This window comes from Haloferax sp. Atlit-10N, assembly GCF_003586325.1.
Classification (GTDB): domain Archaea; phylum Halobacteriota; class Halobacteria; order Halobacteriales; family Haloferacaceae; genus Haloferax; species Haloferax prahovense.
Genome location: NZ_PSYX01000001.1, coordinates 218,627 through 1,098,482 on the forward strand (window position 1 = coordinate 218,627; position 879,856 = coordinate 1,098,482).

At 67.6% G+C, this 879,856-nt stretch carries 919 protein-coding genes, 11 tRNA genes, 1 other RNA gene and 3 pseudogenes (2 of these 934 cut by a window edge); 457 read left to right on the forward strand and 477 right to left on the reverse strand.

The features are described from left to right. A protein-coding gene (gene mutS, locus C5B91_RS01200; protein ID WP_115818980.1) for a DNA mismatch repair protein MutS crosses the window boundary here: on the reverse strand, positions 1–1,101 show its beginning. The gene continues 1,638 nt to the left of window position 1, outside the view; only the first 1,101 of its 2,739 coding nucleotides appear in the window; its start codon is at positions 1,099–1,101; its stop codon lies beyond the left edge, outside the window. A gap of 284 nt (positions 1,102–1,385) precedes the next feature. Here mutS and C5B91_RS01205 point away from each other — a divergent pair, with 284 nt between their 5' ends. From C5B91_RS01205 to C5B91_RS01215, 3 genes are all read left to right on the forward strand, one after another. Further along, positions 1,386–2,564, forward strand: a complete 1,179-nt coding sequence (locus C5B91_RS01205) for an ABC transporter substrate-binding protein (RefSeq protein ID WP_255563888.1) — start codon at positions 1,386–1,388, stop codon at positions 2,562–2,564. Then, positions 2,561–5,002, forward strand: coding sequence for a methyl-accepting chemotaxis protein (locus tag C5B91_RS01210; protein ID WP_115818981.1), 2,442 nt, complete (start codon positions 2,561–2,563; stop codon positions 5,000–5,002). The genes C5B91_RS01205 and C5B91_RS01210 overlap by 4 nt, the downstream gene beginning before the upstream one ends. A 283-nt stretch (positions 5,003–5,285) precedes the next feature. Next, complete coding sequence (locus tag C5B91_RS01215; protein ID WP_115818982.1) at positions 5,286–6,944, forward strand: methyl-accepting chemotaxis protein; 1,659 nt, start codon at positions 5,286–5,288, stop codon at positions 6,942–6,944. Positions 6,945–6,991: 47 nt separating this feature from the next. On the opposite strand, the gene moeB is transcribed toward C5B91_RS01215, so the two are convergent. After that, positions 6,992–7,804 carry a molybdopterin-synthase adenylyltransferase MoeB gene (gene moeB / locus C5B91_RS01220; RefSeq protein ID WP_049968070.1) on the reverse strand — a complete coding sequence of 271 codons (813 nt, stop codon included), beginning with the start codon at positions 7,802–7,804 and terminating at the stop codon, positions 6,992–6,994. A 135-nt stretch (positions 7,805–7,939) separates the two neighbouring features. Here moeB and C5B91_RS01225 point away from each other — a divergent pair, with 135 nt between their 5' ends. Beyond that, the gene (locus C5B91_RS01225) at positions 7,940–8,287 is read left to right on the forward strand and encodes a rhodanese-like domain-containing protein (protein ID WP_008091819.1); all 348 of its coding nucleotides are present in this window, start codon (positions 7,940–7,942) and stop codon (positions 8,285–8,287) included. Positions 8,288–8,342: 55 nt separating this feature from the next. On the opposite strand, the gene C5B91_RS01230 is transcribed toward C5B91_RS01225, so the two are convergent. Next, positions 8,343–8,576, reverse strand: coding sequence for a hypothetical protein (locus C5B91_RS01230; RefSeq protein WP_008091821.1), 234 nt, complete (start codon positions 8,574–8,576; stop codon positions 8,343–8,345). A gap of 119 nt (positions 8,577–8,695) precedes the next feature. Beyond that, positions 8,696–9,286, reverse strand: a complete 591-nt coding sequence (locus C5B91_RS01235; RefSeq protein WP_004973253.1) for a 50S ribosomal protein L15e — start codon at positions 9,284–9,286, stop codon at positions 8,696–8,698. A 301-nt stretch (positions 9,287–9,587) separates the two neighbouring features. Between C5B91_RS01235 and C5B91_RS01240 the strand changes: the two genes are divergently transcribed. Continuing rightward, positions 9,588–10,133, forward strand: a complete 546-nt coding sequence (locus C5B91_RS01240; RefSeq protein WP_233514180.1) for an ester cyclase — start codon at positions 9,588–9,590, stop codon at positions 10,131–10,133. A gap of 78 nt (positions 10,134–10,211) precedes the next feature. On the opposite strand, the gene C5B91_RS01245 is transcribed toward C5B91_RS01240, so the two are convergent. The 3 genes from C5B91_RS01245 to C5B91_RS01255 are packed head-to-tail and all read right to left on the reverse strand — an operon-like array spanning position 10,212 to position 13,518. Next, on the reverse strand, positions 10,212–11,288 hold the full coding sequence (locus C5B91_RS01245; protein ID WP_008091825.1) for a sugar ABC transporter permease: 1,077 nt from the start codon (positions 11,286–11,288) through the stop codon (positions 10,212–10,214). Continuing rightward, entirely contained in the window at positions 11,285–12,220 is a 936-nt protein-coding gene (locus tag C5B91_RS01250; protein ID WP_004044370.1) for a carbohydrate ABC transporter permease, read from the reverse strand. Before C5B91_RS01250 ends, C5B91_RS01245 begins: the two co-directional genes overlap by 4 nt. Before the next feature lie 5 nt (positions 12,221–12,225). Continuing rightward, positions 12,226–13,518, reverse strand: a complete 1,293-nt coding sequence (locus C5B91_RS01255) for a substrate-binding domain-containing protein (RefSeq protein WP_081909187.1) — start codon at positions 13,516–13,518, stop codon at positions 12,226–12,228. A 229-nt stretch (positions 13,519–13,747) separates the two neighbouring features. On the opposite strand from C5B91_RS01255, the gene C5B91_RS01260 reads away from it, so the two are divergent. After that, a complete protein-coding gene (locus C5B91_RS01260) occupies positions 13,748–14,887 on the forward strand; it encodes an ABC transporter ATP-binding protein (RefSeq protein ID WP_115818984.1) in 1,140 nt (379 codons plus the stop codon). A gap of 63 nt (positions 14,888–14,950) precedes the next feature. Here C5B91_RS01260 and C5B91_RS01265 read toward each other — a convergent pair whose 3' ends face one another. Continuing rightward, on the reverse strand, positions 14,951–16,957 hold the full coding sequence (locus C5B91_RS01265) for a glucan 1,4-alpha-glucosidase (RefSeq protein ID WP_115818985.1): 2,007 nt from the start codon (positions 16,955–16,957) through the stop codon (positions 14,951–14,953). Positions 16,958–17,061: 104 nt separating this feature from the next. Between C5B91_RS01265 and C5B91_RS01270 the strand changes: the two genes are divergently transcribed. From C5B91_RS01270 to C5B91_RS01280, 3 genes are all read left to right on the forward strand, one after another. Further along, a complete protein-coding gene (locus C5B91_RS01270; protein WP_115818986.1) occupies positions 17,062–19,245 on the forward strand; it encodes an alpha-amylase family glycosyl hydrolase in 2,184 nt (727 codons plus the stop codon). Between the two features lie 5 nt (positions 19,246–19,250). Further along, positions 19,251–20,321 carry a TrmB family transcriptional regulator sugar-binding domain-containing protein gene (locus tag C5B91_RS01275; RefSeq protein WP_199519506.1) on the forward strand — a complete coding sequence of 357 codons (1,071 nt, stop codon included), beginning with the start codon at positions 19,251–19,253 and terminating at the stop codon, positions 20,319–20,321. A gap of 108 nt (positions 20,322–20,429) precedes the next feature. Further along, positions 20,430–21,263: a YihY/virulence factor BrkB family protein gene (locus C5B91_RS01280; protein ID WP_008091842.1), complete on the forward strand. Its 834-nt coding sequence runs from the start codon at positions 20,430–20,432 to the stop codon at positions 21,261–21,263. A 35-nt stretch (positions 21,264–21,298) separates the two neighbouring features. Here the strand turns inward: C5B91_RS01280 and C5B91_RS01285 are convergent, their stop codons facing one another. After that, complete coding sequence (locus C5B91_RS01285) at positions 21,299–21,502, reverse strand: DUF1328 domain-containing protein (protein WP_115819292.1); 204 nt, start codon at positions 21,500–21,502, stop codon at positions 21,299–21,301. A gap of 220 nt (positions 21,503–21,722) precedes the next feature. Further along, positions 21,723–21,923, reverse strand: coding sequence for a hypothetical protein (locus C5B91_RS21905; RefSeq protein WP_147302772.1), 201 nt, complete (start codon positions 21,921–21,923; stop codon positions 21,723–21,725). A 112-nt stretch (positions 21,924–22,035) separates the two neighbouring features. Between C5B91_RS21905 and C5B91_RS01290 the strand changes: the two genes are divergently transcribed. After that, positions 22,036–22,704, forward strand: a complete 669-nt coding sequence (locus C5B91_RS01290; RefSeq protein ID WP_115818988.1) for a helix-turn-helix domain-containing protein — start codon at positions 22,036–22,038, stop codon at positions 22,702–22,704. Positions 22,705–22,848: 144 nt separating this feature from the next. On the opposite strand, the gene C5B91_RS01295 is transcribed toward C5B91_RS01290, so the two are convergent. The 5 genes from C5B91_RS01295 to C5B91_RS01315 form a co-directional block, all read right to left on the reverse strand. Further along, entirely contained in the window at positions 22,849–23,757 is a 909-nt protein-coding gene (locus tag C5B91_RS01295) for a serine/threonine-protein kinase RIO2 (RefSeq protein ID WP_008091848.1), read from the reverse strand. A gap of 212 nt (positions 23,758–23,969) precedes the next feature. Continuing rightward, positions 23,970–24,731, reverse strand: coding sequence for an MBL fold metallo-hydrolase (locus C5B91_RS01300; RefSeq protein ID WP_115818989.1), 762 nt, complete (start codon positions 24,729–24,731; stop codon positions 23,970–23,972). A 79-nt stretch (positions 24,732–24,810) separates the two neighbouring features. Next, positions 24,811–25,578 (reverse strand): helix-turn-helix domain-containing protein, encoded by a 768-nt coding sequence (locus tag C5B91_RS01305; RefSeq protein ID WP_008091852.1) that lies wholly within the window; start codon positions 25,576–25,578, stop codon positions 24,811–24,813. Between the two features lie 146 nt (positions 25,579–25,724). Next, positions 25,725–26,780, reverse strand: a complete 1,056-nt coding sequence (locus C5B91_RS01310) for a HAMP domain-containing sensor histidine kinase (RefSeq protein ID WP_049968075.1) — start codon at positions 26,778–26,780, stop codon at positions 25,725–25,727. Positions 26,781–26,828: 48 nt separating this feature from the next. Beyond that, positions 26,829–27,479 carry a VOC family protein gene (locus tag C5B91_RS01315; RefSeq protein ID WP_049913358.1) on the reverse strand — a complete coding sequence of 217 codons (651 nt, stop codon included), beginning with the start codon at positions 27,477–27,479 and terminating at the stop codon, positions 26,829–26,831. Between the two features lie 149 nt (positions 27,480–27,628). On the opposite strand from C5B91_RS01315, the gene C5B91_RS01320 reads away from it, so the two are divergent. After that, positions 27,629–28,450 (forward strand): biotin/lipoate A/B protein ligase family protein, encoded by an 822-nt coding sequence (locus C5B91_RS01320; protein ID WP_049968076.1) that lies wholly within the window; start codon positions 27,629–27,631, stop codon positions 28,448–28,450. A gap of 87 nt (positions 28,451–28,537) precedes the next feature. On the opposite strand, the gene C5B91_RS01325 is transcribed toward C5B91_RS01320, so the two are convergent. Continuing rightward, on the reverse strand, positions 28,538–29,062 hold the full coding sequence (locus C5B91_RS01325; RefSeq protein WP_008091858.1) for a redoxin domain-containing protein: 525 nt from the start codon (positions 29,060–29,062) through the stop codon (positions 28,538–28,540). A 96-nt stretch (positions 29,063–29,158) separates the two neighbouring features. Here C5B91_RS01325 and C5B91_RS01330 point away from each other — a divergent pair, with 96 nt between their 5' ends. Further along, a complete protein-coding gene (locus tag C5B91_RS01330) occupies positions 29,159–30,040 on the forward strand; it encodes a deoxyribonuclease IV (protein ID WP_049968077.1) in 882 nt (293 codons plus the stop codon). 78 nt (positions 30,041–30,118) lie between these two features. Then, positions 30,119–30,919: a class I SAM-dependent methyltransferase gene (locus C5B91_RS01335; protein WP_394337591.1), complete on the forward strand. Its 801-nt coding sequence runs from the start codon at positions 30,119–30,121 to the stop codon at positions 30,917–30,919. Positions 30,920–30,983: 64 nt separating this feature from the next. Here C5B91_RS01335 and C5B91_RS01340 read toward each other — a convergent pair whose 3' ends face one another. After that, complete coding sequence (locus C5B91_RS01340; protein ID WP_115818990.1) at positions 30,984–31,622, reverse strand: NAD(P)-dependent oxidoreductase; 639 nt, start codon at positions 31,620–31,622, stop codon at positions 30,984–30,986. 134 nt (positions 31,623–31,756) lie between these two features. Here C5B91_RS01340 and C5B91_RS01345 point away from each other — a divergent pair, with 134 nt between their 5' ends. Further along, positions 31,757–32,104, forward strand: a complete 348-nt coding sequence (locus C5B91_RS01345; protein ID WP_008091862.1) for a helix-turn-helix domain-containing protein — start codon at positions 31,757–31,759, stop codon at positions 32,102–32,104. Between the two features lie 17 nt (positions 32,105–32,121). Here the strand turns inward: C5B91_RS01345 and C5B91_RS01350 are convergent, their stop codons facing one another. Further along, entirely contained in the window at positions 32,122–32,337 is a 216-nt protein-coding gene (locus C5B91_RS01350) for a zinc ribbon domain-containing protein (protein WP_004973188.1), read from the reverse strand. Between the two features lie 75 nt (positions 32,338–32,412). Here C5B91_RS01350 and C5B91_RS01355 point away from each other — a divergent pair, with 75 nt between their 5' ends. Beyond that, the gene (locus tag C5B91_RS01355; RefSeq protein ID WP_115818991.1) at positions 32,413–32,637 is read left to right on the forward strand and encodes a hypothetical protein; all 225 of its coding nucleotides are present in this window, start codon (positions 32,413–32,415) and stop codon (positions 32,635–32,637) included. Between the two features lie 77 nt (positions 32,638–32,714). Here C5B91_RS01355 and C5B91_RS01360 read toward each other — a convergent pair whose 3' ends face one another. Continuing rightward, positions 32,715–33,362 carry a hypothetical protein gene (locus tag C5B91_RS01360; protein ID WP_008091867.1) on the reverse strand — a complete coding sequence of 216 codons (648 nt, stop codon included), beginning with the start codon at positions 33,360–33,362 and terminating at the stop codon, positions 32,715–32,717. Between the two features lie 125 nt (positions 33,363–33,487). Between C5B91_RS01360 and C5B91_RS01365 the strand changes: the two genes are divergently transcribed. Then, the gene (locus tag C5B91_RS01365; RefSeq protein ID WP_004973180.1) at positions 33,488–34,453 is read left to right on the forward strand and encodes a TIGR00269 family protein; all 966 of its coding nucleotides are present in this window, start codon (positions 33,488–33,490) and stop codon (positions 34,451–34,453) included. 179 nt (positions 34,454–34,632) lie between these two features. Here the strand turns inward: C5B91_RS01365 and ftsZ (C5B91_RS01370) are convergent, their stop codons facing one another. The 3 genes from ftsZ (C5B91_RS01370) to C5B91_RS01380 form a co-directional block, all read right to left on the reverse strand. Then, the gene (gene ftsZ / locus C5B91_RS01370; protein WP_008091869.1) at positions 34,633–35,844 is read right to left on the reverse strand and encodes a cell division protein FtsZ; all 1,212 of its coding nucleotides are present in this window, start codon (positions 35,842–35,844) and stop codon (positions 34,633–34,635) included. Positions 35,845–35,846: 2 nt separating this feature from the next. Then, positions 35,847–36,032, reverse strand: a complete 186-nt coding sequence (locus C5B91_RS01375) for a ribbon-helix-helix domain-containing protein (RefSeq protein WP_004973176.1) — start codon at positions 36,030–36,032, stop codon at positions 35,847–35,849. Between the two features lie 217 nt (positions 36,033–36,249). Next, positions 36,250–36,840: a zinc ribbon domain-containing protein gene (locus tag C5B91_RS01380; RefSeq protein WP_008091873.1), complete on the reverse strand. Its 591-nt coding sequence runs from the start codon at positions 36,838–36,840 to the stop codon at positions 36,250–36,252. Between the two features lie 112 nt (positions 36,841–36,952). Between C5B91_RS01380 and C5B91_RS01385 the strand changes: the two genes are divergently transcribed. The 15 genes from C5B91_RS01385 to C5B91_RS01460 all read left to right on the forward strand — a co-directional run bounded on the left by C5B91_RS01385 (position 36,953) and on the right by C5B91_RS01460 (position 49,095). After that, positions 36,953–37,026: transfer RNA gene (locus tag C5B91_RS01385), tRNA-Tyr, on the forward strand. Positions 37,027–37,237: 211 nt separating this feature from the next. Then, entirely contained in the window at positions 37,238–38,221 is a 984-nt protein-coding gene (locus C5B91_RS01390) for an aldo/keto reductase (RefSeq protein ID WP_115818992.1), read from the forward strand. Positions 38,222–38,492: 271 nt separating this feature from the next. Beyond that, positions 38,493–39,206: a hypothetical protein gene (locus C5B91_RS01400; RefSeq protein WP_233514181.1), complete on the forward strand. Its 714-nt coding sequence runs from the start codon at positions 38,493–38,495 to the stop codon at positions 39,204–39,206. Between the two features lie 83 nt (positions 39,207–39,289). Further along, positions 39,290–39,925 (forward strand): HAD family hydrolase, encoded by a 636-nt coding sequence (locus C5B91_RS01405; protein ID WP_115818993.1) that lies wholly within the window; start codon positions 39,290–39,292, stop codon positions 39,923–39,925. Next, entirely contained in the window at positions 39,916–40,824 is a 909-nt protein-coding gene (locus C5B91_RS01410; RefSeq protein ID WP_008091877.1) for a CobD/CbiB family cobalamin biosynthesis protein, read from the forward strand. Before C5B91_RS01405 ends, C5B91_RS01410 begins: the two co-directional genes overlap by 10 nt. Next, the gene (gene cobS / locus C5B91_RS01415) at positions 40,815–41,579 is read left to right on the forward strand and encodes an adenosylcobinamide-GDP ribazoletransferase (protein WP_008091878.1); all 765 of its coding nucleotides are present in this window, start codon (positions 40,815–40,817) and stop codon (positions 41,577–41,579) included. The genes C5B91_RS01410 and cobS overlap by 10 nt, the downstream gene beginning before the upstream one ends. Then, positions 41,564–42,208: an NTP transferase domain-containing protein gene (locus C5B91_RS01420; protein WP_233514182.1), complete on the forward strand. Its 645-nt coding sequence runs from the start codon at positions 41,564–41,566 to the stop codon at positions 42,206–42,208. Before cobS ends, C5B91_RS01420 begins: the two co-directional genes overlap by 16 nt. Then, entirely contained in the window at positions 42,199–43,218 is a 1,020-nt protein-coding gene (locus tag C5B91_RS01425) for a nicotinate-nucleotide--dimethylbenzimidazole phosphoribosyltransferase (protein WP_049968081.1), read from the forward strand. The genes C5B91_RS01420 and C5B91_RS01425 overlap by 10 nt, the downstream gene beginning before the upstream one ends. Further along, a complete protein-coding gene (cobD, locus tag C5B91_RS01430) occupies positions 43,208–44,230 on the forward strand; it encodes a threonine-phosphate decarboxylase CobD (protein ID WP_115818995.1) in 1,023 nt (340 codons plus the stop codon). The genes C5B91_RS01425 and cobD overlap by 11 nt, the downstream gene beginning before the upstream one ends. Next, positions 44,223–44,951, forward strand: a complete 729-nt coding sequence (locus C5B91_RS01435; protein WP_115818996.1) for an adenosylcobinamide amidohydrolase — start codon at positions 44,223–44,225, stop codon at positions 44,949–44,951. The genes cobD and C5B91_RS01435 overlap by 8 nt, the downstream gene beginning before the upstream one ends. 99 nt (positions 44,952–45,050) lie before the next feature. Continuing rightward, on the forward strand, positions 45,051–46,064 hold the full coding sequence (locus tag C5B91_RS01440; RefSeq protein ID WP_115818997.1) for a histidinol-phosphate transaminase: 1,014 nt from the start codon (positions 45,051–45,053) through the stop codon (positions 46,062–46,064). Between the two features lie 362 nt (positions 46,065–46,426). After that, entirely contained in the window at positions 46,427–47,200 is a 774-nt protein-coding gene (locus C5B91_RS01445) for a P-loop NTPase (protein ID WP_008091890.1), read from the forward strand. Further along, positions 47,197–47,781 carry a hypothetical protein gene (locus C5B91_RS01450; RefSeq protein WP_049968085.1) on the forward strand — a complete coding sequence of 195 codons (585 nt, stop codon included), beginning with the start codon at positions 47,197–47,199 and terminating at the stop codon, positions 47,779–47,781. The genes C5B91_RS01445 and C5B91_RS01450 overlap by 4 nt, the downstream gene beginning before the upstream one ends. Before the next feature lie 64 nt (positions 47,782–47,845). Then, positions 47,846–48,301: an OsmC family protein gene (locus tag C5B91_RS01455; RefSeq protein WP_008091892.1), complete on the forward strand. Its 456-nt coding sequence runs from the start codon at positions 47,846–47,848 to the stop codon at positions 48,299–48,301. A 62-nt stretch (positions 48,302–48,363) separates the two neighbouring features. Continuing rightward, the gene (locus C5B91_RS01460) at positions 48,364–49,095 is read left to right on the forward strand and encodes a hypothetical protein (RefSeq protein ID WP_008091893.1); all 732 of its coding nucleotides are present in this window, start codon (positions 48,364–48,366) and stop codon (positions 49,093–49,095) included. 238 nt (positions 49,096–49,333) lie between these two features. Here C5B91_RS01460 and C5B91_RS01465 read toward each other — a convergent pair whose 3' ends face one another. Beyond that, positions 49,334–49,780 (reverse strand): ester cyclase, encoded by a 447-nt coding sequence (locus tag C5B91_RS01465; RefSeq protein WP_008091894.1) that lies wholly within the window; start codon positions 49,778–49,780, stop codon positions 49,334–49,336. A gap of 568 nt (positions 49,781–50,348) precedes the next feature. Here C5B91_RS01465 and C5B91_RS01470 point away from each other — a divergent pair. Next, the gene (locus C5B91_RS01470) at positions 50,349–50,882 is read left to right on the forward strand and encodes an amino acid-binding protein (RefSeq protein WP_004973130.1); all 534 of its coding nucleotides are present in this window, start codon (positions 50,349–50,351) and stop codon (positions 50,880–50,882) included. Then, a complete protein-coding gene (locus C5B91_RS01475) occupies positions 50,879–51,829 on the forward strand; it encodes a homoserine dehydrogenase (protein ID WP_115818998.1) in 951 nt (316 codons plus the stop codon). Before C5B91_RS01470 ends, C5B91_RS01475 begins: the two co-directional genes overlap by 4 nt. 76 nt (positions 51,830–51,905) lie before the next feature. Here C5B91_RS01475 and C5B91_RS01480 read toward each other — a convergent pair whose 3' ends face one another. Further along, positions 51,906–52,580: a type I 3-dehydroquinate dehydratase gene (locus C5B91_RS01480; RefSeq protein ID WP_008091896.1), complete on the reverse strand. Its 675-nt coding sequence runs from the start codon at positions 52,578–52,580 to the stop codon at positions 51,906–51,908. 594 nt (positions 52,581–53,174) lie between these two features. Continuing rightward, positions 53,175–53,843, reverse strand: a complete 669-nt coding sequence (locus C5B91_RS01485) for a type I 3-dehydroquinate dehydratase (protein ID WP_049968088.1) — start codon at positions 53,841–53,843, stop codon at positions 53,175–53,177. Between the two features lie 330 nt (positions 53,844–54,173). Between C5B91_RS01485 and C5B91_RS01490 the strand changes: the two genes are divergently transcribed. After that, positions 54,174–55,070, forward strand: a complete 897-nt coding sequence (locus tag C5B91_RS01490) for an NAD(P)-dependent oxidoreductase (protein WP_008091898.1) — start codon at positions 54,174–54,176, stop codon at positions 55,068–55,070. A 60-nt stretch (positions 55,071–55,130) separates the two neighbouring features. Here C5B91_RS01490 and C5B91_RS01495 read toward each other — a convergent pair whose 3' ends face one another. The 3 genes from C5B91_RS01495 to C5B91_RS01505 form a co-directional block, all read right to left on the reverse strand. Next, positions 55,131–55,904 (reverse strand): IclR family transcriptional regulator, encoded by a 774-nt coding sequence (locus C5B91_RS01495; protein WP_004973112.1) that lies wholly within the window; start codon positions 55,902–55,904, stop codon positions 55,131–55,133. 219 nt (positions 55,905–56,123) lie between these two features. After that, the gene (locus C5B91_RS01500; protein ID WP_004973111.1) at positions 56,124–56,813 is read right to left on the reverse strand and encodes a 4-carboxy-4-hydroxy-2-oxoadipate aldolase/oxaloacetate decarboxylase; all 690 of its coding nucleotides are present in this window, start codon (positions 56,811–56,813) and stop codon (positions 56,124–56,126) included. A gap of 192 nt (positions 56,814–57,005) precedes the next feature. Beyond that, positions 57,006–58,016, reverse strand: a complete 1,011-nt coding sequence (locus tag C5B91_RS01505; RefSeq protein WP_008091899.1) for a tripartite tricarboxylate transporter substrate binding protein — start codon at positions 58,014–58,016, stop codon at positions 57,006–57,008. Between the two features lie 222 nt (positions 58,017–58,238). Between C5B91_RS01505 and C5B91_RS01510 the strand changes: the two genes are divergently transcribed. After that, positions 58,239–59,282, forward strand: a complete 1,044-nt coding sequence (locus tag C5B91_RS01510) for a zinc-binding dehydrogenase (RefSeq protein ID WP_115818999.1) — start codon at positions 58,239–58,241, stop codon at positions 59,280–59,282. Between the two features lie 222 nt (positions 59,283–59,504). Here the strand turns inward: C5B91_RS01510 and C5B91_RS01515 are convergent, their stop codons facing one another. Further along, on the reverse strand, positions 59,505–60,152 hold the full coding sequence (locus tag C5B91_RS01515; RefSeq protein ID WP_008091901.1) for an MBL fold metallo-hydrolase: 648 nt from the start codon (positions 60,150–60,152) through the stop codon (positions 59,505–59,507). 293 nt (positions 60,153–60,445) lie between these two features. On the opposite strand from C5B91_RS01515, the gene C5B91_RS01520 reads away from it, so the two are divergent. The 4 genes from C5B91_RS01520 to C5B91_RS01535 all read left to right on the forward strand — a co-directional run bounded on the left by C5B91_RS01520 (position 60,446) and on the right by C5B91_RS01535 (position 64,101). Beyond that, positions 60,446–60,961, forward strand: coding sequence for a tripartite tricarboxylate transporter TctB family protein (locus tag C5B91_RS01520; RefSeq protein WP_115819000.1), 516 nt, complete (start codon positions 60,446–60,448; stop codon positions 60,959–60,961). Continuing rightward, positions 60,961–62,442, forward strand: a complete 1,482-nt coding sequence (locus C5B91_RS01525) for a tripartite tricarboxylate transporter permease (protein ID WP_008091907.1) — start codon at positions 60,961–60,963, stop codon at positions 62,440–62,442. The genes C5B91_RS01520 and C5B91_RS01525 overlap by 1 nt, the downstream gene beginning before the upstream one ends. 454 nt (positions 62,443–62,896) lie before the next feature. Then, the gene (locus C5B91_RS01530; RefSeq protein ID WP_049913361.1) at positions 62,897–63,328 is read left to right on the forward strand and encodes a universal stress protein; all 432 of its coding nucleotides are present in this window, start codon (positions 62,897–62,899) and stop codon (positions 63,326–63,328) included. A 125-nt stretch (positions 63,329–63,453) separates the two neighbouring features. Beyond that, positions 63,454–64,101, forward strand: a complete 648-nt coding sequence (locus tag C5B91_RS01535) for an MBL fold metallo-hydrolase (protein ID WP_049968090.1) — start codon at positions 63,454–63,456, stop codon at positions 64,099–64,101. 399 nt (positions 64,102–64,500) lie between these two features. On the opposite strand, the gene C5B91_RS01540 is transcribed toward C5B91_RS01535, so the two are convergent. The 3 genes from C5B91_RS01540 to C5B91_RS01550 are packed head-to-tail and all read right to left on the reverse strand — an operon-like array spanning position 64,501 to position 69,220. Further along, positions 64,501–67,191: a hypothetical protein gene (locus tag C5B91_RS01540; RefSeq protein ID WP_115819001.1), complete on the reverse strand. Its 2,691-nt coding sequence runs from the start codon at positions 67,189–67,191 to the stop codon at positions 64,501–64,503. A 46-nt stretch (positions 67,192–67,237) separates the two neighbouring features. Continuing rightward, positions 67,238–68,392, reverse strand: coding sequence for a hypothetical protein (locus C5B91_RS01545; protein WP_115819002.1), 1,155 nt, complete (start codon positions 68,390–68,392; stop codon positions 67,238–67,240). 18 nt (positions 68,393–68,410) lie between these two features. Beyond that, on the reverse strand, positions 68,411–69,220 hold the full coding sequence (locus C5B91_RS01550; RefSeq protein WP_115819003.1) for a hypothetical protein: 810 nt from the start codon (positions 69,218–69,220) through the stop codon (positions 68,411–68,413). Positions 69,221–69,510: 290 nt separating this feature from the next. Here C5B91_RS01550 and C5B91_RS01555 point away from each other — a divergent pair, with 290 nt between their 5' ends. Together C5B91_RS01555 and C5B91_RS01560 are read left to right on the forward strand one after the other, a co-directional pair. Then, complete coding sequence (locus C5B91_RS01555) at positions 69,511–70,863, forward strand: SIS domain-containing protein (RefSeq protein ID WP_008091917.1); 1,353 nt, start codon at positions 69,511–69,513, stop codon at positions 70,861–70,863. A 1-nt stretch (position 70,864) separates the two neighbouring features. Then, the gene (locus C5B91_RS01560; protein ID WP_008091918.1) at positions 70,865–71,509 is read left to right on the forward strand and encodes a bifunctional 2-polyprenyl-6-hydroxyphenol methylase/3-demethylubiquinol 3-O-methyltransferase UbiG; all 645 of its coding nucleotides are present in this window, start codon (positions 70,865–70,867) and stop codon (positions 71,507–71,509) included. Positions 71,510–71,527: 18 nt separating this feature from the next. Here C5B91_RS01560 and C5B91_RS01565 read toward each other — a convergent pair whose 3' ends face one another. The 9 genes from C5B91_RS01565 to C5B91_RS01605 all read right to left on the reverse strand — a co-directional run bounded on the left by C5B91_RS01565 (position 71,528) and on the right by C5B91_RS01605 (position 81,808). Continuing rightward, positions 71,528–72,076, reverse strand: coding sequence for a hypothetical protein (locus tag C5B91_RS01565; protein WP_008091919.1), 549 nt, complete (start codon positions 72,074–72,076; stop codon positions 71,528–71,530). Then, complete coding sequence (locus C5B91_RS01570; protein WP_081909189.1) at positions 72,073–72,546, reverse strand: hypothetical protein; 474 nt, start codon at positions 72,544–72,546, stop codon at positions 72,073–72,075. The genes C5B91_RS01565 and C5B91_RS01570 overlap by 4 nt, the downstream gene beginning before the upstream one ends. Beyond that, positions 72,539–73,246 (reverse strand): hypothetical protein, encoded by a 708-nt coding sequence (locus C5B91_RS01575; RefSeq protein WP_049968094.1) that lies wholly within the window; start codon positions 73,244–73,246, stop codon positions 72,539–72,541. The genes C5B91_RS01570 and C5B91_RS01575 overlap by 8 nt, the downstream gene beginning before the upstream one ends. Beyond that, positions 73,239–73,799: a hypothetical protein gene (locus tag C5B91_RS01580; RefSeq protein WP_049968095.1), complete on the reverse strand. Its 561-nt coding sequence runs from the start codon at positions 73,797–73,799 to the stop codon at positions 73,239–73,241. Before C5B91_RS01580 ends, C5B91_RS01575 begins: the two co-directional genes overlap by 8 nt. Beyond that, a complete protein-coding gene (locus C5B91_RS01585; RefSeq protein WP_115819004.1) occupies positions 73,792–74,505 on the reverse strand; it encodes a hypothetical protein in 714 nt (237 codons plus the stop codon). The genes C5B91_RS01580 and C5B91_RS01585 overlap by 8 nt, the downstream gene beginning before the upstream one ends. Then, the gene (locus C5B91_RS01590; RefSeq protein WP_008091924.1) at positions 74,502–76,421 is read right to left on the reverse strand and encodes a type II secretion system F family protein; all 1,920 of its coding nucleotides are present in this window, start codon (positions 76,419–76,421) and stop codon (positions 74,502–74,504) included. Before C5B91_RS01590 ends, C5B91_RS01585 begins: the two co-directional genes overlap by 4 nt. Then, positions 76,418–78,790 carry a type II/IV secretion system ATPase subunit gene (locus C5B91_RS01595; RefSeq protein ID WP_049968097.1) on the reverse strand — a complete coding sequence of 791 codons (2,373 nt, stop codon included), beginning with the start codon at positions 78,788–78,790 and terminating at the stop codon, positions 76,418–76,420. Before C5B91_RS01595 ends, C5B91_RS01590 begins: the two co-directional genes overlap by 4 nt. A 219-nt stretch (positions 78,791–79,009) precedes the next feature. Continuing rightward, the gene (locus C5B91_RS01600; protein WP_115819005.1) at positions 79,010–80,791 is read right to left on the reverse strand and encodes a histidine kinase N-terminal 7TM domain-containing protein; all 1,782 of its coding nucleotides are present in this window, start codon (positions 80,789–80,791) and stop codon (positions 79,010–79,012) included. Positions 80,792–80,905: 114 nt separating this feature from the next. Then, on the reverse strand, positions 80,906–81,808 hold the full coding sequence (locus tag C5B91_RS01605) for a UbiA family prenyltransferase (RefSeq protein ID WP_049968099.1): 903 nt from the start codon (positions 81,806–81,808) through the stop codon (positions 80,906–80,908). 132 nt (positions 81,809–81,940) lie between these two features. On the opposite strand from C5B91_RS01605, the gene C5B91_RS01610 reads away from it, so the two are divergent. The 4 genes from C5B91_RS01610 (at position 81,941) to C5B91_RS22610 (ending at position 84,382) form a co-directional block, all read left to right on the forward strand. Continuing rightward, positions 81,941–82,387 carry a MoaD/ThiS family protein gene (locus C5B91_RS01610; RefSeq protein ID WP_115819006.1) on the forward strand — a complete coding sequence of 149 codons (447 nt, stop codon included), beginning with the start codon at positions 81,941–81,943 and terminating at the stop codon, positions 82,385–82,387. 98 nt (positions 82,388–82,485) lie between these two features. Then, positions 82,486–82,953, forward strand: a complete 468-nt coding sequence (locus C5B91_RS01615; RefSeq protein ID WP_049968101.1) for a zinc ribbon domain-containing protein — start codon at positions 82,486–82,488, stop codon at positions 82,951–82,953. Between the two features lie 131 nt (positions 82,954–83,084). After that, the gene (locus C5B91_RS01620; protein WP_115819007.1) at positions 83,085–84,320 is read left to right on the forward strand and encodes a DUF6498-containing protein; all 1,236 of its coding nucleotides are present in this window, start codon (positions 83,085–83,087) and stop codon (positions 84,318–84,320) included. Then, the gene (locus tag C5B91_RS22610; RefSeq protein ID WP_342339136.1) at positions 84,317–84,382 is read left to right on the forward strand and encodes a BBE domain-containing protein; all 66 of its coding nucleotides are present in this window, start codon (positions 84,317–84,319) and stop codon (positions 84,380–84,382) included. The genes C5B91_RS01620 and C5B91_RS22610 overlap by 4 nt, the downstream gene beginning before the upstream one ends. A 56-nt stretch (positions 84,383–84,438) precedes the next feature. Here the strand turns inward: C5B91_RS22610 and C5B91_RS01630 are convergent, their stop codons facing one another. Next, positions 84,439–84,948 carry a hypothetical protein gene (locus tag C5B91_RS01630; protein ID WP_115819008.1) on the reverse strand — a complete coding sequence of 170 codons (510 nt, stop codon included), beginning with the start codon at positions 84,946–84,948 and terminating at the stop codon, positions 84,439–84,441. Between the two features lie 167 nt (positions 84,949–85,115). Between C5B91_RS01630 and C5B91_RS01635 the strand changes: the two genes are divergently transcribed. The 5 genes from C5B91_RS01635 (at position 85,116) to C5B91_RS01655 (ending at position 92,064) form a co-directional block, all read left to right on the forward strand. Continuing rightward, positions 85,116–87,818 (forward strand): ABC transporter ATP-binding protein, encoded by a 2,703-nt coding sequence (locus C5B91_RS01635; RefSeq protein ID WP_115819009.1) that lies wholly within the window; start codon positions 85,116–85,118, stop codon positions 87,816–87,818. Positions 87,819–87,966: 148 nt separating this feature from the next. Next, positions 87,967–89,691: an ABC transporter substrate-binding protein gene (locus C5B91_RS01640; RefSeq protein WP_008091944.1), complete on the forward strand. Its 1,725-nt coding sequence runs from the start codon at positions 87,967–87,969 to the stop codon at positions 89,689–89,691. A 25-nt stretch (positions 89,692–89,716) separates the two neighbouring features. Then, the gene (locus tag C5B91_RS01645; RefSeq protein WP_008091945.1) at positions 89,717–90,736 is read left to right on the forward strand and encodes an ABC transporter permease; all 1,020 of its coding nucleotides are present in this window, start codon (positions 89,717–89,719) and stop codon (positions 90,734–90,736) included. Beyond that, positions 90,733–91,668, forward strand: coding sequence for an ABC transporter permease (locus C5B91_RS01650; protein WP_008091946.1), 936 nt, complete (start codon positions 90,733–90,735; stop codon positions 91,666–91,668). Before C5B91_RS01645 ends, C5B91_RS01650 begins: the two co-directional genes overlap by 4 nt. Before the next feature lie 6 nt (positions 91,669–91,674). Continuing rightward, positions 91,675–92,064: a hypothetical protein gene (locus C5B91_RS01655; protein ID WP_008091947.1), complete on the forward strand. Its 390-nt coding sequence runs from the start codon at positions 91,675–91,677 to the stop codon at positions 92,062–92,064. Between the two features lie 23 nt (positions 92,065–92,087). On the opposite strand, the gene C5B91_RS01660 is transcribed toward C5B91_RS01655, so the two are convergent. The 4 genes from C5B91_RS01660 to C5B91_RS01675 form a co-directional block, all read right to left on the reverse strand. Further along, positions 92,088–94,703, reverse strand: a complete 2,616-nt coding sequence (locus C5B91_RS01660) for a PAS domain S-box protein (RefSeq protein ID WP_115819010.1) — start codon at positions 94,701–94,703, stop codon at positions 92,088–92,090. A gap of 2 nt (positions 94,704–94,705) precedes the next feature. Continuing rightward, the gene (locus C5B91_RS01665) at positions 94,706–96,160 is read right to left on the reverse strand and encodes an ATPase domain-containing protein (RefSeq protein WP_115819011.1); all 1,455 of its coding nucleotides are present in this window, start codon (positions 96,158–96,160) and stop codon (positions 94,706–94,708) included. Between the two features lie 112 nt (positions 96,161–96,272). Then, the gene (locus C5B91_RS01670; protein ID WP_004972987.1) at positions 96,273–97,499 is read right to left on the reverse strand and encodes an orc1/cdc6 family replication initiation protein; all 1,227 of its coding nucleotides are present in this window, start codon (positions 97,497–97,499) and stop codon (positions 96,273–96,275) included. A 610-nt stretch (positions 97,500–98,109) separates the two neighbouring features. Beyond that, a complete protein-coding gene (locus C5B91_RS01675; RefSeq protein WP_049913366.1) occupies positions 98,110–98,385 on the reverse strand; it encodes a hypothetical protein in 276 nt (91 codons plus the stop codon). Positions 98,386–98,599: 214 nt separating this feature from the next. Between C5B91_RS01675 and C5B91_RS01680 the strand changes: the two genes are divergently transcribed. The 4 genes from C5B91_RS01680 to C5B91_RS01695 are packed head-to-tail and all read left to right on the forward strand — an operon-like array spanning position 98,600 to position 101,884. Continuing rightward, positions 98,600–99,556 (forward strand): DUF4129 domain-containing protein, encoded by a 957-nt coding sequence (locus tag C5B91_RS01680; RefSeq protein ID WP_008091952.1) that lies wholly within the window; start codon positions 98,600–98,602, stop codon positions 99,554–99,556. Then, positions 99,553–100,125: a hypothetical protein gene (locus C5B91_RS01685; RefSeq protein ID WP_049968107.1), complete on the forward strand. Its 573-nt coding sequence runs from the start codon at positions 99,553–99,555 to the stop codon at positions 100,123–100,125. The genes C5B91_RS01680 and C5B91_RS01685 overlap by 4 nt, the downstream gene beginning before the upstream one ends. Beyond that, on the forward strand, positions 100,122–101,390 hold the full coding sequence (locus tag C5B91_RS01690) for a DUF58 domain-containing protein (RefSeq protein ID WP_049968108.1): 1,269 nt from the start codon (positions 100,122–100,124) through the stop codon (positions 101,388–101,390). The genes C5B91_RS01685 and C5B91_RS01690 overlap by 4 nt, the downstream gene beginning before the upstream one ends. Continuing rightward, positions 101,378–101,884: a hypothetical protein gene (locus C5B91_RS01695; RefSeq protein ID WP_008091959.1), complete on the forward strand. Its 507-nt coding sequence runs from the start codon at positions 101,378–101,380 to the stop codon at positions 101,882–101,884. Before C5B91_RS01690 ends, C5B91_RS01695 begins: the two co-directional genes overlap by 13 nt. A gap of 41 nt (positions 101,885–101,925) precedes the next feature. Here the strand turns inward: C5B91_RS01695 and C5B91_RS01700 are convergent, their stop codons facing one another. Next, entirely contained in the window at positions 101,926–102,876 is a 951-nt protein-coding gene (locus tag C5B91_RS01700) for a MoxR family ATPase (RefSeq protein WP_008091961.1), read from the reverse strand. Positions 102,877–103,065: 189 nt separating this feature from the next. Between C5B91_RS01700 and C5B91_RS01705 the strand changes: the two genes are divergently transcribed. After that, positions 103,066–103,150 (forward strand) — tRNA-Ser (locus C5B91_RS01705). Between the two features lie 191 nt (positions 103,151–103,341). Here the strand turns inward: C5B91_RS01705 and bluB are convergent. After that, positions 103,342–103,998 carry a 5,6-dimethylbenzimidazole synthase gene (gene bluB / locus C5B91_RS01710; RefSeq protein ID WP_049968109.1) on the reverse strand — a complete coding sequence of 219 codons (657 nt, stop codon included), beginning with the start codon at positions 103,996–103,998 and terminating at the stop codon, positions 103,342–103,344. Positions 103,999–104,102: 104 nt separating this feature from the next. On the opposite strand from bluB, the gene C5B91_RS22250 reads away from it, so the two are divergent. Both C5B91_RS22250 and C5B91_RS01715 read left to right on the forward strand, forming a co-directional pair. Continuing rightward, positions 104,103–104,264 (forward strand): hypothetical protein, encoded by a 162-nt coding sequence (locus tag C5B91_RS22250; protein WP_007275755.1) that lies wholly within the window; start codon positions 104,103–104,105, stop codon positions 104,262–104,264. 102 nt (positions 104,265–104,366) lie between these two features. Further along, positions 104,367–104,546, forward strand: coding sequence for a hypothetical protein (locus C5B91_RS01715; RefSeq protein ID WP_049968110.1), 180 nt, complete (start codon positions 104,367–104,369; stop codon positions 104,544–104,546). Positions 104,547–104,639: 93 nt separating this feature from the next. Here C5B91_RS01715 and C5B91_RS01720 read toward each other — a convergent pair whose 3' ends face one another. Further along, a complete protein-coding gene (locus C5B91_RS01720) occupies positions 104,640–106,178 on the reverse strand; it encodes a (R)-citramalate synthase (RefSeq protein WP_115819012.1) in 1,539 nt (512 codons plus the stop codon). Between the two features lie 252 nt (positions 106,179–106,430). Next, positions 106,431–106,778: a DUF192 domain-containing protein gene (locus C5B91_RS01725; protein ID WP_008091970.1), complete on the reverse strand. Its 348-nt coding sequence runs from the start codon at positions 106,776–106,778 to the stop codon at positions 106,431–106,433. Positions 106,779–106,880: 102 nt separating this feature from the next. Between C5B91_RS01725 and C5B91_RS01730 the strand changes: the two genes are divergently transcribed. From C5B91_RS01730 to C5B91_RS01740, 3 genes are all read left to right on the forward strand, one after another. Continuing rightward, complete coding sequence (locus tag C5B91_RS01730) at positions 106,881–107,405, forward strand: hypothetical protein (protein WP_008091972.1); 525 nt, start codon at positions 106,881–106,883, stop codon at positions 107,403–107,405. A gap of 116 nt (positions 107,406–107,521) precedes the next feature. Beyond that, positions 107,522–108,073 carry a GMP synthase subunit A gene (locus C5B91_RS01735; protein WP_004044289.1) on the forward strand — a complete coding sequence of 184 codons (552 nt, stop codon included), beginning with the start codon at positions 107,522–107,524 and terminating at the stop codon, positions 108,071–108,073. 180 nt (positions 108,074–108,253) lie between these two features. Then, complete coding sequence (locus C5B91_RS01740; protein WP_115819013.1) at positions 108,254–110,167, forward strand: DUF2070 family protein; 1,914 nt, start codon at positions 108,254–108,256, stop codon at positions 110,165–110,167. A 107-nt stretch (positions 110,168–110,274) separates the two neighbouring features. Here the strand turns inward: C5B91_RS01740 and C5B91_RS21910 are convergent, their stop codons facing one another. The 6 genes from C5B91_RS21910 to C5B91_RS01765 form a co-directional block, all read right to left on the reverse strand. After that, positions 110,275–110,481: an HVO_0649 family zinc finger protein gene (locus tag C5B91_RS21910; protein ID WP_147298769.1), complete on the reverse strand. Its 207-nt coding sequence runs from the start codon at positions 110,479–110,481 to the stop codon at positions 110,275–110,277. A 198-nt stretch (positions 110,482–110,679) separates the two neighbouring features. Then, positions 110,680–110,934 (reverse strand): DUF3194 domain-containing protein, encoded by a 255-nt coding sequence (locus C5B91_RS01745; RefSeq protein WP_004972953.1) that lies wholly within the window; start codon positions 110,932–110,934, stop codon positions 110,680–110,682. Next, entirely contained in the window at positions 110,935–111,318 is a 384-nt protein-coding gene (locus C5B91_RS01750) for a prefoldin subunit beta (RefSeq protein ID WP_004972952.1), read from the reverse strand. 43 nt (positions 111,319–111,361) lie between these two features. Continuing rightward, positions 111,362–111,631, reverse strand: a complete 270-nt coding sequence (locus C5B91_RS01755; protein WP_008091987.1) for a KEOPS complex subunit Pcc1 — start codon at positions 111,629–111,631, stop codon at positions 111,362–111,364. Position 111,632: 1 nt separating this feature from the next. After that, positions 111,633–111,767, reverse strand: coding sequence for a DNA-directed RNA polymerase subunit P (locus tag C5B91_RS01760; RefSeq protein ID WP_004044283.1), 135 nt, complete (start codon positions 111,765–111,767; stop codon positions 111,633–111,635). A gap of 33 nt (positions 111,768–111,800) precedes the next feature. Next, a complete protein-coding gene (locus C5B91_RS01765; protein ID WP_004972948.1) occupies positions 111,801–112,070 on the reverse strand; it encodes a hypothetical protein in 270 nt (89 codons plus the stop codon). A gap of 102 nt (positions 112,071–112,172) precedes the next feature. Between C5B91_RS01765 and C5B91_RS01770 the strand changes: the two genes are divergently transcribed. Further along, positions 112,173–113,183, forward strand: a complete 1,011-nt coding sequence (locus C5B91_RS01770; protein ID WP_049913367.1) for an NAD-dependent epimerase/dehydratase family protein — start codon at positions 112,173–112,175, stop codon at positions 113,181–113,183. Positions 113,184–113,245: 62 nt separating this feature from the next. Here the strand turns inward: C5B91_RS01770 and C5B91_RS01775 are convergent, their stop codons facing one another. Continuing rightward, positions 113,246–113,971 (reverse strand): DUF2103 domain-containing protein, encoded by a 726-nt coding sequence (locus C5B91_RS01775; RefSeq protein WP_008092002.1) that lies wholly within the window; start codon positions 113,969–113,971, stop codon positions 113,246–113,248. A gap of 126 nt (positions 113,972–114,097) precedes the next feature. Between C5B91_RS01775 and C5B91_RS01780 the strand changes: the two genes are divergently transcribed. Continuing rightward, the gene (locus tag C5B91_RS01780; protein WP_049968599.1) at positions 114,098–114,910 is read left to right on the forward strand and encodes a hypothetical protein; all 813 of its coding nucleotides are present in this window, start codon (positions 114,098–114,100) and stop codon (positions 114,908–114,910) included. A gap of 28 nt (positions 114,911–114,938) precedes the next feature. Here the strand turns inward: C5B91_RS01780 and truD are convergent, their stop codons facing one another. After that, positions 114,939–116,324, reverse strand: a complete 1,386-nt coding sequence (truD, locus tag C5B91_RS01785) for a tRNA pseudouridine(13) synthase TruD (RefSeq protein ID WP_115819014.1) — start codon at positions 116,322–116,324, stop codon at positions 114,939–114,941. Beyond that, a complete protein-coding gene (gene pth2 / locus C5B91_RS01790; RefSeq protein WP_008092008.1) occupies positions 116,324–116,662 on the reverse strand; it encodes a peptidyl-tRNA hydrolase Pth2 in 339 nt (112 codons plus the stop codon). The genes truD and pth2 overlap by 1 nt, the downstream gene beginning before the upstream one ends. A 96-nt stretch (positions 116,663–116,758) precedes the next feature. On the opposite strand from pth2, the gene C5B91_RS01795 reads away from it, so the two are divergent. The 4 genes from C5B91_RS01795 to C5B91_RS01810 all read left to right on the forward strand — a co-directional run bounded on the left by C5B91_RS01795 (position 116,759) and on the right by C5B91_RS01810 (position 119,796). Continuing rightward, positions 116,759–117,499, forward strand: a complete 741-nt coding sequence (locus tag C5B91_RS01795; protein ID WP_115819015.1) for a Yip1 family protein — start codon at positions 116,759–116,761, stop codon at positions 117,497–117,499. A gap of 95 nt (positions 117,500–117,594) precedes the next feature. Then, the gene (dcd, locus tag C5B91_RS01800; protein ID WP_004972933.1) at positions 117,595–118,182 is read left to right on the forward strand and encodes a dCTP deaminase; all 588 of its coding nucleotides are present in this window, start codon (positions 117,595–117,597) and stop codon (positions 118,180–118,182) included. Then, positions 118,179–119,078 carry a thiamine-phosphate synthase family protein gene (locus C5B91_RS01805; protein ID WP_049968114.1) on the forward strand — a complete coding sequence of 300 codons (900 nt, stop codon included), beginning with the start codon at positions 118,179–118,181 and terminating at the stop codon, positions 119,076–119,078. Before dcd ends, C5B91_RS01805 begins: the two co-directional genes overlap by 4 nt. A gap of 10 nt (positions 119,079–119,088) precedes the next feature. Beyond that, positions 119,089–119,796 carry a class I SAM-dependent methyltransferase gene (locus tag C5B91_RS01810; protein ID WP_115819016.1) on the forward strand — a complete coding sequence of 236 codons (708 nt, stop codon included), beginning with the start codon at positions 119,089–119,091 and terminating at the stop codon, positions 119,794–119,796. A 129-nt stretch (positions 119,797–119,925) separates the two neighbouring features. Here the strand turns inward: C5B91_RS01810 and C5B91_RS01815 are convergent, their stop codons facing one another. Continuing rightward, positions 119,926–120,849, reverse strand: a complete 924-nt coding sequence (locus C5B91_RS01815) for a sulfide-dependent adenosine diphosphate thiazole synthase (RefSeq protein ID WP_008092018.1) — start codon at positions 120,847–120,849, stop codon at positions 119,926–119,928. A gap of 90 nt (positions 120,850–120,939) precedes the next feature. On the opposite strand from C5B91_RS01815, the gene C5B91_RS01820 reads away from it, so the two are divergent. Then, on the forward strand, positions 120,940–122,436 hold the full coding sequence (locus C5B91_RS01820; protein WP_115819017.1) for a 2-oxo acid dehydrogenase subunit E2: 1,497 nt from the start codon (positions 120,940–120,942) through the stop codon (positions 122,434–122,436). A gap of 7 nt (positions 122,437–122,443) precedes the next feature. Here the strand turns inward: C5B91_RS01820 and C5B91_RS01825 are convergent, their stop codons facing one another. Genes C5B91_RS01825 through C5B91_RS01835 form a run of 3 tightly spaced genes read right to left on the reverse strand, consistent with a single transcriptional unit; the run spans position 122,444 to position 125,496 of the window. Next, positions 122,444–123,454 carry an NAD(+)/NADH kinase gene (locus C5B91_RS01825; RefSeq protein WP_008092022.1) on the reverse strand — a complete coding sequence of 337 codons (1,011 nt, stop codon included), beginning with the start codon at positions 123,452–123,454 and terminating at the stop codon, positions 122,444–122,446. After that, the gene (locus C5B91_RS01830) at positions 123,455–124,465 is read right to left on the reverse strand and encodes an alpha-ketoacid dehydrogenase subunit beta (protein ID WP_004044267.1); all 1,011 of its coding nucleotides are present in this window, start codon (positions 124,463–124,465) and stop codon (positions 123,455–123,457) included. Further along, the gene (locus C5B91_RS01835) at positions 124,462–125,496 is read right to left on the reverse strand and encodes a thiamine pyrophosphate-dependent dehydrogenase E1 component subunit alpha (protein WP_049913369.1); all 1,035 of its coding nucleotides are present in this window, start codon (positions 125,494–125,496) and stop codon (positions 124,462–124,464) included. Before C5B91_RS01835 ends, C5B91_RS01830 begins: the two co-directional genes overlap by 4 nt. 249 nt (positions 125,497–125,745) lie before the next feature. Here C5B91_RS01835 and C5B91_RS01840 point away from each other — a divergent pair, with 249 nt between their 5' ends. After that, a complete protein-coding gene (locus C5B91_RS01840; protein ID WP_115819018.1) occupies positions 125,746–126,726 on the forward strand; it encodes a glutathione S-transferase family protein in 981 nt (326 codons plus the stop codon). Positions 126,727–126,844: 118 nt separating this feature from the next. After that, complete coding sequence (locus C5B91_RS01845) at positions 126,845–127,918, forward strand: molybdopterin-dependent oxidoreductase (protein WP_049968116.1); 1,074 nt, start codon at positions 126,845–126,847, stop codon at positions 127,916–127,918. Between the two features lie 6 nt (positions 127,919–127,924). Here the strand turns inward: C5B91_RS01845 and C5B91_RS22255 are convergent, their stop codons facing one another. The 6 genes from C5B91_RS22255 to aspS form a co-directional block, all read right to left on the reverse strand. After that, positions 127,925–128,074, reverse strand: coding sequence for a hypothetical protein (locus C5B91_RS22255; protein WP_181950692.1), 150 nt, complete (start codon positions 128,072–128,074; stop codon positions 127,925–127,927). Between the two features lie 57 nt (positions 128,075–128,131). Beyond that, positions 128,132–128,632, reverse strand: a complete 501-nt coding sequence (locus tag C5B91_RS01850; RefSeq protein ID WP_199519507.1) for a hypothetical protein — start codon at positions 128,630–128,632, stop codon at positions 128,132–128,134. Between the two features lie 45 nt (positions 128,633–128,677). After that, positions 128,678–129,433 (reverse strand): 4-phosphopantoate--beta-alanine ligase, encoded by a 756-nt coding sequence (locus C5B91_RS01855; protein ID WP_008092035.1) that lies wholly within the window; start codon positions 129,431–129,433, stop codon positions 128,678–128,680. 97 nt (positions 129,434–129,530) lie between these two features. Further along, positions 129,531–130,367: a pantoate kinase gene (locus C5B91_RS01860; protein ID WP_008092036.1), complete on the reverse strand. Its 837-nt coding sequence runs from the start codon at positions 130,365–130,367 to the stop codon at positions 129,531–129,533. Between the two features lie 71 nt (positions 130,368–130,438). Further along, the gene (locus C5B91_RS01865) at positions 130,439–130,879 is read right to left on the reverse strand and encodes an SHOCT domain-containing protein (RefSeq protein WP_008092037.1); all 441 of its coding nucleotides are present in this window, start codon (positions 130,877–130,879) and stop codon (positions 130,439–130,441) included. Between the two features lie 284 nt (positions 130,880–131,163). Then, entirely contained in the window at positions 131,164–132,468 is a 1,305-nt protein-coding gene (aspS, locus tag C5B91_RS01870; RefSeq protein WP_049968118.1) for an aspartate--tRNA(Asn) ligase, read from the reverse strand. A 158-nt stretch (positions 132,469–132,626) separates the two neighbouring features. On the opposite strand from aspS, the gene C5B91_RS01875 reads away from it, so the two are divergent. Together C5B91_RS01875 and C5B91_RS01880 are read left to right on the forward strand one after the other, a co-directional pair. Continuing rightward, the gene (locus C5B91_RS01875; RefSeq protein ID WP_049968119.1) at positions 132,627–133,211 is read left to right on the forward strand and encodes a cupin domain-containing protein; all 585 of its coding nucleotides are present in this window, start codon (positions 132,627–132,629) and stop codon (positions 133,209–133,211) included. A 75-nt stretch (positions 133,212–133,286) separates the two neighbouring features. Next, entirely contained in the window at positions 133,287–134,045 is a 759-nt protein-coding gene (locus tag C5B91_RS01880) for a DUF4013 domain-containing protein (RefSeq protein ID WP_115819019.1), read from the forward strand. 24 nt (positions 134,046–134,069) lie between these two features. Here C5B91_RS01880 and C5B91_RS01885 read toward each other — a convergent pair whose 3' ends face one another. Further along, positions 134,070–134,792 (reverse strand): phosphoglycerol geranylgeranyltransferase, encoded by a 723-nt coding sequence (locus C5B91_RS01885; RefSeq protein ID WP_008092041.1) that lies wholly within the window; start codon positions 134,790–134,792, stop codon positions 134,070–134,072. 105 nt (positions 134,793–134,897) lie between these two features. Between C5B91_RS01885 and C5B91_RS01890 the strand changes: the two genes are divergently transcribed. Then, entirely contained in the window at positions 134,898–135,902 is a 1,005-nt protein-coding gene (locus C5B91_RS01890; protein ID WP_115819020.1) for a restriction endonuclease, read from the forward strand. Here C5B91_RS01890 and C5B91_RS01895 read toward each other — a convergent pair. Beyond that, entirely contained in the window at positions 135,899–138,421 is a 2,523-nt protein-coding gene (locus C5B91_RS01895; RefSeq protein WP_049968122.1) for a DNA topoisomerase I, read from the reverse strand. The genes C5B91_RS01890 and C5B91_RS01895 overlap by 4 nt on opposite strands. A gap of 247 nt (positions 138,422–138,668) precedes the next feature. Here C5B91_RS01895 and C5B91_RS01900 point away from each other — a divergent pair, with 247 nt between their 5' ends. Together C5B91_RS01900 and C5B91_RS01905 are read left to right on the forward strand one after the other, a co-directional pair. Continuing rightward, positions 138,669–140,096 carry an MATE family efflux transporter gene (locus tag C5B91_RS01900; RefSeq protein ID WP_304999678.1) on the forward strand — a complete coding sequence of 476 codons (1,428 nt, stop codon included), beginning with the start codon at positions 138,669–138,671 and terminating at the stop codon, positions 140,094–140,096. Positions 140,097–140,171: 75 nt separating this feature from the next. After that, positions 140,172–140,870 (forward strand): hypothetical protein, encoded by a 699-nt coding sequence (locus tag C5B91_RS01905; protein ID WP_049968123.1) that lies wholly within the window; start codon positions 140,172–140,174, stop codon positions 140,868–140,870. Positions 140,871–140,936: 66 nt separating this feature from the next. On the opposite strand, the gene gatB is transcribed toward C5B91_RS01905, so the two are convergent. Further along, on the reverse strand, positions 140,937–142,427 hold the full coding sequence (gatB, locus tag C5B91_RS01910; RefSeq protein ID WP_008092047.1) for an Asp-tRNA(Asn)/Glu-tRNA(Gln) amidotransferase subunit GatB: 1,491 nt from the start codon (positions 142,425–142,427) through the stop codon (positions 140,937–140,939). Between the two features lie 170 nt (positions 142,428–142,597). Here gatB and C5B91_RS01915 point away from each other — a divergent pair, with 170 nt between their 5' ends. The 7 genes from C5B91_RS01915 (at position 142,598) to C5B91_RS01945 (ending at position 151,191) form a co-directional block, all read left to right on the forward strand. Beyond that, positions 142,598–143,482 (forward strand): DUF3100 domain-containing protein, encoded by an 885-nt coding sequence (locus tag C5B91_RS01915; protein WP_008092050.1) that lies wholly within the window; start codon positions 142,598–142,600, stop codon positions 143,480–143,482. 1 nt (position 143,483) lies between these two features. After that, positions 143,484–143,948 carry a hypothetical protein gene (locus C5B91_RS01920; protein WP_008092052.1) on the forward strand — a complete coding sequence of 155 codons (465 nt, stop codon included), beginning with the start codon at positions 143,484–143,486 and terminating at the stop codon, positions 143,946–143,948. Between the two features lie 46 nt (positions 143,949–143,994). After that, the gene (locus C5B91_RS01925; RefSeq protein WP_115819021.1) at positions 143,995–145,332 is read left to right on the forward strand and encodes an amidohydrolase; all 1,338 of its coding nucleotides are present in this window, start codon (positions 143,995–143,997) and stop codon (positions 145,330–145,332) included. Positions 145,333–145,437: 105 nt separating this feature from the next. After that, positions 145,438–145,746 (forward strand): hypothetical protein, encoded by a 309-nt coding sequence (locus tag C5B91_RS01930; RefSeq protein ID WP_008092056.1) that lies wholly within the window; start codon positions 145,438–145,440, stop codon positions 145,744–145,746. Between the two features lie 84 nt (positions 145,747–145,830). Next, complete coding sequence (gene smc / locus C5B91_RS01935; protein WP_115819022.1) at positions 145,831–149,538, forward strand: chromosome segregation protein SMC; 3,708 nt, start codon at positions 145,831–145,833, stop codon at positions 149,536–149,538. Beyond that, positions 149,531–150,682 carry a ScpA family protein gene (locus C5B91_RS01940; protein WP_049968601.1) on the forward strand — a complete coding sequence of 384 codons (1,152 nt, stop codon included), beginning with the start codon at positions 149,531–149,533 and terminating at the stop codon, positions 150,680–150,682. Before smc ends, C5B91_RS01940 begins: the two co-directional genes overlap by 8 nt. A gap of 32 nt (positions 150,683–150,714) precedes the next feature. Beyond that, positions 150,715–151,191, forward strand: coding sequence for a hypothetical protein (locus C5B91_RS01945; RefSeq protein WP_115819023.1), 477 nt, complete (start codon positions 150,715–150,717; stop codon positions 151,189–151,191). A 7-nt stretch (positions 151,192–151,198) separates the two neighbouring features. Here the strand turns inward: C5B91_RS01945 and mtnP are convergent, their stop codons facing one another. Beyond that, entirely contained in the window at positions 151,199–152,059 is an 861-nt protein-coding gene (gene mtnP, locus C5B91_RS01950; RefSeq protein ID WP_008092066.1) for an S-methyl-5'-thioadenosine phosphorylase, read from the reverse strand. Between the two features lie 45 nt (positions 152,060–152,104). After that, the gene (locus C5B91_RS01955; protein WP_115819024.1) at positions 152,105–153,100 is read right to left on the reverse strand and encodes an AEC family transporter; all 996 of its coding nucleotides are present in this window, start codon (positions 153,098–153,100) and stop codon (positions 152,105–152,107) included. 336 nt (positions 153,101–153,436) lie between these two features. Between C5B91_RS01955 and C5B91_RS01960 the strand changes: the two genes are divergently transcribed. Continuing rightward, positions 153,437–153,877, forward strand: a complete 441-nt coding sequence (locus tag C5B91_RS01960; RefSeq protein WP_233514183.1) for a nuclear transport factor 2 family protein — start codon at positions 153,437–153,439, stop codon at positions 153,875–153,877. A 213-nt stretch (positions 153,878–154,090) separates the two neighbouring features. On the opposite strand, the gene C5B91_RS01965 is transcribed toward C5B91_RS01960, so the two are convergent. Next, entirely contained in the window at positions 154,091–154,804 is a 714-nt protein-coding gene (locus C5B91_RS01965) for a phosphoribosyltransferase (RefSeq protein WP_004970128.1), read from the reverse strand. A gap of 210 nt (positions 154,805–155,014) precedes the next feature. Between C5B91_RS01965 and C5B91_RS22260 the strand changes: the two genes are divergently transcribed. Next, a complete protein-coding gene (locus tag C5B91_RS22260) occupies positions 155,015–155,185 on the forward strand; it encodes a hypothetical protein (protein ID WP_004044240.1) in 171 nt (56 codons plus the stop codon). Positions 155,186–155,293: 108 nt separating this feature from the next. After that, the gene (locus tag C5B91_RS01970) at positions 155,294–156,193 is read left to right on the forward strand and encodes a PhzF family phenazine biosynthesis protein (protein WP_008092078.1); all 900 of its coding nucleotides are present in this window, start codon (positions 155,294–155,296) and stop codon (positions 156,191–156,193) included. Positions 156,194–156,237: 44 nt separating this feature from the next. Here the strand turns inward: C5B91_RS01970 and C5B91_RS01975 are convergent, their stop codons facing one another. Genes C5B91_RS01975 through C5B91_RS01995 form a run of 5 tightly spaced genes read right to left on the reverse strand, consistent with a single transcriptional unit; the run spans position 156,238 to position 158,545 of the window. Continuing rightward, positions 156,238–157,005, reverse strand: a complete 768-nt coding sequence (locus tag C5B91_RS01975; protein WP_004972867.1) for a proteasome assembly chaperone family protein — start codon at positions 157,003–157,005, stop codon at positions 156,238–156,240. A 51-nt stretch (positions 157,006–157,056) separates the two neighbouring features. Next, entirely contained in the window at positions 157,057–157,242 is a 186-nt protein-coding gene (locus tag C5B91_RS01980; protein WP_004972865.1) for an RNA-protein complex protein Nop10, read from the reverse strand. Positions 157,243–157,246: 4 nt separating this feature from the next. Then, positions 157,247–158,047, reverse strand: coding sequence for a translation initiation factor IF-2 subunit alpha (locus tag C5B91_RS01985; protein WP_004972863.1), 801 nt, complete (start codon positions 158,045–158,047; stop codon positions 157,247–157,249). 18 nt (positions 158,048–158,065) lie between these two features. Further along, entirely contained in the window at positions 158,066–158,260 is a 195-nt protein-coding gene (locus C5B91_RS01990; RefSeq protein WP_004044235.1) for a 30S ribosomal protein S27e, read from the reverse strand. 3 nt (positions 158,261–158,263) lie between these two features. Further along, positions 158,264–158,545 carry a 50S ribosomal protein L44e gene (locus C5B91_RS01995; RefSeq protein ID WP_004972860.1) on the reverse strand — a complete coding sequence of 94 codons (282 nt, stop codon included), beginning with the start codon at positions 158,543–158,545 and terminating at the stop codon, positions 158,264–158,266. 201 nt (positions 158,546–158,746) lie between these two features. Here C5B91_RS01995 and C5B91_RS02000 point away from each other — a divergent pair, with 201 nt between their 5' ends. Further along, a complete protein-coding gene (locus tag C5B91_RS02000; protein ID WP_004972858.1) occupies positions 158,747–159,007 on the forward strand; it encodes an HAH_0734 family protein in 261 nt (86 codons plus the stop codon). Here C5B91_RS02000 and C5B91_RS02005 read toward each other — a convergent pair. Then, positions 159,004–161,367 carry a DUF2298 domain-containing protein gene (locus tag C5B91_RS02005; RefSeq protein WP_115819026.1) on the reverse strand — a complete coding sequence of 788 codons (2,364 nt, stop codon included), beginning with the start codon at positions 161,365–161,367 and terminating at the stop codon, positions 159,004–159,006. The genes C5B91_RS02000 and C5B91_RS02005 overlap by 4 nt on opposite strands. Before the next feature lie 96 nt (positions 161,368–161,463). On the opposite strand from C5B91_RS02005, the gene C5B91_RS02010 reads away from it, so the two are divergent. From C5B91_RS02010 to C5B91_RS02030, 5 genes are all read left to right on the forward strand, one after another. Then, complete coding sequence (locus C5B91_RS02010) at positions 161,464–162,249, forward strand: glycosyltransferase (RefSeq protein WP_049913372.1); 786 nt, start codon at positions 161,464–161,466, stop codon at positions 162,247–162,249. Further along, on the forward strand, positions 162,242–162,709 hold the full coding sequence (locus tag C5B91_RS02015; protein ID WP_049968128.1) for a GtrA family protein: 468 nt from the start codon (positions 162,242–162,244) through the stop codon (positions 162,707–162,709). Before C5B91_RS02010 ends, C5B91_RS02015 begins: the two co-directional genes overlap by 8 nt. Before the next feature lie 60 nt (positions 162,710–162,769). After that, positions 162,770–162,844, forward strand: a tRNA-Met gene (locus C5B91_RS02020). 282 nt (positions 162,845–163,126) lie between these two features. Next, positions 163,127–163,336 (forward strand): hypothetical protein, encoded by a 210-nt coding sequence (locus C5B91_RS02025; protein WP_008092101.1) that lies wholly within the window; start codon positions 163,127–163,129, stop codon positions 163,334–163,336. Between the two features lie 80 nt (positions 163,337–163,416). Continuing rightward, positions 163,417–163,842, forward strand: a complete 426-nt coding sequence (locus tag C5B91_RS02030; protein WP_115819027.1) for a Rieske 2Fe-2S domain-containing protein — start codon at positions 163,417–163,419, stop codon at positions 163,840–163,842. A gap of 21 nt (positions 163,843–163,863) precedes the next feature. Here the strand turns inward: C5B91_RS02030 and C5B91_RS02035 are convergent, their stop codons facing one another. From C5B91_RS02035 to C5B91_RS02055, 5 genes are all read right to left on the reverse strand, one after another. Beyond that, on the reverse strand, positions 163,864–164,799 hold the full coding sequence (locus C5B91_RS02035) for an aminotransferase class IV (protein ID WP_049968130.1): 936 nt from the start codon (positions 164,797–164,799) through the stop codon (positions 163,864–163,866). Continuing rightward, a complete protein-coding gene (locus C5B91_RS02040) occupies positions 164,796–165,488 on the reverse strand; it encodes an aminodeoxychorismate/anthranilate synthase component II (protein WP_115819028.1) in 693 nt (230 codons plus the stop codon). Before C5B91_RS02040 ends, C5B91_RS02035 begins: the two co-directional genes overlap by 4 nt. After that, the gene (pabB, locus tag C5B91_RS02045) at positions 165,485–166,999 is read right to left on the reverse strand and encodes an aminodeoxychorismate synthase, component I (protein WP_115819029.1); all 1,515 of its coding nucleotides are present in this window, start codon (positions 166,997–166,999) and stop codon (positions 165,485–165,487) included. Before pabB ends, C5B91_RS02040 begins: the two co-directional genes overlap by 4 nt. A gap of 110 nt (positions 167,000–167,109) precedes the next feature. After that, complete coding sequence (locus C5B91_RS02050) at positions 167,110–167,871, reverse strand: helix-hairpin-helix domain-containing protein (RefSeq protein WP_049968133.1); 762 nt, start codon at positions 167,869–167,871, stop codon at positions 167,110–167,112. A gap of 44 nt (positions 167,872–167,915) precedes the next feature. Continuing rightward, positions 167,916–168,725, reverse strand: coding sequence for a shikimate dehydrogenase (locus tag C5B91_RS02055; protein WP_008092116.1), 810 nt, complete (start codon positions 168,723–168,725; stop codon positions 167,916–167,918). A gap of 171 nt (positions 168,726–168,896) precedes the next feature. On the opposite strand from C5B91_RS02055, the gene C5B91_RS02060 reads away from it, so the two are divergent. The 6 genes from C5B91_RS02060 (at position 168,897) to C5B91_RS02085 (ending at position 174,816) form a co-directional block, all read left to right on the forward strand. Further along, a complete protein-coding gene (locus C5B91_RS02060) occupies positions 168,897–169,868 on the forward strand; it encodes a calcium/sodium antiporter (protein ID WP_004972832.1) in 972 nt (323 codons plus the stop codon). 133 nt (positions 169,869–170,001) lie between these two features. Continuing rightward, the gene (locus C5B91_RS02065; protein ID WP_008092118.1) at positions 170,002–171,318 is read left to right on the forward strand and encodes a Na+/Ca2+-exchanging protein; all 1,317 of its coding nucleotides are present in this window, start codon (positions 170,002–170,004) and stop codon (positions 171,316–171,318) included. A 57-nt stretch (positions 171,319–171,375) separates the two neighbouring features. Beyond that, the gene (locus tag C5B91_RS02070; protein ID WP_008092122.1) at positions 171,376–172,695 is read left to right on the forward strand and encodes a D-aminoacyl-tRNA deacylase; all 1,320 of its coding nucleotides are present in this window, start codon (positions 171,376–171,378) and stop codon (positions 172,693–172,695) included. Positions 172,696–172,852: 157 nt separating this feature from the next. Then, on the forward strand, positions 172,853–173,992 hold the full coding sequence (gene ftsZ, locus C5B91_RS02075) for a cell division protein FtsZ (RefSeq protein ID WP_004972824.1): 1,140 nt from the start codon (positions 172,853–172,855) through the stop codon (positions 173,990–173,992). Between the two features lie 196 nt (positions 173,993–174,188). Next, positions 174,189–174,362, forward strand: a complete 174-nt coding sequence (locus C5B91_RS02080) for a protein translocase SEC61 complex subunit gamma (RefSeq protein ID WP_004044219.1) — start codon at positions 174,189–174,191, stop codon at positions 174,360–174,362. Position 174,363: 1 nt separating this feature from the next. Then, positions 174,364–174,816 carry a transcription elongation factor Spt5 gene (locus C5B91_RS02085; protein WP_004044218.1) on the forward strand — a complete coding sequence of 151 codons (453 nt, stop codon included), beginning with the start codon at positions 174,364–174,366 and terminating at the stop codon, positions 174,814–174,816. Between the two features lie 188 nt (positions 174,817–175,004). Here the strand turns inward: C5B91_RS02085 and C5B91_RS02090 are convergent, their stop codons facing one another. Beyond that, positions 175,005–175,307, reverse strand: a complete 303-nt coding sequence (locus C5B91_RS02090) for a hypothetical protein (protein ID WP_049905009.1) — start codon at positions 175,305–175,307, stop codon at positions 175,005–175,007. Positions 175,308–175,405: 98 nt separating this feature from the next. Between C5B91_RS02090 and C5B91_RS02095 the strand changes: the two genes are divergently transcribed. Next, the gene (locus C5B91_RS02095; RefSeq protein ID WP_199514414.1) at positions 175,406–176,170 is read left to right on the forward strand and encodes a PHP-associated domain-containing protein; all 765 of its coding nucleotides are present in this window, start codon (positions 175,406–175,408) and stop codon (positions 176,168–176,170) included. Between the two features lie 60 nt (positions 176,171–176,230). Here the strand turns inward: C5B91_RS02095 and C5B91_RS02100 are convergent, their stop codons facing one another. Next, positions 176,231–176,755, reverse strand: coding sequence for a metal-dependent hydrolase (locus C5B91_RS02100; protein ID WP_008092128.1), 525 nt, complete (start codon positions 176,753–176,755; stop codon positions 176,231–176,233). A gap of 70 nt (positions 176,756–176,825) precedes the next feature. Further along, positions 176,826–177,350 (reverse strand): CinA family protein, encoded by a 525-nt coding sequence (locus C5B91_RS02105; protein WP_115819030.1) that lies wholly within the window; start codon positions 177,348–177,350, stop codon positions 176,826–176,828. Between the two features lie 150 nt (positions 177,351–177,500). Between C5B91_RS02105 and C5B91_RS02110 the strand changes: the two genes are divergently transcribed. Continuing rightward, on the forward strand, positions 177,501–178,721 hold the full coding sequence (locus C5B91_RS02110; protein WP_049913397.1) for an ArsA family ATPase: 1,221 nt from the start codon (positions 177,501–177,503) through the stop codon (positions 178,719–178,721). A gap of 39 nt (positions 178,722–178,760) precedes the next feature. On the opposite strand, the gene C5B91_RS02115 is transcribed toward C5B91_RS02110, so the two are convergent. The 4 genes from C5B91_RS02115 to C5B91_RS02130 form a co-directional block, all read right to left on the reverse strand. After that, the gene (locus C5B91_RS02115; protein WP_049968135.1) at positions 178,761–179,606 is read right to left on the reverse strand and encodes an SDR family oxidoreductase; all 846 of its coding nucleotides are present in this window, start codon (positions 179,604–179,606) and stop codon (positions 178,761–178,763) included. A 59-nt stretch (positions 179,607–179,665) separates the two neighbouring features. Then, positions 179,666–180,493 carry an endonuclease V gene (locus C5B91_RS02120; protein ID WP_115819031.1) on the reverse strand — a complete coding sequence of 276 codons (828 nt, stop codon included), beginning with the start codon at positions 180,491–180,493 and terminating at the stop codon, positions 179,666–179,668. A gap of 1 nt (position 180,494) precedes the next feature. Continuing rightward, a complete protein-coding gene (locus C5B91_RS02125; protein ID WP_115819032.1) occupies positions 180,495–181,394 on the reverse strand; it encodes a rhomboid family intramembrane serine protease in 900 nt (299 codons plus the stop codon). 519 nt (positions 181,395–181,913) lie between these two features. Next, the gene (locus tag C5B91_RS02130) at positions 181,914–182,447 is read right to left on the reverse strand and encodes an inorganic diphosphatase (protein WP_004972805.1); all 534 of its coding nucleotides are present in this window, start codon (positions 182,445–182,447) and stop codon (positions 181,914–181,916) included. A 335-nt stretch (positions 182,448–182,782) separates the two neighbouring features. Between C5B91_RS02130 and C5B91_RS02135 the strand changes: the two genes are divergently transcribed. Further along, positions 182,783–183,142 (forward strand): PadR family transcriptional regulator, encoded by a 360-nt coding sequence (locus tag C5B91_RS02135; RefSeq protein WP_008092140.1) that lies wholly within the window; start codon positions 182,783–182,785, stop codon positions 183,140–183,142. Positions 183,143–183,177: 35 nt separating this feature from the next. Here C5B91_RS02135 and C5B91_RS02140 read toward each other — a convergent pair whose 3' ends face one another. Together C5B91_RS02140 and rnhA are read right to left on the reverse strand one after the other, a co-directional pair. Then, positions 183,178–183,738 carry a hypothetical protein gene (locus tag C5B91_RS02140; protein ID WP_008092142.1) on the reverse strand — a complete coding sequence of 187 codons (561 nt, stop codon included), beginning with the start codon at positions 183,736–183,738 and terminating at the stop codon, positions 183,178–183,180. Then, positions 183,731–184,324, reverse strand: a complete 594-nt coding sequence (rnhA, locus tag C5B91_RS02145; RefSeq protein ID WP_008092144.1) for a ribonuclease HI — start codon at positions 184,322–184,324, stop codon at positions 183,731–183,733. The genes C5B91_RS02140 and rnhA overlap by 8 nt, the downstream gene beginning before the upstream one ends. Before the next feature lie 118 nt (positions 184,325–184,442). On the opposite strand from rnhA, the gene C5B91_RS02150 reads away from it, so the two are divergent. The 3 genes from C5B91_RS02150 to C5B91_RS22265 all read left to right on the forward strand — a co-directional run bounded on the left by C5B91_RS02150 (position 184,443) and on the right by C5B91_RS22265 (position 186,980). Further along, entirely contained in the window at positions 184,443–185,423 is a 981-nt protein-coding gene (locus tag C5B91_RS02150) for a transcription initiation factor IIB family protein (RefSeq protein ID WP_042663705.1), read from the forward strand. 84 nt (positions 185,424–185,507) lie between these two features. Beyond that, positions 185,508–186,770 (forward strand): DNA repair protein NreA, encoded by a 1,263-nt coding sequence (gene nreA, locus C5B91_RS02155; protein WP_115819033.1) that lies wholly within the window; start codon positions 185,508–185,510, stop codon positions 186,768–186,770. A gap of 36 nt (positions 186,771–186,806) precedes the next feature. Continuing rightward, a complete protein-coding gene (locus C5B91_RS22265) occupies positions 186,807–186,980 on the forward strand; it encodes a hypothetical protein (RefSeq protein WP_008092147.1) in 174 nt (57 codons plus the stop codon). Positions 186,981–187,013: 33 nt separating this feature from the next. Here C5B91_RS22265 and C5B91_RS02160 read toward each other — a convergent pair whose 3' ends face one another. The 4 genes from C5B91_RS02160 to C5B91_RS02175 are packed head-to-tail and all read right to left on the reverse strand — an operon-like array spanning position 187,014 to position 189,083. Further along, positions 187,014–187,469: a DUF302 domain-containing protein gene (locus C5B91_RS02160; RefSeq protein WP_004972792.1), complete on the reverse strand. Its 456-nt coding sequence runs from the start codon at positions 187,467–187,469 to the stop codon at positions 187,014–187,016. Between the two features lie 50 nt (positions 187,470–187,519). Continuing rightward, positions 187,520–188,131 (reverse strand): GrpB family protein, encoded by a 612-nt coding sequence (locus tag C5B91_RS02165; RefSeq protein WP_008092149.1) that lies wholly within the window; start codon positions 188,129–188,131, stop codon positions 187,520–187,522. Further along, positions 188,128–188,799: a type II CAAX prenyl endopeptidase Rce1 family protein gene (locus C5B91_RS02170; protein WP_049913373.1), complete on the reverse strand. Its 672-nt coding sequence runs from the start codon at positions 188,797–188,799 to the stop codon at positions 188,128–188,130. The genes C5B91_RS02165 and C5B91_RS02170 overlap by 4 nt, the downstream gene beginning before the upstream one ends. Positions 188,800–188,801: 2 nt before the next feature. After that, complete coding sequence (locus C5B91_RS02175; protein ID WP_008092153.1) at positions 188,802–189,083, reverse strand: DUF5789 family protein; 282 nt, start codon at positions 189,081–189,083, stop codon at positions 188,802–188,804. Positions 189,084–189,255: 172 nt separating this feature from the next. Between C5B91_RS02175 and C5B91_RS02180 the strand changes: the two genes are divergently transcribed. After that, positions 189,256–190,248 carry a hypothetical protein gene (locus C5B91_RS02180; protein WP_008092155.1) on the forward strand — a complete coding sequence of 331 codons (993 nt, stop codon included), beginning with the start codon at positions 189,256–189,258 and terminating at the stop codon, positions 190,246–190,248. 133 nt (positions 190,249–190,381) lie between these two features. Here C5B91_RS02180 and C5B91_RS02185 read toward each other — a convergent pair whose 3' ends face one another. Genes C5B91_RS02185 through C5B91_RS02195 form a run of 3 tightly spaced genes read right to left on the reverse strand, consistent with a single transcriptional unit; the run spans position 190,382 to position 193,127 of the window. Next, complete coding sequence (locus tag C5B91_RS02185; RefSeq protein ID WP_008092157.1) at positions 190,382–190,945, reverse strand: Mut7-C RNAse domain-containing protein; 564 nt, start codon at positions 190,943–190,945, stop codon at positions 190,382–190,384. After that, the gene (gene polX / locus C5B91_RS02190) at positions 190,942–192,690 is read right to left on the reverse strand and encodes a DNA polymerase/3'-5' exonuclease PolX (RefSeq protein WP_008092159.1); all 1,749 of its coding nucleotides are present in this window, start codon (positions 192,688–192,690) and stop codon (positions 190,942–190,944) included. The genes C5B91_RS02185 and polX overlap by 4 nt, the downstream gene beginning before the upstream one ends. Continuing rightward, entirely contained in the window at positions 192,687–193,127 is a 441-nt protein-coding gene (locus C5B91_RS02195; protein WP_008092161.1) for a DUF5788 family protein, read from the reverse strand. The genes polX and C5B91_RS02195 overlap by 4 nt, the downstream gene beginning before the upstream one ends. A 144-nt stretch (positions 193,128–193,271) precedes the next feature. Here C5B91_RS02195 and C5B91_RS02200 point away from each other — a divergent pair, with 144 nt between their 5' ends. Together C5B91_RS02200 and C5B91_RS02205 are read left to right on the forward strand one after the other, a co-directional pair. Then, complete coding sequence (locus C5B91_RS02200) at positions 193,272–194,126, forward strand: hypothetical protein (RefSeq protein ID WP_049968139.1); 855 nt, start codon at positions 193,272–193,274, stop codon at positions 194,124–194,126. Positions 194,127–194,331: 205 nt separating this feature from the next. Beyond that, positions 194,332–195,681, forward strand: a complete 1,350-nt coding sequence (locus tag C5B91_RS02205; protein ID WP_008092165.1) for an alkaline phosphatase family protein — start codon at positions 194,332–194,334, stop codon at positions 195,679–195,681. Between the two features lie 99 nt (positions 195,682–195,780). On the opposite strand, the gene C5B91_RS02210 is transcribed toward C5B91_RS02205, so the two are convergent. Then, positions 195,781–196,884: a glutamate-cysteine ligase family protein gene (locus tag C5B91_RS02210; RefSeq protein ID WP_008092167.1), complete on the reverse strand. Its 1,104-nt coding sequence runs from the start codon at positions 196,882–196,884 to the stop codon at positions 195,781–195,783. 205 nt (positions 196,885–197,089) lie between these two features. Further along, a complete protein-coding gene (locus C5B91_RS02215; RefSeq protein WP_008092168.1) occupies positions 197,090–198,172 on the reverse strand; it encodes a tubulin/FtsZ family protein in 1,083 nt (360 codons plus the stop codon). Between the two features lie 114 nt (positions 198,173–198,286). Here C5B91_RS02215 and C5B91_RS02220 point away from each other — a divergent pair, with 114 nt between their 5' ends. The 12 genes from C5B91_RS02220 to C5B91_RS02275 all read left to right on the forward strand — a co-directional run bounded on the left by C5B91_RS02220 (position 198,287) and on the right by C5B91_RS02275 (position 211,786). Further along, on the forward strand, positions 198,287–198,850 hold the full coding sequence (locus C5B91_RS02220) for a hypothetical protein (protein WP_008092170.1): 564 nt from the start codon (positions 198,287–198,289) through the stop codon (positions 198,848–198,850). Next, entirely contained in the window at positions 198,847–199,308 is a 462-nt protein-coding gene (locus C5B91_RS02225) for a hypothetical protein (protein ID WP_008092177.1), read from the forward strand. The genes C5B91_RS02220 and C5B91_RS02225 overlap by 4 nt, the downstream gene beginning before the upstream one ends. A 32-nt stretch (positions 199,309–199,340) precedes the next feature. Continuing rightward, complete coding sequence (locus tag C5B91_RS02230; RefSeq protein WP_115819034.1) at positions 199,341–201,323, forward strand: type II/IV secretion system ATPase subunit; 1,983 nt, start codon at positions 199,341–199,343, stop codon at positions 201,321–201,323. Further along, positions 201,317–203,092, forward strand: coding sequence for a pilus assembly protein (locus C5B91_RS02235; RefSeq protein ID WP_115819035.1), 1,776 nt, complete (start codon positions 201,317–201,319; stop codon positions 203,090–203,092). The genes C5B91_RS02230 and C5B91_RS02235 overlap by 7 nt, the downstream gene beginning before the upstream one ends. 90 nt (positions 203,093–203,182) lie before the next feature. Beyond that, positions 203,183–203,653: a hypothetical protein gene (locus C5B91_RS02240; RefSeq protein ID WP_115819036.1), complete on the forward strand. Its 471-nt coding sequence runs from the start codon at positions 203,183–203,185 to the stop codon at positions 203,651–203,653. Further along, positions 203,631–204,023, forward strand: coding sequence for a hypothetical protein (locus C5B91_RS02245; protein ID WP_049968143.1), 393 nt, complete (start codon positions 203,631–203,633; stop codon positions 204,021–204,023). Before C5B91_RS02240 ends, C5B91_RS02245 begins: the two co-directional genes overlap by 23 nt. Continuing rightward, positions 204,020–204,907 carry a hypothetical protein gene (locus C5B91_RS02250; RefSeq protein WP_115819037.1) on the forward strand — a complete coding sequence of 296 codons (888 nt, stop codon included), beginning with the start codon at positions 204,020–204,022 and terminating at the stop codon, positions 204,905–204,907. Before C5B91_RS02245 ends, C5B91_RS02250 begins: the two co-directional genes overlap by 4 nt. Further along, the gene (locus C5B91_RS02255; protein ID WP_115819038.1) at positions 204,895–207,972 is read left to right on the forward strand and encodes a hypothetical protein; all 3,078 of its coding nucleotides are present in this window, start codon (positions 204,895–204,897) and stop codon (positions 207,970–207,972) included. The genes C5B91_RS02250 and C5B91_RS02255 overlap by 13 nt, the downstream gene beginning before the upstream one ends. A gap of 57 nt (positions 207,973–208,029) precedes the next feature. Continuing rightward, positions 208,030–208,449: a DUF5791 family protein gene (locus tag C5B91_RS02260; protein WP_049968146.1), complete on the forward strand. Its 420-nt coding sequence runs from the start codon at positions 208,030–208,032 to the stop codon at positions 208,447–208,449. Continuing rightward, positions 208,446–209,342, forward strand: a complete 897-nt coding sequence (locus C5B91_RS02265; RefSeq protein WP_049968147.1) for an SDR family oxidoreductase — start codon at positions 208,446–208,448, stop codon at positions 209,340–209,342. The genes C5B91_RS02260 and C5B91_RS02265 overlap by 4 nt, the downstream gene beginning before the upstream one ends. A gap of 101 nt (positions 209,343–209,443) precedes the next feature. Further along, positions 209,444–210,628, forward strand: coding sequence for a bifunctional oligoribonuclease/PAP phosphatase NrnA (locus tag C5B91_RS02270; RefSeq protein ID WP_008092194.1), 1,185 nt, complete (start codon positions 209,444–209,446; stop codon positions 210,626–210,628). 66 nt (positions 210,629–210,694) lie between these two features. Beyond that, positions 210,695–211,786 (forward strand): aldo/keto reductase, encoded by a 1,092-nt coding sequence (locus C5B91_RS02275; protein ID WP_049968149.1) that lies wholly within the window; start codon positions 210,695–210,697, stop codon positions 211,784–211,786. A 45-nt stretch (positions 211,787–211,831) separates the two neighbouring features. Here the strand turns inward: C5B91_RS02275 and C5B91_RS22270 are convergent, their stop codons facing one another. After that, complete coding sequence (locus tag C5B91_RS22270) at positions 211,832–212,002, reverse strand: HVO_0758 family zinc finger protein (protein WP_004972738.1); 171 nt, start codon at positions 212,000–212,002, stop codon at positions 211,832–211,834. 157 nt (positions 212,003–212,159) lie between these two features. Here C5B91_RS22270 and C5B91_RS02280 point away from each other — a divergent pair, with 157 nt between their 5' ends. The 4 genes from C5B91_RS02280 to C5B91_RS02295 all read left to right on the forward strand — a co-directional run bounded on the left by C5B91_RS02280 (position 212,160) and on the right by C5B91_RS02295 (position 215,630). Beyond that, positions 212,160–213,320, forward strand: a complete 1,161-nt coding sequence (locus C5B91_RS02280; protein WP_008092198.1) for an MFS transporter — start codon at positions 212,160–212,162, stop codon at positions 213,318–213,320. Positions 213,321–213,412: 92 nt separating this feature from the next. Further along, positions 213,413–214,519, forward strand: a complete 1,107-nt coding sequence (locus tag C5B91_RS02285) for a glycosyl transferase family 2 (RefSeq protein ID WP_115819039.1) — start codon at positions 213,413–213,415, stop codon at positions 214,517–214,519. Beyond that, positions 214,516–215,004: a hypothetical protein gene (locus C5B91_RS02290; protein WP_115819040.1), complete on the forward strand. Its 489-nt coding sequence runs from the start codon at positions 214,516–214,518 to the stop codon at positions 215,002–215,004. The genes C5B91_RS02285 and C5B91_RS02290 overlap by 4 nt, the downstream gene beginning before the upstream one ends. Before the next feature lie 29 nt (positions 215,005–215,033). After that, positions 215,034–215,630 carry a CoA pyrophosphatase gene (locus tag C5B91_RS02295; RefSeq protein WP_008092203.1) on the forward strand — a complete coding sequence of 199 codons (597 nt, stop codon included), beginning with the start codon at positions 215,034–215,036 and terminating at the stop codon, positions 215,628–215,630. Positions 215,631–215,775: 145 nt separating this feature from the next. Here the strand turns inward: C5B91_RS02295 and C5B91_RS02300 are convergent, their stop codons facing one another. Continuing rightward, the gene (locus C5B91_RS02300; protein WP_008092204.1) at positions 215,776–216,264 is read right to left on the reverse strand and encodes a DoxX family protein; all 489 of its coding nucleotides are present in this window, start codon (positions 216,262–216,264) and stop codon (positions 215,776–215,778) included. Positions 216,265–216,693: 429 nt separating this feature from the next. Between C5B91_RS02300 and C5B91_RS02305 the strand changes: the two genes are divergently transcribed. Both C5B91_RS02305 and C5B91_RS02310 read left to right on the forward strand, forming a co-directional pair. Then, on the forward strand, positions 216,694–217,476 hold the full coding sequence (locus tag C5B91_RS02305; protein WP_008092205.1) for a hypothetical protein: 783 nt from the start codon (positions 216,694–216,696) through the stop codon (positions 217,474–217,476). A gap of 255 nt (positions 217,477–217,731) precedes the next feature. After that, the gene (locus tag C5B91_RS02310) at positions 217,732–218,898 is read left to right on the forward strand and encodes an FAD-binding oxidoreductase (protein ID WP_115819041.1); all 1,167 of its coding nucleotides are present in this window, start codon (positions 217,732–217,734) and stop codon (positions 218,896–218,898) included. 48 nt (positions 218,899–218,946) lie between these two features. Here the strand turns inward: C5B91_RS02310 and C5B91_RS02315 are convergent, their stop codons facing one another. Both C5B91_RS02315 and C5B91_RS22275 read right to left on the reverse strand, forming a co-directional pair. Beyond that, entirely contained in the window at positions 218,947–219,450 is a 504-nt protein-coding gene (locus C5B91_RS02315; RefSeq protein ID WP_115819042.1) for an Hsp20/alpha crystallin family protein, read from the reverse strand. Beyond that, complete coding sequence (locus C5B91_RS22275; protein ID WP_004972714.1) at positions 219,447–219,605, reverse strand: hypothetical protein; 159 nt, start codon at positions 219,603–219,605, stop codon at positions 219,447–219,449. The genes C5B91_RS02315 and C5B91_RS22275 overlap by 4 nt, the downstream gene beginning before the upstream one ends. A gap of 157 nt (positions 219,606–219,762) precedes the next feature. Here C5B91_RS22275 and C5B91_RS02320 point away from each other — a divergent pair, with 157 nt between their 5' ends. Then, complete coding sequence (locus tag C5B91_RS02320) at positions 219,763–221,460, forward strand: radical SAM protein (protein ID WP_049913375.1); 1,698 nt, start codon at positions 219,763–219,765, stop codon at positions 221,458–221,460. 177 nt (positions 221,461–221,637) lie between these two features. Here the strand turns inward: C5B91_RS02320 and C5B91_RS02325 are convergent, their stop codons facing one another. The 5 genes from C5B91_RS02325 to C5B91_RS22280 all read right to left on the reverse strand — a co-directional run bounded on the left by C5B91_RS02325 (position 221,638) and on the right by C5B91_RS22280 (position 224,326). After that, complete coding sequence (locus C5B91_RS02325; RefSeq protein ID WP_004972711.1) at positions 221,638–222,042, reverse strand: TRAM domain-containing protein; 405 nt, start codon at positions 222,040–222,042, stop codon at positions 221,638–221,640. A gap of 65 nt (positions 222,043–222,107) precedes the next feature. Next, entirely contained in the window at positions 222,108–222,779 is a 672-nt protein-coding gene (locus C5B91_RS02330; RefSeq protein WP_008092210.1) for a YkgJ family cysteine cluster protein, read from the reverse strand. A 96-nt stretch (positions 222,780–222,875) separates the two neighbouring features. Continuing rightward, positions 222,876–223,658 (reverse strand): MBL fold metallo-hydrolase, encoded by a 783-nt coding sequence (locus tag C5B91_RS02335; protein ID WP_008092212.1) that lies wholly within the window; start codon positions 223,656–223,658, stop codon positions 222,876–222,878. A 112-nt stretch (positions 223,659–223,770) separates the two neighbouring features. Then, entirely contained in the window at positions 223,771–224,043 is a 273-nt protein-coding gene (locus C5B91_RS02340) for a winged helix-turn-helix domain-containing protein (protein ID WP_004044165.1), read from the reverse strand. A 121-nt stretch (positions 224,044–224,164) separates the two neighbouring features. Then, positions 224,165–224,326 carry a hypothetical protein gene (locus C5B91_RS22280; protein WP_008092215.1) on the reverse strand — a complete coding sequence of 54 codons (162 nt, stop codon included), beginning with the start codon at positions 224,324–224,326 and terminating at the stop codon, positions 224,165–224,167. A gap of 114 nt (positions 224,327–224,440) precedes the next feature. Here C5B91_RS22280 and C5B91_RS02345 point away from each other — a divergent pair, with 114 nt between their 5' ends. Continuing rightward, positions 224,441–225,196, forward strand: coding sequence for a class I SAM-dependent methyltransferase (locus C5B91_RS02345; protein WP_049968155.1), 756 nt, complete (start codon positions 224,441–224,443; stop codon positions 225,194–225,196). A 70-nt stretch (positions 225,197–225,266) separates the two neighbouring features. Then, complete coding sequence (locus C5B91_RS02350; protein ID WP_008092221.1) at positions 225,267–226,169, forward strand: glycosyltransferase family 2 protein; 903 nt, start codon at positions 225,267–225,269, stop codon at positions 226,167–226,169. 6 nt (positions 226,170–226,175) lie between these two features. Here the strand turns inward: C5B91_RS02350 and C5B91_RS02355 are convergent, their stop codons facing one another. Beyond that, complete coding sequence (locus tag C5B91_RS02355; RefSeq protein WP_115819043.1) at positions 226,176–227,000, reverse strand: amidohydrolase family protein; 825 nt, start codon at positions 226,998–227,000, stop codon at positions 226,176–226,178. Between the two features lie 174 nt (positions 227,001–227,174). Between C5B91_RS02355 and C5B91_RS02360 the strand changes: the two genes are divergently transcribed. The 4 genes from C5B91_RS02360 (at position 227,175) to C5B91_RS02375 (ending at position 231,413) form a co-directional block, all read left to right on the forward strand. After that, the gene (locus tag C5B91_RS02360; protein ID WP_008092224.1) at positions 227,175–227,825 is read left to right on the forward strand and encodes a helix-turn-helix domain-containing protein; all 651 of its coding nucleotides are present in this window, start codon (positions 227,175–227,177) and stop codon (positions 227,823–227,825) included. A gap of 54 nt (positions 227,826–227,879) precedes the next feature. Then, positions 227,880–228,161, forward strand: a complete 282-nt coding sequence (locus C5B91_RS02365) for a HalOD1 output domain-containing protein (protein ID WP_004972693.1) — start codon at positions 227,880–227,882, stop codon at positions 228,159–228,161. A gap of 192 nt (positions 228,162–228,353) precedes the next feature. Further along, positions 228,354–229,916, forward strand: a complete 1,563-nt coding sequence (gene thsA, locus C5B91_RS02370) for a thermosome subunit alpha (protein ID WP_008092226.1) — start codon at positions 228,354–228,356, stop codon at positions 229,914–229,916. Between the two features lie 180 nt (positions 229,917–230,096). Beyond that, entirely contained in the window at positions 230,097–231,413 is a 1,317-nt protein-coding gene (locus C5B91_RS02375) for an APC family permease (protein ID WP_115819044.1), read from the forward strand. Positions 231,414–231,442: 29 nt separating this feature from the next. Here the strand turns inward: C5B91_RS02375 and C5B91_RS02380 are convergent, their stop codons facing one another. Genes C5B91_RS02380 through C5B91_RS02390 form a run of 3 tightly spaced genes read right to left on the reverse strand, consistent with a single transcriptional unit; the run spans position 231,443 to position 233,461 of the window. Further along, a complete protein-coding gene (locus tag C5B91_RS02380; RefSeq protein WP_008092230.1) occupies positions 231,443–232,117 on the reverse strand; it encodes a trimeric intracellular cation channel family protein in 675 nt (224 codons plus the stop codon). Then, positions 232,117–232,908 (reverse strand): S-adenosyl-l-methionine hydroxide adenosyltransferase family protein, encoded by a 792-nt coding sequence (locus C5B91_RS02385; protein WP_008092231.1) that lies wholly within the window; start codon positions 232,906–232,908, stop codon positions 232,117–232,119. The genes C5B91_RS02380 and C5B91_RS02385 overlap by 1 nt, the downstream gene beginning before the upstream one ends. Position 232,909: 1 nt before the next feature. After that, complete coding sequence (locus C5B91_RS02390; RefSeq protein WP_004972681.1) at positions 232,910–233,461, reverse strand: nicotinamide-nucleotide adenylyltransferase; 552 nt, start codon at positions 233,459–233,461, stop codon at positions 232,910–232,912. A 169-nt stretch (positions 233,462–233,630) separates the two neighbouring features. On the opposite strand from C5B91_RS02390, the gene lonB reads away from it, so the two are divergent. The 3 genes from lonB to C5B91_RS02405 all read left to right on the forward strand — a co-directional run bounded on the left by lonB (position 233,631) and on the right by C5B91_RS02405 (position 237,200). Next, positions 233,631–235,715 carry an ATP-dependent protease LonB gene (lonB, locus tag C5B91_RS02395; RefSeq protein WP_008092235.1) on the forward strand — a complete coding sequence of 695 codons (2,085 nt, stop codon included), beginning with the start codon at positions 233,631–233,633 and terminating at the stop codon, positions 235,713–235,715. Between the two features lie 6 nt (positions 235,716–235,721). After that, positions 235,722–236,765, forward strand: coding sequence for a CPBP family intramembrane glutamic endopeptidase (locus C5B91_RS02400; RefSeq protein ID WP_008092238.1), 1,044 nt, complete (start codon positions 235,722–235,724; stop codon positions 236,763–236,765). 96 nt (positions 236,766–236,861) lie between these two features. Then, positions 236,862–237,200, forward strand: coding sequence for a hypothetical protein (locus tag C5B91_RS02405; protein WP_004972673.1), 339 nt, complete (start codon positions 236,862–236,864; stop codon positions 237,198–237,200). Between the two features lie 68 nt (positions 237,201–237,268). Here the strand turns inward: C5B91_RS02405 and C5B91_RS02410 are convergent, their stop codons facing one another. Then, positions 237,269–237,724, reverse strand: a complete 456-nt coding sequence (locus C5B91_RS02410) for an MGMT family protein (protein WP_115819298.1) — start codon at positions 237,722–237,724, stop codon at positions 237,269–237,271. 157 nt (positions 237,725–237,881) lie between these two features. Between C5B91_RS02410 and trpC the strand changes: the two genes are divergently transcribed. The 6 genes from trpC to C5B91_RS02440 all read left to right on the forward strand — a co-directional run bounded on the left by trpC (position 237,882) and on the right by C5B91_RS02440 (position 244,046). Then, complete coding sequence (gene trpC, locus C5B91_RS02415) at positions 237,882–238,637, forward strand: indole-3-glycerol phosphate synthase (protein ID WP_115819045.1); 756 nt, start codon at positions 237,882–237,884, stop codon at positions 238,635–238,637. Continuing rightward, positions 238,634–239,902 (forward strand): tryptophan synthase subunit beta, encoded by a 1,269-nt coding sequence (gene trpB / locus C5B91_RS02420; RefSeq protein ID WP_008092247.1) that lies wholly within the window; start codon positions 238,634–238,636, stop codon positions 239,900–239,902. Before trpC ends, trpB begins: the two co-directional genes overlap by 4 nt. Further along, positions 239,902–240,780 carry a tryptophan synthase subunit alpha gene (gene trpA, locus C5B91_RS02425; RefSeq protein ID WP_008092248.1) on the forward strand — a complete coding sequence of 293 codons (879 nt, stop codon included), beginning with the start codon at positions 239,902–239,904 and terminating at the stop codon, positions 240,778–240,780. The genes trpB and trpA overlap by 1 nt, the downstream gene beginning before the upstream one ends. A gap of 24 nt (positions 240,781–240,804) precedes the next feature. After that, positions 240,805–241,605, forward strand: a complete 801-nt coding sequence (locus C5B91_RS02430) for a 2-amino-3,7-dideoxy-D-threo-hept-6-ulosonate synthase (protein ID WP_004972661.1) — start codon at positions 240,805–240,807, stop codon at positions 241,603–241,605. A gap of 88 nt (positions 241,606–241,693) precedes the next feature. Continuing rightward, complete coding sequence (locus C5B91_RS02435) at positions 241,694–242,104, forward strand: methylated-DNA--[protein]-cysteine S-methyltransferase (RefSeq protein ID WP_008092251.1); 411 nt, start codon at positions 241,694–241,696, stop codon at positions 242,102–242,104. Positions 242,105–242,867: 763 nt separating this feature from the next. Next, complete coding sequence (locus C5B91_RS02440; protein WP_004972657.1) at positions 242,868–244,046, forward strand: 3-dehydroquinate synthase II; 1,179 nt, start codon at positions 242,868–242,870, stop codon at positions 244,044–244,046. A gap of 46 nt (positions 244,047–244,092) precedes the next feature. On the opposite strand, the gene C5B91_RS02445 is transcribed toward C5B91_RS02440, so the two are convergent. From C5B91_RS02445 to C5B91_RS02455, 3 genes are all read right to left on the reverse strand, one after another. Next, the gene (locus C5B91_RS02445; RefSeq protein WP_008092253.1) at positions 244,093–244,488 is read right to left on the reverse strand and encodes a hypothetical protein; all 396 of its coding nucleotides are present in this window, start codon (positions 244,486–244,488) and stop codon (positions 244,093–244,095) included. Between the two features lie 115 nt (positions 244,489–244,603). Continuing rightward, the gene (locus C5B91_RS02450; RefSeq protein ID WP_115819046.1) at positions 244,604–245,698 is read right to left on the reverse strand and encodes a site-specific DNA-methyltransferase; all 1,095 of its coding nucleotides are present in this window, start codon (positions 245,696–245,698) and stop codon (positions 244,604–244,606) included. Positions 245,699–245,896: 198 nt separating this feature from the next. Then, complete coding sequence (locus C5B91_RS02455; protein ID WP_004971221.1) at positions 245,897–246,904, reverse strand: transcription initiation factor IIB family protein; 1,008 nt, start codon at positions 246,902–246,904, stop codon at positions 245,897–245,899. 264 nt (positions 246,905–247,168) lie between these two features. On the opposite strand from C5B91_RS02455, the gene C5B91_RS02460 reads away from it, so the two are divergent. Together C5B91_RS02460 and yjjX are read left to right on the forward strand one after the other, a co-directional pair. Further along, on the forward strand, positions 247,169–247,957 hold the full coding sequence (locus C5B91_RS02460; protein WP_049968158.1) for a helical backbone metal receptor: 789 nt from the start codon (positions 247,169–247,171) through the stop codon (positions 247,955–247,957). 20 nt (positions 247,958–247,977) lie between these two features. After that, the gene (yjjX, locus tag C5B91_RS02465) at positions 247,978–248,499 is read left to right on the forward strand and encodes an inosine/xanthosine triphosphatase (RefSeq protein ID WP_049968159.1); all 522 of its coding nucleotides are present in this window, start codon (positions 247,978–247,980) and stop codon (positions 248,497–248,499) included. Positions 248,500–248,508: 9 nt separating this feature from the next. On the opposite strand, the gene aglD is transcribed toward yjjX, so the two are convergent. Next, entirely contained in the window at positions 248,509–250,383 is a 1,875-nt protein-coding gene (aglD, locus tag C5B91_RS02470; protein WP_008092270.1) for a flippase domain-containing glycosyltransferase AglD, read from the reverse strand. Positions 250,384–250,701: 318 nt separating this feature from the next. Here aglD and C5B91_RS02475 point away from each other — a divergent pair, with 318 nt between their 5' ends. After that, positions 250,702–250,971 (forward strand): hypothetical protein, encoded by a 270-nt coding sequence (locus C5B91_RS02475; RefSeq protein WP_004972643.1) that lies wholly within the window; start codon positions 250,702–250,704, stop codon positions 250,969–250,971. A gap of 246 nt (positions 250,972–251,217) precedes the next feature. On the opposite strand, the gene C5B91_RS02480 is transcribed toward C5B91_RS02475, so the two are convergent. From C5B91_RS02480 to metG, 10 genes are all read right to left on the reverse strand, one after another. Next, positions 251,218–251,841 carry a MarR family transcriptional regulator gene (locus tag C5B91_RS02480; RefSeq protein WP_004972642.1) on the reverse strand — a complete coding sequence of 208 codons (624 nt, stop codon included), beginning with the start codon at positions 251,839–251,841 and terminating at the stop codon, positions 251,218–251,220. An 82-nt stretch (positions 251,842–251,923) separates the two neighbouring features. Then, on the reverse strand, positions 251,924–253,201 hold the full coding sequence (locus C5B91_RS02485) for an SPFH domain-containing protein (RefSeq protein ID WP_008092271.1): 1,278 nt from the start codon (positions 253,199–253,201) through the stop codon (positions 251,924–251,926). 125 nt (positions 253,202–253,326) lie between these two features. Then, a complete protein-coding gene (locus tag C5B91_RS02490; RefSeq protein ID WP_008092273.1) occupies positions 253,327–253,929 on the reverse strand; it encodes an NfeD family protein in 603 nt (200 codons plus the stop codon). Between the two features lie 102 nt (positions 253,930–254,031). Further along, positions 254,032–255,168 (reverse strand): restriction endonuclease, encoded by a 1,137-nt coding sequence (locus C5B91_RS02495; protein ID WP_008092274.1) that lies wholly within the window; start codon positions 255,166–255,168, stop codon positions 254,032–254,034. Positions 255,169–255,252: 84 nt separating this feature from the next. Continuing rightward, entirely contained in the window at positions 255,253–257,007 is a 1,755-nt protein-coding gene (locus tag C5B91_RS02500) for a hypothetical protein (RefSeq protein ID WP_008092275.1), read from the reverse strand. Between the two features lie 140 nt (positions 257,008–257,147). Further along, positions 257,148–257,378, reverse strand: a complete 231-nt coding sequence (locus tag C5B91_RS02505) for a hypothetical protein (RefSeq protein ID WP_004972634.1) — start codon at positions 257,376–257,378, stop codon at positions 257,148–257,150. A gap of 41 nt (positions 257,379–257,419) precedes the next feature. Next, positions 257,420–259,180, reverse strand: coding sequence for a pyruvate kinase (gene pyk / locus C5B91_RS02510; RefSeq protein ID WP_115819047.1), 1,761 nt, complete (start codon positions 259,178–259,180; stop codon positions 257,420–257,422). A 114-nt stretch (positions 259,181–259,294) separates the two neighbouring features. Next, a complete protein-coding gene (locus C5B91_RS02515; protein ID WP_115819048.1) occupies positions 259,295–259,582 on the reverse strand; it encodes a hypothetical protein in 288 nt (95 codons plus the stop codon). A gap of 70 nt (positions 259,583–259,652) precedes the next feature. Continuing rightward, complete coding sequence (locus C5B91_RS02520) at positions 259,653–259,958, reverse strand: hypothetical protein (RefSeq protein WP_115819049.1); 306 nt, start codon at positions 259,956–259,958, stop codon at positions 259,653–259,655. A 130-nt stretch (positions 259,959–260,088) separates the two neighbouring features. Next, positions 260,089–262,224 carry a methionine--tRNA ligase gene (gene metG, locus C5B91_RS02525; protein WP_049968163.1) on the reverse strand — a complete coding sequence of 712 codons (2,136 nt, stop codon included), beginning with the start codon at positions 262,222–262,224 and terminating at the stop codon, positions 260,089–260,091. A gap of 337 nt (positions 262,225–262,561) precedes the next feature. Here metG and C5B91_RS02530 point away from each other — a divergent pair, with 337 nt between their 5' ends. After that, a complete protein-coding gene (locus C5B91_RS02530) occupies positions 262,562–262,915 on the forward strand; it encodes a hypothetical protein (protein ID WP_008092280.1) in 354 nt (117 codons plus the stop codon). 62 nt (positions 262,916–262,977) lie between these two features. Here the strand turns inward: C5B91_RS02530 and C5B91_RS02535 are convergent, their stop codons facing one another. The 4 genes from C5B91_RS02535 to C5B91_RS02550 all read right to left on the reverse strand — a co-directional run bounded on the left by C5B91_RS02535 (position 262,978) and on the right by C5B91_RS02550 (position 267,439). After that, a complete protein-coding gene (locus C5B91_RS02535; RefSeq protein WP_008092282.1) occupies positions 262,978–263,544 on the reverse strand; it encodes a YqaA family protein in 567 nt (188 codons plus the stop codon). Positions 263,545–263,593: 49 nt separating this feature from the next. After that, positions 263,594–264,667, reverse strand: a complete 1,074-nt coding sequence (gene mfnA, locus C5B91_RS02540) for a tyrosine decarboxylase MfnA (protein WP_115819050.1) — start codon at positions 264,665–264,667, stop codon at positions 263,594–263,596. 129 nt (positions 264,668–264,796) lie between these two features. Then, complete coding sequence (gene ppsA, locus C5B91_RS02545; protein ID WP_008092284.1) at positions 264,797–267,073, reverse strand: phosphoenolpyruvate synthase; 2,277 nt, start codon at positions 267,071–267,073, stop codon at positions 264,797–264,799. 117 nt (positions 267,074–267,190) lie between these two features. After that, complete coding sequence (locus C5B91_RS02550; protein ID WP_004044123.1) at positions 267,191–267,439, reverse strand: hypothetical protein; 249 nt, start codon at positions 267,437–267,439, stop codon at positions 267,191–267,193. A 77-nt stretch (positions 267,440–267,516) separates the two neighbouring features. Here C5B91_RS02550 and C5B91_RS02555 point away from each other — a divergent pair, with 77 nt between their 5' ends. Then, a complete protein-coding gene (locus C5B91_RS02555; RefSeq protein ID WP_115804637.1) occupies positions 267,517–268,116 on the forward strand; it encodes a J domain-containing protein in 600 nt (199 codons plus the stop codon). 42 nt (positions 268,117–268,158) lie between these two features. Here the strand turns inward: C5B91_RS02555 and C5B91_RS02560 are convergent, their stop codons facing one another. Further along, a complete protein-coding gene (locus tag C5B91_RS02560; protein ID WP_008092288.1) occupies positions 268,159–268,938 on the reverse strand; it encodes a MarR family transcriptional regulator in 780 nt (259 codons plus the stop codon). 141 nt (positions 268,939–269,079) lie between these two features. Between C5B91_RS02560 and C5B91_RS02565 the strand changes: the two genes are divergently transcribed. Together C5B91_RS02565 and C5B91_RS02570 are read left to right on the forward strand one after the other, a co-directional pair. Next, positions 269,080–269,772, forward strand: coding sequence for a metallophosphoesterase (locus C5B91_RS02565; protein WP_115819051.1), 693 nt, complete (start codon positions 269,080–269,082; stop codon positions 269,770–269,772). A gap of 70 nt (positions 269,773–269,842) precedes the next feature. Then, the gene (locus C5B91_RS02570) at positions 269,843–270,766 is read left to right on the forward strand and encodes a CPBP family intramembrane glutamic endopeptidase (RefSeq protein WP_233514184.1); all 924 of its coding nucleotides are present in this window, start codon (positions 269,843–269,845) and stop codon (positions 270,764–270,766) included. A 45-nt stretch (positions 270,767–270,811) separates the two neighbouring features. On the opposite strand, the gene C5B91_RS02575 is transcribed toward C5B91_RS02570, so the two are convergent. Continuing rightward, positions 270,812–272,089, reverse strand: a complete 1,278-nt coding sequence (locus C5B91_RS02575; protein WP_115819052.1) for an NAD(P)/FAD-dependent oxidoreductase — start codon at positions 272,087–272,089, stop codon at positions 270,812–270,814. Positions 272,090–272,183: 94 nt separating this feature from the next. Here C5B91_RS02575 and C5B91_RS02580 point away from each other — a divergent pair, with 94 nt between their 5' ends. The 4 genes from C5B91_RS02580 to C5B91_RS02595 all read left to right on the forward strand — a co-directional run bounded on the left by C5B91_RS02580 (position 272,184) and on the right by C5B91_RS02595 (position 275,685). Beyond that, a complete protein-coding gene (locus C5B91_RS02580; protein ID WP_008092291.1) occupies positions 272,184–273,353 on the forward strand; it encodes a threonine synthase in 1,170 nt (389 codons plus the stop codon). An 85-nt stretch (positions 273,354–273,438) separates the two neighbouring features. Next, complete coding sequence (locus C5B91_RS02585; RefSeq protein ID WP_049913377.1) at positions 273,439–274,134, forward strand: metal-dependent transcriptional regulator; 696 nt, start codon at positions 273,439–273,441, stop codon at positions 274,132–274,134. Continuing rightward, positions 274,131–274,832, forward strand: coding sequence for a TMEM165/GDT1 family protein (locus tag C5B91_RS02590; protein ID WP_049968171.1), 702 nt, complete (start codon positions 274,131–274,133; stop codon positions 274,830–274,832). The genes C5B91_RS02585 and C5B91_RS02590 overlap by 4 nt, the downstream gene beginning before the upstream one ends. A 151-nt stretch (positions 274,833–274,983) precedes the next feature. After that, the gene (locus C5B91_RS02595) at positions 274,984–275,685 is read left to right on the forward strand and encodes a LysE family translocator (protein ID WP_115819299.1); all 702 of its coding nucleotides are present in this window, start codon (positions 274,984–274,986) and stop codon (positions 275,683–275,685) included. Between the two features lie 27 nt (positions 275,686–275,712). On the opposite strand, the gene C5B91_RS02600 is transcribed toward C5B91_RS02595, so the two are convergent. Next, positions 275,713–276,585, reverse strand: a complete 873-nt coding sequence (locus C5B91_RS02600) for an alpha/beta hydrolase (protein WP_008092295.1) — start codon at positions 276,583–276,585, stop codon at positions 275,713–275,715. 201 nt (positions 276,586–276,786) lie between these two features. Between C5B91_RS02600 and C5B91_RS02605 the strand changes: the two genes are divergently transcribed. The 3 genes from C5B91_RS02605 (at position 276,787) to C5B91_RS02615 (ending at position 279,909) form a co-directional block, all read left to right on the forward strand. Then, positions 276,787–277,833, forward strand: coding sequence for an NAD(P)-dependent glycerol-1-phosphate dehydrogenase (locus tag C5B91_RS02605; protein ID WP_004972614.1), 1,047 nt, complete (start codon positions 276,787–276,789; stop codon positions 277,831–277,833). A gap of 270 nt (positions 277,834–278,103) precedes the next feature. After that, on the forward strand, positions 278,104–278,745 hold the full coding sequence (locus tag C5B91_RS02610) for a DUF420 domain-containing protein (RefSeq protein WP_049968173.1): 642 nt from the start codon (positions 278,104–278,106) through the stop codon (positions 278,743–278,745). Between the two features lie 105 nt (positions 278,746–278,850). Beyond that, positions 278,851–279,909 carry a glycosyltransferase gene (locus tag C5B91_RS02615; RefSeq protein ID WP_115819053.1) on the forward strand — a complete coding sequence of 353 codons (1,059 nt, stop codon included), beginning with the start codon at positions 278,851–278,853 and terminating at the stop codon, positions 279,907–279,909. 81 nt (positions 279,910–279,990) lie between these two features. Here C5B91_RS02615 and C5B91_RS02620 read toward each other — a convergent pair whose 3' ends face one another. Continuing rightward, positions 279,991–280,614 carry a halocyanin domain-containing protein gene (locus C5B91_RS02620; protein ID WP_008092298.1) on the reverse strand — a complete coding sequence of 208 codons (624 nt, stop codon included), beginning with the start codon at positions 280,612–280,614 and terminating at the stop codon, positions 279,991–279,993. Positions 280,615–280,757: 143 nt separating this feature from the next. Beyond that, the gene (locus tag C5B91_RS02625) at positions 280,758–281,804 is read right to left on the reverse strand and encodes a M42 family metallopeptidase (protein WP_115819054.1); all 1,047 of its coding nucleotides are present in this window, start codon (positions 281,802–281,804) and stop codon (positions 280,758–280,760) included. 152 nt (positions 281,805–281,956) lie between these two features. Here C5B91_RS02625 and C5B91_RS02630 point away from each other — a divergent pair, with 152 nt between their 5' ends. The 7 genes from C5B91_RS02630 (at position 281,957) to C5B91_RS22930 (ending at position 287,674) form a co-directional block, all read left to right on the forward strand. After that, a complete protein-coding gene (locus C5B91_RS02630; RefSeq protein WP_008092300.1) occupies positions 281,957–282,214 on the forward strand; it encodes an MTH865 family protein in 258 nt (85 codons plus the stop codon). Between the two features lie 13 nt (positions 282,215–282,227). Next, positions 282,228–282,950 carry a hypothetical protein gene (locus C5B91_RS02635; protein ID WP_049968175.1) on the forward strand — a complete coding sequence of 241 codons (723 nt, stop codon included), beginning with the start codon at positions 282,228–282,230 and terminating at the stop codon, positions 282,948–282,950. Positions 282,951–282,989: 39 nt separating this feature from the next. Next, on the forward strand, positions 282,990–284,816 hold the full coding sequence (locus C5B91_RS02640; protein WP_008092302.1) for a S9 family peptidase: 1,827 nt from the start codon (positions 282,990–282,992) through the stop codon (positions 284,814–284,816). Positions 284,817–284,873: 57 nt separating this feature from the next. Then, positions 284,874–285,293 carry a cobalamin B12-binding domain-containing protein gene (locus C5B91_RS02645; protein WP_008092303.1) on the forward strand — a complete coding sequence of 140 codons (420 nt, stop codon included), beginning with the start codon at positions 284,874–284,876 and terminating at the stop codon, positions 285,291–285,293. Between the two features lie 2 nt (positions 285,294–285,295). Further along, entirely contained in the window at positions 285,296–286,411 is a 1,116-nt protein-coding gene (meaB, locus tag C5B91_RS02650; protein WP_115819300.1) for a methylmalonyl Co-A mutase-associated GTPase MeaB, read from the forward strand. 138 nt (positions 286,412–286,549) lie between these two features. Next, complete coding sequence (locus tag C5B91_RS02655) at positions 286,550–287,476, forward strand: alpha/beta fold hydrolase (RefSeq protein WP_115819055.1); 927 nt, start codon at positions 286,550–286,552, stop codon at positions 287,474–287,476. 63 nt (positions 287,477–287,539) lie between these two features. After that, positions 287,540–287,674, forward strand: a complete 135-nt coding sequence (locus C5B91_RS22930; RefSeq protein WP_255409896.1) for a hypothetical protein — start codon at positions 287,540–287,542, stop codon at positions 287,672–287,674. 18 nt (positions 287,675–287,692) lie between these two features. On the opposite strand, the gene C5B91_RS02660 is transcribed toward C5B91_RS22930, so the two are convergent. Both C5B91_RS02660 and C5B91_RS02665 read right to left on the reverse strand, forming a co-directional pair. Continuing rightward, positions 287,693–288,073, reverse strand: a complete 381-nt coding sequence (locus C5B91_RS02660) for a Zn-ribbon domain-containing OB-fold protein (RefSeq protein ID WP_008092307.1) — start codon at positions 288,071–288,073, stop codon at positions 287,693–287,695. Then, positions 288,070–289,236, reverse strand: a complete 1,167-nt coding sequence (locus C5B91_RS02665) for a thiolase domain-containing protein (protein WP_049968179.1) — start codon at positions 289,234–289,236, stop codon at positions 288,070–288,072. Before C5B91_RS02665 ends, C5B91_RS02660 begins: the two co-directional genes overlap by 4 nt. 201 nt (positions 289,237–289,437) lie before the next feature. On the opposite strand from C5B91_RS02665, the gene C5B91_RS02670 reads away from it, so the two are divergent. Then, on the forward strand, positions 289,438–290,745 hold the full coding sequence (locus C5B91_RS02670; RefSeq protein ID WP_115819056.1) for a M28 family peptidase: 1,308 nt from the start codon (positions 289,438–289,440) through the stop codon (positions 290,743–290,745). Positions 290,746–290,872: 127 nt separating this feature from the next. Continuing rightward, the gene (locus tag C5B91_RS02675) at positions 290,873–291,604 is read left to right on the forward strand and encodes an NAD(+)/NADH kinase (RefSeq protein WP_008092310.1); all 732 of its coding nucleotides are present in this window, start codon (positions 290,873–290,875) and stop codon (positions 291,602–291,604) included. Positions 291,605–291,717: 113 nt separating this feature from the next. Here the strand turns inward: C5B91_RS02675 and C5B91_RS02680 are convergent, their stop codons facing one another. The 8 genes from C5B91_RS02680 to C5B91_RS02715 form a co-directional block, all read right to left on the reverse strand. Beyond that, the gene (locus C5B91_RS02680; RefSeq protein ID WP_008092312.1) at positions 291,718–292,161 is read right to left on the reverse strand and encodes a hypothetical protein; all 444 of its coding nucleotides are present in this window, start codon (positions 292,159–292,161) and stop codon (positions 291,718–291,720) included. 133 nt (positions 292,162–292,294) lie between these two features. Then, the gene (locus C5B91_RS02685; RefSeq protein ID WP_004972591.1) at positions 292,295–292,576 is read right to left on the reverse strand and encodes a hypothetical protein; all 282 of its coding nucleotides are present in this window, start codon (positions 292,574–292,576) and stop codon (positions 292,295–292,297) included. Continuing rightward, positions 292,569–292,958 carry a hypothetical protein gene (locus C5B91_RS02690; protein ID WP_008092315.1) on the reverse strand — a complete coding sequence of 130 codons (390 nt, stop codon included), beginning with the start codon at positions 292,956–292,958 and terminating at the stop codon, positions 292,569–292,571. The genes C5B91_RS02685 and C5B91_RS02690 overlap by 8 nt, the downstream gene beginning before the upstream one ends. Before the next feature lie 39 nt (positions 292,959–292,997). After that, on the reverse strand, positions 292,998–293,762 hold the full coding sequence (locus tag C5B91_RS02695; protein WP_004972588.1) for a cytochrome bc complex cytochrome b subunit: 765 nt from the start codon (positions 293,760–293,762) through the stop codon (positions 292,998–293,000). Positions 293,763–293,772: 10 nt separating this feature from the next. Then, positions 293,773–294,567, reverse strand: a complete 795-nt coding sequence (locus C5B91_RS02700; RefSeq protein WP_004972586.1) for a cytochrome bc complex cytochrome b subunit — start codon at positions 294,565–294,567, stop codon at positions 293,773–293,775. A 3-nt stretch (positions 294,568–294,570) separates the two neighbouring features. Continuing rightward, positions 294,571–294,960 carry a hypothetical protein gene (locus C5B91_RS02705; protein WP_004971171.1) on the reverse strand — a complete coding sequence of 130 codons (390 nt, stop codon included), beginning with the start codon at positions 294,958–294,960 and terminating at the stop codon, positions 294,571–294,573. Beyond that, a complete protein-coding gene (locus C5B91_RS02710) occupies positions 294,960–295,598 on the reverse strand; it encodes a halocyanin domain-containing protein (RefSeq protein WP_115819057.1) in 639 nt (212 codons plus the stop codon). The genes C5B91_RS02705 and C5B91_RS02710 overlap by 1 nt, the downstream gene beginning before the upstream one ends. A gap of 85 nt (positions 295,599–295,683) precedes the next feature. Then, complete coding sequence (locus C5B91_RS02715; RefSeq protein ID WP_004044091.1) at positions 295,684–296,514, reverse strand: hypothetical protein; 831 nt, start codon at positions 296,512–296,514, stop codon at positions 295,684–295,686. Positions 296,515–296,758: 244 nt separating this feature from the next. Between C5B91_RS02715 and C5B91_RS02720 the strand changes: the two genes are divergently transcribed. Continuing rightward, positions 296,759–297,241: a hypothetical protein gene (locus C5B91_RS02720; RefSeq protein ID WP_008092321.1), complete on the forward strand. Its 483-nt coding sequence runs from the start codon at positions 296,759–296,761 to the stop codon at positions 297,239–297,241. A gap of 4 nt (positions 297,242–297,245) precedes the next feature. On the opposite strand, the gene nth (C5B91_RS02725) is transcribed toward C5B91_RS02720, so the two are convergent. Continuing rightward, positions 297,246–297,929 carry an endonuclease III gene (nth, locus tag C5B91_RS02725; RefSeq protein WP_008092322.1) on the reverse strand — a complete coding sequence of 228 codons (684 nt, stop codon included), beginning with the start codon at positions 297,927–297,929 and terminating at the stop codon, positions 297,246–297,248. A 144-nt stretch (positions 297,930–298,073) separates the two neighbouring features. Between nth (C5B91_RS02725) and C5B91_RS02730 the strand changes: the two genes are divergently transcribed. Together C5B91_RS02730 and C5B91_RS22935 are read left to right on the forward strand one after the other, a co-directional pair. Beyond that, entirely contained in the window at positions 298,074–298,805 is a 732-nt protein-coding gene (locus C5B91_RS02730; RefSeq protein WP_115819301.1) for a DUF998 domain-containing protein, read from the forward strand. A 40-nt stretch (positions 298,806–298,845) separates the two neighbouring features. Then, positions 298,846–298,980, forward strand: a complete 135-nt coding sequence (locus C5B91_RS22935; protein WP_004972580.1) for a hypothetical protein — start codon at positions 298,846–298,848, stop codon at positions 298,978–298,980. Between the two features lie 73 nt (positions 298,981–299,053). Here the strand turns inward: C5B91_RS22935 and C5B91_RS02735 are convergent, their stop codons facing one another. Beyond that, a complete protein-coding gene (locus tag C5B91_RS02735) occupies positions 299,054–300,271 on the reverse strand; it encodes a proteasome-activating nucleotidase (protein ID WP_004971162.1) in 1,218 nt (405 codons plus the stop codon). 171 nt (positions 300,272–300,442) lie between these two features. On the opposite strand from C5B91_RS02735, the gene C5B91_RS02740 reads away from it, so the two are divergent. From C5B91_RS02740 to rad50, 4 genes are read left to right on the forward strand one after another with little or no spacing between them, the layout of a single operon-like run. Continuing rightward, on the forward strand, positions 300,443–300,712 hold the full coding sequence (locus tag C5B91_RS02740) for a helix-turn-helix domain-containing protein (RefSeq protein ID WP_004972579.1): 270 nt from the start codon (positions 300,443–300,445) through the stop codon (positions 300,710–300,712). 26 nt (positions 300,713–300,738) lie between these two features. Further along, positions 300,739–301,149 (forward strand): hypothetical protein, encoded by a 411-nt coding sequence (locus C5B91_RS02745; RefSeq protein WP_049968180.1) that lies wholly within the window; start codon positions 300,739–300,741, stop codon positions 301,147–301,149. Next, entirely contained in the window at positions 301,146–302,471 is a 1,326-nt protein-coding gene (mre11, locus tag C5B91_RS02750) for a DNA double-strand break repair protein Mre11 (RefSeq protein WP_115819058.1), read from the forward strand. The genes C5B91_RS02745 and mre11 overlap by 4 nt, the downstream gene beginning before the upstream one ends. Then, positions 302,468–305,149, forward strand: a complete 2,682-nt coding sequence (gene rad50, locus C5B91_RS02755) for a DNA double-strand break repair ATPase Rad50 (protein WP_115819059.1) — start codon at positions 302,468–302,470, stop codon at positions 305,147–305,149. The genes mre11 and rad50 overlap by 4 nt, the downstream gene beginning before the upstream one ends. A gap of 27 nt (positions 305,150–305,176) precedes the next feature. Here rad50 and C5B91_RS02760 read toward each other — a convergent pair whose 3' ends face one another. From C5B91_RS02760 to C5B91_RS02770, 3 genes are read right to left on the reverse strand one after another with little or no spacing between them, the layout of a single operon-like run. Beyond that, positions 305,177–305,605 carry a hypothetical protein gene (locus tag C5B91_RS02760; RefSeq protein WP_008092335.1) on the reverse strand — a complete coding sequence of 143 codons (429 nt, stop codon included), beginning with the start codon at positions 305,603–305,605 and terminating at the stop codon, positions 305,177–305,179. A 27-nt stretch (positions 305,606–305,632) separates the two neighbouring features. Then, entirely contained in the window at positions 305,633–306,181 is a 549-nt protein-coding gene (locus C5B91_RS02765; RefSeq protein WP_115819060.1) for a hypothetical protein, read from the reverse strand. Positions 306,182–306,229: 48 nt separating this feature from the next. Beyond that, positions 306,230–306,415, reverse strand: a complete 186-nt coding sequence (locus C5B91_RS02770; protein ID WP_004972572.1) for a hypothetical protein — start codon at positions 306,413–306,415, stop codon at positions 306,230–306,232. A 105-nt stretch (positions 306,416–306,520) separates the two neighbouring features. On the opposite strand from C5B91_RS02770, the gene C5B91_RS02775 reads away from it, so the two are divergent. The 8 genes from C5B91_RS02775 to C5B91_RS02810 all read left to right on the forward strand — a co-directional run bounded on the left by C5B91_RS02775 (position 306,521) and on the right by C5B91_RS02810 (position 316,496). Beyond that, on the forward strand, positions 306,521–310,528 hold the full coding sequence (locus C5B91_RS02775; protein ID WP_115819061.1) for a DNA polymerase domain-containing protein: 4,008 nt from the start codon (positions 306,521–306,523) through the stop codon (positions 310,526–310,528). Between the two features lie 218 nt (positions 310,529–310,746). Further along, positions 310,747–311,652, forward strand: coding sequence for an ABC transporter ATP-binding protein (locus C5B91_RS02780; protein WP_004044078.1), 906 nt, complete (start codon positions 310,747–310,749; stop codon positions 311,650–311,652). A 12-nt stretch (positions 311,653–311,664) separates the two neighbouring features. Further along, complete coding sequence (sufB, locus tag C5B91_RS02785) at positions 311,665–313,095, forward strand: Fe-S cluster assembly protein SufB (protein ID WP_004044077.1); 1,431 nt, start codon at positions 311,665–311,667, stop codon at positions 313,093–313,095. A 3-nt stretch (positions 313,096–313,098) separates the two neighbouring features. Next, a complete protein-coding gene (gene sufD, locus C5B91_RS02790; RefSeq protein ID WP_115819062.1) occupies positions 313,099–314,307 on the forward strand; it encodes a Fe-S cluster assembly protein SufD in 1,209 nt (402 codons plus the stop codon). A 143-nt stretch (positions 314,308–314,450) separates the two neighbouring features. After that, entirely contained in the window at positions 314,451–314,942 is a 492-nt protein-coding gene (locus tag C5B91_RS02795; RefSeq protein ID WP_004972568.1) for a hypothetical protein, read from the forward strand. 4 nt (positions 314,943–314,946) lie between these two features. Next, positions 314,947–315,399, forward strand: coding sequence for a metal-dependent transcriptional regulator (locus C5B91_RS02800; RefSeq protein ID WP_004972567.1), 453 nt, complete (start codon positions 314,947–314,949; stop codon positions 315,397–315,399). Positions 315,400–315,475: 76 nt separating this feature from the next. After that, a tRNA-Gln gene (locus C5B91_RS02805) sits at positions 315,476–315,579 on the forward strand. 140 nt (positions 315,580–315,719) lie between these two features. Beyond that, positions 315,720–316,496 carry an FkbM family methyltransferase gene (locus tag C5B91_RS02810; protein WP_008092350.1) on the forward strand — a complete coding sequence of 259 codons (777 nt, stop codon included), beginning with the start codon at positions 315,720–315,722 and terminating at the stop codon, positions 316,494–316,496. Between the two features lie 39 nt (positions 316,497–316,535). On the opposite strand, the gene C5B91_RS02815 is transcribed toward C5B91_RS02810, so the two are convergent. Next, the gene (locus C5B91_RS02815; RefSeq protein WP_115819063.1) at positions 316,536–317,270 is read right to left on the reverse strand and encodes an alanyl-tRNA editing protein; all 735 of its coding nucleotides are present in this window, start codon (positions 317,268–317,270) and stop codon (positions 316,536–316,538) included. A gap of 195 nt (positions 317,271–317,465) precedes the next feature. Here C5B91_RS02815 and C5B91_RS02820 point away from each other — a divergent pair, with 195 nt between their 5' ends. Next, positions 317,466–318,158 carry an HD domain-containing protein gene (locus C5B91_RS02820; RefSeq protein WP_004972562.1) on the forward strand — a complete coding sequence of 231 codons (693 nt, stop codon included), beginning with the start codon at positions 317,466–317,468 and terminating at the stop codon, positions 318,156–318,158. A 43-nt stretch (positions 318,159–318,201) separates the two neighbouring features. On the opposite strand, the gene C5B91_RS02825 is transcribed toward C5B91_RS02820, so the two are convergent. The 5 genes from C5B91_RS02825 to proS all read right to left on the reverse strand — a co-directional run bounded on the left by C5B91_RS02825 (position 318,202) and on the right by proS (position 327,707). Then, positions 318,202–319,191, reverse strand: coding sequence for an NAD-dependent epimerase/dehydratase family protein (locus C5B91_RS02825; protein WP_115819064.1), 990 nt, complete (start codon positions 319,189–319,191; stop codon positions 318,202–318,204). Between the two features lie 79 nt (positions 319,192–319,270). Further along, a complete protein-coding gene (locus C5B91_RS02830) occupies positions 319,271–319,582 on the reverse strand; it encodes a nucleoside triphosphate pyrophosphohydrolase (protein WP_008092359.1) in 312 nt (103 codons plus the stop codon). 68 nt (positions 319,583–319,650) lie between these two features. Next, positions 319,651–321,405 (reverse strand): PQQ-binding-like beta-propeller repeat protein, encoded by a 1,755-nt coding sequence (locus tag C5B91_RS02835; protein WP_115819302.1) that lies wholly within the window; start codon positions 321,403–321,405, stop codon positions 319,651–319,653. 139 nt (positions 321,406–321,544) lie between these two features. Next, positions 321,545–326,080, reverse strand: a complete 4,536-nt coding sequence (gene gltB, locus C5B91_RS02840) for a glutamate synthase large subunit (RefSeq protein WP_115819065.1) — start codon at positions 326,078–326,080, stop codon at positions 321,545–321,547. A gap of 160 nt (positions 326,081–326,240) precedes the next feature. Next, positions 326,241–327,707, reverse strand: a complete 1,467-nt coding sequence (gene proS / locus C5B91_RS02845) for a proline--tRNA ligase (protein ID WP_115819066.1) — start codon at positions 327,705–327,707, stop codon at positions 326,241–326,243. A gap of 163 nt (positions 327,708–327,870) precedes the next feature. Here proS and C5B91_RS02850 point away from each other — a divergent pair, with 163 nt between their 5' ends. Continuing rightward, on the forward strand, positions 327,871–328,368 hold the full coding sequence (locus C5B91_RS02850; RefSeq protein ID WP_049968192.1) for an HTH domain-containing protein: 498 nt from the start codon (positions 327,871–327,873) through the stop codon (positions 328,366–328,368). Between the two features lie 41 nt (positions 328,369–328,409). Here the strand turns inward: C5B91_RS02850 and C5B91_RS02855 are convergent, their stop codons facing one another. After that, positions 328,410–328,889 carry a hypothetical protein gene (locus tag C5B91_RS02855; protein WP_008092370.1) on the reverse strand — a complete coding sequence of 160 codons (480 nt, stop codon included), beginning with the start codon at positions 328,887–328,889 and terminating at the stop codon, positions 328,410–328,412. A 248-nt stretch (positions 328,890–329,137) separates the two neighbouring features. Here C5B91_RS02855 and C5B91_RS02860 point away from each other — a divergent pair, with 248 nt between their 5' ends. The 3 genes from C5B91_RS02860 to C5B91_RS02870 all read left to right on the forward strand — a co-directional run bounded on the left by C5B91_RS02860 (position 329,138) and on the right by C5B91_RS02870 (position 332,106). Then, positions 329,138–331,060, forward strand: a complete 1,923-nt coding sequence (locus C5B91_RS02860; RefSeq protein ID WP_008092373.1) for a beta-CASP ribonuclease aCPSF1 — start codon at positions 329,138–329,140, stop codon at positions 331,058–331,060. Positions 331,061–331,172: 112 nt separating this feature from the next. Then, the gene (locus C5B91_RS02865; protein WP_004972550.1) at positions 331,173–331,556 is read left to right on the forward strand and encodes a methylglyoxal synthase; all 384 of its coding nucleotides are present in this window, start codon (positions 331,173–331,175) and stop codon (positions 331,554–331,556) included. 118 nt (positions 331,557–331,674) lie between these two features. Continuing rightward, on the forward strand, positions 331,675–332,106 hold the full coding sequence (locus C5B91_RS02870; protein WP_049968194.1) for a hypothetical protein: 432 nt from the start codon (positions 331,675–331,677) through the stop codon (positions 332,104–332,106). Here the strand turns inward: C5B91_RS02870 and nth (C5B91_RS02875) are convergent, their stop codons facing one another. After that, a complete protein-coding gene (nth, locus tag C5B91_RS02875) occupies positions 332,107–332,913 on the reverse strand; it encodes an endonuclease III (RefSeq protein ID WP_115819067.1) in 807 nt (268 codons plus the stop codon). Between the two features lie 75 nt (positions 332,914–332,988). Beyond that, on the reverse strand, positions 332,989–333,414 hold the full coding sequence (locus C5B91_RS02880) for a DUF371 domain-containing protein (RefSeq protein ID WP_008092380.1): 426 nt from the start codon (positions 333,412–333,414) through the stop codon (positions 332,989–332,991). 299 nt (positions 333,415–333,713) lie between these two features. On the opposite strand from C5B91_RS02880, the gene C5B91_RS02885 reads away from it, so the two are divergent. The 3 genes from C5B91_RS02885 to C5B91_RS02895 all read left to right on the forward strand — a co-directional run bounded on the left by C5B91_RS02885 (position 333,714) and on the right by C5B91_RS02895 (position 336,894). Next, on the forward strand, positions 333,714–334,637 hold the full coding sequence (locus C5B91_RS02885; RefSeq protein WP_008092382.1) for a coiled-coil protein: 924 nt from the start codon (positions 333,714–333,716) through the stop codon (positions 334,635–334,637). A gap of 90 nt (positions 334,638–334,727) precedes the next feature. Continuing rightward, positions 334,728–335,729, forward strand: coding sequence for a signal peptide peptidase SppA (sppA, locus tag C5B91_RS02890; protein WP_049968196.1), 1,002 nt, complete (start codon positions 334,728–334,730; stop codon positions 335,727–335,729). A gap of 43 nt (positions 335,730–335,772) precedes the next feature. After that, positions 335,773–336,894, forward strand: coding sequence for a DUF373 family protein (locus C5B91_RS02895; RefSeq protein ID WP_049968197.1), 1,122 nt, complete (start codon positions 335,773–335,775; stop codon positions 336,892–336,894). 52 nt (positions 336,895–336,946) lie between these two features. On the opposite strand, the gene C5B91_RS02900 is transcribed toward C5B91_RS02895, so the two are convergent. Both C5B91_RS02900 and C5B91_RS02905 read right to left on the reverse strand, forming a co-directional pair. Next, positions 336,947–337,138: a hypothetical protein gene (locus tag C5B91_RS02900; protein ID WP_004972543.1), complete on the reverse strand. Its 192-nt coding sequence runs from the start codon at positions 337,136–337,138 to the stop codon at positions 336,947–336,949. Positions 337,139–337,226: 88 nt separating this feature from the next. Further along, positions 337,227–338,009, reverse strand: a complete 783-nt coding sequence (locus tag C5B91_RS02905; protein ID WP_049913401.1) for an aldo/keto reductase — start codon at positions 338,007–338,009, stop codon at positions 337,227–337,229. 236 nt (positions 338,010–338,245) lie between these two features. Between C5B91_RS02905 and C5B91_RS02910 the strand changes: the two genes are divergently transcribed. After that, on the forward strand, positions 338,246–338,443 hold the full coding sequence (locus C5B91_RS02910; RefSeq protein WP_049904942.1) for a hypothetical protein: 198 nt from the start codon (positions 338,246–338,248) through the stop codon (positions 338,441–338,443). Between the two features lie 92 nt (positions 338,444–338,535). Next, positions 338,536–339,246 carry a DUF6517 family protein gene (locus C5B91_RS02915; protein ID WP_049968198.1) on the forward strand — a complete coding sequence of 237 codons (711 nt, stop codon included), beginning with the start codon at positions 338,536–338,538 and terminating at the stop codon, positions 339,244–339,246. A gap of 40 nt (positions 339,247–339,286) precedes the next feature. Here C5B91_RS02915 and C5B91_RS02920 read toward each other — a convergent pair whose 3' ends face one another. Next, positions 339,287–340,150, reverse strand: a complete 864-nt coding sequence (locus C5B91_RS02920) for a 2-oxoacid:ferredoxin oxidoreductase subunit beta (RefSeq protein ID WP_004972539.1) — start codon at positions 340,148–340,150, stop codon at positions 339,287–339,289. After that, positions 340,147–341,907 (reverse strand): 2-oxoacid:acceptor oxidoreductase subunit alpha, encoded by a 1,761-nt coding sequence (locus tag C5B91_RS02925; protein ID WP_008092391.1) that lies wholly within the window; start codon positions 341,905–341,907, stop codon positions 340,147–340,149. Before C5B91_RS02925 ends, C5B91_RS02920 begins: the two co-directional genes overlap by 4 nt. A 306-nt stretch (positions 341,908–342,213) precedes the next feature. Between C5B91_RS02925 and C5B91_RS02930 the strand changes: the two genes are divergently transcribed. Continuing rightward, positions 342,214–342,858, forward strand: a complete 645-nt coding sequence (locus tag C5B91_RS02930) for an FAD-dependent oxidoreductase (RefSeq protein ID WP_008092392.1) — start codon at positions 342,214–342,216, stop codon at positions 342,856–342,858. Between the two features lie 51 nt (positions 342,859–342,909). On the opposite strand, the gene C5B91_RS02935 is transcribed toward C5B91_RS02930, so the two are convergent. The 3 genes from C5B91_RS02935 to C5B91_RS02945 all read right to left on the reverse strand — a co-directional run bounded on the left by C5B91_RS02935 (position 342,910) and on the right by C5B91_RS02945 (position 346,554). Next, positions 342,910–343,731: an ABC transporter permease gene (locus tag C5B91_RS02935; RefSeq protein ID WP_008092393.1), complete on the reverse strand. Its 822-nt coding sequence runs from the start codon at positions 343,729–343,731 to the stop codon at positions 342,910–342,912. After that, positions 343,728–344,534, reverse strand: a complete 807-nt coding sequence (locus C5B91_RS02940) for an ABC transporter ATP-binding protein (protein ID WP_115819303.1) — start codon at positions 344,532–344,534, stop codon at positions 343,728–343,730. The genes C5B91_RS02935 and C5B91_RS02940 overlap by 4 nt, the downstream gene beginning before the upstream one ends. Positions 344,535–344,628: 94 nt before the next feature. After that, positions 344,629–346,554, reverse strand: coding sequence for a NosD domain-containing protein (locus tag C5B91_RS02945; protein WP_115819068.1), 1,926 nt, complete (start codon positions 346,552–346,554; stop codon positions 344,629–344,631). Positions 346,555–346,776: 222 nt separating this feature from the next. Here C5B91_RS02945 and C5B91_RS02950 point away from each other — a divergent pair, with 222 nt between their 5' ends. Both C5B91_RS02950 and acs read left to right on the forward strand, forming a co-directional pair. Next, entirely contained in the window at positions 346,777–348,477 is a 1,701-nt protein-coding gene (locus C5B91_RS02950; protein WP_115819069.1) for a methylmalonyl-CoA mutase, read from the forward strand. Between the two features lie 185 nt (positions 348,478–348,662). Next, entirely contained in the window at positions 348,663–350,651 is a 1,989-nt protein-coding gene (gene acs / locus C5B91_RS02955; protein WP_115819070.1) for an acetate--CoA ligase, read from the forward strand. Positions 350,652–350,680: 29 nt separating this feature from the next. Here the strand turns inward: acs and C5B91_RS02960 are convergent, their stop codons facing one another. Next, positions 350,681–350,926 carry a hypothetical protein gene (locus tag C5B91_RS02960; RefSeq protein WP_004972531.1) on the reverse strand — a complete coding sequence of 82 codons (246 nt, stop codon included), beginning with the start codon at positions 350,924–350,926 and terminating at the stop codon, positions 350,681–350,683. Between the two features lie 176 nt (positions 350,927–351,102). Between C5B91_RS02960 and C5B91_RS02965 the strand changes: the two genes are divergently transcribed. Then, complete coding sequence (locus C5B91_RS02965; protein ID WP_008092398.1) at positions 351,103–352,725, forward strand: long-chain-fatty-acid--CoA ligase; 1,623 nt, start codon at positions 351,103–351,105, stop codon at positions 352,723–352,725. A 90-nt stretch (positions 352,726–352,815) separates the two neighbouring features. Here the strand turns inward: C5B91_RS02965 and C5B91_RS02970 are convergent, their stop codons facing one another. Then, the gene (locus C5B91_RS02970; RefSeq protein WP_049913381.1) at positions 352,816–353,367 is read right to left on the reverse strand and encodes a hypothetical protein; all 552 of its coding nucleotides are present in this window, start codon (positions 353,365–353,367) and stop codon (positions 352,816–352,818) included. Positions 353,368–353,925: 558 nt separating this feature from the next. Between C5B91_RS02970 and C5B91_RS02980 the strand changes: the two genes are divergently transcribed. From C5B91_RS02980 to C5B91_RS03005, 6 genes are all read left to right on the forward strand, one after another. After that, positions 353,926–355,242 carry a substrate-binding protein gene (locus C5B91_RS02980; RefSeq protein ID WP_199514432.1) on the forward strand — a complete coding sequence of 439 codons (1,317 nt, stop codon included), beginning with the start codon at positions 353,926–353,928 and terminating at the stop codon, positions 355,240–355,242. A 124-nt stretch (positions 355,243–355,366) separates the two neighbouring features. Next, positions 355,367–356,335 (forward strand): branched-chain amino acid ABC transporter permease, encoded by a 969-nt coding sequence (locus C5B91_RS02985; RefSeq protein ID WP_008092402.1) that lies wholly within the window; start codon positions 355,367–355,369, stop codon positions 356,333–356,335. After that, positions 356,332–357,513 carry a branched-chain amino acid ABC transporter permease gene (locus tag C5B91_RS02990; protein ID WP_004972526.1) on the forward strand — a complete coding sequence of 394 codons (1,182 nt, stop codon included), beginning with the start codon at positions 356,332–356,334 and terminating at the stop codon, positions 357,511–357,513. Before C5B91_RS02985 ends, C5B91_RS02990 begins: the two co-directional genes overlap by 4 nt. Beyond that, positions 357,510–358,268, forward strand: a complete 759-nt coding sequence (locus C5B91_RS02995) for an ABC transporter ATP-binding protein (protein ID WP_008092404.1) — start codon at positions 357,510–357,512, stop codon at positions 358,266–358,268. Before C5B91_RS02990 ends, C5B91_RS02995 begins: the two co-directional genes overlap by 4 nt. Next, positions 358,265–359,008 (forward strand): ABC transporter ATP-binding protein, encoded by a 744-nt coding sequence (locus C5B91_RS03000; protein ID WP_049968205.1) that lies wholly within the window; start codon positions 358,265–358,267, stop codon positions 359,006–359,008. The genes C5B91_RS02995 and C5B91_RS03000 overlap by 4 nt, the downstream gene beginning before the upstream one ends. Before the next feature lie 2 nt (positions 359,009–359,010). After that, positions 359,011–359,685: a thioredoxin family protein gene (locus C5B91_RS03005; RefSeq protein WP_115819071.1), complete on the forward strand. Its 675-nt coding sequence runs from the start codon at positions 359,011–359,013 to the stop codon at positions 359,683–359,685. Here C5B91_RS03005 and C5B91_RS03010 read toward each other — a convergent pair. The 6 genes from C5B91_RS03010 to C5B91_RS03035 form a co-directional block, all read right to left on the reverse strand. Continuing rightward, positions 359,682–360,086, reverse strand: a complete 405-nt coding sequence (locus C5B91_RS03010; protein ID WP_004972522.1) for a universal stress protein — start codon at positions 360,084–360,086, stop codon at positions 359,682–359,684. The genes C5B91_RS03005 and C5B91_RS03010 overlap by 4 nt on opposite strands. Before the next feature lie 53 nt (positions 360,087–360,139). Then, complete coding sequence (locus C5B91_RS03015) at positions 360,140–360,394, reverse strand: cox cluster protein (RefSeq protein ID WP_115819072.1); 255 nt, start codon at positions 360,392–360,394, stop codon at positions 360,140–360,142. A 423-nt stretch (positions 360,395–360,817) separates the two neighbouring features. After that, positions 360,818–362,575, reverse strand: coding sequence for a cbb3-type cytochrome c oxidase subunit I (locus C5B91_RS03020; RefSeq protein WP_004972520.1), 1,758 nt, complete (start codon positions 362,573–362,575; stop codon positions 360,818–360,820). Between the two features lie 98 nt (positions 362,576–362,673). Next, positions 362,674–363,033 (reverse strand): DUF6684 family protein, encoded by a 360-nt coding sequence (locus tag C5B91_RS03025; protein ID WP_049968207.1) that lies wholly within the window; start codon positions 363,031–363,033, stop codon positions 362,674–362,676. Positions 363,034–363,127: 94 nt separating this feature from the next. Then, on the reverse strand, positions 363,128–363,493 hold the full coding sequence (locus tag C5B91_RS03030; RefSeq protein WP_115819073.1) for a cox cluster protein: 366 nt from the start codon (positions 363,491–363,493) through the stop codon (positions 363,128–363,130). Positions 363,494–363,538: 45 nt separating this feature from the next. Next, complete coding sequence (locus tag C5B91_RS03035) at positions 363,539–363,742, reverse strand: hypothetical protein (protein WP_008092415.1); 204 nt, start codon at positions 363,740–363,742, stop codon at positions 363,539–363,541. 157 nt (positions 363,743–363,899) lie between these two features. Here C5B91_RS03035 and C5B91_RS03040 point away from each other — a divergent pair, with 157 nt between their 5' ends. Beyond that, complete coding sequence (locus tag C5B91_RS03040) at positions 363,900–365,009, forward strand: GTP-binding protein (RefSeq protein ID WP_004972516.1); 1,110 nt, start codon at positions 363,900–363,902, stop codon at positions 365,007–365,009. Next, positions 365,006–365,485 carry a TIGR04206 family protein gene (locus C5B91_RS03045; protein WP_115819074.1) on the forward strand — a complete coding sequence of 160 codons (480 nt, stop codon included), beginning with the start codon at positions 365,006–365,008 and terminating at the stop codon, positions 365,483–365,485. Before C5B91_RS03040 ends, C5B91_RS03045 begins: the two co-directional genes overlap by 4 nt. Before the next feature lie 7 nt (positions 365,486–365,492). Here C5B91_RS03045 and C5B91_RS03050 read toward each other — a convergent pair whose 3' ends face one another. Further along, positions 365,493–366,935 (reverse strand): MATE family efflux transporter, encoded by a 1,443-nt coding sequence (locus C5B91_RS03050; protein ID WP_115819075.1) that lies wholly within the window; start codon positions 366,933–366,935, stop codon positions 365,493–365,495. Between the two features lie 135 nt (positions 366,936–367,070). Between C5B91_RS03050 and C5B91_RS03055 the strand changes: the two genes are divergently transcribed. From C5B91_RS03055 to artA, 3 genes are all read left to right on the forward strand, one after another. After that, complete coding sequence (locus C5B91_RS03055; RefSeq protein ID WP_049904940.1) at positions 367,071–367,850, forward strand: VOC family protein; 780 nt, start codon at positions 367,071–367,073, stop codon at positions 367,848–367,850. A 225-nt stretch (positions 367,851–368,075) separates the two neighbouring features. Next, positions 368,076–370,643: an ArtA-dependent S-layer glycoprotein gene (locus C5B91_RS03060; RefSeq protein WP_049913383.1), complete on the forward strand. Its 2,568-nt coding sequence runs from the start codon at positions 368,076–368,078 to the stop codon at positions 370,641–370,643. A gap of 162 nt (positions 370,644–370,805) precedes the next feature. After that, positions 370,806–371,726, forward strand: a complete 921-nt coding sequence (gene artA / locus C5B91_RS03065; RefSeq protein WP_008092419.1) for an archaeosortase A — start codon at positions 370,806–370,808, stop codon at positions 371,724–371,726. Between the two features lie 59 nt (positions 371,727–371,785). On the opposite strand, the gene dph5 is transcribed toward artA, so the two are convergent. Continuing rightward, the gene (gene dph5, locus C5B91_RS03070; protein ID WP_008092420.1) at positions 371,786–372,595 is read right to left on the reverse strand and encodes a diphthine synthase; all 810 of its coding nucleotides are present in this window, start codon (positions 372,593–372,595) and stop codon (positions 371,786–371,788) included. 150 nt (positions 372,596–372,745) lie between these two features. Between dph5 and C5B91_RS03075 the strand changes: the two genes are divergently transcribed. The 3 genes from C5B91_RS03075 (at position 372,746) to C5B91_RS03085 (ending at position 374,313) form a co-directional block, all read left to right on the forward strand. Beyond that, positions 372,746–373,288: a DoxX family protein gene (locus C5B91_RS03075; protein WP_115819076.1), complete on the forward strand. Its 543-nt coding sequence runs from the start codon at positions 372,746–372,748 to the stop codon at positions 373,286–373,288. Between the two features lie 82 nt (positions 373,289–373,370). Further along, a complete protein-coding gene (locus C5B91_RS03080; RefSeq protein ID WP_008092424.1) occupies positions 373,371–373,580 on the forward strand; it encodes a hypothetical protein in 210 nt (69 codons plus the stop codon). Between the two features lie 286 nt (positions 373,581–373,866). Beyond that, positions 373,867–374,313 (forward strand): Rieske (2Fe-2S) protein, encoded by a 447-nt coding sequence (locus tag C5B91_RS03085; RefSeq protein WP_115819077.1) that lies wholly within the window; start codon positions 373,867–373,869, stop codon positions 374,311–374,313. A 319-nt stretch (positions 374,314–374,632) separates the two neighbouring features. On the opposite strand, the gene C5B91_RS03090 is transcribed toward C5B91_RS03085, so the two are convergent. The 3 genes from C5B91_RS03090 to C5B91_RS03100 all read right to left on the reverse strand — a co-directional run bounded on the left by C5B91_RS03090 (position 374,633) and on the right by C5B91_RS03100 (position 376,595). Then, positions 374,633–374,705: transfer RNA gene (locus C5B91_RS03090), tRNA-Thr, on the reverse strand. A 92-nt stretch (positions 374,706–374,797) separates the two neighbouring features. Further along, positions 374,798–375,784: a class I SAM-dependent methyltransferase family protein gene (locus C5B91_RS03095; protein WP_115819078.1), complete on the reverse strand. Its 987-nt coding sequence runs from the start codon at positions 375,782–375,784 to the stop codon at positions 374,798–374,800. A gap of 340 nt (positions 375,785–376,124) precedes the next feature. Further along, positions 376,125–376,595: an HTH domain-containing protein gene (locus C5B91_RS03100; protein ID WP_115819079.1), complete on the reverse strand. Its 471-nt coding sequence runs from the start codon at positions 376,593–376,595 to the stop codon at positions 376,125–376,127. A 177-nt stretch (positions 376,596–376,772) separates the two neighbouring features. On the opposite strand from C5B91_RS03100, the gene C5B91_RS03105 reads away from it, so the two are divergent. Then, positions 376,773–377,201, forward strand: a complete 429-nt coding sequence (locus C5B91_RS03105; RefSeq protein ID WP_004972379.1) for a universal stress protein — start codon at positions 376,773–376,775, stop codon at positions 377,199–377,201. A gap of 51 nt (positions 377,202–377,252) precedes the next feature. On the opposite strand, the gene C5B91_RS03110 is transcribed toward C5B91_RS03105, so the two are convergent. Then, entirely contained in the window at positions 377,253–377,693 is a 441-nt protein-coding gene (locus tag C5B91_RS03110; RefSeq protein WP_004972377.1) for a universal stress protein, read from the reverse strand. Positions 377,694–377,771: 78 nt separating this feature from the next. Here C5B91_RS03110 and C5B91_RS03115 point away from each other — a divergent pair, with 78 nt between their 5' ends. Next, positions 377,772–378,488, forward strand: a complete 717-nt coding sequence (locus C5B91_RS03115; RefSeq protein WP_049968256.1) for a TVP38/TMEM64 family protein — start codon at positions 377,772–377,774, stop codon at positions 378,486–378,488. On the opposite strand, the gene C5B91_RS03120 is transcribed toward C5B91_RS03115, so the two are convergent. Then, entirely contained in the window at positions 378,463–381,318 is a 2,856-nt protein-coding gene (locus tag C5B91_RS03120; protein ID WP_049968257.1) for a cation-transporting P-type ATPase, read from the reverse strand. The genes C5B91_RS03115 and C5B91_RS03120 overlap by 26 nt on opposite strands. Before the next feature lie 83 nt (positions 381,319–381,401). On the opposite strand from C5B91_RS03120, the gene fdhF reads away from it, so the two are divergent. Then, positions 381,402–383,456 carry a formate dehydrogenase subunit alpha gene (gene fdhF / locus C5B91_RS03125; protein ID WP_115819080.1) on the forward strand — a complete coding sequence of 685 codons (2,055 nt, stop codon included), beginning with the start codon at positions 381,402–381,404 and terminating at the stop codon, positions 383,454–383,456. Then, positions 383,449–384,207, forward strand: coding sequence for a selenium cofactor biosynthesis protein YqeC (gene yqeC, locus C5B91_RS03130; protein WP_115819081.1), 759 nt, complete (start codon positions 383,449–383,451; stop codon positions 384,205–384,207). The genes fdhF and yqeC overlap by 8 nt, the downstream gene beginning before the upstream one ends. 79 nt (positions 384,208–384,286) lie before the next feature. On the opposite strand, the gene C5B91_RS03135 is transcribed toward yqeC, so the two are convergent. From C5B91_RS03135 to C5B91_RS03160, 6 genes are all read right to left on the reverse strand, one after another. After that, the gene (locus tag C5B91_RS03135; RefSeq protein WP_049968259.1) at positions 384,287–384,727 is read right to left on the reverse strand and encodes a pyridoxamine 5'-phosphate oxidase family protein; all 441 of its coding nucleotides are present in this window, start codon (positions 384,725–384,727) and stop codon (positions 384,287–384,289) included. Between the two features lie 73 nt (positions 384,728–384,800). Next, a complete protein-coding gene (locus tag C5B91_RS03140; protein ID WP_008092438.1) occupies positions 384,801–385,277 on the reverse strand; it encodes a universal stress protein in 477 nt (158 codons plus the stop codon). A 30-nt stretch (positions 385,278–385,307) separates the two neighbouring features. Then, entirely contained in the window at positions 385,308–385,628 is a 321-nt protein-coding gene (locus C5B91_RS03145) for a hypothetical protein (RefSeq protein WP_008092439.1), read from the reverse strand. Between the two features lie 114 nt (positions 385,629–385,742). Continuing rightward, positions 385,743–388,172, reverse strand: coding sequence for a heavy metal translocating P-type ATPase (locus C5B91_RS03150; protein WP_049968260.1), 2,430 nt, complete (start codon positions 388,170–388,172; stop codon positions 385,743–385,745). A gap of 2 nt (positions 388,173–388,174) precedes the next feature. After that, positions 388,175–388,969: a sulfite exporter TauE/SafE family protein gene (locus tag C5B91_RS03155; protein WP_049968261.1), complete on the reverse strand. Its 795-nt coding sequence runs from the start codon at positions 388,967–388,969 to the stop codon at positions 388,175–388,177. 1 nt (position 388,970) lies between these two features. Beyond that, positions 388,971–389,189, reverse strand: coding sequence for a hypothetical protein (locus tag C5B91_RS03160; protein ID WP_004972354.1), 219 nt, complete (start codon positions 389,187–389,189; stop codon positions 388,971–388,973). Between the two features lie 165 nt (positions 389,190–389,354). Here C5B91_RS03160 and C5B91_RS03165 point away from each other — a divergent pair, with 165 nt between their 5' ends. From C5B91_RS03165 to C5B91_RS03190, 6 genes are all read left to right on the forward strand, one after another. Further along, positions 389,355–389,582 (forward strand): hypothetical protein, encoded by a 228-nt coding sequence (locus C5B91_RS03165; protein WP_004044002.1) that lies wholly within the window; start codon positions 389,355–389,357, stop codon positions 389,580–389,582. After that, entirely contained in the window at positions 389,583–390,122 is a 540-nt protein-coding gene (locus C5B91_RS03170; RefSeq protein ID WP_008092442.1) for a cytochrome c oxidase subunit II, read from the forward strand. Beyond that, complete coding sequence (locus C5B91_RS03175) at positions 390,122–391,891, forward strand: b(o/a)3-type cytochrome-c oxidase subunit 1 (protein ID WP_115819082.1); 1,770 nt, start codon at positions 390,122–390,124, stop codon at positions 391,889–391,891. The genes C5B91_RS03170 and C5B91_RS03175 overlap by 1 nt, the downstream gene beginning before the upstream one ends. Further along, complete coding sequence (locus C5B91_RS03180; RefSeq protein WP_004971074.1) at positions 391,888–392,082, forward strand: hypothetical protein; 195 nt, start codon at positions 391,888–391,890, stop codon at positions 392,080–392,082. Before C5B91_RS03175 ends, C5B91_RS03180 begins: the two co-directional genes overlap by 4 nt. 204 nt (positions 392,083–392,286) lie before the next feature. Further along, positions 392,287–392,508 (forward strand): hypothetical protein, encoded by a 222-nt coding sequence (locus tag C5B91_RS03185; RefSeq protein ID WP_008092444.1) that lies wholly within the window; start codon positions 392,287–392,289, stop codon positions 392,506–392,508. A gap of 133 nt (positions 392,509–392,641) precedes the next feature. Then, positions 392,642–393,073, forward strand: a complete 432-nt coding sequence (locus tag C5B91_RS03190) for a universal stress protein (RefSeq protein ID WP_115819083.1) — start codon at positions 392,642–392,644, stop codon at positions 393,071–393,073. A 12-nt stretch (positions 393,074–393,085) separates the two neighbouring features. Here the strand turns inward: C5B91_RS03190 and C5B91_RS03195 are convergent, their stop codons facing one another. Both C5B91_RS03195 and C5B91_RS03200 read right to left on the reverse strand, forming a co-directional pair. Continuing rightward, positions 393,086–393,487 (reverse strand): hypothetical protein, encoded by a 402-nt coding sequence (locus tag C5B91_RS03195; protein ID WP_008092446.1) that lies wholly within the window; start codon positions 393,485–393,487, stop codon positions 393,086–393,088. 58 nt (positions 393,488–393,545) lie between these two features. Further along, positions 393,546–394,610 carry a S1C family serine protease gene (locus tag C5B91_RS03200; RefSeq protein WP_115819084.1) on the reverse strand — a complete coding sequence of 355 codons (1,065 nt, stop codon included), beginning with the start codon at positions 394,608–394,610 and terminating at the stop codon, positions 393,546–393,548. Between the two features lie 204 nt (positions 394,611–394,814). Here C5B91_RS03200 and C5B91_RS03205 point away from each other — a divergent pair, with 204 nt between their 5' ends. Next, the gene (locus C5B91_RS03205) at positions 394,815–395,474 is read left to right on the forward strand and encodes a bifunctional 4-hydroxy-2-oxoglutarate aldolase/2-dehydro-3-deoxy-phosphogluconate aldolase (RefSeq protein ID WP_008092448.1); all 660 of its coding nucleotides are present in this window, start codon (positions 394,815–394,817) and stop codon (positions 395,472–395,474) included. A 34-nt stretch (positions 395,475–395,508) separates the two neighbouring features. On the opposite strand, the gene C5B91_RS03210 is transcribed toward C5B91_RS03205, so the two are convergent. The 7 genes from C5B91_RS03210 to C5B91_RS03235 all read right to left on the reverse strand — a co-directional run bounded on the left by C5B91_RS03210 (position 395,509) and on the right by C5B91_RS03235 (position 401,112). After that, positions 395,509–396,204: a carbonic anhydrase gene (locus C5B91_RS03210; RefSeq protein WP_008092449.1), complete on the reverse strand. Its 696-nt coding sequence runs from the start codon at positions 396,202–396,204 to the stop codon at positions 395,509–395,511. A gap of 23 nt (positions 396,205–396,227) precedes the next feature. Next, positions 396,228–398,090 (reverse strand): PH domain-containing protein, encoded by a 1,863-nt coding sequence (locus C5B91_RS03215; RefSeq protein ID WP_115819085.1) that lies wholly within the window; start codon positions 398,088–398,090, stop codon positions 396,228–396,230. Then, positions 398,087–398,551, reverse strand: coding sequence for a PH domain-containing protein (locus C5B91_RS03220; protein ID WP_004972329.1), 465 nt, complete (start codon positions 398,549–398,551; stop codon positions 398,087–398,089). Before C5B91_RS03220 ends, C5B91_RS03215 begins: the two co-directional genes overlap by 4 nt. Before the next feature lie 81 nt (positions 398,552–398,632). After that, entirely contained in the window at positions 398,633–399,409 is a 777-nt protein-coding gene (locus C5B91_RS03225) for a hypothetical protein (protein ID WP_115819086.1), read from the reverse strand. Next, the gene (locus tag C5B91_RS03230; protein WP_115819087.1) at positions 399,400–400,437 is read right to left on the reverse strand and encodes a metallophosphoesterase; all 1,038 of its coding nucleotides are present in this window, start codon (positions 400,435–400,437) and stop codon (positions 399,400–399,402) included. The genes C5B91_RS03225 and C5B91_RS03230 overlap by 10 nt, the downstream gene beginning before the upstream one ends. After that, positions 400,434–400,559: a hypothetical protein gene (locus C5B91_RS22940; protein WP_004043988.1), complete on the reverse strand. Its 126-nt coding sequence runs from the start codon at positions 400,557–400,559 to the stop codon at positions 400,434–400,436. The genes C5B91_RS03230 and C5B91_RS22940 overlap by 4 nt, the downstream gene beginning before the upstream one ends. Before the next feature lie 106 nt (positions 400,560–400,665). Next, the gene (locus C5B91_RS03235) at positions 400,666–401,112 is read right to left on the reverse strand and encodes a hypothetical protein (RefSeq protein WP_008092453.1); all 447 of its coding nucleotides are present in this window, start codon (positions 401,110–401,112) and stop codon (positions 400,666–400,668) included. A gap of 130 nt (positions 401,113–401,242) precedes the next feature. Between C5B91_RS03235 and C5B91_RS03240 the strand changes: the two genes are divergently transcribed. Next, a complete protein-coding gene (locus tag C5B91_RS03240) occupies positions 401,243–403,417 on the forward strand; it encodes a S9 family peptidase (protein WP_049968270.1) in 2,175 nt (724 codons plus the stop codon). 6 nt (positions 403,418–403,423) lie between these two features. Here the strand turns inward: C5B91_RS03240 and C5B91_RS03245 are convergent, their stop codons facing one another. Continuing rightward, complete coding sequence (locus C5B91_RS03245; RefSeq protein WP_115819304.1) at positions 403,424–404,110, reverse strand: YqjF family protein; 687 nt, start codon at positions 404,108–404,110, stop codon at positions 403,424–403,426. Positions 404,111–404,230: 120 nt separating this feature from the next. On the opposite strand from C5B91_RS03245, the gene C5B91_RS03250 reads away from it, so the two are divergent. From C5B91_RS03250 to C5B91_RS03260, 3 genes are read left to right on the forward strand one after another with little or no spacing between them, the layout of a single operon-like run. Beyond that, positions 404,231–405,076, forward strand: a complete 846-nt coding sequence (locus C5B91_RS03250; protein ID WP_008092457.1) for an aldo/keto reductase — start codon at positions 404,231–404,233, stop codon at positions 405,074–405,076. Position 405,077: 1 nt separating this feature from the next. Beyond that, positions 405,078–405,479, forward strand: coding sequence for a macro domain-containing protein (locus C5B91_RS03255; protein ID WP_115819088.1), 402 nt, complete (start codon positions 405,078–405,080; stop codon positions 405,477–405,479). 26 nt (positions 405,480–405,505) lie between these two features. Then, complete coding sequence (locus C5B91_RS03260) at positions 405,506–405,736, forward strand: hypothetical protein (protein WP_049913402.1); 231 nt, start codon at positions 405,506–405,508, stop codon at positions 405,734–405,736. Positions 405,737–405,790: 54 nt separating this feature from the next. Here C5B91_RS03260 and C5B91_RS03265 read toward each other — a convergent pair whose 3' ends face one another. Next, on the reverse strand, positions 405,791–406,819 hold the full coding sequence (locus C5B91_RS03265; RefSeq protein WP_049968272.1) for a succinylglutamate desuccinylase/aspartoacylase family protein: 1,029 nt from the start codon (positions 406,817–406,819) through the stop codon (positions 405,791–405,793). A gap of 336 nt (positions 406,820–407,155) precedes the next feature. On the opposite strand from C5B91_RS03265, the gene C5B91_RS03270 reads away from it, so the two are divergent. The 6 genes from C5B91_RS03270 to C5B91_RS03295 all read left to right on the forward strand — a co-directional run bounded on the left by C5B91_RS03270 (position 407,156) and on the right by C5B91_RS03295 (position 412,411). Further along, positions 407,156–408,502, forward strand: coding sequence for an NADH:flavin oxidoreductase (locus tag C5B91_RS03270; protein WP_115819089.1), 1,347 nt, complete (start codon positions 407,156–407,158; stop codon positions 408,500–408,502). A gap of 27 nt (positions 408,503–408,529) precedes the next feature. Further along, the gene (locus C5B91_RS03275) at positions 408,530–408,904 is read left to right on the forward strand and encodes a helix-turn-helix domain-containing protein (protein ID WP_004971053.1); all 375 of its coding nucleotides are present in this window, start codon (positions 408,530–408,532) and stop codon (positions 408,902–408,904) included. Continuing rightward, positions 408,904–409,197 (forward strand): hypothetical protein, encoded by a 294-nt coding sequence (locus C5B91_RS03280; RefSeq protein WP_008092467.1) that lies wholly within the window; start codon positions 408,904–408,906, stop codon positions 409,195–409,197. The genes C5B91_RS03275 and C5B91_RS03280 overlap by 1 nt, the downstream gene beginning before the upstream one ends. A gap of 228 nt (positions 409,198–409,425) precedes the next feature. Next, positions 409,426–409,851 carry a thioredoxin gene (trxA, locus tag C5B91_RS03285; protein WP_008092469.1) on the forward strand — a complete coding sequence of 142 codons (426 nt, stop codon included), beginning with the start codon at positions 409,426–409,428 and terminating at the stop codon, positions 409,849–409,851. Positions 409,852–409,911: 60 nt separating this feature from the next. After that, positions 409,912–411,390 (forward strand): AMP phosphorylase, encoded by a 1,479-nt coding sequence (locus C5B91_RS03290; RefSeq protein ID WP_115819090.1) that lies wholly within the window; start codon positions 409,912–409,914, stop codon positions 411,388–411,390. A 49-nt stretch (positions 411,391–411,439) separates the two neighbouring features. Further along, on the forward strand, positions 411,440–412,411 hold the full coding sequence (locus C5B91_RS03295) for a ribose 1,5-bisphosphate isomerase (RefSeq protein WP_008092473.1): 972 nt from the start codon (positions 411,440–411,442) through the stop codon (positions 412,409–412,411). 30 nt (positions 412,412–412,441) lie between these two features. On the opposite strand, the gene C5B91_RS03300 is transcribed toward C5B91_RS03295, so the two are convergent. After that, positions 412,442–413,104: a helix-turn-helix domain-containing protein gene (locus C5B91_RS03300; RefSeq protein WP_049913385.1), complete on the reverse strand. Its 663-nt coding sequence runs from the start codon at positions 413,102–413,104 to the stop codon at positions 412,442–412,444. Positions 413,105–413,201: 97 nt separating this feature from the next. Between C5B91_RS03300 and C5B91_RS03305 the strand changes: the two genes are divergently transcribed. Continuing rightward, positions 413,202–414,896, forward strand: coding sequence for an NADH-quinone oxidoreductase subunit D (locus C5B91_RS03305; RefSeq protein WP_115819305.1), 1,695 nt, complete (start codon positions 413,202–413,204; stop codon positions 414,894–414,896). A 39-nt stretch (positions 414,897–414,935) separates the two neighbouring features. On the opposite strand, the gene C5B91_RS23060 is transcribed toward C5B91_RS03305, so the two are convergent. The 4 genes and pseudogenes from C5B91_RS23060 to C5B91_RS03320 all read right to left on the reverse strand — a co-directional run bounded on the left by C5B91_RS23060 (position 414,936) and on the right by C5B91_RS03320 (position 421,435). Further along, the gene (locus tag C5B91_RS23060) at positions 414,936–416,159 is read right to left on the reverse strand and encodes a methyl-accepting chemotaxis protein (protein WP_394295174.1); all 1,224 of its coding nucleotides are present in this window, start codon (positions 416,157–416,159) and stop codon (positions 414,936–414,938) included. Continuing rightward, positions 416,154–417,884 (reverse strand): annotated as a pseudogene (locus C5B91_RS23065) (cache domain-containing protein); the annotation flags it as partial. The pseudogene C5B91_RS23065 and the gene C5B91_RS23060, both read right to left, overlap by 6 nt. A gap of 278 nt (positions 417,885–418,162) precedes the next feature. Beyond that, positions 418,163–419,407, reverse strand: a complete 1,245-nt coding sequence (gene rbcL, locus C5B91_RS03315) for a type III ribulose-bisphosphate carboxylase (RefSeq protein WP_115819092.1) — start codon at positions 419,405–419,407, stop codon at positions 418,163–418,165. 108 nt (positions 419,408–419,515) lie between these two features. Beyond that, positions 419,516–421,435: a DEAD/DEAH box helicase gene (locus C5B91_RS03320; protein ID WP_115819093.1), complete on the reverse strand. Its 1,920-nt coding sequence runs from the start codon at positions 421,433–421,435 to the stop codon at positions 419,516–419,518. 157 nt (positions 421,436–421,592) lie between these two features. On the opposite strand from C5B91_RS03320, the gene C5B91_RS03325 reads away from it, so the two are divergent. The 3 genes from C5B91_RS03325 to C5B91_RS03335 are packed head-to-tail and all read left to right on the forward strand — an operon-like array spanning position 421,593 to position 424,849. Further along, entirely contained in the window at positions 421,593–423,035 is a 1,443-nt protein-coding gene (locus tag C5B91_RS03325) for a hypothetical protein (RefSeq protein WP_008092482.1), read from the forward strand. A 6-nt stretch (positions 423,036–423,041) separates the two neighbouring features. Continuing rightward, on the forward strand, positions 423,042–423,707 hold the full coding sequence (locus C5B91_RS03330) for an ABC transporter ATP-binding protein (RefSeq protein ID WP_008092484.1): 666 nt from the start codon (positions 423,042–423,044) through the stop codon (positions 423,705–423,707). After that, a complete protein-coding gene (locus tag C5B91_RS03335) occupies positions 423,704–424,849 on the forward strand; it encodes an ABC transporter permease (protein WP_008092486.1) in 1,146 nt (381 codons plus the stop codon). Before C5B91_RS03330 ends, C5B91_RS03335 begins: the two co-directional genes overlap by 4 nt. A gap of 88 nt (positions 424,850–424,937) precedes the next feature. Here the strand turns inward: C5B91_RS03335 and C5B91_RS03340 are convergent, their stop codons facing one another. From C5B91_RS03340 to ribH, 3 genes are all read right to left on the reverse strand, one after another. Next, complete coding sequence (locus C5B91_RS03340) at positions 424,938–425,426, reverse strand: type IV pilin (RefSeq protein ID WP_049968615.1); 489 nt, start codon at positions 425,424–425,426, stop codon at positions 424,938–424,940. Positions 425,427–425,640: 214 nt separating this feature from the next. Further along, positions 425,641–426,795: a pyridoxal phosphate-dependent aminotransferase gene (locus C5B91_RS03345; RefSeq protein WP_115819094.1), complete on the reverse strand. Its 1,155-nt coding sequence runs from the start codon at positions 426,793–426,795 to the stop codon at positions 425,641–425,643. After that, a complete protein-coding gene (ribH, locus tag C5B91_RS03350; RefSeq protein WP_008092491.1) occupies positions 426,792–427,196 on the reverse strand; it encodes a 6,7-dimethyl-8-ribityllumazine synthase in 405 nt (134 codons plus the stop codon). Before ribH ends, C5B91_RS03345 begins: the two co-directional genes overlap by 4 nt. A 108-nt stretch (positions 427,197–427,304) precedes the next feature. On the opposite strand from ribH, the gene C5B91_RS03355 reads away from it, so the two are divergent. From C5B91_RS03355 to C5B91_RS03420, 14 genes are all read left to right on the forward strand, one after another. Continuing rightward, positions 427,305–429,053, forward strand: coding sequence for a flippase activity-associated protein Agl23 (locus C5B91_RS03355; protein WP_008092493.1), 1,749 nt, complete (start codon positions 427,305–427,307; stop codon positions 429,051–429,053). Between the two features lie 159 nt (positions 429,054–429,212). Then, positions 429,213–430,361, forward strand: a complete 1,149-nt coding sequence (locus C5B91_RS03360) for a 5-(carboxyamino)imidazole ribonucleotide synthase (RefSeq protein ID WP_008092495.1) — start codon at positions 429,213–429,215, stop codon at positions 430,359–430,361. 6 nt (positions 430,362–430,367) lie between these two features. Then, positions 430,368–430,979 carry a 5-(carboxyamino)imidazole ribonucleotide mutase gene (gene purE / locus C5B91_RS03365; RefSeq protein WP_115819095.1) on the forward strand — a complete coding sequence of 204 codons (612 nt, stop codon included), beginning with the start codon at positions 430,368–430,370 and terminating at the stop codon, positions 430,977–430,979. Between the two features lie 188 nt (positions 430,980–431,167). Then, positions 431,168–431,584: an NADH-quinone oxidoreductase subunit A gene (locus tag C5B91_RS03370; RefSeq protein WP_004977646.1), complete on the forward strand. Its 417-nt coding sequence runs from the start codon at positions 431,168–431,170 to the stop codon at positions 431,582–431,584. Further along, entirely contained in the window at positions 431,581–432,282 is a 702-nt protein-coding gene (locus C5B91_RS03375; RefSeq protein ID WP_004977645.1) for an NADH-quinone oxidoreductase subunit B, read from the forward strand. The genes C5B91_RS03370 and C5B91_RS03375 overlap by 4 nt, the downstream gene beginning before the upstream one ends. Beyond that, on the forward strand, positions 432,279–433,955 hold the full coding sequence (locus C5B91_RS03380) for an NADH-quinone oxidoreductase subunit D (RefSeq protein ID WP_049968280.1): 1,677 nt from the start codon (positions 432,279–432,281) through the stop codon (positions 433,953–433,955). Before C5B91_RS03375 ends, C5B91_RS03380 begins: the two co-directional genes overlap by 4 nt. Beyond that, the gene (locus C5B91_RS03385) at positions 433,955–435,004 is read left to right on the forward strand and encodes a complex I subunit 1 family protein (protein ID WP_004977643.1); all 1,050 of its coding nucleotides are present in this window, start codon (positions 433,955–433,957) and stop codon (positions 435,002–435,004) included. Before C5B91_RS03380 ends, C5B91_RS03385 begins: the two co-directional genes overlap by 1 nt. After that, positions 435,001–435,462, forward strand: a complete 462-nt coding sequence (locus tag C5B91_RS03390) for an NADH-quinone oxidoreductase subunit I (protein WP_004977642.1) — start codon at positions 435,001–435,003, stop codon at positions 435,460–435,462. The genes C5B91_RS03385 and C5B91_RS03390 overlap by 4 nt, the downstream gene beginning before the upstream one ends. Positions 435,463–435,567: 105 nt before the next feature. Next, positions 435,568–435,828, forward strand: a complete 261-nt coding sequence (locus C5B91_RS03395; RefSeq protein WP_004977641.1) for an NADH-quinone oxidoreductase subunit J — start codon at positions 435,568–435,570, stop codon at positions 435,826–435,828. Then, positions 435,825–436,190, forward strand: coding sequence for an NADH-quinone oxidoreductase subunit J (locus C5B91_RS03400; protein WP_008092505.1), 366 nt, complete (start codon positions 435,825–435,827; stop codon positions 436,188–436,190). The genes C5B91_RS03395 and C5B91_RS03400 overlap by 4 nt, the downstream gene beginning before the upstream one ends. Beyond that, the gene (nuoK, locus tag C5B91_RS03405) at positions 436,190–436,492 is read left to right on the forward strand and encodes an NADH-quinone oxidoreductase subunit NuoK (protein ID WP_008092506.1); all 303 of its coding nucleotides are present in this window, start codon (positions 436,190–436,192) and stop codon (positions 436,490–436,492) included. The genes C5B91_RS03400 and nuoK overlap by 1 nt, the downstream gene beginning before the upstream one ends. Positions 436,493–436,495: 3 nt before the next feature. Further along, the gene (gene nuoL, locus C5B91_RS03410; RefSeq protein WP_008092507.1) at positions 436,496–438,517 is read left to right on the forward strand and encodes an NADH-quinone oxidoreductase subunit L; all 2,022 of its coding nucleotides are present in this window, start codon (positions 436,496–436,498) and stop codon (positions 438,515–438,517) included. Then, entirely contained in the window at positions 438,514–440,043 is a 1,530-nt protein-coding gene (locus C5B91_RS03415) for a NuoM family protein (RefSeq protein ID WP_008092510.1), read from the forward strand. The genes nuoL and C5B91_RS03415 overlap by 4 nt, the downstream gene beginning before the upstream one ends. Continuing rightward, positions 440,044–441,564 carry an NADH-quinone oxidoreductase subunit N gene (locus C5B91_RS03420; RefSeq protein ID WP_008092511.1) on the forward strand — a complete coding sequence of 507 codons (1,521 nt, stop codon included), beginning with the start codon at positions 440,044–440,046 and terminating at the stop codon, positions 441,562–441,564. 33 nt (positions 441,565–441,597) lie between these two features. Here C5B91_RS03420 and C5B91_RS03425 read toward each other — a convergent pair whose 3' ends face one another. Then, positions 441,598–441,978, reverse strand: a complete 381-nt coding sequence (locus C5B91_RS03425) for a hypothetical protein (RefSeq protein WP_008092512.1) — start codon at positions 441,976–441,978, stop codon at positions 441,598–441,600. A gap of 89 nt (positions 441,979–442,067) precedes the next feature. On the opposite strand from C5B91_RS03425, the gene C5B91_RS03430 reads away from it, so the two are divergent. Continuing rightward, positions 442,068–443,525 carry a DHHA1 domain-containing protein gene (locus C5B91_RS03430; protein ID WP_008092513.1) on the forward strand — a complete coding sequence of 486 codons (1,458 nt, stop codon included), beginning with the start codon at positions 442,068–442,070 and terminating at the stop codon, positions 443,523–443,525. A 43-nt stretch (positions 443,526–443,568) separates the two neighbouring features. Next, positions 443,569–444,351 (forward strand): CBS domain-containing protein, encoded by a 783-nt coding sequence (locus C5B91_RS03435; protein ID WP_004977633.1) that lies wholly within the window; start codon positions 443,569–443,571, stop codon positions 444,349–444,351. Position 444,352: 1 nt separating this feature from the next. On the opposite strand, the gene C5B91_RS03440 is transcribed toward C5B91_RS03435, so the two are convergent. Next, complete coding sequence (locus tag C5B91_RS03440) at positions 444,353–444,580, reverse strand: hypothetical protein (protein ID WP_008092514.1); 228 nt, start codon at positions 444,578–444,580, stop codon at positions 444,353–444,355. A gap of 30 nt (positions 444,581–444,610) precedes the next feature. Further along, positions 444,611–444,781: a hypothetical protein gene (locus C5B91_RS22285; protein ID WP_008092516.1), complete on the reverse strand. Its 171-nt coding sequence runs from the start codon at positions 444,779–444,781 to the stop codon at positions 444,611–444,613. Between the two features lie 99 nt (positions 444,782–444,880). Between C5B91_RS22285 and C5B91_RS03445 the strand changes: the two genes are divergently transcribed. Beyond that, positions 444,881–446,188, forward strand: coding sequence for a tetracycline resistance MFS efflux pump (locus tag C5B91_RS03445; RefSeq protein WP_008092520.1), 1,308 nt, complete (start codon positions 444,881–444,883; stop codon positions 446,186–446,188). 36 nt (positions 446,189–446,224) lie between these two features. Here the strand turns inward: C5B91_RS03445 and C5B91_RS03450 are convergent, their stop codons facing one another. Then, positions 446,225–447,262: a hypothetical protein gene (locus tag C5B91_RS03450; RefSeq protein ID WP_008092522.1), complete on the reverse strand. Its 1,038-nt coding sequence runs from the start codon at positions 447,260–447,262 to the stop codon at positions 446,225–446,227. Between the two features lie 90 nt (positions 447,263–447,352). Further along, a complete protein-coding gene (locus tag C5B91_RS03455; protein ID WP_049968617.1) occupies positions 447,353–448,684 on the reverse strand; it encodes a S8 family serine peptidase in 1,332 nt (443 codons plus the stop codon). A 132-nt stretch (positions 448,685–448,816) separates the two neighbouring features. On the opposite strand from C5B91_RS03455, the gene C5B91_RS03460 reads away from it, so the two are divergent. From C5B91_RS03460 to C5B91_RS03470, 3 genes are all read left to right on the forward strand, one after another. After that, positions 448,817–449,926, forward strand: coding sequence for a CNNM domain-containing protein (locus C5B91_RS03460; protein ID WP_115819096.1), 1,110 nt, complete (start codon positions 448,817–448,819; stop codon positions 449,924–449,926). 104 nt (positions 449,927–450,030) lie between these two features. After that, positions 450,031–451,137 carry a Xaa-Pro peptidase family protein gene (locus C5B91_RS03465; protein ID WP_008092528.1) on the forward strand — a complete coding sequence of 369 codons (1,107 nt, stop codon included), beginning with the start codon at positions 450,031–450,033 and terminating at the stop codon, positions 451,135–451,137. Between the two features lie 39 nt (positions 451,138–451,176). Continuing rightward, a complete protein-coding gene (locus C5B91_RS03470; protein ID WP_008092530.1) occupies positions 451,177–451,365 on the forward strand; it encodes a hypothetical protein in 189 nt (62 codons plus the stop codon). Between the two features lie 45 nt (positions 451,366–451,410). On the opposite strand, the gene C5B91_RS03475 is transcribed toward C5B91_RS03470, so the two are convergent. Then, positions 451,411–452,511, reverse strand: coding sequence for a phosphotransacetylase family protein (locus C5B91_RS03475; protein ID WP_008092532.1), 1,101 nt, complete (start codon positions 452,509–452,511; stop codon positions 451,411–451,413). Positions 452,512–452,537: 26 nt separating this feature from the next. Beyond that, positions 452,538–454,631, reverse strand: coding sequence for an acetate--CoA ligase family protein (locus C5B91_RS03480; RefSeq protein WP_049968281.1), 2,094 nt, complete (start codon positions 454,629–454,631; stop codon positions 452,538–452,540). A gap of 208 nt (positions 454,632–454,839) precedes the next feature. Between C5B91_RS03480 and C5B91_RS03485 the strand changes: the two genes are divergently transcribed. From C5B91_RS03485 to C5B91_RS03495, 3 genes are all read left to right on the forward strand, one after another. Then, the gene (locus C5B91_RS03485; RefSeq protein ID WP_008092536.1) at positions 454,840–455,100 is read left to right on the forward strand and encodes a hypothetical protein; all 261 of its coding nucleotides are present in this window, start codon (positions 454,840–454,842) and stop codon (positions 455,098–455,100) included. Positions 455,101–455,310: 210 nt separating this feature from the next. Further along, on the forward strand, positions 455,311–456,063 hold the full coding sequence (locus tag C5B91_RS03490) for a hypothetical protein (protein ID WP_008092539.1): 753 nt from the start codon (positions 455,311–455,313) through the stop codon (positions 456,061–456,063). A 253-nt stretch (positions 456,064–456,316) separates the two neighbouring features. Beyond that, complete coding sequence (locus C5B91_RS03495) at positions 456,317–457,114, forward strand: ZIP family metal transporter (protein WP_008092541.1); 798 nt, start codon at positions 456,317–456,319, stop codon at positions 457,112–457,114. A gap of 87 nt (positions 457,115–457,201) precedes the next feature. Here C5B91_RS03495 and C5B91_RS03500 read toward each other — a convergent pair whose 3' ends face one another. From C5B91_RS03500 to C5B91_RS03510, 3 genes are all read right to left on the reverse strand, one after another. Beyond that, a complete protein-coding gene (locus C5B91_RS03500) occupies positions 457,202–457,486 on the reverse strand; it encodes a hypothetical protein (protein ID WP_008092543.1) in 285 nt (94 codons plus the stop codon). A 101-nt stretch (positions 457,487–457,587) separates the two neighbouring features. Then, entirely contained in the window at positions 457,588–458,343 is a 756-nt protein-coding gene (locus C5B91_RS03505) for an ABC transporter permease (RefSeq protein WP_115819097.1), read from the reverse strand. Further along, the gene (locus C5B91_RS03510) at positions 458,340–459,287 is read right to left on the reverse strand and encodes an ABC transporter ATP-binding protein (RefSeq protein WP_115819098.1); all 948 of its coding nucleotides are present in this window, start codon (positions 459,285–459,287) and stop codon (positions 458,340–458,342) included. The genes C5B91_RS03505 and C5B91_RS03510 overlap by 4 nt, the downstream gene beginning before the upstream one ends. A 141-nt stretch (positions 459,288–459,428) precedes the next feature. Here C5B91_RS03510 and C5B91_RS03515 point away from each other — a divergent pair, with 141 nt between their 5' ends. Beyond that, positions 459,429–460,823, forward strand: a complete 1,395-nt coding sequence (locus tag C5B91_RS03515) for a sorbosone dehydrogenase family protein (protein ID WP_115819099.1) — start codon at positions 459,429–459,431, stop codon at positions 460,821–460,823. 32 nt (positions 460,824–460,855) lie between these two features. On the opposite strand, the gene C5B91_RS03520 is transcribed toward C5B91_RS03515, so the two are convergent. Next, on the reverse strand, positions 460,856–461,854 hold the full coding sequence (locus C5B91_RS03520; RefSeq protein WP_049913403.1) for a Gfo/Idh/MocA family protein: 999 nt from the start codon (positions 461,852–461,854) through the stop codon (positions 460,856–460,858). 79 nt (positions 461,855–461,933) lie between these two features. On the opposite strand from C5B91_RS03520, the gene C5B91_RS03525 reads away from it, so the two are divergent. Together C5B91_RS03525 and C5B91_RS03530 are read left to right on the forward strand one after the other, a co-directional pair. Next, positions 461,934–462,161, forward strand: coding sequence for a hypothetical protein (locus C5B91_RS03525; RefSeq protein WP_008092568.1), 228 nt, complete (start codon positions 461,934–461,936; stop codon positions 462,159–462,161). Positions 462,162–462,213: 52 nt separating this feature from the next. Further along, positions 462,214–463,236, forward strand: coding sequence for an aldo/keto reductase (locus C5B91_RS03530; protein WP_115819100.1), 1,023 nt, complete (start codon positions 462,214–462,216; stop codon positions 463,234–463,236). Positions 463,237–463,281: 45 nt separating this feature from the next. On the opposite strand, the gene C5B91_RS03535 is transcribed toward C5B91_RS03530, so the two are convergent. The 4 genes from C5B91_RS03535 to C5B91_RS03550 form a co-directional block, all read right to left on the reverse strand. Further along, complete coding sequence (locus C5B91_RS03535; protein ID WP_008092571.1) at positions 463,282–463,686, reverse strand: metal-dependent hydrolase; 405 nt, start codon at positions 463,684–463,686, stop codon at positions 463,282–463,284. A gap of 12 nt (positions 463,687–463,698) precedes the next feature. Next, a complete protein-coding gene (locus C5B91_RS03540) occupies positions 463,699–463,932 on the reverse strand; it encodes a SelT/SelW/SelH family protein (RefSeq protein ID WP_008092573.1) in 234 nt (77 codons plus the stop codon). Between the two features lie 66 nt (positions 463,933–463,998). Continuing rightward, on the reverse strand, positions 463,999–464,658 hold the full coding sequence (locus tag C5B91_RS03545; RefSeq protein WP_049968286.1) for a hypothetical protein: 660 nt from the start codon (positions 464,656–464,658) through the stop codon (positions 463,999–464,001). A 23-nt stretch (positions 464,659–464,681) separates the two neighbouring features. After that, on the reverse strand, positions 464,682–466,088 hold the full coding sequence (locus tag C5B91_RS03550) for a heme o synthase (RefSeq protein WP_049968618.1): 1,407 nt from the start codon (positions 466,086–466,088) through the stop codon (positions 464,682–464,684). Between the two features lie 162 nt (positions 466,089–466,250). Between C5B91_RS03550 and coxB the strand changes: the two genes are divergently transcribed. Beyond that, positions 466,251–467,012 (forward strand): cytochrome c oxidase subunit II, encoded by a 762-nt coding sequence (gene coxB, locus C5B91_RS03555; protein ID WP_115819101.1) that lies wholly within the window; start codon positions 466,251–466,253, stop codon positions 467,010–467,012. A gap of 124 nt (positions 467,013–467,136) precedes the next feature. Here coxB and C5B91_RS03560 read toward each other — a convergent pair whose 3' ends face one another. Beyond that, positions 467,137–467,565 (reverse strand): adenylyltransferase/cytidyltransferase family protein, encoded by a 429-nt coding sequence (locus C5B91_RS03560; protein ID WP_008092579.1) that lies wholly within the window; start codon positions 467,563–467,565, stop codon positions 467,137–467,139. After that, a complete protein-coding gene (locus tag C5B91_RS03565) occupies positions 467,562–468,047 on the reverse strand; it encodes a Mov34/MPN/PAD-1 family protein (RefSeq protein ID WP_004977600.1) in 486 nt (161 codons plus the stop codon). The genes C5B91_RS03560 and C5B91_RS03565 overlap by 4 nt, the downstream gene beginning before the upstream one ends. Before the next feature lie 102 nt (positions 468,048–468,149). Between C5B91_RS03565 and C5B91_RS03570 the strand changes: the two genes are divergently transcribed. Together C5B91_RS03570 and C5B91_RS03575 are read left to right on the forward strand one after the other, a co-directional pair. After that, positions 468,150–469,004: a fructosamine kinase family protein gene (locus C5B91_RS03570; RefSeq protein WP_115819102.1), complete on the forward strand. Its 855-nt coding sequence runs from the start codon at positions 468,150–468,152 to the stop codon at positions 469,002–469,004. Positions 469,005–469,108: 104 nt separating this feature from the next. Next, positions 469,109–471,010 carry a DHH family phosphoesterase gene (locus C5B91_RS03575; protein ID WP_008092584.1) on the forward strand — a complete coding sequence of 634 codons (1,902 nt, stop codon included), beginning with the start codon at positions 469,109–469,111 and terminating at the stop codon, positions 471,008–471,010. A 27-nt stretch (positions 471,011–471,037) separates the two neighbouring features. On the opposite strand, the gene C5B91_RS03580 is transcribed toward C5B91_RS03575, so the two are convergent. Together C5B91_RS03580 and C5B91_RS03585 are read right to left on the reverse strand one after the other, a co-directional pair. Continuing rightward, positions 471,038–472,726, reverse strand: a complete 1,689-nt coding sequence (locus C5B91_RS03580; protein ID WP_115819103.1) for a phosphatidylserine/phosphatidylglycerophosphate/cardiolipin synthase family protein — start codon at positions 472,724–472,726, stop codon at positions 471,038–471,040. 126 nt (positions 472,727–472,852) lie between these two features. Continuing rightward, positions 472,853–474,112: a HEAT repeat domain-containing protein gene (locus tag C5B91_RS03585; protein WP_115819104.1), complete on the reverse strand. Its 1,260-nt coding sequence runs from the start codon at positions 474,110–474,112 to the stop codon at positions 472,853–472,855. A 118-nt stretch (positions 474,113–474,230) separates the two neighbouring features. Between C5B91_RS03585 and C5B91_RS03590 the strand changes: the two genes are divergently transcribed. From C5B91_RS03590 to C5B91_RS03600, 3 genes are all read left to right on the forward strand, one after another. Beyond that, entirely contained in the window at positions 474,231–474,995 is a 765-nt protein-coding gene (locus C5B91_RS03590) for a carbon-nitrogen hydrolase family protein (RefSeq protein WP_008092589.1), read from the forward strand. Positions 474,996–475,058: 63 nt separating this feature from the next. Continuing rightward, positions 475,059–476,147, forward strand: coding sequence for an NADH:flavin oxidoreductase/NADH oxidase (locus C5B91_RS03595; RefSeq protein WP_049968290.1), 1,089 nt, complete (start codon positions 475,059–475,061; stop codon positions 476,145–476,147). 71 nt (positions 476,148–476,218) lie between these two features. Continuing rightward, positions 476,219–477,022, forward strand: coding sequence for a hypothetical protein (locus tag C5B91_RS03600; RefSeq protein WP_008092591.1), 804 nt, complete (start codon positions 476,219–476,221; stop codon positions 477,020–477,022). A 39-nt stretch (positions 477,023–477,061) separates the two neighbouring features. On the opposite strand, the gene C5B91_RS03605 is transcribed toward C5B91_RS03600, so the two are convergent. Genes C5B91_RS03605 through C5B91_RS03615 form a run of 3 tightly spaced genes read right to left on the reverse strand, consistent with a single transcriptional unit; the run spans position 477,062 to position 479,098 of the window. Beyond that, entirely contained in the window at positions 477,062–477,529 is a 468-nt protein-coding gene (locus C5B91_RS03605) for a hypothetical protein (RefSeq protein ID WP_008092593.1), read from the reverse strand. Between the two features lie 40 nt (positions 477,530–477,569). Next, entirely contained in the window at positions 477,570–477,947 is a 378-nt protein-coding gene (locus tag C5B91_RS03610) for an OB-fold domain-containing protein (RefSeq protein ID WP_115819105.1), read from the reverse strand. Beyond that, the gene (locus C5B91_RS03615; protein WP_008092597.1) at positions 477,947–479,098 is read right to left on the reverse strand and encodes an acetyl-CoA acyltransferase; all 1,152 of its coding nucleotides are present in this window, start codon (positions 479,096–479,098) and stop codon (positions 477,947–477,949) included. The genes C5B91_RS03610 and C5B91_RS03615 overlap by 1 nt, the downstream gene beginning before the upstream one ends. 93 nt (positions 479,099–479,191) lie before the next feature. Here C5B91_RS03615 and C5B91_RS03620 point away from each other — a divergent pair, with 93 nt between their 5' ends. Both C5B91_RS03620 and ffs read left to right on the forward strand, forming a co-directional pair. Continuing rightward, positions 479,192–479,605 (forward strand): hypothetical protein, encoded by a 414-nt coding sequence (locus C5B91_RS03620; protein WP_008092598.1) that lies wholly within the window; start codon positions 479,192–479,194, stop codon positions 479,603–479,605. A gap of 150 nt (positions 479,606–479,755) precedes the next feature. Further along, positions 479,756–480,067, forward strand: an RNA gene (gene ffs, locus C5B91_RS03625) — signal recognition particle sRNA. Between the two features lie 167 nt (positions 480,068–480,234). Here the strand turns inward: ffs and C5B91_RS03630 are convergent. The 10 genes from C5B91_RS03630 to C5B91_RS03675 all read right to left on the reverse strand — a co-directional run bounded on the left by C5B91_RS03630 (position 480,235) and on the right by C5B91_RS03675 (position 489,979). Beyond that, positions 480,235–480,507 (reverse strand): twin-arginine translocase TatA/TatE family subunit, encoded by a 273-nt coding sequence (locus tag C5B91_RS03630; protein WP_008092600.1) that lies wholly within the window; start codon positions 480,505–480,507, stop codon positions 480,235–480,237. A 199-nt stretch (positions 480,508–480,706) separates the two neighbouring features. Then, positions 480,707–481,477, reverse strand: coding sequence for an SDR family oxidoreductase (locus C5B91_RS03635; protein ID WP_008092602.1), 771 nt, complete (start codon positions 481,475–481,477; stop codon positions 480,707–480,709). Between the two features lie 113 nt (positions 481,478–481,590). Beyond that, positions 481,591–481,661 (reverse strand) — tRNA-Gly (locus tag C5B91_RS03640). 177 nt (positions 481,662–481,838) lie between these two features. Further along, a complete protein-coding gene (locus tag C5B91_RS03645; RefSeq protein WP_115819306.1) occupies positions 481,839–483,071 on the reverse strand; it encodes a DUF4382 domain-containing protein in 1,233 nt (410 codons plus the stop codon). A gap of 122 nt (positions 483,072–483,193) precedes the next feature. Further along, a complete protein-coding gene (locus tag C5B91_RS03650; RefSeq protein WP_008092605.1) occupies positions 483,194–484,222 on the reverse strand; it encodes an NAD(P)/FAD-dependent oxidoreductase in 1,029 nt (342 codons plus the stop codon). A 118-nt stretch (positions 484,223–484,340) separates the two neighbouring features. Next, positions 484,341–485,009, reverse strand: coding sequence for a class I SAM-dependent methyltransferase (locus tag C5B91_RS03655; RefSeq protein ID WP_115819106.1), 669 nt, complete (start codon positions 485,007–485,009; stop codon positions 484,341–484,343). A gap of 85 nt (positions 485,010–485,094) precedes the next feature. Continuing rightward, entirely contained in the window at positions 485,095–487,221 is a 2,127-nt protein-coding gene (locus C5B91_RS03660) for a type II secretion system F family protein (protein ID WP_115819107.1), read from the reverse strand. Position 487,222: 1 nt separating this feature from the next. Then, complete coding sequence (locus tag C5B91_RS03665; protein WP_115819108.1) at positions 487,223–488,917, reverse strand: type II/IV secretion system ATPase subunit; 1,695 nt, start codon at positions 488,915–488,917, stop codon at positions 487,223–487,225. 101 nt (positions 488,918–489,018) lie between these two features. Next, positions 489,019–489,516, reverse strand: coding sequence for a hypothetical protein (locus tag C5B91_RS03670; protein ID WP_008092609.1), 498 nt, complete (start codon positions 489,514–489,516; stop codon positions 489,019–489,021). Between the two features lie 94 nt (positions 489,517–489,610). After that, the gene (locus C5B91_RS03675) at positions 489,611–489,979 is read right to left on the reverse strand and encodes a cupin domain-containing protein (protein ID WP_115819109.1); all 369 of its coding nucleotides are present in this window, start codon (positions 489,977–489,979) and stop codon (positions 489,611–489,613) included. A 140-nt stretch (positions 489,980–490,119) separates the two neighbouring features. Between C5B91_RS03675 and C5B91_RS03680 the strand changes: the two genes are divergently transcribed. Together C5B91_RS03680 and C5B91_RS03685 are read left to right on the forward strand one after the other, a co-directional pair. After that, positions 490,120–490,593, forward strand: coding sequence for a DUF5793 family protein (locus C5B91_RS03680; RefSeq protein WP_008092612.1), 474 nt, complete (start codon positions 490,120–490,122; stop codon positions 490,591–490,593). Positions 490,594–490,717: 124 nt separating this feature from the next. Continuing rightward, a complete protein-coding gene (locus tag C5B91_RS03685; RefSeq protein WP_049968298.1) occupies positions 490,718–491,344 on the forward strand; it encodes a uracil-DNA glycosylase family protein in 627 nt (208 codons plus the stop codon). Between the two features lie 410 nt (positions 491,345–491,754). Here C5B91_RS03685 and C5B91_RS03690 read toward each other — a convergent pair whose 3' ends face one another. Both C5B91_RS03690 and C5B91_RS03695 read right to left on the reverse strand, forming a co-directional pair. Beyond that, positions 491,755–492,429, reverse strand: a complete 675-nt coding sequence (locus C5B91_RS03690; RefSeq protein ID WP_008092616.1) for an MBL fold metallo-hydrolase — start codon at positions 492,427–492,429, stop codon at positions 491,755–491,757. A gap of 62 nt (positions 492,430–492,491) precedes the next feature. Continuing rightward, complete coding sequence (locus C5B91_RS03695) at positions 492,492–493,640, reverse strand: J domain-containing protein (RefSeq protein WP_115819110.1); 1,149 nt, start codon at positions 493,638–493,640, stop codon at positions 492,492–492,494. A gap of 166 nt (positions 493,641–493,806) precedes the next feature. Here C5B91_RS03695 and C5B91_RS03700 point away from each other — a divergent pair, with 166 nt between their 5' ends. Together C5B91_RS03700 and C5B91_RS03705 are read left to right on the forward strand one after the other, a co-directional pair. Then, positions 493,807–494,799 (forward strand): MBL fold metallo-hydrolase, encoded by a 993-nt coding sequence (locus tag C5B91_RS03700; RefSeq protein ID WP_115819111.1) that lies wholly within the window; start codon positions 493,807–493,809, stop codon positions 494,797–494,799. A 26-nt stretch (positions 494,800–494,825) separates the two neighbouring features. Continuing rightward, positions 494,826–495,116 (forward strand): DNA-directed RNA polymerase subunit L, encoded by a 291-nt coding sequence (locus C5B91_RS03705; protein WP_004970976.1) that lies wholly within the window; start codon positions 494,826–494,828, stop codon positions 495,114–495,116. 51 nt (positions 495,117–495,167) lie between these two features. Here the strand turns inward: C5B91_RS03705 and C5B91_RS03710 are convergent, their stop codons facing one another. Together C5B91_RS03710 and hisF are read right to left on the reverse strand one after the other, a co-directional pair. Beyond that, on the reverse strand, positions 495,168–495,728 hold the full coding sequence (locus C5B91_RS03710; RefSeq protein WP_008092626.1) for a DUF1684 domain-containing protein: 561 nt from the start codon (positions 495,726–495,728) through the stop codon (positions 495,168–495,170). Between the two features lie 132 nt (positions 495,729–495,860). Next, positions 495,861–496,673 (reverse strand): imidazole glycerol phosphate synthase subunit HisF, encoded by an 813-nt coding sequence (hisF, locus tag C5B91_RS03715; protein ID WP_008092627.1) that lies wholly within the window; start codon positions 496,671–496,673, stop codon positions 495,861–495,863. Between the two features lie 190 nt (positions 496,674–496,863). Here hisF and C5B91_RS22290 point away from each other — a divergent pair, with 190 nt between their 5' ends. The 3 genes from C5B91_RS22290 to C5B91_RS03720 all read left to right on the forward strand — a co-directional run bounded on the left by C5B91_RS22290 (position 496,864) and on the right by C5B91_RS03720 (position 498,378). Further along, positions 496,864–497,019, forward strand: a complete 156-nt coding sequence (locus C5B91_RS22290; RefSeq protein WP_181950698.1) for a hypothetical protein — start codon at positions 496,864–496,866, stop codon at positions 497,017–497,019. 127 nt (positions 497,020–497,146) lie between these two features. Further along, positions 497,147–497,320 (forward strand): hypothetical protein, encoded by a 174-nt coding sequence (locus tag C5B91_RS22295; RefSeq protein WP_162832764.1) that lies wholly within the window; start codon positions 497,147–497,149, stop codon positions 497,318–497,320. Positions 497,321–497,406: 86 nt separating this feature from the next. After that, on the forward strand, positions 497,407–498,378 hold the full coding sequence (locus C5B91_RS03720; protein ID WP_049968302.1) for a zinc-binding dehydrogenase: 972 nt from the start codon (positions 497,407–497,409) through the stop codon (positions 498,376–498,378). 48 nt (positions 498,379–498,426) lie between these two features. Here C5B91_RS03720 and purL read toward each other — a convergent pair whose 3' ends face one another. Further along, complete coding sequence (gene purL, locus C5B91_RS03725; protein ID WP_049968303.1) at positions 498,427–500,535, reverse strand: phosphoribosylformylglycinamidine synthase subunit PurL; 2,109 nt, start codon at positions 500,533–500,535, stop codon at positions 498,427–498,429. Positions 500,536–500,631: 96 nt separating this feature from the next. Continuing rightward, a complete protein-coding gene (locus C5B91_RS03730; RefSeq protein ID WP_049913405.1) occupies positions 500,632–501,066 on the reverse strand; it encodes a CBS domain-containing protein in 435 nt (144 codons plus the stop codon). Between the two features lie 268 nt (positions 501,067–501,334). On the opposite strand from C5B91_RS03730, the gene C5B91_RS03735 reads away from it, so the two are divergent. Together C5B91_RS03735 and C5B91_RS03740 are read left to right on the forward strand one after the other, a co-directional pair. Continuing rightward, the gene (locus C5B91_RS03735; protein ID WP_004977563.1) at positions 501,335–502,018 is read left to right on the forward strand and encodes a PHP domain-containing protein; all 684 of its coding nucleotides are present in this window, start codon (positions 501,335–501,337) and stop codon (positions 502,016–502,018) included. Then, complete coding sequence (locus tag C5B91_RS03740) at positions 502,018–503,109, forward strand: asparagine synthase C-terminal domain-containing protein (RefSeq protein ID WP_008092640.1); 1,092 nt, start codon at positions 502,018–502,020, stop codon at positions 503,107–503,109. The genes C5B91_RS03735 and C5B91_RS03740 overlap by 1 nt, the downstream gene beginning before the upstream one ends. Before the next feature lie 35 nt (positions 503,110–503,144). On the opposite strand, the gene C5B91_RS03745 is transcribed toward C5B91_RS03740, so the two are convergent. After that, positions 503,145–503,627, reverse strand: a complete 483-nt coding sequence (locus tag C5B91_RS03745; protein ID WP_008092641.1) for an NUDIX hydrolase — start codon at positions 503,625–503,627, stop codon at positions 503,145–503,147. Positions 503,628–503,728: 101 nt separating this feature from the next. Next, positions 503,729–504,685, reverse strand: a complete 957-nt coding sequence (locus tag C5B91_RS03750; protein WP_008092643.1) for a transcription initiation factor IIB family protein — start codon at positions 504,683–504,685, stop codon at positions 503,729–503,731. A gap of 262 nt (positions 504,686–504,947) precedes the next feature. Between C5B91_RS03750 and gatC the strand changes: the two genes are divergently transcribed. Further along, positions 504,948–505,226 (forward strand): Asp-tRNA(Asn)/Glu-tRNA(Gln) amidotransferase subunit GatC, encoded by a 279-nt coding sequence (gene gatC, locus C5B91_RS03755; protein WP_008092645.1) that lies wholly within the window; start codon positions 504,948–504,950, stop codon positions 505,224–505,226. Next, a complete protein-coding gene (gene gatA, locus C5B91_RS03760; RefSeq protein WP_008092647.1) occupies positions 505,227–506,498 on the forward strand; it encodes an Asp-tRNA(Asn)/Glu-tRNA(Gln) amidotransferase subunit GatA in 1,272 nt (423 codons plus the stop codon). It abuts the gene before it with no gap. Positions 506,499–506,576: 78 nt separating this feature from the next. On the opposite strand, the gene C5B91_RS03765 is transcribed toward gatA, so the two are convergent. Continuing rightward, on the reverse strand, positions 506,577–507,239 hold the full coding sequence (locus C5B91_RS03765; protein ID WP_008092649.1) for a TrkA family potassium uptake protein: 663 nt from the start codon (positions 507,237–507,239) through the stop codon (positions 506,577–506,579). Between the two features lie 89 nt (positions 507,240–507,328). Further along, complete coding sequence (locus C5B91_RS03770; RefSeq protein ID WP_049968620.1) at positions 507,329–508,714, reverse strand: APC family permease; 1,386 nt, start codon at positions 508,712–508,714, stop codon at positions 507,329–507,331. Between the two features lie 274 nt (positions 508,715–508,988). Here C5B91_RS03770 and C5B91_RS03775 point away from each other — a divergent pair, with 274 nt between their 5' ends. Further along, positions 508,989–509,669: a TrkA family potassium uptake protein gene (locus C5B91_RS03775; RefSeq protein ID WP_008092653.1), complete on the forward strand. Its 681-nt coding sequence runs from the start codon at positions 508,989–508,991 to the stop codon at positions 509,667–509,669. Further along, entirely contained in the window at positions 509,669–511,330 is a 1,662-nt protein-coding gene (locus C5B91_RS03780; RefSeq protein WP_115819112.1) for a TrkH family potassium uptake protein, read from the forward strand. Before C5B91_RS03775 ends, C5B91_RS03780 begins: the two co-directional genes overlap by 1 nt. A gap of 34 nt (positions 511,331–511,364) precedes the next feature. Here the strand turns inward: C5B91_RS03780 and C5B91_RS03785 are convergent, their stop codons facing one another. From C5B91_RS03785 to C5B91_RS03795, 3 genes are all read right to left on the reverse strand, one after another. Beyond that, positions 511,365–512,969, reverse strand: a complete 1,605-nt coding sequence (locus tag C5B91_RS03785) for a TrkH family potassium uptake protein (RefSeq protein WP_115819113.1) — start codon at positions 512,967–512,969, stop codon at positions 511,365–511,367. A 117-nt stretch (positions 512,970–513,086) separates the two neighbouring features. After that, positions 513,087–514,424, reverse strand: coding sequence for a Trk system potassium transporter TrkA (gene trkA, locus C5B91_RS03790; protein WP_049968305.1), 1,338 nt, complete (start codon positions 514,422–514,424; stop codon positions 513,087–513,089). Positions 514,425–514,509: 85 nt separating this feature from the next. Beyond that, positions 514,510–515,046, reverse strand: a complete 537-nt coding sequence (locus C5B91_RS03795; protein WP_008092660.1) for a type II toxin-antitoxin system RatA family toxin — start codon at positions 515,044–515,046, stop codon at positions 514,510–514,512. Between the two features lie 119 nt (positions 515,047–515,165). Here C5B91_RS03795 and C5B91_RS03800 point away from each other — a divergent pair, with 119 nt between their 5' ends. The 3 genes from C5B91_RS03800 to coaBC all read left to right on the forward strand — a co-directional run bounded on the left by C5B91_RS03800 (position 515,166) and on the right by coaBC (position 518,225). After that, positions 515,166–516,122: a hypothetical protein gene (locus tag C5B91_RS03800; RefSeq protein WP_115819114.1), complete on the forward strand. Its 957-nt coding sequence runs from the start codon at positions 515,166–515,168 to the stop codon at positions 516,120–516,122. Between the two features lie 81 nt (positions 516,123–516,203). Beyond that, complete coding sequence (locus C5B91_RS03805; protein WP_049968307.1) at positions 516,204–516,980, forward strand: NAD(P)/FAD-dependent oxidoreductase; 777 nt, start codon at positions 516,204–516,206, stop codon at positions 516,978–516,980. An 87-nt stretch (positions 516,981–517,067) separates the two neighbouring features. Beyond that, positions 517,068–518,225 carry a bifunctional phosphopantothenoylcysteine decarboxylase/phosphopantothenate--cysteine ligase CoaBC gene (coaBC, locus tag C5B91_RS03810; RefSeq protein WP_115819115.1) on the forward strand — a complete coding sequence of 386 codons (1,158 nt, stop codon included), beginning with the start codon at positions 517,068–517,070 and terminating at the stop codon, positions 518,223–518,225. A 24-nt stretch (positions 518,226–518,249) separates the two neighbouring features. On the opposite strand, the gene C5B91_RS03815 is transcribed toward coaBC, so the two are convergent. The 12 genes from C5B91_RS03815 to C5B91_RS03870 form a co-directional block, all read right to left on the reverse strand. Then, the gene (locus C5B91_RS03815) at positions 518,250–519,992 is read right to left on the reverse strand and encodes a Na(+)/H(+) antiporter subunit D (protein WP_115819116.1); all 1,743 of its coding nucleotides are present in this window, start codon (positions 519,990–519,992) and stop codon (positions 518,250–518,252) included. Beyond that, positions 519,992–521,707, reverse strand: a complete 1,716-nt coding sequence (locus tag C5B91_RS03820; RefSeq protein ID WP_049968310.1) for a cation:proton antiporter — start codon at positions 521,705–521,707, stop codon at positions 519,992–519,994. The genes C5B91_RS03815 and C5B91_RS03820 overlap by 1 nt, the downstream gene beginning before the upstream one ends. After that, complete coding sequence (locus C5B91_RS03825; RefSeq protein ID WP_008092670.1) at positions 521,708–523,186, reverse strand: monovalent cation/H+ antiporter subunit D family protein; 1,479 nt, start codon at positions 523,184–523,186, stop codon at positions 521,708–521,710. Beyond that, complete coding sequence (locus tag C5B91_RS03830) at positions 523,179–523,538, reverse strand: cation:proton antiporter subunit C (RefSeq protein ID WP_008092672.1); 360 nt, start codon at positions 523,536–523,538, stop codon at positions 523,179–523,181. The genes C5B91_RS03825 and C5B91_RS03830 overlap by 8 nt, the downstream gene beginning before the upstream one ends. Then, positions 523,535–523,999 carry an MnhB domain-containing protein gene (locus C5B91_RS03835; RefSeq protein WP_004977543.1) on the reverse strand — a complete coding sequence of 155 codons (465 nt, stop codon included), beginning with the start codon at positions 523,997–523,999 and terminating at the stop codon, positions 523,535–523,537. The genes C5B91_RS03830 and C5B91_RS03835 overlap by 4 nt, the downstream gene beginning before the upstream one ends. Further along, positions 523,996–524,532 carry a DUF4040 domain-containing protein gene (locus C5B91_RS03840; RefSeq protein ID WP_049968311.1) on the reverse strand — a complete coding sequence of 179 codons (537 nt, stop codon included), beginning with the start codon at positions 524,530–524,532 and terminating at the stop codon, positions 523,996–523,998. Before C5B91_RS03840 ends, C5B91_RS03835 begins: the two co-directional genes overlap by 4 nt. A gap of 2 nt (positions 524,533–524,534) precedes the next feature. Continuing rightward, positions 524,535–524,852, reverse strand: a complete 318-nt coding sequence (gene mnhG, locus C5B91_RS03845) for a monovalent cation/H(+) antiporter subunit G (RefSeq protein WP_004977541.1) — start codon at positions 524,850–524,852, stop codon at positions 524,535–524,537. A gap of 1 nt (position 524,853) precedes the next feature. Continuing rightward, the gene (locus C5B91_RS03850; protein ID WP_008092688.1) at positions 524,854–525,141 is read right to left on the reverse strand and encodes a cation:proton antiporter; all 288 of its coding nucleotides are present in this window, start codon (positions 525,139–525,141) and stop codon (positions 524,854–524,856) included. Between the two features lie 2 nt (positions 525,142–525,143). Then, positions 525,144–526,238 carry a monovalent cation/H+ antiporter subunit E gene (locus tag C5B91_RS03855; protein ID WP_049968312.1) on the reverse strand — a complete coding sequence of 365 codons (1,095 nt, stop codon included), beginning with the start codon at positions 526,236–526,238 and terminating at the stop codon, positions 525,144–525,146. 168 nt (positions 526,239–526,406) lie between these two features. After that, positions 526,407–526,886: an Lrp/AsnC family transcriptional regulator gene (locus C5B91_RS03860; RefSeq protein ID WP_004977538.1), complete on the reverse strand. Its 480-nt coding sequence runs from the start codon at positions 526,884–526,886 to the stop codon at positions 526,407–526,409. A gap of 89 nt (positions 526,887–526,975) precedes the next feature. Next, positions 526,976–529,177, reverse strand: coding sequence for a universal stress protein (locus C5B91_RS03865; RefSeq protein ID WP_115819117.1), 2,202 nt, complete (start codon positions 529,175–529,177; stop codon positions 526,976–526,978). Positions 529,178–529,179: 2 nt separating this feature from the next. Continuing rightward, positions 529,180–529,608 (reverse strand): NAD-binding protein, encoded by a 429-nt coding sequence (locus tag C5B91_RS03870; protein ID WP_049968314.1) that lies wholly within the window; start codon positions 529,606–529,608, stop codon positions 529,180–529,182. Positions 529,609–530,148: 540 nt separating this feature from the next. Between C5B91_RS03870 and C5B91_RS03875 the strand changes: the two genes are divergently transcribed. The 4 genes from C5B91_RS03875 (at position 530,149) to C5B91_RS03890 (ending at position 532,978) form a co-directional block, all read left to right on the forward strand. Then, positions 530,149–530,550, forward strand: a complete 402-nt coding sequence (locus C5B91_RS03875; protein ID WP_008092693.1) for a hypothetical protein — start codon at positions 530,149–530,151, stop codon at positions 530,548–530,550. A 160-nt stretch (positions 530,551–530,710) separates the two neighbouring features. Then, positions 530,711–531,277, forward strand: a complete 567-nt coding sequence (gene hpt, locus C5B91_RS03880) for a hypoxanthine/guanine phosphoribosyltransferase (RefSeq protein WP_008092696.1) — start codon at positions 530,711–530,713, stop codon at positions 531,275–531,277. Between the two features lie 102 nt (positions 531,278–531,379). Then, positions 531,380–532,063, forward strand: a complete 684-nt coding sequence (locus tag C5B91_RS03885; protein WP_049968315.1) for a type 1 glutamine amidotransferase domain-containing protein — start codon at positions 531,380–531,382, stop codon at positions 532,061–532,063. A 69-nt stretch (positions 532,064–532,132) separates the two neighbouring features. Next, positions 532,133–532,978, forward strand: a complete 846-nt coding sequence (locus C5B91_RS03890) for an HNH endonuclease (protein ID WP_115819118.1) — start codon at positions 532,133–532,135, stop codon at positions 532,976–532,978. 9 nt (positions 532,979–532,987) lie between these two features. Here C5B91_RS03890 and C5B91_RS03895 read toward each other — a convergent pair whose 3' ends face one another. After that, the gene (locus tag C5B91_RS03895; protein WP_008092701.1) at positions 532,988–533,287 is read right to left on the reverse strand and encodes a transcriptional regulator; all 300 of its coding nucleotides are present in this window, start codon (positions 533,285–533,287) and stop codon (positions 532,988–532,990) included. A gap of 114 nt (positions 533,288–533,401) precedes the next feature. Between C5B91_RS03895 and C5B91_RS03900 the strand changes: the two genes are divergently transcribed. Beyond that, positions 533,402–534,370 (forward strand): sugar phosphate nucleotidyltransferase, encoded by a 969-nt coding sequence (locus C5B91_RS03900; RefSeq protein WP_004977531.1) that lies wholly within the window; start codon positions 533,402–533,404, stop codon positions 534,368–534,370. Between the two features lie 33 nt (positions 534,371–534,403). Here C5B91_RS03900 and C5B91_RS03905 read toward each other — a convergent pair whose 3' ends face one another. From C5B91_RS03905 to purB, 8 genes are all read right to left on the reverse strand, one after another. Next, positions 534,404–535,114: a diphthine--ammonia ligase gene (locus C5B91_RS03905; RefSeq protein WP_049968316.1), complete on the reverse strand. Its 711-nt coding sequence runs from the start codon at positions 535,112–535,114 to the stop codon at positions 534,404–534,406. A gap of 72 nt (positions 535,115–535,186) precedes the next feature. Further along, positions 535,187–536,140: a phosphoadenosine phosphosulfate reductase family protein gene (locus C5B91_RS03910; protein WP_115819119.1), complete on the reverse strand. Its 954-nt coding sequence runs from the start codon at positions 536,138–536,140 to the stop codon at positions 535,187–535,189. A 134-nt stretch (positions 536,141–536,274) separates the two neighbouring features. Further along, positions 536,275–537,252, reverse strand: coding sequence for a phosphoadenosine phosphosulfate reductase family protein (locus C5B91_RS03915; protein WP_004977528.1), 978 nt, complete (start codon positions 537,250–537,252; stop codon positions 536,275–536,277). 137 nt (positions 537,253–537,389) lie between these two features. Further along, positions 537,390–537,956, reverse strand: coding sequence for a hypothetical protein (locus tag C5B91_RS03920; protein WP_004043858.1), 567 nt, complete (start codon positions 537,954–537,956; stop codon positions 537,390–537,392). 168 nt (positions 537,957–538,124) lie between these two features. Then, a complete protein-coding gene (locus tag C5B91_RS03925; RefSeq protein ID WP_049968318.1) occupies positions 538,125–538,469 on the reverse strand; it encodes a glutaredoxin in 345 nt (114 codons plus the stop codon). 96 nt (positions 538,470–538,565) lie between these two features. Beyond that, the gene (gene gfcR, locus C5B91_RS03930) at positions 538,566–539,198 is read right to left on the reverse strand and encodes a transcriptional regulator GfcR (protein WP_115819120.1); all 633 of its coding nucleotides are present in this window, start codon (positions 539,196–539,198) and stop codon (positions 538,566–538,568) included. Continuing rightward, complete coding sequence (locus C5B91_RS03935) at positions 539,195–540,268, reverse strand: glucose 1-dehydrogenase (RefSeq protein ID WP_008092714.1); 1,074 nt, start codon at positions 540,266–540,268, stop codon at positions 539,195–539,197. Before C5B91_RS03935 ends, gfcR begins: the two co-directional genes overlap by 4 nt. Positions 540,269–540,594: 326 nt before the next feature. Then, positions 540,595–541,986 carry an adenylosuccinate lyase gene (gene purB, locus C5B91_RS03940; protein ID WP_115819121.1) on the reverse strand — a complete coding sequence of 464 codons (1,392 nt, stop codon included), beginning with the start codon at positions 541,984–541,986 and terminating at the stop codon, positions 540,595–540,597. Between the two features lie 189 nt (positions 541,987–542,175). Between purB and purH the strand changes: the two genes are divergently transcribed. The 6 genes from purH to C5B91_RS03970 all read left to right on the forward strand — a co-directional run bounded on the left by purH (position 542,176) and on the right by C5B91_RS03970 (position 548,669). Then, a complete protein-coding gene (gene purH / locus C5B91_RS03945) occupies positions 542,176–543,753 on the forward strand; it encodes a bifunctional phosphoribosylaminoimidazolecarboxamide formyltransferase/IMP cyclohydrolase (protein WP_049968320.1) in 1,578 nt (525 codons plus the stop codon). Positions 543,754–544,100: 347 nt separating this feature from the next. Further along, positions 544,101–544,526, forward strand: a complete 426-nt coding sequence (locus C5B91_RS03950) for a universal stress protein (protein WP_004977521.1) — start codon at positions 544,101–544,103, stop codon at positions 544,524–544,526. Positions 544,527–544,683: 157 nt separating this feature from the next. Continuing rightward, the gene (gene folP, locus C5B91_RS03955; RefSeq protein WP_115819122.1) at positions 544,684–547,161 is read left to right on the forward strand and encodes a dihydropteroate synthase; all 2,478 of its coding nucleotides are present in this window, start codon (positions 544,684–544,686) and stop codon (positions 547,159–547,161) included. 67 nt (positions 547,162–547,228) lie between these two features. Beyond that, positions 547,229–547,426 carry a hypothetical protein gene (locus C5B91_RS03960; RefSeq protein ID WP_008092724.1) on the forward strand — a complete coding sequence of 66 codons (198 nt, stop codon included), beginning with the start codon at positions 547,229–547,231 and terminating at the stop codon, positions 547,424–547,426. Between the two features lie 111 nt (positions 547,427–547,537). Beyond that, entirely contained in the window at positions 547,538–548,290 is a 753-nt protein-coding gene (locus C5B91_RS03965; RefSeq protein ID WP_008092726.1) for an NRDE family protein, read from the forward strand. 25 nt (positions 548,291–548,315) lie between these two features. Beyond that, on the forward strand, positions 548,316–548,669 hold the full coding sequence (locus C5B91_RS03970; protein ID WP_004977518.1) for a hypothetical protein: 354 nt from the start codon (positions 548,316–548,318) through the stop codon (positions 548,667–548,669). Between the two features lie 203 nt (positions 548,670–548,872). On the opposite strand, the gene psmA is transcribed toward C5B91_RS03970, so the two are convergent. From psmA to dapA, 11 genes are all read right to left on the reverse strand, one after another. Continuing rightward, the gene (gene psmA, locus C5B91_RS03975) at positions 548,873–549,631 is read right to left on the reverse strand and encodes an archaeal proteasome endopeptidase complex subunit alpha (RefSeq protein WP_004977517.1); all 759 of its coding nucleotides are present in this window, start codon (positions 549,629–549,631) and stop codon (positions 548,873–548,875) included. Between the two features lie 6 nt (positions 549,632–549,637). Further along, positions 549,638–550,117 carry an Rpp14/Pop5 family protein gene (locus C5B91_RS03980; RefSeq protein ID WP_115819123.1) on the reverse strand — a complete coding sequence of 160 codons (480 nt, stop codon included), beginning with the start codon at positions 550,115–550,117 and terminating at the stop codon, positions 549,638–549,640. Between the two features lie 9 nt (positions 550,118–550,126). Further along, complete coding sequence (locus C5B91_RS03985; RefSeq protein ID WP_008092730.1) at positions 550,127–550,753, reverse strand: class I SAM-dependent methyltransferase; 627 nt, start codon at positions 550,751–550,753, stop codon at positions 550,127–550,129. Next, positions 550,737–551,432: an RNase P subunit p30 family protein gene (locus C5B91_RS03990; protein ID WP_008092732.1), complete on the reverse strand. Its 696-nt coding sequence runs from the start codon at positions 551,430–551,432 to the stop codon at positions 550,737–550,739. Before C5B91_RS03990 ends, C5B91_RS03985 begins: the two co-directional genes overlap by 17 nt. A gap of 73 nt (positions 551,433–551,505) precedes the next feature. Further along, entirely contained in the window at positions 551,506–552,060 is a 555-nt protein-coding gene (locus C5B91_RS03995; protein ID WP_115819124.1) for a BGTF surface domain-containing protein, read from the reverse strand. Between the two features lie 50 nt (positions 552,061–552,110). After that, a complete protein-coding gene (locus C5B91_RS04000; RefSeq protein ID WP_115819125.1) occupies positions 552,111–553,208 on the reverse strand; it encodes a M20 family metallopeptidase in 1,098 nt (365 codons plus the stop codon). Next, positions 553,205–554,071 (reverse strand): diaminopimelate epimerase, encoded by an 867-nt coding sequence (gene dapF / locus C5B91_RS04005; RefSeq protein ID WP_004977511.1) that lies wholly within the window; start codon positions 554,069–554,071, stop codon positions 553,205–553,207. Before dapF ends, C5B91_RS04000 begins: the two co-directional genes overlap by 4 nt. 20 nt (positions 554,072–554,091) lie before the next feature. Continuing rightward, positions 554,092–555,339 carry a diaminopimelate decarboxylase gene (gene lysA / locus C5B91_RS04010; RefSeq protein ID WP_008092739.1) on the reverse strand — a complete coding sequence of 416 codons (1,248 nt, stop codon included), beginning with the start codon at positions 555,337–555,339 and terminating at the stop codon, positions 554,092–554,094. Next, positions 555,336–556,178, reverse strand: a complete 843-nt coding sequence (locus C5B91_RS04015; protein WP_004977509.1) for a 2,3,4,5-tetrahydropyridine-2,6-dicarboxylate N-succinyltransferase — start codon at positions 556,176–556,178, stop codon at positions 555,336–555,338. Before C5B91_RS04015 ends, lysA begins: the two co-directional genes overlap by 4 nt. Next, on the reverse strand, positions 556,175–556,936 hold the full coding sequence (dapB, locus tag C5B91_RS04020; protein ID WP_008092742.1) for a 4-hydroxy-tetrahydrodipicolinate reductase: 762 nt from the start codon (positions 556,934–556,936) through the stop codon (positions 556,175–556,177). The genes C5B91_RS04015 and dapB overlap by 4 nt, the downstream gene beginning before the upstream one ends. Next, positions 556,933–557,850 (reverse strand): 4-hydroxy-tetrahydrodipicolinate synthase, encoded by a 918-nt coding sequence (dapA, locus tag C5B91_RS04025; protein WP_008092744.1) that lies wholly within the window; start codon positions 557,848–557,850, stop codon positions 556,933–556,935. Before dapA ends, dapB begins: the two co-directional genes overlap by 4 nt. A gap of 397 nt (positions 557,851–558,247) precedes the next feature. On the opposite strand from dapA, the gene C5B91_RS04030 reads away from it, so the two are divergent. After that, positions 558,248–558,745, forward strand: coding sequence for an NYN domain-containing protein (locus C5B91_RS04030; protein ID WP_008092745.1), 498 nt, complete (start codon positions 558,248–558,250; stop codon positions 558,743–558,745). A 12-nt stretch (positions 558,746–558,757) separates the two neighbouring features. Here the strand turns inward: C5B91_RS04030 and C5B91_RS04035 are convergent, their stop codons facing one another. Together C5B91_RS04035 and C5B91_RS22055 are read right to left on the reverse strand one after the other, a co-directional pair. Next, positions 558,758–559,672: a hypothetical protein gene (locus C5B91_RS04035; protein WP_115819126.1), complete on the reverse strand. Its 915-nt coding sequence runs from the start codon at positions 559,670–559,672 to the stop codon at positions 558,758–558,760. Between the two features lie 88 nt (positions 559,673–559,760). Continuing rightward, positions 559,761–559,928 (reverse strand): hypothetical protein, encoded by a 168-nt coding sequence (locus C5B91_RS22055; protein ID WP_008092747.1) that lies wholly within the window; start codon positions 559,926–559,928, stop codon positions 559,761–559,763. A gap of 119 nt (positions 559,929–560,047) precedes the next feature. Between C5B91_RS22055 and C5B91_RS04040 the strand changes: the two genes are divergently transcribed. Continuing rightward, a complete protein-coding gene (locus tag C5B91_RS04040; protein WP_115819127.1) occupies positions 560,048–560,527 on the forward strand; it encodes a PUA domain-containing protein in 480 nt (159 codons plus the stop codon). A gap of 481 nt (positions 560,528–561,008) precedes the next feature. Here C5B91_RS04040 and C5B91_RS04045 read toward each other — a convergent pair whose 3' ends face one another. The 4 genes from C5B91_RS04045 to C5B91_RS04060 all read right to left on the reverse strand — a co-directional run bounded on the left by C5B91_RS04045 (position 561,009) and on the right by C5B91_RS04060 (position 563,806). After that, complete coding sequence (locus C5B91_RS04045; RefSeq protein ID WP_115819128.1) at positions 561,009–562,028, reverse strand: presenilin family intramembrane aspartyl protease PSH; 1,020 nt, start codon at positions 562,026–562,028, stop codon at positions 561,009–561,011. A 48-nt stretch (positions 562,029–562,076) separates the two neighbouring features. Continuing rightward, a complete protein-coding gene (locus tag C5B91_RS04050) occupies positions 562,077–562,301 on the reverse strand; it encodes an H/ACA ribonucleoprotein complex subunit GAR1 (RefSeq protein ID WP_004977496.1) in 225 nt (74 codons plus the stop codon). Further along, a complete protein-coding gene (gene srp19, locus C5B91_RS04055) occupies positions 562,301–562,579 on the reverse strand; it encodes a signal recognition particle subunit SRP19 (RefSeq protein WP_008092751.1) in 279 nt (92 codons plus the stop codon). The genes C5B91_RS04050 and srp19 overlap by 1 nt, the downstream gene beginning before the upstream one ends. Before the next feature lie 90 nt (positions 562,580–562,669). Beyond that, a complete protein-coding gene (locus C5B91_RS04060) occupies positions 562,670–563,806 on the reverse strand; it encodes a PGF-CTERM-anchored ABC transporter substrate-binding protein (RefSeq protein WP_115819129.1) in 1,137 nt (378 codons plus the stop codon). Between the two features lie 60 nt (positions 563,807–563,866). Between C5B91_RS04060 and btuC the strand changes: the two genes are divergently transcribed. The 4 genes from btuC (at position 563,867) to C5B91_RS04080 (ending at position 568,440) form a co-directional block, all read left to right on the forward strand. Beyond that, a complete protein-coding gene (btuC, locus tag C5B91_RS04065; protein WP_008092755.1) occupies positions 563,867–564,961 on the forward strand; it encodes a vitamin B12 ABC transporter permease BtuC in 1,095 nt (364 codons plus the stop codon). Next, a complete protein-coding gene (locus tag C5B91_RS04070; RefSeq protein ID WP_115819130.1) occupies positions 564,958–566,415 on the forward strand; it encodes a heme ABC transporter ATP-binding protein in 1,458 nt (485 codons plus the stop codon). Before btuC ends, C5B91_RS04070 begins: the two co-directional genes overlap by 4 nt. 83 nt (positions 566,416–566,498) lie before the next feature. After that, entirely contained in the window at positions 566,499–567,668 is a 1,170-nt protein-coding gene (gene cetZ3 / locus C5B91_RS04075; protein WP_008092758.1) for a tubulin-like protein CetZ3, read from the forward strand. Positions 567,669–567,741: 73 nt separating this feature from the next. After that, the gene (locus tag C5B91_RS04080) at positions 567,742–568,440 is read left to right on the forward strand and encodes an RNA ligase partner protein (protein ID WP_008092760.1); all 699 of its coding nucleotides are present in this window, start codon (positions 567,742–567,744) and stop codon (positions 568,438–568,440) included. Between the two features lie 8 nt (positions 568,441–568,448). On the opposite strand, the gene C5B91_RS04085 is transcribed toward C5B91_RS04080, so the two are convergent. After that, positions 568,449–568,649: a hypothetical protein gene (locus C5B91_RS04085; protein WP_008092761.1), complete on the reverse strand. Its 201-nt coding sequence runs from the start codon at positions 568,647–568,649 to the stop codon at positions 568,449–568,451. Beyond that, positions 568,649–568,996: a helix-turn-helix domain-containing protein gene (locus tag C5B91_RS04090; RefSeq protein WP_008092763.1), complete on the reverse strand. Its 348-nt coding sequence runs from the start codon at positions 568,994–568,996 to the stop codon at positions 568,649–568,651. The genes C5B91_RS04085 and C5B91_RS04090 overlap by 1 nt, the downstream gene beginning before the upstream one ends. Before the next feature lie 184 nt (positions 568,997–569,180). Between C5B91_RS04090 and C5B91_RS04095 the strand changes: the two genes are divergently transcribed. Together C5B91_RS04095 and C5B91_RS22945 are read left to right on the forward strand one after the other, a co-directional pair. Then, positions 569,181–569,822, forward strand: a complete 642-nt coding sequence (locus tag C5B91_RS04095; RefSeq protein ID WP_049968332.1) for a helix-turn-helix domain-containing protein — start codon at positions 569,181–569,183, stop codon at positions 569,820–569,822. 94 nt (positions 569,823–569,916) lie between these two features. Then, positions 569,917–570,051 carry a hypothetical protein gene (locus tag C5B91_RS22945; protein WP_008092767.1) on the forward strand — a complete coding sequence of 45 codons (135 nt, stop codon included), beginning with the start codon at positions 569,917–569,919 and terminating at the stop codon, positions 570,049–570,051. A gap of 84 nt (positions 570,052–570,135) precedes the next feature. Here C5B91_RS22945 and C5B91_RS04100 read toward each other — a convergent pair whose 3' ends face one another. Next, positions 570,136–570,657 (reverse strand): halocyanin domain-containing protein, encoded by a 522-nt coding sequence (locus tag C5B91_RS04100; protein WP_049913410.1) that lies wholly within the window; start codon positions 570,655–570,657, stop codon positions 570,136–570,138. 73 nt (positions 570,658–570,730) lie between these two features. Here C5B91_RS04100 and C5B91_RS04105 point away from each other — a divergent pair, with 73 nt between their 5' ends. From C5B91_RS04105 to C5B91_RS04115, 3 genes are all read left to right on the forward strand, one after another. Further along, positions 570,731–571,060, forward strand: a complete 330-nt coding sequence (locus C5B91_RS04105; protein WP_008092771.1) for an Htur_1727 family rSAM-partnered candidate RiPP — start codon at positions 570,731–570,733, stop codon at positions 571,058–571,060. Beyond that, a complete protein-coding gene (locus C5B91_RS04110; RefSeq protein ID WP_008092773.1) occupies positions 571,057–572,265 on the forward strand; it encodes a TIGR04347 family pseudo-SAM/SPASM protein in 1,209 nt (402 codons plus the stop codon). Before C5B91_RS04105 ends, C5B91_RS04110 begins: the two co-directional genes overlap by 4 nt. 101 nt (positions 572,266–572,366) lie before the next feature. Beyond that, positions 572,367–572,552, forward strand: a complete 186-nt coding sequence (locus C5B91_RS04115; protein ID WP_004977475.1) for a hypothetical protein — start codon at positions 572,367–572,369, stop codon at positions 572,550–572,552. Positions 572,553–572,616: 64 nt separating this feature from the next. On the opposite strand, the gene C5B91_RS04120 is transcribed toward C5B91_RS04115, so the two are convergent. Then, positions 572,617–573,666: an NAD(P)/FAD-dependent oxidoreductase gene (locus C5B91_RS04120; RefSeq protein WP_008092776.1), complete on the reverse strand. Its 1,050-nt coding sequence runs from the start codon at positions 573,664–573,666 to the stop codon at positions 572,617–572,619. Positions 573,667–573,807: 141 nt separating this feature from the next. On the opposite strand from C5B91_RS04120, the gene C5B91_RS04125 reads away from it, so the two are divergent. Then, complete coding sequence (locus tag C5B91_RS04125) at positions 573,808–574,092, forward strand: DUF357 domain-containing protein (RefSeq protein WP_049968335.1); 285 nt, start codon at positions 573,808–573,810, stop codon at positions 574,090–574,092. Between the two features lie 36 nt (positions 574,093–574,128). Here C5B91_RS04125 and cysS read toward each other — a convergent pair whose 3' ends face one another. From cysS to C5B91_RS04140, 3 genes are all read right to left on the reverse strand, one after another. Further along, a complete protein-coding gene (gene cysS / locus C5B91_RS04130; RefSeq protein WP_008092779.1) occupies positions 574,129–575,613 on the reverse strand; it encodes a cysteine--tRNA ligase in 1,485 nt (494 codons plus the stop codon). A gap of 146 nt (positions 575,614–575,759) precedes the next feature. Then, on the reverse strand, positions 575,760–577,541 hold the full coding sequence (locus tag C5B91_RS04135) for a globin-coupled sensor protein (protein WP_115819131.1): 1,782 nt from the start codon (positions 577,539–577,541) through the stop codon (positions 575,760–575,762). 66 nt (positions 577,542–577,607) lie between these two features. Continuing rightward, a complete protein-coding gene (locus C5B91_RS04140; protein ID WP_008092784.1) occupies positions 577,608–578,102 on the reverse strand; it encodes a hypothetical protein in 495 nt (164 codons plus the stop codon). A gap of 190 nt (positions 578,103–578,292) precedes the next feature. Here C5B91_RS04140 and C5B91_RS04145 point away from each other — a divergent pair, with 190 nt between their 5' ends. Beyond that, entirely contained in the window at positions 578,293–579,171 is an 879-nt protein-coding gene (locus C5B91_RS04145; protein WP_008092785.1) for a CbiX/SirB N-terminal domain-containing protein, read from the forward strand. Beyond that, positions 579,171–580,328: a DR2241 family protein gene (locus C5B91_RS04150; RefSeq protein ID WP_115819132.1), complete on the forward strand. Its 1,158-nt coding sequence runs from the start codon at positions 579,171–579,173 to the stop codon at positions 580,326–580,328. The genes C5B91_RS04145 and C5B91_RS04150 overlap by 1 nt, the downstream gene beginning before the upstream one ends. A gap of 45 nt (positions 580,329–580,373) precedes the next feature. On the opposite strand, the gene C5B91_RS04155 is transcribed toward C5B91_RS04150, so the two are convergent. The 3 genes from C5B91_RS04155 to C5B91_RS04165 all read right to left on the reverse strand — a co-directional run bounded on the left by C5B91_RS04155 (position 580,374) and on the right by C5B91_RS04165 (position 582,651). After that, positions 580,374–580,955, reverse strand: a complete 582-nt coding sequence (locus tag C5B91_RS04155) for a hypothetical protein (RefSeq protein WP_008092789.1) — start codon at positions 580,953–580,955, stop codon at positions 580,374–580,376. A gap of 56 nt (positions 580,956–581,011) precedes the next feature. Continuing rightward, on the reverse strand, positions 581,012–581,197 hold the full coding sequence (locus C5B91_RS04160) for a methytransferase partner Trm112 (RefSeq protein WP_013035425.1): 186 nt from the start codon (positions 581,195–581,197) through the stop codon (positions 581,012–581,014). A gap of 122 nt (positions 581,198–581,319) precedes the next feature. After that, complete coding sequence (locus tag C5B91_RS04165) at positions 581,320–582,651, reverse strand: adenylosuccinate synthase (RefSeq protein WP_115819133.1); 1,332 nt, start codon at positions 582,649–582,651, stop codon at positions 581,320–581,322. A 232-nt stretch (positions 582,652–582,883) separates the two neighbouring features. On the opposite strand from C5B91_RS04165, the gene C5B91_RS04170 reads away from it, so the two are divergent. Next, complete coding sequence (locus C5B91_RS04170; RefSeq protein ID WP_004043804.1) at positions 582,884–583,189, forward strand: hypothetical protein; 306 nt, start codon at positions 582,884–582,886, stop codon at positions 583,187–583,189. Between the two features lie 288 nt (positions 583,190–583,477). On the opposite strand, the gene C5B91_RS04175 is transcribed toward C5B91_RS04170, so the two are convergent. Further along, a complete protein-coding gene (locus C5B91_RS04175) occupies positions 583,478–585,685 on the reverse strand; it encodes a hypothetical protein (protein WP_115819134.1) in 2,208 nt (735 codons plus the stop codon). A gap of 162 nt (positions 585,686–585,847) precedes the next feature. Here C5B91_RS04175 and C5B91_RS04180 point away from each other — a divergent pair, with 162 nt between their 5' ends. Continuing rightward, positions 585,848–586,753, forward strand: coding sequence for an SAM-dependent methyltransferase (locus tag C5B91_RS04180; protein ID WP_049968341.1), 906 nt, complete (start codon positions 585,848–585,850; stop codon positions 586,751–586,753). On the opposite strand, the gene C5B91_RS04185 is transcribed toward C5B91_RS04180, so the two are convergent. Continuing rightward, positions 586,754–587,569 (reverse strand): CDP-alcohol phosphatidyltransferase family protein, encoded by an 816-nt coding sequence (locus C5B91_RS04185; RefSeq protein WP_008092800.1) that lies wholly within the window; start codon positions 587,567–587,569, stop codon positions 586,754–586,756. Positions 587,570–587,735: 166 nt separating this feature from the next. After that, entirely contained in the window at positions 587,736–588,086 is a 351-nt protein-coding gene (locus C5B91_RS04190; protein WP_115819135.1) for a hypothetical protein, read from the reverse strand. A gap of 53 nt (positions 588,087–588,139) precedes the next feature. Here C5B91_RS04190 and C5B91_RS04195 point away from each other — a divergent pair, with 53 nt between their 5' ends. After that, the gene (locus C5B91_RS04195; RefSeq protein ID WP_049968343.1) at positions 588,140–589,798 is read left to right on the forward strand and encodes a TrkA family potassium uptake protein; all 1,659 of its coding nucleotides are present in this window, start codon (positions 588,140–588,142) and stop codon (positions 589,796–589,798) included. 238 nt (positions 589,799–590,036) lie between these two features. On the opposite strand, the gene C5B91_RS04200 is transcribed toward C5B91_RS04195, so the two are convergent. Then, complete coding sequence (locus C5B91_RS04200; RefSeq protein ID WP_008092807.1) at positions 590,037–590,885, reverse strand: heme-copper oxidase subunit III; 849 nt, start codon at positions 590,883–590,885, stop codon at positions 590,037–590,039. Positions 590,886–591,106: 221 nt separating this feature from the next. Continuing rightward, positions 591,107–592,183: a phytoene/squalene synthase family protein gene (locus C5B91_RS04205; protein ID WP_049913411.1), complete on the reverse strand. Its 1,077-nt coding sequence runs from the start codon at positions 592,181–592,183 to the stop codon at positions 591,107–591,109. Between the two features lie 117 nt (positions 592,184–592,300). Here C5B91_RS04205 and C5B91_RS04210 point away from each other — a divergent pair, with 117 nt between their 5' ends. Continuing rightward, entirely contained in the window at positions 592,301–593,443 is a 1,143-nt protein-coding gene (locus tag C5B91_RS04210) for an acyl-CoA dehydrogenase (protein WP_004977450.1), read from the forward strand. Positions 593,444–593,446: 3 nt separating this feature from the next. On the opposite strand, the gene C5B91_RS04215 is transcribed toward C5B91_RS04210, so the two are convergent. Further along, positions 593,447–593,761 (reverse strand): hypothetical protein, encoded by a 315-nt coding sequence (locus tag C5B91_RS04215; protein ID WP_008092812.1) that lies wholly within the window; start codon positions 593,759–593,761, stop codon positions 593,447–593,449. Between the two features lie 124 nt (positions 593,762–593,885). Here C5B91_RS04215 and C5B91_RS04220 point away from each other — a divergent pair, with 124 nt between their 5' ends. After that, the gene (locus tag C5B91_RS04220; RefSeq protein WP_008092814.1) at positions 593,886–594,161 is read left to right on the forward strand and encodes a hypothetical protein; all 276 of its coding nucleotides are present in this window, start codon (positions 593,886–593,888) and stop codon (positions 594,159–594,161) included. 28 nt (positions 594,162–594,189) lie between these two features. Here the strand turns inward: C5B91_RS04220 and C5B91_RS04225 are convergent, their stop codons facing one another. Continuing rightward, complete coding sequence (locus C5B91_RS04225; RefSeq protein WP_008092815.1) at positions 594,190–594,861, reverse strand: protein sorting system archaetidylserine synthase; 672 nt, start codon at positions 594,859–594,861, stop codon at positions 594,190–594,192. 165 nt (positions 594,862–595,026) lie between these two features. Between C5B91_RS04225 and C5B91_RS04230 the strand changes: the two genes are divergently transcribed. Then, a complete protein-coding gene (locus C5B91_RS04230; protein WP_008092816.1) occupies positions 595,027–595,473 on the forward strand; it encodes a plastocyanin/azurin family copper-binding protein in 447 nt (148 codons plus the stop codon). Positions 595,474–595,598: 125 nt separating this feature from the next. On the opposite strand, the gene C5B91_RS04235 is transcribed toward C5B91_RS04230, so the two are convergent. The 4 genes from C5B91_RS04235 to C5B91_RS04250 are packed head-to-tail and all read right to left on the reverse strand — an operon-like array spanning position 595,599 to position 598,086. Beyond that, entirely contained in the window at positions 595,599–596,261 is a 663-nt protein-coding gene (locus C5B91_RS04235) for a 30S ribosomal protein S3ae (RefSeq protein WP_049968345.1), read from the reverse strand. Beyond that, positions 596,254–596,496, reverse strand: coding sequence for a KEOPS complex subunit Pcc1 (locus tag C5B91_RS04240; RefSeq protein WP_008092830.1), 243 nt, complete (start codon positions 596,494–596,496; stop codon positions 596,254–596,256). Before C5B91_RS04240 ends, C5B91_RS04235 begins: the two co-directional genes overlap by 8 nt. Next, positions 596,493–597,614, reverse strand: coding sequence for an exonuclease (locus tag C5B91_RS04245; protein ID WP_115819136.1), 1,122 nt, complete (start codon positions 597,612–597,614; stop codon positions 596,493–596,495). Before C5B91_RS04245 ends, C5B91_RS04240 begins: the two co-directional genes overlap by 4 nt. 4 nt (positions 597,615–597,618) lie before the next feature. Then, positions 597,619–598,086: a 30S ribosomal protein S15 gene (locus C5B91_RS04250; protein ID WP_004977438.1), complete on the reverse strand. Its 468-nt coding sequence runs from the start codon at positions 598,084–598,086 to the stop codon at positions 597,619–597,621. A gap of 244 nt (positions 598,087–598,330) precedes the next feature. Between C5B91_RS04250 and C5B91_RS04255 the strand changes: the two genes are divergently transcribed. Next, positions 598,331–598,402 (forward strand) — tRNA-Ala (locus tag C5B91_RS04255). A gap of 549 nt (positions 598,403–598,951) precedes the next feature. Here the strand turns inward: C5B91_RS04255 and C5B91_RS04260 are convergent. Continuing rightward, positions 598,952–599,164 carry a hypothetical protein gene (locus C5B91_RS04260; RefSeq protein WP_004977436.1) on the reverse strand — a complete coding sequence of 71 codons (213 nt, stop codon included), beginning with the start codon at positions 599,162–599,164 and terminating at the stop codon, positions 598,952–598,954. A gap of 125 nt (positions 599,165–599,289) precedes the next feature. On the opposite strand from C5B91_RS04260, the gene C5B91_RS04265 reads away from it, so the two are divergent. Together C5B91_RS04265 and C5B91_RS04270 are read left to right on the forward strand one after the other, a co-directional pair. Next, positions 599,290–599,925, forward strand: a complete 636-nt coding sequence (locus C5B91_RS04265) for a VRR-NUC domain-containing protein (protein WP_081909197.1) — start codon at positions 599,290–599,292, stop codon at positions 599,923–599,925. A gap of 105 nt (positions 599,926–600,030) precedes the next feature. Then, a tRNA-Ala gene (locus C5B91_RS04270) sits at positions 600,031–600,102 on the forward strand. A gap of 358 nt (positions 600,103–600,460) precedes the next feature. On the opposite strand, the gene C5B91_RS04275 is transcribed toward C5B91_RS04270, so the two are convergent. After that, positions 600,461–601,192, reverse strand: a complete 732-nt coding sequence (locus tag C5B91_RS04275) for an HNH endonuclease (protein ID WP_008092840.1) — start codon at positions 601,190–601,192, stop codon at positions 600,461–600,463. Between the two features lie 156 nt (positions 601,193–601,348). Here C5B91_RS04275 and C5B91_RS04280 point away from each other — a divergent pair, with 156 nt between their 5' ends. Beyond that, on the forward strand, positions 601,349–602,863 hold the full coding sequence (locus C5B91_RS04280) for a hypothetical protein (protein WP_049968348.1): 1,515 nt from the start codon (positions 601,349–601,351) through the stop codon (positions 602,861–602,863). Positions 602,864–602,920: 57 nt separating this feature from the next. On the opposite strand, the gene C5B91_RS04285 is transcribed toward C5B91_RS04280, so the two are convergent. The 9 genes from C5B91_RS04285 to C5B91_RS04325 all read right to left on the reverse strand — a co-directional run bounded on the left by C5B91_RS04285 (position 602,921) and on the right by C5B91_RS04325 (position 612,776). Then, positions 602,921–603,697 (reverse strand): hypothetical protein, encoded by a 777-nt coding sequence (locus C5B91_RS04285; protein WP_115819137.1) that lies wholly within the window; start codon positions 603,695–603,697, stop codon positions 602,921–602,923. Continuing rightward, positions 603,694–604,206 (reverse strand): hypothetical protein, encoded by a 513-nt coding sequence (locus C5B91_RS04290; RefSeq protein ID WP_008092847.1) that lies wholly within the window; start codon positions 604,204–604,206, stop codon positions 603,694–603,696. The genes C5B91_RS04285 and C5B91_RS04290 overlap by 4 nt, the downstream gene beginning before the upstream one ends. Beyond that, positions 604,203–605,195 (reverse strand): hypothetical protein, encoded by a 993-nt coding sequence (locus C5B91_RS04295; RefSeq protein WP_049968349.1) that lies wholly within the window; start codon positions 605,193–605,195, stop codon positions 604,203–604,205. The genes C5B91_RS04290 and C5B91_RS04295 overlap by 4 nt, the downstream gene beginning before the upstream one ends. Further along, entirely contained in the window at positions 605,183–605,818 is a 636-nt protein-coding gene (locus C5B91_RS04300) for a hypothetical protein (protein ID WP_049968350.1), read from the reverse strand. The genes C5B91_RS04295 and C5B91_RS04300 overlap by 13 nt, the downstream gene beginning before the upstream one ends. After that, on the reverse strand, positions 605,812–606,321 hold the full coding sequence (locus C5B91_RS04305; protein ID WP_008092852.1) for a hypothetical protein: 510 nt from the start codon (positions 606,319–606,321) through the stop codon (positions 605,812–605,814). Before C5B91_RS04305 ends, C5B91_RS04300 begins: the two co-directional genes overlap by 7 nt. After that, on the reverse strand, positions 606,321–608,363 hold the full coding sequence (locus tag C5B91_RS04310) for a type II secretion system F family protein (protein ID WP_008092853.1): 2,043 nt from the start codon (positions 608,361–608,363) through the stop codon (positions 606,321–606,323). The genes C5B91_RS04305 and C5B91_RS04310 overlap by 1 nt, the downstream gene beginning before the upstream one ends. Further along, positions 608,364–611,663, reverse strand: a complete 3,300-nt coding sequence (locus C5B91_RS04315; RefSeq protein WP_115819138.1) for an ATPase, T2SS/T4P/T4SS family — start codon at positions 611,661–611,663, stop codon at positions 608,364–608,366. A gap of 683 nt (positions 611,664–612,346) precedes the next feature. Further along, positions 612,347–612,419, reverse strand: a tRNA-Arg gene (locus tag C5B91_RS04320). Between the two features lie 78 nt (positions 612,420–612,497). After that, complete coding sequence (locus C5B91_RS04325; RefSeq protein ID WP_008092855.1) at positions 612,498–612,776, reverse strand: twin-arginine translocase TatA/TatE family subunit; 279 nt, start codon at positions 612,774–612,776, stop codon at positions 612,498–612,500. 259 nt (positions 612,777–613,035) lie between these two features. Here C5B91_RS04325 and C5B91_RS04330 point away from each other — a divergent pair, with 259 nt between their 5' ends. Further along, positions 613,036–613,536 (forward strand): redoxin domain-containing protein, encoded by a 501-nt coding sequence (locus C5B91_RS04330; protein ID WP_008092856.1) that lies wholly within the window; start codon positions 613,036–613,038, stop codon positions 613,534–613,536. A gap of 81 nt (positions 613,537–613,617) precedes the next feature. Beyond that, entirely contained in the window at positions 613,618–614,430 is an 813-nt protein-coding gene (locus C5B91_RS04335; protein WP_008092857.1) for an HD domain-containing protein, read from the forward strand. Between the two features lie 90 nt (positions 614,431–614,520). Here C5B91_RS04335 and C5B91_RS04340 read toward each other — a convergent pair whose 3' ends face one another. The 3 genes from C5B91_RS04340 to C5B91_RS04350 all read right to left on the reverse strand — a co-directional run bounded on the left by C5B91_RS04340 (position 614,521) and on the right by C5B91_RS04350 (position 616,061). After that, positions 614,521–615,429 carry a mechanosensitive ion channel family protein gene (locus C5B91_RS04340; protein ID WP_115819139.1) on the reverse strand — a complete coding sequence of 303 codons (909 nt, stop codon included), beginning with the start codon at positions 615,427–615,429 and terminating at the stop codon, positions 614,521–614,523. Further along, complete coding sequence (locus C5B91_RS04345) at positions 615,426–615,674, reverse strand: YhbY family RNA-binding protein (RefSeq protein ID WP_004977417.1); 249 nt, start codon at positions 615,672–615,674, stop codon at positions 615,426–615,428. Before C5B91_RS04345 ends, C5B91_RS04340 begins: the two co-directional genes overlap by 4 nt. Before the next feature lie 111 nt (positions 615,675–615,785). Further along, positions 615,786–616,061: a ribonuclease P protein component 4 gene (locus tag C5B91_RS04350; RefSeq protein WP_004977416.1), complete on the reverse strand. Its 276-nt coding sequence runs from the start codon at positions 616,059–616,061 to the stop codon at positions 615,786–615,788. Positions 616,062–616,156: 95 nt separating this feature from the next. On the opposite strand from C5B91_RS04350, the gene C5B91_RS04355 reads away from it, so the two are divergent. Next, positions 616,157–617,218 carry a glycosyltransferase family 4 protein gene (locus C5B91_RS04355; protein WP_115819140.1) on the forward strand — a complete coding sequence of 354 codons (1,062 nt, stop codon included), beginning with the start codon at positions 616,157–616,159 and terminating at the stop codon, positions 617,216–617,218. Between the two features lie 126 nt (positions 617,219–617,344). Further along, the gene (locus C5B91_RS04360) at positions 617,345–618,451 is read left to right on the forward strand and encodes a glycosyltransferase family 4 protein (protein WP_115819141.1); all 1,107 of its coding nucleotides are present in this window, start codon (positions 617,345–617,347) and stop codon (positions 618,449–618,451) included. 30 nt (positions 618,452–618,481) lie between these two features. Here C5B91_RS04360 and C5B91_RS04365 read toward each other — a convergent pair whose 3' ends face one another. The 4 genes from C5B91_RS04365 to C5B91_RS04380 form a co-directional block, all read right to left on the reverse strand. Beyond that, positions 618,482–618,910: a hypothetical protein gene (locus C5B91_RS04365; protein ID WP_004043771.1), complete on the reverse strand. Its 429-nt coding sequence runs from the start codon at positions 618,908–618,910 to the stop codon at positions 618,482–618,484. Positions 618,911–618,970: 60 nt separating this feature from the next. Then, positions 618,971–619,717 (reverse strand): DUF2797 domain-containing protein, encoded by a 747-nt coding sequence (locus tag C5B91_RS04370; protein WP_008092864.1) that lies wholly within the window; start codon positions 619,715–619,717, stop codon positions 618,971–618,973. Positions 619,718–619,841: 124 nt separating this feature from the next. Then, complete coding sequence (locus C5B91_RS04375) at positions 619,842–620,789, reverse strand: NAD-dependent epimerase/dehydratase family protein (protein WP_008092866.1); 948 nt, start codon at positions 620,787–620,789, stop codon at positions 619,842–619,844. A 73-nt stretch (positions 620,790–620,862) separates the two neighbouring features. Then, on the reverse strand, positions 620,863–621,762 hold the full coding sequence (locus tag C5B91_RS04380) for an SDR family oxidoreductase (RefSeq protein WP_008092868.1): 900 nt from the start codon (positions 621,760–621,762) through the stop codon (positions 620,863–620,865). 144 nt (positions 621,763–621,906) lie between these two features. Here C5B91_RS04380 and C5B91_RS04385 point away from each other — a divergent pair, with 144 nt between their 5' ends. The 6 genes from C5B91_RS04385 to C5B91_RS04410 all read left to right on the forward strand — a co-directional run bounded on the left by C5B91_RS04385 (position 621,907) and on the right by C5B91_RS04410 (position 626,654). Continuing rightward, positions 621,907–622,449: a tRNA (cytidine(56)-2'-O)-methyltransferase gene (locus C5B91_RS04385; protein ID WP_004970839.1), complete on the forward strand. Its 543-nt coding sequence runs from the start codon at positions 621,907–621,909 to the stop codon at positions 622,447–622,449. A gap of 85 nt (positions 622,450–622,534) precedes the next feature. After that, the gene (locus tag C5B91_RS04390) at positions 622,535–623,065 is read left to right on the forward strand and encodes a transcription factor TFIIE subunit alpha (protein ID WP_004977409.1); all 531 of its coding nucleotides are present in this window, start codon (positions 622,535–622,537) and stop codon (positions 623,063–623,065) included. After that, on the forward strand, positions 623,066–623,743 hold the full coding sequence (locus C5B91_RS04395) for a DUF2110 family protein (RefSeq protein ID WP_004977408.1): 678 nt from the start codon (positions 623,066–623,068) through the stop codon (positions 623,741–623,743). It begins immediately after the preceding gene. Between the two features lie 4 nt (positions 623,744–623,747). Further along, the gene (locus tag C5B91_RS04400; protein WP_008092873.1) at positions 623,748–624,503 is read left to right on the forward strand and encodes a DUF5803 family protein; all 756 of its coding nucleotides are present in this window, start codon (positions 623,748–623,750) and stop codon (positions 624,501–624,503) included. Positions 624,504–624,590: 87 nt separating this feature from the next. Next, entirely contained in the window at positions 624,591–625,283 is a 693-nt protein-coding gene (locus C5B91_RS04405) for a molybdopterin-binding protein (RefSeq protein ID WP_008092874.1), read from the forward strand. A 306-nt stretch (positions 625,284–625,589) separates the two neighbouring features. After that, entirely contained in the window at positions 625,590–626,654 is a 1,065-nt protein-coding gene (locus C5B91_RS04410) for an ATP-NAD kinase family protein (RefSeq protein WP_115819142.1), read from the forward strand. Positions 626,655–626,789: 135 nt separating this feature from the next. On the opposite strand, the gene C5B91_RS04415 is transcribed toward C5B91_RS04410, so the two are convergent. Beyond that, entirely contained in the window at positions 626,790–627,164 is a 375-nt protein-coding gene (locus C5B91_RS04415) for a carboxymuconolactone decarboxylase family protein (protein WP_008092877.1), read from the reverse strand. A 463-nt stretch (positions 627,165–627,627) separates the two neighbouring features. On the opposite strand from C5B91_RS04415, the gene C5B91_RS04420 reads away from it, so the two are divergent. Continuing rightward, positions 627,628–628,659 carry a phosphate uptake regulator PhoU gene (locus tag C5B91_RS04420; protein ID WP_004977402.1) on the forward strand — a complete coding sequence of 344 codons (1,032 nt, stop codon included), beginning with the start codon at positions 627,628–627,630 and terminating at the stop codon, positions 628,657–628,659. A gap of 34 nt (positions 628,660–628,693) precedes the next feature. Here C5B91_RS04420 and C5B91_RS04425 read toward each other — a convergent pair whose 3' ends face one another. Beyond that, positions 628,694–629,137: a hypothetical protein gene (locus C5B91_RS04425; RefSeq protein ID WP_004977401.1), complete on the reverse strand. Its 444-nt coding sequence runs from the start codon at positions 629,135–629,137 to the stop codon at positions 628,694–628,696. Between the two features lie 184 nt (positions 629,138–629,321). After that, a complete protein-coding gene (locus tag C5B91_RS04430; protein ID WP_115819143.1) occupies positions 629,322–630,488 on the reverse strand; it encodes an LEA type 2 family protein in 1,167 nt (388 codons plus the stop codon). A gap of 154 nt (positions 630,489–630,642) precedes the next feature. On the opposite strand from C5B91_RS04430, the gene C5B91_RS04435 reads away from it, so the two are divergent. The 4 genes from C5B91_RS04435 (at position 630,643) to C5B91_RS04450 (ending at position 632,331) form a co-directional block, all read left to right on the forward strand. Further along, positions 630,643–630,825 (forward strand): hypothetical protein, encoded by a 183-nt coding sequence (locus C5B91_RS04435; RefSeq protein ID WP_004043756.1) that lies wholly within the window; start codon positions 630,643–630,645, stop codon positions 630,823–630,825. A 61-nt stretch (positions 630,826–630,886) separates the two neighbouring features. Then, a complete protein-coding gene (locus tag C5B91_RS04440; RefSeq protein ID WP_004043755.1) occupies positions 630,887–631,111 on the forward strand; it encodes a hypothetical protein in 225 nt (74 codons plus the stop codon). A gap of 43 nt (positions 631,112–631,154) precedes the next feature. After that, entirely contained in the window at positions 631,155–631,586 is a 432-nt protein-coding gene (locus C5B91_RS04445) for an SRPBCC family protein (RefSeq protein WP_049968356.1), read from the forward strand. A 427-nt stretch (positions 631,587–632,013) separates the two neighbouring features. After that, positions 632,014–632,331, forward strand: coding sequence for a hypothetical protein (locus tag C5B91_RS04450; RefSeq protein WP_008092884.1), 318 nt, complete (start codon positions 632,014–632,016; stop codon positions 632,329–632,331). Positions 632,332–632,384: 53 nt separating this feature from the next. Here C5B91_RS04450 and C5B91_RS04455 read toward each other — a convergent pair whose 3' ends face one another. Then, a complete protein-coding gene (locus tag C5B91_RS04455) occupies positions 632,385–633,911 on the reverse strand; it encodes an aldehyde dehydrogenase family protein (RefSeq protein WP_008092885.1) in 1,527 nt (508 codons plus the stop codon). Positions 633,912–634,043: 132 nt separating this feature from the next. Between C5B91_RS04455 and C5B91_RS04460 the strand changes: the two genes are divergently transcribed. Then, positions 634,044–634,763 (forward strand): helix-turn-helix domain-containing protein, encoded by a 720-nt coding sequence (locus C5B91_RS04460; protein ID WP_004977390.1) that lies wholly within the window; start codon positions 634,044–634,046, stop codon positions 634,761–634,763. Positions 634,764–634,778: 15 nt separating this feature from the next. Here the strand turns inward: C5B91_RS04460 and C5B91_RS04465 are convergent, their stop codons facing one another. Continuing rightward, positions 634,779–635,618: a proline dehydrogenase family protein gene (locus C5B91_RS04465; RefSeq protein WP_008092886.1), complete on the reverse strand. Its 840-nt coding sequence runs from the start codon at positions 635,616–635,618 to the stop codon at positions 634,779–634,781. A 180-nt stretch (positions 635,619–635,798) separates the two neighbouring features. On the opposite strand from C5B91_RS04465, the gene C5B91_RS04470 reads away from it, so the two are divergent. The 6 genes from C5B91_RS04470 (at position 635,799) to C5B91_RS04495 (ending at position 641,464) form a co-directional block, all read left to right on the forward strand. Then, a complete protein-coding gene (locus C5B91_RS04470) occupies positions 635,799–637,106 on the forward strand; it encodes an ABC transporter substrate-binding protein (RefSeq protein ID WP_049968622.1) in 1,308 nt (435 codons plus the stop codon). A gap of 52 nt (positions 637,107–637,158) precedes the next feature. Beyond that, positions 637,159–638,100: a branched-chain amino acid ABC transporter permease gene (locus tag C5B91_RS04475; protein ID WP_004977385.1), complete on the forward strand. Its 942-nt coding sequence runs from the start codon at positions 637,159–637,161 to the stop codon at positions 638,098–638,100. Next, positions 638,097–639,221, forward strand: a complete 1,125-nt coding sequence (locus tag C5B91_RS04480) for a branched-chain amino acid ABC transporter permease (protein WP_115819145.1) — start codon at positions 638,097–638,099, stop codon at positions 639,219–639,221. The genes C5B91_RS04475 and C5B91_RS04480 overlap by 4 nt, the downstream gene beginning before the upstream one ends. Further along, on the forward strand, positions 639,218–640,024 hold the full coding sequence (locus tag C5B91_RS04485) for an ABC transporter ATP-binding protein (protein WP_049968358.1): 807 nt from the start codon (positions 639,218–639,220) through the stop codon (positions 640,022–640,024). Before C5B91_RS04480 ends, C5B91_RS04485 begins: the two co-directional genes overlap by 4 nt. Continuing rightward, positions 640,021–640,758, forward strand: coding sequence for an ABC transporter ATP-binding protein (locus tag C5B91_RS04490; RefSeq protein ID WP_008092893.1), 738 nt, complete (start codon positions 640,021–640,023; stop codon positions 640,756–640,758). The genes C5B91_RS04485 and C5B91_RS04490 overlap by 4 nt, the downstream gene beginning before the upstream one ends. A gap of 154 nt (positions 640,759–640,912) precedes the next feature. After that, positions 640,913–641,464: a plastocyanin/azurin family copper-binding protein gene (locus C5B91_RS04495; RefSeq protein WP_008092895.1), complete on the forward strand. Its 552-nt coding sequence runs from the start codon at positions 640,913–640,915 to the stop codon at positions 641,462–641,464. 36 nt (positions 641,465–641,500) lie between these two features. Here the strand turns inward: C5B91_RS04495 and C5B91_RS04500 are convergent, their stop codons facing one another. Together C5B91_RS04500 and C5B91_RS04505 are read right to left on the reverse strand one after the other, a co-directional pair. Next, positions 641,501–642,298, reverse strand: a complete 798-nt coding sequence (locus C5B91_RS04500) for an RIO1 family regulatory kinase/ATPase (RefSeq protein WP_008092896.1) — start codon at positions 642,296–642,298, stop codon at positions 641,501–641,503. A 39-nt stretch (positions 642,299–642,337) separates the two neighbouring features. After that, the gene (locus C5B91_RS04505; protein WP_115819146.1) at positions 642,338–642,775 is read right to left on the reverse strand and encodes a universal stress protein; all 438 of its coding nucleotides are present in this window, start codon (positions 642,773–642,775) and stop codon (positions 642,338–642,340) included. A gap of 180 nt (positions 642,776–642,955) precedes the next feature. Here C5B91_RS04505 and C5B91_RS04510 point away from each other — a divergent pair, with 180 nt between their 5' ends. Beyond that, positions 642,956–644,098, forward strand: a complete 1,143-nt coding sequence (locus tag C5B91_RS04510; RefSeq protein WP_008092898.1) for an acyl-CoA dehydrogenase family protein — start codon at positions 642,956–642,958, stop codon at positions 644,096–644,098. Positions 644,099–644,122: 24 nt separating this feature from the next. On the opposite strand, the gene C5B91_RS04515 is transcribed toward C5B91_RS04510, so the two are convergent. Then, positions 644,123–644,578 (reverse strand): FlaD/FlaE family flagellar protein, encoded by a 456-nt coding sequence (locus tag C5B91_RS04515; protein WP_115819147.1) that lies wholly within the window; start codon positions 644,576–644,578, stop codon positions 644,123–644,125. Between the two features lie 325 nt (positions 644,579–644,903). Between C5B91_RS04515 and C5B91_RS04520 the strand changes: the two genes are divergently transcribed. After that, complete coding sequence (locus C5B91_RS04520; RefSeq protein WP_115819148.1) at positions 644,904–647,030, forward strand: histidine kinase N-terminal 7TM domain-containing protein; 2,127 nt, start codon at positions 644,904–644,906, stop codon at positions 647,028–647,030. A 56-nt stretch (positions 647,031–647,086) separates the two neighbouring features. On the opposite strand, the gene C5B91_RS04525 is transcribed toward C5B91_RS04520, so the two are convergent. The 6 genes from C5B91_RS04525 to C5B91_RS04550 form a co-directional block, all read right to left on the reverse strand. Beyond that, complete coding sequence (locus C5B91_RS04525) at positions 647,087–648,166, reverse strand: hypothetical protein (RefSeq protein WP_115819149.1); 1,080 nt, start codon at positions 648,164–648,166, stop codon at positions 647,087–647,089. Between the two features lie 105 nt (positions 648,167–648,271). After that, on the reverse strand, positions 648,272–648,832 hold the full coding sequence (locus C5B91_RS04530; protein WP_049968360.1) for a FlaD/FlaE family flagellar protein: 561 nt from the start codon (positions 648,830–648,832) through the stop codon (positions 648,272–648,274). A gap of 313 nt (positions 648,833–649,145) precedes the next feature. Beyond that, a complete protein-coding gene (locus C5B91_RS04535; protein WP_004977367.1) occupies positions 649,146–649,655 on the reverse strand; it encodes a chemotaxis protein CheD in 510 nt (169 codons plus the stop codon). A gap of 23 nt (positions 649,656–649,678) precedes the next feature. Beyond that, positions 649,679–650,866: a chemotaxis protein CheC gene (locus tag C5B91_RS04540; RefSeq protein ID WP_049968361.1), complete on the reverse strand. Its 1,188-nt coding sequence runs from the start codon at positions 650,864–650,866 to the stop codon at positions 649,679–649,681. Continuing rightward, on the reverse strand, positions 650,863–651,231 hold the full coding sequence (gene cheY / locus C5B91_RS04545; RefSeq protein ID WP_004043735.1) for a chemotaxis protein CheY: 369 nt from the start codon (positions 651,229–651,231) through the stop codon (positions 650,863–650,865). The genes C5B91_RS04540 and cheY overlap by 4 nt, the downstream gene beginning before the upstream one ends. 150 nt (positions 651,232–651,381) lie before the next feature. Continuing rightward, the gene (locus C5B91_RS04550; protein WP_049968362.1) at positions 651,382–652,053 is read right to left on the reverse strand and encodes a hypothetical protein; all 672 of its coding nucleotides are present in this window, start codon (positions 652,051–652,053) and stop codon (positions 651,382–651,384) included. Positions 652,054–652,185: 132 nt separating this feature from the next. On the opposite strand from C5B91_RS04550, the gene C5B91_RS04555 reads away from it, so the two are divergent. The 3 genes from C5B91_RS04555 (at position 652,186) to flgA2 (ending at position 654,034) form a co-directional block, all read left to right on the forward strand. Further along, on the forward strand, positions 652,186–652,524 hold the full coding sequence (locus C5B91_RS04555; RefSeq protein ID WP_008092913.1) for a helix-turn-helix domain-containing protein: 339 nt from the start codon (positions 652,186–652,188) through the stop codon (positions 652,522–652,524). Positions 652,525–652,737: 213 nt separating this feature from the next. Next, positions 652,738–653,379, forward strand: a complete 642-nt coding sequence (gene flgA1, locus C5B91_RS04560; protein WP_008092915.1) for a flagellin A1 — start codon at positions 652,738–652,740, stop codon at positions 653,377–653,379. A 10-nt stretch (positions 653,380–653,389) separates the two neighbouring features. Further along, positions 653,390–654,034, forward strand: a complete 645-nt coding sequence (gene flgA2, locus C5B91_RS04565) for a flagellin A2 (RefSeq protein WP_049968363.1) — start codon at positions 653,390–653,392, stop codon at positions 654,032–654,034. A 334-nt stretch (positions 654,035–654,368) separates the two neighbouring features. Here flgA2 and C5B91_RS04570 read toward each other — a convergent pair whose 3' ends face one another. Continuing rightward, positions 654,369–655,109, reverse strand: coding sequence for an ATPase domain-containing protein (locus tag C5B91_RS04570; protein ID WP_004977361.1), 741 nt, complete (start codon positions 655,107–655,109; stop codon positions 654,369–654,371). 294 nt (positions 655,110–655,403) lie between these two features. On the opposite strand from C5B91_RS04570, the gene C5B91_RS04575 reads away from it, so the two are divergent. From C5B91_RS04575 to C5B91_RS04610, 8 genes are all read left to right on the forward strand, one after another. Beyond that, the gene (locus C5B91_RS04575; RefSeq protein ID WP_199514393.1) at positions 655,404–656,855 is read left to right on the forward strand and encodes a flagella accessory protein C; all 1,452 of its coding nucleotides are present in this window, start codon (positions 655,404–655,406) and stop codon (positions 656,853–656,855) included. After that, positions 656,839–657,276, forward strand: coding sequence for a fla cluster protein FlaF (locus C5B91_RS04580; RefSeq protein ID WP_008092920.1), 438 nt, complete (start codon positions 656,839–656,841; stop codon positions 657,274–657,276). Before C5B91_RS04575 ends, C5B91_RS04580 begins: the two co-directional genes overlap by 17 nt. Then, entirely contained in the window at positions 657,277–657,726 is a 450-nt protein-coding gene (locus C5B91_RS04585; RefSeq protein WP_004977358.1) for a CARDB domain-containing protein, read from the forward strand. It begins immediately after the preceding gene. Continuing rightward, a complete protein-coding gene (locus tag C5B91_RS04590) occupies positions 657,723–658,472 on the forward strand; it encodes an ATPase domain-containing protein (protein ID WP_004970800.1) in 750 nt (249 codons plus the stop codon). The genes C5B91_RS04585 and C5B91_RS04590 overlap by 4 nt, the downstream gene beginning before the upstream one ends. Further along, complete coding sequence (locus C5B91_RS04595; protein WP_004977357.1) at positions 658,473–660,137, forward strand: type II/IV secretion system ATPase subunit; 1,665 nt, start codon at positions 658,473–658,475, stop codon at positions 660,135–660,137. Between the two features lie 4 nt (positions 660,138–660,141). After that, entirely contained in the window at positions 660,142–661,884 is a 1,743-nt protein-coding gene (flaJ, locus tag C5B91_RS04600) for an archaellar assembly protein FlaJ (RefSeq protein ID WP_004977356.1), read from the forward strand. A 95-nt stretch (positions 661,885–661,979) separates the two neighbouring features. Then, positions 661,980–662,993 carry a CheF family chemotaxis protein gene (locus tag C5B91_RS04605; RefSeq protein WP_181950712.1) on the forward strand — a complete coding sequence of 338 codons (1,014 nt, stop codon included), beginning with the start codon at positions 661,980–661,982 and terminating at the stop codon, positions 662,991–662,993. A gap of 77 nt (positions 662,994–663,070) precedes the next feature. Continuing rightward, positions 663,071–663,433 (forward strand): hypothetical protein, encoded by a 363-nt coding sequence (locus tag C5B91_RS04610; protein WP_008092926.1) that lies wholly within the window; start codon positions 663,071–663,073, stop codon positions 663,431–663,433. A gap of 56 nt (positions 663,434–663,489) precedes the next feature. Here the strand turns inward: C5B91_RS04610 and C5B91_RS04615 are convergent, their stop codons facing one another. The 4 genes from C5B91_RS04615 to C5B91_RS04630 are packed head-to-tail and all read right to left on the reverse strand — an operon-like array spanning position 663,490 to position 668,521. Further along, positions 663,490–664,356, reverse strand: a complete 867-nt coding sequence (locus C5B91_RS04615) for a CheF family chemotaxis protein (protein ID WP_008092927.1) — start codon at positions 664,354–664,356, stop codon at positions 663,490–663,492. Between the two features lie 3 nt (positions 664,357–664,359). Then, positions 664,360–665,202, reverse strand: coding sequence for a protein-glutamate O-methyltransferase CheR (locus C5B91_RS04620; RefSeq protein WP_008092928.1), 843 nt, complete (start codon positions 665,200–665,202; stop codon positions 664,360–664,362). Continuing rightward, positions 665,202–667,418 carry a chemotaxis protein CheA gene (locus tag C5B91_RS04625; protein ID WP_115819150.1) on the reverse strand — a complete coding sequence of 739 codons (2,217 nt, stop codon included), beginning with the start codon at positions 667,416–667,418 and terminating at the stop codon, positions 665,202–665,204. Before C5B91_RS04625 ends, C5B91_RS04620 begins: the two co-directional genes overlap by 1 nt. A 2-nt stretch (positions 667,419–667,420) precedes the next feature. Further along, positions 667,421–668,521, reverse strand: a complete 1,101-nt coding sequence (locus C5B91_RS04630; RefSeq protein WP_049913431.1) for a chemotaxis response regulator protein-glutamate methylesterase — start codon at positions 668,519–668,521, stop codon at positions 667,421–667,423. 249 nt (positions 668,522–668,770) lie between these two features. On the opposite strand from C5B91_RS04630, the gene C5B91_RS04635 reads away from it, so the two are divergent. Then, positions 668,771–669,244, forward strand: a complete 474-nt coding sequence (locus tag C5B91_RS04635; protein WP_042662095.1) for a chemotaxis protein CheW — start codon at positions 668,771–668,773, stop codon at positions 669,242–669,244. A gap of 39 nt (positions 669,245–669,283) precedes the next feature. On the opposite strand, the gene C5B91_RS04640 is transcribed toward C5B91_RS04635, so the two are convergent. After that, positions 669,284–670,633 carry an MFS transporter gene (locus tag C5B91_RS04640; RefSeq protein ID WP_008092932.1) on the reverse strand — a complete coding sequence of 450 codons (1,350 nt, stop codon included), beginning with the start codon at positions 670,631–670,633 and terminating at the stop codon, positions 669,284–669,286. A gap of 127 nt (positions 670,634–670,760) precedes the next feature. On the opposite strand from C5B91_RS04640, the gene C5B91_RS04645 reads away from it, so the two are divergent. Together C5B91_RS04645 and C5B91_RS22620 are read left to right on the forward strand one after the other, a co-directional pair. Next, positions 670,761–672,353: a uracil-xanthine permease family protein gene (locus C5B91_RS04645; protein WP_049968368.1), complete on the forward strand. Its 1,593-nt coding sequence runs from the start codon at positions 670,761–670,763 to the stop codon at positions 672,351–672,353. Positions 672,354–672,422: 69 nt separating this feature from the next. Next, positions 672,423–672,575: pseudogene (locus tag C5B91_RS22620) on the forward strand (plastocyanin/azurin family copper-binding protein); the annotation flags it as partial. A gap of 21 nt (positions 672,576–672,596) precedes the next feature. Here C5B91_RS22620 and C5B91_RS22300 read toward each other — a convergent pair. Then, entirely contained in the window at positions 672,597–672,734 is a 138-nt protein-coding gene (locus C5B91_RS22300; protein ID WP_008092934.1) for a hypothetical protein, read from the reverse strand. Between the two features lie 89 nt (positions 672,735–672,823). Continuing rightward, positions 672,824–674,038, reverse strand: coding sequence for a mechanosensitive ion channel family protein (locus tag C5B91_RS04655; RefSeq protein WP_008092935.1), 1,215 nt, complete (start codon positions 674,036–674,038; stop codon positions 672,824–672,826). 96 nt (positions 674,039–674,134) lie between these two features. Here C5B91_RS04655 and C5B91_RS04660 point away from each other — a divergent pair, with 96 nt between their 5' ends. From C5B91_RS04660 to C5B91_RS04670, 3 genes are all read left to right on the forward strand, one after another. Then, entirely contained in the window at positions 674,135–674,629 is a 495-nt protein-coding gene (locus tag C5B91_RS04660) for a metal-dependent hydrolase (protein ID WP_049968369.1), read from the forward strand. Positions 674,630–674,706: 77 nt separating this feature from the next. Further along, the gene (locus C5B91_RS04665; RefSeq protein ID WP_008092937.1) at positions 674,707–675,288 is read left to right on the forward strand and encodes a peroxidase-related enzyme; all 582 of its coding nucleotides are present in this window, start codon (positions 674,707–674,709) and stop codon (positions 675,286–675,288) included. Between the two features lie 84 nt (positions 675,289–675,372). After that, positions 675,373–675,567, forward strand: a complete 195-nt coding sequence (locus C5B91_RS04670) for a cold-shock protein (protein WP_004967996.1) — start codon at positions 675,373–675,375, stop codon at positions 675,565–675,567. A 128-nt stretch (positions 675,568–675,695) separates the two neighbouring features. Here the strand turns inward: C5B91_RS04670 and C5B91_RS04675 are convergent, their stop codons facing one another. From C5B91_RS04675 to C5B91_RS04690, 4 genes are all read right to left on the reverse strand, one after another. After that, positions 675,696–677,192: a cryptochrome/photolyase family protein gene (locus tag C5B91_RS04675; protein WP_115819151.1), complete on the reverse strand. Its 1,497-nt coding sequence runs from the start codon at positions 677,190–677,192 to the stop codon at positions 675,696–675,698. Between the two features lie 49 nt (positions 677,193–677,241). Beyond that, positions 677,242–678,036, reverse strand: coding sequence for a creatininase family protein (locus tag C5B91_RS04680; protein WP_115819152.1), 795 nt, complete (start codon positions 678,034–678,036; stop codon positions 677,242–677,244). A gap of 68 nt (positions 678,037–678,104) precedes the next feature. Continuing rightward, positions 678,105–679,712 carry an acyl-CoA synthetase gene (locus C5B91_RS04685; protein WP_008092944.1) on the reverse strand — a complete coding sequence of 536 codons (1,608 nt, stop codon included), beginning with the start codon at positions 679,710–679,712 and terminating at the stop codon, positions 678,105–678,107. Between the two features lie 64 nt (positions 679,713–679,776). Then, positions 679,777–680,898 (reverse strand): polymer-forming cytoskeletal protein, encoded by a 1,122-nt coding sequence (locus C5B91_RS04690; RefSeq protein WP_115819153.1) that lies wholly within the window; start codon positions 680,896–680,898, stop codon positions 679,777–679,779. Positions 680,899–681,092: 194 nt separating this feature from the next. On the opposite strand from C5B91_RS04690, the gene C5B91_RS04695 reads away from it, so the two are divergent. Together C5B91_RS04695 and C5B91_RS04700 are read left to right on the forward strand one after the other, a co-directional pair. Next, complete coding sequence (locus C5B91_RS04695) at positions 681,093–682,067, forward strand: aldo/keto reductase (RefSeq protein WP_008092948.1); 975 nt, start codon at positions 681,093–681,095, stop codon at positions 682,065–682,067. Between the two features lie 43 nt (positions 682,068–682,110). Continuing rightward, on the forward strand, positions 682,111–682,605 hold the full coding sequence (locus tag C5B91_RS04700) for a hypothetical protein (protein ID WP_008092949.1): 495 nt from the start codon (positions 682,111–682,113) through the stop codon (positions 682,603–682,605). Here C5B91_RS04700 and C5B91_RS04705 read toward each other — a convergent pair. From C5B91_RS04705 to C5B91_RS04715, 3 genes are read right to left on the reverse strand one after another with little or no spacing between them, the layout of a single operon-like run. Continuing rightward, on the reverse strand, positions 682,581–683,798 hold the full coding sequence (locus C5B91_RS04705) for an MFS transporter (protein ID WP_115819154.1): 1,218 nt from the start codon (positions 683,796–683,798) through the stop codon (positions 682,581–682,583). The genes C5B91_RS04700 and C5B91_RS04705 overlap by 25 nt on opposite strands. 56 nt (positions 683,799–683,854) lie before the next feature. Beyond that, complete coding sequence (locus tag C5B91_RS04710; protein ID WP_049968374.1) at positions 683,855–684,916, reverse strand: iron transporter; 1,062 nt, start codon at positions 684,914–684,916, stop codon at positions 683,855–683,857. After that, positions 684,913–685,584 (reverse strand): SCO family protein, encoded by a 672-nt coding sequence (locus tag C5B91_RS04715; protein WP_049968375.1) that lies wholly within the window; start codon positions 685,582–685,584, stop codon positions 684,913–684,915. Before C5B91_RS04715 ends, C5B91_RS04710 begins: the two co-directional genes overlap by 4 nt. Positions 685,585–685,728: 144 nt before the next feature. On the opposite strand from C5B91_RS04715, the gene C5B91_RS04720 reads away from it, so the two are divergent. Next, a complete protein-coding gene (locus C5B91_RS04720; protein ID WP_115819155.1) occupies positions 685,729–687,027 on the forward strand; it encodes a twin-arginine translocation signal domain-containing protein in 1,299 nt (432 codons plus the stop codon). A gap of 39 nt (positions 687,028–687,066) precedes the next feature. On the opposite strand, the gene C5B91_RS04725 is transcribed toward C5B91_RS04720, so the two are convergent. From C5B91_RS04725 to C5B91_RS04735, 3 genes are all read right to left on the reverse strand, one after another. Then, entirely contained in the window at positions 687,067–687,759 is a 693-nt protein-coding gene (locus C5B91_RS04725; RefSeq protein WP_008092959.1) for a cytochrome c biogenesis CcdA family protein, read from the reverse strand. Beyond that, complete coding sequence (locus tag C5B91_RS04730; protein ID WP_049968377.1) at positions 687,759–688,334, reverse strand: TlpA disulfide reductase family protein; 576 nt, start codon at positions 688,332–688,334, stop codon at positions 687,759–687,761. Before C5B91_RS04730 ends, C5B91_RS04725 begins: the two co-directional genes overlap by 1 nt. Positions 688,335–688,467: 133 nt before the next feature. After that, positions 688,468–689,151, reverse strand: a complete 684-nt coding sequence (locus C5B91_RS04735; protein ID WP_115819156.1) for a DsbA family protein — start codon at positions 689,149–689,151, stop codon at positions 688,468–688,470. Positions 689,152–689,343: 192 nt separating this feature from the next. On the opposite strand from C5B91_RS04735, the gene C5B91_RS04740 reads away from it, so the two are divergent. After that, positions 689,344–689,721 carry a 2Fe-2S iron-sulfur cluster-binding protein gene (locus tag C5B91_RS04740; RefSeq protein ID WP_008092965.1) on the forward strand — a complete coding sequence of 126 codons (378 nt, stop codon included), beginning with the start codon at positions 689,344–689,346 and terminating at the stop codon, positions 689,719–689,721. A gap of 13 nt (positions 689,722–689,734) precedes the next feature. On the opposite strand, the gene C5B91_RS04745 is transcribed toward C5B91_RS04740, so the two are convergent. Then, positions 689,735–690,310 carry an NUDIX hydrolase gene (locus C5B91_RS04745; protein ID WP_115819157.1) on the reverse strand — a complete coding sequence of 192 codons (576 nt, stop codon included), beginning with the start codon at positions 690,308–690,310 and terminating at the stop codon, positions 689,735–689,737. A gap of 161 nt (positions 690,311–690,471) precedes the next feature. Here C5B91_RS04745 and C5B91_RS04750 point away from each other — a divergent pair, with 161 nt between their 5' ends. Continuing rightward, on the forward strand, positions 690,472–690,684 hold the full coding sequence (locus tag C5B91_RS04750; protein ID WP_008092969.1) for a hypothetical protein: 213 nt from the start codon (positions 690,472–690,474) through the stop codon (positions 690,682–690,684). Positions 690,685–690,719: 35 nt separating this feature from the next. After that, complete coding sequence (locus tag C5B91_RS04755; protein ID WP_004977322.1) at positions 690,720–691,148, forward strand: RNA-binding protein; 429 nt, start codon at positions 690,720–690,722, stop codon at positions 691,146–691,148. A 42-nt stretch (positions 691,149–691,190) separates the two neighbouring features. On the opposite strand, the gene C5B91_RS04760 is transcribed toward C5B91_RS04755, so the two are convergent. Both C5B91_RS04760 and C5B91_RS04765 read right to left on the reverse strand, forming a co-directional pair. Continuing rightward, complete coding sequence (locus tag C5B91_RS04760) at positions 691,191–691,754, reverse strand: thioredoxin family protein (protein ID WP_008092970.1); 564 nt, start codon at positions 691,752–691,754, stop codon at positions 691,191–691,193. A gap of 81 nt (positions 691,755–691,835) precedes the next feature. Next, entirely contained in the window at positions 691,836–692,261 is a 426-nt protein-coding gene (locus C5B91_RS04765) for an EamA family transporter (RefSeq protein ID WP_008092972.1), read from the reverse strand. A gap of 197 nt (positions 692,262–692,458) precedes the next feature. Here C5B91_RS04765 and C5B91_RS04770 point away from each other — a divergent pair, with 197 nt between their 5' ends. Then, entirely contained in the window at positions 692,459–692,656 is a 198-nt protein-coding gene (locus tag C5B91_RS04770) for a hypothetical protein (protein WP_004063678.1), read from the forward strand. 37 nt (positions 692,657–692,693) lie between these two features. Here C5B91_RS04770 and C5B91_RS04775 read toward each other — a convergent pair whose 3' ends face one another. Beyond that, entirely contained in the window at positions 692,694–693,140 is a 447-nt protein-coding gene (locus tag C5B91_RS04775; RefSeq protein WP_115819158.1) for an ester cyclase, read from the reverse strand. A 153-nt stretch (positions 693,141–693,293) separates the two neighbouring features. Between C5B91_RS04775 and C5B91_RS22305 the strand changes: the two genes are divergently transcribed. Beyond that, positions 693,294–693,446 carry a hypothetical protein gene (locus tag C5B91_RS22305; RefSeq protein WP_162832765.1) on the forward strand — a complete coding sequence of 51 codons (153 nt, stop codon included), beginning with the start codon at positions 693,294–693,296 and terminating at the stop codon, positions 693,444–693,446. Between the two features lie 43 nt (positions 693,447–693,489). On the opposite strand, the gene C5B91_RS04780 is transcribed toward C5B91_RS22305, so the two are convergent. The 7 genes from C5B91_RS04780 to C5B91_RS04810 all read right to left on the reverse strand — a co-directional run bounded on the left by C5B91_RS04780 (position 693,490) and on the right by C5B91_RS04810 (position 702,535). Then, a complete protein-coding gene (locus C5B91_RS04780) occupies positions 693,490–694,728 on the reverse strand; it encodes an MFS transporter (protein WP_115819159.1) in 1,239 nt (412 codons plus the stop codon). A gap of 66 nt (positions 694,729–694,794) precedes the next feature. After that, a complete protein-coding gene (locus C5B91_RS04785) occupies positions 694,795–695,685 on the reverse strand; it encodes a DUF58 domain-containing protein (protein ID WP_008092978.1) in 891 nt (296 codons plus the stop codon). A 7-nt stretch (positions 695,686–695,692) separates the two neighbouring features. Then, the gene (locus tag C5B91_RS04790; RefSeq protein ID WP_115819160.1) at positions 695,693–696,709 is read right to left on the reverse strand and encodes a MoxR family ATPase; all 1,017 of its coding nucleotides are present in this window, start codon (positions 696,707–696,709) and stop codon (positions 695,693–695,695) included. Continuing rightward, positions 696,702–697,538: a hypothetical protein gene (locus tag C5B91_RS04795; protein WP_115819161.1), complete on the reverse strand. Its 837-nt coding sequence runs from the start codon at positions 697,536–697,538 to the stop codon at positions 696,702–696,704. The genes C5B91_RS04790 and C5B91_RS04795 overlap by 8 nt, the downstream gene beginning before the upstream one ends. A 124-nt stretch (positions 697,539–697,662) precedes the next feature. Next, the gene (locus C5B91_RS04800) at positions 697,663–698,286 is read right to left on the reverse strand and encodes a hypothetical protein (RefSeq protein WP_008092984.1); all 624 of its coding nucleotides are present in this window, start codon (positions 698,284–698,286) and stop codon (positions 697,663–697,665) included. Beyond that, on the reverse strand, positions 698,283–700,739 hold the full coding sequence (locus C5B91_RS04805; RefSeq protein ID WP_115819162.1) for a VWA domain-containing protein: 2,457 nt from the start codon (positions 700,737–700,739) through the stop codon (positions 698,283–698,285). Before C5B91_RS04805 ends, C5B91_RS04800 begins: the two co-directional genes overlap by 4 nt. Then, complete coding sequence (locus tag C5B91_RS04810; RefSeq protein WP_115819163.1) at positions 700,739–702,535, reverse strand: BatA and WFA domain-containing protein; 1,797 nt, start codon at positions 702,533–702,535, stop codon at positions 700,739–700,741. Before C5B91_RS04810 ends, C5B91_RS04805 begins: the two co-directional genes overlap by 1 nt. 230 nt (positions 702,536–702,765) lie before the next feature. On the opposite strand from C5B91_RS04810, the gene nhaC reads away from it, so the two are divergent. Continuing rightward, positions 702,766–704,223, forward strand: a complete 1,458-nt coding sequence (gene nhaC, locus C5B91_RS04815) for a Na+/H+ antiporter NhaC (RefSeq protein ID WP_008092990.1) — start codon at positions 702,766–702,768, stop codon at positions 704,221–704,223. Positions 704,224–704,266: 43 nt separating this feature from the next. On the opposite strand, the gene C5B91_RS04820 is transcribed toward nhaC, so the two are convergent. Together C5B91_RS04820 and C5B91_RS04825 are read right to left on the reverse strand one after the other, a co-directional pair. Further along, a complete protein-coding gene (locus tag C5B91_RS04820) occupies positions 704,267–704,896 on the reverse strand; it encodes a PH domain-containing protein (RefSeq protein ID WP_049968384.1) in 630 nt (209 codons plus the stop codon). Then, the gene (locus tag C5B91_RS04825) at positions 704,893–705,522 is read right to left on the reverse strand and encodes a PH domain-containing protein (RefSeq protein WP_049968628.1); all 630 of its coding nucleotides are present in this window, start codon (positions 705,520–705,522) and stop codon (positions 704,893–704,895) included. Before C5B91_RS04825 ends, C5B91_RS04820 begins: the two co-directional genes overlap by 4 nt. 139 nt (positions 705,523–705,661) lie before the next feature. Between C5B91_RS04825 and C5B91_RS04830 the strand changes: the two genes are divergently transcribed. The 5 genes from C5B91_RS04830 (at position 705,662) to C5B91_RS04850 (ending at position 710,850) form a co-directional block, all read left to right on the forward strand. Then, positions 705,662–706,147 carry an Lrp/AsnC family transcriptional regulator gene (locus C5B91_RS04830; protein WP_004977292.1) on the forward strand — a complete coding sequence of 162 codons (486 nt, stop codon included), beginning with the start codon at positions 705,662–705,664 and terminating at the stop codon, positions 706,145–706,147. Next, positions 706,144–707,295 carry a pyridoxal phosphate-dependent aminotransferase gene (locus C5B91_RS04835; RefSeq protein WP_008092998.1) on the forward strand — a complete coding sequence of 384 codons (1,152 nt, stop codon included), beginning with the start codon at positions 706,144–706,146 and terminating at the stop codon, positions 707,293–707,295. Before C5B91_RS04830 ends, C5B91_RS04835 begins: the two co-directional genes overlap by 4 nt. Before the next feature lie 120 nt (positions 707,296–707,415). Beyond that, on the forward strand, positions 707,416–707,841 hold the full coding sequence (locus tag C5B91_RS04840) for a universal stress protein (RefSeq protein WP_004977289.1): 426 nt from the start codon (positions 707,416–707,418) through the stop codon (positions 707,839–707,841). 139 nt (positions 707,842–707,980) lie between these two features. Beyond that, positions 707,981–708,697 carry a hypothetical protein gene (locus C5B91_RS04845; protein WP_008093002.1) on the forward strand — a complete coding sequence of 239 codons (717 nt, stop codon included), beginning with the start codon at positions 707,981–707,983 and terminating at the stop codon, positions 708,695–708,697. Between the two features lie 134 nt (positions 708,698–708,831). Further along, entirely contained in the window at positions 708,832–710,850 is a 2,019-nt protein-coding gene (locus tag C5B91_RS04850; RefSeq protein ID WP_008093004.1) for a hypothetical protein, read from the forward strand. Here the strand turns inward: C5B91_RS04850 and C5B91_RS22310 are convergent, their stop codons facing one another. The 4 genes from C5B91_RS22310 to guaB form a co-directional block, all read right to left on the reverse strand. Beyond that, positions 710,851–710,991, reverse strand: a complete 141-nt coding sequence (locus tag C5B91_RS22310; RefSeq protein WP_008093006.1) for a hypothetical protein — start codon at positions 710,989–710,991, stop codon at positions 710,851–710,853. A gap of 180 nt (positions 710,992–711,171) precedes the next feature. Beyond that, positions 711,172–711,762, reverse strand: a complete 591-nt coding sequence (locus C5B91_RS04855) for a HalX domain-containing protein (protein WP_004977278.1) — start codon at positions 711,760–711,762, stop codon at positions 711,172–711,174. Positions 711,763–711,915: 153 nt separating this feature from the next. Next, the gene (locus C5B91_RS04860; RefSeq protein WP_049968385.1) at positions 711,916–713,004 is read right to left on the reverse strand and encodes a TrmB family transcriptional regulator; all 1,089 of its coding nucleotides are present in this window, start codon (positions 713,002–713,004) and stop codon (positions 711,916–711,918) included. A 189-nt stretch (positions 713,005–713,193) separates the two neighbouring features. Further along, complete coding sequence (gene guaB / locus C5B91_RS04865; RefSeq protein ID WP_115819164.1) at positions 713,194–714,690, reverse strand: IMP dehydrogenase; 1,497 nt, start codon at positions 714,688–714,690, stop codon at positions 713,194–713,196. A gap of 394 nt (positions 714,691–715,084) precedes the next feature. Between guaB and C5B91_RS04870 the strand changes: the two genes are divergently transcribed. From C5B91_RS04870 to C5B91_RS22060, 5 genes are all read left to right on the forward strand, one after another. Next, positions 715,085–715,282, forward strand: coding sequence for a hypothetical protein (locus C5B91_RS04870; protein WP_081909200.1), 198 nt, complete (start codon positions 715,085–715,087; stop codon positions 715,280–715,282). A gap of 84 nt (positions 715,283–715,366) precedes the next feature. Beyond that, complete coding sequence (locus C5B91_RS04875) at positions 715,367–716,245, forward strand: DUF5794 domain-containing protein (protein WP_115819165.1); 879 nt, start codon at positions 715,367–715,369, stop codon at positions 716,243–716,245. 42 nt (positions 716,246–716,287) lie between these two features. Further along, the gene (locus tag C5B91_RS04880) at positions 716,288–716,674 is read left to right on the forward strand and encodes a secondary thiamine-phosphate synthase enzyme YjbQ (protein ID WP_049968386.1); all 387 of its coding nucleotides are present in this window, start codon (positions 716,288–716,290) and stop codon (positions 716,672–716,674) included. Between the two features lie 93 nt (positions 716,675–716,767). Further along, complete coding sequence (locus tag C5B91_RS04885) at positions 716,768–716,995, forward strand: DUF5795 family protein (protein WP_013035372.1); 228 nt, start codon at positions 716,768–716,770, stop codon at positions 716,993–716,995. A gap of 56 nt (positions 716,996–717,051) precedes the next feature. Continuing rightward, positions 717,052–717,228, forward strand: a tRNA-Trp gene (locus C5B91_RS22060). A gap of 187 nt (positions 717,229–717,415) precedes the next feature. Here the strand turns inward: C5B91_RS22060 and C5B91_RS04890 are convergent. Next, on the reverse strand, positions 717,416–717,673 hold the full coding sequence (locus tag C5B91_RS04890; protein ID WP_008093020.1) for a hypothetical protein: 258 nt from the start codon (positions 717,671–717,673) through the stop codon (positions 717,416–717,418). A gap of 104 nt (positions 717,674–717,777) precedes the next feature. On the opposite strand from C5B91_RS04890, the gene C5B91_RS04895 reads away from it, so the two are divergent. After that, on the forward strand, positions 717,778–718,158 hold the full coding sequence (locus C5B91_RS04895; protein WP_008093021.1) for a hypothetical protein: 381 nt from the start codon (positions 717,778–717,780) through the stop codon (positions 718,156–718,158). A gap of 103 nt (positions 718,159–718,261) precedes the next feature. Continuing rightward, entirely contained in the window at positions 718,262–718,747 is a 486-nt protein-coding gene (gene hdrA, locus C5B91_RS04900; RefSeq protein ID WP_008093022.1) for a dihydrofolate reductase HdrA, read from the forward strand. A 54-nt stretch (positions 718,748–718,801) separates the two neighbouring features. Here the strand turns inward: hdrA and C5B91_RS04905 are convergent, their stop codons facing one another. The 5 genes from C5B91_RS04905 to C5B91_RS04925 all read right to left on the reverse strand — a co-directional run bounded on the left by C5B91_RS04905 (position 718,802) and on the right by C5B91_RS04925 (position 722,496). Continuing rightward, the gene (locus C5B91_RS04905) at positions 718,802–719,899 is read right to left on the reverse strand and encodes a glycosyltransferase family 4 protein (protein WP_008093023.1); all 1,098 of its coding nucleotides are present in this window, start codon (positions 719,897–719,899) and stop codon (positions 718,802–718,804) included. Position 719,900: 1 nt separating this feature from the next. Next, positions 719,901–720,278, reverse strand: coding sequence for a 6-carboxytetrahydropterin synthase (locus tag C5B91_RS04910; RefSeq protein WP_008093024.1), 378 nt, complete (start codon positions 720,276–720,278; stop codon positions 719,901–719,903). A gap of 6 nt (positions 720,279–720,284) precedes the next feature. Continuing rightward, a complete protein-coding gene (locus C5B91_RS04915; RefSeq protein WP_008093025.1) occupies positions 720,285–721,283 on the reverse strand; it encodes a zinc-binding dehydrogenase in 999 nt (332 codons plus the stop codon). A gap of 3 nt (positions 721,284–721,286) precedes the next feature. Next, a complete protein-coding gene (locus C5B91_RS04920; protein WP_049968389.1) occupies positions 721,287–722,072 on the reverse strand; it encodes a GTP cyclohydrolase III in 786 nt (261 codons plus the stop codon). Positions 722,073–722,241: 169 nt separating this feature from the next. Further along, positions 722,242–722,496: a hypothetical protein gene (locus tag C5B91_RS04925; RefSeq protein ID WP_049913415.1), complete on the reverse strand. Its 255-nt coding sequence runs from the start codon at positions 722,494–722,496 to the stop codon at positions 722,242–722,244. A 78-nt stretch (positions 722,497–722,574) separates the two neighbouring features. Here C5B91_RS04925 and C5B91_RS04930 point away from each other — a divergent pair, with 78 nt between their 5' ends. From C5B91_RS04930 to C5B91_RS22950, 3 genes are all read left to right on the forward strand, one after another. Beyond that, positions 722,575–723,357: an HAD-IIA family hydrolase gene (locus C5B91_RS04930; protein ID WP_115819166.1), complete on the forward strand. Its 783-nt coding sequence runs from the start codon at positions 722,575–722,577 to the stop codon at positions 723,355–723,357. A 108-nt stretch (positions 723,358–723,465) separates the two neighbouring features. Beyond that, on the forward strand, positions 723,466–724,062 hold the full coding sequence (locus tag C5B91_RS04935) for a DJ-1/PfpI family protein (protein ID WP_004063616.1): 597 nt from the start codon (positions 723,466–723,468) through the stop codon (positions 724,060–724,062). Between the two features lie 78 nt (positions 724,063–724,140). Continuing rightward, positions 724,141–724,275, forward strand: a complete 135-nt coding sequence (locus C5B91_RS22950) for a hypothetical protein (RefSeq protein WP_004968055.1) — start codon at positions 724,141–724,143, stop codon at positions 724,273–724,275. A gap of 96 nt (positions 724,276–724,371) precedes the next feature. On the opposite strand, the gene C5B91_RS04940 is transcribed toward C5B91_RS22950, so the two are convergent. Both C5B91_RS04940 and C5B91_RS04945 read right to left on the reverse strand, forming a co-directional pair. Continuing rightward, the gene (locus C5B91_RS04940; RefSeq protein WP_115819167.1) at positions 724,372–724,770 is read right to left on the reverse strand and encodes an OsmC family protein; all 399 of its coding nucleotides are present in this window, start codon (positions 724,768–724,770) and stop codon (positions 724,372–724,374) included. Positions 724,771–724,873: 103 nt separating this feature from the next. Then, positions 724,874–725,590 (reverse strand): metal-dependent hydrolase, encoded by a 717-nt coding sequence (locus C5B91_RS04945; protein WP_115819168.1) that lies wholly within the window; start codon positions 725,588–725,590, stop codon positions 724,874–724,876. A gap of 327 nt (positions 725,591–725,917) precedes the next feature. Here C5B91_RS04945 and C5B91_RS04950 point away from each other — a divergent pair, with 327 nt between their 5' ends. The 11 genes from C5B91_RS04950 (at position 725,918) to tpiA (ending at position 735,185) form a co-directional block, all read left to right on the forward strand. Continuing rightward, positions 725,918–726,649, forward strand: a complete 732-nt coding sequence (locus C5B91_RS04950; protein ID WP_115819169.1) for a fumarylacetoacetate hydrolase family protein — start codon at positions 725,918–725,920, stop codon at positions 726,647–726,649. Positions 726,650–726,712: 63 nt separating this feature from the next. Beyond that, positions 726,713–727,111, forward strand: a complete 399-nt coding sequence (locus tag C5B91_RS04955; protein ID WP_115819308.1) for a DUF1648 domain-containing protein — start codon at positions 726,713–726,715, stop codon at positions 727,109–727,111. Positions 727,112–727,131: 20 nt separating this feature from the next. Further along, positions 727,132–727,746: a gluconate 2-dehydrogenase subunit 3 family protein gene (locus tag C5B91_RS04960; protein WP_115819170.1), complete on the forward strand. Its 615-nt coding sequence runs from the start codon at positions 727,132–727,134 to the stop codon at positions 727,744–727,746. Continuing rightward, entirely contained in the window at positions 727,739–729,319 is a 1,581-nt protein-coding gene (locus C5B91_RS04965) for a GMC family oxidoreductase (protein WP_115819171.1), read from the forward strand. Before C5B91_RS04960 ends, C5B91_RS04965 begins: the two co-directional genes overlap by 8 nt. 118 nt (positions 729,320–729,437) lie before the next feature. Then, positions 729,438–730,523, forward strand: a complete 1,086-nt coding sequence (gene hisC / locus C5B91_RS04970; RefSeq protein WP_008093044.1) for a histidinol-phosphate transaminase — start codon at positions 729,438–729,440, stop codon at positions 730,521–730,523. Beyond that, a complete protein-coding gene (locus tag C5B91_RS04975; RefSeq protein WP_115819172.1) occupies positions 730,520–731,029 on the forward strand; it encodes an adenylate kinase family protein in 510 nt (169 codons plus the stop codon). Before hisC ends, C5B91_RS04975 begins: the two co-directional genes overlap by 4 nt. After that, positions 731,026–731,628, forward strand: coding sequence for a CDP-alcohol phosphatidyltransferase family protein (locus tag C5B91_RS04980; protein ID WP_049968396.1), 603 nt, complete (start codon positions 731,026–731,028; stop codon positions 731,626–731,628). Before C5B91_RS04975 ends, C5B91_RS04980 begins: the two co-directional genes overlap by 4 nt. Positions 731,629–731,823: 195 nt before the next feature. Next, a complete protein-coding gene (locus C5B91_RS04985) occupies positions 731,824–733,269 on the forward strand; it encodes a PAS domain-containing sensor histidine kinase (RefSeq protein WP_115819309.1) in 1,446 nt (481 codons plus the stop codon). A gap of 54 nt (positions 733,270–733,323) precedes the next feature. Then, entirely contained in the window at positions 733,324–733,761 is a 438-nt protein-coding gene (locus tag C5B91_RS04990) for a hypothetical protein (RefSeq protein WP_008093047.1), read from the forward strand. A gap of 101 nt (positions 733,762–733,862) precedes the next feature. Continuing rightward, complete coding sequence (locus C5B91_RS04995) at positions 733,863–734,384, forward strand: multiprotein bridging factor aMBF1 (RefSeq protein WP_081909201.1); 522 nt, start codon at positions 733,863–733,865, stop codon at positions 734,382–734,384. A gap of 156 nt (positions 734,385–734,540) precedes the next feature. Beyond that, a complete protein-coding gene (gene tpiA / locus C5B91_RS05000; RefSeq protein ID WP_008093049.1) occupies positions 734,541–735,185 on the forward strand; it encodes a triose-phosphate isomerase in 645 nt (214 codons plus the stop codon). 45 nt (positions 735,186–735,230) lie between these two features. Here the strand turns inward: tpiA and C5B91_RS05005 are convergent, their stop codons facing one another. The 6 genes from C5B91_RS05005 to aroC form a co-directional block, all read right to left on the reverse strand. Beyond that, complete coding sequence (locus C5B91_RS05005; protein ID WP_115819173.1) at positions 735,231–736,988, reverse strand: helicase HerA domain-containing protein; 1,758 nt, start codon at positions 736,986–736,988, stop codon at positions 735,231–735,233. Positions 736,989–737,051: 63 nt separating this feature from the next. Beyond that, positions 737,052–738,368, reverse strand: a complete 1,317-nt coding sequence (dinB, locus tag C5B91_RS05010; protein WP_008093051.1) for a DNA polymerase IV — start codon at positions 738,366–738,368, stop codon at positions 737,052–737,054. A 121-nt stretch (positions 738,369–738,489) separates the two neighbouring features. Then, a complete protein-coding gene (lrpA1, locus tag C5B91_RS05015) occupies positions 738,490–738,918 on the reverse strand; it encodes an HTH-type transcriptional regulator LrpA1 (RefSeq protein ID WP_004043634.1) in 429 nt (142 codons plus the stop codon). Between the two features lie 118 nt (positions 738,919–739,036). After that, complete coding sequence (locus C5B91_RS05020) at positions 739,037–739,975, reverse strand: thiamine pyrophosphate-dependent enzyme (RefSeq protein ID WP_008093056.1); 939 nt, start codon at positions 739,973–739,975, stop codon at positions 739,037–739,039. Positions 739,976–739,978: 3 nt separating this feature from the next. Then, positions 739,979–741,874 carry a 2-oxoacid:acceptor oxidoreductase subunit alpha gene (locus tag C5B91_RS05025; RefSeq protein ID WP_115819174.1) on the reverse strand — a complete coding sequence of 632 codons (1,896 nt, stop codon included), beginning with the start codon at positions 741,872–741,874 and terminating at the stop codon, positions 739,979–739,981. Between the two features lie 200 nt (positions 741,875–742,074). Beyond that, positions 742,075–743,232 (reverse strand): chorismate synthase, encoded by a 1,158-nt coding sequence (aroC, locus tag C5B91_RS05030; protein ID WP_008093059.1) that lies wholly within the window; start codon positions 743,230–743,232, stop codon positions 742,075–742,077. Positions 743,233–743,338: 106 nt separating this feature from the next. On the opposite strand from aroC, the gene C5B91_RS05035 reads away from it, so the two are divergent. After that, positions 743,339–743,860, forward strand: coding sequence for a DUF6653 family protein (locus C5B91_RS05035; protein ID WP_115819175.1), 522 nt, complete (start codon positions 743,339–743,341; stop codon positions 743,858–743,860). Here C5B91_RS05035 and C5B91_RS05040 read toward each other — a convergent pair. Continuing rightward, positions 743,849–745,090 carry an alkaline phosphatase family protein gene (locus C5B91_RS05040; protein WP_115819176.1) on the reverse strand — a complete coding sequence of 414 codons (1,242 nt, stop codon included), beginning with the start codon at positions 745,088–745,090 and terminating at the stop codon, positions 743,849–743,851. The two genes, C5B91_RS05035 and C5B91_RS05040, sit on opposite strands and share 12 nt — an antisense overlap. 91 nt (positions 745,091–745,181) lie before the next feature. Then, positions 745,182–746,474, reverse strand: coding sequence for a 3-phosphoshikimate 1-carboxyvinyltransferase (gene aroA / locus C5B91_RS05045; RefSeq protein WP_115819310.1), 1,293 nt, complete (start codon positions 746,472–746,474; stop codon positions 745,182–745,184). A 300-nt stretch (positions 746,475–746,774) separates the two neighbouring features. On the opposite strand from aroA, the gene C5B91_RS05050 reads away from it, so the two are divergent. Then, positions 746,775–747,950 (forward strand): Xaa-Pro peptidase family protein, encoded by a 1,176-nt coding sequence (locus tag C5B91_RS05050; RefSeq protein ID WP_115819311.1) that lies wholly within the window; start codon positions 746,775–746,777, stop codon positions 747,948–747,950. Between the two features lie 67 nt (positions 747,951–748,017). On the opposite strand, the gene C5B91_RS05055 is transcribed toward C5B91_RS05050, so the two are convergent. After that, a complete protein-coding gene (locus C5B91_RS05055) occupies positions 748,018–748,539 on the reverse strand; it encodes a hypothetical protein (protein WP_008093070.1) in 522 nt (173 codons plus the stop codon). Between the two features lie 168 nt (positions 748,540–748,707). Next, a complete protein-coding gene (locus C5B91_RS05060; protein WP_049913418.1) occupies positions 748,708–749,553 on the reverse strand; it encodes an NAD(P)-dependent oxidoreductase in 846 nt (281 codons plus the stop codon). Between the two features lie 145 nt (positions 749,554–749,698). Between C5B91_RS05060 and C5B91_RS05065 the strand changes: the two genes are divergently transcribed. From C5B91_RS05065 to C5B91_RS05080, 5 genes are all read left to right on the forward strand, one after another. Then, a complete protein-coding gene (locus C5B91_RS05065) occupies positions 749,699–750,511 on the forward strand; it encodes a prephenate dehydrogenase/arogenate dehydrogenase family protein (RefSeq protein WP_049968402.1) in 813 nt (270 codons plus the stop codon). A gap of 88 nt (positions 750,512–750,599) precedes the next feature. Continuing rightward, positions 750,600–752,003 carry a small ribosomal subunit Rsm22 family protein gene (locus tag C5B91_RS05070; RefSeq protein ID WP_049968403.1) on the forward strand — a complete coding sequence of 468 codons (1,404 nt, stop codon included), beginning with the start codon at positions 750,600–750,602 and terminating at the stop codon, positions 752,001–752,003. An 84-nt stretch (positions 752,004–752,087) separates the two neighbouring features. After that, positions 752,088–752,879: a 5'/3'-nucleotidase SurE gene (surE, locus tag C5B91_RS05075; RefSeq protein WP_008093078.1), complete on the forward strand. Its 792-nt coding sequence runs from the start codon at positions 752,088–752,090 to the stop codon at positions 752,877–752,879. A 70-nt stretch (positions 752,880–752,949) separates the two neighbouring features. Next, complete coding sequence (locus tag C5B91_RS22955) at positions 752,950–753,075, forward strand: hypothetical protein (RefSeq protein WP_255409901.1); 126 nt, start codon at positions 752,950–752,952, stop codon at positions 753,073–753,075. A 140-nt stretch (positions 753,076–753,215) separates the two neighbouring features. Next, entirely contained in the window at positions 753,216–753,440 is a 225-nt protein-coding gene (locus C5B91_RS05080) for a hypothetical protein (RefSeq protein WP_115819177.1), read from the forward strand. Between the two features lie 4 nt (positions 753,441–753,444). On the opposite strand, the gene C5B91_RS22315 is transcribed toward C5B91_RS05080, so the two are convergent. Continuing rightward, entirely contained in the window at positions 753,445–753,696 is a 252-nt protein-coding gene (locus tag C5B91_RS22315; RefSeq protein ID WP_199514391.1) for a hypothetical protein, read from the reverse strand. Positions 753,697–753,780: 84 nt separating this feature from the next. Here C5B91_RS22315 and C5B91_RS05090 point away from each other — a divergent pair, with 84 nt between their 5' ends. Beyond that, complete coding sequence (locus C5B91_RS05090) at positions 753,781–754,587, forward strand: aminoglycoside N(3)-acetyltransferase (protein ID WP_115819178.1); 807 nt, start codon at positions 753,781–753,783, stop codon at positions 754,585–754,587. A gap of 66 nt (positions 754,588–754,653) precedes the next feature. Here the strand turns inward: C5B91_RS05090 and C5B91_RS05095 are convergent, their stop codons facing one another. From C5B91_RS05095 to C5B91_RS05105, 3 genes are all read right to left on the reverse strand, one after another. Then, positions 754,654–755,079: an OsmC family protein gene (locus tag C5B91_RS05095; protein ID WP_008093087.1), complete on the reverse strand. Its 426-nt coding sequence runs from the start codon at positions 755,077–755,079 to the stop codon at positions 754,654–754,656. 96 nt (positions 755,080–755,175) lie between these two features. After that, positions 755,176–755,817, reverse strand: coding sequence for a LysE family transporter (locus tag C5B91_RS05100; RefSeq protein WP_342764860.1), 642 nt, complete (start codon positions 755,815–755,817; stop codon positions 755,176–755,178). A 121-nt stretch (positions 755,818–755,938) separates the two neighbouring features. Next, on the reverse strand, positions 755,939–756,823 hold the full coding sequence (locus C5B91_RS05105) for a hypothetical protein (protein WP_008093093.1): 885 nt from the start codon (positions 756,821–756,823) through the stop codon (positions 755,939–755,941). A 106-nt stretch (positions 756,824–756,929) separates the two neighbouring features. Between C5B91_RS05105 and C5B91_RS05110 the strand changes: the two genes are divergently transcribed. Together C5B91_RS05110 and C5B91_RS05115 are read left to right on the forward strand one after the other, a co-directional pair. Next, positions 756,930–757,316 carry a CopG family ribbon-helix-helix protein gene (locus C5B91_RS05110; protein WP_004977218.1) on the forward strand — a complete coding sequence of 129 codons (387 nt, stop codon included), beginning with the start codon at positions 756,930–756,932 and terminating at the stop codon, positions 757,314–757,316. A gap of 222 nt (positions 757,317–757,538) precedes the next feature. Beyond that, complete coding sequence (locus C5B91_RS05115; RefSeq protein ID WP_049913420.1) at positions 757,539–758,540, forward strand: arsenic resistance protein; 1,002 nt, start codon at positions 757,539–757,541, stop codon at positions 758,538–758,540. A 110-nt stretch (positions 758,541–758,650) separates the two neighbouring features. Here the strand turns inward: C5B91_RS05115 and C5B91_RS05120 are convergent, their stop codons facing one another. Together C5B91_RS05120 and C5B91_RS05125 are read right to left on the reverse strand one after the other, a co-directional pair. Next, entirely contained in the window at positions 758,651–758,959 is a 309-nt protein-coding gene (locus C5B91_RS05120; protein WP_004977216.1) for a chorismate mutase, read from the reverse strand. Beyond that, the gene (locus C5B91_RS05125; protein WP_008093099.1) at positions 758,956–759,825 is read right to left on the reverse strand and encodes a shikimate kinase; all 870 of its coding nucleotides are present in this window, start codon (positions 759,823–759,825) and stop codon (positions 758,956–758,958) included. Before C5B91_RS05125 ends, C5B91_RS05120 begins: the two co-directional genes overlap by 4 nt. 157 nt (positions 759,826–759,982) lie before the next feature. Between C5B91_RS05125 and C5B91_RS05130 the strand changes: the two genes are divergently transcribed. Both C5B91_RS05130 and C5B91_RS05135 read left to right on the forward strand, forming a co-directional pair. Next, positions 759,983–760,411 carry a DUF5796 family protein gene (locus C5B91_RS05130; RefSeq protein WP_115819180.1) on the forward strand — a complete coding sequence of 143 codons (429 nt, stop codon included), beginning with the start codon at positions 759,983–759,985 and terminating at the stop codon, positions 760,409–760,411. Then, positions 760,411–760,647, forward strand: a complete 237-nt coding sequence (locus C5B91_RS05135; protein WP_008093103.1) for a hypothetical protein — start codon at positions 760,411–760,413, stop codon at positions 760,645–760,647. The genes C5B91_RS05130 and C5B91_RS05135 overlap by 1 nt, the downstream gene beginning before the upstream one ends. Positions 760,648–760,672: 25 nt before the next feature. On the opposite strand, the gene C5B91_RS22960 is transcribed toward C5B91_RS05135, so the two are convergent. Further along, a complete protein-coding gene (locus C5B91_RS22960) occupies positions 760,673–760,807 on the reverse strand; it encodes a hypothetical protein (protein WP_008093105.1) in 135 nt (44 codons plus the stop codon). Positions 760,808–760,885: 78 nt separating this feature from the next. On the opposite strand from C5B91_RS22960, the gene C5B91_RS05140 reads away from it, so the two are divergent. Both C5B91_RS05140 and C5B91_RS05145 read left to right on the forward strand, forming a co-directional pair. Then, entirely contained in the window at positions 760,886–763,093 is a 2,208-nt protein-coding gene (locus C5B91_RS05140; protein ID WP_008093108.1) for a CDC48 family AAA ATPase, read from the forward strand. A 100-nt stretch (positions 763,094–763,193) separates the two neighbouring features. After that, on the forward strand, positions 763,194–763,511 hold the full coding sequence (locus C5B91_RS05145) for a hypothetical protein (RefSeq protein ID WP_008093110.1): 318 nt from the start codon (positions 763,194–763,196) through the stop codon (positions 763,509–763,511). Positions 763,512–763,591: 80 nt separating this feature from the next. On the opposite strand, the gene C5B91_RS05150 is transcribed toward C5B91_RS05145, so the two are convergent. Further along, positions 763,592–764,332 carry a bifunctional 2-polyprenyl-6-hydroxyphenol methylase/3-demethylubiquinol 3-O-methyltransferase UbiG gene (locus tag C5B91_RS05150; RefSeq protein ID WP_115819181.1) on the reverse strand — a complete coding sequence of 247 codons (741 nt, stop codon included), beginning with the start codon at positions 764,330–764,332 and terminating at the stop codon, positions 763,592–763,594. A gap of 78 nt (positions 764,333–764,410) precedes the next feature. Further along, a complete protein-coding gene (locus C5B91_RS05155; RefSeq protein ID WP_008093113.1) occupies positions 764,411–765,031 on the reverse strand; it encodes a hypothetical protein in 621 nt (206 codons plus the stop codon). Positions 765,032–765,129: 98 nt separating this feature from the next. Here C5B91_RS05155 and C5B91_RS05160 point away from each other — a divergent pair, with 98 nt between their 5' ends. Both C5B91_RS05160 and C5B91_RS05165 read left to right on the forward strand, forming a co-directional pair. Next, positions 765,130–765,531: a helix-turn-helix transcriptional regulator gene (locus tag C5B91_RS05160; protein WP_008093115.1), complete on the forward strand. Its 402-nt coding sequence runs from the start codon at positions 765,130–765,132 to the stop codon at positions 765,529–765,531. Positions 765,532–765,622: 91 nt separating this feature from the next. After that, entirely contained in the window at positions 765,623–766,012 is a 390-nt protein-coding gene (locus C5B91_RS05165) for a hypothetical protein (RefSeq protein WP_004977200.1), read from the forward strand. Positions 766,013–766,036: 24 nt separating this feature from the next. Here the strand turns inward: C5B91_RS05165 and C5B91_RS05170 are convergent, their stop codons facing one another. Then, on the reverse strand, positions 766,037–768,877 hold the full coding sequence (locus C5B91_RS05170) for a DEAD/DEAH box helicase (RefSeq protein ID WP_115819182.1): 2,841 nt from the start codon (positions 768,875–768,877) through the stop codon (positions 766,037–766,039). A 90-nt stretch (positions 768,878–768,967) separates the two neighbouring features. On the opposite strand from C5B91_RS05170, the gene C5B91_RS05175 reads away from it, so the two are divergent. Together C5B91_RS05175 and C5B91_RS05180 are read left to right on the forward strand one after the other, a co-directional pair. Next, positions 768,968–769,246, forward strand: coding sequence for a hypothetical protein (locus C5B91_RS05175; RefSeq protein ID WP_008093120.1), 279 nt, complete (start codon positions 768,968–768,970; stop codon positions 769,244–769,246). Beyond that, positions 769,243–769,521, forward strand: a complete 279-nt coding sequence (locus tag C5B91_RS05180; RefSeq protein ID WP_115819183.1) for a hypothetical protein — start codon at positions 769,243–769,245, stop codon at positions 769,519–769,521. The genes C5B91_RS05175 and C5B91_RS05180 overlap by 4 nt, the downstream gene beginning before the upstream one ends. A gap of 52 nt (positions 769,522–769,573) precedes the next feature. On the opposite strand, the gene C5B91_RS05185 is transcribed toward C5B91_RS05180, so the two are convergent. Genes C5B91_RS05185 through C5B91_RS05195 form a run of 3 tightly spaced genes read right to left on the reverse strand, consistent with a single transcriptional unit; the run spans position 769,574 to position 773,569 of the window. Next, positions 769,574–770,356 carry a metallophosphoesterase gene (locus tag C5B91_RS05185; RefSeq protein WP_049913421.1) on the reverse strand — a complete coding sequence of 261 codons (783 nt, stop codon included), beginning with the start codon at positions 770,354–770,356 and terminating at the stop codon, positions 769,574–769,576. 4 nt (positions 770,357–770,360) lie between these two features. After that, on the reverse strand, positions 770,361–772,289 hold the full coding sequence (locus tag C5B91_RS05190) for a rpa-associated protein (RefSeq protein ID WP_115819184.1): 1,929 nt from the start codon (positions 772,287–772,289) through the stop codon (positions 770,361–770,363). Continuing rightward, on the reverse strand, positions 772,286–773,569 hold the full coding sequence (locus C5B91_RS05195) for a Single-stranded DNA binding protein (RefSeq protein WP_008093128.1): 1,284 nt from the start codon (positions 773,567–773,569) through the stop codon (positions 772,286–772,288). Before C5B91_RS05195 ends, C5B91_RS05190 begins: the two co-directional genes overlap by 4 nt. Before the next feature lie 100 nt (positions 773,570–773,669). Here C5B91_RS05195 and C5B91_RS05200 point away from each other — a divergent pair, with 100 nt between their 5' ends. Beyond that, positions 773,670–774,047, forward strand: a complete 378-nt coding sequence (locus C5B91_RS05200) for a hypothetical protein (RefSeq protein WP_115819185.1) — start codon at positions 773,670–773,672, stop codon at positions 774,045–774,047. Positions 774,048–774,062: 15 nt separating this feature from the next. Here C5B91_RS05200 and C5B91_RS05205 read toward each other — a convergent pair whose 3' ends face one another. Then, positions 774,063–775,172 carry a glycosyltransferase family 4 protein gene (locus C5B91_RS05205; RefSeq protein ID WP_008093131.1) on the reverse strand — a complete coding sequence of 370 codons (1,110 nt, stop codon included), beginning with the start codon at positions 775,170–775,172 and terminating at the stop codon, positions 774,063–774,065. Between the two features lie 120 nt (positions 775,173–775,292). Here C5B91_RS05205 and C5B91_RS05210 point away from each other — a divergent pair, with 120 nt between their 5' ends. After that, positions 775,293–775,952, forward strand: a complete 660-nt coding sequence (locus C5B91_RS05210) for a 2,5-diamino-6-(ribosylamino)-4(3H)-pyrimidinone 5'-phosphate reductase (protein ID WP_115819186.1) — start codon at positions 775,293–775,295, stop codon at positions 775,950–775,952. 111 nt (positions 775,953–776,063) lie between these two features. Beyond that, positions 776,064–776,399, forward strand: coding sequence for a thioredoxin (gene trxA, locus C5B91_RS05215; protein ID WP_008093133.1), 336 nt, complete (start codon positions 776,064–776,066; stop codon positions 776,397–776,399). A gap of 130 nt (positions 776,400–776,529) precedes the next feature. Here the strand turns inward: trxA (C5B91_RS05215) and C5B91_RS05220 are convergent, their stop codons facing one another. After that, positions 776,530–776,844, reverse strand: a complete 315-nt coding sequence (locus C5B91_RS05220; RefSeq protein ID WP_004043595.1) for a NifU family protein — start codon at positions 776,842–776,844, stop codon at positions 776,530–776,532. A 124-nt stretch (positions 776,845–776,968) separates the two neighbouring features. Here C5B91_RS05220 and C5B91_RS05225 point away from each other — a divergent pair, with 124 nt between their 5' ends. Next, on the forward strand, positions 776,969–777,685 hold the full coding sequence (locus tag C5B91_RS05225; protein WP_004043594.1) for a ribosome assembly factor SBDS: 717 nt from the start codon (positions 776,969–776,971) through the stop codon (positions 777,683–777,685). 27 nt (positions 777,686–777,712) lie between these two features. Here the strand turns inward: C5B91_RS05225 and C5B91_RS05230 are convergent, their stop codons facing one another. Beyond that, positions 777,713–778,042: an FUN14 domain-containing protein gene (locus tag C5B91_RS05230; protein WP_004043593.1), complete on the reverse strand. Its 330-nt coding sequence runs from the start codon at positions 778,040–778,042 to the stop codon at positions 777,713–777,715. 240 nt (positions 778,043–778,282) lie between these two features. Here C5B91_RS05230 and hflX point away from each other — a divergent pair, with 240 nt between their 5' ends. Beyond that, positions 778,283–779,584: a GTPase HflX gene (hflX, locus tag C5B91_RS05235; protein WP_008093134.1), complete on the forward strand. Its 1,302-nt coding sequence runs from the start codon at positions 778,283–778,285 to the stop codon at positions 779,582–779,584. Positions 779,585–779,645: 61 nt separating this feature from the next. Here the strand turns inward: hflX and moaC are convergent, their stop codons facing one another. Both moaC and C5B91_RS05245 read right to left on the reverse strand, forming a co-directional pair. Further along, entirely contained in the window at positions 779,646–780,164 is a 519-nt protein-coding gene (gene moaC, locus C5B91_RS05240; RefSeq protein WP_008093135.1) for a cyclic pyranopterin monophosphate synthase MoaC, read from the reverse strand. Further along, entirely contained in the window at positions 780,161–781,597 is a 1,437-nt protein-coding gene (locus tag C5B91_RS05245) for an NAD(P)H-hydrate dehydratase (RefSeq protein WP_255409902.1), read from the reverse strand. The genes moaC and C5B91_RS05245 overlap by 4 nt, the downstream gene beginning before the upstream one ends. A gap of 89 nt (positions 781,598–781,686) precedes the next feature. On the opposite strand from C5B91_RS05245, the gene C5B91_RS05250 reads away from it, so the two are divergent. From C5B91_RS05250 to C5B91_RS05260, 3 genes are all read left to right on the forward strand, one after another. Beyond that, the gene (locus tag C5B91_RS05250) at positions 781,687–782,871 is read left to right on the forward strand and encodes an MFS transporter (RefSeq protein WP_115819187.1); all 1,185 of its coding nucleotides are present in this window, start codon (positions 781,687–781,689) and stop codon (positions 782,869–782,871) included. A 42-nt stretch (positions 782,872–782,913) separates the two neighbouring features. Beyond that, entirely contained in the window at positions 782,914–783,303 is a 390-nt protein-coding gene (locus C5B91_RS05255; RefSeq protein ID WP_115819188.1) for a winged helix-turn-helix domain-containing protein, read from the forward strand. A 72-nt stretch (positions 783,304–783,375) separates the two neighbouring features. Then, on the forward strand, positions 783,376–785,730 hold the full coding sequence (locus C5B91_RS05260; protein WP_115819189.1) for an ATP-dependent DNA helicase: 2,355 nt from the start codon (positions 783,376–783,378) through the stop codon (positions 785,728–785,730). A gap of 60 nt (positions 785,731–785,790) precedes the next feature. On the opposite strand, the gene C5B91_RS05265 is transcribed toward C5B91_RS05260, so the two are convergent. Continuing rightward, positions 785,791–785,979, reverse strand: coding sequence for a hypothetical protein (locus C5B91_RS05265; RefSeq protein WP_049913423.1), 189 nt, complete (start codon positions 785,977–785,979; stop codon positions 785,791–785,793). A gap of 237 nt (positions 785,980–786,216) precedes the next feature. Between C5B91_RS05265 and C5B91_RS05270 the strand changes: the two genes are divergently transcribed. Beyond that, complete coding sequence (locus tag C5B91_RS05270) at positions 786,217–786,438, forward strand: hypothetical protein (protein ID WP_008093146.1); 222 nt, start codon at positions 786,217–786,219, stop codon at positions 786,436–786,438. A gap of 75 nt (positions 786,439–786,513) precedes the next feature. On the opposite strand, the gene C5B91_RS05275 is transcribed toward C5B91_RS05270, so the two are convergent. Further along, a complete protein-coding gene (locus tag C5B91_RS05275; protein ID WP_115819190.1) occupies positions 786,514–788,256 on the reverse strand; it encodes a DNA mismatch repair protein in 1,743 nt (580 codons plus the stop codon). A gap of 84 nt (positions 788,257–788,340) precedes the next feature. After that, positions 788,341–788,655, reverse strand: coding sequence for a UPF0058 family protein (locus C5B91_RS05280; RefSeq protein WP_008093150.1), 315 nt, complete (start codon positions 788,653–788,655; stop codon positions 788,341–788,343). 405 nt (positions 788,656–789,060) lie between these two features. Here C5B91_RS05280 and C5B91_RS05285 point away from each other — a divergent pair, with 405 nt between their 5' ends. Continuing rightward, positions 789,061–791,076, forward strand: coding sequence for a PAS domain S-box protein (locus C5B91_RS05285; protein WP_008093152.1), 2,016 nt, complete (start codon positions 789,061–789,063; stop codon positions 791,074–791,076). Between the two features lie 145 nt (positions 791,077–791,221). Further along, a complete protein-coding gene (locus tag C5B91_RS05290; protein WP_115819191.1) occupies positions 791,222–792,976 on the forward strand; it encodes a bacterio-opsin activator domain-containing protein in 1,755 nt (584 codons plus the stop codon). 30 nt (positions 792,977–793,006) lie between these two features. On the opposite strand, the gene C5B91_RS05295 is transcribed toward C5B91_RS05290, so the two are convergent. The 8 genes from C5B91_RS05295 to C5B91_RS05325 form a co-directional block, all read right to left on the reverse strand. Beyond that, the gene (locus C5B91_RS05295; RefSeq protein ID WP_008093156.1) at positions 793,007–793,399 is read right to left on the reverse strand and encodes a response regulator transcription factor; all 393 of its coding nucleotides are present in this window, start codon (positions 793,397–793,399) and stop codon (positions 793,007–793,009) included. Between the two features lie 94 nt (positions 793,400–793,493). Beyond that, complete coding sequence (locus C5B91_RS05300; RefSeq protein WP_004977165.1) at positions 793,494–793,700, reverse strand: hypothetical protein; 207 nt, start codon at positions 793,698–793,700, stop codon at positions 793,494–793,496. A gap of 108 nt (positions 793,701–793,808) precedes the next feature. Next, entirely contained in the window at positions 793,809–794,189 is a 381-nt protein-coding gene (locus C5B91_RS05305) for a helix-turn-helix domain-containing protein (RefSeq protein ID WP_004977164.1), read from the reverse strand. A 143-nt stretch (positions 794,190–794,332) separates the two neighbouring features. After that, the gene (locus C5B91_RS05310) at positions 794,333–795,352 is read right to left on the reverse strand and encodes a sulfite exporter TauE/SafE family protein (RefSeq protein ID WP_115819313.1); all 1,020 of its coding nucleotides are present in this window, start codon (positions 795,350–795,352) and stop codon (positions 794,333–794,335) included. Positions 795,353–795,372: 20 nt separating this feature from the next. After that, positions 795,373–795,522, reverse strand: coding sequence for a hypothetical protein (locus tag C5B91_RS22320; RefSeq protein WP_004043577.1), 150 nt, complete (start codon positions 795,520–795,522; stop codon positions 795,373–795,375). A 495-nt stretch (positions 795,523–796,017) separates the two neighbouring features. After that, positions 796,018–796,482, reverse strand: a complete 465-nt coding sequence (locus tag C5B91_RS05315) for a DUF6691 family protein (protein WP_004043576.1) — start codon at positions 796,480–796,482, stop codon at positions 796,018–796,020. Beyond that, complete coding sequence (locus C5B91_RS05320; RefSeq protein ID WP_008093165.1) at positions 796,479–796,970, reverse strand: YeeE/YedE family protein; 492 nt, start codon at positions 796,968–796,970, stop codon at positions 796,479–796,481. The genes C5B91_RS05315 and C5B91_RS05320 overlap by 4 nt, the downstream gene beginning before the upstream one ends. Further along, positions 796,971–798,158 carry an MBL fold metallo-hydrolase gene (locus C5B91_RS05325; RefSeq protein ID WP_008093168.1) on the reverse strand — a complete coding sequence of 396 codons (1,188 nt, stop codon included), beginning with the start codon at positions 798,156–798,158 and terminating at the stop codon, positions 796,971–796,973. 269 nt (positions 798,159–798,427) lie between these two features. On the opposite strand from C5B91_RS05325, the gene C5B91_RS05330 reads away from it, so the two are divergent. Together C5B91_RS05330 and C5B91_RS05335 are read left to right on the forward strand one after the other, a co-directional pair. Then, a complete protein-coding gene (locus C5B91_RS05330; protein ID WP_049905219.1) occupies positions 798,428–798,679 on the forward strand; it encodes a sulfurtransferase TusA family protein in 252 nt (83 codons plus the stop codon). Beyond that, a complete protein-coding gene (locus tag C5B91_RS05335; protein WP_115819192.1) occupies positions 798,676–799,257 on the forward strand; it encodes a DsrE/DsrF/DrsH-like family protein in 582 nt (193 codons plus the stop codon). Before C5B91_RS05330 ends, C5B91_RS05335 begins: the two co-directional genes overlap by 4 nt. 176 nt (positions 799,258–799,433) lie before the next feature. Here the strand turns inward: C5B91_RS05335 and C5B91_RS05340 are convergent, their stop codons facing one another. The 9 genes from C5B91_RS05340 to mce all read right to left on the reverse strand — a co-directional run bounded on the left by C5B91_RS05340 (position 799,434) and on the right by mce (position 809,564). After that, positions 799,434–800,237 carry an N-acyl homoserine lactonase family protein gene (locus tag C5B91_RS05340; protein ID WP_115819193.1) on the reverse strand — a complete coding sequence of 268 codons (804 nt, stop codon included), beginning with the start codon at positions 800,235–800,237 and terminating at the stop codon, positions 799,434–799,436. Positions 800,238–800,398: 161 nt separating this feature from the next. Then, positions 800,399–801,061: an AIM24 family protein gene (locus C5B91_RS05345; RefSeq protein WP_008093173.1), complete on the reverse strand. Its 663-nt coding sequence runs from the start codon at positions 801,059–801,061 to the stop codon at positions 800,399–800,401. 118 nt (positions 801,062–801,179) lie between these two features. Next, positions 801,180–802,514, reverse strand: a complete 1,335-nt coding sequence (locus C5B91_RS05350) for a glutamate-5-semialdehyde dehydrogenase (RefSeq protein ID WP_115819194.1) — start codon at positions 802,512–802,514, stop codon at positions 801,180–801,182. Next, positions 802,507–803,382: a glutamate 5-kinase gene (proB, locus tag C5B91_RS05355; RefSeq protein ID WP_115819195.1), complete on the reverse strand. Its 876-nt coding sequence runs from the start codon at positions 803,380–803,382 to the stop codon at positions 802,507–802,509. The genes C5B91_RS05350 and proB overlap by 8 nt, the downstream gene beginning before the upstream one ends. Beyond that, on the reverse strand, positions 803,375–804,148 hold the full coding sequence (proC, locus tag C5B91_RS05360; protein WP_081909203.1) for a pyrroline-5-carboxylate reductase: 774 nt from the start codon (positions 804,146–804,148) through the stop codon (positions 803,375–803,377). The genes proB and proC overlap by 8 nt, the downstream gene beginning before the upstream one ends. 105 nt (positions 804,149–804,253) lie before the next feature. Beyond that, positions 804,254–805,405: an acyl-CoA dehydrogenase family protein gene (locus C5B91_RS05365; RefSeq protein WP_008093181.1), complete on the reverse strand. Its 1,152-nt coding sequence runs from the start codon at positions 805,403–805,405 to the stop codon at positions 804,254–804,256. 93 nt (positions 805,406–805,498) lie between these two features. Further along, a complete protein-coding gene (locus tag C5B91_RS05370) occupies positions 805,499–807,160 on the reverse strand; it encodes a long-chain fatty acid--CoA ligase (protein WP_008093182.1) in 1,662 nt (553 codons plus the stop codon). Positions 807,161–807,248: 88 nt separating this feature from the next. After that, a complete protein-coding gene (menE, locus tag C5B91_RS05375; protein WP_115819196.1) occupies positions 807,249–809,177 on the reverse strand; it encodes an o-succinylbenzoate--CoA ligase in 1,929 nt (642 codons plus the stop codon). Between the two features lie 3 nt (positions 809,178–809,180). After that, positions 809,181–809,564, reverse strand: coding sequence for a methylmalonyl-CoA epimerase (gene mce / locus C5B91_RS05380; protein WP_008093184.1), 384 nt, complete (start codon positions 809,562–809,564; stop codon positions 809,181–809,183). A gap of 54 nt (positions 809,565–809,618) precedes the next feature. On the opposite strand from mce, the gene C5B91_RS05385 reads away from it, so the two are divergent. Together C5B91_RS05385 and C5B91_RS05390 are read left to right on the forward strand one after the other, a co-directional pair. Further along, a complete protein-coding gene (locus C5B91_RS05385) occupies positions 809,619–809,993 on the forward strand; it encodes a YbjQ family protein (protein WP_008093185.1) in 375 nt (124 codons plus the stop codon). Between the two features lie 7 nt (positions 809,994–810,000). Continuing rightward, positions 810,001–810,339 carry a hypothetical protein gene (locus C5B91_RS05390; RefSeq protein WP_008093186.1) on the forward strand — a complete coding sequence of 113 codons (339 nt, stop codon included), beginning with the start codon at positions 810,001–810,003 and terminating at the stop codon, positions 810,337–810,339. A 181-nt stretch (positions 810,340–810,520) separates the two neighbouring features. Here the strand turns inward: C5B91_RS05390 and C5B91_RS22625 are convergent, their stop codons facing one another. Both C5B91_RS22625 and C5B91_RS05400 read right to left on the reverse strand, forming a co-directional pair. Beyond that, on the reverse strand, positions 810,521–810,805 hold the full coding sequence (locus tag C5B91_RS22625; RefSeq protein WP_233514186.1) for a hypothetical protein: 285 nt from the start codon (positions 810,803–810,805) through the stop codon (positions 810,521–810,523). 343 nt (positions 810,806–811,148) lie between these two features. Next, entirely contained in the window at positions 811,149–812,825 is a 1,677-nt protein-coding gene (locus tag C5B91_RS05400; RefSeq protein WP_008093188.1) for a methylmalonyl-CoA mutase, read from the reverse strand. Positions 812,826–813,036: 211 nt separating this feature from the next. Here C5B91_RS05400 and C5B91_RS05405 point away from each other — a divergent pair, with 211 nt between their 5' ends. The 3 genes from C5B91_RS05405 (at position 813,037) to C5B91_RS05415 (ending at position 814,890) form a co-directional block, all read left to right on the forward strand. Beyond that, entirely contained in the window at positions 813,037–813,705 is a 669-nt protein-coding gene (locus C5B91_RS05405; protein ID WP_049968419.1) for an O-methyltransferase, read from the forward strand. Positions 813,706–813,787: 82 nt separating this feature from the next. Next, complete coding sequence (locus C5B91_RS05410; RefSeq protein WP_081909204.1) at positions 813,788–814,168, forward strand: nascent polypeptide-associated complex protein; 381 nt, start codon at positions 813,788–813,790, stop codon at positions 814,166–814,168. Next, on the forward strand, positions 814,165–814,890 hold the full coding sequence (locus tag C5B91_RS05415) for a methyltransferase domain-containing protein (RefSeq protein ID WP_008093192.1): 726 nt from the start codon (positions 814,165–814,167) through the stop codon (positions 814,888–814,890). The genes C5B91_RS05410 and C5B91_RS05415 overlap by 4 nt, the downstream gene beginning before the upstream one ends. A gap of 51 nt (positions 814,891–814,941) precedes the next feature. On the opposite strand, the gene C5B91_RS05420 is transcribed toward C5B91_RS05415, so the two are convergent. The 4 genes from C5B91_RS05420 to C5B91_RS05435 all read right to left on the reverse strand — a co-directional run bounded on the left by C5B91_RS05420 (position 814,942) and on the right by C5B91_RS05435 (position 817,170). After that, positions 814,942–815,562: a DUF6517 family protein gene (locus C5B91_RS05420; RefSeq protein ID WP_115819197.1), complete on the reverse strand. Its 621-nt coding sequence runs from the start codon at positions 815,560–815,562 to the stop codon at positions 814,942–814,944. A 40-nt stretch (positions 815,563–815,602) separates the two neighbouring features. Further along, positions 815,603–815,923, reverse strand: coding sequence for a transcription factor S (locus tag C5B91_RS05425; RefSeq protein WP_049905217.1), 321 nt, complete (start codon positions 815,921–815,923; stop codon positions 815,603–815,605). 93 nt (positions 815,924–816,016) lie between these two features. Then, positions 816,017–816,274 carry a hypothetical protein gene (locus C5B91_RS05430; protein ID WP_008093196.1) on the reverse strand — a complete coding sequence of 86 codons (258 nt, stop codon included), beginning with the start codon at positions 816,272–816,274 and terminating at the stop codon, positions 816,017–816,019. A gap of 122 nt (positions 816,275–816,396) precedes the next feature. After that, entirely contained in the window at positions 816,397–817,170 is a 774-nt protein-coding gene (locus tag C5B91_RS05435; protein ID WP_004977135.1) for an enoyl-CoA hydratase/isomerase family protein, read from the reverse strand. A 99-nt stretch (positions 817,171–817,269) separates the two neighbouring features. Between C5B91_RS05435 and C5B91_RS05440 the strand changes: the two genes are divergently transcribed. After that, positions 817,270–817,770 carry a DUF5797 family protein gene (locus C5B91_RS05440; protein WP_115819198.1) on the forward strand — a complete coding sequence of 167 codons (501 nt, stop codon included), beginning with the start codon at positions 817,270–817,272 and terminating at the stop codon, positions 817,768–817,770. Between the two features lie 19 nt (positions 817,771–817,789). Here the strand turns inward: C5B91_RS05440 and C5B91_RS05445 are convergent, their stop codons facing one another. The 3 genes from C5B91_RS05445 to C5B91_RS05455 all read right to left on the reverse strand — a co-directional run bounded on the left by C5B91_RS05445 (position 817,790) and on the right by C5B91_RS05455 (position 819,996). Beyond that, positions 817,790–818,389 carry a class I SAM-dependent methyltransferase gene (locus tag C5B91_RS05445; protein WP_049968422.1) on the reverse strand — a complete coding sequence of 200 codons (600 nt, stop codon included), beginning with the start codon at positions 818,387–818,389 and terminating at the stop codon, positions 817,790–817,792. Between the two features lie 25 nt (positions 818,390–818,414). Next, positions 818,415–819,395 carry a DUF5787 family protein gene (locus tag C5B91_RS05450; protein WP_008093201.1) on the reverse strand — a complete coding sequence of 327 codons (981 nt, stop codon included), beginning with the start codon at positions 819,393–819,395 and terminating at the stop codon, positions 818,415–818,417. A 145-nt stretch (positions 819,396–819,540) separates the two neighbouring features. Further along, positions 819,541–819,996 (reverse strand): bis(5'-nucleosyl)-tetraphosphatase, encoded by a 456-nt coding sequence (locus tag C5B91_RS05455; RefSeq protein WP_008093204.1) that lies wholly within the window; start codon positions 819,994–819,996, stop codon positions 819,541–819,543. Positions 819,997–820,155: 159 nt separating this feature from the next. Between C5B91_RS05455 and C5B91_RS05460 the strand changes: the two genes are divergently transcribed. After that, a complete protein-coding gene (locus C5B91_RS05460) occupies positions 820,156–820,485 on the forward strand; it encodes an uS10/mL48 family ribosomal protein (RefSeq protein WP_008093206.1) in 330 nt (109 codons plus the stop codon). A gap of 62 nt (positions 820,486–820,547) precedes the next feature. Here the strand turns inward: C5B91_RS05460 and C5B91_RS05465 are convergent, their stop codons facing one another. Both C5B91_RS05465 and C5B91_RS05470 read right to left on the reverse strand, forming a co-directional pair. Further along, a complete protein-coding gene (locus C5B91_RS05465) occupies positions 820,548–820,811 on the reverse strand; it encodes a hypothetical protein (protein WP_008093208.1) in 264 nt (87 codons plus the stop codon). Next, entirely contained in the window at positions 820,808–822,358 is a 1,551-nt protein-coding gene (locus tag C5B91_RS05470; protein WP_008093210.1) for a Na+/H+ antiporter NhaC family protein, read from the reverse strand. The genes C5B91_RS05465 and C5B91_RS05470 overlap by 4 nt, the downstream gene beginning before the upstream one ends. A 128-nt stretch (positions 822,359–822,486) precedes the next feature. On the opposite strand from C5B91_RS05470, the gene C5B91_RS05475 reads away from it, so the two are divergent. Together C5B91_RS05475 and C5B91_RS05480 are read left to right on the forward strand one after the other, a co-directional pair. After that, complete coding sequence (locus tag C5B91_RS05475) at positions 822,487–823,770, forward strand: amidohydrolase (RefSeq protein WP_049905216.1); 1,284 nt, start codon at positions 822,487–822,489, stop codon at positions 823,768–823,770. 149 nt (positions 823,771–823,919) lie between these two features. Further along, positions 823,920–825,242: a HAMP domain-containing sensor histidine kinase gene (locus C5B91_RS05480; protein WP_049968423.1), complete on the forward strand. Its 1,323-nt coding sequence runs from the start codon at positions 823,920–823,922 to the stop codon at positions 825,240–825,242. Here C5B91_RS05480 and C5B91_RS05485 read toward each other — a convergent pair. The 6 genes from C5B91_RS05485 to C5B91_RS05510 form a co-directional block, all read right to left on the reverse strand. Next, on the reverse strand, positions 825,217–826,632 hold the full coding sequence (locus tag C5B91_RS05485) for a geranylgeranyl reductase family protein (protein WP_115819199.1): 1,416 nt from the start codon (positions 826,630–826,632) through the stop codon (positions 825,217–825,219). The genes C5B91_RS05480 and C5B91_RS05485 overlap by 26 nt on opposite strands. Before the next feature lie 159 nt (positions 826,633–826,791). Then, positions 826,792–827,895, reverse strand: a complete 1,104-nt coding sequence (locus C5B91_RS05490) for an ABC transporter permease (protein ID WP_008093217.1) — start codon at positions 827,893–827,895, stop codon at positions 826,792–826,794. Further along, positions 827,892–829,151, reverse strand: a complete 1,260-nt coding sequence (locus C5B91_RS05495) for an ABC transporter permease (RefSeq protein WP_115819200.1) — start codon at positions 829,149–829,151, stop codon at positions 827,892–827,894. Before C5B91_RS05495 ends, C5B91_RS05490 begins: the two co-directional genes overlap by 4 nt. Continuing rightward, the gene (locus C5B91_RS05500; protein ID WP_115819201.1) at positions 829,148–830,707 is read right to left on the reverse strand and encodes an ABC transporter ATP-binding protein; all 1,560 of its coding nucleotides are present in this window, start codon (positions 830,705–830,707) and stop codon (positions 829,148–829,150) included. Before C5B91_RS05500 ends, C5B91_RS05495 begins: the two co-directional genes overlap by 4 nt. Positions 830,708–830,931: 224 nt before the next feature. Further along, positions 830,932–832,065, reverse strand: a complete 1,134-nt coding sequence (locus C5B91_RS05505) for a BMP family protein (RefSeq protein ID WP_008093225.1) — start codon at positions 832,063–832,065, stop codon at positions 830,932–830,934. A 184-nt stretch (positions 832,066–832,249) separates the two neighbouring features. After that, positions 832,250–833,611: a phosphopentomutase/phosphoglucosamine mutase gene (locus C5B91_RS05510; RefSeq protein WP_115819202.1), complete on the reverse strand. Its 1,362-nt coding sequence runs from the start codon at positions 833,609–833,611 to the stop codon at positions 832,250–832,252. Between the two features lie 186 nt (positions 833,612–833,797). Between C5B91_RS05510 and C5B91_RS05515 the strand changes: the two genes are divergently transcribed. Beyond that, positions 833,798–834,082 (forward strand): acylphosphatase, encoded by a 285-nt coding sequence (locus C5B91_RS05515; RefSeq protein WP_004977112.1) that lies wholly within the window; start codon positions 833,798–833,800, stop codon positions 834,080–834,082. 77 nt (positions 834,083–834,159) lie between these two features. After that, the gene (locus C5B91_RS05520) at positions 834,160–834,399 is read left to right on the forward strand and encodes a hypothetical protein (protein ID WP_004977111.1); all 240 of its coding nucleotides are present in this window, start codon (positions 834,160–834,162) and stop codon (positions 834,397–834,399) included. Between the two features lie 45 nt (positions 834,400–834,444). Here C5B91_RS05520 and C5B91_RS05525 read toward each other — a convergent pair whose 3' ends face one another. The 5 genes and pseudogenes from C5B91_RS05525 to C5B91_RS05545 all read right to left on the reverse strand — a co-directional run bounded on the left by C5B91_RS05525 (position 834,445) and on the right by C5B91_RS05545 (position 841,028). Further along, complete coding sequence (locus tag C5B91_RS05525) at positions 834,445–836,955, reverse strand: RND family transporter (protein WP_115819203.1); 2,511 nt, start codon at positions 836,953–836,955, stop codon at positions 834,445–834,447. A gap of 3 nt (positions 836,956–836,958) precedes the next feature. After that, positions 836,959–838,605: a COG1361 S-layer family protein gene (locus C5B91_RS05530; RefSeq protein WP_233547658.1), complete on the reverse strand. Its 1,647-nt coding sequence runs from the start codon at positions 838,603–838,605 to the stop codon at positions 836,959–836,961. A gap of 111 nt (positions 838,606–838,716) precedes the next feature. Then, positions 838,717–839,162, reverse strand: a pseudogene (locus C5B91_RS05535) (hypothetical protein). 358 nt (positions 839,163–839,520) lie between these two features. Beyond that, positions 839,521–840,312 carry a DUF429 domain-containing protein gene (locus tag C5B91_RS05540; RefSeq protein ID WP_049913426.1) on the reverse strand — a complete coding sequence of 264 codons (792 nt, stop codon included), beginning with the start codon at positions 840,310–840,312 and terminating at the stop codon, positions 839,521–839,523. Positions 840,313–840,350: 38 nt separating this feature from the next. Next, complete coding sequence (locus C5B91_RS05545; RefSeq protein ID WP_115819204.1) at positions 840,351–841,028, reverse strand: winged helix-turn-helix domain-containing protein; 678 nt, start codon at positions 841,026–841,028, stop codon at positions 840,351–840,353. A gap of 370 nt (positions 841,029–841,398) precedes the next feature. On the opposite strand from C5B91_RS05545, the gene C5B91_RS05550 reads away from it, so the two are divergent. The 3 genes from C5B91_RS05550 to C5B91_RS05560 all read left to right on the forward strand — a co-directional run bounded on the left by C5B91_RS05550 (position 841,399) and on the right by C5B91_RS05560 (position 843,347). Then, a complete protein-coding gene (locus C5B91_RS05550) occupies positions 841,399–841,830 on the forward strand; it encodes a DoxX family protein (RefSeq protein WP_008093237.1) in 432 nt (143 codons plus the stop codon). 187 nt (positions 841,831–842,017) lie between these two features. Continuing rightward, positions 842,018–842,599: a flavin reductase family protein gene (locus C5B91_RS05555; RefSeq protein ID WP_008093238.1), complete on the forward strand. Its 582-nt coding sequence runs from the start codon at positions 842,018–842,020 to the stop codon at positions 842,597–842,599. A gap of 94 nt (positions 842,600–842,693) precedes the next feature. Then, on the forward strand, positions 842,694–843,347 hold the full coding sequence (locus C5B91_RS05560) for a hypothetical protein (RefSeq protein ID WP_008093239.1): 654 nt from the start codon (positions 842,694–842,696) through the stop codon (positions 843,345–843,347). A gap of 47 nt (positions 843,348–843,394) precedes the next feature. Here C5B91_RS05560 and C5B91_RS05565 read toward each other — a convergent pair whose 3' ends face one another. Next, a complete protein-coding gene (locus C5B91_RS05565; protein ID WP_233514187.1) occupies positions 843,395–843,859 on the reverse strand; it encodes an SRPBCC family protein in 465 nt (154 codons plus the stop codon). Between the two features lie 646 nt (positions 843,860–844,505). Here C5B91_RS05565 and mvaD point away from each other — a divergent pair. From mvaD to C5B91_RS05600, 7 genes are all read left to right on the forward strand, one after another. Continuing rightward, positions 844,506–845,480, forward strand: a complete 975-nt coding sequence (gene mvaD / locus C5B91_RS05570) for a phosphomevalonate decarboxylase MvaD (RefSeq protein ID WP_008093241.1) — start codon at positions 844,506–844,508, stop codon at positions 845,478–845,480. Between the two features lie 69 nt (positions 845,481–845,549). Further along, on the forward strand, positions 845,550–846,683 hold the full coding sequence (locus C5B91_RS05575; protein WP_115819205.1) for an NAD(P)/FAD-dependent oxidoreductase: 1,134 nt from the start codon (positions 845,550–845,552) through the stop codon (positions 846,681–846,683). Between the two features lie 164 nt (positions 846,684–846,847). Further along, entirely contained in the window at positions 846,848–848,557 is a 1,710-nt protein-coding gene (locus C5B91_RS05580) for a histidine kinase N-terminal 7TM domain-containing protein (protein ID WP_115819206.1), read from the forward strand. Positions 848,558–848,656: 99 nt separating this feature from the next. Then, on the forward strand, positions 848,657–849,811 hold the full coding sequence (locus C5B91_RS05585) for an acyl-CoA dehydrogenase family protein (RefSeq protein ID WP_115819207.1): 1,155 nt from the start codon (positions 848,657–848,659) through the stop codon (positions 849,809–849,811). Between the two features lie 121 nt (positions 849,812–849,932). Continuing rightward, a complete protein-coding gene (locus tag C5B91_RS05590) occupies positions 849,933–850,631 on the forward strand; it encodes an HAD family hydrolase (RefSeq protein ID WP_049968429.1) in 699 nt (232 codons plus the stop codon). Between the two features lie 71 nt (positions 850,632–850,702). Further along, on the forward strand, positions 850,703–851,683 hold the full coding sequence (locus C5B91_RS05595) for a phosphotransferase family protein (RefSeq protein WP_008093249.1): 981 nt from the start codon (positions 850,703–850,705) through the stop codon (positions 851,681–851,683). 96 nt (positions 851,684–851,779) lie between these two features. Further along, complete coding sequence (locus tag C5B91_RS05600; protein WP_049968431.1) at positions 851,780–852,082, forward strand: non-histone chromosomal MC1 family protein; 303 nt, start codon at positions 851,780–851,782, stop codon at positions 852,080–852,082. 82 nt (positions 852,083–852,164) lie between these two features. Here the strand turns inward: C5B91_RS05600 and C5B91_RS05605 are convergent, their stop codons facing one another. Both C5B91_RS05605 and C5B91_RS05610 read right to left on the reverse strand, forming a co-directional pair. Then, positions 852,165–853,502: a permease gene (locus C5B91_RS05605; protein ID WP_049968432.1), complete on the reverse strand. Its 1,338-nt coding sequence runs from the start codon at positions 853,500–853,502 to the stop codon at positions 852,165–852,167. Positions 853,503–853,889: 387 nt separating this feature from the next. Beyond that, a tRNA-Arg gene (locus tag C5B91_RS05610) sits at positions 853,890–853,964 on the reverse strand. 94 nt (positions 853,965–854,058) lie between these two features. On the opposite strand from C5B91_RS05610, the gene C5B91_RS05615 reads away from it, so the two are divergent. The 3 genes from C5B91_RS05615 (at position 854,059) to C5B91_RS05625 (ending at position 856,260) form a co-directional block, all read left to right on the forward strand. Next, on the forward strand, positions 854,059–854,913 hold the full coding sequence (locus C5B91_RS05615; RefSeq protein ID WP_115819208.1) for a geranylgeranylglycerol-phosphate geranylgeranyltransferase: 855 nt from the start codon (positions 854,059–854,061) through the stop codon (positions 854,911–854,913). Positions 854,914–855,100: 187 nt separating this feature from the next. Continuing rightward, positions 855,101–855,712 carry a hypothetical protein gene (locus C5B91_RS05620; RefSeq protein ID WP_004977073.1) on the forward strand — a complete coding sequence of 204 codons (612 nt, stop codon included), beginning with the start codon at positions 855,101–855,103 and terminating at the stop codon, positions 855,710–855,712. A 128-nt stretch (positions 855,713–855,840) separates the two neighbouring features. Further along, positions 855,841–856,260, forward strand: a complete 420-nt coding sequence (locus C5B91_RS05625) for a CoA-binding protein (RefSeq protein ID WP_008093265.1) — start codon at positions 855,841–855,843, stop codon at positions 856,258–856,260. Positions 856,261–856,311: 51 nt separating this feature from the next. Here C5B91_RS05625 and C5B91_RS05630 read toward each other — a convergent pair whose 3' ends face one another. The 5 genes from C5B91_RS05630 to C5B91_RS05650 form a co-directional block, all read right to left on the reverse strand. Beyond that, complete coding sequence (locus C5B91_RS05630; RefSeq protein ID WP_115819209.1) at positions 856,312–857,292, reverse strand: PLP-dependent cysteine synthase family protein; 981 nt, start codon at positions 857,290–857,292, stop codon at positions 856,312–856,314. A gap of 187 nt (positions 857,293–857,479) precedes the next feature. Beyond that, positions 857,480–857,818 (reverse strand): DUF5798 family protein, encoded by a 339-nt coding sequence (locus C5B91_RS05635; protein ID WP_049968441.1) that lies wholly within the window; start codon positions 857,816–857,818, stop codon positions 857,480–857,482. Between the two features lie 96 nt (positions 857,819–857,914). Continuing rightward, positions 857,915–858,973, reverse strand: a complete 1,059-nt coding sequence (locus C5B91_RS05640) for an ABC transporter permease (RefSeq protein WP_008093271.1) — start codon at positions 858,971–858,973, stop codon at positions 857,915–857,917. Continuing rightward, positions 858,966–860,831: an ABC transporter permease gene (locus C5B91_RS05645; RefSeq protein WP_115819210.1), complete on the reverse strand. Its 1,866-nt coding sequence runs from the start codon at positions 860,829–860,831 to the stop codon at positions 858,966–858,968. Before C5B91_RS05645 ends, C5B91_RS05640 begins: the two co-directional genes overlap by 8 nt. Further along, complete coding sequence (locus C5B91_RS05650; RefSeq protein ID WP_115819211.1) at positions 860,828–861,826, reverse strand: ABC transporter ATP-binding protein; 999 nt, start codon at positions 861,824–861,826, stop codon at positions 860,828–860,830. Before C5B91_RS05650 ends, C5B91_RS05645 begins: the two co-directional genes overlap by 4 nt. A gap of 111 nt (positions 861,827–861,937) precedes the next feature. Here C5B91_RS05650 and C5B91_RS05655 point away from each other — a divergent pair, with 111 nt between their 5' ends. Beyond that, the gene (locus C5B91_RS05655) at positions 861,938–862,192 is read left to right on the forward strand and encodes a hypothetical protein (protein WP_008093276.1); all 255 of its coding nucleotides are present in this window, start codon (positions 861,938–861,940) and stop codon (positions 862,190–862,192) included. Here C5B91_RS05655 and C5B91_RS05660 read toward each other — a convergent pair. Then, entirely contained in the window at positions 862,189–863,049 is an 861-nt protein-coding gene (locus C5B91_RS05660) for a 3-hydroxyacyl-CoA dehydrogenase family protein (RefSeq protein ID WP_049968444.1), read from the reverse strand. The genes C5B91_RS05655 and C5B91_RS05660 overlap by 4 nt on opposite strands. Positions 863,050–863,173: 124 nt before the next feature. Between C5B91_RS05660 and C5B91_RS05665 the strand changes: the two genes are divergently transcribed. The 4 genes from C5B91_RS05665 to C5B91_RS05680 all read left to right on the forward strand — a co-directional run bounded on the left by C5B91_RS05665 (position 863,174) and on the right by C5B91_RS05680 (position 867,786). Continuing rightward, positions 863,174–864,088: a helix-hairpin-helix domain-containing protein gene (locus tag C5B91_RS05665; protein ID WP_115819212.1), complete on the forward strand. Its 915-nt coding sequence runs from the start codon at positions 863,174–863,176 to the stop codon at positions 864,086–864,088. A gap of 301 nt (positions 864,089–864,389) precedes the next feature. Then, a complete protein-coding gene (locus C5B91_RS05670) occupies positions 864,390–865,283 on the forward strand; it encodes a class 1 fructose-bisphosphatase (RefSeq protein WP_008093281.1) in 894 nt (297 codons plus the stop codon). Between the two features lie 208 nt (positions 865,284–865,491). After that, positions 865,492–867,237 (forward strand): acyl-CoA carboxylase subunit beta, encoded by a 1,746-nt coding sequence (locus C5B91_RS05675; protein WP_008093285.1) that lies wholly within the window; start codon positions 865,492–865,494, stop codon positions 867,235–867,237. A gap of 189 nt (positions 867,238–867,426) precedes the next feature. Then, positions 867,427–867,786, forward strand: coding sequence for a DUF5658 family protein (locus C5B91_RS05680; protein ID WP_008093287.1), 360 nt, complete (start codon positions 867,427–867,429; stop codon positions 867,784–867,786). Here the strand turns inward: C5B91_RS05680 and C5B91_RS05685 are convergent. After that, on the reverse strand, positions 867,770–868,225 hold the full coding sequence (locus tag C5B91_RS05685; protein WP_081909206.1) for a DoxX family membrane protein: 456 nt from the start codon (positions 868,223–868,225) through the stop codon (positions 867,770–867,772). The genes C5B91_RS05680 and C5B91_RS05685 overlap by 17 nt on opposite strands. A gap of 96 nt (positions 868,226–868,321) precedes the next feature. Continuing rightward, on the reverse strand, positions 868,322–868,822 hold the full coding sequence (locus C5B91_RS05690) for a MaoC family dehydratase (protein ID WP_338036217.1): 501 nt from the start codon (positions 868,820–868,822) through the stop codon (positions 868,322–868,324). Positions 868,823–869,006: 184 nt separating this feature from the next. Between C5B91_RS05690 and gdhB the strand changes: the two genes are divergently transcribed. From gdhB to pyrI, 5 genes are all read left to right on the forward strand, one after another. Further along, entirely contained in the window at positions 869,007–870,293 is a 1,287-nt protein-coding gene (gdhB, locus tag C5B91_RS05695; protein WP_049968445.1) for a glutamate dehydrogenase GdhB, read from the forward strand. 51 nt (positions 870,294–870,344) lie between these two features. Continuing rightward, entirely contained in the window at positions 870,345–871,184 is an 840-nt protein-coding gene (locus tag C5B91_RS05700; RefSeq protein ID WP_008093294.1) for a CoA ester lyase, read from the forward strand. 138 nt (positions 871,185–871,322) lie between these two features. Continuing rightward, the gene (locus C5B91_RS05705) at positions 871,323–872,576 is read left to right on the forward strand and encodes a Glu/Leu/Phe/Val dehydrogenase (protein WP_049968446.1); all 1,254 of its coding nucleotides are present in this window, start codon (positions 871,323–871,325) and stop codon (positions 872,574–872,576) included. 168 nt (positions 872,577–872,744) lie between these two features. Further along, positions 872,745–873,659 (forward strand): aspartate carbamoyltransferase, encoded by a 915-nt coding sequence (gene pyrB, locus C5B91_RS05710; protein ID WP_008093297.1) that lies wholly within the window; start codon positions 872,745–872,747, stop codon positions 873,657–873,659. Next, positions 873,656–874,123, forward strand: a complete 468-nt coding sequence (pyrI, locus tag C5B91_RS05715) for an aspartate carbamoyltransferase regulatory subunit (RefSeq protein ID WP_004977049.1) — start codon at positions 873,656–873,658, stop codon at positions 874,121–874,123. The genes pyrB and pyrI overlap by 4 nt, the downstream gene beginning before the upstream one ends. A 5-nt stretch (positions 874,124–874,128) precedes the next feature. Here the strand turns inward: pyrI and C5B91_RS05720 are convergent, their stop codons facing one another. Beyond that, a complete protein-coding gene (locus C5B91_RS05720; RefSeq protein WP_049968447.1) occupies positions 874,129–875,670 on the reverse strand; it encodes an ATP-binding protein in 1,542 nt (513 codons plus the stop codon). 412 nt (positions 875,671–876,082) lie between these two features. Here C5B91_RS05720 and C5B91_RS05725 point away from each other — a divergent pair, with 412 nt between their 5' ends. Beyond that, a complete protein-coding gene (locus C5B91_RS05725; RefSeq protein ID WP_049968448.1) occupies positions 876,083–876,958 on the forward strand; it encodes a hypothetical protein in 876 nt (291 codons plus the stop codon). Positions 876,959–877,236: 278 nt separating this feature from the next. On the opposite strand, the gene C5B91_RS05730 is transcribed toward C5B91_RS05725, so the two are convergent. The 4 genes from C5B91_RS05730 to menC form a co-directional block, all read right to left on the reverse strand. After that, a complete protein-coding gene (locus C5B91_RS05730; protein WP_008093301.1) occupies positions 877,237–877,995 on the reverse strand; it encodes a glucose 1-dehydrogenase in 759 nt (252 codons plus the stop codon). A 144-nt stretch (positions 877,996–878,139) separates the two neighbouring features. Next, positions 878,140–878,856 (reverse strand): ThuA domain-containing protein, encoded by a 717-nt coding sequence (locus C5B91_RS05735; protein ID WP_004977044.1) that lies wholly within the window; start codon positions 878,854–878,856, stop codon positions 878,140–878,142. A gap of 98 nt (positions 878,857–878,954) precedes the next feature. Then, on the reverse strand, positions 878,955–879,764 hold the full coding sequence (locus C5B91_RS05740) for an enoyl-CoA hydratase/isomerase family protein (protein WP_115819213.1): 810 nt from the start codon (positions 879,762–879,764) through the stop codon (positions 878,955–878,957). A 69-nt stretch (positions 879,765–879,833) separates the two neighbouring features. Further along, a protein-coding gene (menC, locus tag C5B91_RS05745) for an o-succinylbenzoate synthase (RefSeq protein WP_115819214.1) crosses the window boundary here: on the reverse strand, positions 879,834–879,856 show its 3' portion. The gene runs 1,030 nt beyond the window's last position; only the last 23 of its 1,053 coding nucleotides appear in the window; its start codon lies off the right edge, out of view — the gene reads right to left on this strand; it ends in the stop codon at positions 879,834–879,836.

The window sequence follows — 879,856 nt, forward strand, 5'->3', positions numbered from 1 at the left end:
AGAGAGGGTGTCCCGAACCGAGAGCAAGTCGGACGCGCCGGCGCTCCCGGACGCCGACCGGGAGGCGAGTCGTTCGAGGTCGTACGCCCCGTCGAGTACCTCGCGAACGCGCTCGCGGGCGAGGGCGGCCGAGGCGAGCGACTGCACGGCGTCGAGTCGGCGGGCGAGTTCGTCGCGGTCGCGCCGCGGGCGGGTCAGCCACTCGCGGAGGAGGCGGCCGCCGGGAGAGGTGACGGTGTGGTCTATCGTGTCGAACAGCGACCCCGAGCGGTCGCCGTGCATCGTCTCGGTGAGTTCGAGGTTGCGCTGGGTGGTCGCGTCGAGTTCGAGCAGGTCCGAAGGGTGGTAGACCTGCAGGCGCGTCATCGACCGGAGGACGCCCGCGCCCGTCTCCTCGACGTAGGCGAGGACGCCGCCGGCGGCGCGGGTCGCGAGGTCGGAGTCGAGACCGACGCTGTCGACCGTGGACGCGCCGAACTGCTCGCGGACGGCGTGGCGGGCGCGACCCGGCGCGAACGCCTCGGTGGAGAAAAGCGAGAAGGAGGCGTCCGTGGCCTCGCGCAGGCGAGAGAGCGTCTCGTCGTCGCCGCGCAGTTCCGGGCCGGGGAGGACTTCGACGGGGGCGAAGCGGTAGAGTTCGGCCGCGGCGTCGTCGACGGTCGCGGCCTCGGTGACGAGGAACTGGCCGGTGGTGATGTCGGCGAACGCGAGGCCGACGCCGTCGCCGTCGGTCACGACGGCCGCGAGGAACTGCGCGTCGGCACGGGAGGTTTCGAGAAGCGTCCCCGGCGTGACAACGCGCTTGATTTCTCGGCGAAGGTCGCCGGACTCGGTCTCGTACTGGTCGGCGACGGCGACCCGGTAGCCGCGCTCGACGAGCGCCTTGAGGTAGGGCGTCAGGTCGTTCAGCGGCACGCCCGCCATCGGGTACGACGACCCGTGCGAGGACTTCTGGGAGACCTTGAGGTCGAGTTCGCGGCCGACCGTCTCGGCGTCGTCGGCGAAGAACTCGTAGAAGTCGCCGCACTGCATGGCGAGCAGGTCGGCGTCGGTCTCCTCTTTCAGCGAGAGGAACTGTCCGACGATTCCCTGAGTAGTCATGTCCGCACGTGGGTGGGCCGGCGGATAAAACGCTACGATGCCCCAGTCGTGAGGGAGTGCGAGCGTCCCGAAACTGATCCCTCGTCGCGACGACTCGCTCGGCTGTTGCGTGGTAGCACATCCATATTTCGTGTTCGATGTTGGACAGCCGTCCCAAAAATACAGCGTATGATAATCGGCGGCCCAAAATTATATACGGGAGTTGTCTCGGAAAATCTGTGACAGCAAGGTACGACAGACGGACGTTTCTCCGCACCGCCGCCGGCGCGGTGGGGCTCGGCTCGCTGTCCGGGTGCGTGGGGACGTTCGGAACGGAGTCCGGGGAGCCCGTTCGGTTCGGGGCGATGTTGCCCGTCAGCGGGTCGCTGGAGCAGGTGGGAACGCACGGCAAGCGCGCCGCCGAGCAGGCGGTCGAAGACATCAACCGCGCGGGCGGCGTGCTCGGGCGGCCGGTCGAACTGACCACCGTGGACACGGAGGGGTCCGCGTCGGTCGCAACCGACGGCTACGCCTCGCTGGCCGACGCGGGCGTCGTCGGCTTCGTCGGCGGCCTCGTCAGCGACGTGTCGCTCGCGCTCGCCCCCGAGGCGGCCGACGACGCCGTCATGGAGATGAGCCCGGCGAGCACGAACCCGCGGCTCTCGGAGGCCGGGCGCGCCGACGGTCGGAAGTTCTTCGGCCGCACCGTCCCGAGCGACAGCCTGCAGGCGACCGCGATGGCGAAGATTCTCGACGCGCCGCAGTACGCCGACGCCGACCGGGTCGCCGTACTCACCGTCGACGGGGCCTTCGGCTCCGACCTCGGCACCGCACTCGGCGACCAACTCGACGCGGAGGTCGTCACCGAGGTCAGCTACGACCCGACCGCGGACGACTTCGGCGGCGTCGTCGACGAGGTGTTCGCCGACTCGCCCGACGCGGTCGGCTTCGTCAGCGTCCCCGGACAGGAGGGGGGCGTCCTCGACGCCTACGGCGCGTCCGACTACGAGGCCCCGTGGGTCTTCTCGGCGGGCCTGTTCGACGGCGAGATTCCGCCCTATTACGAGGGCTTCTACAGCGCCTCGCTGTCGTCGGTTCGGACTGACGGCTACTTTCACCTCTCCCAGCGGCTCTCCGACATCGCGCCGCTGCAACCCTACGCGGCGAACGCCTACGACGCCCTGTTCCTCATGGCGACCGCGGCGGAGTACGCGGGCGAGGCGTCGGGTCCGGCCATCGCAGACGCCCTGCAGACCGTCTCGGGCGGAACCGGACACACCGTCTCGGTCGGCGAGTTTGACCGGGTTCGAACGCTCGTCGACGCCGGCCGCGAACTGAACTATCAGGGCGCGTCGAGCGGGGTCGACCTCACGGAGGCGCTCGAACCGCTGAGTTCGTACCTCGTCGAGCGGGTCCACAACGGCTCGGTCGAGCAGGTCGAACTCCTCCAGCGCCAGTTCTTCGAGTCCGGAGGTTCGCAATGAACCCGTTTTCGCGGCTGACGAGCCTCCTCGAACGGGCGCTTCCGAACGTGATTCGCCGGCGCTACGCGGCGAAGTTCGGGGTCGTGCTCCTCCTCATCGCGCTCGTCATGGGCGGCGCGGGCGCGTACATCCACTTCGACACCAAGTCGGTCGTCGAGTCGCAGACCGAGTCGCAGATTCGCGGCGCGGCGGCGACGGAGGCCAAGTCGGTCTCCGACTGGGTGACCTCGAAGGAGTCCACCGTCTCGTTCCTCGCCGAGTCGCTCGCGGACCAACCGGCTGGTACTCCGCCCGCCGACCACCAGCGGTGGCTCGAAGGGAAGCTCATCCAACTCTCCGGTGACGTCCGTTCGCTCCACTACGTCGACGCCGACACCGGCGCGGTCGTCGCGAGCACGACCGACAGCGCGACCGGGCAGTCGCTCGACTCGCTGTCCGCGCCGTGGGCCGACGACGCCGCGTCGCTGTCGTCGGGCCAGTCCGTGACCGTCACCGAGCCGTACGAGTCCGGCGGCGAGCCGGTCGTCGCGTTCGCCGCGCCCGTCTCCGGGGCCAACGGCGCAATCGTCCTGACGGCGTCGCTCCAAGCGGGCTCCCACCAGTTCGAATCGCCCTACGCGACCGGTGACACCAAGGTCGTCTCCGAGTCGGGAACCATCCTCTTCGACAACCGGAAGGCGTCTATCCTCGACCAGTACGCGGCCGCCGACGGCTCGTCCATCGAGGCCATCGACGCGGCGCTGTCCGGGCAGACCGGCTACGAGGTCGTCTCCGCCCGCACGGGCATGGAGTCCGGCGAGTACGCGATGGCGTACGCGCCCATCACCGGAACCGACTGGGTGCTCACCTACCACGTGCCGGCCGACCGGGCGTTCGCGCTCCAGTCGCAGGTGACGACGAACGTGATGCTCCTCGTCGCGTTCGGCGTCGGCGCGCTGTTCCTCGTCGGCGCGACCATGGGCCGCGGCACCGCGCGGTCCCTCTCGGTCGTCGCTCGCAACGCCGACGACATCGCCAACGGCGAGGTCGACGGCGACCTCCCGAACACCGTCCGAATCGACGAGATGGGGCGGCTGTACGACTCCTTCGAGTCGATGCAGTCGTACCTCACGACCGTCGCCGGGCAGGCCGAGGCGCTCGCCGACAAGCGCTTCGACGACCCCGTCCTCGACGAGGACATCCCGGGGTCGTTCGGCGAGTCGATGGGTCAGACGCACACGGAACTCGAAGCCCTCATCACCGAACTCGAAGCGAAGGCCGCCGAGTTCAGCGAGACGATGGCGGACGCCGCCGACGGCAATCTCACGCGCCGGATGTCGGAGGACGCCGACAACGACGCGATGAACGAGATGGCGCGGTCGTTCAACGACATGGCCGACGAGCTCGAAGCGACCGTCGCGGAGGTCGTCGCGTTCGCCGAGACCGTCGCCGCGGCCAGCCAGGAGGTCACCGCGAGCTCCCAGGAGATAGAGCGCGCGAGCCGACAGGTCAGCGAGTCCACGCAGGTCATGGCCGAGGGCGCGCACGAACAGCGCGAGAACCTCCGGCAGACGACGAGCGAGACGAGCAACCTCTCTGCGACCATCGAGGAGGTCGCCTCCTCGGCGAGCGAGCTCGAACGGACCGCCCAGCACACCCTCGAAGCGAGCGAGGACGGCCACGAGGCGGCCGCCAACGCCATCGACACCATCGAGACCGTCGAGACGCAGACCCGCCGGACGGTCGACCGCATCGAGGACCTCGAAGGCGACATGGCCGAAATCGGCGACATCGTCGAACTCATCACCGACATCGCGGAGCAGACGAACATCCTCGCGCTCAACGCGAACATCGAGGCCGCCCGCGCCGGCGAGGCCGGCGAGGGCTTCTCGGTCGTTGCAAACGAGGTCAAGGAACTCGCCGGCGAGACCAAGGCCTCGGCCGAGGAAATCGAGGCGACCATCGAGGAGGTCCAAGCGAAGTCCGCGGCGTCCGTCTCCGAGATGCGCGAGACGCGCGACGCCGTCGACTCCGGCGTCGACGCGGTCCAGACCGCCCGCGACTCGCTCGACACTATCGTCGAGAACGTCCGCGAGACGACCGACGGCGTCGACGAAATCAGCCGGACCACGGACGAGCAGGCCGCCTCGACCGAGGAGGTCGCGTCGATGATGGACCGCGTCTCCGATATCAGCGACGAGACCGCCGAGCGCGCCGAGTCGGTCGCGGCCGCGGCCGAAGAACAGACCGCCTCGCTCAGCGAGGTCTCCGACGGCGCGGACCGTCTCGCTACCCAGTCCGAGCAGCTGATGTCGCTCGTCTCCGAGTTCACCGTCGACTACGACGCTGCGGACCGCGACGGCGCGTTCGCCGACTCCGACGCCGCGTCGACCGCCGAACTCGACGCCCCGGCGACCGACGGCGGCCTCGACGGCGACCGCCCCGGCGACCTCGACTGACGACGTGACCGCCACGACCGCCCCGCTGGAGCGCGGTTTCGCGGCGGTCTGAACCGCTAGTCCCCGTTCGGTCCTCTCCAGTCCCCCACTCGGCCCTTCCCGATTCCCCGTTCGGCCCTCTTTGGTTCCCCCGTTCGGCTCTCCCACGCACCGACCGCTTTCTTCGACCGTTCCGTTTTCCACACCCGGGTCCACCAGGAGATACCGCTTTTGTACCAGTCAAATCTCAGATATGATAATTCAGAGCGTAGCGTTATACCGGCAATCCGCGTGAGGTGGACGTATGGACCTGCTTTCGCGACTCGCGGCGCTGGTCCCGGGGGTCGGGGCTCGGACGCGGACCGACGGTGGCGCACAGGCGGACGAACGAGGGACGGTCGCGCTGGCGGCGGAGCGACTGGACACGGGTGCTCTGCTTGACGGCGTAGGGATGCCGGTGTTCGTCCTCGACGCCGACGGCCACGTCATCGCGTGGAACGACCCGATTACGAAGCTCACGGGCGTCCCCGCCGCGGAGGCGCTCGGGTCGGAACACGTGAGCGAACTGTTCTACCCGGACGGCCGGCGGGCGAAGACGCTCGCCGACAAGGTGCTCGACGACCCGCGGACCGCCGCCGAGGTCCACGGGCTCGACGTGGTCGACGAGGGTAGCCGGCTCTACCGCGACACCAGTACCATGACCGACCGACACGGCGCGGACCGCCACATCGCTTTCACCGCCCAACCGCTGTTCGAGGGCGACGAACTGGTCGGCGTCGTCGAGGCGGTCCACGACCGGACCGACGCCGTGGAGAAACAGCGGGCGTCCGAGGCGCTCGTCGACGAGGTCTCGACCACCATCGGGAGCCTCACGGCAGGCGACCTCTCGGCCCGCGCGTCCTTCGCGGACGACCGTGGCGTCCTCAACGACGAGACGCTGGCGGTCGTCTCGGACCTCAACGAGATGGCGACCCGGTTCGACCGCCTCGCCAGCGAAGTCGACGCCACGACCGCCGATCTCGGCGGCGCGATTCAGCGGGCCGCGACCGCCGCGACCGACATCGAGTCGCAGGTCACGGAGCAGGCGGACCTCCTCTCGACGGGGTCCGAGGAGATGCAGGAGCTATCGGCCAGCATGGAGGAGATTGCGGCCACCTCCGACGAGGTCGCGTCGGCGGCGAATCAGGCCCGCGCGGCCGCCGAAAACGGGCAGGAGGCCGGCCAGAGCATCCGGAGCGCGACCGACCAGGTCATCGACATCTCCGACGAACTGCTCGACAGCGTGACCGAACTCCAACAGCGCATGGTCGTCATCGAGGAGGTCGTCGAGGTCATCGCGGAGGTCGCAGACCGGACGAACCTGCTCGCGCTCAACGCGAACATCGAGGCCGCCCGCGCGGGCGAAGCGGGCGAGGGCTTCTCGGTCGTCGCCGACGAGGTCAAACAGCTCGCGAACCAGACCCACGAGCACACGGAGGAAATCGCCGACAGCATCGCCGAGATTCAAGAGCAGGCCGACGAGACGGTGCTGGCCTCCGAGCAGTCCCACGAGCAGATTCAGGTCGCCTCCGGCGAAATCGAGGACGTGCTCGCCTCGCTCTCCGAAATCGCGGACGCCGCGGACTCCGCTGCCAACGGCGTCACCGAGGTCGCCCGCGCGACCGACTCGCAGGCGACGAACATCGAGGAGGTCACGACCACGATTCAGGTGGCCCAGGAACACGCGACCGCCGCCGAGGCGTCGACGACCGACATCACCGACGCGACGGCCGACCAGACGGTCGCGCTCGACGCGCTCGCCGACCGGGTGGACGCCCTCGTCGGCGGCGACGCGGCGGCGGTCGAGGAACTGGACGCGATGGACTTCGACGAGGTGGTCGACGGCGCGGACGCCGACTCGGTCCGCGCGGCGACCGACGGCGGCTCTGCGGACGAGTTCGGCGGGTTCCAGTTCGACCGGTAGCGCGACCGACTCGGGGCGTTCGACGACGCCGCGTTGGAGTTCTCTTCTCAGTCGAGACTGATTGCGCAGCTCTCGACGTAATCGATGTCCTCGATGGAGTCGACGCCGCCCTCGCCGCAGACGGGGCAGTCCGGGTTCTTCCGGTACGGGACCGTCTCGAACGTCATATCCATGGCGTCGTAAAACAGGAGCCGGCCGTCGAGCACCTCGCCCTCGTCGAGGAGGATTTTCATCGCTTCCGTCGCCTGAATACAGCCGACCGTGCCGGGGAGAACACCGAGGACGCCGGTCGTCGCGCAGTCGGGGACGGTCCCCGGTTCGGGCGCTTCGGCGAACAGACATCGGTAACACGGCCCCTCGGGGACGAGCGTCGTCGCCTGCCCCTCGAACTTGTATATCGCGCCGTGGACCAGCGGGATTCCCTCGAAGCGACAGACGTCGTTGAGGAGGTAGCGCGTCGGGAAGTTGTCCGAGGCGTCGACCACCACGTCCGCGCTCGCGACGACCTCGTGGACGTTCGACTTATCGACCCGCGTCTCGACCGGTTCGACCGACACGTCGGGGTTGAGCCCGCGGACGAACGCGGCGGCGCTCTCGGCTTTGGCCACCCCTACGTCGTCGTCGCGGTGGATGACCTGTCGCTGGAGGTTGCTCCGCTCGACCACGTCGTCGTCGACGACGACGAGTTCGCCGACGCCGACCGCCGCGAGGTACTCGATGGCCGGCGCGCCCAATCCGCCCGCGCCGACGACGACGACCCGCGCCGAGAGCAGTCGCTCTTGGCCCTCCGGGCCGACCTCGTCCATGATGATGTGCCGCGAGTAGCGGTCCAACTGGGTGGCGTCGAGTGAGAGCGTCATATCCCGAGGTTGGCGTCGACCCCGAATAAAGCCGCGGCACGGGCGCGCCCCGTTCCTCGACGCTCAGACCGCCGTCTCCGACGACGGCATCGCCGGAAGCGACGCGCCTTTGACGCTCCGCCCGTCACGTCGGGTATGGTCGCCGAGACGACGCCCGACGAACTACGCGAGAGACTGGCCGACGACGAAGACATCGCCGTCGTCGACATCCGAGACCCCTCGTCGTACGCGTCCGGACACATCCCCGATTCGGAGAACCTCCCGGCGGCGACGCTCGGGCCCGAGGTGTTCGACCGCGAGTGGCCCGCCGAGGTCGTCGTCTCGTGTTACGTCGGCAAGAGTTCGAAGCAGGTCGCCTCGGTGCTGGACGACAACGTCGACGCCGACGTGTCCAGCCTCCGCGGCGGCTTCGACGCGTGGGACGGCGCGGTCGAAGACGGGTCCGAGGGCGAGGCGGACCTCGGACCCACGTCGCCGTTCTGAGTCGCCGACGGATTTTCACGACGGCTCATCTCGACTCGCAGAGCGACGCCCGAATCTACGCCCCGGGAACCGTGACGGGCGACCCCCGCCGCCGGTTCCGGTTTTGGAGGTAGAAGACGAAGACGGCGAGACCGCCGAGCACCGGCAGGAGGACGAACGCGACGAAGAACCCGACGGCCCACATGTCCGCCGTGTCCATCGCGCGGCGCTTCGCGTCCCGGTATATCCACGCCGCCCCGAGGACCGCGGCGGCGAGGAGCAGCGGCCCGCTGATTTCGATACTGACCATGCAGTCGCGTCAGTAGTTCTGACCGACCGAAATAAGCGTACGGGCCGTCGATTCCGACGGAGACGAAGCCGCTGCTCGGCGGTGGATAAAGAGAGAAGATTGGCGCGGTGCGCGGGGCGTTACTTGCCGCGGCCGTTGCCGGCGCGGATGGACGGACGGATGTGCTCCGTGCCCTTGCCGCGGTTCTGGAGACCGCGGTTCTTCTTGCCCGCGTTGGTGAGACCGCGGAAGGCGCGGCCGTCGTGGGTGTTGTCGCAGATCCAGTTGAGGTCGTCGTCGTTCTGGATGGCCGGGTGCTCGGGGTCGACGAGGATGACTTCCTGCCACTTCTGGGAGCCGTCCTGTCCGACGCCGTAGGAGTTCAGCACGCGCAGGTTGGGGTGCTTGCGAGAGGCACGCTCCTCCGCGATGCGCGGGATGGACTTGCGGCGGCCGATGCGGTTGACGCCCTGGCGCTTCGTGCGGCGGCCGGCCTTGTGGCGCTGTTTGCGCGCGCCGCCCTTGCGGACGGAGACGCGGACCACGACGATGCCCTGCTTGGCTTTGTAGCCGAGCTCACGGGCCTTGTCGAGGCGGGTGGGGCGCTCGATGCGCTCGATAGCGCCCTGCTCGCGCCACTCCTGTTTTCGCTGCCACTGGAGTTCGGCCAGCTTGCCTTCCTTCGGGGTCTTCCACGCTTCCTTGATGTGGGAATAGAAGCTTCGTGCCATTGTATATCACCGCGGGCGCTTGCGATTCAGTCCGTCGGGGAACTCCCCTGAGACCACATTTCGTCCCGTTCGTGACGGGTGCCCTCTGGCGTGCCCGCATTGCCAGCGAGTTGGCGGAACTACCAACAGGGGAGGGTTAAGGACTTCGGATTGGGAACTGGCATGCGGTAGTGACACACGCGGTTCTCGTGGCTGTTGAAGGGGAATCAGCTGTTGCCCTTCCATACCGTCGAGGCGTCGTGGCGACCCTCACAGGAACACATATGCTACCACACATCAATATTCACGGTGGAGAGGGGTCATGACCGACGCAGATACGCGGGGGATGGAGACGATAGACGCGGGACCGATGCTCCCCGGCGGGAGTGCCACCGAGTTCGCGGACGCATACGTCGAACTGTGGAACACCCGGAACTACGCCGCAATTCCGCCGCTGGTCTCGGAGTCGTTCGTGATGTACGACCCGGCCGCCCCGGCGGAGGGAATTCCCGGACCGAAGCGCGAGGTCCACGGGCGCGACGGTCTCCGACAGTTCGTCGAGGGAGTGACGACCGGCTATCCAGATTTCGAGATTACGGTCCTCGAACTGCTCGCCGGCGACGGCGTCGTGATGTACGAAGCCCGGTTGACGGGAACGCACGACGGCCCCCTCGACGGTCTCCCGCCGACCGGCCGGACGATTGACATTCGGGTCGTCTCGGTGCTCCGTCTCGACGGGGACTACATCGGCGAACACCGCGCGTACTTCGACATGCGAGAAGTGGCGGAACAACTCGGACTGACGTTCCCCACGGTGATTCGACAGGTACCGAGGCTCGTCGCCGGAAAGCTCCGCGGCGGGCTGTGAGACCGGTCGCTCTCACGGCGCGTTGGTACCAGCCGAATCGACGACCGGTGAAAAAAGAATCCGAGCGAGTCGCCGCGTTTAGCCTTCCATCCCACCGAACGACAGGCCACCTTCGATGTAGCGCTGTGCGAACAGGTAGATGAGCATAATCGGAGCGGCGAACGTCAGCGCGAACGCCGAGAACCGGGCCCACGGGATGGAGTACCGGCCGACGAGCGAGTACAGTCCGACGGGAAGGGTGTAGTTGTCCGTCGAAAGCAGCGTCTGGGCGACGACGAACTCGGTCCATCCGGTGAGGAAGGTGAAGATGAACACCGTCGCCAGCCCCGCCTTCGACAGGGGGAGGATGATTTCGGTGACGATTTTCCACGACGGCGCGCCGTCCATCATCGCGGCCTCCTCGTAGGAGACGGGAATCCCGTCCATGTACGTCTTCAGCAGCCACGTGTTGAACGGGACCGCGGTGGCGGCGTAGTACGCCGACAGCGCGAGCTTGCTGTCGTTGAACCCGAACTGGACGAACAGGGCGTACAGCGCGATGAGGAGCGCGACGCCAAGCCCGCCGCCGATTTGGGTGAACAGCACGTAGCCGTACAGCACCTTCGAGCGCCCGATGAACTGCCGGCGCGACAGCGCGTACGCGCTGGGGACGATGAGACACATCGCCAGTATCACCGTCGGAATCGCCACGGTGAGGCTGTTCGCGAAGAACCGTTTGAACTCGGAGGTCTCGGTGACCCCGTACTGCGACACGTCGAGGAACGTCAGTTCGGGCGTCTGCAGGAACACCTCGTAGCCGCCGAGGCCGAGGCTGATGCGGTAGCTCGGGACGATGAGGTCGCCGATGACCCACAGGAACGGCTCGATGGTCGGGTCGGCCGGCCACAGGCGAATCCCGCTCGACGAGTACAGCGACGCGCCGGTGCCCGAGAAGGCCCCGACGGCGACCCAGTACAGCGGGAACAACAGGAGCGCGACGACGACCGCGGCACCGAGGGTGATGCCGGCGGTCTTCAGCACCGTCGCGGGGCTGACGCGCCCCTCGCGGATGCCTTCGAGGGTGTACTTGGCGTCCTTGACCGACTCGACGGGAGCCATCGCGGCGGTCCGCGCGTCGTCGGCGAGCTCGGCCGCGATGTCGGAGATGACGCTCATGCGTCGTCCACCCCGTCGGCGAGCTGTCCCTTCTTGACGTTCAGCATCATGAAGACGCCGATGACGGCCACGGCGACGAGCATGATCGCCGCGCCCTCACCGTACTTCTGGAAGCGGAACGCCTCGCGGTAGCCGTAGACGATGAGCAGTTCGTTCGTCCGCGACGGCCCGCCCTGATTGAACACGTACGGGATGAGGAACTGCTGGAACGACGCCGCGGCCGTGAGAATCGAGGCGAACAGCACGGGGCGCTTGATAGAGGGAAGCGTCACGTGCAGGAAGCGGGCGAAGAAGCCCGCGCCGTCTATCATCGCCGCCTCGTGGAGCTCCTCGGAAACGTCCTGCAGGGCGCTCACGGTGATGATGACCATGAACGGGTACGCCAGCCACGCCTCGGTGACGTTGTAGGCGAGGAAAGCCATCCAGCGCTCGGAGAGCCAGGCGATGGAGTCGAGGCCGGCCATCCGGAGGAACTGGTTGGCGAGGCCGAACTCGGCCGAACTGAAGATGCCGCGCCAGATGGTGATGGTGAAGATACCCGGCAGGCCCAGCGGGATGATGATGAGCGCGCGCATGAACCGCTTGCCGCGGACGCGCTCGCCGGTCACCACGAGCCCGATGCCGAGGCCGACGAGCACCTTGAGCGCGACCGACGTGGCGACGAACAGCCACGTCACGCCCATCGAGTTCCAGAACTGGCCGTCCGAGAGGACCGTCACGTAGTTGGCGAGGCCGACCCACTGCTCTTTGCCCTGGAACAGCGTGGCCGGCTCCGCGTTGGTGAACGAGAGATACACCAGGTACAGGACGGGAAAGAGCATGAACGCGAGGAAGACGAACAGCCCCGGCAGTACCAACAGCAAAGGCAGGTCGTCCTTGCTCACCACCGGGCTGTCCGCGACGCGCTCGACGGCGCTGTCGACGACGCTCATCGTCCTTACTCCCAGTTAGACCGGATGTTTTCTTCGGCCTTCGTGAACGCGGGTTCGAGCTCCGCGTCGCCGTTTTTCACGCTGTTGAAGGCGTCTTCGAGCGGCCCCCACACGTCGCCCATGTTCGGGTGCGTCGGGATGGGCGTGCCGAGCGAGACGGACTCCGAGAAGCCCTGGACGGCCTCGGGGAGGTCGCTGCTCGTGGCGAGTTCCTTGTGGACCGGGATGTAGCCGAACTCCTCGGCGTTCGCCGAGAGCACGTCGGTGTTCGTCGTGTACCACTCGGCGAACGCGCGGGACGCCGCCGCCGTCGCCTCGTCGCCCTCCAGCGTCGAGGTGAAATAGAGCTGCTTGACCGTCGTGTACGGCTTGGGCTCGGCGTCGCCCTCGGGCGAGGGGAGCCGGGCGATGCCGGCGTCGATGTCGTTGGAGCGAACGTCGCCGAGGAACCACGGCCCGTTGATGGCGAAGGGCGCGTTGCCCTCGAGGAAGACGGCCGCCTGCGGGTCGTAGCCCGTGTCCTTCGGCTGGTACGGGACGAAGTTGTCGAGGATGAACTGGAACCCGTCGAGGGTCGCCTCGTTCGACAGGCCGAGTTCGACGTTCGACTCGTCGAAGTAGTAGCCGCCGAAGGCGTGCGCCCACGCGCTCATGAAGTAGGCGTTCAGCGGGTAGCTGAGGCCGTACATCCCGTTTTCGGGGTCGTGGTACTCCTCCATGATGGCTTTCATGTCGGCGATGGTCTCGGGCGCTTCGTCCACCATCTCCTTGTTGTAGATGAGGCCGACGGTCTCGGCCGCGTAGGGGAGCGCGACGGTCGCGCCGTCGAACTGGACCGCCTCCTGTGCGGGGCGGGTGTAGACCGAGAGGTCCACGTCCAGCTGGTCGCTCTGGTCCGAGAGGAAGCCGTTCTGGTAGTACTCGCCGGTCCAGTCGTGGGCCCAGTCGAACATGCCCGCGCCCTGCCCGGCGGGGATGGCGGAGGTCGTCTTCTTCCGGAGGTCGGCGATTTCGGCGGGGTTGGCCGTGTGGGCCGTCTCCGAGGTGAACGTCTCGGCGTTGGCTTCGAGCGCCTTCTTCTCGGCTTCCGCGCGCTGGTGCCAGAGCGTGAACGTCCCGCTCGGGCCCGCGGACTCGGTCTCCGCTCCCGCGGTGGTCTCTTCGCCACCGTCGTCGCCCTCCGCACCGCTCTGTTCGGGCGTCTGCGTCGAATCGGTCTCCGACACGCCCACGCACCCTGCGAGTGCGCCGACGGCCGTCGTGCCTGCCAGTTGCTTCAGGATTGTGCGGCGGTTCATTGGCATAACGAATCTATGATGAACTATGTGTTCATATATTTAATAGTTCGGAATGACGGCCGCATTCGCGGAGAAAATTGCCACTCCAGTGGTCGGGTGAGATTCACCATATCGGGTAGAGAGGCCCTCTGAATGCCAAAAACAAGTGATAAAATATAATACGAACTATTGCATCACAAATTCAGAAAATAGGAAAACGATTATGGACGATGGGGCTAGACAGAGAGTAATGGCACGTCTCACGCTCGAAGCGCTTCGCAAGGAGTACGACCGGGGTCGCGTCGTCGCCGTCGAGGACCTCTCGCTCGACGTCGAGGACGGCGAGTTCATCACCGTCGTCGGCCCGTCAGGCTGCGGGAAGTCGACGACGCTCCGCATGGTCGCGGGGCTGGAATCGCCCTCCGGCGGCACGATTCGAATCGGCGGCGAGGACGTCACGGACCAGCACGCCCGCAAGCGCGACGTGGCGATGGTGTTCCAGAACTACGCGCTGTACCCGCACAAGACCGTCATGCAGAACATGGCGTTCGGCCTGCGGATGAGCACCGACCTCTCGAAGGACGAGCGCCGCGAGCGCGTCCGCGAGACGGCGGCGATGATGGGCATCGAGAACCTCCTCGACGACAAGCCCGACGAGCTGTCCGGCGGGCAGAAACAGCGGGTCGCGCTCGGCCGCGCCATCGTCCGCGAACCCGACGTGTTCCTCTTCGACGAGCCGCTTTCGAACCTCGACGCGAAGCTCCGAACCACGATGCGGACCGAGATTCAGCGCCTCCAGAACGAGCTCGGCATCACCTCGCTGTACGTCACGCACGACCAGGAGGAGGCGATGACGATGGGCGACAAAATCGTCATCCTCAACGACGGAAAGCTCCAGCAGGTCGGCCGCCCGAAGGACGTGTACGAGAACCCCGCCAACGAGTTCGTCGGCGGCTTCGTCGGTTCGCCCTCGATGAACTTTCTCGACGTGTCGGTCGAACGCGAGGGCGACCGCCTCGTCCTCGTCGGCGACGGTCCCTTCTCCTACCGCCTGTCCGAGTCGTTCTCGGCGACGCTCCGCGAGGCCACCGACGCGACCGACCTCCGCGTCGGCGTCCGCCCGGAGGACGTGGTGACGGCCTCGTCCGGCGAGAACGTCGTCGACTCGACCGTCGGCGTCGTCGAGCCCATCGGCTCGGACAACTACCTCCACCTCGACATCGGCCCCGACTTCATCGCCCGCGTCGACTCGGACATCGAACCCGAGACGGGCGAGACGGTCGGCGTCACCTTCGACGAGTCGGACCTCCACGTCTTCCACCCGCGGACCGGCGAGTCGCTCCTCTACCGCGAGTCTAAGCGGCGCGCGGCCCCGACGCAGCAGGCGTGAAGAAGTAGTTCGCTGTTTTCTCGCGGCGGTCCCTCGCTGTTCGACAGCCGCGTCGCCGCCGACTTACTCCCCGTCGAAGGCGTCGTCGGCGTGGAGCGTCGCCAGCGTCGCCAGCCGGAGCGCGTGCGGCCAGCCGAGCGGCGTCGCGCTGTCGGGCGTGCCGTCGTCGAAGAACTGCTCCGCGAGGTAGCCCTCGTCGGTGCACAGCGGGCCGTCGGGGAGGACGAGGGCGAGAAGCGCCCGGCCCTCGTCGGCGAACTCCTCAGCCCGGTCGTCGCCGTGTTCGGCCAGCAGGGCGGCGAGTTCGACGCCGGCGTTCGCGCCCCACGCGGTCGAGACGGTCCAAATCTTCTCGGAGGACTGCTCGCGCATCCGCCAGTCGTCGCCCTCGAAGCGGACGAGTCCCTTCACGTCGCTGTCGTCGGGGTCGTGCCAGAGCCCGTCGAAGACGGACTCGACGTGGCGGACGAGCCGGTCCAGCCGGTCGTCGTCGACAGTTTCGAGTCGGTCGTAGGTCCGGTGGGCCGACGCGAGCGCGAGCGCGGCGGAGTCGTAGCGGTCGTCGAGTTCGCCGTCGGCGACGCGGAGGGCGTAACAGCCGCGGCCCTCGCTCCAGAGGTGGTCGATGCCCTCGTACACCTCCCGGGCGCGCGCTGCGGCGCGGTCGGTCAGCGCCGAGTCGAGGTCAGACAGCGCGAGTTCGGCGTAGGCTTCGAGAAACGTCGCCGCGGTGTGGCTGAACCGGCCGGTCATGTTCTCCCACGCGTTCTGGCAGTCGACCGGGAGGCCGTCGTCGCCGAGGGTGTCGTCGAGGCTGTCGAGGGCGCTCGCGAGCGTCTCTTCGATGTCGGCGCGGAGGTCGTCGTCGGCACAGCGGTCGTGGTAGGCCGCGAGGAAGGCGATGACGCTCCCGGTCTGGTCGGCCTGATAGTCCGCGTCGTCGCCGGATTCGAGGCGCGCGTTCGCCCAGCCGGGCGCGAGCGAGCCGTCGAAGGGCCAGACGCGGTGGGGCCACGAGCCGTCCTCGCGCTGGGTGCGGCAGTAGGCGCGGGCGCTCCGCTCGTGCCACGCGCCGAGGCCGAGGTCGAGCCGCTCGTCGGACTCGAAGAGGAACGTCGAGATTTCGGCGTCGTCGCGGAACCACGTGTAGCCGTAGCCGCCCGAGTAGGCGTAGTAGGGGTCGAAGTCGGGGCCGGCGATACGGAGACCGAGCGCGCCCGAAAGCAGCGAGAGCACGCGAATGTCGTCGTGCATCGCCGCCGATTCGGGGTGGTCGGGGACCGCGCCTTCGACCTGTCCTGCGGTGCGCTCGCGGAGGTCGTCGAGGTCGCGGGCGACGAGGTCGCGGACGCGGTCCAGCGCGTTCTCGCGGTCCGTCTCGGTGTCGTCGGTGAGCAGGTGGCCGACGGCGGCCGCGCCCGCCTCGAACGGGACCGTCCCGACGACCGCGCCGCTCAGTTGGCCCTCCTCGTAGCAGTCGTCGGTGCGGGGTCGCGGCAGTTCGACCTCGCCCTCCGAGAGCAGTTCGTCGAAGCCCTCGGGCACGCGCCCCTCGACGTGTTCGAACCCCGGCGACGACGCGAGGAAGTCGTGTTCCTCGGCGTGGTAGGCCTCGACGGCGTCGCCGTGGGTCAGTTGCCCGACGAGCGTGTCGCGACCGTCCGGCTGGAAGTGGACGAAGGCGACGAGCTCCACGTCGGCGTCGGTCTCGAACCGGCTGACGTGGCCGTCGCCGACCCCCAGGTCGTACTGCGTCACGCCGCCGTGGGGCGTCTCGTGTTCGGTGACGACGAGCGCGCCGTCGCCCGCGTACGACTGGCTCGCGCCCTCGTCGAACCAGTGGACGCCGGTCTCGTCGCCGACGGGGCGGACGCCGAACCGGGAGCGCTCGACGCCCCAGAGCCCGGACAGCGGGTAGCCGAAGTCGCGGAGCGAGCCGTCGGTCTCGACGTGGACTAATCGGCTTTCGAGACCCGAAAACAGGCCGCTCGTCGTCCGTCGCTCGCCCGGGAACCGAGTCGGGTGGTCTGCGTGCCGCTTGTAGTCGGCCAGCGCGTCGCGTAGTTGCATTGCTGAGTCGTGGGACCCCCGCAGATAATAATCTTGGTGTAATGTTCCTTCAAACTTTCATGCCGTTTCGAAACGGTAAGGGCCCCCCTCCCCGGAGAGGTGGTATGCATCACCCCGGTCCGCCGCGAGTCACGACGATCGGCCGCCCCGTCGAACTTGCCCCGAGAGCCCCGAACGGCGGCGAAACGTACCGCTGGCGCGTTCTCGACGCGCCCGAAGAGAGCGCCGTCGCGGTCGGCTCCGGGCCGGTCGTCCACCTCGCCCCCGACGTTCCCGGCACGTACCGTCTCGAACTCGACGCGCCCGACGGCCGCCACGAACAGACCGTTCGCGCCTTCCCCGACGACCGCCGCCCGGCGACGATGGCGGTCCCCGCGGCCGACCTCGAACCCGCGTCACCCGACGAGGTGTCCGTCATCGGCCCGTTCAACGACCGCCTCGTCGGCCGCGACCGCCCGCGCCGTGTCGGCGACGACTACGCCCTCGACGTGGCGCTCCCGCCGGGCACACACCCGTTCGGATTCGCCCCGCACGATGACCTCGCGGAGCAGGTCCGCGGCGACGTCGAAGTCCCCGGACCGGGCCGCCCGCGGGTTCGACTCGACACGCGGGCCGAACAGGCGGGCAGCGACGAACTGGTCGTCGTCGCGGACGCGGAACCCGCGCCCGATGCCGGGTCGGCGACGCTCGCCGTCGAGTTCTTGTTCGACGGCCGCGACCCGCTCGAACCGGGCGACTGCGAGGTCGATGGCGACAGCCTGCGCGTCCCGGTCGAAACGCTCCGCGAGTTCGACTCGTCGGAGCCGGTCCGCGTCCACGCCGTCGCGGTTCAGACGACGACCGAGTCGGGAGAGTCGTCCGTCCGGCACTCGGTTCTCGACACGCTGGTCGTGAACCCCGGGGGTGCGGGCGACGAAACCGGTTCCGGCCTCGCTGGCCTCGCCGTCTCGCGCCCCGGCGACGCGCCCGAATGGGCGCACCACGCGACCGTCTACGAGGTGTTCGTCCGGTCGTTCGTCGGCGAGACGCCCGACCCGACGTTCGACGAGCTCGCCCGGCGAGTTCCCTACCTCGAATCGCTCGGCGTCGACTGCCTGTGGCTCACGCCGATACTGGAGAGCCACACGACCCACGGCTACCACGTCACCGACTACTTCGAGACCGCCTCGGACCTCGGCACGCGCGGCGACTTCGAGGCGCTCGTCGACCGCTGTCACGACGCCGGCATCCGCGTCGTCTTCGACCTCGTCATCAACCACACGTCGCGGGACCACCCGGCGTTCCAGTTCCACTCGACCGACGTCCCCGGCTACGAGGACCACTACGCCCGCGTCCCCGAGCGCGAGGACCCCTCCGAGGTCGACTGGGGCGGCCCCGGCGCGGCGGAACACTACTTCAACTGGACGCGCATCCCGAACCTCGACTACGACTCGCCCGCGGTCCGGTCGTGGATGCTCGACGTGGTTTCCGAGTGGGCCGCCGTCGTCGACGGCTTCCGCTGCGACGTCGCGTGGGGCGTCCCCCACGGCTTCTGGAAGGAGGTCCGCGACCGGGTGAAAGCCGACGACCCCGACTTCCTGCTCCTCGACGAGACCATCCCGCGGGACCCCGCGTACCACGAGACCGAGTTCGACGCCCACTACGACACGACGTTGTACGGGGCGCTCCGCGACGTCGGCGCGGGCGAGAAGCCGGCGACGGCCGTCCTCGACGCCGTCGCCGACGCCCGCTGGCACGGCTTCCCCGACGACGCCGTGCAACTCCGGTACATCGAGAATCACGACGAGGAGCGCTACCGGAGCGAAGTCGGTGAGGACGCGCTCCGGGCGGCCGCGGCCGCGACGTTCACACTCCCCGGCGCGCCGATGATGTACTACGGGCAGGAGACCGGCGTCGAAGCCCAGCGCGGGACGATGCGCTGGTACGACGCCGACACCGACCTCGTGGAGTTCCACCGGCGGCTCTCCCGTCTCCGCGACGCCCACGAAGTGCTCCGCGTCGGCGACGTCGAACCCGTCCCCGCCAGCGTTGCTCCCGCCGGAAACGGCGGCGTCGAGTCCGACCGCGTGGTCGCGTTCGCCCGCGACGACGGTACCGACCGACTCGTCGTCGTCCTGAACTTCGCCGGAGCGCCGACGACCGTCGAACTCGGCGCGGAAGTCGAGGGGACCGACCTCCTGACGGGCGAGCGAGTCGACGCTGGCGGCGCGGCCGGGGGCGACGGGGGCGCTCGCGTCACCGTCGCCGACGCAGTCGTGCTCCGCGCCGCCGGCGATTCGAGCCATTAAGTATCATGGTCGATGACAGTCCGAGCATGGACGACCGGGAACTCGCCGACCTCCTCGAGCAGTTCGGGCTCTCAGAGAAGGTCGTCGACACGTACCTGACGCTGCTCGAACTCGGGGAGGCGAAGGCGAGCCAGATCGCCGACGCGGCGGGCGTCTCCAAGCGCTACGTCTACAGCGTGAGCAAGGAACTGGAATCGCGTGGGTTCGTGGAGGTCAACGACCACGTCGTGCCGACCACGATTCGGCCGCTGCCGCCGATGGAGGTCATCGAGTCGCTCTCCGAGAGCGTCGAGTCCATGCGCCCCGCGCTGGAGGAGCGTTACACGGCCACCGCCCGCGACCAAGAGCGCTTCGAGGTCATCAAGTCCCGCGTGACGGTGCTCAAGCGCATCGGCGAACTCGTCGGCCGCGCCGAGTCCGAAATCACGCTGTCGCTCCCCTACGACGTGCTCGACGAGGTCGAAGACGAACTTCGGGCCGCCCGCGAGCGCGGCGTGCTCGTCTCGCTCGTCGTCAGCGGGGTCGAACCGCACGACGACCTCGCGCTCGACGGCGTGGCCTCGCTGGTGCGCGTCTGGCACGAACTCATGCCCACGATGCTCACCGTCGACTCGCGAACGGGGCTCATCTCCCCCGGCGAGATGGTCGCCCGGTCGAACTCCGAGTCGCAGGCCATCGTCTTCGCACAGCCACACCTCGGTCCGGTCATCGTCGGCTCCTTCTTCGGGAACTACTGGCCGATGGCCGCCGAGGCGTACACGACCGAACCCGACCCGCTCCCGGCGATGTACCACAACTTCCGTCACGCCGTCCTCCAAGCGGCGCTCTGCGACCGCGCGGGCATCGACCTCGACGTGAGCGTCAGCGGGCGGATGGTCCACACCGACGGCCCGACCGAACTCCACGGCCGCGTGGTCGATATCCGACAGGGCCTCCTCGAACCCGCGAACAACTCCTTCCCGGTCGAGAACGCCTTCGTCGTCGAGACGGACGAGGGGACCTACAGCATCGGCGGACAGGGCGCGTTCGTCGAAGACTTCGAGGCCGACGCCGTCGAGTTCACGGCGGTCGAGTAGCCTCCCCGAGTCCGTTCCTGTTCTTCCGAGACCGCCCACATCGGCGGCCATGTGGGACGTTCGCAGGCCCGCCACCGAACTATTACGTGGGTCTCTCGTTGGACGCCCATGGACCGCGACGGAGCCCGCCGCCTCGCCGCGCGGACGCTCGCCGTCATCCGCGAGAAGAACGTCACGGTGACGGCCGCGAGTCTCGCGTACTACGCGTTCAACTCGCTCGTCCCGCTGACGCTCCTGCTTTTCGTCCTCGTCACGACGTCCGGTCGGGTCGAAGCCCTGCTCCCCACGTTCGAACTGCTCGTCGGCGTCGACCTCTCGCAGTTCGAATCGACGCTCAGGGCGGTGAGTGGGAACTCTGCCGGGCGATTACGCGCTGCGGTGCTCGCCCTCGGTATCTTTCTCTGGAGCTCGCTCCGGCTGTTTCGCGGGATGGACAGCGTCTTCAGCGAGGTGTACGGCACGCGGAAAGCGGTATCGGCGCTCAGGCGATTCCTCAACAGCGTCCTCGTCATGGCGACGGTCGCGGTCGGCGTCGGCGTCATCGCCGCCGCCGGTCTCGTCGTCTCCTTCCGCGTGACACAACTGCTGTGGTCGGTCGTCGCGCCGGTCGTCCTGTGGGCGTTGCTCACCGTGCTGTTCGTTCCGATGTACGCGCTGTTTCCGGGCGTCGACGTCTCTCCGCTGGAACCGGTTCCGGGGGCGGCGCTCGCGGCGCTCGGGTGGACGGCGTCGCTCCAGGCGCTTCGCCTCTACTTCGGCGTCTCTCAGAGCATCGAACTCTACGGTGCCGCGGGCGGGGTCTTGCTCATCCTGACGTGGCTGTACGTCGGCTCGCTGGCCCTGCTCGTCGGCGTCGTCGTCAACGCGGTGCTGGCGAACCGGGTCGATGCCGACGCTGACTGGTATCCCGGCGACGAGGCGACGGGTGACGAGCGACGCTAACGGGGGCGCGCCGTCCGAAAAAGCGTTCAGTTGTCCTACAGGAGGAACGTGACGACGGCCAGCACGAGGAAGATGACGACGAGGATACGCGCGACTTTCATCGAGAGCCCCGCGATTCCACGGAAGCCGGCGAACCCGGCGACCAGTGCCAAGACGAGGAACACGACCGCGTAGTGGAGGAACCCGCCGCCACCCTGCAGCGGCGTGAGCACGGCGACTCCGAGCCCCGAGAGCGTCATCGTCCGGCGGTGGGCCACGCGCCCCCGCGTTTCACCTCCCGTACGTGTGCGACGGGTTTCGGCGGCTTCGGAGCGTGGGCGTCTCCGGCTCCGGTCTCATCGGCGTGAACTGTGTCTCTCATCGCGGTCGTGATTTCCTCCCGCACACAATGAGACCGGTCCCTGCATTGGCAAGGTTCGGCCCACCTCGGGGGCGTGCTTCGCCGACGCCGACTCCGACTTAGCGACGGTTCACCGCTTCGGCGGCGAGTTGCACCGCGAATCCGGCGCTACTCCACCGGAGCGAGAACACACCGCCAGCCACCAACAGAGCTCCCTGTTTGGTTCGCCCCTTCGCCAGCGCGCTGGCTCCCGCGACGACCGAGGGTACCGCGCTCAGCGTTCTCGTCCACTTCGAGCCGAGCAGTTGGCGTCCAATCACGTTCTGAACGAGTATCCGAAGCAATGTAACCGGCGGGCTTGCGTGTGCCTCGGGACCTCCGCGGGCGATGGCCGCCCGCAGACAAATGTACCACGCTCGCCTACCCACCGCTATGGCAACTATCGTACGGGGCGCGATTCCGTCCGAAGAATTCGCGTTAGGTCACACGCTCTCCGCGCTCCCGGACGTCGAAATCGAGTGCGAGCGTATCATCGAGAGCGGTGACCAAACCGTGATGCCTCTGGTGTGGATTCGTCACGCCGACCGCTCGGACATCGACGACGCCCTTCGAGAAGACCCGTCGGTCGACGAAGTCACCTGTCTCTCGGAGTTCGACGACGAGTTCCTCTACCGGATGGCGTGGGTCGACCACGTTCACCTGCTCCTGCAGATGATCACGAACTCTCACGCGACGATTCTCGACGCGTACGGCTGGGGCGACGAGTGGCAGTTCCGCGTACTCTACCCGGCTCGCGACGACTTCGCGCGGACACACGACTTCGCGGCCGAACACGGGCTGAGATTCGAAGTCGATTCGATTCGAGAGATGGACGCCGAACCGGCCGGACGGTACGGTCTCACCGAAAGCCAGTTCGAGGCGCTCGTGACGGCGGCCCGAGAGGGCTACTTCGAAGTGCCCCGGCGAATCTCGCTCTCCGAACTGGCCGACAAGATGGGTGTCTCTCACCAGTCGCTCTCCGAGCGAATCAGGCGGGGAACAGATGCGCTCGTCGAAGACTCCTTGCTCATCGGGTCGGTCCCGGACGACTTCCGGGACTGAGACGCCGGATTCGGGATTTCATATCGCAGTATGTGATTTATTTCTCCCATCGAGCGGTCTCCCAGCGAACGAGACCGGTAGCTGACGCTCGTCACGGGTGAAACGCGGGGTCGCTGAAAACCGGCGTGGCCGAGCGAACGGCCGTCAGGCGTAGGTAGTGACGCTCTCGAACTCGTTTTCGGCGATGGCGGCCGCCAGCGCGTCGATATCAACTTCATCGGGCATCTCGGCGGGGTACTTGCGGCGGAAGTAGCCGACGATGTTCTTCGCGTCGCGCGCGAGGAGTTCGCGGGCGTTGTCGTGGTCGGTCGGGACGGCCTGCGGCCAGTCGAAGACCGTGATGCCGCGCTCGCCGACCGCGACGTTGTACTCGGACATGTCGGCGTGGACGTAGCCGGCCTCGTAGGCCTCGGCCATCTCGGAGAGAATCAGGTCGAGGACACCCGTCACCTGCTCGGATTCGAGTTTCGCCTTGGCGAGTTCGACGCCGTCGAGTTTCGCCATGATAATCGCGTGGCGGTTATGGTCGACGGGGCGCGGGACCGACACCTGCGGAAAGAGGGTTTCGAGCGCCTCGTACTCGCGTTCGGCCGCCTTGCGGGCGGTGTAGAGCCACGAGACGTGGTGGTTCTCGGAGGTGTAGTCGCGCTCGCGGCGCACCTCGCGGAAGTTGGTGTACCCCTCGCGGTGGAACTTGAGCGCGAGCGGCTTGAACGACTGCACCTCGAACACGTCGCTTTCTTTGCCGACGCCAAGGGGCGCGCCGAACCCCTGAATGGTGTCTCGCTGGGCGAACGTCCGGAGGGCGAGCGCGTCGTACCCCTCGACCGTGAGCTTGTACCCCTCGTACTGGATGGTCTTGCGCTCGATGAGCTCGCGGGTCATACAGCGGTCGATGCGGTAGTCGACCTCTTCGGCGGTCAGCCCCGAGTTCTTCGGGAGCTTCTCCCGGTTGACCCACTCGCTGAAGCGCATGCCCTGCTCGACGCCCGAGAGGAGGTAGAAGTCCTCGGGCTCGAGTTCGGCCATGACGCCGGCGACGTTCCGTACCATGCACGTCCGTCCGTCGGCGAGGCGTAAAAGGCCCGCGAGTCGGCGAATGTCGCCCGCGATAAATCACATGTGACGATACAAAATCTGGAAGACGGCTCACGCAGTTTCGGAGGGTGGTGTGAGTGTTGGGGTCTCGCGTCGGAACTGAACGGAGAAGTTGCTACGTATCGGTGTCCTACCTATCCGGTACGGTTAGTAGTCCCGTGGAAACGCTAGAGGGATATCTGCTCACCGTCTTCGGGGACGAGGACGTTCTCGGTCTCCGTTCGCAGTTCCTCACGAGAGAGCAGACAGTGATTGATGGCTTCCATATGGACAACTGCCACGGTCGCACCCGTGGCCCCTCGGACAGCCGCGACGTCCTCGACGCCCATCGTGATTGGTTCGCCCTGGTCGAACTGTGCTTCCCCACCGTTGACGACGACCAGCTCAGGTTCGAACCGGTCGAGCGTTCCTTTTACTGGGTCGTACCAGATGGTGTCCCCGGCGATGTACAGCGCTTTCTCGCCCGCGAAGACGAATCCGGAGACAGGACCCATCCCCTCGGCAAGTTCGTCGTGGCCGTGCTGGCCCGGTGTCCGGTGAATCGTCACCCCGCCGAACGATGTCTCATCCTCGACGGATCGCACGTCGGTGAAGCCTTCGTCACTGAACGCGGCTGCGTCCTCTGGCTGGCAGAACAGCGGCACGTCCGCATCGAGTTCCTCTCTGGCTGCCTCGTCCCAGTGGTCGGGGTGGCGGTGCGTAACGACCACGGCGTCGTAGTCAAGCTCGACGTCCGGGAGCGGCACCAACGGATTTCGCTTTTGGTTCGCCGTCGTGAGGAACTCAGGTACCCCCGGACTGTCCGTCACCGTCGGCATCTCGCCCTGCGGCGTGAACATGGGGTCAACGAGGAACGTGGTGTCACCGACCGTCGCAAGTACCGTCGCGTTTCGCACGAGTCGTACGCTAATCTCAGAGTCGCTTGTCATGCACTCCTTGCTTGGGGAGTTGGCTGGTTACGATTTATTCTGAAATATTCCAACTCCCTCGATTCGAGCGTGGTGGCAACTACTCGATGAATTCAACGTCTCCGAGGTCGAGGGACGTGTCGATATCGACGGTCATCGAGTCGGCGGCGAACTGTTCGGCAAGCCACGCCTCGGCCCGGTTGAGTCGGTACTGGAGCGTGGAACTCGGCACGCCGATCTCCTCGGCGATCTCGCTAACCGAGGCCTCTCGGGGTTCTTCGTAGTAGCCGTGAGTGAGCGCGGCTTCCAGTGCTGTCTTTTGTGCTGTCGTAAGGTCGTGTTGTGTCCGTCCATCTTCGAGCAGGCAGGGAGGTTCGCCGAGTCGTTCGACCGTCAGCGAAAGTCCGTCGCGGAGATTCGCTCGAATGTCGTCGTGTAAGGCTCCGAGCGAGCCGTCGACGAGGAGGTGCCAGTGGAACTGGTCGCCGTGGCGTTCCGACCGCATTATCACTCCTTCACCGAGGTGGTTCGCGGCGGCGATCGGGAGTGACCGTGGGCCGTCGCCTTCCCGCCGGAGCGAGTAGATTTTCCGTGATTCCGGGTTCGACGAGAGAATCTGGCACCTGTACTCGGTGACCGGTGCGCCGCACATGCCGACCAAACTCGAATCCCGGGCAGCCGGTTCGAGGCGCTTGTCGTACTCGCCGAGGGCGGACGGTGTGCCGACGATTTTCTCGACGCCCCATACTGCCTCGCTCGTCGCTTGTACCTGCATTGATCGTGCGTACAAATCGGGGTACTCGATGAAGGCATCCATCAATGAGTCGGCCCCTCGCTCGTACTCGATGGTGAAAACGACCTCGCGCATCACGAGATGATTTCGCTCAGTTCGGATAACCACTCTGACTGCCCCCCGGCTGCAGAAACGCTCTCCTGACTGTTACAGGCCCACTGCCGATTCAATCGACGAAACCGCGCGAAACGTCACTATCTCCCGCCCCCGAGGCTGTGGACTCAGGCCGCGTCGAGGTGGAACTCGACGACCGCGCCCTCGCCCTCTTCGGTCGGCGGGAGGCGGAGTTCGCCGCCGTAGGCCTCCACAATCCACTTCGAGAGCCAGAGCCCCAGCCCGTTGCCGTGGGCGAGGTCGCTCTCTTCGACGTTCTGCTCGATGAGTTCGCGCTGGTGGTCGGGGATGCCCGGCCCGTCGTCCGCGATTCGCACGACGACCTCGCTTCCGACGCGCTCGTACGCGACTTCGACCGTCGGAGCCGGGCCGGCGTGTTCGAGCGCGTTCTCGACGACCTCGCGGAAGGCGATTTTCAGCTTCTTCCCGCCGACGACCGCCGCGGGGCCGTCGCCGCTGATGGTGATGGTCGCCTCAGGGTTGGCCGCCGAGCGGTCGTCGACGAGCGATTCGAGGAGCGCGCGGAGGTCGACCGTCTCGCCCTCGGGTTCGCTGTCGACGAGTTGGGTGACGGTCTTGACCTGGTCGCTCATCGTTCCGAGGTCGTCACCGGTCGCTTTCAGGCGCTCGCCGATGTGGACGATCTCGTCGTCGCCGCCGTCGGTCGCGAGTTGGTCGCCCCAGCCGAGGAGCAACTGCGCGGTGTGCCGGAGATTGTGGCGGACGAGTCGGTTGATGACTGCCGACCGCTTGTACTGCTCCGATAGCTCGCGGGTCCGAATCCGGCGCACGTCGTTGAGGCCGATGAGGACGTGCGCGACGGCGCTCACGCCGACGACCACGGCGGCGCTGAAAAGCGGTTCGCTGACCGTCCCGCCCGCGGCCTGCTGGTAGCTCCCGATGAGCGCGAGGACGAACACGGTGACGACGACGCCGAGGAGGTTCCAGCCGGCGACGCGGGCGATATGGACGGTCTTGAGGTCGCTTCGATAGACGACGGGGCCGACGGCGACGAAGAGCACCGAGATGATGAGGCCGAAGGCCGCGACGACGAGCCCCGCGAGGTCGGATGCGACCGAGGCGACGCTGGTTGAGACGATGGCGAACAGGGCCAGCCCGGTGAGGCTGAGCGACCCCGCGCCGACGAGACGAGAGACGTTCACGGTTCGTTGACTCTCGTGAGTGTAATAACGCTTCTCTGAAACGAGTTGTCACTCGACGTTGACACGGTACGGAAGTCCCTCGGGGTCGAAGACGCCGTCGGCGTCGCACTGCGCAGAGACCGGGCCAACCGTCGCCTCGCTGTCGGTCGGATACCACGCGCGGCCGACCGGCGAGACGACGAAGCGGGCGTCTCGGCCGCCGACGAACACGAGGTCACCGCCCTCGAACGACTCCAGCGGCTCGATGCCGAGGGCCTCGGTCATCGACGCCACGAACTCCTCGACGTTCGGGACCGCCATCCCGACCTCGGTCGCGCCGCGGAGGTCGGTCGCCGGGTCGAACTCGCCCGTGGCGTCGCCGTCGTAGCAGACGTACTCGATGACGTTGCCCTCGGGGTCCTCGAAGTAGACGGAGTCGCAGCCGAGGAAGTCGAACCGGACGCTCGGCCCCTCGTCGGTGTCGAGCACGTCAACGCCTGCGCGCTCGTCTAACCACGCGACCACGGAGTCGACCGCGGCGGAGACGGTGAAGGCGAGGTGGCCGGGGTCGGTGTCGCCGAGTTCGAACCACAGGGTCGTCTCTCCGGCGGTCGCAGAGCGTTGTGACCCGGTGACCGGCGCGAACCCGAGCGTCTCGACGTAGAACTCACACAGCGAGATGGGGTCAGTCGCGGCGAGAGCGACGCGGTTGAACTTCATGGTCACACCTCGCCGCGGCACGGTTTAATCGAATCGCTCGTGTCGGCCGCGTCGGCGGTCGGTCGCCGGCTTGTGGCCGTCGCGGCGAGACCGGATGGCTCGCGACCGAGCGTCGAAATCGCTTTCTCCCGCATGGACGAAGCCGACGTATGAACGACTCGCAGGGGTCGATTGCCGACCGCGAGTGGCGTGTGATTCGCGAGGAGGTCCGACCGGGGCCGATGCAGATGGCGCTCGACGAGGTCGCGGGCGAGACGGCCGCCGCGGGCGGCCCACGGACTGTCCGCGTCTACTCGTGGGAGCCGAGTTGCCTCTCGCTCGGCTACGGACAGGACCCCGAGACCGTCGATTGGGACTACTGCGAACGCGAGGGAATCGACGTGACCCGCCGGCAGACCGGCGGCGGCGGCATCTACCACGACCGCCACGGCGACGTGGCCTACTCCATCGCCGCGCCGAAATCGGAGTTGCCGGGCGACCTCATGGACTGCTATCACCTCCTGTGCGAGCCGATTCTCGACGCGATTCGCGCGGTCGGCGTGGACGTGGACTTCGTCGACGACGACATGCCCGTCATCTGGCATCCTGCCTGCTACCTGCGGGCGCTCCACCCCGCCCACGACATGGTCGCCGCAGGCCGGAAAGTCGCGGGCAACGCCCAGTACCGCCGCCGCGATGCCGTCGTCCAGCACGGCTCTCTCACCTACTCGGTGGACGCCGAGACCCACCTCGACGTGTTCAAGGGCCACGACGTGACGCCCGAGGCGTTCTGCGAGCGCGTCGTCGGAATCGACGAACTCGGCGATGCCTCCCGCGAGGAGTTCGTCGCGGCGCTCACCGAATCGCTCTCGGGATTCGCCGACGCCGACGAGGGTTCGTGGACCGACGACGAACTCGACCGGGCGCGCGCGAAGGTCGACGAGAAGTACCGCGCTGACGACTGGGTACGCCGTCGTCCGGGGTCGCGGTGAGCGGTCGAGAACTGGGCGACTGAGAACAGAGCGGCCGAACACAGGGTGGTCGAGAACCGTGCGCCGAGTCGTGCGGCCGACCTCGACTCAGAAGCCGAACGTCTCCGGTTCGTCGAGGTCGAGAGCTTCGGTGACGCCCTCGTAGACCTCCGTCAGGGGCGGCACGTCGCGGGTGGGGTCGAGCCAGTGATCGCCCAGCCAGCGGTAGCGGACGGTCAGGTTCTCGTCGATGAGGAAACACGAGCGTCGGGAGCGCTTCGAGACGCCGAAGGTCCGGTAGACGACGTCGAACGCCGCGGCGAGTTCGAGGTCGGTGTCGGCGTACAGCGGGAACAGCAGGCCGTACCGGTCGATAAAGCGGCGGTGCATCCCGACGCCCGACTTGCTCGACCCGACGACGCGGACCGCGTTCCCGCTCGTGAACCAGTCGAAGTCGCGGAGGGCGCACCACTCCTCGGTGCAGTCGGGGCTGAAGTCGGCGGTGTAGAAACAGAGGAGGACGGGCTTGTCGGCGACGAGGTCCGAGAGGCTGCGCTCGCTCACGTCCCCGTCAGGCGCGACGAGCGTCTGCGCCACGTCGGGGGCCGTCGTCCCGACGGAAAGTCCAGTCATGTGACGTGATTCGCCGCGTGAACGATAGCCGTTCTGTCTTCGCCCGACTCCGCCGACTCCGAAGTCCCTTTGTTCGGGTACGCCGTCGGACTCTGCATGCACGTCGGCGCACACGTCTCGATGTCCAGTTCGAAGGTCTCTTCCGACGACGAGACCCCACCGCACGGTAACGTCGCCAACGCCGTCTTCCGGCAGGTCGCCTTCGGCGGCAACTGCGGGCAGATTTTCACCACCTCGCCGCAGGTGTGGCGCGACCCCGACATCTCCGACGAGGAGGCCGAACTGTTCCGCGAGGAGACCGCCGACGAACTGTCGGGGCCGTGGGTCATCCACTCGTCGTACCTCGTCAACCTCTGTACGCCCAAAGACGGCCTCCGACAGAAGTCGCTGGACTCGATGCAGACGGAGGTCGATATGGCCGACAAACTCGGCATCGAGTACGTGAACGTCCACCTCGGAGCCCACACCGGCGCGGGTGAACAGCAGGGCCTCGACAACGCCGTCTCCGTCCTCGACGACCTCGACATCCCCGACGGCGTCACCGTCCTCATCGAGTCCGACGCGGGGTCGGGCACGAAGATGGGCGACGACTTCGCCCACCTCGGCTACGTCCTCGAGGAGTCCGAACAGGACCTCGACGTCTGTCTCGACACGGCCCACGCGTTCGCCGCGGGCTACGACCTCTCGACGGCGGCGGGCGTCGACGAGACGTTCGAGGAACTCGACGCCGAGGTCGGTCTGGAGCACCTCAAGTGCGTCCACCTCAACGACTCGAAACACGAGTGCGGGACGAACAAGGACGAACACGCCCTCATCGGCGAGGGACTCATCGGCGAGGAGGGCATGCGCGCGTTCATCAACCACGACGCCATCGTCGACAACGACGTGCCGCTCGTCTTGGAGACGCCCACCGAGGACGGCAAGGGCTTCGCGTGGAACATCGACCGCGTCCGCGAACTCCGCGCAGACGCGGAGTGAGCGTTCAGGCGGCGGGCCGCTGAGCCCCCGTATCGACTGTTTCGACTGTTTTTTGGGTCGCCGCGCCCGACACCGCGTGTGCGACGTTTCTCGGAATCGTACCTCCGGCGGACGCGAGCGGGCATGTGGGACGACTCCCACGCGGCCCTCGCCGACCTCGACCTCGGCGGCCGGGCCCGCATCCTCGACGTGGGCTGCGGGACCGGCGAGTTCACGCGCGTCCTCGCGGAGGCCTCGGAGGCCCGCGTCGTCGGCGTCGATGCCGACACTGACTTGCTTTCTGTCGCCAGCGACCGCGACAGCGATATCGAGGCGGTCGCCGGCGACGCGACTCGGCTTCCCTTCGCCGCCGACAGCTTCGATTTGGTCGTCTGTCAGGCGCTCCTCGTGAACCTCCCCGACCCGACGGCCGCGCTCGCGGAGTTCGCCCGCGTCTCGTCGGACCTCGTGGCGACGGTCGAACCCGACAACGCCGCCGTCGGCGTCGATTCGACCGTCGAGGCCGAGGCGGCACTGGACCGCCGCGTCAGAGACGCCTTCCGCGACGGCGTGGCGACCGACGTGGCGCTCGGCAACCGCGTCCGCGGGCTGTTCGACGACGCCGGCCTCTCGGTCGTCGGGACTCGCCGGTACCACCACCGGAAACTGACCGAACCGCCGTACGACGAACACGATGTTCGGAGCGCGGCCAAGAAAGCGACCGGCGAGGGGCTGGACCGCCACGAGGCCGACCTCCGCCGCGGGCTCGACGGCGACTCGTACGAGTCCGTCCGCCGGAAGTGGCGGGAGATGGGGCGCGAAGTCGTCCAGCAGATTCGAGACGAGGAGTACCGCCGGGCCGAGGTCGTCCCGTTCGACGTGACGACGGGCCGGGTGTAGTCGGGTCGGAGTCGCGACCGATTCAACGCGACCCGGCTCGACGGCCGAAAAAGCGGTTATCTGTTCAGTAGCCGACCGCGAGCTGTTCGTGGACCGCGTCGCCACTCTCCAGTTCGTCCGCGAACGCGATTGCGAAGTCCTCCATGGAGATGCGGCTCTCGCCGTCTTCGTCGGCGACGAGTTCGCCGAGCGCGGTCCGGAACTCGCCGGTTCGCTCGCCGGGTTCGATGAACGCCGCGGGCGCGACGTAGGTCCACCGCAGGTCGTCGGCGTCTTCCAGTAGGCCGTACGCTTCGATGGCGGCGCTGGCGACTGGCTTCCACTCGTCGGGGAACTCCGGCGAGTCGATGAGCCGCGTGTCGGGGCCGACGTTCAGGATGCCCGCGCCGCCGGTCCAGACGAGGCGGTCGACCGAGGCGCGGCGCATCCCGTCGACCACGGCGTCGAGCATCTCGACGAGGACCTCGGGCGACTCGTCGTCGCTCGGGCCGAGCGCGGAGACGACCGCGTCGTGGCCCGCGGCGAGTCGCGCGATTTGGTCGGCGTCGGTCGCGTCGCCGGCGACCGCCGAGAAGTCGGGGTCGTCGACGCCGTCGACCGCGCCGCTTCGGGAGACGCCGGTCACCGCGTGGCCGCGGTTCAGGAGTTCGTTGGCGATTCGGGTGCCGATTCGTCCGCTCGCACCGAGGAGAAGTACGTTCATGATGGCGTGATATAGTGTCGTGAGTCGTGTTCGTCGTCCGGCTCGTCGCGACGATGCGGTCACATCGTCATACTTGGTCAAAGAGAGTGAGTTTAATATAGCTAAGCGAACCTCGGTGTGAGTAGGTCACGCCGATGTCACCGCACCAGAACCTCGAAACGAAGTACGAACAGTGTCCGGTCATCAAGACGCTCGAAGAAATCGGGTCGCGGTGGCGGATGACGGTCATCCACGTGCTGCGCGAGGGCGACCTCCGGTTCAACGAACTCAAGCGCGCGAGCGGCGCGAACTCCCAGACGCTCTCGCGCGTGTTGGACGACCTCCAAGAGCTAGGGTACGTCGAGCGGGAGGTCGAAGATGGCAGTCCAATCGCGGTGTACTACTCGCTCACCCAGAAGGGCGAAGAGCTGCTTCCGGCGTTCGACGACATCTCCGAGTGGGGCGAAAAATGGATGTCAGAGGACGGCGGCGCGGGGTCGTAGCCGGGTTCGACCGGTAGTCAGCCGAGGAACAGGTCGACGAAGTTCCCGCTCGACTGACCGCGGTAGAGCTCGGAGTAGCCGCAGTTCGCACACGAGACGACGGTGAACTGGCGGTTCTGGATATCGAACATCTTCGAGAGACCGGTGCCGGAGGTCGCGATGGAGTCGATTTCGGTCTCGGAGTGGCCACACTTCGGGCAGCCGTCGCGGTCGGCACTTGGTGGAGGGCTCATGTTGAGTAGTTGAACTACGCCAGTGAAAAAACCACCTCCAAAACGATTTCCTGTTCCGCGCCCGCGAGTACGCACATGCCCGCCGGTGGTCTCGTGTTCTTCCTCTTCGTCCTCCTCAGCATCGCCGCCGCAGTCGCCCTCTACGCCGCGATTCAAGGCGAGACGAGCGACTTACCGACGATGAGCCGCGAGGAGGCGGAGCGCCGCGCCCGCGACGAGGGGATGCGGTACAACGAAAAACACGGTCGAGGGACCGACCGCCGCCCGAACGAGGGCGACCGGGATGACGGCTCTGGCTAGGGCTCCGAGCGCACCGGCGACCGCGGCCGCGACGACACCCGCAACTGGTAGCCGGTCGGCCCGGCTCGGCTCCGCCCTCAGACCACGTCGCCGCGGACCGACGTGCCGGTCTGCTCGGCCCGGTAGGCTCGCATCGCCTCGACGGCCGTCTCGGCCTCGTCGCCTTCCAGTCCGAGCATCTCCAGCGCGCCCGAGAGCGTCGGGAAGGCGAACTCGCTGTTTCGGAGCTTCGACATCGCGTCGGGCGAGCGCTGACCGTCGGCGTAGAGGCAGACGCCGCGGGGGTCGAGAATCTGCTCGTAGGCCTCGCGGGCGACTGCGCCCTTCAGCCGCTGGGTGACGTTGTCCTCGAACGAGGCGTTGCACACTTCGAGGTGGACCGGTTCGTCGTCGTCGGGGAGCAGGTGAGCGGCGAGACATTTCTCGGGGGCCGCGTAGCCGTTCGAGTTGGCTCGCAACAGGTCGGGGTGCTCGCGCGCCCACTCGGCGCGGACGCTCTTGCCGACGCCCTTCACGCCGTGGGACCGCTCGAACGCCTCGGCCGCGTCGGGGTCGCCGCGGAGGAGGATGTCTTTCGTCACGTACACGTCGAGTCGGTCGAGGGGGTCGAGGCCGAGCGCCACGTCGCCGTAGACCCACACCTCGCGGACCGGGACGGGGAGCGTCTCGGACTCGACGGCGTCGACGACGGCGTCGACTCGGTCGAGGGCGGCGTCTCTGTCCATCGACTGTCCGTGGGGTTCGGAGGGTCAAACCGGTTGCGACCGCGTCCGACGGAGACGTCGGTCGAGCGAGCGACGCCCGCCCCGAGGCGAAACCCGTATCCCTCCCGCCGGGCAAGCGACCGGCAATGGAGTGCGACAAGTGCGGCCGCGACGCGGTGATGCACGCGGCCTACTCCGGGGCCCACCTCTGCGAAGACCACTTTTGCGCCTCGGTCGAGAAACGCGTGCGCCGCCGCATTCGCGAGGACAACATGCTGCCCCGCGACGCCAGCCCGGAGAACCCTCAGACGTGGGTTATCGGACTCTCCGGCGGCAAGGACAGCGTCGTCCTCACACACATCCTCGACGACACGTTCGGGCGCGACCCCCGCATCGAACTCGTCGCCCTCACCATCCACGAGGGCATCGAGGGCTACCGCGACAAGTCCGTCGACGCCTGCGTCGAACTCGCGGAAGACCTCGACATCCACCACGAACTGGTCACCTACGAAGACGAGTTCGGCGTCCAGATGGACGACGTGGTCGAAAAGGACCCCGAGAACATGGCCGCCTGCGCCTACTGCGGGGTGTTCCGTCGCGACCTGCTCGAACGCTTCGCCGACGAGCTCGGGGCGGACAAACTGCTCACGGGACACAACCTCGACGACGAGGCGCAGACGGCGCTCATGAACTTCTTCGAGGGCGACCTCAAGCAGGTCGCAAAGCACTTCGACGCCAGCATCGGCGACTTCGAAAAGCGCCGCGACGCCGGCGAGTTCATCCCGCGGGCCAAGCCGTTGCGCGACGTGCCCGAAAAGGAAGTCGCGCTCTACGCCCACCTGAAGGACCTCCCGGCGCACATCACCGAGTGCCCCCACTCCTCGGAGGCCTACCGCGGCGAGATTCAGCAGTTGCTGTTGAAACTCGAAGAGAACCACCCCGGTACCCGTCACTCCATCATGGCCGGCTACGAGGAGTTGGCCGAACTGACCGCCCGCGAGTACCGCGGCGAGGGCCGCGTCGACCTCAACGACTGCGAGCGCTGCGGGTCGAAGACCGCCGGCGACGTCTGTCGGAAGTGCCGGCTCATCGAGTCCATAGAAGCGGTCTGAGCGGTCCGGAACGCCGGTTTTTCGTCGTGTCTTACGAGTCGGACAGTCAGACAGCGACGGGTGAGGTCACACCGACCGAGCCGTCGTCGACGCTCACGGTCGGAGAACCGCGTCAGCGAAAAAGAACCCACGAGTGTACCCGACGGGCGCGGCGGCATCCGCACGGGCCAGACAGGGCGTTACCGGATGACGTCGAGACCGTTGTTCTTCTCGACTTCGTCGCGGCCGCCGTCGGACCACGTGCCGCTCTGCGCCGTCTGGGCTCGTTCCGAGCTATCGAACTCCGAGCTTGAACCCGAGTGCTGTTGTTGCTGCGACTCGCGCGACTGGATGCTCTGACGCGACTTATCGGCCTGCTTCTGCGTCGTCGGGCCGAGGACCTGCGCGGACTGGACGCCCGTCATGATGGCCATGACGCGGACTTTCCCCTTGTACTCGTCCTGAATGCGAGCGCCCCAGATGACGTTCGCGGCGGCTTCCAGCCGTTCGGTGATGTTGCTCGCGATTCCCTCGGCCTCCTTCAGCGTGAGGTCGGGGCCGCCCGTGATGTGGACGAGACCGCCGGACGCACCGCGGTAGTCCACGTCGAGAAGCGGGTGGTTCATCGCGTCGTTGACCACTTCTTGGGTCTTGTTCTTGTCCTGGGTCTCGCCGACGAGCATCACCGCGACGCCGCCCTGATTCATGATGGTCGACATGTCGGCGTAGTCGAGGTTGATGAGCGACGGTTGGGTAATCGTCTCCGAGATGCCCTTGACAGTCTCGGCGATAATCTGGTCCATGACCGAGAACGCCTTGCCGATGGGCAGGTTCGGGACGTAATCGAGGAGGCGGTTGTTGTCCAGCACGATGATGGAGTCGGCCTCGTTGCGGAGGTTTTCGAGTCCCTCCTCGGCCTTGACCGTGCGGGCGCGCTCGACGTTGAACGGGGTCGAGACCATGCCCACGACGATTGCACCCTGCTCCTTTGCGATTTTCGCGACGACGGGGGCCGCACCGGTTCCGGTGCCACCGCCCATCCCTGCGGTGACGAACACGAGGTCGGCGTCGCCGAGCACGTCTTTGATCGTGCCCTGTGCCATCTCGGTCGCGCGCTCACCCATCGACGGGTCACCACCGGCGCCGAGACCCTGCGTCAGGGACTTCCCGACGAGGATTTTCGTGTCCGCTTCGATCATCTTCAGGTGCTGCTTGTCGGTGTTGATGGCGACCGTGTCAGCCCCCTCGACACCGATGTTGTACAGGCGGTTGATGGTGTTGTTGCCGGCACCACCAGCGCCGACGATGACGATTCGCGGGTCACCGAACTGGTCGTCGCTGTCTTCGAGCGACGACTGCGTCTTGCGCTCGGCCTCGTCCCGTTCCATCGCCTCGCGAACGATATCCTGCATAATTACACCTTTGCCCAGCCGCGCTTGCTGGTAGATTCGCGCTGTCGCTTGTCAGTAGTCTGTTCGTTGAGCATATCGCGAACGGCGGAACGGATGGCTTCGGATCGGTTCGGGAACTCTCCCGTCTCGACCATCCGCTCGACCTCCTCGATTTGCTGCTTCGGAATTCGTAGTGTCACACGCTCCATGTTTACATTCCCCCGGTAAGACGGCGCGCCGCACTCGTGTGCGAGTGTCTTACACCCGAAAACCGACGGACGACGCCGGGATACGGGCCGCCGTCGGGTGGCTGTAAGACAACCGTCTTACGCGATAATCACCACAGAGGGATAGAATATAAATGTAACGGCGATTGTAAGACGGCGCTGAATATCCCGTATAGGGCGCTTTAATCGCCGGTTATGCTCATTCCAGAACGTCGGCTGCGGGCGTCCGGCGACCGCAGTCGGGGCAGAACGCCCAGTCGGAACGGAGTTCGTCGCCGCACTCGCAGAACACGCGATGAGAGGTTTTCTCGCCGCAGTTCGGGCAGTACACGTGGTCCTGCCCCACGGATTCGCCACATTGGCCACAGTTCATCTCGGGAGAGTCCGCCTCCGGAGCGTCCAGTTCGCCCCGTGTCTTACGAACCGTATTCGGGGTTTCTTCCCGGTCTGCACCCGCGTTTACGCGTGATTCGCCGTTCGAACCATCGACGTTGATGTTGACGTTCAGGTCCGAGGGTGTCGGACGCTCGGACTCGCGGGCCGCCGCCACTTCCTCGACGAGCGTCGGGAGTCGTTCGTCGAGCCGCTCGTCGACGAGTTCCTCGACCCGCGCCGAGAGCGCGCCGTCGAGGCCGTCGGTGTCGGACGTGTCGTCGTCCGCGGCGTCGTCACGTTCCAAGTCGTCGAGGTACTGGCGGAGCGCCTCGCGCATCACCTCGCTTTTCGAGGTGTCGAGGCGGTCCAAGCGCTCGACGAGGGCGTCGTCGGCGCGGAACGTGATTTTACTCATTACTCCGGGATTATCTCGGCAGCATATCAATGTTCGCACGTGTCTGACACACAGCACACGCGGCGGCGAGAATGATAATGGTTAAACGCATCGACCGGATAGCAATCGGTGACCGCTCTTAGCTCAGCCTGGCAGAGCAGCCGACTGTAGATCGGCTTGTCCCCCGTTCAAATCGGGGAGAGCGGACTGAACTTCAACACCCGCGAGCGCAGCGAGCGGTGTTGAATGTGACGGACTTCTCGACCCGATTTGAGCAGCGAGCAACGCAACGTGTTGCGAGTGAGTTCATATCGGAGAGAGCGGTCAGATTCTGCCCTCGTCCGAACCTTCACGAACAATCGGCGTATATCTCGCCGCGACCCCGTCATTTACTGCCGTCTGTCCGAAATCGGACGCCATGGATTCTCGACCGCTCGGTACGACTGGATTCGACGTCTCTGAGGTCGCACTGGGTACGTGGCAACTCGGCGGTAGCTGGGGCCCGGTGACCGACGAAGAGGCGTACGACGCCATCGAAGCCGCGCTGGACGCGGGCATCAACTTCCTCGACACCGCCGACGTGTACGGCGACGGCGACAGCGAACGTCGAATCGGCGACGTACTCGCCGACCGCGATGACGACGTCACCGTCGCCACCAAGGCGGGGCGACGACTCGACCCCCACGAGGCGGACGGCTACAACCGCGAGAACCTCGAACGGTTCGTGGACCGAAGCCGGGACAACCTCCGCGTGGACTCGCTGGACCTCGTCCAACTCCACTGCCCGCCGCGAGACGTGTACTACCAGCCGGAGGTGTTCGACGCGCTCTCGGACCTCCGCGACGCCGGGAAGATAGACCACTACGGCGTGAGCGTCGAGAAGGTCGAAGACGCCCTCAAGGCCATCGAGTACGACGGTGTGGAGACGGTACAGATAATCTTCAATCCGCTCCGACAGCGACCCGCCGAGCTGTTCTTCCGGGAGGCGAAGCGCCGGAACGTCGGCGTCATCGTCCGCGTCCCGCTCGCGTCGGGCCTACTCACGGGCGCGCTCTCCGAAGACGCCGAGTTCGGCGAGGACGACCACCGGAACTACAACCGAAACGGCGAGGCGTTCGACGTGGGCGAGACGTTCGCCGGAATCCCGTTCGAAGACGGCCTCGCCGCCGCGGACTCGATACAGGAGGTCGTTCCCGAGGGCGTCTCGCTCGCGCAGTTCACGCTCCGTTGGATTCTCTCGTTCGACGCCGTGAGCACCATCATCCCCGGGTCGAAGACGCCGGCGCACATCCGCGACAACGTCGCCGCGGCGTCGCTCCCGCCGCTGTCGGCGGAGCAGTTCCAGCGCGTCGAAGAAGCGTACGACGCGTACGCGCGCGAACACGTTCACCATCGCTGGTGAGGTGCCCCAGTAGCGGCTACCGGGGCGTGACAGCCGATTAGCTCTCGAAGACGTCCTCGTAGTCGTTGCGGATGAAGTACCGGACCCAATTTCCGTCGGTCCGGTCGTCCCGGTCTCCAGCGTCTCGGAGAGAGCGACGTCGTCGCCGGCGGTGTCGTTGGACTCCTCACCCGGCGATATCGTTCGTCTGCATCTGCAGTTCGGCAGCGGCGGGCGTCTCTGACGCCCTCCCGCAGAAGATACTTATCCGCCAACACGTTCGGTCCCAGTAGTGCCCTCCCGCAAGATGCTCCTCCTCGCAGTCGCTGTTGGAGTCGCGCTCATCGGCGGGTCCGTTGCGCTCGACGCGACGACCCCCGACAGGACGTACACCTACGAGGTGAGAGAGCTGTCTGCCTCCGCCGAGGGCGCCGCAGCGGTGGTCGTAGACGACACCACGGTCGACCCGTCGGGGCCGTCGGCGGCGTTCATCGCCAGCGACGGTCCCGGTGACCGACCGGAACGGGCGGCGCTCCGCGAGGCGGCAAACGGGTCTCGGACGAAAGCAGCGCTCCCCGGGTCGCTCGTCGACCACCGGTATGCCGTCGTCGGGACTAGCGGCACCATCTCAGACGTGAGTGAGGTCTACCGCCTCCACGAATACGAGGAAGACGGGACAGTACGAGTTACCGCCGAGCGAGTCACATTACACACGTTCTACGACGAACTCGCGGTTTCCGCCGTCACCCCTCGACTACGTGAACTCGTTCGAACGGGGGAACTCACCACACACGAGCGCCTGACCACCGTTCTCGTCGCGCACGACGGGCGGTACTTCCACGTGACTCAACCACCGCTGTCAACCCGATACGCGGGTATGAGCACTGACCTCCACGACGCGGGGTACTTGCTCGGGAGTGGTATCGTGCTCCTCGCTGGGGGATGGTACGTCCTCGAACGGTGGGGGCGACGCATCCGTGGGGACGGTCCCGAGGGTCGTCGCTGACGGCCAGCGAGAAACTCGATTGGTCTCCGCAGCTGAACCCCCGCTTCGCTATATTCAAGTACAGTTTCGCCAATGAAATTCTAGTGGCAGTCACGTTCGACCTCTTCGGTACGCTCGTCGACGCCGAGTACCCGTCAGACCCCGGCGCGGCGGTCGCAGACGCGCTCCGCGAGTACGGCGTCGCCGTCCCCGACGACTGGGACGACGCCTACCGCGAGGTCCACATCGACGCGCCCGAAGGCGCGGAGGTTCCGCTTCCGGCTCACGTCGCCGCGGCGCTTCGCTCTCGGGGCGTCGATTCGCCGGATAACGCCGCCCGACGCGCGGTCATCACGGCGTTCGACCCCGAGGTGACCACCCGTCCCGGCGCGGTCGAGGCGGTCGCGGCTGCCCGCGAGGCCGGCGCGGTCGGCCTCCTCTCGAACTGTTCGGTTCCCGAACTCGTCGCGCGGACGCTCATCCGCTCGGACCTCGACCGGCGCGGCTTCGACGACATCACGACGAGCGTCGCCTGCGGCTGGCGGAAACCTCACCCGCAAGCGTTCGAGGCGGCCGCTCGCGGCCTCGGCGTCGAGGCGACCGAGGTAGTCCACGTCGGCGACGATCCGGACTCCGACGGCGGCGTCGAGGGCGTCGGCGGCCGGTTCGTGAACCTCCGGGAGACGACGCTCGAATCGGTCGCGGCGAGGCTACGCACCGGGGAGGACCCGTGCCCGTGACCGCCGCGGCCGCCGTCGTCGCCGCCGCGGCGCTGGACCGAGGGTTCGCCGAACCGCCGGCGCGCATCCACCCTGTCGCGCTGTTCGGACGACTCGTCTCCCCCGTCGACCGCGAGTGGGCCCGTCCGACGCTCGTCGGCGCGGTCGCGGCCGTCGCGCTCCCGGCTCTCGCCGCGGGCGTCGCCGCGGGCTCGACGTGGGGTGCGACGCTCGTCTCGCCGTGGCTCGGCGCGGCCGTCGCCGCGCTCGCGCTGTTTTCGACCACGAGCCTTCGCATGTTGCTCGACGCGGCGGAGACGGTCGTCTCGGCCACGGCGGACGAGTCCGACCTCGACGCCGCCCGGGACGAACTCCGGGCGCTGGCCGGGCGCGACCCGTCGTCGCTCTCGGCGGCCGACATCCGGAGCGCCGCCGTCGAGAGCGCCGCGGAGAACCTCGCCGACGGGCTCGTCGCCCCGTTGCTCGCGTTTACGCTCCTCGCGCCCGCGTCGCTCCCGCTCGCGGTCGGCGCGGCCGCGTGGGTGAAAGGCGTCAACACGCTCGACTCGATGCTCGGCTACCGACACAAGCCGGTCGGTCGCGTTCCGGCCCGCCTCGACGACGCGGTGATGTGGCTCCCGGCGCGCGTCTCGGCCGTCTTACTGGCCGTCGTCGCCGGCGCGCCGGCCACGGTGGCCCGGGTCGGCGAGCTGGCGCGCCGCCCGTCGTCGCCCAACTCGGGGTGGCCGATGGCGACCCTCGCGGTCCTGCTGGAAACGCGACTCGAAAAGCCCGGCCACTACCTGCTCGACGGGGGTCCCGAGGCACCCGACGCGGCGACGGCCGCGCGGGGCGTCCGACTCGTCTCGCGGGCGGGCCTCGCCGCGTTCGCCGTCGCGGGGGTGGTCGCGTGGTTCTGACCGCGCTCCGCGGCGCGCTCGGCTTCCTCACCCGCCTCCCCGTCGGCGGCGACGAGTCGAACTGGGACGCCTTCAGGCGCGCGCCCGTGGCGTTTCCGCTCGTCGGCTACGTCGTCGGCGCGCTCGCCGCGCTCCCGCTGTTGCTCCCGCTGCCGATTCCGACCGCGGCCGCGCTGTACCTCGTGACGCTGTACCTCGTGACCGGCGTCACCCACGCCGACGGCCTCGCGGACCTCGGCGACGCCGCGGTCGTCCACGGCGACGCCGGCCGGCGGCTGTCGGTCCTGAAGGACTCTCAGACGGGGGTCGGCGGCCTGCTCGCGTTCGGCCTGACGCTCGTCGTCCTCGCGCTCGGCGCGTTCGGACTCGCAGGCGCGGGTGGTCGCGTCGGCCTCACGGCCGCCGTCGCAATCGCGCTCGCCGCCGAGGTCGGCGCGAAAGCCGGCATGGCGACGCTGGTCTGTCTCGGCGCGCCCGCCCACGAGGGGCTCGGATCGGCGCTCGTCGGCGAGAACAGCCCCTCGGGGCTGCTCGCCGTCGCCGTGGCCTGTCTCCCGGTCGTCGCGCTCGCGCCGGTCACGGGCGGTCCCGCGGTCGTCGCGGCGCTCTGCTGTGGACCGGTCGTCGCGCTCCTCGTCCGCTCGTGGGGTCGCGCCCGACTCGGCGGCGTCTCGGGCGACCTGCTCGGCGCGACGAACGAACTGGCCCGCGCCGCGGCCGTCCACGTGGGGGTGGTGGTATGGACGCTCTCGTGATGTGCGGCGGCCGCGGCACCCGCCTCGACGCGCCGGTCGAAAAGCCGCTCGTGGAAATCTGCGGGCGGCCCATGCTCGACCGAGTCGCCGCGGCGCTCCGCGATTCGAGCGTCGAGACCGTCCGCGCGGTCACCTCGCCGCACACGCCGAACACCCGCGACCGCGCCGCCGACCTCGGTCTCGACCCCATCGAGGCCCCCGGCGACGGCTACGTCTCCGACCTCGGATTCGCGCTGGCCCGCGTCTCTCGACCGGCCGTCACCGTCGTCTCCGACCTGCCGCTCGTAGCTCCCGAACACGTCGACGCCGTCGTCGCGGCCGCCGATGGCGGGGCCGCCACCGCGTGCGTCCCCGTCGAACTGAAGCGAGAACTCGGCGCCAGCGTCGACGACGCGCTCGTCTTCGACTACGAGGGGACCGCCGTCTGCCCGACCGGACTGGGCGTCGTCGGCCCCGCGGACGCAGCTGCCGAGACCGACGCCGAGACGAACGCCGGCACCGGCGCCGACACCAACACCGACGCAGACACAGACACCGATTCGACCATGTACCTCTCCACAGACACCAGACTCGCACTCAACGTGAACCGCCCGACAGACATCGCGCTCGCGGAGGACCGATGCGAGTAGTCCTCGTCGCCGGCACGACCGAGACGGCGAAGATTCCCGGTATCAGCGCCGCCGGCGCGGACCCCTCGCTCGTCGGCCACACGCCGAGCGCCGACGCCGAAATCATCGAGTACGGCGAGCCCGTCCGCTCGCCGGTGACGCCGGTCAGCCCGACCGGCTGTCCGACGCCCGCGGCCGTCACCCGCGCCGTCAAGCAACTCACCGGATTCGACGTGCTCACCGTGGACGCCGGTCTCGCCAAGCCGAGCGCCGCACCGACCATCGACGTGGGGGCGCGACCCGGCCGCGACATCCGCGAGAGCGAACCGGTCCCGACCGCGCCCGGCGCGTTCGAGGCGGCCCGGCGGATGGGCCTCGCGCTCCCCGAAGACGAACTCGTCATCGGCGAGACCGTCCCCGGCGGGACGACCACCGCGCTCGCGGTGTTCCGCGCGCTCGGCGAGGAGTTCCCCGTCTCGTCGTCGCTCCCGGACAACCCGACGAGCCTGAAGGAAGAGGTCGTCGACGAGGCGTTCGAAGCCAGCGACGTCGAACCCGGCTTCGCGGCCCACAAGCCCCGGCGCGCCGCCCGCTACCTCGGCGACCCGGTGCTTCCGGTCGTTGCCGGACTCACCGTCGGCGCGCTCGAAAACGGTATCGACGTGACGCTCGGCGGCGGGACGCAACTGCTCGCGGCCGCCGCGCTCGCCCGCCACGCCGGCGCGAACGGCGACCTGACCCTCGCCACCACTTCGTACCTCGCCGACGACGTGCCCGAGTTGGCCGCCGCCGCCGAGGCGCTCGACCTCGAGTTGACCGTCACCGACCCCGGCTTCGAGACGCACCCGCTGGACCGCTACGCCGCGGGCGAGGCCAAGGAGGGCGCGGGGATGGGCGGCGCGCTCATGCTCGCCGACCGGATGGGCGTCCTCGACGACGTGGAGTCGGCCACGCTCGACGTGCTCTCGACGTTGGACCCCGAGGCCGTCGAGACCACGGCGGCCGACGCCGATACCGACGATGGACCCTGAGTCCGTCCGGGCGGGGAGCCGCGTCCCCCACGGCGGGACCACCGACCCGACCGTCCTCGACTTCAGCGCGAACACCAACCCCGAGCGGCCCGCGGGCGTCGAGGCGGTGTACCGCGAGGCGTTCGACGCTTCGACCCGCTACCCCGACGACGACTACGGCGACTTCCGGGCGGCCGCCGGCGACTACGTCGGCTGTGTCCCCGACGCGGTCGTGCCGACCGCGGGCGGCCTCGAAGCCCTGCGGCTCGCGTTCGAGGTGACGCTGTCGCCCGGCGACACCGCGCTCGTCCCCCAACCGAGTTTCGGGGAGTACGACCGCGAGATTCGCCTGCAGGGCGCGGAGCCGGTTCCCGTCGCCCACGACGAACTCCTCGACGCCGACCCCGCGGGCCACGCGGTCGCGGTCGTCTGCACGCCGAACAACCCGACGGGCGAACTCGCGCCCGCCGCCGACCTCCGGGCGTTCGCGGCGCGCTGCCGCGAGGCCGACACGGTCCTCGTCGTCGACGAGGCGTTCCTCGATTTCACCGACGAGCCGAGCCTCGCGGGAGAACCCGGCGTCGTCGTCGCCCGGTCGCTGACGAAGATGTTCGGCCTGCCGGGCATCCGCGCCGGGTTCGCCGTCGCCACCGACGACCTCGGCGACCGACTCGCCGTGGCCCGACGAGCGTGGTCGCTCTCGACGCCCGCGGCCGCCGTCGGCACGCACTGCATGGACGACGCAGAGTTCGTCTCGCGCACGCGAGAGCGCGTCGCGGACGAGCGCGAACGACTCCGCGAGACGCTGTCCGAGGCCTTCGACGTGTACCCGTCGGACGCGCCGTTTCTCCTCTTCGACGTCGGCGACCGCGACGTCGACGCGGTGGTCGAGACCGCCCGCGACCGCGGCGTCGCCGTCCGGGACGCGACGACGTTTCCGACGCTCGACTCGCACGTCCGCGTCGCGGTGAAACGCCCCGACGAGAACGACGAACTGCTCCGGGCGCTCGCCGCCGTCGCCGACGATGTTTGAGGCGACGCGCCGCGACGGCGTCTGTCGGCTGAGCCGTCCGGACACGCGCTGGCTCTCGACGGGCTACGCCGGCGGCGAGTCGCGGGCCGACGCCGCGTTCAACGTCACCGTCCCCGAGGGCTGGCCCGAGACGGACCTCGACGCGTACGTCGAACGTCGACTCTCGTCTGCCGGCTTCGACGAGCGCGGCCCGACGCTCCTGACGGGCGTGGGGCAGGAACACGCCCGACGCGCCCGGTTCGGCCCGGTCGGGGTCGTCGCCACTGCGGGCGTGTCGAACCCGGCGGAACTCCCGATAGACGGCGACCCGAGCGAACGGGACGACGAGTCGGACACGGCTGACGTGACGGCCGGCGGCGACGGCGGTGACCCGACAGGCACGGTCAACGTCTTCGTCGGGACGACGCGGTCGCTGGAGCCGGGTGCGCTCGCGAACCTCGTCGCCGTGGCCGCCGAGGCGAAGGCGGCGACGCTCCTCGACCGCTGCGGCGCGCCGGGGACGACGACCGACGCCGTGGTCGCCGCGTGCGACCCCACGGGCGACCCGGTGCCGTTCTCGGGGAGCGCGACCGAGGTCGGCAACGCCGCGCGGGTCTGCGTCCGCGACGCGGTGCTCGCGAGCCTCGATTCGCGGTACGACGACGACCCGATTCCCCGGGGCGTCGACGAGGCGAGTTACGGCGTCGTCGCCGACGACCGCGCGACCGTCTCTCCGATTTGAGAACCACCGAAAAAACGGCTCGTGGGGTGTGGAATCCACGGTGGTAGCTAAATGGTTCCCGTAGAAGCCTTGATTATAGTCGGTGGCTAGCACGTTGGTATGGATCCCGGTTCCGTTCCCGATGTCGACCACGTTACCCACGGCGGGACCGCCGACCACTCCCTCGTCGATTTCAGCACCGGGTCGAACCCGGAGCGGCCAGCGGGCATCGCCGGCGTCTACGAGTCGGCGCTCTCCACCTCGCGGCGATACTCGCTGGACGACTACTCTCGGTTTCGCGTCGCGGCCGCGGAGTTCGTGGGCTGTCACCCCGAGGAGGTCGTCCCCGCGGCGGGCGTCATCGAGGCGATGCGACTCGCCGTCGGAGTGACAGTCTCGCCGGGCGACAGCGTGGCGCTCCCGGCCCCGTGCTGCGGCGAGTACGCCCGCGAAATCCGGCTCCAAGGCGGCGAGCCGGTCCACGTTCCCCACGACCGACTGCTCGAAACCGTCGACCCCGGCGAGCACGCGGCGGTGATTCTCAGCTACCCCGCGAACCCGCTCGGGACGGCCTACCCGCGAGACGAGCTTCGGGCGTTCATCGACGACTGCCGCCGGGTCGACACGCCCGTCATCGTCGACGAGTCGTACCTCGGTTTCACGCGCCTCCCGAGCACGGCCGGCCTCGACGGCGTCATCGCCCTCCACTCGGTGACGAACGTCTTCGGCGTCCCCTCGCTCCGCGCGGGGTTCGCGGCCGCGACGGGTGACCTCGGCGACCGGCTCTCGCGGGCGCGGTGTACGTGGGTGTTGTCGGCCCCCGCGGTGGAGGTCGCGACGTTCTGTCTCAAACAGGACGCCTTCCTCGAAGCCACGCGGGACCGGGTCGAACGGGAGCGCCCGCGGGTGGTCGCGGGCTTGGACCGACTCGGGTACGAACCGCACCCGGCCGACAGCACGCTCGTCTTGTTCCGCGCCGACGACGTCGACCGCGTTCTTCACGAGACCCGGCGTCGCGGCTTCGCCGTCCGCGACGCCCGCGACTACCAGCGGCTCGACTCGCACGTCAGAATCAACGTCCGCCGCCCGGACGAAAACGACCGCCTGCTCGCCGCGCTCGCCGAGGCGGCCTGAGTCGCCGCGGTCGCGTCTCGCTTTCGACTCATCGAACGACCGCTGGCGGCTCTCGGTCTCGGTTTCGGTCTCACTTTCTCTCCGTCGGGGCCGCGGAACTCGTTCACCGACCGTCTCGCTGACCGCCGAGTCACCGATTCAGATAGACGATGAACGCGATGGTGAGGAGAGTCGCGTACACCGCGAACGTCGAGTCGTCGACGACGAAAGCGAACGATTGGATGACGATTCGGAACATCGCTGGTCGTTCTACACCATTATGGCCTCACTATTAATGCTTGTTACCGTTTAACACGGTGTTCGTCGGCGCGCGTCCACAGCCGTTCCGAACACTTATGCGAAATCACCGGACACGTGGGGGCATGGTCGAGGCGTTCGCCGTCGCCAGCGGGAAGGGCGGCACGGGGAAGACGACGAGTACGCTCGCGCTGGGGATGGCGCTCGCCGAGGACTACGACGTGACCGTCATCGACGCGGACACGGGCATGGCAAACCTGCTGTTCCACGCCGGGTTGGACGACGCCGACGTGACGCTCCACGACTTACTCGTCGACGAGCGCGACGCCGCGGTGTCCGACGCGGTCTACGAGCGGTTCGGCATGTCGGTCGTCCCCTGCGGGACGAGTCTCGCGGCGTTCGAGGCCGCGGACCCCGGTCGCCTCCGGGACGTGGTCGCCGAACTCGCCGCCGACGCGGACGTGCTCCTCCTTGATTCGCCCGCCGCGCTCGGCTCGAAGAGCGCGGTGCTTCCGGTCGTCCTCGCGGACCGCATCGTCGTCGTCCTCCAGCCCACCGTGCCGTCGTTGTCCGACGGGCTGAAAGTCCAGGAGTACGCTCACTCCTACGGCACCGACACGGCGGGCGTGGTGTTCAACCGCGTGCGACCCGACGAGAACGTCGACAAAATCGCCGAGCAGGCCGGCCGCTACTTCGGAGGGCAGACGCTCGCCTCGGTTCCCGAGAGTGACGCGGTCCGGGCGGCCCGCCGCGAGGGGAAACCCCTCCTCGCGCACGCCCCCGAGGACCCGGCCGCGGACGCTTTCCGCGAGGCGGCCGCCCGACTCGACGTGCGCGACGGCGACGGCCGCGACGTAGCAGAGCGGTTCAAGAGCGCCGTCGTCCCCGAGCGGATATGAGAATCCCGCGGGGCGAACTCCGCCGGTCGCGCGTCGTCGACGACGCCGCGGCGGTCCTTCGGGCGGTGCTCGACGAGGAACTGACCGGCTACGTCGTCTTCGAGCCGCAAGACGCGCTCCTCCTCGGCGAGACCACCAGCGGCGTCGTCACGTTCGAAGACGGGATTCCCGTGCTCGCCTACGACACGGAGCGCGAGGTCGGCGGCCGCGACGGCTTGGAGGGGTTCGCCGTCACCGGCCCGACCCGCGCCGCGGTCCACGCCGTCGACACCGCGGCCCTCGCGGACGCCCACGAGGTCGAGGCGTTCCGCATCCCGCCGGGCGAGCCGGCCCGCGTCCTCGCCGGCGACGAGCGGTTGGCAGAACAGACCGTCGACGCCGCCCCCGCCGCCCGCCGCGACGAGGGCCGCGACCAGAGCGCGGTCGAAGCGTTCCTCGCCGACGCCGACGCAATCGAGGAGATCCGGTCCGAGGCCCGCGAGGAGGCTCGCGCGAGGGCGTCGGAGTGGGGACTCGACGACGTGCTGGCGGACGACGCGCGCGACTCGGCCGCGATAGAACCCGGGACAGACAGCCGCTAACACGCTTCCCGAGGGCTGAGAACCGCCGACTGGTGTTATCGACCGCGTGCGCGTCTGTACGGCTATGTCCGCAGAGAAACCCCAACAACTCACCTTCGACGTCAGCGCCCGCGCGGACTCCCCGACCGAGACCCGCGTCTCCACCCGCGGCTTCGAGTTCGTCGTCGACGAGCCCGAATCGCTCGGTGGGGCGAACGCCGGGCCGAATCCCGTGGAGTACGTCCTCGGGGCGCTCGCCGGCTGTCTGAACGTCACGGGGCACGTGGTCGCCCGCGAGATGGACCTCGACGTACGAGACCTCGAAATCTCCATCGAGGGCGACCTGAACCCCGCGAAGTTCATCGGCAAGCGCGACGACGGCCGCGCCGGCTACGAGGAGATTCGCGTCGCGGTCACCGCCGACGTGGACGCCGACGAAGAGACCATCGACGCGTGGCTCGCCGCCGTGGAATCGCGCTGCCCGGTCAGCGACAACCTGACCAACGCGACGCCGCTCGCGCTCTCGTTCGACCGGCGGTAGGTGTCGTCCTCGCCTCGCCCACGCGGGGATAGAGCCAAACCGCCGTCGTCCGTAGTTCTCCTGTGACCGTTCTGCGCCTCCTTCGACTCCGCCGGCCCGCCGACTTCGCGGACTGGTACCGAATCGGTGCCGAGTACGTCCACGACGTGGCCGCGGGCATGGGACTCCGCGTCGGCGATTTCGAGTCGCGGGTGGTCCGCGCGACGGACGCCATGCGGGCGGGGCGGACCGACCTCCCACCGGACCTCGCCCGCTCCGTCGCCGCCGACCTGCTGGCCGACGCGGTGTTCTGCGACCCGTTCTGTCAGTGGATGCCGCTGTGGTACGAACTCGGCCTCGCGGCCCCCTGTGCCTACGCCGACTTCCGGCTTCGGCGGGTCGCCGAGCGCTACGCCGACGACCTCCCGCACCTGTCGGTGCCGCGGTTTTCCCGCCCGGACGACGTGTACGTCGACGGTCGCCCCGCGACGGCGTACGTCGACGGCTTCGCCGAGCGGTTCGTCCTCGCCGACGCGATTCTCCATCTAGAGTGGTTCACCTACGTCGCCCGCGAGTCGGGCATCTTCGTCCCGCCGCTGTTGGTCGAGCGGACCCGCGAGCAGACCGTCGCCTACTACACCGGCCGGCGGACCGAACTCGACCCCGACGTGCGGACCTTCCAGCGACTGCTGTTTTCGGACGACGAGTGGGTCCGTCGCATCGCCGACGTGTACGACCTCGACAGCGTCCTGTTCGACTACTGGGAGCGAATCCTCGCACAGGAACGCCGCCGGCTCTCGGCGTTCGACGGCTGACTCGCCGGTCGCCGAGGGGTGATTGCTGTCCACACGTCGCATATGACACTTGAAAAATGTTTTAACCGAGGACGTTGTAGGCGTCTACTGCAGGTACATACCTGCACTTGGGTTGCGTATACAGGGGAGTTTTTCCCCAGTGTCCGTGGAGTGCGGGCGGGTGCCCGGTCGCCCGTACTTCCTTCTCAGTCGCTGAGCGGCGCGTCCGTCGCACAAAAAGTATCGGTCTCTGTTCAGGTCACGCCTCAGGTAGTTCGACAGCGCCGAGTTGCGTGAGCATGCCGAGCATGTCCGGTTGGACCCACCGCTCGACTATCATGTCGTCTTCGATACGGCTGAACACCATGTTGCCGACCTCGACCGTCTTCCCGGTGGGTTCGATGCCCATGAACGCGCCGTCGTGCGTCCCGCGGAGCGTGACGCGCATGGCGACCGTGTCGCCCTCCGTAATCGCGTCTTCGACCGTGGCCGAGAAATCCGAAAAGGACTCTCGGAGCCCCGAAATCTGCGCTTTGAGTTCGTCGCGCCCCTGAACCTCTCCGAGCGGGCTGTGGTCGAGGATGTCCTCGGCACAAATCTCGTCGATGAGCCCGATGTTCCCCTCGCTCGCGACTTCCTCCGGGAAGCGTCGGGCGATTCGCTCGTTCCCCGTCGGCGTCGGTGTCGGTGTGCTTGCTGATGCCATTCTGAATTTCCCCTCTCGTATCCGTCCGCGTGCGGCCGCGTTCTCGCTCGCCGCCGGCGGTGGATACGACTGTATCTACGCTGTGTGGTCTGTTAACTATTGTTTGTTTAGAATCGTGTAGTTCGGGGAGATAGTTATGTTCATAACATACACAAACGGTGGTGTGGATAATCTGAGAACTAATCCGATAAGATATACTCGAACACTATCTTCTGAAATATTCTGATAGCTATTGAGAATCAGTTGAATAGCTACTAATATATGTCGCTTATCGAATATCGACTCAGAAATCGCTCGTGGCCGGTGCTGTCTCGATGAAGAGTATTGTATGATATCTGCGTTCTTCCTCGCCCCCAATCGTCGCCTCGGTGCGGTAATCTTTGTAGCGAACCTGAGTACATTTCGGGCCGACGCGCGTACGGCGAACCCTCAGTGATGACTCTCTCACAGCAGGCGGGACGACGGCCGCGTCCGCAGTCGGCGTCCGAGCCGTTCGAACGCAATACGTATATGGGTGTGCTCGCTCGACTCCCGACAATGAACGACACGTTGGTACGGTGTTGTACGGATGAGTGAGGTGCACAACGACGTCCAAGCGTACACGCTCCGGCTCGAACTCGTCGACGAACCCGGCGAACTCCTGCGCTCGCTGCAGCCCATCGCCGAACACGGAGGGAACCTCCTCTCGATTTTCCACGAGCGCGGCAACGTCACCCCGCGCGGTTACATCCCGGTGGAGGTCGATATTGAGGCGACTCCCGACCGCTTCGACAACATCGTCGAGGGCCTGAGCGACGCCGGCATCAACGTCATTCAGGCCGGAACCGAGCGCTACAGCGAGCGCCTGACCATCATCCTCTCGGGTCACCTCATCGAGACGGACCTCTCCGACACGCTGACGCAGATCGAGGCGACGCGGAACGCGACGGTCACCGACATCTCGCTGTCCGCGCCCGCCGGCTCCATCGACGTCTCCAGCGCCCGCTTCCAGTTGGCCGCCGCGTCGGGGGCGACTGAAGAGGTCCTCGCCGCGATGCGAGAAATCGCCGACGAAAAGGACCTGCAACTCGTCGAGCCGCTGACCGTGGGGGGTCGCGCGTGAGGCTCTGTGTCCTCGGCGCCGGTGCGGTCGGGAGTGCCGTCGTCGAACTGGCCGCGGAGCACGGCCACGTCGTGACCGCGTTCGCGGACTCCGAGAGCGCCGCCGTCGACGCCGACGGCCTCGACGCCGACGCGGTGCGCTCGAAGAAACGAGACGACGGCGTGGTCGGCGAGGCGGACCCCGGTGCGGTGTTCGACGCCGACTACGACGTGTTGGTGGAGGCGACGCCGACGACGCTCGGCGACGCCGAGCCCGGGTTCTCGCACGTCGAGCGGGCGCTGGCCGACGACCGGCACGTCGTGCTCGCGAACAAAGGGCCCGTGGCTGAACGGTACGCCGACCTGCGCGCGCTCGAAGCCGAAAGCGAGGGAATCGTCCGATTCGGCGCGACCGTCGGCGGCGCGCTTCCCATCCTCTCGACTATCGAGGACGTGGGTCCGTCGCGGGTGTCGGCGGTTTACGGCGTGCTGAACGGGACGGCGAACTTCGTTCTCTCGCGGATGGCCGCCGAGGGACTCGACTACGAGCACGTGCTCGCGGAGGCCCAGGACCTCGGCGTCGCCGAGGCGGACCCGACGTTCGACGTCGACGGGACGGACACGGCCCTCAAGGGTGTCATCGTCGCCAACGTCCTCTCCGACGGTGAGACGGAGTTCACGCTCGATGACGCCGAAGTCGAGGGGATTCAGGAGCTCTCGGGGAGCATGCTCGACCTGGCACAGGAAGACGGCCAGACGATTCGACTCATCGTCGAGGTCGCGGACGGCGCGGTCCGTGTCGGCCCGCGACTGGTACCTGAAAACGGGGCTGTCGCCCCGTCAGGGACGGAAAACGCCGTTCAAATCGAAGCCGACTACTGCGGTCGACTGGGTATCACCGGCCGAGGCGCCGGCGGTCCCGAGACGGCGAGCGCGGTGCTGACAGACGTCGAGCGACTCGCCGACTGACGTCGAGCGACGAGTTCGCGGCGAAAAGAGATGAAACGAGTCTGTTGACGGGGGACGGCCCTCGGGTTTTCCGGCGTCAGTCCGAGAGCGTCAGTTCCTTCGGCACCGACACTTCGCTCCGGAGCGTGTCGATGACCTGCCCGTCGACGCGCTCGTTTTTCGTGAGTTCGATGAGCGAAGCGAGCTTTTCGAGCGGAATCTGCCCGGGTGCGTAGTCGTTGTCGTCCGCGAGCAGGGGCGCGTATCCGAGCTTCGACCCGTAGAGGTGGCCGATGACCCGCGTGTGGCTCCCGATTTCGCCCATGGAGATGCCGGCCACGTCGATGCCGCGGTTGGTCGCGTCGTTGACGGCCTCGAGGAGGGTGAGCGTGTCACCTTGGTTCTGGGGGAAGACCGCCACCTTCGCGATGTCGCCGAACTCCGCGCACTGTTCGATGATGGCGTCGAGGACCTCGCGGTCGGGCGTCTCGTCGAAGTCGTGGTGCGAGATGATGAGCTGGACGTCGTTCTCGCGGAACTCGTGGGCCAACCACCCTTTGGCGCGAACGGTCTCGAGTTCGATGTCGACGAACTCCACGGCGTCGAATCGAGATGCGGAAAAGAGGTCGTCCAGCCGTCCGGCGTCGCTGGCCTTTCCTCCGAACCAGCGAGCGCGGTTAGTCGCGATTATCGGGAGTTCGCCGTCGTACGCGGCGAGTTGTTCGAGCGGGTCGTCCGCCTTGTCCATCCGGAATTCGATGAGGTCTGCCACCCCTCGTGCGTCGACCTCTCGTGTGAGGTCGTTTGTTGTTGCCGCCAGCGCAGACTCGTCGATTTTCATGTGAACGCCTATCACTCCGCCGCGTATAAATGTTAGCTGTCGGTGCAAGAGTTCTCACCTCCTCGTAGGCGGTGAGAGACGCCGTTTTCGGGGGATTCTCCGGAATGTTCATCCAGAATAATCGGCGTGAGCCGACGCTCTATCGGCGCGGGTTTGAATGCTCCCGAGACATCTTCGGTGTTCGTCGCTCATCGTCGGCCATTCGCTGTTGACCCGAGTCGGGACTGGCGGAGGTGGTCGTCGGTGCTGGGTACAGGTACACCGAGGGCGTGCGTGCGCTCGGGACTGCCCGCTCAGTTGTGCGGAGCCAGATGATAGCTGGACTACGCGCGGTCGAGCGAGCGAGCCATATCAAACCTCTCGAAAAATTTTGAATACATTATTTCTGATACTAATTCGAACCTTCCGGCCCGTCGTCTTCGAAGCGCTCACCCTGCGGTCCCGGATGTCGCGGACTGTTTTCCGGGCAGGCCGGTCGCTTCGGTGCGTGTCCGCGTCCACGTGTTCGACACCGGAAGTACGGCCTCAGCGCGCGGAAGCGACCCAGTCAAGCAGGTTTGACAGTTTTCTGAGGTCGATGTCGTTCGGGCCGCGCTCGTCGCTGACGACGGGCGCGTAGGCGATGGACGCACCGTAAAAAACGCCGATAACGCGAGTGTGTCGACCGATATCCCCCAACGCGTATCCGGTGACTCGCACTCCCCTCTCGGAGGCGGCGTTGAACGACTGCAACAGCGAGAGCGAGTCCGTCCTCTCCTCGGCGAACACGACGAGTTTCACCACGTCCCCGTACGTATTACACTCTGATATAATTCTGTTCAACTCTGATTTCTGAGGTGTCTCGCGGCGGTCGTAGTGAGAGACGACCAGTTCGACGTCGTGTCCGCGCAGTTCGTCCCGAAGCCACTCGCACTCGCGAATCGTCCGCAGTTCCACGTCGACCATCTCGACGGCGTCGACCGCGGCGGCGGCCGCGAGCGTCTCCAGTCGCTCGGACTCACCGGCGGTGCCGCCGGCCCACTCCGGCCGGTTGGAGACGACGAGCGGGAGTGCTCCCTCGTACTCGCCGAGCGCGGCGAGCGGGCGGTCCGCCCCGTCCATCCGGAACTCGACGTAGTCCGCGATGCCCTCCGCGGCCGTCGCTTCGGTCAGCGTGTCGGTCACTCCGGCTAACGCGTATGCGTCCGCACCCATGAGATTTGATACCAAGCACTGGTATAAAAGTAGTTCCCTCGAGAGTGCTCCGCGGCGACTCCTGTCGTTCCCGTGAAACTCCAGTTGCAGTCGCTGACACCGCCGTTTCTACAATGTTGTAACGACGCGAGAGCCGCGAAATCTCGGGAAACGACGCCGTTTGCCCGCGATAGATTACAATCTTATGTCTGTAATTATCATGGTCTTACAGCCCGAATTTGTTTCAACGATGTCGAAAGGAGATGGATCCAATCGTCGCTCGTTCGGCCGGGCTGAACTTACCGACGCCACCAAGATTTAAATCGGGGAGTTCCGTATCCCTCAGTAACGATGGTTACGCAGCAAGTCCTAGTCACGGGTCCGTTCGGTGAGGCGGGCGAAGCGATTCTCAACCACCTCGCGGAACGAGACGAGTACGAGTTCACGTATCTCGACCGGACCGAACATCCGGAGTACGAGACGTTTGTCGCCGACATCGCGGACTACGAGGCGATTCGCCCGGCGTTCGACGGGCAAGACGCCGTCATCCACCTCGCCGCGCAGTCCGACGCGGGCGCGTCCTTCGAGGACATCATCGAGCCGAACATCACGGGAACGTACAACGTCCTCACGGCGATGGAGGACGCCGGCGTCGAGAAGCTCATCTACGCCTCCTCCCAGCGCGTGATGGGCCTGTACGAAGAGGACCTCGCGCCCGACCTCTACGAGGAAGACTACCCCAGCAGGTACGACCCCTTCCGGCTCACCCACGAGACGCTCCCGAAGCCGGACGGCTACTACGGGGCCTCGAAGGTGTTCGGCGAGCACATCTGCCGGACGCACGCCCGCCGCGACGGCGCGCCGAGCCAGGTCTACTCGATTCGCATCTCGAGCGTCCGGACCGAGCGGTACGACCATCCCTACGGTGACGCGGAGCGCGGCGTCGACCGCGGCGACGAGCACAAAGTCGAGGAGGGCGAGGTGTGGGACCAGTCCCAGACCGGTTCGTGGGAGCGCGGCAGCCCCGAGTACGAGGAGATGGTCAAGCGGCTCAAAGCGACGTGGACCTCCCAGCGGGACTTCGCGCACCTGCTCGAATGCTGTCTCGAAGACGAGTCGGTCACCTACGACACGTTCTACGCGGTGAGCGGCAACAAGGCCCGCTGGTTCGATATCGACCACGCGAAGGCGGTCCTCGACTACGAACCGGCCGACGACGGCTCCGAGTGGGACAGCCCGCCCGAGTGAGCCGACGAGAGACCGACTCCGAGAGCGACGGCCACGGCCGACGGCGGTGAGGCCGCCCGCTCAGTACTGCTTTATTTTCAGCTCGATGATGTTCTTCTTGTTCAGAAGCGACGGGGCGAGTTCCTCCTCGATGCGCTCGGGCTCCATGCGGCTCATCGGACCGCTGATGCTTATCGCGCCGACGGCGTCGTCCGGTTCGGAGACGATGGCGGTTCCGACGGCGCAGACGCCGGGGTAGTGTTCGCCGCGGTTGATGGAGTAACCTCGGTCGCGAATCGCCGCGAGTTCCTCGTGGAGCGCCCCGCGGTCGGTGATGGTGTCGTCGGTCAGGGCGGGGAGACCGCGGCGGTCGACGATTCGGTCGACCTCGTCCCGCGAGCGCTCCGCGAGCATCGCCTTCCCCGTCGCCGTCGAGTGGAGGTAGAGGTGGTCGCCGAGCGGCGCGTCGTCGTCGATGGACTCCGGGCTCTGGGCCTTGTAGAGCTGAACGGCGAACCCGTTTTGCTCGACCGTCACGTTGGTGTGCTCGCCGGTCTGTTCTTTCAGCTCGTCGAGTTCCGGCTTGGCGACCCGGTACAGCGCCATCCCGTCGCGCATCGCCCCGCCCATCTCGAGAAAGCGGAGGCTACAGCGGTACTCGCTTCCGACCTTGACGACGTAGTCGGTGTCCACGAGCGTCGCCAGGTGGATGTGCGCCGTGCTGACCGGCATCTCCATGTCCTCGGCGGTCTCCGACAGCGTCGCGCCGTCGACTTCGCGGAGGTACCGAATGATGTCGAACGCCTGTTCGACGCTCTGTATCCGCCGCGAGCCCGACCCGGTGGAGTTCGTCATGATTCGACAATTGGCCACCGCGTCCCTAATAGCACCGATTCGTTTCAACGATGTTGGATTTCGAGGGGCGAACGCTTCGGCCACCGGCGTCACGGGTCGAGGCGTCGCTCGCTACGCGTCGGGTGCTCGCAAAAAACGCGGGTCGCCGGGTGGCATGCCAGTCGAGATGCGGACGTCGCGGGTCAGTCGCGGTCGCTGTCCGCCGCGTCTTCGGTGACGTTACTGAATCGAGTCTTCGGGACCGACGATGGTCAGGTTCTCGAACAGTTCGTCGTAGCCGTTGAGTTCGTAGAGGTACTCGCCGTCCAGTACTTCCTCGCGGACGGAGTCCTCGGCGCTGAGCTTCTCGTGGGCGCGTTCGAGGACTTCTTCGGCCCCCTCGCGGGGGATGACCGCCAGTCCGTCGTCGTCGCCGATGACGATGTCGCCGGGGTCGACGCTCACGCCGCCGACGGAGACGGTGACGTTGATGGAGCCGGGGTCCTGCTTGAGCGGTCCCTGCGGGTTGACGCCGCGGCCGTACACCGGGAACTCCATCTCGGCGATTTCCCGGCTGTCGCGGTACGCGCCGTCGATGACCAGCCCGGCGAGGCCGTTCGCCTGACAGGAGGTACACATCAGTTCGCCGACGTGGCCGGTGTCGGTGTAGCCGTCGCAGTCGATAATCAGCACGTCGCCGGGCTCGGTCAGCGTGATCGCCTTGTGGATGATGAGATTGTCGCCCGGGGCGGCCTTCACCGTGACCGCGGTGCCCGCCATCTCGACGCCCTCGTAGGCGGGCCGGAGGCCGGCGTCCATGGTCAGTCCGATGTTGCCGGTCACGTCGGAGACGATGGTGCTCGGAATCTCTTCGAACGCCTCGACGAGTTCGCGGTCCGGTCGCTCTACGTCGGGCTCTATCGTGTGCATACCGGACCTGATGCGGACGATTCACGTTAAACTATCGGTCGGTCGAACGTGCGGTTCGCGCCGCGTGCCGCGGGTCCGGTCCGGTCGGAACGGCCGTCGCTCGCGGTGACGCGGGTCCGAAAGGGAGAAGGGCGCAGGTACGTGTCGCGTAGGGAGTCAGTCGGTCGCGGGGCTCGGAATTCGACTGCGGCGTTACTGCTTTTCGATGCCGAGTTCGTCGACGAGGTTGCCGTAGAACTCGTACTGCTGGTCGAGGAAGTCCTGAAGCTCGTCGGGACCGCGTTCGACGCGGATGAAGTCGTTGTTCTCCATGAACTCCACGAACGAGTCGTCCTCGTAGACGGCGCTGTACACGTCGGCGAGCTCCTGCTTCAGCTCGTCGTCGATGCCGGCGGGCGCGAAGTGCGCGAGCCACGAGCCGATGGAGATGTCGAGGCCCTGGTTGGCGAGCGTCGGCGTGTTCGGGAGCGCGTCGACCTGCTGGTCGAACGCCACGCCGAGGGCGGTCAGCCCGCCGTCTTGGACCTGCGGGGCGACTTCCGCCGCGCCGACCGCGGTACAGTCCACCTCGCCGTTCACGACGGCCGTCATGGCCGGTGCGGCACCCTCGTAGGAGATGTGTTCGACGTTGACGCCGGCCTCGCTGGCGATACCCGCCGCGGCCATGTGCCACGACGAGCCGAAGCCGGAGTTCGCCATCTGCAGGGTGTTGTCCTTCCCGTAGTTGATCCACTCGTCGAGCGTGGAGAACTCGGCGTCCTCGCTGACGACGAGCGCCGCGGGGAACTCGGTGTACTGCATGATGGGCGTGATGTCTTCGGGGCTGAGGTCGGCGATACCGAGGTGCTCGAACAGCGCGATTTCGGGGGCCGTACAGCCGATAGTGTGCCCGTCGGGCTCGGCGTTGGCCGCCGCGTTCATCCCGACCGAGCCGGAGCCGCCGGTCTGGTTGCTGACGTTCCACGAGACCTCGGTGTGGTTCTCGGCCGCGTCGGCGACCGCGCGGCTGGTCCGGTCGGCCCCGCCTCCGGCCGACCACGGGGAGATGACTTCGACCGGCCGAGAGGGCCACTCCTGCTGTCCGGAGAGACTGCCGAGACAACCGGCAGATAGCGCCACGCCGCCGACGCCGGCTGCCTTGATGAAGTTCCGTCTGTTCAGCGCGCTGCGTCCACTCCGATTGCTAATGGTATCGTCTCCCATTGTACCCGAATGTTTGAACAATCCATACAATAAGCATTGCGGTCCCTCTGAATATGACGCGGAGCCAGCGGAGTCGGCGCAGTGCTTCGCTTCTGTGCGCCCGCGAGCGCCGAGGCGAGCGGGCGCGTGGCGGGACGCTCGCGTACGTCTGGGCCGGCTTCCGCCCGCAAGCTTCTCCCCCAAGAGCGTAGATTTATACCCCGGCGGTATTCAAGGAGATGTATGCGCGGGTTAGCCAAAACGAGCCGAGAGCCCGGAGCTATGGAACTCGTCGACGTCGAGACACCCGAACCGGCGTCGGACGAGGTCCTCATCGAAATCGACTACGCCGGGCTCTGCGGGAGCGACGCGGGAATCTACAAGTTCAAGTCCGCCTTCGAGCGGATGACCATGCCGACCATCATCGGTCACGAGTACACCGGTCGCGTGGTCGAGCGCGGCGACGACGCAACCCGGTTTTCCGTCGGTGAGCGCGTGGTCGAACGGCCGATTCGGGGCTGCGGCGAGTGTTTCCAGTGCCAAATCGGCGAGGAGAGCATCTGTCAGGACGCGGAACTGACCGGTATCGACCACGACGGCGCGTACGCCGAGTACATCGCCGTTCCCGAGTCGGCGCTCCAGTCGGTACCCTCGAACGTCGGCCCGAAGCACGCGGCGCTCGTCGAGCCGACGGCGATTTGCACGCGCGCGGTCCTTCGGAACTCCCGCGTCGAGGCGGGCGACCGAGTGCTCGTCGCCGGCCCCGGTCCCATCGGGTTGCTCTGCGCGCAGGTGGCCGCCTCGCAGGGCGCGGAGGTCGTCGTCGCGGGCGTCGGTCGAGACACGAACTACCGACTGCCGCTCGCGGAGGAACTCGGCTACCCCGCGGTCAACATCGAGAAAGACGACCTGACCGCCACCCAGCGTGACCTGACCGGCGGCGTCGGCTTCGACGTGGTGTTCGACACGACGGGCCACCCGTCGGGACTGCCGATGGCGGTCGAGCAGGTCCGCAAGGGCGGTCAAATCGTCCTCGTCGGCCAGACCGGCGAGACCACGATGGAGTTCACGTCGCTCGTCCGCGCCGAGGTCGACCTCCAGTGTACCTACGGCGCGACCTACGAGGACTTCGAGCGGGCGTTCCGGCTCATCGGCTCGGGCGACGTGGACCACGCCACGTTCCTCGACGACCGGTTCCGACTCACCGAATCCGAAGACGCCTTCGAGGCGTTCCTGGCCGGCGAGACCTGCAAGCCGGTGTTCGACGTTTCGGTCCTTCGAGACTGACCGACCAGTTCCGTCTCGTTCGTATCCGACTCTCCTCAGCGATTCATCTCTCAACCGCGGTTTTTCTCAGACGCAGGTCGCTCACTACTCCGTTCGTTCGTGTCTCGATCGGACGCCGTTTACGGCGCGGCCGCTCGGGGTCGACGGTCGGAAAAGCATGCCGCGGAGTCGGCTATCGAGGACTGTGACGCCGTCAACGCCGCTCGGTTCGGCGGGTCGGGGTCACTCCGGACGTGGGTCCCACTCGCGCTCGACGAGGAAGTCGTCGAGTTTGCCCCTCGGGTCCTCGAAGACGTGCGAGCCGTGGAAGACGAGCAGCGTCTCGAAGTCGTACTGGAGCAAGTCGTAGAGGTTGATTTCGGCGGCCTCGTGGTCGTCGTTGAACAGCGCCGGCGGCGGGAGGAGGTAGCCCGCCGGGAGCCCCGCACGGTCGGCCCCGTCGAGGGCGTCCCCGGAGATGAGGATGCCGCGGTCTTCGAGCAGGAGCGCCGAGGTCGCCTTCGTGTGGCCCGGCACCTCGATGACGCGGACGTTTCCGTCGAGCACGTCGCCGTCGGTGAACGCCACGTCCGGCTCGTAGTCGATGGCCTCGTGGAGCTTCGACTCGTTGGCCGACGCGAGGAGTTCGGGGTCGAACGCCTCCATCACCGACGGGAGACCGCCGTGGTGGCCGTGGTCGCCGTGGGTGATGATGACGCGGTCGACGCCGCCGTACTCCCGTTCCAGATGCTCGACGAGTTCGTCGCCGTCCTCGTCGAAGCCGGTGTCCACGAGCGTCGTCTTCCCCGTCGGCGTGTCCTTCAACACGAGCACCCGGACGTGTTCGAACTGAATCTGGTCGATACCCTCGGTGACGTTGCTAACACTCATTCCGGTGGAACGGTAGTTCGCAACGCTGGTTAATTCTATCGGTGGCCGCGAAACGCGGCGTTGTCGCCCGTAGACATGTCGAACCGGTGAACGTACCGGCCGGCCGTCGCAACCTCTCTCGTTGTGCAGTCGCCCACTCTCGACGGCCAGCCCGAGGCTCGACTGGACAATCGACTCGGCCGCCTGCGGCGTTCGTGTCGAAATCGTGACTTTCAGCCCCGAACGGGCTCGTAAAGACCAATATGTTTATTACGAACGATTGCTTGGTATCATACCACGAGGCAGAAAAAATAATGGTGATTCAGAAAGTCGGGGCCGTCCTTGATAGAATCGGCTTGGAGAGTGTTCGTTCAAGTCCGCTGTCAGTCCTGTTTATCCTGTTTTCGGTCGTCGTCATTTTCTTTGCGAGCCAGTTCCCGTCGGGCGACGGCGTCGGGCCGTCGTTCTTCCCGATTGCAGTGTCGGTCGGCATCATCTTCTTCGCCACTATCGACGTGCTGACGGGCTCCGACACGGAACTCGAAATGTCGGAGTTCGATTTCGGACCCGCCGCCGTCGTCGCGGCCTTCCTCGTCGGGTACGTCCTGTTGATGCCGCTTTTAGGGTTCCTCGTGTCGACCATGCTGTTCATGCCGGTCGTCCTCTACTACTCGGACATCCGCTCGAAGCTCCTCGTCGTGGCGCTGTCGATCGGATTCCCGGTCGCGCTATTCTACATCTTCGGCCGGATTTTCCTCGTGCGCCTGCCTGAGGGCATCATCCCGGTGTCGCGGCTGCTGCCGCAGCTCCCGCTGGTGGTGACGTTCTGATGGTGCTTGAGTACATCTCGCAGGCGCTCGTCAACCTCGCCGACCCGTTCGTCCTCCTGCTGATGGTCGGGGGTATCTTCCTCGGCATCCTCATGGGGTCGATTCCGGGGATGACCGCGACGATGACCATCGCGGTCCTGCTGTCGTTTACCTTCACGATGGAGCCGAGTCAGGGAATGATTCTCCTGTTGGGCATCTACGGCGGCGCGGTCTACGCGGGGTCGATTCCGGCGATTCTCATCCGCACGCCGGGCACCCCGTCGGCGGCGGCGACCATCTTCGACGGCCACCCGCTCTCCCAGAAGGGCGAGGCGGGCCGCGCGATTCGCGTGAGCACCATCGCGTCGTTCGTCGGCGGCGTCATCAGCGTCTTCGCGCTGATGTTCTTCTCGCCGGTCATCGCCGACGCCGCCCTCCGGTTCCGGTCGCCGGAGTTCTTCGCGCTCGCCTTCTTCGGATTGACAATCATCGCCAGCGTGAGCGGCGACTCGCTCACGAAGGGGATGGTCTCGGGCCTGCTCGGGATGCTCGTCGCGACGGTCGGTATCGACCCCGTGACCGGCTTCCACCGCTTTACCTTCGACATCCCCGAACTGCTCACGGGCGTCGAGTTCATCGCCGTCATGATCGGTCTCTTCGGCATCGCCGAGGGACTCCGCAAGTACTCGCAGGGCATCAACAGCGGGAACGACCGCGTCGACCAGGAGATTTCCGGCGTGTTCCCCTCGCTTTCTGACCTGCGGTCCATCGCACCGGTCAGCGTCGGTTCGGGCGTTCTCGGGTCGTTCATCGGCGCGATTCCCGGCGCTGGCGGCGACATCGCCGCGTTCATCACGTACAACGAGGCCACCCGCTGGCTCAAAGACAGTATCCCGTCGTTCGGCGAGGGGAACGTCCGCGGCGTCGCGGCCGCCGAGTCCGGGAACAACGCGAGCACCGGCGGCGCGCTGATTCCGACGCTGACGCTCGGTATCCCGGGTGACTCCGTCTCCGCCATCCTCATCGGCGCGCTGTTGGTCCACGACGTGAACCCCGGGCCGGGCCTGTACCAAGAAGAGCCGGTGTTGCTGTACACCATCTTCGTCGGGTTCCTCCTCATCTACGTGTTCATCCTCATCTTCGGCCTGCTCGGCGCGAACTACTGGGCGCGCCTCATCAACATCCCGAAGTCCCATATCTGGCCCGTCATCCTCGTGCTGTGTGTCATCGGAGCCATCGCCCTCCGCGGCAACGTCTTCGACGCGTGGATTATGCTCGGCGCGGGCGTGTTAGGGTACGCGATGCGGCTCCGGGGGTACCCGCTGGCACCCATGGTGCTCGGGCTCATCCTCGCCCCCATCGCGGAGGAGAACCTCCGTCGGTCGCTCGTCCTCTCGGGCGGCTCGCCGAGCATCTTCCTCACGAGCCCCATCGCCCTCGTCATCATCCTGCTCGGCCTGGGCGCGATCGCGCTGCCCGCCGTGCGCTCGATTCGCGCGTAGCACCGCGTTCAGACCTCGTCCGCTTTTATTTTCTCACGGCACGCGCGTTCCGTCGAGCGCCATCTCGCGTCGCCGACTGTCCACGAACCGCGCTGCGCTCCCGTCGCCTCGCTGAGCCCCTGCCGCGGCTGGCAGCGTTTCGGCCCGCTCGCTTCCGCATTTCTCTGTCGTACCTTCGTCGAGAGCGGAGCGTACCGCTCGGCCCGCCCTCAGTTTTGAGGATGTTGAAATACAGGGGTATTTTTCTCCCGTCCGGCATCGAAATTACAGCAGTACAACTGTAACGAAACTCGTCGATTCCGACCCGTATTACGACATCGTTGAAATCAGATACTGCTCGCCGGACGAACCCGTGCGCGGAGGACGACCGTCGGGACCGCGAGCCGCGTCGACGCGGTTGCTCCGAACGAGATTCGGCGAAACGATATTATATCTCTCCGTGGTACACGCTGATATGGTCGTTGTTGCAGCAGTTGACCGGTCAGGTCGCTCATCACACGTTGTCGCGGAAGCCGCATCGCTGGCGGCGGCGTTCGACGAACCGGTCCACGTCGTCCACGCGTTGACCCGCTCGGAGTTCGTCGACCTCGGGCTGACGAGCGCGCAGGCCGAGAAGCCGAAGGACATGGCGGAGATTCGGTCCGCCGCCGCCGAGATGGCCGAAGACGCCGTGTCGGGACTGTCCGTCCCGTACGAGACGGTGGGACTCGTCGGCGACCCGGCCGACGAGGTCACCGAGTACGCCGACGAACAGGACGCGAGCTACATCGTGGTGAGCCCGCGACGCCGCTCGCGTACGGGAAAGATGCTGTTCGGAAGCGTCGCTCAGTCGATTCTCCTGAACGCGTCGTGCCCGGTCGTCTCGACGCTCGCCGCGGAGGAATAGTCGTTTTCCGGGACGTCCGCTCCGCGGGCCGCCGACGCTCGGGGCCGTTTCACGTACACCCGTTACACGCCCCTGAGAACGCGCGTCCCTTTTTTTATCGCAATCCCCCGTAGCCTCGACCGTACATGACGGTAACAGCAGTCGCAGACGGAGTGTACACGGTACAGTTCGACCACGTCCGCGTGTTCGTCCTCGAAGACCGACCGTCCGGAACGACCACGCTGGTCGACGCCGCGTTTCCGGACGACGGCGACGAGTTGGTGTCCGTGTTGGACTCGACGTTCGGCGGCGTCGACCGCGTCATCATCACCCACGGCGACGAGGGACACTTCGGCGGGACGCCCGCCGTGGTAGACGCGTTCGACCCCGAACTCCTCGTCCCCGGCGGCGCGAAGGGTTTTTACGACGCGCTCGACGTCGAGGCCGACCGGCACTTCCGCCACGACGACGTGCTCGACGGCGGGATTCGAATCGTACAGGTCCCGGGACACACGGTCGCGAACAGCGGTCTGCTCTTGGAAGACGAGGGCGTCTTCATCGCCGGTGACGTCTTGGAGGGGTCGGACCGTCGCGGGCTCCCACCGGGGTTCCTCGTCCCGCCCGCGGCGCAGTTCAACGACCTGAGCCACGAGGAAGCCGAGCGAAACCTCGTCAAACTGTTCGACTACGACGTCGAACGGGTCCTCGTGAGTCACGGCACGCACGTCGACGAGGACCCGCTCGGAAAGCTCGACGCCTGGCTCATCGACCGCGAGTGGACGCTGTCGTACTGAGTTGGTTGAATCGACCAGTGGCGTCGTTCGGCGCACGTGCGAACACACAGTTCCAAATCCGTTCGGGTCCCATTTTAACAGAATTAGATTATGTACTGAAAATAGATAGTTCTGAGTCACCAAGACAGCGTTTTCTGAATTTTCACCTGTTGGTGCGCACCCTACTATCGAGTTAGACCGTTCAATACATCGCTTTACGCCGATTTTCTCTTTCTCTGACGTTGAATACGAATATTTCGGTTACTAAGCATCCGATGTGGCGTATTCTTCATCTTTAGGTGTTCTTAATGTGATTTCGGTGACTCCACGGATATTCGACTTCAGTGCTGAGAAATACTCAAAATAATATATTTATTTAAAAGTGTCAAAATAGATATTTCCTCGACACCTTCTGCGCGACTACTGACCCATGTTCTGATGGAGTCGAATCCGCTTCGGCTCGTTTCGCCCCGAGAAGGCGCGGATTCGCACGAGGTGGTCGTTGGACTGGCGGCGGACCTCGCGGCCGTCGTCCGTGATGGTCCACTCGTCCGGCCCCTCGCCTTCGGTCACGCCGACGATGAACGAGGTGTTTCGGGTGTTCCGCCAGACTTTCCGGACGAACCGCTTGTCCGCGCCGCTCTGGAGCGGTTGCCCGCTCACCGGATGGGAGTGCGCGCCGCCGGCCAGGCGGTGGTCGATGTCCTTGTGGAGGCTGGCCAGTCGCCGGAGGTGCGAGAAGAACTCCGAGGTAAACGAGATGGAGTCCGTGCGGCTCCGGAGGAAGTCCGGGTGGTCGATGGCGTGGTGGTGGCGAATCAGGCCGCGCTCGTCGGCGTACACCGTCGAGTAGACTTCACGCCCCGGCGTCGCGGTGGCCTGAAACGTCAGTTCGTTCAGCACGTGCTCCGTCACGTCGACGACCGAGGGGTCGCTCGACGCGGGCGCGTCGCCGAACGGGACGATTCCCGCGCCGGCGTCGATATCGTCCGCGGGCGTCTCCGGCGTCGACGACGGCGACGCTGACGACCCCTCGGGCCGGGTCGGCGTCGGTTCCGGCGAAGGCGATTTCGAGCCACCGCTGCTCGGCGGACTGCCCGCGCCGTCGTCCGGGGTCGTCCCCGCCGGGACCGGAAACTCTGCCGGGAGCGTCGTCTCGGGCTCCGGTGCCGTCTGGGACTCCCCGCCACCGGACGGACCCCGACCACTCGGTGCCCCGTCCGACGAGGAACGATTCGCTCCGCTCTCTGGGGCGGCCGGCCGGCTCTCGGGCGTCGCTTCCGCGGAGTCCGACGCGGGAGCCGAGTCGTCCGACCCGGAAGTCGGCTGAGCCGACTCGTTCGGAGGCCCCGAGGGCGTACTCGCGGGCGCGTTCGCATCGTCCGACGCCGCGCTTTCGCTCGATGGCGCGTCGTCTCCCGCGTCGAGAGCGCCGCCAGCGCCGCCCGCACCGTCGCCGCTGCCGTCGGCTTCGGCTCCACGAGTGTCTCGCTCACCCTCTGCGTCGGATTGGTCGTCGTCGGAATCGGCACCCGAACTACCAGCGTCCGGACTCGAGTCGTCTTTTTCCGGGGTCGGATCGGACCCACGATTCGTCCGGTTCGGTCCGTCTTGGTCGGGCTTCGCCCCGGTCGTCGAGTCATCTGGTTCCGCACCAGTCTGCGGTGCCTCTTCCTCGGGCGCATCCCCTCCAGTTTGCGGCGGCGACTGCGACGAACGGGGCAGGGTGGACCCGCCCGACGCGCGGCCGCCGTCTGGTGTGGTCTGTGGGGTCGTCCCGTCGCGGGGCATCGCCTTCTCGTCTGTATCGGGCGACTGCGGAGGGTCCTCACCCGACGACTCGGGCGAAGAGTCGGTACTCGGCGGCCCGTCGGAATCGGGCGGCGAGGTGGGCGTCGACTCGTCAGCGGGGGCCGAACTTCTCGTCGGTGTCGACCCGCCGCTTCCGGTCGGCCGCCCGTCGGCGCCGGACGACGACGAGTCACCGGACGGCGCGTGCCCCGGCGAGTCGTCGCCCGACGCGGTCACGTGGTCGGGGAGGTCGACCGCCGACGCGAACACGAACCCCGCGACGTGAATCGCGGGGCGGTCCCACTCGACGACCTCGATGACCGGCGCGTAGTCGGACAGCACCGACCGGACGGGCCCGGTCCACTCGGACGGTGCCGACGCGGCGATGAAGTCCGGTTCGGTCCGGGCCATCGGGTGCCGAGGCTCGCCCTTGTGTCCGCGGAGTGCCTTCAGCGTCCCCTGACTCTCGCGTTCGGTTCCAGGCCGCTCGGTCGCCGGGAGCGTCACGGTGCGGACGGAACCGACGCCGGCAACCCCGTCGGTTCGAATCAGCGCTGGGAGGTATCTGAGCACGTCCGAGAGGACGGCCTCGTGGTCCGGGGTGACTACGAGCAGTAGCTCGTACGTCCGGCCGAGGCGCTCGACGGTCGTCTCGTTGTTGGCGGTCCCGACGAGAACGGGACTCACGTCCCGACAGTGAACGCCGAGTTCCTGCGGGATGCCTTCGAGCGTCGACGCCAGCGGGCGCTTGATGGGCGAGACGACGCCGAACGCGTCCGGGAGCGGCCGCGAGTCCGCCGCGCGCATGAGGTGGTCGACGATGACGGACACGGCTCGCTCGTCGGAGAGGCGGCTGACCGAAATCGACGGCGGGTCGCTCGCGCCACGAGCGTCGTCCGCGTCCGAGAGGCCCGAGCCGTCCGGGTTCATCTCGGCGTTCGCGTCGTCCGCGTCGTCCGCCCCATCGAGCGAAGGCGCGCCCTCGGGCTGGCGGTCCGGTGGTTCGTCTCGGGTCGCCCTGAACGGGACCACCCTCCGAACGGCCCGTCGGAGCGCCCGCAGGCGCGGGCGGAATCCGGGCATCAGCCCCGAGAGACCGAGGTTCGGAGCGATGGCCGCCTCGACCGATTCCGGAGCGACGACCGCGACCACGCCCAGTCCGAGGAGCACGGCGGCCGTCACGCCGAGTGCGACCCAAAGGAGGCGGCGGCGTCGGCTGGAGCTGGAGTCGCTGTCGCTCGGTTCGTCGGCTCGCTCGTGGTCGTCGTCGGTCGGCTCGATGACTGCGCTCAGTTCTACGAGTTGGATATCGTCTGTCATGGTCGGTGAAAACGCGCGTTCGTGGGTCGTCTGCGGGCGGTGCGGCTTACTGCTCCGGGAGCGCCGGCTCGATGTGGTCGGCGAAGAAGCGCTCCCAGCGGTCGACGGGGTCGCTCACGCCGAACTTCGCCGTGTGTGCCTCCCACACCTGCCGGAGCGGCGACGACTCGTCGTGGACCTCCGCGTCGACGTACGCCGCGCCGCCTCGGCGGACGTGGGTGTGAATCCACGCCGCGTCGAGCGGCCAGAAGCCGACGACGTGGGCGTTTGCCACGTCCGCGTGAATCGTCCGGAGGTTGTGGTGCTGGCCGAGGGTGACGCCGTGGGGGAGGACGACCATCAGGTCCGGTTCGGCCAACGTCGGGACCGTCGCGTCGGGTTCGATGTCTCCGTTTTCGATCGCCCACGGGGCCCACTGCTCGGCCGACAGCCACGGCGTGAGGCTGTTGGCCGCCCGCTGAATCGCGGGGTTGAGGTCCATCTCGGCGCGGCCGCCGATGGGGACCGTCGTCATCGCGGCGCTCCAGTAGCCGAACGACCGGTTCGCCACGTCGGTGTGGGTCGTCGCCGCGAGGAACTTCGCCAGCTCCGGTGCCACCTCGTCCATTCCGATCTCCTGCGCCCGGTGGTCGATGAGTATCGCCGGCGCGTCCATGACCGCGACGCCGAGGCCGGCCAACAGCGCGTTCTGCGGGTTCTTGTACAGCCCGTCCGCGGTCTTGTGCGAGGGGACGACCACGTCGACCGTCTCCTCGAAGACGAGGCCGACGTCGACGAACTTGTAGGCCGGAAAGCCGGTCCCGAGCGACGACGGGACCAGCGCGTGGTCCGCGTCGTACGACAGCCTGAGCAGTTCGCGCTCGACTTCCGGGGCGAGCATCGGCGTGACGTCCTCGATTCGAAGCGGGTTGCGCCCGAGTCGGACGTCCTGGACGAACCGCGTCGGAATCGACGTTCCGAGCATCTCCTCGGCGCGGGAAATCCACTCGCGCCGCACCACGTCCGCGAGCGTGTTCGGCGGGAAGAACACGCCCACGCTGTGCTCGTCGTGGTCGTCGACGTCGGCACTCGGTCGGTCTGCCGCCGCGTTCGCCTCGACCGCGCCGCCGCCCGCGCCGTCGGTGATGACCGCGTCGTCGGCGTTCGAATCGTCGGTGCCGCTCCGCGAAACCGCGTTGCGTACGTAGTTGAGTGGGTTCATGTGTGTCTCCGTGAGTGGTTATCTGAGTCCGGACCCCTCGACCTCGCGTTCGCCTTTTTTGCGTTTCGTCTCCGTTTCGGACTGTCCGCGACGGCCGAGGGCGAAGCCGATGACGCTCGTCACCGCGCCGAGGACGACGACTACCCCGCCAGCGACCCACGTCGGCGACAGCAGGTTCGCCAGTCGGACCACGTTCATCGAGGGAAGCGACGACTCGGCGTCGCTGTTCAGCTGCCGCGCCGCTCGGTAGCGCTTCCGGTGGTCCGAGAGCGTCTCCGGGTTCTGGGCGCGCAGCTCGGCGGCGCGCTCGGTGAACTCGGCGGTATCGGCCGTCGCGTAGCCCTTCGCCTCGCGTTTTTCGATGAAGCCGACCGTCGCGTTGAGGTTCCGCGCGGTTCCCTCGGCGTAGGCGCGGGCGAGGGCCGCGGTCGCCTGCTTCTCCGCGACCGACCAGTGTTCGGCCGCGGTGTCGTAGTTCGCTCGCGTGTAGCTCAGGTTCCCCGTCTCGATGCGGTTCTGGACCGTCTGGAGCGTGCTCGCCTCGACCGAGACCATCGGTCGGTCGTCGAGGCGGCGGAGTTCCGCGAGTCTGTCTTTCGCCGCTTCACGGGCGTCGAGCGCCTCGTCCGCGCTCACCGAAGCGGTCGGTGGTCCGGACAGCGCCGCCGGCCCCGCGTCGGCCGTGACGACTGGGACGGCGACCGCGAACAGCGAAAGCACGACGAACGCCGCGAGGGTGGCGCGGACGACCACCGTCGTCACGGATGGCCGCCGCTCCGTCTCTTCGGACGCCCGGTGGGTACACCCGTGTCCGAGCCGCGAGTTCATGTCTGAAGTCAGAGTATTTGAATCCGATTCCGTCGATTTGCTGGACTGGGTTGAATCGTTGGTCATCGTGATCTGTTGTGTATCGGGTTTGTGAGTGTTCTCGTGACGTTCTCGTTTTCGTCTTCGCGTCACACAAACAGATTGTATGACTGTAAACAAATATCTTGCGTGTGACATAACTCGCTGCCTTTTGTACTCTCGTATACAGTTTATATGCGTATACAGTAGGGCAAAATCGTATGACATACACGATGACAAGAACTATCTCACCGTTTGACATACCGGCGGTCATGACGAAAGACGAGATACTCCAGGCCCGCGTCTCGAAGCGGGTCAAGAGACAGGTGGACGAGATCGCCCAGCAGAAGAACAAGAAAACGTCCGAATACGTCCGGTCGGTCATCAAGGCGAACCTCACGGACGACAGCGCGTCGGTCAACATCCCGAAGCTGTTCGAAGACGACCTCCGTTCGATTGCGCGCGACACGGGCGAGCGGACGGGCGTGTACGAGGCCATCGAAGCGCAGGTCTGGGAGACCATCGCCGACGACGCCTTCCGACAGGAGGTTCGGCGGCCGGTGTTCGACGCCGACGGCACCGTCACCATCGCCGGGCAGGGGTCCTCGACGTCAGTCGGCTACTGGCTCGCCGACCGCCTCCGCGACCGCGGCATCCGGTCGCAGGTCCGCAGCGGCGTCGAAGCCACCGGGATGCACTCGTCGGCCGACGACACGATCCTCGCCATCTCACGGAGCGGGAAGACTGATTCTATACTCGACCTCTGTTCGAACCAACCGGCGACTGTCGTCGCCGTGACCGACCCGGACAGTCCGCTCGCGGAGCGCGCCGACCACGTCGTTCCGCTTCCGAGCGTCGAAGAGCGAATCGACATCTACGCGACGAAAAGTCTCGTCGCCCAGCTCGCCGTCCTCCAGGTCGTCTTCCTCGACGACTACGTCGACCTCCAGCGGTTTCAGGCGCGGTTCAGGGCGCTCGACGAGTTCGTCGAAGGCCAGTTCAAACAGGGCGACGACGCCGCCGGCCTCTCCGGCCAAAGCGATATTCTCGCGGCCATCGAAGAGCTACAGCGACACAACGACCTCCAGAGCGACCCCATCTTCGGGGCCCTCGGATCACAGCGCGGACTCGGAAACGAGGCACAACTCAAGCTCACGGAGTTCCTCCACGTCCACGCCGAGGCAACAAACCTCCAGAACATCGTCCACCGCCTGGTCAACGTCCTCCACGGCGGTTCGAGCTACCTCGTGACGGCGATTCCGCAACAGGGCTCCGCGACGTACCGCGAGTGGAACGACGTCCTGTTCGGCGACGAAACTTCCGTCTGGAACGTCCTTCAGTCTGCGGACTTCGACCAGAAGGTCCCGCTCATCGCGTTCACGCTGAACGGTGGTCCCGCAGAGCAGGCCGTCCGCGAGCGCTCGCTGTACGGTCGGGACGGGCTCGTCCGACTCGACGCCTACGCCGTCGAACCCGAGGCCCGAGACCTCATCCTCTTCGTGGCGATTCAACTGTTCGCCTACGGGGCTCTCTGCAAGCTCTGGCTCCAGGACCCGGCGCTCCAATCTCGGGTCATCCAGAGCATTTACAATCCGGCCGAGACCAGCGACACGGAGGTGAACTAACGTGCCAAACGACGGCTGGAACGCCGACTACTTCGAGGACGAGTTCGACGAACCGGACCCGTGGGACTTCGATTCTTCGACCTACGAGCAGCGCAAGTACCGCCGCCAGAACCGCGTCGTCGAGAGCCACGTCGGCTCGCCGGAGTCGATTCTGGAGATCGGCTGCGCCGAGGGCGTTCACTCGGAACTCCTCTTAGAACGCTTCCCCGACGCAGACCTCCACGGCATCGACATCTCCGAGGCTGCCGTTGAGCGCGCTCGGGAGCGGACCGATAGCGACCGGGCGACGTTCTTCGCCGGCGAGGCGAGCGCGTATCTCGACTCCCTTGACGAGCAGTTCGACGTCATCGTCTGGAGCGAGACCATCTACTATCTCGGGGACACGATGAGCGTCCCAGAGTTCCACCGGTTTCTCGACGTGGTAGCCGGCCTGCTTTCCCCCGACGGCGTGCTCTGTATGGCGAACATCGTCGGCCAAGACGAGGGGCCGGAAGCGCCGCTCACCGAGGTGCCGATTCTGGACGCCTACAAGACGCTCCTCGCCGCCCGACTGGACCGAGTCCACGAGGCGCGCTACACCGAGCCCAAATCGGAAGACGACGCCGAACACACCTACGAAGTCCTCGGCTACGTGCCGAGCGCCTAACTGCCTTTTCGACCGCGTTCAGTTCGGGCGCACGGCGACCGTCAGGGCCGTCCGCGAGCGCGGCGTCGCGATTCGAACGTCGACGAGAACGGCGACGACGGCCGTCTCTCCCGCGCGCTCTTGGACGACGACGCCGTCGTCGACGACGCAGGGACCGAACTCCCGGTACGGGCCGTCGGGACAGTTCCTGAGCGCCCAGCCGGCGGCCGCGGAGTCGTTCGTCCGCAGCGCGACGCCGCCCTCGCCGGCGTGCGCGCGCTCGACGTTCGCCAGCGCGGGGTCGAGTCGCGAGCGAAAATCCTCGACTGCGACGTCTCTCGCCGCCCAATCGTACCGACCCGCGACGCCGGCGGCCGCCATTTCGACCCCGCCATCGGTCGTCTCAACGACGTCGTCCAGCGGCGGTGGTTCGGTGGTTTCGACCACGCCGGCGAAGCCGAGTTGCGCGTGAACGACGAGGAGCGCGAGCAGGGCCACGGCGACGACCGCACCGGAGACGAGCACCAACTGCCCGCGGTCGTCGTTCGATGTGGTGACGTCGTCATCCGAACTCCCGACACGAGTCACGGGTACCACACCTTCACCGTCGCGGTACAGCGCGGGACCGCGGCGGTCGCACTCCCGACTCGTGCGGTCTCCGGCGGGGGCCTACCGACTGACCCGACGTCGGTTCGGAGCGAGACGAACGCCCCGCTCGGGAGCCCCGCCGAAGCGACCTCGTGAAGCCGCGCTGCACGGGCGTCGAAGTCGCCCGACGAAGCGCAGGCCGAGCCGAGAAGCGTTCCCGTCGCGCCCGCCGGCACGGTCGCCACCAGCGACGCGGCATCTGCCGCCTGTCGCTCCAGCGAGTCCGCCTCGGAAGCCGGCGCGGGCGGCGCGAGTGCGAACCCCGCCGCGACGGCGAGGACGAGCAGGGTCGCGACGGCCGCTTCGACGACCGTCAGCGAGAGTTGTCCTCGGTCTTCCGTCCGGGCGGAGGCGTCGTCCGTACGGCGACAGCTCAACCGCCGCGAACGCTCGCCGTGACGCTCACACATCGACGGTCACCTCGATTCGCACGACCGTCGAATCGAACGCGGTTGCGGACGCGTCGACGCTCCCGGACGGGTCGGACTCGGCGGTTTCGACTCGAATCACGGGGCTCGCGCGAGACGATACCTCGACGACGCGTACCCCTTCGATTCCGGTCGGTCGGTGGAGGACGACCCTGTCGCCGACTCGAACCGTCTGAACAGTCGTGTTCGACCCGGGGTTCACGTCGAGTCGAACGCGGTTCGTCCGCCCGTCGAGCGTCGTGGTGGTCTCCTCCGAGAGGTCGACGGTCCCGCCGACGCTCCGTCGACTGACGGCGAGCGCACCGCGGCTGACCGTGTGGCCGCCCGACAGGTCGCCCCGCTCGGCTATCGTCCGGTCATCGACCCGGACGCGGAACGCGACGCCGCGGAGAGACGGAACGGCGGCGGCGAGTTCGGTGGCGTTCGTGTCGTTCGCGAGCGCCAGGTCGATTGCCTCGGCCGCGCTCCCATTGTCAGATGAGACCAGCGGGGATTCCGTGACTAGCGCGTCGGCGGTGCGCTCAGCGCGGTGTTGTTCGAGCGACTCACCGGCCGCGTCCGCGAGGGCCCGGTCGGCGGCGACGACGCCCCCGACCGTGACCGCGGTCACGAGCACGAGCGCCACCGCGAGTCCGGCGAGCGTCGTCTGTGCGCGCGCTGCGGGCCGGTTACGGTCACTCATCAGTCCCTCCCGACACAGGTTCGTTCGTGAGTTCGAGCGTCGCGCCGTCGTCGCCGACGACGACGCGAACGACGCAGTCGTTTCCGCTGTCCCACGTGCCCGAGACGGTCACCGATTCGGGGAGCGTGACCGGGACCTGCCGGTCGAACGCGTCGTTCGGATGGTCGAGGACCAGTGCCGGGGCGGTCGCGTTCGAGTCGCCCCCGAACGTGGCGTTCGGGACGTACGCGACGCGATAGGAACTCCCGCGAATCGTTCGCGGGAGGTCAACGTCGGCTCGCCTGGACCCGACGACCGCCGATTCGGGGACGACGGCGGTGGTTTCGACCCGGTCGGTGGCCGTTGCGAGCGTCCGGTCGGCGAGCTCGTGGCCGACCGCGGCGCGGTGGTCGGGAACGACGCCGCCGAGGAGCACGGTGGTCAAGAGTCCGATGAACAGCACGGCGATGGCGGCTTCGAGCGCTTTCCCGACGACGGGGACCACGGCACGGTCGGCGGTGCGGCGGGCAGGTTCGGTCGGTGACGAGGTCGGCCGGCGAGGAGCGTCAGCCACGGTCGACCACCACGGCGAGGTCGTATCGAGCGACGGTGAGCGTTCGGTCGCCGGAGACGACGGCGACGACGCTCTCGGTGCCGTCGCCGTCGAAGTCGGCTCGGCTCGTATCGAACCCGCGGCCCTCGAACGCGCGTTCCCACGCGACCGGGGTCGCTGTCTCGATGGCGACGGCGTAGCCGTCTGTCGGGAGGTCGGTCACGGTTCGCGTCGTTCGCGTTCGAAGCGCTGCACCGCCGCCGAGGCCGCCGCCGTCGGTGGCGTCGGCGGTTAGAACGGGCACCGTGAGAAACGCCGCGTCGCCGGCGAACGACAGCGGGACGGGCGTGACGAGCACGGCGCGGTCGCCGGTTCCGCGGACGACCGCGCCGCCGACGAACGCCACGCGCTGACCGCCGAGGTCGGCGACGTAGCCGTCGGCGTCGTAGGTCCTGTTAGTTCCCGCCTCCGGGATGATTCGGACCGACCTGTTCACTCGCGAGAGGTCGCCGTCGGTGACGCGAATCGGGTAGCTGTCGTTCGCGCCGGCGGCGACGCCGTCCCGGAGCGACGAGAAGCCGTCCGCGGCGGCGTCGGCGTCCGCGGTCGCGATTTGGGCATCCACGAGGCCGCCGACGCTGGCGGTCAAGAGGCCGATGGCGACCACGCCGATGCCGAGCAGGAGCGCGACGCCGACCATGTTCGCCTGCCCGCGGGTCGCGGTCATATCAGTCCCACCCCGGCGTAGACGAGATAGCACGCGACGACGAGAGCGGCGGAGTGTAACAGCGCCTCGTAGCGACCGCGGCTGGCCGTCCCGGAGAACCACCCCGACGCGAGCATCGTCGCCTGGGTGACGACGTACATCCGGTAGCGGTCGCGTTCGAGGTCCACCGCGCCGGCGTTGATGGCGAACGACCCGCCGGTCGAAAGCGTCGAGAGCTGGGCGAAGCCGTCGAAGACGTGGACGTTGACGGCGACGGTGATGCCGACGACGAGGAGCGCGGTCGTCCAGCCAACCGCGACGTAGACGAGCAGTCCCGACCGGAGCGCGCGCTTTTCGTGGTAGAGGCGGCCGATTTCGGTCTGGAGCGTGTCGAAGACGGTTCCCGTGTCGCTGCCGCCGTCGAGCGCGCCGACGACGAGGCCGATGGTCTGTTCGGCCATGGGCGTCCCGACGCGGTCGACGAACCGAGCCAACGCGGCCGTTCGGAGGTTCACGTCGGTCCCGGAACTCGGTGCGGTGAACCGGAGGTTGAGCGCGAGGTCGGCCACGTCCGAATCGAGCGGGCCGAGGTCCACGTCGCGGCCGACGCGCTCGACCGCGTCACCGAAGGGTCGTCCGAGACTGACGTGTCCCGAGACGGCGTGGACGAAGTCCTTCAACTCGCGGTCCTTCGCGTCGTCGAGGCGGGCGCGGCGGACGCCGACGAGTCCGACCGGGGCCGCGTAGGCGACGTAGCCGACGAGCGCGACACCGACGGCGTCAGCGCCGGCGAGGGCCGCGACGCCGGCCACGACGAGCCCCGGAAAGACGAAGACGACGGCCGCGCTGGCCGGGTTCCAGAGCGCCGAGTCGAGGACGCGGAACGCGCCGGTCGGCCGGTCGTACTCGACCGATTGGTCCGGCGGTCGGAGCCCGGCGACGAGCACGCTCGCGCCGAGACCGACGCCGAGGATGAACGCGGCGCTCGCGTAGACGACGATGCCGCGGGTGGTCGTCTGTCCGAGCGGCGTGACCACCGGCGCGGAGAGGCCGGGCGCGATGACGCTCATCACCGTGAGGACGATGACGAGCAGCGACGGGAGCACGAGGAGGACGATGAACAGTTCGGCGAGCAGTTCGAGGAAGCCCTCGGCGCGCTCGCGGGCGCGGTCCTGCCGGTGGCCGAGCATCCGGCTCTCCATCCGCAGGTAGTTCCGGAGCGCGTCGTCGCCCTGTCCGGCGTGCTCGCGGAACTTCAAGAGGAAGGGCGCGAGCATCCCCTCGGAGGGCGTGTCGCGGGCGACGCGCCGCAGGCCCTCGTTCACGTTGCCGGTCAGCGAGGCGGTGTTGAGGACGCCACGGAAGGCGACGGCCGTCTCGCCGTAGGCGTCGGTCTCGGCGACGCGCCGGAGCATCTCGCGGGGGCCGTCGCTCCCCGACGAGAGGACGTGCAGGTAGCGGACCGCGCCGGGCAGGGTTCGCTCGATGTTCTCCCGCCGGGCGGTCGCTCGCCAGCCGAGGTACCGCCCGGCGACGGCGAGAACGACGCGTCGCGTCGCTACTGCCGCCCCGAGGGCGAACAGCCCGGCCACGGGGAGTCGGGGAACGACGGGTACTGGGACGTATTCGAGAGGTGGAAGCGCCGCGCGGAGGACGGAGAGTGCGGCATCTATCGCCGAGTCGGGTACCGCGAGGAAGACGAGCACCGTCGGGAATGCGACGAACAGTCCGACCGCCCACGCGAGGCCGTAGGCGCGAGCGAGGTAGAGGTCGAAGCTCATCCGCATGTCGGTACCGCGGTAGCGGCGGCGGTCTCGGTCGTGTCGGGTGGCGTCGACGTGGCGGGCGAACAGCGCGTACAGCGCCCTGTCGAGGACCGAAAGCGAGCGAACGCGGCCGACCCGGCGCTCTTCGAGTCCGGCGTCGAATCCGGTCACGGGTCGACCTCGCCGTCAGCGTCGGAGTCGACCCCCCGCGTGTCGTCGGCGCTGTCTCCACCGTCGGCGCTATCTCTGCCGTCAGCGGTCCGCTCGGCCATCCGCCGGCGGACGCGCTCGACCGTTGCGGCTTCGTCGGTTCGGAGGTCCGAGAGGAAGCCGAACAACCGGTCCACGTCGGTCACCTGCTCGCGGACGAGGTATTCAACGTAGCGGTGCTTCCGGTGGAACTCGCGCTCGACGGCCTCCACGTCGCGGTCTGTGGCCTCGGCGATGCGGTGGAACAATCGGATGCCGGCGCGTCGGCGGTCGTCGCCCAACTGCGGGTGCTCGTACGAGAGGTCGAACGAACCGTCCGGCGTTCGCCGGCCGACCGTGTTCCAGTGGAGCGTCCGCCCGTCTTTCTCGACGACGCCGCGGCGACCCCACGTCTCGTCGTACTCCGACTCGGGGACGAGTTCGACCACCTCGGAGACGTACCGCTCGCCGTCGACCTTGTGCGGGAAGACGACGAGGTCGAGTTCGCGGAGGAGGTACGGCGGGAGGCCCTGCTCGATGACGCGATTGACGAGCGTCTCGACGTCGGCGGCGTGAGTCGTGCCGATGACGCCGTGGCCGGTGTTGAGCGTCTCGGCGAACGTGGCGAACGACTCGGGCGTGTTGATTTCGGCGATGACCTCCACGTCGGGGTTGAGGTAGTTCGCCTCGGTCATCAGGTCGGCCATCGAGACGCGCTTGAACTCGGACTCGTGGTCGCGGGTCGTCAGGGAGATGCCCGTCTCGTGGGGGAGATGCACCTCGCGAGAACCCTCGTCGATGCTGATGGGCCGGTGGTCGTAGGGCACGAACGGCATGCACGCGTTCATCAACGTCGTTTTTCCAACCCCCGTCGAGCCCGAAAAGAGGACGACACGATGGTGCTCGTAACAGAGCCACAGCAGGGTGACGAGTTCGGTCGAGACCGAACCGCTTTCGACGAGGTCGACCGGCGTGAGCACGTCGCCAGTCTGTTTCCGAATCGAGACGTGCGGGCCGCCCTCGGAGATGACGGGGAGGGCGACGGCGCAGCGAATCGTCTCGTCGGTGTCGGCCGACGCGGGGTCGCCGCCGACCGCTCCGGGTCGGAGGTTCACCTTCGCGCTCGGGTTCGAGGCGTTCAACTCCACGCCGTCGGCGGCGGCGAGTTGGGTGACGACGTTCGTGAACTCGGTCTCGTCTTCGAAGACGAGGTTCGTCGGCACCCGCAGGCCGCCGCGGCCAGTCACGTCCGCCCGCGGAATGACTTTGACCCGTTCGCCGACCCGGTTGGCCTCTACGTCTTCGAGGTGGGGGTCGCGGATGGGAACGGTGAGGACGCCCTCGCCGACGTAGTCGCGGAGGACGTAGTAGACGAGGTCGTCGAGGCGGTCCTCGGCGAACCGGCGGTCGACCGGCGGGAGCGCGAGGCCGTACTCCGAGAGCGCGGCGCGGACGCGGAATCGCGTCGCGTCGACCCACGCGCGGGTGTTGCGAGCGGTGAGTCGCCGCGAGAGGAACTCGCGGGCGCGGTCGCGGACGAAGTCGATGCGGTCTGCGACCACGTCGTCGACGTTCGCCTCCCAGATTCGCTCCTTGCACTCCTCGATGAGTTCGGCGTCGCCGGGCACGAGGTCCGGTTCGAGGACGGCGTACTTCGTGGCGAAGTGGTCGTCGCCGAGGAGCCGGTCCCGGTAGACGACCACGTCCACGTCGTAGCCTGCGAACGGGACGGTGTAGTGAGCGACCCGCTCGGCGGCGATGCGGTCCGCGAACCTCACGTCGGAGTCGAAGTCGGTCGCCGCCGGTGCGAAGGCCTCGGTGTGGACGACCAACCGCTCGGAGCCGTCGCCGCGGCCGGCGTCGACGACCTCGATTCGCTCGTCGAGCGCCAGCGGCGTGACTTCGCCGAGGAGCCGTAGCTCGGACAGCGCGTGGTGTTCGACGCGTCTGCGGGCGCTCGGCGTCAGGTCGAGCAGGCGGTCGAAGATGCGGCGGTACTTCGGCGAGAGGCCGGTCTCCGCGCGAGCGGCCGCGCCCTCGCGAGTGAGCGGCCGTCGGCGGACGACGGTCGAGAAGTGGTCGCGGACGGTCGCCAACGCATCGGCTTCACGCGCGCCGAGCGTCGGCTCTCGGACCGCGTAGTCGAAGCCGTGGTCCGCGTCGCTGATAGTGACGACGGTGTCGGGGGCAACTTCGTACTGCGACCGGACGGTCGGCGCGTACCACGCGTTCGGGTCGTCCGGGGGGACGGGCGCTGGGACCGCGCCCGCCGCCGCGGGAGCCGAGGCGGCACCGAATTCGAGGGTCGGAGTGGGCCGCTCCGACCCGTTGTTATCGCCTTGGGTAGGCATACACCGTGGCTTGCCGAGTATTCATATTTAAGAATTTACTGCGTCCGACCACCGATGTTGGATTCGCAGAAACCGACGAATTCGAGACTCTCCGGGCAGATATGCCGATTCGAGCATTACAGATGCCTCATTAATAATTGAAAATTTGACTAATAATGTCCTCGGAAATTATCAAATTTGGAATCGAGCGCGACCGGTCACGGCTTGTCCGGACGCACACTACTCACCCCGCACCGCCGGAATCCGAAGCACCACTTCCGTCCCACCTACGTCGTGGGAGTGGAACGCGACGGTGCCGCCGAGTTGGTCGACGCCCCACTTCACCAGCCACAGGCCGAGGCCGCTGGCGTGTCTGAGTTGCGTCTCGCCGTGGGCGTTGATGGCGGCGAGTTCGCTCGCGTTGATGCCGGGGCCGTCGTCTTCGACGCGAATCACGAGTTCGTCGCCCTCGCGGGTCGTCGTCACCGAGACGACAGGCGTCGCCACCGGGTTGTGCTGGACGCCGTTTTCGACGAGTTCGCGGACGATTGGTTCGAGCGTGGGCGCACAGACGATTTCGTGGTCTGGAAGGTCGATAACGCGGACGTTCGCACCGGGGGAGTCGGCTCGGACGGCGTCGGCGGCGGCCCGTATCTGAACGGCCGCGGGGAGCAGGCGGATATCGCCGTTCCCGTCGCTCCCGAGGGCCGCGCCGAGTTTCCGCGCCTTCTGGCTGATGTTGACGAGCGTCGATGCGTGGTCGTGGAGGATTTGGGCGTGGTCCCGCGCGTCGGCGAGTTCGCTGTCGTCGATGTCGTCCAAGACGAGGTTTGCGTAGCCTTCGAGGAGGTTCGCCTCAGTCCGGAGGTTGTGCCGGAGGACGCGGTTCATCACCTCGAGTTGCTGGAGGTTCAGTCGGCGGTCGGTCACGTCGCGGAAGACGAGCGCGTGGCCGATGTCGCGACCGTGGTGGTCGGTGAAGGCGCTCGTCCGAAGTTCGAAGTACCGCTGGCCCGACCCGAGTCTGACCGTAATCTGGTCTGTGTCCCGCTGGTCGGGCGAGAATTCCTCGATGACGTCGCCGATGGGCCGGCCCTTGAGTTCGGCGTTGTCGTCGCCGAGAATCCGCGCGGCCGACTGGTTCACGTCGGTGACGCGCCACTTCGTGTCGGTGATGAGCACCGCGTCGGCCATCGTCTCGACCACGCGTTCGCGGGCGACCCACCGAGGGACCGGTCGGGCTTCGAGGAGTTCGTAGCGGCTGATGGCGACGGTACAGGCGAGTCCCGCGAACGCGAACGCCGCGGGAGTCATGTCGATGGCCGGGCCGTAGAGTTCGAGGAGCGTCGTGGCGGCGTTTCCGAGGACGGGCATCAGCGCCCCGACGATGAGGGTCGCTGCCTGCAGTCGGTAAATCGTCGGCATGTCGAGCGCCGTCCGCAAGATGGCGGCCGAGCCGGCGAGCCACAGCAAGTAGCTGTACCCCAACACGACCCAGTACAGCGGCCCCCACTCGGTCTGGAGGACGGTAATCGTCCGGCCGACGGCGGGGACGACCGTCACGCTGCCCCACATCAGGTGGTGCAGGGGGTTGGTCCACACGGCGACGAGGCTGGCTAGCGGGAGCACAGAGAGCGCGAGGAGCGACGCTGGTGCGGTGTAGCGGTCTCGACCGGCGTAGGAACACGAAAAGAGAAACCACGCCAGCGGGGCCGCGAGGACGCCGATCCACTGGAGGTTCGCGAGCGCGAGCTTGAGCGTCAGGTCCTCGACGAGGAGTTCCAAGAGGTAGCCTGCCGACCACCACCCGCTGGCGAGGCCGAACGCGACCAGCCCGGTCGAACCGGGCGTCGGCCGTCGCCGCCACGCGAACAGGACGACGTAGCCACTTATCACTGCGGTGAGTATCATCAGCCCCACGATGACGACGACGAGCGGCACCGGTTGCGTGAGGAAATTCGCACCGGCGGTTCCCCCGAACACCAACTGCTCGAACGTGGCCCACCCGATGTTCGGAATCACTATCCAGATAGTTATTCATCGAGTGACAAAAGGGTATTCGAGAATTCGGGGTGGCCGCCTCGGGTCGACAGCTACGCCGGCGTCACTCCGCACGGGCGCTCGGTCCGGTGTGCGTCACACGAACGCACCGGCGGGACCGGCAACCGAAGCGACGACCGCGACGCCGACGGCCATCAGTACGCCCTCGCCGTCACGGAGCGTACAGAGTCGTTCGACCGACCGGTCCGACCCGGTGAGCGCGTGGGTAATCCACGTCGAATAGGCGACCGAAGGAAGGAGCGCGACCGGAGCCCACACGGGGACGACGCCGACCCACGACGCCACCCAGACGAGTCCGAGCGAGACGAGTTCCAGTCCGTAGAGGCCCAGTTGCGTGCGGCGGACGCCGACGACCGTCGGCAGGGTCTCGACGCCGTTCCGGGCGTCCCCCGTCACGTCACGGACGTTGTGGACTTCGACCGAGATGGCCGAGCGGAAGAAGAACCACAGCGCCGCGACGGCCGCGCCGGCCGCGCCGGCGGCGTACTCGGGTGCCGTCGCGGCGACCGCGAGCGGGATGAACGCGACGGGGACCGCCCACGCGAGCGACACCGTCGCGGTGTTGACGAGAAAGACGTCCTTGAGTCGGTCGACAGACGACAGCGGGACGAGCGGGACGCTGTAGAACGCCGCGACGACGCCCGGAAACAGCGTCAGCCCGAGGGCGTAAACGCCGCCGTGCCGGACGGCGAGCCAGATCGCGACGGCGACGGCGACCACCGAGCACGCGGCGTACACCCGCGGATGGGACGCCACGAAGGCGGTCCGCTCCGCGTAGTTCTCGGCGTCGGCGTCGAGGTCGGCAAGCTTGTCGAAGTTGTACACGCCGACGGTGATGAGAAAGCCGACGGCGAGGGCGGCGTTCGGGGTGATTCCGGCGAGCGCGGACGCGACGAACACTTCGGCGATGGTCGCCGCGCCGAGGAATACTGAGCTGTGGACGACTGCACCGTACAGGCGGGGTGGGACGATTCGCATTGCGCCTTCGTGTCGTGCCGCGAGTGGATTAGTTGTGCGCCAGACAACAGTTCGTTCCGGTTGCTCGGTTTGCGCTCGCGGTCGAACGTGTTCGGGGCCTCGCTCATTCGGCTTCGGCGCGTAGCGGGACGCATGGAGACAGGGACAGCCGAGCGGACGGAGACGGGAGCGACAGGTGAGACGGGAGCGACAGATGCGGCGTCAGCGACGGCCGAGGCGGTGACGACGACGGTCGAGGTCAAACTGACCGGGCACGTCAGGTCGGCCGCGGACACCCATCAGGTGGAGTTCACCTTCGAGGGCGAGACGCTCCGGGCGTTCCTCGACGCGTTCTTCGCGGCGTACGACGTGCGCGACCTCGTCATCGCGGAGCGCGAGGCGGACGCGACGACGCGGGGGTGGGCGCGAGTGGAGCGACCCCCGGGCACGTGGCGAAAGAACCCCGAAGGAGAGCAGACGCGCCCCTACGCTCGCGTCCTCGTCAACGGCGTGTTCAACGAGAACCTCGACGGCTTCGACACGCGGCTCGAAGACGGCGACCGCGTCGCGCTGATGAAGCCGTTTCTGTTCTGTCTGTGAGCGGGGCGTCTGCGTGGTCGGTCTCATCGGCCGTGACCGCGAATTCCCCCATGTCCGACCGCCGCAGGACTAACGTCCCCCGCCGACAGATAACCGGTATGTCATCGCCCTCCGCGGACGACTCGACTCGCGAACGCGGCCCGGACGAGGTGTTCTGCCGCGACTGTGGCGCGGTCATCGACGCGCGCGCCGAAATCTGTCCCGAATGTGGGGTCCGTCAGCGCGACCCGCCGAAGTCGTCGGTCGACTCGGCGCTCGACGACCTCCTCGAAGGCGGCAACCCCTTCGTCGCGGCGGTGCTGTCGGCGATTTTCCCCGGCCTCGGACAGCTGTACAACCGCGAACTCGAACGCGGCCTCGTCTTCGCGGTCGGCTTCATCGTCGCCTCCGTCTCGGTGATGGTCTTCATCGGTTTCCTCCTCGCGCCTGCCGTGTGGCTCTACTCGGTGTACGACGCCTACACCCGCGCCGAACTCCGGGCCGAGGAGTTACAGCGCGAGGCGGACCGGGAACACGAGACGGAGATTTCGGTCAGCGAGGCGGATGACGAGGAGTACGAGGAATAGACGACGGGAACGACGTTCACCACGTCCTGAGATGCTTTGACCGTCGAGTCCGTCGCAGAGCGGCTGGTCCGTCCGACGACCCGAAGTGAAATTCATAACGAATTAATCAGTTCCTGACAACTCTTCGAGAGATGACGGAGCACCGGCGCCGGACGGGACGACGCACGTTGGCTGGACTGACTGTGGCCAACGCGCTTCCGCTCGTCGGAATCCTCTTGTTCGACTGGCGTCTGGTCAATCTTCTCGTCGTCTACTGGGTCGAGATAGCCGGTGGGGCGCTCCGGCGGATGCTGGAAGCGACGTTCGCAGGCCAACGCGGTGCCGCAGAAAACTGGGTGGCCGCGGACTCGCGGTGGGGCTGGCGGTCGCCGTTTCGCTCGCTCCGAGAAAAGCGTGGGAGTGTCCACCTCCACGCGTCACTACCGCCGCTTTATCCACGGTCGTTTCCGCGTGTGTTCGAACTCGGACGAGTGGTCATCGGTCTCTCGCTCGTCAGCGGCGGTGGACTCTGGTTCGCAACCGTCGGGAGCGGCATGTTTGTCGAGAGTCTCCTCGTGGCGGGCGTGACGACGCTCGCCCGCGAGGCGGCGACACTCGTGCGCCACGTCAAATCACGCGACTACCGCGACCTCGTCCCCCTGTCGGTGCTCACCCCGCGGTCCACTCTCGGGGTCATCGTTCTTGCGGGAGTCGTCGTCTGGGGCGTTGCATTCGGGCCGTCACCGACCGAACGCACAGGATTTCTCTTCGTACTCGTTTATCTCGCTCGCGTCGGGTTCGACGCGTACAGCGTGGTCGAGAATCGCAACCGGTTCGCCCCGCGTGACCCGACCGAGGCTGATTTTGAGGCCGCAGACGACGATGAATGGGCACCAATCGGTATCCCGGATGGGGCTCCGAGAGATGTGTACCACACGAACCGCCGTGCGGTGTGGGGCAGCGCGGTTGTCGACGGACTCTTCGGCGTGCTGAGCCCTCGACGCTTCGCCACGGTCGCCATCGCGGCCTTTCTCGGGTACGTCCTTGCCGGGGCGACGTGGGCGGCCGTCGGTGCGAGTGCGGTCGTGATGGGCGTCGTCGCACACACGCTCGCGGAGCGAGACCTTCGGTGGGGACACCTGGAGTATCGGATGTACGAGAATCACGTCGTCTGTCATGACTGCCTCTTGGACACGACACAATGGCGTATCGAACGCAGACTGGTCGCGGACGTGACGGAACGGTCCAGACTGGTCGAACGGCTTCTAGGTGCCTCCTCGGCGACAATAGCACAGCACGGCGATAGTCCGGCTCGGACGCTCCGCTGTCTCGACTCGGACGCGTTCGCGCCGCCTTCGGAGACAATTACGGCCGACTGGTCGAACTGAAACGCCGGTACGACCCGGAGAACCGGTTCCGTGTAAATCAGAATATCGCGCCGCGGGCCTGACAGCGCCGAATTCCAGCAGCGCCAAAACGCGTCTTCGACCGTCGGCGACGCGACGATTAGGCGAACTCGTCAGAGAGGTCGGCGTCCCAGTCCGGCGGAAGCAGCGGGTCGGGGTCCTCGTGGACGAACTCGACGCCCTTGTCGGGGTCCAGCGGGTGGACCTTCGTCCGCATCGTCTCGCCGGCGTCGAGGAGCGAGAACATGCGTTCGGACTCCGCGAGGCGGTAGTATAGCGGGAGGCAGACGGCGACTTCGTCGTCGGTGGCGCGGACGACGAGCGCGAGGTAGACGAGGCCGCCGGTGACCGCGCGGAACGCCTCGTACTCGTCGAACGCCGCGCCCTCGACGGCGGCTTCGAGGTCGGGGTACACGTCGTCGCCAACGACCACGTCGAGGCCGACGTGGTCGACGACTTCGTCGCCCGTTCCGGGAACCGGGACCACGTCCCCCGGCAGGGCGACGACGACCGTCCAGTCTCGCTCCCGATAGTCGTCGGCGAGCGCCTCGCACTCTTCGACCACGGTCTCCCACGTGCCCGACTCGTCCGAGAGCGGATGTTCTTCCATGCGGCATGGTGTCGGAGTCCGCTACCTAAACTTTGGCTTCTCCCGCCGCAGTCGCGCGCTTTCGCGCGTCACGCGGGCGACCGCAGGCGATTCAGCATTATGTTTCCCACGTATCAATTGGCAAAAATTGAAAAGGTATTTCACGCCATGCAGGTCATTCCCATTCAATGAGGAATCTACTCTCTCTTTCGGACCTTCGAACCCAGTTCTCGACCGGCCGGGGTCGGGTCAAGGCCGTCGACGGCCTCGACCTCACGGTCGGCGAGGGCGAGACGGTCGGACTGGTCGGCGAATCCGGGTCCGGAAAGAGTGTGACGGCGTTGTCGGCGATGGGACTCGTCGACGACCCCGGCGAAATCGTCTCCGGGTCGGTCGAACTCGAGAGCGCCCGACTCGCCGAGGAGTTCCGCGAGGAGTACAACAACCCCGGCTTCGTCGACGGCGACGTGGTCAACCTCGTCGACGCCCCCGAGGAGGCGCTGCGGGCCGTCCGCGGGCGCGAACTCGGGATGATCTTCCAGGACCCGATGACCTCGCTGAACCCCTCGCTGACGGTCGGCGAGCAGGTCGCAGAGAGCCTGCGACTCCACCAGTACGGCGGCCGACGCAAGGACTCGTGGTTCAACGCGGTCCGCGAACTGCTCCCCCGAATCAGCCGCGACATCGACGACGAAGTCGTCGAGCGGACCATCGACGTGCTCGAGTCGGTCGGCATCCCCGAACCCGGCGCGCGGGTCGACGAGTACCCCCACGAGTTCTCCGGGGGGATGCGCCAGCGCGTTCTCATCGCCATCGCGCTCGCCTGCCAGCCGCGCGTGCTCGTCGCCGACGAGCCGACGACCGCGCTCGACGTGACCATTCAGGCGCAGATTCTCGACCTCATCGACGACCTGCAGGAGGACCTCGGCATGTCCGTGCTCATGATCACCCACGACCTCGGCGTCGTCGCCGAGACGTGCGACCGGGTGGCGGTCATGTACGCCGGCGAAATCGTCGAGGAAGGACCGGTCGAGGAAATCTTCCACAACCCCTCGCACCCCTACACGTACACGCTCCTCGAATCGCTCCCGAGCGAGGAAAAAGAGCGCTTGACGCCCATCGAGGGCAACGTGCCGGACCTCATCGACATGCCCGAAGGGTGCCACTTCGCCCCCCGGTGTCCGTGGGCCCAGCCGGAGTGTACCTCGGGTGAGATACCGTACAAGCAACACGGCGACGACGCCGTGGACCACCGCTCGAAGTGCATCCTCGACGACTTCGACACCGACGAGTACGGCGGCGACGCCATCGAATCGTCGACGGGTACCGAGCCCTCCGACACGCCGCTGCTCGAAGTCGACGGCATGCAGAAGTACTACGAGCAGGCCGACGGCCTCCTCGACCGCTTCCTCGGGGCGGACGACCGGAGCGTGAAGGCGGTCGACGGCATCGACTTCACCGTCTACGAGGGCGAGACGCTCGGCTTAGTCGGCGAGTCGGGCTGTGGGAAGTCCACCGCCGGGCGGAGCCTCCTGCATCTGACGCCGCCGACCGGCGGGCGCGTCGTCTTCTCGGGGACGGACCTCTCCGGGCTCGACAGCGACGAACTCCGCGCGATGCGCCGCGACATGCAGATGATCTTCCAGGACCCGCTGTCGTCGCTGGACCCGCGGATGACCGTCGGACAGACCATCCGCGAGCCCCTCGACGTCCACGACCTCCCCGTGTCCGACCCGGACGTGCGCGGCGAGGCCGACGTCACCGTGACCGGCATCGATGCCGAGCGCGTGTCGGTCACCGCGAGCGACGAGATCGACGCCATCGTCGGCTCCTCGAACGGCGTCGCCACCGCCACCGTGACCGTCACGGTCGCCGACGGCGAGGTCGACGTGGCCGTCGAAGAGCGCCTCCGCGCCGAGGTCGAAGTCGAGCGCGAAGGTGACGCCGTCTCGGGCGTCACCGTCCGCGTCACGCCGGGCGACTCGACCAGCGAGCGTCGACGTCGCCGGGTCCACCAACTGCTCGACGCGGTCGGCCTCGAAGTCGGCCAGTACGACCGTTACCCGCACGAACTCTCCGGCGGCCAGCGCCAGCGCGTCGGCATCGCCCGGGCGCTCGCGGTCGACCCCGATTTCATCGTCGCCGACGAGCCGGTGTCGGCGCTCGACGTGTCCGTGCAGGCGCAGATTCTCAACCTCCTCGAAGACCTCCAAGAGCGCTTCGGGCTGACGTACCTCTTTATCGCCCACGACCTCTCTGTGGTTCGCCACATCTCCGACCGCGTGGCCGTGATGTACCTCGGCGAAATCGTGGAGGTCGCGGCGACCGACGAGCTGTTCGACGACCCGCGGCACCCCTACACGCAGGCGTTGCTGTCGGCGATTCCGGAGCCCGACCCGGCCGCCGAGACCGACGACCGCATCATCCTCGAAGGCGACGTGCCGAGCCCCATCAACCCGCCGTCGGGCTGTCACTTCCGGACGCGGTGTCCGCAGGTCATCCCGCCCGCGGACCTCGACATCGAGCAGGCGGCCTACCGCGAGGTGATGGACCTCCGCCAGCGCGTCGAGCGCGAGTCGCTGGACGTGGAGACCGCTCGCGACGCGGCACTCGATGCGGGCGACCCGAGCGCCGAAGCGACGGTGAGCGCCGACGGCGGCACCGCCGACGCCGACGCCGTCGTGGACAAACTCCGCGAGTCGCACCTGTCACACACGCTGTCGCCCGAACTCCGGGGCGTCGTCGACCGCGCGCTCGAACGCGTCGTCGCCGACGACTGGGACGAGGCGAGCGAGATTCTGCGCGACCGATTCGAGAGCGTCTGCGAGCGCGACGCGCCCGAACTGGGCGAACAGACCCACCCCGCGGCGTGTCACCTCGTAGACGAATAGACCGCGCATCGGGGCCTATGCGGCCTCTCGTCACGCATTCGACGTTTTTTGATTGTCTCGTATTTTTACCGGAACAGGTCGGCGGTGTCTCTCGTTCCGTCCTTCAGCGCTTCGTTATTTTTATAGGGAGTCATTGATAGGTACACGTATGTCACAAGATGGCAATGATGTTTCGCGGCGTCGGTTCCTGACGGCCGCAGGAGCTGCTGCAGCGACGGCCGGACTCGCGGGCTGTTCCGGCGGCGGCGGTGAGGACACCACCACCGAATCCGGTGAGACGACCGGTGAGGGCGAGACGGACCAGACCGAGACGGAGACCGAAGACGGCGGGTCGACGTCGGTCCTCCGCTACGGTCGCGGCAGCCACTCGCCGACGCTCGACTTCCAGAACAGCACGAGCGGCGAGGTCGCGAAGGTGACCGAACAGCTCTACGACACGCTCATCAACTTCGAGCCGGGCCAGTCGACGCTGACGCAGGGGCTCGCCACCGAGTACTCCCTGGAGGGCCAGTCGGCCTCCATCACGCTCCGCGAGGGCGTGATGTTCCACAACGGCGAGGAGTTCACGGCGGAGGACTTCGTGGCGACGTATCGCCGCTTCGTCGACAGCGACTACGAGTACTACGCCGGCGACGACTACGTCTCGGCGTACGGGCCGTTCACCCTCGGCTCGTGGATCGACGAGATTCAGGTCGACGGCGACTACTCGATGACGATTCAGCTGACCCAGTCGTACGCGCCGTTCCTGCGTAACCTGGCAATGTTCGCGGCGTCGGTGCACTCTCTCGCCGCAATCGAGGAGTACGGCACGGACCTCAGTTCGAACCCCGTCGGCACGGGCCCGTTCCAGCTGAGCAACCTCGACGACGCGAACGAGCGCATCCGCCTCGAAGCTAACTCCGAGTACTGGGGCGAGGGGCCGAACGTGGACGAGGTCGTCTTCGTCACCATCGGACAGAACTCGACGCGCGCCCAGTCGCTCGCGTCGGGCGAACTCGACATCATCGACGGACTCGGCGCGCAGTCGTCCGTCCAGGTCGAAAACGCCAGCAACGCGAACCTCGTCCGCACCGAGGGTATCAACATCGGCTACATGGCGTTCAACATGGCGAGCCGCGAGGAGTTCCGCGACCGCCGCGTCCGGCAGGCCGTCAGCCACGCCATCAACACCGAGGCCATCGTCAACGAGATTTACTCGGGCTTCGCGACGCAGGCGAGCCAGCCGCTCCCGCCGAACGTCCTCGGTCACAACGACGACATCGACCCGTACCCGTACGACCCCGAGGAGGCCCAGCGCCTCCTCGAAGAGGCCGGCTACGGTGACGGCTTCTCGTTCGAACTGGCGACGTTCCAGAACCCCCGCGGCTACAACCCGTCGCCGATTCAGACCGCCGAGACCGTCGCGTCCAACCTCGGCGAAATCGGCATCGAGGTCGACATCAACCAGCAGTCGTTCGGGCCGTTCCTCGAATACACCGCCCAGGGCCGCCACGACGCGTGTTTCCTCGGCTGGTACACCGACAACGCCGACCCGGACAACTTCATGTACGTCCTCCTGCACCCGCAGGTAGAGGAAGGCGAACTCACGGAGGGACAGGACTGGGTCAGCTTCGACGCCGAAGGCTACAACACCAGTAACCGCTCGGCGTGGGCGAACCGCGACTACATGGACCTCGTCGAACAGGGCCAGAGCACCTACGACGAGGCCGAGCGCGAGTCGCTGTACAACGAGGCGAACCAGATCGCACACGACGAAGCCCCGTGGGTCTACCTCGACTACGCCGACGAGCTTCGCGGCGTCTCCAACCGCGTCAGCGGGTTCCAGATCGCCGCCATCAGCGGTCCGTACCTCAACCTGGTCAGCCTGAACTGAGGCACTGACCGCGCCTTCGACTTTCATGATTTCCACACGATTCGTACTCAAGCGGCTGCTGTTGCTCGTCCCCGTGCTGGTGGGAGTGGCGTCGCTCGTCTTTTCCATTCTGCACCTCTCGCCGGGTGACCCGGCGCTCACCATCGCGGGCGAGCGCGCCAGCGAGGAGTTCGTCCGGCAGATCGAAGAGAGCCTCGGCCTGAACGACCCCATCTGGGTGCAGTACGGGCGGTTCCTCGTCGATGCCGCGCAGTTCCAGTTCGGCGAGTCGTTCATCATCCAGCGGAACACCGCGGTCCGCGAGGTGCTCGCCAACAAGCTGCCGGTCACGCTCGAACTCGCCATCTACGGCCAGCTCATCGGTATCTCGCTGGGCATCCCGCTCGGCATCCTGAGCGCCGTCAAGCAGGACAGCATCACGGACCACCTGACGCGCATCGGCGCGCTCGCCGGCATCAGCGTGCCCATCTTTTGGAGCGGCCCGCTTCTCATCTTGCTGTTCGCGCAGGTGCTCGGGTGGCTCCCGACGAGCGGCCGCATCTCGGTCCTCTACAACGTCGAGGCCATCCGGGTGACGGGGCTCGTCACGGTCGACACCCTCATCGCGGGCAACTGGGAGATGTTCGTCTCCGCGGTCCGCCACATGATTCTCCCGGCGTCGGTCATCGGGGTTTACTCGATGGCGCTCATCTCCCGGATGATGCGTTCGTCGATGCTGGAGGTCATCCGGCAGGACTACATGCGGACCGCCCGCGCGAAGGGCCAAGGCGCGAAGATAACGGTCCTGAAACACGGCTTCCGCAACGCGATGATTCCCGTCATCACGGTCATCGGCATCCAGTTCGGTGGCCTGCTCGGCGGCGCAGTACTCACGGAGACGGTGTTCGCCATCGGCGGCATCGGGACGCTTCTGGTCGAGGCCATCAAGGTCGGCGACTACCCCATCGTTCAGGGGACGGTCCTGACCTTCGCGTTCCTGTTCACGCTGGTCAACCTCGGCGTCGACATCACCTACTCCGTCCTTGACCCGAGGATCGAACAATGAGCACGGAAACCACGACCACGAACGAGACGGCGGCGGACGTCAACCAGCGCGGGCTCATCGACCGCTTGACTGCGTCGCCGTTCGTCTCCCGACTGCTGTCGAACCGCCTCGCGCTCGCCGGCATCGCCATCATCGTCGCGATGGTGGTCGCCGCGCTGTACGCGCGGCTGTTCTTGGACCTCGAGGTCATCACGCAGTCGCAACTCGGGACGAACCCGAACCGCGCCGCGCCGAGTCTCGACTTCCCGTTCGGCACCGACGGACAGGCCCGTAGTCTCCTGCCGCGGGTTGCCTACGGCGCGTGGTACGCGATGCTGTTCGGCACCGTCACGGTCGCCGCCTCGACCGTCCTCGGCGTCGGCCTCGGCATCGTCGCGGCCTACTACAGCGACGTGACCGACAACGTCATCATGCGGACGATGGACGTGCTGCTCGCGTTCCCGTCGCTGCTGTTGGCGCTGGCGCTCGTCGCCATCTTCCCCGACGAACTCGGGCTGTGGCGGGCGGTCGCCGCCTTGACGCTCGTCTACACGCCGCGGTTCGCCCGGGTCGTCCGCGGGGCCGCGTTGACCGTGCTCGAAAACGAGTACATCGACGCGACGGTCGCGCTCGGCGCGGCCGACCCGCGGGTGCTGATTCGGCACGTCCTGCCGAACTGCCTCGCGCCCATCACGGTCCAGAGCACGCTCAACTTCGGGCTGGCCATCATCGACCTCGCGGCGCTGTCGTTCCTCGGCTTCGGTGCCGAGGCCGGCACGCCCTCGTGGGGGCTCATGCTCTCGAACGGCGTGAGTCAGGGCCTGCTCACGGGCGTCTGGTGGTGGTCGTTCTTCCCCGGGTTCTTCCTCGCGCTCACCGTGCTGGGGTTCAATCTCCTCGGCGACGGCATGCGCGACGCGCTCGACCCGCGGATGCGCGAAGCGGTCGACTGACCGACCGTGTCAGCGCCACCGGAGCCGGCGGACGCGGACGCGCCCCCAGCCCTCGAACGGGCGGCGGTTCGGCTCCGTCTCGTCGGCACCGCGGCCCTCGCGGGCGCACTCATCGCCGCCGTCTGGCTGGTCGCCACGCTGGTCGTCGGTGATTTCGCAGGGAGCGTCGAGACGACGTTCGCGCTCGGCTCGCTCGCGTTCGGGTTCGGGCTCCTCGGCTGGTCCGGGGCGGTCGCGCTCGGCCGCGGTATCGAGTCGATGCAGACCCACCTCGACACCGGCACGGGGTGGACGGAAGCGGACGCTCGGCGGGCGATGGCCCGGATTCTCGGGTTCGGACTCGGCGTGATGCTCGGGGCGACGACGGTCGGTACGGCCGTCTCTGCCGTCGCCTAAGTCCGCCGAGCGACGCCTCGGCGTTAGGCCCTCGGCAGTCGGAGTTCGATGATCGTCCCGTTCGGTTGGTTGTCCGTGATTTCCATCGAGCCGTTGCTGTTCGTCACCGCCCAGCGGACGAACCAGAGACCGAGCCCGTTCGTGTGCTGGAGCGGTGACTCTCGTCCGGAGTTGAGCGATTCGCGTTCGAGTGGTGGGATTCCCGGTCCGTTGTCGGCGACGCGGATGACAACCTGCTCCGGGCCGTCGTCGTCGGTGACCGAGAGATGGATTTCGACCTCGTCACCGCCGTAAACGACGGCGTTGTCGATGAGTTCGTTCACCGCGAGTTCGAACGTCGTGTGGGCTCGCGCGTTCGCGACGTCCGGCGCGTCGACGGTGATGGTCGCGTCGGGGTAGCTGAGCTGCGCGCCCTCGACCACGTTGCGAACGCAGTCGGCGACGTTCTGTGGTTGCACTCGCTCCGCCACGTTGGGGTCGAGCGCGGAGCTGAACTTCCGGGCCGTCTCGGCGAGCGAGAGGAGTTCGCTGGTCGCTCGCTCGATGGCCGCCGCCGACTCGAGCACGTCGTCGTCGGTGTGTTCGAGCAGCATCGCCGCGTGCGCCTGCGCGATGTTCATCTTGTTCCGGAGGTTGTGTCTGATGACGCGGTCGAGGACGGACAGCCGCCGTTCGCGCTCTTGGAGCTCGGTCACGTCGCGGCCGACACAGACGATGCCCTCGAACTCGTCCTCCGAAGACTTCGCCGCGATGGTCGTCTGAAACTGTCGCTCGGCACCGTCTCGGTCGACGACGACCGTCTCCATGGTCTCTTTGTCGCTGTCGCCCGCGAGGAGCGACGCGATGGACTCTAACAGCGCTTGCGAGTGGTGCTCGCCGAACACCGTCGAGACGTGTTCGCCGACGAGGTCGTCGGGGTCGCGACCCAGCAGGTCGGCGGTTGCGCTGTTCGCGAGGACGAACCGGAGATTGTCGTCCAGCGTGTAAATCGGGTCCGCGGTCGTCTCGACGATGCGCTCGTAGCGCTCTAACTCTCCCGACCGGGCCTTTCGCTCGGTGATGTCTTGGACGGTTCCGCGGAAGACGGGGGCGTCGGTCTCCCGCGTCGCGACGCCGCGGACGTTCACCCAGCGCATCTCGCCGCCAGCCATCTCGAGGCGACATTCGACTGACTGTTCTTCGCCGGTTTCGACGAGCCGTTCGAACGCCGCTCGGACCAGGGGTTCGTCTTCGGGGTGGTAGAACGAAAACGCCTCCGAGAGGTCGAACACCGTTCCCGGGTCGACGCCGAGGAGCTCCGCGAGCCCGCTCGTGAACAGAACCGCTCCGCTCTCCGCGTTGACCTCCCACGCGCCGACCGAGGCGATCTTCTGGCTCTGGTCGAACAGGTCGAGTAATCGTTCGCGCTCGCGCTCCTGTCGCTTCTGTGCTGTCACGTCCTCGATGGCGGCAATCACGCCGACGTGCTCCCCGTCGCTTCGGGTCAGCGGAGCGGCGTGGACGACGAGCCACCGCCGCTCGCCGTCGACGCCGATACCGTGTTCGAAGTTCGTGACCGTCTCGCCGGTGTCTCTCACCCGGTCGAAGGGGAGGTCCTCGTGGTCGAGCGGCTCTCCGCGTGCGTCGACGAGGTCCCACTCGGGGGCGTCGTACGACTGTCCGAGCACGACCGACCGCCGCAGACCGAGGACCGCCTGGGCCGCCTCGTTGGCGCGCACGATAATCCCGTCGTCGTTGAGGACCGCGATGCCGACCGGACTCGTCTCGAAGAGCTGTTTGAGCGTTTGGGTCTCGTGGACGAGTTGGTTCTTGAGCGCGTGGCGGACGGTCGCGTCGGTCTGGAACCCGACGAAGTGGGTGAGCTCGCCGTCCTCGTACACCGGCGATATCTTCAGTTCGTTCCAGAAGGGCGTCCCGTCCTTCCGGTAGTTCGTGAGACTGACGGCGACGCTCTCGCCGGCTTCGATTGCCTCGTGGAGTTTCTCGACCGGCTCGGAGTCGGTCTCTTCGCCCTGCAGAAACCGACAGTTCCGACCGAGTACCTCCGAGCGGTCGTAGCCGGTCATCTCTTCGAAAGCGTCGTTGATGTACGTGAGCGGCTGGTCGTCGTCGGCCTCGGTGATGGTGATGCCGACGGTCGCGCTGTCCATCGCGCGGCGGTACAACGCGAGTTGGAGCGACTGCCGTCGGGTCTGGAGGAGCGATTCGACCCGCGACCGGATGACCGCCTTCGGTGCGGGCACCGCGAGCACGTCGTCGGGAACGTCGTCGAGTCGTCGCGCGGCGACGACCTGTTGGTCCTGCGCGACCGTCAACAACACCGGGACGAACCGGTCACCGGCGTCGGCTTTGCGCTCGGCGAGCGCGTCTGCGACCGTCGAGTAGGTCTCCATATCGACGATACAGAGGTCGAACTCCGGGAGCGGGTCCTCGCCTGCACCTTCGTCTCCGTCTTCGCCTTCGCCTGCACCTCTGTCTTCGCCTTCGCGGCCGCGTTCCCAGACGATGACCTCGTACGCGTCGAGGAGTTCAGCCAGTAGCTCGCGGTCGCGAGCGCCGTGGAGCGCGAGGAGTATCCGCTCGTCCCCGGACGCGTCTCGCGCGGAACGTGCTCCGTTCCGGGACGCGTCTTCGCCCACGGTTACTCAGCCTCGTTCCACGTCGGCGTCCCCGTGAGGATGCCTCGGAGTTCGTCCAGCGGTTCGCCGACGACGATGCCGTCGCTCCCGATTTCGAACGACCGGAGCGTCGGCTCGAAGGAACCGAATCGCTTTTTCAGGACGCCGATGGCCTTGCGAATCTCGCCGCGCACCTCGATGTACCGGATGAACAGGATGTTGTCCGCGAGGTAGCTCACGTGGTTGTCGGAGGCGTAGAACGCGCCGGTGACCTGCTGTACCTCCTCGGTCAGCACGACGGTGACGCCCATGTTCTTGAGGTACCGCGCCAGCGCGTGGAGTTCGCGGCGGATGTCGCTTCGCTCGTCGGTGAGGCTGAGTTGGTAGCCGGCCGTGCCGTCTATCAGCACGAACTCCGTGCCGTTCGCCTCGACCTCGGCGCGGACTCGGTGGGCGAACTCGTCGGTCGAAAGCGAGAGCGGTTCGACGGCGTCGACCCGGAGGGCCCCCGACTCGACGAGGTCGTCTATTGGGATACCGATGGACTCGGAGCGGTGCCGGAAGCTCGCTTTGCTCTCTTCGAAGAGGTAGACTGCGGCGCGCTCGCCGCGGTCGGCGGTCGCCCGCGCGAACGCGGCCCCGGTGGTCGATTTTCCGACGCCGCTCGGGCCGCTGATGAGCGTGATGCTCCCGCGCTCGATGCCGCCGCCGAGCAGGGCGTCGAGGTCGTCGATGCCGGACGAGAGCGGTTCGATGGCGAATTCGCGGTGGTGCGACCCGGGGACGAGCCGCGGGAAGACGCGTATGCCGCGGTCGCCGTCGATTCGCATGGCGTGCGGCCCCGTCTGGGAGTCCGACCCGCGGAACTTCTCGACGCGAACCGACCGTCCCTCCTCGGACCGCAGGAGCGACAGCGACCCGTCACAGAGGTACGCGAGCGTCTCGTCGGTGTCGTCGCTCGACGGCTGGCTCGTAAACATCGTCGTCGTCCCCGACTGCTTGAGGTAGCTCAGGAGTGACGAGACGAGTCGACGGAACTGGTATTTGTCCGACGAGAGCCGGCCGAATTGGCTCAGCGGGTCGATGACCACCCTGTCGGGGTCGCGTTCCTCGATTGCCGCTTTCAGTTCGGTCGTCGTCGATTTCCCTTCGACCTCGCTCGGCGACAGCATCGTGTACGCCTCGTCGTCGAGGAACGCCTCGGGCGACGGGCTCAGGTCGAGAATCGGTACCGCGGCGAGGTCGAACCCGAGCGTCTCGGCGTTCGCTCGGAGGTCGGCCGCCGACTCCTCGAAGGAGACGAAAAGGACGCCTTCGCCGCGTTCGACCCCAGCCGACAGGAAGTGGTAGCCGACGATTGTCTTTCCCGCCCCGGACGCTCCACGGACCATGTACGTCCGGTTCGGCATGAGCCCACCGTCCAGTACCGAATCGAGTCCATCGATTCCCGTGGAGAGCCGCGGGGAGAGATCCGTCATGCTACTCACGTCTCGCCGGCACACCAAGAAACTACCACCGTCTCGGCGTGCCACGCCTCAGAACAACAGTCTCAGAAAAAGGTCTCGGGAGAGGCGCGGCGTCCGGTGGGGTTCAGACTGCCTCGGCCTGTTTCGCGGTCTTCCGAATCTCGTCGAGGACGGAGTCGAGAGCGAGCACGTCCGAGAGCGCTTCCATCGCGCTGGCGAAGGGGACGTCGAGCGCGTAGCTGTAGTAGTTCCCGCGCGAGCCGGTGCGGTTCTCCTCGGCCGAGAGGATGCCGAGCATCCGGAGGTCAGAGAGGTGGTTGTGGACCGACCGCTGGGCCAGCGGGTCGATGCCGGCGGAGTTGCACAGCCGGAGGTACTCCTGATAGAGGTCGCGCATCCGACACGGCGTCTCGTCGTGGGCGGCCTTCGAGACGACCGCGAGGAGCGCGAAGTGACCGTTTTCGGTGAGCTCGCGCATCCCCTCGACGACGCGCTCCTGTTCGAGCTTCTGCCGGGCGATGTCGACGTGGTCGAGCGTGATTCGCTCGTCGTCTTTGTTCTCGGCGTGTTCGCCGGCCAGTCGGAGGAGGTCGAGCGCCTGTCTCGCGCTCCCGCTGTCGCGGGCGGCGAGCGCCGCACAGAGGTTGAGCACGCCCTCCTCGCAGGCGTCTTCGGCGATGGCGACCTCAGCGCGCGATTCAAGGATGTTCTGCAGTTCGGGCGCTTGGTACGGCGGAAAGTGCAGTTCGCGCTCGCAGAGGGTATCCTGCACGCGCGGGTCGAGTTGGTCGTGGAACTTGAAATCGTTCGAGATGCCGATGAGGCCGACCTTGGCGTCTTCGAGCTTGCCGTTCGAGCGCGCTCGCGGGAGTTCGTAGAGGAGTTCGTCGCGGTCGCCGATGGAATCCACCTCGTCGAGAACGATGAGAACCGTCCCGCCCACGTCGTCCAACTCCTGAAACAGTTTCTTGAAGACGGTCTGTTGGGGGTAGCCGGTCGAGCTAATCTCCGCGCCCGGTGGTCGAAGCTCGTTGACGAGTTCGACCGCCACCTGATACGAGGAGTTGAGCGTCTTGCAGTTGATGGAGATGACGCTGAGGTCCACGTCGTCGTACTGCGAGACGTCTTCGAGGAGCATCTCGAGGAGGAATTCGGTGACCGCGGTCTTCCCCACGCCGGTGTTTCCGTACAGGAAGACGTTGTTCGGCTCCCAGCCGTCGACGACCGGTTGGAGCGCGTCCATGTACTCCGAAATCTCGTCGTCGCGCTCCTCGATGCGCTCGGGCTTGTAGGACTCCCCGAGGGCGTCCTTGTTGGTGAAGACGTTTTGTTTTCGCTCGAACCGGCGCATTAGCGTCGGTCCGTTGTGGCGTCCCCTTATTTAAAACCCCGATTTCATCTGATTCATGTGAATTGCGGCGGCGGTGTCGTCGGGGGTTGGACGACGTGTTCGGGTTGGAATAGTCGCCTCCCAACCAACTCTTGGTACCACATATCGTGGTTCGTGTGAACTCGTTTGAACAGACACACACCACTTTTGCAAGTGAATAGGAGGATACGAGAGTAGCTAGTAGAACAACAGAGCGCGAGTTCAACTAAAGCGTTGACATGTCTCGGTGCCCGCGGTGCAGTTTGCAGTCAAACGTTTCTGTCGTGAACGGCCCGTAAACGGTCCAGTTCGGGAGAAATCACCTGCAACGGTGGTGGGTGACGACGTTCGAGTCGCGACCGAGGTTCACTTGCACCCGTGCTCTCTCCGAGTGCCCGCCGATGGCACCCCCTCTCGGCGTTACCACGCTTCACGTGCAACGGTGGTGTCTGTGTGTCTCCCCCGCCCCTTCTTCCCGCCGCCAATTCACTTGTAACCGTGGTGTGTGGGTGTCGAGCCTCGGCTTTCGTCCGCCGTACCCGCGGCTGTTTCACTTGCACGGGTGGTCTGTCTCGTCTCTTTCGAATGGTTACTATCCCACAATCTGAGTAATCTCAAGAACCTGAAGTGAGAGAAGTGCCACAACACCCAAAACGACAGCCCAGAACCCTATGTCGCCAATCTCGAAGTCGGATGGAGAGCCAGTAGTCATCTCGTATACGGATGCACTCGCCAGTCCTATTCCAGCGATGCTACCCAAAATGATTGGTAGGCTTGTGCTCCCGTCGGCGAGAGCGGAGATTGATTCGATTGCGAAGGCTGCACCATATATCGCCAGGAGTGCGTTAAATACGTAAAATCGTTCCATGCCGTAGTAGTGCTAAAGTATTAACATAAATCACGAGGCCGAGTGTGTGACCGACTCGCGCGATGTATTCAGCACGGCCTCGACAAGCTAGCAGCGGTTGAGGAGTTTAGCAGCAACATCCGGTCCGGTCGGGTACCGAGGTGACGTCGCTCACGTCCCGACGACCGCTTCGTCCCTCGAAATGTCTTTACCCCGGATACTGTTACCTACCATCGTGGACCGTTCCGCCCTCCGCGCACTCGCGCTCGCCCTCCTCGCGGTCGTCGCCCTCTCGGTCGTCGCCGCCACCATCGATTCGACCGTCGTCACGAGCGGCGGTCCAGTCGGATTCGGTGGCGGTGAGACCGGGGGCGCAGTCGCTGGTGACACGAACGGGACCGGCGTGCAACCCTCGGGGTCGTTCGACGGTCTCAGCATTCCGACGCCGTGTCTCCCGTGGCTGCTCTCGCCCGGAATCCTCGCCGGGGTCGCCCTCGTCTTCGTCCTCCTCGGCGCGTACGCCTATCGAGAGACCGGTTCGTTGCTCCCGCCGCTTGCTATTTTCGTGGCGCTCGGCCCGCCGGTCGTCTTGCTTTTCGCCCTCCTCACGGCGTGTCGCCGCGAGTTCTCGTTTTCGTCTCGCGCCGCGGCCGCCGCGCGAAACGTCTCGTTTCTCCCCGCCGGTGGTGGCGGTAGCCTCGGCGACGGCGGCGCGGCACAGGCCGTCTCGCCGCCGACGCTCGTGTTCGGTCTCCTGCTCGCGACCGCGCTCGTCGTCGCTGTCTTCCTGCTCGTCACCGGGACCGGCGACTCGCCCGAGGCCGACGATGAAGTCGCGCCCATCGACGAGGACGAGGGGCCGAACGTCGCCGCCGTCGGACGGGCCGCCGGGGCCGCGGCCCAGCGCATCGAAGACGGTGACGCCGACGTGGAAAACGAAGTGTTCCGCGCGTGGGGTGAGATGACGGCGCTCCTCGACGTGCCGAACCGCCGCGCCGCGACGCCCGCCGAGTTCGCGGATTCGGCCGTCGACGCGGGCATGGACCGCGACGACGTGGGTGACCTGACGACGCTGTTCGAGGAAGTCCGCTACGGCGGCTTCGAGGCGACGCCGGAGCGCGAGCGCCGCGCGGTCGACGCGCTCAGGAACATCGAAGACACCTACGCCGACGCGACGGGGGACGACCGATGACGCTCGCGCGTCGGCTGTTCTTGCTCGTCGGCGTCGTCGCCACGGCCGCGGGCTTCGCGGTCGTCGCCGGCGTCTCGCTCGGCCTCGAACTGACGGACGTCTTTCTCGGTCTCGTCGCAGCGCTCGCGGCGCTTCAGGGGCTTCGGTACGTCCAGCGCCGCCGCGAAACCCCGATGAACACCACGGTCACCGGCGACCCGGAAGCGAGAGTCGCGGTCCCGATACCCGGCTCCGACTTCGACGACGACCTCGTGTCGGCGATGGGTCGGCACACCCACTGGGCCGCCCGCAAGCGAGTCGTCGACCGACTCGAATCGCGGGCGACACAGGCGCTCGTCGCCCGCGACGGTCGCGCCCCCGAGGAAGCGGCCGCGCTCCTCGACACCGGCGGCTGGACCGACGACCCGGTCGCCGCGCGCTTTCTCGGCGCGTCCGTCTCGATTCCGCTCCGACAGCGCGTCCGGCTCTTCCTGTCGGGACAGTCGTCGCTCACCGACCGTGCCGGGCGAACCGTCGCCGCGATAGAGCGAATCGGCACCGACGACGACTCCACGGGTGAGCGCCGATGAGCCGCGGGTTCGACACCGAACGCTGGACCGGTCTCGACGGCCTCGTTCTCGTCGCGGCCGGCGCGGGCGTGTTCACCCGCGAGGCGTCGCTGCTCCTCGCGGCCGGCCTCGGCGTCGTCGTGCTCGGCTACGTCCGGGTCGCGGCGATTCCCGAGGTGTCGCTCCGAATCGAGCGCGACCTCTCGGACGCGACGCCCGACCCCGACGACGAGGTCGAGGTGACGCTCCGGGTCACCAACGAGGGGTCAGGGACGCTGTTCGACCTCCGCGTCGTCGACGGCGTCCCGCCGGCGCTCGGCGTCGCGGACGGTCCTGCCCGACTGGGAACGGCGCTCCGACCGGGAGCGACCGCGACCGCGACCTACACGGTCACGGCCGTCCGCGGCGAGCACGCGTGGGACGAGACGGTCGTCGTCGTCCGCGACCCGAGCGGGGCCGTCGAGTCCCGCGAGACGGTCAGCGCCGAGACGACGCTCCGGTGTGAACCCGAACTCGCCGCGACCGCCGACCTGCCGCTTCGCGGCCTCACCTCGAAGTACGCCGGCCGCGTCGAGACCGACGTGCCGGGGTCGGGACTGGAGTTCGCCTCAATCCGCGAGTACCGCCACGGCGACCCGATTCGGCGCATCGACTGGAACCGCCGCGCTCGCACGGGCGAACTCGCCACCGTGGAGTTCAGAGAGGAGCGCGCCGCATCCGTCGTCCTCGTCGTCGACACCCGCCCGGAGGCGCACGTCGCCCCCGACGACGAGGCGGAGACCGCGGTCGAGCGCTCCGTCGACGCCGCGAGCGTCGCCTTCTCGGCGCTCCTCGACAGCGGCGACAGCGTCGGCGTCGCGGCGTTCGGCCCCGACGAGTGCTGGCTCGCCCCCTCGTCGGGCGCCGACCACCGCGCCCGCGCCCGTCGGCTGTTCGCGACCCACCCGGCGTTCGCGCCGACGCCGCCGGACGGGGCCTTTTTCCCGTCCGTCGCGGTCCGCCGGCTCCGGCGTCGGCTCGCCAGCGACGCGCAGGTCATCTTCTGCTCGCCGCTCGTGGACGACTACGGCGTGTCGGTCGCCCGCAGGTTGGAGGCCTACGGCCACGCCGTGACGGTCGTCTCGCCCGACCCGACGACGACCGCGACCATCGGCGCGCGGCTCGCGCGCATCGAGCGCGACCTGCGGCTCCGCGAACTCCGACGGAGCGGCGTCCGCGTCCTCGACTGGGGTGACGAACCGCTCGGGGTCGCGCTCGCGCGGGCCGAAGCGGGGTGGTCGCGGTGAGCGAAATCACCCGCAAGCCGACCCGCACGGGGACCGCGATGGCGCTGTCGGTCGCCGGACTCACGACGTTCACACTCGGGTTTACCACGTCCACCGCGGCGGTCGGCGGCCTCGTCGCGACGGTCGCGCTCGCCGCGGGGCTGTTCCGGGGCTCGCGGCGCATCGTCGACGCCGCGGGCGGGCTGTTCTTCCTCTCGCTCCTCTTCGCGGGCGCGACCGGGGCCGGAACGGAGGCGCTCCTCCTCGCCGCGCTCGGCTCGATACTCGCGTGGGACCTCGCCGAGAACGCGCACTCGGTCGGCGAACACCTCGGCCGCGAAACCGATACGCTCCGGCTCGAACTCGTCCACGCGGCGGCGACGCTCGTCGTGCTCGCGGTCGGGGCAGCGGTCGTCTACGGCGCGGACCGGGCGGCCGCCGGCGGCCAGCCCATCACGGCCGTCGTCTTACTCTTGGTCGGGGTGGTCGCGCTCGTGACGGTCGTCACGCGCTGAGCGGTCTCTCGCTGTCTTCTCGATTCTCCTCGATTCCCGCCTCACTCCAGCGTCGGCACGGTCACCCGGCCGAGCACGTCGTCGACGACGTCCGATTTCTGCACGTCTTCGACCCGCGCGTCCGGTGTCAGAACGAGCCGGTGGGCGAGTACGGACTGCGAGACGCGTTTCACGTCGTCGGGCGTGACGAACTCGCGGCCCTCGATGACGGCGCGGGCGCGGGTCGCCTCGAACAGCCGTTGGGTCCCGCGGGGGGAGACGCCGATGCGGACTCGGCGGTCGGTGCGCGTCTCCCGCGCGAGTTTTGCCATGTATTCGAGCAGGTCGTCCTCGACGCGGACTGACTCGGGCGCGCGGCGGATGGCGGCGACGGTGTCGCGGTCGAGGACTCGCTCGACGCTCGGGCTCTGTTCGCTCCGGCCGGCGCGCCGGTGGAGGAGTTCGACCTCGCCGTCGAGGTCGGGGTAGCCGATGGCCGACTTCACGACGAACCGGTCGACCTGCGCCTCGGGGAGGGTGAACGTCCCCTCCTGCTCGACGGGGTTCTGCGTGGCGATGACGAAAAAGGGCCTCGGGAGCTGGTGGGTCTCGCCGTCGACGGTCACCTGTCCCTCCTCCATCGCTTCGAGGAGGGCGGCTTGGGTCTTCGGCGGCGCGCGGTTGATTTCGTCGGCGAGGACGACGTTGGCGAAGATAGGACCCGGCGAGAACTCGAAGGTCCGCTCGCGTTCGTCGTAGATGTTCGTCCCGGTCACGTCGGCGGGAAGCAGGTCCGGGGTGAACTGCACGCGGGAAAACGACAGTCCGAGCGCGGTGGCGACGCTCCGCGCGGTGAGTGTCTTTCCGGTTCCCGGGACGTCTTCGAGGAGGACGTGACCGCGGGCGAGGACGCCCGTCAGGACGGTTTCGAGGAAGGCTCGGTCGGCGATGACGGCCTCCGAGATGGCGTCGAGCACCTCGGCGCACGTCTCGCTGGCCGTGTCGATGTCCATACACCTCCCGGGTCTGCGTGCGACTTATTCCCATTGGTCGCCGGCGCTCGCTCGCCCGTCGGCGACACCGCCCGCTCCGCCCGGACGCAGTTGGGCCACAGACTCGCCGACTGCGTCCGTGTGAGTCCTCGCCGCGGCCCTCGGAAATCGAAACGGATTAAACTATCCGCGAGAGAGACAACGATGGAAGCCGAGGTAGCCTAGCCCGGCCAAGGCGGTAGATTCGAAATCTACTGTCCATTCGGACACGTGAGTTCAAATCTCACCCTCGGCGCTTCTTCCGAACGTCACCCCCCGAGAGACGCTCGTGTCTCTCGCCCTGCGTGACGAGGCTGTGCGACGACCCGAGATTTGAACCAGCGAGCGAACGCAGTGAGCGAGTGAGGTTCAAATCTCACCCTCGGCGCTTCTCGCGGCCACAACGTTCCGAGCGGCGCGTCTCGTCGCGCCGCGGCTCCGATTCTCTTAGACAGACCCGCAGTCCCACTGCTCTCGATGGACGAGTTCGCTCGTGTCGATGCGCTCGCGCCAGCCCTCCCGCTGAAGCACCGGCTCCTCGGGAAATCCGTCCTCGGGATAGCCGACACAGAGATACGCAATCGGCGCGACGTGGTGCGGAATCCCGAGCACCTCGCGGACCTCGTGCGGATAGAGAAACGACACCCAGCCGACGCCGACGCCCTCGGCCCGCGCGGCCAGCCAGAGGTTCTGCACGGCGAGACACGTTGAGTAGGTGTCCATCGCCTGCATCGTGTTACGTCCGAGGACGTGCGGGGCGTCCCGCGTCGGGTCGCACGTGACGCAGATGTTCACCGGCGCGTCGGTGATGCCCTCCAACTTCAGCCGACCGAACTCTGACTTCCGGGGCTCTCGATAGCCCTCGCGGGCCGCTGCAATCGCCCGCTCCGCGATGGACGCGACGGCCGTCTTCGTCTCGTCGTCCTCGACGACGACGAAGTCCCACGGTTGCGAGAAGCCGACGCTCGGGGCGTGATGCGCGGCGTCGAGCAGTCGAGCCAGCGTCTCCTCGGACACCGGGTCGTCGCTGAACCGCCGAATGTCCCGCCGCGCGTATATCGACTTGTACACGCCCGCCCGCTCGGACTCCGTGAATCCAACCATCGTTTCGATAGTCCAGACTGGCTTGCAAATCGGTTCTGATACGCCAGACGGCTCACGCTTCGCCTGCCGAAATAGTTACTAATCAGACACGAATGGTGGACCGTATGGACGCCACACTCGAACACAGACTCGAAGTCATCATCGCCCTCCTGTTCCTGTTGCTCACCATCGAGGTCTACCGACTTGCCGGCTACTTCGGCGTCGCGTTCGTCATCGTGGCCACTCTCATCACCTTCGGACTGGGCTCGAAGCCGAGTTCGACCTGAGTCGCGCTCTCCCCGCGTGAGCGCCTCCCCCGCGCAGTCCCCTGATTTCACTTTCACTCTACTAGGATGCGATACATATCCCCTGCCCGCATCAGCGCAAGTATGAGTGCGAACGTAGCAAGCGCGGACACGGGCGAACGGGACGGGACGCGACGCATCGACGTGACGACGGTCCGGACCGGCCGCGTCGCCGACTTCGCGGAGACGGAACTCGGCGACGCCGCTATCGGGTTCGAGCGCCGGGGCGGCTGGACCTACCTCGTCGCCAAAGACACGCAGTAACTCGGGGTCGACTGCGGTCTCTGAGCGAAATCGGTCGGCCGCGAGAAGGGAAGTGGGAGCGGGAGCGAACGCGGACGCGATAGGGTCGTTTTCTCAGTCGTCGGCCGACGCGGGCGTCGGCGACGTGTGATTCGGCGCGAGCAGTCGGTCCAGCGCGTTCACCATCGCCTGGACGCTCGCCCGCGTGATGTCGGCGTGCGACGCCGCGACGGTGACGCTTCGGTCGCCGAGCGACATCGTCACCTCGACGGTCACGACGGCGTCGGTACCGCCGGTGATGGCGTCGACGTGGTACTCGTCGAGTTGGGCGTCGGCGTCGGGGCCGAGCGCCTCGCGGACCGCCTTCACCGCGGCGTCGACCGGCCCGGAACCGGTGCCGGAGGCGACGCGCTCTTCGCCCTCGACGCGGAGGCGAACGCTCGCGGTCGGCGTACCGCCGCCCGAGGCGGCCGTGAGGTCGAGCAGTTCGACCTGTCTGGCGCGCTCGCGGCCCTGGACGTCTTCTGCGAACGCGAGGAGGTCGGCGTCGGTGACGCGCTTGCCGCGGTCGCCGAGTTCCTTCACGCGCTCGACGACGGCCGCGACTTCCTCGTCGGTGGCGTCGACGCCGTGTTCGTCGAGGGCGGCCTTGACGCCGGCGCGACCGGCGTGCTTCCCGAGGACGAGCCGGCGCTCGCGGCCGACCGTCTCCGGCGGGTACGGCTCGTACATCGCGTCGTCCTTGAGCGTCCCGTCGGTGTGGATGCCGCTCTCGTGGGTGAAGGCGTTCTGGCCGACGACCGCCTTGTTCGGCGGGAGCGCGACGCCCGTGGCCTGTGCGACCTTCTGGGCGAGTGCGTAGAGTTCGTCGAGCTTCACCGACTCCACGTCGTAGCAGTGGTCGAGCGCGATGGCGACCTCTTCGAGCGCCACGTTGCCGGCGCGCTCGCCGATGCCGTTGACCGTGGTGTGGACGAGGTCCGCGCCCGCGGCGAGGCTGGCGTGGACGTTCGCCATCGCGAGGCCGAGGTCGTCGTGGGTGTGCGTCGAGGTCGGCCCCAGTTCGGCGAGCCGGGAGACGACCTCGTAGGTGTGTTCGGGGCTCGTGTGGCCGACCGTGTCGGCGAAACAGAAGCGGTCGGCACCGGCGTCGTGGCTGGCGCGCGCGAGCGATTCGAGGAACTCCGGGGCGGCCCGCGAGCCGTCTTCACCGATGACCTCGACCCAGAGGCCGTGGTCCTTGGCGTAGGCGACGAGTTCGTCGGTCGTCTCGACGACACCCTCGCGGGTCGTCCCGACTTTCGACTCGACGTGTCGGTCGCTCGCCGGCACGACGAGCGTGATGCCGTCCACGTCGCAGTCGAGCGCGAGGTCGACGTCGTTCTTGACGCCGCGGGCGAAACTCGTCACCGTCGCGTCGAGACCGAGCGACGTGACGCGCTTTATCGTCTCGCGCTCGCCGGGGCCGGTGCAGGCGCTCCCGGCTTCGATGTAATCGACCTCCGCGCGGTCGAGCGCGCGGGCGATATCGGCCTTCTCGGCCGGCGTCAGCGAGACGCCGGGGGCCTGCTCCCCGTCGCGGAGCGTGGTGTCTAAGAGCTGTACTGAATCAGAAGTGCGTAGCTCGGGGGTCTTCCCGAATCGTTCGTTCACGGTAGAATCGTGTCCTTGTAGGTTAGAACCGTCGAATTTCACAGCCAGCCGTCTCGCGACGACTTACTCTATCCTCCGTCGGTGTGGTAGGTCCCGACATAGTAGTTGAACACATATGTCGTCGAGTGTATAAAAGAGATGGTTCCGACAGTAATTGGTGTCTCGGCGGGGGTCTCGTTGGAAGCGCGTTCACTTGGCGGCGCGGGGGTCGGCAGCGGTGTCGGCGTCGCGGCCGGTCGTTTGGGCTGCCCCTCACTGCGAGAGTTCGACCAAATCGCCGGGTTCCACGTCGTCGGCCGCGCCCGCGGGGAGTTCGATGATGGTGTCGGCCATGCCGAAGCCGATACCCGTCCACGCCGACAGTCGCTTTTTCTTCGTCACCTCGTCGCCGACGAGCCAGAGCGCGTCGATGTCGAACGGGACGAACACCATGTGGAGGCTGTGGCGGTCGGCGTCGTCGAACCGGAACACGAGGGCGTAGTCGTCCGGCACGGAGCCGCGGAACATCAGCCCGCGCGCCTGCGAGAGAAACGAGTCGGCCGTCTCGACGTCCGACGCGAGTGTCGATTGGGTTCCGTTCTGTCGGTGGACGAGTCTCACGACGCCGGCTTCGACGGCGCGCGTGATGAATCCACCGCCGGGACGACGGTTCGCCCGCCGTCGAGAGCAACGTTTAGGCCCGCCCCGCTCCGAACGCGCCCCATGGAGCGGACGCCGACAGGGACGCCCGTGGGAGTCGACGACCCCTACGACCACGCCGGTCGCTGCGACCACCTCACGAGCGACGGCGCGTGTCGCCTCGCCCGCGAGTACGCCGACCGCGACCCGGCGTTCGCCCGCGAACGCGCCCGAGCGGACTACGAATGTGTCGCGGCCACGGAGGGCTGTGACTTCCGCGACTGCCCGCACTACGCGTCGACGACGAGCGGCCGCGAGTGCGTCCGCTGCGGCCTCGAAGAGGTTCGCATGGCCCACGACTCAGCCGCCCGCCCGTTACTCGAAGAACACCACCTCTCGTACGGCGGCCGCGACGGCGACGAACCCTCCCACGAGATTACGGTCGCGCTGTGTCGGTGGTGTCACACGAAGGTCCACAAGTCGTTCGCCCGCATCGACGACGACGCCTCGCCCGACGTCGAGGCACTCGCCGAGCGGGAGGGCCGCCGGACGAAGGAACTCGACGAACTCGGGTTTCAGACGGCCCGGGACCGCGCCGGCGACGGGTGAGTCGCCGTGGCGAGCCTCGCCCCCCAACCGCCCCCGATGTGCCAATCTGATGCACGGATACGCGTATCTCGACCACTCTTCGATTGACTTTTAGGCACGGTGGTCCAATCCGGGACATGACCCGCATCGTCGTCATCGACAACCACGGGCAGTTCACCCACCTCGAACGGCGCGCGCTCCGCGACCTCGGCGTCGACACCGAACTCGTCGACAACGACACCGACCCCGCGGACATCGACGCGGACGGCATCGTCCTCTCCGGCGGCCCCGACATGGACCGCATCGGCCGCTGTCCCGACTACCTCGACCTCGACGTCCCCGTCCTCGGCATCTGTCTTGGCATGCAGATTCTCGCCGAAGAACTCGACGGTCGCGTCGGCTCCGGCGACTACGGCGGCTACGCCGACGTGGACGTGGAAATCCTCGACGAGGACGACCCGCTCATCGGCTCGCTCGCTCCCGAGACCCGCGTCTGGGCCAGCCACGCCGACGAGGTCAAGGAGGTTCCCGAGGGCTTCACCCACACCGCCACGAGCGACGTGTGTACCATCGAGGCCATGAGCGACGCCGACCGCGACCTCTACGGCGTCCAGTGGCACCCCGAGGTCGCCCACACCGCCGAGGGCGAGGAAGTCTTCGAGAACTTCATCGACATCTGCGAGCGGTAATCGGCATCTGTGAGCGGTCGGTCGTCTTCGACCGCAACTGCGTTCTCCGCGGCGACGCCCCGCTTTCCCTCCGTCGCCGCGGCGGAAAACCGCAATCCGGCGACACGACGCGGTCTCTCACAGTCGTTCCTCGGAAGCAAGCCGAGACATTTACCGGCCTCCGTTCTGTCTGTTCGGGAAATGACCTCCACCCAGAGCGACCTCGCCGGGCTCTCGCGGTTCATCTTCCGCGCGCCCAGCTGGTACACGAGTCTCGGGTTCGCCCTGCTCGTCGCCGCGATGGCGGGTATCGGGGCGTTCGACTCCGGGGACATCGCCAGCTCGTGGCGGGGCATCTTCTTCCTCGGGAGAGACGCTTGGGAAGGCATCTTCTTCATCGGGATTCCGACCGTCGTCGCGGCGTTCGGGACCACCGGCGTCGACCGGTTCGTCGGCGGGAAGCTGACGCACAACCGCTCGTCGCTCCTCGCGCTCGCCGGCGAGGTAATCATCGTCACGTTCCTCACCGGAGCCGCCATCGTCTCCGTCTTCACCGGCCTCGGCCAGACGTTCATCTTCGACGCGCTCGTGGTCGCCCTCGCGTCGGTGTTCGCCTTCCGCCTGCTCATCGTGATGGCCGTCTCGCGGTCGTCGCTGCTCATCGCGGCGGTCCCGGCGAGCATCCAGACGCTCACGTCCGCCGCGCTCCTGTTCGTCTACAGCGGGACGCTCCGCTTCTTCGAGGTCGGCGGTCCCATCCTCGACGCCTATCTGATGCCGTATCTCGCCCGTCCCGACCGGGCACCCCCGGAGCTGTCGGCTATCGCCCTGAGCCACTTCCAACTCCTCGCTATCACCTGCGTCGTGTACGCCCTCGGCGTCTACGTCTTCCTCCGCATCGTCGACCGCCCGTGGCGTCGGAGCCTCGGGGTGTCCGTCCTCGACTTCATCCGCGGCTTCATCGGCCACATCGCCGAGGGGACCCGCGAGCTGGAGGACTTCTTCGAACAGCTCGGCCAGGAGGCAATCGTCCCCGTCACCGTGCTCTCGTTCGAGCGCGAGGACGGCACCGAGAAGGCCCGCTTCGTCCTGCCGATGATTCACCCCGGACCGATGGGCGAAATCGGCGGCGGCAACTTCCCCGAACGCGTCGCCCGACGCTCCGAGGGGCTCGCGTTCCCGCCGCACGCGACCGCCGGCCACGACTTCAACCTCGTGACCGAGCGCGAGGTCGACGTGGTCCTCGACGCGGCCGACGACGCCTACGAGAACATCGAGTACAGCCCCGACGTGACAGAAAGCGTCCGCGTGCAGTCCGGCGACGCGAAGATGCTCGGCCAGCGTTTCGGCGACGACGCGCTCCTCGTGTCGACGTACGCCCCGCAGTTCGCCGACGACGTCGAGTACGCGGTCGGCCTCTCGGCGTCCGCCGAGGCCCGCACAAGCGGCCTCCGGGACGTGCTCCTCGTCGACGCCCACAACTGTAACAACGGACTCCAAGGAGCCGACCTCGGTCACGTCACCCCGGGGAGCAAACGGTCGTTCGACATGATTACCGCCGCCGGCCTCGCGGGCGAGGAACTCTCCGCGTCGTCGCACGCCTCGCTCACCTTGGGGACGGCGTTCGACCCGACCGACTGGACGCCCCGGGAGGGTATCGGCCCGCTGGGCATCCGCGTGGCCGCGACCACCGTCGGCGACCAGACGACCGCGTACGTTCTCATCGACGGGAACAACATGGAACCGGGCCTGCGCGACCGCATCGTCGAGGGACTCACGACCGGGCCGAACGCGAAAGCCGACGTGGCCGAGGTGATGACGACCGACACGCACATCGTCAACACCGTCGAGGCGGAAAACCAGGTCGGCGCGGCCATCGACCCCGACGAACTCCGCGAGACCATCGACCGCCTCGTCGACGAGGCGCTCGCGGACAGCGAACCCGTCGTCGCCGGCATGGCGACCGAGCGCGCCGAGGTGACGATCTTCGGCAACGATCGCACCGAGACGCTCGCCAGCCACGCCAACGTCGTCGTCTCGATGGGCGGGGCGCTCGCGCTCGCGCTCATCCTCGCGGCGATGGCCGTCAGCCTGCTCGTGTTCTTCCTCGCCTAGACGGATAGACGGACGATTCACCGTCACCCGTCGCCTACTCCTGTTCTCCTGCCGCTCGCGTCGCCACTCACGACTCGGTTCGAGCGACGAGCAACCAGCCCGTCGAACTACTTCAGCGAGAGGGTTCGCGTCTCGATAGCGCCGCAACTGGGGCAGACGCGCCGGTAGAACACGCTCGACCCGGACGTCTTTGCCGACCACTCGCCGTCGTCGTCGGTGAAGCCGCACTTCGAACAGGTCAGGTCGGCTTCGGTGTATCGCTCTCGTAACCGGTCCAACGCAGTCGTTCCTCTCGGCGTCCGTCTAATTGACATACGATAACATACACCACTATCACGTTTAATTGTGTCGGGGGATCGCACACCGAACTGCGGTGATACTTACGGAATCCAAAAATCATCGCCCGAATATTTCGCGGTCGGCCCGTGCGCCGACCGGCACAGCGTCGCTCGGGACAGCGCCGTCGCTCACCGGGAGAAAGCGAGTGCGGGGGGTGCCCGCGAGAACGTCCCTTACTCTTCGTCGGCGGCCGCGAACAGTTCGTCCACGGCCTCCTGCGCCGTCAGCGCCGCCTCCTCGGCGACGGCTTCCGCGTCGTCGGCGTCGTCGGGCGCGTTGACGTACACGTCAACGTCGAGGACGCCGTCTTCGAACGTCACGGTGACGTCGAAGTCCTTGACGCGAGACTGCTTGAAGCGGGCGAAGATGAGGCCCTCAGCCGCCTCCGCGGCGGTCTGGACCACTTCTTCGTCCGTCGGCTGTGGCATTTACGCGCCGCCGGGGCCCATCGGACCCGCGCCGCCCGCGCCGCCCTGGAGCATCTGCTGGAGTTCTTCCTGCAGGCTCTCGAACTTCTCCTGCACGCGCGTCTCCTGCTTCGTGAGCTGTTCGACGCGCACTTCGAGGCTCTCGACCTTCTCTTCGAGGTCGTCCTTGGCTGCTTCGTAGTCGGTCTCGATGAGGAGTTCGCCGACCTCGCGGTACATCTTGGAGTCAGCGTCGATTTCCTCGAGCGTGGTGAGCGCCGTCTGTGCTTCGTTGAGCGCGGTCTCGGAGGACTGCTTCTGCTCGGAGACGTTCTGGGCGGTCTCCTGAAGGTTCTGCAGTTCTTCGAGCTTCTCTTGGGCTTCCGGCGGCAGACTTCCCTGCATACCCGAACCGACGGGACGCCGGCCCTAAAACACCCGCGGTCTCCTACGCGGACCCGGACAGTGGCTCGCCGACGTCCGCGACGCGCTCTGCGGTCTCGACGAGGCGTATCCACGAGTTCACGCCCGCGCGGAGCGCGACGAGGTCGTCGGCCTCGACGGTGACGACGACGGTCCGTCCCTCGCGGTCGACGCGGGCACCGGACCGGGCGTCGTCTATCTCGCCTTCCTCGACGGCGACGCTCCGCTCGACGACGCGTGCGCGCCGCTCCTCAGAATAGTCGAATTCGAGCGAAGCGCTGTGCGCTGGACGCACGCTACTCGACGGCGACTTCTTTGACGTTGGGGGACCGCTCCTTCAGCAGGACGCGGTGCCCGCAGTACGGACAGCGGACGCCACCGAACTCGTCCAGTTCGACATCGCGCTTGCACCGGGAACACTTGTAGCTCATTGTGAGATGTGAAGAGTCGAGGCTACTTGGGAGTTATTCGTCCTCGCCGGTGAGCGCGGCGCGGATGGAACGGCGGACCTGCTTGCCTGCGGGGGTCTGCGGGCGGTAGGTACCGCCGGTGAAGACCTCACCGGTCTCTTCGTTCTTCCAGATGCCGGTTCCGACGCGGGTGACGTCGTCGCCGTCGACTTTGGAGTTGCGCATCTCTGCTTCGATTTCCTTGACGCGGCGTCGAGCGACGCGGCCGTACCGCGCGCCGAAGCGCCCGGAACTACCGACGGATCGAGCCTTCTTGTCGGCCATAGTACCGCGAACTACCTCGCCGGTATGGATAAACCCTACGAGTCGTCTCGGCATGTGACGGGCCTAGACACCGCTTTGTCGCCGGCGCGCGTACGGGAGACCATGACACAACACGTGGTGGTTGGTGCCGGCCCGGTCGGACTCGCGGTGATGGAACAGCTCAGGGAGCGCGGGGCGGACGTGGCCGCGGTGACGCGCCACGAACCCGACTTCCTCCCCGAGGGCGTCGAGAGCCGCCTCGCCGACGTGCTCTACCCCGACCGCGCCGTCGCCGCGTTCGCGGGTGCGGATGTCGTCTACCACTGCGCTCAACCGCCGTACGACGAGTGGCCCGAACTGTTTCCCGACCTCACCCGCGGCATCGTCGCGGGCGTCGAAGCCGCCGGCGCGCGTCTCGTCGTCGCCGAGAATCTCTACATGTACGGCCCGGTGCAGGCCCGTCTCACCGAGGACCTCCCGTACGCCGCCACCGGCCCGAAGGGCCAGACCAGAGCCGAGTGCGCCGATATCGTCCTCGACGCCCACGAGGCGGGTCGCATCGAGGCCACCATCGGCCGCGCCAGCGATTTCTTCGGCCCGCGCGTCCGCGAGTCGGCCGTCGGCGAGCAGGTGTTCGGGGCCGCCGTCGCGGGTAAGCGCGCGAAGGTGTTCGGCGACCCGCGACTCGCCCACACCTACACCTACGTCCCTGACTTCGCGCGGGCGCTCGTCCTCCTCGGCGAGCGCGACGAGGCCCTCGGCGAGGTCTGGCACGTCCCAAACCCCGAGACGGTCTCGACGCGCCGCTTCGTCGACCTCGTCTACGAGGCCGCCGACGTCGACCCGGGCTTTCCGCACATCATCGCCGCGCCGGGGCTCGCACTGACCCTCGGCGGCTACCTGAGCGCGCCGCTGAAGGAACTCTCGGAGATGCGCTACGCCTTCGAGGAGCCGTACGTCGTCCGTGACGCGAAGTTCCGCGAGACGTTCGGCGACGCCGTCGAGGCGACGCCGCTGCAAGACGCCATCGCCGAGACGGTCGCGTGGTACGAAACGCAACGGGAAGAAACAGCGGCCGAAGCCGAGCCGATTCACATCGAGACGGTTTCGGAGGGGACCGCCGAGTCGGCCTGAGTCGGCCACTCGACTCCGACTCCAACGCCGACGCCGACGCCGACTCGGCGTGTTTTCCTCCGCTACGTGTCTTGTAACTCGTCTTCTCGCAGCGCCTCGTTCAGGTCGTCGCGGACGCGCTCGCCCGTCTCGCGGTTCATCGCCGTCGTGACGATGCGGTTCTCCTGGACGCTCGACCCGTCTCGCAGGAGGAGTCTGACGTTGCCGTTGTCGTCGGCGCGGGTGACCTTTGCCCGGAGCCCCGTCCGCGACCCGGTGCCCCCGGCGTCGATGGGGCCCGGAATGACCTTCTTGACGTGCGGGTGGCCGGCGACGACGCCGATTGCCCGGCGACCCCGTCGCCCGCCGATGAGCGTGCTGTGGCTCCCGCCCAACTTCTCCGCGGGCGGGATGTCGACGACCTCCAGCGTCCGCTCGCCGCGGGTGTCGAGGACGCGCCGGACCGGGTCGTCGTCGGAGACGCGGTAGAACTCGTGGTGGAGTTGGGCGCGCGTCTCGCGGAGCGGGTCGCGCTCGCCCGCGGCGTACACGGTCCCGGGGCGCTTGCGCCGAATCTCGTCGGCGACGAGGCCGGCGAAGTTGCGGAGTTGGACGACCTTCGTCTCGTCGTCCGACTCGGGAATCGTCGTGACCGTCGTCTCGCCGACTACGTCTTCCTCGTCGAGAAACGTCAGCGTCGCGCGGTCGGCCTCGAAGACGGCCACGACGGCGTCGCAGTTGGCGGTATTGCAGGTGAGACAGTAGTCTCCCGGCTTCTCTAACGGGTTTCCACACCGCCGACAGTGCATATCGACGTGTCGGGCGTGCGCGTACAAAAGGCCGTTTATGCGGGTCGGGGCGGCCGCGCCGCGGTCCCCGGCGCGCGGTTCGCCCAGCGAAACATATTCGTCCCCGTGTCCGAGAGTCCACTCCGTATGCGCCGCCGCGCCCTTCTCGCGTCGCTGTCGCCGCTCGCGCTCGCCGGTTTCGTCGGACTGGTCGCGCTCGCGCTCGACCCCGAGACGACCGTCCGCCTCGCCACGCAACTGGGCCAGTCGGCGCTCGACACGGGTCTCGCTGTCGCCTCGTACCTCCGCCGGGCGGCGCCCCTCTCGACGGCGCTCTTCGCCGTTCTCGCGTGGGTCGCCGCCGGGAGCTTCCGCGCGTTCGTCGCCCACCGCGACCCCTCGGACACGCGGACGACCGCCGAACTCGCGTTCGCGCTCGTCGCCTCCGCGGCCGTCCCGCTCGTCGTCGTCTTCGCCCGCGACAGACCCGTCGTCGTCGCCGGCGCGGGCGTCGCGCTCCTCGCCGCCGGCGGTGCCGTCTTCGCCGGTCGCTCGAACGCCGAGGGCGTCGTCACCGGGTCGCTGTACGCGATGGCCCCCGTGGCGCTCGGCGGTGTCGTCGCGTCGCTCGTCGCCGGCCCCTCGGTGGCCCGAACCGCGACGCTGGCGCTCCCGCTGGCGGTCGGCTACGCGCTCGGCGTCGCCAGCGCCCGCGGCCGGTTCCGCCTCGGCGCGACGGTCTCGGCGCTCGCGTTCGCAATCCCCGCGTGGTCGTACTTCCCGCCGGCCGCGGAGGCTGCCGGCTTCCGGCTGGAGACCGTCGGCCTCGCGGTCGGATTCGCGGTCACCGCGACGCTCTTTTCGCTTCCGTTCGCTGCTATCGGCTACGCGACCACGCGCACCGCGGACGCCGAGCGACGGACAGATACGACCCCCGCCGCGAGCGCCGCAAAACAGTAGCTTCGAGGTTCGCGTCTCGATTTCCGTTTCAGAGGTCGAGCGGGCCGGCCTTCAGGTACTCGCGCATCACGGCCGTCGCGTACGAGCCGTGGGGGAGCGCGAAGTCGAAGACGAGGTCGTCGCCAGCGTCGCCAGCGTCGCCATCGCCGTCGCCGCCCTCGCGGTCCACGTCGAGGTCGGTGCGGACGAGCATCGCCCGGCGCGTCCCGGTCGACCGGAAGTTGCCTGGGAGGTCGAAGTCGCCCGGTTCGAGGTCGAGGTCGTCGAGGACGGCCCGCTCGATGTCGCCCTGTTCGCCCTCGGCGAGTTCGGTGTCGGTGCCGACGAGCGGGGCCGTGACGAACGCGCGGCCGCGTTCGATGTGTCGGCCCATGACCTCGACGCGGCGGCCCGTCGCGGTCTGGAGCCGGCTCACGTCGGGGAGCTCCAGCCCCTCGGGCGCGTCGCGGTCGGCGAAGCAGACCACGTCGCCCTCGACGGGTTCGTCGAACGGGAGGCCGCGGTCGAGGCGCTCCGAGAGCATCCGGTTGAACGCGTAGGACTGCGCGGCGTTGACGAACAGTCGCTGGAGGTTCGACGGGACCGATTCGAGCGCGTTGCGCCAGTCCTCGTCGGTCTCCGCGCCGTCCTCGGCGAGTCGGTGGAGCATGCCGCGCTCGTAGCCGAGGTAGCCCGGAATCCGGTCGAGCGCGCGGTGCCAGTCGGGGTCGGCCGACGCGGCTTCCTCGTCGACGACGGCGCGGCCCGCCTGTGTTTCCTCGGGTTCGTCTTCGGTCGGTCCGCCGCAGTACGCCAACACGGCCTCCCGCCACTCGCCGCGAACGACGTGCAGGCCGACTTTGTGGGTGATGGGGCGGATGCTGCCGAACCGCTGGTGGCCGAAGAAGTTCGGGACGCCGACGCGCTCGTCGCGGCCGCCGAACTCGGCGAGAGCGTCGGTGACGGCCGCGGCGTTTTCGGGGTGTTCGGGGTCGCGGACGCGGATGCGGAAGCCGTTGCCCGCGAGGTCGCCGAAGTTCAGCGTGCGGCCGAGGCGGCCGACGACCTCGATGTCGGCGTTCGGAATCTCGGGCACGTCGTCGGCGTCGCCGCCGTTGACGGTGAACAGTTGGGTCGTCACGGCGTGTTTGTCCTTCGTGCCGGCCCACGAGACGCGCTCTCTACTCGCGTCGAGTTCGTCCGAGAGCCGCCCCGCGAAGTCATTGGTGTCCCAGCCGCGGAGAGTGACGCGGAGCACGAGGTTCGGGAAGTCGCCGGTCGGCGCGTCCGGTGGGCGGACGTTCAGCGAGTCGAGTTCGAGTTCGCGCACGCGGAAGTCCTCGGGAGCGACGCGAAGGCGGCCGCCGACGCCGTCGGCGTCGCTCACGTAGCTGTCGATGCCGACCGCGCGCTCCAGCGGGTGTGCCTCGCGCATCAGTACAGCGAGAGGTCGCCGGTCACGCGGTCGACCGATTCGTCGTCGGCGGGGCCGACCGCCAGCGCCGTCACCGTGCCGGGGTCGAGCTGCGTGTGCCCCGCGTCGCGGATGATGGCGTGGGGGATGCCCGCCCGCTCGGCCTTGTCGGCGAGTTGGAACAGTTCGGACTCACCGTTGGCCTTGAGGACGACTTTCTTCTGTCCCTCGCCCTTCCAGCGCTTCCGGGTCTGCGAGTCGGTGTCCTCGTAGGCGGACAGCGAGGCGTGGGCGACCTGCGCGGCGAGCTTCCCCCGGCCCATGCCGAGGTCGGCGCGTGCGACGATGGCCTGTTTCATGCCCGCTACTCCCCGCCGACGCGGTAAATGTCCTCCCATCGCGGGCGTCGCGTGCGGGGCAGAAGACATTTCACCGACATCTCCGTGGTTCGACTGATGGCAGGTCCCCGAACGCCCCTCCTCAAGCCGCGCGAGTACTTCGCGTCGCGGACGCGACCGCTCGGCACCAAGCGGGCGCTCGCCGTCGTCGCGCTCGTGACGCTCGTCGTCGCGGCCGCCACCGGCGGCATCCTCGTCACGTTCACCCAACAGCTCGACCAGCAGGTCAGCGTCGACAATCCCGCGCACGCCCCCGAGTGGATGTGCGAAAACTACGAAGCGGGCGGTCCGTTCGCCGACATGGACGCGCCGGCGGGCTGTGACTCCTCGGTCCCCGAACAGCTCGACGAGCGCCTCGGCGACCTCGTCTGGGACGAAATCTCGTGGGTCCCGTGGGCGATGCTCGTCGGCGTGCCGCTGTTCTGGCTCTTCGAGGGGGCGATGCTCCACCTCGGCACGTCGCTCGTCGGCGGCGAGGGCGGCTTCGCCGAGTCCCTGACGGTCGCCGCGTGGGGCATGGCCCCGAGCGCGGCCCGCGCCGTCGCGCTCGCCGGCTACCTCGCCTACGCCCTCCCGCGAATCGACCTCCCGTCGACTCCCGAGGCCGCGGTCACCGCGATGCAGTCCGCGCTGTCCGGGTTCGGCCTCGTCAGCGGGGTCGTCGTGGTCGTCACGGTCGCGTGGGCGACGTACGTCCGGACCTACGGGATGGCCCGCGCCCGCGACCTTGACGTCGAGTCGGCCGCGGTCGTCACTGTCGGCCTGAGCCTCGTCGGCCTCCTGTTCGAACTCGTCTGAGCCGCGCCGAGCGGGGTGTCGTCTCCGCGCCGAGACGCGGCGGTGTCTCCCGTCGAAAGGTGGATTTACTTGTCCGCGACGCGCTCCCTTCGAGTATGATACTCTCCGACTCGGACATCCTCGCTCGCCTCGCCGAGGGTGACCTCGTGGTCGACCCGATAGACGACGTGGACATGCAGGTCCAGCCCGCGAGCGTCGACCTCCGCCTCGGCACCGAATTCCTGGAGTTCCAGCGCACGAACATCTCCTGTATCCACCCGAACCGAGAGCACGAAGTCTCCGAGTACGTCCGCGAGACGCACGTCCCGGAGGGCGACGACTTCATCCTCCACCCCGGCGACTTCGTCCTCGGCACGACCAAAGAGCGCGTGGCGATTCCGGACGACCTGCTGGCGACCGTCGAGGGGCGCTCTTCCCTCGGTCGCCTCGCGGTCGTCATCCACGCGACCGCCGGCATCGTCGACCCCGGCTACGAGGGCCAAATCACGCTCGAACTGTCGAACCTCGGCACCGCGCCGGTCGCGCTCACCCCCGGGATGCGCATCTCACAGCTCGTGTTCACGGAGATGAAGTCGCCCGCCGACCGCCCCTACGGGGTCGAACGCGGCTCGAAGTATCAGGGCCAGCGCGGGCCGCAGGCGTCGCGGCTCAGCTCGGACCCCGAGTTCGGTGGCGACGAATGAAGTTCATCGAAGAAATCGTCGTGGACGCGTTCCTCCCGACGTTCCGCGCGCTCCTCGCGGAGGACCTCCGCGACCGCGGGTTCACCCAGTCGGAGGTCGCCGAGGCGCTCGGCATCAGCCAGAGCGCCGTCTCGAAGTACGCCCACGGCGAGGTCGCCACGAACGAGCGGGTCGCCACCGACCCCCGCGTCGTCGACCTCGTCTCCCGCGTCGGCGACGGCCTCGCCACCGGCGACATGACGCCCGTGCAGGCGCTCGTCGAGGCCGAGGTCCTCATCCGCCAACTCGAAGAGGGCGACCTCCTGTCCGATCTCCACGAAGCGGAGATGCCCGAACTCGCCTCCCACGACGGCTTCCGGAGCATCCACGACCCCGAGGGTCGCCTCCGAACCGTCGAGCAGGTCCGCTCGTCGGTCCGCCGCGGCCTCCGCATGCTCACGAACACCTCCGGCTTCGCGGGGCTCATCCCGAACGTCGGCTCCAACCTCGTGGAGTCGCTCCCGGACGCCGACAGCGTCGACGACGTGGCCGCCATCCCCGGCCGCATCTTCGACGTGAAGGGGCAGGCGACCGTCCCCGGCGAACCCGAGTTCGGCGTCAGCGGCCACGTCGCGGGCGTCCTGCTTTCGGCTCGCGCCGCCGGTGCCGACGTGAACGCCGCGCTCAACATCGTCTACGACGCGGGCGTCATCGAGGACCTCGAAGCCGCGGGCTACGAGTGCATCGAGTTCGACCCGGACGCGCCGACCGACCCGGTCCGCGAACACCTCACCGGCCGCGACCTGCCGGAGACGTTCGTCGTCTACCAGAGCGGCGGCTACGGCATCGAACCCATCACGTACATCCTCGGCCCCGACGCGCCCGCCGTCGCCGACGTGGTCCGCGTCCTGCTCTGAGGTCCGTCCCATGACAGCCGAACAGTCCCGTTCCCCGTCGTCGGTCGCCCAGTCGTTCTACACCCGCTGGGCGACGCTGTACGACGCGCTCGCCCGCCGCGCGCCCGGCGTCGGGAGCGTCAGAACCGAAGCCGCCGACGCGCTCGCGCTCGACCCGGGCGAGACGGTCGTCGAGATGGGCTGCGGGACGGGCGCGAACCTTCCGTACCTCGCGGAGCGCGTCGGCCCCGAGGGAACCGTCGTCGGCGTCGATTTCTCTCCCGGCGTCCTCGACGTGGCCCGCGAGCGAACCCGCGAGTTCCCGCAGGTCCACCTCGTCCGCGCCGACGCGACCCGCCCGCCGATTCGACCGACCGACGCCGCCGGCGTCCCCCACGACCCGGACGCTCTCCTCGCCACCTTCGTCTCGGGGATGTTCGACGACTCCGCGGCCGTCGTCTCGTCGTGGGCGGACCTCGTCGGCTCCGGCGGGCGACTCTGTCTCGTGGACCTCGCGGAGACGACCGACCCGCGCTGGCGGCCGCTCAACCCGGTGTTTCGGGCGCTCGTCCGCGCCACCGCGCCGCCGGGGTCGCGCACCATGCGCGCCTCGCCGACGAAGCTGCTGAATCGGCGGCTCGTCGCGGCCCATCGGGCGCTCGAATCGCGGTGTCGGGTGTCCCACGAGACGACCCACGCCCTCGGCTTCGCGCGGGTTCGTGCGGGCGTCGTGGAGTGAGAAGCGTTCCGAGCGCCGCGCTGTCGTCACTTTCGGGGAGTCTGCGATACGTCGAAAACGGGTCGGGAGCGACCCGAAACAAGTGTCAGAGGCGTCGGGGGAACCGACAATCGGACCGTCGGGAGACGGTCAGTCGTCGGCCGGAGCGGGCCCGGAGATGCTCACTTCGGGCGCGTCGCGGCCGAGTTCGTCGAGACAGGACTGCGCCGCCTGTCGGCCGGACAGCAGCATGGCACCGAAGGTCGGCCCCATACGCGGCAGGTGGTGGGCGGTGGCGACGGCCATGCCGGAGGCGACGACGCCGGGGTGGACGACACCCGTCGCGTCGACGATGCTGTCTTCGCTCTCGGAGACCCACATCGAGTCGTGGCCGGGCGAGTCGTGGCCGGGCGCGCCGTACTCGCCGTCGGCGGTCTTGTCCATGCCCGTGTTGTGTTCCTTGGCGTGTTCGATGCCGTTCACGTCGAGGACGCCGCGCTCGGAGAGCTTCGAGAGGACGACCGCGTCGTGGCCCGTCGCGTCGAGCACGAGGTCGGACTCGACCGCGATGGGGTCGACGCAGGTGAGTTCCCGCGGGAGCGCGTGGACCGGCGTCCAGTTCATGACGATGCCGCCGACGCGGTCTTCCTCGCGGAGGACGACGTCGGTGAACTCCGTCATGTTCTGGATTTTCGCGCCGGCGTCGCAGGCGGCCTTGATGAGTGCGGAACAGGCGTGCGGGCCGTCGGCGACGTACAGCCCCTCGGCCTCGTCGCTCTCCTCGTAGGGGACGCCGAGCTCGTCGAGGACGCGCTGGGCCGGGTCGCGGACGGTCACCTTGTTCATGAGGAAGCCGCCCAGCCAGAAGCCGCCGCCGAGGTAGTTGTTCTTCTCCACGATGGTCACGTCGACGCCGCGCTCGGCGAGTTCCTTGGCCGCGACGAGCCCGGAGGGCCCGCCGCCCACGACGATGACTTCGGTGTCCGTGCGCTCGCGGAACTCCTCCATCCACGAGTCCGAAATCGCGCGTGTGACCTGTGCTTCTGTCGCGTCGGTGAATCCGTCGAACGACATATCACCTAGTGATACCACCTAGTAGTAAAAGCTGTTGACTGCGGCCGCGGCGACCTAGGTATATCATGTTCTATTGTGTATGTCACTACCATGGCGTACGTAGTCAAGATGCCCAAACTGGGGTTGGAGATGAAGTCAGGCGAGCTCTCGGCGTGGCTCGTCTCGGAGGGCGACGAGGTCACCGAGGGCGAGCCAATCGCCGAAATCGAGTCGGAGAAGACGACGGCGGAGATTGACGCCAAGGAAGACGGCGTCCTGCGGCGTGTCGTTCTCGCTGAGGGCGAGTCGACAGCGCCCGGCGGCGCGTTAGCCATCGTCGCCGGCGCGGACGAGGACATCTCCCAGTTGGAGGCGGACGCGGGCGTCGGTGAGGGCGGCGACGAATCCGCCGGGACCGACGACGCGGTGGCGGACTCGGGCGCGACCGAGACGACTGAGACGGCGGCGGCGACCGGCGACGCCTCGTCGGTCACGAAGCAAGGGTCGAGCGGGTCGGACGGGACGTCGGGGAACGGCGAGGTCCGCGCGTCGCCGCGTGCGAAGCGACTCGCGGACGACCTCGGTGTCGACCTCACGGCCGTCGAGGGCACCGGTCCGCAGGGGGCAATCACCGAGAGCGATGTGGAGGCCGCCGCGGACTCCGCGGCGCCCGCCGAGACCGACGACGCCGGAGCGACGGTCGCGGCGGCCGAAAAGCGCGTGTTCGCCCCGCCGAGCGCCCGTCGCCTCGCCCGCGAACTCGGCGTCGACATCGCAGCGGTCGAAGGCACGGGACAGAACGGCCGCATCACCGAGTCCGACGTGCGGGCGGCGGGCGGCGCGAGCGCGGCGGCAACCGACTCCGCGGCCGCCGGCGACGACGCGACCGACGCGACCGCCGCGAGCGAACCGGTCGAGACGGAGCGGCCGCTGTCGGGGATGCGCCGCACCATCGCCGACCGCCTCGGCGAGAGCTACCGCGAGGCGGTCCACGTCACGGTCGACCGGCGCGCCGACGCGGAGGAACTGCTCGCCGCGGCGAACGCCGCCGACGACGCCCTCGGCGTGGACGTGTCGATAACGGACGTGCTGCTGCTCGCGCTCTCGGCGTCGCTCGACGAACACCCCGCGTTCAACGCGACCTTCGAGGACGGCGTCCACAGGCTCCACGGGGAACACAACGTCTGCGTCGCGGTCGACATCGACGAGGGACTCATCGCACCGGTCGTCCGCGACGTGGCCTCGCTGTCGCTCGCCGAACTCGCCGAGACTCGCGCCGAGGTCACCCAGCGGGCGCTGTCGGGTGACTTCACGATGGACGACCTCTCCGGGGGCACGTTCACCGTCTCGAACCTCGGCGTCCTCGGCGTCGAGTCGTTCGACCCGGTCATCAACCCGCCGCAGGTCGCCATCCTCGGCGTCAACACGATTCGCCGGGAGGCCGTGCCGACCGACGACGGCGACGTGACCGTCCGGCGGGTCATCTCCTTTTCGCTGTCGTTCGACCACCGCATCGTCGACGGGGCGGACGCCGCCCGCATGCTCGGCACGCTCGTCGAACACGTCGAGAACCCGTGGTCGCTCGTCATCGCCGCCGGCGGGCGGTGAAAGAGGCTCACCCGAGCCTGAAGCGTCCCTCGTCGGCAGCCCGTTCGAGGACCGACTCGACGTCGACCAGTCGCGGGCCGTCGCTCACCGGACGGAGGCGGACGGTCCCGTCCCGAACCTCGTGTTCTCGCTCGCCGTCGACGCTTATGACCCCGCGGTCCACCTCGAACGCGTAGTCCTCACGGTCGTCGAGGACGCGGTGTTCGGCCACGTCGACCGTCGAGAGGGTTCCGGGGACGGTAATCGCCCTGACCGTCGTTGGGGCGGTCGCTTCGTTCTCGCCCGCACGGGCCAGTCGGAAGCCGACGCCGCCGGGGTCGTCCGGTCGGTGCGTAACGAGGCCGCCGGCGATGCCCGAGAGCCCGATTTCCGCGGGCGACGAGCGCGAGACGACGCCGCCGACGATGTCGCTCGGGTCGAGAATCGCCCGTGTACCGACGAAGGGTCGGTCGAGCACGCCGACGGTCGCGAGTCCGCGGATGACCGTCGTCTCTTCAGACCGGACGACGTCGACCTCGATGGTTCCGTGGCGCGTCGTCGCCTCCGCGGTGGGGACGGCCCCGCTTCCGACGAGGCCGGCGGCCGCGCCCGCAACGGTGCCGTCGACGGGCGTCGGGACGACGTTGTTCGTCCCCGTCGAGATGCTCACGACCGGCACGTCGCCGATGGTCTGGGCCACGTCTCGCGTCGTGCCGTCGCCGCCGAGGACGACGACGGCGTCGGCGTGGTCCGCGAAGTGGGCCGCGGCCGCTCGGCTGTCCCGTCCCGACGCGGTGACCGTCATGTCCACGAACTCGACGCCGAGGTCGTCGGGCGCGTCGTCGACGATGCGGTCGGCGAGCCCCGTGCTGTCGGGCATGACGAGCACCTCCACGTCGTCGACGAGCGTCAGTCCCGCGAGGACGCAGCCCGCGGTGCGGCGTTTCGCGTAGTTGTTACTGACGCTCGCGCCGCCGGTGAGTCTGCGGATGTCGCGGCCCGCGGCGGGGTTGACGACGAGCCCGATAGTGGTCGTCACTTACACGATGCGGTTGATTGCGGCCTCCACGTCGGAGCCGCTGGGGAGCACTTCCTCTTCGAGCGCGGGGCTGAAGGGGATGTGAACGTCGGCGACGCCGACCCGCTGGATGGGGGCGTCGAGGCTGTAGAACGCGTTTTCCATGACGCGCGTCGCCACCTCGGCGTGAGTTCCGTACGACAGCGGGCTCTCGTCGGCGATGACGAGGCGGCCGGTCTTTCCGACGCTCTCGACCAGCGTGTCGGTGTCCATCGGGTAGAGCGACCGGAGGTCGATGACCTCGACGCTCGTCTGGCCCGCGAGTTCCTCGGCGAGTTCGAGCGACTCGCCGACCATGCGTTGGGTGGCGACGACGGTCACGTCCTCGCCCTCGCGCTCGACGCTCGCGGTGCCGATTGGGATGGTGAAGTCCTCGTCGAGCGGTACCTCGCCTTTCTGTTCGTATATCTGCTTGTTCTCGAAGACGATGACTGGGTCGTCCGACCGGATGGCCGACTTCAACAGGCCCTTTGCGGACGCCGGCGTCGCGGGCGCGACGGCCATCACGCCCGGGAAGTGGGCAAACCACGTGTGAATCGTCCCGGAGTGCTGGCTGGCCGCGCCGCTCCCGCCGCCCTCGGTCGTTCTGACGGTGACGGGCATCTCCGTTTTACCGCCGAACATGTAGCGGTTCTTCGCCATCTGGTTGATTATCTGCTCGGAGCAGACGCCGATGAAGTCCGAGAACATGATTTCGACGACCGGCCGCGTCCCGGTCGCCGCCGCGCCGACCGCCGCGCCCATGAAGCCGGCCTCGCTGATGGGCGTGTCGCGGACGCGCGTCTCGCCGAACTGCTCGACGAGGTCGCCCGTGACCTCGTAGACGCCGCCGAACTTGCCGACGTCCTCGCCCATGACGAACACGTCGTCGTCGCGTTCGAGTTCCTCGCGGAGGGCGAGTCGAATCGCCTCGCGGATGGTCATCTCCTTCGTCTGGTCCGGGCCGGTTCCGCTGCTGGTCTCGGTGCTCATCGGTTCTCACCTCCGTCGGCCCGCATCCCGCTGGAGAAGTCGCTAATCTCCGGGACGGCCGCGTTGAACATGTCTTCGTACGCCTCGCTGGGGTCCGGGTACGCCGCCTCCTTCGCCTTCCCCACGGCGTCTTCGATCTGCTGGTGGATTTCGGCTTTCATCTCGTCGAACTCGGCTTCGGTAATCGCCCCCGCGTCCACGAGTCGTCGCTTGAACGACTCGATGGCGTCGCGGTCCTTCCAAATCGCCACGTCTTCTTCGGTCCGGTACGGCTGTTGGTCGCCCTCGAAGTGGCCGTGGTACCGATACGTCTCGGCCTCGATGAACGTCGGTCCCTCGCCGTCGGCGGCCCGCTTGCGCGCCTCCTTGACGGCCTCGTAGACCGCGGTGATGTCCATCCCGTCGACGGTGAAGCCGGGGATGTTGTACGCCTCCGCGGTCTCGCTGAGGTTCTGGACGTTGTGCTGTTTCTCGACGGGCGTCGCCTCGCCGTACTGGTTGTTCTCGACGAGGAACACCGCCGGGAGGCTCCACGTCGCCGCGAGGTTGATGGCCTCGTGGACCTGTCCCTGTGCGACCGCGCCGTCGCCGAAAAACGCCAGCGCGACGGTGTCTTCTCCTTTCAGGTGCGACGTGAGCGCGGCACCTGTCGCCAGTGGCGGCCCCGCGCCGACGATGCCGTTCGCCCCGAGCATCCCCGCGTCGACGTCCGCGATGTGCATCGACCCGCCTTTGCCGTTACAGTAGCCGTTGGCCTTCCCGAACAGTTCGGCCATCATCAGGTCCGGGTCGAGTCCCTTGGCAATACAGTGGCCGTGTCCCCTGTGGGTGCTCGTGATGTAGTCGTCCGATTCGAGGGCCGAACACGCGCCGACCCCGACCGCTTCTTCACCGACGTAGAGGTGGACGAACCCGGGGAGTTCGCCGTCGCTGAATAGGTCGGCCGCCTTCGTGTCGAACGCCCGTATCGTGAGCATCCGGCGAAGCGCCTCGCGCTGTCCATCCTCCGTCTCAATGTCTAGTACCACCATGTGACGTACCAACAATTGCCATAATCTATGATGACTTTTTCTCAAACTGACAGTCACCGGGTTAGTCGTGGGAAAGAGACTGTATAATCGAATTACACGGGGCTGTGTCGATTTTGACGACTTTCTTACACGAGGTGGCGCGCGCGTCTCTAGTCCCCCATCGCCGGCCGGTTACACCGATGTCGCCTCCCAACTTTTGGTGTTCACGTCCCAACGAACGGACATGCAAGCACTCCAGGTCGTGGTAGCATGAACATGCTCTACGAAGGCGAGTGGCGAACCGACAAGTTCGTCGCCAACAACGAAGACGGCGAGTTCGAGCGCCAGACGACCGACTTCCGCAACTGGGTCGGCGAGGACGAGCGGTTCCCGGTCGAGGCCGGGCGATACCACCTCTACATCTGCCGGGCGTGCCCGTGGGCACACCGCACCGCGATGACGCGCGCACTGAAGGGCCTCGAAGACGCGATTTCGCTGTCGCTCGTCGAACCCGTCCGCATCGACGACGGCTGGGAGTTCTCCGAGGACCTCCCGGACCCGCTGTACGGCGAGGAGTTCCTCCGCGACATCTACCTCCGCGCCGACGACGAGTTCACCGGACGCGTCACCGTGCCCGTGCTGTGGGACAAAGAGCGCGAGACCATCGTCAACAACGAGTCACGCGAAATCATGCGGATGCTCGACGAGGCGTTCGACCCCCTCGCCGAGCACGACGCGGACCTCAACCCCGACGGCTACGAGGAGGAGGTCGACCGCCTCATCGACGAGATTTACGAGCCGGTCAACAACGGCGTCTACCGCGCCGGATTCGCGACGACCCAAGAAGCCTACGAGGAGGCCGTCGAGGAACTGTTCGACGCGCTGGACCACTGGGACGAGGTCCTCGACGACCAGCGGTTCCTCGCCGGCGACGTGCTCACCGAGGCGGACATCGCGATGTTCGCGACGCTGATTCGCTTCGACCACGTCTACCACACGCACTTCAAATGTAACAAGAAGGCCATCCACGAGTACGACAACCTCTGGAACTACACGAAGGAACTCTACCAGCTTCCGGGGGTCGCAAAGACGGTCAACATGGACCACATCGTCCGGCACTACTTCGTCAGCCACGGCGACATCAACCCCAAGCGCATCTACGGCGTCGGTCCCGACCTCGACTTCGAGGCGGAACACGACCGCGACCGCCTCCCGGCGGACCTTCCCGCGGCGCTGACGGCCGACAACTGAGCCGTCGCTCGGTTTTCGCGCTCGTCTCCGTCTCCGTCTCCGTCTCCGTTTCGCACTCGGCTCCGTTCTCGCCGCCTCTCTCGACACCCTATTCCCGTTCGAAACGCTATCACTTCTCATGGCAAGCCGCGCGACCCGCGCGCTCCGGCGATTCGAACCGCCGCCGCGGGCGGTCGACTGGTCCATCTTCGCGCTCGTCGTCTTCGAGACGCTCTCGGGCGTGCTGAGCCTCGGGGCCGGCCATCCGGCCAACGGTCTCCTGTTCGTCGTCCACGGCGTCGCCGGCCTCTCGCTGGTCGCGCTCGTCGGCTTCAAACTCTATCGGGTCCGCCACCGCGTCATCGACTCGCGGCTCCGGGACCGCCACACAGCCGTCTCGATTCTCCTCGCGGTCGTCGCGCTCGCGGCACTCGGAACCGGCATCGCGTGGGTGCTCGGCGTCGAGGTCCGAATCGCCTTCTGGACGCTTCTCAACGTCCACATCGGCTTCGGCCTGCTCGTCATTCCAGTCCTTCTCGTCCACCTCCGGTCGCGCTTCCGCGCGCCCCGCGCGGTCGACTTCGCGGAGCGACGCCGGGCGCTCCAGTACGGCGCGATACTCGTCTTCGGCGCGGCGAGCTACCGGGCGACCGAGACGGTTGGGGCGCTCCGCGGCGTCGGTCGCCGATTCACCGGGTCGCGGCCGCTCCCGCCCGGCGAGGGCAACGACGCCTTTCCGGTGACGAGTTGGGTCGCCGACGACCCCGACCCCGTCGACCCCGACTCGTGGTCCCTTTCGGTCGCGGGGTTAGTTGACCGCCCCCTCGAACTCGACCGGGCGGACCTCGCGCCCGACGAGACGCGGTCGGTCCTCTTGGACTGCACGAGCGGGTGGTACACCGAGCAGAACTGGACCGGCGTGAGACTCGGCGACGCGCTCGATAGCGCCGGTGTTCACTCGTCAGCGCGGTGGGTGACGGTCCGGTCGGTGACGGGCTTTCGGTGGTCCTTCCCCATCGCGGAGGCTCGAGAGATGCTGTTGGCGACCCGGGTCGGCGGCGAACCGCTCTCGCACGGCCACGGCGCGCCGCTCCGACTGGTCGCGCCGAACCGACGCGGCTTCCAGTGGGTCAAGTGGGTCGATGCGGTCGAGGTGCGCCGGCGACGCGACCCGGCGCAGTGGCTCGCGGTGCTGGTGAGCGGATTCGGATAGCGGCGCTCACCACGGGAGAATCCACAGCACGTCGACGAGGCGGTCCAGAATCGTCTTCTCAGTCTCGTCGTCCTCGTCGGTCGCGTCGTCGGGCGACGCATCCTGTACGTTCGTCACCCCGACTTCGTCGGGTGCGCTCGAATCGGTGGAGGGCATGCTCGTCGCTATGCTTGTCAACGTGGAAATACTTTCTGTGGGCGGGGTCGCTGGTCATCACTCATCGCGGAATCCCGCGAGATGCTGTTTTCGTCCCGCGTCGGTGAACGCTCGTACAGTCGCGGCGCGCTCACCGTGAGTTCGCCACGCGACGAAGCCGGCACCGAGGAACAGGAGGCCGCCGCCGACGAGTAAGACCGGTTCCGCCCCGAGGACAAATCGCGTCGTCCCGTCGAACGTTTGGACCGTGGTGTAGAGTCCCGGGTCCCGGACGTAGTGGGACACGGCAACGAGCGAATAGCCGACTTTGACGACACCGACTACTACTGGGACGACTGCGGCGTACTTCCACCGGAGTGCGGCCAGCGCCCCGACGACACCGAGGCCCCCGAGTCGCGCTAGCAGGTTCTCCTCGTGGTTGAGTTGACCGTCCCATCCCGTCGTTATCGTCCCGTCGTATCCGGGTGCGACGTGGAGCAGTTCCTGGTGAATGCCGGCGACCACGGCTCCGAAGCCAGCGACTGCCATCACGACCACGAGAATTCGTTGACGGTCCATATCGACACGTCTCGTGTCACCCAGAAATAATCTTGCTCCCAGTTCTCACTCGTCGCTTCCGCTTCGAATCGCCTGCTCGGCGGCGTCGAGAGCAGCGTCGGCGTCGAACTCGGCGACGATGGCTTCCAGTTCCTCGCGCGTCGCACCGGCGTCCCGCAGGTCGCGGGCGTGAGCGGTGATGTTCGGCACGGCGCGCACGATGTTGTCCACGATGGGGACCGTGGCGACCTGCGCCGACCGCGACATCGGGTTGAGGTCGACGACGATTTCGACTTTATCCATCGCGCCGAGCGCCTCGGCCCGGTCGCCGTCCTCCAGCGGGACGACGACCACGTCGGCGCTCCCGATACCGTCGGCGTCGACTTTCGCGCGCTCGTGGTCGATGCCCGGAATCCGCCCGTCGGCGGTGAGTCCCTTCACCTCGTCCGCGCCGTGGTCGCGCAGGTGCTCGACGATGGCTCGCATGCGCTCGTCGGTTCGGTTGAACAGATTGACTTCGATGTCGGCGTCGACGGCCGCCGCGAGTTCGACGATTTCGCCGGGGCAGAGCGCCGCGACGTTCCCGTTGACCGAGATAACCGGCTGGTCGGCGCGTAGGAGGTGCGCCGCGGCCGCCCGCGCGGCCTCGTCCGCGCTCGGAATCGTCCGCTCGCCGAGGAGGTAATCGAACGCCTCGCCGCGCCCCTGCGCGATGAGTCCCTGCCGGCTCGTGATACCCTTCTCGACGCCCTCCTCGATGCGGTGGCGGGTGAGAAGCGACTGGTATCTCGGGTGGCTCTCGGGAATCTCGATGTCGCTCATTGGTGGTGGGTCGTCGCCGCGACAGTAACACGTTTTCTCATCGGGGCGGGCGGGATTCCGCAACGCCCCCGACCGCTCGGTGAGGCCTCGCGGCCGCCTACTCGCTCCGCAGCGTCGCGCCGGCGGGGTGGACGCGGCAGCGCTCTGGGTCGTAGCCGGCGTCCGACAGCCCCGTCCCGACCGCGAACACCGTCTCGCCGAGCATCGCCATCGAGCCGTCGCCACCGGCCGCGCGCACGTCGTCGATGGCGGTCTCCACCCGGCCGCCGGTCAGGAGGCCGGCGTCGCGGGCGAACCGCCGCGACTCGGCGACGAATCGGTCGAGCGTGGGCTCGGCGCGGAGTGCTTCGAGGGCCGTCTCCCCGGCGGCGGTGAGTGTGGTGGTGTCCCCGGACAGCACGTCGGCCGTCGAGAGCCCGCCGAACGCGACGTACTCGATTTCGGGGCGCGCGGGGACGCCGTCCATCCGGCCGTGGGCCGGCGCGCCGGGTTCGACCCGAACGGGCATCCCGCCGCGGGCCTGCGCGACCACGTCGCCGAGGCCGGTCCCCGCGCGGACCTCGGCCACGTGGGCGAGGGTGACGAGTTCGTTCTCCGACCGGCCGCAGGCGAACACCGCGTTCGCCGCGAGCGCCGTCCCGAGCGCCATCGCGCCCGAGACGCCGAAGCCCGCGCCGAGTGGGAGGTCGCTTTCCGCGTCGACGGTGGCCGTCACGCCGAGCGACCGAAGCACGTCCGCGACGGGCGGCATCTCGACCGCCTCGCCGTCGAGACTGACGGTGGTCTCCGGTGCCGGTTCGACCGTCACGGTGACGCCGTGGGAGAGTGTCAGCCCCGCGCCGCGGGAACCGGCGACCGCCGGGTCGTCGGCGGGGTGGGCGCTGAAAAAGCCCGTGACGTGGCCGGGCACGAACGCCGTCGCGTCGTCGCTCATCGGTCGTTCTACGACGGGGGTCGGTTAACGGTGTTGCGTTTCGTCGCGTCCGCGTTCATACCGAGTCTGACTCAGGAACGCTCGTATTCGGTCGCTTCGTCCTCACGGGTCGTTCGCCGCGATTCCGCCGTTTTGCGAGCGTCCGCGACCGTCTCCGTCTCCAACAGCCGCTCGACTTTCGCCTCGAACTCCTCTTCGGAGAGTTCGCCGGTCGCGTAGCGCCGCCGGAGCGTTTCGAGCGCGTCTTCGGTCTCGGTCGTCATCGACTCGGCCGCGTCGTCGCCGCGACGGGACTCGTAGATGCGAGCGAGGGCTATCGCGGCGGGGAGCACGCCCGCGAAGCCGACCGGGAAGACGACCCAGAACCACGACACTCCGAGCGCGAGTAGGCCGAATCCGACCAGAAAGATGAGCCCCATGACGACGCCGGCGACCAGTTCTTCGAGCGCCGAGTCCTCGTCGTCGCCCGCGTCGTCGATGGCGTCGTCGACGATTCGCTTCGGGTCGGTCATCGGTCTCCTCCGCGACGACGACGTTCGTGCATGGTGTTCTAACGTGTCCGGGAGATAACGACTGTTTCGCAAAAAATAGGTCGCGTCGATGGGTGCGTCTTCGCCCTTATGGCTCAGACGCTGGCGATCACGCGGGAACTCACTCGCAACGCTTCGCGTTGCTCCCTGTTCCCGCGCTCGTGTTGCGCCGTCGCCTCGGGCGACAGGCGCTGCCGGTCGCGCGGGAACACCGTCGGACTCACGTCGTTCGTCCGACGAGCACCCACTCGCAGAAACGCCTTCGTCTACGGACTCAGGCGTTGTCTGTCTCGTGGGAACAGCACCGCTTCCCGGATGTTCTCCAGTCCGAGCATCGTCATGATGAGTCGCTCGCCGCCGAGTCCGAAGCCGGCGTGCGGGGGCATGCCGTACTTGAACATCTTCGTGTAGTACTCGAACGCGTCGGGGTCGAGGCCCTGCTGTTCGAAGCCGGCGACGAGGTGGTCGAAGCGGTGTTCACGCTGCCCGCCCGAGACGAGCTCCATGCTCGGGTGCATCATGTCGAAGCCCGTCGAGAGCGTCTCGTCGTCGTCGTGGTCCTTGATGTAGAACGGCTTGATCTCGCTGGGCCAGTCGGTGATGAAGTAGTGCTCGCCGACGTCCTCGCCGAGCGCCTTCTCGCCCTCGGTGGGGAGGTCGTCGCCCCAGACGAGCTGCTCGTCGAGCTTGCCCGTGGCGTTGATGCGCTGGATGGCCTCCTCGTAGCTGAGCCGCGGGAACTCGCCGGACGGCGCTTCGAACTCGTCTTCGAGACCGAGCGCTTCGAGTTCGTCCTGGCAGTTCTCTTCGACGGCCTCGTAGCCGGCCTTGACGACGGCCTCGCACACGTCCATCGCCTCGGTGTGGTCGATGAACGCCGACTCGAAGTCGATGGAGGTCGCCTCGTTGAGGTGGCGGGGCGTGTTGTGCTCTTCGGCGCGGAAGATGGGGCCGACCTCGAAGACGCGTTCGAGTCCGGAGCCGACCATCAGCTGCTTGAACAGCTGCGGCGACTGGTTCATGAACGCTTCCTTGCCGAAGTAGGTGATGGGGAAGAGCTCGGTGCCGCCCTCGGTCCCCGTGGCGACGATTTTCGGCGTGTTGATCTCGGTGGCGCGGAGGTCGCGGAACTGCTCGCGGACGGCGCGCTGGACCTCGGCGCGAATCTCGAAGATAGCCTTGACTTCGTCCTTGCGGAGGTCGAGCGTGCGGTTGTCGAGGCGCGTCGAGAGTTCGGCGTCGACCTTGCCGGAGGGGTCGAGCGGGAGCTGCGCCTCCGCCTCGGCGATGACGTCGAGGCTCTCGGGCGTGACTTCGACGCCCGTCGGCGCGCGGGGCTCCTCTGCGACCTCGCCGGTCACGGAGATGACGCTCTCGCGGTGGACGCCGAGACCCGTCTCGACGAGGTCGTCGTCCATCTCGTCTTTCTCGAACTTGACCTGAATCTTGCCGGAGGTGTCCCGGAGAATCAGAAACGCGATGCCGCCGAGGTCACGAACTTCGTGGACCCAGCCGGCGACGGTGACCGTGTCACCGGGTTCGGCGTCGGCCGTGTACGTTCGGTTTCGCATACGACGTGGTTCCCGACCGTTCGTCTTAAACATCGTGTCTTCGCCTCGCTCGGACGCGTTCGAGTGTCGAACCCACCGAGAAGCGGGACGATACGAGGCACGCGTTGACGGGGTCTGTGGTACCGTGGTACTTAGTTCGCTGCGCGTGTCCACCCGGTATGGCTCCCGACTCACCGGACGCGCCGGCGGACGAACCGCGAACCGACGCGGACGCTTCCCCGGAGTCCGGCCCGGCACCCAACGCCGCCCGCGTCGCCGACCTCGACTGGTCCGAGAGCGAGCGGGGCGACCGATTCGCGTTCCGCCGGAAGCGACTCGCCGAACGCGCCGGCGGCCGCGACCTCGGCTGCTCGCTCTACGAGGTCCCGCCGGGGAGGCGCCCGTGGCCGACCCACTACCACGAAGGCAACGAAGAGGCGCTGTACGTGCTCTCCGGAACGGGCACGCTCCGGACACGAGAGGGCGCGGCCGACCTCGACCTCGAAGCGGATACCTACGTCGCACTCCCCGCCGGGGCCGACTACGCGAGACAAATCGAGAACGACGGCGACGAACCGCTCCGGTACCTCGCGCTCTCGACGATGAACCACCCCGACGTGACGGTCTATCCGGACTCCGGCAAAGTCGGAGTGTTCTGCGGTGCGCCGCCGGGCGGCGACGAGAACGCCCGGACGCTCAACGATTATTTCCCCCGAGACGCCGCCGTCGGCTACTGGGAGGGTGAGCCGACCGACGAGGAGTGACGTACCTCTCGCTTCGACTGCGACGCACCCGTCGCTGAGGTTTATATCCGAACCCGCGGCCACCTCGCCTCGGACATGGACGTTTCAGACCTCGAAGCCGCGTTCGCCCTCCCGCTCGCCGAAGACACCTCGTTCGACACGACGCTCGTCGGCGTCCTCGCGACGCTCGCGTCGTTCGTCACGCCCCTCGCGGGCGTTCTCCTTGCGGGCTACGTGGTCCGCCTCGTTCGCGCCGGCGACCGCGACGCGACCGCGCTCCCGTCGTTCGACGACTACACCGACATAGTCGCCGACGGCGCTCGTCTCTCGGCCGCGCTCGTCGCGTTCCAACTCCCCGCAATCGGCCTCGCGACCGTCGCCCTTCCGGGTTCCGGACCCTCGCTTGCGATGCTCACGTATGCGACCAATCCGGCGATACTCGGGCTCCTCGGCCTCTCCACGCTCGAAACCGTCGGTCTCGTCGCGGCCGGCCTCGCGGCACTGATGGGTTCGTATCTCTCGGTGGCCGCCACGGTCGCCATCGCCCGCGAGGGGTCGCTCGTCGCGGCAATTCCAGTCACGCGCGACCTCGCGTTCGACCGCTCGTTTATCGGCGTCGCCTCTGGCGTCGCGCTCGTCGGCTTCGTGGTCGGCCTGCTCGTCGCCCTCTGCGCCGCGGTGCCGGCCGTCGGTACCGCGCTCGCCGCGACCGCGTCGTTCTACTCTCTCGTCGCGTCGGCGACGCTCCTCGGTCGCGGCGCGCCGAACGCGTCGGTGCTCGACGTCGATGCGTCTCGGCAGTCACACGCTGGCGGCGTGAGCTCGGGGTCGGCCGAGTCGATGGAGTCGGCGTAGAAGAGGAACCCGCGCCCGTGGGGATTACTCCGCGACGAGTTCGGCCGTCGCGTCTTTCGCGCCCTCGACCGTCTCGCGCACCGCGTCGACGCCCTCGTCGTGCAGGAGGTTGCCGACGACGACCGCGTCCGCGTGCTGGCCCATCTCATAGGCGGTGTCGTAGTCGTGGATGCCGCCGCCGTAGAACAGCGTCGCCTCGTCGAGCGCGTCGTGCGCCGCGCCGACCTTCTCGGGGTCGCCGTAGGTGCCGGAGTACTCGACGTAGATGATCTTCTGGCCGAACATCTTCTCGGCGACGCGAGCGAACGAGGCCACGTCCTCGGCGGACTGGTCGGTGTCGGCGTCGGTGTACTCGGCGACCGACGACTCGGGGTTCAACACGATGTACGCCTCGGTGTGGGTGCGGTCCCAGTCGAGGCCGTCTTCGATGCGGACCCACTCCTTGTGCGCGCCGGTGATCCAAAACGAGTCGCTCGCGTTGAACACCGTCGGGATGAGGTAACCGTCCAGCGCGTCGTCGTCGATGACGACGCCGGGGTTCGACGGCTCCTGGTAGATTGGCACGTCGTACTTCGAGGTGGCCTCGATGACGCGTTCCATCTTCTCCTCTGTGATGTCGAGCGTGCCGCCGATTTCGAGGGCGTCGGTGCCCGTCTCACACACGTCTTCGAACGTCTCGCCGTCGACGAGGTCCTTGTCCGGGTCGATTTTGGTGATATGGTCCCAGTCTTCCCACGGATAGCTCATTGGTCGCTCTATGCTTGAGGGGGCGTAAAAAGCGTGCGGATGAAATGGGTCACACGCATAGTCGGGAGTGAATTTTAACCCACCTGTCACCAAATCCGGTGTACGATGGACGCTGCCGCCGCGACCGAATACGTCGAACACAGAGCGATGTCCCTGTCCGCGGCGGAGTTCGAACTACTCTGCGAGTCGGTGCTCACGGAGTCGCTTCCCCCGGCGCGGTTCTCGGTAACCGCTTTTCGACAGGACGGCGGCATCGACATCGACGGTCGCGTCAGTAATCCGCTTCTGGACGTTTCGCTCGGCGTTCAGGCGAAGCAGTACGACCCGAGCAACACGGTCGGTTCGCCCGCAATACAGCGATTTCAGGGCGCGCTAGCCGATACGGGATGCGACACCGGGACGGTCATCACGACGAGTTCGTTTACCACACCAGCCGCCGAAAGCGCCGAGCGGGCGGGTATCCACTTGGTGAACGGTTCCGCGCTGTTCGAGTCGATGGTCGACCTTCGCGTCGGCGTTCGGCGAGGCGGCGGACAGTTCGAACCCGACGAGGGTTTCTGGAACCTGTTCGGAGAGACCGACGAGACGAGCACGGTTCCGTCGAAACGAATTCCGCTCGCCAACTCGTTCGAAACCCTCGACGCTGTTCTCTCGGCTATCGGCGACACCCGCGGAACCAAAGACGACATTGTCGCGTCCGCGGGCGTATCGCCCCGCCACGCGGACCTGTACGCGGGTGCGGGCTGGATTCTCGGGTTCGTTCACCAAGAGTGGCCCGACGAGGAGACCCACAGACAGCGCCGCTGGTCGCTCACCCGAAGCGGCGCTCGGTACATCGCCTATCGAACAGCGGGCCTCAACGCCGAGGCCGAACCCCTCCTTCTCGACGGGATTCGAAACGCAGAGATAATCGAACGACTCGCACACCCGCTCTCGGAGTCGGAGTCGTTCGGACACAGCGAGCTCGTTGACTTCGTCGAATCCGAGTCAGAGCTATCGCGGAGTAGCGCGAAACGCCGGGCGAGTTCAGTCGGCGTTTGGCTCGCCCGACTCCCCGAAGTCTCGGTCGAAAACGGCCGGGGAAAACGATACGTTTGGAACGGGAATTAATCCGCCGCCGTCTGCCACTTCCGAACCGTATCCGCACCAACGCCTTCGACTTTCGCCGCGATGTCGTCGGGTTCGGACGCCTTCAGCGTCTTCACGTCCTCGATGCCGGCGTCTTTCAGCTTCTCGGCGGTCTTCGCGCCGATGCCGCTGATGCTCTCTAAGTCCGAGCCGCCCTCGCCGTTCTGCTGGGCCTGATACTCGCGGTAGTTGCAGATGGGACAGCCGAGCTCCCACGGCTCGCGGTCGCCTTCGTACGTAATCCGGAGCTCTGGCAGGTCGTGTTCCTCGCAGGACTCGTCTGTCACCTCGATGTCGCCGCGACGAGGCAGCGGCAACGAGTAGTCACAGTCGGGGTAGCGGGTACAGCCGACGAGCCGAGAGCCGGAGCGGAGGCGCTTGATAGCTAGCTCTCCCCCTTCTTCCTCACCGCACTCCGGACACGTCCCGATGACGAGGTCGTCTTCCTCGTCGGCCTCCTCGGCCTTACAGAGCGGACAGCCGTGGACGAACGTCTTGCGCCCGGCGAGCATCTTGATGTGGTGGAGGTCGTGTTCTTCGCAGGAGTCCTCCATGATGAGCGGCTTGCCCGTGGAGGGAAGCGGGAGCGTGTAGGTACAGTCGGGGTAGGAGTCACAGCCGATGAAGTACGAGCCGCGGCGGCTCTTTCTGACGACGAGGTCGCCGCCGCAGTCGGGGCAGGTGCCGACCGTCTTGTCGGCTTTCAGTGAGTCCTGCAGTTGCTTGCCGAGTTCCTCGCGGGACTCCATTAGCCCCTCGAACACGTCCTGGAGCATCTCTTTGGACTCCTCGGTCACGTCTTCGAGGGTGGCCTCGCCGCGGGCGATGGCCAGCATGTCGGATTCGAGTTGCGAGGTCATCTCCTCGCTGACGATGAGTTTCGCGAAGTCCTCGGAGGCCTCCACGACGGCCCGCGCGAGGCGTGTCGGCCGCGGTGGGTCGCTCTCGATGTAGCCGCGGTCGTAGAGCTTCTGAATCACGTCGTGGCGGGTCGCCTTCGTCCCGATGCCCATCTGTTCCATCGTCTCGATGAGCCGCGACTGGCCGTAGCGCCGCGGGGGCTGGGTCTGCTTGGCGTCGAGGTGCGTGTCGGACAGCACGAGCGACTCGCCTTCCTCGACGTCCGGCACGAACGACTCGCTGGAGTTGAAGTACGGGTAGACGTCGTGGTAGCCGGCTTCGAGCAGGCGCTTGCCGTTGGCCTTCAGCGAGAGCCCCTCGACCTCGGCGACGACGCGGAGGTGCTCCCAGACGGCGTCCTCGGCGACGGTTGCGAAGAAGCGCCGGACGACGAGTTCGTACACGTCCCACTCGTCTTCGGTGAGGTCGGACGCCGAGGGGAGTTCGCCGGTCGGGTGAATCGGCGGGTGGTCGGTCGTCTCGTTGTCGCCCTCGGTGGGCTCGATTTCCTCCTGTTCGAGGAGGGATTCGGCGTCCTCCTTGAACCGGCGGTCGCCCTCGAACGCGCCGAGCAGTTCGCGCGGGTCGAGGTCGTCGGGGTACACCGTGTTGTCGGTCCGCGGATAGGTGATGTAGCCGGCCGTGTAGAGGTCCTCGGCGATGCTCATCGCCCGCTGTGCGGAGTAGCCGATAGAGCCGGCGGCGCGGATGAACTGCGTGGTATTGAACGGTGCGGGCGGCGTGTCGGTTCGCGTGCGGCGATTGACCGACGCGACTTCTGCGGCCTCGACGCCGAGGAGCGTCTGGTAGGCCGACTCCGCGGACTCCTCGTCCCAGATGCGCTCGGCTTCGGTGCCGTCGTCGTCGAGGTAGAAGTACTGCGCCTCGAAGGACTCGGCGTCACCGTCGGCGTCCTTCGTCAGCTTGGAGAACAGCTCCCAGTAGTCCTCGGGGTCGAACGCCTCGATTTCGCGCTCGCGGTCGACGATGAGCTTCAGCGTCGGTCCCTGCACGCGGCCGACCGAGATGAAGTCGTTGCCGAGCTGGCGGGCCGAAAGCGAGAGGAAGCGCGTGAGCGCGGCCCCCCAGACGAGGTCGATAATCTGTCGGGCCTCGCCCGCGGCGGCGAGGTTGAAGTCGAGGTCGTCGGGATTATCGAACGCCTCGGTCACCTCGCGCTTCGTGATGGAGGAAAACCGCACGCGGTCGACGGGCACATCCTCGTTCACGTCGCGGACGAGCTCGTAGGCCTCTTTCCCGATGAGTTCGCCCTCACGGTCGTAGTCGGTCGCGATGGTGACCGTCCCCGCGCGGCGAGCGAGCCGGCGGAGCGCGGCGACGATGTTCTCCTGCGTGGGGTGTTTCTCGACGGGCGCGCCGATGAGCTCGACCGGCTCCACGTCGCGCCAGTCGTTGTACTCCGGCGGGAAGTCCACGCCGACGACGTGGCCCGACAGGCCGATACAACGCTTGCCGCCCCACTTGTAGACGTTCACGCCGTTCATTCGCTCCGCGGAGGCGGTCTCGCCGCTCAGGATGTCGGCGATGCGCCTCGCGGCGTTGTCCTTCTCGGTGATGATGAGTTCCGGACCCCTACTCATTGAGCGGCGATATGTCGGGGGTTGTCCTAAACCTTTCGTGCCGAATTCGGAGCGTAGCGGCCTCAACGCGCGCGGATACGAGCGTGCGGGTGAGCGCGCTTCGCGCGCGAAGGTGTGTGTCTGCCGACGGTCCACCACACGCTGCGTCTCCCGTCGGATTTCACCGACTCGCCTTGCCACCCGGCTCGACACCGAGCGCGCCCGCGACACCAGAAGCGTTGACATCCTCCCCGCCGAACCTGAGACCGTGTCGGGTGATTCGCGAATCGACATGACCGAGGGGCGAATCGCCCCCAAACTGCTCTCGCTCTCGTGGCCGCTCGTCGCGGGGAACCTCCTCCAGACGCTGTACAACCTCGCGGACGTGTTCTGGGTCGGCCGCGTCGGTGCGGACGCCGTCGCCGCCGTCTCGCTCATGTTCCCGACGAGCTGGATGTTCGTCTCGACTGCGATGGGCATCACCGCGGCGACCATCGCCCTCGTCTCGCAACACGTCGGCGCGGGCGAGGACCGCGAGGCCGACCGCGTCGTCGGCCAGACGGTGCTTCTCACCCTCGCCGTGTCGGTCGTCCTCGCCGTCGCCGGCTTCGCGTTCAGACATCCGCTTTTGGAACTCATCGGCGCGGAGGGAGCCGTCTTCACCGCGGCGCTCGCCTACATCGAAGTCATCTTCCTCTCGCTCCCGCTCACGTTCCTGTTTTTCGCGTTCCGGGCGGCGCTACAGGGCGCGGGCGACACGAAGACCGCGATGTGGCTCATGGTCGCCTCCGCCGGCCTCAACGTCGTCCTCGACCCGATTCTCATCATCGGCTGGGGCCCAATCGCGGGGATGGGAACCCGCGGCGCGGCGATTGCGACGCTCATCGCCCGACTGTTCGCGACGGCCGCCGGCGTCTACATCCTCCTGCGCGGCGACTGGGGAGTCAGACTCCGCCCCACCGACCTCCGCCCCGACCCGGAGCGCCTCAGAAAGCTGGTCGATATCGGCTCCCCGGCCACTCTCGATGGCTGGGCACGGAGCTTCTCTGCGGTCGTGATGGCCGCGTTCGTCGCCCGGTTCGGGCCGACCGCGACCGCGGCCTACGGTATCGGCGTCCGACTCATGTCTGTCTCGTGGACCGTCTCCGGCGCGGTCGGGCAGGCGACGGCGACCGGCGTCGGCCAGAACCTCGGCGCGCGGACGCCCGACCGGGCCGCCTCGGTCGCGTGGACCGCGATGGCGGGGACGATGGGGCTACTCTTCGCCGCCGCGGGGCTCGTGGTGGCCTTCCCGGCCGAGGCGATGCGTCTCTTTATCGACGAACAGCCGGTCATCGATGCGGGCGTGACGTTCCTCCGAATCGTCGCCCCGTCGTGGGCGTTCTTCGGCGGCGTGATGGTGATTCAGGGGGCGTTCCGCGGCGCGGGCATCACCAAGGCCGCAATGGCGCTGTCGTTCCTCTCGCGGTGGATTTTCCGCGTCCCGGTCGCCCTCGCGGTCGCGTTCGCGTGGACCGTCTCTCTCCCGGTCGTCGGCCCCGTCTCGGGACTCGCGTGGGGCGTCGAAGGCCTCTGGTGGGCGTACGTCGTCGGTGCCGTCGCCTCCTTTGCGGTCGCCGTCGCGTGGTTCCGGCTCGGCACGTGGCGCGAGGGCGTCCTCGACCGCGGGGCGACGCCGGCGGCGGGCGACGATTAATCTCGGCCACCTTCGACCCCTCCCGACTGACCTGACAGCAGAACGACTTTCCTCGACGGGTCGGAAGGGAGCGCCATGCGACAGCCCTCCACCGAACACCTTCGTCTCGGCCTCGCGGTCCTGCTGATTTTCACGCCGCTCTGGGGACCTGCGCTCGGGCTCACCGGACCGACGTACACCTACGAGTCAGCCGATATCGGGGTCGAGGACAACCGACTCGTCGTCCCCGACCGCGACGCTCGCTCGGAGTTGTGGCACGGCATCGACGGATTCGCCTGCTCGGTCGGGTCGTCGGTGACTCGCTACTGCGCGCTGGAGGCCGCAACCCTGAACGGGACGCTCGCGGTGGACCACCCGGACGTGAAATTCAGTTCGTCCGGGCATCTCGACGCCGACGAACCGTACCTCGCGTACTACGACGGCCGGGTCTTCGAGCGCGAATCGACGTGGGAGGACGGCCGGTACGTCCTCTCGACGGCGCGCGTCTCGGCCGCGGCGGCGCTGGATGGGGTCGCTCGACCTCCCGACCGGTACCCGACCGCGTGGACGGTTATCGAAGACGGGTCGGCGACGACGGACCGCGAACTCTGGTCTGCGGACGCGGGCGCGAGAGTGTTCGAGGTCGACGGCGACTACTTCCTCGTCTACCGGACCGGCGTGGAGCGTCCGCTTCCGTCTTCCCCGGCAACGGAGGAGGCGCTGACGTGGTTCGCGGTCGTCCTCGGGTCGGCGATGCTGTTCGGGCGCGACGATGATGACGATGACTGGTCGTAGCCACGCACGCCGACCCTAACAGGAAACGACCGCTCGTCGCGGAGAAGCGAAACCGAAGACGGTCGGTTACTCGTCCAGTCGCTCGCGGAGCAACTGGTTCACGGTGCCGGGGTCGGCGCTCCCCTTGGACTTCTGCATGACCTGTCCGACGAGGAAGTTCAGCGCGCCGCCCTCGCCGTCGTGGTAGTCCTCGACGGCGTCGGGGTTCTCGTCGATGGCTTCCTGCACGAAGCCGCCGATTTCGTCGTCGTCGGCCTTTCCGAGTCCTGCTTCGTCGACGATGGTGTCGGGGTCTTTGCCCTCGTCGAGCATCTCGCGGAGGACGATTTCCTCGGCGTTCTTCGTCGTCACCTCGTCGGCGTCGACGAGTTCGACGAGCCGCGTGAACTCGTCGAGGCGGTCCGACACGTCCGTGATGTGCATGTCGCGGTAGTTGAGTTCGCCGAGCAGGTTGTCGGCGACCCACGTCGCGGCGAGGTCGGCGTCGAACTCGGCGGCCACGTCCTCGAAGAAGTCGGCGACCTCCTTGGTCGAGGTGAGCTTCGAGGCGGACTCCTCGTCGATGCCGTACTCGGTGTGGAAGCGCTCGCGGCGGGCGTCGGGGAGTTCCGGAATCGGAATCTCCTCCTTCCAGTGGGCGACCTGGAGCGGCGGGAGGTCGGCCTCGCGGAAGTAGCGGTAGTCCTTTTCTTCTTCCTTCGAGCGCATCGAGACGGTGATGCCGCGGGACTCGTCCCAGTGGCGCGTCTCCTGCTCGACGGCGCGGCCGCGCTTGATGGCGTTCTTCTGGCGGGTGACCTCGTAGGCCAGCGCCTTCTCTGCGCCCTTGTGGCTGGAGATGTTCTTGACCTCGGTGCGGTTGGCCGCCTCGAGCGCCTCGTCGGAAATCGAGCCGTCGTCGTCGACCTCGTCGGCGGGGACGAGCGAGATGTTGGCGTCGATGCGGAGCGAGCCGTCGCGGGTGGCGTCGAACACGCCGAGGTATTCGAGCACCTCTTCGAGCTTCGCGAGGAACGCGCGAGTCTCCTGCGGGCTCCGGAAGTCGGGCTCGGTGACGATTTCGACCAGCGGCGTACCGGCGCGGTTGTAGTTGACGAGGGTGTAGTCCGCCGTGTCGATGCTGCCGCCTTTGTGCTGGAGGCTGCCGGGGTCCTCTTCGAGGTGGGCGCGCGTGATGCCGATGTCCCGGCGGGTGCCCTCGACGGACACCTCCAGCGTCCCGTCGGCGCAGATGGGCGCGTCGTACTGGGTGATTTGGAAGTTCTTGGGCAGGTCGGGGTAGTAGTAGTTCTTCCGGTGGAAGCGGGTGTCCTCGGCGATATCGGCGTTCAGCGCCTTGCCGATTTTGACCGCCGACTCCACCGCCGCCTCGTTGAGCACCGGGAGCGCGCCCGGCAGCCCGAGACAGACGGGGCACACGCGGGTGTTCGGCTCCTCGTCCTCGGCAGGCTCGGTCGAACAGCTACAGAAAATCTTCGTGGCCGTCTCGAGTTGAACGTGGACCTCCAACCCGATGACGACCGCGAGTTCGCGCTGTTCGAGCGCTTGCGCAGTCATTGGCCGCGCTTCGACGGCGGTGGGCTAAAGACTAACGGGACTGGTCGCAGCGGAGCCCGTTCGTGGGTCGCTGGCCCCGGCACCGACCCCTGCCACAACCGGCAGACAATCACTAACGAGGTTTTATATACTGGCGTTTCATCTCCACGATTCACAGACGTCGTTCACATATGACAAACGATACCACCTCGGATAGATGGGCACCGATTCGCACCGGCGGCCGACTCTCGGCGCACCTCCGGACGCACCTGACGGTTCTTTTCATCGTCGTCGTCGCGGAACTCGTCGGCACGATAACGTTCCCGCTCGGGCCGGGGCAGGTCGTGCTCCTGCCGCTCCTGTACGCCGTCGTCCTCGGTCTCGTCCTCAGTTACAGCGTCCTCGGGTCGCTCTTCGAACCGCTCCGGCGGGTCGTCGACGAGGACGTGAGCCGCATCGCTTCGCCGCTTCTGGTCATCGCGCTGATGCCGCTCGGCGTCAAGTACGGAACGCTCGTCGCGCCGTCGTTCTACGACCTCGTGGCGGCCGGCCCGGCGTTCGTCCTGCAGGAGTTCGGTAACCTCGGCACGATTCTCGTCGCCCTCCCGCTCGCCCTGCTTTTGGGCCTCAAGCGCGAGTCCATCGGGGCCGCGGTCAGCATCGCCCGCGAACCGACCCTCGGCGTCATCACCGACAAGTACGGCATCGAGTCGCCCGAGGGGCGCGGCGTCCTCGGTACCTACATGACGGGAACGGTCCTCGGAACCGTCTTCTTCGGTCTGCTCGGCGGTTTCGCCCCCGCGACGGGGCTCCACCCGCTCGCGCTCTCGATGGCCTGCGGCATGGGCTCCGCGAGTATGATGACCGCCTGTTCCACGTCGCTGGCGGCGGCCGTCGGCGGCGCGGGCGTCGCCGAAGACCAGATTCTGAGCTTCGCCGCGACGAGCAACCTCCTGACCGGCATCACGGGGCTCTACATGGTCATCCTCGTCGGCCTCCCGGTCATCACGCGCCTCTACGCGGTCCTCGCACCCGTACTCGGCCGCGGTACCGCCGCGACCGACGGAGGTGAGTGAGATGTCGATGTCGACCCCGGAGTTCTCCGTCGAGTCGCTGAAGATGCTGCTCGTGGTGGCGTTCCTGACGCTGACGGCGAACCTCCTCGCCACCGGCACCGGCTTCCTCGCCGCGCTCCCCGGCATGGCGCTCATCGTCCTCATCGGGCTCGTCGCCCTGCTCATGGGCCGGCTGGTTCCGCTCGACCTGCCGGCGTTCGCCTACGCGATGATTCTCGCGTTCGCCCTGGCGCTCCCGTTTTCGCCGGTCCAAGCGCCGTTTCTGGCCGCCGTCGGGAAGGTCGACTTCCTCGCGACGACGACGCCGATTCTCGCCTACGCGGGGCTCTCTATCGGCCTCCAGACCGGGAAGATGAAGGAAGTCAGCTGGAAGCTCGTCCTCGTGGCGGTGTTCGTCTTCTTCGGGACGTTCTTCGGCTCCGCGCTCATCTCGCAGGCCGTGCTCTCCGCACAGGGGATTATCTGATGACGACCGCCACCGACGACCGCTCCGCCCGCAGGAGTGAGACGCGATGACCGACGACGACCGCGTCGCGGCCCTCAAAGCCCGCGTCTGCGACGCTATCGACGACCGCGCCGACGAAATCATCGCCTTCGCGAAGGACGTGCAAGCCGAACCGGAACTCGGCTACAAGGAGGTCAAGACGACCGAGAAGGTCGTCTCTCTCTTCGAGGACCTCGACCTCGACGTGGAGACGGAACTGGCGATTACCGGCGCGCGGGCCAGAACCGGCTCGGGCGACTTCGTCGCGGCCGTCCTCGGTGAACTCGACGCGCTCGTCAACCCGGACCACCCGATGGCGGACCCCGAGACCGGCGCGGTCCACGCCTGCGGCCACAACGCCCAACTCGCGCACCTCGTCGGGACCGCCTTCGGCCTCGTCGGCAGCGGCGTCGTCGACGACCTCGACGGTGCGGTCGAGTTCGTCGCCGTCCCGGCGGAGGAGTACCTCGACCTCGACTACCGCCGCGACCTGCTCGAAGCGGGCGACATCGAGTTCTTCGGCGGCAAACAGGAGCTCATCCGCCGCGGCTACGTCGACGACTGGGACGCCGCCGCGATGATGCACGCCGGCAGCGACACGCCCGAGCGGACGATTACGAGCGACTTCTCGACGAACGGGTTCGTCGGCAAGTTCGTCACCTACCGCGGGGCCGAGGCGCACGCCGGCGCGGCTCCCGACGAGGGCGTCAACGCGCTCAACGCCGCGATGCTGGGGATGAACGCGGTCCACGCCCAGCGCGAGCGCTTCCGCGACGAGGACCACGTCCGCGTCCACCCCATCATCACCCGCGGCGGCGACGGCGTCAACGTCGTCCCCGCAGAGGTGACGATGGAGTCGTACGTCCGCGCGGCCTCCGTCGAGGCCGTCTCCGAGGCGAACGAGTCGGTCAACCGGGCGCTCGCCTCCGGCGCGATGGGCGTCGGCGGCGACGTGGAAATCGAGGACTACCCCGGTTACATGCCGCTTCGGACCGACGAGACGATGGTCGCGTTCTACGACGAGAACGCCCGCGACATCGTCGGCCCCGACGCCGTCGACGAGGGCCACGCCCACCTCTCGGGCTCGACGGACATGGGCGACATCACGCAGCTCGTCCCCGGAATCCACCCGTGGACCGGCGGCTTCGAGGGCGCGATTCACGCCCGGGACTTCCGGGTCGTCGACGAGGAGATGGCGTACGTCATCCCGGCGAAACTCACCGCCTGCACGCTGGTCGACCTGCTCACCAGCCCCGAGGCGATGGCCGAGGTCCGCGCGGCGAAAGCAGAAAAGCGCAGTCGGGAGGAGTACCTCGAGGCGGTCCGCTCGCTCCGGAAGACGACGACCGAGTCGTACCGAGACTGAGGGGCCGGCGGCGAGCGTTCGAGGGCGGGGTCGCCCGCACACGTATCACATTTTCGGTGATTGTCTGACGCACATTTATGTCTCACGCGAGGGGCTATGTTACCCATGAGTAACCGGGTGGAGGAACTCGAATCCAAAGTCGCAGAACTGCAGGCCGCCGTGAACGGACTCACCGAGGAACTCGTCGAGACCAAAGAACGGCTTCGCCAGCTCGAAGACGCCAACGACGTGGACGTCCCCTCGCGGGCCGCGACCCGTCGCGGCGACTGGGAGACCGAAGCCGAGTCCGCCGCGGAGCCCGGCGAAGCCGACGAGGCGGCGCCGGCCGACGGCGATGAGACTAAACCGGACGAGACCGACGAGACTGACGAAGGCGACGGCGAGACCCCCGACGACGACATCATCGTCGCGTAATCGGGCGCGCCGTCCGACGCGAGCGCGCCCCGTGTTCATGCGGCGCGCTCCACCTGCGGGCGTCGCCCGCGTGAACACCAACCCATGCACATCAAAGAGCTCGTCCTTGACGGTTTCAAGAGCTTCGGGCGGCCGACTCGCATCCCGTTCTACGAGGATTTCACGGTCGTTACGGGCCCGAACGGTTCCGGCAAATCGAACATCATCGACGGCGTCCTCTTCGCGCTCGGTCTCGCCCGCACTCGCGGGATTCGCGCCGAGAAGCTGACGGACCTCATCTACAACCCCGGTCACGCCGACGGGAGCGACGAGGCCGCGAAACAGCCCAAGGAGGCCAGCGTCACGGTCGTCCTCGACAACTCCGAGGGGACGCTCGACCGGTCGCAGGTCGTCAACGCCGCCGGCACCGACAAGGTCGGCGACGTCGAGGAGATAACCATCAAGCGCCGCGTCAAGGAGACGCCGGACAACTACTACTCGTACTACTACCTCAACGAGCGCTCCGTCAACCTCTCGGACATCAAGGACCTGCTCGCCCAGGCGGGAATCACCCCCGAGGGCTACAACGTCGTCATGCAGGGCGACGTGACCGAGATAATCAACATGACGCCCTACCAGCGGCGGGGCATCATCGACGAAATCGCGGGCGTCGCCGAGTTCGACGAGAAGAAAGACGCCGCCTTCGAGGAGTTGGAGGCGGTCGAAGAGCGCGTCGACGAGGCGGACCTCCGCATCGAGGAAAAGGAGACGCGCCTCGACCAACTCGCCGACGAGCGCGAGACCGCGCTCACCTACAAGGGACTCCGCGAAGAGAAAGAGGAGTACGAGGGCTACCTGAAGGCCGCGGAGCTCGAAGACAAGCGCGACGACCTCTCGCGGACCGAATCGCGCATCGAGTCCACCGAGGCAGACCTCGAAGACCTGCAGGCCGAACTCGACGAGCGACAGGGCAAGGTCACCCGTCTCGAAGCGGACCTCGAAGACCTCACCCGCGAGATAGAGCGCAAGGGCGAGGACGAACAGCTCCGCATCAAGTCGGAGATGGAGGAGATAAAGGGCGACATCTCCCGGCTCGAAAACGCCATCGAGGCCGCCGAGGAAAAGCGCGACGACGCCGAGGCCGAGCGCCGGAAGGCGTTCGTCGACATCGACCGCAAGCAAGAACAGATCGACGACCTCGAAGACGACATCCGCGAGGTCAAAGTCGAGAAGGCGTCGGTCAAAAGCGATATCCAGTCCAAGCGGGTCGAACTCTCCGAGGTGCAGGCCGAAATCGACTCGGTCGACACCGAGTTCGACGAGCTGAAGTCCGAACTCGCGGCGAGAAAGGAGACGCTCGACGAGCTCAAAGACGAGAAAAACGACCGCCAGCGCGCCAAGGACCGCCTGCTCGACGACGCGCGCCGCCGCTCGAACCAGATTTCGGAGACGCGGGACGAACTCGAACGCGCCCGCGAGCGCATCCCCGAACTGAAGGCGACGGTCTCCGACCTGCACAGCGAACTCGACACCGCCGAGAAGAACAAAGCGAAGATAGACGGCGTCATCGAGGACCTGCAGGCCGAGAAGGCCGAACTGAACGACGAACTCTCGGAGGTCACGGACGAACTCCAGACCAAGCAGTCCGAGTATGCCCGCCTCGAAGCCCGCGCCGGGAAGGACGGCGACAACTCGTGGCCCCGAGCCGTCACGACCATCCTCAACGCCGGCATCTCCGGCGTTCACGGCGCGGTCGGCCAACTCGGCTCCGTCGACGGCGAGTACGCCAAGGCGTGTGAGACGGCCGCCGGCGGCCGCCTCGCCAACGTCGTCGTCGACGACGACGGCGTGGGCTCGTCCTGTATCGACCACCTGAAGTCCCGCAACGCGGGTCGCGCGACGTTCCTGCCCATCACGAAGATGGACAACCGGAGCCTGCCGCGCAAGCCCAACAACCCCGGCGTCGTGGACTTCGCGCGAAACCTCGTCGACTACGATTCGCAGTACGAGTCCGTCTTCTCGTACGTCCTCGGCTCGACGCTCGTCGTCGAGGACATGGGGACCGCCCGCGACCTGATGGGCGACTACCGCATGGTCACCCTCGACGGCGACCTCGTCGAGCGCTCCGGCGCGATGACCGGCGGCTCCGGCGGCGGCTCTCGCTACTCCTTTTCGAAGTCCGGCGAGGGCAAACTCGACCGCCTCGCGAAGGAGATTACGAAGCTCGAAGACCGCCGTCGCTCGCTCAACGAGGAGATTCGAGACATCGACGACGACCTCGACGACGCCCGTGGCCGGGCCTCCGACGCCGCCGACCGCGTCCGGACCATCGAGCGCGAAATCGAGGACGCCGAGGAGGACATCGAGGACGCCGAAGCCGAAATCGACCGCCTCGACGACCGCCTCGACGAACTCCAGTCCGAACGCGAGTCGGTGGACGAACAGATGTCCGACCTCGACGACGAAATCGCCGACCTCGACGACGAAATCGAGACGGTCGAAGCCGCAATCGAGGACATCGAAGCCGAACTCGCGGACTCCGAGATCCCGGAACTCACCGCCCGCGCCGACGAGATTCGCGCGGACATCGACGACCTCGAAGACCGGATGTCCACGCTCGACGGCCGACTCAACGAGATTCAGCTCGAAAAGCAGTACGCCAAGGACGCGGTCGACGACCTCCACGACACGGTCGAGGCCGCCCAGAACCGCAAGGCAGAGGCCCGTAAGTCCATCTCCGAGGCGGAGTCGAAAATCGAGGACCGCGAGGACGACCTCGAGGCCAAGCGCGAGGCGGTCGCCGAACTCGAAGAGGAACTGGTCGACCTCAAGGAGGACCGAAAGGAGCTCCAGGGCGACCTCCGCGAGGCCCGGAGCGCCCGAGACGAGAAGAAAGACCGCGTGAGCGCGGTCGAATCGAAACTCGAAAGCATGCGCTCGGCCGCGGAGCGCCTCGAGTGGGAAATCGACGAACTCGAATCGCAGGTCGGCGACTACGACCCCGACGAGATTCCCGACCACGACACGGTCGAGTCCGAAATCGAGCGCCTCACCGAGGAGATGGAAGAGCTCGAACCGGTCAACATGCTCGCCATCGACGAGTACGACGACGTGAAGGCCGACCTCGAAGACCTCCAAGAGCGCCGCGACGTGCTGGTCGAAGAGCGGGACGCCATCGCCGACCGCATCGACCAGTACGAGTCCCAGAAGAAGGCGACGTTCATGGAGTCGTTCGACGCCATCGCCGAGAACTTCACCGACATCTTCGAGCGCCTGTCGAACGGGACGGGTCACCTCCAGTTGGAGAATCCCGAGGACCCCTTCGAGGAGGGCCTGACGATGAAGGCCCAACCGGGCGACAAACCCATCCAGCGCCTCGACGCCATGTCCGGCGGCGAGAAGTCGCTGACGGCGCTCGCGTTCATCTTCGCAATCCAGCGGCACAACCCCGCGCCGTTCTACGCGCTCGACGAGGTGGACGCCTTCCTCGACGCCGCGAACGCCGAGCGCGTCGGCCAGATGGTCGACGACCTCGCGGGCGACGCCCAGTTCGTCGTCGTCTCGCACCGCTCCGCGCTCCTCGAACGCGCCGAGCGCGCCATCGGCGTGACGATGCAGGGCGACAACGTCAGCGCCGTCACGGGTATTCAGTTCGGCGGCGACGGCGGGCCCGGAAGCGACGGAGGCGACGGAGGCGACGCGGACGGATTCGGCGGCGACGACAGCGGAAGCGACGACGGCGACGACGCCGACGGTGGTGACGGCGGCGGAGCCGACGCGGACGTGGAAGCGGAGGTTCCGGCGGATGACTGACGACATCCCCGAACTGAATCTCTCTCGCGGGCGCGGCGAGCGCGACGCGAGCGACGAGGATGACGATGACGACGCGGTCTTCTCGTTCGGCGGCGACGACGCCGAGTCGGGCTCCGCGGTCGACACCACTCCGGACGCCGCTGACTCCACCGGCCCCACCGAACCCGACGCGATGGACGACGTCCTCCCGGAAGACGTCTCGGAGACCGACGACGACGAGGTCGAACCGGTCGAACTCCTCGTCCAACTCGCAAAGGAGGGCACCATCGACCCGTGGGACATCGACATCGTGGAGGTCACAGACGCCTTCCTGAACCGCCTCGACGCGATGGACCTCCGGACGACTGGGCGGGCGCTGTTCTACGCGAGCGTCCTCCTGCGCATGAAGTCCGACGAACTCCTCGCGCCGGACGAACCCGACGAGGAGGAACTCGAACCGTGGGAACTCGCCTTACAGGGCGGTGGCGATGAGGGCCATCCGGGCGACGACGGCGACGGCCCGCCCGGCTTCGACCCCATCGACGCGCTGGAAGACGAGATGGACCGTCGGCTCGAACGCAAGCACGCCCGCGGGTCGCCGGAGACGCTGGACGAACTCGTCCGCGAACTCCGGGAGGTCGAACGCGGGTCGTGGTGGAAGCGCCGCCGCGAGTACGACACCTCCGAGTCGCCGCGCGGCTTCTCCCGCGGGACGCAGACGCTCGACTACCACACGCCCGGCGAGATGCGCGGCGCGGGCGAGCCCACGGAGGACGACGTGACGGGAACCGCCCACAACGAAGACATCGAGGCGGTCGTCGAAGCCGTCGGCGACGTGCTCGCGACGCACTACGAGAAGGGCCGCGACGAGGTGCTGTTCGCCGAGGTTCGCGACGTGGCCGACACCGTGATGACGACCTACCTCGCGCTCCTGTTTCTGTCCCACCGGAGCACGGTCTACCTCAAGCAGGACGACCTGTTCGGCGACCTCTGGATTCGGAACCCCGAGGTGTTCGACGCCGACCCCGGCGCGGGGTCGGGGGTCGACTCGACCGCCGACGGAACTGATGCGCCGGAAGCCGAGGCGGTCGCCGACGGCTCCGACGGTGCTGATGAGGACGGCGACGACCCCGAACTCGAAGCCGAGGCTATCGCGGACGACTAGCTATTTTATCGGGCCCGTCGTCACTCTCAGGCGTGCCCCATCCGACCCTGCTCTCCAGCACGCTCCGGCGGTTGACGGTCGCGGTTTCGCTCGTCACGTCGACGCTGTTCGCGGCGCTCGCGGCGGCTATCCTGTTTCCCCAGTCTGCCATCTGGACGTGGGCGCTCCTGTTTTTCTTGCCCATATTCTGGTTGCACTGCTATTTCCCCGGCTACGTCTCGTACAGTCCGACCTCGTTCGGTCGCGTCCGCGAGGTGGTCACGTCGCCGCGGGCGGTCCGCGAGTGCGTCGTCTGCGGCGAGTCGGACGAAAGCGGCGTCGCTCGGGAGTTCAGCACGCAACTCGTGGCGGCCGGCATCCCGCTCGCGACGACCGACCGCGGCGAAAACGCGTACTGCGCGCGCTGTCACGCGGTCGAGTTCTCGCCGGACGACGAGGCGGCGCGCGGCGAAAGCGAGGTCCCGGAGCCGGAGGGCAACTCGCCAGAATCCGCAGAACTGAACGACTGAGGCCGGCTCAGTCGACGTACTCGTCGATGAGCGGCGCGAGCTTTTGTTTCGTCTCGGCGGGGATGGCCTCGTCGGGCGTGTTGATGGTCCCTTCGAGTGCGGAGTGGCTGTCGGTCTCGTGGCCGTCGGGAATCTTGCGGATGGCGGCCTCGACGGTCTCCTTGATGGCCTCCTCGTTGGCGGCGGCGTTTTTCAGCACCTCGTCGAGCGTGACTTCGCTGTCTTCCTTCCAGACGTCGTAGTCGGTGACGCCGGTGATGGTCGCGTAGGCCATCTCGGCCTCCCGGGCGAGTTTGGCCTCGGGGATGGTCGTCATGCCGATGACGTCCCAGCCCTGTGCGCGGTAGTGTTCGCTTTCGGCCTTCGTGGAGTACGAGGGGCCTTCGATGCAGACGTAGGTGCCGCCCGCTTGGACCTGCGCGTCGGTCGCCTCCTCGGCGGCCTCGGCGAGGATGGAGACGAGCTCCTCGTCGTACGGCATCGCGAAGGGTTGGTGGACGACGATGCCCTCGTCGAAGAACGTAAGCGGGCGGTGTTTCGTGCGGTCGTAAATCTGGTCGGGGACGACGAGCGTCTGCGGCGGCAGGTCCTCTTTGAGACTGCCGACGGCGTTGCTGGCGAGGACGTGGGTGACGCCGAGTTGCTTCAGCGCGAAGATGTTCGCGCGGTAGGGGAGCGTCGTCGGCGAGTGCTGGTGGTCCGGGCCGTGTCGCGGGAGGAAGACGACCTCGCGTCCGGTGTCGCCGAACTCGCCGACGACGGGCGTCGTCGAGGGCTCGCCGAAGGGCGTCTCGACGGGTTCCTCGCGGGTGTTCTCCAGCGGGAGCGCCTCGTAGATACCGCTGCCACCGATGAATCCGATCTTCATACTCGGAGGTGGGAGAGAGCGCACAAAATCGTGGCGAAACGGGGCCTACACCACGAAGCCGTGGTTCAAGAGGTAGATGAGCACCGAGAGCGCGGGCACGCTGAGGAGGGTCGTCACGAAGACGGCCGCGGAGACGAACTCGGCGAGCGAGGTGGCCGAGCCGGTTCCGGTGGCGTCGCCGAACTCCGCGACGAGGATGAGCGGTGTGACCGCGGCGGGCATCGCGGATTCGAGGACGAACGTCCGCGCGACCGTCGGGTCGCCGAAACCGGCGACGAGCGCGACCGCGACGGCGACCGCGGGGGCGACGACTGTCTTGAGCGCGGCGACGACGCCGACCTCCGAGAGCGTCGAGCCGAGGTCGGCCCCCGCGAGTTGGATGCCGAGGATGAGGAGCATCATCGGAATCGACGAGTCGCCGACGAGCCTGAGCGTCTCCATCGCGGGGACACCCGTCGGCGGGACGACGCCAAGCCACCGGGCCGCGAGCGCGGCGACGACCGCGTAGACGAGCGGGATGCGGACGATGCGTTCGAGACCGACGCGCCACCCCGGCGCGCCGTCGTCGCGGTCGGTCCCCCGTCCGGCGATGTAGACGCCCAGCGTGTAGATGAGGACGCTCTGGACGGCGAGGTAGACGACGGCCGTCGAGCGGCCGGTGTCGCCGAAGGCGAACGAACTGACGGGGATGCCGTAGTTCCCCGAGTTCGGAAAGGCGGCGACGAGGACGAGCGCGCCGAGGAGGGGTTCGGAGACGCCGGCGAGTCGGGCGACGCCCCCCGCGACGAGGAGCATGGCGACGTGGTAGACGACGACGCCGGCGGTGATAGTCGCCAGCGTCTCGCCGGCGAGTTCGGTCGTCGCGAGGCTGTAGAACACGAGGACCGGCGCGAGGACGTACACCGTGACCGTGTTGAGCGGCTCGGGGTCCACGTCGCGGACGCGACCGAGGGCGAACCCCACCGCGCCGATGGCGAGAATCGGCAGGAGCGCGGTGACGAAGATAGAAAACAGCGACATGCGCGTGCCGAGGTCCGTCACGCAAACGAACGTTTCGCTTCGGGCGAGTCCGGGCGGCGGTCGAGTGTGAGCGGTCGGAGAGACGGTGAAGCCGACGGTCGAAGCAGTCGGAGACGCGGCTCTGTTGAAATTCTCGACTGGTGATAGTTTGTCGAGACCGTGCTAACTACGGGGTGCGAGTCTCGCATCCAGAGTCGGTTCGGACAGTCCGATACCGACGTGTACAGTCCCTCACTCACTCTAGTCGAAACGAGCAGTCAGGCCTCCTACCGGCGAAACGTCCGAAATAGATGACCGTACGAAATATCATAGATTTAGTATATGTGCTCTGGAGCCGTCGTCACCGTGAGGTTTGTAATGTCTACAAAACGCGTAGCAGCTGAAGACGACGTCCGAGCCGCATCCGACCAGTTCTACGGGGCGCTGGAAGCGATGGCGAACGGGAATGCCGACTCCATGGCGGACGTCTGGTCACACGAGGACGACGTGACGACCATGCACCCAATCGGTGGACGGGAAGAGGGTTGGGAGGCGGTCTCTGGGTCCTTCGCCGGAGTCGCATCGGCGAGCACGGATGGCACGGTCACCCGAGCGGACCAGGCAATCCGCGTCATGGGCGACGCTGCGTACGAACTCTGCACCGAGTCGGTGTCGTGGACTTTTGCGGGTGAACCCATGTCTCTGGAGGGCCGGACGACCAACGTCTACCGGAAGGAGAAAGACGAGTGGAAAATCGTCCATCACCACGCCGACCTCCACGCCGAGTTCGCCGAGAAAGTGGCGAACATGGGTGCCTGAGCGACCGACCACCGGACGCCCGCCCGATTCGATGGCCGTTTCACCCGACTAATCGGTCCTATCTTCACTCTTGAGCCGTGACGGCGTCGCTACAGGAGATAGCGGCCGTGCTGACGACATCCTCTGTCTGTGTCACCAGTCCTATCAAACTCAAGGGGATTCAACAGCGCCGAAGCAGTCGAACGAAGCCGGGCGGGCCGAGAGAATCCGCGCTCAGGCCCCGACGCCGTCGTTTTCGAGGAGCCGCCACGCGCCGTCGCCGGTGGATTCGACGTAGCCGCGGCGCTCCATCTCGGACATGACTTCCGGCATCCGGTCGGGTTGAGCGATTTCCATCTCGATACGGTCCACGTCGTGGAACTCCGCGAGGTAGTGGCGGACGTCTTCGAGTTCGAAGGTGTCGTCGTCGGCCTTCGCCATGACGCCCGAGGTGAGGTCTATCATGTCCTCAATGAAGTTCCACGGGTAGACGACCCACGCCCACGCTTCGAGGCGCTCGCCGACGTAGTCGGGTTCGAACTCGCTGGTCTGGAGGAGTTGGAGCGTCGCGGTCCGGACCTCGCCCGCGTTGCGCTCGTTGACGTACTCGTGTGCGCGCTTGATGGAGCCGCCGGTGTCGGCGATGTCGTCGATGATGAGCACGTCCTTGCCCTCGACGCTGCCTTCCGGCATCGGGTAGCGCACCTCCGGCTCGTTCGATTTCTGGGCCGTCCCGACGTAGTGTTCCATCTTCAGGCTCGTCAGGTCGTCCAACCCGAGGAAGTCACAGATGCAGCGGCCGGCGAACCAGCCGCCGCGGGCCAACGCGACGATGACGTCGGGTTCGAACTCGGATGTCTTGACCTCGTCCGAAACGTCGCGGCAGAGGCCGTAGATGTACTCCCAGTTCGTGATAGTACAGTTAAACTCGTCGGGGAGGTCGCCCATATCTTCCGTTCACCGTGCGTACTGCCGCGCCTGACGCCCTTTAATCTGTACGACTCGCTCCGCCCGTGTGTCGCCGTATCAAAACCGCTCGAACCGGCGTTATTCGGTGACTAACCGGTGAACCCGTCGTTCAGGCGGACACTAACGCATGTTAACAAGGGGCATAGTTATGTCGAGTGCCGGAGTATGCGGATTTGTAGGTGAAACAGAATGCACACGTGTGGTAACTGTGGTGAGTTCGTCTCCCGCGACTTCGTCCGCGTCTTCGGCAACGACATGGACGAGGTCGTCGGGTGCCCAGCCTGTATGAACATGCGCGAAGTGATGCAGGGCGACGGCGCAGCTCAAACGAGCGGCCGCGTCCGGTGGACCCGCGCGTGAATCGGTCGACACCGACCGACCCGCGCTCGTATCGCGTTCTTCCCTTCTCTCTCGTGACGTGACCGCCGACCCGCTGGTTTGATACATCGCCGTGTAGTGCGCCTTTCCATGGATAGCCGACGCGCCCTCCTCGTCGACGCTTTCACGACCGAACCGCTGTCCGGTAACGCGGCCGGGGTCGTCCCCGACGCCGACGGACTCGACGCGGAACAGATGCGCGCCGTCGCCGCCGAACTCGGCGCGAGCGAGACGGCGTTCGTCTGCTCGTCGGCCGCCGCGGACCGCCGCATCCGCTATTTCACGCCGAAGCAGGAAGTCGACCTCTGCGGACACGCGACTATCGCGGCCCACGCCCACCTCGCGGCCGACCGCGAACTCGAACCGGGGACCCACACGCTGGAGACGAACGTCGGTACCCTCGACATCGAACTCGGCGACCTCGGCGAGGTGTGGATGACGCAGAACGCGCCGACGGTGCGTCCCCTGGAAGTCGACTACGACCGCCTCGCGGCGGCGCTCGGCGTCGACGATGCCGCCCTCCGCGACGTGGGCGCGGACCTCCCCGTCGCGGTCGCCTCCACGGGCCTTCCCTTCCTCGTCGTCCCGGTCAACTTCCTCGAACATCTCTCGGGTGCCGACCCCGACGACGCCGCCATCGCCGACCTCGCCGCCGAACACGACGCGGCGGGCGTCTACGCCTTCACCTTCGACGCTATCGACGGCGACTCCACGCTCCACGCGCGGTGTTTCGCGCCCGGTATCGGCATCTCCGAGGACCCCGCGACCGGCACCGCTGCGGGTGCGTGCGGCGCGTACCTCCGGCAGGTCGGCGCGTTCGACTCCATGCCGGACGAACTCCGCTTCGAACAGGGCCACTTCGTGGACCGGCCGGGCACCGTTCGCGTGCGGGTCGGCGCGGAGATACGCGTCGGCGGCCGCGCGGTGCAGTCGCTCGACGGCGAGGTCGTCGTCCCGGAGTTCGCAGACGACGACATCATCGAAGCCTAAACTCCGTTCGAAAACGAGTCGGGGCCGCGCCGGTCGACGCGACCTCAGCCGATGTACCGGAGGTCGTCGTCGCTGGCGATGCCGCCCTGCTGTTGTTGTTGCATCTCCTGAATCTTCGCGGCGACCTCCTTCATCTCCTCGGCGCGCTCTTCGAGCGACTCGAAGTCGACGCTGAACTCGAGGAGGTCCTGCAGGACCTCGATGACGACCTGCGCGCTCTGGGGGTCGACGAGGTAGCCGCTCGTCTCGCCCATCAGGCACGTCGCGTCGAGGCCGCGGCGACTACCGAGACCGAGAAGCAGTCCCGAGACGCCGACGACGCCGCCGGCGGGCTCGTCCTCTCGGAACTCGATGCCCGCGGCTTCGAGTTCGTCGAGGCGGGACTCGTCGGCGACGGCCCCGAGGACCGACGGCTCGTCGACGAGTTCGCCGGTCGGGACGCCCCCAAGCGCGAACAGTCGCTCGACGCCGAACTCTTCGGCCACGTCGAGGAAGGCGTCGGTGAGGTGGTAGTGACCCTCGTTGGACTGCGCCTGGTGGTCGCCCGTCAGGAGGAGCAGGTCCGGCCCCTCGCCGGGCGTCTCGACGGCGTGAATCGCGGCGTGGGTCAGCTCGGCGACGCCCTCGTCGATGCTCACCTGCGGCGGGAACACGTCGGCGTAGACGCGGCGGACCAGCGTGGCCTCCTCGAACTCCTCCAGCAGGTGCTCGACGGCGAGTTTGCCGACGTTCCCGACGCCCGGCAGTCCCTCGATGAGGACCGGGTCGGTGAGGTCGACCTCCTCGACAGCCTCGATTTCGATGTCGTCCATGCACGTAGTGGCGGACGCGCCGGTTAAGAGAGCGTCGGTAGCCGAAGACGGCTATTCCTCGGCGAGCCGGCGCTTCCGAGCGCGGCGGTACTCGCCGTAGGGGTCTTCTGGGTTGTAGGGGGCGGGCGCGCTGTTCTCTGTGGTTGCGCCGCACTCCGGACAGGTCTCAGAAAGTGAGTACACCGGGCGGTCGTGGCGGTCGCGCCACGCGCTGCACACCCGGATGTCTGACTTCATGCGATTACTCTTCGTCGCCGCTGCGTTCGCGGTGGTACTCCGCGGTTCCGCCCGCGGCCTCGATGACCTCGCGGGCCCGAGCGACGCTCGATTCGAGCTCCGTCTCGGCGGTCTTGTAGTCGGGCGCTTTGACCTTCACGCGGTACTCGGGCGCGCCGACGTACGTGACCGACAGTTCGATTTCGTCGCCGATTTCGTCGTCGCCCTCGGCGGCTTTGAGGGCCTCCTTCACGTCGTCGACGCCGTCGCCCGCGGGCGAGCGCAGGTCGACGTAGCCGGTGACGTTGACGAAGGGGACCGACACGTTCTGGCGCGCGGTCTCGACGATGGCTTCGAGCTCGTCGTCGTCGAGTTCGACGTCTTCGAGCGCCTCGAGGCCGTGAATCGCGGCCTGCTCGAAGCCGTCGTAGAGCGATTCGAACTCGGCGAGCAGGGCGTTGGCGATGGACTGGTAGCGGTCGTCGGCGATGTCCTCGCCGAACGCCAGCGCCATCCACTTATCCGCCTTCTGCTCGTTTTTCCACTCCTGAATCTTCTCTTTGCGCTGGTGCTCGTTGACGTCCTTTATCGAGAGGTCGATCTGCTGGGAACTCTCGTTGACTTCGAGCACTTTAGCGACGACTGTCTGTCCCTCGCGGACGTGGTCGCGAACGTTCTTGATCCATCCGCTGGCGACCTCGCTGATGTGGCAGAGGCCGCGTTTGTCTTCGTACTCTTCGAGGTCGACGAAGACGCCGAAGTCCGCGATGTCGTCTACCTTTCCGACGACGAGTTCGCCGGGGTCAGGCCATCCGCTGTACTTCATACGAGGTCCTCCAGGGAGTTACGCCTCAAGTTCGTCGCTGTCGCGACGCTCGACCGTCTCGACGACCTCGCCGTGGAATTCGGCGTTGCCGCCGGTCGGCGTGGCGAGGGTCGTCCCGCAGACGGCGCAGTTGACGACCGAGGAGGCCTTTCCGAAGACGACCTGTTCGTTCTCGCAGTCGCTGCACGCGACTTTGTAGAAGTTTCCTGCCATGATTTACTCCTGGAACTCCAGGCGACCGGCGCGCCAGCCCTCGCGCATGTGGGCCTTGCCACAGTCGGAGCAGATGTACTTCAGGTGGGTCTTCTTCGTCGGCTTGTCGCCACCGGGAACCTTGGAGAACTTACCGGCGTTACCGATCGTGGCCTTGCCGCGTCGCGTCTGACGGGCGTTCCACTTCATGCCGGTCGGGCGTCCCTTCCGGACCTTCTCCACTTCGTGTTCGTGGTGACCCTTGCAGTTCGGGCAGTACGTGTTGAAACGGCGTGGCATCTGCATAGATATCGACCTTGTGCTGGGTTTTGGTGTGGCCCGTTAAAACCCGTTTGGTTCGACGCGGCCCCTGAACTCGCCGCGACCGGGCGTTCACCGTGTCACGTGTGGGCAGCCCACGGTGACTGCACCGTCCGCGGTTCCCCCGCCGCACGCCGCACGCCCGAAGCCGAAGCGATTAAGCGGTGACTGTGCCAATCCCGGCACATGAAGAAGCTCATCATCCACGGCGACCCCGGCGTCCGCCGCGACGGCGTCATCGAGTACGACGGCGAGGAGTACGTCCTCTTTTCCGTCGACCGACAGGGCGACTGGCACGGTCCCGACCGCGTCCAGCTGTGGTGCACCGTCGGCACCGAAGACGAGCGCGAGGCGTTCGAAAAGCGCGAGTTCGTCCCGCACTGGCTCGAGACCGAGGGCGTCGACGCCGAGGCCGTCGAGGTCGTCCGCGAGCGCGGCGCGGCCTAAGGTAGTCTCGCTTCTTCTACCTCGTAGACCACGACCGACCCCGACCGGTGGACCGGCGTCAGCCACGCCACGTCCGTCTCTAGCTCCCCGTAGCGGGCGCGCTCGCCCGGTCCGACCCACACGTACCGCACCTCGTACTGCTCGACGAGCCGCGCCCGCGTCGACTCGTTGCCGACGTACATCGCGTCCACGTCGCGCACGCGGTCGTAGTAGGCGTCGGGCCCGCGGTAGCCGACCTCGTGCGCCCAGCCGGCGACCGTCGGCACGCCGGTCAGGCTCGATTCGGGATTCCCGCGCCAACCGTACATGACGGTCTCGCGCTCGTCGCTCACGGTCGCCGACCACGTCGTCCCCGGCGCGGTGAGCATCGTCGGGTTGCCCTCGACGTTCTCGTCGAGCCACGTGATGGCGGTCGATTCGTTTTCGTGCCACCACTCCGCGAAGGCCGTCGCGTCCAGCGTCTCCTCCTGCCGGGGGGAGTCCGCGTGGTCGGCGACGGCCAGTCCGCCGTAGACCGACGTGGACGCGACGAGGAGGACGACGAACGCGACCCCGACGGCGCTGACTGCCCCCCCGCGGACGCTGAGGTCGACCCTCGGAAGCGACACGTCGCTCGCGGCGACCGCGTCGCCGACGAAGCCGGCCAGCACGGCACCCATCGCACTCCCCCAGAGCACCCAGACCTGCATGTACGTCTTGAACACCGTGTTCATCCGGCCCGGCCCCGCCTGCTCGTTCACGTAGATGAGCTCGACGAGCGTCACGAGGCCCGCGCCGGCGACGACGAGCACCGCCTCGAACCGCGGGTCGTCGGCGAACCGGAGGAGCACCCAGCCGACGGCGACGAGGGGCACGACGAGCGCGAGCGCGGCGAACGAGTGGACGGCAGCGACGACGGTCAGCACCGCGAAGCTCCCGAGGAGCGCGGCCCACTCGCGGCCGCCGAGGCCGTCCTGTGCCCCGAGGCGACGGACGTAGTAGCCCGCGAACGCCGCGAGGAACGCCCCGTGGACGAGCGCCAGCGCGCCGAACCCGCTTCGCTGGTCGGGCGCGAGAATCTCGACCGTCCGGGCGCTTCCACCCCCCGCGACCGCGCCGAGGAGGAACGGACTCGCGAGCACGGCGGCGACGACGCCGGCGAGTCCGACCGCCGCGACCGTCCCAACGAGTCGGGCTAACTCGCCGGTGAGTGGGTCGTCACCGACGACCGAGCGGACGCGCTCCCGACCGGGAAACAGCGTCCACGGCCGCGCGGGCGCGAAGACCATCCCGAGGAACAGCACGCCGAACACCGACGGGAAACTCCACGTGTCGACGACGACCTGGAGCGCGCCGACGAGCGTCGTCGCGGCGACGAGGAGTCGGCGCTCGCCGACCGCCTCCTCCGGCGTCCGGAAGTACGCGAAGGCGAGGCCGGCCGCGAGGAGCAGAAACGGCGTGCCCATCATGTGGGCGTGGAGGTCGCCGTTGAGCCACGCGAAAAGCGGGAACTCGTTGATGGTGCCCGGAATCACGCGGCTCGCGCTCCAGTACGAGAAGCTCGAGGTTCCGGCGAGTACCTGCTCGACGGTGTACTGCGAGCGCTCGGCGACGGCTCGCGCGACGGGTCGGCGGAGCCCCTCGGGGAGCGCGGCGAGGGCGAACCGCCCCGCGGTGACGAGGTTGCTGGCGAAGCCGACGAAGAACGCCGAAAGCAGGCCGGCGAGCCGACCGTTCGCCCCCGAGGCGGCCGCGACCCCGCGCCCGAGTTCGAACGCCGCGGTGACGAGGAAGCCGAAGAAGCCGGCGAGCGCGAGATTGTAGGCGAACGACGGGTCGGTGGCGGTGAGCCGCGCGAGGAGAATCGAGACGAGGTGGCCGCCGTAGTAGTAGCGGACCGGCTCGCCGGCGAACCACATGTCTTCCGGCGGGAGGACCGACGCGCGGGCGAGCGACTGGAGGAGGCCGAAGTCGAGGAACTTCTCGCCGCCGCCGGCGTGGACCGACGGGTCGAGCGCCCGGAGCGAGACCGCGAACAGGAAGGCGACGAGGAACACCGCGGCCGCGTCGGCGACGGCGCGACGGTCGATGTCGAGGTCGGACGCGAGTCGGAGGTCGCCGCGGCGGAGCGCGCCGAGGTCGAGGCCCGCGACCGCGGACGCGACGAGGAGCGTCCCGACGCCGGCGACGAGGGCAATGGGGCCGAACGAGAGGTGGCCGACGTAGTAGGCGGGGAGAGTCAAGACGACGAGCGAGACGGGGAGGGCGAGTCCGGCACCGCGACCGGGAAGGCGTCGGAACAGGCGGGCCGCGAGGGGAAGACCGACCGCCCAGAGGGCCGCGAACAGCAGCAACCACCGGACAACGAGGGCGTACTCCATCTGTCCGATGACTGCGCCGCGGATGCAATACGTTTTGTGATGGCCGGTGCGAAACAGAGCGGTTCGCTTTTTACCCCGTTGAGTGAATGGTCGTGCATGTCGAAGTCTGTCGGGGTGGTGGTCCCCGCCTATCGACCCGACCCAGAGCGTCTGGTCCCCTACGTCCACGCTCTCGTCGAGGAACTGGACCCCGAGGTGGTCCGGGTCGAACTCGACGCGCCGCGGCCCGAGACGCTCGACGCCCTCGACGCCCTCCCCGCCGTCGCTCACGTGAACCCGGTCGACGCCCGTCGCGGCAAGGGCGCGGCCATCACCGCCGGGTTCGAGTCGCTCCGCACGGACATCCTCTCGTTCGCCGACGCCGACGGGAGCACCCCGGCCGCGTCGATGGCGAACGTCGTCGCCGCCGTCCGCGAGGGGTCCGACCTCGCCGTGGGATCGCGCCGTCATCCGAACGCGACCGTCGCCTCCCACCAGACGGTCGCCCGGCGCTACCTCGGCGACGGCTTCGCGTGGCTGGCCCGCCACCTGACCGAAGTCCCGCTGTACGACTACCAGTGCGGCGCGAAGGCCATCACCGCCGCGGCGTGGAACGACGTTCGGACCCACCTGTACGAGCCCGGATTCGCGTGGGACATCGAACTCATCGCCGTCTCGGGCGCGTTCGGCCACCGCGTGGCCGAGGTGCCGGTCGTCTGGGAGGACCAGCCGAACTCGACGGTCTCGCCGGTCGACACGACGCTCAAGATGGCCCGCGGCCTGCTCCGGTCGCGCCACCGCGCCCGGACGATTCGCGAGGACCGCCTCCACGAACTCATCGACGCTCGGAACGACGAGCGGACCCTCGTCGAGCAGTTCTCGGCGGAGGTCACGGATGACTGACCGGCTCTCGGCGCTCGTCTCCGGCACCCGATTCGGCAAGTTCGCCTCCGTCGGCGCGGTCGGCGCGGTGTTCGACCTCTCGTTGAGCAGTCTCCTCATCGTCTTTTTCGGCGTCGCCAACGAACTCGCGAAGCTCGCCGGCGCGGAGCTCGCAATCGTCATTATGTTCGTCATCAACGACCGCTGGACGTTCGCGGGGGCCGGCTCGGACCTGCTCACCGCGAAGGTCCGGCGCTTCGTGAAGTCGAACCTCGTCAGGAGCGGCGGCCTCCTCGTGCAGGTGCTCGTCGTTCGGGCGCTCGGCGAGGTTCCGCTGTCGATTCCGGTCGCCGGCATCGACCTCTGGGAACTCATCCCGCTGCCCCTCGCTATCGGCGCGTCGATGCTCCTGAACTACGTCGCAGAAAGCCTGTTCACGTGGCGCATCGCGACCCGTTCGAGTCAGCGCGACTCACGGTGAAAATTGACACACAGCGGTCGAAACAGAAGTCTTAACAATAGCAGACTCGTTTGTTGATTCAGCGGGATGGGATAGCCAGGAGATTCCGCCGGGCTCATAACCCGGAGATCGGTAGTTCAAATCTACCTCCCGCTATGGTTTTGCTGACCTCAACTCCTGAGCGCCGAGTCTTGGCTCGGCGCGACCCACGAGGTCAGCCACATAGCTCAGTAGATTTGAACCGGAGAGCGTCAGCGACCGGGGTTCAAATCTACCTCCCGCTATTCTCCTGAAAACTACACCCCAAGCAGCGCGGTTTATCGCGCTGCAGCGACCCGTTTTCCGTGGTAATTGTGACAGGTAGTTTGAACCAGAGAACTCAACCCTTCTCAAATTTTTGACACGAATTACTAACTACTCCACGAGTACGACTCGAGTATGCCCTCCACAGATTCGGGAACGGAGCTTTGGTCTGCGACCCAGCGAGCAATACTCGGCGGACTCCTCGCCATCGTCGCGATACTCGGGTTCGGCTGGGCACAGCAACTGGGAACTGGCAATCTCCTCGTGGGAAGTTTCGGAGTCCTCCTGTTCGTGGGTGCTGGATACTGGCTCCTCGACCTCTTTCGAACGGGCCTCGAAGAGTGATCGCGAGACGAGGCTTCGCGCCGTCGCCCCAATCGACCGCTTCCGAAGGAGATTTTCGACCCCGACCCAACGAGAGCACAATGAGTGACCTCGAACGAATCTGCGCGGTCGGCGACGTGCCCGACGACACGACCTTTCTCTTTCGCGTCCGCGCGGCCGATGAAGACGACGCCGAGGAGCGCGAGGCCATCCTCGTGCGCACCGACGACGGCATCCAAGGGTGGCTGAACTACTGCATGCACCTGACGCACATCAAACTCGACAAGGGCTCCGGGGCGCCGATGCGCAACGGCGAGGTCATCTGTCAGAACCACGGCGCGTACTTCGAGGCCGACACGGGCTACTGCAACTACGGGCCCTGCGAGGGCGCGGTGCTCGACGACCTCGAAATTACGGTCGACGGCGACCACGTCTTCCTCTCGGACGCGGAGTTCGACTACGTCGGTTCGGGAGAAATCGAGACCGACCCCGCCGACCGGAGTTCGAGTTCGAACGTCGAGTTCTGAGGCTGAGCGCGGCGAAGTGACTCAGTTCTCGTCGCCGCCATCGTTGTCGCTGTCGCTGTCGCCGCCGTAGTGGCGTCGCTCCACGTAGTCGTCGTAGAGCCGCGAGATGAGTTTCGTCACTGGTCCGTCGCCTACTTGGATGCCGTCGACCGTCTCCACGGGCCGGAGTTCCCACGTCGAGTTCGTGAGGAACGCCTCGTTCGCGCCGCGCACGTCGTCCGGCGTGAAGCGCCGCTCCCGAATCGGGATGCCCTCCTGTCGAGCGAGGTCGAGGACGACGCGGCGGGTGATTCCCGGGAGGACCGGGCCGTCGAGGCTCGGCGTGCAGAGCGCGTCGTCCTCGACGAAAAAGAGGTTGCTCGTCGCGCCCTCGGTGACGTAGCCGTCGGCGTCGAGCATGAGCGCCTCGTCCGCGCCGGTGACGCGGAGTTCGACGCGGGCGAGGATGCCGTTGAGGTAGTTGTGCGTCTTCGCCCGCGAAGGGAGCGACCGGTCGGGAATGCGCCGGGTCTTGACGGTCTGGACCGACGCGGGGCCGTCCCACACGGGGTTGGAGCCGCGGCCGCCGCGGGCGAGTGGTTCCACGATGACGACGACGCGGGGGTCGACCTCCTCGGCCGGCGTGAGGCGGCCGCCCTGACTGCCGCGGGTGACAGAGAGCCTGACGTACGCCTCGTCGAGGTCGTTCGCCGCGAGCGTCTCGTCGACTCGCGCGTGCAGGTCGTCGTCGGACAGGCCGTGGTCCATCCCGAGCGCGTCGCACGTCTCGGCGAGGCGGTCGGCGTGGGCGTCCCAATGGAACACCTCGCCGCCGTAGGCACGGAGCGTCTCGAAGGCCGCGTCGCCGTAGAGGAAGCCGCGGTCGGTGACCGGAATCGACGCCGACTCGGCGGGGACGAGTTCGCCGCCGACGTGGTAGCGAAGCGAACGCCCACCGGCGTCGCCGTCACCGCTCATCGCTCCACCTCCCACGCGTCGGCCGCCGGGCCGTCGCCGGCCGCGAGCGCGACGAAGTTGCGGACGATGTCCTTCCCAGAGTCGGTGAGGATGCTCTCGGGGTGGAACTGCACGCCGACGTGTGGCTTCTCGCGGTGGCGAACGCCCATCACGACTGACGGTTCGTCGCCCTCCTCAGTGTCGGAACCGCCGGTTTCGGACCCTGCTGCGACGGTGTGGGCGGTCACCGCCAACTCGGGGGGGACGTCGTCGTGTTCGACCGCGAGCGAGTGATAGCGGCCGACTTCGATTCGGTCGGGCAGGCCGGAAAAGACGCCTGCGCCGTCGTGTTCGACCAGCGAGGGTTTCCCGTGGACGACGTGAGGAGCGTGGCCGACGCGGCTCCCGAGGGCGGCACAGAGCGACTGGTGGCCGAGACAGACGCCGAGCGTCGGGTAGTCGAGGTCGCGGAAGACCGAGACCGAGACGCCGGCGTCCGCGGGGGTGCCGGGGCCGGGCGAGACGACGATGCCGTCCGGGTCGATGTCGCGGATGTCGTCGGCCGAGAGCGCGTCGTTGCGGTAGACGAGCACGTCGTCCGAAGCGTTCGAACCGTCCCCGTCCCCGGCCTCCGCGACCGCCTCGCCGACGTACTGCACGAGGTTGTAGGCGAACGAGTCGTAGTTGTCGACGACGAGGATACGCGTCATCGCTCGCCCCCCACGGTCATGTCCGCGCGCTCGCCGAGCGCCTCGTCGATGGCGGTGATGAGCGCCCGCGCCTTCGCCAGCGTCTCGTCGTACTCGCTGTCGGGGTCGGAGTCGTGGACGATGCCCGCACCCACGCGGAGGTGGTACTCGTCTCCGAAGCGGACGAGCGTCCGGATGACGATGTTCAGCACCGCGCGGTCGTCGAAGCCGACGGCGAACATGCTCCCGGTGTAGGGGCCGCGACGGGTGGCTTCGAGTTCGTCGATAATCTCCATCGTCCGGGGCTTCGGCGCGCCCGTGATGGTCCCGCCGGGGAACACCGCGGCGACGGCGTCGGCGAGGCTGGTTCCCTCGCGCCGGGTCCCCTCGACTAGGGAGACGAGATGCATCACCTCCGAGTAGCGGTCCACCCGGCGGTACTCCGTCACCTCGACCGACCCGTACTCCGAGACCTTTCCGAGGTCGTTGCGTTCGAGGTCGACGAGCATCGCGTGTTCGGCGCGCTCTTTCTCATCGGTCGTCAGGTCGGCCTCCAGCGCCTCGTCTTCCTCGGTCGTCGCCCCCCGCGGGCGGGTGCCGGCGATGGGTTCGGTGACGAGGCGGTCGCCCTCGACGCGCAAGAGGAGTTCCGGGCTGGCGCTCACGAGGTCGACGCCGGGGAGTTCGAGCAGCCCCGAGTACGGCGCGGGGTTGACCTCTCGGAGCGCCGCGTAGGCGTCCACCGGGTGGACCGCGGCGGGCGCGACGAGTCGCTGGGAGAGGTTCGCCTGAAACGTGTCGCCGTCGCGGATGTACCGCTTCGCGGCGCGGACGCGGTCGGCGAACGCCTCGCGGCCGCAGGCGCTCTCGAACGTCGCCTCGTCGGATTCGACGGGCGCGGAGACGGGCTCTGGTTCGCCCTCGACCGCCTCGACGGCGAGGTCGGTCGCCCGCGTTCGCGCCTCGTCGTAGACGGCGTCGAGGTCGGCGTCGTCGTCGACGACGGGACAGCAGGTGACCCGGAGCGTCGTCTCGCCGTCGTCAGGACGGGGTTCCTCCCACGACGCCACGAGGTCGTAGAGGCCGAGTTGGAGGTGGGGGAGCCCCCGGTCGTCGGTCGTGTGCTCGGGGAGCGATTCGAGTTCGCGGGCCGCGTCGTACGAGAGCCACCCGAACAGGCCGCAGGGGTACGGCACGTCGCAGTCGCCGCGGACGAGCGTCTCTGAGTCGGCGAGCGATTCGAGCGCGGCGAGGCTCGGCGCGGTGTCGACGCCGGGCTCGCCCCAGTCGTCGTCGGTCGGGTCGTCGACGGTCAGGCGCTCCGCGGGGGAGACGCCGAAGGCACCCCAGCCGGGTTGCCCGCCGGTCGTCTCGTAGAAGAAGCCGCCGGCGTTCCGGCGGGCGCGTCGATAGGCGTCGAAGGGGTCCGAGACGGCGATGCGGGCCTCGACGGGGACGCGCGCGCCGGCGGGTGCGACCTCGGCGGTCGCGCGAAAGTCGTCGCGGTCGGTGACGACGGTCGGTGCGGTCATTACCCACACCAGTCCGCCCGTCGGGTAAACGGTTTCGCGACGTGTCTGCGAGGGAGCGTGAGCGGCCGGCGGGTGAAAAAATCGTCTCGGTCGGCCGGAACGCGCGTCGGTTACGCGTCGCCGGCGCGGTCTATCCAGCGCTGGACGCGCTTCGGCGACACGTCGATTTCGTCGCCGACCTCGTCGGCGTCGGCCGCGGCGAGGTCCGCGACGGTCTCGATGCCGATTTCGGAGAGTCGCTCGGCGTACGCCGGGCCGATGCCGCGAATCGTGTCCACGGTCGGCGCGTCGGGGTCGGCGGCAGACTCGTCGGCCGGTTCGTCGTCTGCAGTTTCCTCGTCGTCTGCTTCGTCTTCGGCCTCCGCTTCTTCGTCACCTTCGTCGACCGCTTCCTCGTCACCTTCGTCGACCGCTTCTTCGTCCGATTCCTCGGTGTCGGCTTCGTCGGAGTCGGCGGATTCAGACCCGTCCTCATCTTCGAGTTCGGGTTCGCCGTCGGCTTCGACCTCGGATTCGGACTCGGACTCAGGCTCCGCTTCGGCGTCTTCGTCCTTCGGTTCGGCCTCCTCAATGGCGTCGGCCGCGACCTCCGCGTCGTCGCGGGCGTCTTCGGCGGCTTCGTCGTCGGCCTCAGACGCCGCGTCGGCCTCGTCTTCGACCGCGTCGTCGGTCTCTTCGTCCGCCGATTCCGTCTCTTCGACCGGTTCCTTCACCGCGGCCTCGGTCTCGACGTTCGCTTCCTCGCGTTCGGTTCTGGTGTCGCGTTCGACCGTAACGGTCGCTGTGTCGTCACGTCCCTCCTTCGAGGAAGACGACGAGTCGCCACCAACGAGGGATTTCCAGAGCGACGAAATAGTGTCAAGCAAGCCCATGTTACCTTCTCCTATGCAATCCCGTTATTTAAAAACCAGCGGCCTCAGTCGCTCTCGAGGTGGCTCCGGAGCGCGGCGTTCATCGCGTCGACCGGCGCGTCGCGCCCGGTCCACCGCTCGAAGGCCTCGACGCCCTGCAGGAGGAGCATCCACGCGCCGTCGATGGTGACCGCACCTGCCGCGGCCGCATCGCGGATGAGTTGGGTCTCGAGCGGGGTGTAGACCGCGTCGAGCACCGCGAGGTCCCCGTGGAGGTACTCTGCGGGAACGGGCGTCTCGTCGGGCGACTCCATCCCGACGCTCGTCGCGTTGACGAGGACGTCCGCCTCTCGAATCCGGTCGAGCGTGTCCAGTCCGCCGCCGGTCGCGCCGGGGACGGCCTCGGCGAGTTCGACCGCGGTCTCGGCGGTTCGGTTGGCGACGTGGACCGACGCGTCCGCATCGGAGAGGGCGAACGCGGCGGCCCGCCCCGCGCCGCCGGCACCGACGACTACGGCCGAGTTCCCGGCGAGGCCCACGCCGTGGCGCTCGAACGACCGCGTGACGCCCGCCGCGTCGGTGTTGTACCCCTTCGGCGTCTCCCCGCCGAAATCGACCGTGTTGACCGCGCCGATTCGCTCGGCAAGCGGGTCGGGGTCGACCAGTTCGAGCACGTCCTGTTTGAACGGGATGGTGACGTTCAGCCCCGAGACGCCGAGGGCGTCCGCGCCCTCGACGGCCGCCGCGATATCGTCGCGGGCGGGTTCGAACGTGACGTACCGAGCGTCGAGGCCGGTTTCCTCGTAGGCCGCCTCGTGCATCGGCGGCGACAGCGAGTGGCCGACCGGGTTGCCGACGAGACCGTAGACTTGCATGGGCGGGAGGTGTCCTGCCGACGATATAACTCGCCCGCCCGCGTCGGATTCCGCCGGGACCCGACGGCCCTCACAGCGCGGATTTCCACCCGTTCGCTCTCCCGTGATAGATTGTCGCGGATCCACGGTGTACCGGCGCGCTTTTAGTCTCCCGTTGGTCTACTCCCGCGTATGTCGGCACTCGCAACCCTGCTTTCCTTCGATACCGCGCTCCTCGTGGCGGGTATCGTCGCGCTCTACCTCGGGGCCGAGGCGCTCGTCGAGGGCGCGTCTCGACTCGCCATCGGCCTCGGTCTCCGGGCGGCCATCGTCGGTGTGACCATCGTCGCGTTCGCGACGACCACCCCCGAACTCTTCGTCGCGGTCCTGAGCGGCCTGGGCTACAGCTCCGACCTCGGACTCGGCGCTATCGTCGGCTCGAACATCGCCAACATCGGTCTCGTCCTCGGAATCTCGGCGCTCATCCAGCCGATGGGCGTCTCGACCGCGACGCTCCGCCGGCACGTCCCGTTCATGATTGCCGCGGCGGTCGCGCTCGTCGCGCTCGGGATGGACGGGAACCTCAGCGCCGTCGACGGCGGCGTCCTCCTGCTCATCCTCGTCGCGTTCACGGGCTACCTGCTCTACCGCGCCCGGTCGGCGACAGCAGACGCCATCGGCGCGGACGAAATCGACATCGAGGACGAAGACGAGGTCTCCGCGCAGTTCAAGGACGTGGTCTATCTCGGCCTCGGCCTGCTCCTCCTGTTCGTCGGCTCGAACTGGCTCATTCAGGGCGGACAGGGACTGCTCGAATCCTTTGGGTTCGGCCCGCGGTTCATCGGGCTGACCGTCCTCGCGTTCGGCACGTCGCTGCCGGAACTCGCGGCGTCCGTCATCAGCGCGGTTCGCGGCGAGTCGGAGTTCAGCATCGGCAACGTCGTCGGTTCCAACATCTACAACGTCGTCGCCGTCCTCGGCATCCTCGCCATCATGGTTCCCGTGAACGTCCCCCCGAGCACCATCTCGCTGGACTTCCCGGCGCTCCTCGTGTTCACCTTCGGGGTCATCGCGCTGATGCTCCGCAACCGCGACGTGTCCCGCCTCGACGGCGGCATCCTCGTCGTCGGCTACCTCGTGTTCTTCTGGCTCATCCTTCCCTGACGTCCCAAACGGGCGATTTCGACCGTCTCTCGCGCCCGTCTCGGGCCGATTTTGAAACACAAGAGCTACCGGCTTCGGCTTCGGTCTTGTAGCCACGATGGGACGACGACGACTCAGCCATCCGCTGACCGCGGTGTTCGGAGCCGCACTTCTGACGGTCCCGTGGCTGGGCCTCCACACGGTGTTCGGCGTTGACCTCGCGACCGGCGTCACCGTCGCCCTCAGCGGTATCGCCGTTCTCGGGGCCTCGTTCCTCCTCGCGTGGGGCGCGGAGACCGCCGAGGCCGACGTGCCGCGGGCGTTCGCTCTCGCCATCCTCGCGGTGCTCGCGGTCGCCCCCGAATACGCCGTTGACGCCCTCTACGCGTGGGAAGCCGGCATCAACCCCGGCTCCCCCGAATCGGCCGAGGCCGCGAGCCTCGCGGTCGCCAACATGACCGGCGCGAACCGCATCCTCATCGGCATCGGCTGGTCCGCAATCGCGCTCTTCACCGTCTATCGCGCCCGTGACACCGGCGACGAGGCGGTCGAGTCTCGTCCCGGCTTCCTCGCGGACGTGGTCCGACTCGACCACGGCATCGCGACGGAGATTCTGTTTCTCTTCGCCGCGACCGTGTTCGCCTTCTTCGTCCCGCTCGGGGCGGGAATCGGCGCGGTCGACATGTTCGTCCTCGTCGGACTCTACGTCGCGTACATCTTCGTGGCGATGAACTCGCCGCACGAGGACGAAGAGCAAATCGGCGTGCCCGCGTACCTCCAGTCGTACCGGAAACCCAAGCGCATCGCCACGACCCTCTCGCTGTTCGTCTTCTCGGGCATCGTCATCCTCGTCGCCGTCGAGCCGTTCGCTCACGGCCTCGAAGCCCTCGGGAAGTCGGTCGGCATCCCGTCGTTCCTGATGATTCAGTGGGTCGCGCCGCTGGCGAGCGAGAGCCCCGAACTCATCGTCGTGGCCTACCTCGTCAACAAGGCGCGGTCGACCGCCGGCTTCAACGCGCTCATCTCCTCGAAGCTCAACCAGTGGACGCTCCTCATCGGGACGCTCGTGCTCGTCTACAGCCTCTCGCTCGGCTACTACGGGCCGCTTCCGCTCGACACCCACCAGATGGGCGAACTCTGGCTGACGGCCGCCCAGAGCTACTTCGCCATCGCCATCCTCATCACGTTCTCCATCAGCCTCCGCGAGGCGGTCGCCCTGCTCGGGCTCTTCTTGGCACAGTTCGTCTACTCCGTCACCGGACTGGCGCTCACGCTCCCGATTCCGGGACTCGGCGCGGTCACCTTCGACGGCGCAACCTCGCTCATCGGCTTCTCCGTCGTCTATCTGGTCGTCGGAACAACGCTTTTCGTCCGGCGGCGCGAGCAACTCGCCGCGGTGGCAAAGCTCTCCGTTCGACGCGTTCGCGGCGACTACGGCGCGAACGAGATTCCGGCCGCGGTCGAAGACTGACCGGTTCCCCTCGCCGCTTCCGACGCCCTTTTCGCCGACCTCGGCGACCCTCGTATCGTGATTGGAATCGTCGTCAGCCGCGCCGACAGCGCATCGGTTCACATCGGCGAGCACCTGCTCGAACTCGCCGACTGGGACGAACGGACCGACGGGGACCGACCCGACGCCGACGGCGGCGGCACCGTCTTCTCCCGGGACGGCTTCGAACTCCGGGAGTTCGACGACCTACACATCGACCTCGACGACCCCGCCGAGGCGTTCGACGCCGACCTCGACCTCGTCGTCGTCGTCTCCCGGCACGCCGGCGAGACCGGCGCGCTCCTGACCGCGCACTTCACCGGGAACTTCGGCCCCGCCGACTACGGCGGCGAGCCGGGGCGGTTCGCCCGCGCGTGCCCCAACGCCCAGCGCGCCGTCATCGAGGCGCTCCGCGAGCGTGCGCCCGACGACTACGAGGTCGGCATCGAGGCGACCCACCACGGCCCGACCGAGCCGACGGTCCCCTCGATGTTCGTCGAGCTCGGGAGCGACGAAGAGCAGTGGGGTGACCCCGAGGGAGCCCGCGCCGTCGCGGCGGCCGTTCTCGACATCGAAGGCGTCGCGCCCGACGCGGACCGCCAGCTCGTCGGCTTCGGCGGCGGCCACTACGCCCCGCGGTTCGAGCGCGTCCTCCGCGAGACCGACTGGCGCGTCGGCCACATCGCCGCCGACTGGCAGCTCAAGGCGATGGGCGCGCCCGAGAACAACCGCGACGTGCTCCGCCGGGCGTTCGAGGCCTCCGCGGCCGACCTCGCGCTGGTCGACGGCGACCGCGACGACCTCGCGGCCGCCCTCGAAGCCGAGGGGTTCCGGGTCGTCTCCGAGACGTGGGTCCGCGAGACCGCGGGCGTCCCCCTCGACCGCGTTGCCGCCCTCGAAGCCGACGTCACGACCGTCGAGGAGGGGCTCCGGTTCGGCGCGCGAATCGACGCCGACGACTACGAGGTCGTCTCGCTCCCCGACGGCCTGCTCGGCGAGGCGCAGGGCATCGACCTCGACGCCGCGCTCGACGCCGTCCGCGAGACCACCGTCGCCTTCCACACGACCGAGGGCGGCGCGCGCGCGGTGGGTCGCGCCGCCGTCGCGGGCGACGGCTACGACGAACTCGCGTCGCGGCTCTGCGACGTGCTGCGCGAGAAATACGACAGCGTGGTCCGCGAAGACGGGGCGGTCACGGCGACGGTTCGGGCGTTCGACCCCGCCGCCGCACGCGAGTTTGGCGTCCCCGAAGGGCCGGCGTTCGGCAAGCTCTCGGCCGGGCAGCCGGTCGAAATCGACGGCGAGACCGTCGCGCCCGAAGAGGTATCGAAAGAACGACTCATCGAGTTCGTCGTGTGAGCCCCGGCGGAGCGCGGCCGGCCGATTCGCCCCGTGAACCGTCCTGTGCCGCGGGCTCTCATGTCACGTTTCGGCACGAATCGGCGGCTCGTCGGACAGATGTCTGACGGAAGGGGGAAAGATAATTAGTCGTCCTCCGTAAACCGTCTCCATAAATATGGACTCTATCGTCGGCGACGCAATTGACGAGGCCGAGGCCGAGGACATGGGGGATGAGTCGGTTCAGGTCGACGACTCGACCAACATCAACCGGTCCGGGACGATGACTGACGACGAACTGAAAGCGGTTCTCAAAGACCTCCAGACCAACATCACGGTGGTCGGGTGCGGCGGTGCCGGCGGGAACACCGTCAACCGGATGCACGAGGAGGGAATCAAGGGGGCGAAGCTCGTCGCCGCTAACACCGACGTGCAGCACCTCGTGGAAATCGGTGCCGACACGAAGATTCTCATGGGCGAACAGAAGACCCAGGGTCGCGGCGCGGGCTCGCTCCCGCAGGTCGGCGAGGAAGCCGCTCTCGAATCCCAAGAGGAGATTTACGACGCCATCGAGGGCTCCGACATGGTGTTCGTCACCGCCGGGCTCGGCGGCGGCACCGGCACCGGTTCGGCCCCCGTGGTCGCCAAGGCGGCCCGCGAGTCGGGCGCGCTCACCATCGCCATCGTCACGACGCCGTTCACGGCCGAAGGCGAGGTGCGACGAACCAACGCCGAAGCCGGTCTCGAACGCCTCCGCGACGTTTCTGACACGGTCATCGTCGTCCCGAACGACCGCCTGCTCGACGCCGTGGGGAAGCTCCCGGTCCGTCAGGCGTTCAAGGTCTCCGACGAGGTGCTGATGCGCTCGGTCAAGGGTATCACCGAACTCATCACCAAGCCCGGTCTCGTCAACCTCGACTTCGCCGACGTGAAGACGGTCATGGAGCGCGGCGGCGTCGCCATGATCGGTCTCGGCGAGTCCGACTCCGAGTCCAAGGCCCAAGAGTCCGTCAAGTCTGCCCTCCGCTCGCCGCTTCTCGACGTGGACATCTCCGGCGCGAACTCCGCGCTCGTCAACGTCACCGGCGGCTCCGACATGAGCATCGAGGAGGCCGAGGGCGTCGTCGAGGAGATTTACGACCGCATCGACCCCGACGCGCGCATCATCTGGGGGACCTCCGTCGACGACGAACTCGAAGGCATGATGCGGACGATGATCGTCGTCACCGGCGTCGAGTCGCCCCAAATCTACGGCCGAAACGGCGAGGTGCAGGCGCAGGCCGAAGGCCGTCTCGAAGACATCGACTACGTCGAGTAGTCGCCGTCGTCGGCGACGCGGCCGGGAACGCGTCCACCGCTCTCGCGGTCCGGATGCCCTCCGTTCTCCTCCCCTCGCGTTCCGCGTAGTGGCGTCACTCCGCCGGATTCGGCGTTCTCACTCGCCTTCGAGACCGAATTCGGCTCGACGGTGCATCAATAGATAGAAAAAGCCCGACGCCTTAGGCCCCAGCAACATGGACGTTAAGTACGACCTGAACAGCTACGTTCGCGTGTTGAAACTCGCGAGCACCCCGTCCTGGCAGGAGTTCTCCCAGATCTCCAAAATCGCTGGCGCGGGTATCTTCCTCGTCGGACTGCTCGGTTTCATCATCTTCGCGGTCATGAGCTTCCTCCCCGGAGGGGTCTGAGATGCCCATCTTCGCGGTAAAGACCACCGCTCGTCAGGAGCAAACGGTCGCGGACATGATTGCGACGAAGGAATTCGAACAGATTCACGCCGTCCTCGCGCCCGACTCGCTCACGAGTTACGTGATGGTCGAGGCCGACGACGACGGTATTGTCACGCGCGTCCTCGAGGAGATTCCGCACGCCCGAGGTCTCGTCGAGAGCGGCGGCGCGGTCGGCACCTCCAGCATGGCCGAAGTCGAACACTTCCTCTCGCCGACGCCGGACGTGGAGGGTATCGCGGAGGGCGACATCGTCGAACTCATCGCCGGCCCGTTCAAAGGCGAGAAGGCGCGCGTCCAGCGCATCGACGAGACGAAAGACCAGGTCACCGTCGAACTGTACGAGGCGACGGTCCCGATTCCGGTCACCGTCCGCGGGGACCAGATTCGCGTCCTCGACTCCGAAGAGCGGTAAGCGTCCGCCCCGACGAGGGCTCTTTTCTCTCTCAGTTTCGGCTCGACTCACCGCGCGCGACGAGCGCCGCGTCCCCCGGCGGCATCCACCCTCCCGGCGACTCCCATGTCCCCCGACAGTCACCGACGAGACCGTCTCGCGCGACCGTGTCGCGTCCCACCGCGACCTCCGACGTTTCGTCGCTCTGTCTACAGCGCGCCCTGCTCGCGGAGCGTCTCGACGACGCTGTTGAGGTCTGCGTCCGCCTCGACGGCGTCTTTCACGTCCTCGCGGATGCGGACCGCGGAGGAGTCGGCGTCGTACGCGCGGACGAACTCGGCGCGGGTGTGCTCGTCGAAGGCGTGTCGAATCGCGAAGTAGCCCTCGGGCACGATGGTCCCGCACACCTTGCACTCGTGGCGCTCGTGTTCCACCGTCTGGTGGATGACCGCGCTTTCCGCGTCTTCGAACCGACCGTCACACCCTTCGATTCCGCACTTCCACCGGGACATGTTCCCACCGACGGACGTGAGCGACAAAACCGTTTCTTCGACCGCCCGGCGTTCGACAAATAGCAACCACTAACTGGTGGCTGACCCGACCGTATCGTGTGAGCGCGACCACGACGACGCGGGTCGATATGCACGTGAAGATTCTCGACGAGCGGGTCGTCTCGCGCGCGAAAGCCCGCGGTATCGACGTGCTCGTCTACGCGCCGCACTTCGTTCGCCTGCCAGACATCCGCGCCCGCGCGGCGCGCTTTTCGGACGACGACCTGCTCGTCGTCCCCGCCCGCGAGGTGTTCACGGGGTCGTGGCGCGACCGGAAACACGTCCTCGTGGTCGGCCTCTCGGACCCCGTGCCCGACTTCATCACCCTCGACGGGGCCTTCGCCGAGTTCGACCGGCAGGACGCGGCGACGCTCGTCCCGCACCCCGAGTTCCTGACGGTGAGCCTCACCGCCGAGGACGTGGCCGCCCGCCGCGACGACATCGACGCTGTCGAGACGTACAACACGAAGTCCTTGCCGCGGGACAACCGCCGCGGGCGCGACATCGCCCGCGAGACGGGGCTGCCGGGGTTCGCGTCGTCCTACGCGCACCTCCACGGCACCGTCGGCGAGGCGTGGACCGAGTTCGACCGCGACATCGACTCCGAGGCCGACCTCGTCACCGCGCTCCGCGAGGGGGCGGAACGCCGGGTCGTCCGCCGCACAGGAGTCTCCCACGCGCTCCGCGGCGCGGCCGAGTTCGCCCACCTCGGCTACGAGAACTCGTGGGGGAAAGTCGACCGACTCCTGCTTTCGGGGATGGAGCCGACGCATCCGAGCCACATCGCCTACGACGGTCGGTTCGACGACGTGAGCGTCTACTGAGTCTCGCAAAATAGTTTTTCGAGCGCGTCCGAACGCGCCAGCATCGCGGCCGCCCCGCCCTCAGACCACCGCGGTGAACGTCGCCGCGGCGTCCGCGAGGGACACGTCGAGCGAAAAGAGGTAGTAGTGGACGCCCGCGAGGACGCCGAGTTCGGCGACCGTGACGACGACGGTCACCGCGTCGGCGTGTTTCGAACTCGTCGCCACGCCGGTCGGCAGGTCGTACTCCTGCGGCGACAGCGGGTAGAACAGCGCGATGCCGCGCTTCGAGCCGACCATGTCGAGGACGTAGTGGGTGGCGACGCCGATCCAGACGAAGTGGAGGTTGCCGAAGACGAGCGGGAACGCGAGGAATATCGCCAGCACCGGGAGGTTGTGGAGCGTCTTGCGGTGCTTGCCGAAGGCGGTGTCCACGTCGGGGAACAGCGCCCCGAGGACGACGGGCAGCGACAACTGGCCGATTTTCTGGGCGAGGAGGAACGCCGAGTCGACCGTCGGTTCGAACGACCGCGGGTCCACGGTGAGGATGACGCCGAGCCCGAGCGCCAACAGAATGGCGTTGAGCACGTGTCCCTTCTTGTTCATGGATGCAGACTGGTCTGGCGGGATACAAAGCTTTCCCACGGAACCGACCGACAGCGGCCGTGCGACCGACTCAGCCGGTCGTGGCGGACTCGATTTCTTCGCGGAGGAGCGCCAGCGCCCCGCGCGCAATCTGTTCTTTCACCTGCGTCCGCGACCCGTCGTACTCGAAGCGCTCGACGCGGGCGTACGAGTCGCCGGAGCCCCACGGCGCGGCGAAGGCGACGCCGACGAAGACGGTCCCGACCGGCTTGCCGGGGAGTCCGCCCTCCGGCCCGGCGATACCCGTCGTTGCGAGCCCCCACGTCGCGTCGGCCACGTCGCGGACGCCGGCGGCCATCCCGCGGGCGACGGGCTCGGAGACGGCGCCGTGTTCGTCGAGCGACTCCCGCGAGACCGCCAGTTCGTGGCGCTTGGCGTCGTAGGAGTAGGTGACGAGCGAGCGGTCGAAGTAGTCGCTGGAGCCGGGCACGTCGGTCAGGAGCGACCCGACGAGGCCACCCGTACAGGACTCCGCGACCGCGACGGTGTGGTCCGCCTCGCGGAGGGCGTCGCCGACGCGGACCTCCTCGGGCGGGTCGGATGCGAACTCGCGCATACGACCGACGACGGGCGGTCGGGACAAAAAGCGGTCGGGGAGGTCACCGCCGGGGCTGGCGTCGCGGTCGGAACCGATGCGGCGGGACAAAAGTCCACCGGCGGTTCCGAGACCGAGAAGTACACAAAGCCCCGCGGTGTCGGGTCCGACATGGACATCGACGTTGAGCCGACGGAGCGACCCGACGCCGACGAAGACGACGACGCCGGCGACGACGGGCCGGCCGAAATCGAGGTGGAAGTCACCGACCCAGACGAGGTCACCTCGACCGACACCGAAGACCTCCCCGAGGGCATCGACGCCCCGGATTACGTCCTCTACGGCGGCAAGGGCGGCGTCGGAAAGACCACGATGGCCGCGGCGACGGCGCTCGCCAGCGCGGCCGACGGCACCGCGACGCTCGTCGTCTCCACGGACCCCGCGCACTCTCTGTCCGACACGCTCGGCGTGCCGGTCCCCGACAAGCCGACTCGGATCCGCGAGGAGATTCCCCTCTACGCGGCCGAAATCGACCCCGACGCGGTCATGGAAGGGCCGTTCGCCGGCGGCGACGGCTCGAGCGAGGACTTCGACGACGAGACCGACTTCGAGACCGGCGAGTACGACGACGACAACCCCTTCGCCGGCGGCGACTCGGACTCCCCGTTCGGTGGGATGGGCGGTGGAATGGGCGGCTTCGAGGACCTCCTCGGCGGCGACGGCCCGATGGGGATGGGCGGCCCGATGCCCGGCGCGGACGAGGCCGCGGCGATGCAGCAGCTCCTCGAATACATGGACGACCCGCGGTTCGACCGCGTCGTCGTCGACACCGCGCCCACGGGCCACACGCTCCGCCTGCTCGAACTCCCCGAACTGATGGACTCCATGCTCGGTCGCATCGCCCGCATGCGCCAGCGTTTCTCCGGCATGATGGACAACCTCAAGGGGATGTTCGGCGGCGGCCCCGACGACCCGCAGGCCGGGATGGCGGACCTCGACGACCTCCGCGAGCGCATCGAGCGCCTGCGCGCGGTCCTCCGCGACCCGACGCGGACCGATTTCCGTGTCGTCATGATTCCCGAGGAGATGAGCGTCGTGGAGTCGAAGCGCCTCGTCTCGCGGCTCGACGAGTTCGGCATCCCCGTCCAGACGCTCGTCGTCAACCGCGTGATGGAGTCCGTCGAGGACGTGGCCGACGTCGACCCCAAGTGGATAGAGTCGCCCGACCTGGAGAACTGCGGCTTCTGTCAGCGCCGCTGGCAGGTCCAACAGGACGCGCTCCGCTCGGCGACGAACCTCTTCCGCGGCCGCGACGTGAAGCGGGTGCCGCTGCTCGCAGAACAGGTACAGGGCGAAGACGCCCTCCGGGTCGTCGCGACCTGTCTGAAGTAACGCCGAGAAGAACGCCTTCGCGGGCCGACCGCGACGGGTTCAGGGAAGCTTGCGAGCGAAGCCGTAGAGCGCGTCGCGCCACGCGTCGGGCAGGAAGCGCGCGAGGACGCCGACGCGGGCGACGGTTCCGGGCTGGTAGCGCGCCCGCGGCTTGGTCGAACTCGCGGCGTTGACGATGTCTTCTGCGACGCGCTCGGGCGGAATCGCGCCGGGACCGTCGCCGCCGAGCGCCTGCGAGTCGTCGAACAGCTTGTAGAGCTTCTCGTACGCGCCGGAGCGGTCGAGGCCGTCGGCGTCCTCTCCGTTGCCGTTGACCTCGTCGTCCACGCGGTTCGAAAACTGCGTCTCGACCGGACCGGGTTCGATGAGGACGGCGTCGATACCGTACTCCTCGACCTCGGTGCGGAGCGCGTCGGTCATCGCCTCGACGGCGAACTTCGAGCCGGCGTAGACGCCGGTGCCGGGGAAGGCGACGCGGCCGACGACGCTGGAGACGTTGACGATGGTGCCGTCGCCCTGCGAGCGCATGTGAGGCAACACGGCGCGGATGAGCCGGTGGGGGCCGTAGACGTTCACGTCGAACTGGTCGTGGACCTTCTCGGTCGGCACGTCCTCGACGGGGCCCATCTGGCCGTAGCCGGCGTTGTTGACGAGGCAGTCGATTCGGCCCTGCTCGTCGGTGATGCGGTCGACCACGCGGTCGACGTCCCCCTGGTCGGTCACGTCGAGCGTCGCGATGTTCGCGCCGCGCTCCCCCAGCGTCTCGATGTCGGCAGGGTTCCGGGCGGTGGCGTAAACCTCCCACTCCTCGTCGAGGAAGTCGAGCGCCGTCGCGCGCCCGATTCCCGAGGAGCAACCGGTGATGAGGACCGTCTTTTGATGCACGTCGGTAGGTCGAACCGCGCGCTGTTAAGTGTTCGCGGTTCGCCACGATTGGCCTCCGCTCAGTCTTCGTACTGCGCCTTCGCCTCGTCGGCGTAGGCGTCGGCCAACCGAGTCGGTTCGGGGAGCTTGTACTGCCCCGAGAGCCGGGAGACGAGGTCGACGGTCGTGGCCGCAGAGAGGCGGTGGCCGGGGCTGACGTACAGCGGGTTCACGATGGGCCGCGAGTCGTACTGCCGCGACTGGAAGGCGTAGCCGATGGTCGTCTCGGGGCCGGCGGGGTGGCCGCCGACGGGGTCGACCGAGTCGTCGGCGCGAATCGGCGTTCGCCAGCCCTCCGGCCGGCCGTCCACGTCTTCGTCCGGCGTCCCGCAGAGGAGAGACTTGGCGACGCCGATGCTCGGCGCGTCGCAGATGACGCCGAGGTGGGTGGCGAGGCCGGCCTGTCGGAAGTGGATTCGCCCCGACCCGTCGAAGACGAGCAGGTCTGGGTCGCAGTCGAGTTCGGCGAGTGCGTCGAGGATGGGGCCGCCCTCGCGGAACGAGAGCAGGCCGGGGACGTAGGGCAAATCGAGGTCGGAGACGGCGTGGACGCGCTCGACCACCTCGCCGCCGCGGAGGACGACGACGGCGCTCAGCGCGCGGTCGTCCAGAAACGACTGGTCGATGCCGGCGACGAGCGGCGGTGGCGAGTCGGCGTCACCGCCGGGTACTATCGCGTCCGTGAGCGTCTCGTTTTCCGTCTCCGGGGTGGCGAGCGAGACGCGCGTCGGGTCGAACGGGAGGTCGTCCTCGAAGACGGCGGCCTCGGCGACGCGGCGCTGGAGCGACTCCATCTCGTCGCGCGAGAGGCCGGGGCGCGGCGCGAGTTCGGGGCGGGCCGGACGCATCTCAGAACCGGCCGCGGCCGGGGCCGCCGGGACCGCCGGGACCGCGCCCGCCGAGCGAGAGCTGCGAGGGGACCTTCCGTTGGCCCTTCACCCGCTGGCCGTAGGCGAGGCCGATGACGAGACCGATGAGGTGCGCGAAGTGGGCGATGCCGTCGGCGCTCTGGCTGACGAAGAAGAACACCGAGATGCCGGCGAATCCGAGCGTGAACAGCCACAGCGGCACCGGGATGATGAAGTACAGGTAAATCTTCAGCCCCGGGTTGAGGACCGTCAGGACGCCGAGGACGGCCATGATGGCACCGCTCGCGCCGACGACGGCGCTCACGCTTCCCGGCGACAGGAGCATCGACGAGCCGACCTGCGCGAGTCCGGCGAGCATCCCGCTGACGAGGAACAGCGCCGCGAACTTCCGCGACCCGACGTAGCGCTCCACCAGCGGGCCGAAGAAGAACAGCACGATGGAGTTGCCGACGATGTGGTAGAAGCCGCCGTGGGCGAATATCGAGGTGACCCACGTCCAGACGTACTCGGGGTGAATGCTCGTGAGGTAGAACGCGTTAATCGAGAGGGAGGGGAGGCCGAGGAACTGCTCCAAGACGAGCTGGGCGAAGAACGTGAGCCACATCAGCGCGAGGAACAGGTACGTGACGTTCCCGCGGAAGTAGCCGAGCACGCCGCCGGCGCCCGTGAGCGAACTCAACAGTCCGCCGCTGCGGCCGCCTTCGTTGTTTACGGAATCGTCGAAAGAGCTATCGAAGACGCCAGCGGGGTCGTCCCAGTCGGAGAGCCCCGCGCAATCGTGGTTCTCGGGGAGGCGGTGTTCGGAACAGAACGTCCCGCCACACCGTGAACAGCGGTACGGCAGACTCTCGTCCTTGCCGCACACGTCGCAGATAGGCATTACCAACGCCTTACAGCGGCGAGATAAAAAGGGGTTCCCTCATGGATGTGGAGTGTGAACATACAGCGAACGAGTGATAGATTCAGGTGTTTCGTCGCTTCGGTCGGTGGGTCGCCCCATCTGTCAGAGGCGGCCGCGTGGCTGTCGTCGGCGTAGACATCGTGTCGCGCTCGGCGGTCGTTGCGCGGGAAATTCGGGGTTACGCGTCTTCGGAGGACGCTTCCTCGGCGTCTTCGTCCGCCTCGTCGGCGGGCGTGAAGTTCGTGGGGACGACGGTCGGGTGCTGAAGCCCGAGACGGGGTTGCTTGGCTGCCATACTCGTCTCGACGTACCCGGCACAGGAACTAAAGATTACCCATGCGCATAATTTATCGGTCGATGCGCCGGCGATAACTGTCGGGTATCCGCGTCGCCGACGCTGGTCGGTTTCCGTCGGACGCGTCTCGGGAGTCGACGCCGCGACCGGCGGCAACGCTCTCGCTCGACGGCGGTGTCGAAAAAAGCGCGCGGTGGAGTCGCTTACGCGAAGTTCTCTTCGTAGAGGTCCATCGCGTGTTCGATGGCGTCCTTTGCGGCCTGCTTGTCCTCCCAGCCCAGCGTCTCGACTTCCTTGCCGGCCTCGAGGTTCTTGTAGGTCGCGAAGAACTCGTCAATCTCGTCGAGCGTCTGCTGCGGGATGTCTTCGAGGTCCTCGATGTGGTCGTAGCGGGGGTCCTCGATGGGGACCGCGATGACCTTGTCGTCCTGCTCGCCGTCGTCGTCCATCTTCATGAGCGCGACCGGGCGGGCCTCGATGACGCAGCCGGGGAACGTCTGGTCCTCGACGAGGACGAGCACGTCGAAGGGGTCCTCGTCGTCGTAGTACGTCTGCGGGATGAAGCCGTAGTCCGACGGGTAGTGGACGTTGGAGTGGAGCACGCGGTCGAGGACGACGCCGGGGATGTCCTTGTCGTACTCGTACTTGTTGCGCTCGCCTTTGAGACACTCGACAACTGCGTAGATTTCGTCCGGCGCGTCGGGGCCGGTCTCCATGTCTTCCCAGAGGTTCACCATACCGAACCCATCCTCGATGCGGGCAAAAGTCCTTTCGGGATTGGTCTCGTATCGCTGTCATCCGGGTTCCGTCGGCCGCTTCGAACCCCTCTACATGTAGAGGTATTCCTCACAGAATCCCACGACGCTACCCCTATGCGTCTGAGATATTCCCCGGGTATGCCCGATCGGCGACTCTCCGTCGTCTTCGCTTTATCGCCGTGACCCGACTCTGTGCAATACCCGGCACTCGTGTGCGCTCCGCCCCAATTTCTTTGAATAATGGGCCTCCGTATGACGGCGAAACAGACTGCTCGTTGACAAAGTTTAAATAGGAAGGTGACATTTCCATATGCATGTCAGAGGCACAAACAATTGGCAACAAATCCGGTGCGGCTCGGGACCTCACCGCGTTCCAACAGAATATCCTCGTCATTCTCGCCGAGGAACCGATGTACGGCCTGGCTATCAAGCGTCACCTCGAATCGTACTACGACACCGAGGTCAACCACGGGCGTCTGTACCCCAACCTCGACGACCTCGTCGAGATGGGGCTGGTCGAAAAGAGCGAACTCGACAAGCGGACGAACCAGTACGAACTGACCGACGACGGCCTCCAGGCGGTCCTCGACCGCTTCGACTGGATGCTCTCGAAGTTCGTCACCGACGACGAGCGCGCCGAGATGGTCTCGGCGCTCGTCGAAGCCAAGCTGTAATCGGCCGAACACACCGCACGAACCGCGGGGTTCGCTCAGTTGTATTCGGGCACTTCGGCGTCTGCGGCGTCGAAGAGCAACTCGAGCGACTCCGGCAACAACGACCGCTGTTCCGCGGTCGTCCACGCATTGCGTGGATAATATTCTTCGACGAACTCGCGCACTTCGGGAGCGCCGGCCGTCTCGATTCGTCGGACGTAGTGGTTTCCGAGGAAGTCCGCGAACGCCCGCGCGTTCGCCGCGTGGTCCGCGCCGTGTTCCTCATCGACGGTCGCGACGCACGCCGCGTTGTGCTCTTCGACCGCGCTCCACTCGTGGTCCTCACCAGTCCCCGACAGTGCACGTTCGATTCCGCGGTCGACGTCGTCTATCTCCGCCGGGTCGACGATTCCGTCGTCGTCGACCCACTCGTCGGGGTGGAGCACCAACACGTCGTCTTCCTCGCGGTGTCGCGCGCGGAACTCGTGTTCGCTCACGAGTTCGTCGCGGACGGACCGGTACGTCGCCGCCTCGTCGGGGTCCACGGCGTCGCGGGCCAGCCGCGTCAGCCGTTCTGCTTCAGAGAGCACGTCTTCGGGGAGTTCTGACTCAGGCATCGTCGAGGGCCTCGTTGGCTAGGGAGTCGGCGCGGTCGTTTATCTCTCGCGGTACGTGCTCCAGCGACCAGCGGTCGAACGTCGACAGGTGCTCTCGGGCCTTCACGCGGCGCTCTCTCAGACCGGGGTCGTTGGTCTTCCACTCGCCGCGGACCTGCTTGACGACCAGTTGGGAGTCGCCGCGCACGTCGACCTCGTCGTACCCGTACTCCTCGGCGACCGACAGCGCCTCCACGAGCGCCTCGTACTCCGCGCGGTTGTTGGTCGTCTCGCCGATTCGCTTCGAGCCCTCGGCGACGATACCGTTGCTGGTCACGATAGCCCACCCGATGGCCGCGGGGCCGGGGTTCCCGCGGCTCGCGCCGTCGAAGTAGACGTGCGCGCGGCCGCCTTTCGGCTGGATGAGCGCGAGCAGGTCCGTCGGCCTCGACCCCTGTACGACGACTTTCCCGTCGTAGGCGACGGCGCTGGCGTCGCCGCGTTCGGCGCGCCACCGCTCGTGGTCGGTGTTTCCGGGCGAGACGGACACGCCCGCGGCTTCGAGTCGTCCTCGGGCTTCGTCGGGGTCGCACTCGACGGTCGGCATACCGTCACCTCACCGGTGATTCGGTAAAGGCGCTCCGTTCGTCGCTGCGGGCACGACGACACTCCGACGAACCCCGCCAAAGGTTGAAGTGCAAGGAAATAGACAATATATAAATGCGATGAAACGGCCTACCCGCCAGCGGGAGCGTGAGCACGACCGGACTCGATGGGGAGACGAGTCACAGGACGACGAGACATCAGAAGAGGAGTTGGACCTCGACGACCTCGACCCCGAGGAGGTCGTTCGGACCGGCGACGGCGAATTGATTCACGAAGAGACCGGCATCATCATCGAAGAAGAGCGCATCGACCCCGGCCCGGAGTGGCGGGCGTTCAACCACTCCGAGCGGCAGTCCAAGTCTCGCGTGGGCGCGCCGACCACGCAGACGATGCACGACAAGGGGCTGACGACGACCATCGACTGGAAGGACAAAGACGCCTACGGCCGCTCTATCTCCTCGAAGAAGCGGTCGCAGATGCACCGCCTGCGCAAGTGGCAAGAGCGCATCCGGACCAAGGACGCCGGCGAGCGCAACCTCCAGTTCGCCCTCAGCGAAATCGACCGCATGGCCTCGGCGCTCGGCGTCCCGCGGTCGGTCCGCGAGGTCGCCTCGGTCATCTACCGCCGCGCGCTCAGCGAGGACCTGATTCGCGGGCGCTCCATCGAGGGCGTCGCCACCTCGGCGCTCTACGCCGCCTGTCGGAAGGAGGGCATTCCTCGTTCCCTCGAAGAGATTTCCGAGGTGTCTCGCGTCGAGCGCAAGGAAATCGGGCGCACGTACCGCTACATCTCCCAGGAGCTCGGCCTGGAGATGCGGCCGGTGGACCCGAAGAAGTACGTCCCGCGGTTTTCGTCCGAACTCGACCTCTCGAAGGAGGTCCAGTCGAAGGCGAACGAGATTATCGAGACGACCGCGGAACAGGGGCTTCTCTCCGGGAAGTCGCCGACCGGCTTCGCCGCCGCCGCAATCTACGCCGCCTCGCTTCTCTGCAACGAGAAGAAGACCCAGCGCGAGGTCGCCGAGGTCGCGCAGGTGACGGAAGTCACCATCCGGAACCGCTACCAAGAGCAGATCGAAGCGATGGGCATCCACACCTGAGCCCCGCCCGCGCGAGTCGCATCCCTTTCTGACCCCGGACGCGTCGCCGAAGGTTCATACCCGCGGGCGACCCACGTCCGGTGAATGCGGCTCGACGAGTACATGGACATCGAGCGGGACGAGCGCGCCGAGCGGCGGCGACTCGCCGAGGAGAAGTCCTACGGCATCCTCGACCACCTCGAGACGTTCCAAGACCGGTTCGAGGAGACGGTGCAGGGAGACTCGCTGTACGGCGGCGTCTCCCCGTCTATCTTCGTCGGGCGGTCGAACTACCCGAACGTCTCGACGGGCATCCTCTCGCCGGTCGGCCACGACGAGGACGCGGCGTCGTTCGAGACGAGCGCCGCGTGGTACGACGAGGGCGTGAGCATCGACGACGTGTTCCAGCGGCGCACCTCGCTTTTGAACTCAAATCGCGGGACGAAGGTGACGAACGTCGCCGACTCGTGGGACGGCTTCCTCGGGACGCAACGCGAGGTCGCCATCGCCGACCGCCCCGTGACGGTCGAAATCGGCCTCGACGGGAAGCCGTCTCTCGACCTCGACGCCAGCGCCGACGACGTGGCGACCCCCGTCGGCCCGCGGGCCCGCGCCCGCTCCGCCGACCTCGCGGAGAACCCCCACGTTCCCAAACTGGTGAAAAAGACGCTCGAAGACGACGACTGGAACGCCGAGGGCGCGATGACGTACCTCTACCGCCGCGGGTTCGACGTGTACGACATCAACACCATCCTCTCTGCGGGCGCGCTCGGCCAGACCGAACAGCGCCGACTCGTCCCGACGCGGTGGTCCATCACCGCCGTCGACGACACGCTCGGCCAGTATCTCCGCGGACAGGTCAAACACGCTGACAGCGTCGACGGCGTCGAAATCTACCGCAACGAGTTCATCGGCAACGCCTTCTGGGTCATCCTCGCACCGGGGCGCTGGGAGTTCGAACTGATAGAGCTGAAAGCCCCGGGGAGCGTCTGGAACCCCGACCCCGAGGCCGGGATGTACCTCGCGGCAGACCGCGAGGGCTACGAGGGCCGGACCGGCTACGTGAACGAGACGGCCGGCGCGTACCACGCCTCCCGACTCGGCGTTCTCGAACACCTCCAGGAGCGCGGCCGACAGGCGAAGGCGCTCGTCATCAGGCACGTCTCTGACGACTACTGGGGACCCGTCGGCGTCTGGCAGATACGCGAGTCCATCCGCCACGCCTTCGAAGGCGAGACGGCCGACGCCGAGACGTTCGGCGACGCCGTCCGCGACGTGGCGGAGTACCTCCCGGTGTCGCTTGCGGACCTCCGGCGGAAGTCCACGATGGCCGCCGGCCTCCAGACCGACATCTTCGACTTCACGTGAGCAACGTATTTTGACAGCCGGATAATACGTTCCTGCATGGTCCCGTTACAGGTACCCGGCGGTCCCGAACTGCTCATCATCATCCTCATCTACGGCATCTTCGCGCTCCTCCCCGTGGTCGCGGCGCTCGTCGCGCTCTACCTGCTGTACAAGATTCGAAGCGACGTCAAGCGCATCGCGGACGCGGTCGACGCGCGAGACGGGTTATAACTCGAGACGGCTGGGTACGCTCGGTGACCTCGATTATGCCTCGGCCGCGTCGAGGTTGGCGAGCGCCTGTTCGACGAGTTCGCCCGTGTCGGCGATGATGTCTGCCATCTCGTCGTTGTCGGGCGCGATACCGATGAGCCGGGCGACGCGCATGATGCTCAGGTGGTAGACGACCTGCTTGCCCGGTTCCTCCTCCCAGATGACCACGTTGCACGGGAAGAGCCCGCCCATCTTCTTGTCGGTGGCGTCGAGCGCGCGGTCCGCCATGTTCGGGTTACACGCGCCGAGGACGTAGTAGGGGTCGCGGCCGGCGTCGACCTTCTCGTTGAGCATCTCGGAGGGCGAAAATTCGGTGGCGACACCGAACCCGGCGTCGGTGAAGGCCTCGCGGACGCGCTCGATTGCGGCCTCGTGTTCCATTTCGAGGACGACGCGCTCCTCGCCGATGTCTTCCGGTTTGATGGCGCTGGGGTCGATTGGGAGTGCCATGACCCACCGTTGACTCCCCGTCGGGGAAAAGGTATGGTAGTGTGCTTGACCTACACGAGCGAGTCGTCGCCTTCCCACGACGCGGCGTCGTCGAGCACGGATTCGACGAACGACGCCTTCGCGTTCGTGTATCGACTCCGGCCGTCCGGGTGCGCCTCGGCGAGCCTGCGCTTGTGTCGCTCGTACTCGGCCGCGAGGTCGCCGTCTGCGCGAAGGACGTCGCGGAAGGTGACCTGCTCGCGGTGGCAGTCGCTCCCGGCTTCGGTCACGGAGAGATAGTGCGTCCGTCGCTCGGGCGGGCCGCGGACAAAAAACCGGCGGTCGGGAACGTCGTCGTCGGGTCGTTCTTCGTAGCCCGCGGCTTCGAGCGCCCGCGCAACGTCGCCGGCGTCGTCGAGGTCGGAGACGAGGACGAGCAGGTCGAGGATGGGCTTTGCGGCTAATCCCGGAACTGCGGTGCTTCCGACGTGTTCGAACCGGACGCCGTTCTCGTCGGCGGCACAGAGTCGTGGTCGCAGGCGCTCGACCTCGCGCTCGTACGCCTCGCGCCAGCGCGAGGCGTGCGCGACGAGTTCCACGGTGCCGCGGGCGAGGCCGAGCGACGGATACGGCTCGTCGTCGTCGGCCGCGGACCCGTCCTTGCGGTCGTCGCCGTCGCTCATAGCGGAATCGGGAGCCACTGGAGCGCCGAAGCGACCTGCTCGGGCGGCAACAGCGGCGGGTGGAGCACGAGCCAGTCCAAGAGGATGAGCCCGCCGCCGTGGGCGACGATGGAGGGCAGAATCGAGTCGCTCTCGTAGTCGACGAGGCCGAACAGCACGTCCGTCGGTGCCGACAGGAGAATCTCTATCGGGGGCTTACCGACGTGGTGAAACGCGTAGAGCACCGGGCTGATGAGCGCGCTCTTCCGGCCGATTTCGCGGACGCCGACGCAGAGCAGGCCGCGGTAGTACGTCTCGGCCGCGACGACGACGAGCAACTGCTGGGCTGCGTGCGGGAGGAAGTCGGCGAGGGCGGTCGAGGTGTGCCACATCGGGTAGTAGGCCCGAATCGACGGGAGGCTCGACCCGACGAGGTAAAACGGGAGAACGAACAGCGCGAGGAGAACCGTGTTGCGGAGCGCCGCCCGGTCGACGTTCCAGCCGAGGTTGCGACCGTGGGCGAGCGCGAGCGCTCCGGGTACGAGGATGAACAGGAGGGCGTCGTGGACCGCGCGGTAGGTGAGGTCGCCGGCGGGAAGCGGCCAGAGACTCCACGCGGCCCCGACGATGCCCCCGACGATGAGGGCGCGGTAGAGCCACGGGAGGCGGGCGAGCCGGCGGCGCAACACCGTTATTCCGTCTGAACGGGGTCGCGGCCGACGATGTCGAGCACGTCGTCGACGAAGGTCTGTCGCGTCTCGAAGTAGGTCTCGTCGGCCTCGGCGAGCACGTCTTCGAGGCTCTGGGGACCGTCGGGCGTGCGGAGGACCGCGTCGCCTTCTTTGTTCAGGATGCTGCTCTTTTCTTGCGGCCACGTCAGTCGGGAGGCGACGCGCGCGAGAGGCGCACCTTCGACGGACGCGCCCGTACCGAGTTCGACGGCGGGTGCCTCGTCTGCTTCCTCGTCAGCCATGCGCGAGGGTTAGCCACCGCGCATGATAATCCCTTCGAGATTCGCATGCGACCGTGACGCACTCGCGGCGCGGCGAACGAGCCGCCGCACGGATATCGACAGCCCGCGACGTGTCGAGAAACAGACAATCGTCTGACGCATCGTTTTAGGGGCTGCTTTCGTAGTCGGGGCCATGACCAGTCTTTCGGAGGCGTACCACGGCGGCCGGGGCGGGCCGAGTCTCCGACGGCTGTCCCTGGGCTTCGGGGGGTTCCTCCTCGGCGTGTTGCTCGTCGTCGCGGGCATCGTCGTCGCGACCACCGACGTGTACACGTCTGGTGGAGCGACCCTCGGCGAAGCGCGCGAACTCGGGGGCATCCTCGGAGGCATCGGCGTCCCCGCCGTCTTCCTCGGCGTCCTCGCGGTCCTCCCCGCGAGCCGTCGAACCCGCGCCGCGTCGCTCATCGGAGCGAGCATCGCCGTTCTCGGCGTCGCGCTCTTCTCGCACGCGTACCCCTGTCAGTGGACCGGCGCGACCTGCGGGGCCGGGCTCACCGATCTCACCCTCGAAACCGTCGCCGTCTACTTCTTCGGCACGCTCACGACGTTCTGGTGTCTGTTCGTCGGCGTCGCCAACTTCAAGACGCGGAACGACCCCGGCGGCACGGCCACGGTTCAGGTGACGAAGAAGGGAGAAACCCGCGTCGTCGAAGTCGAGAAGTCCGGCGGCGGACTCGGCGGCATCGGTTTCCTCGGCGGCACGCCCGACGGTGACGTCCAGACGCAGACGAACCAGTCGACCGCCGGAGCCAACCCGAACGCCGGCGCGACCGACGGCGGCGCGTCGACGCAGGACATCACCCCGCTTGACGTCGAACCATCGGCCTCGGCCTCGACGTCGTCGGACGGGTCGAACGCCCCCGCCCCCGACGCCTCGTCGACGGGCCGGTCCGGCGTCGACACCGTCCAGTCGGCGGAATCGGAGCGCTCGCCGGCGGGCGCGGCCGACCACCCCGCCGCGGACCGCCCGGCGAACGCTACGGTCGGCGACCGCTACTGCGGCAACTGCACGTACTTCGAGTACGTCCGCACCTCCGACGGACTCAAGCCCTACTGTGCGGCCCACGACGAGATGATGCGGGACATGGAAGCCTGCGACGAGTGGTTCCCGCGCCGCCGCGAGTAGTCCCGCCGCCGAACCCGGACGACCCCCGCCGCCGAACCCGGACGACCCCCGCCGCCGAACCCGGACGACCCCCGCCGCCGAACCCGGACGACCCCCGCCGCCGAACCCGGACGACCCGACGACCGCGTACCGCTTACTGTTCTCCGCCGTCCAATCTCGCTTCCACGTCGCGCCAGTGGCTCCCGCACCAGAACACCTGCCCGCAGTCGCGACACCGCCACAGCGCCGTCTCCTTCGGGTCGGGCGCGTAGTCGGGGACCGGTTCGTCGCGGCCGACGGCCTCCACGCGGCCGTTACAGGCGCCGCACCGCGACGGCTCCTCGTCCAGCGAAACCGCGAAGCCGACCGATTCGAGTTCGCGGAGTTGCGCGATTGGTTCCCGTTCGGCGAGGAGGACGCTCCGGGAGGCTCGCTCGGCCAGTCGCACGTCGCGTGTGAGAAGAACACGCCTCTCGGCGTCCGCTCGTGCGAGCAGGCTGTCGTCGCCGGGGTCGGTTCGGGGGTCGCGGTTACCTTCAGAATCACCCGCCTCGTCCTCGCTGTCGAGCGCATATTCGGCGTCGTAGCCGCACATCCGCAGGTAGGTGGCGAGTTTGCCGAGCATCACGTCCAAGAGGAGCGCGGTGTCGCCGGGTGCCGCCCTATCGACGCCCGAGGCGACCGTGCCGGGGTGGTCTGACCCGATGTCGTCGGTCACTCGAGGAAGTCGGACAGTCCCTCGACCGACCGCGCGTTCAACACGTCCGCGGTCTCGACCCAGCCGCGGCGGGCCGTGTGGACCCCGTAGCGGGCGTGGTCAAGTTCGGCCGGTCGGTGGGCGTCGGTGTCGATGACGACGGTTGCACCCGCCTCGACGGCGATTTTGAGCGCCTCGCCGTTCAGGTCGAGGCGGTACGGGCTGGCGTTGAGTTCGAGCGCGACTCCGTTTTCGACGGCGGCCTCGGCGAGTCGCTCGTAGTCGAGGGGCAGGCCGGGGCGCTGATTGATGAGCCGGCCGGTCGGGTGGCCGAGAATGTCCACCCCGGGGTGCTCCATCGCGGTGACGAGCCGTTCGGTGGCCGTCTCGCGGTCCTGGTCGAGCGCGCTGTGGGGCGAGGCGACCACTACGTCGAGTTGGTCAAGCACGTCGTCGGCGACGGAGATGCCGCCCTCGGCGTCGATGTTGGCCTCGACGCCGGTGAACACCGCGATGTCGGCGTCGTCGGCGACGGCACGGACCTCGTCAATCTGGTCGAGCAGGTCGTCGTCCTCGACGCCGACGCCGCCGACCATGCCGGGGCCGGTGGCGTGGTCGGTGACGGCGTGGTAGTCGTACCCGCGTTCCTCGGCGGCCGCGACCATCTCCGCGACCGTGTTGTCGCCGTCGGACCAGTCGGTGTGGGTGTGGAGGTCGCCGCGGAGGTCGCCCTCCGCGACGAGGTCGGGCAGGTCGCCGTCGGCGGCGCGCTCGATTTCGCCGGTGTCCTCGCGCATCTCCGGCGGGACGAGCGGGAGGTCGAGCGCGGCGTACATCGACTCCTCGGTGTCGCCGGCGACGCGGGCTCCGGCCCGCGGGCCGTCATCGGGGTCGTCCACGTCGGAGATGTCGAACATCCCGTACTCGTTCATCTTGAGGCCGCGGTCGATGGCGATGTTGCGGAGGTGGACGTTGTGGTCCTTGCTCCCGGTGAAATACTGGAGCGCCGCGCCGTACTCCGCGGGGTCGACGACGCGGAGGTCGACCCGCATCCCGTTCACCCGGACGCTCGCCTTCTGCTCGCCCGCCTCGATGGTGTCGCCGACGAGGTCCCACGCGAGGAAGCGGTCGATGACCGCCTCGGCGTCGGCGCTCTCGGCGAGCACGTCGATGTCGCCGACTGTCTCGCGCCACCGCCGCATCGACCCCGCGGGTTCGACCCTCCCGACGGCGTCGTGGCCGCCGAGGTACGCGAGCAGGTCGTCGGCGACGGGTCGCGCCTTCCCCAGCAGTTCGCGGCCGGTCGCTTCGCGGGCGAACTCGATGCCGTCGAGGATGTTCGCCTCGGTCTTCGCGCCGAACCCCTTGACCTCCTGTATCTTGCCGTCGCGGGCGGCCGCTTCGAGGTCGTCGAGGTCGGCGACGCCGAGTGCCTCGTACAGTTTGCCGACCGTCTTCGGGCCGACGCCCTCGACGCTCGTCAGCCCAGCCATGTCAACCGGGAGGTCCGCGCGGAGCTCCTCCAATTCCTCGATGCGGCCCGTCTCGACGTACTCGACGATTTTCGAGGCGATGGCGTCGCCGACGCGGTCTATCTCTTGGACCGCGTCTTCGCCCTCCGCGGCGAGTTCCTCGACGGGCTTCGGATGCTCGCGGACGTTCTCGGCGGCGCGGCGGTAGCTCGACGGCTTGTAGGCCACGTCCTTCGCCTCCAGCAGGTCGGCGAACTCCTCCAGCAGGCTCGCTATCTCGTCGTTTCGGCTCATCGGCCGCCCCGTTTGCCCTTGCCGCCGTCGCGGCCCAGCGCCTTCTTCAGGAAGTTCATCCAGCGCTTCTGGTCCGCGGCGTTCTGGAGGGTCTCTTCCTGTTCGAGGTCGACCGGCCGAAGCTGTTCGAGGGCGTTCAGCGCCCGGTCGATGCCGACGATGTCCTCGACCAGCCGCCGACCCTCGTCGTAGCTCACCTCGTTGTCCTCGATTCGCTGGAGCCGTTCGAGGCGCTCGCGGCGGAGGTTCCGCTTCGCCTGGTCGACGCGCTCCCGCTCGCCCGACGGAATGGTGTCGCGGCGCTTTATCTCGAAGACGAACTCTCTGAGGTCTATCTCCTCGCCTTGGACCTCGATGCGGTCGGGAATCTGCGTGCCGACGGTCGCACCCTCCCGATTGACGCGCTCCAAGAGCTGTTTACGCTCGAACTCCTTCACGTCCGGTCGTTGTCCCGCGCGGCACTTCGCTCCTTCGCCCGGTCCGGCTCAACTCTCTCGACCCGCTGAGCGTCCTGCCGAGAAACAGGTCCGAAACCCCCGAATAACGGTTATTCTCTCGGCCGTCGTACTCTCTGCTGGACCATGTCAATTGACACCAAATCACACAGTAGTAACGACGCTCCGGACGCCGCCGCGGACTCGTCGACCACGTTCGGTCAGGCTCGGCTGTACGCCTTTTACTTGCTCGCGGTCGTGACGCTGGGGATGGCGGCAGTCTTCATCAGCGAACTGCTTTCGTTCGCCATCGTCGGCTGGGGTGCGGGTGGCGACGTGCTCGCCGAACACCGCCTGCACCTGATGGTCATCGCGGCGAACGTCTGGATAATCATCCTCGGCGTGGCGAGCCAACTGTACCGCCCGCTGAAGCGGGTCGCGCTCATGCAGGTCGCCTTCGCCGTGACGACGCTCGTCCTCGTCGGCACTATCGTCGGCGGCGGGCCGGTCGAGGAGGTCGTTCCCTTCTTCGTGCTCACCGGCCTGATGGGACTGTTCCACCCCGCGGGACGGGACGTCATCTCGGTCGGCGACGACTACAGTCCGGCGCTCCTCGGCCTCGTCGCGGTCGCGGCGCTCCCGGTGCTCGCGTTCGCAGTCAACCAGTTCGGTCTGCAAGCGACCGGCGACATTCACGCCGTCGCCGGCCACTACATGGAGATGACGACGATGGCAATCGGACTCCTCTTGCTCGGTCTCGTCGCGGCCGCGGGCGCGCCCGGACACCGCTTCGTCGCGTGGCTGACCGGCGGCCTCGCCGTCTACTTCGGCGCGGTCTCACTCGTCTTCCCGACGCAGGTGTCCAGCGTGGGGACGATGTGGGCCGTCGCGCTCGTCGTGTGGGGGCTGGCGTTTGTCGTCGCGAGCGAACTTCGGGTCAGCGGCCGGACCGCTGTCGCTCAGGAGCGCCCGTTCTCGATGCCCGGACAGCCGCGGGTCTAGGCTGCGCGGACGTCCCGAACGCGCGCTGTCCGGCCGGTCGAGATAGCCTGATTCGAGTTTGACACGTCGTCGGCGGTGTTAGCGCCCCGTCTCGCCCGGTGAGATTCGCCGCTTTCTCCGACAGCGGCTCCGTATCCGTCGTCTCTCGTCGCAAACTCCGGCGGAGAGACGAACCTTCTTATGGTTCTCTTGGATACCGTGAGGTATGGGTTTGTTCGACCGACTCCGCGGCAAAGACCACCCCCGCGTCGCCTTCATCGGCATCGACGGGGTTCCGTTCACTCTCCTCTCTGAGCACCCCGACGAGTTCCCCAACTTCGCGGCGCTGGCCGACGCGGGCTCGGCGGGCGACATCGACAGCATCGTCCCGCCCGAGTCCTCGGCGTGTTGGCCGGCGCTCACGACCGGCGTCAACCCCGGCGAGACCGGCGTCTACGGCTTCCAGGACCGTGAGGTCGGCTCCTACGACACCTACGTCCCGATGGGTCGGGACGTGCAGGCCACCCGCGTCTGGGACCGCGTCACCGACGCCGGCCGCAAGGCCACTGTGATGAACGTCCCCGTGACGTTCCCGCCCCAGCGCAACGTCCAGCGCATGGTCTCGGGCTTCCTTTCGCCCGGCGTCGACAAGGCCGCCTACCCCGACGACTTCCGCGACGCGCTCTCCGAGATGAACTACAAGATCGACGTGAACGCGAAGCTCGGTCACGACGAGGACAAGACCGCGTTCATGGAGGACGCCCGCAAGACGCTCGACCGGCGCTACGAGGCGTTCGAGCGCTACATCGATCAGGACGACTGGGACCTCTTTTTCGGCGTCTTCATGACGACCGACCGCGTCAACCACTTCCTGTTCAAGGACTACGAGCGCGACGGGAAGAACAAGGACGCCTTCATGGAGTTCTACCGCACCGTCGACGACTACCTCGGCCGCATCCGCGACGCCCTCCCCGAGGACGTGACGCTCATCGTCGCGTCCGACCACGGCTTTACCTCCCTCGACTACGAGGTCCACTGCAACACGTGGCTCGAGGAGAACGGCTGGCTCTCCTACGAGGACGACGACCACGACTCGCTTTCGGACATCGACGAGGACTCGAAGGCGTACTCGCTCATCCCCGGTCGGTTCTTCATCAACCTCGAAGGGCGCGAGCCCCGCGGATCGGTCCCGCAGTCGGAGTACGAGGACGTCCGCGACGAGCTCAAGGCCGAACTCGAAGCCCTCGAAGGCCCCGACGGCAACAAGGTCGCAGACCGCGTCGTCGTCAAGGAAGACGCCTTCCGCGGCGACCACGACGACATCGCCCCCGACCTCGTCGTCATCCCGAACCACGGCTTCGACCTGAAGTCCGGGTTCAAAGGCCACGACGACGTGTTCGGCGTCGGCCCCCGCAACGGCATGCACTCGTTCGACAACGCGACGCTCTACGTCGACGACCCCGGTGCGGTCATCGAGGACGCCGACCTCTACGACATCGCGCCGACCATCCTCGACCTCATGGACATCGAGTACAGCCGCACTGAACTCGACGGCGCGAGCCTCATTCAGCAGTAAGCGACCGCTTCGGCTTCCGGTTCCGTTTTTCGCAGTCGCGTCCGCCCGCGCGAGCGCCGCGTGACGCCCCCAGTCCCCTGAGGAGACGCCCGCGGCGACTTACTGCCGGACCGCGCTCCACACGTCCCGGTCGAGACGGTCGGCGTGGGCCAGTCGCACCTCCCGCGCCTCGGCGGCCGTGACCGTCTCGCGGTCGGCTACCTCGTGCGACACAGGGCTGTACGCGTCCACATCGAACCCCATCCGGTCGAGGTACGACCGCACCGCCTCGGAGTCGAGGCCGTCCTCGATGGCGGCGTCGACGTAGCCGAGAACCGCGTCGAACTCGGGGAGGACGACCCGGTCGTCCGTCACGCGCCCCCTGTCACCCTCGATTCTGAGTTCCGCGTCGTCGAGGCGGTTCACCACGTCCGCGACGCTGTTCGCCAGCCTGAGTACGTCGCTCGGGAGCGCGCAGTCCGGCGAGCGCCACTCGACCGTGCCGAACTCGGCTCTGAGTTGCACCGGCGTCCAGACCGCGCTCTCCGGGTCGAAGTTCGCCTCGATGGTCGCCCGGTCGACGCCCTCCTCCTCGGCGCGCACGACGAACTCCTCGAACCGGCGTTCGAGGCGGCGCGACCACTCCCGCGTGTCGTCGGCGTAGCGCCACAGCCGACCTTGGTGGGGCACGTCGTCGTAGGCCATCCGACGGTACAGCTTCGACCGTGCGCCCGCCGCCAACCGCCGCCCGTCGTAGTACGGCGAGGAGTTCACCAGCGCCAGCGCGGGGTCCAGCGCCACGAGCGCGTTGTACTGGTCGATTTCGCGGCCGGGGCGCTGTTCGACGTGGACGTGCGTCCCCACGCAGTGTCGCGCGTACTGGAAGTCCGACCCGATGACGCGGTTCTGGATGCGGGTTCGGTCGCTCTGACGCTCCGTCACCGTCTCGGTGCTAATCGGCGTGGCGAGCGGGACGAGTCGCTTTCCGACTTCCTCCGCCCGCGAGAGGACGTCGCCGAGCCGCTCGTACAGCTCCTCGCGCAACTCGGCCGCCGAGTCGCACGGCGTCGTCTTCACCTCCAACACCGGCTCGACGAACTCCCGTTCGGCCCCCGGCGAGGCGTCGACGAGTTCGCCCGGGTCGGTGAGCGACCCGTCGCCGTCGGTGACCCAGTACTCGACTTCGACACTTCGCCGGAGCGGGTCGACCGTCGACTCAGACATGGCGACTCCGGCGTCGCGCCGAGACGGCTCCTACGCTCATCGTTTCGTTCCACTCACTCCAAATTATTGTTAACACATAGCACGGATTGGGAGCATGACGGAAAAGTCATTCGCAGATCGGGGAGAGAAGTCTGTCATTCGGTGGACGAACGTCTTGAAAAAGTGGAATTATGTGGTCGTTGGTCGCGTCAGTGGCCGGTCGTCATCACAGCAGGTCGTCGAGGTCGTCGTTGTGCCACATCTCTTTGGGGTCCTCTCGCGTCTCGGTCTTCGCCTGGTCGATGGCCTCGCGGGCGCGTTCCATGAACGACTCGACCCGCTCGGAGCGCTCGACGCCGCCGAGGAGGACGAGCGACGCGAGACGGCCGCTCTCCAGCGGGAAGTCGCCGCCGCGGACCTGCAAGCTGCCGGTCTCCTCTTCGACCCAGCGGCGCGCTCGCTCGACGCCCTTCCGCGGGATGGTGTCGGGTTCGCCGGCGACGATGACGAGCGCGGAGTCCGCGTCGCTCGCGTCCGGCAGGCTCGTTCCCGTCAGGACGGCGCGGCGGGTCGTGCTCATGACGGTGTTGATGTTATCCTCGGCGTCGGGGGAGGCCTCGGCGCTCGCGTAGCCGAGCGCGGCGATGCCCCCGGAACGAAGGGTGTTGATGACCTCGGAGGTGTCGACGACGCTCTCGCCGACGCCCTCGGTCGCCTCGCCGGCCGCCAAGAGCAGGCCGACCCGCCGGGCGATGGCGTCGTTGATGGCGTCGTAGCCCTCGCTCATCGACTCGCCGGAGGAGCGGAAGGCGTCGTTGTCGACGAGGAGGACGGCGTCGGACTCGCGGGCGATGGTCTTGAGCGAGCGGCCGGCGTTCACCTGATACATCGCTCCTTCGTCTTGTCCGGGCAGGATTCCGAGGACGTACACCGGCACGTCGTAGACGCGGCGAAGTGCCTTCGTGAGGACGGGCGCGCCGCCGGAACCGGAGCCGCCGCCGAGTCCGGCGACGACGAAAATCGACTCCGCTTCGGCCGTGACGCGGCCGTCGAGGGCGGACATGACCTCGGTCTGGTCCGACTCCATGACCTCGGCTCCGAGTTCGTTGTCGCCGCCGACGCCGTGACCGTTGACGCGGTCTTGGCCGATGAGCACGGTCTCGACCGGAAGCGGCTGGAGGTCCGCTTTCGCGGTGTTCACCGCGACGGCGTCGAGTACCGCGCCGAACCCCATCTGTCGGTCGAACGACTGGAGTGCGGTGGTGAGCTTCCCACCCGCTTGGCCCACACCAATCAGGACGGTTTTCATACCACAGTCCACTCCGTCGCTCGTCTTGAACGTTCCCCACGGGAGAACTGTTCGGCCGGTCGAACCCCGTTCGGCCCCGGAGCTTTATCAGGGATAACGGGACCAGACCGCCCCATGACAGCCGACTCAGTCCACTTCGACGCTGACGGTGACACAGACACCGGAACGCCCGCTTCCCGCGAACCGGTCGCGGTGGACCACACCTCCGACCGCACTGCCGACCTCGCCGCGCGACTCGACGCGGTCGAGCGAACCATCACCGACGGCGACGCCGACTTCTCGTCGCTGGAGGACCTCGCGTCCGTCGAGCGTCGGGTCTCCGAACTCGAATCGGCGGTCGGGTCGCTCACCGAGCGCCTCGACGAGATGGACGCCGCGACGCAGGCGATGCGCGGCTATCTCGGCGGCGTCCGCGCGGTCAACGAGGACGTCGAGCGCCGGGCGAACGCCGCGCTCGCCAAGGCCGAATCGCTCGAAGCCGACCTCGTCGACGAGACGGCGTCTCCCGCGCCGTCGCAGTCGGCCGACACGCTCGCCGCGGAGGCGGCCTCGCACGCCGAACGACCCGCCGACGGGCGCGGCGGTACTTCCAGGCGCAAATCCGGCACCCGTGCCACCGACTCCCGGAATGATGCCGCCGGCCGCGGACTGGCCGCCCGCCTCCGCGACGCGCTGTGATTCGCGTCGTCCTCGCGTGTCTCCTCGCGGTCGCCATCGCCGGCGTCGTCTTCCCGGCGGCCGACGCGGCGCGGGCGGACGCGACGACCGTGAAAATCGGCTCGATGGCCGACGACATCGCGCACGCCGCGACGGCGCTCGCGGCCGCCGAAGACCCGACACCGGCGGGTGTCGCGGGCGCGCGGCGTCACGTCGTCCTCGACGTTCCCGTCGGGTCGTGGCGGGCCGCCGGCGTCTCCGAACTCGCGGTTCGCGGCGGCGACGGCGTCAAACTCTCGGCGAGCGTCGCCGCCGGCCCAACCGTCGTCCGTCGCGTCGGCGGTCCCCGGATTCGCGTCGTCGGCGACCGACTCGTCCTCGGACCGGGCGAACACCGCCTCAGACTGACACTCGAAGCTGACGCGGGCGGTTCGGTCGTCGTCATCGCCCCCGCGACGGCCGACCCGCCGGCGGCGTAGGTTCAAATACCCGGACGGGACCACGCCCCCGTATGCCCCTCGACTCCTCTTCCACCGGTTCCCTCTCCGAAACCGTCGCCGCGGCGCTCCCGGACGCGCTCGGTGACCGCCTCACCGACGCGACCGGTGGGCGCGGCACGTCGGTCGATTCCGCCGCGGAGTGCGGTTGCGTGACCGCGTTCTCGACGCCCGCCGACCGCCCCGACGACGACACCGTGACACTCGTGGTCGATGCCGGAACCTGCCCGCACCGCGGGTCGCTCCCGACCTCACCCGCCTGCCGCGCGGCGGTCGTCGAGGCGCTCGAAACCCGCGACGCCGACCGACTCGTCGTCCGCGCCGACGGACTGGAACGACGGTACGACGACGCCGCGACCGGCCTGCTCGTCGCCGCCGGCCGGTTCGCAGAACGCGTCCGCTTCCGCGACGACCGCCTCGCCGACCGCGCCCGTGAAGATCCGCTCGGGGCCGCCCACGAGGCGACGGGTCGCGCGGGACCGGTCCGCCGCGCGGCCATCGAGACCGGACTCGCAGAGGGCACGTCTCGAAGCGCCGACTACGGTGACGCGCTCCGGGCGGTCGTCGGCCCGACGCTCGCGCGCTCCCGCGTCGACCCGCGACCGCCGACCGACGGGCGACTCGTCGGAGCGACCGACCTCGACACCGGCGCGGTCGCCCGCCGGTACGAGAGCGCTCGCGGACCCGTCTACCACCTTACGCCGCCCGAATCGACGCTCGACCAGCGCGCGGCGCGGACCCTCGAAGCCGCCCACGACAGACTCGCCAGCGGTGCCGTCGACGCCGGCCCGCGCGCGCCGGGCCGCGCCGTCAGACTCGTCGCCGACCCGGACGACCCGGTCGAGACGCTCGCGGCGATACTGGCGAAGCACACCGCGGGACACGGCGTCCTCGACGACCTGTTTTCCGACCCCGCGGTCTCGGACGTGTACGTCTCGACGCCCGCCGACGAGAATCCGATTCGCGTCGTCGCCGACGGCGTCTCGATGCCGACGAACGTCCGCCTCGCTCCCGGCGGGGCGGAGTCGCTCGCCTCCCGCCTGCGTCGCGTGAGCGGCGCGTCGTTCTCCCGCGCCGACCCGACGCTCGATACCGTGGTCGAGGCAGGCGGCGCGACCGTTCGGGTCGCGGGCGTGACCGCGCCCGCCAGCGACGGCCTCGGCTTCGCGTTCCGCCGCCACGACGAGACGCCGCTGACGCTCCCCGCGCTCGTCGCCAACGGAACGCTATCGGCCGAGGCCGCGGCGCTCTGCTCGCTCGCGGTCGAACGCGGTGCCTCGGTCCTCGTGGCCGGGTCGCGCGGGGCCGGCAAGACGACGTTCCTCGGCTCGCTCCTGTGGGAACTCCCGCGCGACGTTCGCACGGTGCTCATCGAGGACACGCCGGAGCTTCCGGCGTCGAGCCTGTTGGACGCCGACCGCGACGTCCAGACGCTCCGAACCGACACGACCGGCGGCCCCGAACCGACGCCACAGGAGGCGCTTCACGCGGCGCTCCGGCTGGGTGATGGCGCGCTCGCCCTCGGCGAAGTCAGGGGCGAGGAAGCCGCCGTCCTCTACGAGGCGATGCGCGTCGGGGCGAGCGCCAACGCGGTCCTGGGAACGATTCACGGTGACGGGGCCGCCGACGTGCGCGAGCGCGTCGTCTCCGACCTCGACGTCCCGGCGTCGTCGTTCGCCGCGACCGACCTCGTCGTCACCTGCGAGCGCGCGAACGCCCACCGAGTCGCACGCGTCGAGGAGGTCCGGCCCGTCGGCGACGACGCGACGTTCGAGACGCTGTTCGAACACGACGGACGCACTCTCGAACCGACGGGGTCGGTCGCGCGCGGTGACAGTCTCGCGGTCGAATCCGTGGCCCGTCCCGGCGAGTCGTACGCGGACGTACTCGACGTGCTCGACGCTCGCGCTGCGCGTCTCGAATCGCTGGCTGACACGGGACGAACGACGCCGGACGACATCGCCGCCGCCCGCACGGAGCGTGGTTCGGGATGCTGACTCCGGACACGACCACGAGCACGGGAGCGGGAGCGGACTCCGCTTCGACCCGGATACTTCACTCGGGCGCGACGACGCTCGCGCGGCTCTCGCCCGACTCAATCGACGCCGAGCCGAGCGACGACCTTCGTCGGTCGCTCGCGTTTCTCGGCTCGAATCTCGCCCCCGAGACGGTCGTCGCCGCGGGCTACGGCTCGTCGCTTCCCGCCGGACTACTCGGCGGACTGGTCGCCCATCTCGCTCGACTCCCGGCCGTCACGGTCGTCTTCGTCGCGCTCGCGGCCGCGCTCGGTGCGGCCCACGCGATTCACACGCTCCCGGTCTGGCTGGCGACGCTCCGCCGGACGCGGGCGCTCGGGAACGCGCCGGAACTCGTCGGCCGTATCGCGCTCCGGATGCGCATCGAGCCCTCGGTCGAGCGGGCCAGCGCGTTCGCCGCGCACGGCGGCGACGACCCGCTTTCGGCCTCGCTCGCCGCACACGTCGACCGCGCCCGCGGGACACCGACGGCGGGGCTCTCCGAGTTCGCCGACGCGTGGCGCACGTGGTTCCCGGCGCTCGACCGCTCGACCGCGCTCCTGCAGACCGCCGCCGACGTTCCCGCCGGCGAGCGCGACCGGGCGCTCGACCGGGCCCACGAGGTCGTCCGCGAGGGGACCCGCGACCGCCTCGCCGACTTCGTCGGCTCCGTCCGCGGGCCGGTGACGGCGGTCTACGCCTTCGGCGTCCTGCTCCCGCTCGCGCTGGTCGGCGCGCTCCCGGCCGCCCGCGTCGCCGGCGTCGGCGTCACCGCCGGGCACGTCGCCTTCGTCTACGACGTGGCGCTTCCCGCCTGTCTCCTCGCCGCGGTCGGATGGGTGCTCGTTCGGCGGCCGGTCGCGTTCGCACCGCTCTCGGTCGACGCGTCTCACCCCGCGGTCGACGACCACCGTGCTCTCGGCGTCGCCGGTGGCGCAGTCGCTGGAATCACCGGCTTCGTCGCCGCCGACGCGCTCGTCGCGCCGTGGCTCGCGCCGCTCGCCGCCATCGGCCTTGGGACCGGAACCGGGCTTTTCGTCGCGGCCCGCCCGGTCGTGGCGCTCAGAGCCCGCGTCCGCGCGGTCGAAGACGGCCTCTCCGACGCGCTCTACCTCGTCGGTCGCGCCGTCGGCGAGGGCGAGGCCGTCGAATCCGCGCTTGCCCGTGCAGCGACCTCCATCCCGGGCGAAACCGGCGACCTGCTCGACGAGGCTGTCGGCGTCCAGCGTCGCCTCCGCGTGGGAGTCGTCGAGTCGTTCCGCGGCGAGTACGGCGTTCTCGAATCGACGCCGAGCCCCCGCGTCGCGGGCGTGGCGACGCTCCTCGGCCTCGCCGCCAGCGAGGGTCGCCCCGCCGGTCGCGCAATCGTCTCGATGGCAGACCAACTTTCGGCGCTCTCCCGACTCGACGCCGAGGCCCGCCGCGAACTCGCCTCGGTCACGGAGACGCTGTCGAACACGGCCGCCGTCTTCGGGCCGCTCGTCGCCGGTGCGACCGTCGCGCTCGCCGACGGGATGGCCCCTGCGAAGACGCTCGACCAGACGGCCGTCGCGACGCCGCTTTTGACCGCCGACCTCGGGTTGGCCGTCGGCGCGTACGTCCTCCTCTCGGCGGTTATCCTGACGACACTCTCGGTCGGCGTCGAACACGGCCTCGACCGCCATCTCGTGGCCTCACGGGTCGGCCGCGCGCTCGTCTCGGCGACGACGACGTTCGCAGTCGCATTCGCCGCCGCGGGAACGCTCGTCTAAGTCGCGGTCCTCGGGACGCTCGTCACCGGCTCCGGTTCCGTCGCCGTCCCGTGCTGAGGTTTATATACCCGGACGGGGCCACCCCGGTCTATGCTCGACGCACCGCTCGATACGCTCTACACGTGGGCCGCGCTCTCCGTGGCCGCGACCGTCCTCGTCGGGGCGGTCGCCGGTCTCCCGACGACGCCCGCGCCTGACGCCTCGGGAGTCGCCGACGCCGTCGACGCCGTGGCCGTCGCCGAGTACGACGCGACCGCCGAACACGAACTCGACGCCGACGCCATCCGTCTCGGCTCGCACCGAATCGGCCTCCGCAACGACGGCGGCGCGGCGCACGCCGCGTTCGTCTTTGGCCCGGTGACACCGGCGAGGCCCGACTCCCGACTCGGGTCGGTCGCCGCCGGCGCGTCCCCGAGCGCCGTCTTCGACTCGCCCGCCGCGTTCGCCGCCGCGGCAGAGACCGCGCGCGACCGGAACGCCTCGTGGCGGCCCGCCAGCGAACCGCTCGTCGTCCGCCACGTCATCTGGGAGGGAACCGATGTCACCGTCGTCTCGGCGTAGGGCACAGACCTCGCCGGTCGCCGCGCTCACCGCGCTGTTCGTCGTCTGCGCGGCGATTTCGGGCTACGCGACGGTCCTCGACGACTCGCTGCCGACCGCCGAACGCGACCTCGCGCCGGCGACGCTGTCGAACGTCGAGTCCGCCCTCACCGACGACTCCGGCGTGGTCGTCAGCTCCCGGCTCTCGGACGCGTTCGACGCCTGTCCGGACGGGTTTTCCTGCCGCGTCGTCGTCGCGGTCGACGGCGACCGCCGCGCCGTCGGCCCCGACGCGCCTACCGACGCCGACACCGATTCGACTCGGGTCAGCGTTCGCGTCGAACCCGGTCGCGTCGGCTTCGGGACGCTCCGCGTCGAGGTGTGGCGATGACCGACCTCGTCTTCGACGTGACCGTCTGCCTGCTGCTCGTGAGCGCGAGCATCGGTCTCGTCGTCACTGCGGACGCCGGCGCAGACACCGGAATCGACCGTGACACCGCCGCGATCGACGCCGACGGGGTCGCCTCGTCGCTGGCGACGAGCACCGCCACGGTCACCTACTCGCTCGCCCCCGGCGTCGAGGCCGCGGACCCGTCGCTCCTCGATGCTGGCGGCGTCGACGCCCGCGAACTCGACCGAACCGCGCACGGCAGCCTCGCCGGCCTCCTCGCCCGCGCGACGCTCGGCGCGGTCACCGTCGACGGCGTTCGCCTGACCCGCGCCCGCGACGACTTCCGGGACCGGACCGCCGCCCGCGCCGCCTCCGAACTTCCGACTCGCGGCGTCTCCGTCGCCGTCGCGTGGACGCCGTTCCCCGGTGCGCCGGTCCGCGCGACCGATTCCCTCGGACCCGAACCGCCGTCGTCGTCGACGGTTCACTCCGCGACGCTCGACGTGCCGAGCGGGTTCCCCGCGACGCGCGAAGACGCTGTGGCCGCCAGCGACGACGGCTTCGACGCCGTCGCTCGCGTCGCTGCGAACCGGACCGTCGCCGGGCTGTTCCCGCCCGCGCTCGCCCGCCTCGCGCTCCGCGGCGACGAGCCGGTTTCGACGCTGATGACCCACCGGTACGAACGAGCCGGCGCGCTGGTGAACGCCTCCGTCGCGCCCGAAGTCGCCCGCGAGGAGACCCGCGCCGCCAACGCTGACCTCGCGGCGGCGCTGGCCCCGCGCTTCGCCGACGCGATGCGCGCCCGGTACGACACCCCGCGCGCCGCCGCCGAGGCCGTCTCGGTCGGACGCGTCACTATCGTCGTCAGGACGTGGTCGGCGTGAGACTCGCCGACGACGACCGCGGTCGGGTTCCCTTCGCCCTGCTCGGCGTGTTGCTCCTCGTCGGGAGCGCGACGTTCTCCGGCGCGCTCTCGGCTCACGACCCCGTTGCCGACCGCCGCGTCGACGACGCGATGGACCGCGCGACCGCACAGGCCGACGCCGCCGTTCGCGCGGCCGTCGGCAACGCGGCGCGCGAGGCCGCGGCGAACCCCGTCATCTCGCCCGCCAATACGACCGTCGGGCGACTGCTCTCGGAGGAGCGCCCCTTCCGCGACTACCTCAGACTCCGCATCGCTCTCGCCGCGAGCGAGCGGCTTCGGGCCGTCTCGGTCGCCCGCGGCGACGTGAACGCGACTGTGACCCTGCCGCGACCGACGAACGAGTCGAGTCTGCGCGACGCGATGGACCGCGTCTCGATTTCGGGCCGCGAGAACGGGACCGTCCTCGTCGCGACCGTCGAGAACGTCTCGGTCGAGGTCGCTCGCGGCGGTCGCACGGTCGCCGCCGAGTCCGTCACCGTGACGGCCGGCGTCCGGACGCCCGTCCTCGCGCTCCACGACCGAACCGAGGCCTTCGAGCGCCGCCTCGACGCGAACGCGCTGGACGGCGGGACGCTCGACGCGACGGTGACGACCGCGCTGTGGGCCTCGGCGTGGACCCGCGGCTGGAGCCAGTACGCCGGCGCGCCCGTGGACAACGTCGTCTCAAACGACCACGCCGCGCTGGCGACGAACGCCGGCGTCCTGCTCGCCGAACAGCAGGCGTTCGGAACCACCGACGCCGATGCTCGCGGGGCGACCGGGCGCGCCGCCGTCCGCGCCGGTGCCCGGAGCCTGCTCTCGCAGACCGGCGTTCCGGCCGCGCCCGAACTGGCGAACGCGCTTCCCACACCGAACCCGTCCGCCGAGTCGGTCGCGAACGAGATTCCGACGAACCGGACCATCAACGCCTCCGTCGGCTCTGCGGCCGACCACGCGCTGGTCGGCCTCATCGACGGCCACGGTGACGCACCCGCCTCCGACGACGTGGTCGCGGACGCCCATCGCGCCACCACCGCAATCGAAGCCGACGCGACCGTCATCGCCCACAGCGACGACCCGCCGGTCGACCTCGGAACCGAATGGGAACTCGTCGACACCGCGACCGAGACGTCGTCGTCGGTCGAGACGGTGGCGACGCGAACGCCGGCGCTCGAAGCCGATACCGTCGTCGTCGACGCCGGCTCCCGAATCGTGACGACGAGCGAGACGACCACTCGGACGTGGCGTCGGGGCAACGAGACGTTCCACACCGAAGAAACGACGGAGACGAAGACGCGCGTCGACCTCGCGGCCGTCGTCGACCCGGCCGCCGTTTCCGCCCCGGAACGACCTCTCGACCCGGCGGTCGAACCCGGCGGCGCGCTTGACGGCGAGAACTTCGCCGCGGCCGCTGACGCGGTCGAAGACGCGGTTGCGACCCGCGGCGGCTTCGATGACCTCGCCCGCGACGTCGCCGACGGCGACGCGCCCGCCCGACAGCAGACGACCGTACCGATGGCTCCCGGCCTCGACCGCTGGATTCGTTCTGACCTCGTCGCGCTCGCCGACCGCGTCAAAAACCGCAGTGTGACGGTGTCGGCTCGGCGGGTCGCCGCGGGCGAGGTGAACCCCGCCGCGGAACTTGCGTCCGACCTCCGCGCCGACCGTCCCGAACTCGTCGGTGCCCCGGCCGCCTACGACGGCGTCTCCGACCGGGCGCGCGTCGCGGTCCGCGCCGCGTACCTCGACCGCGTGCTGGCGGCGCTCGACCGCCGGGCGAACCGGACCGCGGCGGCGACCGGCGCGGCCGACGACGCGAGTACGGACGCGAACCTCGGGTCGCTCTCGGAGGCGGTCCGCGCCGAGGAGGTCGCTCGCGCGACGCTCGGCGAGACCCGAGCGGACGGCGCGAACGGAACCGGAAACGGAACCGGCAACGAAACCGGCGTTCGGTTCGTCCCCGACGCGGACCCGATGTATCTCTCGCTCGGCGGCCTCTCGGGGTCCGCGGTGCCGACCGTCTCCCGCGGCGGCACCTACCACCCGCTCGTCGCCCGCAACACCAACCTGTTCACGCTCCCCTACGGCGACGCCGTCGACACCGTCCTCGAACCGGTGTTCGGCGCGAACCGCCGCGTCCCGCTCCGCGTCGCGGCCCGCGCTCTCCTCGCCGCCGACTCGACGCTCGCGGCGACGAACGGCACGAACGAGACGCTCGCCGACCGGCGCGACAGGCTCGAAATCGCGGTCGACCGGTCGACGGTTCCCGCCGAAGAGGCCGCCAAGGACGTGCTGCGCGCGCACACCGACCGCTCGGTGACGGAGCGCCAGCGGATTCTGGAGCGCGCGCTCGGCGAGTGGGACGACCCGGCCCACCGGGCCCTGGCGGTGACGAACGGCTCCGCGGGCCGCGCAATCGCCGTCGAGGCCGCCGGCGCGGGAACCGTCGAGGCCGACCTTCTCGAACGCCGCCTCGACGAGGCGTTCCGAACCGTCCGCCGGGACCGCTCGACGACGGTCTCACAGCGGCTCACGAACCGGACCGTCGAGACGACGCGGACCGCCCGTCAGCAGGCCGTCGCCGACATGGCGACCGACGCGGCGATGCGCGCCACCGAGAAGGCAGTCACCGACCGCGTGAACGACACGCTCGACTCCCGCTTCGATACGTCGTTCAAGCGCGTCCCCGCCGGGATGCCGGTCGCGCCCGTCCCCGGCTACTGGTACGCGACGGTCAACGTCTGGGACGTGGAAGTCGCCGGCGAGTTCGCGCAGTTCCGCGTCCACGCCCGCGGGGACGCCGAATCCCTCACGTACGCCCGCGACGGCTCGACCGTCGCTCTCGACTGGGACGGCGACGGCGTCGCGGAGACGGTCGGCCACGGCGACCGCGTCACGTTCGACGCTGAGACGACAATCGTCGTCGCAGTTCCTCCGTCGGGCGTCGGCGTCGGCGACATCGACGGCGACGCGGACGAGCGCTCCGAGGGGTGGCAGGGCGGACCGGGATGCACCGTCGCGGCCGACTGCCATGCGGACGGGTAGCCGCCAATACGACCCGAGTGGCAACCGTTTTGCCGCCGGAACGCCGAATCGCGGTGTATGTTGCACGACGCCGCCGCGGAGCCCGGAACCCTCTCGGCAGACGAGTTGCGAGCCGCCTACGAGGACGAGATTCGCCGCGCAGTCGCCGCCGCCGGGTCGGAGACGGCCGCCGAGGCCGCCGGCGTCTCGGAAGCCGCGCTCTCGAACGGCGTGTTAGACCTCACGCTCGAACAGGCCGCCGCGGTTCTCGAACTCGCCGACGGCAACCCCGACGCCGACGCCATCATCTGGGAGTTCCGCGACCACCTCCTCATGGGCATGACGAGCGGCATCCTCGACGTTGACTCGCTCGCCGCCGAGGTCGACCTCGACCTCTCCGGACAGGAGATTCAACAGGCAATCGAGGGCCGCACGGCCGCCACGCTGAACGAACTGGCCGCCATCCACCACGTCATCGCCGTCCGAAACGAACGATGAGAGTCGCCATCCTCGGCTGCGGCTACGTCGGCCTCGAACTTGCACGCACGCTCGTCGCCGACGACCACGACGTGTGGGGCGTCCGCCGCTCCGACGACGGCCTCGCCGCCGTCGAAGCGACCGGTGCGGAAGCGGTCCGCGCCGACGTGACTGACGCCGACTCGCTGGCGTCGGTCCCCGACGTAGACCACGTCGTCTTCGCCGCGAGTTCCGGCGGCCGCGGAGCCGACGCCGCCCGGGCCGTCTTCGTCGAGGGTCTCCGAACGGCAATCGACCAGTTCGCCGCGCGCGACTCGCCGCCAGAGCGCCTCGTCTACACGTCGAGCACGGGCGTCTACGGCGACCACGGCGGCGACTTCGTCGACGAATCGACGCCGCTCGACCCGACGACCGACAAGACGCGCGTCCTCGCGGAGGCCGAGCGCGTCGCCCGCGAGTACGCCGCCGAGCGTGGAGTCGAGGGAACGGTCACCCGGTTCGCCGGGCTCTACGGCCCCGACCGCTACCGGCTCGAACGCTACCTGAACGGCCCGGTCACCGCGGGTTACCTCAACATGGTCCACCGGGACGACGCCGCGGGCGTCGTCGCGTACCTCCTCGAAACCGACCGCGCCCGCGACGACACCGTCCTCGTCGTCGACGACGAACCCGTCTCGAAACACGAGTTCGCGGACTGGCTGGCCGACGAGTGCGGCGTTCCGCGTCCGGAGAAGCGCACGAAAGAAGAACGCCTCGACGTCGGCGACCTCTCGGAGGCCGCCCGTCGCCGCATCCTGACGAGCAAGCGCTGTTCGAACGACCGCCTCCGCGACCTCGGCTATTCGTTCGCGTATCCGACGTATCGCGAGGGTTACCGGGCGGCAATCGACGCCTACCGGGCCGGCGACGACTGAGCGTATTCGGGGGGCGACAGGTTCGACTCCCCGAAATTCTGTCAATCAGGACAACTCGATTAGGGGGAATATTCATACGGTAGGCCCCGGTCGTGTTGTGTATGTTCGGTCCGGTGGGGCAGTTCGATACGGGTGCTATCTTCGAGTCTATCGACTCGTTCGTGCGCGCGCACCCCGAAATCGCGGCGGCGCTCGTCGTCGCGCTCGGTGCCCTCTCGCTCGTCGTCTACGCCGCGATTCGCTTCAAGCGGCCGATGGGCACGCGCTTCGCCGAGGCGCTGGAGGACGTCGACGAGGTCGCCGTCCTCATGCACCCGAACCCGGACCCCGACGCCATGGCCGCGGCGATCGGCGTAGCCTGTCTCGCAGAACAGGTCGGTACCACACCGACCATCCAGTTCGCCGGCCAGATTCGACACCAGGAAAATCGCGCGTTTCGTACCGTTCTCGACCTCGACTTAGACCCTATCGACCACGTGAGCGACCTCGCCGCCGAGGCGGTCGTCCTCGTCGATCACAACGCGCCTCGCGGCTTCGCGGGGGCAGAGGGCGTCCTCCCCTACGCCGTCGTCGACCACCACCCCGGCGACGGGACCGGTGAGATGTTCACCGACGTGCGCACCGACTACGGCGCGTGTTCGAGCATCGTCGCCGAGTACTTCCGCGACGTGGGCGCGAAACCCGTCCCGCCGGACATGCACGCCAGCGAGGTGAACGCCTCGTACACCGTCCCCTCGCAGGTCGCGACGGGCCTCGTCTACGGGATTCTCACGGACACCAAACACCTCACTGCGGGCTGTTCGGCCGCCGACTTCGACGCCGCCGGCTTCCTCTTCCCCGGCGTCAACGAGGACCACCTCGACCGCATCGCCAATCCCGAGGTCTCCCGCGAGGTGCTGGAGGCGAAGGCGCGGGCCATCGCCGGCCGCGACGTGCGCGGTCCCTTCGCGGTCGCCGACATCGGCACCATCTCGAACGTCGACGCCATCCCGCAGGCGGCCGACGAACTCATCCAACTCGAGGGCGTCACCGCGGCGGTCGTCTGCGGCGAGCGCGAGAGCAACGTCTACCTCTCGGGTCGCTCCCGCGACGACCGGGTTCACATGGGTCGGACGCTGGAGGCCGCCCTCGACCACTACCGCGGGTCGAGCGCCGGCGGCCACGCCCGGATGGGCGGCGGCCAGATAATCCGCCCCGACGCCGTCACCGACGGCGGCAACGGCGAGTCCATCGCCCGCGACGAACTCATCGAACACGTTTTCGAGGCGCTGTCGGGCGATATCTGACTCGCTGGCGGCCCTCTCCGAACCCGGACCGGTGGCCCTTAACCGTCGGCCGCCGTAGCCCCGGCCATGGCTACAGGACGGGCGACGTGGGCCTACCGCGACCGGTTCGGTGACAGTTTCGGCCGCACCTTCTACCGCCGGTTCGGCCCCGGCGTCGTCTCCAGTATCGGCATCGGAACCTACCTCGGCGAGCCGACCGACGCGGTCGACGACCGCTACCGCGAGTCGCTCGTCTCCGCGCTCGAACATGGCGTCAACCTCGTCGATACCGCGTCGAACTACCGCCACAGCCGCGCCGAGCGGGTCGTCGGCGACGCGGTCCGCGGGGCCGACGTCGACCGCGACGCCGTCGTCGTCGCCTCGAAGGCCGGGTTCGTCCCCTTCGACCGCGAGCGCCCCGACGACCCCGGCGCGTACGTCCGCGAGACGGTCCTCGACGCCGGTCTCGCCGAACCGGACGAACTCGCCCACGGCAGCCACACCATCGCGCCCGCGTTCGTCGACGAGATGGTCGACCGGTCGCTCGACCTGACGGGACTGGACCACGTCGACTGCTACTACCTGCACAACCCCGAGACGCAACTGGCCGTCGCCGACCGCGAGACGGTGTACGACCGAATCGAGGCCGCCTTCGAGGTCCTCGAACGCCGGGTCGCCGCTGACGACATCGGCCGCTACGGCGTCGCCACGTGGGAGGCGCTCCGGGTCGCGCCCGACCACGACGCGTACCTGTCGCTCCCAGAACTCGTCCGTCGGGCCGAGCGCGCGGCCGACACCGTCGGCAACGACGAGCACTCGCTCGAAGCGATTCAGCTCCCGTTCAACGTCGTGATGGCCGACGCGTTCACCGTCGAGGCCCACGACACCGACGCGGGCGAGGCGATGAGCGCGCTCTGGTACGCCCACGAACACGGCCTGCACGCCTTCACGAGCGCCAGCCTCGCGCAGGGCGACCTCGCGGCGGAGATTCCGGCGTCGGTGAACTCGGTGCTCGCCGGCGACACGGCGGCTCAGCGGGCGCTCAACTTCTCGCGGAGCGCGCCCGGCGTGACCGCGGCGCTCGTCGGTGCGTCGTCGGTAGCACACGTCGCGGAGAACATCGCGGCCGGCACGTTCGACCCCCTCGGGGCGCGGACGTTCGATTCGGTGTTCGAGTGAGCGGCCGCCGATTCCCGTCGGGCGTCCGCTGTCGGTCGGTTCGTCTTATCTGAGCTCTTTCCACTCCCGTCCGCAGTCGGCGCAGATGCGGAGGGAAAACACCTCGTCCGGGTCGTTTTTCTTCTTCAGCGACTCGCCGCACTCGGAACAGGTCAGTCGCCCGTAGGTATCCTTCTCCAACTCCCCGTCTCGAAGCCCCTTCCGCGTTGTCTTCATAGGTGTCCGTTTGTGCAACGAACATAAAAACCCGACGACGACCCCCGTTTTCGCCCGCACGACACGCCGACGACCCCGCTCAGTCGAAAGTGTTGTGACCCCGCGGCGCGCGGTTCCGTCCGTGTCACGTGGCCGCCTCTTCGGAACGCTCTGCGGGATGGTGCTGCTCGTCAACCTCGCGCGGGTCGTCTTCGCACCGCTTCTCGGGGAGTTCATCACGTTCTTCGCGGTCGACCGCGCCACCGTCGGCATCGTCGCCACCCTCGTCTGGCTCGGGAGCGCCGTCCTCCGCGTCCCGACCGGTTGGCTCCTCACCCGCGTTCCGAGACACCGCGTGGTGCTCGGGACCGGCGTCGTCCTCGTCGTCGCCTCGGGCGTGACCGCCAGCGCGACCACCGTCGAGACGCTGATGGTCGGCGCGGTCTCGATGGGTCTCGCCTCGGGCGCGTACTTCGTCGCCGCCAACCCGCTCGTGAGCGAGCTGTTCCCCGACCGCGTCGGCCGCGCGATGGGTATCCACGGCACCGCTAGCCAGCTCGCGGCCGTCGGCGTCGCGCCCTTCGTCACGCTGGTCCTCGCGGTCGGTCCTGACCTCGTCCCCCGGCTCCCGTTCGTCTCCGCGGCGTGGCAACTCGTCTTCGTCTGCGTCGGCCTCGCGGCCGCCGTCGTGACCCTCGCGCTCTTTTTCACGGCCCGCTCGACCGACCTCCCCGACGCGGGCGCGGCCGACCGCGACCTCCTCGGCGCGGCCCGGAGCGAGTGGCGCGTCATCCTCACCGGCATCGTCATTCTCGGCTTCACCGGCTTCGTCTGGCAGGGCCTGTTCAACTTCTACGAGCTGTACATGGTGTCGAAGGGTCTGCCGGCGACGACGGCGCGCAACATGCTGACGGTCATCTTCGGCGCGGGCGTGCCGGCGTTCTTCCTCTCGGGGCGGCTCGCCGACAAGCTGCCGCGCATCCCGTACATCCTCGGCGTGCTCGTCTCCTTCGTCGTCTCGGTGTTCGTCCTGACCGTGACGACGAGCCTCGTCGGCCTCGTCGTCGTCACCGCGGTCGTCGGCTACGTCATCCACAGCCTCTTTCCGGCGCTCGACGCCTACCTGCTCGACACGCTGCCCGACGAGAGCCGCGGGAGCGCCTACTCGGTGTACTCGTTCGGCATGATGATATTCCAGGCCAGCGGGTCGGGCGTGGTCGGCACCCTGACCGACTTCGGCTACGCGTTCGACGAGGTGTTCTTCTGGTTCTCGGTCGGGCTGGCGGTCGTCGTCACGGGCCTCATCGTCTTCCAGCGCGCCGGGCGCATCCCGAACTGACCCCCCTGACCGCCCGGACTCTCCCGGAGCGAAGCCGGCAGCCGGCTCGGCTCTCGCCGCACTTTTGCTCGCCCGGTCCCACGACCGACACGATGGAGTACGTACAAGAGCGGGTCACGACGCTCCACGACCTCTCCGGCGCGGTCCCCGACGCCCCGACCGACCGCGCCGCCGTGGTCGTGCCGATGACGGAGCGAGAGTACGCCGGCCTCGCCGCCGAGCGGGTGCTCTCGACGCTGGAGTCGCTCTCGCCGGCGCGGGTCGTCGTCCCCCTCCGTGCGCCCGCCGACCGGGTGGCCCCGTTCGCCGACTGGCTCGACGAGTACGACCTACCGCTCGACGTGCTGTGGTGCGACGGCCCCCGCGTCGCCGACCTCCTCGACTCCCACGGCCTCGACGGCGAGCGGGGCAAGGGCCGCGACGTGTGGCTCGCGCTCGGCTGCGCCGCCCGCGAGGAGTACGTCGTCGTCCACGACGCGGACACGAAGACCTACGACGAGCGCTACGTCCCGCGGCTCCTGTTCCCGCTCGCGCACGGCCACGACTTCTCGAAGGGCTACTACGCCCGCGTCGAGGAGGGGCAGCTCTACGGCCGGCTGTTCAGGCTGTTTTACGCCCCGCTCGTCCGGGCGCTCGAGGACGAGACTAACGCGCCCATCGTCCGGTATCTCGACTCGTTCCGGTACGCCCTCGCGGGGGAGTTCGCGGCCACCTCGGACCTCGCGTTGCGGATGCGGTCGCCGCGGAAGTGGGGCCTCGAAGTCGGCACCCTCGGGGACGCCTTCGCCCACGCCGGCTTCGACCGGAGCGCGCAGGTCGACCTCGGCGAGTACGAACACGACCACCGCTCCGTGAGCGGGCCGACCGGCCTCTCGGACATGAGCGAGTCGGTCGGGCGGACGCTCCTCCGGGCTGTCGTGGAACACGGCGGAACCGTCGAGTTCGACACGCTCGCGGAGCGCTACCGCGAGGCCGGGAACAGACTGGTCGAGCAGTACGCGGCCGACGCGGCGTTCAACGGCTTCGACTACGACCGGACAGACGAGCGCGAGCAGGTCGCCACCTACGCCGAGGCCATCTCGAAGCCCGGCGAGGACACGCGGCTCCCGGCGTGGCGGGACACGTCGCTGTCGCCCGACGAGGTGCTTGCCGCCGCGAGCGACGACCTCGACGACGTGCGGGAGGCTGCGGGTCGATGAGCGAGGCGACCTACGACGACCTCGCTGGCGTCGTCGACCTCTTCGGGGCGCTCACCCGCGAGGAACTGGAGACCGCGCTGGACGAACTCGCGTTCAAGCAGGGCCGCGAAACCGACGGCAACGCCCTCTCGGGCGCGATTTCCGACGCGGTCGACGCCTACTACCTCGTCCCCTACGAGGACGACGAGACAGACGGGGAACTCCTGACGGTCGGGCCGATGGCGTTTCCGACGCTCCCCGACCGGGCGGAGGACCTGCCGCACATCCTCGATTACCCCACCCGCGAGGTGCCGCGGGACGAACTGGCGACGCAGGTCGAAAGCCGTCTCCGCGCGGCGGCCGCGAGCGCGGTGCAGACGGGCGACGACGACGAAATCGCCCGCTTGCTGGACGTGACGTACGACCTCGAAGCGTGGGCCGACACCGACGTCGGGTCGATTCGCGAGCGCCTCGACGCCGCGCTGGACGCGGAGGGGCAGGCCTAAGTCTCGGCATCTCTTTACGAATCGTGACGATGGACCTCGCGGGCGTCACCCGACACGAACCGGTGACCGTCGACGCGGGCCGGCGGGCGGCCGTCATCGCCCCCGTCGTGTTCCGCGACGAGCGGCCGCACATCCTGTTTACCAAGCGCGCCGACCACCTCGGCGAGCATCCGGGCCAGATGAGTTTTCCCGGCGGCGGGCGCGAGCCGAGCGACGCCGACCTGCGGGCGACCGCGCTCCGCGAGTCCAACGAGGAAATCGGGCTCCGGCCCGAGGAGGCGGCTTTCCACGGCCGACTCGACGATATCCTCACCGTGACCGACTACGCCGTCTCCCCGTTCGTCGCCACGGTGCCCGACCGCGAGTACGAACCCGACCAGCGCGAGGTGGCCGAAATCGCGGTGCTCGCGGTCGACGACCTGACCGACCGCGCGAACTACGAGTCGGAACGCCGCGACCACCCGCAGTACGGCGAGATTCGACTCCACTTCTTCCACGTCGACGGCTACACCGTCTGGGGCGCGACCGGGCGGATGCTCGTGCAACTGCTCGAACTCACGACCGACTGGCGGGCCCCCGAGGAGGTCGACCGCGTGGTCGACCCCGACGCGGACTACCCGGTGTAGCGTCCCCACTCGACGTCTCGTTCTCCTCGGCTCACTGCCCCCAGCGCGCCCGCTCGCGGTGTCTGAGTCGGTTCCGAAAAACAAAACAGCGTCAGCGTGTCGTCGTCCCCACGGCAACTCCCTTTCTGCCCCCCCGAGTACCCCCTCAGCCGAGGAGGTACTTGAGCGCGGGGCGCTGGCGGACGAACTCCATCTTCTCGATGATGGCGTCGAGGCCGAGGATGCGGCCCGCGGCGAGGGTGCCGACGATGGCGAACATCATCAGCCCGAACAGGTCACCGTTGACCACGCCGTGGGCCCAGTCGGCGTTCCCGAGGTAGAAGAACACCATCAGGACGCCGCCGAAGAAGGCGGCGAGCCGGACGAGTGCACCCACGATGAGCCCGAGGCCGATGAGGAACTCACCCCACGGAACCATGATGTTCGTGAGGTCGAGGAGCCACGGAGTCGCGGCGGCCCACGCGAAGAAGCCCTGCAGCGGCGAGGCGGCGGGGGCGTTCGCGAGGTAGCCGCCGGCGTTGAACGCTTCACCGGTTATCTTCCCCCAGCCCGCGTGGAGGAACCAGTACCCGGTGATGAGGCGGGTCAACACGAGCACGTAGCCCGTGACGCCCCGCGAGTAGTCGAAGTCCATCCTGTTCCCCAGCATCTCGATTTGTGCGTTAGCGCTCATCTCGGTTCACCTTACATCTGAATCGTCGGCCGCGAACCCCATATAACGGCGACGCGATTTCCGAATCTATAGAACTGGGAATCACCGAAAACGGGCGTCTGAGGCTGTCACGATTCAGTTTCGACTACTACTTCGAATTTAGAATTGCGTCCTGAATACAATCGTGGCGGTACGACGGACGAACCATCGGTATTCCGCCGTGAGACGAGTCGTCACGCGCTTCGACGCCGCTCGTCGCCGCTTCGAAACGGGGTATATAAACGACGCCGGGAGAGCCAGCATCGCCGTCACCGACAGGGTTTTGCCCTCCTCCGCGCTATCCGTTCTCACATGGTCGCACAGACGATGGATCGCGTTCCGCGACGGTACTGAAATTTCTGTGGTGATAGTATGTTGACCGCCGAGCGTGCGGTCTCGAAAGCCGGTCTGGACGCTGTCGCACTCAAGCCCGCCGAGTGCGACGTGCGCGAGGCGCTGTCGGTCCCGCTCGACATCGTGGCTATCGACTACGAGGGCCGCGAGCGACTCCCCGACGAGGACGTGCTGCGCGAACTCACGGCCGAAAAGGAAGTTCGACTGACTACGCCGGTCCGCGCCGACGGCTTCGACCCGCTCGGCGACGACTCGCTGTACGAGTGGCTCCCCGACGGAATTCGGCAGGTGCTCGTGGCCGGCCACGGCGCGTATCTGACCGACGACGAGGTTGGTCGCGCGGTCGCCCCCCGACTCCGCGCCGCGAGAGAGCGCGCGCCCGACGCGTGGGTCGGCACCGAGGGTATCGAACGAATCGCCCTCGCCGCCGGCGGCACCCAGTACGAACTCCTCTCGCGGTCGACCCGCAGGGACGTTCGGGCGCTCCGGGCCGCCGGCTTCGACGGCGAAATCGCGGTCTACGCCCCGACCGCCCTCACCGACGACGACGACGAGATTCTCGACGCCGTCGGCGCGTACGTCTCCCGTCGCCGTCCCGTTGCTCGCGCGCTCCCCGACGACGCCGCGACCGACGCCTCGGCCGAGGCTCGCGCCCGCGAGGTGCTCCTGAAGGCCTCGCGCGACTACGCGCTCATCGGCTCCGTGGCCGACGTGCGCCGGCGAATCGACGACCTCCGCGACGCCGGCATCGACCTAGTGGTCGGCTATCCCGCCCGCGGCGTCGACGAGTTCGCCGAGTAGTCCGGCGCGCCGCTCGCGCGCCGCCCGCCCTGTCTCCGAACTCGCACCGGAGGCCTTTTACGCGGTCGCCGGAGAGGACAGGTGACGGCACGGTCGGGTGGCTCCTTTCGGACCCACGTGGTTTCCACGTGGGCCACGGCCGGCCGACCTACCCCGTCTCTCTACACATCCTGAGCGACCGCGCCGCGCGGGTCTCGACCGACGTTACGACCGCGAGCGGCGGCCATTCAAGTCGCTCGCCGACGCAGACGGGGTATGAACGAATCAGCGCGCGTCGCCGTCGTCGGCGCGGGCGCGGTCGGCCTGACGACCGCCTTCGACCTCGCCGAGCGCGGGGCGCGAGTCACGCTGTTCGAACGCGACACCCCCGGCGGCGGGTCGACGGGCCGCGCCGCCGGCATCTGCTACGACGCCTACGCGGAGGACATCGACGTGGCCGTCGCCGACCACGCGATGGCCCGGTTCCGGTGCCTCTCGGGCGAGGGAGCGTTCACCTTCCACGAGACACCCTACGTCTTTCTCGCTCGCGAGGGCGACGACGCGGCGGCCGCGGCCCTCGAAGAGTCGGTCGAGCGAATGCGGGTCCACGACCGCGCGGTGTCGCTCGTCGGAGCCGACGAACTGGCCGACCGGTTCCCGATTCGGACCGACGACGTGCTCCTCGCGGGCCTGGCCGAGAACGCCGGCTGGGCCGACCCGGCGGCCTACGCGGACCTGTTCGTCGAGAAGTGCGAGTCCGCGGGCGTCGAGTTCCGCGTCGGCGACGCGGTGTCGCTCCGAACGGACCCGCCGGGCGTCGCCGTCGACGACGTGGTGACCGCCCGCTTCGACGCCGTCGTCGTCGCGGCCGGCGTCCACTCGCGCCGCCTGCTGGTCGACGCCGGTCTCCCCATCGCGCTCAAGCCCTACCGGGCGCAGGCGCTCGTCGCCGACTGCGACTACCGCGGACCGACCGTCTACGACGCGACCGCCGAGTCGTACCTTCGGCCGCACCCCGGTGGCGTCCTCGCCGGCGACGGCGTCGAACCTGTCGAACCCGACCCCGACGACTGGGACCCGACCGCGGACGACTGGTTCGTCGCCGACGCGCTCGACGCGGTTCGACACCGGACGACGGTCGGCGATGCGGGCGACCCGGTGCCTGCGGACGCGACGGACCCGGAACTCGACCGCGCGTGGGCCGGCCTCTGCGGGGCGACCCCCGACCGGAACCCGCTCGTCGGCGCGGTCGCCGAGGGCGTCTACGTCGCCGCCGGCTGGCACGGCCACGGCTTCATGTGGTCGCCGGCAATCGGTGAGCGACTCGCCGAGGCGGTGCTCGACGACGGTCAGGCGTCGATACCGGACGCGTTCGACCCTCGGCGCTTCGACGGCGACGAGGAGTTCGCGGTGGTCGAGGGGATGACGCTCGACGGGGAATGAAAGAACGGGAAAAGGGGGCGGTCACCGCGTCGCGCCCGAAACTGCACTTCAGGCGTCTTGGTCGTCCACGTCACCGAAGTCGTCGGCTTCGTCGCCGGCCTCGGACTCGGACTCGGACTCAGTGTCGGCCTCGCCTTCGTCTTCCTCCTCGGTCACGGCGATGTCGCTCGCGCGCTCGTCCTTGGGAATCCGAATCTGGAGCGTGCCGTTCTTGCCGACCGTGGCGGTCCCCTCGGCGGCCTCGACCGAGGCGTCGGAGGGGATGGTCGCCTTCCCCGAGAGCGTGAGGCCGCGGCCGGGGAAGCGCATCTCGTAGCCCTCGTGGAAGTCGCGGAAGCGGTCGATGCGAATCTCGACCTCGCCGTCGAGGAAGCGGACCTGCACGTCCTCGGCGCGGGCACCGGGCGCATCGAAGACGACGAGGTAGGCGTCCTCGGATTCGAGCAGGTCGTGGGCGAGGGGCTTGCGCTCTTGCATCTGGCTGACGCCGCGGCCGACCCGTTCGAGGACGGCGTTCGCCGCCGACTCGCCGAACTTCCGCAGGTCGCTCATAGCTGAATCTCCTCCAGGAAGCGGGACTCGCCGCAGTACGGACAGGAGAAGTCCGCCACCGTCACGTCGTCGGGCATATCGTAGGTGTAGTGCAGCTCGAACATGTCGAGTTCGCAGTCCTCGTTGGCGCACTTGACTTCGAGGGTCGCGGGCATGGCCGTCAGTTACGCTCCCACGCTGATAAACGCGCGGGAGGCGGAAGCGACCCGCGGGCCGCACCATCGCCGACACCTGCGCTCGCCCTCGCACGACTACCCCCGTCTTCGACCGCCGACCGGTTGCGTTTTCCGCGTCGAACCCGAACCGCGACCGATGACCGACCCCGCCGACCTCACCGTGACTATCGTCGACGGATACGTCGACGAGCCGGCGCACTTCGGCGTGCCGCCGTACATCTCGACGTATCCCAGGTTCACCGCGGGTGCGGTGGTTGACGCGGGCGTCCCCGAGTCCAACGTCGTCTACCACACCATCGACGAACTCCGCGAGGACAGACAGAAGTGGCGCGACGTGGCCGACGCCGACCTCATGATTTACATCGGCGGCATGACCGTCCCCGGCAAGTACGTCGGCGGGACGCCCGCCGAACCCGACGAGGTCCGCGAACTCGCGTGGGTCGCCGAGGGGACCGCGCTCATGGGCGGGCCGATTCGCTTCGGCGTCGGCGACGAGAACGCCGGCGGCCAGGACATGGAGCGCAAGAACCTCGACTACGACTTCGTCGCCAAGGGCGACATCGAGGCGGCCGCCTACGACCTCGTCGACTCCGGGCTCGAAGGCTTCGGCAACCGCATGCGCGACAACGAGGAACTCGACCGCTGGGCCGCCACGGGCGCGTTCGTCGTCGAACAGCACCCGAACCACCCCGACCACCTCATCTGCGAGATGGAGACCTCGCGGGGCTGTGCCTACCGCTGTTCGTTCTGTACCGAACCGCTGTACGGCAACCCCGCGTTCCGCACCGCCGACTCCGTCGTCAAGGAAGTCGAGAACCTCTATAACCGCGGCGCGCGGCACTTCCGGCTCGGCCGACAGGCCGACATCCTCGCGTTCGGCGGCGACGGCGAGGCCCCGAACCCCGACGCGCTCCGCCGACTCTACGGCGGTATCCGCGAGGTCGCCCCCGACCTCGGCACGCTCCACCTCGACAACGTCAACCCCATCACTATCGTCGGCTGGCCCGAGAAGTCTCGCGAGGCGCTCCGCATCATCGCCGAGCACAACACGGCCGGCGACACCGCGGCGTTCGGCCTCGAATCCGCCGACCCCGTGGTCCAAGAGGAGAACAACCTCAACGTCTCCGCCGACGAGTGCTTCGAGGCGGTCAAAATCGTCAACGAGGTCGCCGGCTGGCGGCCCGGCGACGACCCGGCGGACGCGCCGACCCACGGCCCGGACGCCGCGAACCGCCTGCCGAAGCTCCTCCCCGGCATCAACCTCCTCCACGGGCTGAAAGGCGAGCGCGAGGAGACGTTCGAGCACAACAAGCGGTTTCTCCAGCGCGTCTACGACGAGGGCCTCATGGTCCGCCGCATCAACATCCGGCAGGTGATGGCGTTCGACGGCACCGACATGTCCGATACGGGTGCCGACATCGCCCGCGACCACAAACAGCTGTTCAAGACGTACAAAAAGGAGGTCCGCGAGGAAATCGACCAACCGATGCTCCGCCGGGTCGCGCCCGCGGGCACGGTCCTCCCGAACGTCCACCTCGAATACCACCAGGACGGCCGGACGTTCGGCCGCCAGCTCGGAACCTACCCGCTTTTGGTCGGGATTCCGGGCGAGCGCGAACTCGGGAAGACCATCGACGTGGCCGTCGTCGACCACGGCTACCGCTCCGTCACCGGCGTTCCCTACCCGCTCGACTTCAACGAGGCGTCGATGGACGAACTCACCGCCATCCCCGGCATCGGTCGCTCGACCGCCGGCGACATCGTGGTGAATCGACCCTACGCCGACGCGGCCGACGTGGGCGTCGACGCCGATGTGACGAAGTACGTTCAGTAGCCGTCTCGGGACTCAGAAACTAATTCTTCACGTGCAATCGTGCTCTCTCTAGGCGTCCGGAATACCTCTCTGTTCACTCGCAAGCGTGGTGCGTGATTCACTTGCAGACGTGGTCTGTCGGCGGCGGGAGAAACGTCCCGTCGAGACGAACGGCGTCGAACCGCGAAAACAGCGCCGTCAGAAGTCGTCTTCGACGACTTCGCCGACGGCGAAGTTAGACTTGACCTCGGTGATTTCGACCTTCACGCGCTCGCCGACTTCGGTGCCGGGGACGATGATGACGTAGCCGCGTTCGACGCGGGCGATACCGTCGCCCTGCTTGCCGATGTCCTCGATTTCGACGTAGCGGAGTTCACCGGCTTCGACGGGCGGTTGCGGTTCGGCCGAGGGCGTCGGTCCGGCGTTCGATTCGGACTCGGCGGGCTCGTTCGACTCGCGGGAGATGAGCGCGACGCGGTAGGTCTCGCCGGGTTCGACGGTTCCGGTCTCGACTTCGCGGCGCGGAATTTCGACGACGTATCGGTCGTCCTCGGTGCGAACGTCAGCATTGAACAGACACAGGAGTTTATCTGAGATTTCCACCGTAAGACCTCCAATATGTGGTCAGGCCGGAGTGTTAAAGATGTACCGCAGTCATCGGGATTCGACTACTGAACCCGCGTCCCGTCGGGCCGTTTCGCGCCCTCCGAGTCGTGGACGACGACCTCGCCCGGTCCGGTCTCGACCGGCTCGTAGGCCTCGGTGACGCCCCGCGCCTCGCGTAGCTCTCGGACCGCCCGTTCTTTCAGCGCCCGCGCCAGTTCCTCCGCGTCCTCCCGGGAGATGTCTCGTCCGAGCCCCTCGCACTCGTGGGCGCGGACGACGCCCTCCTCGTCGACGGCCTCGCCCATCGGCTGGCTCGTCCCGCCGAGGGCGACGCTGAACGGGTAGGTCTCGCAGATCAGGGGGCGATCCTCGTGGACCTGACAGGCCCCCTGCCCGTCGTCGTCTTCCTCGTAGAACCGGCAGTCGCCGCAGGCGCTCGTCTGGAGCGCCCATTCGAACGTCTCGCCCTCGGGGCCGTCGTCGCCCTCGGCGAGGCCGTAGGGCATCGGGCGGGCCACGTCCCGCCACTCCATCGGTTCCGGTCCGGCCTCCTGCAGGGCGCGCACCTCGTCGGGGAAGACGGTCGCGGTGTGCGGTTCGGGGCCGTCGTCGCCCTCGTAGCCCTTGCAGCAGGCCCCGCAGCGCGTGCACTCGAAGCCGATGGACTCGATGGCGTCGGCGAGTTCCGACACGTCGAGGTCGCGGGCGCGGTCCAGTTCGGCGTCGAGGTCCATACCCGCGATGCGGGCGCGAGCCCAAAGAGGGGCGCGGTTTTTCGCCGGAGCGCGAGCCTCGGCTACCCGCGGACCCGGACGCCGACGACGCGCGACCTACCGCGGTTCGACCCGCTCCGCCTCCGGGTTCCACCGGACTCGACGCTCGGCGGCGAGTTTCTCGATGTGCGCGACGACCGTCGCGCGGGCGAGGTCGCGCACGGCGGACACGTCCTTGTCGTAGGCGGCGTCGGTCACGGCGTCCGGCGTCGCGTTCCCGGCCAGCACCGCGTCGAGGACGGCCCGTTCGCGGTCGTTTCGGTGCGCGACGAGCCGTGCCAGCGTCGCCCGCGGGTCCGTGATTTCGGGGCCGTGACCCGGAAGCAGTCGCTCGGGACCCCGCGCGTGGAGTCGCCTGAGCGCGACGAGGTAGGCGCGCACGTCACCCTCGGGCGCGCCCACGACGACGCTCCCCTCGGCCACCGCGAGGTCGCCACAGAGCACGTCGTCGCCGGCGACGAAGCTCACGTGGTCGCGGGCGTGTCCCGGCGTGTCGAGCACTTCGACGCCCGCGCCGACGGAGAGAACCGACCCCTCTGCGAACGTTCGGTCCGGTTCGACGCCGGTCGCGTCCGAGAAGGCGCGCTCGCGGCCGTGACGACACCAGACCGTCGCGCCCGTCTCGCGGGCGTAGGCGGCGACCGCGCCGACGTGGTCCGCGTGGGTGTGGGTGACCGCGATGTGGTCGACGCTCTCGCGCGCGACGAGGGAGTCCAGTTCGTCGGTGCGGGCCGCGGGGTCCACGAGCAGCGTGTCGCCGCCGTCGGCGACGAGATAGGCGTTCGTCGCGCCGGTCGGCGCGCGAGTGGCGACGGGGACGGAGACGCGCGTGACGTGCATGCCGGCGGCTACGCTCGCCGACGGGTTAGGTGGTTCGAGAGAAGTGGTGGCTTGGTCTGCGGGAGTGCGCCCCCGCGGGCGTGTTCTGTCGCGCTATCGTGGGACCGCGCGCTTACGTGTTGAGGAAGTAGACCTGCTTTCGCGCGTCCTTGAAGGAGTAACGCGAGCCGACGAGGTCAGACTCTTCGAGACGGTTGAGCGCGTAGCGGACGGTGCGGTCCGGCAGCAGCGACTCCTCCGCGAGCTGGCCCTGCGAGAGGGGCGCGTCGCTTTCGAGGACTTTTGCGACGAGCTTCGCGCTCGGGGGAAGCTCGCGGAGGCGCTCTCGGAACTCGGCTTCCGAGAGCAGGTCTTCAGTATCTGGCTCTGCAGTGGTGGTGCTCATACCCGACACAGTCGGTTGCTCCGTGTTAAGGGTTAGCTACAAGTGTGTGAAAAGAATCCAGACACATAATACACATATTAATATCGTGCGTTTGTTGGAAAATCGCCCGCGAGTAGGTGTCTCACTCCGTGTTTCGAATTCTATCGACCGAAGGAGTGCCGAGTCGATAGCTCCCGAGCGGCGCGTGACACGCCGGGCAGTGGACGACGAGCCACCCCTCGCTGACGTGGCGCGTCAGTTCAGCCGCATCACAGGTCTCCCCGCAGTTTCTGCATGTTGGCATATGGCACGATACGCGCTCAGCGGGGGAAAACCTCTCTGTCGTCGCTCGCCGAACCCCGCTTCCGCACCGCGTATCCAGTACCGTTTTAGGCTCCCCCCCGCGAGTATGCGTAGCGTGAAAGGAAAGGAGTGGTACCAGGCCGACGAGGTCGCCCAGGAGTACGACTCGAAGCGGTTCTCCAAGGGCGGTCGCCTCATCGACCGGCGAGAGAAGGAGGCGGTCCTCGCGGCGCTCGGCCCCGTCGAGGACAAGAACGTCCTCGAAATCGCCTGCGGGACCGGCCGGTTCACCGTGATGCTCGCCCAGGAGGGGGCGAACGTCGTCGGACTGGACATCTCGCGGGCGATGATGGTACAGGGGCGGGAGAAGGCCCGCAGAGCGGGCGTCGCCGACCGCATCGAGTTCCTCCGCGGCGACGCCGCGCGGCTGCCCTTCCCGGACGACCACTTCGACGCGGTGTTCGCGATGCGGTTTTTCCACCTCGCGGACACCCCGGCGAAGTTCTTAGCCGAAATGGCTCGCGTCTCGAAACAGCAGGTGTTCTTCGACACGTTCAACGACGGGAGCCTCCGAGTGGCCTACAACTGGCTGCTCCCGATGGGGTCGCGGCTCTACTCGGAAGGCGACGTGCGGCGGCTGCTCGGCGACGCCGGACTCGACCTCGCCGACGCGAAACACGACTTCGTCATCCCGTTCGGCTTCTACCGGAAGGTTCCTAACGGCGTCGCACAGCCCTTCCGCTCGCTCGACCTCGCCGTCGGCGACTCGCCGGTCGGCGACGACCTCGCGTCCGTGTCGTACTGGAACGCGCGGGTCGAGTCGGCCGACGAGCAGTCCCGCGCGGCGACTCGGGCGAGCGACGCCGAGTGAGGCGTTCTCACGGCAGAATTTAACACGATTCTCGATTCACATTTAAGTACGTCCACCGCAACTGTCGGGTATGGATCTCTCGGTTGTGCTCCCGACGCTCAACGGTCGGGACCGGCTCGCCACCAGCCTCGACGCGCTGGCCGAGCACGCCCCCGACGCGGAAGTCGTCGTCGTCAACGGCCCCTCCGCCGACGGCACGACCGGGATGGTGAGAGAGCGCGACGACGTGGACGTGCTGGTCGAAATCTCCGACCGCAACCTCAACGTCGCCCGCAACGCCGGCCTCGAAGTCGCCGGCGGCGACGTGGTCGCGCTCCTCCGATACGACCTCTCCGTGGAGTCGTCGTGGCTGTCGGCGCTCGAAGACGGCATCGCCGACGCCGACGTGGTCACCGGGCCGATGCACCAGACGCTCCGCAACGGCATGACGACCGAATCCCTCGAACGGAACGCCATCGGCGGCCGCACGGTGACGTACTTCAACGGCGGCAACGTCGCGTTCCGCCGCGAGATCATCGACGCCCTCGACGGCTTCGACGAGTACCTCCAGACGGGTGGCGCGCGCGACGCGGCGCACCGACTCGCCGGCTTCGACCGCTCCGTCGCGTGGGCTCCCGAGATGTGCGTCCGCCGCGAGTTCGAGGCCGACGGCGGCATCTCCGAACGCGACTGGGGCTGGAAGTACCGCTCTCTGACCTACCGACTCGTGAAGAACTACGGCGTCAGACCCGGGACCGTCAAGCGGACGGCGAAACACGCGATTTCGGACGGCGTCGACGCCGCGCTCGGCGTCGTGAAAGGGGACGTGACACCCTCCGGGTGGGCCGGCACCGGCCGCGACGTGGTCGGTGGTATCGCCACGGGCGTCTCGGACGGATTGGTAGCCCGCGCCCGCGACCGAACCCGCGCCCGCAACCCCCACGGCCGGTCGAAGCGCGCCGACCGCGCCGTCGCCCGGTACGACTGGCGCTGACTCGTTTTACCGCTCTCCGGGGCCGAGCGCCTCGATGACCCGCGCCGCGTTCTTCGAGAACGCCTTCGCCAGCGCGTCCTCCGACACGTCGAGCGTCAGAATCTCCATGACGCCCACGTTCGGGTGGGTCTCGGGCGCGCCGCTGCCGAACAGCACGCGGTCCGGGTGTTCGAGCAGCGCGCGTTCGAGCACGCTCCGATAGCGGACGAAACTCGTGTCGAGGTAGAGGTCGTCGTGGTCGTCGAGGAGGTCGATAGCTTCGTCCATCAGCCCGCGGTCGAGCGGGAAGCCGCCGAAGCTCGACAGGATGACGGGGAACCGACCGAGCAGCGACTCGGCGACGGTGCTCGGCTCGAAGACCTTCCCGCCCTCGACGAAGACGGGAAGCCCGACGTCCTCCAGCATCGCGAGCGTCTCGTCGTCGGGGAGCCCGTCGACCGCCGGCGCGAGCGAGAACCCGTGGAAGCGGTCGTCGTAGGCGTACTGCTCGATGTCGTCGGGGTCGGCGTGCTGGTCTGTCCGCGACGACGTGAGGTTCCGGAGCCGCGCCGAGGCCCGACTGCTCGGGTCGCGCGGGCCGTTGATGCGGGCGAACGCCAGAAACGGCCGGTCGACGCTCATCCGCGCGACCGCGTTGTTCGGACGGAGGTAGCTCCCCTTGACCCGCTGTGCGCCCGGCGAGACGACGGCGCGGACGACGCCCGCCTGATGCAGTTCGCGCTCCAGCCGCTCGGGGCTTATCTCCCGCCCGCGCGCCGCAATCGACTGCTCGTCGGGGTCGAGGCGGGCGTTCACGTCCACGACCCTGAACCCGTGTTCCAACTCCAGCATTGTCGAGTCACTCATCGGTGTCCGCCAAATAGGTTGCAGAATCCGCCGTAGTCGTTTCATCGAGTACACAGTACCGACTCGTTCGTTCAGCGCCGCGTGACGTTCATTCCTTCACGACGGTAGGGAGAGACGCTGAAACGCAGTTTTTTGGCCTACTCCACCTATCGTCCACGCGTGTGCCTCATCGTCGAGGTCGTCGCCCCGCTGTCCGCGCTCCCGTTCGGTCCCGCGGCCGAGGAACACGACGTCGAACTGGAGCTGGAACGGTCCGTCCCGACCGCCTCGCAGGCGGCGTCGTTCGTCTGGGTCCGCGGTCCCGACGCGGGGGCGTTCGGAGAGTCGGCGCGGTCGCTTCCGAGCGTCGACGACCTCACGCTCGTCGAATCCGTCTCGGACCGGGCGCTCTACGGCGTCTCGTGGGACGTCTCTCAGGCTCCGATTTTCGACGCGTTAGTGTCCAGAGACGCGGTTCTCTTAGAGTGTCTCTCGACCGGTGACTCGTGGTGGCTCAAACTCCGCGTCTCCTCGCACCGCGTGCTGACCGAGCTCAGACGCGAGTGGGCGGCCCACGGCATCGACGCCGAGTTCGACCGCATCACGTCCGTCGCGGCCGAGGAAGCGCCGGCGAGCGAGGGACTGACCGACACACAACTCGAAGCCCTGCTCCTCGCGCTCGAACGCGGTTACTTCGACGAGCGACGGGACACGTCGCTCGACGAGCTCGGCACGGAGCTCGGAATCTCGCGGCAGGCGGTCGCGGCCCGCCTCAAACGCGCCTACCGAACGCTCGCAGAGCGGATTCGCGACGAGCGACCCCCACAATAACGGGTTACATAATCAACGCACACCAATAGGTACCCGACTACCCATTCGGACTGTATGGACGACCCGCTCGAAGATGGAGCCGGGTCCGTGGTAACCACCTCCGTCGACCGCTACGACGAGGTGGCGGTCGCCATCGCTTCGGCGGTCGCGACTGCCACGGAACTCAGCCCACTCGAACTCCCGCCGCTCTCGGACATCGGTGTCGACCCCGAAGCGCTCGACGTTCTCTTTCGCCTCTCTCACGACCCGTCTCGAAGGTTCTCGTTTCAGTACGCGGGCTATCTCGTCTCCTTGTTCGGCGACGGAACGCTCACCGTCGACACGCTCGACGAGTAGCGAGGCGCGAACCGGCCGCCGACCGCGGCCCGAACCCCGGAGCGGCCCCCTCCGAACCCCTGCGACGCCCGCCCCGCGCTCGAATTCGAAAACCGTCGCCCTGTCGTGCGATTTCGTAGCTCGCTCTCGCCGAAACGTATTTATAGAACTGCAATCGTTGATAGCGGTTGAGGTTTCAACATGGCTTCACGAATGCAGCAACCGTTATACATTCTCGCAGAGGGGACGAACCGAACGCACGGCCGCTCCGCGCAGGACTCCAACATCCGCGCCGGAAAGGCGGTCGCCGAAGCCGTACGGACCACACTCGGCCCGCGCGGCATGGACAAGATGCTCGTCGACTCCTCGGGCGAGGTCGTCATCACGAACGACGGTGCGACCATCCTCGAGAAGATGGACATCGAGCACCCCGCCGCGCAGATGATCGTCGAAGTCTCCCAGACTCAAGAGGAGGAAGTCGGCGACGGCACGACCACCGCGGCCGTCCTCACCGGCGAACTCCTCGCGCACGCCGAGGACCTCCTCGACGACGACCTCCACCCGACCGTCATCGTCGAGGGCTACACCGAGGCCGCCCGCATCGCCCAGGACGCCATCGACGACATGGTCCTCGACGTGACGCTCGACGACGACCTGCTCCGCAAGGTCGCCGAGTCCTCCATGACCGGCAAGGGCACCGGCGATGTGACCGCCGACGTGCTCGCCAAACACGTCGTCAAGGCGGTCCAGATGGTCCACGGTGACGCCGACGGGGCCTTCCACCGCGACGACGTTCGCGTGCTCACCCGAACGGGCGCGTCCTCCTCGGCGACCGAACTCGTCGAGGGCGTCGTCCTCGACAAGGAACCCGTCAACGAGAACATGCCCCGCGCCGTCTCCGACGCGACCGTCGCGGTCCTCGACATGAAACTCGACGTGCGCAAAGGCGAGGTCGACACCGAGTACAACATCACCTCCGTCGACCAGCTCACCGCGGCCATCGACGCCGAGGACAATGAACTCCGCGGCTACGCGAAGGCCCTCAAGGACGCCGGCGTCGACGTGGTGTTCTGCACCAAGTCCATCGACGACCGCGTTGCGGGCTACCTCGCCGACGCGGGCATCCTCGCGTTCAAGAGCGTGAAGAAGTCCGACGCTCGCGCCCTCGCCCGCGCGACCGGCGCGAAGCGCCTCGGCTCGCTGTCCGACCTCGACGAGTCCGACCTCGGTCACGTCGACTCCGTGAGCATCCGCACCTTCGGCGACGACGACCTCGCGTTCGTCGAGGGCGGCTCGGCGGCGAAGGCCGTCACGCTGTTCCTCCGCGGCGGCACCGAACACGTCGTCGACGAACTCGAACGCGCCATCCAAGACGCGGTCGACGTGGTCGTCGCCGCCATCGACAAGGGCGGAGTCGTCCCCGGCGCGGGCGCGACTGAAATCGCCATCGCCGACCGCATCCGCTCGGAGGCCGCCGGCATCGAGGGCCGCAAGCAACTGGCCGTCGAGGCCTACGCCGACGCCATCGAGGCGCTCCCGCGCACCCTCGCCGAGAACACCGGTATGGACCCCATCGACGCGCTCGTCGACCTCCGCGCCCGCTACGAGAACGAAGGCATCGCCGGTATCATCTCCTCGGGCCGCACCGGCGAAATCGGCGACCCCGTCGAACTCGGCGTCATCGACCCCGTCGCGGTCAAGCGCGAAGCCATCGAGTCCGCGACCGAGGCCGCGACGATGATCGTCCGCATCGACGACGTCATCGCCGCCAAGTAACCGAACCGCTCGCAGACACGCTCCCCCACCGGCGGCGCGTTCCGCCGCCGGGCCACTTCGTGTCGCTTTTTCCGTCTGTCCGCTCTCGAACGGCCGCTCCAGAGCCGTACCGCTGCCGCTGCGCGAGCACCTATCAACTGGTCGCTACGTTCTTCCGTCGCGAGCGTCGAACTGCACCCCATGTCCGACGAAGTCGGGCTTCCGGAAGCCGTGTCGATGGCGATTGGTGGAATGGTCGGTGGGGGTATCTTCGCCGTGCTCGGCGTCGTCGCCGGCGCGGCCGGGACCCTCGCGTGGGCGGCGTTCGTCGTCGCCGGCGCGCTCGCGGCCTGTGCCGGGTACTCGCTCCTCCGACTGAACAGTCTGTGCGAGTCGCCTCGGTCACCCGTCGGATACGTCGGGAAGTTCACCGACAACACCACGCTCTCGGGCGTCGTGGGATGGACGTTCGTCTTCGGCTACGTCGGGACGATGGCGATGTACGCCTACGCGTTCGGCGGCTACTTCGTCGAACTCACCGGCGTCTCGACGGTCGCGTCGGTCTCGATACAGCCGTTCGTCTCCGCGCTCACCGTCGCCGCGTTCGTAGGCCTCAACGTCTTCGGCGCGCACGCCTCCGGGCGGGCCGAAGACCTCCTCGTCGGACTTAAGGTCGCCATCCTGCTCCTGTTCGGTCTCGGCGGCGTCGCCTACGGCGCGACCCACGGCGGCCTCGGGTTCGGCCTGTCGAACTTCGGTATCGGCCCGCTCGTCGCGGCCGCCGTCTCCTTCGTCGCCTTTGAGGGGTGGGAGCTCCTGCTGTTCGACCAAGAGAACATCGCCGACCCCCGGGAGACGGTCAGAAAAGCGATTTACATCTCCATCGCGGGCGCGACCGCTCTGTACATCCTCGTCGCGCTCGTCACGACCAACCTCGCCGGAATCGACGCCATCCAGCAGCACGCCGAGACCGCGCTCGCGGTCGCGGCCCAGCCGTTCCTCGGACAGGCCGGGTTCGTCCTCATCTCGGTCGCGGCGCTGTTCTCCACGGGGAGCGCCATCAACGCCACGCTGTTCAGCTCCGCGCGGCTCTCGAAGCGCCTCGTCGCCGACGACCTGCTCCCGAGTCGGCTCCGAGACGAGTCCACCGACGAACCGATTCGTCCGCTCTTGACGCTCGGGGTGCTCGCCGCCGGGTTCGCCTTCCTCGGAAGTCTAGACGCCATCAGTTCGTTCGCGTCGCTCGCGTTCATCAGCATTTTCGGCGGCCTCTCGCTTCTTGCGTTCCGGGAGCGCGAGAACCTCCAAACGACCGTGATTCCCGCCGTCGGAACCGTCGGCGCGCTCGGCTCCGCGGTCGCGCTCCTGTGGCATCTGTTCGACGCCGAGCGGGGGACGTTCTGGACCGTCCTCGCGCTCGCGGTAGTCGTCGTCGGCGTCGAGGTGCTCTACTTCGAGCGCGAGACCATCGCGGACGGGGTCCAGTCCGCGGAGTGGCGCGTGGAAAACGAACTGTAACGTCTGGTGCGTGGCCTCGGGTTCACCACTTAGACCCGCGGTAACCGCCAGTCGTAGCGGAGCGCGAGCAGCCGAACCGAGAAGACGAGCGCGGCGCACAGCCCCGAGGGGACGCCGGTCGGCGCGCCGACCGCACGGGCGGCGAGGAAGCCGAGGCCGCCGACGACCGCGGGGGTCGCATAGAAGTCGTCGCGGAGGACGACCGGGACGCGCCCGATGAGGATGTCGGCGATGGAGCCCCCGCCGACGGCCGTGATGGTCGCGAGGATGACGACGCCGAACGACGTGACGCCGGCGTCGACGCCGACGAGCGCGCCGGTCGCCGCGAACGCCGACAGCCCGACCGCGTCGGTGGTCAGGAACGCCGGGTGGTCGCGCACGCGGCCCTCTATCGAGTGGATGAGAACGATTGCGAGGCCGACGCCGACGAGCGCGACGCTCATGTCCCACGTCGCCGCGAGCGAGGCTGGCAGTCGGTCGACCAGCACGTCGCGGGTCGTCCCGCCGCCGAGGGCGGTCACGACGCCGAGCACGGAGACGCCGAACACGTCGAGACCGGCCTCGGCGGCCTTGAGTGCCCCGGCGACCGCGAACGCGAGGAGGCCGACGACGTTCATCACCGCGAAGGGGTCGACCTCGGGGACGACGACGGTGACGGGGACGGCGGCGGAACTGAGGCCAGGGACGGAGACGAGAACGCCCATCAGTCGACCCGGAGTTCGACGCGGTCGCCGGGCGCGAGGCCGAACGCCTCGTCGCCGCGGCCGTGGTTCACGTCGCACTCGACGTTGCCGTGGCTGCCGACGGTGAGCAGTCGCTCGCCGCGCGGGACGGCCTCGAAGGTGCGACCGACCGAGACCGACTCGCCGTTTACCGTCGCGCGGCTGCCGGCCGCGTCGCGGACGAACTCGCCCGGGACGTTGGTGATGCAGTTGCCGAAGTCGTCGACGACGAGCACCTCGCCCGTCGCCTCGCGGCCGTCGGCCGAGACGGTCGCCTCGGGGAGGCGGCACTCGGCGAGCGAGTCGACGGGAATCGGTTCGAAGCGGTCGACCGACCCGAGCGCCGACGCGCCCGCGACGTGGGCGTCGGCGGCCGCGGGCGCGAACACGTCCCGTCCGTGGAAGGTCGTCGAATCGGGGTTCGGAACGTCGATTTCGTAGGCTTCGACCGATGCGTCGGCGTCGCCGAGGGCGTCGATCACGCGTCTCGCCGGGGGGCGGAGAACGCCGTTGTCAGGGCCGACGAGAACGTGGTCGCCGACGCGGAAGATGACCGCGCGGCGGTCGGTCCCGACGCCGGGGTCGACCACGACGAGGTGGACCGCGGGCGGGAAGTACGGAAGCGTCTCGCGGAGCCAGAAGGCGGCCGCGCGAACGTCCTGCCGTGGGAGGTCGTGGGCCACGTCCACGAGTCGCGCGTCGGTCCGCGAGAGGACGACGCCCTTCATCGCGGCCGGGTACGCCAGCCCGAAGTCGGACGCGAGCGTAATCATCTCAACAGGGGTTCGGGTCGCGGCTCCCGTCGTCGCCGACGCGCTCCGACCCGTCGGTGGCCGTGACGCGCTGGAGGCGCTCGATACCGTCGATTTCTCGGACCACGTCCGCCACCTCGTCGGGGACGAGCGACTCCCAGTCGCGGTCTTCGATCATGCGCTGGCGGACCTCCGTGCCCTCCAGCACCTCGCGGTTGAACATGGGCGACTGGTGGACCTCGACGCCCGCCTCTTTGAACAGTTGGATGACGAGCGGGTTGTTGGAGTACGCCACCTCGAAGGCGGGGGACATCGACTGGACGTGGCTGACCCACACCGAGTTGCGGTCGAGGTCCTCGATGGGGACCGCGTAGGTCGCGATGTCGAAATCCGAGACGGCCTTGTTGACCATCATGATTCGTTCGCCCGCGGTGAACGGGTTCCGCGGCGAGTGCGAGTCGCCCGCGGACCCGATGCCGAGGACGAGCTCGTCGACCTCGGTGGCAATCTCTTCGACCATTCGGTGGTGGCCGTTGTGGTACGGCTGGAACCGGCCGATGTAGAACCCCCGCATGCATCGGGCGTTAGTCCGGATTACTTATAAATACGCCGAGTCACGAGAATTCCGGTATTCTGGTGGTAGGGCCGTCGAAACGCGAGGTTACGGCAAGGTACGCCGGATGCAACCGGGGAGAAAGTATATCAGTCGCAGGGCCTACGTTAGAAGTAGCGACGACAGTTCTATGAGTAACGATACGAACACCGACGACAGCCTCCACGAGCGGGAGGATTCACCCGACGACGCGCCCTCCGAAGAGGGCATCGACGACGGGGGGACGCTCCAGCACGACGAGGCCGAAGAGGTCGACAAGAAGACGATCGACGACCTCGGGAGCGATGTCGAAATCGACGCCGACGTGGCCGAGAACGTGGACGAGAACGACCTCCTCGGTGGTCTCCGGATAGAGACGACCGACGAGATTCCCGTTCCGGACCGCCTCGTCGACCAAGTCATCGGGCAGGAGCACGCCCGCGACGTCATCATGAAGGCGGCCAAGCAGCGCCGCCACGTCATGATGATCGGCTCCCCGGGGACGGGGAAGTCGATGCTCGCCAAGGCGATGTCCGAGCTTCTCCCCCGCGAGGAGCTGCAGGACGTGCTCGTCTACCACAACCCCGACGACGGCAATCGCCCCAAGGTCCGCACGGTCCCCGCGGGCAAGGGTGACCAAATCGTCGAGGCGCACAAAGAGGAGGCACGCAAGCGCAACCAGATGCGCTCGTTCCTCATGTGGATCATTATCGCGGTCGTGCTGGGCTACTCGCTCATCATCGCCCAGCAGGTCCTGCTCGGCATCCTCGCCGCGGGTATCATCTACCTCGCGTTCCGCTACGGCTCGCGCGGCAGCGACGCGATGATTCCGAACCTCATCGTGAACAACGCGGACCAGAAGTCCGCGCCCTTCCAGGACGCGACGGGTGCCCACGCGGGTGCGCTCCTCGGCGACGTCCGTCACGACCCGTTCCAGTCCGGCGGCATGGAAACGCCCAGCCACGACCGCGTCGAACCCGGCGCGATTCACAAGTCGAACAAGGGCGTCTTGTTCGTCGACGAGATCAACACGCTCGACGTGCGCAGCCAGCAGCACCTGATGACTGCCATCCAGGAGGGCGAGTTCTCCATCACGGGCCAGTCCGAGCGCTCCTCGGGCGCGATGGTCCAGACCGAACCCGTCCCGACGGACTTCATCATGATCGCCGCGGGTAACCTCGACGCGATGGAGAACATGCACCCCGCGCTCCGCTCCCGTATCAAGGGGTACGGGTACGAGGTGTACATGGACGACACCATCGAGGACACCCCCGAGATGCGCCGCAAGTACGCGCGCTTCGTGGCCCAAGAGGTCACCAACGACGGGCGGCTCCCGCACTTCACCGAGGAGGCGGTCGAGGAGCTCATCCTCGAAGCCCGCCGCCGCGCCGGCCGCAAGGGCCACCTCACCCTCGAATTCCGTAACCTCGGCGGCCTCGTCCGCGTCGCTGGCGACATCGCCCGCGGCGAGAACGCCGAGCTGACCACCCGTGACCACGTGCTGCAGGCCAAGCGCCGTGCGCGCTCCATCGAACAGCAGATCGCGGACCAGTACATCGAGCGCCGCAAGGACTACGAGCTCTCGGTCAACGACGGCTTCGTCACCGGCCGCGTCAACGGCCTCGCCGTCATGGGCGAAGACTCCGGTATCATGCTCCCCGTGATGGCCGAAGTCACGCCCTCGCAGGGTCCCGGCCAGGTCATCGCGACCGGCCAGCTCAAGGAGATGGCCGAAGAGTCCGTCCAGAACGTCTCGGCCATCATCAAGAAGTTCTCCAACCAGGACCTCTCGGAGATGGACGTGCACGTGCAGTTCGTCCAGACCGGCCAGCAGGGCGTCGACGGCGACTCCGCGTCCATCACGGTCGCGACCGCCGTCATCTCCGCGCTGGAGGACATCCCCATCGACCAGTCGGTCGCCATGACCGGCTCGCTGTCGGTGCGCGGCGACGTGCTCCCGGTCGGCGGCGTCACCCACAAAATCGAAGCCGCCGCGAAGGCCGGCTGTTCGACGGTCATCATCCCCGCCGCCAACGAGCAGGACGTGATGATCGAAGACGAGTACAAGGAGATGGTCGACATCATCCCCGTCTCGCACATCAGCGAGGTCCTCGACGTCGCCCTCGAAGGCGAACCTGAGAAGGACTCGCTCGTGGACCGCCTCAAGAGCATCACCGGCTCCGCCCTCAACAAGGGCCAGGGCGTCAAGGGCCCCTCCAGCCCCAGCCCGCAGTAACGCCGGATGACCGACTGGGCGGCGTTCGCGGGCTTCACCGGCCTCGTCCTCGCCGTCTTACTCTCTCTCGCACACTTTTCTCGCGGCGTCCCGCACGCGGAGGGGACCGGCTCCGACGCACTCGACGCGCCCGCCGCTCCGGGCGACGGCGCTTCCGATTCCGACTCCCGAGCGACTGCCGCGGACGACTCCGTTCCGACCGCTGCCGAGTCGGACGAGACCGACTGGTCGGCCGAACTCGACACCGTCTCTCTGGCTTCCTTCTCGGTCGACTCGACCGGCGCGTCACCGCGTCCCGAGCCGTCGACGCCCGCGGAGGCCGACGTTGCGGGCGACGCCCACGCTGACGTTGACGCTGGCCCCGAGTCCGACTCCGAACCTGAGTTCGACGCCGACTCCGACCGGGCGACGCCGCCCGGCGTCACCGCGGCCCCCGTTTCGGCCGTCTCGGAGCGCTCGGCGTCCGCCGAGGACCTCCCGCCGCATCTCCTGCTCGCCAACGTCGCGCTCTCGCAGGCCTTTCTCGGCGGCTTTCTCGGCCTCGGCGCGTGGTACGCGGGCGTGCCGGCCGCGGCGCTCGGCCTCTCCGCCGCCGACCTCCCGACGCAACTCGCCGTCGGCGTCGGACTCGGACTCGCGCTCTACGGGGCCAACCGTGTCGGTTCGACGGTCAGCGAGCGGTTCGGCGTCGCGCCCGACGAGGCGGTCCGCGAGTCGTTGACGCCGCGGACGACCGCGGGCTGGGTGTTCCTGTTCGCGGTCGCACTTCCGCTCATCGCCGGCTTCGAGGAACTGCTCTTTCGGGGCGCGCTCGTGGGGGCGGTCGCCGCCGGTTTCGACGTGTCGCCGTGGCTCATGGCGGCAGTGTCGTCGGCCGCCTTCGGCGCGGGTCACGGCGCGCAGGGCCGACTCGGCATCATCGTCACCGGCCTCCTCGGGTTCGTCCTCGCGGCGGCGTTCGTCCTCACCGAGAGCCTGCTGGTCGTGGTCGTCGCCCACTACCTCGTGAACGCGCTGGAGTTCGCCGGCCACGAACTGTTCGGCTGGTAGCGTGCGTCGGACGCGCCGTCGAGTCCCGCCGAACCGCTCGCCGTCGCGGCGGCGACGCGGGGATGCGTTCAAGTGCCCGCATCACGCGTAGCCAGTATGGATATCGACACGCGGCAGTTGACGCAGGCGGGGCTCATCGGCTATCTGGCGCTCGTCGTCGCGGCGTTCGCCACGGGGAACCCGACGCTCCGGCTCGCCGCCGACGCTGCCTTCGGACTGACGGCGATTCTCCTCGGCGTCGTCACGCTCAGGATTCCGGTCGACAGCCGACTCAAGTACGTCGCCGGCGGCGGCTTCGTCCTCGCGGGCATCTCACAGTTCGCCGAACTCGCGACCGGCGTCGGGTCCGTCGGCCTCGCGAGCACGCTGTTCCTCCTCGGCGGCCTGCTCGGCTACCTCGCGCTCCGCCGGGAGACCGACGCGATGCCCTTCTGAACTCCGGCGACTGCGACGATGACCGTGACGATGGCGGCGGTGACCGCGACCGCGACAACGAGCGAAAACTAGATTCCTTCCGACTTCCGGAGCGCTTCGACCACGTCGTCGGGGGCGGCGCTCGGGCCGTCTTTCACGCGGTGGTCGGGGACGACGACCGGAACGGGATTGGCCGCGAGCGCCTCGCGCACGACGCGCTTCGAGTCGTCGTCCTCGGGGTCGAGGCCGGCCATGCGGACGAGCAGGGCCACATCGACCGTCTCGCCCTGCGGGACGTTCCGAAGCGACTCCAGCACGCTCCGCTGGTCGGTCGGGACGGTCAGACCGATAGGGACCGACGAGAGGTCCGTCTCGCCCCGGTCGATGGCGGCCAACACGGCGTCGAGGTGGTCGTGTTCCGACTCGGCGTCCGCCGGCAGCGAGTCCGGAAACGAGACGTTGATGACCTTTCCGCTGACCACGCCGACCTGCACGGGGCGGCCGAGTGTGGACGATTCGCGCGCGTAGATTCCCGAGACGGGCATACGTTCGGCTCCCGTCGCCGGACGCTTGACCCTTCCGGCGACGGCGCGGGGTTTCGGGTCCGTCTCCGCGCGCCGCTCGCCCGCGTGCACGTGAGAGACGGTGAGTGTCCCCGACGACGCAAGCCTTATGTACAAATACGTGCGTTAGTGTACATCAATGAACGCTAGTGGAGACGAATTAGCTCCCGACGTGCGCGCCATCTTGGAGGCCGCGCGGGAGCGACCCGGCGGGGAAACGCGCGTGTCGGTCGACGCGCGGTCGTTCCCCGAGGCCGTGGCCGCGACGGAGGCCGCGGGCCGGGTCCCGGTCATCGCCGAGGTGAAGCCCACGAGTCCGACGACCGAGGGCGTCCGCGAGGACGACCCGGTCGAACTGGCCCGCGAGATGGTCGCCGGCGGCGCGACGGCGCTGTCGGTCCTCACAGAGCCCGAGCACTTCGGCGGCTCGGCCGAGTCGCTGCGGCGCATCCGGGAGGCCGTCGACGTGCCCGTCCTCCGCAAGGACTTCATCATGAACGAGGCCCAACTGGATGTCGTGGAATCCGACCTCGTGCTCCTCATCGCGCGGTTCGTCGGCGAGGACCTCTCCGACCTCGTTGAGGCCGCCCGCGACCGCGGCTTCCAGCCGCTCGTGGAGGTCCACACCCGCGAGGAACTGACGGCGGCGCTCGCGGCCGGAGCCGACATCATCGGCATCAACAACCGCGACCTCGGGAAACTCGAAGTCGACCTCGGCACGTTCGAGGAACTCGCGCCGGAAGCGCCCGACGACGTGCTCCTCGTGGCCGAAAGCGGCGTGAAGTCGGTCGAAGACGCGCGGCGGATGCGCGAGGCCGGTGCCGACGCCCTCCTCGTCGGGACCGCCATCATGGACGGCGACGTACGACAGAACACGGAGACACTCACACAATGAGCGCAGACGGCAAGTTCGGCGACTACGGCGGACAGTACGTTCCCGAGGCCCTCATGCCGGCCATCGAGGAACTGACCGACGCGTACGAGCGGTACGTCCTCGACAACGAGGACGGCTTCATGGACGACTTCCGCGCGCGACTGCGGGACTTCGGCGGGCGGCCGACGCCCCTCCAGCGCGCGGACCGACTCTCCGAGCGCTACGACCGCGAGGTCTACCTCAAGCGCGAGGACCTCCTGCACGGCGGCGCGCACAAGCTCAACAACGCGCTCGGGCAGGTCCTACTGGCGAAGTACATGGGCAAAGAACGCATCATCGCAGAGACCGGCGCGGGCCAGCACGGCACCGCCACGGCGATGGCCTGCGCCCACCTCGATATGCCCTGCGAGATTTACATGGGCGAGCGCGACATCAACCGCCAGCGACCCAACGTCTTCCGGATGAAACTCAACGGCTCGGAGGTGAACCCCGTCACCGTCGGCCGCGGCACGCTCAAGGAGGCCATCTCCGAGACGATGCGCGACTGGGCGACCAACGTCGAAGACACCCACTACGTCATCGGCTCCGTGGTCGGCCCGCACCCGTTCCCGAGCATGGTCCGAGACTTCCAGTCGGTCATCTCCGAGGAGGCCCGCACGCAGGCCAGAGAGAAGTTGGGTCGGCTCCCCGACGCCGTCGTCGCCTGCGCGGGCGGCGGCTCGAACACGATGGGCGCGTTCGCCGAGTTCGTCGACGACGAGGAGACCGCGCTCTACGCCGTCGAGGCCGGCGGCTCGACGCTCGAAGTCGACGAGGAAGCCGGCGTCGCGCCCAACTCGGCGTCGCTCACGACCGGGTCGGAGGGGATTCTCCACGGCGCTCGCACTCGGCTCCTACAGGACCGCGACGGCCAGATTATGGAGTCGCACTCGGTGTCGTCCGGCCTCGACTACGCCGGCGTCGGTCCCGAACTCGCGTATCTCGTGGACACCGGTCGCGTCACTGCCGTCAACGTCGACGACGACGAGGCGCTGACCGCGTTCCACCGGCTCTCGCAGATGGAGGGCATCATCCCCGCGCTGGAGTCGGCCCACGCGTTCGGCTACCTCGAATCGGTCGTCGGTCCCGACGCGCCCGACTCGGCGGAGGCGGACGCCCTCGGCGAGTACGTCGTCGTCAACGTCTCCGGCCGCGGCGACAAGGACCTCGAATCGGCCATCGAGGAGACCTACGAGCGCGACATCGACATCGCGCCGAACATGGACGAGTTCACGGGGGGCCTGTGATGTCGCTCGAAGACGCCTTCGCCGACGGACCGGCGTTCATCCCGTACCTCGCCGCCGGCGACCCCGACTACGAGTCCTCGCTGAAATACGTCGAGGCGCTCGAACGCGGCGGCGCGGATATCATCGAACTCGGGCTTCCGTTCTCGGAGCCCATCGCTGAGGGACCGACTATCCAGAACGCGGTCGTTCGGTCGCTCGAAGGCGGCATGACGCCGACGCGCTTCTTCGAGTTCGTCGAGGACCTCGACGTGTCGGTGCCGCTGGTCTGCATGACCTACTACAACCTCATCTACCGCTACGGAGATGACCCCGGCCCGCGGCCGTTCGTCGAGAAGGCGGCCGAGGTTGGAATCGAGGGCTTCGTCGTTCCCGACCTGCCGGCCGAGGAGGCCGGCCCGCTCCGCGAGGCCTGCGACGAGTTCGGCCTCGACCTCGTCTTCATCGTCGCGCCGACGACCCGCGGCGAGCGCCTCGACCGCATGATGGAACAGGTCTCGGGCTACGTCTACGTGCAGGCGCGCCTCGGCACGACGGGCGCGCAGTCGAGCGTCTCCGACCAGACCGGCTCGTCGCTCGAACGACTCGCCGACTACGACGTGCCCAAGGCGGTCGGCTTCGGTATCAGCAGCGGCGACCACGCAGAGCGCATCGTCGCGAGCGGCGCTGACGGCATCATCGTCGGCAGCGCGCTCGTGGACATCGTTGCCGAAGGAACTTCGGCAGCCCGTCAGACTGCGTCTGACGACGTCGCCGACGGCCACGAGAACGGCGACGACGCCGAGACGGTCGCCGACCGCCTCGAAACGCTCGCCCGCGAGTTGAAAGAAGGTGCAGTGGCTGGCGCCTCGCAACGCCCACCGCATCCGGAACGCACATAACTGCTCTGCCACCCTTTCTCATACATGAACACAGACATCGGACTCTCCGCACGACTCGAACGCATCTCCACAGACGGGCGATACCTCATCGTCCCGATGGACCACGGCATCACCCTCGGCCCGGTCACGGGCCTCGTCGACATCGAATCCACCATCGACGGCATCACGCGCGGCGGCGCTGACGCCGTCCTCACGCACAAGGGCACGGCCCCGCGCGTCCACCCGAACAAAAACGGCAAAGGATACATCGTCCACGTCAACGGCTCGACCGTCATCGGCCCGGACGAAAACGACAAGCGACTCACCGGTACCGTCGAAGACGCCCTCCGCGTCGGTGCCGACGCCGTCTCCTTCCACATCAACGTCGGCTCGAACTACGAGCCCGACCAGATGACCCAACTCGCCGACCTCTGTTCCCGCGCCGCCGACTTCGGCGTGCCCGTCCTCGCGATGTCCTACGCCCGCGGCCCCGGCATCGACGAACAGGACCCCGAGGCGCTCGCCCACGCCGTTCGCCTCGCCGAGGAAGTCGGTGCCGACGTGGTGAAGACGGCCTACAGCGGCGACGCAGACTCCTTCGGCCGCGTCGTCGAGGCCACGCGCCTGCCGGTCGTCATCGCCGGCGGGAGCCGCGGTACCGACCGCGAGACGGTCGAGATGGTCCGCGGCACGATGGACGCCGGCGCGGCCGGCGTCTCGATGGGCCGTTCCATCTTCCAACACGAGAACCCCGAAGCCATCACCCGCGCCGTGAGCGCCGTCATCCACGACGACGCCGACGCCGATACGGCCCTCGAACGCGCCGGCCTCGGTATCGAAGCGTAACGCGGCCCTCTTCGGACGACGTTTCTGTTTTCGGCTTCCTTCGGCATCCAGCCTACAGATAGATACCCGCCGAGCGCGAACCCCGAGCATGCGCGTCACGATGTGGGAGTTCGCGGTCGCCGTGGACGAACGACTTCTCGGATGTTCGACCGACTCGCTCCGAACACAGCTCGCCGAGTACGAACGCGGGGAGCGCCGCGAGTTCGACGCGGACGTTCGGTTTCCCGACTCGTTCACCGGCGAGGTGATGCGCGTCATGGCGTCGATTCCGTACGGCGAGACGCGAACCTACGGCGAGGTCGCGGCCGAACTCGACAGCCACGCGGTCGCCGTCGGCCAGGCCTGCGGGCGGAACCCGGTCCCGCTCGTCGTCCCGTGTCACCGCGTCGTCGGCGCGGACTCCCTCGGCGGCTTCTCCGCCGCTGGCGGCGTCGAACTGAAGCGCGCGCTCCTCGACCACGAGCGCGGCGCAGTCCAGACGGGGCTTGACGCGTTCTGACTGATTTTATATCGCCGTAACTGGTTTATCGAGCTTCGATTTGGTCGGGAAACGCCGCGCGCGGGTAGTATTTCTCGACGACTCTCGGTCGAACCCAACACAGTTCGACTTCCCCGGCGCTCGCCGAACGGTCCAACGGATTCGGGCCCGCATTCGATTGCTCCGTCTTTCTGCGTCGGCGACGGCGTACCGTTCCCGAAACGCGACCTGCGTCACCGGTCCTCTGTCGATGACGGCGACGGACGACGGACGTGCGTCTTTCCCACTTACCCCCGGAGTTTCGTGCGGAATGTCGGGTGGTGCGTGTACGGTTCCGACCTATTCTGTGTCTGTGAGTCAGTACCGCGACAGCCCGGTCGAACTCGTCTCCCAACCCGTCGGAGGTTCGGGCATCACAATCGGTTTGACCGCGAAATTTCGTTCCGAACTGCGTCTCAGTCATCGTCCTATCAGAGCGGGTTTTGGACTCGACACCCCCGGTCGAAGTCTTCGATTCGACCGCGGGAGTTACCCTCCGAACTCGGCCGTAACCACCGTGTGCTCTACGAACCCGTTTTCCGGACCCAACAGCCCGAAGTCTTGGGTTCGCGTCAGCGCGTTCGAATCGGTCGTTCAACCTCGAAGTTGGGACCGGATACCTAAAATAAATCGTATAGCGCGATATAGAATTGGCGGGGTGCGGCCGCACCGACCCGCCGGGACCCGTTCGCCGTCCGTTGATTCATTCGCCACGTTCAAGCCCACCCACCGAGTGAAGTCGATAATGACACGAAGCGTCTGGCTCAAAGCCGACGACGCGGTCGGCGACTGGGAGACGCGGAAGCGACGCATCACGGCCGGACTGGAAGCCGGCGTCGACTGGGTTCTCGTCGACGAGGCCGACGTCGAGAAGGTGCGCGAACTCGGCGACGTCAACATCGCCGCGTTTCGGACCGACGCCGACGTCCACGTGATGGAAGCGGAAGAAGACGACGCGGACCCCGAGGCGCTCGCCGACGCCTACATCGTCGGCAAGGACGGCGAGGGCGACGCGACCGTCGAACTCCCCTCCGACTTCTCCGGTTCTGCCGACTTGACGACGCTCCGCCGCGGCGACGACCTCGCAAACGGGTCGTACGTCCGCATCCTGAGTAAGGACTACGAGGCGTTCGCCGAGGAGGCCGCTCGCGACGGCGACTACACTATCGTCATCGGTGAGGACTGGACCATCATCCCGCTGGAGAACCTCATCGCCCGCATCGGCGACGAGACCGACCTTATCGCTGGCGTCACGACCGCCGAGGAGGCCAAAACCGCCTTCGAGACGCTCGAACTCGGCTCCGACGGCGTCCTCCTCGACAGCGACGACCCCGACGAGATTCGAAAGACCGTCGAGGTCCGCGACGAGGCCGAACGCGAGTCGCTCGACCTCGTCTGGGCCGAGGTCACGGAGGTCGAACGCACGGGCATGGCCGACCGCGTCTGCGTCGACACGGGCACCATCATGGACCACGACGAGGGGATGCTCGTCGGCTCGATGGCTCGCGGCCTTTTCTTTGTCCACGCCGAGACGGCGAAATCCCCGTACGTCGCGTCTCGGCCGTTCAGGGTCAACGCCGGCGCGGTCCACGCCTACGCGCGGACTCCCGACGGCGGCACCGTCTACCTCTCCGAACTCGAAAGCGGCGACGAGGTGCAGCTCATCGACACGAACGGGAACACCCGCGAGGCCATCGTCGGGCGCGTGAAGATAGAAAAGCGACCGATGTTCCGAATCTCCGCCGACTACGAGGGCGACCGCGTCACCACGCTCCTGCAGAACGCCGAGACCATCAAGGTTCACACCCGCGAGGGACGAACCGCGGTCACGGACCTCGAACCCGGCGACGAGATGCTCATCTACTACGAGGACACGGCTCGCCACTTCGGCGAGGCCGTCGAAGAGAGCATCATCGAGAAGTAATTCCGGAGAACCGTTTTTTCGAGGCGGGCCGCCGACGGGAGCGCCTTTATGTTTCGACCGTGTACCATTCGAGTTCCGTCGCACACCACGGACAGAAGTCGAGGTTTCGGTCGAGTTCGCCGCCGCAGACCGGACAGGTCGGCTCGCCGTTCGCGTTGCGGCCGCGGGGGCGAATCCCGACGCGGTAGGCGTCGAGCGCGCTCAGGAACAGCAGTCCGAGGACGGGAATCAGCACCTCTCTCGGAACCGAGTCCACGGTCACGGTCGCCGGGTCGGCGAACGTCGAGAGCAACACCAGCCCCGCGCCGACGACGAAGGTGAACCACGCAATCGCGCGTCGCCACTCGCGGAGGTAGACGTGGCCCGCCCCGGCGATTCCGAGCGAGGCACCAACCACGCCGACGAGGGCTGCGACGAACGCGCGACGACGAGCATCGGGCATTGTTCGTTGGCGTCGTCGTCCGCACTCTTAAACGTCTGGATTATCGGATAGTCAGTCAACCGAACCGAATCCTGACCGTACGCGTTCGAACACCCCTGATTAGAGCGTTTCGAGGTTAGTCGGTCGTCTGCGCGTCTTCCGAAGTCGGCGGCGTTCCCGCGGCGTTGGCTGCCCCGGATCCGTCGTGCGGTTCGTGTTCGACGACGAACTCGCGGTCCGACCCGTCGGCCGACGCCTCGACCGACGACACGCGGTACAGACGGATGCGACGCTCCTGTTTCGTCACGACCGGGAAGTCGTAGTGCTCGGCGTCGTGGCCGGGGCGCTCGTCGCGGTCGGCGACGAACTCCCGGTGGTCGTCGAGCCGGCGTTCGACCTCCGCGCGCGAGCGTTCCGGGAGGTCGTCGAGCCGCGTTTCGAACCCGGAGACGAGGTCGGCGTCGAGGTCGTAGCCGACCGAGTTTCGGCCCGCGAGCATGGCCGCGAGCGTCGTCGTCCCGGTCCCGGCGAAGGGGTCGAAGACGGTGTCGCCGTAGACGGAGTACATCCGAATCAGCCGGAGCGGAAGCTCGACGGGGAACGCCGCCGAGCGCTCTCTAGTGCCCGAATCGAGGCGCTGGTCGGTTCCGCCGAACTCCCAGAGGTCGGAGAACCAGCGGTTTCGCTCCTCCCAGAAGAAGGCGCTCTCGTAGCGCCGGTCGTCGCCCGGCGGGAACGACCGCGCTTCGCCCTTGCGGACCACAAGCACGTACTCGTGTTCGAGCGTGACGTAGGCGTTCGTCGGAAGCGTTCCCGACCCCATGAACTTCGTCAGACTGTTGGTCGGCTTGCGCCAGACGGCGTCCGGAAGCGGCGTCAGCCCGCGCTCGCCGAGCGCGGTGAGCACGCGGGCGTGGTTGGGGTACTGGCGAAACGACCCGTCGAGGCTCCGGGTCGCGTCGCCGACGTTCACGCAAGCCAGCCCGCCGGGGGCGAGCACGCGGGCCACCTCGTCCCAGACGGCGTCGAGCTGCTCGTGCATCGCCTCGAACGCCGCGTCGCCGTCGCCCTCGTCGAGCGCCGCCGCGATGGCGTCGTCGCGCGCCGAAAAGAGGTCGTCCCACATCTCTATCATGGGGTACGGCGGCGACGTGACGACGAGGTTCACGCTCTCGTCGGCGAGTCCGGTGTCGGCGGCGTCGCCCACCGTGAGGGCGTGAGTCGTGCGCATCGTACGGACGTGTTCGCCCCGAAACAAAACCCTTCGCCTCGGTACGGAGCCGGTCGGTCCCGCGTCGCGGTCCGCGCGGTTCGAAGCTCCGGCCGGCCACTCGTCCCGACCAGCGCCGCCGCTAATGAGCGAATAACCGAAAATCGAGTCGTCTCGTCCGATTCGAACCGCCGTCCGGCGCGGTCGTCCGGCGCGTGCTCAGACGAGGCCGAGGTTCTCCTCGGCTTCGAGGAGCTCGTGGTAGCGGTTGCGGATGGTGACCTCGGAGATGTCGGCCACGTCGCTGACGGCGGCCTGCGTGGTCTTCTCGTTGGTGAGGAGGGCGGCGGCGTAGACGGCGGCGGCGGCCAGGCCGACCGGCGACTTACCCGAGTGGACGCCCTTCTCCTTGGCGTTCTTCAGGAGTTGGCGCGCGCGCATCTTCGACTCGTCGGAGAGGCCGAGTTCGCTGGCGAACCGCGGGACGTACTGCTCGGGGTCGGCGGGCTTGACCTCCAGCGAGAGTTCGCGGGCGATGTAGCGGTAGGTGCGGGCGACCTCGCTCTTCTCGACGCGCGAGACCTCCGCGATTTCGTCGAGCGAGCGTGGGACGCCGGCCATGCGGGCGGCGGCGTAGGTACACGACGTGGCGACGCCCTCGATGGAGCGGCCGGGCAGGAGGTCGTCGTCGAGCGCGCGGCGGTAGATGACCGACGCCGTCTCGCGGACGTTCTCGGGCAGGCCGAGCGCGGAGGCCATGCGGTCGATTTCGCCGAGCGCCTGCTTGAGGTTGCGCTCTTTGGAGTCGCGGGTGCGGAACCGCTCGTTCCACTTACGGAGCCGCTGCATCTTCTGGCGCTGGCGCGCGCCGAGGGAGTTCCCGTACGCGTCGCGGTCGCGCCAGTCGATGTTCGTCGACAGGCCCTTGTCGTGCATCGTGTTGGTCGTCGGCGCGCCGACGCGAGACTTCTCGTCTTTCTCGCGGGCGTCGAACGCGCGCCACTCGGGGCCGCGGTCGACGGAGTCCGCGGTCACGACGAGGCCGCAGTCGTTACAGACGGTCTCACCGTGTTCGTCGTCGGTGACGACGTGACCGCCACACTCGGGACACTGCAGCGTGTCGCCCTTCGTGTCTTCCTGTTCGGTTTCGGCCTCCTGTCGGCCGTTCTGCGTGTTTCGTTCCTGCTCCTGTGCGCCGGGGTTTCGGGTCCAGATTCGTTCACTCATGGATACGACGGCGGGTGCTCCGGGAGGGGGTGGTTAGAGGCGGCTAGAACCCGGATGCTGTCCGTAACACCAGCAACCGCAGACGACCGCATAAATGGTTTGGTATCGCTTTCGGCCAGCGGCGTCGTTTGTACGTGTGAGACGGTCACACGGACAATTGAGGTTCGTGAGGGATTCGGCGATTCACCGGTCACTCAGCGGCGGCTTCTCGCCGACCGTGACGCGATACATACTTTTCTCGAAGGGGCGTTGCCACGACTACGCATGGCCGCCCACCCCCGCGTCGTCTCGCTCGCGCCGAGCGCGACGGCCATCCTCGATGCCGCCGGTCTCGACGCTCACGTCGTCGGGGCGACCGTTCACTCGCCGACCGACAAGCCGGTCGTCGGCGGCTGGCTGAACCCAGATTTCGACCGAGTCGACGAACTCGACGCCGACGCCGTCTGCACCTGCGACGACCTCCAGTCGGACGTCGCGGCGGCGGCCCGCGACCGCGGCTACGACGTGTTCCACGTCGCGCCCGCGACGCTCGCCGAGGTGTTCGACTCGTTTCCCGTCGTCTGCGACGCCGCGGGCGACGCCAGCGCCGGCGCGACGCTCGCCGAGGACTGCCGCGACCACCTCGCCCGCGTCGCCGACGCGGTCGCCGACCGCGACCACTCGACCGTCTACTGCGAGGAGTGGGCCGACCCGCCGATGGCCGCCGGCAACTGGGTCCCCGACCTCGTCCGCGCCGCCGGCGGCTCTGCCCCGTTCGTTGCGCCCGGCGAGCGGTCCGCCGAAGTCGACCCCGAGACCGTCGCGGCCGCCGACCCCGACCACGTGGTTCTCCACCCCTGCGGGAAGGGCGAACGCGGCGACCCCGAGGCGTTCGAGGCCCGCGGGTGGAACCTCGACGCCGCGGTCCACGCCGTCGACGACTCGCTTCTCAATCAGCCGAGCCCCGCCGTCGTCTCCGGCGTCGACCGCCTCGCGAGACTGCTGCACCCCGACGCCGACCTCCCCGAGCCGTGGGCGGGCACGACCGCGACCGAATCCGACGAAGGGAAATAACCGGGCGACGCGCTATCGACATGGACATCGCGGTCGGAAGCGGCAACCCGGTGAAGCGGCGCGCGGTCGAACGAACCTGCCCCGACGCCTCCGTGGCGGCGGTCGCCGTCGACTCCGGCGTCTCCGAACAGCCGACGGGAAACGACGAGACCATCGCGGGCGCGGTCACCCGCGCGAAACGAGCCCTCGACGCGGGCGACTACGACTTCGGCGTCGGCATCGAAGGCGGCGTCGCGACCTTCCCGGCCGGCGACGGCACCGACGGGCGGGACACGTATCTCGTGATGTGGGCGGCCGTGACCGACGGCGAGCGCGTCGGTCGCGCGGCGGGCCCGAGCCTTGCGCTCCCCGACCGCATCGCGGACCGCATCGACGCGGGCGAGGAACTCGGGCCGGTGATGGACGACGTGCTCGGCACCGACGACATCGCGAAAAACGAGGGCGCGGCCGGCGTGTTCACCGGCGGCCGGCTCACCCGAACCGACGCGCTCGAATCGGCCGTGACGGGCGCGTTCGCGCCCTTCCGGTGTGAACTGTACTGAGTCGCTCCGTTACTCCGACTCGGCGAGTTCGTGCTCGCGGTCGCGCACGTCGGCGCTCTCTTCGACCGCGGTCGTCAACGAGACGTTGAGCGACAGCATCGACGCGACGCCGCCGACGATGGTGACGGCGTTTTTGACGGCGTGGTCGAGGACCGCCGCGGCGAGCGCGGCGGCGGGCGTAATCGGCGCGAGGGCGGCCATGAACACCGTGAAGGCGATTTCGTAGAGGCCGACGCCGCCGGGCGAGAGCGGAAGCACCTTCGCGAGGTTGCCGACGCTCACGGCGAAAAACGAGACGCCGACGAGGACGACGGGGTCGATGTCGACGCCGAGCGCGAGCAGGACGACGACGGCCGTCACCACGTCGACGGTCCAGATGGCGAGGCTCGTCAGGCCGACGCGGCCGAAGGCGGCGCGGTTGCCGGCGACCGCCTGCAGGTCGGAGACGAACTGCTCGATGACGCCCGCGACGAGTTCGACGTAGGAGTCCGACGAGAACCGGCCGACGAACGCCCGGACGACGTTCCGGTCCGCGCGGGCCGACAGCGCGATACCGATGACGCCGAGGATGGCGACGACGCCGACGCCGGTGGCGACGTAGGCGACGGTTCGCACGTCGTCGGCGGACACGTCGACCGTGCCGCCGCTCACGCCGGTCGCGAGCACCGTGGCGATGTCGTCGAGGCCGCCGGTCGCCGCGAGGCCGACGAGGACGACGCCCGCGAGCCCCGCGATGGTGAGCAGGTCGAAGACGCGCTCGACCGCGAGCGACGCGAAGCCCGAGGGATACGGGATGTTCCGGCGCGCCTTCACGACGTAGGCGCGCACGGCGTCGCCCGCGCGGGCGGGGAACACGAGGTTCCCGGTCTGACTGATGAATATCGCCCCCGTGAGGAACCCCGCCTTCTCGCGGTAGCCGAGTTCGGCGAGGATGTCGCGGTAGCGAATCCCCCGGAGCGGCCACGAGACGACGTAGATTATCGCGGCCGCCGCGACGAGCGCGGGGTCGGCGTCGCCGAGGACCGTGATGACTTCCGAGGGGTCGATGTAGAGCGTCATCAGCGCGAGCGCGAGGACGGTCAAAAGCAGGCCGGCGACGATGGTCACCCGGCGGGTGATGCGGGGCCGGACCGTGAGCTGCCACCACGTCCGGAGAATCTGGCTTCCCATCCCGAGGATGTCGCGGACGAGGTCGACTTTCGTGTCGCCTTTCGGCTCCCAGTCGACGGGGAACTCGGCGACCCGAAAGCCCGCGCGCTGGGCGCGGACGAGCATCTCCGTGTCCCAAAACCAGTGGTTGTCCTCTACGTCGTCGCGGAGCGCCTCGAACGCCTCGCGGCTGAACGCCTTGAAGCCGCACTGGTGGTCGCGGAGGTCCGAGCGGAGAAACAGGCGGACGAGGCCGTTGTAGGCGCGACTCGGCACGCCGCGTTTCCGCGGACGGTCGGCGACGCGGTCGGGCATCCAGCGCGACCCGGTCGCGGCGTCGTACTCGCCGGAGCGGACGCGCTCGACCAGCTCTTCGAGGTGTCGCATGTCCGTGGCGAGGTCCGTGTCGAAGTAGACGAGCGTGTCGCCGCGTGCGGCCTCGAAGGCGCGTTCGAGCGCGCCGCCGCGACCGAGGCGGTCGTCGCTGTGGTAGTGGCGAATCCGGTCGTCCTCGGCGGCCAACCGGTCGGCTATCTCCGGCGTCTCGTCGTCGCAGCCGTCTTCGGCCACGATGACTTCGAAGGCGTCGGCGGGGAGGAACGATTCGAGCGTCTCGACGGTGACGCGGACCGTGTTCTCGATGGTCCGCGCCTCGTTGTAGGCGGGGAGGACGACGCTCACTTCGACGCCGGCCGCGGTCGCGGCGGCCGGGCGTCGTTCTGTCGGGCGACCCATTGTCGTCGTATGGCCGCTATCCGCGTATGAATTTTCTGTCTTGGAACAGGTACGGTCCGTGAGACGGACAGTTCGGAACGTTCGGGTGTTCGACGGCCGCTTCGATGCGCCCCGGCGCGCCCCCGCCCCGACGCGCTCCGATGCGTCCGGCCTGTTTCCTCGTTGGTGTGTCCGGGCCGCGTGGGTGTTAGGCGACTGTACCTGCGACGGCTCGGTGGAGCCGTCCGGACGGCTCGTTTTCGGTTGAAATCGCAAGACAACGCCGTGTTAAGCTCCCGTACCAAACCCCTGATAGGCGTCTCGTCTCTCTGTGTAGGTATGAGCACGACCGCCTCCGCGACCGCAGTCGAGGGCGAGGTCCTCGACGCCAACCGCAGTCTCTCGGAGAAACAGCGCCGCATCCTCGACTACCTCCGCTCCAACGCCGGGGCGAAGACGTACTTCAAGTCCCGCCTCATCGCCGACGACCTCGACCTCTCGGCGAAGGAGGTCGGCGCGAACATGCGCCCCATCCTCGACGGCGACTTCGACGTGAGCGTCGAGAAGTGGGGCTACTCCTCGGGCACCACGTGGAAGGTGACCGTCTGAGTCCCCGCTGACGTTTCACTCAGGCCCCGCCGCACGCCGTCCTCGGCGTGCACCCCGGCGCGTCCTCCATCGCGCCACCCCACCCGGAACGCCGTCGTCTCCCACCCACACGTCGTTCCATCCCCGTTTTTTCGGGTTTTCTCGCGTCCCAGCGCCGCCGCTACGAGTCGGAACGGACACGGAACCGTCACATGGTACAGCGTCAATCGCCCGTCTCGACTGCCGGCCTCGACTCGTCCGACCTCGTCAGGGGTCGAACCGGATGAGTTCGGCCGCGTCGTCGGCGAACGCCGCGGCGTCGGAGCCGAAGGAGTCGGCGTAGCGAATCAGGAGCGTGATGACCGTCTCGGGGTTGCGGACCGCGTAGCCGTCCTCGCGCGAGAGGAGCCCCACGGCGTCGAGTTTCTTCGCGTACGTGCTCACCGTCGCCCGCGAGACGCCGAGGCGGTCGGCGAGTTCGCTCCCCGTCGCGTCGGGGTCGCGAAGCAGGTGAACGAGCATCCCGCGCGGCGTGTCACGGCGGAGATAGCCGAGCGCGACCTGCTCGAACTCGGAGAACCGACTCGCGGGGAAAAATCGCTTGTAGTCGCCGTCGCGGCGCACTTCGAGCGTGTCGTCGTCGACGAGGTTTCGGAGGTGGTACTGCGTCTCGCCGGTTCCCAACTTGAGGTCGTCGCGGACCTTCGAGAAGTGCGCGCCGGGCGTGGACGCGACGTAGCCGACGATAGCGTCCCGCGCGTCGCTCGACCCGGACGAGTCGTCCTCGCTGTCGTCGCCACCCCCGAGGCCCACGAGCGGCGTGGCGGCCCCGAGCGCGGCGAACCGACGGAGGGTCGCGCGCTTGTCTTCGTCTACCCGGCGGTTCGACATCTACTCCCACATACGAGACGGCGCGAAGAAAAGGGCTTCGGCATTTACACCCGTCCGAATCCGGGACGGTCGGCCGACGCGACTATTCGAGGTCCTTCTCGAAGGACATCTCGCTTTCGTCGTCGTCGCCGTCCTCGTCGGCGGCCGGTTGCCCGTTGCTCGCGGTCTCCGTGTCCGACGACCCACCGGTCGCGGCCGCGCCGTCGGCGCCCTCGCTTTCGGCGACGACCTCGTCGGACGACTTGATGGGTTCTTCTTCCTCGTCGGCCTCGGCGATGACCTCGTCGGGCGACTTGATGTCGTTGACCTCCGCGCCCGCCTTGATGGCTTCGGCTTCCTGTTCGAGCTGTTCGACGTCCATCTCGGCGGCCTGGTCTATCTGGCCGAGAATCTCCTCGATGTCGTCGAGCCCGATGAGTTCGCGGGTCTCCTCGTCGAACTGCTTGCTGGAGAGGCCTTCCATGTCCTGCACGTCGGAGCCGGTGAGCTGTTTGCCGTAGCGGCCGACGAGCGACGTGAGCTCCTGCGGGAGGACGAACGTCGTCGACTCGCCCTGTCCGATGCGTTCGAGCGTCTCCATGCCCTTGTCGATGATGGCGCGCTCGCCCATCGACTCGGCGGATTTCGCGCGGAGGACCGTCGAGATTGCGTCACCCTGCGCTTCGAGAATCTGCGACTGCTTTTCACCCTGCGCGCGGATGATGTTCGACTGCTTTTCACCCTCCGCGGTCTCGACGGCGGAGCGTCGCTCACCCTGCGCTTCGAGAATCATGGCGCGGCGGCGGCGCTCGGCGGAGGTCTGTTGTTCCATCGCCTGCTGCACGTCGGCGCTGGGGTTGACCTCGCGGACCTCGACGGACTCGACGCGGACGCCCCACTCGTCGGTCGGCTCGTCGAGTTCCTTGCGGATGCGCGCGTTGATTTCCTGACGCTTGTTGAGCGTGTCGTCGAGCTCCATGTCGCCGAGGACGGCCCGGAGGGTCGTCTGGGCGAGGTTGGAGACGGCGCGCTTGTAGTTGTCGACCTCGAGGAACGCCTTCTTCGCGTCCATCACCTTGATGTAGACGACGGCGTCGGCGGTCACCGGCGAGTTGTCGCGCGTGATGGCTTCCTGTCGGGGCACGTCGAGCGTCTGGGTCCGCATGTCGAACGCGTAGGTCCGAGAGACGAACGGCGGGATGAAGTTGATACCCGGTTCGAGGAGGCGTCGGTACTCCCCGAACACCGTGAGCGCCTTCTTCTCGTAGGCGTCCACGATTTCGACCATCTGATACACCGTCACGATGGCGAGGACGAGCACGAGGAGGCCGACGACGACGCCTCCGATGCCCAGTCCCGCCTGGAGGGCAAGTAAGTCCATACGCCCGTGTTGGGTTGGACGAATGATAAGTATTCGTGTGGTGCGGCCGTCACGTCGGACGATTTCGGCGGCGACGAGGGCGTAGTCGGCCCGAACCGCGCCGGTTGGCGTGCGGCGGCCGCCGATCAGACGCCTTCGGTGCCCTCTCGTTCGAGTTCTTCTTCCCGCTCCGCGGACTCCTCGCGTCGCTGCCGCGCCCGCTCGCGGGCGAGTTCGCGGTCGATTTCGTCTTCGCCGGGGCCGACTCCCTCGACGGTCACGACGTTGCCGCCGCCGGGGTCGACGACGATGACTTCGGTTCCCTCCTCCAGTTCGCCGTGGACGGAGCGGGCGGCGTAGTAGGGGTTAAAGCCGCCCTCGTCGAGTTTGACCTCGCCGCTGGTCGGCGTGACGCGCTCCGTGACGCGCCCCATCTTCCCCGTTAACGCGTCCGAGTCGCTCGTCTTTCCCTCTCCTTTCCCGCCGTAGAAATCGAGCTCTCGATAGCCGTAGAGTGCGAGCGCGCCGAAGACCAACACGAGGAAGGCGAGCGCGAGCGGGCCCGAGAGCGGCGCGATGAGGAGGCCGGCCAGCCCCGCCGCGAGGAGGGCGACGCCGAGGACGACGAAGTGTGCGCCGGGGGCGATGGCCTCCGCGAGTGACAGGCCGAGACCCGCGAGCACGAGCAACAGCGGAAGCGTCTCGGGGGTGATGAGACCGGTCTGTAACGGGAACGGCAGGTATGCCATACCGGCTCTAGGGTCGTCGTCCGATTAAGGATTGAGGGTCGAATTCGTCGCGGCGGCCGCGGTCGGTGCGCGATTCCCGTGGCGGGTCGGGCTCGCCCGCGCTCAGTCGTCGCCGTTCGGGTCGGTCGAGACGGTGTCGTCGTGGACGAACGCCACGGTGTCCTCGTTCGTCGGCTGGACGAGGACGGTCCCGGTGGTCGCGTTCGTCGGCACGGCGAAGACGGTCCAGACGTGCGTGCTCTCGCCGGGAGCGAACAGCGCGCCGTTGTCGAAGCCGGTCGCGTTCGACAGCGGCTGGTGACCGTAGCTGACGCCGTCAGACTCGAACACGAGCGCCGACTGCGGTAGGTTCCCGGGTGAGCCGCTCGCGGCCGTCGCATTGAGTCCGACGACGACGAACCGCTCTCCCTCCGGCGCGGCGTACGTTTGGTTACCCACCTGAAGCGAGTCTGCCGTCCGCGCGTTCCACCGGGCGACCAGGTCGGCCGAGTCGGTGCTCGCGCCCGAGAGCGCGGAGACGGCGACGCCGCTTCCGCCGCCGCTCGACCCGCCGAGTCCGTCCACCATCGGCCCGAGCGCGGCCACAGAACCGAGCGCGAGGACGAGCAACAGGACGGCGACGACGACCACGCGGACGCTCGGCGGCGACCCCGATTTCAGGTCGTCGACCGACGACGGCAGCCTGTCGCGGAGCGAGTCGCCCGAAGAATCGCCGCCGTCGCCCCCGCCGCCGGTGAGTCCGGCGAGCCGTTCGCGGAGAGCGGCTATCGGGAGCGACGCCAACGCCTCCTCGACCGGTTCGGGCAGGTCGAACGGCAGGCCGAACTCGACCTCTGCCGTCTCGAACACGTCGCCGTCCGTGTACTGTTTGACGGTCTGTTCGAGCCCCTCGTCGGCGACGGTCTCGCCGAGTTCCTCGCGGTCGAGCAGCGTCACGTCGTGGTTCGTGGCGAACCCGCGGACCGAGTCGTCGAACTCGCCCTGCGTGGCGACGACGACGGTGTCGATGCCGCGTTTTTTCGCGTGCGCGACGAACCCCTTGACGTGCCCCGTTCCCACCGTCGTCTCGACGGACGGGAGCACGAGCATGAGCCCTTTCGTGCCGTCGCCGCGCTGCCCCTGTACGAGGTATCGACCTTCGCCTCGGGGCTGGGCGTTCGTCTGCCAGTTCCGTTGGGTCCAGAGGTCCGAGAGGAAGTGGACGAACTTCGTCGGTTCGAGTTCGACGAGTCTCGTCACTGTTCGCGTCCCTCCGGTCCGTCGGGGGCGGGTCGTCGGTCGTGTCCGCGTCGGTCGTGTGTCATCTTATCGCCTCGGTGTTCGTCAGCGTCGCAGTCGCCGCGCGGCCAGTCCGGTGAGGACGAGCGCGACGACCGTCAGCCCCGGCGAGAACGGGATTCCAGTGTTCGTTCCGGCGGCGGCCGGTTCCAGCGGCGTCCGTTCGACGACCGGGAACGGCGTCTCAGTTGTCGTTTCTGCGGTCGATTCTGTTGGCGTCGCGGTCGGCGTGGCCGTCGGTGTCGGCGTCTTCGCGCCGGGTTCGAGCCGGACCATCGCGTCGTCGGCAACGATGGTGCCGACCGTCTCGTTGTCGTCCGCGGTCGCGTTGCCGTCGGTACCATTACCATCGGTAGCGGTCCGGTACGGCGCGTCGACCGCGACCGAGAAGTTCCCGTCGCGGTCGCGGTCCGCGTAGGCGATGGCGAGCAACTCCGCGTCGACCAACTGCCGGCGGTCGAACTCCACGACGACGTTCTGGTGCGTCCCCGGCGGGAGATACGCGCTCGTCCCCAGCGGCTCCTCGTCGGCGGTCTCGACGGCGACGAATCCGCCGACCGAGAGGTTCACCCGGCTGATGGTGACGAACGTCCCGTCGGTCTCCTGGTCGACGAACCGGAGGTTCGCCTCGGAGTCGAGGATGCGCATCGTGTGTTCGGTCTCGTCACGGTAGTCGCGCACCCAAAGCGGGAACGTGAGCCCGCGGTCATCGGGCGCGAACGTGAGGTTCTGCGAGACGGTCCGGTTCGCCGTGACCGTCATCGGCACGAGCTTCAAGAACGGCTGCCCGGGGGCGCGCGCCCGGAGTTCGACGACGCTGTTCGGCGCGAGGGTGGTCTCGCCGGTGACGTTCACCCGCAGTGACTCCCACGGGTACACCGTCTCGTTTCGCACCTCGATGGAGACGGTCGGTTCGACGAGTCGCACCCGCGAGCGCGCCGTGATGGTGTCCTCGTCGACGAAGTCGCTGTGGTCGCCGCGGAGCGTCACCTGCAGTTCGTACTCCTCGGTGTCACCTTCCAGCGGGAGTTCCGAGGTGTCCCAGACGACGAACACCTCGTCGTTTTCGAAGTCGGTGACGACCGTCGTCCCGTTTTCCGGCGTCGCGAGGAACGTCTGTTGTTCTCGGTTCGGCCGGACTTCGAGCTGATTCAGCGTGATTTCGATGCCGCGTGCGTTCGCGCCGCCGGTCACGTCGTCCGGGTTCAGCGCCGACTCGAGCCCGCTCTCGTTGAGGCGGACGACCGCGAGGTCGCCCTTGGCGACGGTCGTCCGCTCGGTCATCACGCCCCGAACGTCCCCGGGCGACACCGACGAGTCGGAGTCGTTCAGGCTCGCGGGCGCGACGTTGGTCGTTGCCGACGTGTTCCCGCGCTCCGTGACGTCGAGTTGGCCGATGGCGCGTTCGACGCCGTCGATGGTGACGTTCATCATGTACGTCGCCGGCTCGATCGGCTCGCTGAGGTGGCCGGTGTGGAGCGTCTTGTTGCCGCCACCGGAGACGTACGTCTCGGGCGCGCCAGTCGAGTTGTAGGTGTCGATGGTCAGGGTGGTCGTTCCCGACCCGACGAGGGCGACGGTCAGGTGGTAGCCGTAGCCGTCGCCGCCGATGTGGAGCGTGCCCGGCTGGGAGTGCTGGACGCGTATCTCGACGACGTCGCCGCGGGTGACGGTGGTAACGTCCTCGCCGAACGACGCGGTCGGCTCGTCGGCGGCGACTGCGGGCGTCGGAACCCAGAGCGCCGCGAGGAGAATCAACGCGGCGACCAACACGGAGGGTGCGCGGACTGCGTAACTCATTTGGTGTGTCCCGGTCGGGGGGGTTGACGGTGGTTCCCCTCGGGGTCACATAAATCAACAGTCCCGATTATCAAAACGGAAAGTCGGATGGTCGAAGCCCGGACCTCGCGGCGGCTCGCGACCGGCGCGCCGTGGGGCGGTCAGACCGCGCCCGGGAACACGGTGATGACGATGAGCCCGACAGCGAGGAGGACGCCGAGGAAAACGAACGCGACGTTTTCGGCCCGCGGTGACCCGGGCTCGATGGGGAGCTGTTCGATCTCGGGTTCGTCGTCGACGATGCCGTCGGGGCCGACGTCGTCGACGCCGAAGCGCCACTCGCCGTCGCCGTCGCGGTCGTCTTCGGCCTCGGGAGAGGGTGCGCGGGACATCGAATCGTGGGTAGGCGTCGCGGCCGGAAAGGGCTACCGCACTACTTCCGGTTGCCGCGGTCGTGGCTGATGACGTCGCCCTCGTAGACGATGCCACGTTCGGCGTGGAGCGTGACGGTCGCGCCCTGTTTGATGGTCTTCGGGAGCGGCGCGCCCGACACCATCGGGATGTCGAGTTCGCGCGCGACGAGCGCCGGGTAGCCGGTCATGCCCGCGCGGGCGTCGACGATGCCGGCGAGCTTGTCGGCGTCGCCGTTGAACTCGCCGTCGAACTCGGCGGACAGCGCGAGAATCGCGCCCTCGGGCACGTCCGTGAGGTCGCCGTCCTCGGTGCGGTAGAGGGGACCGGCGACCCGGCCGCTGACGATTTTCCGACCCGTGGCGACGGGCTCGGCGGCGACGTGGACCTTGAGCATGTTCGTCGTGTTCGTTCCTTCGAGCTCCGTCATCATGCCGGAGAGGACGACGATGGTGTCGCCGGACTCCGCGACGCCGGCGTCGAGCGCGGCGGTGACGGCGTCGTCCATGACGCCCTCCACGCTCGGGCTGTAGTCGGCGTACTGCGCCGAGACGCCCCACGAGACGGCGAGCTGACGGCGCGTCCGGTCGTTCGGCGTGACGGCGACGACGGGGACGCCGGGGCGGAACTTCGCGGTCTTCCGGGCGGTGTAACCGGACTCGGAGACGGCGACGACGGCCGCGGCGTTCACGTCGCGGGCGAGGTAGCGCGCCGAGCGAGCCAGCGCCTCGGTGCGGGAGCCCTCGTCGGCGGTCGGGACGCGCTGTTCTTGGCTCTCGTCGTACTCGGGGCTCTCTTCGACTTCCTCGACGATGCGGGACATCGTCTCGACGACGCGGACGGGGTGGTCGCCGACGGCGGTCTCGCCGGAGAGCATCACGGCGTCGGTGCCGTCGAGGACGGCGTTGGCCACGTCGGACGCCTCCGCGCGGGTCGGGCGGCGCGAGCGGACCATCGAGTCGAGCATCTCGGTCGCGGTGATAACCGGAACGCCCGCGGCCTGCGCTTTGCGGATGGTGCGCTTCTGGATGATGGGAACCTCTTCGAGAGGGCACTCGACGCCGAGGTCGCCCCGAGCGACCATCACGCCGTGGGCCGCCTGGATGATTTCGTCGAGATTCTCGACCGCGCCGGCGCGCTCGATTTTGGCGATAATGGGAATCTCCGCGCCGAGGTTCTCGAGGGTGTCGCTGATGGTGTAAACGTCCTCCGCGTCGCGGATGAACGAGGCGGCGACGTAGTCGACTTCCTTCTTGGCGGCGAGCTTCAGGTTCTCGTAGTCGGAGTCGGTGATGAGGTCGATGTCGAGGTCGACGCCGGGGACGTTCACGCCCTTACGCGAACTGAGCTTCCCGCCGGAGACGATGGTCGCGTGGACCGAGTCGTCCTCGACGCGCTCGACGGTGGCTTCGATGCGGCCGTCGTCGAGGAGGATGGTGTCGCCGGACTCCGCGGCGGTGATGGAGTACGACAGGCCGACGGCCTCAGGCGTGGCGTCGTCGCCCTCGTAGAAGCGGACCTCGCTTCCGGTTTCGAGGTAGATGTCCTCGTCGATGTCGGCGGTTCGTACCTCGGGGCCCTGCAGGTCGAGCATGGCCGCGAGCGGTTCGTCGGTCGCGTCGTCGACGGCGCGGATGCTGTCGATGACGTCGGACCGGTGTTCGACGTTGCCGTGGCTCGCGTTCATCCGGGCGACGCTCATGCCGGCGTCGGCGAGCCCGCGAATCGTCTCTCGGTCGAAGGACGCGGGACCGAGGGTGCAGACGATTTTTGCGTTTCTCATGGCGTCGCCTACGAGTGACTGATAAAAAAGCCCGATGATGAACTCGGTGTCGAGTAATGGGTTCGCATACGTACTCTCTATAGTTCGCCCGTCGAACTGACCGCTCGGTCGCCCTCACGAAACTATAATGGTCGTTCGGTAAGTTCTCCCGTCGTATCTGACGTAGCCGGGGTCGCGGAACTCGTTTCTGTCCGTTCCCTCTCGGAGGGTCACGGTCTCGCCTCCGAGCGCCTCGCGAAACGCCGACTGCTGGGCCGGCGCGAGGTTCTGGTACGAGACGGCGCCCTCGCCCTGCGGGAGGTCGTCGACCCGGGCGACGCTCAGTCTCGCGGTCCCGCTCGCGCCGCCGAGACAGCCCGTCGAGACGACGAGCGCCACGGCGAGTAACACGCTGAGTCGCATGGCGGCGCTCCATCGTCGCCGCTCAAATCGGCTCCGATTGTGGCGCGGGATTCGAGCGTCGAACGCCGACTCAGCCGGAGACGGTCGTCCGGTAGATGTCGCCGTCGTACCGGACGTAGCCGGGGTCGGCGAACTCGTTTCTCGCGGCCTCGTTCGGTATCGCCGCCGGTTCGCCGGTCGAGACTGCCTCCTCGAACGTCTCGCGCTGGTCGGAGTCGAGGTTGCCGAAGGCCACCGCGCCCTGTCCCTGCGGGAGTTCGTCCACGCGCTCGACCGTCAGGGTGCCAGCGCCGCCGCCCGTGACCGCGGCGACGACGCCCGCGAACACCGCGAGCGCGACGACGATTCCGACCGCTTCCCGTCTTCCGATTCGCATGGACGACGCTCGGGAGTCGGCGCAGTTAGGCGCTGTGGTCCACGCCTGATACGAGGGCGGTGGCGCGGTCGAGACGGCGCGTCGAAAAAACGGGTCGCGAGCGGTCGCGTATCGGGTCGCGGACGGTCGCTTACTGGACCTTCGTGCCGGGGACGGCGTCGCCGTGGGTGGTCAGGATGTCGGCCTCGTCGCCCGCGGCCAACAGCATCCCGTTGGACTCGACGCCGAACAGTTCGGCCTTCTCGAGGTTGGCGACGATGATGACCTTCGACCCGGCGAGCGAGTCGAGGTCGTGGAGCTGTTTGATGCCGGCGACGATTTGACGCTCTTCGACGCCGATGTCGACGGTGAGTTTGGCGAGCTTGTCCGCGCCGTCGATGCCCTCGGCGGCGACGATTTCGCCCACGCGGATGTCGAGGCCCTGGAAGTCCTCGAAGCTGATGCGGTCGTCGGCGAGGGGTTCGAAGTCGATGTCGGCGTCAGCGTCGGAGTCTGCGTCCATGTTCTCCTCCGCGTCCTCGTCGGACTCGTCGCTTTCGGATTCCGTCTCGGCCACGCGCGCTTCGAGCTTCTCGTTGAGCTCCTCGACGCGCTCGTCTTCGATTTTCTCGAACAGCGCCTCGGGCTCGCCGAAGGACGCCGGCGGGGCCTCGAAGGCGGCGTCGACGCCGGTGTCGGCCACCGACCCGTCCTCGCCGAGTTGCTCCCAGAGCGCCTGCATCTTGTCCGGCGCGACGGGGAAGAACAGCACGGCGATGGCCTTCGCAATCTGCACGCAGTCGCGGATGACCTGCGCCGCGGCCTCGGGGTCCTCGTCGGTGAGCTTCCACGGCTCGTTGCGCTGGATGTACTCGTTGCCGAACTGCGCGAGGCGGACGGCGGCGTTGCCGGACTTCCGGACCGAGTAGTCGTTGATGCCGGCTTCGAACTCGTCGATGGCCTCCTGAATGCGGGCTTCGACTTCCTCGGACACCTCCGCAGCGCGAGACTCCGTCTCACTGGCCTCCGAGTGTAACTCGGAGACATCCGGCGTCCCCTCGAAGTTGCGGTACGCGAAGAGCATCGACCGGTAGAGGAAGTTGCCGACCGTACCGACGAGTTCGCTGTTCACGCGGTCTTTGAACTTCGACCACGAGAAGTCCACGTCCTGCTGGAACCCGCCGTTGGTGGCGAGGTAGTACCGAAGCAGGTCGGGATGGAAGCCCTCGTCGAGGTACTCGTCGGCCCAGACGGCGCGGTTGCGCGAGGTGGAAAAGCCCTTGCCGTTGAGCGTGATGAAGCCGGAGGCCATGACCGCGCGCGGTTCGACGTAGCCCGCGCCGCGGAGCATCGCCGGCCAGAACACGGTGTGGTGCTGGATGATGTCGCGGCCGATGATGTGGACGATGTCGCCGGACTCCTTCCACGCGGCCTCCCAGTCGAACGTGTCGGCTCCGACGCGCTCCGTGTACTGCTTGGTGGAAGAGACGTACTCGATGGGCGCGTCGACCCAGACGTACAGCACGAGGTCGTCACCCTCCTCTCCGGGGTAGTCGATGCCCCAGTCCATGTCCCGGGTGATACACCAGTCCTGCAGTTCGCCCTCGATCCACTCGCGGGGCTGGTTCTGGGCGTTCGAGGTGCCTTCGAGGCGGTCGATGAACTCCTGAAGGTAGTCTTGGAGGTCGGAGACCGCGAAGAACTTGTGCTCGCGCTCGCGGTACTCCGCGGCGTTGCCAGTGAGCGTCGAGGTCGGGGCTTCGATTTCGCCGGGTTCGAGGTGGCGACCGCAGCCCTCGTCGCACTCGTCGCCGCGGGCGTGCGCGCCGCAGTACGGACAGGCGCCCTCGACGAAGCGGTCGGGGAGCCACTGGTCCGCTTCGGGGTCGTAGGCGACCGGAATCTCCTTCTCGTAGACGTAGCCCTCGGCTTCGAGCGTGCGGACGATTTCCTGGGTCAGTTCGGTGTTCGTCTCGTCGTGGGTGTGGCCGTAGTTGTCGAACTCGATGTTGAAGCGGGGGAACGTCGCCTCGTACTTCTCGTGGTGGCGGAGCGCGAACTCCTCGGGCGTGACGCCCTCCTTCTCGGCGTTGACGGCGACGGGCGTGCCGTGCATGTCCGACCCGCTGACGAAGGCCGTCTTTTGGCCGAGTGTTCGCAGCGAGCGACTGTAGATGTCGCCGCCGACGTACGTTCTGAGGTGGCCGATGTGGAGGTCGCCGTTGGCGTACGGCAGTCCACACGTCACCACCGCTGGCTTCTCCGTGGGGAAGTCCTCGTGACTCATATGTGTCGTGTATCTCGGAAGCGGGCCTAAAGCCCGCCGCTTCGGATGCGTCTGTCTGGCGGTGCGATATCGCCCCGAGGTTCGCCGGACCCGACCGTCGTCTCACGTTACCGAGTCGACGGCCGGAGGCGGGTCCACCCACGGCTAAAAGAACGCGCGCATACGCATGTTGTCGGGGAGACCCGTCGCGGTCACACCGGTACTGAAGCCGAGCAGGCGTATAAATCGTTGGGAGCGCTCGGGACCGCCGCACTCGACCGGTCACGACCGAACGCGTCGGCGACGCGCCAACACGAGTCACGCAACCGCTATCTCGTCGACCGACGCTCTCTCCGTCGTGACTACGACTACCGCCTCCCAACCCGCACGGAGCGTCGGCTTCGCCGCCGTGTTCGCCGTGCTCCTCGGCCTGTTCGTCTCCGGCTACGGCCTCCTCCTCGTCCCGCAGTCGCCCCTCGGTGGCGGCTGGATTCTCGCTATCGGCGTCTCGCTCGCGCTCGCCGGACTCTTCGCGATCGAGTCGGTCGGCCGACGCCTCGGCCTGTCCGCGGCCACGTGCCGGACGCTGTCGCTGTCGTTCGCGGCGCTCGCAGCCATCCTCTTCGTCGCGTTCGTCGTCGTCAACTACGCGTCCGTCGAGTCGTTCGAAGCGACCTCGGAGACAGCGACGGGGGCAGAAACGAGCGGCTGACAGCGGTACTGACGGCGACGCGACAACGACGGCGGGGTGACCGACCCGCGCGTGCGCTCCGCTCAGAGGAACGCCAGCGCGGCCTCGATTCCGATGACCGTCACGACGAGTCGACCGCAGGAGCCGACGAACGTCGCGGCCGCGAACTTGAGGTAGTCGTCTTCGAGGACCGAAAACGCGTAAATCGAGAGCGTGTCGGGAAAGCCCGGCACGCAGAGCGCGGCCGCGAGGCCGGCGAAGCCCCAGTTCTGTGCGATTTGGACGGCCTTGCGCTCGGTCCAGCCCATCACGTCGACCGGGAGCCGTTCGAGCGCCCGCTCGACGTAGCCCGACTCCTTCGTCTGGCGGCCGATGTGGAACGCGAAGACGCTTCCTGCGGCCTTGCCCGCGCCGCTGACGAGGATGATGACCGCCAGCTTCGCGCCGTAGGGGAGCCCGAGGTCGAGCGGCGCGGCGAGGACGATTTCGCTTACGCCGGGGAGGGCGAAGGCGATGAGAAACGAGTACGCGAAGATGATGACCAACCCGACCCAGCCCGTGGCCGTCTCGACGAGCGACGAGAGCCACGAAAAGTCGGGGTACAGACTGAGCGTCAGGTCTGCGAGCGATGCGAACGCGGTGAGAGACACACGAGAGGGTCGAAGCCAGTCGGTTGTAAGTTTTCAGGTTCGGACCGGCTCAGTTGCGCGTCGGGGTCGACCGGAGGTCGTCGAGGTCCGAGAGGAACGCCCGGAGCGACTCGCGGGAGACGTGCGGCATGCAGACGATGCGGAGTTCGCCGCTCGCGGTCCGCGAGATGCGCCAGCCGAGGTCCCGGAGCGACTCGAACTGCTCGTCGGGGACGCTCGCGGCGACCAGCGGGAGGTCCGGTTCGACCGCGTCGTAGCCCCGAGAGCGGAGTTCGTCGTAGAACCACTCGGCGTTCGCCTGCTGGCGCTCGTAGGCGTCGCGGTAGCCGTCGGGCCAGAGTTCGCGCATCGCGGCGGCCGCGGAGGCGACGCCCGCGCCGCTTCGAGTCCCGGTGAGGCTCGCCTGCGACGCGGATTCGAGGTACGGCGTGTCGACCGCCAGCGAGTCGACGACCGACTTGTCGCGGAACAACAGGCCGCCGGCGGGGACGACCGCCTGCCCGTACTTGTGGGGGTCGATGGTCATCGAGTCGATTGGCGCGTGAGCGAACGACCACTCGTGGTCGGTGAAGGGGAGGATGAACCCGCCCCACGCGGCGTCGACGTGCATCAGCGCGCCGGCGTCGTGGGCGACCGCGGTCAGCTCGGGTATCGGGTCGACGCGGCCGAACTCGGTCGTGCCGGCGACGCCGGCCACGAGGACGGTGTGGTCGTCGACGGCCTCGCGGACGGCCGCGACGTTCGCGCGGTAGTCGTCGTCGACGGGGACGATTCGGAGTTCCACGTCGAGCACGTCGGCGGCCTTCTGGAAACTGAAGTGGATGCTCTCGGGGGCGACGACGTTCGGGTCGTCGTCGCGGGCGTGGTTGCGCGCGGCTCGGATGGCCTGGATGTTGGCTTCGGTCCCGCCGCTCGTCACGTAGCCGTGGGGGGTCGAGAGGCCGGTGATGTCGCCGAGGTACGAGAGTGCGTCTTCTTCGAGGGCGGCGACGGCCTGATAGGTCGCCGGGTCGCCGGGATTGGTGGCAAAGAACCGCTCTGCGGCCTTCCGGGCGGCCGGGTGCGGTCGGGTGCACATCGAAGAGAGGACGCGGTCGAACTCCTGCGGTGCCGCGCGCTGCATGCATCCCACTATAACCACACCCAGTATATCGGTTCCGCTCCATTGCGCCGCGTCGCCCAGCCGACGGCCACCGCTACGGGGACGAGAAAAGACGGAACGCGGGTGGTCGGCCCTCGACGTTCGCCGGGGTCAGCGAACCGAATCGAGGAGGAGTCGCTGTTCGACGCGCTTGACCTCGTGTTGCACGTCGCGGACGGCGTCGATGTTGGCCGAGATGGAGCTGACGCCCTTGTCGACGAGGAACTGAACCATCTTGGGCTTCGAGCCGGCCTGCCCGCAGATGCTCGTCTTCACGCCGACCTCGCGGCACGTCTCGACGGTGTCGCCGATGAGTTTGAGCACCGCCGGGTGCAGTTCGTCGTAGATGTCGGCGACGTGCTCGTTGTTGCGGTCCACCGCGAGGGTGTACTGCGTCAGGTCGTTCGTGCCGAACGAGGCGAAGTCGATGCCGGCGTCGGCGAGTTCTTCGATGCAGAGCGCCGCGGCCGGCGTCTCTATCATGACGCCCCACTCGCGCTTTTCGGGGTCGATGCCGGCCTCGCGCATGTGCTCTTTCGCCCGCAGCACGTCCTCGGCGTCGTTGACGAGCGGGAACATGACTTCGAGGTTGTCGTAGCCCATGTCGAACAGGCGGCGGAACGCCTGCAGTTCGAGGCGGAAGACGCTCGGGTTGTCGAGGCCGCGGCGGATGCCGCGGTAGCCGAGCATCGGGTTGTGCTCGCGCGGCTCGTTCTCGCCGCCTTCGAGCTGTCGGAACTCGTCTGTCGGCGCGTCGAGGGTGCGGACGCGGACCGGTCGCGGGTAGAACTCCTCTGCGGCCTCGCGGACGCCCGAGACGATTTCGTCCACGTAGGCGCGCTCGCCGTTCTGCTCGATGAACCGCTCGGGGGTCTTGCCGAGCGTCAGGACCATGTGTTCGATGCGGAGCAGGCCGACGCCGTCAGCGCCCGTTGCGGCGGCGCGCTCGGCCGCCTCGGGGATGGAGACGTTGACCTTGACCTCGGTCGCGGTCATCGGCTTGACGGGCGTCTTGGGGCGGGCCTCCTCGACGGGCTGGCGCTGTTTCTCCTCGGGCTCTTCGCCCTCGCGGACGGTTCCCTTGTCGCCGTCGATGGTGACGACCTCGCCGTCTTCGAGGGTCTTCGTCCCGTCGCCGGTGCCGACGACCGCGGGCACGCCGAGTTCGCGGGAGACGATGGCCGCGTGGGAGGTCATGCCGCCCTCGTCGGTGACGATGCCGGCGGCGCGCTTCATCGCGGGCACCATGTCGGGCATGGTCATCTCGGTGACGATGATGTCGCCCTCGGCGACCTGGTCGAGGTGGTCGAGCTTGGTGACGATGCGGGCGCGACCGGAGGCGATGCCGGGGCTCGCGCCGAGGCCGCGGATGAGCACGTCGTCGCCGGTCGCGGCCGCCCGCGAACGTCCGCTGTCGCTCTCGTCTTCCTCGCCGTCGTCAGCCTCGGCGATAGTCGTAATCGGGCGCGACTGGAGCATGTAGACCTCGCCCTCGTAGACGGCCCACTCCACGTCCTGCGGCGTCTCGTAGTGGTCTTCGACCAGTTCGCCGAGTTCGAGCAGGCGGGAGACCTCGTCGTCGGTGAGGACGCGCTCGTGGCGGCGGTCGTTCGGCACGTCGCGCATCACGGTCTCACCGCTCTCCTCGTCGCGGACGCACATCGTCTTCTTGTCCGCGATGGTCGCCGTCTCGACCTCGCCGGTCTCGCGGCTGATGACGTAGTTGTCGGGCGAGACGGTGCCGGAGACGACGGCTTCGCCGAGGCCCCACGCGGCCTCGATGATAATCTCCTTCTTGCCGGTCGAGGGGTGTCGGGTGAACATCACGCCGGACTTCTCGGCGTCGACCATCTGCTGGACGACCACCGCGATGTCGACCTTGTCGTGGGGGAAGCCCTTGCGGTTGCGGTAGTAGATGGCGCGCTCGGAGAACAGCGAGGCCCAACACTCCTTGACGCGGTCGAGGAGGTCCTCCTCGGTGACGTTCAGGAACGTCTCCTGTTGGCCCGCGAAGGAGGCGTCCGGCAGGTCCTCGGCCGTCGCGGACGACCGGACGGCGACGAAGGCGTCGCCCTCGCCGACGCTCCGGTAGGCGTCGAGGATTTCCTCCCGCACGTCGTCCGGCATCGGCGTCTCCATGATGAGGTCGTGCGCCGTCTCGTGGGCCGCCTGCAGCGCCTCGGAGTCCTCGTGGTCGACCTCGACCGCGGCGAACAGCTCGTCGTCGATGCCCGCGTCCTCGATGAACGCGCGGTACGTGCCCGCCGTCACGACGAATCCCGGCGGGACGGGAAGCCCCGCACCGGTTAGTTCGCCCAGCGACGCGCCTTTCCCGCCGACCAGGTCGAGGTCGTCAGCCCGTACGTCGTCCAGCCAGACTACAGCCATGTGATGTTCGTATGGTCCCGCACCCCGATAAAGAAGTTTGCGAACGAAACAAGTATGAATGAAAACTCACTCGAAGGCGAGTATGAAATTGCGGCGTCGACCCGGAAACGGCCGTTCTCATGACTCTCGGCGCGCCCGTCCGTGTTCTTCGCAGAGGATTTCGCCGGCGTCCGGGTCGAGATAGAACGGCGACCCCGCTTCGACCGGCTTCCCGCAGATCGCACAGCCGTCGTCGTGTCGGAGGAAGTACTTCCCCTCGGCGCGGCCCGTCTCCAGTCGCCCGGCGGCGACGGCCGGTCGCGTCAGTCCCTCGCCGATTTGCGTGCGCTCCGCGCTGTCGGCCTCCTCGAAGCGAATCGGTCGCATACCAACGCGTGGGCCGCCGGCGGCAAATCGGTACGGGCAGCGAGGGGTTCATAATCGCTCGTCCCGTGATTTCTAGCGTGCTTCCGGAGTGGGTCTTTCTGCTCCCGCCGTGGCTCCTCGTCGGCCTCGCCGCGGGTGCGGTCGCCTCCGTCGTCGTCGCCGGCGTCTTCGTCGTCGGCGGTCGTGTCTTCCCGGAGCGGCGGGTCTCCCGCGGCCCCCGCGTCGACGGGACGGGCCGCCGCCGCCACGAAATCCGCGACTACCTCACCGCCATCGACGAGCGGTTCGTCGAGGACCGCCCGATCCGCGGCGAGACGGTGGCGTTCTTCCTCCCCGACCGCGGCGTCGCCATCACCTTCGACGCGCAGGCGTTCTTCCGCCTCGAACGCGCCGGCGTCTACGCCGTCCTCTGCGAACACGAGATGCCCGGCGGCCAACTCGGCCGGCGGCTCCCCTTCGACGTGCCGGACATCGAGCCCGAACTGGCCGACCTCGACGACCCCGTGTCGGCCGCGTTCGACCGGCTCGACCTCCCCGCGAACGCCTCCTCGGACGCCGTCAGAGACGCCTATCGCGCGCGGGTGAAGGACGTACACCCCGACCACGGCGGCGACCGCGAGCGGTTCCGCGAGCTACGGGAGGCGTACACGATGGCCCGAGAACACGCGGAGAGTTAAGCGGCGAATTCGACGTCGAGAAAACCCGAAACCGGCGCGGAGCTACGGCTCCGTCACTTCGAACAGCACGCCCGCGTCGCGGAGCGCGTCGGTCACGCGCCCGGCGGTGTCTGTGCTGGCGACGACCGCGGCGTCGAGTCCGCGGGCCGCGGCGTCGGCGGCGACTTCGCCCGGCGCGAACCACGTTCTGACATCGACTTCCGCGTGGCGGCAGGCGACGACCGCCTCGACGCCCGCGGCGACGACGATGTCGGCCTCGTCGCACGCCGCCGCGAGCGCGTCGGCGTCGACCGCGTCGGCCTCGGCGACTCGCGCCGGCGGCACCTGCAGCACGCGGACCGAGCCGGGTTCCATCTCGATGACGCCCTCGAAGCCGGTGACGCTGGCCGCGTCGCCCGCCTCGGCGTCGGTGGTGGCGACCCCGATGGCCGGCCCGTCGTCGCCGGGCGTGGCGTGTAGCAGACCGTCGCGGAGCGACAGGGTCACCGTATCGCCGGCCGCGACGTCGTCGGTGACGATTGCGGCGTCCTCGTTGACGCTCTCCAGCACGTCGTCGGTGACGTGCTCGGCGAACCGCTGGAGGGCGCGCGCCTCCTGAAACAGCCAGTCGACGCCCTCTTTCGTCACGCGGTAGCGCGACCGGCCCTGCTTTTCGACGAGCCCGTCTTCGACGAGGTCGCGGATGTACTCGGAGACCGCCTGGCTCGTCACCCCGACCGCCTCGGCGATTTCGCCCTGACTCACGGCCGGTTGCCGGTCGGCTATCTCGGCGAGGATGCGAAAGCGGGTCGCGGTGCGCTTGTCCTCCAGTGCGCCGCTCATGTGCCGAACGTGGGACGCACCGACTAAAAAGGCCCCTGCTCCGACGCTGGCTCTGCCCCCAACTTCGCCGGCCTCCCGCGAGCGTTCGCCTCGTCGCGCGCTGCCGGTGGAGATTTGTCTCCGACGCCCTTCCACTCGGTCGTGACCCGCGTCTCCGTCCGCGAGCGCGCCGTCTTCTTTCCCGACGCCGACGCGCTCGTCCTCTCGGACCTCCACGTCGGCCGAGCCGACGCGTCGGCGGTCGATTTTCCGCTCGGCGAGGGGACCGACCTCGCGGAGCGCCTGCAAGCCTACTGCGCCGAGTTCGCCCCCGGCGAGGTCGTCTTCGCCGGCGACGTGCTCCACCGGTTCGACCGCGTCTCGGAGCGCCACGTCGCGGCCCTCGAAGTCCTCGCAGAGACGTGCGTCGACGCGGGTTCCGACCCGGTGTTCGTCGCCGGCAACCACGACACGATGCTCGCGGAGGGCTGGTCGGGAGACGTACACGACGAGTACCGCCTCGCGGACGGGACGCTCGTCTGCCACGGCCACCGCGAGCCCGACGGCGACGCCGACCGGTACGTCGTCGGACACGACCACCCGACGCTCGCCGTCGAGGGTCGGCGGCGGCCCTGCGTCCTCTACGGCCCCGACGCCTACCGCGGCGGCGACGTGCTGATGCTCCCGGCGTTCACCCGCCTCGCCGCGGGCGTCGAAGTCAACCGGATGCGCGGGGCCGACTTCGACTCGCCGCTGGTGCGCGACGCGGACGACTTCAGGCCGCTCGTCCGCGACGTGGAGGCGGACGAGACGCTCACGTTCCCGCCGCTGGGGAAGCTCCGTCGGTTGCTCTGAGCCGTCGGTTCCGGGCGTTTTAGCCCGCAGAGACCGACTTCTGCTTCTCGCCCGACGAGAACCGAGATTGGTGGCTTTGGCTCGCGGCGACGTACTGCTAGTCGTCATGCCCGCCATCGCCACCGCCGTTCGAACGCACCGATTCGTCAGTTTCGTCGCGCTGACGTTCCTCTTCACGTGGCTCGCGTGGGTCCCGGCGGCGCTCCTCGTCAGCGCCGAGCGCATCGTTCCCGTGTCGTTGCTCGTCCTCGCGGGCGGGTTCGGGCCGTTCCTCGCCGCCATCGTCGTCGCCGCGGCCACCGGCGACCTTCGCCCGTGGCTTCGTCACGTCGTGAGTCCCCGCGCGCCGCCGTTCGTCTGGGTCGCCGCCGCGGTCCTCCCCCCGGTCCTGTTCGGCGCGACCCTCGCGTTCACCGTCGCGCTCGGGTGGACGTTCGAGTCCGCGGCGCTCGGTCCGGCGACCCTGTTCGCGGCGCTCCTCGTCTCGTCGTTCATCAGGGGCGGACTCGAAGAACCGGGCTGGCGTGGATTCGGACTGCCGGTCCTCCAGCGGCGACTCGGCGCGTTCCGCGCGTCCCTCGTCATCGGCGTCGTCTGGGCCGCGTGGCACGCGCCGCTTTTCGCCATGCCCGGGAGTTCGCAGGCGGGCACGTCGTTCGCCTTCTACCTCGTGTCGGTCGTCGGAATCAGCGTCGTCACGACCTGGCTCTACAACGAGTCCGGCGGGCGCGTCCTCGTCCCCGTCGCGTTCCACTCGGTCTGGAACGCGACCTCGGTCTTCCTCTCGACGGGAATTAGTGGTGACGGCCTGCTCCCCGCCGAGGCCGCTCTGGCCGCGGCCGCGTGGCTGTTCGTCGGCGTGCTCGTCTACCGATACGGCGCGGCGCGCCTGTCTTCGAAGCCGCTCCCGACGAACGGGCTCTCGTTCGCGGGCGAGCGCACTCGCAAGGCCGAACTGCCGCGCGAAGACGGTCCCGCGCGGTCACTCGACTGACCGCCACAGAAGGTAGGCAGACCGCTCCGAAAGGCGCGCACCGGCTCAGGAGAGGTCGTCGCGGACGGCGTCGGCCGCCTCTTTCCCGCTCCGCATCGCGCCCTGAATCGACGACCACGCGGTGTAGTCGCCGGCGAGGTACGCCCGGCCGGGGGCGTCGCGGGCGTCCGGAAGCGACTCGTGGACGCCCGGCGGTTGGGCGAACTGCGCGAAGGAGATGTAGTCGGTGTGGAGGAGTTCGAGGTCCTCGAAGTAGCGATCGGGGTACCACGCTTCGAGCGTCCGCCGAGTCTTCTCGAACAGTTCCTCCTCGGAGTTGTCCTGTGCGGCCGCGCCGAGGAACGTCGCGTTCAGGAGTTCAGCGCCCGGCGGGGCGTACTCCGGCGCGACGGTCGACAGCGGGACGACCGTGTTGGGGTCGGGACTCGGCGCGTTGAGCATGATGCGCTTGCCCGCGTCGAGGCCGCTCCCGCTCGGGAGCGTGTAGTACTGGGTGACACAGCCGTGAGCCTCGGTCGGAATCGACCCGACCCCGGTCAGTCGGCGCGCCTCCTTGGGGTCGGTGGCGACGACGACCGCGTCGGCTTCGAGCGACTCGCGGCCCGTGGTGACGACCGCGCCGTCGCCGTCGGACTCGACCGACTCGACGCGCTTGCCGAGGCGGACGGTCGCGCCCTCGTCGCGGGCGGCGTCGGCGAGTTGCTCGGGAACCGCCTGCATCCCCGCCGCGGGGACCGCGGTGCTCCCCGTCGAGAGCATCTTGAAGGTGTACTCGAACACCCGCTTCGACGAGGAGAGCGAGCGGTCGAGCGTGATGCCGCCGTAGAAGGGCGCGACGAAGTGCTCGATGTAGTCTTCGGAGAAGCCCCAGTCGCGGAGATACGACCGGATGCTCCGGTCCGCCGAGGCGAAGATTCCCTCCTCGTCGCGGGTGCTCACGTCCTGTCTGAGCGCCAGCGTCCGGAGCTTGTCGCTCGTCGTCACCTCCGGGTTGCGGACGGACTCGAACAGGCTCCCGATGTCGCGGAAGGGGTCCGAGAGGACCGCGCGTCTGCTCGGTCGGCAGATGGTCGCGCCGGGCGTGAACCGCCGGAGGTCGAGGGCGTCGAGGTCGAGTTCCCGTCGGACCGCGGGGTAGTCGGTGATGAGGACCTGGAACCCGCGGTCGAGCGTGAAGCCGTCTTTCGTCCGGGTGCGGACCCGTCCGCCGACGCCGTCGCGCCGCTCCACGACGGTCACGTCGGCCCCGGCGGCGGCGAGGTGTCGCGCGGCGACGAGGCCAGCGAGGCCCGCGCCGACGACCGCGATGTGGCTATCGTCCATACCTCGCCTCTCGGACGGGCGACACAAAGCCGCTACGGGTGGCGGCCATCGACCGACGGGAAGGGCTTAGTCCCTCCCCCCGTAAGCCCCGCCCATGCAGACGTCCGACACCTTCTCCGGGCTGGTGTGCACGGAGACCGGCGACGAGTACGACGCGGACGCGACCGGCGCGAGCGACGCCGACGCGCCGCTTGACCCCACCTACGACCTCGACGCGGTCGAGTGGGACGCCGAGACGCTCGCCGAGCGCCCCTTCGATACGATGTGGCGCTACCGCGAACTGCTCCCCTTCGCGGAGCCGGTGACGGCCAACGAGGGCGCGACGCCGCTTGTTTCGGCCGACGCGCTCGGCGAGGAGGCCGAGGTCGGTTCGCTCCTCATCAAGGACGAGGGCCGAAACCCGACCGGGACGTTTCTCGACCGCGGCTTCTCGCTCGCCGTCACCGCCGCGCGTGAGGCCGACGCCGAGGTCGTCGCGCACGCCTCGCCCGGCAACGGCGCGCAGTCGGCGGCCTCCTACGCGGGCCTCGTGGACGCTCGCTCCTACGGCTTCGTCCCCTCGCGGACGCCGTTCCCGAACAAGGCCATGGTGAACGTCCACGGCGGCCAGATGAAGGTCGTCGGTGGGCGCTACCCCGCCGCCCTCTCGGCGCTTCACGAACAGCTCAAAAGCGACTGGTACACCCTGCAGGAGTTCGACAATCCCTACCGCCACGACGGCGCGAAGACCATCGCCTACGAGGTCGCAGAGCGCCTCGACTGGTCGGTGCCCGACTGGGTCGTCGTCCCCGTCTCGACCGGCGAACTCGCCTACGGCGTCTACAAGGGCTTTTCCGACCTCGTCGGACTCGGACTGGTCGAGTCGGCCCCCAAACTCGTCGCCGCGCAGTCCGTCGGGTGCTCGCCGGTCACCACCGCGTGGGAGGCCGACAGCGACGCTCACGAGGCGTGGAACCACCCGGACACCATCGTCGGCGAACTGGAAATCCCCGACCCTGCGGGCGGGTCGCTCGCGCTCCGCGCCGTCCGCGAGTCCGGCGGTGTGGCCGTCGCCGTCAGCGACGACGACGCGCTCGAATCCGCCGTTACTGCCGCTCAGTCCGCCGGCGTCGAGGTCGGCCCCGCGGGCGGCGTCGCGCTCGCCGGCGCGTGGGAACTCGCGGACGAGTTCGACGAGGACGACACGGTCGTCGTCGTCAACACCGAGTCCGGGACGAAGAACGCCGACATCCTCCGCAGTCACCTGATGGGACAGGGCGTCTGAGGACCGCTTCGGCCGGCTGGTTCCCCGTTCGAACGCCCACGTTACCTCCATCAGACTTTTACTTTAGACGCATCTAATCCGTGGTATGTTGAGCGACGTGATGGAGGACTACCTGAAGGCAATCTACACGCTCCAGATGGAGCAGGGGCCGCCGGTTTCGACCTCCGACATCGCGGAGTACCTCGGGAAGACGCCGCCGACCGTGACGAGCATGGTCGGAAAGCTCGAAGACCGCGGGCTGGTCGACCGCGAGAAGTACAAAGGTGTCGAACTGACCACGGAAGGCGAGACCGTCGCGCTGGAAGTCCTCCGCCACCACCGCCTCTTGGAGGCGTATCTCACGGAGCACCTCGACTACTCGTGGAGCGAGGTCCACGACGAGGCAGACGCGCTCGAACACCACATCAGCGAGGAGTTCGAAAAGCGGGTCGCGGCCGCCCTCGGCGAACCCGAGGTCGACCCCCACGGCGACCCCATCCCGAGCGCCGACCTCACGCCGCCGGACTCCTCGGGGCTGTCGGCGCTTTCCGAGTGCGAGGTCGGCGACCGCCTCGTGGTCGCCCGCGTCAGCGACCGCGACCCCGCGGAGTTGGAGTACCTCTCCGAGGCCGGCGTCACACCCGGCACGACCATCGAAGTGACCGACATCGCCCCCTTCGGGATGGTGACGGTGCGCGTCGGCGACGACGGTCGCGAGCAGAGTCTCCCGGAGTCCGTGGCCCGAACGATTCGCGTCCGACCGCCCGACGAGCCGAGTAGCGAGGAGGTGTCGCCTGCGTGACCGGCTGGTGGGAGATTCTCGTCATCGCCCTCGTCTCCCAACTTGCGGTCCTGCCGGGCGAGAAGGTCCAGTTCATCATCGCGGGCCTCTCGACCCGCTTCGACCCGAAGGTCGTCGTCGCGGCCGCGGGGTCGGCGTTCGCACTCTGGACGGCCCTCGAAATCATGCTCGGGCAGGCGCTCAAAAGCGCGCTCCCGCCGGCCGCGCTCGACGCCATCACCGCCGTCCTGTTCGCCACGTTCGCGGTGTTGCTCTACCGTTCCGCGCCCGACGCGTCCGCGGGGAGCGAGGTCGCGACCACCGACGGCGGCGTCTCCGGGTTCGACGACGCGCCGACGGTGTTCGGCCGCGAACTGTCGACGCAGGGCTTCGGCGGCTTTCTGCCCATCTTCGCCATGATGGCCGCGGGCGAGTTCGGTGACAAGACCCAAGTCGTCACCATCGGACTGGCCCTGCAGTACGGCGCGACCTCGGCCATCTGGGTGGGTGAGATGCTCGCCATCATCCCCGTGAGCATCGCCAACGCGTACTTCTTCCACCGCTTCTCGGGCCGGGTCGACACGCGCAAGGCGTACCTCGGCGCGGCCGCCCTGTTCGGCTTCTTCGCCGTCGACACCCTGCTCGCCATCGCCACCGGCTTCTCCGTCTGGGAGACGCTCGTCGGCACCGTCAGCGACGCCGTCCTCGCGCTGGTCTGACCGGACGGTAGACGTCCCGAATCGCCCGGTCAGCCCCACCTGCCGCGGGGCGTCTAACTCCTCCGCGCCGTCGCTTCCGCGCCATTTTTCACGGCATCGCGCCCAAGAGAGAGCCATGTCTACCCTCCTTCCGTCCTTGGGTGCCGGGTTGGTGTTCGGGCTGGCCCTCGCCGCGCCGCCCGGCCCGATGAACGCCGTCATCGCCGAGGAGAGCGTCGTCCGCGGGTGGACCGCGGGCGCTCGGGCCGGGCTCGGCGCGATGAGCGCCGACGCGCTGTTTTTCGTCCTCGCGGCGCTCGGCCTCGTCGCGTTCGTCGAGCAGTTCCCGACGGTGCAGGCCGTCATGGTCGGTGCCGGGGGCGTCCTCATGCTCTACTTCGCCTACGGCGCGGCACAGGAGATGGACACCACGTTCCGCGAGGCCGCCGACCCCGACGAGGACAGCGCCGGGTTCACGAAGGCGTTCGTGCTCGCGCTGACGAACCCCTACCAGATTCTGTTCTGGCTCACCATCGGCGTCGGCCTGCTCGAAACCGGGACCGCCGACGTGCTCGCCCACACGCCCTATCTCGGCGCGTCGCTGTCGAACCTGCTCATCGTCGAGACGGGCAGCCCGGCGCTCATCCTCGGCTTCTTCGGCGGTATCGCGCTCTGGGTGACCGGGTTCCCCGCGGCGCTCGTCGCGGCCGAACAGCGCGTCGACTCCTTCGCGCCGGCCGTCGCCGCCGTCAGCGCCGTCGTTCTCGGCGGGTTCGGCGTCGTCTTCATCTGGGATGCGGTGCAGTCGCTCGTCTTCATCTGGGATGCGGTGCAGTCGCTCATCTGGGGCGCAGTGCGGTCGCTCGCGCTCTGAAGCGCGGAAAAATGTGTTTCTGAGCCGCTACATGTCGCCGACGATGTCGTCGGCAATCGTGTTCAGGTAGTTGCTGTGGTCGTCGCCGACCTGTCCCTCCACGTCGTGGTCGGTGTAGTTCGCGGGCGGCGTGTCGCCGTCTTCGAGGCCCGTCTCGCCGAGGGCCTGGTCGAACTCGATGGTGTTGTACACCCACTGGAGCACGTCGTCGGCCTCGTTGTAGTAGTTGTGAACGTGGCCGGTCCGGTCGCGGATGGCCTCGTAGGTGGCTCGCCCTTCTTCCTCGCCGGGAACCTCGTTGTCGGTCGCGGCCCCGAACGGGTGGACGGTCGCCACCTCGTGGCCCGGGTCGGTCCAGTCGCTTCGGCCGTCGAGGGTTCGGAGCGCGCTGAAGACGACCTGCGCGCCGAGCGAGTGGCTGGCGAACCGGAGGGTCGCGCCCGGGCAGGCCGCCTTGAGGTCGACGGCGAACTGCGCGAGTTTGCGGCCGTTCGCTTGGGCGATGTCCTGCGACTCGGCCCAGCCGTAGTCCCAGCCGCCGCCCTTGTCGTTGTCCCACGTGTAGCCGACGACCGTCCCGCCGTAGCCGGCGGCGGAGAGTTCGGCGTCGGCCGTCGCTATCTTGTCGAGGGCGGCCGCCTCGGGGTCGTCGCCGTCCTTGTCCCAGCCGTGGACGAACACGGTCAGGTCGGAGGCGCAACCGGCGTCGACGCCGGGCACGTCGCCGGAGGTGTCGTAGCCGCGGGCGGTGTGACCGGACGCGAGCGAGCCGTCGTCGTCGAAGTGGTCGCGCGTCGAGACGTGGGGGACCGACGCGGCGGCCGTGGGACCGCTTCCGAGGGCCGCGAGTCCGGAGAGCGCTGCTGCTGTCGTCGCGAGGAACTGCCGTCTGTGTGCCATGGGTTGTCTACCCGCGCGTCTGCGGGTGTCTTTCGTGCGAAGCGAAACGTGATAAATCAAACTACGGTTCGGTACGTTGAGATACTGTCCCAACAGTCGGGCGAAACCTCGCTCCCGTGTCGTAGTCGGGGTGGTAGAACCGACGGGGGGCCGGCCGTCGAGACGAGAAACACTATGAACCGCCGTGGCCGATTTCCGCGTATGTTCGACAAATCGACGTGGATAAAGCTGCCCCGGAGCGTCCTTCAGGGCCACGGCGTGCTCGACGACCTCTCGGCCGCGGTCGACGAGTTGTACCTCTCGGGCGAGCCGTTTCTCGTCACGAGTCCGTCGCCGAACCGCATCGCCGGCGACCGGGTTCGCGAGCAGTTCGACGGCATCTCGTCCGTCTCCTTGGACCGCGCGAGCTTCGAGTCGGTCGAGCGCGTCGTCGACGCGGCGCGCGAGGCCGACGCGGGCTACCTCATCGCCCTCGGCGGCGGCAAGCCCATCGACGTGGCGAAGATGGCCTCCGACCGTCTCGACTGCGGGTTCATCTCGGTCCCGACGGCGGCGAGCCACGACGGCATCGTCTCGGGCCGGTCGTCGATTCCCGAGGGCGACACCCGCCACTCGGTCGCCGCCGACCCGCCGCTCGCGGTCGTCGCCGACACGGAACTGCTCGCGGAGGCCCCGTGGGAGCTCACGACCGCCGGCTGCGCCGACATCATCTCGAACTACACCGCGGTCAAAGACTGGGAACTCGCCCACCGCCTGAAGAACGTGGAGTACTCCGAATACGCGGGCGCGCTCTCGCAGATGACCGCCGAGATGCTCGTCGGCAGCGCCGACTCGATTAAGCCGGGGCTCGAAGAGTCCGCGTGGATAGTGACGAAGGCGCTCGTCTCCTCGGGCGTCGCCATGTCCATCGCCGGCTCCTCGCGGCCCGCGTCGGGCGCGGAGCACCTCTTTTCGCACCAGCTCGACCGCATCGCGCCCGGGAGCGCCCTCCACGGCCATCAGGTCGGCGTCGGCTCCATCATGACCGAGTACTTCCACAGCGGCGCACGCGGCGAGTGGACCGACATCCGCGACGCCCTGTCGACGATGGGCGCGCCGACGACCGCGGACGAACTCGGCATCGACGACGAGACGATTATCGAGGCGCTCACGACCGCCCACGAGATTCGCGACCGCTACACGATTCTCGGCAACGGCGTGAGCGAGGAGGCGGCCATCGAGGCCGCGACCATCACCGGCGTCATCTAAACCCACCTTTTTACGCCTCGGGTCGCGGGGCGACCACCCGGCGCAAAAACCTGGCGGGAAAAAGCCACGAGACTCGGCCTCCGGCCTCGCTCGTGGGACAGCACGTTCGTGTCACACGACGTGGTGCGCTCGGGACTCCGTGGCACGGAGTTCTGACCGAAGCAAGTCGACTTCGCACGGTCACTCGATTGAGTCGAGTCTTGGTGGTTCCGCTCTCAAACGCCGTCCGGAACCCGAAGACGGAATACGCCGTCTTCCCAACCCCCGGCCATGGCAACTGCGAGTGCAGACAACCCGCTGAAGGAACACCCCGCGGCCGCGACCGCCGTCCTCTCGGTCGTCGGGTACGCCCTCGTTATCGGGACCTTCCTCGGCGTCGTCCCCGGGAGGGTCTTTCCCGACCTGTCGCTCCCACAGGTGAACCTCCTCTCCGACGCCATCGCCGTCGTGAACACGGTGAACGTCCTCGTCATCGCGGCGGGCTGGCGCTGGATTCGCCGCGACGAGGTCAAGAAGCACGCGGCCGCGATGGTCACGTCGTTCGGCCTCATCCTCGTCTTCCTCGTGATGTACCTCGCGAAAATCGGCGGCGGCGGCACCAAGGAGTTCGTCGGCCCCGCGTTCGCGTACTATCCGTATCTGGCGATGCTGGCGATTCACATCATCCTCTCTATCGTCTCGGTGCCGGTCGTCCTCTACGCGCTCATCCTCGGGATAACCCACTCAGAACGCGAACTCCGGGCCGAGACGCCCCACCGGAAAGTCGGCCGCATCGCGGCCGGCGCGTGGCTCGTCTCGCTCGCCCTCGGCGTCGTGACGTACCTGCTTCTCAACCACATCTACAGCTGGGAGTACACGGTCACCGCCGTCGAGTCAGCGGGCGCGCTCGTCGCACCCGCCGTCGGGCTCTGAGGCGCGTCGCCGGACCGCGCTCCGTTCTGGCGGCGCTCCGGCGGTCGCTCGTGTCGCGCCCTCGAAAACTGTGGATTTTTATTGCGCGGCGTAGTGGCGGCGAATATGCGAGTCGCGCTCGTCTCGATGTACACGACGCACCACGAGGAGACGGGAGCGACCAGACGGCTCCGACGGACGGCCGAACTCCTCGCCGAGCGCGACCACGAGGTGACGGTGCTCTGTGCGAAGTGGTGGGACGGCGAGGTCGTCGAGTTCAAACAGGACGGGGTGACCTATCACCGCGTGACCGACGCGCCCTCCGTCGGCGGCTTCGCCTCCCGCGTTCCCTTCGCCCTCCGCGAGGTGTCTCCCGACGTGATTCAGGTCGCGAGCTACCCGCCGTCGCACGTCGCGGCGGTCAAGACCGCGGCGCGGTTCCTCCGGACGCCGGTCGTCGCCGACTGGTGGACCCGCGACGACCGCGGCGGCTCGCGGGCCTACCGGCGGGCGGCGAAGGCCCCGAACGCCGTCTTGGTCCCCTCGGAGATGGTCCGCACGCAGGTCCGCGAACTCGGCGCGTCGGTCGACGCGACCCACCTCGTCCCCGAACCCATCAGCATGGACCTCGTCCGGAGCGCCGACGCCGAGGAGCGCGCGGACGTGGTGTACGCCCGCGACCTCGACGAGCACGCGAACGTCGAGAGCTTCCTCCTCGCGCTCGCGGAACTCCGCGACAAGGGCTGGTCCGCCGCCGTCATCGGCGACGGCCCCGAGCGCTCGACGGCCGAACAGACCGCCCGCGACCTCCGCATCGACGACCGTGTGGCGTTCCTCGGCGACCTCCCCGCGGACGAGGCGGTTCCCATCATGAAGGGCGCGCACGTCTTCGCGCAGACCGCGACGGTCGAACCCTTCGCCACGAACCTGCTGTGGGCGCTCGCCTGCGGGTGTGTGTCCATCGTCGAGTATCAGGCTCGGTCGTCGGCCCACGAACTCGTCGAGGGGCGCGAGCGAGGGTCGCTCGTCACGAGTCCGCAGGAACTCGCGGACGAAATCGTCGCCGCCCGTCGGTACGATCACGAGACGGTCGACGACGACTTCGCGCGCTACGACTACCGGCGGGTCATCGAGCAGTACGAGTCGGTCTACGAGGCCGAGCGCGACGACTACGGCTTCTTCTGACCGGGTCGCCGCCGCGTCGACCGAAACCGGGCGAGTGCGGCGGCTCGGGACTGCTGAAAATCGAGAGGAGTGACGACCGCGTCAGTCCTGAACGTCGTAGTCGCCACCGTACTTCATGAAGAAGTACGCGAGGCCGAGCGTCGCGACCATCGCGAACGTCGTGGCCACGCCGAGGGACTTCGCGCTGTCCGGGACCTGCGGGAGACTCGGTCCGCCGCCACCGCCGGTGCTGACGGTCGGTACGTCGCCGCCGACGGCGACCGCGCCGAGCATGCCGAGCGCCTCGTGGGGCACGCAGTGGTACTTGGTGATGCCCGCGTCGCCCTCTTCGAAGGTGTATTCGTAGGTGCTTCCGGCCTCGGAGACGGCCGCGCCGGAGTCGAGCGACGCGCCCTCGCTCGCGACGACGTTGTGGCCGCCGCCCTCGCCGGTCCACTCCCACGTCACGGTCGTTCCGGTGTCTATCCAGACGCCGGCGGGCGCGAACGCGAGTGCGCCGCCGTTACCTTCCGCGCCCACTTCGATGGTGACCTCGCTCTGGCCGCGGAGGTCTTCGTAGCCTCCGTCGATGCCGTCGAGGTAGCCGCCGAAGTCTGGTTCTTCCGTCTGCGCCGCGGCCGTGCCGGAAGTGGCGGCGACCGCCGCGCCGCCAGCGGCCGCCCCGAGGAACGCCCGCCGAGACATATCCACGTTGCCGTCGGTCATGTCCGCCGCTTGGTGTGGGCCTGTAGTGAATACTTTGGTTCTCGTCCGCCGGTCGGGGGTGCCGCGCCTCGATATAGGGGGGTATCCCCGCGGTGCCGGGCGCGACAACGGGGGTCGCCACAGGGACCGCCTCGCGGGGTTGCCTACAGCGTGTAGTCGAACTCGCCCGTCTCGCTCTCCAAGAAGGCCGTCAGGAGGTCGATGTAGGCGACCACGTCGTCCTCGTGGACGCTCTCGGTGACGGTGTGGAGGTAGCGCGTCGGCATCGAAATCGCGCCGACGGGCTTCGCGCCGTAGCTGTTCTGGAAGCCGCCGGTGTCGGTGCCGCCCGCGGGGAGCAGTTCCATCTGGTAGGCGATGTCGTTGTCCTCGGCCACGCTCCGGAGGCGACGGTGGACCTTCGGGTTGGCGATGGCGCTGGAGTCCTTGAGTTTGATGCCCGCGCCCTCGCCGAGTTTCGTGACGTGGTCGGCGGGGTCGAAGCCGGGCACGTCGTTGGCGACGGTGGTGTCGAGGCCGAGCGCGAGGTCGGGGTCGAGGTCGACGCCGAGCGCCTGCGCGCCGCGGAGGCCGACTTCCTCCTGGACCGTCGCGGCGAAGTGGACCGTCACCTCGGGGTTCTCGATGCGCCGGGCGGCCTCCAGCATGGCGAACAGGCAGACACGGTCGTCGATGGCCTTGCCCGTCACGTGGTTCCCCATGCGGACGGTCGTCTGCTCCATCGTCACGAGGTCGCCGACGGAGACGGTCTCCTCGACGGCCTCGGCGGGGAGGCCGAGGTCGACGTACACGTCCTCGACCTTCGGCTCTTTCTTCTTCTGTTCCTCAGTCAGCGTGTGCGGGGGAACCGAGCCGATGACGCCGGTGAGGTCCTCGTCTTCGGTGTGAACCGTCACGCGCTGGGCCTTCAGGACGCGGGGGTCCCAGCCGCCGAGGGCGTCGAGCTGCAGGAAGCCCTCGTCGTTGACGTGGCGGACCATGAAGCCGATCTCGTCCATGTGGGCGGCGACGGCGACCTCGTAGTCGCCTTCGCCCTCGATGGTGCCGACGACGTTCCCCATCGCGTCGACGCGGACGGAATCGGTCGTCGCTTCGAGGTCCTCGCGGACGAGCGCGCGGATTCGGTCCTCGTAGCCGGGGACACCGCTGGTCTCGGTGAGTTGCTTCAGGCGGTCGAAGTCGAAGTCCATGCGAGTGCATGAATTGCCGTTGTAGATAAGTCCATCAGTCCCGGGCGAGCGCGCCGACACTCGACGGGCCGCCGCGCCGTCTCGCAAAGAACTCTAAATATATTCATTATTGTTCCGGAACCCTTTTCCACCTCTCTACGTAGGTACACGGTATGTCCGACACCGAATCTCAGCTCCGCGAGCAGTTCATGGACGCCTTCGCGAACGCCGACTTCCCCGTGAAGAACCAGATGTCTCTCGTCCCCGCGCTCCCGAACGGTCCGGGCACGAAGTTCAAGGCCGACGACGTGACCATCACGGCGATGGAGCTGGCCGCGAAGCTCGGCAAGCACCAGGACTTCCCGTACGAGGACGCCGAGAGCCTCGTCGACGACATCATCGCCGGCCTCAAGGCCGAAGACATGATCTGAGTTCGGTCGTCGCGTGACCGAGACGAAACGTGCGCTCTGGGACCGCTTCGTCGACCGCTTCGTCGACGCCGCGGACCCGATTTCACTTTTCGAGACGGCCGCCGACGGGACCGTCGAGACCATCGCGTACGGCCGTTCCGGCCGGCGGACACTCCGCCGCGGCGAGCGCATGGAGCGGCGACTCCGCGAGGCCGGCGGCCGCGTCGTCGCCGACTACGACCGACGCGAGGGCCGCTACGAGGGGCTCGTCTACATGATGTACACCCTCGACGGCGACGAGGTGGTCCCCCGATACCTCGGCAAGTGCGGGAAGTTCGGCGCGTCCGGCACCGACCTCAACAGCAACCTGCGAAACGTCGACACCAACGACGGAAAGCTCGCGCGTTGGGGCTACGGGAACTACTACCACTTTGGCGACCTCTCGTCGGCCGTCTTCCGCGGCGACGGGCCGGGGAAGTACGACCGCTGGGTGGACGCGCTGTTCGCCTCGACAGACCCGCCGCGGCTCCGCGAACCGGTGTACTTCTGGGTCGAGCCGTGGGCGGTCGGCACCGAGGGACCGTACCCCGACACGCGACCCTACCTCGAAGAACTGGAGTACCAACTCATCGGTATCGCCTTCGAACTGTACCCGGAGCGCCTGCTCAACACCGAGGGCGTGCCGACGAACCCGGAGGCGTACGCGAAGATGCGCGGGTGGACCGACCGCGAGGACACGCGGCTCTCGGACTTCTGACACCCAAACCGATTTCTCGTCGCCGGGACAATTCGAGGTATGCGAACGTACGACATCGAGCGCTACCTGAACATCAGGAGCGCCTACGGCGCGTCCTTCTCGGCCGACGGCGAGCGCCTGTCGTTCCTCATGGACACGACGGGCGTCCCGCAGGTCTGGACGGTCGATTCGCCCGGCGCGTGGCCCGAACAGCGGACGTTCTACGAGGAGCGCGTCACCTTCGCCTCGTGGTCGCCCGAACGCCCCGAACTGGCCTTCGGCATGGACAAAGGCGGCAACGAGCGCGCGCAGTTGTTCCGGCTCGAACCCGACACCGGCGTCATCGAGAACCTGACCGAACACCCCGACGCCAAGCACCGCTGGGGCGGCTGGAGCCGCGACGGCGAGCGGTTCGCGTTCACCTCCAACCGCCGCGACAACGCCGTCTTCGACGTGTACGTGCAGGCCCGAAACGGGAGCGGCACCGACGCCGAACTCGTCCACGAGGGCGACGGCTGGCTCACCGTCGGCGGATGGTCGCCCGACGACTCGAAGCTCATCGTCCAAGAGGCGTACTCGAACTTCGACCAGGACGTGTCCGTCCTCGACCTCGCCACGGGGGAACTGACCCACATCACGCCGCATCAGGGGACGGTCCGCTTCCAGAGCCCCGAGTGGGGGCCGGACGGCGAGAACGTCTACATGGTGACCGACCGCGGGAGCGACACGCTCGAACTCGTCCGCTACGAGCTCGCCTCCGGGGAGTTTACCACCGTCGATACCGGCGGCGACCACGAACTCGAGGGCATCAGCATCGACCACGACTCGCGCCGGCTCGTCTACTCCCGGAACGTCGAGGGGTACACGGAACTCACCTTCGGAGAACTCACCGCGCCCGACCGAATCGACTTGCTCCCCCAGCCCGACCTGCCGAACGGCGTCGCCGGCGGCGTCTCGTTCTCGCCGGACGGCGAGCGCGCCGCGGTCACCGTCACCGCCAGCGCCGACACCGCGAACGTCTACGTGGTCGAGTTAGCCACGGGCGACGCCGAGCGCTGGACGCTCGCGGCGACGGCGGGCATCCCGCGCGATACGTTCGTCTCGCCCGAACTCGTCCGGTACCCGACGTTCGACGGCCGCGACATCCCGGCGTTCTTCACGCTCCCCGAGGAGTCACCCGAGGGCGAGACGCCCGTCATCGTGGACATCCACGGCGGGCCGGAGTCCCAACGTAGGCCGTCGTTCTCGTCGGTCAAACAGTACTTCCTCTCTCGGGGCTACGCCTACTTCGAGCCGAACGTCCGCGGCTCCGCGGGCTACGGGAAGGCCTACGGCCACCTCGACGACGTGGAAAAGCGGATGGACTCCGTCGCCGACATCGAGGCCGCCGTCGAGTGGCTCCACGACCACCCGGCCGTCGACCCCGACAAAATCGTCGCCATGGGCGGCTCGTACGGCGGGTTCATGGTGCTCGCGGCGATGACCGAGTACCCGGACCTGTGGGCCGCCGGCGTCGACATCGTCGGCATCGCCAACTTCGTGACGTTCCTCGAAAACACGGGCGACTGGCGGCGCGAACTCCGCGAGGCGGAGTACGGGTCGCTCGAAGACGACCGTGAGTTCCTCGAATCCATCTCGCCCATCAACAACGTCGAGAAGATTCGCGCGCCGCTTTTCGTCCTCCACGGCGAGAACGACCCGCGGGTACCGGTCAGCGAGGCCCACCAACTCGTCGAGGAGGCCAGAGAACACGCCCACGTCCGCGAACTCATCTTCGACGACGAGGGCCACGGCTTCTCGAAGTTGGAGAACCGCATCGAGGCGTACTCCCAGATAGCCGACTTCCTCGACGAGTACGTCCGGAGCGCGCCCGCCGCGGACGACTGAATCGGACCTGCCTTATTTTCCGTTAGAGTCAAAGCGCGGGACATCGAATCCCCGTCTATGAGCGCGGACTCCGAACAGCGAACGATCCGGTGTCTCATCGCGAAGGTGGGACTGGACGGCCACGACCGCGGTGCACACGTCATCTCTCGCGCCTTCCGCGACGCGGGATTCGAAGTCATCTACTCCGGACTGCATCGCGCTCCGGACGAGATTATTCAGGCGACGGTCCAGGAGGACGTGGACGTACTGGGTATCTCCATCCTCTCCGGCGCGCACAACACGCTCGTCCCGAAGGTGATGGCCGGCCTCGAAGAGTACGGCGCGCTCGACGACACGCTCGTCATCGTCGGCGGCATCATCCCCGAAGAAGACCGGCCAGGACTCCTCGAACAGGGCGTCGACGCCATCTTCGGTCCCGGCACGCCGATGCAGGAGACCATCGACTTCGTGAAGGAAAACGCGCCCGAGCGAGCGTGACGATGAGCCGGGCGGTCGAATCCGACCTCGTCGAGCGACTCCTCGACGGCGAACACCGGGCGCTCGCGCGGGCCATCACCAAAATCGAATCGCAGTCGCCGGGCTACCGGGACATCGTCTCGGAACTCCACGCCCACACGGGCGACGCCTCCGTCGTCGGCATCACGGGCAGTCCGGGTGCCGGCAAGTCGACGCTCGTCGACAAGCTTGCGAAGTACTACCGCGACCAAGGGGAAACGGTCGGCGTCATCGCCGTGGACCCTTCCTCGCCGTACACCGGCGGGGCCGTCCTCGGCGACCGCATCCGCATGGCCTCGAACGTCGGCGACATGGACGTGTTCTTCCGGTCGATGAGCGCCCGCGGCCAACTCGGCGGCCTCTCGACCGCCACCGCGGACGCCGTGAAGGCGCTCGACGCCTTCGGGAAAGACCGCATCATCATCGAGACCGTCGGCGCGGGGCAAAACGAGGTGGACGTGGTGAAGACCGCGGACACGGTCGTCGTCCTCGTCCAACCCGGCAGCGGCGACGACGTGCAGATGCTCAAGGCGGGCATCCTCGAAATCGGCGACCTGTTCGTCGTCAACAAGGCCGACATGGAGGGCGCGTCGCGCACCGTCGCCGAACTACAGGAGATGATCCACCTCCGCGACGACCCGCGGGCGAACCTCGATACGGGCCACCACGGGGCCGAGGCGTTCGACGACGCCGGCCACGGACACGGCGGGCACGCGGACGCGAGGGATGCCGAAGCCGACGTCGACGCCGAGGATGACCCTTCCGACGGCGACAAACCGCCCGTCTGGACGCCACAGGTCCTCGAGACCGTCGCCACGACCGGCGAGGGAATCGACGAGTTGGTCGAGACGCTGGACGACCACCGCGACTACCTCGACGCCTCCGGCGAGTTGGCGGAGAAGGCCCGCAAGCGCGCGGGAGAGGAGATTCGACAGCTCCTCCGAAGCGACGTGAACCGGCTCCTCGAAGCCGAGCTCGACCGCCGCGGCGGGGTCGACGCGTTCGCCGAGGCGGTCGTCGAAAAGGAGACCGACCCCTACGCGGTCGCAGAAGACGTGCTCGAACCGTTCCGGGAGTGTCTGGACGGTCGAGACGACTGACGCTGAGACGGCTGACGCCGAGACGACCGAGACGGCCGCGATTCGGGCGGGACGCTCGCCACGTTCCGCCCGTTGCCCGTCACCCGTCACCCCGCCACGGGCGGGCGAATTAAGGCCACCGCGCACCATCTACGTGACATGAAACTCCGACGAGCCATCGGACTGGCCGCAGCGGGCGTCGGTCTCGCCGCCGCGACCAACGCCGCCCTCTCGAAACGCGTGGGTCCCCTCGAACCGCCGCTCTCCGGAAACCACGGGACGTACCGCTGGCGCGGTATGGACGTCTCGTACGTCGAAGCCGGCGACGAGGACGACCCGACGCTCGTCCTCCTCCACGGCATCAACGCCGCGGGGTCGTCCGGCGAGTTCCGCGAGGTGTTTTCGACCCTCGCCGAGGACTACCACGTCGTCGCGCCCGACCTCCCCGGATTCGGGCTTTCGGACCGGCCGGCGCTGTACTACTCGCCCGCGCTCTACGAGGACTTCGTCGGCGACTTCCTCGCCGAGTACGACGACCCCGCAGTCGTCGCCTCGTCGCTCACCGCGGCCTACGCCGTCGCCGCCGCGGAGCGAGACGACGTGTCGGTCTCGCGGTTCGTCCTCGTCTGTCCCACGTCGCGCGGCGGCCCGGACCCCAAGGAGTGGCTCCGCGAACTCGTCCGCGCGCCGGTCGTCGGCGAGGCGCTGTTCAACGTCGTCGCCTCCCGACCCTCGATTCGTTACTTCAACGCCGACCACGGCTACTACGACCCCGAGAAGGCGGGCGAGGAGTGGCAGGAGTACGAGTGGCGCACCGCCCATCAGGAGGGCGCGCGCTTCGCGCCGGCGTCGTTCATCTCCGGCTACCTCAACACCGACACCGACCTCGGCGAGACGCTGTCGGCCCTTGACGTCCCGACGACGCTCGTCTGGGGCCGCGAGAGCGACATCACGCCGCTGAAGCGGGGCCGCGACCTCGCGGACGCGGCGGACTGCACGCTCGTCGTCTTCGACGACGCGATGTTGCTCCCGCACGTCGAGTTCCCGAACGCCTTCGTCGACACCGTCCGCGACGCCCTCGACTGAGGGGAACCGCTCGGCGACCCGAATTCGACTCCCCAATCCGAACCAGCCACCCGAACTGAACCGATGCTCGACTCCCTATCGCTGTTTCTGTACGGTGCCATCGCGCTCCTCGCGCTCGGCTTCTGGGCGTGGCTTCTCGGTTCGTACGTCTTCGGCTGGCGCTCGCCGCTGGAAGCCGCCGAGGCGCGTGAGAAATAGCGTGCGACGAGTGTGGCGCTACTCGCTCGCGGGTCGGAACACGAGCAACTGCTCGTCGGTGGTCGCGTTCGTGCCCACGGCTGCCGAGACGGTCGCGCCGAGGTCGACCTCGTCGGCGGGGAGCTCGCGGACGACGCCCGTGAGTTTGACGGGGCCGAACGACGCGATAGCCGTCACGTAGGGCGCTTCGTCGGCGAAGTTCGGTGCGGGGACGTGCACTTCGGTGAACGTGAGTACCTCGCCCGTCTCCGGGAGCGGTTCTTCGGTCAACTCGGCCGCGCCGCAGTGCGGACAAGAGCGCCGCGGCGGGAGCGAGCCGTGACCGTCCGGACACGCGAGGTAGTAGCCCTCGCCATCGGCGATTGCGGCCAGCCACTCGTCGTAGCCGGTGTCGCTCATCGGTCCACCTCCAAGACGTGGACGACCGCGCTGGCGACGGTTCCGCCCGCGTTGTGGGTGATGCCGACCCGAGCGTCCGGGACGGCGTCGCTGTTGCCGTGGTCGCCGCGCAGGAGCTTCGTCATCTCGACGATTTGGGCGGTTCCCGTCGCGCCGACGGGATGGCCCTTGGCCTTGAGGCCGCCCGAGAGGTTCACCGGGAGGTCGCCGTCGCGGGTCGTCTCGCCGCGGGCGGCCGCGCCGACTCCCTCGCCGTGGTCGTAGAGGCCGAGCGATTCGAGCGCGAGCACCTCGGCGATGGTAAAGCAGTCGTGGACCTCGGCCACGTCCACGTCGTCGGGGGCGATGCCGGCGTCCGCGTAGGCCGCGTCGGCCGCTTTCGTCGCGGCGGGCGTCCGCGCGAGGTGGGGCCTGTCTTGGAGCGCGGCCTTGTCGCCGCCCTGCCCCGATCCGGTGACGGAGACGGGCGCGTCGAGGCGGTGTCGCTCGGCGTAGTCGTCGCTGACGAGGACGACCGCGCTCGCGCCGTCGGTGATGGGACAGGCGTCGTAGAGGGTGAGCGGGTCGGCGACGACGGGGCTTTCGAGGGCGTCGTCGACGGTGATTTCGCGGTGGAACTGCGCGTAGTCGTTGTGCATCGCGTTGGCGTGGTTCTTCACCGCGATGTGCGCGAGGTCCTCGCTGTCGCCGCCGAAGGCGTCGAAGTACGCGCGAGCCATGAGCGCGTACGCGCCGGGGAACGTGACGCCCGCGCGGACCTCGAACAGTTCGTCCGCGGCGATGGCGAGCGACTGGGTCACCTCGGCGGTCCCGAGGTTGTTCATGCGCTCCATGCCGCCGGCGAGGACCACGTCGGCCGCGCCGCTCCGAATCGCGGCGACGGCCTGTCGGAAGGCGACGCCCGCGGAGGCGCAGGCCTGCTCGTAGCGGGTCGCGGGGCAGTCGAGACCGGCCGCCTCGGCCATGACCGGCCCCTGGTGGCCCTGCTTCTCGGCGAGTTCGCCCATGAAGTTGCCGTAGAAGATTTCCTCGTAGTCGTCGCGGGAGACGCCGGCGTCCTCGCGGGCGGCGAGGGCGGCCTCCGCGAACAGGTCGCGGCCGGTTCGCTCGGGGTGACTGCCGAACTTCGTCAGTCCGACCCCGGCGATTCGCACGTCAGTCATGAATGAACGTACGTGATAGATGGTCCTTGAACCTGCCGTTCGCCCGTGGGTCGAGTCGCGGTTCGGCCCCGTTCGCTCGCCGTCGCGGCCGCGACGCCTCGAAGCGAGCGTCTCGCCGGTGTCGGTCGGTTTTTCCACCTGACCACCGCCGCGTTTTCGACCCATCGCAACGGTTACCACGGCCCCGCGAGACGGTCCACTATGAGTGACTGGATAGGCGACACGTTCACCAGCGAGGTCGGCTGGAACCACCTCGAGACGCTCGTCGACATCGGCAACCGGATGACCGGTTCGCCCGGCGAGCGCGAGGCGATGGAGGCGACGCGAGACGCCCTCGAACGCGTCGGCGCGCGGAACGCCCGCATCGACCCATTCGAGATTCAGGGCTGGGAGCGCGGCGACAGCGCCGTCTACGCCGCCGACACCACGCAGGACTGCATCGCGCTCCCGCGCAGTCCCGCCGGAACAGCGAGCGGCGAACTGGTCGACCTCGGCTACGGGTTGCCCGAGGACTTCGACCGCGACCTCTCGGGGAAGGTCGTCGTCGTCTCCACGACGGTTCCCGACCACTACGACCGCTTCATCCACCGTCGCGAGAAGTACTACTACGCCGTCGAGGCCGGCGCGGCCGCGTTCGTCTTCGCCAACCACGTCCCCGGCCAACTCCCGCCCACGGGCAGCGTCGGCACCGCCGAAGCGCCCATCGGCGACATCCCCGCCGTCGGCGTGAGCAAGGAGGTCGGCGCGCGCCTCCGCCGCCGGTTCGACGGCGACGAGGTGACCGTCGACGTGACCTGCGAGACGCCCGCGGCCGAAAGCGGGAACGTCCACGCCGAACTCGGCCCCGACACCGACGAGGAGGTGCTCGTCACGAGCCACCTCGACGCCCACGACATCGCCGAGGGCGCGATGGACAACGGCGCGGGCACCGCGATGGTGGTCGAGGTCGCCCGCGCGCTCGCCGCCCGCGAGGACGAACTCGATACGCGCGTCCGCTTCCTCTGCTTCGGCGCGGAGGAAGTCGGGCTCGTCGGCTCCGAGTACGAGGCCGACCGCCTCGGCGACGACCGGGCGAACGTGAAGGCCATCGTCAACAACGACGGCGTCGTCGCCGGGCGGACGCTCAAGCTCACGACCCACGGCTTCGGCGAGCTCGAAACCGTCGCCGACGCCGTCGCCGAGCGGTTCGACCACGATATCTCGACGCTCCCCGAACAGCTCCCTCACAGCGACCACTGGCCGTTCGTCGCCCACGGCGTCCCGGCGTACATGGTCGGAAGCGAAAAGGAGGGTCGCGGCCGCGGGTGGGGTCACACCCACGCCGACACCATCGAGAAACTGGAGTCGCGGACGCTCCGCGAGCAGGCGATTCTCCTGACGGAACTGACCGTCGAACTCGCCGACGCCGACCGCGAGATTCCCCACGCCGACCCCGCGGACATCGCGGCGGCGCTCGAAGCCGAAGACCAGGCCGAGGGCATGAAAGTCACCGGCGACTGGCCGTTCTGAGGCGGTCGGCGACGCGGCCGTCCCGCTCGGGTCGCGCCGAACCTCGCGCAACCGAACCACGAGGGCTTTTATTCGCGGCGGCGTAGCACGGGACGATGCTACGGGGGCTCGCCGCGGGTGGACGACGATGAGATTCGGTATCGTCGGTGACGACTCGGTCGCCACCGCCGTCAGAGCGGTCGGTGCGTCGGTCGAACCGACGTCGGCCGAGGCGGACGCCGTCGTCGCGGTCGGCGAGTCAGCGCTCTCGACGGTCGCGCTCGGCTCCGAGTGGTCGTGTCCGGTCGTCCCCGTCGACTGCGGCGCGCCGTGGTCGACCCCGCGGCGCGGACTCGAATCGCGGCTGTCCGCGGTCGCGGCGGGTGACGGCCGAGTCGTCGACCACCCGACGCTCTCGCTCCGCGTCGGCGGCGACCCTGCGACCCGCGCGCTCTTCGACGCGATGCTCGTCACGAGCGAGCCGGCGCACATCTCCGAGTACGGCGTCACCCACGCGGAGGCGGCGGTCCCCTTCTCGTCGGACCCGACCGGTGAGTCGCACGCGGCGGCGCGCTGGACGCCGGTCGACGAGTTCCGCGCCGACGGCGTCGTCGTCGCCACTCCGCTCGGGAGTTCCGGCTACGCGCGCGCCGCGGGCGGCGCGGTCGTCGGTCCGGCCGCCGGGCTCGCCGTCGTCCCCGTCTCACCGTACGCGACGCAGACGGACTCGTGGGTCCTCCAACCGCCCGTCCGGCTGTCGGTCGAACGCGACGACGCGCCCGTGTCGCTCGTCGCCGACGACGAGGTCGTCCGGGAGGTTCTCCCGTCCGAATCGGTGGTCATCGACCGCGACGGGAGCGTTCCGCTTCTCGTCGAGTAGCGTCTCACTCGGCCGTGATTCAGACACCGAGCGGCGGCGCTCGGCGCGGCGAAAATACGTGTTCCTCGTGAGCGGTGCGAGCGTGACGACGCGGAGAAGAGTGCGTCGCGGAGTTAGACGATGAGGTTCCAGTAGTCCGCGACGAGGAAGAAGAGGCTCTGGAACGCCGCGTACAGGAGCACGAGCGTCGCGGCGACGAGCGAGCCGTTCGGGCGTTCGAGCGGCTTGTCGGTGCGGGCTTCGACCTTGCGCGCTTCGAACTCGAAGAAGTCGGTGACGAACATCCCGACGACCAGCACGGTCAGCACCATGCCACCGTGCGGCTCGACGAGCAGGTAGAGGAACGAGGTCAAGACGAGCGCACCCGAACTAATCGAGTGCGGGAGGTACCGGGAGATGGCCTCCTCTCCACCCTCCTTGGCCTGTCGGACGTGCGACCGGTGACCGAGGAAGCGCGTCGCGAAGTTCGCAAGCACGAGCACGAGCGCCACGTGCGGGACAACCGGTTCGACCGCCGCCAACTGGTCGAGCGGGACGAGGAACTGTAGTGGGTGCATACAGGACCGTCGGAGCGAGACTCATTAGAGTTTTTCCAATCCGACGCGGGAGCGGCGGGGAGGGCGACCGCTATTGTGGGGGGTCTTCGTCGACTCGAAGCGAGATGAGAGGAGAACGGAGCGCGGTGTCGGCTTACTGCGCGTTGCGGCGCTCTTCGAGCGCGGACATAATCTGGTGACCCGCCGGGATGAGCACCCAGAAGGTGAGTGCGCCGAGAAGCGCGAACCAGAGGAACACGTCCATCAGGGTGACGGCGATGATGTTGAACAGTCCCTCGGTCGCACCGGACGACAGCGGCTCGATGAGCTGTTGTGTGCTCTCGAAACTGCTCGTCCGGTACCACGACGCGAGCACCAGCCACGCGAGTCCGGACCCGGTCAGGATACCCAGACCCTTGATGAATTCGTCAGCCATTGTTCGAGTCTTCGCCGGAGTCCTCTTGAGACTTTCCCATTCCTTGGGCGCGAAATCGGGTCCCGAGCGTGTAGACGACCGCGCCGAACGCGATGATACCGAGTCCGAAGACCGCGAGGGCCGTGCTCAGCAGACCGTCCCCGACGCCGATTCCGAGCGCGCCGAGCGCGCCCGCGATGACCGCGCGGAGCGCGCTCACCTGCAGCGTCGCGGCGTCGAGGAAGACGAAGCCGAGGACCACGCTGACGACGGCGATGAGCGTCGAGAAGACGGTGATCGTCTTGTAGAGCCGCATGGGAACGACGATGTCGCGCCGGCCGCGGCGTCCGCGCCGCGTCTCGTCGGCGTCGCCGGTTCGACCGGTTGCGTCGCTGTCTGTCATCAGTGACGCTAAGAAGGGACGGTTGGTAGTGGTTCCGCTCTATTTCGGCGGGCGAAGCCGGTAGTAGCGGCGGTTGAGGTTGTACATGTACCCCTCGCGCATCGTCTTCAGCACCGCGTAGGTGATGGTCCCGAAGACGAACGGGAGCAGGAACGTCAGGTCGAACAGCAGGTCGACGTTCATCGGCATGAGGTTCTTGATGGCCAGAAGCGAGATGGTCATCGCGAACACGACGCCGAAGACGCCGACCGCGGACCAGAACGGCTGCTCGACGGGTCGCCGGGCCGAGCCCTTGTTGAGGAAGGGCACGATGGCGATGAAGCCGACGACGACACCGTTCGCCAGCACGCCGTAGGTGCGGTCGGCCATCAGCTTCTGCCCGCCGAGGATGGCCAGCTCGGGGTTCAGCGGGTTGAGCTTGAGCAGGCCGAACGACCAGTAGAGGTACCAGTCGGGCAGGATAATCGCCGGGGTGCTCGACGGATTCGCGGGGTTGCCGATGTGAGGCGGCATGGTCGCCGAGAGGAACAGGATCATCCCGACGAAGAACGACGCGATAGAGAGGTTGCGGACGGTCTCGTGGGGCCAAGTTGGGAACGCCAGGACATCGCGTTCGACGTAGTCGGACTCCGTGCGGAGGTCCTGGTCTTCGCGGCGTGCGCGTTCGAAGTACTCGTAGGTGAGCCGGGAGAGCCCCGTCTTACGAGCCTTGCGCTCGCTCCAAGTGGGCGTCTCGTCGTCGGGGGCTACGATGCCCGCGCCGTCGGATCGAATCTCCTCGTTTTCGGGTTCGTTGTCGCTCATGATTGTCACCTCAGTGCGGCTCCGCGATGCCCTGCACCCACACGATGCCGATGTGGATCGCGATGAGCGTCGTCACGACGAACGGGAGCAGGAACACGTGGATGATGTACATGCGCTGTAGCGTCGACTGGCTCAGCGAGAAGCCGCCGAACAGGAGCTGTGCGACCCACTCACCGGCGAGCGGGACCGACAGCGACATCTCGACGCCGATCTGCCCCGCCCAGTAGGCTAGCTGGTCCCACGGAAGGAGGTATCCGGTGTACCCGAACACCATCGTCAGGCTGATCAGGACGATGCCGAGAAGCCAGTTCAGCTCGCGGGGTTCCTTGTACGACCCCGTGAAGTAGACACGGAGCATGTGCAGGAACACGGCCGCGACCATGACCTGCGCCGCCCAGCGGTGGACGGAGCGGAGCATGAAGCCGAACTGCAGGTCGCGCATGATGAATTCGATACTGCTGTAGGCCGTCGTGGGGTCACCGGTCGTCGCCGGGGAGTAGTAGAACCCGAGAAGGGCACCACTTATCGCCGCGACGACGTACGCGAGCGTCGAGAACAAGCCGAGCGTGTACAGGGGGTACCAGTACCAGAACTTGTTGTCGAGGTTGTACTGCTCGGTGTGGCTCTTCGGCATCTGGAGGTTGACTCGGTAGTAGAGCGTCTCCAGAAGTTCCAGATAATCGACGATGCGGAGTCGCTTATCCAGCCAGATGAGCGTGGTGAGGAAGGTGGCCTCGACCGGGGTGAGGTCCTTCTTTTTCATCCAGGCCTTGTGGTCGTAGTCGTCTTTGCGTTCGAGACTCATGGTTTATCGCTTGTAGTAGGGGTACACCGCGCGTTTGACCTGTTCCCACGCGTCGTCGCTGCTGAAGGTGACACCGTCGACGTCCTCCTCGCGGACGTAGAGGTCTTCCCACTTGCGACGCCGCTTTTTCACGATCATCACGTCGGGGAGGAACTCCTTGCGGTACAGCGCGAGGATGAACGCGAGGTCCACGAAGATGACGGCGAGGACGCCGCCGAGGAACATGTTCCCCGTGTCCGTCAGGCCCCACCCGGAGACGAAGCCGTAGGTGAAGAGGAACACGAACACGACCTCGATAATCGTCAGGAGGACGATTGCGATGGCCGCTGCGGTGCTCTCTCGCGCCGGTTCGTATCGGTGAATATCGCCGTATGTGCTGCCGGTCGAAGACATTATTCGCCACCTCCGGTGTTACCCGTATTTGGGGACTCGCCGTACTTCAAGATGAAGAACGTGTAGATGATGGTGACGAGGATGCCCAGAATCGTCGCCGAGCCGACCCAGTGGGCCTGAATCGGGACGCCGAGTTCGTACAGTTCCTTCTCGCCGCCACCGCCGGTGCTGATAGTCGCCACGTCGTCGCCGACGGCGACCGCGCCGAGCATACCGAGCGCCTCGTGGGGCACGCAGTGGTACTTCGTGATACCACCGCTCTCGAAGGTGAACTCGTAGGTCGTTCCGGCCTCGGAGACGGCCGCGCCGGAGTCGAGCGACGCGCCCTCGCTCGCGACGACGTTGTGGCCGCCGCCTTCGCCGGTCCACTCCCACGTCACGGTCGTGCCGGGGTCGATCCAGATGCCAGCCGGTGCGAACGCAAGGTTACCTCCGTTGCCGGACGCGCCGACCTCGATGGTGACTTCGCTCTGACCGCGGAGGTCTTCGTAGCCTCCGTCGACGCCGTCGAGGTAGCCACCGAAGTCGGGTTGAACCTGCGCTCCACCGCCGCCTTCCTGCGCAGCAGCGGTCCCGGCGGCAGCGGTCGCGGCGGCTGTCGCACCGCCAGCCGTTCGGAGAAACTCCCGCCTTTTCATACGGTCGTTCGTCAGGATGGGACGCGCTTAAACCCACCGACTATGCCGTCACGGAGGGTGTTTGCGAGGTGAGTGCGCGCCGGTCTCAGCCCTCAGAACTGAGGGCGTCTCTCTCGGGGGCCTCGACCAAGGACGCGACGTTCTCGTCCCCGTCGAACGTCGGGACGAACTCGGGGCGCGACCCGCCTTCGAGACCCATGACGCGGAGCCTGTCTCGGTACTCCTCGGCGCGGAAGCGGTCCGAGAGCCGGGCGTTCGCCACGACGACGAAGAGGAAAAAGCCGATGACGAGAAAGCCCAGACCGGCCAGCGGCGCGATAATCGAATCGAGGTCGGGGAGGACGAGCCACGCGCCGATGAGCGCGAACCCACCGAGTAGCTGCCCGAACGCGACGATTTGGAGCATTCGGTTGCCGAAGTCGCCGGTCCCCTGTGCGACCTCTTCGGGTTCGGGGAGCCTGACGGTCTCGGGCGCGTCGTTCACTTCGAAGTCCTCCATCGAACAGAGCGCGACGGTCGGTTTCACGTCGCGGAGGACGGTCCCCTCGCCCTCGACGCTCCCGTCCGGGTAGACGACGGCGTAGCCCTCGTCGGAGTACGCGAGAATCCGTGGCTCGCCGTTTTCCGTCACGCGTTCGAGGACGGCGAACACCTCGCGAATCGCGACGCGGTAGCGGAGTTCCTGTTCGACGCGGTCGAGCAACTCCTCGCCGACGACCCACGAATCGGGGTCGAACGCGGCGTCCCACTCTTCGGGGGTCATCTTCGCCATGTCGGCCGGGCCGAAGTTCTCGAAGTCGTACTTGGCTTCGACCTCCTCGCGGAGGGCCGCGAGCTCCGCGTCGGACATCGCGGCGTCGGCGTCCGCGTCCGGTGACGAGCCGTCGTCGGCCGGGGCGGAAGACGAGTCTGACATCGCCACGGAGTAGGGTCCACGCCGGTAAACGTGTTCCGACCCCGAACCGCGTTCGTCGCGGGCGGTCGGCCACGAGCCGCCCATCGGAAGCGACCGCCCGCTGGTCCGGCGCTCGAACGGGGGTGGTCCGGCGCTCGAATCCCGGCGGTCGCGGCCGACGTTTAGCCCCTGTCGCGTGGTCTAGCGCTCGAACGGGACGCGGCGCATCGGTCCCTTTAGGCCGACCGGGTTCTAACGCCGTGCGATGGCAGACGAGACGACGCTCGCCACGCTCGCCGCGATTACCGTCACGGCCAGCTTCCCGTTTTACCTCTACGGCGCGTGGATAATGATCGACGCCGAGACGGTGTCGTGGGACGTGCTCGTCTACCACCTCAAAATCATCTTCCCCGGGCTCGTGTTGAACACGGTCCCGGTCGTCACGTGGATGCTCCCCCGGCTCTTTCAGCAGCTCAACGGGCTCAGCGCCCTCCACGCGATTCTCGGCCTGCAGGCGTACGCGATGCTCATTTTCGCGCTCACGGGAATCGTCCGCATCTTCCAGGCCAAGTGGGAGGCCGACCTCTACCGCGACCCGGACCAGGACGTGTCGCTCGACGACCTCCACGAGAACATGGGCGCGTGGCGCGGCCGCCTCCGCGTCGGCGTCTTCGGCTACGTCATCTTCTGGGTGTTCGCGTGGCTGCTCGGCATCTACCGCTACCTGAGCGGTTACGTGTTCGTCTGAGCGCTCACCACGCCTCGCCGCTGGCGAGGTCGACCTCGTGGTCGAGCTTCGACGAGGGGCAGACGTCTTCGAGCACGCAGGCGTCGCAGTCCGGGTTGCGCGCGTCGCAGACGGCCCGGCCGTGGCTGATGAACAGGTGGGTGAACTGCTGCCAGTCGCGCTCGGGGACCACCGGCATCAGGTCCTCCTCGATTCGCTCGGGGTACTCCTCTTCGGTCAGGCCGAGGCGGCGCGAGAGCCGCTGGACGTGGGTGTCGACGACGATTCCCTCCACGATGTCGTGGCCGTGCTGGAGGACGACGTTCGCGGTCTTCCGGCCGACGCCGGCGAGGTCGGTCAGCGCGGACATGGTGTCCGGGACCTCGCCGTCGTGCTTCTCGATGATGTCCGCGCACGCGGAGCGGATGTACTTCGCCTTGTTGTTGTAGTAGGTGATGGAGCTGATGTCGTCGGCCAGCTCCTCTTGGTCGGCGGCGGCGTAGTCCGCGGCGTCGTCGTACTTCTCGAACAGTTCCGCGGTGACCTTGTTGACGCGCTCGTCGGTACACTGCGCCGAGAGCATGACGGCGATGAGCAGTTCGAGGCGGTTCGAGTAGGAAAGCGAGATGGTGGTGTCGGGGTACTCCTCGTACAGTCGGTCGAGGACCTCCTCGGCTTGCGCCTCGCGGCTTTCGAGTGGCGTGCCCATACCTGTGGGTGCGACCCGGTCGGTTTCAGTCGTTCGGGTTGGGGCGAGGGGTGCGGATTCCTGACCGTCCGGATTCTCGCGGTTTAAGAGCCATCGGTCGGTGTTATCGACGCGTCAGCCGTCTAGACGGACGGAGTGAGCACGATGACACCAACCACCGACTCCCGACGGGACGGCAGTCCGCCGACCGAGACGCGACCCGAACGAATCGCCGAGACGCCGGGCGCACACGACCACCGGCGCGACCGGTTCGTCGCCGGCGCGATGCTGTTCGCGTTCGGCCTGCTCGCGTTCATGGGAATCATCACCGCCGAGGCGTTCTACCCCGGCTACAACGCGGGCGTACAGGAGATAAGCGACCTCGGCGCGACCAGGCCGCCAAACAGCATCATCCTTCAGCCGTCGGCGACGATTTTCAACGCGACGATGGTGCTTTCGGGGCTGTTGGTCCTCGGCGCGAGCTACTTCGCGCACCGGGGGCTCCGCGACCGCGTCGTCACCGCCGCCGTCGCGATGCTCGGCATAGGCATCCTCGGCGTGGGCGTCTTCGACGGGAGCGAAGCCCCGATGCATGGGCTGTTCGCCCTCCTGACGTTCTTCGCCGGCGGCCTCTCCGCGGTCGTCGCCGCGCGGGTCATCGAGACCCCGTTCCGGTATCTCTCGGTCGCGGTGGGCGGGTTCGTCCTCGCCCTCCTGGCGAGCATCTTCGCGTTCGGCCTCCTCGGCCTCCCGCACCCGCTTTCGTTCCTCGGCGCGGGTGGTATCGAGCGCTACGTCGCCTACCCGGTGCTCCTGTGGTTCATCGGGTTCGGCGGCTACCTGATGGGGTCCGCGTCGGAGACGGCTCCCGCTGACACCACCGATTCGGCCGCGTGAATACCGACGGTTTATCATTCACGACCGCGACCGACCGAGTATGTCCGCGCTCGAACTCCCCGGCCGGCGCGAATCGTGGTTGACCGCGGCCGCGACGCTCGGCGGGTACGGTCTCATCCTCGCCGCGATGTTCCTCGCGCTGTTCGTCCTGCCGTACTTCGCGTTCGCCGCGTAGCCACTCAACGGTCGCAATCGCGCGAAAAGCGAAGGTAGAATCGAAAGCCGAAACGAAACGCGACTCGCGTCGGTTACGCGAACGCGCGGGAGACTTCCGTCTCGTCCGAGGCTTCCTGCTGAATCTTCTCCCAGGCGTCGAGGAAGTCCTGCATGTATATCTCCGTGCGGTCGTCGCGGATGGCGAACATCCCCGCCTCCGTACAGACGGCCTTGATGTCGGCACCGGAGGCGTTGTCGGCCATCTCGGCGAGTTCGACGAAGTCCACGTCGTCGGAGACGTTCATCTTCCGGGTGTGAATCTGGAAGATTATCTCGCGGCCGTCCTCGTTCGGCTTGGGCACCTCGATGAGGCGGTCGAACCGACCCGGCCGGAGAATCGCGGGGTCGAGCATGTCGAAGCGGTTGGTCGCCGCGATGATGCGGATGTTGCCGCGCTCGTCGAAGCCGTCCATCTCGGCGAGCAGCTGCATCATCGTGCGCTGGACCTCGGCGTCGCCGGAGGTCTTCGAATCCGTGCGCTTCGAGGCGATGGCGTCTATCTCGTCGATGAAGATGACGGCGGGCTCGTTCTCGCGGGCGACCTCGAACAGGTCGCGGACGAGCTTCGCGCCCTCGCCGATGAACTTGTGCACCAGCTCGGAGCCGGCCATCTTGATGAACGAGGCGTTCGTCTGGTTGGCGACGGCCTTGGCGAGCATCGTCTTGCCGGTCCCCGGCGGACCGTACAGGAGCACGCCGGACGGCGGGTCGATGCCGACCTTCTCGAACATCTCGGGGCGGTCGAGCGGCATCTCGACCGTCTCGCGGACCTCCTGCATCTGCTCTTCGAGTCCGCCGATGTCCTCGTAGGTCACGTCGGGGCTGTGTTCGACCTGCATCACGCGAGCCCGGACGTCCGTCTCCTTGTCGAGTCGCTTGACGATAGAGAGGGAGTTGTTCACGGCGACGCGCGCGTCGGGTTCGAGCTCCTCGCGCATCTCGTCTGTCACTTCGGTGAGGGCCTCTTGGTTGTTACCGTGCTGCTTGATGATGACCCCCTCGTCGGTGATTTCCTGAACCGTCGCAACGAAGAGCGGCGACTGCTTGAGCTTCTTGTTCTCGTGGGTAAGCCGCTCGAGCTTCTGTTGATACTTGTTGTTCTCGGCGTTCGTGTCGAGGAGCTTGTCGCGCATCTCCTCGTTCTGCGTTTCGAGAACTTCGAGCCGCTCTTGAAGGGCGGTGATCTTCTCCTGCTGCGACGCCGAGTCCTTATCGTAGGGGAGGTCGACGTCGTCCACAGTATCGGTCATCATCCGGCATAGGGTGCAGGTTCATAAGAGGCTTCGGGTGTGTGAGGGATTCGCCGCCTAGGGGCCGTCTGCCGCCCGGATGACGAGTCTGACGTGCGTCACATAAATTCCCCATAGTAATAAATCTGGATAGCAAATATTATCTAATAGCATTGCATGGTGTCTCGTACGATGAGCACCACGGAAGCAGTCGAACGCGAGTCCGAGCCCCAGTCAGACGACCGGTGGGAATCGGTTCGGGACATGCCCCCGAGCGCGAAGTTGGTCGCGAAGATTCTCGACTACGAGGACACGCTCACCCAGAGCCAAATCGCCGAGGAATCGCTTCTGCCCCCGCGTACCGTCCGCTACGCGCTCTCCCGGCTGGAAGACGAGGGCGCGGTCGACTCCCGATTTTCGTTCTCCGACGCGCGCAAGCGCCTCTACACGCTCAACATTTAAATCCGAACGCGCGGCCACGTCGCCGCATGTCTTCGCCCGCTCCCGACGACGTCGGCCGCGCGCTCTCCGCGCTCGCCGACGCCGACACCGGTATCCCTGACTACGAGTCGCGCCCGTCCGCCGAAGTCGTCGCCGAGGCGCGAACCGCCTTCGAGTCGCTCCACTCTGCCGCCCGGTTTCTCTCCGACGGAGGCGAACTAACGCTCCGCCGAGCGGTCGGCGAGGCCGACCGGCGCGGACACCACGAGTGCGCGCGCACCGGACGGACGCTCCTCACGGACCTCGACCGCCTGCGCGGCGCGCTCGTCGACGCGGGCGCGACCGAGGTGTCGAATCGGTGTTCCCGAACCGCTCAGCGGCGACCGCGGGACGCCGACCACTTCCGCTCCGGTCGCACAACCGTTTTCAGCGGCGGTGGCGAACCGGTTGATAGATGACACGGGTGATACACACCGGCGACACCCACATCGGGTATCAGCAGTACCACTCGCCGGAGCGCCGACAGGACTTCCTCGACGCCTTCGAGCGGGTCGTCGCGGACGCGCTCGACGGAGACGTGGACGCCGTCGTCCACGCCGGCGACCTCTACCACGACCGCCGTCCCGAACTCCCCGACCTCCTCGGGACGCTCGCCGCGCTCCGCCGCCTCGACGACGCCGGGATACCCTTCCTCGCCATCGTCGGCAACCACGAGTCGACCCGCGGGGGCCAGTGGCTCGACCTCTTCGAGCGCCTCGGACTGGCGACGAGACTCGGACGCGACCCCCACGTCGTCGGCGACGTGGCCTTCTACGGTCTCGACCACGTCCCGCGCTCGCGCCGAGACGAACTCGACTACCAGTTCGAACCGCACGACGCCGAGCGCGCGGTGCTCGTCGCCCACGGTCTGTTCACCCCCTTCGCGCACGCCGACTGGGAGACCGAAACCGTCCTCGCCGAGTCGAACGTCGACTTCGACGCGGTCCTCCTCGGTGACAACCACGTCCCCGACACCGCCGAACTCGACGGGACGTGGGTGACCTACTGCGGGTCGACCGAGCGCGCGAGCGCGACCGAGCGCGACCCGCGCGGGTACAACCTCGTTCAGTTCGCGCCCGGCGAGGTCGACATCCGCCGGCGCACCCTCGAAACGCGCCCGTTCGCCTTCGTCGAGGTCGACCTCGCCGGCGACGAGGGCATCGAGCGCGTCCGCCAGCGGGTCCGCGAGTTCGACCTCGAAGACGCGGTCGTCATCGTCGAACTGCGAGGCGAGGGCGAGACCGTCACGCCCGCGGCGGTCGAGTCGTTCGCCGTGGAGGAGGGCGCGCTCGTCGCCCGCGTCAACGACAAGCGCGATATCGCCGACGACGCCGAACTGGCGGCCGACGTGAGCTTCGCCGACCCCGACGACGCGGTGCGCGAGCGGGTCCGCGAGATGGGCCTGTCGAGCGCCGCCCTCGACGTGGACGAGACGGTCCGCGCGAGCAAGGTCGCCGACTCGAACGTCCGCGACGAGGTCCGCGAGCGCGTCGAATCGCTGCTCTCCGACGACCCCGGAGCCTTCGTCGCCGCCGAGAGCGAGGATGACATCGAGAGCGACGACGGCGTCGAGGCCGGGGAGCCGGAGACCGTCGAGGACGCGGAAGCCCCCGAAGACGCGGCCGAGGCCGACACAGAGCCGACGACCGAGACCACCGCTGAAACGACGACCGAATCCGACTCGGAGGCCGCCGCGGAACCGGCGGCGAGCCGCGACAGTTCGCTGGGTGATTTCGCGTGAGGTTCACCCGCATCGCCATCCGGAACTTCAAACCCTACGAGGACGCCGAACTCGACCTCCGAGACGGCGTTACGGTCATCCACGGCGTCAACGGCAGCGGAAAGTCGTCGCTCCTCGAAGCGTGTTTCTTCGCGCTCTACGGCTCGAAGGCGCTCGCGGGGACGCTCGAAGACGTGGTGACGACGGGCGCCGCCGACGCCGAAATCGCGCTCGAATTCGTCCACGACGGCGGCGAGTACCGCATCGAGCGTCGGGTTCGCGTCTCCGGCGACCGCGCGACCACCGCGAAGTGCGTCCTCGAAGGTCCCGAGGGGACCGTCGACGGCGCGCGCGACGTTCGCCGGCACGTCGCGTCGCTCCTGCGCATGGACGCCGAGGCGTTCGTGAACTGCGCGTACGTCCAGCAGGGCGAGGTCAACAAGCTCATCAACGCGACGCCGAGCCAGCGCCAGGACATGATAGACGACCTCCTGCAACTCGGAACGCTCGAAACGTACCGCGAGCGCGCCGGCAACGCCCGGCTCGGGGTCGAAGACGTGCTGACGAGAAAGCGGAGCGTCCTCGAAGACGTCGAGTCGCAAATCGAGACGAAAGAGGAGGCGGACCTCCACGCGACGCTCAACGCGCTCGAATCCGAACTCGACTCCCTCGACGAGGAGATTTCGAACTACGAGGGCCAGCGCGACAAGGCGAAGGCGGCGCTCGACGCCGCCGAGGCGACGCTCGACGAGCACGCAGAAAAGCGGGAGCGACTCGACGAGGTCGAGGCGGCAATCGAGGACCTGACCGCGAAAATCTCCGCGGACGAGACGAAGCGCGACGACCTCTCGGAGCGCGTCCGCGAACTCGACGCCGCCGCCGACGACCTCGAATCCGACATCGACGACGCCCTCGACCGGTCCGACCTCGACGACGCGAGCGACGAGGCGATTGCCGGCGCGCGGGAGGCGCTTTCGGAGCGCGAATCCGAGCTGCGCGACGACCTCTCCGAGGCGCGGACGCGGGCGCAGGCGTTCGAGACGCAGGCCGAGCGGCTCGCCGAGCGCGCCGCCGACCTCGAATCGCGCGCCGAGGAGAAACGCGAGGCCGCCGAGGCCGACGCGGAGACCGCCGCCGAGGCCGAACGGGAACTCGAATCGTTCCGCGAGACGCGCGCGGAGCTTCGGTCGTCGCTCGACGACGCCGAAGCGCGGTTCGAAGACGCCCCCGTCGAACTCGGCGAGGCCGCCGACCTCCTCGAAAAACGGCGTGAGGCGCGGTCCGACGCCCGCGAGTCGCTCGCGGAGACGGAGACCGAACTGAAGAACGCGCGCGAGCGCCTCGCCGAGGCCGAGCGCCTCCGCGACGCGGGCAAGTGTCCCGAGTGCGGACAGCCGGTCGAGGGCTCGCCCCACGTCGACGCCATCAGCGAGCGCGAGGCCGCGGTCGAATCGCTGGAGGCCGACCTCGACTCGCTCGAATCGGACGTCGAGTCGCGCTCGGCGGCCGTCGAGGCGGCCGAGGCACTGGTCGAAATCGAGAACCGCGCGAGCTCTCAGCGCGACAAACTCGACCTCGTCGAAGAACGTATCGCCGACCGCGAGGGGACCGTCGAGAGCCGCCGCGAGGCCGCCGCGGAGAAACGCGAAGTGGCCGCGGAACTCGAAGCCGAGGCCGAGGAGAAACGCGAGGCCGCGACGACGCAGGCCGAGCGGGCCGAGGAGGTCGCGGAGACGGTCGAGTCGCTCGAAGCGGACCTCGAAGCACTCGACGAGCGGCGCGACCGACTCGACCGCGTCGAGTCGCTGGTCGACGCGCGGGCCGAGAAAATCGACGTGCGGGACCGGCTCCGCGAGAAGCGCGAGACGCTCGCAGACGTGAATCGCGAGCGCCGCGAACACCTCCGAGAGCGTCGCGAGCGCCGCGACGAACTCCGCGAGACGGTCGACGAGGAGGCGGTCGAGGGAGCGAGACAGCGCAAGGAGAACGCCGCGACGTATCTCGAACGGGTCGAGGACGAAGTGCTCCCCGAACTGCGAGACAAGCGCGACGAACTCCAGAGCCGCGTCGGCGGCGTCGAGGCCGAACTCGAACAGTTGGACGACCTCCGGGAGCGCCGCGAACACCTCGCCGAGCGCGTCGGCGCCCTCGAATCGGTCCACGAGGAGGTGTCGACGCTCGAATCGACCTACGGCGACCTCCGGGCGGAGCTTCGACAGCGCAACGTCGAGGTGCTCGAACGGATGCTCAACGAGACGTTCGACCTCGTCTACGCCAACGACGCCTACTCGCGCATCCGACTCGACGGCGAGTACGGGCTGACGGTGTTCCAGAAGGACGGCACCGCGCTCGAACCCGAACAGCTCTCGGGCGGCGAGCGCGCCCTGTTCAACCTCAGCCTCCGGTGTGCAATCTACCGGCTCCTCGCCGAGGGAATCGACGGCGCGGCCCCGCTTCCGCCGCTCATCCTCGACGAACCGACGGTCTTCCTCGACGACGGCCACGTCTCGCGGTTGGTCGACCTCGTCGGGGACATGCAGAGCCGCGGCGTCAAGCAGATTCTCATCGTCAGTCACGACGACGAACTGGTCGGCGCGGCCGACGACCTCGTCCGCGTGGAGAAGAACCCGACGACGAACCGCTCGACGGTCGAGCGGACCGACGCGCCGATAGTCGAGAGCGCGCTCGCGGACGACTGAGTGCGGGTCGGTTCCGCCGCGAGTGCCTTATGCGCTCGCCCGGAGTAGTTCGACCCCTTCTTTTGCGGCGTCGGTCGCCTCGTAGCCGCGCTCCCCGTAGACCGTGGTCTCGGCGACGAGGCCGGCGACCCGGAACTCGGTCAGGAGGCCGTGGAGGTCGCTCTCGCAGAGGTCGTAGGCCCCGAGGAGGTCGACCACGGGGAGCGGCCCGCGGTCGACGAGGTCGACGAGCAAGCCCAGTCCGCGCTCGGTCGGGACCGCGACGAGTATCTTCCGGACCGGTTCGGGAACGGCGCGCGCGGCGGTTTCGAGCGGGGACTCGCCGCTCACGGCTTCGAGGTCGTCGTTCGGCAGGTATCGCTCCTCGCCGGTCTCCGGGTCGCGGACGCGGCTGGCGTCGCTCGACTGCTTGACGAGGAGGTACGTCCGGCCGTCTGGCCCGCGGACGGTTCGCATATGTCTCGGCGAAGGGCGCGGCGACTGTTAGCGGTTGCGCTCGGGAGCGTCTTCGTCGGTGTCGCTTACATCACCGTCGTCCGCATCGTCCCCATCGTCCCGCCACTCCCCTCGCTTGAACTCTCGGTAGATGGAGTAGACGCGGACGAGCACGACCGTACCGAACAGAAACAGGCCTGCGCCGAGGAGCGTGTCGCCGCGGAAGTAGGCGAGCATCGGGCCGACCGTGACCCCCGCGAGGCCGACGTTCGCGAGGACGACGCTCGCCCAGAACAGACGGGCTACCTCGGGATTCACGTCGGGGGAGAACTCCGGTGCGTCGTCGCCGTCGCTCTCGCCGTCCGGGTCCTCGTCGTCGGCGTCCTCGCCGGGGATGCGAACGCGGGGAATCGTCGGGAGCTCCTTCTCGGGGTTCCCCCAGCGGGCTTCCGGGTCTCCCCAGCGGGCCTCGGGGTCGCCCCATCGCGTTTCGGGGTCGATTTTCGAGGCCATGTCCGCCGACGGACGCTCCGCCTCGTCGCCTTCGTCTTCCGCGCCAGCGGCGGGCGTTCCCTCGCGTCGCTCGTCGTCCGTCACGCTCGCGTCGAGACGCCGTGCCGAGAAAAAGTGTCCGTTTCGGCCGAGTCAGGCGCAGTCGTCGAGGCGCATCGACCGCGATGCCTCGACCCACGCGAGTGGGTTCTCCGCGTCATAGAACACCACGCCACCGTCGATGTCGTAGGATTCGACCGTCTCGGCTCCAGTCGGACCAGCCGGTCCGTCGCCGTCGATCGTGCCATCCCACCGCTCCGGAGTTGCGTGGTCGGTCATATCGTGTGACAAGGAATGTCACACATGGATATATGTCTTTCCGTGGTTCGGGGTGCAGTACGCGGAAACGCCGGGGTTTTTAGCCGCGCCATCGAAGCGACTGGCATGACGCAGACGGGTCTGACCGACTTCGGGGGGAACGACGCCGACGGCGCGGGCGACGCGCGGCCTGACGAGGAGGCCGCCATCGTCGCCGGCGACGCCGGCCAGCACGTCTCCGACGTCATCGACACGGACGAGGTGCGGTTTCCCGACCCGGACGGGACGGTCGAACTGGCCGTCACGCAGGTCGACTACACCATCGAGGGCGCGGGCCGCGACGAGTACCCGGTGATTCACATCTTCGGTCGGACGGCGGACGACGAGACCGAACACGTCCGCGTGCTCGGGTTCCGGCCGTACTTCTACGCGCCCACCGCCAGCCTCGACGACGACGCGCTCGACAAGGACGTCATCACCGGCACCGAGGACGGCTACGAGAGCATCCGTGGCGAGGAGCTAACGAAGATTTACGGCCGCACCCCCCGCGACGTCGGCCAGATTCGCGACGAGTTCGACCACTACGAGGCGGACATCCTCTTTCCGAACCGCCTGCTCATCGACAAGGACATCAAGAGCGGCGTCCGCGTCCCCGAGCGCCGCCTCGACGACGGGTCGATTCAGATACCCCACCAGGAGGTTGCGCCCGCGGAGGTCGACGCGAGCCTTCGGGTGAACACCTTCGACATCGAGGTCAACGACCGGAACGGCTTCCCCGAGGATGGCGAAGAGCCGATTATCTGCCTCACCAGCCACGACTCCTACCGCGACGAGTACGTCGTCTGGCACGCCGTCGCCGAGGAGGGTCTCGGCAAGCGCCCCGACTCGCTGCCGAACTACGAGTTCCTCGGGGAGGACGCGGACGTGGAGGTCAGGACGTTCGACGAGGAGGCGACGATGCTCGACGCCTTCCTCTCGTACATCGAGGAGACCGACCCCGACATCCTCACCGGGTGGAACTTCGAGGACTTCGACGCGCCGTACTTCCTCGACCGGTTGGAGGAGGTCGACAGGAGGACCGACCTGAACCTCGACTACAACCGCATGTCGCGGCTCGGCGAGGTCTGGCGCGGCGGCTGGGGCGGCCCGGACATCAAAGGGCGCGTCGTCTTCGACCTGCTGTACGCCTACAAGCGCACCCAGTTCACCGAACTCGAATCCTACCGTCTCGACGCGGTCGGCGAACTCGAACTCGACGCGGGCAAGGAGCGCTACTCGGGCGACATCGGCGACCTCTGGGAGGAAGACCCCGAGCGCCTGCTCGAATACAACCTCCGTGACGTGGAGCTGTGCGTCGAAATCGACCGGAAACAGGACATCATCGCCTTCTGGGACGAGGTGCGGACGTTCGTCGGCTGTAAGCTCGAAGACGCGCCGACGCCCGGCGACACCGTCGACATCTACGTGCTCCACAAGGTCCACGGTGAGTTCGCGCTCCCCTCGAAGGGCAAACAGGAGTCGGAAGACTACGAGGGCGGAGCCGTCTTCGACCCCATCACCGGCGTCAAGGAGAACGTCACGGTGCTCGACTTGAAGTCGCTGTACCCGATGTGCATGGTGACCATCAACGCGTCGCCGGAGACGAAAGTCGACCCCGAGCGCTACGATGGGGAGATGTTCCGCGCGCCCAACGGGACGCACTTCCAGCAGGAGCCGGACGGCATGATTCGGGAGATGGTCGACGAACTCCTCACCGAGCGGGAGGAAAAGAAGTCGCTGCGGAACTCCCACGACCCCGGCTCCTCGGAGTACGAGCAGTTCGACCGCCAGCAGGCCGCGGTGAAGGTCATCATGAACTCGCTGTACGGCGTGCTGGGCTGGGACCGCTTCCGACTCTACGACAAGGAGATGGGCGCGGCGGTGACGGCGACCGGTCGGAAGGTCATCGAGTTCACGGAGCAGGCCGCGAACCAAATCGGCTACGACGTGGCCTACGGCGACAGCGTGACGGGAGATCGCCCGGTCGTCGTCAGAGACCCCGGTGGGACTGTTCGAATCCTTCCTATCGAGGACTTGTTTGCCCGCGGAACGACTGAATCTGAGGTACTCATCGCTGCCGACGGGGACGTCGTCGCAAGTGCCACTCCCGGGAAGACTCGCCGAGCGCTCGACGGGTGGGACGCCCTCTCTGTGAACGAAGATGGAGAGGCGGAGTGGCAACCGATTGCGCAGGCGATTCGCCATAACACAGACAAACCGGTGGTGAACCTCCAACACAAGTTCGGTGAGTCGACGACGACGAGAGACCACTCGTACGTCGTCCCCGGTGAAGACGGCCTCACAACTGTCTCTCCGGACGACGTGGCGGAGCCGTATCGCGTCTCCGAGGTACCCGATGTCGAGCCTGTCGAGCAGGTCGACGTCTACGAGGTCCTTCGTGGGTACGAACGCGAGTACGAGGACGGACGGAGCGTCGGGAGCGATAATTCGATAACGAAGCGGAAACAAATCCATGCGGACGACGAGTATGTCTGGTTCGGCCACGAGCACCACCGAGACGTCGACTCGACCGTCAAAGTCAAACGATTCGTCGATATCGACAGCGAAGATGGTGCAGCACTCATTCGGCTCCTCGGTGCGTACGTCCCTGAAGGAAGCGCATCCACTGGCGAGACGGCGACGTCGGAATTCGGGGCAAGTATCGCTGAATCCGACCGTGAGTGGCTAGCCCAACTCCAGCGAGATTACTCTCGACTGTTCGAGAACACGACCGCCGGTATCATTACGAGCGACCGACGAGCGGAGCGAACCGTCGAGTATCAAACGGACACAGGCGGTGCGTCGGTCACGTACAATGACGAGACGCTGAAACTGCAGATGATGAACGAACTCGCTGCTGTGTTCTTCCGCGAGTTCGCAGGGCAGACGTCGCGTGGTAAACGGATCCCCTCATTCGTCTTCCACCTTCCTGAGGAGAAGCAAGACTTGTTCCTGACGTTGCTCGTCGAAGGCGATGGATCTCGCGAATTCCCACGATACACCGAAGCGTACGCACAGCGAAACTTCGACTTCGAGACGACGAGCCGAGAACTTGCTGCCGGTCTCTCGATGTTGCTCACGCAACGGGGGCAAAAACACTCGCTCAAGTATCGGGACAGTAAAGACTCGTACACTATTCGGACGTGTAGCACCTACCGGGAAGGCCGAGACCCCGTGCTGACCGAAGTCGACCACGACGGCTACGTGTACGACCTGAGCGTCGAAGAAAACGAAAACTTCGTCGACGGTGTTGGAGGTATTGTCCTTCACAACACCGACAGCGTCATGCTCGAACTCGGCCCCGACGTGTCGAAACAGGAGGCCATCGAGCAGTCGTTCGACATTGAGGAGCACATCAACGCCGCCTACGACGACTTCGCGCGCGACGAGTTGGGCGCGGACGAACACCGCTTCCAAATCGAGTTCGAGAAGCTGTACCGGCGGTTCTTCCAGGCGGGGAAGAAGAAGCGCTATGCGGGCCACATCGTCTGGAAGGAGGGCAAGGACGTCGACGACATCGACATCACGGGCTTCGAGTACAAGCGCTCGGACATCGCGCAGATAACGAAAGAGGTCCAGAAGAACGTCATCGACATGATCGTCCACGGCGAGGAGACGGAAGTCATCAAAGACTACCTCCACGACATCATCACCGACTTCGAGTCGGGGAACCTGCCGCTCGAACAGGCCGGTATCCCCGGCGGAATCGGCAAGCGCCTCTCGGCGTACGAGACACCGACCGCGCACGTTCGGGGCGCGCAGTACGCCAACGCCTTCCTCGGGACGAACTTCGGGCGGGGCTCGAAGCCGAAGCGGGTCTACCTCAAGAAGGTCCACCCGTCGTGGTTCCGCGAGATGGAGACCGGCGAGTTCGACCCGCAGGTCGACGACCTCTACCGCGAGTTCAAGCGCGACCCCGACGTCATCTGCTTCGAGTACGCCGACCAGATTCCAGAGGCGTTCGAGGTCGACTGGGACACGATGCTCACCAAGACGCTCGAAGGGCCCATCTCCCGCGTCATCGAGGCGCTCGGGATGTCGTGGGACGAGGTGAAAAGCGGACAGGAACAGACCGGCCTCGGGAGCTTCATGTGACCGGCCGTATCACCGAGTAATGAAACTATATTCGGTTACATAGACGACGGCACCGTAACGTTGTTCGGCTGTCCAAAACCCGGACGAGCGTTCCGAACTGCCGTGGTTCTTTGCGGTTTTGAAAACAAATTTTCTTTCTACAAAAGGTGGCGGGGGTGAATGCGCAAGCATTATGGGCGATACTCCCCACCCTTCGAGTACGAGGCAACGAACCAACGATGGCAACTCTCGAGATCAAGAACCTCCACGCACGTGTCGCGGAGGAAGACGGTGAGCAGATTCTGCGAGGTGTCGACCTGGAAGTCAAATCCGGCGAGATCCACGCACTGATGGGTCCCAACGGGTCCGGCAAGTCTACGACTTCTAAAATCATCGCCGGGCACCCCGCCTACGAGGTAACCGACGGCGAAATCCTCCTCCACCTGGAGGACGACGACTTCGGCGACCTCGAAATTCCGGACGACGCCCGCACGTGGAACCTTCTGGAACTGGAGCCGAACGAGCGCGCCGCGCTCGGCATCTTCCTCGGCTTCCAGTACCCCGCGGAAATCGAGGGCGTCACCATGACGAACTTCCTCCGCACCGCGCTCAACGCGAAGATCGACGAGCGCGAGGAGCTCCTCTTCGGCGAGGACGCCGAGGAAGAAGAAGAGGAAGCCGGCTACGACACCTCCCCGATGGAGGGTAACGTCGACGACGGCGAAGTCGGCGTCGCCGAGTTCCAGAAGCTCCTCAAGGAGAAGATGGACCTCCTCGACATGGACGAGAAGTTCATGCAGCGCTACCTCAACGCCGGGTTCTCCGGCGGCGAGAAGAAACAAAACGAGGTCCTTCAGGCCGCGATTCTCGAACCGTCGATTGCGGTTCTCGACGAGATCGACTCCGGTCTCGACATCGACCGCCTGCAGGACGTCTCGAAGGGTATCAACGCGCTGCGCGACGAGCAGGGCACCGGTATCCTCCAGATCACTCACTACCAGCGTATCCTCGAATACGTCGAGCCGGACCACGTCCACATCATGCTGGACGGCAAGGTCGTCAAGAGCGGCGACGCCTCGCTCGCGTCCGAACTCGAAGACAAGGGCTACGACTGGGTCCGTGAGGAAGTGTACGAAGCCGCGTAATCCCCCAACATCATGAGTTCCGACCAAGACCACCTCAAAGAGACAGACACGGAAGCTCGCTTCGAGTTCAAGAAGGAGCAGAAGGCCGCGTTCGTGGCCGAGAAGGGTCTCACCGAAGAGACCATCCGCGTCATCTCGGAGGACAAAGACGAGCCCGAATGGATGCTCGAGCGCCGCCTTCGCGCGCTCAAGCAGTACCAGAAGATGCCGATGCCGACCGACTGGCCCGGCCAGCCTGACCTCTCCGAGGTCAACGTGGACGAAATCGTCCCGTACATCCGACCCGACGTGGAAGTCCGCGGCGGCGTCGACGACTGGCGCGACCTGCCGGACGACATCAAGGACACCTTCGACAAACTGGGTATCCCGGAAGCCGAGAAGAACGCCCTCTCTGGCGTCGGCGCCCAGTACGAGTCCGAAGTCGTCTACCAGAACATGCAGGAGCGCTGGGAGGAGAAAGGCGTCGTCTTCATGAACATGGACCAGGCGGTCCAGGAGCACGAAGACATCGTCAAGGAGTACTTCATGACGAAGTGCGTCCCCCCGAGCGACAACAAGTTCGCGGCGCTTCACGGCGCTATCTGGTCCGGCGGCTCGTTCGTCTACGTCCCCGAGGACGTGACGGTCGAGATGCCGGTGCAGGCGTACTTCCGCATGAACTCCGAGGGCATGGGCCAGTTCGAGCACACGCTCATCGTCGCGGAGAAGGGCTCCGAAGTCCACTACATCGAGGGCTGTTCGGCTCCCAAGTACTCCGCGTTCAACCTCCACTCCGGCGGCGTCGAAGTGTTCGTCGGCGAGGACGCCCACGTCCAGTACTCGACCGTTCAGAACTGGTCGAAGAACACCTACAACCTCAACACCAAGCGCGCTATCGTCGAGAAGGGCGGTCGCATGGAGTGGATTTCGGGCTCGATGGGCTCGAAGGCCACCATGCTGTACCCGGCCTCGATTCTGAAGGGCCGCGGCGCCTCCGACAACCACATCACCATCGCCTTCGCGGGCGAGGGCCAGAACATCGACACCGGCGCGAAGGTGTACCACAACGCCCCCGAGACGAAGTCGACCATCGAGTCGAAGTCCATCTCGAAGGACGGCGGCCGCACGAACTACCGCGGTCTCGTCCACATCGCCAACGGCGCGAAGAACTCCTCGACCGCGGTCGAGTGTGACGCGCTCATGTTCGACAACGAGTCCACCTCGGACACGATGCCGTACATGGAGATCAACGAGTCCACGGTGGACGTCGCCCACGAGGCGACCGTCGGCAAGATCGGCGACGAGGACATCTTCTACCTCCAGTCGCGCGGTCTCGACGACGACGACGCGAAGCAGATGATCGTCTCCGGGTTCATCGAACCCATCACGGAGGAACTGCCCATCGAGTACGCGGTCGAACTCAACCGACTCGTCGAACTCGAGATGGAGGGTAGCCTCGGATAACCAATGAGTGCGCAACTTCCCGCGAACCTGTCCGCAGAGACGGTACGAGAGATTTCGGACGCACGGGACGAGCCGGAGTGGCTCCTCGAGACCCGTCTCGAGGCCCTCGAAGCACTCGACGAGCTCGAACTACCGGACGTCATCCAGACGCCCGGTCGCCGCTGGACGAACCTCGAAGCGCTCGACTTCGAGTCGCTCGTCGACCCGCTGAACCAGGCCGACGAGACGACCCGCGAGTCGCCCGAAGGCGTCGTCGTCCTCCCCTTCACGGAGGCGCTCTCCGAGTACGGCGACCTCATCAAGGAGCGGTTCGGCTCCGTCGTCGACCCCCAGTCGAACTACCTCACCGCCCTTTCGGCGGCGCTGTTCACGACGGGCACGTTCATCTACGTCCCCGAGGGCGTCGACGCCGAGGACGTGAAGATTCGCGCCGAGATGAACTCTCGGTCGCTGTTCAGCCACACGCTCGTCGTCACCGAGAAGTCCTCGTCGGTCACCATCCTCGAAGCCGTCGAATCCGGCGACAGCGTCGACGACGCGCGGTACTTCTCGAACCTCGTCGAAATCGACGCGGGCGAGAACTCGTACGTCCAGTACGGCTCCCTGCAGAACCTCGACGAGGAGACGTACACGTACTCGCTCAAGCGCGCCGACGCCGACACCTACTCGACCGTCAACTGGATCGAGGGGAACCTCGGCTCGCGGCTCACCCGCAGCGACGTCGAGACCGAACTCAACGGCGAAGCGTCGGAGACGAAAATCGTCGGCGCGTTCTTCGGTCACGACGACCAGCATCTCGACGTCAACGCCCGCGTCTGGCACAAGGCCGAGAACACGACGGCCGACCTCGTGACCCGCGGCGTCCTCGACGACGAGGCGCGCTCGGTGTACGAGGGCGTCCAGGACGTCGGCCGCGACGCGTGGAGTACGAACTCCTACCAGCGCGAGAACACGCTGATGCTCTCGGACCAGTCCGAGGCCGACGCGTCGCCGAAGCTCATCATCAACAACCACGACACCGAGGCGTCTCACGCCGCCTCCGTCGGGCAGGTCGACGCCGAGGACCTCTTCTACATGGTCTCTCGGTCCATCCCGGAAGAACAGGCCCGTAACATGCTCGTGGAGGGCTTCTTCGTGCCCGTCCTCGAAGAGATTGCAGTCGACGAGTTCCGCGACGACCTCGAAGAACTCATCGCGGCCCGCCTGCGGTAGGCAGACCGCTCCGCGGCGCGGCTTCGACGACCGTTTTTCTCGTCCCGCCGACCCGCGAGGGAACCGCTTAAGTCGGTTACTCCCGGAGAGGTGTGTATGTACGTCGTGGGACCGTGTCTTCGAACGTCGAGGGGGACGAGTCCGTGAGCGTCGGGTATCAGGTCACCTCGGACCACCAGCTCGCCCGACTCCTCCAGATCGGTATCGTCCTCGAAGAGGTCGTGGAGGCACGCGCCTACCACCACCACGAGGAACTCGGCGAAGACGCGCTCGACGAGGAGGTTCGAGCCCTTCTTTCGCACGCCGCCGAGGAGTCTGCCGACCACCGCGAACGCCTCGAAGCCGTCATCGACCGGCTGGAGGTCGACAGCGTCCCCTTCGAGGAGATAGAGGCGCTGGTCGAAGCCCAGTACGGCCAGACGAAACCCGAGGACTTCGACGGCGTTCTCTACGACCAACTCTGTAACGAGGAGACCGCCTACAAGTTCTACGACGACGTCATCGAGGCCATCGAGGCGAGCGACGCACAGTTCTCTATCGACCGCGAGGAACTCGTCGCGACGCTGTCGGCGATTCGCGAGGAGGAGGCCGAGGGCGTAGAAGAAGTAACGCGAATCATGGAAGACCGCGAGTGAAACGATGAACACGGCAGACCAATACGTCAAGGCGATTTACCTGCTGCAGGAGATGGAGAACGGCCCGGCAGCCACCGGCGCGCTCGCGGACATGATGGAGGTGAGCCCGGCGAGCGCGAACGAGATGATCGGCAAACTCGAATCCCGCGGCCTCGCCGAACACGAGAAGTACAAGGGCGTCACCCTCACCGACGAGGGTATCGTCCGCGCTCGCGACGCGCTCCAGACCTACTGCATCATCGAGCGCTTCCTCTCGAACGTCCTCGACGTCGAGGAGTTCCGCGCGGAGGCCCGCGAACTCGAACCCGTCATCGACGGGATGATCGCGGAGCGACTCGACACCATCATCGACCGCAACTCCGAGTGTCCGGACTGTTTCGACCCCGAGACGGACGCCTGCGAGTATCTCGAGGTGTGCGGCGCGGAGCCCGAGACGGAGACGGAAGTCGCCGATTAATCGCCGCCGCCGACCGGCCGGAACCGAAGCGTTTTCATTTACCAGCGGACAACCGACGAGTGGACACCGTGACCGAAGTCCCGTGGTGTAGTGGCCAATCATAGCGGCCTTTGGATTGGTACGGTTCAATGCGTGCCGAGAAGACAGCCGCTGACGGCGGTTCGAATCCGCCCGGGACTACTCAAACTTCTCCGACGAACCGACGCGAAGAGCGCGTCGTCTCGTCGAAATTCGATCCCACCGAACCTTCGAAAACACGACACGCCGAGTCGCTTCGCTGCCGAGCGATTTTTAATACCGGACAATGACAGTATACTAACGTGTCTCTGCTGCACCCGGTATCGGCCGCTCGCCACCTCGCGTACTCCCTCCACTACGCGGTCGTTCGGGCGAACTACGAACGACGGCTCGTCGCCACGAAGAAGCACGTCGGGCGCACGAGTTTCAGGAGCTACGAACTGTACAACCGCCACGGCAACGACGTGCTCCTGCAGGCGCTGTTGCTCGGTCTCGACGACGGCGACGTCGTGGTCGACGTGGGCGCGAACACGGGAACCTACACGCTCGCAACCGCGGCCAGCGAGTCCCCCGCGCGGGTCGTCGCCGTCGAACCGCACCCTGACGTCGCCGACCAGTTGCGGGCGAACGTCGAGGTCAATGACTTCGGCGACCGGGTGGACCTTCTCGAGTGCGGCCTCGGCGAGGCCGACGAGTCGCGGGAGTTCCACCTGTCGAGTTACGACGAGTTGGGTTCGTTCTCGCGGGACCACGCGAGCGCGTGGGAAGCGCAGGTCGTCGACACGGCGTCGGTGTCGATGCGGCGGCTCGACTCGCTCGTCGATTCCGGGACGGTCCCGCCGCCGAACCACCTGAAGGTGGACGTAGAGGGGTTCGGCCTGAACGTGCTCCGGGGGGCGGAAACGGTCCTCCGCGAGCACCGGCCGACGGTGTATTTCGAACTGCACGACGCCCGCGGGAGCCACGACGAGGCGGCGGCGAAGGCCCTGCTCCGGGAGGCGGGCTACGAACTGGTCCCGGTCAAGGAAGGTTGGGTGTGCGAGCCACGGGCGCGGACCGAGGCGGCCCAGTCGGCGTAGTCGCGGGCGGTCAGTCGGGTTCAGTCGGGGTCGAATCGGCTATTCGAGGACGAAGTTCACGCGCTCGTGAGTCGAGCCTTGGGTGGTCCGCCCGGTGACGGAAACCGTGCCGATGTCGCCCGTCGCCGAGACGTGCGTCCCCGCGCAGGCGGTCCGGTCGAAGGGGTCGTCCGAGTCGCCGATTTCGACGATTCGGACTTCTCGAATCGAGTCCGGGAGCAGGTGCAGTCGGGTGCGCTCGGGGTCGAGCGTCGCCTCGGCCTCGTCGCGGTCGAGGCTGTACCACCGAACGGGGAGGTCGGACGCGACGAGGTCGTTCAGGCGCGTCTCGATGGTCCGGAGGTCGTCGCCGTCGAAGCGGTCGTAGGCGCAGTCGAGGTGCGCGTGGTCGGCGTACAGCTGGTTACCGGTCGTCTCGGCGTCGAACTCGTCGAGGAGGACCGCAGAGAGGAGATGCTGGGCCGTGTGGTAGCGGCTGTGTGCCCGCCGCCGCGCCGCGTCGACGCGTCCGGAGACGGTCGTTCCCGGCTCGGGGGCGTCGCCCGCGACGACGTGTTCGATTCGGTCGCGTTTCCGCACCTCCGTCACGTCCCACGTCTCGCCGTCGCCGTTCTCGCTGTCTCTCGATAGGGTGCCCGTGTCGTTCGGTTGGCCGCCGCCGGTCGGGTAGAAATAGGTCCGGTCGAGGACGACGCGGTCGCTTCCGCGGACCGTCTCGACGGTCGCCTCGAACTCGTGTGTCGTCGCGTCGTCGAGGTATCGTGCTTCGGTCACGGCGGGGACGACGCGGTCGGTCGAGTTAACTCCCGCCGATGTGGCACCGAGTCACACCGCCGGCCACGAGACCCGGTCTGGTCGCCCGAGAGCCCGGTTCGCGCGACTCAGGGTGGTCGTAACGCCTAAGAGTGGAACGACCCTCATTCCGTGTAATGAGAATACGCACGTGCCAACACCTACGGAGGTTCTGCCGTGGGCGTTGAAATCAAAGAGTCGGCCGTCTCCGACGCGGAGTTCGAGGATATGAAGCGTTTCGTCTCGGACTATCTCTCTGCGAGCGTCGAAAACGAAGACGACGGCGGACGGATGCGCTGGTACCCGTGGCACTCCGCGGAGTACCGGTTCAATCACATCCTCAACGTCGTCGACCTCGCGACGCGCATCGCCGACCGCGAGGGCGCTGACGTCGACGTCGTCCGCGTCGCCGCGCTCTTTCACGACATCTCGAAGCTCGAAGCCGACCAGGAGGTCCACGCCGAGGAGGGCGCTCGCGTCGCCCGCGAGTTCCTCAGCACCCACGGTGACTACCCAGAGTCCTTCGTCGACCAGGTGTGTCAGGTCGTCTCCGACCATTCGTATCAGGGGCCGCTGACGGACGTGTCGCTGGAGACGCGCTGTCTCATCGAGGCCGACATCCTCGACAAAATCGGCGCGAACGGCACCGCGCTGATGCTCCTGCGGATGGGCTACGAGGCGCGGACGCACATGGACGCCGCCGAGATGGTCGAGCGCGTCTTCGAGCGCGGCCGCGACGCGTCCGCGCGTCTCGAGACCGACACGGCCCAGAGCTTCGCCCACCAGCGGCTCAAGCGCGTCAAGTGGTTCCGCGAGTGGCTCGAAGACGAGGTCCCCGAGATGGACCACGACGGCCAGTTCAGCGGCTGAACGAAACCCCGTCGCGACCGCGGTCCCGGTTTTCCGACCCTCCTCAGAGCGTGTCGAGAATCGACAGCACGCGTTCTTCGGCGTCGCGGCCGGGGTCGTGTTCGGAGCCGTCGCGGTCGCTGTCGCGGTGGTCGGCGACCGACCGGCGCATCGCCTCCTCGACGGGGGTCGACTCCCAGCCGAGGCGGGCGAGTTTGTCCGTCGCGAGGACGTGCGGGTAGCCGCGGTAGAGGATGAAATCGTCCATCGAGAGGTCCGTCGCGGCGAGTTCGCGCTCGCCCGCGTGGACGACTTCGACGTCGGTGCCCGCGGCGTCGGCGATGACCTGAACCATCTCTTCGAGCGTGACGAGCCGCCTGTCGCCGACGTTGTAGGCCTCGCCGGCCTCGCCCTCCTCGGCGACGACGCGCATCGCGCTCGCCACGTCCTCGACGTAGGCGCGGTGCCAGACGTTCGTCCCGTCGCCGGGGACGACGACGCGGTCGTAGTTCAGCACGCGGTCGATCCAGTAGTCGAGGCGCTCTGTGTAGTCCTCCGGGCCGTAGACGATACAGGGGCGGACGGACATCGCGTTGATACCCCGCGAGGCCGCCTCGAAGACGACCCGGTCGCCCTCGGCCTTCCGCGGGCCGTAGCTCGCGCCCGAGTCGTCCGCCGCCTGCTCGTCGGTGCAGTCGCAAAGCGGCGTCTCGTTTTCGCGCTTCGGAATGACCTCGCGTCCGTAGGCCGCGCCGCTGGAGATGTAGACGTAGGCGTCCACGTCGGCGAAGATGTCGACCGCGGAGGCGACCTCGGCGGGCTTGTACGCCACGCAGTCGAAGATGGCGTCGGGGTCGACGGTCAGCTTCGCGGTCCGGAGCGCCTCGTCGTCCGTTCGGTCGCCCTGGACGTGCTGGACGCGCGGGTCGTCCTCGAAGGGGTTGTCGTGGTTGCCGCGGTTGAAGATGGTCACGGCGTAGCCGCCGTCGAGGAGTTCCGAGACGAGGTGGCGGCCGATGAACCGCGTGCCGCCGATGACGAGTGCGTTGTCCATGTCTCGGTCGAGGGCGCGCGCGGTGAAAAACGTGGGAGAATCGGTGGCGGGTGCCGGAACCCGTCCCGGCCGCTGGACCTCACTCCACCCGTTCGAGCACGATGCCGTCTTCGAACCCACCGCGCTCGGTCGCCTTCTCTCGTGCTGCCGTCTGGACCGTCTTCCAGTCCTCGTCGCGTCGGGCGAGGACCGCGTCGACGACGGCGTACACGTCTGCGAGTTCTTCGACGCGCCCGGATTCGGCGAACTCTTCGGCCTCTTCCACCAGTTTCTCGCGCAGTCGGCGGTCGAACTCCTCGTCGTCGGCGACGTGGACGACCGGCGTCTCGCCCGACTCGCGGACGATTCGGGGAATGTCGTCGCGGACGAGTTTGTCGTACTCGCGGGGCATACCATCGAGTTCGGACGGCCGGTGGAAAAATGGGGCGACGAGGGTGGGCCGCAGTCCCGCTTGTGCGACTATCTGTCGGTGGAGAGACGAACCCTGTCGGTGCTCTGGTTGCCGTCGGGACCCGCCACGCGGAGCGTCACGTCGAGCGTCCCACAGAAGTCGAGCGTAATCTCTGTCGTCGAACCGCGTTCTTCGAACGATGCGCCCTCGCCGAACTGCCACTCGTAGGTCGCCACCTCACCCGTCGACGCGGTTCCGTCGAGGGCGACGGTGGTCCCGGAATCGAGGTCCGCCGAGTCGGCGTCTTCGGGGTCGGTGACGATGCGGGCGACCGGGGCGTCCGAAGAACGCGGAAGATTCCTCGAATCGGGGGCCTCCGGACTCCCTTCGAGGGCGAACACCCCGGCTTGCTCCGTGGACGCTTCTTCCAGATAGCCCGTGAGGATTCGTCCGTCCGCGAGCGCCGGCGTCGATGCTTTTCGAGACGGTGCGTCCTGCTCGTGTCGAACCAGATAGGACCACTGCTGGGTCCCGTCTTCGGTCGAGAGCGCGTGTATCGTGGGATGTCGGCGTTCGCGTTCGAGGTCTCCGATAGCCTTGGGGATGGCGCTCCCGCCGAGGTAGACGGTGTCGCCTGCGACGCTCGGGTCGCCGTGGAGTTCCGTCGAGGTGTCGTGCGTCCACAGCATGTCTCCGGTGTCGGCGTCGAGCGCGGCGACCGTCGAGAGGATACCCTCTTCCGCCACCGAGTCCACGTCGAGCGCGGTGGTGACGTAGACGGTGCCGTCGGCGACGGCCGGTGCGCTGATGAACCGCACCGACTCCTCGCCGTCGGGTGTGAGTCTCGTCTCCCACTCGATGCTCCCGTCCTCGTCGCTGTGTGCGACGACTCGGTTTATCTCGTCGGTTCGGAACCGATTCCCGGAGGAACGGTAGATGCGACCGTTTTTGTGGGCCGAGTCGACGAAGTTCACACCGTCTTCCAGCACTGCGGTCCACCGCCTGCTCCCGTCGTTCGCGTTCCACGCGACGAGTTCGTTCTTCTCGTCGGTGTACGTCGCCATCCCGTAGAGCGTCTCGTCGTCGCCAATGTAGGGATAGGTCCGGTACGACGCGTCGGAGCGCCACACGACTTCGCCGCTCTCGGGGTCGAGTTCCACGACGACCGACTCCTGTTGGTCCGGGTCTGCGCTGGCGTTTGTCAGGTGTTGGACGTAGAGGGAGCCGTCGGCGACGAGCGGCGTCCCGAGCCACTCCTTGTCCGGACTCGCGTAGTCCGCTGGTGTCTTCTGCCAATTAATTTCGCCGGTATCCAAGTCGAGCGCGTGGAGTCCACCGTATTTGACGTCCGAATCGGTGTATCCTGCCTCACTCGTCACGAAGAGCGTCCCTTCTGCCACGGCTGGTGTGTCGGTCACCCGGCCGATTCCGGGTTCTGACGCCCCGTACTCCGGGGCAATGTATTTCCAACGTTCTTCGCCCGTGTCGGCCTCGTAGGCGACGACGCCCCCTCGGAACGTGCTGTCGTTGGTGTAGAACGTCTGGAAGACGGCCCCGTCGTCGACGAGTACCTCGTTCGCGCTGGTCTTATGCCACGTTCCGTCGAGCCACGACAGGGCGGCGTACTCGTCGTCGGGTGCCGATTCGGGAGCGACTGCGCCGGTGCGCCCCGGCTCTGCACGAGACTGCGACCAATCCTCGGTCGTGACCGTGTCCGATTCTGCTGTCGAGTGACTGTCCGCGAGCGAGGTGCCGGCCACGCCGGATGCCGCGAGAGCACCGAGCGTGGCGAGAACCGTCCGCCGCGAGTAATCACGGGTCATGTCCACGCCGACATGGCCCCGGACGGCTCATCATTATCTGTTCGGTAAGTGATACGAAACAGTCCGAAAAAACACGCCGAACAGCAAGAAAACGCGGGATGGCGACCGAACCGTCAGTCGCTGACGGTCGAGTCGGTCCTCAGTCGTCGCTCGTCGTCGCTGCGCCGACTCTGTCGGTCCCGGCGTCGACGATTGCGCCCGCCTTCGCCGGAAGTTCGTTACGCACGTCCTCGCGGCCGTCCTCGGCGATGACCTCGGCGTACGCGTCGGGCATCACCTTCACGAAGTCGCCGAGCACCGACTGCCAGTCGTCGAGCAGTTCGACCGCGCGGTCGGACTCGGTGTACGCGAGGTGGTTCTCGACGAGTCGGGTGAGCATCGCCTCGTCCTTGTCGTCGAGGTGGGTTTCGAGCGTCACCATCTCGGTGTTCGCCTTCGCGGCGAACTCGTCGTCGGGGTCGTAGACGTAGGCCACGCCGCCGGACATGCCCGCGGCGAAGTTGCGCCCCGTCTCGCCGAGCACGGCGACGACGCCGCCGGTCATGTACTCGCAGCCGTGGTCGCCGACGCCCTCGACGACCGCCTTCACGCCGGAGTTGCGGACGCCGAAGCGCTCGCCGGCGAGGCCGTTGACGTAACATTCGCCCTGCGTCGCGCCGTAGAGAGCGACGTTGCCGATGAGGATGTTCTCTGCGGCCTCGTAGTTTGCCTCGGCGGGCGTGTTGACGATGACGCGGCCGCCGGAGAGGCCCTTACCGACGTAGTCGTTCGCGGCCCCGGTGAGCCGCATCGTGACGCCGCGGGCGAGGAAGCCGCCGAACGTCTGGCCGGCGATGCCGTCGAACTCGCAGCGGATGGTGTCGTCCGGGAGCCCCTCGCCGCCGTGGGCGTTCGAGATGCGGTTCGAGAGCATCGCGCCGACCGCGCGGTCGACGTTCGAGAGGTCGCGGCGGATGACGACCGGCTCGCGGTCCTCGATTGCCTCCGCGGCCTCGTCGATGAGCTTGTGGTCGACGTGCGTCTCGATGTCCGCGTGGACCTGGTCTTCGGTCTTGCGGCGCGCGCCCGTCTTGGGCTCGGCCAGCACCGACGAGAGGTCGAGGTGCTTGGCCTTCTCGTGGTCCGTCTCTATCTGCCGGAGCAGGGACGGACGACCGATCATCTCGTCGAGCGAGGTGAAGCCGAGGTCGGCCATAATCTCGCGGAGCTCCTCCGCGATGAACGTCATGTAGTTGATGACGTGGTCGGGCTCGCCGGGGAAGCGGCGGCGCAGGTTCTCGTCCTGCGTGGCGACGCCGACCGGACAGGTGTTCTCGTGGCACTGGCGGGCCATCACGCAACCCGAGGTGACGAGCGACGCGGTCCCGAAGATGTACTCCTCGCCGCCGAGGAGGGCGGCCATGGCCACGTCGCGGCCGGTCTTCATGCCGCCGTCGACGGAGACGCGGATGCGGGAGCGAAGCCCCGTCGCGCGGAGCATCTGGTTGGCCTCGGCGAGGCCGAGTTCCCACGGGAGGCCCGCGTTCTTGATGGAGGTCTTCGGCGACGCGCCGGTGCCGCCGTCGTGACCGGAGATGTGGACCACGTCGGCTTTCGCCTTCGAGACGCCGGCGGCGATGGTGCCGATACCGGCCTCGGAGACGAGCTTGACGTTGATGTCGGCGTCGGAGTTGGCCGACTTCAGGTCGAAGATGAGCTGCTTGAGGTCCTCGATGGAGTAGATGTCGTGCAGCGGCGGCGGCGAGATGAGGCCGACGCCCGGCGTCGCATAGCGGACGTGGGCGATCATCTCGTTGACCTTCTTGCCGGGGAGGTGGCCGCCCTCGCCGGGCTTCGAGCCCTGCGCCATCTTGATCTGAATCTCGTCGGCCGACGAGAGGTAATGCGAGGTGACGCCGAAGCGGCCGGAGGCGACCTGCTTGACGTTACACTCCTTTTCGGTGCCGAAGCGCTCCGGCGGTTCGCCGCCCTCGCCGGAGTTGGACTTGCCGCCGATGCGGTTCATCGCGATGGAGTTGTTCTCGTGGGCCTCCGGCGAGAGGCTGCCGAGCGACATCGCGGCCGTCGAGAAGCGCTTGACGATGTCCTCGACGGGTTCGACCTCGTCGATGTCCACGGGCTCGCGGTCGGAGTCGAACTCGAGCAGACCGCGGAGCGCCTTCAGCTGCTCCGACTGGTCGTTGACCAGCTCGGCGAACTCCTTGTACTTCTCGTAGTCGCCGGCGCGGACCGACTGCTGGAGCGTGCCGACGGTCTGGGGGTTCCAGCCGTGGTGGATGCCGGCCGAGCGGTTCTCGTACTCGCCCTGTCGTTCGAGCTTCGGGTCCGCGCCGAAGGCGGCGGCGTGGCGGGTCAGCAGGTCCTCTTCGATGACGTCGAGTCCGATTCCCTCGGTGCGGATTTCGGTGCCCTCGAAGTACTCGGCGACGAAGTCGGAGGCGAGGCCCACGGCTTCGAAGATCTGCGCGCCGCGGTAACTCTCGACCGTCGAGATACCCATCTTGGCCATCGTCTTGAGCAGGCCGTCTTCGAGCGCGTGGACGTACGCGTCGATGGCCTCGCCCTCGTCGGCCCCGTCGGGGCCGGCGACGACGTCCTCGATGGTCTGGTAGGCGAGGTAGGGATTCACCGCGCCCGCGCCGTAGCCGACGAGCGTGGCGAGGTGGTGGACTTCACGGGGGTCGCCGGACTCGACGACGAGGCCGGCGTGGTTCCGCAGGCCGTTGCGGACGAGGCTGTGGTGGACCGCGCCCGTCGCGAGCAGGCTCGGAATGGCAACCCGGTCGGAGCCGACGTTGCGGTCGGAGAGGACGACGATATCCGCGCCGTCTTCGATGACCGACTTGGCCTCGTCGCGGACGGCCTCGATGGCCTCGCGGAGGTCGCCGCCCTGCTCGTAGGTGATGTCGACGACGGCGCTGCGCATGTCGTCGTCGAGGTCCTTGATGGCCGCCGTCTCGGCGTCCGTGAGGACCGGCGAGTCGAGGACGAGTTGGCGCGCGTGGTCGGCCGACTCGTCGAGCAGGTTACGCTGGAAGCCGAGCCGCGACTCCAGGCTCGTCACGAGCTTCTCGCGGATGTAGTCGATAGGCGGGTTCGACACCTGCGCGAACAGCTGCTTGAAGTAGGTAAACAGCGGGCGGTTGAGGTCCGACAGCACCGAAAGCGGCGTGTCGTCGCCCATCGAGCCGACGGGGTCCTTGCCGTCGCGGGCCATCGGCTCTATCATGTGGTTGAGCTGGTCGTGCGTGTAGCCGAACGCCGCCTGCGTCGCCCGGAGCGACTCGACCTGTCCGCGCGAGGTTGAGTCCGCGTCGCCGGCGAGCTCGTCGAGGTGGCGCTGCTGTTCGTCGAGCCACTCGCCGTACTTCTCGTCCGTGAGGGAGTCGAACACCTCGGCGTCGGGGATGACGCGACCCTCGTCGGGGTCGGCCATGAAAATCTCGCCGGGTTGGAGGCGGCCGCGGGACTCGATTTCCGCGGGGTCGGTGTCGAGCGCGCCGACCTCGCTGGCGACGATGAGGCGACCGTCGGTCGTCACCTCGTAGCGGCACGGTCGGAGTCCGTTGCGGTCGAGGACGGCGGCGATGCGGTCACCGTCGGTCGCTGCGACGAGCGCGGGGCCGTCCCACGGCTCGACCAGCGAGGCGTGGAAGTCGTACCAGTCGCGGCGCGCCTGGTCCATCGCGTCGTCGTTGCGGTACGCCTCGGGGATGAGCATCCGCAGGACGTGCGGGAGTTCGCGGCCGCCCTTGAGGAGCAGTTCGACCGCGTTGTCGACGCTCGCGGTGTCGGACTGGTCGGCCTTCGTGATGGGCCTGAGCGTCTCGATGTCGTCACCGAAGGCCTCGTGCTGGAGGTCCGTCTCGCGGGCGCGCATCCAGTTGACGTTACCGCGGATGGTGTTTATCTCGCCGTTGTGGATGACCTGGCGGTACGGGTGGGCGAGGTGCCACGCGCCCAGCGTGTTGGTGGAGAAGCGCGCGTGAACGAGCGCGAGTTCGGTCACCATCCGTTCGTCGCCGAGGTCGGGGTAGTAGTTCGGGAGCTGTTCGGCCGTGAGCAGCCCCTTGTAGACGATGGTCTTGCGGTCGAGTGAGCAGACGTAGAACCGGCCTGCGCCCTCGATGGCGAGGGTATCGACCGCCTTCTCGGCGGCGCGACGGGCGAGGTAGAGCGCCCGGTCGAACTCGTCTGCGGTCATCTCGCCGGCCGGCTCGACGAACAGTTGCCAGACGTCGGGTTCCGATTCGAGCGCGGTCGCGCCGAGTTCGGAGTTGTCGGTCGGCACGTCGCGCCAGTCGAACACGGACAGCCCGTGGTCGGCCAGCGAATCCTCGACAACCGCCGAAACGCGCTCGCGGACCTCGTCGTCGGTCGGCATGAACACCGAACCAGCCGCGTAACGGTCCGGAAGCTCGGTTTCGAGGACTGCTTCGAAGAATTCGTCCGGTCGCTGGAACAGGATACCCGCCCCGTCTCCGGTGTTCTCCTCGGCGCCCGTGGTGCCGCGGTGCTCGAGGTTCTCGAGGAGTTCGAGGCTGTCTGCGACGACTCGGTGCGAGGCGCCGTTTTCAAGGTCTACGACGGCCCCAACGCCGCAGTTCGACCGCTCGTCGGTCGGGTCGGCTAACCCGCCCTGAGCGAAGGGTGCGTCTATGTGTGGCTTGGTCATACGCCAATGATACAGCTACCACCATAAGCAACTTTTCCTGAAACAATAAGGGTGTTACAATGTCATATAAGGATGTATCCATACATAGTATGTCGACTAATGATGATTCGACGCACGACGAAAAATATGAACAATCGTGTAGAACGGCGCGGCGGGCGGCTCAGTAGGACTTCGCGAAGTACGCGGTCTCCTCGGCGTCGTCGCCGCAGACCGCACAGTCCTCGCCGTCGTGAATCTCCGCGTCTTCGTCGTTCAGGGGAACCATGACGATTTCGGCGGCGATCTGATCTTTAATCTCGTCCTCGCAGGCCTCGTCACCGCACCACGGCGCTTTCACGTAGCCGCCGTGCTGGCCGATGGTGCCGAGAATCTCGTTGCGGGCGGTCGCCTCACGGACGTTCTCTTCGAGGTTCTCCTCGGCGGCGGCGTAGAGCTTCGCGTACACCTCGTCGAACTGCTCTTGGACGGCCTCGGCGATGTTCTCGCGGTCGAGTTCGACCGACTCGCCGTCGGGGCGGTGGACGGCGGTGACGACGTCGTCGTCGACCTCGTTCGGGCCGATTTCGAAGCGGACGGGGACGCCCTTGAGCTCCCACTCGTTGAACTTGAACCCGGGGTTGCGCTCGTCGCGGGCGTCGAGTTCGACGCGGACGCCGGCGTCTTCGAGCTCGTCGGCGATGCCCTCGGCGTACTCGAGGACCTTCTCCTGCGTGTCGGCCTGCCAGATGGGGACGATGACGACCTGCTCGGGCGCGATGGTCGGCGGCAGGACGAGGCCCTGGTCGTCGGAGTGCGTCATGATGAGCGCGCCGAGCGAGCGCCACGACAGGCCCCACGAGGTCGTGTGGGCGGGCTCTTCGTCCTCGTCTTCGGTCGTGTAGGTGAGGTCGAACGCCTCGGCGAAGGAGGTGCCGAGGTAGTGGGAGGTGCCGGCCTGCACGGACTTGCCGTCGGGCATGAGCGCCTCGACGGTCGTCGTCGTGTCCGCGCCGGGGAACTTGTCGTGTTCCGGCTTCGCGCCGCGGAGCACGGGGATGGCGAGCACGTCCTCGTAGAGCGACCGGTACTGCGAGAGGCGAGTCATCGTCTCGTCCCACGCGCCGTCGCGGGTCTCGTGGGCCGTGTGGCCCTCCTGCCAGAGGAACTCTTTGGTGCGGAAGAACGGCTTCGTCTCCGTGGCCTCCCAGCGCACGACGGAGGCCCACTGGTTCACGCGGAGCGGGAGGTCGCGGTGGCTACGGACCCACCGGGCCATGTAGGGCGCGATGATGGACTCGGAGGTCGGGCGGACGGCGAGGCGCTCTTCGAGTTCCTCGTGGCCGCCGTGGGTGACCCACGCGACCTCGGGGTCGAAGCCCTCGACGATGTCCTTCTCGCGTTCGAGGTAGCTCTCGGGGATAAACAGCGGGAAGTACGCGTTCTGGACGCCCGTCTTCTTGAACTCGCCGTCGAGGTAGTTCTGGATGGCCTCCCACAGCGCGTAGCCGCGCGGGCGGGTCACGATGAAGCCGCTCATCCCCTCCGGGCCGTAGTTCGCGAGGCCCGCCTTCTGGACGACCTCGGCGTACCACTCGCCGGTGCTGTACTGCTTCGACTCGGTGATTCCGAGTTCCTGCTCGTCGCTCATTGCCCATCGGTAGCCGCAGCGAACCCTTAAACGCCCCGAAGGTGCCGGCGCGCCGCCCCGCCACGCGGACCGTCTCTCGCCGACGACCGTCGGCGACTCCGGCGGACGCATAGATACATATCGTCGGGTGTCCTACCAGAACGTGGTGGTTGGCGTGCTAACAATGGACACAATTGTGAGCGACGAGCGGCCGACTCCTCGGGAGGAGGCGGTCCGAATCGAACTGTGGGTTCCGAGCGGGCGACGCGCGGAGTTCACACCGGTTATCGAGCGACTGGACGATGTCGTCGAACGCGGTCTCGTCTCGGAGTACACGGTCGAGACGTGGGACCGGTTCGTGGACCTCTCTGGGAGGTTGAGTCCGCGCGAGCGCCGCACCCGCGACCGACTCGCGTCGTACGCGCGGTGGGCGGCGACGCGCGGCGAGCGCTTGGCGGGGTTAGGCGACCCCGAGGTGCGCGGCATCGGCCGGATGGGGCCGGAGCGACCGACGCGGCGGACCCCGCGGGCGGTCATGGCGGAGTACGAAGACGGCGTTCTCGCGCACGTGACCGCGTGCGAGGAGTGCATCGGTGCGTTCCGCGGACGTCTCAGCGACCTCGATTCGCAGGCCGAACGCGAGTCCGAGCAGTCGTCGGAGCGCGTCCGAATCGAGTGGTAAGCGGTCCGAACACGGTTTTTTCCGGCGACGCCGCCCCGTCGTCAGCGCCGGCTGTCGAACGGTGAGTCGCCCTCGCGCCACGACCACCCCGGCAGGCGGGTCTGAAACCCCGCGGCGAGCGCGGCATCGAGGTCGTCGCGTCCGGCGGGACCGTCGGTGTGGACGGCCACGTCCGCGAAGTGGAACGTCGCCTGCGCGAGCAGTCGAAGCGGTTCGCCGCCGGCGATGGTCGCCGCGAGTTCGCGGCCGAGCACCTCGTCCACGACGAACCCGGGATAGTCGTCCTGCACGTCCAACTGTTTGAGGATGCGCACGTAGGCCGCGACGTTGACGCCGACCTCGCCGTCGGCGAACACCGCGTCGACCGCGTCGAAGTAGGCCGCGTCGTCGACCTCGCCGACGCGCGTGCCGAACTGCTCGCCGAGTCGGCTCCGCGTCTCGTTGATGAGCGGGACGACCACGTCCGCGCGCTCTCGAACCCAATCGTGTTCCGCCGAGACGGCCGCCGGTGTGAGTTCCATGGTCGTCGGTCGGCCCCGAGACGCTTCGACTTTGCGAAGGGTTTTATACTGGCGACATGGTACTGTCGGGTAAGCGGGTTTTCCCTGCCTCTTCCCGCAGTCGAGATACCACCGTATTCAGTTCACTATGCTCTCTCCGCAGTTGGCCGAGACTGGCACTCGTACACGTGGACCGTCTCGTGTCGACGCTCCTGAGGTAGGGGTTCCCGAGACCTGCCGGCGCAGGACCGGACGGGTCGCTCGTAACTATGAGCTCCGTAGATAAACAACTCGAGAATTTGAAGGCAGAGATTACGAACGAACTCCCCCGCGACATCTCGGTTTCCGACGTCAAGTACGAGGGTCCCGAACTCGTCGTCTACACGCGCGACCCGAAGAAGTTCGCTCAGAACGGCGACCTCATCCGGAAACTCGCGAGTAAGCTCCGAAAGCGAATCACGGTTCGCCCGGACCCGGACGTGCTGTCCGACCCCCGGGAGGCCGAACCCAAGATTCTGAGCGTCATCCCCGAGGAGGCCGGCGTCACCGACCTCGACTTCCACATCGACACCGGCGAAGTCGTTATCGAGGCCGAGAAACCGGGCATGGTCATCGGTCGCCACGGCTCGACGCTCCGCGAGATTACACAGAAAGTCGGCTGGACGCCCGAAGTCGTCCGCACCCCGCCCATCGAGTCCTCGACGGTCTCGAACGTCCGCAACTTCCTGAAACAGGAACGCGAGGACCGTCGCCGCATCCTCGAACGGACCGGTCGGCAGATTCACCGCGAACAGCTCTCGGACGACGAGTGGGTCCGAATCACGACCCTCGGCTGCTGCCGCGAGGTCGGTCGCGCGTCATTCATCGTCTCGACGCCCGAGACCCGCATCCTCGTCGACTGCGGCGACAAGCCCGGCTCCGACGACGTGCCGTATCTGCAGGTCCCCGAGGCGCTCGGGTCGGGCGCGAACTCGCTCGACGCGGTCGTTCTCACCCACGCCCACCTCGACCACTCGGCGCTCGTCCCGCTTCTGTTCAAGTACGGCTACGACGGTCCCATCTACACGACCGAGCCGACCCGCGACCTCATGGGCTTGCTCACGCTCGACTACCTCGACGTCGCCTCGAAGGAAGGTCGCACCCCGCCGTACGAGTCCGAGATGGTCCGCGAGGCCATCAAGCACACCATCCCGCTGGAGTACGGCGACGTGACCGACATCGCGCCCGACGTGAAGCTCACGTTCCACAACGCGGGCCACATCCTCGGCTCCGCAGTCTCGCACTTCCACATCGGCGACGGCCTCTACAACGTCGCGTTCTCCGGCGACATCCACTACGAGGACACCCGCCTGTTCAACGGCGCGGTCAACGACTTCCCGCGCGTGGAGACGCTCGTCCTCGAATCGACCTACGGCGGCCGCAACGACTACCAGACCGACCAGCAGGACTCCGAAAAGCGCCTCATCGAGGTGATAAACGAGACGTACGACCGCGGCGGCAAGGTCGTCATCCCGGCGTTCGCCGTCGGTCGCTCCCAAGAGATCATGCTCGTCCTCGAAGAGGCGATGCGCTCCGGCAAGATTCCGGAGATGCCCGTCCACCTCGACGGGATGATCTGGGAGGCGACGGCCATCCACACGACCTACCCCGAGTACCTCCGCGACGACCTCCGCGACCGCATCTTCCACGAAGACGAAAACCCGTTCCTCGCCGAGGAGTTCAACCACATCGACGGCGGCGAAGAGGAGCGACAGGACGTCGCCGACGGCGACCAGGCCATCATCCTCTCGACCTCCGGGATGGTCACCGGCGGCCCCATCATGTCGTGGCTCCGCCACGTCGGTCCCGACCCGAAGTCCCGGCTGGTCTTCGTCGGTTACCAGGCGCAGGGAACGCTCGGTCGCCGCATCCAGAACGGCTGGGACGAAATTCCGGTCAACGGCCGCGACGGCATGGGCCGGTCTGACACGCTGAAACTCGAGATGGACGTCGAGACCGTCGACGGCTTCTCCGGTCACGCCGACCGGCAGGGCCTCGAGAACTTCGTCAAGACGATGAACCCGCGCCCGGAGAAGGTGCTGTGCGTCCACGGCGACGAGCGCTCCGTGCAGGACCTCTCGTCGGCGCTCTACCACGACTACAACATGCGGACGTTCGCGCCGAAGAACCTCGAGACGTTCCGCTTCAAGTAACGACTCTCGTCCACGGCGACCCGCGTCGACGTATCAATCGCCGCCGCGCGACGATTTCTCACGGACGGCTTCCGGGCGAAGATTAATCACGACGCTCGAACGAGTGTTTGCCATGCGTCTCGCACTTATTGCTCACGACGAGAAGAAGCCGGACCTCATCTCGTTCGCCGAGGAGCGACAGGCCGACCTCGAACGCTTCGAACTCATGGCGACGGGGACGACCGGGCAGCGACTCATCGACGCCACGGGCCTCGACATCGAGCGCAAGCAGTCCGGGCCGCTCGGCGGCGACATGCAGATCGGCGCGGAGATTGCCAGCGAGACCTGCGACGGCGTCATCTTCCTTCGCGACCCGCTGACCGCCCAGCCCCACGAGCCGGACATCACCGCGCTGCTCCGCATCTGCGACGTGCATCAGACGCCGCTGGCGACCAACCTCGCCAGCGCGGACGCCGTCCTCGACGAACTCATCAGACAGCTCGACGGCGAGGAGTAATCGCCGGGTCCGCGCCCCGCCGCGACCCCCGTCTCTCGTCTCGTTTTTCGCCGACTCGTGGTATCACCCCTGAGAATCGCGACGTATCCTTAATTACCAGCGCGCCGGAGGCGACGGTATGAACGCCGCGACCCGCGCGTCCTTGACGCTCGCCGTGATTCTCACCGTTGCGACCGCCCCGGTCGCCGCCGCGACCGGCCCGACCTCGCCGTGTTTCCCCGGCGAGGGCCACCAGTTCGACATCGGCGGCGAGGGCGCGGGCATCGACCTCGTCGTCTTCCTCTCGGTCTTCGAGAACCTCGGCGGCGAGGGCGGCTTCGGGATGGAAGCCAGCGGCTCCGTCGGCAACGACTCCATCGTCCAACTCCGGGCGGGCGTCGCGTTCGACGGCGTCGGCCCCGCGTCGGCGTTCCTCTCGAACCCCTTCTCGCGATTCAGCGTCGTCTACGACTACTCGATGAACCTCCCGATGTTCGCCGGTTCGGGTATCGAATCGAGCTACGAGGACGACGGCTCGCCGGTGAGCGGACTCAAAACGAAGTCCTGTTAGTCAGTCGTCCGCGGCCGCGGGGTCGGTGACGGCCTGCGCCGCCGCGTCGACGCCGACCATGTCGCACACGTCGGCCATCGGGCACGCCTCCGGTCCGTCGAGACACGCGGGCTTTCGGGCCGTGCAGAACTCGCGACCGAACTGAATCATCGCGGTGTGGCCGAAGCCGCATTTCTCGTCGGGGATGTCGCGTTCGAGCGCCGCGCGAACGCCTTCGTGGTCGGCGTCAGCCGGCGCGAGTCCGATTCGCCGAGCGATGCGGTGGACGTGGGTGTCAACCGGGAAGACGCCGCCGCGGCCGCCCGCAAAGAGGAGGACGCAGTCGGCGGTCTTCGGGCCGACGCCCTTCATCTCCAGGAGTCGGTCGCGGACCGTCGCGGGCACTTCCTCGCGGACGTAGCGGTCGAAATCGGCCTCGCTCCCGAAGTCGGCCAGCACGTCCTCGGCGACGCCTTGGATGAGCTTCGACTTCTGGTTGTAGAGCCCGCCCGAGCGGATGGCCTCGACGATGCCCTCGCGGTCGGCCGCCGCCAGCGACTCGGCGAGGTCGCCGCCGCCGTACTGCGCCATGAGTTCGTCGTGGGCGGGTTGGCTCGCCTTGTCGCTCGTGTTCTGACTCAGAATCGTCCGGACGAGGCACTCGAAGCCGCCCTGCCCGCCGTAGGCCTTCCGCCAGTAGCGCTCGCCGAGTCGGTCGACGACGACCTCGGCGCGCGTCGCGGTCTCGGGGTCGGCGGGGTCGAACGCCGTCTCTCGACCGCCGCCGCTCGTGCCGCCGCTGATGTTCTCGGAGGGTTCTTCGGGCATGCCCGGAGGTTACGACCGCGCGGTGAAAAGCGCATTCCGTCGGTCGGCTCGCGTTGGTCCGCCGTCTGCGCGGGGCTATTCGACTTCGATGGTGACCGTCAGTTCCGCGCCGTCGGCGAGCGCCGAGACGAGGTCGCGGTCGAAGCCTGCGGCGGCGTGGGCCGCGCCGACCGCGCCCGTCCGGTCGTCCACGTAGTCGCTCGTGCGGAAGACGACGCTGCGGTCGCCCTCGAAGGAGAGGTCCGGGTGTCCGCGGGCGCGGACCGCCTGCTCGTAGGTGTCGCCGTCCGCGTCCACGCGGACGCGCACGTCGATAGTGGCGTCGTGGGACTGACAGGCCTCGACGAACGACGGGTCGAAGTCGGCGGGGGTGCGGTCGGCCTCGACGCCGATGATGCAGTCGCCCGCGGGGGTGAGCCAGTCGTCTGTCGTCACCTCGAACGTGCTCGCGTGCTCGGCGCGCACGTGCTCGTGGCCGCGTGCGCGGATGACTTCTCTCATGGCGTGGCATCCGACCCGACTCGGTTTAGCCCCCACGGTTCGCATCCCATTTATATACGCCCATGGCAAACACTGACATGGTGAATACGGTCGATACGAGCGGTGTGGTAACTGTTTTCACCCGAATTTTCACCGAAGTATTTATTAACTGGTCGCCTGTATGTGTATGTACCTGAGCGCCTCCGGCGTTCCGGCGGCATCGCACGCAGAATGATCGGGAATTCTTATCCACGGTCGGTCGCACTCCCACGAGCAGCCGCCACGCACGGAGTGGTGATGGTATCGAGGATTGATTACGCATGGTAACGAAGCAGGAAGTACTTAGCGAGTTCGACGTGCAGGAACTCGACGAGGCACGAAACATCGATCTCCCAGACGAAAAGCTCGAGAGCGGCTCGAAAGGCGAACTCATCAAACTCGCCGGTCAACTCCGTGACCGCCGCAATGAACTAAACCAGATGGCTTCTGAGCGCGCATCCAAGCGCGACGACCTCAACGCGAAGACTCGCGAGAAGGTTGACGAAGCCCAGAAGCACCGCGAGAAGCGCGACGAGATGAACTCGCAGGTGCAGGAACACAAGCAGAGCCGCAACGAGCTCAACGCGAAGGCCAACGAGCTGTTCGACGAGGTCGACGAAATGAAAAGCGACCTCGAGCTCGACGACGGCAAGGACATCGACGAGCTCAAAGAGGAGATCGAGCAACTCGAGTTCCGCCAGCAGACCGAAGTCCTCTCGACCGAAGACGAGCGCGAGCTCATCGAGAAGATCGAGAACAAGCGCGAAGAACTTCGCCAAAAAAAGGACAAGGTCGAAGAGAGCGGTGACCTCGAAGCGCTCATCGAAGAGGCAGAAGAGGTCCGCTCCGAGGCGTCCCAGCACCACCAGAAGGTGACAGAGCTGGCCGACGACGCCCAGGAACACCACAACCAGATGATCGAGGCCTACCGCGAGGCCGACGACATCCGCGACAAGGCCGACGAGATGCACGAGCTCTTCGTCGAAGCCCAGGAAGCGGCCGACCGTCACCACGAGGACTTCGTCCGCGTCCAGAAGCGCCTCCGCGAGCTGGACAAGAAGGAAGAGCGCCAGCGCAAGGACTCCCGCGCCGAGGAGCGCGAAGCCGCCAAGGCCGAGGCCGAGGAGATCTACCAGAAGTTCAAGGAAGGCGAGACCCTCGAGACCGAGGACCTGATGAAGCTTCAGAAGTCCGGTCTGCTCTAAACCCCGGTCACTTTCTCTCTCTTCGTCGCGCTTGCGACGTATCATTTTTATCCCGTTCGAAGCCCCAGCGACAGCCATGAGTGATTCACCGTGACCGACAGCTTCACGCGCATCTACCGGCTGACTATCGTAGTCGTCCTCGCCGTCGTCGCAGCGGCGGTCGGCTGGGTCCTGTTCTACCGCGTCCCCGACACGCTCGCGGACCTCGCGGGGCTCCTCTTGGTCATCGGAACCGTCGTCGCCGCGCTCCGCGTCGGCGGCAGGCTCGCCGCCTCGGCCTTCCCCGACTACGACGTAGCCGAGGTCGCCGTCGAGGGGCCGATTTCCCGCGACGGCGGCGGGGGCCCCGTTCCGGGTCGCGGCGGCGGCACGCCCGCCGACGACATCGTCGAACAGATCGACGCCGCGGCCGACGACGAGAACGTCGACGCGCTCCTCGTCAAACTGAACACGCCCGGCGGCGAGGTGCTGCCGAGCGACGACATCCGCCGGGCGGCCGCCGACTTCGACGGCCCGACGGTCGCGTACGCCACGGACACCTGCGCCTCGGGCGGCTACTGGATCGCCAGCGGCTGTGACGAACTGTGGTCCCACGACGTGAGCGTCGTCGGCTCCATCGGTGTCATCGGCTCGTCGGTCAACGCCTCGGAGTTGGCCGACAAGGTCGGCCTCTCCTACGAGCGGTTCGCCGCGGGGAAGTACAAGGACGCGGGGATGGCCCTCAAGGAGCCGACCGAGGACGAACGCGAGTACCTCCAGGGGCTCATCGACGACTACTACGACGACTTCGTCGAGCGCGTGGCCGAAGGGCGCGACATGGACCCGCAGGTCGTCCGCGATACTGAGGCCCGCGTCTACCTCGGCGAGGAGGCCCACGAACTCGGGCTGGTCGACTCGCTGGGCACCCGCGACGACGTGGAGGCCCGACTCGCCGAACTCCTCGGCCGCGACGAGGTCTCGGTGCGGGAGTTCACCCCCGAGGTCGGCCTCACCGACCGGCTCCGCGGCGGTGTCGAGGGGGCGGCGTACGCCTTCGGTGCGGGGGTCGCCTCGTCGGTCGAACCGGACGACGGCTTTTCGTTTCGGTTCTGACGACTGGGAGGCTTTTTAGCCCGCGCCCGCGTTCGTCTTCGACGTGACAACGCTCGTCCTCTGTGTCGACCGGGCGAACGACATCGGCCGCAAGACCGGGCTCTCGACGCCCGTTGTCGGCTGGGAAGCGGTCCGGTCGCTCGTCACCGACGTGGGGCTCGCCGACCCCGAGGATTCGAGCGTCAACTGCCTTCTCGCGGCGTTGCGGACGACGCGCGAACTCAGAGACGAGCGCGAAGACGCCGAAATCGCGGTTATCTCGGGGACGAGCGACAGCCCCGTCGGGGCCGACCGCGCCGTCGCACGACAGCTCGACGACCTCGCCGAGCAGTTCGACGTCGAGTCCGCGGTCGTCGTCATCGACAGCGCGGAAGACGAGCGACTCGTCCCCGTCGTCGAGAGCCGGTTCCGGGTCGACGCGGTCGACCGCGTGGTGGTCCGACAGGCCCACGACATCGAGTCGACGTACTACCTGCTCAAGCAGTTCCTCGGCGACGAGGAGCTTCGCTCGACGATACTCGTCCCGCTCGGGGTCGGACTGCTCCTCGTCCCGCTGCTTCTCGTCCAGTTCACTCCCGCGGTCGCGATGGCCGGGCTCGCCGCCCTCATGGGCGCGGTGCTCCTCTACAAGGGGCTCGCTATCGACGAGTTCCTCTCGGACGCACCCGACCAGATTCGCGACGCCCTCTACTCCGGACAGGTGTCGGTCGTCACTTACGCGGTCGCCGCGGGGCTGGCCATCGTCGGGCTGTTCCTCGGCGCGCTCGCCATCCGGACGCCGGGCGTCGGCGGGAGCGAGGAGGTGCTCGTCCCGTCGCTCCTGTTCGTCTACCACAGCGTCCCGTGGCTGGCGCTCGCCGCGCTAACCGCGAGCGCGGGCCGTCTCTTGGACGAACTCATCGGGAGCGAGCGCGTCTCCACGTCGTACATGAACCTCCCGTTCGGCGTCGTCGCCATCGGGCTGGTCGTCCGCGGGTTCGCCGGTTTCCTCCTCGAACGACAGGGGGAGTTGCCGAACCTCGAACTGCTCGGGCGACTCGCGCTCACGCCGGTCCAGCGGCTGGCGATGTTCATCGTCGCCGGCATCGTCGTGAGCGTCGTGGGCGTCCGCATCTCGGCGAGCGTCTCGGACGACGCGCTCGAAGACGTGGTCGACACGCCGTGAGAAAACGAGAGTTGCGGTCTTCCGTGCCGCTTTTTCGCTTCGTTCCGCGCCGTTAGTTCGCCGCTCGGTACTCGCCGTGCTTGACGCCGATGGCGAGACAGACGGCCCCGAAGACGAGCATCGCGGGCGTCACCATCATCAGTACGGTACTCGTGGCCATGACGCCCATCCCGACGAGGGCCGCGGTTCCGACGACGACGAGCGCGACGAGCAACGCGACTGTCTTGGGGAGGTCGAACTCCATGCGATTCTGTCGGGACCCGTTCGACAAATCCGTTGCGGCTTCCGACGGCGAATCGAGAGGCGAACCGGAAAAACGCGGGTTCAGTCGCTTACCAGGGCGCGAAGTCGGGGTCGATGCAGCGCTCTTCGGTCTGGATGGCGTCGATGGCGGCCACGTCTTCGTCGTCGAGGTCGAGCGCGAGCGACTCCCAGTTGTCGCGGATGTGGCCCTCGCTCGTCGCCTTCGGAATCGCGGTGACGCCTTTCTCGCGGAGCCACGCCAAGGACACCTGCGCCTCGCTCGCGTCGTGCTTCTCGGCGATGTCGGACAGCACGTCGACGTCGAAAACGTTCCCGCGGGCGAGCGGCGAGTACGCGACGATTTCGATGTCCTCCTCGGCGCAGACCTCGCGGAGCTCTTCCTGCTGGAGGAGCGGGTGCATCTCGATTTGGTTGGCGAAGGCGCCCGACTCGGACAGTTCGACGGCCTCGCGGACCTGTTCGGGCTCGAAGTTGGAGATGCCGACGCGCTTTGTCAGCCCGCGTTCGACGAGTTCGTCGAACGCCGCGAGAGTCTCTTCGGCGTCGTACTCGCGGGACGGCCAGTGGACGTACAGGAGGTCGACGTAGTCTACGCCGAGCTTTTCGAGGCTCTCTTCCGTGCTTTCGATGACGTCGTCGTGGGACAGCTTGTCGGCCCACACCTTCGTCGCGAGGAACACCTCGTCGCGGTCGACGTCGGCGGCAGCGATGCCCTCGCCGACCTCCGCTTCGTTCTCGTACGCTTGGGCGGTGTCGATGTGGCGGTAGCCCATCTCCAGCGCCGTCTGCACCGCGTTGCGACACTCGTCGGCGTTCGTGTTTTGCCACGTCCCGAGCCCGAGCATCGGCATCCCGTTCGCCCGCGGTGCATCGTCTGCTGAAGCGGCGTTCTCCGTCATGGTCGGACCGTGGGCCGCGAGTTGAAAAGGCGTTCCGAAAGGGCGGGCGAATTTCCGGCTCCCATGGCCCGAGAGTGTGTCACACGGGGTCTCAGATGTTCGCTCCCCGATGCCTCCCGACGCCGCTCGACGCTTGGCGGCGGATAGTTTATGTGACATGTGGTAGCATATCTGAACGGTGATCAGGAATGTCGTCCGCATCAGAGCCGTTGACAGAAGAGAACACGAACGCGTTCGCACACCGCATCGCGGGTGACTCGCTCGTCTACGAGTGTCCGAACTGCGAGTTCGGCGAGGTGTTGGTGACGGAACTCATCGAATCCGACGACGCCCGGTGTCTCGATTGCGGGACGCGCTACCGACTCCACGTCGAGTCGGTAGAGTAACCAGCGGTCGACGGAAATCTTTCGGGAGCGGTCCGAATCGGTCTTTTTCGCGGCGGCGAGACTGTCATACTCTCAGAGCGCCTCTAGGTAGCATGCCTCAACTACGCACAGCCCTCGCGCTCGCGCTCGTCGTCGCGCTCGCGGGATGCCTCGGTGGACTCGGCGGCTCGACCACGTTCGCGGCCCAGCCCGCGACGATTCCCGCGTCGGCTTACGAGGCACACGGTTACGTCCACGGCAACAGCACCGTCGTCCCGATTTCGTACGACGTCGGCGTCGGTCCCGCCTCTCGCTCCGTCGGCGCGGACGTCTGGGTGTCCGGATACTCGAAGACGACCGACGACGACGATATCACGGCCCTCGTGGTCGTCTCGTCGCCGAACGCCGAAGTCGCCGGCCAGTCGGTCAACCCGCTTTCGAACCTCGGCAACCGCGACCTTGTCGCGGCCGGTCTCGACTTGCTGGCCGACGCGCAGGCGCTCGGAAACGTCCCAGAGGTCAACGGCGTCCGCGAGGTCGGCGCACGGAACGTCACGATGCTCGGGTCGGAGACGGAACTCGTCACCTACGCTGGCACGGTCGAAGTCGAAGCCGGCGAGACCGCAGTCGACGGCGAGACGGTCGCCTACGAGGGCGGGACGGCCGAAGTGAGACTCCACCTCGCGACGGTCGAACACGACGGCGACGTGGTGGTCGTTCTCGCGGTCCACGGGGCCGACGTGGACGAGACCGAGGCGGTCGCGGCGCTCGCGGGCGCTGTCGAGCATCCGGGGACGGTCGAAAGAACGGTCGAAGTTCGATGAGCGAGCGGCGCGGCGTCGACCGCGAGTTCGGCGGGAGTCGTTAGTAGAACTCGCGGACGAGGTCCATCGCGTCGTCGGGCGCGCCCGACGGGATGTCCGACATGTTCTGGTCGACGCCGAACTTCTCCTCGTAGGAGACGGAGCTTTCGTCCTTGTAGATGACGCCCTCGTACTCCTTCGACGAGTCGAGAATCTTCTCTTTGGCCGCGTCGTAGTCGGTCGGGTCGTGGTCGGTGTCCGCGAGGTCCACGAGGTTGTCGCGGAAGTAGTCGTAGGTGTCCACGTCGTTGAACGTGACACACGGACTGAACACGTTCACGAAGCCGAAGCCGTCGTGCTCGATGGCCTCCTGGACGATTTCCGCGTGGCGCTTGTGGTCCGTCGCGAACGACTGCGCGATGAACGTGCCGCCGGCCGCGAGCGACAGCGCGAGCGGGTTGACCGGGGGCTGCTTCGGTCCTTCGGGGGTCGTCGAGGTCTCGAAGTCCTCGCGCGAGGTCGGCGAGGCCTGACCCTTCGTGAGGCCGTAGATGCGGTTGTCCATGACGGTGTAGGCCATGTCCACGTTGCGGCGGACGGCGTGGATGAAGTGGCCCGCACCGATGGAGTAGCCGTCACCGTCGCCGCCGGCGGCGACGACGGTCAGGTCGGGGTTCGCCAGCTTGACGCCGGCGGCGACCGGGAGCGAGCGCCCGTGGACGCCGTGGATGGCGTACGAGTGCATGTACGTCCCGATTTTCCCGGAACAGCCGATGCCGGCGACCATGAACGTGTTGTCGGGGTCGGTGCCGGAGTTGGCGAGGGCTTTCATGATGCCGTTCATCGTCCCGAAGTCCCCACAGCCGGGACACCAGGTCGGTTGTTTGTCTGACTTGAAGTCGGTGAAGCGGACGTTTGAGCTCATGCTGAGACCTCCTCTGCGTCGAGGGTGGCTTTGATTTCGTCTGCGAGTTCGTCCGCCTTGAAGCGGACGCCGTCGTACTTGTTAATGCGCTTGACACGGGTCAATGTGTCGTGCTCGACGACGTTGGCGAACTGCCCCGTCGCGTTACACTCGACGACGATGACCTCGTCTGCCGCCTCGATTTCCTCGGTGAGGTCCGGCCGCGGGAACATGTACGGGACCGACAGGAACCGAACGTCGATGCCGTCCGCTTCGAGGAAGTCGAGCGCCTCGACGAGCGCGCCCTCGTTGGAGCCCCACGAGAGGATGAGCGTGTCGGAATCGGCGTCACCGAACTCGCGCGGCGAGAAGTCCTCGGTCTCCTTTGCGGTCTCGACCTTCCGGTCGCGCTTGTCGACCTGCTCGACGCGCATCGACCGGTCTTCGGTCCGCCGACCGAGTTCGTCGTGTTCGAGACCGGTCGACATGTGTGCGCCCTGTTCCGTGCCGGGGAACGCGCGCGGGCTGACGCCGTCGTCAGTGAGCGCGTGCGGCTGGAAGCGACCTTCCTCGTCGAGCCACTCGTCGATGGAGTCGTCGTCGACGACCTTGCCGCGGTCGATTTCGACTTCGTCCATGTCGAACGCCTCGGGGGAGAACGTCTGTTCCGTGACCGCCATCGCGAGGTCGGCCGCGACGTAGACCGGAACCTGATACTTCTCGGCGAAGTTGAACGCTTCGACGGTCTTCCAGAAGCACTCGTCGATGCTCGTCGGCGCGACGACGAAGCGCGGAATCTCGCCGTGGCCGCCGTAGAGCATCATGTTGAGGTCGCCCTGTTCCTGCTTGGTCGGCATCCCCGTCGAGGGGCCCGAGCGCATCACGTCGACGATGACGAGCGGCGTCTCCGAGGTGGCGACGAGACCGAACGTCTCGGTCATCAGGTCGATACCCGGACCGGACGTCGCGGTCATCGACCGCGCGCCGGCGCGTGCCGCACCGAGCGCGAGGTTGATGGCCGCGAGTTCGTCTTCCGCCTGTACGACGTGACCGCCGTAGCGTTCGATACGGCCGGTGAGATACTCCATCACGTCCGTCGCGGGCGTGATGGGGTAGCCGGCGTAGAAGCGGCAACCGGCGGCGATGGCGCCCATGCCGATGGCTTGGTCGCCGTTGATGAGCACGTAGTCCTCGTCGGTCGTCTCGAGGTCGTAGTCGAACTCGTGGTCGTACTCGTCGTGGACGTATTCGAGGCCCGCGCGAGCCGCCTTCTTGTTGTTCTCGACGATGGCCTCGCCCTTCCCGCCGAAGCGCTTCTGCAGTGCGCTGTCGAGGTTCTCGATGGGGAAGTCCGCGACGGCGCACGCCGCGCCGAGCGCGACGACGTTGCGCATGATAGCGCCGCCCGCCTCCTCGGCGAGCGCCTTGAGGGGGATGTCCAGCCCGACCATTCCCTCGGGGATTTCGACGTCCGCCATCGTCGAGCGGTCGCCGTCGTAGATGATGACGGAGCCCTCGTGCAGTTCGTCGAGGTTCTCGTCGATTGTTCGTTGTGTGAGTGCGATGAGCACGTCGAGTCGGTCGACGACGCTCTGTACGGGGTCGATGGCAGTCCGAACCTTGTACGCGGTGTATCCGCCCCGGATTCGCGAAGCGAAGTCCTTAGAGGTGAACACGTGGCGTCCAGCCCGGGATAGCGCCTGAGCGAAAATCTTCCCCGTGGAGTCGATGCCATCGCCAGCCTCGCCGCCGATGGCCCAGTTGAAGTCCGCAGGCATGCTGAGTGAAATCTACCCATAGCCGGGTCAAAAGCCTTCTGAAAATTGGTGTTAAACGACGGTACCGGTAACATATGGAAATTTAACGAACAAGTTTTAGAGACGCTGATTGAGATGATTATATGAAATAAGAGGCCGCACATACGGGGAATAACTGGACGAACATCCAATCAAGGTGTGTTTTGCCCTCTCGTGGCAATTCTTTCCGGTTCACACTATGTGCACGGCCGGGACGGTTTGTCCTGCTCTCCGGCGCGCGCGTCCGGGAAGGCAAGGCCCTTGTGAGCCTGCGACCAAGCCGCTCGCATGGACGCAATCGTCACCGTCGCCGCGGTCCGCGACGTCGGCCCCGGAACGGTCGCCATCGAGTTCGAGACGCCCGACGGCTTCGAGGCCGAACCGGGCCAGTTCGTCAAGCTCTCCGCCGAGGTCGACGGCGAGTCGTACGCGCGGTTCTACACGCTCTCGTCGCCCGGCGTCGGCGACACGTTCGAGGTGACCGTCGGCATCGACCCCGAGGAGGCCGGGCCGTTCAGCCAGCACCTCGACTCGCTCGCCGCCGGCGACGACGTCGAGGTCTCCGGGCCGTTCGGTCAGAGCTACTACGACGGCGAGTCGCGCGTGGTCGTCCTCGCGGGCGGCCCCGGCGTCGGCCCCGCGGTCGGCATCGCCGAGGCCGCGGTCGCCGACGGCAACGAGGCCGCCGTGGTCTACCTCGACGACGCGCCAGCGCACGAAGAACGCCTCGCGGCGATCCGGGACGACGGCGCGAGCGTCGTCGTCACCGGCGACGACTCCGACCTCGCCGACGCCGTCTCCGATGCGCTCACCGGCGACGAGGGCGAGCAGGTGTTCGTCTACGGCTTCGCCGACTTCGTCGAGCGCGCGACCGACGCGGTCGAAGCGGCCGGCGGTGACGCCGACGCGGCGAAGGTCGAGAACTTCGGGTAGGCGCTTCGACCGCCTGCTCGCCCGCCCAGCGCTGTCCAGCACTGCCCAGCACTATTCTACCGGTCGCCACGCCGTCAGCACCGCGACCGCGAGCGCGACGGCGACCCACCCGACGAGGCCCGTAAGCGCCGCGACCGGCGAGGTCGAACCGCCGGTCTCGACGGCGACGCCGAGAACGAGCGACCGAAACGCGCCGTTCGGGCTCGCCGCGAGCACGAGCGGGACCGCGTCGATGCCGAGGTTCCCCGAGGCCAGTCCGGCGACGGCGGCGGCGTCGACGCCGACGACGAAGGCGACGAGCAGGCCGACGGCGAGCGCGATTGCCTGCCGAGCGGTCCGCGCGGCGGCCGAGACGGCGAGCGCGACGGCCGCGACCGCGAGGGCGAACAGGACCGCGAGGACCGAAAACCGGAGGAACGCGACCGGCGAGTCGGCGGCCTCGTTCAGCGCGAGGAACGTCGGGTCCGGCGGCGAGAGGACGGGGACGGTCGCGCCCGCGGCGAGCAGCGACCCGAAGACGACGAACACGAGCGCGAGCCCCCGGCCGAGGTAGACGCCGCCGACGTAGGCCGGGCGAGACACGTCGAACGTCCTGAGCACGTCGAGTTCGCCCGACTCGCGGTCCGAGAGCACCGCCCGGTAGCAGAGCGCGACGGCGAGAAGCGGGACGAGCGCCTCCACGAACGGGGCCAAGTCGAGGACGAGCGGGACGTAGCCGCCGCGCGCGCCGGAGCCCGCGGCCGCGACCGCGACGACGGTCAGCGCGAAGACGACCGAGAGCGCGACGACAGCCGGGGTTCTGACCACCGTTCGAAGCTCCCGGGCCGCGATGGCGAACAGGTCGCCGAGGCTGTCTCGGCCGTCGGCGCTCATCTCCCCGTCACCTCCTCGGTCGCCACGAGGTCGCCGAAGGCGGTCTGGAGGTCGGCCGCGCCGACCGACTCGACCACCGCTCGCGGGTCGCCGTCGGCGACGAACCGCCCGCCGTCGAGGACGACCACGCGGTCGGCGGTCCGCTCGACGGGGCCGAGGTTGTGCGACGAGAGGACGACCGCGACGCCCGCGTCGGCGAGGTCGGAGACGATGTCGAACAGCCGTTCGACCATGCCGGGGTCGAGGCCGCTGGCCGGTTCGTCGAGGACGACCACGGCCGGGTCGCCGACGAGCGCCCGCCCGAGGCCGAGCAAGCGCGTCATCCCGCCGGAGAGCGCGTCGACCCGGCGGTCGGTGGCGCCCGCGAGGCCGACTCGCTCCAACACGTCGGCCACGTCCACGGGGTCGCCCACGAACTGCGCGTAGAAGTCGAGCGTGTCGGTCGCAGAGAAGCCGGCGCGGAAGCCGGGCTGTTGCGGGAGGTAGCCCACGCGGGCGCGCCCGTCACTGGCTCCGATGGTGACCGTTCCCTCGTCGGGCGCGCGGACCCGAGCGAGAAACCGCAGGAGCGTGGACTTCCCCGAGCCGTTGGGGCCGACGAGCGCGACGATTTCGCCGGGGGCGACCGACAGCGAGACGCCGTCGAGGACGCGCACGTCGCCGAAGGCGTGGCTGAGGTCGGTCGCGGCGATGGCCGGTCGGCCGCTCTCGGCGGTCGCGGCGTCGGCGTCGGCGGCGGCACTCTCGCCCGTCGATTCGTCGGAAGCGGTCTCGGCGGTCGTCGCTGGTTCGGGATTCGGCATCGTGGTGTCTCCGTCGGTCGTCGGTGGCGTCGTGGTTCCATCGGCCGTCGGGTCTGTCTCGCTTTCGTCAGTCGCCGGGTTCGTCCGGTCGCGGTCAGTCATCGGTCTCCTCCGTCGCGTTCAGGGCGGCGAGCGTCTCGGGGCGGACCGGTTCGGTCCGCGGCGCGGCGTCGACCACGCCGGACCCGCGGAGGCCAGACACCGCGTCGCGGGCGCGGCGGAGCGCGCGCACCGCGGGCGACTCCGAGAGCGCGAGCGCGCCGGGTTCGCGGCCGAGTTCGGCGTCGACCGCCCCGGAGGGTTGGTACGCTCGGTCGTAGACCCCGTCGCCGTCGGCGTCTTCGAGCGGGAGGTCGCCCCAGTAGTTGCCCTCGCCGTCGGCGGTCCAGGTCCGCATCGGGCCGAGCGACGACTCGACGCGCACGTCGTTGTCGACGATGTCGTTTCGGACGACGACGTTCGTCGGGAACGTCGAACTCCCGCGGATGCCGACCCCGTTTCCGGCGACGACGTTTCCGACGTACACCTGCCGGTCGCCGCTCACGTCCATGCCGTAGCCGTTGCCGGCGAAGACGTTGTCAGCGACGTAGGTGTCGCTCCCGGCGGGCATGAACCCGAACTCCGACTCGCGCACGTCGTTTCCGACGACGAGGTTGCCGACGGGCCGGGTCATGAGGACGACGCCGATGCGGTCCCCGCGGACGACGTTGTCGGCGACGAGCGCGTCCGAGGTGTACATCTGGTGGACGCCGTAGCGACCGTCTTCCATGCGGTTGTCGCGGACGACGCTCCCGTCGGCGCGGTGGGTGTAGACGCCGTCGCGGCCGTCGATGAACGTCGAGTCCTGCACGACCGACCGCTCGCCGATGAGGACGACGCCCATGAAGCCCTCGGAGGGCTCGTCGGCCCCGCGGACGGTTACATCGTCGACGACGCTGTCGGCGCTCTCGCGGGCGATGATGCCGCTCGCTGGCGTGTCGATTTCGACCCCGCGGACGGCCGACTCGTTCGCGCCGTCGAGGACGACCCCGGCGTCGCCGCGGCCGTAGGCGAGTTCGACCCGGGTGTCCCAGTCGACGGACTCGTTGCTGGCGCGGACCCGGCGGGTTCCAACCTCGCCGACGCCGGACACGGAGAGGTTCCCGACCGCGCTCCGTTCGGCGCGGAGGTGGACGACGCTCCCGTTTCCGTCGCCGACGAGTCTCGTCTCGGGCCCGGCCCCGAGGAGCGTAATCGAGCGGTTCAGTTCGACCGCGTCGACCGAGTAGGTGCCCGCGGGGACGTAGACGGTCGTGTTCGCGGGGGCCGACGTGACGGCGGCTTCGACGGTCGGCGCGTCCTCGCCGACGACGGTCGAGACGGGCCTGTCGAACAGCGCATCACTCGCAGCGGTGGTCTGGTTCGCCCACTCGTGGTGGGCGGCGACCGACGACTCGAAGGCGTCGAGCCGTGACGAAAGCGGGTCGCCGGCGCGGTCGCGGAGCGTCGCCCAATCGACGACCGTGCCGCCGTGAGCCTCCGCGAACGAGCGGGCCGCGTCGGCGTCGGAAAACGGGACGGCAATCGCCCCGGAGGGGACTCGCGCGCCGGAGTCCACGACGAACGACGCCTCGGACGCTTTCGTCCAGCCGGGGTTGCGGTTGTGTTCGGTTCGGAGGTAGCCGTCGTCGTCGAGTGCGGGCGAGACCGTCGCGTAGTCGGTGACGAACACCGCGAGGGGGTCGCCGAACTGGCGGGCGCTCTCGGACGTGGACACGTCGGCGGCGGCCGTGGTCACGTCGTAGTAGCCGATGATGAAGCGGTACCGCGAGAAGTGGACCTGTGCGAGCGGGACTTCGAAGCCCTCGACTTCGGCCGTGCGAACGTCGACCGACGTGCCGCCGGTCTTGACGGTGTCGTCGAAGGGGACCGGCGCGACGGACCCGGAGGCCGGGACGACGAAGGAGACGCTCGCGAGGACGAAGACGAGCGCCGTCGCGGCGGCGACCCAGCGGGTCGTCTCGGGCGTGACGAGCGCCATCGGTCAGCGCTCGACCCCGTCGGATGCGGGGGCCCCGGCGGGGTGAGCCGCCGCATCGAGGGTCCCCGTGCCTGTCGCGCGGTCGTACATGCCGGTGGCTAGGTCTTCGGGGGGTGATATGCGCGATGGTCTGTGCGTCGAAGCGTCGGGGGCGGACCCGTGCCGTCCGGCGGGTCGACTTCGACCCGAATCCTTAATCATCGTCCATACGGATTCACGAGCATGTACGACGAGGAAGATTTGGCGTCCATCCGCGAGGCGCGCGACGAGTGGGAATCGGAGACCCGCGACCCCTTCGTGGAGAAGGGCGGCGAGCGCAAAGACCGGTTCGCCACCGTCTCGAACCACGAGGTCGAGGACCTCTACACCCCCGACGACGTGGCCGACCTCGACTACGAATCGGACCTCGGCTTCCCCGGCGAGTCCCCGTACACGCGCGGGGTGTACCCAACGATGTTCCGCGGGCGGACGTGGACCATGCGGCAGTTCGCCGGCTTCGGCACGGCGAAAGAGACCAACGAGCGCTTCCACTACCTCATCGAGAACGGTCAGACCGGGCTCTCGACAGCGTTCGACATGCCCTCCCTCATGGGCAAGGACTCCGACGACCCGCTTTCCGACGGTGAGGTCGGAAAGGAGGGCGTCGCCGTCGACACCCTCCGCGACATGGAGGTGCTGTTCGACGGCATCGACATCGGTGAGGTGACGACCTCCTTTACCATCAACCCCTCCGCGCCGGTCGTCTTCGCCATGTACGTCGCGCTCGCGGACAACCGCGGCGTCCCCCGCGAGCAGATAGGTGGCACCTTCCAGAACGACATGCTCAAGGAGTTCATCGCGCAGAAGGAGTGGGTCATCCCGCCGGAACCGTCGCTCAAACTCGTCACCGACACCGTCGAGTTCGCCGCCGAGGAGACTCCGCGCATCCGACCCATCTCGGTGTCGGGCTACCACATCCGCGAGGCCGGGTCGACGGCGATTCAGGAACTCGCGTTCACGCTCGCCGACGGCTTCGCCTACGTCGAAGACGCGGTGGACCGCGGCCTCGACGTGGACGAGTTCGCCCCCCAGCTGTCGTTTTTCTTCAACTCCCACAACTCCATCTTCGAGGAGGTGGCGAAGTTCCGCGCCGCCCGTCGCATCTACCACGACGTGATGTCGGAGTGGTACGACGCCGAAGACGAGCGCTCGAAGCAGTTGAAGTTCCACACCCAGACGGCGGGGCAGTCGCTGACGGCCCAACAGCCGCTCAACAACATCGTCCGCGTCACGATTCAGGCGCTCGCGGGCGTCCTCGGCGGCACGCAGTCGCTCCACACGAACAGCTTCGACGAGGCGCTGGCGCTCCCCTCGGAGGAGGCCGTCACCGTCGCCCTGCGGACCCAGCAGATAATCGCCGAGGAGTCGGGCGCGGCCGACGTCATCGACCCCCTCGGCGGGAGCTTCTTCGTGGAGACGCTGACCGACGAAATCGAGGCCGAGGCGATGGCCTACATCGAGGAGATTCGAGAGATGGGCGACGGCTCGGTCCGCGACGGCGTCCTCGCCGGTATCGACGAGGGGTACTACCACCGCGAGATAAGCGAGGCGTCCTACGAGTACCAGTCGCGGGTCGAAGACGGCGAGGAGGTCGTCGTCGGCGTCAACAAGTACGCCAGCGACGACGACAGCCGTCCCGACCTGCTGCACGTCGAAGACGAGGTGCAGGACCGACAGCTCTCGCGCCTCGAATCCGTCAAGGACGACCGCGACGACGAGGCGGTCGAAGCCGCCCTCGACGAACTCCGCGAGACGGTCCGCGACGGCGGGAACGTCATGCCGGTGCTCGTCGACGCCGCCAAGGAGTACGTCACGATGGGCGAAATCATGGATGTGTTCGCCGAAGAGTACGGCACCTACCGCGAGACTATCGGCGTGATGTGAGCGTCGCCGGCGCGGCGAGCCCGCCCGAAACGTTGGGGATGACATGAACGTTCGCTGACTGGAACGCGCACCGCCGGCTCGCGTAACCGACCGACGGACCGGTGACCACCCGCGGCGAGAGTCCCCGCTCGGACTGCTGGACTACATAGATTTATCATGGAGGATTGGTGTAGTTAGCACGTACTATGGCAGACGGTGACACCGAACTGGAGGCACGGCTGGTCGAGCAAGAGGAGTTCGAACCCTCCGAGGAGTTCGTCGCGCAAGCGAACGTCTCCGACCCGGCCGTCTACGACGAGTTCGAGGAGAACTGGCCCGAGTGTTGGGAGGGGGCCGCCGAGATGCTCGACTGGGACGAAGAGTACGACGAGGTGCTGGACGACTCGAACCCGCCGTTCTACAAGTGGTTCACGGGCGGCAAGCTCAACGTCTCGTACAACTGCGTCGACCGCCACGTCGAGAACGGGGACAAGAACCGCGTCGCCATCAAGTGGGAGGGTGAACACGGCGAGACGCGGACCTACACCTATCAGGACCTCTATCGCGAGGTGAACGAGTTCGCGGCGGCGCTGCGCGACCTCGGCGTCGAGGAGGACGACGTGGTCACGCTGTACATGCCGATGATTCCCGAACTGCCCATCGCCATGCTGGCCTGCGCTCGCATCGGCGCGCCGCACTCGGTCGTCTTCGGCGGCTTCTCCGCCGACGCGCTGGCGACGCGGATGAACGCCGCGGACTCCCAGTTCCTCGTCACCTGCGACGGCTACTACCGCCGTGGCGACCCGCTCGACCACCTCGACAAGGCCAACGAGGGCCTCGACGGCGTCGACCACGGCGTCGACGCCACGGTCGTCGTCGACCGCCTCGGCGACGACGGCTTCGGCCACGACCTGAAGGGCAACCAGCACGACTGGGACGACCTCCTCGACGAGCACGCCGGCGAGCGCGTCGACCCCGTCGAGCGCGACGCCGAAGACATGCTGTTCCTGATGTACACCTCGGGGACGACGGGACAGCCGAAGGGCGTCAAGCACACCACCGGCGGCTACCTCGCGTACGCGGCGTGGACCTCCCACACCGTCCTCGACATCGAGAAGGAAGACACGTACTGGTGTTCGGCCGACATCGGCTGGATTACGGGCCACTCCTACATCGTCTACGGGCCGCTGGCGCTGGGGACGACGACGGTCATGTACGAGGGGACGCCCGACTTCCCCAACCGCGACCGCCTGTGGGACATCATCGAGAAGTACGCCGTCGACATCTTCTACACCGCGCCGACGGCGATTCGCGCGTTCATGAAATGGGGCAGCAGGTTCCCCGAACAGCACGACCTGTCGAGCCTCCGCCTGCTCGGCACAGTCGGTGAGCCCATCAATCCGCGGGCGTGGAAGTGGTACTACAAGCACATCGGCAACGAGGACTGCCCGGTCGTGGACACGTGGTGGCAGACCGAGACCGGCGGCATGATGATAACGACCCTCCCGGGAATCAAGAAGATGAAACCCGGGTCCGCCGGGCCGCCGCTCCCGGGCATCGACGCCCAAATCGTCGACACGAGCGGCAAGCAGGTCGACGCCGGACGCGCGGGCTATCTCACGGTGAACAAGCCGTGGCCGGGGATGCTCCGGACGCTCTACAAGAACGACGAGCGCTTCATCCAGGAGTACTGGCAGGAGTACTCCGACACCGACAGCGACGACCCCGACGACTGGGTCTACTTCCCCGAGGACGGCGCGAAAATCGACGGCGACGACTACATAACCATCCTCGGGCGCGTTGACGACGTCATCAACGTCTCGGGCCACCGCCTCGGGACGATGGAAATCGAGTCGGCTATCGTCGGCGTCGAGGGCGTCGCCGAGGCGGCGGTCGTCGGCGGCAATCACGAGGTGAAAGGCGAGGCCGTCTACGCCTACGTCATCACCGAGGAGGGACAGGACGAAGACGACGAGATGCGAAAACGCATCATCGAGGGCGTCGAGGACGCCATCGGTCCCATCGCCCGCCCCGAGATGGTCGTGTTCACGCCCGAACTGCCGAAGACGCGGTCCGGGAAGATCATGCGCCGCCTCCTCGAGGAAATCGCGAACGGCGAGGAACTCGGTGACACGACGACGCTCCGGAACCCCGAAATCGTCGAGTCGATTCAGCGGCAGGTCGAAAGCGAGTAACCACCGGCTCCACCACCGTCGGCTCCGTCCTATCGCGGCTTTTCTTCGACCCACGCCGACAGCGACGGCTCGTCGCGGAAGTACAGCCGTTCCCGGACGCCGTCTCGTTCGACCACGGCGAGGAGGTGTTTCTCGGAGAGCCGAATCTCCTCGCCGCTGTAGGTACACGGTTCGATTCGCTCGTCGCCCGGACGCCACAGTCGGTGGGGGACGACGCGGACGATGGTCTCGTCCCGCCCCGTCGGCGAGCGCCCGGTGTAGTCTGAAAGCGCCATACGCGCGCTACGAACTCCACGAATAAGGTATTTTCCTGCATAGTTTGTGTAGTAATATAGTCTCTCGCGGCCCGAGTCGTGGGCTATTGTCGCTCGGTGTGCGAATTGTTCACAATGATTCGCGCCGCGGTACCAGCCCGCACATTTATTTTGAACGTTAGTGAAGGATAGCGCGTATGAAGAAACCACTCCTGGTGACGGAGTTCCTCGACCGCGCGCGGCGGTACTACGGGGACGAGGAGGCGGTCGTGGCGACGACGGGCGAGCGCTTTACCTACGACGAACTCGGCGAGCGCGCCGACGGCTTCTCGGCGGCGCTCCAGTCCCGCGGCGTCGAGAAGGGCGACCGGGTCGCAGTGCTCGACCCGAACACGCACTACCACCTCGAAGCCGCCTACGGGTCGATGCAGCTCGGAGCCGTACACATGCCGCTGAACTACCGGCTCGTCCCGGCCGACTTCGAGTACATGCTGAACGACGCGGACGTGACGGCCGTCTACGCCGACTACGCCTTCGCCGAGAAGATAGACGAGGTCCGCGACGAGATTCCGACGGAGATTTTCGTCACGAACGACCCCGAGAAGGCCGCCGAATCGACCGACGGCGAGTGGCTCGACTTCGACGAGTTGGTCGCGGAGTCGACCGACTACGAGCGCCCGGAGATGGACGAAGACGACATCGTCACCATCAACTACACCTCGGGGACGACCGGCGACCCGAAGGGCGTCTGTCGGACCCACCGCGCCGAGACGATTCACGCCTACCTCGTCTCGATGCACCAGGATATCGCCGACGACGACGTCTACCTCTGGACGCTCCCGATGTTCCACGTCAACGGCTGGGGCCACATCTACGCGATTACCGGACACGGCGCGAAGCACGTCTGCACCCGCGGGGTCGACGCCGAGACCGTGTTAGACGCCATCCGCGACGAGGACGTGTCGTATCTCTGCGCCGCGCCGACGGTGCTGAACATCCTGATGAAACACTACCGCGAGGCGGGGGGCGTCGAGACGACCGGCGCGAGCCCCGTCCGGGCGGCGACCGCGGGCGCGGCCCCGCCGGAGGCGACGATTCGGACCGTCGAAGACGAGTTCGGCTGGCGGCTCATGCACGTTTACGGAGCCACCGAGACCGGACCGCTCATCACGACCTCGGAGGCCGGTCGCTACCTGACAGACGGCGACGACCGCTTCGGCGTGAAGAAGAAACAGGGCATCGGCTACCTCGGCACCGACGTTCGCGTCGTCGACGAGGACGGAACCGACGTGCCGAGAGACGACCAGTCCATCGGCGAAATCGTCGTCGCGGGCAACCAGGTGATGGAGAAGTACTGGAACAAACCCGAGGAGACGGAGGAGGCCTTCTCGGCGCGGCTGGAAGGATATTACCACATGGGCGACCTCGCGGTCGTCGACGAGAACGGCTTCATCAGCATCCAGGACCGCAAGAAGGACATCATCATCTCCGGCGGCGAGAACATCTCCAGCATCGAACTGGAGGACACGCTGTTCGACCACGACGCCGTCGGCGACGTGGCGGTCATCCCCGTTCCGTCCGACGAGTGGGGCGAGTCGCCGAAGGCGTTCGTCGTGCCGACGAGCGGCGACCCCGACGCGCCGGGTGTCACCGCCGAGGCGCTCATCGAGTTCTGCCGGGAGCGCATCGCGACGTACAAGGTGCCGAAGGAAATCGAGTTCGTCGCCGAACTCCCGAAGACCGCGACCGGGAAGATTCAGAAGTACGAACTGCGCGAGCGGGAGTGGGAAGACGAAGGGCGGATGGTCGGGGAAGGATAGGAACGACCGCGTTAAGTCCGCATTTCTGCGGGTAGCCGACTCTTAACCGCGGTCGCGGGGTCTGGTTTTCGTTCGAGGGCCGAGCGCGGTTCAGCGGTCGTCGCAGCCGCAGTCGAGGCCGAGCGAGGCCGGATTGTTGTTGAACGCGTCGAGGGTGTCTTTGAGCTTCTCGCCGTCCATGTCGTTGGCGTACCAGCTCGTCTGCTTGCTACCGTTCTGCCATGACGAGGTGTGTCTGAGCCACGTGCCGGCCATGTTCTTGACTTCCTCGATGGTGTAGCCCTCGTAATAGCCGTACTTGATTGTCGCGCTGGTGCACCCCGATTGGAGCGTCCGAAGGTTGAGGACGGTGGCGATGTAGTGCTTCAGCATTATGACCGCCTTGTCACCTCTCGGCGGGTCGAGCAGAATCTCTTGCCAGTCCTCGTTCGATTTCGTTACACCCGCGATTGTCAGTTCGTCGCCAGGCCACGTTTCTGGGTGGTTCGCCCAGTAGCCGGGCGTCTTGGGACAATCGATGGTCGCCGCCACGGAGCCGGAGACCGCGGGGATGCCGATACCGATACCGATCGCCGACATCGCGCCGAGTCGGAGCACGGAGCGTCTTGTCGGTCTGAATCCGTCGTTCGTGTCGTTTGTCATAGTGGCTGCCACGAGTGTGGCTGATGCGTTATTTGCGCTTTGCCGGGTTAGTTATAAATCGGACATTCACGAAGAGCAGGAGCTTAACGGTCGCTGTCGAACCGGGAGAATCACGTTGAAACGGTGGAATCCGCGTATATATATCTAGTATTCTGATAGTTGTGAACCGATAGTGGACTCGCCCAGGCGGTCGGCGACGCTGCGGACTCGCGGGCGCAGCGCCCCCACTGAATCGAGTTCGTTGGCTCTGTTTACCGCCTTCGACGACCGGCCTAAGGGGGACGAACGTGGCGAGCAAGTCCGCCACCGGCGCGTATTTTACGTCTGCAACGCGTGGGACGTAACGAAGCGCCCGCTCCACCGGTGCCTCCGGCTGGTGGCCCCTTGTACTATCCCGTAGACGACCCGATTCTATCATTATTGTTAATACAAGTAATAGGGAATCCATACATAACTATTATTAACGATGTATCCGCCGATGTGTCTATGGCACGGGATAACAAGTCTCTAAATCGACGAGACGTGCTGAAGGCGACTGGTGCTGTTGGGACCGCTGGCTTGGCAGGGCTGGCGGGGTGCACCGGCGGCGGCGACGGGAGTAACGGTGGCGACGGAAGCGGCGGTGGAGGGGGTGGCGGCGGAGACGACGAGTATCCGGCGCTGGGCAACTTCCCCATCGAGGGTGACACGGCCACGTTCGGCTTCAACGTCCCGCAGTCGGGACCGTACGCCTCGGAGGGTGAAGACGAGCTTCGGGCCTATCAGCTCGCGGTGAAGCACCTCAACGAGGGCGGCGGCTGGGTCGACTCGCAGTTCGACGACCTCTCCGGCGACGGCGTCCTCGGCTACACCATCGACCACGTGGACGGGGACACGGCCACGGACGCGGACCAGGCGCGGCAGTCCGCCTCGGGGATGATTCAGCGCGACGACGCCATCATGATTTCGGGCGGGTCGTCCTCGGCGGTCGCCATCGCGGTGCAGGGGCTGTGTCAAAACGAGAAAGTCATGTTCATGTGCTGTCTGACGCACTCGAACGACACCACCGGAAAAGACTGCGTCCGCTACTCCTTCCGCGAGATGTTCAACGCCTACATGACGGGGCAGGCGCTCGCACCGGTCGTCCGCGACGCCTACGGAGAGGGCCTGCAGTTCTACCAGCTCTACGCCGACTATAGTTGGGGGCAGACCCAGCAGGCGTCGATGGAGCAGTTCATGACGGACGTGGCCGGGTGGGAGCAGATCGAGTCGGTCGCGACCCCGCTCGGAACGTCCGACTACTCGACGTACCTCTCGGAGGCACAGAGCTCCGGTGCGGACGTGCTCATCTTGAACCACTACGGCCTCGACGGCGCGAACTCCATGCAGCAGGCCATCGACGCCGGCATCGACGAGGACATGGAAATCATCGTTCCGCTGTACAACCGCCCGATGGCGGAGGCGGCGGGCGGTGCGATAGAGGGAATCTACGGCACCGTCGCGTGGGACTCGCAGATAGACAACACGCCGTCGCAGGAGTTCACGCAGGCGTTCCGAGACGAGTACGACCGGACGCCATCGGGCCCCGCTCAACTGGCGTACGCACAGACGCTCCAGTACGCGGCCGCCGTCGAGCGCGCGGGCACGTTCTACCCGCCGGAGGTCATCAAGCAACTCGAAGACTACGAGTACGACAACATCGGGATGGGCTCGGAGACGATGCGCGGCTGTGACCACCAGGCGCAGCGAGACGTGCCGGTCGTCCAGGGGCTTCCCGCCTCCGAGCAGAGCGAGGGGACGTACTTCAACATCGTCAACATCACCAGCCGCGACGACCTCGGCTACGCGTGCGACGCCGGGCCGGCGGCCGAGTGTGAACTCGGGTCCTACGAGTAGACACTCACCCCCACCGTTATCTTAATGAAAGTTAATCGCAGACAACCACGCACACGTAAATGAGTAAGTTTAGCATACCCATGGTAGTTCGCGCTTCGAACATCCGAGGCGGAGGTGGGGGGCGATGAGCCTTCTGTCGGACGTACTCGTCATCCTGCTCAACGGGCTGCAGCAGGGGGCTATCTACGTCCTCTTGGCGGTCGGTCTCTCCATCATCCTCGGCACGCTCAAGTTCGTCAACTTCGCGCACGGCGCGCTGTATCTCGTCGGCACGTACGCGGGGCTGTTCGTCGCGCTGAACGTCCCGCTTTCGAACGGGAAACTGGCCGAGTGGGGCTTTTCGAGCTTCGGGCTCGACATCGGCTTTCTGGCCGCCCTGCTTTTTGTCCCGCTTTTCGTCTTCGGGGTCGGCCTGCTGATGGAGCGGTACCTCGCGCGAGCGTTCTACGACCGTCCCGACACCGACCAGATTCTCGTCACGTTCGGCCTCGCAATCGTCGTCCAGGAGCTGTTCCGCGTCCTGTTCGGCAGCAACAGCCTGCCGTTCGAACAGCCCGAGCGAATCCTCTCTGTCGGCTCGTTCGCCGGCATCCCCGTCTCCGGCCCGATAGCGCTGCCCATCGTGGGTAACTTCCCGCAGTGGCGGCTCTGGGTCATCGGTATCACGGCCGTCCTCGTGGCGCTCGTGTACCTGCTCGTCGAGTACACCGACTTCGGTCTCGTCGTTCGCGCCGGCACCCGCGACGCCGAGATGGTCCGACTCCTCGGCATCAAAATCACCCGCCCGTACATCGTGGTCTTCGGTATCGGCGCGGCGCTCGCCGGGGTGGCGGGCGTCGTCGGCGGCCCGCTGAACGTCGTCAACCCGACCATCGGGACGAACATCCTCGTCCCGGCGTTCCTGACGGTCGTCATCGGCGGGGTCGGAAGCATCGCCGGCGCGGTCCTCGGCGGCATCGTCTTCGGCCTCACGACCGCCGCGCTCGTCTCCTTCGCGCCCGCGTGGTCGCAGGTCGGCCTGTACGCCATCGCGGCCATCGTCCTCCTGACGAGGCCGCAGGGCCTCCTCGGCGACGAAGAGGTGACGCCATGAGCGAGAAGGACGCCAACCCGAGCGCGAAGGACGCGCTCGTCGGCGGCACCCTCTTCGGTCGCTGGGAGAAACTCCGCGGCCGGGAGGGGACGGTCGTCGGTATCACGGCCATTCTCGTCGCGGTGTTCCCGTACCTCTTCGCCCGCGCACCCGTCGTCTCGGGGTTCCTGCAGGGCTACCAGAGCCTCGCGACGCTCATCCTCATCTGGGGCATCTTCGCCATCGGCTTCGACCTGCTGCTCGGCTACACCGGACTGCTCTCGTTCGGCCACGCGGCCTTCTGGGGCGGCGCGGCGTACGCCGCGGGCATCGTCGCCAAGAACGTCAGCGGCGACCCCATCGTGATGGTCGTCTCGGGGACGCTTTTCGCCGTGCTCCTCGCGTGGGTGCTCGGCTTCCTGTCGCTCCGCCGCGGCGGCATCTACTTTTCCATCCTCACGCTGGCGTTCGCCCAAATGTTCTACTACATGGCCGCGTCGCCGCTGGCGTTCCTGACCAACGGCGAAAACGGCCTGACCGGCGTCGAGGTCGGCAGTTTCCTCGGCGTCATCCACCTCGAAGCGGACGTGCCGTCAATCGGCGGGATGCTCCTCGGAACGTGGCTCTACGCCTTCGTCGGCGTCTTCTTCGTCGGCGCGGTCGCGGTCGCCTACCGCATCCTCAACTCCCCGTACGGGATGGTGTTTCGCGCCATCCGGGAGAACGAACAGCGTGCGGAGTTCGTCGGACTCAACGTCTGGCGGTACAAGCTCATGGCGTTCATCATCTCGGGCGGGTTCGCGGGCGTCGCCGGGAGCCTCTTTACCATCCACGGTGCGTACGTTCCGCTCCAGTCGCTGTTCTGGACGGAGTCCGGCGACATCGTCGTCATGACCGTCCTCGGCGGCGCGGGCTCGATGTTCGGACCGGTCCTCGGTGTCGGACTGTACCTCTACATCGAGAACATCGTCAGCACCATCCAGGCGCTGACGATTCCCTTCACGGGCATCGTGCTCGTCCGGGACTTCGGGTTCTACTGGCACCTGCTCTTGGGCGTCGTCTTCGTCGCGGTCGTCTGGGTCGTTCCGGACGGCCTGTGGGGCATCCTGAACCGGCTCCGCGAACTCGCGGTCGACCTCGGTTCGAAGGCGGCGAAGCGACTTCGCGCGCGCTCCGAGAACGGAGGTGGCGGCCAATGACCCTCCTCGAAACGGAGAACCTCGTCAAGGAGTTCGGCGGCCTCGTCGCGACCGACGACGTGAACCTCACCGTCGAGGAGGACGAGCGCGTCTCTATCATCGGCCCGAACGGCGCGGGGAAGTCGACGCTCATCAATCTCATCACGCGACGGCTCGACCCGACGAGCGGCGATATCCGGTTCAAAGGCGAGTCAATCGTCGGCCTCGAACCGCATCAGGTGGTCCAACGCGGCGTCTCGAAGTCGTTCCAGACCGCCTCTATCTTCCCCGACCTCACCGTCAGGGAGAACGCCGAAATCGCGGCGCTGGCGGCCGAGCGCGGCGCGTTCGGCTTCGAGTTCCTGAAACACCGCGACAGCCTCACCGACGTACACGGCGTCGCCCGCGACACGCTCGACTCGGTCGGGCTGTTGGACCGCGCGGACACTATCGCAACCGACCTTCCCTACGGCGACAAGCGTCGCCTCGAAATCGGTATCGCACTCGCGAGCGAGCCCGACCTGCTTCTCATGGACGAACCGACCGCCGGCATGTCTCCCGAGGAGACGAAGTCGACGGTCGACCTCATCGAGCGGGTCAAACGCGACCACGGGCTCACGTTCGTCCTCGTCGAACACGACATGGAAATCGTCTTCAGCATCTCAGATCGCATCGTCGTCCTCAGCCGCGGCGGCATCATCGCCGAGGGGACCCCCGACGAGATTCGGGGCAACGAAGCCGTCCAAGAGGCGTACCTCGGAGGTGTCGAGCTATGAGCCTCCTCGAAATCGACGGTATCGACGCCTACTACGGCGAGAGCCACATCATCCGCGACCTCTCGATGAGCGTCGAGGAGGGCGAGATATGCGCGCTCCTCGGCCGCAACGGCGCGGGCAAGACCACCACGCTCCGGTGTATCGCCGGCGCGACGCCGCCCGACGTTCGGAAGGGGCAAATTCGGTTCAAGGGCGGCGACATCACGGGCGTCGCCGCGGAAGACGTGTCGGTGCAGGGAATCTCCCTCGTGCCCGAGGAGCGACGCATCTTCCCGAACCTCTCGGTCGCGGAGAACCTCCACCTCGCCGAGGTGGTCAACAACAAGTCCAACACGTGGGGTCGGTCGCTGTCGTTCGGTCACAAGGGGATGTCGACCGAGGAGGTCTACGACCAGTTCCCTCGACTGGACGAGCGGAAGGACCAGCGGGCGGGGACGCTCTCGGGCGGCGAACAGCAGATGCTCGCCATCGCGCGCGCTCTGAAGCAGAACACGGACCTGCTTCTCCTCGACGAGCCGTACGAGGGGCTCGCGCCCAAGATTATCGAGGACGTGGAGAACGCGGTTGAGCGAATCAGCGACGCGGGCACGACCATCCTCCTCGTCGAACAGAACGCCGCGGCGGCCATCAAGCTCGCCGACCGCGCGTACGTCATCGACCAGGGGAGCATCGTCTTCGACGGGAGCGCCGACGAACTCCGCGAGGACGACGAGACCCGCGAGCGGTATCTGGGGGTCTGACCGTGGCCGCGACCCACGCCGACCCCGAGACGGCGCTCGAAACGCTCATCGCCGCCGGCGCGGTCGACGAAGCGCCCGACGGGACGCTCTCGACAACGCCGGAGTTCGAGCAGACGCTCGCCGTCTACCACGACATCTACGGCGCGGTTTCGACCGAGGAGTTCCACCGGACTGTCTCGGACCTCTTCGGCGTCGCGCCCGAGAACGTCGAAGAGCGACTCGACGAGTTCGGCGTCACCAGAGCCGACGTGGTCGCCTACCTCGCGGCGAAGTCGTTCCTCGACGTGCCGGTCGAACAGGACTCGCTGTTGGTCATGGCGGGCCTGCTCGTCGAGATGACCTCGTCGTCGCCGGTGCCGGCCGCGCTCGACGAACTCGACGACGATACCTTCGAATCCTACCTCGCAGACCACCCGGACGCCGTCGTTTTCGTCTGGCGACGCTTCTGCGAGCCCTGTGACGCGATGAAGGAGGACCTCGGCGCTATCCTCGACCGAGTCCCGGACGGCGTTGCGGCCGTGGGCGTCGACGGCGAGACGGCCGACGAGTTCTGTCGGTCCTTCGAGGTCGACGCGGCGCCGACGGTGCTGTACGTTCGCGACGGCGAACTGCGAGAACAAGCGTCCGGCCGTCAGACCCCCGACGAAGTCGCGGGATTCTTCGACCGGGTCTACTAGTCTTTTCGCTTCGTCGTGCCCGTCACCATGACGGGCCGCTCGGAGTTCAGAATCACCGTCTGCGTGACGCTCCCGAACAGCGCCTTCCCCGCCGGCGAGCGCTTCCGCCCGGCGGTGACGATGAGGTCTGCGTCCTCCTCGTCGGCGAACTCGATGATGACCTCCGCGGGGTCGCCCGACGACTCGTTGACGTCGTACTCGATACCGCGGTCTTCGAGGAACTCGCCGGCCTCCCGGACCGAGTGAATCTGCGTCGCCGACGCCCCGCTCGGGTTGTCGGTGAAACTGTGGACGAGCGTCACCTCCTTCTCGTCGGGTTCGCCGGGGAGATTCGCGACCTCTTCGACGCACGCGAGCGCGTGCTCCGCGTCGTCATCCACACCGATTACCACGTGATACATACTACCACGTCCCGGTCGCCGGTCTTAGTATTTGTGCTGAACGTTCGTGCGAATTAGGCCGCGTCGTCGAGTCCTGCCGAGACGTAGACGACGAGCGCGAGCGGGACGCCGAGGACGAGCGCGATGGTCAGCGCACCGTAGGCCGCAAAGCCGAGGGGCGTCGGCGGGAACGGCACCAGAAAGAGGAACTGGGGGGGGCTGAGCCCCGAGACGAACGTGCCCGTGAGGTAGCCCGCAGCCCCGGCGACGGCGACGAGGGCGGCGTACAGTCCGAGGACGAAGCGGTGACCGCCGACGTTCGAACTCACGGTCCACGCTCGGGGTCGGACGCTGTTAGGGGTTTCCGTTCGCCTCGGGAGGTGGCGGTTCCCGTCCGCGTACCGATGCACCTTTTGCCGCACGCGCTAAGGGTGAGCTATGTCGGATACCGATATCCTCGGACTCGTGCTCGGGGCCATCGCGATACTGATGTTCGCGACGGGCGTCCTCCTCGTCGTCTGAGCACCCCCCGGTTTTCCGCGCCACCGCATCGAGAGCAGTCGCTTTTCTCCACCGTGACCGTCGTCGCGAGCGGCGGCGCAGGCGATATCGTGATGTTTCAGCGCACGCGAGCGACCGACAGCTACGATAACGACAGTGCGGTCGCACGGACAGTCAGCGTCGTCGGGCGCGTTCGCTCTCGAAAGATAGCGTCCGAAAAATGAAACCGAAACGCCGGCGAGCGGCGTCGACTACGCGTCGTCCGCGGATTCCGCGTCCGCGTCGTCGACCGTCTGTCCGCCGTCGGTGGCGAGTTCGGTCTCTTCTTCGCCGCCGTCGGTGACGGCCGTCTCCAGTTTGCGCTCGAACCAGGTCCACTCGGCCGTGACGAGGTCGTCGTCGGCGAGGTCCCACGGGTCGCCGTCTTGGACTTCGCGGCCTTCGAGCCACGACTGGACGAAGTTCCAGACGAAGATTATCTGGCCGACGAGCAGGATGAGCGCGCCGACCGTGGCGACCTGATGGAGCGTCGCGAACTGCGGCAGGTAGGTCGCGTAGCGACGCGGCATCCCGCCGTAGCCGAGCAGAATCATCGCGAAGAACGTCAGGTTCGTCCCGACCATCGAGAGCCAGAAGTGCCACTTACCGAGCGTGACCTGGTACATCCGGCCGGTGTAGATGGGGAACCAGTAGTAGAGCCCGGCGAAGCCGGCGAAGGCGATGGCTCCCATGACGATGTAGTGGAAGTGTCCGACGACGTAGTAGGTGTCGTGGAGCACGAGGTCCACCGGAATCGACGCGAGGAAGACGCCCGTCACGCCGCCGATGATGAAGTTCGAGACGAAGCCGATACAGAACAGCATCGGCGTCGTGAGGCGAATCTTCCCGTTCCACATCGTCGTGATCCAGTTGAACGTCTTGACCGCGCTCGGTATCGCGATGGCCAGCGAGACGGCCATGAACGAAGCGCGGAGACGGGGGTCGATACCCGTCGCGAACATGTGGTGCGCCCAGACGCCGAACGAGAGGACGCCGATGGCGAGCGTGGAGTAGACGACGAACTTGAACCCGAAGAGCCGACGGCCCGCAAAGCGCGGGAGCACGAGGCTCACGATGCCCATCGGGGGCAACACGAGGATGTACACTTCGGGGTGGCCGAAGAACCAAAACAGGTGTTGCCAGAGAATCGCGCCGCCGTCGACCGAGAAGAACATCGTACCGAAGTTCCGGTCGAGAAGCAGCATCACGATGGCGCTGCCGAGAAGCGGGAACGCGAAGAGGATGAGGCCCGACTGGGTCAGAATCGTCCACGAGAAGATGTCGAGATTCGCCCACGAGACTTTCTCGTTACGCTCCGTGAAGATGGTCGCGATGAAGTTGATCGCACCCATCGTGGCCGAGACACCGGAGAGGTGCAGGCCGAGGAGCATCAGGTCGACGCCGGCGTTCATCTGGTTGCCGGAGCCGACACCGGCGGAGAGCGGCGTGTACATCGTCCAGGCCGTCTGCGCCGGGATGACGTCCGGGATGGGGAAGAACCCGGCCCAGATGAGCAGCGCCGCCGGCGGCAGGAGCCAAAAGGCGATGGCGTTGATGCGCGGGAACGCCATGTCGTCCGCGCCGATGAGAAGCGGGATAAAGTAGTTCGAGAACGCGGCGATGATGGGCGTCCCGAACAGGAACAGCATCGTAATCCCGTGGCTTGTGAGCAACGAGTTGTAGAACGTGTTCGAGATAAGCGTCATCGACGGGTCCGCCAGTTCAATCCGCATCAGGACGACCATGAGTCCGCCCACGGCGAACGCGACGAGCGCGTACGCGCCGTAGAGCATCCCGATGTCCTTGTGGTCGACCGTCGTCAACCAACGGATGACCCCGGATGGTTTCTCCTCCGAGACGTACTGCTCTGCGGTACCACCGACCGTGCCTCCGCCCGCGAGCGGGGTGTACGACCGCCAGTCTTCGACCCGCGCGAGCCACGCGGCGACGGCGATGAGGAAGACCCCCATGAGCACCGTCAGTGCTAACTGTCCGTTAACCTCCATGGAAGTGCCTGAGTAGTGCAGGGTAATGAAAGATTCGGGACCGCCCTGCGATTCGAGGTGCTTTAAGCCGTCTCGTCCGCGGCTTCGACGGCGTCGTCATCCGTCGATTCTTCGAGTTCGGCCGTCTCTTCGCCCTCCTTTTCGTGAAGCGGCTTCGCGCCGGGAACGGTCGCTTGTCCGGGCGCGTAAACGGTGCCTTCCTTCTCGGAGCCCGCGATGGCCTTCCCCGAGAGATAGGTGAGCGCGGCGAGGAGCACGAACGGCGCGATGAGAAGCGTGTACTGGAGCCCCGAGGCGAGCGATTCGAACCCAAACGGATTGACGAAGGTGAAAGCCACCACGAAAAACAGGATGATGGCCAGCGGAACCATGTTGACCGTGAGGTCGAGGATGGTCTCCTTGTCGAACGTCTTGGTTGCCATATCGAGACACTCGGGGACGCCGTTCAAATAGATTGTTGGTTTCTCGTCCGGTCGGGGGTGTGGGCTGGGACGGTCGCGTGGGTGTCCGCGGCGGTCAGAAGGTCTGTCGCTGCTCGCGGACGAACAGTTCGAAGACGACGCCGCCGACCACCAGCAGAATCGCGGCCGCGATGACCGCGTAGCCGCGGGTGACGAGGGCGAGGTCGGTGAACGCGAGTCCCGCGCCGAACGCGAGGAAGATGACCGCAAGCGCGGTGACTGCGCGAATCGTCGAGGTGACGTAGCCGGACTCCTTGAGGATGCCGACGACGCTCCCGCCGAACAGGAGCAGGCCGCCGACGGCGAGTGGAAACAGGCCAAACAACAGACCCAACTCGGAGATGGGTATCCCGAGCGCGATGAACACGGGCCACGGACTGGCCGTGCGGTACTGGTCGGAAAGTCCCGGCGCTTCGTCCATACCCGTCCGTTGGACTGTGTGGTAACAAGCCCTTCGGAACCGAGACTAGCGGAGGGAGATGCCCTGTCGCGCGAGAAAGTCGCTGACCGCACGAATCTCGACCGGGCTCCCGATGATTCGGCACGTGCCGCCGTCTTTTCGGTGGACGGAGACGATGAACTCCGCTTCGAGGTCGTCGCGCACGCTCTCCAAGAGGTCGCACGGGAGCACGATTTGCGTGCTATCGCGGAGCGTCCGAGGGTCGGGCATCGGTGTTCATCGGGCGGTCGAAGGGGTCGTGTATAACCGTGCCGATACTTGTCTGTTCGCGCACGCGAGACTACCACGATACTCGACGCGTCGGCGCGTCGAAATCCGCCGCGCGGAAGGAAAGGGTTTTTCGACGGACGCGGCGGAACTGTTGACGATGGGACTGGAGGAGGAGATCGAAGATATCCGCGAGGAGATATCTAACACGCCGTACAACAAGTCGACCGAGGCGCACATCGGTCGGCTGAAGGCGAAACTCGCGGAACTGAAAGAGAAACTCGAAAACCAGAGTTCGGCCGGCGGCGGCCAAGGGTACGCCGTCGAGAAGACCGGCGACGCGACGGTCGCGCTCGTCGGCTTCCCCAGCGTCGGCAAATCGACGCTCATCAACGCCCTCACCAACGCCGACAGCGAGACGGGCGAGTACGAGTTCACGACGCTCAACGTGAATCCGGGGATGCTGAAGTACAAGGGCGCGAACATCCAGATACTCGACGTGCCGGGCCTTATCGAGGGGGCCGCTGGCGGTCGCGGCGGCGGCAAGGAAGTCCTTTCGGTCGTCCGCACCGCCGACCTCGTCGTGTTCATGCTCTCGGTGTTCGAGATAGAGCGCTACGAGCGGCTGAAACACGAACTCTACAACAACAAAATTCGGCTCGACACGTCCCCGCCGAACCTCTCTATCAACAAGAAGGGTAAAGGCGGCATCAACGTGACAAAAAGCGATAGCGTCGACCTCGAAGAGGAGACGATCAAGGGCATCCTCCGCGAGCACGGCTTCGTCAACGCCGAGGTGACCCTCCGCGGCGAGACGACCATCGACGAACTCGTCGACGGCATCATGAAAAACCGGGTCTACCTGCCGTCTATCGTCGCCGTCAACAAGGCCGACCTCATCGACAAGGACTACCTCCCGACGGTCGAGGAGAACCTCCGCGAGATCGGCCTCGACCCCGACGAGGTCACGTTCATCAGCGCCGAGGCCGAGAAGGGTCTCGACGCGCTGAAAGAGGAAATCTGGGACGCCCTCGGGCTCATCCGCATCTACATGGACAAGCCCGGCCGCGGTGTCGACTACGACGAACCGCTCGTCCTCCGCGAGGGCGACACCATCGACGACGCCATCCACGAACTCGGAGCCAAACTCGACGAGCGGTTCCGGTTCGCCCGCGTCTCCGGTCCGAGCGCGAAACACGACGACCAGCAGGTCGGCCGCGACCACGTCCTCGCCGACGAGGACGTGCTCCGCATCATCGCCCAGCGGTGACGACCGACCCGGCGGCCCGGTCGGCTCCGCGGTCGCCCGCGCGCCGCCGATTCCAGCTACTCCTCGTCTTCGTCCTCGGTCTCGTTCCGTGGTCCGTCCAGACGTTCACGACCGGGTCCCTCACGCTCCTGTTCCCGTGGGGGCTCGTCGGCCCGTCCACCGGGAGCGTGACGACCATTACCGACTTCTTCCTGCGTTTTACGATGGGGCTTCCGGACTACATCCTCGTGTGGCCGGTCGGCGTCGTCTGCTACGCCGTCGCGCTCGGAAGCGCGCTCTCGGGCGTCCTGTTCGGCCGCGAGGACGTTCGACTCACCGCGGCCGGGCTCGCGCTCGCCGGTGTGACTCAGTTAGAGGTCGCCCGCGGGTTTTCGGTCCAACCGGGTCGGACCGCGTGGCCGGTCGGTACCGTTCTCCTGTGGGCCGTGGCGGGGTTCATATATTGGTCACGCGCGAACGGGCGCGACCCACGGTGACGCCGCTTCAGTCGTCCGCGGCCGTCTTGGGCCGGTAGTTTCGGCTGACGGCCTTCCACGTCCCCGTCTTGAAGCGGTAGTAGTTCAGCGCCGCTGGAATCGTCGTCTCGGCGATGAACGCCAGATAAAGTCCGACGAGCCCCAGCGAAGTGACGGAGCCGATGTAGGTGAGCGGAATCGACCCGAAGAACATCCCGACGAACTGGCTGCCGAACGTCCAGCGGGTGTCGCCGCTGGCGTCGAGCGGACCCGCGGACCCGCCGGAGACGCCCTGTAAGATGACTGCGATACAGGCGACGTAGACGAGGTTGATGGCGATGGGAATCGCCGGGTCCGTCGGGTCGTCCACGAACCCGAGGACGATGGGTCGGGCGAATATCGCCACGAGGGCCGCCGAAACGATGTACGTGGCGACGGCGAACCGAATGACTTCGTTGCCGTAAGCCTCGGCGGTCTGCTCGTCGTCCTTGCCGAGCGCCTGCCCGACGAGGCTCGACGACGCCAGTCCGAAGCCCCAACCGGGGGTGTTCATCAGTCCCCAGATGCGGCGGGCGATGACGAACGCCGCCACCACGTCCGGCCCGAAGCTGTCGAGGATGGCGAGCATCGGGAACTCGGCGACCGTCCAGACGAGCCCGCGACCCATCACGGGCAGACCGATTTTGACGAGGTCGACGAGCGTCCGGGGGTCGACGAACGACCCGAAGGGGTCGATGGTGACGGGAAACGCGCCGACGCCGGGAAGCGACCCGCGAGACAGGCCGACTGCGAACGCGCCGGCGACGACGACGTTCGAGAGGACGGTCCCGAGGGCCGCGCCCTCAACGCCCATGTCGAGGCCGAAGATGAGCACCGCGTTGAGGACGATGTTGATGACCGCGCCGCTCGCGCGGAGCGTCATCGCGGTGTAGGCATCGTCGCTGCCGACGAGGACGCGACTCCCGATGAGGTTCAGGCCGGCGAAGGGGACGCCGAGGCCGACGATTCGGAGGTACGCCGCCCCGAGTTCGATGGCTCCTTGGTTGCTGCTCAGCACGGAGATGAGTTCGGTGGGAAACAGCCAGAAGACGGCCGTGACGGGGAGCGTGGCGACGACGGTCAAGAGCGCGCTCGACCGTACCGCGAGTCCTAACTCGTCTATCGCGTCCGCGCCGAAGCGCTGGGAGACGAGCGCGATGGTCCCCCCAGCGATACCGCCGCCGAGTGCGAAGGCGAGCCCCCAGTACGGTCCGGCGAAGCCGACGCCGGTGATGGCGACGGTCCCGGAGGCGATACCCACCATCGCCACGTCGACGGCGTTCTTCGACATCCGGGCGATGCCGGTGACGACGCGGGGCCACGAGAGGTCGGCGATGCGGACTGCGCGCTCGCGGTCGAGGAGACCGAGTCGGGCGAGCGCCAGCCCGATGCCGAGGATGAGGAGGCGAACGGGATTGGGGACCGGAAACACTGCTGAATCGTAACTTCGGGGGGTACTTATGCACCACGTAACGGACCGAAAGTTCCGGTAGACGGCGTGTGGCAACCATCGACGGTGGGTTCCGCGTTCGGTACGTTTTTCGCCGGCGCGACACATCACTCGGGTATGTCCGGAACCCTCGACCACGTGATGATTCGCGTCGAAGACCTCGAGGAGTCGCTCGACTGGTACACGACCCACCTCGGCTACGAGGAGAAGGGTCGCTGGGAGGCCGACACGTTCACTAACGTCTACCTCGGCCCCGAGGACCTCCACGAGGAGGGCGCGGTCCTCGAACTCACCTACAACCACGGCGACCACACCTACGAGATGGGCGACGCGTGGGGCCACATCGCGGTCCGAGTCCCCGAGGACGAACTCGAATCCTCCTACCAGCAGCTCATGGACGAGGGTGTCGAGGACTACCGCGACCCCGAGTCCTGCGGCGGCCGCTACGCGTTCGTCAAGGACCCCGACGGTCACGAGGTCGAAATCGTCAAGCGCGATCACGGCGCGAAGTGGAGCCTCGACCACACGATGATTCGCGTCGAGGACGCCGACGAGGCGCTCGGATTTTGGACCCGAAAGTTCGGCTACGAACACACCGGTCGTTGGGAGTCCGACACCTTCGCGAACTACTTCATGAAGCCCGAGGGCGCGGCCGAAGAGGCGATGGCCGTCGAACTCACCTACAACTACGACGGCCGGAGCTACGAGATGGGCGACGCGTGGGGCCACCTCGCCGTCAGCGCCGACGACCTCCACGACTACTGGGAGACGCTCATGGAGCGCGAAGCCGAGGACTACCGCGACCCCGAGTCCTGCGACGACATGTTCGCGTTCACGAAGGACCCCGACGGCCACGAAATCGAAGTCATCCCGGCCGATTTCGAGTCACCGGAATAACAGATAGAACTTCTAACACGTCGTCGTTTCTGTTTATTCGCTGAACAGTACTCGAGTCTCGATGCTCTCCGTGGAGAGACATTCCACAAAGTATTTATCCAATCTCCGGAGAGTCGCTTTCGTACCCCTACCCAAGGTGAAAATCAGCGAGTAATCCCCCCGCCCGACCTACCCACGGGCGTACGGGAAAAAGCTGCTTCGCCGCTTATAGACTCATCTACAACAATGACAGCAAACAAACAAGTTCGCGCGGTTCTGCTCGCTGCGCTGATGGTTTTCTCGGTCTTTGCCGGGTCCATCGCGTTCACGGGCACTGCCGCCGCAGCGGCTACGTCGGCAACGGTATCTCCTGATACCGTCGACAAAGGCCCGTCTGCGACCGTCGATGTTACGGTTAATTCCGGCGGAACGAACGATGTTCACGTATGGCTCGATCTGAACGACGATGGCTATTACAACGCCTCGGAACCAAACACCACGGATACCGCGGGCTCCCCGGCAACCCTCTCACTCTCGATTCCTGAGAGCGTCTCCGCCGGTGAGTACAACGTCTCCGCCGCAGAGAGCGCTAGCCTGACCGCCGGTACCACCCAGCAGGAGGCTTACGACACGCTCGACGTCGTTGCCGCCAACCCTGCTGACTTCAGCTCCGCCATCCACTTCGACGATGGCACGCCGAAGGTCGAAGTCGCCTTCGACGAGGACGTCACGGTCAACGAGATGAACGTCACGGACGGCGAGACCAACCTCTCGCAGTCCGTTTCCGTCTCCAGCGGCCAAGTCAACGTCACCCTCAGCCAGGTTTACACCGACGACCTCGAAGTCACGTACGACGTGACCGACTCCTCCGGTAACACGGCCACCGCGACTGAGGACGTCACCTTCGCTCCGGTCTACGTCGCAAACGAGTCCAACAACACGGCCTACCAGGGCTCCAACGTCGCGCTCGTCGCGAGCGCGGTGGACACCGACGTCGAAGTCGAAGGCGCTGACGACGACAACAACTACCAGTTCTCCGGTTCCACTGGCCCCAACAGTCAGGTCTTCGTCTTCGACACGGACGGCAAGACCCTCGACACGTACCAGTTCACGGTCGGCGGCGCCCAGAAGGCGCAGGTTGACGTTCGCGACCTCGGTCTCGAACTCACCGTCGACGACCTCAACATCACGACCAAGGACGGTATCGAAGGCTCCGTCTCGGCCAACGCGGGCGACCGCACCGTCGACGTCGTCGCACTTGACGACGACGGCGACGAGGTCGAGGACACCGAAACCACCGTCACGCTCAACGGCCAGGGTGAAGCTGACTTCAACCTGAGCTCGGTCGACGCTGGCGAGTACACGATTGAGGCGACTGACGCCTTCACGGGCGTCACGCTCGAGTCCGACACGGTCACCGTCTCGAAGGCCAAGGACTCCACGGGTGACTTCGCGTCGTCCGTCATCAACGAACAGGTCGGCGACGTTGCCGAAATCACCGTCACGCTCGACGGCACGGACACCGGAACGGTCACCATCGGTGACTACAGTCTCGGTTACAGCGCGAACGTCACCGTCGAAGACGACAACGACGACGGTGAGGTCGTCCTTCTGTTCAACAGCTACGCACCGAAGAAGACCTCCTCGTTCGACGTTGACGACAGCGACGACGAGTACACGGTCGAGGACATCACCACGGATATCCCGAGCGGTGAGACCCTCGACGCCGGCGATTACGACCTCGAGGTCGCCACCGGCGGCGACGCGGACAACGTCGCGACGCTCGTCCTCGAAGACCGCAGCACCGACAGTGTCGCCACTTGGACGGCGCCCACGGGCGCTGACCTCACCGAGACCGAAGACGTCTACGACGCCATCGAGAACGAGAACCTGACGCAGACGGACTCGCTTGCTAACGGCGACGTCGTCGTCACGCAGGTCTCCGCGACGGGCCTCGAAGGCGCATTCGACGCGTCGAACTTCGACGCCCTCTCGGGCACGCAGTTCAACCTCACGGTCGAGCAGACGAACCCCGGCCCGAACCGCGACGCGAAGGTTCTGGGTATCAACAGCTCGAGCGCCACGATCATCGCTGACGGTGACAACGACACGTACTTCATCGTCTACGACCTCGACGACGTCTCTGCTTCGCGCACGGACTACTACGACAACACCTCGACGCTCTACGAAGTCGAGGACGACGACGCGTTCAACGCGACGTTCACCGTCCTCGAAGACGGTGACCTCGCCGAAGACGACGAGTCGGCCTCCGACGAGTTCGAAGTCGTCACCCCCGAACTCGAACTGGACCAGGACGAGTTCGCAGTCGGTAACGCCGCCGAGCAGTCCCTCTCGGGCACGGCCACTGTCGCCCCCGGTACGGAGCTCACCATCCGCGTGACCTCCGACGGCGACACCCAGCCGCGCTTCCTGAAGACCGCTTCGGTGTACGTGCAGGCCGACGGCACGTTCTCCTCCGCGTTCGACTTCTCGGAGCAGAACCTCAACGACACGTTCGAAGTGACGGCTTCCGTCGACTCCGGCACGGCCGCTGACGCGACCGCTGACGGTATCGTCGGCGAAGCCATGGAGACGACGACGGCCGCGGAAACGACCACCACCGAGGAATCCACGGAAACGACCACCACCGAAGAGTCGACCGAGGAGCCCACGGAAACGGCAACCGCGACCGAAGAGCCGACTGAGGAAGCGACCGAGGAGACCACCGAGTCCAGCACGCCTGGCTTCGGTGTCGTTGTCGCCCTCGTCGCCCTCGTCGCCGCGGCACTCCTCGCAGTCCGCCGCGACAACTAACGACCGCTAATCCACCACCGGGCTTTGTCCCGGTCCCCTCAACACTTCTTTATCGACCGCCCGCACAGCGGCGGCGCTGCGCGTTCGGGTCGACCCAACGGTCGCGTGGATTCGACGCCCGGAACGACAAGGGATTTATTCGCTCCACCGCATCGAACACGTATGCCCGGTCTCCTCTCCGACGTCCTCGCGTGGCTGGTCATCGGTACCTTCGTCGCCGGCGCGGTCGCCAACGGGCGGGACCGCGAGCTCGGACGGCGGGTGATGACCGCAGCGTGGGTGTTGTTTGCGGTCTTCTGGCTCCAACTCATCCCGCATTTCACGCTCGTTCACAAGAGCTACATCGAGGGGCTGTTGACCATCGCGGCCGTCCCGGCGTCGCTCTACGCCGGGTGGCTCCTCTACAACGGCCGCGACACGCTGTTCGTTCTCTCGCGGGCCGTCGCCGCCATGGGCGTGGTCTACCTCCCCTTCGAGACGATTCCCGCGCTGACGCTGTTCGGGACGACCGTCCCCGCTCCCCGCGGCGTCCTCATGGAGTCCGTCGCGGCGCAGACGCGCTTCCTCATCGAGTCGCTGGGCTACACACCCCAGATGATTCCCGGTGACGAGGGGTACCTGAACACGTTCCTGTGGATGCAGGGCTCTCACCGAATCGAAATCTCGGTCGTCCTCGCCTGTACCGGTCTCGGCAGCATCGCCATCTTCGCCGGCCTCATCGCCGCCGTCGACGCCCCGATGCGCCGGAAGCTCCGCGGACTCGCAATCGCCGTCCCCATCATCTACGCGCTGAACCTGCTTCGGACGACGTTCATCACCATCTCGGTCGGCAAGCAGTACTTCCAGTGGTTCGTCGACGAGGTTCTGTTCCTCTTCGGCTCGTCCGACCCCTACATGGTGTCGTTTTTCATCTCCGACCGCATCATCAGCCAGGCGCTCGCGGTCGTCGCGCTCGTCGGCATCACGTATCTCGTCGTCCAAGAGGTGCCGGAACTCCTCACCGTCATCGAAGACGTGCTCTACATGGTGACCGGCGAGGAGTACGACCTCAGAACTGAGTTGGGCCTCGACGGCCGGGCGTAGTCGGCTCCGTGCGGACGTAGCCCCAGTTTCGTTCTCGTTTGTTCGATTTTCGTCTCGGTTCAGTTTTCGTCGTCGAACAGCTCCTCGGGCGCACCGCCGAGCGCCGAGAGCGCATCGGATTCGACGTGATGGACCTCGCCGGGGATGACGAGCATGTGCAGCGGTTCGCCGAAGTCGCGCTCGGCGAGCGCCGACAACCGGTCCGCGGCGACGACGGGGTCCGGACTCCCGGCCCGGCAGACGGCCACGCCGAGGGCGTCGCCGTCCCAGTGCTCGGCGAAGAGTTCGGCGGCGTAGTCCGCGGTCATGTACTGGTCGCCGTCGACCTCGACGCCGCGACGACCCTCCCAGTCGACCTTGATGTCGAGGTAGACCAGCGTGTGCAAGCCGAGTTCGCGGTTCGCTTCGAGCGAGTCGACGACGCTCTTCGGAACCGGGTCGCCGCCGTGAACGTACGGGAACGGGAGCGTCACGGCCTTCCCGAAGCGGTAGTTCTGGAGTCCAGTCAGGCCGCTGGCGGCGGACTGGGCGGTCACGCCGTGGACGAGTCGCGTCTCGATACCGCGTTCTTCGGCCCGGAGGCGCAGGTCGACGTGCGTGGTCGAAATCATCGTGTCGCCGGCGGTGAGGAACGCGACGTATTCGTCCTCCGCGGCGTCGAGTATCGGCTCGGGGTCCTGTTCGACGCCGGCGCGGTCGCGGACCTCAATGTCGATGTCGTGGTAGGCTTCGAGTTCCTCGACGGTCGCGCCGACGAGGTGGCTCGTGTAGAACTCCGCGAAGGCGCGGTCGGCGTCCGCGAGCGCCTCCCGCCCTTCGACGGTGATGGAGCGCTCGTCGTACAGACCGAGGCCGATGAAAGTGAGCATGTCCGTGTTCTGTCGCGGGCGGTGATAAGCGGCGTGACCTCCGGCGAGACGGCCGATACTCATCGTGTGAGATTACCCAACACACTATTGTAGTTTGGCGGAAAATGTTACCTCTGTATGTCAACCGATAGTCGTACACTAGAGACGGAGATGTTCGGACGAGCGGTGCGGTTCGACTACTCGGAGCGGTGGGTCGGTTACTCGCTGTTCCTCCTCAGAGTGGTGATGGGGTGGACGTTGTTCCAAGGCGGCATCACGAAGCTCGTGACGTACCTCGATGCGGACCCCTCGAACAACTGGACCGCGGCGGGCTACCTCGCCAACGCGATCCCCGAGGGAAACCCCCTGATGGGGCTGTGGGGCTCGATGGCGGGGAGCCCGCTCATCGACATGCTGAACATGTGGGGCTTGACGCTCGCGGGGTTGGCGCTTATCCTCGGCGCGTTCGTCCGATTTAGCGCCTTCTGGGGCGCAATTATGATGCTGTTCTACTGGGCGGCGGCGCTCGAAGGCGGCATCCTCGCCGGACTGCCGCTGGCTCACGGTTGGGTCGTCGACGACCACATCGTCTACGCGGTGTTGCTGTTCGGCCTCGGTGCGTTCGGCGCGGGTCGCATCCTCGGCGTCGACGCCTACCTCGAGAACATGGAGTTCGTGCGGCGTAACCGGTGGATGAGTCTCGTCATGGGCTGACGACCGCGCACCAGCGACCGTTCTTTGGGCCTCGGCGCCGAACCCGACGGAACTTTCTCGACTGCCGCGTTTCGTTCGACTGATGTCGACACCTCGTGCCACGGTCTCCTGTCCGACGTGCGGCCTCGAAGAACACTTCTCGAAGCTCGCCGACGCGCGTCTCAGAATCGAAGCACACCGCGCGGCGACCGGACACGACCCTACGTGGGAGTTGGGCCGGTTCGCACCCGGCGTGGAGAAGATGGGCGACGAAGCGGGCGTCTGCGGTGTGAACCTCGACGGGGACCGCTGACCTACATTCCGCACCCCAGTCCCGCCGAGTGTCGAGTCAGCGGATATGAGATTCATAACAATACGACATTCCCTCGAACGAGTGGGTATGTGGTGTGAACGGTGCGGACGAGATACGACGGTTCGGAGACACGCGGTAGACGAGTTCACCGGGTTCCTCTGTAGTGACTGTCGGGTAGTTTGGGACCGGTTCACGTCGGCGTAATCGGCGGGGCCGGTTCCGGTCTCGTTACTCACCCCCAGCGTCGCCGATAGCTACTTTTCGACCCGGCCGATAGCTGTGTTCGATGGTCGATGGAACCCGAGTCGCGGCCGTAGACGACGTCCCCGAAAACGGGTCGTACCTGTTCACCGCGGAGGACGCGTATTCGCGGACGAAAGAGCTCATCCTCGTCCGATGCGACGACGGGCCGGGCATCGAAGCGTGGCCGAACACGTGCACCCACGAGAACCAGCGGTTCGACCGCGGGACCGGCGCGGCGATGCGCGACGGCGAGATTGTCTGCCCGAAACACGGGTCGATGTTCGACGCCTGTTCCGGCGCGTGCGAAAACGGCGAGGCGGCCGGTACCAGTCTCCCCGAGGTGGATGTCACGGTCGCCGACGGCGGCGTCTTCCTGATTGACGACGAGTATACCTATCTCTACGAGGGCGCGGCCCGCAACGACGAGGACGACGAGGATGACGAGGACGACGACGATATTCCGAGTTCGACGTCACACATCGGATTTTAGGCCGTCCCTGCGACGCCCCGCCGTCCGCCGCGACCGTCGGTGTAGTGGTTGCCTACTGGTCGGAACCGGGCGAGAAGACGCGTTCGGGTCTCGACGCGCCCGGGTCCGGTTGGGTCCGGTTCGAGTTCGAGAACGAGGACGTTTCGACGCGGGCTAACCGCCGTTCGCACGGCGACTACTCGAACGGGTTAGTCGACCCCCCCGTTAGTCGACCCCCCCCTTTTCGGAGCGCCCACACCTACTCAGAGGTGGGCGCGTGATTCTGACGCGGCGGCTGCGAGGTGAACCAACATCTCTGGGTTTTGAGTTCGGCAGAAAGAGCCGGTGGAGGGATTTGAACCCTCGGCCTATTCCTTACGAAGGAATCGCTCTGCCAGCTGAGCTACACCGGCGCGGTGGGCTTTCGAACGCATTCTTCCGTACCCCGGTTACGTAATTAAGACTTGCGAATCAACCCGGTGTCTGCCGTTCGGCACCAGCCCGCTCACGTCCGCTTCGTCAGGCGAACGTCGAGACAGACGTTGTACTCGTGGGGGGCGTACGACCGGACGACGTGCTCGTTTACGACCTCGACCTCGTACGTCGACTCGGCGGCGGCGCGGACGGCGGCCAGTCCCGGTCCGAACGGGTCGTCCTCGTGTTGGATGTCGTAGAGGTGAATCACGCACTCGTCGCTCGCGAGGCGGACCGCCGTGTCGAGGAAGTCGCTGGCGCTGTGCGGGAGGTTCATGATGAGTCGGTCGGCCCAGCCCTCGTAGTCGGCGGCGACCTCGCGCACGTCGCCGTGAATCGCGGTGAGTCGGTCGGCCACGTCGTTTCGCTCGGCGTTCTCGCGGAGGTATTCGACAGCCGCCTCGTTGAGGTCGCAGGCGACGACTTCCGCACCCGCGGCGGCGGCGGGGACCGCGAAGGGGCCGACGCCGGCGAACATGTCGAACACGTGCTCGCCCTCGCGAATCGCCTCGACGACCCGGTGGCGCTCGGTCGCCAGTCGAGGCGAGAAGTAGACGGTGTCGATGTCGAGCCGGAACTCGTGGCCGTACTCGCGGTGGACCGTCTCGGTCGAGTCGCCGACGAGCACGTCCCAGTCGCGGACGCGGAGCTCGCCTTTGACCTTCGAGGCGCGGTTGACGACTGTCTCGGCCTTGAGGTCCGAGGCGACGATGGCGTCGGCGATGTCGCGGGCGCGGTCGGGGTCGTCCTCGTCGAGGATGACGATGTCGCCGAGTCGCTCGTACGAGGGTTCGAAGCCGAGCAGGTCGGCGGGCGTGGTCTGCGTCTCGCGGGCGGGTGGCTCGTAGTCGACGACCGTCAGGTCGTCGGGAACGGCGTCGGCGTCGACGACGGGAATGTAGAGGGTCCCCTCGGCGACGGTAATCTCGTGGTCGTGGTCGAGCAGGCCGGCGTCGGCGAGGCGCCGGCGCGCCGCCTCGCCGGACTCGCGGGGCACGCGGACGCAGGGGACGTTCATACCCCCACCACTACACGGCTCCGAGTAAGGGTGACGCTTCGCCGCGGACGTATATACGACCCTGATGTATCAGGGACCAAGTATAGATGACTGGCGAGGAAACGATGATTCGCCCACACTCTCGACGACAGTCGTCGTTCGAGTGGGGTGCCTCTGACACAGTTGGGCCTTGCCCGGGCCCACTTTCGGTACCAAGTCCCGGGGCGAGTGATTCGGGTGTACGCCGCCGGAATCGCGTCCGTCGATGGCGACGTTTCTCGCGGAACGCATCGTTCGAAAATTGACCGTCTCGACCGGGTGGCGTTGTTTTCGTAGCCACGAGTCGGCGACTCGTCCCCGTTTACACCTCGACGTGCTCGCGATCGATACCGAGGAACGACTCGGCGGTCTCGACCCAGTCGGCGAGCGTTCGAGTCCCATCGTCTCGCTCGTGCGGATAGACGGCCTCGATTTCGTCGTCGCGGAAGACGATGCCCAGCGTCGGCGGAAGGACGACCGCGTCGTGTTCGGGACCCATCCGGCCCGACCCGACCGTCGCCCGCTCGCCGAGCGTCGGGAGCGCGACCCCTTCCGTTCGCGCCCACAACCGACACTCGGCGAGTCGCTCGCGGACGACCGCGTCTCGTTTCGTCGGCGCGGTATCGGACTCGACATCCACCTCGCGGCCCCACGTCCGGACGCACACGTCGTCGACGAGCCCCTCGTCCGCGAGCCGTTCGAGTCGGACCACCAGCGTCTGGTGTTCCTCGCCGAGGCCGTCCCGAATCGGACGAATCCACAGTTCTACCCTCCGTTGTTGGTCGGTCTGCATGCTCCTCACCACCCAGATTACGATACGCTCGCTCCGGACATAAGGCGGGCTCTTCCTTCCCGGTGGCCGGGAATCGAGACGGTGGTGGCGGGGCTGCGGTCGGCTGTGAGGTGACCGGAGGCCGAAGCCCGGGCGACCGGGTTCGGGTTTATTCGCTCGGCGCGCGTCTGTGACGACATGTTCGACCACATCCTCGTCCCGACCGACGGCAGCGACCACGCGGTCCGCGCCGCCGAGTACGCGGTCGACCTCGCGGCGACCTACGGGGCCGCGCTCCACGTCCTCTACGTCGTCGACGTTCGGACCGGACACGCGGACGCGCCCGTCGACGACGGCGATTCCCGGACGCGCGGGGAGGCGGCCGTCGGCGTCGTCGCCGACTTGGCGGCCGACCGCGACGTGCCCGTCGAGACGGAGATTCGGGTCGGCCTGCCGCACGAGACAATCGTCGACTACGGTGAGGAACGCGGCATCGACCTCGTGGTGATGGGCACCCACGGGACGAGCGGGCTGGAGCGATACCTGCTCGGAAGCGTCGCGGAGCGGGTCGTCAGGCTCTCTGACGTTCCGGTGCTGTGCGTGCCGCCGGCTGACGACGACGAGTGAGGTGCGTCGCTCGGGACTGGCAGACGAGCCGTGAGGCATGAGTGGCGACCCTCAGCGGACGACCATCACGCTCATCGGCGCACGGCCGGAGACCAACTCGGCGACGCTGCCGAACAGCAGGTCCGTCTCGCCGGCGCGGCCGTGGCCGCCGAGGTAGACGGCGTCGACGCCCTCCCGGCGCGCGAAGTCGACGATAGTCCGCGCGGGGTCGCCGCGGAGGGTCTCGGTCCGGAGTTCCACGCCGCTCCCGTCGGCCAGCGCCGCGAGTTCGTCGAAGATGTCGGCCGCGAGTTCGTCGGCGCGTTCGTACCACTCCTCGGAGCCGTGGAGCGGTTCCGTGCTGATATCCACGTCGAGCGGCGCGCTGTAGCCGGGGTCCGTCGGGTCGATGACGTGCAGGGCGACGACCGTCGAATCGGCGTGCGCGAGGGCCTGTTCGAACGCTCGCTTCGACAGCGGCGAGCCGTCGACGGCGACGAGAATCGTATCCATCACGATTATTCCTACGTCATCTCGACACAAAAACGCTCCCGCGCCGGGTTTTTCTCCGCGGCGTGCGAGGGGCCATCCGTGCTATCCGTCCCCGAACTGTTCGAGTCGCCGCGCGACCGGTGGCGGACGCTCGCGCTCGCCGCCGTCGTCGTCGCCGTCGTCGCGTTCGCCGGCACGACGCTCGTCGGCCGCTTTCCGTTTCTCGCCAACCCGACCGCGCTGCGGACGTGGCTCCTCGGGTTCGGCGCGCTCGCCCCCCTCGCGTTCGTCGGCGTGCAGATCGCGCAGGTCCTCGTGGCGCCCATCCCCGGACAGGCACTCGGGTTCGCCAGCGGCTACCTGTTCGGGGCGCTCTGGGGGACGGTCTACAGCATGGTCGGCATCGTCCTCGGCACGGCGCTCGCCGTCGGAATCGCGCGGTCTCTCGGTCGCCCGTACGTCGAACGCGTCGTCACCGCCGACGCGCTCTCGGTGTTCGACGACGCGATGGAGACCCACGGGCTGGCCGTCCTCTTTCTCGTCTTCCTCGTTCCCGGCCTCCCCGACGACGCCATCTGCTTCGCCGCCGGCCTCACCGACATCCCGGTCCGCAGGGTCGTCCTCGTCGCGGCGGTGGGTCGGCTCCCCGGCTTCCTGCTCGTGAACCTCGCTGGCGCGGCCGCCGCCGACGGCAACGCCGAACTCACCGCGGTCTTCGTCGGCGCGCTGCTCGGTGCATCGGTTCTCGGCTACCTCTACCGCGACCGGCTCATGGGCGCGCTCGGGTCGCTCACGGGGCAAACAGCCGGTCGTTGAGCCACACCAGCCACAGGTTCGCGGCGAGGAACGGAACGAACGCCCCCGCGACCCAGCCCCACTCGGTGAGCCCGAGCGGGACGACGCCGAAGAGGTCCGCGACCGGCGTGTAGAGCAACACGAGGTGGAGCGCGAGCGACAGCCCGACCGCGCCGAGGAGCCACGGGTTCGAGAGCGGCGACAGCCGGTAGCGGAGCCGCACCGACTGCGTGCGGACCAACTCGGCGGTGACGAGGAACGTAAACAGCACCGTCTGGGCGACGACGAGGTCGTCGGACCGAGAGAGCGCGTAGAAGAACACGCCCAGTCCGGCCGCGGTGAGCGCGACGCCGATGCCGAGAATCGAAGCGACGGTCCGGCGGTCGAGGACGCCCTCGTCGCGTGGGCGCGGCGGCCTGCGCATCACGTCGTCCGACTTGGGGTCCGCGCCGAGCGCGAGCGCGGGGAAGCCGTCGGTGACGAGGTTGAGCCACAGAAGCGCGACGGGCGTGATGACGAGCGCCGACTCGGCCGCGAACACCTCGGGGAACAGCGCCGCTCCGAGGAGCGTCCCGAGGAAGACGACGAACACCTCGCCGGCGTTCGCCGACAGCAGGTAGTTGACGAACTTGCGGATGTTGTCGAAGATGCCGCGGCCCTCCGCGATGGCGTCGCGGATAGTGACGAAGTTGTCGTCGCGGAGCACCACGTCCGACGCGCCCTGTGCGACCTGCGTCCCGCGGTCGCCCATGGCGATACCCACGTCGGCGTTGCCGAGCGCCGGCGCGTCGTTGACGCCGTCACCGGTCATCGCGACCGTGTAGCCCGCGTCCTGGAGCGCCCGGAGGATGCGGACCTTGTGCTCGGGGGAGACGCGGGCGAACACGTTCGTCTCCTCGACGACCCGACCGAGTTCCGCGTCGTCCATGGCGGCCACCTCGGTTCCGGTGACGACCGAGTCGGCGTCGATGCCGACCTCGCGGGCGATGGCGCGGGCCGTCCGCGGGGTGTCGCCGGTCGCCATCGTCACCCGAACCCCGGCGTCGAGGCAGTCGGCGACCGCCTCGGCGACGCCCGCTCGCGCCGGGTCGGTCATGCCCTGCAACCCGAGGAAGACGAGCCCCGATTCGAGCGTCTCGTCGTCGGCGTCGAGGTCTGCCGCGGGCGCGTAGGCGAACCCGAGCACGCGGAGGGCGTCGTCGGCGAAGGCGGCCACGGTCGCGTCGACGCGCTCGCGGCGCTCGTCGTCGAACGACTCGAGTTCCCCGTCGACGAGGACGCGGTCGCACCGCGCGACGATTTCCTCGGGCGCGCCCTTCACGAGCGCGACGGGGCCGTCGCCGGGCGCGTCGAACGCGTCGACGACGACCGACATGCGCTTTCGCTCGGAAGTGAAGGGAACTTCGCGAAGTCGGTCGTCGGGGTCGCGCGAACCGTCGAGGCCCGCGTCGGCGGCGGCGTTCACGAGCGCGACCTCGGTGGGGTCGCCCCGGTGGGCTCCGTCGTCGAGTTCCTTGGTGTCGTTACAGCGAGCACCGCAGGACAGGAGTGCCGCGAGCGCAGGGTCCGGACCGGGGTTCGGACCCGTGGCAGTCGCGGATGCTGAGTCGGCCGCAGCCGCCGCGTCGGTCGCGGTCGGCGCGCCGCCGTCTCCGGAGGCCGTCCCGGCCGACTCCGAATCGCCGCCTAGTTCGACCGTCCGGTCGCCGGGAAGCCACGCGCGGGTGACGGTCATGCGGTTTTCGGTCAGCGTGCCGGTCTTGTCGGTGACGATGTAGTCGACCGCGCCGAGGCTCTCGACGACCGCGAGGTTGCGGACGAGCGCGTTGCGCTCCATGAGCGTCCGCGACCCGAGCGCGAGGGTGAGCGTGACGACCGCCGGCAGCCCCTCGGGGACGGCCGCGACGGCGAGCGTGACGGCGACGAGGAGGACGACCACCGGGTCGGTCGCGGTGAGGAACAACTGGACCGCCGCGATGAGCAGGATGAGCGCGACGATGCCGACGCCGATGCGGCGGCCGAGGCGGTCGACCTCGATTTCGAACGGTGTCTCCCGCTGGCGGGCCTGCCCCAGTTGGTCGGCGATGGCGCCCAGTTCGGTGTCCATCGCGGTGGCGACGACGACGGCCTCGGCGCGGCCTCTGACCACGGTGGTCCCGGCGTGGAGGACGCTCCCCCGGTCGGCAAGCGCCGTGTCGGCCGACACCGGTTCGGCCGCCTTGTCCACCGGGACGCTCTCGCCGGTCAGCGTCGATTCGTCGGCCCGGCAGTCGGCCGCCGTGAGAATACGGGCGTCTGCGGGGACGGCGTCGCCCGCTTCGAGGACGACCACGTCGCCCGGGACGACCTCGGTCGAGGGGACCGCTCGAATCGAGCCGTTGCGTCGGACCGTCGCGTCCGGCGTCGCCATCTCCCGGAGCGCCGCGAGCGCCTGCTCGGCCCGATAGTCCTGCACGAAGCCGAACAGCCCGTTTCCGAGCAGGATGAGCAGGATGAGCGCGGCGTCGGTGTAGCCCGGGTCGCGGCCGGGCAGGAGGCCGACGGCGAGCGAAAGCCCGGCCGCGACGAAAAGCAGGAGGATGAGCGGCCCGGTGAACTGCGAGACGAGGAGCGAAAGCGGCGAGACGCCCTCCTCGTCGGCGAGTTCGTTCGGCCCCTCCTCGGTGAGTCGGCGGGCCGCGTCGTCGGCGTCGAGACCCTCGCGGCTCGACCCGAGTCGCTCCAGCGCCGCCTCGCGTTCGAGCGCGTGCCACGGGACGTCCTCGCGTCCGCTCGCGTCCTCTGACTCCCGATGCGCGGTTGCCTGCTCGTGCACGCTTCGACCGAACGACACGAGCGGACGTATGTCCACCGGCGATTTTCACGCCGCCGCAGTCGGCGGTACGATGAATATCGTCCGGGTCACACGTTCGACTATGTGTGTGGTGTGTCAGCGTGTCTAATCGGGCGGCGGAACCGAACGAGAGCGTCTGTCCGTACTGCGGCGTCGGCTGCGGCATCCGCTACGACGCCGACCGCGAGAGCGCCGTCGGGTGGAATGGGCCGGTCAACACGCGGGGCGAACTCTGTCCCAAAGGGGCCGCGGCGTGGGACGTGGTCGAACACGACGAGCGCCTGACTACCCCGCTGGTGCGAGTGAACGGCCGGCTCGCCGAGGCGACGTGGGACGAGGCGTTCGACCGCATCGAACGCGAGTTCTCCCGGGTCGTCGCCGACCACGGCCCCGACTCGGTGTTCTTCTTCTCGTCGTCGAACTGCACGAACGAGGAGAACTACCTGCTCCAGAAGGCGGCGCGGGCGCTCGGGACGAACAACATCGACAACTGCGCGCGGCTCTGTCACGCCTCGACGGTGGCGGCGATGGGCGACCGCTTCGGCGCGGGGGCGATGACCAACTCGCTTTCGGACCTCGGGGAGGCCGACGTGTTCCTCGTGACCGGCGCGAACCCCGCCGAACAGCATCCGGTCATCTTCCGGTCGTATCTGCTCCCGGCGCTCAAGTCGGGGACGACGATGATTCACGTCGACCCCCGCGAGAACCAGACGACGAAGGCGGCGGACATCCACCTCCCGGTGAAGCCGGGATTCGATATCCCGCTTCTCAACGCGATGGCCGCTGTCGTCGTCGAGCAGAGGTTAGTCGACGAGGCGTTCGTCGCCGAGCGGACCACGGGGTTCGAGGCGCTCCGCGAGCACCTCTCGGGGCTCGATATCGACGCGGAAGCCGAGCGCGCCGGCGTCGACCCCGCCGACCTCAGAGCCGCCGCGAGAGCCTACGGCGAGGCCGGCCGCGCGGCCATCTTCACCGGGATGGGGATGAGCCAACACCACTACGGCACCGACAACGTGCAGGCGCTCATCAACCTCCCGCTCCTGACCGGCAACATCGGGAAGGCGGGCACCGGCGTCAACCCGCTCCGCGGGCAGAACAACGTGCAGGGCGCGGGCGACGTAGGCGCGCTTCCGAACGTCCTGCCGGGGTATCGACCCGTCACCGACGACGACGCCCGCGCCGCCGTCGCCGACGTGTGGGGGTTCGAACCGCCCGCCCTGCCGGGACTCACGGAGGTCGAAGCGACCCACCGCTTCGGCGACGAGGTGCGAGCGGCCTACGTCTTCGGCGAGAACCCCGCCGTGACCGAGCCGAACGCGAACCGCGTCCGCGAGGCGTTCGAGGCGCTCGACTTCTGCGTCGTCCACGACGTGTTCCCGACCGAGACGGCCGAGTTCGCCGACGTGGTGCTTCCCGGGAGCGTCTGGGCCGAGAAGTCGGGGACGGTGACGAACACCGACCGACAGGTCATCCGGATGAACCGAAATGTCGCGCCGCCGGGAGACGCCCGCGCCGACCTCGATATCCTCCGGGAGTTCGCCGCCCGCGTGGCCGGCCTCGACGCGCCCGCGACCCCCGAGGGCGTCTTCGACGAACTCCGGCTGGTGACGTCCATCTACGCCGGCATGTCGTACGAGGGCATCGGCACGGGAAGCCAGCGCTGGCCGTTCCCGGTTGGCGCGACCGAGGGGACGGCGATTCTCCACGCCGACGCGTTCGAATCCGGGTCGAAGACCGCCCCGTTCCGGGTGGTCGAACACGTCGACCCGGCGGACCCCGTCGCCGACGGCGAACTCGCACTCATCACGGGGCGGGTCCTCCAGCACTTCAACAGCGGCGCGCTCACCCGGCGGTCGGGCGTGCTGATGCGGATGCGCGGTGAGGACTCCCTGCAGATTCACCCCGACGACGCCGCCGCCCGCGGCATCGAAGACGGCGCGGCCGTCCGCGTGGAAAACGACCGCGGCGGCGTCACGGTCGCGGCCGAGGTGACGCCCGCGGTCCGCCGCGGGACCGTCTTCGCCACGTTCCACTACGCCGACCCGTTGGTGAACCGGTTGACTGGAGACGCGCTCGACCCGGTGGCGAAGATTCCCGAGTACAAACACAGCGCCGTCCGCGTGACGGTCGAACCGGAGGTGGCGGCCGGTGACTGACGAGCCGTTCGCGTCGCCTACATCGCCCCCGACGCTCGCCGACGCCCTCGGCATCGGCCCCGACGACCTCGTCTGCGCCGTCGGCGCGGGTGGCAAGAAGTCGCTTCTCTACCGGCTCGCCCGCGACCTCGACGGCGTGGTCACGAGCACCGTCCGCATCCCAATCTTCGACGACGAGGTCGGCGAGGTCATCGTCACGGACGACCCCGAGACCGCCATCGCGGAGACGCCGACCCGCCCGCTCGGCGTCGTCGCGGAGCGCGAGCGCTCCGACCGCTACCGCGGCTACGACCCGGCGACGGTCGACCGAGTCGCGCGCGCCACCGACGACGTGGTGCTCGTCAAGGCCGACGGGGCGCGGGCGCGCTGGCTGAAAGCGCCCGGCGAGGACGAACCGCAACTCCCCGACACGGCGGACCTCGTCTGCCCGGTCGCCAGCGTCCGGGTCGTCGGCGAGCCGCTTTCCGACGAACGCGTCCACCGGCCGGAACTCGTCTCGGACGTGTCGGGCACGGCCGTCGGCGACCCGATATCCGAGTGGGACGTGGCCGCCGTGCTGTCGAACGACGCCGGCGGGATGAAGGACGTGCCCGAGACGGCTCGGGTCGTCCCGGTGCTCAACATGGTCGACGACGAGCGACTGGCAGAGACGGCCGAAGAAATCGCCAGATGGCTCTGTGAACACCCGCGCGTCGACCGAGTGGTGGCGACGTCGCTCGCCGCCGACGAGTCGGTCGTCGGATTCTACTGACCCGGCTCCCGGTCGCAGAGGGGTCGTTCTGCCGCCACGGTGGCGACCGATACAAGCGGTCCCTCGGCGGCGAGACGGCTCATCTGGCTGTTTCGCGGCCCGTCAGCTCGTCGAGTTCGAGTTCGACGAGGTGGAACTCGAGGTCGTCGACCTCCTCGTCGAACACCCGGACGCCGCCGAACAGTTCGTTGATAGTCGTCGCGTCGGGGCGCTCGTCGTCCGGGAGGACGCGAATCGGCCCGCGGGCCATGATACTCCACGAGTCTTTGCCCGCATCCTCGTAACAGACGAACGTCGCCTCCTCGGTCTCCTCGATGAACGCGAACTTCTCGCTTCGCCCGTCGTCGGTCAGACGGAACAGGAGTCGACCCCCCTCGGCGTCGTAGGAGACGTGCGCGGGAATCGCGTAGGAGCGCCCGCCGTCGGCCAGCGACAGCACGCCCGACGAGGCGTTCGAAAGCCGTTCGGTGACGGTCTCGGGGTCGGTCCCGACGGTGTAGACGTATCTGATATCTCGCATACGTGACGTTCGCGGCCGCGACACATGAAACGGTGGTGCGCGGGGCGAGTTCGCTGGACGCCGGGTCGGTGACTCAGGGGAGATAGAAATGCGACTTCGGGAACCGTCTGTGGATCTCCGGGGACGCGTGGCGGACGATGTGCACGTCGTGGGAGTCGTCGCTGGCGACGTTCCCGCCGACGCTGACGAGCGGGACGACGACGCGACCCGCGTTCTCGCTGCCGACGAAGACGACGCTCGCGTCCGTCTCGGACGCGACTGACTTGAGCTTCGCGACGATGTTCCCCGGAGCGGGGTTCCGGCCGACTGTGACTGCCTGAAACGACGCCGACGGCGCGATGTCGACTGCGGTTTTGTGGAGTTCGCCGACGACGGTCTGCCGGTCGAACACCTCTCTCGAGGGGACCCACCCCGCCTCGACGGCGTATTTCGAATCGTCGGGGACGACGGCGACCGCGAGCACGTCGTGGCCGGTTGCCGATGCGAACTGCGCGGCCCTGTCGAGCGCCGCGTTCGCCAGCGCGGAGCCGTCGTAGGCGACGAGATACATGCTTGCTGGTCGTGCGGCGGCCGTGATAAATCAGTCGTCGGCTATCGATTCGACCCGCTCGCCCGACGACGCGAGTCGGTCGAGGGCGTCCTGTGCGGCGTCGCTCACGGCGTCCGCGTCGCGGTAGGAGTCGCCGAGGCCGACCTCGCGGCGGTGCCACTCCCCGTCGGCGAAGGCGAAGATGTCGACCCACCAGTAGAGCGTCAGCCCCCGGGCGAACTCGGTGATGGTGACGCGCCGGTCCGAGTCGGGCGACTCGTAGACGGTCTTAGCGCTCGCCTCGTCGGTGTCCACGTCGGTCTCGACGGTCCACCCCTCCGGAACGGCGAGCGAGAAGGGGTCGTCTGTCATTATCGTTCCCGACGGGTCGGAGCGACTTGATTGGTCCGCTTTCGGCGACCGTCTCGGGAAGGCGACCGGTCGGCCGGCCGCGACGACCCCGGCTGCCGGTGGAGTGTCGGCGGCTCAGTCGAGCGACCGCGCCGAGTTGGCGACGACGAGAAGGCTCGACGTGCCCATGGCGACGGCGGCGAAAAGCGGGTTGAGCACGCCGAGGGCGGCCAGCGGGATGGCGACCGCGTTGTAGCCGAACGCCCATGTGAGGTTGCCGCGGATGCGGCGGTTCACCCCGGCGGAAAGCGAGAACACCTCGGGAATTGCGTCGATGTCGCGGCCGACGAGCACCGCGTCGGCGGCGTCGCCCGCGATGTCCGTCCCCGTGCCGAGCGCGATGCCGATGTCGGCGGCGGCGAGCGCGGGCGCGTCGTTGCTCCCGTCGCCGACCATCGCCACGGTGCCCCGGGCGCGGAGGCGTTCGACGGTCTCGGCTTTCGCCTCCGGCGGGACGCCCGCGAACACGTCTGTCACGTCCGGGTGGTCGCGGAACCGCCGCGCGGCGCGCTCGGAGTCTCCCGTGAGAACCACGACCTCGCGCCGGCCACCCTCGGCGACGGCGGCGACCACGTCGTCCCACGCGGCCCGCGGTTCGTCGCCGACGACGAGCACCGCCAGAGAGCGCCCGCCCCGGCCGACGACGACCGGGACCGCGCCCTCGTCGCGGGCGGCCTCGACGGCGGTCTCGTGGGCCGGGGAAAGCGTCGCGCCCTCGTCGCGGAGGAGCGAGGGGTGGCCGACGACGACGCGCTCGCCGTCGACTGCGCCGGAGACGCCGCGGTCGTGGACGGTCACGTCGTCGGCCGAGACCTCGGGAACCGACACGCCGGCGTCCTCGGCCGCCTCCACGACGGCGGCCGCGAGCGGGTGCGCGGAGAAGCGTTCCAACGCGGCGGCCGCGGCGACTGCGGCGGTCTCGTCTCCGACGACCCGGAGGACCGCCATGTCGCCGTCCGTGAGCGTCCCGGTCTTGTCGAAGACGACCACGTCAACGTCGGGGACGGCCTCGAAGACGGCCTCGGAGGCGACGACGATACCCCGGCTCGCCGCCTCCTTGATTCCCGAGGCGACCGCCAGCGGCGTGGCGAGGCCGAGCGCACAGGGACACGAGACGATGAGGACCGTGAGCCCCACGAGGAGCGCGTCGGTCGGCGTGCCGCCGCTGAACAGCGTCCAGCCGAAGGCGACGGCGGCGAGGACGAGCACCGTCGGGACGAAGATGGTCGCCAGTTTGTCGGCGAGGCGCTGGACGCCCGAGCGGGCGCTCTGGATGTCCCAGAGCAGTTCGACCAGCCGGTCGAGCGTGCTCGTCGCGTCCTCGCCGACCGCGACGACGAGCGGGCGGTCGGTGACGACGGTCCCGCCGAGCACGTCGTCGCCGGGGCGCTTCGTCCGCGGCATCGACTCGCCGGTGACGAGCGCCTCGTCGACCGCGGCGGTCCCCTCGCGGACGGTTCCGTCGACCGGAACGCGCTCGCCCGGCCGGACTTCCACGAGGTCGCCCGGTTCGAGCGCGTCGAGCGCGACCATCTCGACGGCGGTGTCGCCGGAGCCGTCGGCATCGCCGGCGACTCGCCGCCGGGCCTCCGAGACGCGGGAGGCCGCGAGGTCCGAGAGCATCCCGGCGGCCTTCCGCTTGATGCGGTCCTCGTAGTAGTTGCCAAGCGTGACGACGAGGATGATTGCGACGGTCACGTCGAAGTAGACGTGGGTCTCGCCGACGAGGACGGCGGCCGTCGAGTAGACGTAGGCGCTCGTCGCCGCCAGCGAGACGAGCAGGTCCATGTTCGGCTGGCCGGCGCGGAGGCTGACGAGCGCCCCGCGGAGGATGGGAAAGCCGGTGTAGAACAGGACGATGGAGGTCATCACCCAGATGTTGCCGAGGATGTAGATACCGTCGAACACGCCGAGTTCGACCACCGGCCGGACGCCGACGTAGGTCGGGTACAGAAACAGGACGTACCACAGCATCACCATCATGCCGAAGACGCCGCCGCCGATGACGAACCGCGCGACCTGGTTGTCGGGCCGTTCGGCCGCCTCGCGCTCCTCGGGGTCGCGCGTGCCGTAGCCGTAGCGGGCCAGTGTCCCCGACAGCCCGTCTAAGTCGGTGGCCTCCGGGTCGTAGGTGACGCGGACCATGTCGTTGGCGTAGCTGGCTTCCGCGGCGTAGACGCCCTCGCAGGTCCGCGCGGTTCCCGAGACGAACGCCTCGCAGGTGGCGCAGTGCATCCCGTCGACGGCCATGTACGTTCGCTCGGCGTCGTCGGGAACCTCGTCGGCCTCGCCCGCGAGTTCGCGCTCGACAGTCTCCGGGTCGGCGCTCGCGGCGTCGCCGAGCGCGCGGGTAATTTCGAGACAGCCGCGACAGCAGAACTCGCCGGCTACGCCGTCGCCGGTGACGGCCGGCGTCGGCGTCGGTAGTCCACAGAGGTCACAGCCCTCGGCGTCGGCGTCGCTTCCGCCGCCGGCCGACCCGCGGGACCGCGTCGTGGTCGACATCGTCACAACGGTTGGTAGAAGGGCACGTGAAGGTGCGGGACCGACACGCCCAGAAGCATCAGCCCGTGGGACAGCGGGATGTAGCCGAGGACGAGGAACGCCGCCCCGAGCGCCCGGTGGAGCGTCGCCCGCCGGCGCGCCGAGACGCGGCCCAGAAGCGTCCCGTAGAGGAACAGCGTCGGTACCGTCCCGAGGCCGAGCAGGCCGAGCAGGGCGGCGGCCCGGAGCGGTTCGCCTGTCGAGAAGGCGTAGAGGTACGCCGGGTAGATGATGGGACACGGGAGCAGGCCGTGAATCGCCCCGAGGCCGAGGATTCGCGGGCCGCCGACGAGCCTATCGACCCGCGCGGTCGCCCACCCGCTGACGCGACCGAACAGGCTCGTCACCGCGGTCGGGGTGAACCGGTCGATGGCGGCCGACTGCCCGACGAGGTAGCCGACGCCGGTGAGGATGATCGCGGCCCCGACGAGCAGGCCGGTCGTCGCGCGGACGCCGCTCCCGATGGCGGTCACCGAGTCGAACGCGTCGAAAAACAGGCCGCCGACGAGGGCGAAGGCCGCGCCGATGGCCGCGTAACTCAGCGCCCGGCCGACGTTGAACAGGGCGTGTTGGCGGACCTGCCGGAGTGTGAGCGACCGGCTATCGACGCCCTCGCGGTCGGCGAGGCGGTCGGCGTAGACGCTGACGAGCGGGCCACACATCCCGAGACAGTGCGCCCCGCCGAAGAGGCCGACGAGGAGGAACGCGACGGCCTCGGGCGTCGCGGCCGGCAGTCCGAGCGAGATGCCGCCGTCCATCTCAGGCGGCGTGTTCGCCGTCGGTCTCGGCGTCGCCGTCGCCGTCGTGACCGTGGCCGCCCTCGGTCGGGCTCATCAGGAAGTAGATGACCGCGGAGATGAGGAGCACGTTGACGGCCGTGACGACGCCCGCGAGGGGGTTTTTCGTCACGCCGAAGATGACCGCTGGCAGGAGCGCGAGCAGTGCGACGGTTCCGGCGCGTCGTGGCGTGAGTTCCATACCGGTCCATTCGCGACCACGGTGTTTCTGATTTCGCCCATTCCCACCGCGTTGGAATGGGGAGTTGCGTTAAAGTCCCGTTATTCCTCATGACCGGGTATGGCCGTTGATTCGACAGCAGAGGGAGCCGCGTCCTCTGCCGCGCGCACTTCCACCGACGGAGGCGTGCCAGCAAACGCGGATTCCCAAGGTGATTCCGGGCAGGCAGACCCCCCGGTCGACTCCATCGTCGGGACGGCCGACGACGGCATCGTTCGCGAACTCGGACACGACGATTTCGACCCGGTCGGGACGCTCGTGCTCGTCCTCATCTACATGGCGATTCTCATCGGCATGTGGGTGTTCATGTACTTCGTCGAGTTCCTCGGACGGGGCCTCACGGTGGTGGGATAGATGGAGATTCACGCCTACGAGAAACTCTGGTTGGCGCTGGCGCTCGTCCTCATCGTCGGGTTCATCGGGACGATTACTTACGGGGCCGCGGGCGCGGGTATCGACATGATAGACGACAAGGGCGGCACGGTCGACCCGGCGACGCTCGACCAGCATCCGAAGTTCGGCGACCCCGGCATCGAACGCAACGGGGAGAACAGCTACGACGTGTACGTCGTCGCTCGCCAGTTCGTCTTCGAACCCGGCACGACCGAGCCGCTCCGCGTTCCCGCCGGCAGCACGGTCACGTTCCACGTGACCGCCGCCGACGTCATCCACGGCTTCGAGGTCGTCGGCACGAACGCGAACACGATGGCCATCCCCGGGCAGGTCGCGGAGTTCACCGTCGAGTTCGGCGAGCCGGGCGAGTACGGGATGCTGTGCAACGAATACTGTGGCTCCGGCCACCACGTGATGGAAGGGAAGATTGTGGTTATGGAACAGGAAGAATTCGACAGTTGGTACGAGCAACAGCAGGCACAAGGGGAGGCTGAGAACTGATGGCGACCGCATCCGGCGGCGGCGAGTTCGTCGATAAGTTCCCCGACGAGGCGGCCGTCATCAAGGCGAGTTTCCTCATCGCGTTCGTCTCGCTCGGCATCGGTGCCTTCTTCGGCCTCGTTCAGGCGCTCCACCGAACGAACGTCCTCCGCGTCATCGACTCGGCGGACTACTACACCATGCTGACGGGCCACGGCGTGCTGCTCGCCATCGTATTTACCATCTTCTTCCTCTGCGGCGTGTTCCACTGGGCGGTCGCCAGAAGCCTCGACCGACCCGCCGAGAGCGCGCTGTTCTCGTGGGCGTGGGTCGGCCTGATGACGACGGGCGCGGTTCTGGCCACCATCGCCATCCTCGGCGGCTTCGTCCCGAACCTCGGCATGAGCGCGGACGTGCTGTTCACGTTCTACGCGCCGCTCCAAGCCCACCCGATATTCTACATCGGGCTCGCGATGTTCATCGTCGGGACGTGGCTCTCCGGCGCGGACTGGTTCCTCTCCTACCGCGCGTGGCGACAGGACCACCCGGACGAGCGCATCCCGCTGCAGACGTTCATGGTCCTCACGACCATGATTATGTGGTACATCTCCACCCTCGGCGTCGCCGTCTCGGTGGTGTTCTTCCTCATCCCGTGGTCGCTCGGTCTCATCGAGAGCGTCAACCCGCTTCTGACGCGGACGCTCTTTTGGTACTTCGGCCACCCCATCGTCTACTTCTGGCTGATGCCGGCGTACCTGCTTTGGTACACCGTGCTCCCCAAACTCGCGGGCGGTCGCCTGTTCAGCGACCCGCTGGCACGCGTGGTGTTCCTCCTGTTCCTCCTGCTTTCGACCCCGGTCGGGATTCACCACCAGTACCTCGACCCGGGCATCGCGGAGGGCTTCAAGTTCATCGCCATGACGAACACGATGTTCCTGCTCCTCCCGTCGCTGCTCACGGCGTTCACGGTCGTCGCCAGCGTCGAACACGGCGCGCGCCAGCGCGGCGGTAAGGGCTACCTCCGCTGGCTCGGCGCGCTCCCGTGGCGCGACCCCGCCTTCACCGGCATGGCGCTCGCGGGTGCGATGTTCGCCGCCGGCGGCTTCTCCGGCATGATCAACGCCGGGATGAACATCAACTACCTCATCCACAACACGCTGTGGGTGCCGGGGCACTTCCACCTCACCGTCGGCACGGCCGTCGCGCTGACGATGATGGCCGGCTCGTACTGGCTCGTCCCGCAGGTCACGGGCACGAAGCTCTACAGCCGTCCCATCGGCCTCCTGCAGGTCATCATGTGGTTCGTCGGCATGGTGTTCATGTCGAACGCGATGCACCGCGCCGGCCTCGCCGGCATCCCGCGACGCACCGCCGAACCGCAGTACCAGAACTTCGAGTTCCTGACGCCCATCGGGAGCATCTTCGAGCTTCGGGTGCAGATCGCCCTCGGCGGGACGCTCCTGTTCCTGTCGGTGGTGCTGTTCCTGTTCAACATCCTCCTGACCTCGCTCGGCGAGGAGTCCGACCGGCCGGTCGATTCGCACCTCCCCGAGCCGCTTTCGGGGCCCGAGGGGAGCCCGCGCATCCTCGACAACCTCGCGATGTGGACCGGTATCGCGGCGGTGCTCGTCGTGCTCGCGTACACGCTCCCGCTGGCCGGCATCATCCAGAACGGCGGCGGACTGTTCGGCGGCGGCCTCCCCGTCCCGGCGACCGTCTCGGCCGGCTTCGACCTCGTGTTGACGACGGTCACGAGCGCGTTCAACACCCTCTGGGGGGTCGTCGCGTGAAGCTCACGAAGGCGCGGGCGCTCATCCTCATCGCGTTCAGCGTCCCCGTCGCCATCGAACTGCGCACGGTGGCGGGCTTCTTCAACGTGGAGCTCCCGCTCATCGCCGTGGCGGTCATCGAGTTCCTCTTTCTCGCCCTGCTGTTCGTGCTGTACGGGCTCTACGGCGAGGGGTCGGAGTCGGCGGCGTAACCGACGACTCGAACAACGTTTCGACAGGCCGGGCGCTCGTTTCGACGCCTGAGTTTCCGATTCGTCGCCGCAGTACCGCCACGCGACGAGCCCCGTACCGGTATAAAACCCCCGCGATAGCGTGGAAGACGCCCGGTCAGTTTCCCGGTCGCTGGGAAGCAGTCTCCGTTTATATTCGATAGTCCCGCGTAGGTACAAGCGATCATGAGCAACCTCGACTTGATGAAGGCCGGCATCGGCCTCGCGGTCGTCATCGGTATCGTCCTCACGGCGGTCGCCGGCTACGCGCTGTTCGCAACGTTCGGCGGTATCGAAGGCCTGACCGTCGCGCCGGAACTCCTCGTCTCCGTCCTCTTCGGCGGCCTGCTCGTCGCGGCCGCCGCGGGCGTCCGGAAGGTCGTTCCCCGGCCCCGAACCCGTATCTGAGCGATCGCACCGACCGCACGACCGGCTCCGCTGACCTCCGTTCTCCGTTTCTCGACCCGCTGAGCGACCGCACCGCCCGATTGCCCTGACGCGAAGGCGAAAAGCGATATCGACCGAACACCAATGGAATGACATGTACGACACCGTTCTCGTCCCCACCGACGGCAGCGCCCGCTCCCGGGCGGCGGCCCGTCGCGCCATCGACCTCGCGAGCGCCTACGGCGCGTCGATTCGGGCCCTCTCGGTCATCGACGTCGGCGACCTCGGGCTGTGGACGGCCGCCGACGTGCCGGTCGAGCGAGTGCGCGCGAGCCTCCGCGACGCCGCCGAGATGGCCGTCGAAGAGGTCGCGTCGCTCGCCGCGGACGCGGGCGTCCCCTGCGAGACAACGGTCCGAGTCGGCGTGCCGTACCGGGAGATACTCGACGTGGCCGACGAGGGTGACGCGGACCTCGTGGTGATGGCGACGCACGGCCGGACCGGTCTCGAACACGCGGTTCTCGGAAGCACGACAGAGCGGGTCGTCAGGCTCGCCGACGTGCCGGTGTTGACGGTCAGAGAGTGAACCGACCCCGACTCAGACCAGCGCCCTGAGTCCGTCGCGGAGCGCCCGCCGGCCGTAGACCGCGAGGCCGACGGCTCCGGCCGCGCCCAAGAGGAGCGGAATCACGTCGAAGCCGTCGACTGCGAGCCGGAGCGCGCCCCAGACGAGGAACGCGGCGGCCTGCGCGACGTAGAACGCGAGCGTCTCGTTGAACGGGACGAATCCCCCGGCGAGGAAGACGACACAGAGGAGCGCGATACCGACCACGTCGGCACTCATCGGCGGGAGCCAGCCGAGCGCGACCGCGCCGACGGCGAACGCACAGAAGACGACGCCGACGGCGAGCCGTAGCGGCGCGATTTCGGCGAACAGCGATTTGTCCGGCGGGACGACGTTCGAGCCGCCATCCGCCGGCGTCGTAGATGTCGGAGGCACAGTCGTACGTTCGTCCGGAACTGTCAAAGTTCTATTCTCTCGTCCGGTCGCGGTCCGCTTACTCCACGGGGATGCGACTGCCGCCGTCCCCGCCAGTCCGGTCGTCGCGGTCGATGGCGGGGCGCTCGTCGAGTTCGACGACGAGCGTCAGCGGGTCGCCCTCGCGGACGATGCCGACGGCGACCGGTTCGCCGGGGCGAGTTTCGGTGATGAGGTAGCGCATCAGTTCCTCGTGGGTGCGGACCGGGTTGCCCTCGATGGCGACGAGCACGTCGCCGCCGACGGGAATCGGAGAACCGCGGTAGTCGGCCGATTCGTGACAGCCGTGGAGGAATCCCTCGTCACCGTCGGCACCGGCGGCGTCGACGACGAGGACGCCGTGGGGCGCGTCGAGGCCGTTCACCTCGGCGACGGTCGGCGTCACGTCGAGGGTGCGCGCCCGGAGGTACGAGTGGCGGTAGCGACCGTCGGCGACGAGCGCCGGAAGGATGCGGTTGGCGATGACGGGCGAGACGGCGAAGCCGATGTTGTCGCCCTGTTTAGCGCGGTTGACGCCGACGACCTCGTAGGCGGGGTCGGCGGTGTCGCCGCCGTCAGCGGTCGAGTCGCCCTCGGGGGCGGCGAATCCGACGAGCGGCCCGCCCGAGTTCCCGGGGTTGATGGGTGCGTCCGTCTGGACCACGTCCGGGATGGCGAACCCGTTCGAGGTGGGAAGCGACCGGTTCGATCCCGAGACGATACCCGCGGAGATGGAGCCGTCGAGTCCCAGCGGGTTCCCGAGGGCGGCGACCGAGCGTCCCGGCGCGGGGTTCTCGGTCGCCAGCGGAAGCGCCGCGGCGTCTTCGGGCAGGTCGTCGACGGCGACGACGGCGAGGTCGGTGTAGGCGTCCGCGCCCACGACCTCGCCGACGCGCCACGACCCGTCGGCAAAGCGGAGTTCGACCCGGCCGGCGTCGCTGGCGTCGGCGAGCCGAGAGACGTGCTCGTTGGTGACGAGATGCCGGTCGTCGTAGACGAAGGCGCTCCCCGCCCCGCCGGGGCGTCGGCGGCCGCCGACGTAGACGGAGACGACCGAGGGGATGACGTCGCGATACAGCGCTTCGAAATCGGGATACGTTGGCATGGTGGTGCGACGAGGCGGCACATACCGCCGGGGCGTCGCTTACCTCGGGTTAGCGCCCAGCGGATTTGAGCGTGTCGCACGGTGACAGCCAACACGACTGTCACGGGCGGCGGAGCGGTCGGGAGCGGCGGCCGCGGGTCGCGAGCGAAACGATGCCGCGAGACCCCCAATTTAATACTATCTGTAGTAAACGTCGAGACAGCAATGGTCGCACTCGACGTACACGAGGACATGCAACGACTCGCCGACAGCGGCGTCGTCGCGGTGATGCGCGGCGCGGATGCGGACACCATCATCGACGTGGCCGACGCGCTCCACGAGGGCGGCGTCACCGCCTACGAAATCACGGCCGACAACCCCGACGCGATGGACCTCATCCGCGAGGTATCGGCGTCCTTCTCGGACCGCGAGGCCATCGTCGGGGCCGGGACCGTCCTCGACGCGCCGACCGCCAACGCGGCCATCCAGGCCGGCGCGGAGTTCGTCGTCGGGCCGAACTTCGACGAGGGCGTCGTCGAGACCTGCAACCGCTACGGGACGCTCGTCGCGCCGGGCATCATGACGCCGACCGAGGCGGTCGACGCGTACTCCGCGGGCGCGGACCTCGTGAAGGTGTTCCCCGCCTCCTCGCTCGGCCCCGGCCACCTCAAGAGCATGAAGGGGCCGCTCCCGCAGATTCCGATGATGCCGACCGGCGGCGTCGGCCTCGACAACGCCGCGGACTACATCGACGCCGGGGCGGTCGTCGTCGGCGCGGGCGGCGCGCTCATGGACGGCGAAGCCATCGAAAACGGCGACTTCGAGGTCATCACCGAGACGGCCCGCGAGTTCTCGACCGTCATCGACGACGCTCGGGACGACTGAGTCCGAACCCGAACTGACCACCCATCAATCGCTTTTACCGAATCGACTGCACGCGCTCTTCGAACCCTGCGGGAACCACGTCCGCGAGCGCGTCGGGGTCCGACTCGCCGTTGGCCGCGACGAGGTAGGCCGCGCCGTCGTCGTCGCCGTAGACGCGCTGGAAGTCGTAGACGAAGCCCCAGCAGTCGGTCGCCTCTGGCACCTCGTCGCTCTCGGTGAGGTACTCCACCTGCCGGACGACCGCGTACTCGACGAGTCGGTTGACCGCCTCGCCGCCCGGCGTGTCCGCGTCGAACACGCCGAGTTCGCGGGCCTCCTCGGCGAGCGGAACGAGCCGCGAGACGGCGGCTTCGACCGCCGGGGGAAGGTCCCCGACGCTCCCGCCGGCGACGGTCTCGTAGGCGGCCGTCACCGCGCCGCAGCCCGTGTGCCCGAGGACGGCCACGTCGGTCGTCCTGAGCGCCGAGACGGCGTAGCCGACGGCGTCGTTGACGACGAGTTTCCCGTCGACTTCGGTCCACACTTGGTTGCCGACGTTGACCGACGTGAACAGCTCGCCGGCTTTGTCGGCGCTCCAGACAGCGTCGGCCGGGACGCGAGAGTCAGAACAGCTCACCGAGACGACCGCCGGCGACTGCGCCTCGCGCACGCCGTCGAAGTGGTCGGCGGCGAGGCTCTCGACGTGCCGTGCGTTCCCGGCCAAGAGTGACTCCAGCACCGTTCGCGTCATTGGTGTAGGTTGCGTCCGCGCGTCTATATAGCTCCCCGCTCGTCGCTCGATTCCTCGGTGTCGTCGGCGTCACCGGTGTCGTCGGCGTCGTCCGAGTCGGAGTCGGTGTCGTCGTCGTTCTCTGCTCCGTCGCCCCTCTCGCTCTCGGACTCGGGACCGGGTCCGGGTTCGGACTCGACCGACTCGCCCCAGATGAAGGGGTCGTCCGCCTCGACTTCGTCGCCGTCACCGGCCTCCTCAGCGTCTTCGTCGCCCCCGCCGACCGCGGGTTCGGCCTCCTCGACGAACTCGGGCGTCTCGCTCACGTCGGTCTCGTCGTCAGGGGTCGAGCCCGAGTCCGATTCGTCGGGGTCGCGGCCCGGCTCCGCGGCGCGGATGCCGAGCGCGGCCTGCCGGGACTGTTGTCGCGCCTCCCGGCGCGCCGCCAGCGCTTCGCGGAGGCGGTCGTTCAGCGTCTCCCGGAGCTCCGCCGCGTCGTCGACTTCGATGTCCACGGCCGTCGCGTCGCCGCCGACGAGGGAGATGCTCCCGGCCGTGTCCGCCGTGACCGTCGAGACGCGCCAGCGGCGCTGGAAAATCGTCCGCCGCTCGATGGCCGTCTGGACCCGGTAGTAGGGGACAAAGCGCATCTCGCGCTTCCAGAAGCCGTTTCGGGTGACGAAGTGGTTCTCGGCGAGCGCGTAGCCGCGGTGCCGCCACTGGAGCGCGCCGGCGACGACCGCAACCGGGACGAGCGCCAGCGGCACGAACCACGGAATCTCCTGCGGGAGGAATCGGTTCGCCCCGTAGAGCGCGAGAGTCGCCGCGCCGAGGACGAGCGAGTACCGGACGGCGTAGCGCCGGCGGATGCGCGTCGGCGGTCCTTCGAACGTCGGCTCCTCGACGCCCTCGAGGTCGGCGACGAGGCCGAGCACGCGGTCGCGGGTCGCAAGCGGGATGGCCGCCTCGGAGCCGCGACCGCCGCCCGACCCGTTCGATCCGTCGGAGCTTGGGGCGTAGCCCGCCGTCTCCACGAGGAGCGTCGCGTAGCCGAACCGCCGCTTCAGTGGGTTGTCCTCGACGGTGAGCGTCTGGAGCTTGTCGAGCGGAATCGACCCGTTGTAGCGCTGGAGGAGGCCGCGCTCGTACTGGAGTTCGTCGCCGACGCGGGTCAGACGGAAGCCGTAGTAGTTCACCACCGCGGAGGCGAAGCCGGCGGCCCACGAGACGAGCGCGACGAGGAGCCCCAGCGCGACGACGCCGACGCCCGCGGCCGCGACGCTCCCGGCGGGGACCGGCACGTCCACGTACGAGGCGACGATGGGGAAGGCGGTCGACCCGAACACGAAGACGAGACCGGGCAGTCGGAGGTCGAACGACAGCGCGCCGACGATGGCCAACTCTCGGGGGGTCAGTTCGAACAGCAGTTCCTGTTCGGGTTCGGGCGCGTCGCCGTCGGTACCGCCGCGTTTCAGGCGGGCGACTTCCGACTGGATGCGACGTGCCTCCTCGTAGCTGACGAAGCGGAGACTGCCCTCGGTCTCGCCGCCGCCGGCGGTTTCGAGGTTCACGGCGGCGATGCCGACCAGCCGCTGGGCGACGTTGCGAGAGATGTCGACGTTCTGGATGCGACGGTAGGGAATCTCGCGGTTACGCCGGGAGAACACGCCCGAGCGGATGTCCAGCGTGTCCGGCGTCAGTTCGTACTCGAACCGACGGAAGTATGCGAGTTCGTAGCCGGCGATTGCGACCACAGCGACGCCGACGAGCGCGACCGAGCCGAGGCCGCCGAGGAAACCGCCGAAGGCGGTCCCGCCGGTGAAGGCGAAGAAGGCGAGCGCGAAGACGACGCTGGCGCTGCGCTGGACCGCCCGGTAGGGAACCGAAAGCGGCGACAGCCGGGTCATACCGCGTCGTCGCCCTCGGACGCGATTGCGAGGCGCTTCAGTCGGTCTTGGAGGTCCTCCGCGCCCTCCGGCGTCAGTCCGGGAATCGACACGTCAGCGCCGCGGGAGCCGGCGGTGTAGACGACAGTCGACGCGAGGCCGACGAGTCGTTCGAGCGGGCCGCGCGTCGAGTCGACGTGCTGGACCCGGACGAACGGGACGACGGTATTGACCTTGGTGAGGACGCCGCGCTGGAGATACAGCGAGTCGTCGCGGACCTCGTAGCCCCACGCCCGATACCGGAGTAAGGCGACGGCGACGCCGACGACGAGGAAGACGCCGCCGACCGCGACGGGGACGTACGAGGGTATCGAGACGGGCGCGAACAGCGTCGCCGCGGTCGCCACGCCGCCGACGACGAGCGCGAACACGACCGCTCGGGCGACCCAGAGGAGACGGATACGGGGGTGGAGGCGATTCACGGGAATCCCTCCGAGCGCGTGAACATCGTATACTCCGGCGTCTCTTCGAACGGGTAAATAACTGTGGCCGCGGGAATCGGCCTACGGTGTGGCGGCGAGGCGGCGTTCGACCCGGCGGGTCGCGGTGTCGAGCGTCGCGCCGACCTCCGCGAGCGTCGCGAGCACCGGATACCGGACCGACAGGTCGGCGTAGAAGAACTCCGTCACGTCCGGCACCAGCCCGGAGAGCGCCCGTCGGTGGTGGGAAACCGTCTCCTGTCGCGCCGCGACGAGCTCCGAGAGCCGCTCGCGGAGCGCGGACAGGTCGTCGTAGAGCGTCACCAGCGCGTCGAAGCCGCGTTCGGACAGCGGCGTCCGGTCGAGGTCGTCGAGCCGTTCGAGGAGGTCTTCGATATCGCCGCGCATCGACGCCACCGATTCGGTTTCCTCGTCGACGACTTCGATGAACTTCTCGCGCTCGTCTCGCGACGACGCGGCCGCCGCGGCGACGGTCCGCCGGAGCGGCGGCGAGAGGACGCTCGCCGACCGGAACGCGGTCGCCACGTCCGGGCCGAACTCGGCGGCGAGGCTCGCTTCGAAGGAGTCGCCGTACTCCTCGTCGTAGTGCGGGACGGACATCACGGTCCGCTCGTAGCTCCGACGCAGGCCGGAGAGCGCCGCGTCGGTCCTGTCTCGCCCGCCCCGCTGGCCCACGAGCGTCGCGGCCGCGGGGGCCTGATTCGGAGCCGACGCCGTCGCCTGCGACGCGGCGACCTCCCGGCGGAACGCCCGGAACGCCTCGCGCTCGTCCACACAGCGGCGGCGCTCGGCGCGGAGGGCGCTGCGGGCGTCGTCGAGGCGGTCGAGGCTCACCGCCATCGAACCGCCCCCGGAACGTCCGAGCCGACGACCCGCCCGGGCGGCGTCCGCTCGTCTACGAGTGGGAGCGCCGACAGGTGTCCGCGGTCGGCGTGCGCGGCGATACCCTGCCCGTGGGCGGCCCCGCTGGCGGCGAGGGTGTACGCCTCGGCCATTCCCTTCGGCCCCGCGAGCGGGACGAGTCGAACCGTCGTCCCGCGGCGGTCGATATCGACCACGACGAACGACTGCGGGAACGAGCAGGTCGCCGGGGCGATGAGTTCGCGGACACCGGCTCTCACGGCCGTCGCGGGCCAGTGGATGTGCCCGGAGAGTACCAGCGGCACGTCGTGGCGCGCGAGCACCGCGGCGAGTTCGTCGGCGTTGCGGAGCTGGTAGAAGTCGGCGTCGGGGAACTGGCCGGTGTGGCGGCGAGGGTGGAAGACGTTGTGGTGGAGGACGACGACCGGGGTCGCCGCGTCAGCGAGGACGGTGTCGAGCCAGCGGAGTTGAGAGTCGGGCACGGCCCCCTCGTGGGTGTCGGTGAGGGTGAGGTCCGGGCCGCCGCTGGCGGAGTCGAGGCCGACGATGTCGACGCCGCCGACCCGACGGACGAACGGGAGGGCGTCGTCGGCGTAGCGCGCCGCGAACTCGCCCGGCGTCGGGGCGTCGTAGTCGTCCCAGCGCTTCGGCACGTCGTGGTTGCCGGGGACCGCGACCCGCGGCCCCGGCAGGTCGCGGATGATTTCCTCGACGACCTCGTACTCCTCGGGGCGGCCGTCGCGGGTCAGGTCGCCGAGGAGGACCGTCGCGTCGACGTCGAGGTCGGCGATGGTCGAGACGGCGGTCCGAAGCCGCGTCTCGCTCCGGTGGTAGGCTTTCCACGTGCCGGACCCCGTCGGCGTGACGTGCGGATCGGCGACGACCGCGAGCCGGGTCGGCGTCTCAGAGACCGGTCGTGCGAGGCGCGCGAGCACTGGGCCGGGGCCTCGCTCGGCCGACTTCCCGACCGGCGTCTCCCCGATGGTCGGCGGGGCGTCCGGACTCATCGGTCGATGGTCCGCGTGAACGTCCCCAGCGCGGTCTCCCGGTGGACGCGTATCCGCCCGGTGTCGGGACACAACTCGATTCGAAGCGGCGACTCGGTGGCGCGCGTCTCGTCCCCGTGCATACACGTGGACTCACCCGGACCGAGATGATAAACATGTCGTACAGAATATATATTTTCGAACGTAGATATGGATACTCTACGGAGTCCTCGGGAGTCGGCTCCGGCGTCAGTTGAGGAGCAGGCCGGCGTCGACGAGGAGCAAGACGGCGACGAGCGCGGCACCGAGGTAGAACGGCGCGGCCTTCTCGGCCGGCGTGCGGACCTTCTTCTCCGCGAGGCCGTCTTTGGCGCGGGCCCGCCCGACTTCGACGAGGCCGGTCAGGACGAACCAGAGCACGAGCATCCCGAGGACGAGGTGGCCGCGGCCGGAGCCGAACAGGCTGTCGACCGTGTAGCGCGTGCCGGCGAGGTGGCCGCCGGTCGCGAACATCACGAGCGAGGCCCCGCGAGACCACATCGTCAGGCGCGAGACGACCGATTCGAACGCGGCGGCGCGGATGTTCCCGGCGCGGGCGGTCGGCAACACGGCGAGCGCGAAAAAGAGGACGCTCCCCGTCCAGAGACCGCCCACGACGAGGTGGAGCGTTGCCATCACGGTGTCGATGAGTGCCATGTCCGTCGGGTTAGTTCAGCGATGCTTGAAGGTTTCACCTTCGCTCGGTCGGGACCGGCGGGCCGACCGCACGCGGTCGCCGGGGTCGCCGATACAAATCTATTTGTCACTCGGCCGAACGTTTCGAGCCATGTCAGGAGAACTCCCTCCCGAAGCGTTCAGCGACCTCTCGGTCACCGGCGAGGTCGCCGTCTCGCCGGACGGGTCGACGGTCGCCTTCACCGCGACCGAGTGCGACCCCGACGAGGACGAACGCGTCGCCTCCCTGTTCGTGGTCCCCGCCGACGGCTCCCGCAAGCCGCACCGACTCACCCGCCACCCCGGCGCGTCGTCCCCGTCGTGGTCGCCCGACGGAAGTCGGCTCGCGTTCGTCGCCGCTCGCGACGAGGACCTCTCTCGGCGGGTCGGTCGCGCGGACGACGAAAGAGAAAGTGAAGGTGACGCTGATGACGCTGGCGGCGTTGACGATGCGAGCGACGCCGACGACGCCGATAGCGACGATTCAGATGGCTCCGACGACGAACCGCCAGTCGGCGGCGAAGACGGCCCAAAGCCGCAGGTCTGGTGTTTCGACCTCGAACTCGGCGGTGATGCGACCCAACTCACCGACCTCGACGAGGGCGTCTCGGAGTTCGACTGGTCGCCGGACGGCGACCGCCTCGTCGTCGCCGCGCGCGACCCGACCGACGAGGAGCGCGAGTACCTCGACGAGCGAAAGGACGGCGGCCCGGTCGTGACCGAGCGACTCCAACACAAAATCAACGGCGTCGGCTGGACCGACACGGTGACGACCTACCTGTTCGTCGTGGACCTCGACACGGGCGAGACGGAGCGCCTTGACGACGCGACCGCCGCGGGCGCGTTCGCCGACGCCGGCGGTCTCCAGCCCGCGTGGGGACCGGACGACCGAATCGCCTACGTCTCCTGCGACGCCGAGCGCCCGGACGACACGCTCGAACAGGACCTGTTCGTCATCGACGCCGACGGCTCGAACGACCGGAAAGTGACGAGCGGCGGCCACACGACCGGGACGCCGCGGTGGAGCCCCGACGGCTCCCGCATCGCGTTTCAGGCGGGCGACTACGAGAACTGGTACGTCCCGCGCGAAATCCGCGTCGCCGACCTCGATTCCGGCGAGGTCAGGTCCGTCTCGGCGTCGCTCGACCGGACGCTCGCGTGGGGGTCTGCTCCGTCGTGGGCGAGTGACGACGAACTCTACGCGCTCGTCGCCGACGAGGGGAAATCGCGCATCACCCGACTCGACCCCGATGCCGACGCCCCCGAGCGCGTGTTCGACGCGCAGGGCGAGTTTAGAGCGATACAGGGACTGCACGTCGCGGGCGAGACGGCCGGCCTGCTCGTCTCCGACCCGGCAGAGGGTTGGGACGCCTACGCCGTCTCGCTGGCCGATATCGACGCCGTCGACGCGGCCCACGCCGAGTCGTTCACCCGGCTGTCGGCGCTCAACGAGGCCGTTACCAACGAGTACGAGATGCCGCAGGTCCGGCGGGTCAGCTTCGAGAGCGACGGCTGGGAGGTCGAGGGCGTCGTCTACGCGCCCGCCGACTTCGACTTCGACGACCCCGACCCGCATCCGACGGTCGTCGCCATCCACGGCGGCCCCATCGCCTACGACGAACCGGCGTTCCGGTTCGACCACCCGGTGTTCACCTCGCGCGGCTATCTCGTCGTGCGCGTGAACTACCGCGGGAGCACCTCCTACGGGCGTGAGTTCGCCGAGGAACTCCGCGGGCGGTGGGGCTCGGTCGAGGTTGACGACCTCGTCGCGGGCGTCGAGGATCTCGTCGCGCGCGACTGGACTGACCCGGAGCGCGTCTTCGGCTACGGCATCTCCTACGGTGGCATCGCACAGGGCTATCTCGTGACCCAGACCGACCTCCTGACGGCGGCCGTCCCCGAACACGGCATCTACGACCTGCGGTCGTCGTACGGCACCGACGACAACCACCTCTGGACGAGATACGAGTTCGGCCTGCCGTGGGAGAACCCGGAGGCGCTGGACGCCTCGTCGGCCATCACCGACGCCGGCAACATCGACACGCCGCTTTTGGTGATGGCGGGCGGTCAGGACTGGCGCTGTCCGCCGAGCCAGTCAGAACAGCTCTACGTCTCCGCGAAGGCGCAGGGCGTCGACGCCAAACTCGTCGTCTACCCGGAGGAACAGCACTCGATTTCGACGCCCGAGCGGGCGACCCACCGACTGGAACAGATTCTCGACTGGTACGAGCGACACGACCCGGCGGTCGAGGCGGCGGATATGGCGGAGACCGACGACGGCCAGTAAGCGGCCTCAGCGAAGCACGGCGGGCGGCTTCGCCGTCACGTCGAGGTCGGCCGCGTAGTGGAGTATCGGGTCGCCGTCGGGGTGGTCGAAGCCGCAGGCCTCGAACATCGTGTTCGCGCGAATCTCCGCCTCCACGTCCTGTATCGGCCACGGGTCGTGGTCGATGTCGCCGATGACGACGGGCCAGTCGTCCGTGTAAAAGCGGTAGTTCTCGACGAGGAACGCGTCGAGCGAGCCGGGTTCGAGGGTTCGGACCTCGCCGGTCGGTCGGTAGGTCGCCTCGAACCGCGCTCCCGGCGTCTCGGCCGTCGCGGGCCGGTAGCTCTCGTAGTCGACCGCGCCGTCTCGCTCCTCGACCGAGATGTTCGCGTAGTGGTACGGGAGCCGGTAGCCCAGTCGGGCCATCGCCACGCTGAGGCGGTCCGCGGCGTCGAGGGTGAAGAAGTAGACGCCGCGGGGGCCGCCGTCGGCGGGTTCGACGTAGGTCCGGAGGTTCACCTCGGGGAACCCGAGCCCCACGGGCGACCCGCGCGGGCGGATGTCCGTCATGTCGAACGAGACGACGCCGAGCCACGCCCGCCCGTCGTGAGTCGCCACCGAGAGCTGGTCGGGGAGTCGCGGCTCCACGAGGTCGGGGTCGACCGGCCAGTGGGCGAACAGCGTGTGCCGCCAGCGCATCGACAGGAGGTCCATAGCGGCCGTTAGGACCGACGACGGGTGTGGGTTTCGGCGGTTCCGGGGCACCGCGAACGCACGGCCGTCGCCCGCCCACCCCGCCGAAACGAACTCCTGTCTGGCGACCAATCTCCGCCCATGGGACTGGAAAACGCAAGCGGCACGTTCGACATCGGCGGCGACCTCACGGTTCACCGACTCGGCTTCGGTGCGATGCGCATCACCGGCGACGACATCATCGGCGAGCCCGACGACGTGGAGAACGCGCGAAAGGTCCTCCACGAGTCGCTCGTCCACGGTATCGACCTCATCGACACGGCGGACTCCTACGGCCCCGCCGTCTCCGAGCGCCTCATCGGCGAGGCGCTCGCGCCCTATCCGGACGACCTCGTAGTCGCCACCAAGGGCGGACTACTCCGCAACACCGACGGCGACTGGATGCCAAACGGCGACCCCGACTACCTCCGGAACGCCGTCCTCGGGAGCCTCGACCGCCTTCGGGTGGACACCATCGACCTCTATCAGCTCCACCGCCCCGACCCGCACGTCGCCTTCGAGGACTCGGTCCACGCGCTCGCCGAGATGAAAGACGAGGGACTGATTCGGCACGTCGGCCTCTCGAACGTCTCGGTCGAACAGCTCGACGAGGCGCGCGACATCGTCGACATCGCCACGGTCCAGAACCGCTTCAACGTCGGCGACCGCGAGTTCGAGGCGAGCCTCGACGCCTGCGAGGCGTACGGTATCGGCTTCATCCCGTGGTACCCGCTCGGCGCGGGCGACCTCGGCGACCGGGCCGACGCCGTCTCCGCGGTCGCGGCGAAACACGACGCGACACCCCAGCAGGTCGCCCTCGCGTGGCTCCTGCACCGCTCCGACGTGATGCTTCCCATCCCCGGTACGTCGAGCGTCTCGCACCTCCGCGACAACGTGGCGGCCTCCCACATCGACCTCGACGACGAGGACATGGACCGACTCGACTGACATGAACTTCACCGTCGTGCAGGGCGACATCGCCGCTCAGTCGGCCGACGCGCTGGTGAACGCCGCTGGGACGAGCCTTCGGATGGGGCCGGGTGTCGCGGGCGCGCTCCGTCGCGGCGGCGGCCCCGAACTGAACGAGGCCGCGATGGCGAAGGGGCCGAGAGACCTCGGTGCGGTCGCCGTCACCGACGCCTTCGACCTCGACGCAGAGGTCGTGATTCCGGCGCTCGGTTGCGGTATCGCCGGGTTCGACCTCGCCGACGGCGCGCGACTCATCTGCGAGGAACTCCGGGCGTTCGAGCCGAGTTCGCTCCGCGACGTTCGGTTCATCGCCTACGCGGACGACGAGTTCGAGACGATTTCGCGGGTCGCCGACGCGGTCGGGGCGGCGACGGAGGAATAACAGTGGGCGACACGGCCGACTCGGACCTGTCGGCGGGCGAAACCCACGGAGCCGCCGACGAAGACGCCGACCCGGTGCTGTGCCCCGTCTGCTCGACGCCCTACGACTCCGTCTCGCTCCACGACCGCGGCCTGCTCGTCAATCTCCTCGACAACGAGCGGTACCGTCGCGTCTGCTTCGAGCCGGTCGAACGCGACGGGCGGCCGCACGTCCGGTTTTTCCACCACACTCACGAGCAGGTCGGCGCGGACGACTGACTGAGTGAGAGTGAGGTGGCGAGCGGGTGCGGAGGCGCAAGCGACGCGTCCGGCCTAACTCCACGGGCGTTCCGTGAACTCGCCGGCCTCGATTTCGCGCTCTATCTCGCGGAGCGTCGCGTCGTCGACGCTGACGAGGTGGCAAAGCGGGTGGCCGGGCGCGGCGACCGGGTTCTGGAGGACGCCGGCGACGAGCCCTGTGAAGGGGGCCGAGACGCGCTTTTCTCTCGTCTTGAAGTGGTCAGAGATGGTGCAGATGGTGTCGCCCTCGTGGACCAGCGGCACGTCGCCGTACTGCATCTCGACGAGGCCGCCAACGTCGGCGCGGAGCCACGTCTTGTCCGTCGCGGAGTCGATGACGCGCGTCCAGCCCGGCCAACTGACCGGCTTCTCCGGGAGGACGCCGTACTCGGCGAGGACGCTCTCGACGCCTTCGAGCGCGCGGTCGACCATCGCGGGCTGGAAGCGGTGGGCGCGGCCCATCTCGACGGTGATGGTCGGAATCCCGTCGTTCGTGGCGACGGTGCGGAGCGAACTCGCCTCGGCCTCGCCCGAGAGGATGAGGTTCGCGCCGAACGACCGCGCGAGGCGGGCGACCTCGGGGCGGTTCATATCGGCGCGGACGTGGTACATCGTCGTCCGGTTGCGCGTCGAGGTGTGGAAGTCGATGCCGAGGTCGCAGGGCTCGACGAACCGACGGTAGATCTGGTTTGCCATGCGCTCGGCCGTGTTCGCGCCGTCGCGGCCGGGGAACGACCGGTTCAGGTCGAGGTCGTAGATGGGGATGTAGCGCTGTTGGGCGAGGTAGCCCGGAACGTTCGCCACGTGGATGCAGACGATGGTCCCGTGGATGTCGGCGGGGTTGTACCGGCTCGCGACCTCCTGCATCACCTTCACACCGTTGAGTTCGTCGCCGTGGAGCGCCGCGGTCATGAAGACCGACGGCCCGCCCTGCTCGCCGTTGATGACGGTGACGGGTATCTCGACGGGGTCGCCGAGGTACGTCTCGCTGATTTCGTACCTGAGGTGTCGCACCTCGCCCGGCGGCACCTCCGAGTCGTACCTGAACGGTTCGGGGTCCATGGGACGTTCATCGGAGCCGACGGGTAAGAAGGTTGACCGGCTTCGGGCCTCGTCCGGACAGACGCGGGACAATACGGCTATCTCCGCCGCAGTCGTCTGTCTCCTCGAGAGATGTGTATCCACAGATGACGTCGAAACGTCCGGTCTGCAAGCGGTGCGGTTCCCCCACGGGTCCCGGTGGCGTGGTCGTCCGACACGCCGGCTCGGACCCCCTGCAGGTGTCGGAGTGCGGGCGCTGCGGCGCGATTATCGATATCGGCGGCGGGACCCGTTGGTGAACTGACGCGGCGACGACCGTCGCGTCGATTTACGTCGCTCGCGCGCCATGTCGACCTCATGGCGACTCCTCGGCTCGACGACCCGCTCGACATCGGCGGGTTCACGCTCCGAAACCGGCTCTACCGCGCGCCGGTGCTCGAATGTGCGGGCACCGGTCCCGAGACCCCCGAGCGCCTCGCGGCCGAACTCGAACCCGCGGCGCGGGCCGGTGCGGGACTCATCTGTCAGGGCGCGACTATCGTGCGCGAGACGGGTGGCTGCGCCGCGCCGGGGATGACGCAAATCGCGGACCCGGAGTTCGCGGCGTCGCTGTCGGCGGTGACCGAGCGAATCCACGACCACGGCGCGGCCGTCGCGGTCCAGTTGGAGTACGGCGGCCTGCGGAGCATGGAGACGTGGCACGCCGAGTACCGGCGCGACCACCCGGATTTGCAACAGCTCGCCGTCTCCCGGCCGCCGCGACTCCTCAGACTCCTCGACGCCCTCGGCTTTCTCGACTACGACGCGCGCGTCATGACGACCGACGAGGTGTACGAACTCGCGGCCGACTTCGGTCGCTCCGCCGCGATGGCGGTCGACGCCGGCTACGACGTGGTCCACGTCGCCGGCGCGAACATGGGTATCGTCCACCAGTTCCTCTCGCCGTTCTACAACCGCCGGGACGACGAGTTCGGCGACGGCGTCCGGTTTTTGGAGGTCGTCGCCGACGAGGTTCGCTCGCAGGTGGGCGACGTGCCGCTCATGACGAAAGTGCCGGCGGAGACGGCCGCTCCGCCCGGCATCCGCCGACGCCTGACCGAGGACGACGCGGTCGAAATCTGTCGTCGACTCGACGAGGCGGGTTACGACGCGCTCGTCCCCGTTTCGGGGTCGGTGTTCTGGGACGCGAGCATCGTCCGCGGGTCGTTCCCGGCCCGCGCGTGGCGCGACGACCGCTACCGAGACGGCTACGCCGCGGCCTTCGGCGGCCCGCTTCGGGCGCGACTCGTCGAACTCGGCAACCGAATCGAGGCGGCGTGGTACGACTTCGACCCGGCGTGGAACGCCGACCTGTGCCGCCGGGTCCGCGACGCCGTCTCGGTGCCCGTGCTCTGCGAGGGCGGCATCCGCGAGCGCGGCGAAATCGACCGGCTGCTCGGCGACGCCTGCGACGCCGTCGGGATGGCTCGGCCGTTCTACGCCGAACCGGAACTCCCCGCGCGACTGCTCGGCCGCGATGTCCCGGCCGGCACACGGGTCGTCTGCGAGAACTGCAACAACTGCGCGGTGCCGCAGGCGACGGGCGCGCCGGGCGTCTGTCGAACGCCCGACGTGTTGGCTCGCGCGGGAACCCTCAGAATGGAGGGAGCATACGACACAGACTCCGAGACGGCGGACGACGACGAGCCCGACCCGGTGGGTTAATAAGGCTCTCGTCGGTCAATCTGGGTAATGGCGCGCGACCGGTCCGCGATGGAGTCGGCCGAACTGACGGCGGTGCTCGACGCGCTCGACGACGCGGACGCACGAGCCATCATCAGAGGACTCGAAGAACCCATGACGGCAAGTGAAATTTCAGACACGTGTGACATCCCGCTTTCGACGACGTACAGGAAGTTGGACCTGCTCACCGACGCGGCGCTCCTCGCCGAGGGGACCCAGATTCGCGCGGACGGTCACCACGCGACGACCTACGAGGTCGCCTTCGACGAGGTTCGAATCGCTCTCAACGAGGACCGCGACTTCGACGTCGCGGTCGGCCGCCCGGAGCAGACGCCCGACGAACGCCTCGCGGACATCTGGTCGCGGGTCCGGAGGGAGACCTGATGGGGCACCTCAGCGCCTCGCCGACGATTACGACGATGATCATCGTCGTCAAGACGGGCATCCTCGTCCTCGGCGGGCTCATCACCTACTTCAGCTACAAGGCGTACCGGAACACCGGGGCGGCGTCGCTCCGCGCGCTCGCGCTCGGCTTCGGTGTCGTCACGCTCGGCGCGATGCTCGGCGGCGCGCTCGACGTGATTCTCAACGTCGACCTCGCCACCGGACTGCTCTTCGACTCGGTGCTGACGCTCGTCGGCTTCGCGGTCATCACCTACTCGCTGTACGTCGACTGAGCTGGTTCGGGAGGCTGCTCTCGGACGGCCCCGACCGAGTCCAATCGAACCGCCTTCGAACCAGCCCGTAACTCGCGGTCGCGCCCCCGCCGTTTCTGTCACGTCTCTCGGTCGTGAACCACAGCGATATCCCGGAGCGTGCCGCTCGTCACCACGAATCAATGGTCGCCAATATTATTGCTCGAATTGTGCAAAACCGTTATTAGGTAGCGGCCGATACCAGTAGGTATGTCCGACGACGAACTGAACGATATCCGGCAGCAGAAACGCGAACAGCTCGAATCCAATCTCCGCGGCGACGGCGGAAGCACGGCGAAAGGAGCCGCAGATTCCCCCTCGGAGCCCGTCCACGTCGACGGCGCTGAGGTCCTGGAAGACGTCGTCTCCACGAACGACGTGGTGCTCGTCGATTTCTACGCGGACTGGTGTGGTCCGTGCAAGATGCTCGAACCCACGGTGAAGAAACTCGCGCAGAACACCGACGCCGCGGTCGCCAAGGTCGACGTGGACGCGAACCAGGAGCTCGCCGCACAGTACCAGGTTCGGGGCGTCCCGACGATGGTGCTTTTCGCCGACGGCGAGGCGGTCGAACAGCTCGTGGGCGTCCGCGGCTACGACGACCTGAAGAACCTCGTCGAATCCCACCTCGCGTAAGCGTTCTCTCCCCCCGAGACTCGGGGTCGATTTATTGACGCTCTCGTCCGACCTTCGGGTATGCAACTCCTCGCCGAACCCATCGACATCGGAACCCGGTCGCCGACGGTCCTCCTGAACGAGAGCGACGCGGCCGAACTCGGGGTCCACGCGCTCGAACGCGTCCAACTGCGGCGAGACGGGCGGACGACCATCGCCATCGTGGAGCTGACGGACGAACTCGTTTCTGAGGGGACTCTCGGCGTGACGCGCCGGCTCGGTCACATCGAGGGCGAGGTCGAGGTTTCGGTCGCGCCGCAACCCGACTCGGTGTACTACATCCGCAAGAAGCTCGACGACATCGAACTCGAAGCCGACGAACTGTCCCAACTCGTCCGCGACATCTACGAGGAGCGCCTCGCCGACGTGGAACTCGGGGCGTACGTCTCTGGAATCTACACGAACGGGCTGTCGATGGAAGAGACGATGCACCTCACGGAGTCGATGGCGGACGTGGGCGAGACCATCACGTGGGAAGAGCCGGTCATCGCCGACAAGCACTCCATCGGGGGCGTCGCGGGCAACCGCGTCACGCCGATTCTCGTCCCCATCGTCGCCGCGGCGGGGCTGAAGATTCCGAAGACCTCCTCGCGGGCCGTCACCTCCGCGGCGGGTACCGCAGACACGATGGAGGTCCTCTGCGACGTGGAGTTCTCCGTCGCGGAGATACGCGACATCGTCGGGAAGACCGGCGGCTGTCTCGTCTGGGGCGGCGCGGTGAATCTCTCGCCGGTCGACGACCGCATCATCCGCGCCGAGACGCCGCTCTCTATCGACCCCAAGGGGCAGCTCATCGCCTCCGTCCTCTCGAAAAAGAAGAGCGCCGGCTCGACCAACGTCGTCGTCGACATCCCCTACGGCGAGGGCGCGAAAGTCGAGAGCCTCGCCGAGGCGCGCGAACTCGCGAAGGACTTCAACCGCGTCGGCGACCACCTCGGGATGGCGGTCGAGTGCGCCATCACGAACGGGGTCGCGCCGGTCGGCCGCGGGGTCGGTCCCGTGCTCGAAGCCCGCGAGGTCCTCGCCACGCTCGCCGGCGGCGGCCCGAACGACCTGCGGGTGAAGGCGATTCGCCTCGCCGACCTGCTGTTCGAGTCCGTCGGCGTCGACGCCGACGCCGCCGAGATTCTGGACTCGGGGCAGGCCGAAGAGACCTTCCGCGAGATACTCGCCGCGCAGAACGGCGACCCCGACGTGGAGGCGGCGGACCTCTCGCCCGGCCGACACACCGTCGCGGTCCGCGCCGACCGCGACGGCGTGGTCACCCACGTCAACAACCGCCTCGTCAACGAGGTCGCTCGCCGGGCCGGCGCGCCGAGAGACCCCGGCGCGGGCCTCGAACTCCACCGCCGCGTCGGCGAGATGGCCGCCAGCGGCGAGACGCTGTTTACCGTCCACGCCGAGTCCGAGGACAAACTCGCCGACGCGAAGGCGCTCTCAGAGCGTGTCGAGACCGTCCGGGTGCGACACCCCGACGAGGCGCTCGTCGACCGGGTCTGAACGCCGTCTCCGCGGCGACCTTTTTCCATTCGACGCCCGTAGTTCCCGCATGGACGACCGCGTACATTCCGAGGTCCGACGCACCGCGACGGAAATCGACACGATGGAGATTCGCGGCGCGGCGACCATCGCCGACGCGGCCGCGCGGGCGCTCCGGACACAGGCCACGGAGAGCGACGCCGCCGACGCCGAGGCGTTCCGGGCCGAGCTCCGCGCGACCGCCCGGACGCTCCACGAGACGCGGCCGACGGCCGTGAGCCTCCCCAACGCCCTCCGGTACGTCCTCCGCGACATGTCGAGTACGACCGTCGAGGGGCTCCGACAGAACGTCGTCGACTCGGCCGACGAGTTCTGCGCCCGGCTCGAACGGGCGCAGGCCGACCTCGGACAGGTCGGCGCGAACCGCCTCCGCGACGGCGACACCATCATGACCCACTGCCACTCCACGGACGCGCTGGCGTGCGTCGAGGCGGCCGTCGAGCAGGGAAAGCACATCGAGGCGGTCGTCAAGGAGACGCGGCCTCGAAATCAGGGACACATCACCGCGAAGCGACTCCACGAACTGGGCGTGCCCGTCACGCTCATCGTCGACTCGGCGGCCCGCCGCTACCTCAACGACGTGGACCACGTGCTCGTCGGCGCGGACGCCGTCGCGGCCGACGGGAGCGTCATCAACAAAATCGGGACGAGCGGCCTCGCGGTCAACGCACGCGAGCGGGGGTCGCCCATCATGGTCGCCGCGCAGACGCTCAAACTCCATCCGGGGACGATGACCGGTCACACCGTCGATATCGAGATGCGCGACACCGCCGAGGTCGTCGACGACGACACGCTCGCGGACCTCGGAACCCCCACCGTGAAGAACCCCGCGTTCGACGTGACGCCGCCGCGATACGTGGACGCCATCGTCACCGAGCGCGGGCAGTTCCCGCCGGAGAGCATCGTCATCCTGATGCGAGAACTGTTCGGCGAGGGCACTTCTGAGCCGTGGGCGGAGCCGTCGCCGCGGGCCGAACCGTAGGCGGAGACGTCGTCGCGAACCGACCCGCAGTCACGACCGGCCGACGAGGTCGGCCATGACTTTCATCTCCGCTTTTCGCAGGTGCTCCGCCGCGGTGCTCGTCGAGCAGTCGAGCCGCGCGGCCACGTCGGCGACCGACCCGGTCCGCGGCTCGCGGTAGTAGCCGCAGTCGACGGCGACCTCGATGGCCTCGCGCTGGCGGGGCGACAGCGACCCGGCCGAGACGCTCCCCGGCCCCGTGTACTCCCTCACCCGCACGACTTCGAGGCCGCGGCCCTCGGGGAGCTGTTCGACCGCCGACTGGAGCGCCTCGTCGGTCCCGACGAGCGTCATCGAGACCGTTCCGTCGCCGTCGAAGACGACCGGCGGGACGACGATGAGACCGCCCCGCGTGACGGCGGCCGTCTGCCTCGTTCCCGCCGCGTCGAGCCGCTCGTCGACCACGATGAAAAAGGAGTCGCCGGGGAGCTGGGAGAGTTCGTACGACAGGATGCGCTCCGTCTCCGCGAGCGCCGCCTCGTAGGCCTCGACGTCGGTCCCGAAGACCTCGAAGACGATGGTGTTCCTGTCGGTCACCGTCGGGTTCCAGTGGTGGAGTTCGGTCCGCTCGAACGCCTCGTGTTCGACGACGAACTCGTGCATCGGATGCAACTGTTCGTCGTCGGGCGTGAAGCGAAGCCTGACCGATTTCATGCCGGCGAATTGATTCGACTGCGACATAAAAACCGGCCGCACTCGTGAGGCAGAACGACGAACCGACGACCGGACGAACGGGCGGATGTCAACCGTCATGTCACTCGAACGCCCGCAGCAGCCCCCCGAGTCCGACGCCGACCCCGCCGCGCTCGCCGACGACGCCTCCGGTCCCCTCGACGCCGACGCGCTCCGGCGGGCGTTGGGCGACGCCGTCCTCGCCACCGAAGCGCACGTTCACGCGCCCGCGGTGCAGGTTCGCCCGGACGCGGTGCAGTCGTCGCTCTCGACGCTCCGCGACGACCTCGGCCTCGACCACCTCTCGTGTGTGACCGCCCAGGAGTACGAGGACCGCTACGAGTCCATCTATCACCTGAAGTCGTACGACGACCCGACCCGAGAGGCGAGCGTCGTCGTCCCGACGCCCCGAACCGACCCCGTCAGCCAGTCGGCCGCGCCGGTGTTCCGGACGGCCGAGTGGCACGAGCGAGAGGCGTACGACCTCGTCGGCATCGAGTACGAGGGACACCCGGACTTGCGTCGTATCCTCCTGCCGGAGACGTGGCAGGGTCACCCGCTCGGGCTGGACTACGACCAGACGCGCCCGCAGGTGGTCCGGTACGACGAGAACGCGAACCCGCTGGCCGAGGACGGCCGGGCCAGCTCGAACACGATGCTTCTCAACATCGGGCCGCACCACCCGGCGACCCACGGCGTGATGCACCTGCAGGTCACGCTGGACGGCGAGCAAGTCGCCGACGTGGAGCCGGACATCGGCTACATCCACCGCTGCGAGGAACAGATGTGCCAGCGGGGCACCTACCGGCACCAGATTATGCCGTACCCCGACCGCTGGGACTGGGGCGGCGGCGGCCTCCTGAACGAGTGGGCCTACGCCCGCACCGCCGAGGCGCTGGCGGACATCGACGTGCCCGAGTACGCGCAGGTGCTCCGGACGCTGGCGGCCGAACTGAGCCGTATCCTCTCGCACATGCTCGCGGTCGGCGCGTACGCCCTCGACGTCGTCGGCGACTTCACCGCGACGTTCATGTACGCCATGCGGGACCGGGAACTCGTCCAGAACGTCCTCGAAGACCTCACGGGCCAGCGGCTGATGTTCAACTACTTCCGGCTCGGCGGGGTCGTCTGGGACCTCCCGGAACCCCGCGAGGAATTCTTCGAGAAGATTCGGACGTTCGTCGACGGCCTCCCCGAGAAACTGCGGGAGTACCACGACCTCCTGACGGCAAACGAGATTCTGCAGGCCCGAACGCTCGAAACCGGTATCCTCCCGCCCGAGGTGGCGAAGGACTACGGCGTGACGGGGCCGGTCGCCCGCGGCTCGGGCATCGACTACGACCTTCGCCGCGACGACCCCTACGGCTACTACGACGAACTCGACTGGGAGGTCGCCGTCGAGGACGACTGCGACAACTTCGCGCGCCTGCTCGTCCGCCTCCGGGAGGTCGAGGAGTCGGCCAAAATCGTCGCGCAGTGCGTCGACCTCCTCGAAGACTGGCCCGAAGACGAGCGGACCATCCAGTCGAACGTCCCGCGCACCATCAAGCCGGACGACGACACCGAGGTCTACCGCGCGGTCGAAGCCGCGAAGGGCGAACTCGGCATCTACATCCGCGCCGACGGCACGGACACCCCGGCGCGGTTCAAGATTCGTGGCCCTTCGTTTTCGAACCTCCAGTCACTCCCCGAGATGGCCGAAGGCGAGTACATCCCGGACCTCATCGCTGCGCTCGGGAGTCTCGATACGATAATGGGAGAAGTAGACCGGTAATCGGCGGTGGGACGGCGGGTGTCGCGCGTCGGCGACAGTTCAGTCGTCCGACGGCGAGGCGGGACCCGCCGCGTCACCCGACCCGTCGGCGACGGCCTGTGGTCCCGACGGCGGCGACCCGTCGGGGGACGTCCCGACCGACGCGGGAGCGTCGCCGCCGCGCCCGCTTCCGCCGGCGTCGCCGACGTCGAACCGTCCGACGAGGTCTTTGAGCGACTCCGCCGACTTCGACACCTGCCGGATGTTCCGCGTGACTTCGTTTATCGCGGCGGTCTGTTCTTCGGTCGCCGCGGAGACCGTCGCCGTCTCCGAGGTCGTCTCCTCGCTCACGCTCGACACGTCGTCGACCATCGAGACGACCTCCTCGGTCGAGACGGCCTGGTTCTCGGTCGCCTGCGAAATCTCCTCGACGCCGTGTTCGGCCTCGCGAATCGCCCCGGAGATGTGGTCGAACATCTCGATGGCGTCGCCGATGGTCTCGGAGCCGCTCTCGACGCTCTCCTGCATGGACTGCATGTCGTCGACCGTGTCGTCGGCGCGGTCGCGCACCTCGTCGATGCGGGCTTCCACGTCGTCGGTGGCCTGACTGGCCTCCTTCGCCAGCGCCTTGATCTCGTTGGCGACGACGGCGAAGCCCTCGCCGGCCTCGCCCGCGCGGGCCGCCTCGATGGATGCGTTGAGCGCGAGCAGGTCCGTCTGCTCCGCGATGTCGTTGATGAGTTGGACGATTTCGTTGATTTCGCCCACCTGCTCGCCGAGGGCTTCGACCCGCTCGACCGCCTCGTCGGCCTCGGTCTCGATGGTAGATATCTCCTCGGTCGCCTCCGCGGCGTGTTCGCGCCCCTCGTCGGCGAGCGACACGGCCTGATTCGCCGACTGGACGACGCCGTCGGCGGAGGCGGCGACCTCCTCGATGGTCGCAGAGAGGTCGTTCATCTCGTTTGCGACCGTCTGGAGCCGTTCGGTCTGCTGTTCCGCGCCGTGAGCGATTTCCTCGACCGACCGCGCGGTCTCCTGGCTCGCGGACTCGATTTCCTTCGCGCTCGACACCGTCTCGTTGCTCACCGCCGCGAACTCGTCGGCGACGGACTGCACCTCGACGAAGCCGTCCTGGAGCTTCTGAATCCCCGTGTCGAGGTCGGTCATGATGGCGCCGAACTCGCCGGGCAGGTCGGTCCGGAGGTTCTGGTCGAGGTTGCCGTCGCCGAGCTCCGTTCCGGCGGTTCGAAGCGCCGAGACCTGCCGTTGGAGGTTCGCCTGCATGTCGTCGAACGCCTCGACGAGCTCCCCGAGTTCGTCGTCGTTGGCGTCGATGGCTTCGTCGTCGTCGAACCGCCCGCGGGCGAGCGACTGCGCGCGGTCCCGAAGCGCCTCTATCGGCTCCGAGAAGTACCGCGCGGCGACGTAGCCGACGCCGACGACGACCACGATGATACCGACGATTAACAGGAGCATGACGTTCCGGGAGGTGTCTGCCCGACTGTTCATCGCCTGTCCGAGCTGTTTGACCGGCCCCGTCACGTCCGACTCGGGGACGGTCGCGACGAGTTTGTACTGTCCGTTGCCGAAGTGGAGCGGCGCGTACCCGACGAAGTACCGGTCCGAGTCGCCGCTTTCGCCGGCCGTCTCGTAGGTGGTGAGGCCGCGCTGGACGAGGCCGGCCGAGAGGTTCTCGGCGACTTCGCCCTCGACGGTTCCGAGCGATTCCTTCGAATCGGTCAGGAGCGTGCCCCCTTCGCCCACGATGGTCATGTGACCGCTCTCACCGACCTGGATGTCGTCGATGAGCACGTTGAGGAGGTCGAAGTTGAACTGGAGCGTGATAGTCCCCGTGAGTTCGCCCCCGTGGTAGACCGGCGTAGTGACGTAGACCGTGGCCCCGTCGTCGGTCGGTACCACCTCACTGACCTGGATTTCACCCTCCTGAAGCCCGGTCGCGGTCTCGAACCATTCCTCTTCGGCGTAGGAGACGTCGGACACCGAACGGGTGGTGATGCCGTCTTCCGTGCGAACCGTTTGGACGACTCCCTGCCCGTTTTCGTCGGTGAACAGAATCTCGTCGTAGGCGGGGCGCTCCTCGCCGTCGATAGTCACGGAGCGCGTTCTGAGGTAGCTCTCGAACGAGTCGTTAATCTGGCCGCGGGCGTCGGCGACGGCGGCCGTCTGGAGCTCGTAGTAGTAGACGCTCGGCGCGAGCACCCAGTCGAAGTCCTCGTGGTAGGCGTACGCGACGAACTTCTCCTCGACGGGGTTGCCCGCTTGGGTGGTGTCTTCCCACTCGTACTCGACGATGCCCCAGTCCTCGCCGTTGCGGACGGCGGCGTTCGACTCGATTTCGGCGGGCACCTGATTGAACGCCTGTATCTCGGTGTCGTCGACGGCGTTGACTCCGTCTTCGAGGCTGTGGTGGACGACGAAGTCGAGGTCGCCGTTCAGGACGAACGCGTAGCCGGTCGACCCGACGTAGCCCGGTCGGAACGCGTCAGAGAGCGTTCCACTCTGTTGGACGCCGTTTCCGGCCGTTCCGGCGATTCGCGCCTCGACTTGGTCTTTCACCTGTTGTTGCTCTGCCGAAGTGAGTTCCTCCCAGTCCCGGCCGCCGTACTGGTTCGCGAGCACCGTCTCTTTCGTCGTCTCGACGGTCGCACGCATCTGGAGCGCCATGTACCCTAACTGCGCCTGGCTCTGTTCCTGGACGAGTTCCATCTGGCCCGCCCGGGCGGCTTCGTAGTTCTGTACCGGCGCCGAGTCCGCCAGCGCGAGCGCGTCGATTCGGCGGACGTCGAGCAGGTTCTGTATCTCCTCTTGCCGGGCGGCGACGGTTTGGTTCAACTCGCCGGTAATCTGCGCTTCGAGCGTCGCCTCGCTCTGTTCTTGTGCGTAATCGCCAATACTTGACATTCCTTGGACGCCTGCGACGCCAACGACTGCCACGGGTAGCAGCGAGATGGCGAGACACAGCGCGATAAGTTTCGTTCGTATCTTCATGGTTTAGTTGATATCGGCGAACCCCGGCATCCCCCAATACACGCCGAGCAGCCGGGTGTGTGTCCGAATAGCTCTGAATCTAGCTCTGAAAAAACAACCGTATAAAGCTCACCCGCCAATTATTATCGACGATATTCGAGCCCCGAACCACTTCGGGGCCCGTGGAATGACGAGAGGACCCTCTTCGATATTGTAGTAATGACTCAACGCTTCTCTGGAGATTGTCACGAACTAGCAACACTTGCGGCCGCGGCGGCGGTCGCGCCGCCTCGTCACCCCTACCGCGGCGTCTCCGTCCCCCACTTATCGAGGGCGACGGCGAGTTCGGGCGTCTCCTCGGCGGCCGCCGAGATGGACCGCCCCTCGACGTAGGCGTCGATGGCCGACCGGAGCGCGACCGCGCCCGCGCGGGTGCCGTCGGGATGGCCGTGGATGCCGCCGCCGAGTTGGACGCAGACGTTCGTCCCCGTGGCGTCGAGTAGGTCGGGGAGCAGGCCGGGGTGGAGCCCGCCGGAGGCGACCGGCAGCACGTCGTTCATCCCGTAGAGGTCGCCCGCGAGCCACTCGTTGATGCCGACGGTGTCCTCGTTGGCGAGCTTGCCGAGGCCGGCGGTGCCGGTGTGGAGTTGGTCGACGCCGCAGAGGCGACTTATCTGCGCGAGCACCCGCATCGAGACGCCGTGGGACGGGAGCCGGTCGAAGGCGGCGTGCATGGCGCGGTGGGCGTGGATTGCGATGCCGTGTTTCTCGGTGCGCTCGCGGACGGTCTGGAGGCCCGCCCAGCCCGCGGTGATGATGTCCACCATAACGTACTCGCCGCCCTGCGCGGCCACCTCGTCGACCCGGTCGAGCATCGTCTGGGTGTCGGCGGTGACGTTGATGAGGTAGGACTTCTTCTCGCCCGTCTCGTCCTCGGCGTCGTCGCGGAGCGACAGCGACTCCGTGAGGCGGTCGGAGAAGGGGTTGAACGCCTGGTCGGTCAGGTTCTCGTCGTCCTTCAGGAGGTCGACGCCGCCGACCCACGCGTCGTAGCCGACCTGTGCGTGTGCGGCCGTCGAGAGGCCGACTTTCGGCTTGGGGACCGTCGCCGTGATGGGGCGGTCGGTGACGCCGAATACCTCCTCGCGGACCGACGACCCGTACAGCGGACCGGGGTACGACGAGACGATTTCTTCGGGCCACTCGCAGTCGAGGAGCCGAATCGTATCGACCGCCTTCATACCCATGATGTTGCCGGCGATGCACGACAGCACCTGCGGCATGTTACCGGGTTCGAACAGCCCGGCGGGGTAGGCGACCCGAATCAGGTCGCCGTCGATGTCGAACGTCGTCGCGCCCATGTCGGTGAAGTCCGCGCCGGTCTGGAGGGCCGCCCACGTGCCGTTGGAGGACTCCGAGGCCACGCGACTCGCCGCCGCCTCCGTCGACATCCCCGTCGCGGGGTCGATGCGGAAGGTGCAGACGAGGTCCTCGTCGGTCGGTTCGTACTCGAGGTCGAGGAAGTCTTCGTACGTGATACCCATAGCTTCGCCTACGCTCCCGCGAAGCTTAAAACGGCATCCCGAAGCGACTTTGCCCCCTCGACGCGAAGAAACACGGCTCGGCGCAGAGCGGGGGATTCGGCTCCCGCGTCAGGGCGACAGCAACGCCCGGACCTCGCGGAACTCCGGCACGTCGGTGTCGAGGGCGGCACAGAGCGCGTCGGCCGCGCCCAGCAACCACTCGGCGCGCTCGACGCGGGACTCCACGTCGCCCGGCCCGATTCGGTAGCGCTCGACGAGTTCCTCGATGTCCGAGCCCTCGGTCCACTCGTGGAGGATGCGGGCGGTCTTGACCGCGGTCAGCCACTCCTCGAAGGGGTCGGCGTCGTGCATCGCGGTGGTGAACTCCGCGGCGTGGCTCCGGGCGTACTGGTACATCAGCGCCCGCTCGCGGTTGCCGAGGTACGTGTCGTGCATGTCCGGCGTGTCGCAGACGACTTCGAGGGCGGTCCGGGCGGTGACGTGCTCGTCGGCCATCGTCTCGATGGTGCGGATGCCCGAGACGATGCGCGCCCCGGTCGTCGGCGAGACGTACTGTCTGGAGGTCTGTGCGCCCAGCGTCGTCGCCGACAGCGTCCCCCCCGTCGCGTCGAGGAGCTCCATCGCTTCGAGCTCCGAGACCACGTCGGCGACGAGTTCCGCGAGGTCCACGCTCGGATTCTGGTGAGCGTAGTAGGTCGCCGAGAACACGTCGGCGACGCCGTCGAGGCTGTCGGCGAACCCGGAGGCGACGACCGAGAGGACGTGCGTCCGGAGCGCCTCGGGGTCGTCGAACTGCGAGTCCACGGCCTCCGCGTCGGCCGTCACGTAGCGGTCGAACAGCTCGGCTTTCGTGTCCGCGTCGCCGACGAGGACCGCCTCGCCGAACGGGTCGAGGTGCGGGCGGCCGGCGCGGCCGCACATCTGGTGCACGTCGAGGACGGGAATCCACGCCATCGAGTCGCCGGTGTAGCGCTTCTGGTCGCGGATGACGACCCGGCGAGCGGGGACGTTCACCCCGGCGGCGAGCGTCGGCGTCGCGCAGATGACCGCGAGCCGGCGGTCTCGAAAGGCGTTCTCGACGGCGACCCGGTGGGCGCTCCGCAGGCCGGCGTGGTGGAAGCCGACGCCGGTCCGGGCGCACTCCGAGAGCTGGCGGCCGGTCGCGGTGCCGCCGAGTTCGTCGAGTTCGTCGCCGAGGGCGGGCGCGGGCGAGAGGTCCTCGCCGGCGAGGCGGTCGGCGAGCGCCTCGGCCTCGCGGCGCGACCGGACGAACGCGAGACACTGTCCGCCAGTCTCGACGGCGTCTTCGACGAGCGCGACGGTCGCCTCGGTGGCCTCGTCGTCGTTCGGGCCGGTCGGGGGGACGACCACGTCGAGGTCGGTGCCGTCGTCGAACTCGACGGTCTCGTCGGCGTAGACGCCGGTTCGGAGCGAGACGGGCCGCCACGTGCTCTCGACCAACGCCGCGTCGAGCCAGTCGGCGATGACCTCGGGGTTGTCGACGGTCGCCGAGAGGGCGACGAGCTGGAGGTCCGGAACGCGGCGCTGGAGCGTGGCCAGCGTGACTTCGAGCGTCGGCCCGCGGCCCGGCGCGCCGAGCAGGTGGACCTCGTCGACGACGACACAGGCGAGGCGTTCGACCCACGGCGCGCCGTTTCGAATCGCCGAGTCGACCTTCTCGCTCGTGGCGACGACGATGTCGTGGTCGCCGAGTTCCGCCTCGTCCGCGTCGAAGTCGCCGGTGGAGATGCCGACGCTCACGCCGGGGAGTCGGTCGAACGTCTCGTACTTCTCGCGGGCGAGCGCGCGCAACGGGACGATGTAGAGCGCCGGCCCCTCGGCGGTGAGCATGGCGAGTTCCGCGATGAAGGTCTTGCCGCTGGCGGTCGGAATGGCGGCGACGACGCGGCCGCCCTCCGCGACGCCCGCCTCGACCGCGGCGGCCTGCGGCGGATAGAGTTCCTCGATACCGTTCGACTCGTAGTGGGAGACGAGGGCCGCCGACAGCGGGAGGTCACGCACGCGCATCTGTCACCGTTCTGGTGGCGGACTCACATAAGTACCTTCGCCGAGCGGGGGTTCGCCGACCGACGGCCCGCCGAACCGAGCCGAGACGTTCGGCCTCGTGCGACCGTCAGCCACGGCAGGTATTTCCGTCGCCTGCTCGATATATGGAGTGATAAACATGAGCAGGCGCGCCCTCCCGGTCGCCCTTCTCGTCGTCGTCGTGCTCGCCGGACTCCCGGCACCGACGCTCGGCGCGGAGGCGACCGCTTACATCGACGACGTCTCCGTCTCGCCCGCACAGCCGACGCCGGGCGAGCGGTTCATCCTCTCGACTATCGTACAGAACGCACAGAACAGCCCGTCGAACCTCCAAGTGACGGACGTGTACGTCCGCACCGCGAGCGGCTCGAACGACCTCGCGCGGGCCGAAGACCTCGGGACGATTCCGCCCGGGAGCGACCTGCAAATCCCGCTTTCCGTCCGACTCGCCGACGCGGGGACCTACGACCTCCGCGTGACCGTCGTCGGCCGGAGCGACGGCCAAGTCCAGCGACTCCAGTACCCCGTCGTCGTCCGCGTCCGCGAGGGCGGTCCGCAGGTAACCGTCGAGGTCGGTGACGCGGTCATCGGCACGGAGACGCCCGTGCAAGTCACCGTCTCGAACGGCGAAGACGAGGTGGCGCGCAACCTTCGGCTGTCGGTGGCCGCCGAGGACGCGACCGTGCGGAACGACACCCGCGTCGTCCCGCGCCTCGACTCCGGACAGGCCCAGACGTTCCAGTTCGACGTGACGCCCGGCGCGACCGACTCCGAGGTGACGGCGACGCTGCGCTACACCACGGCCGACGGCAACGCCCGGACGACGACGACCACCGCGCCGCTCGCCGCCGACGAACTCCGAGAGAACGTCCGCCTCGACGCGACCCTCGGCGACGGCGCTCGCCCCGCGGTCGTCGTCGACGTGACGAACCTCGGCAACGCGCCCCTCGAAGACCTCGTCCTCTCGCTTCGCGATGGCGACGCGACCGTCGTCGGGAACCCCGTCGGAACCGTCGCGGCCGAGTCCACCCGGACCGTCCGACTGAACGTCTCGTCGGTCGACCGTGCGACGCTCGACGTGGTCGCCGACTACGAGACCGGCGGGCGCGACGGCTCCGCGGCGACGACCATCGACTACGTCGCCGCCCCCGGTCGGATTTCGCTCACCGGCGTCGACGTGGAGCGCGAAGACGGGAAGATACATATCTCGGGCAGCGCGAGCAACGTCGGCCTCAGCGACGCCCAGAGCGTCGTCGTCCGGGTCGTCCCGACCGACGGCGTCACCCCCGAGCGCCCCTACAAGGAGTACTTCGTCGGCTCGGTGCCCGCGAGCGACTTCGCCTCGTTCGACCTCTACGCCACCGTCGACGACGGCGTGGCCTCCGTCCCGGTCGAGGTGACCTACCTCGCCGACGGCCGTGAGCGGACCGTCGAAACGACGGTGGACGTGAGCGACCTCTCGCAACCCGTCGACTCGAACGACGGCGGCGGCGGTCTCGGCACCACGCTCCTCCTCGTCGGCGGCCTCGTCGCCCTCCTCGTCGTGGTCGGCGTCGGAATCTACGCCTACAGACGACGCTGATTCGAGATGAACCACATCATCGAACTCCAACGCGTCTGGAAGCGCTACGACACCGGCGGCGAGGTCGTCGAGGCGCTCAAGGACGTGGACTTCCACGCCGACCCCGGCGAGTTCGTCACCGTCATGGGACCCTCCGGGAGCGGGAAGTCCACGATGCTGAACGTCCTCGGCCTCCTCGACACACCGACTGAAGGGACCGTCTACCTCGACGGACAGGACGTGACCGACCTCTCCGACCGGGAGATGACGGTCCACAGAAAGCGCTTTATCGGCTTCATCTTCCAGAGCTTCCACCTGATTCCGACGCTGTCGGCGCTGGAAAACGTGGAGATGCCGACGCTGTTCGGCGACGACCCGACCGCCCGCGACCGGGCGACGCGCCTGCTCGAACGCGTCGGCCTCGGCGAGCGACTCGACCACCGGCCCGACCAGCTCTCGGGTGGGCAGAAACAGCGCGTCGCCATCGCGCGGGCGCTCATCAACGAGCCGCGCATCCTCCTCGCCGACGAGCCGACGGGGAACCTCGACCGGGCGACCGGGCGGAGCGTCCTCGACCTGTTCGACGAGATTCGCCGCGAGGACGATGTGGCGGTCATCGCCGTCACCCACGACCCCCAAATCGGCGACTACGCGGACCGAACGGTCGAACTCATCGACGGGAGGATACAGTGAGCGTCCTCGACGACCTCTTCCGGCGCGTCCCCGCGCTGTTGATGGCGCGTCGGAACCTCTCGCGCAACCGCATCCGCTCGGGGCTCGCCGTCCTCGGCATCATCATCGGCGTCCTCGCCATCGCGTCGCTCGGCATGTTCGGCACGACGCTCCGTACCGGTGCGACCCAGCAGCTCGGCGACATCGGCAACGAGATCAGCGTCTCGCCCAACTTCCAGGAGGGAATCGAGGAGCTCACCGAGCGCGACGTCGACGAGATTCGTCGCGCGGTCACCGACGGCGCGGTCGTCCCCGTCCGCTCCGAGTCGAAACTCGTCTCGCGAGGTGATCGACAGACCGTCACAACGGTCTACGGGATGGAAGACCCCGGCGCGCTCTACGAGGCCGAAGAGGGCCGCATCCCCGACCGGCTCAGACAGGGCGCGCTCGTCGGCTCCGGCACCGCCGGCCTGCTCGACGTCGAGCCCGGAAACACCATCTCCGTCGACGGTCGGACCTATCGCGTCTCGGCCGTGCTCGCCGAACAGCAGGGTATCTCGCTGGTCAGCCCGAACAACGCCGTCATCGTCCCCGTCGAGGACGTAAACGGCACGGGCTACTCGCAGGTCGTCGTCAGCGCCGACTCCGGACAGGCCGCGAACGAGTCGGCGGTCGCCATCCGCGAGGCCCTCAACGAGCGCGAAGAGCGCGTCTCGGTGTTCGAACTCCAGTCCATCACGGCGGGCATCAACGAGTTCTTCGGCATCCTCAACGCCTTCCTCATCGGCATCGGCTCCATCTCGCTGGTCGTCGCCGGCGTGAGCATCCTGAACGTCATGCTCATGAGCACCATCGAGCGACGCCAGGAAATCGGCGTCCTCCGCGCCGTCGGCGTCCAGCGCGGCGACGTGATTCGCATGATTCTCGCCGAGGCCGGCCTGCTCGGCGTCGCCGGCGGCGTCATCGGCGCGATACTCGCTGTCGGCGCGGGCGTCGCGCTCAACGCGTTCGTCCTGAACGACCCGCTTGCGACCTTCCAGGCGGCGAACCTCCTCTACATCGTCCTCGCGGTCGGGTTCGGCGTCGGCACCAGCGTCCTCTCGGGGCTGTACCCGGCGTGGAAGGCGGCCAACGAGCGGCCGGTGGAGGCGCTCAGGAAGTAGTTGGGACTCCGGGAGCGGAGTTTTGATGAAAAATGGGGCGTCGTCGGCCGCGCGTTGACCGATTACTGCAAAATTTTTTGCAGGGTCGTTACGCGTCGGGGCCGGTCCACTTCTGGAGAGTCGCGGAAGTCGAACCTGACTCGTCGGTCCAGACGATACGGACAGTCTGGTTGTGAAGAACATCCGTTGGCCCGTTGCTCGGCTTAATTGTCACTGAGTTCCCGGCGGAGACAGCAGCACCAGTGTCATCTTGGAGTGCATCCCAAGTGAGGCTCTTTGAAGCTTCAGTAGCCGATACTGTATCCGCCTTGTCTACAATCTTGACACCGGTTGTCACATTTAGACGGGCTGCACTGATTTCGTCGCCACTTTCGTGCGTGATGGTCAGATTGCCAGCATCGCTTCCATCAAAGTCGAAACTGAAACTCGCCTGCGGAGCGGTCGCCGTTTGCTCACCCAGTCCGAGGACGAACGTCCCGATAACGGCCGCGAGAATCACCGTAATCGCGACCATCAGAATCACGCCGATGACCGGCGAGACTGCACCATCGTCTGCTAGTAGTTGTCTTATTTTCATGAGTTGTATGCTCCATACACACGCGGCCCGTCCGCGGAAATCCCACCCGAAGAGCGGTATGTACGAGTAGTACATAGAGGGTAGACGAGATAAATCTAACCAAAGACACGACAACAAAAATCACGTTCAGCCCTAGCACACTGTCACATTGGTTGCCAGTACGCGCTCTCGGGGCTCGATACGACGGTGGAAAAATCGGGTCGCAGCGGGCGGCTCAGATGTAGTCGTGCTCGGCGAGGCGCTCGACGGCCTCGCGGAGTCGCTCTTCGCTCGCGGCGTAGGAGATGCGGGCGTAGCCCGGGGCGTTGAAGGCGCTGCCGGGGACGGTCGCGACCTTCGCGTCCTGAATCGCGCCCTCGCACCACGCCTGGTCGTCGTCGTCGACGGGGAGCATCATGTAGAACGCGCCCTTCGGGACGGCGACATCAACGTCGTGTTCGGCGAGGAGGTCCACGAGCATGTCGCGGCGGGCCTCGAACGCCTGGCGCATCTCCTCGACGTCGTCGTCGGTGCGCTCCGAGAGCGCCTCGACGCCGGCGTGCTGGACGAAGTTCACGGCGCAGGAGACCGAGTGCGAGTGGAGCTTACCGGCCTGCGAGATGAGGTCCGACGGGGCGTGGAGGTAGCCGAGCCGCCAGCCGGTCATCGAGAACGCCTTCGAGAAGCCGTTGATGGTGATGGTGCGGTCTTCCATCCCGTCGAGGGAGCCCAGCGAGGTGTGCTCGAAGCCGTCGTAGACGATGCGCTCGTAAATCTCGTCGGAGATGACGGCGAAGTCGTGTTCGACCGCGAGGTCGCGGACGCCTTCGAGCGCCGCGTCGGAGAAGACGCCGCCCGTCGGGTTCGACGGGGAGTTGACGACGAGGAGCTTCGTCTCGTCGGAGACCGTCTCGGCGAGTTCGTCCAGTGCGGGTTCGAGCCTGAAGTCGTGCTGTGCGAGGTCGACGCGGCTGAGGGTGCCGCCGGCGAGCTTCACCATCGCCTCGTAGGAGACCCACGCGGGGTCGAGGAGAACGACCTCGTCGCCGTCGTCGACGAGCGTCTGGAACGTCTCGAAGAGCGCCTGCTTGCCGCCGGGCGTGACGATGACCTCGTCGGCCTCGGCGTCGACGCCGTTCCCGCGGAATTTCGCCGCGATTGCTTCCTTGAGTTCCGGGATTCCGTTCGACGAGGTGTAGCTCGTGTGTCCCGCGTCGAGCGCGTCCTTCGCCGCCTGCGTGATGTTGTCCGGAGTCGGGAAGTCCGGCGCGCCGACCGAGAGGTCGACCACGTCTTCGCCCTGCGCTTCCAGTTCGCTCGCGAGGTTCGAGATGGCGAGCGTCGCGCTCGGTTCGACGCGGCCGACTCGGTCGCTGAAATCGAAGTTCATGCCAACGCCTCCACCATATCAGTCGCAGCGTAAACCGCTTCCGCACCTTTGCTGACGCGCTCGCGTGCCTCAGCGCCGCTCATGCCGGGGCCGGAGACGCCGAACGAGACGGGTTTGTCGCGGTCCAGCGAGACCTCCGTCAGCGACTTCGCGGTCGCATCGGCGATGACGCGGTCGTGGTCGGTGTCGCCGGTGACGATTGCGCCGACGACGGCGACGGCGTCGATATCGTCGCGGCGGGCGAGTCGGTCGGCCGCGAGGGGCGAGTCGTACGCGCCGGGGACCTGAATCGTCTCGACCACCTCCGCGTCGCGCTCGGCGGCCGCGTCGCGGGCCGCCTCCTCCATCTGCTCCGTGACCGACGAGTTGAATCGGGCCACGACGAGTCCGAGTGAGACCATGGCCGACCCTTCCCGCCTCGGATAAAAGAACTACCGACACCGACCGAATTTGGTCTCCGGCGACGGGCAAGCACAAAAGTTGTATTGTCGGCGTTGCGATGGGTGGGCATGAGTACTGACAGTGGGACCGAGACGGTCACTCGGTCCCGTGCCCTCCTGGCGCTTTCGGGCGCGGTGGTCGTCGCCCTCCTCGTCCGCCTCGTCGACCTCGGCGGCCGAATCTTCCACTGGGACGAAGGCCGCGTCGGCTACTGGATTCTGCGCTATCACGAGACCGGCGAGTTCTCCTACCGGCCCATCATCCACGGCCCGTTTCTCCCCGTCGTCAACGACTATCTCTTCGCCGTCCTTCCGGCGACCGACTTCACGGCTCGACTCCCCGTGGCGCTCGTCGGCGGCCTGCTCCCGCTTTCGGTCTGGCTGTTCCGAGAGCATCTCCGCCGCGACGAGATGGTCGCGCTCGCGCTCTTCTTCGCGGCGAACCCCATTTTGGTCTACTACTCGCGGTTCATGCGCAACGACGTGCTGGTGGCCGCCTTCTCGTTCGTCGCGCTCGGCTTCGTCGTCCGCGCGTACGACACCGGCCGCCTCGCCTACCTCATCCCCGCGGGCGTCTCCTTCGCGACCGGGTCGGCGGCGAAGGAGAACTACGTCGTCTACCTCGCGTGTTTCCTCGGGGCGGCGTTCCTCGTCTTCGACCACCGACTGCTCGCTCGGACCTCGGCCGGCGAGTCCGCCCGCGACATCCTCTTTTCGGAACTGCCCGCGAGCATCCGCGACCGACTTCGCGCACGCGGGGCCGGCAGTCTCGGCTACGGCGGGGTTCGGTACGCCGTCGGCGTCCTCGGGGGCCTGCTCGCGTTCCTCGCCGTCTTCGTCTTCTTCTACGCGCCGCGGCCCGACCTCTGGAACGCGCTCGGCGGCTCAACTGCGGTTCTGCCCGTCCTCAGAGCCGGGACCGTCGGCGCGGTTTCCGAGATGTTCGGCAGTTGGCTCGGCGGGAGCCACCAGTCCCACGAGTACCTCCCGTACCTGAAGGACTTCCTCGAGACGTTCGTCTACGGCGCGCCGGTGCTCATCGTCTTCGCGCTCGTCGGCATCGTCGTGGACCGGTACGGCGTCGTCGCGGGCCGGGTTCGCTGGCTCGTCGCCTTCGCGACCTACTGGGGCGTCGTGAGCATCTTCGGCTACCCGCTGGCGACCGACATCCAAGCGCCGTGGGTCGTCGTCCACGCGATTGTCCCGCTCGCGGTCCCGGCGGCGGTCGGCGCGGCGTTCGTCTTCCGCTCCGGCGTGCAGGCGCTCGACGCCAAGGACACGGTCGGCGTCGGCCTCGCGGTACTCGTGCTCGTCGCCTCGGTCGGCGGCGTCGCGGCCGCCAACGTCGACTACTGGAACGCCTCGACCGACGAGGACAAGGAGGTGCTCCAGTGGGCCCAACCCGAAAACGACCTCAAGGCCACGCTCGACGACGTGGAGCGCGTCTCGGCCGCCAACCCCGGAACCGACGTGCTCCTGTACGGGACCCACCCGCCGGACAGCGACGAGACGCACTTCTACGTCTCCAACGAGTCGAACCCGCTCGGCGGGCCATCGTGGCACAGCCGACTCCCGCTCCCGTGGTACTTCGAGGGCTCGGGCGTCGAGCGCACCAGTAGCGCGCCGGACGCGAACGTCTCCGAGGTGACCGCCGACGCGCCGCCCGTCGTCATCGCCTACGAATGGGACCGAACCGAACTCGAATCCGAACTCGACGGCTACGTCGCGCGCCAGCACGCCTTCAAGCTCTGGAGCGAAGACGTGGTCGTCTTCATCGACGAGGACGCCCTCGCCGCCGCGAACGAGACGCGGGGCTGACGCCGGCCGCCGGCGTCTGACGACCCGATTTTCCTCGCGCCCGACGCGTGCGGGCGCCCGGCTCGTTCTGCGTCTTCTGCACCGATTATATCCACGGATGTGCTCATTTGAACGTATAATGTGGCAACGTTTATGCATCGACGTACTGAACCCGCGACTGTGACCGTCACCGTACCCGGACCCACGCTCGGCGTCGTCGGTGGGGGCCAGCTCGGGCGTATGCTCGGCGAGGCCGCCGCACCGCTCGGCGTCGACATCGTCGTGCTCGACCCGACACCCGACTGCCCGGCATCGGCCGTCGCCGACCAGATCGTCGGCGACTTCGACGACCCCGAGGCGATGGCGGAACTCGCCGCGCGGGCCGACGCGCTGACGTTCGAAATCGAACTCGCCGACCCGGACCTGCTCGACGAACTGGCCGCCGAGGAGGGAATCGAGGTCCACCCCTCGCCCGACGCGCTTCGGACCATCGAGGACAAACTGGTCCAGAAGGACACCTTCGGCGAGGCGGGCATCCCGATTCCGCCGTTCCACCGCGTCGACGACGCGGCCGACCTCCGCGACGCGCTCGACGAGTTCGGCTCGGTCATGCTGAAAGCCCGGACCGGCGGCTACGACGGCCGCGGAAACGTCCCCGTCACCGACCCGGAGGACGCCGAGGCCGCCATCGAGGCGGTCGGCGGCCCGGCGATGGCCGAGGCGTTCGTCGACTTCGAGCGCGAACTGTCGGTCATCGGCGTCCGCGGCGAAGACGAGATTCGGACCTTCCCCGTCGGCGAGAACGTCCACGAGGAGGAGATTCTCCGCGAGACCGTCGTCCCGGCGCGGACGACCGACGAGGTCCGTGAGGAGGCCGACCGCGTCGCCCGCGAGGTGCTTTCGCACCTGCCCGGCCGCGGCGTCTTCGGCATCGAACTGTTCGAGACGGCGGCGGGCGACGTGCTCGTCAACGAGGTCGCCCCGCGCCCGCACAACTCCGGCCACTGGTCCATCGAGGGCGCGCTCACCTCGCAGTTCGAACAGCACGTCCGCGCCGTGCTCGGGTGGCCGCTCGGCGCGACGACTCGCCGGTCGCCCACCGTGATGGCGAACGTCCTCGGCACCGTCGACGAGAGCCGACCGGCGCGGCTCGGCGGCCTCGACGACGCCCTCGGTGAATCGGGCGTTTCGCTGCACTGGTACGGCAAAGACGAGGTGCGCCCGCTCCGCAAGATGGGCCACCTCACCGCCGTCGGCGACGAGGACGTCGACCTCGAAGCGCTTCTCGCACGCACGCGAGACCTCCGGGACGGACTACACTTCGACTGATACACAATGACGACAGAACGGGACCTCATCGACGAACTGCACGCACAGGCCGACGCCGACCGCGACCCCGAGACGACGCCCGACGTGGGCATTATCATGGGGTCGGACTCCGACCTCAACGTGATGTCCGGCGCGCACGAGGCGCTGGACACGCTCGGGTTCGGCGAGCAGACCGACTTCGACGCGCCGCCCGAAGAGCGGTTCACCTACGAGACGTACGTCGTCTCCGCGCACCGGACGCCCGACCTGATGTACGCCTACGGCGACACCGCGCGCGACCGCGGCGTCGAGGTCATCATCGCCGGCGCGGGCGGCAAGTCCGCGGACCTGCCGAACATGACCGCCTCCATCGCGTACCCGATTCCGGTCGTCGGCGTCCCCGTCCAGGAGAAGTCGGTCGACTCGGTCATCGGGATGCCGACGGGTGCACCCATCGTCGCGGTCGACGCCGGCAAGTCGTTCAACGCCGCGCTGTCGGCCGTACAGGCACTCTCGCGCGGCTACCCCGAGCTCGAAGACCGGCTCGTCGAGTACCACGAAGACCTCGTTTCCGACGTGGCCGAGACCTCCGCCGCGCTCCACGACCTCGGCGTCGCGGGCTTCCGCGAATCGCGGTAGCGAAGCGTCCGTCGTCGCCGGTCAGTCTTCCGCAAGCGGGGGTCGCTCCCGGCGTCGAAACCCTGCCCGTGCGGGGTTCCGGGCGTCTCTCGCGTATTTTCCAAATAGAAGCTCTCTCGCGCCCGAAACACACAAATCAATGTTTATAGGGGAGCGCTTCTAACCGCCGCACGTCAGGGAGACACGGCATGAGTGATTGGATTGCAATCGGTGCGATGGGGCTGGTTGGTGTCGGCATACCGCTCGCGATGATGGCGGTGTCGGCGCTGCTGCGCCCAAGCGTACCGGAACAAGGAAAGAGTGCCACGTACGAGAGTGGTGAGGTGCCGACAGGCACGGCGCGCGTCCAGTTTAACATTCAGTACTACATGGTCGCGCTGCTGTTCCTCGTGTTCGACATCGAGACCGTCCTGATTTTCCCGTGGACGGTCATTTACCGCTCGGCCCTCGAACAGGGCGCGTCGCTGGCGACGATTCTGACGCCGATGCTCGTTTTCATCGGTATCCTCGTCGTCGGCCTCGTCTGGGCGTGGCGCAACGGCGCAGTCAAGTGGGTCAAAAGCCCGCAGGCAAACCGTCGTAAGACAGAGAGGCAAGATGCATGAGTAGCGAACAGAAGCCATTCGTCACGGACGACACACAGGTACAGACCGAGACTCGCGACGCCCGGATGGCGGGGGCGGACGACCGGTTCAACTCGAAGCTTCGGGAGGCGTTCGGCTCGTCACCGTTCATCCTCACGAAGTTCGACAAGTTCATGAACTGGGTCCGCGGGTCCTCGATGTTCATGCTGCAGTTCGGTATCGCGTGCTGCAGCATCGAGATGATGCACACCTACGGAATCAAGCACGACCTCGACCGATTCGCGGCGGGTGTGCCGCGCGCGTCGCCGCGACAGGCTGACGTGATTATCGTGCCGGGGACTATCGTCTCGAAGTTCGCCCCGCGCATGAAGCGCGTCTACGACCAGATGCCCGAACCGAAGTTCGTCGTCGGCATGGGGTCGTGTACGATTTCCGGCGGCCCGTTCCAGGAGGGATACAACGTCATCAAGGGCGCAGAAGAGGTCATCCCGGTCGACATCCACATCCCCGGCTGCCCGCCGCGCCCGGAGGCGCTCATCTACGGTATCGCGAAGCTCCAAGAGCGCATCGCGAACGGCGAGTCCAGCCCGGTGACGGTCAAGCCGTACGAACTGGAGCAGTTCGGCGACCTCGAGCGCGACGAAATCGTCGACAAGCTCGCGGCGGAAATCGACGAGGAAGACCTCGTCATGCGGTACAACTGGGCTGATTCGCCATGAGCCTCGAAGAACAACAGCCCGACGACCCCGCGGAACTCGAATCGGGCGTCAGCCGCGGCGACGAACTCGCCGACCTGCTCGGCGACCTCGTCGTCGGTCGCGAAGAACACCTGAACGCGCCAGGCCTCGTCATCCGTCCCGACGAGGTCCAAGACGCGCTGTTCAAGCTCCGCGACGAGGCCGGATTCGACCACCTCTCGTGTGTGACCGCACAGGAGTACGAGGACCGCTACGAGTCCATCTACCATCTGACGAAGTTCGACGACCGGACCGACGAGGTCTCGGTCGTCGTGCCCACCTCGAAGGACAACCCGGTCAGTCAGTCCGCCGAGCCGGTGTTCCGGACGGCCGACTGGCACGAGCGCGAGGCGTACGACCTCGTCGGCATCCAGTACGAGGACCACCCGGACCTGCGTCGCATCCTGCTTCCGGACACGTGGCAGGGTCACCCGCTCGGACTGGACTACGACCAGGACCGCCCGCAGATCGCGACGCTCCGCGAGCACGCCAACCCGCTCGAAGGAGACCACCGCTCCGCGGGCGACAGCAACACGATGTACATCAACATCGGGCCGCACCACCCGGCGACCCACGGCGTGCTGCACGTCGAGACGGTCGTCGACGGCGAGCAGGTGGTCGACCTCGATTCCGACATCGGCTACCTCCACCGCTGCGAGGAGCAGATGTGTCAGCAGGGGACCTACCGGCACCAGATTATGCCGTACCCCGACCGCTGGGACTACATCTCGGCGGGGCTGCTGAACGAGTGGGCCTACGCCCGCACCGCGGAGGACCTCGCGGACATCGAGGTCCCCGAGTACGCCCAGATCATCCGCACGATGGGCGCGGAACTGTGCCGCATCGCGTCGCACATGATCGCGCTCGGCACGTTCGCGCTGGACGTGTACGGCGACTTCACGGCCATCTTCATGTACGCCATGCGGGACCGCGAAATCGTCCAGAACATTCTGGAGGACCTCACCGGTCAGCGCATGATGTTCAACTACTTCCGGCTCGGCGGGGTCGTCTGGGACCTCCCGGAACCCCGAGAGGAGTTCTTCGAGAAGATTCGCGACTTCATCGACGAGCTCCCGCAGGCGCTCGAGGAGTACCACGACATGATCACCTCGAACGAGATTCTCCAGGCGCGGACGGTCGGCACGGGCGTCCTGCCGCCTGAGGTCGCCAAGAGCTACGGTGCGACCGGACCGGTCGCCCGCGGCTCGGGCATCGACTACGACCTCCGCCGCGACGACTCCTACGGCTACTACGACGAACTCGACTGGGACGTCGTCGTCGAGGACGGCTGCGACAACTTCTCGCGCCTGCTCGTGCGCATGCGCGAGGTCGAGGAGTCGGCCAAGATCATCCAGCAGTGCGTTGACCTGCTCGAAGACTGGCCCGAAGACGAGCGGAACATCCAGGCGAACGTTCCGCGCACCCTGAAGCCCGAAGAGGACACGGAGATCTACCGCGCCGTCGAAGGCGCGAAGGGCGAACTCGGCATCTACATCCGCGCCGACGGCACCGACAAGCCGGCCCGATTCAAGATCCGCAGTCCGTGCTTCTCGAACCTCCAGACGCTCCCCGAGATGTCCGAGGGTGAGTACATCCCGGACATGATTGCCTCGCTCGGCAGTCTCGACATCGTTCTCGGAGAGGTGGACCGGTAATGAGTCTGCAAGCGGTCCTTCCGGACACGATCAGCGGCCTCCTCGGTCTCGAAGGCATCCTCGGCGACGTCGTCGGGGGTCTCGTTGGCGCGTTCCTCATCGCCAACATCATGCTCATCATGACGGCGTTCGCCGGACCGTGGGCGAAGCGGAAGATCACGGCCGCCTTCGGTGACCGCATCGCGGTCAACCGAATCGGTCCGTTCGGTCTCCTGACCATCGTCACGGACGCGGTCCGACTGCTGTCGAAGGAACTCATCGTTCCCGAGGGCGTCGACCGTCCCGCGTGGGACCTCGCGCCGATGGTCATTCCCTTCTCCGCGCTGCTCGGATTCGCCGTCATCCCGATGGGTAACGGCATCCAGCTCGCGGACCCCGAGACCGGTCTCGCGTTCGCCTTCGCCGCGGCGTCTATCGCCTCGCTGGGCATCGTCATGACCGGCTACGCATCGAACAACAAGTTCTCGCTCATCGGCGCGCTCCGCGCGGTCGCGTCGAACATCGCCTACGAGATTCCGCTCGTCGTCACGGCGGCCTCCGTCGTCATCTTCGCCGGGTCGCTCCGCATGAGCGAAATCGTCGCCGTGCAGGCCGAGCCGCTGCTTTCGGTCGCGGGCGTGACGATTCCGACGTGGTTCGCGTTCGTGAATCCCTTCGCGTTCGCGCTGTTCATCATCGCGAACCTCGCGGAGGTCGGTCGTAACCCGTTCGACATCCCCGAAGCGCCGACCGAGATTGTCGCCGGGTTCCAGACCGAGTACTCCTCGGTCTACTTCGTGCTCATCTACCTCGGTGAGTTCATCCACATCTTCCTCGGCGGCGCTATCGCGGCGACGCTGTTCCTCGGCGGTCCGGCGGGCCCGGTCCTGCCCGGATTCGTCTGGTTCACCATCAAAATCTGGGCGTTCTTCCTGTTCACCCAGTGGGCGCGCTCCGCGATTCCGCGCCTTCGCGTCGATCAGTTCCTCGAAATCGGTTGGAAGGGGATGCTCGTGCTCTCCTTCGCCAACCTGGTTCTCACGGCCATCATCGTGGGGGTGATTGTATGATCGGAATCCTGAAAGGCATGGCAGTGACGCTGAGGCACGCGCTCGACGGCGAGACGTTCACGGTCGAGTACCCCGAGACCGCGCCAGAAGTGAGCCCGCGTTTCCGCGGCGTCCACAAGTTCAGCCAAGAGCGGTGTATCTGGTGCCGTCAGTGTGAGAACGTCTGTCCGAACGACACGATTCAGATCGTTCAGGACGACAAGCGCAACGGCGAGCAGTACAACCTCCACATCGGCCAGTGTATCTACTGCCGGCTGTGCGAGGAGGTCTGTCCCGTCGATGCCATCCTGCTCACGCAGAACTTCGAGTTCACGGCGGACACGAAAAACGACTTCGTCTACAACAAAGAACAGCTCAAGAACGTCCCGTGGTACAAGGATATCGACCCGCTCAACTCTCGCAACCCCGACCGCAACGCGTGGATCGGCGAGGGCGAAGGAGAGGTCGATTACCAGTAACATGACCGCGAGTGAATCGTTCGAGTCCCGTCAGCCCGCGTCCGCTACCGGACGCTGAGGACGTTCTCGAAATGTTCAAAGGGATATCTCAAGGAGACATACACAATGGTTTATGAAACCATCGCGTTCGCGCTGTTCGCCCTCGTCACCGTGGGCTGCAGCCTGGGCGTCGTCCTCGTGCGGGACATCTGGCATTCCGCACTCCTGCTCGGGGGCGCGCTCTTGAGCGTCGCGGTGCATTACGTGATGTTGCAGGCGGAGTTCCTCGCCGCCATGCAAGTCCTCGTCTACGTCGGCGGGGTACTGATTCTCATCACGTTCGCCGTGATGCTGACGCGTATCGATCCGGAGGTGAGTAGTACATGACCACGAAACCGCAGCTGAAACTCGGTTCGCACCTCGTGCCCGGACTGGCTGCCGTCGCGCTGTTCGTCGTGATGGCGGTCGTGTTCCTCGGCGCGTCGTTCCCGAACCCACAGGGGTTCGCAGAGGGAGCAAACATCACCGCGAGCATCGGCTATTCGATGTTCAACCTCGACTTCGGGGACGTCGCCGGGGAAGGGTTCCTCGCCGCGTTCATCGTCATCGCGGTAACGCTCGACGTCGCTCTTGACGGTGCCATCCACCTCGCACGGCGCGAGGAGGGTGGTCAGATGCGGACTATTCTGACCGACGGCGGCCGTGAAATCAAGCGAACGTTGTTCGACGACGAGGAGGGTGACCGCTGATGGTGCCCCCGCAATACTATCTGCTCTTGTCGGCAGCCGTGTTCTGCATCGGCATTTTCGGCCTCTTGACTCGACGGAACGCGCTGTTGTTCCTGATGTCGGTCGAACTGATGCTGAACGCCGCAAACATCAATCTCGTCGCGTTCTCGCTCTACTGGGGGAACGTTACGGGGCAAACGTTCACCCTGTTCACGCTGGCGCTCGCGGCCGCGGAGGTCGCAGTCGGTATCGGTATCATCCTCGTACTGTACCGTAACTTCGACGACGTGGACGTGACCAACGCGACCACGATGAGGTGGTAATATATGGCAGGTATCTTAGACTTCGCTCCGGCCATCGTCCTCCTCCCGTTCCTCTCGTTCCTGATTGCACTCGGGGCGGGACGGTACATGCCGAAGGGAGGCGCGCTGGCGGGCATCGGCGCGACGGCAGGCTCGTTCGTCCTGTCCATCGCGACGTTCTTCGCCGTCAGCGGCGGACAGACCTACAACCAAACGATTTACACGTGGGCGGAGGGCCTCGACGCGATCAACCTGACGTTCGGTCTGCTCATCGACCCGCTTTCGTCGATGATGCTCGTCATCGTGACGCTCGTCGCGCTCCTCGTCCACATCTTCAGCCTCGGATACATGAACGACGAGGGCGAGACGGGCCTCCCGCGCTACTACGCCGGACTCGGCCTGTTCACGGCCTCCATGCTCGGGTTCGTCGTCGCCGACAACCTGCTCATGGCGTTCATGTTCTTCGAGCTGGTGGGCCTGTGTTCCTACCTGCTCATCGGTTTCCACTTCCGGCAGGACGGCCCGCCGAGTGCCGCGAAGAAGGCGTTCCTCGTCACCCGCTTCGGTGACTACTTCTTCCTCATCGGCGTCGTCGCCGTCTTCGCGACGTTCGGCTCCGCCGCTTTCGCCGGTCCGGACGCCTTCCCGGTCCTCGCCGAGGAGGCGCTCAACGGCGAACACTCGGTCAACACGTTCCTCGGTATGGGCGAACAGGCGTGGTTCACCGTCGTCGGCCTCCTCGTTCTCGGAGGCGTCGTCGGTAAGTCCGCGCAGTTCCCCCTGCACACGTGGCTTCCGGACGCGATGGAAGGTCCGACGCCCGTCTCCGCGCTCATCCACGCAGCGACGATGGTCGCGGCCGGCGTCTACCTCGTCGCCCGGATGTACGGGTTCTACGTGCTGACGCCGACGACGCTCGCTATCATCGCCCTCATCGGCGGATTCACCGCTCTCTTCGCGGCGACCATGGGCGTCGTCAAGAAAGAGATCAAGCAGGTGCTCGCGTACTCGACTATCAGCCAGTACGGCTACATGATGCTCGGCCTCGGTGCCGGTGGCTACGTCGCGGCGACGTTCCACCTCATGACGCACGCCTTCTTCAAGGCGCTGCTCTTCCTCGGTGCCGGTTCGGTCATCATCGCGATGCACCACAACGAGAACATGTGGGACATGGGCGGTCTGAAAGACAAGATGCCTGTGACCTACTACGCGTTCCTCTCCGGGTCGCTCGCCCTCGCGGGCATCGTCCCGTTCGCGGGCTTCTGGTCGAAAGACGAGGTCCTCTACGAGACGCTCATCCACGGCCTCGGCGGCAGTCCGATTCTGCTCGCCGCGTACGCGATGGGCCTGCTCGCCGTGTTCTTCACGGGGTTCTACACCTTCCGGATGGTGTTCCTCACCTTCCACGGCGAGCCACGGTCCGGAACGGCGCGTGACCCCCACGGCGTTCGCTGGAACGTCAAGGGTCCGCTCGCCGTCCTCGGCGTGCTCGCCGCGACGACCGGGCTCGTCAACATGGTCCCGGTCGAGAAGCTCTTCGGTATCAAGGGCATCGACTTCCTACACCAGTTCCTCGACGGGAGCTTCAGCTCGCTGAACGCGCACCACTACGCCGAACTCATCCCGTACAGTTCGGGCTACATCGGCGGCGAGGCCGGAACGGTTGCTATCGGGGCGGCCGTCTCGCTCGGCTTCGCGCTCGGCGGTGCCGCGCTCGCGCACGTGCTGTACAACGTCCCCGAGCCTGTCGAACACACGGACAAGCTCGGGAGCATCAAGACCGTACTGTACAACAACTACTACCAAGACGAGTACCAGGTCTGGATCGCGACCGGCGTCGTCCAACCCATCTCGCGCGTCCTCGATAAGTTCGACCAGGGTATCGTCGACGGCGTCGTCAACGGTATCTCCAGCGTGAGCCTGTTCGCTGGCGGTCGCGTCAAGCGCATTCAGACCGGTGTGGTGAGCAACTACGCCGCGCTCCTCACGCTCGGTCTGACCGCGCTGCTTCTCGGTCTCGGTCTGCTCGGAGGTTGGTTCGCATGATAATCGAAGCGCTCATCGCAGTCACGTTCCTCGCCGCGCTGGTCACCTTCGTCCTGCCGAACCGGTACGCCGGCAAGGCGGCCTTCGCGCTGAGTCTGGCTCCCGTCGTCGGGAGCCTCTACATGTGGCAACAGTACGACGCGAGCGGGAACGCCTTACTCGGCGGGAACATCGCGTTCGAGACAGACGTCGCCTGGCTGCAACTCGGCCAGTACGACATTCACTGGATGGTCGGCGTCGACGGCATCAGCATGCCGCTTGTCGTCCTTACGACCATCCTCACCACGCTCGCTATCGTCAGCGCGTGGACGCCCATCTCGGAGCGTCAGTCCCAGTTCTTCGGCCTGATGCTTCTCATGGAGGCGAACCTGCTCGGCGTCTTCACGGCGCTCGACTTCTTCGTCTGGTTCATCTTCTGGGAGGCTGTGCTCCTGCCGATGTACTTCCTCATCGGCGTCTGGGGCGGCCCACGCCGCAAGTACGCGGCTATCAAGTTCTTCGTCTACACGAACATCGCGTCGCTCGTGATGTTCATCGGGTTCATCTCGCTCGTGTTCGGTCTCGGCGACTCGATCTCGTCGTTCCGCCTGCCCGAAATCGCGCAGGCGTTGCAGGCCGGACAGCTCGGGAGCTTCGCGGGACTGTCGGCCGGCGCGCTCGCGTCGGTCGCGTTCGTCGCGATGTTCTTCGGGTTCGCGGTGAAGGTCCCGGTCGCCCCGCTCCACACGTGGCTGCCGGACGCACACGTTGAGGCCCCCACGCCGGTGTCGGTCATGCTGGCCGGGGTCCTCCTGAAGATGGGTACGTACGCCCTGCTCCGGTTCAACTTCACGATGCTGCCGGAGACGGCGCGCGCCTTCGCGCTTCCCATCGCCCTGCTCGCCGTCGCAAGCGTCATCTACGGCGCACTGCTCGCGCTGGCCCAGCAGGACCTCAAGCGCATCGTCGCGTACTCCTCCGTCTCGTCGATGGGGTACGTCATCCTCGGTCTCATTGCCTACACCACCTACGGCGTCGGCGGTGCGACCTTCCAGATGGTCGCCCACGGTCTCATCTCCGGACTCATGTTCATGGCCGTCGGCGTCATCTACAACACGACCCACACGCGCATGGTGTCGGACATGTCCGGCATCGCCGACCGGATGCCCGTCACGGCGGGCATCTTCGTCGCCGGTGCGTTCGGGTACATGGGTCTGCCGCTCATGGCCGGCTTCGCGGCCGAGTTCTTCATCTTCAAGGGCGCGTTCGAGTCCACGGTGATGGAGGCCATGCCGCTGTTCACCGGCGCCGCGATGTTCGGTATCGTCATCGTCGCCGGTTACCTGCTGTTCGCGATGCAGCGGACGCTGTTCGGACCCTTCCGGTTCGACGGCGACTACGACATCACGGAAGCGCCGTTCCACGACGTCGCACCCCTCGCGGTGCTGCTCCTGCTCACCATCGTGCTCGGTGTCTCTCCGGACATCTTCTTCACGATGATTCAGGACGCGGTTAACCCGATTCTCGAACTGGGAGGTGCGTTCTAGATGACGCCCCTCCAGACGCTCCCAGAGTGGGCGGCGACGGCTCCCGCCATCGTGCTCGCGCTGACGGGGCTCGCGCTGCTGCTCATCGACACCATCGACCCGGACTCCACGAACAACGGCCTTCTGGCCGGCACGGCGACGCTCGGCGCGCTCGCCGCCGGCGGTATCGCCGGCTGGTTCCTCATCAACGGAACCGGCATGGAGTCCACGGGCGGCGCTATCTCGCTGTACGGCGACGCGCTCGTCGTCGACGGGATGAGCCTGTTCTTCACGCTCATCTTCACCAGCGTCGCCGCGATGGTGACCGTCGCCTCCTACGACTACCTCGCGGATGAGGCCCACCAGGGTGAGTTCTACTCGCTCGTGATATTCGCCACGACCGGCATGACGCTCATGGGGATGTCGAACTCGCTGGCGACCGTCTTCATCAGCCTCGAACTGGCGTCCCTGCCCTCGTACGCGCTCGTCGCGTTCCTCAAGAAGGACCGCGGCAGCATCGAGGCCGGTCTGAAGTACTTCCTCATCGGCGCGCTGTCGTCGGCGGTGTTCGCGTTCGGTATCAGCCTCGTGTTCGCCGTCACCGGCTCGCTGGTGCTCCCGGAAGTCGCCGCGTCGCTCGCCGAAGGCACCGAACTCGTCGGTGTCCTCGGTCTCGGCGTGCTGATGATCGCCGGCGGCTTCGCATTCAAGACTGCCTCCGTCCCGTTCCACTTCTGGGCGCCGGAGGCCTACGAGGGCGCGCCCGCTCCCGTGAGCGCGTTCCTCTCGTCGGCGTCGAAGGCGGCCGGCTTCGCCGTCGCCTTCCGCGTGTTCACCGTCGCGTTCCCCCTCGAAACCGTCACCGCGGTCGGCGGCGGGAGCGTCGACTGGTCGCTGCTGTTCGCGGTGCTCGCCGTCGTCACCATGACGCTCGGTAACTTCGCGGCGGCGACCCAGAACAACGTCAAGCGGATGCTCGCGTACTCCTCTATCGGTCACGCAGGGTACGCACTCATCGGCCTCGCGGCAATCACCACTGACGGCGGTGCCGCGAACGGTGACGTGCTCGGCGCGAGCATGGCCCACCTGTTCGTCTACGGCTTCATGAACACGGGCGCGTTCCTGTTCATCGCCATGGTCGAAAAGTGGGGTCTCGGCCGCACCTTCGAGGACTACAACGGTATCGCGTCGAAGGCACCCATCGCCGCCTCGGCGATGACCGTCTTCATGTTCTCGCTCGCGGGGCTTCCGCCGTTCGGCGGCTTCTTCTCGAAGTACGCCCTGTTCGAGTCGGCTATCGGGTCGGGCTTCTGGTGGCTCGCCGCGGTCGGCGCGGTCAACAGCGCGCTGTCGCTGTTCTACTACAGCCGCGTCGTGAAGGCGATGTGGATCGAGGAGCCGTCGAAGCCCCTCGAAATCGGCAGCCAGCCGGTCGGTCTCTACGTGGCGATCATCTTCGCCGCGGTCGGGACGGTCCTGCTCCTGCCCGGCTTCCAACCCGTCATCGAGACGGCTCAGACCGTCGCCGCCGCGCTCTTCTGAGCGTTTCGGCGATTCGGTTCGATTCGGTTTCTTTTATTCTCGCAGTAACTCGCCGAGCGCCGACGCCAGCTCCTCGGAACGCCTGAGCGTCAGGCCGTCGGTGGTGACGAACACGCCCTTGTCGTCGGCCGTCACCCGGGTGAGGTACCCGTGGTCGAACGCACGGACGGTGTATCGGTAGTTCCCGAGTTCGGAGCCGCGGTAGGCGGTCCGCGCCTGAAACCCGTCGGTCTCGTGTTCGACGAACCCGGTGAGGTCGGCGTCCGCTTCGAGGTCGCTTCGGAGGTATATCTGGTCGCAGCGGTCGTGCGTGAAGTACGTCACGCTCCTGAGGTCGTCGCCGACGACGGTTCGACAGGTTCGGACGAACGACTCGGCTCGCGACTCGGGGAGCAGTTGCGTCTCGAGTTCCATCGTATATGTGTCATGCGTTGGCATGACATAATATCATCGCCGGATGGGAGGACGGTAGGGTTTTGCGGCCGGAGTCCGACCCTCCGTGTATGGTACGTCGCCTGGTTCTCGGCTGCGGGTCGCTCGGCGGGAACCTCGTCGGGCTACTCGCCGACCGCGGGGGGACGGTAACGGTCGTCACGGACCGGAAGGGCCGCGCCGATGACCTCCGCTCGGACGGCATCGCCGCGAGGGAGGGCGACCCCGCAGACCCGTCGAACTACCCCGACGCGGTCGACCTCGTCATCGTCGGAGGGCAGTCCTCGGCGTCGAACCTCGACGCGGCGCGCGCGGCCCGCGACCGATTCCCCGACGCGCCGCTCGTCGTCTACCTCGGCGACGACGCGGACCCGTCGGTCCGCGCCGACATCGACGCGATCGCCGACGAGGTCATCGACCCGCGTCGAATCGTCTCCGGTCGAATCCTCGACGCCGTCGGCACGTCGCACACGGAGCGGTTGAACCGCCTGATGCGGGTCCTCCGAAACCTCGACGGCAGGCTCGCGGTCGTGATGCACGACAACCCGGACCCCGACGCCATCGCCGCGGCGCTGGCGTTGCAGGCCATCGCCCAGCGGGCGAGCGTCGACGCAGACGTGTGTTACTTCGGCGACATCTCTCACCAGGAGAACCGCGCGCTCGTGAACCTCCTCGATTTGGACCTTCGGGTTCTCGACGAGGTTCCGGCGGACGACGAGTACGCCGGCTTCGCGCTCGTCGACCACTCCCGGCCGGGCGTCAACGACCGCCTGCCGCCGGAGACGACCATCGACATCGTCATCGACCACCACCCGCCGCGCGCGCCGGTCGAAGCGGCGTACGTGGACCTCAGACGCGGCGTCGGTGCGACGAGCACGCTGCTCGCGGAGTACCTCGAACGGCTCGGCATCGTCCCCGACACGACGGTGGCGACGGCCCTCCTGTTCGGGATTCAGGTCGACACCAACGACTTCACGCGGGAGGTCTCGACCGCCGACTTCGAGGCCGCCGCCTTCCTCATCCCTCACGTCGACGTGGACCTGCTCGAACGGGTCGAGACGCCGAGTCTGACCTCCGAGACGATGGAGACGCTCGCCCGCGCCATCTCGAACCGCGACGTTCGGGGGAACGTCCTCACGACGAACGTCGGCGACATCCGCGAGCGGGACGCGCTCGCGCAGGCCGCCGACCACCTCCTCGGGATGGAGGGCGTCGAGGTGACGGTCGTCTACGGCCTGATGGACGGCACCGTCTACGTCTCCGGTCGCGCCCGCGGGGCGAAAATCGACCTCGGTGAGACGTTCCGCGACGCCCTCGGCTCTATCGGGAGCGCCGGCGGCCACGCGGATATGGCGGGCGCACAGATTCCACTGGGCATCCTCGACGACGTGGGCGACGACTCGCGGGAGTCGCTCGCCACCATCGTCACGGACATCGTCGCCGGGCGGATGTTCGAGACGCTGGAGCACGCGACGCCGACGCCGAGTCTGGATACCGACGTGGCCTTCGAGTACCCGCTCGATGAGTGAACGCCCACACGTTTTTGCCGACGGTGGCCCTATGAGGTGGGAGATGAGTACCAAAGCGACCGTCAAGGAGTACATGACGCGCGAGGTCCAGACCGTCTCTCCGACCGACACGGTCGCGGACGTCGCCCAACGCATCGCGGAGAGCGACGGGCACAACGGGTTTCCCGTCTGCGACGGCCGCAAGGCCGAGGGCTTCGTCACGGCGCGCGATATCCTCCTCGCCGACGACGCCGCCCCCATCGAGACGGTGATGGCGACGGACCTCGTCGTCGCTCACCCCGAGATGGACGTGAACGACGCCGCCCGCGTCATCCTCCGGTCGGGCATCCAGAAGCTCCCGGTCGTCGACGACGCGGGCAACCTCGTCGGCATCATCTCGAACACCGACGTCATCCGGAGCCAAATCGAGCGCGCGACGCCGGAGAAAGTGGGCAAACTCATGCGGACGCTCGAACAGATTCACGGCATCACGGTCCATCAAGAGCGCCGCACGGTCTCGCTTTCGAACCTCATTCCCACGCAGGCCCGCGTCTACGCCGACGAACTCGACGGTCGCCGGTACGAACTCGAACGCGGCCTCGCGGAGCCGCTCGTCGTCATCGACAACAACGGGACGCTGCTCCTCGCCGACGGCCACCACCGCGTCCTCGCGGCCGACCGAATCGGCATCGAGGAGATGGACGCCTACGTCATCGTCGTCGACGACCCCGTCGAACTCGGCATGCAGCGGACCGCGGAAAAAGAGGGCCTCAAATCTATCTCGGACATCGATATCGTCGACTACGCGCGACACCCGCTGGTCGAGACGACGCGCCGACTCCAGTAGCTCAGTTCTCCACGTCGTACTCGTCCTTCCACGCCTCGGCGGTCTCGCGGGCCTCGGATTCCGACTCGAACCGCTCACCCTCGTAGCCGCGGCCCTCGGCAGACTGATAGAGTCGGTCGACCCTGACGTGCCACGCGTTCGGCCCGCGACGGAGCCGAATAGTCGCGTGACCGTCGCTTCGCTCCCACTCCACGATGCGGTCGTCCCGACGGACTTCCGTCCAGCTCATACCGGGGGATGGCGGCGGAGCCCGAAGTGTCTACCCATCCACCGGCGTCGAGGCGTCGACCGTCGCCGAGGCGGCCGGGCGCGTCTCCGCGCCGCAACTCGGACAGACGGCGTATCCGAGGCGGTCGTAGGGAACCTCCGGCGACGGGCGTTCCAGCCCACACTCCTCGCACGTGAAGTACGAGACCCATTCGAAGGACATACTGACACTCAGGATTGTCAACGTATTAATTAATCACCGCTTACCCCCGAGACGGAGGGTATCGGTGCGGTTATTCGACACCCCGCCAACGAGGAGACGATGACAGTCGAGAACCCGCGTCGGGCGCTCGGGGTGGTCTTTTTCATCGTCTTCGTCGACCTCCTCGGCTTCGGTATCCTCATCCCGGTGATTCCCCTGTACGCGCTCTCGTTCGGTGCGACAGAGTTCGTCGGGAGTCTGCTCATCGCCTCCTACTCGGCGATGCAGTTCCTCGCCGCGCCGTTTTTGGGCCGCCTGTCGGACTCCCGCGGTCGGCGACCCGTGCTCCTCTTGTCGCTCACGGGGAGCGTCCTCGCGTGGCTCCTGTTCGGCGTCGCCGGGTCGCTCGCGGTGCTGTTCGCCGCGCGGATGCTCGCGGGCGCGATGGGCGGCAACATCGCCACCGCACAGGCGTACATCGCCGACATCACCGCGGCGGACGAGCGTGCAAAGGGGCTCGGTCTCCTCGGGGCCGCGTTCGGCCTCGGCTTCGTGTTCGGCCCCGCGCTCGGCGGCTTCTTCGCCAGCGAGCCGGTCATCGCCGCCGCCCGGGACCTCCTGCCCGCGTTCGTCCCCGTCTCCGAGTTCTCGCTGCCGAGCTTCGCCGCCGCGGCCATCACCGGAACGAACCTCGTCGTCGCGTTCTTCGTCCTGCCCGAGTCGCGGCCGCCCGAAGCGCGCGGGACGCCGGCCGGGGACCGCGAGTCCCGCGTCCAACAGCTCCTTTCCGCGCTCCGGTCGCCCGGACTGGGCACGCTCGTCGCCTCCTTCTTCCTCGTCTCCTTCGCCTTCTCGGCGCTCGAAAGCCAGTTCATCTTCCTCACCAACGACCAGTACGGCTACGGCGCGACCGAGAACGCGATTATCCTCACCTACGTCGGCGTCGTCCTCGCGGTCGTTCAGGGCGGCCTCGTCGGCCCGCTCACCGACCGCTTCGGCGAGTACCGACTCGCGGTCGCCGGCGCGGCGATTCAGGTGCTCACGCTCGCGGCCGTTCCCTTTTCACCCCAACTGGGCGCGTTCGTCCCCGACCTCGGAAGGATACTCCCGGTCGGTCCCGTCCTCCCGGCGGGCGTGCTCGCGCTCCTCGTCGTGATGACGCCGCTGTCGTTCGGCAACGCCCTCACGAACGTCTCCTTGAACACGCTCGTCTCCCGCTCGGCGACGGACGACGAGCAGGGTGGCGCGTTCGGCCTCACCCAGAGCGCGGGGAGCCTCGCCCGGACGTTCGGGCCGGCGCTGGCGGGCGGACTCTACACGGCCGTCGCGTTCTGGGCACCGTTCGTCGTCGGTGGCGCGCTGATGGTTCCGATTCTCGTGCTTCTCGGGCGGCTGGACCGTGAGGCGGTCACGTCGGCGACGGCGTGAAAATGGAGGCGGAACGGCGAAGCGAGTCGCCGGTCCTTACGCGGGGGTCGGGCCTTCCGGGGCCGACGAGTCGTCGTCGGACCGGAACTGCGAGACGAGGTCGAGCGAGTCGTCGGCGCTGCCCAGCAGGAACAGCGAATAGTACCGGAAGTAGGTCACGACGGGCATCTGGACGACCGCGCCGACCGCGATGGCCGCGAGGACGAACAGGAGCCCGAGCGCGCCGAAGACGACCAGCCCGACCGTCGAGGTCAACGCGACGTTCGCGGCGTTGAGCGCGAGGAACGCCCCGCCGCCGACGATGGCGAAGGGGATGGCGACGACGAGCAGGGCGAGGAGGGCCGCGATGCCGATACCGATGCTCGCGAGGATGCCGAGGATGAACCGGACGATGACGTACAGCCCGAACTCGGAGAACTCGGCGCGGAACACCGGCACGACCCGGCCCCACGACGACAGGAGGGCGCGGTCTTCGGCTATCATCGTCGGGACGACGAAGTCGGTCGTCAACTGCATGACGACCGCGAGCACGAACACCAACAGGAGCCCGAGCAGTACGAGCGGGATAGCGAAGAGGGCCACCGCGGGCGTGAACGCGACGGAGCCGAGGAACACCGCCGCGACCGGGATTCCGATGACCGCGAGCACGGCGACGAGGAGGCCGACTTGGAACCCGAACAGCCTGACGCCGAGCCAGAAGCGCTCGCGGAACGGCTTTCGGATGCGCACGTCTTTCGTGACGACGGCGTCCACGAGGACGAACTGCATCACGGAGCCGACGAACGACCAGACGATGCTGAGGGCGATAGCGACCGCCGCAATCGCGATGACGGCGGCGACGACGTTTTCGGGCGTCACGAAGCCGGGTAGCGAGTCGACCGGGATGTCGGTCGACCCGCCTCCGGTCGGGGTGGTCGTTCCGGTGTTGCTTCCGGCACCGCCGCTCCCGCCGAGGCCGCCGACGAAGAGGGCGATGAGTGCGAGGCGCGCCCATCGACCCGCGTCGAACGGGAGGAGGAGCGACGCCGTGGCGTCACGGGCGTCGTCGAGGGCGTCGATTGCTTTCCAACTCATGAGTGACAATGCGACGCCTCGCGAGATAAAGGTGTTCGAGAGCTAAGGTATCAGTTCGCTCGGTGAACCTCCTCGGGGGCGCGGAGGCCGTTACTCGGTGACGGCGGCCAGCGGGTCGAGGTAGCCGGCCCCGTAGTACGCCTTGTCGGACCCCTCGGGGACGGTCGCGGTGCGGCCGAGTTTCGACGCGACCCGATTCGCGTTCAGACCCGGTTCGACCGACCGCACGAGCGCGACGGCGGCGGCGACCTGCGGCGCGGCCATCGAGGTGCCGGCCTTCCAGCCGTAGCCGTTCGCCGAGCCGACGTAGTTCCCGTCGTCGTCGTAGGCGGGCGTCGAGACGGTGTTGTAGACGAGGTCGTAGAACCACGTTTCGGGGTTGGTCTCCTGCGCGGAGAGGAGGGCGTCGCCGCCCGGCGCGGCCACGCCGACGGCGTTGGTCCCGTAGTTCGTGTAGAACGCCGGTGTCTTCGGTCCTTCTTCGGCGTCGCCCGCGTCGAAGGCAGTCCCCTTGGGTCCGGTCGCGCTGACGCTGAGCGCCTGTGCCCCCTCGTTGGGGAGGCTGATGATGCCGCCGTCGTGCTGGAGGTCGGCGCTGTCGTTGCCGGCGGCGACGACGACGACAGTCCCCGAGCGGTTGGCATGGGTCAGCGTCTTGTTCAGCACTTTACCGTAGAACTTCCCTTCGCCCTGTCGCGGGACCGGGTAGGAACCGAGGCTGAGGTTCGCGGCGTCGCAGCCGATTTCGGCGCTGTAGACGAGGGCCGCGAGGATGTCGGCGAACGAGGCCAGCGTGTTCGGCGAGAACACGCGGCAGTCGACGACTTCGGCCCCCGGCGCGGAGCCGACGACGCCCGTCTCGTTTCGGTCGTTCGCGGCGACGATGCCCGCGACGTGGGTGCCGTGGTCGCCGCCCGCGGGGACGCCCGCGCCGAAGCCGTCGCCGGTGAAGTTCCGCGAGAGCGATGCGTTGACCGCGTGTTCGAGGTCCGGGTGGTCGGCGGCGACGCCGGTGTCGATGACGGCGACGCGCGCGCCCTCCCCGCGGGTCACGTCGTGGACCGCCGGAATCCGCTGGCTCTGTTTGTCCCACTGCGCGGCGTAGCCGGGTTCGTCGACCGCATCGGCCGGACCCGCGTCTTCGACCGCCGGCGCGTCGAGCGTTATCTCCACGTCGGGCGCGTAGGTCGCGTTCAGGGCGGAGACGGCCGACTCGCTCCCCTCGACGACCACCACGCCGGCCGGCGAGAGGTCGTAGACGACCTCCAGGTCGGCGCTCGTCGCCGCCGACGCGTCGCCGCCCCCGAGGTCGACGATGAACCGGTCGGTCCGCTCGGCCGCGACGACGGTCGACCCGGCGGCGATCCCACCGAGGAGGGAACCACTCAGCTTCAGGAACGTCCGCCTGTGTTGCTGACGCATACCAGACACCGCGGCCGTCGAAAACATAGTTGTTACGGCACATTTTTGAGTTTAAAATAATTCCTCGAAAAACCACAACGTCGTACCGGAGCCGACACGCTCACGAGAGTCCGGTTCGAACGCTCGACCCACATGGTAGGTGTCGACACCGCGCTTCGGCTCGGCGGCGGCCTCGTGTTGTTGCTCGCGAACGCCTTCTTCGTCGTCTCGGAGTTCGCGATGACGCGCGTGCCGCAGTTCGACGAGTCCGCCTTCGTGGGGTCTCGCGGCCTCGAACTCGCGTGGGAGATGACAGAGCGGCTGGAGGTGTACCTCTCGGGCTGTCAGGTCGGGATTACCATCGCTAGCGTCGGCCTCGGCGTCGTCGCCGAACCGGCCGTCGCGGCCACCTTCGCCGCGGTCCTCGGCGGCGGTGGGGCGGCGGGTTCCCACACGTCGCTGTCGGTCGGACTGGCGCTCGTCGTCATCAACCTCTCGCACGTCGTCCTCGGCGAGCAGGTGCCGACGTACCTCGGCGTCGAGCGCTCTCGCACGGTGGCGAAGTACACCGCGCCCGTCCTGTACGGCTGGACGAAGCTCATGTACCCGGTCATCGTCGTCGCCGACTGGCTGGCAAAGCGCCTGCTGTCGCTCGTCGGCGTCGAGATAACCCGGTCGTGGCAGGAAGCCGAAATCGACGAGGAGGAAGACGGCGACGGTGACGCCGCCGGCGAGGGCACCCGGCTCACCCGCGGCGAGGTCCGAAGCCAGATGGGCGACATCCTCGCGCAGGGCTCGCTCCCCGAGGACCGCCGCGAGGAGGTCCTGAACGCGCTTCGCATCGGCGAGTTACCCGTCCGCGACGTGATGGTTCCCGCGGACCGCGTCGTCGCGCTCTCGGTCGACGCGAGCACCGACGAGAGCCTCGAACGAATTCGGGCGAACCCCCAGCACTCGCGGTTCCCGCTCGTCGGCGACTCGCTCGACGACGTTCGGGGCGTCGTCTACGCGCCGACGGTCCTCTCGAACATCGACCGCCTCCAGTCGGGCGACCGCCGCCTCGAAGACATCGCCGCGCCCCCGCTTTCGGTTCCCTCGGACCTCTCGGTCAGCGACCTCATCGACCGCTTCCAGGCGGAGAATCAGGAACTCGCCATGGTCCGCGACCCCGAAGGCGGCTCCGTGGTCGGCCTCGTGACCGCCTCCGACGCCTTCGAGTCCATCACCGGCCAGCTCTACGACCCGCTCGACCTCAGGGCGTAGGCCGCCTGCGGGACGCCCTCGTACCGGCCCCACCCGATGGTTCGCGCCTCGACGCGCTCCCGCGGACCGCCCACGCTTTTCATCCGCCGCCCGTATCCACTCGCATGACGCCCTTCGAACGACGGACCCGCGCGTGTCAGGAACGATTGGCCGACGCGGACGCCGACGCCGCCGTACTGTTCCCCAGCCGAAACCTGCTGTACCTCTCGGGCTTCGACGAGGAACCCGCGGAGCGGCACCTGCTTCTTTTCGTCCCCCGCGAGGGCGAACCGGCGTTTCTCGTCCCCGACCTCTACGAGACGCAGGTCCGCGCCGAGTCGTGGGTCGGAGACGTGCGCACGTGGAGCGACGACGACGACCCGCGTGACGCCCTCGACGACGTGGTCTCGAATTTCGACCTCGCCGGCGGGCGCGTCCTCGTCGACGACACGATGTGGGCCCGTTTCTCGCAGGACCTCCGGGCGGCGCTCCCCGACGCCGACTTCGGCCTCGCCAGCGAGGTCGTCGCCCCGCTCCGCGCGCGGAAGGACGACGCCGAACTCGACGCGCTCCGCCGCGCCGGCGCGGCCGTCGACCGCGCGGTCGAACGCGTCCGCGACATGGGTGCGGACGCCGTCGGTATGACCGAAAACGAACTCGCGGCGGAAATCGAGCGCCTCCTCGCCGACGAGGGCGGCGAGGGGATTCCCTTCGGCCCGCTCGTCGGCTCTGGCCCCAACGGCGCGATGCCCCACCACAGCCACGGCGACCGCGTCATCGAGTCGGGCGACCCGGTCGTCCTCGACTTCGGCACCGTCGTCGACCACTACCCGAGCGACCAGACGCGCACCGTCGTCTTCGCCGGCGAGCCACCCGCGGAGTTCGCCGAGGTCCACGGCGTCGTGCAGGCCGCACGGACCGCCGCCGTCGAGACCGTCGAACCGGGCGTCGCCGCCGGCGACGTCGACCGCGCCGCCCGCGAGGTCATCGAGGAGGCGGGCTACGGCGACCGCTTCATCCACCGGACCGGCCACGGCGTCGGCCTCGACGTGCACGAAGAACCCTACATCGTCGCCGGGAGCGACCGCGAACTCGAGGTCGGGAACGTCTTCAGCGTCGAACCGGGCGTCTACCTCCCCGACGAGTTCGGCGTCCGAATCGAAGACCTCGTCGTCGTCACCGACGACGGCGCGGAACTCCTGAACGACACCGACCGCGGCTGGCGCTGTTAGGCGCAAAGCTGTTAACTTCCTGACTGACGTGGCGGGCGTATGGTCTCTCGACAGACGCTCGTCGTCACCGCCTTCGTCCTCGCAGCCCTCCCGGCCGCCTACCTCGTGGAGGCGGCCAGCGGGCAGTTCACGCTCTCGTTTCTCGCGCTCCTCGCCGTCGGCGTCGGCGCACCGTCGCTCGTCAACGACTACCTCGATAGGCACGAGAGCGACGGAAACGGGGTCTGAGTCCGAATTCGGAAAAAGTAGTCGACGATAGCGACGCGTCGGTCGTTACTCGTCGTCGTCGGCCGCGCCGTCACCGGACGGTTCGATGTTTCCGATGATGGCGTCGATGTCGGCGTGTTCGTACAGCAGGTCGCGCATCCGGTTGACCGTGCGCTCGTCGCGGGTGCGACCCGTGCTGACGATGTCCTCGGCGCGGTCGGTCACCGAGAGCGTGTCGCCGTTGACGAGAAGCACCGGGACGCCCTTCTCTTCGGCCTTACCGATGACGGCACCGACGGGTCGGTGGCCGCCGGTGAGGATGATGCACTTGACGCCGGGGGCTTCGAGCGCGGCGCGCTGGATGTTCGCGCGGTCGCCGCCGGTGATGACCGCGGCGTTCTTCGTGCGGCGGAAGTAGCGAAGCGCCGCGTCGCCGCCCATCGCGCCGACGAGGAAGCGCTCGACGAAGGCGTCCGTCGGCGCGTCGGTCGCGAAGTCCGCGCCGAGTTCGTTCGCGAGTTCCTCGACGGTGACGCCCGCGAGGTCTTTTTCGGTCGGAACGACGCCGAGGACGGGGACGCCGCGGGCTTCGAGGAACGGCGCGACCTCCGTTTCGAGTTCGTCGTAGGAGGCGTCGCTCACGCGGTTGAAGACGACGCCCGCGAGGCGGTCGGGGCCGATGTCTTCGACCGCCGCGACCACGTCGTCTAGGTCGCTCGGGTGCTGGTAGTCGGCGACGAGGATGACCTCGGCGTCGAGGAGGTTCGCCACGTCGCCGTCGGTGAGGTCCACGATGCCGCCGGTGCGGTAGGAGCCGCCGCCCTCGATGAGCATCAGGTCCTTGCCGGCCGAGATGTCCTCGAAGTGGTGGGAGATGACCTCCGAAAGCTCCTCGGCGTTCTCCTTGCCGCGGACGGCACCCTGGATGAACGTCGGGGAGTAGACGACGGGTTCGAGCTGGTGCATCTCCGCGTCGATGTCGAGCAGTTCGCGGGCGAGCATCGGGTCCTCGTCGAGGGTTTTTCCGGTGCTGGACTGCAGGCGGGTGCCCTTGGGCTTCATGTAGCCCACGTCCAGTCCGCGCTCCTTGGCGAGGACGCCGAGTGCGAGCGTGATTGCGGTCTTCCCGGTGCTTTCTCCGGTCGAGGTGACGAGTACCGTGTTCATTGTTGAATGGTAGGGTGGTGAAGTGTTTAAAGTTCGTCCGGGTCCACGGTGAGTCGAACGTCGACGGCCTTCACGCCGTCCGGCAGCGCGACGAGCGGGTTGATGTCGAGTTCGAGGATGGCCGGGAAGTCGGTGACCAGTTGGGAGAGCCGCTGGATGGTCTCCGTGATGCCGCCGATGTCGACCGGGTCGTTACCGCGGGCACCGCGGAGCATCGGCGCGGCGTCGATTTCCTTCGTCATGTCCTCGGCTTCCGCCTCGGAGACGGGCGCGACGCGGAACGTCGTGTCTTCGAGGATTTCCACGAAGATGCCGCCGAGGCCGAACATCATGAGCGGGCCGAACTGCGGGTCGCGGTTCATGCCGACGATGGTCTCGACGCCGTCGTCGAGGTTCACCATCTCCTGGACCTGCACGCCGAGGATGTTGGCGTCGGGCTGGTAGTTCTTCGCGCGGGTGATGAGGTCCTCGTAGGCGTCGTAGACGTCCTCGTTTTCGACGCCGACCTTGACGCCGCCGATGTCGGACTTGTGGAGGATGTCCGGGCTGACGATTTTCATCACGACGTCGCCGTCGATGTTCTCCGCGACGTCGAGCGCGTCGGCGGGGTCGTCGACGATGTCACCCGTCGGCGTCTCGATGCCGTAGGCGTCGAGCAGTTCCATCGCCTCGACCCCGAGGCGAGTCTCGTCGCGTTCCTTGACGGTTTCGAGGATGTCGCGGGCGCGCTCGCGGTCCACGTCGAACTCGGTGGGCGCGTCGTACTCGCGCTGGCGGATGTCGGCGTACTCCGAGAGGGCTTCGAGGCCGTCGACGGCGCGCGAGGGGTCGAAGTAGTTCGGGATGCCGGCGTCTTTCATCACGTCGGACGCGGTTTCGACGCGCTCGCCGCCCATGAAGCAGGCGGCGATGGGCTTGTCGTACTCCTGTTGGAGTTCGACGGTGTCGGCGGCCAGTTGGTTGTAGTCGAGGACGGCCGTCGGACAGGTCAGGACGAGCGCCATGCCGACGTTGTCGTCGGCGAGCGCCACGTCGAGGGCCTCCTTGAACCGGTCGTTGTCGGCGTCGCCGACGATGTCGACCGGGTTGTAGATGTTCCCCTCGGCGGGCAGCGACTCGGAGAACGCTTCGAGCGTCTCGTCGGTGAAGTCGGCCATCTGCAGCTCCGACTCGCCGATGGCGTCGGTCGTCATGACGCCGGGGCCGCCGGCGTTCGTGATGACGGCGACGTCCTTGTTCTCGGGGAGCGGCTGGTCGCCCAGCACGCGGGCGGTGTCGAACAGGTGCTGGACGGAGTCCGCGCGGATGACGCCCGCCTGTTCGAGGCCGGCCTCGTAGGCCGCGTCGGAGCCGGCGATGGTGCCGGTGTGCGAGGAGGCGGCCTGCGCGCCAGCGTCGGTCTTCCCGGACTTGACGAGGACGATGGGCGTGTCCTTCGTCACGTCGCGGGCGGAGTCGATGAACTCGCGGCCCGCCGAGATGCCTTCGAGGTAGCCGATGATGACCTCGGTGTCGGGGTCGTCGTTCCACGCCTCGATGAAGTCGGCCTCGTCGAGGACGGCCTTGTTGCCCAAGGAGACGATGTCCTTGAAGCCGATGTCCTCGTCGTTGGCCCAGTCGATGACGGCCGTGATGAACGCGCCCGACTGGCTCATGAACGACATGTTGCCGTCGAGGGCCATGTCGGGGCCGAACGTCGCGTTCATGCCCACGTCCGTGTTCATGATTCCCAGACTGTTCGGGCCGACGACGTTGAGGTCGTACTCCTCGGCGATGTCGCGGAGTTCCTGCTCGCGGGCGGCGCCCTCGCTGCCCGTCTCGCCGAAGCCGGCGGTGATGACCACCACGTTCTCGATGCCCGCTTCCCCGGCGGACTTCATCGCGGGGAGGACGACCTTCGGAGGAACGACGATGACCGCGAGGTCGGCGTTCGTCTCGCCGACGTCGCCGTAGCACTGCAGGCCGAACAGTTCGTCGTACTTGGGGTTGACCGGAACGACCTCACCGTCGAACTCGTCGACGAGGTTGTCCATGATTGCCCGCCCGATTGCTCCTTCGCGCTCGGTCGCACCGACCACCGCGATTCGGTTCGGCGCGAACAATTCGGATAGCTCTCCCATTGGTTGTTGATTCCGGTCATTGACTGATAAACTCGGTGGTGTGGGGCGTCTCACGGCCTTTGGTGGCACGATACAGTAGCGCAATTAATCGGTATGGTTCGTGATTTATACCACAGAATTGGGCCGGTTACGCTCGTCAGCAGGGGGGTCGACACCGCCGGCCCGCGGCGGCCAAATACATAACTTCTCCCCCCAAGAACAACGGGCTATGTCGCCATCACCCGACGACATCCCCCTCCATCGTTCCACCGGCGCGAAAGTCGCCGTCGTAGTCTTCCTCGTGTTGACGCTCGCCTACGCGCTCCTCATCGCCCAGCAGATTCTCGCGTGGGTGTTCCTCGTCGTCACCGTCGTCGTCCTCTGGTACGCCGCTCGACTCGTCGTCGCCATGGAAGAAATCGCGACACAGCTCGGCCGCCTCGCCGACGAGCGCACTGGGTCCCGCGACCGCGGCGACGAATCAAGCTGAGATTAAACCACGACGGACGCACCCGCACCCGAGACTGTCTCGCCGGTGAGCGAGTCGAACGAGGAACGGACGTTTCGACCCGTAGCCCGCCGCTCCGTCCGGTTTCACCGAGTATCGGCGAAATCGGAGGGTTCCGATTACGAGATGATTTTATTCACGGTTCTTATATTCTTAACTAACTGTCGGGCGCGCGATGTTCCACCCGGAACAATGTACCCGTTACAAGTCACGTTGACAGAGTCCATCGCAGAGTTGACTAACGCCGTGCTCGCGTTCGTCCCGCGGCTCGTGGGCGCGCTGTTAATACTCATCGTCGGCTGGTTCATCGGCAGCATCGCCGCCCGACTCATCACGCGGGTCGCCGACCGCGTCGAGGTCGACAAGGCGGTGTTGGCAACGCCCGTCGGGAAGATTCTCGGCGGGACCGAAAAGGCCGTCTCGGGCGCGTTCGGGACGCTCGGTAAGTGGTTCGTCTACGCCATCGCCGTGCTCGCGGCCGCCGACGTGCTCGCGGTCGACCTGTTCTCCGAATGGGTCTCGACCGCGGCGTCGTACGCGCCGTCGTTCGTGGCCGGCCTGCTCGTCGTCGTCCTCGGGTTCGTCGTCGCCGACTTCATCGGTGACGCCATCACGCGGACCCGCGCAGCGACCGAGACGCCGTACACGAGCGTCTTCGCGGTCGGCACCCGGATGTTCCTCTACTTCACCGCCGTCGTCATCGGCCTGAGCACGATGGGCATCGACGTCGCCATCCTGTTCACCATCGCGCAGGCGTTCGCCTGGGGCATCGCCGCGGCCCTCGCCATCGGCGTCGGCGGCGCGGTCGCCTTCGGCGCGCGCGACTACGTCTCGGCCAACGTCGAGCGCTGGATGGGTTCGGCCCGCTCCGTCGCGGCCACCCCCGTCTCGCCCATGGGCGGCGACAGCGACTCGCCGGAGGGCGCGTCGCCGGCCGACGACTGAACACGCTCCACCCGGTGCGTCCGGTGCGCTCGGTACGAGTGTACCGCGGAACCGACGTCTTTTCTTCACCGTCTCTCGCCGGCGAGCAATCGCTCACGCCGACGCATATACCAGAATACCGATTATAAATATGACGGGGATTTTTGGCCCGTCTAAATCAGTAGAGCGCAGCTATCCGCAATTCAGAGTTTAGGCCAACCAAAAGTATATGGAATATGATAATACTTATCGGTACCGAATGATTACGTTCGGTATGGACCAGTTTTCTGCGCTCGCGTTCGTCTTTCTCGCCGGGCTCGTCACGGCCATCGCGACCGGACTCGGCGCGATTCCGTTCTTCTTCGTCTCCGACGTGAGCGACCGCTGGAACGTGGCGCTGTGGGGTATCGCCTCGGGCATCATGGTGTCGGCGTCACTGTTCGGACTCGTCTTCGAGGGGCTCGCCAACGGGACGCCGCTCCAACTCGGTATCGGGATGCTCGCGGGCGTCGCACTCGTCCTCGTCGCCCATCGCGTCATCGAGGGTGCGGAGGTCAACCCGAAGCAGTACGAGGAGGCCGATTTCCGCAAACTGCTGTTGATTCTCGGCATCCTCACCGTCCACAGCTTCCCGGAGGGCGTCGCCGTCGGCGTCTCTTTCGCCGACCTCGGCCTCGACGGCGGCTTCCAGCTGTTCGGGTTCGTCGTCCCGCTGCTCGCGGTGTTCATGACTCTCGCCATCTCGATTCACAACGTCCCCGAGGGGCTCGCCATCTCCATCCCGCTGCGGTCGATGAACGTCTCGAACTGGAAGCTCGTCTGGTGGGCTATCTTCTCCAGTCTGCCCCAGCCCATCGGCGCGGTCATCGCCTTCTACTTCGTCCGCATCGCGCGGGAGTTCCTCCCGTTCGGCTTCGGCTTCGCCGCGGGCGCGATGGTCTTTCTCGTCCTCACGGAGTTCATCCCCGAGGCGCTCGAACTCGGCGAGCGCCTCCCGCGCGGCGGTCGGGTCGAACTGCTCGCCGGACTCGCCGCCGGCTTCGCCGTCATGGTGCCGCTGGCGTTCATCTGAGCGCCGCGGACCCGCCACGGCGGCTCAGACGCGCGGCTCTCGCCTTCGACTCGGAACGGCAGCGAAAACAGCAACCGCGAACTCGACTTAGTGCGAGTGGCCGAGCGCGTCGGAGAGCGGGACGCCGAAGCGGTCCTCGAACAGCTCTTCCATCTTCTCGTTGATTTCGGCGATGTCGGCCGGTGCACCGCCCTCGCTGTGGTGAGCGACGACGTGCGCCTGCTGTGCGAACGCCTGCACGACGACGTCGGCGACGACGTCGGTCGGGTCTTCGCCCTGCTCCGAGAAGATATCGACGAGGCCCGCGGGGAGTTCGAGTGCTTCGGTGTCTCCGTCCGGTCCTTCGATGGTGTACGTCTCAGTTTCGACCATGCCCCCACGTGGGGTCGGCCGCGGGTTAAGGCTTGAGTTTGCAGGCGCGTCGGACGCCCTCGGGAGCGCCCCCGAGCGCCGCAGGCGGGCGGTGCGCCTCCTCAGTCGGTCCGCGGAATCGCCGCCGTGCCCGCCGCGAAGAACGCGACCGCGAGCACCGCGAGCACCGCGAGGTTGGTGACCCAGTCGCCGCCGCCGTAGGTGAGCGCCCGGACGCCGCGGGCGAAGTACGTGAGCGGCGAGAGGTTCAGCGCCGGGACGAACCACGGCGGGAGCAGGTCGGGCGTCACGAACGTCTCCGAGAGGAAGAGCAGGGGAAGCGCGATGGCGTTGCTCGCGGCGATGACGCCGTCCTGCGAGTCGGCGACGCTCCCGATGACGGCCCCGAGGCCGCAAAACAGCGTCACGCCGAGCGCGACGAAGGGGACGATGGCGAGCGTCGCGGGCGTCAGCGGAATCGACGCGCCGGTCACGAGCGCCGACAGCGCGAGGAGCAACAGCGTCGCGAGGCCGATGACGACGACGTTGACGAGCGAGTGCGCGAGGAGCCACTCGGCCCGAGACAGCGGCGTCGTCGCCAGCTTCTCGAAGCGGCTTCCCTCGCGGTGGCGCGCGATGGTGCTACCCACGCGCGACAGCGGGGTGAACAGCACGACGACCGCAAGGTAGCCGGCGATGTAGTACTCCTTCGGCTCGGCGAACAGGCCGCCGCCGGTCGGCTGGGTCTGCACGAGCGCCCCGAAGATGACGACGATGATGGCGGGGAAGAAGAAGGTGAAAAACACCGCCGTCCGCCGCCGGAGGAACGCGTGCCACGAGGCGACGAACTCAGCGCGGACGCGGGCGGCGAGGCTCATCTGTCACCTCCGACCGCGGCGGCCGCGGCGGGCCGGGCCGCCTCGAACTGCTCGCCGGTCAACGAGAGGTAGACCTCTTCGAGGCCGGGCTGTTTCCAGACGAGCGACTCGTAGACGACGCCCGCGTCGTCGAAGGCGGCGACCACGTCGCCGATGTCGCGCGGGCCGACGCCGTGGACGGTGATGCCGTCTCCCGACACCGTCGCGTCGAGCGCGGCCGGCAGCGACACCGACCCGAGGCCCGCGTCGGCGTCGCCGTCGGTCCGGACCACGAGGCGGCTCTCGCCGCCGTACTCGGCGACGAGGTCGTCCGGCTCGCCGACCGTGACGAGCTCGCCCGCGTTGAGCAGGCCCACGCGGTCGGCGAGGCGCTCTATCTCTTCCATCGAGTGGCTGGTGAGAAACACCGTCGTCCCGCCGGCGGCGAGGTCCTCGACGAGCCCCCACAGCGACCGGCGACCCGCGGGGTCGATGCCGGTCGTCGGCTCGTCCAAGAACAGCACGTCGGGGTCGTTGACGAGCGTCAGGGCGATGCAGGCGCGGCGCTGTTGGCCGCCCGAGAGGTTCTCGTACCACGTGTCGGCGGCGTCGGCGAGGCCGACCTCGTCGAGCACCGCGTCGGGGTCGCGGGCGTCGTCGTAGAGCCCCGCGTAGTAGGCCACGAGTTCGCGGGCGGAGAGCCGACCCGCGGGCCGAAACTCCTGCGGGAGGACGCCGAGGCGCTGGCGGTCGACCTCGGTCGGGTCGCGCCCGAGGATGGCCGCCGACCCCGAGTCCACCGCGGTCGTGCCCGTGAGGGCGCGAACCAGCGTCGTCTTCCCCGCGCCGTTCGGACCGATGAGGCCGAAGACCTCTCCCTCGGCGACCGACAGGGAGACGCCCGAGAGCGCCTCCACGTCGCCGTAGGACTTCCTGAGGTCGTCGGCGGCGAGTACCGCGTCCATGTCGTACCCGTCGTCACTATCGGGTGGTAAGGGATTCGGAATCGCCGCTCGATTCGAGTCGCGGGGCGGTGGGCGAACGGGGGAGGGCTCGCCAGCCCGGTCGTAGCAAGCCTTACTCCGGTCGCGCCGCTCTACGTTGACATGAACGGTTCCCGACGCGATTTCCTCGCCGCGACCGGCGCGACCCTCCTCGGCGGCCTCGCGGGCTGTGCGAGCGCCCCGACCGACGACGGAGCCGGGGGAACGACCGACAGCGACGCGACGCCAGACGAGACTGACGGGGCGACCGCGACCGCGAACGGCGGGTCCGACGGCTCACTCGCGGGTCTCGAAGTCGCCTACGAGACGCTGGCGACCGGGTTCGCCTCGCCGGTCGACGTGGCCATCCCCGAGGCGTTCGGCGGGTCGCGGCGGTTCGTCGTCGACCAGCCCGGTCGAATCTGGCTGCACGACGACTCGGGACTACAGAGCGAGCCGTACCTCGACATCACCGACCGCATCGTCGGCCTCAACGGCTACGACGAACGCGGCTTCCTCGGCGTCGCCTTCCACCCCGAGTTCGCCGACAACGGGCGGCTCTACCTCCGGTACAGCGCCCCGCGACGCTCGGGGACGCCCTCGAACTACAGTCACACGTTCGTCCTGAGTGAGCTGACGGTCGACCCCGAGGCGACGACGGTCTCGGTCGACTCCGAGCGGGCGCTGCTCGAACTCCCCGAGCCCCAGTCGAACCACAACGCCGGAGCCGTCGCGTTCGGTCCGGACGGCTATCTCTACGTCGCCACGGGCGACGGCGGCGGCGCGAACGACGAGGGACGCGGCCACGTCGACGACTGGTACGACGCCGTTCCGGGCGGCAACGGACAGGACGTGACCGAGAACCTCCTCGGGAGCGTCCTCCGCATCGACGTGGACTCCACCGGCGGCGTCTCCGGCGACGACGACCGGCCGTACGGAATCCCCGAGGACAACCCGCTCGTCGGCTCCGACGGCCTCGACGAGCAGTACGCGTGGGGGCTCAGAAACCCGTGGCGGCTCTCGTTCGACGGCGAGGACTGCTACGTCGCCGACGTGGGACAGGGCGCGTGGGAGGAGGTGAACCTCTTGGAGCGCGGCGGCAACTACGGCTGGAACGTTCGCGAGGGCGCACACTGCTTCCGCGCCGACGACTGCCCGACCGAGACGCCCGACGGCGCACCGCTTCTCGACCCGGTGCTGGAGTACCCCCACAGCGGGGACGGACCGTCCGGCGTGGCCGTTATCGGCGGCCACGTCTACCGCGGCGAGTCGATTTCGGCGCTCTCGGGCGCGTACGTCTTCGCCGACTGGCAGTCTGAGGGACGGTTGTTCGCCGCCCGCCCGAGCGAGTCGCGGCCGTGGGACATCACGGAGATTCCCGTGACGGACCGCGACGACGGGGGGACGAACGTCCTCGCGTTCGGCCGCGCCCCCGACGGCGAACTGTACGTCTGCACCAGCGACCGGCCGATTGTCACCGGGTCGTCGGGCGCGCTGAACCGGCTGACCGGCGTCTGAGGTCGGGGACAAGTCGTTCCAGCGTCCGCGACTCAGGCGTCGCCGTCGACGTTGACTCGCCTGCCCGTCGTCGCCGACTCGTAGGCAGCCTCGGTCAGCGCGGTCACGTGGAGAGCGTCCTCGGCCGGGATGGCGAGGTCGGCCTCGTCGCGCGCGGCGTCCACGAAGTTCCGGAGCTTCTTCCGGGTCAACTCCTCGAAGTCGGGCGTCGGCGGCGTGGCGGTGTAGGTCATCCCCCCCTCGGCCACCTCGATGGTCTCGCCGTCGAAGGCGACCATCCCCTCGGTGCCGATGACGCGGAGCGACTCGCCGGGGTCGGGGACGCTCTGTCCGTCGCCGGAGACGCCCACGCTCGCGGTGAGGCGGTCGCCGTCGCGGTCGAGGACGACCGCGAGCGCCGAGTTCACGTCCACGTCGTGGCCGCGGTGGTCGACCGCCGCGGCGACCGTCACCGGTTTCGAGCGCGTCACCCAGAGCACCGCGTCGAGGAGGTGCGACCCCGAGTCGTACAGTTGGCCGCCGCCCGAGAGGGACGGGTCGCCGCGCCACTCGTCTTTCGTCCAGCGAATCCACTCCTGTTCGAGGTGGCAGACCACCATGTGCGGGTCGCCGATGCGGCCGCTGTCGATGACGCGCCTGAGTTCGTGAAACCGCGGGTCGAAGCGGCGTTGGTAGCCGACCGCGAGGGTGAGGCCGCGCTCCTCGGCGCGGTCGACGAGCGCCCGCGCGCCGCCGAGGTCGGTCACCATCGGCTTTTCGAGGTGGACGTGGAGGTCGGCGTCGAGCGCCGCGAGCGCCTGGTCGAAGTGCTTGGTGTGCGGTGAGGCGATGGTCACCGCGTCGAGGAACTCGGCGTCCAGCAGTTCCTCGGTCGTCTCGTAGGTCAGCACGTCGAACTCGTCTCCGAACCGCTCGCGCACCTCGTCTACGGGGTCGACGCCGGCGACGACGCGCACGCCCTCTAGTTCGTTGAGCAAGCGGCACTCCAGCACGCCGAGGCTTCCGAGACCGATACCTGCGACTCTGAACATGGCGTAGTAGTCGCGCGGAAGCCGCAAAAGCGTGCGGGCGAGTCGCAAGGGCTTCCCGGGTGGCTCGTGTGGGTCGGCCATGGACGACGCAGTCCTCCAGCGGTTCGCCGTCGTACTCGCGTTGGTCGGGGTGGCCCTCCACGTCACGTCGCTCGCCGAGAACCCGTCGCAGGGGTTCGTCACCGTCGGGTTCGCGGTGCTCCTCCTCGCGCTCGCGCTCGGCGGCGCGCCGGTCGCGCGCGGACTGTTCGAGTTCGAGACGGACGCGACCCGCGCCGAATCGCCCGACGCCGACGAACAAGGCTGAGCGTCTCGCCGCTACTCGCACGCTTTAGTCGCCCGCCGTCGTGGCATCGACCATGAGCCTCGACTATCGACGACTCGGGTCGACCGGCACCCGCGTCTCTGAGTTGTGCTTCGGCACGTGGCGATTTGGTCGAAAGAGCAGCGGCGTCCTCGAGACCGACGAGGAGGAGGCCCACGAACTCCTCGACGCGTTCGAGGAGCGCGGCGGGAACTTCATCGACACCGCCAACGTCTACGGCAACCCGAACGGCACCTCCGAGGAGTACATCGGCAACTGGCTGGCCGAGCGCGACCGCGAGGACTACGTGCTCGCCTCGAAGGTGTACTTCCCGTTCGACGAGGACAACCCCAACGGTCGCGGCCTCTCGCGGACCCACATCCGCAACCAGATCGAGGGCACGCTCGACCGCCTCGACACCGACTACCTCGACCTCTACTACATCCACCGCTGGGACGATGAGACGCCCATCGAGGAGACGCTCCGGGCGCTCAACGGCCTCGTCGAGGAGGGGAAGGTCAACTACCTCGGCGCGTCCACGATGGCGTCGTGGCAGCTCACGAAGGCGCTGTGGAAGTCCGACGTGCACGACTACGCCCGCTTCGACGTGACCCAGCCGCTGTTCCACGCCGGCTACTACGAGGACGTGAAAGACTACCTCGACGCGTGCGGCGACCAGGACATCGCGGTCTGTCCGTACTCGCCGCTCGCGGGCGGTTTCCTCACGGGCAAGTACGAGCGCACCGACTCTGACGACCCGACCGAGTACGTCGCGCCCGACGGCGCGCGCGGGTCGTTCGACGATCGGTTCGACCGGTTCTACGTCTCCGAGCGCGGCTGGAAGGTGCTCGACGAGATTCGCGCGGTCGCCGACGAAGTCGATGCCAGCCCCGCGCAGGTCGCGCTCCGCTGGCTGATGGACTACCCCGAGGCGACCGTCGTTCCCATCGTCGGCGCGCGGACGACCGACCAACTCGACGAGAACGTCGGCGCGGCCGACGTGGACATCTCGACCGACCAGTGGGAGCGCATCATGAACGCCCGCTACGACGAAGACGGTCGGCGCTGGGGCCACTAAGCGACCGCGGGCGACGCGGGCGACCGGACCAGCTTGCGACTCTTTTCACGCGATGCCGAGGTCTCGCAGGTAGTCGCAGACGACGTGGACGTAGAGCACGACCGCGAGAAACGCCGCGAGCGACCCGAGTCCCGAGAGCGCGACCGCGCCGACGGCGACGCCGCCGACGAGGTGGTGACTCAGGAGTCGCTTGCGATTGAACTCGGTGTCGAACTCCTCGAACACCCGCTCTTGGTCGAGGAGGCCGACCCGCGGGTTCGTCACCGCGAGCCGCAGGTTCGCCCAGTCGCCGCGCTGGACGCGGGCGATGACGAAATGGTCGAGGTCGATGAAGACGCTCACGAAGACCGCGCCGGCGACGAGAAGCGGCAGGCTCCCCGGCGGGTCCAACGCGACCGCGGCGACTGCCCCGGCGACCGCCCCGACGACGGCGTGTTCGAGTGACTTCACGTCCCGCCCCGTTCAGTCGACGTGCGGGCGGACCCGCCGGAGCACGAGGTCCGGGTCGAACTCGTCTTCCGACTTGTCCCAGACGCGCTCGCCGTCGACGGTGACGGTGAGAACGCCGTGGTCGCCCGTCACGAGCGCCACGCGGTCGAGCCGGTCGCCGAACTGTTCGAGCAGCGCGTGCTGTAGTTGCTCGGCGCGGTCGAGGAAGCCGCAGGGAACGCAGTATTCGATTTCGACGCTTGTCATGACCGGACGTTCACGGCGAGCGCGTAAAAGCGAGGGGGCGGGCCGCGAGCGCTCCTGGGACCGTCACTACGACGTCCCGAAGCCGGGTCGCCACCGGAGCAAGACGACGGTGACGAGAAAGACCAGCGTCGAGAGGTCGTACGAGAGCGTCGTCACGGTCGCGGCGATGGCCGTCCCGCCGCCGAAGACGCTCGTGGCGACCGACGCGAGAATGGGCCACGAACACGAGACACAAGAGAACAGGCCGACGACCCCGGAGACGGCCGCGCCCGCCGCCTCGACGACCGTGTCGTAGACGAGGAACGCGAGCGCCGCGTAGCCGACCACGCGCGCCGGCATGAGGACGAGGTTGAACAGGTCGCCGCCGTAGACGAGCGCCGGGCCCCACCCCGGCGGGAGGAAGGCGACGCGGACGCCGTTCGTGCCGCCGGGCACGGGTGAGGTGACGAGGCCGCCGGCGACCGCGAGGAGCGCGAAGTAGCCGACCGCGACGACGGCCGCCTTGCGCTTCGTCGCGGCGGAGGCGGGCGCGACGTCGGTGTCGAACATGACCCAGAGGCCGACGATGACCCACGCGACGCCGTAGAGCGCGTAGCGCGGCGCGCCGACGCTCGCCTCGGTGAAAAACAGGTAGACGAACGCTAGGATCAGCGTCGTGTTCACGGCGAAGGCGGCGCGGAGCAGACTGGCCCGCGAGGGGCGGGGGAGTGCGGATGCGGTTGCCATGTGTGGGGAGTAGCGGTCGGGGCTCAGAGCGCGAGCGTGTCGACGACGATGGCGAGGAGCAGCATGCCGAGGTAGGCGTTCGAGGCGTGGAACGCCCGGAACGCGGCGGTGTCGTCGCGCTCGTAGTGCAGGCGCACGACGAAGTAGAGGAACGCGCCGCCGAAGAGGATGCTCGTCACGAGGTAGACGATCCCGAGAGCGTCCATGACCGCGAGGCCGGCGGCGGCGACGAGCGTCGCGCCGAGCCACCAGAGGATGTGTTTTCGCGTCTCGGTCTCGCCGCGGACGACGGGCATCATCGGGAAGCCGCCGCGGGCGTAGTCGTCCTTGTAGGCCAACGCGAGGTTGTAGAAGTGCGCGGGCGTCCACAGGAAGATGACCACGGCGAGGACGACGCCGCCGAGGCCGACGTCGCCGGTGACGGCGACCCAGCCGATGAGCGCCGGAAGCGCGCCGGCCGCACCGCCGATGACGGTGTTCTGGACCGTGTTTGGCTTCAGGATGAGCGTGTAGACGACGCTGTAGAAGGCGATAGCGACGACGCCGAGGACGGCCGCGAGCCAGTTGACGGACGCGAACAGCGCCACCGACGCGACCGTCAGAAGCAGGCCGAACGCGACGGCATTGCGGACGGGCACGAGGTCGACCGCGAGCGGCCGGTCGCTCGTCCGCTGCATCCGGCGGTCCACGTCGCGTTCGAGAACGTGGTTGAACGTGCCGGACGCGCCGATAGAGAGGACGCCGCCGCCGAGTGTCGCCGCGATGACCTCGGGCGTGAGGCCGGGCGAGACGGTGCCGGCGAGCGCCATCGCCGCCGACGCGACGAGACAGAGGAGCCACATCAGCCGCGGCTTCATGAGCCGGAAGTACGCGTTGACCGTCGCCTTCGCGCGGGCGACAGGTTCGGTCGGGACCGGCGGTCGCTCGCCGTCGTCGGTCGGGGGGCTCATCGACGGGGTGCCGACCGGCGCGTCGTCGGGGTCGCCGGTGGCCGCTTCGAGCGTCCACGCGAGCGCGGCGACGAAGCCGCCGAAGATGACCATCCCGAGAACCAAGTGGAGCGTCGAGAGCGCGGGGCCGACGCCGACGGTGGCGACGACCGCGCCGAGACCGGCCTGTGCGGGGTAGAGCACCGCCGACGCAGTGACGGTTGCTCTCACCCGGCGGGACGTGTCGGTTCGCCACGCCGAGACGAGCGTGGCGAGCGTGAGGAGACCGACGAGGACGGCCGCGACGCGGTGACCGAGGGCGACCCAGCCGTCGAGCGTCGCGGGGAGCGAAAAGCCGTCTCCGCACGCGGGCCAGGCGCTACACGCGGCGGTCGCGTCCGTGAGCGCGGTCGTCGCGCCGACGATGAGAAGCAGATAGACGCCCATCGCCGTCGCGGCGAGCAGGCCGTGGAACGTGTTCGAATCGCGATTCGTGGCCACGAAATTCACCTACGGGCCTGTTGGGCCGTCCCGTATTTAGGACCCGCGCTTTTCCGCCTCGCGTTCGGGTGCCGCTCCCCGCGATATGGCGGGGGCGGGTTGATAAACGGCGGGCCGAGAGTCGGTATGCATTTATGCGGTTGTTCCTAAGTCTCGCTCAGCATGAGAAAGACGCGTTTCGCGCTCGCGTCCCTGCTCGCGACGGTCGTGATGGCGCTCGTTGCCACCCCCGCCGCCGCGCAGGCGTCCGCCACGTCGGAACTTATCAACCAGCTCAACGGGAAGCTGCTGTACGTCGCTATCCCGATTACCGTGCTGGTGGAGGTCATCCTCCTCTACACGGTCATCAAGTTCCGCAACAGCGAGCGCGCACTGCCGACCAAGGAGAACCGCCGGCTCGAAATCACGTGGACCATCGCGACAGCGATTATCCTGCTTTTCGTCGGCGTCGCCTCCTACGGCGTGCTGGCCAACGAAAACGTCACGCACCAGGGCAACGACATCGCCATGGACGACGACCCGGTCGTCGTCACGGCCGAAGCCTACCAGTGGGGTTGGAACATGTACTACCCCGAAGAGGGTAACTTCACGTCCGGCAACGAGATTGTCATCCCCAAGGACCGCCCGGTCTACTTCCAGGTGACTGCAACGGACGTGATACATGGATTCCACGTCCCCAAACTCGGCCTCAAGCAGGACGCGATGCCGGGTTCGACGAACACCATCAAGACCGTCGCCTACGAGGAGGGCACCTACCAGGGCTACTGTGCTGAGTACTGCGGCGTCGCGCACTCTCAGATGTACTTCACCGTCGAAGTCGTCTCGCAGGAAGAGTACCAGAACTGGCTCGACGAGCAGCAGTCGGCCAACAGCGAGTCGTCGTCCTCGTCTTCGAACTCGACCGCGACGAACTCCACGCAGTAACGGACCTCCCTTCTCTTTCGACGCTCCCCGCCGAGTGACGACGCTCGCGCTCGTCGCGTTCGGCCGTCAGAGAACGCTTCGAAACGTCGGCGAATCGGGTCGTGCGTCGAAGACGGGCGAGGTCTCAACAGCGCCGCTCGACGATGCGGTCGATGATGCGGCCCGTCGAGAGGAGTTCGTCGTCGTGGCGCTGCTCGCGCGGCGTCGCGCGCGTGACCTCGCAGTCGATGCCGCGGGCGTCGAGGGCGGCTTTGATGCCCGACTCGTCGTGGTGTTGGTCGTAGCCGAGGACGATGACGTCGGGGTCGATTTTCTCGATAGGGACGAAGATATCCTCGGCGTGGCCGAGGTGCGCCTCGTCGACCACGTCGAGCGCGGCGACCATGTCGCGGCGCTGGCGGTCGTCGAGTATCGGCTTCGGCTTGTGCGTCACGTTCTCGCCGCGGGCGATGATGACGTGGAGTTCGTCGCCGAGCGACGCGGCGTCCGAGAGGTAGTGGACGTGACCGGGGTGGAGGATGTCGAAGGTCCCCTGGGCGATGACCCGTCTCATCGGTCCAACTCCGCGTCGATGTCGTCCTGCGTGAAGTCGAAGAACGATTCGGGGTCGGGGAGGTCGACGTCGAGCACGTCGAGGTCGCGGACCTCGCCCGACTGGTCGAACGCCTCCCAGTCATCGAGGCCGTAGGGCGCGCCGATGATGATGTGGACCCGGCCGCTCCCGAAGGTGTCGAGGTCGGCGTCGCTCGGTCGGAGGACGCCGTTCGGGTGCGAGTGAATCGACCCGACGGCGCGGAAGTCGTTCGGCACGAGGTCGTTCCTGACGGTCGCGCTGTAGGGGTCCGAGACGGTCCCCGGGATGATGAGCACGTCCGTCACGACGTAGCCGTCGCGGTCGACGCCGAGTCGGCGGGCGTCCTCGCCGCGGAGGAGTCCCATGTACTCGTTCGGATGCGTCTCCGCAGAGGCTTCGAGCGCGAAGTCGAGGGCGTCGGCGGCGATGCCGACGACCTCCCGCGACCGGAAGAGTCGCATACCGAACCGTCCGCGGGCGCTCCATCTAAGGGTTCCGGAACGCCGAGTCGGTCGCCGGAACGGAACCGCCATACTGAGGTCGGCGCTCGCCCGAACTCCGGTGTGACGCTCGATTCCGACCTCGTCGCCCGCGTGACGAACGCGCTCTCCGCGGACGCGCCGCCGACCGCGACGACCGAACTGGACGGCGGGCACGTCGGGCGCGTCTATCGTCTCGACTTCGACGGGCACGACCCCGTCGTCGCCAAGGTCGGCGACACGCCGCTCGACGTGGAGGCCGCGATGCTCGACTCGCTCGGTTCCGCCGGGCTCCCGGTCCCCGCGGTCCACCACGCCGACCCCGGCCTGCTCGTCCTCGACTACGTCGAGGGGACGTCCGACCTGACTCCCGCCGCCGAGCGCGACCTCGCCGTCCACCTCGCCGCGCTCCACGAGACGACCGCGCCGGCGTTCGGCTTCCCCTACGACACGCTCTCCGGCCCGTACCGTCAGCCGAACCCGTGGACCGACTCGTGGGTCGAGTTCTTCCGCGACCAGCGCCTCCTCCCGTGGACCGATGCGGCGCTCGATTCGGGACTCCCGGACGCGACCGCCGAGCGAATCGAGTCGGTCGCGGGCGACCTCGACGCGCTCCTCGTCGAGCCGGCGGCCCCGCGACTCGTCCACGGCGACGTCTGGGGCGCGAACCTCCGCGTCCGCGGCGACCGCGTCGTCGCCTTCCTCGACCCGGCGTGTTACTACGGCCACCCCGAGGTCGAACTCGCCTACATCGACTGGTTCGACGCCGCCGGCGACGATTTCTTCGACGCCTACGACGAGCCACGACCCATCGCCGACGGCTTCTTCGAGGAGCGCTCGCCCGTCTACGCGCTGTTTCCCCTCCTCGAACACGTCCGCGTCTTCGGAGGAGACTACGTCCCGTCGGTCGAAGACGCGCTTGACGAACTCGGGTACTGACGCCCAGTCCCCGCAGTGTTCGGGGCGAATCGAGTCGTGGGAACCGGTCGCGCACGTGAGATGCTTTTGTAAAGCTTAACACTACCCCCTAACCTAGCGGGACCATGAGCGACGAGCACGCCGGGGATTCCGGCGACGACTCGGGTCCGAATTCGGACGCACGACCTATCGTCTACGATCTCGCACCGAACTGTACCGCCGACGACGTCGAGACCGACGCCTACTACCACGCCGTCGTCAACGGCGTCGTGGAGTACGGCATCTTCGTCGACATCTCCGACTCCGTCTCCGGTCTCATCCACGAGTCCAACCTCTCGACCGACTACGAGGTCGGCGACCGATTGGTCGTCCGCCTCGAATCCGTCCGAGAGAACGGCGACATCGCGTTCGCCGAGGAAACGCCCGACGACTACCGCACGCTGACCGTCGACCACGAACCGACCATCACGCCTATCTCCAACCTTACAGTCGGCGATTCGGTCACGGTCGAGGGCGTCGTCACGCAGATTAAGCAGACCGGCGGTCCGACCGTCTTCCGCATCGCCGACGACTCCGGCATCGTCGCGGCCGCCGCCTTCGAAGAGGCCGGCGTCCGCGCGTTCCCCGAAGTCGACCTCGACGACGTGGTCCGCATGGCCGGCACCGTCGAAGACCACGAGGGGACCCGCCAGCTCGAAGTCGACGGTCTGACCGTTCTCGACGACGAGACCGCGGCCGACGCCCGCCAGCGCATCGACGCCGCGCTCGACGAGCGCGCCGAGCCCGAGCCGGTCGAACCGCTCGTGGAGTGGCCGGCGTTCGAGAAGCTCCGCGGCGACCTCGAAGACGTGGCCCGCCTGCTCCGCCGGACGGTCCTCGAAGGCCGCCCGATTCGCGTCCGCCACCACGCCGACGGCGACGGCATGTGCGCGTCCGTTCCGGTCCAGCTGGCCCTCGAACGGCTCATCACCGAGGTCCACGACGACCCCGACGCGCCGCGTCACCTGTTCAAGCGCCTGCCGAGCAAGGCCCCGTTCTACGAGATGGAGGACGTGACCCGCGACCTGAACTTCGCGCTCGAAGGTCGCGCCCGCCACGGCCAGCGGCTCCCCTTCCTGCTCATGCTCGACAACGGGTCGACCGAGGAGGACGTGCCCGCCTACGAGAACCTCGCGCACTACGACGTGCCCATCGCCGTCGTCGACCACCACCACCCCGACCCCGAGGCGGTCAACCACCTCCTCGATGCGCACGTCAACCCGTACCTCCACGACGAGGACTACCGCATCACGACCGGCATGATGTGCGTCGAACTCGCGCGGATGATTCACCCCGACGTGACCGACGAACTCCGTCACGTCCCCGCCGTCGCCGGGCTGTCGGACCGCTCGAAGGCGGAGGTCATGGACAACTACATCGCGCTCGCCGAGGACGAGGGCTACGACCGCGAACAGCTCCTCGACGTTGGCGAGGCGCTCGACTACGCCGCCCACTGGCTGCGCTACAACGACGGCGCGTCCATCGTCAACGACGTGCTCAACGTCGGCTGCGACGACGATGAGCGACACCGCGAGCTCGTCGAGTTCCTCTCGACGCGCGCCGAGCGCGACGTGGACCGTCAGCTCGAAGCGGCCGAACCGCACCTCGAACACGAGCGCCTCGACAGCGGGGCCAACCTCTACCGCATCGACCTCGACAAGTGGGCCCACCGCTTTACCTACCCCGCGCCGGGCAAGACCACGGGCAAGCTCCACGACCGCAAGGTCCAGGAGACGGGCGAGCCGGTCATCACCATCGGCTACGGTCCCGACTTCGCCGTCCTCCGCTCTGACGGCGTCCGCCTCGACATCCCGCGGATGGTCGCCGAACTGAACGAGGAAGTCGTCGGAGGCGGCGTCTCCGGCGGCGGCCACCTCGTCGTCGGTTCCATCAAGTTCGTCAGCGGCATGCGCGAGGAGGTCATCGACAGCCTCGTCGAGAAGATGGCCGAAGCCGACATCGACGAAGAGCTGTCGACGACGGCGTAAGGTCGCAGTCGCGGCTCACGCGGACACTTATTCTTCGAACTCCAGTCGCCTGAGCGCCGCGACTCCGACGACGACCGCGAGGGCGGCCGCGGCGACGAGCCCCGGCTTCGACTCCGCCCCGCGCCCGCTCGCTCGCCAGTCCGCCGCGAACGCCCCGCGGAAGTACGCCGCGGCGGCCGGGTCCGACAGCGCGAGGACGACTTCGCGGTTCTCGCGGGCCGAGTGTCGGTTCCAGTTGAGACTGCCGACGAGCGCGGTGTCGTCGGCGACGACGCCCTTCGCGTGAATCGCGCCGTACCGGCCGCCGGGTCGCGCGAGGCGGACCGAAAGCGGCTTTCCAGCCCTGTCGGCCCACTCGTTCAACCGCTCCGCGAGCGCGCGGTTTTCCTCCTCCACGTACCACGCGCTCCCGAGGAGGAGCCGAACGCGGACGCCGCGGTCGGCGGCGCGCTTGAGCGCGCGAACGAACGGCCCGCCGGCCTCGACGGTCGGCTGTAGCACGTCGATTCGGGCGTCGGCGGCGTCGAGTCGAGAGACGACCGCGGACTCGGCGTTGTCGGGCGCGCGGAGGACGGCGACGCGGTCGACCCGAACGGACTCTGGCGCGATGCGGGAGGGATACGAGCCGTTCGCCGACTCGGTGCGGACGAACGACCGACCGACTCGGTACGTCTCCCACGGGACCGTCTCCGGGAGCGCCGCGTCGTCAGCGAAGGTGGCCGCGAGGTCGGCTGCGACGCTCGGAGAGCGCGCGACGACGCCCCAGCCGCGGCTCTTTCGCCCGCCGGTTCCGGCCGGTTTCCAGTTCTCCGTCATCACGAGCGCCGCGTCGTCGACGACGGCGTACTTCGGGTGATGAAACGAGTGCGGGTCGCCGACGACGCGGACCGAGACGCCGGCGTCGACGAGGCGGTCGAGGACCCGCGCCGACCGCCGCGGAAAGCCGCCGACCGGGCTGTCTTCGACCAGCACCGACACGGCGACGCCGCGCTCGCGGGCGGCGACGAGTTCGTCGGCGACGCGCGCGGAGGAGACGACGTAGCCGGCGAGCAGAATCCGCTCGTCCGCGGACCGGAGCGTCGAGACCGGGCGCTCGGGTGAGTCCGGGAGGACGAACAGCGTCGCGTTCGCGGGGCCGTGGGTCGCGACGTCCCGTCGGGGGAGGGACCGCGACCACCACGACCACGCACCGTCCCGGCGTTCGAGGAGCGCGCCCTCGTGGCTCCGGTCGTAGGTAAGGCGGTCGGCGACGACGCCGTTTCCGCCTTCGATAGGGGCGCTGACGCTCCCTTCGTAGCCGTCGTCACCGACGACGCGGAGCGTGACCGTCTCGCCGCCGTTGGCGAGGTCGAGGCCGGGCGCGACGACGGGGTGGTCGGTCAGGTTCGCCGCCGCGTCCGGGTCGGCGGCGACGGCGACCGTCCCGCCGGGTGCGGCGAACGAGACGGTGTCTTCGCCGTCGGACAGCGAGAGTTCGGTTCCCGCGGGCGCGGCGACGGCGACGAACTCGCCGCGGTCGTCGGGCGTCGCCGGGTCGGGCAGCGCGGAGACGATTCGAGGGCCGCCGGACGCCGACGGGTCGGCGGGGGTAGCCGAGTCGGGCGCGTTCGTCGCGTTCGTCTCGCCCGGCGCGGCCGCTATCGGCGCGGGAACGACGGCCGCGAACAGGACCACGAGCGAGGCGGCGAGCGCGGCGGCGAGGGCGCGACGAGACACACCACGCGGTGGTCGCGTCACCCTACAAAAACGTTCGCGACCGGTGGCTCAGCGCGAGCGGTTGCGAGAGAAAGAACACGAGAGGAGAACCGCAGAACCGCGAGGGTGTCGCGTCGTCGTGCGGCCTCAGACGGTCGCTTCGGCTTCGACGTCGTCGCCGAGGAACTCGGCGGCGAGTTCGGCCTCGCGTTGGACGAGGAACGAGCGGTCGTCGACGTAGCCGGCGGCCGCTTCGAGCGCGTCTTCCGTGCCGATCTGTCGGAGCGCCCACGCGGCGCTGGCGCGGACGGAGTCCACGTCGTCGTCGGCGACGACGTCCGAGAGCGGGTCGACGGCGCGAGTGTCGCCGATGAGGCCGAGCGCGCGCGCGGCGGCCGAGCGGACGTTGTCGTTCTCGGTGACGAGCTTGTTCGCGATGGGCTGGGTCGCCTCCTCGGAGCCGATTTCGCCGAGCGCCTTGAACACGACCTTCTGGAGCGCGGGGTCGCTGTCGGTGTCGACGTAGTCGACGAGCATCTCGACGCCCTCCTCGGCGGCCATCTTGCCGATGGCCTTGATGACGCCCTTGTCGCGGCGCTTGGCCTGCCCCTCGATGGTCTCGTAGGCGCTGTCGTCGTTCATCCGCGTGAACGCCTCGATGCAGTACTCCTGCATGAAGTCGGACTGGAAGCTCTCGAACGCGAGGGCAATCATCTCGACGTTGCCGCGCTTTTCGTGTTCCTTCAGCGCCGACAGCTCCGGCGGGTAGTCCTTGTAGTGGCCGAGCACGTCGTAGAAGCCCTGCACTTGGAGCTTCTCGCGGGTTTCGAGGTCGTCCCACTCCTGGGCGTCGTCGAGGCCGTCCGCGAGGCCGTCGGCGACCTCGATGAGGTCCGCGATGGTTTCTGCGTCCTCGTCGGCGTCGAGGTCGGCCGCTTCGACGGCCGAGACAGCGTCGTCGACGGCGGCGGTGAGGGAGTCCTCGTCGCCGCCGTCGACGGAGACGCTCGCGTCGAGCACGCCGTTGAACTCGTCGGCGAACGTCTCGACCGCGGCGACGATTTCGCCTTCGCCCTGCTCGGTCCACCGGGTGTCTGCGATGGTGGACTTGGCCTCTTCGAGCGTTTCGACGGCGTCTTCGGCGTAGGGACCGCGCTGGGATTCGAGTTCGTCGCGCAGGTCGGACAGGCGCGATTCGAGTTCCTCGGCGGGGTCGTCCTCGTCTTCGTCGTCCGGTTCGGGCAGGTCCGCGGCCTCCACGTCGGCCTCGATCTCGTCGAGCGTGGCCTCGACCTCGTCGAGGTCGGCTTCGGTCTCGGCCGCCTCGAGAGCCTCCTCGGCCTCGGTCAGGCGCTCGTCGAAGCTCTCGGGCGAGAGTTCTGTCGTGTCGTCGTCCCCGTCACTCATATGCCGGAAGTCCGTTCGACTGTAAAAAGAGCGTTTCCCTTCGCTTCGCGTCTCCGGGTGGCACCGACCGCCGATACTATCCGGGCCACTTTTTCGCGGCCCATCCGTTCCTCCGAGCGTGACCGGTCCAACCATCGCCGTGCCACAGCGCGCGGCGTTCGACCTCGACCCGGCGCGAAACGAGGATGACGTGCGCGCCCGCGCCGCCGACCTCTCCGAGTCGGTCGACATCGCGCTGTTCTCCGAGTACGCGCTCACGGGCTTCGTCGCGGACAGCCGCGCCTTCAGCGGCGCGATACCCCGGGAGCGCGCGACCGACTTCCTCGCGTCCGTCGCCGCCGACAACGAACTCGACGTGCTCGCGGGCTACCTCGAACGCGACGGCGAGACGCTCTACAACGCGGCCGCCTACGTCCGTCCCGACGGCTCCGCCGCGGTCTACCGGAAGCGACACCTCTGGGGCGGCGAATCCGAGGTTGTCACGCCGGGCGACGAACTCGTCGTCACGGACACACCCGCCGGACGGACGGGACTCCTCACCTGCTACGACCTGAACTTCGTCGGCGACAGCGCCGCGTTGACCGACGAGCGAATCGACGCCCTGTTCGTCGTCGGCGCGTGGCCCGCCGCTCACTCGACGAACTGGCGACTGCTCTGTCGCGCCCGCGCCCTCGACGGGGTGCGGTGGCTCGTCGGCGCGAACAGGACGGGGAGCGGGTCTGTTTCCGGGTCCGATACCTCGGAGTACGCGGGTCGCTCGCTCGTCGTTCGTCCCGACGGCGTCGTCGCGGCGGCGCTGAACCGCGGCGAGCGCGACCTCGTCTGGACGCTCGACCGCGACCTGCTCGCCGAACAGCGCGCGTTCGTCGGGTCGGTGGAGTAGCCGAAACCGGACTGCATCACCGGAACCGAGGGGGGTTTTTCCGCCCCCGCCCAATCGGGGTCGATGACGGACACGCTCTTTACGCCGCTTTCGCTCCGCGACACCGAGGTTCGGAACCGAATCATGGTCTCGCCGATGTGCCAGTACTCCTCGACCGACGGGTTCGCCGAGGACTGGCATCTCGTCCACCTCGGAAGCCGCGCCGTCGGCGGCGCGGGCATCGTCATGTCCGAGGCGACGGCCGTCTCCCCTGAGGGTCGCATCTCGCCGAACGACCTCGGAATCTGGTCGGACGACCACGTCGAGAAGCTTCAGCAGATAACCTCGTTCGTCTCGTCGATGGGGAGCGTACCGGCAATCCAACTCGCCCACGCGGGCCGAAAGGCGAGCAAGTCCCGGCCGTGGGAGGGGAGCGAGCCGGTCGCGCCCGAAGACGGCGGATGGACCACCGTCGCCCCCAGCGACGTGCCGTGGCCCTACGAGGGCGAGGCCCCGCCGCTCCGGAAGCTCTCGACCGACGGAATCGAAGGCGTCGTCGACGACTTCCGCGCCGCGGCCGAGCGCGCCCTCGACGCCGGCTTCGAAATCGCCGAGGTCCACGCGGCCCACGGCTACCTCCTCCACGAGTTCCTCTCGCCGATCACGAACCACCGCGACGACGAGTACGGCGGCTCCTTCGAGAACCGGACGCGGCTCCTCCGCGAGGTCACGCAAGCGGTCCGGGAGGTCTGGCCCGACGACAAGCCCGTCTTCGTCCGCATCTCCGCGACCGACTGGCTGGACGACCGCGAGTCGTGGGACATCGAGCAGTCGGTCCGCCTCGCGGCCGACCTCGACGACCTCGGCGTCGACCTCGTCGACGTGAGTGCCGGCGGCATCCACCCCGACCAGCGCATTCCGAACACCGGCCCCGGCTATCAGGTTCCCTTCGCGGAGGTCATCCGCGAGGAGACCGACATGATGGTCGGCGCGGTCGGCGGCATCCGAACCGCCCGCCACGCCGACGAAGTCGTCAGCAACGGGCGAGCCGACCTCGCCATCGTCGGCCGCGAGCACCTTCGCGACCCGTACTTCGCGCTCCACGCCGCCGAGGAACTCGACGCCGACGCGGAGTGGCCGCCGCAGTACCAGCGCGCGGTCCCGCGCCGGTAGGGGTCGACCTCGGCCCGCGCGGGTTCGCCACCCCTCGAACGCTTATCCCCGCGGCGACCCAACCGTTGGCCATGAGCGACCGACGACGCGACGACGACATCCTCGATTTACTCGACGAACTCGGGGACACGCTCGACGAACTCGGCGCGGAACTCCGCGAGGAGCGCGACCGCAACCGCGGCCGCGGCCGACGCGTCACCGGCGACGACCGCTTTCGGCCCCCGCGTCCGCCGACGTTCGGCGAGGTACTGCGATTCACCGAGTCGTACACCATCCCGACGGTCATCGCCGTCCTCGAAGCGACCATCGCCTCCCTCGAACTCCTCCGCCGTCTCATGCGGCTGTCCGACCCCGGCCGCGCGATGGAAGACGCCAGAAGCGAGACGGAGTCCCGGATGCGAAACGTCCCGAAGAGCGCCGTCTCCGGCGTCGACCGCGCCCTCGACGAACTCAGAAACGCGCTGTCGGAGGCCGACCTGCCGACGAACCCCGAGGCGCGCGACGTGATGGACCGCGCCCGCTCGCTCGCCGACGAACTCGACGAGCGAATCACCGAGGCCGAGCGCGAGCGAACGACCCGAGAGCGTCGCTGGCGCGAGGACGAACGAACGTTCGAATCGGAGTGGCAACGGCGTGACGACGCCCGGCGTTCCCGCGACGAGAGCCGCGTCTCAAGCGACGCCGAACCGGTCGGCACGGGGCCGGTCCGAATCGACGTGACAGAAGAGGCCGACCCGGACGGCGGGGACGACGAGAGCGACGGACCCAAAGTCGACGTCGACGCCGAACTGGAGTCGATTAAGCGCGAGGTGAAGGGCGACGACGACGGTGACGGGTCCGACGCCGATGCGGGCGACGAGCCGAGTGACCGCTGAGCGGCGGAACACGCGCCCTCCGTGCCGAGCGATTCCCGGTTACCGCGCCGGTCGAACGTCCACGCGAACCAGGTCGCCGACCCACGCCGCAAGCGCGAGGAGCGCGATGCCCGCGCCGCCGGTCACGAGGACGGGCGTGAACTGCACGCCGTTGACGAGGACCAACAGCGCGAACAGCAGCGAGATGACGCCCACGACCGCCAGCGCCGACGCCACGCCGACGCGCCACCATGCGAGCCCGGCCGTCTTCGACTTCCCGCGGACGACACGGGAGACGCCCGCGGCGACGACGCCGAGGCCGACGAGATAGGCGGCGAAACGCAGGTCGTAGCCCGCACCCGCGGACCCGAACGCGACTTCGAGAGCGTCGAAGCCGACGATGAGCAGGTACGTCGGCAGTTGGAACGGTTGGAACTGGATGCCGTAGCCGAGCCCGTACAGCCCGGCCAGTACCGCCGTGGCGACCGCCGCGTCGCGCGCGAAGGAGACGCCGCTGGTGCGGTTCATACGGGAGATAGAAGGTGTAGTTATATCAACACTCGCCCGCTCAGCGCGGTTCGAAGCGGTAGCCGTCCCACTCCTGACTCGCGGGCTCACGGATGCCCGCACCGGGTTCGCGGAGTTCCTCGCAGTAGACCGGTCGAACCTCGTCGCCGATGTCGACGTCGTCCTCGCCAGTGACCTGCCCGATGGCTCGGACGGGCTCGCCGTCCACGTCGAACTCGACGATGGCGAGCGTGTTGGGCTGGCGGACGCCCGGCGGTGTCGCCGTCGATTTCGTCCACGTCAGCACCGTCGCCGTGTAGTCGCTGAGGTCGACCGTGCCGACCGGTTCCTCGCCGCCGGGACCGACCGGGTGGCCGGGGTAGGTGATGCTCCCGTCGGGGTAGCGGTACGCCTCCATCGCGGGTACGTTGTCGGACATTATCGGGACTCCATGATGGTCGTGGTCACGCAGTTGCCGAAGCCGCCGACGTTGCACGCGAGGCCCACGTCGGCGTCGACCTGCCGCTCGCCTGCGTCACCGATGAGCTGTTTGTAAATCTCGTACACCTGCGCGACGCCCGAGGCCCCGAGGGGGTGGCCCTTCGACTTCAGGCCGCCGGACGTGTTGATGGGGAGGTCGCCGTCGCGGTCCGTGACGCCCTCCTCGACCGCCTTCCAGCCTTCGCCCTTCTCGAAGAAGCCGAGGTCCTCCGACTGGAGGAACTCGAGGATGGTGAACATGTCGTGGAGTTCAGCCACCTCGATGTCGTCAGGTTCGAGGTCGGCCATCTCGTAGGCGATTTCAGAGGAGTTGACGACCCCGCCCATCGTGGTCGGGTCGGCGCGCTCGTGGACGACGTGGGTGTCGGTCGCGCCGCCGATGCCGGAGATGACGGCGTAGTCGTCGGTGTACTCGCGGGCGACCGACTCGGGGCAGAAGACGAGCGCCGCCGAGCCGTCGGTGATGGGACAGAAGTCGTAGAGGCGAAGCGGGTCGGCGACGATTGGCGAGTCCATGACGGTGTCGAGGTCGACCTCCTTTCGGAACTGGGCGTGGGGGTTGTCGACGCCGTTTTTGTGGTTCTTGACGGCGACCTTCCCGAGCGACTCCCGCGGGGCGTCGTAGGTGTCGAGGTAGAGCCGTGCGGTCAGCCCCGCGAAGGAGGGAAGCGTCACGCCGTGTTTGTACTCCACCGGATGCGTCAGCGAGGCGATGACGTCGGTCGCCTCGGCGGTCGAGCGGTGGGTCATCTTCTCGCCGCCGACGAGCATCGTCATGTCGGACGCGCCGGAGGCGACCGACTGCCACGCGGCGTAGACGCCCGCGCCGCCGGACGACGAGGTCTGGTCGATTCGGGCGGTGTAGGCGGGCATCGCCGCGAGGTCGTGAGCGAGGGCGTTCGGCACGCCCGTCTGGCCCTCGAACTCGCCGCTCGCCATGTTCGAGACGTAGAGGTGCTCGATTTCGTCGGGCGAGACGTCGGCGTCCGCGAGGGCGGCCTGTCCCGCTTCCGCGAGCAGTTCGCGAATCCACGCGTCTCGCTGCCCGAACTGGGTCATCGATGCACCGATAATCGCTACGCGGTCCATACGCGCACGTCGTCGCAGCGCGATTTAAAACCGGGCAATCCCTCGCCGGCACGTCTCAAACCGTTTATCAGTCGGTCGCCCGAACGACCGGCCATGGACGCCGAACGCCTCGCGCCGGCCGTCGGAATCGTCGGCGCGCTGCTCCTCGCAATCGCCGTCGCGGTTCCCGCCGTCGCCATCGAGGGCGGGGACGGACAGGTGGCCGCCTACTACGCCGCGGGCCCGGTCGGCATCTCGTTCGTCGGGATGCTCGCGCTTCTCGAAACCATCGTCTTCCTCTCCGGCAGACAGGAGCGGACCGACCCGGCGACGGCCGCCGGACTCGCCTTCGTCCTCTCGCTTTCGATGCTCGGCATCGCCGCGCTGTGGTCGTTCTCCATCGACCCGACGCTCCTGTTCAGCTTCGACCAGCAGTACTCGTGGCTCACCTACCACCGCTGGTCAGTCGTGGCCGCCGCGTTCGTCACCTTCGTCGGCGGCGCGTGGTACGCCCGCGGCGTGTTGTAAGCCGGCGTCGGCGGTGCCGGAGTCGATGCCGGTGTTGACTCGTTTTCTCGCGCTCCGCTCTCGGAGCGCCGCGTCGAACCACCCCGACGGTGTCCCCCGATTTTACCGCATCCGAGTCGAAAGGCCCTTAACAGTCGATGGATAATGAGGGAGTGGACTAGGTCGGGCAGTTAGGCCCTGCTCTCTACCCGCGAAATAGGTCTTCAGCGGGGACCGAACACGGGCGCGTCCGGTCAGACCGGCGCGGGCCCCGGAAGCCAACGTAGAAACCTCGTCCTTCGGGGACAGCGGCTCCGCGTACCCCTTCCGCAGGGAAGGGTTCGCGCGGTTCATCGGTGGTACCCCGCCAGGCGCGGAAGCGAGCAGCGGACCATCGGACGTGCGTCGCTCGAGGGATCGCGGGGTGGAGGAGGCAACCGGGATTCCCCACGTCGGAACGCCGGGCAACCTCGCTGTCCACCCATTCATACCTCATCGTAGTTACCCGCCGACCGACCGGTCTCTCGGTCGCGGATTCGACGTATAGAGTCCAAGAGCCCTCGCTCCGGCGGCACGTACCGCACGCGCGACTGTCGGTACTCGGCGAACTGAAATACCGCACAAGGGGTCTGTTCCCCCGGGGGAGACGCTTACTGTTTGTTCTCGGCTTCCGTCTCGGTCGCTTCGGCCTCAGCCTCGGTCTCGTCTTCTTCGTCGTCGTCGTTCTCGCCTTCCTCTGCGCCCTTCTTCAGTTCGTCTTCGATCTCCTCGCGGCCGCGGCGGAACTCGCCCATCGCCTGGCCCGACGACCGGGCCAGTTGGGGGAGTTTGTTCGCGCCGAACAGGAGGACGATGATGAGCAGGACGATGAGCAGTTCTGGGCCGCCCGGGAGTCCGGGGAACAGTGGAATGGAATCCAGCATTACGTTCGGTTACGTTCGGGGGGAAGATAAGAGAGACGGTCCGGGATTGAGGCCCGAAGTCGCCGTAGTCCGCGTATTTCGGGGGCTCATGGAGTTCGAGCGGCACGACGGACCGAGCGTCGGACCGACCGCGTCAACCGCGCATCGGTCCCGTCTCAACCTCGGAACTGACCGCGTCAGCCACGGGCCAACCCCGGCGTCACCGCCAACTGGTCCAGCCGCCGTCGACGACGATGGATTCGCCGGTGACGTACTTCGAGAGGTCGCTGGCGAGGAAGACCGCCACGCCGGCCACGTCGTCCGGTTCGCCCTGCCGACCGAGCGGAATCATCGCGTTCAACTGCGCCATCTGTTCCTCGCTCGTCTCCTCGGCCCCTTCGGGACCGATTTTCGTCTTGATAGCGCCGGGGTGAATCGCGTTCACCCGGACGTTGTCCCCGCCGAGTCCGTGGGCGAGCGAGTACGAGAGCGTCCGGACGGCCCCCTTCGACGCGCTGTACGACGGGTAGTTGCCGTTGCCGAAGATGCCGTTGACGCTAGAGATGTTGATGATGCTCCCGCCGCCGGATTCGACCATCCGCGTTGCGGCCGCCTGCGCCCCGAAGTACACACCCTTCAGGTTGATGTCCATCATCTCTTGGAACTCGTCTTCGGTGACTTCGAGGAAGTCTTCGGGCCGCCAGATGCCGGCGTTGTTCACCATCACGTCCACGCCGCCGAACGCCTCGGCGGCGTCCATCGCCTCCTCGAACGCGGCCGGGTCGGTCACGTCGAGTTCGACGTACGTCGCCGACGAGTCGGTGTCCGATTCGATTTTCTCGTGGGTCGACGCGCCGCCTTCCTTCGGCTCTTCGCGGATGTCGCAGACAACCACGTCCGCGCCCGCCTCGGCGTAGGCCAGCGCGATTCCCCGTCCGATACCCGAGCTACCGCCGGTGACGACCGCGACGCGGCCGTCGAGTAAACTCATCTGTAATACACCTCACACGAATATGGAGGGAACGATAGTTAAGGATAGCCGCCAGTTCCGACGACGTGAGAGTCGCTGAACGCTCTCCGTGGCGAACAGCGGTCCGAAGAAGATGCACCGGCTGGGAATCGAACCCAGATAATTGGCTTGGAAGGCCAATGTCTTACCATTAGACCACCGGTGCTCATTTCATTCGCACCGTGCATCGACGGACGGAGTCCGTCTCAACACCGGTGCTCGCTCGCTTCACTCGCTCGCACCGAGCCTCGGCCTCGCTTCGCTCGGCCGAGACACCGGTGCGCGCGAACGTCGCGTCTATCCCTTCATTCTCGACGCCCCAATAAGGATGTTACCTTTTCGGTCAGGCGACGAGGGAGGGCGATTCGCCGCCCCCAGCGGGGCTGTCGGGGGCGCTCCCGAGGAATTCGAACTCGAACTCCGTCTCGGATTCGGTCTCCCCGTCGACGACGACCACCGTCACGTCTCGCTCGTCGGGGATGGCGATGCCTAACTCACCGTCGGCGTCGGTCGTGCCGGCGGTCTCGTCGTTTATCGTCACCGTCGCGTTCTCCACGGGCGCCCCGTTCCGCGTGACGACGACCGTCACGTTCTCGCCGGCGGAGACGTTCCCGTCGAAGCTCACGGTGAGGTCGCTCTCGGCGTTGAGTTCGGCGCGCTCGCCGTCATCGGTCCCGTTTTCGCCCGCTTCGACCTCGGCGTTCGCGTCACCCTCGGCCTCGGCCTCGGCTTCCGCCTCCGCCTCGGCCTTCTTCTCCGCGCCGACCTTCGTAATCGGCACGTCCGTCCCCGACTCGCTCACGACGGGCTTGAGGATGTACTTCCCGCTGTTGCCCGCCTCGAACGCGGTGATGTCGAAGACGAAGTCAACGGATTCGCCGTTGCCGACTTCGAAGTCCGTGTTGAGCTGAAGCTTGTTACTCGGGAGCTTCACGTTGACCTGTTCGCCGGTCTTCAGCGTCCCGTTCACGTCGCCCACGTGCACGAAGACCTTCGTGTAGTTGCCCTCTGGCACGTCGTACTCGCCGACGAGACTCGCGTTTTCGCCCTGCAGTTCGGTCAGGTCGACGGTCACGTTGTCGACCTCGTAGGTGACGCTCGACTCGCCCTCGGCCGCGTCGGTGTCGTTCACGTCGGCCGATTCTTCGACCTCGGCGTCGGCGTCGGCGTCGGCGTCGGCGTCGGCGTCGGCGTCGACCGACCCGTTGGTCGAGACGGACGTGTTCGTCGCGTTCGCCGTCGCGTTGGCTTCGAGTTCGACCTCGACGCTCGCGTTCGCCTCCGCGTCGGCGTCCGTGTCGTTCTCGTCGGCCTCGGATTCCGCGTCCTCGGTTTCGACCTCGCTCTCCGACTCGGCGTCGCCGTCCGCGCGGACGAGCGTCACGCGCTCGATGGTGACGTTAAGGTGCTCGAAGTCCGCGATGGCGTTCTGCTCGTCGCTCACGTAGAAGTTCACGGTCCCCGTCCGGGCGGCGTCGCCGTCAGACGACGCGGTCGTCGTCGCGTCGGCGGCCCCGTCGGTCTGCGTCTCGGTCAGCGTGCCGGTCCCGCCCGCGCAGCCGGCCAGTACGACCATGAGCGCGAGCAAGACAGTCGCAAGTCCAGTACGTTTCATCGTGAGAGACCGTACTGGCCGAGAGAACTTTAGAAGGGTGTTCGTACGCCTCGGTTTTCACCGAATTTCGCCGAATTACGGCCTCAGTCGTCCGCGTGTGATTCGTTAAACCGTTTCGCCTTGTCGAGCAGTCCGGGGGAGATGCCGGGCACGTCGTCGACGCTCACCGCGCCCTCGGCGCGAATCTCGTCGAGGCTCTTGGGGAACTCGCGGAGCTCCATGTGGATGGCGATGCCCGCCTTTGCGCCCTTGCCCATCGCCACCGGAATCTGGTTGTGACCGGGGGTGATGTCGCCGACCGCGAACACGCCGTCGGCGCTGGTCCGGCCGTGGTCGTCCACGGGGACCGTCTCGTCGTCGTTGAGCTCCACGTCGAGCGCCTCGAACAGCGTCGTGTTGTAGCTCGAGCCGTACATCGCGAAGCCGCCTTTGTACTCGCGGACGGTGCCGTCTTCGAACTCGAAGCTCTCCAGCCAGCCGTCGTCGCGCTTCGTCATGCCCGAAATCTCCGCTTCGACGATGTCGACGGGGTGCGCGCGGACGAGTTCGTCCGTCTCGTCGGACCACGTCGGCTCGTCGCCGCGGAGCAGCAGGTCCACCTCGTCGGTGAAGTTGAGCATTATCATGGCGACGTAGGCCGCGGAGTCCGAGTGGCCCATCACGTACACCGACTCGTCGACGAACATGTAGGCGTCGCAGTGCAGGCAGTAGTGCAGGCCCTTCCCGGTGCGGGGAAGCGGCGGGTCGGGGCGCTCGTCGTTGAAGCCGACGCCGAGGACGACGCGGTCGGCGACGAACTCGCCCTCGTTGCCGACGAGGCGGAACCGGCCGTCGTCCAACCGTTCCGCGTCGGTCACGAAGTCGCGGTGGATGTCGGTCCCGTAGTCTTCGAGTTGCCCGCGCGCGGTTTCGAGGAACTCGTTGCCAGAGACGTCCTCGGTGACGCCGATGACGTTGTGCGTGTCGAGCATCATGGCCGCGCGGCCGCCGCCGCGGTCCACGAGCGCGGTGTCGTGGCCCAGTCGCGTCGTGTAGAGCGCGGTCTGGAGGCCCGCGGGGCCGCCGCCCACGACGACAACCTCGTACTCCCGTGGTTCGTCGATTTCAGTCATACACGGGAATTCGTCGCGGCGCTCTTAAGCCCACATCACCTGTGCGCGGCCGGCATCCACCCGAAACGAGTTAGCAAACAACACGATTCTGCCCGACGCCCGAAACCGCCCGTGACGCTCAGCGCCCGCGAGGCTCAGCGCCCGCGACGACGGCGTAGCAGTTCCCGCTGGACACCGTCGATTCGACGACCGCGAGGTCGCTCGCGTCGAGGTCGGCGTCGAACTCGTCGGGCGCGTAGATGTGGTAAAATCGGGGCACCGTCTCGCCGCCGGGGAGCGTCCAGTCGACCGTCGTGTCGAAGCCGTCCTCGCGGTCGAACGTGTCGTGGGCGGTGCTCCACGCGCTGACGACCGCGCGGCCGTCGGCGTCGAGCACGCGCGCGAGTTCGTTCAGGCTCGCCACGCGCGCCGGCCGCGGCGCGAGGTGGTGAATCGTCGCCACGTACACCGCGAGGTCGAAGGCGCCGTCGGCGAAGGGGAGTCGCGAGGCGTCGCCCTGCACGAGTCCGGCGTCGAAGCCGCGCTCGGCCGCTCGCGCGACCGCCTCGTCGAGGAGGCCGCGACTCACGTCGAGGCCGACGACTTCCTCTGCGTGCGCGGAGAGGAGTTCCACGTGCCGGCCGTTGCCGCAGCCGAGGTCGAGCGCGCGGGCCGCCGCCCCCGACTCGGTCGCGTCGCTGACGAACGACTCGACTTCGGGCCACGGGTACTCGCGGGTCGAGGCGAAGTGCGACGCGATGCGGTCGTACGTCTCGCGGACCCCGTCTCGGGGTTCGTCTCCGTCCATGCCGGTCGGTCGAGGCGGTGAGACAAAGACCGCACGGGTCGCGGGCGGCGGTCGGGAGTCACGGGTCGCCGGACGGGCGCGGAACTTACATGAACATGAACGTCACGTAGGTGATGGCGAGCAGGACGGCGGCGTGTTTGACGCCGTCGGCGACCTGTCCCTCGCCGAGCTGTCCGGCGATGAGTCCCGAGCAGAGTCCCTGAATCGCCGTGACGTGGAAGAACAACAGCGTGTAGGAGTCGGTGTTCACGTCGCGGAGGCCGGAGAACGCGCCGGAGGTGACGCCCGCGACCTCGCCGGAGCCGATGGCACCGGCGCTGGCCTGCTCGACCGCTGGGATGAACGACACTGTCAGCGCGGCGACGATGCCGAGGAAGACGAGAAACGAGATGTAGATGACGAGCAGGTAGGTGACCATCTCCTGATTCCGCTCGCGGGCGAGTCGGCGGCTGTCTTGGGCCTCGTTGGCCGCGATGCGGAGCACGGGCGCGAGGTCGCCGCTCGCGCTCATCGCGTTGGTGATGAGCGTCACCGACCGCGACACCATCGGACTCGTCGTCCGGCGGTCCATCCGCCGGAGCGCGGTCTGGGCGTCGGCCCCCCAGTCGATGTCGCGGACGGCGCGGTCGACCTCGTCGCCGAGGGGGCCGAGGTCCGACGCGGACACCCGGCGGAGGCTCTGGACGACCGTCAGTCCGGCCTCGTTGACGCTCGCGAGGCGGTCGAGGAAGTCGGGCATGCTCCGCTCGATGGCTCGAATTCGCCGCTTCCGAAGCTCGTGGAACGCCGAGACGACGACGAGCGCGCCGATTGCGGCCTCCACGACGTGTTGGTCCACCGCGTCGGCGACGCCGAGGAGCGTCGGGTCGGCGGGGAACGTGGTCCGCAGGGCGACCCAGACGAGCCCCAGTGGAACGGTGAGCGCGAGCGTGGCGAGCGGGTGGCGGCCGAGGGTGTCGAGCGGGCGGTCGAACCAGTCGCGAACCGCGCGGAACCGGTCGTAGGCGGCGAGTCGCTCGCGGTTCGCGCGCCACGGGTCGCCTCGGGTGTCGGTCTCGCCGCCGTCGGTCGCCGGGGCCGAACCGACGCCGCCGTTCGCGTCGATGCGCCGGAGCGACGCGCCCGCGGCCTCCGCGTCGTCGTCGGCGACCGCCGCGCCCCGGAGCGACTCGGTGATGCTGTCGATGTAGACGACGAAGCCGAAACTCGCCAGCGGGATGCCGAGGTAGCCGACGATTCGGATGAGCGTCAGCGTGTCCGCGAGGACGAGACCGATGACGACGAGGACGGTGATGAAAAACAGCGGCCCGGCCACGAGGACGGTGACGTACACCTCGGCGAACGTCGACAGGAGGTCGAGATACTGCTGTTGTTGGGCCTCCGCCTCCGCCTGAAACCGCTCGTACTGCTCTTGGAGGAACGACGAGAGGTTGCGACCGCTCCCGAGCACGCTGGCGAGGTTCTCGGCGAACTCTTCGAGACTCGGGCTCGGCGTCCGCGTGGCCATCGTCTGGAGGGCGCTTAGCACGTCGGTTCCGAAGGCGTCCATGTCGCGGACGACGATACTGACCTCCCGCGCCGCCTCGCCGTAGATAGCCTCGTTTCGAGCCAGCGTCTCCAGCACCTGCGGGAACGGCATCCCCGACCGCGACAGCGCGAAGACGAACGCGACCGTCCGCGGGAGCGTCGCTTCGATTTCCGACGAGCGGGTGCGGGCGCGCTCGGTGAGGACGTACCACCGACCCCAGTAGACGCCGAGCGCGAGGAGCGACCCGAGCGTCGCGCTCGAAAGCAAGAGCGCGAGAAACAGGTCGCGGAGCGAGAGCGCCTGAATGCTCGTGAGCCCGCCGAGGAAGCCGAGGGCGGCCGGAAGAACTTCGCGAATCGTCTCGGACTGAACGGCGAGCGTTTCGAGGGTCACCGCGGCCAGATAGACGCCGAAGACGCTCCCGGCGACGCCGAAGACGGCCGCCATGAGGAGCGTCCGCGAGGCGTACACGCGGTGGGTGACGCTCACGTGGGCCGCTCGCAGTTGGTTTCGCTGCTCCCTGCGCCGGGGGTTCTCGTTGGCGACGTAGAAGCCGAAGACGGAGAGGGCGACCCGCGAGACGAGGAGGCCGGCCGAACGGCTCACCGGCGACAGGACGACGGGGAGAACGAGGAGGACGGCGAGAACGAGGGGGAGCAGGTACAGGTACTGCGCGGCGGCCATCTCAGGCCTCCGTGCCGGCGTCGACGATGTCCTCGTCGGCCTCGACGCGCCGCATCACGTCTTCGGAGTCCGCGTAGTACTCGTTGATGAGCGCGGTGAACCGCCGGTAGTCGGAGACGTCCTTGTCGAGGAGGTACCGGAGGAACACCTCGCGGCGACGGAGTTCCCGACGGAGTTCGGTCCGCGACCAGCCGTTCTCGCGCTGGATTTCGGTGAGGAGCGAGCTGTCGTTCCGGCTGAACGTGTCGGTCTCTGGCTCCCACGCGAACGCCGACGAGTAGTCGAGTTCGCCGGTCCGCTGGTCGATGTCGCCGATTTCGCCGATGGTCTGCGAGCGGCGGACGCGCTCGCCGTCGTGGCGGGTGAGCGTCTGGACGCACAGCAGGTCGAGCGACTGCACCATCGCGCGCGGGACGTTGATGGGCTCGTTTTCGAGGCGGTTGATGACCGTCTCGATGCTGTCGGCGTGCATCGTCGAGAACGTCGTGTGCCCCGTGTTCATCGCCTGGAACAGCGTCACGGCCTCGTCGCCGCGGACCTCGCCGACGATGATGTACTCGGGGCGGTGCCGGAGCGCCGAGCGAAGCAGGTCGTACATCGAGATGTCGGTCCCCTCGTGGAGTCGCTCGCGGGTGACAGACGACAGCCAGTTGTCGTGGTAGAGCGCGAGTTCGCGGGTGTCCTCGATGGACAACACCTTCGACCGCGGGGGGACGAACATCGACACCGCGTTCATCGAGGTGGTCTTCCCCGAGGCGGTGCCGCCCGCGAAGATGAGGCTCTTGTTGTGTTCGATGCAGAGCCACAGGTAGGCCATCTGCTCGATGGAGAACGTGCCGTAGCGAACGAGGTCGATGGGCGTGAACGGCTCTTCGGCGTAGAGGCGGATGGTGAAGGCTGACCCGCGCGGGGTGACCTCCTCGCCGAGGGCCAACTCGGCGCGCGCGCCGTTCGGGAGCGTCGTCCCGAGGACGGGGTCGCCGACGCTGATGTGCTGGCCGGAGCGCTGGGCGAGGCGGATGACGAAGTTGTCGAGTTCCTCGGCCTCGAACGAGACGTTGGTGGCGATGTCGGTGTACTCGTCGTGGTAGACGAAAAGCGGGAGGTCGTAGCCGTCACACGAGATGTCCTCGATGTGCGGGTCCTTCATCAGCGGGTCCAGGCGACCGTAGCCGTGGAAGTCCCGCCGGAGGTAGTACAACAGCGTGTAGAAGGTGTTCATGTCGAGTTCCAGCCCGTACTGCTCGAGAAGCGACTGGAGCTCTTCGACGAGCGCCGACTCGGTCCGCGGGTCCGCCTCGCGGCGGTACAAAAGCGGGTCGCGCACGTCGGTGCGAACGCGTTCGAGCAGCGACGCCTCGAACTCGTCGAGGTCGGGTTCGACGGTGTGGTACTGGTGGGCGGTCGCGTCCGTGTCGTAGGTGACGACGACGTAGGCGAAGGGGGCGTTCACCCAGTAACGCTCGACCTCCTCGTGGCCCTCGGGAATCTCGTAGGTCCCGAGCGGCGTGTCATCCGGCGTCAGCGGGAGCACGTCGAGCTTCGACCCCCGGAGCATCTCCGCGGTCCGGCGCAGGAGCCGCTGGGTCTCGGCGGTCGCGGCGTCGAACTCCCCGTCGGCGAGGAGTCGCAACACCCCTCGGTCACCCGGCGGGTCGCGCGTCGCCTTCGTCTCGCTCGTGATATCTCGTGCCATCGTCACCCGGTTGGTTGGTCGGGAGGTATGGGGGGTTGGAACTTAAAAGGTCCGCGCGGGAGATTGTCACTCGGCGAGAACGACCGGCCCGCGGCTCGCGTTCAGGTCCGGTCGACCGTTAGGAGCACGCCGGCGAGAACGAGCGAGATGACGACGCCGAGCGGGAGCGGGATACCCGGAAGCCCGCGCGTCGCGAGCAGATACGTCGCTGCGGCGAGGACGACGCCGACGACGCCGAGGAGGCCGCCGAGGACTCGAACGGGGTCGACCGGCCCGGCTTCGACCCGCTCGTCGCGCAGGTAATAGACGATGGAAAACAGGACCGCGAGCGCGAGGATGGCCGCGCCGACGACCCACGCTTGGTAGGCGACGGCGACGGTCTGTCCCGACTGCAGCGACAGCGCGGACAGCGGGCTCCTGACCGCGACGCGGCTGGAGAGGCCCCACGCGAACTGAATCTCGGCGAAGGGGAACCGGACGAAAAGCAGGCTCACGCCCGAGAGGTTCGGCGTGTACGTGACGTTCCACGGGAGGAGCGCGCAGAGCCACGTCGAGACGACGGCCAGCGCACCCGCGTGTTCGGAGCGGACCCAGACCATAGGACAATCGCACGGGCTGACAGGTAAAAACTACCGACAGTAGAGGCGGGCCATCGCGGCGACGTGGCGGGAACGAACACGCCCGGTTGACCCCTCAGGAGAGCCGTTCGGGGTCGCCGTGAGTCAGGTCGCTCTCCTCGGCGTCGCCGGTGTTGAGCGTCTCGGTCGGCTCGACGAGGAGGACTTCGGTCGGTTCGAGCGCCACGGGCCGGTGTTCGACGCCGCGGGGGACCACGAGGAGGTCGCCCGACCCGAGTACCGCGTCGTCGCGGTCGCGGAACTCGATTCGAAGCCGCCCGTCGCGGACGAGGAACAACTCGTCAGTCTCGTCGTGGGTGTGCCAGACGAACTCGCCGTCGAGTTTCGCGACCTTCACCGCGTAGTCGTTCAGCTCCGCGGCGATTCTCGGGGCCCACGTCTCGTCGAACGACGCGAAGCTCTCGTCGAGGTTGACGGGTTCCATATGCGGTCCGCTCGCGGCGGCGGCCGATAACCGTTGTGCAGAGAGCGCGTCGAACCGGCGTAATCGGCCGGTTTCGACGTCGGAACGACGGTCCGGCGGCGTCACGTTAATAGGCCGCGCAGTACAACCAACAGTACGGAATGCGGCGTGACTACTTCGAACTCGATGTCCGCGATGTCGATTGGTACGAGGACGACGGCGACCCTCGCCAACCGACGGTATCTATCGACTTCTACGGCCCGGCCGAGGAGCTCCGGTCGCGGTTCCTCTCGACCAGCGGCGACGTGCTCGCCGCGGAGGAACTGGACGTCTCCTTTCGGCTGCAAGACTCCGTCGACGACTCGGACGCCCGAGGCGTCGTGAGCGTGACGGACCGGCTCACCGGCGACTACGTCCTCGAACTCAACGCTCGCGCCGACGACGTGTTGGACTTCATCCGCGCGGCCCGCGAGTACGGGCGCGCCGCGGGCGACGACGAGGGGCGCTACCGCGTCGACGTGGCCATCGAGGGCGACCACTTCGAGACCTTCGGGAAATCCACGTTCCTCGTCTACGACGGCGACGGGACGCTCCTGCGGAGCCAGAGCCTCATCCCCTCGGGCGTCGAACTCTGACCGAGGTCCTCGGCGGGGCGACCGCGCGGACGACGTTCCCTCTCGACGCGTCCCTCACGCTCGTTCGTGTACGATATCGGGGCGAACCACGTCTTCTTTACCGACCGCTCCCACAGAGAGTACCGTGAGAAACGTAACCGACCGCACGAGAAACCCGTTCGACATGCGACCGTCGTGTGACCGGTACGTCCCCGGCTACGGCGACGCCAACGCCGACTTCCACGTCATCGGCGACCACCCCGGCGTCCACGGGGGCGTCGAGACCGGCATCCCCTTTTCGGGGGAGGCGGGCGACAGACTGTTCCCGGCGCTCGAAGGCGGCGAGTTGCTGGCCGAGGCGGGCGACGAACCGACGGTGAACCGCACGTTCTTCTCGTATCTACATATGTGCGTGCCGGACGGGACGCCGTCGGCGGCCGACTACACCGACATGGAGCGCTTTTTCGACGCGGAACTCCGCGCCATCGCCGCCCACGTCCTCCTGCCGGTCGGTGCGGTGGCGACGAAGCACGTCCTGAACAACTACACGTCCGTCGGCTGGAAGACCGACGTCGACATGGAGGTGCTCCACGGGAAAGAACTCCGCGGGAGCGGCTTTCTCGTGTTGCCCATCAAGGACCCCGACGAGTGGGACGACGGCGACCACGACGAACTCGTCGCCGGCCTGCTGGAACTCCAGTCGACCGACTTCCGCCGCGAGTCAGACCTCGGTCGCTTCATGCCCGGAGCGGACCCGTACCTGGTCAGATAGCGTATTTTCCGCCGTATTCGACCGTCGTCCGCGGATTCGATAGATTCTTCACGATTCTGCCGTTCGTTCGTCCAGTAACAACCATGAAGGTTACGATATGTTCAGTTGATGCGCCCATATGGCTCACATAAGAGCATATTTATCCAGTCGTTCTGGAGGGCGTGGTTCTAATTGGCGATAACAAAGGACTTTTTACAACTAGTGTCCAACGTGGTGTTGACGCGCGTGGTTCGATTCACTTCCGCCGGGCGCGTCAGGCAGCTGTGAGACTGGTGCTCCTCACAGTGGCTTGGTCAGTCCGGGGACCTGCGCTCGGCCGCGGTCCCCGCTCTTAACTCAGACACGAGCGACAGCCCGGTTTCTCGCCGTCACGCGACCCGTCATACCTCTCGAGAGCGGTCGCTGTCGGATTAGAGCTTGTCCGCGAGTCGCTTCAGCGCGCCGTATCCGTACGCCGTGACCGGTTCGCCGTGTCCCATGGCGACCACGTCGACCGGCGGACAGCGCGCCGCGAACTCGCGGACGCTCCGCCTGTTCTCCGCGGCGTCGGTCGCGAGTACCCCCGGCAACAGCCCGAGGCTCCCGTTCGACTCGCGGACCATGTCGCCGACGAACGCGACGCCGTGGTCCTCGTGGACGAACGCGGTGTGGCCGGGAGTGTGTCCCGGCGTCCGATACGCGACGAAGCCGCCGAGTTCGTCGCCGTCCCGGACGACCTCCACGGGGTTCGTCGGTCGGTCGAGAAACGACGTGAGCACGCGCTGCGCCGCGCCCTTCGCCGACCGGAGCGACGGCTTCGACGCGCCCGTCAGGTGCGAGGCGTCCGGCTCGGCGAGGTGAATCGGCACGTCGTCGCGGAGGCTGAGCGAGGCGAGCGTCCCGACGTGGTCGAGGTCGAAGTGGGTCACGAGCACCCGGTCGATAGCGCCGGGGTCGAGGTCCACGCGGGCGAGACCGCGGAGGAGTCGGTCGCGATCCCGCGGCGTCCCGGCGTCCACGAGCACCGTCTCCGAGCCGTCGGAGACGAGGTACGCGTTCACGCCGCGGAGTCGGAACCGCCGGACCGAGTCGGTCGGGATGGCCATACCGAACCGTCGGACGCGAACGACAAAAATCGTGGGCGACGGCGACGCCGCGGTTCGAGACGTTACCGCGAGGCGAAGAGATACCGACCCGCGTCGACGACGAATCCGCCGGCTCCGAGGAGCGGACAGACGACGAATCCGAGGAGGTCGACCGTGACGGGTCGCCCGACGCCGACCGCGCCGGCCGCCACGAGCGCCAGCGGCACGGTCGCCGCGAGCGCGTAGAACCACGTGGTCCACGCGTGGCCGAACCGAGCGATGACAGCGGCGAGCGAGACGGCGAGCAGCGCCGCCGCGACCGGAAAGACGAGCACCGTCGGCGTCGCTGCCGCGGCTTGCAGGGCCGCGAGGCTCGGCAGCGACAGCGGCGACGACGCGAGGAGTCCAGCGGCGGGCGCGGCGGTGTCGAGCGACGCGAGCGCGGTCACGAATCCCGCGCCGTCGTCCGCGAGGAGCCACGCGAAGCCGCCGAGGTACGCGAGGAGCGCGAGGAGCGAGACGCCCCACCCGTACCAAAGCGGGTTCGTCGACCCGGACGCGGTCGCGGCCGCCGACTCGGACCCGCCGCGTTCGCGTTCGAACCGGCCGGTCGTCCCCGTCCGACCGGACTGCGAGTTTCGGGCGCGGGTGCGCGACGACCCGCCCGCGGTGGTCGACTGTGTGGAGCCCGTGGACCGCGACGAGGACGACGAGGAAGCCGACCCCGAGGTGCGCGACCGACTCGACCGCGACGAACTCGCGTTCGAAGACGAAGACGACGCGCGTCCGGAACTCGACCGTCGGGAGGACGACGACCGGGACGACGAGGACGAAGAAGACGACCGACCGGAGGACGAAGAAGACGTCGTGGACGAAGACGACCGTCCGGTCGAGGACCGCGACGATGACGCCCGACTCGAAGTCGACCGACTGCCGGTTTCCGACCCGGAACCGTCGTTCTCTCCGGCTTTCCCGGGGTATTTGAACTTCGTCAGGCCGTCGAGCCGTTTCTCGACGTACGTCCCGTGACCCATCCGGTCGTAGTCGGCGCGCTCGGCGTCGTCGGTGAGGACTTCGTAGGCCTTCCGGACGACGGTGAACTGCGCAGTCGCTCGCTCGTCGTCGTTGACGTCGGGGTGGTACTCCCGAGCGCGCTGACGAAAGGCCTGCTTTATCTCCGCCGTCTCGGCGTCGCGTTCGACCCCGAGGAGTTCGTAGAAGTCCACCGGCATTCGACGTGCGATTCGATGCAACGCCGGCTTTTGAATGTACCGGGCGTTCGCCGGCAAGCCGGGGCGTCAACGGACCGACCGACGGCGACCGCCCGACAAACCGCGGGACGCTAGGCCCTCCGAGACCATTCGGAATAATCATGAACCTCGACGGCCAGGTGGCCGCATGGAACGGATACGGCTGGGTAACACCGTCTTCGAGGGCTTGAACAACGCCTACCTCCTCCCCGGCGACCGGCCGACGCTGGTCGACGCCGGCGTCGCGACCGACTCGGTCCGCCGAGACCTCCGCGAGGGACTCGACGCGGCCGGCTACGGGGTCGCCGACCTCGAAGCAATCGTCCTCACCCACTGGCACGCCGACCACGCCGGTCTCGCGGGCGAACTCCAGACCGAAAGCGGCGCGCCGGTGTACGTCCACGCCGACGACGCGGGCATCGTCGCGGGCGACCCAGACGCTATCGCGGCCGAGCGCGAGATTCGCGAGCGCCGCTTCGGGGAGTGGCGTATTCCCGAGGAACCGCTCGCCGAAGTGACCGCGTTCCTCGACGGCCACGACGACCTCCGGGGCGACCGGGTCGACGTGACGCCCGTCGAGGACGGCGACCGCATCGCCGCCGGCGACGGCGACCTCGAAGTCGTCCACCTCCCCGGCCACGCCGCGGGGCTGAGCGCCTTCGCCTTCGACGGCGAGCGCGGCCGCGAGGCGTTCGTCGGCGACGCGATTCTCCCGAAGTACACCCCGAACGTCGGCGGCGCGGACCTCCGGGTCGACCGCCCGCTCGAAACCTACCTCGACAGCCTCGCGCGCCTCGTCGACCTCGACTTCGCGCAGGCGTGGCCCGGCCACCGCGACCCCATCGACGACCCCGCCGGCCGGGCGCGCGTCATCGCCGAGCACCACCGCGAGCGCACCGAGCGCGTCGTCTCGGTCCTCGACGAACACGGCCCGGCCGACGCGTGGACCGTGAGCGCGCGCCTGTTCGGCGACCTCTCGGCCATCCACATTCTCCACGCCCCCGGCGAGGCGTTCGCCCACTTGGACCACCTCGTCGCCGAGGGCGTCGTCGCGGCCCCAGACGGCGACGGGCGGTACGAACTCCTCGACGCGGACCCGGACTTCGACGAACTGGTCGCGGTCCCCGAGACGAAACGTTAAAACGCCGCTGGAGGGAACGGAGAGCCATGGAACTGCGGGTCATCGACAAGACCGACGAGGAACTCCGCATCGAAATCGGCGGCGAGGACCACACCTTCATGAACGTCCTGAAGGGCGAACTCCTCCAGACCGACACCGTCACGGCCGCGACCTACGACGTGAACCCCGAGCAGTCCGGCGGACAGACGGACCCCGTCCTCTCTATCAAGACGGAGCCCGGCGTCGACCCCCTCGACGCGCTCGCGGAGGCCGCCCGCGGCGTCCAGCGCACCGCCGACGATTTCACCGACGCCTACCGCGCCGGTATCGACGCGTAATCTGCGGGTTCTCTCTCGTTTCGCTCCGACCGTGAGCGGTGCGTTTCTCGGTCATTCGCCTCCGCCGCCCGGGCCTTCGTAGTCCTTCTCGCCGGCTTCGATACGGACTTCGAGCCAGTTCTCCATCGGGACGAGCGGACACTCGTAGCGCGGGGAGTAGGCGCAAAACGGGTTGTACGCGTCGTTGAAGTCGACGACCCACCGGCCGTCGTCGGTCCGGTCCGCGGCTTCGAGGTCGAGGTAGCGGCCGGCCCCGTAGGTCTCCTCGGTGTTCGTCTCGTCGCGGAAGGGAACCCACAGGCGGTCCTCGTCGGCGTCGGCGCGGTAGGCGTCGAGGGAGTGCGTCTCGCCACCGACCTCGAACTCGAAGCGCCCCCACGCGAGGTACTCGCGCTCGCCGTCGGTGGTGGTGCCGATGGTGATGCGCTCGGGGTCGTCGTACGCCCGGAGTTCGAGTTCGAACCGGAGGTCGGGGTCGGGGTCGAAGTAGTCGAGGCCGTCGAAAAACTCCCGCTGGTCCGGCGGAATCGGCGAGTTGCGGTCCGCGGCGAGATAGCGGTCCTTCTCTTCGCGGTGTGTGCGGAGGGCTTCGAGCCACGCGTCGTCGGTCATCTCGGGTCGAGATACGGTGCGCCGGCGGGTTAAGATTAGTTCCGACTGCGCGGGGGGCGCACGACCGGCGGGCGGGGCCGGCGGCGGGCGCGAAAAGAGGGACGAAGAGAGACGGAGAAGGGACGTGGACGTTTACAGTCGAACCGGCACGTCGCGCTCGTCGAGGTACTCCTTGACGTCCCGAATGGTGTACTCGTCGAAGTGGAAGATGGAGGCGGCGAGACCGGCGTCCGCGCCGGCCTCGGTGAAGACCTCGTACATGTCTTCAGGGCCGCCACAGCCGGAGGAGGCGATGACGGGGGTCGAGACGCTGTCGCAGACGGCCTTCGTCAGCGGGATGTCGTAGCCGTCTTTCGTCCCGTCGGCGTCGATGGAGTTGATGAACAGCTCGCCCGCGCCGCGCGATTCGGCCTCGCGGGCCCACTCGACCACGTCGACGCCGGTTCCCTCGCGGCCGCCTTTGACCGTACACTCGAACCAGCAGGACTCGCCGTCGACCTCGACGTAGTGCTCGCCATCCTCGTCGTAGCGCCGCCGGGCGTCTACCGAGATGACGATGCACTGACTCCCGAAGGAGCGCGCGCCTTCCTCGATGAGGTCGGGGTTCTGGAGCGCCGCGGTGTTGATAGAGACCTTGTCCGCGCCGGCGCGGAGCGTCTCTTTGATGTCGTCGCGGGTGCGGATGCCGCCGCCGACGGTCAGCGGGATGAACACCTCGTCTGCGACCTTCGAGACGGTGTCGAGCATCGTCTCGCGCCCCTCCGCGGAGGCGGTGATGTCGAGGAAGACGAACTCGTCCGCGCCCGCCTCGTTGTACAGTTTGGCCATTTCGACCGGGTCGCCCGTGTACTTCAGGTCCTCGAAGTTGACGCCAGTGTAGACGGCCGGGTTCCCGTCCTCGTCGAGGTCGACGTCGATACAGGGGATGATGCGCTTCGTGAGCATTCGCTACCGAATCGTTGGCGAAAGAGCCGTTTCACCGTTTCGACTACGGCAGGTGGTGGGCGGAATTCCGACCACCTCGCCGAGTCGCCCGGTGACCGCGAGACTGAGCCGGTTCCCTCGCCGTCCCCCGCGGCAGAGCCACCTTGATGTCCCGTCCGTGAGAACCACGACGCGGGTTCCAGTTCGAACGATGGCGGATTCAGCCGAGCTACTCAGCCTGCTGGTGGTCGTCGAGTTCGTGGTGATGGCCGCGATAGTGGCGCTTCTGGTCCCGCTCGACGCCGCGATCCCGTTCCTCCCGCTCGCGCTCGCGTTTCTGGTCGTGCTGTATCTGTCCCGAACCTGACCGTGCTGCTCCGGTCCTGCCCCGTCCGGCGAGGCGTTCTCCCGCGACTGGCTGCCGACTCGCGGGCCGCGCCGTCCGCGGACGACGGTTAGGTGCGTTTTTGTACCGCGAACCCGTCGCCCCGCGTATGAGCGACGACCACGACCACGGCGACCACGGACACGACGACCACCACGCGGACGAGGACGCCCGCGTCACCTCCCCGATGCAGGACTTCTCGATGAGTCAGGTCACGACCGGTATCCTCGTTCTCGTCGTCGGCCTCGTCGTCGTGTTCGGCCTCCCGCTGGCGCTGGCGTAAGCGCGCTCGGGGACCCCCAGAACCGGCAATTTGTACGAACTTCCGCGTTCTCTCCGCTTTTACGACACCCGGCGCTACGACTCGGCGTGAAATCTATCGTCGTCACCGAGTACGGGAGTTCCGACAGCCTCGAACTGCGAGAGACCGAGACGCCCGAGCCGGGACCGGGCGAGGTCCGCATCGCCGTCGAGGCCGCCGGCATCAACTTCGCCGACATCATGCAGCGGCGCGGGACCTACCGAGACGGCCCGGCACCGCCGTATACGCCGGGGATGGAGGCCGCAGGAACCATCGACGCGGTCGGCGACGGCGTCGACCGCGAGGTCGGCGAGCGCGTCGTCGCCATGACCGGCGGCGGGGCGTACGCCGAGTACGTCACCACGCCGGCCCCGACGCTGTTCGACGTCCCCGAGTCGATGTCGTTCGCCGAGGCCGCCGGCTTCCCCGTCCAGTTCCTCACCGCGTACAACTGCCTCCACGAGTGGGGCGACCTCGCCGACGACGAGCGCGTGCTGATTCAGGCGGCCGCCGGCGGCGTCGGCACCGCGGCGGTCCAACTCGCCTCCCACGCCGGCGTCGAGACGTTCGGCACGGCCAGCACCGAGGAGAAACTCGACCTCGCGGCCGACCTCGGACTCGACCACGGCATCCAGTACACCGAAGCGGACTTCCGCGAGGTCGTCGCCGACGAGACCGACGGCGCGGGCGTCGACCTCGTCCTCGACGGCGTCGGCGGCGAGACGTTCCGGCGCAGTCTGGACGCCCTCGCCGACTTCGGCCGACTCGTCACCTACGGGGCGGCGTCCGGCGACGCGGCCGAGGCGGACCCGACGCGCCTGCTGTTCGAGAACAAGTCGGTCATCGGCTTCCACCTCGGAAGCGCCATGCAGCAGCGCCCCGAGTCGATTCTCGGCGCGGTGCCGGAACTATCCGAACTGCTCGCCGCGGGCGAACTCGACGTGGTCGTCGGCGAGACGTTCGCCCTCGAAGACGCCGCGGCGGCCCACGAGTACATCGAAGCCAGAAAGAGCAGCGGGAAAGTCGTCCTCGAACCGTAACGGAAGCGGCGTGACGCGGCACCGCGCCTTTTCAGTTTAGCTTTCGGTTCAGTCGAGTTCGCGAGCCAGCACGTCGCGCAGGTCGGCGATGTCGGCCGCGTCGTAGGCGGCCTCGTCGCCGTCGACCGCGACCGAGAGCGTCGCGTCGTCGGTCGTCGTTCCGAGTTCGACCACGGGCACGTCGCCCGCGAGGTCGCGGAGCGCGGCCTCGTCGGTCGTCTCGACGACGACGCGACCGGGCGTCTCCTCGAACAGCGAGACGTAGTCGTCGACGGACACGTCCGCGCCGACCTCGTCTGTGACCATCTCGGCCAGCGCGACCGCGAGGCCGCCGTGGCTCACGTCGTGGACCGCGACCGTGGCGTCGTCCGCGGCGACGGCCTGAATCGTCTCGACCGCCGTCGCGGCGTCGGCGTCCTCGGGGAGCGCCGGGAAGGCGTCGGAGCCGCCGGCGTGTTCGAGGACCGCCGAGCCGCCGAGTGCCCCGCCGGAGTGGCCGACGAGGAACAGGTCGCCCTCGCCCGAGAGCGAGAGGCCGGGCGAGGAGCCGTCGGCCTTACCCACCATCGCCAACGTCGGCGTCGGCGGAATCGGGCCGGAGACGGAGTCGTTGTACAGCGAGACGTTGCCGCCGACGACCGGGACCGAAAGCGCCCGGCACATGTCGGCGAGGCCGTCGACGATGCCCTTGAAGCCGCCGTACACGTCGGGCTTCTCGGGGTTGCCGCCGTTGAGGCAGTCGACGGTCGCGAGGGGCGACGCGCCTTTCGCGGCGAGGTTGGTCGCGTTCTCGAAGGCGACCGCGCGCGCGCCGTCGTAGGGCGCGGCGGTCGTCCAGTTGGGGTCCGCGCCGCCGGTGAACGCGAGTTTCGTGTCGGCCTCGGGCACGTCGAGGAGCGCCGCGTCGTCGCCGGGGCGTCGGGCGGTCCGCAGGCCGACCTCGTGGTCGTACTGGCGGTAGACCCAGCGCTTCGACGCCGTGTTGGGGTCGGAGACGACCGCCTCGAACGCCTCGGAGAGGTCGAACGCGGGTAGGTCGCGCGCCGCCGACTCGGGTTCGACCGAGTCGAGGTCGTTCATCGGCGCGCCCTCAGCGAGGAACTCCGGCGGCACGTCGACGACGGGTTCGCCGTCGAAGGTACAGACGTAGTTGCCCTCGGCGACCTCGCCGATGACGGCGCTGCCGAGGTCGAAGCGCGCGGCGAGTTCCTGCACGCGCTCGACGTTCTCGGGGGTCACCTCGTAGCACATGCGCTCTTGGGACTCCGAGAGGAGAATCTCGAAGGCGTTCATGTTCGGCTCGCGCTGGTGGACCTTCTCGAGGTCGATTTCCGCGCCGAAACCGCCCTTGGCGACGAGTTCGGAGGACGCGCCGCCGAGACCGGCGGCCCCGAGGTCGCGGGCGGACTCGACGAGGTCCTCGTCGATGAGCGCCTCGTTGCACTCGATGAGCAGTTTCTCCGTGTAGGGGTCGCCGACCTGCACCGCGGGCCGGTCTTCGGTTTCGGCGTCCTCCGCGAGGTCCTCGCTGGCGAAGGACGCGCCGCCGAGACCGTCGCGGCCGGTCGAACTGCCGACGAGAACGAGTTTGTTGCCGGCCTTCTGCGCTTCGGCCGTGACGAGGCGATCGGCCGAGAGGAGGCCGACGCAGGCGACGTTGACGAGCGGATTGCCCTCGTAGTTCTCGTGGAACGAGGTCGAGCCGGTCACGGTCGGGACACCGATGGCGTTGCCGTAGTCGGCGATGCCCTCGACGACGCCGTCGAGGAGGTACCGCGAGTGCTCGCGGTCGAAGTCGCCGAAGTAGAGGCAGTCGGCCAGCGCGATGGGGTATGCGCCCATCGAGAGGGTGTCGCGGACGATGCCGCCGACGCCCGTGGCCGCGCCGTCGTAGGGGTCGACGTAGGAGGGGTGGTTGTGGCTCTCGATACCGAGCGTGATGTAGGTGTCGTCGTCCAGAGCGACGACCGCGGCGTCGTCACCGGGACCGATGACGACCTGGTCGCCCTCCGAGTCGAACGCCGACAGAAGCGGGCGAGACGACCGGTAGGCGCAGTGTTCGCTCCAGAGGTTTTCGAAGAGTATCTCCTCGGCCGGCGTCGGGTCTCGACCGAGTTCGGCGACGACGAGGTCGCGGTCCGCGTCGGAAAGCGTCATTCACTGGTATGGTCAGAACGCACATTGTAAACCCTTTCTATGTGCACGAACGTGCGTAAAATGTGGTCGGAGCCGCCGTCGTCGCCCGCATCCGACTCACGCGGGCGTGTACGGCGGCGACTCGGCGCGGATTATCTCCGTCAGCTCGTGCATCTCGTCTTGGAGCAACACGAGCAGGTCGTCCATCGTGACGATACCCGTCAGCCTGCCGCCGTCGGTTATCGGCGCGCGCCGGACGCCGTGTTCCCGCATCTGCCGGAACAGGTCGAAGACGCCCACGTCGGCGTCGACGGTGAACGGTCGCTCGGTCATCGCGTCTCTCGCCGTCATCCCGTTCGTGTCGCCGCCGGCGGCGACGCACTTGAGCGCGATGTCTCGGTCAGTCACGATACCCTGTATGTCGTCGCCGTCCGCGACGACGACCGAACCGACCTTTCGGTCCTCCATCAGCTTCGCTAGCTCTCGAATCGGCGTGTCTTCCCTCGCTGTCACCAGTTCGTCTCTCGGTCGTGCGATGTCTCGTACGGTCATCTCTCTCACCCGGTGGAGCCGCGCGGTGCGGGTGCGCCACCGTCCGTGGAGTTCGTCGCCCGCGATATTATTTCTGTATTCTTACATTTCGACCAGTTTTGGCGGTATGTCGGCGCGCGCGGAGTGTCTGCGGACGCGGACGGTCTCTCGCGTCGGCGTCATCAACGGGCGGCGTGCCCGATACCCCACCGGAAACCGTGCGTGAGGTACACACGCCAATCACACCGGGACCGGGGCGCTTTTTTAGCCTCCATCGTTAGGAGACGGTGTGTTATCGGTCGAGTTGCACTCGCATTCGTCTCTGTCCTACGACGGGCGGGACCCAATCGAGTACCTCCTCGAACAGGCGGTCGCGGTCGGCTTGGACGCCCTCGCCGTGACCGACCACGACGAGATAGACGCCAGCCTCGAAGCCGCGGAACTCGCGGCCGACTACGGACTGGTCGGCATCCCCGGGATGGAAGTCACCTGCGCCGCGGGCCACGTCCTCGCGCTCGGTGTCGAGGAACTGATTCCAGCGGGGTTGTCGTACGACGAGACGCTCGACCGCATCCACGACGCCGGCGGTATCGCCGTCGTCCCGCACCCCTTCCAGAAGTCGCGTCACGGCGTCGCTCCGCACATCTCCAGCGCGCAACTCGCCAGCGCCGACGCCATCGAAATCTACAACTCGCGGCTCCTCACCGGCATCGCAAACCAGCGCGCCGAGCGGTTCGCCAAGCGGCGGAACCTCCCGATGACGGCCGGGAGCGACGCTCACATCGCGGAGATGGTCGGACAGGCCGTCACCGAGGTCGGCACCGACACCCGAAGCGCGGACGCCATCCTCTCGGCCGTCGCCGAGGGGCGAACCAGCGTCGTCGGCAACAAGACCCCGTGGCGCATCTCGTTCCGGCAGGCCGCGGGCGGCGCGACCCGACGCCTGAAACACGCCCTGACGGACCTCTTTTGATGCGCGGCGCTTCCCCCGACCTCGTCCGACGCGCCCTCGCCGAGCGCGACCCGCTCCCCGGAACCGCGGGCTTCGCGGGCGAACTCGACGGCCGACTCGTCCGCGACGTGCTCGGTCGTCAGCCCCTCTTCACCGAACGCGACGACCCAGAGCGGTGGTCGTTCGACCACCGCGACCTCGACGACCCGGTCGCCGTCCCCGCCGGTCACGCCCGCGAGACGGCCGGTGAAGCCGCCGGCGACGACGAACGCGTCTGGTCGCTCCCCGACCCGCCGGCAGCCACCGACCGCGACGCCGCGCTCGAGCGCGTCCGCGACGCGGTCTTCGATTCGGTTCGGTCGGTCGACGACGACGGTCTCGCCGTGGCCTTCTCGGGCGGCGTCGACTCCGCGGTCGTCGCGGCCGGCGTGCCTGACACCCCCTGTTACGTCGCCGGCTTCGAGGGCTCCCACGACGTCGCCGCCGCCCGCGAGGCCGCCGCCGCGATGGACCGCGACCTCGCCGTTGTCGAACTCACTCACGAGGCGCTCGAACGCGCCGTTCCGGAAATCGTCGCCGCGCTCGGGCGGACGAACCCGATGGACGTGCAAATCGTCCTCCCGCTGTATCTACTCGCTGAGCAAGTCGCCGAAGACGGCTACGACCGCCTCGCGGTCGGGCAGGGCGCGGACGAACTGTTCGGCGGCTACGCCAAAGTCCAGAAGGCTCCCGACGACCCGCGCGTCGAGGCCGAAACCGTCCGCGGGGCCGCCCGCGAGATGATTCTCACGCTCCCCGACCAGCTCGAACGCGACCTGCTCGTCCTCCGCGCCGCCGGGGTCGAGCCCGTCGCGCCGTTGCTCCACGACCGCGTAGTCTCGGCGGCGCTCCCGCTTCCCGGCGCGTTACTCGTCGACGGCGACCGGCGGAAGGTCGCGCTCAGGGAGGCCGCGAGCGGCGTGCTCCCCGAGTCGGTCGCGGAAGCGGACAAGAAGGCGGTCCAGTACGGGACCTACGCCTCGCGCGAACTCGACCGGCTCGCGCGACAGGCGGGGTTCAAGCGACGGATGGAGAACCACGTCCAGCGGTACGTCGAATCGCTCGTGGAGTAGGCCGGGTCCTGTCGGTCTCGTCGCCTCCGTTCGACTCAGTTTTCGGTTTCGTCGCCGCGTACGACCTCGATGGCCTCCAGGGCGAACTGCACCGTGTCGGGGTCGAGGTCGCTCTCGCGGAGGTCCGACTCGTCGTACCACGACCAGACCTCGGGGTCGGCCTCGCCCGACGCGGGGTCGATGTCGCGGGAGTCCACGCGGGCGTAGAAGATGTGGTCGATGTGCTGGTGGCCGACCGAGCCGTCGCCGTGGACGTTGATGTCGTAGAGCATCTGCTGGCGGGGTTGTGGGAGCGCCCGACCGTCGGGCGCGGGGACGGTCGGCGTGTCGTCGACGAGTTCCGGGTCGAGGCCCGTCTCCTCGCGGACCTCGCGCAGGCCGGCCTCGTGGGGGAGTTCGTCGCGGTCGACGTGGCCGCCCGGCGGGATGCGGATGCCGAGGCGCTCGTGTCGGTGGAGGGCCACCGCGCCGTCGTTGACGATGTACACGGTCGAGGTGAAGTGTCGCGTCGTCTCCATGGCTGTGGCTCCGGAGCGAGCGGCATGGCTGTTGCGAAACGAGACGAAACGAAGCGAAACGGAGCGAGACGCGGCGGCGCGAACCGAGCGGCCCGGCCGGGTTAGGGCAGTTGGACCTGCTCTTCGGCTTCGAGGAGTTCGTGGTAGCGGTTGCGGATGGTGACTTCCGAGATGTTGGCGACCTCGGAGACCTCGTTTTGCGTCACCTTCTCGTTGGTGAGAAGCGAGGCCGCGTAGACGGCGGCGGCGGCGAGGCCGACCGGCGACTTGCCGGAGTGGACACCCTGTTCTTTGGCGTTCTTCAAGAGTTGGCGCGCGCGTCGCTCGGACTCGTCGGAGAGGCCGAGTTCGCTGGCGAACCGCGGGACGTACTGCTCGGGGTCGGCGGGCTTGATTTCGAGCTTCAGCTCGCGGACGACGTAACGGTAGGTGCGGGCGATTTCGTCCTTCTCGACGCGCGAGACGCTCGTAATCTCGTCGAGCGACCGCGGGGTGTCGGCCATGCGAGCGGCGGCGTACAGCGCCGACGTGGCGACGCCCTCGATGGAGCGGCCGGGGAGCAGATCGTCGTCGAGCGCGCGGCGATAGATGACCGAGGCGGTCTCGCGGACGTTGTCCGGGAGGCCGAGCGCGGAGGCCATGCGGTCGATTTCGCCGAGCGCCTGCTTGAGGTTGCGCTCCTTGGAGTCGCGGGTGCGGAACCGCTCGTTCCACGTGCGAAGTCGCTGCATCTTCTCGCGTTGGCGGGACGACAGCGAGCGCCCGTAGGCGTCTTTGTTCTGCCAGCCGATGTTGGTCGACAGCCCCTTGTCGTGCATCATGTTCGTCGTGGGCGCGCCGACGCGGGACTTCTGGTCTTTCTCCGAGGAGTTGAACGCGCGCCACTCGGGGCCGTGGTCTATCTCGTTTTCCTCCACGACGAGGCCGCAGTCCTCGCAGACCGTCTCGCCGTGTTCGGAGTCGGCGACGAGACTCTCCGAGCCGCACTCGGGACACGAGCGCGTCTGCTCCCGCTCAGCGTCGGTCTGTTCGGTATCTTTTGTATTCTCATTGCGCACGCGCGCGTTGCCGGTCGTGAAACGTCGGACACTTTCTGTCATTTGTGTGCGAGAGAAGCAACTGGGAACGGTCGTTCTCCGTCTATTCGTATCGACCCTCGTTACTTATATCTGACGGCGGCAGAAGGACGGAATGGGCTGAGTTCGCACGGTCAATCTCGGCCGCCTCGTCGGTGGCCTCGACCGGGCGGGTCCGCACCGGGGACCGGACGAAACGACCCACACCGAAACTCTTACTCCCGGTCTCCGTCACCTCCGATACATGAGCGATACGCCCGTCGACGCCGACGAGGTTCGACACGTCGCCGAGTTGGCGCGGGTCGACCTCGACGAGGACGAGGTCGAGGAGTTCGCGGCGCAGTTCGCGGACATCCTCGGCTACTTCGACGCCCTCGACGAGGTCCCCGAAGTCGACCGCGAGGACGAACTGGTGAACGTGATGCGCCCCGACGAGGTCCGCGACGGCCTCTCCCAAGAGGAGGCGCTCTCGAACGCCGCAGAGACCGAAGACGGCTTCTTCAAGGGCCCGCGGGTGTCGTAGATGTCGCTGAACGCCTTCATCACGAAAGAGACGCTCGACGGCTCCGACGACGGCCCGCTGGCCGGCAAGACGGTCGCCGTCAAGGACAACATCTCCACGGAGGGGCTGCGGACGACCTGCGGCTCCGCGATGCTCGAAGACTACGTCCCGCCGTACGACGCGACCGTCGTCGAACTCCTGAAGGGCGCCGGCGCGACCATCGTCGGCAAGGCCAACATGGACGAGTTCGGCATGGGGACGACGACCGAGACCTCGGCGTTCGGCCCGACGAAGAACCCCGTCGACGAGTCCCGCGTCCCCGGCGGCTCCTCCGGTGGCTCCGCGGCCGCCGTCGCCGCCGGCGAGGCCGACCTCGCGCTCGGCACCGATACGGGTGGCTCCATCCGTTGTCCCGCCGCGTTCTGCGGCGTCGTCGGCATCAAGCCGACCTACGGCCTCGTCTCGCGGTACGGCCTCGTCGCCTACGCGAACTCCCTCGAACAGATCGGCCCCATCGCGCCGACCGTCGAGGACGCCGCCGCGCTCCTCGACGTCATCGCCGGCCCCGACGACCGAGACGGCACGACCCGCGACGCCGGTGCCGACTCGAACTACGCCGCGGCCGCCGACGGCGACGTGGACGGTCTCACCATCGGCGTCCCGACCGAGTTCGTCGAGGGCGCGGACGAGGGCGTCGAAGCGGCGTTCTGGGCCGCGCTCGACGAACTCGAAGCGCAGGGCGCGGAGTACCGCGAGGTCAGCATGCCCTCCGTCGAGAAGGCCGTCGCCGCCTACTACGTCATCGCCATGTCCGAGGCGTCGTCGAACCTCGCCCGCTTCGACGGGGTCCGCTACGGCAAGTCCGGCGGTTACGACGGCAACTGGAACGAGGCGTTCGCCCGCGCTCGCGAAGACGGCTTCGGCTCCGAGGTCAAGCGCCGCATCCTCCTCGGCACGTACGCCCTCTCTGCGGGCTACCACGACAAGTACTACGCGAAGGCCCAGGACGCCCGCGCGTGGGTCAAACAGGACTTCGACGAGGCGTTCGAGGACGTGGACGTGGTCGCGTCGCCGACGATGCCGGTCCCGCCGTTCGAACTCGGCGAGAGCCTCGACGACCCGCTGCAGATGTACCTCGCCGACGCGAACACCGTGCCGGTGAACCTCGCGAACCTCCCCGCCATCTCGGTGCCGGCGGGCGAGACCGACGGTCTCCCGGTCGGCCTCCAGCTCATCGGCCCGAAGTTCGGCGAGGAGACCATCGTCCGCGCCGCGTCCGCGGTCGAGAACTAACACGGGCACGACTTTTCACGGCACCGAGCGCCGATCGAGTCGCTCGGTTCCGCGTCGTCGGTCGTCGTCGTCGGTGGACTATCCCCGAAACAGATTCATCACTTCGTCGGCCACGTCCGACTCGACGCCGAGCACGTAGCGGTGACCGGCTTCGAGGACGGTGTCGGGGCCGCCGATTCGGTTCCCCTGATAGTCGACGATGATGAGACTCCCCTGTGGGAGCCGAACCTCGTCGAGTCGCTTGCCGGCGACGGGCGCGTCTTCGGCGACTTCGACCTCCACGATTTCGACGTTGCCACCGATGTCTTCGATAGTTCGAACGCCGCCGTTCGCGATTTCGTTGGTCGCCGCCCGCGCGCCGAGTCGCTCTGGGAAGACGAGTCCGTCCACGAACTCCTCGTAGAGTTCGTCCGGCGTCCCGGTGATTCGCATGACGGTCCGAACGTCCGACATCCGCTGAGCGGCCAGGCAGATGGCGAAATTGGTCGACTCGTCGTCGGTGAGTGCGGCCACCACGTCGCTCCGCTCGGGTTGGGCCTGTCTGAGTATCTCCGGGCGGGAGGCGTCCCCCTCGATGACGGTGGCGATGTACTTGTCGGCGACGTCCGGGATTCGGTCCGGGTCCGCTTCGACGATGACCACGTCGTGGCCCCGGTCGGAGAGGAGTTCGGCCGTCCGAAGGCCCAACTCTCCACCGCCGGCGACGACGACGCGTAAATCGTGTGTTACTGGGTCGGGCATGCGTGTGAATTGGTGTCGGCGTGTAGTAGTCGTCTCGGTGTGGTGTTTCGTCGGCGGGTAGTCTTCGGACTCTCGGGTCGATTCGTCGGTCAGTCGTCGGCTCCCTCCGCCGGGTCAATCGGCTCCGGCTCCTGAATCTCGGGTGGTCCCGCCGGGCCGACGTCGTCGCGCCTCGACAAGAGGAGGTAGACGCCGCCGCCGACGACGAGCCAGCCGATGGCCAGCACCCAGGTGAACCAGTCGATAAAGAGGGCCAAAAGCACGTTACAGACGATGCCGAGGACCGGAGTGACGGGGTACAGCGGCACTTCGAAAGGTCGCTGTAGGTTCGGCTGTCGCCGCCGAAGCCGAATCAACGCGTAGTTGACGATGATGAACCCCAGAAGCGAGAACAGACTCGCCAGATTCCCGACGATGCGGATGGGAACGACGAGGACGGCGACGAGCATCACCACGGCCGACGCGAGAATGGCGACGAGCGGTGTCCCGTACCGGTGGTGGAACCGGCCGAGGCGGGCGGGCAACTGTCGTTCGCGGCCCATGGCGAACGCCACTCGCGACGACCCGATGACGACCGCGTTGAGCGCCGAGATGGTCGAAAAGACCGCCCCGAAGGCGATGAGCGCCGCGCCCGTTCCGACGATCGGGAACGTCGGCATGAAACCCTCCGCCGCCTGCGCGATTGCCGTCTCGCCCGCGCCGGCGAGCCCGTCCGCGCCGAGCGTCCCGATGGCGACGAAGACGACGAACAGGTAGACGACCACGGTGACGGCGACCGAGAGGAGGATTGCCCGCGGGATGTTTACCTGCGGATTCTCGACTTCCTCGGTGACGGTGGCGATGAGGTCGTATCCCTGAAACGCGATGAACGTCAGCCCCATCGCGGGGAGGACCGACAGCGCTCCCTCGGTGAAAAGCGGGTCGAACTCCCCCGCGTCCGCAGCCGTGAGACCGAACGCGACGAACACGCCGAGGATGGCGATTTTGAGTAGCGTGATGGCTGTCTCGCCCCGTCCCGAGGCTTCCGTCGAGAGGGCGTTGAGCGCCACGAGCGTCACGACGGCCCCGAGCGCGTACAGGACCGGCGGCCCCGGAAGGGTGTAGCCGTAGATGTGCCCGAACTCGACGAAGTTCGAGGCGAACCCGAGCGCGTACAGCGACCCCGCAATCATGTACGTGAACCACCGCGTCCACCCCATGACGAAGGCGACGGGTGCGGAAAACACCTCACGGACGTACGCGTACCCGCCGCCGTTTCGCGGAATCGCGGCCGCGAGCTCGGCGTACGAAAGCGCCGTGAAGGTCGTCACGCCGCCGTTGAGGGCGAACGCGACGATGGCCGCCGGGCCGGAGATCTCGACTGCGAGCCCCGTCAACACGAAGATTCCCGCGCCGATCATCGCGCCGATTCCGACCATCGTCGCGTCGAGCAGACTGAGACTCACCGTCGGTTCGCGCCCGCCAGAGTGACTCACGGGTGGACCCTCGCTTGGTCGCGGGACCGACTGGCTGGGGCCGTCATGTGTCCACATATACCATATCTGTTGATAAATATCCGGTCCACCACCCCGACCGAGACGCCATAGACGCGCGCTCGGGCTGGACAAACGCTCAGTTTATCATCCAGTAGGGTGACCGAACACGCGTCGACGCCGAGTTCGGTAGCTGTTTGCGCGGAAAGTTCTCGTTTGAACAACGAAACGACATGCCGACAGATTTTCCACCAGCCGATGCGCACGCCGGAACGTCATGTACATCATCGTCGTCGGTGCGGGCAACATCGGCACGCCGCTCATCGAAATCGCCACCGAGGGCGGCAACGAGGTCGTCGTCGTCGAGCGCGACGAGGCGAAGGCCGAGGCGGCCGCCGCGACGTTCGACTGTCTCGTCCTCAACGACGACGCCACGGTCAAACAGACGCTCGACGAGGCCGGTGCGGACCGCGCCGACGCCATCATCACGACGACGGACAAGGACGCGACCAACATCATGGTCTGCCTCCTTGCGAAGGAACTCAACATCCCCGACATCGTCTCCGTCGTCCACAACCCCGAGCACATGAGCCTCTACCGCCAAATCGGCGTCAACACGATGGAGAACCCCCAGCGGCTCATCGCGGAGTACCTCTACCGGGCGGTCAAACGCCCCTCCATCGTCGATTACATGCGCATCGGCGAGCACGCCGAAGTGTTCGAAATCCGCGTCGACGAGGACGCGCCGATAACGGGGATGACGATTCAGGAGGCGGCCCAGGAGAACCTCCTCGACGGCGACACCCTCATCGTCGCTATCGAGCGCGAGGGCGACGACGACCCCGTGACGCCCCGCGGAAACACGACCATCGGCGCGGGTGACCTCCTGACGGTCTACTCCGCGAAGGGCGCGACGCCCGACGTGACCGACGTGTTCGGCCACTACGAGGACCACTGATGCCCCGCCGCGGACGAACCGTCTCGGGATGGCCCGCCGACCTCGCGGTCATCGGGCGCGACGTGGGCTCGCTCCTCGCCATGGAGTCGGCGCTGATGACCGCGTCGGTCCTCGTCGCGGTCGGCTTCGGCGAGTGGTACGCCGCCATCGCGTTCCTCGTCGCCGGGGGCGCGACGGCGTTCGTCGGGCTGGGCGCGCGGAAGGCGTTCGAAGACGCCCCCGCGCCCCGCATGAAACACGGGATGATAATCGCCGCCGCGGGCTGGTTCGCCACCGCCGCCTTCGGGTCGCTTCCCTTCTTCCTCACGGCGCACTTCGCCCCGCAGAGCGTGTTCACGGCGCTCGTTCCCGCCGGAGTCGACTACGCCCAGTCGAGCCTCGTCTACTTCCGCGACCCCTTACACGCCCTGTTCGAGAGCATGAGCGGGTGGACCGGCAGCGGCCTCACCATGGGCATCCACGAGCCGTCGCTCCCGCGGACGATTCAGTGGTGGCGCTCGCTCATCCAATGGGTCGGCGGCGTGGGCGTCATCGTCCTCACGGTCTCCATCCTCTCGCGGCCCGGCAGCGGGAGCTACGCGCTCTACCGCGGCGAGGCCAGAGAGGAGAAGATTCACCCGAGCGTCGTCTCGACGGTTCGGACGGTGTGGAAGATTTTCGTCGCCTACACGCTCTTCTCGGTGGTCGTCCTCTTTTTCGCCATCCGCGCCAGCGACTACGGGGCCGCGCTCCCGCTGTGGGAAGTCGCGTGGCAGGCGCTCAACCACGCGATGACCGGCCTGTCGACCGGCGGGTTCGCCGTCACCGACGGCTCCATCGGGACGTACGACTCGCCGCTCATCGAGACGGTGCTGCTCCCCATCATGGCGCTGGGGGCAATCGCCTTCCCCGTCCACTACGCCATCCTGAAGAACCGCGACATCGACCGCCTCTGGGGCGACCTCCAGACGCGCTGGCTTCTCGTCCTCTTCGTGGTCGGCGCGGTCGCACTGGCCGTCCAGAACCTCGTCAGTCTCCCCGCGACCGCGGGGTCCGCGTTCGTCGCGACCGCCGACTACTTCGGCCTCTCGGGCGTCGTCGGCGGGCCGGAGTCGGACGCCGTCCGCGACGCCGCGTTCCACTGGGTGAGTGCGCTCACCTGCACCGGCTTTCAGGCCGCGCCGCTCGGCGAGTGGTCAGACGGCGGGAAGATTCTGCTGTCGGGGGCGATGACCCTCGGCGGGGCCGCCGGGTCGACCGTCGGCGGCATCAAAATCATCCGCGGTTACACCATCTCCCGCGGCATCCGCTGGCAGTTCTCCCGCGTCTTCCTCCCCGAGAGCGCAATCGTCAACATCGAGATGAACGGCCGCCGACTCTCGCGGACCGAGATGGACCGCGAGTTCTCCGAGGCGGCCATCGTCTCGATGCTCTGGCTGCTGCTGCTCGTCGGGTCGAGCGTCCTCCTCGTGAACCTCGCCGGGCCGGAGTTCACCTACGCCGACGCGCTGTTCGAAGTCGCGTCCGCGCAGGGGAACGTCGGCATCTCGACGGGCATCACCGGCCCGTGGATGAATCCGTGGGCGGAGACGATGTTCCTCTTTAACATGTGGGTCGGCCGCCTCGAAATCATCCCGGTGTTGGTGTTCGCTCGCTCGGTCATCTACGGGTTGAACCCCTGACGAAAAACGGGCACTGACTTCTGTTTTTCCGGCGCTATCGCCGCCAGTACTCCGGCGTGAAGATGACCAACACGGGGAGAATCTCCAGTCGCCCCACCCACATGAGAAGCACCATGTACAGTTTCGAGCCGTTGGAGAAGTCGAGATAGCTCCCCATCGGACCGACGACGCCGAAGCCCGGCCCGACGTTCCCGAGGGTCGCGGCGACGGCGCTCATGGTCTCGAGGATGCTCACGTCGAAGCCGGTTCGCGCGGCGTCGAGGTGGAGCAGACCGGTCGAGACGAAAAAGAGCACGAGGTACAGGAGCGTGAAGGCGTAGATGCCGCGGATGGCCCGTTCGTCGACCGCGCGGCCCGCGAGCCTGACCGGGCGGACCGCCTCGGGGTGGGCCGTCGTGAACAGCTCTCGGCGGAGCGATTTCACGATGACGTACCAGCGGACGATTTTGACCGCGCCGCCGGTCGAGCCGCCGGAGCCGCCGATGAACATCGCGAACAGCAGGACGTACTGCGCCGGCGCGCTCCACGCGTTGAAGTCGATGCTGGCGTAGCCGGTCGTCGTGACGATGGAGACGACCTGGAACACCGACTGGCGGACCGCGGGTTCGACGTTGCCGATGATGGCCGTGCGGATACCTTCGAGGTAGAGTTGGTCGTAGGTCTCGCCCGCGGGCGCGACGGACATGAGCCCGTCGCCGAGGAAGAGAATTCCGGCGAGGATGGCCGAGATGACGCCGATGACGCCGAGGTACGACTTGAACTCGGTGTCGCGGAACAGTCGCTTCGGGTCGCCCGTGAGGACGTGCCAGAAGAGCGCGAAGTTGGTCCCGGCGGCGACCATGAAGGGGACGACGACCCACTGCGCGGCCGCCGAAAACGCCTCGATGCTGCGGGCCTCCGGCGAGAACCCGCCGGTCGGCATCGTCGTCAGCCCGTGGGCGATGGCGTTGTACACGTCCATGTTCGGGGCGTTGCCGGTGACGTGCAGGCCGTAGAGGAGGACGATTTCGAGGACCGTGAGGCCGAGGTACGCGCCCCAGAGCGCGCGGGCCGTCTCGGCGATGCGCGGGGTGAGCTTCTCGATGCCGGGGCCGGGCGCTTCCGCGTCCATCAGTTGTGCGCCACCCACGGAGAGTTCGGGGAGGATGGCGACCGCGAGGACGACGATACCCATCCCGCCGAGCCACTGGGTGAGCTGTCGCCACATCATGATTCCGCGGGTGTGGGAGTTAAACGAGATGTCGCCGAGCACCGTCGCCCCGGTCGTGGTGAAGCCGCTCATCGTCTCGAACAGCGCGTTCACCGGGTTGCCGAGGGTCGATTCGGGGTGGATGGGAGACGCGACGAAGGGGATGCCGTGGGCCTCGATGAGAAACGGAATCGCACCGACTATCGTGACGGCCAACCACGTCACCGCGACCATCAGGAACCCCTCGCGGGCCCCGATGTCGGGGTCGTCGGCGAGCCGTTCGAGCCCCGTGCCGACGAGGACCGTGACGGCCATCGTGACGACGAACGGGAGCACCGACTCGCCGTAGTACAGCGCGACCACGAGCGGGAAACAAAGGGGGACCGCGAGATACTTCAGGACGGTCCCCACGAGACGCAGGCTGGCTCTGTAATCGACCCGCAATTTCATCCGTGGACTAACGTACCGAGCGCCGGGTTCTTCCCTGTTCGGGTTCGCGGTCGGGCGCGCGACGGCGTGACGGGGTCGAGTTTTCGGCGCAGAACGGGGGCTGTGCGGCGGACCGACCTACAGATTGGGTGTCACGTCGTCGATGACGCAGCTATCGACGAAGACGACGACGTGGTCGCCGGGTTCGATGACGGTGTCGCCGCGGGGGGTGATGAACTCGCGGCGGCGGGTTATCGCGCCGATGACGACGCCTTCGGGGAGCGTCGCGACCGACTCCCGAATCGGCTTGCCCGCGAGGACGCTCTCGGCGTCCACCTCGATTTCGAGAACCTCTGCCTTGTCAGACTCGATGAGCGCGACGTTCTCCGCGCCGCCCTCGTGGGTGAACCGCGTTATCTCTTCGGCGACGACCTCGCGGGGGCTGACGCCCACGTCGACGCCGACGGCCTCGAACAGCTCCACGTACGGCGTCGTGTCGATGACGGCGACGGTGCGTTCGACGCCGAGGCGGGCGGCGAGCAGCGACACGAGCAGGTTCTTCTCGTCGGAGTCGAGCGCCGAGACGAGCAGGTCGGCGTCGCCGATGTACTCGCGTTCGAGGAAGTCCACGTCCGTCGCGTCGCTCTCCATGACGATGGTCCCCGGAAGCATCTCCGCGAGTTCGCGGGCGCGCTCCGCGTCGTGCTCGATGAGTCTGGGCTTGAAGCCGCGCTCTTCGAGCAGGCGGGCGACGTGGTAGCCGATTTCGCTCCCGCCGACGATGACGACTTCCTCGGCGGTTCCCGGCGGTTCGTCCGGGGAGACGGAACTGGCGAACCCTTGGACGCTCTTGGGGCTGCCGATGACGACGACGCGGTCGCCGGGGCCGATGACGGAGTCCCCGCGGGGGATGGTGACCTCGCCGTTGCGGAGGATGGCCGCGAAGGTCAGCGAGTCGAACCGGTCGGCCTCGCTCACGGTCTGGTTGGCGACGGGGCTCTCCTCGTCGACTTCGAACTCGGCCATCTGGACCTGCCCGCCCGCGAAGGGGTCCACGTCGCGGGCGGCGGGGAGGCCGACGACGCGGACGATGGACTCCGCGGCGAGCAGGTTCGTACAGACCATGAAGTCGATGCCGAACGCCTTCTCGGAGCGCTGCCACGTCCGGAGGTACTCCGTGTTCTTGACGCGGGCAATGGTGAAGGCGTCCGAGATGGCCTTGGCGGTCGCGCAGGCGACGATGTTCGTCTCGTCGTCGTCGGTCGAGGCGATGACCATGTCGGCGCGCTCCACGTCGGCCTCTTCGAGCGTATCCACGGAGGTTCCGTCGCCGTGGAGCGCCAGCACGTCGAGCGAGTAGTTCAGTTCGTCGACGCGCTCCGGGTCGCAGTCGATGACGACGACCTCGTGGGTCTCGTCGAGGTCGGCCGCGATGGACGACCCGACCTGTCCGGCACCGATGATTATCACGCGCACCAGAGACCAGCCCCTGTCATACCCCTGAGTTGGACTGCGGGCGCGTATGTGCATTTCCCTTCTCGAATCTCCCGCTCATCGTCTCTCACGGCCCCGGTTTCGCGTGTATCGTGAGTTCAACGCGCCGCGGCCGCCCCTCGATGTCGGCGACGATTCGTTCGACAATTCGCTCGGCCTCCTTCTGGAGCACCGGTCGGAGTTTGTCGATGACCCAGCCCAGCGAGACGAACCGCGGGAGGTCGATGTCGCCCGCGGAGACGCTGTCGGGGTCGTACTCGACCTCGAAGAAGACGCGACAGGCGGTGTCGGCGTCCGACGGGGCCTCGTCGGGCAGGTCGTCGAGCTCCTCCACCCGCCAGCGGCCGACGGCGTGTACGTCCTTGGTGATGGTCCAGTCGATGCGCGTCGGCGGGGTGACGTCCGTCACCTTCGACTCGGCGGTGTAGGTGAGCTTCCACCACGAAAAGTACAGGGCGTACCGCGTGCCCGGCGACCCGTCGCCTGACTGTCGCACGTCTCGCAGATGCTTCGAGTAGTCGGCGTACCGCGGGAAGTCCACGAGGAACTCGTATATGTCCTCGGGGGGCAGGTAGACGACGGTGCTGACGGCTATCTCGTCCACGAGCGTCGAATGGGGTCGGCGGGACCAAAGCCTTGTGGGCCGCGTCGCCCGTTCCCGCGGGACCGACAGCCGTCGCAATCGCAACCTATAATCGGCCGGTGTCTCGACATAGAGCCGAGATGGTGGGGGGGACGCTTCGGGACGTCAGAGCCGAGATTCGGTCGCTGGCGCGTCCCGACGGCGACTACGCGATCGTGTGCGGTCGCACGGGCTCGGAGCCCGGTGCCGCGACGGGCCGGCGGTTTCCGGACCGGCGCGTGGCCGCAGAGGCCGCGGAACTGACGAGGGACTACCGGGCGGCGCTTCGGCGATACGACCCGAACATCCCGTACGACGACCCGCAGGTGTACGAGGTGTCGAAGGGACCGCCTCGGTCGGCCGCAGCGGGGTCGGAAGACGACTACACCCGCTACAGTGCCTTCTGTCACGACACCGCGGGCGCGCTGTTCGAGGCGCTGTCGGAACTCGGCCACCGGGAGGCCGAGACCGCCGCGATGGAGACGTACCTCACGCTGGCCGAGGTCGTCGACGACCACGACGACTTCTGTCTCACCTTGGTGTGGAGCCTGATGAGCGAACTGGACGTCCGCCTCTCGCCCGCCGAGCAGCGGGCGGTCGTCGAGGCGGCCGCGGACCTGTTTTGCCCGACTGCGACGCCGAACCCGGTTGACGCGACGCTCGGGCACCTCGAAACGGCCGGCTTCGTCGAGGGCTACTCGGTGCGGCCGATTCCCGACGCCGGAGCCGATGTCGGGGCCGGCGGGATGTCCGAAGCCGACGGCCGTACCGACGCTCGGACCGACGGCGACGACAGCTCTCGGACGTGGGAACTCACGTTCGGCGACTACGCGCTCGCGGAGCGGACCGGCCGGATTCCGACGCTCCCCATCGCCGTGTCGCTCCTCCGCCGGACGCCCGGGCGGGCGGTGCGCTTCATCGACGGCGAGGCGCTCTCGGACGGTCGCTGGCGGCTTCGCGTCCGGATGACCCCGGAAGGCGACTCCGCGGGGCTCGTCAGCGTCGAGGCGGCCGAGAACCGCTGGCTCAACGACCCGAGCGCGTCGCTGGGGCGGTAGCGCGCGCCTCGCGCGACACGGGATTCGGCAGACTTCGGCGACATCCGCACGGTTTTACTCGCCGCTGAGCTATCGCACGGCATGAGCGAGACGAATCCACGAGACGCGCTCGTCGTCGGCGGCGGCGTCGCTGGCCTCACCGCCGCGACGTACCTCGCGCGCGCCGGCCTCGACACCCTCGTCGTCAACGACGGCGAGCCGATCGTTCGCCGAAACGCCCACCTCGAAAACGTCCCCGGATTCCCGGCGGGCGTCAACAGCCGACTGTTCACCGACCTGCTCTCCGAACAGGCCGACCGAAACGGCGCGGACCGACTGACGGGCCGGGTCACCGACCTCGACGTGCTCGGCGACGACGACCCGCTGTTCCGCGCGACCGTCGAGACCGACGACGGCGAAGACACCGTCGAGGCGTCGCGGGTCGTCGCGGCGTCGTGGTCCGACGCGTCGTACCTCGAAGACACGGGCGTCGACCTCCGCGCCGCCGGGTCGAAGACCTACGTCGACGTGGACGACCTCGGCCGGACCGCCGTCCCCGGCATCTACGCCGCGGGGCGACTGACCGAGATTTACCACCAGGCGGTCGTCGCCGCCGGCGACGCCGCAGAGACGGCCATCACGCTGGTCCACGACTCGGGGACGGCGTTCTACAACGACTGGGTCGCGCCGGCCGGCTACTTCACCGACCGCGGCCGCGAGGTGCCGCCGGCCTGCGAGGAGATAGACGCCGACGAGCGCGAGTCCCGCGAGCGCGAGTCCCGCGAGGTCATGCGCGAGTTCTTCGCCGAACCGCACGACGAGCCCCAGCGCACCCACCCGAGTCTCGTCGACGACGAACTCGGGCGACTCGACGAATAACCGACTCCGATTCGCGCGGGTGCGGTCCGAGACCACCCCGCGCGGACGCGAATCCTTTTAACCGATAGCGGGCGCAGAGACGAGTGAATGCTCGAAGGTGTGAACGTCGCGCTCGGGGTGACGGGGAGTATCGCGGCCGTGAAAGTCGTCGAGTTGGCGCACGAACTCCGGCGGCGGGGCGCGTCGGTCCGCGCGGTGATGACCGACGCCGCGACGGGAATCATCCACCCGTGGGCGGTCGAGTTCGCCACCGACAACGACGTCGTGACCGAGATTACCGGCCGCGTCGAACACGTCGAACTCTGCGGCCGCGACGGCTGGGCCGACGTGTTCCTCGTCGCGCCCGCGACCGCCAACACGGTCGGCAAGATAGCCGCCGCCGTCGACGACTCCCCCGTGACGACCACCGCGACCACCGCCATCGGCGCGGGCGTCCCGGTCGTCGTCGCACCCGCGATGCACGAGCCCATGTACGACCACCCCGGCGTCCTCGACGCCATCGAGCGGGTGCAGTCGTGGGGCGTGGAGTTCGTCGACCCGCGCATCGAGGAGGGGAAGGCGAAAATCGCCACCGAGGAAGCCATCGTCACCGGCGTGGCGACGGCGACGACCGAACAGACGCTCGCCGGGAAGTCGGTCGTCGTCACCGCCGGCGCGACGACTGAATCCATCGACCCCATTCGAACCCTCTCGAACCGCGCCTCCGGTCGCACGGGTCGAGCCGTCGCCCGCGCGCTCGCGATTCGCGGCGCGGACGTGACGCTCGTCCACGACGGCGACGACGTACACTACGCCGACGTGCTCGCCGTTGAGTCGGCGGCCGAGATGCTGGACGCCGTCGAGGCCGCGGTCGATGCCGACGCCGACGCGCTCGTCTCCGCGGCCGCCATCTCCGATTTCACCGTCGAGGCGGCCGACGAGAAGATTCGCTCCGGCGAGGCGCGCACGCTCGACCTCGAACCCGCGCCGAAGCTCATCGACGCGGTCCGCGAGGCGCATCCCGACCTCACCATCGTCGGCTTCAAAGCCGAGACGACCGGCGACGACGAGGCGATGGTCGGCGAGGCCCGCCGCATCATGGACCGCGTCGGCCTCGCGTTCGTCGTCGCCAACGACGCCTCCGTCATGGGCGAGTCCGAGACCCGCGCACTCGTCGTCCGCGCCGACGAGACGAGCGAGTACGTCGGGTCGAAAGACGGACTCGGCGCGCGCATCGCTGTCGAACTGAAAACGGAACTCTCGTGAAAAACGACCCGGGCCGGCTCGGGACTACGCGAGTAGTCCGACGAGCACGCCGCCGAGTATCAACACGACGAGTGCGATACTCGTCGCAATCGTCGCGCGAAGGCTCCCGACGGTAATCGAGTCCGCCTCGGTCCGGCCGAGACCGCCGGCGATTCGGCGCAACGCGGGGTACGGATTCGCAATCGCGCCCGCGACGTCGTAGGACGCGGTCGAGACGGCGCGGTCGACGGCGGCGAAGAGACCGGTCGAGCCGCGAACCAGCGCGCGGGTGCCGTAGAAGACAGCGGGATTCAACACGGCGTCGACGTCCGGCACGTCTCCGACCTTCGAGAGCGGTTTCTTCACGACCACGAAGCCGACGACTCCGAGAACGGCGAGCGCGAACCCTTCGCCGAGGTGGCTGAGCGTGAAGGGGTGCGCGTCGGCGGTGCTTCCGGGCAGTATCGCGAACAGCGCGTCGGGGTACAGCCCGAAGGCGACACAGAGCCCCGCAACGCCGAGCATCGCGACCGACTGGCCCGTCCCGGCGCGGTCGAGCGACCAGTCGCGGTCCGCATCCCGGAAGAACGCGTAGTAGCCGAACTTGATGAACGACATGAACGTTCCGACGCCCCCGGCGAGGAGGAGATAGAAAATGCCGTCCAGATGCTCCTTGTGGGCGGCGGCGGTAATCATGCCCTTGCTGACGAACCCGTTGAAGCCGGGGAAGCCGCTAATCGAGAGGGCGGCGACGGTGAACGCGAGCGCGGTCGCCGGCAACGCCCCGCGGAGGTTCCCCAGGTACTTGAGATTCTCTTCGCCGGTCCGCGAGAGGACGACGCCGGCGGTCATGAACAACAGCGCCTTGTAGAGGATGTGGTTGTAGACGTGTGCGAACGCGCCGGCGGTCGCGAGCGCCGTGCCGATGCCGACGCCGGCGACCATGTACCCGACCTGCGACTGGATGTGGTACGCCAGGAGCCGCCGCATGTCGTTTTGCATGAGCGCGTAGCCGACGCCGACGACGGCCATCGCGGTCCCCATGTACGCGATTGCGAGGTTCCCGTCGGGGAACGCGCGAGCGAGGCCGTAAACCCCGGTCTTCGTCGTGTAGACCGACAGGAAGACGCTCGCGGCGAAGTGGGGACGCGGATACGTGTCGGGAAGCCACGTGTGCAACCCGACGTATCCGACGTTGACGCCGATACCGAGCGCCGCGAGCGCGGCTGGAACGCCGGCCGCGATACCGCCGGTCGCCGAGAAGAGGAACGACCCCACCTCGACGTAGTGCCAGACGATAGCGCCCATGAGCAGGCTGCCGCCGAGTCCGTGGGCAATCGCGTAGCGGTAGCCCGCGCGCACCGCTTCGCCGCCGTAGTCCCAGACGAGAAGCGTGCTCGTGACCGCCATGAGTTCCCAGAAGAACACCATGATGAGCCAGTCGCCGGCGAAGACCGCGCCGAGGCTCGTCCCGACGTAGCCGAGGGCGTAGGCCGTCTGGATGTTCCGCGCGGACGACGAGTACGAGTAGAGGACGGCCGCCGCGCCGATGAGGCTGAAGATAATCCCCATCAACCGGGAGAACTCGTCGACGTTGAACAACACGGCGTCGAAGCCGAGGAACGTCACCGGCAGGTGTGCGCCGGCGGGCGCGAGAAGCGACCAGACGGCCACCCCGCCGGTCGAGAGCACGCCCAGGGCGTGCCCGACCCGACGCGAGACGAACGGCATGACGAGCGCGACCGCGAGCACGACGAACGCCGGCGGCAGGAGTGTGGCTGTAGACATCAGAACACCACCCCCGTCACGTCGGCGACGACGCGCTGGACGAGCGCGAGGAACACCGCCGTCTGGGGAACGACCCCGAGGACGATAGCCCCGGCCGCGGCAATCGTAATCGGGGCCATCATGAACCACGTGCTCTCGGTGCCGAGTCGACGACGTTCCCACCCGCCGGCCGGCGGGCCGCCGTGGTGGTCGTGGCCGTGGTCGGATTCGCCGTCGGTCGCGGCGTCGTGGTCGGCCTCGCCGTCGGCCACGGCGACGTGGTCGCTCGGATTCCGGTCGACGGCGTACTGCTCACCCTCGGCGACCGAGTCTTTCGACCCGCCGTCGGTGACTGCCCGCACGCCGCCGATGGGGAACTCGATGAGCGGTTTCGCGTCCGAGTCCTCCGGCGTCTGGAAGAACGCCTGGTAGATGATCGGCCAGAAGTAGCCGATATTCAACAGGCCGGACGCCAAGAGCACGAACACGAAGACCGTCTGTCCCGTCTCGATGCTCCCGATGAGGAGGTACCACTTGCTGACGAACCCGGCGACCAGCGGCAGGCCGGCCATCCCGAGGCTCGCGACGGTGAACGCGATCATCGTCAGCGGCATCCGCCGGCCGATTCCCGCCATGTCGCTGATATCGTCGGTATGCGTCTCGACGTGAATCACGCCCGCACAGAAGAACAGGGTGAGCTTCATGAACGCGTGGGCGGGGATGTGGAGCAGGCCACCGACGAGCGCCGCGGGGTGGAGCAAGGCCAATCCGAGAACGATGTACGAGAGCTGGCTGACTGTCGAGTACGCCAGCCGCCGTTTGAGGTTGTCCTGTCGGAGTGCGATGATACTCGCGACGACGATGGTGAACGCGGCGACCGCGGCGAGCGGGAGGCCGACTCCGAGCGAGCCGACTGCGTCGGGACCGTACACGTCGAGGATGACGCGTGCGATACCGAACACGCCGCTTTTGACGACCGCCACGGCGTGGAGCAACCCGGAGACGGGCGTCGGGGCGACCATCGCGTCGGGGAGCCACGAGTGGACCGGCATGAGCGCGGCCTTCACGCCGAATCCCGTGACGAGCAGCGCGAACGCGGCCCGCGCGACGACCGGGTCGGCATTCGCGAGCGCGGCGATGCCGCCGGCGGAGAACTCGACGGTTCCGGTCGTCAAGAACACGAGCGCCGTCCCGGCCAGGGCGGCGACCCCGCCACCGAAGGTGTACGCGAGGTACTTCCGACCGGCCTTCCGGGCCTCCTCGGTCTCGTCGTGCGTGACGAGCGGATACGTCGCCACCGTCAACAGCTCGTAGAAGACGTACAGGACGATGAGGTTCGAGGCGAACGCGACGCCCAGGGCGGCGCTGACGCTCGCCGCGAACGCCGCGAAGTAGCGCGTCTGGGCGTGTTCGTCCAGCCCGCGCATGTAGCCGATGCTGTAGAAGCTCGTGATGAGCCACAGGAGACTCGCGAGCAGGGCGAATATCATCCCGAGCGGGTCGGCTCGGAGGACGAACCGAACCCCGGGGACGAACGTCCCGAGGTCGGTGACGTACGTCGTCCCGTTGAGGACCCCCGGAACCATGCTGGCGACGATGCCCAGCGCGGAGACTGCCGAAAGGACGGTAAAGCCCTCCCTGACGTTGGGGCTGCGTCTCGATGCGACGATAGTGACGATACCGACCGCCGCGGCTAGCACCGCCGCGAGCGGTCTCAGTGAGAGAACGTCTGTCATTTAAAAGTACACCTCCAGTGCCGGTTGGATGACGGCGATGAGGTCGGAGCCGAGAACGCCGAGGACCACTGCGGCGACCGCCGACGCGACGACGACCGCGCGCATGCCGAACGACACTTCCACGGCGTCGTTTCCGCCGTCGGTCGAGACGGCGTCCGCCTCGGGTTCGGGCGCGGTGAAGTACATTCGCTCGATAACCCGGCCGAAGTACGCGAGAGTGAGCAGCGTGCTCACCACGACGACGGCCGCGACGGACCACGCGCCGGCTTCGACCGCACCGACGACGATGTTCCACTTCCCAACGAACCCGACGGCCGGCGGGATGCCGACCATCGAGAAGGCGAGCACGGCGAACGCCGCGCTCGATACCGGTGCCTTCGCGGCGAGTCCCGCGAAGTCCTCGACCGTCCGCACGCCGAGGCCGGTTGCGAAGACGCCGACGGTGAGGAACAGCCCGCCTTTCATCACCGCGTGGCCGACGAGGTGGACGACCGCTCCGACGAGCGCCGTCTCGTTCGCGAGGCCGATTGCGGCGACGACCAGACCGAACTGCGAGACCGAGGAGTACGCGAGCATGCGTTTGAGGTCGGACTGCATGACTGCGAGGACCGCCCCGACGACGATACTCACCGATGCGAGCGCCACGAGGGCGTCGCTGGCGAGTGGGACCGCGTCGAGGAACTCGGTCGTGTACACCGCGTAGATGATGCGGACGAGCGCGTAGCCGGCCGCCGTCGAGACGAGCGCGGAGATGTACGCGCTGACGGTGTCGGGCGACTCGGCGTAGGCACCGGGCTGCCACGTGTGCAGCGGGAAGACGGCGACCTTGACCAGGAGACCCGTCACGATGAGCCCGAAGCTCGTCAGTATCGCCGGCGAGGTGTAGCCGACCGCCGCGACCGCCTCGGTGAGGTCCGCCATGTTGAGTGTCCCCGTCATGATGTAGAGGTACCCGACGCCGAGGAGGTAGAGGGATGCGCCGATGGTCCCGACGAACAGGTACTTGAGGCTCGCTAACGCCGCGCTCGGCGACCGACCGCTGGCGACGAGGGCGTAGGTCGCGAGCCCCGTGATCTCCAGGAAGACGTACAGGTTGAACACGTCAGCGGTCGCGAAGACGCCGGAGATGCCGGCCGTGAGCAGTGCGAGCTCGCTGTAGAACGCGTTCGAGTGCGGCCCCGCGCGGCGGGCGTAGGCGAGCACGCCGAGCGTCGAAAGCGACACGAGCACGAGCAGCGGCGCGGAGATGCCGTCGGCGACGAGTTCGATGCCGAACGGCGGTTCGAATCCACCGACGGCGTACGAGATACGGCCGACGTCGAGAACGCGAGCCGCGACGGTCGCGGAGAGTCCGAGGTGGACGAGACCCATCGCGGCCGCGACGAACCAACCGATTCGCTCGAACCGGCCCCCGAGAACGACGGGGAACAGCGACGCGGCGATGGGGACGACCACGAGGAGGACGAGCGCGTCAGTCATCGACCTGCACCTCCTTGATGACGTCTTCGTCCAGCGAACCGTAGCCGTCGTAGATGCGGATGACGAGCGCGAGCGCGACCGCCGTCAGGCTGACCCCGACGACGATAGCCGTCAGGATGAGCACGTGCGGAAGCGGGCTCACGAACGCCTCTTCGCCGTGGCCGACCACGGGCGGAGCCCCGCCGTCGACGTACCCGGTCGTCACGAAAAACAGGAAGATGCCGACCTGGAAGATGTTCATACCGATGATCTTCTTGACGAGGTTCCGACTGCCCATGACGACGTAGAGTCCGATACCGAACAGCAGGATGCTCGCGACGTAGTTGTAGTGCGTCGTGAGGAGGTCGATCACGCGTCGTCACCTCCGGAGTCGTGGTTGAAGCCACCCGCGAGGTTCATGAACAGCGAGACGATGACGCCCGCGACGATTGCGCCGATACCGAGTTCGACGAGTTCGATACCGTACTTCACGCCGTGGCTGATACCGTAGGCGGCGTACTCCAGGAACGCCCCGTCGAACGCGAGCGCACCGATTCCGATACCGACGAACGTCGTCGCGCCGACGCCGACGAGGAGTCGGATGACGCTGTCGTCGAGCCACTCTCGCGTCGGCTCGATACCGAACGCGAACGCGAGCATGATGATGCTCGACGCGACAATCGCACCGCCCTGGAACCCGCCACCGGCGGACTCCGCGCCGTGGAACATGACGAACAGCCCGAACGTGAACACGAACGGACTGACGACGCGAACCGTCGTCATGATAATCGTACTCTCGACGTACGCGCTGAGAGAGCCGTCCGTGGCGCTCATACGTACACCTCCTTGCGGAGGACGACGAGGACCGCGAGCCCCGCCGCGAGAACGACCGCGGCCTCACCGAGCGTGTCGAATCCGCGGTAGGCGGCCAAAATCGCCGTGACGACGTTTTCGACTTCGGTCTGCGGATAGGCGTTTTCGAGGTAATACCGTGTGATCTCCGAGGTCGCGACCGGCGAGTTCGGGTCGCCGATAGTGGGGAGCGACCGAACCGTCGTGAGCAACACGGCCACGAGACCGGTCGCGATTATCGCGGGCCCCCACGCGACGCGCTCGAAGAGTCGGTCTCCTCCCGGCCGGACGGTCCGGACGATTGCCAGGAGGAACAACACCGTCGTGACACCCGCCCCGACGGCCGCTTCCGTCAGCGCGACGTCGGGCGCTCTGAGGAGGATGTAGACGATTGCGACGCCGAAGCTGAACCCGGCGAACGCGATAATCGCGCTGAGGATGTCTCGGAGGAAGGCCACGGCGAGCGCGGCGAAGACGACGAACGTCAGCAACACCCCGTAGAGGAGTAACTGCACGTTCAGTCGCCCTCCTCATCGCTCGCGGTCCACGGTTCGATACCTTGGTCGTGGGCCGCCCGTGCGATGGCGTGAGCGGCCGTCGGGTTAGTGATGAGCATGAACAACAGAAGCAAGACCGTCTTGACGGCGGAGACCTCCGCGCCGAACAGGAGCGCGATGCCGCCGAGAGAGAGCACCGTTCCGAGCGTATCGCTCTTCGAAGTCGCGTGGGCGCGGGTGTAGAGGTCGGGCAGTCGGATGATTCCGACGACCGCGACGAAGCTGAAGAAGACGCCCGCGAGGACGAGTCCCACGACGAGGTATTCGAGCGGCGTCATCTCAGAGGACACCTCCGCGCTCGACGATGAACTTGGAGATGGCGATGCTGGCGAGGAAGTTCAAGAGCGCGTACACGAGCGCGACGTCCAGGAATCCGGAGAGACCGAACGCCGCGGCGACGAGCGCCAACACGACGACCGTGTTCGTCCCGATGGCGTTGATCGCGATGACGCGGTCTTCCATCGTCGGTCCGCGGACGACGCGGTACAGGAGGACGACCGCGAACGTGATGAACGCGCCCGCGGCACCGAGTAACACCGTCTCGAACGTCGAGAGCTGTCCGAGCATCGTTACTCGTCACCGTCCGTTTGGTCGTCGTCGGTCCACGAGGCTATCGTCCCGCGCTCGGCGGGCGTCGGGATACGCGCCGCCGAGCGTCCGTAAAAGACGAACCGAACGGCGCGTTCGAGTGCGCCGCCCGCGAGTCCGTCTCGGGCGGAGCCGGTGAGCGAGTGGATGATGAGGCTGTCCCGGTCCATATCGACGGTCAGGGTTCCCGGCGTGAGCGTGATGCTGTTCGCGAGGGTCGTCACCGAGAGGTCGCCCCAAATCGCCGCCCGGTACCGCTGCATCTCCGGGTCGATGGGGAGGTCCGGGTGAAGGATGATGTAGGCCACGGAGAAGTTGGCCTTCACGATCTCCCACAGCAGGTAGGGAACGTAGAGGAGAAAGCGGGCGATGCGGGCGACGGTTCCGGTCGCGGACGGCGTGTTTACGAACGAGATGCGCGCGAAGACCGCCGTCACGACGCCGGCGGAGACCGCGCCGGTGACGAGGTTGAACGTGTCGAAGACTCCCGCGAGGAGGAGATAGAATCCGAACGAGACGCCGAACATGGCGAGGGCCTTCGAAACGTTCGCTCGGCTGGGAAGCCGGCCGCGCTCGACGACGCGGTCGACCGGCGCCTCTTCGACCAGCAACCCCGACCGCGCGAGTTCGAACTCGAGGGGCTGGAGCATCGGAGCGCTCCCGCCGGGTTGGTACTCCGGGTCGAGAACGATGCGGTCGAGGCCGCGGTCACGAGCGTACTCCAGGAGTACTTCGGCGAAATCGTTCGGTGAGAAGAGGTATCGGTCCTCGCCGACGACGGCGGTTTCGATAGAGACCGAGACGTCCTCGGCGTCGAGGTCGCCGTCGTCGTCGTAGTCGAGGTCATCGTTCGCCCAGACGCGCGCCCGTTCGAGGGCATCGGCGACGGCGTCAGCCGCCGAACGCTCGCTCTCGTCGACCAGTTGCCATCGGACGGGGTACACGAAGTGAACGGTCGATTCTTCGCCGGTTTCCGCGGCGATGCGCCGCGCCTCGCGGACCGCGTATGCGACGGTGTTCCGGAACGTGGACGACTCTCCGACCGGAACGAGAATTCGGGAACTCGTATCGGGCATCAGCCACCTCCGAAGTCGGACCGGACGATTCGTCGGGACGTTCGATACTGGCTCATTGGTACTACGTGTCTGTAGCGAAAGCCAAGCAAAACCCTTTCCGCTATCCGACGGTCAGACGCGGGTCGCGGTGTCCAATCGAGACCGCTGAAACGGCGTCGACATCCGGGGTTACGGCTCGTTCGTCGAGTCTCCGGCGAACGGGCTGTAGGGACAGGTGTACTCGTTGCGGATTATCTCTTCTTCTGCAATCTCAAACCCCATATCGCTGAGTTCGCGTCCGATTCGACTCAAGTCGTCGCTGTTTCGACCGAGGGCGACGATGTGGACGTTCTTCTCGCCGGACATAATCTCCCGAACCGAGATGACTCCCTCGACCGAGAGGGCGTTCTTCGCGAGCTCTTCTCGCTTCGAAATCGGCGCCGTACAGAAGATGATAGTGTGGAGCTGGTAGCCGAGCGCCTCGTAGTCGATGTCGAGGTGGCTCCCCCGGATAATCCCGCTCGATTCGAGCTTCGAAATCCGGTTTCGAACCGTACTCGAAGAGACGTTACGTGCGGACGCGATATCGTTTCCCGACGTGTGTCGCGCGTCTTTCTGCAGCGCATAAAGGATGTATCTATCGAGCTCGTCGATGGATGTCGACGCCATGAGCCGACCAATGGGGCTCCTGAAAATATGTGTTTTGGTCGCGTAAACCACCGATGAACGCGCGGAAAGCGGTGAACTGCCCGCCGAGGTCAGAACAACCGACGGTCGAGCGCGCGCATGAGTCGCCCGCGTCGAGCCGCGTCCTGACCGTGAACCGCGAGTACCGAACCGCTCCACTCGTCGATGACCGCCTTCGCGTCCGACGCCCCGTTCCACTCGTCGGCGGCCACAACGAGGAGGTCGCTCTCGGTCGACGGGGCGTGGCGGCCACCGTCCGTGGAGAGCGTCCCCATCTCGACGGGAGCGCTACACAACTCGGCGATGTCGGCTTTGTACTGTTCGAGGGACTGTCGCCGGGCCGCCGAGTCGGTGGTGTCCCCGCAGTGACTCAGGTGGATTCGACCTTCGGACTCGCTCGCCAGCGCGTCCGCGACGGCGACTTTCGTCGGGTCGTACGGCCCCTGGCTCGCGAGCAGTTCGACGGTGTGAATCCCGTCGAGTTCGGGTCCCTTGAGTAGACCGGCTTCGCAGGGTGCGTGGCGGAGAATCCACGACGTATCGGTTCCGAAGAGCCGCTCGCTCACGCGCTTTGTCCCCGTCGGGTGCTCTACGAGGAGGAAGTCGACGTCCTGGTTGTCGGCGTAGTTGACGACCGCGTGTCGCGTGTCGTGGGTGACGATGGTGCCGCACCGTATCGGCACGCCGAACTCGTCGTCGAGCTCGTCGGTCTGTCGTTCGAACTCGACGTCTGCGGGCGATTCGACCGCTGACGCGTAGGCCAAGGACGTCTGGTCCGGCACCGTCTCGAACCGCGCGACCGTGACCCGCCCGTCGTTGGCGCGAGCGAGCCTCGAAGCCACCTGAATCAGCGCCCGCTCTCTGGCTTTCGAGATGTCGTGCGAAATCGCCACGAGGGCGTGGTACTCGTCGCGGTGCGCTTGGATGGCCGCTTCGGCTCGTTCGACCGCGTTGCGGCTGACCTCTTGGCGGACAGCGTCGGCGGCCGCGCCCTCGCGGTCGACGCGAGACCGGGCGTAGACGAAGAACCAGAGGGCGCCCGCGATTGTGAGAACGACTGCGCCGACGAGCGGGACGGTCCCCATCTGCGTGAGGAGGACGAGACCGCTGAGCGCGCCGAACACCTGTATCCACGGGTACAGCGGCGAGGTGAACGACGGCTCGTACTCGACGTGTCCCTCTCGGAACGCGACGACGGCGAGGTTGATGAGGACGAACACGAGGAGCTGGAACGCGCTCGCGAGCTTCGCGATGTCGAGCAGCGGAACGAACGCGATGAGGAGCAACAGTACGACGCCCGTGAGGGTAATCGACGTGCTCGGGGTTCCGAACCGGTCGCTGATCGTCGACAGCGACGGCGGGGCAAGTTTGTCTCGGCTCATCGCGAACGGGTACCGCGACGAGGAGAGAACCCCGGCGTTCGCGGTACTGACCAGCGCGAGGACCGCAGCCACGACGACGGCGACGACGCCGGCGGTTCCGAGCGAAGCCTCCGCGGCGAGCGCCATCGGCGTCGCGCTCTCGGCGAGGACGCCGCGGTCGGTGACCCCGACCATCACGGCGACGATGAGGACGTAGAGGACCGTCGTGAACCCGAGCGACCCGAGGATGCCGAGCGGGATGTTTCGGTCGGGGTCTTCGACCTCCTCGGCGACGCTCGCTATTTTCGTCACGCCCGCGTAGGAGACGAACACGAGGCCGGTCGCGGTGAGCAAGCCGCCGACTCCGCCGTTGAAGAACGGACGGAAGTTCGTCGACTCGACGGTCGGCGTCCCGCCGAGGACGAACCAGACGAGCGCGACGAGCATGATGGCGACGATTCCGACCTGTAGCCTCCCGGTCTGTTTCGCCCCGACGAGGTTGACGACGACGAGGAGCGCCGCGAGCGCGAGTGCGACCGGCGTGACGACCGTGGAGGGGACGTCGAACAGCAACAGCAGGTACGGCACGCCGCCGACGAGTGCGAGCGCACCCTTGAACGAGAGCGAGAACCACGTGCCGATACCGGCGATGGTTCCCAACAGTGGACCCATCCCTCGCTCGATGAACAGGTAGGTGCCGCCGGCTTCGGGCATCGCCGTCGCCATCTCGGATTTCGACAGCGCCGCGGGCAGCACGAGAATGCCGGCGATCAAGTACGCCAGGATAACCGCGGGACCCGCGATGTCGACCGCAAGCGCCGGTAAAATGAAGATTCCGCTGCCGACCATCGCCCCGATACTGATCGCGAGCACCGAGAAGAGACCGAGGTCTCGTTCGAGTGTTTTTTCCACGGTTATCCACCCGCTCGGGCGTCCTCTGCCGGTTCGGCGCTCGACCCGACGACCATGTCAGTGACGAGCGACGTGACGCAGATGACTTCCACACCGAGGTCCTCGAACACGTCCGTGTTCTGCGGGTCGTTAACGAGCACGGTGACCCGGTCGACGTCGAACGTCGTCCGCGAGGCCTGCGTGAGAAGCAGGTTCGTCGGGTCGACCCGCCCCACGACGATGACCGCGTCCGCGTCTGCGTTCCACGCGGTTCGGAGGGACTGTGGCTCGTCGAACGCCGCGACTCGCGCGTCGATGCCGCGTTCGGTCGCGTGGGCGACCACTGCCTCGTTCTCGTCGATGAACGTGACGGATTCGTACTCCTCCAGTAGTCGCTCGGCGAGCGCGCGACCCGCGTGCTCTCCACCGAGTACGAGTGGTTGGTGTATCATGGGTATGGTCGTGACTCAAACTGGGCGCAGCGTTCGGTCACTCACGCTATCTATGGGACGAAAGCATATATTTCAATCGGGTTTTGTAGCTAATCGACAAAATGAAAGGAGGATGTTTGTCGAATCGTCCTAGGATACTGGCGAAGGCGGAACCCCCCCCCGAACCACTACGCTGTCTGTTGGTTTTGGGATGAAATAACTGAAAATACGGGCAGCGTAGTTCAGCAAAAATTAGTGTGTTTGTACGATATCGCGCTCTCGGATACATTTGTTAACGGTTCCTACTAGCCACGAGGGGGTCGAAACGCCGCCCTCGAGACCGGGGTCAAATCAGGGAGTCAGGGCTCGCAGTAAACGCCGGTGTCAGGTGGTTTCCGGCCGGATTTGGCGGGGGCGAATTATTACCTCCAGTGTGACCCTCAAATTTATAATACTGACTCACAATCGGACATGCATGATACGTCCAGGCGCGCGCTCCGGGCAGGGAGACGCGCAGCGTCAGGGCAAGGGGGGAAACGAATGATAATCGACCCGTCACGAATGGCATCCGCCAACGGACCGGGACCCGACAGCGAGGTCGCAATGGACGCGCTTCGGGGGACTGCGAAGGGGGCAGTCTCTCTGGTCGCCGTCTACGGTGCGACGGCGTTCGACCTATTCCACGTCGGCGAGGCCGTCCGAGAGGATTTTGGGAGCCGCGACGAACTCGTGACGCATCTGAGTTCGCTCGCCGAAGAGACTCGGCGCGAGTTCATGGAGCGCGGACTGTTTTCCGGGCTTAGTCCGGTGCAAAGCAGCGTCGAGTATCGGTTCGAGGAACGCGACGGCTACGGCGTGTTGCAGGTCTACTGCGGCGGCCGCGGCATGTTGCTTTTCGTCGAACCCGACGAGACGGTCGAGCCGCTGGTGAAGACCGCCTCGAAGCTTCTCGGCGGAATGTAACCGTCCACGGAGCGGGGCGCTCCGTGCAGAGACTGTTGTCGGAGAGCGGTCGCGCTCGGCGTCGGTCGGTCCACGGTAGTCGATACCGCGAGACGTGGGTCGGCGTGTCCGAGAGCCATCGAACCGCCACATTTTATGCCTAACCGGGGAAACGAGCGCCATGGACCAGTTGCGGCAGTCCCTTCTCGACGCGCCGATCATCGAAAAAGGAGATTACGAGTACTTCGTCCACCCCATCAGCGACGGCGTTCCGATGCTGAAACCGGGTCTCCTGCGCGAAATCGTCATCAAGATTATCCGCAAGGCGAACCTCGAAAACGTCGACAAAATCGTCACGCCCGCGGCGATGGGCATCCACATCTCGACGGCCGTCTCGCTCATGACGGACATCCCGCTCGTCGTCATCCGCAAGCGCGAGTACGGCCTCGACGGCGAGGTCTCGCTCCACCAGCAGACGGGCTACTCCGAGGGCGACATGTTCATCAACGACGTGAACGAGGGCGACCGCGTGCTCGTCCTCGACGACGTGCTCTCGACCGGCGGCACGATGAAGGCCGTCCTCGACGCGCTCGACCACATCGGCGCGGACGTCGTCGACACCGTCGCCATCATCAAGAAGGCCGGCCCGAACGAACTCGACGACTCGGACCACCACGTCAAGACGCTCATCAACGTCACCGTCGAAGACGGCGAAGTCGTCATCGTCGACGAACACGGCGACGACTGACCCGACACCGACGCGGCCGCGACGCCTCACCGTCGCGCCGCCCTCCCCCGCGGATTTCCGCCTCCGCGGGGCCTTTTTGTGGCCGGACCGTACCCGGGAGCGATGACATCGGCGCTTTTCATCGTCAGCGAAGACGGCTACTGGGGAGAGGAATGTATCGAGCCGCTCACTACCCTGACCGACGCCGAGGTGGACGTGACGGTCGCGACGCCGACGGGCGCGCCGCCGGTCGTCGACGAGCGCTCTATCGACCCCGAGGAGGTCGGTGAGGAACTCGCCGAACGCGTCGTCGAGGTCCACGAGAACGACGAGCGACTGCAGAATCCGGAGCCGATTGCGCAGGTCGACGCCCGCGAGTACGACGCCGTGGTGTTCCCCGGCGGCCACGGAACCGCGTGGGACATCAATCAGGACCGACACGCCCGACAGGCGCTCTTGCAGGCGGTCGCCGGCGACGACTCGAAGGCGCTCGTCGTCTGTCACGCGGTCGGCATCCTCGGGTTCACCCGCGAGGCCGACGGCTCGTTCCTCGTCGAGGGACGCGAGGTCACCGGCTTCCCCAACGAGTGGGAGGAAGGCATCGTCGACGAAAACGACCTGATGCCCGACGGCCGGAAGCTCCCGTACTGGGTCGAAGACGAGGTGAAGGCCGCCGGCGGCGTCTGGGACGCCGAACTCGACAGCGACACCAGCGTCACGGTCGACGGCGACCTCATCACCGCACGCGGTCCCGGCTCCTCGTCGGCGGCAGCGCGGGCGCTCTTGGACGAGTTAGACGCGGCATAAACGGCACCGGCCGGAGGGAACGAACCATCGTGGGGAACCCTTTTTCGTGACTCGTCCGTCGGTTCCGTCGTGAAACTCGCAGGGCTCTCGCTCGAACCCGGAGAGCGGTTGAGCGGGTCGGAACTCCGGTCCCGATTCGACCGCGGAATGACGGGCCGCGGCATCGAAATCTGTTACGACGACGACGACCAGCGGTATCTCCGCCTCTTTTCGAGCGACACCGGACCGTACGGCGACGACGTGACCGGCGGCCAGTTCACGTACATCGGAGAGGGGCGGACCGGCGACCAGACGCTCACCGGTGGCAACAAGTTCCTCGCGCGGGCCAAACACCATCCGTTACCGATATTTTTCTTCCATCGAGGGTCGGCCGGGGCTGACTGGGAGTACCAGGGTCAGGTCGAAGTCGTCGACTACACGCACGGCCCGTTCGAGGGAGACGACAGGGACGTCTACCGATTCGTGCTCCGCCGCCGTCACGAAAGGCGAGAGCGGATCGACGAGGAAGAAGCCGCGGCCGACCTCGCGCCCGCGGAACGCACCGAGACGACGCGAAGCCGAATCATTCGAAACACGGCGCTTGCGACCGAGTTGAAAGAGCGGTACTCTCACACGTGCCAGGTCTGTGGAGAGCGTCGCCGTCGAGGTGTCCACGACGGCTACGCGGAGGCGCACCATCTCAAACCGCTCGGGCGACCCCACGACGGCCCGGACGTCGAGGCGAATCTCCTCGTTCTCTGTCCGGACCACCACGCTGACTTCGACTACGGAATGATAGCCGTCGACCCCGAGACGTACACCATCGCCCACGCCTACGAACGCGAGTTGGACGGCACTTCGCTTTCGGTCCGCGAGGACCACGGCCTCGACGCCGACTTTCTCGACTACCACAATCGGACCGTGGCGTCGTTTTAGACCGACCGACTACTCGATTTTGAACACGGCCTCTTCGATGCCCTCGCTTCGACACTCCGGGCACCGCGAGGGGTAGTTCACGGGGTCGTCGAAGGCGCTGAAGCCGCAGTGTTTGCACTCCGGCGGCGCGACGAGGAACTGCTCGCCGTCCGCTCCGTGGACTGTTTGGGCGACGTGCTGGAGGTGGCCGTACACCGACGACACCGAGACGCCGACGCTCGCCGAAAGCTCGGAGGCCGTCGCGGGGTCGTCGCGGAGGGCGTCGGCGATGCGCTGGCGGGCCGTCGTGTCGGACTCCCGGACTGTCATATCGCTCGATTGGGAGTCGAAGGGAAAATCCCTTGCGCCGCCTTCCGCCCGGAAGTGTCAGAAAGATAGAGAGGATGCAAAAAGGCCTTGTCCACGTGGTGGGATTTGGGGGATATGAAGGCAGTCGTCCTTGCCGGTGGGTACGCAACGCGTCTGTGGCCGATTACCAAACACCGACCCAAGATGTTCTTACCCGTCGGTGACCAGACGGTCATCGACACCATCTTCGAAGACCTGGAAGCCGACGACCGGGTCTCTGAGGTGTTCGTGAGCACGAACGAGCGCTTCGCCGGCGCATTCGAGGAGTACATCGACGAATCGCCGTTCGAAAAGCCGACGCTGTCGGTCGAAGACACCAGCGAGGAAGACGAGAAGTTCGGCGTCGTGGGCGCGCTCGCCCAGCTCATCGACCGCGAGGAGGTCGAAGAGGACCTCGTCGTCATCGCGGGCGACAACCTCATCAGCTTCGACGTGGGCGACTTCGTGGACTTCTTCTACGAGAAAAACGAGCCGTGTCTCGCCGCCTACGACGTGGGCGACAAGGAGCGCGCGAAGTCCTACGGCCTCGTCGAACTCGACGGCGACCGCGTCATCAACTTCCAGGAGAAGCCCGAAGACCCCAAGAGCACGCTCGTCTCCATCGCCTGCTACGCCTTCCCGGCGGACGACCTGCCCAAGTTCGACGAGTATCTCTCCGGCGACAACAACCCCGACGAGCCCGGCTGGTTCATGCAGTGGCTCCAGCAGAACGGCGACGTGTTCGCCTACACGTTCGACGGCGCGTGGTTCGACATCGGCACGCCCCAGAGCTACCTCGACGCCGTGGCGTGGTACCTCGGCGGCGAAAACTTCGTCCACGAGTCGGCGACGCTCACGAACACCGAGGTCGGCACCAACGTCCACGTGATGGCCAACGCGGTGGTCGAAGACTCCGTGCTCGAAGAGTCCGTGGTCTTCCCCGGCGCGGTCATCCGAAACGCGGAGCTGAAGAACTCCATCGTCGACGAGGAGACTCACATCGAGAGCCTCGACCTCTCGAACGCCCTCATCGGGGCGCACTCGCGGCTGACGAACGGCCAGTAACGCGGTCCGAACTGCAACCGCGGACGCTCTTTCTTAGCCGAGATACGCGTCGGTGATGTGGAGCCTGCCGCGAGTCCCCTCCCACTCCGTCTCGTACTCCAGTTCGATGGGGCGGTCCATGTGCGGACCGTCGGTGACGAGCGTCTCGAACTCGCCGCCCTCGCCGAGGATGTGGACGCCGTACTGCTCGTTGAGCGCCTCCAGTTCGTCGAGCGCGTCGGCGTCGAGCGTCCGGCCGAGCCACGACTCGTCGAGACCGTGGGCCGCGACCTGGATGATGGTGATTTCGAAGCCCGCCTCGAGCATGGCGTCGCCGAGTTCGCGGGGCTCTTCCTGCCACAGCGGGGCGAACAGGTCGATTTCGAGGCGGTCGCACATCGCCTGAATCCGGTTGGTCTGGAACTCGCTTTCGATGGCTCCGGCGGTGACGCCCGCGAGGTCGATGTCGGACTGGAGGTCCGACAGCGCCGCTTCGAGGGGTTCGAGTTCGGCGTCGCCCTGCGCGCCGGAGTCGGCGGCGTCGGTCGCTTCGAGGTCGCCGGGGTGGACCTCGACGAGTTCGATACCGGTGCTTTCGGCGGCGAGCGCGGCGAGGTCGGTCGCCGGCACGTGGTACATGTACGAGTCGTCGCTCGGATGGACGGTCAGAAGACGGGTGACGTTCAGACCCTCCTCGAGCGCGCGGTAGAGCGCCCACGAGGAGTCCTTCCCGCCGGAAAAGAGGCTGACCCACTCGGCTGTCATGGAGGCGATAGCGTGTTGGGGGAGATAGGCGCTACGGTGTGGACGCCGCGGACTCGTTTCGAGCAGCTCGCATTACATGTAACCCAAGTCGCGAAGCCGACCCATCAGGTCCTCTTTGTCCTGCGCGCGCCCCTCGCGCTCCGCGCTCGCGCCGAGGTCCTGCACCCACGCGGGCCGGTCGTCAGACTTCGCGGAGCCGGATTCGGTGCCGAGCGAGCGGTAGCCCTCGAAGTACTTCGGCGAGACGGGGAGGTCGGCGGGTTCGACGCCCTCGGGGAGGTCGTCGAGAGCGGCGGGGACGTGGCCCGCGGGATAGCCCTCGACCGAGTCGGGGACGATGTAGTTCCAGAACGCCGCCCACACGTCGGCCTCCTCGAACTGGAGGATGGAGTGGACGCGGTCGTGCGGCGGGTACTTCTCGGAGTCGTGACGGGGGCTGAAGAACGTCTCGTCGGCGCGGGCTTCCTGTTCGTCCCAGCGGACGCCCGAGAAGACGCCGTCGAAGCCGCGGTCTTCGAGCGTGTCGTTGAGCGCGACGGTCTTCAGCAGGTGATTGCCCTCGAAGGAGTCGGCGTCGAGGACGACCGTCTCGCCCTCGTAGCCGAGGCGGGCGAGTTCGCGGCGGGTGTCGTCGTCGAGGTCCGAGAGGGGAATCTCGTCGCCGGGCGACGCGCCGAGTCGCGCGAAGTCCTCGTTGCGGGCGACGACGAGGTCGAGGCCCCATCGGTCGGCCCATTCGCGGACGAACGCCTCGGTCTCGTCGAAGTGTTCGAAGTGGTCGATAAAGACGACGGGCGGAACGGGAACGCCCATGTCGGCGGCGACCTCGCGGACGACGTAGAGGACGAGCGTGGAGTCCTTGCCGCCGGTCCACATGACGGCCGGGCGCTCGTACTGTTCGAGGGCGGTCGCGGTCACCGCGGCTGCTTTCTGGAGTTTGTCTTCGAGCGTCGGGTAGTCGGCGGCGGTCTGGTCTCGGCCGTCGGTGTAGTCGAGGTCGAGATAGTCGGGGAACGCGAGGGTCATGCCACAGATGTCGCTCGCTGAGGATATCCCTGTTTCCGCTGCGAGACAGTCGCAGTCGCAGTCACTCTCTGCAGTCGGCGTCGGGGAGCCAGCGTCGAAAAAGAACGTCTCGTCGGGTTAGCCGTCGACCGACTTCACATGTAGCCGAGGTCGCGCAGGCGCTCCATCAGGTCCTCTTTGTCCTGTGCGCGGCCCGCGCGCTCGGTCGTGTTCTCCATGTCCTGCAGCCACGCCGGTTCCTCGGCGGACTTGTCGGTCGAGACCTCGCTGCCGAGACTCCGGAAGCCGGCGAAGTACTTCGGCGAGACGGGCACGTCCTCCTGCGTGACGCCCTCGGGGAGGTCGGTGTCGCTCGTGGGGACGTAGCCGTCTTCGGGGTAGTTCTCGACGGTGTCCGGGACCGCGAAGTACCAGAAGGCGTCCCAGACGGCGCTCTCTTCGAACTGGAGGATGGGTTGGATGCGGTCGTGCGGCGGGTAGATGTCGGGGTTGTGACGGGGGCTGAAGAACGTCTCGTCGGCGCGGGCTTCCTGTTCGTCCCAGCGGACGCCGGAGATGACGCCGTCGATGTCGTACTCCTCGAGGGTGTCGTTGAGCGCGACGGTCTTCAGCAGGTGGTTGCCGACGTAGGTGTCGAGCAGGAAGGGGAAGGTGTCCTCTTCGTACTCGAGGATGTTGCGGATGTGGTGCTGGTTGTGCTCGGAGAGTTCCGAGACGGGGATGTCGTCGCCGGGTTCGAGGCCGTTCTCGTCGACGTACGCGCCGACGTCCTCGTTACGGGCCCAGATGACGTCGAGGTCCCACTCGTCGGCCCAGTGCTTGACGAAGTCCATGATTTCGTCGAAGTGCTGGTAGTGGTCGATGAAGACCGCCGGCGGGACTTCGAGGTCGTAGCGCTCTGCGACCTCCTTGATGAAGTAGAGCGTGAGCGTCGAGTCCTTGCCACCGGTCCACATCACGGCGGGGTTCTCGTACTGCTCGAGTCCCTGCTTCGTGACCTCGATGGCCTTCTCGATCTTGTCCTCGATACTCGGGTAGTCCTCCGGCGTCTCGCCCTCGCCGTCGGTGTAGTCGACGTCGAGGTAGTCCGGGAAGGCTTCGGCTTCCGACATGATGTGTAATTACATCTAATTAGGCGGTGTAAATGCTTTTTGCCCGAGGAAGAGTGTGGCGCGTGATACCGCCGAACACGATTTGGGCCGCTGACTCACGTGGCTCGGCGGTGACAGGATGAGAAGATACGACGCGTTTAGGAGATGAACTTGTTGTCGCGCCAGTTGATGCCGCTGTCCGAGGAACCGTTCTGCTGTGGGTTCTCGACGACTTCGACGGAGGCGGCGCGGACTTCGCCCTCGACGATGCGCGTCGCCTGGAGTTCGTCGCTTTCCTCGGTGATAGCGGTCAGCGTCCCCTTCTCCGAGAGCATCGCAATCTCGCGGAGGACGAGGAACATCGGGTACTGGAGCGCAGTGTTCTGGAGCACGGTTTCGAGGTCGCCCTTGAAGCAGGCGAACTCGACGAGTTCGGAGGGAATCTCCTCTTCTTCTTCATCTCCCCAGTTGGGCGCGCCCGCGCGGGGCGGCTCTTCCTCGTAGACGCGGTTTTCCGTCACGCTCGCTTTCAACTGGGCCGTCGGCGTGTACTTGCTGAGGTTGTCGTCGGCGGAGACGGCTTTGATGATGAGGGTGTTGTTTCGGCGGGTGATGTCTACGTTCTCGACCTCAGGCGGAAGTTCTGGGTCGTTTTCGAAGTAGTCCATCACGTCTTCGAGTGGCAGTTCCAACGTCGAATGGAGTCGATATACGCGGCCTGACATTGTTGGCTTCGGTATCGACGAGAGCCACGGTGCGGGCGCACCCGGATGGCGATACCTGTGTGCATGTACGAGTTCGAGGCTTATATGGCCTCCCCTTCTCGTTAGGCGACAGATAAGAAGTCGGCGTCGGGCCGCAGTCCGGCGGTCTGCCGGGGTCGCTTCCGGCGGTCAGTTCGCGCCGGTCAGCGTCGCTTCGAGTTCGCCGCGCTCGTCGAGCTCTTCGAGGATGTCGCTGCCGCCGACGAACTCGCCGTCGACGAACGTCTGGGGGATGGTCTCCCAGTCGCTTTTCTCCTTGAGCGCCGCGCGGTAGTGCGGGAGCGCGGGCAGCACGTCGACGGTCTCGAACTCGTCGACGTGCTGGGAGATGAGGTCGACCGCCTTCGCGGAGTAGCCGCACTGCGGCATCAGGCGGTTACCCTTCATGAACAGGACGACGCGGTTGTCCGCGACGGCTTCGTCGACGCGGGACTGTACTTCCTCTGGGTCCAAGCTCTCCGGTTGGAACGTCATGCGCCCAGATAACCGCCGGGCGGACAAAGGAGTTGCGTCGCCGGTGGGTTCGGTCCGCGGGGCCGACTCCGACTGCGCGGCGGCCCGTGCTGGGCGTTACTGCTCGCCGACGCGGACGACGTTGATGAGCGAGTGAACCGGAACGCCGTCTATCTCTTCGACGCCCTGCTTGTCGACGATGACAACGCACGCGAGGGGCTCGCCGCCCTCGGACCGGATGGCGTCGATGGTCTCGCGGAGGGTCGTGCCGCTGGTCACCGTGTCGTCGACGATGAAGCACTTGCGCCCCTCGACGGGCGAGAAGTTCCGGGAGAAGCCGCCGCCGAGGTCCTCGATGTCGCCTTCGTCCCACTGGTGTTTCGCGGGCGAGTAGGCGGCGAGGGTGGTTTCGAGTTCGCGCGAGACCGAGGTTGCGAGCGGGACGCCCGCTTTCTCGATACCGACGGTCACGTCGGCCTCGCCGTTCGTCTCCATGAGCAGGTCGGCGAGCGCGCGCCCGACGTAGGTGAGGCGCTTGCCGCCGCTCCCGATGGCGTTCCAATCGACGTGGATGTCGTCGGGGCCGTCGGGCTCTACCTGGGGCTCGGGTTCGGTCGCCGCACCGCTCCGTTCGACCAGCCAGCTTGCGGTCTCGCGGGAGACGTTCAACTCGTCGGCAATCTCGCCCTTCGAGAGGCCACGGTCCGCGAGCTCCGCCGCGCTGGCGATGAGGTCGTCGACGTTCTTCATACAGTACCGAATTCGATGGCCGTTTTTATAGTGGTGTCGTCGTCTTCGAATGCTGCTTCGAACTCCGAAAGCGGGTGGACGCCGGTGACGAGGTCGCGGAGGAACCACCGCGGAAGCTTAGTGAACGTCACGGTCGCGGCCTCGAAGTGCTTGACGTGGGAGTTGACGCTGCCGACGAGCGCCTTGTTGTGGAGGACCATCTCGCGGTGGAACGCGCCGGCGTCGACTTCGAACTCCCAGTCGCTCGGCACGCCGAGGAGTGCGGCGACGCCGTTCGGCGCGAGCGCCTGGACCGACTGGATGGCGTGTTTGGGGAACCCGGTCGCCTCGTAGATGAAGTCCATGTGCTCGTGTGCGCCCGGAATCTCCTCGACCGAGGTCTCGCGGGAGTCGACGTAGGTCGCGCCGAGCTTTTCGATGATGTCGATAGTCGGGTCGGGTCGGTCGCGCCGACCGAGGCAGTAGAGGTCCTCGTAGCCCTTGTCGTCGGCGTTCAGCATGGCGAGCGTCAGGAGCCCGAGGCTCCCGTTGCCGAGGACGAGCGCCGACGAGGGGTTCCAGTCGAACGCGGAGCGGCTCGCGTAGGCGTGCTCGCGGGCCTTCTCGGTGATGGAGATGGGCTCGATGAGGAAGCCGAGTTCGGCCTGCGAGCGCGGGATGCGGACGAGGTAGTCCGACGGGCTGGTGAAGTACTCGGACATGAACCCGTGTGCGCCGACGATGCCGCGCTCGGCGTACATCCCGTCGGGAGCCATGTCGGGTTGGTCCTTCTCGAAGTACTCGTTCGTCCCCGACGCCGGCGGGCGGCGGACCGTCGGCACGACGATGTCGCCTTCCTCCAGTTCGGTGTCGTTCGGGTCGACGACGATGCCGACCGCCTCGTGGCCGAGCACGAGGTGGTCTTCGCCCTCGGGGAACCCCCCGTGGCCGCCGGCGATGACCTCGTGGTCCGTCCCGTCCACGCCGACCCGAAGCGTTCGGACGAGCGCCTCCCCGACGTCGGGTTCCGGTCGAGGCTTCTCGATGACGACCGGTTTGTCTTCCCCGCGCTTGACGGCGATTGCTTTCATACCCCCACCAATGCACCACCCCACCAAAAGACTTATTCTATGATGAGTAAATAATTCAGCTACGGTGAGCGCCCTGCGTCGTCGCACCAGCCCATGACGAACCGTCTCGCGCGGACCAGCCTGTCCAGCCCAACCGTGCCGGCGCTCTCCGAACCCGTGCCCGAACCGCGCCGAAGCCGATACCCCGTGCCCGTCGGCTTCTGAGGCGGTCTCGGTTTTCTCCTGACGGTCGCCCGACTCAGCGACGCGTTCGACCGACCGCAGAAAAGAGAGCATGTCGATTCGGCGGAGTGACGGCCCGACGGTTCGACGGCCCGACCGGCGGTTCAGTTCTCGATGTCGTCGACGAGTTCGTCCGCGAGACCGACGTACGTCGCGGGCGTGAGCGCGAGCAGTTCCTCGCGAGTCCCCTCGTCCACGTCGAGCTCCGCAAACAGGTCGTGGAAGTCGTCGAGGGTCACTTCGCGGCCGCGGGTGAGCTCCTTCACTCGCTCGTAGGCCTGCGTGTCGCCCTCGCGGCGGAGAATCGTCTGGACGGCCTCGCCGATGATGGCCGGCGTGTCGTCGAGTTCGTCGCGCATGACCTGCTCGTTCGGGACGACCTTTCCGAGGCCAGTCTGGGTCTTCTTGTAGCCGATGAGGCAGTGGGCGAACGCCGCGCCGATGTTCCGCTTGACCGTGGAGTCCGAGAGGTCGCGCTGGAGGCGCGAGGTCGTCACGTAGTCGGCGAGGAACGTCAGGTCCGCGTTGGCCTTCGAGAGGTTGCCCTCGGAGTTCTCGAAGTCGATGGGGTTGACCTTGTGCGGCATCGTCGACGAGCCGGTCTCGCCCTCGACGGCCTCCTGTCCCAGATAGCGGTCGGAGACGTAGAGCCACGCGTCGCGGTCGAGATCGACGAGGACGTTGTTGACGCCGCGGACGGCGTCGAACAGCGCCGCGAGGTCGTCGCAGGGGTTGACCTGCGTGGCGAGCGCGGTGTGTTCGAGGCCGAGCGACCCGACGAACTCGCGGGAGAACGCCCGCCAGTCAACGCCGGGGTAGGCGGCGACGTGAGCCGCGTAGACGCCCGACGCGCCCGCGAGTTTGCCGGCGAGGTCGTCGGACGCGGCCTCGACGCGGGCGAGCGTCCGGCCGAGGCGAGCGGCGTAGACGGCCATCTCCTTGCCGAACGTCGTCGGCGTCGCGGGTTGGCCGTGGGTTCGCGCGAGCATGGGCACGTCGCGGAACTCCTGTGCGAGCGAGACGAGTTCGTCTCGCGTGTCGCGGAGTTCGGGCACGAGCACCTCTTCGACCGCGCCCTTCACCATGAGGCGCTGGGCGAGGTTGTTCACGTCCTCGGAGGTGAGGCCGAAGTGAATCCACGGGTGGACCGACTCGTCGGTCTCGGTGCGGATGAAGTACTCGACGGCCTTCACGTCGTGGTTCGTCGCCGAGAAGCCCGCCGCGCCCTCGACTTCGAGTCGTTTCACGAGATCGGCGTCGTCGGCGTCGAACTCCTCGTAGAGCGCCCGGAGGCCGGCGCGCTCGCTCTCGGAGAACGAAAGCGGCGTCGCGTCGAGGTCGGCGAGCGCGAGGAGGTACTCCGCTTCGACTTCAACGCGGGCGCGCATGAGGGCGGCCTCGCTCACGTGCGGTGCGAGGGGTGCGGTTCGGGAGGCGTATCGCCCGTCGAGCGGGGACACCGCGTACAGCGGGTCGTGCCGGTCGGCGTCGGTCATGTCTGGATCGTCACGATGGGGGAGGTTAAACGCCGGGGGTTCGTCGCCGCCGCGGAGGCGATACTTGCGCACATGTATGCCTACTCAGACGCACTCTGCGGCTGCGTGTCGTCGCATATATACATAATCGAGCATATATTACCGTCGAGGACCGCAACCACTTTGAGGGCCGCGAGTCCCCTTTCTCACATGGTCACCATCGCCGGTCTCGCGAGCAACCGCGGACGAAACCTTCGCAACATCGCCGACCGCGCCCCCGGCGGGGCGGAACTCGGCGTCGTCGTCTCGAACAGCGCCGACGCGCCCGTCCTCGACTGGGCGGACGAACACGGTATCCCCAGCGAAGTCGTCGAGCGCGGCGACGACGAGGCCCGCGAGTCCCACGAGGAGCGCATCCTCGACGTCCTCGCGGACTACGACTTCGACCTCGTCTGCCTCGACGGCTACATGCGCGTGCTCACCTCGACGTTCCTCGACGCCGCGCCGACGACGCTCAACGTCCACCCGTCGTTGCTCCCCGCATTCCCCGGCATGGACGCCCACGAACAGGTGCTCGACGCCGGCGTCAAGACGACCGGCTGTACGGTCCACGTCGTCAACGAGGAGGTCGACGCCGGCCCCATCGTCACGCAAGAGGCCGTTCCGGTCTACACCGACGACGACGCGGATGACCTCAAATCTCGCGTCCTCTACGACGCCGAGTTCAAGGCCTACCCGCGCGCAGTCCGCTGGTTCGCCGAGGACCGCGTAACGGTCGAAGACGATTCCGTCACCGTCGAGGGCGACGTTGACGCCGGGTTGCCCGAGCGCCGCGTCACCTCCGAGGACCGCTACGACGAACTCCGATACGGCGAGAACCCCCATCAGGACGCCGCGGTCTACGTGGACGAGACGTGCGACGAGGCGTCGGTCGTCGGCGCGCCCCAACTCAACGAGGGCGCGAAGGGACTCTCGTACAACAACTACAACGACGCCGACGGCGCGCTGAACATCATCAAGGAGTTCGACGAGCCCGCCGCGGCGGTCATCAAGCACACGAACCCCGCCGGCTGTGCCACCGCCGACACGCTCGCTGAAGCCTACGCCGACGCCCTCGCCACCGACCCGATGAGCGCCTTCGGCGGCATCGTCGCGCTCAACCGCGAGTGCGACGCCGAGACGGCGGAACTCATCATCGACTCGTTCAAAGAAGTCGTCGTCGCGCCCGGCTACACCGACGACGCGCTCGACGTGCTGACCGAGAAGAAGAACCTTCGCGTCCTCAATGTGGGCGACCTCGGCGAGCGCACCGAGACCTACACCGAGAAGGCGCTCGTCGGCGGGCGGCTCGTTCAGGAGCGCGACCTCTGGACGCCGACGCTCGAGGACCTCGAAGTCGTCACCGAGACCGAACCCACGGACGAGCAGTTGGAGACGATGCTGTTCGCGTGGAAGGTGCTGAAGCACGTGAAGTCCAACGGCATCCTCTTCGCCAAGGGAACCGAGACGGTCGGCGTCGGCATGGGGCAGGTCTCCCGCGTCGACGCGGTCGAACTCGCCGCGATGAAGGCCGAGGAACACGCCGAGGGCAAGGACGCGCAGGGTGCCGTCATGGCCTCCGACGCGTTCTTCCCGTTCCCGGACGGCGTGGAAAAGGCGGCCGACGCGGGTATCGAGGCGGTCATCCAGCCCGGCGGCTCGGTGAACGACGAGGACGTCATTGCGGCCTGCAACGAGCGCGGGATTGCGATGGTCTTCACCGGGCAGCGGTGTTTCAGGCACGATTAGTGCCTGAAACTCGTGGCCGGGTGTAACCCGGACACGGTGCTTTAGGCACGATTGAGCGGAGCGAAAGAGAGCCTAAAGCTCGAAGCACGACCGAAGGGAGTGCTTCGGTGTTTCCGCCACGATTAGTGGTGGAAACTCGTGGCCGCGCGTAGCGCAGACGCGATACTTCCGTCACGACTGAACAGCGTGAAGAAGTGACGGAAGTCAGCGAGACGAGCGGTGCGAGTCTCGCGCGATTTTAGACACGACTGGGCATCTCCGCTCTCACTTCCAGACCTCCCGAGACCGTTCCCACGTCCTAACACCGACGGTGTCCCTTCAAGTGTCGGCGAGGCGAACACAGAGGTATGTACGAACACATCTTGGTGCCGACCGACGGGAGCGAGGGGACGATGCAGGCGGTCGAACACGCGCTCGAACTCGCCGACGCGGAGTCGAAGATTCACGTGCTGTCGGTCGTCGACCAGCGGGTGTACCTCGCCGCCGGCGGCGACCAACAGGACGCGGTCATCCAGTCGCTCCGCGACGACGCGGTACAGGCGGTCGAGCGGTGCGCCGAGAAATGCGAGGGGAAGGCCTCGACGGCGACCGCAATCCGCGACGGCGTGCCGCACCGGGTCATCCTCGACTACGCCGACGAACACGACGTCGACGTGGTCGTGATGGGGACCCACGGGCGGACCGGTCGCGACAAACTCACGTCGCTCGGGAGCGTCACCGAGCGCGTCATCGAGAACGCCAAGCGCCCGGTGCTCGTCGTCCACATCGACTGAAACCGGCGCGTTAAGCGCACTCCGGTGACGCTCCGGGACGCTCGCGGAGCGTCGCCGATGGCGGCGGTGGCGGTCGGGGCTGTCGGGCGACCGGCGTCGTGTCGCAGGAGTGACGTGGAGCGTTAGGCCTAAGCCCACCGTCCGGTTTCTCACGCGTATGGAGTACCACGAGGCGGTGAACTTCCTTTTCGACCTCCGGCGGTTTCAGGTCAAGCCGGGGACCGAGTCGATTCAGCGGTTGCTCTCTCACCTCGGCGACCCCCACGAAGGCGTGTCGTTTGTGCAGGTCGCGGGGTCGAACGGCAAAGGAAGCACCGCCCGGATGGTCGACGCGATACTGCGCGAGTCGGGCGCGCACGTCGGCCTCTACACCTCACCGCACTTCGACGACGTGCGGGAGCGAATCCGCGTCGACGGCCGGAAGATTCCGAAGGCCGCGCTGTCGGCGTTCGTGGCCGAAGCAAAGCCGTACCTCGTCGAGCGGGCCGCCGACGGCGAGCCGCTGACCTTTTTCGAGACCGTGACCGCGCTCGCGCTGTGGTACTTCGACCGCGCGGACGTGGACGTGGCGGTCCTCGAAGTCGGGATGGGCGGCGAACTCGACGCGACGAGCGCCGTCGACCCGGTCGCCAGCGCCGTCACCAACGTCTCGCTCGAACACACCGCCGTCCTCGGCGACACCGTCGCGGAAATCGCGAAGACGAAAGCCGCAGTCGCGCCCGCCGACGCGCCGCTCGTGACCGGGGCGACCGGCGAGGCGCTGTCGGTCATCCGCGAGGAGGTCGGCGACGTGCTGACCGTCGGCGACGCCGGCTCCGACGCCGACGTTCGCGCCTCTTACGGCGGCCGCGTCAACCACCAGGAGGCCGCCGTCACCGTCGAGACCGACGACGAGACGCTCGACGTTCGAATCCCGCTTTTGGGCGCGTATCAGGCCCAAAACGCCGGTATCGCCGTATCGCTGGCTCGGCAGGTCCGTCCCGACATCGGTGATGAGGCGATTCACCGCGGCCTCCGAAACGCCCACTGGCCGGGTCGGTTCGAGGTCATGGGCACGGAGCCGACGGTCGTCCTCGACGGCGCGCACAACCCCGACGCCTGCGCGCAGGTCGCCACCGTCCTCGACGAGTTCGACTACGACGACCTCCACCTCGTCTACGGGGCGATGCACGACAAGGACCACAGCGAGATGGTCGGAGCGCTCCCGGAGGTCGCGTCAGTCGTCACCTGTAAGGCGGATATCTCGCGGGGCGAAGACCCCGAGATTCTGTCGTCCGTCTTCGAGCGTCTCGACGGCCCCGAAGTGGAGACCGGCGGCGCGGTCGCCTCGGCGCTCGACCGGGCGCGCGCTCGCGCCGACCCCGACGACTGCGTGCTCGTCGTCGGCTCGCTGTACGTCGTCGCCGAGGCGCGCACGACGTGGACGCGGGCGGTCGTCCCGAAATCCCACCGCACCCTCGACGACGCCCGCCGGACGCTCGAACGCGCGAACGTCGCGGACGCCGCCGACCGGGGGGCGCGCGCGAAGCGGGCGGTCGACCGGACGGTCCACACCCGCGTCCAGCGCCGACAGGCCCGAGTGCTCCGCGAGGAACTGCTGTCCGTCGGCGGCGACTGCGCCGTCTCGGGCCACGAGTTCGGCGGCGAACTCGTCGACGTGGTCCTGACCGGGACGCTCGACCAGTTCGAGCGACTGACGGCGGCCCTCGAAGCCCGGCCGTACGCGCTCGCGGGGGTCGCAGCGGAGATTCGGGAGGCGCTCGGCGTCGGCGCGAGCGGCACCGACCGCGACGGCGCCGGCGAGTACCCGTGGGACGACGGCACGGCCGTCATGGGTATCCTGAACGTGACGCCGAACAGCTTCCACGACGGCGGGGAGTTCTACGACATCGACGACGCCGTCGAACAGGCGCGGGCGATGGTCGACGCCGGCGTGGACATCATCGACGTGGGCGGCGAGAGCACCCGTCCCGGCGCGGACGAGGTCCCCGTCGACGAGGAGGTTCGCCGCGTCGCGCCCGTCATCGAGGCCATCGCCGACCTCGACGTGCTCGTCTCGGTCGACACCCGGAAGGCGGCCGTCGGCGAGGCCGCCCTCGACGCCGGCGCGGACATCCTCAACGACGTGACCGGCCTCGAAGACCCCGAGATGCGCTTTCTCGCGGCCGAGCGCGACACGCCCGTCATCGTGATGCACAGCATCGACGCGCCGGTCGACCCGTCCCGCGAGGTCGACTACGACGACGTGGTCGAGGACGTCATCGACGAACTGACCGAACTGGTGTTACTCGCCGAGAAGGCGGGCATCCCGCGGCGGAACCTCATCGTCGACCCCGGCCTCGGCTTCGGGAAGTCGAAGGCCGAGAACTTCGAACTCCTCGGGCGCGCCGACGAGTTCGCCGCGCTCGGCTGTCCGATTCTCGTCGGCCACTCCCACAAGTCGATGTTCTCGCTCGTCGGCGAAGAGCCGGGCGACAACCTCGCGGCGACCGTCGCGGGCACGGCCATCGCCGCCGACCGCGGGGCCGACATCGTCCGCGTCCACGACGTGCCGGAGAACGTCGCGGCCGTGAACGTTGCGCTCGCCTCGCGGGACCCGAGTCGGTTCGAAGACGGCCCCGAGAGCGAAGACTGAGACACCGCTGCCGGCTCAGGTCCCGTGCTCCGACAAATTCTTGTCACACATTTGATTAGTCTCGCGTATGTCCCTCCTCCCGTACTGGCTCTCGACGGAGTTCCCACACGTGCTGGTCGTCGCGGTTCCCCTCCTGTTGATACTCTTCCCCGTCGGCGGTCTCGCCGCGAACGCGCTCGCCTCGCGGATGCTCGAACCGCGGCGGGACCTCGAACGCCGAGTGGCGGAACTGGAAACGAAACTCGACGAGCGGTCCGACGAGTGAGTGGCGTCTCCCGGTCGTTCGGGAGCCGAATCAGGTGCCGGACCGGGAGCCGGAGGCGGGGACAGCAGTCGGAGCCGGTGTTTTTCTGCGCCGAGTGCCTACTCTCTTCTCGTGTGCACACTCATCCTCGCGTGGCAGGTGTTCGAAGACGCGCCGGTCGTCGTCGCCGCCAACCGCGACGAGCAACTCGGCAGGCCCGCCGAACCGCCACGGCGGTGGGACGACGGCGACGGTCCCGCAATCGTCGCCCCGCGGGACGCCGAGGCGGGCGGGACGTGGGTCGGCTACAACGACGCCGGCGTCTTCGTCGGCATCACCAACCGCTGGGTCGAAGTCGCGGGCGGCGGCGAGCGTTCGCGGGGGCATCTCGTCCGCGACGCGCTCCGCCGTGAGACCGCCGAGGGCGCCGCCCGGTTCGTCGAACGCGCGGTCGACGACCACACCTACGACGGCTTCAACCTCGTCGTCGCCGACGAGAACGCCGCGCTGTTCTTCGAGTGGGACGGGAGCCTGTCGGTGCGGAACTTCGACCCCGGCGTCCGCGTCGTCGTCAACGTCGGCACGCCCGAGTCGTGGTTCGTCCCCGAACGACGGCCCGCGGTGGGCGAGCGGCAGGCCGACAACGCCCGGCGATTGGAGGAGGCGCTTCAGCCCGAGCCCGACGAGTCGGTAACGGCGTGGCGCGAGCGGGCGAAGGCGGCGCTGGGCGACCACGACTTCGGCGTCTGCGTTCACGACCCGGAGGGTCGGTTCGGCACGCGCTCGTCGTCGGTCATCACGCTCGGTGAGGCGGAATTCGCGTACGAATTCGCCGACGGCCCGCCGTGTCAGACCGCCTTCGAACCGGTCGAACGTCAGGATTAAACCGCTCGCACGACGTGTAGGTGGTATGAGCGCGAGCGAAGCCGAGCAAGACCTTTCTTCCGACGAGCACGCGGGACTGGAACTCATCCGCGAGTCGGGCGGCATCCACCAGAGCGACTTCTGGAAAGAACTCGACATCTCCTCCCGGAAAGGGAGCCGCATCGCCGAGGTGCTGGAGTCGCTCGGTCTCATCAAGCGAACCGAGACCGTCTACAACGGCCACACCACCTACTACCTCGAGCCCGCCGCGCGCGACCTCAGCTTCTCGATGCTGATGGCGGGCGACATGCTCTCGCCGCTCATCGGTGAAGAAGAGATCAACGCCAACAGTAACGCCTTCTCGCAGTGGCTCATGAACCTCGCCTACGAGGAGTACTGAGACGACCGCTTTCCCGATTCTGTTTCCGGTCCGTTTTCCTTCCGTCCGGGTCTGTTTTCATCCCATCCAGCGTCTCGCTTGCACCCATGAGCGACCGTGAGCGACGCGACCGCTCCGCCCGCCGCGTCCGAGCAGACGGCGCAGTCGCTCGGGGGATGGGAGTCGAAGAAGAACGCGCGAGAACGGGAACCGCGGGACGCGGTTTACTCTTCGGTCTGTTCGTCGTCCTCGGTCGCCAACAGGTCGTTGGCTTCGAGGTAGCTCTCGATTTCGTCGTTAGACAGCTCGACGAAGCGCTCCGTCTCCGCGGAGACGGTCGCCACGTCGACGCCGTCGGGCGAGGTGCCCTCCTCGCTGGTCGAGCCGATGGCTTCGAGCGCGAGTTCGATACCCTCGTCGAGGGTCAGGTCGTCGCGGAAGTTCTCTTCGAGGTGCTCTTGGTGGTCGCCGCGGTCGGCCCCGATGGAGACGGCCTTCCACTCGTAGGGAGTCCCCGAGGGGTCCGTCTCGTAGAGGCGGGGGGTGCCGTTTTCGACGCCGCCGATGAGGAGCGCGACGCCGAACGGGCGCGCGCCGCCGACCTGCGTGTACTGCTGGATGTGGTCGGTGACTTCCTTGGTCAGCGTCTCGATGCCGATGGGTTCGCCGTAGCGGAGGCGGTTGACCTGCGACTGGCGGCGGGCGAAGTCGATGAGCTGACGGGCGTCGGCGACGTGGCCGGCGCTCGCGATGCCGATGTGGTCGTCCGCCTTGTGAATCTTCTCGACGCTCGTCGGCTCCATCAGCGGCGAGCGAGAGCGCTTGTCCGCCGCGAGGACGACGCCCTCGGGCGTTCGCACGCCGATGCTCGCGGTGCCGCGCTTGACGGCCTCACGAGCGTATTCGACCTGATAGAGTCGACCATCCGGCGAGAAGATCGTAATCCCGCGGTCGTACGCCTGTTGTTGCGCTTGTCCCTGCATGGAATATCACTCGAAATCGAGTTGCGTCGCGCCCGTGAACCCGTCCGGACCGCCGACGTCCAAGAGTGAGTCGCGGACGACGGCGGTTCGGGATTCGTTCTCGAACACGACGGTTCTCTCCTCGGAAATTCCGGCCCGGCCGTGTAAATACCTTTCCGAACAGGCACGCACTGTCCCCGAGACGCCTCGCACTCTCACCCCGACGGGGTCGCCGCCGACCGCGTCGATGCAGGCGAGCGCGGCCCGGGCGTCTTCGACGTGACCGCGACGGGCGCGGACGATAGTCTCGGCGATGCCGTCGGCGTAGTCGAATCCGAGGACGGTCAGGTCGGCGTCGGCGCTCCCGGCGTCGCCGTAGAGGTTCTGGGCGGCGTACCAGAGTTCGCGCTGGAACGACCCGCGGCCGAGGTCGGCGTCGGGCCACGTCTCGATTTCGACGGCGAGGTACCGCCGCCGCGGCCGGAGGTGTTTGGGCAGGTGTTTCATCGGCTCAGTTCACTCGTCGGCGGTCGGCGCTCGCTCGGCGACGAGGACGCCCACCTGCTCGTGGACGGACTCGACGGCCGTGAGGACGAACCCGGCGTCCGTGAGCGCGTCGGCGAGGAAGCCGACGGTCGCGGGGTCGTCCACCTCGGGCGAGTAAAACGGCTCGTCGGGGTCGGGCGTCCCGAAGAACATCACGTCGCCGAGGACGAACCGCCGCGGTTCGAGGTCGGCGATGGCGCCGATGGCCTCGCGTTTCTCCTCGTCGGAGAGGTGGTGCATGGCGAAGTTCGTGACCACGATGTCAACCTGCTCGTCCTCGCCCACGTTCGGTTCGCGGAACCGGCCCTCGCCGAACTCGACGTTCTCGATGCCGACTTCGGCGGCCTTGGCGCGGGCCTGTTCGAGCATCCCCTCGCTGATGTCGCGGCCGACGACGCGCTTCGCGTCGGGGGCGAGCGCGAGGGCGATAGCGCCCGTGCCGGTGCCGAGGTCGAGGACCACGTCCTCGGGGGAGGGGTCGGCGTAGTGGACGACGAGCGAGACGCACGCGCGGTACTCATCGCTGTCTTGCGAATCGTCGTACTCCGCGGCGATGTGGGAAAAGCGGGCGGCGTGTTCCTCAATCGTCTTCTTCATACCGTCCCCGTTTGACGCCGGGGGCTATGAACGACTCGGACATGCGCTCGCGGTTGCGCGCCGCGAGACGGCCCCACTCTCGGAGGCCGTCGAGCACCTGCTCGCGGTCGAAGCCGATGACCTCGCCCAGCCCCGCCAGCTCGCGGGGGCTCCGCAGGTGGAGGTGCGACGACGGGGTCGCGGAGACGACGTAGGGCGCGTCGTAGTACTCGACGAGTTCGCGGAGCTTCCGGAGGGCCGAAATCGCCTGTACGCGAGTCCCTCCGTCGCTTCGAAGCACGGGTCCGAAGTCGAACTCCACGCGGACGCCGTTGTCGCGGGCGGCCTTGGCGAGGACGTGATTGAAGTTGCCGTCGCCGTCCATCGGACGCGAGAGCACGTCCACTCGCGGCTGTTCGACGGCGAAGCGGTTGAGCGCGTTCGTGCCGCCGCGGAGGATGAGCAGTTCGCGCTGCGGGCGGTAGTTCCCGACCGCGCCGCTGGCGCGTTCCGGGTTCGACGCGTCGATTTCGACGGCGTCGACGAGGTCCACGTCGAGGTCGTCGCGCAGGCGGTCGTAGTCGGGGCTGGCGTCGAGCGCGCGGACGACGACGCCGTCGTAGTCGTACCGACCGGCGGCGACGGCGGCGCGGCTGGCCGTGCTCTCGCCGTCGGGGTGTGCGTAGACCGCCTCGTACATACGCCGACACAGGAACGGGTGGGAAAAGGGCGTTGCGTTCCGGAGCTCCGGCGCGAGGGCGGGCGACGGACTGTCAGAACCGGGCGTACGCAGCGAGCGACGCGAGGCAGAGCGCGGCGACGCCCGCACCGACGCCGAAGCCGGGTACCTCGAACCCGGACAGCGAATCGGTCGTCGTCGCCGTCGACGGCGGGGCCGTTTCGGTCGTCGCCTCCGAGGTCTCGATGTCGGGCGTGAGCGTCGAGTCACCGGGCATGTCGTACGTCACGAGCGTGGCGTTTTCTTGGTAGATGGCCTGCTGGTTGTGGCGAATCGAGACTTGAACCGGTCCGCCGCGGAGCTGGGACAGCCCCGAGAGGTCGAACGTCACGTCGAACGTGCCGTTTTCGCCGACGCGGACGATCCTCGAAACGAGGAACGAGTGGGTGTCACCGACGGACTGCACGCGGACGCCGATGAGCGTCCCGGACTCGAACGGGGTCGAACCGTGGATGTGCTCGCCATCGGCCGCGTCGAGAACGAGCCCCTCGCCGGAGTGGTCGATAACGGTGCCGTCGGCGGCGACGGCTCCCGGAAGCGAGAGCGCGACCACGACGAGGAGGACGACGACGAGGTGGGGAGGGCGCATCGTCCGAAACGTATCGTTCGGACAACAAGTACGTTTTGATTAATTAACAGTTAGGCGGTGAGCGCGGCGACGGCGGCGCGGAGCGCGGCGGCCGCGGTTCGCACGTCGTCGGTGCGCACGTACTCTCTGTCGGCGTGCGCGACCGCGCCCTCGTCGTCGGCGAGGTCGCCGGGACCGAAGACGACGACGGGCGCGGGCGAGAAGTAGGAGGCCTCGGTCGCGGCCGTGAAGGGCCGGACGTCCGCCCGCCCGCCGGCGTCTCGGGAGGCCGAGGCGAGCGACGTCACGAGTTCGTGGTCGGGGTCGGTCGCGAACGCTTCGAGAAACGGGGTCGGGCGCTCCGTGAGCGCGAAGTCGACGCCAACGTCGTCGGGCACGGCGGCCCGGAGCGTCGATTCGAGTTCCTCGCGGAAGCCCTCGGCCGTCTCCGGCGGGACGCTCCGACGGTCGACCACGAGTCGGCAGTCCGCGGGCACCTGATTCGAGTTCGCCCCGCCGTCGACCATCGTCGGCGTCAGCGTCGCCGGACCGAGGTCGGGGTGCGCCTCGCGGTCGTCGTCGAACGACCGGAGCGCGTCGAGGACCGGTGCGAGCGCGTCCACGGCGTTGACGCCCGACTGCGGTTCGGCCGCGTGCGCGGCGACACCCGACAGCGACACCGTTCCCTCGAACCGGCCCTTCGCGGCCGTACAGACGTCGAGGCCGGTCGGCTCGCCGACGATGTACATGTCGCCGTCGAGGTCGAGTTGGGCCGCGCCCGTCGAGAGGAGCTCCTCGTCGGGCGTGATGGCGAGCGTCACTCGGGCGCCGGGGCCGGGGTCGGCGGCGAAGAACGCTGAAAGCAGGGCTGCGAGTGGGCCCTTGGCATCGCAGGAGCCGCGGCCGTGGATGACGCCCTCGTCGCGGTCGTACGGGACGTGCGGCGAGACGGTGTCGATGTGCGTGTTGAGGACGAGGTGCGTCGCCGGCTCCGCCGCTCCCTTCGAGGCGACGGTGTTGCCGGCGTCGTCCACGGTCGGGTCGACGCCCTCGGCTTCGAGCGTCTCGACCAGCAGGTCGCGCATCTCGCCCACGTCGTCGTTCGACGCGACGGGGACGGCCCGTTCGAGGAACGCCACGGGGTCGAACCCGTCGGCGTCGCCGCTCATCGCTCGCGGAAGACGATGTCGGCTTCGCCGTCGCCCTCGTAGACGGCCGGGCCGCCGAGGAGCGCGGAGCCCTCGTCGGGGACGGTCACGGAGAGCGCGCCGCCCGGCGGGGTGACGGTTACGGGGTCGTCACCGGAGACGTGCCCGAGGCGCTTCGCGGCCGCGACGACGGCGACCGCGCCGGTGCCGCAGGACTGCGTCTCGCCTTCGACGCCGCGCTCGAAGGTGCGTTGGCGGAAGCCGCCCTCGCCGTCGGGGGAGGCGAGCGTGACGTTCGCGCCCTCGGTGAACACCGGTGCGTGACGGACCGCCGGCGCGACCGATTCGAGGTCCACGTCGTCCACGTCGTCGACGAAGGCGACGGCGTGGGGTACGCCCGTGTTGACGGCCGTGACGGTCAGTCCCTCGACTTCGGTGTCGACGAGTTCGTCGTCGGACGCGAGCGGTACGTCGCGGGGCGCAAACGAGGGCGCGCCCATCTCGACGGTCACGTCGGTGCCGTCGAGGCTCGCGCGGCGGGTGCCGGCGGGCGTGTCTATCATGACTTCGTTCGTGCCGGTCCGCTCGGCGGCCCACGCGGCCGCGACGCGAGCGCCGTTGCCGCACATGGCGGCGACGGAGCCGTCGGGCTGGACGAGGGTCATGACGACCCGCGGCGGGTCGTAGCGCGATTCGAGCGCGAGGAACAGGACGCCGTCTGCGCCGCGGCGTTCGCTCTCGCTCAGGGTGATTCCGGCCTCGCGGTCGCAGTGGGTGCGGGCGAAGGCGGGTCGGTCCGGGACCGGGTCGTCTGCGTCGACGACGAAGAAGTCGTTTCCAGTGCCGTGGAACTTTTCGAAGGGAACGGTGTTGAGTACGCTCATGATTCTGTGTTGGTGCTTGGTCAGTTGGGGATGTGCTCGGATGCGGTTCGTTCGAGTGCGGTGACGTCGTCGAGGGTCTCGCGCCGGCGGGCCAGTCGGTGGCCGTCGGCGTCGAGGACGACTTCCGGGGGGCGCGGACGAGAGTTGTAGGTGCTCGCCATCTCGTAGCCGTACGCCCCCGCGTTGCCGAGCGCGAGACAGTCGCCGCGCTCGGGGTCGGGGAGTTCGCGGCCGTCGGCGAACACGTCGCTCGTCTCGCAGACGGGGCCCGCGACGATGGTCGAAACCGGGTCGGCGTCGGGCCGAGAGAGGTTCGAAATCGCGTGGTACGCGTCGTACATCGCCGGTCGGAGCAGGGTCGTCATACCAGCGTCGATGCCGACGACGGTCGTTTCGGGGGCCTCTTTCACGGTGTTGACCCGCGAGAGGAGGACGCCCGCGTCGGCGACGACGTAGCGGCCGGGTTCAATTGCGAGTTGTGCGTCCACCTCGCCGAGCGCCTCGCGGGTCGCGTCGGCGACGGCGTCGAGGTCGAGCGGCGGTTCGTCCTCGCGGTAGGGGACGCCGAAGCCGCCGCCCACGTCGACGAATTCGAGGTCGCCGACCTCGCGGGCGAGGTCGCCCATCCGGCGGACCAACTCGCGGTGCGCCGAGAGGTCGTCGCCGGAGATGCCGCTTCCCGCGTGGGCGTGGACGCCGACGAGGTCGAACTCGTCGCGCGCGTCGGCGGCGATGTCGGGGACGCGGTCGATGGGGATACCGAACTTCGCGTGCCCGCCGGTCGTGACCTTCTCGTGGTGGCCCGCGCCGACGCCGGGGTTCGCCCGGAGGCAGAGCCGACCGTCGAAGCCGCGCTCGCGCAGGCGGTCGATAGTGTCCGCCGCGCCGACCGTGACGGTCATCTCGGGGTTCGACTCCCACCGTGAGACGACGTGGTCGAGGTCGGCGTCCGGCGGGTTGACCGCCGTGTAGCGGACGCGCTCGCCGGGGAAGCCGGCGTCGAGGGCGCGCTCGACCTCGCCCGCGGAGGCGCACTCGGCGTCGACGGCGGCCTCGCGGACGGTTTCGAGCACCGCGCGCCCGGCGTGGGCCTTGACGGCGTAGCTGACGTGCGCCTCGGGGAACGCCTCGCGGAGTCGGTGACAGTTCTCGCGGACGCGACGGAGGTCGGTCACGTACAGCGGCGAGCCGAACTCGTCGGCGAGCGACAGCAGGTGCTCGCGGTCCCAGTCCGAGAGCCGCCGGACGGCCGGCCCGCCGCCGCTCATTCGCGCAGCGCCTCCTCCCGACGGGTCGCGTCGAGGGTGTCGTCCTCGATGTCGAGGGCGACGACCGCGGGCTTGTACGCGCCGCCGGCGAACAGGTCGTGGTCGCCGAGCGACGACTCCACGAAACGCGTGAAGGCGCGGCGGTTCGCGGGCAGGTGGCCGTAGTAAATCTCCTCGTCCACGAGGTCGTAGACGGGGATTCGGGGCGTCAGAAGCGTATTCTCGCCGACGATGGAGTTCTCGCCGACGACGAAGCCGGAGGTGACTCGACAGCCCGCGCCGAGCGCCGCGCCGTCTTCGACGACGACCGGGGCGTCCTCGACGGGTTCGAGCACGCCGCCGATGAGCGTGTTCGCGCCGAGCTTGACGTTCGCGCCGATTTGCGCGCAGGAGCCGACGGTGTCACAGGAGTCCACGAGCGTGCCGTCGCCGACGTGCGCGCCGACGTTCACGAACGAGGGACTCATCATGATGCAGTCGGAGCCGAGGTACGCGCCGCGGCGGATGGCGGTGCCGTCCGGGGTGTTGCGCGTGCCGCGCTCGCCGAGGTCCTCGGTGTCGCGCAGGGGGAGCACGTCGTGGTAGCGGACGTCGCCGTACTCGCGGGCGAGCGTCTCGCGCAGGCCGAAGTTGAGCAGGATGCCCCGCTTGACCCACTCGTTGGCCTCCCACGAGGTCACGTCGGAGCCGGTCTTCTCGGCGGCGCGCACCTCGCCCGCTTCGAGGGCGTCGAGGAACGCGTCGAGCGTGTCGAGTTCGTCGACGGTCGCCGATTCGGCGTCGACGTCGCCGTCATTGTATCGCTGCCACAGGTCTCGTACGTCGGATTCCAGGTTCATTCGAGTACCTCGGTGAAGTCGTACCACCCGGCGTCGCGGTCGGCGAGCCACGTCGCGGCGTCGAGTGCGCCAGCGGCGAAGACCCCCCGCGACCCCGCGCGGTGCGTGAGTGAAAGAGACTCGTGATTTCCAGCCAGTAATACCTCGTGCTCACCGGCAATATCCCCCGCCCGGCGAGCGTGGACGCCGACTTCGCCCTCGGACCGGGGCGCTTCGCCCTCGCGGCCGTGGACGCGCTCGGACTCGCCACGCACATCGTCGATATCGTCAAGGATAGTCAGCGCCGTCCCGCTTGGGGCGTCGCGCTTGGCGTTGTGGTGCGTCTCCGTGAGTTCGATGTCGTAGCCGTCGAGGGCGGGAACCGCCTCGCGGACGGCCCGGCGGAGCGCCGCGATGCCGCGCGAGAAGTTCGAGGCGTACAGCACCGGGACCTCCGATGCGGACTCGCGGAGCGCGTCGAAGCCGCCCTCGCTCAGCCCGGTCGTCCCGGTGACGAAGCCGACGCCCGCCTCCGCGCAGGCCGACGCGTATTCGATGCAGGAACCCGGACCGGTGAAGTCGACCACGACGTCGGGGTCGTGCGAAGCGAGCAGGTCGGCGAAGTCGGCCGCGTCCTCGACGGCGACGCCCTCGACCTCGTCGCCGGGCGAGCGACTGACCGCGAAGGCGACAGCGAGGTCGTCGCGGTCGGCGGCCGCGGCGAGGACTTCCCCGCCCATGCGGCCGGTCGCGCCGGTGACGCCGAGAGAGACCGTCACTCGGCAGCACCCCCGTCCGGAATCGCCTGTTCGGCTTCGAGGTCGGACAGCAGGCGGCGCAGTTCCTCGGTGTTCTCCTCGGTGAGGCGGGTGAGCGGCGGGCGCAGGCGCGCCGGGCCGTAGCCCCGAATCTCCATGGCCTCCTTGACCGGGATGGGGTTCGTCTCGGAGAACAGGTGGCGGTTCAGCGGGGCGAGGTCGTGGTGGATGTCCCGGGCGCGCTCGTAGTCGCCCTGCAGCGCCGAGTGGACCATCGCGCCGACGCGCGCGGGTTCGACGTTCGCCGTGACCGAGATGGCTCCGACGCCGCCGACCGAGAGAATCGGGAGCGTGAGCGCGTCGTCACCCGACAGCACCGCGAACTGCTCGTCTCGGGTCCGCTCGACGACCTCCGAAATCTGTCCGAGGTCGCCGCTGGCGGCCTTGTAGGCGGTGATGTTCGGGTGCTCGGCGAGCGTCGCGGCCGTCTCGGGCAGGATGTTGCTCCCGGTGCGACCGGGGACGTTGTAGACGATCTGGGGCAGGTCGATTTCGTCGGCGATGGTCCGGTAGTGCTCGACGAGGCCGGCCTGCTCGGGCTTGTTGTAGTACGGCGAGATGAGAAGCAACGCATCGGCCCCGGCGTCGGCGGAGCGCCGGGAGAGTTCGAGCGCCTCGCGGGTCGAGTTCGACCCGGACCCGGCGACGACGGGCACGTCCTCGACGGCCTCGACGGCCGCCTCGACGACCTCGACGTGTTCGTCGTGGGTGAGCGTCGCCGATTCGCCGGTCGAGCCGACGGGGACGATGCCGTCGACGCCGGCTTCTTCGAGGCGTCGCACGTCGGCCTGGAACTGTTCGAAGTCGATACTGCCGTCGTCGTGGAACGGCGTGGTCATCGCGGGATAGACGCCGCGGAAGTCGAATGATGTCATGTGTCGGTGATGGGTGTGGTGACGGTCGTGGGAAGGTCGGTATCGGTCGTGTGACCGGAACGTGCGTCAGCCGAAGGCCGCCCGAGACGGGGTCGCTACTCCCGCAACGAGCGATTCAGTACGCACGTTTTTTCGAAAAGAAAGCGGCACGCGACGGCGACGCTGTCGAGGGTGTGGTGACCTCCGAGGGCCGCGTCGCGTCGTTCACACCGGATGCAGGTGCTGGAAGCGTAATATAACTTGCGTCGTCTGCAGGACCTGCCGGACCTCGACGGCCCGCCTCCGGCGGCTTTGGGGCGCTCTCCGTCCGGTTTTCGGTCACCGAGGTGGACACCCGTCCGCCGCACCCCCGTCTCCCCGGACGGTTATTAGCCCGCGCCGCCCAAGCGTCGTACGAATGACCGAGATTCACCCCAACCAGCGCGTCGCCATCCTCGCCGACGCGCAGAACCTCTACCATACGGCACAGAGTCTGTACTCGCGGAACATCGACTACTCGTCGCTCCTCAAGAAGGGAACGGCGGGCCGCGCGCTCACCCGCGCCATCGCCTACGTCATCCGAGCGGACTCGCCCGACGAGGTGAGTTTTTTCGATGCACTCGTCGACATCGGTTTCGAGACGAAAATCAAGGACATCAAGACGTTCGGCGACGGCTCGAAGAAGGCCGACTGGGACCTCGGCATCGCGCTCGACGCGGTCAGCCTCGCCGACCACGTGGACACGGTCGTCCTCTGTTCGGGGGACGGCGACTTCGAGCGGCTCTGTACCCACCTCCGCCACGAGGGCGTCCGCGTCGAGGTGATGGCGTTCAAGGAGTCCACCGCGGACGAACTCGTCGAGGCGGCGGACACGTTCATCGACCTCTCCGAACGAAAAGAGACGTTCCTGCTGTAGGTCGCGGGGCGATTATTCGAACTGCGGAATCACCGAGTCGCCGTCGATGTCCGGGCCGGCCGTTCCGGCCGGTCCGTTCGACCCCGAGTCGTGCGCCTCGAAGAAGGCGACCGCGTAGACGTACTGGAACGTCGCCAGAACCATCTGCGTCGCCATCGAGATGGCGGCGATGGCGGCGATTTCGGTCGGCGAGAATCCGAGACCCGCCTGCGCCGCCGCGGGGTTCGCCGCGTCCTGTACCTGCTGGACGTTCTGGAACGTCCGAAAGACGATGAACCCCGTGACGGGGATACTGATGACGAGGCCGACGACGAACCGGATGACCGAGTAGCCGAGCGAGGGGATGATGTTGTTCCGGACGAGTCGGTAGCTCTCGCCGAACGACTCGATTGCGCCCTTGTCGCCGACGACGACCGCGACAGGGTAGAACTGAACGAGGAAGATGACGACGAAGTACGCCAGCCCGATGAGGCCGAGCACGGCGAGGCCGACGAGGAAGCCGCCGCCGAGAGCGAAGTTGGAGACGTCACCACCGCCGGCGGCGAGGCCGCCGAGGCCGAGCGAGATGGCCATGACGACCGCGACGATGAGGAACACGATACCGAAGGCGATGACGATGCCGAGTTGGACGATGTTCGCGAGGAGCATCGGGACGTACTTCTCGCGGCCGACGTCGGTCAGGGTCGACAGCGAGGTCGAACCCCCGCTGTCGACCGCCTCGTCGGCCATCCCGTAGAGGCCGGCGGCGACGAACGGCGTGACGAAGAACGTCACCGCCATCAGGGCGGTCGGGACGATGGGTATCTGCGCCAACTGCGTGGCGAGTTGCGGGAGCGTGACGAGACCTAAGGCGAGCCCGGCGAGGAACAACACGGGGTTCGACCGGATGCCTCGGAGGGCGGTCTGGAGGGAGTTGATCGCGGCCATACCTCGACGTGTCGATGCGATAATACGTAAAACGGGTGGGTCGAGACGGCGGCGTACTGGGGTCGCGGCCGAGCCCGCGAGCGGCGTGTCAGGCCGTTGGCGTCGCCAGTCGGGCGACGGTGGCGACCGCGCCGAGCGCTGCGATGGCGGCGAGCACCGTCGGGAGCCGCCAGTCGAGCGCCGTCTGCGTGAGAAGCATACTGCTCGCGAGCAGCAGCACAGTCCCCACGGCGGCGAGTCGAACGTCCACAGACATACTCCGACGGGGGTCTGTCCCGTACTTAGGGCTTTCCGTCTCGAACGTGCGTGCTAACCCGGTACACGCGGTCGGACGGGACCGCGACCCACTTTAGCCGGCGGGGCGAACGACGGGGTATGACCGAAGGCCACGCGACCGATTTGGACGACCTCCGGGTCGTCGCCGACTACCAGTTCGGGGCCGGCGCGGGCGACGCGCTGTTCCCGACCGACGCGGACATCGAACTCTCGCGCTCGCGCAGCGGCCGCCCGCGACAGGTGTACGTCGAGGGCGACCGCGTCACCTCCTACGGCACCGACGGGCGGTTCACCCTCGGCGTCGCCGGCGGCCGCCGCCTCTACGACGCCCTCGGCGGCGACGCCTACGTCGTCCGCGTCGGCGACGAGTCGGTCCCGTTCGTCAGCGACGGCAAGAACGCGTTCGCCAAGTTCGTCACCGCCGCCGACCCGGCGGTTCGCTCGGGCGACGAGGTGTGCGTCGTCGGCCCCGACGGCGACCTGCTGGGCGTCGGTCGCGCGGAACTCTCCGCGGACGCGATGCTCGACTTCCAGACGGGGATGGCGGTTCGCGTCCGCGAGGGCGCGGACGAAGAATGAGGTAAAACCGGGGAACCCGGGCGGTACGTCGCTGTTGAACTTCTAGATAAGTGATAGAACCGGCGTGCAAGACGTAGAAGATGAGTTCAGCAAGATTTCGATGTTCGATTCACGCGACCAGCGATGAAACAGTCGTTAGGTAGGTGTTCATTGCTATCCTCGTGGTTATCTAGCGCTCACCCGCTTCATCAAGGCGGCGAGAGTTGTACTTTTGAAAGAAATGCAACGACAATCCCACAATAATTAGCATGAGGCCGGGTGGGAGCGATATTAGTGCAAGAATCGCACCGGCAATAGCGATGTAGATGAATTTCATGTGTTAGTTATATGATATCTATAGAGTGATAGCCCTTGTGGGAGTTATAATAAAAATCCCCATACCTAACATCGATACCGGCAGGTTCTGTGACCGACTTGCGCCCTGTATTCAGCACAGCCGCAACAAACTGTCACTGACAGAGATTTTCGACGGAGCCGCGTTTCAGAGGTACGGCGCGAGTCCGAGCGCGGAGACGAGCGGGACGCCCGCGACGACTGAGCCGACGAGGTAGCCGCCGATTGCGCCGCCGTTGAGAAGCGGCAGGCCGGCGTGCGCCCGCCCCTTCATCACGGCCCACATCAGCCCGGCGAACCCGGCGAACGTCCCGACCATGGCGAGGAGCGCCGGGAGGTTGAGCGCCGGGAGTGCACCGAAGCCGAGCGACGGCGCTTCGGAGAAGAACGCGCCCGAGGCGACCATCACGGTCGGCATGACCGCGTCGCCGAGACCGATGAAGAAGGCGTCGCGCTCGCCGGAACCGGAGTCCTCGGCGTCGGTGTCGGCAGTGGTGTCAGCCGTCTCCGCGTCGGCCACCGCTGCCGGTTCGCCCCCGTCTGTCGCGTTCTCGCCATCGCCGACCTCGTTGGCGTCGCGGGCGAAGTCGTCGTCGAGAAGCGAGTACGACAGCGTCGTCGGAATGACGAGCACGACCGGGATGCGGAGGTCCATCACGCCCTCCGCGAGGTCGAGCATGTGCTTTGTCTTGTAGACGCTGATGGCGTCGTAGATGGCGAGGACCGAGAGGAGCACGATGGCCGGCAGCAGGCCGAAGCTGATGCCGAACAGGGCGGCCGCGCCGGCACCCATGAGCGCCCCGGCGGCGTCGATGACGTACCACTCGGGGTAGACGAGGAGGGCGAGCGAGACGCCCGCCGAGAGGGCGATGGCGACGAGCGCGTTGGGGACGAGCGCGGCGAAGACGTACCACGCGAGCAGGCCGCTCGTGAACACGATGATGAGGCGGATAAGCTGGTCGAGGTCGTACTTGAACGCCGCGAGCATGAACGCGGTCATGGCGATAATCGCGCCGATGTAGAGGAGGCTGTTCGTCGGGTCGGTGGGGTCTTCGACCGTCTGGTACCCCTGTTCGAAGAACGTCGGCACGAGGGCGAGCGCACCCACCTGCACGACGAGGAAGATGAGGGCGGCGAGGGCGACCCCCCGATAGGCGCGGCGTGACATGCAGGGGCGTTCCCACCCGAGGGGTATGGGGGTTGCGCTCTGGAGTCGTCAGCGAGCGTAGAGCTTGCTGCCGACGAGCCGCGCGGGCGAGCCGTCGTCTGCCGTGACAGCGACGTAGGGGCGGTCGACCGGGCCGAACACGTCCACGATGCGACCGACCGTCGACAGCGACTCGTCGAGGACCATGGTTCCGATGTCGGGCGTGTCGTCGTCGTCGAGGCGGACGATAGCGAGCCCCTGCGCCGTTCGGGAGACCGTGCCGATTCGCCGCATCAGTCGCGGAGGATTCCGACGTAGGCGGCGACCGCCTGCACGATGTCGTTTTTCGTGGCGTCGTCGGCGTTGTTCACGAGGACACGCCCGCGAGTGTCGAACTCCCGAGAGTACCGCTTGTCCCGTTCGATGACGGCGTCGTAGCCGACCTGCTGGACGGCCTTCGCAATCTCGTCGACGGTCGGCGCTTCGACCGCCGCGGACTGGGCGACCCGTCGGCCCTCGCTGCGCGAGAGCGCGGCGTCGAGGTAGGCGGGGTAGATGACGTTCTCGACCATACCCGTGTGTCCGCCATCCGCCGGTAATACGGTTGTGGTCTCACGGAGCCGGACGACGAGAAATGGAAAACGACGCGCGAGTCGGTCCGGTTACCGACGACGCGCGAGCAGGACGACCGCGCCGATGGCGGCGAGGCCGGCGACGACGCCGAATCCGGGCGCGTCGCTCTCGGTGGTCGATTCCGACGACTCGGTCGTCGCGGGCGACTCGGTCGCGTCGGTTTCGGTCGCATCCGCGGCCGTGGTCGTCTCAGTTGCGTTCTCGGTGGGATCCGTTGCCGACTCGTCTTCGAGCTGCTGGTAGCGCTCGTAGGCGTCGGGGTGGACGGCTTCGAGAATCTCCTCGCTCGCCTCGACGGCTCGCGGGGCGGGCTGTTGGAGCTTGTGCGCCTCGATGACGATGACGTTGCCCTCCTGTATCGCCGTCGTGCTGTTGTACGCCGGACTGCTCGGCACCGGCGCGTGGTCGGGGACGACGATGTGCTCGGGGTTCATGTCGACGACGAGTTCCTCGTTAATCTGGGCGAAGCCGGTGAGGTTCGCCTCCGCCGCGCCGTTGCGCAGGCCGGCGGTCGTCATAATGTCGGAGATGAACGTCTCGGAGCCCGAGGTGTAGCCGAAAAAGGAGTTGAGACCGACGGGACGCTCCGCGTCGTCGAGGGCCTGTTGCATGTGCTCCATCGACTCGCGCATCTCGCCCGCGCGCTCGACGCCGGCCTCGCAGTTCCCGGTCATGCGGCCGACGCGCTCGGTCTTGTTGGCGACGGCGTCGAGCGACTTCCCGGACTCGAAGACGACGACCGAGATGTCCGCCGAGCGAAGCTGTCCGACGCGGTCGGGCTCGGCGTTGTACGAGGAGTTCGGGACGAGCACGAGGTCGGGTTCGAGGCCGATGACGGCCTCGACGTTGAGGCCGCCGGAGCCGGAGACGTTCCCCTTCTCCGATGCGCCGTCGAGGTACATGGCGTACTGCGAGACGCCGACGACCTCGTCGCGCGCGCCGAGTTCCCACATGGTCTGGGCGGCGCTCGGGTTGGTCGTGACGACCCGGTCGGGGTCGTCGGTGATGGTGACTTCGGTTCCCGTGGCGTCGGTGACTGTCATCGGGAACGTACACTGCGCGGTCTGCTGCTGTGCGGTCTGGTCTACCGCGGCCGCGGCCGGTGCCGGAACCCCGGCGAACACGGTCGCGAGCGCCAGTAGGGCGACGACGAGTTGTCGGTTCACGGTAGTGGCCTCAGCGACTGTTCAATAAATATTTACCTACTGAAAGCGCGGTTGTGTTCAATGAGCGTTCGCACGCGGGCGACCACGTGGTCGCTCGGCCTCTCCGGGCTCTTGCTTCTCGTCGTCGTCGTGAGCGCCGGCATCGGGGCCGTGACCATCCCGCCCCGGACCGTCGCCGCCATCCTCGCCGACGCGGTTCCCATCCCGGTCGGCGTCTCCCTCGGCGGCGCGACGGTCCTCCCCCTCGTCGGGTCGGTTCCGACGCCGACGCTGGAGTTCGTCTCGCCGTTCGCGTTCTCCGTGCCGAGGCCCGCCCGCATCATCGTCCTCTCGGTCCGCCTGCCGCGCATCCTCCTCGCGGCCCTCGTCGGCTTCGCGCTCGCCACCGCGGGAACCGTGATGCAGGGCTTCTTCCGCAATCCGATGGCCGACCCCTCCATCGTCGGCGTCTCCTCGGGGGCCGCCGTCGGCGCGGTCGCGACCATCGTGCTTTCGCTTTCGATTCCGTTCGGTCTCGAGGGCGCGGCCTTCGTCAGCGCCGTCGTCACCGCCTTCGTCGTCTACCTCCTCGCCAGCGAGAACGGTCGGACGCCCGTGGCGACCCTGCTTCTCGCGGGCGTCGCCATCCAGACGTTCCTCGGCGCGGTCATCTCGTTTCTCCTCCTCCAGAGCGGCGAGAGCCTCCGGCAGGTCGTCTTCTGGCTCATGGGCCATCTCGCGGGCGCGACGTGGAGCGAGGTCGGCATGCTGGCGCTCGTCCTGCCGCTTCCGTTCGTCGTCTTGTTGGTCCACGCCCGCGACCTGAACGTCCTGCTGCTCGGCGAGGAGGACGCCCACGCCCTCGGCATCGAGGTCGAGCGGACGAAACAACTGCTCCTCGCCACCGCGAGCGTCGTCACCGCCGCGGCCGTCTCGGTCTCCGGCGTCATCGGCTTCGTCGGCCTCGTCGTCCCCCACATGCTCCGACTCCTCGTCGGGCCCGACCACCGGGTGTTGCTCCCGGCGTCGGCGCTGGCGGGCGCGTCGTTCCTCGTCGCCACCGACACCGTCGCCCGCTCCGGCGGCGCGGAGATACCGGTCGGCGTCGTCACCGCCGCCGTGGGCGCGCCGTTCTTCCTCTACCTGCTCCGCACGCGGGAGGTGCGCTCGCCGTGAGCGACTTCGACCGCTCCAGCGGCACCGACCTCGGTGCCGACGCGGACTCCGCCGACTCCGACCCCTTCGGCGACGCCGACCCGGCGATTCGACTCGACGACGTGTCGCTCTCGCTCGGCGGACACTCGATTCTCGACGCCGTCTCCGTCGACGTGGGCGAGGGCACCTTCGTGGGCCTCATCGGTCCGAACGGCGCGGGGAAGACGACCCTGCTCCGGACGCTCAACGGCGCGCTCGCGCCCGACGAGGGGTCGGTCCGCGTCGTCGGCGAGGACGTGCACGCCCTATCGTCGAAGGCGGCGAGTCGGCTCGTGGCGACGGTCCCCCAGACCACGAGCGTCACCTTCGACTTCCCCGTCCGCGACGTCGTCGAGATGGGTCGGACCCCGCACCGCGGGCGGTTCGACGGCTGGCGCGAGCGCGACACCGCCGCTGTCGACGACGCTATGCGCCGGACCGCCGTTGAGTCGCTTGCCGACCGCCCGGTGACGGAGGTCAGCGGCGGCGAGCGCCAGCGCGTCCTCATCGCCCGCGCGCTGGCACAGGAGACGCCCGTCTTGCTCCTCGACGAACCCACCGCCAGCCTCGACATCAACCACCAGGTCCGCACGCTCGAACTCGTCTCCGACCTCGTCGCGGACGGGACGACCGCGGTCGCGGCCATCCACGACCTCAACCTCGCGGCCCACTACTGCGACGCGCTCGTCCTCCTCTCGGGCGGGCGCATCCTCTCGGCGGGCGACCCCGCGGCGGTGCTCTCCGAGGAGCACTTACGCGAGGCCTTCGACGCCGAGGCGGTCGTCTCCCGCCACCCCGTCACCGGTTCGGTGTACGTGACCGCCCTCCCGCCGTCGTCGGACGACGCCAACGGTCGGGTTCACGTCGTCGGCGGGGGCGGCACCGGCGCGCGGGCGCTCCACCTGCTCTCGGCGGCCGGCTACGCCCTCTCCGCCGGCGCGCTCAACGAGGGCGACACCGACGCCGAGGCGGCCCGCCGAGTCGGCGCGGACCTCGTGACCGTGCCGCCGTACTCGCCCGTGGACGACGCCGCGCGGGCCGCGGTCGAGTCGCGGGTCGAAGCCGCCGACGTGACCGTCGTCGCCGACGTGGAGGTCGGAGACGGCAACCTCGCCAACCTCGACGCGGCCGCCGAGGCCGACCGCCTCGTCCTCGTCGAGGAACGCCCCTTCTCGGAGCGAAACTACGCCGGCGACGACGGTTTCGCGGTCTACGAGCGCCTCCGGGAGCGCGGCACCATCGTCGAACCCGGTGACTTGCTCTCGGTCGTCGGCGAACTCGCCTGCGACTCGTTCCGCGAGCGTGACGCCGGCGGGGACGGCACCGGCGACGGCGAAACCGGTCCGGGCGACGCCGACGCCGGCGCGAACGACGCAGAATCGACCCACGACGACGCCGTTGGCGACGACACGGCGGCCGACCTGTTCTCCGATTAAGCTGTCGTTGCACAGCGCTACGCACAGCATATTCAAGGCCTGAGCGCGCGTCTAGTGGTTCGTTTTCTGAGAGGAACACGGACATGAAACTCGCACTCATCGGTATCGGACAGGCTGGCGGCAAGGTCGTCGACGTCCTCGTCGACTACGAGCGACGGACGAAGACGGGGTTCGTCGTCGACGCTATCGCGGTCAACTCGGCTCGCGCGGACCTCCGGGGGCTCCGAAACGTCCCCGAATCGCGGCAGGTGCTCGTCGGTCTGACGCGCGTCAAGGGCCACGGCGTCGGCGCGGACAACGAACTCGGCGCGGAGGTGACCGCGGAGGACGTGGGCGACGTGCTCTCGATGGTCGACGACCTCCCGGTCCACGAGATAGACGCGTTTCTCGTCGTCGCTGGGCTCGGCGGCGGCACCGGCTCCGGCGGCGCGCCCGTCATCGCGCGCGAACTGAAGCACATCTACACCGAGCCCGTCTACGGCCTCGGTATCCTCCCCGCGCGGGACGAAGGCGGCATCTACACGCTCAACGCCGCGCGGTCGCTCCAGACGTTCGTCCGCGAGGTGGACAACCTCATCGTCTTCGACAACGACGCCTGGCGGAAGACCGGCGAGTCGCTCGAAGCCGGCTACGGCAGCCTCAACGCGGAGCTCGCCCGCCGCCTCGGCGTGCTGTTCAGCGCCGGCGAGGGCGACGGCTCCGGGGCAGTTGCGGAGTCCGTCGTGGACGCCTCCGAGATAATCAACACGCTCGGGAGCGGCGGCGTCTCGACTATCGGCTACGCCGCCGTCGAACTCGACCGCCCCAAGCGCGGCCTGCTCTCCCGGCTCTCCGGCGGGAACGCCGTCGCCGAGGACGGCGGCGACTCGACGAACCGCATCACCAGTCTCGTGCGTCGCGCCGCCCTCGGCCGGCTCACGATGCCCTGCGAGATTGCCGGCGCGGAGCGCGGCCTCGTCGTCGTCGCCGGCCCGTCGGACGTGCTCTCGCGCCGCGGCATCGAGCGCGCGCGGACGTGGCTCGAAGACGAGACCGGGACGATGGAGATTCGCGGCGGCGACTACCCCGTCGACTCGGACTTCGTCGCGGCGGTCGTGCTCCTGTCGGGCGTCTACGACGTGCCGCGGGTGAAGGAGCTGCAGGCGGTCGCCATCGAGACCCAACGCGACATGCTCGCCAAGCGCGAGTCCAGCGCGGCGTCGCTCGACGACCTCGTCTCGACCGGCGACGACCGCATCGAACCGCTGTTCTGACCGTCTCTCCGGCGGTTCCTCTCACTTTCATCACGGGGAAGGGTCATAGTGCCGCGGTACCAATTGGCGACCGATGGCCGAGTACCCGCTGAAACAACGGTTCGTGCTCGACACCTCGCTGTTTCTCTCCGAGGAGATTCGAGACGACGACGAGACGTTCGAGGAGGGAATCGAACGGCTCCTCGACACCATCGCCGCCGCGCGACTGGACCTGAACATCTCGTGTTACATGCCGCCGTCCATCGCCGCGGAGTTGGAACACATCCTGCGCGAGCGCGGCGTCTCGGAGGACGTACTCGGCAAACTCGACACGTGGGTCATCAAGAAACACCCCGACCGCTACGAGGTGTACATCCCCGCGGAGGTCGTCTACCGCTTCATCGACGAGATGTCCGACCGAGTCAACCGCGGCCTCCGCGTCTCGGAGAAGGCCGTCCGCAAGGCCGAGGAGTCGAAACAGCGGTCCAACGGCGGGTCGAAGCTCTCCGACGTGGATAAGGTCATCTCCGACCTCCGCGAGGACTACCGCGGCGCGCTCAGACAGGGCGTCCTCGACTCCCGCGAGGACTTCGACCTCCTCATCCTCGCCCGTGAACTGAACGCCGGCGTCGTCACGGAGGACACCGGCATCATCAGTTGGGCCGCCGACTTCGGCCTCCGAAACCTCCGCGGGCGGGCGTTTCCGACCCTCTTAGAAGAGTACCTCATGGCGCTCGACAGCCCGCGCCCGTGGAGCAAGGGCGACGACGGCGTCGACGCCGACCGACTGTAACGCCGCGCTTACTCCATCGATTCGAGGTCGACGAAGCTCCCCTCGAACGCCGATAGCCACCGGGTCAGTTGCGCTTCGGGCGTCGCGTCGGCCGGGTAAATCGTGCACTCCTCGCGCCCGTCGGGATGGGTAGTCATCCGAGATGCGAGCCGCGGGCGCACGGGGTGTTCGCGCCCCGAGTCCGGCGGGTGTGCCGGTTCCGACCCCATCAGCGGTCCCCGCCGAGGGCGACTTCCAGCCCCCGTTCGTCGTCCAGCGAGACCGTGACCGACTCGACGCTCGACCGGTACTGGTGGGTGTGGGTCCCGTTCGCCCGCAGTTGGAGCGTCTCTTCGAGTAACGCCGCCTCCGAGAGCTGTTCGACCTTCCGGTAGGTCGTCGACAACGGTACGTCGCACACCTCGGAGAGGTCCTGTGCGGTCATCGGCTCGGTCGCGCCCTGCAGGGTCGTGAGAATCTGCCGGCACGCGCGGTCCGAGAGCGCTTCCAGCACCTGTTCCGCCTCCAGTTCGGCGGGCTTCGGTCCGGTCGGCTTGCGTCTGAGGCCGGTCTGCATGCTCACCCGTAGCTTCGGCCGCGTCGTCCGTCGAAGGGCACCCAGAATATACAGGGCGCTTTATACACCCCGTGACCCGCCGTGGTCCGCGCGACGGCAGTCGCCGGGTGGAAACGAACCACGATATAAAGGCCCGGTGTATCGGGGGTGTTTATATCAGGGGCTGGAGAGACTGCATACTCTTATGACGAGCGCAGCGGGCATCAGAGCGGAGTTGAAAGTGACGGGGCCGGACGGCTGTCCGGTCGCGACCGTCTCCGAGGGCGACACCTCGGGCTACGCGCTCTCGCGGAGCATGGCTCCCAACGAGCGCGGGTCGGTCGTCGAGGAGTTCGTCTTCGACGACGACGCCGAGGTCCCGGAGGAGATGGAGGAGTTGTTCGCGTACGGCGACGGGAGCGTCTACCGGTTCGACCGCGAGGGCGGCATCGGCTGTCCCTGCGAGCGCGTCGAGGCGTTCGACTGCCCGGTCGTGGACGTTCAGACGCGCGACGGCGCGCTGTTTTTGACCTTCCACGCGCCCGACGTTGAGACGCTCCGCGACGTGGTCGCCTCCCTTCGGGAATCGTCGGGCTCCGTGGACGTGCGCCGACTGCTCCAGTCGTCGTCCGACGAGTCGCGGGACCTCGTGTTGGTCGAGCGCGGCCAGCTCACCGACCGCCAGCGCGAGGTGCTGGAGACGGCCCACGAGATGGGCTACTTCGACCACCCGCGGCGCGCCAACAAGGGCGAGGTCGCAACCGAACTCGGCATCACGACCTCGACGTTCTCCGAGCACCTCGCCATGGCGCAAAAGAAGCTCATGGGTGCCATTCTTCAGGGGTGACGAGATGAGACGCACCGACGGGGTATCAGCCCCCCGCGAATGCAGGGTGCGCCCCCTCGGACCTCCACGGCGTACCACTAGTCGGTGAGCAACGATGCGCGAGTTCGACGTGACCTGTCCCGAGTGCGGCGAGCGCTATCGGGTCAACGAGCCGATGATGCGGACGCTCCGGGAGACCGGCTGCGTCCTCTGTACCGCGCCGCTGAACGACGTCCTACGGTCCGCATGACGCCGACACCGGCCGGCCTGCCCGCGGACTGAGGGGGCTGGGGAGTTCACTCGCCCGCAACGACGCGAAGACGACGACGTGCGCTTACTCGACGACGACGACGCCGACCATGCCGAGCGTCTCGTGAGGGACGCAGACGTACTTGTACTCGCCGGACTCCTCGAACGTGTACTCGAAGGTGTGGCCCTCGGAGACGGTGAGGTCCGACTCGAACAGCCCGTCTTCGCGGTTGACGACGTTGTGGGTGCCGCCGTTTCCGGTCCACTCCCAGACGACCGTCGTTCCCGGCGAAACCTCCACCGCGGCGGGAGCGAACGCGTAGCCGCCGCCGTTGCCGGCCGCACCGACCGCGACCGTGACGGTGTCCTGTCCCGTCAGGTCGTGGACGCCGTCGTAGTTCCCCGTCCGGTCGAACCAGCCGCCGAAGTCCCGCATCTCGCGGTCGGCGGTGTCCTCCCCGCCGGACGAATCGCCGCCGGAACCGCCCCCGTCGTCCGCGCCGCCGGAGCCGTCGCCGGACGAACTCGAACAGCCCGCCAACAGCGCGATACCTGTCGAAGCCGCCGTTGCGCGGAGAACCGACCGCCGGGTGAACCGTTGCGTCATTAGCTGGCCGTAGTGAGTGGCCGAACAAGTCTAAAGCTTCGATTCCCACGCGCTGAAAACGGGCGAAACGAGCGTGGCCGCCCCGCCCGAAGGCGACGACATGGACGACGACGACCCGAGGCGACGACCGCGAATCGACGGCAGCCGCCAGTGGGAAGTGTTCTACCGCGACGCGTCGGCCGAGCCGATGCGCCACGTCGGCAGCGTGAGCGCACCCGCCGAGGACCTCGCGACCGAGCAGGCGCGGACGCTGTTCGGCGACGGCGACGCGGACCTCTGGCTCGCGCCGGCCGACGAGTTCCTCCGACTCGGCGGGAACGACCTCGCCGCGAACGGCGACGCGGCGGACGGCGAGACGGCGGGGGCCGCCCGCGGTGCCGAAAACGGGGTGTCGGTCGAGTGATTTCCATCAGCAAGCTCCTGTGCGGGCAGGGCGCCGAGGGCGACGGCCTCCGCTACGACGACCCCGACGCCGACATCGACCAGATACGCGAGGAGAAACAGAAACGTCCGGTCGTGGTCTGGAACACGACGCGGCGCTGTAACCTCTACTGCGAACACTGTTACGCCGGGGCCGACCTCGACCCCGCGCAGGGCGAACTCTCGACCGCAGAGGCGAAGGGGCTCATCGACGACCTCGCGGCCTACGACGTGCCCGTCCTGCTGTTTTCGGGCGGCGAACCGCTCGTCCGAGAAGACCTCGTCGAACTCGTCGACTACGCCACCGACGCCGGCATCCGGGCGGTGCTTTCGACCAACGGGACGCTCATCACCGAGGAGAAGGCCCGAGCGCTCCGCGACGCGGGGCTCTCCTACGCCGGCGTCTCCGTCGACGGGTTGGAAGAGCGCAACGACCGCTTCCGCGGGAAAGAGGGCGCGTTCGACGCCGCCGTCCGCGGCATCGAGAACTGTCTGTCGGTGGGGCTCAAGACCGGCCTCCGGTACACCATCACCGAGCACAACGCCGCCGACATGGAGGACGTGGTCGACCTGCTGTACGACGTCGGCGTCGACCGCTTCTGTTTCTACCACCTCGACTACGGCGGCCGCGGCGGCGACATCGCCGACGCCGACCTCGACGACGAGGCCCAGCGCCGCGCCGTCCGCCGACTGTTCGACATGACCCGCGAGTACCACGCCGAGGGCGAGGAGATAGAGACGCTGCTGGTCGGCAACTACGCCGACTCCGCCTACGTGGTCGAGTACGCCCGCGACGAACTCGACGCCGACCACGCCGAGCGGATTCACCGGTACCTTCGCGTCAACGGCGGCGACCCGACCGGCGAGCGCGTCGCCGACGTGGACTACCGCGGCGACGTCCACCTCACGCAGTTCTGGCAGGGCTACAGCCTCGGCAACGTCCGGGACCGCCCGTTCGGAGACATCTGGGACGACGAGTCGAACCCGCTTCTCGCCAAGCTCCGCGAGCGCGAACGGCATCTCACCGGCAAGTGCGCGACCTGCCAGTATCAGGACGTGTGCCGCGGCTCCTCGCGGCTTCGGTCGCTCGCGGCGACGGGCGAACTGTTCGGCCCCGACCCGCAGTGTTACCTGACGCCCGAAGAGCGCGGCGCGGGGGCCGACGCGAGTCCGGGCGCGGCCGACTGACGACTGCGGGCGGGCCGCGTCCGTCGGACCACAACCGCGTCCCGTTTCACCCGCTGGGAACGCTCCGCACGCTTATTTTTCGGCGAGTCCAACCCCGGGGTATGGAAACCAAACGAGGGGTCCCGAACATCCTCGGGAACGGTCTCGTCGGCGTCGGGCTCGTCCTCTTCGCCGTGGCGGTCGCGGGCGCGGTCGGCGTCGTGGACGTGCGCTTCTCGCCGGGGGTCTACCTCATCTTCGTGGCGATTAGCTTCATCCTCGCGTGGCTGTTGCGGTCGCTGACGTAGGGAACCGAAGAGAAATCGAGTGAGATAAAACCCGAACGCCGAGCGTTGAGGTCGCTCGCTCGCCTTACTCGGCCGCGCCCGCGGCCGCCCGCTTTTCCTCGCGTTCGAGTTCTTCGAGGTAGTCGTCGGCGTCGAGGGCGGCCTTCACGCCCATGCCGCCGGCGGTCGCGGCCTGCTGGTAGTGGTAGTCGACCACGTCGCCCGCGGCGAAGATGCCGGGCACGTCGGTCGCGGTCTGGCCGCCGCCGGAACCGCCCTTGGCGACGATGTAGCCGTCGTCGTCGCGCTGGACGCCCGTCCCCTCGAGGTAGTCGGCGTTCGGCGTGTGGCCGATGGCGTAGAACACCGCGCCCACGTCGAAGTCGAACTCCTCGGTCTCGGGGTCGTCGAGCTTGTCGCTCGGGTGCCCCTCGGGGTTGCGGACGAGCGTCACGTGGTCGACGCCCTCCTCGGGCGAGCCGTGAAGCTCTGTCGCCTCGGTGTTGAGCATGAGTTCGATTTCGCCCTCGTCGACCTTCTCCATCAGGCGGTCGACCCAGTAGTCCTCGGCGCGGAACTCCTCGCGGCGGTGGACGAGGTAGACCGTCGAGGCGAACTTCGTGAGGAAGTTGGCCTCCTCGACGGCGGCGTCGCCTCCGCCGATGACCATGATTTTCTCGCCGCGGAAGAACGCGCCGTCGCAGGTCGCACACGTCGAGAGCCCGTAGCCCATCAGGTTCTCCTCGCCGGGGATGCCGAGGGTGCGGGCCGACGCGCCCGACGCCGCGATGATGGCGTCTGCGGTGTACACGTCGCCGTTCTTGAGCGTGACCGTGAACGGGCGCTCGGAGGCGTCCACGTCCTCGATGATGCCGTGGCGAATCTCCGTGCCGAAGCGCTCGGCCTGCTCTTTCATGTTGTTGATGAGTTCCGGCCCGGAGATGCCCTCGGGGAAGCCGGGGTAGTTGTCCACCTCGGTCGTGAGCGTGAGCTGTCCGCCCGGCTCGTCGCCCTCCAGCACCAGCGGCTCGTTGTTGGAGCGGGCCGCGTAGATAGCCGACGAGAGCCCGGAGATGCCCGAGCCGGCGACGATGAGTTTCCTGTGTTCCACGAACGAATCGGCGTCCTCTGTCATAGCCGATAGTTCGCTACACCGGTGTCTTAAGGTTTCGCTGTATTGCGAGGAGCGCTACAACACCGGCACGATAACGCATGCCACGGGCTCCGAAGCGCGCGGAGCGAAAGACCGGTATCCGTCGCCGACGCATCACTCCGCATGGCCGCCGACCTACAGGAGAAGACGAACCGCTACGAGGGGATGCTCGCCGACGCGCTCGACGAGGCGGTGCAGGCCGTCCCCGACGAGACGCACCTCGGCGACGCAGCCGCCGACTGCCTGGAGATGGCCGAATCCTACCTCGACGACGGCCGGCACTTCAAGGCCGCCGACGACTGGGTGAACGCGCTGGCGTCGTTCTCGTACGGCTACGGCTGGCTCGACGCGGGCGTCAGGATGGGGCTGTTCGACATCCCGGACGACTCGCACCTGTTTACGATGTGAGCGTCGAGGGGGCGGTCCGGACCGTCGCCACTCGGGTTACTCGAAGCGGAACGTCGCGCCGTCGGGACCGTCTTCGACCTCGACGCCGAGCGCCGTCAGGTCGTCGCGCAGGTCGTCGGCGCGCTCGTAGTTGCCCGCCTCGCGCTCGGCCTCGCGCACGTCCAAGACGAGCTGCACGAGGTCTTCCGCGACCGACACGTCACCGCCCTCGCCCGCACCGCCGAACGAGAGCCCGAACACCTCGCCGCCGAGGTCCTCGAACGCCTCGATTGCCCGCCGGAGCGCGCGGTAGTCGTACTCGTCGGCGTCGGCGACGTGGCGGTTGACCGCGCCGGCGAGGCCGAGCAGTTCGGCCATCGCCTCGCGGACGTTGAAATCGTCGTTCATCGCCGCGCGGAAGCGCTCGCGGGTCTCGGTCACCGTCTCGCGGAGCTCCGTCGCCTCGACTTTCGTCCGGGCGTCGGGGCTGTCGACCGCGTCGACGGCGGCCTCGTAGGCCCGTTCGAGGCGCTCCCAGCGCTCTTCGGCCTCGGCGATGGTCTCCTCGGAGTACGTCTGTTCGGAGCCGTAGGCAGTCGAGAGGTAGAACGTCCGAATCACGTCCGCGCCGAACTCGGCGAGGGCGTCGCCGACGGTGAAGAAGTTGCCGAGGCTCGAACTCATCTTGTCGCCCTCGGTCTGGAGCAGGCCGACGTGGAGCCAGTAGCGGGCGAACTGCTGACCGGTCGCCGCCTCCGACTGGGCGATTTCGTTCTCGTGGTGCGGGAACACGAGGTCGCGGCCGCCGACGTGAATATCGAGGGTGTCGCCGAGGTGCGTCATCGACATCGCCGAGCACTCGATGTGCCAGCCGGGTCGGCCCTCGCCCCACGGCGACTCCCACGTCTCGCCGCACGGCTCGTGAAGCGGTTCGAGGTCCGGGTTCCGGTGTTCGGCGGCCGTCTTGGGGTCGACCGCGCCGGCCTTCCAGAGCGCGAAGTCGGTCGGGTTGCGCTTTTCGGAGCGCTCGTCTTTCGTCGCCCGCGACTCCAGTTCCTCGAGTTTCTGGTTGGAGAGCTTCCCGTAGTCGTCGAACGTGGACACGTCGAAGTAGACGGAGCCGTTTGACTCGTAGGCGTGGCCGCGGTCGACGAGCGTCCGAATGAGGTCGATAATCTCGGGGATGTGCTCGGAGACGCGCGGGTACACCTCGGCGCGCTTTAGGTTGAGCCCGCGCATGTCGCGAATCACGTCGCCGACGAAGTGCTCGGCGACGCTCGCCTCGTCGTCGCCGAGGTCGTCCTCGCCGATGCGGGCGGCTATCTTCTCGTTCACGTCGGTGAAGTTCTCGACGTGGCGCACGTCGTAGCCCTCGTAGGCCAGCCAGCGGTGCATCAGGTCGGCGTGCATCCACAGGCGGGCGTGGCCGAGGTGGGCGTCGTCCGAGACCGTCAGTCCGCAGACGTAGAGCAACACTTCGTCGCCGTGCGACTCGAACTCCTCGCGCTCTCCCGTCAGGGTGTTGGTCACGGACAGGGTCATCACACTCGGCTACTTCCGGGACCACTTTCAACCCGTCGGAAGCGCGGTCGGTCTCTCGACGCCAATCGCCTCGTCCTCGCAGTCGTCACCCCGTAGCCGTCACCCCGTAGCCGTTACCCTCGCGGCCGTCATCCCCGTCGTCGCCGCTACTTCGTCCACTCCGGGCGGTCGGCCTCGCCGCGGCGAATCTTCGCCAGCGTCTCCTCCGAGAGCAGTCGCTTGACGAACGCCGGAATCCGGTCCGTCGGGTCGTCGTCGGTCGCATCGCCGTCGGTCGTGGCCGAACCCGCTTTGCCGACTCGGTCGCCGGTCGCGTTCGTCGGTGCCGTGTCTCTCGTGACCGCGCGGTCGGCGTTCGTCGCCGACGCGAGCGCGTAGTGGCCGCCTCTGGTCGCGACGCCGCCGTCGGTCGTCGTCTCCGCGCGCCGGCGGAACGATTCGAGGTCGGCCTCGCGGTCCAGACTGTCGACGGCCGTGTCGAGGTCGGCGGCCTGTTCGGCCTGCTCGGAGACGCTCTCGGAGATGCGGTCTATCTCCGCGGTCACCTCGTCGACCTGCGTCGCCGCGTCGTCGACGAAGGTGGCGATGTCGGAGGTGAGCGTCGCCTGCTCGTCGGTCGCCCGCGCGACCTCGTCGATGCCGTCGGTCACGTCGGCGACCGAGTCGGTTATCTCGTCGAGGCTCTCGACGGTCGATTCGACCCGCTCGATGCCGTGGTCGATGTTCTCGTCGGCCGACGACAGCGCCTCGGCGGTGTCCTCGATGTGGTCGGTCACGTCCTCTATCATCTGGCCGATGCGCTCGGCCTGCGACTTCGACTCGTTGGCGAGCGACTTCACCTCGTCCGCGACGACGGCGAAGCCGGAACCGGCCTCGCCGGCGCGGGCGGCCTCGATGGAGGCGTTGAGCGCGAGCAGGTTCGTCCGGTCTGCCACCTCGTCGATAACCTCGACGATGTCCTGAATCTCGTCGATGGCGGCCACGAGCGCCTCGACGTTCACGGTGATCTCGTCGCGGTCGTCGCCGACCTGTCGCATCGCGTCGATGGCCTCGCCGGCCTCGGCTCGGCCCTCCTCGGCCCGCGTGGTTGCCTCGTCGCTCCGGGAGGACACGTCGTCGGCGGTGGCGGCGACCTCCTGGACGGTCGCGCTGAGGTTCGATAGCTCGGCGGCGATTTCCTCGGTCATGTCGGCCTGTCGGGCCGCCAGTCCCTCGATTTCCGCGATGCTCTCGCTCGTGCCGGCGGTCTCCTCGTGGAGTTGGGACGCAACCGACTCCAGATTCCCGCGGCTCTCCCTGGCTCGGCGGACCTCCTCGCGGACGTCAAGCGAGTACGAGTAGAGGTAGGTGGCGTTGACGACCTGCCGGTCGAGATTGAGCCCGCGGACGACGGCCATCATGTCGGCGAACGCCTCCTCGACGGCGTGTTCGACGCGGTCGGCGTCGTCGCCGGACAGCGACTCGGTGGCGTCGGCGACGGCGCGCTCGCGGAGTTCGTCCGCGAAGATGCCGGTGACGTTGGCGAACATCCCGCCGAAGTAGTGCAGCGGCATGTCGAGTTTGTCGTGGAGCAGGCCGATTCGCGTGCGCGCCGCGTAGTGGTTCTGGTCGTAGTTCCCGTCGGTGAACGAGCGGTAGTAGCCGGAGACGACCGCGCGGAGGCCGTCGAGGTCGGTCTTCGAGCGGTCGATGACGTCCGTCGTCCGCTCGTTCGTGAGAATCGGCTCGACGAAGCCGTCGACGAGCGCCTCGTCGCGGGCCTCGACGACGCCCCGGAGGTCGGCGAGGCGCGCGGCGTCCTCGTCGTCGAAGCCGACGAACGACTGCCGCCAGCCCAACTCGTCGGCGTCGAGGTCGAGTTCGTCGAGGAGTTCCGTGGATGAAAGCGAGATGTTGCCGTCGTCGTCGCGGGGGCTGGGCGAAACCATTGACGAACTCACCGGCTCCGAGGTAATAAGCGCCGGCCGCCGTCTATCACGGTTGATATCCGGGAATCAGACGTATAAATCGCTGACGGCCGCTTCGACGACGCGGAGGGCGGCGGCCCCCTGTCGGCGCGGAACGACCACGGCGAGCGTGTCGCCCGCGACGCCCGCGGCGTCGACGACGACGGACTCGGCGTCGAGTCGGGAGAGGACGGCGGCGAGGACGGTCGGGTCGACCTCGCCCTCAGCGATGATAGCCGTGAGCGGGCCGCCGCCCGCGAGGTCGACGCCAGCGACCGAGAGCACGGGTTCGCCATCGGTCTCCTCGACGTCCTCGCCCACGAGGCCGACGCCGCTTCGCATCGTCACGGCGGCGTCTCGGGGGTCGGCTTCGAGCGGCGGGAGGTCGGCGGCGAACCGGCGGAGCGCGGCCGCGACCGCCTCGTCGTCGCCGAGGTCGAGTTCGGCCGCGGCGGCGGCGTAGTTGACGACGCCCGCGCGGAGCGCGGCGAGGAGGTACGGTCGTTCGCGGACTGCGTCGCGCGCGTCGGCGGCGAGAGACATGTCTGCCGGGTCGTCGGGCGCGCGCAAAAAAGCGCCGCTCGCCGGGCGCTGCCGCGGTCGTCCGCGGGTCGCGACTCCCCGCGCCCCGCCTCGCGTCTCCTGAACGAGTGGCGAACGCGAGTTGTCCGAACCCGAAGATTCCTTTCTTCGATGCGAAGTTCATAAGACAGTCGCCTCGTAACCCCCGGACATGCAAGCCCTGGTCATCGTGGCGCACGGGTCGCACCTGAACCCGGATTCGAGCGCCCCCACCTACGACCACGCGGACACGGTCCGCGAGGTGGGCGCGTTCGACGAGGTGCGGACCGGCTTCTGGAAGGAAGAGCCGTCGATTCGCGAGGTGCTCCGGACCGTCGAGGCCGACGAGGTGTACGTCGTCCCGCTTTTCATCAGCGAGGGCTACTTCACGGAACAGGTCATCCCGCGCGAACTCCGTCTCGAGGGGTGGGACGTGGCCGACTGGGACTCCGACGGCCTGTCGGCGTCGCACGTCACCCTCTCCGCGACGGACGTGCCCGAGAAGACGATTCACTACTGCGGGCCGGTCGGAACCCACGCGGCGATGACCGACGTGTTGGTCCGCCGCGCCGAGACGGTCACCGGCGACCCGAACGTCGGCGAGGGCTTCGGCCTCGCCGTCGTCGGCCACGGCACCGAGCGCAACGAGAACTCCGCGAAAGCCATCGAGTACCACGCCGACCGCATCCGAGAGATGGACCGCTTCGACGAGGTGCAGGCGCTCTACATGGACGAGGAACCCGAGGTCGACGACGTGACCGACTACTTCGAGTCCGAGGACGTGGTCGTCGTCCCGCTGTTTATCGCCGACGGCTTCCACACCCAGGAGGACATCCCGGAGGACATGGGCCTGACCGACGACTACCGCACGGGCTACGACGTGCCCACCGAGGTCGACGGCCACCGCATCTGGTACGCCGGCGCGGTCGGGACCGAGGGACTCATGGCCGACGTGGTGCTCGAACGCGCCGCCGACGCGGGCGCCGACATCGGCAACACTCTCGAAGTCGTGCGCGAACGTACTCGGAAGACGCCGCAGGAGGCGAACTGATGGGGCACCACCTCGACGCCCTCGTCGACGCCGCGGCGACCGGCGACGGAATCTCCCTCGACGGGTTCACCGTCTCCCGTTCCGACGACGGCTTCCGCCTCGAAACGCCCGAATCGACGCTGAACGGGCTCACGGAAGGCGGTCTCCGCGAGGCCCTCGCCGACTACGACGACTACGCGACGAACTGGTACTTCTGGTCCGAGGTCGTCGGCGAGTCCAGCCCCCAGCGGCGGGCGTTCCTCCGCTGGGTCGAGGGCGCGTCCGTCGATGCGGGAGGCGACGACGGTGGAGACGCAGACGACACCGAGAACGACGGCGACGCCCCCTCGGTTCCCGAGCGCTACGACGACCTCCGAGACGGCGTCTGTCGCGAGTGGGGCCAACTGCTCGTCACGGTCACCGTCGACGATCACGGCGAGCGGTCCTACGAACTCCGCCACGCCGACGAGGTCGACGCCGACCGCGACGAACTCGACTCCTACCGCGAACCGCTCGCGGCCCGGCAGTTGGCGACCTACGACGAGAAGGGGCGGTACCGCCCGCTGAAGACCGGCAACAACCTCGCCGGCGGCTGGGTGTTCCCCGACCTCGACGCTCGCGACCTCGTCGAGACCGTCGAGACGTTCTACCCCGCGTCGGTGCCGAACTGGTACCGCGAGCGCCGGGGCGAACTCGACGTGGCGCACTGGGCGGACGCCATCGGCCGCCAGACCGGGATGTACAGCGTCGTGAAGACGTGGAACCGCGGCGACGGCCACGAGCACGTCAACTGGGTCGCGGAGGCCTGCTGCGACGACAGCCAGTGCGTCAAGCGCCGCGAGTGGCAGTACGACGATGACACCGACCTCGACGTGGACGGCGGCGACGGCGCGTTCCCGTGCCGCGAGCCGTGTTCCGTCGTCATCGCGGCGTCCCGCAAGTGGACGCGGCTGGAGGGCGAGGAGACCCAAACGTACGAGTTCGAACTCACGCCCTCGGAGAAGGAACAGGTCGAAGATATCATCGAGGCCGTCGCGGACGACCGCACCGACGCCATCCGCGAGGCCGACGTGTACGAGGGCGCGAACCGCTACCGGGCGCGGTTCCTGCGCGCGAAGCTGTTCGACGACGAGGGCAACCTCGGCGGCGTCCCGACCGACGCGTCCGACGACGAGTAGGTCGCGCCGCGAGGAACGGGAATCGGACCGATTTTTCGGACGCCGTCACCGCATCGTCAGCACCAGCGCCGCGAGGACGCCACCGACGACGACGCCGGCACCGAGGGTGATGGCGAAGCTCTCGAACACCGACGCGAGCGCCACCGCGAGGACGAGCGCGACGAGCGCGAGGCCGAAAAGCGGGGCGGCTCGCGGATCGACGCTCGGGAACACGTCCGCGATGCTTTCGGTCACGCTCGGCTCGGGGTCGGGTTGCTTGGGCTTCGAGAGCGTCTCGTCCACGTCGACCGGCGGTTTGCCACCCTCGCCGGGTTCGACGGTCACGTCGACGTACCTCGTCTCCGAGCCGTGGCCGGAGACTATCTTCAGCTTCCCCGACACTGGCTCCGGCGGCGGGGTGACGAACACCTCGACGGTCTTGGTCTGGCCGCCGTCGACGAAGTGATTTCCTTCGGACAGGCTCGCCGCGCGCGAGAGCTCGTCGTCGACGTGGAGGTGGACGTGCACCGCCTGTCCCTGGTTCGCGAGCTCGACCGAAAACGGGCCGTTCGTTGCGAACGACGGCGCTACCGAGAGGTCGTGGGGGCGCTCGTCGTTCAGCGTGACGGTGAGCGGCGCGTTCGACACGGGTTCACCGTCGATACGAGAATAGAAAAACGTTCAGGTCCGATGAGGTGCGCGCCTCAGTCGTCGCGCATGTCCGGTGGCAGGAGATTCGGGATGCCGTCCTCGATGGGGTACACCTCGCCGGTGACCGTACCGATGAGCCGCCCCTCGATGATTTCGTCGCCGTCGCGCTCGTCGACTTCCAGCTCGAGTTCGCTCTTGTCGAGGGGGTCACAGAGGATGTCCATCAGGGATTCTTTCATCGTCGTGACGGTGGATTGCGCGAAGTAAAAGCGTACGGGTTCGCCGCCGTCGCGGCGGGCTCGGCGGAGGGGGCGGCCGCCGCAGTCGCGTCAGCCGCGAATCGGTGGCCAGTCGTCGAGGCTCAGTTGTCGAACGGGTTTTCCAGGTGGACCGTCTGCTCGCGGCCCGGGCCGACGCCGACGGCGTAAATCGGCACGTCGAGTTCGTCAGAGAGGTATTCGAGGTAGTCCTGTGCGGCGTCGGGGATGGCGTCGTAGCCCTCCTCGGCGACCGCCGCCCAGTCCACTTCCGGCCACGTGTCGAACTCCTTGAGGACGGGTTCGCACTCGCCCCAGCGCTCGGTCGTCGCGGGCATCGTCAGGCGTTCCTCGCCCTCCAGTTCGTAGGCGTGGCCGACCTTGACCTCGTCGAGGCCGGCGAGCACGTCGAGGTGGTTGACCGCGATGCCGGTGAACCCGCTGACGCGGGCGGCGTGGCGGAGCATCGGCATGTCGAGCCAGCCGATGCGGCGCGGGCGACCGGTGACGGTGCCGAACTCGCCGCCCTTCTCGCGGATGAAGTCCGCGAGTTCTTCCTCGCGGTCGTCGTCTTTCAGTTCGGTCGGCATCGGGCCCTCGCCGACGCGGGAGAGGTAGGCTTTGACGATGCCGACGACCTCGCCCTGTCCGACGACGGTCGGGCCGACGCCGGTGCCGGTGGCCGCGCCGCCGGCGGTCGGGTTCGAGGAGGTCACGTACGGGTAGCTCCCGTGGTCGATGTCGATGAGGGTGCCCTGCGCGCCCTCGAACATCACGTTGTCGCCGGCCTCGCGGCGCTCGGCGAGGAAGTCGCCACAGTTGACGGCCATGTCGTCCTCGCGGAGGCGGCGGCCGATTTCGGTGTACTCCTCGACGAGCGCTTCGACGTCGCACTCCTCGCCGGCTTCGAGGCCGTACACGTCCTCGATGAGCGCCTTCTTCTGGGGAACGACGTACTCCAGTCGCTGGCGGAGCACGTCGGGGTCGAGCAGGTCGCCGACGCGGATGCCGCGGCGACCCGCCTTGTCCTCGTAGGTGGGGCCGATACCGCGACCAGTCGTGCCGACGGTGAGGTCCGAGTCGGCCTTCGCCTCCTCTTCGATGTTGTCGAGGCGGCGGTGGTACGGCATGATGACGTGCGCGCGCTTAGCGAGGCGCACGTCGGGGACGAGGCCGCGCTCGCGGAGGTCGTCAATCTCGGAGAACAGCGTCCGGGGGTTGATGACACAGCCGTTTCCGAGGACGCCGACCTTGTCGCGGACGGCCCCGCTCGGGACGAGCGAAAGCTTGTACTCCTCGCCGTCTTCGACGACGGTGTGGCCGGCGTTGTCGCCGCCCTGATAGCGGACGACGATGTCAGCGTCGCCGCCCCACAGGTCGACGAGCGCGCCTTTGCCCTCGTCGCCGAGTTGCGAACCGACGATGGTAACAGTCATACGTCGGCCGTTCCCCGCGCCGCACTAAACAGATTACGGTCGCGGCCGACGAGCAATGCACATTCGTGCCTAATTATCGAGTCGTCGCCGAAGAATACGCCATGAACACGCATTGGCGTGACGACGGATAACACAACGGTTAATTAGTGTCCTCGTTAAGGTCGCGTTATCTCATTATTCGCCGACCCGGAGGGCAAGGCTTAAAGCCTCCCAAGAAGAGTTAACAAATGGCATGATAGACCGACTTGAGAAGGAAGTCGATATGTTGGAGCGCCATCTCCAGGTCCTGAAGATGGTCATCGAAAGTGAGCCAATCGGCATCGTGAAGATGTCCAACGAGACAGGCTACCCGCACCACAAGGTCCGCTACTCCCTCCGCGTTCTCGAAGAAGAGAACCTCATCGAACCCTCCAGCCAGGGCGCAATCACCACCGAGCGCACCCAGGAGTTCGTCGACGAACTCGACGACAAGCTCGACGAAATCGTCGGCAAACTCGAATCGATGAAGATCGAGGAAGCGGCCGAAATCGAGAACTAACCACACTTCAGGCGCACGCGGTCGTTCTATCCTGTTTCGTCCGACGAGTCTTTCCGGGCACGACATCGGACCGACCGCGTTAGCCGCGCTTCGATTCAGTCGGTACCGAACGGTTCCGACACGACACCACGGACACTCGCCGCGGCCGCGCTCCGAGCGCCGCGGTCGTTTCACTATCGTTCAGTAACGCCGACAGCCGCGGCGCTCCGCGCGCGACTATCGGGGCGGAACGCAACGTAACAAGCGACAGCGCAGCGACGGCGCCGGTCGACGCGAGGCGTCGCCGACTCAGAGGTCGGGTACGTTCAGGTGGAACTCGCCGCCGCGGGCCTCCACCAGACAGAGGTGGTAGCCCTGCTTCCGCGAGAGCTTCACGAAGCTCTTGCGCTTCGACCGACTCAGGAGGCCGCCGCCGGTCTCGGCCGTGGCGGCTTCGAGCGCCTCCGGCTCGAAGAAGCTCCTCGTGACGACGAACGCCGAGCCGAGGGTCTCTTTCGCGTCGGCGATGGCCTTCGAGTCCTTGATGAGTTGGGTGACCATCGGCTGGGTCGCCGGGTCCCGCGAGTCGTTCAGGTTCGCCACGAACAGCGGTTCGCCCATCTGGTCGCGGACGATGACGTCGAACTGCCGCGACTCGGTTTCGCCGTCGCCGATGGGCACCGAGACGCTCCCGTACAACTCGATTCGGTCGGCCTTCGGAATCGAGTCGAAGACGCCGGCGAGGCTCGACCGGTTGCCCGTCTCCCCGATTTCGTAGAGCAGGTCGGTGACGACCCACTTGGCGAAGCCGTACTCGGGCGTCCCGCGGAGGAACTCCTCGTAGGGCTGGCCGTCGATGCCGAGCCCCTCCGTGTCGAACGTGGTGTGGTGTTCCAGCCGGAGGTTCTCGATGACCTCCTCACGGGAGGCCTGCCCGTCGTGGGCCTTCTCCAGCGTCGCCTGCCCTTTCTGGGCGTAGCGGACGAAGAGGTTCGTCCCACGGAGCGCCTCGTCGGCCGACATAGACCGGTCGGTCGACCGGACGCCCGCCTCGTCGAGCCGGTCGCGGAGGCGTTCGACCTCGGATTCGAGTTCGGCGACGCGCTCTTCGAGCTCCTCGGCGCGCGAGCGGTGTTCGTCCCGCTCCTCGCGGAGGGCGTTTCGCTCGGATTCGAGCCGGTCGCGCTCGGACGTCAGCGCCTCGACTCGTTCTTTCAGCGACTCGGCTTCCCCCGGGTCGACGGCGGGCTCGTCCGGCGTCTGTTCGGTCGGCTGGGACTGCTGCTGGTTCGACTGGTCTTTCGGCGACGGTCGCGCCTCGCCGCCCGTCCCACTCCGTGACGGACGGTGATGCGTCGCCTGTGTCGTGTTCCCCCGACGGCTTCGGGGGGTTCCGGGGTGGTCGTCCACGGCCTCGTCCTTTGCGTCGCGAGGGTCGAGCGAGGGTATCGACCGGGCGTTCCGCCACTGTGCCTCGGCGGAGAACACGTCGTCGCCGGTCGCGCCGTCCTCGGCGAGCGGGTCCGGAGACGACGCTTCCCCGTTCTTCTGCGGGGCGTCGGCGACGACGGGCCCTTCGGACATCGGTGAGGCCGACTCGTCGGACGCGGGCCGGTCCGTCGCTGCCGCCGCCTCTGTCTCGGCGGGCTCCGGGGACTGTGACTCGGAGGAGCCCGCGGACGGATTGTCGGTCGTCTCGGTGCCGTCGTCGTCGGGCGTCGATGGCTCCGGGTCGGCCGCGGTTTCGGTCGGGGATTCCGCACTCGCCGGGGCGTCGGCCGTCGCCGGCTCCGGCTCCCCGTCGGCGGGGTCGTCGCCGTCGCCGGCGCGCTCGGACTCGTTGTCGGCTGCCCCGGTCGTACTCGGCTCGTCTGTGGTCGTCGGCGTCTCCGGCTCTCCGGACGCGTCCGTCGCGTCGGCCTCGCCACCCGCCGCCGCGACTCCCGCCGCGTCCTCGTCCTCGTCCTCGTCGGACTCGGGCTCCGGGATATCGACGAGGTCGAGGTCCACGTCGTAGACTTTGTAGATGCCGACCTCGTCGCTCGCGCGCTCGAACGCGTCGTCGCCGGTGACGAGTCGCTTGCTGTTGCCGACGAAGGCCGCGCTCATCGACTTCCCCCCGTGGTAGACGACGTAGTAGTCGCCCGAGAGCACGTTCTCGGACAGTTCGACGTAGCCGGTGAAGCCGCCCGCCGAGAGCGTTCCGTCGGCGTCCCCCAGCGGCGTCTCCTCGGTGTAGTACTGCGCGCGGATGTCGCCGCCGGTCTCCCGCATCGCGTACAGAAGCGGGAGCGCCGGGTCCGGTGCGCGGTGCGCCTCGAACGATTCACCCTCGAAATCCGCGACCGTCCCATCGAAAACCCCGAGGAGACGGCCGTTGAGCATGAATCCCCACGTCATGCCAGCGACGACGGCACCTGTGAAGCCGTCGTCCGCGAGCGACCGGAGGCCACCGTAGCCACGTCCGGCGGGCGCGGAGTCCCACCCGGTCACCGCGTCGATAATCTCGCTATCCATTTGGGGTTACATCACCGGAACCGAATCAAATACTTTCCGGGCGAATCGGGCGAACGTTTCGCTCAGTTCACACTTCAGCGTGTTTACTGTGACCGGTTCGCTCGCACCCGTCGGGCCGGCGTCGGGAGAACGGTTATACGAGTCCGCCGAGACGGGGCGGTCGTGACCAGCCACGACGACCGGTTCGTCCACTACCTCCGCGCGAAGGAGTCCGTGGACGACCGCGCGCTCCACCGACCGACCCTCGCCAGTCTCATCGACCGGCTGGAAGCGCGCGCCGAGTCGCGGTCTGGACAGCCGCTCCGCGTCGTCTCGGTCGGTGCGGGGACGGGCGCGATGTGTCGGCGACTCCTCTCGTGGGGCGTCTTCGACGCGTACGACGAGATAAAGTACGTCATGGTCGACCGGAAGCGCGGGATGGCCGACCACGCGGCCGCGGCGTTCGCGAAGTGGGCGCGCGCCGCCGGCTGGACCGCCGAGCCGACGCCCGACGGCTTCCGCATCGAGCGTCACGGCCGAAGCGTCTCTCTCACGTACGTGACGAGCGACCTCTTCGAGGCGATGACGGTCCTCCCGAAGGCCATCGACCTCGTGGTCGCGCACGCAGTCCTCGACGTGCTCCCGCTCCGCCGCGCGGTCGACGCGCTCCTCTCGCGGCTGACGGACGGGGGGCTCTTCTACGCGCCTATCACGTTCGACGGCCGAACCGCGTTCCGCCCGAGTCACCCCGCCGACGAGGCGGTTCTCGGCGCGTACCACGAGACGATGCGCGGCGGCGAACGCGCGGGGCCGGACACCGGTTCCGACCTCCTTTCGGTCCTTCCCGACCTCGGCGCGCCGGTCGTCGCCGCCGGCGGCTCGGACTGGGTCGTCCACCCGCCGCACGACGACGAGGCGCGAATCTTCCTCGACCGCGTCCTCGGCTTCGTCGAAGAGTCGGTCGGCAAGTCGGCTGCGGTCGACCGCGAGACGCTCGACGGGTGGCTCGAGGCCCGGCACGACGACCTCGCGGGCGACGAACTCGCGTACGTCGCCCACAACCTCGACGTGTTGGCCGAACTCGACTGATTACTCCGGAACTGACGCGTTTCCGTCGCCTTCCCTCCTGAACCGGCCCGAGACGTAGCCCCAGTCCCGAGCGAACCCGAGCAGGAGCGCCGCCGCCGCGACGCCGGTCACGAGGAGCATCCACGGGTCGAAGACACCGGGAGCGAGCGCCAGCGGGACGACGGCCATCTGGACGCCGGCGAGGACGCGCCGCGACGCGCGGGGCGGGAGGTCGAACGTCGGTCGGCCCGCTCGCTCGCGGAGCCGGAGGCCGAGGAGAAAGACGTACCGCGCCGCCCCGACCGAGAGGTACCACCACGCGAGTTCTCCGAGGAAGACGCCGGCGAGCGGGGCCACGAGGAGGCCGAAGGCGTCGACCGCGGTGTCGAGTCGCGCGCCGAGTCGGCTGACGCGGTCGAGTCTGCGAGCGAGCGCCCCGTCGAGGGCGTCGAGCGCGGCCGCAGCCCCGTAGCCGACGGCTGCGGCCCACGCCCACGACGGGCTCAGCGGCCCGTAGAGCGCCACGCCGGCGATGCCCGCGACGCCCGCGACGAGGAAGCCTCGAGCGAGCGTGACAGCGGTCGGGAGGCCGAGGCTGTCGTAGGGCCGCCCGGGCTCCGACTCGGTCGCTCCGTCGCCGGGCGCGACGTTCTCGTCCGCGTTCGCGTAGGCGTACGCGCAGAGGCCGACGACGACGAGCAGGGTTCCGGCGGCCCACGTCACCGCGGCGGTCTCGGGCGAGGGGTCGGCGCGCGAGACGAGCCACACCCACTCGGTCGCGAGGAGCACGCCGAACCCCAGCGTTGCCGCTGCCGCCGCGCCGCCGGTTTCGAGCACGCGGCGTCTCGTCCGGCGGGTCGTCCGAGCAGTCGCCCCGTTACTCCCCGAGAGCGTCACGGTCGCGGACTGTCGCCTCGGCGGTCGGACGGTGTGCTACACATACCCGTACTGGTGGACGGACGCCGGTTAAGTATTCCTCGCGTAACAGGTCGGCAGAGCCGAATCACGGGCGGCTATCTCCTCGGCGACGACTCCGGAGTTCGACCGCGGCGAGGAGGAACAGATAAGTCGAGAGTCCGGCCGCGACGGCGAGTAGCGTCGCGCGTCCGAAGACGACGACACCCAGGGCGGTTCCGATGACGGCGACCGCGACGGAGACGGCCTGCACGGTTCGTCGCTCCCACAGCGCGCGGACGCTCGACGCCCGAAGCGACAGCGCCGCTTCCAGCGCGAGCGCCCCGACGACGCCGACGAGGACCGGTCCCGGTGTCACCGGCGTCCGTAGGAGGACCGCCGCGACCGCGGTGGGGACGAGCACCGACCCCGCGAGCGCGGCGTCCCGTCGGCGGCTCATGGAGTGCTTACCGTGTCAGGACGCTTTTAGCCACCGGCGCTCATAGCCCGACTATGTCTATTTCGGGCGACGGCCCCGGGTTGTCGAAGGCGAAGCGGCGACTCGGCCGCTACCTCGCGGGGGCCGGGCTGTTGATGCTCGCGTTCTCCGTCGCCTACCAGTGGGCGGCGGGCTTTTTCGCCGGGGAAGACGTCACGTTCCTGCAGGCGGTCCACGTCGTCGTCGAGACGTTCACGACGACGGGCTACGGCGAACAGACCCGGTTTTGGGTCGACCACCCGCCGCTACTCATGCTGTCGATTCTGATGCAGCTCACGGGGGTCACGACCGTCTTCCTCACGCTCCCGCTGTTTCTCGTCCCGCTCGTCGAAGACGCCCTGCGGACCGCACCGCCGACGACCTCGACGCGCACGGACCACGTCGTCATCTGTACGTTCACCCCCCGTGGCGACGCCCTCGTGGACGAACTCGACTCGATGGACATGCCGTACGTGATTCTCGAAGCCGACCGCGACCGCGCCGAGGAGTTGTACGGCGAGGGGTACGAGGTCGTCCACGGCGACCCCGAGGCCATCGAGTCGCTCGAAGCCGCGAACGCGGCCGAGGCGCTCGCCATCGTCGCCGACGACGACGACGAGACGAACGCGAGCATCATCCTCGCCGCCAAGCAGGTCGCCCCCGACGCCCGCGTCGTCAGCCTCATCGAGGACCCCGAGGTCGCCGACTACCACCGCTACGCCGGGGCCGACCGGGTCGTCTCCCCGCGCCGACTCCTCGGCGAGAGCCTCGCCGGCAAGGCGACCACGTCCATCTCCTCGGAACTCGGCGACGCCATCGAAATCGGCGAGGACTTCGAGGTCGCGGAGCTGCTCGTCCAGCGCGGGAGCCCCGTCGAGGGACGGACCATCGCCGAGAGCGGCATCGGCCAGGTCACCGGGGTCAACGTCATCGGCGCGTGGTTCACCGGCGAGTTCGTCTCCCCGCCCGCCCCGGACGCCGTCATCGACGAGCACACCATCCTGCTCGTCGTCGGCCGCGAGAAACAGCTCGAAGAGCTCCGCGCGCTGACGCTGTCGTCGGCGCGGCGGTTCCGCCGCGGGACCGTCATCGTCGCCGGGTACGGTGAGGTCGGCTCGACCGCGGCCGAGACGCTGGCGAGTGCCGGCGTCCCGCACCTCGTCGTCGACAAGCAGGACAAACCCGGCGTCGACCTCGTCGGCGACATCACCGACCCTCAGACGCTCTCGGAGGCGAACGTCACCGAGGCTCGCGGCGTCCTTCTCGCGCTCGACAACGACACGACGGCGGTCTTCGCCACGCTCGTCTCCGAGCGCGTCTCCGAAGAGACGGAGGTCATCGCCCGCGCCAACGAGACCGAGAGCATCGCCAAACTCTACCGCGCCGGCGCGGACTACGTCCTCGCGCTGTCGACGGTCGCCGGGCGCATGCTCGCCTCGACGGTCCTCGACGAGGAGGTCATCGCGCCCCAGTCGCAGATAGAAATCGTCCGGACCCACGCGCCCAGCCTCGTGGGGCGGACGCTCGCCGGGGCCGACGTTCGCGCCCGGACGAACTGCACCGTCATCGCCGTCGAGCGAAACGGTGCGCTCGTCACCGAAATCGGCCCGGAGTTCCGAGTCGAGGCCGACGACGACCTCATCGTCGCCGGCGTGGACGAGGACATCTACCGGTTCAACGAACAGTTCGGGTGAGCGGTCGCGGGCGAGAGTTCGGTCGCGGACGCGGACCCGGCTCTCGGTCGGTGTGCCGGACCCGCCGCTCGGCGGTCGAGACGTCCGACACGTCCACGTCGCGTCCGAGGACGTGGTCCGAACAACCCATGGCAGTGGACGCCCGTTACCATCCCTCGACAGGACGTGCCGGCGTCCGTGGCTCTCGGAGGAGTAGATTAAAAAAGAATCGGTCGCCGTCGCGTCGCGGCGACGGGGGTTACGCGCCGACTTCCGCGCCGACGTAGAGGACGACGACGAGGAATATCCAGACGACGTCCACGAAGTGCCAGTACATCGAGGCCGTGCTCACGGAGACGTGACGCTCGGCGGAGTACTGTCCGCGGAGCGCGCGGACGAAGACGATACCGAGAAGCACCGCGCCGAGGCTGACGTGGAGGCCGTGCAGGCCGGTGAGGCCGTAGAACGCCGACCCGAAGATGCCGTCGGTGATGGAGAAGTTCGAGTGGACGATGAACTCGTAGTACTCGTAGACCTGCCCGCCGATGAATATCACGCCGAGCAGGAGCGTGACGGCGAGACCGAGGATGAAGTTACGGTGGTTCTCCTCGCGGATGGCGACGTGCGCCCAGTGGAGCGTGAAACTGGACACGATGAGGATGGCGGTGTTAGCCAAGACCAACGACCCGGTGAGATGCGGTAGCTCTTGCGGTGGCCACGTTCCCGCGCGGATGAAGAAGTAGTACGCGAACAGCGCGCCGAACGTCCCGAGTTCGGAGCCGAGGAAGGCAATCATGCCCCAACGGAGCTTCGATGCGCTCTTCTGGCTCGCGTCGCGCGACCAGAAGTGGCTCACGAACGCGTGGTACAACCAGCCGTAGAGCCCGGCCAGGAAGAGGAAGATACTGCCGATGAACACGGCGGGTCCCGCCGTCTGGCCGACGATTCCGTCCTGTCCCATGACGTACAGCCCGGCACCGGCGTAGATGCCCGCGCCCCCGACGGCGGTGACGAACGGCCACCAGCTCGCCTCGCCGAAGCCGCGCGGCCAGTCCTGAACCGCCGGCAGGTGATGGCCGTGGTCGTCGTGTGCTTCTTCGGTACTCATAGACGCCCGTTATGCTTGGGTTACTAAAAATCCTCCCAAACTGCGTTCGTCACGGGACCGCATGGGTCTCGGACCGCGGTTCCGACGGCGACCGCCGCGGGTGCGAAACACGGCGCTCGCGAGACCCGAAGCTGCCGGCGCGTTCGGCGGCGCTCGGCGCGAAGCGACGCGAGAAGAGAAGCGAAACAGAACGGGCCCGACCGACAGCGCCTCTGCGTCGTTCAGTCGGCGTTCGTCGTCGCTCGGTGGAACGGCTGGCGCGAGATGATTTCGCGCATCTCGGCGAGCGACTCGGCGCTCGCGCCGTTCATCTCGGAGACGACGGCGAACACCTCTTGGCGGGAGATTTTGACGCCCTCACCCGTCACCGCGTGTTCGGGGTTGGCGACGAGTTCGCGGAGCGTGCCGACCGCGAGCAGGAACGGAATCGCCCACGCGGCGAGCGTGTTGCCCTCGCGGAGCGGCACCGTCTCCAAGTAGGTCTGGGCGTCGTCGAGGAACGACTTGGCGTGGTCGGCGGTCCGCTTGACCACCGAGGCCGCCCGGTCGTTGTGCTCGGGGGCGACGACCTCCTCTTGGGGGACGCCCGCGTCGTCGAGCCAGTCGGCGGGGAGGTAAACGTTGTTCTCCGCCGTGTAGTCGTCGTGAACGTCCTTCGCGATGTTCACGAGCTGGAGGAGCAGGCCGAACTCCTCGGCGGTGTCGTAGAGCCGCGAGCGGCGCTCGCTGTCGACGTTGCCGCGGGTCACGAGGTTCGTGATGAGGTTGCCGACGGTGCCGGCGGCGTAGTAACAGTACTCCTCTAGCTCCTCGCGTGACTGGATGCGGAGCCCGCCGGTCTGGGAGTAGCGTTCGACGAACATCGCCATGCCCGAGACGAGTTCGCGGACCGGCGGCGTGACCGCCTCCCGCACGTCCTCCGGAAGCGCCTCGAACGTCCGGAAGACCCGAGCGGTGTTGGCGACGACCATCCAGTCGTCGGACTGTTCGCCCTCCGGGGGGAGGTGCGGCTGTACTGCGGTCACGAACTCGTCGACGGTGGTGTCGTCGTCGGGGTCGAGCGCGCGGTCGTAGAGTCGAAGGAGGTGTGCCTGCTCGTCGGGCGCGATTGAAGACGAATCCTCCACGGTGTCGGCGATTCGACAGAGGAGATATCCGATACAGATGTGCGACGCCATCGGTTCGTCGAGGACGTCGACCGTGAGGGCGAAGGTACGAGAGACCCCCTGAACTGCATCGTGACACCAATCGAGGTCGTCATCAGTTGCCGGTGGCCGGGCATCGGCGTGTCGAGACATTCGAAGCGTACCGGTATTACGGAAGGGGGGATAAAAAGTCTCGTGGGGGAGTCCACTCTCAAACGGCCGAGACGGCGCAGGAGAAAATCATAAGCATAGTCGATGACAGACTCACGTATGGACTTCGCGCTCACTGCGGAGCAGAAGCAAATCAAGGACATGGTCTCGGAGTTCGTCGACGAGGAGGTCAAACCTCGCGCGGCGGAGATAGACGAGACCGACGAGTTCCCCGCCGATCTCGTGCGCGAGATGGGCCAACTCGGCTTGATGGGCATGCCCTTCCCCGAGGAGTACGGCGGTGCCGGCCTCGACTATCACTCCTACGCCATCGGTCTCGAGGAGATTTCCCGCGGCTCCGGCGGCCTCGGCACCATCGTCGCCGCCCACACGAGCCTCGCCGGCAACATGCTCTACGAGTTCGGGAACGAAGACCAGAAGCAGACCTACCTGACGCCGGTCAACGAGGGCACCGACATCGGCGCGTTCGCGCTCTCCGAACCCGGCGCGGGCAGCGACGTACCGGCGATGGAGACCACGGCGGTCAAAGACGGCGACGAGTACGTCGTCGACGGCGGCAAGCTCTGGATTTCGAACGGCTCGGTCGCGGACACCGTCGTCGTCTTCGCCAAGACCGACCCCGACGCGGGCAACAAGGGCATCTCGTCGTTCGTCGTCCGCCCTGAGGAGGACGACGGCTTCGTCGTCGAGGGCACGGAACACAAACTCGGCGACAAGGGCTGTCCGACCGCCGAACTCCGCTTCGACGACATGCGCATCCCCGAAGACCGGCTCCTCGGCGACGAGGGCGACGGCTTCGTGCAGGCGCTGAAGACGCTCAACGGCGGCCGCATCACTATCGCGGCGCGCTCTATCGGCATCGCCCGCGCCGCCCTCGACGACGCCGTGAAGTACGCCGGCGAGCGCGAGCAGTTCGACCAGCCCATCGGCGACTTCCAGGCAATCAAACACAAACTGGCCGACATGGACACGAAGGTCCAGGCCGCGAAGCTCCTCATGCACAAGGCCGCGGACCTGAAGATGCGCGACGAGACGTTCATCAAGGAGGCCGCGCAAGCGAAGCTCTACGCCAGCGAAATCAGCCGCGAGGTGGCGAACGAGGGCATCCAGATTCACGGCGGCTACGGCTACACCAAGGACTTCGCCGCCGAGCGCTACTACCGCGACGCGAAGCTCAACGAGATTTACGAGGGGACGAGCGAGATTCTCCGCAACACCATCGGCGACTGGCTCCAGAAGTAACCGTCAGTCGACGACCGACGCGTCCGCGTCGGCCGCCCGGCGCTCCCCGTTTTCGACCCGCTCCGCGAGCCACGCGTGGTACGATTCGACCCGGTCTGCGCCCGCGTCGCTGAGGCCGTACACGTCGTAGATTCCCTCGGTTCGCCGTTCGAGGTGGTCCGCCTCCACGAGCGCGTCGAGCGTCCCGTAGAACGCTTGGGGGTCGATTCGGAGGTCGTAGTAGCGTTCCAGTCGGGTCTTCAGCTTCTGTCCGCGGAGTTCGCCCGCGTCGTAGAGGATGGCACAAAGGTCGCGCCGGCGGCCGCTCTGAAACCACATAGTTCACCCCTCGGTTGAGACACACACGTCACTTTCGTTCCGGTGGCCCTCTACGCCGGTCCGCCGTGCCGACCCGCCCGCCGGAACCGGTAGTTTAGACAGGCCCTACTCCTTAGCGCCTCGCATGACCGACGCAACCGCAGAAGCGAACGGCGTCACCGCGCGGTACTACGTCACCGACTCCGAGCGCGTCCTCGAATTCGACCGCGACGGCCGAACCGCCGCCGTGGCTCAGAACATCGACGGCTACGCTATGCTGAAAGTCCGCCCGACCGCCGACGGCGACGAACTCGAACGCTACTACGGCTTCGACATGGCCTTGGACCACGCCGCGGAGCTCCTCGGCGTCTCACCGCACGACCTGCCGGTCCCGGACGACGCGGCAGACATGGGGATGTGACTCTGGCGCGCGGCTCTCGTCGCGCCGATTAACCCCAGTAGAAGCGCGGCCCCAAAAACAGGTAGCCGAGCGCCAAGAACAGCAAGCCGAACGAAAAGCCCTGCCCGAGCGTCCCCGAGCAGACGATGGCGAGGCCCTGCACGACGCCCATGACGAGCGCGTCCTGCGCGTGGAGGTCCGGGTAGGTCACGTCCGAGAGCATGAGCGCGGCCATAACCGCCGAGAGGACGACGAGTAACATCGGCTCGACGAAGCCGACGAGGACGCCCGCCGACAGAATCGTCGCGGCGAGCGTCGTCGGCACGCCGACCGTCTCGTCGGAGCCGCTGTCGTAGGCGGTGTAGAGCGCCAGTCTGACGACCGCGGCCGCGACGAACAGCGCGGCGACGGCGACGCCGGCGACGACCCGAATCCGGTCGAAGCCCCACATCTCGCGGACGACGGTGACGACGAGCAGGGCGGGGGCGACGCCGAAGGAAGCCACGTCCGCGAGGGAGTCGAGGTACGGCCCCGCGTCGGTTCCTCCGTAGCGCCGGGCAACCACGCCGTCGAGGCCGTCGGCCATCGCGGCGAGCAGGATGGCCTTGGCCGCGAGGCGCACGTCGACCGCGGTCAGCACCGCCGCGACGAATCCGAGCGCCGCGTTCCCGGCGGTGACCACGTCGGCGGGCCCCAACCGACCGACGAATCGGGGTCTCATACCGATGCGATTGCGTACCTTCCCTTTCCCTCTTACGTTCCGTCCGTCGGTGGGCGGCTCCGCGCACCGACCCCGAACCGGCGGCGTTCCGGCCGGTCTCGGTCGATTCGGCGGTTCGGCGAGCGAACCATGCGACATTTATCGGTCGCGTCCCGAGAGGCGACCATGCGAAACCACGGGTCCTCGGACGGCGGTCGGACGCGGCGTCAGTTCCTCGCAGCGGCCGGAGCGGCCGCGACGGCCGGCCTCGCGGGCTGTGCGACCTTGATGGCTTCTGGCGACGACTTCGACATCGGAATGACCGCGGTCGCGTTCGACCCGCCGACGCTGACCGTCGAGGTCGGCGACGAGGTCGTCTGGCGGAACACGAGTTCGCGCGGCCACACCGTTACCGCCTACGAGGGCACGCTTCCCGAGGACGCCGCGTTCTTCGCCAGCGGGAACTACGAGACTGAGCAGGCCGCCCGCGACGCCTACTCTAACTCGCTCGGCGGGCTCATCGGGAGCGGCGAAACCTACACGTACACCTTCGACGTGCCCGGCGAGTACGAGTACCTCTGTATCCCCCACGAGCAGGCCGGCATGGTCGGCACCATCGTCGTCGAGGAGTAGGCTCGGCGCGCAGCGTCGAATCCGGGATTTAGTTTAGCATCTGACCCGAGAGCGGCGTGGCTCTCGCCCGTCGCGTCGTCGCGTAAAAAGTCGAAATTCGAAGTCGAGCCGTCGGCGAGACGGGCTTACGCTTCGGTCTCTTCTTCGTCCACGTCGACTGCGACGTCGTCTTCGTCGACGCTGACGGCCGCTTCCTCTTCGGCCTCGACCTCTTCGGGGCGGGCCTCGAGGGAGAACTTCTTGACCTCGACGCGGCGCAGGGGGTAGATGACCTTCGCGTCGCCGTAGATGGCCGACGAGAGGCGACCCTCGACGACGCTCTCGGTGAGCGCGTCGTAGGTGTGGCCCGTGATGGCCTCGCGGGTGAGCTCCGTCATGATGCGACGGATCTCGTGTTCCTGGCTGCGGTCGGCCTTCTTCGTGGTGAAGGCGACGGGCTGGAGCTGGACGCGGTAGTCGTCCTTGGTGATAGCCGTGACGTTGGCCTCGATTTTGGACGCGCCGCGGCGGACGAGGCTACGGAGGTAGTCTCGGGTGAGCTCCTGCTGGATGAACTCGGTGTAGGCGGCGTCGCTACCCACGTCGGTAATCTTGAACGTGAGCTTGACGTTGTTGGCGCCCTGGTCGTCGTTGAGTTCGCCGAGGGTGGACTCGACGGTGCGACCGTTGATCTTCTCGGGTTCGTCCGCGAAGGTCGAACCGAGTTCCTTACGGTCGAAATTCTCGGGAGCGATGACGGTGTACCATCGCTTTCCGCGCTTCTGCTTGGAGACGGATCGTTCACTCATGGTTAGTGTCTGTGTGCGTTCGTGTGGCTTCGATGACGGTCTCGGCGACCGTCACGTTGACGACGTAGTCATCGACCGTGGCGTGCAGGCCACCGGTCGAATCGCGTTCGATTGTGGTGATGAGTTCGTCCCCCTCGACTCGGGTGCGCATCGACGCCGTGTTGTCCGGTTCGAGCGCGCCGGCGACGATGCCGGGGTCGCCGTGGGTCGTCCGCAGGGTCGCACGCCGCGTCATCGGCGCACCTCCCTGACGGCCGCGACGACATCGCTCCGCTCCGCCGCGGAGTCGAACGTCATCGTCGCCTCCGACGGCGACCCGGTCGCGGACGCGTCCGGCAGTTCGTCCGCGGCCGCGGCGAGCGCCTCGTCCAGTCCGGCGGGGCCGGTCGAGACGAGGGCCGCGGCACCGACGCCGACCGCGAGAACGGTCGGCTCGGGCGAGCGGAAGTCGCGGGCGAGCCTCGCCACCGTGGCGAGTCGCCCCGGCGACGACAGGTCACAGGAGAGCGCGTAGAGGCTCTCGTAGCGTCCCGTCGTCGCCTCGCGAAGCGCGCCGTGGGTCGCCTGCGCGTGGTCGCGCCACGCGTCGAGCGCCGCGTCTCGAACGCCGTGTCCGAGCGCCAGCGCGACGGCGGTCCCGGGCGACTCCCGGACGGTCGCGTCGAGCACGTCGGCGAAGCCGCCGACGGTTTCGAACGGCCCGTTCGGGGTCGCCTCCGAGCGCAAGACGCGCTCGACGGCGGTCGCCGCTCGGGCGGTCGCCTCACCGGTCGTCGCGTCGATGGCGACGAGGGAGGCGACGCGTCTGCGGGCGTCCGCGTCGAGTTCGGCCGGGAGCGACAGTTCGGCGAGCGTCGCCTGCGCGCGCTCCCTGTCGGCCGAAAACGACGCGTGGACGAGCGTCGAGTGCGCCAGCCCGTCTGCGAGGTCGCCCGTCGGGACGGCCACGCCGGGTCCGGCTTCGACGCCCGCGTCGGCCGCGGCGTTCGCGAGGTCGGTGTCGTCGTCCGGGGCTACGCCGGCGGCGTGGAAGCAGGCCAGCGCGACCGCCGGGTCGGGGTCGACTCCGAGTTCGCGGACGATAGAGACGGCGTCGGTCGGGTCGAGTTCGAGGTCCGCATCGGCGTTCGACAGGCCCACGACTGCCACAACGTCGTCGTTTGCGACAGTGTCGGGGGCGTCGGTCGCGCGGATGCGGAAGGGGACGTCGAGTGTCCTGAGCGCCCGGCCGATGACACCGGCGGCCGCGACGGCGGCACCGCTCGCGCTGACGCGGAGGCGAACGAACGTCGCCTCGCGGAGCGTCGCGGCGGCGTCGGCGGCGGGTGTCTGTTCGGCGGGGCTCACGGACATTCAGTTATTCTTCGAGGAGTTCGACAGCGACGTCGTAGCTGTAGGTGAAGTCGTCGTCGAGCTTGTCGCCGCGGTAGTACGAGACGAGGCGGCGAATCTTCGACTCCGTGTTCTGCAGGGCGCGACGGTTGGACTTGTCCTGCTGGTTCTCCTCCATGTGCTCGCGGAGGCGGACGGCGCGCTCCATGAGGTTACGGAGGTCCTCGGGGAGGTCGCCTGCGGCGTCGTTCTCCTCGAGGATGGTGGTGACCTTCTTGCCCGTGGCGAGCTTGACGTCCGGGACGGGAACGCCCTTGACGCCTTCGTCGCGCAGGGACAGGCCGATCTGGCTCGGGTCCTTGCCCTGTTCTGCAAGTTCGACGACGCGGGCTTCGATGTCAGCCGCGTCGACGTCGCTCCACTCCGGTGCTTCGTCTGCCACCGGCTTGTCCGAGCTGGACGAGCCACGGCGGCGGGTGTGCATTCGTGCCATTGTTGCGGGTTGGAACCGCACTGACCGCAGAAACGAGTACCCCGCAGTCGTATCACCGACTGCTGGGGCACTACCGCAATCCCAAGCCCGAACCGGGCGAGTCAGATTTGCGGCCGTGCTGGATTCCCATCGTGTTGTCCACGCGCGCCGGGTTAAACCGTTTCGACTCGGATTCGACTCGGCCTCAACTCGCCTCGGGCGGAATCGAAGGGCTTCTAAACGGGCGACGGCTATCAGAAGGTGCGGGCTCGTAGATCAGGGGTAGATCACTCCCTTGGCATGGGAGAGGCCCCGGGTTCAAATCCCGGCGAGTCCATTTCTGAACGAAGTGAAGAAATGACGAGACGAGCGCTCGCCGTAGCGAGCGCGTGGATTTGAAGCCCTGGAAGTCGCGCGGAGCGAACATCGTGAGCGAGCACGTCTTCCTCCGGGTTCAAATCCCGGCGAGTCCACTCACTTCCTTTCGGTCACTTCGTTCCCTTCAGTCGTTCGTGGACTCGCCGACGTCCCACTCGCTCCGTCTGCGGGCGACCCGCGAGTCGCCCGCATGGCATGCGAGACGGCAGTGCCGTCTCGCTCTGCTCGCGGGACTCCCGGCGAGTCCACTCTGAACGAAGCGAAGAAATGGCGACCGGGCACCCGCCGTAGCGAGTGCGTGGGTTTGCCTGGAAGTCGCGCGCAGCGAACCGTGTGAGCGAGCACGTCTGCTCCCGGGCTCAACCCGGCGAGTCCTGCAATCGCACTCGAAGGACTGGTGGATTCCGGGTCAACCGTTTGCCCCGCTATGGGCGTCCCACAAGTCCGGTAATCGGTATCCGAGCTACCGCGGCTGAAAAGATGCGACGCGTCAGCGCCTCCCTGCGGCTCACGCCTCGTCTTCGAACACGCTCATGTCCTTCGCCGCGAGGTCGGTCACGTGCTTGACAATCTCGGGGTCGACCTGCGCGATATCGTCCCCGTCGTGGACCTGTTCGTTGTGTCGCTCGATGGCGTCCGCGACCTCGGAAAGCGAAACGCGCGTGGTCGTGTCGCAGGCCTCGCACACGACCGGGACTTCGGGAGCGTCGTCGTCAGTCATACCGAATCGTTCCGTCAGCGACGGAAAAAACGAGTCGGTTCGTTGCCGGGAGCGGAGAAACGTTTGGAACGCGTCTCGGCCGTTCCAACAAGCCAATACGGGATAACGCCGACAGCGGTTACACGATGCAATACGGTGCCGGCGATTATGAACTCGTTTTCAGGCGGTTGACGGGGACCAGCACAATCGAGGGGCGAACCTACCTAGAGAAGGATTGGGCGACAGACACGGCGTCGTACCCAGAGTCGTTCGAATCGCCAGAAACGTACGAGTATTGCTACGAGGGCGATGCGGTCAACGCCGAGGACTTGGTTTCGACTTACCTCACCGAGTGTCTCGGCGGCCTCGTCATCAATATCGACAGCACGCGGAATCAGCCCGTCCTCGATGGCGAACAGTTCGTAGAACCGGCGTGGGAGACCGATAACTTGGACGAACACGGTCGATTTTCGCGTGTCAGATTCGCGGACGCGATTGAACGCGGCCTCCGCGAGATCGCCGGACCGATGCGGACCGACGCGTCTGAAACGGTTCTCACTGAAATATTCGACCGAGCCGAACCCATCGAGCGCGTGCGTGAGGCGCTCGGGTTCTCCGGCGCACCGGACCTCGTTGGCATCGACCAACAGCTGTTCGGCGGCCCGGTTCTCGTGGAAGTCAAAGCACACACGGACCAGTTTCAGGACACCCAAGAGCATTGGATGGGGACGTTCCGAAACCTGTTCACGGATGTGTACGTCTGTGAAGTTCGGCCCGCGTAGACAAGGGACAACCACAACGGAATGCGATCTGTGTCCGCACCCCACAGCCGTCGAACGATTCGAAGCCCTTATTTATCCGACCGGGGAATGAATGATTGCGTTTGAGGGCTCGTAGATCAGGGGTAGATCACTCCCTTGGCATGGGAGAGGCCCCGGGTTCAAATCCCGGCGAGTCCATTTCTGAACGAAGTGAAGAAATGACGAGACGAGCGCTCGCCGTAGCGAGCGCGTGGATTTGAAGCCCTGGAAGTCGCGCGCAGCGAACATCGTAAGCGAGCACGTCTTCCTCCGGGTTCAAATCCCGGCGAGTCCACTCACTTCCTTTCGGTCACTTCGTCCCTTCAGTCGTTCGTGGACTCGCCGACGTCCCACTCGCTCCGTCTGCGGGCGACCCGCGAGTCGCCCGCATGGCATGCGAGACGGCAGTGCCGTCTCGCTCTGCTCGCGGGACTCCCGGCGAGTCCGGCAATCGAACTGGGTGATAATTCAATCCGGATTCGTCTGTGAGCGCCCCAGCGGTCGGCACACGCTATCGTTACCCAACGAGCGCCGCGAGCCCACCATCACCCGTCACCGCGAGGGCGATTCCGGCGATGAGCAAGAGGACGCAGATGAGCGTCAGGCCGATTGCGATGCCGATTCGCCTGGCGTTTCGGTAGTATATTTTCGTCGTCTCTTGGGGGAGTTCGTCGTCGTCGCCGCGCTCCAGAACCTCCTCGATGGCGCTGGAACTCGCTCCCGAGGTGCGACACGAATGATACGCCAAGAGGGTGAACCCCGTGGATAGCACCCACGCGAGTCCGCCGAACCCGACGCCGACGTTCGCCAGCGCGGAGACGTCCGTCACGACGTCCGCTTGGAGGAGCACCGTGACGCCCGTCCCGAAGACGCTCGCGATGAGGACGTTCAGTTTCGTTATCTCGATGGCGTCGCCCGCGAACGCCTCGACCGTACTCGCGTGGTTTCTCGCCTTCGCCCGCTCGCGGAAGTCGCGCTGGAGGCTCGACGCGATTCTGTCGCCGAGTTCGCCCATGTCGAACCTCCGGTGGCAGTTCGGGCACAGCGTGACGAGATTCTCGGGGTCGTCGGGGTTCTCGAAATCCCGCGCCGGGCGCTGATGGGCGACCTCGAGAACGTTCGAGCCCTCGTCGTACTCGCGCCCACAGTGCTGGCACGTGTAGTCGTCGCGGCGAAATATCCGCTCGTGGTCGATGGTTCTCCGCCTTCGCGTCGTCCGCCCGGTCGTCGTCTCGGCATCCTCCGACATTGGTCACTCGTCTGTCTGTCTCGTATCCCGGTGAAATTCGTTTTCCATGACACGGGGCCTCCGACGCGGCGCAGGCCAGTCCCAGCGAACGATTCCACTTACCAGACTGTCAGGTACCCCGCGAGGTTTTCACCCCGCGTCGCCTCCAGTCAGGTAATGAGCGGTCGTCCCCGTGTTCCACTGGTCTATCGCGTCGTCAGAGACCGGACGGCGCAGACCTCGCCGATTGCGGTCGTTCTCCTGTTGGCGATTACGGTCGCCGGAACGACCGCCGTCGTCGCGCTCGGCGGGGTCGCCCTCGAGGAGACGAAACAGGAGTCCCAACTGACGCGCGCCGAGCACTCGATGACGCTGTTCGACTCGCGGGTCGCCATCGCCGCGCTCGGCGAGGGAGAGACGCAGTTCGTCGACCTCGGCGGGACCGGCGGCGGTACCTACGTCGTCGACGACGACACCGGCTGGATACGCGTCACGCACAAGAACTACACGGACGCCGGCGACGACCAAGAGCTCTACAACGAGTCCCTCGGAAGCGTCGAGTACCGCGACGGCGACGCCCGAATCGCCTACGAAGGAGGCGGTGTCTGGCGCACGCAGGACGGCGGCACGACCATGGTCTCGCCGCCGGAGTTCCACTACCGCGGCGCGACGCTGACGCTTCCGGTCGTTCGGGTCGCCGGCGACGGGTCCGCGTCGGGCGACGTGTCCGCGAGAGTCTCGGCGACCGAGCGCGCTCGGCGTGTCTACCCCAACGAGACCGCGAGCTACGACGAGCTACCGACGGCCAGCTTCGATAACCCCGTCAGCAACGGAACGGTCGTCGTGACGGTCCACAGCGACCACTACCGAGGATGGGCCTCGTTCTTCGAGTCGCGGAGCGAGGGCACCGTGACGGTCGACGACGCCAACCGGACCGCGAGCGTGGAACTGGAGACGCTCGGGCTCGTCGGCGAGTTCCAGATGCCGAACGAGGGCACGTCGGTCGACGTGCGCGGGATGGCCGCGAACCACAACGTCTCGACGTTCTCGCTCACGCTCTCGAACGACCAGCACCTCCAGAACATGGAGTGGGGGCTGTACTACGACGGCGACCAGAAGGACCTCGAACTCCACGTGCAGGCGGACGACAAGTGCAAGAGCGGGAGTTACGACGGCACGTTCGACCTGACGCTCTACTACGCCACCGAGGACGGCAAGTACCACGGCTGGCAGGCGACCGACCTCGACCCGGACACGAGCGACGCGGTGAGCATCGACTGCACGGCCAGCACTCCCGAACTCACCGTCGACTTCACGAGTTCGGAGACGATGACCTACGGCGACATCCAGTCGGACAAGGGCTTCGGCAACCAGAACAAGTGGCAGTTCGCCCCCGAAATCGTCGACGGCGAAGCCTACGACAGCGTCACCTTCGACGAACACGACGCCGACAGCGGCCAGACGTTCTCGAAGGCCGACGGCGACACCGCTCAGATGGACTTCGTCGTCAACCACTACTTCTCGCTGGCCGCGCCGCAGTTCGAACTGACCGTCACGGACGGTCCGGGCAACAGCCAGAGCGTCGACGAGTCCGGGTCGCGCGGCGAACTCGACTACGACCAAGCCGAGGGCGGCCAGTTCATCACCTTCCTCCACGTCACGGAAAACGAGGTCGAAGTCGAAGTCCAGTAAGCGGGGACGTCTCCCGACCGACCGTCACGGCGGGGTCCGGCCCCGGGTTTCAGTCTCTCAGTCGGCGAACGTCATATCGACCGACGTCGAGACGACGTAGACGCGCTCTGCCCCGTTCACGTAACACGAGACGCTCGGATAGCTGTCGGGTGTCGCGGCCGGGACGACCGGGTCGCAGGTCACGTCGGGACGGCTCGATAGCTCCTCGCGCCAGAGCGCCGCACGCGGGGAGCGAACGGTTAGATTCACGTCGTACTGCCCGTCGGTCCGCGCGGCCAACACGTCGCTCGCGGCCTTGTCGGCTCGGATGAGGAACGTCCCCGACCCGCCGATCGAGGTCGTCGCCTCCTCGTCGGGGCGCGTCACGAACGCCGGAATCAACACCCGCTCTTCGGTGAGGACGAACGATGGCCGCCGGACGAACGTCCCGCTGTCGCCGCGAGTCCTGAGAAGCGCGTCGAACGCGTAGACGATTCGCTCGTCGCTTGAATCGGCCGTGTAGACGACCGGCGAGACGTCGTAGGTGTTCGTGAAGTTGACCGACGGGTCCGACGTCAACTCCCCGGAGACGACGAACTCGACGGGCCGGTCGAGGGTCAAGCGAGCGTCCTGAAGTTTCACCTCCGTGGCCCGACTCGGCGCGCCGCGGTCGGCGATGTCCTCCATGTTGTCGCCGAGGATGTCGAGCGCGCGCTCGGCGTTGTTGACGCGCTCCACGTCGCGGGCGTCTTGGAGGCCGGTCATCCCGACGGCACTGACGAGACCGACCATCGAGAGGACGATGGCGAAGACGAAGACGAACCCGAGCGTGTCGCTCACCGCGCGGTCGCTCACGAGTTCACCTCCAGCCCCGACGACGGGTCGTAGGTGATGGTCACGTCGCCGCCGTCGACTCGGCTCGCGGTCAGCGAGGTCTCGGTCGAGACGGGGACGCGGACCGTCACCTCGGGGTCGGTCGAAGTGAGCACGAGTTCGTTCGGCGACCCCGACACCACCTCGATGGAGTAGGTCGTGCCGGCGACCCTCGGGGGCAGTCGTACCGTCGCCTCGACCCGCGACTCGCCCGGTGCGGCCCCGATTCGGTCGACCGATTCGATGCCGGCCGCGAGCCGGTTTCCGACCACGTCGAGTTCCGTCTCCGTGACCCGCTCGCGCTCGTCGGAGACGAAGCCGCCGGCGGCGACCAACAGCCCCGAGATGAGAACGACCGTGATGGAGAGCGTGAGGACGTAGCCGAGCGCCGTCGAGACGCCGCGGTCGGTCGAACGGGAGCGGGCGCGGCGCCCGCGGCTCCCGCGCCGAACGCGGTTCTCCCGGTCGTCCGGGGCTATCGGTGGCGTCACGCAATCTCACCCGGCGCGACCCGAAGCTCTCGGTAGACGTACGCCTCGCCCGTCTCGTAGACGTACGAGACGTTGACGGCGTACAGCGCCTGCTCTGCGACCGGCGACGACCCGCTCCCGGCGGGCGCGTACTTCGCCGCGTCGAACACCGTCGCGTTCGTCTCGTTCACGTACAGTTCGTAGGTCCCCTCGGCCTGCACGGCGTTCCGGTACGAGAGCGTGACAGGGCCGTCGAGGTCGGTGTGGACCGCATCGAGCGGGTCGCAGGTGGCCCCGTCGAGTCGGCCGTCGGCAACGTCAATCGTGACGTAATCGCCCGCGTCGGCCGCCACGCCGCAGGTCGTCCGGCTCCCGCCGGCGTCCTCGACGGTCACGAAGACCCGCGTCGAATTCCGGTAGACCTCCGTCTCGACCGCGTTCGTCCCGTCGTCGACGACGAGCTCGAACGCCGACCCGCTACTCGTCGCGAGCGAGTCGCGCGAGACGTTGAACCGGACGCCGCGGACGCCGACGCCGCTGGCGAGCGTCCAGTCGGTCGTCTCGTTCCCGTCCGTGAAGTTCCGCGCCGCGTCGGTCTGCGAGATTCGGGTGCCCTCGACGTGGTCGACGCGCGAGGCGTTCGTCGCGGCTCCCCTGACCGCGGCGAGCGTCGCGGTCGCGTCGCTCCAGTTGCCGAACGTCTCGTCGAACGAGCCGGCGAGTTCGCCGTACGTTCCGCCCTCGCGGTTGGCTTCGTCGAGGAGGAGTCCCGCACCGGCTTCGACCGTTCGGCCGTGGCTCACGGCCCCGTCGAGGCTCGTATCGGTCGTCCGCGTGGCGAGGTTCTCCGTGTAAATCGCGGTGTTGAGCGTCAGCGCGAGACCGACGAGGAGGACCGCGATTGCGAGGGCGGCGACGAGCATCAGTTGACCGCGGTCGTCGCCGGTGAAGCGCACGGCTCCCGTCGCCTCGTCCCTCGGGCCGTCGAACGCGTCGGTCACATCCGCCATACGACCACCTCCACTTCGACGACGCCGTAGAGCGGCCCCGCGCTCCCGTCTTGGATGAAATACGTCTCGTCGCTCGCGGCGGCGACCGATTCGAGCGTCTTGGTCGTCTCGACCGCGCGAGGCTCGCCGCCCGGCGACGTTCCCGGCTCGGTCAGCGCGTCGTCGTCCGCGAGCGTCACGACCCGAGTCCGCGAGACGGCGTGGTCGCTCGGTTCACCCATGAACACGAGTCGGCTCGTCCGGCGGACCTCCCGGTCGCGGAGGTAGTGTACGTAGACGTTGAACGCGATGCCGCGGTCCAAGAAGGACTCGTCGAGCATCGTCCCGAAGGCGGTCGGCGGGCCGCCGTCGACGTAGTAGCCGCGCGCGTCGATGCCGTAGAAGCTCCCGTTTTCGGGGTGCGTGAACAGGAGCGTCCGCTTCAGCGCGCCGGTCTCGGCGGCCGCCGTCAGGACGCCGTCGGCGACGGCGGCCTGTTGGTTCTCGATGTGCTGGCTCGACGTACTCGCGGTCAGGGGCGTCACCGCGGTCACCTGCAGCGCGAACGTGACGCTGGCGAGGAGCACCATCGCGGCGACGATGGCTTCGAGCGCGTGGGCCTGTGCGCGAGACACGGTCACCACACCCTCACCGATAGCTCGTGGAGCTCGCCGTCGAGGAGGATTGCCCGCCGAGCGGCGACGACGCTCCGGGTTGTCGGGACCGGCTCGCCGGTCGTCTCGACGACGGTCCCACCCCGCGAGAGCGTGACGTTGAGTCCGTAGGACGCGTCGATTCCGGTCGCGGCGTTGGGGTCGGCGCTCCCGTAGTCGCAGTCGCCGGGCGGCGGGTCTCCGTCGAAGAACGCCTCGGTGCAGGCCGCGTCGAGCGCGTCCGGATTCTCGTCGTCGACGAGCAGGCGCTGGGTGAGCGAGTCGGCGGCGCGGTTCGCGACGAGCGGGCGGTCCTGTTCGGCCTCGAAGGGGTCGAGAATCTGCGGGATGGTGCCGACGACCCACGCGACCGCAAGGAGGAAGATGCCGACGCCGACGGCGAAGTCGATGGTCGTCTGGGCGCGGGTGCTCCGGCCGGGAGCTCCGCGTCGGCCGTCACTGCGTCGGCCGTCGCCGCGGTCGCGTCGCCGCATCAGCCGACCACCATCCACACCGCGAGCGAGAGCGTCTGGAGGATGACGACGAACTTGACCCCCGAGAGGAGGTCCGCGTTGCGGATGTAGCCGCTGATGAACCCCGAGAGCATCGCCTGGATGGTGACGCCGTGGAAGAACAGAAGCGACAGCAGGTCGGGGTCGATGCCGCCGCCGAAGCTCGGGCCGCCGGTCGTCGCGCCGCCGGAACTCGACGCCTGCGAGGAGAGGCCGGCCATCACGTCGAGGAACTGCGTCTTCAGGATGGCCATCACCGCCAGCAGCGTCACGTAGGTCATGAGGATGATGGCGACCTGCATCCGGGTCCGCGAGATGCGCTCGCGCTCGATGTCGTCCTGGTTCTCGGAGGCCTGCGCGGCCGTCGTTAGGACCTCGGTTATCTGGCTCGACGCCTCCTGGGCCTTCGTGATGAGCTTGACCGTCCGGGCGAGCCGCGGGATGTGGTACTTGTTGTTGAACTCGACGAGCGCCTCTCTGAGGCTCATGCCGTAGTGGACCTTCGCGTACATCACCTCGAACTCGTCCGCGAGTTTCCCCGAGGAGGTGTCGGAGACGGTCTTGATGGACTCGAGGAGCGTCTGGCCGGTGTCGTTCGCGCTCGACAGCTTTCGGAGGTTGTCGGAGAGCTTCCCCGTGATGGCCGACCGCGAGTGGACGTTCCACTCGTGGAAGACGGCGAGCGGCACCGCGACGAGGTAGACCGGGACGTAGAACCAGATGAACGTCCCCCAGACGGGGTTAGCCACCATCCCGTCCCACGTCGTCGGGGCGGCACCTTCGACGACGGAGACGGCGAGGAGCGAGAGCGCCGCGGGCACCGTCAGCGCGAGGGTGAAAAGCGGGTGCCGCTTGAAGAACAGATGCGGGCGGCGCAGGAGCTCTTTGGTCTTGAACGTCCCCTCGCGGGATTTGATGCGCGAAAAGAGGCTGAACTCGCCGACGTAGCTCTCGACGAGCCCCATGTGGACGAGCCCCTCGCGCTGTTGACCCTGCAGGCGGTCGCTCTCGTCTTCGGGGCTGAGGAAGCCGTCGCCGATTTCGTCCTGCTTGACCGTCGAGACGAGGACGAGGAAGCCGACGCCGGTCAGCGGGATGAGGCCGTAGACGGTCGCGTACAGCAGCCTCGACTGGGCCTCCCCGAGCATGCTCATGATGACGAGGATGATGATGAGAAGCAGCGGAAAAAGCGAGAGCGTCATGTACATCTCGCCGAACAGTTCCATCGTCTCCAGCGTCTGTTCTTGCTGTTGTTTTGCGGTCCGGAGGTGTTTGTCCTTCTTGTCGTCGAGGAAGCCCTGCATATTACCGCCGGAGTTGACGATGGAGAGCATGTCCGTCAGGAACTGCGAGAGGTCGTCCGAAGGGGTCAAAATCGCCTGCTGCCGGATGGCGTTGCGGTAGTCGGTCCCGAAGTACTCCGTCTCCTGGACGATGCTCTGGAACTCCCGGGAAACCTCGCCGTAGGTGTCTTCGGCGCGCGCCATCGCCTCCAGAATCTCCAGTTGGTTCAGCCCGCCCACCGAAAGGGCGTACATGAACGAGATGGAGTCCGACAGGAGCATGTTTATCTCGCGCTTGCGGGCGGACGCCGTCGAGTACGGAATCGCGACGAGCGTCCCGAAGCCGCCGGCGAAGCCGAGCGACCCGAAGACGAGCCCCGAGACGACGACGGCCGCGGGCATCGCGAGCGACCGGAGCGTGGCCGCCGTGGACTCGCTTCCGACCGGAATCCCGAGGCTCACCGAGTCCGCCGAGACGAGGCCGAGCGCGAAGACGCCGTAGCCGACGGCCATCCCGACGAGCCACAGTGCGAGGCCGACGAGCACGCCGATAGCGAGCGCCCGCGAGAGGTAGAGTTCGACGGTGTCGGGCATCCGTGCCTGCTGCAACTTTTCTTCGATGTCGGCGACGAACTCGCCGTCCTCGTCGAAGATGAGCTGAAACAGCGGGTAGAAGGCGTCGCCGAGGGTGTCGGTACTGCGGTCGAGGCCGCCCGAGGTCTTCGAGTCGAGGTTGCTCATCTACTCGCCCTCTTCGGAGTCGGTCCCGCGAGCGCCCGCGTCGTCGTCCTCGTCGCCCTCGTGCGGGTCGTCGGCCTCGGCGGCCTCGAACCCGCCCCACGTCTCGTCGGCCGCATCGTCGGGGTCGGCCCTGTCGGGTTCGCCTCGCCCCGCCGTGCCGTCCGAAGCCGCGGTCGAGTCCGACCCGTCGTCGATGCCGAACGCGCCGAAGAAGTCGTCGAGGTCCAGGTCGTCGCCGTTGGGGTCGGGGAAGGAGGGCGCGTCGTCGAAGCCGAACGCCCCGCCGGGGTCGCCGAAGCCGGTCGGCTCGTCGCCCTCGCGGTCCGCGTCCGCCTCGTCGCCCTCGCGGTCCGCGTCCGCCTCGTCGCGCCCGGCCTCCAGCGCCGGCGTCTCGTCCTCGCCGTCGAGCGACGACGGCCCGTCGTCGCCCTCGATTTCGGAAGTCTCGTCGCCGGCGTCTAGTTCGTCGCGGTCGTCTCCCTCGTCGAGTTCGGGGTCTCGGGTCGACGCGTCGAGCGAGTCGAGTTCGCCGCGCTCGCCGGGCGTCGCCTCCACGTCCGACTCGTCGCGCATGTGGTTGAGCGCCTCCGCGACCTCGCCCACGTCGCGGCCGCGGTAGTCGGGGAACAGCTCCTCTTCGGCCCGGCGGAGGATTTCCTTCGCCAGCTTTCGGACGTGTTCCGGCGGGTCGGGTCGCGGGACCATCGCCTCGCTCTCGGGGTCGATGTTGATGTGGACCGACTCCATCTCCCGGAGGTCTTCGAGGCTCCGTTCGAGGTCGTCGGTCGCCATCAGTCCGAGGATGGTGTCTTGGTCGTTGATGAACGCCTGGAACGTCGCCGCGACCTGCGTGTAGGTGTTGAGCCCGCGGTCGATGAGGTACGCGAGGATGACCTGTCGCTTGAACACCTCCAGTTCGAGCGTCTCCTGATTCCAGCCGCGGTCGAACTTGATCTCTTCGAGCGTGTTCGACGAACCCATCTGGAGGAACTCGTCGGTCTCGGCCTGCCACTGGTAGACGTCTTGAACGTTTATCTCGTCGTTCTCGGGGTCGTAGTGGTTGATTTCGGTGAGCGACTTGTTCCGGCGCACCTTGTTGCCGCCGACCCGCGTCGAGGTCTGGATGGACACGAGGTCGAGGGCGGTGAACATCGTCTTCGAGACGTTGATGGGAGCGGTCGTAAACCGCTTGAGCACCTCGCCGACCGAGTCGGCGTGGAACGTCGTGTAGGTGGTGTGACCCGTGGACATGACCTGAAACAGGGTCCGGCCCTCCTCGCCGCGAATCTCGCCCATGACGATGTAGTCCGGGCGCTGGCGGAGCGCGGCTTCGAGCAGGTCGAACTCGTCCACGTCGCCTTTGTCGTCGTCCGCGAACGACGGCCGGGTGACGGAGGCGATCCAGTTGCGCTGGGGCAGTTCGACCTCGCGGGTGTCCTCGATGGAGACGATTTTCGTGTTCGACGGGATGAAAAGCGAGACGGCGTTGAGCGAGGTGGTCTTCCCCGACGCCGTGCCGCCCGCGAAGATGAGGCTCTTGTCGTTCTCGATGCAGAGCCAGAGGAACGCCATCTCCTCCAGCGAGAACGTCGACCAGTTGATGAGGTCGATGGGCGTGAAGGGGACGTCCTTGAACTGGCGGATAGTGTAGTTCGTCCCGTGGTCCGACACCTCGCGACCGAGGGTGAGTTGCGCGCGCGACCCGTCCGGGAGCGTCGCGTCCACCTGCGGGCGGCGCTTCGAGATGCCCTTCCCGGAGCGTTGGGCGAGTTTCACGACGAAGTCGTCGAGTTCGCCCTCGCCGTGGTAGACGTTCGAGATGATCTGTTCGTAGTCGGAGTGGTAGACGAACACCGGCGAGTTGTAGCCGTCGCAGGAGATGTCCTCGACGTTGATGTCGTGTTTGATGCCGTCGATGCGCTCGTAGCCGATGAAGTCGCGGCGGAGGTAGTACTGGAGTTTCCGGACTTGGTAGTCGTTCAGGTCGTCGGCGTCGTCGGCGAGGACCGCCGGTTCGGGTCGGGCGGCGATACCGTCGATGCCGCCGAGCGGGGCGTCATCGTCGGCGTCGCGGGCGCGGCCGCCGAAGACGGAACCGAACCCGAGTCGGGACCCGATGCCGCCGAGTCCGCCGAATCGCCCGGCGGTCGCGGGAGTCGCCGAAGAGCCGTCCGTCGACCCACCTCCGCCACCGAGGAGGCCGCCCAGTCCGAGCCGAGACGCGAGGCCCGAAGACTCCGCCGCCGCGTCAGTGGCCGAACCGTCGTCGCTTTCGCCAGCCGCGGATGCCGACGCCGGCGGGTCGTAGAGGTCGTACCGCGAGAGCAGTTCGTACGTCTCGGCCTCGATGACCCGTCCGCGGTTGTCGCGGCCGCCCTCGACGACGCTTTCGTCCCCGTACTTGATGGCGGTCCGAAGCTTGTTCGTGAGGAACTCCGTCAGGTCGTCTTCGATGCGGTTCAGGTACGGTTCGACCACGTAGTACTTCTTCTCGTTTTCTTTGACCGAGTGGAAGATGATGACGAACGCGTAGGGCTTGTTCACCCAGTAGCGCTCGACCTCGCGGAAGTGCGTCTTCTTCTCCATCGGGACGGCCTTCTCGAGGTCGTAGCGGTTCGCCAGCGTGGTCGTGCCGTCGACGCTGGAGAAGAACGCGTCCTCGTCGAACTCGGGGTCGACATCGACCGTGCGCTCCTCGACGACTGCGTCGAGTTCCTCGGCGCGCTGGCCGGCCCGCGCGAGCGCGTTCTCGATGTAGTCGGGGTCGAACCCGAGCGCCTCTTCGGCGTCGAAGCGGACGATGTCGCCCTCGGAATCCCGCGGGCGGGAACCGTCGTCCTCGTAGTAGTACTCCCGCTTGTAGTGTTCCCACAGCCAGACGTCCTTGACGACGGGGGTCGTCTCGGGGTTACAGAAGGCTTCGAACTGCTCGTTGATGTCCGTCGCGTGCGCGCCGCGCTTACCGATGAACTCCGCCGCGTCGACCGGGTGACAGTCGAGGTACTCTTCGGGGTCGAGGTCGACGCGCTCCCAGTCGGTCCGGGTCGGCGTCGAGGCCGCCCGCTCGTCGTCTTCCTCCCACCGGGACGTGCCGGGCGCGTCGCGTCGCGTCCGCGGATCGGTCCCGTAGAGGGCTTCCACGTCGCCGTCGGTTCCGTACTCGTCGAGAAAGTCTGCCCACGTGTACGACCCGACGCGCGCGTTCGACGCCTGCTCCGGAGCGGTGTCGCTCTCCACGGGCGGTGTTACATCACCCGTTAACGCCTTTCGCTCCCCTCCGTCGGCGTCGTCGGTTGCCATTGTCACCGGGTATCCGGGCCGATGGAAAAGTCTTTTTCTCAGCTAATTCACAGTTTAAGTCCTGTTTAAGTTCTATTTTTATACCATTTTATCAGGGAAGGTCGTGGCGACGCATCCAGACCGCCGGCTAAATCGGGGCTTTATCGCGGCGTGAACCGGGGCGAATCGAGGGACGCCCGTAGAATAGTGGTTTTCTGATATGTCGTGCAGCACGGGAGACGGGCTGTCGCCGTTGCGGGCCGGGGTTCCGCCGTGGAGACGAAAGAGCGGTGAGTCAGAGACGTTTGCGACGGGACTGGACTCCGGGATTTGCGATTTCTACCGCGGCCGTGCAGCGAGGAGCGTCGCGACGAGCGAAGCGGGCGTGGCGGGAGTCCCGCGAGCAGAGCGAGTGGGACTCAGGAACGACCGCTGAGCGAACGAAGTGGCGAACGGTGTGACGGGATTGAGCGAATCCGGAGGATTCGCGATGTTCGTCGCGGCCGCTGAGCGAACGAAGTGGCGAACGGTGTGACGGGATTGAGCGAATCCGGAGGATTCGCGATGTTCGTCGCGGCCGCTGAGCGAACGAAGTGAGCGAAGCGGGCGTGACGGAATTCGAACCTCGGTCGCTCACTGACGTTCGCTCCCCGATTCGAATCCCGCACGTTGCGTTATCGGACTCGCTCCGCTCGTCACGATAACGGGCGTGGCGGGATTCGAACCCGCGATCGAGAGGTTAGGAACCTCTCGCCCTGTCCACTAGGCCACACGCCCTACGGCGCAATCTCTCAGGACTGGTCAAAAATCGCGTGGTTCGCCCTGCGCGGGCAGAAGAGAGAGAGTGAGCTGCGATTAGTTCGACGATTCGGTCGAAGCGGACTCGGTCTCGACCGAGTCAGCCGAACTCTCGATGGTCGCGTCGTCTTCGTCTTCGTCGTCGCCTTTCATATCCTGCAGCTCGTCCTCGATTTCCTCGCGGCCGCGCTGGAATTCGCCGATGGCCTGCCCGGAGGACCGAGCGAGCTTCGGAATCTTGTTCGCGCCGAACAGCAGGACGACGATGAGCAGAACGACGAGCAGCTCGGGCCCGCCCGGGAGTCCCGGGAACAGTGGGGTGATGGTCTCGAACATCGCTATTTCTGCGTTACCTAGTGGCAATTATAGGCTTTTTGCCTTCTGCGGGTTCTGGAAAGACGGAATATCGGCGTACCGGAACTCCCGCATCGGCCGAATCGACGCGTTTCGGCGCGTAACTCCTACGAAAAACTTGTGGCAGGCTGCCGGACGCGCTTGGCCGTTCCGATGCGCCGACTGGGTCGGTCCGTCACCACCGGTCCCCTGAATTTCCGACGACGGTGAAATAATGTGTGCGGAGTCGAATGGCACCCGTATGGTATCAGTCGGCGACGACGCCCCGGACTTCACCGCACCGCTCACCGACATCGACGGCGACATCGAGTCGTTCACGCTCTCCGAAAACCTCGACGACGCGCCCATCGTCCTCGCGTTCTTCCCCGCGGCCTTCACCGGCACGTGCACCACCGAGATGTGCACCTTCCGCGACCAGATGGCCAACTTCGAGGACGTCGGCGCGACGGTGTACGGCATCAGCATCGACACGCCGTTCACGCTGACGGAGTTCGCCGAGCAGAACGGACTCAACTTCGGCCTCATCAGCGACACGAACCGCGAACTCGTCGACGCCTACGACGTGGCGATGGACTTCGCGAGCCTCGGCGTCAACCGCGTGGCGAAGCGCGCGGTGTTCGTCGTCGACGGAGACGGCGAAGTCACCTACGCGTGGGTCAGCGACGACCCCGGCGTCGAACCCGACTACGACGCGGTCGAGGCCGCCGCCGCGAAGCTCGAAGAACCGACCGAGGCCGCGTAGGCTCACCCCGCCACGCGACGCGTTAGCGCACCTGATTCGGAGCCCAAGTTCTTTTCTCTCCGTGCGACCACCTTGCGGGTCATGAGCGATACCGAAGACACCCTGAACGGCGGCCGCGTCTACGACCCCGAGGCGGACCACGCCTTCCCCGACGAGAAGCTCAACGAGGTGCTCCCCGCGCTCCTCGAAGACGAGGAAGTGACGACGCTCCTCGAAGCGCAGAACGTGAACGCGGTGACGCGCAAGGGCTACAACGACCACGGCCCGAAGCACATCGAAATCGTCCGCAACCGCGCGCTTCGGCTGTACGACCTGCTCAAGGCCGGCGACTGCGAGTTCAACGGCGCGGCCGAGCAGGGACTCGCCGAGGCCGACGAAGCGGTCATCATCGCCCTCGCGGCGCAACTGCACGACATCGGTCACATCGTCCACCGCGACAACCACGCGTACTACTCCATTCCGCTCGCGTCGGACGTGCTCGACCGCTTCCTCCCCGAGTTCTACGGCCTCGCCGACGCGGTCCGAATCAAAGCGGAAGTCCTCCACGCCATCCTCTGTCACCACCGCGAGGAGGACCCGCTCACGCTCGAAGCCGGCGTCATCCGCGTCGCCGACGCGCTCGACATGGAACGCGGCCGCTCGCGCATCCCCTACGAGAAGGGCGGCCGCGGCATCAACACGCTCTCCAGCCGCGCCATCAACAACGTCGTCCTGAAGCCCGGCGAAGAGTCGCCGGTCCTCGTCGAAATCGAGATGGTGAACGCCGCGGGCGTCTATCAGGTCGACAACCTCCTGAAGGCGAAACTCGACGGCTCCGGCCTCGAAGACCACGTCCGCATCGTCGCGGTCAACACGAAGTCCGAAGACAGGCTCGTCGAGCGCATCGAACTCTAAGCGGCGCGTCGGGAGTCAAAAAATCCGAGTCGTCCGCACGGGCGACCGCCGCGGGTGGGTCCCGCAGTCGGCACCGGTTCGGTTCTCTCCTCAGTCGTTCGACTGCGCGAGGCGCTCCGCGCCGCCGACCGAGAGTTCGCCGCTGAGGGTGCGGTTCGGGTAGGGGATGTCGATTCCCTCCTCGTCGAACCGCTCTTTGACGGCGGTAACGTACTCGCCGCGGGTCTTCACGAAGTCGGCGCGGCTGGGCTGGGAAATCCAGATGCGCGACTTGAGCGTGACCGACGAGTCGCCGAGTTCGGTCAGTCTGACCGACGGCTCGGGCGTCGTCATGATTCCCTCGTGGTTTTCGGCCTCGTCGAGGATGATGTCGGTCGCCTGCTGGATGTCGTCGTCGTAGCCGATGCCGAACGGCACCTGCAGGCGGAGTTTGTCCTTCGCGACGGGGTTCTTGATGACGCCGTCGGTGAGCTGCGAGTTCGGCACAGTGAGCAGTTCGTTGTCGAAGGTACGAACGCGCGTCACGCGGAAGGAGATGTCCTCGACGACGCCGGAGTTGTCGTCCCATTCAATCCAGTCGTTGATGCGGAACGGCTTGTCGGTGAAGATGAAGATGCCGGCGACGAAGTTGGCGATGACGTCCTGCATCGCGAAGCCGATAGCGAGCGTCGCGGCCGCGCCGATGGTGGCGAGCGACTGCAGGATGTTGCCGAGGCCGGCGAACGCGAACCCCGCTCCGAGGGCGACGAACGCCACGACGAGGGTCGCGATTTTCATCAGGGGCTTTTTGGCGTGTTCCTCCGCGCCGCGTCGGTCGAGGACGCGGTTGAGCGCGGACGACACGACCGCCTTGCCGACGATGTAGACGATGACAAAGCCGAGAACGAGGCCCAGGAGCGTCCCGAGCGTCTCGGCGTACGGAACGTTCTGCTGGGTGAGGAGTCGACCGATAGCGCCGCCGTCACCCTGCAGTTGGAGCGGGAGTGCGAGCGCGTTCATCGGTGGTAGACCGCGGTCTTCCCCCTCGTCTCTATCAGTTCGGCGTTCACCCGGTCTGCGAGGTCTGCGGCCGCCTCGTCAACCGTCGTGCCGCCGAGCGCCGCCCGGAGGAACTTCGCTTTCACGAGGTTCCGGTCGGCCAGTTGGTCGTTGAGTTCGCCGACCACCGCTTCGATTCCGCTCTTACCCACCCAGACGGTCACGTCGACGTCGTGGGCCTCCTTTCGCAGCTCCTGCGTGTTCATGTGTGGCCTCCACTATGTGCCGGAGGGCTTCAATAGTAAGGCTTTGGCGGCCGTTTGGTTGTCGTACACACGCGAGAACGGGGCGATACTGCCGGAATCGCCGGCGGGCGGTCAGTACGGATAGCGTTTCGTCGCCCCGCAGTCGCATCTGACGACGACGCGGCCGCCGGCGCGGGTCCGGACGCGGGCGTTGACGCCGGGACGGAGGTAGGCGTCGCAGTCGTCGCAGGTGAACCGGCGGAACGCCTTCGGGAGGCCGCAGCGGTTCCGCTCTGCGACCCGGCGGGCGAGGCGGACGTACTCGCGGGCGCGCTCGTGGTCGCGGTCGCTCGCCGCCTCACGGGCGAGGTCGTGGAGTCGGTCGATGCGCTCCTCCGCGATGTTCATACACGTTCGGGCGAGCGGCCCGGACAAAGACGTTCCGAACCGCGACGCGGAGCCGAAGCCGGTAACGTGAAACCTCGGCCGGAAAAACGGCGACTGTGCGCGTCCTGAACTACCTCGAGTTCGCCTCGCAACTCGAACGCAGCGGCATCGGCACCGCCACCGACCAGCAGCGGGCGGCCCTCGCCACGACCGACGTGGAGGTCGTCACCTCCCCGTGGCCCGAGTCGGCCGCCGCGGGTGCCGTGGGCCTCCTGCGGGGCGACGGGGTCGTCCGCGACTACGACGTGGCCCACTGCAACCTCATCGGCCCCGGGTCGCTCGCCGTGGCCAGACACGCCAAACGGAACGACATCCCGCTCGTGCTCCACTCGCACGTCACCCGCGAGGACTTCGCCGAGAGCTTCCGCGGGTCGACCGCGGTCGCCCCCGCCCTCGGAAAGTACCTCAAGTGGTTCTACTCGCAGGCAGACGTGGTGCTCTGTCCCTCCGAGTACACGAAGCGAACCCTCGAATCCTACCCGGTTGACGCGCCGATTCGACCGATTTCGAACGGCGTCGACACCGACGCACTCGACGGGTTCGAGGAGCTCCGCGAGGAGTACAGAGCCGAGTACGACCTCGACGGCATGACCGTCTTCACCGTCGGCAACGTCTTCGAGCGCAAGGGCCTCACGACGTTCTGTACGCTCGCCCAGGAGACCGACTACGACTTCGCGTGGTTCGGCCCCTACGACACCGGGCCGCACGCCTCGAAGAAGGTGCGATACTGGGTCGAAAACGCCCCGGAGAACGTCACATTCTCCGGGTGGATAGACGACATCCGCGGCGCGTTCGGCGCGGGCGACGTCTACCTCTTCGCGACGAAAAACGAGAATCAGGGCATCGCCGTCCTCGAGGCGATGGCCTGCGGGAAGGCGGTCGTCCTCCGCGACATCCCGGTGTTCGAGGAGTTCTACACCCACGGCCACGACTGCCTGAAGTGTTCGACCGACGCGGAGTTCCGCCGGGCGCTCGACCTGCTCGCCCGCGACCCCGACCTCCGGCGGCGACTCGGCGAGAACGCCCGCGAGACGGCCGCCGAACACAGCCTCGACCGCGTCGGCGACAGGCTCGTCGAGACGTACGAGGACGCGCTGTCCGGACGACTCGAAGGCTGAGTGGCCGACTCTCGTCCGGCGACTCTCGTTGGCCGACCCCCGGGAGGCTGCCGATTGATTCGGTAACACACGACAGTCCAGCGGGAAGTCACAACGGTTTATCCCGTCGGGGTCGCACGAACGGCCATGCAGTCGGTCGCCGCGTTCACCGACACGTACCTACCGACCGTCAACGGCGTCACCTACACGATTCAGACGTGGCGCGAGCGGTGGCACCGCCGCGGCGGCCGCATGGACGTGGTGTTCCCGGCGGACGACGACTACGACCCCGAGCCCGGCGAGTACGGCGTCCGAAGCCTTCCGTTCCCGTTCTACGAGGGGATTCGAATCGGCGCGCCGCGCATTCCGGGAGCCGTCGACGACGTCGACGTCGTCCACGCCCACACTCCGTTCGGCCTCGGACTGGCCGGACTCCGACTCGCTCGCCGGCGCGACCTCCCGCTCGTGGCGACCTACCACACCCCGACCGGCGAGTACGCCGAGTACCTCAGCTCCGTCGGCGCTATCGAGCGCGGCGTCGAGCGCACCGCCGAGCGGTACGAGCGGTGGTTCTTCGACCGCGCCGACGCGGTCATCGTCCCGAGCGAGGACGCCGAGCGCCGCCTCGTCGACGAGGTCGGCGTCGAGGCCGAAATCGTCGTCCTCTCGAACGGCATCGACGTGGAGCGGTTCGAACCCGTCGAGGGCGACGACTTCCGCCGCCGCTACGACCTCGGCGACGGCCCCCTCATCGGCTACACGGGCCGTCACGGCTACGAGAAGCGTCTCGACGAACTCGTCCGGGCCGCGGCCGACCTCGACGCGACGCTCGTCTTCGGCGGCGACGGCCCCGCCCGCGACGAGCTGTCAGCCCTCGCCGACGACCTCGGCGTGGACGCACACTTCCTCGGCTTTCTCGACCGCGAGGAACTGCCGGCGTTCTACTCCGCGCTCGACGTGTTCTGTTTTCCGAGCCCCGTCGAGACGCAGGGGCTCGTCGCGCTGGAGGCCAACGCCTGCGGGACGCCCGTCGTCGGCGTCAACGAGGGCGCACTTGAGAACACCGTCCTCGACGGCGTGACCGGCTACCACTACGAGTCCGGCGATTTAGACGGGTTCCGGCGCGGAATCCGGCGGGCGCTGGCGGAGCGCGAGGAGCTCAGCGTGCGGTGTCTCGACCGCCGTGACGAGGTGAGCGTCGACCGGTCTGTCGACCGACTCGCCGCGCTCTACGACCGGTTGGCATCGGAATGAAAAAACAGCGAGACCGACTGCGAAACCGCGTTAGTCGCGACCTTCGAGCGCGTCAGCGATGCGGCGCAGTTCGCGGTTCACGTCGCGGACCTCGTCGCGGAGCTGTCGGACCTCCCGGACGAGCTGTTCGTCGTTTCCGCTTCCCTGCTCGGGGTCGCGCGGGCCGCCGCCCATACTTCCGGGACCGCCGCCCATGCCGCCGCCACCGCCCATGCCGCCGGGGCCGCCGCCGCCCATCATGCCGCTCATCATCTGCGCGAACGGGTTGCCGCCGCCGCCCATGCCGCCGGGGCCGCCGCCGCCCATCATCTCTTCGGGGTCGGGACGCTCGCCTTCCTCGCGCTCTTTCTCGCGGCGCTGTCGAATCTCTTCGACCCGCTCGCGGAACGACTTCTCTTCTTCGCCGTCGTCGCCCTCGCCGGGCGTCTGCGTCTCGTCTGCGGGTTCGTCGTCAGCCATGAGAGCGAATTGGCCGTCCTCCCGGAAAGTGCTGACGGTCTCTGAGAAGCGTGCCGTCGCTCACCCGAACGCGCCGAGGCTCGACTGGAGGTCGCGGTCGGTCCCGCCGTCGCCGAGTTCGTGGCCGACGAGGTCGCGCATGTCGACCGCGTAGGTCGTCCCGCGGTGGTCGAGGACGAGCACGCGCCCCTTCACGCCGCGGACCGTTCCCGTGGCGACGGTCTCGGCGACAGGCGAGCCGGCGAGGTCGAGACCGTAGTCGAACGCGAACGTCTCGATGGGGTCGAACTGGGCGACGAGGGCGTCCCACGCCGCGGCGTCGACCGCCCGGCCGAACCCCTCGATTTTGGTCGGGACGCGGATTCGGTCCGGAATCTCGGTCGCCAGTTCGGCCTCGTACTCGCGGGCGACGCGACCGTCGGAGAACGTTCGGATGTGGGCCCCGCGGTCCGCGCCCTGCTCGCGCAGGCGGGTGTCGAGTCGCCACTCGCGGGTGACGCCGACTTTGAACGTGTCGGGGGCGAACGCGGCGAGGTAGACCGCGTGGTCCTCGTCGCAGTCCATCTCGTCTTTCAGACACGTCCCGGTACACTTCGCGCAGACCCACGTGTGGCGGTGGTCCGGGCAGTAGGGCGCGCGGTCGTTGTCGCAGGCGACGTGTCGGTCGTCGTGGATGGTGCCCGCGCAGTGTCGCTCGCCGAGGCGGTAGTCGAGTTCGGTGCCGGGGTCGAGCGCGACCGAGTCGATGCCGCCGCTCGCGCTCACGAACAGCGCGGGGGTTCCGGTATCGTAGCCGACGACCTGCACGCTCCGGGGTAGGGAGTCGCGGTAGAAAGGTGGCTCGCTCCGGGGGCGAACTGCGAGGCCTGCCGGGCGTCGCCCCGCGGTGTCGGTGTTGGTCGCGGCTGTCCGTCGCGGTTATCGGCAGTCGTTATTCGTACTCGGCGCGGAGTTCTTCGGCGAGTTCCTCGGCCGCGCGGCGGACGGCCTCGTCGCTCGACCCGTCGGGCTCCCAGCCGAGCGCGGAGAGCTTCTCGATGGAGAGGCGCATCTTCGGCACGTCGCCGGTCCAGCCGCGGTCGCCGCCGGTGTACTCGAACTCGGGGTCGAGGTCCAGCACGTCGGCGACGATGTTGGCGATGGTCGTCACCGAGGTGGTCGTCCGCGTGCCGAGGTTGTAGACGTTGTAGTCGCGGTCGGCGTGCTCGACGATGTGGCACATCGCGTCGATGCAGTCCTCGACGTGGAGGTAGGACTTCTCCTGCCGGCCGTCGCCGAGGATTTCGAGTGTCTCGGGGTCTTCGAGGAGCTTCTCGATGAAGTCGGGGATGACGTTGCCGCGCTGGTTCGGGCCGACGATGTTGGCGAAGCGGTACATGTAGACCGTGACGTCGTAGGAGTGGGCGAACGTCGACAAGAGGCCCTCGTCGGCGAGTTTGGAGGAGCCGTAGATGCTGATGGGTTCGAGCGGCGCGTAGTCCTCGGGCGTCGGCCGCGGGGCCTCGCCGTAAATCGTCGACGACGAGGTAAAGGAGATGTTCGACACGCCGACCTCCTGCATCCGTTCGAGGATGTTGTAGGTCATCTCGGTGTTCTCCTCGAACAGCTGGCGGGGGTTGCCGTAGTTCGTGTCCGTGTAGGCCGCGAAGTGGAAGACGATGTCGAGGTCCTCGGTGACGGCCTCGGCGACGTCGTCGGGGTCGGTCATGTCGGCCTGTACGAACTCGACGCCGTCGGGGACCTGCTCGCGGTCTCCCTTCGAGAGGTCGTCGGCGACGACCACGTGGTTGTCCTCGGAGAGGCGCGCGGCGAGGTGAGACCCGACGAGTCCTGCGCCCCCGGTCACGAGGACGCGCTTGTCGGAGAGTTCCAGCGACATGGCTCAGATGATTCGACCGAGTGATAAGTCCGTTTCCCCTCCGGGCCGCGGCCGGGCGTCGGTGACGTCCGCGCTACCGGGACCACGAGAGTCCGGTCAGGTCCTCGCTCAGCCGCCACAGCTCCCGGACGTGTTCGGGGTCCGTCGCCGCGGCCGACGGCTCGGCCGGGGCGCAGTCGGAGAAGTAGGTCCCGGTCACTCCCGCGACGGCCGGCGACGCGGCGAGGTAGACGGTCGTGTCGGCGGCCGTCGCTGGCGTATCCGCGAAGCCGCCGACGAGTCGGCGCGGGAGTCGGGAGAGCAGGCCGACCCCGGTGCGGACGGGGAGCGAGGCGTCGCGCCACAGGCCGCTCGACGGGACGAAGCCGGGGTGACAGCAGTTCGCGGTCGGGCCGTCGAGCCTGTCGGCGAGGCCGGCGGTGAAGAGGACGTTTGCCAGTTTCGATCGAGCGTAGGCGTCGAGGCCGTCGTAGTCATCGAGACCCGTCGCGTCGAGCGGGCCCTCGAATCGGCGGTGGACTTCCGAGGAGACGGTGACGACGCGGCCGTCGTCGGGGAGCAGGTCGCGGAGCCCGTGTGTGAGGACGAACGGCGCGAGGTGGTTGACGGCGAACGTCTTCTCCACGCCGTCGGCGGTCAGTTCGCCCGTCGAGAAGTGCGCGCCGGCGTTGTTGACGAGTACGTCCACGCGGTCGGTCCGGTCGCGGACCGCCGCCGCGAGGCGGCGCACGGTGTCCTGTTCGGCGAGGTCGGCGCGAAAGAAGACCGCGTCGCCCCCGGCGTCTTCCACGGCCGCGGCGACGGTCCGACCCGCGTCCCGGTCGCGGCCGTGGACGAAGACGGTCGCACCGAGTCGGCCGAGAGCGAGCGCGGTCTCGCGGCCGACGCCGGAGGTCGCGCCGGTCACCAGCGCAGTTCGGTTCGACAGGTCGGCGCGCTCGACGCCCGCGCCGACTTCCGGGCGGTGGTTCATGCGTACGTCTGCGGCGGGAGCGTAGATAAATCTCGACCGCGGGGACAGGTAGACGAACGGACAGATGGACGAACGGACAAGGGACCGCCGCGCCGCCGCCCGCGTTCCGAAAGCACCACTTTCCCCCACCGTCTTCGGAGAGACATGCACAACGAACCCGAGGTCGCCGTCCTCCGGTACGGACACCGGCCGGGGCGCGACGACCGGATGACGACGCACGTCGGCCTGACGGCCCGCGCGCTCGGCGCTGACCGGGTCATCCTCCCGGACAACGCCGGCCACTCGATGGAGACCGTCGAGGACATCACGGGCCGGTTCGGCGGCCCCTTCGAGGTCGAACTCACCGAGGCGCTCAACGGCGTCATCCGCAACTGGGAGGGTAAGGTCGTCCACCTCACGATGTACGGCGAGCGCGTTCAGGACGTGGAGGCCGACATCCGCGAGGCGCACGCCGAAGAACCGCTTCTCGTCGTCGTCGGCGGGGAGAAGGTCCCCTTCGAGGTGTACGAGGGGGCGGACTGGAACGTCGGCGTCACGAACCAGCCGCACTCGGAGGTCGCCGGCCTCGCGGTGTTCCTCGACCGCCTGTTCGACGGGCGCGAGCTCGACCGCGAGTGGGAGGACGCCGAAAACCGGGTCGTCCCGATGGCGACGGGCAAGAAAGTCGTACCGGCCGACGAGGAGTAATCGGACGCGTCGGCGCGCCCGCCGGCGGTTCTCCGCTGCCCGGGAGTAATAAGACTTAATGGCGTTCCTGACGCCATTTCGCACAATGGCTTTTGAGGAGTTACTGAACGACCCTGTTATCCAGAAGTACCTCCACGAGTTGGTTGGGCCCACTGGGATGCCGGTCGCGGCGGCACCCCCGGACGGCGAGGTCACCGACGAGGAACTCGCCGAGGAACTGCGGCTCGAGCTCAACGACGTGCGCCGTGCGCTCTTTATCCTCTACGAGAACGACCTCGCGTCGTATCGTCGCGTCCGCGACGAGGATTCCGGCTGGCTCACCTACCTCTGGACGTTCCACTACGAAAACATCCCCGAGAACCTCGAAGAGGAGATGTACCGCCTCCTCGAGGCGCTCGAGGAACGACTCGACTACGAGCGGGACCACGAGTTCTACCTCTCGGAGCCCGCCGGCATCCGCTTCGAGTTCTCCGAGGCGATGGAGCTCGGCTTCCAGTGCCCCGAGACCGGTGCGCCCCTCGAACCGATGGACAACGACGACCTCGTCGACGCGATGGAACGACGCATCGAAGAGCTTCGAGACGAGCTCAACGTCGAAGTGACGGGGACGAACTGAATGGTCGTTCTCGCAACGAAGTGCTACATCGACGGTGACGCCCGCGACCGCGCGCTCGACAGCCTCACCTCGCTCGTCGCCAACGATATCGGCGACCTCGACGTGGAGTACGACATCGGCGTCCGCGACGACGACTTCATCTCCGTGACGGTCTCCGGCGATGACGAGACAGTTGCGCGCAACGTCCTCCGCGAGGAGTGGGGCGAAGTCACGCCGCACCTCTCGGCCGGTGAGACCTACGTCGGCACGCTCGAACACTGGGACGACGACGGCTTCGTCCTCGACGCCGGCATCGAGGTGCGCATCCCGACCGAGGAACTCGGCCTCGGGCGCGGCTCCGCGACCCAGATTCGCGACCGCTTCGGCCTCGTCCAGCACATGCCGCTGACGTTCGTCTACGGCGGCGACGACGAGCCCTCGCGGCTGGCCGACGAGCAGGTCGACCGCCTCTACGACTGGACCCGCGGCAGCGGTCGCGTCAACGTCAATAGCGCGACCCGCGGCGAGGTCCGCGCAACGGTCAACCGCGCCGGTCACGCGAAGGACATCGTGACCGTCGAGCGCCTCGGCCTCCTCGAACAGAGCATCGTCTGCCGGGACGAGACCGACCCGCCGGGCCTCCTCGCCAGCATCGGCTCGTACCTGCCGGCCGAACTGAAGTGCGTCATCGGCCAGTAAGACGATGAACAGGCGACTCCTCGTCGGTATCGCCGCGCTCGCCCTCCTCCTCGTGACCGCCGGCTGTCTCGGCGGCACCTCCAGCGTCTCGAACGACCGGCTCGACGCCGCGCCCGACGGCGAGTACGCGTGGACCGCCGAGACGGACGCGCACATCACCGTCCAGGACAACGGCCGGTTCCGCGCGGTCTACGAGATGAACGGCTCGTTCGTCGAACTCTACCGGTTCGACGGCTTCGGCAGTCGGACGCCGCTTCCGGTCGAGGCGGTCCGCTACCGCTACGAAAACGGGACCGTCATCAACGGGACCGAACTGAAGGCCCGCGGCGGCGACGTGACCCAGAACGACCGCATCACGAACGTCACGCTCCCCGCGGACGCCGGGAGCGCCGGCAAAATCGCGTTCAGTTCGTCGTCCTCGCCGAAGCGGTTCTCGCTTCCCGTCTTCGTCGAGGGGAGCTACGAGGTCGTCCTGCCCGCCGACCGCCGCGTCGACTTCCCGATATTCGGGGCGGTTCGGCCGTCCGGCTACGACACCGAGGTCATCGACGACCGGGTCCACATCCGGTGGCCCGAGGTGACCGACGGGAACGTCGTCGTGCAGTTCTACCTCCAGCGCGACCTCGGTATCTTCGCGGCCGTCGCCGCCGTCTCGGTGCTCGTCGGCGGCGCGGGGATACTCTACTACCGCCGGCAGATTCAGGCGCTTCGCGACCGCCGACAGGAACTCGGCTTGGACGTCGAAGACGACGACCGCTGACGGCCGCCCGAGAGACGCGGCGTCGGTCGCCCGGCTCGGTTCGCCGGTGTGAACGCTTTTTTGCCTCGCAGCCCGCTACCTCGGGATATGCAAGTCGCCGTGGTCACCGTCGGGGACGAACTCCTCGCCGGCGACACCGTCAACACGAACGCCGCGTGGTTGTGCACGGAACTGACAGAGCGGGGCGTCTCCGTCGAGCGCGTGACGACGGTCCCCGACCGCGTCGCCGACATCGCCCGCGTGGTAAACGAATACCACGCCGAGTACGACGCCGTCGTCGTCACCGGCGGGCTTGGGCCGACCCACGACGACGTGACGATGGAGGCCGTTGCGGCCGCGTTCGGGCGCTCTCTGGAGCGGAACCCCGACGCCGAGGAGTGGCTGGAGACGAACGGCGGCTACTCCGCGGCGGACCTCGTGGAGGGAACGACCGACCTTCCTGCGGGGTCGCGGATGCTCCCGAACGACGAGGGCGTCGCGCCCGGCGCGGTCGTCGGTTCGGTGTACGTGCTCCCCGGCGTCCCCGGCGAGATGAAAGCCATGTTCGCCCGCGTCGCCGACGAGTTCGCCGGCGAGCGGACCCACGTCCGGTTCGTCCACACGTCGGAGCCCGAAAGCTCGCTCATCGAGCGGTTCGAGGCCGTCCAATCGGAGTTCGACGTGACCGTCGGGAGCTACCCCGGCGACCACGTCAGAATCAAACTCGCCGGGGCCGACGAGGAGACCGTCGAATCGGCGGCCGCGTGGCTCGAAGCGCGAGTCGAGTCGTACGAAGAATAGGGTCGGTCGGCCGACGGGTCAGCGCTGGAGGTACCAGAGCCACCCGGCGGTCATGAGAATACCCACGAGAAGCACGGTCGCGGCCGTCTCCGAGGTCGGCAGCACCTGTCCGGCGGATTCTAACGGAATCATGGATGACAATTGCTCGGTCCCCTTGTTAAACGGTGAGGTTCCGGCGACGGTCGGTGCGGGCTGAACGTCGCCACCGAGGTCGACGCGCGCTGCCCGCGGCACCGTCGCTCGCGGCGGGCGGTTCGGCCGCCGGTTACCGCGTCGCTTTTCCCCCGGGCGCGGGTTCGTTCAGTCATGCGAATCGGTGTCGTCGTCAACCCCGTCGCGGGGATGGGCGGCCGGGTCGGCCTGAAGGGAACCGACGGGAAAGTCGCGGAGGCCAGAGCGCGCGGCGCGGAGCCGCGGTCGCCGGAGCGGGCGCGACGGGCGCTCTCGCGGCTCTTCGAGGCTGTCCCCGAGACAGAACTGCTCGCGTGGGGCGGGGAGATGGGCGCGTCGGCCGCCCGAGATGCCGGGTTCGACCCCGACGTGCTCGGCGAGCCGTCCGGCGGCGAGACGAGCGCGGCCGACACGGTCGCCGCCGTCGAGTCGTTTGTCGCCGCCGACGCGGACCTCGTGTTGTTCGTCGGCGGCGACGGGACCGCCGCCGACGTGGCCGAGGCGCTCGACGGCACCGACGTCCCGATGCTCGGCGTCCCCGCGGGCGTGAAGGTCTACTCCTCCGTTTTCGCCGTCTCGCCGGAGGACGCCGCCCACGTCGTCACCTCGTTCGAGCGGACCGAAGCCCGCGAGGTCATGGACATCGACGAGGACGACTACCGCGCCGGCGAGGTCAGGCCGGAGCTTCGGGCGGTCGCGCACGTTCCCGTCGCCGAGGACCTCCAGTCGTCGAAACAGACCGGCGGCGGAACCGTCGAGGCGCTCGCTGCGGGCGTCGCCGACGACATCCGGGCGACGGCGGGCGTCACCTACGTCCTCGGCCCCGGGAGCACCGTCGGCGCGGTGAAAGCCGAGTTGGGTATCGACGGGTCGCCGCTGGGCGTCGACATCTACCGCGACGGCGAGGTACTCGCCCGCGACGCGACCGAAGCCGAGATTCTGGCGAGCCTCGGCGAGGAGAACGTCATCGTCGTCACGCCAATCGGCGGACAGGGGTTCGTCTTCGGCCGCGGCAACCCTCAACTCTCTCCCGACGTGATTCGCCGCTGCGACGTGTCGGTCGTCGCTTCGCGGTCGAAACTCGACGCGATTCCGGTCCTTCGGGTCGACACCGACGACCCGAACCTCGACGCGGACCTCCGCGGGTGGACGAAAGTCCGCGTGGGTCGCGTCGAGCGGCGGATGATGAAAATCGAGTGAGCGTCGCCGTCGAACTACTCAGTTGCGGTCGCTTGGTGCGCTGTACTGACCAGGGGCGCAGGCCGGTCGTGACCGACTCGACGCGCCGCGCCAACAGAAAAATCGAGCGGGAGAACGCTCCCGTCGGCCGTCTCGTCAGTCGTCTGCCGGTGCCTGTTGTTGCGTGATGTACTCGACGATTTCGTCCGTTTCAGCCTTGAATTCGTCGAGGTCGGTCTCGTTCCCGTGGAGAATCGTCGAGAAGTACTTGGTGTCGGCGGCGAGGTTGACGGTTTCCCGGAGTTCGTCGTCTGTGACGCCGCTCAACCGAGCCTCTTCCTTGTGGAAGTAGGTACAGAACGGACAGTTGGTGGCGGCCGCGACGCCGACCCCGATGAGCGCTTTCTCTCTCGCGGACAGTTCGGTGTTCTCGCCCAGATTGAGGTCGCGGAAGAGCCCCCAACTGTGTTCGCTCGCCGGTTCTGCCAAGTTCTCCATCCAACCCGGGACTTGACCGAGCATTCCCTCCATCTCTTGTTGTGTGGCTTTCGATACCATGTGTTACCCACCCTGAACCTCCGAAGCCCAATGCGGCAGGGAGGTGTGTTAGTATAACGTATCAGAATGGTAAAGTTATATATTAACTAGAAATGTATAATCTGACCGTATCGACGACGTTCCGCGGAACTGCGCAGTTAATACGCTGCTTTACCGGACGTTCATCCCGAAAAAGGTGAACCGACGTTCACCTCCTCTGAACACATCCTCCGCCTGCGTCGCGTCGAATTCCGCAAAGCTGAGCCACTTCACCGGACCGACCGAGAGATACGCAGTCTCTCGGAACAGGCGGTGCCCGACGAGGTCCCTCTCGCTCGAATTCGGACGACGTGAATGATTTAATATTTGGGACCGTGTGCAATGAGACCCACTACCCATTATTCATGGAGGGTGTAATATAGTGAGATTTAAGGTCATTGGATGGGTTCTGACTGGCATGGAAACCCGGAAAGTCCAGCGTCTCGGTCCCTCCACGCTGGCGATGACGCTTCCAGCGGAGTGGGCCAAGGAACACAACGTCGAGAAGGGCGACGAGGTGACGATTCGGACGAGCGGCAAGGGAACGCTGACCGTGCTTCCCGAGTCGGTCAACACGGAGGACTCGAAGGCGACGATTCGCGCTGACAGTCTGAACGCGGAGGCGCTCGAACGAGCCATCGTGGCGCAGTACGTCCTCGGACGGCGCGTCATCCACATCGAGAAAAGCGAGGGCGCGCTCGATTCGGACCACATCAACGCCGTCTACAAGGCCGAGACCCAGCTCATGGGCCTCGGCGTCATCGAGGAGACGCCCGAGCGAATCGCGATTCGCTGCTCGGTCGACGCGGAGGACTTCACCCTCGACAACCTGCTCGAGCGCCTCGAAAACACGGGGAGCACGATGCGCGGCGAGGCCATCAAGGCGCTCGCCCACGGCAACCCCGACCTCGCCCAGCGGGCGCTCAACCGCGAGCGGCAGGCGAACAAGATTTTCGTCCTCCTGCTCCGACTCATCTTCACGTCCTACCAGAACCCCAACCTCGCGCGGGCGGTCGGCCTCGACTCCGGCTTCCCGCTCATCGGCTACCGCTCGGTGGCGAAGAACCTCGAACTGACCGCCGACAACGCCGAGGACATCGCCAACATCGTCATGGACGCCGAGGGCCACACCATCGACGTCGACCAGTCGACGATGCGGCGCATCCGCGAGTTCACCGACCACGTCGACGAGATTACGACGACCGCGGTTCGGGCCGTCGTCGAGCGCGACTACGACCTCACCATCGAGTGTCGAGAGCTGTTCCGCGAGATAAGCGACCGGGAGCGCGACATCCTCAACGACCTCCCGGAGATGGAAAACCAGAAGCTCCTCCAGATTCGCGAGGTGCTCGTGAGCCTCCAGCAGACCGCGCAGTACGCGATGCGGAACGCCGAAATCGCGTCGAACCTCGCGCTCAACGAGGAGTCGGACCACGTCACGATAGACTGAGGAACGAAAGACCGCGGGCGGCGCGCCGTCGCGCTCAGTCGGCGATGACTTCCATCGCCTCGTTGTTCTCGGTCTCGGACGACTCTTTTTCGCCCGTCAGCGGGTTGCGACTGGCGATGCGGCAGTCGAACGCCGGATGCTCGCCGAAGTGCCGGAGTATCATGTGACGCCGCGACCCCGTGATGCCGGTTCGACCGATATCCTCGGCCGTAAAGCGCTCGGGCAGGCGGTCGTACAGCCGACGCAGTTCGTCGAAACTGGTGAACACCTTCGCGTTGCCAGTGGAGTCCGCGCCGCGGCGGGAGACGACGTAACTGCCGTCCCGACGGTACTCGCCGGCCGTGCGGAAGAACTCTCGTTTCTCGGTCAGCGCCGAGCCGATAGCCTCCTGCAGGTCGGCGGCGGCGTCTCGGGACAGTTCACAGGACTGGTCGCCAAAGGAGACGACGATGGTTTCGTCGTCGCTCTCGACGGACACAGGGTTCTCATTACGGGAGAAGAACTCGATCAGGAGCGTGGGTACTCCGTGTCATATCATCGAATATCTCGTCCGACGGTAAAGGGTTGTCGGCTAAGTCAGGAATCACCGAAGATTTCTCGGCGAATCGGGACGGTCGAACGACGGTCCGACTTCGCGTCCGCCGCGGGGCGGAACGCGACCGCTACAGGAGGCCGTCGTCCGTCGTGGTGGTCCCGCCGTCCGACGTGGTCGTTGTCGTCTCGGCTGTCGCCGCTGTCGTTGTGGTTGTCGTCGTTGTCGCCGTCGCGGTGTCTGTCGAAGTCTCAGTTGCAGTCGCGGTCGAGGTGGTCGCGGTTTCCGTGGCCGTCTCGGTCGGCGTCGTCGTCGTCTCAGTCGCCGTCTCGTTCCCCGCCGACGCCGCCTTGTTCCCGAAGATGTCCGTCTCGAACGTCTTCTCGTAGGTCAGCGGGTCGAGCGGGACGCGGAGGGTCGTGCCGCCGGCGTCGAGGTTCGCGTAGAAGTCGATGCGCAGGTCGGTCGTCTGGTCGCGTTCGAGGTGCGAGACCCACCACTCGTCGAGTTTGTCGTTTTGGATGTAGGTCGTCGCCTCGATGGTCTCCGTCGACTGCGGGGAGATGACGTACTCGGAGTTCGTCGTCCCCTCGCCCACGTCCACGTCGTTCATGGAGATGTCGTAGCCGAGTTCGGAGACCGCAATCGGGTACGGCTTGGGGTTGTGGACGACGAACGTGAGTTCGAGCGCCGTGCGCTCGCTCGTGGACTCGCCCCACTCGGCGCTCGTCTCGTTGACGTACAACACGGGGTCCGAGACGACCGGCGAGTCCGCGTCTATCTCGCGAGTCTCCGTGGAGTTGAACGCCGACAGCAGGTCGGTGTCGATGCTCCGAGTTATCTCGGGCGCTTTGAAGGTCTGTCCCAGCGTCTCCGAGGAGACGTTGGCGTCCACGACGAGGTCCGTGTGCTCGCCGTTCTGGATGTGCGAGACCCACCACTCGGGGATGCGCTCGTTTTCGAGGGTCGTCCGGAGCGGGACCGCCGAGGTCCCCCGCCCGATAGCGACGCCTTCCTTCTCGCCCGTCGCCATCCGAATCCCGTTCATCTCGACGCCGTAGTCGACTTCGAGGCCCGAGAGGTTCGCGGACAGCGGGTTGGGGTTCGAGACGTACAGGTCGGTCTCGATGACCGTCTCCGTGGAGTTGACCCCGGCGAACCGGTTGTCGACCCGGTCGACGCTCGGCGCGCCGATGACGCCGGTCGCGTACGCCCCGCCGACGCCGGCCGCGACGAGCACCAGCGCGACGAGTGCGATACGGAGTTTTCCGCCGAACAACGCGGATGTCAGTCCCATCGTTGTGGACACACGAGACTAGTGGTACATATGTCGAACGGCCGAGCGCGGGGTCGGTCCGTGGGACCGCACCGCACGCCTCGCGCCCGCGTCACGCCGCCCCACGACAGGCGGTGTCGAATGAACTAAGTGCGCACCCGCGAAGGTCGGAAACATGGAAACCAAGACGGTGCAATCCGACAAGTCCATCGGCTTTGCGGCGTTGTTCGGCGTGCTCACGCTCGTCGGCGCAGGGCTGATGGTCGCCGGACCGGACCAGTTGACGAAGGCGCTCGGATTCATGGTAGCGATTATCGCGGCCTCGCTGGCCGTCTGCGGTGCGCATCTGTTCCAGTAGCTATCAACGTTGAGGAACACGGGTAACCGTTAATAACGCCCATTCCCTAGACGGCCCGAGGATGACTGAGTACACCGACGAGGAACAACGCATTCTCGCCTACCTCCGAGACAGCGTCAGCCGTGGAGAGGGCTACTTCCGGGCGAAGAACATCGCCGAAGCCATCGGTCTCACCGCGAAGCAGGTCGGGTCCCGTCTGCCGCGGCTGGCCGAGAAGTCCGAGGACGTCGAAATCGAGAAGTGGGGACGTGCCCGCTCGACGACGTGGCGCGTCACCCGAAGCTGAGGCGATTCCACGGCTTTTTACTGTGGAGGTGTGATGGTATCCCATGACCGTCCGCGTGAAACGAACCTTCGAGTTCGACGCTCCCGGCGAGCGCGTCTGGGAGTTTATCGCCGACCCGGCCAAGCGAGCGGGGGCTATCAGCGTCGTCGACCGCTTCGACGTGGCCGACGACGGCCGCCACGCGACGTGGTACCTCGAACTGCCGATTCCGCTCATCCGCTCGACGGTGACCGTCGAGACCGAAGACATCGAAGTCGACGAGCCGACGCACGTCAAGTTCGTCGGCAAGTCGCGGGTGATGCGGGTGACGGGCGAACACACCATCGAAGAGCACGACGGCGGCAGCCGCCTCGTCAACGAGTTCATCGTCGACGGCCGGCTGCCGGGTGTAGAGGCGTTCTTCGAGCGCAACCTCGACCGCGAACTCGACAACCTCGAATCGGCGCTCCGGCGCGAGTTCGAAGCGACCGCCTGAGGCCGGAGACGACCGCTCATTCACGGTGAGTCCGGAGCGACGAACCGCGGGAACCGTGCGCTCACGGGGCGTGGGAACCCGTGTTGCGGAGGGTTTATACATCGCGGCTTCTAAGCGAAAATCGCCGACGCAATAGGCGCTTTTCTCGCCAGTCGTCGGCGACTCCACATCCGCCGCACCCGCCGCAACGTTTCGGGGTCCGTTGCGGCATCCGAAACGACGTGGCCACGTCGTTTCACGCCCCCAAGCCCGGTGGGGGCACTCCCCTCGTCTCACTTCGCCAACTGGTGACACGAGATTCGGTGGGAGGCGAATTCGCCTCCGCCTTTTGACGACCGCTTCGCTCCGAGCCACGGCGCCGTCGGTCGCCGATACCGGTCGCGTCTCGGAGCGCACGCTTCTTTCCTCCGGGGACCGTTGAGACACCATGACCGAGACGATTCGAGGCGACGTGCTGCACGCCATCCCGCCGGACGAACTCGACGAAGAGGACCTGTCGCCGGAACTCCGGGCGCTGGCCGACTCGCGCCACGTGCTCGTCGTCCGGAAGGGCGGTCACCCCTCGATACTCGACCTCATCTGGGCGTTCGTCCGCCGCGACCCCATCGAAGCGGTGACCGTCGTGACCGACCGACCGGCCCAGGAGGACGAGGAGGTGACGCTGACCGTCGAGGAGACGGACATGCCCGGCGTCTACGTTACGGCGGCCGCTCGCGGTGCGGAAGAGTCTGCGGACGACGGGTGAAACGACGGAACGAAAACGTGGGACAGATGCGGGGCCGCGGCGGGTGACCGACCTTACTCGTCTTCTTTGGTCTTGATGTCCGCGGAGAGGCCCTGCGCCATGCGAATCTCCTTGGAGTTGTTGAGCGTCCACGCGGTGCGCTCGGTGACGGCCTCGATGATTTCGCGGGCCGAGGGGTAGCCGTTTCCGGACTTCTTCACGCCGCCGAACGGGAGGTGAACCTCCGCGCCGATACACGGGAGGTTCCCGTAGGCGAGGCCGACCTCGGCGTGGTCGCGGAAGTAGTTAATCTGGCGGTAGTCCTCGGAGATGACGGCACCGGCGAGACCGTAGTCGGTGTCGTTCTGAATCTCCACGGCGTCTTCGATGTCACCGGAGTACTTGAGCAAGGCGACGTGGGGGCCGAAGACCTCCTCGTGGGTGCAACGAAGGTCGTCGTGGGGGTCGGCCTCGTAGACGAACGGTCCGACCCAGTGGCCCTCCTCGTGGCCCTCGGGAATCTCGTCGGCGTCGAGTTCGGTGCGGTCGACGAGGACGTTCACGCCCTCCTTCTCCGCGAGTTCGTTGTACTTCGTGACCTTCTCCTTGTGGCCCTCCTCGATGAGAGGGCCCATGAAGGTGTCCTCGCGGAGCGGGTCGCCGACGGAGACGTTCTTCGCATTCTCGACGAAGCGTTCCTTGAACTCGTCGTACACCTCCTCGTGGACGACGATGCGCTCGGAAGAGACACAGCGCTGGCCGGTGGTCTTGAACGACGACATCGTCGCGGAGTGGACTGCGATGTCGAGGTCCGCCTTCTCCGTGATGACGATGTTGTTCTTGCCGCCCATCTCACACGCGGCGAGTTTTCCAGGGTGTTGGGCCACCTTGCTCGCGACCTCGTGGCCGACCTCGGCGGAGCCCGTGAACAATACGGAGTCGACGCGCTCGTCGTCGACGATGGTCGCGCCGGCGTCGCCGAAGCCCTGCACCATGTTGAACACGCCGTCGGGGATGCCGGCGTCTTCGAACATCTCGGCGATAATCTGACCGCACCACGGCGTCTGCTCGGCGGGCTTCCAGACGACGGTGTTGCCCTCGACGAGCGCGACGGCCATGTGCCAGAAGGGGATGGCGACGGGGAAGTTCCACGGGGTGATACAGCCGACGACGCCGCGGGGCTTGCGGCGCATGTAGGCGTCCTTCGCGGGAATCTCGGAGGGAATCACGTCGCCCTTGGGGTGGCGGGCGTCGCCCGCGGCCCACTCGACCATGTGGTACGCCTCGATGACGTCGGCGCGGCCCTCGGAAATCTCCTTCCCGCACTCTTTGGTGACGACCTCCGCGAGCTCTTCGGTGCGGTCGCGCAGTTCGTGGTAGATGTCCCAGAGGTACTCCGCGCGGTCGATGTGCGAGAGTTCGCGCCACTCCTCGTACGCCTCGTCGGCCGCGGCCGCCGCGGCGTCGATGTCCTCGGGCGTCCCTCGTCGGAACGTCCCCAGCGACTCGCCCGTCGCGGGGTTCGTGCTTTCGAACGTCTCGTCGCCGGTTCCGTCCGTCCACTCGCCGTCGATATAGTGTCGATATTCGTCCTGCGCCATATGACTCTAGAGTCACAACTAGGATTAATAACCCCGGACCCTCCCATGGAAGGGACGCGCCCGAGTCGACGCGTCAACCCGCCCCCGAGTGACCACAGACAACATCTTACGTAGCGGCGTATTACCCGGTGTATGAGCGAGCGCACGTCAGGTGAAGGCACGCGCCTCACGCTCGACCTGTGGCATCCGAACTGCTGGGCGATAGAATCGACGAGTGAGTACGACGGCGGCATCCTCGCACACGCCATCTACGACGCCCCCACCGCGGGCGTCGAGCGGTCGAACGGCCTGTTCACCGCCTACGGCGAGTCGCTCGACGAGGTCGAAACGCTCCTCGACGTTATCGCCGACTCGGACCTCACCGGCGAAGTGTTGGAACTGCAAGAGCGGTTCGACTCCCGCGGGAAGCACGTCGCGCCCGGCCCGGTCGCCCGCGAGTTCTTCTTGGAGTACGACCCGAGCGACATGATGTGTCCGCAGTTGCTCAAGCAGGGCTTCGTCCACAGCGCCCCTACGCAGATAGAAAACGGCCGAGAGCGGTGGGAAGTCTGGTTCGCGGGCGCGCGAGAGGAGATACAGCCGCGCATCGAGACCGTCATGGACGAGACCGGAGCCGAGATTCGCGTCGCCTCCATCTCCACGTCCGAGGGCGCGGAACCGGAGCGCAGTCGGCGGCTCGACACGCTCACCCGGAGTCAGCGGCAGGCGTTCGAACTCGCGCGCGAGGAAGGCTACTACCGCTGGCCCCGCGAGGTTTCCACCCGCGAACTCGCCGCCGAGATGGACATCTCGAAGACGACGCTGCTCGAACACCTCCGAAAGGCGGAATCGAAACTGCTCGACCCGCAGTAGGTCGGACGCCCCGACTCAGATGCCGGCGACGGCGCGGAGCGCGAACAGCGCGTTCGACTTCCGCTCGCGGACGCGCCGGTAGAAGTAAGAGAACCACTTGTCCCCGTAGGGGACGTACTGCCACATCTCGATGTCGGCGTCCGCGAGGTCGCGCTGGCCGTCCTCGCGCACGCCCATGAGCATCTGTACCTCGTAGGGCGTCCCGTACTGCTCGTGGAGATGGCGAGCGTGCGCGATCATGTGCGGGTCGTGACTGCCGACCGCGACGCCGTCGTCGAACTCGGTGAACATGTACTCGAGGAGTTCTTCGTACACCTCGTCCACCTTCGACTTCTCCTTGTACGCGATGGACGCGGGCTCGTTGTACGCGCCCTTGACGAGGCGGACCTTCCCCGGCACGTCGGCGAGGCGTTCGAGGTCGTCGCGCGTGCGCTTGAGGTTCGCCTGCACGCAGACGCCGACGTTCCCGCCCGTCCGGTGGCCCAAGTCGTCGACGGCGTCGAGGGTGACGTCGGTCGTCTCGTGGTCCTCCATGTCGACCCAGACGAACACGCCCTCGGCGTCCGCGGCGTCGACGATGCGGTCGAGGTTCTCCCGGAACGCGTGGTCGCCGATATCGAGGCCGATTTGCGAGGGTTTCACCGAGACACAGCCGTCGAGGTTCGTCGCGCCGAGTTGGCGGACGAGGTCGACGTACGCGTCGGCGTCGGCGTCGGCGTCGGCCCGGTCGGTGTAGTGCTCGCCGAGCAGGTTCAGTATCCCCGCGATGCCGTCGCGGTTCAGGGACTCGACGTGCGAGACCGCCCCGTCGGACGTCTCACCCGCCACGAAGTTGTTCGCGATGGGGGGTATCATGGCCGGCTATTGTGAGACACGTACCCTAAAGAGAGACCCTACCAAATCATTCTGAAAAATATTAGTGAAATAAAGAGCGGATACTCGTTTCGTCCGGCGGGTTTCGGACTCCCGACCATGGACGGTTACAGGTATATTTACGATAACTGGAGAGCATAGTTTGTTATGTCACCACACGACATGGACCGCAGAACGCTGCTGAAGCTGTCGGGACTCTCACTTGTCGGAGCGACCGCCGGCTGTCTCGAAGGCGAAGACGAGAACACGACCACGGCCACGACGACTGAGGAAAGTGGCGGTGGCGGCGGCGAGGAGACCACGACCACCGAAGAGAGCGGCGGTGGCGAGTCGTCGTACACCATCGGCATGGTCGATTCGCTCACCGGGTCGCTCGCGCCCTACGGCGAGCGCAACACCCGCGGTCGCGAACTCGCGCTCGCCGCGATCAACGATGTCGGCATCGGCTCCGAGGGTGGGTCGCTGAGAATCTCCGTTGAGGACGACGAGAGTACGAACCAGGGCGGGGTCAACGGCGCGCAGAAGCTCGTCAACCAAGACGGCGTGCCGCTCCTCATCGGCTCCGTCGGCTCGGGCGTCTCCATCGCCATCCACGACAGCGTCACCAACGACGCCGGCGTCGTCCAGATCAGCCAGAACAGCACGAGCCCCGAACTCACGTCGCGGCCGGAACTGCTCCGCATGAGTCCCTCGGGGGCGGCGAAGGGGCAGGCGCTCGCCAGCCTCGTCAGCGACGACGGCCACGACACCGTCGCCATCACGTGGATCAACAACGACTACGGGACGGGCCTCTCGGACGTGTTCGCCGAGACGTTCGAGTCCGAACTCGGCGGCACCGTCGCCTACAACGAACCCCACGACCAGGGTCAGTCGTCGTACAGCGGCATCCTCACCGAGATGGCCTCGACGGACGCCTCGGCGTGGATTTTCCTCACCTACGCGAACGAGTACACCGTCATGGTCAACGAGGGGTTCGACCAGGGTTACAACACGACCGTCGACTACTACGGCGCGGAGTCCACGGTCGCCGACTCCATCATCGAGAACACGGCCCCGGGCAGCATGGACGGTATGAAAGGTATCACCGAGAGCGCCCCGCAGGACCAGGAGAACTACCAGAACTTCGTCTCCGCGTTCGAAGAGAACTACGACGCGACGCCGACGGTCTGGTCGGCCTACGCCTACGACGCCGTCACGGTGGCGGCGCTCGCCATCGAGGCTGCCGACGAGTTCTCCGGCGAGGCGCTTTCGTCGGTCGTCCGCGACGTGACCCGCCCCGAGGGCGAGGAGGTCTTCAACTTCGAGGAGGCCGCGGCCGTCCTGCGCGACGGCGGCTCGCCGAGCGACATCAACTATCAGGGCGTCAGCGGTCCGGTCGACCTCGACGAGAACGGCGACCCGCCGGGCTACTACCAGATTTACAGCGTCCAGGACCACGAGTACGTCTTCGGCGACTACATCACGAGCTAATCATGCACGCACGGAACGGACGCCGAACGACCCTTAGGGGGGCCACCGAGCCGTGATACCGCTCCAAGTCAGCCCCTTCCAGTACGTCGCAAACGGCGTGGTGTTTTCGAGCATCATCGTCCTCGCGGCCATCGGGCTGTCGCTCGTCTACAGCATCGCGGACTTCGCGAACTTCGCCCACGGCGACCTCATGACCGTGGGGGCGTTCTCCGCGCTGTTCTCGGTCGGCTTCCTCCGACCGATGCTGGGCGACGCGGGCGTGTTCGGCCTGCCGCTTTGGTTCTTCCTCGCGCTCGCGTTCGGTATGGGCGCGGCGGCGGTCATCTCCGTCATCACCGACCGCGTCGTCTACCAACCGGTGAAGGGGTCCGACTCCATCGGCCTGCTCATCTCCAGTATCGGGGTCGCGCTCGTCTATCGCGCGCTCGTGTTCCTGTCGTTCGGAACCGAGCCGGAGCGCTACGGCGTGCCCAGACAGGGACCGATACCGTGGGTCCGTGAGACGCTCGGCATCGCGGTCACGCCGCGCAACCTCGTCGTCGTGATGCTCACTGTCGTCCTCGTGACGGCGCTGCACCTGACGCTGACGCGGACGACCCTCGGCCGGAAGATGCGCGCGACCGCCGACAACGCGGACCTCGCGCGCGTCAGCGGGATTCGGACGAGAGAGGTCATCTTCGCCATGTGGCTCATCGGCGGCGCGCTCGCCGCGGCCGGCGGCGTCTTCCTCGGGTTAGAGGAACTCGTCCGCCCGCGCATGGGCTTCGACATCCTGCTTATCATCTTCGCCGCCGTCATCCTCGGCGGCATCGGCTCCGTCTACGGCGCGATGCTCGGCGGCCTCGTCATCGGGATGGTCCACGAACTGGTTCCGCTTTTCAACCAGTGGGGAATCATCCCGGTCGGCTCGCGGTACGCCGCGGCCGTCGCGTTCGTCATCATGGTCGCCATCCTGCTCGTTCGCCCGAGCGGAATCGCGGGTGATAGCGGATGAGCGCCGTGTCCTCGTGGGTGAGCGAGACGCTCGTCCGCGACGCGACCGAGCGGCGCATCTTCGCGACGCTCGGACTCATCACGGTGCTGCTCGTCGTCGGCGTCCTCACCGGCGTCATCGGGCCGCGGTTCCTCCTGTTCCAAATCGCGCTCGTCGGGATGTACGCCCTGCTCTCGCTCGGACTCAACGTCCAGTGGGGCTACGCCGGGCTTATCAACTTCTCCGTCGCGGCGTTCTGGGGCATCGGAGCCTACTGCGCCGCGCTGTTGACCGCGCCGAACTCCCCGCTCGGACTCGGACTTCACCCGGTGTTCGGGTTCCTCGCGGCCATCGTCGTGAGCGCGTTCGTCGCGGTGCTCATCGGCATCCCGACGCTCCGCCTGCGCGAGGACTACCTCGCCATCGCCAGTCTCGGACTCGCCGAAGTCATCCGCGCCATCATCCTGAACGAGGACCAGTGGACCGCCGGGTCGAGCGGTATCAGCGGCATCCCGGAACTCCTGTCGTGGTTGCCGCTGACCGACGCCGCGACGACGGCCGCAGTGGTGGTCGTCCTCATCGCGGTCGTCTACCTGTTCCTCCGGCGCGTCCACCGGTCGCCGTGGGGCCGCGTCCTCCGGACCATCCGGTCCGACGAGGACCTCGCCAAGGCGCTCGGCAAAAACACCTACCAGTTCAAGATGCAGGCGTTCGTCATCGGCTCGGTCATCATGGCCGTCGCCGGGGCGTTCTACGCTCACTTGAACCTCTACATCGACCCCTCCGACCTCGTTCCCCTGACGACGTTCTACATCTGGATCGCCGTCATCCTCGGCGGGACCGGGTCGAACCGCGGGGCGGTCGTCGGCGCGGCCGTCGTCATCGCCATCCGCGAGGGGACCCGCTTCCTCAACGACATCGGGTTCATCCAGACGCTCGGCGTCGACCTGGCCCCGCTTCGACTGCTGTTCGTCGGCGGGCTCATCATCCTCATCATGCGCTTCCGGCAGGACGGGCTCCTTCCGCCGAAGGACGAACTCATCTGGCCGGCGGCGCGCGACGGGAGCGGTGCCGGCGGCGCGTCCGCGTCGGGTGCCGCCCCGGACGGCGGCACCGCCTCGAACGGGGGTGACGACCGATGAACGACGACGCGTACGAGGGCGCGCGCCTCGGGAAGTCGGACGTCGTTCTGAAGACGACCGACCTGGAGAAGGCGTTCGGCGGCCTCGTCGCCACCGACGGCGTCTCCATCGAGGTCGACCGCGGGACCATCACGGGGATGATCGGGCCGAACGGCGCGGGGAAGTCCACGCTGTTCAACCTCATCTCCGGCTTCTACGAGAACGACGCCGGTCACGTCACCGTCAACGGCGAGGACGTGACCGACCTCGAACCGCACGAGCGCGCCCGAAAGGGGCTCGTTCGGACCTTCCAGACGCCCCGGCGGCTGGAGGGGATGTCCGTCCGCGAGGCGATGCTCGTCGGCCCCGGACCGCAGAAAGGCGAGTCCATCTTCTCGCTTTTCTTCTCCAGTTCCGACGTCACCGAAGAGGAACGAGCGAACATCGAACAGACGCGCGAGTTGCTCGAACGGTTCGAAATCGGGCACCTCATCGACCAGCCGTCGACCGACCTCTCCGGCGGGCAGATGAAGCTCGTCGAGCTGGCGCGGGCGTTCACGACGAACCCCGACATCCTGCTCTTGGACGAGCCGGTCGCCGGCGTCAATCCGACGCTCGCAAACGACATCAAGCGGTTCATCCGCGAACTCAACGAGGAGGGTCAGACCTTCCTCATCATCGAACACGACATGCCGTTTATCATGGACCTCGCAGACCCCATCATCGTTCTCGACCAAGGGAAGGTGCTCATGGAGGGCTCGCCGGACCAAGTCCGCTCTGACGACCGCGTCATCGAGGCGTACCTCGGAGGGGCCAGCCCATGACCAACCGCGCACTCGACGTCTCCGGCGTCGACAGCGGCTACGGCGAGGTGCAGGTCCTCCGCGACCTGTCGCTCCACCTCGAATCGGACGAAATCGTCTGCATCATCGGGCCGAACGGCGCGGGGAAGTCGACCGTCCTCAAGACGGTGTTCGGCCTCCTCAAGCCGTGGACCGGCTCGGTCGAACTCGGCGGACAGGACATCACCGGCGAGGAGCCGGAGGACCTCGTCCGCGTCGGGATGGGCTACGTCCCGCAGGTGGACAACGTCTTCTCGTCGCTCACCATCGACGAGAACCTCAAGATGGGCGGCGTCGCCCGCTCCGAGGGCCTGCAGGCCAGAATCGACGAGCTGTACGACCAGTTCTCGATTCTCGACGAGAAGCGCTCTGCGAAGGCGCGGACGCTCTCGGGCGGCCAGCGGCAGGTGCTCGCGTTCGCCCGCGCGCTCGTGATGGAGCCCGAAGTGCTCCTCATCGACGAGCCCTCGGCGGGCCTCGCGCCCAACATCGTCAAGTCGGTGTTCGAGGACGTAAAGAAGGTGAACGAACTCGGGACGGCGGTCCTGATGGTCGAGCAGAACGCCCGCGAGGGGCTCGGCATCTCCGACCGCGGCTACGTCCTCGACCAGGGGACCGTCGCCTACGAGGGCGACGCCGACGGCCTCCTCGACGACCCCGAAGTCTCGCGGCTCTACATGGGCGGCGCGGACTACGAGGGCGTCGAGGGCGAGTAGCCCGCGACTCGCGGGTGCGACGCACCCCGCGGCTTCGTCCATCCGTCACGGAACGCCGTGTTCCGCCTCGACCCCCGCCGCTCTCGGCGAGATGGGGTTCCAATCGGGCGGAATTTGGGACATCGCTTATTCTTCGGGTGGTCCGACCACCGGTATGCGACTCACGAGACGACGAGCCCTCGCCGCCGCGACCGCCGGACTCGGACTGCTCGCCGGCTGTACCGGTGGTGACGACGCTGGAGAGACGGACGACGAGACGGAGTCGACCGGGTCCGAGACTGGGACCACAACCGCGACGACGGCGTCTCCGGAGACGACCACGTCACCGGACACGACGGCGACGCCGACACCGACCGAGTCGCCAACGCCGACGAGCGAACCGGCGTCGGACGACGAGTCTGACCCGCTCGTCACCATGGAGAGCGTCGCCTTCTCGCCGATGCGGTTGTCGGTCGAGCCGGGGACGACGGTCGCGTGGGAGAACAGAGAGGCGCTTCAGCACAACGTCCGCGCGGCGAGTTTCGACGACGCGGCGACCGACTGGTCGTTTCAGTCCGGGACGGTCGGCCGCGACGGGCGGGTCACCTACCGGTTCGACGACTCCGGCGTCTACCAGTACGACTGTGGTATCCACGGCTCGAAGGCGATGTGCGGGGTCGTCGTGGTCGGCGACGCGAGCTACGACGGCACGCTCCCCTGCGAGTGAGTCGGAGGACGTCGAGACACGGGGAACCGGAGACAACTACGCCGCGTGCTTTTCTATCTCGCCTTTGAGCGCCGCGGCGTCGAAGTCGTGGTCGGGCCGGATGTTGACGAAGTCGAGGAAGTCGACGGCGTCCAAGAGCGCGTCCATACCGTAGGAGTCGAGCGCCGCGGCGACGGCTTTCTTGGGACCGACGAGCGGTTCGAGCGCCGCCAGCCCGCAGGCGAGGTCGTACGCGCGGGCGTCGCGCATCCCCTCGTCGTTGACGTTCGTCGCGTCGATGAAGTAGATGCCGTCCTCGCGGACGAGGACGTTCTCCGCCCGGAGGTCGCCGTGGGCGAGGTGGTTGTCGTGCATCTCCGCGAGCGCCGCGAACAACTCGGGGGCGAGCCGTTCGACCTCCTCCCGCGGGGCGGTGTCGAGGGTGTGGAAGTTCGGCAGGTATTCGAGGACGAGGACGCCGAGGCCGTCAACCTCGAACGCCTCGACCGGCGCGGGCGCTTGCAGGCCGATGTTCCGGAGTCGCTTCGTGGCTTCGAGTTCGTGTTCGGCCATCTCGAGCGGCGTCCCGAAGTGACCGAAGAAACCCTCCGTCCCGCTGGAGAACGCGCCGAGGTTCCGCCCGGTGGTGAAGACGGCGTGGACGAGCGAGTTCTGTTTGGAGATGACCTTCACGAACCACTCGTCGTCGACGACCATCGGGGTCGAAAGCCAGTTGTCCGCCTCGAGAAATCGGATGTGGAGGGTGTCGCGGTCGTACCGCCGGGCGAGTTCGCGGGCGACCGTCTCCAGACGCGGCCACCCGAGGCGGCCGCGGACGAGCCGACGGAGGTCCATGCACCCCCGTAAGACGAGGGGCGGCTTAACCTCGTGGGCCTACGCCGATTCCTGTCGGACTGTCAACACGGGCGCGTCGGAGCCGCGGACGACGCGCTCGGCGACGCTGCCGATGAGATAGCGGTCGATGCCGCTTCGGCCGTGGGTGCCCATCACCACCAGGTCGATGTCCCGCTCGTCGGCGTGACGGATAATCTCGCTCGCGGGCGTGCCCTCGGTGACGACGGTCTCGACCTCGACGCCGGCCTCGCGGGCCCTCTCGGCGACGCGGTCTAACACCTGTTCGCCGCTTTCGAGGAGCGCCTCTCGGACCCGTTCGAGCGAGAGCGCGGGTGCGGCGTAGCCGACCTCGCGCACGTCGGCGACGTAGAGTGCCACGAGCGTCGCGTCGTAGGTGCGGGCGTGCTCGATGGCGTGGTCCAAGGCGGCGTCCGCGCACTCGCTTCCGTCGGTCGGAAAGAGGATGTGGGAGTACATACGAGAATCTCGGACCGCGGCGCAAAAAGACCCGGACGCCTATTCCCACGCGGTGAGAGCGTTCGGGTCGGGGGCGGTCGGCCCGAAAGGGGTCGGACGGCCCCAGTTCGCCGCTCGCGCCGCCACAATTCTTCATGGTCGTTCGATTAGTTTATGTCCGGGACGGCGATAGTTTGTCGCATGGACTTCGACATCCCGGCCGAACACCGGATGATTCGCGACACCGTCCGCGAGTTCTGCGAGGAAGAAATCGCGCCCATCGCGCAGGACATCGAGGACGAACACCGGTTCCCCGCGGAGATATTCGACCAGTTGGCCGAGTTGGACGTGATGGGCGTCCCCATCGACGAGGAGTACGGTGGCCTCGGCGGCGACCAGTTGATGTACGCCCTCGTCGTGGAGGAACTCGGTCGCGTCTCGGGCGGTATCGGCCTGTCGTACGCCGCCCACGTCAGCCTCGCGTCGAAGCCCATCGAACTGTTCGGCACCGACGAGCAGAAAGAACGCTGGCTCACGCCGCTCGCGACCGGCGAGTACCTCGGCGGCTGGGCCCTGACCGAACCCGGTTCCGGGAGCGACGCCAGCGACATGGACACCGTCGCAGAGCGGGACGGCGACGGCTACGTCATCAACGGAACGAAGCAGTTCATCACGAACGCGAGCGTCGCCGGCTCCGTCCTCGTGAAGGCTGTCACGGACCCCGGCGCGGGCTACGACGGCATCTCGACGTTCATCGTCGACCCGGAGAACGACGACGGCTTCGAGGTGACGACCGAGTGGGACAAGATGGGCCTCAACTGCTCGCCGACCTGCGAGCTCTCCTTCGACGACTGCTGGGTACCGGAAGACCGACTCCTCGGCGAGGAGGGCGAGGGGTGGAAGCAGACGATGAAGACGCTCGACGGCGGCCGCATCTCCATCGCGGCGCTCTCGGTGGGGCTCGCCGAGGGCGCGTACGGTCACGCGAAATCGTACGCCCAAGAGCGCGAGCAGTTCGACCGACCGATTTCGAAGTTCGACGCCATCCGCGACAAACTCGTCTCGATGCACCGCAAGACCGAGCGGGCGCGACTGCTCACCCACAAGGCGGCGACGCGGTACGACGCCGGTGAGCGGGTCAGTCGAGAGTCCGCACTGGCGAAACTCGACGCCTCGGAGGCCGCCCGCGAAGTCGCCGAAGACGCGGTGCAGGTGCTCGGCGGCTACGGCTACACGACCGACTTCGCCCCCCAGCGGTTCTACCGCGACGCGAAGCTCATGGAAATCGGCGAGGGAACGAGCGAGATTCAACACCTCATCATCGGTCGCGAACTCGGACTCTAGGGACTCGTCGAAGCCGTCCTTTTCTCACTCCGAATCGGCCATCACCGACAGCCGGGCGACGTACGAGAAACTGCGGACGTGGTCCTCTTCGGTCGGCGCGTCCTCGAAGTCCGAGGGGACAGTAAAGGAGACGACGCGCTCGCGAATCGCGTCGTGGGGCCCGTCGCCGATCCAGCCGATATCGCGGTAGTACGACGCCATCTCCAGCGCGCCGCGGCCGCCCAATCGCTCGACGAGGTGAACGCACCACTCGAGGAGCACCCGCTCGGCCCGCGGCGTCCGCGGAATCTCGTCGAGAAACGGCTCACCGTCCGACGTGACCGCCGCGGTCGTCGCGAGGAGGCGCTCGTGGGCCACGTCGCTCCACGTCCGATTCGTCGGCGCGTCGACCCAGTCGAACGACCGGTCGCTGGTGTCCCGACGGGGCCCGGGTCCGATCGGGGCTTCGGCGACGTTGGGACGACGTGACTCGCGCGGCATCTATCCCTGCGTGTGCATCCATCCGAATTAAGCGTTCGGGCGAACGTCCGAATATCGACATTTCTGCGACTCGCGCGAACCGTCAGCATTCCTTGTGATGTTATCTCTGATAATGTAACCGACCATTCGGTGAATGAGACCTTATTGAGGCGTAAGAGCCCCTCGAACCGGCCGCTTGTCTCTCAACCGGAACTAAGTATCAGCGTTGATAAAGAGGGCGAACCGCTTAAGTTCAGAAACGGATACACGTTTGATATCGCTCCGATGTGACACTCGTCGGAAAGAACAGTTCCAGAGGCTCACAGATGCGCACCACGACCAACTCATGACCAGCGTCGGGCAGTTCCCGTACGCGTACGCGCTGTTCGCCGCGGGCATCCTCGCGGGGGTCGTGACGCTCGTCGTCCTCGGTCGGTTCCGACTCTACTCTCGGCGGGTCCGCCTCCCGTTCGCGCTCCTGACGCTCTCCGGAAGTATCTGGGCCACCGCGTACGGCTTCGCCTTTCTCGCGACGACGCCGGGTGCCGAGTTGTTCTACGCGTATCTGGCGTGGGCCGGCGCGGCCGTGCTCCCCACGATATGGCTCATCTTCGCCCTCGTCTACGCCGGCGAGGACCAACTGCTCACCACCCAGATGGTCGGCTTCCTCGCCGTCGAGCCCGCCGTCGCAATCGCCCTCGCGCTGACGAACCACTCTCACGGACTCCTCGGGTCCTCGCTCGACCTCTGGGCGGCCACCGCACCGGACAACACCGGAGGAGCCGGTCTGCACCTTCTCGTCCCGCCCGGTCCGGAGCTCCTCTTCGTCGTCCACGTGATTTACGGCTCCGGCGTCGCCCTCACCGGGCTGACCGTCATCGGAAAGACGTACCTCCGGAGTTCGAGCATCCATCGACGACAGGCCGGGTTCCTCGTCGTCGCCGGTCTCATACCTCTCGCCGCACTCGCCGGTGAGTTCTTTTTCCCGATTCGAATCAACCCGGTTCCCCTCTCTATCGGCGTCAGCTCGGTCGTCGTGCTCTGGGCGCTCTTCAGACACCAGCTGTTCGACATCACACCCATCGCCCGCGACGCGATTCTCTCGGAGATGCGCGACGCAGTCGTCGTCCTCGACGAACAGGACCGAATCGTCGAATCGAACGGTGCCGCCTCGGAGCTACTAGAGCGGCCGGTCGACGAGTGCATCGGTGAGCCGGTCCTCGAAAGCGTTCGCGTTCCGGCCGAGGTCCGGACGGTTCTGGAGGGTCGAGACAGGGCTGAGGCGGTCGTCGAGGACGGAGGCACCTGCCGTTACTTCGAGGTCCGTTCCGAGACGGTCGGCGACCAGACGCACGACCGCGCACTCTTGCTCGTCTTCTACGACGTGACGGAGCGCCGGCACACCGAAGAGGAGTTCCGCGCGCTCATCGAGAACTCCCGGGACGTCATCACCGTCCTCAACGAGGACGGCGAACGGACCTACACGAGCCCCTCGATGACCGAGGTGCTCGGCTATCAGACCGACGCGCTCGTCGGCGAGTCGGTGCTCGACCTCGTCCACCCCGAAGACAGAGACCGGGTCGCCGGCTGCCTCGACGAGGTGATAGCCGGCGACTCTCCCGTGCGCTCGGAGTTCAGAATCCGCCACAAGAACGGCGTGTGGCGGCGGTTCGAGACGGTCGGTGTGAACCTCCTCGACGACCCCGCCGTCGACGGCGTCGTGTTGAACTCGCGGGACGTGACCAGTCGCCATCGCTACGAACAGCGTCTCCGGGTGCTGAATCGCGTCCTTCGACACGACCTCAGAAACGACATGAACGTCATCCTCGGCCACGCGGACCTCCTCCTCGACGAGCGCATCCCCGCCGAGTCGAAAGACCACGCTCGAACGATAAAGCGGAAGGCGTCGTCGCTGGTCGAACTCGGCGAGCAGACTCGCCACATCGACACGACACTGACCCGCGGGTCGTCCGGAATCGAACCCGTCGAGGTCGTCGGGCGCATCGAGGCGCAGTTGGACGACATCGAGTCCGATTACCCCGAGGCCATCGTCCACCGGAGCCTCCCCGACGAGATGTGGGTCTCCGCGGACGACCTCATCGAATCGGCCATCAAACACCTCATCGACAACGCGCTCGAACACAACGACCGCGTCATTCCGGAAGTCGGCGTCACGGTCGAGCGAAGGGCGACCTCGACCGACTACGTGGAGATTCGAATCGCCGACAACGGGCCGGGCGTCCCCGACGCCGAGCTCTCCGTCCTCGAATCGGGGACCGAGACGCCGCTCCAACACATCAGCGGGCTCGGGCTCTGGTTGGTCCAGTGGATAATCGACCGCTCGAACGGTCGGCTCCGGTTCGCGGAGAACGACCCCAGGGGGACCGTCGCAATCGTCGGCCTCCGGAGCGCCGACCGAGCGGTCTCCGTCGGCGACGGCGGAACGGTGGCGACCGAGTCGGAGACGGACTGAGTTACGCAGCGACTGGGTGAGTCGAACAGAAAACGAGAGACCCGAGAGCCGAGCGTTCAGGCCGCGTCGCGGAGCCGTACCGCGAGTCTGTGTGCGCCCTCGGCCGCGGCGGTCACCGGGTCGTCGGGGACGACCACGTTCACCGGGCGGTCGAGCTCCGCGGCGAGACGCGCTTCGAGTTCCTCAACCAGTCCGGGAATGCACGCCATCCCGCCGGAGACGACGAGCGGGCGTGCGCGAGCGAGCTGATAGGTTTTCATGTGCGAGCTCGCCAGTCGCGAGAAGAAATCGCAGAGCTCGGCGACCACGTCGTCGAGATACTCGTCCAACGGCTCCATCACACCCCGTTCGACGGTGAACTCGTGTGCGCCCTCGTCCCCGCGTTCGACCGCGTCGGTGAAGGGGTCGAACCCGCCGAAGTCGGCGTGGGTCTCCTTGTACCCGCGGGCGGTGGCGGGGTCAATCGTCACTCGCCCGCCCGCCTCGGCTTCGACCGCCTCGGCGATGCGCCGGTCGACGCGGTCGCCGGACGCCTCCGCGGAGACGAACGGGAGCAACCGCTCTCCGCGTCGGTACGCGCACGCTTCGAGGTTCGTCGCACCGAGGTTGAGAGCGATGAAGACCTCGTCGACCGCCTCGATTCCGTCGCCGAGCGCCGGAATCGACGCGCACAGCGATTCGGGGAAGCCTCGCGCGAGCGCCTCACCGATGCCGCACTCGCCGACCGCGGTGCCGAAGTTCGCGAGACCGATATCGTCGTCGACGGTCGGCATCGCGTACACGACGGCGCTCTCGGCGGAGAGGTCGTGTCGCGCGCAGAGTTCGCGGACAAACCGCTCGAATGACTCGGCGTCGCGGGCGGTCGCCGGCACGCCCGAGCGGAGCATGAACTCGACTCGCTCGGAGGACTCCCGGACTGTCTCTCCGCCGTCGTGGACGCCCTCGTCGCCGGCGAGCGCGTCTTCGCCGTCGGTCAGGCACGAGGGGAGGTGAACCGTCCTCGCCGCGTCGCCGTCGTCGAAGGCGAGCGCCGTCCGGGCGCTCCCGAACTTGACGCCGACGGCCGTCGGCACGTCGGTCTCGTCGGACTCGGACGCCACACCAGCGTCGTTAGCGGCGGCTGCGTCGTTCGTCATGCGGTATCAACTCGGTTCGGACTCGGCGGGCGGGTGGTTCGCGCAGTCATGGTATACACTCGGTTGTCGGAAGGAGAGACCGTATTCGAGACCCGTCGGTCGGCGTCACACCATCGAGGAGAGACGTGCGACGTAGACCAGACTCAGCAGGTGGTCGTCGACGTCGAGGTCGGTCGGTTCGTCGACGTCAGCGGAGAACCCGAGGAGGTAGTCCCGGAGCGTCTCCTCGACGCCGGGCGTGACCCAGTCGACCGTCTGGTAGTACCGGAGGGCGTCCATCGCCCGCTTGAACCCGCCCTTGAGGACGAGGAACTCGAGCCAGTCGAAGACGACGCGTTCCGCGCCGTACTTGTCCGGAAGCGAGCGGAGGTACGGCTTTTCGACGCCGTCTTCCTCGTCGCGAGACTGGTGGACGAGCAGGTGTTCGAGCTGGCTCGACCGGAGGGCTTCGGACGCCTCCTGTCGGCTCCGGTCGAAAAGCGGGTTGTCGAACCGGAACGGACTCCGGTCGTCGAACCGGGCGTCATCGAATCTGCCGTCGTCGAATCGGCTGTCGTCGAATCGGCTGTCGTCGAATCGGCCGTCACCGTTCCGTCTGGGCCGTGGGGCGTCACGCGCGATACGTCGAAGTTCGTCTGGGTCGTATTCGTCCGGGTCCAAGTACATAGGTCACCTTGTTGGGGACGGCACGACTCCCCCCGAGTCCCCCGACTCAGGGCGGCGGAGAGCGCGGAGCGCTGTCCGCGGTGTCACACGCGATATCGTACCGTTTCGGTGAAAGCATTCGAAGGAGGCGACATAAATCTATTCGAGGCGCTATCAGAACTGATACCTCTGGTGCGGGGTCGAACCGGCTTCGGTCGGTTCTCACGCGTCAGCCGTTTTCGGTTCCCTGCTCGCGGGCGGCGCTCGACGCAGTTGAGACGGACGAGAGACAGGAGAGACGGTCGTCGAAGCCGAACTTCGGCCGGTGACGCCCTCAGAGAACGTGGTTGCCGCTCTTCGCGCTCCGAACGCGGAGGTCGCCGGTCTGGCTGTCGAGCTCCAACGAGCGGCCGTGGGAGCCACCGACGTCTTCGGCGACGACGTCGATGCCGAACCCGTCGAGCGTCGTTCGCGTCGCGGCGACGTTTCTATCGCCGATACTGCCGTCGCCGTCGGCCGAGGTGAAGTCGAACATGGTGCTTCCCCCGGCGATTTTCGCGACGACGCGGTCGATGTCCGCGCCGGCGGCTCGCATCTCCGAGAGCAGGAGTTCGATGCCGGTGTCGACGAACTTCGCCGGCTCGCTGCCGTCGTCCGCCTCCGGAAGCATCGCGTGTGCGAGACCGGAGACGCCGGTCTCGGGGTCGTACAACGCGACGCCGATACAGGAGCCGAGACCGCTCGTGGTCAGCGTGCTCTCGTCGCCGGAGACGGCGTAATCGGCGATTCCGACCTTGATTCGACCGGAGCGAGCCGCGGGCGTGTCCGTGGTGTATACTTGCATTACTGGGTGCCTCTACGGAGGGTTCACGCGGCGGGCGAGAGTTGCTTGAGCGCCTTGCGCAGCTCCGTCTCGTCGGGGAGCGCGTAGATGTCGCAGGTAAACTCGTCGTCGTCCGTCCGGATGGTCGAATCGATGAGGAACGCGTACTCCTGAGACTGCGCGAGGTCGGTCGCGAGCGGGTCGATGATGGCCGACCCGATGTCGTGGACGTGCTTCGGCGGCGAGATGTCGATAGTCGTCTCGAGCGCGTTGGCCCAGCCGTCGAGGAAGCCAGAGGTGGTGATGTTGCCAATCTCTTGAATCGCGCTCTGGCGCATCGCCTCGTCGCCTTCCATGCCCGGCAGGAGGCTACTCGCGATGTTCTCGGCCGACGGCTCGTCGAAGAGGATGGCGATGTAACCGCTCGGCGTCCCGCTGAACTCCAACACGACGCCGCGGCGGACCGCGTCGGTCAACGACATGGGGACGCCCTCGATGGGGACGAAGCTCAGCCGGCTCACCTCGACGGTCGTGTCGATGCCCGTCATCGCCGTGATGTCTTCCGAGGCCTGGTTCGCGCCGTCGTTTATCATCTCGGAGAAGGCGGCGAACGACTCGACCGGGAGCGCGCCGTCCTCGCCGCTCGCCTCGACGATGGTCCCGATGGACGAGGCGGTCGGAACCATGTACAGGTCGAACTCGATGGCGTTGTCCGCGGCCTCCAACTGGTTACGGAAGACGAGGACGTGCTCGTCGTCGCCGCCGTTCTCGAATCCCTCGGCGTCGACGTGGTCGAGCGGGCCGTCGTTTTCGTCGTCGACGTAGGTCGGCGTCGTGATGTCGACGGTGGTGTCGAGGTAGTCGGCCCAGCCGTCGATGAAGCCGCCGAGCATGATGTTCGCAACCTCCTTCAGGCTACTCTCGGCGAGTTCACCCTCGGCGTCGGTGGCGTCGATACCCGGCATCAGCGCGTCGACCAAGCGCTCTGCGGACTCCGGCGAGAACGCCAACACGGTGTGACCGTCCAACCCGCCCGAAAAGCCGATGTGGACGCTCACGAGGTCGCGTTCGGCGAACTCGTTTTCGACGTCCGCCTTCGTCCCGAGCTCCACCTTGGTGACGTTGACGTACGTGTCGATGCCGGCGAGTGTGGTCAGCGAACCCGCGGCTTTCTCCGCGCCCGAGTGGGCGAGCCGACTGAACGTGCGAAGCGACCGGACGTCGAGATTCATGCCTCTGCCTGAATCACGTCGGCGATAGCCTGGAGCACGTTCGGCTTCTGGAACGGTTTCGTGATGTAGCCGTCTGCCCCCGCTTCGACCGCTTCGCGCATCTTCTCTTCCTGTCCGACCGACGTGCACATGATGACCGATGCGCCGGCGTCGAGCGACTTGATTTCGGACGTCGCTTCGATGCCGTTTCGAATCGGCATCACGACGTCCATCGTGACGACATCGGGTTCGAGTTCGCGGTAGAGTTCCACCGCTTCGACCCCGTTTTCGGCCTCGCCGACGACTTCGTGTTCACCCTCGAGGAGCTGTTTGAGGAGGTTCCGCATGAACGCAGAATCGTCCACGACCAGTACCTTGCTTGCCATACCTCCAGATTTCCGAAAATCACACCATAAACCCTTCCTCCCCATTATCAAGGATGATACGGTATTGGACGGGCGATTCGCCCGCGTCACATCGTGTCGACCGAAGATTCGGGAGCTCCGATGCTCGAACCGGAACCTGTCACCGTCGCATCATCGTCGACGCGGCGGGAACGAAGCGCCGGCCTCTTCGACGGCGTCGAGGAGGTCACCGATACTGTCGTCGCGGTCGAGTCCGTTCGCGGTCGCGAGCGCCTCGACGGCCCGACCGGGATAGGTGACCTGTACCTCCGAGGCTAAAAGCAGGATGCCGAGCACCTCGTCGGGCGGCGTGTCGGGGCTGCCGACAGCGTCGGCGTACCACGAGAGAAACGAGTTGACGACCTCGGTCACGTCGTCGGAGACGGTCTCGTGACGGGTTACCTCGCCATCGACGAGCGCAGTGGTGACGAGCGCGTGGTCCGCGGTGACTGCTCCGACGCGCTCTGCGAGCAGTCGGCGGGCGAGCACGGCCCGTTTTTTCGGGTCTTTCGGGAGGACGAGTTCGGGAGCGCCGGTGTTCCGGTCGCTCTCTCCTCGCTCGCCGGTCGGCTCGGAGTCGGACTGGGTCGTTCCGTCCGTGCCGGGCGGTCGGCGGTCGTCACCGTCCCCGTCACTGTCCCCGCCGTCGACCGGCGCGGGCGGCCTGTTTTCTCCCGTCGAGATGACGTACCGGCCCGTGTCGAGCGCCGCGACGTGCTCGTCGCGGCTGATATCCAGTTCGTCCGCCCCGACGACACCCTGTTCCCGCGGGTGATTGGGAGGACGTTCGTCCTCGTCGTCCATCGGCGAATGCTCGGTGTCGTGGCATATAATCCCATCGTCACCGAGCGTGACAGACTCACTACTATGACTGAGAACGTGGCAGAGAGACAACCAACACATTGACAAGCGGTGCGTTCCGATAAATTTCCATCTATGGAGTCTGACAGGACCCTTTCCGCACTGGGGAACGAATACAACCCTGACATCCTCCGTGCCGCGGACGAACCGCACTCGGCACAGGAGTTCAGCGAGATGCTGGATATCCCCATCGCGACCTGTTATCGCCGAATCGAGGAACTGACGGCGGCGGGCCTCCTCGAACTTCACGACCGGGTTCTCTCCGACGAGCACCGACGGACGAACGTTTACCGCCGCGAAGTCGACGAAATCGTCGTCCGGTTCGAGGCCGACGACTACACGGTCAGCGTCACCGAGCGCCCGGAGGTGAAGAACAAACTCGACGACGTGTGGCGGAAGATTACGCAGGACTGAACCGCTCCGGCTCCGGACTCTTTTCTTATATTTCCTGAGGTAAGTGTCGACTAGCGTCTCGCGTGAGCGTGCGAAGAAGTTTACTTATCGACGTACCGGCCGCATGATATCAATCTTGATATTGAGGGCCGTAGCGTTATGTAGCACCTCTCCAAGTTGACGAGTGACGGTTCCCCGCTCCCTGCTGAGTGTGGGACCAAACCCACGAAACCCATGTTCGAAAACATCAAAGAAGACCGGGGTCAGGTCGGTATCGGGACCCTCATCGTCTTCATTGCGATGGTTCTGGTCGCCGCAATCGCGGCGGGCGTCCTCGTGAATACGGCTGGCTTCCTGCAAGCTACCGCCGAGGACGCTGGACAGCAATCTGTGAACAAGGTCACCAACCGCGTCGACGTCGTGAACGCGCACGGGCTGGTCAACCAGTCCGGTGAGGAACGCACGGTCGACCAGGTCTTCCTGACCGTCCGCCTCGCGGCCGGTTCCGGAAGTGTCTCTCTCGAAGATACGACGGTCAAGTACCTGAGTGAGACGACCGCGCGGACGCTCACCTACAACGACACCGTCAACAACGCTGACACCGCAGACCCCGCTAACCTGACGACGGGGAACAACTTCACCGCGGGCGTCCTCGAGGACAGTGACGGTTCGTTCGAGGTCCTCAACGAGCAGTCCGACCGCGCTGAGATCGTCATCAACACCTCGACGGTCGAAGGCACCTCCGCCAACGGAACGGCGACGGGCCAGACGGTCAAGCTCGACATCACCAGCCGCAACGGTGGCACGACGCAGGTCATCCTGACGATGCCCCAGCAGCTCGCGGGTAAGGACGACAACGACCCGATCGCGCTCTAAGGAGATTCATATGTTTAACAAAATTACTGACGACGACCGCGGTCAGGTCGGTATCGGGACCCTCATCGTCTTCATCGCGATGGTTCTGGTCGCTGCAATCGCGGCGGGCGTCCTCGTGAACACGGCCGGCTTCCTGCAGGCGACTGCCGAAGACGCCGGTGAGCAGTCCGTGAACAAGGTCACCAACCGCGTCGAAGTCCTCAACACGCACGGAACGGTCGGCGGAGAGGCGGACATCGACAACATCACGCTCACCGTTCGTCTGGCGGCCGGCTCGGACGCGGTGGACATGAACGAGACCTCGATTAAGTACCTCAGCGGCGACAGCGTCGAGACTCTGACTAACCAGACGCAGTACGACGGCGACGGGACGGAACCGAACCCCGACGCCGATGAGTTCGGTCTCACCGAGGTCACCGACGACGACAGTTCGTTCGGTGTCCTCAACAGCATGAACGACCGCTACGAGGTCAAGATCGACACCGCCGCCATCGAGGACAGCAACGCTGACGAGACCGACCTCGTCGGCGGCCTCTCGACGGGCGAGCAGGTCACCCTCGAAATCACTTCCCGCACGGGTGGCACGACGCAGGTCATCCTGACGATGCCCCAGCAGCTCGCGGGCAAGACGCAGGGCGAACCAGTCGAACTGTAACCCGACTTCACGCTTTCCGTTCATTTTATCCACCTCAGCCGTCGAGCGGCGGCGCTGTCGTGTGTCCGTAGTACACCGCGCACACAGGAGCACTGGACTAGACGGCAACGCTCTCGGCCGCCGGCATCGACGACACTCGCTTGGGAGACGACTATCACGGCCGAGTCGAGACGGCCAGAGAGGCGAGGCGAAGCGAGACGTCCGCAGCGACATGACCCCGAGCGAAGTGGACGAGCGCGGCGCGCGCTCCGCGTTCGGGGCCGTCAGAACAGTCGATTCGGCGAAGACAGAAAAAGAACCGTCGGGACCGGTCGCTCGCCGCCGAGCCCGCGCGTTATTCGGTCTCTTCGCCGAACCACGGCGGGGATTCGCCGACCATAGAGAACCCGGCCGCCTGCTCGTATATCTTGATGCCGCCCTGTGCGATTTCCAGCGGGAACATCGAGTTCTTGATACTCTGCTTGCGCATCTTCGCCACCCAGACGTAGCGGTTGCTCGTCGCGCCCGCGGGGCTCTGGATGAGGTAGATGTTCCCGTCGGTCAGGAAGTTCTCGAGGCCGATGTCGGTCTCGGGGAAGATGGCCGACTGCTCGGTGGTCAGAAGCGAGGTGAGGCCGCTGTCCTTCAGGATGTCGATGAACTTCAGGAGGTACTGGCGCTGTTCTTTCTCGTCGTCGAAAAACAGCTGGAACATCGTCAGCGAGTCGAGGACGAGTCGGTCGTAGTTGGTGTCCTGGAGGTCGCCGAGGATGCGGTCGAGCGTCGTCGAGAAGTCACCGTCGCGGAGGAGCGTCCGCTTGTCGTAAACCTTGATATCTCCGGACTCGACGTACTCGTGCCAGCGGTCGAAGCCGATGGACTCGGCCGCCTCGCGGATGTCGTCTTCGGTCTCCTCGAAGGTGAGATACAGGCCGCCCTCGTCGAACTGGTCGACGCCGTTGTAGAGGTACTGGAGGCCGAGGATACTCTTTCCCGTCCCCGGGTTTCCGCTGATGAGCACCGCGGCGTTCTTGACGATACCGCCGTTCAGGATGGAATCGAGTCCTTCGACACCGGTCTTGACTAGTTCTGTCATGATTGTGTTGGAACGTGTGTTGGCTGTCGGAAGAACGTCCGTGCCGACGCCGGATAATTCTTCTTACCGCCGCTACGGCGCCGTCTGACTTTTATTACATACTTGACGGGCGAAAATTCCGAACGTCTAAAATATCGCTACTGATAACGGGACGGGAACTTTCTTGTACCGACTTACGTACCTTGCACCAATGTTACCTGCTCCCCCGAGTCCGTCGGACCGCCCCGGCCGGTCCGCCGCTCGGCCGGGTGACAGGCCGTCGCTCGAACGAAGCGCCCCGCAAACGGTACCGAGGTGCTCGCTGCGAGCATGATGGAGTGGCAGAACGACGAAGACACGGCTGACGCCGGGGACAAAACGGAGACGGAAGAACAACACATGTCATCAGACGATGGACTTGGATTCGAGGAGGGGATAGACGACCTCTCCGACGAGTTTGGTGACTTCGGCGACGACCTCGACGACGGATTCGACGATGACGATTTCGGCGGATTCGACGACGACAACAGCGAGGAACTCGCAGAGCTCGAAGATCGCGTCGGCGAACTCGAGAACGAAGTAAGCGCCATCTCGTCGGGGATGAACACCGTCCGCGAAGAGAACAAACAGATCGGTGAGACCGTCGAAGAGCTCGACGACACGATTCGCAAACTACTCGACATCTACGAGATGGTCACCCGCGGCATCAACCCGTTCGTCGACGACGCCCGCGAGATGGGCGGCCTCGACGGCGGGGGTGGGTCGTTCGGCCTCTTCGAGGCGGAGGCCGAGGACGAAGAGCACCTCGACCCAGACGTGGCGAACGCCGATGCAGAGTCGTTCTTCGACGACGACTTCGGCGAACTCGACGCCGAGGAGGGCGCGAAGGAAGCGGAACTCGCCGCGGAAGACGAACTCGTGGAAGCGGAACGCGAGAGTCCCGCGGACGCCCTCGACGACGGCGACGGCGACGAAGATGCTGCCGAGGCCGACGACTCGGGTGCCGCGGGCGGCGCGAGTTTCGACGACCTCAAAGAGCAGTACGAGGAGGGCGGCGGCTGGGACGAAGAAGACGAAGCGGAGGCGGACGAAGCGGAGGCGGACGAAGCAGAGACGGACGAAGCGGAGGCTGACGACGCCGAAACGGACCTCGCCGACGCGGCGGTCGACCTCGAAGACGGGTTCGAAGACGAGCCGGTCGACGGCATCGAAGACGAGTTCGAAGCGGTCGCCAACGAGGCCGACGACCCGAGCGACGAACCGTCCGAACCCGAGGTCGAAGACGCCGACGGTGACGTCCGCAAGACGCTCGACGAGCTAGAGGCGGAGTACGCCACCGCGGCGATGGCCAAAGACGAGCTTTCGGCCGACGACGAGGACGACGCGGCCACCGAACCCGAGCCGTCCGCGGCGGTCGAGGAGTCCGACGCCTACTTGGCGGCTCTCCCGTCGAACTACGTCTCCGAAGTACTCGTCCTCGAGTGGGTCGAACACCTCGTCGCGGTCGGCGGCGCGCTCGGCGCGTCGCGCGCGCTCCGCCAGTATCGGGAGCAGGACTGGATATCGCGCGCCGTCGAGAGCGAACTGAACGCCCACGTCGGACAGATTTCGCCGTCGGTCGCTGACGCCGACGGGGGCGAACTCCGCATCGACGACCACCAGACGAGTCTCGCGTACGTCTGCCGACTCGCGGAGGACGTCCCGCGGGGCCAACTGTACGAGGAGTTAGTCGCCTACGGGAGGAGATTCGATGGGATTCGGTGTTAGTGGCTCGACCGCCGTCATCTTCCTCGGCGTCCTCGTGGCCACGGGGACGCTGTACACAGCGACGTCGAACGCGTCGGAGAACGTGCTCGAAGCGCAGGACGCCGACGCGGAGCGGGCCCTCGAACGGACGAACACGGACATCGCCGTCACGAACGCGACCTACGACGCGGGCAACGAGAGCCTCACGGTGAACCTGACGAACGCCGGCTCGGAGACGCTCTCGGTCAGCGAGACCACCTTGCTCGTCGACAACACCTACGTCGACGTGCCGGCGGCCAACGCGACCGTCGACGGCGACGCCGGAACCGACCTCTGGTACGCCGGCGAGAATCTCAGTCTCGTCGTCGACGCCGACCCCACGCCCGCACGCGTGAAAGTGGTTACCGGAAGCGGCGTCGCCGCCACGGGGGCGGTGAACTAAATGGCAGACATCTCCGTTCCGAGCCTCATCCTGTTCATCGCCAGTATCGTCGTCGCCGCCGGCGTCTCGGGCGTCCTCATCGACACCGTGACCGGCATCAGCAGTTCGCTCGACGAGCGCGGCGGCGACGTGAGCACGGAGATCAGAACCGACATCGAAGTGATAAGCGACCCGCAGGCGGGCGTCTACGACGGTGCGAACGACAACCTCTCGATATACGTCAAGAACACCGGCCTCAGGACGCTCCCGGCGACCAGCGGCGGCTTCGATATCATCGTCGGTGGACAGTACCAGACCAACGTCACGGTGAACGTCGTCGACGGCACCGAGTGGCGGCCGAGCAACGTCATCGAACTCACGGTGACGGACATCGCGTTGAGCTCGGGCGACTACCGGATGACCGTCGTCGTCGACGGTGACGAAGAGGTGTTCGAATTCCGCGTATCATGAGCAGTCAATTCTCTCTCGGGCTATCCGGGCACGACCGTCTCGAAAAGGAACTCGGCGGCGGCATCCCCAAGGGTGCAATCGTCCTCATCGAAGGGGACTACGGCGCCGGAAAAAGCGTGCTGTCGCAGCGATTCAGCTACGGCTTCTGCGACGAGGAAACGGTGGTGACGCTCGTCTCGACCGAACTGGGCGTCCGCGGCTTCCTCGACCAGATGCACTCGCTTTCGTACGACATCGTCAAGCATCTGCTCGACGAGCGAATCCTGTTCCTCCAGGCCGAAATCGACAGCAGTGGCGCGCTCTCTGGCGGCAGCAGCCAGAAGGAGCGCAAGCAGCTCCTCCGGCGGCTGATGGACGCCGAGACACTCTGGGACGCCGACGTCATCATCATCGACACGTTCGACGCCATCCTGCGCAACGACCCGCAGTTCGAGGCGCTGGTCCGGCAGAACGACGAGCGGCAGGCCGCCCTCGAAATCATCTCGTTTTTCCGCGAGCTGACGACGAAGGGCAAGACCATCATCATCACCGTCGACCCGTCGTCGGTCGACGAGGGGTCTATCGGTCCGTTCCGCTCTATCGCCGACGTCTACTTCGAACTGGAGATGGTGGAGGTCGGAAACGACGTCCGACGGAACATCTTCGTGAAGCGCTTCGCGGGGATGGGCCAGCAGGTCGGCGACCGCGTCGGCTTCTCGGTCCGGTCGGGAATCGGGCTCGTCATCGAATCGAGGAGCGTGGCGTAGATGGCGAGCGAACACGGCTCCGCCAGGCTGTCGGACGACCTCAAGCGCCTCGCGATGCAGTGGCCGCACCTGCGGGACCACCTCAAGCGGTTCCGACAGATCACCGGCGAGTTTCCGATGCTCGTCGACGAGCCGGGCGACTACGAGTCCCGGCGTCCGAACATCATCTACCCGCTGGGCGGCCCCGTGTTCTGCCAGGTGTACGGCAACTTCGGCGAGACGACGAAGTACTACACCATCGAACCCGAGATGGACGACGACGAACTCGAGGTGTTCGGCCGGGTCAAGGACAAACTGCTCGAACGCAGCGTCTCGAAGCCGGCGCCCGAAGAAAGCGCCGACTACGAAGAGCGCATCGAGGAGTTGCTCTCCGAAATCGTCCACATCGAGGGCGACGACCGCGGGCCGCTCGGCTCGGTTGCCAAGCGGCTCGACGTGGCCGGCATCGAGGTCTCCCAGACGACCTACGACAAGATACAGTACCGACTCGTCCGCGACATCGTCGGCCTCGGGCCGCTCGAACCCATCATGCGCGACCCGGAGAACGAGGACATTCACGTCATCGGCCCCAGCCAGGTCGACGTCGACCACGGGACGTTCGGCCTGCTGGAGACGAGCGTCGAGTTCGACAGCACGGAGCAGTTCGATAACTGGCTCCGCAACATGGGCGAACGCATCGGCGACCCCGTCTCCGACGCCCACCCCATCGTGGACTCCACGCTCCCCGACGGCTCGCGTATCAACATCATCTACTCCGACGACGTGTCGCTGAAGGGGTCGTCGCTCACCATCCGTCAGGGCGACGACGTGCCGCTTTCGGTGTTCCAAATCGCCAAGTGGGGGACGCTCTCGCCCGAACTGGCCGCGTACCTCTGGATCGCGCTGGAGAACGAGCGAACCATCTTCGTGGTCGGCGAGACGGCATCGGGGAAGACGACGACGCTCAACGCCATCCTCTCGTTCATCCCGCAGGACTCGAAGATTTACACCGCGGAGGACACCGCCGAGGTGCTCCCGCCGCACGACACGTGGCAGCAGCTCCTCACCCGCGAGGGCCGCGGCTCCGACTCCGAAGTCGACATGTTCGACCTCGTCGCGGCCGCGCTCCGCTCTCGCCCCGACTACATCATCGTGGGGGAGGTCCGTGGCGAGGAGGGGCGCATGGCGTTCCAGGCGGCCCAGACCGGCCACCCGGTGATGCTCACGTTCCACGCGTCCGACATCGTCTCGATGATTCAGCGTTTCACCGGCGACCCCATCAACGTCCCCGAGACGTTCATGGACAACTGCGACATCGCGCTGTTCCAGAACCGCGTCCGCCGGGGCAACGACATCCTGCGCCGAGTGACGAGCGTGCAGGAAATCGAGGGCTACTCGAAGGAGATGGGCGGCGTCGTCACCCGCGAGGCGTTCTACTGGGACCCCGTCCAAGACGAGATCATCTTCCAGGGGATGAACAACTCCTTCATCATGGAACAGAAGGTCGCGACGCTCCTCGGTTACGACGACACGCGGAAGATATACGACGACATCCAGTTCCGCGCCGAACTCGTCCGCCGGGCGATTCAGGAGAACGTCCTCGGCTACCACGAGGTGAACGAACTCATCGAGGACTACCAACGCGACGGCGTCGAGGGACTGCCGTTCGACATGGCGAGGGTGTAGCGAGATGGCAGGGGAACAGAGCGCGTCGATGCAGGCGGTGCAGGTTCGGGACTTCATCAGCGACATCATCGAGTCCTACGAGAAGATGCCGATGGCGCTGCCGCGGTACCTGCTCGCGGTGCTCGGCCCCGCCATCGTGTTCTTCATGCTCTCTCTGGCCGGCGCCATCGCGCTCCCGCTTCCCCTTCTCGTCCGCATCCCCGTGTTCCTCCTCGGCGTGTTGCTGTTGGGCGGGGCCGTCCTCTACCCGCGGCTCCTCGTCGAGCAGACGCGCCGCAGCTTAGAGAACCAACTCCACCTCCTCATCACGCACATGACCGTGCTCTCGACGACGAACATCGACCGTGTCGCCGTGTTTCGAACGCTCGCGCGCGAGGAGGAGTACGGCGAGCTAGCGACCGAGATGAACCGCATCGTCCAGCTCGTCGACGCGTGGAACCAGTCGCTCGACGACGCCTGTCAGCGCCGGGCCCGAGAGGTCCCGTCGAAGCCACTCGCCGACTTCCTCGACAGGCTCGCGTACTCCATCAACGCCGGCCAGAGCATCGACGACTTCCTCCTCGGCGAGCAGAACGCGATGATTCAGAAGTACATCACCGTCTACGAGAGCGCGCTCGGGAACCTGGAGGTCATGAAGGACCTCTATCTCTCGATGATTCTGTCGATGACCTTCGCCATCATCAACGCCATCGTCCTCCCCATCCTGACGGGGACCGACGCGACGATGACCATCGGCGCGGTCATCGTACTCTTCGTCTTCGTGCAGTTGGGGTTCTACTTCGTCATCCGGACGATGTCGCCGTACGACCCGCTGTGGTTCCACCAGCGCGAGTACCGGACGAAGGCGGACCGGCAGATAGACATCACGCTGTACGGCGCGGTCGGCCTCTCTATCACGATGGTCCTCGTGCTCGCGTTGGGCACGTTCAACCTGACCGTCGTCGGTGAGACGGTCCGGCCCATCATGATGGAACTCCCGATTCCGCTCCTCATCTCGACGCCGCTGACGCCGCTTGCGGTCCCCGGCATCGTCGCGCGCCGCCACGAGAAACGCATCGGCGAGCGCGACGAGGAGTACCCCGGGTTCATCCGCGCGCTCGGGGCGTCCGAGACGGCGAAACAGAGCACGACCACGGCCGTCCTGAAGACGCTCAAGACGAAGGACTTCGGCGTCCTCTCGCGGGAGATATCGCGGCTGTACACGCGGCTTCGGATGCGGCTCGACCCCGACCGGTCGTGGTTCTTCTTCACCGCGGAGACGAACTCCTATCTCGTCCAGAAGTTCTCCGAGATGTACAACGTCGGCCGGTCGATGGGTGGCAAACCGAAGCTCCTCGGCGAACTCATCAGCCGTAACATGAACGAGATAATCAAGCTCCGCCGACAGCGAAAGCAGTCGACGGTCACCCTCATCGGCGTCCTCTACGGCATCACGGCCTCCGCGTCGTTCGCGTTCTTCATCGGACTGGAAGTCGTCGAGATTCTGGCGTCCTTCTCGACGCAGATGAACCTCGACAGCCTCCAGTTCGGGACGCTCATCTACGCGGGCGTCTACGACGTGCCCTTCATCGAGTACATGCTGACGCTCATCATCCTGTTTAACGCCCTCCTGTCGTCGCTCATGATTCGGATGGTCGACGGCGGACACAAGGCGAACGCCTACCTGCACTTCGTGATGCTCGTCTGGGTGGGCTCCCTGATGGCGGTCGCCACCTCGTCGCTCGCAGGAGCGCTGATTAGTATATGACTGAAGACGGACAACAGACCCGAGATTCGATGCCAGACGCGGCAGGCGAACAGACCCCACAGGAGGCCCGTTCCCGCGCGCCCGAGGGGGGCGACGTGGCGAAAAGCGACCTCCTACAGGCGTACCGCCGGAAGAAGTCCGAACCGTCGGACGAACGCGAGGAACAAGAGCGGGCGCGCTCGAAGAGACAGACGGAAAAACAGACCAGCGACGGCGAGTCCATCGTCGTCGACTTCGTCGCTAACTTCGTCGCCGGCGGCAACGCCTCGTTCGAGCCCGTCAAGGGCCGCGTCCTGATGAGCCAGCGCCGGCTTATCCTCGCCACGTCGAAGGCCAAGACCGTCATCCCCATCACCTCCATCTTCGACATCGCCGTCGGGCAGGTCCCCCCGGAGGTCGAGGAGTTCTTCGACTACACGGTGATGGTCGGCTACATTATCGGCCGCCAGCGCCGGACGACCGTCATCGGCGGCGACCGAGATACCATCGAGAAGTTCTCGCTGTTGCTGTTCCGCGCGGCGCTCAACGGCTCGCGCGCGCAGGTCACCCACCCGGCCCGCATCGGCGGGCGCGTCCTCGACACGGAGCGACAACCCTCCGGCCTCCATCTCGACTACGAGGCCGTCACGTTCCCCGACGACGACGGCCCGCTCACGGAGAACGGCGACCCGTTCCACATCGACCTCGCGAGCGTCATCTTCTTCGAGGTGCTCGAGCGGACCGTCGACGGCGAAACGCGGCTGGTGCTTTCGGTCCAGCACGTCAAGCAGGGTCAGACGGTCACCTCCGAGATAACGCTCGACTCGCGTCGGAAGATGAACATCCTCGGGCGCTACCTCCGGCTCGTCTACCACTGGATAAAGTCCGGCGTCCGAAACGTCGAGGTCACGGAACAGGGCCTCGAAGTCCTCGTCGGACTGTACTCCGCCGGCGAGATGGCCGCGGAAGTCGACTTCAGCGAACTCCTCGGCGTCGAAGAGGAAGTCCTCGACGCGGAACTGGAGAAGCTCCACGAGGAGGAACTCATCGGCGACGACGAGCTTCCGACCTCGCTGACGCCGCAGGGACGGTTCGTCGTCAACGAAGAAATCGAAGACGTGAACGTCTGAGAGCGGGCGTTTCTCCCGAAACCGGAGTCGACCGGCGACCGGGAAGAACTATCAACGGTGCAACTGATTCTGTTTCTATGCGAACGTGGGCCTCGTCGCTCTTCGGTCTGGGAGTCGGGAGCGCGGTCAGCTACTCATTCGGCTTCCGACACGGTGCGGTCTGGGTTGGGGTCGCTCTCCTTCTCACGTACACAATCGCCGGCTTCGGGTACGCCGCGTTTCCCGCGTACCGCTGGCGGTGGTCCGGACCGAACGACCACTTCTGGTACACGATAGTCGGCGTCTTGAGCGCCCTCTTACCAATCCTCGCGGCGTACGGCCTGCACCTCGAACCCGGCGGGCGCGTTCGGGGAATGGTTCTCTTGGGCGGGCTCTGGTTGGGTGGTCTCTTCGCCGGAATCGCACTCGAACGCGCCTCTCGGCGCGCGAGCGACGACTGACGAGCGCGACGCGTCGCTCTCGTCCGGCGAGTTCCCCGGGAAAAACCGAGTGCTGACTACTGTTCGTTGATGGCGTCGGAGGCGATGCTGCGGCCGCGGGCGTTGAGTTGCACCTCGTGGCGCACGCGAATCTCCTCGACGACGTTGTGGTCGATGAGCCGCTGGAAGAGTTCCTCGACCTCGTCCACGTCGAGCCCGAGGAAGCTGGGGATGTCGAACGGGGAGACGCCGGAGTACAGCGCCGTGAGGACCTGTTTGTCCGTCTCGCTCAGTTCGATAGAGGTCTCGGAAAGCTCCTCGCCCTCGCGGAGGAGCGTGTAGAGGAAGCTGACGGCGCGGTCGGAGCCGGAGATGTACGTCTGGAGGCTCGTCCCCTCGTCGTCGGAGTGTTCGACCTCGATGACGCTCCGGTGTTTGTCGACGATGGTTCGCTCGCCGGTCTTCACGTCGCCGATGTCGTCGAGGCGGACCTCGACGAACTTGCCGCCGACGGTCGCCATGCTCACGGCCTCGTCTTCGACTTTGAGCCGGGACTTTTCCCACTCGGTGTTCTGGACGACGCCGCCGGCGACTGCGGGATGTCGCGCGAGGAACTGCTCGGTGTTGAGGAGCGCCCCGAAGAAGTCCGTCTCGAACTCGTCGTAGTCGACGGGCGCGAGCAGGACGACGCCCGACGGGATGTGGACGCTGAAGTAGTCGGAGACGGTCGCGATGCGCTGGTTCACGTCGTACCGGCCGCCGAACTCCTGTATCTTCGAGAGCTGAATCGTCCGCTTGCCGCCCGTCCCCGCGAGAATGAGCCGCCTGTTCGAAAGCAGAATTCGGCCGCTCGTCCAGTCGACGTCGTGTATCTCCCGGCCGTTCTTGATGACTTGGAGGAACCGCCCGCGGGTGTCTCCGAGTTTTTGCTCACCGGGTTTCATCGCTCACCTCCCGACCGCGGCGTCGCTCGCGCGGTAGATGCGGAGTCGTTTCTCGACGGGGTCGAACTGCTGTCTACACGTCGGCGGGATGGTCTCTGTCATGCCGATGGTGAGGTACCCGTCCGGCTTCAGCGCGGAGCCGAGCGTCTCGAAGACCGCCCGCTTCGACTCGGCGTTGATGTAGATGAACAGGTTCCGACAGACGACGAGGTCGAACGTCCCCGGCGGCTCCTCGCGGATGAGGTCGCGTCGCTCGAAGCGGACCATGTCGGTGACTGCGTCTTTCACCCGGAAGGTGTCGTCGTCGCGGTCGACGAAGCGCTCCCAGCGGCCGATGGGGTCGAGCTGTTCGGCCACGTCGTTGGTCTCGGAGGCGCGGTACTCGCCCGCCCTGGCGGCGCGGAGAATCTCGCGTTTGATGTCCGTGCCGACGATTTCGATGCGGCGCTCGTCGACGCGGTCGTCGTCGTGGGCGAGCATCGCCAGCGAGTAGGCCTCGCGGCCGTCCGAGCAGGCCGCGCTCCAGATCTTGATGGGGTCGTGGCGGCTCCCCCGCGAACTCAGGTCGCGGAGCACCTCGCGGAGTGCCTCCCACACCTCGGGGTTGCGGAAGAAGCTCGTCACGTTGACTGACAGCGCGTCGAGGAGCGCCTGCTGTTCTTCCTCGTCGTCGGTGAGGAGGTTGTGGTACGACCCGTAGTCGTCGACACGTCGCCGCCGCATCCGCGCGGAGATTCGGCGGTCGAGGTAGGCGTCGTTGTACGAACTCGTCTGGAACTGCAGGGAGTCTTCGATGTAGTCCAAGAGCCGGCCGAACGCCGGGTCGTCGGTCGCCGACGAGGGCATCAGTCGGCCGCCTCCTCGGCGGTGTCGGGGAGCTGGCTCGGGTCGAACTCGCGCATCGCCTGCTGGCCGTCGGCGGGGAGTTCGAGCGTCGAGACGTCCAGAATCGGAATGACGTTGCCGTCGCCGATGACGGCCGTTCCCGACAGCCCGCCGACGCCCGACAGCGGTCCTTGTAGGGGCGTCACGACGACCTCCTCCTGTTTCGTCACGCCGTCACAGTGTAGCGCGACCTGTCTGTCGTCGGGACGGATGCGGACCACCATGCCGTCGTCGGGTTCGGGCGAGTCGATTTCGAGCGCCTCGCGGAGCCGAATCAGCGGGAAGATAGTCTCCTCGTGGACGATGACCTCCGCGCCGCTGACCGTCTGGACGCGGTCGCGCCGGCTTATCTCGTCGATGTACTTGATGGGGACGCCGAACTCGCGGTCTTCGACCTGCACGAAAAGCACCTTGATGATGGCGACCGACACCGGCAGCCGGATGTTGAACGTGCTTCCCTCGCCGGGTTCGCTCTCGACCGACACCGAGCCGTCGAGCGATTCGACGGTCGTCTTCACCACGTCCATGCCGACGCCGCGGCCGGACACGTCCGTGATTTCGTCGTTGGTCGAAAAGCCGGGGTGGAAGATGTAGTCGTACACCTCGCTGTCGGGCATCTGGGTTACCTCCTCGCGGGTCGCCACGCCCTTGTCGACGGCCTTCTCGCGGACGGCGTCGGCGTTGATACCGCCGCCGTCGTCCTCGACGGTCACGATGACGGTGTCGTGTTGGCGGCGCGCGGAGAGTCTGATGGTCCCCGTGCGGGACTTGCCGTTTGCCTCGCGCACGTCGGGTGCTTCGATGCCGTGGTCGACGGCGTTCCGGAGGACGTGCATCAGCGGGTCGGAAATCTCGTCGAGGATGGTGCGGTCGAGTTCGATGTCCGCGCCCTCGACCTTGAACGAGACGCGCTTGTCCTGCTCGCGGGCGAGGTCGCGCACCAGTCGGGGGAACTTGTCGAACACCTTCTTCAGCGGGATGAGCCGCATGTCCATCACGGTGTTCTGGAGGTTCGACGAAATCTTGTCCAGTTCGTCGAGCGTGTCGAGCGCGGTCGTCTGGCCCACGTCGATGGCGTTTCTGAGCTTGATGCGGCTCGTGACCAACTGCTCGACGAGTTCGTGGAGTTCGTCGAGCTGGTCGACGTCCACGCGGACGGACTTGACCGCGGAGATGGAGCGGGCCTCTTTTTTCTTCTCCGTGCCGGACTCCGGTTCTTCGTCGCTCTCGGTCGACTCGGCCTCGTCGGCGTCTCCTTCGCTCCCGTCGTCGACGCTGGGTGCGTCGGACGCCGTGTCGCTGTCACTGTCGACAGCGCCGTCAGCGTCAGCGGACTGGTCGGAGCCATCCGATGCCGGGGCGTCAACCTCGGCGTCAATATCCGACTCCGCCGCCGGAGTGTCGCCGGCGTCCGCGGCCTCGTCGCCGCCGGCGAGCGCGTCGGACACGTCGGTCGTCTCGACCGTCGAGACCTTCCAGAGCCCGTCGAGTTCGCTTTCGACGACGGCGGCGTCGCGCTCGGCGACGAACAGGTCGAAGCCGTCGCCGAACTCGCCGTCTTCGATGGCGTCGCGGTTCGGGTTCGCGCCGACCACGTCGAGTTCCTCCGGGATGCTACTGAGGAAGATGCCGGCGTCGACGCCCTTCATCTGGCCCGCGTCGAGTTCGACGTGGGCGTGGGTGAGCGTGGTCGCGTCGAGCGCATCGGTGTCGACGCAGTCGGCGGCGAGAGAGTCGAGGTCGACCGACTCGCGGTCGGCCTCGTCAGACGCCGCCGGGTTCGAGTTTCCCGCGTCACCTCCGTCTTCGACGGCGGCGCGAATCTCCTCGACCGTGTCGGTCGGGTCGATGGTGGACTCGCCGTTCTCCTCGATGTCGTGGAGAATCTCCACGATGAGGTCCATCCCGTCGAAGACGAGGTCCATCCGCTCGGCCGTCACGTCGAGTCGCTCGTGGCGAATCTCGTCGAGGAGGTCCTCGACGGCGTGGGCGACCGTCGCGGCGTTGTCGAATCCCATCGCACCGAAGTTCCCCTTCAGCGTGTGGGCCTGCCGGAAGATGTCGTCGATGGCCTCGGTGTCGTCCGGGTTCGACTCCAGCGACAGCAGGGAGTTGTTCAACTGCGTGATGCTCTCTTCGCTCTCGGTGATGAATGCTTGGTAGAGTTCTTCGTCCATGGTCAGGTAGTGAGCCCGCGGAGTGCTTCGTCTGCGATTCGCCCGTCGGCCGAGACGGTGTCGACACAGCCGGCCTCGATGGCCCGCTTCGGCATTCCGAAGATCGCGGAGGTCGATTCGTCTTGTGCGACCGTGTGGCCGCCCGCCCGCTTGATTCGGGTCATCCCCTCGACGCCGTCGCGGCCCATGCCGGTGAGGAGCACGCCGGCCAGCGGCGCGTCGACCGCCTCGGCGGCCGACGCCATCGTGAGGTCGATAGCCGGCTTGACGCCGTGGAGCGGCTCGTCGTCGGAGAGTTCGAGCCGGAGACGTCCAGCCCGGTCGCCGGTCACGAGGAGGTGGGAACCGCCGGGTGCGATGCGAATCTGCCCGGGGCCGATTCGCTCGCCGTCGCTCGCCTCTTGGACCTCGTAGTCACAGCGGCCGTCGAGCCGCGCCGCAAAGCGCTTCGTGAAGCCGGCCGGCATGTGCTGGACGACCAGCACGCGGAGGCCCGCCTCCTCGGGGAGCGCCGCGAGCAACCGCTCGACGACGTTCGGCCCGCCCGTGGACGCGCCGATAATCAGCGTCGAGCCCTCGGTCGGCAGCGACCCGGTCGCCCCCGAAGACGCCGGTTTCGACCCCGCGGTCGCCGTCGACTTCGGCTCCGTCTTCGGCGGCCGGGAGCCCCGGCGCGTCGCCGAGAGGTCGACCGCCGCGGCGGACTGAATCTTCTCGACCAGTTCCCGCTTGACGCGGGGCATCTCGGAGGTAACCTCGCCGCCCGGCTTCGTCACGAAGTCGACCGCCCCCCGGTCGAGCGCCTCGAACGTCACATCGGCGTCCTCCTCGGCGTGCGCCGAGAGCATGAGGACGGGCGTCGGACACTCCTCCATGATGGCCTCGACCGCGTCGAGTCCGTTCATCTCGGGCATCTCGATGTCCATCGTCACGACGTCCGGTCGGTTCGCCTCGACCACCGAAATCGCCTCGCGGCCGTCGGCCGCCTCGGCGACGACCTCGACGTCGGCGTCTTCGAGGAGCGTGCGAATCAGCGTCCGCATGAACCGCGAGTCGTCGACGACGACCGCGCGAGTCGGCTCCGCGCCGGCGGACGCGCTCATCGTCCCCACCCGGCGGTTCCGGGTCGGCGGGAACTCGACGACGCCGAGTGGCCCCCCCGCCGAGGGCTCGGTGGATTCGTTAGTGTGCCGTTTCGTTGACCGCTCATCTACCTCCGAGGTTCGGAAATCGGGTATATAAACACTCGGCGAGGATAATCACGGCTGATAATCGGGTACGTATCTTTATACGCTGAATCTCACCACTCTGAAGCAGACAGGTGGCGGCGGATGTCGCCGCCGGGGATGACCATGCGACAAGATGCAATCACGACCGAGATGAGCGCGGACGAGACCGACGCGGAGGACTCCGCCGAAGAAGTACAGGTGCTGGAATTCCAACTCGGCCCGGAGACGTACTGCGTCGATATCGAGTACGTGAGCGAAATCGTCGACAAGGGCCAGCTCACGGCGGTTCCGAACGCGCCGGACTACGTCGAGGGCGTGATGGACCTCCGCGGGCGGACCACGTCAATCATCAACCCGAAGTCGCTTCTCAGCATCGACGACGAGGGCGAGTCGAAGCGCATCGTCATCTTCGACCCCAACAAGTTCGAAGACGAGGCCGCGACCGGCTGGCTCGTCGACGAGGTGTACCAAGTCGTGCGCGTCTCGATGGACGACGTGGAGGACCCGCCGCTCGAAAAAGACGACTCCATCGAGGGCGTCATCAAGCGCGACGGCGACCTCGTCGTCTGGATTTCGCCGGTGCACGCCATCGAGTAGGGACGTTCTGCGACCGGCCCCGCTCTCGTTTTCGAGAACCTAATCGGCGAGCGACTGCTCTCCCGCCGCGACGCCCCGCCCGCCGGTGAGTACCACCACGACGAGCGCACAACCCACGACGACGCCCGCGAGGCCGAACGCGGCGACGTAGCCGGCGGCGTCGGCGACGAACCCGCCGAGCGCCGAGCCGACCCCGCCGCCGAGGCTCGAAAGCGCCGTGTACGCGCCGAGGGCCTCCCCGCGAATCCGGTCGGGCGCGAGTCGCGTCACCATCCCGGTCGCCGTCACCGCGATGACCGCCCACGTGACGCCGATGACGAGGAACGTCGCGCCGAGGGTGACGAGCGCGGCGAGCGCCGCGAACTGCGTGCCGACGACGGCGACCGCCGGGAAGGCGAGTCCGCGGGTCGCCAGCGCGCCGGCCTGGAGGTGACGGGGGTCGTGTCGCGCCGCGAACGCGCCGACCTTCGCGTAGCTCACCGCCGACCCGAGACTCGACAGGACGAACAGAGCGAACACCTCGTCGGCGGACCGGCCGGAGCCGACGAGGTACGCGGGCAGCGGCCCGAAGAAGACCGAGAAGCCGACGAAAAACAGCGTCGCGGCCGCGAGGTACCGGAGGAGTTCGGGACTCATCCGCGCCCGGAGGTCGTCGAGGTCGAGGCTCTGGAGCGCCCAGTAGAGCCGCGAGGGACCGTACGGGACCGCGCGGACCGAACGCCCGACGAGGCCGCTCTGTCGGCGGATACTGGCCGACACACGGGCGAACCGCCGCGCCGACAGCGTCGAGCGTTCGGGGTACCAAACGCGGACGAGGACGGCACCGAGCGCGGCGGCGACCGCGGCCGCGACGAGGAACCGCCGCTGGACCGCGAGCGCGTCGAGACCGAACAGGCGCGGGGCCAGCGCCGACCAGACCGCGCCGACGACGAGGCCGCCGAGCCAGCCGTACCCCTGATAGTGGTTGAGGACGCCGAAGCGGCGGTCCCAGTCCTTCGACGGGACGCCCTCGACGACGATGAGGTTCAACACCGGCGCGGCCGCGGCGACGACGAACCACAACAGGGCGTTGGCGACGAGGACCGCGGCCGGCGACGACACGGTGGCCGTGAGGAAGAGCGCGCCGGCGGTCGCCACGAGCGCGACGAGGATGAACGGTCGCCTGCGCTTCGCGCGGGCGGCCAGCCGGCCCCAGAGCACCGCGCCCGGCGCGCCGGCGAAGGCGGCGGTCGCGGCGATGAGGCCGACGAACAGCGCGTTCGCTCCCAGTTCGATGGCGTACAGCGGGACGACGAGCGACGACGCACCCACCGCGGCATAGCCCAGCGCCCAACCGAACAGCCACCGGTCGCGGTTCCCCGTCTTCGAACGTCCGTGTCGGTCGGTCACGCGTCACGAATGAAACCGGTGAAACAAAGTCGTTACCCCCCGAACGCGCGCGAAAAGCAGGACATATATAGTCTGAACAAAATCCTCGGACAACCATGCTCGGGAGCGAACCACCACACACGGGGGGATGGTCGTGACGGACGACTCCTCTCCCTCCTCGTTCGTGCAGTACGGTATCGACGACAAACCACCCCTTCCGACCGCTCTCCTTCTCGGCGCCCAACACTACCTCACCATGGTGGGCGCGAACATCGCCGTCCCCCTCATCCTCGCCGGAGCCCTCGGTATGCCCGCCGACGTGGTGCCGCGGTTCGTCGGGACGTTCTTCGTCGTCTCCGGCATCGCGACGCTGATGCAGACGACGTTCGGGAACCGCTACCCCATCGTGCAAGGGGCACCGTTTTCGATGCTCGCGCCGGCGCTCGCCGTCATCGGCGTCGCGACGGCGGCCGACCAGTCGGGCGTCGCGTGGCAGAGCGCCCTCTTGCAACTGCAGGGCGCGATTATCGTCGCGGCCGTCGTCGAGGTGTTCGTCGGCTACTTCGGCCTGCTCGGACGCCTCCGAAAGTTCATCTCGCCGGTCGTCATCGCGCCGACCATCGCGCTCATCGGGCTGTCGCTTTTCAACGCCCCGCAGGTCGCGTCGGCGACCAACAACTGGTGGCTCCTCGGCCTGACGCTCGCGCTCATCGTCCTGTTCTCGCAGTACCTCGACACCGCGCACCCGGCGTTCAAGCTGTTCCCGGTGCTGCTCGGCGTCATCGTCTCGTACGTCGTCGCCGCCGGCCTCTCGGTCGCGGGCGTCATCGCCCCCGGCGCGGCGGGCTACGTGAACCTCCAGACGGTCGTCGAGGCCCCGGCGCTCATGACCATCTACCCCTTGCAGTGGGGCTTCGCGGGCGGCGCGGGGACGACGACGGTCGCGCTCCCCGTCGTGGGCTCGGTCGCCTTCGGCATCCCGCAGTTCACGACCTCCTTCATCATCGGAATGCTCGCGGGCGTCGCGGCCTCGATGGTCGAGTCTTTCGGTGACTACCACGCCGTCGCCCGGCTCTCGGGCGTCGGCGCGCCCTCGGAGCGCCGCATCAACCACGGCATCGGCATGGAGGGTGTGATGAACGTCTTTTCGGCCGTCATGGGCGGCAGCGGTTCGACCTCTTACTCCGAGAACATCGGCGCTATCGGCCTCACGGGCGTTGCCTCCCGCTACGTCGTACAGGTCGGCGCAGTCGTGATGCTCGTCATGGGCTTCGTCGGCTACTTCGGACAGCTCATCGCGACGATTCCCGACCCCATCGTCGGCGGCCTCTACGTCGCCATGTTCGGCCAAATCGTCGCCGTCGGCCTCTCGAACCTGAAGTACGTCGACCTCGACTCCTCCCGTAACGTGTTCATCGTCGGCGTCGCCATGTTCGCCGGCCTCGCCGTCCCCGCCTACATGGGCAACGTCGAGAGCGCGGCGGCGTTCCGCGAGGGGATGCGGCAGGTCGCGCTCGTGGGCCCCGTCCTCGGGACCCAACTCGTCGCCGACACGGTCTTCGTCATCGGCTCGACCGGGATGGCCGTCGGCGGCCTCATCGCCTTCTTCTTCGACAACACCATCTCGGGGACCCGCGCCGAGCGCGGCCTCGAAGAGTGGGAAGACACCGTCGAAGACGACGGCGACTTCGAGTCGGCGCTGGACCGCTTCCGCGGCGACGAGTCGGCGACGGCCGACTGAGCCGCCCTGACAATTTTTTAACTCGCAGTCGCTACCGCGGGATTCGCGGGCTGTAACGACCAGTCGACCGAGAATTCGACCGCGGCCGAGACCGGATGGAGCGAGGGCAAGGGCACGGTCCAGTCCTCCGTCCACACCTTCGAGATGGTCGGCAAGCACGCGTACTACTGCGTGCCTCACGAAGCCGCCGGCATGACAGGAACTATCGCCGTCGAGGAGTAGTCTCGTCGTCGAGGAGCAGGCTCAGGTCTCGTCGCGCCCGGTCCGCCCGAGCGCGACGAGCACGAGGTAGCCGACGAACCCGGCGACGAACAGCAAGGCCGGAATGGCGAAGGGACCGAACGTCTCGATGAGTCCGTCCACGGGACCGAGTTGGAGCATATCCAAGCCACGGCCGCGCTGCGGTTAACGTTCCCGGCGGGCGGTCATCGCGGGTGCTCCCGGCGGGCGCGGCGGACGGCTCCGGGCGCTCACTCGTCGTCGGCGCTGTCGTCTTCGTCCGTCGTCGCTTCCGCGTCCGCGTCCGCGACTTCGTCGGCCGTGCCCTCGCTCGCCATGTCGGGGGTGCGAGCCGGTTGCCGGACCCCACCGTTCGAGAGTCCGGCCGCGGGCGACTGCCGGGTCGCTTCGGTGTCCGTCGAGTGGACGTGAACGTCTCGCTGGGGGAACGGAATCCCGATGCCCGCGTCGTTCAGGCGCTTGTATATCTCGCGGTTGAGGTTGTGCGTCGCCTTCCCGCGCTTGAGCGGGCTGTTGACCCAACAGACGAGTTCGTACTCCAGCGCGTCGGGGCCGAACCGGCGGAACCGCGGCCGCGGACGCGGCGCGTCGAGGACAAGCGGCTCGTCGAGCGCGAGTTCGGTCAGCAACTCCTCGAACTCGTCCACGTCGGTTCCGTAGGCGACGCCGACCGGGACCTTCAGCCGGCGGCGGCGGTTCGGCGCGGACTCGTTGATGATTTTCGCGGCGTTGAGCACCGAGTTCGGCACCGTCACGAGCAGTTCGTCGCGGGTGAGAAGCGTGGTCGAGCGGATGCCGACCTTGACGACGGTGCCCGCCTCGCCGGAGTCGAGGACGACGTAGTCGCCGATTTTGTAGGTGTCGTCGAAGTACAGCGCGATGCCGCCGAAGAAGTTGGCGACGGTGTCCTTGGCGGCGAAGCCGACGGCGATGCCGGCGATGCCCGCGCCGGCGAAAAGCGGCGTGATTTCGATGCCCCAGATGTACAGCAGCGCGCCGACGGTACCGACCGAGACGACGATGGTCCAGACGTTCGAAAAGACGGGCGCGAAGTCGTAGCGACTGCCCTTGTCCTTGACCGCCTCGACGAGGCGGTTGACGAGGCGGTTGAGCGCCCACGCCCAGACGACGATGCCGACAGACAGCGACGGCAGGCCGAAGAAGTCGTTGAGCGTCGCCGAGTCGACGACGAGCGCCTCGGCGACCGCGGGGGCCCTGGAGAACAGGAAGATACCGGTCAACGAGACGGTGACGACGATAGGCCACCGAAGCTCTTGGACGACGATGTTGTCGAGCGAGGTCTCGGTTCGGCTGGTGTACTGAAACAGGAGGCGGATGACCACCTTCTCCATGACGAACGCGCCGCCGACCGAGATGAGAAGCACGAGGGCCGTCACCTCAAGCGCCGACAGGCCCGAGAGAAACGACGAGAGGTGTTGGCTCATGCGACGGAAATCGCGGCCACCGGGGATAACGATTGCTCCGCTGACGGTCGCGGAGGCCGAAAGGTTTTGTTCGCCGCGGGCGCGAGGGCACACCAGATGTACCGATTCGGTCACTGGGGCGTCTCGCTCCTCGTGTTCGCCCCGGTCGGCTTCGCGCTCGTGCAGGCCGGCCGCCCGGAACTCGCCTTCGTCGCCGGCGCGGCGATGTGCTGGCTGGCGATGCTCCCCGACTACGACATGCGCGTCCCCGGCATCTCCCACCGCGGGCCGACCCACACGGTCCTCTTTGCGGCCCTCGTCGGCGGCGTCGGCGGCGGCGGCGCGTACCTCCTCGCCAGCAACGCCGGCCAACCCGAGGCCGCGGCGACGGCGCTCGGCGCGTTCGGCTTCGCCGTGGGCGCGCTCACCATCCTCGCGCACCTTCTGGCCGACGTGCTCACGCCGGCCGGCATCCGCCCCCTGTGGCCGCTTTCGTCCCGGAAGTTCACGCTCTCGTTGTGGACCGCGGACAACACCGTCGCCAACTACGGCCTGTTCGCCGTCGGCGTGTTCGCCGTGGCCGCGGCGGCGTACCTCTCGGTCGCGCTCTGAGCGACCCCGAACGCGAGGCGTCGAGCGCCCCGCGAACCTGAGGAATCGTTAAGGTCCGCCCGGGAGAGCGGAGACGCATGGACGACGACGCCATGCGCCGCTTCCCGGTGCCCGACCGCGACGACCTCCCGGACGACCTGCGCGAGCGCATCGACGACGAGACCGAGCGCGCCGGTTTCACCCCGAACGTCTTCGCCGCGTTCGCGTACAAGCCCTCGCACTTCCGGCCCTTTTTCGAGTACCACGACGCCCTCGTCGAGGACACCGACCTCGAACGCCACGAGGTCGAGATGATAATCGTGGCCGTCTCCGGCGTCAACCACTGTTACTACTGCAACGTCGCCCACGGCGCGCTGGTCCGCATCTACGCGAAAGACCCGCTGCTCGCGGACCAACTGGTCGCCAACTACCGCACCGCCGACATCCCCGAGAAGCACAAGACGATGCTCGACGTGGCGGTGAAACTCACTGAGTCGCCCGCCGAGGTCGGCGAGGACGACCTCCAGCGACTCCGCGACGCCGGCTTCTCCGAGGAGGCGGTCTGGGATATCGGCGCGGTCACGGCCTTCTTCAACCTCAGCAACCGCATGGCGATGTTCGCCGACATGCGGCCGAACGAGGAGTTCCACACGCTCGGCCGAGAGCCGCGCGACGACTGACTCGAAGGATAGTAAACAGTACCACGGTCAGTGGTAGCAATCGGCGGAATCCTTATGGCCGATAGCGGTGCATTTCGACACGCAATGGCGAAAGGTAAGGTTGCATTCTTCAAGTCCTCCGGCGGCTACGGCTTCATCGAGACCGAAGACCACGACGACGACGTGTTCTTCCACATGGAGGACATCGGCGGCCCCGACCTCGAAGAGGGTCAAGAAGTGGAGTTCGACATCGAGCAGGCCGACAAGGGCCCGCGAGCGGTCAACGTCACGCGACTCTGAGTCCGGCGCGTTCCGGCCGACGGCGACTCGACAGCGAACAGCGTTCTGCATTATCACCCGTCGAGCCGCGGTGCTCGCGCCCCGCGGTCGCCGGTCTCGGGCGGGTCGTGGCCGCTCCTTGCACTCTCTCAGAGCGTCCCCGCCCGGCCCATCCGCCGAATCTCGTCGGCCCGCGCCCGGATGGCGTCCCACTCCTCGTCGTCCTTCCGGTCGACGTGAGAGTACATGAGTCCCATCCGACCCGTTCCCCGGAGGCGTTCTTCGTTCTCCTTCAGGAAATCCCAGTAGAGCGCGTTGAACGGGCAGGCGTTCTCGCCGGTCGTCTTCGACACCGCGTAGGGACACGACGAGCAGTAGTCTGACATCTCGTTCACGTAGTTCCCCGAGGAGGCGTAGGGCTTCGATGAGAGCACGTCGGTGGCGAACGACCCCATGGCGACCACGTTCGGGGTCGTCACCCAGTGGTACGCGTCGACGAAACCGAGGTGGAACCAGCGGTCGAGTTCCGCCGGGTCGACGCCGTAGACGAGCGCGAAGTTCGAAAGCACCATCAGGCGCTCGATGTGGTGGGCGTAGCCGCGGTCGCGGACGTGGCCCACGGCCTCCGAGAGACAGCGCATGTCCGTCTCGGCGGTCCAGTACGCCTCCGGGAGCGATTCGGTCTGGTCGAGTTGGTTCGCCGCGGCCAACTCGGGCATCGACCGCCGGTAGACGTGCCGCACGAACTCCCGCCAGCCGAGAACCTGCCGCACGAACCCCTCGGCGCTGTTGAGCGGGGCGTCGCCCGCCTCGTAGGCCTCCTCGACGGCTTCGACCGCCTCGCGCGGGTGGAGCAGGCCGAGGTTGATGGCCGCCGACAGCAGGGAGTGACAGAGCGCCCACTCGCCGTCGACCATCGCGTCCTGATACGGGCCAAACTCGGGGAGGCGGACCTCGACGAAGTGCGACAGCGCCTGTCTCGCCGCCTCGCGCGTCACCGGCCAGACGAACGGTTCTGGCGACCCCCACGCGCCCGGGTAGCGCTCGCGGACGAACTCGATGACCTCCCGTGTCGTCTCGTCCGGTTCGAACCGCGGTGCTTCAGGCGGCGTCCACCCCTCCGGCGGCGTCTCTCGATTGTGGTCGTCGTAGTTCCACTCGCCGCCGGCGGGGTCGTCGCCGTCCATCAAGACGCCCGTCTCCCGGCGGGCGTGCCGGTACCAGTGTTCCTGTCGGTAGGTGTCGGCGTCGCCGGCCCAGTCGTCGAAGTCGGCCGGCGTCGTGAGAAACAGGTCGTTCTCGACGAGGGTGAGCGACCCGCCGCGGGCGGCGACGAGTTCCCGAAGCCGCTCGCCCGCCCCGTGGCTCGGCGGGTCCATCACGACGAGGTCGTCGCCGGGCGCGGCGTCGAAGTAGCGGTCGAGCCCCTCGCCGAACGTCTCGGCTTCGACGTAGGTCACCTCGAAGCCGCGCTCGCGGAGGTCGTCGCGGAAGTGCCGCATCGCCGAGAAGACGAGCGCGAGCTTCTGGGGGTGGTACGGCAGTCGGTCGCCGAAGGCGTGCGCCTCTATCATCAGCACGCGGTCGTCGGACTGGAGCGGCGCGGCCGACGGGTCGAGTTGGTCGCCGAGGACCCAGACGGTCATGGGCGTCCCTTCGGCGGCGGAGAAAAGAGCGTGTCGGCCAGTCGATGGGTCAGCGACGCGAGCCCGGTTGCGGGTCGACGTGCGCGGGCGCGAGCAGGTCCTCACTCGGCTGGTCGTCGAGCCACGAGAGCAGGCGAACGAGCTGGTCGGCCGCGGCCTCGAACAGTTCCTCGCCGGCCGCCGGCGACGCGTCGGTTTGGTCGCCGAAGACGCCGTTTTCGGAGTTCTCGACGGCGTCGTAGAAGGTCCGCGCGCCGTGTTCGCGGAGGTGCTCGTCGCCCAGGTCCACGACGCCGTCGTCGCGGGCGGCTTCGAGTTCGCCCTCGCGGACGAGGTCGCGGGCGATGTGCATAATCATCGAGGTCTCCTTCGGCCCGCCGTGGGGGCCGGGGTGGTCGAACAGGTCCGTCACCAGGTCCGGAATCGACTCGTCCCACATCCACTCGATGGCGTACATGGTGCCGTCGTCGCGGAGGCGGCGACCGACCTCCCGGAGGTGCTGGACGTTGCCGCCGTGGGCGTTGACGAACACGACCCGGTCGACGCCGTGGTACGCGAGGTTCCGCGTCATCGACTCCACGTAGTCGCGGAACTGCGGCGCGTCCACCCACATGGTCCCGTGGAACTGGCGGTGGTGCGGGCTGACGCCCACGTTGACGGTCGGCGTGCAGAGGTAGCCGGTCCGGTCGGCCGCCTCGCGGGCCAACGCCTCCGCGATGAGGTGGTCTGTGGCGAGCGGGAGGTGCGGGCCGTGCTGTTCCGTCGAGCCGAGCGGCACGACCGCGAGCGACGATTCGGCCACGTAGTCGCCGAGTTCGGGCCACGTCTGGTCCGCGATGTACATGGGCGTCACCAAGCGACGACGCCTAAAGAAAGGTGACAAAGGGGAAATGGGTTCCCGGTGGACGCGGCTCAGTCCCGTTCCTGCGAGCGCAGTTCGATGCGGCGAATCTTCCCCGAGGAGGTCTTCGGCAGTTCCGCGACGAACTCGATTTCGCGCGGGTACTTGTACGGGGCCGTCTGTTCTTTCATGAACGCTTGGAGTTCGTCGACGAGGTCGTCGGAGCCCTCGTAGCCGTCGATGAGGACGACGAACGCCTTGACGATACTCCCGCGCTCCTCGTGGGGGCTGGCGACCGCGGCGGCCTCGGCGACCGCCTCGTGGGAGACGAGCGCGTCTTCGACCTCGAAGGGGCCGATGCGGTAGCCCGCCGAGATGATGATGTCGTCGGCGCGGCCCTCGAAGAAGAAGTAGCCGTCCTCGTCACGGGAGGCGAGGTCGCCGGTCCGGTAGTAGTCGCCCGAGAACGTCTTCTCGTCGAGATTCGGCTTCTCGTAGTAGCCGTCGAAGATACCGGGACAGCCGACCGGGACGGCGATTTCGCCGATTTCGTCGACGCCGACCTCCGCCTCGTTCTCGTCGATGATGGTCGTGCCGAGGCCGGGCGTCGGCTTGCCCATGCTGCCGGGTTTCACGTCGATGCCGGGGTAGTTCGTGAGGAGCGCGACCGTCTCGGTCTGGCCGTAGCCGTCTCTCGGGATGACGCCGAACGCCTCGCGGAACGCCTCGATGGGTTCGCGGTTGAGCGGTTCGCCCGCCGACAGCGCCTCTTTCAGTCGGAGGTCGTACGAGCCGAGGTCGCGCTGGGCGAACATCCGGTACTGGGTCGGGACGGCACAGAGGCGGGTGACGCCCTCTTCTTCCATGATGTCGAGGAACGTGTCCGGTTCGAAGTCGCCGCGGTAGACGAACTGGGTCGCGCCGGTCGTCAGCCCGACGCCGACCGGGCTCCAGAACCACTTGGCCCAGCCGGTTCCGGTCGTCGCCCAGAGCAGTTCGTCGGAGAGGTCGTCGTCGGCCGTGACGCCCCACCAGTAGGGGGCGTTGACGAGTTCGAAACAGCGCATCCAGCGGTGGCGGTGGCGGACCGGCTTGGGCTGGCCGGTCGTCCCCGACGTGTAGTTGATGGACATCGGGTCTTCGGCCCGGAGGTCGGGGCCGTCGTGGTCGGCGGACTCGTCGGAGACGAGGTCAGAAAACGAGGTCCAGCCGTCGGCGTCGCCGCCGAGGACGACGAAGTTCGAAAGCGGCGTCTCGTCGCGCACCTCGTCGACCATGCCGACGAGCGACTCGTGGACGACGGCGGTCGTCGCCTCGCAGTCGTTCGCGCGGAACGCGATGTCCTTGGGCTTGAGCATCGAGGAGCTGGGAACGAGCAGCGCGCCGCGCTTGAGCGCGCCGAGCTGGACGGCGAACACGTCGGGGTCGCGGGGAAGCAAGTGGATGAGCCGGTCACCCTTCCCAACGCCCATGGATTCGAGCGCGTTGGCGAAGCGGTTCATGTCGTCCCGGAGGTCGCCGTAGGTCCGCTCCTCGCGGCCGCCGTCGGCGTCGCGGAACTTCAGGGCGACGCGGTCGCCGAAGGCGTCGGCGTGCGATTCGATGACCGCGGGGATGTTGTAGTCCTCGGGGATGTCCCACTCGAACGATTCCGACTCGGTCTCGTACTCGACTGCCATGGCTCGACAGACAGAACAGACCATAATAATTGTTCGTCCGGGTTGGGCAGGGGCGGCCGAGCCGTCAGGCCATCGGCGAGCCTTCTTGGGGGCCCTCACCGGGGGCGCTCACGCCCTCGTCACCGTCGTCGCCGGACTCCCCGCGGAGCGCCAGCGCGAACGCGCCGAGACCCACGAGGAGGACGACGAACTCGAGGACGCCCCCCAGGGGGACGAAGTCGAGGACGGCGAGGACGAACAGGCCGGCGAACAGCGCGGCCCAGCGGTTGTCGTAGTCCGCGAGCGACAGGAGCCACGTCCCGAGGACGAGCGCCCCGTAGATGCCCGCGACCCAGAGGGCGAGCAGGAAGCCGACCCCGCCGGCCAGCGAGAGCGGGATGCCCACGATGGTCAACAGCAGGAGCAGCAGGACGATGGGTATCGCGACGATGGCGAGGAGGCCGACGCCGCCGCTCCGCACGGCCTTCTTCGTCCCGAGGCCCGTCACGCGGCGGGCGAAGTCGGGAGCGACGAGGACGATAATCGCGCCGAGGACGAAGTTGGCGAGCAGCCAGTAGCCCGAGACCACCCAGCCGGGGATGACCGGGGCTTCGAACTGGCCGAACTGGAACGGCGCGCCGGCGACGACGGGACTGGCGACCACGAGGTCGTCGACCTGTCGCACGCCGCCGTCGACGACGGCCGCGGAGTCGATGCTGGCGGTCGCCGCGTCGTATTCGAGCGAGCCGCCGACCCGAGCGGTCGGGCCGACAGCGAACTCGTCGGCCCCGACGCGGACGTTACCGGCGACCGCGCCGTCGAGCTGGACGGTGCCGCCGGCGGCGTCTAACGACCCGCCGATGTCGGCGGTGTCGCGGACGAACACCGCGCCGCCCGCGAGGCTCACGTCGCCGCCGACGGTCCCTTCGAGGGTCGCGGAGCCCGCGACGCCGTCGAGGTTCCCGTCGACGGTTCCGGTCTCAGTCAGGAGGACGGTCCCGGCGGTCGCCGACACGTCGCCGGTCACCGTCCCGGCGATGACGACCGTGCCGCCGACCGCGTCGAGGTCGCCGTCGACGGTCTCGCCTTCGCCGACGACGACGGTCCCGCCGGCCGCCGGGCCTTGCTGTGCGGCCGCGACGCCCGCGAGCGACCCCACCACGAGGAGGCTCAGGAGGACCGCGACCAGTTGTTTCGTTGTGAACATCGGAATCACCGAGGCAACGCCTCGGATGAATGATACGACTCGCAGCGGCATAAATCGAGAGAGACGGTTTCAAACCCCGAGAAACGGCCGTTTTACCTGAATCTCGTGAGTCGACGACCGGACGAGAAGGGGGCGTCCCCCACCGCGGCTACCGCTTGGTCCATCTTTTTGCCGACTCGCGGGGATGTTTCCGCATGGAGTACACGACGCTCGGAGACACCGGCATGGAGGTCTCCCGCATCTGTCTCGGCTGTATGAGCTTCGGCACCCCGGAGTGGCGCGAGTGGGTCTTAGAGGAGGAGGCGGGCCTCGAACTGGTCGACCGCGCCATCGAACTCGGTATCAACTTCTTCGACACCGCGAACATGTACTCGAACGGGGAGTCCGAGCGCGTCCTCGGGAAGGCGCTGGAGGGCCGCCGAGACGAGGCCGTCGTCGCCTCGAAGGTGTACTTCCAGATGGACGAGGACGACCCGAACTCCGGCGGTCTCTCGCGGAAGGCCATCGAGCAGGAACTCGACAACTCGCTGGAACGCCTCGGGATGGACAGCCTCGACCTGCTGCAGATTCACCGCTACGACGACGACACGCCCATCGAGACGACGATGCGCGCGCTCGACGACGCGGTCCGCCGCGGGAAGACGCGCTACGTCGGCGCGTCGTCGATGTGGGCCCACCAGTTCGCCGAGGCGCAGTACACCGCCGACTCGCTCGGGTTGGACCGCTTCGCCACGATGCAGAACCACTACAACCTGCTCTACCGCGAGGAGGAACGCGAGATGCTCCCCCTCTGCGAGAAGCAGGGCGTCGGCGTCATGCCGTGGTCGCCGCTCGCCCGCGGCTACCTCACCCGCCCCCACGAGGAGTTCGAGGCGACGACCCGCGGTCGGACCGACGAGCACGCCAAGGGCCACCCGTACTTCGAGGGCGGCGGCCGCGAGGTGAACGAGCGCGTCGAGGAACTCGCCGACGAGAAGGGCGTCAAGATGGCGCAACTCGCGCTCTCGTGGGTGCTCCACAAGGACTGGGTCGACGCGCCCATCGTCGGCACGAGCAGTATCGAACACCTCGAAGACGCGGTCGAGGCCCTCGACATCAAGCTCTCGGGCTCCGACATCGACTACCTCGAAGAACCCTACCAGCCGGTCCGCGTCTCCGGGCACGACTAGGTCCAAGGGAAACAGCCTTCAGCGCCCGCCGAGAGCGTCGGTTGTGTACCGGACACTCGCTCGAATCGCCCGCGACGAGCCGGAGACGGCGATTCTCGGCGTCGAGTCGCTCTTCGCGGCCGGCGTCCTCCTCGGCGTCGCGCTGACGCTCGTCTCGCCGCTCGCGTCGTCGCTACCGCTGGCCGACGTCGGCTTCGGGCTCGCGGCCGCCGCGACGCTCCTGCTGACGGCCGTCTCGCTTCTGGCCGCGTCGCGGCGAATCGCCCTCCTTCTCACCGGCCGCGGCGGCCTGCGAATCGAGACGTTCTGGCGGCTCCTCGAACTGATGCTCGCGTTTCTCGTCGCCGGCATCGTCGCGTTCGCCGTCCAACTCGGCGAGTTCGCGGCGACCGTCCCCGACCCGCGGGGCGGCGGCGTCTTCGTCGGCCTGTTCTTGGCGTTCGTCCTCGCGGGCGTCGGCCTCGCCGTCGTCGTCTGCCTCCGCGGGATGTGGCTCGTCGTGAACGCAGAACTTCAGTCGGCGCTCGACGGGGTCTGAGTCGCGTCGATGCCGTCGAGCCGCTTCACCGCCCGGAGCGCGACGAGCGCGATGGCAACCTCGGCGAAGCCGACGACGAGGAACGACGGGAGGTAGCCGACCACGTCGGCGACGACGCCCCCGACGAGGAAGCCGGCGAGGAAGCCGAGGCTCCCGAAGACGTTGAACCCGCCGAGGGCCGCCCCGCGCTCGCCCGACTCGGCGAGGTCGGTCACGAGCGCCATCGTCGCGGGCGCGACGAGCGCGCCGAAGACGCCGACGACGACCATCAGGCCGGCCGCGAGTTCGAAGACCGGTGCGAGCCCGACGGCGACGATGGCCACCCCGTAGAGCATCGACCCCGCGACGACGGGGACGAACCGGCCGACGCGGTCGGACAGCGACCCGAGGGGGTACTGCAGGAGCGCGAAGGGGACGAAAAAGAGCGCCAGCACCCCGCCCGCGACGGCGGCGCTCACGCCGAACACCTCGCGGAAGTAGTACACTCCGACGAGGGCGAAGAAGCCGGCCGTCATGCGGTCGATGAAGCCGAAGGCATAGGGGACCGCGAACGCCGGGCGCGCGGCCAGTTTCTTGAGGACGACGCCGACGCCCACGCGGGTCGAATCGGGCGTCCGGTCGGTGACGGTCGTGACGAGCAGCGCGACGGCGGTGAGCGACGCGGCGGACGCGTACAGCGGCGCGAGCGGGTCGATGGTAGTGAGTTGGCCGCCGACGACCGAACCGAGCGCCGCGCCGAGACCGATGGCGATGCCCGCCGCGCCCATGTTCCGTCCGTTGCCCCCCGAGAGGTCCGCGAGCATCGTAATCGACAGCGAGAACGCCCCGATTGTCATCGCGCCGCCGACGAAGCGGACTGCGAGAACTGCTCCGAACGTCGCGTCGAGCCACGGGAGCGTGGCGAGCGCGAGGAGCGCGACGTAGCTGGCCGCGCCGCCGACCGCGCCCGCGACGATGAGCCACGTCCGCCGACCGAGGGCGTCCGAGAGCGCGCCCCAGACGCTGGAGAAGGCGACGAACGAGGCGAACTCCGCGACGAGAAACAGCATCCCGGCCGAGAGGTCGTACTCCCCCTGTCCGCCGCCGAGTGCGGTCACGAGGTCGGAGACGCCCGGGTAGAGGAGCACCTGCGAGACGAGGACGCCCCAGACGGCGAGGGCGAGTGTCGCTCGTTCGCGGCGCGTCGAGTCCATACGGGGTCGGTCGGTCCGGACGAAAATAGCCCTGTCCTTGTTCGACTCGGTTGCCGTTACCCGAGGCGGACGGGGTCGAATTCGAGAAAGGCCGTCTCGTATCCCTCGTGGCGGGCGACCTGCGGCGGCACGTCCACCGCGAGGTCCGCGGTCGCGTCGTCGCCGGCGAGCCCCGGAACCGTCGCGCCGTAGTGGAAGCCGAGGTCGGCGTCGAGGCCGGGTTCGAGTCGACCGTCGAAGCGGGTCGACCCGCCGGACGCGACGGTCCCGGTGAGCCCCAGTCGCGGGACGAGAAGGCGGTTGTAGGGCGTCTGCGGGGAGACGGCCAGATACGGGTCGTCGCCGAAACGGTCGGCGTCGAGGACGGTGCCGACGAGTCGGAGACTGCCCGTCGTCGCCGACCCGAGCGCCGTCCCCGGAAGCGTCTCAGGGGCGCGGCCGAGCGGAAGCCCGTCCATCTCCATCGGCTTGACCGCGCCGGGGTCGCCCTGCTGGTCGTCGAGCATCGTGTACTGGATGTCGTCGCGGTCGCGGGCGCTGTACTCGAAGTCGAGCGTCGCGGTCGCGGGGGAGTCGAACCGCCCGTCGAGGTCGCCGAACAGGCGCAGCGAGGGCGCGCCCACGTCCACCGTCACCTCGTAGGTCCCGTCGCCGTCGAGGCCGAAGTTCGAGCCGTAGTGAAAGCCCATCCGCTGGGAGAGCATCGCGTAGACGACCTCCTCGCTCACGAGGTCGCCGCCGCGGGCGATTTCGAGCGAGAGACCGGTATCGGGGACGACGACGCCCGTCTCGGCGTCCCAGACGGCGGCCATGAGATGTACGTCGTCGCCGGCCTCGACCGAGATTTTCGACGTGCCGAAGCCGTCGCCCTCGTCGGACATCACCCAGAACCGGTGCGGATAGCTGTAGAAGACCCCCACCCGGAGGCCGCCGGCGTCCGCGCTCCCGACCATGCGCATCCCCTCGGTGTGGGTCGGGACGTACACCTCGTCGGGGCGGTTCGAGACGACCGGCGGTTCGTTCGACGTGTAGAGTCGACCGAGTTCGGCGAGACAGCCGGAGAGCCCGGCGGTTGCGACGGTCCCGCTCGCCGCGAGAAACCGACGCCGACTCGTCATGCCTCCCGGAGCGCGGTGAGGTCGTCGATGAGCGTCTGTTCGTCCGGTTGGTTGCCGCGGTAGGTCCGCTCGACGTAGCCGTCGCCGTTGACGAGCGAGACGAGTCCGAGGTGGGTGAACATGTAGTTGCCCTCGTCGTTCGGCTCGTTCTTCTGGAAGAAGACGCCGAACTGGTCTTCGACGACCGACTTCGCCTCGGACTCGTCGGCGGGCCGGAGGAAGTGCCAGTTGCCCGCGTCCATGTCCACGTTCATCTGGTCGGCCTCCGCGCGGAAGGCGTCGGCGTCGTCGCGGGCGGGGTCGAACGTGATGGGGTAGAACGACACCTCGTCGGCGTAGCCCTCGCTGACCGAGTGAATCTGGACCTCGCGGAGCGCGCTGATGAGGACCGGACAGACGGTCATGCAGTTGGTGAAAAAGTACGTGTGGAAGTGCGGCACGTCGATGTCGCGCACGGACACCTCGGCCCCCGCGATGGGGTCCGAGAGCGTCACGTCGGGAACCTGCTGGCCCCACGCCGGGTAGGGGAGGTCCTCACTGGACACGTCGTTCTCGCGGTCGGGCTTCGACAGCGAGACGTTCGGATTGGCGTCGCCGCCGCCGAGACAGCCAGCGAGACCGAGCGCCGCGCCCGCCCCCGCGGCGCGGAGATACGTTCGTCGTTTCATTACCCTCGCTAGCGGCCCGGTACTCAAATGCCGTTTGGTGTGCGTTTCGAACGCCAGCGCGCGTGTTCTCGTTCCGCACGACCGCGGCGAAATCTTCGACGCACACACCAGAACGGACTTCCCCGCGAGGTCCTTAGCCGAGGTATGTTCGACGGGTCTCCGTCCCGCCGGGAGTTCCTGAAGGCCGCGGTCGCCGCCGGCGGCGCGGCGGCGCTCTCCGCCTGCCTCGACAGGGCACCGGACGACCCCGTCCCGGCGGGGACCGACGCGTTCGAGACGCTCCCGAGCAGACAGCACGCGTGGAACGAGTTCTGCCGGGCTGACGACCACGGCAACGTCGAGATGCCTCGGCATCAGGTGCTTCTCTACCTCGACCTCGCTGGCGAGGGACCGCCCGCCGAGACCGACCGCGAGACCGTCGAGAACGCCTTCCGCGTCCTCGACCGCGCCTACGAGCGGCGCCACGAGGGAGTCATCTGGTCGGTTGCCTACTCCCCGCGGTACTTCGACCGCTTCGACGACCCGCTCCCGGCGAGTGTGGACCTGCCCGAACCGCGGGCGCTGTCGCCCTTCGAGACGCCCGATTTCGACCGGCAGGACGCGCTCGTCCACCTCGCGTCCGACCGCGCCGACGCGGTCCTCGAAGCCGAGCAGGCGCTCCTCGGCGAGGTCGACGAGGCCAACGGCATCGCCGTCGACGCCGACCTCTCGGGGGTCTTCTCGGTCGCCTCCAGACGGACGGGCTTCGTCGGGGCCGGCCTCCCGGCAGAACACCAGTCCGACCTGAACGGCATCCCCGACGGGAACCCCGTCCCCGAGGAGTCGCCGCTGTTCATGGGGTTCAAAGCCGGCTTCGCCAAGAATCAGGCCACCGAGGAGTACGTCACCATCGACGACGGGCCGTTCGCGGGCGCGACCACGAAGCACGTGGCGAACGTCCGCCAGCGCCTCTCGGACTGGTACGACGAGGAAGACCGCTACCACCGGGTCATGAAGCTATTTTCGCCGGAACACGCCGAACAGGGACTCGTCGAGGGCGTCGGCGACAACCTCGGCGACGACAGCGGCATCGACGCGATGCTCGACAGCCTCCGCGACGACGCCTTCGAATTCGGCCACGTCGGCCACGCCCAGAAGGCCGCCCGCGCCAACCGCGACGACGAGGGCAACGTCAGACTGCTCCGTCGGCACTTCGAGTCGGCCGACGACGGCGTGGCGAGCTTGCACTTCCCGTCGCTCCAGCGCGGCATCTCCGAGTTCGAGGCGGTCCGCGAGGCGATGAACGGCACCGACCTGACCGACGTGCCGACCGTCCGCCAGCGCGTCAACAACGGGATTTTAGAGTACATCTTCGTCAAGCGCCGCGGCAACTTCCTCGTGCCGCCGCGAGAGATTCGGTCGCTGCCGACGCCGACCGGCGAGGTTCCGGGGCTGGACGACTGAGGCGAGCGCCCCCGGTTACGTGTTCAGCCAGTCGCGCCCTCAGACGTGTCCCAAGAACGACAGCGCCAGCCAAATCTGCCAGAGACCGGCGAGCACCATCGCGACCGCGGCGACCTTCTGAATCCATCCGACGTAACCCGAAAACAGACGGGCGAGTCCGTCGCCGAGCGCGGCCGCGACGGTGACGACCGCCAGCGGGAGCGCCGCGGCGGCGGCGTAGGCTCCGAGCGAGACGACCGCCTGCGGGGTCGGGAGCGCGAGCGATTGCGTGACGACGCCGAGAAAAATCGGGACGACGCAGCCGGCCGCCGCGAGGCCGTACACCCCGCCGAAGACGGCGAAGCCGGTCACGGACGACCGGTACTCCGGGAGGACGACGTGGAGGCTCGGCGCGCGACCGGTGAACATGAGGACGCCGAAGCAGACGAGCGCCGCGCCGACGAGCGGTTCGAGGAGCGCGAGGTGCGAGGCGATGCGGCCGCCGACGACGGCGAGCGCGCTCCCGATAGCGCCGAGAACGACCAGCGCGGCGAGCGATGCGACCGACCCGCGGACGGCCGCACCGCCGAGGTCGGCCTCCTCGCGGGAGAGATAGTAGCCGACGTAGCCCGGGAGAAGCGGGTAGGCGCAGGGCGCGAAGAAGGTGGCGACGCCCGCGCTGACGGCGAACGCGAGCGTGCCGGCGAACCCGGGGTCGAGTCCCAGCACGGGACCGAGACCGAACCCGGGCATCAGGCGACGTCCTCGACGGCGGCGCGGAGGTTCTCCTCGCTGGCGAGGCCGCGGTGCGTCCACGCTATCGAGCCGTCGGCGTCGAAGACGACGAGGTACGGGAGGCCGTTCGCGCGGACCGCGCGCATCAGGTTGCTGTCGGGGTCGTGGCCGACCGTCCAGTTGCCGTCGTGTTCGGCCCACCACGCGCGGATGTCGTCCATCGTGAGGCCGCCACCGAGGCGCTCGTTCGTCACCGAGACGAACGCCACGTCGTCGCCGAACTCCTCGTGGAGCGTCCGAAGCGATTCCATCTGGGCGACGCAGGGCGCACACCACGTCGCGAAGAGGTCGAGGACGGTCGGCGTCCCGTCCGCCGGGATTCGAGCCTCGCCGGCCGACGACCCCTGCGCCTCCACGGTGTCGACGACGAGCGGGAGGTCGCCGGACCCGGACGACGCGCTCTCCGAAGTCGTTCCGGCGGTCGTCTCGGCCGTCTCAGTCGCCTCCGCGGGTGCGGACCCGTCGCCGAGACAGCCAGCGAGGCCGGCGACACCCGCGCCCGCGAGAAGAGAGAGGAGGGCGCGTCGTCTCACCGGTCGTCACCTCGTCGGCGTCGGCGGAGCGGTCGCGTCGCGTGCATACTCGTGGCTAGTGAATCTCGCCGTAAAGCATCGCTGGTGTCGTGCGCGAATCCCGCGCGAGAGGTGGTGTGGGCGTCGAATCCGATTACCGGGCGTTCTCGACGGCGCTCTGGAGGTCGGACCACCGCGGGGAGACCTGCTCGCCGTCGACGAGGACGGTCGGCGTCCCCTGGAATCCGCGCTCGTCGACGGCTTCGGTCCGCTCGGCCTCGACGAGCGGGCGGTAACGCTCCCGGGAGGCGGCCGCGGCGACCGAACAGCCGTCGAGGTCGGCGTCGTCCGCGAGCGACCGGAGCGTCGAGAGCGAGCCCTCGGCGTCGCCGCCGGTGAACTCCGATTGGTTCTCGTAGAGCGTGTGGGCGAAGTCGAAGAAGGTCTCGTCGTCGGCCTCGTCCTGGACGGCGCGGGCCGCCGAAGCGCCCTTCCACGACCACCAGTCGTCGACCGGAATCGGGAAGTCGTGGTGGCGGTAGCGGACGACGCCCTCCGAGACGTACTCGGACCGGAGTTGCGGGGCGACGTCGACCGCGAACGTCGCGCAGTGAGGGCAGGCGAAGTCCTCCCAGACGTCGACGACGACGCTCGCGTCCTCGGCCCCGATGACGGGCGTGGGGAGCGAATCGACCGTGTCGCGCGCGGGGACCTCGCAACCGATGGCGGCGACGGCTTCGTCGCCGGAACCGCCGCTTCCGCCGCCGAGACAGCCGGCGGTTCCCAGCGTCAGCGCACCCGCCGTGGCGGCGAGGTACGCGCGTCGTGTGTTGCGCATGGTCGGATTCGGGGACGGACGAACTTAGATTCTCCGAGGCGAATCGGGGAGTTTCGGACGCCATTGCCGCTTTTCGTGGTTCGGTTCGGGAACCGCGGCGGCGCGGCGGTGGACGGTCGGCGGCCCTTTGCCGGCCCTCCCCGTCGCCGCTCGAACGACACCGCTTAAGCCTCGCGTGGCGTCACCCAACACGTGCCAACCGTCCACTTTCGCGGCCGGGAAATCGCGTGCGACCGCGGGGACGTGCTCCGTGACGTGCTTCGAGCGGCCGGCGAGCCGCCGCACAACGGTCACTCGTCCTGGTTCAACTGCCGCGGCGGGGGCTCGTGTGGCACCTGCGCCGTCCGGGTTCGCGGCCCCGTGACCTATCGGACGAAAAAGGAGCGCCGCCGGCTCCGGTTCCCACCGCACGACTCCGACTCGGGGCTCCGACTCGCGTGCCAGACGGTCGTCCTCGGCGACCTCTGGGTGGAGAAGTACCCCGGGTTCTGGGGCCAACGCGTCGAAGCCGACGAGAGCGAAACAGGAGCTGTGCAGGACGCGGAAGACGCGCAGGAACCGACCGACTGAGCCGGCGGCCCGGTCAGTCGCCGGCGACGTGGTCGTACCACGACAGTAGGTCGTCGCGGTCGCGGGTGTCTGGCGGGAGCTCCGAGACGCGGAACCACTGCGCGGCCGAGATTTCCTCGTCGGGGTCGTTCACGCTGAGCTCCGCGGCCTCGTCGGCGCGGGCGCGGTAGACGGGCATCACGCCCCACGTCTGGTGGCCGTCGCAGCGGATGTCGACGCGGGTGGCCATCGCGAGGCCGCCGTAGTCGGCGGTGATACCGGCCTCCTCGCCGAGTTCGCGCCGGGCGGCCTCGGTGAACCCCTCGTCGCCGTCGACGCCGCCGCCGGGGAGGACCCAGAGGTCGACGCCCTCGTGGCGGACGAGCAGTATCTCGTCGTCGCGGCGGCGGACGACGGTGTGGACGCCGTAGGGCGTCCCCGTGGACTTCACACGGGCGGCGAGCGTGCGAAACCGCGGGCGGGAGACGCGGCGGGTGTGGACCGGTTCGAGGTAGTCGGCGTCGGCGTGGCTCCGGCGCAGGCGGTGGTACGCCTGCTCGGCGCGCTGTCGCGCCTCGTCGGCGAGGAACCACAGGTCGTCGACCGTCATCGGCGCGCGACCGGCGGTCGATGTGCGAGCGGGCGACTCGGCATAGCTCACGGTTCGGCGCGGCTCCACAAATCGGCTTCGACACGCGCCGTCGCGAGGTGGAGCCGGCGAGTTCGCGGCCAATCATCGCCCTTTTATCCGGTGACGCGGAACCTGTGCGTATGAGCTTCGAGAAAGACGACAAGGTCGTTCTGCACGACAAGCACAGCGAGTTCGACGGCGAGACCGGTACGGTCACGCAGGTCATCGAGAGCATGTTCGGCGAGCCGACCTACACCATCAGCTTCGACGAGGGCCAGGAGGTCGGCATCGCGCAGGACCAGCTCGAAGCCGCCGACGCCGACGACGAAGCCGACGAAGCCGACGAAGAGTAAGCGACCGACACCGACCGACGCCTCTTAGACCCACTATGCCACGCGTTCCGTTCCACTACATCGACCTCCGAACGTTCTGTTACGAGACGGAAGACGAAAAACGGGTCGAGGAGGCGCTGCGGACGTTCCTCCCCGACGAGTTCGATGTCGACCGCGTCGAGAGCACCGGCCACCACGGCGACCGCATCATCGTCTTCTCCGCGCGCGTCGAGCGCGCCAACGACGTGCGGCACGTCCTCGCCAAGATTCGCGACCTCCCCGACTTCGAGACGCTCCTCGACGAACTCGACCAGCGCGTCACGGACAACACGGAGTTCTTCCTGCGGTTGGACAAACAGGCCGCGTTCAAGGGCGAGGCCCGCCGCGGCGGCGGGCTCACCCTCCGCGCGAAAGTCGAGGCCTACCCGGCGAAGAAAGAAGCCGCGGTGGAGAACGCCCGGGAAGCCCTCCTCGGCGACGAGTAGGGCCGTCCGCCAGTCGTTCGAACCGGTTCCGAGTGCGCTATTTTACTGGTCTTTCCACTTGATGGAACAGCCCTGCGAGGGGGACTCCTCGACGGGGATGTCGTCGCCGGCGAGGAGCGCCTCGACGGCCGTGCGCATCTCGTAGTCGGTCACCTCGTCGTCGGGACTCATCGCGTCGTCGATGCGGGAGTGGAACGCGAGTTCGAAGCCGTCGCCGGTGTTCTCGAAGAGGAACGGGTCGGGCGTGCAGACCGCGCCGTACTCGGCGGCGACCACCTGCGACTCGTCGCGGAGGTAGGCGGTGTACCCAATCGTGCCGTCCTCGACGAGTTCCTGCATCTTCTCGAAGGAGTCTTCGGGGCGGTCCTCGGCGTCGTTCGGGTTGATGCCGACGACCGCGAGGTCGTCGTCGGCGCTCGCGAGGTGGTTCAGTTCCTCGAACTTCGCCTTCGCGTACGGACAGTGGTTACAGGTGAAGACGACGAGGAGCGCGTCGTAGTCGGCGAACGACGAGAGGGAGTACGTCTCGCCGTCGGTGCCGGGGAGTTCGAAGTCGGGTGCGGCGTCGCCGCGTTCGAGTTCGGAGTCGGATTCCAGGAGTACCATGTCAGCGCGTTGGCTCGCGAGCATCAAAAGCGGTTGGCCCGCGGCAGTTCCGCGTCACCTTCATCGGCTCCGTGACGCCCCTCAGTCGATGGAGACGAGGGCGATTGCGAGGACGGCGAAGGCGATACCGGCCGCCTTACGAACCGTCAGCGGCTCGCCGAGCGCGACGATGCCGACGACCGACGAAATCGCGAGGAACATCCCGAAGATGGGGGCGACGATGGAGACGGGGCCGAGCGCGAGCGCCCGGTAGTACGAGAGGATGCCGACCGCGAGACAGGCACCGGCGGCGAGGACGTAGGGGAGTTTCGAACTCACGACCGAGTCCGTGACGCTCTGCCCGGAGACGACGATGACCCCGACGGTTCCCACGACGAGCACGGTGTTGGCGACCAGCGCGGCCACGTCGCTCGGAATCTTCCCCTGTCCCGTCGTCGCCACTTTCATCAGCGGCGCGACGAGGGAGTAGGCCCCGAGCGCGACGACCGCCCACGAGATGTAGTTCACGGATAACACCGAGGTCCGAGTCGTGTATAGGGTTACGATTCGGGGTCGAAACCGCGTGAACGAGCCGGAATAACACGGGGACGGAACCGGAGAACCCAGTTTAGAATCAAGTACAAAATATGGTTCCAAGTAGACGAAGCAGACCATATACAGCCCACGTGCAAATTTTTATCAAGTATTATCGCATATTGGTGTGTATGTCTCAGGAAGTACAACCCTCGGTCATCGCGCACACGTGGGACGACCCGACTCGGTGTCCGTTCTGTCTCGACGAACTGGAGAGCGAAGGAGAGGGGTTCATGGACCACCTCGAAGAGAGCCCCATCTGTCAACAGGGGTTCGGCATGTGGCGCGACGCGGTCGCCGACGACGTTCGCGGCGAGTGGTCCGGATAGGCGTCCAAAAACGGTCGTTTTTCGCGACTCGGTCGGCTCACTCGGGAGCGACGCCGAGTTGCGACAGCATGGTCATGATGTCGGTGCTGTTCCACTCTTCGACGCACAGTCCGCCCTCGTAGCGCGCCTGTACCATACCCCACGTGTCCATCTTGCGGTGGGTCGCGGGGATGTCGCCGCGGGCGCTTCGGAGCGTCCCGTCGTGGGTGCCGGTCAGGTGATACCGTGCGTACACGCTGTCGTCTCGCGCCGCCACGTCGAACAGTTCCACGTGGAAGTCGGAGAAGGCGTCGTGGTACCGCCGCGCCCACTCCTCGACCGCGTCGGTCCCGATGATGCCGTCGGGGTCAGAGAAGGCGTGGACCTCGACCAGCGGGTCGTACTCCTCTTTGATGACCTCGTAGTCGCGTTTGTTCCACAGTTCGTCCGCCACGCGCAGGAACGACGCTCGGTGCTGTTGTTCTTTCTCGGATGTTGCAGCCATTTCTACCACCGCTCGGAGAGACGGCAGACAGCGGCTTAGTTATGGATTCTTGGCATCATGAACGTGGCCGGAGAAGGGAACCGACGGCACCCCCAAGCTCCGTCGACGCCGAAGTGTCAATAGAACTATCGCCGCGGAGACGGAATCGCGGATATGTCCGCTACTGTCTCGCCGATTGCAGTGTTCGTTCCGGCGCTCGCCTTCGGCGGCGCGGGGTTCGCGTTTCTGGGGCCGTTCGGTGCCGGGTTCGGCGCGGTCGTCGGCATCGCGCTCGGGGTGCTCGTGGGTCGAGGGGACGAGTACTGAGCACGAAGCACCGGAGTGACCGCCGCGAGCGAACGCGCCGCCGTCAGTCGCTCGGGGCCGCCTGCGGCCGCCGCGCCGACCCGTCGACCCGGCCGAGGAGCCACCGGGTCAGCCCGAACGAGAGCAGGCCGAGGACCGCCACGACGCCGAAGGTGACGCGCACGCCGGCGAGGTCGATGAGCGCCCCGAACGCCGGGGGCGCGACGGCCCCGCCGAGCGAGATGCCGATGGTGACGACGGCGAAGTTCTTGCCGAGGTCGGCGCGCTCCGAGAGGCGGTCCGCGAGGGTCGACCGCGCCGGCCGGGAGACGCTGATGGTCCCGCTGAAGGGGAGAATCAACACGACGAGCGCGAGCGGGAGCGACCCGCTGGCCAAGAGCGCCGCCAGTCCGGCAAGCGCGGCGTAGCCGCCGAGGGCGACGGTTCCGGGGCCGACGCGGTCGGTGAGCGCGCCGCCGACGAGAATCGTCCCCGCGCCGACGACGAGCATCCCCGAGACGAGGAGGTTCGCCGTCCCCGGCGCGAGGTCGTAGCCGGCGGTGAGCAGTTGCGGCGAGTACGTCCGGATGCACCACGCGGCCGCCGAGGTGAGAAACGAGAGGAGCGCGAGGCCCATCAGCCCCGCCGACGAGAGGAGTGCCGACCCGCCCCGCCGAACTCCCGCGAGCGTGGGGCGAGACAACGGGCGGTCCTCCGCCGCCGGCTTCTTGATTCGCTCGGGGAAGCCGCGGGCGACTGGGAGCGCGACGAGCGCGAACGCCGCGCCGAAGACGGCGATGGCCGCGACGGTCCAGCGCCAGCCGAGCCCGAGCGCGCCGACGCCGGCCGCGATGGCGTACGAGACGGCGAAGCCGAGCGACCCGCCGAGGGCGTGCAGCGAGTACGCCCGCCCGCGGTTCGTCTCCGAGGAGGCGGTCGCCAAAAGCGGGTAGTGCGCGGGGTGGTGGCCCGCGATGCCGACGCCGAGGAGCGCCTGCGAGGCGAGGAGCCACCGGTACGAGGGCGCGAGCGCGGTCGCGACGATTCCCACCGCGCCGACGACGAGCGAGACAGCGAGGACGAGCGTCCGACTCCGCGCGTCCGAGAGGTAGCCGAAGGGGAGTTGCAGGAGCGTCACGACCCCGCCCTGAACGCCGATGGCGAGGCCGACGGCGGCGATACTCACGCCGAAGTCGTCGGCGACGAGGCCGATGACGGGCGCGAGCGCGACGAGGTAGGCGTGGTTGACGACGTGCGAGCCCGCGACGAGGCCGACCACGCGCCGCTCCTGTGTCTCCGTCACACCGGCCAATGGGGGGTGATTCGTGAAAAGCCCGCGGTCCGCGGCGATGTTGGTCCCGGTGTCGGATTAGCCGCGACCGCGACGTTCCCCGCCGAGGCGCGCGCCGAGCCAGAGGTCGGCGAACGTGTCGAAGAAGTCCGCACCGGTGTCGACGAGTTCGCGCTCGATGCCGAGCGCCTGACACCGCTCGTCCACCGCCGCGAGATGCGATTGGAGTCGGTCCGTGTACTGCCGCGCCGCCGACCCGCCGAAGTAGGTCCGGCGGGTCGCCTCGGACTCGGGGTCCTCGAAGATGGCGTCGCCCGTCGCCTCCGGGCCGAGTTCCTCGGGGGTGAGCACCTGCGCGACGAGCACGTCGTTTCGCGCGAGCGCGGCGAGGCCGGAAGCGACGTCGTCGGGGTCGAAAAGCAGGTCGCTCACGACCACCACGAGCGACCGCGAGCGGATGGTCTCGGCGTAGGTCGAGAGCGCGGCCGTGATGTCGCCGTCGCCGCCGGGCGTCGTCTCGTTGAGACGCTCGACGAGCCGAAGCACCTCGCCGCGGCTCGACGCGTCGGTGTCGATGCGGTCGGGCAGGTCGCCGAGGAGCGAAAAGCGGAAGTCGTTGTTCTCCTCGGCGGTGAGGTGGCAAAAGCCGAGGCCGAGCTTCGCGCCGTACTCGAACTTGTTCGTGTCGCCCTCACCGAAGTCCATCGAGGCCGAGGCGTCGAGGAGGACGTGGACCGTCAGGTTCCGCTCGGCCTCGAACCGCTTGATGAACAGCTCTTCGGTCCGGGCGTACACCTTCCAGTCGATGAGCCGCGGGTCGTCGCCGGCGGCGTACCGCCGGTGGTCGCTGAAGGTGAGCCCCTCGCCCACGTCCGGCGACTCTTGGTCGCCCTGCCGTCGGGCGTTCGAGACGCGCTTCAGCGAGGTGTCGAAGCGGTCGAGTTCGTCGAGGAAGCCGGGGTCTATCATCGGTTCGTCACTCGTTCAACAGCCGCGCAATCACGTCGTCGGGGTCGAGCCCCTCGCGCTCCGCCCGGAAGTCGAGGATGATGCGGTGTCTGATGACCGGCGGGGCCATCTCGACCACGTCCTCCCACGAGACGTGGGTGCGCCCGTGGACGAACGCCCGCGCCTTCGCGGCGAGGACGAGCGCCATGCTCGCGCGGGGGCTCGCGCCGAACTCGACCTGCTCGTCTTCGCGGGTCTTGCGGACCAGTTCGATGGTCCGGTCGCGGATGTCGTCGGAGATGGGGACCTGCCGCACGAGCCGTTGGGCCGCCAGCAGGTGGGTCCGCGGCAGGACGCGCTCGACTTCGGGCGACGCGCCGCCCTCGGCGTACTGCTTGACGATGGACCGCTCCTCATCGAACTCGGGGTAACCGACGAGAATCTTCATCAGGAAGCGGTCGGTCTGCGCCTCGGGGAGCGGGTAGGTGCCGCCCTGGTCGATGGGGTTCTGCGTCGCGAGGACGAAGAACGGGTCCGGAAGCTCGTAGGTCTCGCCCGCGGCGGTCACCTGCTTTTCCTGCATGGCTTCGAGGAGCGCGGCCTGCGTCTTCGGCGTCGCCCGGTTTATCTCGTCGGCGAGGACGACGTTGGCGAAGATTGGCCCGCGCTCGAACACGAAGTCCCGACCGTCCGGCGTCTCGCGGATGATTTCGGTGCCCGTGATGTCCGAGGGCATCAGGTCGGGCGTGTTCTGCACCCGCGAGAACTGCAGGTCCGTCGCGTCCGAGAGGGCGCGCACGAGCGTCGTCTTCCCCAGTCCGGGGTTCGATTCGAGCAGCGCGTTGCCGTCGCAGAGGACGCAGACGAGGAGTCGTTCGACCACGTCGTGCTGGCCGATGATGCGCTTTCCGACCTCGTCTTTGACCGCCGCGACGCTCGCCTGGAGGTCCTCGATGCTGAGGTCGTCGTCTGTTTCGACCGCGATATCGTCTTCGGCCGCGGTCTGCTGTCCGTCGTCTCCGAGCCAGTCTCGTTTGTCACTCATCTTCGTTCTCTCGTATCTTCAGGGTGTAGTCGCGAATCAGGTCGGCCTCTTCGAGCGTGTCGTCGGCGAGGTAGCCGGCGCGCTGGCTCTCGACGGCGCTGTCGCCGCCGTAACCGGTCGAGTCGTAAGCCGCGGCCGACGACTCTGGTCCGTCGCCGCTCCCGCCGGTCCCGGCGACGGTAGCGTTCAACTGCTCCGAGCCGGCGTCCACGTCCTCGGGGTCGCCGAGAATCGAGCTCCCGTTCTGGAGCCCCGTCTCCTCGTCGGGTTGGTCGAGGCTGTCGCCCGCCGGCCCGCCGTCGCCGGCGAGCCCCTCGAACTGGATGTCCGAGACGGCGACTTGGATGCTCCCCGCCGAGAGGAGCAAGGCGACGAGCAGCGCGCCGACGATGCGGCGGGTCGGCAGGAGCTCCACCGACGACGACTCCCGCAAGCGGGACAGCACGTCGTCGTAGAGCGCGACCGACATGCGCGAGTCGCGGTTCGGGTTCCCCTCGTCGGCGACGAGGTCGCGGGCGGTCCGGAGCGCCTCGGCGACCGAGGGATTCACCGCCTCGAACTGCTCGACCGGCGGTACCCGCATCAGGATGAGGTACTCCGCGACACCGACGAGGAGGCCCACCGCGAGGGCGATTGGGACGGCGACGTGAACCGAGACGGCCGGGTCGACCCGCGGGAGGAAGCCGAGCGACACCGACGACTGGACGGGCAACGCGACCACTCGGAACGCGATGTTCGCCAACAGCGTCGCGACCGCGGCGTCGACGACGCTGGAGACGACGGCGGCCTTCACCGCCTCGCGGCGGACCTCGCTGACGGCGTCGGCCATCGCCTCGTGGCGGGTCGCTCCCGATTCCGAGGCGGCGGCCGTGTCTGGTGCGTCGGACGCGTCGGGTGCGTCGGAAGCATCAGGAACGTCGCTGCCGTCGGTGCCCGGTTCGGGCGGAGGTGATTCAGACACCGCTGCACACCGCCGGTTCGTTGCCGTCTTCGAACTCGGAACAGGCCCGCCGGAGGTCGGCTTCGAGTTCGTCGACCCGGTCTTCGAGGTCGTCGATGTCGGACTGGAGCGTCTCTATCTGGGTCTCCAGTTCGGCGTTCGTCTCCTCCAGTTCCTCGTTATCCGTTTCGAGGTCGTCTATCTGGTTTTCGAGCCGGTTGCGCTGTTCTTCGAGTTCGTCGAGCGTCGCCGTGAGTTCGCTGATACGGTTGCGGGCGTCTCGGAGATTGCTTTCGGTCTCCTGGAGTTCGTTCCGGGTCGACGACAGCTCGCTTTGGGTCGATTCGAGCTGTGACTCCGTGTCTTCGAGATTGTTCGCGACCTGCGAGACGTCGCCGCGGGTGCGTTCGAGACTGCTGTTCAGCTCCTGTAGCTCCGCCCGCGTCGCCGACAAGTTTTGTCGAGTTTGCGAGAGGTCCTGTTCCAGCGCCTCGTTTCGCTCGCGCAGTTGCTCGTTTTGCTGGTCGAGCGAATCGACCGAGTACTGGTAGAACATCGTCGCGCCGACGGTTCCGGCGGTGAGGAGGACGACGACGAGGACGAGACCGAGATTCAGGGACCGACCCAGGGAACTCATATCAGACCACCTTCACTTTGCGTTCGACCCCGATACACTTGAAGACGCCGGACGAGCACCTCGGCGAGGTAGAGGAGGAACGCGGCGGCGACGAACGCGGCCGCCCAGTCGTCGCGGACGGGTTGGACGCCAGCGGCGTTGTCGCGAGCGGAGGCGGCGATTTCGGTCGCGTCTTCGGGGTCGTACATCGTCCCACCGCTGTCGGAGACGGCGGCTTCGAGCGCGGCCGACCGACCGAACCCGGCGTACTCGGCGGGGTAGTTCACCGCGAAGGCGGTGTCGAGCACGTTCCGGTAGCCCGTCTCCGTGGGGACGACCGTCGCCTCGTAGACCCCGGAATCGACCGCCGAGAAGGACAGCCCCTCGACGCCCCGCGGGCGCTCGCCGCCGCGGTAGACGACGGTCGTCGGCTGGTCGACGCGGGTGTCCGCCACCTCGGCGACGCCGGTCGCCTTCCGCTCCGGGTCGCCGATGACGTAGTTCGTGGACTTCGTGAGCAGGAGCGAGTCGGGGCTCTGGAGCAGGCCGTCGAGCGTGCCGTCGCCCGCGTACGTGGTGATGGTGGCGACGCGGCCGAGACCGTAGCGCCACGAGGCGACTGCGGGGGTCCCGTCGTCGGCCGCGACGAGGAAGTTCGCGCCGCTCCTGACCGACACGTCGTTGACGCTGCCGGGGTTCGCGGTCAGTTCGACGCCGGCGGTGACGAAGTCGTTCTGGTCGACGACCGTGAGGCCGTCGCCGGCGTACTGGCGGTTCGACCCGCCGAAGAGGATGCGGAGTCGGTCGGTCTCGTCGGCCCTGAGGTAGTTCCCCCCGGACGCCCGCGCGATGGTTCGGAGGGTCTGTTCGTTCGGGCTCGGCCCGGTCCCGATGGTGATGACGCGGACCCCATCACGGCCGAGTTGGTCCGCGACCCTCGCGGCGTCCTGGAACCGGTCGTGTCCGTCGCTGATGAGGATAATCGTCCCGCGCCTGTCGCCGAGTTGCTGGGCCGCGCCCTCGAGGCCGACGGAGATGTCGGTCGCGCCGCCGGACTGGAGCCGGCGGATGAGGTCGGCTGTCGACTCGCGGTTCGGCCCGAGCGGGCGGAGCGGCGAGACCTCGTAGGCGCGGTAGTTGAAGCCGACGATGCCGACCTGATTCTCGTCGCCGAGTTGGTCGAGCGCGTCGAGCGCGACCGACTTCTGGACGCGCATGCCGCTTTCGGCGCTGCCGGACACGTCGATGGCGAAGACGAGGTTCGTCTGCTGGGACGTGCCCTCGCCGGTCGTGACCGGAAGCATCGACGCGAGGCTCGACCCGTCGTAGCCGCCGTTTTCGAACGAGTTCCGCCCGCCGACGGTCAGGAGACCACCCCCGTCGATGACGAACCGCTGGAGCGAGTCGGTGTTGCCAACGTCCTCGGCGCGGATGTCCTGCAAGACGACGGCGTGGTACGACGAGAGGTCCGCGGGGACGGTCTCGGCGGTCTCCACGTCGTACAGCTCCGAGAGGTAGTCGCGGAACGGGTAGTCCCCCCGGGAGACGTACAGCACCCGCGGCGGCTCGACCACGCGGACCGTCTTGCGGAACACGTCGTTCGTCTGGAAGCGGTCGTCGCTCTCGATGCGAGCGGTGACGCGGTGGGTCCCGGTGGTCTCGAACGTCTGGGAGAACTCGACGCCGCCGGTGGTGTTGACCACCTCGCGGGCGACTTCCTCGCCGTCGACATCCACGACGAGTTCGACGGTCGCGCCCTCGGCGCCCTCGGGAACGACCCCGTCGACCTGCGCGAGGAACGCGTTCTCGACGCCGACGCTGGTCTTCGACGGGCCGCTGACGGTGACGTAGTGTTCGGCCTCGGTCGGTTCGAGCGCGACCGCGCTCACGGTCGCGTTGAGGTCGCGGGCGAGCGTCGTCGCGGACGCGAGACTCCGCCCCGAGGTGACCCGCCCGTCCGAGACGAGGACGACCGTCCCGTCCGGTCTGAGGTTGGCCGCGACGGCGTCGCCGATGGGCGACTCCTCGCCGCGGGCGACCGTCGAGGTCGTGACGGGGACGCCCTCCGCTTCGATGTCCGCCGCGAGCTGCGACGCCACGTCCTCGGTGACGGCCGCGCTGTCGGAGTCGTCGACGAGGAGCGTCACCTGCGGGTCGCCGTCGGTCATCCGGGTCGTGATAGTGTACGGCCCCGCAGCCGCGACGACCAAGAGAACGACGACGAGGAACCGGGACGCGAACAGGAGTCGCCGGGAGCGCCCGCCGGCCGTCCCGTCGGCCCCGCGGAAGATGAGCGCCCACGCGAGGAGCGCGGCCACGGGGAGCGCGACGAGGAACAGGGGGCGCTGGATACCGAGCGTCCGTCCGGCGGCCTCGACCGTCCACGCGAGGGGCGTCGTCGCGGCGGCGGGAGTCGTGGCGGCGACGGCGTCGAGCGCTGTCAGCGCGGCCGACGCCGAGCCGAACGCCGCCATCAGAGGTCACCCCGCCGGCGCAGGTAGGCCAATTCGAGCATCGTCGCCGCGAGCGCGACTAACGCGGCCCACTCGGTGAGCGGGTCGGGAACACTCCGTTCTTCGACCCGCGTCGGGTAGTCCGAGGGGGCCGACTCGCCATCCAGCGGCGCGGCGACCACGTCGGACTCGGCCTCGCTAAGGAGCGACGCCGCGAACCGCTCGTCGCCGACGCGGTAGAAGCCGGCGTCGGCGAGGCGGACCTCCGGGCCGGTCGCCTCGCCCGCGGGCGTCTCGACGGTCTGGTTCGCGCCCGCCGCGAGCGACCCGCCGGTCGCCCGGTTCAGCTCGGAGAGCGTCGAGCGCCCGGCGAGGTAGAACACCGAGCGCTTCCAGAACACGGGGTACTGGTAGTTGTACTTGAACGCCGAGCTGTCCTCCATGAAGCCGTAGTAGAGGACGCGGCCGCCCCCGCGGCGCTCGACGGCGACGAGCGAGGTGCCGCCGGTCGTGGTCACGAGCGACTGACCCGACCGGAGGTCGCCGGCAACGTACTCGGTCGGCGGCGGGAAGGTGATGTCGCGGGTTATCTCGTGGCTCTCGACGGTCCCGATGGTCGGGTTCGTCTCGATGCTCGCCTGCGAGACGAGCTGCAGGTCGCCGTAGTTCGGCGACTCCTCTTGTGCCTGAATCGCCACGCCGCCGCCGTCGGCGACGACCTCGCGGCCGGCCTCGACGTTGCCCGAGAGCAGGCGACCGGGGTTGACGTTGCTGTAGATGACCACGTCGTAGTTCGTCGAGACCGCCGTCGGCGGGTTGTCAACGGTCAGCGACACCTCGGGGATGACCGACAGCGCGGTCGTCAGGTAGCGGTTCTCGTCGTTCGTGAGGACGAGCACGTCCACCGAGGCGTCCTCGGGGGCCGCGACGTACAGCGCGTCGTCGGTCGGGAAGGCGTCGCCCGGCGAGAGTTCGGCGCGTCCGCCGCCCGCGGGGACCGGAAGCGTCGCGGTCGTCACGTCGCCGGAGTCCATCCGGACCTCCCGTGTGACGCCGGCGAGAGAGAGCGTCCGAGTCGCCGCCGAGTCGCCGTAGTTCTTCACTGTCACGGTGACGTTCGTGCCCGAGAAGCGCCGGTCGACGATGCCGACGTTGCCCTGTCCGCCGCCCGCGAACTGCCGGAGTTCGACCACGAGGCCGCGGGCGCGGGCCTCGCGGACCGCGTCGCTCCACGGCGAGTCGTCGGCGAAGTCGCTCAGAACGACGACACGGGCGTCCTCGCCGGCGATGGAGGCGGCGGCGGTAATCGCGGAGCGGAGGTCGCCGGGTGCCGCGCTCGCGCGCAGGCCGTCGAGGGCGGCGCGGGCGTCGGTCGCGCTCCCCCGGCGGAGCACCACGTTCGCGTTCGACCCCGCCGCGACGACTGAGGTCGTGCCGGAGATCTCGTCTCGCGCCGCCGCGAGGGCGCTGTCGAATCGAGTCCCGCCGCCGTCGCGGACGCCCATGCTCGCGCTCGTGTCCACGACGAGGACGGTCTCTTGGACCGTCTCCGACTCGGGAACCATCACGTACGGCGTCGCCAGCGAGCCGACGAGCGCGACGAGCGCGAGCAGCTGGATGAGGAGGAGCAGGCTCCGGAGCAGGCGGTCGAAGATCGGGTTCGACGCGTTTCGTCCCGCCGAGTCCGCGAGGAACCGGAAGGTCGGGAGGGTGCGCCGGACCGGCTCCGGCCGCAGCAGATAGAGGATGACGAGGGGGACCGCCCCCAAGAGGGCGATCAACCCGAGGGGAAACAAGAAGAACTCGTCGAGGGCCATGCCCGACCCGTGGCGCGCCTCCGGTATGGCTGTTTCCCTATTTGTTGACACGTTCCGAAATATCGACCTATCGGAATACGTGACTGTTCGGAGCGACCGCCCGCGGCGACTCGCCCTCAGGATTACTGTCGGGAATTATATTGTCAAACGAAAGTACGTCATTGCATAACAATGCACTTTAAGCATAACACGACACAATTTTATGCTCTGAAGTTATTTGTCGAGCTACGATGGGAACTGATAGGTACACACCGCGGTCGTACGACGACATCGCCCCGGAGCAGCGCCCGACGCTGAAACAGGCACTCGTTCCGGTGCTCGGACTCGTCGCCTTCCTCGGTCTCGGGTCGGCGTGGTTGGGACTCGACCCGCACATCCCGCTCATCTGGAGTATCGCGCTGGTCGGCCTCCTCGGACGGTTCGTCTGGGGCTACACCTGGGAGGACCTCTACGAGGGCATCGAACGCAGCCTGGCGATGGGGCTACAGGCGATTCTCATCCTGTTTGTCATCTACGGCGTCGTCTCGACGTGGGTCGCCGCGGGGACGATTCCGGCGCTGATGTACTACGGTCTCGACCTGCTGTCGCCGCAGGTGTTCCTACCCGCCACGGCGCTCCTCGTCGGCATCGCCACCTTCGCCATCGGCTCGTCGTGGACCGCGGTCGGCACGCTCGGCGTCGCCTTCATCGGCATCGGCTCCGGGCTCGGCGTCCCCGAGCCCATGACGGCCGGCGCGATTCTCTCCGGCGCGTACGCGGGTGACAAGCAGTCGCCGCTGTCCGACACGACGAACCTCGCAGCCGCCGTCACGAACACCGACCTCTACGACCACATCCGCGCGATGCGAAGCGGGACGGCCGTCGCGTTCGGCCTCTCGCTCGTCGGCTTCGTCCTCCTCAGCCTCGGCATCACCGGCGCGATTCCGGCCGGCCAAATCGCCGAGATTCAGACCGCCCTCGCCTCCTCGTACGACATCACGCTCCTCGCGTTCCTGCCGCTCGCGGTCACGTTCGGCCTCGCCGCGGCGGGCTACCCCGCGCTGACGGTCCTCCTCGCGGGCGCGTTCGCCGGCGCGTTCACGAGCATCCTCGTGCAGGGCGCGTCGTTCGTCACGGCGTGGCAGACGTTCATGAGCGGCACCGGCCCCGAAACCGGCTCCGAACTCGTCAACAGCCTGCTCGCCTCCGGCGGCGTCTCCGGCTCCGCGTGGACTATCGCCGTCGTCGTCGCGGCGCTGACGCTCGGCGGCCTGCTCGAACAGACCGGCGTGCTCGCCGTCCTCGCCCACCGCCTCCAGCGCGGTATTCGGAGCCCGCGCCTGCTCGTCGCCTCCACCGGCGTCTCGGCGATGCTGACCAACGCGCTCACCGCCCAGCAGTACATGAGCATCGTCGTCCCCGGCATGACGCTCCGCGACACCTACGACGAGTTCGGCCTCGACAGTTCGGACCTCTCGCAAGCCATCGAGTCCGCCGGGACCCCGACCGGTGCGCTCCTCCCGTGGCACGCCGGCGGCGCGTACATGGCCGGCGTCCTCGGCGTCTCGACCCTCCAGTACGCCCCGTACTACATGTTCGGCTACCTCTCGCCGCTCGTGTTGTTCGCCTTCGTCCTCGCGGGCGTCGGCTTCTCGGGGAACGGCACGGCACAGCCCGGTCCCGCCGCTCCGGCGGCGGACGACGACTGACGCACGGAAACCCGCGCCGCGAACCGAAAACTACCGTTTTTCCTTACCGCTCTACCGCCGCCCTGAGCGCCCGCACCTCGTCGCGGACGGCGACCCACTGCTCGACCGTGCCGGGGAGTTCGTCGCCATCGCGGTCGTCCCGACCCTCGATTCGGTCGCGGACGGCACCGGGGTCGTCAACGTCCTCGAAGCGGATTGCGCCGCCGCCCGCGGCCTCGACCGAGACGGTCCCGTAGCCGAACAGCGACCCCGCGACGCCCTGCGAGAGCGCGCTGTTCTGGACGCGGTCGAGGGAGACGCGCTGGACGGTCCGAGAGAGGACGCCCGACTTCCGGTAGAGCGCCCTGTCGGTGACGACAAAGCGCGTGTTGGTGACGCGGAGGTACGACCACGCCGGCAGGAGGGGTCCGACGAGGGCCACGAGTGCGAGCGCCGGCGCGTCGTTCACGACGGCCACGGCGACGGCCACGACGGCGATTGCGCCCCCGACGACCGCGGCGGGAATGACGGTCTGTATCCGCGGGCGACCCGCCCAGCGGACGGTCTCGTCGTCGCCGCGGGCCAGCCAGTCGTCGATGGCCGCGGCGGTCGCAGAATCGGCGTCGCCGGCCGCCGAGTCAGTCGCGGCGCGCTCGGACGGCGAGTCCGCGGGGCTCGAATCGCCGCCCGTCATCGCTCGTCGGTCGTCGCGTCGAACTCGAAGTCGCTCGGTTCGAGCGCGTCGGCCGACGCGCCGGAGGCGGACTCGGTTCCGTCCCCGTCGGGACTGTCGTCGCCCGCGGCGACCCCTTCGTCGCCTTCGACGGCCCGCCGAATCGCGCGGAGTTCGGTCAGGATGTCGTCGAGGACGGCGGCCTTCCCCTCGGCGTCGGTCTCCGGCCCGGCCCGGCGCTTGATTCGCTCGTTGATGAGCGTCTGGAGCGACTGCGGGTCGGCGACGTTCTGGAAACTCATCTCGATGCCGCTCCCGCCGGCGGTGCTGATGTTGACGGAGCCGTAGCCGAACTGCGCGCCGAGGAACGTCTGGCTGTAGGAGGTGTCTTGGACCTTGTCGAACTCGATGCGTTGGACGCTCCGAGAGAGGACGCCCGACTTCCGGTAGAGCGCGTCGGACGTGACGACGTAGTTCGTGTTCTTGTGCGAGAGGTACGACCCGACGAGAAGCGGGATGCCCACGAGGACGAGCGAGAGCGGGACGCCGACGATGAAGGAGGGCACGAGGCTGTAGGGATGCGGGGTGTCGGCCCAGAGCACCGCTTCGTCGTCGTCGAGGGTGAGCCAATCGAACTCGGTGTTCATGGCGGACACGTTTCCGCCGGCGGCGGAATAGTGTTCCGCCGGACGGGTCGGCGACGACGACCGTCGCATGACACTGTGTGACACGACAATTCCGCCCGGTTGGGCAAACCATTTTACGGATGCCTGCAACGGACTGTCCATGGACAAGCAGTCACTGCTCGACTTGCTGCGTCACGACGCTCGCGAGAGCGTAGATGACATCGCCCGCCAGCTGGGCGCAGACGCCGAAGCAGTGGCAGCAGCGCTCGAGGAACTCGAAGAAGACGGGGTCATCCGCGGCTACCAGGCGGTCGTCGACTGGAACAACGTCGACGAGGAACACGTCCGGGCGCAGGTCGAAGTCGACGTCGAACTCGACCGCGAGACGGGCTACGAGGAGATCGCCCGCCGCATCGCGCGGTTCCCCGAAGTCGCCACGCTGCGACTCGTCTCCGGCGACTACGACTTCTTCATCGAGGTCGAGGGCGCGTCGATGCACGCCGTCTCGAACTTCGTCTCCGAGCGCATCGCCCCCATCCCCGAGGTCACGAAGACGGTCACGCACTTCGTGATGGACTCCTACAAGGAGGAGGGCATCGAACTCGGCGACGGCGACGACGACGACCGGCTCTCAGTGTCGCCATGACGCTCGGCGACCAGCTTTCGGACCGCGTCAAACAGGTGCCGCCGTCGGGGATTCGGAAGTTCTTCGAACTCGCCGAGGAGGTCGACGACGTCATCTCCCTCGGCGTCGGCGAACCCGACTTCTCCGCGCCGTGGGCCGCCCGGACCGCCGCCATCGACTCGCTCGAACGCGGCAAGACCTCCTACACGTCGAACCGCGGGATGCGCGAACTCCGCGAGGCCATCTCGGAGCGCGTCACCCGCTATGGCCAAGAGTACGACCCCGAAGACGAGATTATCGTCACGACGGGTGCGAGCGAGGCCGTCGACCTCGCGTTCCGTGCGTTCGTCGACCCCGGCGACGTGGTGGCGATTCCCCAGCCGTCGTACATCTCGTACACGCCGGGAGCCATCTTCGCCGGCGGCGAACCGCTGCCGGTACCGACTCGCGCGGAAGACGAGTTCACGCTCACCCCCGAGGCGCTCGAAGCCGCCGGGGCCGACGAGGCCGACGTGCTGGTGCTCTGCTACCCGAACAACCCGACCGGCGCGGTGATGTCCGACGACGAACTCGCCGACGTGGCCTCGTTCGTCAGGGACCACGACCTCGTCGTGCTCTCCGACGAAATCTACTCCGACCTCCGGTACGAGGACGACCACGCCTCCATCGCCACCCATCCCGGGATGCGCGAGCGGACCATCGTGTTCAACGGCTTCTCGAAGGCCTACGCGATGACGGGGCTGCGGCTCGGCTACGCCATGGGGCCGCCCGGAGCCATCGACGCGATGAACAAGGTCCACCAGTACGCGATGCTTTCGGCGCCCACGACGGCGCAGTACGCGGCGCTCGAAGCGCTGCGGTCGTGCGACGACTCCGTCGACGAGATGCGCCGCGAGTACGACCGCCGCCGGCGGTTCGTCCTCGCCCGCTTCGAGGAGATGGGACTCGACTGCTTCGAGGCGAAAGGCGCGTTCTACGTCTTCCCCGAGGCCCCCGACGGCGACGACGAGGCGTTCGCCGAGGGCCTCCTCGAAGAGCAGAACGTCGCGCTCGTTCCGGGGAGCGTCTTCGGCGAGGGCGGCGAGGGCCACCTTCGAGTCTCTTATGCGACGGGGATGCGCGAACTCCGCGAGGCGATGGACCGTATCGAGGCGTACGTCAGCGACTGAGACGTCCTGCCCCGCCCCGGCCGTCAGCCCCGACCTGCTGGTAACTCCGTTTCTTGACCGAACGAGCGGCGCACCGGTGTGTGCGAAGGATTCACACAGATAGGGCGCGTACATCCAGCGATGTACGACGAAATCCTGCTCCCCGTCGACGGGAGTCCGGCGGCCGAACAGGCGATACCGCACGTGTTCGACCTCGCGGAGCGGTACGACGCGACGGTACACGTGTTGTTCGTCGTGAACACGACGCGGGACAACGCGGGTATCATCGGCGGGACGGTCCTCGAAACGCTGGAGCAGGAGGGCCAACGCGTCGTCGACGAGGTCGTCGAACGCGGCGAGAGCCGCGGCATCGAGACGGTCGGGGCCGTGCGGCGGGGCGCGCCCCACGAGACCATCCTCGACTACGCGACGGAACACGGCGCGGAGGTCATCGCGATGGCGACGCACGGCCGGACGGGCGTCGAACGCGTGCTCCTCGGGAGCGTCACCGAGCGCGTCGTCCGGACCGCGCCGGTGCCCGTGCTGACCGTCCGGGCGACGGGGTAATCTGACCCGCCGTCTCGGGCGGTCGAAACGGCCGAACACGCCCCAATCAGAGTTCACCATCAATAATGACACATGGTGACACATTTCGAGAGACCAACACGCAAAGTATTATTAAATATGGTTTCCTCGTGCAACACGAATGGTTTCGGGAGGTGACACGGACATCGCCGTGACGGAGGACACGTCCACGTTCCAACTCGGGCTGGACGACCTCAAGCGACGAGGGAGCGCACTCCTCGTCGTCGGGTCGGTTCCGACGGAACTCTACTCACGCGCGTCCAAGCAGATGCTCGGCGCTCCCGACGAGCCGCGACGCCGCCTGTTAGTTCTCAACGACTCGACGCCGCTCGACACCCGCCTCGACACGGACATCCAACGCTCGAAGGAGTGGACCCGCGTGGTGCGGTACTCGACGCTCGAACGGAGCGCAGCGGCGTCATCGTCACCGTCGGCCGCCGTCCCGACTGCGGTCGAGACCTGCGAACGCCGGGTGAGCGGTGGCCTCGGCCAACTCGGCGCGGAACTCGCGACCGACGTGACCGAGTTCGACAGCCTCGCCGGGGGGCTCTCTCCGGCCGAACTCCGCGTCGCGTTCGACTGTCTGCCGTCGCTCCTCTCGCGGTACGAGCGGGACCACGTGTTTCGGTTTCTCCACGTCATGACGTCTCACGTCCGCGCGCGAAACGGGATGGTCCACGTCTGGTCTCCCGGCGGCCGCGAGGACGAGATCAATCGGATGCTCGAACCGCTGTTCGACGCCGTCGTCGAACTCGACGTCGAGGGCGCGGAGGTCCGCCAACGCTGGCACCTCCGGCGGAAGGGGGTCTCGTCCGGCTGGTTTCCCTTGGAGCCGTGACGTCCTCGCGACCAATACGTTTTTTACCCTAATCGTGTCACATAGACTCAATGGAATCGTCCGGGCAGGGCAAGCGGGCTGACGCGTCTTCCACGCTGGAAGTCGGCTTTTCGCTCCCTTCGGAAGGCGCGGGGTTGGTCGTTCGGGATAACGTCGAACGCCACCAGTTCATGCTTCGCACGCCGTCGCCTGTCGCGCCCGAACCGGCCGACCGGCGTCGGTTCTCGCTCCCGACGGACGCGGCGGTCCGCATCGAGACCGACCGTATCGGGTTGGCGGCGAACACGGTCGTCTGCGTCCGCGACGAGGCGGGGTCGATGCTCGCGCAGGTCGACCAGCAGGGACACGAGGAACTCGACGCGGCAACCTACAGCATCGAACTCTTCGGTGCGGTCAAGACGTACCTCCGAGTCGAGGGACCGCTGACCGTCGACGCGAAGCCGCTCGAAACCGTCCTCTCGTTCGAGGAGCCGCAGACGGTGTACGTCGGTGCGCGGTCGTCGCACGAGAGCCCCGCGACGACGGTCACGACGACCGACGACCCGCTGGACGTGATGGAGGCCGTCTCGGCGTTCAGCTCCGCGCTCAAGACCACGAGCGTCGAGCGGTCGTACCCCACGCTCCGAGGTCACCCGCCGCTTCTCGAGTTGGGCGACGAACTCGACATCCCGGAGGGGATTCACGTCCCCGAGACCGGCGTCCGAATCGAACTCCCGCCGACGCTGAGTCACATCTTCGTGGCGACGCCGCTGGCGTACTATCTCGGCGCGAGGCTCGTCCCCGGTGACGCCCCCCGACTCGTCGCCGAAGACGGGTTCGTCCACGACTTCGACGGCCCCCACGGATTCGAGGAGTCGGTCGCGCGAGCACTCAAACGGACGTTCTTCCTCGACTGCGTCGTTCGGACGGAGGGCATCTACGACGTGCCGCTCCACGAGCGCCAGACGGTCGAGTCGCGGACGGACATCGACGTCGAGCGGCTGTACGACGCGTCGCTCGGCGAGCAGCTCTCGGCGTACTTCGAGATACCCTACGAGCACATCGCCGACCTCGTTCCGGAGTGGAAGCTGACGACGCACGTCGCGCCGCAGACCGACAACATCGAACTCCTGCCGTTCATCACGAACGACCTCGCGGTCGTCAGAACGCCGACGGGGACCGAAGTCCCCCACTCGGAGGTGCAAGCCGCCGTCGTCAACGATTTCCTCCGCGACGACATCGTCAGGAGCGCGGGCGCGACGACCCCGAACGAGACGTACGTCAAGCCCAGTTCGACCGACTCGGTCGAGCAGGCGTGGATAAGCGACGGAACGCCGGTCGGCGCGAGCAAGACCACTCCCGCCGCCTACCGGAACCGGCTTCAGCGCAAGCCGACGCAGGGGGACATCGGTATCACGGTCGTCTGCAACGACCCCGAGATGCTCGCAGAAACGGACATCGTCGACGACGTCTACGGCTCGCGCGACGGGCTGTCGTTCGACGTCGACGCCCACTACGACCTCAGCCGGGCGGAGCTTCGAGAGATACTCGCCGAGCCGACGGACTTCCTCCACTACATCGGCCACATCGACGACGACGGCTTCCAGTGTCGCGACGGCAGGGTCGACGCCGAGACGCTCGACCACGTCGGGACGGGGGCGTTCTTCCTCAACGCCTGCCAGTCGTACGACCAGGGGCTCGCGCTCGTCGAGGCCGGCGCTATCGGCGGCATCGTCACGTTCAGCGAGGTCATCAACAGTCAGGCGGTCGGCGTGGGGCGCACGCTGGCCCGACTGCTTAACGGGGGATTCCCGCTGCAGGCGTCCCTCGACGTGGTCCGAACCGACAGCGACATCGCCCACCAGTACGGCGTGGTCGGGGACGGAGGGCTATCGGTCGTTCAGACCGAAAGTGGTGTCGCCGTACTCTGTGAGGTCGCACAGCTGTCAGACGACGAGTACAGTCTCTCGTACAACTCGTATCCAACGTCTCGATGCGGGCCCGGGTCGCTTATCATTCCCGCCCTACCCGAGACGAACGAATACTATCTCTCCTCGCAGGGCCTCTCCGACATCAGGCTCACGGAGGCGGAGCTTCGAAACTTCCTCGCGTTAGAACAGATTCCGGTCGTCTACGACGATACGGTCTACTGGGACTGCGAATTCCTCTCGTGATTACGGGCCGTAGATGACTCCGGTGTTGCCGGCTGCCACGCTTCCCGCCTGTGAGAGCAGGAGCGTGAGCGTGAACAGGACGCCCATCATGCGGGGGTTCTGACGGAGGTACGCGACCATCTGGTTGCTGTCGTCGGACATGTGCACTTACCCCAAGGAGCGAGCGCGAAATATAATTTTTCGTGTATATCTGATATGAAAATAACTTAATTAAGTGAACACGTGTCGCAAGTAATCGTCGAGGTCGCAAACGGCGCTGTAGGCGCGCGAAAGCGGGAAAGAGAGGTGAAAGGGGTCGGCGACCGGAACGCCCGCACCCGATTAGGAGCTGTCGATGTCGACTTCGCCGCCGATGTCTCGGTAGACTGCGGAGATTCCCTCGGTCTCGTCGAGTTGGCCGAGCGTCTCGTCGAGTTCGCGCCGGAGTTCGGTCAACCGGGCGGTGAGCTGTTGATACTCTTCGTTTTCTTCGAGCGCCGCTTCGTCCTTTTCGGACTCTAAGAGCGCCTTCTTCGACGCGAGGGAAAACAGGTCCTGAATCCCTACGTCGTAAGCGTTTCGCAGGATGAGGTTAGAGACGGTGTCAGTCAGCGCTTCGCGCGAGACGGGCTTGACGAGGTAGTCGTCGAAGCCCATGGCGATGATATCGAAGTCGGGCTCGACCGCGGTCACCATCGCGACGCGGCACTCGAAGCCACGGTCCCGAATCTCCGAGAGCGCTTCGTCGCCCGAGAGGTCGGGCATTCGACGGTCGAGGAGAACAACGTCAACCTCGTCGTCGAGCTTATCGAGCGCTTCGCGGCCGCCGTAGGCGACACGAACGCTGTAGTCGTTCCTAAGCCAGGTTGCGTACAGATCGGCGAGGTCAGGCTCATCTTCAACGATGAGCACCAGTGGCTGTTCTGCGCTCATTGGTAGTGTAGGGGTGTTCCGGGGACGCTCACGAAACTCAATGTCGTGCAGTGGTATATCAAAATACCTCTTGTCTAACGCCGTCCGAAACTGCGCTTGTGCGCACTAATTGCCCCCCGGAGTTGTTATACATTCCGGCGAATCGAACAGATTTCACCTGTCAGATGTCTCTGAGATCTCCTCGACGGTGATTCGGTTCGCCTCGACATCCTCCAAGACCGCGCCCCACCCGCCGACGGTGTAGGTCCCCTCGTCGGTCTCGACGGTCAGACAGACCTGTCCCGCGAGTTCGGAAAACGACAGCGTGTCGGTCGGCGCGGAGACCGCCGTGTAGTACACGTCGGTTACTTCGCCGGTGAACTCTATCGGGTCGCGCTTGTCGGTCTCGTAGCCCTTGATGTGGGTGATGATACGTTTCCCGTCGCGGATGAGCGGCTCCGTGTCCTGCACGAAATGTCTGATGTCTGAATACACGAACGGAGGTTCGTCCGTCTGTGCGTCGTAGACGACTTCCCAGACCTCCCACAGCGCCGTCTGGAAGTACCAGTGGAAGACGTACGCCAGCGTGTAGTCGTCGACGAGGACGCCGTACTGGTTCATGGAGCTGTCGTGCGGCGCGAAGCACGCGCCCGTCCGGTCCACGATAGCGACGAACGGCGTCGGGAGGGTGCGGTGTCTGACCTCCGTGGCGACCCCGTCGTACTCCTGTTCTGCGAGCGGTTCGAGTTCGTCGGTCCGTTCGGGATGCAACACGACCTTCACCAGCGCGCCGTTCTCGTACGCCTCCGAGAGCGCCGGCTTGAGTTCGTCGAACTGCTCAGGGGTGACGGACAGTTGCACCTCGCCGTCCGCCTCCCGAATCATCTCCTCTGCTCGGTTGAACACCGTCTCGAAGCGCTTGACGATGCTCAGCATGTGTCGGTCGACCGCGGGCTGCTGCCAGCGCGTCTCTATCTCGGAGGCGGCCTCGTCGAGTTGGACGGCGCGGCTCTTGAGGTCCTCCATCACCGACTTTGGGTCGCACGCCCGCGCGTGCAAACTGTCCTGTTCGTAGGTCTCGATGTAGCCTTTGGCCTCAAGGTCGCGGAGAACATCGTAGATACGGGCAGTCGGTACGGCGCAGGCGTCGGCGAGTTCGGTCGCACTCGCCGCGCCGAGTTGCAGAAGCGCGACGTAAGCCTCCGCTTGATACTGTGACAACCCGGCGTTCCGAAGTGCGGTCCGTAGCTCCGCGGTATCCATCGCTTGTAGAGGCACGACATACATCCGTATTAATTATCCCATGTCTTCGTCTCGTCCGCGTGACAGGAAGTGGCCGCAGACGACGTCGAAGCGTGCGGCGAGAGAAAGAACAGCGGAGCGGCGACCGGCAAAACGGGGCACGTCGGGGAATGATTCGGGCGCGACGAAACCGGGGAGCGGGAGAGCGCGTTACTCGCTCGGGCTGTAGTTCGGCGCTTCGTCGGTAATCATCACGTCGTGGGGGTGGCCTTCGGTCTGGCCGGCGGCGGAGACGCGGACGAAGCGGGCGCGCTCTTTGACCTCGGGAATGGTCTCGGCGCCGACGTAGCCCATGCCGGACTGCATGCCGCCGACGAGCTGGTGGAGCTCGGACGCGAGCGAGCCCTTGTACGGCGTCGCGGCCTCGACGCCCTCGGGGACGTACTCCTCGTCCTCGTTGTCCTCCTTGAGGTAGCGGTCGGCACCGCCGGACTGCATCGCGCCGACGGAGCCCATGCCGCGGTACTGCTTGTACTTCTTGCCGTTCATCGTGATGACGCGGCCGGGGGCCTCGTCGGTGCCGGCGAAGTAGGAACCGAGCATGACGGCGTCGGCTCCGGCGGCGACCGCCTTGATGGCGTCGCCGGAGTAGCGGATGCCGCCGTCGGCGATGACCGGGATATCGTACTCGGCGGCGACGTCGGCAACCTCCGCGACGGCCGAAATCTGGGGCATGCCGGAACCGGAGACGACGCGGGTCGTACAGATGGAACCGGGTCCGATGCCGACCTTGATTCCGTCCGCGAAGTCGACGAGTTCGGCCGCGGCCTCGCGCGTGCCGACGTTCCCGACGACGACGTCCGCCTCGACGGACTCCTTGATTTCGCGGGCGGTGTCGATGACGTTGAGGTTGTGCGCGTGGGCGCAGTCGATGAAGATGACGTCGACGCCGGCGTCGTCGGCCATCTGCGCGCGCTCGTCGTCGAACGGACCGACGGCGACGCCGCAGACGAGGCGACCGTCGTCGTCGCGGGCGGCGTTCTCGTGTTCGCGTCGCTGGAGGATGCCCTGCATCGTGACGAGGCCGACGAGGCGGCTGTTGTCGTCGACGATGGGGACGCGCTCAATCTTGTGGTCGTACATGAGTTCGAGCGCGTCGCGGGCGGTGACCTCGCGCTCGGCCGTGATGACCTCGTCAGTCATGGCCTCGCCGACCTCGTCGGACTCGCCGACTTCGAGGTACGGGCGGATGTCGGTGCCGGAGATGATGCCGAGGACCACGTCGTCGTCGTCGACGACGGGCGCGCCCGAGACGCCGGCGCGCTCCATCATCTCGTCGACCTCGCTGATGGTCTGGCCGGGGTTGGCCGTGACCACGTCTTCGCGGCGGATGACGAGTTCGTCGGCGCGCTTGACGCGCTCGATTTCGCGGACCATCTGCTCGGCGTTCATGTTGCGGTGGAGCACGCCGAGACCTCCCTCGCGGGCCATCCCGATAGCCATCCCGCTCTCGGTGACGGTGTCCATCGCCGCGGAGAGGATGGGAATGTTGAGTTCGACGTTCTTCGAGACGCGCGTCGACACGTCGGCGTCGTCGGGTTCGACGCGGCTCTCCATCGGGCGGAGCAGCACGTCGTCGAATGTGAGGGATTCGGGTACCCGTAGCTTCTCGGTGAAGGGTTCTCGGTCAGGAACGTCGTTCGCCATATCAAGCGTGGTTGCGGCGACGACAAAAGGGTTGCGAGATAGCACGGGCGTGTCGATGTATCGCAAACCAGTTCGGTGATATATGCACATTCATGAGTATTCTTCACATCGCCGGCGGACTGAGACGACCACCAGAACACGCGACGAGACCCGCGAGCGACGGACGCCGCGGCCGCGACTGCTCGGGGTGTTCGTCCCCTCGTCACGGTGTACCGAATCACAAGACCATCGTGAATAATCACCATATTCATGAACTTGTACCACAGTATCTTCGAGATATCAATCTATATCCGACGAATCTTCAGTCCTTTTTATAAGGTGGGCAGAGATGCCTATGGTCCATGCGGTCGTATCCCACACAACGTTTAATACTCCTGTCCTAATGTAATCTTGTATGGACTCCACGTGTCCCGCCGCATCGCGCATTGCCGGTCAAACGACCTCCGACTCCGGCATTCTCTTTACATCGATGTGGCAGACATTTAAACAGGAGTTCAATTTCGGACGAAATGGGCTTCGCGTGCAGAGCGCCAGCACGCCCCTGTCCGAATTGCGTTCGTATCGCCGCTTGGGCCATGGTGAAGGCCAGTAACATCGAATGAGTGTCTCACGCCACCCGGTCGCCCTTCGCCTCGAGCAACAGGTAGGGGGTGCCACCCGTCTGCTCGCAACCGTCATGGGGCTTCCCCTCGTCGACGGCATCTTCCCCGCGCTCATCATCGCGGGGGCGCTGACGACCGTCGCAGGCATCCTCCAGACCGGCCTGCTCATCTTCGGTGGGTCGGCGACGGTCGCGGTCATCCTCGCCGAGATGGACGGCACGCGCCGCGAACAGCTCACGTCCATCCTCCTGCTCGGCGCGTTGCTCATCCCGGTCGCGGTCGCCGAGGCCGCCGTCGCGGAGACCATCGAGACGCTCCTGAACTTCGAGGTGTTCCGCCGCTTCGCCGGCCTCGTCATCCTGGCCGTGGCGGCGAAGACGGCCTCCTCGAAGGTCGGCGAGTATCTCCCGTCGCCGAGCATCATCATCGGTCTCGGCCTCGTTGCGAGCTTCAATCCCGCCGGGTTCGAACTCATCGTCAACCCCGACCCGATGCGCCTGCTCAGCGCCGGCGCGGCGGCCGGCACGGGCGTCGGCTTCGCCGGTGCCATCGCGCTGTTCGCCCCGCGGCTCCGCGGCAACGTCGACATCGACCTCTTCCGCTTCGGTAGCTCGGTCGCCCTCGGCATGCTGGCGCTCGACGTGCTCGGCCTGATGCCGACGCAGGCCCCCGTCGCTCTCGGCGTCCTCGGCGTCACCGCGCTGTTCGCGTTCGACCCCGGCTCCGACGGTGCGGACCTCGACGAGTTCGTCGACGACGCGTCCGACTCCGAATCGGCCACGCCGAACGCGAACGGCGCGGCCGCGGCCGGGCCGGTCGCAGACGGCGGCGACGACGTCGAGTCGTCAGAGGACTACGAGGCGTTGGTCGACAACGCGGACGAGACCGACGACGACTCCGAACCGGGGTACGGCTACCCCGGCGAAGAGGAGTCCCGCGCGCCCTGGCTGTAGTCCGCCGGGCGACTTTTTCTCCCGGCCGACGAACCCCGTCGCATGCGACGGACCTTCGACGTTCGAACCGAGCGCCGGCTTCAGGTCATCGACGTAACGGACGAAGTCGCCGACGCGGTGCCCGCGAGTTACGACGGCGTCTGTACGGTTTTCTCGAAACACACCACCGCCGGCGTCTGCGTCAACGAGGCCGAACCGCGACTGCTTGGTGATATCGAGTCGATGCTCGCCGAGGCGGTCCCCGACGACGGCTGGGACCACGACGAACTCGACGGCAACGCCGACTCGCACCTCCGGGCGCTCCTCGTCGGCAACGGCGTCTCGATACCGGTCGCCGACGGCGGCCTCGACCTCGGCCGATGGCAGTCCGTCCTCCTCGTGGAGTGCGACGGCCCGCGCACCCGGACCGTGACGGTTGCGATGCCGTGAACCGGACCGGGGTGCGGCCGCGCGGACGCCCGCGGCGACGTGGACTCCAACCGCTGGCGGAGGGCTTACTTACTTCGGGACGGTTGCACGGGTATGAGCAACCGCGTCGTACAAGGACGGATGGTCACGCCCGAGACGCTCGCCGAACTCGTCGAGGGCGAGCGCCCGATGGACGCCGAGCCGATTCAGGACGCCGACTTCGACTGCCCGGAGTGCGGCGAGAACGTCATCCAGGTGGGCTACATGCCGAGCGTGACGGAGTTCGTGACGGCCTACAAGTGCCAGGAGTGCGACTGGGCCGACGACGACCGCGACGAGTAGAATCGAAACCCCTTTAAGAAAAATCGCCATACGAGAGAGTGCAGACAGCACGAATCGGGGCTGTGGCCAAGCCCGGCATGGCGACTGACTCCAGAGGCTTGGCGCCCGGGACGACACTCCAGCTGATATACTGAGCGGCCGACTGATCATCGGTCGTGTTGACGACCCTCTGGAGTTCCGAGGTGCCCACCGGAGATATCAGTCGATCGGGGGTTCAAATCCCTCCGGCCCCACTCTAACCTTAATTCTAACGCAGGGTTTTAACAAGGAGCAGCGGCGCTCTCGCATGGGTTCTCTCCCACTCGGGAGGTGCGTTCTCCGTGAGCGATTCTCCACCAGAAAAGAGCGCTGCCGACGGAGAAGGATTAACAGCTCGGTGGTCCAGTCAACACAGGTTCCACGAGAGCCACGAAGCCGCCCTCACAGTAGAAACGACAAGGAGCCCAGCGCGAACCCCGCGGCCACCGCGGCCGTCAACCGAACCGCCTGCTCGTCGGGCACGCGGAAGACGCCCGCCGCCATCACCGAAACGGACCCGCCGAAGAGACCTCCCCGAAATATCTCGGCGACGCCCGTGACCGAGTCCGTGGGAACCAACACCTGAAGCGCGACCAACCCCGCGAGTCCGATGAGGACTAACGCGCCGTCGCGCCGGAGGTCCCGCGGCTGCTTCTCCATGCCCCGCAGTTGTTGTCGCTCGTTTGAAAACGATTGGCGTTCGGTTCGGTGTCGATACCACAAAGATACCGATGAACTATAGGCGCTTGGAGCGACGGCGCGGTATGGTACGGGACACAGCGCGGCGACTCGCCGAATATCTGAACAGGCGCATCGGCGACGGACTCCGGACGGTGGTCATCGCCGACGACGACGGGTACGAACTGGAGTATCTCCGCGACGACCTCTCGGAGCGATACACGAAAGGGACGTTGACTGAAGTCGTCTCCGACCTCCGCGTCGAGACGCCGTTTTCGACCCCCGGAATCGACACCCATCCCATCGGCGAGCGCCGCGCTGTCGTCCACTACTACGAAAACGCGTTCGTCCTGCAGTTTCCCTTCTCCGAGGCGGAGCGAATCATCATCAGCATCGGGACCGACGCCGGGACGGACCTCCTCCAGTTCATCGAGGACTGTCGGCGAATCGTCGACCGGAGCGGCTGAGCGTCGGTCCGTTGGTCGTCGAAGGTCCGACGACGCCGGGACGGACCCGGGGCGACGCCGGCGCTGCACAACGATTTTCTCTCACGCGCCCGACGTGAGAGTGATGGAACTCGTCTCTGTCGCCGCGCTCGCCGAGAACCGCGTCATCGGCCGCGACGGCGAACTCCCGTGGCCGAGCATCCCCGCCGACAAGGAGCAGTACCGCGCCCGCATCGCCGACGACCCGGTGGTGCTCGGTCGGACGACGTTCGAGTCGATGCTCGACGACCTGCCGGGGAGCGCCCAAATCGTCATGAGCCGAAGCGAGCGGTCGTTTTCGGTCGACACCGCTCACCGCGCGGCGAGCGTCGAGGACGCGGTCGACATCGCGGAGTCGCTGGGCGCGGAGACGGCCTACGTCATCGGCGGGGCCGCCATCTACGCGCTGTTCCAACCGCACCTCGACCGGATGGTGCTGAGCCGCGTCCCCGGCGAGTACGAGGGCGACACGTTCTACCCCGAGTGGGACGACGACGAGTGGGAACTCGACGACGAAACCGACTACGAAGGCTTCACGCTCCAAGAGTGGGTCCGCGTCGACCGCGACTGAGACGTACCAGTCGCCTCCGAGCGCGCCCACTGTGCGTTTCTGCGCCCGCGGCGGCTACTCGTGGGCCCCGTGCGACCCCGCGTCGTCGCCGTCGACAAGGTCTAACAGAAAGGAGCGAATCTCCGCCGCCGTCTCGTCCCACGTCGGGTGTGCGAGAAAGCGGTCGCGGGCCGAAAGCGAGAGCGACAGCAGTCGCCGACGGTTCCGACACAACGGAGCCACGGCGTCGGTGATTTCGGCCGAATCGGTCGGGTCAACGACGAAGCCGTCCTGTCGGTGGGTGACGAGTTCGCTCGCGCCGCCGGCCGACGAGACGAGCGCCGGCAGGCCGAACCCCATCGCCTCGACCGCCGCGATGCCGAACCCCTCGTAGTGGGAGGGGAGCGCGAACAGGTGGGACTCCCGGAGCGTCGCGGCGAGGTCGGCGTCCGACAGCCGGCCCGCGAAGGTCACGCGGTCGTCGATGCCACTGTCGGCGGCGAGGTCCGAAAGCGAGTCGGCGTAGTCGGCGTCGACCGCCGCGCCGACGACCGTCAGCTCCCAGTCGCCGCGGACGCGGGAGAGGCCGCGGAGCAGGCCGTCGACGTTCTTCCGCGGTTCGAGGTTACAGACCGTGACGGCCCGGAGTGGCCCGTCGGTGGCGCGGGTCCGTATCTCGTCGTCACCGAGGGGCGCGCCGAACGACGAAAAACGGTCGCCGGCCGGGCGCGCCACGACGCTCGGTTCGGGGTCGGTGACGGCCGCGACCGTCCCCTTCGTCGTCTCGCTGTTGAACACGAACGCGTCCGCGGAGCGGAGATACCGAGTCTCGACGGCGCGCCTGGCGTGTCGTCGCCACGCCCGGAACTGCTCCAGCGAGTTGAGGTGGTGGACGACCGAGACGACCGGGATGTCGTCGTCGAGCGCGGCGTTCGCGCCGGCGAGCGAGGGGTGACACAGTTCGTCTTGCAAGAGCACGTCCACGTCGAGGCCGCGGAGGCGACGCGCGGCGGTGACGTTGTCTCGGAGTCGCTTTCGGTACGACCGCTCGGGGAGTGAGACGACGGTCACGTCGTCGCCGGCGGCGCGGAGCCCATCGACGAGTTCTAGGTCGTAGCGATAGCCGCCTGAGCGGTCGTCGAGCGGGCCGTAGACGACGATTCCGACCCGCACGTCAGAGCGGGGTCTCGTAGGTCGCGCTCGCGGTGTCGTCCTCCCAGATGCGAACGGAGACGTGTTGGGGCGCCTCGAGTGACGCCGCCTCGACGAACTGTTCGCACACCTCGCGGGCGAACCGCTCGACGCTCGGGTTCTGCCCGGCGAACTCGACGAGTTCGTTCATCGTCTCGTCGCGGTAGCGAGACAGCGTCGCGTCCAACGCGGCCTTCACGTCGTCGATGTCGACGAGATAGCCGTACTCGTCGAGTTCCGGTCCCGACAGCTCGACCTCGACGGTGAATGCGTGGGAGTGGAGCTCACCCTCTGGTCCGGGGTTCGGAACCGTCAGGTAGTGCTGGGCGATGAGGTCCCTGCGAACCGAGACGCGGTACATGAACTGTCAAGCGTTCCGGTAGGTAAAGAGGATTTGGACGGCCTCGTCGGGGGCGTCTTCGAGGAGTCGGTAGGCGCGTTCGGCGGACTCGACGTCGATTCGGTGGGTCACGAGCGGGTCCAGCGGGAGGTCTTCGAGGTGGTCCCACGCCAAGGAAAAGCGGCGGTCGGCGTCCCAGCGCCCCCGGAGGTCGGGGTCGATGGTGCTGACCTGACTGCTCTCGACGCTGATTCGCGAGCGGTGGAACCGCCCGCCGAGGTCGAGCGTGGCGGGCTTGGTGCCGTACCACGACCCGACGACGACCCGACCGTCGTACCGCGTCACCGACAGGGCGTCGTCGAGCGCGTCGGGGTCGCCCGAGAGTTCGAGCGTCAGGTCGGCCCCGTCGGCTGGCGCGTCCAGCGATTCGGGGTGAACCACCTCGTCCGCGCCGAGTCCCTCGGCGATTGCCCTGCGCTCGGCCACGCAGTCGACCGCGGTCAGGCTCCCGAGCGGGAACTGCGCGAGGAGCGCGGTGGTCACGAGGCCGACGACGCCCTGTCCGAAGACGACGACGTGTTCGCCGATGAGCGGCCGACCGTCCATCACGAAGTTGAGCGCGGTCTCCATCGTCGGCAGGAGCGCGGCGCGCTCGTCGGTCACGTCGTCGGGGACGGAGATGAGTTCCGAGGGAGACGCCAGAAATCGGCTCTCGTGAGGGTTGAACGCGAAGACGCGGCTTCCGAGCCGCGAGTCGGGCACGTCGTCGCCGACGGCCTCGATTTCTCCGACGGCGGCGTAGCCGTAGCGGAGCGGAAACGAGAGATCGCCCTCGAGCGCCGCGATGGACTCGTCGGCGGCGAGGTCGGTCGGGGCCTCGCCGCGGTAGACGAGTCGCTCGGTCCCGGAGCTCACGGCGGAGGTCAGGGTTCGGACGCGGACCTCCTCCGGTCCGGGGGCGGGAACGTCGCGGTCGCGGACCTCGACGCGTTCGGGGGCCACGAAGTAGACCGCGCGACCCTCCATCGTTCAGTCGTCTGCAGTCTCGACCGCGGCGTCGGCGAACTCGACGGTCGTGCCGCGGTGGCGGCAGTCTTCGAGCGCGTGCTTCGCCGCGAAGCCGGCCTCGTGGGCGTTCGACGCCGTGCCGACGCCGACTTTGAGTTCCACGTCCGCCTCGGCCTCGACGTGGTCGATGGCGGCGCGGTACTGGTCTTCGGTGAGGTCGGGCGTGACCGAGATGATGTTGTCGCCGCCGACGAAGAACGACAGCGCGCCGTGTTCCTCACGCAGATAGCGCATGAGCGACGCGTAACCCTGTTCGATGTGGATGAACGTGTCGAACTCGTTGAGGCGGTCGGTGTACTTGCCCGTCGCGTCGTTCACGTCGAAGTGCGCGATTTGGAGGTCGGTCGCCGAGCGGTCGGCCTCGGGGAGCGTCTCCCCGGAGAGCACCTCGCGGCGGTCGCCGTCCTGTGCGCTTCCGGCGCGCTGGATGCGGTCGGTGGCGCGTTCGAGTGCGACCGCGGGTGAGCGGTCGACGCCGACACCGAGACTGAGCGTTACGGGATAGCGATTTCCGATAGATTCCTGCAGCAGTTCGTGGTCGTCGCGGTCGAGCCCGTTCGTGACCGCGACCATGTTGTCGAACCGGGTGAAAAACGCGTACCCGTCGCGAGAGCCGACGAACTGGGCCAAGTCGGCGAAGAGCCGCGACTGGAGCGTCTGGAGGTCCATCTCCCGCCGCGGGTCCGGGGTGACCGTCCACGGCCCGTAGTTGTCGATTTGGACGAGTGTCAGCTGCGTGTTCGTCACGGTAGACGAGTAGGGCGACGCGCATATTGGTCTTTGGTTCTGTGACGGTTCCGCCGCTACGTCGAACCCGACGCACCCGACGCTCGCGGCGCGCTCACCGCCGACGCGAGCGCGCCACGCCGCGCTCGTTGACGGCGACGAGGCGCGCGATGGTGAGGGAGAGAGCCCCTCAGGCCGACGACTCGCGAATCGTCCGGCTGGCGACCACGTCGAGGACCGCCCACGTCAGCACCCACACGACGAGCGCCGTGAGGACGATTGCCGTCGTCGACAACAGCGGGACGACGACGGAAAACGTGGCCACGATGGAGTAGGTCAAAAACAGCGCGACCATCGCCGTCACGAGCCCGTAAACGCCCATGGCGCTGTTGCCGGTCGCCGGCCCGCGCAGCCACCCGACCAACCGCTTCGAAGAGACACCCATATGACGACATATGTCACCAATGAACATAATAGTTCTCTCGGGCGAACGTTCAACAGTCCCGCCTCCCTACCGAGGACGATGGACTACCGAGGCGTGGTTTTCGACGTTGACGGAACGGTCGTCCGCGGCGACGAAGCGATACCCGGCGCGCTCGACGGACTCGCCGCCGTCGACGCCGCCGGACTCGACCGACTGTTCGTCTCGAACAACCCGACGAAGGCCCCCGTCGCCTACGAGGCGCGACTCCGCCGGGCCGGCATCGACGCGACCGCCGACGAGGTCGTCACCTCCGGCACGACGACGACGGTGTACCTCGCCGACAGACATCCCGGCGCGCGGACGTTCTGTATCGGCGAGGCGGGCTTCCGCGACCAACTCCGTGACGCCGGCCTCGAACTCGTCCGTGCCGGCGACGACCCCGAGGTCGTCGTCGTCGCCATCGACCGCGAGTTCGACTACGACGACCTCCGCGACGCCAACAGCGCGCTCCGGTCCGGGGCCGCCTTCTACGGCACCGACCCCGACGTTATCATCCCGACCGCGGACGGCGACATCCCCGGGTCGGGCGCGATTATCAACGCCGTCGCGGGCGTCGCCGAGCGCGACCCCGACGCGATTCTCGGCAAGCCCTCGCGGGTCGCACAGGAGTACGTCCTCGACAAGTTGGGCCTGCCGCCCGAGGAAGTCCTTATCGTCGGCGACCGCCTCGACACCGACATCGCGTTCGGCATCGACGCGGGCATGGGAACCGCACTCGTCCGAACCGGCGTGACCGACGACGCGGTGCTCGCGGCAAGTGAGTACGACCCCGACTACGTCCTCGACGGCCTCGGCGATATCGGGCGCATCGTCTCGAAATAACCGGCTTCAGTCGCTCTCGCGGCCAGACCTCGACTCCCGAGCCGCCGCCATCTCCACCTACACAATCATTATCGTTCTGACGCGACAACTACCGCGTGGGTGATGCCCATGTCCGGAAAGAAGATTCTGCTCCTCGCCGGCGACTTCGTCGAGGACTACGAGATTATGGTACCGTTCCAGGCGCTGCAGATGGTGGGTCACGAGGTCCACGCGGTGTGTCCCGAAAAGGAGGACGGCGACCGGTGTAAGACCGCCGTCCACGACTTCCGCGGCGACCAGACGTATCTGGAGACCCGCGGCCACGACTTCGCGCTGAACGCGACGTTCGCCGATATCGACCCCGCGGACTACGACGCGCTCGTCGTCCCCGGCGGGCGCGCCCCCGAGTACCTCCGCGGCTACGACGAGGTGCTCGACGCCGTCCGGCACTTCTTCGACGAGGGGAAGCCGGTCGCCGCAATCTGCCATGGCCCGCAGATTCTCGCCGCCGCGGGCGTCCTCGACGGCTACGAGATGACCGCCTACCCGGCCGTTCGCGCGGAAGTCGAGCGCGCGGGCTGTTCGTGGGTCGACGAGGTGACCGTCGACGGCAACCTCGTCACCGGGCAGGCGTGGCCGGACCACCCCGAGTGGTTGGCGGCGTTCCTCGACGTGCTCGGCACCGAAATCAGCCACGAACCGGCCGCCGCGGCCGCTGACGACTGATTGGCCGCGGCGCTCACGCGGTATCACGCGTGAGAATGTCTGACAAAGATTTTTATTAGGTGCGACGAAGGGAGTGGTATGGAAGAGCCGAACAGCCCATACTTCCGCGAACAGGTCGACGACGTCGTCGAATCGGACCCCCAAGACCGCGAGGTTATCATCGTGGAAGGAGAGGCTATGAGTCTTCGAAGCTATAAGAAGCGACGCTACTGACCCGGCGGGGCGTCTCCGAGTCCGCCGCGACACCCGTCGCTGGCGGGTTCGATTTCTGCGAAAAGAATGCGTATCGGCCCGAGCGGCGAGCGACGCTTAGAACGCGTCGCCGACGACGGTCACGTCGGCCTGCAGTTCGCCGCGGAGCGCGTCGTGGACGTGGCAGATGTCCTCGGCGAGTTCCGCGATTTCGTCGAACTCGTCGTCCGCGAGGTCGGACTCCACGTAGACGTCGAAGCTGATGCGCTCGAGGTCGTCGCCGTCGTCGAGGTCGGCGTCGGCGTCGATCTGGACCTTACCGAGGTCGTCGAAGCCCGTCTTCTGACCGCCGACGCGGAACGCGGGGAGGAAACAGGAGGCGTACGTCGCGACGAGCGCGGCGTTCGGGTTCGGGCCCGTCTCGTCGGTCGCGTCGATCTGGAGGTCGAAGTCGCCGACCTGGCTCGTGCATGCGAAACCTTCTTCGCTGACAGTAGAGGTCTGGATGTCGGACATTCGTTCCGAGGAACGGAGCGACCGACCCTAAAAGTTCCTCAATAGGACAACGGTGTGCACAAGCGACGACCCGAGACGGGCCGTCGCCGAGCGAGGCGAGGGGTTAGTGGAGCGTGAACGACTCGTCGCCGTCGAGGGCGTGGACCTCGGCCTGACTGCCGGCGGCCTTCACCTCGCGCTCGAAGTCGCGCACGTCGATTTCGATGGCCGGGAACGTGTTGTAGTGCATCGGGAAGACGTGGTCGACGCCGAGCCAGTCGGCGGCGACAGCGCCCTGCCACGGGCCCATCGTGTAGTGGTCGCCGACCGGGAGCGCGGCCGCGTCGGGTTCGAAGTACGCGCCGAAAATCTCGCGCATGTCGGTCATGAGTCCCGTGTCGCCGGCGTGGTAGAACGTCGTGGAGTCGGCGTCGAACTCCTGTGTCGGCAGCGTATCGCTGATCATGTAGCCGCCGGGCATACCGGCCTCGTGCTCGTAGCCGGTGTTGATGCCGTTGGTGTGGTCGGCGCGGACCATCGTGACGAACGCGTCGCCGAGTTCGACCGTCCCGCCGATGTTCATGCCGATGGTGTCGTCGACGCCCATCTCGGCTTCGACGTAGCCGGTGAGTTCGGGCGTGCCGACGACCGTCGCGCCGTCGAACTCGCCTGCGTGGGCGATGTGGTCCGCGTGCCCGTGAGTGAGAAGCACGTAGTCCGGCGTCTCCACGTCGCTCGGGTCGAGAGACGTGGCGGGGTTGTCGAAGAACGGGTCGATGAGAAGCGAGGTGTCTCCGACCGTGACGTACCACGTCGAGTGACCGTGCCAGGTGAGTTCCATAGCACCCGAACGTTACACGCGAAATACACAAAAAGCTATTCGCAGGGGGCGGTGTGACCGCTTTTCGGCGGGCGCGCTCGTCGGGGGTTCGTAGCGATGTTCCGGGAGTTCCGGCGACGTTCGAGGAGACGGTCCCGCCGCTCTCGTCTCGAATTCGACAGCAGAATCGGCCGCCCGAGTCCACTCGAACGAACTGTCCGGGACGGCCGATACACGTCCGTCACCCCAGGGCCACAAAAGCGATGAGAATCGTGCAAGAATGTCCCACGTCACCGAGAGACTCGCGCGATGTAAAAGCCTATCACGCCCCCCGCCGACGCGTGGGGCATGCATCACGTCCGATTCCGCGACCCCGCGGGCGCGGTTCGAACCGGCGAGTGGCACGGCGATTCGGTCTCCTTCGGCGGCGAGAACTACGACCTCGACGAGGTCGACGTGCTCCCGCCGTGCGAGCCGTCGAAAATCGTCTGCATCGGCCGCAACTACGCCAAGCACGCCGAGGAGCGCGACGAGGAGGTTCCCGACCGGCCGCTTTTGTTCCTCAAGCCGCCGAACGCGGTCGCCGGCCACGGCGACACCGTGACGCTCCCCGCGGGCAAGGAGAACGTCGAACACGAGGCCGAACTCGCCGTCGTCATCGGCAAGCAGTGCCGAAACGTCGCGCCCGAGGACGCCGAGGCGGTCATCGCAGGCTACACGGTCATGAACGACGTGTCGAACCGCGACGACCAGGATATCGAGACGAACTGGGTCCGCGGGAAGGCGTTCGACGGCTCCGCGCCCCTCGGGCCGGCCCTCGCCGACCCCGACCACCTCCCCGAGGACGCGAGCATCTCGCTCCGCGTGAACGGCGAGACGCGACAGGACTCCAGCATCGAACACCTCATCTTCTCGATTCCCGACCTCGTCGCCGAAATCACGTCCTACATGACGCTCGAAGCCGGCGACGTCATCTCGACCGGCACGCCCGAGGGCGTCGGCCCGCTGGAAGACGGCGACCGCGTCGAGGTCGAAGTCGAGGGCGTCGGCGTCCTCGAACACCGCGTCAGACAGGACTGACCCCGACCGACGGTCCGTTTTTTCATCGTCGAGCCACGACCCGACCGTATGCGTGTTCCCCGGTTGACACTCGTCGGCGTCGCGATGCTCGCGCTCAGCGCCGTCGCGGGCGTCGCGCTCCTTCCCGTACTCCCCTCCTCGGTCGCGGTTCACTTCGGAACCGGCGGCGAGGCCGACTCGTTCGTCGCCGCCCCGCTCGGCGTGCTTCTCATCCCGGTAGTCGGCGTCGGCGCGCTCGCCGTCACCCGACTCGCGGGAGCGACGGGACGCGGAACCAGCGTTCCGCCCGTCTTCGATACGATACTGGCGACGTTCCTCGCGTACGTGCAGGCGCTCGTCCTCGCGCACAACCTCGGTGCGCGATTCGATATGTTCGTCGCGGTCGTCCCCGTCGTCGTCACGTTCGGCGTCGTCGCCGTCGTCCTCGACCGCGTGGGACGAGAGGACAAACCCTATAATTAGGCTGGCCTAATTCCCGCCGAATGCGACTGACTCGACGGGACGCGCTGGCCGTGCTCGCCGGTCTCGGCGTCACCGGCGGGGCCGTGTCGCTGACACAGTTCGACCCGCCGACCGCCGATTCGACCGGCAAGGAAGGCGGGTCGACTGGTGAGGACGGATCGGGCGGCGACGACACCCCGCCGACCGCGGTGCGCGACACGATGGCCGCCGCGGCCGAGGTCGTCTACCCGAGCGCGGCCGAGGGCGTCTCGGAGTTCGTCGAGGCCTACGTCGTCGGGCGCGCGCGAGACGACTCGCGTCGGGCCGCGATGGCCGATGCCGCGACCGAGTTGGACGACGTCGCCCGCGACTGGGAGGGCGCGGCCTTCGGCGACCTCCCCGCGGCCGACCGCGACCGCCTGCTCCGCGAACTCGGCGTCGACGCGGCCGACCCGATTCCGGACGGCACGCTCTCCGAGCGCCTCCGGTTTCACGTCGTGAACGAACTGCTCTACGCGTTCTACGCCTCGCCGACCGGCGGCCGCCTCGTCGGCATCGAGAACCCAATCGGCCACCCCGGCGGGGCCGGGAGCTACCGGCGGGCAACGATGGACGGGTCCGAGACCACCGACTCCGGGGGCGAGACCGATGGATAGGACACCCGTCGCCGACGCCGACGTGTGTATCGTCGGTGCCGGCCCCGCCGGCGGTCTCGTGGCCCATCGGCTCGCCGAGTCGGGCGCGACGGTCGTCGTCCTCGAAGCCGGGCCGCGGTTCGACGGCGACAGGCGGGAGCAACTGGAACAGCACGTCCGCCCCGGCCTCGACGGCCCGTGGGAGATGGGCGGCCCGCGGGACGCGTTTTCCTCCACCGGCGAGTCGTTCTACCCGCTGAACGCCGCCCGCGTGAAGGGCGTCGGCGGGTCGACGCTCCACTGGCAGGGGATGGTGATGCGCCTCCACGAGCGCGACTTCGAACTCGACACCAGACACGGCGTCGGGGCCGACTGGCCCGTCGGCTACGACGACCTCCGGCCGTACTACGCCGCCGCGGAGCGCGAGTTCGGCGTCGCGGGCGCGGCCGACAACCCCTACGCGCCGCCGCGGGACGAGCCCTATCCGCTTCCGGCCTTCCGGCCGTCGCACTCGGACTCCATCTTCGCCGAGGCCTGCGAGCGCCTCGGCATCGACATGCACTCGGTGGGCAACGCCCGCAACTCCGAGCCCTACGACGACCGGTCGCCCTGCGTCGGCTACGGGACGTGCAAGCCGGTGTGTCCCTCCGGCGCGAAGTACACCGCCGAGTCCCACGTCGAGAAGGCCGAGGCCGCGGGCGCGCGGGTCATCGACCGGGCGCGGGTCCGACGGCTCGAACACGACGCGGTCGGCGAGCGCGTCGTCGCGGCCGCCTACACGACCCCCGACGGCGAGACCCACAGACAGGAGGCGACCCAGTTCGTCCTCGCCTGCGGCGGCGTCGAGAACGTCAGACTGCTGTTGCTGTCCGACTCCGACCGCTACCCCGACGGCCTCGCCAACTCCTCGGGTGCGGTCGGTCGGTACTTCATGGACCACCTGTTCGCCGGGATGGGCGGCCGCCTCGACCGCCCCACGCGTCAGAACCACGTCGGCTTCAACACCAGCGAGTGCCACCAGTTCTACGACGATGCCGACCCGGTCAACGGCCTCAAACTGGAGTTTCTCAACTACGCCGGGCCGTCGCCGGTCATCGACGCCCTCCACGCCGACACGTGGGGCGACGACCTGCTCGACCAGTTGGACGAGAGCTACGGCACGCACGTGTCCATGGGCGCGCTGGTCGAACAGCTCCCCCGCGAGGACAACTACGTCGGCCTCGACCGGGAGACGACCGACGACCTCGGCGACCCCGTCCCCGAGATACACTGGTCCGTCGATGAACAAACGGAGGCCGCGCTCTCGCGGGCCAACGAGATTCAGGCGCGCGTGCTTGACGAACTCGGCGTCGAGGACCGCTGGACCGTCGGCCCGGACGAAACTGGCCCCGCGTACCACCACATGGGGACGACGCGGATGGGCGACGACCCCGAATCGAGCGTCGTCGACGCCGAGTGTCGCGCGCACGACCTCGACAACCTCTGGATTTCGGGGTCGAGCGTCTTCCCGACCGGCGGGGCGATGAACCCGACGCTCACCATCGCGGCGCTCTCGCTTCGACTCGCCGAGTCGCTTCGGGCGCAACTCGGGTAGTGCCCGTCGGGGGCGCTTCTCACCACCGTCCCCTGACCTCCCAATCCCGTCGCTCCCGTCTCACCACTCCCGTCCCGGAGTACGCACGCTTAAGAACCGCGACCCGCATTTTCCGACCATGCAACCACGGGACCTCTCCGCGCACGCTCCCTACGTACCCGGCCGCGGGACAGAGGAGGTCGCCCGCGAACTCGGAATGGACCCCGAGGACCTGACGAAACTCTCCTCGAACGAGAACCCCCACGGCCCGAGTCCGAAGGCGGTCGCCGCCATCGAGGACGCCGCGCCGACCGTGAGCGTCTACCCGAAGACCGCCCACACGGACCTGACCGAGCGCCTCGCCGACAAGTGGGGCCTCGAAGCCGAACAGGTGTGGGTGTCGCCCGGCGCGGACGGCTCTATCGACTACCTGACCCGCGCGATGCTCGAACCGGACGACCGGATTCTCGAACCGTCGCCCGGCTTTTCGTACTACTCGATGAGCGCCCGATACCACCACGGCGACGCCGTCCAGTACGAGGTGTCGAAGGGCGACGACTTCGAGCAGACCGCCGACCTCGTCCTCGACGCCTACGACGGCGAGCGCATGGTCTACCTCACGACGCCGCACAACCCGACTGGCTCCGTGCTCCCCCGGGACGAACTCGTCGAACTCGCCGAGTCCGTCGAGGACCACACGCTCCTCGTCGTCGACGAGGCCTACGGCGAGTTCGCCGACGTGCCCTCGGCCATCGACCTGCTCTCGGAGTACGACAACGTCGCGGTCCTGCGGACGTTCTCGAAGGCGTACGGGCTTGCCGGCCTCCGCATCGGCTACGCCTGCGTGCCCGAGGCGTGGGCCGACGCCTACGCCCGCGTGAACACGCCGTTCGCCGCCAGCGAGGTCGCCTGCCGCGCCGCGCTCGCCGCGCTCGACGACGAGGAACACGTCGAGAAATCCGTCGAGTCGGCACGGTGGTCCCGCGAGTACCTCCGCGAGCACCTCGACGCGCCGACGTGGGAAAGCGAGGGCAACTTCGTCCTCGTCGAGGTCGGCGACGCGACCGCCGTCACCGAGGCGGCCCAGCGCGAGGGCGTCATCGTCCGCGACTGCGGGAGTTTCGGTCTCCCGGAGTGCATCCGCGTCTCCTGCGGCACCGAGGCCCAGACGAAGCGCGCCGTGGACGTGCTCAACCGAATCGTCTCGGAGGTGCCGACGGCGTGAGAGTCGTCGTCACCGGCACGCCCGGCACCGGCAAGACCACCGCCACCGAGCGCGTCGCCGACGACCTCGACCTCGACGTGGTCCACCTCAACCGACTCGTGAAGGACGAGGGTCTCTGGAGCGAACGCGACGAGGAGCGCGACACGCTCGTCGTCGACCTCGACGCCGCCCGCGACGAACTCGGCGACTGGGACGGACTCGTCGAGAGCCACCTCGCACACCACTTCGAGGCTGACCGCGTGGTCGTGCTTCGGTGTCGCCCCGACATCCTCGAACAGCGCCTCCTCGACCGCGGCGAAGCCGAGACGAAGGCGCGCGAGAACCGCGAGTCCGAGGCGCTGGACGTGATTCTCGGCGAGGCCGTCGAGTTCCACGGCGAGGACTCCGTGTACGAAATCGACACGACCGAGCGCGACCCCGACGCCGTCGCAGACGACATCGCGGCGGTCGTCGCGGGCGAGCGCGAACCCTCGGCGGGGACCGTCGACTTCATCGACTACCTATGACGCTGGACCAGTACCGCGACACCGCCGACAAGTTGCTCGCCCCGTTCGTCTCGGTCGCCGACGCCGCCGGCCTCTCGCCGAACGGCGTGAGCGTCGTCGCCTTCGGGTTCGCCGTCGCCGCCGGCGTCGCCTTCGGCCTCGCCGACCCGCTTTGGTACGGCCTCGGCGCGGTGTTCGTCTTCTGTAACGGCTGGCTCGACCTCGTCGACGGCGCGCTCGCCCGCGAGCAGGGCGTCTCCTCGAAGGCCGGCGACCTGCTGGACCACGTGCTCGACCGCTACGCCGACATCGTCGTCCTCGTCGGCCTCGCCGCCGGTATCGACTCGTTCGCGCTGGGCCTCGCCGCCGTCACGGGCGTCCTCATGACCTCCTATCTCGGCACGCAGATTCAGGCGGTCGGCCTCGGACGCGCCTACGGCGGCCTCGTCGGACGCGCCGACCGACTGGCGCTCATGGGCCTCGTCGGCCTCGCGTCCGCCGTCTACACCGGCACGCTCGGCGGGTTCACGCTCGTCGGCTGGCTGCTCGTGTTCTTCGCCGTCGTCGGCCATCTCACCGCCGTCCAGCGCTTCTGGGGCGCGTGGAGCGACCTGACGTAACCCGGCCGACTGCCCGAGGATGTTGCCCGCTACCGCGGATTTATATGTTTCAGATTATCACCAGAGAACGAATCGAATGAGACACAGCCGCGCATCACATACCCACATACTCGCGCAATTTCGCCACCAGAACCCACGATATCTGTTTTCTCGCACCGAGAGTGAGCGCCCGCGGTGCTCGGCCCTCGCCGAGTGATGTTCGTCCTCGACGCGTCGGGCGTCGTCGTCCACGCGGGAGAGGAATTCGCGGCACACCTCGGGACGGACACCGCGGCGCTCCGCGGGCGACCGTTTTCGGACCTCCTCGCCGACGGGGACTGGCCGGAGGTTCGCGAGGCCGCTGCCGCCGTGCGAGCGGCGAGGAGGTGGGAGAGCCGTCGGTGCCACTGTCGGCTCTCGGGAGTCGGCGGCGGGGCAGCCGGAGCCGTCGCGGTCGAAATCGAGTTCGCCCCGTCCCCCGGTGTCGAAGTCGGCAGTGGCGGAGCCGGTGACGGAAGCGGAGCCGGTGACGGAAGCGGAGACGCCGACCGCGGCGGCGACTCGGACGCCACCGGCGCGGGCCGGGTCGTCGGCGCGGTCTGTCGCGAACTGCCGGAGCCGGCGGCCGCGCGACTGCACACAGAGCGCGACCGGTTCGACCACCTGTTCGACCTCGTCGACGACGCGGTCATCGAGTTCGAAATCGTCGGCGTCGAACCGATTATCCGGACGGTCAATCCGGGGTTCGAGGCCGTCTTCGGCTACGGCGCGGCCGAGGTGCGCGGCGAGTCGCTCAACGACTTCATCGTCCCGCCGAACGCCGACGACGAGGCGGTCGACTTCGACCAACGGACCGCCGACGGGAAGGCCAACCACGCCATCGTCACCCGCCAGACCGCGTGGGGGAGACGGGAGTTCCTCTATCGCGGCATCCCCTACAGCCGCGGCGACGGAAGGCGGTACGGCTTTTCCATCTATTCGGACATCACCGGTCAGCGCCGTGCCAGAGAGCACTTACAGGTGCTCCAGCGCGTCCTCCGGCACAACCTCCGAAACGAGATGAACGTCGTCCTCGGCATGGCCGAGGAGATACGCGAGGCGACGGCGGACTCGCGCGTCGACCACGCGGCCGCGCGAATCGCCGAGCACACCAAAACGCTCCTGCGGGTCAGCGAGAAGGCACGAACCGCCGCCGCCGTCCTCGACGACCAACGACCCGACGAGGTGGTCGACGCGACCGCGACGGTCCGCGCCGTCGTCGAGTCGCGGCGAACCCGATACCCCGCGGCGACGTTCGACCTCGACCTTCCCCCGTCGCTCCCGGTCTCCGTCGGGCCGAAACTCGCGCAGGCGCTCGCCAACGTCGTGGAGAACGCGCTGGAACACACCCCCGAGGACGTGACGGTCCGCATCGAGGCGGCGGCGTGCGAGAACGACGCGACCCTCCGCATCAGCGACGACGGCGACGGTATCCCCGAAATCGAGTGGGCCGCCGTCTTCGGCGACGAGGACATCACGCAACTCAGCCACGGCTCGGGGCTGGGGCTGTGGGTCGTCAAATGGGTTGTCGAGTCCGCGGGCGGCCGAGTCGACTACGACCGACGCGACGGGTGGAGCACCGTCCAACTGGCGCTTCCGCTGGCGGACGAGGCGCGGTGCTGACTGTCCCAGAACCTCGCCAAAACTACTATGTGGTGACACGAACGACGACGATTCGTGCCCTCCATCGTTCCGTCGCCCGCGGAGGCGACGCTGTTTTTCGTCCCGGTCGTCGTCCTCGTCGCCACGTCGCTTTGGGTCTCGCAGAACGCCGCCGCCCGCGGCCACGGGTTCCCGAACCTCCTCGGGGCGCTCGTCGCCTTCGTTCCGGTCGGACTGGTCGCGTACCTTTTGTTTTTCGTCAGCGGGTCGTCGAGGCGGCGACCGCCGTCGAGGACCGAACGCGCCGCGCTCGCCGTGATGCTCGCCGGTGTCGCCTCGTACGTCGCCGGCGCGTTCACGCTCCCGCCCGACCCGTTCACGCAGGGTCGCTGGCTCATCGTCGCGTTCGTCGCGCTCCTGCCGGTCTCGTACGTCGTCGTCTATCGGCGAGGCCACCGCGTCGTCACGCGACCCGTCCGTCGCCAGATTCGAGCGCGCATCGGGCGCGAGTGACGCGGACGGTCGCGTTTCGGTCGCGTCAGTTGCGCCTCGGGCGCGTCGGGTTAGTGGCCGGTGGCGTGCCTTTTATACGCGGCGGGCGGGTACGTGAGTGTATGCCTCAGTGCGAGATGTGCGGCTCCGACCAAGCCTCTCTGAAGACTGTGAAGGTCGAAGGCGCAGAACTGCAGCTGTGTGACGACTGCGCCGAGTTCGGCACGGAGGTCCGCACCGAGTCGACTTCCAGCGCGAGCACGAAGTACTCCACGTCCTCCTCGTCGGGCTCGAACTCCTCTCGCTCCTCGGGGTCGTCTTCCTCCTCGTCGTCGAAGCGCCGCCGCCGCGACATGTTCGACGACATGGACGAAATCGCGACCGACTACGACGACCGCATCCGGCAGGCGCGGGAGTCCCGCGGAATGAGCCAAGAGGAACTCGCCCAGTCGCTCAACGAGAAGGCGAGCCTCATCCGCAAGCTCGAACGCGGCGACATCATGCCGCCGGACTCCGTCCGGAAGAAAATCGAGCGCAAGCTCGACATCTCGCTGGTCGAAGGCGAGAGCGACGACGACTCCGAGTGGTCCGGCGGCGGCTCCACGACGACCACCCTCGGCGACGTGGTCAAGCGCAAAGACTGACGCGAGCCGGCGACCGACGCCGACGACCCATCGCGGAAACGACGCGGTCGGTTTCTCCGCACCGTTTATCACGATTTTCCGCCCGCGAGACGCCGTCTCGTGGCAATCGCGGCCCCGAAAACCAATTTATTAGTCTCGCCGGACGCGACTTCGACTGTGTTCATCCTAGTCAACCTCAAAGCGTACCCGTGTGACCCGATCGAAGTCGCCACCGCCGCGCGCGACGTGGCCGAGGAGTCCGGCGTCCGCATCGCCGTCTCCCCACAGGCGGCCGACATCTCCCGCGTCGCCGACACCGGCGTCGAGACGTGGGCCCAGCACGTCGACCCGAACGGCCACGGCAGCCACACCGGCAGCACCCTCGCCGAGGCCGTCGCCGAGGCCGGCGCGGTCGGCACGCTCATCAACCACTCCGAAAAGCGCCTGAAGCTCGCCGACATCGACGGCTCCGTACAGGCCGCCGAGCGAGCGGACCTCGAAACCTGCGTCTGCGCCAACAACCCCGCCCAAATCGGCGCGGTCGCCGCGCTGGGCCCCGACTCGGTCGCCGTCGAGCCGCCGGAACTCATCGGCGGCGACGTCTCCGTCGCGACCGCCGACCCCGGCATCGTCACCGACGCCGTCGACGCCGCGGCCAACGTGGACGACGACGTTGCTGTCTACTGCGGCGCGGGCATCTCGACCGGCGACGACGTGGTGACCGCTGAGGAACTCGGCGCGTCCGGCATCCTCCTCGCCTCCGGCGTCGCCAAGGCCGACGACCCGCGCGCGGCGCTCGAAGACCTCGTCTCCGGCCTGTAAGCGCGCCAAAATTCTCCTTCCGACCGACGGCCCGCGTCTCGACGTCTACTCGCCGTCGCCTTCTTCTTCGACGAACGACGCCTCGATAGCCGCGACCGTCTCCCGGAGTTCGTCGTCGCCCAAGAGGTCCGCGTACTCGTCGCTCACGAGGTCCGGCAGCGCGTACTCGTACTTCCCGCGGCCGGCGTGGCGGATGAAGCCCGCCCGACGGAGCGAGCGGTTCCGGCCGTAGGCGAGGTGCTGGTCGCCGGTCTCGCCCGCGGCGACGTGGGCCGCCAACGGGTCGGAGATGCCGCGCTCGCGGTAGTGCGCGAGCATTCCGTGGTGGACGTCGCCCAGCGCGTTCACGATGGCCGTCATGCGGTCGACCACGTCGCGGCGGCTCTCGGCACCCGGCGCGGGGTGGAGTTCCGCTGGCTCGAAGTCGCCCATCTCGGCGGCCGCCATCCACGACTCGTCGTCGGCCGGCGCGGCCGCAGGGCCCGCGTCGCCCGCGCCGTCGGCCTCCGCCTCGTCGCTCTCGGAGAGCAGTCCGTGCGTCGGCCACGGCGGCCCGGACGGCGCTTCGAGCGGTCGTCGGGGCGGTGTGTCGCCGGTGTTCTCGATCCCGTCGCCGCCCTCAGCGGCGGCGTCGGCTGCCGCGTTCGCCACGTCACCATCGGTGGCCTCGTTGTACTCGCCGAGCGCGGCCTGCTTTTCGGTGGGGCGGTTGAGGTTGCGACCGTCGCCGCCGCGGTAGGGCGACTCCGCCTTCTGGAACATCGCCTGCGCGAACTGGTCGGCCATCCGCGAGAGGTCTCGCGCCTCCTCTAGCTCCCGTTCGAGCTGTCGAATCTTCGCGTCCTTCTTGTCTATCTCCTGTCTGAGGTCGGCGATGCGGCTCTCCTGTCTTGCCTTCTCGTCGGAAATCTCCTTGAGGTCGGAGACGAGGTCGCCGTCGACGGACTTCAGGTCCGGGCGCTCGAAGTCGTCGAGGCCCGGCGTCGCGCCCGCGTCGAACGTCTGCTTCTTGTGGAACTGCACGCGCCGAATCGACTCGGACCAGTCGGTGACGAGGAATCCCTCGCCGTTGCCCATGTCCTCGATGGCGTCGGCGTACTCCGACCCGAGGATTCGCCCGACGACCTTGGTGTCGTTGCGCCACGTGAGGCGGTGCCAGACGAGCCAGTCGCACTGGGTGATGAAGTCCTTTTTGACGTCGGCGGGGCGCTGGGAGATGCCGACGACCCCGAGGCCGTGTTTGCGGCCGCGCTTTCCGATTTTGATGAGCATCTTACCCGCCTCGTCCATCCCGCCCTTCTCGGGGATGTACTCGTGGCACTCCTCGATGAGCATCAAAAACGGCTTCTTGAGCTTCTTCTCCTTCGCAAAGAGGTGTTTCGCGACCTCCGTCACCAGTTCGTCGGAGGCCGCGTCGTCGAGGTAGCCGGACACGTCGAGGATGATAGGAACGTTCTGTTCGAGCGCGAGCGTGGCGAGTCGCTCCGCGTGCTCGGGGCTCACCTGGATGTCGCACTCCTCGTCGGCCCCGGCGTGGAGCAGTTCGAACTCCTGTTTGAGGCCGTAGTACTCGCCGTCCGTGTCGACGATGAGCACCGGGAAGTTGGCCGACAGCAGGTTCTCGATGATGACCGACGCCGTGTTCGACTTGCCCGACCCGGACTTGCCGGTGACGAACCCCCGACCGGTGAGGATGTCGACCACCGGCAGGTCGACCGTCGTCCCCGGCTCTTCGGCTCCCTCTCCCCCTGGACCGTCGCTGATCTCGGCGACCGAGATGGTTTCCGTGTCCGAATCCGTCATCCGGTTTGGTCGACTCCCTCGGAGGCCATAGTTCCTCCCCCTCGCCCCGTCGGTCCCGCGGAGTCAGTCGAACTCGACGAGCGACGACTGGCCCTCGTGCGAGCGGGTTCCACCGCCGGCGTTCGGGGGCTCGTCGTCGCCGGCGTCGTCGCTGGTGTCGTCGCCGACGCGGTCGTCTGAAATGTCGTCGCCGCCGGACCCGGTCGACTCCCACCCGTCGAGGCTCGACTGGTCGGCGTCCGCGAACGAGAGCTTCGAGACGCGGACGCCGAGCTTTCGGACGGTCGTCTCTTCGAACTCGGCGTCGAGTAAGTCGAGCGCGACCGATTCGACGAGTTCTGGGTCGTCCACGGGCCCGGAAAGCGACGTCGCCCGCGTGTTGATGTCGAACGGCGGGACGACCACCTTGATGCCGATGGTCCGGTACATCGCCCCGCGGGAGTTCGCGCGGTCGGCCACGTCGGCCGCGAGGGCGCGAACGACCTCCCGCTTGTCCTCGATGTCGTCGGTCGGCTCGGTGAACGCAGACTCCCGCGAGAGGCTCTTGGGTCGGCCCGTCGGCGTGACCGTCCGGTCGTCGTAGCCGCGGGCTCGCTCGTGGAGTTCGCGGCCGCGGGAGCCGAACTCGGCTTCGAGGACCGAGGCGTCGGCCTCGGCGAGGTCGCCCGCCGTCTCGACGCCGAGCGAGCCGAGCTTTCGGGCCGTCACGGGGCCGACGCCGTGGACCTCCTCGACCGGGATGGGTGCGAGAAAGGACCGAACCTCGCCTGGACGGACGACGACCAGCCCGTCGGGCTTGTCGAAGTCGGAGGCGATTTTCGCGGTCGACATGTTCGGCGCGACGCCGATGGAGGCCGCGACGCCGACCTCGCGGGCGATGCGCTGTTTCACGTAGCGGGCGAAGCCCTCCGCCAGCGTCCGGTCGCCCGAGGCCGCGAGGTCCCACGCAGTCCGGTCGGTCACGTCGAGGTAGGCCTCGTCGATGCTCACCTCGCGGACCACGTCGGCGCAGTCGTGGAGAATCGCCTTCACGTCGGCGGCGACCTCCTTGTAGAACTCGAGGTCGACGGTGCGGTAGTGGCCCGCCGCCGCGGGGTCGTCGTCGGGGCCGAGGCCCTCGGTTCGCGGGAGGCGTTCGAGCGCGGTCGAAATCGGCTGGGCGCTCTCGACGCCGAACTCGCGGGCCTCGTAGCTCGCCGTGGCGACCGCGCCGTGGCCCTCGCCGGGTTCGTAGCCCATGCCGACGACCACCGGCTCACCTTCGAGTTCGGGTTCGCGGAGGCGCTCGCAGGCGGCGTAAAAACAGTCCATGTCGACGTGAAGGACGATGCTGTCGGGGGCGTCGTCGGCGGTCGTGCCCGGCAGCGTCTCCTCCGCCATGGTCGAGGTGACGGGCGCGACGCACCTGAAGCTTCAGATAGCGCGGCGAAAGTAAAGCGAAGGGGAAGGACGCGGCGGGTCGGTCGCGGCGGGTCGGTCGCGGCGGGCGAGATCGGCCGCGTTACTTCAGTCGCTCCTGTAGGAACGAGGGGTGTGCGGCCGTGACGCCGTCGATAGACAGAATCTCGTCGGAGATGACGTCGCCGAGGGAGTCGCCGTCGACGGCGCGGACCTCGGCCATCAGCATGTGGTCGCCGGAGGACGTGTACAGCGCCTCCACCGAGTCGAGTTCCTTGAGGATGCGCGTGACCTCGACGTAGCGCTCGCTCGTCGCGTCGATGCCGACCATGGCGATAGACTGCCCGGCGAGTTTCTTCGGGTCGATGTCGGCCGAGTAACCGATGATGACGCCGTCGTCTTCGAGCTTTCGGATGTACTTCCGAACCGTCGGCTTCGACACGTCCGCCCTGTCTGCGATCTGGGCATACGACGCCTTCGCGTCTTCCTCCAAGACCGCGAGGATGCGTCCTTCCGTGGACGTGGTTTCCATGCCCGTTGGTTTTCCGACGGGAGAAAAATATCTTGCGAATCCGAAAAGGGTTCTCGGTCACATCGAACCGGCGCGGCCGCCGGCCGTGAACCGAGCGCCGACTACCGCGTCGTCGGCGTTACTTGTGCTTGTCGAGGAAGTTGTCGAACGTCCGCTCCCACTCGTAGGAGTCGTCGAAGTAGCGCTCCGCGAGCGGCTCTTCGGGCATCTCGCCGATGCGCTGTTTCTCCTGCTGGTAGGACGGGCGGTCTTCGTCGACGTAGTACCGGCCGGTGAGGACGGTGCCCTCGTGGAGGGCGTTCTCCGTCTCGAACATCATCTCCGAGGCCTCCGAGCGGTTCGTGTTGTCGAACTCGTAGTCGTCGGAGTCGTTGATGTCGATGTACGGGACGTACTGACGGGCGTCCTTGTTCCACGTCGGACACTGCGTGAGGAAGTCGACGTGGGAGAAGCCGTCGTGCTGGATGGCTTCCACGATGATGTCCTTCGCCTGGTTCGGGTTGACGGCGGCCGTCCGCGCGACGTACGACGCCCCGGAGTTCAGGGACATCGAGAGCGGGCGGAGCGGCGTCTTGGCCGAGCCGTGGGGCTGGGTCTTCGACTTGTGACCCATCGGCGAGGTGGGCGAGGTCTGGCCCTTCGTGAGGCCGAAGATCTCGTTGTTGAACACGATGTAGGTGATGTCGTGGTTCTCACGAGCGGTGTGCATGAAGTGGTTGCCACCGATGCCGTAGCCGTCACCGTCGCCGCCGGCGGCGACCACGGTCAGACCGGGGTTCGCCAGCTTCGCGGCGCGGGCGATGGGCAGCGAGCGGCCGTGGATGGTGTGGAACCCGTAGCTGTTGAAGTAGCTGTTGAGCTTGCCGGAACAGCCGATACCGGTCGTCACCATCATCTCGTCGGGCGAGAGGCCGAGTTCGGCCGCCGCGCCCTTGAGCGCCTTGAGGACACCGAAGTCACCGCAGCCCGGACACCACGTCGGCTGGGGTTCGAGTCCGGGGGTGAACTCGTTTTGGTCCTGCTCCGTTTCTTCACCGATTGCGCTGAATGCACTCATGATTTATTCACCCACCTTGGGGACGAACTTCGTGCGGTTGTCTGGGAGCTCCTCACCTTCGAGGAGCGCCGTCTCGAAGCCCTCGACGATGTCGGCGGGCTCGAACGGGTTGCCGTTGTACTTGAGGAGACTCGACATCTGGTCGCCGTAGCCGCCGAGTTCCTTGGAGATGAGTCCGCGGAACTGGGCGGAGGCGGTCATCTCGACGACGAGCGCCTCGTCGACGCTGTCGAGGAAGTCCGCGACCTCCTGTTTCGGGAACGGCATCATCTCGGAGACGCCGAGGACCTTGACCGAGTGGCCCTTCTCGTTGAGAACGTCGGCGGCCTCTTCGACGGTGCCCTGCTGGCTGCCGAAGGTGATGAGGCCGAGGTCGGCGTCTTCGTCGCCGTGGACCGTGTTGAACTCGCCGTCGGCGTCGAGTTCGGCGCGGATGTTGTCGACCTTCTGCATGCGGCGGTTCATCTGCGCGACGCGGTTCTCGGGGGACTCCGAGATGTGACCCGCGGGCATGTGCTCGTTACCCGTGGCGAGGTAGCGACCGCCCTTCTGGCCCGGCAGCGAACGCGGCGAGACGCCGTTTTCGGTGTCGTGCTGGAAGCGCTGGTACTTGCCGGAGTCGTCGTGCGGCGCGTCTTCGAGTTCCGCTTCCGTCAGGACCGAACCGAGGTCGGCGTTGGGCTCCTCGTCGAAGACCGAAGCCGGGACGTTCGAGAGTTCGCCCCCGAGCTTCTGGTCGTAGAGGACGATGGACGGAATCTGGTACTCGTAGGCGATCTGGAACGCCTTACGCGTCTGGTAGTACGCCTCGGCGGCGGTCCCGGGCGCGAAGACGATGCGGTGGGAGTCACCCTGCGAGGTGTACAGGACGTGTTCGAGGTCGGACTGCTCGGGCTTCGTCGGCATGCCCGTCGAGGGACCGGCGCGCATGGCCTCGACGAGGACGAGCGGCGTCTCGGTAATCTCCGCGAGACCGAGCGGCTCGGACATGAGCGAGAAGCCGCCACCGGAAGAGCCAGACATCGCCTTGACGCCCGCGTGGGAGGCACCGATTGCCAGCGCGGCCGCGGCGATTTCGTCCTCCACCTGCTCGGAGATGCCGCCGAGTTCGGGGAGGTTCTGGGTCATGATGGTGAAGACTTCCGTCCACGGGGTCATCGGGTAGCCCGCGATGAAGCGGCAGCCTTCGTCGATGGCACCGTACGCGATGGCGTCGGAGCCGGAGAGAAGCACCTGCTCTTCGTCGTGTTCGCCGGTCGGCGCGGACACGTCGGGAGCCTCGACGTCGTACTCCTCTTGGACCATCTCGTAGGCGTCGTCGAAGACGGTCAGGTTCGGTTCGAGAATCTTGTCCGGCATCGCGTCCGACATCAGGCTCTTGATGACGTCGGGTTCGATGTCGGCGATGGCGCACGTGACGGCGACACCGGCGGTGTTGCGCATGACCTCGCGACCGTGTTCGCGGGCGATGGTGCGCAGGTCGATGTCGTAGACGTGCCAGTTGTTCTCCTCGACGCGCTCGTCGAAGTCCTCGATTTCGGAGGCGTCGAGCAGACCGGAGTCGTAGACGATGACGCCGCCTTCGTTGAGTTCGTCGAGGTTCTCCGAGAGCGGCTTGATCTCCTCGTTGCCGTAGTAGGCACCTTCGCTCGGGTTGCGGGCGAAGGAGTCACCGAGCGCGAGGAGGAAGTTGTACCCGTCGCCGCGAGACTTGACGGGGTCTGCGCTCACGCGCACTTCGGTGTACGTGTGGCCACCGCGGATGCGCGATGGATAGTGGCGATGCGTGAAAACGTGTAGCCCCGCTCGCATCAGGGCTTTGGCGAAGTTCTGGCTCGTCGAGGCGATACCGTCACCGGAACCCCCTGCGATCCGCCAGATAAGTTCGTGGTCAGTCATATGTTGAGCTCACGGCCCCGCTGGGGCGCTACCTGAAAAGTTGGGGAGGGTCCGATTAAAGACTTTGCTATGGATTAACAAGGAAAGATAATGAAGGACTTAATATTGTTAAACTGACTCACCCTCCCACCGTCGAAAGTGGACGAACGGGCTATCACGCCCGCGGAATAGAGTGAACGATAACTCGGAATCGGTGGTCGCTACTCGTTGTCGGGACTCGACGGGTGGTACGGGGTGTCGTACTCGCCGGCCTGTCCGTCGAGGCGGTCGGGATTGATGCGTCCGCCGAGGAGCATGAAGTCGAGGATGGTCACGTAGAGCATCGCCTCGACGACCGGGACGCCGCGGGGCGGGAGGACGGGGTCGTGCCGGCCGACGACCTGAATCTCCTTTTCCTCGCCGGTCTCCCAGTCCACGGTCCGCTGTTTCTTCGGGATGGACGTGGGCGCGTGGAGCGTCAGTTCGCCGTACACCGGTTCGCCGGTCGTGATGCCGCCCTGGATGCCGCCGTGTTTGTTGCCGACGGGTCGGGGGTCGCCCTCTTCACTAAATTCCCAGTTCTCGTTGCGGTCGTGGCCGGTCCACTCGCGGGCCTCGCGGCCGAGGCCGAACTCGAACGCCGTCGCCGCCGGCACCGACATGAGCGCCTGTCCGAGCCGCGCCGAGAAAGAGTCGAACCGCGGCGCGCCGAGGCCGCGCGGGACGCCCTGCGCCTCGAAGTAAATCGAGCCGCCGATGGAGTCGCCTTCCTTCTGGTACTCCTCGATGAGTTCCTGCATCTCCGCCGCCGTCTCGGGGTGCGCACAGCGCACGTCGTTTTCCTCCGTGTGCTCGCGCAGGTCGTCGAAGGAGACCTCCGGCGCTTCCACGTCGCCGATCTGGTTCACGTGCGCCTTCACCTCGATGTCGTAGTCGCTCTGCTCGATGACCTGCTTCGCCACCGCGCCGGCGGCGACCCAGTTCACCGTCTCGCGCGCGGACGAGCGCCCGCCGCCGCCCCAGTTGCGCGTGCCGAACTTCGCCGAGTACGTGAAGTCGCCGTGCGAGGGCCGCGGCGCGGTCACGTAGGGTTCGTACTTGCCCGAGCGGGCGTCCTTGTTCTGGACGACCATCCCGATAGGCGTGCCCGTCGTGTAGCCGTCCTGCACGCCGGAGTTGACGACGACGGCGTCCGGTTCGCCGCGGCTCGTCGTAATCATCGACTGGCCCGGCTTCCGTCGGTCCAGTTCGTGCTGCACGTCTTCGACCGAGAGCTCCACGCCGGCGGGACAGCCGGACACCGTGACGCCCATCGCGTCGCCGTGGCTCTCGCCGTAGGTGGTCATCCGAAAGAGACGACCGAATTCGTTGCCGTTCATTACCCGCCCCTCGGGTGGCCGCCCATTTAGTGTTTGTAGAAAGGTGCAATCGTGGGCGGTGGTTCGGCGACCCCACGTTCATGGTCGACGACGACGAATCCGCCGTATGGAACCGACGCCCCCCACCGGCCCCGCCGCCTCCGACCTCGACTCCGACTCCGACGCCGCGTCCGGACTCCGCGGCCGCTTCGAAGCGGCGTTCTGGGAGCGCCACGCCAACCCGTGGAGCGCCGGCACGCGAATCCTCGTCTATCCCGTGTTGATGTACGCGGTCTACCGACGGGACCGCCGGCTCTTTCTCGCCGCCGTCGCGTTCACCGCGGTCAACCCGGTGTTGTTCCCGCGGCCCGCGCGCACGGACAACTACCTCAGCCGAATCGTCCTCGCCGAGCGCGAGTGGCTCGACGCCGAGCGCGGGACGATGGGCCTCGACTACCCGAACGTGCTCAACGTCCTCAACGTCCCGGTCACGCTCTACGCCTTCGTCTCGGCGATTCAGCGCAACCCGGTCGGCACGCTCCTCGGTACGCTCGGCGTGATGGTCCTCAAGCTCTGGTGGGTCGACGCCGTCGTGCGAGAGACGGGCGTGACGGGCCACGGCCCCGAGGAATCGAAGTCACCGGAGTGAGTCCAGTGTCGCCGTGGCAAACGGAATCAGCATCTCGTCGGGGTGGAGTCCGCCGTGCATGCCGACGAAGCCGAGGTTCCCCGGCTCCTCGTCGCCGTACCAGACGCCGAGGTTCCGGTGGACGACCACGAGGTCGCCGAGTCGTCGCTCGAACGTCGGCGAGGGGGCGGGGCCGAACAGTTCCCGCTCCAGCACCTCGCGCTTCCGGAACACCCGCGCGTCCAACTCGGTCGTGAGCAGGTCGTAGACCGGTTCGATTCGGTCGTCTCTCAGATGGAGGTGGACGTTCCGCGGGCTCCCCGAGAACCGAATCGGCGTCCCGTCCGTGAGCGTCCGCAGGTCGGAGACGAGGTCGAACGGCGGCTCCGAGAGGTCGGGGTTGCGCTCGGGGTCGGTGTCGACGAGGCCGTGGTCGGCGGTGAGACAGACGAGCGTCTCGCCCGCGTCGTCTTCGTCGGTCGCTTCCGCGAGCGTCGCTATCGCGTTCTCCACGCGGTCGAAGGTCTCGTCGACCGTCTCGTGGTACGCCTCGGAGTCGACGCCCTCAGTGTGCGCCACGGCGTCGGTCTGCGGGAGGTACGCGAAGACGTAGGACGGGTCCACGGCCGACTCGACCGCCTCCTCGAAGGCGTCCGAGAACGTCGAGAGGTCCTCCGGGTCGTAGGTGTGCGGGACCGTCTCCTCGGACGGGAACGGCGTCACGTGGTGCGTCTCGACGCCCGCGGCGGCGAGGTCGGGATAGACGCTCTCGCAGTCGGCCACGTCGGCGCGGTCGATTCGCTCCGGCTGGGTGCCGTCCTTCCGGAGGAAGGGCAGCGCCTCGAACATCTCGTCGGCGTCGGGGTCGTAGACGTTCCAGCCGACGACGCCGTGCTCCGACGGCAACGCTCCCGAGTGGAACGTGTTCATCGCGGCGGCCGTCTCCGACGGGAAGACGGTGGTGAGCGGGGTGACGCGGCCCGCGCGCTCGAACTCCCGGAGGAAGGGAATCCGATCGCGCTCGCCGTCCCACTGGGCGAGGCCGAAGCCGTCGACGAGGAAGACGATCACCCGTGACACGTCGTCGTAACCCGCGGTGGCTTCGGCGGGGAGCCGCGGTCCGACGTCCGCGCCGAGCAGGTCGGCGACGGTCCCCGGAATCCGCGAGAAACACCAGTCGTCGTAGGCCGGCAGGAGATAGTCGCCGTCCGACTGTCGCTCGCGGAGCGCCTGCGCGTCGGCGTCGAACATACCACGGTCGGCGTCCGGGCGGGCGAAAAAGATTTCGTCGGCCGGGGGCTCGGTGCCGCTCTGGCCAGCCGAGGTGGGCGGTGCGCCCCGGTCAGTTCTCGGTCATCTCGGCGCCGAGGTCGGACATCGCCTCGAAGAAGTTCGGGAACGACACGTCGACGTGCTCGCTGCCCGCAATCGTCGTCTCGCCGTCCGCGACGAGGCCGGCGACCGCGAGCGACATGACGATGCGGTGGTCGCCGCGGCCGTCGACCGCCGCGCCGACGAGGTCGGTCTCGCCGCCGTGAACCGTGAGCCTATCTTGTTGTTCGGTGACGTTCGCGCCCATCTTCGCGAGTTCCTCAGCCATCGCGCTCACGCGGTCGGTCTCCTTGTACCGGACGTGCTCGCAGTTCTCGATGACCGTGTCGCCGTCGGCGATAGCCCCGAGGACCGCGATGGTCGGGAGCAGGTCGGGCGTGTCGCCCACGTCCACGGTCGTGCCGGTCAGGTCGGCCGCGGAGACGGTCAGTTCGCCCGCGTCCTCGTCCCAGTCCACCGTCGCGCCCATGTCGCGGACGATGTCGACGATGGCGCTGTCGCCCTGTGCGGACGGGCGCGCGCCCTCGATGACAACGTCTTCGCCCTCAGCGCCCGCGACCGCGCCGGCCGCGAGCAGGTAGGAGATAGACGAGAAGTCGCCGGGGACGCTGTACGCGCCGCCCTCGGGGGCGTACGACTGGCCGCCGGGAACGGAAAAGCCGTCGTCGGTCCGGGTCGCTTCCACGCCGAAGTCGGTGAGGAGTTCGAGCGTGATATCGACGTACGGCGAGGACTTGAGTTCGGTCGTGAGTTCGACGTCGATGCCCTCCTCTGTGACCGCGCCGGCCATGAGGAGCGCGGTGATGAACTGCGAGGACACGTCGCCGGGAATCTCGACGGTGCCGCCGGTCATGCCGTCGCCGACGACGAGCGGGGCCTGCCCGTTTCGGCGCGTGCTCTCGGCGCGGCCGTCGAGGTCGAAGACGGCGTCGAGAAGCGGGCCGTGGGGGCGCGACCGGAGCGAGGCGTCGCCCGTGAGGACCGTCAGACCGTCGCCGAGGGCCGCACAGCCGGTGACGAGGCGCATCGTCGTCCCCGAGTTCTCGCAGTTGACTACGTCGCCGGGCGTGCCCGGGCGACCGCCGAAGCCGGCGACCTCGACCGTCTGGCCGTCGCGGTCGACCGACCCACCGAAGGCCTCGACCGCGCGCATGGTCGCCTTGGTGTCGGCGCTGACGAGCGCGTCGCGGACGACCGCCTCGTCGCTGTAGCCCGCGGCGAGGACGGCTCTGTGGGTGTAACTCTTCGACGGCGGCGCTCGGGTGCGTCCGGCGACCCGAGACGGGGAGACGTGCGCGTCCATACGCGAGGGGTCGGCAGGGTCCGGTATCAGGGTACCGGACGCGGCGACGTTCTCCCGGACGGCGACGGAGGCGCGGTCACTCGGTTTCTTGTTTGCCAACAAACATATATCGCGGGCGAGCGTACTGTGTTCGGGATGAGCGCCGCGGGCCGCGGCGTTCCGCCGCACCCCGCGCGCGACGAGTTCCGGCGGCCGATTCGCGGCGCGTCTCCCGCCCGAAGAGGCGTGTCGCGGAGTCGATACCGGAACCCGCCGACCGCGACGCGAGAGCTTTACTACCGGCCGGGCGAACCCCGGAGTATGGAACCCGATTTCTCACCGCTGGCCGAGTTCCTCGGCGACGAGTTCGACGGCTATCTCATCTCGGCCGACGGGAGCGACTCCAACCAGCTGTACCTCTCTGGGTTCGACGCGCCGGACCCGTACGTGACGCTCTACACGCCGGAGGGAATCCACCTCCTCGTCTCGACGCTGGAGTTCGGCCGCGCGAAGAAAGAGAGCCGCGCCGACACCGTCTCGCGGCTCTCCGACTACGACTACCGCGACAAGCACGCCGAACACGGGGCAGTCGTCGGGAAGGCGAAGACGGTCGCGGCGTTCCTCGCCGACTACGGGGTCGGGTCGCTCGCGGTCCCCGCGGACTTCCCGCTCGGCACCGCCGACGCCCTGCGCGAGGAGGGCGTCACAGTCGAGGCCGAGGCCGACGACGTGCTCACGAACATCCGCGCGGTGAAGTCCGACGAGGAAGTCGAGCACATCCACGCCGCACAGGACGCCAACGAGGCCGCGATGCGGGCCGCCGAGGGCCTCATCCGCGCCGCCGACGTGGCCGAGGACGGCACGCTCACCTACGAGAGCGACCCGTTGACGAGCGAGCGCGTCAGGGAGGAAATCGAGGTGACGCTCCTGCGACACGGCTGCGCCCTCGACGAGACCATCGTCGCCTGCGGGGCCGACGCCGCCGACCCGCACGACCGCGGGAGCGGCCCGCTGCACGCCGACGAGGCCGTCATCATCGACATCTTCCCGCGCGACAAGGAGACGAAGTACAACGGCGACATGACCCGGACGTTCGTGAAAGGCGAGCCGTCGCCCGAGATACGCGAGTGGTTCGACCTCACCGAGGAGGCGTTCGAGGCCGCTCTCGACGCCGTCGAGCCGGGCGCGACCGGTAAGGACGTACACGATGCCGTCTGCGACGTGTACGAGGCGGCCGGCGAGAGCACGCTCCGCGCCGACCCCTCGGCCGAGACCGGATTCATCCACAGCACGGGTCACGGCGTCGGCCTCGACGTGCACGAACTCCCGTCGCTGAGCCCGAGCGGCGAGGAGCTTCGCCCCGGTCACGTCATCACCATCGAGCCGGGGCTGTACGACCCCGAAATCGGCGGCGTCAGAATCGAAGACCTCGTCGTCGTCACCGAAGACGGCTACGAGAACCTGACTGAGTACCCGGTCGAACTCGTCGTCGAGTAGCCGGCGCGAGAACGCGGAATCGGAACGAGCGCCGAATCCGAATCCGAATCGGCGTCGGCGGAGAAAATCAGCTATCGAGGGCGTTGTCGCCGGTCGAGCCGCAAGCGGCGGGCGCGTCGGTCCAGCCGGAGTTGGCCTCGCGCCACTGTTTTAGCAGGTCTTCCAGCGCATCGCCCGTCTCGGGCGTGAGTACGCCCGCTGCCTGCCGGACGACCGTCCCGTCCTCGATGAAGAGCGCGTAGATGTTGCCCTCGCCGAGCAGTCCGAGACGGCGCTGGAGCGCGGTCTTGTCCACCCGCGCGATGAGCGCGTTGTCGTGGGTGCGGCTCCGAGCGGCACCCGGCGACATTCCGCCGCCGGACATCGGTGGCATCATCCCGCTCCGTCCGCCGAGGACGAGCAGTTCGTAGTACTCGAAGTGTCCGTACGTCTCGCACAACTCCTTTGCGAACCCGCGCCACGACCCGACCAGCGACTGCTGGCGGCGGTCGAAACTGATGAGCACGAGCGTCTGTTCACCCTCTAAGTCGTCCGGCAGGACGACTTTCTGGCCGCTCGTATCTCGTGTCGGGAGGCGAGGGAACTCCATGGGCTAGGCGATTCTCCACCAGTAGATAAGTCTAATTGCCGATTCGACAAACCGTCGCGTCGAGAGGACTGTCTCTCTAGCTGCGACGACGTATGAACTCATCGCGAGTGGTTTCGAGTTCATTCGTTATAAACGTCCGCTCCCGAGACTCAGCGCCGATAATCGGGGTCAGCGTTCGTATTCGGGGTCGAACAGTTGGGCCGACATCGGTCCCGGTTCGCTTCCCTCGACGACGGCGTACGAAGAGAGGTCGTCGACGCCCGCCTCGGACAGCAGTTCCTCGTCGTAGAACGCGTTACCGGTGCAGTCAGTCGGGTCGCGCGAGAACAACTCGGCGACGGCGTCGCACAGTATCTGCGGGGTGCGCCAGTCCTCGGGCGTGCCCATCCCGAAGTGTCGCGTCGCCTCGGACTCGATGGCGGAGACCGGCCACAGCGCGTTCACGCCGATGTCGTCGGCGTCGAGTTCGCCCGCGAGCGACTGCGCGATGAACGTCATGCCGTACTTCGAGAGCGCGTAGGCGACCTTGCCCGGGGCGGGGCGAGCGGGCATCGGCGGCGAGAAGGTGACCACGTGGGCGTGGTCGCTCTCGCGGAGGTGCGGGAGCGCGGCGTGCGTCGTCGCGTACGCCCCGCGGGCGTTCACGTCCATGAGGAGGTCGAACCGCTTCGGCGGCGTGTCCTCGAAGCCCGCGATGTGAATCGCGCCCGCGTTGTTGACGACGAAGTCGATGCCGCCGAAGGCGTCGACCGTCTCGTCGATTGCGGTCTGCACGGAGGCGTCGTCACGCACGTCGAGTTGACACCAGATGGAGTCGCCGCCGCGCTCGCGTATCTCCTCCGTCGTCTCGACGATGGTCCCGGGGAGGTCCTCGCGCCCGTCGACGGTCTTGCCCGTGGAGACGACGTTTGCGCCCCGGTCGGCCAAGTCGAGCGCGATGGCCTTCCCGATGCCGCGACTGGTTCCCGTGATGAAGGCCGTCCGACCCTCGAAATCCACATCATCGAATGCCATAGTTTCTTATCGGTCATCGACCACTTGATGGTTCGTACACCGGGCGTCGGTTGAACGTGGTTTGCGGGTCGGGTGCAGGTGGGCGTCTCGCCACACCCGCCGCCACCGATTCCCTTTTGGCCGCTGCACCTCCACACCCGTACCGATGGACGTGCTCATCGTCGGCGCGGGCGCAATGGGACGCTGGTTCGGCCGCACCGTCGACGCCGACCTCGCGTTCGCCGACGCGGACCCCGAGAGCGCGGTCGCCGCAGCGGACGCGCTGGGTGGCCGGGCGGTCCCGCTGGACGGCGACGAGCGGTTCGACGTGGTCTGTCTCGCAGTTCCGATGCGACTCGCGGCCGACGCCGTCGCCGACAACGCCCACCGCGCGGACGCCGCGATGTGCGACGTGACCGGCGCGATGAAACCGCCGGTGGCGGCGATGCGCGACCACCTCCCCGACCGCGAGCGACTCAGCCTCCACCCGCTTTTCGCCCCGCACAACGCCCCCGGCAACGTCGCCGCCGTCGCCGACGAATCGGGGCCGAAGACGGACGCCCTGCTCGCCGACCTCGACGCGGCCGGCAACCGCGTCTTCGAGACGACGCCCGAGGAACACGACGCGGCGATGGAGACGGTGCAGGCGGCCGCCCACGCCGCCGTCCTCGCGTTCGGGCTCGCCGCCGACGACGTGCGCGAGGAGTTCGCCACGCCGATTTCCGCCGCGCTCGACGAACTCGTCGCCTCGGTGTCCGGCGGCACCCCGCGCGTGTACGCGGACATCCAATCTTCGTTCGGCGGCGGGGCCGACCGCGTCGCCGACGCGGCCCGCGCGCTCGCCGCGGCCGACGACGAGGCGTTCGCCGACCTCTACCGGCGCGTCTCCCGCGGCGACACCGGAGTCGGCGCGGGAGCCGACCGCGTCGCCGACGACCGCACCCGCGACCAGACCGACAAGCACGACCCTATCGAGTGACGAGTGAAGGGAGACACCGACGCCGACGCCCCGCCGCGGGCCCGATTCCCGCCGCGCGGGCGGCGGCGACTCGCTCCACAGCCCACCGATGATAGACAGAGACGCCGTCCGCGACAACGCGAAGTACCTCAGAAACGTCCGCCCCATCGACCCCGACGAGATAGCCGAGTACATCGAGGGCGCGCCGCACCCCGCCGTGGTGAAACAGACGCTCCGCGAGGAGGCCCACGACCTCGGCCTCTTCGAGCGCGACGACGGCACGTTCGTCCCCGCGAACGACGACCCCGCGCCGGTTCAGCACTGGTCGCCCGCGGCTTTCCCCGACGACTACTCCTTCGCCCTCGAAGACCTGCTCATCGGGCGCTACGGCGCGAACTGGCACGTCGGCGACTCCGGCGACCGCCTCCGGGAGCGCGTCCGCCAGCTCAAGGAGGACTACTACCGGGGCACCCCCGTCGAGTACGACGAGGACGCCGCGCTCGGCTACGGGATCTACCACCTCCCGGACTACTACGCCGCCGTCGGCTACGTCCTCTCGGACCTCGCTGAACGGAGCCTACTCCCCCGTAACCCTCGCGTGCTCGACGTGGGTGCCGGAACCGGCGGCCCCGCGCTCGGTCTGCACGACTACCTCCCCGACGACGCCGTCGTCGACTACCACGCGGTCGAACCGAGCGCCTCCGCCGACGTGCTCGACCGGATGCTCGGCGAGACGCGCCGGAACTTCCGGACGACCGTCCACCGCGAGACCGCCGAGGCGTTCGACCCCGACGGCGAGTACGATATCGTCCTCTTCGCCAGCGTCCTGAGCGAGCTCGACGACCCCGTCGCGGTCGTCGAGAAGTACCTCGACGCCCTCGCCGACGACGGCGCAATCGTCGCCATCGCGCCGGCGGACAGAAACACGAGCATCGGTCTCCGCGAGGTCGAACGTGAGGTCGCGCCCGCCGACGGCGACGTGACCGTGTACTCGCCGACGCTCCGTCTCTGGGACGGCTACGCGCCCTCGGACCGGGGCTGGTCGTTCGACGTGAAGCCCGACCTCGACGTGCCGGGGTTCCAGCGCCGCCTCGACGAGGGTCGCGACGGCGACGAGGACGAGGGAACCTTCGTCAACGTGGACGTGCAGTACTCCTACAGCGTCCTCCGGACCGACGGCGAGCGCCGCCTCGACGTTCGCGGGAACCCCGCGCGGTTCGCCAAGATGGCCGAGATGGAGCGCCACGTCACGAACCGCATCGACCTCCTCGCGGTCAAACTGAGCCACGACCTCTCGGAGGGCAACAACCAGGTGTTCAAAATCGGCGACGGCAGCGAGGCGGTCGACCACTACGCCGTCCGCACGCGCGAGACCGTGCTGAACGCCGATGTGGCCGACGCCGACTACGGCGACGTGCTCGTCTTCGAGAACGTCCTCGCGCTCTGGAACGACGACGAAGAGGCGTACAACCTCGTCGTCGACGACGAGACGCTCGTCGACCGCGTCGCCTGAGCGGGGCGCGTCGGCCGCCGCCGTTCCTCGGGACACGTTGCGTCCGACGGGTGGCTTTTTGCGCGCTCCGTCCCCAGTCGGACCATGAGCGAACCCAGCATCCTCCTCACCAACGACGACGGCATCGAGAGCGTCGGCTTCCGCGCGCTCTACGACGCCCTCTCGGAGTTCGCCGACGTGACGGCGGTCGCGCCCGCGACGGACCAGAGCGCGGTCGGCCGGAAGATGTCCACCGACGCGGTCGTCACCGAGCACGAACTCGGCTACGCGCTGGAGGGGACGCCAGCCGACTGCACGGTCGCCGGCCTGGAGGCGCTGTGTCCCGACGTGGACATGGTCGTTTCCGGCATCAACAAGGGAGCCAACATCGGCGCGTACGTCCTCGGCCGGTCGGGAACCGTCAGCGCCGCCGTCGAGGCCGCGTTCTTCGACGTGCCCGCCATCGCCCTCTCGCTGTACGTCCCCGCCGGCGGCGACCTGCCGTGGCACGAGAAGGCGACCGACCCGCGGGACTTCCGCGAGGCGACCCACGCGGCCTCGTACCTCGTCAAACACGCCGAGCCGGCCGGCGTCTTCGACCAGTGCGACTACCTCAACGTCAACGCGCCCATGCGCGACCCCAGCGGCGACCCCGCGGACATGCAGGTGACGGTTCCCTCGGAGCTGTACGACATGACCGCAGAGTTCGAAAACGGGACCGTGAAGCTCCACGACCGCGTCTGGGAGCGGATGCGAACCGGAGACATCCCGGACCCCGACGGCACCGACCGCCGGGCCGTCGTCGAGGGCCGCGTGTCGGTCTCGCCGCTGACCGCGCCGCACACGACCCACCGCCACGAGGCGCTGGACGCGCTCGCCGAGACGTATCTGGAGTAGGCCGAGCGTCGAGCGTCGTCCGGTGGCAACAAAGCGTATATCCGAGGGTCCTGAAACGCCGACGAGACCGATGACCCCGTTTCTCCAAGCCGCCGAGTCGGGCAGCGTCACCGGCTTTCTCGTCACTATCGCGGTGCTGTTTAGCATCCCGCTCGTCATCCTCCTCCTCGGACGGCTGTTCGAACAGTTCTTCTGAGGTCCGCGACTGCAGAACACCTGCCGACCGGACGGGACGGTTCATGTGGCGGTTCACGAGACGATTCACGTCACTGCACCTCCCACGCGACCCGACTTTCCACCGTCGCCTTTTCAACCCATTAGTATGGGTTAGTTAACATGAACCGCAACGAACTCAACGAGTATCTGAAACAGCGGCCGCTCTTGGGAGGTCTCTGGGTCGTCGCGGTGCTCGGTGCGGGTACGCTGCTGTGGCTGAAACTGCTCCGACCGGCGCAGTCGGTCGTCGACATCGTTTCGAACACCGGCTACCAGTTCGTCTTTCTCGTGATGGGCGGACTCTGTTACGTGACCTACGTCGGCTTCTCTCGGGGAGTGAACTGATTCCTCACTCCGCCGCCGCCCGCCGACTGTCGACCAGCAGTTTGTACGCGAGGCCGACGACCCCGGCGAACATCGCGAGCGCCCCGGCGAGTGAGGCGACGATTCCGAGAGCGAACATCAGCCCGAACCCGTAGCCTGCGAGGGCGAAACTGCCGACGGCTAGCAACACCCAGCCGCCGGCGATGACGGCAAAGAGCGCGATGGCGTCGTCTTCGGTCGCGTAGCGGAGGGCGTCGCGGGCGGAGACGCGTGACATGTCGAACGCGTCGCCGGGGGCGAACCTGGTCCTTTCGGTCGGCCGACACCAAAGATTGAATCCCGGGCCGGCCGACGGACGCGTATGTCCGAAGCAGATGCGGTCGAGCGCGTCGACGAGCCGGGAACCGTCGAGTCGCTCGCCGCGGACCTCCGCTCGCTCGGCGTCGCGGCCGGCGACACCCTCCTCGTGCACTCGTCGCTCAGTTCGATCGGCTGGGTCGCCGGCGGCCCGCAAGCGGTCGTGGACGCCCTCCAGACGGTGCTGACCGACGACGGGACGCTGGTCATGCCGACCCACACGGGCCAGTACACCGACCCGTCGGCGTGGGAGAACCCGCCGGTCCCCGACGACTGGGTGGAAACCATCGGCGAGTCGATGCCGCCGTTCCGCCCCGGCGTGACGCCCACCCGCGGAATGGGCGCGATACCCGAGTGCTTCCGCAACTACCCCGGCGTCGTCCGCAGCGAGCATCCGACGGTCTCCTTCGCGGCGTGGGGCGCGGCTGCCGAAGCGATAGCCGCTGACCACGAACTCGATTACGGCCTCGGCGACGGGTCACCGCTGGCTCGGGTGTACGACCGCGGCGGCGACGTGCTCCTGCTCGGCGTCGGCCACGGGAACGACACCTCGCTCCACCTCGCCGAACACCGTGCGGACTTCGAAAAGACGCGGACGACGGAGCGCGCGCCGCTGCTCCGAGACGGCGAGCGCGTCGTCGTCGAGTACGAGGACATCGAAGTCGAGACCGACGACTTCGAGGAAGTCGGCGAGGCGTTCGAGACGGCCGTCGGCGCGACAGACGGGTCGGTCGCGGCCGCGCAGGCGACGCTCCTCGACCAGCCCGCGCTGGTCGACTTCGCCGAAGACTGGTTCGAGTCGAACCGCTGAGCCGAGGGCGCGGTCGACTCGGTCGGTTCGCGACGCCGGACGCGATGCCGAATTCGACGCGCCCGCTCAGGCGAGCGTCGCGGTCAGCGTGATTTCCGGCCCGGCGAGCGCCTTCGACACCGGACAGCTCTCCTTCGCGCGCTGGGCGAGTTCGGCGAACGTCTCCTCGTCGATGTCGGGCACGTCGGCGTCGAGCGTCAGGTCGATGCGAGAGATTTCGAAGCCGCCGCCGTCGGCCGGGTCGAGGTGCACGTCGGCCGCGGTGTGGAGGCTCGTCGGCGCGTAGCCCTCACCTTCGAGGAACGCGGTCAACTGCATCGAGAAGCAGCCGGAGTGGGCCGCGCCGATGAGTTCCTCGGGGTTCGACCCGGGTTCGTCCTCGAACCGCGTCGGGAACGTGAACGTCCCCTCGACGGTCCCGCTCTCCGTCGAGAACTCGCCGCTGCCGTCTTTGCCACCGGTCCACGTCGTCTCAGCTTTGTGCGTGGGCATCTCACGCACGCCTACGGTCGCCAACGATATGGAGATGACGGCGAACGGCGCGTTCGAGGCGGCCGGCGGGCGCGGAGTAGAGGTTGAGGCGGCGCGCTACAGGCCGCTCCAGAGCGCGGCGACCCCGAACCCGACGATGACGACGCCCGCGAGTTGGTTCACCCGCCGGAGGACCGCCGGGGTGACTCGCTCCCGGACGCGGTCGACGGCGGCGCTCAGGACGAACCACCAGAGCGCCGACCCGGCGAAGACGCCCGCGACGAGGAGCGCCGCCGCGAGGTAGTCGCCCGAGACGCCGACGCCCAAGCCGGCGAAGATGCCCACGAAGGCGAGTATCGTCACCGGGTTCGTCAGCGTCAGGAGGAACGTCGACCCGAAGTCGGCGACGAGTGTCCGGGCGTCGCTGGCCGGCGTACTTACAGAAGACGAGTCCGCCGTCGGTGCCGACTCGACCGACTCGGGGTCGCCTCGAATCGACTGGAAGCCGATGTACAGGAGGATTCCCCCGCCAGCGAGGGCGATTCCGTTGCGGTGTCCGAGCAGGACCGACGAGAGCGCGGCGAGGCCGAACCCCGCGATGGCCCCGTAGACCGCGTCCGCGGACGCCGCTCCGAGTCCGCTGACGAAGCCCGAGAGACGGCCCTTAGAAAGCGTTCGCTGGATGCACAGGACGCCGATTGGTCCGACCGGCGCGGCTATCGAGACGCCGAGAACGAGTCCGCGGACGAAGATTCCGATTGTCGTGGTTAATAGACATCACCTCGTGGTCGCTTCGATGCGTCGCCGGGTGATACGTCTATCGCCCGTCCTGAATGGCCCGCCGGCGCAATCAACGTTGGTGCCGACTACCCGTCACCGATTAGAGCAGCCCTGTGATGAAGCCGAGACCCATCAGGACCAACACGGCCGCGGAGAACGCCGGAAGATACGGCGTGTACTTCTCGACCTCGTCTTCGTACTGCTGGTAGCCGGCGATCAGCAACATCGTCAGTCCGACGATGCCGACGACGACGGTGATGGCGTAAGCGCTCATCAGTTCGAGGCAGTAGTTCGACCCGGCACAGAGCGCGATAATCTCGAACTCCTCCTCGTGGGCGAACCCGAGGACGAACGCGAACCACGCGATGCCGAGGAGGCCGCGGTCCGCGGCTTCGTCGAGGTCGCCGTGTGAGTGAGAGTGGGAGTGCCCGCCGACGAAGGGCACGAACGCTTTCAGGCGGGAGAACAACCCGCCGTCATCGTGACCGTGAGTGTGGCCGTCGTGGCTGTGGTCATCGTGGTCATGTGAGTGCCCGCGGTCGTGCGAATGGCCATCGTCGTGCGAGTGACTGCCCTCGTGTGAGTGGTCGTGGTCGTGAGCGTGCTCCTCTCCGTCGTCGTGCCCGTGAGTCCCGTGAGCGTGTCCGTGGTAGTACTCGCGGACACCGAGTGCGATGAGTAAGACGCCGGCCACGAGGCTGACCTGTCCACCGATTTGGACGCCGCCGAGTATCGTAATCGGCTCGTTGACCTGCGTGAGGTCGAAGTACTCCTTCGCGTAGAAGAACACGCCCACCATCGCGATACTGCTGATGAGGTGGCCGATTCCGAGGATGAAACTCGCTGCGAACCCGTACACCCACTTGTTCGCTTGGTCGAGCGCGTACGAGGCCGCGACGGGCCAGCCGTGACCCGGTTCGACGCCGTGGATGGCCCCGAGAGCCACCGCGCCGACGACGAGTCCGAGCAGTTCGTTCGAGGCCATGTACTACCGTATTCGTGGAAAACGAGGGGTATAGGGGTTGTTAATACCGAACCGGGGGTGTCGTCATAACGGGAACTCTTGTAGCTGCGCACGTCAGTTCGAACCGATGCGGACGAGTTTCAACATCCCCGACGAACTGGTCGAGGAGTTCGACCGGGCGTGGCGCGACGAGGGCATCGAAAACCGGTCGCGGGCGGTTCGAGAGGCCATGCAGGAGTTCATCGAGTCCCACGCCCGGCTCGAAGACGTGTCCGGCGAGGTCGTCGCGCTCGTCGGCTTCGACTACCGCCACCACGACGTGATTCGCGAGCTGCACGGGGCGCAACACGAGTTTCAGGACGTCATCCTCAACACGAGCCACACCCACCAAGGCGAGTGGTGTCTCGAATCGCTGTTCTGCCGCGGCCCCGCGGAGCGCGTCCGAGAGCTAACGTACCGACTCCGGGACTTCGACGCGGTCCGCCGGGTGAAGGTGATGGTTATCCGGGAGTGACGCGGCGTCGCGTCTCGCCTCGGATTAGTCTCGGTTCGAACGCCGCGCGCTGTCGGTGCCGAGTTCGAGTGGGTTGGCCGCGGCGCGCCGAGCTACCGATTCTGCCGCTGTTCGGCCTGTCAAGTCCCCACTTGGTGTGATAGATTCCGTCTACTTCGCCGCTTCCTGTCTGACACGGGGGAGCGACGATGGTTTACCGGCGACGAACGAATCAGCCAGTAGATGAACTCGAAGCGGTGGCTCCAACGGCATCAAGTTGCCGTCTATGCAGGCTTCGTTCTCTTGGCCGTCGGAGTCGGCGTCTATCTTCCGAACTCGGCCCCGCTCTCCGAGTCGCTCATCGACCCGGTACTGGCCGCCCTGCTCTACGTCACGTTCCTCGAAATTCCGTTCGTTCGACTCCGTCGCGCGTTTCGGAACGGGCGGTTTGTCGCGGCGGCACTGGGTATGAACTTCTTGGTCGTCCCCGTCGTCGTCTGGGGACTCACTCGGTTCCTCCCCCAGCGACCAGTCATCCTCGTGGGTGCGTTCATGGTGCTTCTGACGCCGTGTATCGACTACGTAATCACCTTCACCGAACTCGCAGGCGGCGACGCCGAGCAGGTTACAGCGACGACCCCGGCCCTGATGCTCGTCCAACTGTTGTTGCTCCCGTTGTACCTGTGGCTGTTCATGGGTTCGACGGTCGCAGCGGTCATCGAACCGGGGCCGTTCGTCGAGGCGTTTCTGGTACTCATCGCGCTCCCGTTGACGCTCGCGTGGCTTACCGAAGCGTGGGCGGAACGGTCGTCGAGGGGCGACGCGTGGCAGGAGACGATGGGGTGGTTACCGGTTCCGATGATGGGCGCGACGTTGTTCGTCGTCATCGCGTCACAGCTTCCCCGGGTGCAGAGTTCGATCGAGCAGATTGCAGTCGTCATTCCGGTGTACGTCGCCTTCCTCGTCGTCATGTCGATACTCGGACGACTCGCGGCGGGAGTCTTGCAGATGGATGCCGGGGAGGGCAGGGCGCTCGTGTTCACGTCGGTCACCCGTAACTCGCTGGTCGTCCTCCCACTTGCACTTGCGCTTCCGGCGGGGTACCGACTGGTACCTGCGGTCGTCGTGACGCAGACGCTCGTCGAACTGGTCGGGATGGTCACTCTCACGCGAGTCGTCCCGGCGTGGCTCGTCCCGGACTCGCCGAAGCGAATCTCACTTCCCGAGTTGGTGACTCGCGAGTGAGGTCCGTGGGTACCGTGTCCTCGTGAACGACCGAGGAACAACAGAACAGCCGCCCAAAGAAGAGTCAACTAACAAAACTCCGATGTGCGGCCTTAGAACCCCGAAATCGGCTACCGATTCTGCCGCTGTTCGGCCTTGTTCATCTCGATGAGCAGCCGGAAAATCGCCTTCACGAGGTTCGAGTCGACCTCGAAGTGGGCCGCGTTCTGCCCGGCGCGCTCCATCACGCGCTCTTCTTGGGACTCGTCGGTCGTCGGCAGGTCCTTCTCGGCTTTGACCTGCGCGACGGTGTCGGCGACGTAGGTCCGGCGGGCGATGAGTTCGACGATGCCGCGGTCGATATCCTCTATCTCCTCGCGGAGTTCGTCGAGCGACATGTCCTGGAACGGTTCGGCTGCGGTGTCGGTGTCGTCTGTCATTGGATTCGTGCTCCGTCGGTTCGGGTGGTCGTCAGTCGGGTCTCTCCGTCGCGGGCGTCCCATAGTTCTCTGACGCGTTCGAGGTCGGCGCGGTCGCCGACGGCGACGACGCTCGGGCCGGTCCCGGACAGCGAGACGCCGTCGGCGATGGGCATCGCCTCGACGGCGGGGTCGGTCGGGAAGTCCAGGGCGGCCGAGAAGGCGAGGCCGTTGACGGTCATCGCCTCGGCGTAGCGGCCTTCGAGCGCGAGGTCGGCGACGAGGTCGGCCATCGGGGCGACGTTCTCGCAGCGACTCACGTCGGCGTCGGCGCTGTAGGCGCGCTCGGGGGGCGTCCACACGAGCACGTCCCAGTCGACCTCGTCGCGGACGATGAGTTCGTCCTCGGTGTTGTCGGTGACGACGACGCCGCCGACCATGGAGGCCGAGGCGTCGTCGAACGCGCCGGTCGCCGTGACGCCGACCTCGCGGGCGGCGCGGACGCCCATCCGGCAGGCGTCGAGCCGGGAGATGTCGGCGTCCGGGCCGGGGCCGACCGAGCGACCGAGCGCGGAGAGCGTCGCCAGCACCGTCGCGTTGGCCGCGGCGCTGGAACTCTTGAGGCCGGCGGCCATCGGCAGGTCGCTTTCGGTCTCGACGGTGCCGCCCTCGCCGTCGCCGAACGCCTCGACCACAAGCTCGACGCAGCGCTCGATGAGCCGCGTGTCGGCGTCCGGGGCCTCCGCGATGCTGCCGCGGACCGCGCCGGAATCGTCCAGTTCGACCGACGCGGTGGTCTCCGCGTCGATGGCGAACGCGGAGCCGGTCGCCGTCGCGAGGGCGTTCAAGACGGTGCCCGCCCCGAGGGCGGTGGCTCGGCCGTGCATACTTGCCGGAGGTCGGCACATCGTGTTATGTGTGGCGGTCCGTGCCGTTTTCGCCCGTAGGTTCGGGGACCGACGCGGCGGCGGCGCGTTCGATTCCGACGCCAGCGGGTCGACCCGAGACGCGACGTTTTTGCCGTCCCCGCGGCAACGGTGAGCCATGAGCGCCCGCAGCGACATCGCCCCGAGCACACTCGGCGTCGAACTCCACGACTACGGCGTCGAAGTGGAGTACATCGACAACCGAACCACGGTCTACCGGGGCGTCCCCGAAGCGGTCACGGGAACGCTCGCCACCGCTCCCGGCAAGGAGGTCCACGTTCTCGTCACCGACCCCACCGAGACCGAGGGCGTCATGATGTACGTCAACGACCTCAAGAGCCACGACGACGTGCTCGAATCGAGCGGCGTCGGCCGCGTCATCCTCGGCGAGGGCGAAGAAGAAGAGCTGTTCCCCGGCGTCCTCGTCCGGCGTGTGCCCGGCCACCGATTCGAAATCGAGGCCGACCCCGCGGTCGCCCGCGGCCGCGTGTTCGTCTTCGTCGAGGACGACTGGGCCGAGCACTCCTACGAGTTCGTCACCGAGTGATGCTCCGGAAGCGCTGGGAGCCGCTGGAAAAGCGGACCATCGGAAAGGCCCCGGAAGCCTACGGCTACTACGAACTCGGCGACGCGGACGGCGACCTCGTCGGCCGCGGCGTGGGCGTCCTCCGCGACGAACTGAAGGAGGCGCTCGCCTATGGCGACGCCGAGCGCGTCCGCTGGGAGCGTGCGACATCGCTGGACCACGCCGAGCGACTCGCAGACGAACACGACCCGGTGTAGCCGCCCTCGCACCCGCCGCGCGCCGCTACTGCAAGTACGACGGACTGTCCGTGTCGCAGTTCTCCTCGTGGGCCTCGGCGTCGGTCTCCACGTCGAACAGCATCCCGCACTCTTCGCATCGGTACCACGTCACACCGTCTTTCTCCGTCGTGGCAACCATGCGTACTGTTACCGCGCCGTCCCGGAAAACGGTTACTCCGGGCGAACCCTCAAGGGTCGAGCGACCGAATCGGGGGGTATGTCAGAAGATGGGGTGACGCTCGTCGTCCGCGCCGCGGAGAAACGCGACGCGGGCCGCGGCATCGCCCGCCTCCCCGAGGCCGCCCGCCGTGAACTCGGCGTGCTCAGCGGCGAGACGGTCGTCATCGAGGGGTCCCGAGAGACGGTCGCGAAGATGTGGCCCGCCCGCCCCGGCGCGGCGGCGGGCGAGATGCTCGTCGACGCCGACACACGGGCCAACGCCGGCGTGAAAATCGGCGACAGCGTCCGCGTCAGGAAGATAGCCGTCGAGGACGCGCGCTCGGTGACGCTCGCCGGACCCAGCGCCTTCGAGCGGACCAGCGTGGACCGCGAGACCATCGAGGAGGTCGTGAAGGCGGAGCTTCGGAACCGGCCGCTCCGCGAGGGCGACCGCGTCCGCGTCGAGCGACTCGGCGGGGCCGCCCTCGTCGTCAGCGAGACGAAACCGGAGGGCGTGGTCCGCGTCACCGACGCGACGGCGGTCTCCGTGACGGCGACGAGTTCGAAGGGCGCGAGCGAGACCGTCCGCGACGCCGTCAAGAGCGTGACCGGGGGCGACGGCGGCGACGCCGGGAGCCGCGGCCGGGCGACGGGCGTCACCTACGAGGACATCGGCGGCCTCGACGACGAACTCGACCTCGTCCGCGAGATGATAGAGCTCCCGCTGTCCGAACCCGAGGTGTTCGCCCATCTCGGCATCGAGCCGCCGAAGGGCGTCCTCTTACACGGCCCACCGGGCACCGGGAAGACCCTCATCGCGAAGGCCGTCGCCAACGAGGTCGACGCGAGTTTCACCACGATTTCGGGCCCGGAGGTGCTCTCGAAGTACAAAGGCGAGTCCGAGGAGAAGCTTCGCGAGGTGTTCCAGTCGGCCCGCGAGAACGCGCCGGCCATCATCTTCTTCGACGAGATAGACTCCATCGCGTCGAAGCGCGACGACGGCGGCGACCTCGAAAACCGCGTCGTCGGCCAACTGCTGTCGCTCATGGACGGGTTGGACGCCCGCGGCGACGTGGTCGTCATCGGCGCGACGAACCGCGTCGACAGCCTCGACCCGGCGCTCCGTCGGGGCGGTCGCTTCGACCGCGAAATCGAAATCGGCGTCCCGAACGAGGCGGGCCGCCGCGAGATTCTCGACGTGCACACCCGGCGGATGCCACTCGCCGAGGGCGTGGACATCGACCGACTGGCCTCCCGAACCCACGGCTTCGTCGGTGCCGACCTCGAATCGCTGGCCAAGGAGGCCGCGATGACCGCGCTCCGGCGCGTCCGCCGCGAGGGCGGGGGCGGAAGCGGGGACGGTGGCGGGAAGGTCGCCGTCGCGGACATGACCGTCACGCGCGCCGACTTCGAGTCGGCGATGGCGACGGTCGAACCCTCGGCGATGCGCGAGTACGTCGCCGAACAGCCGACCGAGGGCTTCGAGGGCGTCGGCGGTCTCGACGACGTGAAGCGGACGCTCGAACGGGCGGTGACGTGGCCGCTGACCTACGCGCCGCTGTTCGAGGCGGCCTCGACCGACCCGCCGACCGGCCTGCTCTTACACGGGCCACCGGGGACCGGCAAGACGATGCTCGCCCGCGCCATCGCGGCCGAAAGCGGCGTCAACTTCATCCACGTCGCCGGCCCCGAACTGCTGGACCGCTACGTCGGCGAGTCCGAGAAGTCCGTCCGCGAGGTGTTCGACCGCGCCCGACAAGCCGCCCCGAGCATCGTCTTCTTCGACGAGATAGACGCTATCGCCACCGACCGCGACAGCGCCGGGTCGGACTCGGGCGTCACCGAGCGCGTCGTCTCCCAACTCCTGACGGAGATGGACAACGCCGCCGACAACCCGAACCTCGTCGTCCTCGCGGCGACGAACCGCCGGGACGCGCTCGACCCCGCGCTCCTCCGACCCGGCCGGCTGGAGACCCACGTCGAGGTTCCCGCCCCGGACATCGAGGCACGCCGCGCCATCCTCGACGTGCACGTCCGCGACAAGCCGCTCGGCACCGACGTGGACCTCGGCGACGTGGCCGCTCACATGGACGGCTACACCGGGGCCGACGTGGCCGCGGTCTGCCGCGAGGCGGCGCTCCGTGCGATTCAGGACGTGGCCGACGCCTACGAGGGCACCGAGGCGAACGACCACGCCGACGAGGTGCGCATCACCCGCGCGCACTTCGATGCGGCGCTGGAATCTGTCTCGCCGACACAGGTCTGACGGGGCCGACCGCCGGAGAACCTCCGTTCCCGCTCACCTGCGAGATTATCTCGTTTCGCCGCGTACTGTGTCTCATGTTCACTCGCAACAGAGGTGTGTCGTGAACGCGGCGTGGCGGCGGAAGGTCCGCCGAGAGTGGGACGCGCTCACCGGCGGCCCGCTCTCCGCGACGTGGTGGGTCACGAAAGCCGGCCTTCGAGTCGCGTTCGCCGAGGCCATATTCATGTTCCTCGTGTTGTTGAACAACGACGCGGACGCGGTCTCGGCCGTCGCCGACGGCGAGGCATCGGTGTTCTCGCTCGTCGCGGTCGTCCTCGGGTCGCCCGAGTACCTCGCCATCGCGGGTATCGTCTTCGCCGTCGCGCTGTTCCTCCCGTTCCTTCCGCGGCGCAACGAGGCGACCAATCGCTGGGAGTAGGCCGTAGCGCGTGGGAAGAGACGGCCGGCGACGACCTCGCCCCGAAGTGCCACCGCGAAGTGCCGCAGGGACCGCGCGGTTCACGCCAGTCGCGCCCGGTAGTAACTCGACTCGGTGTTCGGCACGGTCACCTCGCGCACGTCGAGGCCCGCCTCGGCCGCGACCGCCCGGAGCCGGGCCGGCGAGACGAGAACGAAGTCGAGCATCGGCCCGCGGAGGTCGCCGTACTCGACGCGGAACGACCGTCGGGCGACGCCTTCCCGCGGGTCCGGCCGGTAGCCGAAAAAGCGCTCGGGGTCGACGCGCGTCGGGTCGTACGAGTCGACGACGACTTCGCCGGTGGACGAAACGAGGTCGGCAAACGACGCGAGCAGGTCGGCGAGTCGGTCCAGCGAGCCCGCGAGTCCGACCTGCGTCCCGTTGGCGAGGACCGTCTCGAAGCCTCCCGCCGACGGCTCTGACCGACTCGCCCCGACCGGCGGGTCGAACATATCACCGACGACCGCCGCCTCGACGCCGCGCTCGCGGGCCGCGCGAACCGCGTTCGGGCTCACGTCGAAGGCGACGACCTCGCCACGCTCCTGTCCGGCGAGAGCGTGTTGGCCCGCGCCGCATCCCACGTCGAGGACGGGCGTCCGAAGCGAGTCGACGAACTCGCGCTTCGCGGCGGGCCACCGCTGCGACGGGACGAGATAGTTCTCGTAGATGTGCGCGTCGCCGGCGGTACCACGGGCGTCGTCGCCGGCGCGGTAGACGCACGGGGCGCGCAGACAGCCGCGAACCCGGTCCAACATCGCCAGTCCGAGGGCGTCGTCGGGCATGACGTGTCGTTCGTCGCTCTCGTGTAAACTATATTTAATGTGCTGCTAGGTAGCAATCAACATGGTACGGCGGAAGCGTCAGTCCAGTCGGCCCAAGTCGCCGTGTAGTTCGCGGTTCATCACGTCCGCGACGAACAGTCGGATGCGCTTGCGTAGCTCCGCTTCGGTGTCGTAGGTCTCGACGCGGAGGTCCCAGCGGGCGCGCGCCGCGCGAATCATCTCGCTCGTGACCGTCGCTTCGTGGACGAAGACGATTCTGTCGCCGTGCGTCTCGGAGAGTCGCTCGAGTATCGACCCCGCCTCCTCGCCGACGCCGAAGTTGTGGCCGAGAAACGGCAGCACGAACACGGTCGCGTTGCTCGCCTCGGCAAACGCGAGCGACTGCGTGGCGGCGTCCACCTCGTCGGTGCTGAGGTCCACGTCGACGGCGAGAAAGGCGTTGACACCCGGGTCCGCGCGGAGACTTCCTTGCACCCGTCGGAGGAGCGCGAGCGCGTCGTCGACCTCGTCCCGCGCGGCGAACAGCTTCCGAATCGGTCCGGGGAGGTCCTCGATGTCGATGGCGGCGAGTTCCTCCTCCGAAAGGACGTAGTTGAGGTTGAACGACTTGTACGGACCCATCACGTAGACGAGAAACCGGTCGTAGGTCGTTCGCCCGAGCGCCGCCCGTATCTCGTCGCGCGAGATGGCGTCCGTCATGGGCACACGTACCGCACGTTAGTATATAAAATGCGGATTTTTCAGCGAAGTTCGACTCAAGAACCGTTAACTCGATACGCTCCATCTAGCGAACCGAGATGGCGACGAACGACCCGGTCGATTCGGACGGGCTGCCCGAGGACCCCGCCGAGTTGCTGCCGCCGACGAGCGTCCTCACGCTGGACGAGTACCTCGACATGCAGGCGGCACTCGGCGACCGGACGCGCTTTACCCTGCTGTACCGACTGGTCCACTTCGGCGAGCGAAGTCCGAAAGCGCTGGCCGAGGCGCTCGACGTGCAGGCGAACACGCTCCACTACCACCTCGGTAAACTCGTCGACGCCGGGTTAGTCGAGAAGCGAAAACGGTCGCAAGCCGACGACGAAGGCCTGTTTTCGTACTATCGCGCCACGTCGCTCGGCTCCGACATCCTCGAACACGGCGTCGAGGAGCTCATCCGGCGCGAGCGCGACTACCGGGACGTCTACGCGTCGGAGTAGCGGCGTCACGGACGACCGCCGCGTCTCAGCTCCCACCCGCCCGCTGCCGAAGCCGCCGCCTATTTGGCGCTCGCTCGCGCAGGCTGAAGCGATGTCCAATCTCCTCCCCGAGGAAGCAAAAGAAAAGCTCGTCACCGTCTGCCGCACGGCCGTCGGCGACAGCCTCCGGTCGCTCACGTACTTCAGCCGCTTCGACTACGTGCAGGTGTACCTCCGCGAGGACCTCGAACAGGAGGCCGACCTGAACTCCTTTATCGGCAACGAGTGGCACGACTTCAAGATGACCCAGGACGCCTACCGCGGCTCCGAACTCGGCGACTACGAGTACACGATTCGCGTGTTCGAAAACGGCTACCTCGTTCGCATCACCGTCGAGGACTTCGGCGTCTTCGTCACCACCGACGGCATCTCGATGCAGGACTTCGAGGCGCTGGCGGCCGCGACGACCGAGATTCTCGACGAGTGGGCCATCGAGGAGTAAGCGGGCGAACCGGAATCCACCCCGTCAGTCCCAGAACGACTGGGTTCGGGCGTACTCGCGCTCCCGTTCGAGGATGTCGCGGTAGAAGTCGTCTTCGTCCTCGCGGAGCTTGTTGATGATGCGCGCGGCGTTGTGCGGGCCGACCCCGCGGGCCGCGAGCGCGACGACCGCCCGCTTGCCGTGGGCCTGCACGAGACTCGCCGAGCGGTAGGCCCGCTTCGTCAGTCGCTCCTGTTCGTCGTCTTTCTCCGGCGCACGGACCGCTTTCACCGTCTCCTCGTCCCACGGATTGAGCGCGGCGACGCGGGTCGCGCCGCACTCGGGGCACGCCACGGGGTCGCGGACGCGCTTTACCTTCGTCTTTCGAGTCCAGTCTTTGCAGTGGAGACACGCCAACAGCACGCGGTCGTTCTGAATCCGGTCGCGGACCGTCTCGATGACGCTCGCGTCGGCGTTCTCGGGGACGAGCAGGTCGGTTCCCGACCCGCGGCCGCCGGTGCCGATGGCGGTCGGTTCGCGGGCGACGGCGAGTTCCACGTCGCCCTCGCGGACGCGGCGGAGCAGTTCGACCGTCTCCTCGACGGCGAGGTCCGTATGGAACACCTCGCGGACGGCCTCGTCGTAGACGGGCGTGTCCTCCAGCGCGGCGAGGAGGCGGTCGCCGCCGAAGCGACCCTTCCCCTGATAGCGCTTGAGCGCGCCGAACTTCGCGGCCACCTGTGCGAGCGTGAACTTCAGCGAGTCCGACCGCTTGAGCGCGAGTTCGAGCAGGGCCTCGACGTGGTCGGGGTCGGTCTCGCGGAGCACCTCGGCGAACGTCGTCGGGCGGACCTTCCCCGGCACGTCGAACTCGATGCGGTAGGGGTCGACCTCCATCCCGACCGACGAGCCGGTCCGCTGGCCGATGAGCGCCGAGAGGAGCCGACCGAGCGTCTCGTTCACCCGGTGGCCGTACGGCGAGTTCAGCGTCACCTTCCGAGGCGAGCCTTCGAGGACGAGCCTGTTCGCCGTCGGAATCGGCGCGTCGGCTTCGACCTGTTTCTCGATGGGGCCGAGCGCCGAGCGGACCGTGGCCTCGTCGGTCGGGTAGCGCATGGCGATGTCGCGGGCGACGGCCTCGCGGTCGGCTCCGGACTCGAACTGCGGCGCGGCCACGTCGCGGAGTTCGCCCACCTCACCGGCGACCGGCGCGGGCACCGGAATCTCCGAGCCGACCCACGACGGCACCTCGCCGCCGGGGTCCTCGATGGGCGAGACGTTCACTTGCGCCTCCTCCTCGTCCACGTCGTTGACGCGCCACATCTCGCCGCGCTGGATGAACGTCGCGCCCGGCGCGGCGAAGTTGAGGACGAACTTCTCGTCGAGCGTCCCTATCTGCCGGCGCGAGGAGATGTCGTGAACGTCGTAGGTCTCCTCGTCGGGAATCATCGAGAGGTTGGCGTAGAAGTACTGCCACGTGCCGCCGGACTTTTCGAGGAGGTCTTTGTCCTCGTCGAGCCAGAGGAGGCGGTTCCCCGAGAGTTCGCGGACGACCGCCCGAAAGTCGTCCTCGTCGAGGTCGCGGAAGGGGTACGCCCGCGTGATAATCTCGTAGGCGCGGCGGGCCGACACGTCACCGTAGTCCATGACGACGCCGACGATTTGGTTGGCGACGGTGTCGAGGCTCCCGTGGTGGACGCGGGCGGGTTCGACCTCGCCGGAGACGGCCCGCCGGGCGATGGCGAGCGCTTCGAGCGTGTCATCGGGGTGGTCGGTGACGACGGTCCCGCGGGAGACGACGCCCAAGCGGTGGCCCGCCCGGCCGACCCGCTGGAGGAGCCGCGACACCTCGCGGGGGCTGTTGTACTGGACGACGTGGTCCACCCGGCCCACGTCGATGCCGAGTTCCATCGACGACGTGCAGATGAGCGCGTCCAACTCGCCGGCCTTGAAGCGGTCTTCCACGTCGATGCGAACGTCCTTCGACAGCGAGCCGTGGTGGACCTCGATTGGGTCGCCGAGCGCCTTGAACCGCGAGCCGAGCGCCTCCGCGGTCTGTCTGGTGTTGACGAAGACGAGCACGGACTCGTGGTCGCGGACGATATCTCGAACCGTCCGGACGTGGCTCGCTATCTCGGGGTCGGTGGCGAGTTTGCCCGCCAGCGCCTCGTCCTCGTTCGTCACCTCGGGGCGGACGACTTCGAACTCGACGCGGTTGTCCACGTCGACCTCGATGACCTCGAACGGTCGGTCGCCGGTCAGGAACTTCCCGACCTCCTCGGGCGACCCGACCGTCGCCGAGAGCCCGATTCGCTGGAACGGCCCGGCCAACTCGCGGAGGCGCTCTAACCCGATTGTCAACTGCGCGCCGCGCTTCGCCGACGCGAGTTCGTGGACCTCGTCGACGACGACGTGGTGCACGTCCGACAGCGCCGTCCGCAACTTCTTCCCGGTGAGCATCGCCTGCAGCGTCTCGGGCGTCGTCACCAGCACGTCCGGCGGGTCGTTGGCCTGCTTCTGTCGCTGGTACTGCGTGGTGTCGCCGTGGCGAACGTCGATGTCGACGTCGAGCTGTTCGCCCCACCAGTCGAGCCGCTGGCGCATGTCGCGGTTCAGCGCCCGAAGCGGGGTGATGTAGAGCGCCGAGATACCGAACCGGCCCTCGGCGTCGGCGATGGCCGAAAAGACCGGCAGCATCGCCGTCTCCGTCTTTCCGGTGCCCGTGGGCGCGATGATGAGGCCGTGTTTCCCGTCGGTCAGCGGGGGAATCGCCCGGCGCTGCGGCTCGGTGGGCGTCGTGAATCCGCGCTCCGAGAGCGCGTTTCGAACGGGCGACGAGAGCGTCGCGAAGGCGTCCATTCCGGCGGCGGCCTCGCCGTCTGGCATCGCCCGAGGTTACGGTTCGAGGCGATTAAGCGCACCGCTCGGGGCGGTCCCGACCGGGAGATTCATGTCGTCAGTGAGTCAATTTCGGGCGTGTCCCCGAAACGAGTCTACTGGTCCGCGTTCCTCGTCTTCGGTCTCTGTGCCGCCGTCGATATCGCGCTCGACGTTTCCGCGGGAGACGTGGGTATCAACACCGCCGCAGCGGCCGCGGGCGTCGTCGTGGTCGGCTACGCGTCGGTCGTCGCCCTCCGCGACCCCGACCGCGCTCGGGTCCCGTCGGACTGGAGCCCGCTCGTCTACCTCGTCATCGTCGGCGCGGCGCTCTACACGTTCGGCGTCGCCCTCCAACTGTACTCGGTGGTGATGTGACTCCCGAACGGTCGTTCTGGCTGTCGCAGGCCGGCTTCACCGGCGGCAATCTCCTTATGGTCCTCGGCAACCAGCGAGGTGACCTCGCGACGTGGCAACTGGTCTTCGCGGCGGTGCTGGCGCTTTCGACCCTCTGGTTCGTCGGCTACGCCGTTCGAGAACGAGAAAAGGGCGTCCCGGAGTTCTTCCGCGAGTGGACCGGTTGGCAACGACTCGCCAACGTGGCGGCCACCTCCGTGTTCGTCATCGGCACTCTCACGTTCGTCTTCGCGTAGCGGGTCGGAAAAACGGGAAGTCGCGTTTGACGACCGCGACGACTTCGGCCCCTCAGACGTTCCGGTAGTCGCCCAATCGCGTGCCGTCGAGCAGGTAGGCCTCCCCGTCCGCGAGGCCGTCGGGCAGGAACGGCGAGAGAAATCCCTGACCGGGGACGTTGACCCACGTCCCGCCCGAGGTGTCGTTGAACGCCGGGAACACCACGAGTTCGGCGTCGGCCCGCGTCACCTCCGCGGGGTCGACCTCGTAGTGCTCCGCGAACACTTCGGGAGCGAGAGCGCCGCGGAGCCAGACGCGCTCTTTCCGCGCGCCGCCGACCTCGTCCTCCAGCCTGACCGCCGGGTGCTCGTGAGCCGAACAGACCACGTCGGCGGCGAGCACCTCCCGCGAGGGCCACGTGTGGCCGTGGCAGAATCCCACGTCGCCGAGGCGGACGCCCGCGGGGTCTGTCACCTCCACGTCGTCGCCGAAAAATGCCGCGAGGCCGCCGTCGTGGTTGCCGGGGACGACCGTCAGTTCGGCGCGGTCGGCCACGGCGTCCGCGAGGTCGCGCAGTTCCTCGGCCTCGTCTCCCTCCGGGTCGCCGATGCGGTGACCGAGGTCGCCGAGGACGACCAGTCGGTCGGCGTCCGTCCGATCGAGAAGCGACAGCAGGCGCTCGCGGCGGACCGCGGCCTTCGACGGGAGTTCCACCCCGCGTTCGTACCGCAGGCCGGCCTCGATGCCGGCGTGGTAGTCGGCGACGACGAGCGAGCGCTCGGGGAACCCGCGTCTGCTCGTCCGCGCCACCGCGGCTGGGTGGCCGGGTATCGGTTCGACGAGCGGTCCCGACACGGCCTCAGATGGCCTTCAGCACGCCGTCCTGCGGCTCGTAACACCGGCCGCCGAGGAGCGCCTCTTGGATGGCGTCTTCGACCGCGCCGGGGTCCGCGCCGTACTCGTCGACGACGGCCGCGACGACCTCGTCGTGGGACGCGCCGTCGCCGTCGTCGAGGTCGTCCATGGCGTCCACGACGACCGATTCGAGGTCGATGTCCTCGGCGGCTTCGTCGGCGTCGGCCTCGGTCTCGGCGTCGTCCGACCCGGCGTCGAGCGTCGGCTCGGGTTCGGATTCCGGTTCGGGGTCGACCGCCGGTTCGGGTTCCGAGGCGGCGTCGGCCGCGGGGTCCGCTTCCGGCTCTGCTACCGGTTCGGCGTCGGCGGGTTCGTCTTCGAGTTGTTCGGTGAGGTCGTCCGCGTCGGGCACGTCGATGTCCGCCTCGCCGGCGGGGTCGACGTCCGCGCCGGAGGTGAACTCCGTACCGAACTCGGACTCGATTTCGGCCCGCTCGTCTTCGTCGAGTTCGTACATCCCGTCGGGGTCGACCGAGTCGTCGGCGTCGGTGGTCGCGGAGTCGGTCGCCGCGTCGGTTGACGACTCGTCGGCCGCGGCGGCCGACGCGTCCGCCTCGGGTTCGGGGTCGTCGAAACCGTCCTCGAAGTCGCCGAGCGTGCCGTCGTCGGAGCCGCCGAAGGTGTCCGATTCGGCCGTATCCGCGTCGGTGGCGTCGTCCTCGAAATCGCCGAGCGCGCCGTCGTCCGAGCCGGCGTCGAAGTCGGGCTCCGAGTCGGCGTCGAGCGAGTCGGACGCGAGGTCGGGTTCGGACGTGAGATCAGGTTCCGCAGCAGGTTCCGGCTCTGCGTCAGGTTCGGGGTCCGCCGCGGGTTTCGGCTCTGCGTCAGCTGTCGTGGACGGTGCGGTCTCCGGTTCTGACTCGGACGCCGGCTGGCTTTCGGTCGCGGTGGTCGCTTCGGCGGCGACGGGTTCCGAGTCGGATGCTGGCTCCGACTCGGGTTCCGGTTCAGGCTCGGCTTCCGCGGCGGGTTCGGGCTCGCCTCCGGCGTCGAGTTCCGGTTCCGGTTCCGTGTCGGCGTCAGCGACCGTCTCGGCGTCCGGTTCGGCGTCGAACTCGCCCGCGTCGGGCTCCGAGTTGTCGAGGTCGTCGCCGTCGTCCGCGTCCGCCTCGCCGACCTCGATATCGACGCTCGCGGCCGGTTCGAGGTCGAGTTCGGGGAGCGGGCCGAGGACCGCGTCCCCGCCGTCGCCGGGGGCGACGTCGAGGGGGTCGACTTGGTCGCGGTCGCCCGCGACGAGTTCGAGCGCCTGCACGGCGACTTCGCGCAGGGCCTCGAGGTAGGTCCGGGTCGTCCCGTAGTGGTCGATGGCGCGGGGGACGCCCGCCGCGAGCGTCGAGTCCACGCCGCGCGCTTCGAGCGCGCGAGTCAGGTCGTCGCCGCGGTAGGACATCGACAGCGCCTCGTCGAACACCGCGATGCGGCGGAGCGTCGCCTCGGCGGCCGAGACGATCCAGCGGTCGCGCACGTCGGCGTCGACGGTGTTGACGCTCTCGGGGCGGACCGAGGAGTAAACCACGTCGGCGTCGTCCGGCTCGTACGTCCGGGCCTTGCCCGCGAGCGAGACGAACGCCGGGGGCGTCGCCGCGTCGAGGGAGGCCATCGGCTCTGGCTGGTACTGCCCGGCGTAGGTGACGAACGCGCCCGTCGGGTCCGCGATGCGCCCGCGGAGCACCTCGTCGTTGACGTGTTCGACCTCGGTGAGCACGCCCGCGACGAACGTCCGGTTCAGCCGTGCGCCGGTGGGTGTGACCACGTAGTTCGGCGCGCGCTCCTCGTCGCTCTCGGAGTACGAAAGCGACGCGTCGTCGAACTCGGCGGCGAAGACGCGGTAGGCGATTTCCCGCGTGCCGACGACCGGCGAGGCGCTCATGCGCGCACCTCCGTGAGGAGGGCGGCCGCGCGTTCGGCCGGGTCGTCGTCCGTCTCCTCGAACTCGTCGGCTTCGAGGTTCGCGCCGTACTCGTCCACGGAGAGGTTCCCGCGGACGCGGTACTCGCGGCCGACGAGCGTGTCGGCGATGTCGTCGGCGACGACCTCCTTGTCCATCGCCTCGCGGGCGGCCTCCATCGCGTCGGCCATGGTCCCGCCGTAGATTTCCTCTGTGAGGTCGCGGTCGAGGATGGCGGTCACCGTGCCGGTGCCGTCGTCGAGAATCGCCTTCACGCGCATGTCGTCCTCGCCGTCGACCTCGCCGTGCTGTCGGCACTGACCGTTCTGGACGACGCGACTGCATTTGGGACAGCGCTCGATGAGCCCGGAGCCGTCGCGCACTTCGAGGACGTTGCCGAGCACTTCCACGTCGAACATCCCGCCGGCGTCGACGGCCTCGCCGATTTTCAGGCGGGGCGCGGAGTCGGTCACGGCGACGGGGTCGTCGAGGACCTCGAGCGTCGTGAACTCCGAGAGGTTCACCTGCGGCACGCCGCGGAACTCCCGGACGTACACGTCCGAGAGACGGACGCTCGCGCCCTCTTTCACGTCGGGGCGCGGTGCCCAGTCGGTGAAGGGGAGCCGGCCGGTCTCGTCGGCGACGACGCCCGAGAGGATTGTCGTCTCACCGTTTCGGCCGTCGATGGTGCGCGAGTCGACTTCGAGGACGCGGACCTCGACGGTTCGGCCGCGGTCGCCGGCCTGCAGGTCGATGAGGTCGGCCTCGCCGCCGATGCGGTCGTCGTAGGGCGTCTCGACCGTCTCGGACTCCACGCCGACCGTCGAGGACGCGCCGATGTTCAGTTCGGGCTTGCCGTCCCACTCGCGGACGCCGGCGTTACCGATGACGACGGAGTCGCCCGGTTCGAAGCCGAAGTCCTGCCACGCGGTGTAGGAGATGACGCCGGACTCGTCGGCGAGTTCTCCCTCGCGGATGGTCTGTTCGTCGCCCTGATAGACGATAGAGCGGGTGCCCACGGTGAGCACGCGGACCGTCACGGAGACGTTGCCGCCGTCGGGGTCGATGTCGGCGATTCGCTTCGTGGACGGCGCGCCGTCGCTGCCGCCGGAGCTTCCGCCGCCGTGTTTGCGGCGGACGCTCTGTTTCGCCTCGTCGAGCGGGACGCTGTACTGCAGGAGGTTCTGCAGGTCGGATTTGACCTCCTCTTTGTCGACACCGAGGGCGGAGGCAAGCTCCTCGGCGTGCTGGTCGAGTTCCATCGAGTCGGGATTCGCCCCCGTCGGATAAAAAGTGTTGCCGGGCGTGCGGGCGGCGACCGGCGGGCGAATCACTAAGTGCTCGCGTGTCAGTTGGAGTCGTATGTCGAACGACGAGACCCCGGACGCCGACGCCGCCGACGAGGAGGTCTCCTTCTCTGTGACCATCGAGGACGGCTGGACGACCATCGTGATGGAGGGCGACAAGGACAGCGCGGTCGTCGTCCGCTCGGCGTCCGGCGAGCGAATCTACCTCCCGCCGGAGGGGTTCGACGCCGAGGCGGCCACCGACAGCGCGTACCAGTCGTCGGACAGCCCCTACCAGTCGGCGTACGACTCGCCGTACCAGTCGGTCCAGACCGACGACTCGCCGTATCAGTCAGCCCGCGGCACGATGCCGCGAGAAGGGATGGTGCCGACCCACGGCGGCTACCGGATTCGCCACCCCGAGCCGGTGACCGACGTGCGCCTCCTCCGCTGAACGGGGGTCGCCCGCTCAGTTCGCGTCCGCCTCGTCGGCGTCCGCGTCGCTGGCTTCGACTTCGTTTTCCGCCCCGGCAGAGACGTCGGTGTCCCCGTCGAGGATGCTGTGGTAGTACTCCACCGTCTCGTCGACGACGCGGTCCCACGTGTACGGTTCGTACTCCGGTTCTCCCTCCAGCGAGAGGCCGTACTCGATACCGTCGGCGATAGAGCGCGAGTCGGGTTCGACCTCGATGACGCAGTCCTCGGGGAGGACCTCCGCCGCGCCGCTCTCGGTGGCGACGACGCGCGTGCCGGTCGAGAGCGCTTCGACGATGGTGATGCCGAACGGCTCGGACAGCGACGGCGAGACGAACAGGTCCGCCGAGGCGTAGTAGTCGCCGAGGGCCTCCTCGGGGACGTAGCCGGCCCATTTGATGCGGTCTTCGACGCCGAGCAGTTCGGCGAAGCGCTTGAGTTGGGCGGTGAGGTGACCCGACCCGCCCATGACGAGCGTCACGTCGTCGCGGGCGAGTTTCTCCATCGCGTAGACGAGATGCGAGATGCCCTTCTGGTCGGTGTGCCGGCCGACGAAAAACAGCATCTTCCCGTCGATGCCGAGTTCCTCTTTGAGGTCGCGCCCCGTCGTCTCGCACTCCGAAAAGCCGTTGTAGATGACGTGGCAGTCGCCGCCGTACTCCCGTTTGACCTTGTCGGCGAGGAGTTCGCTCACCGCGAGCAGGTGGTCACAGCGCTCGGCGATTCGGCGCTCGGTCTCGACTTCCCGCTGCGGCGGGTCGATGTTGCGGTCGGACGAAAGCGAGTGGAACGTGGTCACCCACTCCACGTCCTCGTTGTTCGACTTCGCGCGCGACCCCGGCCCGTAGCCGAACCAGTCGTGGGTGTGGACGATGTCGGCCTCGGCGGCGCGCTCCGCGAACGTCGACCCCAGCCGTCCGATTCGGGTGATGATGTCCCCTTCGCCCGTCGGGACCCCGACGATTCCCTCGCGGTCCGGCGCGTACTCGGCGGGAAGCACGAGTTCGATGTCCACGTCATCCCGGTCTTCGAGTCGCTCGAACATTTCGCCGACGTGCGTGTCGAGCCCGCCGCTGACGTTCGGCGGAAACCCCCACCCCAGCATCAGGACCTTGGCAGTCATAGATGCCACAATGTACCACAGAGGCCTATTTAATTCCTGTCCGGCAATACTGCGACGGCACCCCACCGAAAGGCGTTTTCGCCGCGGCGACGACCCGCGAGTATGCACGTCCACGTCAACGCCGCCGCCAGCCTCGACGGCAAGCTCTCGTCTCGCCGCCGCGAGCAGGTGATGATAAGCGGCGACGACGACTTCGCCCGCGTGGACGAGATTCGCGCGGCCGCAGACGCCGTCGCCGTCGGCGTCGGAACCGTCCTCGCCGACGACCCGCACCTCACGCTCGACGACCCCGACCTCGTCGCGGCCCGCGAAGAACGGGGCGACCCGCCGCATCCCGCCCGCGTCGTCGCCGACTCGCGCGCTCGAACTCCGACCGACGCCCGGATTCTGGACGACGCGGCGACGACCTACGTGCTCGTCTCCGAGGCCGCGCCCGCCGACCGCCGCGAGGCGCTCGACTCCGCCGGCGCGGAACTCGTCGTCGCGGGCGCGGAGCGAGTGTCGCTCCCCGACGCCTTCGACGCGCTCGAATCGCACGGCGTCGACCGGCTCATGGTCGAAGGCGGCGGGGAACTCATCTTCTCGCTGTTCGAGGCCGGTCTCGTCGACGAACTCACACTCTACGTCGGCTCGATGGTCATCGGGGGCCGCGACGCGCCGACGCTCGCCGACGGCGAGGGCTTCGTCGCCGACTTTCCCAAGCTATCGCTCCGCGACGTGGAGCGCGTCGACGACGGCGTGCTCCTGACCTACGACTGCTGAGGATCGCTCCCTGAATCCGGCCGGTTTCGCCGCGAACACGGAGTTTCGCGGTCGTGCGTCGGCACGCAAACAGGCGCAATGGGTAAGAGTGTCGCGCCGATACGTGGAGGTATGAGCACTCCGAAGACAACCGATGCACCCGTCCACGTCGAGAGTTCGGACCACCTCGACGAACTCATCGCCGACAACGCGGTCGTCCTCGTGGACTACCACGCCGAGTGGTGCGGCCCGTGTAAGATGCTCGAACCCACCGTGGAGGAAATCGCCGAGGAGACCGACGCCGTCGTCGCCAAGGTCGACATCGACGAACTCCAAGAACTAGCCCGCGAGAAAGGAATTCGCAGCGTCCCGACCCTGCAGTTCTACGCCGGCGGCGAGCAGGTCAAAGAGGTCATCGGCGTCCAGAGCAAAGAGGACCTCGTCGACATCATCGAAGCCGCCGCGTAACTCGGCGTCCGCTCGACTCGACTCGACTCGGTTCCTCAGTTTTCTCCCACGGCGAGCGACGGCGCGGCGCGGGCTCGGGGCGGCGTCGCTCGTCGGGGCGGTTCGGTCGAAAAGCGATGTCAGAGGCCGCTCAGAAGGGCGCGTCGGACACGTCGGGTTCGAACCCCGCGCCCGGTTCGTCGTCGTAGAAGCCGCCGGTCGAGGCGTGGACCGCGTCTATCTCCTCGAACTCGGCGACCATGCGCGCCTTCAGCGCCTGAATCGTCATCGGCGAGATGCCGCATCCGGAACACGCGCCGGTGAGTGAAATCCACACCTCGCCGGTCTCCTCGTCGATTGCCTCGATACCCGCGTCGCCGCCGTGCATCTCGATTTGGGGGAAGTTCCGCCGCATGAACAGGTCGAGCCGTTCTTCGAGGGACTTCTCCGACGTCTGCGAACTCATACCGAGAGGTGGGGTGCGGGCGAGCATAACGATTGCTCCGAACGGGTCGCGGCGAATTTCGCGAGACGCTGTCGGGGGAGTCGGTCGGCGAGGGCTTTTTACCACGGAGAGAGTATCGGAACCTATGATTTCACTCGACGAGGCAGTCACGGCCCGCCTGGAATCTCACGGCGCGCGGTTCGAGGTGCTCATCGACCCCGACGCGGCGCTCTCGATAAAGCGCGGTGAGTTCGACGGCGACCTCGAAGAGGTCATCGCCGCCGAAGACGTGTTCGAGGACGCCTCCCGCGGCGACCGCCCCGCCGAGAACGACCTCGAGAAGGTGTTCGGAACGACCGACCCGCTCCAGATAATCCCCGAGGTCGTCAAGAAAGGGGAGATTCAGATCACGGCCGAACAGCGCCGCGAGATGCAAGAACAGAAGCGCAAGTCGCTCATCAACCGCATCGCCCGCAACGCGGTCAACCCGCAGATGAACGACTCGCCGCACCCGCCGGAGCGAATCGAGCGCGCGCTCGAAGAGGCCGGGTTCAAAATCGACCCGATGGAGCCGGTCGAGTCGCAGGTCGACGACGCGCTCGACGCGCTCCGACCCGTGTTGCCAATCAAGTTCGCCGAAGTCACCGTCGCCGTCCAACTCCCGGCCGAGTACGCCGGCAGCGGACAGGCACAGATTCGGAGCTACGGCGACCTCGAACGCGAGGAGTGGCAGAACGACGGCTCGTGGGTCGGCGTCATCACGTTCCCCGCGGGGATGCAAAACGACTTCTACGACAAGGTGAACAACATCACGAGCGGCACGGCCGAGACGCGCATCGTCAAGGACGAAGACGAACTCTGAGGCGCGTCGGCGAGTCTCGAACGCGAACTACCCCTTCTTGAAGCCGACGAGGAAACCGCCGGAGAAGCCGGCGGAGATAGACAGGGTCGAGAGCACCGTCGAAATCCAGTCCGGCGGCGCGCCGGTCGCGGCGTCCTGCGTGGCGCTCACGAGGCCGCCGGTGAGGCGCTCCCAGTCGACGGTGATGATGCCCCGCGATTCGAGGAACTTGAACACGGCGAGTTCGAGGCCGACGATGACGGCGATGAGCTTCGCGATTTTCTTGGCCGCGAAGCCGATGATACCGCCGATGACGGCCCCGCTCCCGAACTCGATGCCGAGCTGCTGCGGGTCGATGCTCAGTTGCAAGGGGTCCATACGGCGAACATCCCGCCCGTTGGTATAAGTGATTTGTGGGGAGACTGTCGCAGTCACCGAACTGTCAGGTCGCGTCCGGGCAACCTACAAGAGTCCCGGCGTCCAAACGCGGCCATGGAACGGGAGGTGACGGGACGCCATCTCGACGCGTGACCCCGGCCGAGCGGGGCTTAAGTGCCTCCGGCGGCTAGTACCGACTGACACAGTGCAGGCTACGTACCCCACACTCGAGGTGCGGCGATGAGTCGCGTCGTCGTCGCGAAGCGCGTCGACCGCGGCGACGCCGACCTCACGGAGATTTCCGACCTCGCCCGCGCGGCGGGCTACGAGGTGGTCGGCGAACTCACCCAGACCCGAGAGGAGGACGCCGCGTTCCACTTCGGCGAAGGGAAGGTCGGCGAGTTAGCGTCGCTCGTCGCGCGTGAGGACGCCGCCGCCGTCGTCTTCGACAACCGACTGGGCCCCTACCAGACGTACAACATCGCCCAGAAGCTCCCGGACGACGCGGAGGTCATCGACCGCTTCACGCTCATCCTCGAAATCTTCGGCCAGCGGGCCAACACCCGCAAGGCGCAGCTACAGGTCGAACTCGCGGAGCTACGCTACGAACTGCCGCGCGCCGAGGCGAAGGCGTCGCTGGCGAAGCGCGACGAGCGCCCCGGGTTCATGGGCCTCGGCGAGTACGACGAGAGCCGCGAGCAGGACATCAAGGCCCAGATTTCGCGCATCAAGAACGAACTGGACGCCATCGCGGACAAAGAGGAGACCCGGCGCGAACAGCGCCGCGAGTCCGGCTTCGACCTCGTGGCCCTCGCGGGCTACACGAACGCCGGGAAGTCGACGCTGATGCAGCGGCTCGCCGCCGACCTCGAAGTCGGCCAGAACGACGACCTTCACCCGGACCTCGACCCGACCGCGGAGTCCCAAGACAAGCTGTTTACCACCCTCGGGACGACCACGCGCCGCGCCGAGACGGGCAAGCGCGACGTGCTTCTCACCGACACCGTCGGGTTCGTCTCGGACCTCCCCCACTGGCTCGTGGAGTCGTTCAAGTCCACGCTCGATTCGGTCTACCGCGCCGACCTCGTGTTGCTCGTCGTGGACGCCTCCGAGCCCATCGAGGAGATGCGCGAGAAGCTCGTCACCAGCCACGACACGCTCTACGAGCGCAACGAAGCGCCCATCGTGACCGTGTTCAACAAGGTGGACAAGGTCGAGGCCGAGGAACTCGAGGAAAAGCGCGCGGCGCTGTCGGCGCTCGCGCCCAATCCGGTCGCCGTTTCGGGGCTGACCGGCGAGAACGTCGAGGAACTGGCCGACCGCGTCGAGGGCGAACTGCCCGCGTGGAAGCGCGAGCGACTGCTGTTGCCGATGGCCGACGACACGATGAGCCTCGTCTCGTGGCTCTACGACCACGCCCACGTCGAGGCCGAGGAGTACGAGGGCGAACAGGTCCACGTCGAGTTCGAGGCGCGCCCCGCAATCGTCGAGAAGGCGCGGGCGAAGGCCGCCGACCTCTCCGCGCCGGCCGACTCGGCCTGAGTCGAACCGTCGGAGCCGCCCGCCTCGGCGCGGACGGCGGAAGTCGGACCGCCGACCCGACTCAGTCGAGCGTCTCTTTTTCCTTCGTGACGACTTCGACGTCCGAGATGCGCGTCCCCGGATACTGGCCGTCGTCGTTTTTCTCCGCGGCTTTCACCATGTCCCAGACGACGTTGAGGCCGGTCGTCACGCCCTCTAACGCCTCCATCTCACAGCCCGTCTTGCCGGTCGTGCCGACCGTCACGGAGAGCGTGACCGACTCGTCGGCCACCTCGAACTCGGTGTCGACGTTCGTGATGGGTATCTGGTGGCACATCGGAATCGTCTCCCACGTGTGTTTGACGGCCTGAATCGCGCCGATTCGGGCCGTCGCCAACACGTCGCCTTTCCCGATTTCGTCGTCGCGGATGGCCCGAACGGTGTCGGCGCTGAGGTGGATGGTCCCGCGGGCGACCGCGCGGCGGCGGGTGTCCGGTTTCGCGCCCACGTCGACCATCTGCACGTTGCCCTCCTCGTCGACGTGGGTCAGGTCGCGGTCGTCCGAGTCGTTCGACGCTGTCCCGGCGCGCTCGTCGCTCACTCTCCGTCACCTCGGAGGCCGACGGGCAGTCGTTCGAGTAGGTCGGTCGCGACGAGGCCGCCGCCGAACTCCTCGGCGGCGAAGTCGCCCGCGCGGCCGTTCGCGTAGGCCGCGACGGCGGCCGCGTCGAGCGGGGGCAAGACGGCCGCGAGCGCGCCGGTCGCGCCCGCGAGCACGTCCCCGGTTCCACCGACGGTCATGCCGGGGTTCCCGGTCCGGTTGACGCGGACGGCGTCGCCGTCGGAGACCACGTCGTACGCGCCTTTCACGAGGAGCGTGTGGCCGAGGTCGGCGGCGAACTCGCGGACGAGGTCGCGTCGCGTCTCCCAGTCGGCGTCGGTCTCGCCACCCATCTTCCGCAACTCGCCCTGATGGGGCGTGCAAATCAGGGTCGCCTCGGTCTCCACCTCGGGGACGACCTGCAGGGCGTCGGCGTCGACGACGGCGGTCCCGTCGTAGGCGGCGAGGAACTCGCGGACCGCGTCGAGCGACTCGTCGGCGTCGCCGAGGCCGGGGCCGAAGACGACGACGTCGCGGTCGGCGGCGAAATCGAGGAGGTCGGGGACGTGCTCGGGCGCGAGCCGGTCGCCCGAGAAGCCGCGGACGATGAGGTTCTCGGAGTAGCCCTGCACCTCGCGGGCGACGCCTTCGGGGCAGGCGACGCGGGCGAGGTCCGCGCCGGCTCTGAGGGCCGACTGCGCGGCGAGCGCGGGCGCGCCGGTGTACGGGCCGCCACCCACGACGAGCACGTCGCCGTGGTCGCCCTTGTGGCTCTGTGCGTCGCGGTCGAGCGCGAGCAGGTCGCCCGGACCGGTGAACAGTTCGGCCGCCTCGGGAATGCCGATGTCGGCGACGACGACCTCGCAGTCGAGGTCCACGAGGCCGGGTTTGTCGTCGTGGAAGGTGACGACCCGGTCCGCGTCAACCGCAAGCCCCGCCGCGTCGCCGGTGTCAGCGTCGAGGCCGGAGGGAACGTCGACCGCGAGGACAGTCGCAGACGATTCGTTGATGGCGCGCGCGGCCGTCGCCTCGGGTTCGCGGAGCGCACCGGTGACGCCGGTGCCGAGCATCGCGTCCACGACGAGGTCCGGGTCGCCGAGGTCGAAGGCGACCGAGTCGGTAACGGTCCGCCGGTCGGCCTCGCCCGCGACGAGGGCGTCCCAGTTCTCGCGGGCGATGTCGGTCGAAATCGTCTCCGGGCGGCCGAGCAGGTGGACGGTCACGTCGTACGCCTTCAGGAACCGTGCGGCGACGAGCGCGTCGCCGCCGTTGTTGCCGCGTCCGGCGACGATTGCGACCGACGCGCCGGGGTCCGCGAGGTCGCGGCAGGCCCGCGCGACGGCGTTCCCGCTCGACTCCATGAGCTGTTTCCGCGGCACGCCGAGCGCCTCGGCGTTCAGGTCGACCGCGGCCATGCGTCGACTCGTAATCATACGCCCCCGTTGGCCCGGGGCCGCGTTAACACATGTGGTCGCGGGTCGGATTCGCAACGCTTGACACGGCGGCGACTGAATCCGGGGTAGTGACTCGCCGCCTCTTCGGAACTCTCTGCGGACTCGTCTTCCTCGTCAACTTCGGCCGCGTCGCGTTCCCGCCGCTCGTCGAGACGCTCCAGACGCAGTTCTCGGTCGGTCCGGCGACCATCGGCGTCGTGACGAGCCTCGTCTGGCTCGGAACCGCCATCCCGCGAATCCCCGTCGGCTACCTGCTCACGCGCGTCTCGCGGTCGAAGATCGTCCTCGGGTCGGGCACGCTGCTCGTCGTCGCCGCGGCGTTCACCGCGAGCGCGACGTCGGTGCTGACCCTCCAAATCGGCGCGTTCGGCCTCGGCCTCGCCTCGGGCGCGTACTTCGTCTCCGCGACCCCGCTCGTCGGCGAACTGTTCCCCGAGCGCGTCGGCCGCATGGTCGGCATCCACGGCGCGGCCAGCCAGGTCGCCGCCGTCGTCGCCGCGCCCGTCGTCGTCTTCATCCTCGCGTCGTACACGTGGCGCGAGACGTTCTGGGTCCTGGCCGCCGCCGGCGCGCTCGTGACGCTCCTCCTCTACGCCGTCTCCCGCGACGGGAGCGCGGGGGCCGGCACGGGCGCCGACCGCGACTTCTCGGCCGCGCTCGGCCACTGGAAACTCATCCTCACGGGCATCCTCCTCATCGCGCCCGCGGGGTTCGTCTGGCAGGGCCTGTTCAACTTCCTCGTGTCGTACATGACGCAGGCGAAGGCGTTCGACCCCGCCACGGCGAGCACGATGCTCACCATCGTCTTCGCGGCCGGCGTCCCCGCGTTCTCGCTGTCGGGACGACTCGCCGACAAACTCCCGCACGTCCCCTACATTTTCGGCCTGCTCGTCGCCTTTATCGGCGCGCTCGTCGCCCTGACGTACGCGCAGGGCTTCGTCGCCGTCGCCGTCGTCGTCGCGGTGCTCGGCTACGTCATCCACAGCCTGTTTCCCGCGCTCGACACGTTCATGCTCTCGTCGCTGCCGAGCGACGCCCGCGGGAGCGCCTACGCCGTCTTCAGCGGCGCGGCGCTCCTCTTGGAGGCCAACGGGAGCGGCGCGGTCGGCTTCCTGACCGAGGCGAACTACGCATTCGAGTCGGTCTTCCGAACACTCGCCGGGGGGCTCGCGGTGTTCGTCGCCGCGCTCGCCGTCCTCTACGCGGTGAACCGACTGCCGGGCGTCGACCGGACCGAACCGTCGAGCGCCTGACCTCCCGAAACGGTTTACTTCCCGCACCGAAATGTCGATTGTATGTCAGGGTTGCTCCCGTCCGACGGAACCGTCGATACCAGCGACGAGACCGCCCCGCGCGTCCATTGGCTCGACGACGACGAGACGGAGCAACTCCTCGGAAGCCTCTCTTGTGACACCGCCCGCGACCTCCTTTCGTGCCTGCAGGACTCGCCGGCGACGGCGACCGAACTCTCGGCGCGAGTCGAGACATCCGTCCAGAACGCCCGTCACCACCTCGGGAACCTCACCGACGCCGACCTCGTCCGCGTCGCCGGCACCCGCTACTCCGAGAAGGGCCGCGAGATGAAGGTGTACGCCGCCGCCGGCGCGCCGTTCGTCGTCTGCGTCGGCGGTGACGACGGCGACCGTGAGGCGTTCGCCGAGGCCATCGCCTCCTTTCTCGAATAGCGTCGCCAACCCGGACGCCACCCCTCGCGCGAACGTTCAAGTACGAGTCCGCGGCCAGTCACCGACACCCCTATGGCCGTCGCAACTGGACCACAGAGCGTGACCTGGCAGGAGGTGTTCGGCCACCCGGAGGCGTACCCGGAGCAGGCCGACGGAATCGAGACCGCGATACAGACCGCCCGAGACGATGGATTTGCCGTCGTTGAGGGCGCGTGCGGGACCGGCAAGACGATGCTCGCGCTCACCGCCGGCATCGACCTCGTCCGCGACCCCGACTCCGACTACGAGCGCGTCTTCGTCCTCACGAGCGTCAAACAACAGCTCCGGCAGTTCGAGGCCGACCTCCGAACCATCAACGAGAACCTCCCGACCGACTGGAAACCCGTCTCGGGGCTCACGCTCGTCGGCAAATCGGACGTGTGTCCCTACAGCCGCGAGGGCTGCGGCGGCATCGACGACTCGACCGTCTACGACCGCTGTGAGGGCCTCCGCGACCGGACCCGCGGGCTCGTCGGCGACGGCGGCCGGACCAGCGCCGAGGCGCTCGCCAAAGACGCCCGCGAGCAACAGACCGGCCTCCTCGACACCGGTTCGACGAGCGCGGGCCCCTCCTACCTCGAAACTGCCGGCGACCCGACGCCGTACCCCAAGTCGATGCCGGACTACGAGGACGTGGAGTACTGCCCGTTCTACGCGAACTTCCTCGCGGACCTCCCCGAAGACGGCGACCCAATCGAGGCCGTCCCCTTCGAGTTCGACGACAAGGGACTCATCACGACCGAAGACCTCGTCTCGCTGGCCGCGGGCGCGGGGTCGTGTCCGCACTCCGTGATGGGCGCGCTGTTGCCCAACGTCGAGGTCGTCGTCGGCAACTACTACCACGCGTTCGACCCGACGACCGTCGGCACGTTCACCGGCGCGCTCGTCGACGACTCGACGTTCGTCATCTGCGACGAGGCGCACATGCTCGAACCCCGCGTCCGCGACCTCGTCTCGGTCGGCGTCGGCGACCGGACGCTCCGCGACGCCGAAAGCGAGTTCACCCGCGTCATCCAGCCGGTGAAGTTCGACGACGCCGGCAAGTCGACTGTCGACGCCGAACTCGTCCGCGGGGAGCTACAGGAGGCCGACGTGACGCTCCGCGAACTGGAGGAGACCCGGGACTTCATCCGCGACCTCCGGGAGGAGCTCGACCGGCGCGTGACCGCGCACCTCGACCGCGAGTACGTCGGCTGGCGCGCCGACCTCACCGAACTCGAAGACGAGGAACTCCCCCTGCGCGACCCCGAGGAGCCCGGCGTCGACGAACTCACCGAGTGGGCCGAGGCGAACGGCCACGACGAGGGGACGTGGGTCCGCGCCGAGGCGACCGGCTCGGCGGTCGCCCGCATCCTCGACTCGGTGGAGGAAGACGACAAGCGCCGGGCCGCGCCCGCGGCGGGGCGGGCGCTGGCGACGTGGGCCTACGCGGACCACGAAAAGCACTTCCGCGAAATCGAGCTCGAACGGACGTGGGACGAGATGGAGCCGCCGGAGTCGTGGCGTCGCGCGTACAACGTCCGGCTGTCGGTCCACAACTGCGTCCCCGGCGAGGCCATCGCCGAGCGCCTCGGCGACTTCGGTGGCGGCGTCCTCATGAGTGCGACGCTCGAACCCATCGACGTGTTCCGTCGCGTGACCGGCCTCGACGCCCTCACCGACGACGGCCGCCCGGTCGCCGAGCGGACGTTCGGCCTCGGCTTCCCCGAGTCGAACCGCGCGAGCTTCGCCGTCGACGTGCCGAAGTTCACCCACAGCAACCGCGGGCCGCCCGGCGAGGAAAACGAGACGCGACTCGCGTACACCGACGCCGCCGTCGAGGTGTGCGAGCGCTCGCCGGGCAACGTCCTCGTCGGGATGCCGAACTACGCCGAGGCCGAGTGGATGGCGGGCGCGCTCGAAGCCCGCGTCGACAAGCCCGTCCTCCTCGACGAGTCGTCCGACGACGGGGCCACCGAGCGACTCAAACGGGACTTCTTCGGCGGCGACGGGAAGGTGCTCGTGACGAGCCTCCGCGGCACGCTCACCGAGGGCGTCGACTACAGCGGCGACAAGCTCTCGGCCGCCGTCGTCTGCGGCGTCCCGCTCATCAACACGTCGTCACCGCGGACCCGCGCGGTGAAGACGGCCTACGACCGCGAGTTCGGAAACGGATTCGAGACGGCGCTCACGGTGCCCGCGGTCAGAAAGGCGCGGCAGGCTATCGGCCGCGTCATCCGCGGGACCGACGAGGTCGGCGTCCGCGTCTTCGTTGACGCCCGGTACGCCCGCGACTCGTGGAACGGCGTCCGCGACTACCTGCCGGAACAGGAGCGCGAGGAGTTCAGACCGGTCAGTCCCGACATGCTCGGCTTCGGCCTCGACCGGTTCTGGTCGTCAGTCGAGTAGTCGCGGACGCGCCGCGCCGCCGCCGGCGTGTCGAGGGCCAGACGTGTCGTCAGGAGAGCGTCAGCGTTCGTCGTCCCACGCGTCCCGGCAGTCGTCGTCGCAGAAGTGCCGCGCCTGCACGGCGCCGTCTTCGACCCACGTGACGACGCGGTGCGTCGGATTGTTGGCAACCGGCTCCCCGCACGTCGCACAGGTCGGGGCGTCTTCGGGGTCTACGTTCTCTTCCAAATCGGACGTGGGATCGACCATCGACAGCCAGATGGCGGTCCCGGGCACTTCAACCCGTCTCCGCCGGCAGAAGTCGCCCGGCGGGGCGGATTCTCCCGCGGAACTGTGGAATCCACACCCGCGCGAGGGAAACCGAAGCTATGTATCACTCCGTACTCCCACTTGGTGCAACGTTTTGTAACCAACGGGTATTGTCAATCACTACCACACTTAGTGAAGGTTATGTAATCGCCGTCGCGTGTGTATAGGTGACGGCGAATGTCAGAAGTGCCCGCCTCTCAGGACTCGGTTGCAGGGACCGCTGACCGCACCGGCGCGGATACCACCGGGGATTGCTTCCTCCATAGCGTCGTCGTCACCTATCGAGGGAGCCCGGACCAGGTCACCGTCTACCCCCGGCGCGACAGCTGCTGCGACCGAATGGAGGCGTGGCTGACCGCCGACGCCGACGCGTTCATCTCGCTCGACGAGATGTGCTGAGTCGTCGCCGCCGCGGTCGCCGCGCAGCCGACGAGAGCGCACGTCGCCGATAGCTCCCCGCGCCGCCGCGTCGGCTCAGCCGACGAACTCGGCGTCGGACAGTGTCTTTTGTACCGCCTCTTCGCCCACCGCCGCAGCCAACGCCTCGAAGCCGGCGCGCTCGGCGCGGTCGCGGGCGTTCGCCACCAGCCGCGAGACGATGAACTCCGGCGTGGACTTGCCGACCGTCCCGAACCGCGGCTGGTAGTCCACGCGCAGTTCCAACTCGTCGGTCAGCCCCTCGGCGAAGATGCCGTCGATGCGCGCCTCGGGTGGGAGCGGGCTCAGTTCGTCCGCGAGGTGCGTGACGTAGACGCCGAACGCGTTGCGCTCGACGGTAAGGTTCACGAGACCGTTGAGCAGGTCGGCCGCGCGACCCGGCTCGGTGATGGCCTCGAACTCGTCGACGAGCATCAGCGTCCGCCCGTCGCCCGAAAGCGGCGGCACGATGGACTTAAGCGTCGATTCGAGCACGCCCGCGTTGAAGCTCGCGTGCCGGCGGTGGAACACGACCGAGTCGAATCGGCCGACGACCGCCGACTCGGCGGGGACGGGGAGTCCCATCGACGCGAGGATGGCGACCTGCGAGAGCGTCTCCAGGAGCGTCGTCTTCCCGCCGCTGTTGGCCCCGGTGAGGACCGACACGCGGTCACCGACCGGCGGCGTCGGCCCCGACGCGCACGCGAGTTCGTGGTCGCCGACGGCGTAGGAGACGGGCTGTGGGTCGTCGATGAAGAGGTTTCGGGCCCCGCAGACCGCCAGCCCCGTCTCGGCGATGTCCGGTCGCGTCAGGTCGTACTCGTCGGCGAACCGCGCGAGCGACAGCGACAGCGCGACCTCGTCGACGGCCTCGACCGCGAGGTCCACGTCGTCGCGGGCGGCCCAGATGCGGTCGCGTAGCTCCTCGGCGACGGTCTCTTCGCGCGCGGCGACGTCGGCTTCGAGGTCCTCGACGAGCGCCCGGAGCGACGCGCTCACGAAGTCGGTCGCGTCGCGGGCGTCCTCGGCGGCGACCGCCTCGACCTCGCCGCGCGAGAGGTCGGTCTCCTGTGCGACGTACTGGACGAACGCGGCGCGGAAGTCGTCCAGCGAGCGGACGCCCCGCGACTGGATGGTTTCGAGCACGTCGAACGAGCCGGATTGGAGTTCGTTCGCGGTTTCGAGCCGGCTCCGCAGGCTGTCGAGGCGGTCGTCGGCACCCGCGGCGACCGAGCCGTCCTTGTCGACGTAGCCGAGCGCGCCGAGGGCGTCGCTGAGGGCGCCCGGGTCGGCCTCCTCCAGCGCGTCGAACGGCTCGCCGCGGAGGCCGGCCTCCCGGAGTTCGAGCGCGGCGCGAACGGCGGCGCGCTCGGTCTCGCCGGCCTCGTCGTAGTCGCGGAACGTCGCTTCGACGGCGTCGCGGGCGTCGTCGTCGAGGTCGGCCCACGCCTCCCGCGCCGCGAGGACGCGGTCGAGGCGGTCGCGTCGGTCTCCGACGGTCGGGAGCGGCGTCAGCACGCGGATTCGGTCGGCGGCGTGTTCGGTCAGCGCGCGGTCGCTCGCGAGCGACAGGAGGTCGTCGTACACGTCGCGGGCGTCGCGGGTCGACAGCACGTCGATGCCGGCCTGTCCGTCGGCGCGGCGGAGGATGCGAACCGCCCGCCCGCGGGTGACGCCGGCGTCGACGAGCGCCCGCACGTCGGCCGACTCGATAGCGGCGACCGCCCCCTCCCTGCCGAGAGCCGATTCCAGTCGGTCCGAGGTCTTCGGGCCGACTCCCCAGTAGTCTTCGAGTCGCATACCGGGGGCGTCTCACCGGGCGCTCTTAGGTCCATCCGTCGGCCGGTGCTGCCGCTGTTCGAGGGGGAGTCCGCGAAGAAAATATCAGTGTGACGTGACACGCTGGTCGGTGTCGGGGTCGGCGTCGGCGTCGGTCGCCTCGTCGGGACGGAGCAGGTGTCGGCCGGGCACCGACTCCGCGTCGCGGTCGAGCTCGCGGGCGGCACCGACCGCGAGCGCGGTCGTGAGCGTCCGGACGGCGTGCTCGTGGTCGGCCCGGCAGTCCCGGAGAGCCATCGGGCCGATTCCAAGACGGTGGTACGGTTCGAGGTCGGCGCTCGTGAGCACCCCGCGGTCGAGGTAGTCTGTAGCGATTTCCACGAGCAGCGAATGCACGTGAATGAGCTCGTTTTTCTTCATGGGTTGCACGTATGTGCTCATCCGGCGTAAATGGCGCGGTGGTGCGTGCTTTTGGTCTTGTATCTGCCTCGGCTAGAAATGAATGTACGCACCGGGGACACGAACGAAACACCCGTGGCTCGTCGGTCGGTTTCGCGGAAAGGGAGTTGGGGTTTGGGCAGGGACACGTCCCCAGGGCGGAGAGAGGGGGTAGGTTGTCGATTCCGCCGTAGGGTCGTGCGGGCACGACGAGTGACCCGGGCAGGTCACTGTGGCCATATAGTCGAATGGCGCGGTCGGTAGTAATTCACGGCCCTACGTGGTTAGGGCTGGCTCGGACCGACCGAGAAACGCACAAGTCAGTGGGGGTTAGAGTCGGGGTATGCACGCACGACGGGACGCCGGTTCGAGGGGGGGTCGAGACGGATGACCGACGGGTCTCCGCAGTCGGTCGACGACCCGTCTGCGACGGAGCGCGAACTGCGCCAGCGACTCGACATCCTCGCGACGTTCAACGAGGTCGTCGCGGACGTGAACGAGACCATCGTCGACGCCGGCGGGCGCGCGGACATCGAACGGCAGGTCTGCGAGCGACTCGTCCAGACGGACGAACTCCGGTTCGCGTGGGTCGGCGTCGTCGACGAGACGACCGGCGACGTGGAACCGACCGCGTGGGCCGGCGTCGAGGACGGGTACCTCGACGAGATAGACGTGTCGGTGTCGGCAGAGCGCCCCGAGGGAAACGGCCCGGTCGGCCGCGCGGTCCGGTCGAACGCGGTGCAGGCGACCCACAGCATCGCCGACGAACCGGCGTTCGGGCCGTTCCGCGAACCGGCGCTCGAACGCGGCTACCGCTCGGCGGCGTCGGTGCCCCTCGTCTACGACGACGCGCGCTACGGCGTACTCACGATGTACGCCGAACACGAGCGGGCGTTCACGGCGGAGCTCGCCGAGCCGATTTCGAATCTCGGCCACGCCGTCGCCCACGGCATCGACACCCACGTCCGACGGGAGCGCGAGCGCGAACTCGAACGCCGCGAGCAGGCGTTTTCGCGCATCGTCGAGAACATCGAGGAGTACGCGCTGTTCCGCCTCGACGCCTCGGGTCGCGTCGAGAGTTGGAACCGCGGCGCGGCGGCCATCAAGGGCTACGATACGGAAGAGATACTCGGCGAGCACATCGAGACGTTCTACACCGACGAGGACGCCGAAGACGGCCTGCCCGAGCGCCTTCTCGACCGAGCGCGGACCGAGGGCCGGGCCGAAAACGAGGGGTGGCGCGTCCGTGCCGACGGTACTCGCTTTTGGGCGTCTGTGACCATCACCGCTCTGACCGACGACACCGGTGAGGTCATCGGCTTCGCCAAGGTGACTCGCGACATGACCGACCGGAAGCGCCGCGAGCGACAGTTGGACGCGGTGTTCAACAGCACCTTCCAGTACATCGGGCTGGTCGAGCCCGACGGAACTGTCCTCCGGGTGAACGACGCCGCCCTCGACCTCGTGGACGGCGACCGCGACGACATCGTCGGACTGCGGGCGTGGGAGACGCCGTGGTGGCGCGGCGACGACGAGCGAATCGCCGACCTCCGGGCCGCGCTCGACCGCGCGGCCGACGGCGAGTTCGTCCGCTACGAGGTCGAGATAGACCGGGTGAACACGGACCGGCCAGTCGTCATCGACTTCTCCGTCACCCCGGTCCACGACGACGACGGCGAGGTGTCGCTTCTGGTCCTCGAGGGCCACGATATCACCGCCCGCAAGGAGCGAGAGCGGGAGTTGCGGCGCGAACAGGAGCGACTGGAGTTCGTGAACCGCATCATCCGCCACAACCTCCTCAACGGGCTCAACGTGGTCGGCGCGCGGGCAGACATCGTCGAGGACTTCGTGGACGACGCGGGGCTGACGCACCTCGAAACGATACAGGGACGCGTCCGCGAGATGACCGAACTCGTCGGGACGATGCGGACGTTCATGAAGGTCATCGTCGAGCGCGAGTCCCACGAGTTCCGGCCGCGTCGAATCGACGAGGCGGTCGACCACGGCGCGGAGTCGCTGCGGAGCGAGACCGAGGCCGCGAGCGTCGAAGTCGGACGACTCCCCGACGTCTCGGTCGTCGCCGACGACCTGCTGGACGAGGTCATCGAGCACCTGCTGAAAAACGCCGTCCAGCACAACGACAAGCCGAACCCGGCGGTCGAAGTCGAGGTTGGGGCCGGCGACGACGCGGTCGAACTCCGCGTCTCCGACAACGGCCCGGGCGTCCCGGACGAGGAGAAACACCGCATCGTCGACCAGCGCATCGAGGACCTGTCGAATCCGGGCAACGGGTTCGGGCTGTTTCTGGTCCGCGAAATCGTCGAGAGCTACGGCGGGACGGTCGCAATCGAGGACAACGACCGCGGCGGAGCCACGTTCGTCGTCACGCTCCCGCGAGCGTGAGTTCGGCCCGCGGGTCGGGTCGCAGTCGGTCGCGGGAGTTCCCCGTCCGTCGGAGACGACCGAATCGGGTCACTGAACCGCCTAAATTCCACCTGCTGTGATGGGCAGATATATTACTGTTCGCCGTTACTGTGTGTTCGATACGATGGTCACCGAACGCTCGGCGCGCGAGAGCCCCGAACAGCGGGCCGCCGAGCAGGTCGTTCTCGTGGTCGACGACGACGAGGACCTCGCAGACACCTGCCGGTACTGGCTCGACGGCGAGCGGTTCGCCGTCGAGACCGCCTACGGCGGTGAAGAAGCCCTCCACCGACTCGACGATACCGTCGACGTCGTCCTCCTCGACCGCCGAATGCCGAACGTCACGGGCGACGACGTGCTCGACGAGATTCGCGAGCGCGGCCTCGACTGCCGCGTGGCGATGATGACCGCGGTCGAGCCGGACACCGACATCGTCGACATGCCGTTCGACGCCTACCTCGTCAAGCCCGTCTCGGAGTCGGAGGTCAAAGAGACGGTCGAAGAGCTGCTCGTGCGGTCGGGCTTCGAGTCCGAAGTCCGCGAGTACTTCGCGCTCGAATCCACCGAGGCGGCGCTCGACAGCCGCGACGTGGAAGAGCTCCGCGAGCCCGAGGCGCTGTCGGACCTCCGCGGTCGACTGGAGGCGGTCCGAGCCGAACACGAGGCGGCGATTCGTAACCGCGAGGCGCAGCTCGACCGCCTGAACCGGACCAACGAGCTCCTCCGCGACATCGACCGGGCGATAATCGACGCGCGGAGCCGCGACGAAATCGAACAGACCGTCTGCGACGCGGTCGCGAGCGCCCACGAGGCCGCGTTCGTTCTCAGACGCACCGCCGCCGGCACGCTCCGGTGTACCGCCGCGGCGGGCTACGGACTCGACCCCGCGGGCGTCGACCTCGACTTCGTCGACGAGGCGTTCGACATCGACGGAACGGTCGAAGACGGCTTCGCCTTCGAGGACATCTCCGAGGCGCACCGCGCGGCGGTCTTCGGCGACGACGCCGCCGACCTCAACGCGGTGTCGGCGCTCTGTGTCGCCATCGACTACCGCGAGACGGCGTACGGCGCGCTCGTCGTCTACGACGAGACCGACGGCTTCGACGAGGAGTCCGCGGGCCTGTTTTCCGACCTCGGCGCGACCGTCGGCAACGGTATCAACGCAACCCAGAGCAAGCAGCTTCTCAACGGCGACAGCGTCGTCGAACTGGAGTTTCAGGTCGCCGGCGCGGGTGACGCCGGCGTGCTCGCCGGTCTCTCGGCGACGCTCGACTGCCGACTCTCGCTGGACGGCGTCACCCGCGCCGGCGACGAGCTTACCTGTTTCGTCAGCGTCGCCGGCGCGTCGGGGTGCGACGCGGTCGCGGCCGCTATCGATGCCGCCGACGTCTCGCAGGCCCGCGTCGTCGCCGACGGCGACGAGGAGTCCGTCGTCGAACTCCGCACCGACGCCGAGGCGGTGCTGTCGACCGCCATCGACCACGGCGCGAGCGTGGAGCGGTTGACGCTCTCCGAGGGGAGCGGCACCCTCGCGCTCCACGTCGCGGCCGACGCCGACCACGGCGCGCTCGTGGAGGCGGTGACGACGGCCGCGGCCGGCGTCTCGGTCGTCGCAAAGCGCGAGGTGGAGCGCTCCGTCCAGTCGGCCGACTCCTTCCGGCGGACGCTCGACTCGAAACTGACAGACCGGCAGAAGACGGTCCTCGAAACGTCGCTCGTCTCCGGCTACTTCGAGTGGCCCCGCGGGAGCACGGCAGAAGAGGTCGCCGACTCGCTCGGCATCTCGCCGCCGACGCTCCACGAACACCTCCGGACGGCGGAGCGGAAGCTCATCGAGACGTATTTCGACGAGCTGAACCCCGCGTCGGCGGACGACTGAAGCGGGCGGCCACGGACCGTCGGAAGGAGATTAGTCGAGTTTGGCTTCGGGCGCGTCGCCGACGAATCGGTCGGCGGCGTCGAAGACGTCGCGTTTGGTGACTGGCTTCGTGAGCACGGCGTCAACGGGGAGGTCGGCGAGTTCGTCGCCGGGCGCGGCGCTGAGCATGACGACCGCGAACGACGACGGGTCGACCCGTCGGGAGAGTTCTTCGAGGACGGACTCGCCGGAGAGACCGGGGAGGTTGTGGTCGAGGAAGACGAGGTCGACGCTCTCGTCGAACGTCTGGAGGGCCTCGCGCCCGGAGTACGCGACTCGGACGCGGTAGCGGCGTTCGAGCCACAGCGCGAGGCTATCGGCGAGGGCGGCCTCGTCGTCGACGAGGAGGACAGTCGGCGCGTCTGGTGTGGGTGGCTGTGTCATGGCTCGGACCGTGGCTACGTCGGTGTGGCGGAGGCGGTCGGTCGGGGTCGGGCGTGGTCTGCCGAGGGTGGCCGGCGGTCGGCGGGGGTATCGCTCACGCGTCGTTCATTCGCTGGGACCGCGTGTTCCCGCAGCGCGTACAGCGCGTGACACGGTACGGCTCGCGGGAGAACTCGCGGTTCTCGCGTTTCCGGCTCTCGGTCTTGATTTCGATGGAGACGTCGTGCGGCGTCCGGGACTCACACGACTGGCACTCTTCGACGAACTCGTTGTTTCGGGGACTGCTTTTACTCTTCGACATAGAGTGGTCGTAGCAGTAGCTATGGACTGCGCGCCGTTGAATACGGAACCTAATCGATTTGGGACACGACCAATCGAGAGGCGGCGGCCGCTCGTCGGTCGAAGGAAACTACTCCGCGGGGACGATTTTCTCGTCGTACTTGTCGCGGAACTCTTGGATGAGCGTGCCCATCTGGGCGTACCAGTCGTTGAGCATGCGCTGCATGTCGTCCGCGACCTCGTTGGGGTCGGTCGGATGGTAGACGTGGTAGTAGCCGCCGTGTTCGTAGTTCACCTGTTCTTTCTGGATGAGCCCCGCCTGCAGGAGGCGCTGGATGGAGCGGTACGCGGTCGAACGTTCCCGCTCGACCGCCTCGGCGACCTCGTCGACGGTCAGGTGTTCGTCGGTCTCGACGAGCACCTCGAAACACCGTCGGTCGAGTTGCTTCAGTCCGTGGAGACACTCGAGGAGTCCCTCACACTCCATGTCCGATTGCAGGTATTCGACCATCGAGCTAGCCATTATCGGTTCGGGCTACGTGGTCAGCCCTCAAAAGGGTTTGTATAGTTTGCACAACACCGGGCGAGAAACGGCGTCCCGGTGTCGTGGATTCGCGTTCGATGCGAGTGCGGTTCGCGTGCGAGCCGTCGCCCTCAGTCGGCGGTGGAACCCCCGGTGGTCGAGGGCGCGCGCATGGACTTCACGGCGCTGTAGAGCACCGCGCCGGAGACCATGAGCGCCGACCCGAGGATGAGCGCGAGACTGACGTAGTCGAGGACGCCCATGCCGAGGTAGTTCCCGGCCTGCCGCACGGCGACGGCGAGCGCGCCGAGGAGCAGCATCAGGCCGAAGTAAATCTTGATCTCGTCCTCGTTGACGATGGAGGTCGCGGCGGAGCCGACGCGCGCGCCGAGCGCCGACCCGGCGAGGAGCGGCGCGACGATAGAGAGGTCGACGCCGCCGGACTGCGCGTAGAGGAACGAGCCGATGCCGCCCGAGAACATGATTTCGAACAGGTCGGTCCCGACCGCGATGGGCACCGGAACGCCGATGAGGTAGAACAGCGCGGGCATGCGGATGAAGCCGCCGCCGACGCCGAGGAAACCCGAGAGGAGCCCCGTGGCGAACGCGACCAAGAGAATCATCCACAGCGAGACCTTGACGCCGCCGCGGAGGGTTATCATCGGGGGGAGCGAGTAGCTCTGAATCTTCTTGGCTAACTCGGGGATGTCGTCGGCGTCGATGTCGGCGTCGCCGTCCACGTCGTGGCTGACGCCGCCGCCGTCGCCGCCCTTCAGCGCCTCGTAGGTGACGAACAGCCCGATACCGCCGAGAAGCAGCACGTACGTGACGCTGATGATGTTACCGGCGAGTCCGAGCTCTTCGAGGTAGAGGACGATTTCCTTCCCGACTTCGAGGCCGACCGTGGTCCCGATAATCATCGAGATGCCGAGTTTGTAGTCGACCTGTCCGAGGTCGCGGTGCTTCAGCGTCGCGATGACGGAGGTCCCGAAGACGAACGCGAGCCCGGAGCCGACGGCCACGCGCGAGGGGTAGCCCATGACGAGCAGCGCGGGCGTCACGAGGAACGACCCACCCATGCCGAAGAAGCCGAACAGGACGCCGATGAGAACCCCGAACGCGACGAAGAGGGCCAGCATCCCGGCAGACATGCCGAGTAGTTCGAACACGCTCACTCACCACCGATGGCCTTCCGAACGGTCGGTCCGAGTGCGGCGGTCAGCGCGCCGTACCCGACGTACAGCACCATCGCCTCGACGAGGACGACGCCGACGAGCGCGGCGGCCTGTGCGTTCCCGCCCAACGTCTCGATTCCGAACATCTTACCAGCACCCCTCGGGGTGCCCGGAGTGTATTGCACTCATCATACTTTCTTGTACACCGCTGGCTAACCGGAGTGAGGATATAACGCTTTTGGGAATACTGTACAAGACCATATCTTTATTGCATACACATAAGTTATAGAATGGACATAGAAATACCACCGAAACGGGCCATATTTTGTATCACGCGACGTTACGAACATATTTATCCGCTATCTATGACAAAATAGTTGTTTTCTTATTGTGCAATACTATATTTGGCTGAACATCAACCGAGAGGATTCGGTCGAGAGGCACTCACGGCGGCGTTCTCGAGCATCGGCGGCGAGCGTCGAACGTCGACTCGCGGGAGAAAACCACCACCGACTGTTCGGCAGCGCGCGCGAGCCGCGGTCCATCGGCGGCGGTTCACCGACAGGGGGCGAGAACTTCGTCGCCGTCGCTCCGGGGACGACGGACGGGAAAAGAACGAAATCGAATTCGCCGACGGCGGCTCAGTCGGCGGAGGTGCCGGTCGCGGCGCTCTCGGTACGGCGGGCGCGCCAGAGTCCCTGCAGGTACGCGCCGACGAACATCCCACCGATGGCGATGAGGATGGGGTAGTTGCCGACGCCGAGACTGGCGTAGGCCGCGCCGGGACAGATGCCGGAGATACCCCAGCCGGCTCCGAAGACGACCCCGCCGACGACGACGTTCTTGTCGAACGACTTCAGCCGGCGGCCGTAGTCGCGCCCGGTGAGTGGCGCGCGGTCGCCGAACGCCTCGGCGAGCGCGAAGACGGTGCCAGTGACGACCGCGGCCCCGCCCATCACGAAGACGAGACCGAGGTCGTCGAACTGGAGGAAGTCGAGGACGACCTCCGGGCGGGCCATGTTGCTGACGGCGAGGCCGAACCCGAATATCAGGCCGCCCGCGATGACGACCAGCATGAACCCGAGTCCGCGTTCGTCGTCGCTCACGGCGACACCCCCAGCGCGCTCAGGAGCTGTGCGACCCCGATGGCGACGAGCATGAAGGTGGCGACGTTGACGAGCGAGGTCCGCGAGCGCGAGCCGACGCCGCAGACCCCGTGACCGGACGTACAGCCCTTCCCGATGCGGGTGCCGACGCCGACGAGCACGCCGCCGACGGCGAAGCGCCACGGCTGTACGTCGGAGACCCACCAGCCGTCACCGAACAGGACGGTGTAGAGCGCGGCCCCGGCGACGATGCTCAGCGTGAACACGACCCGCCAGTCCCGCGAGGCGACGTACTTCGCCTTGTTGAACCGCGGGAGGTCGGAGACGTACGACAGCGTCGATTCGAGGAAGGTGCTCGCACCGGCGATGATGCCCGTCCCGAGGTAGATGACGGCGGTCCCGAGGCCGATGAGGAGGCCGCCGAGCGCGTAGTGCGCGATACCGTTCGGAAAGAGCCCTTCGACGAGGAGCGGCGTCAGACCCGACATTTAGTTCGTGAGGGCTTCGTTGCTGGCCGCGCAGTTGTTCGGCCCGAGTTCGAGCTCGAAGGCGCGGTCGTCGTCCGACACCTGCACGCCGAGGTTCGTCTCGATGATGTCGACGTAGTTGGCCGGCCGCGGCGGCATGTCCGAGAGGATGAACTCCACGAACTCGTCTTTGGGCATCGAAAGTGCGTCCATCGTGTCCTTCAGTTCCCCGAGCGTGGCGGTGTAACTGCCGTCGTCGGCGGGGATTGCCGCGTCGCTGAAGTGCGCGGAGGCGACGATAGCGTCGTCGTCGTGCGAGAGGACGCGCTCCTGCAGCGAGTCGTAGAGCATTCCGGCCGCGTCGGGCGCGCCCTCGTCGCCGTCTTCGAGGTCGGGGCGAGCGACCGACTCGATGAACAGGCCGTCGCCCGTGAACAGCACGTTATCGACCTTGTAGGTCGTCATTCCGGTCGTGTGACCGGGCGTGTGGATTGCCTCGATGTCGGTGTCGCCGACGGTGAGCGTCTCGCCGTCCGCGATGGTCTCGTAGGGCGTGTCGTAGTCGACGCCGCGGTCTTCGGCGGCCTCGGGGATGACGCCCGTGACGCCGTGTTCTTCGACCAGCGTGCGGACCCCGCTGATGTGGTCGGCGTGGATGTGCGTGTCGACGGCGTACTTCAGTTCAGCGCCGAGGGCCTTCGCGTCGGCGACGTACTCGTCGGCGAAGTAGCGGAGTGGGTCGACGACGGCCGCCTCGTCGCCGTCGACGACGAGGTACGCCAGACAGCCGCTGGAGGGGCGCTGGTACTGCGCGACGAGCGCGTCGCCGTCGGTCTCCAGTTCGGTGTACTCGTAGATGCTCGCCCAGCCGTTCATCCCGCGTTCGAGCGCCACGGCGTCGTAGCCCTCCTGAATCAGGAGCCCGGCGACGTACTCCGAGGAGTGGCCCTTCGCACAGAGGACGACGAACTCCTCGTCTTCGGGCAGGTCCTCGAACAGCGACTCGTCGAGCTCCTCGTCGAGGAACTCGAAGTAGGGGATGTTGACGTGCGAGACGTTCTCACCGTCGATGCGCCAATCCTCGTGCTCAGACGGCACGCGATTGTCGAGGATGGTGAGCGGCTCGCCCTCGTCGATGCGGGCTTTCAGCGTCTCGGGCTCGATGACTGGCACGTCGACTTCGAGTTCCGGCAGGTCTGGAACGGTCATGTATGCATCACCCACTATCGGATGATTCGACTTAAGCTTTCGGATGGTAGTTTGATTTTCTTGCAATACTAATCCCGGCAGGACCGACAGATTGTAGTGTGATTTCGCACTCGTGAGTGCGCGTTATGGTTCTTAGTGCCTCGAAACGTCCCAATTCAGGCAGTGACGTCGGTGGACCCTAAGTATTGTGTAGCCTACCCAAGAACCGACACACTTTTACGAAGCACACCTATATTGTGGAATACACCCAACACAGGTGACCTCGAAAAATGAGTACATACGAACCCACCGAAACCCTCGACGTGAAAGGACTGTCCTGCCCGATGCCCGTCGTCAAGACCCGCGGCGCGGTCGACGACCTCGAAAGCGGCGAGATTCTGCAGGTCGTCGCGACCGACTCCGGTAGTATGAGCGACCTGAAGGGCTGGGCCGACTCCACCGACGGCGTCTCCATGCTCGACCAGGAAGAGGCCGAGGAAGACGGCGACGCGGTCTTCCGCCACCTCATCCAGAAGGAATGAGCTCGGACGCCGACGCGCCCGTCGACGCGGGAGCCGCCTCCGTCGAAGACCTCCGCGCGCAGGTCCAAGCCCTGCAGGAGGAGGTCTCCGACCTCCGGGAGGCCACCGACGACGACGGACAGAAGTCGATGACCATCATCGCGACCAAAGGCACCCTCGACATGGCGTACCCGCCGCTCATCCTCGCCAGTACGGCGGCCGCCTTCGGCTGGGACGTCGTGGTCTTCCACACGTTCTGGGGACTCGACATCCTCCACGAGAAGAAGTCGAAGAACCTGAAGCTCAGCGCGGTCGGCAACCCGAGCATGCCGATGCCGAACGCCGTGGCCGCGTTGCCCTTCATGGACAGCGTCGCCACGAGCATGATGGAAAAGAAGATTCAGAAAAACGGGACCGCGACCGTCGAGGAACTCATCGAGACCTCCCTCGACATGGGCGTGGACCTCCAGGCCTGCCAGATGACCATCGAGCTGATGGGCTACGACGAAGCCGAGTTCTACGACGGCGTCACCACCGGCGTCGGCGCGGCGACGGCCCTCCAGCACATGGCCGACGCCGACGTGCAACTCATGATTTAGGCCGGCTCGTCGTCTCCACCAGCCATTCAATCCCCCAGTCCACCCCAACCCACCACCCAACCAATCCCTGCGGTTCCCTTTTGACCGTTCTTCGGACGCGATGAGAGCTGCGTCTGTCCGCTGTTCTGCGGTTGACGCGTGAAAATCAGAGCCCGTCGAGCGCGCCGTCGCCCGTCTCAGACGTTCCAGCCGTCGCCGAACGACTCGAACCGGTCGAGGTCGTGGCCGAACAGCACGTCGCCGCCGGTCCGGCGTTCGAGTTCCTTCACTTTCTGGAGGCTCTCGAACCAGTCGCGCTCGCTCCAGAGCAGGCCGGGGCCGAGCGGCACCTCGTCCGTGTAGTTGCCCTCGACGTAGCACTCGTCGCCCGCGACGAGCACGTCGCCGTCGGGCGTCTCGATGTGCGCGCCCAGCACGCCGGGGGTGTGACCCGGCAGGTGGACGAGCCGGAAGCCGTCGAACAGCGTGTGTTCGTCGCCGTGGACGACGTTCCAGTTCAAATCGCGGTCGAAGTCCGACGCGAGGTACGCGATGGAGCCCTCGGTTGTCTTCGCCGAGTAGTACGCGAACTTCAGTTCCTCCTCGTGGACGTATATCGGCACGTCCGTCCCGGCGAACTCGGCGAGGCCGCCCGCGTGGTCGAGGTGCAGGTGGCTCATCACCACGGCGTCGATGTCGCCGAGGTCGTAGCCGACCGAATCGAGGTCGCCTTCGAGCGTGTGTTCCGCGGCGTCGACGTACTCGAACGCCTCGTACAGCGGGGCGGGCCAGTAGCCGTCGCCCGCCTTGGGGTTCGCTCCGGTGTCCCACAGCACCGTCCGGTCGGGGCCGTCGATGACGGCGTTCCAGACGACGAACTCGGCCGTTTCGTGGTCGGGGCTTCGGTTCGACGCGCTTCCCATGGTGTACCCGTCGAGGACGTACCCCATATCCGTGAGAACGCGACCGCGGTCGACCAGATGGACGCTGATGTCACCCATACGCCGGGATTAGGACGGAGCCGGCATAACAGTTCAGGCAGACAATATATGTCCGCCGGGCACGAGAGATACGCGTCGTTTCGGCCCGCTCTGTGTCGGATTGCGGGGGCGAACTCGGTCGGCGAGCGACGGTGAAAAAACGGGAGCGGAAGTTCGCTACGCTACTGACCGGGGCCGACTTCCTCGAACGGCTGGACGATGACGAAACCGCCTTCGCCCGCGAATTCGAGCTGGTAGGACTCGCCCGACGAGCGGCCGAGCAGGCCCTTGATGTTGATGTCGCGGTTCGACGACGGCGAGACGTTACCGCTCCACGCGACGGTCGCGTTGGGGTCGGTCTTGGCCGGCGTCTGGAGGACGATGGGCTCGCCGTGGGTCGTGATGGCGACGTGGCCGGGGCCTTCGAGGAAGACGTTGAACAGGCCGCCGGAGGACGCCCCGGCGATGCTTGTCAGCATCTTGATGTCCCAGTTCACGCTCGACTCGAACGCGAGCACGTCGTTACCGTTGACGCTCAGCTCCTCGCCCGCGTCGAGTTCGAGAATCTGGACCTCCTTGGCCTGGTCTGCAAGATAGAGGTGCCCGGTGCCGGTCGCCTGCATCATGACGTCGCCTTCGCCCGTGGCTTTCTTCTTGAGCATCCCTTTCAGGCCGCCGGCGGACTTCCGCTCGAAGGAGATGTCGCCGGTGTAGCCGACCATCGACCCGGCCTTGGCCATGACGCTCCCGTCGAGAGCCACGTCGAGCAGTTTCGAGTTTTCGAGTTCGAAGGCTTCGCCGCCTTCGGACGGTGCGTGCGTGCTGACGAATTCGTCTAAATCCATTGGAGTCACCGAGTCGCAGCGGAGACGACTCTACCGGAGAGGCGACTGTCAGGGATATAGTTCTATGTGCCGCGAGAACTCGATGTGCGGAGTGACGACCGAAGGGCGTCCGCCGCGCTCAGTCTCGCCGACTTCGGTGGCCGGGGTTCCACTCGGCGTCGAGCGCCTCGTGGGTGAAGGGGACGGCGTCCTCGCCGGCGTAGGTGGCGACCAACTGGCCGTCGCCTTCGAGGTAGTACTTGTAGGTCGTCAGCCCTTCGAGGCCGACCGGGCCGCGGGCGTGAATCTTGCCCGTCGAGATGCCCACTTCGGCGCCGAGGCTGTAGCGGTAGCCGTCGGCGAACCGGGTCGAGGCGTTGTGGAAGACGCTGGCGGCGTCGACGCCGGTCATGAACGTCTCGGCGCGCTCGGCGTCGTCGGTGACGATGGACTCCGTGTGCTTCGAGCCGTGGGCGTTGATGTGGTCGACTGCGCCGTACAGGTCCGAGACGACCTTGATGGAGAGTTCGAGGTCGCCGTACTCGGTGTCCCAGTCGTCGTCGGTCGCGGGGTCGATATCGACGTACTCGCGGGTCGCCTCGTCGCCCCGGAGGACGACGCCCTCGTCGCGGTAGCGCGCGACGACCGCCGGCAGGAAGTCGGCGGCGACGGCCTCGTCGACCAGGAGCGTCTCGACGGCGTTGCAGACCGCGGGGTACTGCACCTTCGCGTCGAGGGCGATGTCTTCGGCCATGTCGAGGTCGGCCGACTCGTCGACGTAGACGTGGCAGATGCCCTCGGTGTGGCCGAGGACGGGAATCTGGGTGTTGTCCTGGATGTAGCTGACGAACTCCGAGGAGCCGCGAGGCATCACGAGGTCGACCATGTCGTCGAGTTCGAGCAGGCGGTCGACCTCCTCGTGGGCCTCGATGAGCGTCGCCCAACCGTCCGGGAGGTCCTCGGTGGCCGACAGAATCGTCTCGTACAGCACTCGGTTCGACTCGCTCGCCTCGCTACCGCCCTTGAGGATGACGGCGTTGCCGGACTTCAGCGCCAGCGCGGCGATTTGGACGAGCGCGTCGGGCCGCGACTCGAAGATGGTCGCCACGACGCCGATGGGGACCGAGAGCTTGTACAGTTCGAGGGCCTCGTCCAGTTCGCGCGCTTCCAGCGTCTCGCCGAGGGGGTCGTCCTGCTCGGCGACGGACTCGACCATTCCGGCGATGTCGTCGAGTTTCGCCTCGTCGAGTTTGAGGCGGTCGACGAGCGCCTGCGTGTACTCGCCCGCTTCGAGCATCGCCTCGGCCTCCTCGACGTCCTCGCGGTTGGCCGCGAGAATCGCCTCGCTGTTGTCGCGGATGGCGTCCGCGATGGCTCCGAGCGCGGCGTCGCGGTCGGCCGCGTCGACGTTGGCGAGGCGCAGCGCCGCCGACTGTGCCTGTTCGACCTGCGCGGTCGTGTCTCGCTCAGTCATCGAGTTCACCATCGAGGGGGAGGAACATTGTTCCCACCGATTCGCGCTCGGCGATCTTCGCCAGCACGTCGGGCTCGGTCGACTGCGCGATGACGGCGGGGATGCCGTACTCGGCGGCGTCGCGCGCGCCGCGGACCTTCGTCTGGATGCCGCCGAAGCCGCCGGTCGAACTCGCGGTGACGATGTCCTCGACGTCGCTGTAGTTGTCGCCGACGACCTCGATGCGCTCGGCGTCGGGGTCCTCCTTCGGGTTCCCGGTGTAGACGCCGCCCACGTCGGTGAGCGTCACGAGCAGGTCGACGCCGATGCCGACCGCGATGTTCGACGAAATCATGTCGTTGTCGCCGATCTGGAGTTCCTCCGTGGCGACCGCGTCGTTCTCGTTGATGATGGGCACGACGCCCCACTCCAGAAGCGTCTCGACCGTGTTCCGGAAGTTGGTGAACCGTTCGGGGTTCTCCAGGTCGTGCTGGGTGATGAGTATCTGGGCGACCTTCCGGTCGTAGCGCTCGAAGCTCTCGGTGTAGCGGTGCATCAAGAGGCTCTGGCCGACCGTCGACAGCGCCTGCGACGCTTCGAGGGTGTCGCGGTCCGCCGTGGGATGGTCGAGGCGGCCGATGCCGGCACCGACCGCGCCCGAGGAGACGAGAAGCACCTCCTTGCCGCGCGAGAGGAGCGATTCGATGTCGTCGACGAGCTTGTCGAGCTTGTCGTCGTCGAGGTTGGAGTCCTCGTCGGTCAGCGAGTTCGTGCCGGCCTTGACGATGACGCGCTTCGCCTCGGCGGCGGCGTCGCGGGCGGCGGCGACCGCGTCGGGGTCGGGCTCAGCGACCTCGGAGGTCTCCGTCGTCTCGCTCACCTCACTCATCGGCGAACTCCTCCGCGAGTTCCTTCGACCGGCGCTCGGCGGCGACGACCGCCTCGGTGACGGCCTCGTCGGCGGCGCTGTCCCAGAGAACCTCCATCCCCTCGATGGTCGTCCCGTTCGGCGAGCAGACCGCGTCGATGAGTTCGTCGGCGCTGCGGTCGTCCTGCACGACGGTCTCGGCCGCGCCCTTGAACGTCTGGGCGGCGAGGATTTCGGCGTCTTCCTCGGAGAGCCCGCCCGCGACGCCGGCCTGCGTGACGGCCTCGATGAGATAGAAGACGAAGGCCGGGCCGCTGCCGTTGACCGCGGTGGCGATGTCCATCTGCGACTCCTCGACCTCGACGAACTCGCCCACGTCGGAGAGGAGTTCGCGGACCTCGTCGGTCAGGTCACCGGTCGCCGCCGCGGCCATGTCGCGGGTCTCGGCGGCGAGGTTCGGCATGATGCGGACGACGCGGGCGTCGGTGCGCGCCTCGACGAACGAGGTCGGGACGCCCGCGGCGATAGTGACGAGAGTCTGGTCGGGAGACAGGTCGAGTTCCGAGAGGACGGCCTCGACGATGTCGGGCTTGACCGCGACGAACACCACGTCGGCGTCGGCGGCGCGCGACACGTCGTCCGTCGTCGCTTCACAGTAGTCGGCGACCGCGGCGAGGGCGTCGGGGTCGAGGTCGCAGGCGACGACCGAGTGACCGCCCGCCTTCCAGAGCCCGGTGAGGAGGGCGCTCCCCATGTTTCCGCAGCCGATAACGCTCGTGCGTACCATTTGTGCTGAGTCAAGGTACGACGCTCAGATAGTAACTGCGTTCCGGTCAAGCGATGCCAAACCGGGAAACGAGTTGTCAGTTCCACCCCCGGTCCCAGGGTCGCCTTACAGCGCGCCCTGCCGGTAGATGAGGTTGCGCTGAATCTCGTTCGCGCCCTCGTAGATGACCGGGATGCGAACGTCGCGGTAGACCCGCGAAATCTTGTACTCGTTGAGGACCGACCGACCGCCGTGGAGCTGCATGCCGCGTTCGGCCACGTCGACCGCCGTCTCGGTCGACTTCGTCTTGGCGGCGGCCGCCCAGAAGCCGGCGTCCTCGTTGTTTTCGACCTTCTCGGCGGCGCGCCAGTTGAGCGCGCGGGCCGCCTCGAACTCCATGCGCATGTCGGCGAGGATGTGCTGGACCGCCTGGAACTCCGAGACGTTGCGGCCGAACGCCCGCCGCTCGTGGACGAACTCCCACGCCTCCTCGATGGCGGCGGCGGCGAGGCCGAGGCTGTGGCCGCCGACGATGATGCGACCGTGGTTGAAGAAGTCCGCGAGCATGTAGAAGCCGCCGCCCTCGGTGCCGATGAGGTTCTCCTCGGGAACCTCGCAGTCGTCGAAGACGATGTGGCCCTGCTTGGACGCGCGCATGCCCATCTTCTCGGGGATGTGCTCGGCCTCGTAGCCGGGGGTGTCCGTCGGCACGATGAACATCGAGTAGTTCGAGTAGCGGTCGTCGGTGTCGGCGGTCTTGGCGTACACCGTCAGCCAGTCGGCCTCGACGGCGTTGCCGACCCAGTACTTCTCGCCGTTGAGGACGTAGCCGTCGTCGGTCTTCTCGGCGGTCGTCTCCATGCCGGCCATGTCGGAGCCGGTCTGCGGCTCGGAGACCGCGAGCCCCGAAATCTGCTCGTTTTCGGCGACCGGGCGGAGCCACTTCTCCTTCTGTTCTTCGCTGCCGTAGTCCTCCATAATCTCGCAGCCGAACGAGGCGAGTTGGAGCGTCAGCGCGATGCCGGCGTCGGCGCGGTAGAACTCCTCGGAGATAGCGAGAATCTGCTGGAGGTCGAAGCCCTTGCCTCCGTACTCCTCAGAGATGTCCTGCGCGACGAGTCCCGCGTCCATCCCCGCCTGGAGGACCTCGTGGGGGTACTCGCCGGACTCGTAGTATTCCTCCGCGACCGGTTCGATGTGCTCTTTGGCGAACTCGCGGGCCTCCTGCTTGAGTTCGCGGGCGTGTTCGGGCACGATGGAGTCGTCGAGAAGTTCCATGTCCCGACATAGGATTGTACAGTAAAAATAGTGTATGGAACCAGTCTAAACTTCAAACTAGTTCTTCGTTAGAAACCACGACCGACCCGGCGTTCACTCGTCCGACGGAGCCTCCGCGTCGGGCGTCTTGCCCTCGATGAGCGAGGAGTCGTCGTACCGGTCTCGGAGCACCTTCTTGTCGAACTTACCGGTCGCGGTCTTCGGGACCTCCTCGATGAACACGACCTCGTCGGGGGCCCACCACTTCGGGAACTCGTCTTCGACGAGCGCGACGAGTTCGGCCTTGAGCGCCGCTTCGTCCGCGCCCGCCTTCGGGACGATGAAGGCCACGGGGCGCTCCTGCCAGCGCTCGTGGGGCACGCCGATGACGGTCGCCTCCGCCACGTCGTCGTGGGCCATGATGCTGTTTTCCAGTTCGAGCGACGAAATCCACTCGCCGCCGGACTTGATGACGTCTTTCGCCCGGTCGACGATTTGGACGTAGCCGTCTTCGTCCACCGTGACCACGTCGCCCGTCTTCAGCCAGTTGCCCTCGTAGTCCTCCGCGTTCGCGTCGGGGCGCTCGAAGTACTCGGTCGTCACCCACGGGCCGCGCACCCAGAGTTCGCCGAAGTCCTCGCCGTTCCACGGGACCTCGTTCCCGTCGTCGTCGACGACGCGCATCTCCAGCCCCGGCGCGAGCAGCCCCTGCTTGGCGCGCTTTTCGTACTGTTCTTCCGCGGGAAGGTCCTCCATCCCCGGCTTGAGATGCGCGACGGTGCCGACCGGCGACATCTCCGTCATCCCCCACGCGTGGAGCACGTCCACGTCGTACTCCTCGTCGAACCGGCGGATGACCGACTTGGGCGCGGCGGACCCGCCGATGATGATGCGTTCGAGCGACGAGATGTCCGCGTCGTGCTCGTCGAGGTAGTCGAGCAGGCCGAGCCACACCGTGGGCACGCCCGCGGTCATCGTCACACCCTCCTCCTCGATGAGTTTCGCGAGGTCCTCGGGCGTCGGCGATGGGCCGGGATAGACGTGTTTCGCGCCCGCCGCGGTCGTCGAAAACGGCAGGCCCCACGCGTTGACGTGGAACATCGGCACGACCGGCATGATGACGTCCTCCGCGCCGATGTCGAGACCGGACTTGGGGAGCGTCGCCATCGTGTGCGCCCACAGCATCTGCTGGGAGTACTCGACGCCCTTCGGCTCCCCGGTCGTCCCCGACGTGTAGCACATCCCCGCCGGTTGGTCCTCCGGGAGGTCAGGCCAGTCGTACTCGTCGGGGTAGTCGGCGATGAACGACTCGTAGTCCGTCACCGGGGACAGTCCCACGTCCTCGGGGACGTCCGAGGCCATCACGACGAACTGCTCGACGGAGGCGAACGCGTCCTCGTCGACCGCGCCCGCGAGTTTCGGCGCGAGCGACGGGTCCACGAAGATGATGCGGTCTGCCGCGTTCTCGACGATGTACTGGATGTGGTGGTCGGGGAGAAGCGGGTTGATGGTGTGCAACTGCGCGCCCATCGACGGCACGCCGAAGTACGTCTCGAAGTGTCGGTTGTGGTTCCAGCAGAAGGTCGCCACCCGGTCGCCGTCCCCGATGCCGGCGTCCGAAAGCGCCCCCGCGAGCCGTGCCACGCGTCCCTCGTACTCCGCGTACGTGTAGCGTTCCAGCCCTTCGGCGGTCCGAGAGACGATTTCGCGGTCCGGAAAGAGCTTGCCCGCGCGCCACAGGAACGGCCGAAGCGTCTGGTTGGTAGCACCTACCATACTGTCCTCTTGCGGTAAAACGTAATGATTGTTTGGACACAACCCGGCGAGACGCGGGCTGTGGATTTCGCTTCACTCGCGGGCGCGTTCACTCCTCGTCGCGGTCGGGAGCGGGTCCGTCGTCGCCGCCGCCGATGTCGCCCTCCCCGCTCTCGACGTCATCGCGTTCGTCTTCGTCGGCTATCGCCTCACCGTCGTCGTCTCCGTCGCGCTCCGCGTCCGCGACTGTCGCGTCGCCCTCCGCGTCGTCGATGGCAGCCCCGTCGGCGTCGGTCGCGGGCGTCGCCTCGCCGGGTTCGGTCTCGGAGTCGGCAGACTCGTCGTCGTCGCCGTCGTCGCTGTCGTCGTAATCGGCCGCGCGCTCCGGTTCGGCCTCCGCGACGGGCTTGGCCGCGACCAGTCGCTCGCGGACCGCCTCGCGGTCGATGGTCCCCGAGACGGTCCGCGGGAGTTCCTCCGCGGTCTCGACCAGTCGCGGACATTTGAACCCGGCGAGTCGCTCGCGGCAGAAGTCGTCGAGGTCCTCGTCGTCCGGAGGGTTCTCCGGGTCGGCGGGGACGACGAGCGCGGCGACGCGCTCGCCCCACTCGGCGTCGGGGACGCCGAGCACGACGGCGTCGTCCACGTCGGGGTGGTCCCGCAGGACCGCCGCGACCTCGCCGGGGTCGACGTTCTCGCCGCCGGTGATGATGCGGTCGTCCTTCCGGTTCAGGACGTACAGGAGGCCGTCGTCGTCGCGGTAGCCGATGTCGCCGGTCCGGAGGCCCGCGTCGGTGAAGGCGTCGGCGGTCGCCTCCGGGTTCCGGTAATAGCCGGGCGAGACGGTCGGTCCAGAGACGACGAGTTCGCCCGGCGTCCCGGGTTCGACGGCGGTGCCGTCCTCGTCGACGACCCAGAGGTCGGTGAAAAAGAGCGGTCGCCCGACGGTCCCCACGTCGGCGAACGCCTCGTCCGGGGTCGCGGTGGCGACCTGCGAGGCCGTCTCGGTCATGCCGTAGGTCGGGTAGACCGGCACCGAGTAGTTCCGACAGCGCTCGACGAGGTCGTCGGGGGCGGGCGCGCCGCCGAGGAGCACCACGCGGAGCGAATCGGAGAGCGTGCCCCTGCTGTCGAGCATCCGCTTGAGCATCGTCGGTACGAGCGAGACCCCCGTCGCGTCGTACTTGCCGATGTCGTCGGCCGCGCCGCCGGCGTCGAAGCCCTCGCGGAGGACGACGGTCGTCCCGTACAGCGGGCCGCGGAGAATCGGGCCGATGCCGCCCATGTGGTGCAGCGAGAGCGTGACGAGCCACCGGTCGTCGGGCGAGACGCCGAGTCGGAACGCCCCGGCGACGGCGTTGGCGAGCAGATTGCCCATCGTGAGTTTCACGGCCTTCGGCGTCCCGGTCGTCCCCGAAGTAAAAAGCAGGAGCATCGTCTCCGAGAGCGACCAGCCCGCGGGTTCGACCCGTTTCGGCGCGATAGACGAGAGGTTGATGACGCCTTCCCAGCGCGGGTCGTCCACGGAGACGACAGGCACGTCGGTCGTGGCCTCGACCGCCGTCGACTCGGTGGACTCGCCGCAGACGAGCGTCGTCACGTCTGCGAGTTCGACGTTGCGGCCGACCTCGTCGGGGGTGAGTCGGTCGCTGAGGGGGACGAGCACCGCCCCGAGCCGCGTCGCGGCGTGGATGAGTCGGACGTAGTCCACGCCGGGGTCGAGAACGACGCCGAGGTGGTCGCCGGCCTCGACGCCGAGCGCGGCGAGTTGGCCGGCCGTCTCGTCCACGAGCGCGTCGAGTTCGCGGAAGGTCCACGAGTCGCCGGTCGCGGCGTGGATGAGCGCCTCTCGGTCGGGCGTCGCGGCGACCCGGTGGGAGAGCCAGTCGCGCATCGGTCCGGCGAACCCGCGTCCCTCGCCGCCGGGTGCGGAACCGTCAGCGGCGGAGCCCTCATCGCCACCGTCTGAACTGCCGGTGGCGGTTGCGTCGTCGTCGGTTGAGTCCGCAGGCGCGTCGTCGGGGTAATCTCCCGTCATCGCTCAGTGCGAGACGAACTCGACGAGGACGCCGCCCGTGGACTTGGGATGGAGGAAGGCGACCTCGTGGCCCCACGCGCCGGGGCGCGGTTCCTCGTCGATTCGGTCGACGCCGGCGGCCTCGGCGGTCCGGAGCGCGGCCTCGATGTCGTCGGTCTCGATGGCGACGTGGTGGATGCCGCCGCCGCGCTTGTCGAGGAACTTCGAGATGGCACCCCCCTCGTGGGGTTCGAGCAGTTCGAAGTAGCCGTTTTCGAGTTCGAGGAAGACGACCGACATGCCGTCGAACGTCTCCTCGTGGGCCACGGGCGCGTCGAACAGCTCCGCGAACAGCGCGGCCAGTCCGGCGGCGTCGGGCGTGGCGATTCCGACGTGGTCGAAGTGCATGTCACCAGTTCGTCGGGCGCAACGGATAAACCCAGACGGTTCGATACTCATGTCATGATAGTAACCACAACTGAGTCGGTCGTCGGCCGCGACATCGAGGTGACGCTGGGTGCCGTCCGCGGGAACACGATTCGCGCTCGGAACGTCGGCCGCGACATCACGCAGGGGCTCCGAAACATCGTCGGCGGCGAACTCAAGTCCTACACCGGGCTGATGGCCGAGGCGCGCGACGAGGCGACAGACCGGATGGTGGCCGAGGCGGAGGCGATGGGTGCCGACGCCGTCGTCGGCGTCCGCTACGTGACCGCCGAGGTAACGCAGGGCGCGGCCGAGATTCTGGCCTACGGGACCGCTGTCAAACTCGTCGGTGACGCCGACGCCGACGACGACGCGGAATCGGCGTCCGCGTCGAACGCCGACGTGGCGTGAGCCGACGGTGACGCCGACGTCTCGGCGCGCCGTCCGCGACCCGCGGCGGCTCGCACGCGGGTTCGCTCGACTCGCCACAGACCTGACCACAGTCGCCGTCTTCGCCGTGCTCGCGGCCGCGTGGGCGGTCGGTTTCTTCGGCGTGTTGCCGAAGGAGATTTGGGTCGTCGACTTCCCCGCGCTGGTTGCCGCCTTCTTCTTCGACACGCTCGCCGCCAACGAGTTCGGCGTCCGCGAGACGGCGACGTTCTATCCGGCGCTCGCCGTCTTCGGCTACCTCGAAGCGATGGTCGTCGTGGCGGTCGGCCGGGTGCTCCGAACCCGACTCGTCGGGGTCGGTGAGTGACGCGAAAGCGGGACACGCGTCGAGAGCGGGGACGAAAATGAGCGCGGAAGCGCGCGTCAAGAGCGGGACGCGGGAGTCGTGACGGCCGTGAGGGGTGTGGTGGTCGTGAGAGGCGTGGCGTGTGCGAGGTGTGAGGGACGCGAGCGGGGGCGGTGTGGAACTCACGGCGGTCGGTCGGTCCTCAGTCGCGGGCGGTCCGGGCGACCGTGACCTCGACGGGGACGCCGGGCACGTCGACCGTCAGCATCGAGCGGTCGGCCCGGGTGACGACGGCGCGGGCGACGGCGACGATGGCCGCGACGGTGACGGCGACCGCGAGCGACGCCACGGGGTAGGTGACGACCGCGACGACCGCGGCCATCGAGGCGAGCAGGACGGCCTGCGTCGCCAGCGAGGGCGCGGGGCGGTGATGCGAGGGGCGATAATCGGAGACGGTACGACTGTCTCGGGAGCGTCTTCGTGACATTCGTCTGGTGAGGTGGACAATCGGATGCGATACCGGGGGCTCTCGGGTCGAAGAGCCCCGCAACGCGACGGCCGCCGCTCGAACATCGAGCGACTGGTGGCGCGAACCTCGCGCCGACAGACGGCGGCCGGGCGTGTGACGGGTTTAGAATGCGATAAGCGGCATCATAAGCCTCGATTGTCTCCACTCGAGGGGTGATAATAAAACTCGTTAGCCGGGTGAATGTATAATCCTAGTGACTAGTTGGCACGGGCCGAGACGGACTGGGCGGTCGGACTGGAGGGGAGCAGAACGTGGCCGCCGGGTCGGGGTCGGTGGTCGCGCCCCGAGTCTCGGTGGTGACTCAGGCCATACCGGGTTCGTACTCGCCGAACTCCTCGCGGAGGACGCCGCATATCTCGCCGACCGTCGCGTAGGCCTTGACCGCCGTGACGATGAGCGGGAGGAGGTTCTCGTCGCCGTTCGCGGCGGCGCGGATGTCCTCCAGGGCGGCCTCGACGGCCGCCTCGTCGCGGTCGTCCTTCCGGGATTCGAGCGACTCGACCTGCTTGCTCTCATCTTCCTCGGCGACCTCCTGGACCTCGACGGTCGGCTCCTCGTCCACCTGATACTCGTTGACGCCGACGATGACGCGCTCGCCCTCCTCAATCTCGCGTTGGCGCTCGTAGGCCACGTCCTGAATCTCCCGCTGGACCCACTGGTTCTTCACGGCGTCGAGCATGCCGCCGCGGTCGTCGACCTCGTCGAGCAGGTCGAACGCCTCGTCTTCGATGTCGTCGGTCAGCGCCTCGACGTAGTAGCTCCCCGCCAGCGGGTCGATGGTGTCCGCCGCGCCCGACTCGTGGGCGAGAATCTGCTGGGTCCGAAGCGCCGTGCGGACCGACTTCTCGGTCGGCAGCGACAGCGCCTCGTCCTTCCCGTTGGTGTGTAGCGACTGCGTGCCGCCGAGGACGGCCGCCAGCGCCTGATAGGCGACTCGGACGACGTTGTTCTCGACCTGCTGGGCGGTGAGCGTCGACCCGCCGGTCTGGGTGTGGAACTTCAACTGCATCGACTTCGGGTTCTCCGCGCCGAAGCGCTCTTCCATAATTTTCGCCCACATCCGCCGGGCGGCACGGAACTTCGACACCTCTTCGAGGATGTTGTTGTGGGCGTTGAAGAAGAAGGACAACTGGGGGGCGAACTCGTCCACGTCGAGGCCGGCGTCGACCGCGGCCTGCACGTACTGGATGCCGTTGCCGAGGGTGAACGCGACCTCTTGGGCGGCGGTCGAGCCGGCCTCGCGGATGTGGTAACCGGAGATGGAGATGGTGTTGAACTTCGGCGTCTCCTCCGCGCAGAACTCGAATATGTCCGTGATGAGCCGCATCGACGGCTCCGGCGGGAAGATGTAGAGGTTCCGCGCGATGTACTCCTTCATGATGTCGTTCTGGATGGTGCCGCGGAGCTCCTCGCGGGGGACGCCCTGCTTGTCGCCGAGCGCGACGTACATCGCCAGCAACACGGCCGCCGGGGCGTTGATGGTCATCGACGTGGAGACCTCGCCGAGGTCGATGCCGTCGAACACCGTCTCCATGTCGTGGAGGCTGTCGATGGCGACGCCCGACTTCCCGACCTCGCCGGCGGCCATCATCGCGTCGGAGTCGTAGCCCATCTGCGTCGGCAGGTCGAACGCGAGCGACAGCCCCGACGAGCCGTTGTCGATGAGGTAGCGGAACCGCTCGTTCGTCTCGGCGGCCGTCCCGAAGCCGGCGTACTGCCGCATCGTCCAGAGCCGCCCGCGGTGCATCGTCGGGTAGACCCCGCGCGTGTAGGGCTTTTCGCCCGGGAAGCCCACGTCCTCGTCGTAGTCCACGTCGGCGTCGTCGGGCGTGTAGAGCCGCTCGACGACGTTGCCGCCCGTGTCCGTCGTGAACTCCTCTTTCCGCTCCCCGAAGCGGTCGAGCGTCGGCCCCAGCGTCTCCTCTTCCCACTCGGCTTTCGCCTCCCGAATCTCTTCGAGCTCGTCGGGATCAAACATGGTCGAAGATGTGGTTTGTCCCTACTTAAGCGTACGCGGGTCGGCGAATCGCGGTGCCGCCACCGACTGCGGGTGCGACGAGGACGGGCGCGAGACCGCGAGACCGACGGCGGCGGACGCGGTGAAGGCGGAGCGCAAACGCGCCCGCGACGGAACCCACGAATCCGGCCGCTGCGACCGATTTTATGTCGCTCGCGCGCCCTGCTTCGCCATGGACATCCTGACCGACGAGACGCGGCGGTTCCTCGCGGCGACCGCGCCCGAACACGACGCGGTGCAGGCCGAGATGGCCGCGTACGCCGACGAGCATGGCTTTCCGATTATCGGCCCCGAAGCGGGCGGCGTGCTCCGCGTCCTCGCGCACCTCGCGGACGCGAAGCGGCTGTTCGAGTTCGGGTCCGGCTTCGGCTACTCCGCGACGTGGTTCGCCGAGGGGATGGCGGACGACGCCGAACTCTACCTGACGGAACACGACGCCCACGAACTCGACATGGCGCGGGACTTTCTCGACCGCGCCGGCCTCGCCGACCGGACGACCTTCCTCGAAGGCGACGCGCTCGACCTGTTCGAGGGCGTCGACGGCGAGTTCGACCTCGTGCTCTTGGACCACCAGAAACACCGCTACGCCGAGGCGTTCGACCTCGTCGCCGACCGCGTCACGGAAGGCGGCGTCGTCGTCGCCGACAACGTGATGCGCGGCCCCGTCGATTTCGGCGCGCTCACCGACTGGAGCGAAGGGAAGGCTGAGGCGCTGGACGGGGCCGACGCCGACACCCGCGGCATCGCGGCGTTCCTCGACGCGGTGCGGGCCGATCCGCGGTACGAGACCATCGTTCTCCCGGTCGGCAGTGGTCTCGCGGTCAGCACGCGGGTCGAGTGAGCGCGCGACCGTCGGCCCGGGCTCGGCCCGCCGCGCACCGACGTTCGCCACGCTTTTGAGCGCCCACCCCGACCCTTCGGGTATGTTTGGAGGCGGCGGGATGAACCCGCGAAAGATGAAGCAGATGATGAAGCAGATGGGCATCGACGTGACGGAGCTCGATGCCGAGGAAGTCGTCATCAAGACGGCCGACGAGGAACTCGTCTTCTCTGACGCGCAGGTCACGCGCATGGACGCGCAGGGCCAGGAGACCTACCAAATCGTCGGCGAGCCCGAGACGCGCGAACTCGGTGCCGGTGACGACGGCGACGGCGACGACGAGGCCGCGGAGGCCGCCGACGCCATCCCGGCAGACGACGTGGCCATCGTGGCCCAGCGCGCCGGCGTCCCCGAAGACGAGGCCCGCGAAGCGCTGGAGGCCGAAGACGGCGACCTCGCCGCGGCCATCTCGCGACTGGAGTGATACTCCTCGTCCACGGCGACCGGGAGTACCTCCGGGCGCCCGGCGACGAGCTGCACACCGACCTCGGGATGCTCACCGTCCCCGAGGACGTCGACGCCGGCCAGACGCTCGAGACCCACATCGGCGAGGAGTTCCTCGTCCGCGAGCCGCGCGGCCCAGACCTCTTCAACCACTTCGAGCGCACCGGCGCGCCGATGATGCCGCGCGACATCGGCCTCATCGTCGGCCACACCGGCGTCGCGGCCGGCGAACGCGTCCTCGACGCGGGCACCGGCACGGGCGTCCTCTCGGCGTACCTCGGTCGCCTCGGCGTCGACGTGACGACGTTCGAACGCGACGCCGAGTTCGCCGACGTCGCCCGCGAGAACATGCAACTCGCCGGCGTGGAAGAACGCGTCGACGTTCGCACCGGCGACATCACCGACGAGGTCGACGACCTCTCGGAGTCGGCGTTCGACGTGCTCACCCTCGACACCGAGAACGCGCCCGAGGTCGTCCGCCACGCGCCGGACCTCCTCGTGACGGGCGGCTACGTCGCCGTCTACTCCCCGTTCGTAGAGGGCACGCGCGCGGCCGTCGAAGCCGCCAGAGAGGCGGGCCTGTCGGACGTGGAGACGTTCGAGACGATTCAGCGGCACATGGACTTCAACGACCGCGGGTCGCGCCCCTCGACCGCCGGCGTCGGCCACACCGGCTACCTCGTCTTCGCCCGCAACGAGTGAACGACGCCGACGCCGCCGGGCCAGCCCCGCTTTCGGCCCGCCGGCGTCGCCTCACCCGACGCCGCGAATCACGCGAAACAGCTCTTCTCTGAACCGCTCCGGCTCGATTACCTCGCGGAGCGCCGCCGCCGTCTCCGCGTCGCCGCCGCGAACCTCGCGGGGGTACGCGCCGCCGGTCAGGAGGAACTCGCCGTCGACTGGCGTCACCGCGAGGTAGGCGTCGGCCGCGAGTTCGACCCCCGCGAGTTCGACGGTCGCGGCGTACCGAACCACGTCGGCCTCGGCTTCGGTCCCGCCGTCGCCGGCGGAATCAGTCTCGTCGCCGCCGCCGACTCGCACCCGAAGCGTCCGCGACTCGACGCGCCGAACGTCCGAGAAGCCGCGCGCTCCGAGGCGCGATTCGAAACCGGCGCTCGCGCGCTTGCCGACCAGTTTCGTCAGCGCCTTCGACGGGGGCGTGTGCGGCCGAATTTCGAGGCGGCTGGCGAACAGGAAGCGCCACGGGCCGTCGGCGGTCGCCGGGACGCGCTCGCGGATGGCGGCGTCCTCGTAGACGACGGTCCGGGCGACGACGCTGACGGGGCCGAGTTCGAACGGCCGGTCGGTCGCGTCGTCGACGCGGACCCACCCCTCGAGCGGCGGGAGCGTCGGCGGGGCGAGCGCGTCGGGCATACCCCGCGTTACGGACGGAGGGCTGAAAAAGGCGAGTCGCTCAGTGGTCGTCTTCGCGCCACTTGTGGTCGCACTCGACGCAGGTGAAGAAACGCGTCTCGGACTCGTCGGCCGAGCGAATCTGCTTCATCTCGTAGCGCGCCACGTCGTGGCCGCACTTCGGGCAGATGGTCTTCGTCGTCGGGCCGATGTCGGCGTTGTCCACGTCGGACATGTCGACGACCTCGCTGGACTCTTGGCCTTCGGTCGTGACCATCGACTTCTCCTTTTCGCTGTCGCGCGCTTTCTCGTGGCCGTTCGGACAGACCCAGACGCCGTCTTGCGGCGTCATCAGGGACCCGCAGTCGTCGCAAAACTCCATGATAGTACGTCCTACCGCTTGAGGGACTTAAGCGTCAGGATTGCGCCCCGCTCGCGGGGTGAGCACTGAAAAAGCCGATGTCGAACGGGCGGCTCAGGCGTCGCCGTCGGACTGCCCCGGTTCGCCGAGCGCCTCGATGGGCATCGCGTTGTTCAGTTCGTAGTACAGGTCCTTCGCGTCGGCGAACTCGGCCGTGAGGCAGTTCGCGACCAACTCGCCGAGGTCGGCGTTCCCGTCGGCCATGAGCACCGTCACACCGTCGAGGGAGGCCGCGGCGTCCCGGCGCGAGACCGGGTACGAGAGGTCTTCGAGAAGGGATTCGACGCGGCCGAGCGTGATGGAATCTTGCACGATTATTCATTATACATGCAGCGCCTTAGCAGTTGTAGGAGCCGTGCTAGCACGGCTCTCTCGGAGGACTGAGGGAGGTAATCAACCGAGTGCGCCGTCGAAAAGGTGTCTCCCGCCCGTTCCTATTCGAAGTCGGGGTCGCGCTTGTCGAGGAAGGCGTCCATCCCCTCGCGCTGGTCGTGGGTGCCGAACAGGCCGCTCCAGACGCGGGCCTCGAAGTCGAGCGCGGCGTCCCGCGGGGCGTCGTGGGACATGTTGATGGCGGCTTTCGCGCCCGCGAGGGCGTGTCGCGGCTTCGACGCGAGGTCCGCGGCGAGGTCCTCGACGTGCGAGTCGAGTTGGTCGTGGGCCACGACCTCACCGACGATGCCGTACTCGTGGGCGTCGCTGGCGTCGATGCGCTCGCCGAAGAAGATGAGTCGGCGGGCGACTTCGTCGCCGACGAGCGCCGGCAGGCGGACGCTCCCGCCCCACCCGGGCATGATGCCGAGGTCGATTTCGGTCTGGCCGAGCAGCGCGCGCTCGGAGGCGACTCGGAGGTCACACGCCAGCGCGAACTCCATGCCGCCGCCGAAGGCGTAGCCGTTGATGGCCGCGATAGTCGGGGCGGGGAACTCCTCCAAGCGCGTCGCGATGCGGTGGCCCTGCTCGGCGTACGCCTGCGCGGCGGGCGACCCGATGTCCTTCATGTAGCCGATGTCCGCGCCCGCGATGAACGCCTTCTCGCCCGCGCCGGTGAGGACGACCACCCGCGCGCCGCCGTCTTCGGCCTCGTCGAGCGCGTCTTCGAGCGCGTCGAGCGTGTCCGCGTTGAGCGCGTTCATCTGCTCGGGGCGGTCGATGGTGATGGTCGCCACGTCGCCGTCCCAGTCGAGTCGGAGGGTGTCCCAGCTCATAGTCGAGCCGACGCAAGGGACAGGGATAATAATTAACGTTCCGCGGTCGCGCTGAAGAATCCAGAACAACGTTATACCCCCTCCGTCGAATCCACCGATATGACGCTCTCCGACGAGGCGAAAGAACGCCTCGCCGACATCGTCCGGCTCCAGCCGACGAAGAACAAGGAGTTACAGAACCGCTGGGACCTCGAAAGCGGGAGCGAAGTCCACCGCTACCTCGAGTCCGAGCTCAAAGACTACTACTACCGCGACGACAACAGCCTCATCCGCGCGACGGCCGAGGCCGCCGAACTCGTCGGCGTCGAACCCGGCGTCGAGGGCGACGACGAGGCCGAGTCCGTACCGAGCGTCATCCGGGTTCCCTCGCTCGAAGCCCGCGTCTTCGAGGTCGTCGCCGGCCCCGACGATCGCTCCGAGAGCGTCGTCAGCGTCCTCAACAAGCTCCGAGAGGAGTTCGACATCGACCCCGACGTGGACGACGTGCGCCGGGCGCTCCAGAGCCTCCGCCGCAAGGGCGTCATCGAGGTCGTCTACCGGACCGTCCCCACGTTCCGCCTCGCCGTCGCCCGCGACGAGGTCGACGTGGAAGTCGTCTAATCGCCCGTTTCAGCGGTCGCTACGCTCGCCGCTCGAACACCAGCGCGTAGTGGTACGGCGGGATGTCGATTTCCGCCGTCACCGCGAGGCCGACCGCGTCTTCGACTATCGCCGCGGTCTCCTCGGGGGCGAGGCGCAGGTCCGTCGGCGGACCGCGGGGCTCACCGCCCACGGTCGTCTCCGACCGGGGGAGCGGTCGCCAGTTGACGACGACGAACCGGCCGCCGTCCGCGAGGACCGAGTCGACTTCGGTCAGGAACTCGTCGCGGTCGTCGACCCCGTGGAACGCGTTCGCGAAGAGCGCCACGTCGACGGGGTCGGACACGTGCGCCGATAGCTCGCGAGCGTCGCCGCGAACCGTCGCCACGTTGTCGATGCGCTGCTGGTCGGCGAGCTGTTCGAGTTCCGCGAGCAGTCCGTCGTCGAGGTCGACCGCGTAGACGGGAGCCGGGGCGACGATTCGCGCCGCTGGGAGCGCGAAGTAGCCGTTTCCGCAGCCGATTTCGACGACGGTGTCGCCGGTCGACAGCCCGAGTTCCCGAAGCGTCTCGCCCGGCGTCGGCCAGAGCTTTCCCCACCAGTCCCAGTCCGGCAGGCTCGTGTTCTGGAATCGCTCCATACCGCCCGGTCAGAGGGGCACGAATTTAGGCGTTCTCACTACCGCGTTCGGCACGGTCTCTGGCGCGCTCGCGCCGCGCGTCCAGAATCCGGCGCACGCCCTTGCCGGGGCCACCCTCGATAGGCCAGCCCTTCATCCGCCACGCCGGGGGCTCCGGCTCGAACGACGGACAGGAGTGGGCGCACTCGCGCTGGCTCTGATAACAGCCTTTCGCGGCGCACCGAGGGACGAGCGCCCGGCCGCGACGGTCGAGTTCGAAGTGCCGGCAGTCGGGCCGCATCGTGTCCACGTAGTTCCGCCAGCCGCGGTCGTAGGCCCGCTCGGCGAGGACGAGTCGCCGCCGGGCGTCTTCCGGGTCGGGCGAGAGCGAACTCGGGTGCCACAGCACCTCCGCCGAGTCGTCGTCGACGCCGAGGATGCCGACTTCGACCGGCAGGTCCTCCAACAGTGCGGGTTCGACCCGCCGGCCCGTCACCTCGGTGGCGACCCAGACCTCGTCGGCGAGCGCCCGCGACACGTCGTGTTCGAGTTGGTCCGCGAGCGCGCGGGCGGCGCTGGCGTCGAGGTCCGGCTTGTTCTCGATGGCGACGACGCGCTCGACCCAGTCGGGGTACGGGGCGGTCCGCCGGTACTCGACGCGGTTCCGCGAACCGCGGCGCTTCTCGACCAGTCCGAGCCCCGCGGCGCGGTGGACCGCCGGCACGACGTGTCGCCACGGGAAGTCGGGTTCGGGGACGGCGTCTCGGTACCACGCCCACTCGGCGGGCGCGTGGCGGACGACGCGCAACAGGTCCGAGTCGAAGCCGTCGGTCGAGAGGGCGCGCCGGGCGGCGAACGCCTCGGGGTCGACCTCCACGACGACGGTGTCCCAGCGGCGCTCTCGGGTGCCGAGCTGTCGGGCGACGAACGCGGGGCGCGAACCGTCGGGGTGCCACGCGCGCTCGGCCCAGCGGCAGACCCGCAGCTCGAAGGCGAACTCGGGGTCGCGGTCGGCGGCGTCGCTCACGACCGGGAGTCGGAGCGGGGAGCCGAAGGCGTTTCGGTGGAGTCTCGGCGCGCGGCCCGACGCCGCGAATGTCGTCGCACGCGTCGAATCGCGGCGCTGCCGCTCGCTCTCGTCGCGTCTCGGGCGTCGGCCGGTCCGGCCGACGCTACTTCAGGTACTTGTGCTCGCCCTCGTTCCTCTCGGCGAGTTCGTCGAGGAACTCGTGTGCGCGCTCGAATATCTCGCGGGGGCCGTCCTGCGTGATGGTGTTGATGGCCTGCTCGTAGTCGCGCCACTGGAGGTCGCGGTGCTCCGTCGAGAGCTCCGCGGACGCCTCGAACGAGCGCGCGATGAAGAGGTGGACCGTCTTGTGAATCGTCGTACCGTTCGCCTCGAAGACGTAGCTGTAGTCCTCGCGGAAGCCGTCGATGAGACGGAAATCTGCGATTCCCGCCTCCTCTTTGACCTCCCTGATTGCCGTTTGCTGAAGCTCCTCGTCCCCTTCGACCCCGCCCTTCGGGAACTCCCAGTCCCCGGGACGGCTCTTCAGGAGTAAGTACTCCCTCCGGCCGCGGGTGTCGCGGAAGAGAATGGCTCCAGCGCTAACCGCTTCGACTGCCATTACCCGAAATAAACGTGCCACCCTTTAAGAGGGTATCGGAGGCTGTAGCGTGTTCGCACGGTCGTTCGTTCGGGATTCGGGTGGCGGAAGCCCGGGGTCCCCGGTTCGTGTAGATGCGCTTTTACCGTCGGAGCGTGCAACAAGGAGTAGTACCCAGCTATGGCCTTCGTCACAAAACTCACCTTTCAAAGCGGTGATAAGGCGGTCCTCGACCGAGTGGTCGACGACCTCAAGCAGTTCGTCGAGCGGAAGGGCGCGGAGTGCCGCGGCCCCCACTCCGACCAGCCGAAGCAGGTGAGCGTCCCGCAGTATCGGACGCTCCAGCCCGGCGACCAGTTCTCGTCGTGGACCTACCCCGTGTACACCCGTCGGCTCGAAATCCACGGCGCGGACCAGATCGCCCGCGAAGTCGGCCTCAAGGAGTTCCCCGACAGCGTCCACCTCGAAATCGAAGTCGAACAGAAGAAACCGCTCGGTCACCGTCGCTGACGGCGGCCACGGAGCGCGAAAGAAGACGCGGGTCTGCGCTTTTTGTCTGCTTTTTCGACCGCTCAGGCGTCCGGCCCGAGGACTTCGACCACTTCGCCGGTACCGACGTGGTTGGTGGCGTCGAACGACGTGACCTCCAGCCGAATCTTGTCCTCGACGGCCGCGCCTCGGCCGTCTTCGACCCGGATGATCGAGTCGCCGATGCGGACGGTGAGACCGTCGCCGTTGCGCTCGCTGACGTAGGCCGTGATGACCTCGCCGGGTTCGAACGTCGGCGTCGCGGTACGGAACGTCCAGCCGGCCAAGAGCTTATCGAGGCGGCTCATACGCGGCTCACCTCCTCGCTCGTGCGGTCGGAGACGTACTCGCGGCCGTAGCCGGTCCACGCGGCGAACAGGAACACCGCCACGAGGAACCAGCCGTGGAACACGTAGGGGAAGACCGACGCGGGGTTCACGAGCATCTCCGCCGTGAACCACGGCGTCGCCTCGCCGCCGACGAGGCCCTGCATGGCCCCGTAGCCCGCGAGTAGGCCGCCGCCCCACGGGAAGATGTACCCCAGCGCCGAGGTGTTGGCGTCGAGGATGTTGGCGCGGCGGTAGCCGTTGATGTTGAAGCGCTTGCCGAGCGTGGCGACGTAGGGCGCGATGGCGATTTCGGCCGCCGTGTTGATGGTGACCGTCGCGTTGACGAGCGCCGTCCCGACGACCATCGTGGTCTCCGCGCGGCGGACCGTCGTGGCGACGCGGTCGATGACGAGTTCCTGAATCGCGTCGAAGCCGCCGCCGGCGCGCATGACTTCCGCGCCCGCGACGAGCAGCAGCGTCAGGACGATGAGCGGGAAGAAGCCGGCCGCGCCGGAGTAGACGCTCCCGCCGACGCCGACCTGCCCCGCGGGGACGGTCTCGACGACGGCCCCGAGGAGCGGGAGCGCCTCGACCGCCTGCGTGAGTCCGTTCTGCGGCGCGCTGAACAGGAGCATGCTTCCGACCGAAACGTCCACCAAGTTCGCCGCGCCGAGCGCGACGTTGAACGCCGCCGCGAGGAGCAGTCCCCACGAGACGGCCTCGATGATGTGTCGGCCGCGGACGGCGAGCGCGATGACCACGGCGATGTCGAGCAGGTGGACGAGTCCCCACGGCGACACGGACGCGGAGACTTCGCCGGCCACGTCGACGTACGGCATGCCGCCCCAGACGCCGGGGATTCCGAAGCCGGCGACGAGGTACGCCGCGATTGCGAGCGTCGCCGCGACGACGGCGTACTTCACCCGCGAGGCGACGACGCCACCGATATCGGCGTCCTGCGTGACCGCGGAGACGATGGTGGTGTCACTGACGGGCGCGAGGTTGTCCCCGAACACCGCGCCGGAGAGAATCGCGCCGAACAGCAACACGGGGTTCGCACCGAGGAGGAGCCCCGCCGGGAAGACGAGACTCGTGAAGGCGATTGCGGTGCCGTAGCCGGTGCCGATACCGGTCGCCAACAGCGCCGCGAGCAGGAACGTCACGGCCGGGAACAGCCCCGGGCCGACGTTCAGGACCGTGGCCGCCCAGACGAGGCCGTCGACGAAGCCGCCGACCTGGATGGTCTCGGCGAACATGCCCGCCCAGAGCCACGCGACGACCGCCGTCGCGGCGACCCGGCGGGTCATGCCGGCGAAGACGACGTCCGCGTAGTCCTTCCAATCTCCCCGGACGAACAGCAGTCCCACGATGAGTCCTGTCAGCATCCCCGCGACGAGGCCGGTCGTATCGCCGATACCGAGGATACCACTCTGGAAAATCGCCCACGCGATGAACAGGGCGATGGGCAGGGCGCTCACGAGGCGCCCGCCACGGAAACTGAGCTCGATGTCCGGTTCTTCTGGCATCGTTTGTCAGAGATTGACTGTGATATATAATAGGCACGAATTTCCTCCAACTATTTCTTCCAAACTTGAGTTTCTCGGCCACGAACCGTCGGGAGCGTTTATCATCGCCGGGAGAAAAGAGTCCGGACATGAGCCACCGAGCGACGATGGACGACCTCGTCTCGCTTCGCCGCGACCTGCACCGCCACCCCGAACCCGCGTGGCGCGAGTTCTACACCACCGCCCGCCTCGTCGACGAACTGGAGACGCGCGACCTCGACGCGCTCTACGTCGGCCCGGAGATACTCGACGCCGACGAGCGCATGGCCGTCCCCGACGACGCCGAACTCGACGCGTGGTTCGAGCGGGCCCGCGAGGCCGGCGCGCGCGAGGACGTTCTCGACCGCCTCGTCGGCGGCTACACCGGCGCGGTCGCGGTCGTCGAACGCGGCGAGGGCCCGACCGTCGGGCTCCGCGTCGACATCGACGCGCTCCCAATCACCGAATCCGAGGACGGCGACCACCTCCCGGCCGCCGAGGGCTTCCGCTCCGAGAACGAGGGCTTCATGCACGCCTGCGGCCACGACGCCCACGCGACAATCGGTATCGGCGTCCTCGACGCCGTCGTCGAGTCCGACTTCGAGGGGACGTTCAAGGTGTTCTTCCAGCCGAGCGAAGAACAGGTCGCCGGCGGGAAGGCCGTCGCCGAGGGCGGCCACCTCGACGACGTTGACTACCTGCTCGCGCTTCACGTCGGTCTCGACCACCCGACCGGCGAGGTCGTCTGCGGCGTCGGCGGTTTCCTCGCGGTGTCGCACTTCCGCGCCGAGTTCACCGGCGCGCCGGCCCACGCGGGCGCGAAGCCCGAGGAGGGAAAGAACGCGAACCTCGCGGCCGCGGCGGCCACGCAGAACCTCTACGGTATCTCCCGGCACTCCGACGGACCGACCCGCGTCAACGTCGGCCTGATGGGCGGCGGCACGGCCACGAACATCGTCGCCGAGGAGGCGTTCATCGAAGGCGAGGTGCGCGGCGCGACGACGGAGCTCATGGAGTACATGGAAGACCGCGCCCACACCGTCATCGAGTCGGCGGCCGCGATGCACGACTGCGAGGTCGAAATCGGGGTCGAGGGGAAGGCCCCGAGCGCCCGGAGCGACGACGCGCTCGCGGCCATCGTCGGCGGCGTGAGCGAGGGGGTCGAGGGCGTCACCTCGATTCTCGAAAGCGACGACCTCGGCGGTAGCGAGGACGCGACCTACCTCATGCAGTACGTCCAGGACCGCGGCGGTCTCGCGGCCTACGTCGGCGTCGGCACCGACCACCCCGGCGGCCACCACACCCGAACGTTCGACGTGGACGAGGAAACCATCCGCATCGCCGTGGACGTGCTCGCCGGCAGCGTCGAACGAATCGCCGCTGGCCGGCCCTGAGTCGAGCGAAGAAACGCTGATTCGCGCCGAGAGCGCCGCTTGAGCGATTTACGGCCACCTCGGCTCGTCGGAGCTGACTCGCGCTCGACCGGATCGCCCGCGACGAACCGCCAGCGGTTATTTGTCCCCCCCGTGCATAGCCGCCAGCGATGGGGTTCCTCGGAGATGAATCGACCGAAGACGCAGACCTGCGTCCGGGTCTCGCAGTCGTCGGCATCGCCGTCGGCGTCGCGGTCGTCCAAGTCGCCGTCTTCCCCGACAGCCCCGAGGTTCACTGGCTCCGGTTCGCCGTGGAACTCCTCTTGGTTCCGATTCCGCTCGCCGGCGCGTTCGTCGTCGGGAGCGTCCGCGATGTGCAGACGATTTGGCGGCCGTTGTACGTCGGGACCGCGCTGGTCGCCGTCTACGCCGTCAGCGACGCGGTCGACGAGGTCGTCGTCCAGCCCGAGGCGTTCACGCTCGTCTTCGAGGACGGAGCGCTTCTCGTCGGGTCCGCCGCGCTCGCGGTCGGCGCGGTCCGGTGGTCGACCCACCGCGACGCCCGCGAGACGGACCTCCGCCGCCGCAACGACCGGCTCGACCAGTTCGCGTCGGTCATCACGCACGACCTCAGAAACCCGCTGAACGTCGCCCAGATGCGGCTCGAACTCGCCCGCGACGGCCACGGGACGGAGCACCTCTCGACGGTCGCCGACGCCCACGACCGGATGGAGGCGCTCATCCAAGACGTGTTACAGCTCGCCCGAGCCGGCGAGTCGGTCGGCGAGGTCGAGCGCGTCAGCCTCGCCACCGTGGCCGCGGACGCGGTGACGAACACCAGTCTCGGCGCGTCGGGCCTGACCGTCGAGGCCGACGCGGAACTCCTCGCCGACAGGGGACGGCTCACCGCCGTCTTCGAGAACCTGTTTCGGAACTCGGTGGAACACGGTTCTACAGGCCGTCGGGAGGGTCCCGGCGACACTGTGGAACAGGGTTCCACGGGCAGTCGGATTTCATCCGACGACGCTGTGGAACACGGTTCCACAGGCAACCGGACTGTGTCCGGTGACGCTGTAGAACGCAGTTCGACAGGCAACCAGACCGCGTCTGACTCCGTCGAGCGCGGCGCGGCAGGTGGTCCACCGTCACCCGACGAGGCACCGAATCCGGGGGTCAGACGACCGGTTCCGGACGCCACCGACGGGGGAACGCCCGGCGTCAACGTCCGGGTCGGCCCGCTGGATGACGGCTTCTTCGTCGAGGACGACGGCCCCGGTATCCCACCGGAAGAACGGGAGCGCATCTTCGAGTCGGGCTACAGCACCGATTCGCGGGGGACCGGCCTGGGCCTCGCTATCGTCTCCGGCGTCGCCGACGCGCACGGCTGGGAGGTGACGGCGACGGACGGCGAAAACGGCGGTGCCCGGTTCGAGTTCCGAAACGTCTCGTTCGCGGCGGGGTCCGAGGTCAGTACTTCGGGTCCGCGCCCGTGAGTTCGTAGATGTCGTCCATGATGCGGTCCCGCTCGACCTTCCAGCCCTCGAGGGCGCTCGGTCGGGTCGGGTAGCGGCCGTAGTGGGCCAGCAGTTCGTCGGCGAGGCGCTTGACTTTGAAGAACTCGTAAATCTGGCTCCAGTGACCGTAGCTCGACGCCGCGGTCTGCGCGAGGAGGACGGGGCCGAACGAGGTCGTTCCGGAGTAGAGCGCCTCGGCGAGTTTCTCGCCGGGGATGGAGGCGATGAGGCCCATCAGGTCGTCGACGTCGACGGCGGTCGAGAGGATGTTGTACACGTCGAGGCTGGCGTAGCGGCCGCCGAAGTGGTCCATAACGCGCTGGTTGTAGCGCCAGAGCATCTCCTCGCTCACGTCGCCCGCGTCGAGCGCGATAGCGGCCTGCTCGCCGGCGTACTTGCCGGCGTAGGCCGCGCCGGCGATGCCGCCGCCGGTCGTCGGGTTGACGTGGGCCGCGGCGTCGCCGACGGCCATGTACCCCGGCGCGGTCGCCGAGTCGTAGGGTCGGCGGGTCGGGAGCGCGGCACCGAGTTTGTCGATGACCTCCGCGCCCTCGAACTCGGGGCGCTCGCGGAGGTCCTTCTTCAGGTCGTCGACGAGCTTCATCGGCTCCTCCGTCATCTGGAAGCCGAGGCCGGCGTTGATTTCGGTCTCGGTCCGCGGGAAGTACCAGACGTAGCCCGCGGCGACCTCGGCCGGCTTGAACACGAGCGCGTCGGACCACTCGACGGGTTCGGGAACCTCGACGACCTCGCGGTACGCCGACGAGAAGTGCTGGTAGGAGACGTTCGTGTCGAAGGTGGCGTCGGAGAAGTCCACCTTGTCCTGGAGGAGCGACAGCGAGCCCGCGCCGTCGATGACGATGTCGGCGTCGTACTCGACGACCTCGCCGTCGTGTTTGCCGACGATGCCGGTGACGGTGCCGTCGTCGTCCTGTTTCACGTCCTGGACGACCGTGTCGTAGTGGAGTTCGACACCGGCCTCGTCCGCGCCCTCGATGATGAGGCGGCCGTACTCCCAGCGGTCGATGACGGCGAGTTCGCCGGGGACCGGGATATCGAGGACGGTGTCCTCCTGCGGAATCTCGAAGCGGCCGTGGTCGACCTCGGTGTTGGTGAACGCGGGCTCGATTTTCGACTTCGGAATCGCCTCGGGGAAGGCGTCCGCGCCCTTCAGGGCGTCCCCGCAGGCGATGTGTCCCGCTTCCTCCGCGGACTTTCGCTCGACGATGGTCACGTCGTAGCCCGCGTTCGCGATGGTGGCGGCGGCGTAACAGCCGGAGGTTCCCGCGCCGACGACCACCACGTCCACGGACTGGGTCCGTGGGCTCGCCGAGGACTCCTCGGCGGTGTCGTTCTCGTCTGTGGACATGGTATCACCTCCATATCGCGGGCTGAAAACTCTTTACTCCCGCACCGACCGTTCGGGAGGGGTTCGACGGAGACGGCCCGGCCGAGATGCGGCGCTCGAACGGTCGAGAACGGAGAACAGGGGAACGAAAAAGACAGGGAAACGAGGATTCCGGGTCGCTCAGCGGTTGTCGTCGCCGGTGTCGTAGTGCTCGCCTGCCGCCTCCGGGATGCGGGTGCGGCCGACGAGCGCGAGGACGACGAGGACGGTCACGTACGGAATCGTCTGGATGAGCGAGTCGGGGATGGCGTAGCCTGGTACCTGCTGGAGGCGAATCTGGGCGGCCTCCAGCCCCGCGAAGAGGAACGACGCGCCGAACGCGCCGACGGGGTTGTAGTTCCCGAAGAGATACGCCACGATGGCGATGAAGCCCTTCCCGTTGACCATCGTCTGGTTGTTACCGACGAACTGACCGAGGCCGAGCGACAGCGCGGAGCCGCCGACACCGGCGAGGAAGCCCGAGAGGAGGACGCCCGCGTAGCGGACGCGGCTCACGTCGACGCCGACGGTGTCGAGCGCCTTCGGGTTCTCACCGGACGCGCGGACGTGGCGGCCGAACGCCGTGCGGTTCAGGACGTACCACGACGCCGGGACCGCGACGAGCATCATGTACACCGCGGGGTCGGCGTCGAAGAACGCGCCGAAAAACGGGATGTCCGAGAGGACGGGAATCGTCCACGTCCCGAGGGTCGTCCCGAGGTTGTCGGTGTTGACGCCGCCGTAGTAGACCGTCGCCGCGAACGGCGCGAGACCGAGCGCGATGAGCCAGACGGCGAGGCCGGCGATAATCTGGTCAGCCTTGAATCGGATGCAGACCACCGCGAACAGCGCCGAGAACAGCACCGACGAGAGGATGCCGGCGAAGAAGCCGATCCAGATGGCCGGGAGACCGAGGACGGTCATCTCGGGGCCGACGACGGCCGTCGTGATGACCGCGGTGAACGCCGAGATGATGAGTAGCCCTTCCAGCCCGATGTTCACCACGCCGGCCTTCTCGGAGAAGATGCCGCCGAGCGCGGCAAAGGTGATTGGCACCGAGAGCCGAAGCGCTGACGAGAGCGTGCTCCGACTCGTGAGGATGGCGAGGAAGTTGCCCCAGATACTGCTCGGGAACGCGAGGCCGAGGAGCGCGATGAACAGGAAGACGCTCAGCGCCCCGCCGGCGAGGGTCGCTCTGTAAGATAGTTCCGTGTCGCGGAGTCGGTCGATGGTGGTTGTACTCATTCGTCGTCACCTCCGAGGGAGCCGCCGTCCGTGGCGACGGTCTCGCGGTCCGGTTCGAGGTCGATAGTGGAGCCGAGCATGCGGAAGAACTCGGGCATCGCGACGAACAGGATGATGAGGCCGCGGAGGACGCCGACGAGCTGTTTCGGGACGCCGGTCCCGAACTGAACCGCGAGTGAGCCGGATTTGAGCGTCCCGAACAGGAGCGCCGCCGGGACGACACCGAACGGGTTGTTCCCCGCGAGGATGGAGACGGTGATGCCGTCGAACCCGAGCGCGGGGACGCCGGCCTGCCACTTGCCCATGACCATGAGCACCCAGATAGCGCCGCCCATGCCACCGAGCGCGCCGGAGAGGAACATGCTCGTGACGGTCGTGCGCTTGGCGTCGACGCCGCCGTACTCGGCGGCTTCCGGCTGTTCGCCGCTCGTCCGGAGGTCGTACCCGAACGAGGTCTGTTCGAGCAGGAACCAGACGGCGACGACGAGTGCGAGGCCGAACGCGAGCGCGAGAATCGAGAAGTCGCCGCCCTGCGGGAACGCCACCGGGAGGAGCGTCGCCCAATCGGGAAGCGGCGTCGTCTCGACGACCTGCGAGTCGGGGTTCCCGAAGAACTCGCTGACGAGGACGAACGCGATCTGCGCCGCGATGAAGTTCAGCATGATGGTCGTGATGACCTCGTTGGCGTCGGCGTAGGCCTTGAGCGCGCCCGGAATCGCGCCGTAGAGGCCGCCGACGAGCGCGCCGACGACGACGGCGAGCGGAATCAGGATGAGGCCGCCGACGAGCCCCGACGGGAGCAGCGGCGCGACGAAAAACGAGAACAGCGCCGTCGCGAGGCCGCCGAGGACGAGTTGGCCCTGCGTCCCGATGTTGAACAGGCCCGCGCGGAAGGAGACGGCGACCGAGAGGCCGGTGAAGATGAGAAGCGTCGTCTCCTTGAGCGTGAGCGCGAACCCGAAGTTCAGCGGGTTCCAGTTGGGGTTAAACAGCGCGGGGTCGTTCAGGAGGAACGGCTCGCCGAGCGCCCCGTTGAACAACACGAGGTACACCTCGACGGGGTCGTAACAGAAGCCGGTGCCGAACAGCGTCGTCGCCGCGGTCTGACACGTCGTGATGCGGCCGGAGACGAGGATGATGACCGCGCCGACGAGCACGGCCATGATGAGTGCGGCGAAGCTGATGAGGATGCGCTCGGTCGCGGAGGCGGCCGTCAGCCGCCGGAGGACGGCCTTCGCGTTCTCGGTCGCGCTCATTTGGCGTCACCCACGGGCGGTTCCGCGTCGGTCTCGGCGGTGTCGGGGCGTTCGCCGGCCATGAGCAGGCCAATCTCTTCTTCGGTGGTGTTGCGTGGGTCTACGATATCCATGAGTTCGCCGTCGTGCATGACGCCGAGGCGGTCCGAGAGGCCCTGCACCTCGTCGAGTTTCGAGGAGACGAGAAGGACCGCTTTCCCCTCGGCTCGGAGGTCCAAGAGCCGCTCGTGGATGAACTCCATCGCGCCGATGTCCACGCCGCGGGTCGGGTGGGTGGCGACGACGAGGTCCGGTTCGCGTTCGAACTCGCGGCCGACGATGAACTTCTGTTGGTTGCCGCCGGAGAAGGACTCGGCGTCGGCGTCGGCGTGGGGCGGTCGAACGTCGTATTCGTCGATGATTCGCTCGGCGTGGTCGCGCGCGTCGGCCCAGTTTATCCGGCCGTCGGCGGCGAACGTCGCGCTGTGCTGGCTGCCGAGGATGCCGTTCTGGACGAGGTCGAAGTCCATTACGAGCCCGCGTTCGTGGCGGTCCTCTGGGATGTACGCCATCCCGTCGGCGATGCGGGAGCGACGCGAGGCGTTGGTGACGTCCCGGCCCTTGTAAGAAATCGTCCCCTCGGTCGGCGTCCGCAGGCCGGTGATGGCCTCGACCAACTGCGACTGGCCGTTGCCGTCGACGCCGGCGATGCCGAACACCTCGCCCTCGCGGATGTCGAACGACACGTCGGAGACGGCGGGGATGCCGCGGTTGTCCTTTGCGGAGAGGTTCTGCACCGAGAGCACCTCGTCGCCCGGTTCCTGCGGTTCGGCCTTCGGTTCGAGGAGAACTTCGCGGCCAACCATCAGTTCGGCGAGCTCCTCGTTGGAGGTCTCGTCAGCCTTGACGGTGCCGACGTTCTTCCCGTTTCGGAGGACGGTGATGTCGTCGGCGGCGTGCATCGCCTCCCCGAGCTTGTGGCTGATGAAGATAATCGTCTTGCCCTGGGCGGTCAGCTCCTCGAAGACGCGGAACAGCTCTTCGACCTCCTGCGGGGTGAGGACCGCGGTGGGCTCGTCCAGAATCAGGATGTCGGCCCCGCGGTAGAGTGCTTTCAGAATCTCGACGCGCTGTTGAACGCCGACGCTCACGTCCTCAATGGCGTCGTCGGGGGTCACGTCGAATCCGTATCGGTTCGAGAGGTCGATGACCTCTTGGCGCGCGCGCTCCCGGTCGACGGTCGTGCCGAACCACTTGCGGGGTTCGTTGCCGAGGACGATGTTCTCGGCGACCGTCATGGGGTCGACCAACATGAAGTGCTGGTGAATCATACCGATTCCGGCGTCGATGGCGTCCGCGGGCGAATCGAAGTCCCGCGGTTCCCCGTCCACGTGGACGGTCCCCTCCGTGGGTTCATAGAGCCCGTAGAGGATGTTCATCAACGTCGTCTTGCCGGCCCCGTTTTCTCCCAGAAGTGCGTGCACCGTGCCGCGCTCGACGGTCAGGTCCACGTCGTCGTTCGCCACGACGCCGGGGAACCGTTTTGTGATTTCGTCGAGATGAACAGCGGTGCTCATCTTGACCCTTTTTTCGGGGGGGTTCGCTTAAACTCGTGGGATTCGCGTCGGCGCGGGAGTGGTCCACACGGAGCGTCGCGGCGGTTCTCGGGGAGTTCGAACCGTTCAACCCGCGAGCATGTTCGGCCGGCTGCTGTGTGAAAGCGGCAACATTGACCCCAATATTCGGGAATACTGTCGCTCGGCGCGCGGTGTCGAAAGAAATGCGAGTGTCGAGTGCGGCGTTACTCGGTCGTCGTCGGGATTTCGATGTCGCCGGCGATGATAGCCTCGCGGGACTCCGAGAGCGAATCCTTCACGTCCTGCGGGATTTCGGAACCGAGTTCCGCGCCGTAGACGGCGGCGACGCCGTCCTCTTCGAGGCCGAGCGTCGTGGTGGAACCGCCGTTGAACTCGTCGTTGACGACGTTCTCGACGGAGGTGTACACCGCCGACTCGACGCGCTTGACCATCGAGGCGAGAATGACGTCGGCGTAGTTCGGTTCGGTCTGCGACTGGTCGGAGTCGACGCCGATGGCGAACTTGCCCTGTTCTTTGGCCGCCTGGAAGACGCCGAGGCCGCTGCCGCCGGCCGCGTGGTAGACGACGTCAGCGCCGTTGTCGTACATCGAGGTGGCAATCTCCTTGCCCTTCGCGGAGTCGGAGAACGACCCGACGTAGGCCACGTCGACGGAAATTTCATCGTCCGCGTGCGCCACGCCGGCCTCGTAGCCGGCCTGGAACTTGCGGATGAGCTCGGTCTCGGTGCCGCCGACGAAGCCGACGCTCTTCGAGTCGGCCGTCGTCGAGCCGGAGCCAGCGGAGAACTCCTGGGTCGTGATGAGGCCGGCGAGGTAGCCGACCTGGAACGAGCCCTGTTCCTCGCGGAACAGGTAGCTCGCCACGTTGTCCTCGTCGACCACGTCGTCGACGATCATGAACTTCTGGTCCGAGAAACTCGGCGCGGTTTCGGAGAGCGCGGACTTCTGCGCGTAGCCGATACACGACACGAGGTCGTAGTCCGGGCTCGACGACTGCGCGAACCGGCGCTGGAACTGCGGGAACTCCTCCGCCGCCGAGGGCTGGGCCTCGTCGTAGGCGATGCCGAGTTCCGATTCCGCCTGCTCGATGCCGCGCTTCGCGGCGTCGTTGAACGACTTGTCACCGAGACCGCCGAGCGCGTAGACCATGCCGACGTTGGCCGACGGACCGGACTCCTCGGTCGTCTGCTCGGCCGTCGTGGTCTCATCGCCGCCGGACGACTCGGTCGTCGTCGCCGCCGTCGTGTCTTCGCTCCCCTCGGACGGTCCGCCCGTACAACCTGCGAGGCCAGCGATACCCGCGACCCCTGCCGCTTTGACAAAAGAACGTCTGTCCATATCTATGAACTCCTATTGAGACAGGGGCCGCGAAAATTGCATAAAGGTGTCGTTTCGCGGTTTCAGCGGCGTCGCATCACCACGTTTGCAAATCGCCGAGAACGGGTCCGCGGTTCACGTCCGCGGGCGTCGTGTTCGCGCCTCGCCGGGTCGCGCGTCCGGACCGATTCCCCCGGAGCCCCGCTCAGGCGTCCTCGATTTCGCCCTCGACGACGCCCGTCACCTCGTCGACGAGGTGGTCCACGTCGTCGGCCTCCGCGTACACGCGGATGTAGGGTTCCGTGCCGGACGGGCGGACCAGCGTCCACGACGCGTCGGCGAACTCCAGTCGGACGCCGTACTCGGTGTCGACCGACTCGGGGCCCATCGCGTCGGGAAGCGAGGTTTCGAGCGCCGCCATCGCCGCCCGCTTCTTCTCGTCGGGACACGGGACGCTCACCTTGCGGTACGGGCGCTCCGTGACCGGTTCGCGCAGGCCGGCCATGCCGGACTCCGCCGCGAGGCGGGCCACGAGCGCCGCCGACGCGACGCCGTCTATCCAGCCGCCGAGCGACGGGTGGATGTGCTTCCACGGCTCGGCCGCGAACACCACGTCGCCGCCGCCGGCGCGGGCGCTGGCGATGCCCTCGTGGAGCGCGCCGAGGCGGACGCGCTCGACCCGACCGCCGGCCTCGCGGACCCGCTCGTCGATGCGGCCCGAGGCGTTCGGCGTCGTGACGACGACGGGGTCGTCGGCGTCGGAGACGCGGACGTAGTGCTCGGCGACGATGGCGATGACGGTGTCCTCGTGGACGACCTCGCCGTTCCCGTCGATGATGACGATGCGGTCGGCGTCGCCGTCGTGGCCGATGCCGAAGTCGAAGTCGCCGTCGGCGACGAAGGCGATGAGGTCCGCGAGCGTCTCGGGCGTCGGCTTCGACTCGCGGCCGGGGAAGTGGCCGTCTATCTGCCCGTTGAGCGTGACGACGCGCGCGCCGAGGTCGCGGAGGACCTGCGGCGTGCCGAGCGCGGACATCCCGTTGCCGCAGTCGACGGCGACGTTGAGGCCGTCGAGGTCCGCCCCGTGCTGGCTGGCGAACTCGACGATAGCGCTTCGGTAGGCGTCGAGGACGCCGCTCGTCCCCGTCGCACCCCAGTCGTCCCAGTCGGTCGGGGACGCACCCGCCTCGACCCGCGCCTCGATGTCGCGTTCGAGGTCGCGGTCGTACTCCTGCCCGTCGACGAACATCTTGATGCCGTTGTCCGTCGGGGGGTTGTGCGAGGCGGTGAGCATGACGCCGCGTCGACCCCGCGAGGCGAACGCGAGCGCCGGCGTCGGGACGACGCCCACGCGGGTCACGTCCGCGCCGGCGGAGAGCAGACCGGCCTCGACGGCGGCGGCGAGGCCCTGCCCGGTCGTCCGTCCGTCGCGGCCGACGACGAACTCGGCGGGCGCGTCCGATTCGAGCGCGGCGAGGCCGGCGGCGCGGCCGACGCTGAGGGCGAGTTCCGGCGTGACTCGCTCCGTCGCGCTCCCGCGGATACCGGCGGTGCCGAAGAGTTCCATAGTCCAGCGTCGTGGGGGTCGTACTTAGATGCTGACGGTTCGCCGGATGCGTGCGGGTCGGGGGCACGGGGCGGCCGGTACGGTCGCGGCGACGGGCGGGGAGACGGCGACTCCGGCGTCGGACGGACCGCCGAACCGACCGCCAGAGGCAGCACGCCTTTGACGACGGATGACGAATCGGGTGCCATGAGCGAGCACGGTCGAACCCGCGCGCACGTCTACGTCTCGGGACACGTACAGGGCGTCTACTACCGGGCGACGACCCGCGACACCGCCCGCGACCGCGGCGTCGACGGCTGGGTGAAGAACCTCTCGGACGGCCGCGTCGAGGCCGTCTTCGAGGGCCCCCGCGACGACGTGGAGGCGATGGTCGAGTGGTGCCACGAGGGGAGTCCGATGGCGTCCGTCGAGGACGTGGATGTCACCTACGAGGAGCCGGACGGCGAGACCGGATTCCGCGTCGAGCGCTGACCGAGAACCCGACAACCGCCCGATAACATCAACGAGACGGCCAAATCGTTCAAGCTGGGTTCGGGGGACGTGTCCCCATGCGCTTCCGGAACGACACGCGGGGAATCGGCGTCGCAAAACTGTTTTTCACGCTCGTCACGAGCGTCGGACTCGGCCTCTCGATGGGCACCTCGTTTCTCATCGTCCGCGGGCCGTTCCTCGGCGGGCCGTCGCTCGACCCGTTTCCGATGATGGCCGCGCTCGCGGTGTTCATCGTCGGCATCGTCGTCCTCTCGTGGGGGTCGACGCGGCTGTTCGGCGTCGGAACCGGCGCGTGAGTAGGTACGCGAATACGAGCAGGTTCGTGAGCGGGGACGCGAATCTCAGTCGGCGGTCGCCGCCGCGCCGGACTCGCGTTCGACGCCGCCGAGAGGAACGAGCGGGTCGTTGCCGCTGAACCGGTCCCAGAGGACCAGCGCCGAGGGCAACACGAGCATCGACGCGAGGAACGAGTAGACGATGCTCGCGGCGGTGAGCAGGCCGAACTGGCCGAGGACCGAGAGCACCGCGAGGACGAGCACGCCGAGGCCGAAGACGGTCGTGAGCATGCTGCCCGCGAGCGCACCGCCGGTGCCGCGGACCGTCCGGTCGAGCGCGGTTTCGAGGTCGTGGTCGGCGCGCTCGTCGACGAAGCGGTGGACGACGTGGACCGAGTAGTCCACGCCGAGGCCGATAGTCAGCGCGAGCACCGTCGCGGTGAAGGCGTTGAACGAGATGCCGGCGAGTCGCATCGTCCCGGCGACGAACGTGACCGCGACGAGGATGGGCACGAGGTTGGCGAGCGCGAGCGAGGGGCGGCGTTCGAGCCACCAGTAGACGAACACGAGGAACGCACCGGTGCCGGCCATCGAGATGGCGAGACTCTGCACCGCGGAGTCGAGGATGAGGTCCGAGATAGCCGAGAAGACGACGACCGCGCCGGTGGCCGTGCTCGGACCGCGGAAGCGCGCGGCGACCTCGCGGGCGTCGGCGACGACCGCGTCGTCGTCCGCGTCGGCCCGGACGCGGTAGTCGACCCGCGAACTCCGGTAGTCGTCGGCGAGGTACTCTCCGGCGCGGGCGGCCGAGTCGGTGGCGAACAGCGCGTCGTACACCTCGGCGAGGTTCCGGTCGGGGACGCCGTCGCCGTCGCGGTCGTGTCGCGCGACGACCGCGGCGAACTCGGGGTTCTCCCGGGCCTCGGCGTCGATGACGGTGAGGACGCTCGTCGAGTCGGCCCGGCGGTCCTCGACGATGAACGTGTCCGGCGGGTCCTGTGCGACCCGGTCGAGCGTTTCGAGGTAGGCGTCGTCGGTCGGTCGCCCCTCGAGGTACACCGTCACGACCCCGCTCTGGGAGGACGAAAAGCGCTCTTCGAGGAACTCGATGTCGGCGACGACGCTGTAGTCGCTCGGCGCGAAGGGCTCGGGGAGGGATTTCAGGTACGCCGGGGCCTCCGCGGGCGGCAGGAAGTCCTCCTGTCCGAACTCGGTGTCGACGCCCGTGGCGTACCACATCGCAGACCCCGAGAGGACGAGCGCGACGACGAGGACGACAGCGGGGGCGCGGAGGGCGGGCGCGACGCCGAGCCGGAGGACCCTCCCGAGCGAACTCCCCTCGCGGCCGAGCGGCGACTGGCTGAACGTCGGAATCGGGTAGCGCTCGCGGAGCCTGTCCACCTCGACTTTCGTCGCCGGGAGGAACACGCCGAACACGAGGAAGGTGAAGACGATGCCGATGGCCGCGACGACGCCGAAGTCCCGAATCGGCGTGAGGTTGCTCACGAGGTTCGAGAGGAAGCCGATGACGGTGGTCGCGGTGACGATGAAGAACGCCACGAGGAGCTGGTCCGTCGCCTTTCGCATCGCATCGCCGACGGGAAGCCCCTCGGCGCGGTCCTCGCGGTAGCGGTTGATCGCGTGGATGCCGAAGTCGATGCCGACCGCGAGGAGCAGCGGCGGCACGGCGATCATAATCTGGTTGAACGGGATGCCCGCGAGTCCGAGGAAGCCGAACGTCCAGACGATGGCCATCCCGAGCGCGGCGGTCCCCAACAGCAGGTCCACGAGGTCGCGGTAGGCGACGACGAGGAAGAAGAGGATGAAGACGACGGCCGCGGGCACGACGAGGATGAGCGAGTCGGCGATGACGGTCCCGAACTCGTCGGCGATGACGCCCGAGCCGAAGACGGAGATGTCGCCGCCGACGGTGGCGACGACGCGCCCGGCGGTCCGCTGAATCGGGGTGAGCGGGCTGTCGCCGCCCTGTCCCGCACCGGCCTCGTCGGCCAGCGGAATCGAGTGGGTGACGACCGCAATCGTCGCCGAGGCGCTCGCCGCGGTCGGGTTGAAGTCGTCGGCGAGGAGGCCGGTAAAGCGCTCGTTGTCGGCGTTCTCGCGGACCGCGGCGGCGACCTCGCTGTCGGTCGCGCGTTCGAGCGCCGAAATCTGCTCGGCGAGGCCGTCGGCGTCGGGGTCGAGCGTCTCCGCGACGACCGAGGCGGCGCTGGCGGTGCCGACGACGCGGAGGTCGTCGCGGTCCGAGAGGCGCTTTTGGGCCTCCAGCATCCGCAGGAGTTCGCGCCTCGTCAGGACGTTCGGTGCGCGCTGGATGAGCTGCGTGCTACCGGTCCCAGCCTCGAAGCGCGGTGAGAACTCCTCGGTGACGCGCGAAAACGCCTCCTCTTCCGGTACTTCCTCGGCGAACTGCTCGGTCCCCGCCTCGGTCGAGACGGCGCTCAGTCCCGCCCCGAACACCAGCGTGACGACGAGGAAGACGAGGATGACGCGCCGCGAGCGGTTGACGATGCGGTGGTCGACCCAGTCGACGAACCGCTGGAACTCCAGTCGGGCCACGGCTCAGCGCCGCCCCCGCCGGCGGACGACGAGGAAGCCCGCGCCGCCGACCGCCGCGAGGAGGACGACCGCGCCGACGAGCGGGGCCGAGAGGCCGAACGGGAGGCCGCCACTGTCTTCGGATTCCTCGACGCGGACGGGCACGCGGTAGGCGTCCGAGATTGTCGTCTCGCCCGCGCCGTCGTCGTAGCGGAAGTCGAGTTCGGCCGGGTAGTCCTTCTCCAGCGCGCCGCGGGCGGCCGACACGTCGAACACGAGCGTCGCCGACTCGCCGGGCGCGAGTTCGTCCACGAACGCCTCGGAGTCGGCAGACGACAGGGGGTCTTCGAGGTATATCTTCGCGGAGATGTCGGTGAGCGTCTCGTCGCGGTCGTTGACGACCGTCACGCGGAGTTGTCCGCTCCGACCCGGCGCGACGGTGCCCTCGTCGACGGTCACGCCGAACTCGGGGGTCGCGGCGGCGACGGCGACCCGGAGGTCGATGTCGTCGCCGGTGCGCCGGTCACCCTCGGCGTCGCGGTAGGCGACGGTCGCGGTGAACTGCCGGGGGCCGGCGTCCGCGTCGTCCGAGATTCCCACGTCGAACGAGAACGGGACGCGCTCGCCGGGTTCGAGGTCGCCGAGGGCGAACTCGGTCTCGGTCGCCGTCGCGCTCCCCTCGGGGAGCGAGAGCGTCACGACCGCGTTGCGCGCGAGGGTCGCTCCGTCGTTGACGACGACGCCCTCGATTCGGCCCTCGTCGCCGACGCGGAGCGTGCTCGTCACGTCCGCGACGGAGAACGACTGCTTGGGCGAGGGGACGAACCCGGCGGCGAGGTCGGGGGACTGTCGGCGCGCGCCGTCGGGGTCCTCGTAGGCGACGGCGACGCCGAGGACGTAGCCGCGGACGGACGCCTCGGAATCGAGCGCGGTGTCGTAGACGAAGGTCCGATTCTCACCGGCGGGCCAGTCGGCGGCGAAACTGCTCGCGGTCTGCGCGCCGTCGAAGCTCACGTCGGCCGACTGGGCGGTCACCGCGACGACGGCGTTCCGCGCGTCGAGTTCGCCCGTGTTCTGCAGGGTCAACGCGACCGCGCCGCTCCCGCCGACGGGGACCGACGAGTCCGCGCCGACGACGGCGAACCGCACGCGCTCTTCGATTCTGATGGGCACGTCGAGGCGGTAGACGCGGCGGTGGGCGTTGTCGAACTCGTAGAACACGTCGAGGCGGAGTTTGTACTCGCCGGCCGCGACGTTCTCGGGGGCCTCGACCCGGAAGGCGACCTCTCGGGTGTCGCTGTCGTTCATCGTGCCGACGAACAGGTCGCCGGTCCTGACGGTGAAGGGGGTGTTTCGCGGGGAGAGCCTAACGCGGACGTTCTCCGCGGGCTTGGCCACGTCTTCGGTGTCCACCGGGTCGTTGGCGAAGACCACTCGTACCGTCGTCTCGACGCCGGGTTCGACCACCGGGTCGACCACGTAGGCGCGGAAGACGGGGACGTTGTTCGGTTCGGCCTGCTGGCCGGCGACGGGTGTCGGGAGCGCGGCGAGGACGAGCAGTACGGCGACCAAGATAGCGGTGTGACTCTTCATCGTGAGGTCCCGGCGGGCGGCACCGACGGCGTCCGGGTCCGCGGACATCGGCGCGGGGGCGGCGACGGACCGACCCAACTAGTCGCTGATACGTCCTCTGCGGGGAAATACGATATTCGCCCTGCTCGGGACAGTCAGCCGGGCGAGAAAATCGAAGTCGTCGCTTCCGGGAGGCTCAGCGAACGCGACTCACACGGGTCTGTCGACGCCGAGTTCGGCCATCGCGCGGACCACGACGTGGGCCTCCACGAGGTCGCGCACTTCGACCATCGGGTCGTCGGCGTCGTCGATGACGGCGCGGGCCTCGGCGAGCATGCGGTCTTCTTGTTCGGTCTGGTCGGGTTCCTCGCGGGTGCTGTTCAGGAGCGCCTCGAAGTCCTCGCGGATACTGAAGTCCGCGCGGGCGACGTTGCACCGAGAGAGAGAGGGTGCATGCCGAGGTCCAAGACCAACTCGGTGACGAGTTCCCAGTCGCTCTCGCAGAATTGGAGCGTCACGTCGCCGACGATGTCGCGCCACGCGATGGGGGCGGCGTTCTCCATGAGCGTCACCGCTCGCGGGGGGACCGCGATGCGGGCGACCGTCTTCGGGTCGTCGCAGAGACAGCAGGGCCGGTCCGTCCTGCCGGTGTACATACGCGGGGTTAGGATGGGTTGTAGATGTAGCTTCGGGCCGGGGACACAGGGCCGAATTCGGGCGATAACAGGGCGTTAGGCCGACCGTAGCGGGCGCTCAGGGCGTTGAAACGGTCGGGTTCGAGTCCGGGGCGGGGACGTCGAACCCGCGTAGAGGCAGCGGGAGGCGCGACCGACTGCGTGCTGGCACTGAATCACGCATTGGGCTGGGCTGGGTATTCTGTGGTGGCGACAGTGGCCGCGCCATCTATCCGATTGAACACCGTGCATAAATATCTTCTCCCCGAAGAATACCCAACACTATTGTTGACTATATACTCGTGTGTTTCAAGATCTTACGGATAGATGCTAGTGATTGTCAAACTTCTGTATTCGTCCCGAGAGCCCCCGTCGGGACGCGAATCGCCATCTCCAGTCCGGCGGCGTCCCGCGGCGGGTCGCTCGGGAGCGTCCCGAGCGGTCGCCGGGCCGCGGCCGCGAGCGCGAGCGCGTCGAGCACGTCGTCGCGAGCCACGTCGCGTCGGAGCGTCCGGGCCAGCGTCTCGCGGTAGGCGCGCTCGGCGTCGAACTTCGACGCGTCCGTCGCGCCGGCATTCGAACTGTCGTCGCCGACCCCGTCGCCGGCGAACGCCGTCTTGAGCACGTCGAGGCGGCGAGCGCGGCCCTCGGCTGTCGCTTTCGATTCCGAGAGCGGTTCGCCGGCGAACGCGGCGAACGCGAGTTCGGGATGGGATTCGAACACGCGCTGTCGGGCGCGCTGTGTCTCCCGAAGAGCGGCGTCGACCTCGCGGATTTTGGGCACGAGGTGCCACGCCTGAATCGAGAGTCCCGCCCCGGTGTGTTCGCGGTTCGTCGCGCTTGCCGCCTCGTGGGAGTCGGCGTCGAGGACGGCCCGGACGGGCGCGAAGAAGACGGTGGCGGCCCGAGCGCCGAGCAGTTCGCGGGCCTCGCGGTCGCACGCGCGGCGGTCGGACTCGGGAAGACCGATAGGGATGTCCACGAGCACCCGCTCAGCGTCACGCTCGCGGGCGAGGTCCCAGACGGCGGCGAAGTCAGAGACGACTCTCACGGAGAGGCCGTCGGCGGCGACGGCACACACCCAGCCCGACCGACAGCCGTCGACACCGACGACGGTGCATCGCTGTGGCACGGCTCGCAGTACGGGGCTGGGAGACAAAAGCGTCGGAGTTAGGAGTCGAGGGCCGTAGCCGTCATCTGCCGGCAGGAGTCGCGGAGTTCGTTGAGCGTCACGTCGACAGTCGCGTCGAGCGAGACGAGCAGTTTCACGTCGTCCTCGAGGGGCACCCTGACGATGAGCGCGTCGTCGATGGCGAACGCGACGAGTTCCGGCCCTCCGATTGGCAGGTCTTCGAGGGGTTGGTCGATGGCCTCCTCGTTCGTGAGCGTCGCGACGAGCGTCTTGACGGTGTCTTCGTCGTAGCGTTCGATGAGCGACTGCTCGAAGAAGCGAATCCGCGTCTGAATCGGCTCACACCACGCGATTGCTCGGAGCGCGCCCCCGTACGCTTTCTGTAAATCCGAGGATAGTTCGGGCGCGGGGAACTCGCCGTCGTCGACGACGGTGATGTCCGCCTCCCGGTCGAGTGCGACCCGTTCGTAGGCGAGTTCGCCGAGGTCCGTCAGTCCGTAGAGTCGCCCTTTCTGCTGTGACTCCGGTACCAACAGTTCGACGATGCCCCGCTCCCGCAGTTCGGAGAGCGCCCGAGACACGTGCGGCTGTGCGAGGTCGGTCTCCGCGGCGATTCGAGACGGAAGTCCCGAACCGTGTTCCGAGAGATACCGACACACGGCCAGTCGATACCGAGAACTCGCAATGTACCCCGCGGAGTCCCACGTCTCGGTCATAAATGAGACTCTCCGCTGGTTGTTTTCATCATGGTTGACACGTCCCGTACTGATATGCACTGCCAAGCGGGGTATATCTTTCGAGGGTCGAACAATACTACCATATACGTACCATATATTGGTTGAGAACGAAACGTTCTCTCACTTACTCGTCCAGAGTGTGCCGATTCTACCACCGAACGTCCGAACTCTTCGTGGACGTTACCGACTTGGAGTGACGCTGGCGTAACCGGATACCTGCACGGTTACCCGGTGGCATGTATGTCAGCAAACACATATATCGGTTCCGTCTCGTACCAGGTAACGTAATGATAGTACTACACCCGACGACGGACCGTCACAGAACCACCGCCGCGACGGAGGTACCGAGATGAGCGTCGCGCTCCAGTTCGCCTCTCCCGGCGCGGACATCGCGTTCCTCCTCGCGCGCGTCCTCTTCGGCGCGGTGCTCGCGTTCATGGGACTCAACCACTTCCTGAACCTCGACCACATGACCGGCTACGCGGAGATGAAGGGCCTGCCGGCGGCCCGCCTCGGCGTCGTCGTCTCCGGCGGGATGCTCGTGTTCGGCGGTCTCGGTATCGCCCTCGGCGTCCTGCCCGCGCTCGCCGCCGGTGCCGTCGCCGTCTTCCTTGTCGTCGGAACGCCGGTGTTCCACGACTTCTGGGCGGTTCCCGAGGAGCAACAGGAGTCCGAGATGACAAGCTTCCTGAAGAACGTCGTCATGCTCGGCGGCGCGCTCGTCTTCCTCGCACTCAGCGGGACGACGTGGTCCTACGCCGTCGGCCTGACGCTGCTCTAACCGCGCCGAGGCGGCTCCGAAGCGACGACGACGAGACTCTCGACCCGCCACCGCCCCACAGATTCATCGGCGTCCGAACCCACCACACATCCATTCACCCATTCATGACCGACGCAATACCGGGCTTGACACGCGCACGTCTCCCGCCGCATAGCCGACCCCGTCCGCCCGCGGAGGCGGGTCGCTGATGGACGGTGCGCCCGACGAGTTCGGCTCCCCGTACCGCCTGCTCTCGGGGGCCGTGGTCCCTCGTCCCATCGCGTGGGTGAGCACCCGCGGCGACGACGCCGACAACCTCGCGCCGTACAGTTTCTCCACCGTCGCCAGCGTCGACCCGCCGGTCGTCGTCTTCGCGCCGGTCGGCCGCGGCCCGTCGCTGAAGGACACGCCGCGAAACGCCATCTCCCGCGGCGAGTTCGTCGTCAACGTCGTCACCCGAGACCTCGTCGAGGCGATGAACGAGACCGCCGCGACGGTCCCGCCCGGCGTCGACGAGTTCGAACACGCCGGCATCGAGAAGGCCGAGTCCCTCCGGGTCGACGCCCCCCGCGTCGCCGACGCTAAAGTCGCCTTCGAGTGCACACTCTACGACAGCGTGGAGGTCGGATCCTCGACGCTCGTCCTCGGCGAGGTCGTCCACGCGCACGTCGCCGACGAGGTGTTGACCGACGGCAAACTCGACACGAGGAAACTCGACGCGGTCGGCCGACTCGCGGGCAACGAGTACGCGACGACCGACGACCGGTTCGAACTCGTCCGCCCCGACTAACGTCCCGACGAGGCTGCGCCGACGACCCGCCCGTTATCACAAATTGATAATGGGGCGCGAAGGTTTATCGCGGGATGCGAAGTCTGTCCGAACAATGAGCGACGTGTCGTTGTCGAGTGTGCTCTCGTTTCTCGATACCGACGACGCGGCGACCGTCGTCGAGCGGGTCCGCTCAGCCCGCGGGGAGCGGACGAAACGGACCGTCCGCGACGGGCGGACGTTCCTCTTTGCGGCCCCCGAAGGGGAGCCACAACCGACCGAGGTCGTCTGGATAGACGTCGAAGCCGCGTTCGACGCCCGGAGCGTCGAGGCGTTCGCCGAGCGTTGCGACGACCGCGGCATCGACGGAACGCTCCTGACGACCGGCGACGAGGAACAGGCCGCGGAGACGCTCGCGCTCGCGTTCGCTGCCGACGAACAGCTCGACGAACCCGACGAGGACGGCGACCGCGCCCTCGTCGTGGACCCCGAGGAGGTCGAACGGCCCATCGAACTCGTGGCGCTCCCCGGTCTCGTGGAGGCGCTCGAAGACGCCGACCTCGACGAGGCTATCATCGACGAGTATCACGAGCCGCACGAACCGGAGTTCGAGGACATCGTCGACGAGATCGACGCCGAGGAAGCCCGCGCCGCGGCCGAGGCGGACGCCGCCGAAGACGCTGGCTCCGGTCGCGCGCTCGCACTCCTCGTCGCGGCCGTGGTCATCGCGGCGGTCGCGGCGGCGGTCGTACTGTTCGGTCCGTTCTGAGCCGTCGCGTGGAGATACACCCTCGGCCCGCTGACTCACTCACCCACTCACTCACTTCGGTCCCGGCGCGCCTCGTCTGTGGGTCGCCGCTTTGCGAGCCGCTCGATTCTCCGCAGCGCGAGCGCACAGACCGCGGCGTACGGCCCCGCGAGCACCGGTACTTCGAACGCCACCTCGCAGCGGTCGGCCCCGACCGACTCCACGCGGTGTCCCGTCGCCGGAATCCCGGCCACGTGCCACGTCCACCGACGGGACTCGTCGTCGCACGTCTCGATGCTGAACGGGACCCAGACGCCGGCGACGCGAACCTCCCCGCGACTTCCCGCCTCGATGCGTCTGTCGACGCCGCGGACGGCCGACACGCTCGGCCCCCAGTCGGGCCAGTCGGCGACCGACACTAACACGTCCCACGCCGCGTCCGCGGGAGCCGAAATCCGCCGGGAGACGGCCAGTCGCCGCCCGTCCGGTGTTCGTTCCACACGCGTTCGGGTCCGGTTCGACTCGCCCCTCATATCTCCTAGTATGCTAATAAGTCGTAATATAATATCGCCGAAATCTTTATCCACGAATCGTGGTAGCAACTACCAAGGCAACACATGAGCAACACAAGTGACCGCCCGAACGAGACGATGCGAGACGTCAGCCACACACCGCCGACAGGGGAGAGCGTCACGAACGTCTGGGAGCGAGGACACGAATCCGAGTCCACAGAATAGCCGGGCAGAACCAATCGCACGACGACGAACAGCAACGAACCACACGCATCGAACTCGAACGACCAGCCAACCAATCGAACCGTAACGAACCGACCGAACTGTAACGAACCGACCGAACCGTAACGAACCGACCGAACCGTAACGAACCGACCGCACCGAACTCGACCAAACCAGCCAACCAATCGAAGCGGACCCAGCGAATCAACCACGAGACAGCCAATACGATACGACGACCCACGTAACCGAACGGCGACCGATTGCATCGAACTCGACCGCCTCCCGCTGGAGAGGGAGAACGTGCGTCCTTCCTGCGCACCGTTGCGACCGACCCGCGCCGGCCCTCCCGCCGGCGCGCACTCGATTTCCGACCGACTATACTCGTTACCCGCCGGTGTCGACACCTATCGGGACGTTTAACCCCGAGTCCGACGGGCGTTCGAACATGAAGGCCACCGCCAAGGCCCACCCGATTCAGGGCCTCGTGAAGTATCACGGGATGCGAGACACGGAGCGCCGAATGCCGTACCACGACAGCATCAGCGTCTGCACGGCCCCGAGCCACACGAAGACGACCGTCGAGTTCCTCCCCGACGCCGACGAGGACACCTACGTCATCGGCGGCGAGGAAGTCGAGGGCCGCGGCGCGGAGCGCATCCAAGCCGTCGTCGACCGGGTCCGCGAACTGGCCGACTTCGACCACCGCGTCCGCCTCGAAAGCGAGAACTCCTTCCCCTCGAACATCGGGTTCGGGTCGTCGGCGTCCGGGTTCGCCGCGGCCGCGATGGCGCTCGCCGAGGCGGCCGGCCTCGATATGACGCATCCCGAAGTCTCGACCATCGCTCGCCGCGGGTCGGCGTCCGCCGCCCGCGCCGTCACGGGCGCGGTCTCGCACCTCTACTCGGGGATGAACGACACCGACTGTCGCTCCGAGCGCATCGAGACCGACCTCGAAGACGACCTGCGCATCGTCGCCGCGCACGTCCCCGCCTACAAGGAGACCGAACAGGCCCACGCCGAGGCCGCCGACAGCCACATGTTCCAGGCGCGGATGGCCCACATCCACGCCCAGATAGACGACATGCGCGACGCGCTGTACGACGCCGACTTCGACGCCGCCTTCGAACTCGCCGAGCACGACTCGCTGTCGCTCGCGGCGACGACGATGACCGGCCCCGCCGGCTGGGTCTACTGGCAGCCGCGCACCATCGCCGTCTTCAACGCCGTCCGCAGGCTCCGGAACGAAGAGGACGTGCCGGTCTACTTCTCGACCGACACCGGCGCGAGCGTCTACGTCAACACCACCGAGGAACACGTCGACCGCGTCGAGGAAGCCGTCGCCGACTGCGGCGTCGAAACCGACGTGTGGGGCGTCGGCGGCCCCGCCGAGGTGCTCGACGACTCCGAGGCGCTGTTCTGAGCGTCCGGCCGACCGCCGCGTACCGCGACCGCCGTCACCCTCTTTTTGCTCGCGCCCGACGAGACAGCCATGCGTGTCCTGGTTCTCGGTGCCGGGTACGCGGGCCTCACGCTCGCCCGCGACCTCGAACGCCGACTCCCCGTCGACGCCGACCTGACCGTGGTGAACGACTCCCCGCACCACCTCGTCCAACACGAAGTCCACCGCGCGATTCGACGGCCGGCGGTCGCCGACGCGATTCAGGTCCCCCTCGACGAGGCGCTCGACCGCGCCGAGGTCGTCGTCGACCGCGTGACGGGCGTCGACCGCGACGCGCGGACCGTCGAACTGGCCGAGGGCGACGCGCTCGACTACGACTACTGCGCGGTCTGTCTGGGCGCTGAGACCGCCTACTACGGCATCCCCGGCCTCGAAGCCAACTCGGTCCCGCTGAAGCGCGTCGCCGACGCCGAAACCATCCGCAAGCGGTTCTTCGACGACTGCGACGAGGGCGGCACCGTCGTCGTCGGCGGCGCGGGGCTGTCGGGCGTGCAGATCGCGGGCGAACTCGCCGCGCTCCGCGACGAGGAGGGCGCGCACGCCGACATCGTCCTCGTGGAGCAACTGGACGCCGTCGCGCCGTCGTTCGACGAGTCGTTCCAGCGGGCGGTCCGCGACGAACTCCTCGACAGGGGCGTCGAGATTCGAACCGAGACGACCGTCGAGTCGGTGACGGACGCGACCGTCGCGACCGACACCGGCGACCTCGACTACGACCTGCTGGTCTGGACCGGCGGCATCGCCGGCGACGACGCGATGGGCGGCGAGCGACCCCCCGTCAGGGCCGACCTCCGACTCGACCGGCGGACCTTCGTCGTCGGCGACGCGGCCCGCGCGGTCGACGCCGACGGCGAGCCGGTCCCCGCGAGCGCCTCCGCGGCCCTCCGGGAGGCGAAAACCGTCGCCCGCAACGTCGCGGCGCAGGTCGAGTTCGAACTCGACGGCGACGGGAACGACTTCGCGCCGCGGCCCGACCCCTACCGGTTCGAAGTCCCCGGCTGGATCGTCTCGGTCGGCGACGGCGCGGTCGCACAGGTCGGCCCGAGCATCTTCCGCGGGAAGGCCGCGAAGGCGATGAAAGCCACCGTCGGAGCGGGCCATCTCACCTCGGTCGGCGCGATTTCGCGGGCGGTCGACCTCGTCGACGAGGAACTGCACGCCTGACGCCGCCCCCAGCGGAAGCGCTCCCGCAGTCCGGCGATTCCCCTGAGAAGTTCTTTATCCGATGGCGGAGTATCGCCGTCCATAGTCAACGATGCCGGGCACCATCTCCGAGACGACGCCTCCGAGGGCACCACTCGAACCGTGACTGACGAGCGAGGCGCTCGATGAACTGGCAGCACACCGCCTACGCCTACCCGATGGTCTTCGCGGCGGTGGTCGCCGGCGTCCTCTCCGCCTACGCGGTCCAGTTCGTCCGCCGCCGCGGGCGGAACCCGACCGTCGTCTCGTTCGCCGTGCTGACGGCCGCCGTCACCTTCTGGACCGCGACGACGGCGGTCAAGCTGTTTCTCGTCGACCCCGACGCGAAACTGGTCGCGTACAAGCTCCTCCACGTCGGGGCGATGGCGGCCGCGCCGACGTTCTTCGTCTTCGCCCTCGCGTACACCGACCGCCGGGAGCTGCTCGACCGCCACGTGGTGGCGTCGCTGTACGTCGTCCCCGCGGTGTTCCTCGCGGTCCTCTTTGTCAACCCGCTGGAACTGGGTTACACCGGCTGGGAACTGTCGACCGTCGACGGCGTGACCGTCCTCTCCGTCGCCGACGGCCCGGTGAGCGTGTTCGGCCTCGTCTACGGATTCGTCCTGCTGTTTCTCGGACTCGGCATCATCGGTCAGTACGCGCTCGAACTCGACCGCCCCTACCGGACGCAGGCGACGCTCCTCATCGTCGGGATGCTCGTTCCGTCGGTCGTCGCCGCGCTCGAACTCACCGACACCCCGCCGCTCGCCGGAGGTGTCAACCTCATCCCCGCCTCGCTCGCGGTCCCATCGGTGACGTTCGGCATCGCCGTCTACCGCTACAAGCTCCTCGACATCCTCCCGCTCGCCTACGCGACCGCCGGCGCGCACTCGGCTGACGGCCTCGTCGTCCTCGACGCCGACGAGGTCGTCGTCCACGTCAACGACCACGTCCGGCCGCTGTTGGGAACCGGCGACCCCCTCCTCGGTCGTCCGGCGAGCGAGGCCCTCCCGAACTACGGCGACCTCGACGGCGAGCACTCGTCGTGCGACGTGCTCGTCGAGGGCGAGCGCTACGTCGAACTGACGCGCATCCCGCTCGACCGCGCCGGCGACCCCCTCGGGTGGGTGGTCTCGGTCCGCGACGTGACGCCCCGGAAGCACTACGAGCTCGCCTTGGAGTCGAGAAACGACGAGCTGGAGGTGCTGAACCGCATCGTCCGCCACGACATCCGAAACGACATGCAGCTCGTGACGGCGTACATCGACATCGTCCTCGAACACGAGCCGCTGTCCGACGAGGCGCGGTCGCAGCTGGAGACCGCGCTCCGGCGGGCGCTCAACACCGTCGACCTCACCGACGTGCTCGGACAGTTGATGCGCGCGACGAACGACGACGAGCGCCGTCGTCACCTCGACGTCGGGGCCACGCTCCGAGAGGCCGTCGAAGACGTTCGCGAGGGGCACCCGAACGCGACGTTCGCGGTCGCCGACCTCCCGTCCGCGACGGTCTCCGCCAACGACCTGCTCGACTCCGTGTTCGTGAACGTCCTGAAGAACGCGGTCGTCCACAGCGACCGCGACGAGCCGTCGGTCGACGTCTCGGCGGCGGCGGACGACGGGCGCGTCACCGTCCGCATCGCCGACGACGGCCCCGGCATCTCCGACGAGCGGAAGTCGGTCGTCTTCGGGAAGGGCGCGAAAGGGGTAGAGAGCCCCGGCACCGGAACGGGACTGTACCTCGTCGAGACCATCGTCACGAACTTCGGCGGCACCGTGCATATCGAGGACAACGAACCGCGTGGAAGCGTCTTCGTCATCGACCTCCCGCTCGCGACCGTCGAAGCCGCGGACTGAGCGACCCGGTCGCGGCCGACGCCACGCCCGTCGAATCAACTCGCCACACGTTTCCCGCTGTGTGACAACTGTTATCGGCCATGTATGTGATTAACAATCATGGACTATTTGCTCTCGGACGAACAGCGGGCCATCCGCGAGGAGGTCCGACGGTTCGCCGAAAACGAGGTCGCACCGGTTGCGGGCGAGTACGACGAGGCGGAGACGTATCCCGCGGAGGTCGTCCGCAAGGCGTCGGAGATGGGACTGACGGGGGCGCACTTCCCCGTCGAGTACGGCGGCGTCGGCTACTCCTCGCTGGAGAACGCCCTCGTGACAGAGGAACTGTTCGCGGTCGACCCCGGTATCGGGCTCTGCATCACGAGCGCCGGGTTCGGCGCGGAGGCCATCATCAGCTTCGGCACCGACGACCAGAAAGAGCGCTTCCTGCCGCCGATTACGGAGGGCGAGTCCGTCATGGGCGCGGCCATCAGCGAACCGCAGGCGGGTTCCGACGTGACCTCGGTTCGCACCCGCGCCGAGAAGGACGGCGACGAGTGGGTGATAAACGGCACCAAGATGTGGATAACGAACGGGAGCGTCGGCGACTACTTCGTCGTCATGTGCCAGACCGACCCCGACGCGGACGACCGCTACGCGGGCTTCTCACAGCTCATCGTCGAGGCCGACCGCGACGGCTTCTCCGCCGACAAGATAACGGGGAAGATGGGTATCCGCGCCAGCGACACGGCCGAACTCGTCTTCGACGACGTGCGCGTGCCCGAGGAGAACCTCGTCGGCACCGAGGGAATGGGCTTCCTCCAGCTCATGCAGTTTTTCGACGAGACGCGGACCGCGGTGGCCGCGCAGGCGGTCGGCATCGCGAAGGGGGCCTGCGACCGGGCGCTCGACTACGCCAAAGAGCGCGAGCAGTTCGGACGCCCCATCGGCGACTTTCAGGCGATTCAACACAAGCTCGCTGAGATGCACACCGCGACCGAGGCCGCCCGGCAGTTGACCTACAAGTCGGCGTGGAGCGTCGACAACGACGAGGGCCAACTGACCGCGCTCGCGTCGATGGCCAAGGAGTTCGCCTCGAACGTCGCCACCGACGTGGCCGACGAGGCCGTCCAGATTCACGGCGGGGCCGGCTTCGTCAACGACCACGACGTCGAACGGCTCTACCGCGACGCGAAAATCACGCAGATTTACGAGGGGACCACGGAGATTCAGAAGAACATCATCGCCCGCGAACTGCTCGGGAAGGGCATCTGAGGCCCGCTAGCGGCGAACCATCGCCCCGTCGTCTGCCTCCGCCGTCCCGCTGCGGTTCGTCGTCGCCGCGGACGGCGTCGATCGTGGACGAAGTTTTATCGCCGCCGCACCAAGGGAGAGTGTGGCACCGTTCGACGCGATTCTCTTCGACCTCGACAACACGCTCTGTACGAACGACCAGAGCGGCGAGACCATCTACGCCGGCGCGTTCGACGCCGCCGGCATCGACCGCTTCGGCGAGCCGTCGGACCTCTGGGCCGCCCTCGACGGCCCGCCGGACCACGACGACCACGAGGCCTACCTCGCCGACGGCTTCGAGCGCGTCGCGGCGAAGCACGACCACGAAGCGGTCGACGTCCGAGCGCTGGCCCGCGGGTTCGTCGAGACGGTCGACTACTCGGCCGTCTCGTTCCGACCGGGTGCCGAGGCCGCGCTCGCCGCCGCCCGCGACCACGCGTCGGTCGGCCTCGTCACCAACGGGCCCGAGCGACGGCAGTCCGTCAAGCTCGACGCGCTCGGCATCGCCGACGCGTTCGACGCGGTCGTCTTTGCGGGCGACATGCCGCGGCGAAAGCCTCACCCCGACCCGTTCGACCGAGCGCTCGACGCCCTCGACGCCGAGGCGGACGCGAGTCTCCACGTCGGCGACTCGCTGGAGTTCGACGTGGACGGTGCGCACCGCGCCGGCCTCGACGCCGCGTGGTGCCCGGTCGAGACCGAGGTCGCTGACGTGGCCGGTCCCGACGCCGAGTCGCACGCCCCGGCGTACGTCCTCCGGTCGCTCTCTGAGTTCTCGGCGATTCTCGACGACGGACCGTGACGACCCCCTGCGGTCGGCCGCGCGGGAGCCGTCCGCTGCACCTTTGTTCGCGTCGCCCCTAGAGTGGCTCTATGGACCCCGTCGCAACCGTGCTCGCCCGCGAGTTCCCCGAGCGACGCCTCGCGGCGACGGCCCGCGTTCCGAACGGGAACAACAAGCGGACCGCAGTCGCGACGTTCGCCGACGGCGGCGAGGTCGTCGTCCAGACGGCGGCCGACGCCGCGGCGTTGGCCCTCGAAGCCGCCCTCTCCCGGGCGGTTCGCGAGCGCACGACGATTCCGGTTCCCCGCGTCCTCGCGTCGGGCGCGGTCGACGGGTTCGGGTACGTCGTCGTCGCGCGCGCCGCCGGCGACGAACTCCACGAGCGGTTCGTCTCGCTCGATTCGGCGACCCAACGCCGCGTGGCACGGTCGTTCGGCGTCGGCCTCGGTCAGCTTCACGAAGCGTTCTCTTTCGGAGGGTACGGTCGACTCGGACGGTCGGCTCCCGGGAGACCGCGGGCCGACGGCGGCGATGCTTCCGACTCGCCGACCGACCGCGGATTCGACGCCGTGAGCGCCGCCGACGCCGACTGGGAGGCGTGGTTCTCCGCATACGTCCGGGAAGGAATCGCGGCGCTCCCGCCGGCGTTCGACGGGGTTCGAAGCCGGCTGGAAGAGGTCGCCGCGGCCGTGTCACTCCCCGCGAACCCGCCGTCGAACCTCTATCCGTGGGATTTCAGACCCGGGAACGCGCTCGTCGCCGACGGCCGCGTGACCGCCGTCCTCGACTGGGGCCAGCCGATGGCCGCCGCGCCGGGGCTCGCCGTCGCCAAGGTCGAACACCTCGTCGCCGACTGGTACGTCGAAGACGGCGCGCCGCTCCGCCGGGCGTTCCGCGCGGGCTACGAGTCGGTCCGGCCGCACCCGTCGGTACCACGCGCCTATCGGGTCGCCGCCGTCGTCCGCTCGGCGGTCGATTCGACGGGAGACGTCACCCGTCCCGGCTATCCCGAGCGAACCGGGGCGGCGGCGGTCGACTTCCACCTGACCCGGCTCGACGCGCTGTTGTAACCCCGCTCGGAGTCGGTGCCGTCGGCTCCATTCGAAGCCGTGCCGTGCCCCGCGGCGACACGAACTACTAATTCGGAGTGCGTGGTAGGGACAATCATGGTACGAGAAGACGGCAAGCGAAACTTCGTCCTCGTCGAAGACGGCGAGGAGACGAGCGTGTTCAGCGGAACGTATCCCCGGCAGGCGGCGCTGAAGGCCGCTCGGCGGCTCCACCCCGCCCCGAGTCCCGACGACATCGACGGGAAAGCGACGCTCAGGCTCCGCGAGCGCGGGACCGACCGGGTCCACGTCTACGAAGGGTGGGCGTGGACCGAGGAGAAAGGCGACGACGACCCCGAGTGGATGGACGACTACGTCACCCGAGCGAACGTCTCGAAGCAGGGCATCGAGCACCGATAGACGTGAACCGGGGATTCGGCCGGGCCGGAAAACCCCGACTTCGTTTTTTTGCGGTTCGTGGGTTACGTGTCGAGTCGGCGGCTTAGCCGCCGGCGTTCGCCGCCTCACCGTGGCCGCCGCGGCCCTCGTTGCCGACCGACTCCGAGCGGTGGAGCCAGTAGAGGACGCCGAACAGGCCGGTGGCGAACACGTTCAACGCGAGTTTGTAATCCGCCTCGATGCTCACTTCGGCGATTTGGACGCTCTCAGGCGACGGGATGAGCCCCGCGCCGAGGAAGACGAAGTGGACGACCACGCCCGTCAGGACCGCCGCGACGAATATCATCCCCGAGAGAATCGCCGCGAACTTCGTCCCGTAGTACTCGCGGTAGGCGTCCATGATGGGCGGGACGATGAGGTCCGCGTAGATGTAGCTCAGGACGCTCCCGAACGGCAGGCCGTTCGAGAACAGGACCGCCCCGAACGGGACGTTCCCCACCGAGCAGACGAAGGTGGCGACGCCGATGACGGCCCCGAGGACCGCGGTCCAAAACACGTACACGGGAACGCCGAACGTCGGTCCCGAGAACACCGAGGTCCACACCGACTCGGGGATGAACCCGGCGATGAGGCCGGCGAAGACGAACCCGATGGCGATTTCGTCCCAGAGCATCCCCCACTCCTTCCACTGCTTGTCGGCGAGCGCCTTCCACCCCGACAGCGACGTCGCCTGTTCGCGGACCGTCGTGTTGGCCTCCTCGGGGTCGAAGCTCTCCTTGCACGACGTCGAGCAGAAGTAGAACGTCCGCCCGTCGTGTTCGACCGAGTACTCGGTCTCGTCGGGGTCGACTTCCATCCCGCAGACCGGGTCGCGGACGGTCTCCGAACCCTCGTCTTGGACGTTCTGTCGGGCCTGTTCGACCACCTCGTCGGGCACGAGGTAGGCGAAGCCGAACGCCATCAGCCCGATGAGGATGAACCCGCCGAGGATGTCGGCCACGAGGAACTGCCAGCCGAGCAGAATCCAGATGACTGCGCCGATTTCGATGACGAGGTTGGTCGAGGCGAACATGAACGCCCCGAGGGTCGCCGCCGCCGACCCGCCCTTCTTGAACAGGTTCTTCGCCGTGGCGATAGCGCTGTAGGAACACGACGACGAGACGAAGCCGAACAGCGAGCCGTAGCCGATTTCTCTCGGACCGTGGCCCTCCAGAAGCTCCGAGACCTCCTCGCCCGAGGTCCACGCCTCCACGCCGCCGGCGATTGCGAAGCCGACGACGAGCGCCCACCACGTCACCCACGCCATGGCCGCGGTCGTCGAAAGCGCCTCTCGGGCGCTCTCGACGAGGAACGTTCCCAGCGGCTCCGTGGTCGTGAACACGCCGATGCCGACCGTCGCGAGTGCGATGACCGTGAGTATCGCGTATTCGGTCCGGTCCATGTGGTTGGATATGAGGGGAGCCGTCCCTAACTGGATTGTGCCTAGGAGAATCGGGGTTTCGGCGCGGCGCAAGTTTGGGTTGTGAAGTCGAGTCCGCCGTCGAGTTTAGAGCGGAAAGCCGAGCGTCGGTACGACGGCTCCGACGCCCCACGGAAGGAGCGTGATGCGTGCGACGGCGGGGGATTCTCTCCCGACCCTAGAGGGTTACCTTCGCGTGGGGCCTCCCCCCGACGCATGACCCTTACCGCGGTTCGTTCCGTGGCGTTCCGTGAGAAGAGGCGACGCGGACGGCGGTGACTGGCGGGAGAGGCTGTCTGCCGCCCCGGCCACAGAGTTCCAGTTCCCGCGGAAGATGACTCTCAGTTCACGTTGTTTGCGAGAGAATCATGGGCGCTGCAGGATTTGAACCCACGGCAACTTGGTCCGAAGCCAAGCACTCTGTCCAGACTGAGCTAAGCGCCCTACATGACTTCGTCTGTCGTGGATTGTTTTAAATGGATTGATTCGAGGCGGCGACTCCGCGCGATTTATACGCGACCTCCGAACAGTACGGGGTATGTCTCTCGGTACGCGAGCGCGCGGGTTCGCCGAACTCACCCGACCGGGAAACGCCGTCGCCGCCGGCGTCCTCACGTTCACCGGGGCGTTCGTCGCCGGGGCGTCCCCGAGCGACGCGCTCGTCGTCGTCGCGGCGATGCTCGCCACCGTGTTCGCCACGGGGGCGGGTAACGCCATCAACGACTACTTCGACCGCGATATCGACCGCATCAACCGCCCTGACCGGCCGATTCCGCGCGGTGCGGTGACCGCGGCCGAGGCGAAGTGGTTCAGCATCGCGCTGTTCGGCGGGGCGGTCGTCTCGGCGTTCGTCCTCCCGGTCGTCGCCATCGCCATCGCCGTCGTCAACCTCGTCGCGCTCCTCGCGTACACGGAGTTCTTCAAGGGCCTCCCGGGCGTCGGCAACGTCGTCGTCGCCGCGCTCACTGGCTCGACGTTCCTCTTCGGCGGCGCGGCCATCGGCGAGCCGTTGGGCGCGGTCGTCCTCTGTGTACTCGCCGCGCTGGCGACGCTGACCCGCGAAATCGTCAAAGACGTGGAGGACATCGGCGGCGACAGGGAAGAGGGACTGCGGACGCTTCCCATCGTCGTCGGCGAGGAGGCGTCGCTGTGGCTCGGCGCGGTCGTCTTGGTCGTGGCCGTCGCCGCGAGCGCGGTGCCGTTCGTCTGGGGCGGGTTCGGGCTGGCGTACCTCGGAATCGTCGCCCCCGCCGACGGGGTCATGCTCGCGGCCGCGGTTCGGTCGTTCGCCGACCCGGCCGCGGCGCAGCGCCGACTCAAATACGGGATGTTTTTAGCGGCGTTCGCCTTCATCGTCGGACGGGCGACGGCGCAGACTGGAGGAACCATATAAATGTATGCGGACGAACAATCGGTCGGATTCCGGGGAACGAGCCGACGAACGGGGAGCGTTCTATCCGCCAATCAAAAAGAATATTACCGGCTCACCGCATGGTCGTACTATCCGATGACCCTCGGCGAGCGGAAGCGTCACGCGATTGCGTTCCTCGGAGTCGATACCGTCGAACCGAGGTACCCGCATGTATAAGTTAGGCGCTGACCTCGACGTCGAGGTCGAACCGGGCACGAACCTCCTTCTCGTCGGGCCGCCGCTGACCGGCAAGCGCTCGCTGGCGCTCGACATTCTCGCCGAGGGCACCCGAAACGGCGAGGGCGCGGTTATCGTCACGACCAAAGACGGCGCGGACCGCATCCTCAACGACTTCGGCAAGCGACTCGACTACGAGGGCAAACCCGTCGCGGTCGTCGACTGCGTCACGAAACAGCAGGGCGTCGGCGAGGTCCGCGACGACGAGCGAATCCGATACACGTCGTCGCCGGTCGACATGACCGGAATCGGAATCAAGCTCTCGGAGATTCTCCAGGAGTACTACCAAGACCGCGGCCTGCCGGAGAACCGCATCATGCTCCACTCGCTGTCGACGCTCCTGATGTACGCCGACCTCCAGACCGTCTTCCGGTTCCTCCACGTGTTCACCGGCCGCATCCAGAGCGTCGGCGGCCTCGGCCTGTTCACCATCGACGCCGACGCCCACGACGACCGGACGATGAACACCATCAAACAGCTCTTCGACGGCATCATCACGACTCACGAGGACGCGCCGCCGGACATCCGCATCGCGGACCACTAATCGGGGAGTTTCAGCGGCGACCGCGTCGGCGACGACGGCAAAATCGACGGGTCTTCTGACTTACTGGAACGGCGAGCAGACCGCACAGCCGCCCGAGATTTTTATCCGCAGCCGGCCACGTCGTAGGTATGCCCATCACCAGCGACGACGACATCCGCGCGCTGCTCGACGCCGAGACCATCGCGGTCGTCGGCTGTTCGGCCACGCCCGGCAAGCCCGCCCACGACGTCCCGGCGTACATGCAGCGCCACGGCTATCGCGTCGTCCCGGTCAACCCTTTCCACGACGAAATCCTCGGCGAGACGGCGTACGACTCGCTCGCCGACGTGGACGAGGACATCGACCTCGTGGACGTGTTCCGGCCGTCCGAGGAGGCTGGCGGCATCGTCGACGCCGCAATCGAGCGCGCCGACGCCCGCGGCGACGTGGCGGCCGTCTGGCTCCAACTCGGCATCAGCGACGACGACGCGGCCGCCCGCGCCGAGGAGGCGGGGCTCTCGTTCGTCCAGGACAAGTGCTTCAAGGTCGAACACTCGCGGCTCGCCTGAGCGGACGGCGGAGCGACGAGTCGGTCGGAGTCGGCCGCTGAACCGCCGTTTTCACCCTTCCCACGACTCGAAGTCGCCGTAGACGCCCTTCGAGAGGTATCGCTCCGAGGAGTCGGGGAAGACGGTGACGACGGCGTCGTACGGGAGGTCGAGGTCGCCGGCGGCGGCGCGCTCGGCCACGTCGACGGCGGCCAGCGAGTTGGCGGCGGCGCTCGACGCGACGAGGTGGCCCTCCTCGGCGGCGAGGCGCTGCATCTCGTCGTGGGTGTCGCGGTCGGCGATTTGGACGATTTCGTCCACCAGTTCGGGGTCGAACAGCTCGTTCGTCGCGGGGTCGTGCGTCCCGATGCCCTCGGTCTTGTACGACGCCTCCGCCACGTCGCGGCCGTGGAGCCGGGCGTAGAGCGAGCCCTCGGGTTCCACCGCGGTGACGAACGTGTCCTCGTGGTGCTCGCGGCCGTACCGCGCCATGCCCATGAGCGTGCCCGCGGTGCCGCAGCCGGCGACGAACGCGCCGACCTCGCCGTCGAGGGCGTCGTAAATCTCGGGCGCGGTCGTCTCGTAGTGCGCCTCGGGGTTGAGCGGGTTTGAGAACTGCTGGGGGACGACGGCGTCGTCGAGTTCGTCGGCGAGCTTGTGAGCGCGGTCGATAGCGCCGCCCATCCCGTCTTCGGTGGGCGTGTTCACCACGTCGGCACCGAGCGCGCGCATGAGCGTCTGTTTTTCCACGCTGAACCGCTCGGGGACGACGAACACCGCGCGGATGCCGAGCTGTCCGGCCGCGACGGCGAAGCCGATGCCTGTGTTGCCGGCGGTCGGCTCGACGATGGTGCCGCCCTCGGGGAGTTCGCCCGATTCGAGCATCCGTTCGAGCATGTACGTCCCGATGCGGTCCTTGACGCTCGCGCCCGGGTTGAACGATTCGAGCTTCGCGTAGACGGGCACCTCGTCGGGCGACGCGTGGACTCTGACGAGCGGCGTCTCGCCGACGGCGTCGAGCACCGAGTCGAGGGGGTCGCGGTGCGTGGTCATACGTGGGCAAAAGTTGCCCCTGGCCCTGAACGTTTTCATCCCGGTTCGTCCCTCGTCGGCGGTCGACTCGCGACCGGAGCGACTGACGCCGGCCGAAAGCAAAGCGTCGTCTTCGGGACTGGCAGCGAGGCTGTGGCGGGGACGGGATGTCGAAAGAGAACGGAGAGAGACGGAGGGGCGGGTCGGATTACGCTTCGTCGGTGGTGTCGCTCGATGCGTCGGCATCGGCGCCAGACGCGTCCGTGGTCGCCTCGGTGTCGCCGCCGGCCGAGCCTTCCTCGGCTTCGGAGATGTGCGCCTGCGCGATGGCGGCGTCGAGGTCGACGCCCTGTTCTTCGGCGATGGCTTCGAGAATCGCCCGCTGTTCGGCGTTCTCGGCTTCGAGCCGGTCGACGCGCGACTTCGTCTCGTTGACCGTCTCGCGGACCTCGACGACCTGCTCGCGCAGTTCGTTGAGCTTCTTGTACACGTCTTCGGCCATCTCTGCGACCTTCTGGAGCTTCTTCGCGGTGCCTCCGAGTGCCATGTGTCGCCTCTCGGACTCGGGGCTTGTACGACTTCCGGTGCGGTGTCGGAGCGGAGTCGGACGCGACCGCCGAGAGCGGAACTGAGAGACGGAGCCTCAGCCGAGTTCGTTCGGGTCCACCCGGTCGACGACGAACCGGAGGCCGACGAGCGCGACGACGCCGACGAAGACGAGCCCCGCGACGGCGACTTTCGCGCCGACCCCCGCCGTCCCGAGCGCCAGCCGCGCGGCCGTGTTCGCGGGGCTCAATGGAAGGAGCGACGTACCCGCGAAGACGAGAAGCACGCCGATGGAGTACAGGAGTTGGGCGACCCGGCGGTCGGGCGAGGTAATCGCCACCGCCGCGCCGAGAGTGACGACGACGGCCGAGAGCCCGGCGACCATGCCGAACAGCCACGGGACGCTCTCGATAGTCGACCCGTTCAGTTGGAGGAGGAGCATCCACGCCACCGCCTGCACGGGTGCCAGCCCGCCGGCCGCGAGGAGCTTTCCGTCCACGACGGCCGCGAAGCTCACGGGCGCGACCCGCAGGAGTTCGAGCGTCCCGCGGGCCACCTCCTCCGTGAGCGAATCGACCACCAGCGACCCGGAGATGAACACGGGCAGGAACAACAACAGCGGGACGAGCACCGTGTAGGTAAAGCCGAAGTACGGGCTCGACTCCGCCGCCGGCGGGAGTGACAGCGGGTCCGTGGCGAGGAACGCGCTCCGCTCCGCGCGTTCGTTACGCTCCAGTTCGCGGAGCGCGTCGCGGAGGCGGACGACGACCGCCGTCGTCTCCACGCCCGTATCGGGCGCGACCGCCGCGACTCGTATCCTGCCGTCCTCGCCCGTTGACGCCTCTAAGACGGCATCGACCTGCCGTTCTTGGAACGCCGTCATCGCGGCCGACGTGGACGAGTACGGCCGCCCGCTGAGACCGTCTTCGGTCCCGACGGCGCGGAGCAGGTCCTCGACTGCCTCCTCGTCGCCCGCGACGGCCACGTCGACCTGATAGCTCGCCGCGCCGGGGTCGTACAGCGAGACGAGCCCGACGACGAGGAACGACGAGAACGCCGCGACGAACAGCTGGATGGCCAGCGCCAGCACGATGGTCTTTTCCTTGCGGAGACTGCCGAGTTCGCGCCGGGCGATGGCGAGTCGCGGGCTACCCAAGGGCGCTCACCACCTGGAGATTGTAGACGAGGTGAATCGCGATTGCGCCCGCGAGCGCGACGCCGTAGGCCGAGCGACCCCGGCTCGCCCCGAAGGCGGTCACGCTGGCCGTCACCGCGTGGAGCGCCAGCGGCGCGAGGAACAAGCCGAGAACGACGAGAGCGCTCACGCCGGTCCCGTCGCCGATACCGACGCCGGAGGGCGCGAAGGCGGTCTGCCCGAGTGTGAGCGACTGCAACCCGGCGAGTTGGGCGATGGCGGTGAACTTCTCGCCGACGAAAAAGCCGAGCCCCGAGAGCCCGCCGAGGACGAGCGACGACCGGAGCGTCCGGGAGAACCGCGCCTTCTCGAAGGCCGCGAGGACGTGGAGGCTCTTGGCCAACTCCTCGATGACCGCGACCGCGAGGAGAATCATCGGGACGGTCAGGTCCACCGGGAGGACGAACAGCACCGCGATGGCCAGCAGTTCGGCGATGAAGACGAACGGAATCGACAGCGCCGACAGGGTCGCCACGGAGCGCGCCCGCGAGATTCGGCTGTCGAGCGCGTCGAGAAACTTCAGCGGGACCGGCCGCTGGGTGAACATGTCCTCCTCGCGGTAGACGCCGACGCCGAGGAGAAACAGCACGCCCGCCGCGAGGAGAATCGGCCCGACCGAAAACAGGAACTCGCCGAGCGGAATCGACTCGCCGGCGAGGTCGCGGACGACGAGCGTCAGCGGCGAGATGAGCGCGATGGGCGTGACGTTCGTGAAGATGGCCGGGACGAACGTGTACGTCGTCAGGAACACCGACACCGTCACCGTGACGAACGTGAGTTCCTTGAACGAGCGGGCGAACATCGCGCCGACGAACGTCGACGCGAGAAACAGGAGGCCGATGGGGACGACCGCCGCCACCGAGACGACGCCGCCGCCGACCGCCGCCGCGATGGCGATAGTTATCGCGACCGTGCCGAGCAGGTACGGGAGCGTCTTGCCGGCGACGATGTCGCCCGGCGAGATGGGCGCGACGAGGAGCAGCTCGCCGCGGCGGTTGATGCGCTCGTTGAGGACGCTCGACCCGTAGGCCTGAATCACGAAGTTCATCGGCACGAGGAAGGCGAAGGCGAGGACGAGCGAGGCGAAGGGGAACGGCGGGCTGATGCTCGCCGGCGACCCGCTGGTGTCGCCGCCGAAGAGGCTCGCCATCCCACCGATCGACGGGGCGTCGACGCCGCCGTCGTCGGCCGCCGCGGCGTCGGACGCGGCCGGGCCGTCGGTCGCTGTCCCGCCCGCACCGTCGGCGTCGCCGGAGGTTCCGCTTCCGGTTCCAGCGTCGGTTCCGCCCCCGTCGCCGGTTCCGGCTTCGCCGCCGCCTCCGCCCGCGCCGCCGTCGACGCGGCTCCCGGCCGGGACAAGCGCGGCGCGCTCGCGGTACTGGAGGTCGACGACGACCGGGAACGCGGCCGACTGGTTCTCCTCGCGGGCCATCTGCCGCTCGTTGTACGACTGGACCGCGTCGCGGAACGCGCTGTAGGCGGCCCGGCCGGTCTGCGTGTCGGCGACCGAGATGTGCGTCTCGCTGACGACGAGTTCGACGTTCGGGTCCGAGACGGGTCGCGGGTCGAGCGTCGACGACTGGTCGACCGCGTCGTAGTAGGGGCTGTCGCTGGCGATGCCGACGCGGTAGAGGTCGCGGTCGAGCGCGACCCCGCCACCGGCCGCGCCGGCCGCGATGCCGCCGGCGACGAGGACGGCGACGAGACCGATTGCGGCGGTCCGGCGGTCGAGCGTCCCCGCCGAGCGCGACACCTCCCAGCGGGCGATGCGGAGGACGGTCCGGGCGTGCGCGACCAGTCGCGTTCGGAGGTCGGTCACGACTGCCCGCGACCTCCGGCGACGCGCTGTTCGCGCTCGTCGTCGGCGTACTCGCGCTCGCCGTCAGCGGCCTGGCCGCGGCCGCCCTCGGCTTCGCTCGTCGTCGGTGCTTCGCGAGCGAGTCGGAGGAAGATGTCCTCTAAGGACGCCTCGTCGGTTCGGATGTCGGCGACGCGGCCGCCGGCGGCCTCGGCCGCCTCGCGGAGCGACTCGACGGCCGCCATCTCGTCGACGACGGCGACGTGGCGCTCCTCGCCTTCGACTCCGACCTCGTCGTCCGCGGGCAGGGTCTCCGGGAGCGGCACGGTCGTGAACACGCGGTAGGTCGTCTCGCCGTGTTCCGCGCGAATCTCGGAGACCGTCCCGCGGGCGATGATTTCGCCGCGGTTCATGATGACCACGCGGTCGCAGATGGACTCGACGTGAAAGAGGTTGTGCGCGCTGAAGACGACCGTCTTGTCCGCGTCGCGGAGCTCGCGGACGAACTCCAAGACGACGTTCGTCGTCAGGGGGTCGAGGCCGCTGGCCGGTTCGTCGTAGATGAGCAGGTCGGGGTCGTTGACGAGCGACCGGGCGATGGCGACCTTGCGCTTCATCCCCTTCGACATGTCGCCGAGTCGGCGGTCGCGGTATTCGAGGTCGAGGCGGTCGAGCACCGCGCCGGTTCGCTCGTCGGCCACGTCGCGGGGGACGTCGTAGAGGTCGGCGAAGAATCGGAGGTACGACCGCGCGGTCATGTCCTCGTACAGCGGCGACTCCTCGGGGAGAAACCCGAGTTTGCGCCGCATCGCCGGCTCCTCGGGGTCGTATCCGAGCACCGACGCCGACCCGCCGGTCGGTTCGACGAGCCCGGCGAGCATCTTCAGCGTCGTCGTCTTCCCCGCGCCGTTGGGGCCGACGATGCCGAACACCTCGCCCGACTCGACCGAGAAATCGCTTCCCACGACGGCGGGGAAGTCGCCGTAGGTCTTCCGCAGGTTCTCGACCGTAATCATTGAGAGACCTTCACGCGGGACGGGATAAAAGGGTTCGCGCGGGATTTCAGGTTTGATAGCCTTCTCCTTCGCGGGGCAACAGTTTCGTCTCCTCGCGGTCAAGGTGAGAGTATGCCCGCAGACGACTTCCTCTCGCCGTCGTTCGTCCTCTTCGTCGGCGGATTCGTCGCCGCCGTGTTCCTCTTCGGCGCGCTCATCGCCTTCGTCGCCGCCGCTGGGTCACAGACCGTCGAAGGGTTGGCGGTGGCGCTGGCGGGGCTGGGCGGGCTGTTTCTGGTCGCGGGGGCGGTCGGTGCCGGTGTAATGCGCTATCGCCGCGGTTCGGGTTCGGGGTCGAAGACAGCGCCGACCGGAGAGCGCCGTTAGTCGTACTCGTAGAAGCCCTTGCCCGTCTTCTTGCCGAGGTCGCCCGCTGCGACCTTGCGCTTGAGCAGGTACGCTGGCTTGTAGCGGTCGCCGAGCTCCTCGAACAGCGTCTCGGAGGCGTCCAGACAGATGTCGAGGCCGATGTGGTCCGCGAGGGTGAGCGGGCCCATCGGGACGTTCGTGCCGAGAGTCATGCCGCGGTCGATGTCCTCCTTGGAGGCGACGCCTTCGTCGTAGGCGCGGATGCCCTCGTTGAGCCACGGCATGAGGATGCGGTTGGTGACGAAGCCGGGCTTGTCGTCGGACTCCCACGTCTCCTTGCCGAGGTCTTCGGAGAAGTCGTGGGCGAAGGCGACGACCTCGTCGTCGGTCTTCTCGCCGCGGACGACCTCGACGCCCTTCATAATCGGGACGGGGTTCATGAAGTGGAGGCCGACGACGAGTTCGGGGCGCTCGGTCGCGGCCGCGATGGTCGTGATAGAGAGCGTGCTGGTGTTGGTCGCCAGCACGACGCCCTCGGGGACGATGTCGTCGAGGTCGGCGAAGATGTCGCGTTTCACGTCCATGTTCTCGACGGCCGCCTCGACCACGAGGTCGCAGTCGGCGAGGTCCGAGAGTTCGGTCGTCCCCGAGATACGCCCCTTGGTCGCGTCGGCCGCCGACGCGGTCAGTTTCTCCTTCGAGACGAACCGCGAGAGGCTGTCGTCGATGGCCGACAGCCCGCGTTCGACGTACTCCGCTTCGAGGTCGCGCATGACCACGTCGTAGCCGGCCATCGCGGCCACCTGCGCGATGCCGTTGCCCATCGTTCCCGCGCCGACGACGCCCACCGTGTCGATATCTTCGGTATCGTACATGTCCGGGTCTGCGCGAGGTGGGGAGGTAAAACTTGCCGATGTGTTCGGAATAGTGACAGACTCGTGACTACCACGGGAAGACTCAAGTCGGGCGCAAGAATGGGGATATGCAACGGTGACTGGGGTGAACGACGCCGGCAGATACGACGAAGACGACGCGGGCGGGGACGGAGGGGAAGCCGTCTCGGACGCGCGCCGGAGCGACGGCGAGGGCACGAACCGGGCAAACGAGGCGGACGAGGGGCCGTCGAACCCCGACGAGGCGCTGACACACCTGCTCAGACCGCGAGGTGCCCGCGCGAGCGACGCCGTGCCGACCGAGCTACAGGACCTGAAGTACGTCGGCCCGGCGACGGCCGAATCCCTCGCCGAGTCGAACATCGACGTGGACGCTATCGTCGACGGCGAGGTGTGCTACCGCGACCTCGTCGACGCGGGCACGAACCCCGGCGTCGCGGCGAAGATTCGGCGATGGCACTCGCTTTCGTGGTCGTTCAACTCCGGCGACGACCTCGACCGACGCTCCTCGCAGGTTCGCGGACTGGGCGACGACGAGCGCGCGTGGGTCGCCGCGAGTTCGGGCGATTGGGATGCGACCGACGAGGCAGACACCGGTGACGACGAGCGCGACGCCGGCGATTGGACCCCCAGCGGCCGGAGCGAAGCGGCGGGTTCGAGCGGGCCAGCACGGGACGGCGACTGGACGCCGTCGGGAGCGAGCGACGACGCGGATGCGCCCTCGAAGACGACCGAGTCGGGTGATTGGACACCCAGCGGGCGGGAGACGAACGACGCGTCGGCCGACGGATCGGGAGACGCGCTCGCGGCCGAGGCGGCGTGGCGCGAGCGGTCGAAGCCGAAGCCGCTGACGACGCTCGCCGGCGTCGACGAGGACGACGCCGAACTGCTCGCCGAGGCGGGCGTCCGCTCCGTCAGGCGACTCGCCACCGCGGACCCGGAACACGTCGCCGATGCCCTCCGAATCGACCCGACCGTCGTCAGCGCGTGGAAGGCGCAGGCGCGCGACGCGATGGAGTGAGCGCTCCCGCCGCCACATCCGAATTTTTACTATCTGAGTAGTAATTTTCATTCGGAGACTCATTTGCCGTAATATTTCGTTACGAACCCCATAACGGGAGAATTCGGCAATATCTCCTAAACCACATTAGACGCAGATTTTATATAGGTAGTTACACCACTTTGAATCAGATGATGCCCGGCACCGACACGGCCGTCGACTCCCCGCAGACGGTATCTCCCGCCCCGACGACGCTCGGGGAACGCTCCCGACTCGCCGACGATTCACGCCCGACTCGCCGACGCTCCGAGGGGTGGGCCTGATGGCGACGACGGACATCAACACCGCCGACACCGCCCGCGACGTGCGGACCATCGATGGGGTGGTCGACGTCATCGCGAGCACCGCGCCCGAGATTCGAACCGGTCTTCCCGGCCGCCGCGTCACCGCCGAGGACGAGAACCCGAGCGGCGAGACGCAGATGGCCGCCGACGTGTTCGCCGACGACCTCCTCTGCGAGCGCATCGGCGCGCTCGAGGGCGTCGGTGAGTACGCCAGCGAAGAGCGCCCCGAGTCCGTCGACGTGGGCACCGGTCGGCTGTCGGTCGCGGTCGACCCCCTCGACGGCTCGTCGAACCTGAAGCCGAACAACACGATGGGGACCATCTTCGCGGTGTACGAGGGCCCGCTTCCGGCCCACGGCCGCGACCTCGTCGCCGCGGGTTACGTCCTCTACGGCCCCGTCATGACGATGGTCGTCGCCCGCAACGGCACCGTCGACGAGTACGTCATCCACGACGACGCGAGCTACGAACTCGTCCGCGAGGACGTCACACTCCCCGACGAGGGCTCGGTCTACGGCTTCGGCGGCCGCGTCCCCGACTGGACCGACGACTTCGAGGCGTTCGCCCGCGAGGTCGAACAGGACGCCTCGCGCAAGCTCCGCTACGGCGGCTCGATGATCGGCGACGTGAACCAGATTCTCACCTACGGCGGCATCTTCGCGTACCCCACGCTGGAGTCCGCTCCCGAGGGCAAACTCCGCGTCCAGTTCGAGGGCTACCCCATCGGCTACGTCATCGAGACGGCCGGCGGCGCGACCTCCGACGGCGCGAAGTCGCTCCTCGACGTGGACAAGGACGACCTCCACGCGCGGACCCCGATGTACGTCGGCAACACCGACCTCGTGGCGAAGCTCGAAGCGGCGCTGGACTGACGCGCGGCCAGCCCGTCTATTGGCGGGACTAGTCCGCCGACCGCACCGACCGCACCGAGCGAACCGAAACGACCGGGCACACTCGTTTTCCGCGGACTCCGTCGTCGACAGCGGGCGGTCTCCGGCCAGATAGTCGTCGGCCTCCATTCGCCCGACCGGCAAATCGTGCATGGAAAACCATTTTGAATACGGTGGTGCATCACCGAGTATGAAGGTCAGAATCGGCGACGGCGCGACCGGCGACGAGGCCGAGGCCATCGCCAGCGCGCTGGCGCGACACCTCGGGACGGACGTGAACGTCTTCGTCGGCGACGGCGAGGAGGCCGTCGCGGACGCCGAACCGCCCGCGGACACCTTCCCGCTCGACGACGACTTGGGACCGACCGAGCGCGAGGAGAAACTCCGTGAGGAGATAGCGGACATCCTCGGCGGCGGCCCCGAGAAGTACAAACAGCGATTGCCGGAGTCCGGCAAACTGTTCGTTCGCGACCGCCTCGACCTCTGGTTCCCGGAGGGACTGAAGTTCGAAGACGGCAAATTCGCCAACTTCGACTCGTGGCACGAGAACTCCCCCGAGGTCGACGAGGCGGACCCGAACACCCGGCTGCCCGGCGACGGTCTCCTCACGGGTGCCGCCGAGTTCGAGGGCCGGGACCTCCACTTCATGGCCAACGACTTCACCGTCAAGGCCGGGTCGATGGCCCGCCGCGGCGTCGAGAAGTTCCTCCGCATGCAGCAGCGGGCGCTCAAGACGGGCAAGCCGGTGCTCTACCTGATGGACTCCTCGGGCGGCCGCATCGACCAGCAGACCGGCTTCTTCGCCAACCGCGAGGGCATCGGGAAGTACTACTACAACCACTCGATGCTCTCGGGGTACGTCCCGCAGATATGCGTCCTCTACGGGCCGTGTATCGCCGGCGCGGCCTACACGCCCGTCTTCGCCGACTTCACCATCATGGTCGAGGGGATGTCCGCGATGGCCATCGCCTCGCCGCGCATGGTGAAGATGGTCACCGGCGAGGAGATATCCATGCAGGACCTCGGCGGCGCGCGGATGCACGCCGAGGAGTCCGGCAGCGCCGACCTCGTCGCCCGCGACGAGGCGCACGCCCGCGAACTCGTCTCGCAGCTCGTCACCTACCTCCCCGACAAGGCCGGCGAGAAGCCGCCGCGCTCCGAGTCGAAACCGCCACGGTACTCGCCCGACGGCATCGACGAACTCATCCCCGAATCGCCGAACCGCCCCTACGACGCCCACGACCTCATCGAGCGCGTCGTCGACGCCGAGTCGGTGTTCGAACTGAAGCCCGACTACGGGAAGGAAATCGTCACCGCGTTCGCCCGCATCGACGGCCGGCCGGTCGGCATCGTCGCCAACCAACCCACAGAGCGGTCGGGAGCCATCTTCCCCGACGCCGCCGAGAAGGCCGCGGAGTTCATCTGGACCTGCGACGCCTACGAGATTCCGCTTCTCTACCTCTGCGACACCCCCGGCTTCATGGCCGGCTCGCAGGTCGAAAAGGACGCCATCCTGGAGAAGGGCAAGAAGTTCATCTACGCCACGTCGTCGGCGACGGTCCCCAAACAGACCGTCATCGTGCGGAAGGCCTACGGCGCGGGCATCTACGCCATGGGCGGCCCCGCCTACGACCCGGAGAGCGTCATCGCGCTCCCTTCGGGCGAAATCGGCATCATGGGTCCCGAAGCCGCCATCAACGCGGTCTACGCGAACAAGCTCGCCGACATCGACGACCCCGAAGAGCGGGCGCGGATGGAAGACGAACTCCGCGAGGAGTACCGCGAGGACATCGACGCCCACCGGATGGCGAGCGAGGTCGTCATCGACGAAATCGTCCCGCCGTCGAGCCTCCGGGACGAACTCGTCGCCCGCTTCGAGTTCTACGCCGACGTGGACAAGTCGCTCCCGGACAAGAAGCACGGAACGGTTCTCTGAGCCGGTCTCGGCGGTTAATGCTCCGTTTTTCCGGCAGGTAATCTCACGGTAACTGACCTAAGCGGCTCGTACTGAGGACGGTCGGGATGCTACGGACCTCATCGTCGGCCGACTCCCGTTCCGTCCCACTCGGTCCCACCCGACCTGTCACGTCCCGGCTTCGGGGCCGTCGCCTGCCGATAGCCCGCCATGAGCCACGAAGTTCCCCTTCCCGAGACGCCCCGAGCGGCACTCGCACACGCGATAAGCGACGAGCACGTCCTCTGGACCGTGACGATGCTGGCGTTCGTCCTCGACGTGTTGACGACGCTCTACGGGCTCGGCCGGGGCCTCGCCGAACTGAACCCCGTCGTCCTCGCGCTCATCCCGGCGTTCGGCCCGGTGGGCGCGCTCATTTCGCTGAAACTCGTCGTCCTCGCGGTCGCGGTCGTCGCGTGGCGCGTTCTCCCCAGTCGCTACCGCGGCGCGATTCCCATCGGCGTGGCCGTCCCGTGGGGTGTCGCCGGGTTGATGAACACCCAACTCATCCTCGTCACGGTGTTCGGGTAGGCCGCCGGAGCGACTCGACCAAGACGGCCCACGCGAGCCCCGCCAACCCGATGTCGCGGGCGAGCACGTCGCCGAACAGGCCGCCCTCCGCGACGAAGACGACCGCGAGGTAGAGACACGTCGCCGACAGCGAGACGGCCGCGACGGCGCTCGCGAGGGCAGTGTAGCGGTCGGCGACGATGGCCGCGCCGAACCCGACTTCGAGGACGCCGTTTGCGAGCATGAACGTCACCGGCGAGACGACGAGCAACGGCGCGAGCCACGGGACGACGTAGGCCGACCACGAAAGCGGGTCCAGAAGCTTGTGGACGCCCGCGGCGAACACCATCGCGCCAAGGCCGACCCGGGCGACGGTCGTCGGTTCGGGGGCGCGGGCGGCGACCGAGGCGGCCCAGTCGGCGACTGACGTGTCGCGCGCGGAGAGGCCGTCGAAATCCATGTCCCGGCTAGCGACGCCGGGGAGAAAACGGTGTGGGTGGGTTACGGAGACGCGGGGCGACGCGCCGTGGCTCGGCCCAACCCGACCCGGCCCAGCTCAGGCGTCGTCCGCGTCGGCGGCGAACTCGCGTTTCAGCGACAGCGCCGTCCGCTCGAACTCGCAGACGAGGTCGTCGTCCTGATTGAACGCCTCGACTTTCATCGTCACCACGCCGCGCTCGCCGTCGGAGGTCTCACGCTTGTCGAGGACGGTCGTCTGCGCGCGGAGCGTGTCGCCGTGGAACACCGGGTTCGGGTGGGACACGTCGTCGTAGCTGAGGTTCGCCACGATGGTCCCGTCTGTCGTGTCGGGAACCGAGAGACCGACCGCGAGGCTCATCGTGTAGAGGCCGTTGACCAGTCGCTCGCCGAACTGCGAGTCGCCCGCGAACTCGGCGTCGAGGTGGAGCGGCTGCTGGTTCATCGTCATGTCGCAGAAGCGCTGGTTGTCCGACTCCGAGACGGTGCGTCGTTTCTCGTGTTCGATGGTCTGACCGACCTCGAACTCCTCGTAGTACAGCCCGGTCATGGCAAATCGTGTGATAGACCGTGATAAAATCGTGCCGGTCGGCACTCCAGTGTGACAACTATTGCCCCGAGCGAAACTAGATAACAACCATTATAATTATCCACAATAGAGGATTGCGAAAGCGCCCGATGGCGGCCGATTCGTCGGCCCCGACGGGCGCGGGACAGCGCGTCTGTCTCCCGGCTCAGCCGGCATCCGCCCGGCACGAACCATCATGGCATCCGCAGCACCATCCACCGCGACGGACGACGAACCGACGGAAGAGACAGCCCTCGAGACGGCCCGCCGGCAGCTCGAACGCGCGGCGGCGCACCTCGACGTCGACCCCGGCGTCATCGAGCGGCTCCGATACCCGAATCAGGTCCACCGCGTCTCGGTGCCCCTCGAACGCGACGACGGCTCGACCGCGGTCTACACCGGCTACCGCGCCCAGCACGACAGCGTCCGCGGGCCGTACAAGGGCGGCCTCCGGTTCCACCCCGGCGTGACCGAAGCCGAGTGCATCGGGCTCTCGATGTGGATGACCTGGAAGTGCGCCGTGATGGACCTCCCGTTCGGCGGCGGGAAAGGCGGCATCGTCGTCGACCCCAAGGACCTCTCGACCGACGAGAAAGAGCGGCTCACCCGCCGGTTCGCAGAAGAGCTTCGCCCCTTCATCGGCCCCACGAAGGACATCCCCGCGCCCGACATGGGCACCGACGCCCAGACGATGGCGTGGTTCATGGACGCCTACTCGATGCAGGAAGGCGAGACGACGCCCGGCGTCGTCACGGGGAAGCCGCCTGTGGTCGGCGGGAGCAAGGGCCGCGACACCGCGCCCGGCCGCTCCGTCGCCATCATCGCCCGCGAGGCCATCGACTACCTCGGCTGGGACATCGAAGACACCACCGTCGCGGTCCAAGGGTTCGGGTCCGTCGGCGCGCCCGCCGCGCGACTCCTCGACGACGAGGGCGCGACGGTCGTCGCCGTCTCCGACGTGAACGGGGCCATCTACGACCCCGACGGCCTCGACACCCGCGACGTGCCGACCCACGAGGAAGAGCCCGAGGCGGTCATGAAGTACGACGCGCCGCGGAAGCTCTCGAACGAGGAACTGCTCGAACTCGACGTGGACGTGCTCATTCCGGCCGCCGTCGGTAACGTCCTGACCGCCGAGAACGCCCGCGACGTGCAGGCGAACCTCATCGTCGAGGGCGCGAACGGCCCGACCACGTCGGCCGCGGGCGAAATCTTCGAGGCGCGCGAGCTTCCGGTCGTCCCCGACATCCTCGCCAACGCCGGCGGCGTCACCGTCTCGTACTTCGAGTGGCTGCAGGACCTCAACCACCGCTCGTGGTCGCTCGAACGCGTCCACGACGAACTGGAGACCGAGATGCTCCGCGCGTGGACCGCCGTCCGCGAGCGCGTCGAGGAACACGACGTGACGTGGCGCGACGCCGCCTACATGGTCGCGCTCGAACGCGTCTCCGAGGCCCACGAACACCGCGGCCTCTGGCCCTGAGCCGGGTCGGCGACGGGTCGGTATTTCACAACCCACCTCGATACACACACCATGCCCCGACGAAGCGTCCTGTTCTCCCCCGGCGACCGACCCGAACTGCTGCGGAAAGCCCCCGGTGCGGGCGCGGACGTGCTCGTCTTCGACCTCGAAGACGCCGTCTCGCCCGACAGGAAAGCCGAGGCTCGGGAGACCGTCGCCGCGGTCCTCTCGGACCCCGACTTCGACCCCGACGCCGAGGTCGCGGTCCGCGTCAACCCCGGCGAGGCCGGCCGCGACGACATCGCCGCCGTCTGCGCCGCCCACCCACCGGACGCGCTCGTGGTCCCGAAGGCGACGAGCGCGGACGACGTGACGAGCGTCGCCGTCGCGGCCCGCGAGGCCGGTGCGGACTGTCCCGTCATCGCAATCGTCGAGAGCGCGGCGGGCGTCCTCACCGCTCCCGAGGTCGCGGCCGCGCCCGACACCGCCGCCGTCGTCTTCGGCGCGGAGGACTTCGCCGCCGACGTGGGCGCGACCCGGAGCGACGACGGGACCGAGGTGCTCTACGCTCGCGAGCGCGTCGTCGTCGCGGCCGCGGCCGCCGGCGTCGACGCCATCGACACCCTTCACGTCGACTATCAGGACGAAGCGGGGCTCCGCGAGGACGCCGCGTTCGGTCGACGGCTCGGCTACGACGGGAAACTCGCCATCCACCCCGCGCAGGTGCCCGTCATCAACGAGGCGTTCTCGCCCGACGACGAGGATGTCGCGTGGGCTAAGAAAGTGCTCCGCGCCCGCGACGAGGCCGCACGAGAGGGTCGAGGCGTCTTCGGCGTCGACGGCGAGATGATAGACGCCCCGCTCGTCAAGCAGGCCGAAAACATCCTCGACCGCGCCGGCGAGTCGTACTGAGCGCGCTCGGGCCGGCGCGGCCGCCCGTCGAACCAACCGCCGTTGGCTGTTACCTTTTATCGATGAGTATGTGTCTCAATATTGTGGTATGCTAAAATCCCCGCTACGCTTAACCGGATGCCCGGAGCGTATTAGGACATGGCACAAGAGGCGAATCCCTTCGAGAGTCTACAGGAGCAAATCGACGACGCGGCCGCCTACCTCGACGTGCGCGACGACGTTATCGAGCGGCTGAAAAACCCCGAGCGAGTCCTCGAAACGAACCTCGCCGTCGAGATGGACGACGGCGACGTCGAACTGTTTCGCGCCTACCGGTCGCAGTTCAACGGCGACCGCGGCCCGTACAAAGGCGGGATTCGCTACCACCCGAACGTCAGCCGAGACGAGGTGAAGGCGCTTTCGGGCTGGATGGTGTACAAATGCGCCGTCGTCGACATCCCCTACGGCGGCGGCAAGGGCGGTATCGTCATCGACCCCAAGGCGTACTCCGAGTCCGAACTCGAACGCATCACCCGGTCGTTCGCCAAGGAGCTTCGCCCACTCATCGGCGAGAACCGCGACATCCCCGCGCCCGACGTGAACACCGGCCAGCGCGAGATGAACTGGATTAAGGACACCTACGAGACCCTCGAAAACACCACCGCTCCGGGCGTCATCACGGGGAAGGCGCTCTCGAACGGCGGGAGCGAGGGCCGCGTCGAGGCGACCGGTCGCTCGACGATGCTCACCGCCCGCGAGGCGTTCGACTACCTCGGCCGCGACATCGAGGGCGCGACCGTCGCCGTCCAGGGCTACGGGAACGCCGGCTCCGTCGCCGCGAAGCTCATCGACGACCTCGGCGCGTCGGTCGTCGCCGTCTCCGACTCCTCCGGCGGCATCTACGACCCCGACGGCCTCGACACCCGCGCGGTCAAGCAGTTCAAAAACAAGACCGGCACCGTCTCGGACTACGAGGGAACGGAGGCCATCTCCAACGAGGAACTGCTCACCCTGGACGTGGACCTGCTCGTCCCCGCCGCGCTGGAGAACGCCATCGACGGCGAACTCGCTCACGACGTGAACGCGGACGTGGTCGTCGAGGCCGCGAACGGCCCGCTCACGCCGGACGCCGACGACGTGCTCACCGAGCGCGAGGTCCACGTCTTCCCCGACATCCTCGCCAACGCCGGCGGCGTCACCGTCTCGTACTTCGAGTGGGTCCAGAACCGCCAGCGGTTCTACTGGACCGAAGACCGCGTCAACGACGAACTGGAGCGCGTCATCGTCGACGCCTTCGAGGAACTCGTCGACGCCTACGAGACCCACGACCTGCCGAACTTCCGCACCGCGGCCTACGTCGTCGCCATCCGGCGCGTCGTCGACTCCTACGACTCCGCCGGTAACTGGCCGTAAGGTCGAGTCGGTTCGGCGTCGGTCGTCGCCTCGTTTTCCGACCGTTTCGACCGAGTTTCTGTTTCCGCCGCGGTCGGCGGTGTCGGTGATTCTGTGCATGGTGGTGAATATCACGCGAAGCGTCCGATGCCGGGGGATTCAAGTCGGTGTAGGTCGCGTCATTCATCGATGCGTCAGGACCACCTCATCTCCGCGTCGCACCTCTCGCGGGAGGACATCGAGGCGGTGCTCGACCGCGCGGCCGACATCGACGACGACCCGGCCGCGTTCCGGCAGCGACACGCCGGAAAGGTTCTCGGGCTCTGTTTCTTCGAGCCGAGCACGCGAACTCGGATGAGCTTCGACTCCGCGATGAAACGCCTCGGCGGCCAGACCGTCGATATGGGACCGGTCGAGTCGTCGTCGGTCAAGAAGGGCGAGACGCTCGCCGACACCGTCCGCGTGGTCGAGGGCTACGCGGACGCGCTCGTGCTCCGACACCCCAGCGAGGGCGCGGCCACGATGGCCTCCGAGTTCGTCGACGTGCCGCTCGTCAACGCGGGCGACGGCGCGGGCCAGCACCCGAGCCAAACCCTCCTCGACCTCTACACCATCCGGGAGAACGCCGGCCTCGACGACCTCACCATCGGTATCATGGGCGACCTGAAGTACGGGCGGACGGTCCACTCGCTGGCCGAGGCGCTGACGAACTTCGACGCCAGCCAGCACTTCGTCAGCCCCGAGAGCCTGCGGCTCCCCCGGAACGTCCGCTACGACCTCCACGCCTCGGGCGCGCAGGTCAGAGAACACACCGAACTCGACGAGGTGCTCCCCGAACTCGACGTGCTCTACGTGACGCGCATCCAGCGCGAGCGCTTCCCCGACGAAAACGAGTACCGAAAAGTCGCGGGACAGTACCAAATCGACTCTGAGACGCTGGAGTCGGCGGCGGACGACCTCACCGTCATGCACCCGCTCCCCCGCGTGGACGAGATTTCGCCGGACATCGACGACACCGACCACGCGACGTACTTCGAACAGGCTCACAACGGCATCCCGGTCCGGATGGCGCTGTTGGACATCCTCCTCTCCCAAGACCGATGACAGACGACCACCAACTCCGCGTCTCGAAGATTCGAAACGGCACCGTCATCGACCACGTCGCCGCGGGACAGGCGCTCAACGTCCTCGCCATCCTCGGCATCGACGGCACCAGCGGGGAGGCGGTCTCGGTCGGGATGAACGTCCCCTCCGACCGCCTCGGACGCAAGGACATCGTGAAGGTCGAAGGCCGCGAACTGAGCCAGTCCGAGGTGGACGTGCTGTCGCTCATCGCGCCCGCCGCGAGCATCAACATCGTCCGCGACTACGACGTGGTCGAGAAGAACCGCGTCGTCCGCCCCGACGCCGTCGCGAGCATCATCTCGTGTCCGAACAGGAACTGCATCTCAAACGCCGACGAACCCATCCGGTCCCGCTTTACCGTCCTCTCGGACGGCGTGCGCTGCGACTACTGCGAGACCATCGTCCGCGAGGACGAAGTCGCGGCCAACCTCGACGTGAACTGACCGTTTTAGCACTCGTTCGACGACCTTTTTCGCGCGGCGCTCGCCTGACAGCGGTGGTCCTCGTCGGCGAACTCGACGCCGTCGAACTCGAAGCGCGCGCCGCCGGTCGCCGCCGACCCGACGGAGACGGTCCAGCCGTGGGCCTCCGCGAGCGACCGGACGATGTCGAGGCCGAAGCCCGTCCCCTCGGCCGAGGTGGTGAAGCCGCGTTCGAACACCCGCGCTGCGACGGCGGCGTCGATGCCGGAACCGTCGTCTTCGACCGCGAACGTCACCTCGGCCGGCGACGCGGTGACGCGGACGGTCAGCGGCGGGGTTCGACCGCCCGTGGAACCGTGTTCCACCGAGTTCCGAAACAGGTTCTCGAACAGCCGCTGGAGCCGACCGGGGTCGGCGTGAACCGTCGCCGAGGACTCGACGACGAGCGTCGCGTCGCCCGTCTCGACCGTGTTCCACGCCCGGCGGGCGACCGCTTCGAGCGAGACGGGCGCGAAATCGATGACCGCCCTTCCGCTTCGGGCCGCGGTCAACACGTCGTTGACGATGTCGCTGATGCGGGTCAGCGAGGTCGCGACCCGTTCGAGATGTTCGGAGTCGTTGGCCTCTCGTTCGAGGTCGAGAAAGCCCATCGAGATGGAAAGCGGGTTTCGGAGGTCGTGCGAGAGGACCCGGGCGAACTCCCCGAGTCGCTCGTTTTGCTGTGCGAGCTGCTCTTCGTGCTGCCGGCGGGTCGTGATGTCGCGACCGACGCCGCAGAAGCCGACGACCTCCCCGTCAGGCCCCGTGAGCCGGCGGCCGGTGAGTTGGAACAACAGCGTCTCGTCGTCGGTCGGGAGTCGCGCTTCGACGACGGTCGTCCCCGTCCGCATCACCTCCTCGACGGCGCGCTCGACCGCCGGTCGGTCGGCCTCGTGGAAGAACGCGTCGGCCGACATGCCGGTGAGTTCGGCGTCCGACAGGCCGGTGAGCTCCGAGAGTCGCTCGTTCCACGAGACGAGTTTCCCCTCGCGGTCGTAGACGTAGAACACGTCGTCGAGCGCGTCGAGCGCGTCTTCGATGAACCATTCCGTGTCGACTGCCTCCTCGACCCGTTCGGCCGTCCCGCGGGTGGCCCGCGTCCTGCGGCGCTCGCGGGCGAGTCGCTGGACCCGCGAGCCGAGCGGGTCTTCGGCGTCGTCGGCACCACCGGCGTCGTCGGCGGTCGCCGTCGCCCGCGCGAGGACTTCCTCGCGGGCGAGGTACGCGTCGATAGCTAAATCGACCAGTTCGGTCACGGAGTGGTCGGCGTCACCGGGCGCGAGGAAGACGACCGGGAGGTCGCCGCCGGCCGCGCGAATCTCGCGGAGCAGGGAGACCCCGTCACCGTCGGGAAACGCCGAACCGAGAACGAGACAGTCGTACGCGTCGTCGCCGTCGAGGGCGCGGCGAGCGGCGGCGAGCGTCTCGGCCGACTCGACGACGGCGTTCGAGACCGTCCGCTGGACGGCGCGGGTAATCGCGCGGTCGCCGTCGGCGGAGAGGACGCGGAGCGGAGTATCGAATTGCATCGGGCGGAGCAGAGGAAACTGAACGAGTAACGGAATGCTCTCAGATAAGATAACTTTTCTGCGCGTTCTGTCATTTAATTAACGACAGTTCGGAACGTGCATCCAGTTTTTAAATCGCTCGCCGCAGTTGCCCCGGTGTCGTAATCACTTAGTGCGGTGCAGTCGAAGTATTCGGTATGTCCAAGAAGGCCAAACTGGTTCTGGTACTGGCGCTCGTGGCGGTCCTCTACACCGTGTTCTCCGGGAGCGGAGACACCGTCGAAGTCGAAATCGAAGAGTAACCACTTTTTCGCGTGCTCGGCCGCGTTCGGCCGGGTTCGCCTCATTCGCGGCCGGTCAGTGACGACGCCCGAAGAGGGCGTGCACGGCCGAGAGCGAACGACTTACCCGCCGCCCGCGCGAAGGCGGAGCCATGTACGGGGTCGTCACGCGCAACGAAGAGGAAGTCGACTGGCCGGAGTTCGACCGCGGCTTCTACGAGGTCAAGGACGTCACCGGCCGGGCGGCCGAACCGCTGTCGAACGCCGTCAACATGATATCGTGTTTCGGCGACAACGCCGCCGCCAACGAGAGCCCCGAGTTGGTCCCCGTCGACGGCGAGGGGAACCCGGCGACGCGGGACCGAACGTACTTCGACTGGGCGTACATCTGCCCGACGAACGAGAAGTACCGCGCCGGTCTGCTCGAAATCGTCGAGGACGCCGCCGCGGCCAACGGCGACGTTCGCCTCGACGACGTTGGCTTCCCGCGCGACGAGTACTGCCGGTGTGACCGGTGTACCTCGCAGTTCGAGGCGTGGGCCGCCGACCGCGGCCGCGACGCCGACGACGAGGACGCCTGGTTCGAGTGGCGCGCCGAGGTCATCACCGACTTCGTCGCCGACGCGGCCGAGCGCGTCCCCGGTCGCCTGTATCTCACGCTCTATCCCGACCCCTATCCGGGCCACCTCTACCGCCGCGCCGGCCTCGACGTCGAGGCGCTCTCGGCGCACGTCGACGAGTTCGTCGTCCCGCTTTACGACACCAACTACGGGACGACCTACTGGCTCGAAACCATCGCCCGCGGCTTCGTCTCGCTTTTGGAGCCCTACGACGTCGACTTCTCGCTCGAACTGTACGCCGTGAACGTGGACGTGGACGACCTCATCCACGCCATCGAGGTCGCAGACGAGTACGCGAAGGACGTGCTGTTCGGCTACGACGCGAGCAACGCCGCCGCGACGCTCCGCCGGATGACCGCCGACGGCTCTCGCGGGAAGACCTACCACCCCGAAGACGCGACCCGCTGAGCCGGCCGCTGTTCGCCGTCCCGAGCCGCGGGGACGGTCACGGGTGCCCTCGGGAGTGTTCAGAACGCGCCGGCGAGGTAGCCGATGACGACGATGCCGAGGAGGAAGACGAGCGCCGCGAACGCGAACAGGGCGAACATGAGTCGCCGCTGTCCGCTCGTCGGTTGTGCCATGGGCGTTCTCCGGACCGCACCCACTTATGATAGTCGGCGCTCCGGACGGTCCCGTCCGGGCGGGCGGACTCCGGCGGCGAAAAAACGGGGCTCTGCGCGGGTCGGCTACGGGACGACGTAGCCGCCGTCGACGACCATCGGGTGGCCGGTGACGAACGAGGCGTCGTCGGAACAGAGGTAGACGACCGCGCTGGCTATCTCCTCGGGTTTGCCGAGGCGGCCGATTGGCTCGTCTTCGACCAGTCCGGCCCTCGCCTCGTCGTTGCCGGCGGTGAATCGCTCTATCATCGGCGTCTCGATGACGCCCGGACAGACCGCGTTGACGCGGACGTTCTCGGTCGCCACTTCGAGCGCGGCAGAGCGGGTCAGCCCGATGACGCCGTGTTTGGCGGCGTAGTAGTGCGCGAGGTTCGCGCCGCCGGTCAGTCCCGCCACGGAAGACGTGTTGACGATAGCGCCCCCGCCGTTCTCGACGAGGCGCGGAATCTCGTACTTCAGGCCGAGGAACACGCCGGTCAGGTTGATGTCGATGACCCGCTGGAAGTCCTCGATGGACAGCTCGGCGATGGGCCCCGGCGTCCCCTCGATGCCCGCGTTGTTGTGCGCGAAGTCGAGGCCGCCGAACTCGCTTACCGCCCTGTCGACGAGGCTCGCCACGTCGCTTTCCTTCGAGCTATCGGCCTCGAAGAAGGCGGCGTCGCCGCCCTCGCTTTCTATCTCTCGGACGACCTGCTCGCCGGCGTCCACCTGCACGTCCGAGAGCGCGACCATCGCGCCCTCCTCGGCGAACCGGAGCGCGGTCGCCCGACCGATACCCGACGCCGCGCCCGTGACGAGCGCGACTTTCCCATCGATTCCCTTCATGATATCACCACGACCCGCCGGCCGCGTGGGCTGCGCGGTCGTGCGTGCCAGTAGGTGTCACTCGGAAATAACGCCTCTTCAGGGACGCGTGACGCTCTCGCGGCCGAGAAAATAGTGTTTCGTCCGCTCTCTCCGACCGACGGCTCAGTCGAGGTCTTCGATGGGCTCCGCGTTGCCGAAGTACGGGTCGGGCCCGTCACCGGGGGCCGCCCAGTCGACGGCGTTGTCGAGGACGGTCCGAACCTCCTCCTGCTCGTAGATGGGGTAGGTCTCGTGGCCCGGCCGGAAGTAGAAGACGCGGCCCTTGCCGCGGGTGTAACAACAGCCGGAGCGGAACACCTCGCCGCCCTCGAACCACGACGTGAAGACGAGTTCGTCCGGCGCGGGGATGTCGAACCGCTCGCCGTACATCTCGGCGCGGGGGACCTCGAACGACTCGGGGAGGCCGTCGGCGATGGGGTGGCCGGGCTCGACGACCCAGACGCGCTCTTTCTCGCCCGACTCGCGCCACTTCAGCGAGCAGGTCGTCCCCATCAGGCGCTTGAACGGCTTGGAGTAGTGTCCCGAGTGGAGCACGAGCAGTCCCATCCCGTCGCGGACGCGGTCGACCACGCGGTCGACGATTGCGTCGTCCACCTCGTCGTGGGCCTTGTGTCCCCACCACGCCAGCACGTCGGTGTCGTCGAGAACCGACTCGGTGAGGCCGTGTTCCGGTTCGTCCAGCGTGGCGGTCTGCACGTCGTAACCCGCCTCGCGGAGCCCCTCGGCTATCGTCGCGTGGATACCGTCGGGGTAGATTTCGGCGACCTCGTCGTTTTCCTTCTCGTGTCGGTACTCGTTCCAGACGGTGACGGTGACCATACTCCCGCCGTCGCCGGGCGGCGACAAGTATGCACCGACAGCGAAATGCGCCGAAGGCGAGGGCGAGGGCGGCCCGTGGCGGTCCCCCGCCGAGTCGGCTACTTGCCTTCGAACTCCGGTTCCCGCCGGCTCATGAACGACTCCACGCCCTCGGCGTGGTCGTCGGTTCCGAACATGACCGCCTGCGCCGACGCCTCGTGTTCGATGGCCGCCTCGATGGAGTCGTCGGGGCGGCGCAGCAGGCGCTTGGAGGCGGTGAGCGCCTTCGTCGGGCCGCCGGCGATGCGCGCCGTGAGGGCGTCGAGTTCCGCCTCGAACTCGTCCTCGTCGGCGACGCGGTTCACGACGCCGAGTTCCAGCGCCCGCTCGGGGCCGAGTTTCTCGCCCGTGTAGACGAGTTCCATGGCGACGTTGCGCCCGACGAGTCTGGGAAGGAGGTACGACAGCCCGGAATCGACCGCGAGGCCGACCCGGCGGAAGCCGAAGCCGACGGAGGCGTCTTCACGGAGGAGTTGGAGGTCGCAGGCGATGGCGAGCGCGCCGCCCGCGCCCACGGCCGGGCCGTCGATGGCCGCGACCGTCGGCAGGTCGCACTCGTAGACGCGGCGCACGCAGTCGGCGGTGTCGCGGACGACGTGGTCGACCGCCTCTGGGAGCGTCATGGCGTCGGCCTGTAGCTCCAGCATGGCGTTCACGTCGCCGCCGGCACAGAACGCGCCCGCCTCGTCGCTCCCGCGGAGGACGACACAGCGCGTCTCGTCGGGGAGCGAGCCCAGCGCCTCGCGCACGCCGGCGGTGACTTCGACCGTCAGCGCGTTCCGAACCGCCGGGGCGTCCAGCGTCACCGTCGCCACGCCGTCGTCGAGCGCGAGCCGTACCGCGTCGGAGTCGAGTTCGACCTCGGTCATCTCCCGGTTCGACGTGCAGAACCGTGAAAAACGTTTGGACCGTGGAGAGTTGAATCGTCGCTGACCGGCTCAGGAGAACAGCGCGGACACGT

What these genes read in the sequence shown, in the direction of transcription:
- C5B91_RS03460 (WP_115819096.1), top strand. Translation starts at nt 448,817, where the DNA reads ATGGTAGGTGTCGACACCGCGCTTCGGCTCGGCGGCGGCCTCGTGTTG.
- C5B91_RS01715 (WP_049968110.1), top strand. Translation starts at nt 104,367, where the DNA reads ATGAGTGCGAACGTAGCAAGCGCGGACACGGGCGAACGGGACGGGACG.
- C5B91_RS04170 (WP_004043804.1), top strand. Translation starts at nt 582,884, where the DNA reads ATGATAGACCGACTTGAGAAGGAAGTCGATATGTTGGAGCGCCATCTC.
- C5B91_RS01685 (WP_049968107.1), top strand. Translation starts at nt 99,553, where the DNA reads ATGACGCTCGCGCGTCGGCTGTTCTTGCTCGTCGGCGTCGTCGCCACG.
- C5B91_RS02090 (WP_049905009.1), bottom strand. Translation starts at nt 175,307, where the DNA reads ATGTCCCGGTGGAAGTGCGGAATCGAAGGGTGTGACGGTCGGTTCGAA.
- C5B91_RS03885 (WP_049968315.1), top strand. Translation starts at nt 531,380, where the DNA reads ATGACATCGGCGCTTTTCATCGTCAGCGAAGACGGCTACTGGGGAGAG.
- C5B91_RS02715 (WP_004044091.1), bottom strand. Translation starts at nt 296,514, where the DNA reads ATGTCAGACTCGTCTTCCGCCCCGGCCGACGACGGCTCGTCACCGGAC.
- hisC (WP_008093044.1), top strand. Translation starts at nt 729,438, where the DNA reads ATGCAACCACGGGACCTCTCCGCGCACGCTCCCTACGTACCCGGCCGC.
- C5B91_RS03870 (WP_049968314.1), bottom strand. Translation starts at nt 529,608, where the DNA reads ATGATACACCAACCACTCGTACTCGGTGGAGAGCACGCGGGTCGCGCG.
- C5B91_RS02710 (WP_115819057.1), bottom strand. Translation starts at nt 295,598, where the DNA reads ATGAAAAGGCGGGAGTTTCTCCGAACGGCTGGCGGTGCGACAGCCGCC.
- C5B91_RS01505 (WP_008091899.1), bottom strand. Translation starts at nt 58,016, where the DNA reads ATGGGAGACGATACCATTAGCAATCGGAGTGGACGCAGCGCGCTGAAC.
- yjjX (WP_049968159.1), top strand. Translation starts at nt 247,978, where the DNA reads ATGGACATCGCGGTCGGAAGCGGCAACCCGGTGAAGCGGCGCGCGGTC.
- C5B91_RS05200 (WP_115819185.1), top strand. Translation starts at nt 773,670, where the DNA reads ATGTCGAACGACGAGACCCCGGACGCCGACGCCGCCGACGAGGAGGTC.
- C5B91_RS01960 (WP_233514183.1), top strand. Translation starts at nt 153,437, where the DNA reads ATGTCTACAAAACGCGTAGCAGCTGAAGACGACGTCCGAGCCGCATCC.
- C5B91_RS22930 (WP_255409896.1), top strand. Translation starts at nt 287,540, where the DNA reads ATGCTCGACTCCCTATCGCTGTTTCTGTACGGTGCCATCGCGCTCCTC.
- C5B91_RS01485 (WP_049968088.1), bottom strand. Translation starts at nt 53,843, where the DNA reads ATGGGTGCGGACGCATACGCGTTAGCCGGAGTGACCGACACGCTGACC.
- C5B91_RS01425 (WP_049968081.1), top strand. Translation starts at nt 42,199, where the DNA reads ATGCGAGTAGTCCTCGTCGCCGGCACGACCGAGACGGCGAAGATTCCC.
- C5B91_RS03700 (WP_115819111.1), top strand. Translation starts at nt 493,807, where the DNA reads ATGGAACGGATACGGCTGGGTAACACCGTCTTCGAGGGCTTGAACAAC.
- C5B91_RS04235 (WP_049968345.1), bottom strand. Translation starts at nt 596,261, where the DNA reads ATGAGTGAACGATCCGTCTCCAAGCAGAAGCGCGGAAAGCGATGGTAC.
- C5B91_RS02055 (WP_008092116.1), bottom strand. Translation starts at nt 168,725, where the DNA reads ATGCAAGTCTACGGTCTCGTCGGCAACCCGGTCGGCCACTCGCTGTCG.
- C5B91_RS03620 (WP_008092598.1), top strand. Translation starts at nt 479,192, where the DNA reads ATGGACGCCGAACGCCTCGCGCCGGCCGTCGGAATCGTCGGCGCGCTG.
- C5B91_RS01510 (WP_115818999.1), top strand. Translation starts at nt 58,239, where the DNA reads ATGCGCGGGTTAGCCAAAACGAGCCGAGAGCCCGGAGCTATGGAACTC.
- C5B91_RS05440 (WP_115819198.1), top strand. Translation starts at nt 817,270, where the DNA reads ATGACGCTCTCCGACGAGGCGAAAGAACGCCTCGCCGACATCGTCCGG.
- proB (WP_115819195.1), bottom strand. Translation starts at nt 803,382, where the DNA reads ATGAGTGAGGTGAGCGAGACGACGGAGACCTCCGAGGTCGCTGAGCCC.
- C5B91_RS02925 (WP_008092391.1), bottom strand. Translation starts at nt 341,907, where the DNA reads ATGCCTGCGGACTTCAACTGGGCCATCGGCGGCGAGGCTGGCGATGGC.
- C5B91_RS01905 (WP_049968123.1), top strand. Translation starts at nt 140,172, where the DNA reads ATGCGACAGCCCTCCACCGAACACCTTCGTCTCGGCCTCGCGGTCCTG.
- C5B91_RS03510 (WP_115819098.1), bottom strand. Translation starts at nt 459,287, where the DNA reads ATGGACGCGGTACTCGCCGCCGACGACCTCAGGAAGTCCTACGGCGAC.
- rnhA (WP_008092144.1), bottom strand. Translation starts at nt 184,324, where the DNA reads ATGCCGACCGTCGAGTGCGACCCCGACGAAGCCCGAGGACGACTCGAA.
- C5B91_RS05635 (WP_049968441.1), bottom strand. Translation starts at nt 857,818, where the DNA reads ATGGCACTCGGAGGCACCGCGAAGAAGCTCCAGAAGGTCGCAGAGATG.
- C5B91_RS02630 (WP_008092300.1), top strand. Translation starts at nt 281,957, where the DNA reads ATGTCCGACACCGAATCTCAGCTCCGCGAGCAGTTCATGGACGCCTTC.
- hflX (WP_008093134.1), top strand. Translation starts at nt 778,283, where the DNA reads ATGAGTCGCGTCGTCGTCGCGAAGCGCGTCGACCGCGGCGACGCCGAC.
- C5B91_RS03820 (WP_049968310.1), bottom strand. Translation starts at nt 521,707, where the DNA reads ATGACAGACGTTCTCTCACTGAGACCGCTCGCGGCGGTGCTAGCCGCG.
- C5B91_RS04090 (WP_008092763.1), bottom strand. Translation starts at nt 568,996, where the DNA reads ATGCAGACCGGCCTCAGACGCAAGCCGACCGGACCGAAGCCCGCCGAA.
- C5B91_RS02740 (WP_004972579.1), top strand. Translation starts at nt 300,443, where the DNA reads ATGAGCACCACGGAAGCAGTCGAACGCGAGTCCGAGCCCCAGTCAGAC.
- dcd (WP_004972933.1), top strand. Translation starts at nt 117,595, where the DNA reads ATGATACTCTCCGACTCGGACATCCTCGCTCGCCTCGCCGAGGGTGAC.
- C5B91_RS02160 (WP_004972792.1), bottom strand. Translation starts at nt 187,469, where the DNA reads ATGGCACTCCCAATCGACCCCAGCGCCATCAAACCGGAAGACATCGGC.
- C5B91_RS03470 (WP_008092530.1), top strand. Translation starts at nt 451,177, where the DNA reads ATGGTCTCTCGACAGACGCTCGTCGTCACCGCCTTCGTCCTCGCAGCC.
- C5B91_RS01350 (WP_004973188.1), bottom strand. Translation starts at nt 32,337, where the DNA reads ATGAGCCCTCCACCAAGTGCCGACCGCGACGGCTGCCCGAAGTGTGGC.
- C5B91_RS04855 (WP_004977278.1), bottom strand. Translation starts at nt 711,762, where the DNA reads ATGAGCGCAGAACAGCCACTGGTGCTCATCGTTGAAGATGAGCCTGAC.
- C5B91_RS02460 (WP_049968158.1), top strand. Translation starts at nt 247,169, where the DNA reads ATGGCCGCCCACCCCCGCGTCGTCTCGCTCGCGCCGAGCGCGACGGCC.
- C5B91_RS02935 (WP_008092393.1), bottom strand. Translation starts at nt 343,731, where the DNA reads ATGAGCGCCGACGGCCGAGACAGCCTCGGCGACCTGTTCGCCATCGCG.
- C5B91_RS05515 (WP_004977112.1), top strand. Translation starts at nt 833,798, where the DNA reads ATGAGCGAGCACGGTCGAACCCGCGCGCACGTCTACGTCTCGGGACAC.
- C5B91_RS04540 (WP_049968361.1), bottom strand. Translation starts at nt 650,866, where the DNA reads ATGAATCTCGACGTCCGGTCGCTTCGCACGTTCAGTCGGCTCGCCCAC.
- C5B91_RS05675 (WP_008093285.1), top strand. Translation starts at nt 865,492, where the DNA reads ATGAAGGTCAGAATCGGCGACGGCGCGACCGGCGACGAGGCCGAGGCC.
- C5B91_RS04415 (WP_008092877.1), bottom strand. Translation starts at nt 627,164, where the DNA reads ATGGAGGGAATGCTCGGTCAAGTCCCGGGTTGGATGGAGAACTTGGCA.
- C5B91_RS05595 (WP_008093249.1), top strand. Translation starts at nt 850,703, where the DNA reads ATGGACCCCGTCGCAACCGTGCTCGCCCGCGAGTTCCCCGAGCGACGC.
- C5B91_RS03520 (WP_049913403.1), bottom strand. Translation starts at nt 461,854, where the DNA reads ATGTTCAGAGTCGCAGGTATCGGTCTCGGAAGCCTCGGCGTGCTGGAG.
- C5B91_RS04380 (WP_008092868.1), bottom strand. Translation starts at nt 621,762, where the DNA reads ATGAACCACCGCCCGGAAGTCGGCGCGGGCGTCGAGCGCGCCGACCTG.
- C5B91_RS04455 (WP_008092885.1), bottom strand. Translation starts at nt 633,911, where the DNA reads ATGGCGCAGGACGAATATCGACACTATATCGACGGCGAGTGGACGGAC.
- C5B91_RS04485 (WP_049968358.1), top strand. Translation starts at nt 639,218, where the DNA reads ATGAACGACGACGCGTACGAGGGCGCGCGCCTCGGGAAGTCGGACGTC.
- C5B91_RS03420 (WP_008092511.1), top strand. Translation starts at nt 440,044, where the DNA reads ATGACGCCCCTCCAGACGCTCCCAGAGTGGGCGGCGACGGCTCCCGCC.
- C5B91_RS04580 (WP_008092920.1), top strand. Translation starts at nt 656,839, where the DNA reads ATGGGATTCGGTGTTAGTGGCTCGACCGCCGTCATCTTCCTCGGCGTC.
- C5B91_RS04555 (WP_008092913.1), top strand. Translation starts at nt 652,186, where the DNA reads ATGGAGTCTGACAGGACCCTTTCCGCACTGGGGAACGAATACAACCCT.
- C5B91_RS04445 (WP_049968356.1), top strand. Translation starts at nt 631,155, where the DNA reads ATGACCGTCCGCGTGAAACGAACCTTCGAGTTCGACGCTCCCGGCGAG.
- btuC (WP_008092755.1), top strand. Translation starts at nt 563,867, where the DNA reads ATGAGCGTTCGCACGCGGGCGACCACGTGGTCGCTCGGCCTCTCCGGG.
- C5B91_RS01375 (WP_004973176.1), bottom strand. Translation starts at nt 36,032, where the DNA reads ATGGAGCGTGTGACACTACGAATTCCGAAGCAGCAAATCGAGGAGGTC.
- C5B91_RS04195 (WP_049968343.1), top strand. Translation starts at nt 588,140, where the DNA reads ATGTCTATTTCGGGCGACGGCCCCGGGTTGTCGAAGGCGAAGCGGCGA.
- C5B91_RS02200 (WP_049968139.1), top strand. Translation starts at nt 193,272, where the DNA reads ATGTCAATTGACACCAAATCACACAGTAGTAACGACGCTCCGGACGCC.
- C5B91_RS01880 (WP_115819019.1), top strand. Translation starts at nt 133,287, where the DNA reads ATGGACGTTTCAGACCTCGAAGCCGCGTTCGCCCTCCCGCTCGCCGAA.
- C5B91_RS03300 (WP_049913385.1), bottom strand. Translation starts at nt 413,104, where the DNA reads ATGAAATCGGTCAGGCTTCGCTTCACGCCCGACGACGAACAGTTGCAT.
- C5B91_RS22260 (WP_004044240.1), top strand. Translation starts at nt 155,015, where the DNA reads ATGCACACGTGTGGTAACTGTGGTGAGTTCGTCTCCCGCGACTTCGTC.
- C5B91_RS04395 (WP_004977408.1), top strand. Translation starts at nt 623,066, where the DNA reads ATGGTCGTTCTCGCAACGAAGTGCTACATCGACGGTGACGCCCGCGAC.
- C5B91_RS01305 (WP_008091852.1), bottom strand. Translation starts at nt 25,578, where the DNA reads ATGCGCGAGGTCGTTTTCACCATCGAGTACGAGCGAGGGGCCGACTCA.
- C5B91_RS02515 (WP_115819048.1), bottom strand. Translation starts at nt 259,582, where the DNA reads ATGCGACTCAGCGTGTTACTCGCCGTGGCGCTCGTCGTCTCGACGGGC.
- C5B91_RS04085 (WP_008092761.1), bottom strand. Translation starts at nt 568,649, where the DNA reads ATGGGGTCGGAACCGGCACACCCGCCGGACTCGGGGCGCGAACACCCC.
- C5B91_RS04450 (WP_008092884.1), top strand. Translation starts at nt 632,014, where the DNA reads ATGACCGAGACGATTCGAGGCGACGTGCTGCACGCCATCCCGCCGGAC.
- C5B91_RS05460 (WP_008093206.1), top strand. Translation starts at nt 820,156, where the DNA reads ATGGCCTTCGTCACAAAACTCACCTTTCAAAGCGGTGATAAGGCGGTC.
- C5B91_RS05350 (WP_115819194.1), bottom strand. Translation starts at nt 802,514, where the DNA reads ATGACTGAGCGAGACACGACCGCGCAGGTCGAACAGGCACAGTCGGCG.
- C5B91_RS05270 (WP_008093146.1), top strand. Translation starts at nt 786,217, where the DNA reads ATGTCAGAAGTGCCCGCCTCTCAGGACTCGGTTGCAGGGACCGCTGAC.
- C5B91_RS22250 (WP_007275755.1), top strand. Translation starts at nt 104,103, where the DNA reads ATGGACGCCACACTCGAACACAGACTCGAAGTCATCATCGCCCTCCTG.
- hdrA (WP_008093022.1), top strand. Translation starts at nt 718,262, where the DNA reads ATGGAACTCGTCTCTGTCGCCGCGCTCGCCGAGAACCGCGTCATCGGC.
- C5B91_RS05500 (WP_115819201.1), bottom strand. Translation starts at nt 830,707, where the DNA reads ATGAGCACCGCTGTTCATCTCGACGAAATCACAAAACGGTTCCCCGGC.
- C5B91_RS05740 (WP_115819213.1), bottom strand. Translation starts at nt 879,764, where the DNA reads ATGACCGAGGTCGAACTCGACTCCGACGCGGTACGGCTCGCGCTCGAC.
- C5B91_RS03330 (WP_008092484.1), top strand. Translation starts at nt 423,042, where the DNA reads ATGAACCACATCATCGAACTCCAACGCGTCTGGAAGCGCTACGACACC.
- C5B91_RS04225 (WP_008092815.1), bottom strand. Translation starts at nt 594,861, where the DNA reads ATGAGACCCCGATTCGTCGGTCGGTTGGGGCCCGCCGACGTGGTCACC.
- C5B91_RS04670 (WP_004967996.1), top strand. Translation starts at nt 675,373, where the DNA reads ATGGCGAAAGGTAAGGTTGCATTCTTCAAGTCCTCCGGCGGCTACGGC.
- C5B91_RS03910 (WP_115819119.1), bottom strand. Translation starts at nt 536,140, where the DNA reads ATGACCCTCGCGTTCCCCGACTATCTCGACCTCGACTACACCGACGGC.
- C5B91_RS02830 (WP_008092359.1), bottom strand. Translation starts at nt 319,582, where the DNA reads ATGCCCCGCGAGTACGACAAACTCGTCCGCGACGACATTCCCCGAATC.
- C5B91_RS02730 (WP_115819301.1), top strand. Translation starts at nt 298,074, where the DNA reads ATGACACCAACCACCGACTCCCGACGGGACGGCAGTCCGCCGACCGAG.
- aspS (WP_049968118.1), bottom strand. Translation starts at nt 132,468, where the DNA reads ATGCGAAACCGAACGTACACGGCCGACGCCGAACCCGGTGACACGGTC.
- C5B91_RS02005 (WP_115819026.1), bottom strand. Translation starts at nt 161,367, where the DNA reads ATGGAGTACGCCCTCGTTGTCCGGTGGTTGCTGCTGTTCGCGGCCCTC.
- C5B91_RS03205 (WP_008092448.1), top strand. Translation starts at nt 394,815, where the DNA reads ATGGTCGCACTCGACGTACACGAGGACATGCAACGACTCGCCGACAGC.
- C5B91_RS03385 (WP_004977643.1), top strand. Translation starts at nt 433,955, where the DNA reads ATGAGTCTGCAAGCGGTCCTTCCGGACACGATCAGCGGCCTCCTCGGT.
- C5B91_RS04675 (WP_115819151.1), bottom strand. Translation starts at nt 677,192, where the DNA reads ATGACCGTCTGGGTCCTCGGCGACCAACTCGACCCGTCGGCCGCGCCG.
- gdhB (WP_049968445.1), top strand. Translation starts at nt 869,007, where the DNA reads ATGGCATCCGCAGCACCATCCACCGCGACGGACGACGAACCGACGGAA.
- coxB (WP_115819101.1), top strand. Translation starts at nt 466,251, where the DNA reads ATGAGAAAGACGCGTTTCGCGCTCGCGTCCCTGCTCGCGACGGTCGTG.
- C5B91_RS02680 (WP_008092312.1), bottom strand. Translation starts at nt 292,161, where the DNA reads ATGCACCCACTACAGTTCCTCGTCCCGCTCGACCAGTTGGCGGCGGTC.
- C5B91_RS04885 (WP_013035372.1), top strand. Translation starts at nt 716,768, where the DNA reads ATGAGCAACCGCGTCGTACAAGGACGGATGGTCACGCCCGAGACGCTC.
- C5B91_RS03730 (WP_049913405.1), bottom strand. Translation starts at nt 501,066, where the DNA reads ATGACCGTACGAGACATCGCACGACCGAGAGACGAACTGGTGACAGCG.
- C5B91_RS04385 (WP_004970839.1), top strand. Translation starts at nt 621,907, where the DNA reads ATGCACAACGAACCCGAGGTCGCCGTCCTCCGGTACGGACACCGGCCG.
- C5B91_RS05455 (WP_008093204.1), bottom strand. Translation starts at nt 819,996, where the DNA reads ATGGCAGTCGAAGCGGTTAGCGCTGGAGCCATTCTCTTCCGCGACACC.
- C5B91_RS05445 (WP_049968422.1), bottom strand. Translation starts at nt 818,389, where the DNA reads ATGGAGCGATTCCAGAACACGAGCCTGCCGGACTGGGACTGGTGGGGA.
- C5B91_RS02235 (WP_115819035.1), top strand. Translation starts at nt 201,317, where the DNA reads ATGCTGACTCCGGACACGACCACGAGCACGGGAGCGGGAGCGGACTCC.
- C5B91_RS02290 (WP_115819040.1), top strand. Translation starts at nt 214,516, where the DNA reads ATGAGCGAGGCGACCTACGACGACCTCGCTGGCGTCGTCGACCTCTTC.
- lysA (WP_008092739.1), bottom strand. Translation starts at nt 555,339, where the DNA reads ATGAGCGGCGGCGGGCCGGCCGTCCGGCGGCTCTCGGACTGGGACCGC.
- moeB (WP_049968070.1), bottom strand. Translation starts at nt 7,804, where the DNA reads ATGACGCTCTCACTCGACGCCACCCAGTTGGACCGCTACTCGCGGCAC.
- C5B91_RS21910 (WP_147298769.1), bottom strand. Translation starts at nt 110,481, where the DNA reads ATGTCAATTAGACGGACGCCGAGAGGAACGACTGCGTTGGACCGGTTA.
- C5B91_RS04785 (WP_008092978.1), bottom strand. Translation starts at nt 695,685, where the DNA reads ATGATAGACCCCGGCTTCCTCGACGAACTCGACCGCTTCGACACCTCG.
- C5B91_RS05065 (WP_049968402.1), top strand. Translation starts at nt 749,699, where the DNA reads ATGGACGTGCTCATCGTCGGCGCGGGCGCAATGGGACGCTGGTTCGGC.
- C5B91_RS02175 (WP_008092153.1), bottom strand. Translation starts at nt 189,083, where the DNA reads ATGGCTGACGAGGAAGCAGACGAGGCACCCGCCGTCGAACTCGGTACG.
- C5B91_RS01275 (WP_199519506.1), top strand. Translation starts at nt 19,251, where the DNA reads ATGGTCGATGACAGTCCGAGCATGGACGACCGGGAACTCGCCGACCTC.
- C5B91_RS01690 (WP_049968108.1), top strand. Translation starts at nt 100,122, where the DNA reads ATGAGCCGCGGGTTCGACACCGAACGCTGGACCGGTCTCGACGGCCTC.
- flgA2 (WP_049968363.1), top strand. Translation starts at nt 653,390, where the DNA reads ATGTTTAACAAAATTACTGACGACGACCGCGGTCAGGTCGGTATCGGG.
- C5B91_RS04980 (WP_049968396.1), top strand. Translation starts at nt 731,026, where the DNA reads ATGACGCTGGACCAGTACCGCGACACCGCCGACAAGTTGCTCGCCCCG.
- C5B91_RS22320 (WP_004043577.1), bottom strand. Translation starts at nt 795,522, where the DNA reads ATGTTCGGAATCGAGACGTTGGGCGGGAACGCACAGGCCGCCGCGCTC.
- C5B91_RS04505 (WP_115819146.1), bottom strand. Translation starts at nt 642,775, where the DNA reads ATGTACTCCCACATCCTCTTTCCGACCGACGGAAGCGAGTGCGCGGAC.
- C5B91_RS01850 (WP_199519507.1), bottom strand. Translation starts at nt 128,632, where the DNA reads ATGGACCGTCAACGAATTCTCGTGGTCGTGATGGCAGTCGCTGGCTTC.
- ftsZ (WP_008091869.1), bottom strand. Translation starts at nt 35,844, where the DNA reads ATGCAGGATATCGTTCGCGAGGCGATGGAACGGGACGAGGCCGAGCGC.
- C5B91_RS02645 (WP_008092303.1), top strand. Translation starts at nt 284,874, where the DNA reads ATGAGCGCGGACTCCGAACAGCGAACGATCCGGTGTCTCATCGCGAAG.
- C5B91_RS03095 (WP_115819078.1), bottom strand. Translation starts at nt 375,784, where the DNA reads ATGAACGTCCCCTGCGTCCGCGTGCCCCGCGAGTCCGGCGAGGCGGCG.
- C5B91_RS04210 (WP_004977450.1), top strand. Translation starts at nt 592,301, where the DNA reads ATGGACTTCGCGCTCACTGCGGAGCAGAAGCAAATCAAGGACATGGTC.
- C5B91_RS04250 (WP_004977438.1), bottom strand. Translation starts at nt 598,086, where the DNA reads ATGGCACGAATGCACACCCGCCGCCGTGGCTCGTCCAGCTCGGACAAG.
- C5B91_RS04305 (WP_008092852.1), bottom strand. Translation starts at nt 606,321, where the DNA reads ATGCGGCGACGCGACCGCGGCGACGGCCGACGCAGTGACGGCCGACGC.
- C5B91_RS02705 (WP_004971171.1), bottom strand. Translation starts at nt 294,960, where the DNA reads ATGTCTTCGACCGGCAGCACATACGGCGATATTCACCGATACGAACCG.
- C5B91_RS03370 (WP_004977646.1), top strand. Translation starts at nt 431,168, where the DNA reads ATGAGTGATTGGATTGCAATCGGTGCGATGGGGCTGGTTGGTGTCGGC.
- C5B91_RS02965 (WP_008092398.1), top strand. Translation starts at nt 351,103, where the DNA reads ATGAAGAAACCACTCCTGGTGACGGAGTTCCTCGACCGCGCGCGGCGG.
- dph5 (WP_008092420.1), bottom strand. Translation starts at nt 372,595, where the DNA reads ATGCTCACTTTCATCGGCCTCGGTCTGTACGACGAGCGCTCCATCACC.
- C5B91_RS03935 (WP_008092714.1), bottom strand. Translation starts at nt 540,268, where the DNA reads ATGAAAGCAATCGCCGTCAAGCGCGGGGAAGACAAACCGGTCGTCATC.
- C5B91_RS02295 (WP_008092203.1), top strand. Translation starts at nt 215,034, where the DNA reads ATGGACCTCGCGGGCGTCACCCGACACGAACCGGTGACCGTCGACGCG.
- purL (WP_049968303.1), bottom strand. Translation starts at nt 500,535, where the DNA reads ATGACGCTTTCCGACGCGGACCGCGACCTCGTCGTCGCCGAACTCGGT.
- C5B91_RS05545 (WP_115819204.1), bottom strand. Translation starts at nt 841,028, where the DNA reads ATGACCGAGACGTGGGACTCCGCGGGGTACATTGCGAGTTCTCGGTAT.
- C5B91_RS05485 (WP_115819199.1), bottom strand. Translation starts at nt 826,632, where the DNA reads ATGTCCACAGACGAGAACGACACCGCCGAGGAGTCCTCGGCGAGCCCA.
- C5B91_RS05650 (WP_115819211.1), bottom strand. Translation starts at nt 861,826, where the DNA reads ATGATTACGGTCGAGAACCTGCGGAAGACCTACGGCGACTTCCCCGCC.
- C5B91_RS01815 (WP_008092018.1), bottom strand. Translation starts at nt 120,849, where the DNA reads ATGTCGTTCGACGGATTCACCGACGCGACAGAAGCACAGGTCACACGC.
- C5B91_RS04495 (WP_008092895.1), top strand. Translation starts at nt 640,913, where the DNA reads ATGCGACTCACGAGACGACGAGCCCTCGCCGCCGCGACCGCCGGACTC.
- C5B91_RS05060 (WP_049913418.1), bottom strand. Translation starts at nt 749,553, where the DNA reads ATGGCATTCGATGATGTGGATTTCGAGGGTCGGACGGCCTTCATCACG.
- C5B91_RS02310 (WP_115819041.1), top strand. Translation starts at nt 217,732, where the DNA reads ATGAACGAATCAGCGCGCGTCGCCGTCGTCGGCGCGGGCGCGGTCGGC.
- C5B91_RS04755 (WP_004977322.1), top strand. Translation starts at nt 690,720, where the DNA reads ATGCCACGCGTTCCGTTCCACTACATCGACCTCCGAACGTTCTGTTAC.
- C5B91_RS02000 (WP_004972858.1), top strand. Translation starts at nt 158,747, where the DNA reads ATGAAGAAGCTCATCATCCACGGCGACCCCGGCGTCCGCCGCGACGGC.
- C5B91_RS22950 (WP_004968055.1), top strand. Translation starts at nt 724,141, where the DNA reads ATGGAAGAGCCGAACAGCCCATACTTCCGCGAACAGGTCGACGACGTC.
- C5B91_RS02105 (WP_115819030.1), bottom strand. Translation starts at nt 177,350, where the DNA reads ATGCGCGAGTTCGCATCCGACCCGCCCGAGGAGGTCCGCGTCGGCGAC.
- C5B91_RS03500 (WP_008092543.1), bottom strand. Translation starts at nt 457,486, where the DNA reads ATGGTCGAAACTGAGACGTACACCATCGAAGGACCGGACGGAGACACC.
- C5B91_RS02120 (WP_115819031.1), bottom strand. Translation starts at nt 180,493, where the DNA reads ATGCGTCCGGCCCGCCCCGAACTCGCGCCGCGCCCCGGCCTCTCGCGC.
- C5B91_RS04100 (WP_049913410.1), bottom strand. Translation starts at nt 570,657, where the DNA reads ATGACGCAACGGTTCACCCGGCGGTCGGTTCTCCGCGCAACGGCGGCT.
- C5B91_RS05655 (WP_008093276.1), top strand. Translation starts at nt 861,938, where the DNA reads ATGCCCGCAGACGACTTCCTCTCGCCGTCGTTCGTCCTCTTCGTCGGC.
- mfnA (WP_115819050.1), bottom strand. Translation starts at nt 264,667, where the DNA reads ATGCAGCGCGCGGCACCGCAGGAGTTCGACCGCGTCCTCTCTTCGATG.
- C5B91_RS01355 (WP_115818991.1), top strand. Translation starts at nt 32,413, where the DNA reads ATGCCCGCCGGTGGTCTCGTGTTCTTCCTCTTCGTCCTCCTCAGCATC.
- trpB (WP_008092247.1), top strand. Translation starts at nt 238,634, where the DNA reads ATGAGCGCAGACGGCAAGTTCGGCGACTACGGCGGACAGTACGTTCCC.
- C5B91_RS04260 (WP_004977436.1), bottom strand. Translation starts at nt 599,164, where the DNA reads ATGACTGACGACGACGCTCCCGAAGTCCCGGTCGTGTGCGAGGCCTGC.
- C5B91_RS02695 (WP_004972588.1), bottom strand. Translation starts at nt 293,762, where the DNA reads ATGAGCGACAACGAACCCGAAAACGAGGAGATTCGATCCGACGGCGCG.
- C5B91_RS05575 (WP_115819205.1), top strand. Translation starts at nt 845,550, where the DNA reads ATGCGTGTCCTGGTTCTCGGTGCCGGGTACGCGGGCCTCACGCTCGCC.
- C5B91_RS02330 (WP_008092210.1), bottom strand. Translation starts at nt 222,779, where the DNA reads ATGGACCTCGACGCCGAACTGGACCGCGCCCGCGACCTCGACGTGTCG.
- C5B91_RS04590 (WP_004970800.1), top strand. Translation starts at nt 657,723, where the DNA reads ATGAGCAGTCAATTCTCTCTCGGGCTATCCGGGCACGACCGTCTCGAA.
- C5B91_RS02520 (WP_115819049.1), bottom strand. Translation starts at nt 259,958, where the DNA reads ATGCGAATCGGAAGACGGGAAGCGGTCGGAATCGTCGTCGCGCTCGCG.
- C5B91_RS01500 (WP_004973111.1), bottom strand. Translation starts at nt 56,813, where the DNA reads ATGCACACGATAGAGCCCGACGTAGAGCGACCGGACCGCGAACTCGTC.
- C5B91_RS01520 (WP_115819000.1), top strand. Translation starts at nt 60,446, where the DNA reads ATGGTGATTCAGAAAGTCGGGGCCGTCCTTGATAGAATCGGCTTGGAG.
- C5B91_RS03170 (WP_008092442.1), top strand. Translation starts at nt 389,583, where the DNA reads ATGGAGATTCACGCCTACGAGAAACTCTGGTTGGCGCTGGCGCTCGTC.
- C5B91_RS03415 (WP_008092510.1), top strand. Translation starts at nt 438,514, where the DNA reads ATGATAATCGAAGCGCTCATCGCAGTCACGTTCCTCGCCGCGCTGGTC.
- C5B91_RS04350 (WP_004977416.1), bottom strand. Translation starts at nt 616,061, where the DNA reads ATGAACATCGCGGAGGAGCGCATCGACCGACTCCACGACCTCGCCCGT.
- C5B91_RS04390 (WP_004977409.1), top strand. Translation starts at nt 622,535, where the DNA reads ATGGCTTTTGAGGAGTTACTGAACGACCCTGTTATCCAGAAGTACCTC.
- C5B91_RS02560 (WP_008092288.1), bottom strand. Translation starts at nt 268,938, where the DNA reads ATGAGCGGCGCACTGGAGGACAAGCGCACCGCGACCCGCTTTCGCATC.
- C5B91_RS01615 (WP_049968101.1), top strand. Translation starts at nt 82,486, where the DNA reads ATGTCATCGCCCTCCGCGGACGACTCGACTCGCGAACGCGGCCCGGAC.
- C5B91_RS04995 (WP_081909201.1), top strand. Translation starts at nt 733,863, where the DNA reads ATGCCTCAGTGCGAGATGTGCGGCTCCGACCAAGCCTCTCTGAAGACT.
- C5B91_RS23060 (WP_394295174.1), bottom strand. Translation starts at nt 416,159, where the DNA reads ATGCAGGCGAACCTCCAACGGCAGGTCTCGGCGCTTCGAACCGCCGGA.
- C5B91_RS01270 (WP_115818986.1), top strand. Translation starts at nt 17,062, where the DNA reads ATGCATCACCCCGGTCCGCCGCGAGTCACGACGATCGGCCGCCCCGTC.
- C5B91_RS02355 (WP_115819043.1), bottom strand. Translation starts at nt 227,000, where the DNA reads ATGCTGGAGTTGGAACACGGGTTCAGGGTCGTGGACGTGAACGCCCGC.
- C5B91_RS04840 (WP_004977289.1), top strand. Translation starts at nt 707,416, where the DNA reads ATGTACGACGAAATCCTGCTCCCCGTCGACGGGAGTCCGGCGGCCGAA.
- cetZ3 (WP_008092758.1), top strand. Translation starts at nt 566,499, where the DNA reads ATGAAACTCGCACTCATCGGTATCGGACAGGCTGGCGGCAAGGTCGTC.
- C5B91_RS02010 (WP_049913372.1), top strand. Translation starts at nt 161,464, where the DNA reads ATGTCGAAGTCTGTCGGGGTGGTGGTCCCCGCCTATCGACCCGACCCA.
- C5B91_RS01390 (WP_115818992.1), top strand. Translation starts at nt 37,238, where the DNA reads ATGGATTCTCGACCGCTCGGTACGACTGGATTCGACGTCTCTGAGGTC.
- C5B91_RS05275 (WP_115819190.1), bottom strand. Translation starts at nt 788,256, where the DNA reads ATGCGACTCGAAGACTACTGGGGAGTCGGCCCGAAGACCTCGGACCGA.
- C5B91_RS01255 (WP_081909187.1), bottom strand. Translation starts at nt 13,518, where the DNA reads ATGAACCGCCGCACAATCCTGAAGCAACTGGCAGGCACGACGGCCGTC.
- C5B91_RS05150 (WP_115819181.1), bottom strand. Translation starts at nt 764,332, where the DNA reads ATGCCCGACGACGCCCTCGGACTGGCGATGTTGGACCGGGTTCGCGGC.
- C5B91_RS02655 (WP_115819055.1), top strand. Translation starts at nt 286,550, where the DNA reads ATGAAACTCCGACGAGCCATCGGACTGGCCGCAGCGGGCGTCGGTCTC.
- C5B91_RS05605 (WP_049968432.1), bottom strand. Translation starts at nt 853,502, where the DNA reads ATGGACCGGACCGAATACGCGATACTCACGGTCATCGCACTCGCGACG.
- C5B91_RS02315 (WP_115819042.1), bottom strand. Translation starts at nt 219,450, where the DNA reads ATGAGCGACCTGCGGAAGTTCGGCGAGTCGGCGGCGAACGCCGTCCTC.
- C5B91_RS02760 (WP_008092335.1), bottom strand. Translation starts at nt 305,605, where the DNA reads ATGCGAACCGTCCGCGGGCCAGACGGCCGGACGTACCTCCTCGTCAAG.
- C5B91_RS02230 (WP_115819034.1), top strand. Translation starts at nt 199,341, where the DNA reads ATGCCCCTCGACTCCTCTTCCACCGGTTCCCTCTCCGAAACCGTCGCC.
- C5B91_RS02610 (WP_049968173.1), top strand. Translation starts at nt 278,104, where the DNA reads ATGGCAACTGCGAGTGCAGACAACCCGCTGAAGGAACACCCCGCGGCC.
- C5B91_RS03295 (WP_008092473.1), top strand. Translation starts at nt 411,440, where the DNA reads ATGGACGACCGCGTACATTCCGAGGTCCGACGCACCGCGACGGAAATC.
- C5B91_RS03860 (WP_004977538.1), bottom strand. Translation starts at nt 526,886, where the DNA reads ATGGCGTCGACATCCATCGACGAGCTCGATAGATACATCCTTTATGCG.
- C5B91_RS03440 (WP_008092514.1), bottom strand. Translation starts at nt 444,580, where the DNA reads ATGAGCTGGACGGAAGTCCGTCGGGACGACCGCATCGTGGAGTGGGAG.
- C5B91_RS05335 (WP_115819192.1), top strand. Translation starts at nt 798,676, where the DNA reads ATGAGCTCGGACGCCGACGCGCCCGTCGACGCGGGAGCCGCCTCCGTC.
- C5B91_RS03660 (WP_115819107.1), bottom strand. Translation starts at nt 487,221, where the DNA reads ATGGCCGCCGCGCAGTACCTGTACCTGCTCCCCCTCGTTCTCGCCGTC.
- C5B91_RS02505 (WP_004972634.1), bottom strand. Translation starts at nt 257,378, where the DNA reads ATGTCCCGCGCACCCTCTCCCGAGGCCGAAGACGACCGCGACGGCGAC.
- C5B91_RS02745 (WP_049968180.1), top strand. Translation starts at nt 300,739, where the DNA reads ATGTCTTCGCCCGCTCCCGACGACGTCGGCCGCGCGCTCTCCGCGCTC.
- C5B91_RS04630 (WP_049913431.1), bottom strand. Translation starts at nt 668,521, where the DNA reads ATGAGCGCGTCCGCCGGCGCGGAGCCGACTCGCGCGGTCGTCGTCGAC.
- C5B91_RS01835 (WP_049913369.1), bottom strand. Translation starts at nt 125,496, where the DNA reads ATGGTGGTACTAGACATTGAGACGGAGGATGGACAGCGCGAGGCGCTT.
- C5B91_RS03530 (WP_115819100.1), top strand. Translation starts at nt 462,214, where the DNA reads ATGAGCCTCGACTATCGACGACTCGGGTCGACCGGCACCCGCGTCTCT.
- C5B91_RS04125 (WP_049968335.1), top strand. Translation starts at nt 573,808, where the DNA reads ATGGCCGCCGACCTACAGGAGAAGACGAACCGCTACGAGGGGATGCTC.
- C5B91_RS02970 (WP_049913381.1), bottom strand. Translation starts at nt 353,367, where the DNA reads ATGACAAACGACACGAACGACGGATTCAGACCGACAAGACGCTCCGTG.
- C5B91_RS01635 (WP_115819009.1), top strand. Translation starts at nt 85,116, where the DNA reads ATGAGGAATCTACTCTCTCTTTCGGACCTTCGAACCCAGTTCTCGACC.
- C5B91_RS05070 (WP_049968403.1), top strand. Translation starts at nt 750,600, where the DNA reads ATGATAGACAGAGACGCCGTCCGCGACAACGCGAAGTACCTCAGAAAC.
- psmA (WP_004977517.1), bottom strand. Translation starts at nt 549,631, where the DNA reads ATGCAGGGACAAGCGCAACAACAGGCGTACGACCGCGGGATTACGATC.
- C5B91_RS02050 (WP_049968133.1), bottom strand. Translation starts at nt 167,871, where the DNA reads ATGGGCTTGCTTGACACTATTTCGTCGCTCTGGAAATCCCTCGTTGGT.
- C5B91_RS05420 (WP_115819197.1), bottom strand. Translation starts at nt 815,562, where the DNA reads ATGCCCGACGCGCTCGCCCCGCCGACGCTCCCGCCGCTCGAGGGGTGG.
- C5B91_RS03740 (WP_008092640.1), top strand. Translation starts at nt 502,018, where the DNA reads ATGCGCGGCGCTTCCCCCGACCTCGTCCGACGCGCCCTCGCCGAGCGC.
- meaB (WP_115819300.1), top strand. Translation starts at nt 285,296, where the DNA reads ATGAGCCGGGCGGTCGAATCCGACCTCGTCGAGCGACTCCTCGACGGC.
- C5B91_RS03855 (WP_049968312.1), bottom strand. Translation starts at nt 526,238, where the DNA reads ATGCCCGATACGAGTTCCCGAATTCTCGTTCCGGTCGGAGAGTCGTCC.
- C5B91_RS05410 (WP_081909204.1), top strand. Translation starts at nt 813,788, where the DNA reads ATGTTTGGAGGCGGCGGGATGAACCCGCGAAAGATGAAGCAGATGATG.
- C5B91_RS02700 (WP_004972586.1), bottom strand. Translation starts at nt 294,567, where the DNA reads ATGAGTCTCGAACGCAAAGACGACTACGACCACAAGGCCTGGATGAAA.
- C5B91_RS03395 (WP_004977641.1), top strand. Translation starts at nt 435,568, where the DNA reads ATGGTTTATGAAACCATCGCGTTCGCGCTGTTCGCCCTCGTCACCGTG.
- gatB (WP_008092047.1), bottom strand. Translation starts at nt 142,427, where the DNA reads ATGACTGCGCAAGCGCTCGAACAGCGCGAACTCGCGGTCGTCATCGGG.
- C5B91_RS04175 (WP_115819134.1), bottom strand. Translation starts at nt 585,685, where the DNA reads ATGGATAGCGAGATTATCGACGCGGTGACCGGGTGGGACTCCGCGCCC.
- C5B91_RS04880 (WP_049968386.1), top strand. Translation starts at nt 716,288, where the DNA reads ATGCGACGGACCTTCGACGTTCGAACCGAGCGCCGGCTTCAGGTCATC.
- C5B91_RS03610 (WP_115819105.1), bottom strand. Translation starts at nt 477,947, where the DNA reads ATGTCCGACAACGTACCCGCGATGGAGGCGTACCGCTACCCCGACGGG.
- C5B91_RS04805 (WP_115819162.1), bottom strand. Translation starts at nt 700,739, where the DNA reads ATGGCGGCGTTCGGCTCGGCGTCGGCCGCGCTGACAGCGCTCGACGCC.
- C5B91_RS04705 (WP_115819154.1), bottom strand. Translation starts at nt 683,798, where the DNA reads ATGGACTCGACGCGCCGCGAACGAGCGACACTCGCCCTCGCCGTCTGG.
- C5B91_RS03100 (WP_115819079.1), bottom strand. Translation starts at nt 376,595, where the DNA reads ATGCAGACCGACCAACAACGGAGGGTAGAACTGTGGATTCGTCCGATT.
- C5B91_RS05385 (WP_008093185.1), top strand. Translation starts at nt 809,619, where the DNA reads ATGATAGTAACCACAACTGAGTCGGTCGTCGGCCGCGACATCGAGGTG.
- C5B91_RS03915 (WP_004977528.1), bottom strand. Translation starts at nt 537,252, where the DNA reads ATGTCGGAAGCCGAAGCCTTCCCGGACTACCTCGACGTCGACTACACC.
- C5B91_RS05400 (WP_008093188.1), bottom strand. Translation starts at nt 812,825, where the DNA reads ATGTTTGATCCCGACGAGCTCGAAGAGATTCGGGAGGCGAAAGCCGAG.
- C5B91_RS01770 (WP_049913367.1), top strand. Translation starts at nt 112,173, where the DNA reads ATGACACAACACGTGGTGGTTGGTGCCGGCCCGGTCGGACTCGCGGTG.
- C5B91_RS03485 (WP_008092536.1), top strand. Translation starts at nt 454,840, where the DNA reads ATGTCGCCATCACCCGACGACATCCCCCTCCATCGTTCCACCGGCGCG.
- C5B91_RS02400 (WP_008092238.1), top strand. Translation starts at nt 235,722, where the DNA reads ATGACCGACTGGGCGGCGTTCGCGGGCTTCACCGGCCTCGTCCTCGCC.
- C5B91_RS04340 (WP_115819139.1), bottom strand. Translation starts at nt 615,429, where the DNA reads ATGAACGCGCTCGCACTCCCGCTCCAACTGCAGGGTGACGGCGGCGCT.
- mre11 (WP_115819058.1), top strand. Translation starts at nt 301,146, where the DNA reads ATGACACGGGTGATACACACCGGCGACACCCACATCGGGTATCAGCAG.
- C5B91_RS02405 (WP_004972673.1), top strand. Translation starts at nt 236,862, where the DNA reads ATGGATATCGACACGCGGCAGTTGACGCAGGCGGGGCTCATCGGCTAT.
- C5B91_RS02135 (WP_008092140.1), top strand. Translation starts at nt 182,783, where the DNA reads ATGTCAGAGGCACAAACAATTGGCAACAAATCCGGTGCGGCTCGGGAC.
- C5B91_RS03465 (WP_008092528.1), top strand. Translation starts at nt 450,031, where the DNA reads ATGACGCCCTTCGAACGACGGACCCGCGCGTGTCAGGAACGATTGGCC.
- C5B91_RS04835 (WP_008092998.1), top strand. Translation starts at nt 706,144, where the DNA reads ATGACGCTCGGCGACCAGCTTTCGGACCGCGTCAAACAGGTGCCGCCG.
- C5B91_RS02445 (WP_008092253.1), bottom strand. Translation starts at nt 244,488, where the DNA reads ATGCCCGATGCTCGTCGTCGCGCGTTCGTCGCAGCCCTCGTCGGCGTG.
- trpA (WP_008092248.1), top strand. Translation starts at nt 239,902, where the DNA reads ATGTCGCTCGAAGACGCCTTCGCCGACGGACCGGCGTTCATCCCGTAC.
- C5B91_RS01605 (WP_049968099.1), bottom strand. Translation starts at nt 81,808, where the DNA reads ATGCGAATCGTCCCACCCCGCCTGTACGGTGCAGTCGTCCACAGCTCA.
- C5B91_RS03175 (WP_115819082.1), top strand. Translation starts at nt 390,122, where the DNA reads ATGGCGACCGCATCCGGCGGCGGCGAGTTCGTCGATAAGTTCCCCGAC.
- C5B91_RS01765 (WP_004972948.1), bottom strand. Translation starts at nt 112,070, where the DNA reads ATGGCCGACAAGAAGGCTCGATCCGTCGGTAGTTCCGGGCGCTTCGGC.
- C5B91_RS04165 (WP_115819133.1), bottom strand. Translation starts at nt 582,651, where the DNA reads ATGACTGTTACCATCGTCGGTTCGCAACTCGGCGACGAGGGCAAAGGC.
- guaB (WP_115819164.1), bottom strand. Translation starts at nt 714,690, where the DNA reads ATGGCGAACGACGTTCCTGACCGAGAACCCTTCACCGAGAAGCTACGG.
- C5B91_RS22055 (WP_008092747.1), bottom strand. Translation starts at nt 559,928, where the DNA reads ATGTCTGTGGACGTTCGACTCGCCGCCGTGGGGACTGTGCTGCTGCTC.
- C5B91_RS04405 (WP_008092874.1), top strand. Translation starts at nt 624,591, where the DNA reads ATGCAAGTCGCCGTGGTCACCGTCGGGGACGAACTCCTCGCCGGCGAC.
- C5B91_RS04245 (WP_115819136.1), bottom strand. Translation starts at nt 597,614, where the DNA reads ATGTCCGTGAGCCCCGCCGAACAGACACCCGCCGCCGACGCCGCCGCG.
- C5B91_RS04435 (WP_004043756.1), top strand. Translation starts at nt 630,643, where the DNA reads ATGGAAACCAAGACGGTGCAATCCGACAAGTCCATCGGCTTTGCGGCG.
- C5B91_RS03190 (WP_115819083.1), top strand. Translation starts at nt 392,642, where the DNA reads ATGTACGACACCGTTCTCGTCCCCACCGACGGCAGCGCCCGCTCCCGG.
- C5B91_RS03585 (WP_115819104.1), bottom strand. Translation starts at nt 474,112, where the DNA reads ATGAGTGACGGGGACGACGACACGACAGAACTCTCGCCCGAGAGCTTC.
- rbcL (WP_115819092.1), bottom strand. Translation starts at nt 419,407, where the DNA reads ATGGGTATCACGTACGAAGACTTCCTCGACCTCGAGTACGAACCGACC.
- C5B91_RS04375 (WP_008092866.1), bottom strand. Translation starts at nt 620,789, where the DNA reads ATGTCGCTGGAACTCTCCGACAAGCGCGTCCTCGTGACCGGGGGCGCA.
- C5B91_RS04080 (WP_008092760.1), top strand. Translation starts at nt 567,742, where the DNA reads ATGGCCGAGTACCCGCTGAAACAACGGTTCGTGCTCGACACCTCGCTG.
- C5B91_RS03745 (WP_008092641.1), bottom strand. Translation starts at nt 503,627, where the DNA reads ATGGAGACGACGCGACACTTCACCTCGACCGTGTACATCGTCAACGAC.
- aglD (WP_008092270.1), bottom strand. Translation starts at nt 250,383, where the DNA reads ATGGGTCGCCCGACAGAACGACGCCCGGCCGCCGCGACCGCGGCCGGC.
- purE (WP_115819095.1), top strand. Translation starts at nt 430,368, where the DNA reads ATGACGACAGAACGGGACCTCATCGACGAACTGCACGCACAGGCCGAC.
- C5B91_RS03775 (WP_008092653.1), top strand. Translation starts at nt 508,989, where the DNA reads ATGTACATCATCGTCGTCGGTGCGGGCAACATCGGCACGCCGCTCATC.
- C5B91_RS01465 (WP_008091894.1), bottom strand. Translation starts at nt 49,780, where the DNA reads ATGGCATCAGCAAGCACACCGACACCGACGCCGACGGGGAACGAGCGA.
- C5B91_RS05735 (WP_004977044.1), bottom strand. Translation starts at nt 878,856, where the DNA reads ATGGTCACCGTCACCGTCTGGAACGAGTACCGACACGAGAAGGAAAAC.
- C5B91_RS01975 (WP_004972867.1), bottom strand. Translation starts at nt 157,005, where the DNA reads ATGGACGACATCGAAATCGAGGCTGTCGAGGAGGTCGACCTCACCGAC.
- C5B91_RS02915 (WP_049968198.1), top strand. Translation starts at nt 338,536, where the DNA reads ATGCCTCAACTACGCACAGCCCTCGCGCTCGCGCTCGTCGTCGCGCTC.
- C5B91_RS04145 (WP_008092785.1), top strand. Translation starts at nt 578,293, where the DNA reads ATGCAAGCCCTGGTCATCGTGGCGCACGGGTCGCACCTGAACCCGGAT.
- C5B91_RS01525 (WP_008091907.1), top strand. Translation starts at nt 60,961, where the DNA reads ATGGTGCTTGAGTACATCTCGCAGGCGCTCGTCAACCTCGCCGACCCG.
- C5B91_RS05305 (WP_004977164.1), bottom strand. Translation starts at nt 794,189, where the DNA reads ATGGTCGAATACCTGCAATCGGACATGGAGTGTGAGGGACTCCTCGAG.
- C5B91_RS03505 (WP_115819097.1), bottom strand. Translation starts at nt 458,343, where the DNA reads ATGAGCCTCGCCGCCCGCGTCCGCGCTGAGTTCGTCGCCTCGTGGCAC.
- mvaD (WP_008093241.1), top strand. Translation starts at nt 844,506, where the DNA reads ATGAAGGCCACCGCCAAGGCCCACCCGATTCAGGGCCTCGTGAAGTAT.
- C5B91_RS03665 (WP_115819108.1), bottom strand. Translation starts at nt 488,917, where the DNA reads ATGGCACGAGATATCACGAGCGAGACGAAGGCGACGCGCGACCCGCCG.
- C5B91_RS22295 (WP_162832764.1), top strand. Translation starts at nt 497,147, where the DNA reads ATGAGCGACGACCACGACCACGGCGACCACGGACACGACGACCACCAC.
- C5B91_RS04645 (WP_049968368.1), top strand. Translation starts at nt 670,761, where the DNA reads ATGGTCGTGACGGACGACTCCTCTCCCTCCTCGTTCGTGCAGTACGGT.
- C5B91_RS01360 (WP_008091867.1), bottom strand. Translation starts at nt 33,362, where the DNA reads ATGGACAGAGACGCCGCCCTCGACCGAGTCGACGCCGTCGTCGACGCC.
- C5B91_RS03245 (WP_115819304.1), bottom strand. Translation starts at nt 404,110, where the DNA reads ATGGACCTCCTGTCGATGCGCTGGCGGCACACGCTGTTCGCCCACTGG.
- C5B91_RS01440 (WP_115818997.1), top strand. Translation starts at nt 45,051, where the DNA reads ATGGATCCCGGTTCCGTTCCCGATGTCGACCACGTTACCCACGGCGGG.
- C5B91_RS04660 (WP_049968369.1), top strand. Translation starts at nt 674,135, where the DNA reads ATGTACCGATTCGGTCACTGGGGCGTCTCGCTCCTCGTGTTCGCCCCG.
- C5B91_RS04710 (WP_049968374.1), bottom strand. Translation starts at nt 684,916, where the DNA reads ATGACGAGTCGGCGTCGGTTTCTCGCGGCGAGCGGGACCGTCGCAACC.
- C5B91_RS05110 (WP_004977218.1), top strand. Translation starts at nt 756,930, where the DNA reads ATGCGGACGAGTTTCAACATCCCCGACGAACTGGTCGAGGAGTTCGAC.
- gfcR (WP_115819120.1), bottom strand. Translation starts at nt 539,198, where the DNA reads ATGAAGAACGTCGACGACCTCATCGCCAGCGCGGCGGAGCTCGCGGAC.
- C5B91_RS04570 (WP_004977361.1), bottom strand. Translation starts at nt 655,109, where the DNA reads ATGACAGAACTAGTCAAGACCGGTGTCGAAGGACTCGATTCCATCCTG.
- C5B91_RS04230 (WP_008092816.1), top strand. Translation starts at nt 595,027, where the DNA reads ATGCGAAACCACGGGTCCTCGGACGGCGGTCGGACGCGGCGTCAGTTC.
- C5B91_RS04460 (WP_004977390.1), top strand. Translation starts at nt 634,044, where the DNA reads ATGAGCGAGCGCACGTCAGGTGAAGGCACGCGCCTCACGCTCGACCTG.
- C5B91_RS01260 (WP_115818984.1), top strand. Translation starts at nt 13,748, where the DNA reads ATGGCACGTCTCACGCTCGAAGCGCTTCGCAAGGAGTACGACCGGGGT.
- C5B91_RS01940 (WP_049968601.1), top strand. Translation starts at nt 149,531, where the DNA reads ATGACTGACGACATCCCCGAACTGAATCTCTCTCGCGGGCGCGGCGAG.
- C5B91_RS04770 (WP_004063678.1), top strand. Translation starts at nt 692,459, where the DNA reads ATGTCTCAGGAAGTACAACCCTCGGTCATCGCGCACACGTGGGACGAC.
- C5B91_RS04925 (WP_049913415.1), bottom strand. Translation starts at nt 722,496, where the DNA reads ATGGGTGTCTCTTCGAAGCGGTTGGTCGGGTGGCTGCGCGGGCCGGCG.
- C5B91_RS05220 (WP_004043595.1), bottom strand. Translation starts at nt 776,844, where the DNA reads ATGAGTTCGCAGACGTCGGAGAAGTCCCTCGAAGAACGGCTCGACCTG.
- C5B91_RS05080 (WP_115819177.1), top strand. Translation starts at nt 753,216, where the DNA reads ATGAACCGCAACGAACTCAACGAGTATCTGAAACAGCGGCCGCTCTTG.
- C5B91_RS05115 (WP_049913420.1), top strand. Translation starts at nt 757,539, where the DNA reads ATGAACTCGAAGCGGTGGCTCCAACGGCATCAAGTTGCCGTCTATGCA.
- C5B91_RS05425 (WP_049905217.1), bottom strand. Translation starts at nt 815,923, where the DNA reads ATGGAGTTTTGCGACGACTGCGGGTCCCTGATGACGCCGCAAGACGGC.
- C5B91_RS02880 (WP_008092380.1), bottom strand. Translation starts at nt 333,414, where the DNA reads ATGAGAGAAGTCATCCGCGCACGCGGCCACGAGCACGTGCGCGCCGAG.
- C5B91_RS05365 (WP_008093181.1), bottom strand. Translation starts at nt 805,405, where the DNA reads ATGGAACTTCTCGACGACTCCATCGTGCCCGAACACGCCCGCGAACTC.
- C5B91_RS01700 (WP_008091961.1), bottom strand. Translation starts at nt 102,876, where the DNA reads ATGGACATCGACACGGCCAGCGAGACGTGCGCCGAGGTGCTCGACGCC.
- C5B91_RS01970 (WP_008092078.1), top strand. Translation starts at nt 155,294, where the DNA reads ATGGATAGCCGACGCGCCCTCCTCGTCGACGCTTTCACGACCGAACCG.
- C5B91_RS02025 (WP_008092101.1), top strand. Translation starts at nt 163,127, where the DNA reads ATGCCCTCCACAGATTCGGGAACGGAGCTTTGGTCTGCGACCCAGCGA.
- C5B91_RS02300 (WP_008092204.1), bottom strand. Translation starts at nt 216,264, where the DNA reads ATGGACTTCGACTACTCGCGGGGCGTCACGGGCTACGTGCTCGTGTTG.
- C5B91_RS03425 (WP_008092512.1), bottom strand. Translation starts at nt 441,978, where the DNA reads ATGGAACTCGAGACGCAACTGCTCCCCGAGTCGCGAGCCGAGTCGTTC.
- C5B91_RS03430 (WP_008092513.1), top strand. Translation starts at nt 442,068, where the DNA reads ATGGTACGTCGCCTGGTTCTCGGCTGCGGGTCGCTCGGCGGGAACCTC.
- C5B91_RS01235 (WP_004973253.1), bottom strand. Translation starts at nt 9,286, where the DNA reads ATGGCACGAAGCTTCTATTCCCACATCAAGGAAGCGTGGAAGACCCCG.
- C5B91_RS02670 (WP_115819056.1), top strand. Translation starts at nt 289,438, where the DNA reads ATGAGTGACTGGATAGGCGACACGTTCACCAGCGAGGTCGGCTGGAAC.
- C5B91_RS01985 (WP_004972863.1), bottom strand. Translation starts at nt 158,047, where the DNA reads ATGAAGTACAGCGGATGGCCTGACCCCGGCGAACTCGTCGTCGGAAAG.
- C5B91_RS05260 (WP_115819189.1), top strand. Translation starts at nt 783,376, where the DNA reads ATGGCCGTCGCAACTGGACCACAGAGCGTGACCTGGCAGGAGGTGTTC.
- C5B91_RS05480 (WP_049968423.1), top strand. Translation starts at nt 823,920, where the DNA reads ATGGGGTTCCTCGGAGATGAATCGACCGAAGACGCAGACCTGCGTCCG.
- C5B91_RS05720 (WP_049968447.1), bottom strand. Translation starts at nt 875,670, where the DNA reads ATGCAATTCGATACTCCGCTCCGCGTCCTCTCCGCCGACGGCGACCGC.
- C5B91_RS04685 (WP_008092944.1), bottom strand. Translation starts at nt 679,712, where the DNA reads ATGGCAGTCGAGTACGAGACCGAGTCGGAATCGTTCGAGTGGGACATC.
- C5B91_RS01300 (WP_115818989.1), bottom strand. Translation starts at nt 24,731, where the DNA reads ATGACAAGCGACTCTGAGATTAGCGTACGACTCGTGCGAAACGCGACG.
- C5B91_RS01515 (WP_008091901.1), bottom strand. Translation starts at nt 60,152, where the DNA reads ATGAGTGTTAGCAACGTCACCGAGGGTATCGACCAGATTCAGTTCGAA.
- C5B91_RS02140 (WP_008092142.1), bottom strand. Translation starts at nt 183,738, where the DNA reads ATGCCTGAGTCAGAACTCCCCGAAGACGTGCTCTCTGAAGCAGAACGG.
- C5B91_RS02450 (WP_115819046.1), bottom strand. Translation starts at nt 245,698, where the DNA reads ATGCGCACGACTCACGCCCTCACGGTGGGCGACGCCGCCGACACCGGA.
- C5B91_RS01550 (WP_115819003.1), bottom strand. Translation starts at nt 69,220, where the DNA reads ATGAACTCGCGGCTCGGACACGGGTGTACCCACCGGGCGTCCGAAGAG.
- C5B91_RS01340 (WP_115818990.1), bottom strand. Translation starts at nt 31,622, where the DNA reads ATGAACGTACTTCTCCTCGGTGCGAGCGGACGAATCGGCACCCGAATC.
- trxA (WP_008093133.1), top strand. Translation starts at nt 776,064, where the DNA reads ATGAGCACTCCGAAGACAACCGATGCACCCGTCCACGTCGAGAGTTCG.
- C5B91_RS02240 (WP_115819036.1), top strand. Translation starts at nt 203,183, where the DNA reads ATGCTCGACGCACCGCTCGATACGCTCTACACGTGGGCCGCGCTCTCC.
- C5B91_RS04050 (WP_004977496.1), bottom strand. Translation starts at nt 562,301, where the DNA reads ATGCGGCGAATCGGCACGGTCTCCCGAACGGCGCAGGGGCTCGCTATC.
- C5B91_RS02485 (WP_008092271.1), bottom strand. Translation starts at nt 253,201, where the DNA reads ATGGACTTACTTGCCCTCCAGGCGGGACTGGGCATCGGAGGCGTCGTC.
- mce (WP_008093184.1), bottom strand. Translation starts at nt 809,564, where the DNA reads ATGCACTTCGACCACGTCGGAATCGCCACGCCCGACGCCGCCGGACTG.
- C5B91_RS02675 (WP_008092310.1), top strand. Translation starts at nt 290,873, where the DNA reads ATGAGATTCGGTATCGTCGGTGACGACTCGGTCGCCACCGCCGTCAGA.
- C5B91_RS01930 (WP_008092056.1), top strand. Translation starts at nt 145,438, where the DNA reads ATGAGTAACCGGGTGGAGGAACTCGAATCCAAAGTCGCAGAACTGCAG.
- C5B91_RS04440 (WP_004043755.1), top strand. Translation starts at nt 630,887, where the DNA reads ATGACTGAGTACACCGACGAGGAACAACGCATTCTCGCCTACCTCCGA.
- C5B91_RS04525 (WP_115819149.1), bottom strand. Translation starts at nt 648,166, where the DNA reads ATGACGAACGACGCAGCCGCCGCTAACGACGCTGGTGTGGCGTCCGAG.
- C5B91_RS03455 (WP_049968617.1), bottom strand. Translation starts at nt 448,684, where the DNA reads ATGCGTCAGCAACACAGGCGGACGTTCCTGAAGCTGAGTGGTTCCCTC.
- C5B91_RS03655 (WP_115819106.1), bottom strand. Translation starts at nt 485,009, where the DNA reads ATGGACGGAGACGAACCCCGAGACGGGGTCCGCGAGACGTACGACCGC.
- C5B91_RS02945 (WP_115819068.1), bottom strand. Translation starts at nt 346,554, where the DNA reads ATGGCGCTCGTCACGCCCGAGACGACCCGCTGGGTCGCCGCCGCGACG.
- C5B91_RS05730 (WP_008093301.1), bottom strand. Translation starts at nt 877,995, where the DNA reads ATGAAGGGAATCGATGGGAAAGTCGCGCTCGTCACGGGCGCGGCGTCG.
- C5B91_RS03250 (WP_008092457.1), top strand. Translation starts at nt 404,231, where the DNA reads ATGGGACTGGAAAACGCAAGCGGCACGTTCGACATCGGCGGCGACCTC.
- C5B91_RS05405 (WP_049968419.1), top strand. Translation starts at nt 813,037, where the DNA reads ATGGACATCCTGACCGACGAGACGCGGCGGTTCCTCGCGGCGACCGCG.
- C5B91_RS03325 (WP_008092482.1), top strand. Translation starts at nt 421,593, where the DNA reads ATGAGCAGGCGCGCCCTCCCGGTCGCCCTTCTCGTCGTCGTCGTGCTC.
- C5B91_RS05680 (WP_008093287.1), top strand. Translation starts at nt 867,427, where the DNA reads ATGAGCCACGAAGTTCCCCTTCCCGAGACGCCCCGAGCGGCACTCGCA.
- C5B91_RS04140 (WP_008092784.1), bottom strand. Translation starts at nt 578,102, where the DNA reads ATGTCTCTCGCCGCCGACGCGCGCGACGCAGTCCGCGAACGACCGTAC.
- C5B91_RS02035 (WP_049968130.1), bottom strand. Translation starts at nt 164,799, where the DNA reads ATGAGCGGTGACGGCGACGCCGGTGGGCGTTCGCTTCGCTACCACGTC.
- pabB (WP_115819029.1), bottom strand. Translation starts at nt 166,999, where the DNA reads ATGACCGCACCGACCGTCGTCACCGACCGCGACGACTTTCGCGCGACC.
- C5B91_RS04120 (WP_008092776.1), bottom strand. Translation starts at nt 573,666, where the DNA reads ATGACAGAGGACGCCGATTCGTTCGTGGAACACAGGAAACTCATCGTC.
- C5B91_RS22625 (WP_233514186.1), bottom strand. Translation starts at nt 810,805, where the DNA reads ATGTCACGAAGACGCTCCCGAGACAGTCGTACCGTCTCCGATTATCGC.
- C5B91_RS03670 (WP_008092609.1), bottom strand. Translation starts at nt 489,516, where the DNA reads ATGGTCTGGGTCCGCTCCGAACACGCGGGTGCGCTGGCCGTCGTCTCG.
- C5B91_RS22315 (WP_199514391.1), bottom strand. Translation starts at nt 753,696, where the DNA reads ATGTCACGCGTCTCCGCCCGCGACGCCCTCCGCTACGCGACCGAAGAC.
- C5B91_RS03075 (WP_115819076.1), top strand. Translation starts at nt 372,746, where the DNA reads ATGTTCGGACGAGCGGTGCGGTTCGACTACTCGGAGCGGTGGGTCGGT.
- C5B91_RS04315 (WP_115819138.1), bottom strand. Translation starts at nt 611,663, where the DNA reads ATGGCAACCGACGACGCCGACGGAGGGGAGCGAAAGGCGTTAACGGGT.
- C5B91_RS05255 (WP_115819188.1), top strand. Translation starts at nt 782,914, where the DNA reads ATGTCAGGGTTGCTCCCGTCCGACGGAACCGTCGATACCAGCGACGAG.
- C5B91_RS05330 (WP_049905219.1), top strand. Translation starts at nt 798,428, where the DNA reads ATGAGTACATACGAACCCACCGAAACCCTCGACGTGAAAGGACTGTCC.
- pyk (WP_115819047.1), bottom strand. Translation starts at nt 259,180, where the DNA reads ATGAGAAACGCAAAAATCGTCTGCACCCTCGGTCCCGCGTCCTTCGAC.
- C5B91_RS04985 (WP_115819309.1), top strand. Translation starts at nt 731,824, where the DNA reads ATGTTCGTCCTCGACGCGTCGGGCGTCGTCGTCCACGCGGGAGAGGAA.
- polX (WP_008092159.1), bottom strand. Translation starts at nt 192,690, where the DNA reads ATGAGCCGAAACGACGAGATAGCGAGCCTGCTGGAGGAGTTCGCCGAC.
- C5B91_RS04680 (WP_115819152.1), bottom strand. Translation starts at nt 678,036, where the DNA reads ATGTACATCGCGGACCAGACGTGGCCCGAACTCGGCGACTACGTGGCC.
- C5B91_RS05120 (WP_004977216.1), bottom strand. Translation starts at nt 758,959, where the DNA reads ATGACAGACGACACCGACACCGCAGCCGAACCGTTCCAGGACATGTCG.
- C5B91_RS01295 (WP_008091848.1), bottom strand. Translation starts at nt 23,757, where the DNA reads ATGGTACGGAACGTCGCCGGCGTCATGGCCGAACTCGAGCCCGAGGAC.
- C5B91_RS01325 (WP_008091858.1), bottom strand. Translation starts at nt 29,062, where the DNA reads ATGACTGGACTTTCCGTCGGGACGACGGCCCCCGACGTGGCGCAGACG.
- C5B91_RS05170 (WP_115819182.1), bottom strand. Translation starts at nt 768,877, where the DNA reads ATGCCAGACGGCGAGGCCGCCGCCGGAATGGACGCCTTCGCGACGCTC.
- C5B91_RS03390 (WP_004977642.1), top strand. Translation starts at nt 435,001, where the DNA reads ATGATCGGAATCCTGAAAGGCATGGCAGTGACGCTGAGGCACGCGCTC.
- proC (WP_081909203.1), bottom strand. Translation starts at nt 804,148, where the DNA reads ATGGTACGCACGAGCGTTATCGGCTGCGGAAACATGGGGAGCGCCCTC.
- mtnP (WP_008092066.1), bottom strand. Translation starts at nt 152,059, where the DNA reads ATGAAGATCGGATTCATCGGTGGCAGCGGTATCTACGAGGCGCTCCCG.
- C5B91_RS04890 (WP_008093020.1), bottom strand. Translation starts at nt 717,673, where the DNA reads ATGGAGAAGCAGCCGCGGGACCTCCGGCGCGACGGCGCGTTAGTCCTC.
- C5B91_RS02085 (WP_004044218.1), top strand. Translation starts at nt 174,364, where the DNA reads ATGCCCATCTTCGCGGTAAAGACCACCGCTCGTCAGGAGCAAACGGTC.
- C5B91_RS05205 (WP_008093131.1), bottom strand. Translation starts at nt 775,172, where the DNA reads ATGCTGGGGTGGGGGTTTCCGCCGAACGTCAGCGGCGGGCTCGACACG.
- C5B91_RS05630 (WP_115819209.1), bottom strand. Translation starts at nt 857,292, where the DNA reads ATGACCACGCACCGCGACCCCCTCGACTCGGTGCTCGACGCCGTCGGC.
- C5B91_RS02455 (WP_004971221.1), bottom strand. Translation starts at nt 246,904, where the DNA reads ATGAGTGAACGAATCTGGACCCGAAACCCCGGCGCACAGGAGCAGGAA.
- C5B91_RS02430 (WP_004972661.1), top strand. Translation starts at nt 240,805, where the DNA reads ATGAACACAGACATCGGACTCTCCGCACGACTCGAACGCATCTCCACA.
- C5B91_RS01890 (WP_115819020.1), top strand. Translation starts at nt 134,898, where the DNA reads ATGGACGCTGCCGCCGCGACCGAATACGTCGAACACAGAGCGATGTCC.
- C5B91_RS04430 (WP_115819143.1), bottom strand. Translation starts at nt 630,488, where the DNA reads ATGGGACTGACATCCGCGTTGTTCGGCGGAAAACTCCGTATCGCACTC.
- C5B91_RS04625 (WP_115819150.1), bottom strand. Translation starts at nt 667,418, where the DNA reads ATGGACGAAGAACTCTACCAAGCATTCATCACCGAGAGCGAAGAGAGC.
- C5B91_RS01670 (WP_004972987.1), bottom strand. Translation starts at nt 97,499, where the DNA reads ATGCGCCGGTTCGAGCGAAAACAAAACGTCTTCACCAACAAGGACGCC.
- C5B91_RS04000 (WP_115819125.1), bottom strand. Translation starts at nt 553,208, where the DNA reads ATGAGCGGCGACGCCGACGGGTTCGACCCCGTGGCGTTCCTCGAACGG.
- hpt (WP_008092696.1), top strand. Translation starts at nt 530,711, where the DNA reads ATGGACCAGTTGCGGCAGTCCCTTCTCGACGCGCCGATCATCGAAAAA.
- C5B91_RS01250 (WP_004044370.1), bottom strand. Translation starts at nt 12,220, where the DNA reads ATGAGCGTCGTCGACAGCGCCGTCGAGCGCGTCGCGGACAGCCCGGTG.
- C5B91_RS22265 (WP_008092147.1), top strand. Translation starts at nt 186,807, where the DNA reads ATGGTCCCGTTACAGGTACCCGGCGGTCCCGAACTGCTCATCATCATC.
- C5B91_RS05555 (WP_008093238.1), top strand. Translation starts at nt 842,018, where the DNA reads ATGGACGGTGCGCCCGACGAGTTCGGCTCCCCGTACCGCCTGCTCTCG.
- C5B91_RS04965 (WP_115819171.1), top strand. Translation starts at nt 727,739, where the DNA reads ATGGATAGGACACCCGTCGCCGACGCCGACGTGTGTATCGTCGGTGCC.
- mnhG (WP_004977541.1), bottom strand. Translation starts at nt 524,852, where the DNA reads ATGACGCCGCTCGAATACCTCGTCGTGGGACTCGTCCTCGCGGGCGTC.
- C5B91_RS02685 (WP_004972591.1), bottom strand. Translation starts at nt 292,576, where the DNA reads ATGGCTGACGAATTCATCAAGGGTCTGGGTATCCTGACCGGGTCCGGA.
- C5B91_RS01895 (WP_049968122.1), bottom strand. Translation starts at nt 138,421, where the DNA reads ATGAGTAGGGGTCCGGAACTCATCATCACCGAGAAGGACAACGCCGCG.
- C5B91_RS04335 (WP_008092857.1), top strand. Translation starts at nt 613,618, where the DNA reads ATGAGCGATACCGAAGACACCCTGAACGGCGGCCGCGTCTACGACCCC.
- C5B91_RS03575 (WP_008092584.1), top strand. Translation starts at nt 469,109, where the DNA reads ATGAGCGACGAGCACGCCGGGGATTCCGGCGACGACTCGGGTCCGAAT.
- C5B91_RS05135 (WP_008093103.1), top strand. Translation starts at nt 760,411, where the DNA reads ATGCTCCGGAAGCGCTGGGAGCCGCTGGAAAAGCGGACCATCGGAAAG.
- C5B91_RS04690 (WP_115819153.1), bottom strand. Translation starts at nt 680,898, where the DNA reads ATGTTCACAACGAAACAACTGGTCGCGGTCCTCCTGAGCCTCCTCGTG.
- lonB (WP_008092235.1), top strand. Translation starts at nt 233,631, where the DNA reads ATGAGTAACGATACGAACACCGACGACAGCCTCCACGAGCGGGAGGAT.
- C5B91_RS03545 (WP_049968286.1), bottom strand. Translation starts at nt 464,658, where the DNA reads ATGGCAACCGCATCCGCACTCCCCCGCCCCTCGCGGGCCAGTCTGCTC.
- C5B91_RS03495 (WP_008092541.1), top strand. Translation starts at nt 456,317, where the DNA reads ATGGACCAGTTTTCTGCGCTCGCGTTCGTCTTTCTCGCCGGGCTCGTC.
- C5B91_RS01795 (WP_115819015.1), top strand. Translation starts at nt 116,759, where the DNA reads ATGGCAGGTCCCCGAACGCCCCTCCTCAAGCCGCGCGAGTACTTCGCG.
- C5B91_RS03600 (WP_008092591.1), top strand. Translation starts at nt 476,219, where the DNA reads ATGAGCGACCGACGACGCGACGACGACATCCTCGATTTACTCGACGAA.
- C5B91_RS02605 (WP_004972614.1), top strand. Translation starts at nt 276,787, where the DNA reads ATGTTCGACAAATCGACGTGGATAAAGCTGCCCCGGAGCGTCCTTCAG.
- dapF (WP_004977511.1), bottom strand. Translation starts at nt 554,071, where the DNA reads ATGAGCGTACTCAACACCGTTCCCTTCGAAAAGTTCCACGGCACTGGA.
- C5B91_RS04310 (WP_008092853.1), bottom strand. Translation starts at nt 608,363, where the DNA reads ATGAGCAACCTCGACTCGAAGACCTCGGGCGGCCTCGACCGCAGTACC.
- dapA (WP_008092744.1), bottom strand. Translation starts at nt 557,850, where the DNA reads ATGACATCATTCGACTTCCGCGGCGTCTATCCCGCGATGACCACGCCG.
- C5B91_RS04945 (WP_115819168.1), bottom strand. Translation starts at nt 725,590, where the DNA reads ATGGAACTCACCTGGCACGGTCACTCGACGTGGTACGTCACGGTCGGA.
- C5B91_RS22960 (WP_008093105.1), bottom strand. Translation starts at nt 760,807, where the DNA reads ATGGTTGCCACGACGGAGAAAGACGGTGTGACGTGGTACCGATGCGAA.
- C5B91_RS03970 (WP_004977518.1), top strand. Translation starts at nt 548,316, where the DNA reads ATGAGCGCGAGCGAAGCCGAGCAAGACCTTTCTTCCGACGAGCACGCG.
- cysS (WP_008092779.1), bottom strand. Translation starts at nt 575,613, where the DNA reads ATGACCCTGTCCGTGACCAACACCCTGACGGGAGAGCGCGAGGAGTTC.
- C5B91_RS01805 (WP_049968114.1), top strand. Translation starts at nt 118,179, where the DNA reads ATGAAGTTCATCGAAGAAATCGTCGTGGACGCGTTCCTCCCGACGTTC.
- C5B91_RS02835 (WP_115819302.1), bottom strand. Translation starts at nt 321,405, where the DNA reads ATGACCCGTGATTACTCGCGGCGGACGGTTCTCGCCACGCTCGGTGCT.
- C5B91_RS03900 (WP_004977531.1), top strand. Translation starts at nt 533,402, where the DNA reads ATGAAGGCAGTCGTCCTTGCCGGTGGGTACGCAACGCGTCTGTGGCCG.
- C5B91_RS04015 (WP_004977509.1), bottom strand. Translation starts at nt 556,178, where the DNA reads ATGAACCTGGAATCCGACGTACGAGACCTGTGGCAGCGATACAATGAC.
- C5B91_RS05700 (WP_008093294.1), top strand. Translation starts at nt 870,345, where the DNA reads ATGCCCCGACGAAGCGTCCTGTTCTCCCCCGGCGACCGACCCGAACTG.
- C5B91_RS02210 (WP_008092167.1), bottom strand. Translation starts at nt 196,884, where the DNA reads ATGTCTGAGTCGACGGTCGACCCGCTCCGGCGAAGTGTCGAAGTCGAG.
- C5B91_RS02030 (WP_115819027.1), top strand. Translation starts at nt 163,417, where the DNA reads ATGAGTGACCTCGAACGAATCTGCGCGGTCGGCGACGTGCCCGACGAC.
- C5B91_RS03155 (WP_049968261.1), bottom strand. Translation starts at nt 388,969, where the DNA reads ATGGACGGCGGCATCTCGCTCGGACTGCCGGCCGCGACGCCCGAGGCC.
- C5B91_RS04775 (WP_115819158.1), bottom strand. Translation starts at nt 693,140, where the DNA reads ATGGCTGCAACATCCGAGAAAGAACAACAGCACCGAGCGTCGTTCCTG.
- C5B91_RS05225 (WP_004043594.1), top strand. Translation starts at nt 776,969, where the DNA reads ATGATTTCACTCGACGAGGCAGTCACGGCCCGCCTGGAATCTCACGGC.
- C5B91_RS01845 (WP_049968116.1), top strand. Translation starts at nt 126,845, where the DNA reads ATGGCAAGCCGCGCGACCCGCGCGCTCCGGCGATTCGAACCGCCGCCG.
- C5B91_RS04795 (WP_115819161.1), bottom strand. Translation starts at nt 697,538, where the DNA reads ATGGCCGACGCCGTCAGCGAGGTCCGCCGCGAGGCGGTGAAGGCCGCC.
- C5B91_RS05560 (WP_008093239.1), top strand. Translation starts at nt 842,694, where the DNA reads ATGAGCGACGTGTCGTTGTCGAGTGTGCTCTCGTTTCTCGATACCGAC.
- C5B91_RS02575 (WP_115819052.1), bottom strand. Translation starts at nt 272,089, where the DNA reads ATGGACGATAGCCACATCGCGGTCGTCGGCGCGGGCCTCGCTGGCCTC.
- dinB (WP_008093051.1), bottom strand. Translation starts at nt 738,368, where the DNA reads ATGGCGGAGGAGACGCTGCCGGGCACGACCGCCGACGACGCCCCCGAC.
- sufD (WP_115819062.1), top strand. Translation starts at nt 313,099, where the DNA reads ATGAGTGCGCAACTTCCCGCGAACCTGTCCGCAGAGACGGTACGAGAG.
- sufB (WP_004044077.1), top strand. Translation starts at nt 311,665, where the DNA reads ATGAGTTCCGACCAAGACCACCTCAAAGAGACAGACACGGAAGCTCGC.
- C5B91_RS02625 (WP_115819054.1), bottom strand. Translation starts at nt 281,804, where the DNA reads ATGGACTTCGACTTCGACCGCCTGAAGCAACTCACCGAGACCAGCGGT.
- truD (WP_115819014.1), bottom strand. Translation starts at nt 116,324, where the DNA reads ATGCGCGAGGCACACCCGCTGGAGCGCGCGGTCGGCATCGACAGCTAC.
- C5B91_RS01365 (WP_004973180.1), top strand. Translation starts at nt 33,488, where the DNA reads ATGGAGTGCGACAAGTGCGGCCGCGACGCGGTGATGCACGCGGCCTAC.
- C5B91_RS04655 (WP_008092935.1), bottom strand. Translation starts at nt 674,038, where the DNA reads ATGAGCCAACACCTCTCGTCGTTTCTCTCGGGCCTGTCGGCGCTTGAG.
- C5B91_RS02215 (WP_008092168.1), bottom strand. Translation starts at nt 198,172, where the DNA reads ATGAAAACCGTCCTGATTGGTGTGGGCCAAGCGGGTGGGAAGCTCACC.
- C5B91_RS03680 (WP_008092612.1), top strand. Translation starts at nt 490,120, where the DNA reads ATGCGGCGTGACTACTTCGAACTCGATGTCCGCGATGTCGATTGGTAC.
- C5B91_RS02930 (WP_008092392.1), top strand. Translation starts at nt 342,214, where the DNA reads ATGGACGCAATCGTCACCGTCGCCGCGGTCCGCGACGTCGGCCCCGGA.
- C5B91_RS02770 (WP_004972572.1), bottom strand. Translation starts at nt 306,415, where the DNA reads ATGACCGACCACGCAACTCCGGAGCGGTGGGATGGCACGATCGACGGC.
- C5B91_RS01215 (WP_115818982.1), top strand. Translation starts at nt 5,286, where the DNA reads ATGGACCTGCTTTCGCGACTCGCGGCGCTGGTCCCGGGGGTCGGGGCT.
- C5B91_RS05435 (WP_004977135.1), bottom strand. Translation starts at nt 817,170, where the DNA reads ATGAGCTGGGACACCCTCCGACTCGACTGGGACGGCGACGTGGCGACC.
- C5B91_RS01540 (WP_115819001.1), bottom strand. Translation starts at nt 67,191, where the DNA reads ATGACAGACGATATCCAACTCGTAGAACTGAGCGCAGTCATCGAGCCG.
- C5B91_RS03355 (WP_008092493.1), top strand. Translation starts at nt 427,305, where the DNA reads ATGAGTACTGACAGTGGGACCGAGACGGTCACTCGGTCCCGTGCCCTC.
- folP (WP_115819122.1), top strand. Translation starts at nt 544,684, where the DNA reads ATGGAGTACCACGAGGCGGTGAACTTCCTTTTCGACCTCCGGCGGTTT.
- C5B91_RS01240 (WP_233514180.1), top strand. Translation starts at nt 9,588, where the DNA reads ATGACCGACGCAGATACGCGGGGGATGGAGACGATAGACGCGGGACCG.
- C5B91_RS03340 (WP_049968615.1), bottom strand. Translation starts at nt 425,426, where the DNA reads ATGAAAATAAGACAACTACTAGCAGACGATGGTGCAGTCTCGCCGGTC.
- C5B91_RS02860 (WP_008092373.1), top strand. Translation starts at nt 329,138, where the DNA reads ATGAGCTCCGTAGATAAACAACTCGAGAATTTGAAGGCAGAGATTACG.
- C5B91_RS02040 (WP_115819028.1), bottom strand. Translation starts at nt 165,488, where the DNA reads ATGACGCGTATCCTCGTCGTCGACAACTACGACTCGTTCGCCTACAAC.
- C5B91_RS05615 (WP_115819208.1), top strand. Translation starts at nt 854,059, where the DNA reads ATGTCTCTCGGTACGCGAGCGCGCGGGTTCGCCGAACTCACCCGACCG.
- C5B91_RS01585 (WP_115819004.1), bottom strand. Translation starts at nt 74,505, where the DNA reads ATGACCGCGACCCGCGGGCAGGCGAACATGGTCGGCGTCGCGCTCCTG.
- C5B91_RS01535 (WP_049968090.1), top strand. Translation starts at nt 63,454, where the DNA reads ATGACGGTAACAGCAGTCGCAGACGGAGTGTACACGGTACAGTTCGAC.
- C5B91_RS03850 (WP_008092688.1), bottom strand. Translation starts at nt 525,141, where the DNA reads ATGCTCGGACAGCTCTCGACGTTCGAGACGGTGTTACTCGGTGCCGCG.
- C5B91_RS03490 (WP_008092539.1), top strand. Translation starts at nt 455,311, where the DNA reads ATGTACCCGTTACAAGTCACGTTGACAGAGTCCATCGCAGAGTTGACT.
- C5B91_RS05280 (WP_008093150.1), bottom strand. Translation starts at nt 788,655, where the DNA reads ATGAAGAAAAACGAGCTCATTCACGTGCATTCGCTGCTCGTGGAAATC.
- C5B91_RS22285 (WP_008092516.1), bottom strand. Translation starts at nt 444,781, where the DNA reads ATGTCCTTCGAATGGGTCTCGTACTTCACGTGCGAGGAGTGTGGGCTG.
- C5B91_RS22255 (WP_181950692.1), bottom strand. Translation starts at nt 128,074, where the DNA reads ATGCCCTCCACCGATTCGAGCGCACCCGACGAAGTCGGGGTGACGAAC.
- C5B91_RS04860 (WP_049968385.1), bottom strand. Translation starts at nt 713,004, where the DNA reads ATGGATACCGCGGAGCTACGGACCGCACTTCGGAACGCCGGGTTGTCA.
- C5B91_RS05230 (WP_004043593.1), bottom strand. Translation starts at nt 778,042, where the DNA reads ATGGACCCCTTGCAACTGAGCATCGACCCGCAGCAGCTCGGCATCGAG.
- C5B91_RS02380 (WP_008092230.1), bottom strand. Translation starts at nt 232,117, where the DNA reads ATGGGCGTTCTCGTCTCCGTCCCTGGCCTCAGTTCCGCCGCCGTCCCC.
- C5B91_RS01675 (WP_049913366.1), bottom strand. Translation starts at nt 98,385, where the DNA reads ATGGAACGATTTTACGTATTTAACGCACTCCTGGCGATATATGGTGCA.
- C5B91_RS02500 (WP_008092275.1), bottom strand. Translation starts at nt 257,007, where the DNA reads ATGAGTTACGCAGTCCGCGCACCCTCCGTGTTGGTCGCCGCGTTGATT.
- C5B91_RS05550 (WP_008093237.1), top strand. Translation starts at nt 841,399, where the DNA reads ATGAGCGTCGCGCTCCAGTTCGCCTCTCCCGGCGCGGACATCGCGTTC.
- C5B91_RS01990 (WP_004044235.1), bottom strand. Translation starts at nt 158,260, where the DNA reads ATGGCAGGAAACTTCTACAAAGTCGCGTGCAGCGACTGCGAGAACGAA.
- C5B91_RS04030 (WP_008092745.1), top strand. Translation starts at nt 558,248, where the DNA reads ATGACCGAGATTCACCCCAACCAGCGCGTCGCCATCCTCGCCGACGCG.
- C5B91_RS05155 (WP_008093113.1), bottom strand. Translation starts at nt 765,031, where the DNA reads ATGACGGACGCCATCTCGCGCGACGAGATACGGGCGGCGCTCGGGCGA.
- flgA1 (WP_008092915.1), top strand. Translation starts at nt 652,738, where the DNA reads ATGTTCGAAAACATCAAAGAAGACCGGGGTCAGGTCGGTATCGGGACC.
- C5B91_RS03265 (WP_049968272.1), bottom strand. Translation starts at nt 406,819, where the DNA reads ATGGACCCCGAACCGTTCAGGTACGACTCGGAGGTGCCGCCGGGCGAG.
- C5B91_RS04635 (WP_042662095.1), top strand. Translation starts at nt 668,771, where the DNA reads ATGCGACAAGATGCAATCACGACCGAGATGAGCGCGGACGAGACCGAC.
- C5B91_RS01345 (WP_008091862.1), top strand. Translation starts at nt 31,757, where the DNA reads ATGTCACCGCACCAGAACCTCGAAACGAAGTACGAACAGTGTCCGGTC.
- C5B91_RS04330 (WP_008092856.1), top strand. Translation starts at nt 613,036, where the DNA reads ATGGTATCAGTCGGCGACGACGCCCCGGACTTCACCGCACCGCTCACC.
- C5B91_RS03025 (WP_049968207.1), bottom strand. Translation starts at nt 363,033, where the DNA reads ATGGCAACCAAGACGTTCGACAAGGAGACCATCCTCGACCTCACGGTC.
- C5B91_RS02350 (WP_008092221.1), top strand. Translation starts at nt 225,267, where the DNA reads ATGGATCTCTCGGTTGTGCTCCCGACGCTCAACGGTCGGGACCGGCTC.
- flaJ (WP_004977356.1), top strand. Translation starts at nt 660,142, where the DNA reads ATGGCAGGGGAACAGAGCGCGTCGATGCAGGCGGTGCAGGTTCGGGAC.
- C5B91_RS22935 (WP_004972580.1), top strand. Translation starts at nt 298,846, where the DNA reads ATGTCCGCGCTCGAACTCCCCGGCCGGCGCGAATCGTGGTTGACCGCG.
- C5B91_RS03785 (WP_115819113.1), bottom strand. Translation starts at nt 512,969, where the DNA reads ATGAAATTGCGGGTCGATTACAGAGCCAGCCTGCGTCTCGTGGGGACC.
- C5B91_RS03150 (WP_049968260.1), bottom strand. Translation starts at nt 388,172, where the DNA reads ATGTCGACCACGACGCGGTCCCGCGGGTCGGCCGGCGGCGGAAGCGAC.
- C5B91_RS04160 (WP_013035425.1), bottom strand. Translation starts at nt 581,197, where the DNA reads ATGAAAGAATCCCTGATGGACATCCTCTGTGACCCCCTCGACAAGAGC.
- C5B91_RS01470 (WP_004973130.1), top strand. Translation starts at nt 50,349, where the DNA reads ATGAGTGAGGTGCACAACGACGTCCAAGCGTACACGCTCCGGCTCGAA.
- C5B91_RS02985 (WP_008092402.1), top strand. Translation starts at nt 355,367, where the DNA reads ATGAGCCTTCTGTCGGACGTACTCGTCATCCTGCTCAACGGGCTGCAG.
- pyrB (WP_008093297.1), top strand. Translation starts at nt 872,745, where the DNA reads ATGCGTCAGGACCACCTCATCTCCGCGTCGCACCTCTCGCGGGAGGAC.
- C5B91_RS04915 (WP_008093025.1), bottom strand. Translation starts at nt 721,283, where the DNA reads ATGGAGGGTCGCGCGGTCTACTTCGTGGCCCCCGAACGCGTCGAGGTC.
- C5B91_RS03210 (WP_008092449.1), bottom strand. Translation starts at nt 396,204, where the DNA reads ATGACGCGAACGGTGCTGGAGTCACTCTTGGCCGGGAACGCACGGCAC.
- C5B91_RS04695 (WP_008092948.1), top strand. Translation starts at nt 681,093, where the DNA reads ATGGAGTACACGACGCTCGGAGACACCGGCATGGAGGTCTCCCGCATC.
- C5B91_RS01965 (WP_004970128.1), bottom strand. Translation starts at nt 154,804, where the DNA reads ATGGGCGACCTCCCCGACGAGTTTAACTGTACTATCACGAACTGGGAG.
- purB (WP_115819121.1), bottom strand. Translation starts at nt 541,986, where the DNA reads ATGACCGACGCCGACCGGCACGACCCGCTGTACGCGGTGTCCCCGCTC.
- C5B91_RS03905 (WP_049968316.1), bottom strand. Translation starts at nt 535,114, where the DNA reads ATGACAGCCGAGTGGGTCAGCCTCTTTTCCGGCGGGAAGGACTCCTCG.
- C5B91_RS03255 (WP_115819088.1), top strand. Translation starts at nt 405,078, where the DNA reads ATGAACTTCACCGTCGTGCAGGGCGACATCGCCGCTCAGTCGGCCGAC.
- C5B91_RS01620 (WP_115819007.1), top strand. Translation starts at nt 83,085, where the DNA reads ATGACGGAGCACCGGCGCCGGACGGGACGACGCACGTTGGCTGGACTG.
- C5B91_RS05050 (WP_115819311.1), top strand. Translation starts at nt 746,775, where the DNA reads ATGGAACCCGATTTCTCACCGCTGGCCGAGTTCCTCGGCGACGAGTTC.
- C5B91_RS04520 (WP_115819148.1), top strand. Translation starts at nt 644,904, where the DNA reads ATGACCAGCGTCGGGCAGTTCCCGTACGCGTACGCGCTGTTCGCCGCG.
- C5B91_RS02995 (WP_008092404.1), top strand. Translation starts at nt 357,510, where the DNA reads ATGACCCTCCTCGAAACGGAGAACCTCGTCAAGGAGTTCGGCGGCCTC.
- C5B91_RS04585 (WP_004977358.1), top strand. Translation starts at nt 657,277, where the DNA reads ATGGCAGACATCTCCGTTCCGAGCCTCATCCTGTTCATCGCCAGTATC.
- C5B91_RS02125 (WP_115819032.1), bottom strand. Translation starts at nt 181,394, where the DNA reads ATGCCTATCTGCGACGTGTGCGGCAAGGACGAGAGTCTGCCGTACCGC.
- C5B91_RS02620 (WP_008092298.1), bottom strand. Translation starts at nt 280,614, where the DNA reads ATGACCGACGGCAACGTGGATATGTCTCGGCGGGCGTTCCTCGGGGCG.
- C5B91_RS04480 (WP_115819145.1), top strand. Translation starts at nt 638,097, where the DNA reads ATGAGCGCCGTGTCCTCGTGGGTGAGCGAGACGCTCGTCCGCGACGCG.
- pyrI (WP_004977049.1), top strand. Translation starts at nt 873,656, where the DNA reads ATGACAGACGACCACCAACTCCGCGTCTCGAAGATTCGAAACGGCACC.
- C5B91_RS05585 (WP_115819207.1), top strand. Translation starts at nt 848,657, where the DNA reads ATGGACTATTTGCTCTCGGACGAACAGCGGGCCATCCGCGAGGAGGTC.
- C5B91_RS01645 (WP_008091945.1), top strand. Translation starts at nt 89,717, where the DNA reads ATGATTTCCACACGATTCGTACTCAAGCGGCTGCTGTTGCTCGTCCCC.
- C5B91_RS04465 (WP_008092886.1), bottom strand. Translation starts at nt 635,618, where the DNA reads ATGATACCCCCCATCGCGAACAACTTCGTGGCGGGTGAGACGTCCGAC.
- C5B91_RS04620 (WP_008092928.1), bottom strand. Translation starts at nt 665,202, where the DNA reads ATGCCCTCGTCGGCGACCGACGACCCGGCGTTCGGCCGGCTCTTGGAC.
- C5B91_RS03805 (WP_049968307.1), top strand. Translation starts at nt 516,204, where the DNA reads ATGAGCGAGACGAATCCACGAGACGCGCTCGTCGTCGGCGGCGGCGTC.
- C5B91_RS22270 (WP_004972738.1), bottom strand. Translation starts at nt 212,002, where the DNA reads ATGAAGACAACGCGGAAGGGGCTTCGAGACGGGGAGTTGGAGAAGGAT.
- C5B91_RS02825 (WP_115819064.1), bottom strand. Translation starts at nt 319,191, where the DNA reads ATGGACAACGCACTCGTCATCGGCGGCACGCGGTTCATCGGCCGCCAC.
- C5B91_RS01265 (WP_115818985.1), bottom strand. Translation starts at nt 16,957, where the DNA reads ATGCAACTACGCGACGCGCTGGCCGACTACAAGCGGCACGCAGACCAC.
- C5B91_RS04935 (WP_004063616.1), top strand. Translation starts at nt 723,466, where the DNA reads ATGTCCGGAAAGAAGATTCTGCTCCTCGCCGGCGACTTCGTCGAGGAC.
- C5B91_RS02390 (WP_004972681.1), bottom strand. Translation starts at nt 233,461, where the DNA reads ATGCGGGGGTTCTACATCGGCCGGTTCCAGCCGTACCACAACGGCCAC.
- C5B91_RS03135 (WP_049968259.1), bottom strand. Translation starts at nt 384,727, where the DNA reads ATGCGAGATATCAGATACGTCTACACCGTCGGGACCGACCCCGAGACC.
- bluB (WP_049968109.1), bottom strand. Translation starts at nt 103,998, where the DNA reads ATGGTTGGATTCACGGAGTCCGAGCGGGCGGGCGTGTACAAGTCGATA.
- C5B91_RS01575 (WP_049968094.1), bottom strand. Translation starts at nt 73,246, where the DNA reads ATGAGTGACCGTAACCGGCCCGCAGCGCGCGCACAGACGACGCTCGCC.
- C5B91_RS02640 (WP_008092302.1), top strand. Translation starts at nt 282,990, where the DNA reads ATGCGAACGTACGACATCGAGCGCTACCTGAACATCAGGAGCGCCTAC.
- C5B91_RS05140 (WP_008093108.1), top strand. Translation starts at nt 760,886, where the DNA reads ATGTCAGAAGATGGGGTGACGCTCGTCGTCCGCGCCGCGGAGAAACGC.
- C5B91_RS04135 (WP_115819131.1), bottom strand. Translation starts at nt 577,541, where the DNA reads ATGGTTTCGCCCAGCCCCCGCGACGACGACGGCAACATCTCGCTTTCA.
- C5B91_RS04400 (WP_008092873.1), top strand. Translation starts at nt 623,748, where the DNA reads ATGAACAGGCGACTCCTCGTCGGTATCGCCGCGCTCGCCCTCCTCCTC.
- C5B91_RS03030 (WP_115819073.1), bottom strand. Translation starts at nt 363,493, where the DNA reads ATGGACGAAGCGCCGGGACTTTCCGACCAGTACCGCACGGCCAGTCCG.
- C5B91_RS03230 (WP_115819087.1), bottom strand. Translation starts at nt 400,437, where the DNA reads ATGAGTCCGGACGCCCCGCCGACCATCGGGGAGACGCCGGTCGGGAAG.
- C5B91_RS01650 (WP_008091946.1), top strand. Translation starts at nt 90,733, where the DNA reads ATGAGCACGGAAACCACGACCACGAACGAGACGGCGGCGGACGTCAAC.
- C5B91_RS05725 (WP_049968448.1), top strand. Translation starts at nt 876,083, where the DNA reads ATGTACGGGGTCGTCACGCGCAACGAAGAGGAAGTCGACTGGCCGGAG.
- C5B91_RS02920 (WP_004972539.1), bottom strand. Translation starts at nt 340,150, where the DNA reads ATGAGCTCAAACGTCCGCTTCACCGACTTCAAGTCAGACAAACAACCG.
- C5B91_RS01280 (WP_008091842.1), top strand. Translation starts at nt 20,430, where the DNA reads ATGGACCGCGACGGAGCCCGCCGCCTCGCCGCGCGGACGCTCGCCGTC.
- C5B91_RS04490 (WP_008092893.1), top strand. Translation starts at nt 640,021, where the DNA reads ATGACCAACCGCGCACTCGACGTCTCCGGCGTCGACAGCGGCTACGGC.
- C5B91_RS02080 (WP_004044219.1), top strand. Translation starts at nt 174,189, where the DNA reads ATGGACGTTAAGTACGACCTGAACAGCTACGTTCGCGTGTTGAAACTC.
- C5B91_RS03450 (WP_008092522.1), bottom strand. Translation starts at nt 447,262, where the DNA reads ATGAGTTGGAAAGCAATCGACGCCCTCGACGACGCCCGTGACGCCACG.
- C5B91_RS04895 (WP_008093021.1), top strand. Translation starts at nt 717,778, where the DNA reads ATGGTACGGGACACAGCGCGGCGACTCGCCGAATATCTGAACAGGCGC.
- C5B91_RS04295 (WP_049968349.1), bottom strand. Translation starts at nt 605,195, where the DNA reads ATGGCGGATGTGACCGACGCGTTCGACGGCCCGAGGGACGAGGCGACG.
- C5B91_RS05265 (WP_049913423.1), bottom strand. Translation starts at nt 785,979, where the DNA reads ATGGTCGATCCCACGTCCGATTTGGAAGAGAACGTAGACCCCGAAGAC.
- C5B91_RS02550 (WP_004044123.1), bottom strand. Translation starts at nt 267,439, where the DNA reads ATGCGACCGATTCGCTTCGAGGAGGCCGACAGCGCGGAGCGCACGCAA.
- C5B91_RS04190 (WP_115819135.1), bottom strand. Translation starts at nt 588,086, where the DNA reads ATGAGCCGCCGACGGGACGCCGCGCTCGCGGGGTCGGTGCTCGTCCCC.
- smc (WP_115819022.1), top strand. Translation starts at nt 145,831, where the DNA reads ATGCACATCAAAGAGCTCGTCCTTGACGGTTTCAAGAGCTTCGGGCGG.
- C5B91_RS03675 (WP_115819109.1), bottom strand. Translation starts at nt 489,979, where the DNA reads ATGGAACCCGTCAACCTCGACGAGAGCTTCGCGTCGTTCGACGAGACG.
- C5B91_RS01820 (WP_115819017.1), top strand. Translation starts at nt 120,940, where the DNA reads ATGGCGTACGTAGTCAAGATGCCCAAACTGGGGTTGGAGATGAAGTCA.
- C5B91_RS02990 (WP_004972526.1), top strand. Translation starts at nt 356,332, where the DNA reads ATGAGCGAGAAGGACGCCAACCCGAGCGCGAAGGACGCGCTCGTCGGC.
- C5B91_RS03105 (WP_004972379.1), top strand. Translation starts at nt 376,773, where the DNA reads ATGTTCGACCACATCCTCGTCCCGACCGACGGCAGCGACCACGCGGTC.
- C5B91_RS04550 (WP_049968362.1), bottom strand. Translation starts at nt 652,053, where the DNA reads ATGGACGACGAGGACGAACGTCCTCCCAATCACCCGCGGGAACAGGGT.
- C5B91_RS05290 (WP_115819191.1), top strand. Translation starts at nt 791,222, where the DNA reads ATGGTCACCGAACGCTCGGCGCGCGAGAGCCCCGAACAGCGGGCCGCC.
- C5B91_RS05505 (WP_008093225.1), bottom strand. Translation starts at nt 832,065, where the DNA reads ATGGACAGACGTTCTTTTGTCAAAGCGGCAGGGGTCGCGGGTATCGCT.
- C5B91_RS05020 (WP_008093056.1), bottom strand. Translation starts at nt 739,975, where the DNA reads ATGAGTGCATTCAGCGCAATCGGTGAAGAAACGGAGCAGGACCAAAAC.
- C5B91_RS05670 (WP_008093281.1), top strand. Translation starts at nt 864,390, where the DNA reads ATGGCGACGACGGACATCAACACCGCCGACACCGCCCGCGACGTGCGG.
- C5B91_RS02475 (WP_004972643.1), top strand. Translation starts at nt 250,702, where the DNA reads ATGAGCACGACCGCCTCCGCGACCGCAGTCGAGGGCGAGGTCCTCGAC.
- pth2 (WP_008092008.1), bottom strand. Translation starts at nt 116,662, where the DNA reads ATGAAACAGGCCATCGTCGCACGCGCCGACCTCGGCATGGGCCGGGGG.
- hisF (WP_008092627.1), bottom strand. Translation starts at nt 496,673, where the DNA reads ATGCTCACGAAGCGCATCATCCCCTGTATCGACGTCGACCTCGACGAG.
- C5B91_RS03920 (WP_004043858.1), bottom strand. Translation starts at nt 537,956, where the DNA reads ATGTCAGGCCGCGTATATCGACTCCATTCGACGTTGGAACTGCCACTC.
- C5B91_RS04265 (WP_081909197.1), top strand. Translation starts at nt 599,290, where the DNA reads ATGCAATACGGTGCCGGCGATTATGAACTCGTTTTCAGGCGGTTGACG.
- C5B91_RS05565 (WP_233514187.1), bottom strand. Translation starts at nt 843,859, where the DNA reads ATGAGGGGCGAGTCGAACCGGACCCGAACGCGTGTGGAACGAACACCG.
- C5B91_RS03145 (WP_008092439.1), bottom strand. Translation starts at nt 385,628, where the DNA reads ATGACAGACGACCCCTTCTCGCTCGCCGTTCCGGAGGGGTGGACCGTC.
- C5B91_RS01225 (WP_008091819.1), top strand. Translation starts at nt 7,940, where the DNA reads ATGGTCGCCGAGACGACGCCCGACGAACTACGCGAGAGACTGGCCGAC.
- C5B91_RS01290 (WP_115818988.1), top strand. Translation starts at nt 22,036, where the DNA reads ATGGCAACTATCGTACGGGGCGCGATTCCGTCCGAAGAATTCGCGTTA.
- C5B91_RS03615 (WP_008092597.1), bottom strand. Translation starts at nt 479,098, where the DNA reads ATGGACCGCGTAGCGATTATCGGTGCATCGATGACCCAGTTCGGGCAG.
- C5B91_RS04830 (WP_004977292.1), top strand. Translation starts at nt 705,662, where the DNA reads ATGGACAAGCAGTCACTGCTCGACTTGCTGCGTCACGACGCTCGCGAG.
- C5B91_RS05470 (WP_008093210.1), bottom strand. Translation starts at nt 822,358, where the DNA reads ATGCCAGAAGAACCGGACATCGAGCTCAGTTTCCGTGGCGGGCGCCTC.
- C5B91_RS01610 (WP_115819006.1), top strand. Translation starts at nt 81,941, where the DNA reads ATGGAGACAGGGACAGCCGAGCGGACGGAGACGGGAGCGACAGGTGAG.
- C5B91_RS04035 (WP_115819126.1), bottom strand. Translation starts at nt 559,672, where the DNA reads ATGGCCGCGATCAACTCCCTCCAGACCGCCCTCCGAGGCATCCGGTCG.
- C5B91_RS04510 (WP_008092898.1), top strand. Translation starts at nt 642,956, where the DNA reads ATGGACTTCGACATCCCGGCCGAACACCGGATGATTCGCGACACCGTC.
- C5B91_RS03780 (WP_115819112.1), top strand. Translation starts at nt 509,669, where the DNA reads ATGCCCCGCCGCGGACGAACCGTCTCGGGATGGCCCGCCGACCTCGCG.
- C5B91_RS01665 (WP_115819011.1), bottom strand. Translation starts at nt 96,160, where the DNA reads ATGACGGATCTCTCCCCGCGGCTCTCCACGGGAATCGATGGACTCGAT.
- C5B91_RS04930 (WP_115819166.1), top strand. Translation starts at nt 722,575, where the DNA reads ATGGACTACCGAGGCGTGGTTTTCGACGTTGACGGAACGGTCGTCCGC.
- C5B91_RS03595 (WP_049968290.1), top strand. Translation starts at nt 475,059, where the DNA reads ATGACGGACACGCTCTTTACGCCGCTTTCGCTCCGCGACACCGAGGTT.
- C5B91_RS01330 (WP_049968077.1), top strand. Translation starts at nt 29,159, where the DNA reads ATGCACGTCGGCGCACACGTCTCGATGTCCAGTTCGAAGGTCTCTTCC.
- C5B91_RS01980 (WP_004972865.1), bottom strand. Translation starts at nt 157,242, where the DNA reads ATGAAGTCAGACATCCGGGTGTGCAGCGCGTGGCGCGACCGCCACGAC.
- C5B91_RS05580 (WP_115819206.1), top strand. Translation starts at nt 846,848, where the DNA reads ATGAACTGGCAGCACACCGCCTACGCCTACCCGATGGTCTTCGCGGCG.
- C5B91_RS03540 (WP_008092573.1), bottom strand. Translation starts at nt 463,932, where the DNA reads ATGACAAGCGTCGAAATCGAATACTGCGTTCCCTGCGGCTTCCTCGAC.
- C5B91_RS03960 (WP_008092724.1), top strand. Translation starts at nt 547,229, where the DNA reads ATGTCCCTCCTCCCGTACTGGCTCTCGACGGAGTTCCCACACGTGCTG.
- C5B91_RS05625 (WP_008093265.1), top strand. Translation starts at nt 855,841, where the DNA reads ATGCCCATCACCAGCGACGACGACATCCGCGCGCTGCTCGACGCCGAG.
- purH (WP_049968320.1), top strand. Translation starts at nt 542,176, where the DNA reads ATGGTCACCATCGCCGGTCTCGCGAGCAACCGCGGACGAAACCTTCGC.
- C5B91_RS05300 (WP_004977165.1), bottom strand. Translation starts at nt 793,700, where the DNA reads ATGTCGAAGAGTAAAAGCAGTCCCCGAAACAACGAGTTCGTCGAAGAG.
- C5B91_RS01760 (WP_004044283.1), bottom strand. Translation starts at nt 111,767, where the DNA reads ATGAGCTACAAGTGTTCCCGGTGCAAGCGCGATGTCGAACTGGACGAG.
- C5B91_RS01450 (WP_049968085.1), top strand. Translation starts at nt 47,197, where the DNA reads ATGAGAATCCCGCGGGGCGAACTCCGCCGGTCGCGCGTCGTCGACGAC.
- C5B91_RS02250 (WP_115819037.1), top strand. Translation starts at nt 204,020, where the DNA reads ATGACCGACCTCGTCTTCGACGTGACCGTCTGCCTGCTGCTCGTGAGC.
- C5B91_RS03375 (WP_004977645.1), top strand. Translation starts at nt 431,581, where the DNA reads ATGAGTAGCGAACAGAAGCCATTCGTCACGGACGACACACAGGTACAG.
- C5B91_RS02335 (WP_008092212.1), bottom strand. Translation starts at nt 223,658, where the DNA reads ATGCACGTCACGCGCGTCTCCGTCCCCGTCGCCACTCGCGCGCCGACC.
- C5B91_RS04810 (WP_115819163.1), bottom strand. Translation starts at nt 702,535, where the DNA reads ATGGCCCTCGACGAGTTCTTCTTGTTTCCCCTCGGGTTGATCGCCCTC.
- C5B91_RS04615 (WP_008092927.1), bottom strand. Translation starts at nt 664,356, where the DNA reads ATGAAACCCGGTGAGCAAAAACTCGGAGACACCCGCGGGCGGTTCCTC.
- C5B91_RS22280 (WP_008092215.1), bottom strand. Translation starts at nt 224,326, where the DNA reads ATGCCAACATGCAGAAACTGCGGGGAGACCTGTGATGCGGCTGAACTG.
- C5B91_RS02775 (WP_115819061.1), top strand. Translation starts at nt 306,521, where the DNA reads ATGACGCAGACGGGTCTGACCGACTTCGGGGGGAACGACGCCGACGGC.
- nth (WP_008092322.1), bottom strand. Translation starts at nt 297,929, where the DNA reads ATGGGCACGCCACTCGAAAGCCGCGAGGCGCAAGCCGAGGAGGTCCTC.
- C5B91_RS02585 (WP_049913377.1), top strand. Translation starts at nt 273,439, where the DNA reads ATGTTGAGCGACGTGATGGAGGACTACCTGAAGGCAATCTACACGCTC.
- C5B91_RS02940 (WP_115819303.1), bottom strand. Translation starts at nt 344,534, where the DNA reads ATGCCGAATCCCGAACCAGCGACGACCGCCGAGACCGCTTCCGACGAA.
- C5B91_RS03995 (WP_115819124.1), bottom strand. Translation starts at nt 552,060, where the DNA reads ATGCGCCCTCCCCACCTCGTCGTCGTCCTCCTCGTCGTGGTCGCGCTC.
- C5B91_RS02285 (WP_115819039.1), top strand. Translation starts at nt 213,413, where the DNA reads ATGGAGTACGTACAAGAGCGGGTCACGACGCTCCACGACCTCTCCGGC.
- C5B91_RS04845 (WP_008093002.1), top strand. Translation starts at nt 707,981, where the DNA reads ATGGTTTCGGGAGGTGACACGGACATCGCCGTGACGGAGGACACGTCC.
- C5B91_RS01810 (WP_115819016.1), top strand. Translation starts at nt 119,089, where the DNA reads ATGACAGCCGAACAGTCCCGTTCCCCGTCGTCGGTCGCCCAGTCGTTC.
- C5B91_RS03650 (WP_008092605.1), bottom strand. Translation starts at nt 484,222, where the DNA reads ATGACTGAAATCGACGAACCACGGGAGTACGAGGTTGTCGTCGTGGGC.
- C5B91_RS03320 (WP_115819093.1), bottom strand. Translation starts at nt 421,435, where the DNA reads ATGCGCGTGCGTGACCTCCCGCTGTCGGCGGCCCTCGTCTCCCACTAC.
- C5B91_RS02665 (WP_049968179.1), bottom strand. Translation starts at nt 289,236, where the DNA reads ATGACTGACGTGCGAATCGCCGGGGTCGGACTGACGAAGTTCGGCAGT.
- C5B91_RS03645 (WP_115819306.1), bottom strand. Translation starts at nt 483,071, where the DNA reads ATGGTCGTACTGGCCGGCTGCGCGGGCGGGACCGGCACGCTGACCGAG.
- C5B91_RS05475 (WP_049905216.1), top strand. Translation starts at nt 822,487, where the DNA reads ATGAGCCACCGAGCGACGATGGACGACCTCGTCTCGCTTCGCCGCGAC.
- C5B91_RS05125 (WP_008093099.1), bottom strand. Translation starts at nt 759,825, where the DNA reads ATGCACGGCCGAGCCACCGCCCTCGGGGCGGGCACCGTCTTGAACGCC.
- C5B91_RS02220 (WP_008092170.1), top strand. Translation starts at nt 198,287, where the DNA reads ATGACAGCCGACTCAGTCCACTTCGACGCTGACGGTGACACAGACACC.
- gltB (WP_115819065.1), bottom strand. Translation starts at nt 326,080, where the DNA reads ATGACCAAGCCACACATAGACGCACCCTTCGCTCAGGGCGGGTTAGCC.
- C5B91_RS03160 (WP_004972354.1), bottom strand. Translation starts at nt 389,189, where the DNA reads ATGGAACTCACGCCACGACGCGCCGGAACCGTCGCACTGCTCGCGCTC.
- C5B91_RS04735 (WP_115819156.1), bottom strand. Translation starts at nt 689,151, where the DNA reads ATGCGCAACACACGACGCGCGTACCTCGCCGCCACGGCGGGTGCGCTG.
- nhaC (WP_008092990.1), top strand. Translation starts at nt 702,766, where the DNA reads ATGGGAACTGATAGGTACACACCGCGGTCGTACGACGACATCGCCCCG.
- C5B91_RS02735 (WP_004971162.1), bottom strand. Translation starts at nt 300,271, where the DNA reads ATGACCGATACTGTGGACGACGTCGACCTCCCCTACGATAAGGACTCG.
- aroC (WP_008093059.1), bottom strand. Translation starts at nt 743,232, where the DNA reads ATGAACGGCAACGAATTCGGTCGTCTCTTTCGGATGACCACCTACGGC.
- C5B91_RS04045 (WP_115819128.1), bottom strand. Translation starts at nt 562,028, where the DNA reads ATGTCACGCCGCGCCTATCGGGGGGTCGCCCTCGCCGCCCTCATCTTC.
- C5B91_RS02850 (WP_049968192.1), top strand. Translation starts at nt 327,871, where the DNA reads ATGGACACAATTGTGAGCGACGAGCGGCCGACTCCTCGGGAGGAGGCG.
- C5B91_RS01860 (WP_008092036.1), bottom strand. Translation starts at nt 130,367, where the DNA reads ATGAGCGACGACGCGACGGCGTTCGTGCCCGGCCACGTCACGGGCTTT.
- C5B91_RS03280 (WP_008092467.1), top strand. Translation starts at nt 408,904, where the DNA reads ATGGGGCACCTCAGCGCCTCGCCGACGATTACGACGATGATCATCGTC.
- C5B91_RS01210 (WP_115818981.1), top strand. Translation starts at nt 2,561, where the DNA reads ATGAACCCGTTTTCGCGGCTGACGAGCCTCCTCGAACGGGCGCTTCCG.
- C5B91_RS02885 (WP_008092382.1), top strand. Translation starts at nt 333,714, where the DNA reads ATGGTAACGAAGCAGGAAGTACTTAGCGAGTTCGACGTGCAGGAACTC.
- C5B91_RS04220 (WP_008092814.1), top strand. Translation starts at nt 593,886, where the DNA reads ATGACCGACGCAACCGCAGAAGCGAACGGCGTCACCGCGCGGTACTAC.
- C5B91_RS01915 (WP_008092050.1), top strand. Translation starts at nt 142,598, where the DNA reads ATGACAAACGATACCACCTCGGATAGATGGGCACCGATTCGCACCGGC.
- C5B91_RS05345 (WP_008093173.1), bottom strand. Translation starts at nt 801,061, where the DNA reads ATGGATTTAGACGAATTCGTCAGCACGCACGCACCGTCCGAAGGCGGC.
- C5B91_RS03985 (WP_008092730.1), bottom strand. Translation starts at nt 550,753, where the DNA reads ATGAAGAAGACGATTGAGGAACACGCCGCCCGCTTTTCCCACATCGCC.
- C5B91_RS02180 (WP_008092155.1), top strand. Translation starts at nt 189,256, where the DNA reads ATGACCAGTCTTTCGGAGGCGTACCACGGCGGCCGGGGCGGGCCGAGT.
- C5B91_RS03815 (WP_115819116.1), bottom strand. Translation starts at nt 519,992, where the DNA reads ATGTCTACAGCCACACTCCTGCCGCCGGCGTTCGTCGTGCTCGCGGTC.
- proS (WP_115819066.1), bottom strand. Translation starts at nt 327,707, where the DNA reads ATGAGCGACGAGCAGGAACTCGGAATCACCGAGTCGAAGCAGTACAGC.
- C5B91_RS04910 (WP_008093024.1), bottom strand. Translation starts at nt 720,278, where the DNA reads ATGTACCGCGTCTCGGTTCGCAGGGACCTCATCGCCCAGCACTACCTG.
- nth (WP_115819067.1), bottom strand. Translation starts at nt 332,913, where the DNA reads ATGCCCGAAGAACCCTCCGAGAACATCAGCGGCGGCACGAGCGGCGGC.
- C5B91_RS05190 (WP_115819184.1), bottom strand. Translation starts at nt 772,289, where the DNA reads ATGAGCGCCTCGCCGGTCGTCGGCACGCGGGAAATCGCCTACCGCGTC.
- ftsZ (WP_004972824.1), top strand. Translation starts at nt 172,853, where the DNA reads ATGGACTCTATCGTCGGCGACGCAATTGACGAGGCCGAGGCCGAGGAC.
- C5B91_RS02305 (WP_008092205.1), top strand. Translation starts at nt 216,694, where the DNA reads ATGTTGACCGCCGAGCGTGCGGTCTCGAAAGCCGGTCTGGACGCTGTC.
- C5B91_RS05040 (WP_115819176.1), bottom strand. Translation starts at nt 745,090, where the DNA reads ATGTTCGACGCCGACGCGCAGGCGCTCCGCGAGCGACAGTCGGACGGC.
- C5B91_RS02440 (WP_004972657.1), top strand. Translation starts at nt 242,868, where the DNA reads ATGACACGAAGCGTCTGGCTCAAAGCCGACGACGCGGTCGGCGACTGG.
- gatA (WP_008092647.1), top strand. Translation starts at nt 505,227, where the DNA reads ATGTCGCTGAACGCCTTCATCACGAAAGAGACGCTCGACGGCTCCGAC.
- C5B91_RS01735 (WP_004044289.1), top strand. Translation starts at nt 107,522, where the DNA reads ATGACCCGCATCGTCGTCATCGACAACCACGGGCAGTTCACCCACCTC.
- C5B91_RS05600 (WP_049968431.1), top strand. Translation starts at nt 851,780, where the DNA reads ATGGTACGAGAAGACGGCAAGCGAAACTTCGTCCTCGTCGAAGACGGC.
- C5B91_RS01230 (WP_008091821.1), bottom strand. Translation starts at nt 8,576, where the DNA reads ATGGTCAGTATCGAAATCAGCGGGCCGCTGCTCCTCGCCGCCGCGGTC.
- C5B91_RS04215 (WP_008092812.1), bottom strand. Translation starts at nt 593,761, where the DNA reads ATGTGGTTTCAGAGCGGCCGCCGGCGCGACCTTTGTGCCATCCTCTAC.
- C5B91_RS01740 (WP_115819013.1), top strand. Translation starts at nt 108,254, where the DNA reads ATGACCTCCACCCAGAGCGACCTCGCCGGGCTCTCGCGGTTCATCTTC.
- acs (WP_115819070.1), top strand. Translation starts at nt 348,663, where the DNA reads ATGGCAGACGGTGACACCGAACTGGAGGCACGGCTGGTCGAGCAAGAG.
- C5B91_RS04365 (WP_004043771.1), bottom strand. Translation starts at nt 618,910, where the DNA reads ATGGCTGACGACGAACCCGCAGACGAGACGCAGACGCCCGGCGAGGGC.
- C5B91_RS04200 (WP_008092807.1), bottom strand. Translation starts at nt 590,885, where the DNA reads ATGAGTACCGAAGAAGCACACGACGACCACGGCCATCACCTGCCGGCG.
- C5B91_RS02320 (WP_049913375.1), top strand. Translation starts at nt 219,763, where the DNA reads ATGACCGACCCCGCCGACCTCACCGTGACTATCGTCGACGGATACGTC.
- aroA (WP_115819310.1), bottom strand. Translation starts at nt 746,474, where the DNA reads ATGGACGCGCACGTCTCCCCGTCTCGGGTCGCCGGACGCACCCGAGCG.
- C5B91_RS02615 (WP_115819053.1), top strand. Translation starts at nt 278,851, where the DNA reads ATGCGAGTCGCGCTCGTCTCGATGTACACGACGCACCACGAGGAGACG.
- C5B91_RS04720 (WP_115819155.1), top strand. Translation starts at nt 685,729, where the DNA reads ATGTTCGACGGGTCTCCGTCCCGCCGGGAGTTCCTGAAGGCCGCGGTC.
- C5B91_RS02340 (WP_004044165.1), bottom strand. Translation starts at nt 224,043, where the DNA reads ATGAGCACCACCACTGCAGAGCCAGATACTGAAGACCTGCTCTCGGAA.
- C5B91_RS03000 (WP_049968205.1), top strand. Translation starts at nt 358,265, where the DNA reads ATGAGCCTCCTCGAAATCGACGGTATCGACGCCTACTACGGCGAGAGC.
- C5B91_RS05320 (WP_008093165.1), bottom strand. Translation starts at nt 796,970, where the DNA reads ATGTCGGGTCTGACGCCGCTCCTCGTCGAAGGGCTCTTTCCGAACGGT.
- C5B91_RS04500 (WP_008092896.1), bottom strand. Translation starts at nt 642,298, where the DNA reads ATGGACCTCCGTCGGCTCGTCCGCGGCCGCCTCGGGTGGCCGCGTCTG.
- C5B91_RS02165 (WP_008092149.1), bottom strand. Translation starts at nt 188,131, where the DNA reads ATGAGCGACGGCGACGACCGCAAGGACGGGTCCGCGGCCGACGACGAC.
- C5B91_RS01555 (WP_008091917.1), top strand. Translation starts at nt 69,511, where the DNA reads ATGACGAAAGACGAGATACTCCAGGCCCGCGTCTCGAAGCGGGTCAAG.
- C5B91_RS05685 (WP_081909206.1), bottom strand. Translation starts at nt 868,225, where the DNA reads ATGGATTTCGACGGCCTCTCCGCGCGCGACACGTCAGTCGCCGACTGG.
- C5B91_RS03800 (WP_115819114.1), top strand. Translation starts at nt 515,166, where the DNA reads ATGGTGGGGGGGACGCTTCGGGACGTCAGAGCCGAGATTCGGTCGCTG.
- C5B91_RS05035 (WP_115819175.1), top strand. Translation starts at nt 743,339, where the DNA reads ATGGAACCGACGCCCCCCACCGGCCCCGCCGCCTCCGACCTCGACTCC.
- C5B91_RS04800 (WP_008092984.1), bottom strand. Translation starts at nt 698,286, where the DNA reads ATGAGTTCCCTGGGTCGGTCCCTGAATCTCGGTCTCGTCCTCGTCGTC.
- C5B91_RS01595 (WP_049968097.1), bottom strand. Translation starts at nt 78,790, where the DNA reads ATGCCTACCCAAGGCGATAACAACGGGTCGGAGCGGCCCACTCCGACC.
- C5B91_RS02110 (WP_049913397.1), top strand. Translation starts at nt 177,501, where the DNA reads ATGGACATCGACGTTGAGCCGACGGAGCGACCCGACGCCGACGAAGAC.
- ppsA (WP_008092284.1), bottom strand. Translation starts at nt 267,073, where the DNA reads ATGGCTGTAGTCTGGCTGGACGACGTACGGGCTGACGACCTCGACCTG.
- C5B91_RS03630 (WP_008092600.1), bottom strand. Translation starts at nt 480,507, where the DNA reads ATGCTGGATTCCATTCCACTGTTCCCCGGACTCCCGGGCGGCCCAGAA.
- C5B91_RS05055 (WP_008093070.1), bottom strand. Translation starts at nt 748,539, where the DNA reads ATGGAGTTCCCTCGCCTCCCGACACGAGATACGAGCGGCCAGAAAGTC.
- nuoK (WP_008092506.1), top strand. Translation starts at nt 436,190, where the DNA reads ATGGTGCCCCCGCAATACTATCTGCTCTTGTCGGCAGCCGTGTTCTGC.
- C5B91_RS03185 (WP_008092444.1), top strand. Translation starts at nt 392,287, where the DNA reads ATGAGCAACCTCGACTTGATGAAGGCCGGCATCGGCCTCGCGGTCGTC.
- C5B91_RS02865 (WP_004972550.1), top strand. Translation starts at nt 331,173, where the DNA reads ATGCGTCTCGCACTTATTGCTCACGACGAGAAGAAGCCGGACCTCATC.
- coaBC (WP_115819115.1), top strand. Translation starts at nt 517,068, where the DNA reads ATGCTCGAAGGTGTGAACGTCGCGCTCGGGGTGACGGGGAGTATCGCG.
- C5B91_RS03380 (WP_049968280.1), top strand. Translation starts at nt 432,279, where the DNA reads ATGAGCCTCGAAGAACAACAGCCCGACGACCCCGCGGAACTCGAATCG.
- C5B91_RS03040 (WP_004972516.1), top strand. Translation starts at nt 363,900, where the DNA reads ATGGGACTGGAGGAGGAGATCGAAGATATCCGCGAGGAGATATCTAAC.
- C5B91_RS04420 (WP_004977402.1), top strand. Translation starts at nt 627,628, where the DNA reads ATGGAAACCCGGAAAGTCCAGCGTCTCGGTCCCTCCACGCTGGCGATG.
- C5B91_RS05105 (WP_008093093.1), bottom strand. Translation starts at nt 756,823, where the DNA reads ATGGCCTCGAACGAACTGCTCGGACTCGTCGTCGGCGCGGTGGCTCTC.
- C5B91_RS02435 (WP_008092251.1), top strand. Translation starts at nt 241,694, where the DNA reads ATGCGCGTCACGATGTGGGAGTTCGCGGTCGCCGTGGACGAACGACTT.
- C5B91_RS03305 (WP_115819305.1), top strand. Translation starts at nt 413,202, where the DNA reads ATGTCACTCGAACGCCCGCAGCAGCCCCCCGAGTCCGACGCCGACCCC.
- C5B91_RS01315 (WP_049913358.1), bottom strand. Translation starts at nt 27,479, where the DNA reads ATGAAGTTCAACCGCGTCGCTCTCGCCGCGACTGACCCCATCTCGCTG.
- C5B91_RS01745 (WP_004972953.1), bottom strand. Translation starts at nt 110,934, where the DNA reads ATGCCACAGCCGACGGACGAAGAAGTGGTCCAGACCGCCGCGGAGGCG.
- C5B91_RS22310 (WP_008093006.1), bottom strand. Translation starts at nt 710,991, where the DNA reads ATGTCCGACGACAGCAACCAGATGGTCGCGTACCTCCGTCAGAACCCC.
- srp19 (WP_008092751.1), bottom strand. Translation starts at nt 562,579, where the DNA reads ATGGTCGAGAACGTCATCTACCCCGCCTACCTCGACGCCGCGCTCTCG.
- C5B91_RS22940 (WP_004043988.1), bottom strand. Translation starts at nt 400,559, where the DNA reads ATGCACGGGGACGAGACGCGCGCCACCGAGTCGCCGCTTCGAATCGAG.
- C5B91_RS01920 (WP_008092052.1), top strand. Translation starts at nt 143,484, where the DNA reads ATGTCGATGTCGACCCCGGAGTTCTCCGTCGAGTCGCTGAAGATGCTG.
- C5B91_RS04595 (WP_004977357.1), top strand. Translation starts at nt 658,473, where the DNA reads ATGGCGAGCGAACACGGCTCCGCCAGGCTGTCGGACGACCTCAAGCGC.
- C5B91_RS04820 (WP_049968384.1), bottom strand. Translation starts at nt 704,896, where the DNA reads ATGACGGGCGGCGATTCGAGCCCCGCGGACTCGCCGTCCGAGCGCGCC.
- C5B91_RS02410 (WP_115819298.1), bottom strand. Translation starts at nt 237,724, where the DNA reads ATGCCCGTCTCGGGAATCTACGCGCGCGAATCGTCCACACTCGGCCGC.
- C5B91_RS02910 (WP_049904942.1), top strand. Translation starts at nt 338,246, where the DNA reads ATGTCGTCCGCATCAGAGCCGTTGACAGAAGAGAACACGAACGCGTTC.
- C5B91_RS05095 (WP_008093087.1), bottom strand. Translation starts at nt 755,079, where the DNA reads ATGCCCACGCACAAAGCTGAGACGACGTGGACCGGTGGCAAAGACGGC.
- C5B91_RS03525 (WP_008092568.1), top strand. Translation starts at nt 461,934, where the DNA reads ATGGACGACGCAGTCCTCCAGCGGTTCGCCGTCGTACTCGCGTTGGTC.
- C5B91_RS02855 (WP_008092370.1), bottom strand. Translation starts at nt 328,889, where the DNA reads ATGGAACTCACACCGGCGGCCGTCTCGGCGGAACACGATTGGGTTCGA.
- C5B91_RS04240 (WP_008092830.1), bottom strand. Translation starts at nt 596,496, where the DNA reads ATGACGCGGCGTGCGACCCTGCGGACGACCCACGGCGACCCCGGCATC.
- C5B91_RS01435 (WP_115818996.1), top strand. Translation starts at nt 44,223, where the DNA reads ATGTTTGAGGCGACGCGCCGCGACGGCGTCTGTCGGCTGAGCCGTCCG.
- C5B91_RS01730 (WP_008091972.1), top strand. Translation starts at nt 106,881, where the DNA reads ATGGAGCGGACGCCGACAGGGACGCCCGTGGGAGTCGACGACCCCTAC.
- C5B91_RS01570 (WP_081909189.1), bottom strand. Translation starts at nt 72,546, where the DNA reads ATGTGTGAGCGTCACGGCGAGCGTTCGCGGCGGTTGAGCTGTCGCCGT.
- C5B91_RS05705 (WP_049968446.1), top strand. Translation starts at nt 871,323, where the DNA reads ATGGCACAAGAGGCGAATCCCTTCGAGAGTCTACAGGAGCAAATCGAC.
- C5B91_RS04940 (WP_115819167.1), bottom strand. Translation starts at nt 724,770, where the DNA reads ATGTCCGACATCCAGACCTCTACTGTCAGCGAAGAAGGTTTCGCATGC.
- C5B91_RS04725 (WP_008092959.1), bottom strand. Translation starts at nt 687,759, where the DNA reads ATGCCCGGGTTCGGTCTCGGTCCCGTGCTGGGACTCGACCCCGGGTTC.
- C5B91_RS04040 (WP_115819127.1), top strand. Translation starts at nt 560,048, where the DNA reads ATGACCGAAGGCCACGCGACCGATTTGGACGACCTCCGGGTCGTCGCC.
- menE (WP_115819196.1), bottom strand. Translation starts at nt 809,177, where the DNA reads ATGACGGGAGATTACCCCGACGACGCGCCTGCGGACTCAACCGACGAC.
- C5B91_RS03515 (WP_115819099.1), top strand. Translation starts at nt 459,429, where the DNA reads ATGAACGGTTCCCGACGCGATTTCCTCGCCGCGACCGGCGCGACCCTC.
- C5B91_RS03990 (WP_008092732.1), bottom strand. Translation starts at nt 551,432, where the DNA reads ATGTACGAGGCGGTCTACGCACACCCCGACGGCGAGAGCACGGCCAGC.
- C5B91_RS04825 (WP_049968628.1), bottom strand. Translation starts at nt 705,522, where the DNA reads ATGAACACCGAGTTCGATTGGCTCACCCTCGACGACGACGAAGCGGTG.
- C5B91_RS03835 (WP_004977543.1), bottom strand. Translation starts at nt 523,999, where the DNA reads ATGAGCGCCACGGACGGCTCTCTCAGCGCGTACGTCGAGAGTACGATT.
- C5B91_RS01830 (WP_004044267.1), bottom strand. Translation starts at nt 124,465, where the DNA reads ATGAGCACCGAGACCAGCAGCGGAACCGGCCCGGACCAGACGAAGGAG.
- C5B91_RS05520 (WP_004977111.1), top strand. Translation starts at nt 834,160, where the DNA reads ATGCGCTTCCGGAACGACACGCGGGGAATCGGCGTCGCAAAACTGTTT.
- C5B91_RS02900 (WP_004972543.1), bottom strand. Translation starts at nt 337,138, where the DNA reads ATGGAGTTCGACCTCCCCAAGACAGTCGCGTTGCTCGTCGCGCTCGTC.
- C5B91_RS03925 (WP_049968318.1), bottom strand. Translation starts at nt 538,469, where the DNA reads ATGACGTTCCAACCGGAGAGCTTGGACCCAGAGGAAGTACAGTCCCGC.
- C5B91_RS01455 (WP_008091892.1), top strand. Translation starts at nt 47,846, where the DNA reads ATGTCCGCAGAGAAACCCCAACAACTCACCTTCGACGTCAGCGCCCGC.
- C5B91_RS05340 (WP_115819193.1), bottom strand. Translation starts at nt 800,237, where the DNA reads ATGGGTGACATCAGCGTCCATCTGGTCGACCGCGGTCGCGTTCTCACG.
- C5B91_RS03345 (WP_115819094.1), bottom strand. Translation starts at nt 426,795, where the DNA reads ATGAACTTCGATTTCAGCGACCGAGTCGGCCGCGTCGAACCGAGCGCG.
- C5B91_RS01995 (WP_004972860.1), bottom strand. Translation starts at nt 158,545, where the DNA reads ATGCAGATGCCACGCCGTTTCAACACGTACTGCCCGAACTGCAAGGGT.
- C5B91_RS02245 (WP_049968143.1), top strand. Translation starts at nt 203,631, where the DNA reads ATGTCACCGTCGTCTCGGCGTAGGGCACAGACCTCGCCGGTCGCCGCG.
- C5B91_RS02490 (WP_008092273.1), bottom strand. Translation starts at nt 253,929, where the DNA reads ATGGCATACCTGCCGTTCCCGTTACAGACCGGTCTCATCACCCCCGAG.
- C5B91_RS03875 (WP_008092693.1), top strand. Translation starts at nt 530,149, where the DNA reads ATGGCATCCGCCAACGGACCGGGACCCGACAGCGAGGTCGCAATGGAC.
- C5B91_RS05090 (WP_115819178.1), top strand. Translation starts at nt 753,781, where the DNA reads ATGTCCGAAGCAGATGCGGTCGAGCGCGTCGACGAGCCGGGAACCGTC.
- C5B91_RS01495 (WP_004973112.1), bottom strand. Translation starts at nt 55,904, where the DNA reads ATGACGAACTCCACCGGGTCGGGCTCGCGGCGGATACAGAGCGTCGAA.
- C5B91_RS22945 (WP_008092767.1), top strand. Translation starts at nt 569,917, where the DNA reads ATGCGCGAGTTCGACGTGACCTGTCCCGAGTGCGGCGAGCGCTATCGG.
- C5B91_RS03140 (WP_008092438.1), bottom strand. Translation starts at nt 385,277, where the DNA reads ATGTATCTCGTCGCCTACGACGGCTCCGCGCTGGCGAACGCGGCGCTC.
- C5B91_RS03895 (WP_008092701.1), bottom strand. Translation starts at nt 533,287, where the DNA reads ATGACAGTCCGGGAGTCCGACACGACGGCCCGCCAGCGCATCGCCGAC.
- C5B91_RS02275 (WP_049968149.1), top strand. Translation starts at nt 210,695, where the DNA reads ATGGCTACAGGACGGGCGACGTGGGCCTACCGCGACCGGTTCGGTGAC.
- C5B91_RS02375 (WP_115819044.1), top strand. Translation starts at nt 230,097, where the DNA reads ATGTCCGACGAAGTCGGGCTTCCGGAAGCCGTGTCGATGGCGATTGGT.
- C5B91_RS04750 (WP_008092969.1), top strand. Translation starts at nt 690,472, where the DNA reads ATGAGCTTCGAGAAAGACGACAAGGTCGTTCTGCACGACAAGCACAGC.
- C5B91_RS05130 (WP_115819180.1), top strand. Translation starts at nt 759,983, where the DNA reads ATGAGCGCCCGCAGCGACATCGCCCCGAGCACACTCGGCGTCGAACTC.
- C5B91_RS02365 (WP_004972693.1), top strand. Translation starts at nt 227,880, where the DNA reads ATGGACGACCCGCTCGAAGATGGAGCCGGGTCCGTGGTAACCACCTCC.
- C5B91_RS02260 (WP_049968146.1), top strand. Translation starts at nt 208,030, where the DNA reads ATGTTGCACGACGCCGCCGCGGAGCCCGGAACCCTCTCGGCAGACGAG.
- C5B91_RS01775 (WP_008092002.1), bottom strand. Translation starts at nt 113,971, where the DNA reads ATGCACTGTCGGCGGTGTGGAAACCCGTTAGAGAAGCCGGGAGACTAC.
- C5B91_RS02800 (WP_004972567.1), top strand. Translation starts at nt 314,947, where the DNA reads ATGAACACGGCAGACCAATACGTCAAGGCGATTTACCTGCTGCAGGAG.
- C5B91_RS04360 (WP_115819141.1), top strand. Translation starts at nt 617,345, where the DNA reads ATGCAGTCGGTCGCCGCGTTCACCGACACGTACCTACCGACCGTCAAC.
- C5B91_RS03270 (WP_115819089.1), top strand. Translation starts at nt 407,156, where the DNA reads ATGGCGACTCCTCGGCTCGACGACCCGCTCGACATCGGCGGGTTCACG.
- C5B91_RS03200 (WP_115819084.1), bottom strand. Translation starts at nt 394,610, where the DNA reads ATGCCAACGTATCCCGATTTCGAAGCGCTGTATCGCGACGTCATCCCC.
- C5B91_RS04790 (WP_115819160.1), bottom strand. Translation starts at nt 696,709, where the DNA reads ATGAGTGACAAACGAGACTGGCTCGGAGACGACGGACAGCAGACCGCG.
- C5B91_RS04610 (WP_008092926.1), top strand. Translation starts at nt 663,071, where the DNA reads ATGCGAACGTGGGCCTCGTCGCTCTTCGGTCTGGGAGTCGGGAGCGCG.
- nuoL (WP_008092507.1), top strand. Translation starts at nt 436,496, where the DNA reads ATGGCAGGTATCTTAGACTTCGCTCCGGCCATCGTCCTCCTCCCGTTC.
- C5B91_RS02690 (WP_008092315.1), bottom strand. Translation starts at nt 292,958, where the DNA reads ATGACAGACAGCGACGCAACCGGTCGAACCGGCGACGCCGACGAGACG.
- C5B91_RS03225 (WP_115819086.1), bottom strand. Translation starts at nt 399,409, where the DNA reads ATGGCGGTGAGCCTCGACCGCCTCGACGACGCCCGCAGCGCCCTCCGC.
- C5B91_RS05160 (WP_008093115.1), top strand. Translation starts at nt 765,130, where the DNA reads ATGGCGACGAACGACCCGGTCGATTCGGACGGGCTGCCCGAGGACCCC.
- metG (WP_049968163.1), bottom strand. Translation starts at nt 262,224, where the DNA reads ATGAGTCACGAGGACTTCCCCACGGAGAAGCCAGCGGTGGTGACGTGT.
- C5B91_RS02480 (WP_004972642.1), bottom strand. Translation starts at nt 251,841, where the DNA reads ATGTCGAACCGCCGGGTAGACGAAGACAAGCGCGCGACCCTCCGTCGG.
- C5B91_RS03085 (WP_115819077.1), top strand. Translation starts at nt 373,867, where the DNA reads ATGGTCGATGGAACCCGAGTCGCGGCCGTAGACGACGTCCCCGAAAAC.
- C5B91_RS04410 (WP_115819142.1), top strand. Translation starts at nt 625,590, where the DNA reads ATGCGAATCGGTGTCGTCGTCAACCCCGTCGCGGGGATGGGCGGCCGG.
- C5B91_RS04715 (WP_049968375.1), bottom strand. Translation starts at nt 685,584, where the DNA reads ATGAAACGACGAACGTATCTCCGCGCCGCGGGGGCGGGCGCGGCGCTC.
- C5B91_RS01320 (WP_049968076.1), top strand. Translation starts at nt 27,629, where the DNA reads ATGAACGACTCGCAGGGGTCGATTGCCGACCGCGAGTGGCGTGTGATT.
- C5B91_RS04665 (WP_008092937.1), top strand. Translation starts at nt 674,707, where the DNA reads ATGGACGACGACGCCATGCGCCGCTTCCCGGTGCCCGACCGCGACGAC.
- C5B91_RS04470 (WP_049968622.1), top strand. Translation starts at nt 635,799, where the DNA reads ATGGACCGCAGAACGCTGCTGAAGCTGTCGGGACTCTCACTTGTCGGA.
- C5B91_RS01750 (WP_004972952.1), bottom strand. Translation starts at nt 111,318, where the DNA reads ATGCAGGGAAGTCTGCCGCCGGAAGCCCAAGAGAAGCTCGAAGAACTG.
- C5B91_RS05465 (WP_008093208.1), bottom strand. Translation starts at nt 820,811, where the DNA reads ATGAGCCGCCTCGATAAGCTCTTGGCCGGCTGGACGTTCCGTACCGCG.
- C5B91_RS22275 (WP_004972714.1), bottom strand. Translation starts at nt 219,605, where the DNA reads ATGCCCGCGACCCTCGAAGTCAAGTGCGCCAACGAGGACTGCGAACTC.
- C5B91_RS05165 (WP_004977200.1), top strand. Translation starts at nt 765,623, where the DNA reads ATGTCCAATCTCCTCCCCGAGGAAGCAAAAGAAAAGCTCGTCACCGTC.
- C5B91_RS02950 (WP_115819069.1), top strand. Translation starts at nt 346,777, where the DNA reads ATGTACGACGAGGAAGATTTGGCGTCCATCCGCGAGGCGCGCGACGAG.
- C5B91_RS03765 (WP_008092649.1), bottom strand. Translation starts at nt 507,239, where the DNA reads ATGCCCGACCCAGTAACACACGATTTACGCGTCGTCGTCGCCGGCGGT.
- C5B91_RS04870 (WP_081909200.1), top strand. Translation starts at nt 715,085, where the DNA reads ATGGACTCCACGTGTCCCGCCGCATCGCGCATTGCCGGTCAAACGACC.
- C5B91_RS04530 (WP_049968360.1), bottom strand. Translation starts at nt 648,832, where the DNA reads ATGTACTTGGACCCGGACGAATACGACCCAGACGAACTTCGACGTATC.
- surE (WP_008093078.1), top strand. Translation starts at nt 752,088, where the DNA reads ATGAGCGAACCCAGCATCCTCCTCACCAACGACGACGGCATCGAGAGC.
- C5B91_RS01420 (WP_233514182.1), top strand. Translation starts at nt 41,564, where the DNA reads ATGGACGCTCTCGTGATGTGCGGCGGCCGCGGCACCCGCCTCGACGCG.
- C5B91_RS05025 (WP_115819174.1), bottom strand. Translation starts at nt 741,874, where the DNA reads ATGACTGACCACGAACTTATCTGGCGGATCGCAGGGGGTTCCGGTGAC.
- C5B91_RS01780 (WP_049968599.1), top strand. Translation starts at nt 114,098, where the DNA reads ATGCGCCGCCGCGCCCTTCTCGCGTCGCTGTCGCCGCTCGCGCTCGCC.
- C5B91_RS04150 (WP_115819132.1), top strand. Translation starts at nt 579,171, where the DNA reads ATGGGGCACCACCTCGACGCCCTCGTCGACGCCGCGGCGACCGGCGAC.
- C5B91_RS04960 (WP_115819170.1), top strand. Translation starts at nt 727,132, where the DNA reads ATGCGACTGACTCGACGGGACGCGCTGGCCGTGCTCGCCGGTCTCGGC.
- C5B91_RS02580 (WP_008092291.1), top strand. Translation starts at nt 272,184, where the DNA reads ATGCAGACGTCCGACACCTTCTCCGGGCTGGTGTGCACGGAGACCGGC.
- trxA (WP_008092469.1), top strand. Translation starts at nt 409,426, where the DNA reads ATGTCCGACGACGAACTGAACGATATCCGGCAGCAGAAACGCGAACAG.
- C5B91_RS05495 (WP_115819200.1), bottom strand. Translation starts at nt 829,151, where the DNA reads ATGAGCGCGACCGAGAACGCGAAGGCCGTCCTCCGGCGGCTGACGGCC.
- C5B91_RS05195 (WP_008093128.1), bottom strand. Translation starts at nt 773,569, where the DNA reads ATGGAACTCGACCAGCACGCCGAGGAGCTTGCCTCCGCCCTCGGTGTC.
- C5B91_RS02720 (WP_008092321.1), top strand. Translation starts at nt 296,759, where the DNA reads ATGGCAGACGAGACGACGCTCGCCACGCTCGCCGCGATTACCGTCACG.
- C5B91_RS02960 (WP_004972531.1), bottom strand. Translation starts at nt 350,926, where the DNA reads ATGGCGCTTTCAGACTACACCGGGCGCTCGCCGACGGGGCGGGACGAG.
- C5B91_RS01285 (WP_115819292.1), bottom strand. Translation starts at nt 21,502, where the DNA reads ATGACGCTCTCGGGGCTCGGAGTCGCCGTGCTCACGCCGCTGCAGGGT.
- C5B91_RS03560 (WP_008092579.1), bottom strand. Translation starts at nt 467,565, where the DNA reads ATGAGACGGGTCATCGCCCAGGGGACCTTCGACATCCTCCACCCCGGT.
- C5B91_RS03055 (WP_049904940.1), top strand. Translation starts at nt 367,071, where the DNA reads ATGTCCGGAACCCTCGACCACGTGATGATTCGCGTCGAAGACCTCGAG.
- C5B91_RS03080 (WP_008092424.1), top strand. Translation starts at nt 373,371, where the DNA reads ATGTCGACACCTCGTGCCACGGTCTCCTGTCCGACGTGCGGCCTCGAA.
- C5B91_RS04345 (WP_004977417.1), bottom strand. Translation starts at nt 615,674, where the DNA reads ATGAACACGCAGGAGCTGCGAAAGGAGGCCCACGACGTCGACGTGACC.
- C5B91_RS04325 (WP_008092855.1), bottom strand. Translation starts at nt 612,776, where the DNA reads ATGTTCGAGACCATCACCCCACTGTTCCCGGGACTCCCGGGCGGGCCC.
- C5B91_RS22290 (WP_181950698.1), top strand. Translation starts at nt 496,864, where the DNA reads ATGGCGGATTCAGCCGAGCTACTCAGCCTGCTGGTGGTCGTCGAGTTC.
- C5B91_RS02660 (WP_008092307.1), bottom strand. Translation starts at nt 288,073, where the DNA reads ATGAGCGACACCGGCTACGACGAGTGGCTGGCCGCAATCGCCGATGGC.
- C5B91_RS01840 (WP_115819018.1), top strand. Translation starts at nt 125,746, where the DNA reads ATGAACATGCTCTACGAAGGCGAGTGGCGAACCGACAAGTTCGTCGCC.
- C5B91_RS03950 (WP_004977521.1), top strand. Translation starts at nt 544,101, where the DNA reads ATGTACGAACACATCTTGGTGCCGACCGACGGGAGCGAGGGGACGATG.
- C5B91_RS04095 (WP_049968332.1), top strand. Translation starts at nt 569,181, where the DNA reads ATGACGAGCGCAGCGGGCATCAGAGCGGAGTTGAAAGTGACGGGGCCG.
- C5B91_RS02780 (WP_004044078.1), top strand. Translation starts at nt 310,747, where the DNA reads ATGGCAACTCTCGAGATCAAGAACCTCCACGCACGTGTCGCGGAGGAA.
- C5B91_RS04115 (WP_004977475.1), top strand. Translation starts at nt 572,367, where the DNA reads ATGGAAACCAAACGAGGGGTCCCGAACATCCTCGGGAACGGTCTCGTC.
- C5B91_RS03695 (WP_115819110.1), bottom strand. Translation starts at nt 493,640, where the DNA reads ATGCCGGTGGACTTCTACGAACTCCTCGGGGTCGAACGCGACGCCGAG.
- C5B91_RS03635 (WP_008092602.1), bottom strand. Translation starts at nt 481,477, where the DNA reads ATGAGTTTACTCGACGGCCGCGTCGCGGTCGTCACCGGCGGTAGCTCG.
- C5B91_RS04950 (WP_115819169.1), top strand. Translation starts at nt 725,918, where the DNA reads ATGCATCACGTCCGATTCCGCGACCCCGCGGGCGCGGTTCGAACCGGC.
- C5B91_RS05325 (WP_008093168.1), bottom strand. Translation starts at nt 798,158, where the DNA reads ATGACCGTTCCAGACCTGCCGGAACTCGAAGTCGACGTGCCAGTCATC.
- C5B91_RS04275 (WP_008092840.1), bottom strand. Translation starts at nt 601,192, where the DNA reads ATGTCGGAGGATGCCGAGACGACGACCGGGCGGACGACGCGAAGGCGG.
- C5B91_RS05005 (WP_115819173.1), bottom strand. Translation starts at nt 736,988, where the DNA reads ATGACGGATTCGGACACGGAAACCATCTCGGTCGCCGAGATCAGCGAC.
- C5B91_RS02870 (WP_049968194.1), top strand. Translation starts at nt 331,675, where the DNA reads ATGAACGCCGCGACCCGCGCGTCCTTGACGCTCGCCGTGATTCTCACC.
- C5B91_RS02600 (WP_008092295.1), bottom strand. Translation starts at nt 276,585, where the DNA reads ATGGCACACAGACGGCAGTTCCTCGCGACGACAGCAGCAGCGCTCTCC.
- C5B91_RS03235 (WP_008092453.1), bottom strand. Translation starts at nt 401,112, where the DNA reads ATGGCACTCATCGACACCGTGATGGCAACGCTCCACCTCGTCGTGGGC.
- C5B91_RS01855 (WP_008092035.1), bottom strand. Translation starts at nt 129,433, where the DNA reads ATGAGCGACATCGAGATTCCCGAGAGCCACCCGAGATACCAGTCGCTT.
- trpC (WP_115819045.1), top strand. Translation starts at nt 237,882, where the DNA reads ATGAACGCTAGTGGAGACGAATTAGCTCCCGACGTGCGCGCCATCTTG.
- nreA (WP_115819033.1), top strand. Translation starts at nt 185,508, where the DNA reads ATGCGGCTCGACGAGTACATGGACATCGAGCGGGACGAGCGCGCCGAG.
- C5B91_RS01530 (WP_049913361.1), top strand. Translation starts at nt 62,897, where the DNA reads ATGGTCGTTGTTGCAGCAGTTGACCGGTCAGGTCGCTCATCACACGTT.
- C5B91_RS04280 (WP_049968348.1), top strand. Translation starts at nt 601,349, where the DNA reads ATGAGCGGTCGTCCCCGTGTTCCACTGGTCTATCGCGTCGTCAGAGAC.
- C5B91_RS02015 (WP_049968128.1), top strand. Translation starts at nt 162,242, where the DNA reads ATGACTGACCGGCTCTCGGCGCTCGTCTCCGGCACCCGATTCGGCAAG.
- C5B91_RS05245 (WP_255409902.1), bottom strand. Translation starts at nt 781,597, where the DNA reads ATGATTACGAGTCGACGCATGGCCGCGGTCGACCTGAACGCCGAGGCG.
- C5B91_RS03010 (WP_004972522.1), bottom strand. Translation starts at nt 360,086, where the DNA reads ATGTATCACGTGGTAATCGGTGTGGATGACGACGCGGAGCACGCGCTC.
- ribH (WP_008092491.1), bottom strand. Translation starts at nt 427,196, where the DNA reads ATGGTCTCACTCGGACTCGTCGTGGCCCGATTCAACTCGTCGGTCACG.
- C5B91_RS01640 (WP_008091944.1), top strand. Translation starts at nt 87,967, where the DNA reads ATGTCACAAGATGGCAATGATGTTTCGCGGCGTCGGTTCCTGACGGCC.
- C5B91_RS02265 (WP_049968147.1), top strand. Translation starts at nt 208,446, where the DNA reads ATGAGAGTCGCCATCCTCGGCTGCGGCTACGTCGGCCTCGAACTTGCA.
- C5B91_RS04760 (WP_008092970.1), bottom strand. Translation starts at nt 691,754, where the DNA reads ATGGTACTCCTGGAATCCGACTCCGAACTCGAACGCGGCGACGCCGCA.
- C5B91_RS01445 (WP_008091890.1), top strand. Translation starts at nt 46,427, where the DNA reads ATGGTCGAGGCGTTCGCCGTCGCCAGCGGGAAGGGCGGCACGGGGAAG.
- C5B91_RS03475 (WP_008092532.1), bottom strand. Translation starts at nt 452,511, where the DNA reads ATGAACACGGTACTCGTCACCTCGACCGGAGAAAGCACCGGGAAGACC.
- C5B91_RS02130 (WP_004972805.1), bottom strand. Translation starts at nt 182,447, where the DNA reads ATGGTGAACCTCTGGGAAGACATGGAGACCGGCCCCGACGCGCCGGAC.
- C5B91_RS22955 (WP_255409901.1), top strand. Translation starts at nt 752,950, where the DNA reads ATGACCCCGTTTCTCCAAGCCGCCGAGTCGGGCAGCGTCACCGGCTTT.
- cobD (WP_115818995.1), top strand. Translation starts at nt 43,208, where the DNA reads ATGGACCCTGAGTCCGTCCGGGCGGGGAGCCGCGTCCCCCACGGCGGG.
- C5B91_RS01865 (WP_008092037.1), bottom strand. Translation starts at nt 130,879, where the DNA reads ATGACCGACCCGAAGCGAATCGTCGACGACGCCATCGACGACGCGGGC.
- lrpA1 (WP_004043634.1), bottom strand. Translation starts at nt 738,918, where the DNA reads ATGGAAACCACGTCCACGGAAGGACGCATCCTCGCGGTCTTGGAGGAA.
- C5B91_RS03290 (WP_115819090.1), top strand. Translation starts at nt 409,912, where the DNA reads ATGCAACTCCTCGCCGAACCCATCGACATCGGAACCCGGTCGCCGACG.
- thsA (WP_008092226.1), top strand. Translation starts at nt 228,354, where the DNA reads ATGCAGCAACCGTTATACATTCTCGCAGAGGGGACGAACCGAACGCAC.
- gatC (WP_008092645.1), top strand. Translation starts at nt 504,948, where the DNA reads ATGAGCGATACGCCCGTCGACGCCGACGAGGTTCGACACGTCGCCGAG.
- C5B91_RS03035 (WP_008092415.1), bottom strand. Translation starts at nt 363,742, where the DNA reads ATGCCCGACCCTCGGACGCTCCGCGATAGCACGCAAATCGTGCTCCCG.
- C5B91_RS01885 (WP_008092041.1), bottom strand. Translation starts at nt 134,792, where the DNA reads ATGAGCTATCCGTGGGAAGACTGGGACCATATCACCAAAATCGACCCG.
- C5B91_RS05285 (WP_008093152.1), top strand. Translation starts at nt 789,061, where the DNA reads ATGACCGACGGGTCTCCGCAGTCGGTCGACGACCCGTCTGCGACGGAG.
- cheY (WP_004043735.1), bottom strand. Translation starts at nt 651,231, where the DNA reads ATGGCAAGCAAGGTACTGGTCGTGGACGATTCTGCGTTCATGCGGAAC.
- C5B91_RS03215 (WP_115819085.1), bottom strand. Translation starts at nt 398,090, where the DNA reads ATGACCCGGCTGTCGCCGCTTTCGGTTCCCTACCGGGCGGTCCAGCGC.
- C5B91_RS04745 (WP_115819157.1), bottom strand. Translation starts at nt 690,310, where the DNA reads ATGACGGTCGACGACCTGTGGTTCCTCGCCGACGAGGCGCGACAGCGC.
- C5B91_RS03605 (WP_008092593.1), bottom strand. Translation starts at nt 477,529, where the DNA reads ATGAACCGCACCAGCGGCGTCTCCTTCGCGCGCGACGCGGCGGTCGCC.
- C5B91_RS03060 (WP_049913383.1), top strand. Translation starts at nt 368,076, where the DNA reads ATGACAGCAAACAAACAAGTTCGCGCGGTTCTGCTCGCTGCGCTGATG.
- C5B91_RS22300 (WP_008092934.1), bottom strand. Translation starts at nt 672,734, where the DNA reads ATGCTCCAACTCGGTCCCGTGGACGGACTCATCGAGACGTTCGGTCCC.
- C5B91_RS05310 (WP_115819313.1), bottom strand. Translation starts at nt 795,352, where the DNA reads ATGTCTGCCGGGATGCTGGCCCTCTTCGTCGCGTTCGGGGTTCTCATC.
- C5B91_RS05295 (WP_008093156.1), bottom strand. Translation starts at nt 793,399, where the DNA reads ATGACACAGCCACCCACACCAGACGCGCCGACTGTCCTCCTCGTCGAC.
- C5B91_RS01380 (WP_008091873.1), bottom strand. Translation starts at nt 36,840, where the DNA reads ATGAGTAAAATCACGTTCCGCGCCGACGACGCCCTCGTCGAGCGCTTG.
- C5B91_RS01545 (WP_115819002.1), bottom strand. Translation starts at nt 68,392, where the DNA reads ATGAACCCACTCAACTACGTACGCAACGCGGTTTCGCGGAGCGGCACC.
- C5B91_RS03480 (WP_049968281.1), bottom strand. Translation starts at nt 454,631, where the DNA reads ATGGGAGAGCTATCCGAATTGTTCGCGCCGAACCGAATCGCGGTGGTC.
- C5B91_RS03825 (WP_008092670.1), bottom strand. Translation starts at nt 523,186, where the DNA reads ATGACTGACGCGCTCGTCCTCCTCGTGGTCGTCCCCATCGCCGCGTCG.
- C5B91_RS03705 (WP_004970976.1), top strand. Translation starts at nt 494,826, where the DNA reads ATGGAACTGCGGGTCATCGACAAGACCGACGAGGAACTCCGCATCGAA.
- C5B91_RS02270 (WP_008092194.1), top strand. Translation starts at nt 209,444, where the DNA reads ATGTTCGGTCCGGTGGGGCAGTTCGATACGGGTGCTATCTTCGAGTCT.
- C5B91_RS04535 (WP_004977367.1), bottom strand. Translation starts at nt 649,655, where the DNA reads ATGCAAGTATACACCACGGACACGCCCGCGGCTCGCTCCGGTCGAATC.
- C5B91_RS22305 (WP_162832765.1), top strand. Translation starts at nt 693,294, where the DNA reads ATGTCCGCTACTGTCTCGCCGATTGCAGTGTTCGTTCCGGCGCTCGCC.
- C5B91_RS05660 (WP_049968444.1), bottom strand. Translation starts at nt 863,049, where the DNA reads ATGTACGATACCGAAGATATCGACACGGTGGGCGTCGTCGGCGCGGGA.
- C5B91_RS02385 (WP_008092231.1), bottom strand. Translation starts at nt 232,908, where the DNA reads ATGATTACGCTCGCGTCCGACTTCGGGCTGGCGTACCCGGCCGCGATG.
- C5B91_RS01245 (WP_008091825.1), bottom strand. Translation starts at nt 11,288, where the DNA reads ATGAGCGTCATCTCCGACATCGCGGCCGAGCTCGCCGACGACGCGCGG.
- C5B91_RS05490 (WP_008093217.1), bottom strand. Translation starts at nt 827,895, where the DNA reads ATGAGTACAACCACCATCGACCGACTCCGCGACACGGAACTATCTTAC.
- C5B91_RS01490 (WP_008091898.1), top strand. Translation starts at nt 54,174, where the DNA reads ATGGTTACGCAGCAAGTCCTAGTCACGGGTCCGTTCGGTGAGGCGGGC.
- C5B91_RS03020 (WP_004972520.1), bottom strand. Translation starts at nt 362,575, where the DNA reads ATGGGGGTCTTCCTCATCGCCGTCGCCGCGTGGCTCGCGCGGGTCGAA.
- C5B91_RS05620 (WP_004977073.1), top strand. Translation starts at nt 855,101, where the DNA reads ATGTATAAGTTAGGCGCTGACCTCGACGTCGAGGTCGAACCGGGCACG.
- C5B91_RS04875 (WP_115819165.1), top strand. Translation starts at nt 715,367, where the DNA reads ATGGGGCTTCCCCTCGTCGACGGCATCTTCCCCGCGCTCATCATCGCG.
- C5B91_RS02100 (WP_008092128.1), bottom strand. Translation starts at nt 176,755, where the DNA reads ATGAACAAGAAGGGACACGTGCTCAACGCCATTCTGTTGGCGCTCGGG.
- C5B91_RS04515 (WP_115819147.1), bottom strand. Translation starts at nt 644,578, where the DNA reads ATGCCGCGCGAGTCACGTCGTCCCAACGTCGCCGAAGCCCCGATCGGA.
- C5B91_RS02280 (WP_008092198.1), top strand. Translation starts at nt 212,160, where the DNA reads ATGGTGCTGCTCGTCAACCTCGCGCGGGTCGTCTTCGCACCGCTTCTC.
- C5B91_RS03110 (WP_004972377.1), bottom strand. Translation starts at nt 377,693, where the DNA reads ATGGATACGATTCTCGTCGCCGTCGACGGCTCGCCGCTGTCGAAGCGA.
- C5B91_RS01630 (WP_115819008.1), bottom strand. Translation starts at nt 84,948, where the DNA reads ATGGAAGAACATCCGCTCTCGGACGAGTCGGGCACGTGGGAGACCGTG.
- artA (WP_008092419.1), top strand. Translation starts at nt 370,806, where the DNA reads ATGCCCGGTCTCCTCTCCGACGTCCTCGCGTGGCTGGTCATCGGTACC.
- C5B91_RS03275 (WP_004971053.1), top strand. Translation starts at nt 408,530, where the DNA reads ATGGCGCGCGACCGGTCCGCGATGGAGTCGGCCGAACTGACGGCGGTG.
- C5B91_RS01875 (WP_049968119.1), top strand. Translation starts at nt 132,627, where the DNA reads ATGGCTCCCGACTCACCGGACGCGCCGGCGGACGAACCGCGAACCGAC.
- C5B91_RS03400 (WP_008092505.1), top strand. Translation starts at nt 435,825, where the DNA reads ATGACCACGAAACCGCAGCTGAAACTCGGTTCGCACCTCGTGCCCGGA.
- C5B91_RS04205 (WP_049913411.1), bottom strand. Translation starts at nt 592,183, where the DNA reads ATGTCTCGACACGCCGATGCCCGGCCACCGGCAACTGATGACGACCTC.
- C5B91_RS05210 (WP_115819186.1), top strand. Translation starts at nt 775,293, where the DNA reads ATGCACGTCCACGTCAACGCCGCCGCCAGCCTCGACGGCAAGCTCTCG.
- C5B91_RS03435 (WP_004977633.1), top strand. Translation starts at nt 443,569, where the DNA reads ATGAGTACCAAAGCGACCGTCAAGGAGTACATGACGCGCGAGGTCCAG.
- C5B91_RS03690 (WP_008092616.1), bottom strand. Translation starts at nt 492,429, where the DNA reads ATGGCCATCCCGACCGACTCGGTCCGGCGGTTCCGACTCCGCGGCGTG.
- C5B91_RS03565 (WP_004977600.1), bottom strand. Translation starts at nt 468,047, where the DNA reads ATGCGACTCTTCCGGTCGCGGGAGGTCGTCGGCATCGCCGCCGACGCC.
- C5B91_RS01925 (WP_115819021.1), top strand. Translation starts at nt 143,995, where the DNA reads ATGACCGACGACGACCGCGTCGCGGCCCTCAAAGCCCGCGTCTGCGAC.
- C5B91_RS02150 (WP_042663705.1), top strand. Translation starts at nt 184,443, where the DNA reads ATGAAACGGCCTACCCGCCAGCGGGAGCGTGAGCACGACCGGACTCGA.
- C5B91_RS03240 (WP_049968270.1), top strand. Translation starts at nt 401,243, where the DNA reads ATGTCAGGAGAACTCCCTCCCGAAGCGTTCAGCGACCTCTCGGTCACC.
- C5B91_RS03980 (WP_115819123.1), bottom strand. Translation starts at nt 550,117, where the DNA reads ATGAAACACCTGCCCAAACACCTCCGGCCGCGGCGGCGGTACCTCGCC.
- C5B91_RS05510 (WP_115819202.1), bottom strand. Translation starts at nt 833,611, where the DNA reads ATGGAACTCTTCGGCACCGCCGGTATCCGCGGGAGCGCGACGGAGCGA.
- C5B91_RS03710 (WP_008092626.1), bottom strand. Translation starts at nt 495,728, where the DNA reads ATGACCGACGACGCGTGGCTCGAAGCCCTCCGCACACACCGCGAAGAG.
- C5B91_RS02205 (WP_008092165.1), top strand. Translation starts at nt 194,332, where the DNA reads ATGGGTTTGTTCGACCGACTCCGCGGCAAAGACCACCCCCGCGTCGCC.
- C5B91_RS02905 (WP_049913401.1), bottom strand. Translation starts at nt 338,009, where the DNA reads ATGCCGATGCTCGGGCTCGGGACGTGGCAAAACACGAACGCCGACGAG.
- C5B91_RS02060 (WP_004972832.1), top strand. Translation starts at nt 168,897, where the DNA reads ATGTCGGCACTCGCAACCCTGCTTTCCTTCGATACCGCGCTCCTCGTG.
- C5B91_RS05370 (WP_008093182.1), bottom strand. Translation starts at nt 807,160, where the DNA reads ATGGTAGGTGCTACCAACCAGACGCTTCGGCCGTTCCTGTGGCGCGCG.
- C5B91_RS03445 (WP_008092520.1), top strand. Translation starts at nt 444,881, where the DNA reads ATGACAGTCGAGAACCCGCGTCGGGCGCTCGGGGTGGTCTTTTTCATC.